Source organism: Cupriavidus sp. LA-1 (assembly GCF_055385985.1).
In genome coordinates this window covers 1,740,787-2,648,646 of sequence record NZ_AP031388.1, presented here as the reverse complement: position 1 = coordinate 2,648,646, position 907,860 = coordinate 1,740,787, and the positions used below count along the sequence as shown (strand labels likewise).

Below are 907,860 nucleotides of genomic sequence, written 5' to 3'. Positions count from 1 at the left end.
AGGACTTGCGGGCGCGCTCAAGACGCTGGTGCTGGGCTTCGCCACGCTGACCGATGTGCACTGGATGATGTCCGGCTCCGTGATCCTGATGACGCTGGTGGGCGGCATGGGCACGCTGTCGGGCCCGCTCGTGGGCGCGCTGGTCGTCGTCGCGCTGGAAAACAAGCTGGGGGACCTCGGCAGCGCGCTGGCGTCGATGACGGGCATCGGCTGGTTCGACGCGCTGGGCGAGTCGGTCAGCATGGTGACCGGGCTGATCTTTGTGGTCTGCGTGCTGACCTTCCGCCGCGGCATCATGGGCGAGATCCTGGCGCGCTGGCAGGCGCGGCCGGCGCTGCCGCACACGCCCCCCGCGGCGTCCCCGGCCACGGTGCCGGCCAGCCCTGGCACCCCGAGCACTAGTCAGGGTTAACCATAATACTTCGCACCCAAAACATCAGTACACTGATCTTATATATTCAGCATACTGACAAATTAGATTCACGGAGATTGCCATGGCATGGATTGAAATCGATGCGGCGAGCACACTGCAGAACGACGAAGTAATGCCGCTGACGCTGGGCGACCGCCAGCTCGCCGTCTATCGCAGCGAGGACGAGTACTTTGTCACCGACAACGTCTGCACGCACCAGTACGCCTTGCTGTCCGACGGCTACCTCGAAGACGGCTGCATCGAGTGCCCCTTGCACCAGGCGCGCTTCGACATCCGCTCCGGCAAGGCGATGTGCGCGCCCGCCACCAGCGACATCCGCACCTACCCGGTCAAGTTCGAAGACAGCCGGGTCTGGGTCGAGCTTTGATGGAGCCGGTCATGTCACAGCACACGTCCATCCTGATCGTCGGCGCGGGCCAGGCCGGCGCCATGGCCGCCGCCGCGCTGCGCAAGCTGGGCCACGGCGGGCGCATCGTCATGGCCGGCGGCGAGCGGCATGCGCCGTATGAACGCCCGCCGCTGTCCAAGTCGGTGCTGGCAGACAGTGCGCAGGACGGCAGCATTGGCGTGCATCCCGCCAGCTTTTATGCGGAACACGAGATCGAACTGCGGCTTGGCACCCCGGTCACCGCGCTGGACCCCGCGCAGCGCGTAGCCCATTGCGCCGACGGGGACGCCATCCGCTACGACGCCTGCCTGCTCGCCACAGGCGGGAATGCGCGCGCGCTCCCCGTGCTGCCGCCGGGCACGCCGCACGTGCACTACCTGCGTACGCTCGACGACGCCGCGCGCCTGCGCAGCGCCATGCAGATTGCGGGCGAGGTGGTGGTGATCGGCGGCGGCTTCCTCGGCCTGGAGACAGCTTCCACCGCGGCCGCACTGGGCCTGCCGGTCACGCTGATCGAAAGCGCGGACCGCCTGCTCGGCCGCGCGCTGCCCCCGGAACTCAGCGACTGGCTGGCGCAGCGCGCCCGCGCGCAGGGCGTAGCGCTGCGGCTGGGGTGCGGCATTGCCGCCTGCGAGGCGCAGGCCGGCGGCGTGCGCCTGCGCCTGGCCGATGGCACGGCGCTACACGCACCGCTGGTGGTGGTCGCGATCGGCCTGGCGCCCGAAGTCGCGCTTGGCGCCGCGGCCGGGCTGGCGCTGCACCCGGTCAACGGCGGCATCCGGGTCGATGAGCAGGGCCGCACCAGCGTACCCGGCATCTACGCGGCGGGCGATTGCTGCAGCCAGTACCAGCCGCTGTTCGGCGCCGAGGTACGGCTGGAATCGTGGCAATGCGCCAACGAGCAGGCGCGCATTGCCGCGGCGGCAATGCTGGGCCTGGCGACGGAGCCCGCGGCCACGCCGTGGTTCTGGACCGACCAGTTCGGCTGCAATGTGCAGATGCTGGGAGCGGCCCAGGACGGCACCCGCTACGCCTGGCGTGGCATCGCCGCCAGCGATGCTCCCGCGCCCAGGTTCATGCTCCTCGGTACCCGGCAGGGCCGCCTGAGCCACGCCATTGCCGTCAACGCCGGCGGCGACCTGCGCCAGTTGCGCGCGCTGTTCGGGCAAGCCATCGAAAGCATGCTGCCCCGCCTGTGCGACGACGCCCTGCCGCTGCGGCAACTCGTGCGCGATGTCCAGGCGCAGGCAGCCAGCCCCATCACACTCTGAAAGGAACCCTACATGTACCAGACACAAGCGGTGATCCAGCACACGCTGGGCAAGAAGAACCCGGGACTGGACGACTGCCGCTGGCCCGAAGACGCCCTGCATTACATCCCGGACTGGGTCTACACCAGCCAGGCCGTCCATGACCTGGAACTGCAGAAGATCTTTCGCGGACGCTCGTGGAACTATGTCGCGCTCGAGGCGGAGATTCCGAACGCCGGGGACTACAAGCGCTCTTATGTCGGCGCGACGCCCGTGGTCGTGTCGCGCGCCGAGGATGGCTCGGTCAACGTCTTCGAAAACCGCTGCGCCCACCGCGGTGCCGAGTTCTGCCGTCACAGCCAGGGCAACGCCAAGGAGTTCGTCTGCCCGTACCACCAGTGGTCCTATGACCTCAAGGGCAACCTGCAAGGCGTTCCGTTCAAGCGCGGCGTCAACCGTGCCGGGGGCATGCCCAAGGACTTCCGCAATGAAGACCACGGCCTCGTGAAGCTCCATGTGGCGACGCGCAACGGTGTGATCTTCGCCTCGTACGCAGCGGACATGGAAAGCCTGGAAGACTACATGACGCCGGATATCCTCAAGGACTTCGACGTGGTTTTCAACGGCAAGCCGCTCAAGGTGCTTGGCTATTACAAGAATGAGCTGCCGTGCAACTGGAAGATGTACCACGAGAACCTGAAGGACCCCTACCACGCCACGCTGCTGCACTCCTTCCTGGTGGTATTCGGGCTGCTGGTGGCGGGCAACGAATCCGCGATGATCGCCGATCACGTGCACGGCCGCCATGGCACCATGGCCTCGGCCAAGAAAGAAGACAAGTACGCGGCGGTGAGCGACGAGAACAAGAAGGAGATGCGCTCCTACCATGAAGGCATGCGCCTGGAAGACGAGCGCTTCCTGGAATACATCAAGGAGTTTGACTCGCCGTGGTCGGTGACGATGCAGACGATCTGGCCGAACCTGATCGTGCAGCGCGAGATGAACACGCTGGGCGTGCGCCAGATCGTGCCGAATGGGCCGGACAGCATGCTGATGCTGTGGACCATGTTTGGCTACGAGGACGATACCGCGGAGATGACCCAGCACCGCCTGCGCCAGGGCAACCTGATGGGCCCCGCGGGCTTCCTGGGACTGGAGGACAACGAGGCGATGAAGTTCGTGCAGGAAGGCGTGCGCCGCTCCAGCAGCGACCTGAACGTGATCAAGCTGGACCCGACGCAGATCGGCACCTCCAGTTCACTGATCTCCGAATCCGCCATCCGCGCGATGTACCAGTACTACCGCGGCGTGATGGGATTCTGAACAGCAGAAAACGGGATGCCAGGAACATGAAACCGATGAACTATTCTCTCTATCGCCCGAGCATGCTCGGCACCGCGCGCGCCATCGAACTGCGCCTGGAGATCGACGCCTTCCATGCGGATTACTGCGCAGTGCTCGACGCCGGGCTGGTCGAGCAATGGCCCGGCTTCTTCACCGAGGATGCGCTCTACCGCATCACCGCGCGTGAGAACGCCGAGCTCAACCTGCCGGTGGGGCTGGTGTACGCCGTCGGCATCAGCATGATGCGCGACCGCGCCGCGGCGATCGCCAATACGCAGATGTTCGCGCCCCGCTACAACCTGCACCTGGTCACCAACACGCGCGTCAGCGATGAAACCGCCGACGGCGATATCTTGGCGCAAGCCAACTTCATGCTGCTGCAAACCCTGGTGGAAGGGCCCACCACGATCCACCTGGCCGGCACCTACCACGACCGTTTCCGCCGCCAGGGCGGCAGGCTGCTGCTGCGCGAGCGGCAGGTGGTGTACGACACCACCATCATCGCCAACGACCTGGTCTATCCGGTCTGAGCCACGCCATCCGGGCACGGCGGGCCTTGCGCCCGCCGCCGTCCTTCACACGCTGCGCAGGATGGTGCGGCTGTACTGGTTGTTAGCCTCCACCAGCGTCGCCAGCAATTCCATGAACACTTCACGTTGCGCCGGCTTCAGCGGCGCCAGCATGCGCTCTTGCGCGCGCGCCATGTCGGCGCGCAGCGCCATGACCACGCTCCTGCCTTCCCGCGTCAGGTGGACATGGCGCGTACGCCGGTCGGCGGGGTTCTCCCTGCGCTCGACCAGGCCGCGGTCTTCCAGGCGGCGCACGACATCCATGGTCGTGGTCCGATCCAGCCCGACTTCCTGCCCCAGCGATGTCTGATCCAGGCCGGGCAGCACCGACAGCACCGTCAGGATGGCGTACTGCACCGGGGTGATGTTGGGCGACTGGCACTCCTCGAAGAACATCGCGACATGGATCTGGTGAAGCCGCCGCACGAGAAACCCCGGGCGTGCCCACAGCAGCTCCTTTGCCGGGTCCGGATCCGGCATGGCCGCCGTCACATCGTCGCCTTCACTGGCCGGGTTACGCCTGGTTCTCGTTGCCATCGCCATCACCATTTTGTATGTATGCTGAAAGTATATACGAGGCATGGTGACGCCTGAATGATCGGCCTGTCCGCCTCAGCACCGTGGATGACCGGTGCCGCAATGCACCGATGCTGGCGATGGCGTACGGGTCACCGCCTTGCCATCCCCGCCGATCCCTCCTCTAATAGTCTTGAGTACCGTCCAGGCAACGACAGCCAGGAGACAACATGCGCTGCACCCGTTGTGGTTTCTCAAACCTTGCGGGGGCCAACTTCTGTGAGGAGTGCGGGACGCGGCTAGCCCGCGTTTGCCCGCAGTGTGGAGCAGAAGCCACTGCAGCCGCGAAATTCTGCCGCGCCTGCGGCTTTGCGCTCAGCGACGCCCCGGCCAGCACCGCCACCACGCCAGCCGCGCAGCCGCCCGCCGCTCCGGCCCCGGTCCAGTACACCCCGCCCCACCTGGTCGGACGCATCCTGGCCGAGCAGGCCGCGATGGAAGCCCGGGGCGAGACCGCTGGCGAGCGCAAGACCATTACCGCCCTGTTTGCCGACATGGCGGGTTCCACCGCGCTGACCCAGGACCTGGATCCGGAGGACGCGCGCCGGCTGATCGACCCGGTGGTGACGCTGATGATGGAGGCCGTCCATCACTACGAGGGCTATGTGGCCAAGTTCCTCGGCGACGGCATCCTGGCGCTGTTCGGCGCGCCGATCGCGCATGAGGACCACGCCTTGCGTGCGCTCTATGCGGCGCTGCGGATGCAGGATGCGATGCACCGGCACAGCGACCGCGTGCGCCTGGAGCAAGGCATTCCGCTGCAGATCCGCATCGGCATCCATACCGGCGAAGTGGTGGTGCGCTCGATCCGCAAGGACGACCTGCACACCGACTACGACCCGGTCGGGCATACCATCCATATCGCCTCGCGCATGGAGGGCATCGCCACGCCGGCGTCGATCCTGGTCAGCGAATCGACCCACAAGCTGACCGAAGGCTATTTTGAGTTCACCGCGCTCGGCACCACGCACGTCAAGGGCGTGCGCGATCCGCTGGCGGTGTATGAGGTGGTTGGCCTGGGCGCCTTGCGCACGCGCCTGCAGGTGGCGGCGCACCGGGGCCTGGCCAGGTTCGTCGGGCGCCAGGACGAGCTGGTGCACCTGAACGCGGCGCTGGAGCAGGCCAAGGCGGGACACGGGCGCATCGTTGCGGTGGTTGGCGAGGCCGGGGTCGGCAAGTCGCGGCTGTTCCATGAATTCAAGGTCAGGTCGCAGCAAGGCTGCCTGGCGCTGGAGACCTTCTCGGTCTCGCACGGCAAGGCCTTTGCCTACCTGCCGCTGATCGAGATGCTGAAGAACTACTTCCAGATCACGGCGCAAGACAGTGACCGCGCCTGCCGCGAGAAGGTGACCGGCAGGCTGCTGACGCTGGACCGTTCGCTGGAAGAGCACCTGCCCTACCTGCTCTACCTGCTTGGCGCGGTCGAGCCCGACTCGCCGCTGCCGACCATGGACCCGTCCATCCGGCGCCAGCGCACCTTCGACGCCATTGCGCGGCTGCTGGTGCGAGAGAGCATCAACCAGCCGCTGGAAGTCATCTTTGAAGACCTGCAATGGCTGGACGGCGAGACCGAGGCCTTTCTCAACATGCTGGTCGACCATGTTCCGGGCGCGCGCGTCCTGCTGCTGGTGAACTACCGCCCGGAGTACAGCCACCGCTGGACTGCCGACGGGCACTACTCGCAGCTGCGCTTGCAGCCGCTGGGGCAGGCCGAGGCCCAGGAGCTGCTGACCGCGCTGCTCGGCGACGACCCCAGCCTGGCGCCGCTGAAACGGCTGGTCCTCGACAAGACCGAAGGCAACCCCTTCTTCATGGAGGAAGTGGTCCAGACCCTTGCCGAGGAAGGCACGCTGCTGGGCCAGCCCGGCCGCTACCGGATCGAGAAGGCGCCGGCGCTGCTGCATATCCCCACCACCGTGCAGGGCGTGCTGGCCGCACGTATCGACCGGCTGCCGCTGGCCCAGAAGGAGCTGTTGCAGACGCTGGCCGTGATTGGCAAGGAGTTTCCGCTGAGCCTGGTCCTGCGCGTCACCGGCCTGCCGCAAGACCAGTTGCACCCGCTGCTGGCCGACCTGCAGGCGGCCGATTTCGTCTACGAGCGCCCGGCCTTCCCGGAAGTCGAGTACGCCTTCAAGCACGGGCTGACCCAGGAGGTGGCCGGCAGTTCACTGCTGACCGAGCGCCGCAGCGCCTTGCATGAAAGCTCCGCCCAGGCCATAGAGGCCATCTTCCATGGCCGGCTCAAGGACTACTGCAGCGATCTGGCGCACCACTACAGCCACAGCGGCAACATCCCCAAGGCAGTCGAGTACCTGCACTGCGCCGGCCAGCAGGCGCTGCAACGCTCCGCGCAGGAGGAAGCCATCCGGCACCTGAGCGCCGCCATCGAGCTGCTCAAGCGGCAGCCCGACAGCACCGAACGCGCACGGCTGGAATTGACGTTACTGCTCACGCTCGGGCCGGCGCTGTTTGCCGCCCGGGGCCAGGCTTCGCCCGAAGTGGAGGCCAATTACCGGCGCGCGATGACTTTGTGCGAGCAAGGCCGGCAGACGCCCTATGTATTTTCGGCACAGTTGGGGCTGTGGGCGTTCTATCAGCTCCGCGCGAATTACCAGGTTTCGCTGCCGCTGGCCAAGCGCCTGCTTGCGCTGGCCATGGAATCGCAGAAGCCCAAGCAGCTGGCCGAAGGCCATCGCGCGATGGGCGCCACGTTGTTCCGCCTGGGGATGCTGGACGCCGCGCGCGAGCATATGGAGGCGGTGCTCGCGGTGCCGCACCCCGAACATTCGACATACGACTTCCTGACGGGCTACGGACGTGACCCGGCCGTCCATGCCACCGGCACGCTGGGCTGGATCATGTGGTACCTGGGCTTTTTCGACCAGGCACTCGCGCGTAGCCAGGAAGCGCTGGCGCTGGCCCGCGCGCGCCCGGATGCGTACAACCTGGCGCTGTGCCTGGTGTTTGCGGCGGAACAGCACCGGTGGCGGCAAGACGTCCGGATGACAAGAGAGTATGCGGAAGCCGCCATCGCCATATCAGGCGAACAGGGCTTCCCAATCTACCTGGCCTGGGGAACAGTCCTGCAGGGCTGGGCGCTGTCTGAACAGGGCAATCACCAGGAAGGCATTGCGCTGATGCGCCAGGGCGTGGCCGACTATGAGGCAACCGGCGGGGAACTGGGCATGCCGAACCTGCTGACCATGCTGGCCGAGAGCTGCGGCAAGGCTGGCCAGCCCGCCGCCGCGCTGGACGTGCTCACCCGGGCACAAGCCATGGTGGAAGAGACCGGAGAGCGGCTCGATGAAGCGGCCGTGTATCGCCTGCGCGGCGACATGCTGCTCCGCTTGTCGGCGCAAGGCGCCGCCCCTGCCGCCGACAGCGATGAAGCCGAAGCCTGCTTCCAGCGGGCAATGACGGTCGCCCACGCCCAGGGCGCAAAGCCGCTCGAACTGCAAGCGGCCATCAGCCTGGCCCGGCTGTGGCAGCAACAAGGCAAGGGCGAAGCGGCGCATGAAGCGCTGGCGCGCGTCCACGGCAGCTTCAGCGAGGGCACCGATACCGCTGACTGGCTGGAGGCGCAGGCACTGCTGGCCGAGTTGGCCGACCACGGTGCTTATGACCCGGGGCCCGCGCGCACATGACCACAACCCCAGGCGCCCCGCTGCAGGACCGTTTTGTCGCGCTCTGGACGATGGCGGGCGGCACGCGCGCGGCGGACGCTTACACCGACCTGGCCCGCTGCTACGGCGAGCCAACGCGGCACTATCACACCCTGGACCACGTGCGCCGCTGCCTGCATGACCTGGACTGGGCCCGCAGCGCGATACCGGATGCCGCTGAGGTGGAACTGGCGCTCTGGTGCCACGATGTCATCTACGTGGCCGGCGCCACCGACAACGAGCAATGCAGCGTAGCGTGGCTGCGGCGCTGGTCAGGCGGCACGATCAGCGCCACTGAGCGCATTGCCAGGCTGATTCTGGAAACCACGCACGCCGACGTCCCGGCAAGCCTGGCCGGCCGCTTCACCGCCGATATTGACCTGGCCGCGCTGGGATGCAGCCGCGCGCGCTTCCAGCAAAACGGCGCCCACCTGCGGGCCGAGCGCACCGACCTGGACGACGCCGCCTATGACGCCGCCGAACGCGCCTTCCTGGGCAGGCTGCTGGCGAGCCCCCGCATCTATTTCACCGACCTGTTCCAGTCGCGCTTCGAGGCGCAGGCGCGCGCCAACCTTGCCTGGCGGCTGGCGCAGCCGGGCACTAGAGGAATTCGCCACTGATATCGATGCTGGAGCGCTGGCCGACGCTGTCGTAGTTCCGCTCCAGCCACGTGGCGGCCGCTTCACGGCCCTTGTCGCGCAGCGAGCACAGGAACTCCCAGTCGGCGTTGTACTTGGTGGAGACCCCCAGCGCGGCCATGGTCTCGTCCGAACGGATCGAGTGGATCCACATCTCCTTCATCTCTTTGCCGTCGACCTTGCCCTGCTGAATCAGCGAGGTGACAAAGGCGATGGCGCGCATCTCCCGCATCAGCGACGAGTTGAAGCTGACCTCGTTGACCCGGTTCAGGATCTCCGCGGCCGTGGTCGGCACCCCGTGGCGCACGATCGGGTTGATATGGACGATCACGACATCGCGCGTCTGGCAGTGGTAGATCAGCGGATAGATCGCCGGGTTGCCGACATAGCCTCCGTCCCAGTAATGCTGGCCGTCGATGCTGACCGCCTGGAACAGCGTCGGCACGCAGGCCGAGGCCAGCACAGCGTCAATGCTCAGCTCTTCCGGCGGGAAGATGCGTATGCGGCTCGTCTCGATATTGGTCGCGCACAGGTACAGCTTGATCGGGCAATGTTCTCGCAGCGCCGCAAAGTCCACCTGGCTGCCCAGTACGTCGCGCAGCGGATTGAGGTTGTTGGGATTGAACTGGTACGGTGACAAGAGCCGCAGCGTGATGTCGGCCATCGCGTACAGCGGGGAATGGTTCAGGCCCAGGGTATGGCTGCCCTTGAACCACGGCAGCCAGCGAAACGGGTTGAAGCGCTGCGCCGAGTTGGCAATCGCCTGCCAGAAGTCATGCAGGGCCTGGCGTGCGCCGTCGCTGCCGCCCCGCATCAGGCCATAGGCCAGCACCGTGCCGTTCATGGCGCCGGCGCTGGTGGCGCTGACACCCTCGATCGCCAGGCGACCGTCTTCCAGCAGCCGGTCGAGCACGCCCCAGGTAAAGGCGCCATGCATGCCCCCGCCCTGCAGGGCCAGCGCCACGGGCTTGGATTGTGCCGGCTCCGGCTGCATAGATTCTTCCATTCAGCGGCGGGAACCCGCCATGCTCAAGTGTAGGGAAGAACCATGCATGCGGCGTAGGGCCGCGCGAGTGTTGTGACACACATTGCAGTTGTCCGGGCCATCAGGATGACTGACCGGGCAGGCCTGCAAGGAAACAACACCGGGGCCGAAGCGCGGAGCCTGGACACAGCCAGGCACTACAATGGCCGCATAAAAGCAGACCGGCTCCTTTCGTGCGCCACATACATCACTTTCCGGCTCGCCCAGCCATCTACCGCCCGGCCTCGCTGATCGTGGCCGCCAGCCTTGTCCTGGTCTTCATGATTGCCGCCCTTGGCGCATTCGCCCTGGTGCAGATGCGCCGGGACGCCTTGGACAATGCCGGCGAGGCAGCGGCCAACCTGGCGCTGACGCTGGAACGCAGCATCTCGCGCAACCTGCAGATCCACGAACTGGCGATCAGCGGCGTGGTGGAAGCCATGCACGATCCCGCACTGCTGGCGCAACCGCCGGCACTGCGCCAGCGCCTGCTGTTCGACCGTTCGATCAACGCCGAAGACATGGGCTCGCTGCTGGTCACCGACGCCAACGGCATGCTGGTGTTCGACTCGCAACAGTGGCCGCCGCGTCCGGTCAATGTCTCTGACCGCGACTACTTCCAGGCCCACCTCGGTGCCGATCACGGCGGCGTGTTCCTGAGCCAGCCGTTCCAGCCGCGCCTGACGCCAGAGAACAAATCCATCGGCATCAGCCGGCGGCTCTCCGCACCGGACGGCAGCTTTGCCGGCGTCGTGGTCGGCACGCTGCGCCTGCAGTACTTCCGCAAGCTGTTCGATGGCGTCAGCCTTGGCGCGGGCGGCACGCTGACGCTGCTGCGCACGGACGGCACCATCATCATGCGCCGCCCCTATGAAGCCGAATCGATCGGGCGCGACATCTCGGCCAGCCCGTCGTTTGCGCCACTGCTGGAGGGCACGCAAGGCACGTTTATCGGCATCGCGGCCGTTGACGGCGTGCAGCGGCTCTACAGCTTCCGGCGCATTCCGGGCTTCCCGCTGCTGGTCGTGGTGGGACGTGCCACCCACGACGTGCTGACACCCTGGTACAAGCGCGCCTGGGTGTTCGGGGCGCTGATCTTCGCCCTGGACGCTGCCATCATCGCGCTCTCGGTATTGCTGTCGCGCCAGTGGCGGCGCCGGGTCGAAATGGAGGAGCACCTGCGCTGGATGGTCAACACCGACGGACTGACCGGGCTGGGCAGCCGGCGCGCGCTGGACGATGCCGCCGACGTGGAATGGCGGCGTGGGCGCCGCCACAGCCAGCCCTTGTCGCTGCTGATGCTCGACGTCGACCACTTCAAGGAATTCAATGACCGCTACGGGCACCAGGCCGGTGACGATGCACTGGCCGCGGTAGGGGCTTGCATCCAGGGGCACATACGGCGTCCCGGCGATTACGCGGGACGCTATGGCGGCGAAGAATTCGCCATCCTGCTGCCCCACACCAGCGCAGCCGGCGCGGCCGCCAGGGCGGAGACCATCCGCGCTGCCGTCCAGGCCTTGCAGATTCCGAATTCGGCGGGAGCCGACGGGCGGCTGACGGTCAGCATCGGCGTGGTAACCGACGCCAACAGCCCTGGCAGCGAAAAGGATTTCGCAGAGCTGCGCGCCTTTCTCCGTGCCGCCGACGAAGCGCTCTATCTGGCCAAGCGCTCCGGGCGCAATTGCGTGGCAACCTTCGCCGCAACCGCGGCGGCGATGGCGCCCTGAGCCCACGCCGGCCCCTGCGCTATCGCGTCAGCGTCCACTTGTAGGCGTAGCGGTCCGGACGGAACAGCATTTCACCGCAAAACAGCGGGGTGTCCTCAATGTCATGTGGCGTGCTGCGCAGGCGTAACAGCGGCGCGCCCGCGGCAACGCCCAGCCGGCGGGCCACTTCCGCAGGGGCGGCAATGGCAGTGGCTTCCATTGCTATCTCCTTGAAGCGGTACCCCAGCCGGCTTTCAAACAGCGACATGGCATCGTTGGTTTCCAGGTCTTCCTGCACCAGGCGGCGCATCAGCGGCTCGGGGCCCATCAGGTTGAAGTGGGCCACCGCGGCATCGTCCCAGTAGCGCACCGTGGCAACGCTCAGCACCTTTTCGCCAGGCTGCAGGCGCAAGGCCGCCGCCACATGGGCCGGCGCGCGCATCAGGCGCACGGAAGCCAGCTTGCCGTAGGCCAGCTGGCCGCGGGCGCGGGCGCTCTCATAGAAGCCAGTCAGCGCCCCGAGGCTCGGGGTATCGGCCGGACGGGTTACAAAACTGCCTTTGCCGTTGACCTTTTCGATCAGGCCTGCGTTGTGCAGGCCGGACAGTGCCTGGCGCACGGTGATCCGGCTGACGGAGAACTCGGCCATCAACTCCGCCTCGGACGGAAGCTTCGCGCCCGGCCCCCATGTATTGCAGACGATCCGCTGGCGAATCTCGTTTTCGATCTCTTTGAACCTGGGCAGCGCCACGTGTTTCCCGCCTTGGCGGCGGCTCCGAACTGGGTGATCGGATTATACCTATCATGACAGGTTGTGTCACAGCCTATTGACCTGTTATAACAGGTAATGGCAGTATCCATCGTCAGCCGATGCGTGCACCGATGCGTGCATCCACCGAAGATCACCGCATGCTGACAACTCAGGAGACACCCATGCAAGCCACTGCGACAGTCACCATCAGCCCGGAAGCCTACCGCGCGCTGGACCATGAAGCCTTTCCCTTTACCGTGCGCCGCTGCACGTCGACGATCGGCGCCGAAGTCGAAGGCATCGATTTCCGTGAGCCGCTGGACGACGACACCTACCTCTCCCTGCGCCGCGCGCTGCTGAAGCACAAGGTCCTGTTCTTCCGCAAGCAAGCCATTACGCCGGCCCAGCACGTGGCCGTGGCGCGCCGCTTCGGCGAGCTGGAAGTGCATCCCATGCTCACCAGCCACCCTGAGTTGCCCGAGCTGGTTGTCTTTGGCCACGACGGCCAGAGCCGCGGCCGCGAGAACCTGTACCACTCCGATGTGTCGTGGCGAGAGATCCCGTCGATGGGTTCGATGCTGCGCTGCCTCGAATGCCCGGAGGTTGGCGGCGATACCATCTGGATCAACATGGCCGCCGCCTACGAGAACCTGCCCGAAGACGTCAAGGCGCGCATTGGCAACCTGAAGGCCGTGCACGATGCCATCCCGCTCTTCGGCGCGGCGCTGGACGAAGGGAAGTACGCCGAGATGCGCGCCAAGTATCCTCCCATGGCGCATCCGGTCGTGCGCACGCACCCGGAGACAGGCGAGAAGATCCTGTTCGTCAATGAAGCCTTCACCACGCACTTCGCCAACTTCGCCAAGGAACAGCCGTATCGCATCGGCTCTGACTTCCGGCCCGCGGAACTGGACCTGCTGCAATACCTGTACCGCCAGGCGGCCGCGCCGGAGTACCAGGTGCGGCTGCGCTGGCAACCGGACACGATTGCGCTGTGGGACAACCGCTCCACGCAGCATTACGCGGTGCAGGACTACTTCCCGGCCGTGCGCCACATGAACCGCGCCACCATCATCGGCGACCGTCCGGTCTGACCGAACCCCAACCCATTCGAGGCAACCGGCATGCATATCGTCGACAAGTTCTATATCAACGGCCAATGGGTGCAACCCGCAGCGGGCGCGACCCAGGCCGACATCATCGATCCGGCCACCGAAGCCGTCGCAGGCAAGCTCGCCATGGGCACCGCGGCGGACGTGGACCAGGCTGTGGCCGCCGCGCGCGCGGCCTTCCCGGCCTGGTCGGAGTCCACGCGGGAAGCGCGTATTGCCCTGCTCGAGCGCATCATCGCCGCCTACCAGGCGCGCATGGGCGACCTGGCACAGGCGGTGCGCCAGGAGATCGGCGCGCCGGTCACGCTGGCCACCAACCTGCAGGCCGCCATCGGCCTGGCGCAGTTGCAGGCGACGCTGCAGGCGCTGCGGGACTTCGAGTTCGAAGCCGCCCGCGGCAAAAGCTACATCCTGCGCGAGGCCATCGGCGTGGCGGTGCTGATCACGCCGTGGAACTGGCCGCTGAACCAGATCGCGGCCAAGGTGGCGCCGGCGCTGGCGGCGGGCTGCACCGTGGTGCTCAAGCCGTCCGAGATCGCGCCGCTGGATGCGCGGATCTTCGCCGAGATCATGGATGCGGCCGACACACCGCCCGGTGTCTTCAACATGATCTATGGCGAGGGCCGCGTGGTGGGCGCCGCGCTGTCGTCGCATCGCGACGTCGACATGGTGTCGATCACCGGCTCGACCCGCGCCGGCGTGGAAGTGGCCATCAGCGCCGCGCCCACGGTCAAGCGCGTGGCGCAGGAACTGGGCGGCAAGTCGCCGCTCATCATCCTGGACGATGCCGACCTGCAGGCCGCGGTGACCAGCGGCGTGGCGCAGTGCATGGTCAATTCCGGCCAGACCTGCATCGCGCCCACGCGCATCCTGGTGCCGCGCTCGCGCTACGAGCAGGCCGTGCAGATCGCCGCGGCCGTGGCCAATGCGGTGAAGGTTGGCGACCCGTCCGATCCTGAAACCAGGATGGGCCCGATCTCCAACCGCAGCCAGTACGACAAGGTGCAGCGCCTGATCGGCGTGGGCATCGCGGAAGGCGCGCGGGTGGCTGCGGGCGGCCCCGGCCGTCCGGATGGACTGGAACGCGGCTTCTATGCGCGTCCGACCATCTTTGCCGACGTGCGCAATGACATGACCATCGCGCGCGAGGAAATCTTCGGGCCGGTGCTGTGCCTGCTGCCGTACGACACCGAGGATGAAGCCGTGGCCATCGCCAACGACACCGAGTTCGGCCTGGCCGCCTACATCGCCTCGTCCAACCCGGAACGCACGCGCAAGCTGGCCGCGCGGCTGCGCGCCGGCAGCGTGCGCATCAACGGGGCGATGATGGACATCACGGCCCCGTTCGGCGGCTACAAGACCTCTGGCAACGGCCGCGAATATGGTCCGGAGGGCATTGCCGAGTTCCTGGAAACCAAGACGGTGACGGGCTGAGCCTGCACGCGCACGGCGCTTCGGCACGAGACCGCCCAGTCGTGCAGCGCAACGCTGCCGCCCGGGCGGTGTCGCTTTCACGACACTCGCAAACGGCCGGCGCAATGCCTGCCGTGCTTGTCTGACATCGGCACGCGGCGGTGTCCGACAGCCACCGCCTGCCGGCAAGCTATCTTCATAGCAGCGCCAGGTCTTCTGCCAAGCGCCCAGCTATGTCGATCATTCCTGAATCCGCTGTCTCGCCGATCCCCCCTGCTCCGGAAGTCCCGCTGCCGGTCGACGCCGGCGCCGAGTCGGAAGCCTCGGCCGGCCCGAATGAGGCGCCGGCAGGCGATGCGGCCACCATATCCCTGCATCGCGCCAGCATGGCGCTGATGGTGATGGCCACGCTCTTTTCCCTGTACGCCATGCATATCGCACGCGACTTCCTGGTCCCTGTGGTAGTTGCGATCGTGCTGGCCTATCTGCTGGACCCGCTGGTCTGCGCGCTGCAGCGGCTGGGCCTGCCGCGCGCGGTGGCCAGTACGGCAGTGCTTCTTGCCCTGTTGGGCGCCCTGCTCAGCTGCGCGTACCTGTTGGAAGGACAGGTAGAGTCCATTATCAACAGCTTGCCCGAGATGGCCAGCAAGCTGTCACGCTCCGTGGGGGCGCTGATGAGCGGCGATGATTCCATGTGGCAGAAGATACACCGCGCTGCCACCGTCCTCAGCGGCACCGGTCAAGCCCCGGCGGCGCGCAGCACGCATGTGGTCGTGGACCAGGCGCCCGGCCAGATCAACAACATGCTGCTGGCCGGCTCGGCCAGCATTTTCACCATGGCCGGCCAGGCGGTGGTGGTGTTGTTCCTGCTGTACTTCCTGATGCTCGCCGGCGATACCTTCAAGCGCAAGTTCATCAAGATGGCGGGCACCACGATCTCGGAAAAGAAGATCAGCGTGCATATGCTGGACGAGGTCAACCTCTCCATCCGCCGCTACATGGGAATGCTGGTGGTGACCAATGCCGGCCTTGGCGCCTGTACCTGGCTGCTCCTGAAGTGGCTTGGCGTCGACAACGCGGGCAGCTGGGCGCTCGCCGCCGCGGCGCTGCACCTGGTGCCGTATTTCGGTGCCATGGCGATCTCGGTCTGCCTGGGGATGGTGACGTTCATGCAGTTCGGAACGCTCGGCATGGCGGCGGCGGCCGCGGGCGGCTCGCTGCTGATGGCCACGCTGATCGGGTCGATGATTACTACCTGGATGACCGGCCGCATGGCAAGGATGAACGCCGTCGCCGTCTTTGTTGCACTGCTTCTGTTTACCTGGCTCTGGGGCGTGTGGGGCATGCTGCTTGCCATTCCGCTGATCACGATCGCCAAGGTGGTTGCCGATCACATTGAGGGGATGAAAGTGATCGCAGAGTTCCTTGGTGACTAGCAACTGCACAGGTCCACCGGCACTAGCATTCCACCGCTATACTGGAAACGAGAATGCTGCACCACAGCATTTCTGCACAGCGGGATCGAGCGGAGGAACAACAATGATGTCTCTATGCGACCTGTGCAAGTCGCAGCTGGACCGGCCCGGCCATGTGCCGCCGCACCCCAGGCTGACGAAGTCGGCAACGCTGCGCACCGCCAGCGGCCAGAATGCCTTTGTGTACCGTTGCGGCCACTGCGGCCAGAGCCTGCTGCTAGCCTCGCAAGACGGGGATGCTCCCGACCGCTGGACCCGGCTGGACGCCGATGGATGGAACTGAGCCGCAAGGCTGGAGACGGCGCAGCGTCGCACTTGACGATGCGCAAGGCCGCTGCTGACAGCATCCCCACAATTGGCCACCATGGCCAAGAAATTTCCCCTCTATCCCACCCATCCCGAGCGCATCTGCTGGGGCTGCGACAAATACTGTCCCGTCGACGCCATGGGCTGCGGCAATGGTTCCAGCCGCACCCAGCACCCGATTGAACTGCTGGGCAACGACTGGCTGGAGTGCGGCGACTGGGGCATCGACGCCCCCTCGGCCACCACGCCAGTGGCGCCGCCCAAGACCTCCACCTAGACGCCAGGATTACAATCGTTGTCTCAGGCTTCCCGACAAGAGCCGGCGGCACTGGCCGGCACCCACCGAGACAACCATGCTGAACCTCCAGGACTCCTCGCTGCTGCGGCAGCAGTGCTATATCGACGGCCACTGGGTAGATGGCCAACGCCGCATCGACGTGACCAACCCCGCCACCGGCGAGCGCGTGGGCCAGGTGCCGCAACTGGGTGCCGACGAAACCCGCCAGGCCATCGAGGCCGCCAACCGTGCGCTGCCTGCGTGGCGCGCCCGCACCGCCAAGGAGCGCTCGGCGCTGCTGCGCAAATGGTTCGAGCTGATCCTGGCCAGCCAGGAAGACCTGGCGCGCATCATGACCGCGGAGCAAGGCAAGCCGATCGCCGAAGCGCGCGGCGAGATCGCCTACGCGGCCTCGTTTATCGAGTGGTTTGCCGAGGAAGGCAAGCGGGTCTATGGCGATACCATTCCGGCCCCGGTCAGCAACCAGCGCATTGTCGTGACCAAGGAGCCGGTGGGCGTCTGCGCGGCCATCACGCCGTGGAACTTCCCGGCGGCCATGATCACGCGCAAGGCGGGCCCGGCGCTGGCGGTCGGCTGCACCATGGTGCTCAAGCCTGCCTCGCAAACCCCGCTGACAGCACTGGCGCTGGTGGCCCTGGCCGAGCGCGCCGGCATTCCGGCGGGCGTGCTGTCGGTGGTGACCGGCTCGGCCAGCGCGATTGGCGGCGAGATGAGCAGCAACCCGCTGGTGCGCAAGCTGACCTTCACCGGCTCGACCGAGGTCGGCCGGGTGCTGATGGCGCAGACCGCATCGACCATCAAGAAGGTCTCGATGGAACTGGGCGGCAACGCGCCCTTCATTGTGTTCGACGATGCCGACCTGGATGCGGCAGTGGAAGGCGCGATCGTGTCGAAGTACCGCAACGCCGGCCAGACCTGCGTCTGCGCCAACCGCATCTACGTGCAGTCGGGCGTGTACGACGCGTTCGCGCAGAAGCTGGTGACGGCGGTGGCGGCTCTCAAGGTTGGCAACGGCATGGATGACGGCGTGCGCATCGGCCCGCTGATCGACGACAAGGCCGTGGCCAAGGTGGAAGAACATATCGCCGATGCGCTCGGCAAGGGTGCCCGCCTGCTGCAGGGCGGCCAGCGCCACGCACTGGGGCATTCCTTCTTCCAGCCGACCGTGCTGGCCGACGTCGGCCCCGGCATGCTGGTCGCGCGCGAAGAGACCTTCGGACCGCTGGCGCCGCTGTTCCGATTCGAGACCGAGGATGACGTGGTCGCCATGGCCAACGACACCGAGTTCGGCCTGGCCAGCTACTTCTACGCGCGCGACCTGGGCCGGGTCTGGCGCGTCTCCGAACGGCTGGAGTACGGCATGGTCGGCGTGAACACGGGCCTGATCTCGAACGAGGTGGCGCCGTTCGGCGGCGTCAAGCAATCGGGCGTGGGCCGCGAAGGCTCGCACTACGGGATCGAGGATTACCTGGTCATCAAATACACCTGCATGGCCGGCATCTGAAGGCGCCTGGCCTCAGTACGTCGCGCGCGCGCATGCGCCGTACTGGGGCCCGGCCCACGGCTCGCCCAGGCGGCAGGTGTCCCGAAAGCGCGCGATCCGGTCATGAACGCGTTGCATCTGCTCAAGCTGGTAGCTGGCCCGCTCGAAGCTGTAGCGGGTGCCAAACTCATACAAGGCGCCGTCGGCGGCGCGGGACAGTCCTTCCAGCGCCTGCGCCAATGCCCGCCCTTCCACGCTGCGATGCCGCCGCAGGCGCCAGGACAGGGCCTCCTGGCCCCGGTCCAGCAGGCTCTGTTCGAGGTAGCCAAGCCGTTCCGCGAGGCCCTGCGCGTCATGCAGCACGGAAAGATAGGCGCACACGACCGCCAGCCGCTGGTGCATTTCGCCACCGCGGGCCAGCAGTTCGCGCGCGCAGGCGCGGAAGGTTTCGGCCTCGAACACCTTGCCCGCGGCCGCGGACTCCTGCATGTAGACGTCAAGCGGCAGCACTGACACCGCCAGCCCGGGCGGCAGCACGCTGGTGAAACGACTGGCGATGGCCTGCTGCAATGCGCTGTCCAGATCGCAGCAAGTCTGCACGTCGGTGTCGACATAAAAATCCAGCGCCGGCTGCCGCCCGTGCCCTACCGACACCACGGCACGCGCGGGCGGGTGCCCGGCCATGGCCAGCACTTCCAGGCCCGCTTCGATGCAGCGCTGCTCCCCGGCCTCGGCACCCAGCGCCAGGACGATATCCTGCATCTGCAGCGTGCCGGCAATTTCCTTGCGGGTTGCCGCGGGCAGGAAGGCGCCCCGGCGCTCGGCGGCCACCGCCATCCGCTTCAGATCGACCTGCGTTGTCGCATTGCCAGTCATATACCCTCCGATTGCAGAAGTCTTGCTCTATTCCCGCCGAGAAGCCATGACGATGGCGGCGTGCATGCTTTGCAGGACGCGCGGCGGCTCGGTCCCGGTCAATGCGGCCAGCAGCATGCCGTCGTCCAGCCGGAAGCGGCACAGCACCAGGTTGGAGCGCGCCAGCGCCACCATCTGCGGCGGTGTCAGGGACGCCAGCACGCGGCCGACTTCACGGTCGATGCCAAGCCGGTACAGCGCCTCGGCCTCGTTCTCGCGCATCAGCCGCTGCACCAGCAGCAGGTAGGACAGGTTCAGCTCCTTGATCTCCCGGAGACTGTCGCTGTCGGGTTCCTGGCTATGGTCCCTGCCGGCCGGCCCGGCTTGCCTTGCATGTTCCATGTCAGCCTTGCGCCGGACCAGCTTCGTCAGTTGCCGTGGACGGTCCGGGCGCGGGCGCCTGGGCCAGGATCATCGGGCGCGCGGCGATGGCCCGCAGCGCGTGCTTGTCGCGCAACGTGATGGTGCGGTGCCGCACCCCGATCAGTCCGATCTCCGCGAGCCGGGAGAACTGCCGGCTCACCGTTTCCAGCGTCAGGCCGACATAGCTGCCGATCTCTTCCCGGCTCATGCGCAGCACAAATTCCGAGGACGAGAAGCCACGCGCCGCAAAGCCGTCTGCCAGCCACAGCAGGAAGGTCACCAGCCGCTCTTCGGCAGTCATCAGCGCCAGCATGGTCTGCAGCGCCCGCGCATGCCGCACCTGGGCGTCCAGGGCCAGGAACAGCTGGTTGCCGAGCGGCGGCAGGCTGGCCGCCACATGGCGCAGCGCGTCCACCGGGAACAGGCACAGCTTGGTGTCTTCCAGCGCCGTGGCGTAGGACGCATAGTGCAGGCCTGCCAGGCTGTCCAGTCCGACCAGGTCGCCGGGAAAGTGGAAGCCGACCACCTGGGTGCGGCCGTCCTCGGTCGTGACATGGGTCTTGAGCGTGCCAGCGCGGATGGCATACAGCGCTGTCACCGGATCGCCCAGCAGGTAGAGGTACTCGCCCTTGCGCAGGCGGACCATGCGCTGCCCCGGCTCGGCGCCGGCTGGCTGGCATTGCTGGCGCCGCCGTCGGCCGTCCGGGCAGACGCTGGCCATCTGGCAATCCGTGCTGCACGGCATGGCGTCGCGCGGCGGGCGGCGTGGATCGGACTGTGTCATTGGCGCTGTGGATAGAAGACCTGCAAACCCTGGTGCGCCCATTCTAGGAGTTTGTCGGATTTTCGGGATCTCCAGTCGTCCGGCGGGACGGGTTGGGCGTTGATAAATTCACAGTTCGCTGAGTGAGCCCATAGATGAGTCGTTTCGTGCCCGTTGATCGTCAGACCGACTATCTGTTGCCACCGTCAGTGGAGGACTGGTTGCCGGAAGGTCATCTGGCGCGGTTCGTAGTGGAAGTCATCGAGCAGATGGACCTGTCGGAGCTGAGTGGGGCGTACGCGGGTCGCGGCATGGCGGCGCATCACCCCGAGGTGCTGCTTGGCTTGCTGGTGTACGGGTATGCGACCGGAGTGTCTTCGAGCCGCAAGATTGAGAGAGCGACCTATGACTCGGTGGCGTTCCGCTACATTGCGGCGAACACGCATCCGGACCATGACACGCTGGCCACCTTTCGCAAGCGGTTTGCGAGCCAGTTAGAGAAGCTGTTCGTGCAGGTGCTGCTGATCGCGAAGGAGATGAAGCTGGTCAAGCTGGGCCGGATTGCGCTGGATGGCACCAAGGTGAAGGCGAATGCGAGCAGGCACCGCGCGCTGTCGCACGGGTATATCGGCCGGATCGAAGCGCAGTTGCATGAAGAAGTGCAGCAGTTGATGGCGATGGCCGAGACCGCCGATCGAGAGAGTCTGCCAGATGGGATGGATGTACCGGCGGAGATCGCACGGCGCGAAGCGCGACTGAAGGCGTTGGCCGAAGCGAAGGCGAAGATCGAGGCACGGGCGCAGGAACGGTTCGAGCAAGAGCAGCAGGAGTATGAAGCCAAGGTGGCGCGTCGCGAGGCGCAGCGCAAAGACGGCAAGAAGCCGCGGGGCAAGGACCCGGAGCCGCCGCAAGGCGGTGCCAAGGAACGCGACCAGATCAACCTGACGGACGAAGAGTCGCGCATCATGCCGGTGTCCAGCGGCGGCTTCGAGCAAGGCTACAACGCGCAGGCAGCGGTGGATGTCGAGACGATGTTGATCGTGGGCACCTCAGTGACCCAGCAAAGCAACGACAAGCGCCAGGTCGCACCGATGATCGACGTGCTGGGGGCGCTGCCCGAGCCATTGGGCCAGCCTGAGATTTTGCTGGCGGATGCGGGCTACTTCAGTGCGGCCAACGTCGTCACCTGCGAGGCGGCGGACATCACCCCGCTGATTGCGATCCAGCGCGACGCCCATCATCTGCCGCTGATGGAACGCTTCGCCGACGATCCGGCGCCGCCTGAGAGCACCGATCCAATCGTCAGGATGACACACCGACACAAAACGAAGGCGGGGCGAGCACTGTACGGGCTGCGCAAGAGCACGGTCGAGCCGGTGTTCGGCATCATCAAGCGAGTGATGGGATTCCGGCAGTTCTCGCTGCGCGGACTGTCCAACGTCGCGGCGGAATGGTCGCTGGTGGCGCTCGCGTGGAACATCAAGCGGATGAACGTATTACGGGGTGCATAGGGCCGATCAGCGGGCTTCTTGTGCGGTCAAAAAGCACCCGATTGCCTTCCTCATCCACTCTCAAATACCTTCATCGCGTATCACGACTGCGATGAGCCCGCCAACCGAAGCGAACCCCGTCACGACCTGATGTTTTGAATCACGCTTCACCTCAACTCCGACGAACTCCTAGGGAGCCGGTATTGCCAGACAATCCGTACATTCTGATTTGCAGCAAGGAACCTTCTGACTCTGTGAGCTTGTCCCGGCACGTCCTGCCGGAATTGCCGGCTGCGCTTTTGCCCTGCCGGCAGGCCGCAGGGGTATCCTTACCGCACCACACGGATCCAAGGCGCTGGCGCACGCCGGCACACCCGCCCCAGACCAACCATGACCAGACGCCCCGACGATCCGCAACGGCAAGCCGGAAGCGCGCACGGCCCCGGCGCTGGCGGCCAGGACGACTGTCATGCGGCGGATACCCCCTATCGGACGCTGGTGGATGCCATCGAGGACTACGCCATCTTCACCCTCGACGTCGGCGGCCATGTCTCCAGCTGGAACAAGGGTGCGGCGCGCATCAAGGGGTACAAGCGCGAAGAGATCCTGGGCAAGCACTTCTCGCAGTTCTACACGCCCGACGCGGTTGCCCGGCATTGGCCGGACGCCGAGTTGAAAGCCGCCGCCGAACTGGGCCGGTTCGAGGACGAAGGCTGGCGCGTGCGCAAGGACGGCACGCGCTTCTGGGCCAACGTCGTCATCACCGCCCTGCGGGACGCCGACGGCCGGCTGATCGGCTTCGGCAAGGTCACGCGCGACCTGACCGACCGGCGCCGCGCGGCCGAGGCGCTGCGGCAGAGCGAGGAAACGCTGCGCCTGCTGGTGGAGGGCGTCAAGGATTACGCGATCTTCATGCTTGATCCCGGCGGCCATATCGTGAGTTGGAATTCCGGCGCCTCGTATATCAAGGGCTACCGCCGCGACGAGATCATCGGCCGGCATTTCTCGGTGTTCTACCCGCGGGAAGACGTTGCCGCGGGTAAGCCGCAGCGGCACCTGGACCTGGCGCGCCGCGCCGGGCGCGTCGAGGACGAAGGCTGGCGGGTGCGCAAGGACGGTTCGCTGTTCTGGGCCAATGTCACGCTGACCGCGGTCTACGACGAATCGCGCACGCTACGCGGCTTCGCCAAGGTGACGCGTGACATGAGCGAACGCCGCCGCCGCGAGGAGCTGGAGCGCTCCAGCCAGCGCCTGAACGAGTTCCTGGCCACGCTTTCCCATGAGTTGCGCAATCCGCTGGCCCCGGTGCGCAGCGCACTGACAGCCATGCGGCTGGCACCGGGGGACGCGGCGCTGGCAAACAAGAGCCTGGGACTGATCGAGCGCCAGGTGGCTCACCTGAGCAGGCTGGTGGACGACCTGCTCGATATCGGGCGCATCACCTCCGGCCGGATCGAACTGCGCACCGGGCCGGTGGAATTCAAGGACATCCTTGCACTCGCCATCGAAGGGGCCCGGCCCGCGCTGGATGCCAAGGCACAGCGCGTGGACGTGCAGACCCCGGCCGGCCCGATCCACATGGATGCCGACAAGACGCGGCTGGTGCAGGTCATGCAGAACCTGATGCTCAATGCGTCGAAGTTCTCGCCGCCGGGAACGGCTGTGGTGATTGCCGCCACGGTGCAGAACCGTACGCTGGAAGTCAGTGTCATCGACCAGGGCCGCGGCATCGCCCCGCACGCCCTCGAGGACATCTTCCGCCTGTTCATGCAGGAAAGCCGGCCTGGCACGGATGTGCAGGGCGGGCTCGGCATCGGCCTGTCGCTGTGCCGCTCGCTGGTGGAACTGCACGGCGGCACGATCGCTGCCGCCAGTGACGGGCCGGGGCTGGGCAGCACGTTTACCCTGCGCCTGCCGCTGCCGGCAGCGCACAAGGCCGACGCGGTCCAGGCCCCCACGCAGCAGGCGCCCGGCTCGGGCGCGGCGGCGCTGCAGGCGCAGCGCATCCTGCTGGTCGATGACAACCGCGACGCCGCCGACAGCCTGGCCATGCTGCTGGAGATGTACGGCCACGAAGTGACCATTGCCTACGACGGTGTCGAAGCCCTGCATGTGGCGCCGCGCTGCCGTCCGCATATCGCGCTGATCGACCTGGGCATGCCCGGCATGGACGGCTTCGAGGTCGTGCGCGCCATGCGCGGCGTGGCGGGCACCGAGCAGACGCGTTTCGTGGCGCTGACCGGCTTCGGCCAGCCCGAGGACCGGCAGCATACCGAGGCTGCCGGCTTCGACGCGCACCTGGTCAAGCCGGTGGCGCTGGAAGCGCTGTTCAGCACGATTGCGCGGCTGCGCCGGCCGGACTGACCGGCGGCCGCCCCAAACACGACCTTCGCCAATCCCAAACACGCGCCCGCCGCCGCTGCGACACACTGAGACCCATTCCATCGCAACGGATCACAGAAAGGAGACAGCGATGCAGGGTTGGATCAGGCGCGCGGCCACGGGGCTGCTGTTTGCGTTGGCGGCCACCGCCGCCGGTACCGCGCTGGCGGACTATCCCGACAAGCCGGTGCGGCTGGTGGTGCCCTTCCCGCCCGGGGGCGCCACCGACCTGCTCGCGCGCGAGATCGGCAACGCGCTGTCGGTGCGGCTGCACCAGCCGGTGGTGATCGACAACCGGCCCGGCGCCGGCGGCAACCTGGCGGCCATCGCCGTGGCGCGGGCCCCGGCCGACGGCTACACGCTGCTGTTCGGCACCTTCGGCTCGCTGGCGGTGAACAAGAGCCTCTATGACAAGCCCGGCTACGATCCGCTGAAAGACTTCGCACCGGTCGCTTCGGTCGCGTACCTGCCCAATGTGCTGGTGGTGCATCCCAGCGTGCCGGCGCACAACGTGCAGGAACTGCTGGCGCTGGCGCGCAAGGAACCGGGCAAACTGACCTACGGCTCGTTCGGCAACGGCTCGTCGTCGCACCTGGCGGGCGAGCTGTTCACGCACCTGGCCGGTGTCAATATCACGCACATTCCGTACAAGGGCAGCGCCGCGTCGATGACGGACCTGATCGGCGGGCGCATCACCATGATGTTCGACAGCGTCTCGACCGCGCTGCCGTATATCCGCGACAGCCGCGTGCGCGCGCTGGCGGTGACCACGCAGAAGCCGTCGGACCAGCTCCCGGGCGTGCCGACGCTGGCCGCCGCCGGCGTGCCCGGCTACGAACTGACCGCGTGGTTCGGCGTGGCCGCGCCGGCTGGCACGCCCAAGGCAGTGATCGACCGCCTCAACGGCGAGATCGTGGCGGCGCTGAAGCAGCCGGAAATGGTTGCCAGGCTCGCCAGCCAGGGCACCGTGCCCTTCCCCGCGACGCCGGCGCAGTTCGGCAGCTATATCCGCGCGCAGTACGAGAAGTGGGACAGCCTGATCAAGTCGGCCAATATCAAGCTGGACAACTGATGGCCTGACTGATGGCCCGGCCGATGGCCTGATTCAGGCCGCGTCCGGCGCGCCGAAGCGCCAACACAGCCGCCGCGCCGCCTGCCGCACCAGCGCGGCGGTGGCGCCGTCGGTGCCGCTGTCGAAGCTGCCACTGGACCCCATCACGGCGATCACCAGCGCCAGGCTGCCGGTGTGGTCGAACACCGGCGCCGCCAGCGTGTCGATACCCGGCACCGGGTGGCTCAGCGCATTGTCGAGCCCGGCCGCGCGCACCTGAGCCAGGCGCCCGGCGTAGGCCGGCGCCAGCTTGCCGCCGGGCGCAAGCACTTCCGCCGCCGCGGTGCCGGCCATGCGCAGCTCGTCTTTTTCCAGCAGGCCCGCCAGCACGTTGGCTGGCAGATGGGCCGCCGCGGTGCGGCCGATGGCGGTATGGACCAGCGACAGCACCGTGCCCACGCGCAGGCTCACGTGCTGTGGCCGCGCCGACTCCTCCAGCCGGACCACCGTGGGCCCCAGCGGCCCCAGCACGGCCATGGCCACGCTCAGGCCCGTGGCGCCGGCCAGCTCGATCACCTCCGGTTCCGCCTCGCGCGTCGGCGACAGCCGCTGCAGCGCAATCAGTCCCAGCTCCAGCGCCAGGGGTCCGCACAGGTAGTTGCCCGCCGCATCGCGCGCCAGCAGGCCGGTCTTCTGCAAGCTGACCAGATGCGGGAACGCCTTGGCCGGCGGCATGCCCGCGGCCAGCGCCAGGTCGCGCAGCGCCAGCGGCCGGCCGGCAGCCACCAGCGCGCCCAGCAACTGTCCGGTGCTGTCCAGCGACTGGATGCCGCGCTGCGGCTTGCCGCCTTCCAGGTCTTGCTGGGCTTCGGTCGCGCTGTTCATGCCGGTCGCTCCTGTGCTTCGCGCAGCGCCGCACCGATGTCGGCCGCCGCGGCCAGCAAGGCCCGCGCCGCTGTACCGCGCCAATCCACGTCGATGGCACCGGTCGAACCCACCAGCGTCAGCACCAGCCGCAGCACTCCCGCTACGTCCAGCACCGGCACGCTGAGGCTGCTGACCGCCGGACTGGGGGTGTCGATGCTGCGTTCGATACCGCGAGCGCGGATCTCGGCCAGCCTGGCGCCGAAGGCGGCCAGGTCGGACTCGGTCGCATCCGGCTGCTGCGCGTGCCACAACGGCTGCCACTGCGCCGGCGGCTGGAAGGCGCAGAACACGCGCCCGGTGGCGGTAGCGGACAACGCCATCACCGTGCCCACGTGCAGATTGACGTGCAGCGGCGCGCTGGCCGGCACATAGCGCACGATGGTTGGCCCCTGCGGCCCGGCAAGGCTGGTCGCCACGCTGAAGCCCAGGGCCTGCGCCAGCGCATCCACCCGCGGCAACGCGGCACGCCAGGCTGGGTCCTGCTCCAGGTGCAGCATGCCCAGCCGCAACGACAGCGGCCCGGGCTCGTAGCGGCCGGACAGATGGTCGCGCTTGATCAGGCCCAGCCGGGTCAGGCTGACCAGGTAGGCATGCGCCTGGGCTGGCGCCAGTTGCGCGGCATCGGCCAGCGCGGCCAGCGCCATCGGCGCGCGCGCAGCGGCCAGCGCCGCCAGCAGGCGCCCGCCCACCTCCACGCTCTGGATGCCGCGCTGTGCCTTGTCGGCATGCGCCGCGGGCTCGCCTGCCTGTGCTGCTGCTTCCCCAGCCTTGCGTCTGGCCATTGCCGTCCAGTGTGATCGGAAACCCCGGATATTAATCGAACGGCTCCCGAAGCCACACGAGCAAGGGTTTACCCGCGAATTTCGGCATATCTGGAACGCGCTCGCCACTCACTTCAATTATTTGTCATAGACTAATCATTTCGCTATTGATTAATTTTCGAACGTTTCCTAAGATTGCACTACCCCGTCGCAACACGGCGCACCGCGTCGTGAGACATCCCGGAATCCATATGAACGGGGCGAGACAGCCCGCGCGGCCAGCGCAACGCACCACCGTGCCCAGCCGGTGCCGTCTCGCCTCCCCACACAGAGGAAAGACGCCATGTCCAAGGCATTTGCATCGCAGGCCGACCTGGAAGCCAAGCAAGTCACCTTTACCCAGCTGTCCGAAAACGCCTGGGCCTACACCGCCGAAGGCGATCCCAACTCGGGCGTGGTCATCGGCGACGACGGCGTGCTGATCGTCGACACCACCGCCACGCCGGCCATGGCGCAGGACCTGATCGCGCGCATCCGCACCATCACCGACAAGCCGATCAAGTACGTGGTGCTGTCGCACTACCACGCGGTGCGCGTGCTGGGCGCATCGGCTTACTTTGCCGAAGGCGCGCAGCAGGTCATCGCCAGCCGCGGCACCTACGAAATGATCGTCGAGCGCGGCGAGGCCGACATGAAGTCCGAGATCGAGCGCTTCCCGCGCCTGTTCGCCGGCGTGGAGACCGTGCCCGGCCTGACCTGGCCGACGCTGGTGTTCGACAAGGAAATCACGCTGTTCCTGGGCAAGCTGGAAGTGCGCATCGCCCACCTGGGTTCGGGTCATACCAAGGGCGATACCGTGGTCTGGCTGCCGCAGCAGAAAGTGCTGTTCTCGGGCGACCTGGTCGAGTACGACGCTGCCTGCTACTGCGGCGACGCCCAGCTGGAGCAATGGCCGGCCACGCTGGACGCCCTGCAGGCGCTCAACCCCGAAAAGCTGGTCCCCGGCCGCGGCCCCGCGCTGACCACGCCCGAGGCAGTGAAGCAAGGCATCGCCTACACCAAGGACTTTGTCTCCACCCTGTTCCAGGCCGGCAAGGAAGCCGTGGCCGAAAAGCTCGACCTGAAGGCCGCGATGGCGCACACACGCCGCGCCATGGACCCCAAGTTCGGCCACGTCTTCATCTACGAGCACTGCCTGCCCTTCGATGTCTCGCGCGCCTACGACGAGGCCGCCGGGGTGCGCCATCCGCGCATCTGGACGGCCCAGCGCGACAAGGAAATGTGGGCCGCGCTGCAGGACTGAAGCAAGCAGAACCGAACCGGCAACAGAGCAACAGAGCAACAGAGCAACAGAGCAACAGAGCAACAAGGTGGATGGAGACACAAGCATGAGCAGCATCGACTACCAGCGGCTGTCGTTCGCATACCAGCCCTGCGCGGAACAGCGCGCCGGGCAATCCGCTGAAGCCGCACCCGCCGCGGTGCATCCGGTGGTCGTGGTCGGGGCCGGCCCGGTCGGGCTGGCCACCGCCATCGACCTGGCGCAGCGCGGCGTGCGCGTGGTGCTGGTGGACGACGACTGCACGCTGTCCACCGGGTCGCGCGCGATCTGTTTTTCCAAGCGCACGCTGGATATCTTCGACCGGCTGGGCTGCGGCGAGCGCATGGTCGACAAGGGCGTGGGCTGGCATGTCGGCAGGGTGTTCCTGCGCGACGAACAGGTCTACAGCTTCGACCTGCTGCCCGAGAGCGGTCACCGCCGCCCGGCCTTTATCAACCTGCAGCAGTACTACGTCGAAGGCTTCCTGCTGGAGCGCGCGCAGGCTCTGCCCAATATCGAGATCCGCTGGCACAACAAGGTGGTCGGGCTGGAGCAACGCGGCACGGGCGATGCCGGCGTGGTACTGACCGTCGAAACCCCCGACGGCTGCTATCCGCTTGCCGCCCGCTATGTGGTGGCCGCCGACGGCTCGCGCAGCCCGATGCGCAAGCTGCTGGGCCTGGACAGCAAGGGCCGCACCTTCCGCGACCGCTTCCTGATTGCCGACGTGAAGATGGAAGCGGACTTCCCGGCCGAGCGCTGGTTCTGGTTCGACCCGCCCTTCCACCCCAACCAGTCGGTGCTGCTGCACCGCCAGCCCGACAATGTCTGGCGCATCGACTTCCAGCTGGGCTGGGATGCCGACCCGGTGCTGGAGAAAACGCCGGAGCGCGTGATTCCGCGGGTGCAGGCACTGCTGGGCAAGGACGTGAAGTTCGAGCTGGAATGGGTCAGCGTCTACACCTTTTCGTGCCTGCGCATGGACAGTTTCCGCCACGGCAATATCCTGTTTGCCGGCGATGCCGCGCACGGCGTGTCGCCATTCGGCGCGCGCGGCGCCAACAGCGGCATCCAGGACGCGGAGAACCTGGCCTGGAAGCTGGCCTGCGTGCTGCATGGCCAGGCCTGCGACAAGCTGCTGGACACCTACGCCAGCGAGCGCGAATACGCCGCCGACGAGAATATCCGCAACTCCACCCGCTCCACCGACTTCATCACGCCCAAGAGCGCGGTGAGCCGCGTGTTCCGCGATGCGGTGCTGACGCTGTCCAAGCGCCATGCGTTTGCGCGCACCCTGGTCAACAGCGGACGATTGTCGGTGCCCGCCGTGCTGCAGGATTCGCCACTGAACACCAGCGACGAGCCGCAAGGCTATGCCGGCAACATGGTGCCCGGCGCCGTCTGCTGCGACGCCCCGGTATCCGGCGCCCACGGCGCGGGATGGCTGCTGTCGCACCTGTGCGGAGACTTCACGGTGCTGGTGTTCGGCAATCCCGATGCGATCGATGCCGGCACGCCGGGCGACCTCGCCGCACTGAAGCACGCGGGTGTGCCATTGCAGCTGGTCTACGTGACCGAGGCCACGCAGCCGGCGCTGCCCCGCACCGACGCCACCGTCCTGCGCGATCACGAGGGACTGGCCGCCGCGCGCTACGGCGCCACGCCCGGCACCTGCTACCTGATCCGTCCGGACCAGCATGTCTGCGCCCGCTGGCACCACCCCGACGCGGCTGCGATCCGCGCCGCGCTGGCGCGCGCCACCGGTGCCGACCTGCGCGCCCCGCAGCCCGGCCGCATGGCCGCCTGAGACCCGCCAGACCAGCACCGCGGAGACTTCCATGCCCAATACGCTCAACACCCAGCCCAACCTGGCGCGGCCCGACGACTTCTACGAAGCGCTGATCGACATGCACCGCGACCTCGACGACGCCCACAGCCAGGCCGCCAACGCGCAGCTGATCCTGCTGCTGGCCAACCATATCGGCGACCACGACGTGCTGCTGGCCGCCATCGCCGCCGCGCGCGAAGGCGTGACCGCCATGCCGGCCACGACGCCAGCCTGACCTGACGCCGGTGCGGCCTGGCCGCACCGGCGCAGCGTTTCTTCTCAAACCATCCCGGGCCAACGCGCGCCAGACGCGGCCCGCTGGCGGCACCCGCCGGCTGCCCGCCGCCGCAGCCACCACCGTACGGAGACAACGTTCATGAGCCATCCGGTCTCAGGGGATCTTTCGTCCCTATCCAGCCTGACGCCCCCCGCCCAGCCCCTTGCCGCACTGGCCGCGCCCGATGAGGACGCGCTCTACCGCAAGGTCTGGCTGCGCATCATCCCATTCCTGTTCGTCTGCTACGTGGTGTCGTTCCTGGACCGCATCAACATCGGCTTCGCCCAGTTGCAGATGAAGCAGGACCTGGGCTTCAGCGACGCCATGTACGGCCTGGGCGCCGCCGTCTTCTACGTCGGCTACGTGCTGTGCGAGGTGCCCAGCAACATGCTGCTGGCGCGTTTCGGCGCGCGCCATACGTTCACGCGCATCATGGTGCTGTGGGGTGTGGCTTCGGTGGCGATGATGGCCGTTGCCACGCCCACGCAGTTCTACGCGCTGCGCTTCCTGCTGGGCGTATTCGAGGCCGGCTTCTTCCCCGGCATCGTGCTCTACCTGACCTACTGGTTCCCGGCGCGGCGGCGTGCCGCGGTGATGGCGATCTTCTTTGCCGGCGTGGCGGTGGCGGGCGTGCTGGGCGGGCTGGTGTCCGGCTGGATCATGCGCGACATGGCCGGCGTGCTCGGCCTGCAGGGCTGGAAGTGGATGTTTGCGATCGAGGGCGCGCCCGCGGTGCTGCTGGGACTGGTGGCCGCGCGCATGCTGGTGGACGGCCCGCAGCACGCCAGCTGGCTGACCGACGGCGAACGCGCCCACCTGGCGCATGACACCGCCGCGCAGGCGCATGCCGGCGGCCATTCGCTGCAGGCGCTGCGCCGGGTGCTGCGCAACCCGCGCGTGTACCTGTTCGCCTTCATTTATTTTTCGCTGACCTGCGGCTCGCTGGCGCTGAGCTTCTGGATGCCGCTGATGATCCGCGACTTCGGCATCACCGATGTGGTGTCGGTCAGCCTGTATTCGGTCGTGCCCAATGCGGTGGGCGCGGTCGGCCTGATCCTGATCGCACGCCATTCCGACCGCACCGGCGAGCGCCACCGCCACTTCCTGCTGTGCACGGCGGGCGGCGCGCTGGCCCTGGCGGCGCTGACGCTGCACCTGCCCAGCCTGGCGGTGATGCTGGCCATCCTGTCGGTGGCCGCGGTGCTGATCTTTGCCGCGCTGCCGGTGTTCTGGTCGCTGCCGCCCAGCTACCTGCCGGGCGCGGGCGCGGCGGCGGGTATCGCCTTCATCAGCAGCATCGGCATCACCAGCGGCATTGTCAGCCCGTGGGTGATCGGGCAGATCAAGACCCAGACCGGCAGCCTGGACAATGCGCTCTACCTGCTGGCGGCGCTGCTGCTGGCCAGCGGGCTGGCCATGTGGCTGGGTGTGCCAAGGCAGCCCGCGCGGCGGGCCTGAACCGGGCCGCAGGCGTCTTCAAAACCGGAATGTCCGCACCCGCGGGGTGCGGCGTTCAGTGGGATCGTCCGCAGGGGATGACCGAGGCGATTTCCTCGCGCATCACCTCGACCACGTCGTCGATCTCCAGCCCTTCGGCCGTGACCAGCACGTCCTGGCCGCGGCCGATCGCGTAGACCACGCCGCGCCAGCGGCCGGGCTCGATGGCCTCGCACAAGCGGATATTGAATTCGGTGTCCTGATCCTGGCTATATACCGTCACCAGGTCGCCCACCTGGGGAGTGCGCATCGCTTCTCCGTCGAACGCCCGGGCCACCACGGTCACCGGCGACTGCGTCAGCCCCCTGGCAAATCTTGCTCGCATGGTCCGCTCCTCTTTTTGCGATCCAAGTCCAGCTTACAAGAGGCCCGACAAATAACCAGGGATTTCCATCGAAAAGTGGAACTTGGTGCGCTTCGCGCCTGTCAGACGCCGCCGGATAGACAGCGCGCGCAGATGCACCACAATGGAAGCATCCGTATTCGAGGAGACCCAACATGGGCAGCAACATACACGTCGTTCCGTACGACGGGGGCTGGGATGTCATCCACGAAGGCGCGCGCTACGCTGAATCGCACCATGCCACACAGGAAGAAGCGGTTGCGGCCGGCGCCACCAAGGCGCAGCGCGAACACGTCGAACTGCTGATCCACGGCCGCGATGGCCAGGTCCGGGCACGCAACAGCTTCGACCACGATCGCTCCGTCCCGAACTGACCTTCCTCGCGCGCTGCGCATTGGCCAACAGCAGCGCTCACGCGAGACCCTTCCCAGACAGTGCCGGGGCAGCCTTGCGCGTTCTTTCCATCGGCACGGCGCGCGCCGGTAGTTTTTACAAGCGGATCCGCATCGCGCGCATGGCGTGCAGCGGCATTGCCCCTTGAGGCGCCTTGGCTCGGCGCATCACGGCGCCGGGCCAGGCGCGCTGGCACGCACTTCGCGTGGCTGTGCCACCGCGCCGGCCGGCCGCCAGGGGCCGGAACGGGATCCTGTTGCTCCGTCGGAGCGAATCACCGGAGGACTTTGTGCGGATCTGCCAGATCGAACTGTCCGGAACGCCCGATGCCGATCAGCACGCACTGCAGCGCGTGGCGGCCTTGGGCTTCGACCACGTACTGATCGGCGGCTGGCCGCACCTGCCTGGGGAAGACGCGTTTGCGGCATGCGCCCGGCATGGGCTGGCCCCGCTGCTCGATATTTCACTGGACCGCTATATGGCCGACGGCGCCGCCGGGGCAGACGACCTGCCGGACGTCGCCTGGATCGACACCGCGTCGCCAGCCTTTGCCCCCCACGAGACCGACAATCATATTCCCGGCACGCGCCTGCGCTGGCATGACCGGCAAATTGCCGATGCGCTGGGGCGGTGGTGGGCGGCGCGGCTGCGCATGGCCTGGGCGGCGGGCGCCGCGGGGTTCTGCTGTCGTGCGCCGGCACGCGTGCCCGGCAGGTGCTGGGCCGCGCTGCTGGAAACCTTGCGCAGCGATGCCGCGCCGGACCAGGCGCCTGGCACGCCGCGCTTTCTTGCCTGGACGCCGGGCCTGACGCCGGCGCAAGTGGACGAGCTGGCGCCGGCCGGCTTCGACGGCGCCTTCTGCTCGCTGCCGTGGTGGGACTACCGCAGTGCCTGGCTGACCGAGGAAATGGCGCGCCTGCGCCGCTTTGGCCGGGTACTGGCAGCGCCGGCGCTGACCCCGTCCAGCCATGACGCGCTCAGCGCGCGGCGCGCGCTGTGGACAGCGGCGGCGATCGGCGACGGCATCCTGGTGCCGGCTGGGTTCGAAACCGGCGGATCGCTCGCGCGCGATCCGCTGGCCCCTGACGGCGCCGCGCACGACGGCGCCCCCTACGACATCACCCATGAACTGCTCGAAGCCAACACCTGGCTGGCCGCGCGCAATCCGGCACCGGCCCTTGCCGTGCGCCTGCTGAGCGGCCCCGATGCGCCGCTGACGGTGCTGGCGCGTTTGCCCGCGCCAGACGGCAACTGCGCCTTGCCCGATGCGAAGATCCGACGCGATGACCCCGCCGTGCCTGGCGGCGGCCCGGCGCTGGCCGTGGTGCTCAACCCCGACCCGGTCGCACCTGGCAGCCTTGGCGCCGACCGCGTGCTGAGCGCCTTGCCGCACGCCAGCGCCCGCCTTGAACCCGCGGCAGGCGGCCCCGGCGGCACGATCGACGGCACCAGCCGGCTTGACGCGCTCGCCAGCATCACGCTGGCGCCCGCGGACATCCGCCTGTATGAAGTGCCCCCGGTGCCGCTGAGCCGGCCCGGCATGCCTCGCCCCGATGCGCCCGCGCCGCATGGCCATGAAACCCTGGCCGTGACCGGCCTGGGCAGCGTGGTGGCGGCGATGGAGGCCCCGCGCGTCGTCATCGAGCGGGTCGAGCCCTCCTGCGACGAAGGCCGCTTCGCGGTGCGGCGCGTGGTCGGCGAGCGCGTGACCGTCAGCGCCGACATCTGGATGGACGGCCACGACAAGCTTGCCGCCGCCGTGCTTTGGCGCGCTCCCGGAGAGACCGGCTGGCACGAAGCGCCGATGCAGCTGCTGCTCAACGACCGCTGGGAGGGCAGCTTCCCGCTGGTGGCGCTGGGGCGGCATGAATTCACGGTTGAGGCCTGGCGCGACACCTTTGCCAGCTGGCTCGACGAGATCGGCAAGAAGCGCGCGGCAGGACTCAATGTGGCGCTTGAAACCGAAGAAGGCGCGCGGCTGGTGGCGGACGCACTGCTCCAGTCTGACCGGAACGGCAGGACAGGCAATGGCAAGCGGAATGGCCAGAAGGACAACCAGAAGGCCCCCGTGGACAGCGAGCTGTCCGCCATCGTCGACGAACTGACTGCCGCGGCCGGCGATGACGCGCGCCGCCTCGAACTGCTGCTGTCCCGGCGCACCGCGGCGGCGATGCACGCGGTGATGCAGACGCCGGCAGGACGCCCGTTCGCATCGCGCCATCCGGTGGCCATGCCCGTCGAGGCCGAGCGCCTGGCGGCGCGCCATGCCAGCTGGTATGAACTGTTCCCGCGCTCGCAAAGCAACGACGCGCAGCGTCACGGCACTTTTGACGATGTCATTGCGCGGCTGCCAGCGATCCGCGCGATGGGCTTCGATGTGCTTTACCTCACGCCGATCCACCCGATCGGCCGCACCCATCGCAAAGGCCGCAACAACAGCTTGCGCAGCGAGCCCGGCGACCCGGGCAGCCCCTACGCCATCGGCGGCGAAGAAGGCGGCCACGATGCCTTGCATCCCGAGCTGGGCACTTTCGAGGATTTCCGTCGCGTGATCGACGCTGCCGCTGCCAACGGCCTGGAGCTGGCGCTGGACTTTGCGATCCAGTGCTCGCCCGACCATCCGTGGCTGAAGGACCACCCGGAGTGGTTCGCGCACCGGCCCGACGGCTCGCTGCGCTATGCCGAGAACCCGCCGAAGAAGTACGAGGACATCGTCAACGTCGACTTCTACGCGGCGCCGCCGGCCAGCGCCGCGTTGTGGCAGGCGCTGCGCGACGTAGTGATGTTCTGGGCCGACCACGGCGTGCGTATCTTCCGCGTCGACAACCCGCATACCAAGCCGCTGCCGTTCTGGGAATGGATGATCGCGGACGTGCGCGCGCGCCACCCTGACACCATCTTCCTGGCCGAGGCCTTCACCCGGCCCAAGATGATGGCGCGGCTCGCCAAGCTGGGCTTCAGCCAGTCGTACACCTACTTCACGTGGCGCAATACCAAGTGGGAGCTGACGGAGTACATGACCGAGCTCACCCGGAGCCCGCTGCGCGACTTCTTCCGCCCGCACTTCTTCGTCAATACGCCGGACATCAACCCCTACTTCCTGCACCACGGCGGTCGTCCCGCCTTCCTGATCCGCGCGGCGCTGGCAACGCTGCTGTCTGGGCTGTGGGGCATGTACAGCGGCTTCGAGCTGTGCGAGAGCGCACCCTTCGTGCTGGATGGCAAGGTGCGGGAGGAATACCTGGATTCCGAGAAATACCAGCTACGCGTGCGCGACTGGCGGCAACCGGGCAATATCGTCGCGGAAATCTCGCGCCTGAACGAGATCCGCGCCGGGCACCCCGCCCTGCAGAACCACCTCGGGCTGCGCTTCTACCACGCCGGCAGCGATGCGGTGCTATGGTTCGCGCGCTTCGTGCCCGGCACCGACTACCTGTTCGGCGACGATGTGCTGCTGGCGGCGATCAGCCTGGATCCGCGCACGGCACACGACACCGATATCGAAATCCCGCTGTGGGAATGGGGCCTGCCCGACCAGGCCGGCCTGGCGGTGCAGGACCTGATGCGCGGCCAGCGCTTCGAGTTGCGCGGCAAGCACCAGCGCATCCGGCTCGACCCGGCGCAACTGCCCTTTGCGGTCTGGCATGTGCGTCCGCTGGAACGTCCCGCCCCTCGCCCACCCTTGGCGCCGGATTCGAGCGACCCGCACGGCGCCTGACAGGCATGCGTGGAGACACGGATGAAACGCCTTACCGAAACCGGCAATGCCGCCCTGCTCAACGCCGATCCGCTCTGGTACAAGGACGCGGTCATCTACCAGCTCCACATCAAGTCCTTCTACGACGCCAATGGCGACGGCGTGGGCGACTTTGCCGGGCTGCAGGCCAAGCTCGACTACCTGGTCAACCTGGGCGTGGACACCGTCTGGCTGCTGCCGTTCTATCCGTCGCCGCGCCGCGACGACGGCTACGACATTGCCGACTACCGCAATGTCCACCCCGACTACGGCACGCTGGCCGAGGCGCGGCGCTTCGTCGCCGCGGCCCATGCCTGCGGGCTGCGCGTCATCACCGAGCTGGTCATCAACCACACCTCGGACCAGCACCCGTGGTTCCAGCGCGCGCGCAAGGCCAAGCCCGGCTCGGCGGCACGCCGCTACTACGTGTGGTCCGACCATGACCAGTCCTATGCCGGCACCCGCATCATCTTCTGCGATACCGAGAAGTCCAACTGGAGCTGGGACCCGGTGGCGGGCGCCTATTTCTGGCACCGCTTCTACTCGCACCAGCCTGACCTGAATTTCGACAACCCGCAGGTCCTCAACGAAGTGCTGTCGGTCATGCGCTTCTGGCTCGACATGGGCATCGACGGGCTGCGCCTGGACGCGGTGCCGTACCTGGTGGAGCGCGAAGGCACCAGCAACGAGAACCTGCCGGAGACCCACGCCGTCATCCGCCATATCCGCGCGCACCTGGACCAGCACTTCCGCGGCCGCATGCTGCTGGCCGAAGCCAATATGTGGCCGGAAGATGCCCAGCAGTACTTCGGCCTGACCGGGCCCGACCCGGAGGGCGACGAGTGCCATATGGCCTTCCACTTCCCGCTGATGCCGCGCATGTACATGGCGATCGCGCGCGAAGACCGCTTCCCGATCACCGACATCATGCGCCAGACGCCTGAGGTGCCGCCCAACTGCCAGTGGGCCATCTTCCTGCGCAACCATGATGAGCTGACGCTGGAGATGGTGACCAGCAGCGAGCGCGACTACCTGTGGGAGGTCTATGCCTCGGACCGGCGCGCGCGCATCAACCTGGGCATCCGCCGCCGGCTGGCGCCGCTGATGGAGCGCGACCGCCGCCGCATCGAGCTGATGAACAGCCTGCTGTTCTCGATGCCGGGCACGCCGGTGATCTACTACGGCGACGAGATCGGCATGGGCGACAACATCCACCTGGGCGACCGCGACGGCGTGCGCACGCCGATGCAGTGGTCGCCCGACCGCAACGGCGGCTTCTCGCACGCCGACCCCGAGCGCCTGGTGCTGCCGCCGCTGCAGGGGCCGCTATACGGCTACGAGGCGGTCAACGTGGAGGCGCAGGCACGCGACCCGCATTCGCTGCTGAACTGGATGCGGCGCATGCTGGCGCTGCGCCGCAAACACCGCGCCTTCGGCCGCGGCACGCTGCGCTTCCTGTTTCCCGGCAACAGGAAGATCCTGGCTTACCTGCGCGAGTTCGAGGACGAGCACATCCTGTGCGTGGCCAACCTGTCGCGCGCGCCGCAGGCGGTCGAACTGGACCTGTCCGCCTTCAACGGCCGCGTGCCGGTGGAGATGATGGGCGCCACGCCGTTCCCGGCCATCGGCACGCTGACCTACCTGCTGACGCTGCCGCCCTATGGCTTCTACTGGTTCGTGCTGAGCGACGAGGCGCAGCCGCCCTCATGGCATGTGGAGGCGCCCGAGCAGATGCCAGACCAGATCACGCTTGTGATGCAGAACACAGGCAGGCCCGAACTGACCGACGCCTCGCGCCGCCTCATGGCCAGCGAAGTGCTGCCGCCCTATATTGGCCGGCGCCGCTGGTTCGGCGCCAAGCATGAGCGCATCGAGCGCGTTGCGCTCGCTTACCTGCTGCCCTTTGCGCGCGGCAGCGGCGGCGAGGATATCTACCTGGGCGAGGTCGAGGTCTCCCTGCCCGGACGCACCGAACGCTACCAGTTGCCGCTGGGCGTCCTGTGGGACCGCGAAAGCGCCGACGGCGTGTCGCAGCTGGCGCAGGGCCTGTCGATGGCGCGCGTGCGCCAGGGCAGCCGCGTGGGGCTGGCCACCGATGGCTTCGTGATCGAGCCCTTTGCGCGCGAGGTGGTGCGCGCGCTGCGCAATGACATGCAGATGCACGTCGGCGACGACATCATCCACTTCCGCGCCGAACCCGGCCTGGCCGCGCTGGACCTGGAGCGCGAGCCGATCGAGTACATGTCGGCCGAGCAGTCGAACAGCTCGCTGTCGTACAACAGCACGGCCGTGCTCAAGCTGGTGCGCCGGCTCTCGGGCGGCATCCACCCCGAGGCCGAGATGACGCGCTACCTGACCGCGCAGGGGTATGTGCACGCGGCCCCGCTGCTGGGCGAAGTGGTCCGTACCGGGCCGGATGGCGTGCCGCATACGATGCTGCTGCTGCAGGGCTATATCCTGAATCAGGGCAATGGCTGGGACTGGACCCTGGACTACCTGGGCCGCACCATCGACGACGCCTTGCCCTCGCAGGAAGGCGAGGACGAGTTTGGCGAGGCCATGAGCGGCTACGCGGCGCTGGCCGGCACGCTCGGCCGCCGGTTGGCCGAGCTGCATGCGGTGCTGGCACGCCCTACCGGCAACGACGCTTTCGCGCCGTTGCCGGCCACCGATGGCGATGCGCGCGCGTGGGCGGGGCAAGCCATGGACGCGCTGCAGCGCGCGCTGAACCGGCTCCAGCCTCCGCCCGCCACCGTGCCCGGCCCGGTGCGCCAGGCCTTCGAGGCCGACGTGCAGACCCTGCTGGCCGCGCGCGAAGACCTGCCCGCATTGGTCGAACGGCTTGCCGCCGCCGCGCCCGGCAGCCTGCAGACGCGCATTCACGGCGACTTCCACCTGGGGCAGGTGCTGATCGCTCAAAACGACACCTACGTGGTCGACTTCGAGGGCGAGCCCGGACTGCCGCTGGACTGGCGCCGGCGCAAGACCTCACCGCTGCGCGATGTGGCAGGGCTGCTGCGCTCGCTCGACTATGCCGCGGCCACGGTAGGCACTGATCGCCAGGAACGCACCCATAGCGAACTGCCGCCGCAACTGGCCGAACGCCGCGCGGTGCTGCTGGAGCAATTCCGCGCCACCGCCAGCGAAGCCTTCCTGACCTGCTACCGCGAGCACATGGAGGCCTCGCCCGCGCCGTGGGTGGCGCCCGACCAGTTGCAGCCCTTGCTTGACCTGTTCCTGCTGGAGCGCGCGGCCTATGAAGTCGAATACGAAGCCGCCAACCGCGTGGCGTGGATCGACCTGCCGGTCAGCGGGCTGGCCCGCCTGCTGAAAAAACTGGCCATGCCGGGAGGCGAGCCATGAGCCCTGCGGACAACACCACCGGCGCCAGGCAAACCGGCACGCAAGCCGGGATGCTGCCGGGCCCTGAACTCGATGCCCTGCTGGGTGCGCGCCACGCCGACCCGTTTGCGGTGCTGGGCCCGCATCCTGACGGCGACGGCACGCTGGTGCGCGCCTGCCTGCCGGGCGCGGCATCGGCGCAGCTGGCCGATGCCAGCGGATCGCCGCTGGTGGAAATGGCGCGGCTGCATGGCGGCGGCGTCTTCGCCGCACGCCTGCCGCGCGCACAGAATGCCGATGCGGCCGGCTACCGGCTGCGCGTGCAATGGTCCGACGGGACCGAGGAATGCAGCGCCGACCCCTACGCCTTCGGCCTGCTGCTGGGCGAGCTGGACCTGCACCTGATCGCCGAGGGCCGCCATTTTGAACTGGGCACCTGCCTCGGCGCGCAATGGCAGCGCGTGGACGGCATCGACGGCGTGCGCTTCGCGGTCTGGGCACCCAACGCGCGGCGCGTGTCGGTGATCGCGGACTTCAACGGCTGGCATCCGGCGCGGCACCCGATGCGGCTGCGCCATCCCAGCGGTATCTGGGAGCTGTTCGTCCCTGCCGCACTGGGCGCGCAGCCGGGCAGCCGCTACAAGTACGACCTGCTCGACCCGCACGGCACCGAACTGCCCGACAAGGCCGACCCGCTGGCGCAGGCCACCGAGGCGCCGCCCGCCACCGCATCGGTCGTCGCCGGCCCGGGGCAAGGCGCGCCGCCGTTCACCTGGCACGACGCCGGCTGGATGGCACGCCGCGAAGCCGCCAACCCTTACAGCGCGCCGATGTCCGTCTACGAAGTCCATGTGCTGTCCTGGCTGCGCGCCGCCAACGACCCGCAACGCGGCTGGGAAATCCTGGCCGACCGGCTGGTGCCTTATGTGCAGGAGCTTGGCTTCACCCATATCGAGCTGCTGCCCGTCACCGAGCACCCGTTCGGCGGCTCCTGGGGCTACCAGCCGCTGTCGCTGTATGCGCCCACCGCGCGCCTGGGCCCGCCGCAGGCCTTCGCCGGCTTTATCGACCGCTGCCACGAGGCCGGCATCGGCGTGATCCTGGACTGGGTACCGGCGCACTTCCCCACCGATCCGCACGGGCTGGCGCGCTTCGACGGCACCGCGCTGTACGAGCACAAGGACCCGCGCGAAGGCTTGCACCAGGACTGGAACACGCTGATCTACAACCTCGGCCGCAACGAGGTGCGTGGCTTCCTGCTGGCCGGCGCGCTGCACTGGCTGGAGCACTTCCACGCCGACGGCCTGCGCGTCGACGCCGTGGCATCCATGCTCTACCGCGACTACAGCCGACAGCCCGGCCAGTGGGTACCGAACCGCTTCGGCGGCCGCGAGAACCTGGAAGCCGTGGACTTCCTGCGCGAGCTCAATGCCGTGGTCCATGAGCGCTGCCCCGGCGCGCTGACCATCGCCGAGGAGTCCACCGCATGGCCCGGCGTGACCGCCAGCGTCGCCAGCGGCGGGCTCGGCTTCGACTTCAAATGGAATATGGGGTGGATGCACGATACGCTGCGTTACCTGGGCCATGTGCCCGTCCACCGCGCCTGGCACCACCAGGACATGACCTTCGGCCTGGTCTATGCCTGGTCCGAGGCCTTCGTGCTGCCGCTGTCGCACGACGAGGTGGTGCACGGCAAGGGCTCGATGATCGGCAAGGTGCCCGGCGACGACTGGCAGCGCTTTGCCGGCCTGCGTGCCTACTACGGCTTCATGTGGACGCACCCGGGCAAGAAGCTCCTGTTCATGGGCGGCGAGCTGGCGCAGTGGCAGGAATGGAACCACGATGCCGAGCTCGACTGGCCGCTGCTGGACCAGCCCATGCACCGCGGCGTGCATACGCTGGTACGCGACCTGAACCGCCTTTACCGGGAACTGCCCGCGCTGCATGCGCTGGACCACAGCCCCGAGGGCTTCCAATGGGTGGTGGGCGACGACAACCACAACAGCGTGTTCGCATGGCTGCGCCGCGCCGGCGCCGACAGCCGCGAGGTGGTGCTGGTGGTGGTCAACATGACCCCGGTGCCGCGCTACAGCTACCGGCTCGGGGTGCCGTATGGCGGCACCTGGCAGGAATGCATGAACACCGATGCGGCCGTGTATGGCGGCGGCAATGCCGGCAACGGCGGCGCGGTGGCGGCGGTGGACGTGCCGTCGCACGGCCAGCCGGCTTCGCTCGCGCTGACGCTGCCGCCGCTGGCCACGCTGGTGCTGCGCTTCGATCAGACCAGTGGTACCCAGGGCGCATCGCCATGACCCGCCAGTTTGCCGACCGGCTGCTGCCCGGCAAGCCATTTCCCCTGGGTGCCCATTGGGACGGCCTGGGGGTCAATTTCGCGGTGTTCTCGGCCCACGCCGCGCGCATCGACCTGTGCCTGTTCTCCGACAACGGCCGCAAGGAGCTGGCGCGCCTGCGGCTGCCGGAATGCACCGACGAGATCTGGCACGGCTATCTGCCGAACGCCGCGCTGGGCACGCTGTACGGCTACCGCGCGCACGGCCCTTACGATCCCGCTCACGGGCACCGCTTCAACCCGCACAAGCTGCTGCTGGACCCGTATGCGCGCCAGCTGAGCGGACCGGTGCGCTGGTCGGATGCGCTGTTCGGCTACCGCCTGCAAAGCGCGCGCGGCGACCTCACGCCGGACCGCCGCGACAGCGCCCCGACCATGCCGAAAGCGGTGGTCGTGGACGAAAGCTTCCACTGGGGCGACGATCGCCCGCCCGCGGTGCCGTGGCCCGCCACCGTCATCTACGAGGCCCACCTGCGCGGCCTGTCGATGCTGCGCGGCGACCTGCTGCCCCATTTGCGCGGCAGCTTCGCCGCGCTGTGCGACCCGCGCTTCATCGACCACCTGCTGCAGCTTGGGGTGACCACCGTCGAGCTGCTGCCGGTGCACGCCATCCTGCAGGACCGCTTCCTGCTGGAGCGCGGCCTGCGCAACTACTGGGGCTACAACACCATGGCGTACTTTGCACCGGAGCCGGCCTATCTCGGCACCGGCCAGCTGCAGGAGTGCAAGGTGGCGATGCGGCGCCTGCACGCCGCCGGCATCGAAGTGATCCTGGATGTGGTCTACAACCACACCTGCGAAGGCAACGAACTGGGGCCGACGGTGTCCTGGCGCGGGCTGGACAACGCCAGCTACTACCGGCTGATGCCGGGCGACGAGCGCCACTACATCAATGACACCGGCTGCGGCAATACCCTCAACCTGTCGCATCCGCGCGTGCTGCAGATGGTGCTGGACTCGCTGCGCTACTGGGTGCAGTGCTACCACGCCGACGGCTTCCGCTTTGACCTGGGCAGCACGCTGGGGCGCGAGGGCAACGGCTTCGACGCGGGCTCGGGCTTCTTCGATGCGCTGATGCAGGACCCGTTGCTGAGCCGCGTCAAGCTGATCTCCGAGCCGTGGGACCTGGGCCCCGGCGGCTACCAGCTGGGCAACCACCCGCCGGGCTTTGCCGAGTGGAACGACAAGTTCCGCGACGTGACGCGCCGCTTCTGGCGCGGCGATGCGGGCCACCGCGGCGAACTGGCGGCGCGGCTGGCGGCCTCGGCCGACCTGTTCGACCGACGGCACCGGCGCCCGTGGGCCAGCATCAACTTCATCACCGCGCACGATGGCTTCACCCTGGCCGACCTGGTCAGCTACAGCAGCAAGCACAACGAGGCCAACGGCGAAGACAACCGCGACGGCACCGACGACAACGCCAGCGCCAACTGGAGCCCGGACGGCAGCATCGAAGGCCCCACCGAAGATCCCGGGATCCTGACGCGGCGCCAGCGCGTGGCGCAGGCGCTGATGGCCACGCTGCTGCTGTCGCAGGGCACGCCCATGCTGACCGCCGGCGACGAATGGGGCCGCGGCCAGCGCGGCAACAACAACGCCTACTGCCAGGACAACGAGATCTCGTGGCTGGACTGGAAGCAGGCCCAGACGCCCGGCGCGCAGCCGCTGCAGCACATGGTACGCCGCCTGCTGGCCCTGCGCCGGCGGCTGCATTCCCTGGCCGGCGACCGCTTTGCGCACGGGCGCGAGGAACCGGCGCATGGCATCGCCGACATTGCGTGGTTCGATACCGGCGGCATGCCGCCCACCCCCGAGGCATGGGCCGACCCGGAGATCCGCACGCTCGCGCTGCGCCGCGCGGCCGCGCCGCCCCAACCGGAGCGCACGCAGCTGGGCTCGCTGGCACAGGGGGAAGAGATCGATGCTGACACTGTGCAGGTAACGCTGCTTCTGCTCAACGCCGGCGATGCCGAGGCATCCTTCCTGCTGCCCGAGCCCGTGCTGGCGTGGGCGCTGCTGTTCGACAGCAGCCGGCCAGACGCCACCGAGGCCGAGCTAGCCGGCCAGGCGGTCGCCGGCAGCCAGGCGGTCGCGGGCCACTCGCTGGTGCTGCTGGCGGCGCAGGCCCGCAGCCGCCATAGCCCGCCCCAGGAAAGCCCGCCCCTGGGCGCGCCGCAGGAGATACAGGCGTGAGCCCGCGCGCCACCCGCCACGCCGCCCCCACGCCGCTGCATGCGCTGGCGCTGCGCGCGGGCCTGCTGCCGCAGTGGACGGATGCCTGGAACCAGCCCCGGACGGTCTCCGACGCCGCGCTGCGGCGCGTGCTGGACGGGCTGGGCCTGCCTGGCGCCACCACCGGCCAGTGCGAAGCGTCGCGCGCGTGGCTTGCCTCCGACGACGCCGCGCACGCGCTGCCGCCGCTGGTAACCGCCGAGCGCGGCAAGCCGGTGGCGGTGCCTTGGCCGCATACGCTGCCGCAGCGCGCCTACCGGCTGACGCTGGAGGACGGCGCCATCGTCACTGGCACCGCGGTGCGCGGCAACGATGACAGCGCGCGCGACAGCGGCGGTGCCATGCTGCTGCCGGCCATCGACGTTTGCGGCTACCACCGCCTGGAGCTGGGCGATGCGCACACCGTGCTGGCGGTCGCGCCGCCGCGCTGCTACGGCGTTGCCGATGCCCTGCGCCACGCCGGCCGCGCGGGCGAGCGGTCCCGGCCCTGGGGCCTGGCGGTGCAGCTCTACAGCCTGCGCCGCGGCGCGCCCTGCGGCATGGGCGACCTGAGTGCGCTGGCGCAGTGCTGCCTCAGCGCCGCCGGGGCCCGCGCCGACGCCGTGGCCATCAACCCGCTGCACGCCGGCTTTGCCGCGCTTCCCGAACGCTATAGCCCCTATGCGCCGTCCAGCCGGTTGTTCCTGAATCCGCTCTATGCCGACCCCGCCGCGCAGTTCGGGCAGGCCGCGCTGGACGCGGCCATCGCCGCGCTGGGCGCGGGCGAGGCCCTGGCCGCGCTGGAAGCGCGCAGCGAGATCGACTGGATCGCGCTGGCGCCGCTGCGCTACGCCATCGTGCGCTGGCTCTGGGAGCGCCGCGGGACCCTGCTGGCGCGCGCGGCGCTCGACGACTGCGCCGCCTTTCGCGCGCGCGGCGGCACCGCGCTGCATGCGCACGCCTGCTACGAGGCGATCCAGGCCCAGCGCCTGGCCGACAGCGCCAACGGCACCAACCACAACGCCGCGCCGGACTGGCGCTGCTGGCCGGTCACGCTGCGCTCGCCCGCCGACGCCGCCGTGGCGGCCTTTGCGCAGGCCCATGCCGACGAGGTTGCCTATCACGCCTTCCTGCAATGGATCGCCGCAGACGGCATGGCACGCGCGCAGCGTGCGGCGTGCGACGCGGGCATGGCGGTCGGCATCGTTTGCGACCTGGCGGTGGGCGCCGACCCCGGCGGCAGCCAGGCCTGGACGCGGCAACAGGAAATCCTGGCAGGCTTCCATGCCGGCGCGCCGCCGGACCTGTACAACCCGCTCGGGCAGGACTGGGGTGTGGCGGTGTTCTCGCCGCGCGGGCTGCGCCGCAACGGCTACGCTGCCTTCCTGGAGATGCTGCGCGCCAACCTGGCCCATGCCGGCGGGCTGCGCATCGACCATGTGCTGGGCCTGGCACGCATGTGGCTGGTGCCGGCCGGTGCGCCGGCGAGCGACGGCGCCTACCTGCGCTACCCGCTGCAGGACATGCTGCGGCTGGTGGCGCTGGAGTCATGGCGGCACCGTGCCATCATCATCGGCGAGAACCTGGGCACGGTGCCGCCGGAGCTGAATGCGGCGCTGTCGGCGCGTGGCGTGCTGGGCATCGACGTGCTGTGGTTCCAGCGCGACGAGCACGCGCCCGCCGATGCGGCGCAGGCAGCCCAGCGGGTGCCCGACCCGGCGGCCGACACGGTCCCGGCCTTCCTGCCACCCACGGCCTGGCCGCCCGATGCCGTCGCCACCACCTCGACGCACGACCTCCCCACGGTCACCGGCTGGTGGGTGGGCCGTGACCTGGCGTGGCGCGACCGGCTGCGCCTGCTGCCGCCCGGCGAGACTGCCGAACAGGCGCAAGCCGGCCGTGCGCGCGAGCGCAGTGCGCTATGGCAGGCGTTGTGCGCGGCGGGGCTGTGCCGCGGCGCCGAGCCAGGCCCCGCCCATGCCCCGCTCGATGCCGTGCTGGCGTGGCTGGGCACGGCGCGCACCGCCATGCGCCTGGTCCCGCTGGAAGACCTGCTGGGGGAAGCCGAGCAGCCCAACCTGCCCGGCACCACCAGCGTCCATCCCAACTGGCAGCGCAGGCTCGATGCCGACGTGCGTGCGCTGTTCGATACCCCGGCGGTACGCGCACGGGCCGATGCCGTGCGTGGCGCCAAAAGTGCCGTGCGCGAGACCAGCGCCGCGATCCGTCCACGCGCGCATCGCACCATCCGCTAAGCTTGACCCACCCCCATGCGCAGGAGCCCGCCATGACGGAAGCCTTCCGCCCCGAGCATGCCGACGACACCCGTACCGCGCTGTCCGGTGCCAGCCTGCGCCGGGCCTTTCTTGACCACGTGTTCCATACCCAAGGCAAGCTGCCTGGCCATGCCAGCCAGAACGACCTCTACCAGGCGGCCGCGCATACCGTGCGCGACCGCCTGGTGCAGCGCTGGATCAGCACCGCCGAGGCCTACCTGGGCCAGCCCTCGCGCACGGTCGCCTACCTGTCGGCCGAGTTCCTGATGGGCCCGCACCTGGGCAACAACCTGATCAACCTGGGCATCTTCAACGAGGTCCGCGAGGCCATGGCCGCGGCCGGGCTCGATCTCGGCCGCATCCTGGACCAGGAGGTCGAGCCGGGGCTGGGCAACGGCGGCCTGGGCCGGCTGGCGGCCTGCTTCATGGATTCGCTGGCGACGCTGGAAATTCCCGCGCTCGGCTATGGCATCCGCTACGAATACGGCATCTTCCAGCAGACCATCATGGACGGCATGCAGGTGGAGAAGACCGATACCTGGCTGCGCAACGGCAATCCATGGGAGATCCAGCGCTCGGAATGGGCGGTGCAGGTACGCCTGGGCGGGCATACCGAGCACTACACCGACGATCGCGGCCACTACCGCGTACGCTGGGTGCCGGCCAAGACCGTGGTGGGCGTGCCGTTCGACTCGCCGATCCTGGGCTACCGCGTCAATACCGTCAACACCCTGCGGCTATGGCGCGCGGACGCCACCGAGGCATTCGACTTCCATACCTTCAACCGCGGCGACTACCTGGGCGCGGTCAGCAAGAAGGTCACCTCGGAGAACCTGACCAAGGTCCTCTACCCCAACGACGAGACCAGCCAGGGCAAGGAGCTGCGGCTGGAGCAGCAGTACTTCTTCGTCGCCTGTTCGCTGCAGGACATGCTGCGGCTGCTGGCCGTCGACGGCATCCCGGTGACGCGCTTCCACGAGAAGTTCGCGGTGCAGCTCAATGACACCCACCCGGCGGTGGGCATTGCCGAGCTGATGCGGCTGCTCGTCGATGACCATGACCTGCCCTGGAACGAGGCCTGGCAGATCACGCAGAATGCCTTTGCCTACACCAACCACACGCTGCTGCCCGAGGCGCTGGAGCAGTGGCCGCTGCCGCTGTTTGGCCAGGTGCTGCCGCGCCACCTCGAGATCATCCTGGAGATCAACGCACGCTTCCTGGACGAGGTGCGGATCCGCTTCTACGGCGACGAATCGCGCCTGGCGCGGCTCTCGCTGATCGGTGAAAACGGCGAACGGCAGGTGCGCATGGCCAACCTGGCGTGCGTGGGCAGCCACGCCATCAACGGCGTGGCCGAACTGCACTCGCGGCTGATGCGCGAGGACGTGCTCAAGGATTTCTACGACATGTGGCCGGAGAAATTCACCAGCATCACCAACGGCGTGACCCCGCGGCGCTGGCTGGCGCTGTCCAACCCGCGCATGACACGGCTGGTGTCGGACGCGATCGGCGAGGGCTGGATCTCGGACCTGGAGCAACTGCGCGCGCTCGAACCCCATGCGGACGACGCCGGCTTCCGCGAGCAATGGCAGGCCGTGCGGCTGGCCAACAAGACCGACCTGGCGCAACTGATCCGCGACACCACCGGCGTGGTGGTCGACCCTTCGTCCATGTTCGACGTGATGGTCAAGCGCATCCACGAATACAAGCGCCAGCATCTGGCCGTGCTGCATGTGATTGCGCTGTATCACCGCCTCAAGTCCGACCCCGGCGCGCAGATCCCGCCGCGCACCTTCCTGTTCGGCGGCAAGGCGGCGCCCGGCTATGCCTACGCCAAGCTGATGATCCGCTTCATCACCTCGGTGGCCGACGTGGTCAACCGCGACCCGCAGGTGCGCGACCGGCTCAAGGTGGTGTTCCTGCCCAACTTCAATGTCACCTACGGGCAGCGCATCTACCCGGCGGCGGACCTGGCCGAGCAGATCTCGCTGGCGGGCAAGGAGGCCTCCGGCACCGGCAACATGAAGTTCGCGATGAATGGCGCACTGAATATCGGCACCATGGACGGCGCCAATATCGAGCTGCGCGAGGCCGTGGGCAGCGACAATTTCTTCCCGTTCGGCCTGACCGCGCCCGAAGTCTATGCGCTGCGTGCCAACGGTTATGACCCCGCGGCCTACTACCACAGCAACCCGCAGCTGCGCGCGGTGATCGACCTGGTCCAGCAGGGATTTTTCTCGCGCGGCGACCCGGCGCTGTTCCGTCCGTTGTTCAACCCCCAGCAGGGGCACGACCCCTACCTGCTGATGGCGGATTTTGCCTCTTACATGGAATGCCAGCAGCTGGTATCGGATGTGTTTGCCGATCCGCAGCGCTGGCAGCGCATGTCAGTGCTGTCGTGCGCACGCTCGGGCAGATTTTCCTCGGACCGGGCGATCCGCGAGTATTGCGAGCGCATCTGGAAGGTCGAACCCGTGCCGGTGCGCCTGCTGCACCACGCCAGCGGCACAAGCTGGGATGTGGAGTCCGGCGCGCACGGCCCGCGCGCCGCCTGAGGCACGCAGCTTTGCCGCTGGCCTGGCGAGGTTGACGGAGTGGGAAATTGCACGGTCGCCGTGCCTGGGTAGTTTCTACAATGGCCCATGTAACTAGGCCGGCCACGCACTTGTCCTCTGGCCGGTTGCCCCACCCGCGCATGCGCAGTCTGCTGGCATGGGGATCGCATGGCGTCAGGGCTGGCCGTCGTCGCCCGGAAGCGGTCCGAATACGCCAGAAGGCAGGAGCCGAATTTGACTGTCAACCCGTTTCTTCCCGTCACCGGCGCCAGGTCCGCATCGCCCAGCCTGGCCCCGCGCGACTGCTTTGCAGCGCCTGCCGCACCTGCCTTCTGCTCCGGCGACGAACGCCTGCAGGACTACCTGTTCGGACCGGCCTGGCTGCCCGACGGGCGCGTGCGTTTCCGGCTGTGGGCGCCGGATGCGGCCGAACACGGGCAAGCCGTGCGGCTGGAAATCGCCGGACTGGGTCCGGCGCATATGGCCTGCGGCCCCAACGGCTGGTTCGAGGCCATTGTTCCCTGCTGCAAAGACGCTCGCTACTGGTTCCGGCTTGACGATGGCACGATCGTGCCGGACCCGGCATCGCGCGGGCAGGCCGACGACGTGCACGGACCCAGCATCGTGCCCGCCCCCGACGCCGCCGGCACGTTCGCATGGACATGCCCCGACTGGCGCGGGCGCCCGTGGCACGAAGCCTGCATCTATGAAATGCACGTGGGCCTGTGTGGCGGCTTTGCGGGCGCTGCGCAGCAGTTGCCGCGGCTGGCCGCGCTGGGCTTCACCGCGGTGGAGCTGATGCCGGTCGCCGAGTTTCCCGGCACGCGCAACTGGGGCTACGACGGCGTGCTTCCCTTTGCGCCGGAGTCCGGCTACGGCACGCCGGACGAACTGCGCGCACTGGTCGACTGCGCACACCAGCTCGGCCTGATGGTGCTGCTCGACGTGGTCTACAACCATTTCGGGCCCGAGGGCAATTACCTGCACCGCTACGCCAGCGCATTTTTCCGTGCCGACCGGCAGACCCCGTGGGGCCCGGCCATCGATTTCCGCCAGCCGCAGGTGCGGCGCTTCTTCACCGAGAATGCGCGCTACTGGCTGGAGCAGTTCCGCTTCGACGGCTTGCGGCTCGATGCCGTGCACGCCATCGACGATGAAGGCTGGCTGGCGGCGCTGCCGGGCGAACTGCGCGCCATGCTGGCCGCGGGCGACAGCGCCAACCGCCATCTCCACCTCGTGCTGGAAAACGACAACAACGATGCCGGCCTGCTGGCCGCGGGCTATGACGCGCAGTGGAACGACGACGCCCACCATGCGTTGCACGTGCTGCTGACCCGTGAAGAAGACGGCTATTACCGCGACTACACCTCCTGCCGGGAGGCCGAGGGTGAGGCGCCTGCGGCCTCGGTGGCGATCGCCCGCGGCCAGCCTGCGCTGCGTCACCTGGCGCGCGTGCTGGGCGAGGGCTTTGCCTACCAGGGCGAGTTGTCCTGCTTTCGCTCTGCCGCGGCGCACGACGTGCGTCGCGGCCAGCCCAGTGCGCACCTGCCGCCCACGGCCTTTGTCTGCTTCCTGCAGAACCATGACCAGGCCGGCAACCGCGCGTTGGGCGAGCGGCTGGCCAGCCTGGCGGATCGCGACGCACTGCGCGCCGCCGTGGCGCTGCAGCTGCTGTGCCCGCAGGTGCCGCTGGTGTTCATGGGCGAGGAGACCGGCACGCAGCGGCCCTTCCTGTACTTCACCAGCCATCCGCCGGAACTGGCCCGCGCCGTGCGCGACGGGCGCCGCCGCGAGTTCGCCGCCACCGCCGCCTTCCGCGACGATGCGCGCGCCGCGGCGATCCCCGACCCCAACGACCCGGCCACCTTCGAAGCCTCGCGCCCCGAACTCGAGGATGACGGAGACTGGACGCCGTACTACCGCGAACTGCTGGCCGTGCGGCGCCGCGAGCTGCTGCACCGGCTGGCCGGCTGCCAGAGCGCCGGCGTCGATATCCTGGGCCCGGCGGCACTGTGCGCGCGCTGGCGCCTGACGGACGGCATGGAACTGAGCCTGTGGCTGAACCTGGGCAGCGACGCCGTGCCGTGCACGCGCCCGTGCCGCGACATGAGCACCGCACTGCATGAAAGCGTCGCCGGCGCGGCCGCCGCATTGTCGGCCGGCATGTTGCCGCCGCGCGCCTGCGTCGCCACCGTGTGCGAGCCCGCGGCGGCGCGCTCAAGATGATGTCCGAGCGCGCGCCGGAAGCCCTGCCGCGCGCCACCGCCCGGCTGCAGCTGCACCCGGGATTCACCTTTGCCGATGCTGCCGGCGTGGTCGGCTACTACGCCGCGCTCGGCGTCAGCCACCTGTACCTGTCGCCGGTCTGCTGCGCGCGGCCAGGCTCCACCCATGGCTATGACGTCACGGACTTCACCCGCGTGCGCGCCGAACTGGGCGGCGAATCCGGCCTGAAGGCGCTGGCTGCGCGCGCCCGCGACGCCGGCCTCGGCCTGGTCCTCGATATCGTGCCCAACCATATGGCGGCCGATGCCACCCACAACGGCTGGTGGCGCGACGTGCTGACGCACGGCCGCGCCAGCCGCTTTGCCGCGTGCTTCGACATCGACTGGACCTCGCGCGACCCGGCGCTGCACGGCAAGGTGCTGCTGCCGATCCTGGGCCAGTCCTACTGGGACACGATGGTCGCCGGCGAACTGCGCTGGGTCCCCGCGAGTGGCGATGCGCCCGCCCACCTGCGCTACTTCGATCACTCGCTGCCGCTCGCGCCGGGCAGCGTGGATGCCGGGGCCGAAACCAGCCGGCCGGTCTGGTACGACACCACGCAGGCCGAAGGCCGCAGCCGGCTCCATGCGCTGCTGGAGCGCCAGCACTACCGGCTGGCCTGGTGGCGCACCGCAGCCGCCGCACTGAACTGGCGGCGCTTCTTCGAAATCAGCGACCTGGTGGGCGTGCGCGAGGAAGACCCCCAGGTGTTCGACGCCGTCCACACACTGGTTCTCCGCCTGCTGGGCGAAGGCTGGATCGACGGCGTGCGCGTGGACCATGTCGACGGCCTGGCCGATCCCGCTGGCTACTGCCGCAGGCTGCGCGCCGAACTGGACCGCCACGCCGCCGCGCGCCCGCCGCTGCTGCGGCTTGAACACCCGTGGCTGGTGGTCGAGAAGATCCTGGGCCCGTACGAGCGTCTGGCGCCGGACTGGCAGGTGCACGGCACCACCGGCTACGACTTCATGGATGACGTCGCCGCCGTGCTGCACGACGGCAACGGCGAGGCGCCGCTGGGCGCGCTGTGGGCCTCCGTCAGTGGCGACACACGATCCTGTGCCGCGCATGTCGAGGCCGCGCGGCGCCAGGTGCTGGCGCGGCACCTGGTGACGGAGTTCGAAGGCCTCGCCGCCGGCCTGCACGACTGCGCGGAGCAGGAACCCGGCACCCGCGACCTGACCCGCGCAGCGCTGCGGCGCGCGCTGGCGGCACTGATGGCGGCCGTGCCGCTCTACCGCAGCTACTTCGATGCGCAACCCGCCGAACGCGATGCCGCCGCGGCCCATGCCGATGCCGCCATGCTGGACCAGGCCATCCAGGCGGCGCGCGCCGGCCTGGCCCCCGATGAGGCCGTCGCGCTGGCCTTTATCGGCGGCTGTTTGCGCACGGCCGCACCCGCCGACAGCGAAACCGGGGCGCTGCGCCGCCGCCTGCAGCAGCTGATGCCGGCGCTGGCGGCCAAGGCTGGCGAAGACACCGTCTTCTACCGCTATGGCCGGCTGTTGTCGCGCAACGAGGTGGGCAGCGATCCGGGCCGCCTGGCGATGCCGCCCGCACAGTTCCACGCACGCATGGCCGCGCGCCGCCTGGCCTGCCCCGATGCCATGCTGGCCACCGCGACCCACGACCACAAGCGCGGTGAAGACGCGCGCATGCGCCTGGCCGTGCTGAGCGAGGTGCCTGGCGCCTGGGCCGACGCCGTGGCCGCATGGGAGTGCGAATGCGCGCCCCTGCTGTCCACCCTGCCGCTGGCGCCGGACCCTGGCGACCGGCTGATGCTGTACCAGACCCTGATCGGCGCGTGGCCGATGGAAGACATCGGCCACCTGGCGGACACCAGCGCCATCGAGGCCTTGCTTGCGCGCGTGTCCGCGTGGCAGCTCAAGGCCATCCGCGAAGCCAAGCGCCACGGCAACTGGACCTGTCCCGATACGGAATACGAAGCTGCCTGCGAAGCCTTCCTGCGTGGTATTGCCGCAGCCTGGCCACAGGGCGTGCTGGCGCAGATCGGCCAGTTTGCGCAACGCATTGCCGTGGCCGGCGCCGTGAACAGCCTGGCGCAGGTGCTGGTGCAGCTGACCGCGCCGGGTATCCCTGACCGCTACCAGGGCTGCGAAAGCTGGGACCTGAGCCTGGTGGACCCGGACAACCGGCGCCAGCCGGACTATGCGCGGCTGCAGGCGCGCCTGGGTTGCAGCGCAGGCTGGGCACACTGGCTGGCGCACTGGCGCGACGGGCGCATCAAGCAGCAGCTGGTGCGCCAGGTGCTGGCCGTGCGCCGCGCGCAACCCGCGCTCTTTGCCGAAGGCCAATACGACATGCTGTCCACGCAGGGGGCGCTGGTACCCCAGGTGCTGGCCTTTGCGCGCACCACGGACGCGTGCCAGGCCATCACGGTGGTGACACGGCTGGCCAGCGCGCGGGTAGATCCGACCGTACCGCGCATTCCGCCCGCAAGCTGGGGCGACACCACGCTGAACGTGGGGGCGCCCCAGCACAGCCGCTGGACCGATGCGCTGACCGGCCATGCGCTCGACGCGCCCATGGGCCGGCTGCGGCTGCGCGAGGTGCTGGGCGGCTTGCCGGTGGCACTGCTGCTGCGCGAGCCCTGATCGCTCAGGACGCCTGCGGCGGCGTCGTCTGCCCCACGACCGGCGTCAGCGGCCCATGCGGATGGAGCGGCACGCCATGCGGTGCCGCACGTGGCATCGCATGCGGCGCGGCATGGCCATGCTGCGGTGGGTGTGCATCGTCCTGCGGCTCGCGCGCTGCCTGGTTTGGAGAAGCACTGCGGTCCTGCGGCAGGTAGGGCCGGATCACGACGGCAACGTAATCGTCTTCCTTCGGCGTCACGACGATATACGCCAGGCCCGAGATCACCAGGCCGACTTCGCCCAGTTCGGTGGCGATACGCGCCACGATAAAGCGCTGCAACAGCAGCGGGTTGACGCTGTCGTCAATCGCAAGCGCGGCCGTGCAGATGGTCAGGAAGCAGCGCTCGACCTCGCGGCACACGACCACCACCTCATCGATGGCATAGCCGGCGCGGCTGGCGCGGACCAGCACGGAAACGCCCGAGCTGGGCGCGGCGCGGTGCCAGCCGGGCTCGACCTTGAAGCTGGGCAGGGCAAGGCCGGAGCCGGTGTCCTGCGCGACGGTATTGAAGCGCTGGGCGAAGTCCGACGGCGTGATCGCAAGCAACTGGCGCTCCACCGGCGCCGAAGATACCGCGACGGAGGAGGCCAGGACCACGGTGGACAGAATGCTGGCTAAGTTCATAGCTACCTCGCAACGGATGATCAGCTCCCCCCGGCTGCGCTGTCAGGCCCGTCGGCACGCGGGGCACACAGGTGCCGCCGCGGCAATGGGGCCGGCGCTGCGGACTGTGCTCGGCCGGCACATGCCGCACGCCAGTTATTGCCAGCATTTCCTTCACTATAGACAGGACCGCAAACAAGCACAGGACGCGACACAGGCGGTACGCCACGCCGGGCCTGCAGTTTCTGCAATGGCTGCAAAAGGCACGGCGTTTGCGCCACAAGGTCCGTGTCCCTGACTGCGTCGCAAGGCGCACAGGCGGCGGCCAGGCGCATCGCAGGGCCGCCCCGGCCGATGCCAAGGCACATGGCTCGGCGGGAACGACGCTTGCAGAAGCCGGCCAGGATCCGCGTATCCACCACCGAGGGCGTGGTCAAGCCGGAAGGTACCGTGCGCGACGAGAAACAGCGTACGATGGCAATGGAACTGGCGCGTTCGGTGCGCGGCGTGAGTGCCGTATCCGATGAACTGCGCGCCGGTACCGACTGAGCGGCAGCGCCATGCAACCTCCATGGAGACACCATGAGCACCCATCGCCAGCCCGACCACGACACCACCCGTCGCCGCAGCGAGCCGCGCGATCCGCACAAGGGTGGCCCGGACACCGAGCATGAGCGCGGCAAGCCCGGGCGCGACCGGCGCCACCATGTCGAGCACGAGCATGACATCCCCGACGAGGACCGCGAGCCGCCTTCGGTCAGGCACCCCGGCAAGCCCGAGGACAGCCAGCAGCCAGTGGAGAACTACTGAATCCGACCGACCAACCGGACAGGAGGCACCATGAGCAAGACCGTACGTACCCGCCGCACCGGTGCGCGCCACGGTGACCGCGTGGGCGGCGCAGCGCCTGCGCCGCGCGAAGGCGCACAGGCCTCGGCCGGCCGCCGTTCGCGCGAGAACACTGCGTCCGGTGCCGCGCGCGCCGACGCCGGCTATATCCCCAGCACGCTCGACCCCGATCTCGAACTGGAAACCGACGATATCGGGGAAGAAATCGAGGAGCGCGAGCATGAGGCCCACACGGCGCAGGACGAGGAGAGCCCTGAGGAAGAGATCGCCGATGAAGTCATGCATGCTGCCGAAGACCTGCCGGCCGAAGTGCCGGCCGACAAGGCCGACCACACCGACCAGCGCGAGGAACACCCGCCCCGTCTACCGCGATAATCCGCGCTGGGCAAGGCCGCTGCCAAGAACCCGAGCAACCCGAAACAAGGCGTGGGTATCGCCCGGGTCACGCGCCTGGGCAGGATTCATGGTTATCTCCGTTCGGGCGCAATGTGCGCGCCGGTAGCCATGGGCAAGCGAAAGGCGTACCCGTACGCCCCTCGCCGCACCAGGTCTTCCTATGCGATGCCGACCTTGCCGGTCTCCGCATTGCCGCGCGCCAGCACCGGCACCAACGCCGCCCCGGTATGGCTGGCCTTGTTGCGTGACAGGGCCTCGGGATCGGCCGCGCCGACAATGGTGCCGCCGCCCGCCCCGCCTTCGGGACCGAGGTCGATGATCCAGTCGGCCTCGGCAATCACGTCGAGGTCATGCTCGATCACCACCACGCTGTGCCCGCCATCCGTGAGCCGGTGCAGCACGCGGATCAGGCGCGCCACGTCGGCCATGTGCAGGCCCACGGTGGGCTCGTCCAGCACGTACAGCGTGTGCGGCGCCTTCTGGCCGCGGCGCGTGATGTCGTCGCGCACCTTGCTCAGCTCGGTGACCAGCTTGATGCGCTGCGCCTCGCCGCCCGACAGCGTTGGCGATGGCTGGCCCAGCGTCAGGTAGCCCAGGCCCACGTCTTTCATCAGCTGCAGCGGATGGGCGATGTTCGACATGGCGGAGAAGAACGCCACCGCCTCGTCGATCTCCATCGTCAGCACGTCGCCGATATTCTTGCCGCGCCAGGTCACCGCCAGGGTCTCGGGGTTGAAGCGCTGGCCGTGACAGACATCGCACGGCACCTTCACGTCCGGCAGGAAGCTCATGCCGATGGTGCGCACGCCCTGCCCTTCGCATGCCGGACAGCGCCCGTCGCCGGTGTTGAACGAGAAGCGCGACGCGCTGTAGCCACGTGCGCGCGCCTCCAGCGTATCGGCGAAGAGCCGGCGGATGGTGTCCCACACGCCGATATAAGTGGCCGGGCACGAGCGCGGCGTCTTGCCGATCGGGGTCTGGTCCACTTCGAGCACGCGGTCGATCGACTCCCAGCCGGTGATGGCATCGCAGCCGTGCCAGTTGTGCTCGATATTGAGCGGCTTCCTGGCGGCTGACTTCGCTGCCTTGGCCGCATCCTTCGCCGCATTGCGCGCGCGGCGCGTGGCCGGCGACGACAGCACCGAACGCCCCACCGCATCGAGCAGGTTGGTCATCAGCACATCGCGCGCCAGCGTGGACTTGCCCGAACCGGACACGCCGGTGATGGCCACCAGCCGCGACAGCGGAATGCGCGCCGTCACCTTGCGCAGGTTATGCAGCGACGCGCCGTGCACGGTCAGCCATTCCGGCGGATCGGCCGGCTTGCCGGCGGCGCCGGGCTTCACCGTGCGCCGGGCCTGCAGCGGATGGATGATCGGGTGCGCCAGGAACTGGCCAGTGGTGGAGTCCGGCGCCGCGGACAGTTCAGCCACGCCGCCCTGCGCCACCAGCGTGCCGCCGCGTTTGCCCGCGCCGGGGCCGATGTCGATGATATGGTCGGCGCGGCGGATCGTGTCTTCGTCGTGCTCGACCACCACCAGCGTATTGCCCTTGTCGCCGAGCTTGCGCAGCGCATCCAGCAGGATCTGGTTGTCGCGCGGATGCAGGCCGATGGTGGGCTCGTCCAGCACGTAGCAGACGCCCTGCAGGTTGCTGCCCAGCTGCGCGGCCAGGCGGATGCGCTGGGCCTCGCCGCCAGACAGGCTCGGCGCGGCGCGGTCCAGGCTCAGGTAGCCCAGCCCCACTTCTTCCAGAAACTGCAGGCGGCTGCCGATCTCGCTGATCACATCGCGCGCGATCTCGGCATCGCGCCCGGCCAGGCGCAGGCCATCGACCCAGCGGCGGGTATCGGACACGGTCCACTGGGCCACGTCGACAATGGCGTTCTCATCGAAGGTCACCGCGCGCGCCACCAGGTTCAGGCGCGTGCCATGGCAGTCCGGGCACGGCGTATCGACCACGCCTTCAGGTTCCTGCTCTTCCGACGGCAGGCTCTGCTCGCGGCCGCGGTTGTCTTCGACCAGCACGGTATCGTCGAACGCCGCGCGCTGTTCGCGCGTCAGCGCCAGCCCGGTGCCCACGCAGGTGGTGCACCAGCCGTGCTTGCTGTTGTACGAGAACATGCGCGGGTCCAGCTCAGGATAGCTGGTGCCGCACACCGGGCAGGCACGCCTGGTCGAGAACACCTTGACCTCGCCCACATGCGCGGTGCCACCGTTGTGCATGGCATCGTGCAGGCCGTCCAGCGGTGCCAGCAGGTGCATCACGCCCTTGCCGGCCTCAAGCGCCTGCGCCAGCAGCGCGCGCAGCTCGGCCTCGTTGTCGGGCGAGACCACCAGGTCGCCCACCGGCAGCTCGATGGTGTGCTCGCGGAAGCGGTCCAGCCGTGGCCACGGATCGACCGGCAGGAATTCGCCGTCGACGCGCAGGTGCGTATTGCCGCGTGCCTTGGCCCACTTGGCCAAGTCCGTATAGACGCCCTTGCGGTTGACCACCAGCGGCGCCAGCATCCCCACGTGCTGGCCGCGATGGTCGCGCAGCAGCTGCGCGGCGATCGACTCCGGGCTCTGCGACGTCACCGGCGCGCCGTCATGCACGCAATGCTGGATGCCCAGCTTGACGTACAGCAGGCGCAGGAAGTGCCAGACCTCGGAAGTGGTCGCCACCGTGCTCTTGCGGCCGCCGCGCGACAGGCGCTGCTCGATCGCCACCGTGGGCGGGATGCCATAGACCGCGTCGACCTCGGGCCGGCCCGCCGGCTGCACGATGGAGCGTGCATAGGCGTTGAGCGATTCCAGGTAGCGGCGCTGGCCTTCGTGGAACAGGATGTCGAAGGCCAGCGTCGACTTGCCCGATCCGGACACGCCGGTGACGACGTTGAACTTGCCGTGCGGGATATCGACGTTGAGCGCCTTCAGGTTATGCTCATGCGCATTGACGATGCGCACCACGTCCTCGCCCTCCACCTCGCGGCGCGCGCGCCGTGCCTGCAACGCGGCCTGCAGCGGCACGCCTTCGATCCCGGCGCGCTCGGCGGCCAGCGTGCCGGCCTGGCCCAGCGCCGCGTCATAGTGGATCAGCGCCTGGCCGGTATGCGATTCGGCGCAGCGCTTCACGTCTTCCGGGGTGCCGGTGCAGACCACGCGCCCGCCGGCATCGCCGCCCTCGGGGCCAAGGTCGATCAGCCAGTCGGCGGCGCGGATCACGTCAAGGTTGTGCTCGATCACGATCAGAGAATGGCCGCCGTCCAGCAGCTTGCCGAAGGCGCGCATCAGCTTGGCGATATCGTCGAAGTGCAAACCCGTGGTCGGCTCGTCGAACATGAACAGGCGGCGCGGCATGGCGCTGGGACGGGTTCTGGACGGCGTTGCCTGCGCGGCTTCGGCAAGGAAGCCGGCCAGCTTCAGGCGCTGCGCCTCGCCGCCCGACAGCGTCGGCACGGGCTGGCCCAGCTTCACGTACTCGAGGCCCACGTCGACAATGGGCTGCAGCACGCGCAGCACCGCGGGGTCCGCGGCAAAGCAGGCGGCGGCTTCGCTGACGGTCAGCTCCAGCACGTCGGCAATGCTCAGCAGGCGCGGCAGCTGGCCCGGGGCCGCTCGCTCGATCTTCACCTCCAGCACTTCCGGGCGGTAGCGGGTGCCGTCGCAGTCCGGGCAGCGCAGGTAGACGTCGCTCAGGAACTGCATCTCGACATGCTCGAAGCCCGAGCCGCCGCAGGTCGGGCAACGCCCGTCGCCCGAGTTGAAGCTGAAGGTGCCAGCGGTATAACTGCGCTGCAGCGCCAGCGGCGCCTTGGCGAAGATCTTGCGGATCTCGTCGAACGCGCCAACGTAGCTGGCCGGGTTGGAACGCGCCGTCTTGCCAATCGGCGACTGGTCGACAAAGACCACATCGTCGACCAGCTCCGCGCCGGTCAGCTTGCGATATGCGCCCGGCGATTCGGTGGCCTTGCCGAAGTGCCGCGCCATGGCCGGATGCAGCACGTCCTGCAGCAGCGTGGACTTGCCCGAACCCGACACACCGGTCACGCATACCAGCCGCTGCAGCGGGATCTCGACCGTGACGTCCTGCAGGTTGTGCTCGGTGGCGCCTTCCAGCACGATGCGCGGCAGTTGGGCATCCACCGGCCGGCGCTGCCAGTGCGAAGCATCGGCCACGCGCCGGCGCCCGCCCAGGTATTCGCCGGTCAGCGTGCCGGCATTGCGGATATCCGCCGGCGCGCCGTCGAAGATGATATTGCCGCCACGCTCGCCCGGGCCAGGGCCCATGTCGATCAGGCGGTCGGCGGCCAGCATCACGGACGGGTCGTGCTCGACCACCACCAGCGTGTTGCCCGCGTCGCGCAGCCGGTGCATGGCCTCGACAATGCGATTCAGGTCGCGCGGGTGCAGGCCAATGCTGGGCTCATCCAGCACAAACAACGTGTTGACCAGCGAGGTGCCCAGCGCCGTGGTCAGGTTGATGCGCTGCACCTCGCCGCCGGACAGCGTGCGGCTCTGGCGGTCCAGCGTCAGGTAGCCCAAACCCACGTCGCACAGGTATTTCAGGCGCGTGCGCACCTCGGCCAGCAGCAGCTTGAGGGCATCGTCCAGCATCGCGCTGGGCAGGGTCAGGTCGTCGAAGAAGCGGCGGATGCGCTCGATCGGCAGCAGCATCAGGTCATGCACGGTCAGGCCGGGCAGCGCCTCCAGTTGCGTGCGATCCCAGTCCACCCCGCGCGGCAGGAAGCGGCGCGGGGGCGCCAGCACGGCATCGGCATTGTCCTTCGAGCCCAGGCGCCACAGCAGCGACTCGGTCTTCAGGCGCGCGCCGCCGCAGGTATCGCACGGCGTGTAGCTGCGGTACTTCGACAGCAGCACGCGGATGTGCATCTTGTAGGCCTTCGACTCCAGGTAGTTGAAGAACCGCATCACGCCGTACCAGTGCTTGTTCCACTGGCCGTTCCAGTCCGGCGAGCCATGGATGACCCAGTGGCGCTCAGCCTCGGTCAGCTCCGCCCACGGCGTGTCGCGCGGAATGCCGGCTTTGGCGGCGTAGCGCATCAGGTCATCCTGGCACTCCTTCCAGGCCGGAGTCTGCATCGGCTTGATCGCGCCGCCGCGCAGCGTCTTGCGCGAGTCCGGGATCACCAGCCCAAGGTCGACGCCGATCACGCGGCCAAAGCCACGGCAGGTCTCGCACGCACCGTAGGCGGAGTTGAATGAGAACAGCGCCGGCTGCGGGTCGGCATAGCGCAGGTCGCTGTCCGGGCTGTGCAGGCCGGTCGAGAAGCGCCATACCGGGCCGTCATCGCCATCGGTCAGCACATTGATATTGACGCGCCCGCCGCCGCGCTTGAGCGAGGCCTCGATGGCCTCGACCACGCGCACCTTCTCGGCGTTGCCGATGCGGAACCGGTCCGCCACCACGTCGAGCACCTTGCGCGCGCCCGTGGGCGACTGCACCACGCGCTGCGCCTGCACGCGGGTATAGCCGCTGACCGACAGCCACTGCTGGACTTCCTCGTCGGTGGCCGATTCCGGCAACTCCACCGGGAAGGTCACTACCAGGCGCGCGTCGTGGTGCGGCTGGCCCGCGGCCGTGCGCGCCACCAGTTCGGCATAGATGGTCTCGGGCGAGTCATGGCGCACCGGCTGCGCGGTCTGCTTGTCGAACAGTTCCGCCGCGCGCGCGTAGAGCAGCTTCAGGTGGTCGTTCAGCTCCGTCATCGTGCCCACGGTCGAACGCGAGCTGCGCACCGGGTTGGTCTGGTCGATGGCAATGGCCGGCGGCACCCCGTCCACGCGCTCCACCTGGGGCCGGTCCATCCGGTCCAGGAACTGGCGCGCGTAGGCGCTGAAGGTCTCGACGTAGCGGCGCTGCCCTTCGGCATAGAGCGTGTCAAACACCAGGCTGGATTTGCCCGAGCCGGACGGCCCGGTCACCACTGTCATCTCGCCGGGACGCAGGTCGAGATCGACATCCTTGAGGTTGTGCTGGCGGGCGCCGCGAATGCGGATTAGCTGCTTGCTCGACACGATTTCTCTTTCGAATCAGGACGTTAAGGGAGGGACGGGTGGGCGGCCCGACCACTGTACATCCATACAGTCTATCAGGTTGGAAAAGAATTGGTATCGATCGCGTCGCCTGGAATCAGACAAGTGACGGTGTGGCGTGAGAGCTGAGCGGCTTTGATGGATGCTCGCCCAGGCAATGCCTGGTTTTCGCTGAATTGCTATTTATCGATTACCGGTATACGATATGATCCAGTCATTCAGATGTTCCGACACCTTTGAGTTGTTCGCGGGCCGCTGTGTGCCGCGCTTCGCCCATGTCTGCGACGTGGCCAGGCGCAAGCTCACCATGCTTGACGATGCGATGACCCTGGAATACTTGCGTTCGCCGCCGGGCAACCGGCTGAAGTTGCTGAGCGGGGACCGCAAGGGCCGCTACAGCATCCGCATCAACAACCAGTGGCGGATTTGCTTCATCTGGACCCATGACGGCCCGGCGGCCGTCGAGATCATCGACTATCACTGAGGACTACAGCCATGGCCCAATTCAAGGACGGCATGCCGCCCATCCACCCGGGCGAAATCCTGCGCGAGGAATACCTGGTGCCGCTGAACATGAGCGCCAACGCGCTGGCGTTGGCCCTGCGCGTGACCGCGGCCCGCATCAATGAGATCGTGCGCGAGGAGCGCGGCATTACGCCGGACACGGCGCTGCGATTGGCGCGCTATTTCGGCGGCGACGCGCGCTCGTGGATGAACCTGCAGTTGCGCTATGACCTGAAGGTCGCAGAGCGCGACCACGGCGAGCGGATCAAGGCGGAAGTAGCGCCGCGCGATCCGGCGGCGGCGCAGGCGGGCCAATCGCCGCCAGCGGAGTAACAAGCCGGAATGGCCCGGGCGGCGTAGCCACGCTGCCCGGGCCATCGCCTTATCGCGTCAGCGAATCCGCCAGCGCCCGGAAGGCGCGGAACGTGATCGGATTGTTGGCCGCATTGCCGGCCACGGGGTGCGAGGCGTACCGCACGATGGTCAGCTCAGCCTTCGGGTCGATGTAGATGCGCTGGCCATGGATGCCGGCAGCCTGGAACATGCCGTGGCTGTCGTGCGAAACCCACCACATGTCGCGATAGCTCCAGCCCGGCAGCACCGGGGCGCTGGCGGACCAGGCAAACTGCTCGCGGTCGCCGCCGCGGCGGATATCCGCCACCACCGACGCCGGAATGATCTGCTTGCCGTTGAAGCGCCCGTTGCCGCGGATGGTCTCGCCAAAACGCGCGAGATCGCGCAGCGTGGTGTTCAGCCCGCCGCCGCCGGACTCGGTGCCGATGCTGTCCACGGTGAAATACGCATCCTGCTCCGCGCCCATCGGCTGCCAGATCCGTTCGGACAGCAGCCTGGCCAGCGACTGGCCCGAGGCGCGGCGCACGATCCAGGCCAGCACCTCGGCATTGACGGTCTTGTAGGCAAACACGGCATCGTGGCCGCCGTCCTTCTGCAGCGTTTTCAGGAAGTCATAGAAGGTCCCCGGTCCGCTGTAGCCGGCCGGGCGGGCCAGCATGCCGCCGGCGCGCGCATAGTCCCATACCTCTGCCTTGGGATCGGCATAGTCCTCGGAGTAGCGCACGCCGATGGTCATGTCCATGACCTGCCGTACGGTGGCGTCGCCGTAGGCGGTGCCGGCCATCTCGGGCAGGTAGCGCGTCACCGGCGCGGCCGGATCCAGCTTGCCTTCGGCCGCCAGCATCGCGGCCAGCGTGCCGACGAACGACTTCGTCACCGACATGGCGATATGGGGCGTATGGCCGTCAAGTGCGCCGAAGTAGCGCTCATAGATGACCTTGCCCTTGTGCATCACCAGGATGCCGTCGGTATAGGTCAGGGCCAGCATCTCGTCGAAGGTCCGGCGCGTGCCGTCGGCATCGGTGAACGGCACCGCGCCGATATCCCGCTCCGCGCGCGGCAGCGCACTGGCGGGACCGGCGCCGCGCCAGACGGACGCGGTCGGGACCAGTTCACGGATGTGCGAGAACAGCCAGCGGTTGCGCGGAAACCTGTCGGCGCCCGGCACATGCGTGATCTGCTTGTCCGGCGGCGGCGGAAACCCCTGCATCCAGCCCAGGCGGTTCGGGTCGGTTTCCAGCGCGGCGGCAACCGTCGGCACCGCGGCGGCCGGCGCTGGCGCAGCGGCGCTCGCTGCACTCTGGCTCCAGGCCGGCAGGCTCGCCGCGCACAGCGCCAGGCATGCCAGGCGGCGCCACGGCCGCGACGATTCCGGATGGGTCTTCAACGACATGCTGTCTCCTTGCTTTGTTTTCATTGAGGGATTGCCGCCCGCGGATCAACCCGCCTGCGCATCCGAGGCCTGCTGGTGCGCGATCAAGGCTGCGGTCAGCTTGTCGATGCACCGGTCCAGCGTCTGCACTTCCGCTTCTGTCAGCACCGAGAGGAACATCTTCTCCAGCACGTCGCCGCGCTGGTACGTCTGCGCCACCAGTGCCTCCCCCGCCGGGGTCAGGTAGAGGTTCACCTGCCGGGCATCGGCCTCGCCCACTTCACGGCGCAGCAGGCCTCGCTTTGCCAGTGTGGTGACCAGCTTGGAAGTCACTGTTTTCTCCAGCAGCACCAGCTCGATCAGCCGCGTCAGCGTCAGCCCGGGTTCCAGTCCGGCAAAGCGCAGCACGCGCAACTCGCGCAAACCGACGCCGAATTCATGCTCGTAGATGCCGGAGGCGGAGCTCTTGGTCATTTCGCACAGCCGGTTCAGGCGGAACGACATGAATTCGAGGATCGAGTTGGTGGCGTTGGCAGCGTTGGACATGGACAGCCTGAGGTCGGACGGCGGTTAGATTCTATGAGCAATAGTTTCCGTCAGCAACTAATTGCGCATGAAAAAGCCCGCCCCGGATTCCGGCAGCGGGCTGGTGCAGCCAGCGCAGCGATCAGTCCAGCAGATGCCCCATGCGCGTGCGCTTGGTGGCCAGGTACTTTTCGTTCTCGGCGTTGGACGGCACGATATGGCGCATTTGCTCGGTGACAGTGATGCCAGCCTTTTCCAGTGCGGCCGCCTTGAGCGGATTGTTGCTCATCAGGCGCACGGACTTGACGCCCCACTGGTGCAGCAGGTCGGCGGCAAAGGCGTAGTTGCGGGCGTCGATGGCCTGGCCCAGGGCCAGGTTGGCATCGACCGTGTCGAGCCCGCCGTCTTGCAGACGGTAGGCGCGGATCTTCTCGGCCAGGCCAATGCCACGGCCTTCATGGCCGCGCAGGTACAGCAGGATGCCGCGGCCTTCGGCAGCGATCTTTTCCATGGCAAGTTCGAGCTGCGGGCCGCAGTCGCACCGGCAGGAACCGAAGACATCGCCGGTCAGGCATTCGGAGTGCATGCGGATCAGGACGTTGTCGCCCGACACATCGCCCACGCTGAGAGCCAGGTGTTCGATGCCTGAATCGGCGCCCTTGAAGGCGTGCGCCGTGAAGTCGCCGAACCGCGTCGGCAGGCGTGCCGAATCGATCAGCTCAATTTCTGTGTCATTCATACCGGAATTCTTGGTCATCAAGCGGGGGCGCAGCCCGCCACCGCCGACATTATGAGCGGAATCGGCCGTTCGCGCTTGGATTGCCCGCAGCGCGGGTCAGACGGTGCGTCAGGCCTGCATCAGGGCTCGACCGACGTTTCGCGCTTGAGCGTGCGCAGCACAAAGGTCGAGCGGCTGTGGCGCAGGCCTGGCAGCTTGTAGAGCTTGTGCCGCAGGAATTCCTCATAGCCCAGGGTCCCCGCCACCGCGACCTTGATCAGGTAGTCATACTCGCCCGTCAGCAAGTGCGCCTCGATCACCTCAGGCAATTCCGCCAGGGCCTTGCCAAAGCGGTAGAGCATGTCGTCATCATGCCGCTCCAGCGTGACCTCGATCAGCACCGTATCGGGCAAGCCCAGCGCCTTCTGGTTCAGCAGCGCGGCGTAGCCTTCGATCACCCCGCTTTCTTCCAGCGCGCGCACGCGGTTCCAGCACGGCGTGGCCGACAGGCCGACCTGCTCGGCCAGCCGCGCATTCGACAGGCGCCCGTCGCGCCGGAGCTCGCGCAGGATGCGGCGGTCGATGTCGTCGAGTTTGGGCGACTGTGCCATCAAACAGCCTCGCTAAAGAATAATCATCCGGCAATTCTGCCATATCTGGATGCTTGCTCTCTACTTACGCCATGACTGGAGAAAATTAAGAAGCTAATTTTGCGCCTCGGCTGGTAAATTAACCTCATCGAACGACTGCCGGAAACGACACATGCCAGCCACCGCCCTCCCCACCCTGCGCCTCTCGCTGCGACTTGAAACCGCCGACCTGTTCGGCGCCATGGAATGGGTCCTGGCCAATGCGCGCCGCACCGGCCTGGCGCCGGCGCAACTCAGCTTCGACACCGCGCAGCAGGCCGTGCTGCATGCCACCCTGACGGCGCACGATGCCGGCCTGCTGTGGCTGTTCCTGCGCCGTCTCGACAACGGTTTCGACGTGGAACTGCTGTTTGCCGACGTGGACGATCCGGACAGCGATACCGTGGCCGACCCGGCTCCGCGCGCCGCCACGCGCCGCACCGGCAGCGAACTGGCGCTGACCGCCTGATACCGGCCTGTGCGGGCTACGCGGCCTGCGGCAGCAGTTCGATCCCGTCGAGCTGCGCCGCGCAGGTATCGCGCACGATCGAGACAAAATCCGCCAGATAGGGCCGGCGCGCCATCGCCGTCGGTACGGTCGCGTAAAGCTCGCTCCAGAGCCCTTTGGCGCCGATGCGCTTGGCCAGTACGTAGTCGTGGTCGACGTAGTTCTTTACGCCCCAGTTGGGCAGCGCCGCCACGCCCCGCCGGCTGGCCACCAGCTGCAGCACCGCCACCGTCAGTTCGGCCGTGCGCCGCTCCAGGTGAATGCCCGCGGGCTCCAGCACCTCGCGGATCAGGTCGATGCGTTGCGCCGGCACCGGATAGGTAATCAGCGTCTCCCCCGCCAGGTCGGCGGCCTCGATGCGGCGCTTGTTGCGCAGCCGGTGCTCATTGGCGATGACCGCCAGGATCTCGAAGCGGAACAGCGGCGCCACCTCCAGCCCGCGCCGCGCCGCCGGCTGCGAGCCGATCACCATGTCGGCGCGGCCGTCGCTGAGCAGTGCGATCGGGTCGGCATGGAAGCCCGCCACCAGGTCCACCTCCACTTCCGGCCAGCGGCGGCGGAATTCGTCCATCACCGGCATCAGCCAGTCGAAGCACGTATGGCATTCCAGCACCACGCGCAGCTCGCCGCGGGTGTCGCCCTTGAGCCGTTCGATATCGCGGTCGGCCGCGCTGACCGCGGCCAGCACCTCGCGCGCCAGCGCCAGCAACCGGTCGCCCGCCGGCGTGAAGCGCAGGCCCTGGCGCGTGCGGTCGAACAGCGGCAGCCCGTAATGCGATTCGATTGCCTTGATCTGGTGTGACAGCGCTGACTGGCTGACATGCACGCGCTCCGCCGCGGTGGCCAGCTTGCCGGATTCGGCGATGGCCACCAGCGAGCGCAAATGGCGGACTTCGATCATGCGGCCCCGCCATCAATACGCACGGCTTTGATATGAAATTGGTTCATGTGTTGTTTAAAACTTGTCGCTTGATTCATTTTACGGGCAAACCGACACTGTGCGCCAGACATCTTCCGGAGCAACCTCCATGGCACGCACCCACATCCTCGGCTTTCCCCGCATCGGCGAACGCCGTGAACTGAAATTTGCGCAAGAAGCCTTCTGGCGCGGCGAGCGCACCGAAGCCGAGCTGCGCGACGTCGCCGCGCAGCTGCGCCGCCGCCACTGGCAACTGCAGGCCGACCGCGGCCTGGACACGGTCGCCACCGGCGACTTTGCCTGCTACGACCAGATGCTGAGCCTGACCGCGCTGCTGGGCGCGCTGCCGAGCCGTTTTGGCTTCGACGCGGCGCAGCTCACGCTGACGCAGTACTTCGAACTGGCGCGCGGCAACCGCGAGCAGCCGGCGATGGAAATGACCAAGTGGTTCGACACCAACTACCACTACCTGGTCCCGGAACTGGATGCCGATACCACCTTCAACGGCGGCCCGGCATGGTTCTTCGAGGAAACCGATGAAGCGCTGGCGCTCGGCCTGCGCGCCCGTCCGGCGCTGATCGGGCCGGTCACCTACCTGTGGCTGTCCAAGAGCCATGTGCCTGGCTTTGACCGCCTGGCACTGCTGCCGCAACTGCTGCAGGCTTATCGCCGCATCCTGGGCCAGCTCAAGGCGCGCGGCATCGAGTGGGTGCAGATCGACGAACCGGCGCTGTGCCTGGACCTGGAGCCGGCCTGGCTCGACGCCTTCGACACCGCCTACGCCACGCTGCGCGATGCGGGTCCGAAGCTGCTGCTGGCCACCTACTTCGACACCGCCGCCGACCATGCGCAGCGCGCCGCTGCCCTGCCGGTGGATGGCTTCCATATCGACCTGGTGCGCGCGCCGGAGCAACTGTCCGCATGGCAGGCCGCGCTGCCCGCGCACGCGGTGCTGTCGCTGGGCGTGATCGATGGCCGCAATATCTGGCGCACCGACCTGCGCCGCGTGCTGGACACGCTGCGCCCCGTTCACGACGCGCTGGGCGAGCGCCTGTGGCTGGCGCCGTCGTGCTCGCTGCTGCATGTACCGGTGTCGCTCGCGCATGAAGTGCGCCTCGACGCCGAACTCAGGTCATGGCTGGCCTTCGCCACGGAAAAGCTCGACGAGCTGTCCGTGCTGGCCCGCGCGCTGAACCAGGGCGATGCGGCCGTCGCCAACGCGCTTGCCGCATCGGATGCCGCGCAGGCCTCGCGCCGCGGCTCGCGCCGCGTGGTCAACCCGCGCGTGCAGCAGCGCCTGGCCGGCGTGAACGCCGGGATGGCCAACCGTGCCAGCCCCTTCGCCGAACGCATCGAACGCCAGCGCCAGGCGCTGCAGCTGCCGCTGTTGCCGACCACCACGATCGGCTCGTTCCCGCAGACCGCCGCCATCCGGCAGACCCGCGCCGCGTTCAAGCGCGGCGAGATCGGCGCGCTCGAGTACCTGGAGCGCATCCGTGCCGAGATCGCCGTGGCGGTGCGCAAACAGGAAGAACTGGGGCTGGACGTGCTGGTGCACGGCGAAGCCGAGCGCAACGACATGGTCGAGTACTTCGGCGAGCAGCTGTGCGGCTATGGCTTTACCGAGAATGGCTGGGTGCAGAGCTACGGCTCGCGCTGCGTCAAGCCGCCGGTGATCTACGGCGACGTGTACCGCCCCGAACCGATGACGGTCGATACCGCGCGCTACGCGCAGTCGCTGACCGAGCGACCGATGAAAGGCATGCTGACCGGCCCGATCACCATGCTGCAATGGTCCTTCGTGCGCGACGACCAGCCGCGCGCCACCACCGCGCGCCAGCTGGCGCTGGCCATCCGCGACGAGGTCTGCGACCTGGAACAGGCCGGCATCCGCGTGATCCAGATCGACGAACCGGCGCTGCGCGAGGGCCTGCCGCTGCGCCGCGCCGACTGGGATGCGTACCTCGACTGGGCTGTCACCGCCTTCCGCTTGTCGGCCAGCGGCGTGCAGGACCAGACCCAGATCCACACGCATATGTGCTATGCGGAGTTCAACGACATCCTGCCCGCCATCGCGGCAATGGACGCGGACGTCATCACCATCGAGACCTCGCGCTCGGCCATGGAGCTGCTGGAGGGCTTCGGCGATTTCGACTATCCGAACGAGATCGGGCCGGGCGTGTACGACATCCACTCGCCGCGCGTGCCGTCGGTGCACGCCATGGAACGGCTGCTGGACCGCGCCTGCGAGGTGGTGCCGCCGCAACGGCTGTGGGTCAACCCGGACTGCGGCCTGAAGACGCGCAGCTGGGAAGAAACCGAAGCGGCGCTGGCCAATATGGTCAGCGCGGCCCGCGCGCTGCGCCAGCGCCTGTCGGCACCGGAGGTGGCGGCCTGGAAGCGCGTCACCCGGCCGGCAGTGGCAGGCACCCCGGCGGTGCCGCACGCCGCCGGCGCCTGCAAGGCGTGCGCCACGCACGCGCACTAAGCCCGCACCAAGCCCGCACCAAGCCAGCGTGGCACGCGCCTTGTGCGGCGCTGTGTCACACGGTGGCGCCGCCATCAGTTGCCGGCTGCCTGCATGCACTGGCAGCACCGGCGCCCCGCCTGGGGAACGGCATGGAACGGGTGCCGATGTGCCTGAAAGACAAAGGCCGCATGCCCTCGCAGGCATGCGGCCTTTCTTGCCGATGGCGTCGTGGTCAGTTCACGCGCATCACCGCCGGCGGCATCCAGGTGCCGTCCAGCAGCGCCTGCTCCGGCCAGTACGCGCGCAGCATCATGTTCAGGCCATCGGGCGGCGCCGGCAGCCAGTTCGCTGCCTTGGCACCGGCCGGGCGCTCGTGCTGGATATAGATATCGAGCGAGCCGTCGCGGTTGTAGCGCAGGCGGTCGCGGCTGCCGAGGGCATAGCGCTGGATCGGGTTCGGGATAAAGGCCTGGCGGTCGTTGTACAGCGTCAGCGACCAGAACGCACGCGCAGGCGGCAGCTGGTTCTTGTCGAAATGCAGCACATAGCTCGCCCCGCCCTGCAGCGGCTTGCCATTGGCATCGGTGCGGGCGGAGGCATAGATGGCATCCTCGGGCAGGTTGGCGCCCAGCCCCACCCACGCCGTCACCGCGCGGCGGCCATAGCTGGTGCCGTAGGTGCCCAGGTCGCGATGCATGACCCAGCCGTTGCCAGCATCGGCGTTGCCCTTGCGCGCGCCCTGCACGATCGCCGCCAGCGCGGCGGTGGCGCCTTCCTGCACGGCACGCGCGGTGGAGGGCTCCATCACCGTGGTCTTGAACGGCACGCCTGGCTTGATGCCCATGCGGCGCATCTTTTCGACCATGGCGCTGTCCGCGGGCGCCGGCGGGTTGGCCGGCAGCAGCGCGGCAAAGCGCGTGAAGAACGCCTGGGCGTCCATGGCGGCCACCAGCTCCACGGGCGAGCTTTCGGTGTCGACGGCTGTGGGCCGCGGCGCGGCCTTGTCCGGCACGCGCCGGCCGCCGCCCCAGGCCGACAGCGGCGTCAGCCGGTACTGGTCCTGCAGCCGGTGCACGGCCGCGAAATCCTGCTTGCCATTGGTCTGGGTGCGGCCAATCAGCCAGACCATCGACGTGGGCGAGCGGATCTCCTGCACGCCCTTGGGCAGCGTGCCGCGCCAGTCGGGCCCGGTGATGGCGAAGTTGCCGCGGCGGGTGCCGGTGGTGCGCTTGCCCGGCGACGCGAACACATTGGTCCACGCATCCATCAGCGGCATCAGGTAGTAGCGCCCGCGGGTGTCGGGCACGGACAGGATGACCGGTTCCCCGGACAGGTCGAGCCATGCCGATGAATACAGCGTATCGGCATTGGGGCTCACCACCTCGGTGAAGCTGGCGTCCGGGAAGGTACGCTTGTGGCCGAAGGTATTGGCCGGCGTGCGCAGTGTCATCCGCTCGCGCGTCACGTCCATCAGCACCATCGGATAGGCGAAAGTGAAGACTTCAGCGGACAAGGCCTTCATGGCCTGGTCTGAGGGAGGCTGCTCGGCGACTGCCGGGTTGGTCCCGTGATCCGGCCCGACCGCGCAGCCGGACAGCATGACGGCGAGCGTGACCGCGCTCGCCAGTTGACGAAAGGTAGGCTTCATGACCCCGATTTCCCAATGTTCTTGCGTCTTCTTCGGGCATTGCGGCTATGACTGCCGGCATGTCGTCCCGAAGGCGCATCTGTTCCGTCCGCATCTTGTGCGCACGCTGCCGACCTGTCAATTCCTCCGAAGTCGGGAAGAGAGGTCGAGCGCACCAAGCACAAGTCCAGACGGCAAGGGGTGCATGATAAGCCACGTTGCCAGGGCCGTGAAAGGCCCTTCGGGCTGGCTTCAGCGGGTCAGGAAATCCATCACCACCTTGCTGAAGGCCTCGGCCTGCTCCAGGTTGGAGATATGCGCGGCTTCCAGTTCGACATAGTGGGCGCCGGGAATGGTCTGCGCCAGGTACACGCCGTCGCGCGGCGGCGTGGGCAGGTCGCCCGAGCCGGCGATCACCAGCGTCGGCGTGGTGATCCTGCCAATGTCCTCGCGCAGGTCGGCATCGCGCACGGCCAGGCAGTTGGCGGCATAGCCCGCAGCCGGGCTGGCGCCGAGCATCGCGCGCAGCGACGCGACCAGTTCCGGGTGCGCGGCGGCGTACGGCGGGGTGATCCACTTGTCGACCACCGCGGCAGCGATCGAGGCCACGCCGTCGCGCTCGACCGCCGCGGCACGGTTGGTCCAGTTCTCGGGCGGGCCGATATAGGCGGCGGTATTGCACAGCACCAGCCTGTGCAGGCGCGGGGCATGGTTCAGTGCCAGCCACATGCCGGTGATGCCGCCCATCGACAGGCCGCAGAAGCTGGCCTGCTCGATGCCCAGATGATCGAGCAGCGCGATCACGTCGCCGCCCAGTTGCGCCATGCTGTACGGGCCGGCCGGCACCGACGACTCGCCATGGCCGCGCGTGTCATAGCGCAGCACGCGGAAATGCTGGCTGAAGGCGGCCACCTGCGGCTCCCACATGCCAAAGTTGGTACCCAGCGAATTGGACAGCACCAGCACCGGCAGGTGCTCGGCGCCATCGAGACGGTAATGCAGGCGGACGTCGGGAAGATCAGCGTATGGCATGGCGGTCAGGTCGGGATCAGGGAATGGGGTCGTGGGGGCGCTGTCCTGCTCAATTCTGCGCGATGGCGGAGCCGTGCTGCGCCAGCGGCGTGACCTTGATCTCCATGTACGGATACAGCGGCAGCGCGGTCAGCAGCGTGTGCAGTTCATCGTTGTCGCTGACGTCGAAGATACTGACATTGGCGTACTGCCCCACCACGCGCCACAGGTGGCGCCATTTGCCTTCGCGCTGCAGGCGCTGCGACATGGCCTTTTCGTCGGCCTTGAGTTGCTCGACAAACTGCGGGTCCAGCGATGCGGGAATCTTGACGGTCATTTCGGCCATGAACAGCATGGGGTCTCCTTGTCTGGGGGTGTGGTGGGATGGAGGCAGCGCGGGCTGCCTCGTCAAAGATGGCGCACGCCGTCGAGATAGGCCTTGCGCCAGCGCACGACGCGAACCTCGGCAAACAGACCCGCCGCGGTGAACGGGTCGGCGTCGATGAATTGCTGTGCAGCGTCGCGGCTGTCGACATCGACGATATAGATGCCGCCGCCGGCATCGGAGCCATCGTCGTTGAGCTTGGCGCCGCAGGCCATCAGCAGCGCCTTGTTGGCCTCCAGGTAATCCAGGTGGCTGGCGCGGGTGGCCTGGCGCACGTGCTGGTGGTCGGGCTTGTCGACGGTTTCGATCAGGTACGGCATGGCATTCCTCCGGTCAGCCTCGGGCTGAGCATCAAAGTCAGGCAATCTGCGCGCCCCACAGCAGCAGCGCGGCAATGTAGATCAGGCCCACCCAGAACATCATGATCACGGTGTAGCCCATCACGTCCTTCAGGTTCAGCTTCGACAGCGCCAGCGCCGGCAGGATCCAGAACGGCTGCACCAGGTCGTTCCAGGCATTGCCCAGCATCACCGACATCGAAGTCTGGCTGACCGAGCTGTTGATGGCCTTGGCCGCGTCGATCATGAACGGACCCTGGATCACCCAGTGGCCGCCGCCGGACGGCGCGAAGAAGTTGATCACGAAGGAGCTGACCAGGCCCCAGAACGGCAGCGTCTGCGGCGTCGCGATACCGACGAACACGCGCGAGATGGTATCCACCAGCCCCGAGCCGGCCATGATCGCCATGATGCCTGCATAGAACGGATACTGCAGGATGATGCCGGAAATGGTCTTGATGCCTTCGTTGAGCTTGGCCACGTAGTTGACCGGCGTCCCCAGCAGCAGGATGCCCCCGAACAGGATCAGGAAGTTGATCAGGTTCAGGTCGAGCGAGCCGCCCTGGGTGAAGTAGATCACCGCGTACGCAATGCCGCACAGGCCGATCGCCAGGCTCAGGATGCGGCTGTTGTTCAGGCGCGCAGCCAGGGTGTTCTCGCCGCCCATGCTGTGGGCGGAGCCAGCCTCGGTCCTGACCGGTTCCTGGTCCTGGCGGATCTCGACCACCTCGGCCGGATTGCGCGGGTGCAGCCAGGCGTTGAGCAGCGGCAGCGTGACGATGACCGCCAGGCTGGTCAGCAGCATCGGCGTGGAGAAGATGGTTGCCGACAGCGGGACCACACCCATCAGCTTTTCCATGGGGTGGCCCGGGGTCGAGATCAGTACCGGGATGCTGGCCGACAAGCCCAGCCCGTACAGGGTAAAGCCGCTGTAGGCCGCGGCAATGATCAGCGGGTAATGCACACCGCGAACCTTCAGCGCCAGCTTCCTGGCGATGATGCCGCCAATCACCAGCCCGAAACCCCAGTTCAGGTAGCTGCCGATGCCACCCACCAGCGTGGCGACGATCACCGCCGTGCGCGGCGTGTGCACCAGGCCGACGATGCGGTCGAGCATGCGGTCAGTAAGCGGCGCGGTGGCCAGCACGTAGCCCATCGCCAGGATCACCGCCATCTGCGTGGTGAAGGCCAGCAGGTTCCAGAACCCCTTGCCCCAGCTGGCAATCACCGCCGGGGCCGCCTGCCCCTGCACCAGCATGGCCAGCGCCATCGTCAGCAGCGTCAGGCCAATGGCAAATACGAAGGGGTCCGGCAAATACCGGCGCATGAGTTCGGTGAAGAACCCGGCGATCTTGGTCATAGCTTCCTTGTCTCCAGTGTCAGCTAAAGTTACGCGATTAGAACTACAGTTCTATATGCGAACTTCGCGAATGCGCGTGGCTATGCTAATGGCCGTTCAACCGGTAGGTCAAGGAAATGGGGAGGCGCGATTACAACTGTTTGACGCAATAATTATGAGATACCTCGCCGTGTATTTTCAACGGATGGCAGCCCGGCTCAATACCGCATCTGGACATCGTCGACCTTGCCGGTACGCGCGTTGTACAGGCAGGCGTAGTGGAAGCCGATCGACGCCGAACTGTCGTCGGGCTCGAACACGCCCTCGCCGTTGACCGACGTCTGGGCATTGGGGCGCTGGTAGTACTGCTCCCGGTCGGCCATCAGCATGACGCTGCCGGACTGCGGATAGCGGCGCTTGAGCGCGTCGGCCACGGCGGGCTCGCAGGCAGCGGAAGCGGCCTTCGACATGGCGCGGGCATCGATAATGATGCGGGTGCTGGCCGGGGGCATCGGGCGCGGTGCCCGCTGCGGCGGCGTCTCGCAGGCAGCCAGCAGGCACGCCAGAGGCAGGCACAGGTAAGAAGCTCGGATCACACGGACCTCCTGCATGGGAACGCCGGCAACGGCGCGCCAGAAAGTGCAGCGGAGCTGTCAGGTTACTGCCTCTGGCCGGAAAAGCCAAAGCCGCCGCGCCCCAGGCATCGGACCCCGCACCCGGCATTCCCCGCCAAAGCGAATCGTTGAACGCGGCTAAACTATGGCGCGCGGCAATGCCCCGTCCTGCGGCCGGGCCCGCCGCCAGTACAACCACGATGCCGAACAATGACAACCACAGAGACAAGCGGCAACCGCCCTGCCAATTCCGCCCCCCTGCTGCGCGCCGCCGCCAGCCTGCTGGTCGTGCGCGACGCGCCCGCCGGCATGGAGGTGCTGCTGGTGCGCCGTGTCGAACGCGCCAACGACCGCAGCAGCGGCGCCTATGTTTTCCCCGGTGGCACGCTCGACGCGCAGGACAAGGCCCTGCACGCGCACGCCCACGGCCTGGACGACGCCATGGCCAGCGAGCGCCTGGGCCTGCCCGCCAGCGGCCTGGACTTCTACCTGGCCGCCGTGCGCGAATGCTTTGAAGAGGCCGGCCTGCTGTTCGCCTGCGACCGTGACGGGCGCCTGCGCTCGCCGCACGAACTCGACGCCGCCCAGCGGGCGCTGCTGCACGAGGCGGTGCAACGCGGCGGCCCCGGCCTGGCGCACGCCTGCGAGCAACTGGGCCTGCGCCTGGCGGCGGACCGGCTCGCCTACCACAGCTACTGGCTGACGCCCCCCGGCCTGCCCAAGCGTTTCGATACCCGCTTCTTCGTCGCCATCGCGCCCGAGGGCCAGCTGGCCGTGCCCGATGGCACCGAGATCGTCGAGCACCGCTGGGTCCGCCCGGCCGAGGCCGCCGACCCTGACAGCGGCCTGCCGCTATTGCACGTCACGCGCCGCACACTGAGCTCGATTGCACAGTTCGAAACCGCCACGGCCTGCTTTGCCTACTTCGCTCAGTTGCGCGGCATTGCCTGCATCATGCCGCGGCTGGCCACCGGCGCCGCTGGCGTGCGCCCGGTGATGCCCAATGAGGCGTGCTACGCCGAGATCGGCCGCATCGACCCCGACGGCAAGGGGCATGGCCGCTACGAACTCGCGCCCGGCGTGCCGGTGCAGGTCTCCGGGCGCGTCTGGCGCGTGACCGCCAACAACGGCAGCTTCATGACCGGCCCGGGCACCAACACCTACCTGGTGGGCGGCGGCGCACGCAATGAATGGGCCGTGATCGATCCGGGCCCGGACGATGGCGAGCACGTGCGCGCCATCCTTGACGCCGCACCCGGGCCGATCCGCTGGATCTTCGCCACGCACACGCACGTGGACCATTCGCCCGCGGCCGCCGCGCTGCAGGCCGCCACCGGCGCCACCGTGCTCGGGCGCGCCGCGCCCGCCGGCCAGTCGCAGGACGCCACCTTCGCGCCGCAACGCGAACTGGAGCACGGCGAGCGCCTTGCCATCACCGCAGACTGCACGCTGCGCGTCTGCCACACGCCCGGCCATGCGTCGAACCATCTCTGCTACCTGCTGGAGGAGGAAAAGACCCTCTTCACCGGCGACCACGTGATGCAGGGATCGACCGTCGTGATCGGTCCGCCCGACGGCGATATGCGCGCCTATCTCGATTCGCTCGCGGCGCTGCAGGATGAAGACCTGGACTGGCTGGCGCCGGGGCACGGCTTCCTGATCGCACGCCCGCAGGACGCCATCCGCGTGCTGCTCCGGCACCGGCTGCAGCGCGAAGCCAAGGTCGCCGGCGCGCTGCGCGAACTGGGCCCGGCATCGATCGCCAGGCTGGTCCTGCGTGTCTATGACGATGTGCCGCCGCGCATGCACCCGGTCGCGCAGCGGTCGCTGCTGGCGCACCTGCTCAAGCTGCGCGACGAAGGCAAGGCGCAGGAAGTGAACGGCATCTGGTCGGAAGCCGCGAACTGACGTTTGCCCTGGCGGCGAGGGCAAGTGAAGTTTTTTGGGCGGGGGGCTTGCGCAATTCAATAATTGCTATACAATCTCGCTTCTCGTGTGCGGCTGTAGCTCAGTTGGATAGAGTACTTGGCTACGAACCAAGGGGTCGTGGGTTCGAATCCTGCCAGCCGCGCCACCTATGCAGAAGGAAAAAGGGCTTCCGGAAACGGAAGCCCTTTTTTCATTCCTGCGGCCTTTACCGGTTACCACCGGTACCGCGCCCCGACCGTCCCGCTCGGGCCGTGTCCCGCCCTCACCTTGAACCACAGCTTCACGCCGGTCGCGGTGTTGCCGTGCGCGCCGATATTGAACGAGAACAGCCCGCGCAGCAGGTCGGCATCGATCTTGGTGCCGTTGATATTGATGACCTGCTTGCGGCTGTCCTGCCACCAGTCCGCTTCCACGAACGGATAGATGCCGGCCAGCCGCGTGGGCTGCGCGCCGTACAGGCGTACGCCGATGCCGGTGGCACTGGCATCGCCGGGCAAGATTTCCGACGTGGGCGAGACGGCGCTCATGCCGGGCTGGTAGGCCATCTGCACCCGCGGCTGGATGGTCAGGCCACCCGCGCGCGGCACCACGGCATCGACAGCCAGCGCCATGGTGCGCACACGATTGTCGGCAAAGCCCCCTGCAGTGGTGACGTCGTCCAGGTGCAGCGACAACCGGTGCGGGCGCTCGGGCATGGCAGCGGTCTCGCGGTCCACGGCGGCGAGGCCCGGGGCGTCGTCATCGGGCCCGGGGACTGTGGCAAGCGGCAATGCGGAAGGGGATGGTGACGGCGGCGGTGAGGCCGCGTACTCGACAACGATGGGCTCGGCAAGCTGGACCGCCCAGCCAGGCGCTTCGGCCCTGGCGGCCACCTGATCTGCCGGCGGCGCCGGCGGTGCCAGGTTGGCCTGCAGCGGCTGGTCCCAGCCTGAGAGGCCCTGGCTATCCGGAACGGCCTCCTCTGCGTGGGCCAGCGCACACATCAGCATGGCCAGGAAACAGCAGTAATGCAGGTGATGCAGGCCGATGCCGGGGTGCACGGCACAGACGTGCCACCCGGGGCTCGCCCCCGTCTCCCTCGCTCTCGATGATGACAGGACCACAGTCATGGCAACTACCTTCGGGCGTTATAGAAGCTTGCCCGATGAGTTTGAGCATAGGTCAATTGCCCTGTCGGCGTTAGCCGGGAAATGTTCGTTTGCGCGCGCCCGCAGGAGACGCGGATCTTGACGCGGATGGCAGCTTGGTGACCGAAAATCTCCGGTGATCCGGACAGGAGGCAGCGCCTGTTCGGCGCCGCCGACGCGGCCATGTCCCACGCCAGGGCAGCGGGGCACAATTGCGCGCGCGAAGCACAAGATCAGGAAGACATGCCGGCCAGTTGAAAGTCCCGTCGAGGCGGCGGACGAAAAAACCCGCATGGCTACGGGCTCCCTTACCCGCTCGAGGCATTGCCCATGCTTGCGGGCAGAAACGAAAAAAGGCTCGCTTGCGCGAGCCTTTCCGAATATTGGTGCCCAGAAGAGGACTCGGTCACCCATGCGCGACCCCGGGCAACGCTTGCAAGCGTTGCCTTTTCTCGTCCTCGCGGGAAGTCCTCAAGGACTTCCCTTTCCGGGCAGAAACGAAAAAAGGCTCGCTTGCGCGAGCCTTTCCGAATATTGGTGCCCAGAAGAGGACTCGAACCTCCACAGTGTTGCCACCGCTAGGACCTGAACCTAGTGCGTCTACCAATTCCGCCATCTGGGCTTCGTTTCGCTGCATTGCTGCTGCGATGCGAAGAAAGAAATTATGCCGAGTGTGACAGGTACTGTCAACACCCTTTCTCAAAAAACTTTGTGCTTTCTATGGCTCACTGCCGCTCACTGCCATATCGCAGGAAGTCCACCTGCGCCGGGCGGCCCGCCAGGGCCAGCGTGGCCGTTGCCGGCGGCATGCTGGCGACGGTCTTGCCGGCACGCAGGACCCGCAGCCGCGTGGCGCGCAGCCGGATCGCCTCCACCGGGTCGCGCGCCTGCAGCAGCACCAGGTCGGCGCGACCGCCGGGAGCCAGGCCGTAGCCATCCAGCCCGAGGATCCGCGCCGGCGCGGCGGTCACCGCGTCAAAGCAGGCGCGCATAGCTTCCTGGCCGGTCATCTGGGCCACGTGCAATCCCATGTGGGCCACCTCCAGCATGTCGCCGGAGCCCAGGCTGTACCAGGGATCCATCACGCAGTCATGGCCGAACGCCACCGGCACGCCGGCGGCCATCAGTTCCGGCACGCGGGTCATGCCGCGGCGCCTGGGGTAGGTATCGTGCCGCCCTTGCAGCGTGATGTTGATCAGAGGATTGGCGATCGCCGCCACGCCGGCCTCGCGCATCAGCGGGATCAGCTTGGACACGTAGTAGTTGTCCATCGAATGCATCGAGGTCAGGTGCGACCCCGCCACCCGGCCCTGCAGGCCGAGCCGCACGGTCTCGCTGGCCAGGGTCTCGATATGGCGCGACAGCGGATCGTCGCTCTCGTCGCAATGCATGTCGACACGCAGGCCGCGATCGGCCGCCAGCTCGCACAGCAGCCGCACCGACTCCGCGCCCTGCGCCATGGTGCGCTCGAAATGCGGGATGCCGCCGACCACGTCGACGCCCATGTCCAGCGCGCGCTTCAGGTTGTCCAGCGCGCCGGGCGCGCGCAACACCCCGTCCTGCGGGAACGCCACCAGTTGCAGGTCAAGGTAGGGCCGCACGCGTTCGCGCACGTGCAGCAGCGCCTCCACGGCCAGCAGGCGCGGATCGCACACGTCCACATGCGAGCGGATCGCCAGCAGCCCGCGCGCCACGGCCCAGTCGCAATAGGCCAGCGCGCGCTCGACGATCGCGTCCTGCGTCAGCATCGGCTTGAGCTCGCCCCACAGCGCAATGCCTTCGAGCAGCGTGCCGGACTGGTTCACGCGCGGCAGCCCGTACGACAGCGTGGAGTCCATATGGAAGTGCGCATCGACGAACGGCGGCGTCACCAGGAGGCCAGCCGCATCGATTTCCTCGCCCGCGCGCGCGGCCAGTGCCGGCTCCACCGCGGCGATGCGGCCGCCGGCGATGCCGATATCGATGCCGGTGCGCCCGTCGGGCAGGTTGCAGCGCCGCAGGATCAGGTCGAGCATGTGTTGTCGATGCCGTAGGGAGAAGTTGTGCGGCTCAGGCGAGCGGCTCAGGCGCCAGGCCGCAGCCGCGCAGCAGCATCACCACCACGTGCTCGGTGGCGTGCGCATAGTCCTGCTGGCCCAGCCGGTTGACGCCGAGCACCGCGCAGACCTGCGATTCAAAATCCGCGTAGGTCTGCGTGGCGGCCCAGATGGTGAAGAACAGGTGCTGCGGGTCGACCGGTGCCATCTGTCCGCGGTCGATCCACTGCTGCACCACCGCGGCCTTGCGCGATACCAGTTCACGCAGGGCATGGCGCAGGATCTCGCCGATCTCGGGCGCGCCATGCAGCAGCTCGTTGGCAAACACCCGCGATGCGTCCGGATGGCTGGCCGAGAGCCGCATCTTGGCGCGGATGTACTGCTCCAGCGCCACCTGCGGCGGCAGCTCTTCGCGGATGATGTCGGCTTCCGAAAGCCATAGCTGCAGCGTGTGCGCCAGCACCGCACGGTACAGCGCCTGCTTGGTGCGGAAGTAGTAATGCAGGTTGGACTTGGGCACGCCCGCGCGCACCGCGATCTCGGCCATGGTGGCACCGGCAAAGCCCGCGCGCGCAAACACGTGCTCGGCCGCGTGCAGGATCATGGCCTGGTTCTCCTGCCGGATGCGCCCGCCCGAGGCATCGCGCGCGGGCAGCGGACGCCGTGCCGCGGCGCCGGCCTGCGTGTCCATCAGCGCGTACCGTAGAGGCGGTCGCCGGCATCGCCCAGGCCGGGCACGATATAGCCGTGCTCGTTGAGCGTGTCGTCGATGGCCGCGGTGACGATGCCCACTTCGGGATGCGCCGCGCGCAGCGCGCGCAGCCCGGGGCGCGAGGCAATCAGGCAGACGTACTTCATGGTGGTGACGCCGGCCTCCTTCAGCCGGTTCAGCGCGGCGATGGCCGAATTGCCGGTGGCCAGCATCGGGTCGACCACGATCACCATGCGCTCCTGGATGTCTTCCGGCATCTTGAAGTAGTACTCGATCGGCTCCAGCGTCTCGGGGTCGCGGTACAGGCCGATATGCCCGACGCGCGCCGCCGGCAGCAGTTCCAGCATGCCATCGATAAAGCCGTTGCCCGCGCGCAGGATCGACACCAGGCACAGCTTCTTGCCCGAGAGCACCCGCGACTGCATCGGCGCGATCGGCGTGCGGATGGCGATGGTCTCCATCGCCAGGTCGCGCGTGGCTTCGTAGGTCAGCAGCTGGCTGATCTCGCGCACCAGCCGGCGGAAGTTGTCGGTGGTGGTTTCCTCGCTGCGCACCAGCGTGACCTTGTGCTGCACCAGCGGGTGGTCGACCACCATCACGCCGGGCAGGCCCGCGGGCTCTGCAGGCGCGGACGCAAGGGGCTCAACTGCGGAAACAGCGGACATGTCGTTCATGGTGACGCTCCTGATCCCACGTTTCACATGCAATGCCTGCCAAAGGCTGCCAACAAATGGCTGCCAACAAACGGCTGCCGATCACTGTCGCCGCGCGGCGGCCGGCGCGCTCAGAACACCGTGCCGTCGCTGACGATGGCAAACGGCGGCGCACCTCCCGGGCGCCGCTTGGCCGCGATGCGGCGCCCCGCCGCCCAGGTGCCGCCTTCCAGCACGCGCGCCAGCGGGAAATCCGTCTCCGCCAGGCCAAGGGCCTGGCGCACGCCGTCGGCCACCTGGTCCAGGCCCGTCACGGTCAGTGCGCGCCATTCGACGATCACGGGCTCATCCACCGCATGCGGCACGGCGGCGAAGCCGGGGTCGCGCGGCACCATCAGCGCGAAGTCGTACAGCAGGCCGCCGTTGCGGTATTCGGGCAGGCCGGTCAGCGCGTCCAGTCCGGTCACGGTCAGGCCGGCATCTTCCAGCGGCTCCAGCAGCGAATAGGTCAGCCACTGGGTCAGCTTGTGGAAAGGCACCAGCCCGTCCGGCGCGGCCGGATGACGCCAGCAGTCGCCCAGCGACACGCCGTCGACGATGATCCGCCCCGGCCACACCGGCCCCAGGCCGACCAGCAAGGTGCGCAGCAGGAAGCTGGCGTCGAGCTGGCCGCTGACCGCATGCGCCTTCAGGTAGTCATAGAGGTTGCCCAGCCGGGCCGGCCGGCCGAACAGCGCCGGCGTCGCCTCCATCACCTCGCCAAGCCGGCGCAGCAGCCCGGCGCGGCCTTCCAGCCCCACCAGCGGGTTGTGCTGCGCGACCTGGAAGGCGTGGGCGATGCTGTCGGCGTCGATGCGCTGCAGCCGTTCGGCATCCGCGCGCAGCGGGTCGCCCGGCGCGGCGGAGAAGCCGCCGCGCGCGAACAGGTCGAAGCTGGCCGCGCCGAGCCCTTCCGAGCGCGTCAGCACCTGGTCGCTGGCCGGATCGCGGTAGCGCCAGTCGGGGCCGGCGCCCGCGTCCAGCAGTACGCTCGGGATCACCAGGTCGATGCCGATACGGGCGCGCTCCTCGCGGTGTTCGTGCCCGCTCAGCGCGGCGCGCTCGCACAGCACCTGCCAGCGGTCCGCGCGCGCGTCGGCGCCGCCGCTTTCAAAATGGCGCCAGCGGCTGTGGTACGGCACCTGCAAGTCCGGATAGCGCTGGCGGATGGTGCTGGCGACGTAATCGGCAATCGCATGCACGCGGTCGGGATGCCAGGTGAAGAGTTCGGACGCGCCGCTGGCCACATGTTCGGTGACCGCCGCGCAACGGGTGCGCACTGCCTCGGCGCAGAGCAACGCGGAAGCGGGATGCCCTTCCGGCACCGGGCTCAGCCAGCCAGCGTTTTGGCTGTCCCTGCCGGCACTGCCGTCCTCGGGAAACATCGTCATTCCTTCAACCCCCTGCCCTTTGCCAGGGCCAGTTCGTTCGCATCCGGCGGCGTGTAGTGCGTGAAGTAGCCGGCGGCCACCTTGGCATCGATTTCGACACGGGCATCGGCGGGGATCAGGGCCTCCGGGATCGCCACCTGCTCGACCACCTCGATGCCCTGCGCCACCAGCGCGCCATGCTTCATGTTGCTCATCGACGCCCAGCGGTCGATGCGGCGGATGCCCAGCCAATGGAACACATCCGGCATCAGCTCCTGGAAACGCATGTCCTGCACGCCCGCCACGCATTCGGTGCGGGCAAAATAAGTCTCGGCGCGGTCGCCGCCCACTTGCCGCTTGCGCGCGTTGTAGACCAGGAACTTGGTCACCTCGCCCAGCGCGCGGCCTTCCTTTCGGTTATAGACCACCAGCCCGACACCGCCCTGCTGCGCCATCTCGATGCACACCTCGATGCCATGCGCCAGATACGGCCGGCAGGTACAAATGTCTGACCCGAACACATCCGATCCGTTGCATTCATCGTGCACGCGGCAGGCCACGCGGGTCTCGGGCTTGCCCAACTGGCTGACATCGCCGAAGAAGTACAGCGTCATGCCGCCGATGGGGGGCAGGAACACCTTCAGGTCCGGCCGCGTCACCAGTTCCGGGAACATGCCGCCGGTCTGCTCGAACAGGCTGCGGCGCAGCACGCTTTCCTTGATTGCGAAACGGGCCGCCAGCCCGGGCAGGTACCACACCGGGTCGACCGCCGCCTTGGTCACGCGCACGTCGCCACTGGCATGGAGGATGTCGCCGTCGGGCTTGAGCCGGCCGGCCGCGATGGCCGACATCAGTTCCGGCATGTTGATATGCGCACGGGTGACGGCGATGGTCGGGCGGATGTCCACACCGGCCGCGATGCGGTCGGCAAAGACGGCGGACACCAGGTGGCCCCAGGGATCGAGCGAGACAATCTTGGCCGGATCGGCCCATTGCGGATGCGGCCCGATGGCTTCGGCGGGCGCCGTATCGGTCAGGTCGGGACGATGGTCGCGCTGCAGCGCGCCCGACGCCACCGCCAGTGCCCGGTAGATGGCATAGGCGCCGGCGTGGGTGCCGATCACATTGCGCTGCGCCGGATTCGCCAGGCTGGCGATGACCGGACCACGCTCTGCCGCCGTGGGCGCGCCCCAGTGGATCGGCTCGGCCGGGTGGTCGCGGCGTGCGTGCGAAGTGAGGACGATATGGTCGGACATGGCACCCTCGGTTCCCGATGGAATCCTGACCAAATGGTCAGGTTTACGATTCCATACTAGGCAACCTTTGTGCCATCGCCCAATGCCCGTTTACGCGAGTGTTGCGCCTGTGTGTGTGGCGCCGAACGCAAGTCCGCGGGGACGCATGCACACCTCGGGTGCCGGCGGCGGGACATCGGCGGTGCACAAGCACCAGCAAGAAGCGGCGCACGGCCAGGTTGGCGCAGCGCCGCTCAGGGAAATCACGCCGCCGCCGCGCCGCCTGCCAGCGTTACACGGTCGGGCGGCTGGCCGAATCGCGGGCAGGCTCCCGCACCGAGTCCCGGCCGGTACCAAACAGCGCGCGCAGCGCCGCAAGCGGCTGAGCGCTTTCCACAAACCGGTAGAACAGCGCACCGGCCACGTTGCTGAGCGCCCACGCTGCCACCATGCCGAGCGCGTTCAGCACCGGTTGGCCCGGCGCGAGGCTCGACACCAGCGCATTTACCACCAGGCATACCGGGAAGTGGACCAGGAACACGGAATAGGAGATGCGCCCGAAGTAGCCCACCACGCGCCCCCGCGGCCAGCATTCCAGCCAGCCGCCGCGGCGCGACAGCGCCAGCAGCAGCGCGGTGGCCAGCGCTACGGCAATGCGCAGGCGGAAGTCCAGCATCAGCGCCGCCAGCGCCACCGCACCGATCAGCAGCAGCGGCAGCAGCGGCCGGCCGGGCCTGGACGCCCAGTAGGCCAGCGTGCCCAGGCCATAGGCGCCAAAGAAGTACACGGCCCAGATATCCCATGCGGCATCGCGGTTGAACCAGAACAGCGACGCCACTGCCACCAGCGCCACCATGCCGATGCTGGCCGCGACGCCCACCGGGGCTTTTCCGCGCGTCACGGCGCGCGCGGCCCACAACGTACCCAGCAGCAACGCGAACAACTGCAGGTCGATGGCCACATACCAGACCCCGGCCGACAAGGCGTCCACGTCCAGGATGTTGTGCAGCAGCGTCACATGCGCCAGGAACTGGGGCAGCGTGGGCGGCGCGGGGATCGAATCATGCGCCATCCAATGGCGCGCCAGCGCTGCGCCGGCAATGCTGAGCAGGATCGCCGCGGCATAGGGAACCACCAGCTTCTGGTAGCGGCGCCACAGCATCAGCAACGGGTGCTGGCGGGTTTCCAGCCGCCCGTTCGGCGCCAGGCTGCGCGCGGCCAGGAAGCCGCTGATCACCAGGAAGACCTGGACGGCAATGCGGGCGTATTCATACAGCCAGTCCACCAGGCCCGGGGCCAGGTGATAGGCGGTATCCGACATCGGGCCATAGAAGGCCAGGTGGTGGAGCACGATCAGCTGCGAGCTGACCGCCTTCAGGGCGTCGATGCACGGCAGGCGCGACGGACGGGGACTCATTGTTATAGGAATGTTGCAAAAGGCAAGGTAGGCGCGATTCTACCCGCTTGGGTGCATTCCAATGTGCCTCAAACTCCACTAACTGTAGATTCGTTACACACTGCCCCGGCTTGTTGCGAGTTCAGCCCAGGGGTCCATGTGCTGGCCAGCAGGTATTTGCTTATAAAAACAATGTCCTTCGTCCCATCCAGACTGGGGTATACCCTTGTGACTTTCCCGCATTGCTGGCCGCTTCCCGGTCCCCCCCGCATGTCTGCCTTTGCCCTGCCTGCCCTGTCCGCCCGACTTCTGCGCGCCCGCCGTTCGCTGGCGTCTGTCGCCTTCGCCGTCTTCTGCGCCACCGCGCTCGCGCCGGCGGCGGCCCACGCCCAGAGCCCGGTCCTCGACAAGATCCGCGAGTCCGGCACCATCGTGCTGGGCTACCGTGAATCGGCATTGCCGTTCTCGTTTGCCGACGACAAGGGCCAGCCCGCCGGCTATGCCGTCGACCTGTGCCTGCGCGCGGCCGAGGCGGCGCGCCAGCAGCTGGGCCTGAAAGACCTGAAGGTGCGCTGGATGCCGCTCACGCCGCAGAACCGCATCCCCGCAGTGGTCAATGGCCTGGTGGACCTGGATTGCGCGCCCAATACCAACTCGCTCGAACGCCAGAAGCAGGTTGCCTTCAGCGTCTCGCACTATGTATCGACGGTGCGCATGCTGGTGCGCGCCGACTCGGGTATCCGCTCATTCGGGGATCTGCGCGGCAAGACCGTGGTCACCAGCGCCGGATCGACCGGCGACCGCCATGTGCGCCGGTTCAAGGGCCAGTACGGTTATCACGACGTCTACGCCAAGGACCACGGCGAATCGTTCCTGCTGCTGGAATCGGGCCGCGCCCAGGCCTTTGTGATGGATGACGTGCTGCTGGCGGGGCTGCGCGCCCGCGCCAAGGATCCCTCGCAGTACGTGATCGTGGGCCCGGCGCTGTCGGTGGAGCAGAACGCGCTGATGCTGTCGAAGGCCGATCCGGAATGGAAGCGGCTGGTCGATCAGACCCTGGCCACGGCCTTTGCCGGCCCCGACGTCATTGCGCTGCAGAAGCGCTGGTTCCAGCAGCCGATCGGCAGCCGCGCCATCAATCTCGCGCTGGCGCCCTCGGGCGAGGTCCGCGCGGCCTGGAAGCACCCGTCGGACGCCGTCACGGAATAAGCGAATCAGGCACCCCCGCGGCTCCAAGCGCAATCGCGCCAGGACCGCAATTCAGGGTTTCCATGAGATCGCGCTACCGGGCAAGCCCCGAGTTGACAATCGTGAATGATGTTGGCGACACTGCCCCAAGCCATCCCTGCGAAGGGCAGGCCGAATACACGACCGCCCGACGGCGGCATTTTTCAGGAGAAATCATGAACAAGTTCGTCGCGACCGCGATCGCACTCTGCCTCGGCGCCGCTTCGCTGGCCGTTCAGGCGCAAACCGGCGGCAAGAAGCAGTTCGATCCCTATACCCAGGGCGCCAAGTCGGGCGAGAAATTCGACCCGTACACCCAGGGGGCCAAGGCCGGCGACAAGTTCGACCCGTACAGCCAGGGCGCGAACAAGAGCACCCGCAGCGAACTGACCGACGCTTCCGCGCCGGCTGCGGAGAAGAAGCCGGCCAAGAAGTCCGGCAAGAAGAAGAGCAAGAAGAAAGCCGCTTCGGCGCCGGCTGCCAGCTGAACGGCACTGGCCTGACGCAAAAAAACCCGCCTCGGCGGGTTTTTTTGCGTCAGGCGGGGGCAGCTTACGGCGCCTGGGTGTCGCTCTGCAACGCGGTGACATCGATGCGCTGCACCTTGTCGCCCTGGCGTACCTCGGTGCGCAGCACGAAGGCCTCGGCCGGGCAGTACCAGTCGGTCACGTGCATCACGGTGGGCTCCACCTGCACCACCTCCGGGCCGACCAGCAGCGGTCCCAGCGAGGTGCGCTTCTCGTAGGTGACCGGCAGGCATTCCTTGCGCCCCATCACGGTATCGATCATCTGGCGCTTGCCGACGTGGCGCGACCCGATATGGATCGACGCATGCTGCGCGCGCATGGTGCTGACCGCATCGTCGGATCCCAGCGGGTAGACCTTCAGCGAGACGCTGGATTCGAAGGTCTCGCCTTCAATCGCGGTGCCTTCGCGCAGGTCCATGCCGGCATAGTTGAAGACGCCCATGCCGCGGAACGCCGCCTCGCCATACATGCGCGCATAGCGGGCGCGGGCGTTGACGATGGCATGCTGGCTTTCGATGCTGGTCTGCGCGTTGGGCGCACTGCGGTCGATCACCACCTCGTGGACCTGGTTGGTGATCACCGGCGGCCCCATCAATGCCGACAATGCCGTCTTGGAATTGATCTCCAGCTGGGCGCGGCACCCGGTCGGGCTGCGCACCACGCCGCGCAGGGTCATGGTGATCGACATCGGCATCACGCCATCGCCCTCCATCTGCACATGCGAGCCGGAACGGAACCAGGGCGCATTGCACAGCGCCGCCGCAGCCGCGGCCTGTGCCTGGCCCGCCGCCGCCTGCGCCACCCCACTGGCGCCCGGCAGCGTGGCCGCGCCCTGCGCACCGGCCGGTTGCGCCCACGCCAGCGCCGCGCCTGCCACCAGACCCGCCAGCCAGATTTGCTGCGCCTTTGTCTTCACATGGATCCCCGTCTAGAATGTCCAGGCGCCCCCGATCAGCGCCCGGCCCGCCAGGCGACGGCCTGGTCACTGAAATTATCGCGTTTTTGTTGCACGTGTGACCGGGCTTTTTTCCCCGCGCTGACAGGGTTCAGCCCGCCCGCCAGCCGGCGGGGTTCCGTGGCCGTCGTGCTACCATTGCCCGCCTCGCGTATTCCGGCGGTTGTGGCGTCCCAGGCGCCGGGCTGCCCCCAGGCGGCCGGGGCGAGTTGCCTGACCCGGTGTTCTCCCTGGCGTCCACGGTTACGCACGGCCCTGCGTTGTGATGTCTTCCCTGTCACCGCGCGCCACGCAGGGCCATTGATTCGTTGCGCTTTTCCAGGAGATCTATGCGTAGTTCATCGACCTCGCGGGTTACCGCGCTGTCCGTCGGAACCACCACCAGTACTATTGTGCTGGTCAGCCTGCTTATCCTGCTGGTCTGGTTTGGTACCCTCGACATGCGCCACCTGCTGCGCTCCGATGAAGGCCGCTACGCCGAGATTGCCCGCGAGATGTTCGCCACCGGCGACTGGGTGACGATCCGCTACCACGAACTCAAGTATTTCGAGAAACCGCCCTTCCACCTGTGGATCACGGCGCTGGCATATACGCTGTTCGGCGTTGGCGACTGGCAGGCGCGGCTGTGCGTGGCCTTGTCCGGCATGCTGGGCGTGGCTGTGTCGATGCTGGCCGCGGCACGCTGGTACGGCCAGCGCGTGGCAATGCTGACCGGCCTGGTGCTGGTCTCCGCGCCGATGTGGAACGTCGCCGGGCACTTCAACTCGCTCGACATGACGCTTTCCGGCGCCATGGCCTGCGTGCTGGCCTTCATGCTGCTGGCACAGCACCCGGATGCCACGCGCGCGCAACGCCGCAACTGGATGCTGGCCTGCTGGGCAGCCATGGGCGTGGCGGTGCTGGTCAAGGGCCTGGTCGGACTGGCGTTGCCGGGACTGGTGCTGGTGGTCTATACCCTGGTGACACGCGACTTTGGTTTGTGGCGCCGACTTCACCTGCTAGGCGGCATCGTCGTCATGCTGCTGGCGACGGTGCCGTGGTTCTGGCTGATGTCCGAGCGCAACCCCGAGTTCCTGCGCTTCTTCTTTATCCACGAGCACTGGCAGCGCTATACCTCGAACGTGCATCATCGCGAGGGGTCGGTCTGGTATTTTGTGCCGTTGCTGCTGGCCGGCTTCCTGCCATGGCTGGGCCTGGTCCCGCAAATGTGGCAGGCGGTGCGCGAGCGCGCCGGCGTGGCGCGCGGCACCTCGCCGCGCCCGTTCCAGCCGGCCCTACTGGCGGCGTTGTGGGCCGTGGCGATCTTCGCCTTCTTCAGCCTGTCTGCCTCCAAGCTGCCCGGCTATATCGTGCCGATCTTCCCGGCGCTGGCGCTGCTGGCCGGCGTGGCGCTGGACACCGCGACCGAACGCGCCTGGCGCTGGCAGGTCACCGCCATGATCGCGCTGGGCGTGATCGGGCTGCTGGCGTGCCCCTTCGTCGGCATGATGGACAAGCCGGGCACGCCCAATGCGGTCTATCGGGAATTTGCCCTGTGGCTCGGTCTTGCCTTCGCGGTGCTGCTGGCCGGCGCGCTGCTGGCCCGCCGCCTGCTGCGCACGCGGGGCGTGTTCCCCAGCGTGGTGGCCTATGCGCTGGCGATGTTTCTCTGCTGCACGACAGCGCTGCGCGCCCATGAGGCCATGGGCCGTCCGAGCTCCGGCGTGGACCTGGTGCCTGCGATCAATGCCGTGTTGACGCCTGACATGCCGCTGTATAGTGTGCGCCTGCTGGACCACACGCTGCCGTTCTACCTGCGCCGGACCACCATCCTGGTCGAGCATCCCGACGAGCTGGAATTCGGCGTGGGCCAGGAGCCGCAGAAGTGGATTCCGACCGTCGATGGCTTTATCGCGCGCTGGCAGGACGGCCAGCGCGCCGTGGCGATCATGGCGCCGGAGACCTACGCGGCGCTGACCGCGCGCGGCGTGCCGATGCACAAGATCGCCGGTGACCGCCGGCGCGTGGCCGTCGCCAATTTCACGCTGCCGGGCCAGGCCCCGCAAGCACAACCCCAAGGACAGTAATCCGTAACCCGCAGCGCCATGACGCTTTCCACCTTTGCTTTCATCCTGACCGGCGTGCTGCTCAATGCGGCCGCGCAACTGTTGCTCAAGGCCGGCGTCAACGCCATCGGCGCGATCACGCTGGACCGCGGCACGCTGCTCCTCACGGCGCTGCGCGTGCTGACACAATGGCCGGTGCTGGCCGGGCTGACGCTGTATGTGGTCAGCGTGGGCGTGTGGATCGTGGGGCTGTCGCGCGTGGACGTGTCGATCGCCTACCCGATGCTGTCGCTCGGCTACGTGGTCAACGCGCTGGCCGCCTGGTGGCTGTTTGGTGAGATGATCGGCCCCTTGCGCGTAGCTGGCATCCTGCTGATACTGGCTGGCGTCTTCCTGATCGCCCGCTCCTGACAGCCCCCCCGCCCCTCGCCAGGACTGACATCCACTGCCTCCTAACCGCCTTGCCATGACCGCACCCGCACCAGAGTTCCTGCCCTTTGTCCGGCCCGATATCGACGCCGCCGCCATTGCCGAAGTCGGCAAGGTGCTGGCCTCGGGCTGGATCACGTCCGGCCCGAAGATGCAGGCCTTCGAAGCCGCGCTGTCGGAGCTGTTCGGCGGCCGCCCGGTGCGCACTTTCGCCAACGGCTCGGCGACCATGGAGATCGCGCTGCGCATCGCGGATATCGGCCCCGGGGACGAAGTCATTACCACGCCGATCACCTGGGTCGCCACCGCCAACGTAGTACTGGCAGTGGGGGCACGGCCGGTGTTCGTCGACATTGATCCGCGCACGCGCAACCTCGACCTCGATGCGGTCGAGGCCGCGATCACGCCGCGCACACGCGCCATCATGCCGGTGTACCTGTCCGGCCTTCCGGTCGACATGGACCGGCTGTACGCCATGGCGGCGAAACACGGCCTGCGCGTGATCGAAGACGCCGCCCAGGCCATCGACTCGCGCTGGCGCGGCCGGCGCATCGGCGCCTTCGGCGACCTGGTCAGCTTCAGCTTCCAGGCCAACAAGAACATCACCACCATCGAAGGCGGCTGCCTGGTGATGAACTCGCCCGAGGAAGCCGTGCGCGCCGAGCGCCTGCGCCTGCAGGGCGTGATCCGCACCGGCATGGATGGCATGGATGTCGAAGAGCCCGGCGGCAAGTTCAACCTGACCGATGTCAATGCCGTGGTCGGCCTGATGCAGCTGGGCAAGCTCGACGCCATCACCGCGCGCCGCGCCGAACTGGCTGAAACCTACTTCCGTTGCGCCGCCGACAGCGGCCTGGAAGCACTGGGCATCGAACTGCCGCAAGCGCTCGATGCGCGTGCCGCCACCACCAACTGGCACATGTTCCAGGTAGTGCTGCCGACCGACCGCCTGCAAGGCGGCCCGGCCCAGGCGCGCCAGCTGGTCATGGAAGCCATGCGCGAGCGCGGCATCGGCACCGGTGTTCATTACCCGCCTGTCCATCTTTTCACTTACTACCGCTCGCTCGGCTGGCGCGAAGGCATGCTGCCGCACGCCGAACGCATCGGGCGCGGCATCGTCACGCTGCCGCTGTTCCCGGCGATGCAAGCCTCCGATGTGGAGCGGGTCTGCACAATCCTCAGCGAAACATGCAAACGTCTCTCCAAATGAGCCCGGTCGAAGTCTCGGTCGTCATTCCGGTCTACAACGAAGAAGACGGGCTGCAAGCCCTGTTCGACCGTCTCTATCCGGCGCTGGATAGCCTGGGCGACTCGTACGAGATCATCTTCATCAACGACGGCAGCGTCGACCGCTCCGCGCAGATGCTGGCGGCGCAGTTCCACAAGCGCCCGGACGTGACCCGGGTGGTGCTGTTCAATGGCAACTTCGGCCAGCACATGGCGATTCTGGCGGGCTTCGAGCATACCCGCGGCAAGATCGTGATCACGCTGGACGCCGACCTGCAGAACCCGCCGGAAGAAATCCCGCGCCTGGTCGAGACCATGCGCGCCGGCCACGACTATGTGGGCACCATCCGCCGCCAGCGCAACGACACCGCGTTCCGCCGCTATGCCTCGCGCGCGATGAACCGCCTGCGCGAGCGCATCACCAAGATCCGCATGACGGACCAGGGCTGCATGCTGCGCGCCTATGACCGCAATGTGATCGACACCATCAATGCCTGCCGCGAGGTCAACACCTTCATCCCCGCGCTGGCGTACACCTTCGCCTCCAACCCGGTCGAGATCGAAGTCGGCCATGAACAGCGCCACGCAGGCGAATCCAAGTATTCCCTGTACCAGCTGATCCGCCTGAACTTCGACCTGGTGACCGGTTTCTCGATCGTGCCGCTGCAGTGGTTCTCGGCCATCGGCACATTGCTGTCGCTGTTCTCGGCCGTGTTGTTCGTGGTGCTGCTGGTGCGGCGCTTCGTGCTCGGCTCGGAAGTCCAGGGGGTGTTCACGCTGTTCGCCATGAACTTCTTCCTGATCGGCATCCTGCTGTTCGGCCTTGGGCTGCTCGGCGAGTATGTCGGCCGCATCTACCAGGAAGTGCGCGACCGCCCGCGCTACCGCATCAAGGCCGTGCTGGAAGCCGACCCGGCACGCGCAGGCGTGCCTGCCGCCAGCACTGCAGGCTCGGAGCAATGATGCGCGCCGTCGTCTTTGGCTACCACAATGTCGGCGACCGCTGCCTGCGCGTGCTGCATGCGCGCGGCGTGGAGGTGGCGCTGGTGATCACGCACCGCGACCGGCCCGACGAGAACATCTGGTTCCGCCGCGTGGCCGACACCGCCACCGAGCTGGGCATTCCCTTCGTCTACGGCGAGGATCCGGCCGATCCCGCGATCGCCCAGGCTGTGCGCGATGCGCGCCCGGACGTCATTTTCTCGTTCTACTACCGTGCCATGATCCCGGCGAGCGTGCTGGCCCTGGCACCGGGCGGCGCCTTCAACATGCATGGCTCGCTGCTGCCGAAATACCGCGGGCGCGTGCCGGTCAACTGGGCGGTGCTGCACGGCGAGACCGAGACCGGCGCGACGCTGCACGCGATGGAAGCCAAGCCTGACGCGGGCTATATCGTTGACCAGACCGCCGTGCCGATCCTGCCCGACGATACCGCCGGCGAAGTGTTCGAGAAAGTCACCGTGGCGGCCGAACAGACGCTGTGGCGCGCCCTGCCCGCGATGATCGCGGGACAGACGCCGCAGCACCCCAACCGGCTTGCCGAAGGCAGCTACTTCTCCGGGCGCAAGCCCGAGGACGGCCGCATCGACTGGAGCCGCCCGGCCGCCGAGGTCTACAACCTGATCCGGGCGGTCGCGCCGCCCTATCCCGGCGCGTTCACCGATCTCGCCGGGCACCGCTTCATCGTGGCGCAGGCGCGCCGGCCCCAGGCGGATGCCGCGCTGGCGCTGCCCGCCGGCACGGCGCCCGGCCTGCATGTGCGCGACGCGCGGATCGTCGGGCTGTGCGGCGACGGCGGCCTGGTCATCATTACCCGATTGCTGGCGCAGGACGGTTCGGCACTCACGCCGGACGCCTTCGCCCAACTTATCCAAACCGAACCATCCAACGAGGAAAACCGATGAAAAAGGTCCTGATTCTTGGCGTCAACGGCTTCATCGGCCACCACCTGACGCGCCGCATCCTGGAAACCACGCCGTGGGAAGTCTATGGCATGGACATGTCGTCGGACCGCCTGGGCGACCTCGTCGACCACCCCCGCATGCACTTCTTCGAAGGTGACATCACCATCAACAAGGAGTGGATCGAGTACAACATCCGCAAGTGCGACGTGGTGCTGCCGCTGGTGGCCATCGCCACCCCGGCCACCTACGTGCGCCAGCCGCTGCGCGTGTTCGAGCTGGACTTCGAGGCCAACCTGCCGATCGTGCGCGCCGCGGTGAAGTACGGCAAGCACCTGGTGTTCCCGTCGACCTCCGAGGTCTACGGCATGTGCAGCGACGAAGAATTCGATCCCGAGGCCTCGCCGCTGGTCTACGGCCCGATCAACAAGCCGCGCTGGATCTACGCCTGCTCCAAGCAGCTGATGGACCGCGTGATCCACGCCTACGGCATGGAGCAAGGCCTGAACTACACCCTGTTCCGCCCGTTCAACTGGATCGGCGCCGGGCTGGACTCGATCTTCGAATCGAAGGAAGGCTCGTCGCGCGTGGTGACGCAGTTCCTCGGCCATATCGTGCGCGGCGAGTCAATCAAGCTGGTCGACGGCGGCGCGCAGCAGCGTGCCTTCGCCGATATCGCCGACGGCATCAGCGCGCTGATGCGCATCATCGAGAACCCCAACGGCGTGGCCAGCGGCAAGATCTACAACATCGGCAACCCGGGCAATATCCACTCGGTGCGCGAGCTGGCCGAGATGATGCTGACGATGGCCGCGGACTATCCGGAATACGCGGAAGAAGCGCGCAAGTCGCAGATCGTCGAGACCTCGTCGGGCGACTTCTACGGCAAGGGCTACCAGGACGTGCAGCACCGCGTGCCGAAGATCGACAACACCATCGAGGAACTGGGCTGGAAGCCCGAGATCAGCATGGAAGCGGCGCTGCGCCGCATCTTCGAGGCGTATCGCGGCCACGTGAGCGATGCCCGCACGCTGGTCGATTCGGCCAACTGAGCGCACCGCAGATGGCACGCATTGCCCTGAAGGTCGACGTCGACACGCTGCGCGGCACGCGCGAAGGCGTGCCCAGGCTGCTGTCGATGCTGGCGGCCGTGCAGGCACAGGCCACCTTCCTGTTCAGCCTGGGGCCCGACCATACCGGCTGGGCGCTGCGGCGCGTGTTCCGGCCTGGCTTCCTGAAGAAGGTGTCGCGCACCTCGGTGGTCTCCAACTACGGCTTGCGCACGCTGATGTATGGCGTGCTGCTGCCGGGGCCGGATATCGGCCGCAAGGGCGCCGCCGAGATGCGCGCGGCGCGCGCGGCCGGCCATGAGTGCGGCATCCACACCTGGGACCATGTCTACTGGCAGGACAATGTGCGCGAGCGCGATGCCGCGTGGACCCGCCGGCAGATGCAGCAGGCCTTCGCCCGCTATCGCGAGATCTTCGGCGAAGCGCCCACCACGCACGGTGCGGCCGGCTGGCAGATGAACGAAGATGCGTTCCGGCAGATCGATGACTGGGGCATGGCCTATGCGTCCGACGGACGCGGCACCGCGCCCTACATCCCCACCATCGATGGCGTCCCCTGCCGTCACGTGCAGATGCCGACGACGCTGCCGACGCTGGACGAACTGATCGGCACCGACGACCTGACCGAGGACAACGTCCACACCGCGCTGCTGAAGCTCACCGAGGGCACGCGCGACCATGTGTTCACGCTGCACACCGAGCTCGAAGGCGGCAAGCTGGCGCCCGTGTTTGAACGGCTGCTGGCTGGCTGGCGTGCGCAAGGGCACGAGCTGGTGTCGATGGCGACGTGGTATCGCGGGCTGGACCGGCAGGGACTGCCGGAGCAGCCGGTGACATGGGGAGAGATCCCCGGGCGTAGTGGGGAGTTGATTGTGCAGCCGCAGGGCTGACGGTAGTTCCGACCGCTGAGCTTCCAAATTGCCGATTGCGTGCTCCCTCTCCCACTTGCGGGAGAGGGAGCAAACCGCGCGCGGAAGTCAGCCTCCGCGCCGCCCCGCCCCCACCCGCAGCCCGTTGAACACCACCAGCAGGCTCGCGCCCATATCGGCGAACACCGCCATCCACATCGTTCCCATCCCCAGCACCGTCAGCACCAGGAACACGGCCTTGATGCCGAGTGCCAGCGCGATATTCTGCTTGAGGATGCTGGAGGTGCGGCGCGACAGCCGCACGAAGGCCGGGATCTTGCGCAGGTCGTCGTCCATCAGCGCCACGTCGGCGGTTTCGATGGCGGTATCGGTTCCGGCGGCGCCCATGGCGAAGCCGACATCGGCACGCGCCAGCGCCGGCGCGTCGTTGATGCCGTCGCCCACCATGCCGATGCGGCCGCCGCGCGCATGGGCGGCGTCGGACAGTGCCGCGATCGCGTCGGCCTTGTCTTGCGGCAGCTGGTTGCCGCGGGCCTCGTCAATGCCGACCTGCGCGGCGATGGCCTGAACCGTGTGCGGGTTATCGCCCGACAGCATCAGCGTCTTGACGCCAAGTTCATGCAGTTCGGCAATGGCCAGCCGGCTGGTTTCGCGCACGGTGTCGGCCACGGCAAACAGCGCCAGCGCCGTGGCCGCTCCCCTGGCGTCCATGCGTGCCAGCAGCACCACCGTCTTGCCCTCGCGCTCGAGCGCTTCGAGGCGCGCCTCCAGTGCCGGCGAGCACGCGCCCATCTCGTGCACCAGGCGGTGGTTGCCCAGGCGGTATTCCACGCCCTGCACCGTCCCGCGCGTGCCGCGCCCCGCCAAGGCCTCGAACGCATCGACCGGCAGCGTGGCGATGCCGTCGGCGACGGCTGCCGTGGCCACCGCGCGCGAGACCGGATGGTCCGAGCGCGCCGCCAGGCTGGCGGCAATGGCGCGCGCCTGCGGTGCATCGTCGGCAAGCAGCGCATGGTCGGTCTGCGCCGGCTTGCCATGCGTGATGGTGCCGGTCTTGTCCAGCGCCACCCAGGCCAGTTGCCGGCCCTGCTCCAGGTACACCCCGCCCTTGACCAGGATGCCGCGCCGCGCGGCCTCGGCGAGGCCGCTGACAATGGTGACCGGCGTGGAGATCACCAGCGCGCACGGGCAGGCGATCACGAGCAGCACCAGCGCCTTGTAGATCCAGTCAACCCAACCGCCGCCGGTCACCAGCGGCGGCACCACCGCGACCACCAGGGCGATCGCAAACACCGTGGGCGTATAGATGCGCGCGAACTGGTCGACAAAGCGCTGCGTGGGCGCGCGGCTGCCTTGCGCGGCTTCCACGGCGTGGATGATGCGCGCCAGCGTCGAATCGCTGGCGGGTGCGGTCACGGTGTATTCAAGTTCGCCGGACTGGTTGATCGACCCGGCGTAGAGCGCGTCGCCTTCGGCCTTGTCGACCGGCACGCTTTCGCCGGTGATGGGCGCCTGGTCCAGCGTGGACTGGCCGCGCACGACCTTGCCGTCGAGCGCCACGCGCTCGCCCGGCCGCAGCCGCACCAGTGTGCCCACGGCAACGCCGGCGGCAGGCACGGCCTCCCAGTTGCCATCGGCACGCCGCACCGTGGCCTGTTCAGGCGCCATCGCCATCAGGCCCCGGATCGCATTGCGCGCCCGGTCCAGCGACGCCGCCTCGATGCGCTCGGCCAGTGCGAACAGCACCATCACCATCGCCGCTTCAGGCCACTCGCGCAGCAGCAGCGCGCCAGTGACGGCGATGCTCATCAGCGCGTTGATATTCAGGTTGCCGTTGCGCAGCGCGATCCAGCCCTTGCGGTAGGTGGTCAGGCCGCCCAGCGCCACCGCCACCAGCGCCAGCACCGCGGGCAGCCACGGCAGCCCGAGTCCCAGCCATTCCGTCGCCTCGGCCCCCGCCGCGACCACGCCGGCCAGCGCGAGCGGCCACCAGGGCTTGCGCGCGGCGGTTTCCGGCACCACTTGCTGCGCGGCTTCGGGGCTCAGCGGTACCGGCTGCATACCCAGGCTTTCGATCGCCCTGGCCACCGGCTCCGGCGACGGCAGCGTGTGGTGCACCGTCAACACCCGCTGGATCAGGTTGAATTCCAGCGCGGCCACGCCCGCCATGCCGCCCAGCTTGTTGCGGATCAGCGTTTCCTCGGTCGGGCAGTCCATCGCGTCGATGCGCCAGACGGTGGTGCTGGCCCCCGCAGGGATGTCGACCGGTGCCGCAGGCGCCAGCGCAATGCTGGACGAGCAACCGCCGCCGCAGCAGGCGTCAGCCGCCGGCTCGTGGGATGCGAGCGATGCGTCCGCATGGTCATGCCCATGGTGATGATCATGGCCGTGGTCATGGCCGTGGCCGTGAGGGTGATGTTCGTGATCGTGGCCGCCATGCCGATGGCCGGCGCCATCGCGCGCCTGGGCGGTGTGATCGGGAGGAAGAGCGTCTTCAGGTGACGTGCGAGCCATATCTTTTTGTTCCCGCTGGTTTGACCTGATGACATTGAAGACCCTGTAGTGGCTACAGAGTCAAGCGGCATGGCAGCAGCAACTTCTGCCATGCGGCGCTGGCGGGTCAATGCTCGCAGTTGACCATCCACGACATGCCGAAGCGGTCCACCAGCATGCCGAAGCCTTCGGCCCAGAAGGTCTTCTGGTACGGCACCACGACCTGGCCGCCTTCGCTCAGGCCGTCGAAGATGCGCTGGCCTTCGTCCTTGCCGACCGCGCCCACCGACAGGCTGAAGCCGCTGAATGCCGGGCGCTCGCCACGGCGGCCGTCCGATGCCATCACCTGGTTCTCGCCGAGCTGGATATTGGCGTGCATGACCTTGTCCTTCCAGTCATCGGGAACCTCCATCCCCTGGCCCTGCGGCGCGTCCTTGTAGCGCATGGCAAACGTGACCTGCGCGCCCAGCACTTTGCCGTAGAAGGCCATGGCTTCATCGAAGCGGCCGCCGAAATCCAGATAGGGTTGCACTTGCATGTCGCTCTCCTTGTGGGTTGTCCATCGGGTTGCATTGCATGGCAAATGGCCGGGCGCCCCGGTACGGGCGCGGCCGGCACGCGCGCCATTATGCGCGCGTGCCAGGCGTGCGCAAGTGGCCGGACGGGCTCAGGCAACGCTGGTCGCGGATGGCACCGCAGGGGCCGCGCCCGCCCCGGCGGGGAACTGCAGCGTGAACACGGTCATGCCGTCGACGCTGCGAACCGTCACACCGCCGCCGTGCAGCCGCATGATGGTGTCGACGATGGCCAGCCCCAGCCCCGTTGACGCCGCCGAATTGCGCCGCGCCGGATCGGCCCGGTAGAAGCGCCCGAAGATGTGCGGCAGCGTCTCCGGGGGAATTGCCGGCCCGGCGTTGCTCACGCGGATGCTGGTGCCAGCGCCGGCCACGGCCGGCGCGCGTCCGACGTCGACCTGCACCAGGCTGCCCGCCGGAGCATGCCGCAGCGCGTTGTCCAGCAGGTTGGTGACCGCGCGCCGCAGCAGCGTCTGGTCGGCCTGCACCGGCGCGGAGCCGATGACCGTCAGCGTGACGTCGCGGTCAGCCGCCACGGCCTCGAAGTACTCGGCCATCTTGTCCAGCTCCTCGCGCGCGTCCAGCGCGCGCACGTCCAGCGCCACCTGTGCATGGTCGGCGCGCGCCAGGAACAGCATGTTTTCGATCATGCGCGCAAGGCGCTCGTACTCCTCCAGGTTGGATTCAAGCAGCGCCTCGTACTCGGACGTCGCACGGCTTTGCGCCAGCGTGACCTGGGTCTGGCCGATCAGGTTGCTGATCGGCGTACGGAAGTCGTGGGCCAGGTCGGCCGAGAATTCCGAGAGCCGCGAAAAGCTGTCCTGCAGCCGCGCCAGCATGTCGTTGAGCGCCCCCGCCAGCTCGCGCAGTTCGGCCGGCGCGCGGCCCACGTCGAGCCGGGTGGCGAGGCGGCTGGTGGTGACTGCGGCAGCATCGGCAGCCATGCGCCGCAGCGGCCGCAGCGCGCGGCGCGCCAGTACCAGGCCCAGCCCCGCGGCCACCGCCGCGCCGCACAGCGTGGCCCACAGCACCTGGTGGCGGTACTCGCGTACCAGCGCCACGCGATAGCCCGCGTCGCGCAGCACCACGATCTCCACCGCCTTGTCCGAGTCGCCCAGCTGGCCGAGCGCGGCAATCCCCCGCGAAGGCACGCCGTTCTTCGGACGCCAGGTCTGCAGCAGGCGTTTCTCTGGCTGGGTGGTGGCGGGCAACACCCGCAGCGGCGGCACGGTCTCGTTGCGCGGATTGAGCGTGACCAGCGGCTCGCCCTGGCGCGTGCGTACCACCAGGATCAGGCCCTCATGGCCCATCGCGATATCGGCAAAGCGGTGCGTATCGGCACGGATCTCGGCCTCGCTGCGTACCTCGCGCAGCAAGTGGCGCACCAGCAGCACCTCGCCGACCAGCTCGCTTTCGTCGCGCCCTTCCAGCTGGGTCGACAGCGCGCTCGACAGGTAGGCAGCCACGGTGACCAGGATCGCCGCCGTGGCCAGCCCGTACGCCAGCGCCAGCCGCGTGGTCAGCGACGACGGCAGCCGCATCATGCGTGGCGCACCCTGTCCTCACCTTCGTCCAGCACATAGCCCATGCCGCGGCGCGTATGGATCAGCTTGCGCGGGAACGGGTCATCGACCTTGGCGCGCAGGCGCCGGATCGACACATCGACCACATTGGTGTTGCTGTCGAAATTGACATCCCACACCTGCGAGGCGATCAGCGAGCGCGACAGCACCTCGCCGCGCCGGCGCGCCAGCAGGTACAGCAGCGCGAACTCCTTGGACGTCAGGTCGATCTTCTGGCCGGCGCGCACCACACGGCGGCGGATCGCGTCGATCTGCAGGTCGGCCACTTCAATGAACTCGCTCTCGCGCAGCGGGCCACGCCGCAGGATGGTGCGGATGCGCAGCACCAGCTCGGCAAAGGCAAAGGGCTTGACCATGTAGTCGTCGGCGCCGAGCTCCAGGCCCTTGAGGCGGTCCGACAGTTCGTCGCGCGCGGTCAGGAACAGCACCGGAGTGTCGCGCTCGCGGCGCAGCTCGCGCAGCACCTGCCAGCCGTCCAGGCCCGGCAGCATCACGTCCAGCACGATCAGGTCATAGGGATGCTCGCGCGCATGGGCCAGGCCGTCCGCGCCGTCGCGCGCCAGGTCCACCACGAAGCCGGATTCGGTCAGGCCCTTGTGCAGGTAGTCGCCTGCCTTAGGTTCGTCCTCGACAATCAGGATGCGCATGATTCAGTCACTTTCCGGCGGCACCAGCACCGCCATGGCGTAACGCTAGCCGAGGATGACGGCAAATGGGCAAAGATTGCAGAAATGTCATCACCATGCCGGATCATGACAGGGGCAAACCCCGGTAAAATGCGCCCTCACTCCCGGGCGCCGCCGTTGGTGCGCGTCCGCATTGCCCCCATTCTGCCTGTTCCCTCCCGATGAAACGCCTGCCGAACTGCCTGCTGCTGTCTCTTGCCTTGCTTGCGTTGCCTGCCTCCGGTACCGCGGCAGCAGTAACCACGGTGTGCAGCGCGGTGCAGGCGGCCGGCCTGTCGCTGCCCGAGCGGCATGTGGCGGCCAAGCTGGAAGCGGAAGCGGCGCTCGATGGCGCCGGCCAGGGGACCTGCCGCGGCAGCGCGGTGCAGGTGATGGCCGAGCCCGGCGGCAGCGGGGAGCCGCTGCACCTGCACGACGCCAATGCGCCGCAGGCCACCGACGCGGTCGCCACGCCGCAGGAAACGCAGCCCACCGTCACCGGGGTGCTGCAGGAACTGCCGGAGGAGGTATTCGCGCACTGGGCGCACGCGGCGCCCATGGCGACGCTGGCGGCGTTCACCGGCATCCTGCCGCTGCTGCCCGTCGTACGGCTGCTGCCCGCGCGCTGCTGAGCGCGCCTTCAGCCCGATCGCGTCAAGCGCTGTTTCAAGGCGCCATGTTCAGGCGCGCATTATTCGACGCGGAAGAAGTCGATCGACTGTCCGGCGTTGACGGCACGTTGCAGCCAGTCGGGATACTCGCCCTGCCCGTCCCAGCTCTGGCCAAGGGCATTGCGATAGAGCGGGCGGGCGCCCGCAGCGGCTTTGGGAGCGACAGCGCGGGCAGCTTCGGCCCCGGCAGACGGCGCGACGTCGGCTTGTGCAGGCTGTGCCGCGGCAATGGAAACCGTGTCGAAGCATCCCGCGGCGACGAGATCGTCGATCGTCAGGGCATAACGGTCCATTTGCTCGCGGATCCACGCCACCGCAGCGAGTTTGGCTGAATCAGACTCGGACATGACTCTCGTGAGAGGCCCGCTGCATTTCCGCGGGCAATGAAAAACCGGCGATGGAACCGCAGGCCGGTCGGACAGCCGTGATTCTACAGCTTTTGTCGGCACTCCCGCTGCTCTCTCATGCCAGCGCGGGCAATTGCCGCGCACTTCCCGCGCGCTTGCCTCCGACCTGCGCAGCGGGATGACGGCAATGTCATGCGCCGGTCATGCTCGCGTGGGGGCGCGCTGCCTAGACTTGCCACACCGCCACCCATCCCGGGCCGGCACTCTTACGGAGAAGCGATCCATGCAAGCACTCAGGCAAGTCTTTGTCGCCACCGCCCTTATTGCCGGCGTTGCCGGCGCCGCGCAAGCCGCACCGCGCAGCGTCGATCCGTTCAGCGACGGCGCGCGCAGCGCCACCAGCGCCCGCAGCCCGTTCACCGACGGCTCCCACGGCGCCACTGGCACCCGCAGCCCCTTCACTGACGGCGCGCACAACCCCAACGCCCCGCGCGACAGCTACACTGACGGCGGCTGACGCTGGCCCGTCCGGCTCCTTGCCTCAGCGCACCTCTGCGTAGATGCGCCGCGCATCGGCCGCATCCGCAATGGGCCGGCCCAGCGTCAGCCCGCCCTGCACCGCTTGCGCCACCAGCGCGTGGTTGCCGGGCGCGCGGCTGCCGTCGCGCAGCAGCAGGTTGTTCTCAAAGCCCACCCGCACATGGCCGCCGAACGCGGCGGCCGCGGTCACACAGGCATTTTCCTCGCGTCCGAAGGCGCAGATGGCCCACGGCAGCGCATCGCCAGCCTCGCCAGCGGCCTGCAGGAACGGCAGCAGGTCGTGCGGCGACGAGACCTGGCCCGCCGAATAGCGTCCCAGCACATACAGCACCGACCACGCGCCCGGCGGCACCATGCCGCGCGCGCGCATCGACTGCCAGCGTTGCACGTCGGCCACGTCATACAGGATCACCTGCGTCATCACGCGCTCGCGCGCCAGCCAGGCGAAGAACGCCGCCAGCTCGCTGTCCGGGATCTCCGGCACCGCGACTTCACGCAGGCCGACCGAGACCGCCTCGGGCCGCAGCTCGCGCACCATGGCCATCTGCTCGGCAGCCTTGTACACGCCGGCGGCCTCGCTGGTCACCTGCACCAGCAGCGCCTCGCCGACGGCCTGCTTCACTGCCGCCAGCGCGTCACGGTAGGTCTGCGCATCGAGCGAATGGCGGCCCTCGGCATCGCGCACATGCATGTGCATCATGGCCGCGCCGGCATCCAGGCAGGCGCGCGCCTCGGCGGCCAGCGCCGCCGCGGTCAGCGGCACCGCGGGATGGTCGCTGGCGCGCTTGTAGGCGCCGTTGGGCGCCACCGTAACAATCAGCGGCGACTCGGCCAGCGGCGCGCGGCTGGGATTGGCTTGGGGTGTGCTCTGGGTCATGGCTGGATCTCGGGCAGTTCGGGCGCAATCAGCGCCAGGCCGGCGCGCAGCAGGTGGTCATAGCGCGCGCGCTCGGCGGCAATGGTTTCGGGGGTCCACTGGTAGAAGCCTTCGCCGCGCTTCATGCCGTGGCGGCCATCGGCGGCACGCTCGGACAGGCAGCGCGCCGGGTGGTCGTCGTTGCAGAAGGTCGGGTACATGGTGGCGCCGGCAGCCGCGTGCACATCGATGCCGGCGTGGTCGCGCTGCAGCACCGGCCCCGCCGCCAGGAAACGGAAGCCAAAGCCGAAGCGCACCGCCGCATCGACATCCTCCGGCGAGGCAATGCCGCGGTCGATCAGGCTGAAGGCCTCGCGCGACAGCGCGTGCTGCAGACGGTTGGCAAGAAAGCCCGGCAGGTCCTTGCGCACCTTGACCGGCACCATCGCGCAGCGCCGCATGAAAGCGATCAGCGCGTCGGCGCAGGCCTCGTCGCTGGCATCGCCCATTACCACCTCCACCAGCGGCACCAGGTGCGCGGGCATGAAGAAGTGCAGCCCCAGCATGCGCGCACGCGTGTCGAGGCCGGCACCGACGGCGCTGATCGGAAAGCTGGAGCTGTTGCTGGCCAGCACCGCATCGGGCCGCGCGCGCCGCACCAGGTCGGCAAAGAGCGCCTGCTTCAGGTCCAGCTGTTCCGGGATGCACTCGATCACCAGGTCCACCGAGGGCCAGTCCACCTGGTCCAGCGTGGCCGCCACGGCAAGCTGCTCCGCGCCTTGCTCGCGGCCGATCGCCGCCAGGTTGCCGCGCACGCGCCCGGGCAGCGCGCCGGCACGGCCGGCATCGGGCTCGACCACGGTGGTGCGGCACAGCGCGCGGGTCAGCACCACGGCGACATCGGCGCCCATGGTGCCGCCGCCCACCACCACGGCATGCGCGGCACCGGGCCGGCTCAGGATGCCCGGATCAGTCGGATTCGGCATAGGTTCTCCCAGGAATCCCGGCAGTGTAGTGAACTTGCTTTGATTGAAGAAGTCGATTCTATGAATAAAATGATCCGTAAATCAGATCAATCGAGTGACCCAGTCGGCGCCAGATGCCGCCGGCCCGCTGCCGCCCATGAAAATCAACTTGTCGATGCGCGACGTCGAAACCACGCTGGTGCTTGGCCGCACGCTGAACTTCCGCCAGGCCGCCAGCCAGCTGCACCTGTCGCAATCCGCCCTGTCCACGCAGATCCTGCGCATCGAGGAATCCCTCGGCGTGCGCCTGTTTGACCGCACCACCCGCACGGTACGCCTGACCGCGGCGGGCCGGGTCTTCATGCAGCAGGCCGTCCTGCTGCAGGCCGCGTTCCGCGGCGCCATCGACGCCGTGACCGGCATTGCCAGCGCCGAGCGCGGCCAGGTCGCCGTGGCGGCGCTGCCCTCGCTGGCGGCGCGCATGCTGCCGCGCGTGCTGATGGCCTACCATCAGGCGCGCCCGGAAGTGGCGTTGAAGGTGTTCGATACCTTGTCCGGCCCGGCGTTCGACCTGGTGCGCGCCGGCGAGGTGGATTTCGCGCTGACCGCCGCCGACCCCCAGCAGGCGGACCTGCAGTATGAGCCGCTGCTGTCGGACCGCTTTGTGCTGCTGATCCCCTCGGCGCACCCGATGGCGCGCAGCGCCGGGCCACTGCGCTGGGCGGATACCGCCGGCGCGGCGCATGTGTCGATGACGCATCCAAGCAGCGTGCGCCAGTATGCGGAGTGGGCCTTCCTGCAGAACCGCATCCGCTTCCAGCCGGTGTTCGAGGCCGAACGTCTGGCCACCATCGCGGCCATGGTCGAATGCGGCTTCGGCGTGGCCGCGCTGCCGGAGATCGCCGCCGGCACCGTACGCCAGCCCGGCATTGTCGAGCGGCTGCTGACGGACCCGGTCACCGAGCGCTCGATCGGGCTGGTGACCTCGCGCAACCGCAGCCTGTCGCCGGCGGCCGCCGAACTGGCCGCCGCGGTGCGCATGCAACTGGCAAGCCCGCCAGTGCGCGCCACCGCCGACACGGAGGCCGGCGCATGAGCATCATCGTCGACATCCTGATCCTGGCCGGCGCGCTGCTGGCCATCGTCGCCGTGGTGCAGGTGGCCGCCGCGCGGCTGGTGTTGCCCGAGTCCACCCTGCTGTCGGCCATCGGCATCGCCATCGGCGCGGGCTACGTGGCGATCGACGCCGCCCACCCGGAATTTGCCCGCCATTTCCTGCATCCGCTGATCGACCCCGCGCTGCCGCCCGAGGCCTACCTGTGGATCTTCCTGCCGCCACTGCTGTTCCACGCGGCACTGACGGCGGACGTGCGCAGCATGCTGCCCGACGCAGCACCGATCCTGCTGCTGGCGGTGGTTGCCGTGGTGGTGGCAACCGGCATGATCGGCGTGGCCACGGCGGCCGCCAGCGGCCTGCCGCTGGCGGTCTGCCTGCTGCTGGGCGCGGTGGTGGCCACCACCGACCCGGCCGCGGTGATCGCGATCTTCCGCGACGTGGGCGCGCCGGCCCGGCTGATCCGGCTGGTCGAAGGCGAGAGCCTGCTCAACGACGCCGCGGCCATCGCCATTGTCGGCGTGCTGGTGGCAATGCTGACCGGGCATGGCGCGCAGGCCACGCTGGCGGCGGGCCTGCGCGAACTGGCCTGGTCGTTCATCGGCGGCGTGCTGTGCGGCGTGCTGGCCGGACGGCTGGTCTCCGACCTGCTGCCCCGCCTGGCCGGCCTGGCCATGGCCGAAAGCGCGCTGACGCTGGCGCTGCCCTACCCGCTCTACCTGCTGGCCGAGCAACTGCTGGGGGTGTCCGGCGTCGTCGCGGTGGTGTGCGCGGGCCTGATGGTCAGCGCACTGGGCCCCACCCGCCTGACCCCGCCAAACTGGCGCCACCTGCGCATGATCTGGGAACAGTTTGCGGGCATCGCCGGGGCCGTGGTGTTCTTGCTGGCCGCGGTGCGCGTGCCGTCGATGCTGGCGGGCGTGACCAGGCATCATGCCTGGCTGCTGCTGACCCTGGTGATCGCAGCGCTGGCAGCGCGACTGGTGACGCTGTTCGGCCTGCTGCCGCTGCTGTCCTGGCTGCGGCTGAGCGCGCCCATCAACGGCGCCTTCAAGCTGGCGATCGCCTGGGGCGGGCTGCGCGGCGCGGTCACGCTGGTACTGGCGCTGGGCATCGCCGAGAACAGCGACCTGCCCTACGAAGCACGACATTTCGTCGCCATCCTGGCCACCGGCTTCGTGCTGGTCAGCCTGCTGCTCAACGGCACCACGCTGCGCGGCCTGATCCACCGGCTCGGCCTGGACCAGCTTTCGCCGCAGGAGCGCGCGCTGCAGCAGCAGGCGATCCGCCTTTCCACCGAGGAAGTCGAAGCCATGCTCGCACGCGTGGCCGACTCGTTCGACCTGCCCCCGGCCGCCGCGCGCGACGCCGCGCAGAAGTACCGGCACGGCATCGAACTGGGCTCGGCGGAGTTTGACTTCAATACTGCCTTGTCGGAGCGCGACCGCCTGACCATCGGCCTGGTCACGCTGGCCACGCGCGAGCGCGAACTGATCCCCGAGTATGGCGACGGCGTGATCTCGGTGGCCAACCTGGACGCGATGATGCGCAACACCACGCAGATGATCGACGCGGCGCGCGAACAGGGCCGCATCGGCTATAACCGGGCCGCGCGGCATATCCTGGACTATCACCCCAGCTTCAAGGTGGCGCTGTTCCTGCATCGCCGGTTGGGGATCGACCGGCCGCTCGCCCGCGCCCTGGCCGACCGCTTCGAATTGCTGATCTGCCGCCAGACCGTGCTGGACCGGCTGCGCCGCTACAACCGCTCGATGCTCACGCCAGTGTTCGGTGCGCGCATGGCGACGGTGCTCGACGGGGTGCTCGAAGACCGCACCCGGGCCGCCGAGGCGGGACTGGCCGAGATGCGTGCCAGGTTCGGCGACTACACCGTGGCGCTGGAAAGGCGGCTGCTGATGCTGTTCGCCTTGCGCAGGGGCCGCCTGTCGCTGGAAACCATGCGCGAGGAGGCCGTGATTTCAAAGGAAGCGTTCAACCAGATCGCCCAGGTGATCCAGCAGGCCTGGCAAGCCAGCCTGGCCCGTCCGCCGCTGCGCGGCGTCACCGGGGGCAATGACTGTCCGGCCACGGCGCCGGACCCGCGGCCTTCACGAAGGGGCTTTGGTGCGGGTACGCGAGACGGCCGCCATGATGCCGATACCGAGCACGATCAGGCAGGCGATGCGAATACAGACGGCGGGCATGAGCCCGGCCGTTGACATGCCCCAGACAATGCCGCCCAACCAGCCATGACATGGGTATTTCTGTTTTCGCGATGTAGCGGGTATTTGTGCCGCCAACGTCATGCTGTCACGCACCATTCTGCGCCCCTCTGTATCTGTCCAACGCCCGCGCCGCCCCCGTATACTCCCGGAACCGGACGCGGCCCGCCGCTCCGCCCATGCAGTCCCGGGTGGACGCCATGCCAACAGGGCCGCGCCTCACCGATCCCGAACATAATCAAGCAACGGAGCAGCAGCATGCGTGTCGCATTCCTCGGACTGGGCGTCATGGGTTTCCATATGGCCGGCCACCTCGCAGCCAAGGGCCACGAGGTCACGGTGTATAACCGTACCGCCGCCAAGGCGCAGGCCTGGGTCGGGCAGTTCGGCGGCAAGTCCGCGCCTACCCCGGCGCAGGCCGTGCGCGATGCACAGGTGGTCTGCTCCTGCGTGGGCAACGACGACGACCTGCGCTCGGTGCTGACCGGGCATGACGGCGCCTTCTTCAGCGCACCCAGCGGCTGCATCTTTGTCGATCACACCACTGCCAGCGCCAATGTCGCGCGCGAGCTCTGCGCCGCCGCCGGCGAACGCGGCCTGCACTTTATCGACGGCCCGGTGTCCGGCGGCGAAGTCGGCGCGGAAAAAGGCATCCTGACCATCATGTGCGGCGGCGATGCCGAGGCCTATGCGCGCGCCGAGCCGGTCATTGCCGCGTACGCGCGCGCCGTGACCCGCATCGGCGAATCCGGTGCCGGCCAACTGGCCAAGATGGTCAACCAGATCAGCATCGCCGGCCTGATCCAGGGCCTGTCCGAGGCCATCGCTTTCGGCGAGCGCGCCGGACTGGACATGCGCCTGGTGCTGGACGTGATCAGCAAGGGCGCGGCCGGCTCCTGGCAGCTCGAGAACCGCGGGCCCACCATGATCGACAACAAGTTCGACTTCGGCTTCGCGGTGGACTGGATGCGCAAGGACCTGGGCCTGTGCCTGGACGAGGCTCGCCGCAACGGCGCCGGCCTGCCGGTCACCGCGCTGGTAGACCAGTTCTACGCCGACCTCCAGCAGATGGGCTGTGGCCGCGCCGACACCTCATCGCTGATCAAGCGCCTGCGCCAGCACGGCAAGGACGCCTGAAGGCGCTGCCTCGTCACCTGCTGTCGTCCGATTCCTACCGTGTAATCGGCGCTTCCCGGAAAGGCCGCGGACGGTCACATGCCTAAGCTTGACGCATGAGGGCCGGTTGCTCGCGGCCGGCCCGGCAACCAGGCAGGAGACCAACATGTGGAAACTCGCAGGTGCGCTTCTGGCAAGCGCAAGCATGGCGCTGGCCGGCTGTACGGCGACAGGCGCAGTGGCTGGCGGTGTGGCCGGGCATGAGCTGACCCACGGCAGCACGGCAGGGACCATCGGCGGCGCCGTGGTGGGCGGTGTGGTTGGCCACGAGCTGGGCAAGTAGGCCGCCCCCGGGCCCTCAATGAGCAAGGCCGCTTCGCGCGGCCTTGTTCCTTTTCTGATTTGTGCCTGGTGTCCTGTTCCGTAGATGACTTGCCAGAATGAAATCGTCCAGTTGGTCGTCAGGCTAGGCGCGAGGAGGCGCCATAGCCATAGCTATGGCAACGACGAGCAACGACGCATGGCGGCCAACTGGGCGATTTCATGGCAAGGCATTTGCGGAACAGGACACTACGCCGTGTGCCTTGTCGAGGTGCCGTCAGGCGGCCGCCGCAAGCGCCGCAACACCAGCATCGGCAGCCGCAACACGAACCCGGCCAGCAGCCGCAGGTGCATCCCCGTCAGCAGCAGGTTGTCGCGCAGATAGCGGAAATGCGATACCCCACCCTCGCGCCGGCTGAAATAGCGCACCGGCGCGTCGACGTTGACAGGCCGCACGCCACGCCAGCACAGGCGCACGGCGACTTCCGGATCAAAGTCGAAACGCCGCATCCAGCGGCTTTCCTGCATGACCGCGCGCAGCGGCGCAATCGGGTAGACGCGGAAGCCGTAGAGCGAATCGCCGATGCCCGCCCACAGCGTCTCCACGTCGACCCAGAAGTTGGACATGCGGCGCCAGTAAACCCGTTCGCGCGGCGCGCTGGCGTCGAACACCGGCCGACCCAGCACCATCGCCTCAGGCTCGCGCTGCGATACCGCCATGAATTGCGGGATCAGGTGGGCCGGATGCTGGCCGTCGGAATCCATCGCCAGCACATGCGTAAAGCCCGCCGCGGCGGCCGCATCGATGCCATGCAGCACCGCAGCGCCCTTGCCCTGGTTGCGCGGCAGCACCAGCACGCGCAGTCCGGGGTCGGTGGCCGCCTGTGCCTGCAGCCACTGCTCGCTGCCGTCGGTGCTGCCGTCGACCACCACCCACACCGGCGTCCAGGCGGCACGGGCGGCGCGCAGCACCTCGTGCAGGCGCACGCCCGGGTTGTAGCTGGGGATCAGCACCAGGTGTGTGGCGGAAGGCGCGGTACGGCCGTTCACCAGCGCCGGCGCGGGCGTGGCTTGCTGCGGCATATCGTGCTCCTGTCCTGGCTGACGAGAGTGAGAGTGCGGGGGAGCGTGGCGGCTAGCGCGTGCGTTGTTCCGCCAGGTAAGCGGCCAGGCTGCCCAGCGAGGCAAAGATGGTCTTGTTGTCGGGATTGTCCGAGCGCAGTTCCACGCCATACTTGCGCGATACCAGCAGGGCGATCTCGAGGATGTCGATGGAGTCCAGGCCAAAGCCGTCGCCATAGAGCGGCGTGGCGGCATTGACGTCCTCCAGCCGCAATTCGGCGATGTCGAGTTCGTCGATGATCAGGCGGGCAAGTTCGGTTTCGAGTTCGGTCATGTTGCTGAATGGCTGGAACGCCTGGCTGGAAAGCCGCTGCGGCACACGTCCGGGAAGGTTGTCCCGGTGCGCGCGTCGGGCACCCGATGCTATCAAACGGGGCAATTCCGAGCCAGTTGAGAGAAGTTTAGTAACAACATCAACACCCCCTTTCGGGAATCATCATCGCGTCCGGAGGGTCTTTTAGGGTATAAAGCGTTCGCTTCGCGTGCCTCGCGACCGCCATTCTAGGCGATGTGCGGAACCAGGCGCCCGGTCCAAGCGACTTACGCAACACACAAGAACTCCCCAAATGCCTTCGAGCCAGCCTTTTGACCGCCCCTCCCTGCCCGCCGCGCCGCCAGTACCCGCCCGGCAGGACGCAGCCGTCCAGCTGGGACGGCGCCATGGCTGGATTGGCGCAATCGCTGGCTTTGTCGTCTACGAATCCGCCTTGCATCGCGCGGCGCACCAGCCGGGTGCGGAGGTGGCCGCGCTGTTTCTGGGCGCGGCCCCGTTCCTGCTGATCGGCTTCCTGGCCTGCCGCCGGGCGGTGGGGCGTACCCCCGCCCTGGTTGGCCTGCTGGCGGCCTGCGCCGCGCTGTGGATCTGGCGCGCGCCGCTGGCCGGGCATTTTGGCTGGACCTATTACCTGCAGCACGCAGGCATCAATGCCGCGCTGGGCGCGATGTTTGCGCTGAGCCTGCGCCGCGGCAAGACCCCGCTGTGCACCCAGATCGCAACGGCGATCCATGGCCCGCTGTGCGCGGCACACACGCGCTACACCGTGCGCGTGACCCAGGCCTGGACGCTGTTCTTTGCCGCGACGGCAGGCGTGTCCACGCTGCTGTTCGTGCTCGCCCCGATCGCGACCTGGTCCAGCTTTGCCAACCTTGCCACGCCGCTGCTGATCGCCCTGATGTTCCTGGGCGAGGCCGTGTGCCGCCGCATCGCCTTTCCTGGCATGCACCATGGCGGCCTGCTGGACGCGGTGCATGGCTACCGCGCCGTCATGGCTGCGCGCGCGGGCCGGCCCGGCTTGCCGCGCTGACGCGGCGCAACCCGGCTCCGTTCCATGACCACGCTCCCCATCGTCGCGCACGCCTCGCCCGAAGACATCATCGCCTGGGCGCACGGGCGGCCCGTCACCGTGCGGCAGTTCCTGGCCGATGCGGCCAGCCTGACCGCCGCGCTGCCGGCCGGTGGCCATGTGTTCAACGCCTGCACCGACCGCTACCGCTTCACCGTCGGCCTGTGCGCGGCGCTGCTGGCGGGCAAGGCCACGCTGCTGCCGCCGTCGCACACGCCCGAGATGGTGCGCCAGCTGCTTGCCTTCGCGCCAGACGCCTTCTGCCTGCACGACCAGCCCGATGCGGCATTCAGTATGCCGGCCGTCCACTATCACGACGGCCTGGCCGGCGCGACATCGAATGGCCCGGCCGACATTCCCCGGATTCCAGCGGCGCAGGTCATGGCCTACGTGTTCACCTCGGGCTCGACCGGCACGCCGGTGCCGCATCGCAAGACCTGGGGCGCGATGGCACGCTGCGCGCGCGCGGCGGCGCAACGGCTTGGCCTGCTCGACGGGCGTGCCTGGACGCTGGTGGGCACGGTGCCGCCGCAGCATATGTTCGGGCTGGAAGCCACGGTCATGCTGGCACTGCAGGGCCGCGCGGCCCTGGTGGCGGCGCCAGCCTTCTATCCGGCCGATGTCAGCGATGCGCTGGCTTCGGTGCCGGCCCCGCGTGCGCTGGTCAGCTCGCCCGTGCACCTGCGCACCCTGGTGCAGTCAGACCGGGCAATGCCCGCTGCGGACCTGGTGCTGTGCGCCACGGCGCCGCTCGGCCGCCAGCTCGCAACCGAGACCGAAGCGCTGTTCCGCGCCCCGCTGTGCGAGATCTACGGCAGCACCGAGACCGGCCAGCTCGCCACGCGCCGCACCGCCCGGACCGATGCCTGGACGCTGGTGCCCGGCGTACGGCTGCAAGCGCGCCCGAATGCCGCCGGCGACGATACCGAAACCTGGGCCGAAGGCGGCCATATCGAACACCCGGTGCCGCTGGGCGACGCCATCGCCCAGCTCGATGACGAACGGTTCATGCTCCATGGCCGCAAGGCCGATATGCTCAATATCGCCGGCAAGCGCACCTCGCTGGGTTACCTGAACCACCAGCTCACGGCCATCGACGGCGTGCGCGACGGCGCCTTCTTCATGCCCGCCGACGCCCACGAAGGCGATACGCATGGCCACGTGGTGCGGCTGGTTGCGGTGGTGGTCGCGCCAGGCATTGCGCCCGCCCAGCTGCAGCAGGCACTGCGCGCGCGGATCGATCCTGCCTTCATGCCGCGGCCGCTGTACTTTGCCGACGGCCTGCCGCGCAATGCCGCCGGCAAGCTGCCGCGCGAAGCGCTGGCAGCGCTGGTCGCAAGGCTTGCCGCCGGGCAACCCGGTGATTGCATGCCAGGGCCGGGCTTTGTCATCGACGCCAGCCATCCTGCCATCGCCGGCCACTTCCCGGGCCATCCCATCGTGCCGGGCGTGGTGCTGCTGGACCATGCCGTGCTTGCACTCGGTGCGGCCCTGGGCCGCCCGCTCGCGGTCACGCAGGCCGGCATGCTCAAGTTCCTGAGCCCGGTGCGCCCGGGCGAGCGCGTGGAGATCGTGCACCAGGCCGATGCTGCAGCCGATGGCGGCGAGACCATCCGCTTCACGCTGCGCAGCGCCGGGCGCGATGTTGCCAGCGGCACGCTGCAGGTACGCGGCACCACGCCGCAGGCGGAGGCATCGCCATGCTGAGCTGGCTGTGGCGGCGGCAGGCGCCGCTGGACACCGAATGGTCCCGCCGCAAGGAGCGCGGCAACATTACCCTGCTGCGCATCATGACCTGGATCTCGCTGGCGCTCGGACGCCCCGCCGGGCGCGTGGTGCTGCGGGGGATCGCGGCCTACTTCATGCTGTTCGCGCCGGCGGCGCGCCATGCGTCGCGGGCGTACATGGACCGCGCGCTCGGACGCAGGGCCACCTGGAGCGACGGGTACCGGCATGTGTTCACGTTTGCTTCGACCATCCACGACCGCATCTACCTGCTCAACGGCCGCTTCGACCTGTTCGATATCCGCCTGCACGGCGAAGGGCAGCTGGAAGCCGCGATGGCGCGCGGGCGCGGGGCCATCCTGCTGGGTGCGCACCTGGGCAGCTTCGAGGTGGTGCGCGCGCTCGGGCGGCGCCATCCGGACATGGAAGTCGCGATCACCATGTACGAGGAGAACGCGCACAAGCTCAACGACGTGCTGCAGTCGATCAACCCGGCAATGCGCCAGGACGTGATCGCGCTGGGCCGCTTCGACACCATGCTGCGGGTGCGCGACTACCTTGACCGGGGCTACATGATCGGCATGCTGGCCGACCGCACGCTGTCGCAGCGCGCCACCGACCCGGTGCAGCAGTGCAGCTTCCTCGGCACGCCGACCGGCTTCCCCACCGGCCCGCTGCGCATGGCGGCGATGCTGCGCCGGCCGGTGTTCTTCATCACCGGCCTGTACCGCGGCGGCAACCGCTACGATGTCCACTTCGTCCCGCTGGCGGACTTCTCGGAGACCGCGCGCGGCCAGCGCGAAGCGGCGGTGCAGACCGCGCTGTCGGATTACGTGCGGCTGCTGGAGCGGTTCTGCCGCAGTGCCCCGTACAACTGGTTCAACTTCTACGACTTCTGGCATGCCGGCCCGCCGCTGTCCGAGCAGCCGCCGCCGGGGAACGAGCCCTAACCCGTGAGCTGCCATTGATGCTTCTTTCCGCGCGCCCCTTCCGCTCTCTGCTGTCGATGCTGCTGGCAAGCGCCACGCTTGCGCTCGCGACGCCGTCCGGCGCCGCAGCGCCCGCCGGCACTGCCGCGTTCGGCGTCGACCAGCTGATGTCCACGCTGGCGCAACGCAAGTCAGGGCGCGTGCTGTTCACCGAAACCAAGTACCTGGCGATCCTCGACAAGCCGGTGCAGTCGTCGGGCGAACTGCGGTTCACGGCGCCCGACCACCTGGAAAAGCGCACGCTGTCGCCCAAGGCCGAAAGCCTGGTGCTCGACGGCGACATGCTGACGGTCGAGCGCGACGGCAAGCGCTACACCATGCCGCTGCAGAACTACCCTGAAATCGCGGCCTTTATCGAAAGCATCCGCGGCACGCTGGCGGGCAACCGCGATACGCTGGAGCGCTACTACAAGCTTGGCCTGGAGGGCCGCGCCAGCCGCTGGACCCTGACGCTGACGCCGGCGGACTCGCGCATGGCCGCGGCCGTCAGCCAGGTGCGCATCGACGGCAGGCAGGACGCGCTGGACCAGGTCGAGATCCGGCAGGCCGACGGCGACCGCTCGGTGATGAAGATCCGACCGGCCGGCAGCCGATGAGCGCAGCACCGCGCCGCCTGGCACTGGCGCTCTGGGTCTTCGCCCTGCTTGCGTGCGCCGCCGTGATCAGCCGCACCACCTTCACCGCCGACCTCTCCGCCTTCCTGCCGCGGCTGCCCAGCGCCGAACAGCAACTGCTGGTGAGCCAGTTGCGCGACGGGCTGGTATCGCGCCTGATCCTGGTGGGAATCGAGGGCGGCAATGCCGACGGCCGCGCCGCGGTTTCGCGCGCGATGGCGGCACAGCTGCGCGGCGACCGGCGTTTCACCGCGATCCAGAACGGCGAACCGGTCAACCAGGGGGCCGACCGGGACTACGTCTTCGCGCATCGCTACCTGCTGAGTCCCGAGGTCACACCAGAGCGCTTCAGTGAACGCGGCCTGGCCCAGGCGGTGAACGAATCGTTCGAACTGCTGGCGTCATCCGCCGGGCTCTTCACCAAGTCATTGCTGCCGCGCGACCCCACCGGTGAAGTGGCGGCGATGATGGCGCAGCTCGATGCCGGGCAGCGCGTGCCGATGCACGCGGGCGCCTGGGCCTCGCGCGATGGCAGGCGCGCGGTGTTGCTGGCGCAGACGGCCAGCGCCGGCGCCGATACCGATGCCCAGGCGCAGGCCATGGACGCCGTGCGCGAAGCGTTTGCCAGGGCTGCGGCAGCCGGCCCTTACATGCTGGTGATGACGGGCCCCGGCGTGTTCTCGGTCAATGCACGCGACACCATCCGGCATGATGTCGAGCGCCTGTCGACCATCGGCCTGGCCATCATCGTCACGCTGCTGCTGGTGATCTACCGCTCGCTGCCGCTGCTGGTGCTTGGGCTGGTGCCCGTGCTCAGCGGAGCGCTGGCGGGCATCGCCGCGGTCAGCCTGGGTTTTGGCGGCTCGGTGCACGGGCTGACGCTGGGCTTCGGCACCACGCTGATCGGCGAGGCGGTCGACTATTCGATCTACCTGTTCGTGCAGTCCGCGCAATACACGCGCAACGGCCGGCGCGACGAACGCGCCTGGCTGGGTGGCTTCTGGCCCACGGTGCGCCTGGGCGTGCTGACTTCGGTGTGCGGCTTTGCCTCGCTGCTGCTGTCGGGCTTTCCAGGGCTGGCGCAGCTGGGCTTGTATTCGATCTCGGGGCTGGCGGCCGCGGCGCTGGTGACGCGCTTCGTGCTGCCGCAACTGGTGCCGGCCACGCTGCACCTGCGCGACGTGGCGCCGCTGGGCCGCAAGCTGCAGTGGCTGGCGGCGCGCGCGCACCGGCTGCGCTGGCTGGTGGCGCTGCTGGTGGTGGCGGCCTGCACCGTGCTGGCCATGCACCGCGGCACGCTGTGGGGGCGCGAGCTGCAGGCGCTGAGCCCGGTGTCGGCCAGCGACCAGGCACTCGACGCTTCGCTGCGCGAAGACCTGGGCGCACCCGACGTGCGCTTCCTGGTGGTACTGTCCGGGCCGGACCAGGAGTCCGTGCTGCAGGGCGCGGAGCGCGTGTCGCACGAACTGGACCCGCTGGTGGCGCAGAACTTCATCGGCGGCTACGAGAGCCCGGCGCGCTACCTGCCCAGCGCGGCGACCCAGCGCGAGCGCCAGGCCAGCCTGCCACCGCCCGACGTGCTGGCGCGGCGCCTGCAGGCCGCCATTGCCACGCAGCCGGTGCGGGCGTCGCTGTTCGCCCCGTTCCTGACGCAGGCCGAGGCGGCGCGCACCGGCGCGCTGCTGCGGCGCGAGGACCTGCGCGGCACCACCATGGCACTGGCCGTCGATGCGCTGCTGGCGCAGCGCGACGGCCGCTGGAGCGCCACCCTGCCGCTGCGCGCGCCCGTCCACACGCCGGGCAGCGCCAGCGCGGCCGACGGTGTCGACAGCGATGCGGTGCGCGCCGCCATCAAGCGGGCCGGCGTGACCGATACGCTGTTCGTTGACCTTAAAGGCGAATCTGACCGCCTCTACACCGGCTACCTGCGCGAAGCCCTGCTGCTGTCTCTGGCCGGCCTGCTGGCGATCATCGCCCTGCTGGCCGTGGCGCTGCGCTCGCCGCGGCGCGTGCTGGCCACGGTGCTGCCGCTGGCTGCCGCGGCAGTGGTGGTACTGGGCGGGCTGGCCGCGCTCGGCCAGCCGCTCACGCTGCTGCACCTGGTGGGCCTGCTGCTGCTGGTGGCGGTGGGCTCCAACTACGCGCTATTCTTCAATGGCCCCACGGCGGGCAGCCAGGGGGCGGGCGCTTCACCGCACACACTGGTGTCCCTGCTGCTGGCCAACCTGACCACGGTTGCCGCCTTTGGCCTGCTGGCGCTGTCGAGCCTGCCGCTGCTGAAGGCGTTCGGCCTGACCGTCGGCCCCGGTGCCGTGCTGGCCCTGTGGTTTTCGGCAATCCTCGCGCCCCTGGCGGCGCCAGGGAAAGCCGGGAGTGCAACATGAATCCGTTACCCGCACCGGGTGTCACCTTGCCCGACGCTGCCAAGCGCCGCCCCTGGCGGCCCAGCCCGCTGCTTTGCGGCGCCGCCGCCGTGCACGTGGGCGCCGCCGGCGCGATGCTCGCCTACCCCGAGAGCATGGGTGTGGCGCTGGCCGGCATCGGCGCCACCCATGCGGCAATGTGTGCCGCCGGCCTGTGGCCGCGCAGCAACTGGCTCGGCCCCAACCTGCTGCGCCTGCCGCCACCGGCCCACGACTGCGTGGCTCTGACCTTCGACGATGGCCCCAACCCGGCCGTGACACCGCGTGTGCTCGACATGCTGGACCAGCACGGCGCGCGCGCGACCTTCTTCTGCGTCGGCCAACGCGCCGCGGCGCATCCTGAACTGGTGCGCGAGATCGTCCGCCGCGGCCACGCCGTGGAAAACCACAGCATGTACCACCGGCTGCACTTCTCGCTCTTCGGGCCCCGGCACATGCAGCGCGATATCGCTGCCGCCCAGCAGCTGCTGGCGGATCTCGCCGGCCAGGCACCGCGCTTCTTCCGCGCCCCGGCCGGGCTGCGCAATCCGTTCCTGGAGCCGGTCCTGTGCCGGCTCGGCCTGCGGCTGGCTGCCTGGACCCGGCGCGGCTTTGATACCCGCAGCGGCGACAACGCCGCGCGCGTGGCGCAGCGCCTTGCCGGCAAGCTTGCCGGGCGCGACATCCTGCTGCTGCATGATGGCAATCCCGGCCTGGATGCGGCCGGCAATCCGCACTGCATCACCGTGCTGCCAGGGCTGCTTGCCGCCATCGAGCGGGCCGGCCTGCGCTGCGTGACGCTGCGCTCGGCCGTGCCCCCGGTCTGAGGCGCCAGCCGCTTGTTACAATTGGCACTGCCTTCTGAAACTCCTTCCATCCGCCCAATCCAAGCCGTGTCTCCGCTCCTGTTCTCGCATTTCACGGCCACCAGCTGCCTTGGCGCCGGTACCGACGCCACCCTGTCGGCGCTGCGCGCGCAGCGAGGCGGCCTGGCGCCCTGCCGCTTCAGTGACGCCGCGCTCGACACCTTCGTCGGTGAAGTGCCAGGCCTCGACGCCGTGGCCCTGCCAGCCGCACTGGCCGAGTTCGACTGCCGCAATAACCGGCTGGCGCAGCTGGCGCTGGACCAGGACGGCTTTGCCGCCCGCGTGCGCGAAGCCGCGGCGCGCTACGGCGCCCACCGCATCGGCGTCTTTCTGGGCACCAGCACCGCGGGCGTGCTGCAGACCGAACTGGGATACCGCCAGCGCGACCCCGCCAGCGGTGCGTTGCCGCCGGGCTTCCATTACGGCGGCACCCACAATCCCTATTCGCTGCCGGCGTTCCTGCGCCAGTCCCTGGGCCTGAGCGGACCGGCGGCGGCGGTGTCGTCGGCCTGTTCGTCCGGTGCCAAGGTATTCAGCTCGGCACGGCGCATGCTGGAGGCGGGGCTGATCGATGCGGCCGTGGTCGGCGGCGTCGACTCGCTGTGCCACACCACGCTGTACGGCTTCAATGCGCTGGAACTGCTGTCCCGGCAGCCCTGCCGCCCCTACGACGTGGCGCGCAACGGCATCTCGATCGGCGAGGGGGCGGCCTTCGGCCTGCTCGAACGCGTGAACGGCACGCCGCAGGACGATGCCATCCTGCTGGCCGGCATCGGCGAATCGAGCGACGCGCACCATATGTCGACGCCACATCCGCAGGGGCTGGGCGCGCGCATGGCGATGGCACAGGCACTGGCCAGCGCGGGCATCGCCCCGGCTCGGGTCGGCTACGTCAACCTGCATGGCACCGCCACGCGCAGCAACGACGCCGCCGAAGCCCTGGCCATGGCCGCGGTACTGCCGGACACACCGTGCAGTTCCACCAAGGGCGCCACCGGGCACGCGCTGGGCGCAGCCGGTGCGCTCGAGGCCGTGATCTGCGCACTGGCGCTGCGCCACGGCTTTGTGCCTGCCGGCATCAACACCACGCAGGTGGACCCGGCGCTGGACGTGAACTACCAGCTCGCCAACCGCGACGCAGCGCTGCGCTTTGCGATGAGCAATGCGTTCGGCTTCGGCGGATCCAACTGCAGCCTGCTGTTCGCCCGTGCGGACGCGGTTTCTCACTGAGCCAGCGCCATGCCACAGCACGTATTCATCGAAAGCATCGGCCTGCTCGGCCCCGGCCTGACTGGCTGGCAGCAGGCCAGCGAAGTCCTCGCCGGGCGCACGCCATACGCGCATGCGCCCACTGAACTGCCGCTGCCCGCCGGCCTGCCCCCGGCCGAACGCCGCCGCACCGGCCCGACCGTGCGGCTGGCGCTGGACGTGGGCCAGCAGGCGGTGGCAGGCAGCGACTGCAATGCCGCGCAACTGCCCACGATCTTTACATCGTCCAGCAGCGACGGCCACAACTTCCACGCGATCTGCGAAGCGCTGGCGCAAGCCGATCCGCTGATGTCGCCCACGCGCTTCCACAACTCCGTGCACAACGCGCCCGCCGGCTACTGGTCGATCGCCGCGGGCGCGATGCGCACCTCCAACGTGCTGTGCGCGATGGACGGCAGCCTTGGCGCGGGCCTGCTGGAATGCGCGCTGCAAGCCGCCGCCGATGCAGAGCCCTGCCTGCTGATCGCCTACGACACCGGCTATCCTGAGCCGCTGCACAGCCATCGCCCGATCCCCAACCCTTTCGGCGTGGCCTTGCTGGTCACGCCCGGGCAAACGGCGCGCTCGCTCGCACGCATCGGCGTGGCGCTCACGCAGGCGCCGGCTACCGCGATGGCGGATGCCACGCTGGAAGCGCTGCGCACTTCAGCCCCGGCCGCGCGCGTGCTGCCGCTGCTCGCGGCCATCGCCCGCGGCCAGACTGGTACGGTGGTACTGGATTATCTGGACACGCTGCAGATCGAAGCCGAGGTGGAAAGCCTCGGCAGCCAGGCCGATGCCTGAACTCGTCAAGGACCGCGACTGGATCGCGGCGCGCATTCCGCATCACGGCAGCATGTGCCTGCTCGACGGTGTGCTGGCCTGGGATGCGGCATCGGTCCGCTGTACGTCCACGACCCATACGTGTGCGGACAATCCGCTGCGCGCGCAGGACCGGCTCGCGGCAGTGTGCGGGATCGAATATGCGGCACAGGCGATGGCCGTGCACGGCGCCCTGCTGGCCGAAGCCGCGCAGGGAGACGGTGCGCAGCGCCCGCGCCTGGGCTACCTGGCCAGCGTGCGCAAGCTGGTGCTGCATGTGGAGCGGCTCGATGATATCGAGGCGCCGCTGGAAGTGGCGGCGGAGCGCGTCAGCGGCGAGGCTGCCACCGTGCTGTACGCATTCACCGTGAGTGCCGCGGGCCGGCCGCTGCTGTCAGGGCGCGCGGCGGTCATCCTCGACGCCGCCGCGGCCGGCTGAAGCGCTTCAGCGCGCGGGCAGGATCTTGCCCGACACCGCACCGAAGCCGACGCGGTAGCCCTCACCCTGGCAGTAGCCGGTCATGATCACGTCGTCGCCATCCTCCAGGAAGCCGCGGCGGCTGCCATCGGCCAGCGTCACCGGCTCGGCGCCGTTGCGGGTCAGCTCGAGCATGCTGCCGTAGGAGTCCGGCGTGGTGCCGCTGATCGTGCCCGAGCCCATCAGGTCGCCCACGCGCACATTGCAGCCCGACACGGTGTGGTGGGCCAGCTGCTGCGCCATGGTCCAGTACATCGCCTTGAAGTTGGTGCGGCAGATGGTGCTGGGTGCGGCTGCGCCCTGCGGCTGCAGCGCGACTTCCAGCGCGATGTCGTAGGCGTTCTTGCCTTGCTGCTGCAGGTACGCCAGCGGCTGGGGCGATTGCTCGGGATTGTCGCGGCGGAACGGCTCGAGCGCTTCCATCGTCACCACCCATGGCGAGATCGAGGTGCCGAAGCCCTTGCTGTTGAACGGCCCCAGCGGCACATATTCCCATTGCTGGATATCGCGCGCGCTCCAGTCGTTGAGCAGCACCATGCCGAACATGTGCTCCGGCGCGGCGGTAATGCTGACCGGCTCGCCCAGCGCGGTTTCCTTGCCGACGATAAAGCCCATTTCCAGCTCGAAATCCAGCTTGCGGCAGGGGCTGAACACCGGGCGCGCCTCGTTCGGCAGCTTGATCTGGCCGTTGGGGCGATGCAGCGGCGTGCCGCTCACCACCACCGAGCTGGCGCGGCCGTTGTAGCCGATGGGGATTTCCAGCCAGTTCGGCAGCAGCGCGTTGTCCGGGTCGCGGAACATGCGGCCGACGTTGGTGGCGTGTTCCTTCGACGAATAGAAGTCGGTGTAGCCGGGGATCTCCACCGGCAGGTGCAGCGTCGCGGCCGACATCGGCACCAGGGCCTTGTCGCGCAGTGCCGCGTTGTCGCGCAGCGCGGCGTCATCGCCGGACAGCAGCGCCGTCAGGCGCTTGCGGGTTTCGCTCCAGACCGGCTTGCCCAGCGCGATAAAGCGGTTCAGGCTGGCTGCGGCAAAGGTGCCCCTGGCTGCGGCAGGCAGCAGGCCGGCTTCATCCAGTGCGGCGAGATCCAGCACCTGGTCGCCGATGGCAACGCCGGCGCGCGGCGCCTGGCCCTTGGTGGAAAACACGCCATACGGCAGGTTCTGCAGCGGGAAATGGGTCTGGCCGTCGTTGGCGGTGGCGATCCAGCTGGTTTGGGGGGCGGTCATTGGGATACTCCGGAAATTTTGGTGGCACTTGTCGCGTGCGGTGACGCGTCATGCTTGACGAGCGCCTGCCCTCTCCCCCGGCCCCTCTCTCCCGCAAGCGGGAGAGGGGAGAAAACCGGGCGGGCGGCCAGGCGCCCGGGTTCAGCGCGCGTTCGGGTTGAAGTGTTTCTTCAGGCCCTGCCAGCACGTGTAGTAGTCCTGCTGCAGCGAGGCCGATTGCGCGGCATACGGCGTCGGGCGGATCACGCCCGGCGTCTCGAACATGAAGGCCATCGTGTCTTCGATGTGATGCGGCTTCGAGGTGTCGGCGGCGCTGGCCTTCTCGAAGGTTTCCGCATCCGGGCCATGGCCGCTCATGCAGTTGTGCAGGCTGGCGCCGCCCGGCGCGAAGCCATCGGCCTTGGCGTCGTAGACGCCGGTGATCAGGCCCATGAACTCGCTGGCGATATTGCGGTGGAACCAGGGCGGGCGGAACGAGTCCTGCATCGCCAGCCAGCGCGGCCCGAAGATGACGAAGTCGATGGTGTCCACGCCGGGGGTATCCGACGGCGACTGCAGCACCAGGAAGATCGACGGATCCGGATGGTCGAAGCTGATCGAGCCGATGGTGTTGAAGCGGCGCAGGTCGTACTTGTACGGCGCGTAGTTGCCGTGCCAGGCCACCACGTCCAGCGGCGAATGGCCGATCCCGGCACGCCACAGGTTGCCCTGGAACTTGGCCACCAGCTCGAAATCACCCTCGCGGTCTTCATAGCCGGCCACCGGCGACAGGAAGTCGCGCGGGTTGGCCAGGCCGTTGGAGCCGATCACGCCCAGGTCGGGCAGCTTGAACAGCGCGCCGTAGTTCTCGCAGATATAGCCACGCGCCTCGCCGTCGGGCAACTCCACGCGGAAGCGCACGCCACGCGGGATCACCACGATCTCCTGCGGCTCCACTTCCAGCCGGCCCAGCTCGGTCACCATCAGCAGGCGGCCCTGCTGCGGCACGATCAGCATCTCGCCATCGGCGTTGTAGAAGAAGCGGTCCTGCATCGACTGGTTGGCCAGGTACAGGTGGATGCCGCAGCCGGTCATGGCCTCGGGGCCGCCATTGCCGGCCATGGTGACGATGCCGTCGACAAAGTCGGTCGGCACCGACGGCATGGCCTGCGGGCTCCAGCGCATCTGGTTGGGCGACGGCGGCACCTGGTCGAACCGGCTCAGGAAACGCGACTGCTCGATCTGCGTGAACGGCTTGTGCATGGCCGCCGGGCGGATGCGGTACAGCCATGAGCGGCGGTTGTGCGCGCGCGGCGCGGTGAACGCCGTACCCGACAACTGCTCGGCATACAGGCCATAAGGCGCTCGCTGCGGCGAGTTCCTGCCCACGGGCAGCGCCCCGGGCAGTGCCTCAGTGGCGAATTCATTGGCGAAGCCCGACATATAGCCGTGCTCGGCGAGCTGGGTGTGCGTGAGGTTCATGGTGTCGTCAGCGTTTCCGGAAGGTCCATCTGGCGCTGCGCGGGCCGCACGGCGCTTGAATTACGTATTGCGAAATGAATTTACCATATCGTAATAGTCGGCGCGAGACGTGTCAAACTGCAGCCGATGCGCATGAGGCATGCGTCGCTTGCATTGCCAGTTGTAGGCCGAAAAGCAGAGAAACGGGAGAAAGCCGGGCAGGCGGTTGCCGCGCGTGTCCGGAAACAGCCCGCGACAGCGTCAACTCAGGTCAACAGCGAAATGGGGACAGGTGTGAAAGCGCCGGATCAGGCAGCCAGGCCTGCGGCGTCATTGGCGCCCGAAGCCGGAACCGGCTCTCCGGGCGACAGCAACCGGCGCGGGGCGGAACGCCCGCGCCGGCTGTCTTGGGTGGCCTGGAGGCCTGCTGCCGGACCGGCCCGTGTGGGGACGCGGCCAGCCTGGCAGCGGCCGGATCAGACCGGCTTGTGGCCCTCGCCGGTCCCGGAGCCGAAGCTGCCCCCGGACGCCGCCGCTGCGGCAGGTGCCGCCGCGCTGCCGGCGGGCTGGCCGGCCATGGAGGCGGCCGTCACACCGCCGTTGCGGCTGGCAATGAATGCGTTGACGTCGGCGGCAAGATGCTGCGGGGCCAGCACGACTTCCAGGCCCAGCGCTTCGCAGGCGGCCAGGAAGGTCGACATGCGGGGGTCGGCCTGACCCGACTCTGCCCGCAGGTAGGCTTCCCGGGAAATCCCCGCTTTACGGGCGACGTCCTCCTGCTTGAGCTTGCGCGCGCGACGCAACGCCCGCAGTTGCCGGAACGGTTCGCTAGCGCCTCTTGGCACGGCTGTACTGTTCATGTCGGTCTCCAGTCACCAGTGAAAAAAAGTGCGCGGACGTGCATTCGAGTATAGAGCACGCAAAGCGTTCCGTATGTAGCCGCGGAAACACTTTGTGCAGATTTCTTGCAAGTCCGTCATCCTGCCCTGGCACCGGCCTTGAGGCGGCCGCCCAAGAGCCGGATCGTGCACAACATCGTCGTGCCGCCTTGACAGTAACGAACCTTCTCAATTTGCGTTGACGTCACATGCCAGGCTAAATGACGTTATGGCTTCCCGTGCACAACAACGCAAGTCCGGGCAACTACCATGCATCCGGTTTCGTTGACAAACCGACCGGTCGTGCTATTCTCAACACCATGCTGAAAGGACACCTCACCCGCAAAGCCATCATCGAGCAGGCACTGGATGCCGCCGCCAAGGTCGGCTTCGAACAGTTGTCGCTGGCCACGCTGGCCGCCGACGCCAATATGTCGAAGAGCGGCCTGTATGCGCACTTCAAGTCCAAGGAGATGCTGCAGCAGGCGGTGCTGGACCTGGCCGTGGAGCGCTTCGGCGAGATCGTGATACGGCCGGCGATGCGCCAGCCGCGCGGGATGCCGCGGCTGCAGGCGCTGTTCGAGGGATACCTGGAATGGCTGGGCGGCACGGTGACGCAGGGACGCTGCCTGTTTACGGCGCTGGGCCAGGAATACCGCGACCGGCCGGGCTCGATCCGCGACCTGGTGGTGCAGTCGCTGAAGGACTGGCACAGCACCATCGCGCGCGTGGTCGGCGATGCCATCGAAGAAGGCCACTTCGGGCCGGATGTCGACCCGCGGCAGTTCGCCTTCGAGCTCGCCGGCATCGGCCTGGCCTTCCAGCAGTCTTTCAAGCTGCTGGGCCGCCAGGATGCGGAAATCATGGCGCGGCGCGCGTTCGGGGCATTGGTAGCGCGTGCCGCCGAGGGCGCGCCCCACCCCTGAGGCACACAGGACATTGGCGCCGGCACATCCTGCCGGCGGGCAGCAAACCGCTCCGGCGGGCTTTTTTTGCATCGAAAAAAGCACGACTGGTCGGTCTTAAAAACAGCGCGAGACGCCGCCGGCCACGCCGGTCCCGATGACGCCGCGCAATCCAGAATCCATTGGAGGTGCAGGTCGTGACGCAAGCAGTCTCTTCTCCTTCCCCGGTTTCCTCATCGCCCGCCGCTGCCGGCAAGTCCGCGCGCGCCGCCGCAGCCGCCAACGGAGGTCCGCTGCAGCGCGCGCTGGCTGGCTGGCAACGGCTGCGCTGGCAGGCCAGCAGCACCCTGACGCCCGGCGCCGCGGCGCGGGCGCTGGAACGCGCCTGGTTCAGCCCGCCGCGTGCCGCAGCCACGTCGGCGGCACGGCGCGCATTGGACAGCGCGCGGGCCGACTGGGCGCTGGTCACCGGCCACGGCCCCAGCCGGCGCGTGCGCGTCTACCGCTGGGGCAACTCTGGACCCGTGGTGCTGCTCGCCCACGGTTGGGGCGGCCATGCCGGGCAGTGGCATGCGGTGATCGATGGCCTGCTGGCTGCCGGCATGCGGGTCGTCGCCTTCGACGCGCTTTCGCACGGCGCGTCCGACGCCGGCGCGCGCGGCGCGGCGCAGACCTCGGTGCTGGAAATGTCGCGCTCGCTGCTCGCGGCGGCCTGGCATGCGGGGCCGGTCCATGCCGTGGTGGCGCACTCGCTAGGCGGCGCGGCCACCGCGCTGGCGCTGCGTGAAGGCCTTCCGGCAAGCGCCGCGGTCCTGGTCGGCTCGCCGGCCGACATGGGTGCGGCGTCCGCATCGCTGGCCTGGCAACTGGGTGCCGGCCCCGCGGTCCTGGCACGCATGCAACGCCAGAGCGAGCGCTGGCTCGGCATGCCGTGGTCGGCCTTCAACGTACCCGATGTCGGCCGCACCCGCCCGGTCCCGCCGACGCTGGTGATCCATGACCGCGACGACAAGGAAGTGCGCTGGGAAGACGGCGCCGCCATCGCCGGCGCCTGGCCCGGCGCGCGACTGGAAACCACCACCGGCCTTGGCCACCGCCGCATCCTGCATGATCCCGCCGTCATCGGCCAGATCATCGATTTCATCCGGCCGCAGGCTGCTGCGCGCGCGCTTGCCGCGCCCGCCGGCCTGGCCGTGGACTGAGCCTGGAGACCATCATGTTCCTGGTGAGCAATGACATGACCGCCACCCTGGCTGCCCGCAGTTCGCTGCGGCTGGTGGCCGGCGCTGGCGAACGCGTTGCCGTGCGCTGTACCGAAGGCCAGCTGTGGCTGATCCGCGATGGCGACCCGAAGGACACGGCGCTGACGGCAAGCGAGTGCTTTACGCTGTCCGATGCAGGCCATATCGAGCTGTATGCAGTCACGGCCGCGTCCCTGCATGTGACACGATGCAAGCGTGCCACCACGCCGGAACGGGACGCGTGGCGGCACCGGATGTGGCGCTGGCTGGCACCGGATAGCCACAGCCATACAGGCGTCGGTCGATAGCGCGCAGGCAAACTTTCCGCCAGTACAGCACCGGTGTTCCCGGTGCTCGACGGACACCCCGCCTCCTGGGGGCCTTATCGCGTTCGCGCGTTTGCTGATGGGGATGTTTCATGGCGGTTAATTGCGTTCTTCGGATCGAGCCAAATCCATGGGGCAGACCCGAAGGACGGCTGCCGCGGCCTGCTCAGGCCGGGTCGCCGCGCAGCAGCTCGCGCAGCCGGAATTTCTGGATCTTCCCCGCAGGCGTCGCCGGGAGCGCGTCCCGGACGACCAGCTTCTCGGGGATGTACTGCAGCGCCATCTTCTGCTGCCTGAGCCAGTCCACCATGCCGGCCATGTCGAAAGACTGCCCTGCCCTGGGCACGACGAAGGCGCAGGCGCGCTCGCCCAGGCGCTCGTCCGGATAGGCGACGATGGCCACCTGCGCCACGGCGGGATGGCGGTACAGCAGGGTCTCGACTTCCAGCACCGGGATGTTCTCGCCGCCTCGGATGATCACGTCCTTGCTGCGCCCGGCGATGCGCAGGTAGCCATGCGCATCCAGCCGCGCCAGGTCGCCGGTGTCGAACCAGCCGTCGGCATCGGTACTGTTCAGGTGCGGCCGCCTCAGGTAGCCACCGAAGTTGGAACATGCCCGCACCAGCAGGCGGCCGGTCTCCCCGGTGGGCACGTCCACATCGGCGCCGTCCACCACCCTCACCGCCACGCCCGGCAGCGGGCAGCCGTCGGTGGTCGAAGCACGCGCTTCGGGATCATCCGGCAGTGTGGTGGTGACCGCGCCGTTCTCCGACATGCCCCACGCGGACACGATCGTGGCGCCCAGCGCCAGGCGCGCGCTCTCAACCAGCGCACCCGGGATTGGCGCGCCTGCGCACAGGAAGGTGCGAAGGCTCGGCACGGGCACGCCGGACTCCGCCACCACGCGGGCAAGATCGGTCAGGAACGGCGTCGATCCCATGGTGAAGGTCACGCCTTGCTCGCGGATCAGCGCGGCCGCTCGCGCCGGGTCCCAGATGTCCTGCAGCACCGCATGCGCGCCCAGCATCACCGGCATCAGCAGCCCATACATGAAGCCGGTCTGGTGCGCCATCGGCGAGGCCATCAGCACCACGTCGTCGCCGCTCAGGCGCAGCCGCCCGGCATAGGCAACGATATTGGCGTACAGCGTGTTGGCCGTATGCATCACGCCCTTGGGCTCGCCGGTGGTGCCGGAGGTGTAGATCAACTGCGTGACGTCGTCAGGGCCCGGGCGGCGGCGCAGCAGGATGTTCGCGGCATCGGGCGCATCTTCCCAGCGCGGGCCGCTGAGCAACGCGTCGAAGCTGTCCGCGCCATCGCCGCCCGTGACGACGACGTGGCGCAGCGCCGGCAAGACCTCGCGCAAACCCCGCACCATCTGCGCATGCCCGAAGCCCCGGAATGCCTGCGGCACCACCGCCACCTTGCATTGCGCATGCGCCAGCATGAACGACAGCTCGCGCTCGCGGAAGATCGGCATCAGCGGGTTGAGCACCGCACCCAGCCGCGCGCATGCCAGGTACAACACCGTCAGGTGCCAGCCATTGGGCAGCTGGCAGGACACGACATCCTGCGCGCCGATGCCCAGGCGGCTCAGCCCCACCGCCACCCGGTCGGCCATCCGGGCCAGCTCGGACCACGTGAAGCGGGTCACGGTGCCGCGGTCCAGGCTTACCGCCGTCAGCGCCGGCGCGTCTGGCCGGGCGCTCACGCAGGCGGCAAGGTAGTCGTTGACGGTGCGGTCGTGCCAGTGGCCCGCCGCCACGCTGGCGGCACGGCGGGGCGCTATCAGTACGGCATCGAAATCCATGGCTGGTCTCCTCGTTGTGCGATGTCGCGTGCGACCGCTGCTTCAGGCCGGCACGGCTTCGCGCCCGGCGCGCCCGCGGGCAATGATGGTCTTCATGATCTGCGCGGTGCCGTCACCGATCTGGAAGCCAAGCACATCGCGCAGGCGCTGCTCCATCACGCCGCGGTCATAGCCGCCGTGGCCGAAGGACAGCAGGCACTGGTGCACCACGTCGTAAGCAAGCTTGGGCGCCCACCACTTGCACATCGCCGCCTCGGCGGTATGCGGCAGGCCATGGTCCTTCAGCCACAGCGTCTGCAGGCACAGCAGGCGGGCCGCGGTCACCTGGGTCTGGAAGTCGGCCAGCGGGTGCGATACCCCCTGGAAGGCCGACAGCGGCTTGCCGAAGGCCTGGCGCTCGGCCACGTAGGCCCAGGTCTCGTCCAGCGCGGCCTGCGCCACCGCCAGCACCTGCAGGCCGATCAGCGCGCGCGAGAAATCGAAGCCCTGCATCACCTGCACGAAGCCCTCGCCTTCCTGGCCCAGCAGGTGGCTGGCCGGCACGCGCACGTTCTCGAAGAAGATCGAGCCGCGGCCGATGGCGCGCTGGCCGTGGCAGTCGAAGCGGTTGCGGGTGATGCCCGGCAGGTCCATCGGCACCAGCATGGCCGAGACGCCGCGCGCGCCGGCATCGACCGGGCCGGTGCGGGCAAAGACCACTGCGGCATCGGCCTGGTCGGCGGCGGAAATCGAAGTCTTCTCACCATTGAGCACATAGGCGTCGCCGTCGCGCTCCATGCGCAGGCGCAGGTTGGCCGCGTCGGAGCCGCCACGCGGCTCGGTCAGCGCGATCGCCAGCAGCGCCTCGCCGCGCGTGAGCCGCTGCAGCCAGGGTGCGCCGATCTCAGGACGCGCGTGCTGCGCCAGGATCTGGCCGTTGAGCGAGGCCAGCAGATTGATATACGACAGGCTCAGGTCGGCGCGCGCCACCGCTTCATGGATCACGCCGGCCGCGAGCGAGCCCATGCCCTGCCCGCCGCAGGCCTCGGGCAGTTCGGGCCCGATAAAGCCCATCTCGCCCATCTCGCGCATCAGCGCGCGGTCCAGCACGCGGGTCTGGTCCCGCTCCAGGTAGCCGGGCGCCACGCGCGCGTCGGCAAAGCGGCGCGCGTGTTCCGCCAGCGCCATCAGGTCTTCGTCAAGATAGGGATTCATGGCTGTCTTCGCGTGGTCCAGGCTTATTTGGCGTACTTGCGGAAGTCGGGCTTGCGCTTTTCCTGGAAGGCCTTCACGCCTTCGCGCGATTCCTCGGTGTCGTAATACAGCTTGAGCGCGTACATGCCCATGCCGGCAATGCCGCTCTGGTGCGCGGTGTCCATATTGAATGAGCGCTTGGCGATGGCGACGGCCGTCGGGCTCTTGTCCAGGATCTCGTCACACCATTTCTGCACTTCCGCGTCGAGCTGCTCATGCGGCACCACCGCGTTCACCAGCCCCATCGCCAGCGCCTCGGCGGCCGGGTAGCGGCGGCACAGGTACCAGATCTCGCGCGCCTTCTTCTCACCGACCACGCGCGCCAGGAAAGCGGTGCCATAGCCCGGGTCGACCGAGCCGACCTTGGGCCCTACCTGGCCGAACACGGCCTTCTCCGAGGCGATGGTGAAATCGCAGATCGTGCACAGCACGTTGCCGCCGCCGATGGCATAGCCTTGCACCCGCGCGATCACCGGCTTGGGCACATCGCGGATGGCGTTGTGCAGCTCTTCCATCGGCAGGCCGATGGTGCCGCGCCCGTCGTACTGCCCTTCATGCGCGGACTGGTCGCCGCCGGTGCAGAAGGCCTTGTCGCCGGCGCCCGCCAGCACGATGGCGCCGATCTCACGGTCATAGCCGGCGCGGTTGATGGCGTGGATCAGCTCGTCGCAGGTGCGCCCGCGGAAGGCGTTCATCTTTTCCGGGCGGTTGATGGTGATCCAGGCGGCGCCGTTGCGCACTTCGTACAGGATGTCTTCATATTGCATGGTGGTCTCCGTGATGTGGTGTGGTGTTGTCTTGCGGGCTCAGCCGTTCATGGTCAGGCCGCCCGATACGCTCAGTACCTGGCCGGTGATAAAGCCGGCGTCGTCGCTGGCGAAGAACAGCACCGCGCCAGGCAGGTCGTCCGGCTGCCCGATGCGGCCGAGCGGGATCGAGCGGGTAAAGGCCTCGACCAGCTTCTCGGGGTTGCCCGCACCCTGCTTGTAGTCCTCGAACAGCGCGGTCTCGGTTGGCCCCGGGCACACCACGTTGACGGTGATGCCGTGGCGCGCGTGTTCGCGGGCGATGGTCTTGGAGAACGACACCAGCCCGCCCTTGCACGCTGCGTAGACCGCCTCGCCGGACGAGCCCACGCGCGCCGCGTCGGAAGCGATATTGACGATGCGCCCGCGCCGGCGCCCGACCATGCCGGGCAACACCGCGTGGTGCATATGCAGCGCGCCGGTCAGGTTGATGGCGATCAGCCGCTCCCATTGCGCCGGCTCGGTCTTCACGAACGGCTTGAACACGTCCCAGCCGGCGTTGTTGACCAGCACGTCCACCGGACCCAGTCCCTGCTCCACCGCCGCCACCGCCGCATCCACGCTGGCGCGATCGGTGATATCGCACCGGACCGCCAGCGCGCGCCCGCCGGCCTCGCCGATCTGGCCGGCGACGCGCTCCGCCGCTGCCGGGTTCAGGTCAAGCACGCCCACTGCCGCCCCCGCACGGGCAAAGCGCAAACAAGTTGCGCCGCCGATACCACCGCCACCACCGGTCACAATGACCGTCTTGCCTTCAAGTCCTTGCACAGCGTTCTCCTTTCAGGGTTCCGGTGCTATCGTGCCGGCCATGACGCCGTCACATCGCACACTCAATTAGGTAAACATGTTTACCTATAATAGGTGGCAGCCGCAGCCTGCGCAAGACATCGATCCTATGGAAAAGACTATGGTTAACCCCGAAGCAGGAGCAGAACTCCCGACAACCGCGCGCATGGAACTGGCCAACCGGCTTTTCTTCCGGCTGTACCAATGCGCAAATATGTTGCATAAAACGGGATCACGAGCCGTCGAGGCAGAAGGCCTGACGACGCAGCAGTGGGCCGTGCTCGGCGCGCTGTCGCGTCCGGAAGCCGCCGATGGCATGAGCGTGGGCGACCTGGCCCGCTATCTGATGGTGACCCGGCAGAACCTGTCAGGACTGGTCAGCCGGATGGAACGCGACGGGCACGTGACGCTGGCGCCGGACGGCCGCGACCGCCGCTCACGCCTGATACGGATGAGCGACCCGGGCCGCGAGGTCTGGCTGCACCAGGCGCAGCCGAAGATTCGTGCGTATTACGAGCAGGCGTTGACGGGGTTTTCCACCAATGACCTGACGCATACGCTGCATTACCTGCTCAAGTTGCTGGACAACATGCGAGCGCTCGACACGCCCGACAGCGTGGATGGCGCCGGCCCACAGGACTGAGCCGCGCGCAGTATCGCAGCTGAAACACACTCGTCAGGTGTAGCCGCCGACCGCGCGCCCGCGGTCCGCATACCGGCCTGCCGCGCCAACTGGCGCGCAATATGCGTCGGCGCGAACTTGCTCAGGCATCGGGACGCATAACGGCGAGGCGCCATGCCATTCGCGCCTCGCCACGCTCCGAAGCCCTGAACCACTGCCCCGGCCCATTGCGCCGTGCGCACAGCCGGGACGTCGACCGATCCAACCATAACAGGAGGTCCCGCCATGACCCGCTACATCGTGCTGGCCAGCTTCACCGACCAAGGTATCCGCGCCGTCAAGGACACCACCAAGCGCGCCGCCGCCGTGCGCGAGATGGGGGCGCGCCTGGGCGTGCAGATGAAGGACATCTACTGGACGCTGGGCGAATACGACATCGTGATCACCGTCGAGGCGCCCGACGACGCCACCATGACCAGCTTCGGGCTGACCATTGGCGCCGAGGGCAACGTGCGCACGCAAACCCTGCGCGCCTTCAATACCGACGAGATGCAGGACATCCTCGGCAAGATGGGCTGAGGCTTGCCAGGTGCTTTCGATTCCGGATGCCCGACTGGGTCCCCCTCTCCCGCAAAAGGGAGAGGGGAGAAACCCGGCAACGCGCTGTCTTGCGTCAGCTCCCCTCAGCACCGGCTTGCCGCAGATCCTGTACCGCCAGGATCTGCCCGCCGCCGTAGCTCGACTGCTCCGGCGCCGCGCCGCCCAGCACCATCTTCACCGCGCAGTACTTGAACTCCGGGATCTTGCCGAAGGGATCCAGCGCCGCGTTGGTCAGCTTGTTGATCGCGGCCTCGTAGTAGCAGAACGGCACGAACACCGCACCGCGTGGCGTGCCGGCATCGGCACGTGCATAGAGCGTGACTTCGCCGCGGCGCGATGCCAGCGTGACCACGTCGCCCGGCTTGCCGCCCAGCGCGTCCAGGTCCAGCGGATGCACCAGCGCCACCGGATCGGGCTCGATCGCGTCCAGCACGCCGGCGCGCCGCGTCATGCTGCCGGTGTGCCAGTGTTCAAGCTGGCGGCCGGTGATCAGCACCATCGGGTAGTCGGTATCGGGCCGTTCGGCCGCCGGGATGATATCGGCCGGCACGAAGCGCCCGCGGCCGGTGGCGGTCGGGAAGCTGTCGACAAAGATCACTGGCTCGCCCGGGTCGCCCTCCTTCGTGCACGGATAGGTCACGGCGTGCTCGCGCTCCAGCCGCTCCCAGGTCACGCCGCCAATGCTGGGCATGGCCTGGCGCATCTCGTCGAAGACGTCGGCCACGCCGGCGTAGTGCCAGTCCAGCCCGAGCTGCGCCGCCATCTGCTGGATGATCCACAGGTCCTGGCGCGCCTGTCCCGGCGGATCCAGCGCCTGGCGGCCGAGCTGCACGGTGCGGTCGGTGTTGGTGAAGGTGCCGGTCTTCTCCGGGAAGGCCGAGGCCGGCAGCACCACGTCGGCCAGGTAGGCGGTCTCGGTCAGGAAGATGTCCTGCACCACCAGGTGGTCGAGCGCGGCCAGCGCCTCGCGCGCATGCTCGGCGTCGGGGTCGGACATGGCCGGGTTCTCGCCCATGATGTACATGCCGCGCACCTCGCCGCGCTCGATCGCCTGCATCACCTCGACCACGGTCAGGCCGGGCTGGCGGTCCAGCGGCATGCCCCACAGCGCCTCGAAGCTGGCGATCGCCAGCGGATCGTCCACGCGGCGGTAGTCCGGATACATCATCGGGATCAGGCCGGCGTCGGATGCACCCTGCACGTTGTTCTGGCCGCGCAGCGGATGCAGGCCGGTGCCGGGGCGGCCGATCTGGCCGGTCATCAGCGCCAGCGCGATCAGGCAGCGCGCGTTGTCGGTGCCATGCACGTGCTGCGACACGCCCATGCCCCACAGGATCATCGACGCCCTGGACGTGGCATACAGCCGCGCGACTTCACGGATCACCTCGGCCTCGATGCCGCACACCGGCGCCATCAGCTCCGGGCTGTACGCCGCCACATTGCGCTGCAGCTCGTCAAAGCCGATGGTGCGGCTGTCGATGAAGTCCTGGTCGACCAGTCCCTCGGTGACGATGACATGCATCATCGCGTTGAGCAGCGCCACATCGGCATCGGGCTTGAACTGCAGGAAACGGTGGGCAAAGCGCGCCAGGTCCGAGCGGCGCGGATCGGCCACGATCAGCCTGGTGCCGTTCTTCACCGCGTTCTTGATCCAGCTTGCCGCCACCGGGTGGTTCACAGTCGGGTTGGCGCCGATCACGATTACGACCTCGGCCTTGTCGACATCCATCACCGGGTTCGATACCGCGCCCGAGCCGATCCCTTCCAGCAGCGCCGCCACCGACGAGGCATGGCACAGCCGCGTGCAGTGGTCGACGTTGTTGCTGCCAAAGCCGGTGCGCACCAGCTTCTGGAACAGGTAGGCCTCTTCATTGCTGCCCTTGGCCGAGCCAAACCCCGCCAGCGCGCGCTTGCCGTGGGTGTCGCGGATCTGCGCGAGCCTGCCGCCGGCCAGCGCCAGTGCCTCTTCCCAGGTGGCCTCGCGGAACACGTCCATGACATGGTCCGGGTCCATGACGAAATCGCCCTGCTTGGGTACGCCTTCGCGGCGCACCAGCGGCACCGTCAGGCGCTGCGGGTGCTGCACGTAGTCAAAGCCGTAGCGGCCTTTCACGCACAGCCGCTCGTGGTTGGCCGGGCCATCGCGCCCTTCCACGAACAGGATGCGGTTGTCCTTGATGTTGTAGGTCAGCTGGCAGCCCACGCCGCAGTAGGGGCAGACCGAGTCCACCTGCTTGTCCGGCACCGCCAGGGCGGCGTCGCGCGCCGGCATCAGCGCGCCGGTGGGGCACGCCTGCACGCATTCGCCGCAGGCCACGCAGGTCGACGCGCCCATGGGGTCGTCCATGTCGAACACGATGCGGGCCTCGTTGCCGCGCAGCGCCAGGCCGATCACGTCGTTGACCTGCTCGTCGCGGCAGGCGCGCAGGCAGCGCGTGCACTGGATGCAGGCATCCAGGTTGACGGCGATGGCCGGGTGCGACAAATCCGCCGCCACGCGTTCGCGCGGGGCAAAGCGCGGCTTGCCGAGCTCCAGCTTCGCGGCCCACTGGTCCAGCTCGTTGTGTCGGGTGTACTCGGCCTCCGGCATGTCCGACTGCAACAGCTCCAGCACCGTGCGCCGGGCGCGGCGGGCGCGCTCGGACTCGGTCTGGACCTGCATGCCTGCAGCAGGATAGCGGCAGCAGGACGGGGCCAGCACGCGCTCGCCCTGGATCTCGACCATGCAGGCGCGGCAGTTGCCGGCCGGCTCCAGGCCGTCCTTGTAGCACAGGTGCGGCACGTCAAAGCCTTCGCGCTGGGCCACCTTGAGCAGGCTCTCGCCAGGCCGCGCGCTCACTTCACGGCCATTGAGCGTGAAGGTGACGGCTGGCTCGGAGGATTCGACAAGCGCGCGTTCGGCGCGGGTCAGTGCATTCATGACTGTCTCTCAGGCTCGGGCCGGCATCAGGCCAGTTCTTGCGGGAAGTACTTGATCACGCAGTCGACGGGATTGGGCGCGGCCTGCCCCAATCCGCAGATCGATGCATCGCGCATCACCGCGGACAGGTCATCCAGCGCCGCCAGGTCCCACTTTGGCTGCCGGATCAGGTCCAGCGCCTTGGCTGTGCCGCTGCGGCACGGCGTGCATTGCCCGCACGACTCATGCTTGAAGAAGTGCATCAGGTTGCGCGCTGCCTGGGTGGCACTGTCCTGGTCCGACAGGATCACCACCGCGGCCGAGCCGATAAAGCAACCGTAGGGCTGCAGCGTGTCGAAATCCAGCGGGATATTGCCCATCGACGCCGGCAGGATGCCGCCCGACGCGCCGCCCGGCAGGTAGCCGTAGAACGCGTGGCCATCGAGCATGCCGCCGCAGTATTCGTCGATCAGCTCGCGCACGGTGATGCCAGCCGGCGCCAGGTGCACGCCGGGACGTTTCACGCGGCCGGACACCGAGAACGAACGCAACCCTTTGCGCCCGTTGCGCCCCTGCGAGGCAAACCACTCGGCGCCCTTCTCGATGATGTCGCGCACCCAGTACAGGGTCTCGAAGTTGTGCTCCAGCGTCGGCCGGCCGAACAGGCCCACCTGGGCCACATAGGGCGGACGCAGCCGCGGCATGCCGCGCTTGCCTTCGATCGACTCGATCATGGCCGACTCTTCGCCGCAGATATAAGCGCCGGCGCCGCGGCGCAGTTCGATCTTCGGCAGGCCGGGGATGGGCGGGTCCTGCTGCAGCCGTCGTAGTTCTTCAGTCAGCAGCGCGCGGCAACCGGCATATTCGTCGCGCAGGTAGATATAGATTGCAGACACGTTGACCACGCTCGCCGCGATCAGCATGCCCTCCAGGAAGCGGTGCGGATCGCGCTCCAGGTAGACGCGGTCCTTGAAGGTGCCGGGCTCGCCTTCGTCGATGTTGATCGCCATCAGCCGGGGCGCGGGTTCGTTCCGCACGATGCGCCATTTGCGTCCGGCCGGGAAGCCCGCGCCACCCAGGCCGCGCAGACCGGAGTCCTCCATCGTGCACAGCACGGCGGCCGGGTCCAGCTCACCGCTGGCGAGGGACTTCAGCAAGGCATAGCCGCCGCCCTGCTGGTAAGCGTCGTAATCGATATAGGGCTCGGGCGCATGGCGCACGGCCTTGGCCCGCACGGCGGCGTCGATGGCCTCGGCGGTCGCTACGTCGACCGGGTTCTGCCCGACCAGCGCCGCGGGCGCCTTCTCGCAGCGGCCGATGCAGGGCGCGGCCACCACGCGCACGTCCGTGCCGAGCAGCGCCGGCAGCTTGTCGATCAGCGACTGCGCGCCCGCCAGCTCGCAGGCAATGCCTTCGCACACGCGCACGGTCAGCGTGGGCGGCGGCGCGATCCGGCCGTCGGCATCTTCGCGGACCACGTCGAAGTGGTGGTAGAAGGTGGCCACCTCATAGACCTCGGTCATCGACAGCCGCAGTTCGCTGGCCAGCGCCACCAGGTGCGGCATCGCCAGCTGGCCGTGGCGGTCGTTGATGCAGTGCAGGTGTTCGATCAGCAGGTCGCGCCGGCGCGGCATGTCGCCCAGCGCCACGCGCACTTCGGCCAGCGCGGCGGCGTCGACCTGGCGGCCCTTGGGCTGGCGGCGCTTGCGCTGCCGGCCTAGCCCCGTCGCTTCGAGAGGAATGACTACCTGGTTCATGGCATGCCTGGATTCTGTTTGCGGGAATCTGAAGTGCGATCAGGAAGGCGCCCGGCGGGCCGCCTTCCTGTCGCTCTTTTACTTTTCGTATTGTGCTACCGGGCGTGGCGCCTGTGCAGGCCTCGCGGCCGCCACGTCCGGGTCCTGCCGGCGCCAGGGCGCCGTATTGCTTTCTTCATCAGGTCAGGTCTTCCGGCACGGTGCGGTAGCCCATCGGTGCCGAGGCATTGGCATGCACATGCTTGCGGGCATGGGCTTCGCGCATCGGCTTGAGCACGAACAGCGCCAGGAACGCGGACAGCGCAGCCATGCCGGAGGCCAGCATGAACACCGCGTGCCAGTCGCCGGTGGCAGCCGTGATCACGCTGGAGAACGGTACCAGCAACGCGGCGGTGCCCTTGGCGGTGTACAGCAGGCCCGCGTTGGTGGCGGCGAACTTCGGCCCGAAGGTGTCGCCGCAGGTGGCCGGGAACAGGCTGTAGATCTCGCCCCAGGCAAAGAACACCACGCCCGTCAGCACCACGAAGGCAACCGGATTGTGGCCGTACCTGGACAGCAGCAGGATGCCCACGGCTTCCACCGCGAAGGCGAAGAACATGGTGCGCTCACGGCCGATGTGGTCAGAAATCCAGCCGAAGAACGGCCGCGTCAGGCCATTGAGCACGCGGTCGATGGTCAGCGCGAAGGTCAGCGCCGGCAGCGTCAGGCCCAGAATCGACACCGGCGAGTCATGCAGGCCGAAGTCCTTGGCGATCGGGCCGAGCTGCGCGGTGGCCATCAGGCCGCCTGCGGCCATCATCACGAACATCGCGTACATGATCCAGAAGATCGGCGACTTCAGCACCTGGCGCGGCGTGGCGTTGTAGGTAGCGGCTGCTTTCAGGGTCGACTTGACCTCGCTCAGGATCTTGGCCGACGGCGGATACAGGGCCAGCCCCAGCAGGAACACGATCAGGCCCTGGCCCAGGCCAAACCACAGGAACGTGGCTTCATAGCCCGAGGTCTTGATCATGTTGGCGATGGGCACCACGGTCATCGCCGAACCCGCGCCGAAGCCCGCCGCGGTGATCCCCGCGGCAAGCCCGCGGCGATTCGGGAACCACTTCAGCGCATTGCCCACGCAGGTGCCGTACACCGCGCCCGCGCCGACACCGCCAATGGCGGCCGCGAAGTAAAGCATCGGCAGCGATGACGCCACCGAATTCAGTGCCCAGGCAATGGCGCACAGCAGGCCGCCGCCCACCACCACCGGACGCGGGCCGTACTTGTCGACGAGGTAGCCTTCAATCGGCACCAGCCAGGTTTCCGTTACGACGAAGATGGTGAATGCCACCTGGATCGCGGTGCGGCCCCAGTGGTACTTGTCGTCGATCGGGTTGACGAACAGCGTCCAGCCGTACTGCATGTTGGCGATCATCGCCATGCAAATCACGCCGAATGCCAATTGCACCCACGGCGACGCAAAGCGCGACGTGGACTCCCTTTGCTGCAATTCCATGATGTCTCCTTTTAGCGGCATGCCGCCAAGGTGGAAGATGGGCGCCTGTAGACGCCTCTGCGTGACTCTTAGTCGAAGAACAGCTGAGCCGTTCTAGTGCTATACGGTATGTGATATATCATGCAAGTCAAGCGTATTTGTCGCGGCCCCGCAGCATTGCGCTGCGGTCCGTCACGCCCGGCCAAACCCTGCCGCAGATGGACTGTTGCGCACACCGCATCAATGGCTGGCCCGATAGCATCCGGAGTCCTTGGAAATCAAGCAGTTGCCTTACGCCGGCACATCAATCGGCCGGCTACGGGCGTCCGCAAGAATGCCGGGGATCGCGCCTGGGAAGAAACCGGGAAAACTATCAGTTCGGGAAAGTCCCTAGATGCATACATTAATGTCTGGTGACGAATGTATGGACTTGAGAACGACGACACAGGGGCGTCGCTGGCACTGCGGGAGAGTTTGGGATGGGTGGCGCAGGCAAGATTGCGCGTGGTGACCGCTGGCAGCGATCGGCAGGAAGATGGTGGCGGCCGCAGGTTCGCGCAGAACCCTGCCCTGCGCTCGCGGCAAATGCCGCAACTCAGGAGCCAACCGTGTGGCAGCGAGATGCCGCCTGATACTGCTACAAGGGATGCCGGCCGCTACAACCCTTGCCAAAGGCGCTGTTCAGCGCGCAAGGCGCGTGCCTTACGCGTAGGCCAGCTCACCGGCGGCGGGCACGATGCGCGACGGGCTGGCACGGCCCACGCCATCGCTTTCCTGCTTCGAGCCCAGGCCGGCGAAGCGACCATGCTCCTGCGCGGTCACCAGCACGTCCATCGGCAGGCGCGTGGCCAGCAGCGTGGTCACGCCGACACCGACAGCAATCAGGCCCAGGCCAAGCGCGAGGAGAAGAGCGACTTCCATTTGAAAACTCCAATAGTGTTGTGATCAGGAGTTTTCATTATATGCTGCGCCGCAGTATGTGTAAATATCCTGTATGTGATATATCAGTGTCAGCTTTGCACCAATACAACAACGGACATTCGATGAGACGGTGGATTCACACCAGGGTGGTTTCGCGGTGGCTGACAGGCGGCTCCTGGTACTCCTGGCCGCGCAAGGCATCCCAGATGGCTGCAGCATTGGGCTTCAGGGACCGGCCCTTGCGCCGCACCAGCATGACCGTCGAGGTGACCTGCGGGCGCAGCGGCCGCATCACCGCCGCCGGATGCATGCCGCCAGCCTGCGCCCGCGACGGCAGCACGCCGATGCCCAGGCCCAGCGCCGCCATGCCGAACACTGCCGCGAAATGGCCGAGCAGCTGCAGCGAGCCCGCACGCACGTGGTAACTGCTGAGCGCCCTTTCCACCGCGGGCTGCATGCCGCTCTGCTGGTCCAGCGTCAGCACGCTGGCATCGCTCAGGTCGCCCCACCCTACCGTGTCGTGCTGGGCCAGGGGATGTTTCGCGGGCAGCACGGCGTGATAGGCGTCGACGCACAGCGGCTCGCAATAAAGGTCGTCACCGGCGCGCGGATCGGTCGCGATGCCGAAATCCACCTCGCCGCTGCGCACGCTCTGCAGCACCGACTCCTGCGAGCGGTCCTTCAGGTGGATGGCAATCGCTGGCCATGCCTGCCGGCAACCGGCCAGCCACGTCGGCAGCGACATCGAACTGAGCACCGGGTCCGAGGCAATCTGCACCAGGCCCTGGCAAGGGCGGCTGGCGCTCTGGCTGTCGCGCAGGGTCTGCTCCACTTCGTCGATCAGGTGGCAGATGCGCTGCGACAGGTGCTGGCCCGCGTCGGTCAGCTCCACCTGGCGCGTGGTCCGGTCGAACAGCCGCTGGTCGATTTCTTCTTCCAGTTCGCGCACGCTGCGGCTGACGGCGGACTGCGTCAGGCCCAGTTCAACCGCTGCGCGCGTAAAGCTCTTGTGCCGCGCCACCGCGGCAAATGCTTTCAGTTGGGGAAGCGAGATATTCATAACCTGCCTCCCTGCCCGGCGCCGGCGTGGCTGAGGCAAAGCCTGTCGTCAGGCATGGCGGGGGGGCGTGGTGCACGCACCGTTGCATTCAGTCCGGTCACGGTAGTCTCCTTTTATTTTTTTCGTGGCTGTAGGCAGCCATCGTCGTTATCGGCCATCCTTGTGGCCATTGGCGGCTCCTGCGCAAATCGGAGTGCGGGATTCGAGGCGAGGCATGCAGATCTGACAATTGATGCTACTTGAATCTAAGATCAGCACTGCATAAAGTTTTTTATCGTTTATATAGTCAATCGTTTATATATCGCACGGGACGAGGATGAAGAACGCCACGCTGCGGCAACTGAAGGTCTTCGAGACCGTTGCCCGCCACATGAGCTTTTCACGCGCAGCCGAGGAACTGCACCTGACGCAGCCCGCGGTATCGACCCAGGTGCGGCAGCTGGAGCACCACGTGGGGCTGCCGCTGTTCGAGCAGCTCGGCAAGAAGATCTACCTGACCCCGGCGGGGCATGAAATGCTCCATTACAGCCGCAGCATCATCCAGCAGTTCCGCGAGGCCGAAGACGCCATGTCACAGCTCAAGGGCATCTCCGGCGGCCGGCTCAATGTCGCGGTGATCAGCGCCGGCGACTACTTCTTTCCGCGCCTGCTGGCCGAATTCATGGACCGCCATGAAGGCGTGACGCTGAACCTGGCCGTGCACAACCGCGAGGAACTGCTGCACCAGCTGGCCGGCAACCTCACCGACCTGGCAGTGATGGTGCGCCCGCCCGAGGGCATGGACACCATCAACGAGGCTTTTGCCCCCCACCCCTATGTCATCGTCGCCGCGCCCAGCCATCCGCTGGTGGGCCAGCGCAATATCCCGCTTGCCGAGCTGGCGGATGAAGCATTTGTCTCGCGCGAGAAAGGCTCGGATACCTGGAACTCGATGCAGGAAGGCTTTGCCGGCCGGCTGTCGAACATGCGCATCGCCATGGAGATCAAAAGCACCGAGACCATCAAGCAGGCGGTGATCGCCAATATGGGCATCGCCTTCCTGTCCGCGCATACCGTCGGCCTGGAGTTGCAGGCCGGCAAGCTGGTGGTGCTGGATATCGAAGGCTTCCCGGTCATGCTTAACTGGTATGTGGTGCACCGCAAGAACAAGCGGCTGCCGCCGGTGGCGCTGGCGTTCAAGCAGTTCCTGATGGAAGAAGGGGCCGGGCTAATCGAGCGGATCACGGGCGTGGAAGGACTGATCCGCCTTAATGCATAAACGAATGCATAAACGATTGCTTATGGTTTTGCTATGAAACTTTAATTATCGTAAATCATTCGATCTCCCTATGCTTGTCTCAACCCAACCGCCAGCGCGCATTCGAGGAGACCAGCATGAACCAAGTCCAGCAGGAAAGCCGCCACGCCGCCATCACCGTCGGCGCTGACAACCAACCCATCCCGCGCGAAACCCAGCTCGCCGCCTACAACGCTGCCTTTATCGAACTGGGCCTGCGCTTCCGCTGGGACGCCGAGATGTATGAATGGCTGTGCGGCATCGAATGCGAGAAGGCGCGCGTGGCCCGCTATATCGAGGAACATCACGCACACCTGCTGGCCGCCTATGACGCCGCCTTCCTGAGCGGACTGATCTTCGAGAAGAAGAACGAATACCTGCGCGCGGTCGGCCATCTCAACTGAGCGGGTCCGATCGGTTCACGGCGAGGCGCGCGAGCGGCCTCGCCTTTTTTTGTTTGCTCTGCAAGTCCCTCAGGCCAGGTCCGCCTCTTCTGCCTTGACTGCCGGGCGGACCAGCCGCTTGATGCGCTTGCGCGGCCTGAATAACACCGGAATCCCTGTCGGCAGCTGCTTTTGAGCCATTGCTCATTCCGCACCTGGGGGATAGTAATGTGCCTGCTGGCATAACTCATTGCCAAGCCGAAGCGATGATCGGCCACGGCAAAGCAGCGAGCGCTCTCTGGCTATCTATTCGGAATACTCGGGGAGAAAAACGAGACGTGCGCGGCGGCCCCGGCTGGAACCGCTGCGCAAATGGGGAACAGCGGGAACCGCCGCAGGCGCCTCAGGCCTGTTCCTTGACCTGGTTTTCCAGTTCCACCAACCGCTTCTTCAGCGCCCGCTCCTCCTGGAAGCGCACGGTCTCGTCACGGATTACCGCGACGATGCCGGTCACCGCGCCGCCGCCGTCCTTGAGCAGCGCCACGGTGAAGGCGATCGACATGGACTTGCCATCCTTGTCTACCGCGGGCACCTTGAGCAGGTCGTGGCCGTAGCGGGTAATGCCGGTCGCCATGGTCTTGTCGTAGCCCTCCCAGTGCCGCCCGCGCAGGCGCTCCGGGATGATCAGGTCGAGCGACTGGCCCATGGCCTCGGCCTGTGTAAAGCCGAACATGCGCTCGGCGGCGGGATTCCACAGTGTGATGGCGCCCTTGGCGTCGGAGATGATGATGGCGTCGCCGATGGCGGACACCAGTTGCGCGTAGTCGATCTGGTCTGTCATGGGGATTCCCTTTCGTTATCACCAGCGCCGGTCAGTGCCGGCCTGTCGTTGCCATCAAGGTAGCCTGCCACATAGCGCCGCTGCAAGCAAAAACGCCGGGGCCCGCTGTGCGCGAGGCCCCGGCGTACGCACCGGCACACGTGCCGGCGGGCAGCGTCAGATCACCTGGGACTCGCGCAGGCGCTTGATGTCGTCCGCACCGTAGCCCAGGCCGGCCAGCACCTCGTCGCTATGCTCGCCCAGCAGCGGCGACCCGGTGATCTCCGGCTTCAGGTCGGAGAACTTGATCGGGCTGCCCACCGTCAGGTAGGTGCCACGCTCCTTGTGCGGGACCTCGGTGATGCTGCCGCTGGCGCGCAGCGACGGGTCGTCGGCGATTTCCTTCATCGACAGCACCGGCGAGCACGGGATGTCGAACTTGCGCAGGATATCCACGGCCTCGTACTTGGTCTTGTCGGCCAGCCATTCCTCGATGGTGTTGAAGATATCGAAGATATGCGGCTGGCGCGCCTTGGCCGTGGCGTAATTGGGATCGGAGATCCATTCCGGCTTGCCCAGCGCCTTGCAGATCGGCTCCCACGCATGGCCCTGGATGGTGAAGTAGATATAAGCGTTGGGATCGGTCTCCCAGCCCTTGCACTTCAGCACCCAGCCCGGCTGGCCGCCGCCGCCCGCGTTGCCGCCGCGCGGCACCACGTCGCTGAAGCTGCCGTGCGGATACTGCGGGTACTCTTCCAGGTAGCCCAGGCGGTCCAGGCGCTGCTGGTCGCGCAGCTTGACGCGGCACAGGTTCAGCACCGCGTCCTGCATCGACACGGCCACCTTCTGGCCCTTGCCGGTCTTGTCGCGGCCGATCAGGGCGGTCAGGATGCCGATGGCCAGGTGCATGCCGGTGTTGGAATCGCCCAGCGCGGCGGCGGACACCGTCGGCGGGCCGTCCCAGAAGCCGGTGGTCGAGGCCGCGCCGCCGGCGCACTGTGCCACGTTCTCATAGACCTTCAGGTCTTCATAGTGGTGGCCGTCGCTGAAGCCCTTGACCGAAGCCACGATCATCTTGGGGTTCAGCTCGTTGATGCGCTCCCACGAGAAGCCCATGCGGTCCAGCGCGCCCGGGCCGAAGTTCTCGACCAGCACGTCCGATTCGCGGATCAGCTGCTCCAGGATCTTCTTGCCTTCCGGCTTCTTGGTATCCAGCGTCAGGCTGCGCTTGTTGCTGTTGAGCATGGTGAAGTACAGCGCATCGACATCCGGGATGTCGCGCAACTGGGTGCGCGTCACGTCGCCGGAACCCGGGCGCTCGACCTTGATCACGTCCGCGCCGAACCACGCGAGAAGCTGCGTGCAGGCGGGACCGGCCTGGACGTGCGTGAAGTCGATGATCTTGATGCCGTTGAGTGGGAGGTTCACTTTCGCTCTCCTATTGGATTAGAGGGGTGAAATTCGGGTGAATTACTTCTTGGCCGAGCTTTGCGGATTCAGATTGGTCAGACGACCGCTTTCGGTGCCCGCAGCCGGGTCGATGACGGCGTTGACCAGCGTGGGCTTGCCCGAGCGCAGGGCTTCGTTCACCGCGGCTTCGAGTTCCGCCGGCGTGGTGACGTTGTGGCCGACGCCACCGAACGCTTCCATCATCTTGTCGTAGCGCGCGCCCGGGACAAACGTCGTGACCGCCGGATCCTTGCCGCCGGTCGGATTCACATCGATGCCCTTGTAGATGCCGTTGTTGTTGAAAATGACGATGCAGACCGGCAGGTTGTAGCGGCAGATGGTCTCGACTTCCATGCCCGAGAAACCGAACGCACTGTCACCGCACAGCGCCAGCACCGGCTTGCTGGTCTCGACCGCCGCGGCGACCGCGTAGCCCATGCCCACGCCCATCACGCCCCAGGTGCCCACGTCGAGGCGCTTGCGCGGCTCGTACATATCGATCACGGCACGGGCGTAGTCCAGCGTGTTGGCGCCTTCGTTGACGAACGAGATGCTCGGATTGGCCTTGATGACATCCTTCAGCACGCGCAGCGCGCTGTGGAAGTTCATTGGCGAGACGTCCTTGTTCAGCAGCTCGCCCATCTTCGCCAGGTTCTTGTCCTTGCGTTCGTACACCGCGTTCAGCCATTCGGCGGGCGGCTTGGCGAAATTGTTGCCAACCTTGCCGAGGATCGCCGACACGCACGAGCCGATGTCACCCACCACCGGCGCGGCGATGGCGACGTTGCTGTCCATCTCGGTCGGCGAGATGTCGATCTGGATGAACTGCTTCGGGCCGCCCCAGGTCTTGCCCTTGCCGTGCGCGAGCAGCCAGTTCAGGCGGGCGCCGACCAGCATCACCACGTCAGCTTCGGCCAGTACATAGGAGCGGGCGGCCGAGGCCGATTGCGGGTGCGTGTCGGGCAGCAGGCCCTTGGCCATCGACATCGGCAGGTACGGAATGCCGGTCTTTTCGACCAGCGCGCGGATGTCTGCGTCGGCACGTGCATAGGCGGCACCCTTGCCCAGCAGGATCAGCGGGCGCTTGGCGTTCTTCAGCAGTTCCACGGCGCGGTCGACCGAGTCCGGTGCCGGCAGCTGGCGCGGGGCCGGATCCACCACCTTGATCAGCGACTTCTTGCCCTTCTCGGCTTCCAGCGACTGGCCCAGCAGCTTGGCCGGCAGGTCCAGATACACGCCGCCCGGGCGCCCCGACACGGCGGCACGAATGGCACGTGCGATACCGACACCGATGTCCTCAGCGTGCAGCACGCGGAAGGCAGCCTTGGCGTGCGGACGGGCGATGGCCAGCTGGTCCATCTCTTCGTAGTCACCCTGCTGCAGATCGACGATCTCGCGCTCGCTCGAGCCGCTGATCAGGATCATCGGGAAGCAGTTGGTGGTGGCATGTGCCAGCGCCGTCAGCCCGTTCAGGAAGCCGGGGGCGGACACGGTCAGGCAAACGCCCGGCTTTTGCGAGATAAAGCCGGCAATCGCTGCGGCGTTGCCTGCGTTCTGCTCGTGGCGGAAGCTGATGACGCGCATGCCGTTGGCCTGCGCCAGTCGAGCCAGATCGGTGACCGGAATGCCGGGCAGGCCGTAGATGTTTTCAATGCCGTTCAGCTTGAGCGCGTCGATGACCAGATGAAAACCATCGGTTTGTGCCTGATGTTCTTCCGCGGCGTGACGCTGCAGCTCGTTTCCGACTTCTGCCATGGTTGCTTCCTTCTATACAAATTGACTGGGGTTGGAATTCTTCTGTTTCAGGGGGCTTCCGCGGTGGTGCTCTCGGCCCGCTTCGCTACGACTTCGGAGAGGCTTGGACCCCTCGGGGACTCCTGTTCGTAGTGCGCGGGGGTATCCCCTTACTTCAACCTCTGCCGGCCCGTTCGACCGGTCTTAATGACATACGGTATGTGATATATCATAACGACACAAGAGGAATTTCCACTAAAAGCTCAACTTTCGTCGGTGCGGCGCAGCAATCCTGCAGGCAACTACGCCCAAATCAGCGTAATTCCGGAAAGTGCGCCATTCATGCGTAATCGGCACAGATTTTCAGCCATGCGGAGGCCTGGAAATCTCGCCTGCGAAACGCACTTAGATATATTACATACCAGATTTCCAGCGGCAATATAGCCCTCTGGAACGCTTTGCCAGGTGCTGACATCTTTCCGAATGCCAGCGCTCCCCCGACTAGAACAGGAATGTGGGCTGGCCTCAGCCAGAAGCCCGGCCGACTTCACCAGGCTTCCCCCAACCCGTCACACCCGGATTAGTCGCCCTGGCGCGCAGATGCGCTGGCCAGGAAGGCCGCATCGGACACGCGCACTGCCTCGCAATGCCCGGTGATAAAGCGCCTGCGCATGGGCGCCAGGAACACCTTGGCCGAGATCCCTGCCGCAATCGTCACCACGGCCGCCACCGAGAACACCGCTCCCCAGCCACCATATGCCGACAGGATCGACGCCAGCGGCACCACCATCGCCGCCGTGCCCTTCGCCGTGTACAGGGTACCCGCATTGGCCGCCGCGAACTTGCTGCCGAAGGTATCGGCGCACAAGGCCGGGAAGATCGAGAAGATCTCGCCCCAGAACAGGAAGGTCAGCGCGGCGAAGAACATGAACCAGTACGGGTTGTGGCCCATCTGCATCAGCCCGAGCAGCGCCAGTCCCTCGCCGATGAAGATCACGAACATGGTGTTCTCGCGCCCGAACCTGTCCGACAGGAAGCCGCACAAGGGCCGCGTAAAGCCGTTGCACAAGTTGTCGATCGACAAGGTCATGGTCAGCAGCGGCAGCGTCATGCCCAGCATCGTCACCGGCATCGAGGCGAAGCCGAAGTCCTTGGCGATGGGCCCAAGTTGCGCCGTCGCCATGATCCCGCCCGCCGCGACCGCGACGAAGCTGACGTAGATCAGCCAGAACACCGGCGTCTTCACCATCTGCCCCGGCGAGAACTCGACCGGGTTGGTCAGTACCGCCTTGGCTGCCACCGCACCCTTGGGCGCCTTGGGCTTCACCAGCAGCAGCGCCAGCACGAAGATGCACACGCCTTGCAGGATGCCAAAGGTCAGGAAGGCCTTTTCATAGCCCGAGCTCTGGATCATATTGGCGATGGGGATCACCGTGATCGCCGCGCCGGCGCCGAAGCCGGCCGCCGTCAGGCCAGCCGCGAGACCGCGCTTGTCCGGGAACCACTTCAGCGCATTGCCGACGCAGGTCCCGTAGACGCCGCCCGCGCCGATGCCGGCAATCACAGCGGCCGCATAGAGCTCCGGCAACGTAGTCGCATAGGCATTCATCACCCATGCCAGTCCGGCACAGATCGCCCCGCCCGCCACTACGGGGCGCGGGCCGAACTTGTCCACCAGCCAGCCTTCCAGCGGCACCAGCCAGGTTTCCGTCACGATAAAAATGGAAAATGCCACCTGGATGGCGGACGTGCCCCAATGATGCTTGGCGTCCATCGGTGACACGAAGAGGGTCCAGCCGTACTGCAAATTCGCCACCAGCCCCATGCACACCACGCCGATTGCAAGCTGGATCCAACGGTTCTGCAGTCCACGCCCGTTCACTTTGCCGTGACCGGCAGGGGCCGATGCTTCATATTGCGCCATTTGTCTTGTCTCCTGGTACTGTTTGCCTGTGCCTCGACGGGCACATCAGGGCCGTGTGGGTTGCCCTTCTCACAACTAGTCAGGCCTGGCATTGCGGCACATGAAGTCGTGAATTTATGCTACATCAAGCTTAATTTGAGTGTCCTTAAAGTTTTTTATCGTATCTATTCACGATCATTTATATAAAGCGGAACTGGCGTGAATCGCCGCGCGGGACATCCGCCGCGACTCGCCTGTAGCCGGGCATCCGACCAGATGCCCTGGATCCGGGCAGGCAATGAAGCCTGCCTTCGCCCCGCAACGGCCGGGGCGACGGTGGACTGAACAAAGCGGAAATGGATCCGGGAGGCTCGTCTCAGGCCGGCGCTTCCTCCAGCTGCCTCAGCAAGGCATCGACACTGCCCTTGGCGTCGCCGAACCACATCCGCGTGTTGTCCTTGTAGAACAGCGGGTTGTCCACGCCGGCATAACCCGCCGCCATGCTGCGCTTGGACACCACCACGGTGCGCGCCTTCCAGACCTCCAGCACCGGCATGCCGGCAATGGGGCTGCCGGGGTCTTCCAGCGCGCCGGGGTTGACGATGTCGTTGGCGCCCACCACCAGCACCACGTCGGCCTTCTCGAAATCCTCGTTGATCTCTTCCATTTCCAGCACGATGTCGTACGGCACGCGCGCCTCGGCCAGCAGCACGTTCATGTGCCCGGGCAGGCGGCCCGCCACCGGGTGAATGCCGAAGCGCACATTGACCCCCTGCGCCCGCAGCCGCCGCGCGATCTCGCTGATGGTGCCCTGTGCCTGCGCCACCGCCATGCCGTAGCCCGGCACGATGATCACGTCGCTGGCGTCCTTGAGCAGGTTGCCGACTTCCTCGCTGGACACCGGCAGCACCTCGCCCTGCTCTGTCGCCGCACCCTGCGCCTGCACCGCGCCGAAGCCGCCCAGGATCACCGACAGGAACTTGCGGTTCATCGCCTTGCACATGATGTAGCTGAGGATGGCGCCGCTCGATCCCACCAGCGCGCCGGTGATGATCAGCAGGTCGTTGCCCAGCATGAAGCCGGTGGCCGCGGCGGCCCAGCCTGAATAGCTGTTGAGCATCGACACCACCACCGGCATGTCGGCGCCGCCGATGGCCAGCACCAGGTGCGCACCGACCAGCAGCGCAATCACCGTCATCGCCGCCAGCGGCACCAGCCCCTGCTGCGCGTCGGGCGCGCTCAGGAAGGCATAGCCCAGCCACACGCACACCAGCAGCGCGATGGCATTCAAGGCATGCCGGCCCGGCAGCAGCATCGGCTTGCCGCCCATGGTGCCCTGCAGCTTCAGGAAGGCGATGATCGAGCCCGTGAACGTGACCGCGCCGATCAGGATGCCGAGGTAGGTCTCCACTTCATGGATGGCCTTCTCCGCGCCGGTCAGCACGTGCGCATCGAGGTAATTGGCATAACCCACCAGCACCGCGGCCAGGCCGACGAAGCTGTGCAGCACCGCCACCAGCTGCGGCATCTGCGTCATTTCCACGCGCTTGGCCAGCATGGCACCCGCGAGACCACCCACCAGCATCGCGCCGATGATGATGGCGATGCCGTCGGGGCTGCCCGCCAGCACGGTGGTCAGTACCGCGATCACCATGCCGGCAATGCCCAGCAGGTTGCCGCGGCGCGCGGTGTCGGGGTGGCTCAGGCCGCTCAGGCTGAGGATGAAGAGCGCGCTGGCGCCCAGGTAAGCGATATTGCTGATTCCGGATGGCATCCCTGTCTCCCCCCTCTAGTCCCGCTGGAACATCTTGAGCATGCGCTGCGTCACCAGGAAGCCGCCGGCGATATTGACCGTGGCGACCAGCACCGCGCAGCCGGCAATCACCGCCGTCACCAGCGATGGCTTGCCCAGTTGCACCAGCGCTCCCACCACGATGATCCCGCTGATGGCATTGGTCACGCTCATCAGCGGCGTATGCAGCGCGGCGGTGACGTTCCACACCACCTGGTAGCCAACAAAGATCGCCAGCACGAACACCGTAAAATGCGCCATGAAGGCCGGCGGCGCGACCGCGCCCAGGCCCAGCAGCGCCATCGCAGCAATGGCCAGCGCGATCAGCGTGGCCCCGGTGCGGCTGCGCGGCGGCTCGGCTTCGGCCGGCACCGGCGGCGTGGCCGCCGGCGCCTGCTGCTGCGGGATCGCCACCGTCAGCGGCGGCGGTGGCCAGGTCACCGCGCCCTGGTGCAGCACCGTGGCGCCGCGGATCATCTCGTCGTCCATGTCGACCACGAGCTGGCCGTCCTTGCCCGGCGTCAGCTCTGTCAGCAGGTGGCGGATATTGGTGCCATAGAGCTGGCTGGCCTGCGCGGCCATGCGGCTGGGCAGGTCGGTGTAGCCGATGATAGTGACGCCGTGCTGCCGCACCGCCTCGCCCGGCACGGTCAGCACGCAGTTGCCGCCCTGCTCCGCGGCCAGGTCGACCACCACGCTGCCGGCGCGCATCAGGCCCACGGTGTCGGCCTCGAGCAGCTTGGGCGCGGGCTTGCCCGGGATCAGCGCGGTGGTGATGATGATGTCGACCTCGCGCGCCTGTTCGGCAAAGAGGCGCATCTCGGCTTCGATAAAGGCCGGGCTCATCTCCTTGGCGTAGCCGCCGCTGCCGCTGCCGTCCTCTTCGATCTCGACGGTCAGAAATTCTGCGCCCAGGCTTTCGATCTGCTGGCGCACCACCGGACGCGTATCGAAGGCGCGCACCACGGCGCCCAGGCTGCGCGCCGCGCCGATCGCCGCCAGCCCCGCCACACCCGCGCCGATCACCAGCACGCGCGCCGGCGGGATCTTGCCCGCGGCCGTGATCTGCCCGGCAAAGGGCCGCCCGAACGCGTGCGCGGCCTCGATCACCGCGCGGTAGCCCGCCATATTGGCCATCGAGCTGAGCGCATCGAGCTTCTGCGCGCGCGAGATGCGCGGCACGCAGTCCATCGCCAGCACCGTGGCGCCGCGCTGCGTCAGCCGCTCCAGCATCGCCATCTGCTGCGCCGGCCAGACAAAGCCGATCAGCGTGGCGTGCTTCTTCAGCAGCGCCGCCTCTTCCACGCCCATGCCGGGATGGGCCTGCGGCGGGCGCACCTTGATCACCACGTCGACCGAGGCCCACAGGCTGGCCGCATCGACAATGGCCGCACCGGCGGCGCGGTAGTCGTCGTCGGAGAACGACGCTTCCTGGCCGGCGCCGGTTTCCACCGCCACCTGGTAGCCCAGCTTGAGCAGTTCCCTGACCGAGTCGGGCGTGGCGGCAACGCGCCGCTCGCCCGGGTGGACTTCGCGTGGCACACCGATCGTCATTGGCATGGCATTCACCATTTGATAGAGAGAATCAGGCGCCGGCTCAGCCGCGCACGTGGTTGACCAGCGAGCCGATGCCCGCGATTGCCACCTCGACCACCGCACCGTCCTTCATCGACCCCACGCCGATCGAGGTGCCGCACGCAATCACGTCGCCGGGCATCAGCGTCAGGTCCTGCGAGATGCGGCTGACCTGTTCCTCGGGCGAGAAGATCATGTCCGACAGCGGGTAGTTCTGCCGCTCGACACCATCGAGCCGCGTGATGACGCTGGCGGCCTTCCAGTTGAAGCCGGTGACGATGGCCGGGCCGATGCAGCCGAAGGTGTCGAAGCCCTTGGCACGCGTCCACTGCGGAAAATTGGGGTCCGCCGTGATCAGCTCGGCCGCGGTCACATCGTTGACAACGGTGTAGCCGAAGATATGCGCGCCAGCTTCAGCCACCGATACATTGCGCGTCTTCCTGCCGATCACGATGCCCAGTTCGCCTTCATAGACGATCTTGCCGTCGTAGCTCCTGGGGCGCTGCACCGCATCGCCCGGACCCGCCAGCGACGAGGCCGGCTTGATCAGGAACAGCGGGTGCGTGGGAACGGCCTTTTCCAGCTTGCGCGCGAGCGCATGGAAGTTATTCCACAGCGCCACCACCTTGCCCGGCTCGCACGGCGCGAGCAGTGTCAGCGACGCGCGGTCATGCACGGCGCCCGTGGGGATGGGCTCGTCAAAGATATCGCCGTCATACTCGACGACACGGTTGCCGTCGGCTCCGTCAATGCGGCCATGGCCGATGCTGCCGTCGGCGCGGCAAAAGCGTATCCAGGTTTGCACAGCATGCTCCTTGCACAGGCAAAGGGGGCCCCTGCCTGCGCCGATGTCGGTTGCAGGGTCTTGGAAGGAATGGGAAAACGCGCGGCGCGCGCCCCGGATCGTCATTCCCGCACGGGCGGGAATGACGTCAGGCTTGCGTCATACCGCGCCGGCCAGCTTCATCGCGGCGATCTGCGCGGGCGAGCGCCCCAGCCACTCGAGGATCTCTTCGGTATGCTCGCCCAGCAGCGGCGAGCGCTCGATCTCCACCGGCGATGCGGACAGCGTGATGGGGCAGCCCAGCTGCACGTAGCTGCCGCGCTGCGGGTGCTCCAGTTCCACCAGGTAGCCGCGCTGGTACAGCGACTCGTCCTCGATCAGGTCCTTCATCGACAGGATCGGGCCGCACGGCACATCGACCTCGTTGAGCGCGGCCATCACGTCGAACTTGCTGCGGCCGCCGGTCCATTTCTCGATCACGGCAAAGCAGTCGGCCAGGTGCTTGAGGCGCGCCTCGGGCGATGCGTAGTCCGGGTTGGTGATCAGGTCCTCGCGCCCGCACAGGCGCATCAGCGGCTCCCAGCCCTGCGGCTGGATGATGACGTAGACATAGTCGTTGGGGCCGCCCGGCGCGCAGCGCAGCGCCGCGCCCGGCTGGCCGCCGCCCGAGGCATTGCCCGCGCGCGGCACGTGGTCGCCAAAGTCTTCGTTCGGGTACTCGCGCAGCGGGCCGTTGGACAGGCGCTGCTGGTCGCGCAGCTTGACCCGGCACAGGTTCAGCACCGCGTCCTGCATCGCCACTTCCACGCGCTGGCCGCGGCCGGTGTGCTCGCGCTGCAGCAGCGCGGCCAGGATGCCGACCACGCAGTGCACGCCCGTGCCCGAATCGCCGATCTGTGCGCCGGTGACGGTAGGCACGCCTTCGGCATCGCCCGTGGTGGAAGCCGATCCGCCCATGCACTGCGCCACGTTCTCATAGGCCTTGCAATCCGCGTACGGTCCCGGGCCGAAGCCCTTGATCGAGGCATAGACCAGCCGCGGGTTCAGGTCCTGCAGGTGGTCCCAGTCAAAGCCGGCGCGCGCCAGCACGCCAGGACCGAAGTTCTCGATCAGCACGTCGCTGCGCTGGACCAGGTCCTCGAGCAGCGCCTTGCCTTCGGGCGTCTTCATGTTCAGCGTCAGGCTGCGCTTGTTGCTGTTGAGCATGGTGAAGTACAGGCTGTCGGCGTTGGGTACGTCGCGCAGCTGGCTGCGGGTGATGTCCCCGCGCCCCGGCATTTCCACCTTGATCACGTCCGCGCCCAGCCACGCCATCAGCTGCGTGGCCGAGGGGCCCGCCTGGACGTGGGTCATGTCCAGGATGCGCACACCTTGCAGTGCCTTGGTTTCCATTTCCGATGTCTCCTCGGGTGATAGCTGTTTTCTTGCTTGATGACATACGGTATGTGATATATCAGAACTGAGCAAGAGGAGTTTTACCAATGCAGGAGAAATTTCGATGGTGCAATGCAACAATCGGCAGATTTTGCCGGTGAATCCGGACTGGAAGCGGGAAATTCAGTGAAAACCCGAATCAGTCAGGAGCCGGTTTTTTATATTGATATATCACATACCATGTGACGAAATGCTTATCCGCTGTCCGGAAACGCGCCAAAGAAAAACGGCGGACCTGGGTCCGCCGTTTTTCCGCCCTGCCCCGACCGCCTTCAGTCGAGGAAGTCGCAGTGCCGCTCCACATAGTCAGCCAGGTCCAGCGAATGCTGCCGCACCAGCCGCTCGGCCAACTCGGTATCCCGCTTCTCGAGCGCCTCGATGATGCGCAGATGGTCCACGATCGAACGCGCCGCCCGGTCGCTCTGCGAGATCGTCATCTTCCGGATCGCCCGTACATGGATAAAGATATTGCGGATCGTGTCCATGATGATGTGCGACCTGGACAACTGCACGATCGCCTGGTGGAACGCGATATTGGCGTCGGAATACTCTTCGATATGCTCGGCCGGAGTGGAGTCGCGGAAGCTGTCGAACATGCGGCGCAGCTGCGCGATCTCGGCATCGGTGGCGCTCTGGGTGGCCAGCCGCGCCGCCATGCTTTCCAGCGCGGCCCACATCTGGATCATCTCCACGATCTCGCGCTTGGTCTTGCGCATGATGTAGATGCCGCGCCGGGGCACGGTGCGCAGGAAGCCTTCCTGCTCCAGCAGCGTCATGGCCTCGCGGATGGGCGTGCGGCTTACGCCCATGGCCTCGCTCAGCACCCGTTCATCCAGCCGGATCTCGTCGCGCGACTGGTAGATGTCGGCGTCGGCGATGGCCTGGCGCAACATGGCGTAGGCCTGGTCGCGCAGGCTGGCGCCGGCGTTGATCGGTTGCACGGACAAGGCCAGCCCGTTGGGCTGGACGATGGATTGGCTTTGCGCAGACATGAATGAGCTCGTGTGAGACCAGCGGCAAGGCGGCCGGAATGGCGGCCCTCCGCATTCCCGCACAGCTTAGCAAAAACGCCTGACCCATTCTGAAAACGCATCAAACAATGCGCAGTCCTCATGCATCGGCACACTAGCGGTGCGCGGTCTGTCGTATATGGTATATCACTATCGCCCTGCCTTCTCGCTTTGCAAGCCAGGCATACGCAATGTTTGCGCGCCTGGCGTGCATCAGGGGACACCTGAGCCGTCGGTGTCCCCTGCTGCCGGCCCCCTCAGGCGGCCAGCTTTGCCATCGCGTCGCGCTGCTTGATCAGCCCCAGCACGGCGTCGCACATCGGCGTGGGTTGGGCAATCAGCCGGCCCATTTCCTGCACCACGGTCAGCAGCGGGTCGATTTCCATGGCCCGCCCGGCCTCCAGGTCCTGCAGCATCGAGGTCTTGTGCGCGCCCACGGCGCCGGCGCCGTCGATACGCCGCTCCACGTCGACACGGAACTTCACCCCGAAGCGCTCCGCGATACCCTGCGCCTCCACCATCATCTGCCGCGACAGCGCGCGCGTGGCGGGGTCGGCGGTGATGACGTCCAGCGTGGCATGGGTGAGCGCGCTGATCGGGTTGAAGCACAGGTTGCCCCACAGCTTGAGCCAGATCTCGTCGCGGATGTTGTCGCGCACCGGGGCGTCCAGGTCGGCGGCCATCATCATCTCGCTCAGACGGGTCACGCGCGTGGAGCGGCTGCCGTCCGGCTCGCCCAGCGGAAACTTCTTGCCGTAGACATGCTTGATCACGCCGGGCGCGATGATTTCAGCCGCGGGATAGACCACGCAGCCAATCGCCCGCTCCGGCCCCAGGCCCTTCCACTGGCGCCCGCCGGGATCGACGCTTTCCAGCGTGCTGCCGGCCAGTTCGCCGCCATGCTTGTAGAAATACCAGTACGGAATGCCGTTGACGCCGGTCACGATGGCGGTTTCGGGCCCCAGCAGCGGCTGCATCTGCTCGACCACGCCCGGCACGGAATGCGCCTTGAGCGTGATGAACACATAATCCTGGTGCCCCAGTTCGCGCGGATCGCTGGTGCAGCGCACCTTGGCCACGCGTTCTTCGCCGTCGATCAGCAGCTTGACGCCATGCTCCTGCATCGCCGCAAGGTGGGGCCCGCGCGCGACGAAGCTGACCTCTGCCCCGGCGCGCGCCAGTTGCGCCCCGACATAGCCGCCGATGGCGCCGGCGCCGTAGATACACACTTTCATTGCTGTCTCCTTGATGGCTCGATTGGATGTGTTGATATATCACATACTATATTCCATGGGAGCGCATAGCAACCTTATCAAACACGCTTTATCTTTCCGGATCACACTGCGCCTGCAAGCGGCGCTGCGGCGGCCGCTTGCAAAGGGAACTGCATGCGGCCCGCCTGTAACAGAGGGTGTCCGAACTTTCCCCGGGCAGCGGCGTCTCTTACAGTTCTGCACAACGCCGGATAAACAAAAGGACGCTTTCGCCACATGATGAACCGCCGAACCCTGCTGGTTTCCGCCACCGCCTCGGCCGCGCTTGCCGCGCTGGGCATTACCCCGTCGGTACTGGCAGCCAGCCGGATCAAGCTCGGCGAGCCTCAGCCGTTCGGTTTCGACGCCCTGATCGACCGCGCCCGCACGCTCGCCGGCAAGCCTTATGCGCCGCCGCCGTCGCCGCCCGCGGAGGTGCTGTCGCGCATCGACTACGACGCCCACGGCAAGATCCGCTTCCGCACCGACGACGCGCTCTTTGCCAACGGCCCGGGCCAGTTCCCGGTGACCTTCTTCCACCTCGGCACCTACTTCCGCACGCCCGTGCGCATGCACGTGATCGAGCGCGCCAAGGACGGCCCCGGCAAGGCCCGCGAGATCGTCTATGACGACGCCTATTTCGACATGCCGGCCGACAGCCCCGCGCACAAGCTGCCGCCGGGCAGCGGCTTTGCCGGCTTCCGCTTCCAGGAAAGCCGCCTGGGCGACCAGAAGACGCGCGACTGGCGCAAGAACGACTGGGTCGCCTTCCTGGGCGCATCGTATTTCCGCGCCATCGGCGACCTGTACCAGTACGGCCTGTCCGCGCGCGGCATCGCCATCGACGTGGCCGAAGCGGGCAAGCAGGAAGAATTTCCGGCCTTCACCCACTTCTGGTTCGAGACGCCCGAAGGCAACACCGATACCGTCACGGTCTATGCACTGCTGGACGGCCCCAGCATCGCCGGCGCCTACCGCTTCGTGATGCAGCGTGGCAAGGCTGTGATCATGGACGTGGAATGCGCGCTGTTCCTGCGCAAGGACGTGGCCCGGCTGGGGCTGGCGCCGCTGACCTCGATGTACTGGTTTTCGGAAAGCATCAAGGGCACCGCCGTCGACTGGCGGCCCGAGGTGCACGACTCCGACGGCCTGGCGTTGTGGAACGGCGCCGGCGAGCATATCTGGCGCCCGCTGAACAACCCGCCGCAGACCACGGCGTCGGCCTTCTCCGACGAGAACCCGAAGGGTTTCGGTCTGCTGCAGCGCGACCGCCTGTTCGACCACTACCAGGACGGCGTCAACTATGAACGCCGCCCGAGCCTGTGGGTCGAGCCGCGCGACGGCTGGGGCGCCGGTTCGGTGCAGCTGGTGGAGCTGCGCACCGACGACGAGATCCACGACAACATCGTCGCCATGTGGGTGCCCAAGGCCCCGGCCAAGGCCGGCAGCACTTACCGCCTGCGCTACCGGCTGCACTGGCAGGCCGACGAGCCCTACCCGTCGCCGCTGGCGCGCTGCGTGGCCACGCGCCTGGGCAACGGCGGCCAGCCCGGCCAGCCACGGCCCAAGGGGGTGCGCAAGTTCGTGGTCGAGTTCAAGGGCGCGCCGCTGGAGAAACTGCCCTTCGGCGTCAAACCCGAAGCCGTGCTGACCGCCTCGCGCGGCACCTTCTCCTATGTCTTCACCGAGGCCGTGCCCAACGGCGTGCCCGGCCACTGGCGCGCCCAGTTCGACCTGACCGCCGACGGCAGCCAGCCGGTCGACATCCGCCTGTTCCTGCGCCTGAACGGCAAGCCGCTGTCGGAAACCTGGCTGTACCAGTACCACCCGTTCCAGTCGCCGGCAGGCTGAGGCGCCGGGCCCGGCGCGGCCGCGCCGTTTACACCATATTGCGGCGCCGTGATGTCAGGCGCGCACGAGCGGGTATGATGGCTGGCTACGACAGTCCAACTGCATCAGCCAGCCTCACATGATTTCTCAAGAGTTCGCCGGCGCCGCCGAGGGCGGCCAGGCCGCATCGCTCCCGCGCTCGGAGCGCGCCTACCAGCAGCTGCGCGCCGCCATCCAGGCCGGCCAGCTTTCCCCCGGCACGCGGCTGCGCGAGGTGGAACTGGCTGAAACCCTGGGCCTGTCGCGCACGCCGGTGCGTGAAGCGCTGTCCAGGCTGGAGTCCGAAGGGCTGGTCGTCAACGAGCCCAACCGCGGCATGATGGTCACCCAGCTCGACGCCAGCATGGTCAGCGAGCTGTACGTGATGCGCGAGGTGCTGGAAGGCACCGCCGCCGCGCTGGCCGCGCGCCACGCCACCGACGTCGAGATCTCGCTGCTGCGCGATATCGTCGAGCGCGACCTGGCCATCGCCGACGACCCCGACCGGCTCGCGCTGAACAACCGGCTCTTCCACGAAACCCTGCACCGCTGTGCCCACAACCGCTACCTGCTGAAGAACCTGCGCTCGCTGCATGAGTCGATGGCGCTGCTCGGACGCACCACGCTGGCGGTGCCGGGGCGCGCGCGCAGCTCCTACGAAGAGCACATCTCGCTGGTCGAGGCGCTGGAAAAACGCGACCCGGCGCTGGCCGAGCAGATCGCGCGCCGGCATATCCAGCAGGCCTACAAGGTGCGGCTGTCGCTCTGGATCCAGGAGCAGTCGGGCAGCTGAGTTGCCCGGCCGCAGCCCGCGGTATCAGGCCGCCTGGGTCCGTGCCGTGCGCAGCGTGCCCAGGCTCAGCACCGTCAGCGCCACCAGGATCAGCGCCACCGCGCCCAGCGTCTGCGGCGCGATCCGCTCGCCGCCCAGCCAGGCGCCCATCGCCAGCGCTACCGGCGGGTTCACGTAGACATAGCTGGCCGACAGCGTCTGGCTGACCGTCGACACCAGGTACATATAGGCGGAGAACGCCACCAGCGACCCCGCCACCACCAGGTAGACCCAGGCCCAGCCGGCCTGCGCGCTGACCGACGCCGGCCACGGCTCCTGCCGCAGCATCGACAGCACCATCAGCACCGCCCCGCCGATCAGCATCTCCGCGGCAAACGCCGCCGCGCCCTGCGGCAGTTCCAGCCGGCGCGCCAGTTGCGAGCCGAACGACCAGCTCGCCACCGCCAGCATCAGCGCCACCACGCCACCGGTACTGACGCGAAATTCCGCGCCCGCGGTCAGCACCAGGATGCCGAGGCTGCCGATCGCGATCGCCACAGACTCAAACCACTTTGGCCGGTTGCCGAAGCAGGCACTCCAGATCAGCGCAAAGATCGGCATCGACCCGATCATGACCGTGGTGGCGCCGGACGAAATCGTCTGTTCGGCAATCGCGGTCAGCCCCATGCCGCCCACCAGCAGGAACAGCGCCGGCACCGCGCAATTGCGCAACAGCCGCCACGGCGGCATCGGCGTGCCGCGCCACGCCAGCCACGCGGCCAGCAGCAGGCCCGCGCACAGGAAGCGCGTGCCCATCATGAACAGCGGCGGAAAGCTCTCCAGCGTAAAGCGGATCGCCAGGTAGGTCGTGCCCCAGACCACGTAGGTGATCAGCAAGCAGAGCAGGACAAGCGGGGGCATGGTCGGGGCAGGCTTTCTGGAAAGGCATCCACGATAGCCCGCCCTACCGCCGCGACCAAACGAAAAGCGCTGGCAAGCCTTGTGAAAGTTGCTCATAAGGCACGCAGCTAGTTGCGCGCAAAACAAAACCGGCCGCGTTCGCCCGGACGGGCGCACGTATGGCCGGTTCTATAAGGCAGCCCTGACGGGCCGCAACTACTATGCCGCAGGCAGCACTTCAGCCGTTGGCGTAAACCACTTTGGCCTTGCGGGCCTGGCCCTGCAGGCGCTCGATCACGTTCTGCACGAAGGCAATGGCGCGCTTCACGTCGTGGGCGAAGCCCAGGCTTTGCGTACCGAGTTCGCGGTCGATCATTTCGCGTTCGAGTTGGTCAGTCAGCTTGATATCGGAGTGGGTGTTCATGGCGTCCTTCCTTTCGGGATTACCCTTATGGGGTTTTCCCCGATTGTAGCAAAGGAATTGTCGCAATGCACCATTAGGTGAAAGTACGTATGCGGGAAAGCAACGGCTTCTTGTGGAAAGTTAGCCAATTCGTGGCTGAAATGCCACGTTATGCTTGCAAGTAAGAAATGTCGCATTAACCTTATCGATCACTTTTCCGAACAATGCAGCCCATAAATGTGCGCTCTCTAGATCCGTGGCGACCACCTTGTGGATTAGACGGTGTCCTGGTCTTAAGGGAGAGACTTCGCCGCGGGACAGCGGGCTCGTGGGATCGGCAGGGATTGGAGCCGGCCTTCCCGATCCATATCAAGCAACGGTCATTGAAATGGAACTAGCTGCGGCTAGGCCACGACCACGCACATGCGAACGCCGCTCTTAGTCGGCCGCTGATCAAATGAATAACTGAAGGTGCCCTTGCCATTGAGGATCAGTTTGCCGGCGCGTTCGGGCGCACGCTGGTGCGCCTCCGCTCGAGTTTCCCATCCAACAGGTCGTCACGTCTCCAGGCGGGTTCAATGCGGTCCGGCAGCGCAAAGGACTGCAACGGGGTACTCGAGATCAGAGGAAAGAGCCGGGGCGAAGAACGGGACGACGAGCAGAACGCGGCGGGGTGCTTCGAGGCGCCGTGCCCACCATCTCCACCGCCTGGCAACTGCGCTATCCAGATGTGATTCAAGCCAGCGCGGCGCTAAGAATGATTCTGGCGTGCTCGCGGCAGCGGCGGGCGCAGCGCCTTTCTCTCTCGTGCTGGTCCCATTTAGCCCTCTCATTGCAATCGATTGCAGAAATGAACGTTTGGACAGAAATATGGGCCACAGGGGCCCATGCTGTTTGCGCACTGCATCGGCAGCGCTGCTGTCCATCCAGGTTCAATTTACTGCAATCGATTGCAGAAGGCAAGGACAATCCGGGCTGCAATGGTGATCCGGACAAGTGCACGCGCAGCCCGACGCGTCTTCCAGGGTGTACGGAGAGGCTGACCCGCCACACCCCGGCCGCACCACATCACCTGACCATGCAGGGCGCCTTGTTGTTGAACTTCCAGCCCGGGATCAGGAACTGCATGGCAGCGGCATCGTCGCGTGCGCCCAGCCCCTTGCGCAGGTACAGCTCGTGCGCGCGCGCCAGTGCATCCATGTCGAGCTCCACGCCCAGCCCCGGCGTCCTGGGCACCTGCACCAGCCCGCCTTCGATCCGCAGCGGGTTGCGGGTCAGGTGTTCGCCGTCCTGCCAGATCCAGTGCGTGTCGATGGCGGTGACGCGCCCTGGCGCGGCGGCTGCCACGTGGGTGAACATCGCCAGCGAGATATCGAAGTGGTTGTTCGAATGCGAACCCCAGGTCAGGCCCCACTCCGCGCACATCTGCGCCACGCGCACCGAGCCCTGCATGGTCCAGAAGTGCGGGTCGGCCAGCGGGATGTCGACCGACTGCAGCCGTACCGCGTGCCCCATCTGGCGCCAGTCGGTGGCGATCATGTTGGTGGCGGTAGGCAGGCCGGTGGCGGTGCGAAACTCGGCCATGATCTCGCGCCCGGAATAGCCGTCCTCGGCGCCGCACGGGTCTTCGGCATAGGCCAGCACGCCGCGCTTGTCGCGGCACAGGCGCACGGCCTCGGCCAGCGACCAGGCGCCGTTGGGGTCCAGCGTGATGCGCGCCCTGGGGAAGCGCTCGGCCAGCGCCAGGATCGCTTCCATCTCTTCATCGCCGGGCAGCACGCCGCCCTTGAGCTTGAAGTCGTTGAAGCCGTAGCGGTCATAGGCGGCTTCGGCCAGGCGCACCACCCCCTCGGGCGTCATCGCTACTTCATTGCGCAGGCGGAACCATTCGTTGTCGGCGTCCGGCTCGGTGCGGTAGTCCAGCGTGGTGCGGCGGCGGTCGCCGATATAGAACAGGTAGCCCAGCATCTCCACGGCGTCGCGCTGCTGGCCTTCGCCGAGCAGCGCGGCCACCGGGACCCCCAGGTGCTTGCCGAGCAGGTCGAGCAACGCGGCCTCGAGCGCAGTCACCGCGTGGATCGTGATCCGCAGGTCGAAGGTCTGCAGGCCGCGGCCGCCCGCATCGCGCGTGGCAAACGCCTTGCGCACCTGGTTCAGCACGGCCTGGTAGTTGCCGACCGGCTGCCCCACCACCAGCGGCCTGGCATCGTCGAGCGTCTGGCGGATACCTTCGCCTCCGGGCACCTCGCCGACACCGGTATTTCCCGCGCTGTCCTTCAGGATCACGATATTGCGCGTGAAGTAGGGTCCATGTGCCCCGGACAGATTCATCAGCATGCTGTCATGGCCGGCCACCGGAATCACGGTGAGTTCGGTAACGACAGGCGTGGCATTCACCTGGGAGGCGGAAGTTTGGGAATCTTGCATGGGGCTGTCTCGGAACGTGTCGTACTTGCAGGGAAAGACCGGCCCGGGCGATAGGCTGACCGGAGTGACGGCCGGACAGACGCTGCACAATGTCATCTGTCGTCATATAAGAGATCACGAAGTATAGTCATTGGCCGCAGAGCCGGTCAAGCGTCACAAGCACCACCTCACGCCTTAGTCCGCGCCGATGCTGGCAGCTGCCTTGAGCAGGCGTTCGCGGCGATTGGCCCCGGCTGGCGAGCGGCTTGCGCATGTTATACGATGTCCTACAATAAAATCCGCATCGCATAGCTGCCAACAGCGGATTCAGCGATTCGCCACATCAGGTTGGCTCTGCCACCCCCCGCCCATCGCCTGGTATAGCAGTACGCTGGCAATGAGCCGGTCAGACCGTGCCTGAATCAGGTTGAGCTCGGCGTTCAGGAGTTGGCGCTGCGCATCCAGTTGATCCAGGTACGGTGCATAGCCGGCCTTGTACCGGTTGGTCGCGTGGCGCAGCGCCTCCACCAGCGCGTCGCGCTGCTCGGACAGGCGTTGCACCTGGGTGCCGAGCTGGTCCACCGCGGCAAGGTTGTCGTTGACTTCCCGGAATGCGGTCAGCGCGACGCGGCGATAGGCGAAGGCGGCCTGGTCGCGCTGGGCCGCCGCCGCATCGGCGGCGCCCGCGATGCGGCCGGCCTCAAAGACCGGCGCCAGCACGCTGCCGCCGAGCGACCAGATGTTCACCGGGTTCGCCAGGCCCGTGGCGTAGAGCAAGGCGCCGCTGGCGGTCAGCTGCACCCGTGGCAGAAAGGCCTTGCGGGCGGCGCTCAGACTGGCATCCGTGGCGGCAAGGTCGAACTCCGCCTGGGCCAGGTCGGGACGCCGGCGCAGCATGTCAGCGGGCATCACGGCGGGTACGGGCGGTTGCTGTAACGCATCCAATGGCGCGCCGCGCCTGAGCGCGGCGGCAGGCACCTCGCCCACCAGCACGCTCAACGCATTCTCCTGCCGGATCACCGCGAGCTCTGCCTGTGGCACGGCCTGCGCCGTGGATTCGTATTCGGCACGGGCCTGCTCGAATTCAAGCTGCGAGGTATAGCCGGTATCGGCGCGGCTGCGCGCCAGCCGAAGCGCGGCCTCACGCGACACCAGCGTCTGGCGCACCACGTCAAGCTGCGCGTCGAGCGCCCTTAGCGTGATGTACGCACGCGCCGTGGCAGCGGCTACCGACAGCAGCGCGGCATCCCGCGCGGCCTGCGCCGACAGCGCACTCGCGCGTGCGGCACCGGCGAGATCGGAGATGCGGCCAAACAGGTCCACTTCGTACGCGACCGTCAGCGCAGGCTGCGCCGAGTTGAGCATGCGGGGCTGGCCGAACGCATTGAGCGAGCGCGCCCGGCTTGCCGGTGCCGAGAAATCCAGCGATGGCCACAGCTGCGCGCGGGCCACGCGCTCCCGCGCAAGCGCTTCCTGCACCCGGGCAGCGGCAATCTCGACGTCCGGGTTGTTGGCCAGCGCCTGGGTCACCAGCATGCTCAGTTGCGGGTCGCCATAGCGTGCCCACCAGTCGCTCTCGATCGGCGCGGTCGGCCCCGGATCGACACGCCAGGCCGGCGGCGGGATCACGGCAGCGGCGGCCGGCGCGGGCGGACGCGGTCCCACGCAGCCAGCGAGGAAAACCGGGGCAAATGATGCCGCGACGACGGCGGCCGCGGCCGCACGGCTGTTCATGGCCGCGCCTCGGGCGCCGCCGTGGCCGGGGCAACCTGGCTGGCTGGCGCGGGTGGTGCCGCAACGCGGCCATTGCGCGCCGCGCGCGTATCCACCTCCGCTTCCACCGACATGCCGGGGCGCAGCCGCTCGGCCAGCGGCTGGCCTGGATCGATGGAAATCCTGACCGCGATCCGCTGCGCCACCTTGACGAAGTTGCCGGTGGCATTGTCCGCCTGGATCACCGCGAACTCGGAGCCCGCCGCCGGCGCGAGCTGTTCCACGCGCCCGGTAAAGCGGGCATGGTCGAGCGCATCGACACGGAAGACCGCCGGCTGGCCCGGCACCATATGGGCGGTCTGGGCTTCCTTGTAGTTGGCGATCACCCATAGCTGCAGCGGGACCAGGAACATCAGTTGCGTACCGGAAGTGACGTACTGCCCCAGCCGGGCCCCGACCTGGCTCAGGCGGCCGTCCTGCGGCGCCACCACCACGGTGTTGTCCAGGTCGATCTCGGCCAGCCGCAGGGCCGCGCGTGCCGACTCGACCGCCGCCTGCAGCCCTGCGCGCCCGACCCGGACCGATTCCACGTCCTGCCGTGCGATCTCGCCCGCCGCCTTGGCCTGCTCGACTGCCGCCTGCGCCTGGCGCAGCGAGGCGCGGGTCTGGTCACGTTCGCGCAGCGACACCGAGTCCTGCCCGACCAGTTCGTCGACCCGGCCCATATCCGCCTGCGCGCGCTCCAGCTGCGCCCGTGCGTTGTTCAGGTTGGCCTGCTGCGACAGGATTGCGGCTTCGCGGGCGCGCTCCGCCTGGCGCGAATTGTCAAGGGTGGCAACCTGCGAGTCCACATTGGCGCGGGCCTGCTCCACGCGCTGGCGGTAGATCCTGTCGTCGATGCGCAGCAGCACCTCGCCCTTCCTGACAAACTGGAAGTCATGCACCGGCACGCCGGTCACGTAGCCGCTGACCTGCGGACTGATGATCGTGGTCTGGCCGCGCACATAGGCGTTATCGGTCCCCTGGACCACGGCCGAAAACGGCGGTAGGCCCCAGGAATAGAGGATGACCAGGATCCCGGCCAGCGCGACCAGCACCACCGCGATGGTAGTGCGTCGTCCGCCCCTGGGCGGCGCCCAGCCGGTCGGGGAGACGGGTGCCGCCGACCGCGGCGCGCCCGCGTCACGGTCCGCTTCCGCCTGCTCCCTGAGCTCGACCGGATCCTCCAGCCGCTGCCGGCCCGGCGCGGGCTGCCCCGGCTGCGCTGCCGCGCCGGCATTGTCCTGTTCGCGATTGTCGCCGCTCATTCGCGCTGCTCCGTGGGTGTCCCGGCTGGCGGAACCTGCTTGTCGCCTTGTCCCGGCGCTCGGATCTTGCGCAAGTATAGGGTCACCAGCCAGGCCAGCGTCATGGTCGACAGCACGCCGATCAGCAGGAACACGTCGTTGTACGCCAGGATATTGGCTTCACGGGTCACCTGTTGCGCCAGCAGGGCCACGCCTTCGGCCTGGCGCAGGGTGCCGTCGCCCAGCACGCGCTGGTAGGCCGCGCCGAGCGCCTGGATGCGCGCCGCATCGAACGGATCGGACAGGCTGATCGACTGCACCAGCTCATGCGAATGGAATTTCTCGCGGTAGATCTGGAAGGTGCCCAGCAGCGCGGTGCCGACCAGGCCGCCGAGCGACTGGGTAATGCTGAACAGCGCGGAGAAGCTGACAAGATGGCTCATGCCGCGCGCGAGCGCGCTGGTCATCCCGATCAGCAGCGTCGGCCCCATGAAGTACACCGTTGCAAATGCGATCAGCGACTGGGTGAAATACAGATTGGCCGGCCGCGTGAGATTGGTGGCGCTCGCGTCCAGGAATGCCGCGGCAGCGATCACCACCAGCGATATGCGGATGGGCCGGACGAGGTTCTGGGGATTGACCGTGGCGACACTCAAGCCGATCCCCGCCGCAGTGGCCATCGAGACTACCGTGTACAGGTAGATCAACTGGTCGTTGTTCATGCCGACTGCCGTCAGCAGGCCCACCGCGCCATAAGGCTGTTCCGACAGCAGGACCCGGACCGACATCGCCACGATGCCGAAGCGCAGGATCGCCCAGCTGCCCAGCCAGCGCGTGTTGAGCAGCGGGTTGGCGCGGTTGTGCTCAACCCAGAGCGCGGCTGTGATCAGCAGCAGCGCTGCGCATAGCCCATAGCCGATCCATGGCGCCTCGAGCCACCAGGCAAAGCGGCCCTGGCTCAGGACCGCGCAGAGCAGCGCCATGCCAGGCGCGAACAGCCCGATGGTGAGGAAATCCAGTTTCTCGAAGGCCTGGATCCGTTCGCTGGGGGGCAGCCGCAGCAGGCTGACCGCCGCCAGCGACAGCAGCGCCATGCCAAGCTCGAACAGGTACAGCGTGCGCCAGTTGCCGGCCTCGAGCATGCCGGTAGAGAAGGTCCGGGCGAGCGGCGTGGCGAGCTGCGGTACGCTGATGCCCAGCACCACGGCCCGCACCCGGTGCGCCGCAGGCAGCGACTGGATGAAGTAATAGAGGCCGAGCGTGCTCAGCCCGCTGGCAGCCAGGCCATTGGCCGCGCGCACCATCAGCGCCGTGCCGAAGGTGTGGGTAAGCAGATGCGCACCGGTGATCGCCACATAGGACAGCAGCACGACCCGCGTAAAGCGCTCAAGCCCGTACTGCTGGCGGAACTTGATCAGCAGCAGGCTCGCGCACACGTTGGTCATCACGTAGACGGTCGACAGCCACGTCACTTCGTCGCTGTACAGACCGAACACGCCCTGCAGGTTGGTGGTGTTGGCGACCACCAGTGCATTGCCGAAGCCGCTGGTCAGGCAGATCTGGAAGCCAATGAAGAAATAGGCAATGCGCCGTGCTGCCGGATGCTCGGGCGTGGCCGGGGATCCAGGAATGGTGGGGCGCTCGTGCGGCTTGAATTGATATTCGTTCGAGTCGGTAGCCATGGGCGCGCTCGCGTTCCGGACAGCACTGATTTGTTCGCCCATGCCCCGCGGCGCCCGGCGTCTTCCGCCCCGACGAACCGCGTGACATGCTGGCGACGACAAGGGCTCATGCTAGCGCATGATCGGGTTGCCGGCCATCGGAACGATCTCCGCTGCCCGGGTTTCCGATGAGGTCAGAAATCTCTCCTGAGTTGCAAAAGGCCATCCGCTCACCTACTCTTTCAGACGCAAGCTCGTACTGTTGCCGATGCATCACCGCCGGTCGAATGCCAATATGCGGGAGTCCACGGTGCCATTGCTTCCATTGACGATGGGCCACGTCCGCCGGCTGGCATGCAGTATCGGGATTGCCCTTGCCTGCTTTCATGTGGTGGGGGCGGGAGCGGCTGGCGCCGCGGACGCCGAACTCGTCAAACGCGGCGAATACCTTGCGCGAGCCGGGGATTGCGTGGCGTGTCACACGGGCCCCGGCGGCAAACCGTTTGCCGGGGGCTTGTCGCTGCCCACGCCGATCGGCGCCATTGTCTCCACGAATATCACCCCCTCCAGAACGCATGGCATCGGCGGGTACTCGCTGGCGCAATTTACCGACGCCTTGCGCAAAGGGGTACGCGCCGACGGCCAGCATCTCTATCCGGCGATGCCCTATACCTCGTACGCATTGGTTAGCGACGAGGATGCCGCCGCGCTCTACGCCTACCTGCTGCATGACGTGCCTGCGGTCGACACCGCGCCGCCTGCAACTGACCTACCCTTCCCCTTCAATATCCGCTTCTCGATGGCCGCCTGGAACGTCCTGTTTCTCGATGACAAGCGGTTTCAGCCAGACACCACCAAGAGCGCGGAGTGGAACCGGGGCGCCTACCTGAGCAGGGGCCTGGGGCACTGCAGCAGTTGCCACTCCCCGCGCAACCTCATGATGGCCGAGGACAAGGCGAAAGACCTCGCCGGCGGCGCCGTAGGCGCGTGGGACGCGCCCAATATCACTTCGGATCCGGTCAGTGGTATCGGCGCCTGGAGCGAACAGGAAATCACGGGCTATCTGCGCAGCGGGGATAGCAAGGGTAAAGCTCAGGCCGCAGGCCCGATGGCGGAGGCCATTGATAACAGCTTAAGACATCTGAACGATGCTGACTTGCATGCCATTGCGGTCTACCTCAAGACCGTTCCGCCAGTGCACAACCCTGACGACAAGCGCGCCGCGTTCGAATGGGGCGAAAAGGGGAGCGAGTTGAACAGCATCCGGGGCGTGCCACTTCCGGCCGACCTGAACCGGATGACCGGGCCACAACTCTACGACGCCCATTGCGCCACTTGCCACCAGGCGCATGGTGAGGGCAGTTTCGACGGGGGCTTGCCGCCGCTCTTCCACAACGCCGCCCTCGGCCGGGCCAGGGCCGACAACCTGGTCATGGCGATTCTTGAAGGGGTTCACCGGCAACTGGATCCGCCGGAACTACGCATGCCCGGCTTTGCCAGGACGCTGTCCGACCAGCAGATTGCCACTCTCGCCTCCTATCTGACGCAGCGGTATGGCAATCCGAACGCCACCGTGACCGCCGATCAGGTCAAGACGCTCAGAGGTGGTGGCGCAGCGTCGAATCTGGTTACGCTCGCCCGCATTGGCATTGGCGTCGGCCTGATTGTGGTCATCGGACTGCTGCTCGCGCTGCTGCGCAAGACCCGAGGCTGGCGCCGCTGAAGCGACGCCCGCACCAAGACGCATACGGGAGAACCAGGCACGATCAGACCGCGAGCGTTGGCGGGCTGCCGCCACCACACCCGGCCTGCAATCGGCCCAACCGGATGAAAGAACGATGAGCCCCTGCCTCCGCTTGCTCAATGCGACAGCCATCCCGCTGCTCTGCCTGGCGGCCTCGCCTGCGTTTTCACAGACTGTCACCCTGTACGGGATCGCCGACGACGCCCTGGTTTATGCGAACAACCAGCAAGGGCATTCCAACTTTTACACGCGCAGCGGGAACAACGCCGCTTCGCGCTTCGGTCTGCGTGGCGTCGAACCGCTGGGTGGAACGCTTTCGGCAATCTTCGACTTGCAGGAAGGCTTCGACATCGATAGCGGGAAACAATCCAGCTCCGGACTGATGTTCAACCGCCAGGCCTTTGTCGGTCTGCAGGACACGCGTTTCGGCACGCTGACGATGGGCCGGCAATACACAACCTACTACCAGTTCCTCGGCCCGCTCGGTCCGGTCAATATGCTCACCGGGGCCACTGGCGCCCATCCGGGCGACCTGGATGGATTCGACACCACGATCCGTTTAAACAATTCGGTCCAGTACGTCACGCCGTCGTTCTCGGGGCTGAGTGTCGGCGCGCAATATGGCTTTGGGGAAATTCCCGGGCGCACCCAGGCCGGCAGTTCTGTCAGTGCCGCAGCCAAGTACGAAAATGGCCCGCTCGGCATTGGCGTCGGCTATATCCGTCTGTACAACACCGGCAACGTCCGGGCGTTGGATCCGAATGCCAGCGGCAGTTACGGAACCTCGTCCGTGACCGCCGGCTTCGCGTCCGCCCGATCGGTCCAGCATATCGCGGCTGCCGGCCTGTATCGCATCGGCCGGGCGCAGATAGGGCTGAATTACTCGAACGTACGATTTGATGCGGGCGGAAATTCCTTGTTCGACGACACCGCCGTCTTCAACACCTATGGTGTGATCGCCCGCTACGATATCGCGCCGCAGTTCGATGTCGCCGGCGGCTACAGCTATACGCGCGCCGGCAAATCGAACGCCATCAGCGACAGCGCCCGATACCACCAGGTTGCGCTCAAGGAACAGTACCACCTGTCCAAGCGCACCGTTATCTACGCGCTGCAGGCTTACCAGCACGCCACCGGAATGACCCTGGGCGCGGCCGGCGGCTCACAGATCGTCAACGCCACGGCCACTGTCGGGGACTCGCAGAACGGGTCGCCGTCTGCGACGGGCAATCAGTTCGTCGGAATGTTTGGGATTCAACATAACTTTTAACTTCCCGATCCCGGGGGGCGACTATGAAAGCGGATCAAGACGTGACGACCAGTACGGCTGAGCAGCCCGATCCCGCGAGACGCGCGCTGCTGGCCGGCCTGCTGTCTGCCTATACGGCTTCGTTGATCCCGTGGGCAGTCGCGCAGCCCGTGAGCGATAGCGACCAGGGGGCCTTTGTTGCGCTTTCCGCCATCATCGCCGGGCGCCAGTCGCTGGACGCCGCCATGGCCAGCCGGCTGTATGCCGCGCTAACCGAGGAGGATGCAGGATTCCCTGCCGCCAGCCGCAAACTCCTGACCCTCATCAATGAGCGCAAGATCGACCCGATGCAGTTGCAACAGGTGCTCGACGCCGAGCAGCCGGCGTTGGCCGCCCTGCCTCGCAAGATCGCCACCGCATGGTTTCTTGGCATCGTGGGCAGCGGGGAAAAGGCGCGCGCGCTGGCCTATGAGGACGCGTTGAACGCAGTGATTGTCGGGGATGTCCTGAAACCGCCGACCTACTGCTACGGCGTCTATGGAAGCTGGGCAAAGAAACCTGTTTAAGGAGTCGCAAATGGCCGACCAGTCTTCCGCCGACTTCGTCGTCATCGGATCCGGCATCATTGGTTCACTGACGGCGCGCAAACTTGTCCAGGCGGGGGCCTCTGTCCTGATCCTGGAGGCCGGCCCGCGCGTCACCCGCGACGAGATCGTCGCGCGCTTCCGCAATTCCACGCGCCGCAGTGACTGGATGTCACCGTATCCACCATCGGCGTGGGCACCCCATCCCATTTATCAGCCCAAGGACAACGGCTACCTGGTGCAAGCAGGCCCCTACCCTTATCCGGCCGAGTACATGCGGATCTATGGCGGCAGCACGTGGCATTGGGCGGCACAGGCCTGGCGCCATCTCCCGAATGATTTCAGGATCCACAGCCTGTACGGCGTTGGCGTCGACTGGCCGATGACCTACGACGACATCGAGCCGTTTTACCAGGAGGCCGAAGAGATCATGGGCGTGTCCGGTGCAGCCAATACGGGATCGCCGCGTGCCAAGCCATTCCCCATGGACCCGGTAGTCGACTCATGGGCGATGCGCCGGATCCGCGAGAGGCTGGCCGGGACCTTTGACGTGGTCGCCAATACGACCGCGCGCAACAGCCGCACCTACGATGGCCGCCCGCCCTGCTGTGGCAACAACAGCTGCCAGCCCATCTGTCCCATTGACGCCCAGTACAACGGTGGGGTCGCGGCCGCATCGGCCGAGGCCGCCGGCGTCAGGATCATGGTCAACGCGAATGTGTACAGGCTCGAGCACGATGACAAGGGGCGCATCGCGGCGGCACTCTATTACGACCCGGACAAGCGGTCCCATCGTGTCACAGGCAAGACCTTCATTGTGGCGGCCAACGGCATCGAGAGCCCGCGGCTGCTGCTCCTGTCGGCCAGTGACAAATTCCCCAAGGGCCTGGCCAACAGCAACGATATGGTTGGCCGGCACCTGATGGACCATCCGAGCACCTCACTGACCTTTGACGCGGATGAAGATCTCTGGCTCGGCCGCGGCCCGCAGAGCCCGAGTTCAATCAACACCATGCGCGACGGCCCGTTCCGTTCGCAGCATTCGCCCTACCGGCTCGACTTCACCAACATATCAAGAGTCGACGGCACCACCAGATCGTTGATCAGCGAGGGCGTGTACGGCGTCGAGTTTGAGAAGCGGCTGCGCCACAGCGCAGCACGTGAGATGAATTTAAAGAATGTGCTTGAGGTACTTCCGCACCCTGAAAACCGCATTACATTAAGCGACCAGAAGGATGCAATGGGCATCCCCAAGCCGCAAGCGCATTACGCCATTGACGACTACACGCGCAAAGGCGCCGAGCGCTCGACCGGCGATTTCAAGCGGGTTGCGCAGCTCATGGGCGGCACCAACCTGCGCTTCAGCAAGGAGGGGGATTTCGCCAATAACCAGCACATCTGCGGCACCCTCAGCATGGGGGCCGACCCCGCTGTCTCTGTTTGCGATCAATGGGGACGGACCCGCGAGCACGAGAATCTGTTTCTGGCGGGCACCGGGGTACTTCCCACTTCCGGCACGTGCAACTCCACCGAGAACGCCCTCGCCGTCGCGCTACGCATGGTCAGGCACATACTATCTGAGCAAGGCGCGCCGAAGCCGGCTGCCTGAGGTACTTGTACAGGGCGCCCTCCCTGGGCCGGCGACGCCGGCCGTAGCGCGGGAGATTATCGGTCTGCGGCCGCTGCCAGGCGTTCCACCGCCGCCTCACGCCTGGCCATCCCCAAGACGAACATCGACACCCCGGCAATCAGCGCTGGCACGCCAATCAACGCAAACAACGCCGGCATGCCCAGGCCCATCGACAGCATCGTCGCGCCGCCGACGGATCCCACCACCGAGCCCATGCGGCCAACGCCATTGGCCCAGCTTACGCCCGTGGCACGGCAGTCCGTCGGATAGAAGCTGGCGGACAGCGCGTTCGCGCCCACCTGCGACCCCGACATGCAAAAACCAGCAAGGAACACCGCCATGCCCGCAGCCACTGGCTCGGAGGCAAAGCTGCCCACCGCCGCGATACCAAGCGCGGCCAGCGAATAGCTGCACGCCAGCACAGTGTGCGGCTTGATCCGGTCCATCAGCCAGCCCAGCACAATCGCCCCCACCGTGCCGCCGACCTGGAACATTGTCGTCACCAGCGCAGCCGTGCGCAGGGAATGGCCGGTGCTGCGCAGCAGTGTCGGCAGCCAGCTGGACAGCAGGTAGATCACCAGCAGGCTCATGAAGAACGTCAGCCAGAACAGCAGCGTGCCGCGCAGCAGTTCGGGCCGGAACAGGTGGCGCACCGGTGAGCTGGTGACGCGCTGCTCGCCCACCGCGAAGGTGGCGTTGCGCAGGTCTTCATGCGGAGCGATCTTCCGCAACGTGGCGACGACGCGCTCGCGCGACTTGCCGGTCAGTACCAGGTAGCGCACCGATTCCGGCAGGCGCCGCACCAGCGCCACCGTCAGCAGCAGCGGCAGCACGCCGCCCGCGACCAGCACCGAGCGCCAGCCGAAGGCCTCGATCAGTCCGGCCGAAGCGAGACCGCCGAAGGCCGAGCCCAGCGTGAAGCCGCAGAACATGGTGGTGACCAGGAAGGAGCGGCGCTTGTCCGGACAGAACTCGGAGGTCAGCGTAATGGCGTTGGGCATGGCCCCGCCCAGGCCAAGACCGGTCAGGAAGCGCAGCAGCACCAGTGTCCACAGGTCCTGCGACCAGGCTGACGCCAGGCTGGCGACGCCGAAAAACAGCACCGACAGCCCCAGCACGCCCTTGCGGCCGAAGCGGTCGGCCAGCGGGCCAAACAGGAAGGCGCCGGCCATCAGGCCGCCAAGCCCGGCGCCGAACAGCGGCGCCAGCTGTGCCGGCGTCAGTTGCCATTCGGCGCGGATGGCGGGCGCGATAAAGCCGATCGCGGCGGTATCGAAGCCGTCGACGGCAACGATCAGGAAGCACAGCACGACAATGGTCACCTGGAACGCCGACAGCGGCTGGCGGTCGATGAACGCGGTGACGTTCAGGGGTTGGCTGGCAGGCATGGTGTCTCCTCCTTGATGCCAGGGTTAGGCGCGATCGAGGGCCGGCAGCTTCGTCGGCCGCCAGCTCGCTATCAGGTTTTTGCGGGGAAAAACTCGCGCTCAGCGGCTTACAGCCACGGCGTGGGGCTCAGGCACTTGTCGGCACGCCAGCCATGCAGCCATTGCAGTGCGTCGTAGAACTGCGCCTGAGTGCGTCCGGTCCACAGGCTGTTGCGCACCAGCCGGTCGACGCCCTTGGCGTGATAGACCCGGCCCATGTCGCGCGCGGCGTAGAGCACGCGCGCGGTGCGCGGGATGCGGGCTTGCTCGTACAGCCTGAAAGCCGCGGCATAGTCACCATCCGCCGCCTTCACCGCGGCACCGAGCGTGACCGCGTCTTCCAGCGCCTGGCAGGCGCCCTGCGCCACGTACTGCGTCATCGGATGCGCGGCATCGCCCAGGATGGTGGCGCGGCCGAAGCTCCAGCGCTCGACCGGGTCGCGGTCGGCGGTGGCCCAGCGCTTCCAGGAGGTGGGACGGTCCAGCATCTGGTGCGGCAGCGGATGGATGCCTTCAAAGTACGACAGCACCTCTTCCTTGCTGCCCTCGCGCACGCCCCAGGTTTCCGCTTCGCGGCTGTGGAAGGTCACCACCAGGTTGTACTGCTGGCCGCCGCGCAGCGGGTAGTGCACCAGGTGGCAGTGCGGGCCGGCCCAGACCACCGGGGCGTTGACCTGCAAGTCTGGTGGCATGTTGTCGACATCGACCACGGCGCGATACACCACATGGCCGGTCACGCGAGGCTCGTCACCGATCAGCGCCTGGCGGATCGCGGACTTGACGCCGTCGCAGCCGATCACGGCGTCGCCGCGGTGCTGCTCGCCATGCTGGTCGATCACGGTCACGCCGTGCTCGTCCTGCAGCAGCTGCTCCACGCGCGTGCTGGTGCGGAAGGTGATCAGCGGATGGTCCTGCACCGCTTCCAGGATCGACAGGTGGATATCGGCGCGATGGATCACCGCATAGGGGTTGCCGAAGCGCTCGCGATACGCTTGCCCGACATCGACCTCCGCGATCACCTGCGTGTCGATCGCATCGCGCAGGCTGAGGTAGTCGGTGAAGACCGCGCGGCTGCGCGCGGCCTCGCCAACGCCCAACGCGTCCAGCGCGGCGAAGGCGTTGGCGGCCAGCTGGATGCCGGCGCCGATCTCGCCGATCTGCTCGGCCTGCTCCAGCAGTTCGATGCGGATGCCCTGGCGTGCCAGCGCCAGCGCCGCCGCCAGGCCGCCGATGCCGCCACCGATGATCAGGACCTTGCCGGTCGCGTTGTTGGAATGGTTCATGCTTGTCTCCTGGCCTGCGCGCTGGCGTCAGGCGGTGTAATCGGGCTGGCGCGCGGGCGCGGCTTCGGCAAAGGCCGGGTGCTCGCTGGCGTGGGCATAAGCCGCCATGGCACGCGGGTACGGGCTGAGGTCGCAGCCCATGCGCAGGGCGTTGGCCACTTGCGGCACCAACGCCACGTCGGCCAGCGTCGGCGCATCGCCAAAACACCACCTGCCATGCCCATGCAGCGCCAGCAGGCGTTCCACGCCGGCCATGCCTTCTTCGATCCAGTGGCGGTACCACGCGTCCTTCTGCGCGGGCGTGACTTGCAGCACGTCCTGCAGGTAGCGCAGCACGCGCAGGTTGTTGACCGGGTGGATGTCGCAGCCAATCAGCGTGGCCAGCTCCAGCACCCGCGCACGCTGCACCGGGTCTTGCGGGATCAGGCGCGGCTCGGGGTGGCGCGTGTCCAGGTAGTCGAGGATCGCGAACGACTGGCCCAGCGTGAAACTGCCGTCCACCAGCGCTGGCACCGAGGCGGACGGGTTGATGCCCTGCACATATTCCGCCTCACGGTGCTGGCCGGTGCGGATATTGACGGGCAGGTAGTCGTACGGCAGGCCCTTCAGGGCCAGCGCGATGCGCACCCGGTACGACGTGGAGCTGTTGAAGAAGCTATAGAGCTGCATGATCGGTATTGCCTGTGTGCTGCGCTGCGCGCGCTCAGACCACGCGCACGGTCAGTTCGCCCAGTCCGTCGACGCCGGTGACCATGGTGTCGCCGGCCTTGACCGCGCCCACCCCTTCGGGCGTGCCGGTGAAGATCACGTCGCCCGGCTCCAGGCGGAAGAACTGCGACAGGTAGGCCACGGTCTCGGCCACCGACCAGATCAGGTGCGACACATCGCTGCGCTGCTTCGTTTCACCGTTGACCGTCAGCCAGAGGCCGGCCTGCTGCGGGTGCCCGATGTCGCTGGCGCGGTGGATTGGCGCCACCGGGGCCGAGGCGTCGAAGGCCTTGCCGATTTCCCAGGGGCGGCCCATCTCGCGCATCTTCATCTGCAGGTCGCGGCGCGTCATGTCGAGTCCGACGGCATAGCCCCACACGTGGTCGAGCGCCTGTTCGACCGGGATATCCGAACCGGCCTTGCCGATCACGGCCACCAGCTCGGCCTCGTAGTGGTAGTTCTGCGTCTGCGCCGGGTACGGCAGTTCCAGCGTGGTGCCGGCCTGCACGGGGACGATCGCATCCGCCGGCTTGCAGAAGAAGAACGGCGGCTCGCGGTCAGGGTCGAAGCCCATCTCGCGGGCGTGGGCGGCGTAGTTGCGGCCCACGCAGTAGACGCGGCGCACGGCGAACTGTTCATCGCTGCCTGCAACGGGAATGGCAACGGTAGCTGGGGGCGTAAAGACGTAGGACATGGTGATGGCTTCCAGGAAACTGTCAGGTAAGCAAGGCCCGGCGGTGCGGTGAGCACCGCGCGCGGCGGGTCGGATCAGGATCGGGGGGCGCTCAGGTGCGCGATTCACGCAGCAGGTTCAGGGCCGACAACACCGGCCGGTCGGAATAGCTGAACAGCACGGCGTCTTCCAGCGCACCGAGCTGCACCGGCGCCCACGACGGTGCCACGAACACATCGCGCGGCTCGAACTGGAACTGCGCATCGCCGATGCGTACCGTGCCGCGCCCTTCCACCACGCTGTACACAGTGGCGTCGGTGCTGCGGTAGGTCTTGCCCTGGAAGCCCGCCGGCAGGTACTGCATGAAGGTGGCGATGGTCGGCATCGGCCAGCCGCCGGTGGCCGGGTTGACGTAGCGCAGCTTGACACCGTCCCAGGGGTCAAGCTCGCCGTTGCGATATAGCTGGTCCAGCGCCTCGCGCGAGCGTGCGTATGGATAGCTGAAGATCGGCGAGGTGGGATCGGTCACGCGGTGCCGCACCGGCACCATGTTGTGGCCGAAGCGCGCAAAGCTGTCGCCCTCGGCACGGGTCACCGGCTGCTGGGATTCGGGGTAGTTCTCGGCAAACCCGGCGTCGAACTGCTGCACCAGCGGAATGTCCAGTCCGTCCAGCCACACCACCGGCTCGCCGCCGTCTTCGACGCTGGGGTTGCCGTGGTCATGCCAGGTCCACGACGGCGTGATGATGAAATCGCCGGGGTGCATGGTGGTGCGCTCGCCATTGACCGCGGTCCAGGCGCCCTTGCCTTCCACGATAAAGCGCAGCGCCGACTGGGTATGGCGGTGGCTGGGGGCAATCTCGCCCGGCAGGATCAGCTGCAGGCCCGCATAGAGCGTGGAGGTGATGCTGGACTTGCCGGGAATGCCCGGGTTTTCCAGCACCAGCACGCGGCGCACCGCTTCCTCGGCGCTGATGACGCTGCCGGCCTGCATCACCAGCGGACGGAGCTGCTCGTACTTCCAGATGGCGGGAACGATCTGCGGCCGCGGTTGCGGCGGCACCAGCGCGTGCAGCGACTCCCACAACGGGGTCATGTGGCTGCGGCCGATCTGTTCGTAATAAGCCGCGCGGGCCGCGTCCGTTGCCTGTTGAGGTGCGTGTTCCGACATGCTGTCTCCGTAACTTTTTGACGGTGTCGCGGTGTTTGCACCGCTGATGTTGTCGTTATACGCCCCCGCCCTATAAGATAGGAAATGAAGATTTCATCTTATCGATACGATTTTTTATATAGGTAGACTTCAATGGACTGGACCCAGAGACTGCGGCTGCGCAACCTGCAGATGCTGCTGAGCCTGGCCGAGACCGGGAACATGAGCCAGTCGGCCGCACTGCTGAATACGACCCAGCCCGGGCTCTCCAAGTGGCTGAAAGACCTCGAGGACGACATCGGACTGCCGCTGTTCGAGCGCCAGGCGCGCGGCCTGCGCCCGACGCCCTATGGCGAGTCGCTGATCGAGCACGCACGCCGGATCGAGGCCCAGCTGGATACCGCGCGCGACGACCTGCAGGCCATGCGCGACGGCGGCAGCGGGCTCGTGGTGGTGGGAACCTCGGGCGCGTCGGCGGCGGATACCGTGCCCCTGGCTGCGTTGAACCTGCTGCAGCAGATGCCCCGCGCCAGCGTGCGGCTGGTGGAAACCACCATGGACCGGCTGATGAGCCAGCTGGCACACAGCGAACTGGATATCGTGGTGGGCCGCTCGGCCCCTGAGCTGCAGGACGCGCAGATGCGTACGGAATCGCTCTACATGGAGCCGATCCATTTCGTCGCCCGGCCCCGCCATCCGCTGCTGCAGGGCGCCGGCATCGGCTGGGATGACCTGTATCGCTACCGCTGGGTGGTCTGGCCGCGCGGCACGCCGATCCGCAATGCGCTGGAGGGCGCGCTGGCCAGCGCCGAACGTGCGCTGCCCGCGGACTGCGTGGAAAGCAATTCCACGGTGCTGAACCTGACCTTGTTCAATAACAGCGACATGATCGGCCTGGCCTCGCACCGCACCGCGCGCCGGCTGGAAGAGCTGGGCGCGCTGCGCATCGTGCCGCTGCGGCTGGCGGGGTTCGGTTCGGTGTCGATGTACTGGCGTGAGGATGGCGAGTCGCGCGCGGCGGTGGCGGCGATGCTGGATTGCCTGCGGCGCGCTGCCGTGGGCGCGGACTATGCAGGCCGCACCGAGACCGGCGCCATGCGCTAGTGCACCATGCAGGCCCGGGCAGGGTGTTGCCCATGGCGCATGGTCCGGCTGGCGGGAGGTGGCCGGCGCGCGCCTGGCGCATGCGCCAGGCACGCAATCCGACGTGACTCAGAACGACCGCGGCAGGCCCAGCACGTGTTCCGCGACGAAGGAGTAGATCAGGTTGGTGGAGATCGGCGCCACCTGGTACAGGCGCGTCTCGCGGAACTTGCGCTCGACGTCGTATTCGCAGGCGAAACCGAAGCCGCCGTGGAACTGCAGGCAGGCATTGCCGGCCTCCCAGCTGGCCTTGGCGGCCAGGTACTTGGCCATATTGGCCTGGGCGCCCATGGGCTCATGCTTGTCGAACAGCTCGCAGGCCTTCCAGCGCATCAGGTTGGCCGCTTCCAGCTCGATAAAGGACTCGGCGATCGGGAACTGCACGCCCTGGTTCTGGCCGATGGGGCGGCCGAAGACCTCGCGTTCCTTGACGTACTTGGTGACGCGGTCCATGAACCAGTAGCCGTCGCCGATGCATTCGGCCGCGATCAGGGTGCGCTCGGCGTTCAGGCCGTCGAGGATGTACTTGAAGCCCTTGCCTTCCTCGCCGATCAGGTTTTCCTCGGGGATTTCCAGGTCCTCGAAGAACAGCTCATTGGTCTCGTGGTTGACCATGTTGGGGATGGGACGCACGGTCAGGCCCTTCTTCTGCGCCTCATGCAGGTCCACCATGAAGATGGACATCCCCTCGCTCTTCTTCTTCACCTCGGCCAGCGGCGTGGTGCGCGCCAGCAGGATCATGAAGTCGCTGTGCTGGACACGGCTGATCCAGACCTTCTGGCCGTTGACGACGTAGCGGCCGTCCTTCTTGACCGCCGAGGTCTTGATCCTGGTGGTGTCGGTGCCCGTGGTGGGCTCGGTGACGCCCATGGACTGCAGGCGCCATTGCCCGGAGGCAATCTTCGGCAGGTATTTTTCCTTCTGGGCCGCGGACCCGTGCCGCAGCAGCGTGCCCATGTTGTACATCTGGCCGTGGCAGGCGCCGGAGTTGCCGCCGCAGCGGTTGATCTCTTCCATGATGACCGAGGCCTCGGTCAGGCCCAGGCCGGAGCCGCCGTATTCCTGCGGGATCAGCGCCGCGAGCCAGCCGGCATCGGTCAGCGCATTGACGAAGGCCTCGGGATAGGCGCGCTGCTCATCCACCTTGCGGAAGTACTCGTCGGGAAACTCCGCGCAAAGCGAACGGATGGCATCGCGGATTTCGTGGAAGTTGTTCGATTGGGTCTGTTCGATCATGGCGCTTGTCTTTCGTTCAGCCTCAGGCGGACGGCCGCCTCCTTGTGATAGCCGCAATGGTCGCGGGGTTCGGCCAGTTGGACAATCAGCCATTCCGAAAGCGCGCCTTCCACTGGCGTTAAGTCCCGGCGGATTGTGGCCGGCAGCACCTTTCGCAATCGCCAAAGTCCGCCCTTGGCATTGTCAAATAGCGCGAAGCCCGCTTTGGCGACATGCTCTGGGCTATCCGGCGCATGCCGCCTGACAGCCGACCGACCATTGCCCCGTGGACATGCACAACCTGGCCTCCCGACTGCAAACCCTGATCCGCCCCGGTGACCACCTCTGGTGGGGCCAGGCCACCGCCGAGCCGCTGACGCTGACGCGCGCGCTGGTGGAACACCGCCACGCCATCGCCCGGGGCGGACGGCTCAGGGTCTTTGTCGGCATCGGCCAGTCCGACACATTGCAGCCGGCCCAGGCCGACGTCATCGACTTCTTCGGCTACGCCGCCAGCGGCCCGCACCGGCAACTGGCCAGAGCCGGCGTGCTGGACATCGTGCCCAGCCACTATTCGCACCTGCCGGGGATGATCCGCCAGGGCACGCTGCGCGCGGACGTGGTGCTGGTGCAGGTATCGCCCGCCGACGAACAGGGGCGCCACAGCCTGGGCCTGGTGCACGAGTACATCCCCGCCGCGCTGGACCGCGCCCGCGTCATCATCGCCGAAGTGAACCCGGAGGTGCCGTGGACCCACGGCAGCCGCTACCTCACCGCGGACGAGATCGACCTGCAGGTCGAGGCGCTGCACCCGCCAGTCAGCCTGGAGCGCAGTGCGCCGGGCCCGGCCGAACTGGCCATTGCCCGCCACATTGCCGGCTGGGTGGAGGATGGCGCGACCCTGCAGATGGGGATCGGCAACCTGCCCGAGGCCGTGGTGGCGGCGCTGCACGATCGCCGTGACCTGGGGCTGCACAGCGGCGCGGTCGGCGACGGCATTGCGGCGCTGGCCGAGGCCGGTGTGCTGACCAACGCACGCAAGAGCATCGACGCGGGGGTCGGCATTGCCGGCATCCTGATGGGCAGCGAGCGGCTGCGGCGCTGGGCCCACTGCAATCCGCAGCTGCAGTTGCGCGAGACCGCCTATACCCATCACCCCGAAGTGCTCGCCAGTGTCGACAAGCTGACCGCCATCAATTCCGCCATCGAAGTCGACCTGACCGGCCAGGTGAATGCCGAAGTCGCCGCCGGCGTCTATGTCGGCGCCGTCGGCGGCGCGGTGGACTTCCTGCGCGGCGCCGCGCGCAGCCGCGGCGGCCTGCCCATCGTGGCGCTGCCGGCAACCGCCAGGGGCGCGAGCCGCATCGTGGCGCAGTTGTCCGGCCCGGTCAGCACGCCACGCGCGGACGCGGGCCTGATCGTCACCGAACACGGCGTGGCCGACCTGCGCGGCCAGACGCTGTCGCAGCGTGTGCGCCGCATGCTGGACATTGCCGCCCCCGAACACCGCGAGGGCCTGGAGCGCCAGGCCCACGCCCTGCTGCGCCAGTGCGGCGCGGCCTTCGTCGCCCTGCCCGGGCACGCGTCGACCGACTGACCTATTTGCTCATCCCAACACAGCGTTCCAAGGAGACTTCCATGCGCAGAGCTGCAATCGTCACCCCCCTTCGCACACCCGTCGGCACCTTCGGCGGCAGCCTGCGCCCGGTGCCCGTGGAGGAGCTGGCCGCCACCGCCGTGCGCGCCGTGGTGGAGCGCAGCGGCATCGACCCCGCGCGCATCGACGACGTGGTCTTTGCCCAGTCCTACGCCAACAGCGAAGTGCCCTGCGTGGGCCGCTGGGCCGCGCTGCAGGCAGGCCTGCCGGTCGAGGTGCCCGGCATGCAGCTGGATCGCCGCTGCGGCGGCGGCCTGCAGGCCATCGTCACGGCATCGATGATGGTGCAGAGCGGCGCGGCCGACGTGGTGATCGCGGGCGGCGTCGAGAGCATGAGCAATATCGAGTACTACACCACCGACATGCGCTGGGGCGCGCGCTCGGGCAACGTGCGCTTCTTCGACCGCCTCGACCGCGGCCGTGAACGTTCGCAGCCGGTCGAGCGCTTCGGCAAGATCTCCGGCATGATCGAAACCGCCGAGAACCTCGCGCGCGACTACGGCATCAGCCGCGAAGCGGCCGACGCGTTCTCCGTGCGCAGCCACCAGCGCGCCGCCGCGGCCTGGGAGGCCGGGCGCTTCGATGCCGAAATCGTCCCCGTGCAGGTGCCCCAGCGCAAGGGCGATCCGGTGCGCTTCGCGCGCGACGAGGGCTTCCGCGCCGATACCACGCGTGAAAGCCTGGGCAAGCTGCGCACCCTGATGCCCAACGGCACCGTCACCGCCGGCAACGCCAGCCAGCAGAACGATGCGTCGGCCGCCTGCCTGATCGTGGCCGAGGACAAGCTGGCCGAACTGGGCCTCACCCCGATGGCTTCGCTGGTGGGCTGGGCGGCCGCCGGCTGCGAGCCCTCGCACATGGGCATCGGCCCGGTACCGGCGGTGAAGAAGCTGCTGGCGCGCCTGAACCTGACGCTGGACCAGATGGACCTGGTCGAGCTGAACGAGGCCTTCGCCTGCCAGGTGCTGGCCGTGCTCAAGGGCTGGGAATGGCAGGACCAGGACGCAATCGAGCACAAGCTCAACGTCAACGGCTCAGGCATCTCGCTGGGGCATCCGATCGGCGCCACCGGCGTGCGCATCCTGGCCACGCTGCTGCACGAACTGCAGCGCCGCGGCGGCCGCTACGGCCTGGAAACCATGTGCATCGGCGGCGGCCAGGGCATCGCCGCGGTCTTTGAACGCTACTGAGCCAGCTTCAGGGGCGTCATGCCGGACCGGGTTCCTGCCTGACGCCCCCGACCCCGAGGAAATCCCGCAAGGATCCGCGAAGCCCGCGGTGCCTGAAGATGCAATTGCCTGCCCTGACATGACCGACTCCCACGCTACGCCGGCTGCCGGCCTGCCGTCCCCTTCCCCCCGCACCGGCGCCCTGAGCCACCTGCGCGTGCTTGATCTCTCGCGCGTGCTGGCCGGGCCATGGTCGACCCAGAACCTGGCGGACATGGGCGCCGACGTGATCAAGATCGAAAAGCCCGGCGAAGGCGACGATACGCGCCACTGGGGGCCCCCGTTCCTGCCGGACGAGGCCGGTGCGCCGACCCGGCAAGCTTGCTATTTCACCGCCGCCAACCGCAACAAGCGCTCGGTCACCGTGGACATGGCCACGCCGGAGGGGCAGGAGCTGATCCGCGAACTGGCCCGGCAGAGCGACGTGGTGGTGGAGAACTTCAAGACCGGCGGCCTCAGGCGCTACGGGCTGGACTATGAGAGCCTGAGCGCGCTCAACCCGCGGCTGATCTATTGCTCGGTCACCGGCTTCGGCCACACCGGTCCCTATGCGGCGCGTCCCGGCTACGACCTGCTGATCCAGGCCATGAGCGGCCTGATGAGCATCACCGGCCACGCCGACAGCGAGCCCGGCGGTGGCCCGATGAAGGTTGGCGTCGCGGTGATCGACCTGTTCACCGGCATGTACGCCACCACCGCCATCCTGAGCGCGCTGGAAGCGCGCCACTTCACCGGGCGCGGCCAGCATATCGATATCGCCCTGCTGGATGTGGCGATGGCGGTGCTGGCCAACCAGGGCGCGGGCTTCCTGAACGCCGGCGATGTTCCCAGGCGCCAGGGGAACGTCCACCCGAGCGTGGTGCCCTACCAGGACTTCCCCACGGCCGACGGCAATATGCTGCTGGCGATCGGCAACGACGGGCAGTTCGCGCGCTTCTGCGATGCCGCGGGTGTGGACTGGGCGAGCGACGAGCACTATGCGACCAACACCGGCCGCGTGAACAACCGCAAGACGCTGATCTCGATGATGACGGAGCTCACCCGCACCCGCTCCACGGCGGATTGGGTCGCGCTGCTCGAAGCCAGTTCCGTGCCTTGCGGCCCCATCAACAACATCGCCCAGGCTTACGCCGACCCGCAGGTGCAGCACCGCGGCCTGCGCATCGAACAGCAGCGCTATCCGGGAGCACAGGCGCCCGCCGGCGAGTCTGTCAACCAGGTCGTCACCGCCGCCAGCCCGCTGCGCCTGTCGGAGACACCCCCGACGCTGCGCCATGCCCCGCCGGCCCTGGGCCAGCATACCGACGAAGTGCTGCGCGACTACCTGAAACTCACCCCGCAGCAACTGGAAGCACTGCGCGCCAGGCACGTGGTGTAGGGCGCCAGGCGGCCCCAGACAGCTTTCGGCTGGCAAGAAATCTGTCTTTGCCAGTTGCCGTTTGCACCGTACACCGGGCACACATACACTGGCGCCGTTGGGCTGGTGCCCCGCCTTGCCGAACGGTTTTTCCAGCACAAGGAGTCCCGCGAGATGCCAACGGACCGAGACACCACACCACGGATCAGCGACATCCCACGCCACTGGGCCACCCGCACGCCCGGCCACGCGGCCATCTTCGAGGAAGGCCGGACCACCACCTACGCGCAGTTGTGGGCGGGCATCGAGGATGCGCAGCGCTACCTGCAATCGCAAGGGGTCGGCACCGGCGACCGGGTGCTGATCACAGCAGAGAACTGCCTGGCGGTAATCACGCTGGTCTTCGCCTTGTCGGAACTGGGCGCGTGGCCGGTGGTTGTCAATGCGCGCCTGTCGGAGCGGGAAATCGAGGTGATCCGGGCCCACTGCCAGCCGCGCCTGATGCTGTTCACCCACGCTGTGTCGCCCGATGCCCTGCGGCACGGCGTGCGCTACCGGGCCAGGGAAATTGCCCCGGCCGGCCTCGGCCCGCTGATGGCAGGCGCCGTCGACGAAGCCAGCGCGCGCGAGCCAGAAGCGCTGGCGCATGATGTCGCCGCGCTGATCTACACCTCAGGCACCACCGGGCAGCCCAAGGGCGTGATGGTCACCCACCGGGGCCTGCTGCACTTTGCGCGCGTCACGGTGGAATCCCGCCGCATGCAGGCAGACGACTGCGCCTATGCGGTGATGCCCATGTCGCATATCTTCGGGCTGGGCACGCTGCTGGTCTCGACCCTGCAGGCCGGCGCCAGCCTGTACCTGAGCGCCCGCTTCAATGCCGCCGACGTCACCGCGGCAATCCGGCACGGCGCGATCACGCTGCTGCAGGGCGTGCCGACAATGTTCAGCCGCATCCTCGCCCATGTGCGGGCAAGCGGCATGCCGCTGGTGCCGTCGCCGCGGCTGCGCTATCTCTACACCGGCGGCGGCCCGCTTGACCCGACCCTCAAGCACGACGTCGAGGCCATGTTCGGCCAGCCGCTGCACCATGGCTACGGCATGACCGAGTACGCGGGATCGCTGTTCGTGACCCGCATGGACCGGCCGCGCACCGATTGCTCGGCGGGCGAGATTGTCGAAGGCGCGGAACTGCAGGTGGTCGGGCCGCAAGGCAAGCCCGTGCCGCAGGGGGAACCGGGCGAGCTATGGATCAGAGGCCCGGGTGTCATGCGCGGCTACTACCATGCGCCGGCGCTGAGCGCCGAGGCCCTGCGCCCCGGCGGCTGGCTCAATACCGGCGATATCGGCCGGCTGGGCGCCGACGGCGCGCTGTTTATCGTCGGCCGCACCAAGGACCTGATCATCCGCTCGGGCTTCAACGTCTATCCGATCGAAGTCGAGTCGGTCATCAACACACATCCGTCCGTGCGCGTGTCGGCGGTCATCGGGCAGGCCACCGCGGACGGCAACGAAGAAGTGATCGCCTTTGTCGAAATCAAGGATGGCGAGAAGTTCGATGCGCCGGCGCTGCACGACTACCTGGTCGATCGCCTGTCACCGTACAAGCGTCCCGAGCGGATCCTGCGCGTGGCCTCGATCCCGACGACGGCCAGCGGCAAGCTGCTCAAGCACCAGTTGCGGCAGATGCTGGCGGACCAGCGCTAGTGTCCTGAATCGCAAGTTCGTTGCATAAGTCCGCCGATAAGCCGCACGATCCGTCGTCGCGAATGCTCGCAAGGCTTCAGCCTTGCTGCGCTTCGCTCCTAGGCTCGCGCACCTTCTCGACAGACTTATTTCCGCAACGAACTTCCGACTCAGGACACTAGGGAACTGATGAAGATGGCGAATCCAGTCACACCATCCATCTGGCAAGCCTCCCCGTTCGCGATCAGGATCGTCGGATCTTGCGGGTGTGTCTTGCCCCCTTAACCTTGGATGCCACCGGTGGCGGCAGGTCCAGCGGCGCTGCAAGGCGTTCGGCCTGCCCCGGCAGGCGCTCGGAACTGGCGCCCGGCTGCGCACGGTCAAGCTGCGCGACCTGGTGCTTCAGGCTCTCGAGCTGCTCCCACAGCGCGCGCGCCAGCCGGTTCTGTTCCAGCGCGATGGCGCGTACGGCGTCGGGATCGGCAGGAAGATCGGAGGGGGCCAGGACGGCAGGGACGCCACCATGGTGTCCGGCGGACGCGTTACCCCTTCTGCTCCGCCACTTCGAAACGCTACATCCGAAGCGGCCCCCAAACCAGCGGGAAAATGCGCTCAGTGATGAAAACCCAAGCAGCGTCGCGACTTCGGACAGCGGCCGATCGTCGCGATCGATATGCCGCTTCACCAAGTCCTCCCGCACACCGTCGACAATCGCCTGGTAGCTTTCGCCGTGCTGCGCGAGGCGGCTATAGACGGTCCTGCGGCCGACGCCCAGATGCTGCGCCACGCGATCCACTGAACAGGTGCCCGACGGAAGTAGCGTGATGACGAGCTTCCTGACCTTGTCGGGCATGGTCGCGCTGGACTGAGCCAGCATCGCATCCAGGTACCGGCGCACCTGCTGCGCCATGACCGGATCGTAGGCCGGGATCGCAATTTCAAGATCGGCCGCCTGGCACACAAGACCATCAAAATCCTGCCTGAACAGAACCGGCGCCCCAAATACCCGCGCGTACACGGCAAGGCTGGCGGGAGCGGCATGCGTGAAGCAGATGGCGCGAGGCCTCCACGCGGCGCCAAGGAGCGTGCCCAGCGTCCTGTGCAAGACGCCCAGCACCAGTTGCATCGCCTGCCGCCTGGCGCCGGCGTGGCCGCCAAGCAGGTCCTCGCGGAGGATGACAACGTCCTCCGCTTCCTCGATGCGCATATGGAGCGCTTCGTTCTGCAGCCGCAGATAGTGCGACACCGATTCGAGCGCCCTGCGTAGCGTGGGCTGCTCCTGCATCACAAAACCGAGCGGCCCAAGGTTGGAGAGCTGGCGGGTCTCCGCCATGCGCAGGCCAAGATCCTCGATGCCCGCGGCCTCGGCCGATGCTTCCAGCAGGCGCCCCACCGCCTCGGCCGGAATCATGGTGTCCGGGGCCAGTAACGCAGACCGGTCAATGCCGGCATCACGCAAGTGGCGATAGGGATCAATCCCGACGGAACGCGCCACCCTGACGTAGTCGGTCAGGGCGGCACTGCGAACTAAGTAAGCCATAAGGTTTTCCCGTACTACCCAATATGTAAATTCAAACTCCCGGAATGTCAAATCGGCAATCGGCCCGTGTTCGATACTTGCCTCCAGACACACGAGGCGCGCATACGCCGCGCGCCATCCGAGACCGTCAAGGAGACGAGTAATGAGCGATAAGACAAGCGGTTCCGCTACCCCGGTCTGCGATCACCTGCGCGCGACCGGTCACTGGAATCCGGCCTGGGATCCCGTTGCGGAACTGGATCCCGCCTGGACCGAGAAATTCATGGCAATGGGCGCGCACACGATGATGTCGGGCGTGCTGGAGCCGAAGGTGCTCGAATTCATCGCCATCGCGGTCGACGCCTCCTGCACCCACATGTACGCACCGGGCACGCGCCGTCACATCCGCAAGGCGCTGGAACTGGGTGCCACCCGGGCAGAGATTGCTGCCGTGCTGCAGGCGGTGAGCGTGCTTGGCATCCATACCAGCAGCCTGGGGGCACCGATTCTTCTGGAGGAGCTGGCGGCCACCGAGCAGGCCAGGACGACCAGCATCCAGGCTGCCGCCTGAGTACCCTTCCGCCCCCCAATCCCTTCACCCACGAACCTCATCGAGGACGACAAGTCATGCACTTCCTAGACGACTCCCTGCTGCCCGAAAACCAGGAAAAGCTCGTGATCCAGGTCGCGCCGTACGGGCCGCAGTGGATCCCCGGCGATTCGGACGATATCCCGGTCACGATGGACCAGCAGATCCAGAAGGCGGTCGACTGCTACAACGCCGGCGCGACCGTGCTGCACGTGCATGTGCGCGAGGCCGACGGCAAGGGCAGCAAGCGCTTGTCCATGTTCAATGAGATGCTGGCCCGCCTGCGCGAAGCCGTGCCCAGGATGGTGCTGCAGGTCGGCGGCTCGATTTCCTTCGCGCCGGAAGACGAGGGTCAGGCGGCCAGGTGGATGAATGATGACACGCGCCACATGCTGGCTGAACTGGATCCCCGTCCGGACCAGGTGACGGTCGCGATCAACACCAGCCAGATGAATGTGATGGAGTTGATGACCGAGGCCGACATCGCCGGCACCTCGCTCAACAGCCCGGCGCTCCGGGCCGCCTACCGCGACATGATCGTCCCGTCCAATCCGTCCTGGCATGAGGAGCACATCCGGCGGCTGGTTGCCAACGGCATCCAGCCGCATTTCATGCTGGGCCATCTTGCTTCCCTGGAGACGGTCCAGCGCCTGATCCGCCGGGGCCTTTACACGGGCCCGTTGATCCTCAACTACGTGGCCATCGGCGGCGGTGCCGCCGGCTTGCATCCGGCCGACATGCTCGAGTTCGTCAGGCGCACGCCGGATGGTGCCGTGCTCACCCTGGAAACCCTGAGTCGCAACGTGGTGCCAATGAACACCATGGCCATCGCGTTGGGCCTGCACGTGCGCGTCGGCATCGAGGACACGCTGTTCGGCCCGGACGGGGAGCGCGCGACCTCGGTGCAGCAGATCGAGAAGATGGTGCGCATTGCGCGCGAGCTCAATCGCGACATCGCGACCGGCGACGACGCCCGCCGCATTTACCAGATCGGCACCCAGTGGAAATCCGCGGATGAAACGCTGAAAGCCTTGGGCATGGTGCCCAACCGGGCGCCGGCGCAGCGCGGCATCCCCATGCGCAGGGTAGCTTAAGGTGCGATCCGGACGGAACGCGGCAGCGCGCCGCATTCCGTCCACCCTGCGACAAATGGTCCTGCGGCCTGGAGACCTCTGATGTTCTGGAAAAAAAGCCCCTCTGCCGTTCTGGCAACGTTGTTGACGATCCATCTGCTTGCGCATATCGACCGCAACATGCTGCTGGGATTCTCGCCGCAAGTCATCAAGGATCTGGCGATCAACAATGCCCAATATGGATTCCTGGTCGGCGCGGTCTGGGTGCTGAGCTTCGGCGTCATGGCAATGTTCATGGGCACGCTCGCGGATCGCTTCAGCCGGACGCGGATCATCGCGGCCGGCGTGCTGATCTGGAGCGCCTGCACCTGGGCGTCTGGACACGCTCAGACCTTCGAGCAAATGGCGATCGCGCGCTTCTTTGTCGCCAGCGGCGAGGCGGCCCTCGTGCCAGCCGCAGTTGGCTTGCTGGCCGAGCTGTTCGCCGAGAAGCGTCGCGGCACGGCGATGGGCTTGTTCTTCATGGGCATCCCCCTGGGCATCGGCTGCAGCTTCCTGCTGGCCGGCACCATTGGTGCCGCGCACGGCTGGCGCGCGACCTTCTATGCCCTGGGCGTGATCGGCATCGCCGTCGCCCTGCCGCTGGCGGTATTGAAGGAAGATCGCAGGCAGCACGCGCCGCAGGAACTGGGCGCACCCGCCCTGCCACAAGTGCTCGCAGTACTCCGACTGATCAGGGAGCATCGCGCGCTTCGCTTCACCATTGTTGGTTTCGTGCTGACGCACATGGCTTTCGCCAGCCTCTCCTTCACGCAACTGTGGATGGTGAATGAGCGCGGCATGGATGCCGCCGGCATCGCCACCCGCATCGGCGCGCTGCAACTGCTGTTCGGCACGCTTGGCTCGGTGGCGGGTGGCGCCCTCAGCGACCGCATGGCGCGCAAACTGCCCGGCGGACATGCCACGTTCATGGCGCTGCTGGTCGTCATCTGCGCGCCCTTGGTCATCGCCTATCGTTTCGCCCCTGCCGGCTCCGCGCTCTTCTACATCGGCATGTGCGTGGGATTCTTCCTGCCGCTGGCAATTTACGGGCCGGCCAATGCGGCTATCACCAGCATGACGCCACAGAGGATGCGCTCGACGGTCTCTGGCTTCACGATGCTGTGCATCAATGTCTTCGCGATCGCCATTGGCACTGTGGCCGTCGGCGCTGCGACCGACCATCTGATCGCAAACGGCACCACCGTGCCCCTGACGCGCGTACTGCTGACCACCGACGTGCTGGCTATCGCTTCGGCACTGTTCTTCGCCCTGGCCGCGCGCGCATCGTGCAGGCAGCCGGCCATCGACATGCCATCCCTGCAAACGACAAGGTAAGGCTACGGGCGCCTCAGTCCTGGCGCCCGAGGCCATCCTCGACCAGCAGGTCCACCAGCTTGCGCGCAAACAGCGGCAAGGCGCCGAGGTCGGCCACGCAGACCTGCAGCTTGCGCTCGGCCCACTCATCGTTGAGCTGGACGATGCGCAGCGCCATCGTCTTCGCATGGCGGCGGGCGGTGGTCTCCGGCAACACGCCGACGCCGACATTTGCCTCGATCATCCGGCAGGCGGTCTCGAAGTTGCTGACCTGCACGCGCCAGCGCAGCGCGCACTGCAGGTCGGCAGCGGCCCGCATGAGGAAATTGTGGATCGCGCTTGCCTCCGGCAGGCCGATGAAGTCGTAGTCCAGCGTGTCGATGAAATCCACGCTGTTGCGCTCGGCCAGCGGATGGCTCAGCGCGGTGGCCAGCACCAGGCGGTCGCGCCGGTAGGGCATGACCTCAAGCCCTTCGGTGCGCACGTTGCCGGCGACGATGCCGATGTCCACCATGCCCTCCTGCACCGCGCGCACGATATCCGGGCTCAGCCGCTCCTGCATGTCGATGGTCACGTCCGGATGGCTGACAAGATAGGTGCGCAGCACCGCCGGCAGGAATTCGCTCATGGCGGTGGTGTTGGCGAAGACCCGCACATGGCCTTTCACGCCCGCCGCATATTCCTGCAGGTCGCCGCTCAGTTGCTCCAGCTGGCGCAGCACGCGGCGCGCATGGGCCAGCAGGGTTTCCCCCGCCCCGGTCACCTTCACGCCCTGGCTGCTGCGGTTCAGCAGCTTGACGCCGACGTGCTCCTCCAGGTTCTTGATGCGGGTGCTGGCCGCGGCCAGGGACAGGTGTGAGCGTTGCGCACCGCCGGTCAGGCTCTGGGCCTCCGCAATATGCGTGAACAGTTTCAGGTCGACCAGATCAAAGCGCATGACATCATTCCCGGGCGTAAGCCCGGATTATCTCGCAAAGCGCAGTGCGCGGTACACGGTAGCGGGCGCAGCTAGCGGGGGCCGGCGCCACCGCGTCAGGCGACCGAGCGCTGCCGCTGCGCGGCGCGCATCACCGCCAGCCGCCTGGCCGCCTCCATCGACAGCCCGAAGCGGTCATGGAAAGCGCTGTCCAGGTCACCGTTGGCGGGCCAGCCGACGCGTTCGTATCCGCGCCGCCTGAGCACCAGCCTGCCGTGCGCGACAGAGACCGACAGCGGGAAGGCCAGCAGCAGCTGCAGCAGGCTGACGTGCGAGTGGGACTGCAGATGGACATGCATGGTGGCTCGGGATGCGGACAGGATCAAACCGCATGATCGCCGCTATTCGGATTGCCCGCCTCTGCCATTCCCGAACACACCGTTCAGCGCCGCTGCATGAGAGATAGATGATCAAGAAAGGATTGCGCTGGCATTCGCCGACCGGAATTGCCGCCGATTCAATGCCAGCAGGCGGCCCCGCGTGAACCCGGCGAACCCCAATCACGCGGTGAAAGGCAGGCTGCGCAGCCGCTTGCCGGTGAGCGCCGCGATGGCGTTGGCCAGTGCGGGCGCAATCGGCGGCACCGCGGTCTCGCCAATGCCGGTCGGCGGATCGGCGGACGGCACGATATGCACCGCGATCTGCGCCGGCATGTCCGCGTGCGTGGCCAGCCGGTAGTCGTTCCAGTTGGCCTGCTGCACCACGCCATCCTTCAGCGTGATCCGGGCGCCGGGCAGCGTGGTGCCCAATCCCATCATCAGCCCGCCCTGGACCTGTGCCTCGATCGTGCGCGGGTTGATCGGCATATTGCAGTGGACCGCCGCCGTCACCCGGTGCACGACCGGCTGGTTGCCGCGCATCGAGACCTCGATGATGTAGGCCACCACGGTGTCGAACGATTCATGCACCGCCACGCCCCAGGCACGCCCGGCCGCCAGGCGCCGCTTGCCGTAGCCCGACTGCTCGACCGCCAGGTCCAGCGCCGCGAGATGACGCTTGTGCCCGCGCAGCAGCGTGCGGCGGTACGCCACCGGATCGAGCCCGCCGGTGCGCGCCAGTTCATCGACCAGGGTCTCCATCACGTAGGCGTTGTGCGAGTGCCCTACCGAGCGCCACCACAGCACCGGCACGTTGACCCTGGGGTGATGGATCTCGAGCGCGATCGGAAATGGATAGGCGCTTTCGCCCACGCCCTCGACCATGGTCGAGTCGACCCCGTTCTTCACGGTGAAGGCCTCGAACGGGGTGCCGCTGGTGATGGACTGGCCCACAATCACGTGCTTCCACGCCAGCACCTTGCCCTTGCCGTCGTGGCCGATTTCCACGCGGTGCAGGTGCATCGGGCGGTAGTAGCCGCCGCGCACATCGTCCTCGCGCGTCCAGATCATCTTGATCGGCTCGCGCCGGCCGGCCGCGTAGCGCGCCTTGGCCACCTGGGCGGCCTCGAACAGGTAGTCGGAGGTCGGCACGGCACGCCGGCCGAAGCCGCCACCGGCCATCATGGTGTTGAACGTCACCTGCCCGGGCTTCAGGCCGAGCACGGCGGCCACCGCCGCCTGGTCGACGGTCTGGAACTGCGAGCCGGCCCACACCGTGCATTGGTCGCCGCGGAAGTCGATGGTGCAGTTGAGCGGCTCCATCGGCGTGTGGGCGAGGTACGGGAAGACATATTCGGCGCTGATCCTGTGTGGCGCGCCCGCAAGCGCCGACGTGTCCGCCGCCCTGGCCTGCACGCCGGGCTGCGTCGCCAGTTCGCGGTAGCGCGCCAGCAGCGCATCGCTGTCCGCCTTCTCGACACCGCTGGCATCCCACTCCACCTGCAGCACCTCCCGCGCCGTGCGCGCCGGCCAGAAGCCATTGGCCACGATGGCCAGCCCGGTCGCGCCGCGCACCAGCGGCACCTGGTAGACCTCTTCCACGCCGGCGATGGCCTTGGCGCGCGCGGCGTCGAAGCGCGCGACCCTGGCGCCGAACACCGGCGGATGCACCATGACCACGGCGCGCAAGCCCGGCAGCGTCGTGTCGATGCCGAACTGCTGCCGGCCAGTGGACTTGTCGCGCGCATCGAGCCGGCCGGTCGGCTTGCCGATCAGCCTGAATTGCTGCGGCGACTTCAGTGGCACGCTCGCCGGCACCGGCTCGGCCAGGGCCGCGGCGGCCAGTTCGCCGTAGGTGGCACGGCGGCCGTCGGGCGCGGTCACCACGCTGGCCTCGGCCTTCAACTGCTCGGCCGGCACCCCGAAGCGCCTGGCAGCCGCCCCCAGCAGCATCGCGCGCATGCGCGCGCCGACCTCGCGATACTGCGTCCATAAGTTCTTCATACTGGTCGAACCGCCGACCAGCTGGATATGGAAGACCGGGTCCTTGTAGGCCTCGCCGGCCGGGGCCAGCTGGCAGCGGACCTTGCTCCAGTCCGCGTCGAGCTCCTCGGCCACCAGCATCGGCAGTGCCGTCTGCACGCCCTGCCCGAATTCCAGCTTGCCGATCGTGACCGTCACCGTGCCGTCGGCATCGATACTGACGAAGGCCGACGGCTGCACCGGGGCCGTGGGCTGGGTTCCGGCCGCTTCCGTCTGCGCGCCAAGGGGAACGGCACAGAGCGCAAAGCCGGAGCCAAGGCTCAGTTTCAGGAACGTCCGCCGGTCGATGCCGCCGCTTGCCTGCTGCGCGAGTCTCATGGCATCTCCTCAGCCGATCGCCCTGGCCGCGTCCTTGACCGCGGCATGGATACGCGCGTAGGTGCCGCAGCGGCACAGGTTGGCGCTCATGGCCCGCTCGATGTCGGCATCGGTCGGGCGCCGGTTCACCTTGAGCAGCGCCACGGCCGCCATGACCTGGCCGCTCTGGCAATAGCCGCACTGCGTGACATCATTGCGCACCCAGGCTTCTTCCACCGCCCGCCCGACCCGGTCTTCACCGATGCCCTCGATCGTGGTGAGCTGCCGGCCGGCGATGGAGGATACCGGCGTCACGCAGGCGCGGCGCTGCTGGCCGTCGACATGGACCGTGCACGCGCCGCAAACCGCGATGCCGCAGCCGAACTTGGTGCCGGTCAGGCCCAGCGTGTCGCGCAGCACCCACAGCACCGGCGTGTCGCCGGGCACATCGACCTGCTGGATCTTGCCGTTCAGTTGAAAAGAGATCATGGCTGGCTCCCGTTGCCCGTGCCCTTGGCCTGTGTCAGCGCGCCCGATCCGGCGAGGGCGCGCAGGTTTTGCAGCAGTACCTGGTCGGCCGCGGCGCGCGTCGGTCCGGCGGAGGTGCGCAGCGGCTCGCGCGTATCGCACGGTGCGCCATTGCTTATCCACTGGCGTACCTGCGCATCGAACGCAGGCTTGTCGAGCGGCGGCAGTTCTCGCCCCGGTCCCGGCTGCCAGCCCCAGGCCACCAGGTGATCGGTCGCCATGTGTTCTTCGAGCATCGCCAGCGAACGGCCGCCATTGGTCCCCGGATCGCGCAGGACCTTGCACAGTGCGGCGCCGGACAGGCCCAGCCATGACATCTTCATCTTCGCCGGCGGCATGCGCCAGCCCGGCTGGCCGTTGGTGTCCAGCCCGGGCGGCGCATGCGCCAGCGGACTGTTCTGGGTGGCATGGCAGGTGGCGCATTGCAGCGGCGGCACGCCCATGCCGTCCGCGCCACGCTGCACCGCGGGAAAGTGCACCAGCTTGCCATCGCCCTGCAGCGGGCCGTCCGGCACATGGCAATTCAGGCAGCGGGCATGCAACAGCACGCGCTCGATCTGCGCAAAGGCCTGCAGGCCGGCGCCGCGGTCCGGCGTGGCGGAAACCTGCGTTGGCCGGAAGGGAGCGCCGGGCCCGGCGGCAAGAGCCAGCGCCGGAAGCGCCAGGACCGACCCAGCCAGGAATGCGCGCATCGCACCGACGCGAGGATTGCGGGCGTCATGTGTCATGGGGCCTCCTTCACCGTCGCCGGTGTGCCTGATCGTTGTAGTGCCTGATGCAATCCTTGGCAAGGCGAAACGGCGTCGCCGCGGCCTCAGACCAGCGGGAAGGCCTTCACCAGATGCCGGAGCAAGCTGTCAGCCACCGGCGACAGATGCCGGCCAGCGCGGGTGATGATGTGGATGCGGCTGTTGTTCAGGATCGGATTGGCCAGCGGCAACGACACCAGTTCCCGGAACTGCGGCTCCTTCAGCGGCATCGAGCGTGCCGTCAGGATGTAGCCCAGCCCCATCGCGGCATATTCCCACAGCGACGCCAACATCGTGCTGATGGTCCGCAACGGCATCGCCGTGGACAGCCTGGACAAGTTCATCGAGTACGCCCGGCAAAACAAGGGCAAGCCGCTGACCTACGCCACGGTCGGCATCGACTCCATCTATCACCTGATGGGCGATGCGCTGGGCGCGCGGCTCGGCGTGCCGTTCCTGCATGTGCCATACAAGGGCGGCGCACCGGCGCTGCAGGGCCTGGCCGGTGGCGAGGTGGACTTTGCCATCCTGCCCTACCAGTCCAGCTACGCGGCCATGCAGCAGCAGGGCCGGCTGAGGATTCTGACCAGCTTCTCCAGGGCCCTGCCCCCGGCACTCAGGCAGATTCCGCTGATCTCGCAAAGCCGGCTGGTGCCGGACTTCGAATACGCCATCAGCGGTGGCTACTTCGTCAGGCAGGGCACGCCGGCCGATCGCGTGGCGGTGCTGCGCAAGGCGATTGGCGAAGCCCTGGCCAAGCCCGAGATCCGGGCCAGGCTGGAGGCCGAGGGGCGCACGGTCGCACAGCCGATCGACAGGCAGGAACAGGCAAACCAGGTGTTCGACCAGTACCTGGCGCGCGTCACCAGACTCATCCAAAGCGTGGGCCGCAAAGCCAACGCGTCCTGACCTCCCACAGTGCGCCCCGGCGCTGCCGCGCAGCCGCGGCACCGGGGCGCACTGCAGGCCCGGTCAGTCACCCGCCCAGCTCCTGGAAGGCGTGCCCATTGGCCTCCAGACCTTTCAGGAGACCGGGTGGCACCTCGCTCTCGGCGACCGTGCCGTCGAGCTGCCACGCCTTGGCGTCGGCCAGGTCGGGAAGACCTGCGCCCTTGCGCACATAGAGCCCCAGCGTCGGTTTCTGCAGATTGATGTAGAAGTCGAACTCCTGCATTTGCGTACCTCCCGCGATCAGCGTGATTGCGCCTGGCCTGGTCAGGCGCTGTCGTCTCCGGCAGCGACTGCGCTGTCCGCCTTCTTGGACGCAGCACTCTTGGCGGCCGCTTTACCTGCCTTCGGCTTCTTCACGGCTTCCACCTTCTTGAAGACCACCTCGCCGCTGTCCTTGTCGTAGCCCAGCTCTGCACTGTCGCCCGACTTCAGCTTGTCGCCCAGCATCTCCTTGGCCAGCCTGGTCTCCACCGCTTGGCGGATCTGGCGCCGCAGTTCGCGCGCGCCGAACTCGGGCTGGTAGCCCACCTCGACCAGGTGATCGACCAGCGCATCGTCGAACTTGATGGCGATGTCCTGCGCGGCGGCGGTACGCACCACCCGGTCGAGCTGGATCTGCACGATTGCGCGGATGTTCTCGCGCGAGAGCGCATGGAACACGATGATGTCGTCGATGCGATTGAGGAGCTCAGGCCTGAAGTGTCCTTTCAGCACCTTCATCAGCGCCTCGCGCAGGTCCTTGTCGGTCATGCGCTTGCCCTCGGGCTGCTCGAGGTTCGCCATGATGATGGACGCGCCCAGGTTGCTGGTGGCGATAATGACGGTGTTGCTGAAATCGACCACGCGGCCCTTGCCGTCGGTCAGGCGGCCGTCGTCGAACACCTGCAGCAGCACGTTGTACACATCCGGGTGGGCCTTCTCGATTTCATCGAGCAGGATCACGCTGTAGGGCTTGCGCCGCACGCGCTCGGTCAGCTGGCCACCCTCCTCATAGCCGACATAGCCCGGCGGCGCGCCGATCAGCCGTGCCACCGCATGGCGCTCCATATACTCCGACATGTCGATACGGATGATGGCCTGCTCGTCGCCGAACACGGTTTCCGCCAGCGCCTTGGCCAGCTCGGTCTTGCCCACGCCGGTCGGCCCGAGGAACAGGAAGGTCGCAATCGGACGGTGGGCCTGGCCCAGCCCCGCGCGCGACAGGCGCACCGCGTCGCTGACCGCAACCACCGCGTCTTCCTGCCCCACCACGCGCTCGCGCAGGCGCTCTTCCATCTGCAGCAGCTTCTGCCGCTCTTCCTGGGTCAGGTCGGCCACCGGGATGCCGGTCAGGCGCGACACCACCTCGGCGATGGCCGCGACCGTCACCTCGAGCGTCTCGGAACCGGTCTTGCGCTGCCAGGCTTCGGTCAGCTCGTCGAGCCGCTTCTGCTTGTCGCCGATGCGGTCCTCGAAGGCCTTGGCCTCGTCAAAGCGCTTGCGCGACGAAGCATAGTCCTGCTCGCGCTTGAGCTGAGCGATCTCTGCCTCCAGCTCCTGGATCTCAGCGGGACGCGAGGTGGAACCGATGCGCACGCGCGCCGCGGCCTGGTCGATCAGGTCGATGGCCTTGTCCGGCAGGAAGCGCGAGGTGATATAGCGGTCTGACATTTCCGCCGCGGCGACAAAGGCGTCGTCCGCAAACGTGACCTGGTGGTGCGCTTCGAGCTTGTCGCGCAGGCCGCGCAGGATGACGATGGTCTGCTCGACGGTCGGCTCCGGCACCAGCACCGGCTGGAAGCGCCGCTCCAGCGCCGCATCTTTCTCGATGTACTTCTGGTATTCGTTCAGGGTGGTCGCGCCGATCAGGCTCAGCTCGCCGCGCGCCAGCGCGGGCTTGAGCACGTTGGCGATATCGAGCCCGCCCTCGCCGCCGCCCTGCCCCGCGCCGACGATGGTGTGCAGTTCGTCGATAAACAGGATCAGCTCGTCGTTCTTGGCCGTGACCTCGTCGATCAGCTGCTTGGCGCGCTCCTCGAACTCGCCGCGGTACTTGGCGCCGGCCACCATCGAGTTGATATTGACCTCCACCAGGCGCTTGCCGCGCAGCACCTCCGGCACGTCGCCGTTGACAATGCGCTGCGCCAGCCCTTCCACGATGGCGGTCTTGCCCACGCCCGGTTCGCCGATCAGCACCGGGTTGTTCTTCTTGCGCCGCGCCAGCACTTCGATCGTGCTCTCGATCTCCTGCGCGCGGCCCAGCACCGGGTCGAGCTTGCCCTGGCGCGCGATCGCGGTCAGGTCGCGCCCGAACTTGTCCAGCGTCGGCGTGCCGGTGGGTGTATCGACGCGGCCATCCTCGGCGCCCTTGCCGACCACCTTTACCACCTTCTGGCGCAGCGCCTCGGGGGTGATGCCATATTTCTTGAGCAGCGTTCCGGCGATACTGTCGGGCACAGAGGCCAGGCCAATCAGCAGGTGCTCGGGTCCCACGTAGGAATGCCCCAGGTCGCGCGAGGCCTGGAAGGCATACTGGAAGGCCTTCTTCAGCCGCGGCGAGATCGTCATCTTGTCGATGGCCGCGTCGGGCTTGGCGGTCCCGGTCTGCGCGTGCTCGTCGATATATCCCTGGATGTCCTGCGGCGAAAGCTTGAGCTCCTTGAGCAGCGCCGTGCAGACGTCGGTATCGGCGAGCACATAGAGCAGGTGCTCGGTGTCGAGTTCATTGCGCCGCAACTCGTGGGCCTTCTCGGCGGCGCGCTGCAGCAGCTCCATGGTCTGCTCGCTGAATGCATCGGTGGGGTCGACCGATTCGCGCGGCACTTCGGCCGAGAACCCGGGGTGCTCGTCGTCATCCATGTCGCCGCCCATCCCCCGGAAGAAGCGCGACAGGCCGCCGCCACCGAGCAGCGAATCGAACGGGTTGAGCATGTCCTGGTGGCGCAACAACTGACGATAGTCGTAGTCGCAGATCGACATCGTCTTGCGCTCGCCGTCCTGGACCACGGTCACCCGCGCCACGGCGGGACGTGCGTTGCAAATTTCACATAGGGCCGGCATGATGGACTTTCCTCCAAAGGTAGGTCGCATTGCTTCAACGGAGGGCCGTTGCGAGGCAGGGCCGCGCGCAACGGCGCTGGGAACCGGGCACGGGCCGTGCTTACGTGATGTCGGGATGGCTTGCCATCACGTCACCTCCGAACGCACCACGCGCACGGGCACTGACTTGTAGGACGGCGTGCCGCTGTCCTTGTCGATGTAGTCGAGCGGCACCAGCTTGTTCGCTTCCGGATAGTAGGCGGCGACAGAACCCGGCGCAATTTCATATTCGATCGCAGTGATCTTCTCGAAACGCAGCTGCCGGCCAGCCGCGATGGTCTCGATGTCGACCACGTCGCCATGCTCCAGGCCACGCGCTGCCAGGTCGGCCGCATTCATGAACAGCACGTCGCGCCGCCCAAATACGCCGCGGTAGCGGTCGTCCATGGCATAGATGGTGGTGTTGTACTGGTCATGGCTGCGGATCGTCACCAGGCGCAGGACATCGTCGGCATGGACCTGTTTGTCTTCGTGCAAGCCCTTGAATACAAAGAATTCGGCCTTGCCGGACGGCGTCTCCCATTTGCGCTCGGTCGGCGGCAAGGGCATGCGGAATCCGCCAGGCACCCGCACGCGTGTGTTGAAGTCCTCGAAGCCGGGCACGGTCCGTTCGATCAGGTCGCGGATCCTGTCGTAGTCGGCAATCAGCTCCAGCCATGGCACCTTGCTGTCGGGCAGCGTCGCCGTCGCCATGCCCGCCACGATGGCCGGCTCTGCGCGCAGGAACGCCGACGCCGGCGCCAGCTTGCCGGCCGAGGCATGCACCATCGACATCGAATCCTCCACCGTCACCGATTGCGGCCCGGTCTCCTGCACATCGAGTTCGGTGCGGCCCAGGCAGGGGAGCACAAAGGTCTCTTTGGCCACCAGCAGGTGCGTGCGGTTGAGCTTGGTCCCGATGTGCACGCTCAGGTCAAGCTTGCCCATGGCGGGGAAACACTGGTCGGGATCGGGCAAGGCGACCGCGAAGTTCCCGCCCAGGCAGATCAGCGCCCTGGACTTGCCATCGATCATCGCCTGCATCGCGCTGACGGCATCGTGCCCGTGTCCGGCGGGCGGGCTGAAACCGAAGGTGTCCTCGATCCGCTGCAGGAAGCCGGCTGACGGCTTTTCAGTGATGCCGACGGTCCGGTTCCCCTGCACATTGGAGTGGCCACGCAAGGGGCAGATACCGGCGCCGGGCTTGCCGAAGTTGCCACGCAGCATCAGCAGGTCGCACAGCAGGCGGACGTTGGCCGTGCCTTCGTTGTGCTGGGTGACGCCCATGCCGTAGGTGACGATGGTGGCGTTCGACTTCGCATAGGCCGCCGCGACCAGCTCCAGATCAGTGCGGCTGAGGCCGCTGGTCTTTTCGATATCCGCCCATTCGGTCGCCTTCAGGTCTTCGGCCAGCGCCTCGAACCCTTCGGTATGGAACGCTATGAAGTCATGGTCCAGCACATTGCCCTGGCTGGCCTCCAGGTCCAGCAGCGCCTTCATCACCCCCTTGATGGCGGCGGCGTCGCCCCCGGCGCGGACCAGGAAGTAGGACGACGCGATCCGGGTCGAACCATAGGTGGCCATCTCCACCATGTTCTGCGGATCCGCGAAGCGCTCGAGCGCGCGTTCGCGCAGCGGGTTGAACACCAGGATCGGCACCTTGCGGCGCGACGCCTCATGCAGTGTCCCCATCATGCGCGGGTGGTTGGTGCCCGGGTTGTGGCCGATCGAGATGATCAGCTCGCAGGCATCGAAATCGTCCAGCGACACCGTGCCCTTGCCGATGCCGATCGAGCGCGGCAAGCCGACGCTGGTGGGCTCGTGGCACATATTGGAGCAATCAGGGAAGTTGTTCGTGCCATATTCCCGCGCGAACAGCTGGTACAGGTATGCAGCCTCGTTGGAAGCCCTGCCCGAGGTATAGAACTCGACCTCGTCCGGCGACAGTCCGCGCAGGATCTCGCCGATGCGGGCGAACGCCGCCTCCCACTCCACCGCGCGGAACGTGTCCGTGGCGCGGTCGTAGACCAGCGGATGCGTCAGCCGGCCAAAGTCCTCCAGCTCATAGTCGGTCCGGTTCAACAGCGATGACACGGTGTTGGCGGCAAAGAATTCGGGCGGCACGCGCTTGGTGGTGGCCTCCCAGGTGACAGCCTTGGCGCCGTTCTCGCAGAACTGGAAGGTCGACCTGTGCTCCTTGTCGGGCCACGCGCACCCCGGGCAATCGAAGCCATCGGGCTGGTTGGTCCGCATCAGCGTAATCGGTGCCCTCACGGTATCCATCTGCGTCCGGATCGCCGTGGCGGTTGCCTTCAGCGCGCCCCAGCCGCCGGCGGGACCGTCGTACTTCCTGATTCCAGGCACTTCGCGTCGATTGGCCATGTTTGCTCCTTGTGCCGCGCCCGGCCTGCCGGGGCCGGGGTTGGGGTTAGTCACGCCTGCAGTTCCTGCCACCGGTTTGCTCACCTCTGCCGCTTGCGGGAGAGGCCCGTTGCCGCATCGATGAGCAAGAGCCATACCCATGACAGATTCCTTTTGCTGTCAGGCACTGCAGGACCCGGCCTGGGCTGTGGGGTCACGGCAATGGACAAAATGTCCACGCGCAAGCCCTGCCGGCGGGTCAATTTGTCCATCCTGGACCGTCGGCAGATCTGCTGAATCCGCTCAACTTCGTCAGAAGGCCGTCACTTAAGCGATGGCTTATAGGCGGGCAAAGAATCGCTGAATTTACCTTCAGGGGGCAGGCGGCTATCTTTGGGCGAAGGGTGCTGGTCTTGCCGGTGGTTGTCCGGACCGCCGTGACGCTTCTCAACGCCTGGAGGCGATCAATACGCCAGCCCGGGGGACGCGTCAGTTCAAGGTGGCTCTCACCTCAACCGCGGCACTCCATGTGTAGACGCTTCGGCATACGCGTCAGCAAGCCTTATCAGACATAAAAAAAAACGGAGACCCCCACCCTGCTCGCCAGGATGGATGGAAGAAGACATGACGATGAGACCACGATGACTAAACCCACCAGTATCGGACGGCGACAGTTCCTCAAGATTCTTGGCGCAGGGTCTGTTGCCGTCTCGGCTTCGGCCCTGGGCATGGGTACAGCCTGGGCACAGGCTCCGGCCGGTGTGCGCCCCTACAAGCTGCTGCGTGCGAAGGAGACGCGCAACAACTGCACCTATTGCTCGGTCGGGTGCGGCCTCCTGATGTATTCGCTGGGTGACGGCGCCAGGAACGCGAAACCCCGCATCTTCCACATCGAGGGGGATCCCGATCACCCGGTCAGCCGTGGTTCGCTCTGTCCCAAGGGCGCGGGGTTGCTGGACATCGTCCATTCAAAGAACCGGCTGCTATATCCGGAATACCGCGCGCCGGGGTCGAAGGAGTGGGTGCGCATCAGCTGGGACGATGCCACCAGGCGCATCGCCCGTCTGCTGAAGGACGACCGCGACAAGAACTTCATCGCGCGCAACGAGAAGGGCCAGCTGGTGAACCGCTGGCTGAGCTCGGGCATGCTCGCCTCGTCCGCGGCCTCCAACGAAACGGGGGTTCTCGACTTCAAGTTCGCCCGCTCGCTGGGCATGCTGGCACTGGACTGCCAGGCGCGCCTGTGCCACGGGCCAACGGTTTCGGCGCTGGGGCCGTCCTTCGGCCGCGGCGCGATGACGAACCACTGGGTGGACATCAAGAACGCCAATGTCGTCATCGTCATGGGCGGCAACCCGGCCGAGGCCCATCCGGTCGGCTTCAAATGGGTGATCGAGGCCAAGATCAGGAACAAGGCCAAGGTCATCGTCATTGATCCGCGCTTCAACCGCACCGCCTCGGTCGCCGATATCTTCTCGCCGATCCGGGCAGGATCGGATACGGCCTTCCTGATGGGCATGGTCAACTGGCTGCTGCAGCACGACAAGATCCAGCATGACTATGTGCGCGCCTACACCAACGCGTCGCTGATCGTGCGCGAGGATTTCGGATTCGACGAAGGCCTGTTCTCGGGCTTCAATCCCGAGAAGCTCGTCTATGACAAATCCTCCTGGAATTATGAACTCGACGGGGCGGGAAACGCGAAACGCGATCCCTCGATGCGCCATCCGCGCTGCGTGCTGAGCCTGCTGAAGCAGCACGTCTCGCGCTACACGCCCGAGAAGGTCGAGGAGATCACCGGCGTCAGGCAGGCCGACTTCCTGCAGATCGCCGAGATCGTCGGCTCGTGCTCGGCGAAGGACAAGACACTGACCTGGCTTTACGCGCTCGGCTGGACGCACCACACCGGCGGCGCGCAGATCATCCGCGGCGCGGCGATGATCCAGCTGCTGCTGGGCAATGTCGGCATGTCCGGCGGCGGCGTGAATGCGCTGCGCGGACATTCCAATATCCAGGGCTATACCGACCTTGGCCTGCTGTCGTTGCGGCTGCCGGGCTACATGGACCTGCCCACTGACAAGCAGCAGACGCTCAGGCAATACCTGGACGATGCCACGCCCAAAGCCGTGCTGCCTGACCAGGTGAACTACTGGAAGAACCTCCCCAGGTTCTTCGTCTCGCTGCAGAAGACCCTGTTCGGCAAGCACGCCACGGCGGAAAACAACTGGGCCTTTGACCTGCTGCCGAAGTGGGACCGCAGCTACGACATGCTGGCGTATTTCGACCTGATGTACGAAGGCAAGGTCAACGGCTATGTCGTCCAGGGGTTCAACCCGCTGGCGGCGATGCCCGACAAGAACAAGTCCTCGGCCGCGCTGTCGAAGCTGAAGTTCCTCGTGGTCATCGACCCGCTGGTGACCGAGACCTCGAACTTCTGGCGCAACGAAGGCAAGTTCAACGACGTCAGGACCGAAGAGATCATGACCGAGGTCTTCCGGCTGCCGGCGAGCTGCTTTGCCGAGGAAGACGGCACGGTCGTGAATTCCGGCCGCTGGCTGCAATGGCACTACGCGGGCCAGCAGCCGCCGGGCGAGGCGCGGCATGATCCGGCCATCCTTGGCGGCATCATGATGGAGTTGCGGCGGCTTTACGAAAAGGAAGGCGGTGCCTGTCCCGAACAGGTATTGCACATGACCTGGGACGAGGAGACCTATCACGATCCCTGCCGCCCCCATCCCGAGGAAATGGCCAAGGAAGCCAACGGCTACGCGTTGGCGGACGTGTTCGACGAGACCGGGAAAAAGATCCTGCGCAAGGGCCAGCTTCTGGACTCGTTCGCGCAGCTGCGCGACGACGGCACGACCTCAAGCTACTGCTGGATCTTCACCGGCTCCTGGACCGAGGCGGGCAACCAGATGGCCAGGCGCGACAACACCGACACGGGCCTTGGCAACACGCCGGGCTGGGCCTGGTCATGGCCAGCGAATCGCCGCATCCTCTACAACCGCGCCTCGATGGACGAGATGGGGAACCCCTGGGACCCCAGACGCCGGATCCTGCACTGGAACGGCGAGAAATGGGTGGGCGCGGACGTGCCCGACTTTCCCCTCACCGCGGCGCCCGGCACACCCGCCGGACCCTTCATCATGCTGCCCGAAGGCGTGGGGCGCCTGTTCTCGGTCGGCGGCATGAACGACGGCCCCTTCCCCGAGCATTACGAGCCGGTCGAGAGCCCGATCGCGAAAAACCCGCTGCACGACAGGGTCACCCACAACCCGACCGCCCGCATCTTGCAGAACGATGCGCAGCGCATGGGCAAGCGCACCGAGTTCCCCTACGTCGCCACGACCTATTCGATCACGGAACTGTTCCGCCACTGGACCAAGCACTCGCATCTGAACGCCATGCTCCAGCCCGAGCAATTTGTCGAGATCGGCAAGAAGCTGGCCGCGGACAAAGGCATTGCCCATGGCGACACGGTGAAGATCACAACCAGACGCGGCTACATCACCGCCAAGGCCGTGGTGACCAAGCGCCTGCGCACGCTCCAGATGGCCGGGCAAACGGTCGAGCAGATCGGCATCCCCTGCCATTGGGGCTTCGAGGGGGCAACGCGCAAGGGCTATCTCGCCAACACGCTTGCCCCGGGCGTCGGCGACGCCAATTCGCAAACGCCGGAATTCAAGGCATTCCTCGTGAACATTGAAAAAGTAGCCGGAGCACAGGCATGAACTCGCAGAACATCATCCGCCGCTCGGCCTCGTCGGAGCTGACACCGGCCCCAGGCATCCGCGACCATCAGATGGAAGTGGCCAAGCTGATCGACGTGTCGACCTGCATCGGCTGCAAGGCGTGCCAGGTCGCCTGCAACGAATGGAACGACCTGCGCGGCGACGTGCAGGAGAATGTCGGCGTCTACGACAATCCGCGCGACCTGTCGCCCAACACCTGGACCCTGATGCGCTTTACCGAGCATGAGGACCAGGCGGGCAAGCTGGAATGGCTGATCCGCAAGGACGGCTGCATGCATTGCGAGGATCCCGGCTGCCTGAAAGCCTGCCCGGCGCCGGGCGCCATCGTGCAGTATGCGAACGGCATCGTCGACTTCCAGTCCGACCTGTGCATCGGCTGCGGCTATTGCGTCGCGGGCTGCCCCTTCGACGTGCCGCGCATTTCCAGGAAGGACAACAAGGCCTACAAGTGCACGCTATGCTCGGACCGGGTCTCGGTCGGGCAGGAGCCTGCCTGCGTCAAGACCTGCCCGACCGGCGCCATCGCCTTCGGCTCGAAGGCGGAGATGCAGTCCCTGGCCGCCGAGCGCGTGGCCGAGCTGAACGAGCGCGGCTATGCCAAGGCCGGCCTGTATGACCCGGCGGGGGTCGGCGGCACCCACGTGATGTATGTGCTGCAACATGCCGACGACCCGAAGCGTTACGCGGGCCTGCCAAAGGATCCGCAGATCAGCTCGGTCGTCTCGGGCTGGAAGGATGGTCTGAAACCCGTCGCCGCCGTCGTCGGCGCGGCGGCGGTCGTGGGCATGGCGGCGCATTTCATGGCGGTCGGCCCCAACACCACCGAGACAAACGATCACGACGCCCCGAATGACGGCGCGGCATAGGCGGAGACCGGAAATGGCGACCAACAACGGCATGATCCTGCGCACGAAATTCGCCGAGCGGCTGTGCCACTGGGCGATCGTGTTCTGCTTCTTTCTCGCGGCGGCATCGGGCATCTCCTGGTTCTTCCCGACGGTGAGCTGGATGAGCGGCGTCCTTGGCACGCCGCAGATGGCGCGGCTGCTCCACCCGTTCCTCGGCATCGCGGTTTTCGCCGGGCTTTGCTATATGTTCGTGCGCTTCGTGGGCGACAACATGCCCGCGCGCACCGATGCCGTCTGGTTCCGCCGCGCCAGGGAGGTACTGCTGAACCAGCATGGCGGCGCGCCGCTGCGGATCGGCAAGTACAACGCCGGCCAGAAGGTGCTGTTCTGGCTCATCATGGCTTCGATACTGGCCCTGCTGCTGTCCGGGTTGATCATGTGGCGCGCCTATTTCGCCGAGTACTTCCCGATTCCCGTGCTCCGCCTGGCGATCCTGGCCCATGCCGTCGCGGGGATCGGCTTGATCCTGCTGATCGTGGGTCATATCTACCTGGCGATCTGGGTCCGAGGCTCGATCACCGGCATGGTGACGGGCTACGTCTCGCACACCTGGGCCAGGCAGCACCATGACCGCTGGTATGGCGAGTTGAAGGCAAAAGAGTCGAAAGCGGCGAAAGCGAAGGAGCACGGGGCATGAGCCATCATCCGACCACACCGGGAGCACTGCGATCGGGCGAAGCATCCCGGCATTTCACGCCGCTGATCCAGCCAGACCTTGCCGGGCTTTACCGCCGCCGCGCCGCGCGCCTGCGCGTGCTGGCCGAAGGGCACGATCTTGCCGATTACCTGCGTCTGGCCGCCCGCGTCGCCGAGGTGCAGGCGTCGCTCCTGCCCGAAGCCGGTGGGTCCGGTCCTACCGACGCCAGGGCCATCCCGCAGGCGGGGCATTGGGGTTCCCTGCTTGATGGGTTGATCGAGCGGCTTGCGCGCGATGTTCCCGCCACGGTCGCCCCGCATCTTGCGGCACTGCGCGACCTCCCTGCGGATGCGCGCCTTGGCGCCGCCCGGGCGCTGGCCGAGGGTCGCTTTGACGCGGTTCCGGCGGCAATCGCGCCCTTCCTGTGGGCATCGCTATCGCTGCAATGTGCCAGCGCCGCGCGGGCGGCTGCCGCGCCCGCCAGCGGCCCGGCCGAGCACGCGTCCTGCCCGGTCTGCGGCACTGCCCCGGTAGCAAGCCTGATCCTGACCGGCGATCGCCAGGGCATGCGCTATCTGCATTGCGCGCTCTGCGAGAGCGCGTGGCACATGGTACGGGCGAAATGCACCAACTGTGGCGCCGCCTCGGATCTTGACTACCTCAGCTTCGACACCGCCGAAGCCACGGTGCGCGCCGAAAGCTGCGGCGTATGCCGCGGCTATCTCAAAGTCATCTCACTGGAACGCGACCCGCAAGCCGAGGCCGTGGCCGACGACCTCGCCACCCTGGCCCTGGACGATGCCGTGACGGCGGAGGGCTATCAACGCACCGGGTTCAATCCCTTCGCTCTGCCGGGATGAGGCCGCATTCGGGAATTGCGGCGCCAATGCGCGCTCAATGCCCTGTGAGCCGCAAGCCCAGCAGCAACATGGCCGAGAGTGCCAGCAGCAGCGTCAGTGACTGCCAGAAGCGCACCGGATTGCGTTCAAGAAGCGGGATCGGACGGCGGCTTTGGTATTGACGTGCGGGAGTGTGCAGGTCTTGAATGAACTCGGACAGCGCTTCGTGCCGCTTGCGCCCGCAGGGATGCAAGGCTCTGCGCAGCACACCGTCGAGCCACGGGGGCAATTCGGGCCGCCGCTCACGCACCGGGATATAGCGCAGGCTCCGAAGATCACGGGGAGTGCGCAGACGTGTTACCTGCAGACCATAGGGCAATTGCCCGGTTAGCATCTGGTACGTGATCACTGCCAGCGAGAACAGGTCGGACGCGGGACTGCCGCCCAGCCCAAGGAAATACTCCGGGGCGGCATACTGCAGCTCGCCGACCGGCGCCTGCGCGTACGGGGTGCGCGTGCCTTCGGCCAGGCCCGCCACATGCACCGCCGCAAAGTCGATGATCCTGACCGTGCCCGCGCGGTCTATCATCACGTTCTCCGGCCGCAAGTCCTGGTGCAGCATTTCCCGGTGATGGAAGGCCTGCAGCCCTTTGGCGACTTGTCCCACGATCCGGCGCACGGTGTCCAGATCCGGGGCCGGGTAGTCTGTCATCCATTGCGCCAGCGTATGGCCGTCAATGTATTCCATCGCAACATGCAGATACTGCCGCGGACGGTCGGCCGCATGAGGCTTGAGCACATGCGCGTTATCGATCCTGCGTGCCACCCACTCCTCCAGGAGAAAGCGGTCAAGGTAGTCCGGATCCTCGCGCAAATCGATGGATGGCGTTTTCAGCGCGACATGGCGGCCGCTGCGCTGGTCCACGGCCAGGTGCACATGGCTGCGTGAACTCGCATACAGCTCGCGCACGATGAGATAGCCATCGAAGTGCATGCGCGGCTGCAACGGAGGCGGCAGGGCCAGGCACCGGCGTTCGGCATGAAGGTCCTGCGTGTCGAGGTCCGGCAACTCGTCCACCCGCACCAGCTGGACCGTGACGTTATCCTCGCTGCCCCGCGCCAGCGCGACAGACGCAAGCATTGCCGAGGCGGCGTCAAGGTCATCGGCATGCGCTGCAAGGGCCTGGTTCACGGCGACGCTGTCGAGGTATTCATAGGCGCCGTCAGTGGCAAGGATGTAAACCTCTCCGGCTTCGGCTCGCCAGCTGCGGTAGTCGATCTCGACAGTGGGCCCCACACCGAGCGCCCGGCCCAGGTAAGACTCGACCGAAGACACGCGGATGCGATGGTCTTCCGAGAGTTGTTCCCAGGCCTGCGGATGCAGCCGGTAGATGCGCGAGTCGCCTATATGAAGCAGGTGTACCTCCCGCCCCTTGAAGATCAAGGCGCTGAAGGTACAGATGTAGCCGCGGTCCTTGTCGAAGCGCGCATCGCTGCGCTGGGTCTGCGCGTGCAGCCAGGAATTGAGTGCCGCCAGCACGCGTTGTGCCGACCGTCGCACGGTCCATGTTTCGGCCGTGCAATAGTAGTCGTCCAGGAAACCGTGCACGGCGGCGGCACTGGCCACCTGGCTGACGGCACTGCTGCCGATGCCGTCGGCCAGCGCAACGGCAATGCCCTTGGTGCTGAGCCGCGGCTCGGCAGGCAGCGCCGCGCCATGAAAATCCTGGTTGACGCGCTTGCGCCCGGCTTGCGAACACTGGCCGACTGAGACGCGCAAGATGCTCATTTCAAGCCAGGACGCGTTTCGGTGCGGTCTTGTAGTGGGTGGAGTACAGCGCCGCGCCGACGAACGTCAGGCCACCGACGATGTTGCCGAGCACGGTAGGAAGTTCATTCCAGAGCAGGTAGTCCATCAGCGTGAACTTGCCGCCGAGCATCAGGCCGGAGGGGAAAAGGAACATGTTCACGACGGAGTGTTCGAATCCCATGTAGAAGAACACCAGGATGGGCATCCACATGGCAATGACCTTGCCCGAAACCGAGGTCGACATCATGGCTGCCACGACGCCGGTGGACACCATCCAGTTGCACATGACGGCGCGGATGAAGAGGGTCAGCATGCCCGCCGCGCCGTGGGCGGCGTAGCCAATGGTGCGGCTCTCACCAATGCTGCCTATCTTCTGGCCGATCACGTTCGGGGCCTCGGTGAAGCCAAAGGTAAAGATGATGGCCATGAATACTGCCACGGTGAGTGCGCCGGCGAAATTGCCGCAGAAGACGAGCCCCCAGTTGCGCATCACGCCGCCCCAAGTGGCCCCTGGACGCCTGTCGAGTACGGCGAGCGGAGCCAGCGTGAAGACACCGGTCAACAGGTCAAATCCCAGCAGGTAGAGCATGCAGAACCCCACCGGGAACAGCAATGATCCGATCAGGGGATTGCCGGTATTGACGTTGACGCTGACCGCGAACGCGGCAGACAACGCCAGGATTGCGCCAGCCATGTAGGCCCGGATGAGGGTGTCCCGGGTGGACATCAAGAGCTTGGATTCCCCAGCATCGACCATCTTGCCGACAAACTCGGCAGGAGCTAAATAGGCCATCGCGCATTCCTTTGAACGGTGAGAAAAAAAAGCGTCCGCATCCCGGTAGCAGCCCATGCTGCTGCCCCGGATGCGGACGCCGTTGTCCACGTGTTCCGGTCCGCCGCTTCACCTACGGCCGGGACCGGTACCAAGCCGCCGTTGGCCTGATGGCAAGCACCTACGCAACTCCCATGCCTGGGCGGGCCACGACGCCATGCCTGTCTTCCGCGCCACTTGCGCCGGAGGACCTGCACGGCTCTGGTGCGAATGCGGGCGCGGGTGCCCGAGGCAATCCCAATCCTGGTGCGGGCTCAGCCGCGCCGGCGCCGCAAGGTCGGGCCATGCACTTCGCCAGCTAGCGGTAGCGCTGGGCCATCCGCTCCAGCGGCACCGGCTTGATCCGCGCGGCCTGCCCGGCGCAGCCGAAGGCCTCGAAGCGCAGCTTGACCACGCTCCTCGCCCCCTGCTTGGCCGCCAGCAGCGCCTTGCGCGGATCGAACTCGCTGCGGTCCTCGGCCAAGGACTTGCGGATGGCCCCGGTCATGGCCAGGCGGATATCGGTATCGATATTCACCTTGCGCACCCCCATCCTGATGCCGCGCAGGATCTCCTCGACCGGCACGCCGTAGGTCTCCTTGATGTCGCCGCCGTACTGGCGGATGATCTCCAGCCATTCCTGCGGCACCGAGCTGGACCCGTGCATCACCAGGTGGGTGTCGGGAATCTGCTCGTGGATCTCGCGGATGCGGTCCATCGCCAGGATGTCGCCGGTGGGCTTGCGCGAGAACTTGTAGGCGCCGTGGCTGGTGCCGATGGCAATGGCCAGCGCATCGACGCCGGTACGGGCCACGAAATCGCGCGCCTGGGCCGGGTCGGTCAGCATCATGTCGTGCGACAGCGTGCCCGCCGCGCCCACGCCATCCTCTTCGCCGGCCTGGCCGGTTTCGAGCGAGCCCAGGCAGCCCAGTTCGCCCTCCACCGACACGCCGACCGCGTGCGCCAGTTCGCACACGCGCCGGGTGACGTCGACGTTGTAGTCGTAGTCGGCCGGGGTCTTCATGTCTTCGCGCAGCGAACCGTCCATCATCACGCTGGTGAAGCCGGAGCGGATCGAGGCCTGGCAGATCGCCGGGCTGGAACCGTGATCCTGGTGCAGCACGATGGGGATGTCCGGATGGGTCTCGGCCGCGGCCAGCACCATATGCCGCAGGTAGGCCTCGCCGGCGTACTTGCGGGCCCCCGCCGAGGCCTGCAGGATGACCGGGCTGTCGGTTTCCTCGGCCGCTTCCATGATGGCGTGGATCTGTTCCAGGTTGTTGACGTTGAAAGCCGGCACGCCGTAGCCGAACTCTCCCGCGTGGTCCAAAAGCTGGCGCAAGGAAATGAGTGCCATGGTGAAGCTCCTTTACTTGATGCAGAAACGGTGAGGTCGGGTTCAGGTGGCCGCGCGCTGCGCCAGCACAGCCAGCGCGGGCAGCGTCTTGCCCTCCAGGAATTCCAGGAACGCGCCGCCGCCGGTGGAGATGTAGCCCACGCGGTCGGCAATGCCGTACTTGGCGATCGCGGCCAGCGTGTCGCCGCCGCCGGCGATCGAGAATGCCTTCGAGTCGGCGATGGCCTGGGCCAGCACCCTGGTGCCGTTGCCGAACTGGTCGAATTCGAACACGCCCACCGGGCCGTTCCAGACAATGGTGCCGGCGGCCTTGAGCTGCCCGGCCAGCATGGCGGCGGTCCTGGGCCCGATGTCCAGGATCATGTCGTCGTCGGCCACTTCCCTGACGTCCTTGACCGTGGCCGCGGCGTTGGCGCTGAATTCCCTGGCGCACACCACGTCGACCGGGATCGGCACCGAGGCGCCGCGGGCGGCCATGATGTCGATGATGGCCCTGGCATCGCCGACCAGGTCGGCTTCGGCCAGCGACTTGCCGATCTTCAGGCCGGCGGCCAGCATGAAGGTATTGGCGATGCCGCCGCCGACGATCAGGTGGTCGACCTTGTCGGCCAGCGACTTCAGGATGGTCAGCTTGGTCGAGACCTTGGAGCCGGCCACGATCGCCACCAGCGGGCGCGCGGGCTGGCCCAGCGCCTTGCCCAGCGCATCGATCTCGGCGGCCAGCAGCGGGCCGGCGCAAGCGATCGGGGCGTATCTGGCGATGCCATGGGTGGTGGCTTCGGCGCGGTGCGCGGTGCCAAAGGCATCGTTGACGTAGATATCGCACAGCGCGGCCATCTTCTGCGCCAGTTCGTCGCTGTTCTTCTTCTCGCCCGTGTTCATGCGGCAGTTTTCCAGCAGCACCACCTGCCCCGGCGGCACCTGGAAGCCGCCGTCGGTCCAGCCGGACAACAGCGGCACCTGGCGGCCCAGCAGTTCCGACAGGCGGCGGCCCACCGGGGCCAGGCTGTGGCGCGGGTCGGGCGCCCCCTCCTGCGGCCGGCCCAGGTGCGAGGTGACCATCACCGCAGCGCCCGCCTGCAGGCAGGCCGCGATGGCAGGCACGGAAGCGCGGATGCGGGTGTCGTCGGTGATATCGCCCGCGGCATCCTGCGGGACGTTGAGGTCGGCGCGGATAAAGACACGCTTGCCGGCCAGCCCGCCAGCGGCGAGCAGTGCGGCCAGCGTGTGCGGCGCCGAGGGATTCGTGTGCGGGTCCGAGGCATGGGATAGGCTCATCATGGCAACCTGCTAGCGTGCGTGGGCCAGCGCCACCGCGGTATCCAGCATGCGGTTGGAGAAGCCCCATTCGTTGTCATACCAGGCCGACACCTTGACCAGCGTGCCGTTGACCCTGGTCAGGGTGGCGTCGAAGGTGGACGAGGCCGGGTTGTGGTTGAAGTCCACCGAGACCAGCGGCGCGGTGTTGTAGTCGAGGATGCCCTTGAGCTCGCCTTCGGCGGCGGCCTTCAGGATGCCGTTCACCTCCTCCACGGTGGTCGGCCGCGCCGCCACGAAGGACAGGTCGACCAGCGACACATTGATGGTCGGCACGCGCACGGCAAAGCCGTCCAGCCGGCCGTCCAGCTCAGGCATCACCAGACCGACCGCGGCGGCGGCGCCGGTCCTGGTCGGGATCATCGACATGGTGGCCGAGCGCGCCCGGCGCAGGTCCTCGTGGTAGACGTCGGTCAGCACCTGGTCGTTGGTATAGGAATGCACCGTGGTCATCAGGCCGTTCACCAGGCCCAGCTTCTCGTGCAGCGGCTTGACCAGCGGCGCCAGGCAGTTGGTGGTGCACGAGGCGTTGGAGATCACCGTGTCGGCCGCCTTCAGCACGCCGTGGTTGACGCCATAGACGATGGTGGCGTCCACGTCCTTGCCGCCGGGGGCGGAGATGATCACCTTCTTCGCACCGCCCTTCAGGTGGGCCGAGGCCTTTTCCTTGCTGGTGAAGAGCCCCGTGCACTCCATCACCACGTCCACGCCCAGTTCCCCCCAAGGCAGCTCGGCCGGGTTGCGCCGGGCCAGCACGCGGATCCGGTCCCCGTTGACGCGCAAGGCATCGCCGTCGACCGAGACCTCGCCCGGGAAGCGCCCGTGGACGGTGTCGTACTGGGTCAGGTGGGCATTGGTGGCGGCGTTGCCGAGGTCGTTGATGGCAACGATCTCGAGGTCGTGGCGCTTGCCGCCTTCATAGTGGGCGCGCAGCACATTGCGGCCGATGCGTCCGTAGCCGTTGATGGCAACCTTGATGGTCATGATGTCTCCGTTTGCTTGTCTTGGTATCTTTGCCGGCCTGCCGGATATCAGGCGGCCGGTGCCAGCCGCGCCGGCGTCAGCAGCGCCGGCAATGCCTCCATCGAATCGACCAGCGCATCGGCGCCCAGCGCCGCGGGCCCGCCGGGGCCGGCGTAGCCGTAGCGCACCAGGCAGACCGGCATCGCGGCCGCGCGCGCCGCCGCCACGTCCACCGGCGAATCCCCCACCAGCACGCCATGCGCCGGATCGACGTCGAGCAGGCGGCAGGCATGGCGCAGCGGCTCGGGGTCCGGTTTCATCTGTGTGATCGAATCGCCGGCCACCAGCACTTCCAGGTACTGCGACAATCCGGTCAGCGCCAGCAGCGGCACCGCCAGCGCGCGCGGCTTGTTGGTCACGCAGGCAAGCCGGTAGCCCTCCCGCCTGAGCGCGGCCAGGCCAGCCTCAACGCCCGGGAACACTGACCCGAGGCGGCCGTTGGTCTCTGCATAGTGGCGGTGGAACATCGCCTCGGCGTCTGCCACGCCGACCCACGGCGCGAGCCCGGCGGTCTCGAGCACCCGCCGCACCAGGTTGGGCACGCCGCGGCCGATGAAGCCGGCCACTGTGCCGAATGGCAGCGGCGGGTTGCCGAGGTCGGCCAGCATGCGGTTGGCGGCCTCGACGATGTCGGGCGCGCTGTCGACCAGCGTGCCGTCCAGGTCGATCAGCACCGCGGCGCACGGCAGGGATACGGTAGCCATCACTTGCCCTCCACCAGTGCGCGCGCGGCGGCCGCGACGTGCGCCGGGGTCAGGCCGAAGTGCTGGTACAGCGCCTCGGCCGGTGCGGATTCGCCGAAGGTGTCCAGGCCCAGCGCCATGCCCTCTTCGCCCACCACGCCGCGCCAGTACCAGGTGGCGCCGGCCTCGATGCTGACGCGCGGCACGCCCGGCGGCAGTACGGTGTCCCGGTATGCCGCGTCCTGCGCGTAGAACAGTTCCACGCAGGGCATGGACACCACGCGCGCGGCGATGCCTGCATCGGCCAGCTCCTGCGCGGCGCGCACGGCGATCTCCACTTCAGAGCCCGTCGCCACCAGCAGCACGCGCGGCGCCGCCGCATCGCGCAGCACATAGCCGCCGCGTGCGATACCGGCGCGCTGGGCCGCGTCGCGCTCGAACGGCGTGAGCGCCTGCCGCGACAGCACCAGGCAGGTGGGGCCGTGCTCGCGCAGCAGCGCGGCCTGCCACGCACAGGCGGTTTCGGCCCCGTCGCACGGGCGCCAGACCCGGTTGTTGGGGATCAGCCGCAGGCTGGCGGCGTGCTCGATCGGCTGGTGCGTCGGGCCATCCTCGCCCAGGCCGATGGAATCATGCGTCAGCACGTGCACCACGCGCAGGCGCATCAGCGCCGCCATGCGGATGGCATTGCGCGAGTAGTCGGAGAAGGTCATGAAGGTGCCGCCGTAGGGAATCAGCCCCCCGTGCAAGGCAATGCCGTTCATCGCCGCGGCCATGCCGAACTCGCGCACGCCGTAGCTGACGTAGTTGCCGTGCCCTTCATGGTTGACCCAGACCGAAGCCTTCACGTTGGTCAGGTTCGAGCCGGTGAGGTCGGCCGAGCCGCCCAGCAATTCGGGCAAGGCGGGCGTGAGCGCCTCCAGGCAGAGCTGCGAAGCCTTGCGTGTGGCGATCTTGCCTTGCAGCGGCGAAGGCGCATCCAGCAACGCCATCAGTTCCGCGTCGAAGCCTTCCGGCAAGCGGCCATTGACACGGCGCAGGAACTCCTTAGCCAGCTCGGGATGCGCCGCGCGATAGCCGGCGAAGCGCGCTTCCCAATCGGCCTCGCGCGCGGCTCCTTGCGCCCGCGCGTCCCAGGCGTCGGCCACGTCCACCGGCACCGTAAAGGGCTCAGCCTCCCAGCCCAGCGCCGCGCGCATGGCCGCGATTTCCGCCGCGCCGAGCGGGGCGCCGTGCACGTCGTGCCCACCGGCCTTGGCCGGCGCGCCCTGGCCGATCACGGTGCGGCAGCAGATCAGCGTGGGCCGGTCGCGCTCGGCTTTCGCCGCATGCAGCGCGGCGTCCAGGGCCTGCGCATCGTGCCCGTCGACGCCGGCGATCACATGCCAGCCGTAGGCGGCAAAGCGCTGCGGGGTGTCGTCGGCAAACCAGCCGGCGACGTCGCCGTCGATGGAGATGCCGTTGTCGTCGTACAGGCAGATCAGCTTGCCCAGCCCGAGCGTGCCGGCAAGCGAGCCGGCCTCGTGGCTGAGGCCCTCCATCAGGCAGCCGTCGCCAAGAAACACATAGGTGTGGTGGTCGACAATGTCGAAGCCGGGGCGGTTGAAGGTGGCGGCGAGCAGCTTCTCCGCCAGCGCCATGCCGACGGCATTGGCCAGGCCCTGGCCCAGCGGCCCGGTGGTGGTTTCCACGCCCGGCGTCACGTCGACTTCCGGATGCCCCGGCGTGACCGCGTGCAGCTGGCGGAACTGGCGCAGCTGCGACATCGGCAGGTCATAGCCGGTGAGATGCAGCAGCGCGTACTGCAGCATGGAGGCATGGCCGTTGGACAGCACGAAGCGGTCACGGTCGGGCCAGGCCGGGTTGGCCGGGTTGTGGCGCAGGTGGCGCCGCCACACGACCTCGGCCATCTCGGCCATGCCCATGGGTGCTCCGGGGTGGCCGGAGCGGGCCAGTTCCACTGCGTCGGCGGCCAGGAAGCGCAGCGCGTTGGCACAACGCGCTGCGCGGTCGATGCGTTCTGGTGCGTTCATCTCGGCTCCTTACAGCGCGGCGCGCTTGCGCCGCTCCATCATGCGCAGCACGAAGGGCGTGAAAATCAGCTGCATGGCCAGTTCCATCTTGCCGCCGGGCACCACGATGGTGTTGGCGCGCGACATGAAGGAGTCGTGGATCATGCTCAGCAGGTACTGGAAGTCGATCCCCTTCGGGTTGGCAAAGCGGATCACCACCATGCTTTCATCGGGCGCGGGGATTTCGCGCGAGATAAAGGGGTTGGACGTATCCACGCACGGCACCCGCTGGAAGTTCACATGCGTGCGCGAGAACTGCGGGCAGATGTAGTTCACGTAGTCCGGCATGCGGCGCAGGATGGTGTCGGTCACGGCCTCGGTCGAGTAGCCGCGCTGCTTCTTGTCGCGCCACAGCTTCTGGATCCATTCCAGGTTGATGACGGGCACCACCCCGATCAGCAGGTTGGGATACTGGGCGACATTGACCGCGTCGGTGACCACGCCGCCGTGCAAACCCTCGTAGAACAGCAGGTCGGTATCGGCGGGCAACGGCTCCCACTGGGTGAAGGTGCCGGGCTCCTGCCCGAACGGCGCCGCCTCTTCCGGGCTGTGCAGGTAGTGCCGGTGCATGCCCTCGCCGGATTCCGCATAAGAGCGGAACAGGTTCTCCAGCTCGCCGAACAGGTTGTTCTCCTCGCCGAAGTGGCTGAAGTTCATATTGCCGGTGCGCTCGGCCTCGGCCATCTTGACCTTCATCTCGGCGCGGTCGTAGCGGTGGAAGCTGTCGCCTTCGATCACCACCGACTTCACGCCTTCGCGGCGGAAGATATTCTCGAAGGTACGGGTCACCGACGTGGTACCGGCGCCCGAGGAGCCGGTGATGGCGATAATGGGATAACGTTCTGACATGGCCAGGCACCTCAGGCGGACGCGCGGAACAGGCTGCGCTCGTTGAACAGGGGACTCGGAAGATCGGGATCGGTCTGGCTGGTGTGGTAGCCCTCGATCCGTTCCACCTCATGGCGCGAGCCGAAGACCACGCCGATGCGCTGGTGCAGCGCGCCCGGCGCCACCGACATCAGCGCCTGCCGGCCCGTGCTGGCGCGCCCGCCGGCCTGCTCCATCAGGAAGGCGATCGGGTTGGCCTCGTACAGCAGGCGCAGGCGTCCCGGCCTGGCGGGATCCCTGGTGTCGCGCGGGTACATGAAGACACCGCCGCGCATCAGGATGCGGTGCGCCTCGGCCACCATCGACGCGATCCAGCGCATGTTGAAATCCTTGCCGCGCGGCCCGCTCTTGCCGGCCATGCACTCGCCGATGTAGCGCTGGATGGGTGCTTCCCAGAAGCGGCTGTTCGACGCGTTGATGGCAAATTCCTGGGTATCGGCCGGCACCCGCAGGTTGGGGTGCGTCAGGAAGAATTCCCCCAGGTTGGGATCGAGCGTGAAGCCGTTGACGCCGTTGCCGACGGTCAGCACCAGCATGGTGGTGGGGCCGTAGAGCGCGTAGCCGGCCGCCACCTGGGCGGTTCCGGGCTGCAGGAAGTCCTGCTCGGTGACGGCACTGGCGCCTTCGGGGGCGCGCAGCACCGAGAAGATGCTGCCCACCGAGACGTTGACGTCGATGTTGGATGAGCCGTCGAGCGGATCGAACACCAGCAGGTACTTGCCGCGCGGGTAGTGTTCCGGGATCTGGTAAGGCGCCTCCATCTCCTCCGACGCCATGCCGGCCAGGTACCCGCCCCACTCGTTGACCCGCAGGAAGGTGGTGTTGCTCAGCACATCCAGCTTCTGCTGGATTTCGCCTTGCACGTTGATGGCCGCGCTGTTGCCATCCTCGCTACCGGCACGGCCGTGCAGGCCGCCCAGCGCACCGAAGGCCACCGCGCGCGCGATTTCCTTGCAGGCCATGGCAACGTTGAGAATCAGGCCGTTGAAGCCGCCGCTGGCTTCCGGATAGCGGCGGCGTTCCTCGATCAGGAACTGCGTCAGGGTCATCCTCTGGACTTCAGGCATGACAGGTCTCCTCTGGATTGGCTATGTGTTCTTGTGTAGTGCCGTGCGGACGGCCTGCGTGATGGTGGCGGCCTCGCGCAGGCGGCGCAGGATGCTCGAGTAGCCGCCATCGGCATCCGGCGCGCCGAACACGGCGCTGCCGGCGACGAAGGTGTCGGCGCCCGCGCGGGCAATTTCGGCAATGTTGTCGGCCTTGACGCCGCCGTCGATCTCCAGCCAGACCGGCCGCCCGCCGGCATCCACCTGCCGGTCGATGCGCGCGCGCGCCTGACGCACCTTGTCCAGCACGCCCGGAATGAAGGCCTGGCCGCCGAAGCCCGGGTTCACGCTCATCAGCAGCACCAGGTCGAGCTGGTCCAGCGTATGGTCCAGCCAGCCCAGCGGTGTAGCGGGGTTGAGCACCAGGCCGGCCTTGCAGCCGTGGTCGCGGATCAGCCCGATGGTGCGGTCCACATGCCGGCTCGCTTCCGGATGGAAACTGATAAGGCTGGCGCCGGCCCTGGCGAACAGCGGGATCAGCGCATCGACCGGCTCCACCATCAGGTGCACGTCGATAGGGATGGAGACCAGCGGCCGGATCGCCTCGCACACCAGCGGGCCGATGGTCAGGTTGGGCACATAGTGGTTGTCCATTACATCGAAGTGCACCAGGTCCGCGCCGCCGGCCTCGATCGCGCGCACCTCCTCGCCCAGGCGCGCGAAATCCGCCGACAGGATGGATGGCGCCAGGCGGATGCCGCGCTGGCTGCCATGGCCGGTGTTGGGTTCGGTCGCATGCATGTCAGGTCGCCTCGGTCAGGATGCCGTGGTGCCAGGCGCGCAACGCGGCAAGGTCGGCCCAGCGGTGCGCCGCGCCGGGCACGTGCCGGGGCATGGGTTCGGCGGGATCGCCAAGATGCGGCAGCACCAGCAGCGCGCCCTCGAAGGAGTCCTGCCCGCTGAAGGCGGTAGGCGTGACCACGGTGGGAATGCCGGCCGCCCTGGCGGCGCGCAAGCCGTTCGCCGAGTCCTCGATGGCCAGGCAAGCGCCGGCCTCCAGGCCAAGCTGCGCCAGCACGGCGAGGTACACATCGGGTGCCGGCTTCTTGATCGCGGTGGTGCCGGCGTCGCCGATGGCGGCAAAGCGCCGGCGCCAGTCCGCGCCAAGCGGCGCCTGCAGCAGCGCGTCGAGGTTGGCCGGCGTGGTGGTGGTGGCAATCGCCAGCGGAATGCCGGCCTCGCCGGCCTCGGCGATCAGGCGGGCAATGCCCGGGCGCAGCGGCAGGCCGCCCGCCCCCACGCGCTCGGCGTAGTGGCGGGTCTTGATGGCGTGCACGGCGTCGATGGTTTCCTTCACCTTGCAGCCGCGGGCCTCTTCCGGGTCGACCATGCACCAGTAATGCATCAGGCGCTCCTTGCCGCCGGCCACCTTGAGCAGGCGCGTGTAGAGCGGCGCGTCCCAGTACCAGTCCAGGCCGACCTCGGCGAAGGCGGCATTGAAGGCTTGCAGGTGGGCGCTTTCGGTATCGGCGAGGGTGCCGTCGACATCGAAGATCAGGGCTTGCATGGCTTACTCCTTGGCCTCGGCCGGCGCGGCTTTCGAAAACACCCGGCTGGCGAGCAGGTCGCCCGCCGTGATGGTGGTCAGGGCACGGTCGTCGACCACCGTGCCGGCATCGTCCAGCAGGCGCGAGGCATGGCGCAGCCGCGCGCGGTCCAGCGCATTGCGCACGCTGCGGGCATTGGCGAAATGCGGCTGCTGCATGCGCCGGGCCAGGTAGTCGGCAAACACGGCCCGGCTCTGGTCGTCGAAGCGGTATTGCATCTCGGCCAGCATCAGGTCGGCGATCTGGCGCAGCTCGTCGAGCTGGTAGTCAGGGAAATCGATGTGGTGCGCAACGCGCGAGGACATGCCCGGGTTGGACTCGAAGAAGCGGTCCATGCGGTCCTTGTAGCCGGCCAGGATCACCACCAGGTCATCGCGGTTGTTCTCCATCACCTGCAGCAGGATCTCGATGGCCTCCTGGCCGTAGTCGCGCTCGTTCTCCGGGCGGTAGAGGTAGTAGGCCTCGTCGATGAAGAGCACCCCGCCCATGGCCTTCTTCAGGATCTCCTTGGTCTTGGGCGCGGTATGGCCGATGTACTGGCCGACCAGGTCGTCGCGGGTCACCGCCACCAGGTGGCCGCGGCGCACGTAGCCAAGCTGGTGCAGGATCTGCGCCATGCGCATGGCCACGGTGGTCTTGCCGGTGCCGGGATTGCCGGTGAAGCACATGTGCAGGCTGGGCGCGCCGGCGCTGAAGCCGCGCGCGGCGCGCAGCTTGTCCACCAGCAGCAAGGCGGCGATATCGCGGATACGCGCCTTCACCGGCTTCAGTCCGATCAGCTCGCGGTCAAGCTGGGCCAGCAGATCAGTGATGCCCGAGCTGGCCAGCGATTCGGCCAGCGATCTGGCCGGGGATGCGGGCAGCGATGCGGCCTGCGCCGCCGGCGGCTGCAGCGGTGCGGTCGTTTCGGGTGCGGACATGGCAGGCTCCGTGAGATTGATTCGGCGCGAAAGATTCGAGGCGCAGCTCGCCCCGGCGCGCAGCCTTGCGGCAGCGCGGCCGTGGGATTGCATAGTCAGGAAACCGCCGGCGCAGCGGCGTGGCAGCGCCGCGCGGCGGTTCAGCCGGTGCCGCTCAGTAGCGGCTACCCTCCGGGCGCGCCTGCACGGCGTAGCTCTCGATCGAGTAGCGCATGGTGCGACCCGGTTCTTCCTGGCGCACCAGGCGGAAGCCGGGCTCGTCGTCGGGCCGGTTCACGATGAACGACATCACCACCGACTCCACCGTATGGGTGGAATCGAACGCCGTGACGCGGATGTAGTGGTTGGGGAAGGTGCTGCGCGCGCTGTTGATTTCCAGCAGGATGCCGGCGGCATCGCGCAGGTCGAACATCGGCAGGCCGAACATCTCCCAGTAGGTATTGCGCGGATGCGGGTCGTCGGTGTACTCGATGCCGACCGCCCAGCCCTTGTCCAGGCAGTACTCGAGCTGGCTGGTGATCTGTGCATCGGTGAGGTCGGGCAGGAAGGAGAAAGTGCCTTGAGTAATACGCATGATGTCCTCTCGTTCTTTGGGTTCGCTGTAGTGGCGTGCTTTTCAGGCTCAGGCCACCGACGCGGTGGGCACGAAGTCCGAGGTATCGGTCGGCGTGTAGTTGAAGCTGATGTCGCCCCAGGTATCGAGCGCAGCCCGCAGCGGTCCGCACCAGCGCGCGGCCTCGCGCAGGATTTCCGGCCCTTCGTTGAGGATGTCGCGGCCTTCGTTGCGCGCCAGCACCATCGCTTCCAGCGCCACGCGGTTGGCCGTGGCGCCCGCCTGGATCCCTTGCGGGTGGCCGATGGTGCCGCCGCCGAACTGCAGCACCACGTCGTCGCCAAAGAGGTGGATCAACTGGTGCATCTGGCCGGCGTGGATGCCGCCCGAGGCCACCGGCATCACCTTGCGCAGCGAGGCCCAGTCCTGGTCGAAGAACAGCCCGCGGGTCAGGTCGGTATGGGTGTAGGCGTCGCGGCAGACGTTGTAGTAGCCCTGCACGGTCAGCGGATCGCCCTCCAGCTTGCCCACCGCGGTGCCGGTGTGCATGTGGTCAACGCCCGCCAGCCGCAGCCATTTGGCAATCACGCGGAACGACACGCCGTGGTTCTTCTGCCGGGTGTAGGTGCCATGGCCCGCGCGGTGCAGGTGCAGGATCATGTCGTTCTGGCGGCACCAGTTGCTCATCGACTGGATGCAGGTCCAGCCGACGATCAGGTCGACCATGATGATGACCGAGCCCAGCGACTTGGCAAACTCGGCGCGCCGGTACATCTCTTCCATGGTGCCGGCGGTCACGTTCAGGTAGCTGCCCTTGACCTCGCCGGTGGCGGCCGAGGCCTTGTTGACCGCGTCCATCACGAACAGGAAGCGGTCGCGCCAGTGCATGAAGGGCTGCGAGTTGATGTTCTCGTCGTCCTTCATGAAGTCCAGCCCGCCCTTCAGGCCCTCGTACACCACGCGGCCATAGTTGCGGCCCGACAGGCCCAGCTTGGGCTTGGTGGTGGCGCCCAGCAGCGGGCGGCCGAACTTGTCCAGGCGCTCGCGCTCGACGATGATGCCGGTGGACGGGCCGGCGAAGGTCTTCACATAGGCCACCGGGAAGCGCATGTCTTCCAGGCGCGCGGCCTTGATCGGCTTGAAGCTGAAGACATTGCCGATGATCGACGCGGTCAGGTTGGCGATCGAGCCTTCCTCGAACAGCGACAGGTCATAGGCCACGTAGCAGAAGAACTGCTCGGGGTTGTTGGGCACCGGATCGACCCGGTAAGCCTTGGCGCGGTACATGTCGCAGGCGGTCAGGCGGTCGGTCCACACCACCGTCCAGGTGGCGGTGGACGATTCGCCGGCCACCGCGGCGGCGGCCTCGACCGGATCCACGCCGTCCTGCGGCGTGATGCGGAACAGCGCCAGCAGGTCGGTGTCCCTGGGCTCGTAGTCCGCGTCCCAGTACCCCATCTCCTTGTACTTCATGACGCCGGCGTCATAGCGCTTGCGCGGCTTGGCTTGGACCGGATCAGGTGCGTTCATGCTTGTCTCCTTGCGTGGTTGAGCGTCGTGGCTGCGTTGATGCAAAGATATAAGCCCACCAACATAAGGTAAATTCAGATATTCTTAGTCACCGTATAAGCAATCCCTTAAGTGCGGTCCAGGCTGCACATCACGGAAAGCATCCAAAAGCCGCCCCCACTGCCCATGTCGTTCCTGCGCGCCCTGACCCTTCGCCAGCTGCAGATCTTCGTCACGGTGGCCAGGCACGCCAGCTTCGTGCGCGCGGCCGAGGAACTGCACCTGACCCAGCCAGCGGTCTCGATGCAGGTCAAGCAGCTCGAATCCGTGGTCGGGCTGGCGCTGTTCGAGCGGATCAAGGGGCAGCTCACGCTGACCGAGCCCGGCGACCGCCTGCTGCACCACGCGTCGCGCATCCTCGGCGAGGTCAAGGACGCCGAGGAAGGCCTGCAGGCGGTCAAGGACGTCGAGCAGGGTTCGATCACGATCGGGCTGATCAGCACGGCCAAGTACTTCGCGCCCAAGCTGCTCGCCGGCTTTACCGCGCTGCACCCGGGCATTGACCTGCGCATCGCCGAAGGCAACCGCGAGACGCTGCTGCAACTGCTGCAGGACAACGCCATCGACCTCGCGCTGATGGGCCGCCCGCCGCGCGAGCTGGATGCCGTGTCGGAACCCATCGCCGCGCATCCGCACGTGCTGGTGGCCTCGCCGCGGCACCCCCTGCACGATGCAAAGGGGTTCGACCTGCAGGAACTGCGTCACGAGACCTTCCTGCTGCGCGAGCCGGGCTCCGGCACCCGCACCGTGGCGGAGTACATGTTCCGCGACCACCTGTTCACGCCGGCCAAGGTGATCACGCTGGGCAGCAACGAGACCATCAAGCAGGCGGTGATGGCTGGCATGGGCATCAGCCTGCTGTCATTGCACACGCTGTCGCTGGAGCTGCGCATCGGCGAGATCGCGCTGCTGGACGTGACCGGCACGCCGATCGAGCGCATCTGGCATATCGCGCATATGTCCAGCAAGCGGCTGTCGCCGGCCGGCGAAAGCTGCCGCGCCTATCTGCTGGAGCACACGGCGGAGTTCCTGGGGAAGGAATATGGCGGGCTGATGCCTGGGCGGCGCGTGGCCTGATTGCGCACGCGATGCAGAACCTGTGCATCGCGCCGCAATCGAGAGTGCCGACGCAGGCGAAATGGGCGGGCTGACAGTGGCCGGCTACTGGCCGCGGCCTGCCTGCAGCCTTCGGGATGCAAGTGGGCCGCTGCCGAGCCGCGGCAGTCCGCGGTAGTGGTATCCGGCCGGCCGGAGAGACAAGGCCTTCAGTGGGCCGCGGCTACGCGCGCGCAGTATGCGGGTTCAGCGGCTTTGGCCAGGCGCGCGCAGTACGCGGGTTCCTCCGCCCTGGCCATGCGTGCGCAATATGCGGGTTCGGCCGCCTTTGCCTCGCGTGCGCAGTACGCGGGTTCCTTCGCCTTGGCCTCACGCGCGCAATACGCGGGTTCGGCCGACTTGGCCTCGCGTGCGCAGTAAGCAGGTTCATCGGCTGCCGCCCGGGCACAATATGCGGCAGAGGTCAGCGGGGTGCCGAACTCGCGCGTGCTCAGCGCATCGCTCGCCGCTGCCATCTCCAGCAGGCGGGCCTCATCGTCCGGGCCGTCGATGCCGACGTAGGGGTCGTGGTGAAGGACATAGCCGAAGATGCGCTCGCAATCCCCGGCGTAGCGCCTGGTATCCAGGATATGGGCATGCCAGAAGGCATCCACCTGCTCGCTGGGCACCGCTGGCGTATCGGGATACCTGGCCGCCAGCTTGAGGAACTGCCGGTAGCCGCTTTCAGCCTGTTCCAGCGATTCCGGTGTCCAGTGCGCATGCTTCTGGTGCAGCAGCTTGGCCCTCATCCTGGAAAAATCGAGGGCGTCGATGGCCTGCCACATGGTTTCAACGGTACGGTCCTGCATGATTTCGCTCCCATGATTGGACTGCTTGATGTTGGACTGCATAAATGCGCGCCGGACCGACAGCGGTCAGGCGCGCATCGGTTGCGGCCCGCGTTCGAAAGCGGGGCCGTTCTCGATGTGGCTGGCCAGAAAGGCCGTGATCTGCGCCGGCGGCAGCGGGTGGCTGAAGTAGTAGCCCTGCACTTCGTCGCAGCCTTCGCGGCGCAGGAACTCGAGCTGCGCCTCGTTCTCAACGCCTTCGGCGACCACTTCCAGCCCAAGCCGGTGGCCGAGCCCGATCACCGCACTGGTGATCTGCGTGTCGCTGCGGCTTTCCGGGATGTAACGGACGAAACTCTTGTCGATCTTGACCGTATCGATCGGGAAGCGGCTCAGGTAGGCGAGCGAGGAGTAGCCGGTGCCGAAGTCGTCGATCGCCAGCCGCACGCCCGTGCGCTTCAGGTGCGAGAGCCAGCGGGAAGCCTGTTCGGCATCGCGCATGACCATGCTCTCGGTCAGTTCCAGCTCCAGCAGGTTGCCCGGCAGGCCCGCTTGCCGCAGTGCGTCGATGATGGTCAGCCTGAGCGACTTGTCGGCGAACTGACGCGCCGAAAGATTGACCGAAACACGCACCGGCGGCAGTCCCTGGGCGCGCCATGCGGCATTCTGGCGGCACGCTTCGCGCAAGGCCCAGGCACCGATCTCGACAATGGCGCCGCTCTGCTCCGCGAAAGGAATGAAATCCCCGGGCATGACCATGCCGAGTTCCGGGTGGCGCCAGCGGATGAGTGCCTCGACCGCCGTGCACGCGCCCGACGCAAGCGCAATGCGCGGCTGGTAGTAGAGGATGAATTCGTTCTGCTCGAGCGCGCGGTGCAGGTGCGATTCCATGTCGATGCGCCGCTGCAGGGTCGTGCTCATGCCCTGGTAGTAGAACTGGTAACCGTTCTTGCCGAGCTGCTTGGCCCCGTACATGGCCAGGTCGGCATGCTTGAGCAGGGTCTGCCAGTCGTTGCCATCCTCGGGGAAGGAACTGATGCCGATGCTTGCCGTCATGCGCAGTTCCGCTTTGTTGACGACGAAGCCTTGCGCGAGCGCAGCCTGGATCCTGGCGATGGTCTGGTCCAGGATGGCCGCGTCGCCCCTGGGGTCCACCAGCACGACGAATTCATCGCCGCCGAAGCGGGTGATCAGTTCCACGCCGTCCAGGCTCTCGCGCAAGCGGTCGGCCATCTCGCGCAGCACGGTGTCGCCAGCGTTGTGGCCGATGGTGTCGTTCACGACCTTGAATTCGTCCAGGTCCACGAAAATGACGTGCAGGGGGTGATTGCCGGCGCGGGCGCGGGTCAGCGCCTTCTCGAACTCGGCCTTGAACATGAGGCGGTTCGGCAGGCCGGTAAGGGCATCGTGATTGGCGATAAAGCGCAGGTTTTCCTCGGCCTGGCGCCTCAGCAGGAAATGCCCGGTCTGATTGGCAATGCCGCCCGCCATCGCAAGCGCGTGCGTATCGGCGCTGCGCTTGCCGCGCGAATAGAGTTCGACCACGCCGAGCGTCACGTGCCCCCGGCTCAGCGGGAAGGCGAACAGCGTCCGGATGCCGCCCGCGTCGAGCCACGTGGCTTGCGCGTGCCGGGCCATCGCGTTGCGGTTTGCATACCATTGCGGCGCCTGCAGGACCGCGGCGCCGGCCGGCCATGCGGGGCGTTCGGCGAGCCAGGGCTCCAGCGCCTTGACGCGCGCCAGGTAGACCTGCGGCAGCTTCAGTCCCTCGCTGTCGCCGCTCGGCCAGAAGGCACCGGCCTCCCAGTCCATGCCTTCGAGCAGCGTGTGGACAATATCCTCCAGCACCTCGACTTCGCTGGTGGCAGTGGCAAGATGCAGGGCAATCTGGTGTTCCTGCGCCCTGGCCTGCTCGGCGGACTTGCGCTGGCTGATGTCCTGCGCGGTTCCCCGCAGCACGGCGCTGTCCGGCGCCCCGTGCGCGTGGCCGATCAGGTGCAGCCAGCCCCGGCGTCCGCGGCGCGACCGGTAGGGGCACTCGAACTCGAATGGCTGGCGATCCTGCAGGGCTGCCCGCATCCTTTCCTGCAGCACGGCGCGATGGCCGGTGTCGATCGCCTGGAACAACACTTCCGGCGTCGCCTGGTCGGCGCGCCAGCCTAGCAGGTGCGCCATTTCCCGGGAAAAGTGCGCGACGTCCTTGCCCAGGTCGATGCGCCAGTCACCCAGGTGGGCAATCTGCTGCGCCTCGGCGAGCGCGGCCTGGCTGTCGCGCAGGCTGTGCGTCATCTGGTCGGCCACGGCGACGGCGCGCGCCCGCGAACTCGACAACGCATAGGCCAGCCAGCCCAGCAGCACGCTGATGATCAGGCCGGAAATCGCCACCAGCACGGGCAGGTAGCGCTGGGGACCACTGAAGGCACTGGCATCGGCGGCAAATGCGATCACCCAGCGCCGTCCGCCGAAATCCCGCACCTCGCTCTTGGCCAGGTCATGCTGGCCCGCGCCCGGGACCGCCTGGCCGTCCGCCAGCGGCGTCGCCGCTTGCGCGGCACCGGCGCGGACGGCGCTGCCCCCTGTGCCCCGGTTGCGCTCCCGGGCCGCCAGGCCGGTCACGCTGTCATAGAGCAGGTTGGTGGCGGAGAGGGGAGCCGCCGGCTCCGCGAAGTCTCCGGCGTCATAGACGCGGAACCGGATCCGGCGCAGATTCTCGTTGCTGACCAGGTCTTTCAGCAGGTCGTCCACCCGGATCCCCGCGCCAACCGATCCGACATAGGCGCGCCGGCGCGCTTCCACCGAGTCCAGTTCCGGCCCCTTGCGGTACACCGGCAGGCGCAGCGCGATGCCCACATGCGGGTTCCTGGCCTCGCTGAAGATCAGGCGGCCGCTGCTGACCGACTGCCCGGTATCGCGCGCGCGTTCGAGCGCGGCCAGGCGGCGTGGCTCGGCGCCCATGTCGATGCCGATTGACGCCAGGTTGATGTCGAGCGGCTCGACATAGGTCAGCACAAAGTGGCCGGGCCGCCGGCCGGGGGGGTGGACGTTGAACGTCACGCCGGCCTCGCGCAGGATCGGATCGCTGCGCTGCCGGGCGACGAAGGCGTCGATCTCGGACGCCGGCACGTATGGCGCGTAGTTCAGTGTCTGGAAGCCGGGATAGCGCTGCGGCAAATTCAGCCCGCTGACGAAATCGCGAAACTCGCCCCGCGAGACATGGTCGCTGGCGCCGAACAGCGCCTGCATGGTCACCAGTACATCGGTATAGAGCCGGATGCGGGTATCGATCTGCTGGATGACGTCGCCCGTATCGTTCTCAAAACGCAGGCGGGCATCCCGCTCCAGCAAATCGGTGCAGAACGCATAGACGAAGGCCGTCGTCAGCACGCCAAGCAGCAGGGTGCCCGCCGTGATGGTGCGCGACCCTAGGCGTCCCAGCGGGCGCAGCACGCGAGCAAGCGTCTGGCGCAAGATGATTTCCCCGGATATGGGCGGCAGCAGCTGAACGGCGTCGCCAACAGCTGTGCCAGAAAATGCACTTATCAGACGGCGCAAGCTTCAAGGGCTGGCCGTTTTATATGTATTTACAATTTATAGCAAGTGGGGGGTAGCGGACGCTGATTATCGCGACGCAGACACCCCACTTAAGTGGGGTACCCGTCAGACTGGCGATGATTAGCCGAGAGAACAGCGCCGGGATGCGGTGGCGGCGCCCGGTGGTTTGAAAGAAGAGCCCAGCGTCAGCGGCTCAGGCCACGCGCATCCACCTCCCACAGGCCGACGACATGCCCGTCGCGAAAGCACACGAACTGTGCATGCAGGTTCGCGGTGGGATCGCAGTGCCCGGGCACCAGCAAAAGCTGGTTCCCCAGCAATGCCTGGCTGTCGCCGTTCAGCACTTCCAGGACACCGTGCTCATCGTTCGCCGCGACATAGCGCAGCCAGCCGCTGCGGTCCCTGGACCACAGGCGCGGCAGGCCGGAGTCCACCGCGACCGACTTCAGGCCGACGTCGCAGACCACCACGCCGGGCCGCGCCGTGCTCATGACCGTTGCCGACAGGAACAGGCTGTGCTTCGGCTGGAATTGTCCCAGCCATTCGCTGGCGCCATAGTGGCCGTCCAGGAACAGATAAGTGCCCGGCTGGACTTCGGTGTAGACCCCGCTCTGGCAGTCGAACTCCGCCGTGCCGGTGCCGCCGCCCGTGATCACCGGGCAGCAAATGCCCCGTGCATCGAGATGCCGCACATAGCCATCCACCGCTTGCGCGGCACGCTGCGCGGCCTGCCGGCGCTGTACCCAGGCCGGCAGGTGCTGCGCGCCGCCGTGATACGCCTGCAGTCCACCGAAGCGCAGCGCCGGCGCCTCGCCGATGGCATCGGCCAGCCGGCCCAGCGCATCCGTGCTGTTGACGCCGCAACGCCCGTGCCCCACGTCGACCTCCGGCAGCACGGTCATGCGCACCCCGCCGGCTTCGGCCGCGGACGCTATCGCCGCCACCTGCCGCACGTCATCGACGCAGAGGCTCAGCTTCACGTGGCGGGCCAGCTCCACCGCCATCGCCAGCTTGTCCGCGCCGACAAACTCATTGCTGATGTGGATGTCCGCGATGCCGGCGGCAGCAAACGGATAGGCCTCGCTAAGCTTCTGGCAGCAGATCCCGACCGCGCCGGCGGCGATCTGCCGCTGCGCAACCGCGACGGACTTGTGCGCCTTGGCATGCGGGCGCAGGGCAATGCCGCCGGCATCGGCCAGGCCCTGCATCTGCGCGAGGTTGTGGTCGAAGGCATCGAGGTCGACCAGCAAGGCCGGCGAGCCCACGTCTTCCACGCGGTCGCCGATCCTGGCCGGAGCCGGCGGCCGCAGCCGCGTCCGGTCCTGCAGGGGCTCAGACATGGCGGCCTCCCTCGAGGGCCATCGCCAGCACCCGGGCCACGTGCAGCGCCTCGGCGTCGGCGCCGTCCAGGATCTGGTGTCGGCAACTGGTGCCGTCCGCGACCACGATGGCGCCGGACGCGCGTTTGCGCACCGCCGGCAGCAGCGACAACTCCGCCATCGCCTTCGACGCTTCGAAGTGCTCCGCCTCGTAGCCAAAGCTGCCGGCCATGCCGCAGCAGGATGACTCCACGGGCACTACCTTCAGCCCCGGAATCCACCCGAGCACGGTCTGCACCGGCGTGAACGCATCGAACGCCTTCTGGTGGCAGTGGCCGTGCACGACGGCCTCGGATGCCTGCAGCGGCTGCAGCGGCAGGTTCAGCCGGCCCGCGCCCTGCTCCCGCACCAGGAACTCCTCGAACAGGAACGACAGGCTGGCAAGCCGCCTGGCCTCCTCGCCATAGCCGTAACTCAAGAACTCATCCCGCAACGACAGCAGGCACGACGGCTCCAGGCCGACCACCGGCACGCCGCGCTCGACGAAGGGGCGGAACGCGTCCAGCATGCGCCGCGCCTCTTGCTTCGCCTGGTCGACCAGGCCTGCCGCCAGGAAAGTACGGCCACAGCACAGCGGGCGTTCGCCTTCACGGACGTTGAAGTGCACCGTATAGCCGGCGGCTTCCAGCACGGCCTGCGCGGCGCGCGCGTTGTCGGGTTCCATGTAGTTGCTGAAGGTGTCGACGAAGAGCAGGACTTCCCGGCTGCCGGCTTTGCCCACTGCGTTGCGGCGCCCCGCCAGGAAGGGCTTGCCGAAGCGCGGCAGCGACCGCTGCGGGGCAAACCCCAGCGCCCGCTTGATCCAGCCCGAGACCCCTGGCACGCTGTCGGCCAGCGCCAGCAGGCCTGGCACGCGCGCGGCAAGCGGCGCATAGCGCGGCATGAACGCCACCATGCGCTCGCGCAGGCTGATGCCGTGCCGCGTGGCCCAGGCATGGCGGGCCTCGATCTTGAACTTCGCCATGTCGACACCGGTCGGGCAGTCGCGCTTGCAGCCCTTGCACGAGACGCACAGGTCCAGCGCTTCCTTCACCTCCGGGCTGGCCAGCCCGTCCGGGCCGAGCTGGCCGGACACCGCCAGCCGCAGCGTGTTGGCACGGCCGCGCGTCACGTGCTGCTCGTCCTTGGTCACGCGATAGCTAGGGCACATGGTGCCGGCGTCGAACTTGCGGCAGTGGCCGTTGTTGTTGCACATCTCCACGGCCGATGCCAGGCCGTGCGTGGCCGTGTCGGTGCCGGTGCCGGGCGCGGTCTCGGCGCCGGTCATCGGGTCCCGCCGCACGTTCCACGCCGACCAGTCCAGCGCGGGCGTCAGCGGCAGCGCCGCGTAGCCGGGGGCAAAGCGGAAGTGCTCGCGCGCGTCCATCTTCGGCGGGCGCACGATCTTGTCCGGGTTGAAGCGGTTGTCGGGGTCGAACAGCGCCTTGATCTCGCTGAACGCCGCGTTGATGCGCGGGCCGTACTGCCAGGCCACCCATTCCCCGCGGCACAGGCCGTCGCCGTGTTCGCCGGAGTAGGCACCCTTGTACTCGCGCACCAGCTCGGCGGCCTCCTCGGCGATCTCGCGCATACGCAACGCGCCGTCGCGGCGCATATCCAGGATCGGGCGCACGTGCAGCGTGCCGACGCTGGCGTGGGCGTACCAGGTGCCCTCGGTTTCATGCTTGTGGAAGACCTCGGTCAGCCGGCGGGTGTACTCGGCCAGGTGCTCCAGCGGCACCGCGCAGTCCTCGATGAACGATACCGGCTTGCCGTCGCCCTTCATGCTCATCATGATGTTCAGGCCGGCCTTGCGCACATCCCACAGGGCCTTCTGTGCCTTCTCTTCGGCCATCTTGACCACCGAACCCGGCAGGCCAAGATCCCCCATCAGCTCGGCAAGCCGGTCGAGCTGCGCCAGCAGCGCCTGCCGGTCCTCGCCGGCAAACTCCACCAGCAGGATGGCCTGCGGATCGCCGGCCAGCGCGCGCTCGACCACGGGGCGGAATGCCGGGTTCTCCCTCGACAGATCGATCATGGTGCGGTCGACCAGCTCCACCGCCACCGGACGCAGCTTGACGATGTGCTGCGTCATGTCCATCGCCTGGTAGAACGTGGGGAAGTTCACCACGCCCAGCACCTTGTACGCCGGCAGCGGCGACAGCTTCAGCGTGAGCTGGCGGCTGCAGGCCAGCGTGCCTTCCGAACCGACCAGGATATGCGACAGGTTGGCATGGCCGTCGTCCGTATAGGCAAGCGGGTTCTGGCAGTCGAACAGGTCGATGTTGTAGCCGGCCACGCGGCGCAGCACCTTGGGCATGCGTTCCGCAATCTCGTCGCGCTCGCGCCGGGCGATGCGCTCCAGTCCGCGCAGGATGCCTTGCGCGCGCCCTGCCGCGACCGGCTGCGCCAGCGAGCCGAAGTGGCATTCGCTGCCGTCGGCCAGCACCGCGTCGATGGCCAGCACGTTATGCACCATGTTGCCGTAGGCAATCGAGCGCGAACCGCACGAGTTGTTGCCGGCCATGCCGCCGATGGTGCATTGCGCCCCGGTGGAGACGTCGACCGGGAACCACAGCCCGTGCGGCCTGAGCCAGGCATTGAGGTGGTCGAGCACGATGCCCGGTTCCACGGTCACCGTGCGCGCCACGGCGTCGAAGTCGATGATGTTGTTGAGCCACTTGCTGTTGTCGATGACCAGGGCTTCGCCCACGGTCTGGCCGCACTGGCTGGTGCCCGCGCCGCGCGCCAGCACCGGCACGCGCTGGTCGCGGGCGATGTCGAGGGCGCGCCGCAGGTCGGCCTGGTCGCGCGGGACCACCACGCCGATCGGCATGATCTGGTAGATCGACGCGTCGGTGGCATAGCGGCCACGGCCGGCCCGGTCGAACAGCACGTCGCCCCGCAGCTCCTTGCGCAGGAGCGCGGACAGCGGCGAGGTAGCGCGATGGCGGGCGGGCACCAGGTGGATCGGCTTGACCAGCAAGGAGGACGATGAAGTGTTCATGGCATTCGGTAGACAATGGTTCTGCATGCCCGCGGCGCTGCCGTGGCTTGACTTGGAACCCGTTTCAGGCATGCGAGCGCGAAGCAACCGGCGCACCGGCCGCATCGGTCTCGAAACGGCTTTCCGGCTGCATCCGGAAGGCGAGCATCACGCCCAGCGCCATCAGCACCATGCTGCCGATAAAAGGCAGTTCCCAGCTGCCGAAGCGGTCGATCAGATAGCCCGACAGGACCGGCGAGATGATGGCCGCCAGCGCCGACCCGGAATTCATCATGCCGCTCGCCGTGCCGGCATGCTCCGGGGCAATGTCCATGGGGATCGCCCACATCGGACCGATGGTCATCTCGGCAAAGAAGAAGCCAAAGGCGAGGCACGCCATCGACACGTACAGGTCGTGCGTGAACAGCATCGGCAGCAGCGACAGCATGGTGAGCAGCATGCAGACCGCGACCATCCAGCTGCGCGCACGCTTCAGGCAACCCGTCTTGTGGTAGATCTTGTCCGTCACCATGCCACCGAGGGTGTCGCCGACAACGCCGGCAAAGAACACCGCGGACGCGAACACGGCGGACTTCTTCAGGTCCAGCGAGTAGCTGTGCAGGAAGTACTGCGGAATCCAGCTCAGGAACAGCCACAGCGTCCAGCCGTAGCAGAAGTACACCACGGTAACCGGCGCCATGCGCCTGAACAGGCGGCGCCACGGCACGTTTGCGGTCTTCGGCTTCGGCGTCGGCAGTGCATCCAGCTCATCCCTGGTGATGCGCGGATGGTCCTTGGGATGCTCGGTAAAGCTCCACGCCCACAGCGCCACCCAGACCAGGCTGATCACGCCGCAGATGTAGAACGACTCGCGCCACCCGTACACGGCCATGATCGCCACCACCGCGGCCGGGGCCACGGCATTGCCGACCCGTGCGCAGGCGTGGGTGATGCCTTGTGCAAAGCCGCGTTTTTCCCTGGCGACCCATCGCGACATCGCCGCGGTGGCCGCGGGAAAGGTGGCGCCTTCGCCAAGGCCGAGCAACAGGCGTGCCGCCAGCAGCGAGACCAGGCCACCGGCCATGCCGGTCAGGAACGTGGCAATGGCCCAGAGCACGCCGCAGACCAGCAGCGTGCGCCTGGCGCCGAAGCGGTCGCTGACCCACCCGCCGATGATCTGGAACACCAGGTAGGGGTACGCGAACGCGGAAAAGACAAGGCCGATCTCGGTCTTGCTGAGGTTGAACTCCTGGCCAAAACCCGCCGCGGCCGTGCTCACATTGACACGGTCTAGATAGGTGATGAAATACATGATGCATAGCATCACCAGCACAATGCTGGTCGCACGAAAGCGCTTCATGACTTGTCTCCGGACTGCTGGTTCCGGCGCCGACTGGCGTTGGCGCCGATGACTTCAGATCGCCGCCGGCTCTGGGTCCGGCTTGGGCGAACACTGGTGGAGGCCAGCAAGATGCGAAGGCGGCTGCCGCCCTGCCGATCCCCTGCGCGGTGATGGCATGCTCTTGTGACGCTCCGACGTGACTGGAAAGCCGGCTGCGCGTCCTCCGCGCGCCGGCCTTTACTGGCTGCCGCTCAGGCGGCGGCCTTGAGAACGGGCATGTCCGCGTGCGATGCCAGGTAGTCCATGGCCGCAACAATCCCGCTGCCGGCCACCGGCACGCCCGCCAGCTTCAGTCCCATCTCGCAACCGGCGAGGGTCGCCATCAGGGTCAGGTCGTTGCAATCGCCGAGATGGCCGATGCGGAACATGCGTCCGCGCATCTTGCCCAGCGCCTGCCCCAGCGACATGTCGAAGCGCGCATAGATGATCTTGCGCACCGCATCGGCATCGAAGCCGTCGGGCATCATCACGCCGGTCAGCACCGGGCTGTACACGGCGGGATCGGCGCACTGGATCTCCAGCCCCCAGGCGCGCACGGCACGGCGCGTCGCTTCCGCCAGGCGCTGATGCCGGGCGAAGACATTGTCCAGGCCCTCGCCGAGGATCATGTCGAGCGCCTCGGACAGGCCGTACAGCAGGTTGGTATTCGGCGTGTAGGGCCAGTAGCCGTTCTGGTTGGCCTCGATGATCTCCGCCCAGCCCCAGAACGCGCGCGGCAGTCTTGCCGTCTGGCTGGCAGCGATCGCCTTGGGCGAGAGCGCATTGAAGCTGATTCCCGGCGGCAGCATCAGGCCCTTCTGCGAGCCCGACACGGTCACGTCCACGCCCCACTCGTCATGGCGATAGTCGGCCGAGGCCAGCCCCGAGATCGTATCCACCAGCAGCAGCGCCGGGTGGCCGGCGGCATCGATGGCCCGGCGCACCGAAGCGATATCCGACGTGACCCCCGTCGAGGTCTCGTTGTGCACCACGCACACGGCCTTGATCGCGTGGCCGGTGTCCTGGCGCAATCGCGCTTCGATCATGTCCGCCTGCACCCCGCGGCGCCACCCTTCAATGCCAGGCAGGCCCAGGAACTCCGGCTTCAGGCCGAGCGCTTCGGCCATCTTCTTCCACAGCGTGGCGAAGTGACCCGTCTCGAACATCAGCACGTGGTCGCCCGGGCTGAGCGTGTTGGTCAGCGCCGCTTCCCACGCGCCCGTGCCGGAAGCGGGATAGATGATCACCGGGTGCCGGGTCTTGAAGATCTGCTTGATGTCCGCCAGCACCTTGCGGCCCAGCGCGCCGAACTCGGGACCGCGGTGGTCGATGGTCGGATAGCTCATCGCGCGCAGGATGCGGTCGGGGACCGGGCTCGGTCCGGGAATCTGCAGGAAGTGGCGGCCAGCGGGGTGAAAGTCGAGGTGAATCATGGGAGCGATGCCTCCTTGTTGAATAATGAATTTTGAATGCAATCGACTATAGCAGACGAAAAACCTGGATCCAAGCCGGAATTTGGCCTGAAATCTCGGTGTATACCCGACGTTTTGAGCGAAGAATGAAGATGCAGTAGAATCCTCCGCAACGCGTATAGAGGACATTGAATGCAAAATTCACTTATGGAAGAGGCAGTTGCACGCCCCGCCACGGGCCCGTCGCTGCCGCGCCTGGCGCGTCCGCGCCTGCATGACACGGTGGTCGGGCACCTGCGGCAATGCATCGTCGAAGGCGTCCTCGCTCCTGGCACCAAGCTCAATGAGCGTGAGCTTTGCGAGACCCTGGGCATCTCCCGGACACCCCTGCGCGAGGCGTTCAAGGTGCTGGCGGCAGAGGGCCTGATCGATCTCTCGCCCAACCGCGGCGCAAGCATCTCCCAGATGAGCGAGTCCGAGATCCGGGAGAACTTTGAGCTGATGAGCGGCCTGGAAGCGTTCTCGGGCGAACTGGCCTGCGAGCGCATCACCCCCGCCGAGCTGGCGCAGATCAAGGCGCTGCACTATGCGATGCTGGTCTGCCGCACGCACAACGATCTGCCTGGCTACTACAGCCGCAACCAGGAGATACACGACCGCATCAACGAAGCCGCACGCAATTCGGCGTTGCGCCAGGCCTATCAGTCGATCAACCGGCGCCTGCAGGCAATGCGTTTTCGTTCCAACCAGCAAAGCGGCAAGTGGGACGAGGCCGTCGATGATCACGAAGACATGATCAAGGCCCTGGAAGCCCGGGACGGCAAGAAGCTGGCGGCCGTATTGAAGCGGCACTTGCTGGAAAAGCGCGATGCAGTGTTGACGCTGGCGTCGGGGGATGGGATTTCTGGGTAGAGAGTGAGAGGCTTCGAGCCCTGCCTGTCCGAGCGTAACTTGCAAAGGCTTACAAATAGCACCGCAGATAGCCAGACCGCATTTGGCTTGCTGGAATCAGAAGATCACATTCCACCAGAAAATCGCCCAATATTTGCATCGAACGCCTTGCCTCTGCCCTCTTCATTGCGAAGAAACCATGCAAAACGTTGCAATAGGGTTAGATCGCATGTGTTACCAAATGTAAATCGTGTAACTTGATTGCAGGGTGTTCTGCCGGCATTGCGATGCAATGCCGGTGGCTTTGGGTGGTAGGGGGCGTCATGCAGTATTCCAGCCGATCCGCGTGCGACCAGGCTCGCGCGCATCTGTCAGGCCGCAACGGCAAGTCCGGCGCTTCCCGCAGTCAGTCGATTCGACATCGAAGACACCTGAGCCGCGCGCAGCACTTCTCAGTGCACCAGCGCCACCGTCGCGCAGGCGGATCCGTGGCAGAAGCCTGTCGCCCGCCCACCCAGCCTGCGCGATGCCGGCCATGCGGCTGTCGGGCACGCCATCCGCGCTGAAGCCCGCGTCGCGCAGCACGTTCCTGCGCGAAGACAACACTCCACAACCCGATTCAAGAGGCGGGAATCGCCATGGCACTCTATGCTCTGCGGGAACTCACGCTGCAATCCCTTGGACCGCTCGAGGCAATCATCGAGGCAGGTTCCCGTGCAGTCAGTTTCTGGGGCGAGTCCCTCGCCTGGCTTCCGGGCATCCGCGAGGCCGACGCCGTGCTTGAACTGTTCACGCGGCTGACCAAGGCCTACGGCAAACCTCGCTTTGGGATCAACGAGGTCATCGCAGGCGGGCAACGGGTCGCCGTCACCGAGACCGCGCTTGTCGAAGAGCCCTTCTGCCGGCTGCTGCATTTCAGGAAGGATATGCCCGACCCTGGTCCCCGGGTGTTGCTCGTGGCGCCGCTCTCGGGCCACTACGCCACCCTCCTGCGCCCAACGGTCGAGGCATTGCTGCCCGGGCACGATGTCTACATCACCGACTGGTCCGATGCGCGCCTGGTCCCGCTTGACGCCGGGCACTTCGACCTTGGCAGCTATGCCGATTACCTGAAGAAATTCTTGCGATACCTCGGCACCGGCACGCATATCGTGGCGGTTTGCCAGCCGGGGGTCCCGGTGCTTTGCGCGGTCGCCCAGATGGCCGAAGACGACGAGCAGCTGCAGCCCCGCTCCATGACCCTCATCGCCGCGCCAATCGACACCCGCGTCAGCCCGACGGCAGTCAACCGGTTTGCCCGACAGCATTCGCTGGCATGGTTCGAGGCGAACGTCATCGAGCAGGTACCTGTCGGCTACCCGGGAAAAGGCCGCCAGGTTTATCCGGGCTTCCTCCAGCTTGCCGGCTTCGTATCGATGAACGTCGCACGCCACGCCGGCGCGCACCTCGACTTCTACCGCCACCTGGTCGATGGCAGGCAGGGCGAGGCTGCCAGGCATCGCCAGTTCTATGACGAGTACAACGCCGTGCTCGACGTGCCGGCCGAGTACTACCTGGAAACCATCCAGAAGGTTTTCCTGGAGCATCACCTGTGCCGCGGCAGCATGGAAGTCGGCCAGCGCCGTATCTGTCCCGAGGCTATTACGAACGTTTCATTGCTGACCATCGAAGGCGGCGACGACGACATCACCGGCCGCGGTCAGACCCAGGCAGCTCACGCACTCTGCGCGGGCCTTGCCGCCGACCGGAGAGAACACCTGGTCGTTGACGGCGTGGGTCACTACGGCACCTTCGCCGGCCAGGGATTCCGGCAATCCATCCTGCCTGCCATCACGCAGTTCATTCAACGGTGCGCTGACTGAGCGCTGTGGCGCGTCGGCACGGCCCTGCTCGAACTGCCGCCCTTCACCCACCAGGTGCTGAATGGCAGCGGCGCGTTATTCAACGCGGACGCCACGTGCCTTGACCAGGGCGTGCCAGCGCGCCGACTCGGCCTGCAGGAAGCTCCTGAACGCTTGCGGCGTGTTGCCGACCGGATCGAGTCCGGCTTGCTGCAGCCTGGCGCGCACCCCCGGATCGGCCACCGCCTTCTGTACGGCGCCGGCAATTGCCTGCACGCGATCCGGTGCGGTCCCCCTGGGCAGGAACACGCCGTTCCACTCAAGCACTTCATAGTCGGGCATGCCGCTCTCGGCCAGGGTCGGCGTATTGGGCAAGGCCTTCATGCGCGTCCTGGACGTCACCGCCAGCGCGCGCAGCTTGCCCCCGGTCACGTATTGCAGCGTCGATGCCGTATTGCCGAAATAGGCCGCGACCTGCCCGCCCATCACGTCGGTCAGTGCCGGCGCGCCGCCTTTGTACGGAACATGGAGCAATTCGATCCTGGCCTGCTCATTGAACATCTCCGCAGCCAGATGCGAGCCGGTGCCAGCGCCGGCGGAGGCATAGGTCAGCTTGCCCGGCGACTTCCTGGCCGAGCCGATGAAGTCGGCAACGGTCTTGTAAGGCGCGTTCGCCGCGACCACAAGAATCTGCGGCGCCGTGGCCACCAGCGAGATCGGAATGAAATCCGTGCTCGGGTCGAACGGCAGCTTGCGCAGCGCGCCGTTGACCGCGAACGCCGAGGCATCGTACAGCACCGTATAGCCATCCGGGGCAGCCTTGGCCACTGCGTCGGCGCCGATGACGCCGCCGGCGCCCGGCTTGTTGTCGATGACCACGGTCTGGCCAAGGATCTCTCCCATTTTCTGGGCCACGACCCGCGCCGTGTTATCGGCACCGCCGCCCGCCGAATAGGGCACCACCATGCGGATCGGCTTGTCGGGGAACGCGAAGGCGCCGAGCGGCACCGCCGCCGCCAGAATCGCCAGGCTTTTGCCAAGACGCTGCAGAATGATTTTCATGTTGTCTCCGATTTTCTATTTGGTTCGGGCCGGCTATGCGGTCTCGAATCCGTACAGCAAGGCAGGGTTGTCCACCAGGATGCGGCGCCGGAGCGCCTCGGTGCCGGTCCAGCGGGCCAGCAGGTCGTACAGCAAGGCATCGTCCGGCTTGAAGCGGGTCTCCGTGCTATGGGGCCAGTCACTGCCCCATACCAGCCGTTCCGGCGCGGTGCGCACCCATGCCATCGCCACCGGGTCGATGTCCGCATAGCGCCCGGCGGCGCCGACGATGGAATCCAGATATGCGCCGGACAGCTTCAGCCACGCGTTGCCGCGCGCCAGCAGGCCGGAGATGACTGAGAACGCAGCGTGCCCCGTTCCGCCGGGCAGCGGCAGGCGGCCCAGGTGGTCGAACACCAGCGGCGTGCGCAGGCGTGCCAGCAAATCGCCGTAGGCGACGATCTGGTCCGCGGTCCAATGCAATTGCAGATGCCACCCCAACCCGGCAACACGATCGGCGAGCGCTTCCACCATCTCGAAGCTCACCGCCGCATGAGCCTCGGTGTAGAGCGAGAACCGGATGCCCCGGATCCCACCCGCATGCAGGCCATGCAGGGTCTCGTCTGTCACATCCGGCCGCACCACCGCAACGCCGCGCGCATGGGCGATACCCAGCTTCCGGATCGCATCGAGCGTGGCGCTGTTGTCCGTGCCGTAGCAGCGAGGCTGCACGATGACCGCGCGGCTCGTGCCCAGCAGCCCTTGCACGCCACGGTAGTCATCCACGGTGGCGTTTGCCACCACCGGCGCAATCGCCGCGAAGCGCGCATCGTAGATATGCAGGTGAGCATCGCAGGCGTTGGCGAGCGCTGCGCTGCGTGGCGCGCCGCTTGCCGAACTGTTCGGCACCAGCGGGACCGGGCCGCCGTAGCGGAGGTCAGCCATGTCCTGCCAGCCTGTCCGCCGCGGCGCGGACCCGGTCCCCGTGCTGGTCGAGCGCGGGGGCGGCGAACGGTTCCGGACCGGGCGTGCGTCCGAACTTCACGGCGCGCGTGAAGCCGCGATAACGGCCAACCACGGGGTGTTCGAACGTTGCCAGCATCCCTTCCGCGGCGACCTGGGGGAAATCGAACATGTCCTCCACCGAGCGGGCTGCCGCGCACGGCACCTCCTCGCCGAAGATGGCCTCCCATTCCAGCGCCGAACGCTCCTGCAGCGCCGCGTGCAGGCGGGGCACGATTTCCCCATGATGTTCGGCGCGCTTGCGCACGCTGTCGTAGCGATCGGTCGACAGCAGATCGGCCAGGCCGGTCTTCTCGCACAGCGCCCGCCAGAAATGCGGGGTATTGGCCGAGATATATATGTAGCCATCCCGGGTCGGATGAATGCCGGTGATCCCGCCGGAGCGCATGTCGCGCCCGACCTCCCTGGGCTCCGATTCGGCCCAGACCATCCGGGCCGACTGCATGGTCAGCGCCGCGCGCAGCAGCGACACGCCCACATACTGCCCCGCCCCGCTCTTCTCACGCTCGTAGAGCGCCGAAGACACCGCACCCGCGACCAGCGCCGAGGCATAGTAGTCGACCACGGAGCCGTACAGAATCTCCGGCGGCCCGCCGTGCTTGCCCTGCAGCGTGCACATGCCGGTCATGGTCTGCAGCACCTGGTCGTAACCGGCCTTGTCCTTGAGCGGGCCCGTCTCGCCGTAGCCGGTGACGGCGCAGTAGATCAGCCGCGGGTTGACCTGGCTGAGCTGCTCGTAGCCAATGCCGAGCCGGCCCGGCACGCTCGGGCGGAAGTTATGCACCAGCACATCCGCGTTGCGCACCAGCGCCAGCAGCCGCTCCAGATCGGCCGGGTGCTTCAGGTCGAGCACGACGCCCAGCTTGCTTCGGTTGACGCCCAGGAAGGCCCGGCTTTCGCTCTCCAGCGTCGACGGATACTTGCGCAGGTTGTCGCCCACGGGCGGCTCGACCTTGATCACGTCAGCGCCCTGGTCGGCAAGCAGCGAGCAGCCGTACGGCCCCGCGATATAGGCGCTCAGGTCAAGCACGCGCACGCCGCTCAGTGGACCTGGCTGTCCCGCCCGGCCTGAGCCGAAGACAGCGTCCCCGGCAGTGGTGTTGATTTGCATACAGCCTCCGAATCAGCCAGGCGATCAGTCCGCGACAATGTTCTGCTGTTTGGCCAGCGCCTTCCACCGCACCACGTCGGCCGCGATCGTCTCGGCGAACTGTTGGGGGGTGACGGGCTTCGCCTCGGCCCCTTCCCTGAGGATGGCCGCCTTGACGTCAGGCCTGGCGAGCACCTGGTTCACCGCCGCATTCAGCCGCGCGACGATGGCCGGCGGCGTGCCTGCCGGCGCCAGCAGGCCCCACCAGAGTTCAAACTCGTAGCCGGGGACCGCGCTCGCCATTGGCACCAGCTCCGGCGCGACCGGGCTTGGTTTCAGACTGGTGATGCCCACGGCCCGCACCTTGCCGGCGCGGACCATCGGCAGCAGCGAGGGGCCGCTCGAGATCAGCACCTGGGTCTGGTTGCCGATCAGGTCGGTGATGGCGGGGCCCATGCCACGGTAGGGTACGTGGGTGATGGCCAGCTTGCCGGCCTTGGCCTTGAGCAGTTCGGTGCCGAACTGGTTGACGCTGCCGGGGCCGGAAGACGCGTAATTGAACTTGCCCGGATTGGCGCGGATCGCGCTGATCAGTTCCTGCGGCGTGCTGGCGGGAAAGTCGTTGCTGACCGCCACGATGAACGGCCCCCTGGCAAGCATCGCCACTGGCGCAAAGCTCCTGACCGCGTCGTACGGCAGCTTGCTCTGCACCGCGGCATTGGTCGTCATGCTCGACGACACCGCGACCAGGGTATAGCCGTCCGGCGCTGCCTTGGCCACCATGCCGGTTCCCGTATTGCCGCTCGCGCCGGGGCGGTTGTCGATGATCACCGTCTGCTTCAGCTCCTCGCCGATCTCCTTGGCCACGATACGGGCAAAGATATCGTTCGAGCCGCCAGGCGGATACGGCACGATGATCGTGACAGGCCTCGACGGATAGGGGCTCTCGGCGGCTGCGTCGGCTGCTGCCACCAAAGCGCCGAATGCGGCGATCAGCCCGAAGCATGCTGCGGCCCGACGCGGCTGTATGGTCGTCATGGTCTGTCTCCTGTCTGGTTTTTATGTGGGTCTGTGCTGCGGGGTCAGGCGGCGATCAGTCCAAGCTGCCTGGCAATCTCGACGGTGGCCTGTGCTCGCCGGACGAAAGGAGCGTCGATCATCTTCCCATCCACGACGTAGGCGCCGACGCCGTCGGCCTGCGCCTGGGCGGCGGCCGCGACGACCCGCAGCGCGTGCGCGATCTCGTCGTCGGACGGCCGGTAGACATCGTTGGCCAGCGCGATCTGGCTTGGGTGGATGCAGCTCTTGCCCAGGAAGCCCATCTGCCTGGACATCTCCGCCTCGGCACGGAAGCCCTCGGCATCGCGAATGTTGGCGAACACGGTGTCATAGGCGTAGACGTTGGCTTCGGCGGCCGCCATGCGTACGGCGAACATGGCCGCTGCGATGGCCGCCGGGTTGCGCCGATGAATGCCGGCGGGCTCGAACAGATCGCCCAGGCCCAGCTGCAGGCCCGCCACGCGCGGATGCGCGCCGGCCAGTTCGGCGGCACAGCGCAGCGCCGCTGGCGATTCAATGTTCAGCAGCAGGCGGACCTTCGCATCCGCTGCGGTGAAGCCGTTGGCCCGCTCCGCCTGTTCTACCGCCGCCGCCGCGCGGCGGACGTCGCCGACACTCTCCGGCTTGGGCAGGTTGACCAGATGCACGCCGGGCACCACCACCGCGGCCAGGTCAGCCTCGAAATGCCCGGTGCCGAGGCCGTTGACGCGAACGATCAGGGTCTTTGCCGTCGAGCGGGCCTCAGCGGAACGCAGCCATCGGGACAGCAGGTCACGGGCCTCGGCTTTCTTGTCCTCAGCCACCGCATCCTCCAGGTCAAAGGACAGTGCATCCGCGCCGCTCGCGAGCGCCTTGGCAAAAAACTCCGGGCGGGAACCGGGGACGAACAACTTGCTTCTCATGGCCAACACCGTGTCTTGTAGGAGGCAATGCAGTGTGGCGTAGTCAGGAGAGGAGATAAACTATACTTTCCTACCTTCGCACAATAGAAATTCTATGGAGACGAGCTACCTCAAGGCTTTCAGCCTGGTTGTGGAAACAGGCACGCTGGCGGAAGCCGCGAGGCGGCTCAACGTGACGCCTGCGGCAGTTTCCCAGCAGATCCAGGTACTGGAGCGGGAACTCGGCACGGCGTTGCTGGCACGCGCCGGCCGTACGGTGGCGCCCACCGAGTCCGGGCGCCGCCTTGCTGCGCGCTGTGTCTCGCTGCTCAGGGAAGTCGACGCGCTGAGAGGGTGGGTGAATCAGGCGGACGAGATCCGCGAGCTGCGCATCGGCACCATCAACACGGCGCTCCACAGCCTCCTGCCGGACGCCCTTGCGCGTTTCGCGGCCAGGCATCCGGGCGTGTCCGTCCGCATCCGGTCCGCCATGTCGAGCGAGCTCTACGACGCAGTCAAGCAGGCGGAGCTTGACGCCGCCGTCTGCCTGCACCCGCCCTACTCCATCCCCAAAGCCTTTGCCTGGGAACTGCTGCGCAAGGAACCGCTGGTCGTCCTTGCCGCGCAGCGGGACCGGGAAGCGGATCCGCTCGAGCTGCTGCGCACCAGGCCACTGATCCGCTACGACCGCAGCCTCGGCGGCGGCAAGCAGGCCGACGACTACCTGCGCAAGGCCGGCATCACGCCGACACAGGAGCGCTTCGAGCTGAGCTCGCTCCTCGCAATCGCTATGATGGTGGATCGTGGCCTGGGGGTGTCGCTGGTCCCGGACATCGCATCGCCGCTGACTGCCAGCCTGCGTATTGCAAAGCTCCATCTGCCTTCAGAACCCGAGCCACGCCGGTTCGGCCTGCTGTGGCGAAGGACGTCGCACAGCGCCAGCCTGATCAGAGACTTCCTTGAGCAGGCCCGACTCGCGGCCCGATCGTAGCGGCGCGTTGGACCGGACCGCCCGGGGGGCGAAAATCCGGAACTCGGACTAGGTGTTCCTGGAATAGCCAGGGTTACGCTGGCAGGTATCGCAGCGCTTATTAGGTACTCCCGGCGTGCTCCCGGCGCAAGGCGTGCCGCTGGTCGACTAGAATTACTTACAGTCGCCCCTATGCGGAGGTGGCTATCGCCCTGGGAACATTCCATTGCGCAGCGGTGGGTGATATTGCCGCGCAGTGGACACCTGAGGGAATAAATGAGGCGCCTGCAACGCTTATATTGAGCGCCTTTTCGCGTTGAAGCATTGCGCAGCCGGGGTGTTCCTCAGAAGATGGAGGTGCCCAATGGAAGCCTTGCGTCACGTCCCTGCCGTCGAATCCCGCACGCGGAATATCGACGCGGCAGTCCCTCCCCGAACCCGGTTCACGCCCCGCCATCTGTGCGGCGTAATGTGTGGCGTCGGCCTCCTGGTACTGTCGCTGGGATCCTCCCTTGCTGGTGGAGAAACGATCCTTCCACCGACATCCACGGTCGCGTCGACCGTTCCGACCAACCATGACCTCAATCCCTACGGCATTGCCTTCGTGCCTGCCGGCGTTGCGTCGGGGGGTGCGCTGAAGCCGGGGGACGTGGTGGTGTCCAATTTCAATGCGCACTCCAACAAGCAAGGCACGGGAACGACCATCGTGAAGCTGGTGACCGACGCCAAGCCAGTCACCTTTTTCCAGGGGCAGAATCTGGGGCTCACTACCGCACTGGCTGTACTGAATAGCGGATTCGTGCTGGTCGGCAATCTTCCGACGACGAATGGCACAACCATCAGTTCCACCAGCTCGCTATTGGTGATCACTCCCCAAGGAGAGCTTTTCAGCGTGCTGAAAGATCCAAACCTCCTGGACGGTCCGTGGGACATGACGGTCATCAACGATCAGGGGTCGCAGGTCACGGCGTTCGTATCGAACGTCTTGAACGGAACCGTGGCAAGGATCGATATCAACATTGGCCCGAGCGGCGCAACGCTTCTGAATACCTCTCATATCATTGCGTCCGGCTACATGCACCGGCCCGATGCCGCGGCACTCGTTGTCGGTCCGACAGGACTAGCCTATGACGCGGCCCACGATGTGCTCTATGTCGCATCGACCAACGACAATGCCGTGTTCGCAATCTCGCACGCTGCGGCGCTTACGCAAGACAACGGACCGGGAACGGTGATCTATCAGGACAATGACCACCTTCGCGGGCCGTTGGCACTGGCGCTTGCGCCGAATGGAGATCTGGTGACGGCGAACGGAGACGCGATCAACGCCAATCAGCAACATGGGAGCGAAATCATCGAGTTCACGCCCCAAGGGCAATTCGTCGCGGTGATGCAAGTCGATCCGGCACCCGGCTCCGCGTTCGGCCTCGCATTCGGACGGGGCAGCGGCGGCCAGTCACAGTTCGCGGCGGTGAACGACAACACGAATACGGTAACCGTCTGGACGCTGCGCTAGATCGGTGGTGATTGACCTTGGGGACGCCGCCATGGCAGGCAGTGTCCCGGTGAACAGACCCTAGTGCATCGCACCTTCGCTGGCTGCACCGGACTGGGCGGAATGTGGGTCAGGTGCTGGCGCGTCAGTGCCAGCCTGGCCTTTATCCCCGGACAACGTGCCGTCCTGCAAGGCTTTGCTCCCACGCCTGCCCCCACCGCGACGGCTCATGCCGGCAGGGCGGGACTTCACTTCGCCCGCTTTCAATTCCTGATTGATGGAATCGACGGTGCGCGGCGGCGGCGTCATGCGGGCAAAGTTGTTCTGGATGTTGCGAAGCGCCTCGCTGGCATCGTCGCTGCCGGACACTTCCTGGCTGAAGGCTGCCGCAGGCAGCGCCAGCGCCGTCACCATCGAGAGCAGTACGGCGGCACGTGCCGGCTGCCTCTGGAAAAAACGGGAGTTCGGGGAGAGCGGGTTCATCAGATATCGCCGTGGCCGTGAACCATCATTATGGCTTCGGCCCTCGCAGGTGCGTGGCGCCGGGCCGGTGCCTTTGATTTCAGACTATTACCTGTGTTGCAGCAGATTACGGCGCCGGTCAACGCCGCTGTGCGCAGCAAAGTCACCAGCCGCACCCCCTAGGGGAAAACCCGGAGTGGCACAAATAGTACAACCCTTGGCATGAAATGCAAAAGGTGGAAACGCCAGGATTTCCTACAGTTGCCACCGATAGAACAAGGGACGCCCGATCCGCTCCCGCACCAAGGAGACAACAGTGCACATCGAGCAACTCACCTGCGCCATCGGCGCTGAACTTTCCGGCGTCAGCCTGGCCGACGCGGCCCGTGACGCCGGCCTGTTTGCAGAAATCAAGGCCGCGCTGCTCAAACACAAGGTCTTGTTCCTGCGCGGCCAGGACATCGCCCGCTCCGAGCACGTGGCCTTCGCCCGCCGCTTTGGCGACCTGGAGGACCACCCCGTGGTCGGCAGCGACCCGGACAACCCCGGCCTGGTGCGCATCTACAAGTCGCCCGATACCCCCGTCGACCGCTATGAAAACTCATGGCACACCGACGGCACCTGGCGCGAGGCCCCTGCGATGGGCGCGGTGCTGCGCTGCGTCGAATGCCCGCCCGTGGGCGGCGACACCGCGTGGGCCAACATGGCGCTGGCCTACGAGAAGCTGCCGCAACACATCAAGGACCTGATCGCTCCATTGCGCGCGCGCCACAGCATTGAGTGCACCTTTGGCGCGGCGATGCCGATCGAAAAGCGCCACGCGCTGCGCGCCCAGTACCCGGACGCCGAACACCCCGTAGTGCGCACCCACCCCGAGACGGGCGAGAAGGTGCTGTTCGTGTGCGGCTTTACCACGCATTTCACCAATTTCCACACCCCCGGCAACGTGCGCGTGGGGCAGGACTTCGCGCCCGGCTCGGCGCAGTTGCTCCAGTACCTCATCAGCCAGGCCGCCATTCCGGAATACCAGGTGCGCTGGCGCTGGAAGCCCAACGACGTCGCCATCTGGGACAACCGTTCCACGCAGCATTACGCGGTGATGGACTACCCCCCCTGCCATCGCAAGATGGAACGCGCGGGAATCGTCGGCACCCCCACCTACTGAGATCTGACCACACCAGGAGAAAGCACCATGAACTTCCTCGACGGCCACCTGTTCCCCGAGAACATGCAACCGCTGATCATTACCGCCGCGCCCTACGCGCCTTCCTACGTGCCGTCGGACTTCCCCGGCGAAATCCCGGTGACGATGGAAGAACAGATCCAGATGGCGGTGGACTGCTACAACGCCGGCGCGACGGTGCTGCACCTGCACGTGCGTGAACTGGACGGCAAGGGCAGCAAGCGCCTGTCCAAGTTCAACGAACTGATCTCCGGCGTGCGCGCCCGCGTTCCGGACATGATCATCCAGGTAGGCGGCTCGATCAGCTTTGCGCCCGAATCGGAAGGCGCCGCCGCCAAGTGGCTGTCCGACGACACGCGGCACATGCTGGCCGAACTCGACCCCAAGCCCGACCAGGTGACGGTGACGATCAACACCTCGCAGATGAACTTTCTGGAGCAGTTCGACTACCGCGACTGGCAGGGCAGTTCGCTGGAAGACCCGGTGGTCTATGGCGCCTACAAGGAAATGACCGTGCCTGCGCAGCCCGGCTGGGCCGAGGAACATATCCGCCGCCTGACTGCCGCGGGCATTCAGAGCGAGTTCCAGTGCTACAACCAGAACAGCCTTGAATCCGTGGAGCGCCTGATTCGCCGCGGCGTCTACAAGGGCCCGCTGGTGCTGAACTGGGTGGCGATCGGCGGCGGCATGGATTCGCCCAACGTCTACACGCTGGCCAACTTCGTGCGCGGCGTGCCGGATGGCGCGGTGCTGACGGTCGAAAGCTCCGTGCTCAACACGCTGCCCGTGAACATGATGGGCATTGCCATGGGCTTGCACGTGCGCACCGGTACGGAAGACAACCTGTGGAACCAGACCCGCACGGCCAAGATCGGCACCGCCAAGCAGATCGAGCAGTTGGTGCGCGTCTCCAGCGAACTGGGCCGCCCGATCGCCACGGCCAGGCAGGCACGCGAGATCTGCCGCATTGGCGTGTTCTACGACACGGTGGAAGAAACGCTGGCCGCCAACGGCTTTGCACCCAACGCCCCTGGCCGCCAGCAGGGCTTCCTGCGCAAGACCGCGTAAGACATTGCCGCGGAGGAGACCGGCCAGGCAACGCCGCTTGTCCCTCATCGCCACCGCTGCCCGGTTGTGCACAGCCGGGCAGCGGTGGCGAGATCGTGAAAGCCTTTGATATCAAGCAGAACCAATATGCAACCCACTGTCCTCATCGTCCCCGGCCTGCGCGACCACGTTGATGCCCACTGGCAAACCCTGCTGGCCGCGCAACTGCCCAAGGTACGCACCGTGCCGCCCATGGGGCGCACCGGCGCGGGCCTGGACCGCGCCGCGCGCGTGGAAGCCATCGAACGCGAAGCCCAGTCCATCGACGGCCCGATCGTGATCGTGGCACACAGCGGCGGCTGCCCCATGCTCGCGCACTGGGCAGCGCAGACCAGGCGGCCCGTGAAGGGAGCGCTGCTCGCCACCCCGCCGGAGCTTGACCAACCCATGCCCGAGGGCTACCCGCCTCTGGCCGCCCTCAGGGACGGCGGCTGGTTCCCGGTGCCCATGCAGGCCCTGCCCTTCCCCAGCATCGTCGCGGCCAGCCGCAACGACCCGCTGGCGCGCTTTGCTCAGGTGGAGGAGATGGCGCGCATCTGGGGCAGCCGCCTGGTGGACCTGGGCGAGGTGGGCCACCTCAACCCCGCGTCCGGCTTTGGCCCGTGGCCGCGTGCACTCGATTTCATCGCCGAGCTTTCGGCTTAGTCAGGAGAATTCTCATGGTCAAGGCAGTACGTTTCTACGAAACCGGCGGCCCCGAAGTGCTGAAGGTTGAAAACGTCGAAGTCGGCGCCCCCGGTCCCGGCGAGGCACGCGTGCGCCACAGCTTCATCGCGCTGAACTTCATCGACACCTACTTCCGCACCGGGCGCTACCCGCTCGACCTGCCCAACGGCCTGGGCTCCGACGCCGTGGGTGTGGTCGAGGCAGTGGGGCCCGGCGTGGACTACCTCAAGCCCGGCGACCGCGTGGGCTACCTTATCGGCCCGCAGGGCGCGTATTCCGAAGTGCGCGTGATGCCCGCCGCCGTGCTGATTCCGCTGCCCGATGGCATCAGCGATCGTAGCGCCGCCACGCTGATGATGAAGGGCATGACGGCGCAGTACCTGTTCCGCCAGGTCTACCCGCTGAACGGCGGTGAAACCATCCTGTACCACGCCGCCGCGGGCGGCGTGGGCCTGATTGCCTGCCAGTGGGCGCGCGCCCTCGGCGTGACCATGATCGGCACCGTGAGCACCGACGAAAAAGCCGCGCTCGCCAAAGCCAATGGCTGCACGCACACCATCGTGACCTCTCGCGAAAACACCGTGGAGCGCGTAAAGGAACTGACCGACGGCAAAGGCGTGAAGGTGGTCTTCGACTCGGTGGGCAAGGACACGCTGATGACCTCGCTCGACTGCCTGCAACCGCGCGGCAGCCTGATCAGCAACGGCACCTCGTCGGGCCCGGTGGTCGTCGATTCGCAACTGCTCGCGGCAAAGGGTTCCATCTGGATGACGCGGCCCGCGATGATGCACTACATCAACCCGCGTCCGCACATGCTGGACATGGCCAGAGAGCTGTTCGAGCACGTGCTCGCCGGCCGCATCGTCAGCGAACCGCAGCAGGAATTCGCGCTGGAAGACGCGGCCAACGCGCACCGTGCCCTGGAAGGCCGCAAGACGGTCGGCTCCACCATCCTCGTGCCCTGACCGGCCTGACTCGCCCAGCCCCTCTTCCGCACGCGGGAGAGGGCGCCATGCAAAAAAAACAATTCATGGTATTGCCCCCACGGAGACTGCGATGGACTTGAGTACGGCGACCCACCTGCGGGCCAACCCCGACGACTACCTCTTTGGCAAACGCCAGGCGTGGTTCGCGTTTGTGATGACGGTAGCGCTGATGCTGGCGGACTACATCGACCGTCAAGTCATCGTCTCGCTCTTTCCCCACCTGAAACTGGAGTGGGGCCTGTCGGACAAGCAGCTTGGCGCGCTGGTGTCCGCCGTGTCCGTCACCGTGGCCGCGGGCGCCGTGCCGATCGCGCTGTGGGCCGACCGGGGCAGCCGCGTCAAGAGCATCGTCGTGATGGCCACCGCGTGGAGCCTGGCCTGCATCTCCTGCATGTTCACGCGCAACTACAGCCAGCTGCTTATCGCGCGCGCCGTGGTGGGCGTGGGCGAGGCCGGCTACGGCTCGGTGGGCGCTGCGCTGCTGACCAGCCACTTTCCGGCGCGCATGCGTTCCGCGCTCATGGGGGCCTTCTTCGCGGCAGGCTCTTTCGGCTCCGTGCTGGGGGTCATGCTGGGCGGCGTCATTGCCGCGCACTGGGGTTGGCGCGCCGCATTTGGCGTGGTGGGCATACCAGGGCTGGCACTCGCGCTGCTCTACATGTTCGTGCGCGACTACCGCACCGTGGCACTAAGCCCACGGCTCGACCAGGCCACGCAAAGCCTGGGCAGCAGCGCCCGCGCCATCGTGGCGGCGCTCACGCGCTCGCCCTCCATGCTGTGGGTGTGCCTGGGCTCGTCGGCCCAGGTGATCGTGCTGTCCACCGTCTGGGCCTGGCTGCCCAGCTACCTGAACCGCACGCGCGGACTGCCGCCGGAAAAAGCCGCTGTCAGCGCCGCACTGGTGGTGCTGTGCGGCGCCGTGGGCGCAGTGCTGTGGGGCGCAGTGGTGGACCGCTCGGGCCGCCACCGCCCGCGCAACAAGCTGACCACCGTGGCGGTGCTGTGCCTGCTCTCCATGGCGATGCTCATGCCTTCGCTGGGCGGCACCGGCCTGGCCCTGGCACCCGGCCGGCAACTGGCCTGGATCGCGGCGGGCGGCTTGCTCATGACCTGCACCGCCGGCCCCGCGGTTGCCCTGGTTCTCGACGTGGTGCACCCCGGCATCCGCGCCACGGCCGGCGCGGTGCTGGCCATCTTCCTGAACCTGTTCGGGCTGGCGGCAGGGCCATTCATCGCCGGGGTGCTGTCCGACCTGTGGACGCTGCCCGTGGCGATGGCCATCATGCCCGCATTCTCGGTGCTGGCGGCGCTGGGCTATCTGGTCGCGGCGCGCACCTATGAGCGCGATGTGCAGGGCATCCGGGAACAGGTGGCTGCAGAAACCGTGGCATAACGGCGCGAACGAAAACACGGACGGGCTGAATATGGACCGTAGCGTTTGCCGCCGACTGCAGTCATTTTTGAGAGCAGTACATATCATGACGGGCATGAGATAGCTTGGGTGCGGCACCGCACAGACGCGAAACACCAGGCGCTGGAAAGAGAAAGCAAAGGCGGACCTCTCGTAACTGCAAGCAAAATAGGTCGCAAGTAGCCTCGCCGCCTATGTTTGTCGACGCATCCGGCCCAAGGTCTCATCGATCGCCTGGGCCTCGGCGCCGGAGGCAGAAGGCGCAGGATGGCCTTGGCCCACTTATCACGCTGCATCACAACAATCGAAATTGGATATCGGCGACCGGCTGGGGGCCCCCAATCCACTGCTGAGATAATTTGCTCCTCCGATGGATAGTCAGCCGATCCGTGGATATAGTGGGCTTGTATGCTGGATCCGGGATCAGACCATGCGAAAGCCGCGTACGCCACCAATTGAAAAACTGCCGTCATCCGCGCCTGAAGTGATCAATGGCGAACGGTATTTCAGGCAGATCGCGAATGCCTTACCGCACATCGTGTGGACAGCCCGGCCGGATGGTTGGGTGGACTACGTCAATCAGCAAGGAGTGACCTATACGGGTCTGGTGCTCAATGAGTTATCCGGTTGGGGTTGGGAGCAGATATACCACCCTGATGATCTGGAAATCGCCGTTGATCGCTGGAGGGACGCCATAAAGACCGGCAGCGAGTTTGAAATCGAGTTCCGCATGAAACGAGGTGCCGATGGCGCCTACCGATGGTTTCTTTGCCGTGCATTGCCGTTCAAGGACGCCAACGGAGATATCCTTAAGTGGTTTGGCACCTCAACTGACATTGAGGACCAAAAGCAGGCACAAACTTCTGCTGAAAGCGCCAACCGTGCAAAATCCGATTTTGTCTCGAGCATGAGTCATGAGTTGCGCAGCCCCTTGAATGCGATCCTGGGCTTCGCGCAGCTGATGGCATCAGACTCCCCGCCACCGCCCCCCTCGCAGCAGGCCAGCATCGATCAAATTCTGAAAGCTGGATGGCATTTGCTGGAACTCATCAACGAGGTACTTGATCTCGCGAAAATCGAGGCCGGGCAGGCGTCGCTGTCGCCAGAGCCGGTATCCGTGGCGGAAACCCTACGCGAATGCCATTGCATGATCGAGCAGCAAGCACTGAGACGCGGTGTTCGCATGCGCTTTCCATTGCTCAATTTCCCGTGTTTTGTCCGCGCTGATCGCACGCGGCTGAAGCAGATCCTCCTCAATCTGCTTTCTAACGCGATCAAATACAACCGTGAACAAGGATCGGTTGAAGTGCAATGCAATGTGACCACGGGAAACCGCGTTCGCCTTAGCGTGCACGACACCGGCGCGGGCATGGACCCGGAGCGCCTGGCACAACTGTTTCAGCCGTTCAACCGCCTTGGGCAAGAAGCTGGTCCGGAGGAAGGAACGGGTATCGGGCTGGTTGTGGTCAAGCGCCTGGTTGAACTGATGGGCGGAACGATCGGCGCCGAAAGTGCGGTTGGCGTGGGCAGCATCTTCTGGGTGGAACTGGGTGCCGCGAGCCCGCCGGAATTGAAAGACGAGAGCGCCGTGCTCACGGCGGCCGCCAACGCGCAGCCAGACAAGCGTACTGAGATATATACCCTGTTGTATGTGGAAGACAACCCAGCCAACCTGAAACTGGTCGAGCAACTCGTCGGGCGTCGAGCGGATATGCGCCTCCTGACTGCGGTGACCGGGGCGCTCGGCGTCGAACTCGCCCGCACTTCGTTGCCGGAAGTCGTCGTGATGGATATCCATCTGCCCGACATCAACGGCATCGAAGCGCTGAGGTTCCTCCGTGAAGACCCGCGGACGACGCACATTCCGGTCATCGCCCTCAGTGCAAATGCGATGCCACGCGACATCGAGAAAGGGATCAAAGCCGGATTCTTTCGCTACCTTACCAAGCCAATCAAGCTCAACGAATTCATGGAAGCGCTGGACGCAGCGCTGGCGGCAACGAAAATTGGCTCCGTTCATAGCCAATGAGACAGAACGCAGCGGCGATTCGACGTTCGATATTTGGCCGCGGGACCGGAGTGCCTTCCCTTTCCTGACCGTAGTGCCGTACAAGTGGAAAGAGCCAGTCAGGGATCCGCGTCCCTCTTCCCTGGTCTCTCCCGACGCCGTGGGCGTCATCATCTCTCGCGCTATTCTCCCATCCAGGCTTGGTTAGGCGCATGTCACTTTTTGGGTAATCCAACCTGTTATTCTCGATTATTTGGGCATTATTGAGCACAAAACAGGGTTAACTCCACTGCAAAATATAGGTTGAAAAACCTAATATTCCCCTGACTGTCAGCCCGTAGCAACCTGCTGCCAGCACGACCTCCGATCCCAGGAGCCCCCACTGAACACGACGTCCCTGGAAGCGGGATGCCCATCGGATGGCAGCATGGAAAAGCTCATCTTTACCTCTGCGGACCTGCAAGGAACGGCCGGCGGAGCCCACGCCAGACGGCGCGGCAACCGAGCCACCCGTGTTCCGGAACTGATCGAGGCTTCTATCCGAGTATTTGCGCGCGAGGGCTATGGCGGCTACAGCATCAACCGCGTCGCTGCTGACGTTGGCGTGCGTCTCAGCACCCTGCAGCACTATTTCGTCAACCGTGATGCATTGCTGATCGCCACCATCCGCGAGGTGTACGGCCGCTACATCGACCGGTACTCGCGCCTCGGCACCAATCGGCTTCAGTCCCCGGAAGCACGCCTGATCGCCATCATCGATGAGTTCTTTGACGATATCCTGGTCGTCGATTCCGACGTTACGCCCTTCGTGCTCGAATGCTGGGCGCTCGCCGAGCATGACGCGGGCGTGGCGGAGCTGGTGGGCGAAGGCAACAAGCAGTTCCAACAGATCTGGCTAGACCTGATCGCCGCAATCAATCCGTCGCTCCCGCACCAGGAATGCGCCATCCGTGCCACCCTGATAGAAGCGCACGCGCAGGGGCTGATGGCGCTGTGCCGCCGTGGCGGCCCCGGCCTGCCGGAACGGGAGACGTTGCGACAGTCCACCAAGGCGCTCTGGCGGGCCATGAGCCACGCCTCCCATTGACTCCCACCTCACCGCCCGACACGGAGTGCAGCGCATGGATACTCGCTATCTCGTCGACGACACCATTCAGGCCAGAGAGCTGGACATCAATGCGGCCCGCAACTTTTCCGCAGCCCTCTGCGGCCCACACTCCGTGCGAATTGGCTCGCCGGGCCGTTTCCGCTTCAGCTATGGCGGACACCTGCTTCGGAGCATGTCGACCACGATAGGCTGCGTGCAGTACGGCTCCGACATCTCGGTGGATGTCGGAGCCGGAGAGCTGTGCACCACCTACAACATCAGCCTGCCAGTGGAGGGGGAACAGGCCCTGTCCGGCCCGCACGGCATGCTCCTGTCCAATGCGGATTGTGGCATCGCGGTCTCCCCCGAACAGGCCTTGCAGCTGGATATGTCCGGCCACTGCAGGAAAATTCTCGTCACTGTATCGCGCGCGTCGCTCGAGCGGGTGCTTGGCAATATGCTCGGCGCGCCGGTTCGGGAGCTGCTGGTTTTCGAGACCCGCATGAGCGGCTCCGAAGGCTGCTCCGGTTCCTGGTGGCGCATGGTCAGAAGCTATCTGAGCGAGGTCGATTGTGCCGGCGAGCTCTACCGGTGTGCAGCGTTTAGCCGCGACTTCGAAACAACCTTGCTGAAAGGCCTGCTCATCGCGCAACCCAGCAACTACACCGAGCGAATCCGGAAGTCGCTTGGCGCGAAGATCCCCGAATATGTCATGCGGGCCAAGATGTTTATCGAGACCAATTTCCGCGAAACCATCCATCTCGAGGACATCGAGACCGTCGCCGGTGTGTCTCGCCTGAAGCTGTTCGACTGCTTCCGGAAGTACACCGGCTACACGCCGGTCGCCTATCTCAAGCACTTCCGCCTGGAGCAGGCGCGCGCAGAGCTGACGTCCAACCTCACCCGCGACAGCGTCTCCGCCATCGCCCTCGGCGTGGGCTTCACGCATTTCGGCCGCTTCTCCGCCGACTACAAGCGCGCATACGCCGAATCGCCGTCCGAAACGATTCAACGGCGCGCACAGCAGGCGCGCTAGCGACACCTCCAGGCATTTCCCATGACCGCGCCGGCCGATGGCCGGCGCGCTGCATTCCGCCCCCTTGCTGCCTTCGTCCGCTGCCCGATGCATCTTTCCGGACAGCCTTCACAGACTAAGCGGATAGTTGCATCAGCTCGCCGGTAGTTAAATCCCCTTACACAAACGCTGACGGCAGGCACAAGCAGTCGGCGGCGAAATCCACAAGGGGATGGACATGCCTACTACGATCGTCATCGGCAATCCGAAGCCGAGATCCCGCACAGCTCAGGCTGCGCGCATGCTGGCCGAGGCCCTGACCGGCACTGCGCCGGACATCACCATCGACGTCGTCGAACTGGGCGCGCCGTTACTCGGCTGGGGCGACGCCCCTGTCGCAAGCGCAGTCGACGCAGTTGCGCGCTCGCGCCTGGTCATTGTCGCGAGCCCGACCTTCAAGGCCACCTATACCGGCCTTCTCAAGCTGTTCCTGGACCAGTTCGCCGGCGGCACCGGCATGCAAGGCGTCGTGGCGGTGCCGCTGATGCTGGGCGCCAGCCCGGCTCACGCCATGGCGCCGGACCTGCTGCTCAAGCCCGTCCTGGTCGAGCTTGGCGCAACCTGCCCCACGCCCGGGCTCTACCTGATGGAGAAGAGCTTCGAGGATGGCGTTGCCATCCAGGCCTTTGCCGACCGCTGGTCGGGCACCGTTCGCGCCCTGACGCGCCGTGGAGATGAGTCATGACTGCATCCGACTTCAACTGGCTGGCGGCAGACCCGCCTTTCTCCGTGCTTGCCGAACAGGAAGGCGATCGGGGTGCGTTCCTGCGCAAGGCTTATGGCTGCTTCCCCACCGGCGTGGTAGGCGTCTGCGCGCTGATCGACGGGACGCCTGTCGGCCTGGCCGCGAGCAGCTTCGTGCCGGTCTCGATCGACCCACCGCTGGTCTCCTTCTGCATCCAGAGAACATCGCAGACATGGTCGAGACTGGCTGCGGCGCCACGCCTCGGCATCAGCTTTCTCGGCCACGGCCACGACCTTGCCGTGCGCAAGCTGGCCTCGCGCGCCGAAGACAAGTTCGAGGGGATGGCCCTGGGCGTGACGGCAGACGGCGCCGTGCTGATCGACGGGGCGACGGTATGGATGGAATGCGCTGTCGACGGCACGCTCGCCGGCGGCGACCACGACATCGTCCTTTTGAGAATCATCGCGCTGACGATGCGCCCACACGTCGAGCCGCTGGTCTTTCACGGCAGCGCATTCCGGAAGCTGCTGTCGCTGCCTGCATAACCCGAGCCCAATTGGCTTACCCCGTGCCCCGACGGCACGTTCATGATCCAGAGAGGAACACCATGTCTACGACGAAGAAAGCAGCTGAGGTTGGCGTTTTCATCCCGGTCGGCAACAACGGCTGGGTGGCTTCGGTCAATGCGCCGCCCACGCCGGGAAGCTACGAACACAACCTCGAAGTCACCCGGCTGGCAGAGAGCATGGGCTTCGACTTCGCGCTCAGCATGGCCAAGTGGCGCGGATACGGCGGCCCCTCGCGGCACTGGGACTTCACGCTGGAGTCGCTGACCACCATGGCCGCCCTCGCGCAGGCAACCAGCACCATCAATATCTGGGGAACGGTCCACATGATGATCTTCCCGCCGGCCATCATCGCCAAGATGGTCGCGACCATCGACCAGATCTCCAGGGGCCGTGTCGGGCTGAACCTGGTGTCCGGCTCCAATCCGCACGACCTGGGCCAGCTCGGACTGTGGAAGCCGCTGGACCACGCGGCCCGCTACGAGCTGGCGGACGAATGGATCAAGATCGTCAAGCGCCTGTGGACCGAGGAACGCATCGACCACAAGGGCAGGTTCTACGAGCTGATCGACTGCATGTCGAACCCGAAGCCGTCGAAGCCGCCCACGCTCATCTGCGCCGGGGCCTCCGACCGCGGCTTCCAGTTCACCATCGACAACTGCAACGCCAGCTTCTTCACCGCCAGCGACGACGAGACCTCGATCGCGCGCGGCAAGCGCGCCAAGGAACTGGCTGCCAAAGCGGGCAAGCCCGACTTCAAGTCCTATGGGCTGTTCACCCTCATCCCGGGCGAGACCGATGCCGAGGCGCAGGCGCGGCTCGATCACTTCGACGCAGGTGTTGACCGCGAGGCACTGGCGACGCAGGCGGCCGAGTATTCCTCCGACGTCAGCGCCAAGCAGAACTTTGCGGCGCAGTACTTCATCGACCAGGGCGCACGCGTCAGCTCGGTGCTCGGAGGCGCCATGACCGGTTCGGCGGAAACGCTCGCGCGGCGCGTGGCGACGACCATCATCGAAGCGGAGCTCGACGGCATCACGCTGATCGTGCCGGATTTTATCGAGGATCTGCGGTTTATCGGCGAACGAGTCCTGCCGCTGATGGAAGAGTTCGGCGTGTCGACCAAAGTCGGCGCCACCATGCACGTCACCCATGCCTGAGGCTTGCTGTCACGAATGCGGCGATCGGGTGCCCCCCGGGCGCCGCGCCTCGCCAGCCCTCGTCTGCCTCGCACAAGTACCGGAAAGGAGTCGCCCTGATGAGCACCCATCTCAGCCCAGTTGCCCCCGTGTGGGACTGGGAGCATGACATGCCCCCCGCCCCCGCGATCCGCGCAGGCAATACCCTGTACCTCTCCGGCCAGATCGCGCTCACGCCCGATGGCTCGCTGGAGGGTGAAGGCGACTTCGTCGCGCAGTCCCGCCAGTGCTTCGAGAACATCCGCGCCATACTCGCGCGCGCTGGCGCTTCCATGTGTGACGTCGTCAAGATGACAACGTACTTCACCTGCGAACTGAACGAGGCCGTAGCAGCCGAGTACTGGGTCGTGCGCCAGGCCTACTTCGGGGACCACAAGCCTGCGAGCACCGGGGTGCAGGTGAAGGCGCTGCTGATGCCCGCATGCCTGGTCGAGATCGAGGTCGTCGCGGTATTGCCGGAGCAACGGCCATGAAGCGCGCCTCGTTCTGCCAGCGGGGCGATGTCCGCATCGCCTACGCGCGCACCGGCAGCGGACCCGTGGTGGTGTTCCTGCATGGCGTGGGCGGCAATCGTCGCAACTGGGAAGGGCAACTGGCTCACCTTTGCGCGCATTTCACCTGCGTCGCCTGGGATGCACGCGGCTACGGCGACAGCGACGATCCTGACCAGCCTCTCGCATTCGCCGATTTTGCCGAAGACCTGCGTGCCCTGCTCGCCTCGCTGGGTGCCTCGCGCGCCCATCTGGTCGGCCTGTCGATGGGCGGCTTCATCGCCCAGGACTTTTATGCCCGCTACCCCGCCAGCGTTGCCACGCTGACCTTGGCCTCCACCAGCGCGGGCGCCGGCTTGCTGACGCAGCTGGCACGCGACGACTTCCTCGCCAGGCGCCTGCGCCCGCTGGAAGAAGGCGCTTCGATGCGCGAGGTCGCGCAGGGGCTGGTCAGCGTACTGGCGGGCAGCCGGGCTGACGATACTGTGCGCGCAACACTGCGCCGGTCGCTGGAAGCCCTTCGCGCCGAGCCCTACAAGCAGACGCTGCGTGCACTGGTCACCACGGACTTCCGCGACGGGCTCGCACGCATTGCCGTGCCGACGCTGGTGATCGTCGGCGACGAGGATCAGGTACTGCCGGAGCCGGAAAGCCGCTTGTTGTCGGCACGCATTCCGCGCAGCCGGCTCGTCGTGCTGCCGGGCGTCGGCCACTTGTGCAACCTGGAGGCGCCCGCCGCCTTCGACGCGGCGTTGCTGGACTTCCTCCTCGCGAACAGCGACCAGGGCGCGTCGCACCTGCCTGCGGAGGTGAAGTGATGCTACCCAGATTCCCAGACGCGACGACTGGCGACGCGTTCGCCGATGGGCCGCTCGCGATCGAGTTCCGGGACGTCGGCCACCGATTCAAGGCGTCGGACGGATCGGTCATTCATGCGCTGAAGAGCATCAGCTTCAGCATTCGCCGCAACGAGTTCGTGGTCGTCGTCGGGCCCAGCGGCTGCGGCAAGTCCACGCTGCTGCGCCTGATCTCCGGCCTGATCCTGCCGCAAGCAGGAACCGTGCGCGTGTTCGGCGACCCCGTGTCCGGGCCGCGCAGCGATGTCGGCTTCGTCTTCCAGAAACCCACCCTGCTCCCGTGGCTCAATGTCCTGTCAAACCTGACGTTCCCGATTACGCATCAGGGCCGCCGTCTGCGCCCTGCGGATACGGCGCGGGCCGAGGAGCTTCTGGAACTGGTCGGCCTCAAGGACTTCCGCCACAAGTTTCCCGACGAGCTGTCCGGCGGCATGCAACAGCGAGTTGGCATTGCACGATCCCTGCTCGCCGACCCGGAAATCCTGCTGCTTGACGAGCCCTTCTCCGCGCTCGACGCCCTTACCCGGGACGAACTGAGCTTCGAACTCATGCGCCTCTGGAGCGCCCGCCAGAGCACGGCCGTGTTCATTACGCACTCGATCACCGAGGCTGTGCTGATGGCCGACCGCATTTTCGTGCTGGCGCCCCGGCCGGGACGGATCCGCGAGGTCGTGGCGGTGGAACTGTCCCGGCCTCGCACCCTGGCGACCATGCGGGAAGCGCTTTTCCACGAGCTATCCGACAACCTTCGCGAAGAAATGCTGAGCAGCCATGAGCACAATTGAAGCAAGCGATTCCAACCTGGTTGCGGCGCAGGCCACCCCACGTCCCGCCCCTGCCGCCCTTCTGCCGCTGGCAACCTTCGCGGTCATCCTCTGCCTCTGGGAGGCCGCCGGCCGCTGGCTGGGCCTGCCGGAGTATCTGCTGCCTTCGCCGTCGGCCATCTTTCGCGCCGGCATTGCGGTGGACCCGGCGCTATGGTGGGACCACATCCAGGCCACGCTTCGGGTCATCGCGCTCGGCTTCGCCCTGGCATTCGCGGTGAGCCTGCCGCTGGCTGCCGCGCTGCACCGGTACCGTCCCTTCCGGCGCAGCGTGTATCCGCTGCTGATCGTCGTGCAGTCGACGCCGGTGGTCGCCATCGCGCCGATCCTCATCGTCACGCTGGGCGCGACGGACCTCACGCGTATCGTCATCACCGCACTGATCACATTCTTCCCACTCGTGGTCGGCATTGCCACCGGACTCGCGCAGACGCCGCCCGAATTGCTCGAACTGAGCCGGTCGCTCAAGGCATCGCTGCGCAGCGAGTATCTGCAAATCCGGCTGCCGTTCGCCTTGCCTCATGTCTTCGCGGCGGTACGGGTGGCCATCACGCTGGCAGTGATCGGCGCGGTGATCGCCGAGTTCGTCGCATCGGAGCACGGCATCGGCTACTTCATCCGGTTCTCCACCTCGTACTTCAAGATCGCGCAGGCGTTTGCCGCCCTCGGCGTACTGGTGGTAATGAGCCTGGGTCTGTTCCACCTGGTCACGCTGGTGCAACGGATCTTCTATCCCCGCAGCCTGCCCGCGGGCGGCGGCGAATAAGGAAAAGGAGGTTGAGACATGAGTGAAGTCATGGAACTCATGGTGAACCGGATCGCCGACGAAGCCGAGGGCATCCGTTCGTTCGAGTTCACCGACATTGCGGGCGGGCTCCTGCCGCCCTTCACGGCAGGCGCGCATATCGACGTACATGTCGCCGGTGGTTCCGTGCGCCAGTACTCCCTGCTCAATGACGATCGGGAGCGCCACCGCTATGTCATCGCCGTCCTGCGGGAAGAGGCCGGACGCGGCGTCTCGCGACACATGCATGACCGTGTGAAGCCGGGCATGCGCCTCAAGGTAGGAAGCCCCCGCAACGCATTCCCGCTCGACGACGGCAAAGCCCCCGCGGTGCTCCTCGCGGGCGGTATCGGCATTACGCCCTTGCTTGCGATGGCGCGGCACATGCAAGCGTGCAGCCGCTCGTTCACGCTGCACTTCGCCACCCGCTCCATGGCTCGCACACCGTTCCGCAACGAACTGGTGCAGCATGCCTTTGGATCCTCCCGCATCTTCTTCCACTATGACGACGGCCCGCCTGCCCAACGCATCGATCTGGCGGCAATTTCCGCGTCACTCGCTCCGGGAACCCATGTGTACCTGTGTGGACCGCGTGGCTTCATGGCCGCCGCGTCCGCGGCGCTGCAAAGCCGCAACGACGTCACGCTGCATACCGAGTATTTCGCCGCCGCCCAGGTGGCAGGACCTGGCGACGCCTTTCGCCTGGTGCTGGCCCGCTCCGGTATCCAGACCGTGGTACCAGCCGGTGTGAGCATTGTCGAGGTGCTCCGGCAGCACGGTCTCCAGCCTCCTGTGAGCTGCGAACAGGGCATCTGCGGCACCTGCCTGACCCGGGTGATGACCGGCGAGATCGACCATCGGGACCACTACCTGTCAGCGACCGAGCGAGCCTGCGGCGACCGCATGTTGGTATGCGTGTCGCGCGGCAATCCGGATTCCACCCTGACGCTTGACCTTTGAGGAGACCAACAAAATGTTCCTGTCCGTCAAGAATGACAATCCCACCAGCCTCCGCCCGGCCGACAGTGGCTTCACCGAGGCCGACTGGGAAATCCTCGCTGCCTTCTGGCACCCCGTGGCGCTGTCGTCGGAAGTCGCAGACAAGCCCCTCGGCGTCACCCTGCTCGATGTCCCCGTCGTGCTGTACCGCACCGGCGATGGCATCCACGCGGCTCGCGATTCGTGCCCTCACCGCAACGCCAGGCTGAGCCTCGGCACGGTCAAGGCCGGCAGGCTCATCTGCGGCTTTCATGGCTTCGAGTACGACGGGGACGGCGCCTGTACGCGTATTCCTGCCCTGTCGCCGGAGTTGCCGATACCGAAAAAACTGTGCCTCACGCGCTTCCAGTGCCAGGAGCGCTACGGCTTCATCTGGGTGTGCCTGAGCGACGCTCCGCGTGCCGGACTGCCCGAGTGGCCGCAGGTGGAGGACGGCTCCGGCACGGTGGCCATCGTTCCGCCCAATGTATGGAATGCGTCTGCCGCGCGCCATATCGAGAACTTCAGCGATCTGTGCCATGTGCCGTGGGTGCACACCACCACCTTCGGCGGGCCGGAGGTGGTGATACCGCCCTATGAAGTGCACAAGTCCGGCCACAGCCTGGCCTTCGAGGTCGAGATGATGGAGCGCGTGCGCTATGTCGAGGAAGCGCATCCGTCCGGCACCGCCGACGTGCAGTACAACCGGGCGTTCTATCGGTACGAGACGACGCTGCCCTTCTCCTGCGCGCTGCGCGTGCATCACCCCGATTCGAACTCGACCTACCGTGTGTTCGATGTGGGCTCCCCCATCACGGCGCAGACCACGCGCATCTTCCAGATCGTGGTCGACGAGAGCAGGCAGGTCGCACCGGAGGCCCTGATCGAGTTCACGGAGCGGATCAACGTGGAAGACCTGTCGCAGGTAGTGGCGCAGTGCCCGCAGGACCTGCCCCTGGACCTGCGCGACGAGATCCATATCCCGGCTGACCGCATGTCGGTCGAATATCGCCGTGCCATGGCCAGTCTCGGCCTGGGCTCCGCACTGCCCCGCTGACCGCATCTGCCGTTTTTGCCGCTTTGGGACCGGGGCCGCGAGGGGCACTTGTTGTCCCATAAAACCTGACAGGGGAGCTTCCATGAAGGTGCATCGGTTTAAGGCAATGGTGGTGGCATTAGGGTTGTGCGCAGCCACCACAGGTCCCGCGCTGGCAGCGGACAAGGTGGTCTACCAGCTCGGCTGGATTCCCAGCGGCGCCAATGGCATCGAGTACTTCGGCAAGGCCGACGGGTACTTCGGCAAGGCGCAGCTCGATGTCGAGATCCGCAGCGGCAATGGCTCCAGCGACGCCCTGACACGCGTGGCCGCGGGCTCAGCCGACATGACGGCGGTCGGGATCGACGCGGTCTTTGCGGCGGTCGCCCGGCAGAAGCTGCCGGTCAGGATCATCTACAGCATCTACAACAAGAAGCCGGATGCGATCCACGTGGCCACCGGCTCGTCAATCCACAACCTGAAGGACCTGCCCGGCAAGACCATCGCCACGTCCGTCTACTCCAGCGTCAACGTGGTCTGGCCACTTCTGCTCCAGAAGAATGGCGTCGACCCCACCAGCGTGAAGCTGATGAAGGTAGACAGTGGCACGCTGGCGCCGCTGATCGCCAGCGGACAGGTCGATGGCGCGCTGGACTGGGTAACCAGCGCGCCCGGTTCCGCGTCAGTGCTGAAGGGTGCCGGGAAGACGCTGCGCGAGATCAAGTGGTCCGATTACGGGTATGACGGCTATGGGTACGTCATCGTCGCCAACGAGAAGTTCCTCAAGGAGAAGCCGGACGTCGCACGGCGCTTCCTCGACGCATATCGCAAGGCAAGCGCGGTCGCCGTCACCAATCCTTCCGCTGTGGGCGCCGCGATGGCGAAGACGGTGTCCGGCCTCGATGCAAAGGTCGCCGGTGAGGAATTCAGCGCGTCCATCCCGCTGATCGACAACGAAATCACCAGGAAGGACGGCTGGGGAGGGTTCAGCCCCGACCGCGTGAAGATGACCTGGGAGTGGGTGGCGAAGTCGCAGGGCCTGCAGGCCAACGCGCTCGACCCCATGTCGATTATCGACATCAAGTACCTGCCCCCTTCCAGGTAAGCGCCGCCCCGGAGGCATTGCTTCCCGGGGCATACGGACCACACAGAACACTTCCACGCAATGCTCAAATCTGACTCAGTGGCACCCGGCCAGCTCCGGTGCCTGGCGGCGCTCGTCCTGGCTTCCTTCGTGACCTGCGCACACGCCGAAACATACTCGCAGACCAACGTGCAGTTGGCCTTTGCGCCGACCGATCCCAACGACTTCGTCATGGGCACGGGCACGGGCTATGGCAGCCGCGAGACTCTGCGCTTTGAACACTTCGGCACATACGCGCTCGGCGACAACTACGTGCTGTTCGACGCCTACCGGGGCAATGACCTCGGACAAGGCACCTCGAACCGGCAGAATTACTTCCTCTGGAACTCCCACCTGAGCCTGTCGAAGGCCACCGGTACGAACCTGTCGCTCGGGCCGGTCCAGGACGTGCTCGCCATGGTGCGCGTCGAGGATGGCAGCTATTCCCACTACCGCGCCGTCTCGGCCGGCCTTTCCGTGTACTGGGACCTCCCGTTCACGAAGGGCTCGATGCTGGAGACCTCACTACTGGCCAGGAAGAAGTGGTGCACGGTCGGGCCCCAGGATGTGCAGGGTACTCGCGCCCTGATCCGCCTCTTCTTCCTCGTCCCCTTCCGGGTGGCAGGGCTGAACGCGACCTTCAGCGGCCCCGTCTACTTCAGCCCCATCATCGGCGGCGGTTGGGACATCTATCTCGAACCGGAGGTCTTCGTGAACTTCGGCCCGAAGGATGCCTTTGCCGTCGGCTTGCGCCTGGAGCACCACTCGGTGACGGGTAACAACATGCTCAACACCGCCGGTGGCAAATCGAGGACGACGCCCAATATCGTCGTCCGGTGGACCTGGTAGCGGTACACGGCCGCATTTTCAAAGACGGCCCGTGTGCCTTGCCGGCCGCGGGCCACACTGGAGGCAATGATGAGCAGCAATCGTGGTGTCGCATACCTGCGCCAAGGTGTTGTCGAAGTGCAATCGATTCCTTTTCCTGAACTGGTCGACCCCCGCGGTCGCCGCATCAACCATGGCGTGATCCTCAAGGTGGTGTCGACCAATATCTGCGGCTCCGACCAGCACATGGTGCGAGGCCGGACAACGGCGCCCGAAGGCCTGATCCTCGGCCATGAGATCACCGGCGAGGTACTGGAAGTCGGCAAGGACGTGGAAACGCTCGTCCCCGGGGACATTGTGTCCGTGCCGTTCAACGTGGCATGCGGGCGCTGCCGGACCTGCAAGGAACAGCACACCGGCGTCTGCCTCACGGTCAATCCGGCGCGCGCGGGCGGGGCCTACGGCTATGTCGACATGGGTGGCTGGGTCGGTGGCCAGGCCGAGTACGTGATGGTGCCCTACGCCGACTTCAACCTGCTGAAGTTTCCAGACCGGGAGCAGGCTATCGAGAAGATCCGTGACCTGACCTGCCTGTCCGACATCCTCCCGACCGGCTATCACGGCGCGGTCACGGCAGGCGTCGGCCCGGGCAGCACGGTGTACGTGGCGGGCGCCGGACCGGTCGGACTCGCGGCGGCTGCCTCAGCGCGCCTGCTCGGCGCAGCCGTGGTGATCGTAGGCGATGTCAATCCGGCCCGTCTTGAACATGCGCGCAGCGTCGGGTTTCATACCGTCGACCTGTCCCTCGACGCCACGCTGACCGAGCAGGTCGAACAGATCCTCGGCGTACCGGAGGTCGACTGCGCCGTAGACGCCGTCGGGTTCGAGGCGCGCGGCCACGGTGTGGAAGGCGCACAGCATGAGGCGCCGGCAACGGTGCTGAATTCCCTGATGGAAGTCACCCGTGCCTCCGGCAAGATCGGCATCCCGGGCCTTTACGTCACCGATGATCCCGGCGCCGTCGACGCGGCAGCCAGGCGTGGTTCGCTCAGCATCCGGCTCGGCCTGGGATGGGCCAAGTCGCATAGCTTCTTTACTGGACAGACGCCGGTCATGAAGTACAACCGGTCACTGATGCAGGCCATTCTCTGGGATCGCATCCGGATTGCCGAGATCGTGGGCGTCGAAGTGATCTCACTGGATGACGCGCCCAAGGGATATGCCGCCTTCGATTCCGGGGCCCCACGGAAATTCGTGATCGATCCGCATGACCGGATCAGGAAGGCGGCATAGGCTCCTTCTGCAGAGGCGCGGGGCGAAGCTGGTCGCCCTGCGCCGCGTATCCCGCTTGCGCGCGCACGTTTTATGTATGAGCAGGCACTAGTGATGCCCCATTTTCTCCCGCTTCACGCGCAGGTAATGCTGGTTCTCCTGGTTCGGCCGCGCATGAAGCGGAACACGCTCCAGCACGATGATGCCGCACGCTGTCAATGCCTCCACTTTGTCGGGATTGTTGGTGAGGAGCCTGATCCTTCGTGCGCCGAGGTCGAGCAGGATGGCGGCAGCCTGGTCATAGGTGCGCTCATCGGCCGCATGACCGAGCTGCAGGTTGGCGTCGACAGTATCCAGCCCGCCGTCCTGAAGCTGGTAGGCACGGATCTTCTCTGCCAGGCCAATACCTCTGCCCTCGTGTCCGCGCACATACACGAGCACGCCACAGCCCGTGGCGGCGATGTCGTGCAGCGCGCGCTTTAACTGCTCGCCGCAATCGCACCGCAGTGACGCCAGGGCATCGCCCGTCAGGCATTCGGAGTGAACCCGCACCAGGCATCTCCCTGCCTCTTCACTGGGATCGCCAGCGACCAGGGCGATGTGCTCCTGTCCACCATGCCTGCCACGATAGGCAATGGCGCGAAACTCGCCCGACGCGAGGGGCAGACGTGCCTCTGCGCAGCGGACCACCGCGCCCACGCCGGGGCCGTGAGGGTAGATACCGTTCAGCGTCATGATGTTCCCTTTCGTCAGGCAACCTTGAGTTGCGCGCCAGCTCTGGCTCGCGGCGCCTCGATAAAGTCCAGCACCTCGATGCCAAAGCCCGCCATGCTCGGGATCCGGCGAGGGCTCGCCAGCAGGGTCATTCTCCCGACGTTAAGGTCTCGCAGGATCTGCGCGCCAATGCCATGCAGGCGCGGGTCCATCGACGATTCGGCAGTGGCAGTTCGCTCTCCCGTCGCCAGGAGTTGCGCGCCCAGCGCTGCTGCATCCCCGCCGGCATTCAACAGCACGGCCACGCCCCTTCCGGTGCTACGCAGCTTGGCGAGCGCCGTCGGCAGGCTCCAGGAATGCGGATTTCCACCAACGGCCAGCAGGTCCAGGATCGACGTCGGCTCGTGAACCCGGACCAGGACGTTATCGGCTTCTCGCCACTGGCCGCAGCTCAGTGCCAGATGCGTACCGCCAAAGCTGTCGCGATAGACCTTGCAGTCGAATTCCCCACAGGCGGTGCGAATGCGCCGCTCGCGCGCGCGCACGACCAGTTTTTCCGTCCGGCTGCGATGCGCGATCAGGTCCGCGATCGTGCCGATGCGGATACGGTGTCTCGCGGCGAACGCCTCCAGGTCCGGCAGGCGCGCCATCGTGCCATCGTCGTTCATGATCTCGCAGATCACGCTGGCCGGCGCCAGGCCCGCGATGGCGGCAAGATCGCATCCCGCCTCGGTATGGCCTGCCCGAACCAGCACGCCGCCGTCGCGGGCCTGCAAGGGAAAGACGTGGCCCGGCCTGACGAGGTCCTCCGATGCCGCGTCAGGCGCAATAGCCGCGCGAATGGTCCGTGCACGATCATGCGCGGATATGCCTGTGGTCACACCTTGAGCGGCTTCAATGGAGACTGTAAACGCCGTCCCAAGTGGCGCACCGTTGCTCGACGACATTGGCGGCAGGCGCAATCGCTCGCAGCGCTCTCCGGTTATCGTCAGGCAGATGAGCCCGCGCCCATGCGTTGCCATGAAGTTGATGGCCTCCGGCGTCACGTGATCGGCCGCGAGTATGAGGTCCCCCTCATTCTCACGATGCTCGTCGTCGACCAGGATCACCATCCTGCCGGCGGCCATGTCGCTGGCTAGTTCCGGAATCGTCGATAGTGTTGCATGCATGCTGTCCCCTTGTGGAATCGTTGGACGGCGCAATGTCGGATCATGGCGCCCCACTGAAGGGACAGGTCTTGCCTTCGACAGAGATTTCAGGGAACCTGGCTACACCCCATTGCGCTTACCCCGGATTGAAGCAAGCTGGGGACTCATGAGCTAGCCGATTAATGTGAAGAAGATGTCCGAAAAGATGGCTATGCAAAGCATGGACTTCTTCAGGATCAGGCAGCAACAGCACGACTTCACTTGCTCAACATCGCCCGGCTCGCGTCGGCGCATGGGCATAGCGGCATTCGACAGGCGGCTGGTACGGCCTCATCGATTGAGGATCTGGCTCAGGAACAGTTTCGTCCGGTCGTGCCGCGGGCGCGTGAAGAACGCCTCGGGTTCGTTTTCCTCGATGATCTCGCCGCCGTCCATGAATATCACGCGATTGGCGACCGTCTTGGCAAAGCCCATCTCGTGGGTCACGCAGAGCATGGTCATCCCGCTCCTGGCCAGTTCCACCATGACATCGAGCACCTCCTTGATCATCTCCGGGTCGAGCGCCGAGGTGGGCTCGTCGAACAACATGATCTTGGGGCGCATGCAAAGGCTGCGGGCGATCGCCACGCGCTGTTGCTGGCCGCCGGAGAGCTGCCCCGGGTACTTTTTCGCCTGCTCGGGGATGCGCACACGCTCGAGGTATTCCATCGCGGCCTGCTCGGCCGCCTTTCGCGGCGTCTTGCGAACCCACATCGGCGCCAGTACGCAGTTCTCCAGGACCGTGAGATGTGGAAAGAGATTGAACTGCTGGAACACCATACCCACTTCGCAGCGGACCTTCTCGATGTTTTTCACGTCGCTGGTGAGTTCGACGCCGTCAACGACGATCCTGCCGCGCTGATGCTCTTCCAGGCGGTTGATGCAGCGGATCAGCGTGGACTTCCCGGAGCCCGAGGGCCCGCAGATGACGATGCGCTCGCCTTTCGCGACGCTCAGGTTGATGTCCTTGAGCACGTGGAAGCTATCGAACCACTTATGCACGCCACGCAGCTCGACCATGGCCTGGCCGGCGCTCGCGGCGTTGCCTACCGGGTCGACGGCCTGTACGGCATTCATGTGCGTCTCCTCACTGGATCTCAGTGTCGTTGACCGGTTTGCAGCCTCTTCTCAAGCCACTGGCTGTAGCGCGACATGCTGAAACAGAAGACCCAGTAAACGCATCCTGCAAAAACATAGCCTTCGGTCGAAAACCCCAGCCAGTTGGTGTCGGCATTGGCGGCCTGGGTACTGCCAAGCAGGTCGAACAGGCCAATGATGAGTACCAGGCTGGTGTCCTTGAAGAGCCCGATGAACGTGTTCACGATGCCTGGGATCACCAGCCTGAGCGCCTGGGGCAGGATGACCAGTACGGTCGACTTCCAGTAGCCCAGGCCCAGCGCCGCGGCGGCCTCGAACTGGCCCTTCGGAATGCCCTGCAGGCCGCCGCGCACCACCTCCGCCATGTAGGCGGACGCAAACAGCGCCACGCCGATCAGGGCGCGCAGGAGCTTGTCGAAGCTCAGCCCTTCGGGCAGGAAGAAGGGCAGCATCACCGAGGACATGAACAGGACGGTGATGAGCGGAACGCCGCGCACGAGTTCGATGAACGCCACGCACAGGGCCTTGAGAATGGGCATGTTGGTGGCGCGCCGGCCGAGCGCGAGGACGATTCCCAGCGGCAGGGCCGCCACCATGCCGACGATGGCAATCACCAGCGTAAGCGACAGCCCGCCCCATTTGCTCGTTTCGACGTGGCTCAGGCCGAAGTGGCCGCCGACAAGAAGATGGAACGCGATGACGGGATAAACCAGGAGGATAACGGCGCCCAGCCACGACTTCAGCGCAAAGCGCCTGAAGAACAGTGGCGCGATGAGCGCCCCCAGTAGCACGATCGCGAGGTTCACCCGCCACTGCTGGGCCGCCGGATAGAAGCCGTACATGAACTGGTTGAGATGCACGCGGATGAATGGCCAGCACGCGCCGACCCTGGAGCAGGCCTCGCTGCTGGCACCCCGCCAGTCGGCCTTGATCAATGCCCACCCGACCACCGGCGGCACCACGAGGTAAAGGAGATACAGCGAGACGAGCGTGAGCGCGCAGTTCAGGGGCGAGTCGAACAGGTTCTTGCGCAGCCAGCCCAGCCCCGCCGTCCGCGCGGATGGCGGTGGCAGGTCGGCGTGGCCCTGCTGGAAAGTCGTCATGGCAGCCTAGCGCTCAACCAGCGCCATGCGCGCGTTGAACCAGTTCATGAACATCGAGATCACGAGACTGATGACGAGATAGACCGCCATGGTCATCGACATCACCTCCACGGCCTGGCCCGTCTGGTTCAGGGTGGTTCCGGCAAAGAGCGACACCAGGTCGGGATATCCGATTGCCGTGGCCAGGGAGGAGTTCTTGGTGAGATTCAGGTACTGGCTCGTCAACGGCGGGATCGTCACCCGCATCGCCTGGGGAATGATCACGAGCCGCAATGTCCAGCTCGGGCGCAGTCCGAGCGCGTACGCTGCTTCCGTCTGCCCGGGGGACACCGAGAGGATGCCGGCGCGCACTGTCTCGGCGATGAAGGCAGCGGTATAGATGGAGAGCGACAGCAGCAGCGCGCCGAGCTCCGGGATCACGTCCACGCCGCCAACGAAATTGAAGCCCGCAAGCTCGGGCTTTACCCATTGCAGCGGCCGGCCCGTGAGAATGAACGCGACGAGCGGCACACTCACCAGCAAGCCGGTGGAAGCAAGATACGCGGGAAAGCGCTTGCCCGTGCGGTCCCGGCGCTGCCGCGACCAGCGCACGAGGACGATGGACGCGGCCATCGCCGCAGCGAACGCGAGGACCGTCCAGCCAAATCCGGCCTGCGCGACCGGGCGCGGCAGGTAGAGGCCCCGCAGCGTCAGGAAGAACGAGTCGCCGATGTGCAACGCCTCGCCCGGCGGCGGCAGGTTCAGGAAGACCGCGAAGTACCAGAAGAGGATCTGGACGAGCAGCGGAAGGTTGCGGACAGTCTCGATATAGGCCAACGCCAGCTTTGCCACCAGCCAGTTCCGGGAAAGCCGCGCCACGCCGATGATAAAGCCGAGGATGGTGGCGCAGACGATGCCCAGCCCGGAGACGAGCAGCGTATTGAGCAGGCCAACGACGAAGGTCCGTCCATAGGTCGAAGTCTCCTCGCTGTAGGGAATCAGCGACTGGTTGATGGCGAAGCCCGCCCGGTTCGAGAGGAAGCCGTATCCCGTCGAAATGCCGCGTACCTCGAGGTTGTGCATCAGGTTGCGGACCAGGTAGGCGGCGAGCGCAACGATACCGGCGATCACCAGCACCTGGAACAGGATTGCCCGGACGCGGGGATCGTTCCAGGGCAGCGGCCGTGCGGGCGGCGCTTCACGAGGTGCCTTGGTCTGGGCCATGGTCCGGGTCGCAGCAGATTCCTGGCCTGAAACCGGCAGGCGCCACGCCCGCTCACGGATCTCCGGGGGCGCCTAGCGGATCGGCGGCGCGTACTGCAGGCCACCCTTTGTCCACAGGGCATTCTGGCCACGGCTGATCTTGAGCGGGCTGCCGGAACCGACGTTGCGCTCAAAAATCTCGCCATAGTTGCCCACCTGCTTGACGATCTTGTAGGCCCAGTCGTCAGGCAATCCGAGGCCGTGCTTGATGACCTCCACGCCCAGCAGGCGCTTGATGTCCGGGTTCTTGCTCTGCTTCATCTGGTCGACGTTCTCCGAACTCACACCCAGTTCTTCCGCGTCCAGCATCGCGAACAGGGACCAGCGAACGACGTTGAACCACTCCTGGTCACCCTGGCGCACTGCCGGGCCGAGTGGCTCCTTGGAGATCACTTCCGGAAGCACGAGAGCGCTGTCGGGATCGGCAAGCTTGAGGCGTAGCGCATAAAGCTGCGACTGATCGCTGGTGAGTACATCGCAGCGGCCGGCCGCGAAGCCCTTCTCCGTTTCATCCGAGGTGTCGTAGACCACGGCCTTGAACTTCATCTTGTGAAGCGCGAAATAGTCCGCCAGGTTCAGTTCCGTGGTCGTTCCCGATCCCACGCAAACCGTCGCGCCGTCTAGCTTGAGCGCGGATTTCACGCCGAGCTTCTTTTTCACAAGGAAGCCCTGCCCGTCAATGTAGGTGATGCCGGTGAAGACGATGCCCAGCCCGCCCTCGCGGGTCACAGTCCACGTGGTGTTGCGCGAGAGGACGTCCACCTCCCCGGACTGCAGCGCGGTGAATCGCTCCTTGGCGGTGAGCGGCGTGAACTTGACCTTGGCGGCGTCGCCGAATACCGCTGCCGCGATCGCCCGGCAAACGTCGACATCGAGGCCCTTCCAGACGCCCTTCTCGTCGGCGACGGAGAACCCCGGCAGCCCGACATTGACGCCGCACTGCACAAAGCCCTTCTTCTTCACGGCGTCGAAGGTCGCGCCGGCGTGCGCCGTGCCAGCCAGGATGGCGCAGGCCACCATCGAAACTGCTGCGATTACGGTACGCGTTCTCATTACGTCCTCCTCGGTTCAGTTCCTTTGAGCAAGCAACGACGCGCCCACGCGCGTGGCGTGGCCGGCAGGCGCTTGCGCGCGAGGCTTGTCGCCCTTGTCTATCGTGACGTTGCCTGCTACGGCAACAACGGCTCGTGTTTGCCAGCGCAGTCTCAGGCCGCGCGGACAAGCGCACCATAGTACTCACCGCCTATAAGGCTAGATTAGGCAAGCCCCGTTCGCAAGTCGCGGCGGTTATCGCTATCCCTTGCCGGAATGACGGTGCTGGCGCTTTGGCGCCGGCATTGCGCTGCCTCGGGCGGGGAGAAATCCGCAGCCGGCTTTGTCAACCGACTTTCGGCCATACCTGGTGGCCGCGCGGCGGGCTATGCGGCAGGCCTGGCGTCGGTCATCGCGGTAATGAAGGCATCACTGAAGAACGACCGGTCCGGCAAGGCATGCTCGCGCGTGAAGGTGGCGCGGGCGGCGTCGACCATCAGCGGATTGCCGCAGGCATAGACCTCCATCCCGCTCATGTCCGGGAAGTCATGCGCGACCGCTTCATGCACGAAGCCGCTGCGCCCCTGCCAGTCGGCGTCCGGCTCGGACAACACCGGGACAAAACGCAGGCGCGCCGCGAGCGCCTCCCACTTCTGCGCCTCGTCGATTGCATACAAGTCCTCGCGTCTGCGGCCGCCCCAGTACAACACCGCGCCGCGTGCCTGCAGCGCCTGACCGTGGGTCTTCATCAGGGAAGCAATCGGCGCGTAGCCGGTGCCGGACGCGAGCAGGATGACGGGCTTGTCGGCTTCAGACAGCACGAAGGCGCCGAACGGCCCCTCCACCCGCAGCATGTCGCGGGGCTTGAGCGCCTGGTAGACATGGGTCGAGAACCGCCCTTCGGGCAGCGCCCTGACATGCCATTCCATCGTCCCGCTGCCGTCCGGCGCGTTGGCCATGGAATAGCTGCGGCGGGAGCCGTCGCGCAGCAGCACGTCGCAGTACTGCCCGGCCTTGAAATCGAAGCCAGCGCTGGGCGGCACCTGCAGCCGCACCACCGTCACGTCATGGCTGACGCGGTCGGCCGACAACACACGGGCGCCAGCCTGCACGACGCGGCGTCCGGGCACCGCCGACACCTCGGGCGCCTCGATGACCACATCCCCTTCCGGCCTTGCCATGCAGGTAAGACAGTGCCCTTCCGGGACGCCTTCCGGCTCGAAACCCTCCGGGTAAGACACGGATCCGCTCCTGACCGGCGCGCAGCAGGCATGGCATTCGCCGCGCCGGCAACTGTGCTTCGGGAAAAAGCCCGCGCCCAGGGCCGTTTCCAGCACGGACTGGCCCGGCGCGCAGTCGAGCGTGACCCCGGCCGGTGCGAAGGTGATACGGTGTTCCGCGTGGGAGCTGGCTTGTACCGCCACACCCGGGCGCTCGAGGGTCTGTTCCTGCGACATGGGATTATCCGGCTGTGTTCTGTTGCGACTTCAGGTCGAGGGCCACGTCGACTATCATGTCCTCCTGGCCACCGACCATGCGGCGGCGCCCAAGCTCGACCAGGATGTCGACGGTCTTCAGCCCATAGCGCTCAGCGGCTACCTCCGAATGGCGCAGGAAGCTCGAATAGACCCCGGCGTAGCCCAGCGCCAGGGTCTCGCGGTCCACGCGCACCGGCCGGTCCTGCAGCGGGCGCACCAGGTCGTCGGCGGCGTCCATCAGCCTGTACAGGTCAGTGCCGTGGTTCCAGCCCATGCGTTCCGCCGCGGCAATAAAGACTTCGAGCGGCGCGTTGCCGGCCCCCGCGCCCATGCCAGCCAGGCTGGCATCGATGCGGTTGCAGCCCTCTTCCACGGCGACCATGGAGTTGGCCACGCCGAGGCTCAGGTTGTGGTGGGCGTGCATGCCGGTGTGCGTAGCCGGATCGAGCACGTCCCTGAACGCACGGAAGCGGTCGCGCACGCCGTCCATGGTGAGGGCCCCGCCGGAGTCAACCACGTAGATGCAGGTTGCGCCATAGCTTTCCATCAGCTTTGCCTGCTGCGCCAGCACCTGCGGCGTGGTCATGTGGCTCATCATCAGGAAGCCGACCGTGTCCATGCCGAGCTCGCGCGCGTACTCGATATGCTGGCGCGAGATGTCGGCTTCGGTGCAATGCGTGGCCACGCGCACGATGCGGGCGCCGGCGTCATAGGCGGAGCGCAGGTCGTGGATGGTGCCGATGCCCGGCAGCAGCAGCGTGGCCACCCTGGCATGCGTGACGGTTTCCGCCACGGCTGCGATCCATTCCAGGTCGGTATGCGCGCCGAATCCATAGTTGAACGATGATCCCTGCAGTCCATCGCCATGCGCCACTTCGATCGAATCGACGCGGGCATCGTCCAGCGCCCTGGCGATCGCTCGGACTTGCGGAACACTGTACTGGTGACGGATGGCGTGCGAGCCGTCGCGCAGGGTCACGTCGGAGATATAGAGCTTGGTAGTCATCTTGGTGTCCTGTCAGGAATTCAAGCCGCGGCGCCGGCGGCAGCGATCTGGCGCTCCGCCAGCTTTTCGGCGGTGGCGAGCGCGGCCGAGGTCATGATGTCGAGGTTCCCCGCATAGGCCGGCAGGTAGTGCGCGGCACCCTCCACCTCCAGGAACACCGTCGTCTTGAGACCCGGCAGCTTGCCTACGCCGGGGATGTTCAGCGGGCGGTCCGCACCATAGGTTTCGAACTGCACGCGCTGCTTCAGGCGATAGCCCGGCACATAGCGGTTGACCGCCGCCACCATCGCCTCCACAGCGCGCTCCACCTTGTCGGTATCGGTCGGCTCCGAGAGCGTATAGACGGTGTCGCGCATCAGCAGTGGCGGTTCGGCGGGATTGAGCACGATGATGGCCTTGCCCTTGCTGGCGCCACCCACCACTTCGAGCGCGCGCGAGGTGGTTTCCGTGAACTCATCGATATTGGCGCGCGTACCCGGGCCGGCCGATTTGCTGGAGATCGAGGCTACGATCTCGGCGTAGTGCACCTTGGTTACCGCAGCGATCGCAGCCACCATGGGAATGGTGGCCTGACCGCCGCACGTCACCATATTGACGTTATTCGCGTCCAGATGCGCTTCAAGGTTGACGACCGGCACGCAGTAAGGGCCGATCGCGGCCGGCGTCAGGTCGACCATGCGGATTCCGGGCCTGGCTTCGCGCAGCAGCTTGTCGTTCTGCACGTGCGCGCCTGCCGAAGTGGCGTCGAACACGATGTCGATATCAGCAAACTCCGGCATATCCTTCAGGCCTGCCGCGCCAGTGGCACACGTCGCCACGCCCATGCGCGACGCCCGCGCGAGGCCATCCGAAGCGGGGTCGATACCGACCATGACTCCCATCTCGATATGGCGCCCATGGCGGAGGATCTTGATCATCAGGTCAGTGCCGATGTTGCCGGAGCCAATAATGGCCGCCTTCAGTTTTCGCGTCATGACTGCTTCCTTGTTTGTTCCTGTCTGTTCCAGACCGGATTCAGAGGGGGTAGATGACCGACGTGCAGTCGGAGTAAAGCCGCTCGACGTCATCGGCGCGCAGCGTCAGCACGGCGCGCTGGTTGATATAGCCCTTGTCGGTGATCTCGCCTTGCTCAATCGATGGCGGCGTGGAAAGCAGCACCGCACGGGCCGGCCGTTGCGAACTGCCGGCGCCCTTGCACAGCGCGGCCAGGATCTCGCCGAGCACCTGCCGCACGGCCGGATGCTCTCCGAGCGACTTGCCGCACAGGCTGCCTGCGCCGTCGCCGGCCAGCGCACGCAGCGCCGCCGTAGGGAAGATCAGCAAGCCCACCTCCGCCCTGTCATGGCCTGCAACGACTGCGTCCTGGGCATAGGGCGTCATGGCTGACACCGCCGCGATGCGTAGCGTACCGACCGATACCCACGTGCCAGTGGTGAGCTTGAAGTCCTCGGATACGCGTCCGTCGAAGATGACGCCGGCGTTCGGGTCCGCCATATCGGCGAGCTTGCCGGCGTCTCCCATGCAATAGAAGCCCTCTTCGTCGAAGGCCTCGCGTGTCTTCGCATCGTCGCCGATATAGCCGGGGAAGATCGAGGGGCCTCGCACGCGCAGCTCGTACTTGTCCTGGCAGGGGGTGAACTTCAGTTCCACGCCGGGCACCGGCACTCCGATATTGCGGGTCTCCGCGGTCCGGAAGTGTGCGCTGGTGACGACCGGCGAGGTTTCCGTCGAGCCCCACTCGGTGGTAAGGAACAGCGGCACGTCGCGAACCCGCGCTGCCGCCGCGCGCAGCCGGTCCGCGCATTGCTGAGGCAGTGCCGCGGCGGCGAAGAAGAGCATGTCGAGGCGTTCGAACAGCGCCCGGGCCAGCGATTCGTCGGCCTCCAGGTAGGGCAACAGCACGTCGTAGCCGCGCGGGACATTGAAGAACAGCGTAGGCCTGACTTCGCGAATCCCTTTCAGCGTGGACTCGATCGCCCCTGGTGCCGGACGACCGTTGTCGATATATAGCGTGCCGCCATTGCGCAGCACCAGATTGAAGTTGTGATTGGCGCCGAAGGTATGGCTCCATGGCAGCCAGTCGAGCACGACGGGGTGCGCCTTGTCGACGAAGCGCCAGCACTGCGCGATCATCTGCTGATTGGCGCACAGCATGCGATGGGTATTCGGCACCAGCTTGGGCACGCCGGTCGACCCGGAAGTCAGCAGGATGCGGGCGACCGTGTCGCCGCCGACCTCGGCGAACGCGGCATCGACCTCAACGCCAGGCGTGGTGTCCAGCAGTGTGTCAAAGGGCAATGCACCGTTCGCCGCACCCTCCGTGAACACCACCGGACACGCCGGCTTCCACGCGGAGATCGCCGCACCATAATGCGTGGCATTCTCCGCATAGAGCAGGCCTGGCTGCAGCCGATCGAGAATGGCATGCAGCTTCCCATGGTCCTTGGCAACCAGGGTATAGGCAGATGACACCACCGCGATACGCCGGCCGACATGCATGGCGCCGAGCGAAAGCAAGGCCAGGTTAACGCTGTTTTCCGACAGCGCCACGATCGGGGCGTCCTCGGCAACCCGAAAGTCCAGGATGCCCTGCCCAATGCGACGGACGGCGGCCAGTGCCTCGCTGTAGCTTACGCGGCGCCAGCCTTCGCCACGCCGCTCTGCCAGGAACGTGCGGCTGCCATCCTCCTGCGCCCAGTATTGCAGCCAGTCGCCGATGCAGCGCGCATAGGGCTGCAGCATCTGGGTGGAGCGCAGCACGAAGCTGCCATCCTCGCGCCGGTCGACAGCGATATCGGGCGCTGACAGCAGAACCGGGCGGGCCTCGCTGGTGGCGCCGGACGGGCAGTCGGCGAGCAGGCGGGGAGCGATTGCGTTCATTTCGCGATCCTCCGGCGGCCGTCCTGAACCTTGACCGGCACCCGGCTTGCGCTGTCATCGACCGGATGTCCGGTCTTGCCGACGCTAGAGACGCCGTGTGTGGCACCGGTCTGCGCCTGGGCCCTGTCCGGAAAAAGGGTGAGCGCTGCCGAGGTGGCCAGCGCGATGGCTGCCGCCCTGCAGATTGCTTGTTCCATGTTGTCTCCTGAGTCCCGCTGTCCGAGGCGGGAACGACGATCGATTTACTCAGTGCGGCAGATCACCCGACCGAGCCCGCCCACTTCAAGCAGCAAGTCCTCCCCTGCCCGGATCGGGAACATGGGCCCCATCGCACCCGAAAGCACGACATCGCCAGCGCGCAAGGGCGCTCCTGCCTTCAGCATGGTCCGGGCCAGCCACCAGGCTGCGTTCAGCGGATGGCCCAGGCAGGCAGCGCCGCTCCCCTCCGAGCTCACCACACCATCGCGCAGGAAGCGCATGTCGCATTCCGGCAGCGTGACGTCAGTCAGGCGCTTCGGATCCGCGCCCAGCACGTAGAGGCCGCAAGAGGCGTTATCCGCGACGGTATCGACCAGTGTGATGCGCCAGTCCCGGATCGCGCTGTCGACGATCTCAATCGCCGGCAAGGCGTACTCGATCGCGCTCAGGAACCGGCCCCAGGTCAGGTCGCCCTCGAGATCCTTTCCCATCACGAAGGCCACCTCCCCTTCGGCCTTCGGCTGGATCAGCGCGGACACGGGTACCGCCGCGCCGCTGACGTACTCCATGTCAGCGAAGAGGACACCAAAGTCCGGCTGGTCGACGCCGAGCTGTTTCTGCACGGCAACCGACGTCAGGCCGATCTTCTTGCCGCTGACCACGCGGCCTGCCGACAAGGCCCGTTGCGTATTGACGTCGGCAACGGCATAGGCATCGTCAAGGCTGGCGATACCATACGATTCTGAAATGCGCGGGATCGGGGCGCGGCTATGCCGCGCCTGGTGCAGCGCGTCGGCTGCCTGCTGGATATGAGGGGCTGTCATCCTGTGTCTACCTTATGGTTTGATTCCGGGGACGCCGCGCTTGCTTGCGTCTGTCCGTCCCTTCATTGCAAAGCAGGACCCGTCATGCCGGGATGCCTGCGTAGCGGCCGATCAGCACTGCCGTGGCAGCCTGCTCGTCGTGCAGGCAGGCGATATAGTCCGTCTCCAGCTCCGCCACCACCTGTGCGACAGTGGCCACCGTGCGCACCGCGCCGACGCCATGCCCGGCCGACCAGACGTCCTTCCAGGCCTTTGGCGCCGCCACGATATCGCCGGAGAAATCGATCCTGCCTTCCGCCTTGAGCTGTTCGGGCGTGAAGCCGGCGGCCTCGAGCGTCGGCTTGAGCCAGTTGGCCGGCACGCCGGAGACGGCGCTGGACAGCGCAAGATCCTCCATGCGGCTTGCCACCAGCAGGTCGCGGTATGGCTGGGGCACCATGCTTTCCGGCGTTGCGATCAGCCGGGTGCCGACCACCACGAAATCGGCGCCAAGCAACTGTGCCGCGCGGATCTGTGCACCGCTGGAGATGGCACCGGCCAGGCCGATAGGGCCGTCCCAGAACTCGCGCACCTCCGCCAGGAACGAGAACGGGTGGTATTGGCCGGTATGACCGCCGGCGCCGCTGCTCACCAGCACCAGGCCATCCACGCCAGCCTCGATGGCCTTGCGCGCCAGCGCCGGCGAAATGACATCGGCCATCACCAGCCCGCCATAGGCGTGCACCCGATCCAGCACCCGGCGTGGGCTGCCCAGGGCAGTGGTAACGATGCCGGGCCGATAGCGCTCGACCAGCGCCATCTCGGCCTCGAAGCGGTCGTAGCTGCTGTGCACGATCATATTCAGTGCCCACGGCACCGTCGGGCTAGCCTTGGCATGCTCGGAGATCTGTGCAAGCGCCTGGTCGAGCGCCTCGATATTGCGGGCGTTGGGCGCGGCATAGGTGCCGACGATGCCCGCGCTGAGGCTGGCGCAGACCAGTTCAGGGCCGGAAACCAGGAACATCGGTGCGGCCATCACCGGCAGGCGCGCAGCGGAGAAGGTCGCGCGCAAGACTGCGTGCGCCGAGGCGGAGTTTGGAATGGGGGCGTTCATGTCTTCGTTGTTTCGTTCAGTCGCGCGGTCGTCGCGCGGGCCGCCCACGCACTTCCCAGCCGCCATCGCTTTGCAGGATGGCTGCCGTGGTGGCTGGCGAATTGGTACGGGAAGCGAGCAGCACGTAGTGCCCGGTGTGGTCTTCCGGCTGCGCAATGAAGCCGAGCGGCACCGCTTCAGCCACGGCATCGCCGAAGCCTGGAATCTCTGACAGCTTCGCTCCCTGCTTGCCCAGCGACTCCGGTCCCTTCAGCGGCGTCACCGTGCCGCCCGGCGCAACGCCATTGACGCGCACATCCGGCGCCAGCTCATACGCGAGCTGCTTGATCAGCCCGACGCACGCATGCTTTGACGCCACGTATGCCGGCCCGCCGCCACCGGCATAGAACGCCGCATTGGAAAGCGTGAAGATCATGCTGCCGCGGCTTTCGCGCAGTGCCGGCGCCGCTGCATAGGCCGCCAGCAGGTAGCCCAGCACATTGATATCGAAGACTTCCCGGTAGGTATCGGCGACCTGCTGCCCGTCGGCAAACTTGCGCAGCGGCGCAAAGTAGTCCCACACCCCCGCATTGCCGACCAGCGTATCGAGCTTGCCGAATGCCTTGAGCGTGTTGGCCACGGCTTGCGCGTTGGCCTCCGGCGAGCGCACATCACCAACCGTGATCGCCACTCGGTCGCCCAACGCTTCCCGCAACCTGTCGGCGCCATTGCCATTGCGCACCAGCACGCCGATCCCCTTGGCCCCTTCGGCCAGGAAGCGCCGCACTACTGCCAGTCCGATCCCCGAGTTGGCCCCGGTAACCAGCGCCACATCGTCATTTAGCCAGCCCATGGTCACAGGAAGGTGTTGAGGTTCTTGGACATGAACAGCGACTGCGTAATCACGATCTTGCGACGCGCGATCCGGAAGTCGCCATCCACTACGCGCAGCACATCTTCACGACGGCCCAGCAGAAGATCGTTGTCGGCTTCGCCCCGGCTGCGGTAGTTGACGAAGACCGAATGGACAAGGAACTCGTCCGGAGCGACGCCGTGCAGCGCTTCGATGTTGCTGATCACGTGCACGTGGCGCGTCGGCGGATCCTCGGCCCAGGCCGACGGCTGCCTGAAGCGCGCCACCCGCCGTTCCAGGTCAAGGTGGTTATCGTCAAAGAAGGCGCCGCGGCCCGGCGCATAAGCGCCCAGCTTGTCGGCGCGGCGGCGGTTCTCGATCGCCGGCATCCAGTAGTGGATATCGGGGGTCACCAGGGCGAGCCATTCCTCCCAGGCTTCGCTATCCAGCAAGCGCGCCTCGCGGAACAGGAACTGCCCGATGCGGTGCGCGGTCTCGAGATCCACCAGTTGCTCGCCCGTCGCCTCGGGCAGGGCTTTCGGCAGCGCGCTCATGCGGCCTCCCTGGCATTGCTCTGGTAGGTATAGGCGCTGTCTTCCAGGCTAGCTTGGTCGCGCACCGGTACTTCGGACCAATGGCGCGAGCGCATCAGGTCGAGCCAGCGCTGGTAGAACGCGCGGTGGTTGGCCTCGTTCACCTGGTTGCGGTAGACGTTGCCCGGCAGTTCGCTATCCTCTACCCGTGAGCCACGGCCCAGGCCCATGTACAGATCCTGCTGGCGCGTGACGAATCCCGCGTTGGTGCGCGTCGAGAACTCGAAGTTCTCGCCGTCATCCATCTCGAACACGCCCGACGGCGAGAAGGTAATCATCGTGCCCTTCAGCCAGCGGTCCTTGATCTCCTGCGGCGCGCTCTTGTTGACGATGGTCCAGGTATGAAGTTCGATCTTGCCCGGGCCGCGCGGATGCCAGACCCGGAACGTGTTCTGCCCCGGCAGGAACGACAGGTTCGGGAACACGCTGACCGAGGAGATCGAGCCGATCATCTTCGAGCGGAACTCGCCCAGGCGTTCCGCAACCTTCGGCTGCATGCTGTACAGGTATTTGCGGATCTCCTTGTCGCCCAGCGTCGCGGCGTTCCCCACCACGTCCAGGTTGAACTCCCAGCCATGGCCGTTGAAGTTGACGTGATAGGAATCGGGATCCTTGTAGACCTCGGCAACCGGCCCGCCCAACATGGCGCGTGCGCCCGAGTCGTGCGTCCACAGCGCGTGGTAGATGTCGCCGATGAAGTTTTCGACGGGGACCTTCCAGTTGCAGTTGATCACCGACTTCACGCAACCGCCGACAAACTCCGTGCCCTGCCCGTCCATGTCGAGCACCACGTCGAGGTAGTAGCGGAAGTCGCCCAGGTAGGATTCCAGCGACGGTGCATCGGGGTCCATGTTGCCGAACACCAGGCCCTTGTAGGTCGCCACCTGCGCCACCGGGTGCAGGCCGTGCTCGGCGCGGTTCATGCCGCTGTCCTCGAACAGCTCCTGCCCGGCCATGCCGCGCAGCGCGCCATCGATGCCGAAGGCCCAGCCGTGATAGTTGCAGACGAAGGTCCGGGCATTGCCGGCATCGGTGAAGTTCAGCTTGTTGCCGCGATGCGGGCAGGTGTTGAGGAACGCCTTGACTGATCCGTCCTTCTGGCGCACGACGATGACGTTGTCTTCCGCCATGTAGGTGGTGACGTAGTCGCCGGACTTGGGGATCTGGGATTCATGGGCCAGGAACAGCCAGCTGCGCGCGAAGATCTTCTCCAGCTCCTGCTCGTAGATGCGGTGGTCCCAGTAAACGCGGCGCGACAGGCGGCCGGCGTCGAGGTCGATCAGTCGGTCAAGCCCGCGCAGCGGTTCACTGACCGGATCCTTTCGCAGGCGTTCGCAGTTGCCCGTGCAGTCATGTGTCATGTCAAATTCCTCAGATGGCCGACGTTGCGGCTTCGGACTCCTGCTCGAGGTCGGCGTAGATCTCGTCGCCTTCCTCGATCACCTGGTAGGTGCGCAGGTCCACCGTGCAGGGAAATGCCATGGCCTGGCCGGTGGGGATATGGAACTGCCCGTCATGCAGCGGGCAGGCGATCATGTCGCCATCGACGATCTCGCCTTCGGACAGCGAGGCAGTCGCATGCGTGCATACATCGCTGGTGGCATAGAAGGTGCCGTCGACGTTGTAGACCGCCAGCGGGCAGCCGTTGGTTTCGACCTTGCACACCTGGCCGGGCTCGAGCGCATCGCGCTTCAGGAGGAATACCTTCTTGCTCATGTCTGCTTTCCGTCTGCGTGCATTACTGCCGATGCAGCTGCACGAATCCAAGGCCGGTCACCCATTCCGGCACGGCCTCGTAGGCGATCACCTCACCGCGCGCACCCTCGAGGGCGCCCATGGCGCAGGCCCAGTTGCGGATCTCCATGCCGCCATTGCCGCCGTTGGCGAGGATGGTTTCGTCGCTGAGTGCGGCCAATGAGGCCAGGTCGCCACGCTGGGCGTAATCCAGGATCTGGTGGTCGAAATCCGCGTTGACGCGGCCCATTTCCGCCGTGCCAACCCAATGGCTGATGCCCCCGCTGCCAATCACGGCTACCCGCTCACTGGCGTCAAACGACTCCACCGCCTCGCGGATCTGGCGTCCGACTTCGATGGCTCGCGCAATCCGGATGTACGGGTCCACGCCGGCGGCCAGGTAGACCGGAACGGTGCCGACACTGCGGCCGGCTTCGCGCATCGGCTGGATCATCAGTTGGTTCGGGATGGCGATGGCGTGGTCGACCGTCAAGGCACGCGCCACCGCCCAGTCGTAGCCGCGCGCATGGCCGTCGGACGCGATATGGGCAGCCAGGCCTTCGCTGTTGGGGATGTGTCCGCGCTTCAGCCCCGGCATCACGTCCAGCGGGCCGTCAACGTCGCCAGTCCCGATCAGGTAGCTCGGCAGGCAGGTCGTGCCAAACAGCATGTAGTGGTCGGCGCCCACCACGATGACGCTGGTCGGCTCCAGTTCAGCCAGGCGCCGGGCGCAGGTGGCAAATGCCCCCCACATACGATCCTGTACGGCCGGTGCCGGGGCCTGCGGGGCCACGAACATGACCGGGTCGTGCGGCACCAGGAAGCCGCCTACGATTTGTCCCATCTTTGCTCACCTATTGCTTCAGGGCAGCGCTATGCAGCGCCTCGGACGCACCCACCGGGCGCAGCTTCTTCATATAGGCGCGCATGTCGCGCTCGGGCGAGAGTTCCTGCCAGAACCCCATGGTCAGCATGGGGTTCACGCCGGCCTGCTGGAGCCCAAGTACGTCAAAACCTATCAACATCGCGCGCTCAGCTTCCGTCAGCGCAAAACGCTGCAGGAAGGCCTCCGGGTCATCGCGGAAGCGCTGCTTGGCAGACCGGTCGACGCTCAACTGGTGCAGCACCCGCTCGAGTACGTTGCGGCTCATGGCGTCAGGCGATGAAGTCGGAAACCAGCTTCAGGAAATCGGCCCTTCGCTCGGTTTGCACCCAATGGCCGCAGCGGCCAAACAGGTGCAGGTCGGCGTTCGGAATCGCGCGCGCCAGCAACTGGCCGCAGGCCGACGGCACGACGCGGTCCTCGCGGCCATGCAGAACCAGCGTGGGCGCCTCGATCCTGGCCACCACATGCTCCGGAAAGCCCTTGACGAGGGTCGGCCCCTCCGCGTTCGGCTGCGGAATCAGCTTGCGCAGTGCCTCCTGGGCGCCGGGGCGCGCGCTGGCTTCATAGCGGGACTGCACCATCTCCGACGTGATGATCGACTGGTCGTACGGAAACAGGCGCATGGTCTTCTCCATGTTCTCCGGCGACGGTTCGTACTCCCAGGCCGAGCGCAGGCCGGGGGTCTGTTCGAACTCGCCGGCCGGCGTGCCCAGCAGCACCAGCTTTTCGACTCGCTTGGGATCAAACACGGCCAGGCCCAGCGACAGCGCGCCGCCGAACGAGTTGCCAACGAACGACGCACGCTCGATCTCCAGCGCATCCATGATCCCGACCAGATGGCTGACCCAGAGCTTGATGTCGTACCTGGTACCGTCCTTGAACTCGGTGAAACCGAAGCCGGCGATGTCCGGAACAATCACGCGGAACGACTGCGACAGCTCGTTCATCACGCCTTTCCAGTTCGTCCAGCCCGAGACGCCTGGCCCCGACCCGTGCAGCAAGAACAAAGGCTTGCCCGCGCCCTGATCAAAGTAATTGGTCTGGTGGCCAGCGGCGACCAGGGTAGAACCCACACCTTCAAACTTGCCCATCAAGATCCTCCATACACATACGTATGTGTATGGTAGGAAGTGGATTCGGATCGGTCAAGGCAATAAATGGTCGAATTTTCCTAGGGTTTACGCGAGAAATGCAGAAAAGTGCACCATACACCTATGTATTTGTGACCAGTAGTAGAATCGTGCACGTTGCTGATGGAGACCGTATGACGAAAGCCACGCCAGGTGCGGCAGTCCCTGCGCGCAACCAACTGACCCCCGAGGACTGGATCAACGCCGCCCGTAACCTGCTGGTAAGCCGCAGTGTGGACGCGGTGCGCGTGGAAGTGCTATCCAAGGAACTTGGCGTCACGCGCGGCAGCTTCTACTGGCATTTCAAGGATCGCGACGACCTGCTGCGCCGCATGCTTGAATCGTGGCGGGACGAGGCCACGGAACAGATCATTCACCGCTTCGAACGGCGCAACCTGGCACCGCGCGACCTGATCCACGATCTGCTATCGCTGCCGTTTCGCGGCGTTGCGGCACAGGAGGCCGCCTCGACGGAGCTCGCCATCCGCGCTTGGGCGCGCCGTGACGAGCGTGTGCGCCAGGTACTGGACGAGGTCGATGCCAAGCGGCTCTCTTATGTCTCGCAATGCTTTAGCGCGCTGGGATTCGGCATAGCCGAGGCCAGGGCAAGGGCGTTCGCCCTGTACAGCTATGAATTGTCGGAGTCGTTGCTTTCTCATCAAGGCAATGACGAACAGAAAGCGGAACGTCGGGCCGTCATGGAAAAGCTCCTGTTGACACCGAACTAGGGTCCTGTTCCGCAAATGCCTTGCCGGTCTTGACAGGTTATTCCCCGGGGCAGCACAGGCGAACCTCACCCTGAATTACCTCCACCTCCAGAGGTGAAAGCTTCGCATCGCGACACGGACCATCGATGCAGACCCCGTCGGTAAAGCGGAACAGAGCGGAATGATGGGCGCACATCAGTACCTCGCCCTCATAGGTGCAGATCGTGCCAGGCTCGAAGTCCAGCGGAATGGAGAAGTGAGGGCATCGATTGATATAAGCCCAGGCCTGCCCGCCCCGCCGGAGCACGATGATTCCCGGCTCGCGGTCGATCACGCTGGCGCCGCCGTCGGGCACGGCGTCCAGGCGGCAAAGGACCTTGGCATCCATGACCTTGTCCATGACCTCAGACCCGGCGCTCGGGGTTGCCCAGGCTCCAGTCCCAGGGGCGGATTTCCACACGCTCGAAGATGCCGGCGTGCATATACGGATCGCCACTGACGAAGCGGTGGACATCGTCGATATGCTCGGCCTCGATGACCAGCAGTGTGCCGTTCATGGTGGCGGCCTGCGTGTCCAGCGTCGGCCCGCCCAGCCGCACAAGCACGGTGTGCTCGGCGGCGGCATTGCGCAGGTAGGCGCGATGGGCGGGGCGCACGCGCTCGCGCACGGCCAGCATGTCTGGCTTGTCGGTGGCGAAGATGGCGTAGAAGCGGGACATGCCGGTTATCCTTGTGCAGTCGGGTCGAGGACGAAGTCGTAGCGCGCCTCGCGGAACGGGCCGTCAATACCAAAGCGCCGCGCCAGCGGATGGTCAGCGGGGCGCTCCTCGTAGGCCACCTGCAGCGATGCCTTGACGCCGAACACCGCGTCCGAGTCCAGGTACGGGTCACCCTTGTTGAACAGGTGCGTGACCAGCTTGCGATGGCCGGGCGCATCGATCATGAAGTGCAGGTGCGCCGGCCGCCATGGATGCCGTCTGGTGGCGGCGAGCATGCGGCCGACCGGGCCATCGCTCGGGATTGGGTAGCACACCGGCACGATGGTGCGGATGGCGTAGTAGCCTTCCTCGTCGGTGCGGTAGCGGCCGCGCAGGTTGCCGGTGGGCTGGGCGGTGTCCTGGCCGGAGTACATGCCGTTTTCGGCGGTCTGCCAGATGTCGAGCACGGCGTTGCGCAGCGGCGTGCCATCGGACGAAAAGACGCGTCCGTGGACCAGTGCCGGGGTGCCGGGGGTGAGGGCCATGTTCTCGCCGGATGCGCGGTCGGGCATGCCGGCGATGTAGAACGGGCCGAAGACCGTGGTGTCGGTGGCGCCGGTGGACTGGCGATGGTTGATGGCGTCGACCAGCATCGACACGCCCAGCGTGTCGGACAGCAGGATGAATTCCTGCCGTACGACGCCGTCGCACATCTTGCCGGTATCGGTCAGGAACTGGATGGCGGCGAACCACTCTTCCTCGGTCGGCTCGAACTCGCGGACGTACGCGTGCAGGTGGCGCACCAGCCCCTGCATCAGCGCGCGCAGGCGCGGGTCGGGGGTATCGGCGAAGCGGGCCACGACCTGTTCGGTGATGGCGGCTTCGGCGGCGGCGTGGGGTGTTGTCTCCATGATCTTGTCCTTTTGTGCTGTGCCTGCTGTGCCTGCTGTGCCTGCTGTGCCGACCATCAGGCCGGGCCTTCTCCCCGCCATGCCCGGCCGAGCAGCGCCCGGATTGCGTCACGCTCGATCGGCCGAGGGTTGTAGTACGGATTGGTGCAGGCCAGCGTGGCGGCCTCGTCCAGCCCGTCCTCCGGCATGCCGACTGCCGACAGCGCGGTGGCGATGCCCAGCGTCCGGTTCAGCCGGAACAGCAGCGGCCCGGCATCCTCCGCCCGCTCACCGCCAAGCGCTCGCGCGACCCGCTCCAGCGCCCGCGGCACGGCGGCGTGGTTGTAGTGGGCGGTATGCGGCAGCATGGCGGCGTGCGTCTGCGCGTGCGGCAGATTGAAGGTGCCGCCCAGCGTGTGGCAGAGCTTGTGATGGATCGCCATGCCGACCGTGCCCAGGCAGACACCGGCCAGCCACGCGCCGTACAGGGCGCGGCCACGGGCGTCGATGTCGCCCGGGTGTTGCACCACGGTCGGCAGCGAGCCCGCCAGCGCCCGGATCGACGCCTCGGCCATCAGGCTGACGATGGGATTGGCGTCCTCGGCATACAGGGCCTCCACGGCGTGCGCCATCGCGTTCATGCCGGAAGCGGCCGAGATGTCGGCCGGCAGGGTGAGCGTCAGTTGCGGGTCATAGACCACCGTGCGCGGCAGCACGCGCGGGTCGCGGCCGGTCTTCTTCAGGCGGCCTTCGGTGAGGCCGTAGATCGGCGTGACTTCCGACCCGGCGTAGGTGGTCGGTACGGCGATGATCGGCTGGCCGGAGGCCAGCGCGATGGCCTTGCCCAGGCCGATGGTCGAGCCGCCGCCGACTGCCACGTAGCAGTCGGCCCCCAGCCGTGCGGCCTCGTCACGGGCGGCCTGCGCGACCTCGACCGGCACGTGCATCACCGCCTGGCTGTAGACACCCGCCGAGCACTCGCCCAGCAGCGCCGCCACGCGCTCGCCCAGCGGGCGCTGCTCCGGCGTGGTGAGAACCAGCGCGCGCCGCGCGCCCAGCCGCTTCACCTCGTCGGGCAGCGCCGCCAGCCGGCCGGCCCCGAAGACCACGCGTGACGGCGTGGCCTGGTAGACAAAGGCATCCATCGCCCTACCCTCCTTCAGCGCTTGAAGTGCGGCGGTATCGTCGCGTCGACATTGACCCACACCGACCGCGCTTCAGTGTAGTCGTGCATGGCCTCGAAGCCCATTTCGCGACCGTAGCCGGACTGGCCAATCCCGCCGAACGGGCTGCCGGGGTTCACCCGCTTGTAGCAGTTGATCCAGCACATGCCGGCTTGAATGCTGTTGGCCATCTTGTGGGCGCGGCTCAGGTCGCGCGTCCACAGGCCGCTGCCAAGGCCATACTCGGTCGCGTTGGCGATGGCCAGCGCCTCCTCGTCGCTGCCGAAGCGCAGCACCGTGACGAAGGGACCAAACACTTCCTCCTGCGCCACGCGGTCGTGCGGCTTTGCCTCGACGATGGTGGGCTCGACGTAGTAGCCACGCTCCAGCCCCGGCAGCGCCGGCGCCCGGCCGCCGGTCAGCACCCGCCCGCCCTGCGCTTGCGCCAGGCCGGCATAGGACAGCACCTTGTCACGATGCTGCGCCGACGTCAACGGCCCCATTTCGGTCTCCGGATCGAGCGGATTGCCCAGCCGGATCGATGCCGCCAGCTTGCCGAAGCGGTCGAGGAATTCGTCGGCAATGCGTTCATGCAGCACCAGCCGCGAGCCCGCAATGCACGCCTGCCCCTGGTTGTGGAAGATCGCCCAGGCAGCGCCGTTGATGGCCGCGTCCAGATTGGCGTCTTCGAAGACGATGTTGGCGCCCTTGCCGCCCAGTTCGAGCTGCACGCGTTTCAGGTTGCCCTTCGACGCGTCCACGATGCGCCGGCCGGTCGCAGTCGAGCCGGTGAAGGCGATCTTGCCGACCCCCGGATGCTCGGCCAGCCGCTGGCCCGCCGTATGGCCGTAACCCGGCACCATGTTGACAACGCCCGCCGGAAAGCCCACCTCTGCCATCAGCTCGGCAATCCGCAGCGACGACAGCGGCGTCAGCTCGGACGGCTTGATCACCACGGTATTGCCCGCCGCCAGCGCCGGGCCCATCTTCCAGCTCGTGAACATCAGCGGGAAGTTCCACGGCACGATCTGGCCGACCACGCCGATGGGGGAGCGCTGCACGTAGTTGAGGAAGCCGGTCTCCACCGGGATGACGGAGCCCTGCAGCTTGTCGGCCATGCCGCCGAAGTAGCGGAAGCAGGCGGCGGTGCGCGGCACGTCCAGGGCGCGGGAGTCGCGGATCGGGTGCCCGGTGTCGAGCGATTCGAGCTGCGCCAGTTCCTCGGTGTGCGCTTCGATGGCATCGGCCAGCTTCAGCAGCAGGCGCCCGCGTTCGGCGGCGGCCATGCGGGACCAGGCGGGGAACGCCCTGGCGGCGGCCTCGACGGCGAGATCCACATCGGCCGCCTCGGCCGCGGCGATCGAGGTAATGAGGCTGGCGTCGTGCGGATTCAGCACGTCGATGGTGCCGCCGGCCAGCGCGTCGACGAAGCGGCCATTGATGAAGAGCTTGTTTTGCATGTTGCGATATTCCGTGAGTGCTTGAAGGGCGAGGCGAGGCCAGGCGCGGACCGGACGGTCAGAATTCCACCGGATATGACTTCAGTTCCCCGCTCTCGTACCGCTTCGGCAGGTTCGGCGTGGCGTTCTCCCACACCAGCAGCATCGAGCGCTTGGTCGAGTATCCCTGGTGGCGGATGTCGGCAGGCATCGCGCAGATGTCGCCGGCTCGCATGGTGATGCGGGCGCGGGGCGAGCCGGTGTTCTTGTCGCCGATGTCCCAGACGATCTCGTCGGACAGTTGCAGGAACCACTCCACGCGATCGTTGCCATGGAAGACCGGCAGGATGAATTCCTCCGTGGTCGGGCAGAACAGGCTCTGGCCGCAGACCGACGTGACCGACGGGTTCCACGTCACGTCGGAGCGCGACAGGTACTTGAACAGGTTGAACGCATGAAGCTGGCCTTCAAAGCCAGGCTCGACCTGGACCTCAGGCTCGTCCTGCGCCACATCGAGGAAAGCGCGGTTGACGGGCAGGTCGTCGCGCAGCGGGGAGTCGTCCGGCAGCCCGGGCATGCGGCGCGTGGCGATGCGCGTGCGCTCGATGGCCGCGGCGTTGTCGCCGTGCTTGTGGCCAAAGGCGGTGCCGGTTTCCTCGGGAGCGGCGAACGGATCGAAGCCTTCGTTGGTCCAGTCGTGCAGGATGGCCTTGAAGGTGGCCATGATGACCGGGGTGTCGAACGTCTCGGTGTAGTCGACGCCTGCTTCCTTCATCACGCCGTTGAAGGCGCCGGCGTACACGTCTACCTTGCCATAGTGGTTGCGGGTGCCGAACACGTGGTCGAAATTGACCCAGCCGTAGAAGAAACCCCAGGCCACGTCGCGCATCATGGCGCGCAGGAAGGCGTCGGCGGCGATGGTGTGCGTACGGAACTGGCCGTTGACGGGCCACTGGATGGTGGCGAAGTAGGCGTCGCGCGAGAAGCGGAAGTCGCCGAGGGTGAAGTCGCGGTAGCCGGTGACGGCGTCGGGGGCGCCGGACTGGACTTTATCGGCGGCGAAGGTGGCGGCTTGGGGCTTGTCGGCGACGTCGAGCATGGCCATGGTGTGTCTCCTGATGTCTTTGCTGAGGATGTAGGACTAGGGTCTGTTCATTGCAGGCAGATCTGCGCCCACTTCTGTACGGACAGCACGCCGAGCTTCGACTGCACGAGCAGCGTGCACGGCCTGGTCGCGCTGAAGCGGTACGCGCAGCCCGCCGGCAGCAGGCCCTGGTGGCCCTTGCCCAGCACCACGTGGCCCATCTTGCGGCCCACGGGCTCGGCCAGCGCCGCGCCGTCCGCGGCGGCGGGAGCTGCATCCAGCCTGACGAATTCCACGCGCACCTCGCCATCCATCGAGATCACGAATTCATCGTGCGCGCAGGCGAACCATGCCGACTGCCCTTGCGCACGCGCGGCTTCCACCACGTACTCCAGGTTCTTGCCGACCACCACGCGCTCGTACGGTACCGAGTTGGCGGCCACTTCAAAGACGTTGGAAAACACGTAGTGGCGGGCATCTCCCTGGGTCACTTCGATGCCACCCTTGTGGTAGTTGTCGAGAGAACCGAATACGGTTCGGGGCGTGGATGTCGTCATGGATGTCTCCTGAGTTGGGCGCTGAATTGGGCGGACAGGCCGCCGGTGAATGTCGAACGTGCGTTTGCGGTTGAGGTTGTCTGTGGCGATGGCCGGGGTCAGTCCAGATACACGCCCACCCGGTGAATCACGGCCCGCCACTTGGCGGTGTCGGCTTCAATCTGCCGGGCCAGGGCGGCGGGCTGATCCGGCGCGGGGTCGAGATCGTTGGCGAGCAGCTTCGAGCGGACCTCCGGCAGCTTCACGATGCGGCCGATCTCCTCGTTCATGCGGCGCACGATGGCGTCTGGCGTGCCCTGCGGCGCGAGCAGCAGTTCGCTGAAACTCGCGCTGTAGCCAGCCACGCCGGCCTCGGCCATGGTCGGCACTTGCGGCGCCAGCGCCGAGCGCGTGGAGCCCGACACCGCCAGTCCGGCGAGCTTGCCGGCCTTGACCATGGGCGCGACCACCGGCGATGCCAGGTATCCGCACGGCACCTGCCCGGCCAGCACGTCCTGCATCGCGGGCGACGGCCCCTTGTAAGGCACATGCGTCATCCTGATACCTGCTTGCGCGACGTACATCTCCATCGCCAGATGGCCCGGCACACCGGGGCCGCCGGACGCATAGGTCAACCCGTCCGGCGTGGACCGGGCCTTCTTCGCCAGATCGGCAACGGACTGGATGCCCGACGACGGCGCACAGACCAGCATCTGATTGAAGCGCGCCAGCGTAATCACAGGCGTGAGGTCGCCGGGCTTGAAGTTGAGCTTGCGATAGATTGTCGGATTCACCGTGAGGATGGTGTCCGGGCCTTGCAGGAACGTGTAGCCATCGGCCGGCGACTTGGCGACCACGTCGGCGCCGATATTGCCGCCTGCGCCCGGCCGGTTCTCCACCACCACCGGCTGCCTGAGCGACTGGCCGAGCTTGTCGGCAATCAGTCGCGAGGCAATGTCTCCAGGCGACCCGGCAGGGAATGCCACGACGATGCGGATTGGCCGGCTGGGCCATGCGGCCTGCGCGCAGGCCGGCGGCACGACAGCAAACTGGCAGACGAGCGGGCCGGCAAGGGCCAGCGCCAGGCGTGAGAGCTTCATGTTGTCTCCTGATGGGTTTCGTGATGCCGGACGGCTCTGTGGCGGCCGCTACCGGGTACTGCTACCAGCGGCCGATATGGATGCCGACCTCCTCCTCCTTGCGCGTCCATCCGGCCATGGCGCTGTGGCTGATAGTCGGGTGGATGCGGCGATTGCGCAGCCAGTCGAACAGGCGTGCCTGGAAGCGTTCGCGCACCGCCGCATAGGCGGGATCGGCGCCGAGGTCGACGAACTCGTCCGGGTCGTTGCGCAAGTCGAACAACTGCGGACGCAGTCCTTCGAAGTGCACAAACTTCCAGTCGTGGTCGCGCACCATCGTCATGTGACAACCATGCGCCGGACGGCCGACAGGTTCCCGCACGAAATCGCGGAAGGCATAGTCGTTCTCGGAGAACACCGCGTCGCGCCACTCGCCTGGCGCCTCGCCGCGCAGCAGCGGCGTGAGCGACCGGCCTTCCACGACATGGTCGGGAATGGTCAGGCCGTAGGCATCGAGAATGGTCGGCACCAGGTCGATGGCCTCCACCAGCCGCGATTCCACATGCCCGCGCGCGGCGTTTGCGCGGGGGTCGCAGATGATCAGCGGCACCTTGGCCACGCTGTCGTGGAACAGCTCCTTTTCGCCCAGGTAGTGGTCGCCGAGGTAGTCGCCATGGTCGCTCGAGAAGATGATCATGGTGTCGTCGAAGCGGCCGGTGCGTTCGAGATATTCGAACAGCACGCCGAGCTGGTCGTCGAGCTGCTTGATCAGGCCCATGTACGTGGGGACGACCGTATCGCGTACCTCTGCCCGCGAAAAGTTTCGGCTCACCTCGCAGTTGCGAAAACCCTGCAGCACGGGATGGGCGTGGTCCAGTTCGGCCTGGTGCTGCCTGACCGGCAGCATGTCCTCCGGACCGTACATGGCGTGATACGGCGCGGGAGCGACGTAGGGCCAGTGCGGCTTGATGTAGGAGAGGTGCAGCATCCAGGGCTGGTCGCCGCTCTGCTCGATGAAATCGATGGCGCGGCGCGTCATGTACGGGGTCTCCGAGTCCTCCTCGCGCACGCGGGCGGGCAGCCGGGCGTGGCGCAGGTTCCAGCCAGACAGGATTTCCCCGTTCTCGCCTGCGGCGGAGTTGGCATGGTCGTGCCACGGGTTCGCGCCGTCGTAGCCGCGCTCGCGCAGGTAGGCGGTGTACTGGTGGCTCTCGTCGGCAAAGCCCGGCGGCCAGATACCGTCGTCGCGATCGAACGGCTCGAAGCCGCCTTCCGAGACGAGCATGCCCTCGGGACTGCCCGGATCGATGCCGAGGCGCCTGATGCCTGCCCGATCGGCCTCCACGTGTGTCTTGCCCGCTACCGCCACGCGCACGCCGTGCGGCCGCAGGAAATCGCCGAGCGTCATCTCGCCGACCGGCATCGGCACGAAGTTCCAGACGGCGCCATGACTCGTCACGTACCGTCCGGTGTAGTACGACATCCGCGACGGACCGCACACAGGTCCCTGGACGAAGGCGTTGGTGAAGCGCACGCCACGGCTCGCAAGGCGGTCGATATTGGGCGTATGCAGGCGGGGATGGCCGTAGCAGGAAAGGTAGTCCCAGCGCAATTGATCACACATGATCCACAGGACATTGCGTACGTGCTGCGCTCCCATCTCGGCGTCTCCTCGCTTGGCTTTCGTGGTGAAGCGGTCGTGCACGATTGCCGTTACCGCCGCCATGGCCAGAACAATATTTCCTGCGAGTGGGCTTCTCAAGCAGCTTCTGCTAGAGTTTCACTCAGTGAAATCAGCGGGAGACCAGTCCCGTTTGGGAGACAGGGGATGTGGGATCCGAAGGTCAAGACGATCACGGCGCTGGATCGCGGGCTGGCCGTGCTCGATGTGGTCCGCACCACCGGTGGCACCAGCCTGCAGGCGCTGCACGACCAAACCGGGCTACCGAAGGCGACACTGTTGCGCATCCTGGTAACGCTGGAGCGCCGCACACTGATCTGGCGGCGCATCGCCGACGGGCACTACTGCCCCGGCAGCCCGCCGCAGGCCGGCCGCAGGCAATCTGACGTGACCGACCGGCTGGCCCAGTGCGCAGCCCCGGAGCTGGACCGCCTTCAGGCCGAGATCCTGTGGCCGTCGGACCTCGCGATCCGGCGCGGCAACGTCATGGTGCTCTGCGAAACGAACCGGGCCGAGTCGTACTTCATGATCCGGCGCGACAGCATCGGCTTCCAGGTCAACATGCTCCGCTCCGCGGTGGGACAGGCGTACCTGGCCTTCTGCCCGGAGAAGGAGCGCGAAGCGATCCTGACCGCCCTGCGCCGCAGCCGTCGGGACGGGGACGCTATCGCGCGGGATCCGGCATACCTGGCGCGGTCGATCGAGCACACGCAGCAGCGCGGCTACGGCATTCGCGAGCAGGGCTTCGGCGGCGACTACGACAAGACCCGCACCGAGGCCGATGATCGCCTGGAGGCGCTCGCCGTGCCGATCATGGCTGAGAAGGGGCGCGTCCACGGCTGCGTCAACATTGTCTGGATCCGAGGCGTGCGCACACTGGAGCAGATGGTGGCGCAATGCCTGGAGCCGCTGCGGCACACGGCCGACGCCATCGCGCAGAAGATGTCGGCGCGCCAGTAAGGCGCGCCCCTGGCTCACGGCCCGGAACACCCGCACGTTTCACCGCGTGAAACTTGCGCGGAAACCTGCGACATCCGCTGCGCCAGCCGCTATGTTTCATCTTGTCACAGCTGCCTTGCGCGGCCACTGCGACGGGCCGGTTCCCCCATTCCCTTTTGCCGGCCAGGACACAAGAACCGAGAAACAGGAGACACCATGCCCAGATGGATCGCATGGATAGCGACGGCGCTGCTGCCGGCGCTCTCATTCGCGCAGCCTGCCACGGCGCGCGCCACCACCACCCTGGTCGTCAGTGCCTTTCTGCCACCCCAGCACATCTTCAATGTAGCGGTCATGAAGCCGTGGGCGCAGGACGTGGAGCGGGTGACCGAGGGTCGGGTCAGGATCGTCTACCCGCCGACCAGCGTCGGATCCCCGCAGCAGCAGTGGGACGTGGTCCGCAAGCGCATTGTCGACGGCGCCTACATCTTCAACGGCCTGATCCAGAACCGCGTCACCCTGCCCCAGCTTGCGCACCTGCCGCTCGGCTCGACCACGGCGGCCGGCATGTCGGTGGCCCTGTGGCGCACGCACGAGAAGTATTTCAGTCAGGCCGGCGAGTATCGTGACGTACACCTGCTGGCACTGGTGGTGTTCCCGGCGGGCGAACTCTACAGCCTCAAGCAGCCCATCACCTCGCGCCAGGCCATGCAGGGGGTCAAGCTGTGGGCGCTGCCCGGCGTGGCCGCCAACCTGATGGACCACGCCGGTGCAGGTGTCGTGGCCACGCCGGCGGCGAAGATGAGCGAGCTGGTGGCTGGTGGCACGGTCGATGGCTTCGCGGGAATTCCCGACATGGATGCTGTCCGCTTCAACGTGGCGCGCTATGCGCGCTCGGAAACGGTAATCCCCGGCGGCATCACCGCCCCGAGCTTCTCCTTCTTCGTCAACAAGGCGGCCTGGAATTCGATCTCCGAGGCTGACCGCAAGGCGATCAGCGCCCTGTCAGGAGAAGCGTTTGCCCGGCGCATGCGTGTCATCGACCACGCGAACGCGCAGGCACGTGCCGACGCCGTTGCCGGCGGGCTGTTGCTTGTCACGCCACCCCCCGCATTCCTGGCCGAACTGGCCGACCTTGCCAGGCCGATGGAAGCGCAGTGGCTTGCCGCCGCGGCCCGCCGCGACGTCGATGCCCAGGGTGCCCTTCGTTTCTATCGAGAGCAGGCCTTGAAGGAGGCGCAATGAAACCTCAAGACTCCGCCGCGACTGCGACTGTCGCGGAAATGGGCTCGGCCGCCTCGGCTCAGCCATGCGGTTGGGCGGCGCGCTGGCTGCAGCGCGCGCTGGGCAGCATCGTGGCCCTGGCGCTGTGCTTCATCATGATGCTGACGTTCGGCGACGTCTTCATGCGCTACTGGCTGGCATCACCAATCCGCGGCGCCGCCGAGATGGTGCGATTTGCGATGGCCATCCTGATCTTCTCGGCCTTCCCCCTGGTCACGCTGAGCCGCCAGCACATTACCGTGAACATCCTGCAGGACAAGCTTGGCGAGCTGGCCGCGTGGCTGCAGCAGGCGTTCGTCCTGCTGGTGAGCATCGCGGCGGTGGCGATCATGTCGTTGCAGCTGGCCGCTGACGGCGCGGACCTCGCCGAGAACCAGATCACCACCACCGTGCTCGAATGGCCGCTCTCGCCGCTGAGTTATTTCATGAGCGCGCTGTCGGCGGTCACGCTCCTGGTCCTGCTCCTGCTTGCCCTGCAACATCTCCGATCGTTTCCGCGTCACCGGGAGGCATCATGACGCTCGCACTGCTAGGCTTTCTCACCGTCCTGCTGTTCGCCTTCGCGGGCGTGCCGCTCGGCTTCGCCATGCTGAGCGTGGGCGTAGGGTTCTTCGCCCTGATACGCGGCTTCGAACCAGCGCTGGCGATGGCTGGCATGACCATCGCCGACCTTGCGGCCAACGAGAACCTGTCGGTCCTGCCGATGTTCATCCTGATGGGGACGTTCATCTACAAGGCCGATCTCGCCGAAGAACTGTACGACGCGGCCAATGCCTGGATCGGTCACCTCCGGGGTGGGCTGGCGCATGCGACAGTGCTCGCTTGCGCGGGCTTTGCCTCCATGTCGGGCAGCTCGATCGCCACGGCCGCCACGATGACCAAGGTAGCAATGCCGCCGATGCGACGGCACCGCTATGCGGACAGCCTGGCAGCAGGATGCGTCAGTTCCGGCGGCACACTCGGCGCCCTCATTCCGCCAAGCTTCCCGCTGCTGATCTACGGCGTGCTGACGGACCAGGACATTGGCAAGCTGTTCATCGCAGGGATCGGACCGGGCCTGCTGCTTGGCACGCTGTTCCTGTTGTCGATCTGGTGGACAGTCCGGCGCGACCCCAGCAAGGGACCGCCGGGCGAACGGGCGTCCTGGCCAACGCGCTTTCGCAAGGCAGGCAAGATCTGGGGCGTCCTGGTGCTGTTCCTGCTGGTGGTCGGCGGCCTGTACAGCGGCATCTTCACGGCCACCGAGGCCTCCAGTATCGGCGCGACGGGCGCACTGGTGTTCGCCGGCATCCGCCGCAAGCTGACGTTCGCCACGCTGCTCGATTCCATGGTGGAAGCCGGCAAGACGACGGCCATGATCTTCTCGATCGCGTTTGGCGGCATGGTGTTCGCGAACTTCGTCACGCTTTCCGGCCTGACCGGAACGCTGGTCGACTGGATCCAGTCGATGCACCTGCCGCTGCTCGGCGTCATCGTGGTGATCACGGGGATCTACATCGTCCTCGGCTCACTGATGGAGGCGCTGGCCATGATGCTGCTGACCATCCCCGTGTTCGCCGCAATCGTGCAGCCGCTCGGCGCCAACATGATCTGGTTCGGGATCTACGTGGCGATGATGATGGAGATCGGCATGATCCATCCGCCGGTCGGCATGAATATCTTCATGGTCAGGACCATGCTGCCGGAGTTGTCGATCAGCACCATTTTCCGCGGGACCATCCCTTTCCTGGCCGCCAATGTGATCGCGCTGGTGCTCGTCATCCTCGTGCCGGGCATCGCTCTCGGGCTGGTCGGGTTGATGCGCTGATCGGAGCCTCCATTGTGTGGCCAGTCTGCGCAGGGGAAGCATACCGGCAAGGGCCGGTTGCAGCCCGACGAACATGACGAACTGGACGCGAACCAGAAGGAAATCACGGGACACGTCGACGTGGACCACATCGCCGCGGCAGGCGCAACGGCGCTTACCCTCTATGTGGTCAGGATCATGTGCCACCGCCTCTTCTAGGGGTGGAAGACTTCACCACGGTTCAGCATGTTCACGAACTCCTCGATCTTGCGCGCCCGGGTTTCTGGCTTTTTGGCATTCTGTACGCGAAACAGGATGGCATAGCGGTTGCGGCTACTCAGTGTTGCAAAGAACTTGCTGGCTCTCGGATTGGCGTCCAAGGCTGCCTGCAAGTCGTCCGGCACTATCGAGTGCCTTGCCGAGGTGTAAGCTGCCTCCCAGCGGCCGTCGTTCCTGGCTCTCTCGATCTGCGTCATGCCGGGTGGGCGCATTCTGCCTGCGGCGATCAGCGCTTCCGCCCTGTCTCTGTTAAGTTTTGACCAGATGCTTTTTGCAATGCGTGGAGTGAAGCGTTGCAACCAGTAATGCTCGCTCTCGGCCTGCTTTTGACCATCAATCCAGCCGTAGCACAGGGCCCCTTCCAACGCCTGTTCGTACGTTACGGTTGGCTGCCCGGCGCCCTTCTTCGCCAGGCGCAGCCATGCTCCGGTCGAAGTGCTGCCGTTTTGCGCCAACCAGCTTTCCCATTCGATCTGGCTGATAAACGTTAGAGCGGATTCAGTCATGTCACGATGCCGAACGCGAGTTCCGGGCGAAGGGGTTTCGCCAGCAGTCTAGCAGCGTTTATGCGGATTTCAGCATCCGGTTCGGCCGAAGACCAGCCGCACAGTAGCCACTCGCCGGCCAGCCGTCTTGGGTCGGGATATGACGGTTGGCCGGAGGCGGGCCTCGGTCCGGTCTGATTGACTGGCAGGCCGGTCGCAAGACACTGCGCTAACGCTCCTTGCCCGCAGGCGCGGGCGCGCCGATGCCCAGCCACATGAGATCCTTGCCGACCATCACGCGGCCGGAGAATCCCTCCTGCGCGCGGCGCCACCGGCTTTCGGTGCTATCGGCCGGCGCCAGGTGTGACAAGACGAGGGTCTTGACCCCGCTCGCCTGCGCCACCGCACCCACCGCCTCAACCGCGGTGTGGGCTTCGAGCAGGTGGCGCGCCTTGGCTTCCTGCGCCGCATTGCGTGGCCTGGGCAGGAACTCGTCGATCCAGTGCGTATCGATCACTTCATGCACCAGGACATCTGCCCCCTTGGCCAGGCGTATGAGGTTTTGGCTCGGACTGGTATCACCGGAGAACACCACGGAACCGTCCGCCGTATCAAAGCGGAACGCGAACGAGGGATACACGGGCGCGTGGCTGACCAGTATCGCCGTGACCTTCACCTTGTCGTCCTGGTAGACGGGGAAAGGCTGCATGTCCGGTGCGGAGTCGCCGTTGGCGTCCACGACCACGCCACTGGGTACCTCGATATCTTCCACGGCGACGAGAGTATGAGGATCCGGCTTCTGGCTGTCGCGGATGTTGTCGTTGATATCGTTGGCGAAAGCCTTGTAGATGGACTCGGTCATGGCTACTGTTCCGGGCGTGGGATTCTCCGGGTGGATCACCGGAACATTGGTGCGGCTGGCCCCTGCCACTGGCACCAGCGAGCCACGCGGGCCGGGTCCGAACACCCGCACCGGCGTCTTGCGCGCTGCCAGTCCATCCGTGGTCCCGAACAGGAACAAGGCCGGGTAGTCCACGACATGATCCGCGTGCAGGTGCGTGATGAATGCCGCGCGCAGCGAGGCAAGCCCAGGCTTGCCGGGCATCTTCCCCAGTCCGGCCTGCAGGTATCGCCGCAGCCAGCCCTGGCCAAAGTCAACCAGATACACGTCCCCGTCCACGACAAGCGCCGAGGAAATGCCCGCCAGGCTTGTGCCTCCGTAGGAGGTGCGGCCCCCGGCGGTTCCGAGCAGGACCAGGTTGGTACGGAAACCGGCAGCGGGCGAGGACGCCGCCACGTCCAGCGTGCCCGCGGCACTCGCCATGGCAGGGACCAATGCCAGCAGCAACCAGTGTCCAAGCAGCACAAGCCAGCGTGGGCGGAACCAGGGAAACGTCATGTTCATGTTCTTGCCCATCGCCTTACTTACGCAACTGGGTAGCGGCTTCGATCCGGGTGAGGTCCGTGCGGAATTCCGCTTCCGGGGCCTGGTGCGCGAACTGGACGCGCCCCGTCCGGTAGATGCCGACCGCGGCGACCAACGCCGGGATTGCCAGGAGGAGATAAAGCGCCGCGTTGCTCCAGCCCGCCGACAACAGCCATGCGCCACCGAGCGAGCCGGCGATGGCCCCGACGCGTCCGATGCCGAGGGCCCATGCCACGCCCGTGGCACGGCTCGAAGTCGGATAGAAGGCCGAGGCCAGCACATTGGCGCAGACCTGCGATCCGCTGACGCAAAAACCGGTGACGAAGATGGCCGCTGCCATCGCCATCGGCGCGCTCACTGAAGCCAGGCATGCCACGGCAATCGCCCCCAGCGTATAGGCGGTGGCCACCACGGCGTAGGGGTTGAACCTGTCCAGCAGCACGCCCAGCACGACGGCACCCGCCACACCACCGCCCTGCAGCAACCCTGCAAGCATTGATGCCTCCTTCAACGTGAGGCCGCTGCGCTGGACCAGAATCGGGAGCCAGTTGATCATCAGGTACAGCAACAGCAGGCTGCAGAAGAACGCCAGCCAGAGCCACAGCGTCCCCTGCCGGTAGCGCGACGCAAAGAGCTGGCTGACCGGGGAGCTGGGACCGTCCGGCTCGTCGGTGACGTACCTCGCGCCGGCGCAGGCCCTGGCAGCATCGATGCGCGACAGGATGGCCGCGATCCGCGCCTGCATGCCTTCGCGCGTGGCGAGGTAGCGTACCGATTCCGGCAAGGCCAGCGCCAATACCGGGAGCAGCGCCAACGGTACCGCACCGCCCAGTGCCAGCACACCGCGCCAGCCGGCATGCTCGATCAGGTACGCGGTCACCACGCCCCCTAGCGCGGAACCGAGGGAGAATCCGCAGAACATCACCGTCAGCAGCATGCCGCGGCGGCGCGACGGGCTGAACTCGGCAGTCAGCGTGATGGCATTGGGCATGGCGCCGCCCAAGCCCAGCCCGGTCAGGAACCGCAGCGCGATCAGCCAGCCGATGCCAGGTGCCGCGGCCGAAGCCGCGCAAGCGGCGCCGAACCATGCTACCGACAGGATCAGCACACGGCGCCGGCCAATGCGGTCGGCCAGGGGACCGCAGAAGAAGGCGCCGGTCATCAGCCCGAGCAGCCCGGCGGAGAACAGCGGCCCCAGCGCCACCATCGACAGGGACCATTCGCTGCGGATATGCGGGGCGAGGAAACCGATGATGGCAATATCGAAGCCGTCCAGCGCGACGATGGCAAAGCACAGTGCGATGACGCGCAACTGCAAACGGGATAAGCGTGCCGCGTCAATGAACTCGCGTACGTTGACGGCATCGCGCGCAGGCGCGCCGGCCGCCGCGCGATGGGGGGCGATTGGGGCTGTCATGTTGTCTCCTGGGATGGTCAGCGCACAACCACTATGCTGCGGCTTGTGCGGTACAGCGGTGCTTTGCGAGGACTTCGCCTTGGGGTACGGCTATGCCGCGGTGACGGCGGCGACGGGATGGTGACAGCCACCCGCCTCCACGCGGACGATAAATTCGGGGTCGCGCTGGCGCAGGTCTTCATGTGTGACCCTGCCGGTGCGCAGCATGTAGTCATAGGCAAACGCTACCGGGTCGAGGTGCATCTTGCTGTCGACTGACTCATACCAGTCAAGGCTGCGGCGGGCCGCGTCCTGGAACCTGGCCGACGCGTCGCGCCGGCTGTTCTCGAACGCCTGGAAGGCCACCTGCACGTCATCGCGATGCGCGCAAACAGCGTCGCAGAGCGCAATCGCGTCCTGCATCGCCATGCGGGTGCCGGAGCCCAATGAGAAATGCACGCTGCGCAGCGCGTCACCCAGCAAGACCACCTTGCCATGCGACCAGCGCTCGTTGCGCACCACGCTTGCCTGGAACCAGTTCGAACGATTCCCCCGCAGGGAGTTGCCACCCAGGTCTTCCGCGAACACCTGTTCGCAGAACGCGCGACTCTCCTCTTCGGTAGCGGTGTCGAGGCCTGCGCGCTGCCAGGTGTCAGGATCCACTTCCACCAGGAAGGTCGACAGCGTATCGCTGTACTGGTACGCGTGCGCGATGAACACCCCGTACGCCGTCTCCCGGAAGATCAGCGAGACCGGGTGGAACAGTTGATGGGTACCATACCAGGCGAACTTGTTGCGGCGCACGTCGAAGCTCGGCCGGAAATGCTCCGCCAGCCGCGTCCGCACCTCGCTGTTGACGCCGTCCGCAGCCACGATGATGTCGGCGTCCGGCAACTCGGCGGGGTCGCACACGCGGCTGCCGTAGCGAATCTCGACGCCGGCCTCGGCGCAGGCCTCCTGCAGCACGCGCAGGAGGTCGATGCGCGAGGTGCGCGAGAAGTGGTTGTTATGCAGCGGCACCCGCACCCCTTTGTGGGTGACCTCCATATAGTCGCAACGCTGGTGATGCGCGGTGAATTTCCGGAAGAACGCCGGATCCGCGTCCTCCAGGAACGACAGGGCGATGTCGGAAAACACCACGCCCCAGCCGTAGGTGGCGCCCGCCTCGTTGCGCTCGTGCACGACGACATGATCTTCAGGATGGCGCTGCTTGAGCAACAGCGAGAAGTACAGGCCGGCCGGCCCGCCTCCGATAACGACGACGTTCATGGTAAGCCTCTTACTTGCTGGCCGGCGCAAGCAGCGCGCCGGCGTTGGGGACGACCGGTGCCAGGTCGAGGTGCTCCAGCATCTGGCGGACCGTGCAGGCGGCCGTCGACGTGACCGGCAGGCCGATGGCGTCCTGCGCCGCCTGGATCGCGGGCAGCGATGGCATCTGCACGCAGGCCGACAGCACCACGACGTCGGCATTGGCCGTGTTCAGGCGCTTGACGTCCTGCAGCAACTGCATGGGATCGCGACGCCCGACTTCCAGGTTGTCAGGGATCTCGAATGACAGCGCGTCCAGCACTTCGATGCCTTCGTGCTCGATGTACCTGACCACCGCCTCGGTCAGCGGCTTCATGTACGGCGCCATCAAGGCAATCCGGCGCGCGCCCGTCGACTTCAGGCCCGCGACCAGTGCCCCGGCCGATGTCATGACGGGCGCGTCACAGTGGTTCTCGCGTGCCACGCGCAGCAGGTCCTGCTCCACCTGACGGTGGTAGCCGGGGCCCATCGCCATGATGGCCACCAGGCAGGCCGTGCTCATCACGTCGACGCGCGCGTCGGCCAGCTCTGCGGCACAGCGCAGTCCCTCGCGGTTCATCGCTTCCAGTTCTTCGCGCACGACGCGATGCATGCGCATGCGGCTTGCATGGAAGGTGAAGCGCTCCGGCAGGACCTGCTCCCGCGTGCGCAGCATCGCCGGGATCTCGGTCTCCATCGTGGTGTTGGAACTGGGCACGATCTGCCCGATACGGTAGGTGCGGCTGTTCATGCTGGTTTTCGCTGGTGAAATGGGTTGCGGAGAGTTCATGCGGACATCCTCCCTGGTTCATGGGTTCCGGCTGTGCTCGCCTCCTCTTCGAGCCGGCGTGCCACCATGGCCCGCAGCGCAGCCTTGTCGACTTTGCCGACCCGGGTCACCGGAAACTCCTCGACCACTTCGATGCGCTCGGGACACTTGAACTTCGCGAGTCCCTGGCCGACCAGGAATGCCGCAAGATCCGCGACATCCGGCGCCACAAGCCCGGCGCGCAGGACCAGGTAGATGCAGCCCTTCTCGCCGTACAGCGGGTCAGGCATCGCCACCAGCTTGGCGTCCGCCACGGCCGGATGGCGACTGACATAGGCTTCCACTTCCTCCGACCCGATCTTCTCGCCGCCGCGATTCACGTTGTCGCGCAGGCGGCCTTCAAAGGCAAAGCAGCGGCAGCCATCGATCACATGCTCGGTCATGAGATCGCCGGAGCGCACGAAGCCATCCGGGGTCAGCGTTTGCGCCGTGGCCTGCGGCGCCTTGTAGTAGCCGCGCAGGCTCGACGGGCCGCGGAAACAGAGTTCGCCCGGGGTCCCCTGCGGCGCCGGCTCGTCCGTACCCGGCACCAGCAGGCGGATCTCGTCATCCGGGCAGCCGGAGAAGCCTTGCGTGCCATGACGGATCCGCGCGGGAAAGCGTGCGCCGGCCCCCAGGAGCAGTCCTTCGGTCGTGCCGAACAGGTTGAAGCAAGGCACCCCGAGGTGCGCTTCCAGGGCGTCGGCACGCGTCATCGTGCCGAACAGTTCCAGCGACGAAAGATCGTGCCGCGCAATATCCTGGTAAGCGATCATCTGCGGTGCGACCGGTCCGATGGACATGCCATGCGTGACGCGATGCAACGCGATCAGCTGCAGCATGCGCGCGATATCCACGCGCGGCATCAGTACCGATGTCATGCCACCGGCCACGGCAGGCACCAGTACGTAGAGCTGGCCAGCGTTATGCAGCAATGGCAGCGACCAGATCAGGCGGCTGTTCGCGGTCTGGCCGAGCTGGCGCATGCAGGCGAGCGCATGGCCGATGTACTCGGCATGGAAGCGCGGGATGATCTTCGGCACGCCGGTGGTGCCTCCGGATAGCTGGAAGCTCAGCACATCCTGGCTGCCGATCGATACCCGGCCCAGCACGTCCACCGCCTGCTCATGGGATATGCCGTCGATCAACCCGTCCAGGTCGTGCTCGTCGTGCGAGCCTTGTCCCGCCATCGGCCTGCCGCGCGCCACGATCAGGTGCCGCAGCGACGGATGACGCTGCGCCATGCCCCGCGCAAACCCGGCAAGGTCGAAGGCACTGAAATCGCCCTGCACAAAGTAGGCGCGCGGCTCGGACTGCGCGGACAACTGGCCGATCTCGACTTCGCGGTATTGCGGCACGGCACACACCGGCACCACGCCTGCCTTGTAGCAGCCCATCAATGCGATAACCGTATCGATCGTGGTCCCCATCTGGAAGATCGCGCGATCCCCGGGCCTCAAGCCGAGCTGATGCAGCGCGGCGCCCAGGCGCTCGCTGTGGTGGTCCAGTTCGGCGAAGGTGATCGAGCGCTCGTCGCTGATAAAGGCCAGGCGATCCGGGTCGCGCCGCGCGGTCTTGCGCAGCGCCCCGCCGAGTGTGTCGTCCACCCACGCGCCGGTATCGAAATACCTTGCTGCGTCCGCCGGCGGACAATATGTCACGCCTTCGATCGGAAACTGAATGCCGGTCATGATTGTCTCCCGCTTTGTCGCCTGCTTGTCAGGCCGTCTCATGACCGCGCGGCACGATGCGCACGGTATCGCGGCCGAACGATTCGATCCTGCCGTCCAGGCCGCCGGTGAACAGGCCATACCAGACCGCGGGCTTCAGCCCCAGTGCACGACGCCCGAACTCGATCGGCTCGCTGGCGGCGATCACGGTATAGTCGCCGAGATCGCTGACCTGGCAAGCCGGCAAGCGGCGTGCGGCTTCTGCCAGCGAGGCGAACTCAGGCACATTCAGCACGAAGATGCGCAGGGAAGGCTGGCTCATGCGTGACACTCCTGCCCCAGGTCCAGGCGGCGGCTCAGGAGCTCTGCCTTGCGCAGCCAGATATCGTCAATCGAGGTCACGCGCGCCTGCCTGGCGCGGGCCTCGTCCTCCAGTTCGATTGCGGCGGCCAGCGTCGCATCGGCGTCACGCGCGTCCAGCGCTGCAAGCGGGCGAAGCTTGCGCGTGATCTCGATGAAGTAGCCATTCGGGTCGCGGAAGTAGATCGACTCGATCACCTCATGCGCGGTCTCGGTGGACACCACCACGCCACGCCCTTCCAGGCGCGCCTTCCATGCCAGCAGCTCTTCCTGCGTATCGACCAGCCACGCCGTGTGGGTGGCATCGAAGACGTGGTCGTCCGGGAACGGGGGACGGGTGTCAAGGCCGGCAAGTCCGTCCGGCTCCTCGCTGCCAAGGTAATAGAAGAAGGCGATGGTGCTGCCCTTGCCACTGTCGAAGAAGAAGTGCAGGAAATCGGGATGCGTCGCCGGGCCCCAGCCGCGCGCCGAGATCGTGTGAATCAGTGGCAGGCCCAGGATGTCGCGGTAGAACGCGACGGTTTCCTTCAGCCGCCAGGTCGGCCTGGCCGTATGGTCGACGCCGTGCAGGCACAGTGGCGCGCCGGTGTCAGGTGAAGCGGTACTTGCAAGCATCGTTGCGTCTCCGGATCGGATTGGTGGGTCGCGTTATTGAGGAAAGGTCTCGCGCAGCCATGTCTGCAGCAGGCGGCCTGCCGCGTAGCGGCCAGGCTCCTCGCCCTTGGCCAGCGCGCGGCCGTGGTGGTCGCCGCGAACGCGGTGGTGCTGCTTGTCAGTGCTGGCAATGCTGTGGAAGATGTCGGCGATGACGCCCGGGAAGCAGGCCTGGTCGGCCGTATATTCGATCAGCAGGGTGGGCTGGTGAATGGCCGGGGCAGTCCGCGACAGCGCCGCATTCGACGACAGCCCCGACCACGTCGACAACCAGCTCTCGGGCGAGCAGACGCGCGCGAAGCCGACTGAACCGTAGTTGGAAGCGAACGGATCCGCGCCCCAGAGCGACCCGTACTTGCGGTCGGACGGATCAAGCGACAGGTCGAAGCAGCGCAGGTCGGCATCGGTGCGCCACACGGTGAACAGCTGCGTGTGGGCGGCGCGGCGGCGGATGGCATCGCTGACGGTGGCGGGGTTGCGCTTCACTTCGGCGCGAGCGTCCATGCGCTCGGCAATCATGGTCCTGGCCAGGTTGTCGAGGCGCTGCACCCGTATGGCCTGCGCAGCGCGATACCGCACGACAAAGTCGGCGTGATAGGTGGAGGACTCAGGGGCCGGCGCAAAACCATTGGCAGCCGCGAACGCATCGAGCACCGGATCGACGGAAAGCGGGTCGCATTCGTCGATCACAGCCGGGTCGATGCAGCCCTGCAGCAGCACGCCCTGCCCCGGGTGCGGGGCGACAAGGACGACGCCATCCACCGCCGGCAGCGTCGCGGACGCGAGCCTGGTGGCGCGGCCGCCGGGCGTCCGGGCGATGCGCGCCTCGTGGGCTGCGCTGGATTGCTGGACATACAAGGCGTACAACCCGCTGCCTCCGGAATTGCCCAGCAGCACGATGCGGCGGAAGCCCGCTTCACGCAGGTAGCGCACGCCTGCCGCCACGTCGTAAAGCGCGAACTCGTGCTCCAGGCGCTGGTCGTTGCCGACTGAACGCGGCGACTGCGACCACGCCGCGTAGCCCGCCTCCACGATGTCGGGAATCAGGTAGTGGCAAGCCATGAACTCACGCGGATGCATGATGCAGACCACCGTATCCGGCTGCCCTGCGGCGTAGAGCGAGCCACCCGTGGCTGCGCCATCCTCCGTGCGCAGCACGACGTTGCGCGTTACCGTGCCGGGCGGCACGTCGCGCGGGTTCCAGTCGGTATTGAGAAAGCCGGCAATCGGGCCGCTTGCCGCGGGCGATGCATTGGGGGGCGTCTTGAAGCTTGTCATCGTCTCACTCCGTTTTTTACAGAATAGTCCATTTTTCGACGTATGCGTAAATTTTTTCACGGACGCGTCAAACCACAATAAAGTGATCTTGATGGCACTAATCGGGAGAAATCAGGGTGGGCTGACAGCCAGCGGGATGGCGCGTTCGCGCCTTTTTGTTTATCGTGACGGCTTGTCGACGCCTGCGTCGAAAAACTGAATCGCAGTCCATGGCAAAGACACAGACCAAGAGCGACGCATTGCGGGATTCGATCCTGGAAGTTGCGACCCGCCTCTTCATCGAGCGTGGCTTCGATGGCACCGGCCTCAACGACATTGCCGATGCCGTGGGACTGAGCCGCCCCGCGCTGTACTACTACTTCAAGAGCAAGGAAGCCATCCTCGAGGAACTGACCGCGGCGGTCACGCGCACCGCTGCGCAACTGGCGACCGAGGCCATCCCTGAAGCGATGCGCACGCCTGCCGGCATTCTGCGCCACCTGGTGCTGCGCCACGCCACGCTGATCCTGTCGCATCCGTTGCAGTTCCGCGTGGTGGAGCGCAATGAAAACAACCTGCCGCTAAAGCAGCGCAAGATGGCGGAACAGTCGCGCCGCGCGGTGCTTGAGCAGTTCCGGCAAGCGATCGAGTTCGGCATCGATCACGGAACATTCCGCGTGATGGATGCCAAAGTCGCGGCGTTTTCGATCATCGGCATGTGCAACTGGACAGCGTGGTGGTTCAATTCCGCCGGACAGGTTTCCATGAGTGATGTCGCAAGCCAGATCGCGGACATGGCCCTGCGTTCAGTGGAGTTACCCGCCAGCCGCGCATTGGAAAAGCCCGGCCCGGCAGCCATCCTGCAATTGCTCCGGGACGACCTGACGCTGCTGGAGCGCAGCCTGGAGATGCCGGCCGCGGCTGCGGCCGAGCCTGGTCCAATACCCGGCGGCGGCTAACTGCCGACGGTCGGCAGCTGCCGCACCGGCTTGCCGGTGAGCTGGGCGATGGCGTGTGCCACGGCCGGCGCGATCGGCGGCACGGCAACTTCTCCGACGCCGCTGGGCTCGGCCGTGCTGGCCACCAGGTGGGTTTCGATCACCGGTGCCTCCGCCATCTTCAGCACCGGATAGTCGGGGAAGTTGGCCTGCACGACCTGCCCGTCCTTGATCTGCACCTGGCCGTACAGCGCCGCGGTCAGCCCGAAGATGATGCCGCTTTCCACCTGCTGCGCAACGATGTCCGGGTTGACCACCGTGCCGCAGTCCACGGCGCAGACAACGCGATGCACACGCGGCTTGCCGTCCTTGAGCGACACCTCCGCCACCTGTGCCACCACCGAGCCGAACGCATTGTGCAGCGCGAGCCCGCGCGCACGCGGGGCGCCGTCCGCGGCCGGTGCCAGCGGCTGGTTCCAGCCTGCCGCCTGCGCGACGGTGTCGAGCACCTTCAGCTCACGCGGGTGCGCCCTGAGCAAGTCGCGCCGCATCGCCAGCGGGTCCAGCCTGGCAGCGGCCGCCACCTCGTTCAGGAAACCTTCCAGGAAAAAGCCCGTGTAGGAATGGCCGACGCTGCGCCAGAACCCGATCGGCACCGGCAAATCGACCACCAGGTGCGCAATGTGCTCATGCTCGATCTCGTACGGCAGGTCGAACAGGCCCTCGGCTGCATAGCGGTCGATACCGGCCGACGGCGCGCCGAACAGGCGCTCCAGCTCGCCGGCCAGGATCGACTGCCCGGCACTGCGCGAGGCGATGGCCGTGACCTTGCCATGCTCGACGCGGGCCTTCAGCCGTGCGATGGCCTGCGGGCGATAGAAGTCGTGGCGGATGTCGTCCTCGCGCGCCCAGATCACCTGTACCGGGCGGCCCTCGGTCCTGGTGGCGATCGACACGGCCTGGCCGATGAAGTCCGACTCCAGCCGCCGTCCAAAGCCGCCGCCAATGAGCGGGATGTCGATATGCACCTGGTCCCGGCTCACACCTGCCGCGCGTGCGGCGACCAGTTGCGCCAGCGTCGCCACCTGGGTGGGGGCCCACAGCTGCACGCGGTCCGCGGTCACCTGTGCCGTGCAGTTGATCGGCTCCATGGCGGCATGCGCCAGGTACGGCGCGCTGTATTCCGCCTCGACGATGGTGGCTCCGTTCGCCTGGTCAAAGGCCTTCAGGCCGTCGCCCATCGAACGGTAGGTGAAACCGCCCTTGTCGCTGTCGAGCGCGCCGACGAGCTGTTGCCGGATGCCGGCCGAATCAAGCGTGGCATGCGGCCCGTTGTCCCAGACCGGCGCAAGCGTCGCCAGGGCCTGGCGTGCCTGCCAGTAGTGGTCGGCCACCACGGCCACGCCCGGTGCGCCGCCCGCCGAGCCGTCGAACGGCACGACATGGCGCACACCGGGCATGGCAAGCGCCGCCTTCGACTGGAAAGTCTTGAGCTTGCCGCCAAACACCGGGCACATGACGACCGCCGCGTACAACATGCCGGGCGGGCGCGCATCGATGGCAAAGCGTGCGCTGCCATCCGTCTTGCTGGCGATGTCGTTGCGCGGCGCGGGCTTGCCAATCAGCTGGAACTGCGAAGCCGGCTTGAGCGTGACGTTCGATGGCGGCGCCATGTCGCGCGCCTTCCGCGCGACCGCGGAAAACGGCATCTGCTTGCCGCCCGGGCCAATGAGCTGGCCTTCGCGCACCGTCACCAGCGCAGGCTGCACACCCCATTCACGCGCCGCCGCTTCCACCAGCGTGGCGCGCGCGGTTGCGGCGGCCTCGCGCACGGGCTGCCAGCCGTCGGCCACGCTGCTGCTCGCGCCGGTGATGATAAGGCCGATCTCGCGCGCGCTCTTGGCCATGATCCAATGCAATGCGCGCGCCCAGGCCTTGTCGGCATCGTCCGGATGCAGCGGCAGCGAGCTGTCGCCCATGGTGACGACATTGCCGTAGATACGCTCGATGGGCGACGACTCGATGCTCACCCGCGCCAGCGGCATATCGAGCTCCTCGGCGGCCAGCATCGACAGCGCGGTGTGGATGCCCTGCCCCATCTCCACGCGCGGCATGGCAAGGATGACGTTGCCTTCCGGCGTGATCTTGATCCAGCCGTTCAGGGCAATCTGGCCGGACGCCTCGGGAAATACCGCGGGATCGCCAAGCCGGCTGCGCGGGGGCATCACGCCCCAGCCCACCACCAGCGCGCCGCCAAGGCCGAGCGCCCCCAGCAGGAACCGGCGCCGTCCGCGGCGCGGGGTGGTTGCGTTGGCGTTCATGCGCGGCCCTCCCGCAGCGCCTTCGCGGCACGCTTGATGGCGGTGCGCACGCGCGGATAGGTGCCACAGCGGCACAGGTTGGTGATGGCCGCGTCGATGTCGGCATCGCTGGGGTCGGGCTGCCGGGCCAGCAGGTCTGCCGCCGCCATCAGCATGCCCGACTGGCAGTAGCCGCATTGCGGCACCTGCTCGTCGATCCAGGCCTGCTGCAGCGCGTGGCGCTTGCCCGGCGCGCTGGCCAGCCCTTCGATGGTGGTGATGCGCTTGCCGGCCACCGCCGCTACGGGCAGAACACAGGACCGCACCGCCGCGCCGTCCAGATGCACGGTGCACGCGCCGCAAGCCGCGACGCCGCAGCCGAACTTTGTCCCGGTCAGGTTCAGGTGGTCCCGCAGCACCCACAGCAAGGGGGTGGCCGGGTCGCAATCGACGCTGACCGGCTGGCGGTTGATGTCCAGATTCATGTATTGCTCCTCGCCTTCTGATAGCCCGCAGCCAGCACTTTAAGATTAAACGCAGCTTTAACGTCAAGCATTAACTCGCGGCGGACCGACGGCCCTTGCCCCGCGCTGGCACGGCCCCCTCTTCGCGGAGGCGGTCCAGCACCCACTTCGTCCCGTCAGAGCATTTCATATCCGCAGGCCGGCTCTCGATATTCCTGATGGCGGCGAGCAGATGGGCCTTGTTTTGTTTGAGGCGCTTTTGCATGTCCTCGATTTCGGCAACCTTCCGCTTGAGTGCATCCAGCAACTCTTCATGCTGCCAGTCCCCCGAACCGAGCGGCAACAGATGGCGGATCTGATCGAGTGAGAATCCCGCACTCTGCGCACAGGTGATGATTTCCAGAATCCATACCGCCTCCGGTGGGTAGTCGCGATAGCCATTCGCCTTGCGCTCGACCGCCAGGATCAATCCGGCTGCCTCGTAAAAGCGGATGCGGGAGGCCGTCAGACCGCTGAGCTCCGCCAGTTCTCCAATTCTCATACATCACCTCACCAAAGCTCTTGACATTAAAGCTTACTTTAACCTTAAAGTCGAGTCACGATCAAACGAGGTGCCCCCATGAACGTGTTCGACAAGTTGATTCTCCGTAACGGTTCAAGCGTTCCGAACCGCATCGCCAAAGCTGCCATGGAAGAGAACATGGCGGACGCCGACCACGCGCCCTCCGAGGAACTCATGCGCCTTTACAAGGCCTGGGCAGAGGGGGGTGCCGGCCTGCTGATCACCGGCAATGTGATGGTGGACAGCCGCGCCATGACGGGGCCCGGCGGCGTCGTGCTGGAAGACGCCAGGCACCTGGACCGGTTCAGGCGCTGGGCCCAGGTCGGGCGATCCAGGGGGGCGCAGTTCTGGCTGCAGATCAACCATCCCGGCCGCCAGATGCCCGCCAACCTGGGGCAGCCCACCTGGGCGCCCTCTGCCGTGCCGTTGAACCTGGGCAATATGTCCAGGCACTTCAACACGCCGCAGGCGATGACGCAGGCGGTCATCGAAGACGTGATCCAGCGCTTTGCCCGTACGGCGCAACTGGGAGAACAGGCAGGTTTCACGGGCGTCGAGATTCACGCGGCGCACGGCTATCTGCTAAGCCAGTTTCTTTCGCCGTTGAGCAACCAGAGAACGGATGCGTGGGGTGGCCCGCTGGAGCACCGCGCTCGCCTGCTCATTGAGATCGTCAAGGCGGTACGCGCCGTGGTTTCGCCCGGATTCGCGGTTGCCGTCAAGCTTAACTCCGCCGACTTCCAGCGTGGCGGCTTCAGCGCGGATGACGCCCGCCAGGTGGTGAAGATGCTCAACGAGCTGGCCGTTGACCTGGTCGAGCTGTCGGGAGGGAGCTACGAGGCCCCGGCCATGCAGGGTGAAGCCCGCGACGGCCGCACGCTCGCGCGCGAGGCCTACTTTGTCGAGTTCGCCCGCGACATCCGCGCGATGGCGAAGATGCCGGTGATGGTCACCGGCGGCATCCGCCGCCGGCCGGTGGCCGAACAAGTGGTCACGAGCGGCGTGGACATGGTTGGCATCGGTACCGCCCTGGCCGTCGACCCCAATCTGCCGCGCGACTGGCGTGCCGGCAAAGACAGTGCGCCTGCGTTGCTGCCGATCAGCTGGAAGAACAAGCCGCTGGCCTCGTTGGCCAACATGGCCGCAGTCAAGTTTCAACTGCGCAAGCTCAGCCGAGGCAAGGCCACTGATCCCAGGGTGTCACCGCTGCGCGCGCTGATCCTGCAGCAGGTGTCCAACGCACGCCGCGTCCGTCAGTACCGGCGCTGGATGGCGCAGCGCGTCCAGGGCTGACAAGCCAGACTACTCCCAAGCCCCAAAGTATCGTCAATATGAAAACCCGCAATCTTGTGGCTACTGCAGGTGTCATCCTGAGTGCCCTCCTGAATCCTTCATGGGCCGATGGCCCATCGGAAACCATGCAAGCCGAAAGCACAACCATCAACATCGCTGGCCATGAGGTCCCCGTGGTCAGGGGCGGGCTGTATGACCGCTATCGCTCGAATCCTCCTCTTTCCGTCATTGAGTCTGAAGCGCCAGACGTTGACCTGAGCTGGTTCAAGGGACTCCGGAAGGAGCAGGTAGAAATTGGCTTTGAATCCTATTCGCCAAACTTCTACTACAAGAACAGCAGGGTCACGGCCATCTTCACCGCCGACCTGGACAAGCTGCGGGAACTGATGCCCGCCGAAGTCCTGGAGAAGGTGCAACCACTTCAGGTCTGGCCGGGCAGAGGCCTCGTCGCACTCACCGCTTACGCCTATCACTATTGCGACAACGACAGCTATAACGAGATTGGTCTTTCCGTCATCACAAACCGGCCAGGCAGTTCCAATTTGGGGCCGCTTACCCTGATGAGTCAGGCGATGTCGAGCGATTTCTGGGGCTACGTACTGAAGCTGCCGGTCAATACCGAACTCGCCAGGGTACGGGGCGTGGTTGGCTACAACCTGCCCAAATGGCTGACTGCCATTGACTACCGCGAGACCGACCAGGCGGTTGTCGTCGAGATTTTTGACAGCGAAACGGGCAAGGTCGATGTCACCCTTGAAACCAGGAAACTGAGCGACCTATCGAACAAGGCCTCGATGGTGACCAACAGCTTTACCAATGTCGACCTGAAAGGACGATTGACTACTGGCTATGCGATTTCTCGCCAGCTTAGCCATGCCTCCAGCACCAGCGCGGAGTCGGTGAATCTCACGCTCACCGACGGGAGTCTGTCGACCTACATCAAGGCGCTGAAGCTGGGGAAGATGATGAAATACGAGTACGTGCCGGAATTCCAGAGCGCGCTGTATTCCCCCAAGCCGCTGTAATCGCTCGCAAGCGCACTGGTCGCAGGGTGCCGGCCACCCTGCTCCGGCGAAGCCGTGATAGCAGGGCCCGGCGCGGACACAGCAGCAACGGTCAGTCTGGCATTGCGGCAAAGTCTTGTAGTTGCCGGGCGGTCACAGTAGCCCCGCCACATACCACCACGGCGATGCTGGAGGCCGCCTTCAGCACCGGGTGATCGCTATCCAAAGCCGCCAGCGCGGCGCCGCATGCCGGCTCAACCAGGACGCGGTGTTCGTCAAGAAACCTTATTGCTGCCTGCACCGCCTGTTTGTCTGACACCACCACGCTGTGGATCTCGCGGCGCTTCTCCCATTGGAGCGCCTCATCACACGGCCGCTTCGCGCCAAGCGACGTCGCCACGCTGGTGATGTTCGAGAGTTCAACTGGCCGGTCTTGTGCGACCGAGCGGGCGTAGCAGTCCGCACCGTCGGTTTCCACGGCGATGACAGGGACGTCGGACCAGCCATTGCGTTGAAGCCCTTCCAGCACGCCGCACAGCAGGCCACCGCCGCCCACGGCAAGGACGATTGCGCCTGGCTTCGGCCCGGAAGCCGCCATCTCGTCCACCAACGTGGCGTGCCCCTGCCAGATCAGCGGATCGTCGAATGGGTGCACAAAGGCATCGCGCGGCCCGATCAGGGACAGGGCAAACTCGTGCGCCTCCGCCCATGTGCTTCCATGCACGATCAGCGCCGAGCCTTCAAGGCGGATCAGGTCGCGCGCCTGGGGTGGCGTACTCTCAGGCACCACGACCACGACGGGAACGCCAAGTCTGCGCCCGCAATAGGCTGCCGCAATCCCGGCATTTCCGCCTGACGATGAAATGAATCGCTGTACGCCCGCGGCGTGCCGCGCTTCACACAAGGCTCCAATGCCCCGGAGCTTGAAGGAACCGGACGGCTGTGCGGCTTCCATCTTTAACCAGACCGGCTTGCCAAGCCGCCGCGAACAGGCCTGGGAATGTACATAAGGGGTGTTGATATGGAGCGTCATGTTTGGTAGCGAACTGTGGCAGCGAAGCGCACCTTCAACGAAGGAGGCCGTACCATCGTAGACCCGGTAAGCTATGCAAACAAATGCTATTCAGGTAACTTAGCTATGCCTGGTGAGCATGGAAGTGAACGCGCGGAAAAGATATGCGGAACATTGAATTGCGGCATCTTCGCTACTTCATCGCGGTAGCGCAGGCCGGCAGCGTGGTGGCGGGCGCCCGTGCCGTCGGAATCGTCCAGCCCGCCCTGTCGCGGCAAATCATCGAGCTTGAGGCGGCCATCGGCACGCCACTGCTGGCGCGCAAGGCAAGGGGCGTGCAACTCACTGTGGCGGGCGAGAGCTTCCTGCGGGATGCCACACAACTTCTGGCAAGCCTGCAAGCCAGCCGCGATCGCGCCTTGCGTTGCGCCGCCGGGCAGCTCGGTGAGCTGCGCCTTGGGGTGTTGCCGAACTATCTGAGTTCAGCCGTCGTGACGAACGTGCTCAGGGCTTTCCGTGTGGCGTGTCCGGAAGTCAAGGTCCTGGTGGACCCGATGTTGTCGACAGAGCAGATTGCCGCGATCCGGCACAGGCAGGTTGACGGCGGCGTCATGGCCTGGCGCCGGCAAGAGGCTCCGCACCTTTCCGGCATCGTATTGCTCAGTGACCGCTTCGTCCTGGCCGTGCCTTCATCGCAGACCGTCCGACGCAAGCCGCCGAAATGCCTGGCGGACGTTGCGGATCTGCCCTTCGTCTGGTTCGATCCGGCGCGCTCTTCGTCCCAGCATCGCTTCCTGATGACACAGTGTGAGCGCGCCGGTTTTACGCCTCGGGTGACCCAGGTTGGCAGCGACATCCCGACGGTGCTCGGACTCGTCTCAGCCGGGATGGGTTGCGCGTTTGTCCCCGAAAGCCTGTCAACCGTCTGTCCGCCGACCGTGCGGCTGGTGCCATTGGCCGAGGTCGCTGACCGCTTCGACGTGGACTTCGCGTTCGATGAGGATGCAGCGACGCCTGCGGTCAGGCAATTTGTGCAGGCGCTATGGCAGGTGATCGATGGTGGGGATCGGGCAAGCCAATAGCAATCGGGTCCGTGCCGGCTTGCACCGGTTGTTCATAGGTTTGATGGTTCCGATTCGATGTCGGAACCCGCCGCGTTTGGCAGGGCGCGGCAGGCGTCGAATCAGATGCCGAGACCACCGAGGGATTTGCCTCCGTCGACAAACAGCGTCTGTCCAGTCACGAAGCGAAGGCCCGGAGAGGCGAAAAACGCGATCGCGTCCGCAATGTCTTCCGGTGAAGCAGGCGCCTTGCCCGGCTCCAGCGCCACGGCAGCGGCGTACTGCTCAGGCGGCATGGTGCGGGTCATCGGCGTATCCGTGAATCCCGGCGCAATCGAATTGACGGCAATCTTCTTGTTGCGCAGTCCGGCAGAAGACCATGGCGATCCGACCTTCATCGCCGACAAGGACACGATCGCTATGGGCCGAGGCTGCCAAAAAAAAGTCCTCACGCTGGGCGAGGTCATCAAGGACATCCTCCTGAGCACGGCACGTAGCGGGCTATTAGTCCACGCACGCGCCTGGCAGCGTCTCAACTTGAGACCTCGATGCCTCGCCCGGTCGACTCTGGCCCACCGAATTGCGCGATCTCACGAACCAGTTGCATGACGGTGCGGCACGCCAGAGTGAGCTCACCATGGCGCGACATGGCCAGCGCAATATGCCGGTTGATCGATGGATTGATGATTTTCGATGCCTGCAAGCGACAGTCCCGACCGGCGTTCGAGATGGCATAGGGGCCAAGCAGCGCGTACATGCCGCCGTCGGCAACGATATGGGTCTGCAGGCTTAGTGAATCTGCCTCCACGGCTACGTTCAGCGCGACGCCATGCTCCAGTGCCATCTGATCCAGCCGGTCACGCCAGCTATTGGGCCGGCAGAACATCACCAGGGGAAGATTGTTCAACGCTGAAAACTGTATGGTGGGGTTGGCCGTGATGCTGTCGCCCTCGGCACCCACCAGATAGGTGGCAGTTTCGACGAGGTAGACATCGCCGTGTTTGGGCACAGGACTGTGTCGGAACAGGATGGCCAGATCGACGTGCCCGGCTTCCAGCCAGTTCTCGAGTTGCGCGCCTTGCCCTTCTCGTACGCTGAGGTGCACAAGGGGGTAGCGCTCCTTCAGGCGGTAATAAAGCGTGCTGACCAGTGGATGTGCGGTAGAAGGCAGGATCCCGATGCGCACCGTGCCGATGGGCTTGCCCGAGGTCGAGTGGATGTCATTGGCGAGTTGGTCGGTGCTTGCCACCCAGGCACGAACCTTGGGCGCGACGCGCTCGCCGAACTCGGTCAGTACCACGCCCCGACCTGTTCGCTGGAACAGGCGACCACCGCATTCCTGTTCCAGTTCGTTGAGCTGGCGGCTGATATGGGGCTGACTCGTGCCATAGGACTGAGCCACCTTGCTCAGGCTACCCAAATCGGCGGCCGCCAGGAACAGCTTCCAGGCGGAGTAGTCCATGGCTTGCTCCGGCTTTTCCGTTATGTGTAATCAGTATATCTGAAATAGCCAGCATCACACTTCCGATATGTCTGGGCGGCTCCTAGACTGCCTCACATGCCCGCCAACTGCTTCGGAGACACCGGCAGCGGCGGGCTCTCCGGGAAGCATCCGGCGCCCCGTTGAACCCTATATCCATACAGGAAGTGACATGAAAGACATCGATCTGCGCGGTCTTGTTCCGGCCCCCGTTACCCCCTTTACGCGCGATGGCGCGATTGACCATGCCGCTATCCAGCGCCTTGGTTCGTGGCTTGGCAAGTTTGATGGTGTCAAGGGCCTGGTTGTCCTCGGCCACGCGGGCGAAGGCACGTTCCTGTCGCAAGAAGAGCAAATGGCAGTGATCGAGAGCTTCGTGAAGTCCGTCGATGACAAGCTGCCGATCATTGCCGGCATCACGCTGGAAGGCACCCAGGTGGCTGCCGCGGAAGCCAAGCGCGCCATCAAGGCCGGCGCCTCGGCCGGCCTGGTCTATCCATCGCACGGCTGGCTACGCTTCGGCTACCAGAAGGGAGCACCGCAGGACCGCTATCGCGCCATCTATGAGGAAAGTGGCCTGCCGCTGATCCTGTTCCAGTACCCGGACGCCACCAAGGCGACCTACAACCTGGAAACCCAGCTAGAGATCGCCGCGCAGCCTGGCGTATTCGCGATGAAGAACGGCGTACGCAATATGCGCCGCTGGGACACCGAAATCCCCGTGATCCGTAGCGAGAACCCCGACCTGCAGATCCTGACCTGCCACGACGAGTACCTGCTGCACACCATGTTCGACGTGGACGGAGCGCTGGTGGGCTACGGCAATATCGCGCCGGAGTTGCTGATCGAACTGATCAAGGCCGGCAAGGCGAAGGACTATCCGCGCGCCCGCGCCCTGCACGACCAGCTCCTGCCGGTAACCAGGAACGTGTACCACCGCGGCTCGCACATGGAAGGCACCGTGGCGCTCAAGCACGCCCTGGTGGCACGCGGCATCCTGGAACACGCCACCGTGCGCTCGCCGCTGCTGCCGCTGGAGCCCGGCGCCGAGATCGACATCGCCAACGCCATGCGCGCAGCCGGCCTCGTCGGCTAAGCCGTTACGGGCGCGGCCTTGGGGCTGCGCCCGCAAGCCTGGTCAGGCCAGTGCTTTGGCCTCCCCCCTTGCGCCTGCCTCCGACCTCAGGGCCGCCCCTGTGCGGGGGCCTTCGACTGGCCTTGGGGCAAGAAAGCCAAGACAACGTTAAAAGCGGAATACGCAAGAACAAGATGGCCGGTGCTCGCACACCATGAGCCAGTCAACCAGGAGACAGCATGGACACCACTACGGTTGTACCCATGTACAACGGCGACAGGAGCGATACGGCGAACAGCGCGCCTTCTCATCCTCAATGGCGCGCAGCTCAACTTCTGTTTCGGGTCGAGAATGTTCCTTTCAGCAGGTGGCATACCAAGGCCCGCATTGTCATGGGCAGCGCCACCCTGTTCGATGCATTCGACGCGCTCTCCCTGGCGTTTGTCATGCCCGTCCTGGTCGGGCTGTGGCATCTGTCGCCTACGGAGATCGGGGTCCTCATTGCCGCCGGGTACCTTGGGCAGGTCATCGGCGCACTGTGTTTCGGCTGGCTGGCCGAGCGCCTGGGCCGGGTGCCCAGTGCCACCATCACCGTCGGCCTGATGTCGGTCATGAGTGTGGCATGTGCCTTTGCCGGGAACTTCCAGTTGCTGTTCCTTTGCCGTTTCATCCAGGGCATTGGCGTTGGCGGCGAGGTGCCGGTTGCGGCGACCTATATCAACGAACTGTCGCAGGCACACGGCCGCGGTCGCTTTTTCATACTCTATGAACTGATCTTCCCGATCGGCCTGATGCTGGCAGCCCAGGTCGGTGCCTTTCTGGTGCCGCGCTTTGGCTGGGAGTACATGTTCCTGATCGGCGGGATACCCGGCCTGATCGTCGCACTGCTGATCATGCGCCTGCCGGAATCGCCAAGATGGCTGATCGGCAAGGGCCGGTTCGACGCGGCAGAGCGTGTCATTGCAGGAATCGAGGCCAGCACCCCCAGGCGGAATCTCGATCCACGGCACGATGCCGCAGAAATGGACAGGCGCATCTCGGAACTGTGCAAAGGTCTGCAGTCGCAGAAAAAGGGAAACTGGAAGGAGCTCTTCTCGCCGTTCTATCGCGGCCGCACGGTAGTGGTATGGCTGCTTTGGGCGAGTTCCTATTTCGTTGCCAATGGCATCAACAACTGGTTGCCGAGCCTGTACAAGACCGTCTATCACCTGCCGCTACAGGAGTCGCTGCACATGGCCTCGCTGTCCAACGTGCTCAGCACTTGCGCCGTGCTTGCCTGTGCGCTGTCGGTGGATCGCGTAGGTCGTCGGCGCTGGGCCATCGGCTGCTTCCTGGTCAGCGGCTTGCTGCTGGTCATCCTCGGCGCGTTCGGCACTGCCAGCCCCTGGTCGGTCATGCTGCTGGCTTCTTCGGCTTATGCCGTGATGGGGTCGGCGACGGTGCTTCTGTACCTGTACACGCCGGAGATCTATCCCACACGCATCCGCGCGATCGGGACCGGACTGGCCACTTCGTGGCTACGGGCTGCATCGGCCACCGCGCCGGCGGTTGTCGGTGTCGTGCTCACCGGACAGGGTATCGCTACCGCCTTCCTGATGTTCGCAGGCATCTGCGTGGTCGGCCTTGTCATGGCCAGCCAGATGATCGAGACGACCAACCGTCCGCTTGAAGAGATTTCGCCCTGACTGGCCCAAATGCCGCAGCCGCGGCGCGGAATCTCTTGCCTGGCCTTTCACACCTCTGCAACAACAGCCATAACAAGGAGACACCCATGAGGAGTCATGGTAAATGGTGCGCGGGCCTTCTGTGTGCCACGCCGCTGTTCGCGTCGGCACAGTCGGTGACGCTTTACGGCCTCGTCGACACCGGCGTCGAGTACGTGAACAATATTGGCGCGAACAAGGACAGTGTCGTGCGGATGCCAAACCTGACCGCGACCGTCCCATCGCGCTGGGGGATGCGCGGAACCGAAGATCTCGGGGGCGGACTGAAATCAGTCTTCGTACTGGAGTCTGGCTTTGCCCCGGACTCCGGATCATCGAACCAGGGCGGACGATTGTTCGGCCGCCAGGCCTTTGTCGGGCTGGGCAATCGCTGGGGGCAGCTCTCCTTCGGCCGCCAGTGGACGATGACGTTCTGGTCGACGCTGGATTCCGACGTGCTGGGACCCAACGTTTACGGCGCCAACTCCCTGGACAGTTATCGGCCGAACGCCCGCGCCGACAATGCCATCGCCTACAAAGGTACCTTTGGTGGCCTGACGGTCGGTGCCACATACAGCCTTGGGCGCGACACGGTCAACGCCGGCCAGAACCCGGCTGGAACGAATTGCCCCGGCGAGAATCCGGCCGACAGCAAGGCCTGCCGCGAATGGTCGGTGATGCTGCGGTATGAGACAAACTGGTGGGGCCTGGCTACGGCCTATGACTCCTTGCGCGGTGGCACGGGTGCGGCAGGCGGCCTCGTGAACAGCGGCCTCTCGGACGACCGCCTGCACTTTGGCGGCTACATGATCCTGTCCAGGGCCAAGATCGGCATCGGCGGCACGTTCCGGAACAATGAGGGCAGCACCACGTCCCATAGCCAGCTGTACTACGCGGGCCTGTCCTACGACATCACGCCGGCCGTCAATCTCGCGGGACAGATCTACTATCTGGGCTTCAACCATAGCGACAACAAGGCATGGCTCGCCGCCCTGCGCGGTACCTACACCTTCTCGAAGCGTACCTCGGCGTATGCCACGGCCGGCTTCATTGACAACCGCGGCCAACTGGCCTTGTCGGTCAGCAGCGGCAGCGCCGTCGGAACCAGTGCGCCGGCAGCGGGCGGCAACCAGTTCGGCGCGATGCTTGGCGTCAAGCATGTCTTCTGAGCGGGCGGCGTCGCCGTGCATCACCCTCAAACCGCCGAGGCGGAGACGGGAATGAAATGCATCTTGACGGTCACTCCGGCTGGATACCAGCGTCCTTGATCACCTTCGACCACTTGCTCACTTCCTCATCGAAGAATTTCCTGTGCCCGGCTGGCGAGAGTCTGTCGTCCGCAATGACAGTAATTCCGAGCGCCTCTTCCCGCCTGACCAGTGCCGGATCCTTCAGCGCCGCCCTCAACGCCTTGTTGACCGTCTCGAGTATCGCCGGCGGAGTCCCACGCGGAGCGTAGAGGCCATGCCAGACGGTGAAATTGAATCCGGAGAGTCCGCCTTCGGTGAGCGTGGGAATGGTCGCCAGGGCGGGGGCCGCCGAGCGTTGCATACCTGTTACCCCGTAGACCTTGACCTTCCTGGCTTCGATCTGCGGCGTGCTGTTGGTCGCTTGCTCGCACATGAGATCCACCTGCCCACCCATGATGTCGGACATGGCGGGGGCTGTGCCCTTGTAGGGCACGAACGCCATGTTGCTTTTCAGCATGCTCTGGAGCAGCAACCCGCAGAGGTGCGATGCCGATCCCACGCCCGCGTTGGCGAGGTTCAGCCTTGCGCCGTTCGTGGCGATGAACTTGCGCAGTTCCGGCAAGCCATTGGGCGGCAGGTCCGGCTTGCCGATCAGCGTCGATGGCGCCTCGTTGATCAGGCCCAGGAACTCGAGATCTGATCCCTTGTAGCCGAGTTTCTTGTACAGGGCTGGCGCAGTGGCCAACCCGATATGATGGATCAACAGCGTGTAGCCATCGGGATTGGCACGTGCGACGCGTGCCGTGCCAATGGTCCCGCCGGCGCCCGCCGCGTTTTCCACCACCACCGTAGTGCCCAACGTCCTGCGCAGTGACTCGGCAACATCGCGGGCGATCTTGTCGCTTGGCCCGCCGGCGACAAACGGGACCACCAGGGTGACCGGCTTTTCCGGGTATCCGGCATAGGCGTGGGCTGATGCCACCAGGCTAACGCCGACGACGCATAGGGTTGCGGCACGGGCTACCGCTTGCTTCATACACATGGTTGTCTCCGTTTGTCTATTTTCAGGGCTGCGTGGCTCAGGCAGACAGTTGCTGCATCACGCTGTAGAGATCGGACTTGCCTTCAAAGCCGATGCCGGGCAGATCCGGCATCGTGAGGTAGCCCTTTTCCACCTTGACGTTGTCCGGGAAGCCACCAAACGGCTGGAACAGGTCGGGGTAGCTCTCGTTGCCGCCCAGGCCCAGGCCGGCCGCAATGTTCAGGGACATCTGGTGACCGCCATGCGGAATGCAGCGGCTTGCCGACCATCCGTGTTGCCTGAGCATGTCCAGCGTGCGCAGGTATTCCACCAGGCCATAGCTCAGTGCGCAGTCGAACTGCAGATAGTCGCGATCGGGACGCATGCCGCCATAGCGGATCAGATTGCGGGCATCCTGCATCGAGAACAGGTCTTCGCCGGTCGCCATCGGCTTGTCGTAGTAGTTGCGCAGCGTGGCCTGGAGCTCGAAGTCCAGCGGATCGCCCGGTTCCTCGTACCAGAACAGGTCGTACTGGGACAGCGCTTTGGCGTACCGGATGGCGGTGTCGAGGTCGAAGCGGCCGTTCGCGTCGACCGCGAGCTTCTGGCCGTCCTGAAGCACGCTCAGGATCGAATCGATGCGGCGCAGGTCCTCATCCAGCGACGCGCCGCCGATCTTCTTCTTGACTACCGTGTAGCCGCGGTCGATATAGCTGCGCATCTCGTCCTTGAGCTTCTCGTGGTCCTGGCCGGGATAGTAGTAGCCGCCGGCGGCGTAGACGAACACCTTGCGCTCAGGCTGCCCGCTGCCATAGCGGTCGGCCAGCAGCTGGAACAGCGGCTTGCCTTCGATCTTGGCCACGGCATCCCAGATGGCCATGTCAATCGTGCCGATGGCAACGGAGCGCTCGCCGTGACCGCCGGGCTTCTCGTTCCTGAACATGGTGTCCCAGATCTTGTGGGGATCCAGGTTGTCTGCGGTGGCATCGACCAGCGACTCCGGGTCGGCCTCCAGGAGGCGCGGGATAAAGCGCTCGCGCATCAGCGTGCCCTGTCCGTAACGGCCGTTCGAGTTGAAGCCATAGCCGACCACGGGCTTGCCATCCCGGATCACATCGGTGATCACGGCGACCAGGCTCAAGGTCATCTTGCTGAAGTCGATGTAGGCGTTGCGGATGGGCGAGCTGATCGGGAAGGTCTTTTCGCGGATTTCTACGATTCTCACAGAGTGTCTCCTGATTCACATAACACGAGTACGCGGGGTGCGTGGGAATCGGTAGATTAGGCGCGGAACGATGTACTAGAATTGAATCAAATTCATTTCATTATTCACCGTCAGTGAAGACTGAGATTGCATCCGAACTTGAGTTCTTCGTCCTGATTGCCCGGCATGGCAGTCTCGCTGCCGCGGCTCGCGAGCTGGACCTGACGCCACCGGCGGCGACCAAGCGCCTGGCCCTCATGGAAAGCCGGCTTGGCGTACGCCTGGTCAACCGCACCACCCGGAGCATCAGCCTGACGAACGAAGGCGAGACCTACCTGGCCTATGCCCAAAAGATCCTGGCGGACTTGCGGGAAATGGAAAGTGTCGTCGCCAGCAGCGGAGCCGAACCACGTGGACTGCTGCGCGTCAATGCGACACTTGGCTTCGGACGAACCACCATTGCGCCTCTTGTTTCAGCGTTTGCAAAGCGCTACACGCAAGTCGAGGTGCAGCTTGAGGTCACGGATCGACCTGTGGACCTCGTGGACGGTGGCGTCGACCTGGCGATCAGGTTCGGGACACTGCCGGACAAGCGCCTGAGTGCAAGGCGGATCATGTCGAACCGTCGCTTCCTCTGCGCTTCGCCGGTCTACCTGGACAAGTTCGGATCACCCGGATCACTGTCGGACCTCTCCGGACATCGTTGCATTCTTCATCGGCAGAACGACGATGCCCATGCCATCTGGCGCTTCGAACATGATGGCCATCACGAGAGTGTGAAGGTCCGAGGCGCGCTGTCCAGCAACGACGGGGATATTGTTCTCGGTTGGGCCCTTGACGGGCACGGGATCCTCATTCGTTCGGAGTGGGATCTGGCGAAGTACCTGGAGAGTGGCCGCCTGCGCGTGGTCTTGCCGCAGTACAAGCTGCCGTCGGCTGACCTCTTTGTCTACTACTCACAACGCCGCAACCAGACTGCCCGCGCACGCGCCTTCATTGACTTCCTTGTGGAAAAATTTGAAAAGTCGCCTGCACAGCGGGCGTAGCAGACTGTTGAGGGTGCTGATGGCGGCTCCGAACCCTTGAGCCGAAATCCTCGATTGACCGCAAAAGGGTATAGGGCTGCCGGCGGCACGGCTCACACTTGCGCGGATTGATCCCGCGCTGACGCACGTGACCCGTCCAGGCAATCTCAGTACGGAATCGGGACCGGCGTCTGGACGCCAGCCGTTTCATTCACCATGTAGTCGCAATTCATGCCATTGTGGGTCGCGCCGTTCCACCAGTCGTTGATATCGAAGGCGCTCGCGTCGGTCAGCTTCTGCACGCAGACGACCTGCATGGTCAACGGCTTGCCGGCGGCACAGGTTCCCGGCAATGTCGTCGGCCTCAGGAAATGGACGGCGCTGCTCGACGTGGTCGAAATGTTCGTCACCCGATAGGCCTTGTAATGGCCGGAAACGAGCTCTATTTCCAGTGCGGTTTCGACGTCGATGCCGATGCCCCTGGCGCTCTGCGGCGCTGTCAGGATTCCACCTGCGCACCCTGTATTGCTGGATCCGGGAGCGATGGTTCTCGACACGAAGGTGACCAGCCGGCCCATGCGGTCCCGTGAATCGAAGTGAGGGTCGACAAACGTATCGGCCAGCACGGGTAGCCTCGCGGCAAGCGCAGGATCGTTAGGAAAGCTCAGGAAGCTTGCCCCCGAAAACGGGGTCGGGTCGAAGGTCATCAGCTTGTTGTACGGATCGGTCAGCGCCTGCGCCGACGTCACGGTCCCATTCTGGGCCGAGAAGATGAACTGGCCCAGGACGTTCGCCCCGGCACTGGTTCCGCCAACGGGAATATTGCGGCTGATCAGCCCGGCGATCGTCTTTTCCAGTGTCGTGCCTTTCCAGAGATTGATGTACGTACTCTGGTCGCCGCCGGCAATCCACAGCGCGTTTGCGGTCCTGACCACCTCATTCACAAATGGGTCGTTGGCACCGTCCCGGCTGGTAATAATGAGGGTTTCCGCTGAAGTCAGCCCGAGGTAAGCTCCGCCGACAAATCCGTCCACCGCGGGAGTACTGGTGGAATTGTGCTTGTCGCTGTAGTAGAGATAGGGATCGTATGCATTGGTGCCACTGGTGCGGATCACCACGAACCGCCCCCCTGTTCCGGTGGGAATACAGGAGTTGCTGCCGCTGGGGTCAGGTTTGCAGATGCCCGCTTTCTGAATCATCCACCGGTACGCGTCGTCAACATCTGGTCCGCCTCCCATGAGAACCAGAGGCTGCGACGCCGGCGGCTGTGGTGTCGGAAGTGGCGTCAGGATATTGCCCGCTGCGTCGTAGTACTGTGTTCCGGTCCAGAAATAGCTATAAGCGGGAACGGTCTTGGCGGCGCCAAACGACAGCGCAGGCAGCACCCCGAACGCGAGGCACAGCCCGATGGCGCCGGCCGCGCGACGCACAATGCTGCCGCAGCGTGAAGCAAATCTGGCAAGGGACTTCATCGGACATACCCCTTGTTGTTGGTTGATACGCAGGCAGGTCCGCGAGTCTCCATCACGGCAGGATCCCCGCAAGGGGTGCTGGATGGCAGCTATCCATGCCGAACAGAAATCCGGAATGCACAACTGTGCCGCGGCGAGGCCGGAGCAAAGTGTCTTACAGTCTAGTTCAACCAATCTTCCGGGCCAACCCCGGACCATGTGCGGCAGGCAACCAGCGAAAGCCAGCCCGGCGCGCGCCACCCTGGGAAAGTGCGCAAGCCGGTAGGAATGATGCGGTGAGTGCGGTAAATAGAAGGAGCGCTGCCAGGACAAGACAGCGCAGATGAGGGCCCATGGCACCGTTTCAGCCATGAAACAGATAGGCTCGCACTCACCTTCCTTCATGGGGGGCGGGAAGCCACTGGCCCTTGTCGTATCGGCACTTGACGGCGCGTGGTACGAGTTATGCTCCGATCACCAATGGGCAACCTGGCGATCCATTCGTGATCTCGCCCAAGTCATGCCATGCTTTGATCCTGCAAATTGGGATGAGCCTGGTGACCAGGATAAGCGCATGAACAATAAGGCACGATGGCTTGTATTGCCGATGGTCCTGGCAGCGCTGACTATTTGGGCAGGTCGGAGCGCCGCACAGGAAGACGCGAGCGGCACAAATGCGCAGACACACGTGACCACGCGCCTTATCACGCTCGGCACGCGCGGCGGGCCTATCCCGTCCAAAAGCCGGGCGCAGACCTCGAATTTGCTGATCGTCAACGGGTCCTACTATCTGATCGACGCCGGAGACGGCGTACTCCGGCGCCTGGCGCAAGCGGGAGCCGATTTCAAGAAGATCGGAAGAGTGTTCATCACGCATGAGCATGATGATCACACCGCCGGCCTGGGCGCGCTGATGTCCGCCGAATGGGATTTTCAGCGCCGCGAACCGATCGACGTCTATGGTCCCCCAGGCACGGCGGGGCTGGTAAGCGGTGCTGTGCAGTACTTCACCGGCAATGCCCAGATCCGGTGGACAGAGGGCAGGCGCACGCCGCTTGGCGATTTATTTCGCGGTCACGATGTCGAGCCTGGCCTGATCTATCAGGATGCCAACGTCAAGGTGACAGCCGCTGAAAATACCCACTTCCATATCCCGGAGGGAAGCCCGTTCCATGGAAAGTACAAGTCTTATGCGTATCGGTTCCAGGCAGCCGACCGAGTCATCGTCTTTACCGGCGATACGGGACCCAGCGAAGCCGTCACAAAACTGGCGGAGGGTGCCGACATCCTTGTTTCCGAGGTAGGCCTCGCAGACGACGTGAAGCAAACGCTGATCAGGAATGGCACCTGGCAATCCATGACGGAAGACCAACAAGCCCAGTTCATCCGGCATCTCAATGAGGAGCATCTTGCGCCCGCCGAGGTCGGCAAGATGGCGGCGCGGGCTCACGTCAGGACAATCGTGCTAACCCACCTGCTGCCCTCCGTTACCGAAGACGACGATTATCAGCGCTTCGTGCCAATTGTTGAGAGATATTTTTCGGGCCGGGTATTGGTCGCGAAAGATCTGATGGAATTCTGATCCGTCCGCTGGCTGACCGGGCATCACGTAACAACCGGCACGCGAGCAATTGCCTCCGTCATGCCCCAGCGCCGTCCGCCTCCGGCTGCGCCGGCGTCCCATCCTCGCGCAGCCACACGGTGAATTCAGCCCCCTGCCCCACCGTGCTCTCCACCGTAATCCGCCCACCGTACCGCTCCACCAGCGCATAACTGATGGACAAACCCAGGCCGGTCCCCATCTGCTTCCTGGTCGTGAAAAACGGATTGAACAGGTTGGGCAGGTCCTCTTCCCGGATGCCATGGCCGGTGTCGCGCACATGCAGCGTCACGCCCTGCGCCGCCCAATCGCGCGTGCCGAGCGTAAGGGTGCCGCCCTCGGGCATGGCGAGGATGGCATTGGTCAGCAGGTTGACCATCACCTGCTGCAGTTCGCTGCGGCTGATGCGCACTTGCCGCGTGGCCTGGCAGTCCAGCTCGACCCGGATCGCCGTGCCCTTCAGCATATGGCGGACCAGGTCGACGCAGCCCGCCGCGACTTCGCTTGTGTCCAGGCGCTCGATATGGCCGGCATAGGCCTCTGGCCGGACAAACTGCAGCAGCCGGTTGGTCAGTTGCTGGATGCGCCGCACCTGCTCGTCGATCAGCCGCAGTTCGTGGCGCACCGGTTCCGCGGCCGGGCCCAGGATCTCGCGCGCGACGTCGAGGTTGCCCTGGATCACGGCGATCGGGTTGTTGACTTCATGCGCCACGCCCGCCGTAAGCTGGCCCGCGACAGCAAGCTTTTCCGACGTGATCAGCTGCTGCCGGGCTTCGCGCAGCACGGCGTTCGACGCTTCCAGTTCGCGGGTGCGCTCGGCCACCTTGCGGTCGAGCGAGTCTGCCAGGTCGCTGAGTTCGGCATTGCGCTGCTGCAGGTCCGACAGCAGCTGGTCGAACTGGGCGGCAAGCTGGCCCAGCTCGTCCTCGCTGCCGACGGGGCCTACGCGCGCATCGGCATCGCCGGCCCTGAGCGCGCGCATGGTGCCGACCATGCGCGTCATCGGCGCAAACACGCGCCTGGCCCATAGCAGCGAGAACAGCGCGCCCGCCACGGCCAGCAGCACGAACAGGCCAACCAGCACGCCCAGCGCCAGGTCCCTGGCCTGGCTGATCGGCCTGGCCAGGTAGCCCACGTACAGCATGCCGATGCGCTGGCCGCGGCTGTCGGCGATCGGCTCGTAGGCGCTCATGTACTTGTCGTTGACGACGAAGGCCAGGTCCAGCCATTTTTCGCCGCGCAGCAGCACCTGGTCGCGCACCTCGCGCGAAACCCGCGTGCCCAGCGCGCGCTCGCCATGGAACAGGCGCACGTTGGTGGCAATGCGTGTGTCGTCCAGGAACAGCGTTGCTGTGCCCTGGCTGCCGCCAGGCAGCGATTCCGGCTGGTAGACCAGCGCGTTGATCGTGTCGATAAAGCCGAGGTTGTGGTTCAGCAGCGTGCCGCCGTGCAGGATGGCCACCAGCTTGCCGGCTTCATCGACTACCGGCGCCGCCGCGTGCACGACCATGCCGCGGGTTTCCTCGGTGCGCCCGGTGGGCGCCGCATTGGCGGTGGGGCGCAGCACTACCTGGGCGCGCCGGGCAAGTTCGCCGGAGACGGCTGCCAGTTGCGCGGCGGACCACACATCGGTGGCGGCATCGGCACGCCCGGCGGCGGCGCTGGCGACCACGCGCCACGCGGCAGGCTCCGCTCCTGCGGACGCTGCCGCCGGCGCGGCAGCAAGCAGCCGCCCTTGCGGATCCAGCAACTGCAGGAAATCGAGTCCGTGCGTGCGCCGCGCGTCGGCCAGGATGGCTGGCATGGCGCTGGTGCGCCGAAGCCCCTCGGCCAGCGCATGCGACCTGGCCTCCTGCAGGATCCGGTCCTGCACGCCGCCGACCATATGCCCAAAGTACTCGTGGGCGACCAGCAGGTCGCTGTTGACCTTGTAGGCCAGCAGCGCCTGGAACACGCGATCGCCCCAAAACGCCATCAACAGCAGCAGCGCCACCAGCGCCACCAGCAGCGGCGCGATCACGATGGAAACGAGCTTGGCACGCAGCGACGCGCGATAGCGACGCAGCAGCGTGGCCGGCCCGGCCGCGTGAGCGGGATTCAAGGACGCAGGCCCCACTGCAGGCACTTGCGGTCCAGCGTGCGGCGCGAGATCCCCAGCCGGCGCGCCGCTTCCACGCGGTTGCCGCCTTCCGCGGCGAGCACCTGCAGGATATGCCGCCGCTCCACCGATTCCAGCAGCGTGGCATCGTCGGCCGGCGCGGCCGCTTCGTCATCGACCGCTTGGCCGTGAACCGCTTCTGGCTGACCCGGCTGCGCCAGCAGCTCGACCGGGTATTCGCCCAGGATCAATGCCCGCTCCACCAGGTTGCGCAGCTCGCGCGCATTGCCCGGCCAGTCATAGGCCCTGAGCAGGCGCACCAGCGACGGCGACAGCGGCACCGCCGGCAAGCCCAGCTGGGCGGACAGCTGCTCCGAGAAATGCTCGGCCAGCGGCACGATGTCTTCCGGCCGCGCGCGCAGCGGCGGGATCGCGACCGACACCACGTCGAGCCGGTAGTACAGGTCCTGGCGGAAGCGCCCGGCCGCCACCTCATTGGCCAGGTTGCGGTTGCAGGCCGCGACGATGCGCACGTCCACGGCGATCTCGCGCTCGGTGCCAAGCGGGCGGATGCGGCGGTCTTCGAGCACGCGCAGCAGCTTGGCCTGCATCGCCAGCGGCAGTTCCGAGATCTCGTCCAGGAACAGCGTGCCACCGTCGGCATAGAGAAACAGGCCATGGCGCGCCCCGGCCGCGCCGGTGAAAGCACCCTTGGCGTGGCCGAACAATTCGCTTTCGATGATCTCGGGCGCCATCGCGCCGCAGTTCAGCGGCACGAACTGGCCCTGCCGCCCGCTCAGGCGGTGCAGCTCGCGCGCCACCACTTCCTTGCCGGTGCCGGATTCGCCCGTCACCAGCACCGTCGACGGCATCGGCGCCACCCGCGCCACCAGCGCCATCACCTTCTTCATGGCGCCGGACTCGCCGATGAAGTGCTTGTGGAAGGTGTACTTGTCCAGCTCGCGGCGCAGCAGGTAGTTCTCGCGCGTGAGGCGGGTGCGGTCGAAGCAGCGCCGGATGGCGTTGAGCATCTGGTCGACGCGGAACGGCTTGACGATAAAGTCCGCCGCACCGGAGCGCAGCGCGGCGATGGCCGTCTCCATATCGGCGAAGGCGGTCATCAGGATGACATCGGCGGGGTTACCCGCCGCGCGCAGGGCCTTCAGCCATTCGACCCCGCTGGCACCGGGCAGCGCCACGTCCAGCAGGATCAGGTCGAAATGGCGTTGCTCGAGCAGCGCCGCGCCGGCTTCGGCGCTGTCGGCGGTCACCACGCTGTCGACCTTGCCTTCCAGCGCCCGGGACAGGAACGAGCGCATGCCGGCCTCGTCGTCCACCACCAGGATGGCGCGGCGCTGCCAGTTGTCGGCTTCGGCCGGGTTGCTTTGTCGTTCGCTCATCACTTTGGCTATTGCGGTGGCAGAAGCAGAGTCTAGCGATAGTCGGCTCAGCGGCTGTATTGGGAGTTAAACCGAGCCGTCCGCCGCAGCGCTGCCGCGCATGGACATTTTGGCCCGGGCAAGGGGGCGCCGCCCGGACATTTTGTCCAAGGCTGCGCGCCGGTGCCCGGCCCGCGCAGCGCAATCCGTTGACGGCAAAGGGAGGGCGCCCTGGGCACAGCTCTTGCTGAACGAGGTGCTCCAGCCCATCGCTCCACGCGCAAAAGAGGCTGCCACTTCCAGGTAGGAGACAACTTCATGGCATATCCCGCGCAAGCGCAGACGCCCTCGCAATCGTCGCAACAGCGGTCCCAGCAGGCGTCCTCGTCCCGGCCGACGTCGCGCCCTTCGCCCTTCTCCAAGGAGGCCATCATCGCCGGCCCGGGCTTCAACCGCTGGATGGTGCCGCCCGCCGCGCTGGCGGTGCACCTGTGCATCGGCCAGGCCTATGCCTTCTCGGTCTTCAACGAGCCGCTGACCCGCATCCTCGGCGTCACGCAGCCGGCACCGGGCGACTGGCAACTGACCACGCTGGGCTGGGTGTTCTCGCTGGCGATCTTCTTCCTTGGCATCTCGGCCGCCTTTGCCGGCAAGTGGCTGGAGAAGGTCGGGCCGCGCCGCACCATGTTCACGGCGGCGTGCTGCTTCGGCGGCGGCTTCCTGGTGTCGGCGCTGGGGATCTGGCTGCACCAGATCTGGCTGCTGTACCTGGGCTACGGCGTGCTGGGCGGGATCGGGCTGGGGCTGGGCTACGTGTCGCCGGTCTCCACGCTGATCCGCTGGTTCCCGGACCGCCGCGGCATGGCTACCGGGCTGGCGATCATGGGCTTCGGCGGCGGCGCGATGATCGGCGCGCCGCTGTCGGTCGCGCTGATGAACACGTTCAAGAGCGCGACCAGCGCGGGCGTGGCGCAGACCTTCCTGGTCATGGGCGTGGTCTACTTCATCTCGATGTCGATCGGCGCACTGGCCATTCGCATCCCCGCGCCCGGCTGGGCGCCGCCCGGGTATGTGCCCACCGCCAAGGCGGGCAAGATGGTCACGCACGCCCACGTGCATATCGACCAGGCACTGAAGACGCCGCAGTTCTACCTGCTCTGGCTGATCCTGTTCCTGAACATCACCGCCGGCATCGGCGTGCTGGGCCAGGCCGCGGTGATGATCCAGGAAACGTTCAAGGGCGCCATCACGGCCGCGGCCGCCGCCGGCTTCGTGGGCCTGCTCAGCATCGGCAACATGACGGGGCGCTTCCTGTGGAGCTCCGCCAGCGACTACTTCGGCCGCAAGCTGACCTACGCCATCTTCTTTGCCTTCGGCGCCGCGCTGTACATGGCCGTTCCGGCCGTCGGCGCGTCCGGCAACGTGGCCATGTTCGTGGTCTGCTACTTCCTGATCCTGACCATGTATGGCGGCGGCTTCAGCACCATTCCCGCCTATCTGGCCGACATGTTCGGCACGGCCTACGTCGGCGGCATCCATGGCCGCCTGCTGACCGCGTGGGCCGCCGCAGGCATTGCCGGGCCGGCACTGGTCAACTACATCCGCGAGCACAAGCTGGCCATGGGCGTGCCCAGGTCGGAGGTCTATGTCGACACCCTGCACATCATGGCCGGCCTGCTGGTAGTGGGCTTCGTCTGCAACCTGCTGATCCGGCCGGTGCATGAGCGCCACCACCTGCGCGAAGTGGCCAGGGCAGCCTGAGCGCCATCCCCGCCCCGAATACCAGGACACAGGAGACACCACCATGCAAGACGACCGGACTTTCGGCAAGACCCTGTTGCTGCTCGCGTTCTGGGCCTATGTGCTGATCCCGCTGGGTGCAGGCATCTGGTCGACCCTCGGCAAGGCCATGAAGCTGTTCACCTGAGCGCCCGCGCCGGGCGTCCGCTGCATCACGACCCGTCACTGCAGCGGCCGCCCGCGCCGGCCCTGCAGCGGGTGCCGGATCGTCGATGCGACGGGGTCCATCCATGACTGTGATCCTGCGCAAACGCGCGATCTGTATCTGCCTTGCAGCGACGCAAAAGCGCGTCTTCGGGCTCTGTGAACTGAGCTTGAGCGGTTCCCCAAGAACTGTATCCCTCTCGGACAACCTGTAGTCCCTACGCTTGTTCATAGCGTCGCCCGACACGCCGTCGTGCCGGCGGCAACCCCTCGGAGAGCACATCGATGCACGGACTCACTGCCCTGGAACTCGCCCGGATCCAGTTCGGATTCACGGTTTCCTTTCACATCCTATTTCCCGCCATCACGATCGGGCTGGCCTGTTTCCTGGCATTCCTGGAAGCACGCTGGCTCTACACCCAGGACACGGTGTACCGGACCCTGTACCAGTTCTGGATCAAGATCTTCGCCCTGAACTTCGGCATGGGGGTCGTTTCCGGCCTGGTCATGGCCTATGAGTTCGGTACCAACTGGTCCGGCTTCTCGCAGTTTGCCGGGGGCGTCACCGGGCCGTTGCTGACCTACGAGGTGCTGACCGCCTTCTTCCTGGAAGCGGGCTTCCTTGGCGTGATGCTGTTCGGCTGGAACCGCGTCGGGCCGGGGCTGCATTTCTTCGCCACGGTGATGGTGGCGCTCGGCACCATGATCTCCTCCACCTGGATCCTGGCGTCCAACAGCTGGATGCATACGCCCGCCGGCTACGTCGTCGTGGCCGGCAAGGTGGTGCCGACCGACTGGCTCGAGGTGATCTTCAACCCGTCGTTCCCCTACCGCCTGACGCACATGGTCATCGCCGCGCTGCTGTCGACCGCATTGTTCGTGGCGGCGGCATCAGCCTGGCAACTGCTGCATGAGCGCGCCGTACCCGCCGCCCGCAAGATGCTGTCGATGGCGCTGTGGATGGTGCTGATCGCGGCGCCCATCCAGGCGGTGGTGGGTGACGCCCACGGCCTGAACACGCTGGAGCACCAGCCCGCCAAGATCGCGGCGATGGAAGGGCACTGGAATACCGCCGGCAAGGATGACAAGGGCGGCTTCCCTCTGATCGTCTTTGGCATCCCCGACATGGAGCGCGAGGAAACCCGCTACGCCATCGAGATCCCGCGCCTGGGCAGCCTGATCCTGACGCACAGCCTTGACGGCCAGATCCGTGGCCTGAAGGACTTCCCCAGGGAAGACCGCCCCAATGCCACGGTGCTGTTCTTCACCTTCCGCGCCATGGTTGGCCTGGGCGTGGCGATGATCCTGTTCGGCCTGCTGGGTTGGGTACTGCGCCGCAACGGCGCGCTGTACCGGTCCAGGGCTTTCCTGCGCCTTGCCGTGCTGATGGGCCCCGCCGGCCTGATCGCGCTGCTGGCCGGCTGGATGACCACCGAGATCGGCCGCCAGCCGTGGGTGGTCTATGGACTGCTGCGCACCCATGACGCCGTTTCCGCCCATGCGGCCGGACCAGTGGCGCTGTCGCTGGCGCTGTTCGTGGTGATCTACTTCGTCTGCTTCGGCGTGGGCATCCGCTACATGCTCAAGCTGGCCAGCGCCGGCCCCGCCCCCGATGCGCATCCGCTCGACGAGCCGTCCTACGGCCCCGGCAGCGTCGTTCCCGCCGCCATCGCCGCGGCTTCCGCACCCCACGCGATGGCCCGCCACGGCCGCCGCGAATCCTGAACAGGTGATCGACATGGGTATCAACCTTCCCGTTATCTGGGCCGCCCTGATCTTCTTCGGCGTGATGATGTACGTCATCATGGATGGATTCGATCTTGGCATCGGCATCCTCTTTCCCTTCGTCGGCGACCGCCATGACCGCGACGTCATGATGAACACGGTGGCGCCGGTCTGGGACGGCAACGAAACCTGGCTGGTGCTGGGCGGCGCGGCGCTGCTGTGCGCCTTCCCGCTGGCCTACTCGGTGCTGCTCACCGCGTTCTACCTGCCGCTGATGTTCATGCTGATGGGGCTGATCTTCCGCGGCGTGGCCTTCGAGTTCCGCTTCAAGGCCAGCGACCGCAGCCGCCCCTGGTGGGACGCCGCGTTCACGTGGGGCTCGGTGGTCGCGGCCTTCTTCCAGGGCGTGACGCTGGGCGCCTATATCGACGGCATCGCCATGGAAGGCACCACCTTCACCGGCGGCGCGCTCGACTGGCTGGCGCCGTTCCCGGTCTTCTGCGGCGTGGGCGTGGTGATCACCTACGCCTTCCTCGGGGTCACCTGGCTCATCATGAAGACCGAAGGCCGGCTGCAATGGACCATGCTGCGCGTGACCAACGTGCTGACCGGCGTGATGCTGGCGATGGTCGCCGCGGTCAGCGTGTGGACGCCGCTGACCCATCCGGAGATCGCGCAGCGCTGGTTCGCGCTGCCCAACCTGTTCTTCTTCCTGCCGGTGCCGCTGCTGGTGCTGTGCTCGGCCTTCGGCATCTACCGGTCCCTGCGCAAGCACCCGAACGTGTCGCCGTTCCTGTATGCGCTGCTGATGATCTTCATGGGCTATACCGGGCTGGCCATCAGCATCTGGCCCAACATCATCCCGCCGTCGATCTCGATCTTCGATGCGTCGTCGCCCCCGCAAAGCCAGGGCTTCGCGCTGGTCGGCACGCTGTTCATCGTGCCGATCATCCTGGCCTACACGGCCTGGTCCTATTACGTGTTCCGCGGCAAGGTCAAGCGCGGGGAGGGGTACCACTGATGGCCAGGATCCTGCATTCGCGGCTGGCGGCGCGGCTGGGCTGGCTGCTGGCCCTGTGGCTGGCGGGGGTCGGCACGGTCTTCGTCTGCTCCAGCCTGATGAAGCTGCTGATGCGCGCAGCCGGACTTGCCAGCTGAAGCCATGCCCGCGTCCAGCCCACTCTCCCGCCCTGCGCTGCCTGCCCGCACCGCCAGCGTGTTCGACACGCTCGCGTCAGCCTGGGCGGGACGCGCCGACCTTGCCCCGTGGCTGCATTCGCTGAAGGTATTCGGCGCGGCCATGCTGGCGCTCTACGTGGCGCTGGCCCTCGGGCTGCCGCGGCCCTACTGGGCCATGGCCACCGTCTACCTGGTGTCCAGCCCGCTGGCCGGCGCCACCCATGCCAAGGGCACCTACCGGGTTGTCGGCACGCTGCTGGGCGCCGTGTGCGCGGTGGCGCTGGTGCCCTGGCTGGTCGACGAGCCCGTGCTGCTGATGGCGGCGATCGCGTGCTGGACCGGCACCCTGCTCTACCTGTCCTTGCTGGAACCGGCGCCGCGCAACTACATCTGCCTGCTGGCCGCCTATACGCTGCCGATCGTGGCGCTGCCAACGGTCACCAACCCGGCGACGGTCTTCGACGTGGCGCTCACCCGCATCGAGGAAATCGTCATCGGCATCGTCTGCGCCAGCGTGGTCAGCGCGCTGGTCTTCCCCTCGCGCACCACGCCGGCGCTGGCCGCGCGCGCGTCGGCTTGGCTGGGGCACGCCTCGCGCTGGATCACCGACGTGCTGGCCGCCGGAGCCAACGCGGGCCAGCGCCACGACAGTTTCAGCCTGCTGGCCGCCGATATCCTGGCAATGGAAACCCAGCTGGCCCAACTGACCTATGAATCCGACGGCGCGCCGACCCTGCGGCGAGCGCGGGCCCTGCACCAGCGCATGACGGCCCTGCTGCCGCTGGTACTCGCGCTTGCCGATGCCGCCGGCGCCTTGCGCCGGCATCCCGCGGGCATGCCCGACACCGTCGCGCAGCGCATGCGCGCCACGCTGGCATGGATCGGCGGCGACGCAGGCGCGTCCCGGCCCCCGCCTTCCTGGTACCCGGCAGGCACCACGCCGGCCGCACCCGCGGACTGGCATGCAAGGCTGGTCGCGGCCACCTGCACCTACCTGGATGCGCTGGCCGATCTCTGGCAAGACTGCCGCCTGCTGCAGGCCAGCCTGCGCCAGGGCGGAAGCGAGCCCACCGCGCTGCGCTACCGCGTGGAGCCCGCCGGGCAGGCCCGGCACCATGATCACGCGCAGCTGTTGTTCCGCGGCGCCACCGCCGGCTCGGCCACCTTTGTCGCGGGCCTGCTGTGGATGGTGTCGGGCTGGGTCGACGGCGCCGGCCCGGTTGGCCTGGCCGCGCTTGCCAGCTGCTTTATCGCCACCACCGCTGAGCCGCGGCTGATGGCCGGCCGGGTGATCGCGTGGAGCATCGGCTGTGCGCTGCTGTCCTGGTACTACCAGTTCGTGGTGCTGCAGCTGGCCCATGACTTTGGCTCGCTTGCGGCCCTGCTGTTCGGCCCCTACCTGGTCATCGGCGCCATGACGACGCAGCCGCGCAATGCCCTGTTCGGCGTGTTGCTGGCCGTCACGGCGGCGTCGTTCCCGGGGCCGCAGCACCTGACCGGCGCCAGTTTCGCCGGCATCTTCAACAGCAGCCTGGCAAGCCTGGCGGCGCTGGTCTTCGCCGCCTTGTGGGCGGTCCTGATGCAGCCCTTCGGCCAGCAGCTGGTGGCATACCGGCTGGCCAGGGCCAACTGGAACGAGATCGCGCTGGCGGCGCACCCGCGCGCGCCGGTCAACAGCGCCCGGCTGCGCGGCCGCATGCTGGACCGGCTGCTGCGCCAGTGGCCGCCGTTGACCCGCCGCAACAATGCCAGCGGCAGGCAGGCAGGCAGCGCCGTTGCCGACTTCCTGGCCGAATCCGCCGCGCTCACGCTGCGGCGCGCCCCGGCCGGCGTGCCCGCGCCGCGCCGCCGTGCCGTCGAGCGCGTGCTGGCTGGCGTGGCGCGCCACTACCGCCGGTGCGCGCGCGCCGGCCATGCCATGACGCCCGCGCCGGCGCTGGCCGCACAGATCGACGCGGCCTTCGCGGCGCTGGCCACGACGGCTTATGGCAGCCCGCGCACCGCGCTGGCGGCACTGGCCACCTTGCGGCAGGCCCTGTATCCGCATACGGAAGGAGAGCCCCATGCACGCCACTGAGTTCGACCTGTATGGCGTATTCGTGCCGGCCACCGTGGTGTGGATGCTGGCCGCTTTCGCGGTGACCGCGGGTGTGCGCGCCGTGCTCGCCCGGATCGGCTTCTACCGCATCGTGTGGCACCGGTCCTTGTTCAATTTCTCGCTCTATATCCTCGTACTGGGCGCGATCGTCGCGCTCGTCTGGCAGGCTCCATCATGATTCGCAAGCTTTCGCTGTTCGGCCCCGTTGCGGTGACCTTCGCGGCCGTGGCCGCCGCGGCGCTGACCGCCTGGCATTTGTGGCAGTACTACACCGCGGCGCCCTGGACCCGCGACGGCCATGTGCGCGCGGAAGTGATCCAGGTCGCGCCGGATGTCTCCGGCCTGGTCACGGCCGTGTTCGTCGGCGACAACGCCCGGGTACAACGGGGCCAGGTCCTGTTCGTGGTGGATCAGGACCGCTTCAGCCTGGCCCTGAAACAAGCGCAGGCCGAGGCCGCGTCGGCGCGCGCCGCGCTGGCACTGGGCCGGCGCCAGGCGGCGAACGTGGCCGGCCTGGCCGCCGCGCAGGCGCGCATCGACGAAGCCGATGCCGCGGTCGACGTGGCCAGGCTGAACCTGGCCCGCTGCCGCGTGACCAGCCCGGTCGACGGCCATGCCAGCGACCGCCTGCCGCGCGCCGGCGACTTTGCCACCCGCGGCAAGCCGGCCCTGTCGGTGGTGGCCAGCGGCTCGCAATACGTGGAGGGCTATTTCGAGGAAACCAAGCTGCCCGCGATCCGCGTCGGCAGCGCCGCCGAAGTGCACATCATGGGCCAGCGCACCCCCTTGCGCGGACATGTGCAGAGCATTGCGCCCGGCATCGAGGACCAGGACCGCGCCATCGGGCCAAACATGCTCCCCAGCGTCAACCCGACCTTCAACTGGGTGCGCCTGGCGCAGCGCATACCGGTGCGCATCGCGCTGGACCAGGTGCCGGCGGAGGTACCCCTGATCGCCGGCCAGACCGCCACGGTCCGCATCCGGGCGCCGCGCGAATGAGGCCGGGCGGACGCGGGCCGAACTGTTCTGCTTGCGCGCCTGCCGATGTGTATCCCTGCGGGACGGCCATCGGTCCCTACCATGGGTGGCATGGCATGCGCCATGCCCTACCCCATTGCCCCAGGGAGATTCGCCATGCAAGCAGCGCTTGTGCAAGCAGTGCCCGCCGCCCGCGGTTCTGAGGCGCCCGAGCCGGACCAGGCATCGGCCGCCTGCCGGGACCAGCTGGGACGTCCGCTGCGCGACCTGCGCCTGTCGGTGATCGACCAGTGCAACTTCCGCTGCACCTACTGCATGCCCAAGGAGCGCTTCGGGCGCGACTATCCGTTCCTGTCCCCCGAGCAACGCCTGTCCGATGCCGAACTGCTGCGCATCGTGCGCGCCTTTGTCAGCCTGGGCGTGGAGAAGGTGCGCCTGACCGGCGGCGAGCCGCTGCTGCGCAAGGGCATCGAGTCGCTGGTCGAGCGCATTGCGGCCATGCGCACCCTGGACGGACGGCACGTGGAAGTGGCCATGACCACCAACGGCAGCCTGCTCGCCCGCAAGGCGCGCCCGCTGCGCGACGCGGGCCTGGGCCGGGTCACGGTCAGCCTCGACAGCCTCGACGACGGCATCTTCCGCGCCATGAACGATGTGGATTTCCCGGTCGGCCGCGTGCTGGAGGGCATCGACGCGGCGTGCGCCGCGGGCCTGGCACCGGTCAAGGTCAACTGCGTGGTCGAGCGCGGCACCAACGAGGCGCAGGTGCTGCCGCTGATGGAGCATTTCCGCGGCAGCGGCGTGGTGCTGCGCTTTATCGAATATATGGATGTCGAAGGCCCGAGCGGCTGGTCGCAGTCGCGCGTCGTCCCCTCCGACGAGATCCGCGGCATGGTCGAACGCGCCCATGCGCTGCTGCCGCTCGCCAGGCGCGACGGCGAAACCGCCAGCAACTACCTGCTGGCGGACGGCAGCCTGAAGCTGGGCTTTATCTCCAGCGTGTCGCACCCGTTCTGCGGCGATTGCACCCGCGCGCGCGTTTCCGTCGATGGCCGGCTCCACCTGTGCCTGTTCGCCACCAGCTCGGTCGACCTGCGCCAGTACCTGGACGCCGCCCGCCCGGATGAAGCCGTGGCGGATGCGGTCCGGCAAGCGTGGCAGTCCCGCGGCAACCGCTACTCAGAACTGCGCGCGGAGCGGTTGGCCAGCGGCAAGCGGCAGTACCCGACGGTGCGCATGTCGCTGGTCGGGGGCTGAGCCGCGGGCGCGGCTCCCGGTCACTCAGTCAGGATCCGGGAAAGCCTGCGCGGCAAGCTCCGCGCCGGCTGGCGTCAGGCTCGCGTGTCCGCGGCCGTCCTCGTCGATCGCCACGTCGGCCAGTCCGGCGGCCTGCAGCTGCGTCAGCACGCGCCGCAGCACGCTCATCGGCAGCTGCGACCGCTTCGCCAGCCTGGCGAGCGACCAGGCGCTGCTGCCACCCCCGCGCCCGGCCTGCCACAGGACCTGGAGCGCCGCGACGATAGCGGGATCGATATCGGCGTTTTCCATCTAGCGCTCCTCCTCGCCCGGCTCGCGGCTGCGCGCCAGCAGGTGCTGCGCGATCTTGCCCAGCGTCTGCACGGCGGACTCGATGCCGGGTGACCATTCGCCACTGTAGTTAAGCCGGATGCAATGGCGGTAAGTGGCCCCGGGCGCGAACATATGGCCCGGCGCCACGGTGATGCGGTGCTCCAACGCGGCGTGGTACATCTCCATCGCGTCGATGCCTTCCGGCAGCTGCACCCACAGCACATAGCCCCCCGCCGGCCGCGACGTGGTGGTGCCGTCCGGGAAGAACCTGCGCACCGCGGCGGCCATGATGCTGGCCTGCTGCGCATAGGCCTTGCGCACCCGCCGCAGGTGGAAGTCGTAGCCGTCGTTCTTCAGGAACTCGGCAATCGCCAGTTGCGGGATGGCGGGCGTGGTCAGCGTGTTGAGGAACTTGAGCCGCTCCACCGCCCCGCGGTAGCGGCCTGGCAGTGCCCAGCCGATGCGGTAGGCATTGGTCAGCGTCTTGGAGAAGGACGAGCAATGCAGCACGATGCCGGCCTTGTCATAAGCCTTCAATGAACTGGGATGGGCCTCGCCGTAATAGAGCTCGCCGTAGACGTCGTTCTCGATGACGGGGATGTCCTTCCCGGTCAGCATCGCCACCAGTGCGCGCTTCTTTTCATCGGGCATCTGGAAGCCAAGCGGGTTCTGGAAGTTGGGCATCACCATGCAGGCGGCCACGCCCTTTTCGTCGATCAGCCGCGCCAGCGCGTCGATATCGATACCCTCCGCCGGATCGGTCGCGACCTCGATGGCGCGCATGCCCAGCCGTTCGATGGCATGGAGCATGGCGTAGTAGGTTGGTGACTCCACCGCGATGGTGTCGCCCGGCCTGGCCACCGCCTGCAGGCAGAGGTTGATGGCCTCGGTCGCGCCGATGGTGACGATCACCTCGTTCGGATCGATGGCGTAGCCGTTCTCCAGGTAGCGGCGCGAAATCTGCCGGATCAGCTCGGGGCTGCCGGGCGGCAGGTCGTCGAGCATGGTCCACTTGGCATAGCGGCGCGCGATATTGTTGGCGTACTGGTTGATGCGCTGCCAAGGAAACAGCGCAGGGTCCGGATAGGGCGAGCCGAGCGGCACGGCGTCGTCGGACCGGATCGAACGCAGCGTGGAAAGCACCAGCGCGCTGACATCCACCGCCGAGGGCTTGGCGCTGGGCCTGGACGGGCGCAGCTCGAACACGGGCTCGCCCGGCCGCGCGCGCACGAAGTAGCCGGACTGTGGCCGGCTTTCGATGATGCCGCGGCTCTCCAGCATGACGTAGGCCCGGATCACCGTGGTAATGCTCATGCGGTGGTGCTGGCTGGTCTGCCGCACCGAGGGAATCCGCTCGCCGGGCAGCAGCACCCCCTGCTGCACCAATGCCTCGATATCCGCAGCCAGCTTTTCATAGAGTTTCACGCTGCGCTCCCCTTCCCTTGTCCCTTGCGCCCGGCCGGTGCCTGTTTCGGCCCCGTCGCCGGGCCGCCGTCAGCTGAGCCAACGATGAAGATCATAGTACGGCAGGGGCACATTCTGGAGATGTCCGGCACATTGCGGTTCCACCCGCACAAAGCCGCTGGCCTGGCCGAGCGCCGACACCGAGGCCGCGCCCTGTTGTGCATTGACCTGCACGAAACTTTCGCGGCCGCCGAGGGTGCCGATCTCGCCTACGCGCCAGAAGGCATCGCCACGGTGCGGGCGTGTGCCCGCCAGCGCAGCCCTGACCCGGCCTACCGGCGGGAACAGCTCCGCGCGCCCCTGCAGGCGGCGCAGCAGCGGCGTCACCAGCAGCGCGAAGGTGGCATAGGCCGCCGCCGGATTGCCGGGCAGGCACACCACCGGCTTGCCGCGCAGGCGCCCCACCGTGACCGGCTTGCCGGGCTTCATGTTGACGCCACGGCAAAGCAGCTCGCCGCCCGCCGAAGCCAGCGCCGCCGCGACCAGGTCGCGCTGGCCGACCGAGGCCCCGCCGGTGACCAGCACCAGGTCGGCATCGGCCGCCAGCTCCCGCAGCATGTCGTGCAAGGCGCGCTCGTCGTCCTGCACGTGGCGGTGGCAACTGACCACGGCGCCCATCGACTGCACCAGCGACTCGAGCATCGGGCCATTGACGTCATGCACCTGGTACACGTCGCGCGGCTCGTCGTGCGCCGCCACCTCGTCGCCCGAGGTCAGGATGGCGACCTCCACCAGCCGGCGGACCGTGGCCTCCGTCAGCCCCTGCGACGCCAGGGCGGCAATATGCCCCGCGTGCAGCAGGGTTCCGGCCGGCAGCAACAGGTCGCCCCGGCGGGCATCCTCGCCCTTGCGCCGGATATGCTGGCCCGCCACGGGCGCCCGCGCGCAGACGACGCCCCGATAGCTCTCTTCGGCATCCTCCAGCGCGACCACGGCATCGGCGCCGGGCGGGATCACGCCGCCGGTGTAGATGCGGATGGCATGGCCGGGCAACAGCGGCTGCGGCTGCGTGCCGGCGTAGACGACCTGCTGCAGCGGCAGGCAGGCGTCAGCGCGACCGTCTTCGCAGCGCACCGCATAGCCGTCCATGGCGCTGCGGTCCGCCGCGGGCGTATCCATGACCGCATCCACGTCACTGGCCAGCACGCGGCCGGTCAGCAGGCCCAGCCACACGGTTTCGGTCTGCGGCACGGGCTCCGCGCACATCGCGAAGACAGCCTGCGCCTCGTCAAAGTTCAGCATGTTGCGCCTCCGAGGGTGGCTTCCAATGCAGCGCCGGTGTAGTCGACATAGCCATCCTGGCGGCAGAAGCTGAGCAGGCGCAGACCGGCCTGCTCGGCAATGCGGATCGCCAGCGAGGTCGGCGCCGAGATCGTCGCCAGCATCTGGATATTCATGCGCGCCACCTTGCGCACCAGTTCATAGCTGGCGCGGCTCGACAGCAGCACGAAACCATCGTCCATCGCCACGCGCTGCATCGCCAGGTGGCCGATCAGCTTGTCCAGGCCGTTGTGGCGGCCCACATCCTCGAACACATGCAGGATCTCGCCGCCCGCATCGCACCATGCCGCGGCGTGGACGCCCCCGGTAGCCTGCATCAGGCGCTGGTGCGACGGCAGCGCCGCCACGGCGCGCTCGATCATCTCGCGCGACGGCGTCAGCCGGGCGGCCGGCTCGGGCATGCGCGCGGGCTGCAGGTCGAGCAGTTCGATGCTCTCGATGCCGCAGACGCCGCAGCCGGTGCGCCCGGCCAGCGCACGCCGGCGGGCCCGCATGGTGGCAAAGGCGTGCTCGCTGATCTCCATCTGCACCTCGGCGCTGTGCGGGCGCACGCGCACTTCCAGGTCGTGGATCTCCGCGTTGCGGGCGACGATGCCCTCGGTCAGCGAAAAGCCGACCGCGAACGCCTCCAGATCCAGCGGCGTGGCCATCATCACGGCGTGCGAGATGCCGTTGTACACCAGCGCCACCGGAAGTTCTTCCGCCACATTGTCCGTGGCCGGCTGCGCCACGCAGTGTTTGTGCCGCACGATGCTGCGTGCTTCATAGCCTGAGTGCTCAGCCAGTTCGGTGCATTCCATGGGGGTCTCTCGCAAAAGAACAGATGCAGCAGCACAGGATCAGCACGCCGCCTCGGGCTGGCGACGGGACGGGGTCAGCAATACCGGCACCGATTTCGACGTGGGCGTGCCGCAACCGTCGCCAGTGCTTTCCAGCGGCACCAGCGGATTGGTCTCGGGGTAGTAGGCCCCCAGGCAGCCTTGCGGGATGTCGTACTCGACCAGCACGAAGTCCTCGACCTGGCGCCGCACACCGTCGTCCCAGACACTGGTGATGTCCACGTGCTGCCCCGCCTTCAGGCCGAGCCGCGCCAGGTCGGCCGGGTTGATGAAGACCACCCGGCGCAGGCCGAACACGCCGCGGTAGCGGTCGTCCAGACCATAGATCGTGGTGTTGTACTGGTCGTGCGAGCGCGTCGTCATCATCACCATCAACTGGTCGCCATACTGCTGGCGGGCACGGCTGATGGGGGTGTCCTTGTCGATGCGGTTGACCAGGAACTGCGCCTTGCCCGACTGCGTATGCCAGACCCGGTTGCATGCCGCGGGCGTCAGGTGGAAGCCGCCCGGCACCGCCACGCGCGCGTTATAGCTCTCGAAGCCGTCGATCACCTGCTCGATGGCATCGCGGATGCGGGCATAGTCCTGCGCATACCAGAGCCAGTCGATCGTCTCCGATCCAAGCGTGGCGGCTGCCATGCGCGCGACGATGGCAATCTCCGACAACAGGTGCGGCGACGCCGGCGCGTTCATGCCAAAGGAGATATGGACCATGCAGACCGAGTCCTCGACCGTCACGCCCTGCGCCACGCCGTCCTGCTGGTCGATCTCGGTGCGGCCCAGCGTGGGCAGGATCAGCGACGCCTTGCCGTGCACCAGGTGGCTGCGGTTGAGCTTGGTGGCAATGTTCACGGTCAGGTCGCACTGGCGCAGCGCTTCGAAGGTGCGCGGTGTATCCGGCGTGGCGGTCGAGAAATTGCCGCCCAGGCCGACAAAGACCTTGACCTTGCCTGCGAGCATCGCCGAGATGGTGTGGACCACGTCATACCCGTGCTCGCGCGGCGGCTCGAAGCCGAAGGCGGCCTGCAGGCGGTCCAGGAAGGCTTGCTCAGGCTTCTCTTCGATACCCACCGTGCGGTCGCCCTGCACGTTGGAATGCCCGCGCACCGGCAGCAGCCCGGCACCCGGGCGGCCGATGTTCCCGCGCATCATCATCAGGTTGGACAGGATCTGCACCGTCGGCACGGAATGCTTGTGCTGCGTCAGCCCCATGCCCCAGCAGGCGATCACGCGCTTGCCCCTGGCGTAGACCCGGGTCAACGCATCGATATCCTCCTGCGACACGCCCGACTCGGCAATGATGTCGGCCCAGCTTTCCGCGCGCAGGTCTTCGACAAAATCGCCGAAGCCGATGGAGTGCTCGCGCACGAAATCCACGTCGATCAGGCGCTCGCGGCCGTGCCGGATGGCCTCGTCGTCCAGTTCGACCAGGCGCTTGGCCATGCCCTTCATCAGCGCAAAATCGCCGCCCAGTCTGGGCTGCACGAACATCGAAGCGATCTTTGTGCTGGAGCCGGTCAGCATCTCCACCGGGTGCTGCGGGCTGGTGAAACGCTCCACCCCGCGTTCGCGCAGCGGGTTGATCGACACAATGGTCGCGCCGCGCCGCGCGCACTCGCGCAGCTCGCCCAGCATGCGCGGATGGTTGGTGGCCGCGTTGTGGCCGAACAGCAGGATGGTGTCGGCATGCTCGAAGTCATCCAGCACCACCGTGGCCTTGCCCACGCCGATGGTCTGCGGCAGGCCCCGGCTGGTGGCCTCGTGGCACATGTTCGAGCAATCGGGGAAGTTGTTGGTGCCATAGGCGCGCACGAACAGCTGGTAGAGGAACGCAGCCTCGTTGCTGGCGCGTCCCGACGTATAGAACGCGGCCTGGTTCGGGTCAGGCAGCGCGCGCAGGTGGCGCCCGATCAGCGCAAAGGCCTCGTCCCAGGCAATCGCACGGTATTTGTCGGTCTGCGGGTCGTAGACCATCGGGTGCGTGAGCCGCCCGTGCTGCTCCAGCTCAAAGTCCGTCTGCGCCATCAGCGACGTCACCGTGTGCTGCGCAAAGAACTCCGGGGTCACGCGCATGCTGGTGGACTCGGCCGCCACGGCCTTGACGCCGTTCTCGCAGAACTCAAAGGTGGAGGCGTGCTGCCGGTCCGGCCAGGCACAGCCGGGGCAGTCGAAGCCATCGGCCTGGTTCTGCTTGAACAGCATCTTGTACTTGCCACCGGCAACCTTCTCCTTGATCAGGTTGATGGCAACGTACTTCAGCGCACCCCAGCCGGCGGCGGGGTGGGTGTAGGGGGCGATGTGGCCTTTTTCAGGGGTCGGGGAGCTCATTGGCGTGGTGTCCTGTAACGACGGGGGCGCTGTCCGGCCTGCCCTGTACTGCCGGGGCCAGGGTCCGGATCGTTGCGGTGACATCAGATTAGATTTCCCGGGGATCAGCCGGTATGTACAAACGGCGGCTTGCCCGGGGAGCACAGTCCCGGGTTCTCGCGCGGAACGTAGCGGGCCGCGGACTTGCTGAAACACCAGACTTGCCGCCACCGCTATGTAATCGCATTGCGATTAACGCTATGTTGATTTCACCTATTCTTATTCTCATGACAATCGATTAGTATTTCCTCAATCCAGCACGAGGACACCAACGATGTCACTTGTTTTGAAGCTGCAAGACCTGTTGGGACAGGATGCGGTGCTGACGGCGCCGGCCGACGTTGCCGCATACATCGAGGACTGGCGCGGCCGCTACCGCGGACCCGCGCTTTGCGTGGTGCTGCCGGCCTCCACCGCGCAAGTGGCGGCGGTGGTGCAGGCCGCGGCCGAGGCCAACGTGCCCGTGCTGCCGCAGGGCGGCAATACCAGCCTGTGCGGCGGCGCCGTGCCAGCGCCGGACGGCACGCCGCCCATCGTCATCAGCCTGGCGCGCATGCGGCGCATCCGCGCCATCGATGCGGCCAACAATTCGATGGAAGTCGAAGCGGGCTGCGTGCTGGCCGCCATCCAGCAGGCCGCGGCGGAACAGGGGCGCCTCTACCCCGTCAGCCTGGGCGCCGAAGGTTCCTGCCAGATCGGCGGCAACATTGCCACCAATGCCGGCGGCACCGGCGTGCTGCGCTACGGCAATACGCGCGACAACGTACTGGGCCTTGAAGTGGTTCTGCCGGACGGCCAGGTCTGGAACGGCCTCTACCGCCTGCGCAAGAACAACACCGGCCTCGACCTCAAGCACCTGTTCATTGGCTCCGAAGGCACGCTGGGCGTGATCACGGCCGCCACGCTCAAGCTGCATCCGCTGCCCACCGCGCACGCGATGGCGTGGCTGGCGGTGCGCACGCCGCAGGCCGCGCTGGACATGCTGGGGCGCTTCCAGCAGCGCTGCGGCGCGACGCTGTCCGCCTTTGAAATGCTCAACGATGTGCAGTTGCAGATCGTGCTCGACCACGTGCCCGAGCGCCGCGCGCCCTTGCCCGCCAGCCATCCCTGGCACGTGCTGGTGGAGCTTGCCGACACCGGCCGGCGCGAGCTGCTCGACGAGGTGCTGCAGGAAGTGCTGGAGCAAGGCGTGGCCGAAGGCCTGGTCGACGATGCCGTGGTGGCGGCCAGCGGCGCGCAGCGCGAGGCCATGTGGCTGGTGCGGCATAGCGTCTCCGAAGGCAACAAAAAGGCGGGCCTGGGCCTGAACACCGATTGCGCGGTGCCGGTCTCGGCCGTGCCGCGGTTCATTGAGCGCGCCACCGCCGCGGCGCATGCGGTCCTGCCGGATTTGCCGATCATCGTGGTTGCCCACCTGGGCGATGGCAACGTCCACTTCATCCCGCTGGTGCCGTTCGCGCAGTGGGAAGCGCTGCCGGAGCGCGATGCGGTCGCCGCCCGCATCAAGCACGCCATCGACCAGGTGGCTTACGAACTGGGCGGCACCTTCAGCGCGGAGCACGGCATTGGCCAGGTGCTGACCGAGGAAATGGCGCAGTTCAAGCCGGCGGTCGAGATCGCCATGATGCGCGGCATCAAGCGGATGCTGGACCCGGCGGACCTGTTCAACCCTGGTCGGCTGCTGCCGGCCGTCCCGTCTTCACAACCTTGACGGAAACCAAGGAGCTTGCATGAACGACCACAGCCTCATCAACTCTTCGCGTCGGCGCGCCCTCAAGGTCGCGGCTGCCGGCCTCGGGACCCTGGCCGCACCCGCCGTGCTGCAATTTGCGCGCGCGCAGTCCAAGCGCATCGTGGTGCGCGACGACGGCGGCATCTACACCAAGGCCTACAGCGCGGTGTACTACAAGCCGTTCACCGAGAAGACCGGCATCGAGGTCGTGGGCGTGCAGGCCAATGCCGAGCCGGTGGCGCAGATCCGCAGCATGGTCGAAACCAGGAACTACACCTGGGACATGGCCAAGATCAGCCAGCCGGCCATCCTGCTGCTGACACAGGGCGGCAAGGTCTACCTGGAGAAGCACGGCCTGGAGGGCGACGCCACCGTCAAGACCATTCCGGCGCATTTCATGTCGCCCTACGGCGTGGGCACCAACGTCTACAGCACGGTCCTGGCTTATCGTACCGACGCCTTCAAGGGCCGCAAGGCGCCGTCCTCGTGGGCCGACTTCTGGAACGTCAAGGACTTCCCCGGCCGCCGCGCCCTGCGCAAGCACCCGTTCGACACGCTGGAAGAGTCGCTGATGGCCGCCGGCACGCAGACCTCGTCGCTCTATCCGCTCAATGTCGACCGGGCCATCGCCAACCTGGAAAAGATCAAGGCGAACGTGGACGTGTGGTGGAATTCCGGCGCCCAGGTTGAGCAGATGCTCAAGTCCGGCGAAGTCGACATGGTGGCAACGTGGGTGTCGCGCGCGCAGAGCGCGGCCGCATCGGGCGCCCCGGTCGGCATCGTCTGGAACCAGAACCTGTGGGGCGTGGACAACTGGTCCATCCTGGCCGGCACGCCGAATGCGCAAGCCTGCCGCGAATTCATCAAATTCGCGTCCGATCCCAAGCGCATGGCCTCGCTGGTGGAGCACTTCCCCGCAGGCGTCACCCAGCCGGATGCCTTCAGCCACATCAAACCCGACATCGCGAAGAACTGCCCGACGCACCCCGACAACATCAGGTCGGGCGTGCAGATCAACGCCAAGTACTGGCTCGATAACCAGGCCGCGGTGATGGAGAAGTTCAACGGCTGGATCCTCAAGTGATCTGAACCTCTTCACTGGACACCAGAAGCAACGACACGATGCCGAACTTCAAACTCAAGATTTCCGGGCTGACCAAGCGTTATGGCGACTTCGTCGCGCTGGCACCGACCGAACTTGAAGTGGCCGAGGGGGAATTCCTCACCCTTCTGGGCCCTTCGGGCTCGGGCAAGACCACGCTGCTCAGCCTGATCGCCGGGCTGACCGTGCCGGACGGCGGCCAGCTCCTGATCAATGGCAAGGACGTGACCTATGGCGCCCCCTACGAGCGCGATATCGGCATGGTGTTCCAGAACTACGCGCTGTTCCCGCACATGACGATTGCTGAGAACATCGCCTTTCCGCTGAAGATGCGCCGCGTCGACGCGGCCACGGCAAAGCGCCAGGCACTGGAAGCGCTGGAGATGGTCCGCCTGCCCCACGTCGCGGCGCGCTTCCCGAAGGAACTCTCCGGCGGCCAGCAGCAGCGCATCGCGCTGGCCCGCTGCCTGGTCTACAAGCCGTCGATCATCCTGATGGATGAACCGCTGGGCGCCCTGGACAAGAAGCTGCGCGACCACATGCAGCTGGAAATCAAGCGCATCCACCGCGAGCTGGGCACGACCATCGTCTATGTCACCCACGACCAGGAAGAGGCGATGACCATGTCGGACCGCATCTGCCTGATGAACGGCGGCAAGATCGAGCAGCTTGGCACACCGTCGGACCTGTACTTCCGCCCGCGCACGCTGTTCGTCGCCGACTTCCTCGGTGAATCGAACCTGTTCGAGGGCACGGTCACAGAAGTGCGCGGCGACCACGTCGAGGTGGCGCTGGCGCAGGGCGGCGCCCTCGCCCACGCGGTCACCAATGCACCGGTGGCTGCCGGGGGCAAGGTGCGGGTCATGGTGCGGCCGCAGAACATCGCCATGGCCAATGGCGCCACCGCTGCCAATGCGGTCAGCGGCAAAGTGCTGGACAGCATGATCACGGGCAGCCTGACCAAGCTGTACGTGGAAGCCGAAGCCGCCGGCAAGACCCCGGTCGTGCTGTCTTACCCCACCTCGATGGGCGCTTCTCGGCATGCGGTCGGGCAGCAAGTCACGCTTACCTGGCAGCGCAGCGACGCTGTCGCCGTCCCGGATTCCGTATGATCGCCGCCGCCCTGCAACGCCGCCCCGGCCTGCGGCCAGCCTTGCTGGCCGCGCCGCTGGTGTTCCTGTTCGTGGTGCTGCTGGTCTATCCGGTTGGCCAGCTCCTGCTGCTGAGCATCTACAGCGACGGCGCCTTCACGCTGGCCAAGTACCGGCAGCTGTTTGCGTCGTCGGTGTATGTCGACGTGATGCTGATCACGCTGAAGATCTCGCTCTGGACCACGCTGCTTTCCGTGGTTGCCGGCTATCCGGTGGCCTACCTGATTTCCTCGCTGTCAAAGGACAAGAAGGCAAAGTGGCTGTTCTGGGTGCTGCTGTCGTTCTGGACCAGCTTCCTGGTGCGCGCCTTTGCCTGGATCGTGATGCTGGGCCGCAATGGCGTGATCAACCAGCTGCTGACCGCCGCGGGCATCCAGGATGCGCCGTCCAACCTGCTGTACAGCCTGGGCGCCGTCCTGGTAGCCATGGTGCACGCGCTGATGCCGCTGGCGGTGCTGACCATGCTGTCGGTAATGGAAAACATCGACCGCAACCTGCCGCGCGCGGCCCTTACGCTCGGGGCACGGCCCGGCACGGCGTTCTGGCGCGTGTACTTCCCGCTCTCGATGCCGGGCGTGGCGGCCGGCGCCATCATGGTGTTCGTCACCGCCGTCGGCTTCTTTATCGTGCCCGCGCTGCTGGGCGGACGCAAAGAGATCATGGTGGCCCAGCTGATCATCGACCAGGTGCAGCAGACCATGAACTGGGGCTTCGCCGGCTCGATCTCGGTGTTGCTGCTGCTGGTGGTGCTGGCAGTCTTCGCCCTGTACGACAAGGTGCTCGGGCTGTCGTCGATGGCCGGCGGTTCGGAGCGCCGCACCCGCTCCGCGGCCGCGCACGATGGCATGCTGTACCGTCTCGGCGACAGCTTGCTTGGCGCGCTCGGCACCGTCAGCGACAAGCTGCTGGCACTGGTGCCGCGCGGCCGGCGCGAGCCGCAGCCAGGCGATTCGCTGCCGCTGCGCACCATCGTACTGATAATGCTGCTGTTCCTGAGCGTGCCGGCGCTGCTGATGATCCCGTTGTCGTTCGCCGGCAAGTCGGGGCTGAACTGGCCGCCGCGCGGCTTCACGCTGCAGCATTACCAGGACATGCTCGCGTCGCCGCTGTGGATGCAGGCCGGGCTGCGCTCGCTGCTGGTCGGCCTTGGCGCCGCCGTGCTGGCGCTGCTGGTCGGCACGCCGGTGGCCTTCCTGCTGGTCCGTACGCAGATGCGGGCCAAGTCGCTGCTGCTGGCGTTCGTGCTGTCGCCGATCATCATCCCGCGCATGATCATCGCGGTGGGGATGTTCTACTTCTTCGCCAGGGTCGGGCTGGTCGGCACCTCGCTGGGCCTGATGATCGGCCACACGGTCATTGCCGTGCCCTACGTCGTCATGACCATGATGGCGGTGCTGCGCAACTATGACACGCGGCTTGACCTGGCGGCGCAAAGCCTGGGCGCCAGGCCCTGGCAGACGCTGCGCTACGTCACGCTGCCGATCCTCGCGGCGGGCTTGTTCTCGTCCTTCCTGTTCGCCTTCGCCACCTCGTTCGACGAGCTGACGATCGCCCTGTTTGCCTCTGGCGGACTGAGCGCCACCCTGCCCAAGCAGTTCTGGGACGAGGTGACGCTGCAGCTTTCACCGGTGATTGCCGCGGTGTCCACCTGCCTGTTCGTCTTCGTTACCCTCCTGATCACCTGCGCGGAGCGTTTGCGCCGCAAAAGCGCCGAGCGCTGAGACTTCTACCCATGAACCACAAGCTTACCGCCGCCGACCTGCGCGGCATCTTCCCCGCCATCCCGACGCCGGTAACGGCCGACGACAAGATCGACCAGGACGCCACGCGCAAGCTGATGGCCTACCTGCTCGGCAACGGCATTTCCGGCGTGGTGCCGCTGGGCGGCACCGGCGAATATGGTGCCCTGTCACGCGAGGAGCGGGTCCGCATGGCGGCCCTTTGCGTGGAAGCCGCGGCGGGCCAGGTCCCGGTCATTCCCGGCGTGCTCGACCCGGGCTTCCACGATGCGCTGGACGCGGGCAAGGCCTTTGCCAACGTGGGCGCCTCGGCCCTGATGGTGCTGACGCCCTATTACACGTCGCCGACCCAGCAAGGCATCCGCGACTATTTCCTGCGTTATGCCGATGCTTCGCCGGTGCCGGTCATGATCTACGAGATCCCCTACCGCACGCGGATCGCGATCGCGCCCGAGGTGCTGCACGAACTGTCGCGCCACGAGAACATCATCGGCATGAAGGCCTGCAACACCGACATGTACCACTTCCTCAAGGTGGTGGCGGGTGTCGACGACAGCTTCAGCGTGTTCAGCGGCGAGGACAGCCTGTTCCCGCTGCATATGGCGGCGGGTGCCAGGGGCGGCGTGGTGGTGACCGCCTCCGTGCTGCCGCGCACCTGGCGCGCCATCTATGACCTCGGCCTGGCCGGCAAGACCGCGCAAGCGGTGGCCCTGCACCGTGAGTTGATTCCGTTGCTGGATCTGGCCTTCTCCGAAACCAACCCGGGGCCGCTGAAGTCCGTGCTCGACCTGGTGGGAGTGAGCGCCCCGACGGTGCTGGCGCCGCTGGTGGCGCCGGCGCCCGAACTGCAGGCGCGGCTGCGCGCCGAACTCACGCAGCGGCTGCAGGCCGAGGCCGCCCTGGCCTGAGGCGCTGACATCCATGCTGCCGGCCATCAAGGACTATCGGGAGCTGGCGCGGCGCCGGCTGTCGCGCTTCGCCTTCGACTATCTGGAGGGAGGCGCCGAGGACGGGCGCACGCTGGCGCGCAACCTGGCCGCCTACCAGGCACTGCTGTTCCGCCCGCGCGTGCTGCGCGACGTCACGGACCTCGATCCCGGCATGGAGGTCTTCGGCCGCAAGTACAGCCTGCCGTTGCTGGTGGGTCCCACGGGACTGAACGGACTGTACTGGCCGAAAGCCGAAGAAGCCCTGGCGCGGGCCGCGCACGCGGCCGGCCTGCCCTTCGTGATGTCGACGGCATCGACCTCGCTGATCGAAGACGTGCGTGCCGCCAGCGACGGCGACCTGTGGCTGCAGCTCTACGTGCAGCGCGACCGTTCCATCGCCGAGAGCATGATGGCGCGCGCACGCGCCGCCGGCTTCAGCACGCTGATGCTGACCGTCGACACCATGGTGCATGGCAAGCGCGACCACGACATCCGCAATGGCTTCCGCATGCCTGTGCCGTGGACACCCCGGCTGCTGGCCGACCTGGCGCTCCACCCGCGCTGGTGCCTGCGCATGCTGCGCCAGGGCGGCTCGCCGCAGTTGGTCAACCTGGCCCGCAGCAGCGGGCTGGCTGCCGACCTGAAGACCCAGGCGGCGGGACTGAGCCGGCAGATGGACATGTCGCTGTGCTGGGACGACATCGCCTGGGTGCGCCGGCACTGGGACGGGCCGGTCATCATCAAGGGTATCCTTACGCCCGCCGACGCGGAAATGGCGTCCCGACAGGGGCTGGACGGCATCGTGGCCAGCAACCACGGCGGCCGCCAGCTGGAAGGCGCACCCAGCGCGGTCGAGATGCTGCCGGCCATCGTGGCGGCGGCGGGCAGGATGCAGGTATTCGTCGATGGCGGCGTGCGGCGCGGCGCCGACATCGCCAGGGCGCTGGCCATGGGGGCCCGCGGCGTGCTGGTGGGACGGGCGCCGCTGTATGGGCTGGCGGCGCGCGGCCCGCGGGGCGTGGCGGAAGTCCTGGCAATCCTGCGTGGAGAATTCGAGACCACGCTGCGGCTGCTGGGCATACCGCAAGCGGCACAGCTGGACACGGCCGCGCTCTCGGACGACCATGCCGCGCGGCTGGCAGCACTTTGAATCGTGAAGACAATGGCAAGGACGAGCAGGAGGTTGTGTGGACTCAACTAATGAAGGCAACGGATTGCGCGCAAGGCGCGAGCGTTCGTCCCTGTTCGTCGGTTCGGTGGAGAAGGCCTTCCAGGTGCTGGAAGCCTTCCACGGCCCGGACCGCCGCCTGATGTCGATGGCGGAAATCGCGCGCGCGGCCGATCTCGACCGCAGCGCGACCCAGCGGCTGGTGCACACGCTGGAACAGCTCGGCTATATCCGGCGCCTGCCCGATTCAGCCATGTACGGGCTTGCGTCCAAGGTACTGGGACTGTCGTACAACTACCTGCGCTCCAACGACCTGGTCGAGCGCGCTTCGCCCTACCTGCTCGATATCAGCCGCACGCTGGGGGAAACCGCCAACCTGCAGGAACTGGACGGGCACGAGATCGTGTTCCTGGCCCGCTTCCCCGGCCAGCACCTGATCAACGTCGACTTCGGGGTCGGATACCGGCTTCCGGCCGTGTACACCGCCTCCGGCATTGCGATCCTGTCGAAGCTGACCGAAGCAGAGCGCTGGGACGTGGTGCGGGCGACCGCACTGACCCCGATCACGCCGTTCACCGAGACGCAGCCGGACAACCTGATGGCGGCGATCCGCGAGGCTGGCGAACGCGGCTATGCCGTGGTGATGAACCAGACCGTGGTCGGCGACATCTCCGTGGCGGCAGCGATCACCGACCACCGCGGCCTGCCGGTCGGGGCCATCAATATCTCGGTCCCCGCCACGCGCTGGACCCTGGAAACCGCGCAGGCCAAGCTGGCCCCCCATGTGCAGGTGGCGGCCATGTCGATCTCGCAGGCGAAGCGGATGAGCTACCAGACGGCATGAGCGATGCCGGACGCCACACCGGCTTCGTGTCAGACGACCTCATGTCACCACGTGGCGCTCAGGCAGGCGCGGCGCCGTCGTGATGGTCAGCCGTGATGCGAGGCATCCAGCGTATCGCGCTTGATCTTCTTCGCCAGCGACCACTTGTGGACTTCGGTCGGGCCGTCGTAGATGCGGAAGGCCCGCACCTCGCGGAAGATCTGTTCGACGATGGTGTCGCGCGACACGCCCATGCCGCCCATGATCTGCACGCAGCGGTCGGCCACGCGGAACAGTGCGTCGGACACGGCCACCTTGGCCATCGAACTCTCCGCCGTGCCCAGCGAGCCGCCGTCGAGCACGCCAGCGCACCAGTCGATCATCAGCGCGGCCTGCTGCAGGTCGATCAGGTTCTCGGCCAGCATGAAGCCCACGCCCTCGTGGTCGATCAGCAGCTTGCCGAAGGCCTTGCGCGTGGTGGCGTAGGCGCGCGCGATCTCATCGGCACGCGCGACACCGCCGAACCAGCGCATGCAGTGCGACAACCGCGCCGGCGACAGGCGGACCTGCGCATAACGGAAGCCCTCGTTCACCTCGCCCAGCACCTGGTCCTGCGGCACGCGCAGGTCGTCGATCAGCACCTGCGCATGGCCGCCCGGCATGGAGCTGTCGATGGTATCGAGCAGGCGCTCGATGCGGATCGCCTGATGCGGCAGGCCGACCAGGAACATGGTGGCCTGCGCGCGCTCGCCGTCGCCGGTGCGCGCCATCAGGATGCCCACCTGCGCGCCTTCCGCGCCGGTGATGAACTTCTTGCGTCCGCGGATCACCCAGTCGTTGCCGTCCCTGACCGCCGTGGTCTGCAGCATCGAGGGATCGGAACCGGCGCCGCCCTCTTCGGCAGGCTCGGTCATGAAGAACGCCGAGCGGGCCTCGCCGCTGACCAGCGGCTCCAGGAAGCGCTGCTTCTGCGCCGCCGTGGCCACCTTGCCCAGCAGGAACATATTGCCTTCGTCCGGCGCCATGGTGTTGACGGCAACCGGCCCTAGCGGCGACAAGCCCGAGCGCTTGAGCACGGCTGCGGTCTCCAACTGGGTCAGGTGGGAGCCATCGAGCAGGATATGGGGCGTCATGACGCCGGCGGCACGCGCCTTGTCGCGCAGTTCGGCGACCAGTTCAGCGGTCGGACCGTGGGCTTCGCAGCGCGGATCGCGCTCATACGGCACCACGATCTCGCGGACAAAGCGCTCGACGCGATCGGCGATGACGCGGCTTCTTTCTGTGGGGCAGGCGGTGAACATGGGATGGGCTTCCTTGCGATGGACTGGCGCGGACAAGTAGGACTATATTGTAGGACGATTCTATCCTATTAGAATGACGTCCTGCCATCCACCAGAGTTGTCACGTGACGCTTGCACCACCCCTGATCCCTCCCACGCCCATGCCCGGCGCTGCCCGCCATGGCCGCAGTGCATCCGACATCGTGTTCTTCGGCATCATCGGCGGCCTGGAACTCGGCAGCTTCGTGCCCGGGCAACGACTGGTGGAAACCGACCTTGTCACGGAATTCGGCGTGGGCCGCAACTCCGTGCGGGAAGCCTTGCAGCGGCTGGCGGCCGAGGGCATCGTCGAGTTGCCGCGCCACCGCGGCGCGATGATCCGCCGGCTCGGCCCGCAGGACACCATGGACGTGCTCGACGTGGCTGAGCGCATGACCGGCCTGCTGGCGCGTGCGGCGACCCGCGGCGGCGGCGACCGCACCTATGTGCAGACGCTGCGCGCCACGATTCAGGAACTGGCCGCTGCCGAGAAGGCGCGCGACAGCGAGGCGTTCTCTACCGCCCGGCGCCGTTTCTACCGGACGCTGCTGGACATGGGCGGAAACCAGGAACTCCGGCGCCTGTTCCCCACCATCCACATGCCAGTGGTTCACGCCCAGCACCGCCTCGCCTCGCTGCAGCAGATGCGGCTGGCGGACTACCGGCGCATTGCCACGGCCGTCCTGGCCGGCGATCCGGACCAGGCCGAGGCCGCGGGCATCGCACACGTGCAGAATGTGCGTCAGGCGATCCTGGCGGCACAGCAGGGATAGGCGCGGCCGCTGGCCCCGTCAGCAACCCGCCCGCACGGTCAATTAGGCAGTTATTCGGCGACCGCAATAATCCGGTTTAGCTGCTCGCAAACGGCGGCATAAACTTCCAAGAGCGCTTGCTTCCAGGGGTGAGCCTCTGCGCTTCGGGCTCGCCAGTCAAACGACTTGGGTTGATGGGCCAGAATGTAGCTTTCCTTTCCCTTCGGCCCCTGAAACTTGATCGCAAACGGATTGGTCTTGCTGCAGGCTGCCGTTGTCATCAGCAAGCTCATCAAGATACTCGCCCTTTCATTGAACGGTATGGAGACGTGCATCCCCGAATGCGCCAAAGTGCTGGTGGCCACTTGCAGCTTCCTGTCGCGGCAGGTGGCAGGCAACCACGCGTGACGGCGCCGTGACCATGAGCCGTCCCCGATACGCCTCGCTCGATGCCCTGCTGAAGGAAGTGCGCGCTTGCCGCGTCTGCGCCCCACACTTGCCCCTCGGTCCGCGCCCGATCGTGCGCGTCGGGGCCGCCGCGCGCATCCTGATCGTCGGCCAGGCACCGGGGACACGCGTGCACGAAACCGGCATTCCCTGGAACGACCCAAGCGGCGACCGCCTGCGGCAATGGCTTGGGGTCGACGCCGCCACCTTCCTCGACGAATCACAGTTCGCCATCATCCCGATGGGATTCTGCTACCCAGGCCGAGGCAAGAGTGGCGACAACCCGCCGCGCCCCGAATGCGCGCCACTGTGGCTCGACCGGCTGCTGGCGGAACTGCCGTCGATTGCGTTGACCTTGCTGGTCGGCCAGTACGCGCAGCGACATTTCCTCGGGGCGCGCCGCAAGCCGACGCTGACCGAGACCGTCAGGGCATGGAAAGACTACGCGCCGGACTTCATACCGTTGCCGCACCCTTCACCGCGCAACCAGCCGTGGTTCAGGCAGCATCCGTGGTTTGAGGGCGAGGTGCTGCCGATGCTGCGTGAGCGGGTTGGGCTGATTCTGCGGCACGACGGGCAAGCATTTCCGTAAGCTGCGCATTCCGGCTCACTGCGCGCACAGCACCGCCGCCATCTCCCTCGCCGCGCCCTGCAGCGTCGGCACCGCCTGCAACAGCGCCTCCAGCGATGCCCGCGCCGTCGGCGCATGGCAGGCAATCGCCGCCACTACCCGTCCCGGCCCCACGCCATCCGGCTCGCGCACCGGCACCGCCACCGCGCACATGCCGCGCACGAATTCCTCGTGATCCACGCCGATGCCGCGCGCGCCCAGCCGGTCCAGCTCGGCATTGAGCGCCGGCAGATCGGACAGCGTGCGCGGCGTGTGCTGCGCCAGGTCCAGGCGCCTCAGCATCTGCTGGCGTTCCAGCCGGCTCATCGTTGACAGGAACAGCTTGCCGCTGGCGGTGCAATGCAGCGGCACATGGATGCCGGGCGAGAGCTGCAGGCGCAGTGGTTCATGCGTCTCCACGCGTTCAACGTAGAGCACGCGGTCGCCGTCGAGCGCGGTGAGGTTGCAGGTCTCGCCCAGGCTCGCCACCAGACGGGCGAGGATGGCGCGGCACTCGCGCAGCAGCGGCGGGCTGCGCAGTGTCTGCAGCGCCAGCGCCGCCGCGCCGGGGCCTGGCACATAGCCGCGTTCGGCCGGCATCCGGATCACAAAGCCGGATCGTTCCATGGCAGCCAGCAAGCGCATCAGGGTCGCCTTGGGCACATGCAGGCGCTGCGAGAGCTGGGACAGCGTTTGCGGGTGCTGCGCCCTGGCCAGGCTCGACAGCACCGTCAGCGCGCGCAGGCTGCGTGCATCTTCCTCCACCGCCCCGTCTTCTGCTGCAGTGCGATTCTGAAACGGGAATGGCACGTTCTGTTTCACAACCGGCGTCTCCTCGCGATTGGGCTTTCCATTCCGGCCTAGAAAAATAGAATCCGGAACAGAACGTTTCAAATTATAGACAAAAGCCGGGTGGCTATGTGCCTGCCGGCCAGAACAGGAGACAGCGACGATGTCGCAAACCGTTGACTACATCGTGGTGGGCGCCGGCTCGGCCGGGTGCGTGCTGGCCAACCGGCTCAGCGAAGACGGCCGGTATTCGGTCTGCCTGCTGGAGGCCGGCCCGCCCGACCGCTACCCGTGGATCCATATCCCGATCGGCTATGGCAAGACCATGTTCCACAAGCACGTGAACTGGGGCTTCTATACCGATCCCGATCCCAATATGCTGAACCGCCGCATCTACTGGCCGCGCGGCCGCACGCTGGGCGGCAGCAGCGCCATCAACGGCCTGATCTATGTGCGCGGCCAGCGCGAAGACTATGACCACTGGGAGACGCTGGGCAACCCGGGCTGGGGCTGGGACCAGTGCCTGCCCTACTTCCGCAAGCTCGAGAACAACGACCTCGGCGCCGGACCGACACGCGGCACCGAAGGCCCGCTCAATGCGACCTCGATCGACCGGCAGCATCCGCTGGTCGATGCCTTCATCGGCGCCGGCCAGGCGCTGGGCCTGCCGCGCAAGACGGACTTCAACGGCGGCGACCAGGAGGGCGTGGGCTACTACCAGCTCACCACCCGCAACGGCTGGCGCTGCTCCACCGCGGTGGCCTACCTGCGCCCGGCGCGCGGGCGCGCGAACCTGCGCGTGGAGACCGACGCGCACACCACCGGCCTCCTGTTCGAAGGCAAGCGTGCAGTCGGCGTGCGCTACAGCCAGCATGGGCAGCCTTATATCCTGCGGGCGCGGCGCGAGGTGATCCTGTGTGCCGGCGCGCTGCAGTCGCCGCAGTTGCTGCAGTTGTCGGGCATCGGTCCGGCGGCGCTGCTGCAGGACCTGGGCGTCCCGGTGGTACATGCCCTGCCGGGCGTGGGCGAGAACCTGCAGGACCATCTGCAGATCCGGCTGATCTACGAGGTGGCAAAGCCGATCACCACCAACGACCAGTTGCACTCGCTGACGGGCAAGGCGCGCATGGGCCTGGAATGGCTGCTGATGCGCAGGGGGCCGCTGGCGATCGGCATCAATCAGGGCGCGATGTTCTGCCGGGCCTTGCCGCAGGAAAGCGCCACGCCGGACACGCAGTTCCATTTCTCGACACTGTCGGCGGACATGGCCGGCGGCATGGTGCATCCGTTCTCAGGCTGCACCTATTCGGTATGCCAGCTGCGGCCCGAGTCGCGCGGCACGGTGCGGATCCGCTCGACCGATCCGTATGCGCCGCCGTCGATGCAGCCCAACTACTTGTCGGCCGAGCTGGACCGGCGCAGCACTGTCGCGGCAGTGCGCTATGCCCGCCGCGTAGCGCAGACCGAACCGATGCGCGGCCTGATGAAGCGCGAGTTCCGGCCCGGCGATGCGGTGCGCAGCGACGACGAGATCCTGCACTTCTGCCGCGAGTACGGCGCCACCATCTTCCATCCGTCGGGCACCGCGAAAATGGGCCCCGCCGCCGATCCGCTGGCGGTGGTCGACGCGCGCCTGCGCGTGCACGGCATCGGCGGCCTGCGCGTGGTGGACTGCTCGGTGATGCCCACGCTGGTTTCGGGCAACACCAACGTGCCGGTGGTGATGATGGCCGAGCGCGCGGCTGACTTTATCCGCGAAGACGCACGGCGTGAAATCCACCCCGTCGAGGTCGCGCCACCGATAGCGACAGCCGCCTGAGCGGCCTGCGGCCATCGTTGCCGCAACAACCCGGGCCTGGCATCGATAACAACAAGGCCAGACCCTGCCGTGCATCCGGCGTCCATAACCATTCTTTCAAAGGACGCCGCCCATCACCAGAGGAGACAAGCATGACAAGCCCTAATGAACAGGCGATCCGCAAGGTCGCACTGGCGTCCGTGATCGGCGCCACCATCGAGTGGTATGACTTCTTCCTGTACGGCGTGGCCGCCGGCCTGGTCTTCAACAAGCTGTATTTCCCCGGCACTGACCCGCTGGTGGCCACCATGCTCGCCTACACCACCTTTGCGGTGGGCTTTGTCACGCGGCCGCTGGGCGGCGTGATCTTCGGGCACTTCGGCGACAAGGTCGGCCGCAAGAGCATGCTGGTGATCACGCTGATGATCATGGGCGTGTCCACTTTCCTGATCGGGCTGGTGCCGACCTATGACAGCATCGGCATCCTGGCGCCGGTCCTGTTGCTGGTGCTGCGCGTGCTGCAGGGCATCGGCCTGGGCGGCGAATGGGGCGGCGCGGTGCTGATGGCGTATGAATACGCGCCGCCGGGAAGGAAGGGGTTCTATGCTTCGCTGCCGCAGATCGGGCTGGCGATCGGGCTGTGCCTGGCCTCCGGCGTGGTGGCGCTGCTGTCGCTGACCCTGACCGATGCGCAGTTCCTCGCCTGGGGCTGGCGGGTTGCCTTCTTGATCTCGGCGGGGATGGTGTTCGTGGGCATGTATATCCGGCTCAACGTCAAGGAAACGCCGGAATTCGCCGTGGTCAAGCAGCGCAATGCCGAGACGCGGATCCCCTTTGTCGACATGATGCGGCGCTACCCGGGCAATATCCTCAAGGGCATGGGCGCGCGCTATATCGACGGGGTCTTCTTCAATATCTTCGGCGTGTTCTCGATCACCTACCTGACCCAGACCATTCATATCAGCCGCACCGAGGCGCTGGTGGGGGTGATGGCCGCAGCCATGGCGATGTGCTTTTTCATCCCATTCTTCGGTCACCTGTCCGACCGCATCGGGCGCACGCGCGTGTATTTCTGGGGCTCGCTGATCACGGCCCTGTCCGCCTTCCCGGCGTTCTGGCTGATGCTGAACAGCGGCGGCAACACCATGCTTCTGTGGCTGTCCATCGTGGTGCCGTTCGGCATCCTCTATGCCGCGGTCTATGGCCCGGAAGCGGCGCTGTTCTGCGAGCTGTTCGATGCCAGGGTGCGCTACACGGGGATCTCGTTCGTCTACCAATTTTCGGGAATCTTCGCGTCGGGGATCACGCCCATCATCGCCACGGCGCTGCTGAAGTCCGGCGGCGGCAAACCCTGGCAGATCTGCGCCTACGTGGCGTTTGCGGGACTGGTGTCGGCGTTGTCGGTGGCGCTGATCGGGCGGCGCCCGGGCGCCGGGGCGCTGCGCGACAGCGGCGTGCCGCTGCGCGGCCCGGCGAGCTGAGTTCAAAAGGGGGCAGGCGGCGGCGCGACAAGCCGGCAATGTCTTAGAATGGCGCAACGCTAATGACAGGAACATTGCATGCAAAGTCCGGACGGCACCGGCGCGGCCGCCGCCCCGCTCCTGCCCAAGGTGGTGCGCCAGCGGCTGCACGACACCGTGGTCGACCACCTGCGCAACTTCATCGTCGAGGGGGTGCTGGCCCCGGGCACGAAGCTGAACGAGCGCGAGCTGTGCGAAACGCTGGGAATTTCGCGCACGCCGCTGCGCGAGGCGCTGAAGGTACTGGCCGCCGAGGGGCTGATCGAGATCTCGCCCAACCGTGGCGCAAGCGTGTCGCGGATGAGCGAGGCCGAGGCCTGGGAGACATTCGAGCTGATGAGCGGCCTGGAGGCGTTCGCCGGCGAACTGGCGTGCGAGCGCATCACGCCGCAGGAACTGGCGGAGATCAAGGCGCTGCACTACGCCATGCTGGCCTGCCGCGCGAGCGGCGACCTGCCCGGCTACTACAGCCGCAACCAGGAAATCCACGACCGCATCGCCGCGGCGGCGCGCAACCAGACGCTGCAGCAGACCTACCTGACGCTGAACCGGCGGCTCAAGGCGATGCGTTTCCGCTCCAATTTCCAGACCGACAAATGGGACCGCGCCGTGCACGATCATGAAGAGATGATCCGCGCGCTGGAAGCCCGCGACGGCAAGCGGCTGGCGTCTATCCTGCGCCAGCACTTGCTGGAAAAGCGCGCCGCCGTGATGCAGATCCACCCGGATCCGGCCGACGCGCCTGCCGTTCCCAACGCCTGAGGAACGCCGGAGGAGCGCCTGACGCCGGCCGTCAGCGGCGCGGGCGTCGTCCGCTGCGGGTTCCCGGTGCCGTGCGCGCGGTCGGTGCGATCGCGGGGAAGATCAAAGCTTTTACAGCGCCGCGCCAGGCTCGGGGCGATCCAGGTATCCACCCACGATGCGCACCAGCAGCGGCAGCTTGCCGGTAAAGAAGTGATCCGCGCCAGGCACCACGACTACCGGCAGCACCTGCGGCCGCGCCCAGTCGAACAATGCGCCCAGTTCCGCGCGCTCGTCGCGCTCGCCGTGGACCACCAGGCAATCGGCGGGCACGGCCGGCGTGTCGTAGCTGCGATGGGCCTTCACCGTGCCGTATGGCGTGCCGGCCAGCACCAGGTGCCGGATCGGCACTGACTGCGCGGCCAGGGTGGCGGCCACATTGGCTATCACGAAGGCGCCAAAGGAGAACCCGGCCAGCGCCAGCGGCAGCCCGGGATGCGTCGCGCGCAGATGGGCGACGACCGCCAGCATGTCCCGCGCCTCGCCGCTGCCCTGGTCGTGCTCACCTGCGGAATCCCCGACTCCGCGGAAATTGGGCCGCACCGTCAGGTAGCCGCGCGCCACCAGCGCCTTGGCCAGCTGGTGCGGCACCTTGTGCGTGGCCGAGCCGCCCAGCAGCGGATGCGGATGCGCCACCACGGCGATGCCGCGCGCCGCGCCGGCGGGCCGGTCTACCAGCATTTCAATGGGCCCGGCCTCGCCGCCGATTTGGGTTTTTTCCGTGCCTGACGGAACAGCCATGCCTACTCCTGATGATCCTGATGATGACGATGGGCCGCACCGGGCCCGGGAACATGCGCTGATGGCAATCGGAAAAGGCGGCTCATGCAATGCTCTCGTGCGTCCAGTCTTCCAGGGCCAGCCCGCCCGGCACACGGCCAAAGGCTCGATTGCGTGTGACCAGCACGGCAGTGGCCCCGGCTGCCGTGCCGGCCAGGGCCCTGGCCTGCGCGGCGATCATCATGTCCAGGGGAGCCAGCGGCGTGCCCGCCGCCTCGCAAGCCGCGCGCAACTCAGCATAGACAACGGCAACCTCGGGCGTCCACGACAGCACGGCCACACGCGACAGGAACTCGCGCACACGCGTGGCCAGTCCTGTGGGATGGCCGCGCTTGGCCACGCCGTACAGCAGTTCGGCCCGGGTGACCACGGACACGGCGACACTATGCATGGGCACGGCCACCAGGCGCGCGCGTACCTGCGGCAGGTCACCCTTGATGATGTGGCTCGCGATGTTGGTGTCGAGCAGATAGGTTGTCGTCATGCCGGCGCGTCCGCGAACGGGTCACGCGATTGCTCGCCCTGGTTGCGATCGGCTTCGTCCAGGAAATCTGCCGGCACCTCGGTGGTCGCATCAAGTGCGAAAAAGCCGTCCCACGAACCGGGCCGCGGCGACAGGATGACATCGCCGGTCGCGGGATCGCGCCGGATATAGACCTCGCGCGCGTCAAAGCGGAATTCGAGTGGCAGGCGCACCGCCTGGCTGCGCCCGGTGGTAAAGATCTTGGCCGTTTGCGTCATGGCACCCCCTCACTGGATAGCTATCGCAATATATACCGTCGGACGGTAGCTATCAAGCTATATACCAAAAGGCAACGCTCTCTGGTATCAATTTGTCACTGTGTGGCACATGAACCTCTTCGTATCGCCGGATGGCGGTAGTGCTTTCCTATAATTTTGCGAATCGCGGCAGGGCTGTTGCCCTGGTCCGCCGTCATCGGTCAGCACGTCCCGTGCGCGCCCGCCGCGCCTCGTGCCCCGACCAGACTTCGCCGAAGGGAGCGCCAGCGAGCGGCCATCCCTTCCCCTGTTCATTGCCGGTGTTCCGGCCGTTCCGCATCCCCATCGCGGTCGCACCCGATGCGTGCCAGCGCGATCGCCTTGCCGGAGCCGCCGCAAGCCGTCACCACCGACGAGATTCCGCCATGAGCAACGTTTCACGGCTCGCGCTGAGCCTTGCGCTCGCTGCGCTATGCCAGCTGATGCCAGCCACATTGCCGGCCGCCGTCGCGGCCCCGGCCTCCGAGGCCGCCTCCGCCACGGAGGCCCAGCAGACGCCGGCCCAGGCGCCTGCGATCACACATGCCGAAGCCGCCGCGGAACTCAAGCGCCTGCAGACCGCGCAGGACCGCATCAAGCAGCAAGCCTCGGACCCCGACGGCAGCACCAAGCTGGATGAACTCGACCACACCCTGCACAAGCTCGATACCGACGTCGGCAACCTGTCCTCGGCGCTGACGCCGCAACGTGCGCAGCTGCAGGCGCAGCTCGATGTGCTGGGGCCGCCGCCGGCGGATGGCACCACCAGGGAAGCCCCGGCGGTAGTGCGGCAACGCGCCGAGCTGAATGCGCGGCGCACGCAGCTCGATGCGCAGATCAAGCAGGCCGCCGAGAGCAAGGAGAACATCGCCAACCTGAGCGACCAGCTCGGGCGGCTGCTGCGCAGCCAGATGAAGGACCAGCTGGCGCTGCGCTCGGATAGCATCCTGAACCCGCAGTTCTGGAAGCCGATGGTCAGCCCGACCCCGGAGGACCAGGCGCGCATGGACACCTTCCTCGACCAGGTCGTGCCGATGGTGCAGCTGGCCTGGCAGCCGTCGCAGCGCGCCGCCACCATCGCCTTGCTGCTGCTCGCGCTCGGGGTCTGGCTGCTGGGCAAGCGCCTGGCCGAGCGGGCGCTGGCCTGGTTCTGCCTGAACCGGCTGCCCGAGACCCGCCTGCGGCGCAGCGCGCTGGCGCTGGCCACCACGGTCGCCACGGTCGCCACCACGGGGCTCGCGGTGCAGATCGTCTACAACGCCTTCACGCGCAACTATGCACTGCCGCCCGACCTGATGACGCTGTACGGCCAGCTGCTCAAGCTGACCCTGACCAGCGCCCTGATCGCGGGCCTTGGGCGCGCGCTGCTGTGCACCCGCCATCCCTCCTGGCGCCTGCCGGCGCTGGCCGACCCGGTGGCGCTGGCGATGAAGCCGTTCCCCGCGGTGCTGGCCGGCCTGTTGCTGCTGGCCGGCACGCTGGAACAGCTCAACCGCATTGCCGATACCAGCGTGCAGGTCACGCTGCTGGGGCGCGGGCTGGTCTCGCTGGTGGTGGTGCTGACCATCGGCGCCGCGCTGCTGCACGCCAACCGCGTGCGCAACGTGCTGGCCGCCGCGGGCGAACGGCCGGAGGCGCGCGCCACGCTGGCCGGCATGATCCACGCCGGCGTGAGCCTGATCGTGATCGTGTCGCTGGCGGCGCTGCTGGCGGGCTATATCAGCTTTGCGCGCTTCCTGACCTACGAGCTGGTCTGGTTCGACATCGTGCTGTGCAGCCTGTACCTGCTGACCCAGGTCACGCGCGACGTCTTCGAAAGCGTGCTCTCGACCCAGCACGCCAGCGGGCAAGTGATCAAGCAGCTGTTCGGCGTCGACGATTCGCGCCTGGAGCAGGCCGCCACCATCCTGTCGGGCATCGGCGCCAGCCTGCTGTTGCTGCTGGCAGTGCTGGCACTGCTGACCGGCGGCTTCGGCACCACCCCGGCGGACCTGGTCAACAGCCTGGGGACCGTGCTGGGCGGCGAAAGGCTGCGCAGCCTGAACATCATGCCCGAGCGCATCCTGAATGCGCTGGTCGCGCTGGGCGTGGGCATCTGGCTGCTGCGCAGGGTGCGGCGCTGGCTGGACGGGGAACTGCTGCCCAAGTTGTGCGTGGAGCCGGGCCTGCGCGCCTCGCTGATCACGCTGTTCAGCAATGTCGGCTACGTGCTGCTGGTGCTGCTGACGCTGTCGCTGCTGGGCGTGCGCTGGGACAACCTGGCGTGGATCGTCAGCGCGCTGTCGGTGGGCATCGGCTTCGGCCTGCAGGAGATCGTGAAGAACTTCGTGTCCGGGCTGATCCTGCTGACCGAGCGTCCGGTCAAGGTGGGCGACATGGTCAGCATCGCCGGCGTGGAGGGCGATATCCGCCGCATCAACGTGCGCGCCACCGAGATCCAGCTGGGCGACCGTTCCACCGTGATCGTGCCCAACTCGCAGCTGATTTCGCAAAACCTGCGCAACGTGACCATGAGCAACAGCACCCAGGGGGTGGCGTCGCTGCAGCTTACCTTCCCGCTGAACACCGACCCCGAACAGCTGCGCGACCTGCTGCTGGACGTCTACCGCGAGAACGAGAGCATCCTCGACGTGCCCGCGCCCTCGGTCATGTTCAGCCAGCTCGCACCCAACGGCATCACGCTGTCGGTGACCGGCTATGTCGGCAGCCCGCGCATCGCCGCCGCCACGCGCAGCGACCTGCTGTTCGAGATCCTCAAGCGGCTGCGCGGCGCGGGCATCTCGCTGTCGGTGCCGCAATCGCTGCGGCTGGAGAACTTGCCGCCATTCGGCCAGGAGCCGGAGCGCGCGCTGGCGGCCGGCTAAAGCCTGGCGGCGGCGCGTTATTCCGCCGCCAGCCCCGCCCCGGCGTCTTCCACCACCCACGTACAGGGCCACCGCTTCTACTGCCGCAACCACTTGCCCGAGCGCGCTGAAAGCCGAACTGGCCGACAGCCTGCGCGGACTCGGCACACTGGCCACCCGGCCTGGCGACGCCGCCGGCTTAAAGCAGCCGTTACAACCCTAACAAGTCGGTGGCCGCCGCGAAACACCTGAAGGGGCAGTTTGCGTCCATAGTGGATGTACACAAGCGGCATCTGAAGGAGTCCGATATGCGCCCCACCACCCGAATCGTCTCAGCGGTTGCCCTGTGCGCGGCGCTGGCGGCTGCCGGCCCGGCGTCGGCGCATGACCGCGACTACCACCGCGGCGGCCCGAATGCCGGAGCGATACTGGCTGTCGGCGCCCTGGTCGGACTGGCCGTCGGCGCGGCCCTGGCCTCGGCGCCGGTCGTGGCGGCACCGGTCGCATACGCCCCGGCGCCCGTCCAGTATGCCCCGGCACCTGTCGCGTACGCGCCGGCACCCGTCTCATACGCCCCGCCCGCGGCGCCTCCGGGCTATTGCTATCGCGACTACGACCGCGCCTACGTGCCTTGCGGCCCGCAGCCCGCGGGCTACTACCCGCAGCAGCCCTATTACGGCAATTGAAGCGGGCGCGCTGCAGAACGCGCTCCGCCAATGACAAAGGCCCCATGCATGCATGGGGCCTTTGTTTTGAAGCGCCCGGAACATCAGCCGGGCCCTTGCCGGCAGCGGCTCAAGGTTTCCTGATTCCCGCCGACATGGATGATGCAGGAAGGTCTGCGCAGGCGGTTTTCGTCGCGGCCTTCCTGCCATGTCCTCTTCTCAACCTTGACCAGGAACACCCTCAATGGAAATTTCTAGTATCGGCGCGGCAGGCAACCCGGGGACCGACCCGGTGTCCCTGCTGATGTTGCGCAAGTCGCTGGACATGCAGGCGCAGGGCGTTGCTTCCCTGCTGCAGGCGATGCCGCAGGCCAGCGCCGCCAGCAATCCGCCCCATCTCGGCCAGAACATCGACATCAAGGTCTGATACCCCGGGGTTGCTCCTCCCGCCGGCGGCGGCGAGGAGCCTCGGCCTGGCATGCCGCGCGGACACCCGCGGATTTCCGCCCCAAGTGCTTGCACATCTCGCCTGGGCGCTCCCGATTCATCTGCCGTAGCCGTCTCCGGACACCCTCCCCAGGGCCCATTGTCTCGCCCTTCTCGGTATTTCCCCTGAGTCAGAACCGCCACAGCAGGAAAGCTGGATGAAGGCTTCACAGGCCTACGATTCGCTGGTCTGTCCGGCCCCGTGCGATTCCGTCCAGGACCAGCCGGCAACAGAGAGCCAACCAGAACGAGTTCATGCCCCTGAGGAGAGTCAATTGAAGACCAAATTCACCGCGCTCGCGCTTGCTGCCGGCGCCATCTGCACTGGCCAGGCCCACGCCCAGTCGGTCACGCTGTATGGCCTGATCGACACCACGCTGAGCACCATCAGCAACGCCGACGCCCAGGGCCACCGCCTGACCGGCTTCCACCAGCCCGCATGGTTCAGCGGCAACCGCTGGGGCCTGACCGGCTCCGAAGACCTGGGTGGCGGCACCAAGGCCATCTTCAAGCTCGAAAGTGAATTCACAAGCTTTGACGGCGCCATGGACACCCCGGGCGTGCTGTTCAACCGTGATGCCTGGGTCGGCGTGCAGAACGAGACCTTCGGCAAGCTGACCTTCGGCCGCCAGGATGCGCTGGCGCGCGACCCGATCGCCTCCGGCATCTACGCCGACCCGTATGGCTCAGCCGCGATCAGCACCGAAGAAGGCGGCTATACCAACAACAACAACTTCAAGCAGCTGGTCTTCTACGCGGGCAGCGCAACCGGCACGCGCATGAACAACGGCGTGGTGTGGAAGAAGATCTTCAGCAACGGCCTGACCGCCGGCGCCGGCTACCAGTTCGGCGAAGTGCCGGGCAATCCGTCGCGGGGCACCACGGAAAGCGTGACGCTCGGCTACAACGGCACCAATTTCCACGTGTCCGGCTTCTACACCCAGGCCAAGCTCGGCGACCTCTGGCACCGCTCCTATTCGGTCGGCGGCAACTACATCTGGGGCATCGTGCGCGCCAATGCCGGCTACTTCCACTACACCGCCGACCAGGGTGCACTGGGCATGCGCCGCGACGACGCCTACACGGTCTCGTTCAAGGTGGCACCGGCTGGCGCGTTTGACTATGAACTGGGCTACCAGATGATGAAGGCAGGCAATGCCGCCCTCAATGCCGACGGCTTCACCCTGAACGCCTTTTCCAACACGGCGGCATCCACCACCACCGACAGCGGCCGCAAGAACACCATCTACGGATCGATCTTCTACCACTTCTCCAAGCGCACCGAAGTCTATCTGGCAGCGGACTACATGTTCCTGCAGAAGGGCTACCATGCGTCCCAGGCCAACGGCTTCTCGCACCAGAGCGAGTTTGCAGTGGGCATGCGCACGCGCTTCTGATCTGGTGGGATGGCGGCGCTGCGCGCCGCCTCATGCTCCGGTCTTTCCTTGTTCCCGGCCACAAGCCGGGTTTTTTGTTCTTCGCTGGATTTGGGGTCGCTTGTTGCCGTGCGGCTGGTCTGGGCTCTTGGCAGGGGTGGTTGGCTGGTCTCTTGCTCGTTGGCTTGCTTTGGGTATGTCGGTCGGGGTCGATGTTGTCGTAGGTTGGACCGCCTGGTTCCGCCCTGCTGGGCGGGTCACTTTTGTCCGAGCGACAAAAGTAACCAAAAACGCGTCGCCTCTGGCGGCTGGCCACCAATTCCTCGGTGCGGGTGGTTCGGGCGGCGGTGATTTCCGTTCGGTGGGGTTGGTGGTTCGACCCTGCTACGCACCCTGTCTGTGCCTGCTTCCACGGGCTATTGGACGAACCCGACTTTAGGCTATTGGCAACCTGCTAAATACCGCGTCGGTCGGACGCCTTCGGCTGCGCTACGCGCGCGTCCTAACGTGGCAGAACCAGTGGCCACGTCCTGATTTTTTCCTTTGGCACGGCATCATCCGCGACAACGCCGTGCGAGCGCAGCGACGCACTCCGTGCCCGAGCACCCGACCTGCGATACTGAGTGCGCGCAGCGCAGCCGTAGGCGTCCTACCGATAACCTCGTTAGAAGGCTGCCAACGGCCTAAAGTCGGGTTCGTCCAATAGTCCCTGGACGCAAGGCACATCCCGGGAGCGTAGCAGGGTCGAACCACCAACCCCATCGACCGGAAATCACCGCCGCTCGAACCACCCACACCGCGGAATTGGTGGCCAGCCGCCTGAGGCGACGCGTTTTTTGGTTACTTTTTGTCGCTCGGACAAAAAGTGACCCGCCCAGCAGGGCGGAACCAGGCCGTAAAACCTACGACAACATCAAACCCGACCGACATACCCAAGCCAACAAGCAGAAAGACCATTTCATTCACCGCCGGAACCAAAGAAAAACCCCACGCTGCAACCAGACAGACGTGGGACAAAGGAGACGAAGGAGATGAAGGAGAATTCATGACCGGCGATAGCCCCGCTACCACCAGGCCCAAGCAGGCATCACCCCAGGCTACTCGGCTTCCACTTGAGCAGCCGGTTTTCCAACCGGGTCAGAAGGTAGTCCGCCGCCAGCGCCACCACCGCCAGCACGATCATCGCCGCGAACACGCCGCTGGCGTTGAATGCACCCTGTGCCGTGGCAATCAGCAGCCCGATGCCCTGCTTGGAGCCAAGGAATTCGCCCACCACCGCACCCACCAGTGCAAAGCCGAAGCTGACATGCAGGCTGGCCAGGATCCAGCTCAGCGCGGAAGGCACGACCACCGCGAACGTCAGCTGGCGCTTTGACGCCCCCAGGATCTGCGCATTGGCGATCAGGTAGCGGTCGGCCTCGCGCACGCCCTGGAAGGCATTGCCGAAGACAACGAAGAACACCATCACCACCGCCAACGCTACCTTCGACGCCATCCCCAGGCCAAGCGCGATCACAAAGATCGAGCCCAGCACCACGCGTGGGATCGAATTGGCAATCTGGATGTAGATGCTGAACACGTCGGCCAGCAACTTGTTGCGCCCCAGCAAGATGCCGCACAGCACGCCGGCAATCGAGCCGATCAGGAAGCCCAGCCCGGTCTCTTCAAGCGTGACCGCCACCTGGGCCAGCAACGGGCCCTGTGACGTGCCATTGACGAACCAGTCGTAGATCTGCTCGACGATCAGCGTCGGCATGGAGAAGAAGAAGGGATCGATCCAGTGCAGCCTCCCGGCCAGTTCCCAACCGCCCAGCACAACCACCAGCAACAGCAAGCGCAGGCTGACAATCAGCCAGTAGCGGCGCTGTGCCTTGATCCTGGCCTGCAGTTCAAAGGCCTCGTCCTGCGCGGCAAAAGCGATGTTTGCTTCCATGGTCATTCTCGTTGGGTCATTTCACGGCATGCGTGGTAGTCCACAGCATCACTGAAACTGGCCGGTGCCTGCCATTTCAATGATCCCGTGGCCTAGTCGATGTGGACTTCTTCGCGCAGGTCGGCCCAGATTTCGCGCGACAACTCCACGAAGCGCTTGTCATAGCGGATCTCGGAGGTCACGCGCGGGCGCGGCAGGTCGATTTCGTAGACCTGCTTGAGCGTGGCCGGGCGCGCGGTGAGGACGAGGACGCGGTCGGCCATCGCAATCGCCTCCTCGAGATCGTGCGTGACAAACACCACCGAGCCCGCCGTCTGGGACCACAGTTGCAGCAACTCGTCCTGCATCAGCGTGCGGGTCTGCATGTCGAGCGCGCTGAACGGCTCGTCCATCAGCAGGATTTGCGGGTTGTTGATAAACGTCTGTGCCAGCGCCACGCGCTTGCGCATGCCGCCTGAAAGCTGGTGCGGGTAGTGGTCGCCAAACTTGCCCAGCCCCACCTTGCGGATCCACTGCTCGGCCAGGCCGTAGGCTGCGTCGCGCGAGCTGCCGCGGAACAGCGGCCCCGCCGCGACGTTATGCATCACGGTGCGCCAGGGAAATACCGCGTCGGCCTGGAACACAAAGCCGATGCGCGGATCGATGCCGTTGACGCGCTGCCCCATCAGCCGCACCTCGCCCGCGCTTGGGGTCAGCAGGCCGGTGATCAGGCTGAGCGTGGTCGACTTGCCACAACCGGTCGGCCCGACGATGGCAACGAATTCTCCATTGCCGACCGTCATCGAGAAATCGCGCAAGGCGACCGTGGCCCTGCCATCCGGCGAGATGAAACGGCAGGAGACATGGTCGAACTCAATCGCCGGCGTGTCCTGCAATACTGGGTGAGTCATAAAGATTCCTCGGGGCCGGCCCAGGCAGGGGCATGCCGGCCCGTTGTCATGGCGACGGCCTACTTTGCCTGGTCGACAAACGCATTGGTGTAGGTCCGGGCAAGCTCGATGTGCTTGCCCTTGACCGTGGGATCGAAGGAAGCGAGCACCTTCAGCACGGTTTCCGGGCCGCCCGCAGGCATCTTGCCGTCGGACGTGAACATGGGTAGCGACGCGCCCAGCGCCTTGACATAAAGCTCGCGGTTGTTCCCGTAGTAGTCCTTGGGCACCTTTTGCGCGATCTCATCGGGGGTATGGGTCTTCATGAAGCGCAGCGTCTTGACAAAGGCCCGCGCCAGCTTTTGGACCTGCTCCTTGTGGCTGTCCACCCAGGCGCGCTGCATATACAGGCTGGATGCCGGATACAGCCCGCCCAGCGCCTGCGTGGTGCCTTCCACCGTGCGCATGTCGACCAGCACCTGCGCTTCGCCGGTCTTGAGCAACTGGGAGATGGTCGGCTCGGTGGTCATGCCGGCGTCGATGCGGCCCTGGCGCATGGCGGCGATAAAGGTGTTGTCCGCCCCGACCGGCAGGACCGTGAACTGGCTGGACGACACCCCGGCCCGGAACGCCAGGTACTGGGTCAGGAAGTTGGTCGACGAACCCAGTCCGGTCACGCCCAGCGTCTTGCCCTTGACATCGGCCATGCTCTTGATCTGGGCGGCCGCCTTGGTGGCCACCATCTGGGCCTCGCCGGGCACCTGGCCAAACACCACGACGGCCTCAACCTCCTTGCCCTTGCTCTGCAGGTCGATGGTGTGATCGTAGAACCCGACCACGCCCTGCACCGCGCCTGCGAGCAATTCGTTCTCCCCGTCGACCCCTGCCGGCTGCGACTGGATTTCGACATCCAGCCCTTCTTCCCTGAAGTAGCCCAGCTGCTCGGTCAACTTGGCCGGCAGATAGATGATCTTGGATGCACCGCCCACCATGATCGTGATCTTGCCGCCGCCATCGGCTGCAAGTGCAGCGCCAGGCACTGCAAGCACTGCCAGCATGGCGCCGGCCAGCGATACCTTCCGGAATGGATTCATGCCTGTCTCCGTCCTTTCTGTTCTTGATGTGGGTTCGCCGTACCGCGAAGCACAGCGATTGATTCTAGGCACCGGAATCCTTCACGCAGCTTTCCCCGGACCTAGGTGAAATCCCGGTGCACCCAAACGGCCCAACCAGCGTTAAAAAGACGGGCCGGGCCCCACCATGCCGCAAGCCGGCTGGCTCCCGCCCGAACTCCTGCCAAATCCCTGCCCCAGACACCAGAGCTGTTCATGAAGGTACTGCTGATCGAAGACAACGCCTCGCTCATTCACTGGCTCGCCAGGCTGCTGAAAGAGGAACGCTTCATGGTGGATACCGCGCTGGATGGCGAGTACGCGGACCAGTTGCTGATGACGCAGCACTACGATGTGGTGCTGCTCGACCTGCAGATCCCCCGGCTGAGCGGCAAGAACCTGCTGCGCCGGCTGCGCACGCGCCGCAACAATCTGCCGGTGCTGGTGGTGACCGCCAGCGGCTCGGTCGACGAGAAGGTGGAGTGCCTCGGGCTCGGCGCCGATGACTACCTGGTCAAGCCCTTCGAGGTCCGCGAACTGGTGGCCCGGATCAAGGCCCTGGCCCGCCGCAACACCGGCGAGAAGCAGTCCGAGCTGACTTGCGGCGACCTCACCTACAACAGCGATACCCGCCAGTTCTATGTGCAGGGGCAATTGCTGCCCTTGCGCCTCAAGGAACACGCCACGCTTGAGATCCTGATGATGCGGCAGGGCAAGACTGTCTCGAAGACGGCGCTGATGGAGGGCATCTACGCGCTCGAGGAAGACGCCAGCGAAGACGCCGTCGAAATCTACATCCATCGCCTGCGCAAGAAGCTCGAGGGCTGCCAGGCCGCCATCATGACGCTGCGCGGCCTGGGGTATCTGCTGCAGCAAAAGCAATGATCCATAGCCTGCGCGCGCGCCTGCTGCTCTGGCTGCTGGTCCCGCTGACCGGCTTCGTCCTGATCAGCGGCTACGCCTCATATGTCAGCGCCGTCGACACCGCCAATCGCGTGCAGGACCGCGCCCTGCAGGCATCGGCCGATGTGATCGCCGGCCAGATCGGCTGGGCCGATGGCCGGCTCATGGTGCAGGTACCGCCGGCGGCGCTTTCGCTGTTCGACTCGCCCTATGGCGACCATGTTTTCTACCGCGTGGCAGATGACACCGGGCGGATCCTGGCGGGCAACCCGCGCTTTGAGCAAGCCCCGCTGGCCGGCGCCGCCAGCCCCGTGTTCTACGGCTCCAGCTTCGAGGACATGCCGGTGCGCGTGATACAGATCTCGCGCCTGATGTTCAACAGCGGACAGGCAACCAAGATCATCGTGACCGTGGGCCAGACGCTGAAGGGCAACCAGGAACTGGTGCGCAGCTTGCGGCTGCCGGCACTGACGCGTGAAATCGTCTTACTGCTGCTGGCGGTGCTGCTGGTGCTAGGCGGCCTGACGGTGGAACTGCGCCCCCTGGTCCGCACCCGCGACGAGGTGGCGGGACGCGACCCGATGGACCTGCAGCCGATCAGGCCGGGCGACCTGCCGATGGAACTGCGGCCCATCGTCGAGGCGATCAACCAATGCATCCAGCGGCTCAACGAATACGTGCAGCAGCAAAGGCGCTTTATCGCCGACGCGGCCCACCAGTTGCGCACGCCGCTGGCCGTGCTGGCCACCCAGTTGCAGTACGCCGTCCAGTCGCAGGACGACAGCAAGCTGCGCGAGATTGTGGGCTCGATGGAAAGCAGCACGCGGGCCATGACCGACCTCGCCAACAAGTTGCTGCTGCTCTCGCAAGCCGAAGCACAGGGCGCCAGCGGCACGGCGGCTGGCCAGCCGGCTGTTGAGCTGGCGCCGGTCATCACCGCCGTGCTGGAAGATCTGGTGGTGCTGGCGCAGCGCAAGCAGATCGACCTTGGCGCGGAACTGGCCGGGCACAACGTCAGCGTGCGGATCAACGAATGGATGCTGGTCGCGGTGATTTCCAACCTGGTCGACAATGCCATCCGCTATACCCCGGACGGCGGCCAGGTGACGGTGTCGCTGTCAACCACGGACCGCCACGCCATCCTCGCGGTCAGCGACAACGGGCCCGGCATTCCCCCCGAGACCCGCCCCAAGGTGTTCGACCGCTTCTACCGCTGCGCGCACCCGCACCAGCCAGGCACCGGGCTGGGCCTGGCCATCGTCAAGGAGATCGTGCTGGCGGCCCAGGGCAGCGTGAGGCTGTCGCCGGGCATTGGCGGCAAGGGGGTCACGCTGACTGTCGCCTTGCCACTGGCAAACTGAGACCCGTGCGGTCCTTGCGTCAGCGGCTCAGTGCAAAACAGGCGATGGCCGGTGCGGTGTAAGGTGTCGGATACGGCGCGCGGGGCCCCGACAGCAGACGCAGGCGCTGCGTCGCCAGCACTTCCGCTTCCACGCGTTCGCTGGTGCTGAGTGCCGTCTCGGGTACCTGGGGCGCCTGCGGCGGCTGATTCACCGCGCATTGCACGGTCTTGCCGTCGCGCAGCTGAACATTGACGGTGTATGCGTAGTCCTGCGCGGCTGCCGCGACCGATATCCATGCGACAGCCGAGACGCATGACAGCGCGCATGGAAACGGGCGCTTCATGACTTCTGACTCCCTCGGCGGTGTCGGACCCCGACATAGACCATCTTAGGCGCTTTGTCTGCCGGCGCGGAGTGCAGCAAAAAGGGCGCCTCGCGCATCGCGCCAAGCGCCCTTCCCGCAAACGCCGCCAGGCAACAACCGCCCGGCGGCACCAGACCATCAGACCGGCACGTCCCTGGTCGGATCCGGCTTGCGGTCATCGAACCAGCGATACAGCGTCGGCACCATCACCAGCGTCAGCAGCGTCGAGGTAATCAGCCCGCCGATCACCACCACCGCCAGCGGACGCTGCACCTCGGACCCCGGCCCCGTCGAGAACAGGAACGGCACCAGGCCCAGCATCGCGATGGTCGCGGTCATCATCACCGGGCGGAAACGCTGCGTCGCGCCCTGCACCACCGCCTCATCGAGCGACAAGCCCGAGTCGCGCAGCGTGCGGATGTACGACACCAGCACCACCCCGTTCAGCACCGCCATGCCCCACAACGCAATAAAGCCCACCGAGGCCGGCACCGACAGGTATTCCCCGGTGACGAACAGCCCGATGATGCCGCCGATGGAAGCAAACGGCAGCACGGTGATGATCAGCGTGGCGAAGCGCAGCGAGTTGAACAGCAGGAACAGCAGGAAGAAGATCGCGGCGATGGTGACCGGCACGATGATCTTCAGGTGGCCCATGGCGCGTTCCATGTTCTGGAACTGGCCGCCCCACTCCAGGTAATAGCCTTCGGGCAGCTTCACCCTGGCGCCGGTGGCCTGCTGCAGCTCGGCCACGAAGCCGCCTAGATCGCGGTCTTTCACGTTGATCATCACCACCACGCGGCGCTTGGCCATTTCGCGGCTGATCTGGGCCGGGCCATCGTTGACCTCGATCTTCGCCACGCTCTGCAGCGGCACCTGGGTGCCGTTGGGCGTGGACACCAGCAACTGGCGGATGGCCTGCACGTTGTCGCGGAATGCCTCGGGCAGGCGCACCGCCGCGGCAAAGCGGCGCTCGCCTTCGAAGATGTCCGTGGCGCGCTTGCCGCCGATGGCAATCTCGATCACGTCATGAATGTCCGACACGTTCAGCCCGTAGCGCGCAATCGCCTGGCGGTCGATCTCGATCGACAGGTACTGCTGCCCCGACACGCGCTCGATGCGGATGTCCTGCGAGCCCTGGATGCCGCCGGCCACGCGGGCGATCTCGCCCGCCAGTTCGCGCAGCTTGTCCAGATCGTCGCCGAACACCTTCACCGCCACGTCCGAACGCACGCCGCTGACCATCTCGTCGACACGGTCCGAGATCGGCTGCGCCATCACGATCTGCACGCCGGGAATGGCCTTGAGCTTGTCGCGGATGGCGTTGGCGATATCGTCCTGGGTCCAGCCGTCGGGCCACTCGTCGCGGTCCTTCAGGCTGGCGATCGGGGTCGACTCATTCTGGCCCTGCGGGTCGGCCGGGCTTTCGCCGCGGCCCACGCCGGACACCACCGACTTCACGCCCGGCACGCTCAGCACCAGCTTGTTGGCTTCCTTTTCCAGCTTGATCGACTCTTCCAGCGAGATGTTGGGCACGCGGTCGATCGCGGGCACGATCGAGCCTTCCTTCATCTCGGGGATGAACGAGGTGCCCAGCAGCGGCACGATCGCCAGCGTGGCGACGAACGCCGCCACCGCGCCGATCACCGTCTTGCGGCTGTTGCCCAGCGCCCAGTGCAGCAGGCGCAGGTAGTGGCGCTTCATGAAGGCGATCACGCGCGTGTCGTGCTCGGCGCCGCCCTTGAGCAGGTACGACGACAGCACCGGCGACAGCGTCAGCGACAGGAACAGCGAGATCGCCAGCGCGATCGAGATGGTGAACGCCAGCGGCGCGAACATCTTGCCTTCCATGCCCGACAGCGTCATCAGCGGCAGGAACACCAGGATGATGATGCCCACGCCCACGATCACCGGCGTGGCCACCTCCTGCACGGCCTTCACCAGGATCTCGGTCTTGCTCAGGCCCGGCTCCTTGTGGCCGAGCCGCTCGAACGCGTTCTCGACCACCACCACCGAGCCGTCGACCATCAGGCCGATGGCAATGGCCAGCCCCCCCAGCGACATCAGGTTGGCCGACAGCCCCACCTCGTTCATCACCATGAAGGTCAGCAAAGGCGTCAATACCAGCGTGGCCAGCACGATCACCGACGAACGCACGTCGCCCAGGAACAGGAACAGCACGATCACCACCAGGACCACGCCTTCCAGCAGCACCTTGGTCACGGTCCACAGCGCGGAGTCGACCAGTTCGCTGCGGTCGTAATACGGCACGATCTGCAGCTTGCCCGGCAGCATGCCGCGCTCGTTGATCTCGGCCACGCGCGCCTTCACCCGGCTGACCACTTCCTTGGCATTGCCGCCGCGCATCATCATGACGATGCCGCCGACCGCCTCGGTCTGGCCGTTCTTGACCAGCGCGCCCTGGCGCACTTCATGCCCGATGGTGACGTTGGCCACGTCGCGCAGGTACACCGGCGTGCCGTTGATCTCCTTGAGCACGATGCTGCCCAGGTCATCCACGCCCCGGGCCAGGCCCACGCCGCGGATCAGGTACTGCTCGGCATAGTGCGGCAGCACACCGCCGCCGGAGTTGGCGTTGTTGCGCGCGAGTGCCTGATAGACCTGCTGGATCGAGATCTGGTAGTGGCGCATGCGCTCCGGGTTGACCAGCGCCTGGTACTGGCGCACATAGCCGCCCTGCGAGTTGATCTCGGCCACGCCCGGGATCGAGCGCAGCAGCGGGCGCACCACCCAGTCCTGGGCGATGCGGCGCTCGGCCAGCTCTTCCTGCGCCAGTTCGCGGCTGCCGTCGTCGGCGCGGTCCAGCGTGTACTGGTAGACCTCGCCCAGGCCGGTGGAAACCGGGCCCAGCACCGGCGACACGCCTTCGGGCATGCGCCCGCCCACTTCGATCAGGCGCTCCATCACCAGCTGGCGGGCAAAATACACGTCAGTGGCGTCGGTAAAGACCAGCGTGATCAGCGACAGGCCCGCCTTGTTCAGCGAGCGCATCTCTTCCAGGCCGGGCAGCCCGGTCATGGCCATTTCCACCGGCACGGTGACAAAGCGCTCCACTTCCTCGGGCGAACGGCCCGCGGCTTCGGTGGCGATCTGCACCTGCACGTTGGTGACATCGGGGAAAGCATCCACCGACAGCCTGGTGGCAGCGCGCAGGCCGAAGAAGAACAGCACCACGGCAATCACGCATACCACCAGCCGCTGCTTGATGGCGGCTTCGACTAGGGATTTCATCATGGCCAATTACCCTTGCTCGAGGCGCTTGCGCTCGTTGTCGAGATGGAAGGCGCCATCGACCACGATGCGGTCGCCAGCCTTGACGCCGTTCTGCACCACGCGCATGCCATCGCTCTCGGCGCCCAGCTTGACCTTGGTCAGGCGGTACTTGTTGCCGGGCATCTCGACATAGACCAGCTCGTCATTGCCGTCACGCACCACCGCGGCGGCCGGGATCACCAGCTGGTCTACCGGCTTGCCGGCGATCAGCATGCTCGCCAGCATGGCGGGCTTGAGCCGGCCTTCGCGGTTGTCCAGCTCGGTACGGACCAGCACCGTGCGCGACTGCGGGTTGACCGTGCGGCCGACGTAGATCAGCTTGCCGGTGATGCTCTTGTTGCCCGCACCATTGCCCAGCGACGGCACCTCGATGTCCACGCTCTGCCCTTCGGCCACCTGGGCGGCCTGCTGTTCGGGCACCTCGGCCACCACCCATACGCGCGACAGGTCGGCCACGGTATAGAGCGCATCGGCCGGCTGCACCACCTGGCCCTGCGCCACGTTGCGCTCGACCACGGTGCCGCTGATGCTGGAAAACACCGGCGAATGCGAGTTGATGCTGCCGTGCTTCGCCAGTTCGGCGATCGATGCCTGCGACATGCCCAGCACGCGCAGCTGGTCGCGGTAGGCGCGCATCTCGGCCGAGGCAATCGCCAGTTCGCTCTCGCGGCGCTGCAGCTCGCCGCGGCCGATCACGTCGGCGGCAAACAGCTGGCGCGCGCGCTCGGCATTGCGGGCCTGCAGCTCGGTCTGGGCCTCGCTCTTGAGGAAGGCCATCTGCGCCGCGCCCAGCTCGCTGCTGTGCAGGCGCGCCAGCACCTGGCCGGCCTTCACTTCCTGGCCCAGCGTGGCATAGAGGTCGGTCACGCGGCCGGTCACGCTGGCGCCGATGCGGGCCACGCGCTGTTCGTCGAAGTCGACGCGGCCGGCCACGCGCAGCATCTCGCTGAACGGGGAGGCAGCCACCTGCGCCACCTTCAGCGCCTGCTGCAGGTTGCCCTCGGGCTGGATCACGCCCGGCGGCAGCCTGGGCGCTTCGGCGACGGGTTCAGGCTGGTCGGAACAGGCGGCCAGGCTGAACGTCAGGACGGCAGCGGCCGTCAGCGAAAGCAGGAAATTGGGTCGCATGGTTATTTGGGTTCGATGTTGGAAGCCGGCTGCAGGCCCGGCGCGGCGGTGGCGCCCGGGGCGGTCGACATAAGCTTTTCGATCTGGATGGCGGCCAGCTGCAGGTCGTACTGGGCGGCGATCAGCTCATTGCGCGCGCCGCGCAGCACGCGCTGGGCATCGAGGTAGTCCAGGATGCCGCGCTCGCCGAAGCGGTAGGCGGACTCGGCCACGCCCAGCGCCGACTCGGCCTCGCGCACGATGCCGGACTCAAGCGCGATCACCTGGGCCTGGTTGATCTCGTACTGACGGTAGGCGGATTCCAGTTCCTGCGTCAGCTCGAACTCGCGCGCTTCCAGGGCGCTGCGCGCCTGCGTGGCTTGCGCCGTGGCCTCGCCCACCGGGCCGCTGCGGCGGTCCCACAGCGGAATGGTCAGGATCAGGCCGATCTGCGAGACGTTGTTGTCAGGCTGGCGGTCGGTGCTGGCGCGCACCGCCACTTCCGGCCAGCGCAGCGACTTCTGGTAATCGACGCCCAACTGCGCGCGCTCCAGTTCCATGCGGCGCTGGACCAGCTCGGCATTGCCGGCGGTCATGGTGTCGCGCAGCAGCGGCAGCGGCGCCACGTCGGGCGAATGGCCCAGCGCGCCGGCCAGCGAGAACTGGCCCGGCATCGCGCCGCCCACCTGCTGGCGCAGCGCGGCCTTGGCCTGGTTGACGCGCAGCTCGGCGGTCTGCTGGCTCTTCTGCGAGGCCAGCAGTTCGGTCTCGGCCTTGATCAGTTCATAGCGCGGCGCCTCGCCCACCTCCACGCGCAGCCGCGCGCGCGAATGGATCTGGCGCATCATCGCCAGGTCTTCCTCGGCGGCGTGCAGCTCGCTCTCGCGGCGCAATACGTCGTAATAGCCGGTCTTTACGCGCGCGGCCAGGTCGGCCCGGAAGCCCAGCCGCACCGCCTGCGACGACTCCAGCCCGCGGCTGGCCATGGCCTCACGCAGGCTGCGCTGGTGCGGGTAATCCAGCTTCTGCACGACCGCGTAGCTGGGCGCATTGCCGCTGCTCACGCCCGGCTGCTTGCCGGACAGGCGGCCATACATCACCTCCACCTGCGGATTGGGATAGGCACGCGCGCTGCGGATGGCGGCGCTGGCCGCATCGACATTGGCCTCGGCGGCAGCCACGCCCTTGTTGGCGGACTGGGCCAGCTCGAGCAACTGGGGCAGCGAGTAGGCGGGCCCGGCCGGGGCGCCAGCCGATGGGGCGGACGCAGGCCTGGACACCGCCGCGGCCGCCAGGATGGCGGTGCCCGGCATGGGTGCGGCAGCAGGTTTGGACAGTGGCGCGCGGGCGGTGGGCGCGGCACCGGCCACGTCCGTTGCCTGCGCGGACGCCCCGCCTTGTGCACCGGCCTGGGCCGGAGCCACGGCAAGCGCCATCAGCAAAAGCGACGCGATCAGGGTCAGCTTGGTTGTTGTCATGAGTCGGGAAAGCAAGCAATACGGCTGCCTCTCGCCATGCTGCCGCCCGCCCCGGGGCGAAGCCGTCACGGAGACGGATTCACGGCAGGACGCACAACGGCAGCGGCTTGCCCGCTGCGGTCAGGCAGCAGGCAGGCTGGCGATATCAGGCAAGGGGACGCGGCCCGCGGCTCGATGGCTGCATGCGGCAGCGCGAGCGTTGCGGGCGCAGGAAACGATCAGGCGCGGGAAATGGGCGGCCGGAAGAAGGCCGAAGGCGGGGGGTCGGCGCGGCCAGGCGGATGCTTGGCCAGGACCCCGGCAGGCAGCAACAGCTTCACCGGCGGCAGCGCGATGAGCGCGCTGGATTCTTCGATCTCGTCGAGCAGGTCGAGCGGATCGAGCAGGTCGGCCGACCAGATATTGCAGTATCCGGGCGGCGGGTCGTCGCAGGCATCGTCGTCGTGCAAGCCGTCGTCGCCGGGCACGACGATCCGGCCGAGGTCGTCGACGGGCTGGGCCGCCGCCATCTCCACCAGATCCACGCCCACCTGCGGCTGCCCCGGCAACGCCGTGCGCACGCCCGCCGCTGCTCCGAAGGAGAGCAGCGACAAGCACATGGCAGTCAGCAGCAGGAACAACAGTCGCATGGGTTCGGGGGCTTTGACGGCATCGCCGGCGGGTCCGCGGTCGGGACAGCCGGTGGGATGCTGCAGGACAGCATTGTAACTGAACGATTACGATTGACCGGGAATCGCCAGGTTCGTTCCCTTGCTGCAGAGAGACCGGAAGCCTTTCGGGGCTTTCAGACTCATCCGCTATCTGCCAGTTACCTTCCCCGCTAAGCTCAAGTTGCGATACCGAAGCCGGCACACCTCCGTGGTGCAATTTCGTAATACAAAAACGAGTGACAAATGAGCGCTATACTTCCGTACTACCCAAGTACGGAGCCATTCATGCAGGGAACGACTTTGTCCTTCCGCGCTGGCGAAGAACTGGCCGAGCAGACGCGTGCCCTGGCAAAGGCAGCGGGCCAGAAAACCTCCGACTACATCCGCGATGCCGTGCGCGAGAAAAACGAGCGGGAGATGGCCTCCCGTATCGCCATGCTTTCCCGCAGGCTCTCGGCAAAGCACCTGGCCGCCAGCGAAGACATGGACGCATCGGCCGGGGACGGCCTTGACTGAGCTGAAGCGCGGGCAGATCTGGGAGGTTGATCTCAATCCCCAGACCCATCGGGAAGAGCCGGCCAAACGCAACCGGCCGGCTCTGGTCATCCAGACGGATTTGCTCAACGACGCCGGGCACCCAACTACGATCATCGTGCCAGGAACGTCACAAGTAGAGCGGGAGGATTGTTTTCCCCTGCGGGTCGCGCTGGGCAAGCTTCCGGGCCTGGCTTACGAGACGGACCTGTTGATCGACCAGGCCCGCGCAATTTCCAATCGCCGGTTCATGGGCCGCCAGCCGGTGGCCACGTTAGCCTCCAATCACCTGAGAAGAGTGGAAGAGGCCTTGCGCCTTCTGCTCCGGCTTTGACATCCCTCCAGCACTTGCCTCGCCCCCCTCACCCCACTGCATATCATGCAGCGTCAGTGCATATCATGCAGCGATACTGCATAATATGCAGCGACACTGCACATCATGCAGCAATGGACAGGAGGCTGCCATGCACAACGTACTTCTGGGGGAACTCTTCGGCGGCGAAAAGCGCCTGGCGCTGCTTCGCGCGCTTTACCTAACTCCCGGCAGGCAATATGCCCCAAGCGAACTGGCTCGCATGGCTGGATCCAATACGGGCAATGTGACGCACTGGCTCAAGCGCTGGACGGACGTCGGGCTGGCTGTCAGGACGCAGGACGGCCGCAACGTGCTGTACCGGGCCTCTGATTCGCCCGTGCTGGCAGGCCTGACAGACATCGTGCGGCGCAGCGATGCGATGCTTGAGGACGTGAAGCATGCGCTGCCTGAAGAGACAGAGATCGCTGTCGTATTTGGCTCGGTTGCCCGCGGCGAGGAAAAGGCGGCCTCGGACCTGGACGTGCTGGTACTGGGCGAGGACCTCAGCGCCATCCGTATCAATGCGGCGCTGAAATCGGTGGAACGCGAGCACGGCCGGGAAATCCATGCGTCGGTGTTTTCCAGATCAGAGTTCGAACAAATGCTGGCCGACGGGAACAGCTTCGCGCTCGGTGTTGTAAGCCAGCCGGTGATCGCCTTGAAAGGAGACTTTGTCTATGGCAGCGCGCAAGCCGGCGCAACTGGCGCTCGATGAGCCGCAGGTCGTCCGCCTGGAGCGGATGCAGAACAAGCAAATGGTGCAGGAGTTGCTGCGCGCAGCTGTGCAGAAATTCCAGGACACAACGGTCCAGGGCATTTCCGACCCGACGAAGTTCGAAGCCGCTTACGACGCGATCCTGTTTGCGGCGCTGGCCGTCTTTGCCGCGCAAGGTTACCGGATTACGGCAGCGCACGGCCACCACCGTGTCGCGCTGGAGGGCCTGGTCGGATCCGTGGGTGGCGGCCAGCTCCTGCTGGACGAACTCGACGGCCTGTTGTCGATCCGCAATGAGAAGTACACCGGATTCGCCACCGTCAGGGCACCCGACATGCGCCTGGCACTAGATCACGCCAGGCGCATACTCGACAACACATCGCAATGGCTGCGGGAGCACTACCCGGGGATGCTCAAGCCATAGCGCGCCACCGCGCCCTACACCACCCTGAACCCATGCGTCCCATCGCGCTCCAGCTGCGCGATCAACCCGAACTCCCAGTCCAGGTAACCCTGCATCGCCTCGCGCGGATTGTCGGTGCCTTCATACGGCCGGCGGTAGCGGTCGGTGCGCTCGCAAGCGAGGCGCGTTTCGCCGCTTTCCAGCGGCAGCCCGGCGGCAAGCCATGACTGCGTGCCGCCTTCCAGCACCAACACTTCCACATCGGTCAGGCGCCGCAGGTCGGCGGCGGCAAAGCGCGCCAGCAGGCTCGAGCCGCAGGTGAGCACGTAGCGCCTGGGCTGCGCAATGCGAGGCAGCGCGTCGGCCAGCTGGGCGCGAATGACAAAGTATGCGCCGGGGATATGGCGCTTGACGTAGTTGGCGCTGGCGGTGAAATCCAGTACGGCGGTGCTGCCATCGCCTGCATCGAGCCACGCGGCCAGTTCAGTTGCGGTGACGGTGGATACGGGCGCTGACGCCGGCACCGGCGCGGCGACGGCGCCGGTTTCGCTGCGCGCCGCGGCCGCCAACGGTTCCACCACCCACACGTCCCAGCCCATCTGCGCCAGCCATGAGCCGGTCATGCTGGCGCGCACGTCATCGTCGTCCGCCAGCACGATGCGCGCACCGCGCACTGGTGCGGAGTGGTCAGTTTCCTGCACCAGCTGGCCGCCCGGCGCATTGACGAAGCCCGGCAGGTGGCCATCGGCGAATTCCTCGGGCGTGCGCACATCGAAGCGGTACACGGTGCGGCCGGGTTGCTCCAGCGTGTCGAGCTGCGCCAGCGCAATGCGGCGCACGCCGGCCCGGTCGGCGATCTCGCGCGCGCCGCGGCGGGCGCTGTCGCGGTTGGCATCGCTGACCGAGGCGGGGGCGCGGCGGCTGGCGCCGTGGTCCAGTTGCTGCCCGGCCAGGGTCCAGCCGATGGTGCCGTTGCGCAGTGCCGCCACCGGGTTCGGGATGCCCGCGTTGACCAGCGACTGCGTGCCGATGATGCTGCGCGTGCGCCCGGCGCAGTTGACGATCACGCGCGTGTGCGGATCCGGCGCCAGCTCGCGCACGCGCAGCACCAGCTCGGCACCCGGCACGCTGGTGGCGGTGGGAATGCTCATGGTCTGGTACTCGTCGAAGCGGCGTGCATCGACGATCACCACGTCGGCCTTGCTGTCGATCAGCACCTGCACTTCCTCGGCCGCCAGCGACGGCGTGTGGCGCCTGGCTTCCACCAACTCGCCGAACGACTTGCTCGGCACGTTGACGTCGCGGAACACCTCGCCGCCGCCGTCGATCCAGGCGCGCAGCCCGCCTGCCAGCAGATGCACGCGCGTATAGCCCAGTGCGCGCAGCACGGCCGCGGCGCGCGGCGCCAGATCCGCGCCGGCGTAATCGCCGTAGACGACGATCAGGGTGTCGCGGCGCGGAATGCGCGCCCAAGCTTCGATCTCAAGCCTCGACAGCGGGAAATTGGCGGCCCACAGCGGGTGTTCCTGGGCGAAGGGGTCTTCCTCCCGCACATCGATCAGCGCGATCTCGTCGCGGTTGAGCAGGGCCTTGCGCACCTCCTCGGGCGAATACGTCGGAAAGGCCGGTGCGGCTTGCGTAGCAGTAATCGTGGTCATGACTGGGCAACTTCGCGGGAACGGTCCCACAGGTTGGGCAGGGTCTGGTTGGAATAGCCGGAGATAAAGGGCTTGCGCGTGCCGTCCTCGGCATAGACCGAGCGGCGCACCGCGCCGATATTGGCGCCGTACACGTGGATGCTGACCGAGACGCGGTCGTCATGCGCGTTGTTGACACGGTGGATATCGCCGACCGTGGGCGAAACGGCCTCGACCTGCCCCGGCAGCAGGCGCACGGCGTCGCCCTGCGGCACGGGCCGGCCGGCGGCGTCGAGCACGAACGGCTGCGCGTCTTCCGCGCCGCGCAGCATGCCGATCAGGCCCCATACGGTGTGGTCGTGGATGGGCGTGCGCTGGCCCGGTCCCCAGACAAAGCTGACGACCGAGAAGCGTTCGGCGGAATCGCAATGCAGCAGGTGCTGCTGGTAGTACTCGGGGTGCGGCCGGGCCCAGGCATCGGGCAGCCAGTCGTCGCGTGCGACCAGCTTTGCCAGCAGCGCCCCGCCTTCGCGCAGGATGCGGGGCTCGTCCGGGTGCTGGTCCAGCAGCGCGGCCACGCCGGTGATGAAGTCGCGCAGCGGCGCGAGCGGGTTGGGGGTGGGGGTGCCGTTCATGGGATTGACTCCGGAGTGTCTCGTTCTGGTTTGCCGGCGCGCCGGGCGCAGGCGGCGCGGCCCTCTGCGGGGCGCTGCTGCTGCAAACATAGCACGGCCCGGCCGGCCCGCGTTGACAGGCAAAGCTGCGCACGCCCCGCGCCCTGGCCGTCGCCCTCCCGGATTATTCGCTGCCAGCGAATTCTGACTTTCCATCGATTGCGCTGATTGCCCCCGCCCCTGCCGGTAACCTGCGCACGAAGACAAAGCCAACGTGGACCGGTGACATGATGCAGACAGGGATGGCCGTGGCAGGCGCAGCTTGCCGGCCTGCGGCGTGAGCCCCATGGGAGGGGCACGGGAACTGCAAGGCATCTTGCTGATGGTGGCGGCGGTAGCCTGCTTTGCCGCGCTCGACACGCTGACAAAAATCGCCGGCGCGGCCGTGCCGGTCGTGATGGCGCTATGGCTGCGCTACCTGGTCCAGGCGGCGCTGACCGGCACGGTGTTGCTGCCGGCGCGCGGCCGCGCCCTGCTGCGCACGCGCCGGCCGCTGTTGCAGTGCGCGCGTGCGCTGACGATGCTGCTGTCCAGCGGATGCGCGTTCTTCAGCCTGCAGGTCCTGCCGGTAGGCGAGTTCACCGCCGTGGTGAGCCTGACGCCTCTGGTGATGGCGCTGGCCGCGGCGGCCATGCTCGGCGAGCGCGTGTCGGCCGTGCGCTGGCTCTGCCTGTTGACGGGGTTCGCCGGGGCGCTGGTGGTGATCCGGCCGGGTGCCGGGCTGCAGCCCGCGATGCTGTTGCCGCTGGTGGCCGTGCTGTGCAATGCCGCCTACCAGTTGCTGACCAGCGTGCTGACCCGCGCCGACGGCGCCGGCACCACGCACTTCTATACCGGCTGTGTTGCCACGGTGCTGCTGTCCGCGGCGCTGCCGTTCGCATGGACCACGCACCTCACGGTATGGCACTGGTGCCTGCTCGCCGGCATGGCGCTTGCCGGCACCGCCGGCCACCTGTTCCTGGTGCTTGCCTATGCGCGCGCGCCGGTCGGCCTGCTCACGCCTTATCTCTACCTGCAGATCGCTTTCGCGATGCTGGGCGGCTGGCTGGCGTTCGCTTACCTGCCCGATGCCTGGTCCGTGCTTGGCGTTGCCCTGATTGCCGCCAGCGGCGTGGGTGGCACGGTGGCCGCGGCGCGCGAGCGTGTGCTGCCGGCCGTGGCCACGTAGGCCCTCAGCCGTGCCGCAGTTGCGCCTGCGCAGCCATGCGCACCGCGGCATTGGCCACGCCATAGCCCAGGTACCCGGCGCGCTGCACCAGTTCGAAGAAGAACCGTTCGTGGAAGGGCGCGGTATAGGCGTGCAGGAATTCACCGTGCGCGTCCCGGTCATAGAGCAGGCCGAGGCGTTGCAGGCGACCCAGCAGCGCATCGTCGAGCGCCAGCCGCGCGGCGACGTCGTCGTAGTAGTTGTCCGGCACATGCAGCATCGCGGCGCTGCCGCGGTCGATCGCTTCCAGCGTTTGCGCAAGCCCGTCCGAACGGAAGGCAATGTGATGCACGCCCGAGCCCGCGTAGGCGGCAACAAAGCGCCCGGTGGCGGTGCGATCGCTCTCGGACACATTGAGCGGGATACGCACATGCTGGCCGGGACTGACCATGGCGCGGCTCTTCACCAGGCCATATGGGTCGGCGATCTCATGCACCGCCTCCGGCTCCATGCCGAACACCGAGCGATAGAACAACACAAAGCTGTCGAGCCGGTTCGCCGGCAGCGCTTGCGCGAGATGGTCGATGGCGCAGAGCCCGGCGCCGTGGTGGACGGCATCCGCCGGCGCATCGAGCGTGAAGTCGCTTTCGTAGATGCTGCGATCGGCATCGCGGTCGTCGATCAGGTGGAACAACATGCCGTCGGGTGAGCGCAGCGCCGGAATCACCCGCTCGTCGGGACCGAGCGGCTGGCGCCATTCCTTGCACAGCAGCGCGCGGGCGCGCGCCATGGCGCGGCGGGCGTCGTCCACCTTCAGGCCGATGGCGCACACCGACGGCCCGTGCAGCTGGAAGTGCTCGGCGGCGGCGCTGTCCTGCTCCGCATTCAGGATCAGGTTGATGCCGCCCTGGCGGTAGAGGTCGACCGCCTTGGAGCGGTGGCGGCCGGCATGGGCAAAGCCCAGCGATTCCAGACGTTGCGCCAGCTCGCGGCCAGCCACGTAATCGACCGCGAACTCCACGAAATCCACGCCGCCGAGCACCGGCGGCGCGGGCAGCGGCACGCCGCCGGCCTCGGACTCAAGCCAGATCAGCGAGCGCAGCCCATCTTGCGCCGTCAGCCGTGCCGGCGCCGCGCGGAAGTCGTCGTTGAACACCTCGAGCGACAACGGGCCGGCGTAGCCCGCCTGCAGCACGGCGCGGGCAAAATCAGCCACGGGCAAGTCGCCCTGGCCGGGGAAGTTGCGGTAGTGCCGGCTCCACGACAGCACATCCAGCGACAGGCGCGGCGCATCGGCAAGTTGCACGAAGAAGATTTTCTCCGCCGGGACCGCGTCGAGGCCCTGCAGCGAATCGCCCAGCGACAGGGTATGGAAGCTGTCCAGTACCAGCCCCAGCGCGGGATGGTCGGCGCGCTGCACGATATCCCATGCCTGCTGCCAGCGGCGCACATGGCGGCCCCACGCGAGCGCCTCATAACCCACGCGCAGGCCGCGCCGCGCGGCGGCCTCGGCCATCTGGCGCAGGTCGGCGGCGGCACGGGCGGGGTCGTCGATGGCCACGTCCTGCACATTGCTGCAGACCAGCACCATCTCCGCGCCAAGCTGCTCCATCACATCGAACTTGCGTTCGGCGCGCGCCATATTGCGTGCAAACACGTCGCCGGGCATGGCCTCGAAGTCGCGCAGGGGCTGGTAGAGCAGGATCTGCAGGCCAAGGTCGGCCGCCATGCGGCGCACCTCGGCGGGCGAGCCGTCGAAATGCAGCAGGTCGTTCTCGAAGATCTCCACCCCGTCAAAGCCTGCGGCCGCGGCGGCTTCCAGCTTTTCCGGCAGCGTGCCGGACAGCGAGACAGTGGCGATCGATTTCGGGAGGGGACGGCGGACTGCGGTCATGGCGATAGCAAGGTAGCGGTATTGCCCAAAGGTTATGAGCCAGCCAGTCCGCCAACAACCACAATTCGCGCGTGGGCGTGCGACAATCGCTCCATTGCGATCATCATCCGCGCGAAATTCGGGTTAACCATGGAAAAGGAACCGCTGAACCGGCGCGACTGGATCGCCGGGCTGGAGAAAGGCCTGGCCATCCTGGAGGCCTTCGACAACGACCATCCGCGCCTCACGCCCACCCAGGCGGCGCAGTTGACGGGGCTCACGCGCACCGCCGCGCGCCGCTACCTGCTGACGCTGGAGCACCTGGGCTACACCACCAGCGACGGCACGCTATTCAGCCTGACGCCGCGCGTGCTCAAGGTGGGCTGGTCGTATTTCGATTCGGCACGGCTGCCGCGCACGGTGCAGCCCTTCCTGCAGCAGATTACCGCGCAGCTGGGTGAGGCGGCCTACCTGAGCGTGCTCGATGGCTGGGAACTGGTCTTCATCGCGCGCACCGGCACCAGCCGCGTGATGAGCACCGGCTTCGTGCTGGGCGCGCGGGTGCCGGCGCCGCTGGGATCGGCCGGCGTGATGATGCTGGCCTCGCGCCCCGAGCAGCAGGTGCGCGAATGGCTGGAAACCGTCGTGCTGGCACCCTACACCCCTTACACCATCCTGCAGCACGAGCGCCTGCTCGAAGAGATCCGCAAGGCCGGTGCGCAGGGCTACGCCATGCTGGAGCAGCAACTGCAGACTGGCGTGCGCGGCATCGCGGTGCCGCTGCGCGACCGCCACGGCAAGGTCATCGCCGCGCTCTCCGTCAATATGCCGATCGGCGACGAGACCCCGCAGCAGGCGCTGGACCGGGTGCTGCAGGTGTTGCAGGACACCGCATTGCTGATCATGCGGGTGCTTTAGCAGGCTGTTGAATTTGGCCCCCCCGAGTAAACGGGGATTTGGCGCCAGACGTTATGGATATCGTGTTCATAAACTCGGGCGGCGGATGCGATGCGTGGAATGGATGAGATGCAAGAGACGTTGTTCACGACGGTCAAGTTGGAAGACCTCGTCCCTGCCGATCATCCATTGCGGGCAATCCGGCTGCTGGTCAACGACGCACTGAAGGACCTCAACGGACTGTTTAGCACCATCTATGCTGACAGCGGACGTGCCTCGATTGCGCCGGAGAAGTTGCTGCGTGCACTGCTGTTGCAAGTGTTCTACTCGGTGCGCAGCGAACGCATGTTGATGGAGCAAATGCGCTACAACATGCTGTTTCGTTGGTTCGTTGGCCTGGCGATGGAAGACGACGTGTGGAACCACTCGGTCTTTTCGAAGAACCGTGATCGGTTGCTTGAACACAAGGTAATCGAGAGCTTTTTCACGAAGGTGATGAGCGTGGCCGAGCGGCATAACCTTCTGTCCAAGGACCATTTCTCGGTCGACGGCACGCTGATTCAGGCATGGGCCAGCCACAAGAGCTTTCGCCCCAAGGACGACACGGATAACACCCCGCCCGCAGGCGGCGGGCGCAATGCCGAGGCCGACTGGAAGGGTAAGCGGCGCAGCAATGCAACCCACGAATCGAGCACCGACCCGGATGCGCGGCTGTACAAGAAGAGTGCCCAGAGCCCGGCCATCCTCAGCTATCAGGGGCACATTCTGATGGAGAACCGCTCTGGCCTGGTGGTCGGCGCGGTTGTGAGCCACGCCGATGGCTTTGCCGAACGTGCCAGCGCATTGCGCTTGCTCGACTGCATACCTGGCAATCATGCCAAGACGGTCGGTGCGGACAAGGCCTACGCACGCACGACTTTGTTCAAGACTGCCGAGCTCGCAGGGTGACGCCCCACGTGGCGCGCAATGACGCGCGAGCTGGCGGCAGCGCAATCGATGGCCGTACCTCGCGGCACGAGGGATACCGTGTGAGCCAGGTCATCCGCAAACGCATCGAAGAGCACTTTGGCTGGGGAAAGACGGTCGGACGGCTTCGACAAACTGTATATCGTGGCCTGGAACCGTGGACCATCACTTCAAGCTGACGATGATCGCCAGCAATCTGACCAGAATTGCACGAATACTGGGTGCGGTGCCGCGAGGAGCAGTGCAATGAGCCGCCAAAGCGGGGCTGCCGCACGGCGCCACCATGCTGGCGCGCCCCGTAATTGGGGCACCCATTTGCACGGCATGGTAGGAATTCAGCGGCCATTTGCATGTCGAGTCGTGTTTAGCTGCGCTGCGCCCTTCGTGACGGAGTGCTTTTCAACAGCCTGTTAGGGCCTGTCCAGGCTCGTTGCCAGCGCGCGCGGCCCTTGCGACAACTGCGTCTTCAGGAATTCAAGACACACGCGCATCCGGACCGAGGCCGAGGCCCGCGCGCTGGTCACGGCCCAGATATCGGCCGGCTGCTGCCAGCCCGGCAGCACGCGCACCAGCTCACCCGCGCGCACGCTGGCGGCCACGTCCCAGACCGAGGCCATGATGATGCCGAAGCCTTCCAGCGCCCACTGATGGGTGACGTCGCTATGGTTCGATGCCATCGGCCCGGTCACTTTTACTGTCTCCCACCCGTGCGGTCCCTGCAGCCGCCATACGCCAAAGGCCTGGTCGCGTTCGCGCAGCAGCAGGCAGTCGTGCCGGGGTAGTTCGCCCGGATGCTCCGGCATGCCGCGCCGCGCCAGGTAGGCGGGCGCAGCGCAAAGTACGCGGCAGCCCGTGGCGATCTTGCTGGCGATGAGGTGGGGTTCTTCGACCTCGCCCACGCGGATGTCCAGGTCGAAGCTCTCGCCGATCAGGTCGACACGCCGGTCGAGCAATTCCAGCCAGACCTCCAGGCCCGGATGCCGCTGGCGCAGCAGCGACAGCACCGGCGCCACATGCCGGCGCCCGAGCCGCACGCTGGTGGCAATGCGCAGCAGCCCACGCGGCTCGCCACCGGTGGCACCCACGGCTTCAAGCATGCCGTCCACGTCTTCCAGGATCTTCTGCGCCCACGCGAAGGCGCTCTCGCCCTCGGCCGTCACGCTGACGCGCCGCGTGGTGCGGTGGAACAGCCTGGCGCCGAGCATGGCCTCGAGCATGGCGATGCGCTTGCTGACATGGGCCGGCGAGATGCCCGTCTCGTTGGCGGCAGCGATAAAGCTGGAGCGCCGCGCTACCGTGCAGAACAGCCGCAGGTCCCGCAGGAACGGGTCATTGTTCGCCGTGAGCGCATTCTGAGTTTCCATGGCCGTCGATGATCGAAGAAGGAGCTAACGATAGGCTATCCGCGATGGCCGCGCCAGTGGCGCGGCCGCTCACATGCGACCCAACAGGAGACAAGATGAAGACAGTACTGGTGCTCAACGGGCCCAACCTCAACCTGCTCGGCACCCGCGAGCCCGCGGTCTATGGCTGCGAAACGCTGGCGGATGTCGAACGCGTCTGCCAGCAAGCCGCACTCCGGCTCGGGCTGGAGGCGCAATGCCGGCAGACCAGTCATGAAGGCCAGCTGATCGACTGGATCCACGAGGCCGGGCGGCTGTGCGCGCAAGGGGAAATGATCGGCGTGGTGCTGAATGCCGGCGCGCTGACGCATACGTCGATCGCGCTGCACGATGCGATCAAGGGCGCGTCGGTGCCGCTGGTCGAGTACCACATCTCCAACGTGCACGCGCGCGAGGCGTTCCGGCATCACTCATGGATCTCGCCGGCGGCGCGGGCGGTGATGGCGGGGCTGGGGGTGAAGGGGTATGCGTTGGCGGTCGAGGCGCTGGTGCTGGTGACAGCGGCCGCCGCTGAATAAAGCGGATTAAGCGGATGCCGCCGCGCATCGGGCGATGCGCGGCGGCATTCCCAATCAGAACTTGTGCCGCACCCCCGCCATCACACCCAGGCGCGTGGCATTGCCATAAGTATTCCCGCTGTTGGCAAACGCCGGCGCACCGTTCAGCGCGATCCACTGCCCCTGCAGGTGGGTGTAATCCACCTCCACATACACATCGGTGCGCTTGCTGAAGTTGTAGTCGAGCATGCCCGCCGTGGTCAGCCGCTTGCCGCCCTGTCCTGCGTGGCGCAGCCAGTCGTACTGCAGCGTGCCGATAAACGCGAGCGCGTCGGTGATGTTGAACCGCGTCCCGACATAGCCGACGTTGTTGCGGTAGTCCGCCACATCGAGACGGTTGTTGGTGTAGCCGAGGTAATACTGCGCCCGCGCCGCCTTCCACGTACCGCCCAGGCCCCACACCGTCTGCTTGCTGGCCTGAGCCGCCGGCACGGCGCCGAAGAATGCCGTGGTGACGTTCTGCGTCTGCTGGTACACCGCGCCGATCTCCAGCGGCCCCGAGCTGTAGGCCAGCGAACCGGCCGCGGCCGAGCCGCTCTTGATACTGCCCGGGACCTCGCCGAAGGTGTAGGCCGCGGCCGCCTGCAGGCCGCCAAAGCTCTTGATGTACTTGACGGTGTTGTCGTAGCGCAGCCCGGTGTAGTTGCCGCCCTGGTAGCCGACGATGGAGTTGTTGGCGAAGGCCATGGCCTCGTAGGACGAGAGCAGTTCGTGCGCCAGCGTGTACTGGCGGCCGATCGCCAGCTTGCCATAGTCGCCGTCGAGCCCGATCACCGCGGTGCGCCCGAACAGCCGCCCGCCCTGCTGGCTGCTGCCGGTGTCGGGCGAGAAGCCCGATTCCAGGATGAACCAGGCCTTGTTGCCGCCGCCGATATCCTCGGTGCCGCGCAGGCCCCAGCGGCTGCCGGTGAGCACGCCATCGGTCATCTGGGTGCGGCCGTGGCCGGCCGCGTCTTCATGGGTGCTGTAGCGGATGGTCGTATCCAGCAGCCCGTAGAGCGTGACGCCACCGGAAGTCTGGGCGACAGCGGGCAGGCTGCCCGCGCCGAGCGCGAGCAGCGCAATCATTCGTTTTTGCATCGGGGTCTTGTCTCGGTGTTTAGTTGTGGTGACGCGATAAGAAGGATCAGGCGACGTCCGGCACCTTGCGCGGAGCCAGGAAGAAGAGCCAGGTGAGCGCGATGAAGTAGGCGCAGGGGATCATCGTGAACAGCACCGAATAGTTGTTGTGCGTCGCAGTGAGCACGTAGCCGACCAGCTGCGTCATGAACATGCCGCCGATGGCGCCGATCATCCCGCCGAAGCCGAACACCGAGCTGACCACATGCTTGGGCGTGTAATCCATCACCATGCTCCAGATATTCGCGGTCCACGCCTGGTGCGCGCCGATGGCGACCGAGATCGCGGCCACGGCCATCCACAGGCTGCTGGCGCCGGCGGCCATCACTACCGAGGTAATGCACGCCGCGAAGATCAGCATCGACAGCAGGCGCGCACGCACCGCCGGCATGCCGCGGCTGATCAGCCACGACGAAAGCGCACCGCCGCCCACGCTGCCGACATCGGCCGCCAGGTAGATGACGATCAGCGGCAGGCCCATCTGCGTGACGCTGATGCCGAGCTGGTACTGCTGGTTGAGGAACGGCGGCAGCCAGTACAGGTAGAACCAGAACACCGGTGCGGTGATGGCGTACGCCATGGCGAAGGCCCAGGTACCGCGCATGCGCAGGATCTGCGCGTAGCGGATGCGGTGCGGTGCCGGTTCGACATCGCGCGTGACATGGGCCAGTTCGGCGGCGCTGACGGTCGGGTGCTGTTCCGGGTTGTGGTAGCGCGCAAGCCAGAAAACAAGCCAGATCGCGCCCAGCGAGGCTATCGCGATAAACGCGGCCTGCCAGCCCCATGCCTGCAGGATCAGCGGCAGCATGATCGGCGTCAGCATCGCGCCGACATTGGTGCCGGCATTGAAAATGCCAGTGGCAATGGCGCGCTCGCTTGCCGGGAACCAGATGCGCGTGGTCTTGACGCAGGCGGGATAGTTGGCCGCCTCCGACAAACCCAGGAAGAAGCGGCAGATCATGAATCCGACCGCGGAGGCCGCGAACGCATGCGCGCCGCAGGCAAGGCTCCACAGCAGCACCGCGAGCGCGAAGGCGCGCTTGACGCCGACCATGTCGATAAACCGACCCTGCAGCGCAAAGCCGATCGCATAACCCACCTGGAACCAGAAATTGATATTGGCGTAGTCCTGCGCGGTCCAGGACATGGCCTTGGCCAGCACCGGCTGCAGCACGCCAAGGGCGGCGCGGTCGATGTAGTTCAGCGTGGTGGCGAAGAACACCAGCGCCAGCATGCCCCAGCGCACCTTGCCGAAGGCAAAGGCCGCGCGGATCCTGTCGCCGAGCGAGTTGCCGTACGCCGCGGGCGTGGCACCGGCCGGCAGCTCCTTTTGCGTCGTTGTCATCTTGTCTGTCTCCACCATTGGATAGGAAATGCTTGCCGGCGTGCCTTTATGTGACGGCATCCGCGCGGCGGTTGATCGGGGCGAAAACCCTGCCCTCAGTACCGGATCTGCGCGACCGCGCGCAGCGCTTCGGGCGTGGTCGTGCCATAGCCAAAGAACTCGAGGTAGGCCGGGATCATTTCGAACAGCATGTCGGTACCGACCTGCACCTTGCAGCCGCGCGCCAGCGCCGCCTTGAGGAAGGGGGTGTATTCGTGCTTCATCACCACCTCGCCCACCATCGCGCCGGGGTCGATGCGCGCGACGTCGAACGGCAGCGGATCGCCGGGATTCATCCCGAGCGGGGTGGCATTGACCACCACGTCGCAACCGTGCGGATCGGCTGAGCCGGTCCTCACGTGCAAGGCCGGGTAATGCTCGGCCAGGCGCCGGGCCAGCGCACGCGCGGCGCCCTCGCGGGCATCGAACAGCGCCAGTTCCGCCACGCCGGCTTCAGCCAGCGACGCGGCGATCGCGCTGCCCACACCGCCGCTGCCCGAGACCACGGCGCGCGCGCCTTCGAGCCGGCAGCCCTTGCGCACGATGCCGCGCACAAAGCCTTCGCCATCGAACTGGCCGCCGACCAGCATGCCGTCGTCGCGCCGCAGCACGGCATTGCAGGCGCCTGCGATGCGCGCTGCCGGCGTGAGCTCGTCCACCAGTTCCATGGTGGCGACCTTGTGCGGCATGGTCACGAGCGCACCGCGGATATTGGTCAGGCGGAACAGGGCGCGGAACACGTCGGCATACTCGTCGGGCCTGACGCCCATGGGGACGACCACCGCATCGATGTCCTGCTGCGCAAACCAGGGGTTGTAGATCATCGGCGCCTTGAACGACTCAGTGGGATAGCCAAGGTGCGGGATGAGCGTGGTCTTGCCGTTGATCATGATGTTCCAGAAGTTCGGGGGCGTTGGCCTGGCGTGCAACCGGCGGGTCTGCCGAAGGGCCGGAGCGCGTTGGGTTGACCGGAGATTAGTGGTCGGCACCGGTCGCGCCAAGCGTCTCATGCGCCATATTGCGCGATCAGTGAACGCACATGCGCGATCAAGGCGCGCAGTTCGGGTTTCTACGAGGTGCCACGGCTCGCAGTCCGGACGCGGCCCGGCGGGGGTGCGTTGCTATGATCCGATCGTCGCCGCAATGGCTCGGCACCGCCCCCACGCCACCCAACAGGAGCAACGACAATGAACGCCGCAGACGTCTCTTCCCCGCGCGCGGACGATTTTCCGACCTGGGACAACCCGCTGGGCATCCAGGGCTACGAGTTCATCGAATTTGCCTCGCCCGACCCGGCCGCGCTGGGCCGGACCCTGGAACGCTTTGGCTTTGCCGCCATTGCCCGCCACCGCCACAAAGCCGTGAAGCTGTACCGGCAGGGCGAGATGAATTTCATCGTCGACGCCGAGCCGGATTCGTTCGCGACGCGCTATGCCAGCGAGTACGGCCTGTCGATCTGCGCCATCGGCATCCGCGTGGACGATGCCGCGGCCGCCTTTGCCCGAGCGCTGGAAGCCGGCGCCTGGCCGTTCGAGGGGGGCACGGTGGGGCCGATGGAGCTCAATATCCCCGCCATCCAGGGCATCGGCCAGTCGATCCTCTATTTCATCGACCGCTGGCGCGGCAAGGAAGGCCGGCCGGGCGACGTGGGCGATATCTCCATCTACGACGTCGATTTCCGCCCGCTGGCGCAAGCCGCCGATGCGCCCGGCGCGGGTCTGCTGCGCGTCGACCACCTGACCCAGGCGGTCGACCCCGGCCATCTCGACGAATGGCTGGAGTTCTACCGCAAGGTGCTGGGCTTCCGCGAAATCCAGGTCGCCAGCGAGGCGCACGCGCTGGTGTCGCCGTGCGGGCGCATTCGCATTCCGCTGTATGAGAAGGGAACGCCGCGCCATGACCAGATGCGGCATTACCTGTCGGACCAGCACGGAGAAGGTATCCAGCACATTGCGCTGGCCAGCGCCGACATACTTGCCAGCGCCACGGCGCTGGCGGCCAACGGCGTGCAGTTCGTGCAGCCGCCGGCGGCCTACTACGATTTGGTCGACACGCGCCTGCCCGGCCATGGGCTGGACCTGGCCGCGTTGCAGCGCTACGGCATCCTCGTCGACGGCGCCGTGCGCAACGACGGCACGCGGGATCGCTTCCAGCAGGCGTTCGTCAGGCGCGAGGCGGGCGAGTTCTTTTTCGAGATCGTCCAGCGCGACGGCCACCACGGCTTCGGCGAGGGCAACCTGCCGGTGCTGGAGGCGCTGTCGCAGCGCTGACCTCCCTCTTTTTTCCCTCCGCCGCGTAACCCGCGGCCCCCATCCCTCCCTTCCTTCTCGGCGCCGGCATGTCATCGGCGCTGCATTGTCTCGCTGGTTTCCCGCCCTTGCGCCGCGCAGCCTTCACTTGCGCCGGCCAATAGTGCTCTACACCGCACCAAAAATCCAATTTGTCTCGTTTTTTTGTCGATTACATTCCGTAAATCAAAACTTTCTATTGACCAACGGGAGTCTTCCGCCTACATTTCCCCCAACAAGCAATTTTCCGGAACGCCCTGTTCCACTTTATAAGACCCTCATCAGGAGACAAACGCCATGCGCGACCTCGATACCACCTCGCATCCCGCCGTTTCCGGTGGCTCGGCCGCCGCGAAGGAAAGCCAGGTTCCGGCCGGCCCGCAGACCATGACCCCGTCGGAAGCCTTCGTTGAAACGCTGGCCGCCAACGGCGTGACCGACATGTTCGGCATCATGGGCTCGGCCTTCATGGATGCGATGGACATCTTCGCGCCGGCGGGCATCCGCCTGATCCCGGTGGTGCACGAACAAGGCGCCGGCCACATGGCCGACGGCTACGCCCGCGTGTCGGGCCGCCATGGCGTGGTGATCGGCCAGAACGGCCCCGGCATTTCCAACTGCGTGACCTCGATCGCCGCTGCCTACTGGGCCCACAGCCCGGTGGTGATCGTCACGCCCGAGGCCGGCACCATGGGCATCGGCCTGGGCGGCTTCCAGGAAGCCAACCAGCTGCCGATGTTCCAGGAGTTCACCAAGTACCAGGGCCACGTCACCAACCCGGCGCGCATGGCCGAATACACCGCGCGCTGCTTCGACCGCGCCATGTCGGAAATGGGCCCGACCCAGCTGAACATCCCGCGCGACCACTTCTACGGCAAGATCACCGCCGAGATCCCGCAGCCGCGCCGCCTCGACCGCGGCCCCGGCGGCGACGACAGCCTGAACGAAGCCGCCGAGCTGCTGGCCAACGCCAAGTTCCCGGTGATCATTTCGGGCGGCGGCGTGGTGATGGCCGATGCGATCGAGGAATGCAAGGCACTGGCCGAGCGCCTGGGCGCGCCGGTGGTCAACAGCTACCTGCACAACGATTCGTTCCCCGCCAGCCACCCGCTGTGGTGCGGCCCGCTGGGCTACCAGGGTTCGAAGGCCGCGATGAAGCTGATCTCGCGCGCCGACGTGGTGATCGCGCTGGGCTCGCGCCTGGGGCCGTTCGGCACGCTGCCGCAGCACGGCATGGACTACTGGCCGAAGAACGCCAAGATCATCCAGATCGACGCCGACCACAAGATGCTGGGCCTGGTGAAGAAGATCTCGGTGGGCATCTGCGGCGACGCCAAGGCCGCCGCCGTCGCGCTGACCCAGCGCCTGGCCGGCCGCACGCTGGCCTGCGACGCCAGCCGCGACGCCCGCGCCACCGACATCGCCAATGAAAAGGCCGCATGGGAGAAGGAGCTGGACGACTGGACCCATGAGCGCGACCCGTACAGCCTGGACATGATCGAAGAACAGAAGCAGGAACGCACGCCCACCGGCGGCCAGTACCTGCATCCGCGCCAGGTGCTGCGCGAGCTGGAAAAGGCCATGCCGGCGGATGTGATGGTGTCCACCGACATCGGCAACATCAACTCGGTCGCCAACAGCTACCTGCGCTTCGACAAGCCGCGCAGCTTCTTCGCGGCGATGAGCTGGGGCAACTGCGGCTACGCCTTCCCGACCATCATCGGCGCCAAGGTGGCGGCACCGCACCGCCCGGCCGTGTCGTACGCCGGTGACGGCGCCTGGGGCATGAGCCTGATGGAAACCATGACCTGCGTGCGCCACAACATCCCGGTGACCGCGGTGGTGTTCCACAACCGCCAGTGGGGCGCCGAGAAGAAGAACCAGGTGGACTTCTACAACCGCCGCTTCGTCGCGGGCGAGCTCGACAACCAGAGCTTCGCCGAGATCGCCAAGGCCATGGGCGCCGAAGGCATCGTGGTGGACCGCCTGGAAGACGTGGGCCCGGCACTCAAGCGCGCCATCGACCTGCAGATGAACCACGGCAAGACCACCATCATCGAGATCATGTGCACCCGTGAACTGGGCGACCCGTTCCGCCGCGATGCGCTGGCCAAGCCGGTGCGTTACCTGGACAAGTACAAGGACTACGTCTGATCGGCGCATTGCATCCCGCTAGTGCATCTCGCTAGCTGGTGGTGTGCTCCCTCTCCCGCTTGCGGGAGAGGGGAGAACCCCAAGGGCATAGCGCAAGTCGCTGGCCCTTTTTGTCGTTTTACACAGACCTTCCCGCCATGAAAGCCATCCTCCGCATCATCGACCGCGCCCGCGCCGCGCCCCGCCGCATCGTGCTGTGCGAGGCCGAAGACCCGCGCATCCTGCAGGCCGCGCAACGTGCCACGCAGGAAGGCATCGCGCGCATCGTGCTGGTCGGCAACACGCGCCAGATCAACGCCGCCGCAGCCATCCACGGCATCGCGCTGGACGGCATGACGCTGGCCGACCCGGCCACCTCCGCGCTCACGCCTTCGTTCGCGCAGCAGCTCTTTGCGCTGCGCCAGAAGAAAGGCATGACGCTGGATGAAGCGAAGCGCGCGGTGCTCGATCCGCTGTGCTTCGCCAACCTGATGGTGCGGCTGGGCCATGCCGACGGCTCGGTGGCGGGCGCGGCCCACACCACTGCCGACGTGGTGCGCAACGCGATCCAGCTGATCGGGCTGGCGCCCGGTTTCCGGCTGGTGTCGAGCTTCTTCCTGATGATGCTGTGCGAGCCCTTCCACACGCTCAAGGGCGGGCTGATCTTCTCCGACTGCGGGCTGGTGGTGGATCCGGATGCCGAAGCGCTCTCCGACATCGCCATGGCCGCGGCCGACAGCGCCCGCAAGTTGCTGATGGAAGAGCCGCGCGTGGCCATGCTGTCGTTCTCGACCAGCGGCAGCGCGCACCACGCGGCGGTGGACAAGGTCGTGGCTGCCACCGAGCGCGTGCGCGCGCAGCGCCCGGACCTGGCCATCGACGGCGACGTGCAGCTCGACGCCGCCATCGTCGCCGAGATCGCCGCGCGCAAGGTCGCGCATTCGCAGGTGAACGGGCACGCCAACGTGCTGGTGTTTCCCAGTCTGGAGGCCGGCAATATCGGCTACAAGCTGGCCGAGCGGGTCGGTGGCGCCAAGGCCATCGGGCCGATGCTGCAGGGGCTGAGCAAGCCCGCCAATGACCTGTCGCGCGGCTGCAGCGCCGACGATGTGTTCCATGTCATCGCCGTCACCGTGGTCCAGGCGCAAGCCACCGCGGAACAGGCCTGCAAGAGCGAGCAGGCGGCATGAAAGCAGAATTGTTGTTGCCGCTGCTGGGCCTGCAGGCCCTGCTCGGCGCCGGCACCTATTTCCAGACGGTGACCGGCTTTGGCCTTGGCATGATCGTGATGGGCGCCACCAGCGGACTCGGCTTGGCGCCGGTGGCCACCGTGGCCGCGGTGGTCAGCCTGGTCACGCTGGCCAACAGCGCCTGCGCGCTGCCCGGCAAGATGCAGCATATCGACTGGCGCGCGGTCGGCGCGGCGGCCATCGGCATCCTGCCATCGGTGGTGGTGGGTGTGCTGGTGCTGGAATACCTGAGCAGCAGCGCGGCCACCCTGCTGCAGTTGCTGCTTGGCGCCGTGATCCTGTACGGCGGCCTCAGCGCCGCGCTCAAGCCCGCGCCGCTGGCGCAGCGCTCGGGCGACCGCAGCTTCTTCATGAGCGGGGTGTTCGGCGGCTTGCTGAGCGGCATGTTCGGCGTCTCCGGCCCGCCGCTGATCTTCCAGTTCTACCGGCAGCCGATGAAGCCGGTGGAAATCCGCTGTGCGCTGATCCTGGTCTTTACCGTGACCTCGAGCGTGCGCACGCTGTTCTCGGCCTGGCAGGGGCAGCTCGACACCGCCGTGTGCGTGCAGGCCGCCATTGCCGTGCCGGTGGTGGTGATCGCCACGCTGCTGGGCCGGCGCTTCCCGCCGCCGTTCTCGCCGACCACGACGCGCCGGGTGGCGTTCGGGGTGCTGATCGGGATCGGGGCCAGCCTGATGCTGCCGGCGATTTCGGCGTGGGTACACTGAGGGCGCGCGGCGCGCCCTTATGACCGGGCCCGGCCTCACGCGGCAGTGCCTGCCGGCTGTACCAGCGGCGCGGTCTCTTCCTTTTCCTCGCCGCCGCCCGCCTGCCCCAGGTCCATGCCGGTGGTCTCGGGCAGCAGCACCGCGGCGACCACCACCATCGCGTAGCCGACTCCCGCCACGATGGCGATCGCGCTCGGCAGCGAAGTGTGTCCCGTGCTCAGCCACCCCACTGACAGCGGGAACAGCGAGCCGATTACCCGGCCGGCGTTATACGACACGCCATATCCCGTCGCGCGGATATCGTTCGGATAAGACTCCGAGATGGTCGCGCCGATGCCCGCGAACACCCCCTGCATCAGGATGCCCAGCGGGAATCCCAGGAACAGCATCGATGTATTCGACACCGGGATCACCATATAGACCAGCGCCGCCAGGAATGCTCCGGCCGCGAAGGCGATGTAGGTCAGGCGCCGGCCCCAGCGGTCGGTGGCGTAGGCGCCCGCCACATAGCCGATCAGTGAGCCGATGATGGTGACCGCCAGGTAAGAGCTGGTGCCGAACACCGACAGGCCGCGCTCGGTCTTGAGGAAGGTCGGCAGCCACGTGGCGATGGCGTAGTACGCGCCCAACATGCCGCCGGAGAGCAGGCTGCACAGCAAGGTCTTGGACAGCAGCGGCCCGCGGAACAACCGGCCGAGGCCTGCCAGCGCCGTCCCCTGCGTGCCGGCCGCGCGGCTCTTCAGGAAAATCTCCGGCTCCTCCAGGTTACGGCGCAGGTAGATCACCACCAGCGCCGGCAGGATGCCGAGGAAGAAGCAGACGCGCCATGCCGTCTCCGCCGGCAACACGCTGAAGGCGAGCGCGTACACGATCGCCGCCGCGCCCCAGCCGAAGGAATAGCTGCTGGCGGTAAAGCCCGAGTATTTGCCGCGATGGGCCGGGTTGCGGATCATCTCCGTCACCAGCACCATGCACAGCGACGACTCCCCGCCAAACCCCAGGCCCTGGATCATGCGGAACAGCATCAGCTGCTCCGGCGACTGCGCCAGCCCGCACAGGAAGCAGGCCGCCGCGAACACCACGATGGTCCAGCGCAGCACCCGCACGCGCCCGTAGCGGTCGGCCAGGATGCCGGCCCCGATCGCACCCACCAGCGACGACACCAGGGTCCAGGTGACGATGGCGCCCGCCGTCGACTTGCTCATGCCCCACTGCCCGAGCAGCGTGGAAATGAGAAACGAATAGATCATGAAGTCGAAGACATCGACCGCATGCCCAAGGAACGCGCCATAAAACCCCTTGCGCTCCATGCGCGACAAATCACGGAACCAGTCGAACATGATCCCTCCCTGTGGTGTGTGTGTTGTGGTGGCTTAGTTGTTGTGGTCCGCCGGCAAGACAGACGGCCGCGGCGGAGGCCGGAAGGCATAGCCCGCGTCTTCCAGCAGGCTGACAAAGCGCAGCGCGGTGAGATCCCGGTAGCGGCCGGCGACGATCTGCACGCCGACCGGCAGGCCGCTCGTGCCCGGCCCGATCGGCGCGACCGCCGAAGGCAGCCCGCACAGCCCGGAATGGCCGGCCCAGAACAATTGCGTGGTCATCGGCTGCGCGCGGCCGTTGACGGTGAGGCTGCGCTGCCAGGGCTCGCCCTCTTCGTCCAACGCGAAGGCGGTGGTGGCCGCGGCGGGACACAGCAGCACGTCATAGTCGGAGAAGAAGCGGCGCCAGGCCATGGCAAAGCGTTCGCGGGCAACCTGCAGGCGCAGCCAGTCGCGATGACTCAGGGTCGCGCCGGTGTACTGAAGGGTGGCATAGGAATGGCCATCCGCGGCGGCGGTGGCGCTGCGGGCCAGCGCATCGGCATAGGCGGCGTCGTCCATATGCACCGCGGTGGTCGCGCGCAGCAGCGTCACGTAGACGTGCCACAGTTCGGCGGCATCGAAGTCCGGCCGCACATGCCAGCCCACGCGCGCGCCCTGCCGGGCCAGCCAGTGGCCCAGTTGTTCGATCTGCGCGGCGACCTCGCCGTCGGCTTCGGCCTGCGCATGGGTGGGCAACACGGCCACGCGGAATTCCTCCAGCCGCTGGTGCGGGCAGTCTGGCAGGTCGAGGCGGTATGGCAGCGCGTCGTCGCCGTGCGGGCCGGCGATGGCGCGCAGCACCGGTTCCAGGTCGCGCGCGCTGCGTGCCAGGGGACCGGCAACATTGATGTCCTGTTCGCCGAAGCGGGCCGGACCCACGCCGTGGCCCGCCAGCGGCACCAGGCCATGGCTGGGCTTGAGCGAGAAGATGCCGCAATAGTGGGCCGGATTGCGCAGCGAGGAGCCGATATCGGATCCCACATCGAAATACGACAGGCCCGCACACACCGCCGCCGCGCTGCCGCCGGACGAGCCGCCCGGCGTGCGCGACGGATCGTGCGGATTGCGGGTGGTGCCGTAGATGGCGTTGTAGCTCTGCCAGTCGCGCAGGCCGAGCGGGACATTGGTCTTGCCGAGCAGGACGGCGCCGGCATCGCGCAGGCGCTGCACCACCACGGCGTCGCGCTGGGCCGCGCGGCCTTGCATGGCCGGATTGCCGCAAGTGGTCGGCCAGCCAGCGACGTCGAACGATTCCTTGACCGAGAACGGCACGCCATCGAGCATGCCGCGCGCTTGCCCGGCCCGGCGGCGCCGGTCGCTTTCCTGCGCGGCGGCGCGGGCGGCATCGAAATCCGACAGCACCAGCGCATTGATGATGCCGTGCCAGTCGCGCCAGGCGGCCTCGCAGCCATCCACCAGTTCCACCGCTGAGACTGCGCCGGCGGCGAGCCGCTGTGCCGCCTCCCATAACGGCGGATAAGCGCCGGGAGTCCGGTCGGACAGGTTCACATCGACTCCTTGTCGTTATCCGTGCCGGCGGCGGCGCGGTGGGGGCGTACAGGACAGGCTTCGGGAGGTATTGCGATTGTGTTGGTATACTATATTCCGTATTGCGTGGAGCGCAAGGGAAAGTACCGCGAGCGGGCACGTAGCAGCACGCGGCGGAGAAATGGGTAGAGCGCGGGGGCGGGTCGGCAGGCAGAACGCCCGCCAGGAGGCAGCGGCGGCGCGATGACGCCGCCGGGTCAGTCAGGCTGGATCAGCAATGGCCGCGGCGTGGGGTGCGGCCGCCCAGCGCCAGGAAGAAGCGGCCGATATCGCGCAGGCGCAGCGGCAGCAGCGGCGTGGCATGGCGGACGGCATCGCGCGCGGCATAGTGGTGCAGCAGTTGCTGGCCGATGGGTTGCGAGAGATAGCGTTGCTCAGGCGACTGCATGGTACGTCCCTATGGATCTGGAATGCCTACAGTATACCTAAATTGGTGCAATGCGTCATGACGGCGCATGCAATGCCCAATTGCCGGGCATGCAACGAAAGACTGACGACCGGGAGAAAAAGACCGGGGCCGATGCCCTCAGGCCGCCTCCGCCCTGCCCTGCCCGTCCACCGGCAAGTCCGCTGCCTTGGCGGCACTGTAGACATGGCGGGCGGCCAGCAAGGCGGCAAGATCGGCATCCCCGGCAATGACCGCCTGCAGGATCTGGGCGTGCTCATCCCAGTTCTGGCGTGCGCGCACTACGTTGGCAGGCCCGAACAGGACTGCGGTGCGCTCGCGCAGCGAACGCATCATTTCCTGCAGCACGCTGTTGGCGGCAATGGTGCCCAGCACTTCATGGAAGCGGCTATTGAGGGCAAGCAGTTCATCCGCGCGGCCCTGCGCGGCGGCATCCATGCCCTGGCGCAGCACGGCTTCCAGCTCCGCAACCAGCGCCGGGTCGCGGCGCTGCGCGGCGAGCTTGGCATTGAGTCCTTCCAGCGTCGCGCGCACCTCGACCATCTCGCGCGCGATCACCGGCGACAGGCTCGCCACCGACGCGCCGCGGCGCGGCTCGATCAGCACCAGCCCTTCGCTGGCCAGCGCGCGCAGCGCCTCGCGCACCGGGATGCGCGACACGCCCAGCTCGGCCGACAGCTTGTTCTCCACCAGACGCTCGCCCGGGGCGTACTTGCCGTTCAGGATGCCTTCGCGCAGCTTGTCGGTAACAAGGGCGAATAGCGGCGAGTGGCTGGCACCGAGGCTCAGTGGCTCGGCGGGCGCGGCAGGAGACGGAGTGATGGACATGGGTCGGCAGAAGCGTAAGCGGGAAGGCTGGCGTCATTGTATACCAGCCACCCACTGTATACCGTCATGTCTTAACAATGGTGCTGGAAGGTGAAGCTGTCCGCGTAGATGTGCTCCGCACTGGCCCCGCACGCCAGGAAAGCGGCACGGGCGTCACGGATCATGTTGGGCGAGCCGCACAAATAGATGGCGTGCTCGCCGAGGTCGCCAAGGTCGGCCAGCGCCGCGTCGTGCACGTGGCCGCGCCTGCCCTGCCAGCCATCCCCGGCACGGGACAGCACCGGCACATACTGAAAGTCGTACAGCCGTTCGCCCCAGGCGGGGATATCGGCGTGCAGGTACAGGTCTTCCGGCTGCCGCATGCCCCAGTAGAGCGACACCGGCGGGCAGTCGGGATCATCCATCAGCGACTCCAGGATCGCCTTGATCGGCGCCAGCCCGGTGCCGGTGGCCACCATCAGCAGCGGCCGGTAATCGCGGGCGCGGTAGAAGAAGCTGCCGAGCGGCAGTTCGACGTCAACGGCGTCGCCCGCTTTCATCCGCGGCAGGATGCCGTCGGTGAAGGCGCCGCCCGGAATACGCCGCACGTGCAGGTCGACCCGTCCGTCGCGCGGCACCGAGGCCATCGAGAAGCTGCGCGCGCGCCCGTCCTCGCTCATCAACTTGAGGTACTGGCCTGGGCGATAGTCGAGCGCGCCCGCGTCCGGCACCTCCAGTTCGATGTGCAGGACGTCGGCTGAAAACGGGCGCACGGCCCGCACCAGCGCCCGATAGCGTGCTGGCTCGGCGCATGCCTCGTCCGCGCGCGCGGTGCTGATGACCAGGTCCCCCAGCGGCTGCGCCTGGCAGGCCAGCGCAAAGCCGGCGGCGGCCTCGTCCGGGGCCAGGCCGAACGGTTCCTCGTCATACCGCACCTGCCCGTCGAGCAGGCGGATGCGGCAGGTGCCGCATCCGCCCAGCTGGCAATCGTGCGGCAAGGCGATGCTGGCGCGCCCGGCGGCCTGCAGCAGGGTTTCGCCGCGTTCAACGAAAAAGACCTGCTGGGTCTCGGCGATCTGGATGCGGTACGACATGGAACCTCCGCGAGAGTCGTGCTGACTCGGACTTACTTCTTGATATCGGCCTGCACCAGCACCTTCAGGTCCTGCGGCGCCAGCAGTTCGGCCAGCGCCTGCAGCGCGGCCAGCCCGGCCTGCGTGTCCTGCTCGCCGTTGCCGCCCGACAGGCCGATGCCGCCGATGACCTCGTCGTTGACCACGATCGGGAAGCCGCCCACGAACGCGGCGAACTTGCCCTCGAAGCTCCACTGGATGCCGAAGGCCTCATTGCCCGGCAGCGCCGGCCCGTTGGGCGGGGTGGTGAACAGGTGCGTGGAGCGCTTGTGGCCGGCGGCCGTGAACGCCTTGTTCCACGCGATCTGCGGCCCGGTGATGCGGGCGCCGTCCATGCGCTCCAGCGCGAGCGGATAGCCGCCCTCGTCGACCACGCAGATCGATTCCAGCACGCCGATTTCCCCGGAGCGGCGGATCGCGGCGGCAACCATATGGCGCGCTTCGCGCAGTTCCAGCTTGATGGCTTTTTTCATGTTTCAGTGACTCCTTGCAACGGCCGGGCTCAGGCGCCGCGGTAGACCGTCTTGACCTGCGTGTAGAACTCCAGCCCGGTGCGCCCCGACTCGCGGAAGGTCGAGGTGCTCGAGCGCTTGATCCCGCCGAACGGCGCGTTGACCAGGTTGCCGGTGGTGGTGCGGTTGACCTTGACCGTGCCCGCCTCGATGTCCGTGGCGAAGTGGTGGATGTAGCGCGGGTTGCTGGTGACGATGGCCGCGGCCAGGCCGTATTCGGTATCGTTGGCCTTGGCGATGGCGTCGGCGTAGTCGGTAAAGCCCAGGATGGCGATCACCGGCCCGAAGATCTCCTCGCGCGCGATCCGCATCTGCCCGGTCACGTCGGTGAACACCGTCGGCGCCACGTAGAAGCCCTTGTCGAAGTCGCCGCCGGTCAGGCGCGCGCCGCCGCACAGCAGCGTCGCCTCGGACTTGCCGATATCGATATAGCGCAGCACCGTTTCCAGTTGCTTGTGCGAGGCCAGCGGCCCAAGGTCCATCCCGGCGGTCATGCCGCTGCCGACCCTGAGCGTCGCCACCTTCGCCAGCAGCCGTTCGGTGTATGCCGCCTTGACCGCCTCCGCCACCAGCACGCGGCTGGTGCCGGTGCAAGCCTGCCCTGACAGCGAGAAGCCGCCCTTGATGGTCAGGTCGACGGCGCGATCGAGGTCGGCGTCTTCCATCACGATCAGCGGGTTCTTGCCGCCCAGCTCCATCTGCGTGCGCGTGGTCAGCGGCACGGCGCGGTGGATCTGCTCGCCGGCGCGCGACGAGCCGGTGAATGAAATCGCCCGCACGGCCGGCGCCTCGGTGATGGCCGCGCCGATTTCCGCCGCGCTGCCGGTGATGAAGTTCAGCACGCCCTTGGGCAGGCCGGCCTTGACCAGCGCCTCGGCCAGCCGGTAGCCCGACAGCGGCGCCTCGGACGAGGGCTTGAACACCACCGTATTGCCGGTCACCAGCGCCGGGGCGATCTTGCGGGCCGGGATCGATACCGGGAAATTCCACGGCGCGATCACCGTCACCACGCCCAGCGGCTCGCGCTGGCTGTAGACGAGCTGGTCGGGGTCGTCGTTCGGGTACACCTCGCCGGTAAAGGTCTGCCCTTCCACCGCATAGAAGCGCAGCGTCTGGGCCGAGCGCAGCACTTCGTCGCGGGCCAGCGCCAGCGCCTTGCCTTCCTCGCGGGTCAGCTCGGCGGCAATGCTGTCGGCGTTGGCCTCGAGATGGTCGGCGGCGCGGTTGAGGATGGCGGCGCGCTTGCCCACCGGGGTCTTCTTCCAGCCGGCGAACGCAGCCGCCGCGGCGGCGACGGCCGCCTGCGCGTCGACCGCGGCAGACGCCTGGAAGCGGCCCACGATATCGGCCGTATCGGCCGGGTTGATGTTGTCGAAGGTGTGGCCCGACTGGCAGGCCGTCCATTCGCCGTCGATATGGTTGAGGAATGCGGTCATCGTCGATCCGGTAGCGGAGGCGGCTCAGGCGGCCATGTCGAGTTCGGGCAGCGGCAGTTCTTGCTCGACGTAGTCGTGATAGAGCGCCGTCGTGTACAGCAGCCGCATCTGCGCGCCGATCTCGCAGATCTTCAGGCAGCGCTGCTGCAGTTCCGGCGTATTGGCGTGCTCCAGCACGATCTGGTAGCCGCGCTCGCCGTGGATCTCGTCCGAGACGATATGCAGGTCGAAGAACTCGACTTCCTCGTCGGTGAACTGGTACTTGTCGCGCAGCGTCGGGGTCTGCTTGCGGTAGATCGACGGCACCTGCGACTCCAGCCCGACCACCAGGCCGGCCACGGCCACGATCGGGTCTTCACGCATGGCCACGGCGTAGCACCAGCTCTGCAGGCCGCGGGTGGTGGGCGACATATTGTCCGGGTCGATCACGCGCTCGCGGGTGGTGCCGCAGGCTTCGGCAAAGCGGATCAGCAGATCGGTATGGCGGTCGCCGCCGATCTCTTCCTCATACATGTTGGCCAGCAGGAAATCCTTGGCTTCGGTATAGCGGTCCGGCGTGCGGGCGTAGATGTAGCCCAGGTAGTCCGCGAAGGGGCCGACGTAGTGATAGTGGTTCTCGGCCCAGCGTGCCAGATGCGCGCGGGTCAGCTTGCCGCTGGCCCAGGCCACGCTGAACGGCGCCTTGTTGGCGCTCTTGCCTTTGATGGCTTCTTCGAGGGCGGCGCGGAATGCTTCACGGTTCATCAGTTCGGCCATGGCGGAGGCTCCTGGTTGGCGATGTGGGGCAATTGAGTGGGTTGGATGCCGGGGGCGCTTCGCGAATCGATCGCCCCTTGCATGACGGTATACTATATACAGTCAACGAATGACGACAAGGGCTTCGTTGACTAATCACGCTGGTGTTTACCCGGAACGGGCCGGGGCGATGGGGCTCAGGCCGCGCGGCGGTCCGCCGCGCCAGTGATGCGGGACCACGCGAAGCCCGCCAGCGCCACGTCTTCCAGCCCTACGCCGACCGACTTGTAGATCACGATGTCGTCGTCCCGCTGGCGCGGCGACACCTTGCCCAGGACCACCTCGCCCAGTTCAACGATCTTCTCGCGGGGAAGGGCCTGCGGATCGGCCAGCACGATATCGCCGGCCTCGCGCACGGATTGCGGGCGCCACTCGACCACCACGGCGGCGGCGCGGCGCAGCGCGGTGTCGTCCAGTTCCCGTGTATGCGGCAGGCTGGAGCCGATGGCGGCAACGAAGGCGCCAGGCCGGATCGATGCGCCCGCGAACAGCGGCGCGGTCGCGCGCGACGCGGTGACCACGATATCGGCCTCGGACACGGCTGCATCGGGCTCTGCCACCGTGACCGGGATGCCGCACAGCACCGACAGCCGCGCCGGCATGCCGGCATCGGCGTGCGGATCGGACACCAGGATGCGCGCCAGCCCGAGCGTCTCAGTGAGCTGGCGCGCGTGCTGCACGCCCTGCGTGCCGGCGCCGAACAGCGCCAGCGTGCGCGCCCCGGGCCGGGCCAGCCGCTGCGCCGCGAGCGTGGTGCAGGCGGCCGTGCGCAGGCGCGTGATGGCGCCGGCGTCGAACGAGGCCAGCGGCCGGCCGTCTTCGGTCGAGAAGATCAGGATGACAAAGGAGAACTGGCCGTTGATGGTGGTGTAGACCTTCGCGCCCGCCACGCCCTGCTGCGGCAGCACCGCACCCAGCGTGGACAGCTTGACGCCGCCCGCCTCGGTACGGATGCGCTCCTGCATCGCGGCGTCGCCGCGCCCGAAGCTGGAAAACGCGGCTTCCATGACTTGCCGGGCATCCTCCGGGCTGACGTGGGCATCGATCATCGCGTCTGTGATGTGCTGCATGGGAACTCCGCTGATTGGGTTGGCAGGGAAAGACAGGAATACGAAGAGGGCAACCGGGCGCAGGAAGCGTCAGGCAAACGCCGCTCGCCCGAGCACCCCAAGCGCCCCGGCTGCGCACAGTCCCAGCAGCAGGCGGCGCACCGTGCCGGGCGAGACGTGCCCACGCAGGCGGTTCGACAGCGCAAAGCCGGCCAGCAGGAACGGCGCGAGCGCCGCCGCCAGCACCAGCTGCGGCAAGCCGAAGCGCCCCGCCAGCGCGAGCATGGCCAGCGACAGCACCGCGCCGCCGGACAGGATGGTGCCCATGGTCGCGCGCATCGGCGCCGGCGCCATGTGCTGCATGACCAGCGCAAACGGCGGCGCGCCGGCCGAGGTGATCGTGCCCATGAAGCCCGACAGCGTGCCGGCGATCGCCACGTTGGGCGACGTCGGCAGCAGGCGCCAGCCCAGCAGGCTCAGCGCTACCGCAGCCAGGATCGATACCGAGAACAGCACCGCCAGCGGCCCCGGCGCCAGCCATGCCATCGTCAGCACCGCCACCGCCCCGCCCAGCGCGCGCCCGACCAGGGCGAAGCCCGCGATACGCCACGCGATCGCCTCGCGCTCGCGCAGCGCGCCCATCAGGGACAGACAACAGCCCATCGCCAGCAGCGGCCCCGGCACGAGGTCCGGGAAGAAGATCGCCCCCAGCGGCGCCGACAGCATCGCAAAACCGATCCCACCGACGCCTTGCAGGCAGGCGCCCGCGAGGACGAGCGCCCCCATCCACAGATAGGCGGAGAGGGACAGGCCGGCGGGGAGCAGGGAGAACAAGGTGGCGGGCAAGGCAGAGGTCATGGCGGCGTGATCGGGACAGCGGGCAGGAAAGGCGCATGACGCGCGAGGAAGGTAGCGGCCCCGGACGGGCACGCCTCCTGCTCATCTTGCTCGCACTACGCACGTGAACCACAGAATAACGGTATACAGTCTACATATATAAGTGAAGCCGGGCAAACCATTCATCGGCGCCGCACCATGACGAGGCGACTCGGTCGCCCCCGAAGCCCAATAAATGTGCGGAATTCGACGACTTGCACCGTTCTGTTCTAAGCGTAAGTCCGGATGAAAAACCTGTTGTCACGCAATATCTCTGGAATATAGTATACCGAAACGGATTCCGAAGCCGACAGGAACCCGGGCCCACAACCCTCCGCCCCCAGGGAGTCTTCATGTCACAACAAGTCGTGATCGGTGCCGCGCACTGGATCTATCTGTCAGGGGTAGCAGTCATCGTGCTGACGATGATCCTGCGCGCCAATGTTGTCGTACCGTCGATCGTCGGCACCGCCCTGGTCGTCTTTGCGCTGACCGGCAGCCCGGTTTCGGCGCTTGGCGGGGTGTTTTCCGCGAGCCTGGTCGCCGCCAAGGAACTGTTCAATATCTTCCTGGTGATCGCGTTCATGACGGCGCTGCTGAATGCGCTCAAGACGCTGCGCTCCGACATCCGCATGGTCGAGCCCTTCCGCATGGTGATGAAGAACGGGCATTCCGCGTTCTTTATCCTGGCGGGCATCACCTACGTCATTTCGCTGTTCTTCTGGCCGACGCCGGCGGTGCCGCTGGTCTCCGCGATCCTGCTGCCGGCCGCCATCGCGGCGGGGCTGCCGCCGCTGGCGGGCGCGATGGCCATCGCCATCGCCGGCCAGGGCATGGCGCTGTCGTCGGACTATGTGATCGGCGTGGCGCCAGGCATCAGTGCCAAGGCGGCCGGCGCGGCGGTAAGCGCCGCGGTGGTGGCAGACCGTGCGCTGGCCTTGTCGATCATCACCGGCGGCATTGCGCTGTGCCTGGCGTACCTGTCGATGCGCAAGCACATCGTTCCCGCCTGCGGCACCCTGCTCGACCGCTGGCAGGCACGCGCCGGCGGCGGCGCCGAGCCGGTCGACGGCAGCGGCACCTTCGACAAGGCCGAGATCGCCAGGGGCACCGCCCACGCCGAGCCGCTGGCCACCGACAGCAATATCGAGGCAAGCCTGGCGATGGTGGCCCGGCGCCGGGTGAAGTGGTCCAAATGCTTCGCGATCGTGACGCCCGTCGCCTTCCTCGCCGTCGTCGCCGTCATGGTGCTGCCCAAGCTCGGCACCGGGGTGCAGGACCTCAAGGGTGGCGATGCGGCCGCACTGGTCGGTGGCGTCGCGGCGGTGCTGATGATGCTGGCGACGCTGGCCGCGGAAGGCCCGCGCCGCATGCTCGACGTCTGCCCTGAGCACATCACCGACGGCTTTGTCTTCGCCTTCAAGGCGATGGGCTCGGTGCTGCCGATCGCGGGCTTCTTCTTCGTCGGCGCCGGCGAAACCGCCGCGCAGATCCTGGGCCTGCCGCCGGGCAAGGCACCGAGCCTGCTGTTCGAGCTGATCCAGGCCTACCAGCACATGATTCCGGACAACCACGTGCTGGTCGCCTTCGGGGTGCTGCTGGTCGGCATGATCACCGGCATCGACGGCTCAGGTTTCGCAGGCCTGCCGCTGACCGGAACGCTGGCCGGGGCGCTCGGCCCGGTGGTCGGCTTCGACCCCGCCACGCTGGCCGCGGTGGGCCAGATGGGCGCGGTCTGGACCGGCGGCGGCACGCTGGTGGCGTGGTCGTCGCTGATCGCGGTGGCCGGCTTCGCCCGCGTGCCGGTGCTGGAAGCGGTGCGCGCGCTGCTGATCCCGGTGCTGATCGGGCTGGCCTGCTCCACCGTGGCCGCCATGGTGTTGTGGTCGTAGCCGGCCACAACGCTAGTGTCCCATCGATTCCTTTTCCGAGCTTTCATGACGCCGGGCGGCCAGCCCGGCAGGAACCGCGCCATGCCGACAGTCATTTTCCACAAGCAGGGCCAGACCTTCGTCGACGAGGTCAAACCCCAGACCAACCTGGTCGTCCGCGCCGGGATCCGCCAGTTCCCCTACCCCAACCTGCGCTACGAGTGCGGCATGGGCAAGTGCTCCAGGTGCGCCTGCCGCGTGATCGCCGGCGCCGAACACCTGCCGCCGCCGAACTGGAAGGAGAAGAAGCAACTCGGCGAGCGGCTCGAGCAAGGCTACCGGCTGGCCTGCCAGCTCTGGATCGAACATGACATCGAACTGGCCCAGGACGACCTGCCCGCCCAGGCACCTGCCACCGTGGCCACGGCCAGCGCGGATGCCTGACATGTTCGTCCTTCTCACCAGCCGCCCCGGCCAGTTCCGCACCGAGCCCACGGCGGGCGTGACCGCAGTGGAAGCGTACGACTACGTCTTCTACGGCAAGCGCACCGCACGCTTCGTCATCGCCGAACTGGCCGCCGACACCAAGGTGCGGGTGCTGGAAGAAGCCCCGCCCGGCATCGTCAACCTGGTGTCGACCAAGTTCCTCGACAAGTACGCCACGCTGGAAGCCGCCCGCGCCGCGCTGCGCGAGCTGGCCAGCTTCGGCAGCATGGACATCGCCCTGGTGCCGACTCCGGTCGCCGTTGGCGGCTGCTCCTGACTACTAACGCCTGCCCCTCAGGCAATCCTCGCCATGATCCAGATCACCTTCGTCACCAACCACGGCAAGACCGTCAGCGCGCCGGTCAACAGCAACCTGCTGCGCGTGTCGCTGCGCGAGCAGGGCGGCATCCCTTTCAAGTGCGGCGGCGGCCTGTGCGGCACCTGCAAATGCCGCATCGAACAGGGCCACGAGCATACGGACGCGGTCAAGCCGAAGGAAAAGAAGCTGCTGACGGAGGAGGAACTGGCGACGGGGTTCCGGCTGGCCTGCCAGACTTTTATCGAAGGGGACATCGCGGTGTCGTGGCAGCCCAGGGAGACGGTGCGGGGGTGATTCCGAGGACGAGCAGCCGCTGGAGATGATTGCAGCGGCCGCGACGCGCATTGAACCTACGGCTCCAATCCGAGCAACGGCAGGAACTCCGCGCGAAACGCCTGCATCCGTGGATGTACCCGTCGTGGATCCCTGCCGTCTCCAGCGACTGCCAGGCGATCGCCAAAGGCCATGTGGTCAAGCAGCAGATGGAAGACACGCTCGTCCCCAAGTATCGTGACGAGCTGCTTCGTCACCGCTTCGGCCCCGAGAGCCAACGCAGCCGCATCACGTGCCAGCAAGGCCGCTGCGGCGATATCGATATCGAAGTCGTATCTCTCCAGCAGGTCGGCTTCCTGTCCGAACAGTCGGTCCTGGTTGCCCGCCGATTCATAACTGCAGAGCAGGGTCAGCAGATCGGTAGCGTCGCGCCGGTCGTCGCCATGGCGGTCATGCCACGCAAGGAGCTTGAGCATTGCCAGCCCCGGCAGCGATGCAAACGGAATGACCAGGCCGTCGTCGACGACAATGCGGATCGCCGCGTCAAAGGCTTGCCGGAACCCAGCAACATTCATCACCGTGTCCAGGGCCGGCGGCCACGCTATGCTGGCAGCCGGATTCTCGATGTCGCCGAAGGGAATCACGTCCAGGACCATCACGCGGTCCCCATCGCGGTGATAGGTCAGCTTGTGCGGGTTCTTGCTGACCGGCCTGAACCGGCCCGTAGCGACCAATTGCCGGCCCAGGGCTTCATGTTCCGTCCAGTCGGCGATGCAGATGCCGATGTCGATATCGTGCGTGCGCCGGGCCGGCCGATTGCCAAAGACATTCTCCAGGATGACCTGCCTGGCCGTCGCGCCGCCAACGAAGTAGCGGATGCCAAGTTGTCTGGCGACTGCGTCCAGGTCGCCAAGCAAGGATTTGCTGTCAGCCTCGATCGGCCGTATCGCCGGGAGTACATGGACGATGGGCAAGGAGTGTCTCTCTTATCTGCCGCGCAGCCTCGACGTTGCGCGATTCTCCGGTATCCAGCAGGTCCGCATACACCAGGATGGGATGCGCAACATCCGGTGTGAAAGTCGTGTCAGTCCTGGATGAAGCGGGCCAGAAGCGCTGCACGACCTCGACTTCGCCATCGGGGTCCGCTTTCAGCCTTGCTTCGAGGAGTAGTTCGCGAGGAGTTACCGAGCCCGCGTACAGCGTGATGCGCTCAGCCCGCAGATTATGAGCGAGCTTCTCTGCGGCCGCCTCTCCGCCCAGGACGGCATCGTGCCGGGCCAGGTCGATCGCATGCCACCAGTCGAGCCGTGTCGCGGCAAAGCGCCGCGATGGCAGCTTAGGCCTGAGCCGCAGCGGATACAGCGTCGCCCATTCGTCCAGCACCCGATCCCAGTCACTGAAGCAGCGCTTGCCATGGGGGCCGACTGCCAGCAGGCCACGATTCAGCAAGTCGTCCAGCGCAAGGTTGACCGTGCTCAGCGCAACACCCGCCGCGCTGGCGATCGTCCGGTAAGGCGCGGCCAGCAGTTCCGGACGGGTCATCAAGGCATACAGGACTTCAAGTTGCTTCGGGCTGCCTGTGCGCGCACGCTGCTTCGGCATGCCCTGCTCAGGCAGTCGCCGCCCCACGACATACAGGAGCGCATCCGGCAAGGCCAGCGACACGTTTCCCGCAGTATCGAGAAAGGCAATATCGTTGCTGCGCAGGCGGTCCGCCATTTCAGGCGACACGTGAGATGTCACCAGCAGCAGCTTTCGCCCCGCGCGATGCTGCAGCTCGGCGACGTGGGCGATGGCTGAAAAGCGATCCACGGAGCGCTTGACCGCAACGGGCAGCGTGAAGATCCGGCCCTGCCCCAGGTCAAAGCGCATTGCCCCGCCCAAGCGGGGGCCAGGCGCGGCAGGCTCCGTGGACTGGGGGACGGCGTGCATGGCCGTGGCCTCGTGGAACGCCCGGGCCGCCGCGTCGAGCAACCCGTCGTCAGCAACCGATGTCCTATGGTCCACTTTATGTCCGATATTTTGAAGGCGTACGCGTAACGCGTACATATTCAATTAATCATACATCACCGGACCAATCCGTACGAATTCCATCGGATGTACGCGGAACGCGTACAAGTCAGAAGATGGGACAGGTCGCACTACCGCCGCCGCGCCCCCACCAGCCCCGCCACCTCATCCAGCATCGCCATATCCACCGGCTGCGACAAATCCAGCGCCAGCGTGTGCCGGTAGTAAGGGCTCAGGTCCAGCCCGACCCCCAGCCCCAGCACCTCCACATCCCGCAGCGCCTCATGCCGTGCCACCACGGCCTTCAGGTGGTTGTCCAGGTAGCAGGCGTCGTTGGCCTGCCCGGTCGCGGTATCCATGGGGCTGCCGTCGGACACCACCACCAGGATGCGGCGTGCCTTGCCGCTGGCGTGCAGGCGCGCGCAGGCCCAGTCCACGGCCTCGCCGTCGACGCCTTCGCGGAACAGGTCGGCCTTGAGCAAGGCGGCGATGTCGGTACGCGCGCGCCGCCAGCTGCGCTGCGCGTCCTTGAACACCATATGGCAGGTTTCGTTGAGCCGGCCGGGGTGTTGCGGACGGCCGCGCGCGAGCCAGTCGGCACGCGCGCGGCCGCCGTTCCAGGCGTTGGTGGTGAAACCCAGCACCTCGGTGGCCACGCCGGCCTGGTCGAGCGCGCGCGTGAGCATGTCGATGAGCAGCGCGAGCGGCTCGGCCTGCGCCTTCATCGAGCCGGAGCAGTCGATCAGGAAGCCGACCACGCAGTCGGCATGGGCCTTGTGCGCTTCCAGCCGGAAGAGCCGGCGCTCGGCGGGGGAGCTGACCAGTTGCGCCAGACGGCGGCCGTCGATGCGGCCGCTTTCCTCGCCGAAGGACCAGCCGTCCACGCGCGGCTGCGACAGCGCGGCGCGCAGCCGGCGCGCCAGCCGGGCGATGTTCACGCCCGCGCGTGCGATGCGTGCGTCGAGCCGCGTGCGGTACTCGTCCAGCAAGGCGCGGCGCACGAGCGTGGCGGCTTGCACTTCGCGGTCGTAGCGGGTGGTGAAGATGCGGTAGCCGCCGGTGGCGTCGGCCAGCACGCGGCTGTGGCCGCTGTCGGCCAGGGCAAACTCCTCCGCCGGCGGTTCGTCGAAGTCCAGCCATAGCGCAAACCCGGCGCGCGCGGCCGAGGCCGCGTTGTCGTCGTCTTCGCCGGCAAGCGGGGCTTCCGTACGGATCATCCGCGCCACCGCGCGGGCCAGCGCCAGCGTGTGCGTGGCGTAGGCGGCCTGGTCGTGGCGCTGGGCGCGCAGGCCGGCCAGCGAGGGGCCCAGCACCGGCACGATGGCGGCGCGAGTGGCCTCGATCAGGTCTTCAGTCTCTTCCAGCACGGGCTCGCCGGTCAGGCGCGACCACGCCACCTGTGCCACGGTGTACAGCAGGATGCCGAGATGCCCCTCGGTCAGTCCGGAACGATGGAAGTCCCGCGACCACGCCATGAAGCGGTGGCGCAGGTTGGCCGCCACGCCGGCCATGCCGCGCGGCAGGCGGGTCTCGCAACGCAGTTGCTCCAGCAGTTCGAAGAGCAGGCGCTCGACCGGATCGGCCGGGCATAGCTGCCGGTGCAGCGCGGCGTCCGAATGCGCCTGGCGCAGCGCTGCACCATCGGCCGCACCGCGCAGGCAGGTGGCCGTGTCGGTCTCCAGATCCGTGCGCAGGTGCGGCGCGTGCTGCGGCACCGGGCGCATCGCGCGCCAGAGCTGGCCGTCGCGGAAATGCAGCGCCGCATCGCCGGTGATCGCGCGCACCGCGGCGCCGGACAGTTCATCCTGCCGCTGGCGCTTGCGCAACTGCTGCGCGACCGTGGGCGCACTCATCGCGCGGGCTCCGACTCGGCGCTGACGCCGGCGGCCTCGCCCGGCAGGTGGCCAAAGCAGCGCTGGAAGTACTCCGCCACCACGGGCCGCTCGGCTTCGTCGCACTTGTTCAGGAAGGTCAGGCGGAACGCGAGCGCTGGATCGCGGAAAATCTGGCAGTTCTCGGCCCAGCTGATCACCGTGCGCGGCGACATCAGCGCCGACACATCGCCGGCGGCGAACCCGCGGCGCGTGAGCCCGGCCAGCGCCACCATCGCGTCGACCAGCGCGCGCCCGGCGTCGTTATCCAGCTCCGGCACGCGCGCCAGCACGATGCCGGCTTCCTCGTCATGCGGCAGGTAGTCCAGCGTGGCCACCACGTTCCAGCGGTCGATCTGCGCGTGGTTGAGCAACTGCGTGCCGTGGTAAAGGCCGTTGACGTTGCCCAGGCCCACGGTATTGGAAGTGGCAAACAGGCGGAAAGACGGATGCGGGCGGATCACGCGGTTCTGGTCGAGCAGGGTGAACTTGCCGTCGCGCTCCAGGATGCGCTGGATCACGAACATCACATCGGGGCGGCCCGCGTCGTATTCATCGAAGATCAGCGCCACCGGGCGCTGCAGCGCCCACGGCACGATGCCTTCCTGGAACTCGGTGACCTGGCGCCCGTCGCGCACCACGATGGCGTCCTTGCCGACCAGGTCCAGCCGGCTGATATGCCCGTCCAGGTTGACGCGCACGCAGGGCCAGTTCAGCCGCGCGGCCACCTGTTCGATATGGGTCGACTTGCCGCTGCCGTGCAGGCCCTGCACCATCACGCGCCGGTCGCGCATGAAGCCGGACAGGATCGCCAGCGTCACCTCGGGCTGGAAGCGATAGGCCGGATCGATCTCCGGCACGTGGTCGTCGCGCTGGCTGAAGGCCGGCACCATCAGGCCGGAATCGATGCCGAACACGCTGCGCACCGGGATCATCCGGTCCGGCTTGCCAAACTGCTCTTGCGTCACCTCATGCTCCTTGTTACTTGTCGCCATGCCATCGGCACCGCGGCAGGCGGAGCAATCCGCGTGACGCCGTGCGCGCTATTCGTCCTCTTCCGCGCCGCCCTGCCAGCTGCCGGCGCTGTCGGCCTCGATTGCGGCCAGCGCACCCGCCGCGCGCTGCAGCGCGGGCAGCAATTGCAGCACCTTGTCACGCGCCACGCGCATCACCGGAGCCTGCAGCGCCAGCCCCAGGTTGGACTTGCCGCCGTCCGCGGCCGGCACCAGCACGCCGATGCAGACCAGCCCCGGCAGGAACTCTTCATCGTCCATCGCGTAGCCGTCGCGCTTCACGCGCTCCAGTTCGGCTTCCAGCTGCGCCTGGTCGGTCAGCGTGTTCTGCGTGTAGCGTTCCAGCTCCACGTTGGCCAGCAGCCGCTGGCGCTGCGCCGGCGCCAGCTGCGCCAGGAACAGCTTGCCCGTGGCCGAGCAGTGCGCCGGCACGCGCGAGCCCGGATGCAGGTAAAAGCGCAGCGGCGCCGCCGTCTCCACGCGATCCAGGTACAGCACCTCGCCGCCGGAGAACGCGGTCAGGTTGCAGCTCTCGCCCACCTCTTCCACCAGCCGGCGCAGCACCATGTGGCGCGCGCCGTGCGAGGTGCTGTTGAGCAACAGGTTCTCCGCCAGCCGGCGCAGCCGCAGGCCGGTGCCGTATTGCCGCCCGTCGCCGTTGCGCTGGATCAGGCCCGCCGCCTCGAGCTGCTGCAGCATGCGGTGCAGCGTGGGCTTGGGCAGGCCGGTTTCTTCCACCAGCGCCTGCAGGTTGAAGGACTGGTCCTTCTCGGCAATGACTTCGAGCAGGCCGAACAGACGCAGTGCCGGCGTGTCTCCATCCGGCTTGGCGTCACTTTTGGCGAGGCGCATATCGTTCATGCCTGGCTCCATCATAGGTAAGTTTCATTTTCAGAGTCAAATCATATCAATTATCGAAACTTCCAGTTGACCTTCTCCTTCGAACGACCTACATTCCGGTTAAACAATGATTTTTCGGAACTTCTGGTTCCATTTTCTTAAGCGAACGCCGGAGACAAGTCGATGTACGGATAGGCCCTCCCTCTCCCGGGATTGCAAATACTGAACGACCACGGCCCAGGCTGGCATTTACTGCACAGCCACCTATACCGAAGAGAAGCCGTGGCGCCTGCCTTAAACGCTGGACTGGCTGCAATGCAGTACCGACAGCAAGCGCAGCACAGGAGACACAACATGATCCAACAACCCCAGTCCGGCAACGGACTATCGCACGGCCTCAAGCAACGCCACATGACCATGATCGCGCTGGGCGGCGTGATCGGCGCGGGCCTGTTTGTCGGCAGCGGCGTCGTCATCAAGTCCGCCGGCCCCGCCGCGGTGATTTCCTTCCTGATCACCGGCCTGCTGGTGGTGCTGGTGATGCGCATGCTGGGCGAAATGGCCTGCGCCATGCCCGGCAGCGGCGGCTTCTATGAGTATGCACGCGAAGCCTGGCGCGACCGCCCGGCGGTGGGCAACCTGGCCGGCTTCCTGACCGGCTGGATGTACTGGTATTTCTGGGTCATCGTGGTGGCGCTGGAAGCCGTCGCCGGTGCCGACCTGGTGCGCTACTGGCTGCCGGACGTGCCCAACTGGATCATCAGCCTGGTGCTGCTGGTGATGCTGACGCTGACCAACCTGGTGTCGGTCAAGTCATTCGGCGAGTTCGAATTCTGGTTCGCCTCGATCAAGGTGGCGGCGATTATGGTGTTCCTGTTTATCGCCGGCGTCTATGTACTGGGCCTGACCCCGGGCGCGCATGGCATGCAGGTGGCCAACCTCACCGCCAACGGCGGCTTCATGCCGCACGGCATCGTACCGGTGCTGACCGGTGCGGTAGCGGCCACGGGCTTCTACTTCGGGGCCGAGATCGTCACCATCGCCGCCGCCGAGACCGCCGAGCCGCAGAAGGCGGTGGCCAAGGCCACCAGTTCGGTCATCACGCGCGTGCTGGTGTTCTATGTCGGTTCGATCCTGCTGGTGGTCTGCCTGGTGCCGTGGAACTCCAACAGCATCGGCACGCCGTACGTCAGCGCGCTGAACGTGATGGGCGTGCCGGCGGCCGCGCAGATCATGAACGCGATCGTGCTGACCGCGGTGCTGTCGGCGCTCAACTCTGGCCTCTATGCCTCGTCGCGCATGCTGTTTGCACTGACGCGCCGTGGCGACGCCCCGCAGTCGCTGGCCCGCGTCAGCCGCAACGGCGTGCCGGTGCGCGCCATCCTGGTGGCGACGCTGTTCGGCTACGGTGCGGTGGTGATGTCCTATGTCTCGCCCGATAAGGTGTTCGCGTTCCTGGTGAACTCGTACGGCACGGTGGCGATCTTCGTCTATATCCTGATCGCGATCTCGCAGCTGCGCCTGCGTTCCCGCCTGGAGCGCGAAGCACCGGGCCAGTTGCGCGTGCGCATGTGGTGCTACCCGTACCTGACCTACCTGGCGATCTTCGGCATGGTCGGCATCGTGGTGGCGATGGCCTTCATTCCCGACCAGCGCACGCCGCTCGCGCTTGGCGTGGTCAGCCTGGCGATCCTGCTGGTGGCCTACGCCGCGCGCCAGTTGTTTCGGCGTGGCGCGGATCGGGTAGTGCCGCTGGCGGAAATGCCGCGCCCCGACCTGCATGAGTATTGATGACTGACGCTGTCCGACCCTGACTGAGGTGGCGCGCCGGTGCGGTATGCTGGCGCGCTTCGCCATTCTGGCCCCTACCCCATGAGCCTGAAGTCTCCCACTACCCTCTGGTCCCAGCTGTTCCAGCAGCATGCCCATTCGGGCCTGAGCCTGCAGGGCAAGATCCGCCAGATGCTGGTCTCGGCCATCCTCGACGAGCAGTTGCCGCAAGGCGAGCCGCTGCCCAGCAGCCGCGAACTGTCGGCGCAATTGCGCGTGGCGCGCAACACGGTGGTGCTGGCTTACCAGCAACTGGTCGACGAAGGCTACCTGGTGGCGCGCGAGCGCAGCGGCTACTTCGTCAACCCGGAGATCCTGGGCACGCGCGTCAGCGGCGTCGCGTCCCTGCGCGGCGAACCCGTGCCGACCCGCTCGGGCGAGCCCGACTGGGAGCGGCGCTTCGTGTTCCGCCCCACCCAGCAGCGCAATATCGTCAAGCGCGCCAACTGGCGCGACTACCCCTACCCCTTTATCTACGGCCAGTACGACCCGGTGCTGTTCCCCACCGCCGACTGGCGCGAGTGCTGCCTGAAGGCGCTGAGCGTGCTCGACATCCACGACTGGGCCCAGGACATGATCCTGCGCGACGACGAGTCGCTGGTGCAGCAGATCCGCACCCGCGTGCTGCCGCGCCGCGGCGTGTGGGCCAGCGCCGACGAGATCGTGGTGACCGTTGGCGCGCAGCAGGCGCTGTACCTGCTGGCCGACCTGCTGGTCGGCGCCGACACGCCGGTCGGCATCGAGGACCCCGGCTATCCGGACGCCCGCAATATCTTCGGCTCGCACACCTCCCACCTGGTGCCGCTGCCGGTCGACGGCGACGGCCTGACGCTGTCCGACGCGCAGCGCGCCTGCGACTACGTCTACGTGACCCCGGGCCACCAGTGCCCGACCACCGTCACCATGCCGCTGGTGCGACGCCAGGCCCTGCTGCGCCAGGCCGAGGAAGCGGACTTCGTGCTGATCGAGGACGACTACGAGAGCGAGAGCCGCTTCGAAGGCGACCCCACGCCCACGCTCAAGAGCCTGGACCGCAACAATCGCGTGATCTACGTCGGCAGCCTGTCCAAGAGCCTGGCGCCGGGTCTGCGCATCGGCTATATCGTCGGGCCGGCGGCGCTGATCGCCGAGCTGCGCGGCGTGCGGCGGCTGATGCTGCGGCACCCGTCGGCATATATCCAGCGCGCGTTCTCGCTGTTCCTGTCGCTCGGCCACTATGACGCGCACCTGCGCCGGCTGGCGGCCGCGCACCGCGAGCGCGCCGAAGCGGTGCTGGCGGCGCTGGCCACGCATATGCCCGACTTCCGCGCCGTGCCGATCGCCGGCGGCGCCTCATGCTGGATCGAGGGGCCGTCCTGGCTCGATGCCGACGCGCTCGCGCGGCTGGCCGAGCTGCAGGGCGTGCTGATCGAGCCTGGCAGCGTCTTCTTCATGGCCGAGCCCGCACCGCGCAACCACTTCCGGCTGGGCTACTCGTCGATCTCGCTCGACCGCATCGAGCCCGGCATCCGCGTGCTGGCGGGCGTGGCGCGTGAGCTGCAGGCCACCGCCGGCAGCGCCACGCCCGCCGCCGCCGTCACTTCCCGGGTCCGCCCCGCGGCCTGAACGCACCAGCGGCGCTGTCTCGCGCCGCTGGCCCAAGCGATTGTCCCGAACTGGCGCTACAGCGCCGCGGCTGGCTTCCCTATCCTCGAGTCATGGCCAGTTCCCCACGGACCGGCAGACAACACTCAGGAGACCAACCCATGTCCAAGGACAACACCGCCGCCGGCATCGAACTGCTGCAGGCCTTCAACGACGCCTGGAACCGCCACGACATCGAAGCCCTGATGCGCTTCATGGCCGATGACTGCGCCTTCCACGGCGTGGCAGGTCCCGACCTGCTGGGCCGCAGCTTTATCGGCCGCGACGCGGTGCGCGAAGGCTTCCAGCTGGCCTGGCAAACCTTCCCCGATGCGCAGTGGGTCGATGGCGACCACTTTGTCGTGGGCGACCGCGGCGTCAGCGAATCCACCTTCCGCGGCACCCGTGCCGACGGCGCCCGCATCGAGGCGCGCATGGTCGACGTCTTCACCTTCCGCGACGGCAAGATCGCGGTGAAGAATGCGTACCGCAAGGACCGCCCCCCCGTCGTAGCGCCCGCAGCCTGACCGAGGAGACGCGCCATGCAAGCCGTAGCCCCCCGCAGCAGCCTTCTTGCCGGCGAGCAGTCCACCGCGCCCACCCGGCCGTACGACCCCGCCTACGATCCCCTGCACACGCCCACCCCCGGCCATGGCCGCGAGTACGCGCCGACCTACTGGATCGGCACCGCGGGCGAGCCGCCCGCCGACGACGGCCCGATCACGCATGACATCGACGTGGACGTGGCCATCATCGGCTCGGGCTTTACCGGCCTGACCTGCGCCATCTTCCTGGCGCAGGAGTACGGCATCAAGGCCACCGTGCTGGAAGCCAACCGCGTCAGCTGGGGCTGCAGCACGCGCAACGGCGGCCAGGCGCAATGCGCGTCCGGGCGGCTCAAGCGCTCGCAGTGGATCCAGCGCTACGGCCTGGATACCGCGCTGCGCCTGCATCAGGAAGTCTGCGACGGCATGGAAACCTTCAAGGGGCTGATCAAGGACATCCAGTGCGACCCGCAGCCCGGCGGCCATTTGTATATCGCGCACCGTGCCAAGGTCATGCCCGGGCTGGAAAAGGAAGCCAAACTCCTGCGCGAAGTCTTCAAGTACGACGCGCGCATCCTGGACGCCGACACCGTGCGGCGCGAATATGTCGACGACAAGGAAGCCGCGGGCGCCATGCACGAGCCCGAAGGCATCGGCATCCATGCCGGCAAGCTCGCCTTCGGCTACCTGCGCCGCGCGCGCGAACTCGGCGCCAAAGTGCATCCGTCCAGCCCCGTGACCGGCTGGGAAACGCGCAACGGTGTGCACTATCTGCGCACCCCCGGCGGCATCGTGCGCGCCCGCGCCGTGGCCGTGGCCACCGGCGGCTACACCTCGCAGTCGCTGCACCGCGAGCTCAAGAACCGGCTCTTCCCGATCCTGTCGAACTCCATCGTCACGCGCCCCCTCACGCCAGCCGAACTGGCCGCGTGCAACTTCCGCACCACGCAGGTCATCACCGACACGCGCATCCTGCGCCACTACTACCGCCTGATGCCCGACGGCCGCCTGCAGATCGGCAGCCGCAGCGCCATCACCGGCAACGATGCGCCGCAGGAACAGTACAAGCAGAAGCTGATCGCCGACATGCACCGCAAGTTTCCCGCGCTGCAGGGCATCCAGGTCGACTATTCCTGGTGGGGCTGGGTCGATGTCAGCCACGACATGATGCCGCGCATCACGCAGCCCGATCCGGCGCAGTCGATCTATTACGCCATGGGCTACGGCGGCAACGGCGTGATGTACTCAGCCCAGGCCGGCAAGCGCCTGGCGGCACTGGTCGCAGGTAAGTCGTCAGCGCTGCCGGAGTTGCCGATCTTCCGCTCGCCGCTGCCGTTCCCGAACGTGCGCGAGATGGTGGAATCGCAGATGTTCGCGCCGTTCCGGAGGCTGGGGCAGCGGGTGTTGTATCACTGGTATCACTGGAAGGACGACGTGTTCTAAAGGCGCCGACCGCCCAGCCACATTGCTGAGTGCCTCAACGACCGGTAGGGAGCTTTCGCGCACTAACCGCATGCTCCCTTCCTCTCCCTCCAGTGAATTCGGCAAGAAAAGATACCCTAGCCCGTCGCGCACTCCGGAAAAATCTGGACACTCCAATACAGCTGTCATCGCATGCGCGGTGATCCTGCTGCCCCGGCGCCCCGCTTGGGTGGCTGACTAAATTCGCCGGCTGAAGCGCCGATTACATTGCCGGCGCTGGCTCCGCGTCACGCGGCGGACCGCCACTTGGCCCGCCCACTGCCCCCAGTCTTCGATTAGCGTATCGAAACGCCGTGCGAAAACTCACGTCGCCCGGCTGCCCTGTCCCGCCAAACTTGCCTTTCCCTCTTCCGGCGACTGGTCCAAGGTGAATCCACGCGCATATCGGTGTGGGCCCGCCACTATCTCCCCATCAACGGGATGATTCCGACACTCAAATCGGAATTTTCTCATGGCTGTGCTGATTTTCGCTTCCTATCTTTCAATTACCGCACATTCTCGTGCGGCAATTCGTTATCAAACAGGAGGCATCATGAAGAAAATCACGCTGGAATCCGGAAAAATGGCGAACTGGACGCAAATCGGCGAGCCCATTAAGAAGTAATTAGCGAAGGCGTCCCAATCCTGGGGCGCCTTAATGGAGGGTATTGACATGACTTTACATATCAACCCCAATGTCTTTCTAATTTTTACACCAGAAGGAGTCGTGCTATGGGACTTCGAAAGGCATTGCCAATATTCTCTTGCCCCGGACTATATCTCACGTTTATTGGAGATAGCCTACAAGAGTAGCATCGCTGCTGCAGACAAGAAGATTGACAGCGAATTTCGGAAACACAATATCGTCGCAGACCGGCCGTTCCCACAGCATGACTGGGGCTGGGATATTCTTGCTCGCATATTTCATTTTGGTACTAAGGACATTCCACAGGACCTGATGCCCACGACCGATCGCCAGTGGGCCATGAACCATGCTGCGCTTTGCATCGAAACAGTAAAGCGTGAGATCCCACCCTATAAGCACCACCCCGCATCCAGCATCATTTACCTGCCTGATCCGGACCTGTCGATCTTGGACGAAAAATCGCTCTGGCAAAGCTTGATTGAGCGTCGGACCTGCCGGAAATTTCGACAGGAAAGCGTCGATCAGCTGACACTTAGCACCATATTGTATTCATCATTCGGTTTCTTGAAAGAGCGGGAAGCGGGAATTAATGAGTACGTTCCGAAGTACTTACGCCAACGAAGAAGTAGTCCATCAGGGGGCGGCTTGAATTCGACCGAGATCTACATCTGCCTTCTGCGGATTGATGGCTTGTGCCCTGGAATGTATCACTATAGTCCTGTCACGCATAGTCTCAGGTTCATCCAGGAAATCCGCCACCCGGACGACCTGGCCGCCGTGCTCATGGGGCAGTATTTTTCAGCCGAACTGGCATTCGGCGTTTTCATCGCGAGCAGATTTGACCGAATGTGGTGGAAATACGGCCACTCAAGAGCTTATCGTGTATCGCTGTTGGACATCGGCCATCTATCTCAAACATTTCAGCTGACAAGCACCGCTTGCGGCCTAAAGACATGGCTATCCGCTGCATTCAGGGACAGCGACGTTGAAAATCTTCTGAATATCAAGTCACTTAGCGAACAGCCACTTCTCTTCGTTGGCGCCGGCTATAGCGACGGCGAAGACATCGATCCCGCGAGCCGCCAGGTACTTTCCGAATATTTCACGACCAGCACAGATGAAACCTGAAAAACGCAATCTGACAACCTCCAAACTTGCCACCAATGGCGCCGAGGAAACCGGATATTTTACTGAGTGGAATGAGAAATCCACGGTTCGCGCCAGACCATACAAATACAACTGCCACTCCGTCAATATGAATGATTTGGAGTCACGTAACTGGTTCTTTCCCTCAGCCCTGCCTTTCCTATCCCATCCTTTGCTGGCGGATCTCAAGCCGGCCCAAGTACAGGAGCTACTGGCAAGAAATCTGGTCAATTTTCTCGAGTACACCACTCTGCTCGAACACAGAATAGTAAATAAATCGGTCGAATTTATCTCACAAAATCGCCTGCCAGTCTCGGTCCCTCACGGCATGCGGATGGATGCACTACGGATTTATACCGACGAAGGATATCACGCTGTGATGTCGGCAGATGTGGCGCATCAAGTCTCCGAGATTTACGGCCTAAATCAAGGAACAAGGCGGTTTGGCCGCATAGCGCGTCTGGAAGCCCTTGCCTCAAACTTTCAGCATGAGGCTCTCGGATGGTTCCTTATAGGTTTCGTTTCGGAAACGGTCATAATCAAGGAATTTGCCAGAATGGGTCGCTCAGCCCTCGTACTTCCGGTCCACAACGTGCTTATGGATCATTTGGCAGACGAGTGGAAGCACAGTCAGTATTTTGTGTCTATGTTTTCGTACTTGTGGCCGCGGCTCTCGAACCTGGAACGTGATTTTTGTGCGACTCAACTACCAACAATAATTCGAGAATGCTTTCGACTGGACGAGACTCTTCTGGAACGCGATCTGGACGAACTAGGCGTTGATAGCAGTGTAGCACGGGCAATTTCTGCAGAAAGAAATACCGAGGCGGAAGATCGCACGCGGGCAAGGAATGGCGCAGCAACTACCATGCACGCTCTGCGAGATTGTTCATTCTTCAGTGAGCCGAGATATGTCGCCAATTTTTCGAAACATGGGTTGATTGATCCGGATGCCTAACCCGACAGGAGACCGATGACTCCCACCACAACCAATCAAAGTGATCGATTGCTGCTCCTGCTCAGCCTACTCATCCTTCTTAGCGCGATTCCACTGGACGTCATGCTACCGTCGTTTCCAGCGCTGGCTGATCACTTCCACACCGGGACTGGAGATATAGCACTGTCGATCAGCATCTTCTCCATAGGCTTCTCGATTGCACAATTGTTCGTCGGCCCACTATCCGATCGCTTCGGGCGCAAGCGGCTCCTAATGATTGGAATTCTTCTCGCGCTAGTGGGGGCGGCGGGTTGCATCTTTTCCCACGACTATGGCGCTTTCATTGCCTATCGAATCATTCAATCCGTTGGCTGTGCTTCCTTCGTTCTAGCCCAAGCGATTGTTCAGGATGCATACAAGGGTCCAGAAGGCGTGAGAATCAGAATATTTACGACGACGCTGTCTGGAATTTTCATTGCGTGCTCGCCACTATTGGGCTCGATTCTCCAGTCAACGCTTGGCTGGCAGGGCAGCTTCATACTCTTTGTAATTATCTCGATGATCATCCTTTTTCAGGTTTACCGTCAATTCCATGAGACATCAAGAACTCACCGTGGCAGCATGCAATTCTATTGCAACGCTTACCTTACAATCCTCAGAACCCGATCATTTCTGATCTATTCAGTCATTGGCGCCTTTGCCTTTTCATGCCACTTGGCCTTCATCATAGTTTCTCCGGCAATATTCATTGCCGGACTTAATATGAGCAACTATGAATATTCCATTGTATTAATGGCCTATGGCACAGCCTATTTAGTTGGCGGATCGCTAGCATCATACGCAACAAAGAAGATAGAAACACCGGGTCAGATCAAGCTTGGTCTCCTGCTAATGACAACATCCGGATTCCTCATGATGGCAATGTCGCATTATCAAGCCAATGCTTCTCTGACAGTTCTCCTGCCAATGCTCATTTGTACGGCAGGAACTGTTTTTGTTCGTCCGGCGACGGCCACCGAGGCGATGAATCTATTTGACGAGATCGCAGGTACGGCCGCAGCCGCGGGCAGCACCATCAGATTTTGCACCGCAGGTGCCATCAGCGCCTTGATCAGTGTGGCCGGCAACAACCCAATTCCTAATTTGTGCTGGGCGATAGTTGCATCAAGCTTCATCAGCATATTCCTTTTCGTATACCTCCGTACAACGTGTGCAACCAGAAGTCCGAAGACAAATTCATCATAGAATCATGACCAGACTGCTACAGCTCACCGAAGTCGAATTCGAGGATTTCTCCTATCGCTCAATCCGCGATTACGCTGAGGACATGACGAAATGCTCCGATTTGACGATGTCCTCAGCCTTATCCAATGCCACCACGCTCTTCCGCAAGCTATTGCCATATGGCGTGAATACACCTAACCATCATTTATTTTCAATTCATGCAGGGAGTAATGCCCATGCCGTAGGCAACGTCTGGATTCAGACCAACAAGCACGATGAATTTGCGTTCCTATTCGACATCTACATTTATCCCGCATATCGGGGATGCGGTCATGCTCATTGTGCCCTACTGGCAGTTGAAGACTACGTCCGGAATCTTGGCCTCTCGACGATCCGACTTCATGTATTTGGCCATAACCAAGCTGCGCGAAATCTATATGGCAAGCTAGGTTTTTCGGTCAGTCATGTCACGATGACCAAACATCTGTAACGCCGTCGCCAGGGTCTCCCTTGCTCCTCGTCGGATTCCGCCGACACCTGAACCAGCCCGCGCCCGCGAACCGACGCAGGTCTTCCTCTGCGTGAGCATCGCAGCCGCCCAACGGCCACGTTGCATCAGGAGGCACGCTTAGGCCCAGCCCCGCAGTCACCGCCCGAAGCCGCTCGCGCCGGGCGATCTGATAGTCGCCCGGCCGGAGTGCCTCTATTGCCCGCCCGGCGACTTCTACGTCGATCCGTGGCCACCAGTCGAGCGCGCCGTCATCACAAATGCCGGTTCCGACCACCCCGCTTCGGCCTCGCGTGCTACCAGTGCGCAGAGCCTGGCCGCAGGCGGATGGACGCGCCTAGGTCGTGGGCGGCGGCCGGGTGTGGCAGTGGGTCCTTCGACTCAGAACAGCGTATAGCCCCCGTCGATCACAAAGGTATCGCCCGTGTGGTACGCCGACGCCGGGCTCATCAGGTAGACCGCGATTCCGCCAAAGTCGCTGCCCTCGCCCCAGCGGCGCATCGGCACGCGCTTGTGCACCATCTCCTGGAAGGCGTCGTTGGTCTGCGCCACGCTGGTCATTTCGGTCTTGATCCAACCGGGCAGGATCGAATGGGCGCGGATGCCCTTGCGCGCATACTCGACAGCCAGCCCCCGCATCATCGAGATCACGCCGCCCTTGGTCGCGGCATAGTGCTCGGAGCGCGGCGCGCCCTCGATCGCGGCGACCGAAGCCGTGCTGCACAGCACCCCGCCCTCGCCCTGCACCAGCATCTGCCGGACTGCCGCGCGCAGCGTAAAGAAGGCGCCGTCCAGGTTGACGCGCATGGTCCTGCGCCAGGCCTCGGTTGCCATCTGGTCGAACGGCCCCTTGTTGCCGCTGCCGACGCCGGCATTGGCAAAGCAGCCGTCGACGCGCCCCAGCGCCGCCACCGTGCGCTGCATTGCAGCATCGACCGCCTGCTCGTCGCCGACATCGCAAAGCTCGGTATGCACCTTGCGGCCATGCCGGGCCAGCCGGTCGGCCGCGGCGGCGTTCTTGTCGGCATTGGTGCCCCAGATCGCGATGTCGGCGCCGGCCGCGGCCAGCCCTTCTGCAATGCCCAGCCCGATGCCGCCGTTGCCGCCGGTCACCAGCGCCACTTTGCCTGTCAGGTCGAACGGGTGCTTCGTCATAGTGTCGTCTCCTCGCGTAGTGAGACATTCTTCACACGCGCGGCGGCTTCAGGCGTCGTCGGATCGGATGAAAATGAGGGGGCGGCGGATTGCATCTGCTGCGCTGCAGCGTGCGGGGACAGACCCGCGCATGTGGTAGTGGCGGCCAATTTCGCCAATAATTCCCGGACAGCCATTGCCGGACGAGGGCCACCATGCACGATAGTCCCGATGCCATCCGCACCGTCGCCCTGCTTGGGCACGCGGGGTGCGGCAAGACCTCGCTGGTCGAGGCACTGCTGTACAAGGGCGGTGCGCTGCACACGCCCGGCAGCATCGAACGCGGTACCACGGTGTGCGACACCGATCCGCTGGAGCGCAAGTACAAACGCTCGCTGACCGCCGCCGTTGCCCACCTGCATTACCGCGACACCCGCATCTACCTGCTCGACACCCCCGGCTACCCTGACTTCTCCGGCCTCGCCATCAGCGCACTGGCCGCGGTGGAGACCGCCGCGATCGTCATCAATGCGCAGACCGGCATCGAGATGACCACGCGCCGGGCCATGGCGTGGGCCCAGGCGCGCCAGTTGTGCAGGATGATCATCATAAACGGCATCGACGGCGACAAGGTCGACCTGCCAACGCTGCTGGCGGATATCCAGGAGGCCTTCGGCAAGGAGTGCCTGCCGATCAACCTGCCGGCCGACCACGGCGGCAAGGTGGTCGACTGCTTCTTCAATCCGGCCGGCGAGTCGGATTTTTTATCGGTGCCAGCCGCCCACGATGCGCTGATCGACCAGGTGATCGAGATCGATCCCGAGCTGATGGAGCTGTACCTGGAGCAAGGCCAGGCGATCACGCCGGAGCAGCTGCATGCCCCCTTCGAGCGCGCGCTGCGCGAAGGCCACCTGGTGCCGATCTGCTTTACCTCGGCCGCCACCGGCGTCGGCATCACGGAACTGCTCGACGTATTCGTGCAACTGCTGCCCAACCCGACCGAAGGCAATCCGCCGCTGTTCTATCGCGATACCGGCGAAGGCGGCGGTGACGGCAACGAACACCGCAAGGCCGTGCGCGCCGAGCCGGTGCCGCACAAGCACGTGCTGGCCCATGTCTTCAAGGTGGTGATCGATCCCTATGTTGGCAAGCTGGCCGTGTTCCGCATCCACCAGGGCACGGTCACGCGCGACAGCCAGCTCTATATCGGCGACGGCCGCCAGCCGTTCAAGGTGGCGCACCTGCTGCGGCTGCAGGGCAGGGAGACCCAGGAAATCCCGCGCGCCGGCCCGGGCGATATCTGCGCGGTGGCCAAGGTCGACGAACTCGGCTTCGATGCCGTGCTGCACGATGCCACCGAGGACGGCAATATCCACCTCACGCCGCTGGAATTCCCAACCCCCATCTACGGGCTGGCGATAGAACCGGCGCGGCGCGGCAACGAGCAGCGCCTGGCCGAGGTGCTGCACAAGCTCAGCGCGGAAGACCCGTGCCTGCGCATCGAGCATCCGGCGGGCACCAATGAAACCGTGGTGTTCGGGCTGGGCGAGTTCCACCTGCGCTGCGCGCTGGAGCGGCTGACCGAGCAGTACAAGCTGGAAGTGTCGACGCACCCGCCCAAGATTGCCTATCGCGAGACCATCGGCGGCAAGGCCGAGGGCCATCACCGGCACAAGAAGCAGACCGGCGGCGCGGGGCAGTTCGGCGAGGTGATGCTGCGCATCGAGCCGCTGGCGCGCGGCGAGGGCTTCGAGTTTGTCGATGCGGTCAAGGGCGGCGCGATTCCCGGGCAGTTCATTCCCGCCGTCGAGAAAGGCATCCGCCAGGTGCTGGACAGCGGCCCGCTGGCGGGCTTCCCGATGCAGGACGTGCGCGTGACCGTCTATGACGGCAAGAGCCACCCGGTCGACTCCAAGGAAGTCGCGTTCGCGACCGCCGGGCGCAAGGCCTTTATCGACGCGGTGCTCAAGGCCCGCCCCAGCGTGCTGGAGCCGATCGTCGATATCGAGGTGACGGCGCCGGGCACCGCCATGGGCGACATCATCGGCGACCTGTCCACCAAGCGCGGCCAGGTCCATGGCACGCGCACCGCGGCCGGCAACGCGGTGATCGTGGCCGGCCAGGTGCCGCTGTCGGAGCTGAACGACTACCAGTCACGATTGAACAGCATCACTGGCGGCCACGGCAGCTACACCATCCAGTTCAGCCACTACGACTACGTGCCGCCGGCGCAGCAGGACAAGATGGCGTCCCGCCACAAGGCACAGCAGGACACCGACTAAGCCGCCGTTGCGGCATTGCAGTTAGCGGCGGTTTGCTCCCCTCCCCCGCAGGCGGGAGAGGGGAGCGTTTGCCCGGGGTGTTGGTGGAGCGCTGCGCCTCAGATCGCCCCGGCCGGCTGCTCGTGCGTGACCTTCGGCCGCATATCGACGACCCGCCGCGCCTTGCCCACGGTGGTGCGCTCGATGCCTTCCGCATCCACCACCTGCACCCGCGTGGTCACGCCCACATAGGTCTTGATCTGCGCCTTCAGCTCGCGCTCCAGCGTCGCACGGTCATCGGCGCACAGCGACGCGGAACGCTCGGGCCGCGCTTCGACCCGCACCTCCAGCTTGTCGAGGTGGCCATCGCGGGTCACCACCAGCTGGTATTGCGGCGCCAGCGCCGGCGACTTCAGGATCAGTTCCTCGATCTGCGACGGGAACACGTTAACGCCGCGGATGATCAGCATGTCGTCCGAACGGCCGGTGATCTTGCCGATGCGGCGCATCGACCGCGACGTGGGCGGCAGCAGGCGCGTGAGGTCGCGCGTGCGGTAGCGGATCACCGGCAACGCTTCCTTGCTCAGCGAGGTGAACACCAGCTCGCCCTCCTCGCCGTCCGGCAGCACCTCGCCGGTCACGGGGTCGATGATCTCGGCGTAGAAGTGGTCTTCCCAGATCACCGGGCCGTCCTTGCTCTCGATGCATTCGCAGGCCACGCCCGGGCCCATGACTTCAGACAGGCCGTAGATATCCACCGCGTCGATGCCGGCGCGGGCCTCGATCTCGGCGCGCATCGCGTCCGTCCACGGCTCGGCGCCGAAGATACCGACCTTGAGCGAGCTTTCCGACGGGTCCATGCCCTGGCGCTCCATCTCCTCGATCAGGTTCAGCATGTACGACGGCGTCACCATGATGATGTTGGGCTGGAACTCGCGGATCAGCTGTACCTGTTTCTCGGTCTGGCCGCCGGACATGGGGATCACCGTGCAGCCCGCCTTCTCGGCGCCGTAGTGCGCGCCCAGGCCGCCCGTGAACAGGCCGTAGCCATAGCTGACATGGACCAGGTCGCCGGCACGCCCGCCCGCTGCGCGGATGGAGCGTGCCACCACGCCGGCCCAGGTATCGATGTCCTTCGCTGTATAGCCAACCACGGTGGGCTTGCCGGTGGTGCCGCTCGACGCGTGCACGCGCGCCACCTTCTCGCGCGGCACCGCGAACATGCCGAACGGGTAGTTGTCGCGCAGGTCCTGCTTGGTCAGGAACGGAAACTTCGACAGGTCCGACAGCGACCGCAGGTCGTCCGGATGCACGCCCGCAGCGGCAAAGGCCTTGCGGTAGTGCGGCACGTTGTCATAGGCATGGCGCACGCTCCATTTCAGCCGTTCCAGCTGCAGCGCCTGCAGTTCGTCGCGGCTGGCGCGTTCGATCGGCTCCAGCTCGTTGGGGTTGGGGATGCGTTGAACCATTGTCTACTCCATCTCGTTATGATGGCGCCGCGAGCAAGGGGGGCCGGCGCCGGGTACTGCGACTGCAAGCCTTGGGTCAGATATGCGAACGGCTCTGGACGACGCGGAAGCGGTTGGCGACGAAGGCGGCATCCGACAGCGAGGCATTGGCCGCCGGGTTGGCACCGGTGGCGTGGAAGTCGCTGAACGCCGCCGACTGGTTGACGAACACGCCGCCGGTCAGGTTCAGCGACAGGGCCACGCCGGCGTCTTCGGCGGCATCGCGGATGGCTTCGGTCACGCCGGCATCGGTCGTATAGGCGGAGAGCGTCAGCGCGCCGTGTTCCTTTGCGCCGCGGTGCGCCAGCGCGATGCTGTGCGCGGTGCTGTCGGTGGCAACGATGAACGAGATCGGGCCGAACAGCTCCTGCATGATCTTGCCCTCGTCGCTGGCATCCACCTTCAGCACCAGCGGCGTGCGGATGCGCGCGCCGGGGAATTCCGGGTGTTCCAGCACGCGGCTGTCGGCGACGATCTCGCCCAGCACCCGCGAGGACTCGATGCGTTCCACCACACCGTCGTTCTGGATCGCACCCAGCAGTTCGACTGCCTTGGCGGGATCGCCGGTCAGCTTGCCAACCGCTTCGCCAATGGCCCCGGCGACCTCGTCAAAGCTGAGCCGCCCTTCCGGCGTATCGATACCGTCCTTCGGCACGTAGATGTTCTGCGGCGCCGTGCACATCTGGCCCGAGTACAGCGCCAGCGAGAACGCGATATTGCGCACCATGCCCTTGAAGTCGCCGGTCGAGTCGATCACGATCTGGTTGACGCCGGCCTTCTCGGTGTAGACCTGCGCCTGGTGCGCGTTGCGCTCCAGCCAGTCGCCGTTGGCAGTGCTGCCGGTAAAGTCGATCAGGCGCACTTCCGGGCGCAGCGCCAGCTTCGACGCCATGCGCTCGGTCGGGTCGTTGGCCACCAGCGTGACCAGGTTGGGGTCGAAGCCGGCTTCCTGCAACACCTCGCGCGCCACCTCGACGGTGATCGCCAGCGGCAGGATCGCGCCCGGGTGCGGCTTGACCACCACCGCGTTGCCGGTCGCCAGGCTGGCGAACAGGCCGGGATAGCCGTTCCAGGTCGGGAAGGTGCAGCAGCCGATTACCAGGCCCACGCCGCGCGGCACCACGGTGTAACGCTTTTCCATGCGCAGCGGCTCGTTCTTGCCCTGCGGCTTTTCCCAGATGGCCCGCTTCGGGATGCGGCGCATCTCGTCCCAGGCGTAGGCCACCGCTTCCAGGCCACGGTCCTGCGCGTGCGGGCCGCCGGCCTGGAAGGCCATCATGAAGGCCTGGCCGGTGGTATGCATCACCGCGTAGGCAATCTCGAAGCTGCGCCGGTTCAGTCGCTGCAGGATCTCCAGCGAAACCCCTACCCACGCTTCAGGCCCGGCCTTGCGCCAGGCAGGCATACCTTCGGCCACTCCGGCAAAGAGCTGGTCGAGATCGGGCTTCGGATAGCTGATGCCCAGCTCCGGGCCGTAGGGCGAGACTTCCTTGCCGGCCTGCCCGACGGTGCCCGGCTGCGACAGCGCGAACGGCTGGTTCAGGCGGGCCTCGAAGGCGGCCTTGCCGTCGGCGTTGGCGGTTTCGCCGTAGGCCTTGGGGCTCGGCATCTCGGTGAACGGGCTCCAGTAGCCGCGCTCGGCGATGGCTTGGGTGGCTTGTTCCAGCAGCGCCTGGTGGCGTTCGAAAAACGGATGGGACACGGCTTGCTCCGGGGGCAGAATGTTTTGTGTATGGTTCGGGATGGCGACAGGAACCGCTTCAGGTTTCCTGGTCGAAGTCGATCACCAGCTTGTCGCTGACGGCATAGCTCTGGCAGCTCAGGATGAAGCCCCGCGCGACCTCGTAGTCTTCCAGCGCGAAGTTGACGTCCATGTCGACCTCGCCTTCGATGCGCTTGCAGCGGCAGGTCGAGCAGACCCCGCCCTTGCACGAATAAGGCAGCTCGATGCCCTGCGCCAGCGCGGCGTCGAGCACGGTTTCCTTGTTCTTCTCCAGCGTGAAGGAACGCGTGCGGCCGTCCTGGATCACCGTGACCTCGCACTGCTGCTGGCCGACCTGCTTGTGCGCATGCGCGGCCGGGCGCGCCGAAGGGATGCTGGTGGCGAACAGCTCGCGCTTGATGCGGGCCTTGTCGACGCCGTTGTCGGCCAGCGCCTGCGACACCTCTTCCATCATCGAATGCGGGCCGCAGATAAAGGCGACATCGATGTCCTGTGGCTTGACCCAGTGCCTGAGCAGCGCATTGACCTTCTCGCCGTCGATACGGCCGTTGAAGAGGTCGATGTCCAGCTGCTCGCGGCTGAGCACGAACACCAGGTTGAAGCGCTGCAGGTAGGTGTCCTTCAGGTCTTCCAGCTCTTCCTTGAACAGCACGGAAGACGAGGCGCGGTTGCCGTAGAACAGCGTGAAGCGGCTTTCGGGCTCGGCCTGCAAGGTGGTCTTGATGATCGACAGCATCGGCGTGATGCCGCTGCCGGCGGCGAACGCCACGTAGTGCCTGGCGTGCGTGGCGGACAACGGCACATGGAAGTGGCCCGACGGCGGCATCACTTCGAGCTTCATGCCGGGCTGCAGCTGCTCGTTGGCCCAGTTGGAGAACAGGCCGCCGTCGACGCGCTTGATCGCCACGCGCAGCTGTTCGTCCTGCACCGCCGCGCAGATCGAGTACGAGCGGCGCACGTCCTCGCCGCCAATGCCGGTGCGCAGCGTCAGGTGCTGGCCCTGCACGTAGCGGTAGGTATCGGCCAGCGCGTCGGGCACGGCAAAGGTCACGGCCACGGCGTCGCGGGTTTCGCGGGTGACCGAGGCCACCGTCAGTTCATGGAATTTGCTCATCTCACTACCTCGGTCCGGCTCAGTGCGCCTTGAAGTAATCGAACGGTTCCTTGCAGTCGCCGCAGCGATACAGGGCCTTGCAGGCGGTCGAGCCGAACTGGCTGACCAGCCGGGTCTGGCGCGAGCCGCAATGCGGGCAGGCCACCACCAGCGCCGCCGGTCCCCTACCTGCCCTGCGGCTGATGCCGCTGATGTCGATCACCCGCTGCGCCGGCGGCGCGATGCCGTAGCCGGTCAGGCTGGCCTTGCCGCGCGGGGTCATCCAGTCGGTGGTCCAGGCCGGCGCCAGTTGCGTCTGCACCTGCACGGCATCGACGCCGTGTTCCGCGAGCGCGCTTTCGATGCCCTCGCGGATTACCGTCATCGCCGGGCAACCGGAGTAGGTCGGCGTGATGGTGACGACGCAGGTCTCACCGACCCACGCCACGTCGCGCACGATCCCGAGGTCCACCACCGAAATCACCGGGATCTCCGGATCGGGCACCGTATCGAGCCAGCTCCAGACCTGTTCGACGGCGGGGCGTGCCAGTGCTTGCGCGGTCATGGAGATCACCACTGCGCGCCGGGATAGGCGCGTTGCAGGAACTGCATCTCGGCCAGCAGGTAGCCGAGGTGTTCGGTATGACGGCCGTGGCCGCCGCCGCTCTGCGCCCACTGGTCGGCAGGCACGCGCAGCGTGGCGTCTTCCAGCACCTCGCCGACGTGGCGCTGCCAGGGCTCGGCCAGGGTAACCGGATCGGGAATCACGCCGTCGCGCACCAGCGCGGCCTCGGCCGCATCGGCCTCGAACAGCTCGCCGGTGAACATCCACAGGTCGTCGAAGGCGTCCTGCATGCGGCGGTGGCTCTCTTCGGTGCCGTCGCCCAGGCGCACCACCAGGTCGGCGCTGCGGCGCACGTGGTAGGTCACTTCCTTGAGCGACTTGGCGGCGATTTCCGCGATGCGCGCATCGGTGGAGCGCTGCAGTCCCTCCAGCACAAAGTAGTGCCAGGTGTCGAACAGGAACTGGCGCGCCAGCGTATCGGCATAGCTGCCGTTGGGCTGTTCCACCAGCAGCAGGTTGCGGAACTGGTGCGCGTCGCGCAGGTAGGCGAGCTGGTCGGCGTTGCGCCCGGCGCCCTCCACCTCGGCGGCGTAGCCCAGCCACAGGCGGGTCTGGCCGACCAGGTCGAGCGCGACGTTGGTCAGCGCGATGTCTTCTTCGAGCGCCGGGCCGCGGCCACACCATTCCGACAGGCGCTGGCCAAGCACCAGCGTGGTGTCGCCCAGGCGCAGCAGGTACTCGTGAAGATGAGCGAGCTTGTGGTTGTCCATGATCCGGGCCGTATCAGATGTGCTTGACGGCTTCCGGCATCGGGAAGAACGTCGGATGGCGGTAGACCTTGCTGTTGGCGGGCTCGAACAGCGGGCCCTTGTCGCCGGGGCTGCTGGCGACCACGTCGGCGGCCTTCACCACCCAGACGCTGACGCCCTCGTTGCGGCGCGTGTAGACGTCGCGGGCGTTGTTGATCGCCATTTCGCCGTCGGGCGCGTGCAGGCTGCCCACGTGCTTGTGGGCCAGGCCGTGCTGGCTGCGGATAAAGATCTCCCAAAGCGGCCACTCTTTCATGGCAACCTCCTGTGTGATGCGGGTTCGATGGGTAGCGGCGCCGTGCGCCGCGGGGTCAGGCGGCGGCTTGCTGCGCCGGCTTGTCGGCGTGCGCCACCAGTGCGTCGCGGAACCATGCGCCGTCGTCCCAGGCCTTGACGCGGGTGCGCAGGCGGTCGCGGTTGCACGGGCCGTTGCCCTGGATGACGTGGTAGAACTCGGACCAGTCGATCTCGCCGAAGTCATAGTGGCCGCGTTCCTCGTTCCACTTCAGTTCGGGATCGGGAATGGTCAGGCCCAGGTATTCGGCCTGCGGCACGGTCTGGTCGACCATCTTCTGGCGCAGCTCGTCGTTGGAGAACAGCTTGATGCGCCATTGCATCGACTGCGCGCTGTTGGGCGAATCGCCGTCGGACGGGCCGAACATCATCAGCGCCGGCCACCACCAGCGGTTGAGCGCGTCCTGCGCCATCTGCTTCTGCTCGGCCGTGCCGTTGCACAGCGACAGCAGGATGTCGTAGCCCTGGCGCTGGTGGAAGGACTCTTCCTTGCAGACGCGCACCATGGCGCGCGCATACGGGCCGAACGAGCAGCGGCACAGCGGCACCTGGTTGATGATGGCCGAGCCGTCCACCAGCCAGCCGATCATGCCGATATCGGCCCAGCTCAGCGTGGGGTAGTTGAAGATGCTGGAATACTTGGCCTTGCCGCTGTGCAGGTCGCCCAGCATCTGATCGCGCGACACGCCCAGCGTTTCCGCCGCGCTGTAGAGGTACAGGCCATGGCCGGCCTCGTCCTGGATCTTGGCCAGCAGCACCGCCTTGCGCTCCAGCGTGGGGGCGCGCGTGACCCAGTTGCCCTCGGGCAGCTGGCCCACGATCTCGGAATGGGCGTGCTGCGAGATCTGGCGCACCAGCGTCTTGCGATACGCCTCGGGCATCCAGTCCTTGGCTTCGATCTTGATGCCGGCATCCACGCGGGCCTGGAACTCGCGCTCCTGCGGGTCCATCTCTTCCATTGCGCGGAGCCTTGTCGCTCCTGTCTCCACCAGCTGTGCGTACATCGTTGGCTCCACCTGTTTTGCCTGTGATCGACGTCTTGATCGGCGTCAATCTCGTAAGTTGAAATGGATGGTAGTGATACAATTTGATTCAAGCAATCGACGTTTGTGTATCACTTCTGGAGACCCGCCGATGCCGACGCCCGACCCCGATCCGGTTTCCCCCCGCGTGACGCGGCTGGCACGCGGGCTCAAGCTGGGCGCCAACTCGATGCTGGTGACGCTGTTCGGCGACGTGGTCGCGCCGCGGCCCCAGGCGGTCTGGCTGGGCAGCCTGATCCGCCTGGCGGCGCCGTTCGGCATCAATGACCGGCTGGTGCGCACCGCCACCTTCCGCCTCACCGCCGACGACTGGCTGGCCGCCACGCGCATCGGCCGGCGCAGTTACTACGGGCTGTCTGAGGCCGGCCTGCAACGCGTGCTGCACGCGGGCAAGCGCATCTATGCGGGCGATGCGCCCGAATGGGACGGGCGCTGGACGCTGGTGCTGGTGCGCGGTGACGTACGCGCCACTGTCCGCCAGCGGCTGAAGCGGGAGTTGCTGTGGGAAGGGTTCGGCGCGATCGCGCCCGGGGTGATGGCGCATCCCAACGCCGACCTGGCCTCGCTGCGCGAGATCATCCAGGCGGCACGGGCGCAGGAATACGTGGCGGTGATGGAGGCCAGCAGCCTTGAGGCATTTTCGCTGCGGCCGCTGCAGGCGCTGATGCACCAGACCTTCAAGCTGGGCGACGTGGCCGACGCCTGGCAGGCACTGCTGCGGCGCTTTTCACCGATCGCCGAGGAAGCGGCGCAGCTGGCGCCGGCCGATGCCTTCTTCGTGCGGACGCTGCTGGTGCATGAGTACCGGCGCGTGCTGCTGCGCGACCCGAACCTGCCCGAGGTGCTGCTGCCGGCGGACTGGCCGGGGCGCACGGCGCGGGGGATGTGCAGTGCGATGTACGGGGCGTTGCTGGATGCGAGCGAGGCCTACCTGCACGGGGTGGTCGAGGTGGCGGATGGTGCGATGCTGGATGCGAAGCGCGCGCTGCGCAAGCGGTTCACGCACGCTTGACGCTTCGCCGCGCGCCGGTCTGCTCCCTCTCAGCGAGTGGGAGAGGGAGCCTGCCTGTGGGAATTGATGCCGGCTTAGAACCAACGGTGCCTCAGCCCAGCACCTGCGGCACCGGCCTGGGCTTGCGCACGATCTTGATCGGCTGCGCCCTGGGCTCGGGCACCGGCTGGCCCAGCACGCCGGCCAGGCCGCGCCCTTCGGGGTCGGCCAGCGCCGCGGTCCGCGCCGCGCGCACGCGCTCCGCCAGCACCGCTGCCGGCTGGTCCTGGCTGAGCTGGCCGGCGTGGTCGCGCAGGATCTTCTCCAGGTTGCCGCGCCCGCGCGCATTGGTTTCGCCGTAGCCCTTGACGAGATTGCCGCACAAGGCCAGCTCCTCCGCCAGCGCCAGCGAGCACCCCATCGCGGCCATCACCGCATCCAGCCAGCGTCCGATCAGCTGCTGCTCCTCGTGGAAGCGGGACGACATCCGGCGCCAGCGCCGCAGGCCGCGCAGCAGCACCAGCGCCGCGAAGCCGCTGACGCTGGTGGTCTTGATATGCAACCCCACGTTGAGCGCGTGGCCCTTGTGCGCCCAGCGGCGGCGGGCGCGCCGTGCCAGCGCGGGCGGCAGCAGCGAGCATAGTTCGTCCAGGCCCGGCTTAAGGTATTCGGTCAGCACCACCGGCTCGCCCTCGCGGGCGCCGACTTCCTGCCGCACGCGCACCAGGCGGGTGCGGCGCGTCTTCAGGTCCGCCACGCGGATGACATCTTCATAGCTCATCCACAGCGCCAGGTAGCGCGCGGTTTCGCGCGCCACGCGGAAGCCGGCAGGGCCGCCGCCTGCGTCGCGCTCCAGCGCGATGAGGGGCTCGATGCGGTCGAGGTACAGTTCGCCATAGCGCCGGTCCTGGTAGTCCACCGTCAGGGCAAGGCCATCGTCCGCCACCGCGCGCAAGCCCTCCGGATAGGTGGCGATGCGCGGATGCGCCGCGGGCTTGCCGGCAGATTGTTCGGATGCCTCGCGCTGCGCCGCGGGCGCGCTGGCCAGCGCGTGGCCCGCCTCGAATCCGCGCAGGCTGGCCTCCACCGCCTTGCCGGAATGCCGGATGGCCTCCTCGCACGCCTGCCGCGACATCGGCAGCGCTCCGGCGCCAACCATCGCGCCGAACATCACCGTGTTGATCACGGTGCCATGCTGCAGCGCCAGCGCGCGCAGGTCGCCCAGCACCATGCCGCGAGCAAGCCGCTGCGCGGCAGACTCGACGTGGCTGGCGTCGTAGCGTCCATCGGCCATCGCGGACTTTTCCACCACCGCGTACTCGCGGTGGGTGGATGCGATCAGCATGGTCCGGTCGCTGCTGACAAAGCCTTGCTGCAGCGCGCGGCCCGCCTCGACCAGTTCCGAGGCCGCGACGATGTCGACGTGCCCGGGACTCGGCGTGAGCGACATGACGGGCTCGCGGCCGGCAAGTTCGGCACGGGAAACCGGATAGATCTCGATGTAGTAGGTGGTCGCGCCCGTGCGCTGCGCCACGCCAGGGACCGAAGTGCTTTGCACCGGAAAGCCGTGCCGGGTGGCCGCGTCGACCAGCCAGTCAGCCAGCACGCCGCCGCCCTCGCCCCCAAGCGCGGCCACCAGCACCGCGACGCTGCGCGCCTGCTTCTGTTCCTGCGCCTGCCCCTTGCCCGTATTCAGTTCCATGCCTGCACCCTTGCTTCGCCGGCCATCCGGCTGATCAGAAATGAACGTGTCCGGTCGACGATGCGGTCCCACAGGTTGGGGTTTTGCACCACGTCGGCCCGGTAAAACGACGGGCACAGAATGGCGGCATGCGACACCTCCCCGCACAGCCCGCAGCCGACACAGCCATGGTTGACGCTGACCACCGGATCGTTGCGCAGCGGGCTCGGGTTGTCTTTCAGTGTCAGCGAAGGGCAGCCGGAGAGGCGGATGCAGGAGTGGTCGCCGGTGCAGACGTCCTCGTCCACGCCATAGCGCGTGCGCACCACGCGCTCACCGCGCTTGAGCTTCGCCACGTTCTGCGGCTTGATGCGGCGCTGGCGCTCCAGCTGGCATTCGCCATCGGCGATCACGACCTTCAGGCCGGGCTCGTCGGTGGTGACGGCATCGGACAGCGTCTTCACCATATCAGAGACCTGGTAGCTGGGCACGGTGCGGATCCAGCCCACGCCCACGCCGCGCAGTGCCTGTTCGATATCCAGCGCCTGGGGCAGCGCGCCAGCGCCGGACACCGATGAGGGAATGGCCTGGGTCCCGGTGGCGGAGGTGTAGCCGTTCTTCATGATCACCAGCACCGAGTCATGCTTGTTGTGCACGGCATTGACCACTCCGGTAGTGAAGCCGTTGTGCCAGAAGCCGCCGTCACCCATCACGCTGACCACGCGGTTGCCGATCAGCGGCGCAATGCCGGCCGAGCTGGCCAGGCCCAGCCCGTAGCCCAGCACCGTGCTGCCGATATTGAACGGCGGCAGCGTGCCAAAGGTGTGGCAGCCGATGTCGGCGCTGACGTGCACCTGCCCCACCTGCTTCTGCATCAGCTTCATCGCCGCAAACACCGGCCGCTCGGGGCAGCCTACGCAGAAACCGGGCGGACGTGCCGGCACCGGCACCGGCAGCGCGCTTGCCCCTTCCGCCTTGCGTGCGCCCAGCTCCGCACTGGCGCTCGCCACGGCCGCCAGCGCCACGCCCTGCGGCCGCGCCTGCGCGATAAAGCGGGCCAGCCCCGCCACCAGCACGTCGCCGGTGTATTCGCCGGCCATCGGCAGCACGTCCTTGCCATGCAGGCGCGTGTCCACGCCGGCCTTGCGCAGCAGCGCGTGAATGGCTTCCTCGAGGTAGGCCGGCTGCCCTTCCTCCACCAGCAGCACCGCGTCCTTGCCGGCGCAGAAATCGGCAATCTGGTCCGGCACCAGCGGATAGACCACGTTGAGGACGTGGATTGGCAGGTCGGCGTTGCCGAAGGCATCGGCCAGCCCGAGCTGCTGCAGCGCGCGGATCAGCGCATTGTAGAGACCGCCCTGGACGATGATGCCGGCGTTGCGCGCGACGGCGCCCTCGAAGGTTTCGTTCAGCCCGTGCTCGCGGATGAAATCGACCGCAGCCGGCCACCGTGCCTCGATCTTCTGCTTCTCGTGCGCGTAGGTGGACGGCGGCAGGCAGATCTTGTCGTAGTTGAAGGCCGGCGACTCCAGCAACCGTCGGCGCGAGTACCGTGGCACGCGGTTGTCCTTGCACACGAAGGCGCCATGCACATGGCAGGCGCGGATGCGCAGTTGCAGCATCACGGGCGTGTTGCTCGCCTCGGACAGCTCGAAGCCCTTCTCGACCATGTCGACGATCGAAGTCAGGTTCGGGCGCGGATCGAGCAGCCAGATCTGCGATTTGGTGGCAAACGCGTGGGTACGCTCCTGGATGATGCTGGAGCCCTCGCCATAGTCTTCGCCCAGGATCACCAGCGCCCCGCCGGTGACGCCGGCCGAGGCCAGGTTCGACAGCGCGTCCGACGCCACGTTGGTGCCCACCGTCGACTTCCAGGTCACGGCGCCGCGCAGCGGGTAGTGGATCGACGCTCCCAGCATTGCCGCCGCGCCCGCTTCCGACGCGCTGTTCTCAAAATAGATGCCCAGGCTGTCCAGCAGTTCGCGCGCGTCGCCCAGTACGTCGATCAGGTGCGACACCGGCGCACCCTGGTAGCCGCCAATGTAGCTCACGCCCGACTGCAACAGCGCCTTGGTCACCGCCAGGATGCCCTCGCCGTGGAATACCTCTCCCGCGCCCAGCGACAAGCGCTGCACTTCGCTCTTGAATGAGCGCTCCATGTTCCGCTCCTCCTGACATCCGGCCTCGGGCGCTGTGGCCCAGACCGGGTTGTTTTCGATAATCCCCCGCCGAACATCGACCCTGTCGATGCGGGGGGGTGTACTGCGGCTGACGCCTGCCATGCGCGTTCAGCTCACCAGATACGACGCGACCGCGGCTTCATCCCATTCGATTCCGACCCCTGATGCATCGAGCATCACCGCCGCGCCGTGCTCGAACCGCAGCGGCTGCCGCAGGACGGGCCCCGCCAGGTCCAGCCGCTCAAGCCAGTGCGCTGTCGGCGTGACCGCCAGCAGATGGCAGCTGAATTCCTGGAAGATGTGGCTGGACATCGGCACGCCGTGTGCCGCGGCCAGTGCGCCTGCCTGCAGCCAGCCCGTCACGCCGCCGATCTTCATCACGTCGGGCATGGCCAGATCCATGGCCTGCGCCTGGATGGCCCAGAGCATCTCGTCGGGGCCGAACCAGTTCTCGCCGAGCTGGATCGGCACGCGGCTGGCGGCGCGGATGCGCGCGTGGCCGGCATAGTCTTCCTGCCGCGTCGGCTCCTCGATCCAGGCAAGCCCTTCATCAGCCAGACGGCGGCAGCGCTCGATCGCATCTGGCACGGACAGCGACTGGTTGTAGTCCACCATCAGCGCAGTGCCGTCGCCAATCACGCGGCGGATCGCGCGCACCACGGCCAGATCCTCGGCCACGCTGGCGTAACCGATCTTTATCTTCACTGCGCGAAAGCCCTGGTCCACCGCTGCTTCGGCACGCCGGCAGCCCAGCATCTCGCCGTCCATGCTGTGGCTGTCATAGGCCGGCACCGGCCGGCGCGTGCCGCCCAGCAGCGTCACCAGCGGCACGCCGTGCGCCCGGGCCAGGGCATCCCAGGCGGCCATGTCGATGCCGGCCGCTGCCATCCTGACCAGCCCGGTGTTGCCCAACAGGCGGAAACGCGCGTCCAGGGAGCGTGTGATGTCAGCCGGCGCCAGCGGCTGGCCCGCCAGCAGCGGCGCCATGCCGGCGACCATCTCACGCACTGCGGCCAGCGCCATCGGCGTGTAGGTGAAGACGTAGGCGCGGCCGACAATGCCGCAGCGGGTGTGCAGGTCGATCAGCACCAGCGGCGCGGTATCGACGATACCGATCGCGGTCTTGACCGGGTATTCCAGCGGCACGCGCACCGCGCGCGCCCGCAGCGAAGCCAGTTCAGGTGTGGTCACGGTCTTGCTCCTCCCGCGGTGTCACATGCCCAGGTAGGCCTGGCGCACGCGGTCGTCGTGCAACAGCCCCTGGCCGGGGCCGGACGCGACGATGTGGCCGGCTTCCATCACGTAGCCGTGGTCGGCGATCGACAGCGCCGCCTGCGCGTTCTGCTCGACCAGCAGGATCGCCAGGCCGGCTTCGCGCAGGCGCGCCACGCAGGCAAAGATCTCCTGCACCAGCAACGGCGCCAGGCCCATCGACGGCTCGTCCAGCAGCAGCACCCTGGGGCGCGACATCAGCGCGCGCGCCATCGCCAGCATCTGCTGCTGCCCGCCGGAGAGCGTGCCGGCCAGGGCCACGCGCTTGTCACGCAACGCCGGGAACATCGCGTACATGCGCGCCAGGTCATCGGCCCGACCCGCGTCGCGGCGCGTGTAGGCGCCCAGGCGGATGTTGTCCTCCACCGACAGGCCGGCGAAGACCTGGCGCCCCTCCGGCACCTGCGCCAGCCCCAGGCGCACGCGCAGGTCCGCGCGCAGCGTGGTGACATCGCGCCCGAACAGCCGCACCGTGCCGGCGCTGGCGGACATCACGCCAGACAGCGTCCTGAGCAGCGTGGTCTTGCCGGCGCCGTTGGCGCCCACCAGCGTCACCAGCTGGCCCGGGGCCACGTGCAGGTCGACGCCGAACAGCGCCTGGATGCGCCCATAGCCGGCGGCCAGTCCGCGCACCTCGAGCAGCGGGTGCGGCAGGCCGGCCACGGCGACGCCGCTGCCAGCACGCGCCGGTGCCGTCATCACTTTGGAAATTGCTGGCATGTGGATTCCCATGTTGCTCACAAAGCGGAAACTGAGTGTGTTGTCTCCCCTCTCCCGCTTGCGGGAGAGGGGCCGGGGGAGAGGGCGGGCACTTGGCAAGCATCATGACGCATCACTTCGTGGAGAGTCCTGCCCTCTCCCCCGCCCCCCTCCCATAAATGCAAGCGGGGAGCAAACCGGCGGCGCGGCGGCTTTGTCAGTCTGGCTTCCCTGGTGATTGCACTCACGCGGCGACCCCGAGGTAGGCCTTGATGACGTCGGGGTGCCGGCAGATGCTGTCCGGATCGCCCTCGGCCAGGGTCTTGCCGTAGTCCAGCACCAGGATGCGTTCGGAGATCGACATCACCATCTGCATGTCGTGCTCGACCAGCAGCACGGTCACGCCAGTGCCCGCCACCCGCGCGATCAGCGCGCTGATCTCCGCGGTCTCGGTGTGGTTGAGGCCGGCGGCGGGCTCGTCCAGCAGCAGCAGCCGCGGCGCCGAGGCCAGCGCGCGCGCAATCTCCAGCCGCTTGAGCGCCCCGAACGGCATCGCCGGCGCCTGCGCGTCGGCATAGGCGCCTACCCCGGCGAACGCCATCAGCTCGCGCGCCCGCGCCGCACATTCGGCTTCAGCCGCGGCCAGCTTGCGGCCCAGCGGCGTGCCCAGGAACATGCCTGCCAGCAGGCCATGGTTGGTGCGCAGGTGTGCGCCCAGCATGACGTTCTCCAGCGCGCTCATGTTCATCGCCACCTGCAGGTTCTGGAAGGTACGGCTCATGCCGCGGCGCGCCAGCGCCTCGGGCGGCTTGCCCACGATCTCTTCACCGGCCAGGCGGATGCTGCCGCCATCCGGCCGGTACACCCCGGTGAGCAGGTTGAACAGCGTGGTCTTGCCGGCGCCGTTGGGCCCGATCACGGCATGCACGGTGCCGGCCTCGACGGTGAATGACACCCCGCCGATCGCCTGGATGCCACCGAAGGACTTGGTCAGGTCTGTGACTTCGAGCATGTCAGCGCCCCCGCTTTGCCAGCCAGCCAGCCAGCGAAGGCACCAGCCCCCGCGGCATAAAGATCATGGTCAGCATCAGCACCAGCCCGAACAGGATCAGCTCATATTCCTGCAGCCCGCCCAGCGCCTGCGGCAGCACCACCATCACGCAGGCGCCGACCACCACGCCGATGGTGGAAGCCATGCCCCCCAGCACCACCATGGTGGCCAGCTGCACCGACTGCATGAAGCTGGCCATCTGCGGCGTGATAAAGCCCGTGTAATGGCCCAGCAGCGCCCCCGCCACGCTGGCGACCACCGCCGACAGCACGAACACGCGCACCTTGAATGCCCCCGCATCCACGCCCATCACGCGCGCCGCCACTTCTGAGGTATGCAGCGCCCGCAGCGCCCGCCCCGCGGGCGAGCGGAACAGGTTGCGCGACAGCGCCACGGCCAGCACCAGCAGGCCCGCGGCCATGCCATACCAGCGCAGCGGCGTGTCGATGGCGAACCCGGCCAGCGCGAACGGCCCCACCGGCATGCCGTCCGGACCACCGGTCCAGTTGCCCTCGTTGACCAGGATCAGGTTCACGATGATGCCCAGGCCCAGCGTCGCCATGGTCAGCGAATGGCCGCGCAGGCGCAGCACCGGCCGCCCGATCAGGTAGGCCAGTACGCCGGTGCCGCAGGCAGCGGCCACCAGCGACAGCAGCGGCGGCCACGCCAGCCGCGCGCACAGGATCGCACTGCCGTAGGCGCCCATGGCCACGAAGGCGGCGTGCCCGATGCTGACCTGCCCGGCAAAGCCCATCAGCAGGTTCAGCCCGATTGCGATCACGCCGGCAAACAGGATGCGGATCGCCAGGTCGAGCAGGAAGTCATTGGGCAGCAGCGCCGGCAGGAGCGCCAGGCCGGCCAGGCCCGCTGCCGCGGCCAGCGTGCCGCGCGAGAGCGACGAGAACGATGAGGCAGATGTGAAGTTCATCAGACGCGCTCCGCCACCCGTGCACCGAACAGGCCGCGCGGCATCGCCAGCAGGATCGCGACGATCAGCACGAACGGCACCGCATCCTTGTAGGCCGACGAGACATAGCCGGACACCAGCGCCTCCAGCACGCCCACCAGCAGCCCGCCCACCACCGCGCCCACGCCGCTGCCGAGGCCGCCGAGCGAGGCCGCGACAAAGCCTTTCATGCCGAGCATCAGCCCCAGGTCGTACACCGTGGTGGTGACCGGTGCCGCGACGATGCCCGCGACCGCGCCAAGCAGGCCAGCCAGCGCAAACGCCAGCCACAGGATCCGGCCGGCCGGAATGCCCACCATCTGCGCCGCGGCACGATTCATCGACACCGCCTGCATGGCCTTGCCCACCAGCGTGAAGCGGAAGAAGCCCGCCACCAGCAGCATCAGCACCGCCGCCACGCCGACGACCCACAGGCTTTGCGGCAATAGCCGCGCGCCGGCCACCTGCAGCGGCGTATCGCCGGAAAACGCGGCCAGGGTGTACTGGTTCTTGCCCAGCGCCAGCTGCGTCACGCCCTGGATGAAGAGCGAGGCGCCGATGGTGATGATGATCAGCGTCAGCGGATCGGCCTTGCCTGCCGGCGCGATCGCCAGCCGCTCCAGCAGCCCGGCAACCACCACTGTTCCCAGGATCGCCAGCGCCGCCGCGGCCAGCGGCGGCAGCTGAAGCTGCAGCAGCGCCACGGTCAGCATACCGCCCAGCATCAGGAAGTCACCCTGGGCAAAGTTGATCACGCCGCTGGCGTTGTAGACGATGCTGAAGCCAAGCGCCGCCAGCGCATAGATGGCGCCGACCGTCAGGCCGGCATACAGGAACTGCATCAGGTCATTCATGGCTGTCTCCTCCGCTTGCGCGCGCCGCTTGTCCCTGGCACCACACGTGCCCCGGCTGCAGCGCTGCCACGTCCGCCGCACCGAGCAGCGTCATGGTCCGTATCAACTCTTCGGCCAGGATATCGAGCACGCGCTTTGCTCCGCGCTCACCATCGGCCGCCAGGCCGTACATGGTGGCGCGGCCCAGCATGACCGCGCGCGCCCCCAGCGCCAGCGCCTTGGCGATATCCGTGCCGCGCCGGAAGCCGCCATCGACCAGCACCGGGTAGGCGGGCCCCACCGCGCGCACGATCGCGGGCAGTACCTCGATCGTTGCCGGCGCGGCATCGAGCTGGCGCCCGCCGTGGTTCGACACGATGATCCCGTCCACGCCCTCGCTGCGCGCGCGCCGGGCATCGTCCGCGTGCAGGATGCCCTTTACCAGCAGCGGGCCGTCCCAGTGCTCGCGCAACCAGGCCAGCTTGTCCCAGGCCAGCGCGCGGTCCATGGCGCGGGCCAGCAGCGCGGCCTGCAGCTGCGGATCGGCGTGCCCGTCGTCGCGCTCGGACAGGTTGACGAAGCGCGGCGCGCCGCCACGCGCATAGCGGGCCAGCCAGCGCGGGTGCGCGCACAGATCCAGCAGCGTGCGCGGCCCCGGCCGGAACGGCAGCCGGAAGCCATTGCGCACGTCCCGCTCGCGGTTGCCGCTGACCGGCACATCCACCGTCAGCACCAGCGCGCCAAAGCCGGCGGCGCGGGCGCGCCGCATCATCTGCTCGGCAATGCCGCGCTCGGACATCACGTAGAGCTGCAGCCAGGGGCGCGGTGCGTCCGCTGCCGCCACCGCCGCGGCCACGGTCTCGATGCGACCGTTGGATGCCGTGGACTGCGTGAAGGCCACGCCCGCCGCGGCGGCGGCGCGTGCCAGCGCCACGTCGCCATCGGGCCGGCACAGGCCGTTCAGGCCGGTCGGCGCAATCCCGAACGGCAGCCGCCAGCGCTGGCCGAACAGCTCGGTCGAGGTGTCGATGGCCGACACGTCCGCCAGGCAGCGCGGCACCAGGCGCATGCCGTCGAGCGCGCTGCCATTGCGCCGCAGCGCGGATTCATCGTCCGCGGCCCCGTCGATATAGTCGAAGGCGAAGGCCGGCAGCGCGCGCCGGGCGCGTTCGCGATAGTCCGCTACGTTCAGCAGCATCGGCATATCCGGCTCCGCCTACTTCGCGGCCGCGAAGCGGCCCTGGCGGATCTCGACCATCTGGAACGCATCGATGGACAGGCCCATGTGGTCTGACGGCGTCATGGTGTAGACGCCGCTGACGCCGACAAAGCCGCGCGTCTGTTCCAGTGCCTGGCGCACCTTGTCCTTGTCGGTGCCGCCGGCGCGCCGGATGGCATCGGCGGCCAGCATCAGCCCGTCATAGGCGTAGCCACCAAAGGTGGACACATCCTGCCGGTAGCGCTGCTCATAGGCCGCCTTGTAATCGACGCTGACGTGCTTCTGCGGGTTGGCTGTGTCGAGCTGGTCGGCCACCAGCAGCGCCGGCGACGGCATGCGGATGCCCTCGGCAGCCTCGCCTGCGATGCGGATGAACTCGGCGGAAGCCTGGCCGTGCGACATGTACAGCGGCACGGCCAGCCCGAGCTGGCGGTGGTTGCGCGCGATGATCGCCGGGGCCTGCCCGGTGCCAAAGACAAAGATGGCCTGCGGTGCCGCCGAGCGTGCCCTGGTGAGCTGGGGCGTCATGTCGCTGTCCTTCTCGCCGTAGCTCTGCTCTTCGACCACGGTCATGCCCAGGCGCCCGGCGGCCTTGATGGTCTCGTTGCGGCCGGATTTGCCGAAGCCGCCGGTATCGGACAGCAGCGCAAAGCGGGTGATGCCGCGCCGCTTCATGTCGCCCAGCACCTTCTCCGCCGCCATGGTGTCGGAGTGCGGCATCTTGAACACATAAGGCTTGACCGGCTCAACGATCACCGAGGCTGCCGCGAACGAGATCATCGGCACCTTCGCGCCCTGCGCCTGCGGCACCATCGCCATCGTCGATCCCGTGGTAGACGATCCCAGCACCACGTCGACCTTGTCCTGCAGCACCAGCCGCTTGGCCATGGCGTTGGCGGTGTTGGCATCGCTATTGTCGTCGTACAGCACCAGCTCCACCTTGCGGCCCAGGATGCCGCCGCCGGCATTGAGCTTTTCCACGTACATGGCCAGCGTCTTCTGCGCCGGGTCGCCGAGGAATGATGCGGGGCCCGTTGCCGAAACCACGGCACCGATCCGCACCGGCTCCGCGGCCATGGCCGCGGCACTGCCAACGAGCACCGCGGCAGCGGCCAGCACGCGACGGAGCATGGATGAGGGGCGACGGCAATTCGCAGTCATGGGGTTGTCTCCTTCGTTCTAGTCTTGGTGTGTTGCGTGCTGCCGCTCGCGCGGCAGCCAGCACCAGTCGAGTATGGCCAGTCGCCCGCCAGCAATCAAATCGATTGTATGATTCCGAAAAATAGACACGATCTATACCGGAGACACCCATGACCGCGGCAGCGCCCTCCGCCAGCCGGCTCGACCTAAACCTGGTGCGCGTGCTGGTTGCCATCTACGAGACCCGCAGCGTCACCGGCGCCGCCGAGCGCCTGTTTGTCACCCAGCCGACCATCAGCTACAGCCTGTCCAGGCTGCGCGAGGTCTTCCAGGATCCGCTGTTCGTGCGCGGCCCCGGCGGCATGGCGCCGACCGTCGCCGGGGAGGCCGCCTACCGCAAGTTCGCCGCGGCGCTGGCCAGCATCAACAGCGCGGTGGAGGTCAGCCAGCACTTCACGCCCAGGTCCTCCACCCGGCGCTTTCGCGTTGCCATGAGCGATATCGGCGAACTCATCTTCCTGCCGCCGCTGGTCGAGGCCATCAGCGCGCAGGCGCCGGCGGTGGAGATCGAGGTCGTGCAGGTCGCCGCGGACGACGTCGCCGACTGGCTTGCCGCCGGCAAGGTGGACCTGGCGATCGGCAATCTCAATGTGGCGGGCGATGCCATCCGCCGCGAACGGCTCTTCACCGAGCATTACGTCTGCGTGTTCCGGCGCGACCATCCTGAAATCGGCGAGCGCCTGACACTTGCGCAATTCGTCAAGGCGCACCACGTGCTGGTGTCGTCGCCGGTCTCGGGGCACGTGCAGATCGAAGAGGCGCTGCGCCAGCGCAACGTCAGCCGCAAGGTCGCCGTGCAGACGCTGCACTTCACCATCCTCACCGAGCTGCTCACGCGCAGCCGGCTGCTGGCATCGGTACCCTCGCGCGTGGCGCGGCTGTTCGAGCAGACCGCGCCGGTACGCTCACTGCCGCTGCCGATCGAGATCGCGCCGTTTGAGGTGCGCATGTTCTGGCACGAACACCAGGAAGACCAGCCGCCGCACCGCTGGCTGCGCGACATCGTGCTGGCGACGCTGCGCGGCCTCTGAGCCCCGCACCCCGCTACTCCGCCCGCAGGCCGACCTCGCGCGCGGTCTGCCCCCAGCGGCGCAGCTCCTGGCGCACGAACTGCTGGAACGCCTCCGGCGGATTGCCGCCCGGCGTGGCGCCGTTCTGCTTCCAGACCGACACCAGCTTGGGCGCGGCCAATGCGGTCGCGGTCAGCCTGGCCATCCTGGCAACGATCTCCGGCGGCGTTCCCGCGGGCGCGAACAGGCCATACCAGGTGGTGAATTCCATCCCCGGGAAGCCCTGCTCTGCCAGCGTCGGCACATCGGGCAGCACCGGCGAACGCGTCGCCGAGGTGACCGCGAGCGCGCGGAATTTCTTTGCCTGCAACTGCGGCAGCGCCGACGGCATGGTCTCGAACATCAGGTCGATCTGCCCGCTCAGCAGGTCGGCCAGCGCCGGCGCGCTGCCCTTGTAGTGCACGGCCTGCATGTCAACGTGCGCGGCACGGCGGAAGGTTTCGGTGCTCAGGTGATGCAGCGTGCCGACGCCACCGGTGCCATAGTTCAGTCCGGCGCCGGCCTTGCGGCCGCGTTCCGTCAGTTCCCTGACCGAGTGGACCGGCGAGTTGGCGTTGACGATGACCACATTGGGCGTGGTGGCCACCAAAGTGACCGGCACCAGGTCTTTCTCGGTGTCGTACGGCATCTTCGCCACGATCGAAGGCAGGATCATGTGGTGCGTGGCGCCGAGCAGGAAAGTGGTGCCATCCGGCGCCGCCTTGGCGACAAAGTCGGCGCCGATCATGCCGCCCGCGCCGCCACGGTTGTCGATGATGAACTGCTGGCCGGACAGCTGCGAGAGCATCTGCGCCAGCGGGCGCGCGAGCGTGTCGAGCGAGCCGCCGGCCGAGGCCGGCACCACCAGCCGCACCGGCTTGCCGGGCCATTTGTCGGACGCTTTATCGGCTTGGGCGTGGCCGGGCGCCGGCAGCGCCAGCATGGCAAAGGCGGCTGCGGCCAGCAGCCGGCGCCGCATCGGCCGCGGTGATATCGAGTGGGGCATGGTTGTCTCCTGCGGGTCCGGTCACTTGGCCGGACATCTGTTTTATGGGAACGGCAGTCGGGCGGGCAGCGGCTTACCCCTTGCCGCTGCCGCGCGAGGTAGGCAGTTTCGCGATCTCCCGTATGGTGTCCATGTCCGGCTCGAAGCCAAGGCCAGGCGCGTCCGGCAGCGTCAGCTGGCCATTCCTGGGCTCCGGCACGTTGCGGTACATCCGGCGCATCATCGACACCGCGACCAGGTGCCACTCCACCCGCCCGCCATTGGCCAGGCCGGCATGCAGGTGCATGTTGTGCAGCGGAAAGGCGCCGCCATTGGCAATCGCGGTCTGGAACGCCGAGGCCATGCCCGCGATGCGCGCCGCCTGGGTAAAGCCGCCGCTGATGACCACGTTGGGCTGGGCCACGTCGATGGCGCCGGCGACCAGCAAGTCGCGGAAGCGGAACGCCAGGCCCTCGTTCTGGCCCGCGGCCAGCGCCATGCCGGTGCGGCGGCGCAGGTCGGCCAGGTGCGCCACGTCGTTCTGCGAAATCGGCTCCTCGAAGAAGGCGATCCCATACGGCTTGACCAGGTTTGCCAGCTTTTCCGCGTGGTAGGCGTCCAGGCTGCAATTGGCATCAATGTACAGGCGCGGGCCCGCGCCCACTTTGTCGCGCACCGCATGCACGCGGCGCGCATCCTCTGTAATGATGGCGTCCAGCGGGCGCGGCTCGTCGCGGCGCTGCATGGCGTGGTGGCCCACCACCATCTTCAGGTCGGCATAGCCCTGCGCGACACAGGCTGCCGCCACTTCGGCCAGCGCGTCGCGCTCCAGGAAGCCGAAGCCAAACGTGGTGTAGAGCGGCACAGTCTGGCGTGCGCCGCCTAGCAGCTTCCACACCGGCTGCCCCAGCGCCTTGCCTTTGATGTCCCACAGCGCGATATCCAGCGCTGAGATTGCATGCATGCCGTAGCCAGTCTGGCCGCGCGGGCACAGCAGCCAGTACAGGCGGTCCCACAGCGCCTCATGCGCCAGCGGATCGGCACCGATCAGCGCGGGCCCGGCCACCTCGCGGATGATGGAGGCGATGACCTCCTCCTCGGTGATGGCGGTCAGGCCGTGGCCGATGATGCCGGTGGAGGTCTCCACCTCGACAAAGCAGGCAGACAGGCTCGACTGCCGGCGCACGCCGGCGATGTCGAAGTCGACCGGGACGTTCAGGGGAATGGCATTGACGCGGGTAATCTGCACGACGGGCTCCGAAGCGAAAGCGTTGCCCGTATTGTTCTGGCTGGCCCGCTTTCGCGCCAGCGCCGGATTGCGGCGCCTGGTTTGCAGATTTTCGAAAGCACGCCGGCATCAGCTGGCGGCGTCCGGCGCCAGCGCCTGGTAGATGGCCTCGACAATCGGCGCGACCCCGTCTTCCGGCTCGCGGCAGACACGAAAGCGCCGCACCGCCCAGGGCTCGTCGAGCGCGACCAGCCGCAAGGCATCGCCGACAGCAAACATTGCCGCGACGCCATCCGGCACCAGGCCGATGCCGATGCCGCCGAGCACCATCGCCAGCAGGCTGTCGAAGCTGCCGGTACGCACGCGGATGCGCAGTGCGGCGCCGTGCCGGGCAGCGTGGTGCTCCAGGGTAGCGGCGATCGAACTGCCCTCGGCCAGCCCGATGAAATCCCAGGCAAGCAGGTCGACCAGGCGCACGCTGCCATGCTGAGCCAGCACATGGCCCGCCGGCACCACCAGCAGCAGCCGGTCGCTGCGGTAAGGCCGGCTCGGCACCGAGACAGCGCCGATGCCTTCCTCGTAAACCCCGATATTGACCAACTGGTCGTGCACGGCGCCGATCACCTGGCCGCTGGTCATCTCTTGCAGGTCGATGCGGATGCCGGGATGGCTGCGCGCCAGCGCCTGCAGGTCGGCCGGCAGGAACTGCATCACCGCGGACTTGCACGCGGCAATGCGCACCACGCCGCGGTCCCCGCGCAGGTGGGCGTCGGCGTCGTTGCGCATGCGGTCGACCACCTGCATCAGCAGGTTGGCGTGCGCAAGGATGGCGCGCCCGGCCTCGGTCAGCGCCACCCCGTGCGGGCGCCGCTCGAACAGAGGCAGGCCGAACTGCGCCTCGAGCGCGGCAATGCGGCGCGAGGCCGCCGCCGTGGCCATAAAATGCAGCTCGGCGGCGCGGCTGATGCTGCCGTGCCGGGCAACTGCCTGGAACAGGCGGACGGTGGTCAGGTCGAACCTGACCAGGGTGGAAAGGGGCGGCTCCGTCATGGTGACGGCAGCATACCTTGTCGCCGCCCGATTTTCATCAGTACGTTTCCAGATGCAGGCGTCCTTCACGCCTGAGGCCGTCAGCCAGCGCCTCCCACTGCAACCCCGCCTGCTGCGCCACGTCGCGCAGCGCCAGCACCACGCCCTCTTCCATGCTCTTGAGCCCGCAAACATAGAAGTGCGTGTCGGAGCTTGCCAGCAGTGCGGCCAGATCCACCGCGCGCTCGCGCATCAGGTCCTGCACATAGCGCCTGGGCTGCCCCGCCGTGCGCGAGAACGCCAGGTTGATATCAATGAAGTCCTTGGGCAGGCTCTGCAGCGGGCCGAAGTAAGGCAGCTCTTCGCGCGTGCGCGCGCCGAAGAACAGCATCAGCTTGCCGCCGTCGAACTTGCCGGCCTTGCGCAGGCGCCGGCGCCATTCGGTCATGGCGCGCATCGGTGCGCTGCCGGTGCCGGTACAGATCATCACGATGTTCGAGCGCGGGTGGTTCGGCATCAGGAAGCTGGCGCCGAACGGCCCGATCACTTCCACCTTGTCGCCCACCTGCAGGTCGCACATGTAATTCGACGCCACGCCGCGCACCGGGTTGCCGTCGTGATCCTGCAGCACGCGCTTGATGGTCAGCGACAGGTTGTTGTAGCCCGGCCGCTCGCCGTTGCGCGGGCTGGCAATCGAATACTGGCGCGCATGGTGCGGGCGGCCGCCGGCGTCGGTGCCCGGCGGGACGATGCCGATGGACTGGCCTTCCAGCACCGGGAACGGGGTCGAGCCAAAGTCCAGCACGATATGGTGGGTGTCGTACTCGCGGCCGACCTCGGTGACGCGCACGTTGCCGGTCACCGTGGCGGTGATGGTCTTCTGCGCGGATTTTGCGCCATACAGGTTGGTGTACGCGTGCGCGGCGGACCACGGCGGCACGGTGGCGCCGTAGCGGGTGCTGTTGAACACTTCCTCGCCGGTGCCGGCCAGCGGCGATGCCGTGGCGGCTTCTGGCGCGGCGGTCTGCACGTCGGCGCCGGGCGCCAGGTCGGCCAGTTGCTCTGGGGACAGTTCTTCCGGCAGCGTATCCCAGCCCAGCTGCGCCTCGATGCTGTAGGCGCGCAGGCGGGGCATGGCGCGCCAGTTGTCGATCGAGCCGGTCGGGCACGGCGAAATGCAGGCCATGCACAGGTTGCACTTGTCGGCATCGACCACGTAGTTGCGCGAGTCATGCGTGATCGCACCCACCGGGCAGGTGGCTTCGCAGGTGTTGCAGCGGATGCAGATCTCGGGATCGATCAGGTGCTGCTTGATGACTTGAATTTCTGCCATGTCCATGGCGGTCTCCACAGGATCAGGGGCGCTCGGGGTGAGGGTCGTTGCTGCGGCGGCGCTTTGTCGTCGCGCCGGCCCTCTCCCCCGGCCCCTCTCCCGCAAGCGGGAGAGGGGAGCAAACAGGGAGCGGTTGACAGGTCCGTGGCTCAGTTGAAGCGCACGTACTCGAAATCCACCGGCTGGCGGTTGATGCCCATCACCGGCGGCGCGATCCAGTTGGCGAACTTGCCCGGCTCGACCACGCGGCCCATCAGGCTGGCGACAAAGGCGCGGTCGCCTTCGCTGGGCAGCCACTGGTCGCGGAAATCGCGCCATTCGGCGTCGGAGATCACGCGGCCGTCCGGCGATACCTTGACGCCGGCCAGCGCGCCGATATTGCGGTGGAAAGCCTTGTGCGGCACCTTCAGGCGGAACGGGATGCCGGCCTTGTCGATGACCTTGTTCCAGCGCTCGATGCCGGCCATGCTGTCCTTGATGTAGTCGTCGCGCAGCACTTCATTGAGCGCGTTGAGCATCGGCACTTCCTTCTCGGTCAGCTGGCCGTTCTGCGCCTGCAGGATGCGGTAGGTCTGGCCCTTGAGCACGTGATCGTCCATGCGCTTGCCTTCTTCGTAGCGGCCCTTCAGGCCGGTGCTGTAGAAGGTGGCGGCATTGCTGGACTCGTCGGCGCCGAACAGGTCGATGGTGACGCTGTAGTGGAAGTTCAGGTAGCGCTGCAGGGTCGGCAGGTCGATCACGCCGGCGGCGCGCAGCTTCGCCGGGTCGTCGGTCTTGAGCTCGTTCATCACCTGGCAGGTGCGCTGGATCACGCGCGACACGCCGGACTCGCCCACGAACATGTGGTGCGCTTCCTCGGTCAGCATGAACTTGGTGGTGCGCGCCAGCGGATCGAAGGCGGACTCGGCCAGCGCGCACAGCTGGAACTTGCCGTCGCGGTCGGTGAAGTAGGTGAACATGAAGAACGACAGCCAGTCAGGCGTCTGCTCGTTGAACGCCTGCAGGATGCGCGGGTTGTCCTGCTGGCCGCTGCGGCGCTCCAGCAGGGCCTCGCCCTCCTCGCGGCCGTCGCGGCCGAAGTACTTGTGCAGCAGGTAGACCATCGCCCACAGGTGGCGGCCCTCTTCCACATTCACCTGGAACAGGTTGCGCAGGTCGTACATGCTGGGCGCGGTCAGGCCCAGGTGGCGCTGCTGCTCGACCGACGCCGGCTCGGTATCGCCCTGCGTCACGATGATGCGGCGCAGGTTGGCGCGGTATTCGCCGGGCACGTCCTGCCACGCGTCCTCGCCCTTGTGGTCGCCGAAATGGATCTTGCGGTTGGCCTCGGCCGGGTTCAGGAAGATGCCCCAGCGGTAGTCGGGCATCTTGACGTGGCCAAAGTGGGCCCAGCCCTGCGGATCGACGCTGATGGCGGTGCGCAGGTAGATGTCATGCTGGTGCGAGCCTTCCGGCCCCATGTCGTTCCACCAGCTCAGGTAGTTGGGCTGCCATTGCTCGAGCGCGCGCTGCAGGGTGCGGTCTTCGCTCAGGTTGACGTTGTTGGGGATCTTGTCGCTGTAGTTGATGCCGGACATGGTGGTCTCCTTTCGGGGGGACGATTCGGTTGTCGTTGGGTACGCGGTGCGTGCTGGATCAGACGCGGTTCCAGTCGAAGGCGGCCTTGTCGCCCTTGCCGTAGACCTTGAGCGCACCCTTGTCGCCGACCGCGTTGGGGCGCTGGAAGATCCAGTTCTGCCACGCGGTCAGGCGGCCGAAGATGCGGGTGAACATGTTTTCCTGGCCGTTGAACCGCAGGTTGGCTTCCATGCCGGTGAGCGCATCGGGCGACATTGCCACGCGCTCTTCCAGCGCGATGCGCACTTCGTCGGTCCAGTCGATATCGTCGGGATTGGTGGTGACCAGGCCCAGCGCATGGGCGGCATCGGCGTCGAGCGGCTGGCCGGCTTTGGCGCGCACGGCGTCCAGCGCGGGCTGCTCGTCATAGAAGCGGCGGCCCAGGCGGCTCTGGCCGGTGGCCATCGGGTACAGGCCAAAGTTGACTTCCGCCACCGTGATCTTCGGCGCGCGGTCTTCGTCGTCCGGCAGCGCCAGGTGGTAGCTGCGATCGCAGGCCAGCGCCAGTTCCAGGAAGGTGCCGGCGAAGCACGATTCCGGCTCGATCAGCGCGAACAGGCTGCGCGACGACACGTCCAGCCGGCTCAACGTGCGGCGCAGCAGGCCGATGGTCTCGCGCACCAGCCAGTGGTCCTTGTGTGCCAGCAGCGTGGCGTCGGTCGCCAGTACTGCGGCGGCATCGCCGCTGGTCTTGATCAGCCAGGTGCCGATGTCCAGTTCATTGGTGCGCATCGACAGGATGGCGTCTTCCAGTTCGCGCGCCAGCTGCAGCGGGTACCAGGCGGCGCCGGCGGCGACGATCTCGTCGATGCCCTGTGGCTGGGCGCCGGTGGGGGCCTTGACCGTGAAGGTGGCAGTGCGCCCGGCACGGTCGATCTCTACCGTCACATGGGTGTAGCGCAGCGCATCGGCTTCGATGGCGCGCTCGATCGGGGCCAGCGCCACGCCTTTGCCGTCGGCCGGGCGGTCGCTCTGCGCGGCCAGCGCGAGCGCGCGCTCCTGCACCTTCTGCGCGAACACGGCCGGCTTGGCGATGTCGTCGACCAGGCGCCAGTCCTTGGCACGCTGGCCGCGCACGCCTTCGGTGGTGGTGCAGAAGATATCGGCCAGGTCATGGCGCACATGGCGCTTGTCGGTCACGCGGGTCAGGCCGCCGGTGCCGGGCAGCACGCCCAGCAGCGGCACTTCCGGCAGGCTTACGGCCGACGAGCGGTCGTCCACCAGCAGGATCTCGTCGCAGGCCAGCGCCAGTTCATAGCCGCCGCCGGCGCAGGCACCGTTGACCGCGGCCAGGAACTTCAGGCCGCTGTGGGCCGAGGAGTCCTCGATGCCGTTGCGGGTCTCGTTGGTGAACTTGCAGAAGTTGACCTTCCACGCATGGCTGCTGACCCCCAGCATGAAGATATTGGCGCCGGAGCAGAACACCTTGTCCTTGCCGCTGGTGACGACCACCGTGCGCACTTCCGGGTGCTCGAAGCGGACGCGGTTGAGCGCGTCGTTCAGTTCGATGTCGACACCGAGGTCGTAGCTGTTGAGCTTGAGCTTGTAGCCGGGGCGCAGGCCGGCGTTCTCGTCGATATCCACCGCCAGCGTGGCGACGGGGCCGTCGAACGTCAGCTTCAGGTGCTTGTATTGGTCGGGGGCGGTCTGGTAGTCGACGCGGGGGGCGATGGTCACGGCGGTGTCTCCTCTGCTAAACTGCACTATCGTGCATGGACAGGAATCTGCTGAGACGAAATATAGTTCATCAATCAGATTTTCTGCAAGCACTATTGTGCAGATTTCTCAAGGAGTGCTGGCCGCGGCCCCCGATGCCCGCCGATTGCGCCCCAGCCGTCACAAGGGCATGCGCAAGGCCTGGCGCACCAGTTCGCGCAGCGCGGTAAAAGTAGGCTCCAGCGGCTGCGCGCTGGTGTCCAGCGCGAACTCCGCCTTGGAATAAAAGGCCGCGCGGCCCGCCAGGATATGGCGCAGGTCCTCCATGGCCTCCCTGCTGGCCGCCATCGGGCGGACATCGCCCTGCGCGCGCACCCGCTCCATATGGTCTTCCGGCGCCGCCTGCAGCCAGACCGTGGTGCAGTGGGCCAGCAGCAGGTTGAAGGTGGCGGGATCCGAGACCAGCCCGCCCGGCGTGGCGATCACGGCCTCGGGGTAGATCTGGATGGCCTCTTCCAGCGCGCGCCGCTCATAACGGCGGTAGGCATTCATGCCATACAGGCCCTGGATCTCCGAGATGCTGCAGCCGGCAAACTTCTCGATCTCGCGGCTCAGTTCGACAAAGGGGAAGTCGAGATCTTCGGCCAGCATCCCGCCCAGCGTGGTCTTGCCCGCGCCGCGCAGCCCGATCAGCGCCACGCGCGGGCTGCGCGCGGCCTGGCCCGCGTTTTCGCCACCGGTGCCCAGCATCTCGCCCACGGCAATGCGCACGCGCCGCAGCGTGGCTTCATCACGGTGTTCCAGCAGCTCGCGCAACAGGATCCATTCCGGCGACGACGTGGTGACGTCGCCCAGCAGCCCGGCAAGCGAGCACTGCAGGGCATCGGCGACGTGCTGCAGCACCAGGATGGACGCGTTGCCGCTGCCGTACTCCAGGTTGGCCAGGTGCCGCTCGGAGACGCCGGCCGCTTGCGCGGTGGCCTTGCGGGTCAGGCCGCGGCAGGCGCGCAGCTCACGCACACGCTCACCAAGAGACACCAGGAACGGGTTTTTCTCCGTGCCGTTGGCGGCGCCGGAGCTTGAATCATGTTGCAGGTCCGTATCCCGGGTTAACCCAGATTCATGCAATATAGTGCTTGACATGATTTCGGCGCGGCTCTATTTTTCATACATGCACAATAATGCATGATGCCAGTGAAGGCAACTGGCGAATCAGACGGAGCCCCCTCTATATGTCCCCCACTGAATTCCGCAGCCAGATCGCGCAGCTCACCGCGCAACTGGCAGGCCGCCCGCTCGATGCCGCACTCGACGCCTGGCTCAATGCCGAGCATGGCGCCGGCAGCCCCACTTACCAGCAACTGAAGGACGCCTGCCAGGCCGGCGTGGCCGAAGGCTGGCTGTGCGACCGCGAAGGCGGCGGCATCCGCTACGGCCGCATCTTCAAGCCCGCCGACGACCTGCACGGCTTCTCGGTCGACGTGGTCGACATGCAGGACATTGCCGGCCCGCACCATACCCATCCCAATGGCGAGATCGACCTGATCATGCCGCTCGAGGGCGAGGCCCGCTTCGACGGCCGCCCCGCCGGCTGGCTGGTATGCCCGCCGGGCAGCGCCCACCGCCCCACCGTCAGCAACGGCCGCGCGCTGGTGCTCTACCTGCTGCCGGAAGGCCGCATCGACTTCACGCGCTGAGATCCCCCATGACTGAATTGCTATCCAACTACCTCGGCGGCAAGTGGCAGGCCGGCAGCGGCGCCGGCACGCCCTTGTTCGATCCGGTGCTGGGCGACGAGCTGGTGCGCGTCGATGCCACCGGCCTGGACCTCGCCACCGGCTTCGCCTTCGCGCGTGAGCAAGGCGGCGCCGCCCTGCGTGCGCTGACCTACCGGCAGCGCGCAGGGCTGCTGGGCGAGATCGTCAAGGTGCTGCAGGCCAACCGCGATGCCTATTACGACATCGCCACGGCCAACAGCGGTACCGTAAAGAACGACTCGGCGGTCGATATCGACGGCGGCATCTTCACGCTCGGCACTTACGCCAGGCTGGGCGAAACGCTCGGCGACCGGCGTTACCTGGTGGACGGCGAGGCCGCGAAGCTGGGCAAGGACCCGCTATTCCAGTCGCAGCACGTGCTGGTGCCCACGCGCGGCGTGGCGCTGTTCATCAATGCCTTCAACTTCCCGAGCTGGGGCCTGTGGGAAAAGGCGGCGCCGGCACTGCTGGCGGGCGTGCCGGTGATCGTCAAACCCGCTACGGCCACCGCCTGGCTGACCCAGCGCATGGTGCGCGATGTGGTCGAGGCCGGGGTGCTGCCGGCGGGCGCGTTGTCGGTGGTGTGCGGCAGCTCGGCCGGGCTGCTGGACCAGTTGCAGCCTTTCGACGTGGTGTCGTTCACCGGTTCGGCCGATACCGCCGCGCTGATCCGCTCGCATCCCGCCATCGCGCAGCGCTCTGTACGCGTGAATATTGAAGCGGACAGCATCAACTCCGCCGTACTGCTGCCGCAGGACGGCCCCGATACCGCAGGCTTCGACCTGCTGGTGAAGGAAGTCGTGCGCGAGATGACGGTCAAGTCCGGCCAGAAGTGCACCGCGATCCGGCGCGTGTTCGTGCCTGAAGCGCTGTATGCCCAGGCCGCCGAGGCCATCGGCGCACGGCTGTCGAAAGTGACCGTGGGCAACCCGCGCAATGACACCGTGCGCATGGGTGCGCTGGTCAGCCGGGCGCAGTTCAACGCCGTGCAGGACGGGCTGGCAAACCTGCGCAAGCACGCACAAGTGCTGCATGACGGCACGCGGCAGCCGCTGGTGGATGCCGACCCGGCCGTGGCGTGCTGCATCGGCCCGACACTGCTTGGCGTGACCGATTCGGACGTTGCCGCAGCGGTGCACGACACCGAGGTGTTCGGCCCGGTAGCCACGCTGCTGCCCTACCGCGATGCGGCGCACGCGCTGGCGCTGGTACGCCGGGGCCAGGGCTCGCTGGTGGCATCGCTCTATGGCAGCGACGCCGCCGCGCTGGGCGCGGCCGCCGTCGAGCTGGCCGACAGCCACGGCCGCGTGCATGTGATCTCGCCCGACGTGGCGCAGCTGCACACCGGCCACGGCAACGTCATGCCGCAATCGCTGCACGGCGGCCCCGGCCGCGCCGGCGGCGGCGAGGAACTGGGCGGCCTGCGCGCCCTGCACTTCTACCACCGGCGCAGCGCCATCCAGGCCAGCACCGCGGTCCTCGACGCGCTCGCCTGACCGTTCAAGCCAACCCGCTTCACCGCGCCGCCACGCCCGCATGGCGGCGCGCGGTACATCGTATTCCAGCAACGGGGAGACACCCATGACCGCCACGCCCGCAGAGACACCCGTCCTGCCACCCGGCCCGTCCTTCAACTTTGCCGAGTACCTGCTCCGCTGCAATGCCGGGCGCGCCGGCAAGGTGGCCTATATCGATGACGACGGCCAGCTCACCTATGGCGAACTGGCGCGGCAGGTACAGCGCCTGGCCGCGGCGTTGCTCGGCGCCGGCATCCGCCGCGAAGAGCGCGTGCTGCTGCTGATGCACGACTGCACCGACTGGCCGGTCTGCTTCCTGGGCGCGCTGTACGCCGGCATCGTGCCGGTGGCCGTGAACACGTTGCTGACCGCGGACGACTATGTCTACATGCTGCAGCACAGCCGCGCGCAGGCGGTGCTGGTGTCGGCCGCGCTGCTGCCCGTGCTGCAGGACGCGCTGGCACGTCCCGGGCATGAAGTCCGGCAGGTGCTGGTGTCCCGGGCGCATGAGCCGCTGCCCGATGGCATGGCGGCACTGGATGCGGTGCTTGCCGCGCAAACGCCGCTGCCAGTGCCCGCCGCCACCGGTTGCGACGATCCCGGCTTCTGGCTTTACTCGTCCGGCTCGACGGGCCAGCCCAAGGGCGTGGTGCACAGCCACGGCAACCCGTACTGGACCGCGGCGCTCTATGCCGGCCCGGTGCTCGGCCTGCAGGAGCAGGACGTCTGCTTCTCGGCGGCCAAGCTGTATTTCGCCTACGGGCTGGGCAACGGGCTCAGCTTCCCGCTCAGCGTCGGCGCCACGGTGGTGCTGATGGCCGAGCGGCCAACACCCGAGGCCACCTTCTGCCGCTGGCTCCAGCACAAGCCAACTGTGTTCTTCGGCGCGCCGACCGGATACGCCGGCATGCTCGCCTCGCCCGCGCTGCCGGCACGCGCCGACGTCGCGCTGCGGCTGTGCTCGTCCGCCGGCGAGGCGCTGCCCGCCGATATCGGCCAGCGTTTCACCGCGCATTTCGGCTGCGAGATCATCGACGGCATCGGCTCCACCGAGATGCTGCATATCTTCCTGTCCAACCGCCCCGGCCAGGTGCGCTACGGCACCACCGGCTGGCCGGTGCCGGGCTACGCCATCGAGCTGCGCGACGAAGACGGCCGCCCGGTGCCCGACGGCGAGATCGGCGACCTCTATATCCAGGGCCCCAGCGCCGCAATGATGTACTGGGCCAACCGCGAGAAATCGCGCGAGACCTTCCGCGGCGGCTGGACCAAGAGCGGCGACAAGTACGTGCGCAACCCGGATGGCACCTACAGCTACGCCGGACGCAGCGACGACATGCTCAAGGTCAGCGGCATCTACGTGTCGCCGTTCGAGGTCGAGGCCACGCTGGTGCAGCACCCCGCGGTGCTGGAAGCCGCGGTGATCGGCGTACCCGACCATGAGGGACTGGTCAAGACCAAGGCCTTCGTGGTGCTGAAGGCCGGGGCGCAGCTCCGCGACGGTGAGCTGAAGGCCTTCGTCAAGGAGCGGCTGGCCGCCTACAAGTACCCGCGCGTGATCGAGTTCGTCGAGGCGCTGCCCAAGACCGCCACCGGCAAGATCCAGCGCTTCATGCTGCGCGAACGAGAACTGCAGGCCGCCGCAGAGCGCGCCGCCGCGGTGGCGTGAGCGGCAACGCCGCCCACCCCGAGACATCACCATACCGGAGACAAACCATGCGTCAGATCGATGTCCACAAGCTGGCCGACGAGGCCCGCTTCAACCGCTTCCATGCACTGATCCTGTCCTGGTGCGCGCTGATCATCATCTTCGACGGCTATGACCTCGCCGTCGCCGGCATCGCGCTGCCGTCGATCATGAAAGAGATGGGCGTGACCGCCACCAGCGCCGGCTTCATGGTCAGCTCGGCGTTGTTCGGCATGATGTTCGGCGCGATCTTCCTCGGCACCGTGGCCGACCGCATCGGTCGCAGGCGCGCCATTGCCATCTGCATCCTGCTGTTCAGCGTCTTCACCGCGGCGGCCGGCTTTACCAGCGACCCGGTGACGTTCAGCATCACGCGCTTCCTGGCGGGCCTGGGCATTGGCGGCGTGATGCCCAACGTGGTGGCGCAGATGACCGAGTACTCGCCGCGCAAGCTGCGCGGCACGCTGGTGACGCTGATGTTCAGCGGCTACTCGGTGGGCGGCATGCTGGCCGCGCTGCTGGGCAAGGGGCTGATTGAGAGCTACGGCTGGCAGTCGGTGTTCCTTGCGGCCGGCCTGCCGGCGCTGCTGATCCCGCTGGTGCTGCGCTCGCTGCCGGAGTCGATGCCCTACCTGATCCGCACCGGCCAGACCGCGGCGCTGCAGGCGGTGGTATCGCGGCTGGTGCCGTCGCATCGCCCGCAAGCCGGTGACACGTTCACCCTGCCCGCCGATGACAACGCCGGCAGCGCGCCGATCCGGCGCCTGTTCCAGGACGGCCGCGGCTTCAGCACGGCGATGTTCTGGGTGGCGTTCTTCATGTGCCTGTTCATGGTGTACGCGCTCAGCTCCTGGCTGGCCAAGCTGATGGCCGGCGCGGGCTACAGCCTGGGCTCGGCGCTGACCTTCGTGCTGGTGCTTAACTTCGGCGCGATGCTCGGTGCCATCGGCGGAGGCTGGCTGGCCGATCGCCTGCCGATCAAGCACGTGCTGGTCGGCATGTACGCGCTGGCAGCGGTGTCGATCACGCTGCTGGGCTATCCGATGCCCAGCGCCGCGCTGTTCGTCGTGGTGGGCCTGGCGGGTGCTTCCACCATCGGCACGCAGATCGTCACCTATGCGTACGCGGGCCAGTTCTATCCGATGGCGGTGCGCGGCACCGGTATCGGCTGGGCTTCCGGCGTGGGGCGCAGCGGCGCCATCCTGGCACCGATCGTGATTGGCGTGCTGGTTGGGATGTCGCTGCCGCTGCAGCAGAACTTCATGGCAATGGCGATTCCGGCAGTGATCGCGGTGGGGGCGGTGTCGATGATCAACCATCGGCGCTCGGCGTCGGCGCAGGGGGAAGTCGCGGCGGCGCCGGTGAGGGCGGCGGTGAAGGAAGCCTGAGGGCTACTGCTTACCGCTTGTTTGCTCCCTCTCCCGCTTGGGGAGAGGGTTGGGGCCCACTGATCGACTTCCTGTCATTGCGCTTCGGACAGATCAGCGAACACTGACACAGGCAAGGCGGCCGCGCCAGGGGCACTGCCCGTCACGCGGGCAGGGTTGGCCCGGAAGTGGTATCATGCCAGTTCTTATGCACGGATCGCCAACGCCCGACCTCCGTGCGCCAGCCGCAAGACAATCTCACAAAAGCATTCAGCGGCGGCATGTCGGGCGTACACCCGATGCGTCCTTGGGCCAGCTTGTGCAGAACGGCCCACCACCCTATCCGACCGGCGGCACGTCCGCTCCGCAACGATCGCCCCTGTACCCGGCGCATCGGCTTGCGCAGGCATGGTCCACTTCACGCCAGATGCAACGCCTGCGCAGCCGCGCGGGCCCGACGCTGGCCTACAGCAACGGCGAACGGCCGCCACCGCGCGACGCCTGCATCGGAACGATGCTCCGCGCCCCTGCGGCCGCGCCCATGAACAGGCACTACATTGAATCGAATCAACAATACTCCTTACACCGTTTCCGTCTATCCCATCCAGCAGGAACCCGGCCTCTGGTTCGCGACCTACATGATTGCGGAATACCGCAATGGCGCCGAACGCATCGTGGCCAACGTGGCCATGCGCCACGACACGCACCGCTCTGAAGCCCGCGCCAGGCAGTCCGCCCGCCGTGCCGGCGAACGCGCCGCGGCGCGACTGCGCCAGCAGTAAGCCAGACCTCGCAAGCCTCATCCCATCGGCCAGTTGGTGTCCAGTTGGCCGTCACAACAGCTCGCGCACTAGCAGCGCGGCTACAGCAAGGAGCCTCCTTGGCAAAAGAAGAACTGGTCGAATTTGGCGGCAAGGTGTCGGAAGTTCTGCCCGACAACCGTTTCCGCGTGATCCTGGAAAACGGCTTCGAAGTCTGGGCGTATTCGTCCGGGCGGCTGAAGAAGAACCGCATCCGCGTGCTGGCGGGCGACCGCGTCACGCTGGAGATGTCGCCCTACGACCTTACCAAGGGACGCATCAACTACCGGCACAAGTCGTAGGCCAGCGTCATCTCGCCATGGCATGCGCCGCGCCGGCGCGTGCCGTCCCGCCAACGATTCATCCCTCAATCAAGGAGAACCGATCATGTCCGTCATCGAAGAATGGGAAGCCCTGCACCTGACGCCCGAAGGCTGGCAGCCGGGCAGCTACCGGCATGCACCGTGGCAGGCCGTGGAAGTCGCGCCGCCCGCAACGGGCGTGCTGACGGTCAGGCGCCATGTGACGGCCACCTATTGCGGGCCGTCGCGCGCGGTGGAAGACCGTACCCCCGAGATCGCCGACATGGCGCTGATCGAAGCGCTGCTGGAGCGCCACGGCAACCCTGTCTTCCAGATCTGATCCTGGCGCGATGCGCGCTGGCGCAGCCGTTGCGGCCAGCGCACCGGCGCGTCAGCCAAGCACGCGCACATGCTGCCGGGCCGTCCTGAGCCCGGCGCCTACCGTGCGCAGCTCGCCGTCCCATGGCGCGGCGGCCAGGTCCAGCACATAGTCACCTTCGCGCGCCTTGTCGTGCAACTGGTCGCGCACCACCTGGCCGATGGCCAGGCGGCACAGCGCCTCGCCGCTGGTGGCAAGCTGCCCCCGCAAGGCACCCGGGTCGGTCAGCACCCCGAACGAACGCCGCCCCACGCCCACGAAGCTGGTGAACAGCACACCCGTGGGACGCTCCGCATCGATAAAGCAGACTGCCACGTGATAGGTGGTGCCTTTGCCCTCGCCGGGCAAGGTGCACAGAAAACCGGATGATCCCGTACGCATGTCCATGAGCGGACTCCTTGCAGTCTGACGGATGACGCGGCGCGTGTACTAAAGCGACGTTACGGATTCGCCGGCAACCAGGCCGTTGATGATGTCTTCGCCGAACTGCAGCGCACCGCGGCGGGCCGAGCCGATGTTCTCCCAACGGGACTGGCCCACGGGAAACACGCGCGCATGGTCCTCGCCCGGGCGATAGCCTTCGCGGCAGATCACGATCGAGGCCAGGAAACTGTTGTCGGGCCTGGTGCGCGGCCAAGACTGTTCGGGCCGGTGGCGATAAACCAGGGGATACAGGTCAAAACCCTTGTAGCTGGCAAAGGGCGTGCTGCCGGGAATATTGTTGCCAGGACTTCGGCTGGGAGTGCTGTCGCTCACGACGGCTCCATGCGGCATCGTGCCGCGTTGATGGGATGAATGGCTGCGTTGGTGCCTGGGTACGCTCAGGACGCCATCGGCGAACCTGCCGATACCACCGATACCCCCGGCACAGCGCCGTTGATGATGGCCTCGGCATAGCGCAGCGCACCACGGCGCGCGCCACCGACGTTGTCCCAGGGCGTGGCGTCCAGGCGGAACGTGCGTGCCTGCGCGCCATCGGGCGACTCGCCCTCGAGGCAGATCACCACCGCGGCATCGAACGAGCGGTCGGGCCGCGGCTCAGGCCAGACGCGCGTGACGGCATGCTTGTACACCAGGGGATAGAGGTCATATCCCTTGTAAGTCGCAGCTGGATAGATATCCATGGCAGCCTCCGCCCGAATGGTGGTCCTGCCCTCACTCTACGCCTGTTGACTGGCCCGCTGTGGCTTTATTTGACCATTTGCCCGTTATTTGCCGGTTATTTGCCGGCTATCAGCGGACAAAATAAAAAAGCTCCGCCTGAGCGGAGCTTTTTTGATTGGACTGGCGCCGAGGCGCTCAGCTCAACTCAGGTCTGTGCGTTCAGATCGGCTCGATCTTGGTCGCGGCCGGGCCCTTTTGGCCGACGCCAGCGACGTAACGCACCTTCTGGCCTTCTTGCAGCGACTTGAAGCCGCTGCCCTGGATTTCGGAGAAGTGCGCGAACAGGTCGTTGCCGCCTGCATCAGGCGTAATGAAGCCAAAACCCTTCGAATCGTTGAACCACTTGACGGTACCGGTTTCCATGTTGGATTCCTTAATAAGTTTTTCTCACCGGCAAAAGCGCCGGCAAGGCATGACGATCAAGGAAGACACAAGGAGAAAAAGTGGCGCCGTGTGGGCAAGCACCTGGACTTCTAGGTTGCTGCTTGAAAGATCCTGCATCCACCCTTATACAGGTCCCCCCCTGCCATGTCAATGAACTTCACCGGATCGGCCCGGAATCACGAGGAAAGTGCGGGTTGAGGGTCCCGCCGCCCTGAAGGGGCCGGCATGCTACAGTGGCCCATCGAACGGAACACACACGGATGACACTCTGCACTGCCTGCCAGGCCATCGAACGCCATGTGCGCGGCGCCCCCGGGCACGCGGCATTGCGCATCACCGATACCCAACGCATCAAGCCGCCGCGCTCGGCGGCTGTCACCATCAGCAGCTTTGTCTGCCAGGACTGCGGCGCCCTGTGGACCTACCGGGACCAGAAGAGCGGTCCGGAGCAAGGCTGGGACATCCACATCGAAGCCCAACAGCCGTAGCGCACCTGCCGCGCAAAGAAAAACCCCGGACCGGGGTCCGGGGTTTTGCTTGCTGCCGGCCCGCGGAACGGGCCAGTGCGATCAGGCTGCCACCGATGCCAGCGCGTTGTTCAGCGTCTGGCTCGGGCGCATTGCGGCGCTGAGCTTGGCGGCGTCCGGCTGGTAGTAGCCGCCGATGTCCACCGGCTGGCCCTGCACCGCGGCCAGTTCGGCAACGATCTTCTGCTCGTTGTCGGTCAGCGTCCTGGCCAGCGGCGCAAACTTCGCGGCCAGTTCCGCGTCGTCCGACTGGGCCGCCAGTTCCTGCGCCCAGTACATTGCCAGGTAGAACTGGCTGCCGCGGTTGTCCAGCTGGCCGGTCTTGGGCGACGGGCTCTTGTTGTTGTCCAGCAGCTTGCCGGTGGCAGCGTCCAGCGTCTTGGCCAGGATCTTGGCGCGCGCGTTGCTGGTCTTGATGCCGACGTCTTCCAGCGACACCGCCAGCGCCAGGAACTCGCCCAGCGAATCCCAGCGCAGGTGGTTTTCTTCCACCAGCTGCTTGACGTGCTTCGGTGCCGAACCGCCGGCGCCGGTCTCATACATGCCGCCACCGGCCATCAGCGGCACGATCGACAGCATCTTGGCGCTGGTGCCCAGCTCCATGATCGGGAACAGGTCGGTCAGGTAGTCGCGCAGGATATTGCCGGTCACCGAGATGGTGTCCAGGCCGCGGATCACGCGCTCCAGCGTGTAGCGCATGGCGCGCACCTGCGACATGATCTGGATGTCCAGGCCCTTGGTGTCGTAGTCCTTCAGGTAGGTCTCGACCTTCTTGATCAGCTCGGCTTCGTGCGGACGGTACGGGTCCAGCCAGAACACCGCCGGCATGCCCGAGTTGCGCGCGCGCGTGACGGCCAGCTTGACCCAGTCGCGGATCGGCGCGTCCTTGACCTGGCACATGCGCCAGATATCGCCCTGCTCGACATCCTGCGTCAGCAGCACTTCACCGGTGGCCAGGTCTACGATGTTGGCCACGCCGTCTTCGGCGATCTCGAAAGTCTTGTCGTGCGAGCCGTACTCTTCAGCCTTCTGCGCCATCAGGCCGACGTTGGGCACGGTGCCCATGGTGGTCGGGTCGAAGTTGCCGTTGGTCTTGCAGAAGTTGATGATCTCCTGGTAGATGCGGGCAAAGGTGCTTTCCGGGATCACGGCCTTGGTGTCCTTCGGACGGCCGTCGGCGCCCCACATCTTGCCGCCGATGCGGATCATGGCCGGCATCGACGCATCGACGATCACGTCGTTGGGCGCGTGCAGGTTGGAGATGCCCTTGGCCGAATCCACCATGGCCAGTTCCGGGCGATGCTCGTGGCAGGCGTGCAGGTCGCGGATGATCTCTTCGCGCTTGGAGCTGGGCAGCGCCTCGATCTTTTCGTACAGGTTGACCAGGCCGTTGTTGACGTTCACGCCCAGTTCATCGAACAGCGCGCCGTGCTTGGCAAAGGCTTCCTTGTAGAAGATCTTGACGGCGTGGCCGAACACGATCGGGTGCGACACCTTCATCATGGTGGCCTTGACGTGCAGCGACAGCATCACGCCGGTCTTGCGCGCGTCTTCGAACTGCTCTTCATAGAAGTCGCACAGCGCCTTCTTGCTCATGAACATGCTGTCGATGATCTCGCCGTCCAGCAGCGCGACCTTGGGCTTGAGCACGATGGTCTTGCCGCCCTTGGTGACCAGTTCCATCTTGACGTCGCGGGCCTTGTCCAGGGTCATGGACTTTTCGCCGTGGTAGAAGTCGCCATGCTTCATGTGGGCCACGTGCGTGCGCGAGGCCATGCTCCACTCGCCCATGCTGTGCGGGTGCTTGCGCGCAAAGTTCTTGACCGCTGCCGGTGCACGGCGGTCGGAATTGCCCTCGCGCAGGACCGGGTTCACGGCGCTGCCCAGGCACTTGGAATAGCGCTTCTGGATGGCTTTCTCTTCGTCGGTCTTCGGGTCTTCCGGATAGTCCGGCACCTTGTAGCCCTTGCCCTGCAGCTCGCGGATGGCGCTGACCAGTTGGTGCACCGAGGCGGAGATGTTGGGCAGCTTGATGATGTTGGTGTCCGGCAGCTGGGTCAGCTTGCCCAGCTCGGCCAGGTTGTCCGGCACGCGCTGCGCTTCGGTCAGGAATTCGGGGAACTCGCCCAGGATACGGCCCGCCACGGAGATGTCGGTGGTGGTCACGTTGATGCCGGCCGGCTTGGTGAAGGTCTGGATGATCGGGAGGAACGCACTGGTCGCCAGCAGCGGAGCTTCGTCGGTCAGCGTGTAGATGATGGTGGGTTGCTGGTTACTCATTGCTTCTCTCAGATCCTCTAACGGGTGGTGGGACATCCGCCGGCTGGGTCACAGCCGGCGGCAATCTAGGCGAAAAATAGAATTTTGCCTCAGTTTGCTTTCAGGAGACTGAAAACCCACCGGTTTTTGCGCGGCTATCGGCAGAAATCCGGGCGCTGGCCCCCGCGTAGCGCCTCCCGCGCAGCACGATCGTTCGCAGACTGCACCGACACGGTGCCCGCATGGCGGTTACGCTGCAGCGCAGCATACCCGGGGCGTGCGCCCTGCGGATCACAGTTCTGTCAAACTTGGCGCCGACAATGCAGGGTCTTATCCTCTTCAACGCCAGGGAAAACCACAATGTCTCGTCATTTGCTGCTGGCCCCGTTAGCCGCCGCACTGGGCTGCCTGGGCACGGCGCAGGCGTGGGCGCAGGCCCCCGCTGCCTACCCCGCCACGCTGGCCGGCCACGCCGTGCTGCCGGCCCAGACCATGCTCGCCGTGCCGAAGGACGCGCCCGCCGACCTGCACGTCAGCGGCAAGTTCACCACTGCGCAGCGCGTGGAAACGCCGGGCACGGTCGAAGGCAAGTCCAACGGCCGGCCCACCGGCGTATTCCTGCCATTCCGCGGCCAACCGGCGCAGGGGCATTCCGGCATCAAGCACATGGCCGACGGCAGCTTCTGGGTGCTGACCGACAATGGCGCCGGCGCCAAGGCCAACTCGCCGGACTTCATGCTGTACCTGAACCACTACAAGGTGGACTTCGCCAGCGGCCGCTTCCAGCGCCTGAAGACCATCTTCCTGCACGACCCGGACAAGAAGGTGCCGTTCCGAATCGTCCATGAAGGCACGAAGCAGCGCTACCTGACGGGCTCGGATTTGGATACGGAAAGCTTCCAGTTCGCCGGTGGCGCGATCTGGATCGGCGACGAGTTCGGTCCGTTCCTGGTCAAGGCGGACATGAACGGCAAGGTGCTGGCCGTGTTCGACACCCTGGTCGATGGCAAGGTGGTGCGCTCGCCCGACCATCCCGCTGTCACGGCGCCGGGCGCGCCGGACGGCAGTGTCAGGTTCCAGGTACGGCGCTCCAAGGGCTTCGAGGGCATGGCGTCCTCGCCCGATGGCAGCAAGCTGTACGCGCTGCTGGAAGGCGCGCTGTGGGACGAGGCCGCCAGGGGCTATGAAAACGAAGGCGGCAAGCCCTACCTGCGCGTGCTGGAGTTCGACGTCAGGCAGCAGGCCTGGACCGGCCGCCACTGGAAATACGTGCTGGAAGGCGCCAGCCATGCCATCGGCGATTTCAACATGATCGACGCCACCACCGGCCTGATCATCGAGCGCGACAACGGCGAAGGCACGCCCGACAAGGCCTGTCCGGCCGGCCAGAAGCGCACGGACTGCTTTGACGACGTCGCGAAGTTCAAGCGCGTGTACAAGGTCGAACTGAACGATGCCAACGCCGGCGGGCCGCTGCGCAAGATCGGCTATATCGACCTGCTGCGCATTGCCGATCCGGGCAAGCTTGCGCGCAAGCCGTTGACCGATGGCGTGCTGGCGTTCCCGTTCTTCACCATCGAGAACGTCGACGTGGTCGACGCCACGCATATCGTGGTGGGCAACGACAACAACCTGCCCTTCAGCAGCAGCCGCGAGCCGAACCAGGCAGACGACAATGAGCTGGTGCTGCTGGAGGTGGGGGAGTTTTTGAAGGCGCGCTGAGGTTAGCGCTGTGATGGGCACGGCGTTGGGGGTACTCCCCTCTCCCATAAATGGAAGAGGGGAGAAAACAATGCGGCATCCGTAAGCCGCAGCGCCTTCAACGTCAGGCCGCCAGCCTGAACGTCGACACCGCCTGCTTCAGCCGCTGCGCCTGCTCCTCCAGCGATCCGGCCGCGGCGGCAGCCTCTTCCACCAGCGCGGCATTCTGCTGCGTCACGCTGTCCATCTGCGTCACCGCCTGGTTGACCTGCTCGATCCCCGCGCTCTGCTCGGCCGAGGCGGCACTGATCTCGCCCATGATGTCGGTCACGCGCTTGACCGCGGCAACGATCTCCACCATGGTCTGGCCGGCCTGCGTCACCTGCATGGTGCCCTTCTCGACGCGGTCGACCGAATCGCCGATCAACGCCTTGATCTCCTTGGCGGCGGAGGCGCTGCGCTGCGCCAGCGTGCGTACCTCGCCCGCCACCACGGCGAAGCCGCGACCCTGCTCGCCGGCGCGCGCGGCTTCCACCGCGGCGTTGAGCGCCAGGATATTGGTCTGGAAGGCAATGCCTTCAATCACGGCGATGATGTCGACCACCTTCCTCGACGCGCCGTTGATCTCTTCCATGGTCTCGGCGACCTTGCCCGCCGCGTCGCCGCCTTTCTCGGCGATGTCCGAGGCATTGACCGCGAGCGTGCTGGCCTGGCGCGCGTTGTCGGCGTTCTGGCGCACGATGCTGGTCAGCTCTTCCATGCTGGCCGCGGTCTGCTGCAGCGACGAGGCCTGTTCCTCGGTGCGCTGCGACAGGTCGGTGTTGCCCGCCGCGATCTGGCTGGTGCCGGACACGATCGACTCGGTGCCCGCGCGCACCTGGCGCACGATGCGCAGGATATTGGCGTTCATGTCGGCCAGCGCCTGCAGCAGCTGGCCGGTCTCATCGCGGCTGTCGACCTCGATGCGGCTGGTCAGGTCGCCCGAGGCCACGGTGCGGGCCACCGCCACGGCGCGATGCAGCGGCCGCGTGATGCCCGCCGTCAGCCATACCGAAAACGCGATGCCGATCGCCAGCACCACCACGCCCAGCCCGATCAGGCTGTTGCGTGCATTGACGTAGATGCCGTGGATCTCGCGCGCGGTGGCGTCGATGCTGGCGCGCTGGATATCGAGCAGCTTCTGGATCTCGGCCAGGTAGGCCTCGCCGGCGGGCACGAACTCTTGCTCCAGCACCTGGTTGGCCTCTTCGGTCTGGCCCTCCTGCTTGAGTTTGGTGATCTTGTCGCGGCCATTGTTGTACGGATCGCGCACGCTCAGGATCTTCTGGAACGCGGCCTTCTCTTCTGCCGAGCTGAGCAGCGGCTGGAGCTTGTCGCGCAGCGCGGCGATGCCTTCGATCGATGCCTTGGTCTCGGCCGCGAAGAACGCGCCGAGGGACGGGTCGGCACTGCGCGCCACCGCCGTGGTGCGGCGCACGCTGGTGTGCATGAGGCGGTACCAGTCGCTGACCAGCCGCTCCTTGGTCAGCGGCTGCTGCATCATCGCGTGCGTGTGCTCGGCCACCTGTTGCAGCCGCACCATGCCGAATACGGTCATGAGCGCGGACAGCAGCAATACCACCCCAAAGCCGATCCCGAGGCGGACCCCGATGCCTAGATTCTTCATGTCTTCTACCTGATTAGCACTGGTTATGGCGAAGTGCCGCTGCGCGCCACTGGCCGGCGCGGCGCTCTTCGCTCTCATGGTCCGCGGGCAGGCCGGGTCGGGCCGGCGCGCTTGCGGGCTATGGATGCCAACGGCGTGGGGGGTGGAAACTTTAGGGTCTTCCTCGATTGACGGCCAGAAGTGTGCGGATACCGGCTATAGTGAACAGGAACCCGGCCGAAGGGTGCTGGATCCCCTGCCGCCGGCCAACCTGTCAGTCCTTCCAGAAGGAGTCCCAGCATGGCCACGCCTCCCAATCCCTTTGCAGACTTCACCAAGATGATGGAACAGTTCCGCCTGCCGGGCGTGGACATGAGCGCGGTGATCGAAGCGCGCCGCAAGGACATCGAGGCCCTGACCGAGGCCAACAAGCTGGCCTATGAAGGGATCCAGGCCGTGGTGCAGAAGCAGCAGGAGATCTTCGCCCAGACCATGCAGCAGTTGCAGGCGGCCGCTCAGCAGTACGCCACGGCGGGCAACCCGGCCGAGGCCCTGGCCAAGCACGGTGAATTCGTGCAGCAGCAACTGCACCAGGCACTGGAGAACATGCGCGCGCTGGCCGAAACCGCGCAGAAGGCGCAGGCCGAAGCGCTGGCGGTGATCAGCAAACGCGCCGAGCAGAATGTGAAGGAGGCCAGCGAGCTGCTCCAGCCGAAATCCAACGGCTAGCGCAGTCCGCCGCTAGCGCTGCCCGGGCGGGATCGGGGCGATCGCCTCGGCAAAGCTGGCGTGCGCAGCAAGGTCGACCGGCCGGTGCTTCACTTTGGTGCTGGCCGGGTTATTGCCCAGATAGTTGCCATGCTTCCAGTCGCGCGCCGGGCGCACCGGCCGCGGCGTGAAGCCGCCCCCGCAGTTCGGGCAGACATTGCCAAGCATGTCCACGCAGCCGGCGCAGAAGGTGCATTCGTACGAGCAGATGCGGGCTTCGGCGGATTCGGGTGGCAAGGGCTTGTTGCAATGTTCGCAGCCCGGTCTGAGTTCCAGCATGTCGCTTGCCTCCTGTATGGATGAACGATTCGGGATCACCGCCATCGTAGCCGCATTTCCCGGCCAGGCAAGCCATCGCTGAGCACATTCCCCACCCCGCCATGCTGCACCACGCCCTGACCCGCCTGATGCCCGGCGCCGCCGAGCTGCTGCACTACCGCCGCAGGGATTTCATGGTGGACCTGCAGGCCGGCGTATCGGTGGCCGCGGTCAGCCTGCCCATCAGCGTGGCCTATGCCCAGCTGGGCGGCTTCAGCCCGGTGGTCGGCCTGTACAGCGTGGTCCTGCCGATGCTGGCCTATGCGCTGTTCGGCTCGTCACGCCAGCTGATTGTCGGGCCCGACGCCGCCACCTGCGCGATGATCGCCGCCACGCTGTCGCCGCTGGCGCTGCCCGACAGCGAGGCCTACCGCGCGCTGTCGGTGACCCTGACGCTGCTGACCGGCGTCTTCTGCGTGCTGGCCGGCAAGTTCCGGCTGGGCTTCCTGGCCGATTTCCTGTCCCTGCCGATCCTTGCCGGCCTGCTCAACGGCGTGGCCATCAATATCGCCTTCAGCCAGATCGGCAAGATCACCGGACTGACGCTGGCGGGCCGCGACGTGATCGGCCAGGCGGAGTCGTTCCTCGTGCAGCTGGGCGCGATCCACTGGCCCACGGCGGCGCTGGGCGCGCTGACGCTGGCAGTCTACTTTGGCGCGCGCGCGTGGCAGCCGCGCGCGCCGGGCGCGATGTTCGCGCTGGCCTTCGCCACCTTTGTCAGCTGGATGCTGGGCCTGCAGGGCCTCGGCGTCCTGGTGGTGGGCCCGGTGCCGGCCGGGCTGCCGCGGCTGATCGCGCCGTCGATGCCGCACGAGCTGTTCGGCACGCTGGTACCGGCCGCGGCCGCGCTGGCACTGGTGTCGCTCAGCAGCGGCATGCTGACCAGCCGCAGCTTTGCCGCGCGCAATGGCTACGCCATCGACGCCAACCAGGAGTTCATCGGCATCGGCGCGGCCAGCATCGCCAGCGCGCTGAGCCAGGGCTTTGCCGTGAGCGGATCGAGCTCGCGCACCGCCATCAACGAGGCCGCCGGCGGGCGCACGCGCATGGTGTCGGTAGTGGGTGCGGTGACGGTGCTGCTGGTGCTGCTGTTCCTGACCGACCTGCTGGCGGCGCTGCCCACGGCCGCGCTGGGCGCGATCCTGATTGCCTCGGCGTTCAGCCTGTTCGACTTTGGCGGCCTGATGGCGCTGCGCCGCTACAGCCGCGCCGAACACGGCATTGCGCTGGTGACGGTGGCGGGCGTGGTGCTGCTGGGGGTGATGTCGGGCATCCTGCTGGCCGTGGCCATTGCGCTGCTGCGCTTCCTGGCGCAGATGGCCCGCCCCGGCGAGCAGCAACTGGGCTTGTGGCAAGGCCACGATGGTTTCTACGAACTGGCCCACTACCCCGAGGCCCAGCCCTTGCCGGGCCTGCTGATCTACCGCTTCGAATCGCCGCTGACGTTCTTCAACGCGGACTTCCTGCGCCAGCGCATCCTGGCGCTGACCGCGCTGCGAGAGGCGCGCTGGGTCGTCATCGATGCCATCTCCATCGCGCACGTCGACCTGACCGGCGCCACCATGATGCGCGACCTGCAGGCGCAGCTGTCGGCGCGGGGTACCCAACTGGCAATCGCCGGACGCACCGCGCAGCTGACCTCCTGGCTGGAGCGCCGCGGCGTGCCGCCGGCAAGCACCGGCATCCTGTTCTACCCGTCCAAGCAGGCCGCACTGCACGCCTACCTGGCACGGGAGCGCAACGGGCCGGCCCCCGACGGCGAGGCACCTGGCCCTAGCGCCGCAGACTCAGCACCATGACCCCGGCCGCCACCAGCCCAATGCCCAGCCACTCGCGCGGGGCGGGCCGCTCGCCCAGGAACAGCACCGCGAACACCGCCACCAGCACCAGGCTGAACTTGTCCACCGGTGCCACCTTCGAAGCATCGCCAATCTGCAACGCGCGGAAGTAGCACACCCAGGAAGCACCGGTCGCCAGCGCGGACAGGGTCAGGAAGATCCAGTTCCGCGGCGTGAACATGGCCGGGTTTCCCCACTTGCCCGTCACCGCCACGAACACCGCCAGCACTCCGGTGATGATGACCACGCGCACCAGCGTCGCCATATCCGGATCGATGCCGGCCAGGCCGACCTTGGCAAAGATCGCCGTGAAGGCGGCAAAGACAGCGGACATCAGCGCCCAGGCAAACCAGGCGGGCATGGCGGCAAAGGGGGTCATAGGCAAGCTCCGGCGGCAATCATTGAATTGCGAATCATAGCCGCGGGCCTGGCAAACGCGAAGATCCTCCGCGCGCTGAAGACATCTCGCCGTATGGAATCGGCAAAGGCTGCATGGATTTGCCGAAATGACCGCCTCTGCAAACCGGCTGGCATGGCTAACCTGCAGCTCATCGACGGCAATGAGAACGATTTTCATCTGAACGATGCGCCCGCGTGAGCTTGCCCGGAAGGCGCCCAGGGATCTCTGCAGTAGCCGCCGTCGACATCCAGGAGACGAACCAATGCAACACTTACGTAAAACTACTGTCGCGCTTGCGCTGGCTGGCGTGAGCTTCGGCGCGTGGGCCAAGGCAGTAACGTTTGAAGAAATCGAACGCGCGGATACGGTCTCAGGACGATACATCAATCATCTTTCAGCCACCGAAATGGATGCAACCGAAGGATCGGTTGCCAGTGACCGGACCACCATTTCACTAAGCGGCAACGCCAATGTCAGCGGTCGCGGCGGTGTACAGATAACGCTCGGCACGGTAGTGAAGCTGGACGCTATGCCAGAAAGGGAGCGTTTGCAGTGAGTAGTGACCCCCAATTTGAAGGAGAGCAACCGATGCAAGTCGTACCTGGAACACCCGCCGTTGTTGCGCTAGCGAGCCTGTGCAGTGGCGCCTGGCGGATCCGGAACGCCTGGCACGTAATACCCCGACCCTCGTGACTTACTCTCATGGCCGCACGCGCGAAACGGGATTCGCCATGGACTTCGAGATCACCGATCATCAAAGGCTCAAGGCCATCTATCTCTGCTTTGCCTATCTCTACCTCATCCCAAGACTCCTGCTGTTTCCGTTTGTCTATTGCAAGTACTACCTCAGGACCGCGCTCCTTGCGCTACCTTTGTTTGGGGCGAACTACTTTGTTCTCGCGAGCGCATTTCCAGGCGGATGGATATCAACCCTGTATGGCGCATTCATTGCGCCACTCATGTCCATATGGTTAAGCCTGCTCAACTTCAGATTTCAACAAGACAACCCGAACTACTATTACAGGGATGAGCTTGACTGATATGGTCAGACTATTGCCATGACGCCAGGCTTCCAGGTAAATCCGGTCATGCCATGGCGGGCGGCAAAGTCGGACAGGCGGCCACGCTCTTCATTCCTAAAGGCCATCACGGCCAGCTGCCAGGTGGTCATGCCTTGCGGGTAGTGCGGCACGCCGCCGGAATCGGACAGCGCGCTAACGTGACAGTCCCCCAATACAGCCGGAGCCCCAGTCAGCGCGCCGCCGACGCGCGATACCCGTCAGTCAGCGTGCTCAGGAACGCGACCACGTCGCGGATTTCGCCAGCCGTCAGCGCGGCCCGGCCGCCCGGACGGCCGCCGAAGGGCGGCTCCATATTGACGTTGCCGCGATAGCGCTCGGGCAGGTCGTCGAACTTGTCCACGCCGCCGTCCGGCTTGCGCGGATACCACTTGCCCGGGCGGGTGTCGCGTTCGGCGTAGAAGTGCATCACTTCGTCCAGCGAGTGGAGCACGCCGTTGTGGAAGAAGGCCTTGCGCGTCGCCACATTGCGCAGTGAGGGCGTACGGAACAGGCCGCAGTATGCTTCGTGCCTGCGCAGGTCGGTGCGGTCGGGGCCGCACAACCCCAGGTCGAAGAATGCAGGGTCGCCGTTGCCGGCCAGTTTGCGGTTGCGCGGCACGCCAAGCGCGATGAATCCGAAGTCACTGAACGCCGGAAACACGCCGTCGGCGCTGATTGCGCTGGGATGGCACGCGGCACAGTTTCCCTTGGCGGGATCGTTGAACAACTTCAGCCCGCGCGCCTCCTGCGGGCTGAGTTTCGCCTGTCCGCGCAGCACGGCATCGTACTTGCTGGTATAGGGGTAGAACTCAGCCGGCGTTTCCTGGAACACCTCCAGCACCATCAGCACGGCCTGGAAGGCCGTGTCGTCGCGGTCGAGAATGTCCGGCCCGAACACTTCGCGGAACGTCTGCGCGTGACGTCCCGCGCGCACGCGCGCCACCACGGCCGCCGGATCCTGGTTGGCCATCTCGTGCGCCGACAGCAGCGGAATGCGCGCCTGCTCATGGGTGGAGGACGCCCTGCCGTCCCAGTTGTGCCCCCCCGCGGGACCCTGGTCTTCGCTGTCGTTGCCGTCGTTCTCGTGGAAATGCTCGGTAAACGGCGGCACGTTCTGCACGTAGCGCAATGAAGGCGCGGCGCGCACGCCGGTGCGCCGCATGTCGGCGCCGCCCAGTTGCACGGACAGGTCGTTGGCTGGCCCGTAGGCATGCTCGGGGCTATGGCAGCTGGCGCAGGAAAGCTGCCCCGATGCGGACAACGACTGATCGAAGAACAGTGCCTTGCCCAGTGCGTTCATGGCCGGTACCGATGGCCTGCGCGTGGCGAGCATGGTGTAGAAGGCACCTGCAGAGGCCGGCACAGGCTGGCTCGCGGCTGCGGCCACCGTGGAAGCCTCAGCCGTGCCCTGCACGGCGTGCGCCTGCTCCCTGCCGCACGCCCCTAGCACCCCAACCGACAATATCAGCAACATCCCCGCGGCCGCGCGGCCGCACGCCTGCAACGAGGGCATCGGGGCTTTCAACAGCGACGGAATTGGCAGCATGACGGGAGGGAGGCGGAGCGAGCGGCAGCAGCAGAGCAGGCAAATGCGCGAGACCGGGGGCAGAAACACGACCCGGGCATCAGATGAGCGGCGAGCCTAGCAAGGATTCATGACAGTTCCGTGACGCACCCGGATTGCCGTCGCGCGATCCGGACCCTCATCTTTGGCCTTCATGCGAGCCACGCCGGTCATCAAGCTGAAACAGAGCGGCGCGAGACTCCCGCGGCATCTCAGAACAATGTCCCCAACCAACAAATAGGGATCGATATGAGCCAAGTATTCCGACCGTTGTCCCTGGCGGTGTTGACTGCCTTGGGCGTGACTGCCTGCGGAGGCAGCGACTCCGCGCCGTCCGCCAGCACTTCCGGTGTGGTCACCGGCAGCTATTTCGAACACGCCCGCGTCTGCCTGGATGCCAACAACAATGGCAAGTGCGACAGCGGCGAAGCCAGTGCCTTCACCAACGCGCAGGGCGCATTCACGCTGCCCGGCCTGGGCGCAGTGGTGGCAGAGATCGGCACGGACGCCTTCCGTAATGAAGACGGCGGCGTACGCAACGCCGTGACGCGCCCGCTGGTGTTCCGGGCCCCGGCAAGCGCCAACGGCATTGTCAGCGCCATTTCCACCGAACTGGTCGCGCTCATGGAAGGCAACGGCAGCAGCCTGGATGACGCCAGGTCCCAGGTGGCCGCCCGCCTCGGCGTGCCCGCCGAGAAGCTGCTGACCGACCACAACAAGGAAGGCGACAGCAAGGTCAAGGCCTCGCTGCAGGCCGAAATCGAGCAGGCCATCGACCTCATCGCTGACACGGTGGCCGACGGCGGCGATATCAACCAGGGCATGCGCGAACGCGTGGCCAAGCGCCTGGCGCTGCAAAAGATCAAGACCGTGGTCGTGATCTACGCCGAAAACCGCGGCTTTGACAACCTCTACGGCCTGTTCCCCGGCGCCAACGGCGTCCCGGGCGTGAACCCGGCCTCGACCGGCAAGGCCGAGCCGCAGAAGGACTTCGACGGCTCCACGCTTCCCGTGCTGCCACCTACCTGGGGCGGCCTGACCGCGGCCGGCCAGACCGTTACGCTGCCGCAGTCCAGCACCACGAACTGGGCCAACAAGCCGTTCCGCATCGACGACCCGGCCGGTGTCAACGGCACTGGCGTGGTGGTGTCGCAGTCGGTCATCACGCGTGACCTGGTGCATCGCTTCTATAACAACCAGATGCAGATCAATCGCGGCAAGAACGACAAGTACGCCGCCTACTCCGATGCCGGCGGCCTGTCGATGGGCTACTACGATGGCAGCGGCATGGCCATGTGGAAGATCGCCCAGCAGTACGTGCTGGCCGACAACTTCTACATGGGCGCGTTCGGCGGCTCGTTCCTGAACCACCAGTACCTGGTTTGCGCCTGCGCGCCGCAGTATCCCAACGCCGACACCTCGGTGGCCAAGGGCAAGATCTCCGCCATCGATGTGGACGCGGGCGGCAACTTCGTGCGCCTTACCCCGGGCACCAGCAACCCGTCATCGGTGCTCAACGGTGCGCCGACGTACCTGAATGACGGCGCGCTCACGCCCAAGGACGCCGCCGGCATGTTCTACGCGGTCAACACCATGCAGCCGGCTTACCAGCCGAGCGGCAACAAGCCCGCTACCACCGACACCACCAAGCTGTTCGCCGACCCGGCCAACAGCAGCACAATGCCGGTGCTGAGCCAGACCACCATCGCCGACCTGCTCGACGCGCGCGGCATCAGCTGGGCCTGGTACGCCGGCGCCTGGTCCAAGGTGGCGCAGGACCCGACCGGCATCTACAACAACACCACACCCAACTTCCAGCCGCACCACCAGCCGTTCAACTACTACGCGGCGTTCGATCCGGTCGCGCACGCGGATTACCGCAACGCGCACCTGAAGGACTATGACAGCCAGTTCCTGCAGGATGCCGCAGCCGGCAAGCTGCCCGCCGTGACGTTCTACAAGCCGCAGGGCAACCTGAACCAGCACGCCGGCTATGCCAGCGTGGCCGAAGGCGACGCCCATATTGCCAACGTCATTGCCCAGTTGCAGCAGAGCCCGCAATGGAAGGACATGCTGATCGTCGTCACCTACGACGAGAACGGCGGCTTCTACGACCATGCGGCAGTGCCCGCGGGCGATCGCTGGGGCCCGGGCACGCGGATCCCGGCGATCGTGGTATCGCCGTACGCAAAGAAGGGCTACGTCGACCACACCCAGTACGACACCGCCTCGGTGCTGCGTTTCATCACGCACCGCTTCGCGCTGCCGACCCTGCCGGGGCTGAAACTGCGCGACGCCTCGCTGGTGCTCAACAACGCCAAGCCGATGGGCGACCTGAGCAATGCGCTGACGTTCCCGGCGCAGCAGTAAGCGGGGGACACGCCGACAGGCCGCAATGCCTGAGGCGCAGAGCACAAGGGGCAGTCCCGCAAGGGCTGCCCCTTTTTTGCCGGCTGGCTGTCGTGACCCTGGGGGTCAGATCACGCCTTGCGCCAGCATGGCGTCGGCCACCTTGACGAAGCCGGCGATATTCGCGCCTTCCACATAGTTGATATAGCCGCCCGCCTTCTGCCCGTGGTGAATGCAGTTCTGGTGGATGTCCTTCATGATCGCGTGCAGCTTCTCGTCGACCTCGGCGTGGTGCCACGACAGGCGCATCGCGTTCTGGGACATTTCCAGGCCCGAGGTGGCCACGCCGCCGGCGTTGCTGGCCTTGCCCGGTGCGTACAGGATCTTCGCGTCGACAAAGCGGTCCACCGCTTCCAGCGTCGACGGCATGTTGGCGCCTTCGGCCACGCAGATCACGCCGTTGCCAAGCAGGGTCTCGGCGTCGTTGCCGTCCAGTTCGTTCTGCGTGGCGCAGGGCAGCGCCACGTCGGCGGGCACGTGCCACGGGGTGCGGCCGGCCTCGAAGGCCATGCCATGGCGCGCGGCAAAGTCGGACAGGCGGCCACGCTCTTCATTCTTGAAGGCCATCACTTCAGCCAGCTGCCCGGTGGTCATGCCCTGCGGGTAGTGCAGCACGCCGCCGGAATCGGACAGGGTCAGCACCCTGGCGCCCAGCTCGATGGCCTTCTCGGCCGCGTACTGGGCCACGTTGCCCGAGCCGGAGATCAGCACGCGCAGGCCGTCGAAGCCGCGCCCGCGCCGGTGCAGCATCTCCTGCGCGAAGTAGACCGTGCCGTAGCCGGTGGCTTCCGGGCGCATCAGGCTGCCGCCATAGGCCAGGCCCTTGCCGGTGAAGACGCAGGCGGACTGGTTCGACAGCTTCTTCATCATGCCGGCCATGAAGCCGACCTCACGCGCACCCACGCCGATATCGCCGGCCGGGATGTCGGTATCCGGGCCCAGGTGGCGGTACAGCTCGGTCACCAGCGCCTGGCAGAAGCGCATCACTTCGCCGTCGGACTTTCCCTTGGGATCGAAGTCCGAGCCGCCCTTGCCGCCGCCCATGGGCAGCGTGGTCAGCGCGTTCTTGAAGGTCTGCTCGAAGCCCAGGAATTTCAGCACCGACAGGTTCACGGTCGGGTGGAAGCGCATGCCGCCCTTGAACGGGCCGATGGCCGAACTGTGCTGCACGCGGAAGGCGCGGTTGACCTGCACCCGGTTCTGGTCGTCGGTCCAGGCCACGCGGAACTGGATCACGCGCTCGGGCTCCACCAGCCGCTCAAGCAGGGCCTGGTCGGCGTAGCGCGGATTGCGCTCGACGAACGGCCAGAGCGTCATCATCACTTCCTTCACGGCCTGGAGGAATTCAGGTTGATTGGGGTCGCGGCGGGCAACCCCCGCCAGGAATGCGTCAAGGGAAGGAGAATTCACGGATGTCTCTTGCTGTGCTGGAGTGGCTGGATCCGGCAGCCTTGCCGGCTTGATGCCGGTCTGCGGTGCCGTCTGGCGTTGCGCCGATGGAAGGTGAGTGGCCTCCGATTGTCTGCACATTCACGGCGGGCCGTGAATGTCCGACAACGCAGCACTTTAGCACCAGCGTGGGGCACGCGACAGTCAAAACACCTGTGACAGCGGTGTGAAAGGCGCATCTTCTTGCATGAGGCAGGGAATTCCGTGCGATCAGCGGACAGCGCCGTGTCCTTGGGGGCGGGCTCCCGGCTTCAGGCGATGAGCAGCCTGGTGCCCCGCTCCTTGAGTGCCGCGCCCAGCTCCGGCTCCGGCGCCATGTCGGTGATCAGCCAGGCAGCCAGCTCGGAATGCTTGATGGTGACCCCGGTATTGCGCCCGAACTTGGTGTGGTCGGCGACCACGCAGGCCATGTCGGCAGCCAGCAGCATGCGGCTGCGCAACTCCGCCGCGGCGCGCGAAAAATCGCACATCTCGCCGCGCGGCGTGACGCCGCCGATGCCGATAAAGGCAAAGTCGGTGTGGTAGCGCGACAGCTGCTCGATGGTGTCCCAGCCGTGCGTGGCGTCTTCGTTGTCCTGCAGCTCGCCACCCAGCACGATCACCCGGTTGCCGTTGCGCCGGCCCAGCAGCTGGGCGATGGCAAGGTCGTTGGTGTAGACCAGCAGGTTGTGATGCCCGTGCAGCGCCTGCGCGACCGCGTGGGTGGTGGTGCCGTAGTCCAGGATCAGCGAGGCGCCGTCGCGCACCAGCTCCGCCGCGCGCACGCCGATGGCGCGCTTGCCCTCGGCATTGACCGCCGCCCGGGTCTGGGTATCGGGCTCGGTGCGGTCCGAGGCCAGCGCGCCGCCGTGGGTCAGCACCAGCAGGCCGCGCGCGGCCAGCGCGTTGAGGTCGCGCCGGATGGTCTCGCGCGAGACGTCGAGCTCGGTCACCAGTTCGCTGATGGCGAGCGCGCCGGTGGCGGAGAGCTGGTCGAGGATGTATTTCTGCCGTTGTTCGGCGAGCACGGTGACTCCGGAATGGGGCGGGAATGTGCCCGTTGGGCGACGATTCTAGCGCAATGCAGGCAGAAGCCGGCACAGGGGCCGGCTTGCCTGGCACGCAATCCCCCGATCACCCCCAAGGCAACGTAATCGTCTTCAGGTTGGTAAAGCTCTTGGCCGCCTCCTGCACGCCCTCCTTGTACCCCAGCCCCGAATCCTTGATCCCCCCGAACGGCGTCAGCTCGATACGGTAGCCCGGCACTTCCCACAGGTTGACCGTGCCCACATGCAGCGAATTGGCGATCTTCGTGAAATCCTCGATGCGGTTGGTGCAGACGCCAGAGGACAGCCCGAACGCGGTGCCGTTGGAGATGCGGATGGCATCGTCCACGTCGCGGAAGGTGATGATCGGCGAAACCGGCCCGAAGGTTTCCTCGCGCACCACAGTCATCGACGGATCCACGCGGTCCAGCACCGTCGGCGAATAGCTGGCGCCGTTGCGCTGGTTACCTACCAGCAGCCGCGCGCCCTGCGCCACCGCCTCGTTGACGCGCGCCTCGAACAGCTGCGCGGCCTGCTCATCGATCACGGTGCCCATGTCGACGCCGCGGTCCATCGGGTCGCCGTACTTCCACGCGCGGGTCTTCTCCACCACCAGTTCGGTAAAGCGCGCGGCCACGGCTTCATGCACCAGCATGCGCTTGACCGCCGTGCAGCGCTGGCCCGAGTTCTTGTACGAGCCCTGCACCGCCAGGTCCGAGGCGCGGTCGAGGTCGGCGTCGTCCAGCACGATCAGCGGGTCGTTGCCGCCCAGCTCCAGCACCACGCGCTTGTAGCCGGCCTTGCTGGCGATGTACTTGCCGATCGCCACGCCGCCGGTAAAGGTCACCAGGTCCACCGCCGGGTGCGTGATCAGCTCGTCGGCGATCTCGCGCGGATCACCGGTGACCACCTGCAGCATCTGCGGCGGCAGGCCGGCTTCATACAGCAGGTCGGCCAGGTAGAACGCGGACAGCGGCACCTTCTCCGACGGCTTGAGCACCATGCGGTTGTTGGTGGCGATCGACGGCGCCACCTTGTGCGCCACCTGGTTCATCGGGTGGTTGAACGGCGTGATGGCGCAGATCACGCCCAGCAGCGGCTCGCGCTGGGTCATCACGCGGCGCTTCTTGCCGTGCGGGGTCAGGTCGCACGAGAACAGCTGGCCATCGTCGCGCAGCGCCTCGGTGGCGGCAAAGCCCAGCACGTCGGCAACGCGGCCGATCTCATACAGCGAATCCTTCTTGGACAGGCCGGATTCCAGCGTGATCAGGTCAGACGCCTCCTCGGTGCGCTCGCGCAGCAGCGCGGCGGCGCGGTTCAGGATGGCGGCGCGCTCGTAGCGCGTCAGCGTGGCGCGGTAGGCCTGGCCCACTTCGAAGGCGCGGCGCACGTCGTCCAGCGTGGCCTTGGGCACGGTGCCGACCAGCGTGCCGTCATAGGGGTTGCGCACTTCGATCACGCGCTCGCGCACGATCTTCTGGCCGTCGATGCGCAAGGCCTCGGCGCGGAAATGGGGGCTGACGGCGCCAGCGGGGAATTGGGGGGCGTTCATGAATTTCCTCCGGTCAATACAGCGCGATGCACTCAGTGCAGGTGGTTCAGCGCGACATCGAAGATGTCGAAATTGCGCAGCAGGGGCTTGCCGGGAATGCCGGCAGTGGCACGGTTGAACACCAGCGGCACGGTCTGCTCCGACACGCCGCCGTGCGAGCGCAGCGGCGCGTCCAGCCCGGACAGGTCGTGGCGGCTGCGGCTGGTGCCCAGCACCACGTGCTTGTCGCTGGTCACCACCAGGTCGCCGACGCGGTCAGCCGGCAGCTCGAAGCGCGCGCAGGCCTCGGCGTTGGTCAGCACGCTCTCCACGCCCTGCAGGTCGGACAGGCGGGCCCGGATCGCGGCCTGGTCGGCATCGTCAGGCAGATAGATGGTGGCGTAGGACCCGAGCGCGCCATGGTGGACCACGTAGGGGTCGGTGATCGGCAGGATCACGCGCGCGCCGCCGTCGTCCACGCCGCGGCCCAGCCAGGCGTCCAGGTGGTCCTGCAGGTAGATCACGTTAGGCGCCTTGGTGGCATCGTCGTGCTTGGCGTTCATACCGTGGTCGGCGGTCAGCGCGACCACGCAGCCCAGCTCGTCCAGCCGCGCCAGGTACTTGTCCATCATGGCGTAGAAGGCGTTGGCGCCGTCCGAGCCGGGTGCGAACTTGTGCTGGATATAGTCGGTGGTGGACAGGTACATCAGGTCCGGGCGGCGTGTTTCCATCAGGCGCACGCCGGCGGCGAAGACGAACTCAGACAGCTCGGCGCTGTACACGTCAGGCACCGGCATGCCGACCAGCTCCAGCACGCCGTCGATGCCGTTCTCCGCCAGCGTGGCCTGGTCGGCCTTCTCCGACGAGAAGCAGATGCCCTGCATGCCGTGGCCCAGCAGCCGGCGCAGCTTGTCCTTGGCGGTCACCACGGCGACGCTGGCCCCGGCGTCGGCAAACGCGGCCAGGATGGTGCCGGCGCGCAGGTACTTGGGGTCGTTCATCATCACTTCCTCGCCGCGCCCGCCGTTGGCGCTGCGGTCAAAGAAGTAGTTGCCGCAGATGCCGTGCACCGCCGGCGGCGCGCCGCAGACGATGGACAGGTTGTTGGGATTGGTGAAGGTCGGCACCACGCAGGCGCCGCGGAAGGCGGAGCCGGCTTCCAGCAGCCGCTTCAGGTAGGGGGCGCGGCCGCTGGCGGCGGCGGCTTCCAGGTAGTCGAACTCGCAGCCGTCGACGCAGACCACCACGACGGGCTGCTGCATCCAGCGATAGGTGCGCTGGTTGACGGTAATGGTGCGGGCGTTGGTGTCGGGCATGGTTGGGTTCCTGTGCGTAGGCACGATCGGGGTCGGTAGCTTCGGTGGCTTCGGTCGGATTCAGGCGGCAGCACCGTTGCCGGCGCTGGCGGGGTCCACGGCGGCATGCATGCGGGCGCGGCCGCGCTCGACGTGCTCGCGCATCAGGCGCGCGGCCAGTTCGCCGTCGCGCGCGGCAATCGCCGAGACGATGGCGCGATGCTCGCGGGTGGATTCGGGCATGGCAGCCTGGTTGCCGGACAGCGCCTCGCGGCGAAACAGCGTCAGCTCCTTGACCAGGCGCCGGTAGGTATCCAGCAGCTTGCGGTTGCCGGCCAGTTCGACCATGTGGTCGTGGAATGCCAGGTTCAGCCGCGTGTATTCGTCGACGTCGCGCGCCTGGCTGGCTGCGTCCAGCGCCTCGACCAGGGCGCGCAGTTCGCGCAGGCCTTCGGGCGTGATGCGCGCCGCCAGTTGCCGGCCGATGAATTCATCCAGCACGGCGCGCAGTTCATAGATCTCATCGGCTTCCTGCACCGAGATGGCCCGCACGAACACGCCGCGGTTCTTCTCGGTGCGCAGCAGGCCGGCCTGCTCCAGCGCCCGGAAGGCCTCCCGCACCGGTCCGCGCGAGACATTGAGCTGGCCCGCCACCTCGATCTCATTGAGCTTGGCGCCGGGAGGCAGGTCGCCCGACATGATCCTGAGCTCCAGTTCGCGCTGCACCAGGGTGGTCAGGGACTGGCTCTGCAGGATGGTGATTTCGCTCGCCAGCGGCACTTGGCGTGACATGGAGACTCCCGTTTGTGACGGATTAAGCAATATCGAAAATCCTTATTGCCATTAAAGCAAGTGGTTTGTATATTGTCAACAATCAAGACATCGGTGCGGCGCGGAGGGTGACTTACGGAGCGTATGAAACCGGGCATATGTCTTGCAAGTGTTGTAGCACAAGGGTTTTACGGTGATTCAATGTTGTGCAGCACGCCTCATCGTATTGCAACATATTCACCAAATCGACACATATCTACACCTACAATGCCAGAAGGAGTCCCCATGCAACCGTCCTTCACTACCACCCTGCGCACGGCCGCGGCCCTGCTTGCGCTAGCCGCCTCCAGTACGGCGCTGGCCCAGAAAACCACGCTCACCGTCTATACGGCGTGGGAGATCGAGACCCTCAAGCCTTACGCCGAGGGCTTCGCCAAGGTGGCGCCCGATATCGAACTGAAGTACGTGCGCGACTCCACCGGCGTCATCACCGCCAAGGCGCTGGCCGAAAAAGGCAACCCGCAGGCCGACGTGGTCGCCGGGCTGGCGGCGTCGAGCCTGGAAGTGCTCAAGCAGGAAGGCATGCTGACGCCTTACACCCCCAAGGGCTTCGAGAAACTGACGCGTGACTACAGCGACAAGGCCACGCCGCCGTCCTGGGTGGGACTGGACGTCTGGGGCGCCACCATCTGCTTCAACACCGTCGAAGCGAAGAAGCGCAACCTGCCGCGCCCCGAGACCTGGAAGGACCTGGCCAAACCCATCTACAAGGGCACCATCGTGATGCCCAACCCGGCCTCGTCCGGCACCGGCTTCCTGGACGTGACCGCCTGGCTGCAGCTCTACGGCGAGCAGGACGGCTGGAAGTACATGGACGGGCTGCACGAGAACATCGCCCAGTACACGCATTCGGGTTCCAAGCCATGCAAGCAGGCGGGCTCGGGTGAGTTCCCGATCGGCATCTCGTTCGAGCTGCGCGCGCACAAGACGCTGGCCTCGGGCGCGCCGATTGAAATGATCTTCCCCAAGGAGGGCCTGGGCTACGACATCGAGGCCGCCGGCATCGTCAAGGGCACCAGGAAGATGGAGGCCGCGCAGCGCTACATGGACTGGCTCGCCAGCAAGGAAGCCAACCAGCTGTATGCCAGGGACTGGGCCATCGTTGCCTATCCGGGCATAGCCAGGAAGGTCGAGACCATCCCCGCCAACTACGAGCAGATGCTGGTCAAGAACGACTTCAGCTACATCGCCAGGAACCGCGAGCGCGTGCTGACCGAATGGCAGAAGCGCTATGCCAGCAAGTCGGAGAAGCAGCCCTGAGCGCCTGAGCGCCGTCCTGTACCGGCGCCCTCGCCCCGCCCTGGGGCAAAGGGCCGCCGGATCCCCCAACAGAACACACCAGGCCCCCAACACCATGCAGACCTCCACATCCACGGCCGAGACCTATCTCAGCCTGAAGGGCATCCACAAGCGCTTCGGCGGCAACGGCGGCAAAAGCGGTGGCGCCTTCGTGGCACTCCACCATATCGACCTGGACGTGCGCCAGGGCGAGCTGCTGTGCTTCCTGGGCCCGTCGGGCTGTGGCAAGACCACGCTGCTGCGCATCATCGCCGGCCTGGAATCGCAGAGCGCCGGCACCATCCACCAGGGCGGCCGCGACATCTCCACGCTGCCGCCGATGGAGCGCGACTACGGCATCGTGTTCCAGTCCTATGCGCTGTTCCCCAACCTGACGGTGGCGGACAACGTGGCCTACGGCCTGGTCAACCGCCGCATGCCGCGCGACCAGCGCCGCGCCCGCGTGGACGAGTTGCTGGCGCTGGTGGGGCTGCCCGACCGCGGCAACCAGTACCCGGCGCAGCTCTCGGGCGGCCAGCAGCAGCGCGTGGCGATTGCGCGCGCGCTGGCCACCTCGCCCGGCCTGCTGTTGCTGGACGAACCGCTGTCCGCGCTCGATGCCCGCGTGCGGGTGCGCCTGCGCAGCGAGATCCGCGCGCTGCAGCAGCGGCTGAACATCACCACCATCCTGGTCACGCACGACCAGGAAGAGGCCCTGTCGATGGCCGACCGCATCGTGGTGATGAACCAGGGCGCGATCGAGCAGGTGGGCACGCCGGCGCAGATTTACCAGCGCCCGGCCACGCCGTTCGCGGCGGATTTCGTCGGCAAGACCAATATGCTGGGCGCGCGCGTCTGCGGCGACGGCGAACTACAGCTGGGCGGCGTGCGCATGCGCTGCGCCGCGCCCCCGGGCTGTTGCGCCGACGAAGACGTGCAGGTGTTCTTCCGCCCGGAAGACGTGTGCGTGCGCGGGATCGAACAGCATGGCCCCAACGTGCTGGAGGCCACCGTGGACAAGATCGAGTTCCTCGGCGCGTTCTCGCGGCTGACACTGCGCCTGCCTGACGCGGCCGCCGGTGCGCCGGGGGGTGCCCAGGGGGGTGCCCTTTATGCCGACCTCTCCCTCAATGACCTGCACGAGCTGCGCCCGCACACCGGCGACCTGCTGCGCCTGGCCATTCCCGCTGACCGTATCCGCATCTTCCGCCACGCATGCGCATGAGCCTCACTGCGGCGCCGGCCAATACGTCTGCCACCATGCCGGCCACCGACACCCTCCCCGCCACCGCCGCCACCAGCGCGCCGGCAGGGCCTGCCAACCCTGGCGCCCAGCCCCGGCCGCCGGCCCTGGTCGCTACCTCGGTGCGCGCGCACTGGACCGACCGCCTCGCCCACGTGCTGCTGGCGCTGGCCGCGCTGGCGCTTGCCTGTTTCGTGCTGGCGCCGATCGTGATGATCCTGGCCAAGAGCGTGCAGAACCGCGACGGCAGCCTGGCCGGCATCGCGCACTTCCGTGCCTACTTTGAATCGCCCGCGCTGCTGCAGTCGGTGTGGAACAGCCTGTGGGTCTCCGCCCTGGCCACCTGCATCACGGTGCCGCTGGCGTTCAGCTTTGCCTATGCGCTGACGCGCAGCCGCATCGCCTGCAAGGGCTTGTTGCGCAACCTGGCGCTGATCCCGCTGCTGGCGCCGTCGCTGCTGGCCGCGATCTCCTTCATCTTCTGGTTCGGCAACCAGGGGCTGTTCAAGCCCTGGATGGGCAGCACGCAGATCTACGGGCCGCTGGGCATCGTGGCCTCGCTGGTGTTCGCCACCTTCCCGCATGCGCTGATGATCCTGATCACGGCGCTGTCGCTGACCGACGCTCGGCTGTATGAGGCGGCCGATGCGCTGGGCACCTCGACCGTGCGCAAGTTCCTCACCATCACCGTGCCGGGCGCGCGCTACGGCCTGGTCAGCGCGGCCATGGTGGTGTTCACCTATGCGATCTCGGACTTTGGCATCCCCAAGGTGATTGGCGGCAACTTCGGCATGCTGGCCACCGACATCTACAAGCTGGTGATCGGCATGCAGGACTTCTCGCAGGGCGCGGTGGTGTCGCTGATGCTGCTGGTGCCGGTGGCGGTCACCTACTACATCGACGCGCGCGTGCAGCGCCGCCAGATGGCGCTGATGTCGGCGCGCTCGGTGCCCTACGTGCCGCGCCGCAGCCGCCGTTTCGACCTGGCCATGGCGGTGTTCTGCTGGCTGATGGCGGCGCTGATGCTGGCGGTGATGGGCATGGCGATCTACGCATCCTTCGTCAAGCTGTGGCCGTACAACTTCTCGCTGTCGCTGAACCACTACCGGGTGGGGCTGGTCGAGGGCGGCGTGGTCGATTCCTACCTGAACAGCCTGCGCATGGCCGGCCTGGCCGCGCTGATCGGCCCGGTGTTCATTTTCGCCACCGCCTACCTGCTGGAGAAGACCCGCGGCCTGGACTGGCTGCGCAGCTTCGTGCGGCTGATGGCGGTGCTGCCGATGGGCGTGCCGGGGCTGGTGCTGGGCCTGGGCTACATCTTCTTCTTCGTGCCGCAGGCCAACCCGATGCACGGGCTGTACCAGACGCTGGGCATCCTGGTGCTGGTGACCATCGTCCACTATTACGCGTCCTGCCACCTGACCGCCGTGACCGCGCTCAAGCAACTCGACAGCGAGTTCGAGGCCGTGTCCGCGTCGCTGAAGGTGCCGTTCTACAAGACCTTCCTCAAGGTCACGGTGCCGGCCTGCCTGCCCGCCATCCTGGAGATCTCGCGCTACCTGTTCATCAACGCGATGACGACGGTCTCGGCGGTGGTGTTCCTGTACGGCGCCGACACCAAGCTGGCCTCGGTCGAGATCGTCAACCTGGATGAATCCGGCGACATCGGCCCCGCGGCGGCCATGGCGACCCTGGTGGTGCTGACTTCGGCCTTCGCCTGCCTGCTCTATTACCTGCTGCAACGCGTGCTCGACCGCAAGACCCAGGCCTGGCGCCAGGGCAACGACTGACCTTCCCTTGTATCCACTCCTTCCCAATCAGGAGCTCTCCATGATTCGCGGCAACGACCCGATCCTTCTGACCCCCGGCCCCCTGACCACCTCGCTCGCCACCAAGCAGGCCATGCTGCGCGACTGGGGGTCGTGGGACGCCGCCTTCAACGCCATCACGCGCAGCCTGTGCGACGACCTGGTGGGCATCGTCCACGGCGAAGGCACCCATGTGTGCGTGCCGATGCAAGGCAGCGGCACCTTCTCGGTGGAAGCCGCCATTGCCAACGTGGTGCCGCGCGACGGCAAGGTGCTGGTGCCGCAGAACGGTGCCTACTGCCAGCGCATCCTCAAGATCTGCAAGGTGCTGGGCCGTGCCAGCGTGGAACTGCCGATTCCCGAAGACCAGCCCGCCACCGCCGCGCTGATCGAAGAAGCCATCCGGCGCGATCCGTCGATCACGCACGTGGCCCAGGTGCATTGCGAAACCGGCGCGGGCGTGCTCAACCCGCTGCAGGACATCGCCATGCTGTGCCAGCGGCTGGGCAAGGGGCTGATCGTCGATGCGATGAGCTCGTTCGGCGCGATCGAGATCGATGCGCGCACGATGCCGTTCGATGCGCTGGTGGCCGCCACCGGCAAGTGCATCGAGGGCGTGCCGGGCATGGGTTTCGTGCTGGTGAAGAAGGATGTGCTGGAAGCCAGCCAGGGCAACAGCCACTCGCTGGCGCTGGACCTGTACGACCAGTACGTCTATATGCAGAAGACCACGCAGTGGCGCTTCACGCCACCCACGCACGTGGTGGCGGCCTTCCGCACCGCGCTCGACCAGTTCCTGGAGGAAGGCGGCCAGCCGGTGCGCGGCGCGCGCTACCGCAAGAACTGCGACACACTGGTGCAGGGCATGGCCGCGCTCGGCTTCCGCACCTTCCTGCCCGCGGCGGTGCAGGCGCCGATCATCGTCACCTTCCACGCGCCGGCCGACGCGCGCTATGACTTCAAGAGCTTCTATGCCAGGGTGCGCGAGCGCGGCTACATCCTGTATCCGGGCAAGCTGACGCAGATGGAAACCTTCCGCGTCGGGTGCATTGGCGCGATCGATGACAACGAGATGCGCAACGTGGTGACAGCGATCGGCGAGGTGCTGCGCGAGATGGGGATCACGATGCAGGCGCCACTGGCGCAAGCGGCGTAAGCAACCGTCACCCAACGCCCGCGGCAGGCTCCCCTCTCCCGCAAGCGGGAGAGGGGAGCAAACCCTCGGTTCGCAAACCTGGTCCTTCATGTCCCTCCCCCCCGATTTTCACGGCCTGGCCTTTGCCGCCGTGATGTTGTCCGCGCTGATGCACGCGTCGTGGAATGCCATCGTCAAGATCGGCGGCGACCGCCTCTCATCGATGGCGCTGATCGACACCTTCTGCCTGCTGGCGGCGTTGCCCTTCCTGTTCCTGGTGCCCTTGCCCGCGCCGCAGGTGTGGCCCTTCCTGCTGGCCACCGTGGCGCTGGAGGTCGGCTACAAGCTGTCGCTGGTGGCCGCCTACAACCGCGGCGACTTCAGCCAGGCCTATCCACTGATGCGCGGCTCGGCGCCGATGATGGTGGCCATCCTGCTGTTGCTGACCGGCAGCGAGCGGCTGGGGCCCGGCGGCTATGCCGGCATCGCGCTGATCTGCTGCGGGCTGGTCAGCCTGGTGCGCTGGCGCCGGCAATCGCCCGACCTGCTCGGCTTTGCGCTGCTGGCCGGCGCCTGCCTGGCGGGCGGCACCGTCATCGACGGCACCGCGGTCAAGCGCTATGGCGAGGTCTTCACCTATATCGTCTGGCTGCAGGCGATGTCGCATGTGTTCATGCCCGGCTACGCCTTCAGCCGCCGCGGCTCCGCGCTGCTGGCACTGTTGCGCACGGAATGGAAGCGCGCGTGGATCGGCGGCATCAACCGGGTGGGATCCTATGCGCTGATGCTGTGGGCCATGACCATGGCGCCCGTGACCAAGCTGGCGGCACTGCGCGAGTCCAGCGTGATCTTTGCCGCGCTGCTCGGGCACTTCCTGCTGCGCGAGCCGTTTGACCGGCGCCGGCTGATTGCCACGGCGCTGGTGCTGGCGGGCATTGTGACGCTGCAGATGGCACGCTAAGCGTCATTCACCCGTGGTGATGTTCACTTCGGCTGCTACCCGCGTGAAGCAGGCGATGGCATTCTGCGCCATCGGCGACGGCGTCCTGTTGCGCAGGCTCGCCACCCCCATTTCGGAGTACAGCGAGGGCAGTCCGCGGATTTGCAGCGGCAGCAGCGCGCCTGACTCAACATCGTCCTGCATCGATGCCTGCGTCGCGGCAAGCACCGTGTCGGTGGACAACGCCACGCGCCGGAGCACGGCAATGTCATCGCATTCCAGCGCAAGGGTGGCGTCCTGGCCCGCAGGCAAACCAAGCATCCTTGCCAGCGCAGCGCGCACCGGGCGTGGCAGCTTCGTCGCCGCGACGCCGTATGCCCAGGCGTCCTTCAATGCGTATTGACGTCCGGTAAGCGGGTGCCCGGCGCGGACGTAGAGGTCGCCGCGCTGCCTTCCCAGGGGACGGATATCCAGCGCCGCGTCGTCGGGCAGGTCACGCACATCCGCAACGAAGAACTCGATGTCCTCCGCGCGCAGGCGTTCCAGCAACTGCTGCCAGTTGCTCTCCTCCACGCGCAAGGCAACTTGCGGATGCAGTCGCCGCAGTTCGGTCAGCACCTGCGGCAACAGGGTCGCGGCCGGGAAGGGCCCGATGCCGAATGCCGTGTCGCCCAACTGGCTGTCGCGATAGAGATCGACATCGCGCTGCAGGCAGCGTGCATCGAACAGCAGCCGCCGCGCCCGCGCGATCACGAATTCGCCGGCCGGGGTTGGCCGCACATCTCCGACGTCGCGATCGAACAGGCGGATGCCAAGGTCGCCTTCGATGGCCTGGATGCTGCGGCTGAACGCTGGCTGGCTAAGGTGAACGCGCTCCGCCGCCCGCGCGAAATGCAACGTATCGGCAAGCGCCAGGACGTGGCTGAGGCGGCGGAGGTCCATCATCTCAATGCTCATGACGCATTAGAACATTGCAGAGTATGCATTGGACGCATCGACACGGCAAGCCTACAGTCATCCGGACACTGGCGTCGTACAGACCATAAAGCAAGATCGGAGACACCCAAATGAGTCCGCACCTGCAGAACATATTGATCGTGACAATCATGCTTGGCTTTGCCGGGCTGGAGATCGTCACACGGCGCTACAAAAACAGCGTTCACGCCACACAGGACGACACCCGGCTGGAACTGGCCATGTTCCTGAGCTTGCTGGCGGTCGTGCAGCCGCTGCTGGTGCTCGCCACGAACGCGCTCTGCACCTGGCTGATGCCGGAGCAGCGCGGCGCCTGGGCGGACCTGCCGTGGTGGGCGATGGCCGCGATCCTGCTGGTTTGCGATGACATGACCCAGTACTGGTGGCATCGCATATCGCATAGCCCGTTGCTGTGGCCATTGCACCGTGCGCACCACACCGCGCAATACATGAGCATCCGCATCACGTACCGCAACAACTTCTTCTATTACCTGATGATGCCGGGTCTCTGGTGCGCGGGTGTGATGCTGTACCTCGGCTTTGCCAAGGTCTACGGCATCTACTTCCTCATCAAGATCGCCGTGATTCTCGGAGCGCATAGCGCATGGCGCTGGGACGAGCCCTTGTACAGGATCCGTGCGCTGCGCCCGCTGATGTGGCTGCTGGAACGGACCATCTCGACGCCTGCCACGCACTGGGCCCATCACGCACTGACGAACGAGGACGGCATCGGGCACTACAAGGGCAACTTCGGCAATCTCCTGTTTTTCTGGGACATCCTGTTCGGCACCGCTTACATTACGCGCAAGTACCCGGCCAGGGTCGGCCTGCAGGACGACCTGATCTTTGGCCAGGAGCGCTGGTTCATCCAGATGTTCTACCCGCTGTTCCAGTCGCGCCGCGAACATTCCGCGCTGCGCTTCGGCGGGCGCGCCTATGCCGAAGAGGAATCGAGCTCCGATGCGCTGCCGCAGGCCACCGAACCGCGGAGGTCGGCGTAAATGACCGCGCACTGACAGAGCTCTTGCTCTGTTGCAATTTGTGTTGTTATTTGGCATTTTGTGGAATAAGATCCAGCCACACGCTGATCACTCATTCCCAAGGTGCCTACATGCCCCAACCCCTGCCCTCCCACTCCCGCGTCGTCATCATCGGCGGCGGCATCATCGGCTGCAGCGTGGCTTATCACCTGACCAGGCTGGGCTGGAACGACGTGGTGCTGCTTGAGCAAGGGCAGCTTTCATGCGGCACGACGTGGCACGCGGCCGGGCTGGTCGGGCAGCTGCGCTCGCAGGAAAGCATGACCAGGCTGATCCGCTACTCCACGCAGCTGTACAGCGAACTGGAGGCGGAAACGGGCCTTGGCACCGGCTGGAAGCAATGCGGCTCGCTCTCGGTCGCGCGCACCGCCGAGCGCATGACGCAGCTGCGCCGCACCGCGGCGGTGGCGCGGGCCTATGGCGTGGATTGCGAGGTGATCTCGCCCGCCCAGGCTGGCGAGCTGTGGCCGGTGATGCATACCGACGACCTGCTCGGCGCGGTCTGGCTGCCCGGCGACGGCAAGGCCAACCCGACCGACCTGACCCAGGCGCTGGCGCGCGGCGCGCGCAGCCGCGGCGCCGTCATCGCGCAGGATACGAAGATCACCGCGATCCATACCCGCGATGGCCGCGCCACCGGCGTCAGCTGGCGCAACAAGGCCGGCGACGAAGGCCGCATCGAGGCAGAGATCGTGGTCAACTGTGCCGGCCAGTGGGCCCGCAAGGTCGGCCAGATGTGCGGCGTGACCGTGCCGCTGCACTCGGCCGAGCATTACTACATCGTCACCGAGCGCATTGCCGGCGTGCACCCGGATTTGCCGGTGATGCGCGACCCGGACGGCTTCATCTACTTCAAGGAAGAAGTCGGCGGGCTGGTGATGGGCGGCTTCGAGCCCAATGCCAAGCCGTGGGGCATGCAGGGCATTCCGGAGCCGTTCGAGTTCCAGTTGCTGCCCGATGACTGGGACCAGTTCGAGATCCTGATGGAAAACGCGCTGATCCGCGTTCCGGCACTGGAGTCGGCGCAGATCAGGCAGTTCTACAACGGGCCGGAGTCGTTCACGCCGGACAACAACTTCATCCTGGGCGAGGCGCCCGAGCTGCGCAACTTCTACGTGGGCGCGGGCTTCAACTCGATGGGCATCGCCTCCGCCGGCGGTGCGGGCATGGCGCTGGCCGAATGGATTGTCGCGGGCGAGCCGACCATGGACCTGTGGCCGGTTGATATCCGACGCTTTGCCGGCTTCAACGGCAACGAAAGCTGGCTGCACGACCGCGTCAAGGAAACGCTGGGCCTGCACTACGCGATGCCCTGGCCGAACCGGGAACTGGATACGGCGCGGCCGTTCCGCCGCTCGCCGCTCTATGCCCACCTGCGCGCCGCCGGCGCCAACTTCGGCAGCAAGATGGGCTGGGAACGGCCAAACTTCTTCGCACCGGCCGGCGAGTCGCCCGAGATCCGCTACGCCTTCGGGCAGCAGAACTGGCTGCCGTGGAGCGGCGCGGAACACCGCGCCTGCCGCGAAGCGGTGGCGCTGTTCGATATGAGTTCGTTCTCCAAGTACCTCGTCAAGGGGGCCGATGCCGAGGCCGTGCTGCAATACGTGATGAGCAACGACGTGGCCGTGCCGCCGGGGCAGACCGTGTACACCGCCATGCTCAACGACCGCGGCACCTATGAATCCGACCTGACCGTGACGCGGCTGGCGCACGACCAGTACCTGCTGGTGACCGGCTCGGCGCAGACCACGCGCGACTTCAACTACATCGAGCGCCTGATTCCCGCCGACAAGCGCTGCGCGATTGTCGATGTCACGGGCCAGTACGCCGTGCTGGCTGTGATGGGCCCGCGCTCGCGCGAGCTGTTGCAGAGCGTATCGCGCGCCGACTTCTCCAACGAGGCGTTCCCGTTCGGCACCTCGAAAGAGATCGATCTCGGCTATGCCACGGTGCGCGCGACGCGCCTGACCTATGTGGGCGAACTGGGCTGGGAACTGTATGTCCCGGTGGAATTCGCCGTGGGCGTGCATGACACCCTGCACGAGGCCGGACAACGCTTCGGGCTGGTCAACGCCGGCTACTACGCCATCGAATCGCTGCGCATCGAGAAGGGATACCGCGCCTGGAGCCGCGAACTGACCACCGATATCCATCCGTTCGAGGCCGGGCTGTCGTTTGCCTGCAAGCTGAACACGGACATCCCGTTCCGCGGGCGCGAAGCGCTGCTGAAGCTGCGCGCGGCCGGCGGCGCCGCGCAGGTGCGCCGGCGCGTTGCCGTGGTCACGCTGGACGGCGCGAGCAAGGCCATGCTCTGGGGCGGCGAAGCGATCCTGCGCACCGCCCAGGACGGCAGCGTGCGCCCGGCCGGCTTCGTCACGTCCGCCGCGTTCGGCCATACCCTCGGCTGTCCGGTCGGCATGGGGCTGCTGGCACGCGCCGATGGTCCGGCCGACGCGGCATGGATCGAGGGCGGCAAGTATCACGTGGACCTGGCCGGCGAACTGCTGCCCGCGCGCATCCACCTGCGCGCGCCATACGATCCGGCCAGCGAGCGGACCAAGGCCTGACCTTCATCGATGCAACCGGATACCGGAGTGCCCATGCCAGTGGCCCAGACCGAAACCGCCAGCTACATCCTGACGCTGTCCTGCCCCGACCGTCCCGGCATTGTCCATGCCGTTTCTGCCCTGCTGGTGGAAGCCGGCGCCAATATCGTCGATTCCGCACAGTTCGGCGATCGCGACAGCGCGCGGTTTTTCATGCGCGTGCACTTCCAGCGGCCGCTGCCCGCAGGCCAGGACCCCGACGAGGCGCTCGCTGCCCTGCGCAGCACGCTGGCGGGCGTGGCGGCCGCGCATGAGATGGACTGGTCGCTGCACGACGCCGCGCGCAAGCCGCGCGTGATGCTGATGGTGTCAAAGATCGGCCACTGCCTGAACGACCTGCTGTTCCGCCACCGCACCGGCCAGCTGCCCATCGAGATTCCGGCCATCGTCTCCAACCACAAGGACTTCTACCAGCTTGCGGCGAGCTACGACATTCCCTTCCATCACCTGCCCCTGCTCAATGCCACGCCGCAAGGCAAGGCCGCGCAGGAAGCGAGACTGTGGGACCTGGTCTGCGACTACAGTATCGACCTGGTCGTCCTGGCCCGTTACATGCAGGTCTTGTCCGACGACCTGTGCCGCCGCCTGGAAGGCCGCGCCATCAATATCCATCACTCCTTCCTGCCCAGCTTCAAGGGCGCGCGCCCCTACGCCCAAGCCTATGAGCGCGGCGTCAAGCTGATCGGCGCCACCGCGCATTACGTGACCGGCGACCTCGACGAAGGCCCTATCATCGAACAGGAAATCGCGCGCGTGGACCATGCCATGGACCCCGCGCAGCTGACCGCCATCGGACGCGACGTGGAATGCGTGGCGCTGGCGCGGGCGGTGAAATGGCATGCGGAACATCGGGTCCTGCGCAACGGCGGCAGGACGCTGGTGTTCCGGTGAACGGGCAGCCGGTTCCGCCACTTCAGCCGGCTGCCGCCTCCACGGCCTGAAAGAGGACTATTCGCCCCGCCTGATAACCACTATTCACCTCACCGGCTTGAGGTTAACCCTTAGGGACGGCGAGAATCGCGGGTCAGCGCAGCCAGACCGCGCCAGGACCATGACAAGCAATGCCCGCCCCTCGCTCACCCGCGCCGGCAAGGCGTCGGCCCGCGCCTGCCCTCGCGGCCGCAAGCGCCACGCCCTGTGCCGGCACCGGCGCTCCTTGACGTGCCCGGCCCTGTCGCCGATCCTGATCCCATCAGACGTTCCTGCACCTGCGCCAGCCAGGAAGGGGCGCGGGCCGGCTGCCATCAGCGCAATCCTCAAGGAATCCCCAAGGAATCCCCATGCCCAGCTTCAACCCTTCACGGCGCACTTTCCTGAAAGCCAGCGTCGTGGCCGGGGTGTCGGTCTATATCGCACCCATCGGCGGCAAAGCCTTCGCGGCATTGTTCGAAGACAAGCTCCTGACCCCGGTCCAGTGGGACCCCAAGGCAGGCATCCCGAAATTCCGCATCGACGGCATCGCCAAGGTCACCGGCGCCAAGGTGTTCGCGCGCGATATCCGCGCGCGCGACATGCCGCACTGGCCGCAGCAGCAGTCACACGCCTTCATCCTGCGCGCCACGCAGGCCGATCGCGCCTATGAGGGCTTCGACCTCGCCGTGCTGGGCGACGAACTGAAGCCGGACCGCGTGGTCACCGCGGAAGACCTTGCCCGCGACGGCGTGGCCTTCCCCGCCTTCTACGGCGAAGACATGCTGCTGCCCAGGGGCAAGACCCCGGCCTACCTGGGCCACGCGGTGGCAATCCTGATCTATCACGACTTCGCGCGCTTCCGCTTTGCCAAGGACAAGCTCAAGTTCCGCGACGACGTGGTCCGCTTTGGCGCCAGGACGGGTCCGCTCGAGCGCGATCCGTGGGGCACCTTCCGCTTCGTGCGCGTGGGCGGCGCCACGCCGCAGGACGACGACGTGTTCTCCAGCCTGAAGAACGCGCCGGTGTTTCCCAGCATGATGCGCAAGCACCAGCCGGTGTGGCCGGACGGCAAGGACCACGGCCAGCTCGGCGAGCAGGGCATGTACCACGCCGACGCGATCCGCGCGCAGCTGGCCAGGCCGCCCGAGGACTGGCTGGTGCTGGAGCGCGAGTACAACACGCAGTCGATCGATACCGCGGCGCTGGAGCCCGACAACGCCAACTGCTGGTACGACGCCGCCGCGCAGGCACTGCACATGGTGGTGCCAACACAATCCCCGATCGAAGTCGCCGAAAGCGCGGGCGAAATGCTGGCGAAGGCCAAGGGTGCGTTCCCGGTGAAGCAGGTGTTCCTGCACCCGTGCTACACCGTGGGCTACGGCTCCAAGGACCACTACAACGTCCCGTTCTACGGCCTGGTCACGGCGCTCTATGCCGAGGGCAAGCCGGTGCGCCTGGCCAACGACCGCTACGAGCAGTTCCAGACCTCGATCAAGCGCCACGCCTTCAAGATGCGCTACCGCATCGCCGTGGACCGCAAGACCGGGCTGTTCCAGGCCTTCCAGGGCGACCTGGAGGCCAACGGCGGCGGCCGCGCCAACTTCTCGCCCTCGGTGGCGATGGTGGGCGCCACCGCGGCGCAATCGATCTATTACTTCCCGAAGAACGACCTGAGCGCGGTCGCGATCGCCTCGCGCGCCATCGACGCGGGCTCGGCGCGCGGCTACGGCACGCTGCAGAGCATGGCCGCGACCGAGATGATGGTCGACGAGTTCGCCGAACGGCTCAAGCTCGACCCGATCGAGTTCCGGCTGAAGAACGCGCTGCGCTCCGGCATGAAGAACACGCAGGGCGCCATCCCCGCCGGCGCGATCCGTGTCGACGAAGTCCTGGAAGCCGCCAGGGCGCATCCGCTGTGGACCGGCCGTGCGAAGAAGAAGGCCGAGTTCGAAGCCGCCAACCCGGGCCGCCGCTACGGCGTGGGCTTTGCCTGCGTGCAGAAGGACTTCGGCACCGGCGCCGAAGCCTCGTTCGCCAGGGTCGAGATGAAGGCCGACGGCAGCATCGCGCTGCATCACTCCGGCGCCGAGATCGGCACCGGCATGTCGACCTCGCAGGCCGCCGCGGTGGCGCGCTGGCTGGGCAAGCCCGCGGCCGAGGTGCGTACCTCGGTCACCGAGTGGGCCGACCTGCCGATGGTGACTTCCGGCGATCCGTACCTGATGAGCCAGGCCGAGCAGGACCGCCTGTCCGCCAACCCGCGCTGGACGCCGTCGTACGCATCGCCCTCCAGCGCCACCAACTCGGCCTACTACTTCACCCACAGCACGCGCGAAGCCGCGCGCGTGATCTTCATGCACGGCCTGTGGCCGGCGGCGATGGCGATCTGGAGCCAGGGCATCGGCGGCGGCCAGGCGGCCTCGCTGGTGGTGCGCGTGGAAGACGCGCGCTGGGCCGAGGGCAAGCTCGGCGCCGGCGGCCTGCAGGCGCTGCCGCTGGAGCAGCTGGCAGCCAAGGCGCATGAAATGGGCCTGGTCACCGGGGCCACCGTGCACGTATTCAACCGCTGGCAGTGGAGCGAGGCCGATTTCGACATCAACGGCCACGCGGCGCGGCTGCCCATCGACGGCCTGTCGGTGCGCTACGGCGATGGTGCCGACAGCGCGCGCAAGGCACGCATGCGCACCAGCGGCGGCTACGACGTGCTCGACCGCAAGAAGGTCTACATCGCGCCCACGCAGCGCAACAACGCCGCGGTCACGTACTACAGCGCGATCGGCACACTGGTGGAACTGTCGGTGCACGAGGCCAGCGGCAAGGTCGAGGTGCTGTCGCACCATTCCATCATGGAGTGCGGCACGCAGCTGTCGCCGCAACTGGTGTCCGGCCAGCTGCAGGGCGGCGTCGCCATGGGCATCGGCCACGCGCTGCATGAATACCTGCCGCTCTACGAGGACGGCCCCGGCAACGGCACCTGGAACTTCAACCGCTACCACCTGCCGCGCGCCAGCGACGTGGCCGTGTGGTCCCAGAGCGGCACAGTGCTGCCACCCGTCTCTGAAACCGACCCGCCCAAGGGCATCGCCGAGGTGGTGATGATCCCGGTGGTGGGCGCCATCGTCAACGGCATCGCGCATGCCATCGGCCACCGCTTCACCGACCTGCCGGTCACGGCCGAAAAGATCCAGGAGATCCTCGCATGAGCATCGCCACCCAACCCCTTACGCTCAACATCAACGGCAAGGACGTCGGCCCGCTCGACGTGCCCGAAGGCCTGATGATGATCGACTTCCTGCATGAGTACCTGGACCTGACCGGCTCGCGCCTGGGCTGCGGCCAGGGCATCTGCCATGCCTGCGTGGTGATCCACGACAAGGCCGACGGCACCAGCGAGGAAGTGCGCAGCTGCATCACCGGCGCGCACTGGTTCCAGGGCCGCAAGGTGCGCACCGTGGAAGGCCACGGCAAGCGCAACGACAAGGGCGAGGTGGTCGAGCTCACGCCGGTGCAGCAGAAGTTCCTGGAGCATTTCAGCTTCCAGTGCGGCTACTGTACGCCGGGCTTCGTCAACGGCGCGACCATCCTGGTGGAACAGCTCAAGCGCAAGCCGGTGGCCAGGGACCAGGTCGACGAGACCATCACCGCCGCGCTGGATGGCCATATCTGCCGCTGCACGGGCTATGTGCGCTACTACGAGGCGGTCAAGGACGTGATCACCGGCACCCCTGGGTTGGTCAGGGACAGCGGGAGCGCCAAGTGATGCAGCGACCCGCCTTCCTGAGCTTCGCCCGCGTGGCGTTTGCCGCGCTGGCCGCCGCCACGCTGGTGGCCGGCTGCGGCGGCGACACCGAAGCCGTCGCGCCCGCCGCCGACCAGGCCCCCAAGACCCAGCTCCCGCCCGCCGAGCAGATCGCGCGCGGCCGCTACCTGGTGCGCGCGGGCGACTGCGCCGCCTGCCATACCGCGCCGCAGGGCGCGCCGTTTGCCGGCGGCGTGGAACTGGCCTCGCCGTTCGGCAAGTTCTACGGGACCAATATCACGCCCGACAAGAAGCACGGCATCGGCAACTGGAGCGCCGACGACTTCTACACGGCGCTGCATGACGGCAAGACGCCCGACAAGCATCTCTATCCGGCGATGCCGTACACCTCGTACCGCGGCCTGTCGCGCGCGGATACCGACGCCATGTACGCCTACCTGATGCAGGTGAAGCCGGCGGCGGTGCCGAACCGCCCGCACGACCTGCAGTTCCCGTACAACCTGCGCCTTGCGCTGGTGGGCTGGAACCTGCTGTTCCTGGAGAACAAGCTGCCCGATGCCTCCTCCGGCAATTCCGAGTCGTGGCAGCGCGGCCGCTACCTGTCCAACGCGCTCGGCCATTGCGCCGAATGCCATACGCCGCGCGCCGCGTTCGGCCGGCTGGACCTGTCCCGGCCCCTGGCCGGCGCCGCGCTGTCACGCGTGGGCGCGCCCGACATCACCCCCGCCGGCCTGGCCACGCGCGGCTGGACCACGGCCGGCCTGCAGCAGTTCTTTGCCACCGGCATCGCACCGCAGGGCTCGGCCTTCGGCGAGATGTACCCGGTGGTGCATCTGAGCAGCCAGTACCTGAACCAGGGCGACCTGGCGGCGATGAGCACCTACCTGCTCGGTGACAAGGCACCCGCGCCGCAGCCGGTCAAGGCCATCAACGCCGATGCCGCGCAACTGGCACCGGGCCGCCGCCACTACGTGGCGGTCTGCGCCGGCTGCCACGGGCGCGAGGGCGAAGGCAAGCCGCACGTGGCGGTGCCGATGGCCGGCAACTCCACCGTGCGCAACGCCGATGCGCACAACCTGATCGTGTCGATGCTCGACGGCATCGAGGCGCAGCGCTTCCCCGGGACGGAAGCCATGCAGGACATGCCGGGCTTTGCCGCGCGCATGAACGATGAAGAACTGGCGCAGCTGGCCAACTACCTGCGCGCCACCTGGGGCGGCCAGCCGGCCGACGTGACGCCCGCCGCCGTCAAGGCGCTGCGCGCGGCAGGCCCCGGGCACTGAGGCCCTGTCCCGGGTGTTCCATTCTGGAACACCCGCTGTCACGCACTGGCACAGCCGTGCCGGCGCGTGACACATCCCACCCGTTCCCAGCGCACGCACCCCCGGTTTTCCCCGCGTTTTCCCCGTTTTTTGCTCCGGCCCCGCCCCGGCACAGCTCTTGCGATCTGCCTGCCGTGCGCGCGGCTTCCACGCCGTGACGACACCACACAGATCACTGAACGGAGCGAGACATGAACATGGCGGAAATCGCCCAGCTGGGCGTCAGCAACCCCTACAAGCAGCAGTACGAAAACTATATCGGCGGCGCCTGGGTGCCGCCGGCCGGCGGCGAGTACTTCGAATCGATCACGCCGATCACCGGCCAGCCGTTCACGCGCGTGCCGCGCTCGGGCCAGCAGGATGTCGATGCCGCGCTGGACGCCGCGCACGCCGCCAAGGCCGCATGGGCGCACACCTCCACCACCGAGCGCGCCAATATCCTGAACCGCATCGCCGACCGCATCGAAGCCAACCTGAAGCTGCTGGCCGTGGCCGAGAGCATCGACAACGGCAAGCCGGTGCGCGAGACCACCGCCGCCGACCTGCCGCTGGCGGTCGACCACTTCCGCTACTTTGCCGGCTGCATCCGTTCGCAGGAAGGCGGCATCTCCGAGATCGACGCCGACACCATCGCCTACCACTTCCATGAGCCGCTGGGCGTGGTCGGCCAGATCATCCCGTGGAACTTCCCGCTGCTGATGGCTACGTGGAAGCTGGCCCCGGCACTGGCCGCCGGCAACTGCGTGGTGCTCAAGCCCGCGGAACAGACGCCCGCGTCGATCCTGGTGCTGATGGAAGTCATCGGCGACCTGCTGCCGCCGGGCGTGGTCAACGTGATCAATGGCTTCGGCCTGGAAGCCGGCAAGCCGCTGGCATCGAGCCCGCGCATCAGCAAGGTGGCCTTCACCGGCGAGACCACCACCGGCCGCCTGATCATGCAGTACGCGTCGCAGAACCTGATCCCGGTGACGCTGGAGCTGGGCGGCAAGTCGCCCAACATCTTCTTCGAAGACGTGCTGGCCGCCGACGACGCCTTCTTCGACAAGGCGCTGGAAGGCTTTGCCATGTTCGCGCTGAACCAGGGCGAGGTCTGCACCTGCCCGTCGCGCGCGCTGATCCAGGAATCGATCTACGACCGCTTCATGGAGCGCGCACTCAAGCGCGTGGCCGCGATCCGCCAGGGCCATCCGCTCGACACCGGCACCATGATCGGCGCGCAGGCATCCGCCGAACAGCTGGAGAAGATCCTGTCCTACATCGACCTGGGACGCAAGGAAGGCGCGCAGTGCCTCACCGGCGGCGAGCGCAACGTGCTGGACGGCGACCTGGCGGGCGGCTACTACGTCAAGCCAACGGTATTCGCCGGCCACAACAAGATGCGCATCTTCCAGGAAGAGATCTTCGGGCCGGTAGTATCGGTGACCACCTTCAGGGATGAAGAAGAGGCCCTGGCCATCGCCAACGACACGCTCTACGGGCTCGGTGCCGGCGTCTGGACCCGTGACGGCGCGCGCGCCTTCCGCATGGGCCGCGGCATCCAGGCGGGGCGTGTGTGGACCAACTGCTACCACGCCTACCCCGCGCATGCCGCATTCGGGGGCTACAAGCAGTCGGGCATCGGCCGCGAGAACCATCGCATGATGCTCGACCACTACCAGCAGACCAAGAACCTCCTGGTGAGCTATAGCCCCAACGCACTCGGGTTCTTCTGACCATGGCGGGCTTGACGTCCGCTCCTGCCACGGCGCCGGTCGCGCGCGTCGTGGCAACCCCGGCGGCGCTCGCGCTGATCGCGGAGCTGGCCGCGCAGCATGGGCCGCTGATGTTCCACCAGTCCGGCGGCTGCTGCGACGGCAGCGCGCCGATGTGCTATCCCGCCGGCGAACTGCTGGTGGGAGCGGCCGATGTCTGCCTGGGCGAGATCGGCGGCGCGGCGTTCTACATGACGCGCGCGCAGTTCGAGTACTGGCAGCACACGCGGCTGGTGATCGATGTGGTGCCGGGCGCGGGCGGGATGTTTTCGCTGGAGGGACGGACGGGGAAGCGGTTCCTGACCCGGTCGGAGTTGTTCAGCGATGAGGAGGCTGCGTGGCTGGCGGCGCAGCCGGGGTTGTGAGGGGCGCGATGATAGCTTGCTGATGTCGGTGCTTGCTTGCCGAAGGCGTGCTCCCCTCTCCCGCAAACGGGAGAGGGGAGCAAACAAGCGGGACGGGATGACGTCTCAGCGTTCCAACTCTTGCTCGTCGCCCTCCAACCCTTCCTTCAACCGCCGATAGATCGTATTGCGCGACACCCCCAGCTCACGCGCCACGTGGCTGACGTTGCCGCCGTGCCGGGCGAGCGCCTGGCGGATGAGGCCAGCTTCCCAGTCGCGCATGCGGCTGGCCTGTGACGACGCTGGCGCTGCTGCTTCGGGCGCAGCACCACTGCGCTCTGCCATATTGCCGCACTCCTGCTCAAACCCTTCCGGCAGGTGTTCCACGCCGATCTCGATCTCCCCCTCCGCCAGGATCGCTGCCGTGTGCAGCACGTTGGCAAGCTGACGGATATTGCCCGGCCACGGATGCCGGCGCAGCAGCGCCAGCACTTGGGCATCGACGTGCAGCGGCGACTGCACGCCGGCTTCATCGCATTGCCGCCGCAGGATGCGGTCGACCAGCACGGGCAGGTCGCTGCGCTCGCATAGCGGGGGCAGTGTCACCGCCAGCGCATTGATGCGGTAATACAGGTCCTCGCGGAAGGTGCCTTCGGCAATCATCGCGCGCAGGTCGCGGTGGGTGGCGCAGACCACGCGCACATCGACCGGCACCGCGCGCGCACTGCCCAGCGGGGTCACGGTGCGCTCCTGCAGCACCCGCATCAGGCGCACCTGCTGTGCCAGCGGCATGTCGCCGATCTCATCCAGGAACAGCGTGCCGCCGTGCGCCTGCACGACCTTGCCTGCGCAGCCGCGGCGGCGCGCGCCAGTGAAGGCGCCTTCTTCATAGCCGAACAGCTCGGCCTCGATCAGGGATTCGGGGATCGCCGCGCAGTTGACCGCGACGAAGGGCCCGTTGCCGCGCGGCGAGGCTGCATGGACGGCGCGTGCCAGCCACTCCTTGCCGGTACCGGTGCGGCCCTGGACCAGGATGGTGACATCGCGCCCGCTGACCTTGCGCACGCGGCGCAGCACCGCGGCCACGGTGGCGTCGCCGGTATCGAGTGCGGCCAGCGCCGGCGGCAGCGGGTCTTCCGCGCTCGGCTGGCGCACGGCCATCGGCGCGGCCAGGAAATCGATACGGGCAAACACCTGCACCCGGCTGGGCAGCGTCAGCACCTGGAGCGAGCCGGCCGCGGTGGCGCGCGCCTGCATCGCCACGCGCACCGGCTGGCTGAACAGTTCGGCAAAGCCGGCCGCCGCCAGCGCATGCGGCGCCAGCCCAAGCTGGAACAGCCCGCTGCGGTTGGCGGCGAGGAAGGCGCCGTCGGGGGAGAACGCCGCCATGCCTTCGAACAGCGTGCCGACAAACTCGGGCCGCGCATGGAAGCGCACCAGCACCGCGTCCGGGAAGTGGTTGGCGAACAGGTGGTTTTCAATCATCTGCGCCGACATCCGCACCAGTGCCATGGTGTGCCGGTGGAAGCCGCGATGATCGCCGCTGACATCCAGCGCGCCGAGGATCGCGCCGGTGGGCCCGGTGATCGGCGCGCACGAGCAGGTCAGCTGATGGTTGGATTCAAGGAAATGCTCGCTGGCGTGGACCAGCGTGGGACGGGCCTCGGCCAGCGCGGTGCCGATGGCATTGGTGCCCTTGCTCGGCTCTGACCACGACACCCCTGGCGCCAGTGCCACGCGCCGCGCCCGCGCCACGAAATCGCCGTCGCCCAGGCTGTGCAGGATCACGCCGCTGCGGTCGGTCAGCAGTACCATGCTGTCGGTATTGGCGATCTGCGCATGCAGGGTCTCCATCACCGGCAGCGCATGGCGGTACAGGTCGCGGCTGGCGTCGACCAGCTCCCCCAGCGCGCGCGGGCTCACGGCGTCGAAGCCGGGTGCATGGCGCGCATCCAGGCCGAAGCCGGCCGAGCGCGCATGGGCACGCGCGATCAGGTCGGCACGGTCCGTCTCAGTCGGATCGGCCGGAGCGGCAGCCTGGCGGGTGAAATCGGAAAGCGCAGCGGGTTCGGCGGCACGATGCATGACGGCGGGTCTCCTGTATGGGCCGGCGGTGCGCATGGCGGCCGCTGCCCTGCCGTCCCGGGGGCGGCTGCCGGATGCAGTGCGCATCAGGTGCGGCGGCAGGCGGGCGGCTGTTGTCCGCCAACCTTATCACAGGCTTGCGGCCCTGTAGCGCCCCCTGCGCCGTGCCCGGCCGCCTCAGCGTTTCTCGTCGAGCAGGTCGTTCAGGATCTCGTCGAAGGTGGCCTGGGCGTCCTCCAGCGCCTGCAGCGCCGCATCGAAGGTCTGCAGCGCCAGCTTCGACGGCTTGCCGCTGCCCTGCGGCGGATAATGGGTCTGCAAGGCGGTAAAGGCCACCTGTACCTGCCGCGTGGCCGCAACCACGCGCTCCATTGCCTGCGCCTCTTCGGCGCGGTACTGCTCGTGCTTCTGCTCGCTCATGCCAGTCGGCTCCGTATGGCGCGTCGTCTCGGTGGGGTGCGCGCGCCTGAATGAGGCATATCGTACAAGAACTGCGCCGGCTGGCTTGCACTGCGGCCGCGCCCCCGGCAAAAATGAGGTAGGCTGCGCGGCTGGGCGGCAAGGCCGGCGCGCACGCGCCACCCCTGGCCGCGGCCCCGGGAATTGCCATGCCACTGAACACCCGCCGCGCGCTGGCAGCCGCGCTGATGACCGCCAGCGGCTTTGCCTGCTACTGGACCTACCTGACCCTCAACCAGGATCGCCTGCTGTTCGACGCGCGCCGGCGCCCGCCGCGCGACCTGCCCGACGGCATCATCGGCTATTCGCACCGGATCCCCGGCGGCGTGGTGCGCGGCTATATCTATCCCGCCTCCGGCGACACCGTGCGCGACCTGCTGTTCTACCTGCCGGGCCGCGGCGAAGATGTGCTCGAAACGCTGCAGTTCGCGCGCTGGCTGCCTGCCGGCATGGCCTTTGCCACTTACGATTACCGCGGCCTCGGCCACTCCGACGGCCGCCCGTCCGAAGGCGCCGCCGTGGCGGATGCCAGCCAGTTCCTGCTGCATGTGCGGCGTGTCTTTCCCGGCACCCGCGTCCATGTGGTGGGACGCAGCCTGGGCACCGGCGTGGCGATCCAGCTGGCTGACCTGCAGGATTTCGAGAGCCTGCAGCTGATCACGCCCTACGATTCGCTGCTCGAGCTGGTGCGCAAGCGCTTTCCGCTGGTGCCGCTGCGCCAGTTGATGCGCCATCACTTCGATTCGATCTCGCATTGCAAGAAGGTGGTGCAAAGCACCAAGGTGCTGCTGGCCGAAACCGACGAAGTGGTGCCCCATGAATGCTCCGAACGCCTCATGGCGGCTTGGCCCGGCCCGGTGGCGCTGCAGACCGTGCCAGGCACCGATCACTTCACCATCATCGAACGCGAGCAAACCTGGCTGTCGCTGTGCGAATTCGCCCGCCAGCCCAGCCAGGCCAGGCTGCGCATGGCTGCGGCCCGGTCCGAGCCGGCAACGGCCCAGCCAGACCCGTCGACGATCGTACCGACTGCCCCGCCGGCCGCGCCCGGCACCCGGCCCGTCGACCATGACGACCTCGGCAATCCGCTGCCGCTGGCGGCCAACCGCTGATCCGCGCGGACACAGCGGGTAAAATGCGCGCATGAAAAAATTTGCAGTCAAGGCAGGCGGCGCCCTGCTGGCGCTGGCTGCGGCCGGTGCCTTGCTTGCAGGCTTTGCCGCCGTGGTCAGCCTGCGGCAGCTTCCCCCGGTCGATGCCCTGCGGGACTACCGGCCCGACGTGCCGCTGCGGATCTACACCAGCGACAACGTCCAGATCGGCGAGTTCGGCAGCGAGCACCGCGAGTTCATCCCCTTCGAGCAGATTCCGCGGCGCATGGTCCAGGCGCTGCTCGCGGCCGAGGATGACCAGTTCTACCAGCACGAGGGCGTCGACATCCCGGGCGTGTTCCGCGCCGCGCTGGCCAACCTGGGCCAGGGCTACGCGCAGGGCGCCTCCACCATCACCATGCAGGTGGCGCGCAACTTCTACCTGTCGCGCGAGAAGACGCTGGCGCGCAAGTGGTATGAAATGCTGCTGGCCTGGCGCATCGACCAGTCCCTGTCGAAGGACCGCATCCTCGAGCTGTACATGAACCAGGTCTACCTGGGCGAGCATGCCTATGGTTTCGGCAGCGCCGCGCATGCGTACTTCGGCAAGCCGCTGGCGTCGCTGTCGCTGGCCGAGACCGCGATGCTGGCGGGCCTGCCCAAGGCGCCGTCGAGCATGAACCCGGTGGTCAACTTCCCGCGCGCCAAGCGCCGCCAGGAATATGTGCTGGGCCGCATGCTGGCGCTGGGCATGATCAGCCAGGACGACTACCGCGAAGCCCGCGCCGCGCACCTGGCGCTCACCGACGACAATCCCGGCAGCTTTGCCGGGCATGCCGAGTATGTGGCCGAACTGGCGCGCCAGCTGGCGCGCGAGCGCTTTGGCGACGAGGCCTATACGCGCGGCCTGAAGGTCTACACCACGGTGTCGTCGGTGCGCCAGACCCTGGCCTACGATTCCGTGCACGGCGGGCTGGAGGGCTACGCGCGCCGCCACCGCAAGTTCGTCAAGGACTTGTCGCAGGGGCCGCAGGCCGCGCTGGTGTCGCTGGACAGCGCCACCGGGGCGATCGAGGCGATGGTGGGCGGCACCGGCTTTGCCGCCGGCCGCTTCAACCATGCCACCCAGGCGCAGCGCCAGCCGGGCTCGACCTTCAAGCCCTTTGTCTATGCCGCGGCGCTGGAACGCGGCGTATCGCCCGGCACGCTGATCAACGACGCGCCGCTGGCCAATGGTTCGCGCTGGCAGCCGTCCAACGACGACGGGCGCTTTGTCGGCCCCATCACCGTGCGCCAGGCGCTGGCCGAATCGCGCAACCTGCCCGCGATCCGCACGCTGCAGGCGATCGGCATCCCCTACACGGTGGAATTCGCCAGCCGCTTCGGCTTCGCCCCCAGGCGGCTGCCGCGCTACCTGCCGCTGGCGCTGGGCACCGGCACCACCTCGCCGCTGCGGCTGGCCGCGGCCTATGGCGTGTTTGCCAACGGCGGCCATCGCGTTGAACCCTATTTGATCGCACGCATCACCGACAGCGAGGGCAAGGTGCTCTTCTCCGCCGACACTGGGGCCGGGGACCGCGCCACGCCGGCGCCCGTGATCAGCGCACGCAATGCCTTTGTCATGGACAGCCTGCTGCGCAGCGTGGTCGACGACGGCACCGGCGCCGGCGTGCGCCGCTACCTGCGCCGCGACGACGTGGCCGGCAAGACCGGCACCACCAACGATTCGGTCGACGGCTGGTTCGCCGGCTACGCCGGCGGCGTGGTCACGGTGGCGTGGATGGGCTACGACGACAACCGCAGCCTGGGCGAACATGAATTCGGCGCCACCACCGCATTGCCGGTGTGGGCCGCCTACATGGAAGGACGCCTCGCGGGCGTGCCGGTGCCCGACACCGCGGCGCCCGCCGGGGTGGTGCGCGTGGGCGACGACTGGATGTACGCGGAGTATGCCGACGGCAGCCACGGCATCGCGTCGATCGGCTTCCCGCCACCGGCACCAGCCGTGCCGCCGGACGTGGATCCGATCGCCAGCAACCTTGGCGCGGCCGCGGCGCCGGCTGCCCCCGCGCCGACGCCCGTCACCAGCGCGGCAACCGGCCTGCCGGCGCCCGGCGCCGCCACGCCGGCAGTCCCCGCCGGCGCCAGCCTGTAGACTTCCGGGTTTCCACTGCCCCGATCCCGATGTCCAGCCACAGCCCGCTGCTGATCTGGTCGGTCGCCGCGCTGACCACCGCCGGCGTCCTGTTCCGCCCGTTCCGCCTGCCTGAAGCGTTCTGGGCCGCCGGCGGTGCGCTGCTGCTGTGCGCCACCGGCCTGCTGGCGCTGCCCGATGCGCTCGCGGCAGTGATGCGCGGCTTCGACGTGTACCTGTTCCTGGCCGGCATGATGCTGATCTCCGAACTGGCCCGCAAGACCGGGCTGTTCGACCATGTTGCCGCGCTGGCCGTGCGCCAGGCGCGCGGCTCGGCGCTGCGGCTGTTGCTGCTGGTGTACGGCTTCGGCACGCTGGTGACGGCGTTCATGTCCAACGACGCCACCGCCGTGGTGCTGACGCCCGCGGTGCTGGCCGCCACCCGCGCCGCGCGGGTCCGGCATCCGCTGCCCTACCTGTACGCGTGCGCCTTTATCGCCAATGCGGCCAGCTTCGTGCTGCCGATCTCCAACCCGGCCAACCTCGTGATCTTCGGCGAACGCATGCCGCCGCTGGCGGGCTGGCTGGCGAGCTTCGCGCTGCCGTCGCTGGTGGCGGTGCTGGCCACGCTGGCGGCGCTGTGGTGGACCCAGCGCGCGGCGCTGGCCGAGCCCATCGAGCACGACGTGCCGGTGCCGCCGCTGTCGCCGCAGGCGTGGCTCACGGCGCTGGGCATCGTGCTGACCGGACTGGTCCTGCTGGTGGCCTCGCTGCGCGGCGACGCGCTGGGCTGGCCGACCTGCGCGGCGGGCGTGGCCACCCTGCTGCTGGTTTGCGCCACCCGGCGCGAGCTGCTGGTGCCGGCCTTGCGCGAAGTCTCATGGGGGGTACTGCCAATGGTTGCAGGGCTGTTCGTGCTGGTGGCGGCGCTGGAGCAGACCGCGGTGATCCGCCACCTGGCCGATGCCGTCGAAGCGGCGTCGCGCGACGGCGGCGCGCTGGCCCTGCTGGGCGTGGGCGCGGTGGTGGCACTGGCGGGCAATATCGCCAACAACCTGCCGGCCGGCCTGATCGCGGCCTCGGCGCTGGCGGCCGGGCATGCGTCGCATGCCGTGACCGGCGCGGTGCTGATCGGCATCGACCTGGGCCCCAACCTGTCGGTCACAGGCTCGCTGGCCACGTTGCTGTGGCTCACGGCACTGCGGCGCGAAGGCCATATGGTCAGCGCCGGCCAGTTCCTGCGCGTGGGGGCCGTGGTCATGCCGGCAGCGATGCTGCCGGCGCTGGCGCTGCTGCTGCTTTAAACGGCTGCCTCAGCCGGTGGCGGCGTCATTGGCCGCGGGTCTGTTGGCGGCCGGCACCAGCGGCCGGCGCAGGCCGGTCGCGCCATGGCGCACCGCGCTGGCGTGGTGTTCGACCACCCCCGTTTCCACCGGCGTGGCCGGCAGCGGCACTGTCACCACATGGAGCAGCATCAGGCTGCTGCACGGAAAGGCAATCGGCATGATTAGGTGGATCCCGACAAAAGTCAGGCCGCGCATCCCAGCGGCCGGGTACCAGGCGGCCTTCATAGGACCGCCCGGGCACATAACGTTGTGCAGACATTATGTTCGCTTGTCGGCGTTGTGCGGCGCGGGCTTGAGCGATGTCATGAACTATTCACGGAGCGGCGCGCGGGTGTGGCGTAATCGACCCACGGCGTTGCACTTTCCCATATCCCGCGCGGGTTGTGAGGCCACGGCATCTGCCATATAGTGAATCCGGCACACCCGCTGCGCAGACATCCACGCCATCCCACCACGCATGACCATGACCAGCAAGGACGCGGCGCACCGCGCGAAGGACAGCAACGACGGCGACGCTGCCGGCCACTCCCACGCCCACGGCGTCTCGGCCCGCATCCGCGCACGGCTGGAGTCCGCGCGGGAGCGCTTCCATGCCAACGACAATATCTCGCGCTACATCGAGCCCGGCGAGATGGAGCAACTGCAGGCCGAAGTGCAGGCGCGCCTGGAAGACGTGCTGCGCGCACTGGTGATCGACGTCGACAACGACCACAACACCCAGGAAACCGCGCGCCGCGTCGCCAAGATGTACCTGAAGGAAATCTTCGCCGGCCGCTACGCCAAGGCGCCTCCGGTGACCGAGTTTCCCAACGTCGGCCAGCTCAATGAGCTGATGATCGTGGGCCCGCTGCGCGTGCGCAGTGCCTGCTCGCATCACCTGTGCCCGATCATCGGCAAGCTGTGGGTGGGGGTGATGCCGAACCAGCATTCCAACCTGATCGGTCTGTCCAAGTATGCGCGCCTGGCCGAATGGATCATGTGCCGCCCGCAGATCCAGGAAGAGGCCGTGGCGCAGGTGGCCGACCTGCTGCAGGAGAAGATGAATCCCGACGGCCTCGCCATCGTGATGGAAGCCGAGCACTTCTGCATGCACTGGCGCGGCGTGCGCGACACCGACGCCAAGATGACCAACAGCGTCATGCGCGGCTCGTTCCTGAAGGACGACAGTCTGCGCCGCGAATTCCTCACGCTGCTGAACCACAACCGCGGCTAGGCCGCTTGCCCGAGCCTCGCCCAGCCGCAATCACCGAGCGCCACACCCATGCTAGTCCGCCTGCTCTATGCCAGCCGTGCCCGCCAGGCCATCGACGCCGCCCTGCTCGACGCCATCCTGGCCGCCAGCCTGGAACGCAATCCGCGCCACGGCATCACCGGCGTGCTGTGCCACGGCAACGGCATCTTCCTGCAGGCGCTGGAAGGCGACCGGGAGGACGTGTCGCAGCTGTTCCAGTCGATTGCACGCGACCCGCGCCACCACGACGTGACGCTGCTGCATTTCGAGGAAACCTGCACGCGCGACTTTGCCGGCTGGGCGATGGGCCAGGTCAATGCGGCACGCATCAATACCGCCACGCTGCTCAAGTTTTCCGCGCGCGCCGAGCTCGATCCGTTCCGGACCTGCGGCGCGGCCTCGCTGGCACTGCTCAAGGAGCTGATCGCCGGCGCGTCGGTGGTGTCGCGCACCGGCGAACGCGGACGGCACTGAGCCGCGCCGCGCTGCTCTTACCGGATCACTACGCCGTCACCTGGCCAAACAGGCCGCACTCCAGGTCGCTCTCGAACTCCTCCATCCAGACCGACCCGGGGCCGGCGTCGTAGACGCTGGTCTTGTCCGTGCCGACCCGGCGCACGCTGACGCGCCGGGTGCCCGCGCCGTTGCTCTCATCGGTGATCTCGAACATCTCGGCCGCCAGCCCCACATGCCTGCACGCCTGCAGGGCCTGTTGCTGCTCGTCGGCGGGAAATTCGGTGAACGGTCTCGTTGCCATGGCATCCTCCGTCAAGGTTGAGATCGCCGCTTGCGCGCAGCGCGGACGCGCGTGGCACGGAATGCGCCACGCATGAAGCAGGCCGTGCCCCGGCGCTGGGCCGGCGGCACGTCCACACCCTCCTGGGACGTTGTTATCTGAAACTCAGCTCTTGCGCTGGGTCACTGCCACGAACGGAGCCGGTGCGTGCTGGACGGACTGGCTGCCGCAGTTCGGGCAGTTTGGATGGGCAGAGGCATGTTCCGCGAGATGCTCGGTTTTCTCGAACATATGGCCGCACTTCTCGCAGCGGTATTGATAGACAGGCATGGCATTCCCCCACGCGGTGCACACGCCGCGGGGCGCGTGTCAGCTTTTATTCTAGGACAGCGGCCCGCGCCTCGAAGCGTGAAAGTTTGGCCCAGCCGGGACCATTGCATGGCGATGTCGCCGCGGGCTCACATTCCCTTGTGCTCCTCGCGCCTTGCGCCGCGCATTGACATCGCTCAAACGCCTTGTCGCCGAACAGGCGCCGTCGTGGTGCGCAAACCCGGGTCAAGCCCCGAGGCGTAGCGCCGTTCTTCATGGCACGTCATCCATATTCCCGATCGGCCGTGTCCACGCGCGCCCGCGCAAGTTCCCTGAACTAGCGGAATTACGATTCAACGGGGCGCGCAATCTGGCCAGAATGCGGGATTTGTGATGACGCAATCGCCCGGCGCAACCGACAGGTCCGGTTGCCCCCTCATCCGGAGATAGCCATGTACGACGGAATCCTGCGTGTGGCCCTGGCGGACGACCACCCGCTGGTCGTGGCCGCGTTGCGCGACTGCCTTCAGCGCAACGCCAGCGTCCAGATCAGTTGCGAATGCCGCAACGGCACCGAGTTGCTGGGCGCGCTGGATCAGCACCCCGCCGATATCGCCATCACCGATTTCTGCATGGGCCACGGCGATGCCTCGCCGGACGGCTTCAACCTGCTGAGCCGCCTGGCGCGGCGCCATCCGCTGACGCGCGTGGTGGTCATCAGCGCCCAGTCCAACCCCGCCATCATCCGTCGCGCCATGAAGCTTGGCGTGCGCGCCTTCGTCAGCAAGGAAGACCCGCTCGAGGAAGTGGTGCGCGCCTGCGCCCATGTCGCGTTCAGCAAGACCTGCTTCTGCTCGCCCGCGGTACACGCCGTGCTCCGGCAGGCGGCCATCGCGGGCGCGCCCGCAAAGGAGTTGACACAACGCGAACTGGAGGTCGTCCGGCTCTATGCGCAGGGCGCGCAGTTGACCGACATCGCCGGCAAGCTGGGCCGTTCGGTCAGCACCATCTCCAGCCAGAAAACCGTGGCCATGCGCAAGCTGGGCGTGCAGACCAATACCGGCCTGATCCGCTACGCCTATGAGAACGGCCTGATCTGACGCGGCCGGATCCATGCAACAAGCCCTCGACCGCACCCGGGACACGCTGGCCAGCGCCTTCGACACGCTCGCCGACCATGCCCGCCGCCAGCAGCACCTGTACTCGGTGACCATCGCGGCACTGATCGCCATCGTGTTGTTCTCCGGCACGCTGCTGGCCGGACTGGCGGCAAACCAGCACCTGGACTATCGGCGCAGCCACGTTGCGCACTACGCCGGCGCGGTGTCGCAACGGCTGCACAATGAATCGTCGTTCCTGCGCCGTACCGTGCTGAGCATCCGCTACTACCTGAACGCGCCCGCGGCGGGCCTGTCCCGCGATGCCGGCCTCGATGCCTTCCGGCGCACCGGCGCGGCCAGCCTTCATATCGATGCCGTACACAAGGACTACCATCTGCTGGCTACCGATGCCACGCGCCAGGCCTGGGGCGCGGCGCTGCCGGCGCAGTACGTGCGCCTGCGCCAGATCGCCCTGGCCGCGGTGGCCACGCAGCAGGCGTTCGACCTGGACCACGGGGCCTACGCGGTCTCGCTGGGCGAAGACAGCGCTATCGTCATCCGCCAGCCGGAAACCAACGCGCGCGCGCCGTTATCGCTCGATCCTGCATGGATACCGCGGCTGCGCACGCGGCTGACCCAGGCGCTGCTGGACCGCACCGGCCACGCCGTGCCGGCGCGCGACGAACAAGTCTGGGTAGGGCCGCTGCGCGATCCGGTGGACGACTCCATCATCATGGTGCTGGCCGGGGCAGCCTACGCCGGCGATACCGGCGGTACCGGCGGTACCGGCGGTACCGGCGGTACCGGCGGTACCGGCGATAGCGGGCCCACCATGCTGGTAGCCTCCAGCGTGCCCGTGCAGGCGTTCCTGGCCGGCCTGCAGCGGCCGCAGGACAGCGCGCTGCTGGCGTTGCTCAATGACGCGGACGCGGTCATCGACGCGTGGCCGCACGACACCGCCATGCCCGCGGCCAGCGTCAGCGACGCCGCCGCGCGGGTTCGCGACCTGCCGCGCAACGCGCTGCGGCTCACGCGCTCGGGCATCTTCCTGGTGCAGCGGTTGCAGGCGGGCTTCGGCCTGCTGGTCTACCACCTGCCGTACCGCCTGCTGGGCGCCGCGCTGGCGGCGGAGCTGGCCGTGATCGCCGGCGCCATGCTGCTGCTGGCCGGCGCCATCGCGCTGGCCGCGCGCTACTGGAGCCGTCACCTGCTGCGGCGCACGCATGCCGAAGCCTCGCGCGCGCTGGAAAGCGAGCTGATGAACCACGTGCTGGTCAGCGCCACGCCGGTGGGCCTGTGCATCGTGCGCCAGCACGACTACGTAGTGCTGACCTCCAACTCCCTGGCAGAGTCGCTGCTGCCGCCGCCGCACGGACGCCTGCCCGCTGCGGTAGCGGATGCATTGGACCGGCAGCCACGCGGTGCCGGCAGCGCGCACGCATCCGTCTCCAGCGTTACGGTCGCGGTGCAAGACCCGTCCGGTCACGGCGATGCCGCACAACGCTTCCTGCAGGTCACCTACGCGCCCGCGCGCCACCGCGATGAAGCAGTGCTGTTCTGCGCCGTGCAGGACTGCACCGCGCAACAGGCGCTGCAGGAGCAACTGCGCTCCGCCCAGCAGGCGACCGAAGCCATACTGCGCGTACGCTCGACCTTCTTCGCCGCGATGAGCCACGAGATCCGCACGCCGCTGAACGCGCTGCTGGGCAATCTTGAACTGCTGGCGCGCAGCAGCGGCCTGGAGACGCACGCGCCGCGGCTGCGCGCGCTGGATACCGCCGCCGAGGCGCTGCATCGCATCGTCAACGACGTGCTGGACTTCTCCAAGATCGATGCCGGCCAGCTCGCGCTGGTCAATGCGCCGTTCCGTCCCGTCGATGCGCTCGAAAGCCTGGCCTTGACCTATGCGCCGATGGCGGCGGGCCGTCCCGTCCGCTTCTGCCTGCAGCTGTCGCCGTCGCTGGATGTGCAAGTCATGGGCGACCGCACGCGGCTGGTGCAGGTGTTCAACAACCTGCTGAACAACGCCTTCAAGTTCACCGCCAGCGGCCGCATCACGATGAGCGGCGAACTGCGGCAGGATGATCACGGCACCTGGCGGCTGGTCTGCCGCGTCAGCGATTCCGGCATCGGCATGGCGCCGGCGCTGGCGGCGCGCGTGTTCCAGCCGTTCGTGCAGGGCGATGCCGTGACTGCCAGCCGCTACGGCGGCACCGGCCTCGGCTTGTCGATCTGCGCACGGCTGTGCGAACTGATGGGCGGCAGCATCCGCGTCGACAGCGTGCCGGACGTGGGCAGCGCGTTCACGGTATCGGTGCCGTTGCCGCTGGCCGCCGAGGCAAGGCAGGCAAACGCGCCGGCCGCCGTGGCGCGGCACGGCCGTGTGATGGTGCTGTGCCGCGATGCACGCGCCGGCGAATCGCTCGAAGCCTGGCTCGGCACGGCGGGCTGGCGCGCCGATGTCATGGAATCCCTGGCCGCGGCGCAGGAAGGCGCGCAGCGCAATGCGCCCGAGGTCGTCGTCGCCACCGATGAGTATCCGCTGACCGCGCTGGCCGCCGTGCGCCACGCCGCACCGGTCCCGCTGGTATGGGTATCGACGGAAGGCCCGCATCGGCCCAGCCAGTGCGCCCCCGGCATCCTCGAGGTCTCGGCCTTCAGCCACCGGGCGCTGCTCGATGGCGTGGACGCGGCCGCCGGCGCAGCGCCGCTGGCTGTCCCAACGCCGGGTGTTGCTCCCACACTCAGCGCATTGCCCACACCATTGGCGGCCCCACTGACGATCCTTGTCGCCGAAGACAATCCGCTGAACCAGTCCCTGATCGCCGAGCAACTACAGGCTCTCGGCTGCCAGCCCATCGTCACAGCCAATGGCAAGCAGGCGCTGGCGGTGCTGGAGACCACACCCGTCGACGCGGTGCTGACCGATCTCCATATGCCGGGGATGGACGGCCAGGCCTTGCTGCACGCGGTCCACGCGCGGCATCCGGGCCTGCCGGTACTGGCCTTCAGCGCGATGGCGTGCAGCGAGCCCGCGCAGGACTGGCGCCTGCGCGGGTTCTCCGGCTATGTTGCCAAGCCGGCATCGTTGCAGGACCTGGAAACGTGCCTGCGCGACCTGCCCGGCCGCGGCCTCGCGGCAGCGCCATCCGCGCACGATGGCGTGCCGGCAGCCGCTGCCGAAACCAGCGACCGCCGCCGCTATGAAGACATGCTGCGCCAGCAGTTGCAGCAGGACCTGCCGGCGCTGGCCAGCATCCTCGCGCGGCAGGACCTGCCGGCGCTGCGGCATTGGGTGCACGCCGTGGCCGGCGCCTTCATGATCGTGCGCCGCCAGTCCATCGTCAGAGAATGCCGCGCACTGGAGACGCTGTGTGACGCCGCGCAGACCTGGCCCCCTGCCGCCACGGCCGCCGTCGAAGCCCTGTACCGGCGGCTGCAGCGCTATGCACAAGGCGCCGCGGCCGCGCACTAGCGCTGCCGCGCCCCGCCTTACCACAATTGGCGGATTTGCGAGCAGCGCCACGCGCGACGATAATGGCAATGCCGCGCCTTGGCCTTCCTGGCCAGGCATCCCCGATCCTGGCGCGGCATTGTCTTCAATGTCTCCCCCATGCAGCCAGAACAAGGCCTTCCCCAGCCACAGCGGACCTGGGCGATCCTCACCGTTTTCTTCGGCCTGATCATGGCCGTGCTCGATGGCTCGATCGCCAATATCGCCCTGCCGTCGATCTCGCGCGAGCTGCAAGCCGAACCCGCCAACACCATCTGGGTCGTCAACGCGTACCAGCTGACGGTGACCGTATGCCTGCTGCCGCTGTCCTCGCTGGGAGATATCCTTGGCTACAAGCGGGTCTACCGGGCGGGGCTCGCGACCTTCCTCGTGGGCTCGCTGCTGTGCGCACTGGCGGTCAACCTGCCGATGCTGGTCGCCGCGCGCGTGCTGCAGGGCATCGGCGGCGCCGGCATCATGAGCGTCAACACGGCGCTGGTGCGCTTTATCTACCCGCCCACGCGCCTGGGCCGCGGCATCGGCCTGAACGCACTGGTGGTCGGCGTGACCATCGCCGTGGGGCCGTCGCTGGGCGCGCTGATCCTGGCGGTGGCCAGCTGGCAATGGCTGTTTGCGGTGAACGTGCCGGTGGCCATCGCCGCGCTGGCGCTGAGCCGCACCTCGCTGCCGGCCACGCCACCGCAGCCGCGTGATTTCGACTACCCCAGCGCGCTGCTGTCGGCGCTGGTGTTCGGCATGTTCATCCTGAGCGTGGACGGCCTGGGCCACGCCGGCTGGCGCCTCGCCGGCAGCGCGGGCCTGGCCGTGGCCGTGGTGCTGGGCTGGCTGCTGGTGCGGCGCCAGCACGGGCGTGCCGCGCCGCTGGTGCCGGTGGACCTGTTCGCCAGCCGCGCCTTCACGCTGGCGGTGGGCACCTCGTTCTGCTCGTTCATGACGCAGATGCTGGCCTTCATCTCCCTGCCGTTCTATCTGGAATACCAGCTCGGCCGCTCCCTGCAGCAAACCGGCCTGCTGATCACGCCGTGGCCGCTGATGGTGGCGACGATGGCGACCGTCTCGGGCCGGCTGTCAGACCGCTACCCGGCCAGCATCCTGGCGGGCATCGGCCTGGCCATGCTGGGCGGCGGGCTGGTCGGCCTGGCCACCCTCGGGCCCGATGCCAGCAGCCTCGACATCGCCTGGCGCATGGCCATGTGCGGCACCGGCTTCGGCTTCTTCCAGTCGCCCAACAATCGCGCCATGATCGGCGCCACGCCACCCGAGCGCAGCGGCGGCGCCAGCGGCGCGCAGGCCACCACGCGGCTGCTGGGCCAGACCACCGGCACCGCGGTGGTGGCGCTGCTGTTCAGCCTGGCGCCGACCGGGGCGGCGCGCATGGCACTGTATGTGGCGGCGGTGGTGGCGGCGCTGGGGGCAGCGATCAGTCTGAGCCGGTTGCGCGATGAAACCGGCGCAGAGCCGGTGCGGCGGGCAGTGGAGCCGGATGCCTGATCGGCGGGCAAGCTACGGGCGGCAGCAGCAAGACCGCTGACCTATCGCATCCCGATGGCGTGCGCCCCCGCCGCCTTCACCACCCGCACCCGCTTCGCGATTTTTCAGACCGCGATGCCGCCGAACTCCTGCATCACCTTGTCATGCAGGCGGCGCATGCCGCGCAGCCAGCGGTCGTAGTCCTGGCCCTTGCGCCGATAGTACTCAAGCACTTCCGGGTGCGGCAGGATCAGGAAGCGCTCGTCGGCCACCCCTTCCAGCGTCACCGCCGCGACATGCTCGGCGGTGACCGAGCCTTCCTGCAGGAAGCCCTTGCGCTCGCCCTTCTCGCCAAGCAGCATATTGGTCTGCACGCCCTGCGGACAGATGCAGCTGACCTTGATGCCGCGCTCGCCGTAGGTGATCGACAGCCACTCGGCAAAGCCGATGGCGGCGTGCTTGGTCACCGCATACGGTGCCGAGCCGATCTGCGACAGCAGGCCCGCGGCCGACACCGTGTTGATGAAGTAGCCGTCGCCACGCTCCAGCATCTGCGGCAGCACCGCCCTGGCAGCGTGGATATGCGCCATCACGTTGATTTCCCAGATGCGCTGCCACTCGTCGGCGCTCGCATCCAGCCCCTTGCGCAGGAGGATGCCGGCGTTGGAGCAGAAGATGTCGACCTGGCCGAAGCGGCGCGTGGCCTCGTTGGCCAGGCCCTGCACGGCGGCGGCGTCGGCCACGTCGACGGGCTGGGCGAACACCTGGCAGGCCGGCACCGCGGCCTGGACCTCGGCGGCGACGGTGGTGGCTCCGGCCGCGTTCAGGTCAGCCACGGCCACGCCGCGCGCGCCGGCCTGCGCAAAGGCCAGCGCCAGTGCGCGCCCGATACCGGTGGCCGCGCCGGTCACCACGACGGTCTTGTTGCGTACTTCCATGGATTGTCTCCTCGTTGAATTCGGATGTATGGGTCAGATGCTGGATGCCTTGGCCCGGGCGCACCGACCCGGCTCGGGCTGCGCGGGGGCAAAGCGGGCGGTTGCACGCACGCTGGCCGGCTGCCACAGCCGCGCCTGCAGGCTCTGGGCGAGGTCGCGCACGCGCGGGCCCAGGTTGCCTTCCAGAATTTCCGGCGACAGCCGCGTCGAGGACCCGCCGATATTCAGCGCCAGCACCTCGCTGCTGCCCGCCAGCCGCAGCGGCGCGGCAGCGCCGCTGACGGTGCGGTCCCATTCGGCATGCGCCACGCAGAAGCCGCGCCGCGCGTGGTCGCGCAGCGCGCGGTCGATGCCGGCACGCACCGCTGGCCAGCGCGCGCCGTAGTGGCGCGCCAGCTCGGCCAGCGCGGCTTCGCGGTGGTCGGCATCCAGACCGGCCAGCCAGGCGCGGCCGATCGCCGAGGTAGCCATCGGCAGGCGCGCGCCCGGCGCCAGCCGGATCACCAGCGCACCGCGCGGCTGGCAGCTTTCCAGGTAGACCATGGCATGGCGGTCCGGCATCGCCAGCGCCACCGTGCAGTCGGTGGCAAACGCCAGCGACTGCATCAGCGGCTGCGCGATCTCGCGGATGCCGGCAGCGCCCAAATAGCGGTGGCCGAGCACCATGGCGCCCTGCCCCAGCCGGTATTTCTCGGTGGCTTCGATGTAGGTCAGGTAGCCAAGCGTGGCCAGCGTGTAGGTCAGCCGCGATACGGTCGGGCGCGGGATGCCGGTGCGGCGCGACAGCTCGGCATTGCCCAGGTAATCGTCCTGCGGCCCGAAGGCGCGCAGCAGCTCCATGCCGCGTGCCAGCGCCGTGACGAAGCTGCGGTCATCGGCGCCGGCATGACCCGCCTGTGCATCGGCCGCCACCAGGGTATGGGCGGCGTCAGGCGGCGGGGCCGGAATGGTCGTGGTGCGTTTCATGGGCGAGCGGTCGGCAAGAGAGCCCTAGATTGCAGCAACGGCGCTCCCGAGGGGACCGCTATGTAGGGAAATCATGTGCGCGAGAGACGGCGTTCATGGATACGAATCAGCAGGTTGACGCGATTTTTGCTGTCAACAACAAGAGCAAAAGCCCGCAGACACGTCCCAATAGAATCAATAACTTACCGAACGTCTTGGTAACTGCTCAATAACCCGGGGCAACCCCTCAGGCGCTGCGTCGCCCCCCGACCGGGAGCATCGAGCCAGGATGCAGGCGACGCCTTCTTGCGGGCGGCAATAAATTTCGGTTGTAAACCTTAGGCGGCGATGTTAACTTTTGTTGCATCGCCACTCCTACGTTGCCGGGCCATGAGCACCCCTCAAAAATTCATCCCGCCGGATATCGACCGAAGCGAGTTGACGCCGCGGGAGCTTGAATTGCTGGCGGTGCTCGAGCGGTTGACCGACATGGTCAATCACCAGCAGGAGCAGCTTCAAGGACTGGAAAAGGAAATCGCCCGGCTGCGTAAAGCCGGCAAGCGCGCATAGCCTCACGCAACCGTGAGGAAGAAACTCGCTGCGCCGTATATTCCCGAAGCCGAGCGCACACCCGCGGTCGTGAAGCTGCTCGCCTGGGGTGAAGGCCTCATGGAAATCATCCTTCGCCAACATGAGCAGGAGTTGCATCTGAAGGATGAAGTCGCTGTGCTCAAGGGCGAGAAGAAGCGCCCGAAGTTCAAGCCGAGCCGCATGCATGAGGAGGCCGGCAAAGTCCAACAGCAGGCCAAGCCAGGTAGACGACGCGGTTCGCCCGGCAGGAGCAAGACCGCCCAACTGAGGATCGATTGCGAAGAGATCATCGAGCCGGCCGGGCTGATCCCGCCGGGCTCCCGATTCAAGGGCTACCGGGATTATGTGGTGCAGGACTTGGTGATCGGCTCACGCAACACACGCTATCGGCTTGCACGTTGGCAAACACCAGACGGTCGGACCTTGACCGGGCAACTTCCCTGGGCCGTCGCAGGCAGCCACTTTGGCGCGACGCTGGTCAGCTATCTGCTCTACCAGCACCACCATTGCCACGTTACCCAGCCGCTGTTGTGTGAGCAATTGCGCGAATGGGGCATCGAGATCTCGTCGGGGCAGTTGAACGCGCTGCTGCAAGAGGGCAAGAAGCGGTTTCACGAGGAAAAAGACGGGCTGTTATCGACCGGGCTGGCGCTCTCAGCATATGTGACGGTCGATGACACGGGCACGCGTCATCAAGGCAACAATGGCTACGTCACCCATATTGGTAACGAGCACTTCGCTTGGTTCAAAAGCACGTGTTCGAAGAGCCGCATCAATTTCCTCGAACTGCTCGGCGCCGGACACGGCTACCAGATCAACGAAGACGCCCTCGCCTACATGAAGAAGCAAGGGCTCTCGCAGGTGTTCCTAAATGCGCTGCGTGAGCACGACCGCAGACGATTTGCCGATCAGGGTGCATGGCAACTCCACCTCAACGGCCTGGGCATGGACGTTGCCCGCTACCGCAACATCGCCACCGAGGGCGCGTTGCTGGGCAGTCTGAAGCGGCGTGGCGTGGCGCAGGATCTCGCCATCATCAGCGACGATGCAGGACAGTTCAACGTCCTGATTCACGGCTTATGTTGGGTACATGCGGAGCGCCTGGTTCACAAGCTGCTCCCGTTGAACGATCTACACCGCGAGGATATTGCACGCGTACGCAGCGACATCTGGTCCCTGTACGCGGACCTCAAGGATTACAAGCGACGTCCCACCCTCAAGCGCAAGCGCGAACTGCAAGCGCGCTTTGATGCCGTCTTTACCCAGAAGACCCGCTACACCACACTCAACCGTTTACTCAGGCGCATTCACCTGAACAAGTCCGAGTTGCTCCTGGTACTTGAGCGTCCTGAGGTCCCACTGCACACAAATGGCAGCGAGCGCGATATTCGCGATCACGTGAAAAAGCAGAAGATCAGTGGCGGCACGCGCAGCGAGCTCGGTCGGCAATGTCGCGATACGTTCTCCAGCCTGAAGAAGACCTGTCGCAAACTGGGCGTCTCGTTCTGGGATTACCTGACCGACCGCATCTCGTGCAGCGATCACATCCCACCACTGCCGCACCTGCTTGAACAACGCCTCCTGCGCTCTGCTTGAACAGGGTGCCGCCGTTCGCCCCGGGTTATTGAGCAGTTACACGTCTTGCACAGCAGGCGCTGCCCCGCGCGGATCAGGCCTGATCCGCGCGGGGCGAGACCGGCAATGGAGCCATGGCATGCAGCGATAGGCGCCATTCCGAGGCAAATATTGATACGCGATCTTCTTAGTTTGCAGCGCCTGCTACGCGGCTTACGATCCTGGCTTCCCTGCTTTCCGAACGCCGGAATCGCGGGTAGCCGTCACGCGCTGACCAGCCCGCGCTGCAGGGCCGTTTTGAGCATTGAGAAGACATGCCGTGCAACAGGATTTACCGCATTGGGACGCGCCCAAAGGTAGTAGATGACATCCGGCAGCCGCGGCAAGCCATCGTTCTCGCCCAGGATGCGCATGTCCGCCGTCAGCAGGTCGATGCTGCGCGCCGTAATGCCCAATCCACCGCGCAGCGCCGCCTTGATGCCGATCAGGCTCGGTGCCAGGTAGGCGATACGCCAGGGCACACCAGCATGCGTCAACGCCTCGAGCGACAGCTTGCGGAACAGGCTCGGCTCATCGGCCAGGATCAGCGGTACGGGCGTGCCGCGGTCGTAGACAAAATCCGCCGAACACACCCAGATCGTAGGCGTGGTACGCAACACAATGCCTTCGAGCGCATTGTCTTCACGGGTAGAAACGGTCAGGTCGATTTCGCCGCGCCGCAGCGATTCCATCAGGAACGGGCTTCTGCCGACATGTATCTCCAGCCGCAGTGCCGGCGACGACCGCGCAATATGAGAGAGCAGCACCGGAAGGATGGTATCCGCCACATCGTGCGGCGCACCAATGCGCAGCGAGCCGGTCAGGTCTCCCTCGCGCAGCATTCGCAGCGCCTCGTCGTTGATGGTCAGCAGCTGCCGCGCGTATTCCAGCAGCTTCTTGCCGTGCCGCGTCATCTGCTTGCCGCGGCCCTGGCGCTCGAACAGCGTCAGCCCAAGCTGTTCTTCCAGCCTCTGCATCTGCTGGGTGACGGCCGATTGCGTGCGTTGTACGGCTTCGGCGGCGGCACCAAAGGTCTCATGGTCGGCAATGGCCACCAGTGTGCGAAGCAGGTCCAGATCGAGGTTACGCATTCATTAGCCCTGCTAATGGGTTTTCGTCGCACATTAAGTGGTTTTCAGGGCTGGCGTTCATTACAGTGAAACACGAAACACCCTTCTACCCCTCAAAAACAGAGATTACAAGGATCGATCGCATCATGTCCATCACACAACAGCGCCAGGCAGCCGTCGGAGAGACCATCGAATCCATTAAGAATATCGTAGATAAAGGCGCCGTCACGCGCGCCAGCCTGGCCGATGTCCTGTCCCATGTGGAAGAACTGGCCGCGCGCACCGAACTGTGGGGCGAGGCCGACTTCCCGCCGCCCGAGCCCGGTGAACGCCAGGCGCGTTACCTGATCGCCGAGGATCCTGACCAGACCTATGCGCTGTACCTGAACGTAATGCGTCCGGGCAAGCGTATTCCGCCGCACAACCACACCACCTGGGCCTGCGTGGCCGGTGTCAGCGGCATCGAGTTCAACGATGTCTACAGCCGCACCGACGATGGCAGCCAGCCCGGCGTGGGCACGCTCGAATATTCGCATACCGTGGAAGTCGGCCCGCGCAGCGGCATCGCGCTGCTGCCTGACGATATCCATGCCGTGGAAATTCGCGGGGAAGACGTCATTCGCCATCTGCATATGTACGGTCGTTCGCTGGAAACGCTGACCGAACGGCTGACGTTCGACCTCGAGACCGGACGCTGCCAGATCATGAACGTGGGCGTACAGACCCGCCGCTGATAGCAAGCCTGAAGGGGGCCTGAGCCAGAGCGCCAGGCCGCCCACTCCTGAGATCCGACCCGCCGAATTCCCTCTCCGCGCAGAGGACGGCTCCCTTTTGCCCAAAATTTCATGAGCCAAGCTTCCTATACCGTTGTCGACGCCGTCACCCTGAAGGGCTGGCTGCACGATGCCGACGAGATCGCGCTGTTCGATGTGCGCGAACACGGCCAGTATGGCGAGGGCCATCCGTTCTATGCCGTGCCGCTGCCCTACAGCCGGCTCGAACTCGACGTCGGCCGCCTGGCACCGCGTACCGATGCGCGCATCGTGCTGGCCGATGACGGCGACGGCGTGGCGCAGGCCGCTGCCGCCGCGGTGGCGCGCCTTGGCTATACCAACCTGTTCATCCTCGATGGCGGCATGCCGGCCTGGCAGGCCGCCGGCTACGGACTGTTTGCCGGCGTCAACGTGCCCTCGAAGACCTTCGGCGAACTGGCCGAGCACCACTACCGCACCCCGCGCGTCACCGCGCAGGAGCTGGCAGCCATGCAGGCCGGTGCCAATGCACCGGTGGTGCTCGATGGCCGCCCGACCGGCGAATTCCGCAAGATGAATATCCCGGGCGCGATCTGCTGCCCCAACGGCGAACTCGCCTATCGCCTGCGCGACCTGGTGCCCGACAGCACCACGCCGATCGTGATCAACTGCGCGGGCCGTACGCGCAGCATCATCGGCGCGCAATCGCTGATCAATTTTGGCGTGAGCAACCCGGTCTATGCGCTCGAAAACGGTACCCAAGGCTGGTACCTGAACGATTTCACGCTCGAACACGGCGGTAGCGCACGCTATCCGGACAACGCGTCGCCACGTGAACTCGATGCCGCGCGCAACGCCGCGCGGGCGCTCGCGGCCCGCTTCGAGGTGCCGCACATCGCCGCCGCGCAGGCCATTGCATGGCTGGCCGACAGGTCGCGCACCACATTCCTGTGCGATGTGCGCACCCCCGAGGAATACGCCACGCAGACGCTGCCCGGCGCGCAACACACCCCTGGCGGCCAGCTGATGCAGGCCACCGATCAATATGTCGGCGTGCGCCGCGCAAGGCTGGTTCTGTTCGATGCCGAAGGGGTGCGTGCCACCGTGGTGGCCAGCTGGCTGCGCCAGATGGGTCACGACGCGGTGGTACTCGATGGCGGTCTGCAGGCCGGACTTGCGGCCGGGGTCAAGGCTGCGCACGGACTCGCACATCAGGTGACCACGCCGGCCACCGTCAATGTCGCGCAGCTGGTCGCCGGCATGGCCAGCCAATCGATGCTTGCGCTGGACCTGCGCGGCAGCATGACGTACCGCGCCGGCCGTATCGCCGGCAGCCACTGGTCCACGCGCGCGCGACTGGCACAAGACCTGCACGGCGTGCCGCACGATACCACGCTGGTGCTGATCGGCGATGCCGACGGCGACGACCCCGCAGACCTGGCCGCCGCTGACCTGAGCACGCTGGGCTATCGCGATGTACGCCGGCTGCAAGGCGGCTTGCGCGCATGGCGCGACGCCGGCCATGCCGTGGGCCAGGGCGCCGACACGCTGCCTGATGCGCGTTGCATCGACTACCTGTTCTTCGTCCATGACCGCCACGACGGCAACAAGGCCGCAGCCCGCCAGTACCTCGCCTGGGAAACAGGCCTGATCGCACAGCTCGATGCACAGGAACTGGCCACCTTCCGCTTCCCTGCGGTCGACTGATTCCCACCCGAACCTGCAAGTCCGCCACGACAAACCTGCCAATAGAGAACGAGGTCGCCCCATGTCACGCCCGATGTCATCACGCTTTCCGCGGTTCCTGGTTGCAGCACTCACCGTCACCATGTTCGGCGCCGCCACGGCGCAGCCGCTGGCGCCGGTCAACGGCTATCCGTCGCAGCCGCTACGTATCGTGTCGCCGTTTCCCGCCGGCGGCGGCAACGATGCAGTGACGCGCGTGGTGGCCACGCGGCTGTCCCAGGTGCTGGGCCAGAGCGCGGTGACCGACAACCGCGGCGGCGCCGGTGGCAACATCGGCACGCGCTATGTGGCGGAGTCAAAGCCCGATGGTTATACGGTGCTGACCTCGCAGGTATCGGTCATGGCCGTGAACCCGACGCTCTATCGCGCGCCGGGCTTCGACCCGGTCAAGCAGTTCATTCCGGTCACGCAGATCAACGCGGCGCCGCTGGCCATCGTCGTCTCGGCCAACGCCCCCTGGAAGACATTCGAGGAACTGGCCGCACAGGCCAAGGCGCAGCCGCAGAAGATCACCTTTGCCACGCCCGGCAACGGCACGCTGTCGCACCTGGTGGGCGTGGTGCTTGACAAGAACAGCAATGTCTCGCTGCAGCATGTGCCATACAAGGGGGCTGGCCCGGCCATCAACGACCTGCTCGGCGGACAGGTCGATGTGCTGATCACGTCCACCTCGTCGGTGGCCGGTTTCATCCAGACTGGCCGCATGCGGGCATTGGCCGTCACCAGCCCGCGCCGTCTCGGGGTATTCACCAAGGTGCCGACTCTTGAAGAACTGGGCTATCGCAATGCACGCTTTGAGGACTGGTATGGCATTTTCGTGCCGGCCGGCACCTCGCCCGAGCGGGTGGCGCTGCTGAACCGCGCCATCGTGCAGGTGCTTCAGATGCCCGAGGTAGTGAAGACCATCAACGACGGCGGCAGCGACGTCGTCGCCAACAGCTCTGAAGCGTTTGCCGCGCAGCTCAAGCAGGACATCTCGCGCTGGTCGCAAGTTGTCAAGTTGTCCGGCGCGCATGTCGACTGACGCAAGGCACGGACCTTGCGACGTCTCTCACAACCATGAGCCACCCCACAGGCCAACCATGACGAAAGCGCTCCCAACACGCCTTGCCCATGCCGGACGCACATCCGGTGTGCCCGGCGGCCAGCCGGTCAATCCAGCCGTGGTGCGTGCGAGCACCGTGTTGTTCGAATCCGTCGCCCAGCAGCGCGAGATGCGCACGCGCCGCGATACAGAGCGCCTGTTCACCTACGGTGCACGCGGCAACCCCACCAACTTCGCGCTCGAAGACATGGTGACGATGCTCGAAGGCGGCTATCGCACGCGCCTGTTCCCGTCGGGGCTGGCTGCAGCGGCAATGACGATACTGGCCTATGTACGCCCCGGCCAGCATGTGCTGCTGCCAGACTGCGTCTATGAGCCGGTGCGCAACCTGGCCAACGGCTTCCTGCGCCAGCACAGCATCGCTACCGACTTCTATGTGGCGGACGGCTCCGACCTCGATGCGAAGCTGCGCCCGGAAACGCGGCTGGTCTATGTGGAAGCCCCCGGCTCGCTGGTCTATGAAATGTGCGACCTGCCCGCGCTGGCCGAACGCGCACATGCGAACGGCGCACTGGTCGCCGCCGACAACACCTGGGGATCGGGCCTGCTGTATCGCCCGCTGGAACTCGGCGCCGATATTTCCCTGATGGCCGCCACCAAGTACCTGGGTGGCCATTCCGACGTGATGATGGGCACGGTCAGCACCACCGAGGCCGCCTGGCAGCCACTGGCGACGATATCCGACGCCTTCGGCATGACCGTGAGCCCCGACGATGCCTATCTGGTGCAACGCGGGATCCGCTCGCTGGGCGCGCGTCTGGCGCAGCACCAGGAAAGCGCGCTGGCGGTGGCGCAATGGCTGCTCGACCGTCCCGAAGTCGCGCAAGTCTTCTGCCCTGCCCTGCCGCACGACCCCAACCACACCCTGTGGCAACGCGACTGCCATGGCACCAACGGCCTGCTCTCTTTCACCTTGCGTTCGCAAGCGCAGGTGGCGCCCGAACGCTTTGTCGACAGCCTGCAACTGTTCGGCATCGGCGCCTCATGGGGCGGCTTCGAAAGCCTGGCGGTACTCGCCGACATGCGCCGCGCGCGCAGCATCAGCGACTGGTCATCGCACGGCACCGTGATTCGGCTGCATATCGGCCTGGAGGCCGTGTCCGACCTGCTGTCCGACCTCGATCAGGCATTCGCCGCCATCGCTCACCTTGAATCGACTGAACAGGAGTCCTCCCATGCCCATGATCGGTGACTGGTTGCGCCAGCAATCCGGCCCCGCCCGCACCAGCGGCCAGTTGCCTGTCGGCTCGATGGCCTCGGGCATGAGCGTCACGCTGCCCTATGTGGCGGTGCGTGGCGCACAACCGGGACGCACACTGTGGCTGCACGGGCAGGTCCATGGCGACGAGATCAATGGCATGGTGGCCGCGCTGCGTTTTGCGCGCAGCCTCGACCCCGCCACGATGCGCGGCAATGTGGTGGTGACGCCCACCGGCAATCCGCACGCACTCGATGCGCGGCGCAAGCGCAATCCGTACGACGAACTCGATCTCGACCAGACCTATCCGGGCAACGCGGACGGCCTCGTATCGGAACGGCTCGCGCACGCGCTGATCAGCGAAGTGCGCGGCCCTACACAGTCTACAAGGTGCATCCGGACAGCAGCGTGACCGAGGCCGACGTAATGGCCGCCATGGCACCGTTTCATCCGCACGTGGCCTGCCGGCAGGATGTCGGCGGCAAGGGCGAGCTGCCCGGCAATATCGCTGGTGCGCTCGACTACCAGTGCCTGGCAGCCGGCGTCTGCGCGTTCATGCTTGAGCTCGGCAGCGGCAGCCGTTTCGAGGCCGACAACATCGCCGTGGCCGAAACCGGCTTCCATGCGCTGGCCGTGCAGATGGGCATTCTCGATGGGCCGCCGGCCAAGCTCGCGGCTACCAGCATGCGGCGCGTCAGGCGGCGCGGCTGGATCACCGCCGATGAGGGCGGCCTGTTCATTCCGGCCACGCGCGCCGGGGATCTGGTGCATGAGGGAGCGTCGATCGGGGACACGCTCAAGCTCGATGCCTCGCTGACCGCCGTCAGGCCGTTCACGCGCGACGGCATTCTGATCGGCCTGCGCAGCGATCCTGTTGTCCACACCGGCGAACGGCTGGCCTTCGTGGCCTGGGAATGGGACACCGTACAACTGGCGTAGGACTGCCGCATGACACGGCCAGCGCACCATGCCCTGGCCAATCACCCGTTTGACCGTACCACCCGGAGTTCATCATGCCTGCCCCTCGCGCCCTTTGCCTGCTCCTGCCCTGCCTCGCCCTGCTTACCCCGCTTGCCGCCCACGCCGCCTGGCCCGATCCGTCCAAGCCGATCCGCATCGTCGTGGGTTTTCCACCGGGCGGCGGCGCCGATACGCTGGCACGCGCCGTGGCGCCGGCACTTTCCGGACAGCTGAAGGCCAATGTCATCATCGACAACCGTCCCGGCGCAGGCGGCCTGATTGCCACCGATCTCGTCGCCAAGTCCGCGCCTGATGGCTACACGCTCTACGTAGCCACGCCGGGATCCTTCACGATCTGGCCGAACCTGCGCAAGCTCAACTATGACCCGCAGAAGGACTTTGCGCCGATCAGTGTGCTGGTGACGATGCCTAACGTGCTGGTCACCGGTGCCGACACACCATACAAGGACGTGCAAGGCATGCTGGCTGCGGTCCGCAGCGCCAATGGCAAGTTCTCGTACGCATCGGGTGGCAATGGCACCATCGGCCAGATCGCGGCCGAGCAGCTCAAGATGCTGACTGGCCTGCAAATGCAGCATGTTCCGTACAAGGGCACCACGCCGGCACTGACCGATGTGATGGGCGGCGTCGTGCCGGTCACGTTCTCCGATCCTTCGGCCAAGCCGCTGATCGCCTCGGGCAAGCTGCGCGCATTGGCTGTGACCACCGCGACGCGCTCGCCGCAGTTCCCGGGCGTGCCCACGGTGGCCGAAGCGGGTGTGCCGGGCTACGAGGTAACCAACTGGTACGGCCTGGTCGCACCAGCCGGCACGCCAGCCGAGGTTATCGCGCAACTGAACAAGGCGCTTGCCAAGGTCATGGCCGACCCGGATATCCGCCAGCGGCTGGCGGCGTCCGGCATGGATGCCACTACCGATACCCCGCAGCAGTTCGCCAAGCTGCTGAGCGCGGAGCGCGCCAAGTGGGCCGAGCTGACCCGCAAGGCCGGCATCCAGGACGATTGATATCGTGACCATCCGCCGCTATCCGCAACTGGCGCACTGGGGCGCCTTCACGGCCGTCGTGGAAGACGGCCGGCTGGTCCGCTGCGAACCGTTTGCGGCAGATCCCAATCCGTCGCCGTTGCTCGAGTCGATTGTGCCAATGGTGTACTCGCCGATGCGCATCCGGACACCGATGGTGCGGCGCGGTTGGCTGGAACGGCGCGAGCACTCGGATGGTCATGCTCGTGGCCGCGACGAGTTTGTCGGAGTGCCGTGGGACGTTGCACTCGATCTCGTCGCCGGCGAAATCCAGCGCGTGCGCGATGCGCATGGGCCATCGGGCGTGTTCGGTGGATCTTATGGCTGGTCGTCGGCGGGCCGGCTGCACCACGCACGTTCGCTGATCCGCCGCTTTCATTTCTCGGGGGGCGGCTGCGTCGACCAGGTTGGCAACTATAGCTGGGGCACCGCACAGTTCCTGCTGCCACATGTAATCGGCACCTATCGCCCGCTGACGGGCCGCGTCACCGCATGGCCGAGCCTGATCGCGCATACCGAGATCTTCCTGGCGTTTGGCGGTCTTGCACTCAAGAACGGCCAGGTCTCGTCCGGCGGCGCGGCCGAGCACACGCAGGAAGGCTGGCTGCGCAAGCTGGCCGCCAGCGGCGCCACGGTCATCAATATCAGCCCGACGCGCGACGACTGCCCGGACTTCCTCGGCGCCGAATGGATTCCGATCCGCCCGAGCACCGACGTGGCGCTGATGCTGGCGCTGGCCTATGAGTTGCGCCGCGCCGAAGCCCACGACGTGGCGTTCCTGGACACACATTGCAGCGGCTGGCCGAGCCTGGAAGCGTATTTGCTGGGCCGCGGCGACGGCACGCCGAAGACGCCGGCATGGGCGGCGGCCATCACTGGCATTCCCGCCGAGCGCATCGAGCACCTGGCCCGCCAGCTCGCGGGAAGACGTAGCTACATCACGTGCAGCTTTGCCGTGCAACGCCAGCACCGCGGCGAGCAGCCGTACTGGATGGCAATTGCATTGGCCGCGATGCTGGGCCAGATCGGCATGCCCGGCGGCGGATTCGGTTTCGGCCATGGTTCGATGAACGGCGTGGGCAATCCGCGAGTGGCGACGCCGGGGCCCGAGATGCCGGTAGGACACAACCCGGCCAGCCTCGACATCCCCGCCGCGCGGATCTCGGACATGCTGCTGAATCCGGGCACGGCCTATCGCTTTCTCGGCGAAACGCGCCACTACCCCGACGTCAAGCTGATTCACTGGGCGGGCGGCAACCCGTTCCATCATCACCAGCAACTGACGCGCCTGCGCGAGGCCTGGGCACGACCGCAGACGGTGATTGTGCAGGACATCTGGTGGACGGCCACGGCACGCCATGCCGATATCGTGCTGCCAGTGACCACCGCATTGGAGCGCAACGATATTGGCGGTTCTTCGCGCGACCGCTACGTGCTGGCGATGCACCAGGCCATCGCCCCGCTGCATCGGGCCCGCAGCGACCTGGATATCTTCACCGAGCTGTCGGACCGGCTCGGCCATCGCGAAGCGTTCACCGAGAACCGCGATGAATCCAGCTGGATCGCTGCGATCTATGCACGCTGCCGTGAAGCGCAGGCACACGCAGGCATCGAGCTGCCATCGTTCGATCAGTTCTGGCGCACCGGCCACGTCGCCCTGCCGCAGCCGAAGGAGGACTTCGTACTGTTCGACGAATTCCGTCGCGACCCCGCGGCGCATCCCTTGCGCACACCGAGCGGCCGCATCGAACTGTCGAGCCCCACGCTCGGCACGCTATCGGAGGACTGTGGCACGCATCCGCATTGGCACCCCCCCGTCGAATGGCTCGGCGCGGTGGAGGCGGAACGCCATCCCCTGCATTTGATATCGGTTCAGCCGAGCGATCGGCTACATAGCCAGCTCGATCCCGCCCCGCTGGCGCAGGCAGGCAAAATCGCTGGCGCGGAACGGATTACCCTGCATCCCGCGGATGCGTCCGCACGCGGCCTGCATGCAGGCATGCGCGTGCGCGTGCACAACGCGCGCGGCGCCATCGCGGCAGGATTGTCCGTCAGCGATGGCGTCGCGCGCGGTGTTGCCGTTATGGCCACCGGCGCATGGTACGACCCCGATGCCGACGGGGTCGACCGCGCCGGTGCGGCGAACACATTGACTTTAGATATCGGCACATCGGACCTGACGCAAGGCCCGAACGCGATGAGTTGTCTGGTAGAGGTGTCAAGCGAAGTCGGCTGCTAAGCTTCTCGCCAAGCTTGCATAACAATGTCCGTTCCTCGCTGAAAATCGGTCAGCAAACTGCGAGCCGGGACTCCCGCGGGCCATGTGCTACCAAGCACCGCCTCGCTAAGGTATGCTTTTGCCTTCGAATCGATCTTATCCAGAGGGGCAAATGCGTCGCGTCGTATTCAATCAGAAGGGTGGGGTCGGCAAGTCGACTATCGTTTGCAATCTGGCGGCGATCAGCGCCAGCGAAGGCCTGCGCACCCTGGTCGTTGACCTGGATGCGCAAGGCAACTCGACCCAGTATCTGATGGGCGCGCAGGCCGCAGAGGCAGGTCCGACCGCGGCGAACTTCTTCGAGACGTCCCTGACCTACAATTTCAGGCCGGTGGACGTTACGTCCTTTGTCCGCCCGACGCCGTTTGAGAACCTGGATGTGATGCCGGCGCACCCTGATCTGGACGCCCTGCATGGCAAGCTGGAATCCCGCTACAAGATCTACAAGCTGCGCGACGCCCTGCTTGAACTGGATGCCGTTTATGACGCCATCTATATCGATACGCCACCAGCCCTGAATTTCTATACCCGGTCCGCGCTGATCGCCGTCGAGCGCTGCCTGATCCCATTCGATTGCGATGACTTTTCGCGCCGGGCCCTGTACACGCTGCTCGACAATGTGAAGGAAATCCAGCAGGACCACAACGACGGGCTGCAGGTCGAGGGCATTGTCATCAACCAGTTCCAGCCGCGCGCCAGCTTGCCGACGAAACTGGTCGAGGAACTGGTAAGCGAGGGCCTGCCGGTACTTGAATCGCGGCTCTCTTCGTCGGTGAAGATCCGGGAATCGCACCAGCACGCTACCCCGATGATCCACCTGGATCCGCGCCACAAGCTGGCGCAGGAATATCTGGCGTTGCACCGCGAGCTGGCTGGCTAGTGTGCTCCGCGCCCGACCTGTGCCAGCGCCAGTGCCAGCCTTGCCCCCACCTCGGCGTTGTGTTTGACGAGCGCGATGTTTGTCGCCAGGCTGCGTCCGCTCGTCAGCGCCTCGATTCGCGCCAGCAGGAAGGGGGTCACGGCCTTGCCGGTGATGCCTTGCGCCGTGGCCTCGGCCAGCGCCTGCTGAGTGAGCGCGTCGATTTCATCTGATGCCATCGCTGCCGCTGCCGGCACCGGGGTGCTTAACACCACGCCGCCCGCAAGGCCCAGGTCCCACTTGGTGCGGATGAAGCGTGCCTGCTCCGCCGCGTCGTCCAGCCTGAAATCCGCGCGAAAGCCGCTGTCGCGGGTGTAGAACGCAGCGACATTGTCTTGCTCGCAACTGAGCACCGGCACGCCATGTGTCTCCAGGTATTCCAGTGTGAGCCCGATGTCCAGGATGGACTTCGCGCCGGCACAGACCACGGCCACCGAAGTCTTTGCCAGTTCCTGCAGGTCGGCCGAGATGTCAAAGGTCTCCTGCGCACCGCGGTGCACGCCGCCGATGCCGCCGGTGACGAAGACCTCAATGCCGGCCAGCGCGGCGCATATCATGGTGCCGGCCACTGTCGTGGCACCGAGCCCGCCGCTGGCCAGCACGGCCGGCAGGTCGCGGCGGCTGACCTTCCGTGCCTGGCCCGAGCGGCCAAGCAGTTCCAGCTCGTCATCCGAAAGGCCGATGCGGATTCGCCCGCCGATCAGCGCGATCGTCGCCGGCTCGGCTCCCAGGTTGCGGATCACGTCCTCCACGTCGCGCGCAGTGCGAACGTTCTCCGGGTAGGGCATGCCGTGAGCGATGATGGTCGATTCCAGCGCCACGAGCGGGCGGCCGGCGGCTTGTGCGGCGGCCACAGGCGCGCTGAAGTTCAACCAGGAGCGGGCAAGGTCGGGAGTCATGATCGGCTGTTCGCTGAGGCTATGACGAGGGGTGGAGAACTTTGGTCACCTGCGCTCGCCACGATTCACGCCGTCCGCGTCGGTCATGCCTGTCGGGCCGGCCTCGGCTGGATCGAGCTGTCCGCTGCGCAGGTAGGCCGTGATCGGGGCCCAGAAGCGGGCTGCCTGCTCGCTTTCAATGGCGGCGTTGTGCACCAGGCCGTTGTAGGCGACCAGCCGATGCGGCCCCGCGGCGGCACCGGCGAGCCGCTCTGAATTGGCGAAGGGGATGAGTTCATCGGAACGGCTGTGCGCCAGCAGCAGCGGCAGCGTGAGCTTGCGCACCTGCGCTTCGTTGTCCCAGGGTTCGGGCAGCAGCGGTGCAAGCCAGGATGGCACGATGCCTGTGGCAATCGCGGCGGCGCGCGCCGTGGCGAATCCGGCGCCGATCACGACGCCGGACGGTGCCGGAGACAGCGAGCCGACGATATCGAGCAGCACCCCCGAACCGAGCGAGTAACCGAGGACGTAGCGCCGCGCCGCCAGCGGTGTCTCCGCGACAAAGCGGCGGTAGGCGGCCAGGCCATCCTGGCGCAGGTTGCTCACGCTGGGCCAGCCGCTGCTGCCGCCATAGCCGCTGTAGTCGAATACGAAGGAAGATACGCCCTCGTGGTAGAGCAGTGCCTGCACAAAGGCCCAGTCCGAGAGGTTTTCTTCGTCGCCGTGGCAAATCATCAAAGCCGGCGCAGCCGGGTCAGCCACCTGTACGTATGAAGCACGCAGCTTGCGTTGCGCACTGGCGAATACGATTTGCCGTGACGGTATGCCGAAGCTCTCAGGCGTGAAAGCGCCGGCGGGCTTGGGCACGAACGCTTCGCGCTCGATCGCGGCGAACAATGCCAGCCGGCCGAGCCCGGCCAGCAAGGCCACGCAGGCCGCCCCTGCCAGCCAGCGGGTGAAGCAATGACTGCTCTTGCGATCCATGCCTGCCATGGCGGCTCAACGTGCTCCGGCGAGCGATATCCGCGCGTCAGCGGGTCAGCAAATGGCGGCTGGCCTCGCCGCCCGCCCGCGCTATAGTGAACCGAGATGGGTGCGATTGCAATCAGATGAACGATTATCGGCATCACTCGCCTGGTTTCCGGTTCCGTAGATAACTTGCGATACGGACGAATGGCCATCAGCCTTTCTATCATGGCGCTCGGCGATCTCTGCTTGCCGATATCCGGACGACGGTCCGGCACCCGGATTTATGCGACAACGCGCCCCGCTGCGCTGAAAATCAGAATTAAACGTCGCTTAAATCCCTGTACGAGGTCGATGGCTTGCGCAGGACGTGAGTGCGTGAAATATGCCGAGAAAAAATTCCGGGATTGTCTAGTATGGATCTGCGTGGCATCTCGCGGCGCTCGCCGTTGCCACCATGCGTAGTCTGCGCTGCGGCTACGGCACGATTATTGAGATAGTCCAAAGAACTGCGCATTTTCACCCGAGCCAAAGGGTAAACAACCGATTCGTGCCCGGCTGGAGGGAGGGAAATTCTTGAACGAGGCCGCCCAATCCCGGTTTCAGATCCTTGCCCTCTCGGGCGGTGGCTTCCGTGGACTGTACACGGCAAAGCTGCTTGCCGATTTCGAGGACGAAATCAGTGCGCCGATCGCGACCCGGTTCGACCTGATTGCCGGGACCTCGATCGGGGGAATCATTGCCCTGGCACTTGCGCTGGAGGTGCCGGCGAGCCGCATTGTCGCCCTGCTGACGGAATATGGGGAGGAGATCTTCAAGCGGCGCTGGTCGCTCGCCGGAATCTGGCGGGCTCCCTTTTCCTCGCGGCGCCTGGCGGAACTGCTTGCCGGTAGGGAGATGTTCGGCGATGGTGTGCTGGGGGCTTGCAGGCACCGGGTGGTCATTCCGGCGATCAATTACTCGACGGGCCGGCCGCAAATCTTCAAGACCCCGCACCATATCAATTTCAAGCGGGATCATAAATTCCGCATCGTGGATATCGCGATGGCCACCAGTGCCGCGCCGGCTTATTTTTCACGCTACACATTCAATAATAATCAATTTGTCGATGGTGGCCTGTACGCCAATGCGCCGGGCTTGCTGGCCGTGCACGAAGCGCAGTATTCCCTGCTTCGGTCAGCGGCTGAAATCCATGTCATGGCGATTGGCACCATGTCGTCGAAATTTACCGTGGACCCCCGCCGCAATCGCGAGGGAGGCACCTACGACTGGGGAGGCGTCAATCCCGCCAATATGCCCAAGCGATTATTTGGCCTGTCAATATCGGTCCAGGAAGCGCTGAGCGATTTCATGCTCGCCCACCTGCTGCCAGGGCGATATGTGCTGGTTGACGATGATCTGACCGATCAGCGCTCGCGCGCCGTGGGGCTGGACAAAGCCGACCACGCGGCAAGAGAGGTTCTTCTCGGCGCGGCCTCGGAACGATCGAAGATATGCATTGGCAGCCGGGATTTCCAACCCTATTTGCGGCATCTCGCTCCACCGGCGACGTTCTTTTACGGGGAAAACGCGAATACCCGCTCATGTCGCGTCGCCAGTATCAGCGCGCGAGTCAATGCAGGCGCGCCTTCGCGATAGCTGGCAGGTCCATGTTGCCTCCTCCTGCCCGCTTCAGCTGGCTTCAGTCGGCATGGATGCCGGCTCGCTGCGCGATCGCGCGCATGCGCGGCAGCTCCTGGTCGATCATCGCGCTGACCTGCTCGGGCGTGGCATAGGCCGGCTCCAGCCCGTTGGCGATCAGTTTCTTCTGGATCTCCGGGTCCCTGGTGACATCGGCAAGCGCCTTGCCCAGCCGCGCGCGCACGTCCGCGGGCAGGCCGCGCGGCGCCGCAACCGCCACCCAGGCATCGGCGTCGAAGCCGGGATAGCCCGACTCGGCCACGGTCGGCACCTCGGGCAGCAGCGTCGCGCGCCGGGCGCCGGTTACAGCGATCGGCTTGATCCGGCCGCTGCGAATGTGCGGCAGCGAGGCGGCGATGGTATCCACCGAAAACGGGATCTGGCCGCCGATCAGGTCGGCCACTGCCGGCGCGCTGCCCTTGTAGGGAATATGCTGCAGCCTGATGCCGGTGGCCTCGAGCAGCATCTCGCCCGCGAAGTGGCCGGTGGTGCCGCTGCCGAACGAACCGTATGCATACTTGCCGGGCTCGGCCTTCGCCATCGACACGAGCTGCCTGAGGCTGGTCGCAGGCACATCGCGATTGGCGAGCACGATCAGCGGCACGCGCGCTACCAGGCCGAGCGGCTCGAAGCTCTTCACCGGGTCGTAGGGCAGGCTCGCGTTGATCGCCGGATTGACGGTGAAGGTCGAGCCCGAGCTGATGAACAGCGTGTAGCCGTCCGGCGCGGCCTTGGCGACATAGCTGGCGCCGACGATGGTGCCGGCGCCCGCGCGGTTTTCGATCACCACCGGCTGGCCGAGCCGCTCGCCGAGCGTCTTGCCGACCATGCGCCCGATGATGTCGACTGCGCCCCCGGCAGGGAACGGCACCACCAGCGTTACCGGTCTGGCCGGATAGCCGCCCTGGGCCCGGGCCTGGGTGCCGGCAGCCGCCAGCCCCAACAGCGCGACCCCCGATAGCACGAGCGCCTCCAGCGCCGCGCCCGCCAAGCGTTGAACTCTGTTCATTTGCTTCCCCTCCGATCGCTTGATGTGTGCGAGCGCCGCCAGCGTGCAGCCCAGCACGTTGCCACCTGCCTGCCCAGACCCGCGGCGCCCGTGGCAGGTGCCGGCGCCGCACAGGCGTGGGCCGCTCAGCCGTTGCGGAACAGGAAGCTGTAGGCGTTCAGCGCGGGCACGCCGCCGAGGTGCGCATATAGCACCTTCGAACCCTCGGGAAATTCGCCGCGGCGCACGCGGTCGATCATCCCCTGCATCGACTTGCCTTCGTAGACCGGATCGGTCATGACGCCCTCGTACTTCGCGCACAGGCGGATCGCCTCGAGCGTTCCTTCGGACGGCAATCCGTACTCGGGGCCGCCGTAGCGCGTGTCGAGCACGACGTCGGCATCGGTGATGCCGCGACCGAGGTCGACCAGCTCCGCGGTATGGCGCGCGATGCGCAGGATCTGCGCGCGCGTCTGCTCGGGCTTGGCCGAGGCGTCGATGCCGATCACGCGGTCGGCGCGGCCGTCGGCGGCAAACCCCACCACCATGCCGGCCTGCGTGCTGCCGGTCACCGAGCACACAACGATGTAGTCAAACTTGAAGCCAAGCTCCGCCTCCTGCGCGCGCACCTCCTCGGCAAAACCGACGAAGCCCAGGCCGCCAAGCGGGTGTTCGGAGCAGCCGGCGGGAATCGGATAGGGCTTGCCGCCGGCCTGGCGCACGCTCTCCATGGCCTCTTCCCAGCTCCTGCGAATGCCGATGTCGAAGCCGTCGCTGACCAGGCGCACGTCGGCGCCCATGATGCGCGACATCTGGATATTGCCGACGCGGTCATAGACGGCGTCGGAGTAGTTGACCCAGTTCTCCTGCACCAGCACGCACTTCAGGCCCAGGTGGGCGGCCACGGCCGCGACCTGGCGGGTCTGGTTGGACTGGATGCCGCCGATCGATACCAGCGTGTCGGCGCCCTGCTCCAGCACATCGGGAATCAGGTATTCCAGCTTGCGGGTCTTGTTGCCGCCGAAGGCCAGGCCGCTGTTGCAGTCCTCGCGCTTGGCGTAGAGCTCGACCTTGCCGCCCAGATGCGAGCTCAGGCGCTTCAGGGGCTGGATCGGGGTGGGGCCAAAGGTCAACGGGTAACGCGGGAAGCGCTTGAGATTCATGGTGACGACTCCTCTGTGGTGGGCGGGTATCCACGCATCGAGGCTGGCGAAGAACACTGGCATGTCCGGCTCCTTTTCCCTGATGCTGAGATGGCTTCATGCTAGGGAAAAACGCGCGAAACGTGCTTGCAAAGATCACCGGATTTGCGCACTATAAAAAAATAGAGGCTCCATTTTTGATGTCAGAATTTCTCTGATCAGGCCATGGACGAAACAACATTTCGCACCAAATCCGAGCAGCCGGGGCCCGGAATCGACGCATTGGATCGCACCGACAAGGCGATCCTGCGCGCGTTGCAGCAGGACGCCTCGATCTCCAACGTGGCGCTGGCGGCCAAGGTCAACCTGAGTCCGCCGGCATGCCTGCGGCGCGTCGAGCGGCTCAAGGAAATGGGGTTGATTCGCGGGATCGTGGCACTGCTGAACCCGGCCGCGCTGGAGGCCGGCATGCTGGTGCTGATCGGGGTGGTGCTGGACCGCTCCACCCCCGAGTCCTTCGCCCAGTTCGAGCAGGCCGCGCAGAAGGTCTCGGGCTGCATGGAGTGCCACGTGGTGACGGGCGAGTTCGACTACTTCATGATGGTGCGCACAAAGGACAGCGAGAGCTTCAACCGGCTGCACGCGGAACAGCTGCTGTACCTGCCGGGCGTGCGGCAGATCCGCTCCTTCATGGTGCTCAAGCAGGTGCTGTCGACCACGCAAATTCCGCTCTGAGCCGCCAGCGCCCATCCTGCGATGGCATGCGCGGCGCGCCCGCTTGTTCCCGGCGCTTGCCGCGCGTTTTATATGTGAACGGGCCCTACACTGCCGAAATACCTCCCGACTGCGCTGCCTCGCCGGGGATCGGCGGCGCTGTAACGATCGAGCGAAGCGCAGGCTCGGCCGGCGTGATCGCGTCGAGATTCGGAATGGGCCGGCGCAAGGCCGGCGACGCGGCAAAGGCCGTTTCCAACGCCTGCGCCACGCCCAGCGTCTGCGCGTCGCCCCGGAATCGGCCGGTGATCTGCAGGCCGAATGGCATGCCGTGCTCGTCAACGCCGCACGGCAACGAAATGGCAGGGTGCGTGGTCAGGGTGACGACATAGGTCAGTGCCAGCCAGCGATAGTAGTTTTCCTGCTTCTCGCCATTGATGGTATCTGCGTAGAGGCAGGTCCACGGGAACGGAGAGACCGGCGTGGTCGGCGACAGGATCACGTCATAGTCCTGGCAGGCCCGCTGAAAGCGCTGCAGGATGCGCGTCTCCTCGGCCTGCGCCCAGGAGCTGTCGGCAAGCGTCATCCGTGCACCCATTTCGTAGTTGGCTCGGGTGTTGGGACCGAGGCTGGCGGGGTCGCGCTGGTAAGCCTCGTGCAGGCTGGCGACGAAGCTCTCGGCGCGCAGCACGTCGAAGCAGCGGTGCACATCGCCCAGCGCGAAGCTGACCTCGTCGCAGCACTTGAACAGGTGCCGCATTGCGGCGATCCTTGCGCGGAACACGCGGCGGATGCCGTCATCCACGCTGCAGCTGCCAAAATCCTCCGTCCAGCCGACGCGCAAGCTGGACAGCTCGATGTGCGCCGGCGACAGGAAGGCGGTCGGGTCGAGTTCGTAGCTCAGCGGATCGGTGACCGACGCGCCGGCTGATGCGGCAAGCTGCAGGCAGGTGTCGGCGACCGTGCGGCCCATCGGGCCGACCACCGAAATCGGGGTCCAGCCCAGCAGCTTGCGCGAGTTCGGGACCACGCCCGGCGAGGGCCGGAAGCCGACCACACCGCATTTGGCGGCCGGGATGCGCAGCGAGCCGCCAGTGTCCGAGCCCGTGCAGACCGGCAGAAAATCAGCGGCCAGTGCCGCAGCCGACCCGCCGGAGGAACCGCCCGCATTCAGGTTGGGATTGAACGGGTTGCCGGTGGCACCCCACACCGCATTGCGCGAATTCGCGCCGGCGCCCATTTCGGGGATATTGGTCTTGCCGACGACGATGGCGCCGGCCGCCCGCAGGCGCGCCACCAGGGCATTGTCCTCGCCGGGCACATTGCCGCGGTACAGCGGCGAGCCATAGGTGGTGAGCAGCCCGGCGGTCGCCTCCAGGTCCTTGACCCCCAGCGGCAGCCCGTGCAGAAGGCCCAGCGGCTCGCCGCGCATGACCGCCTGCTCGGCCGCCCTCGCCTCCTTGCGCGCGCGCTCGTAACAGGTCGCGGTGATCGCGTTGATGGCCGGGTTGTAGGTCTCGATGCGGGCGATGCAGGCTTCAAGCAGTTCAACCGGCGAGATTTCCCTGGCGCCGATCAGGCGGCGAAGCTCGACGGCGGATGCCGAGGTCAGATTGTCCTGCGCATTCATGAGGCGGTTGTCTCCTTGGGCGGCGCGGTGCTGCTGCCGGCGGCCCCGGGGTTGAACGGTGGGATATGGCTCAGTCAAGCTTGATATTGGCGCGCTGGGCGATGGCCCGCATCTGCGGCGCCTCCTTCTCGATCATGGCGCTGACCTGCTTGCCCGGCGCGTAGGACGGCTCGATGCCGTTGTCCGTCAGCGTCTTGCGCGTATCCGGGTCGGCGATGGTCTCGGCCAGCGCCTTTTCCAGCCTGGCATGGACCTCCGGCGGCAAGCCGCGCGGCGCGAACAGCGCGATCCAGGTGCTGGCGTCCATGCCGGGGTAGCCGCTCTCGGCGACGGTCGGCACACCGGGCAGCAGCGCCGAGCGCTTTGCCGTGGTCACCGCGATGGCCTTGATCTTGCCCGCCTTGACCTGCGGGAGGGCCGCGGCCACGGTGTCGATGCTGAACGGAATCTGGCCGCCGATCAGGTCCGTCATGGCCGGCGAGCTGCCCTTGTACGGCACGTGAAGCAGGTGGATGCCGGTCAGGTTCATCAGCGCCTCGCCGGCAAAATGCGCGGTCGTCCCCGCGCCAAAGGAGCCGTAGGAATACTTGCCGGGCTGGGCCCTGGCGGCGGCAACGAACTCCTTCAGGTTGTTGACGGGCACCTCCCGGTTGGCCAGCAGGATCAGGCCGGTCGACCCGATCAGGCCGATCGGCTCGAAGTTCTTCTGCGCGTCGTAGGGCAGCCGCGGGTAGAGCGCGGGGTTGACCGTGAAGGTGGTGCCAGACGTCGCCATCAGCGTGTAGCCGTCCGGCGCTGACTTCGCAACATAACTGGCGCCGACAATGGTGCCGGCGCCGGCGCGGTTGTCGACCACCACAGTCTGGCCGAGCCGCTCGCCCAGCTTCTTGGCCACCAGGCGGCCGACCACATCGGTGGCGCCGCCAGGTGGGAACGGCAGCACCAGCTGGACAGGTTTTGACGGATAGGTGTCCTGGGCGGATGCAAGGGCGGGCGCCAGGCCGGCCGCGGCGGCAAGCCCGCAGGCAGTCAGCGTGGAAAGGACGTGGCAGGCAGGGGATCGCATATCGATGCTCCGGCAGGACAGGAAGCGACGCATGGCAGTAGCACGCTTCATGACGCAATCGTACGATCAAGTCGAATTCAATTCGTAGCAATGTTTCGAACAATTGATTGCCAAATCGGCAATCTGTAGAATCGGGCAAAGCCCTTCCCCCTCCCCTCCTTGATGCCGAGCCGGCCAATGCCCTATCGCATGCTCCAGGAAACCGCCGTCCGCTACTTCCTCGAGGTGGTGCGCACCGGTTCGGTCAAAGACGCGGCGCTGAAGCTGAACGTGGCGCCGTCCGCGGTCAGCCGGCAAATCGCCAAGCTCGAGAGCGAACTCGACACCCTGCTGTTCGACCGGCGCGCCCGCGGCCTGGCACCCAACGCGGCGGGGGAGCTGCTGGCGGCGTTCGCCAAGCGCTCGCAGCAGGAGATCGAGCGCGTCACCGGCGAAATCCAGGCGCTGCGTGGCCTGCGCGCGGGACGGGTGCGGCTGGCCAGTGTCGAGGGCATCGCCCACGAGTTCCTGCCGACACTCGCAGCCAGGTTCAGGGAACAGCACACCGGCATACGCTTCGATCTCGATGTCTGCCCACAGGGCGATGTCGCCCGGCGCATCCGTGATGGCGAGGCCGACGTCGGTGTCACGCTGAGCGGGCTGCCCGAGCCGGAGATCGAGGTGGAGCTTCGCCACCCTGCTCCCGTGCTCGCCATCATGGCGCCCGGCCATCCGCTGGCCGGGCAACGGCAGGTTTCGCTGGCGCAGGTCATCGCCTATCCGCTTGCACTGCCGCCAAAGGACAGCTCGCTGCGGCAGTTGCTCGACACCAGTTGCAGCCGTCAGGACCTGCGCTACGAGACCGTGTTCTCCAGCAACAATCTCGACTCGCTGGTCGGCTTCGCGGCGGCGGGCGGCGGGGCCATCAGCTTCTACGGCGAGCTGTCGGTGCAAGGACGGCTGAAGGCAGGCACCATCGCAGCCGTGCCGCTGCGGGACCGTGAGATGAACGAGCGCTACATCGAGATCCAGACGCTGGCCAAGCGCAACCTGCCGCCCGCGGCGCGGGCCTTCGTCGAGCAGCTGGTACAGGCCATTGCCGGCGGAGGCAATGACTGATTGCCGATAATGCAATCAGTCATTCCATTTATTGCTGTTCAGTCATATTCCCTTGCGACGGGGCTGCGTAGGGAATCGGCGCCTGGAGTTCGGACGACAGCGCAGGCGGCATGACAAAGGACATCGTGGTACTCGGCGCCGGCATGGTTGGCGTATGCACGGCGCACGGCCCTGCGCCAGTGGCTCAACCTGCCTCAACACGATTGCGCCCATCAGCCTTGGCGCGATACAGCGCCGAATCGGCCCGCGCCAGCAATTCGTCAAGGGTCGCTTCCCCGGCCTCGATGCTGGCCAAACCCAGGCTTGCCGTGCAGGCGGGCTGCCCCGCGCAGGCCGACTGCTGCTCCACGGCGTGCCGCACCTGTTCGGCCACGGCAAGCGCGGCTTCCATGCCGGTACGCGGCAGCAGCACGACAAACTCTTCGCCACCAAAACGGCCGAGATAGTCCGTGTGGCGCAGCGCCCGGCCCACGGTCTGGGCGAAATGCGCCAGCACGCGGTCACCCACCAGGTGTCCGTGCTGGTCATTGATGCGCTTGAAATGGTCGATATCCATCAGCAGCAACGACAGTGGCTGGCCGCTGTCGCGCCGGCTCTTCAGTTCACTGCTGCCGGCGTGCAGCACGGCCCGGCGGCTTAGTACCCCCGTCAGGTCGTCGCGCTGTGCCAGGTACTCGAACTGCGCACGCAACCGCTCACTCACGGTCAGGAGCAGGCCGATGCAGACAAAGAGCGATGCGAAACAATAGGCTGCAATGTATGCGGTCTGAATAGCCGAAGGGGAAAAGCGCGGAGTATCGACGCCATCCTGGAAGAGTGTTGTTGCTGCCCGCATCAGCAGGACCAGCCCCTGGAAGGCGAGGACAACTGCCATGAAGCGCGGCGCAAATCCCCGGCCGTGTTGCCAGGTCAGCCGCGCATGGATCAGGCATATCGCCGCCAGCACCGTGGTCAGCAGCAACACGCGGATCCGGTAGTCGGGATGGACCAGCAGGAACCACGTGATGCCAGCCAGGCAGCCCATGCCCAGGACGAGCCACCATTTCCAGGTGCAGGGCACTCCGTAGAAGCGCTGGCTGCCGAAGTAGAACAATGCGCAGCCGGCAAGCAGCAGCGCGTTACCGCCAAGCGCGACGAGCACGGCCGGCCACTGCCCGTCCATGGCATAGAAGGCGGTGGAAGCCGCGCAAAGCATCGGTGCCAGCGCCCAGGGCAGCAACCCTTTGATGGAGGCAGGATAGGCGCGGCGAAAGGCCAGCAGGATGATGCCCAGGGCGATATTGATCATCCCCGTCAGCGCCGACATGGAGCGCAAGTCCAGATTTAGCATTGGTCAGCCGTGGAGATACAGGATTTACCGTGGCAAGTTGAGATCGGGGCAATCCCACCGCAGGGGCAGTGCATTGGCGAAACGACGGACGCAAGACCTTCCTGCGCCCGCGTGAGGCAGGGCGAAGCATACGCGATCTGGCTGGGGTCCAGCACGCCGGGCAGCGCTCAGCGGGCCTGCACTGGGTTGCCCCGCCCCCTGTTTCGGAATATATTCTTCCCCACAATGACCCCATCGGGGAGACTCCCCTATGAGCGTATACGTCGCACGTGATCGAGCCAGCGCGCTTGAGCACATCAGTTCGCGCGCAAATAGTACTGTCGATCTGGACTATGAATCCGCGTGGGAAGACGCGCTCGAGCTCGGACGACTCGGGCAATCGCGCGGCATTGTCGTACAGTTCCGGACCATCGAACATGTCTGCGTGGAGTCTGCGGATGCGCTGGCCCGAGGGCTCCGGGGAGAAAAACTCACATTCCGACAGCGATATCTCTACTGCCAGTTCGACATGACGGCATTATCCGAAGACTGCCTGTCTGAACTCGAGGCACTCGCCATCGAGCACGGCGATTACATCCTGCCTGGTCATTTGCTGGAAGAGGCCACGCTCATCTGGGGCTAGAGGCCACCGGCTGGCGCATGCAGGAGACTTTGCGCTCGCATGCCATCGCATAGGAACGCCTCTGCAGAGCAAAAATGTTGTCTTCCCGACATGCCAGCCAGACTGCTTCCGGGAGATAGCAAATCTACTTAGGCAGAATCCCTACGGGCGAAAGCATCCTGGCAAAAGTAGGATAAAGGGACGAACTTTGCATGAAGGACTATGTCATGCGTCCCCGCTATGCGACTGAGAAGGATTGGCCTGAGGTTGAGGCACTCCTGCGCGCTTCCTCACTTTGCGTCGAGGGGGTACGCGAACATATCACCCATTACATCATGGTCCGCGACAATGCCGGGCTGCTCGGATGTGCCGGCCTGGAACGCTATGGGACCACAGGACTTCTTCGGGGACTGGCTGTTGCGCAGCGCGCACGGTCCGCAGGTCTCGGCGAGCTTCTGCTTTCCGCAATCGTGGCAGATGTCCGGCAGCAAGGAGTCGCGTCAATCGTGTTGCAGACCAAGACCGCATCCGGCTATTTCGCGCGCCTTGGCTTCGCGCCAATCAACCTTTCCGACCTGCCGCCTGCTGTCATGCACTCGCAGGAACTCAACCGTCCCCCAGCCGATGTCGGGACGCTGATGCAAATTGCCCTGTAGTGGCTCGCCTGCCAGTTCATCAGCCAGAGCCGGCAGCCAGCCGCAATCGGGCTGCATTCAAACCGGATGCCGACTCCGGCATCCGGTCCGGTCAGAACCGATGCCTCATCCCCGTGGTAATCACCACCTGGTTGCGTCCGGCGGAGGTCGGGTAGCCGAAAATCGCCGCCGCGGGCGCATCGCCCATGGCATGCTGGTAGCGCCCAATCACGAAGATGTCAGTGCGCTTGGACAGGAACTGGTCCACGAACAGCGTGAACTGCTGCCACTTCGGCGCCTGGCCGGACGAGTACTTGCCGCTGGCATATAGCCACGCCGCGCCCAGATAGGTATTGCGCACCACCTGGTAGTTGAAGTTGAGGTGGTAGTTGTCGATGCGCAGGTCGCTGCCATCTGCATAGTTCAGGCGCGTGTCGGTCGCCAGCGCGCCGATCTGCGCGTTACCGGCGGTGTACATGCCACCGGCGGCGCTTACGCGCTGGCGGCGCACGCCCGCGCTGGGGGTTTCGATGCTGCGCTTGAACATGGTGCCGTAGTCGCCGACCACGGCGCCGCCGGCGTTGTCGGCGCTACCCGGGTTATCCAGGGTGGTATGCGCCAGTGCCAGCTTGAGGCCGTTGCGCTCGTAGTCCACGCCGAAGCTGTAGGCGCGGTTGTTGGCAATATCGCCGGCCTTGTCGCTGGCACCATACATGGCCATTGCCTTCACGCCGCCGAAGTCGGGCGTCACGTAGGTGATTGCGTTCTGCACCCGGAAGGAGTTGAAGGCATTGTCGATATCGCCCACGCTGACAGCGTTGCCGGCGGTCTCGATCCGGCCCAGGAACTGGGGCACGGCGTCGTACTGCCGGCCCAGCGTGACGGTGCCGGCGCTGGTGCTGGACAGGCCCACGTAGGCCTGGCGGCCGAACAGGCGGCCGTTCTGGCCGAGGGCACCGGTCTTCAGGCTGAAGCCTGACTCGAGCACGAAGATGGCCTGCAGGCCCTGGCCCAGGTCCTCGCTGCCGCGCAGGCCCCAGCGCGGGCTCTGCAGGTTGCCGCTGTCGGCCATGACAAGCGGATGGCCGCCGGCATTGCTGACATAGGCCACGCCGGCCGACAGCAAGCCGTACAACTGAACGCTCCCCTGCGCCTGCGCACAGGCCCCCATCGCCATCAGTCCGGTGCCGATGGCATATCGCTTGAACTTCAACTTACTCCTCCCTTGTTTTCTTTTATGTCCCGGCGGCGCGCCGGCCGGCAATGGCCGGGCGCCCGCCACTAACGCTATTCACGGATGCCGGCACTCTCCACGATCCTGGCGTAGCGACCCTGTTCCCGCTGGATGAAGGTGGCAAACCCGGCAGCATCGCCGTGGCCCGGCGTGACGCCCTGCTCCTTCATGGTCCTGACCACATCAGCCGAGGCCAGGATGGCGTTCAGTTCCCGGTTCAGCCGCTCCACGATGGGCGCGGGCGTGCGCGCCGGCGCAAACAAGCCGGTCCAGCTGTTGATCTCGAAGCCCTTGAAGGCGGGCGTTTCCGCTGCCGCCGGCACCTTGGGCAAGGCTTCCAGGCGCCGCGCCGAGGTCACCGCGATGCCCTTGATCTTCCCGGCCGCCACGTTCGGGATGGCCGAGGCGCTGATCAGCATGGCCAGGTCGACCTGCTGCCCCATCAGGTCGGTCACCTGCTGCGCGGCGCCGCGGTATGGCACGTGGTTGATCTCGACCTTGGCCTGGGCCTTGATCATTTCCATGGCCACCTGCAGCACGGTGCCGATGCCGGAAGTGGCGTAGGTCAGCTTGCCCGGCTGGGCGCGCGCCAGCTTCAGCACCTCGTCCAGGGTGTTGGCCTGCAGGCCCGAGCGGGCCACCAGCACCATCGCGGCGGTGTTGACCAGGCCGATCGGCTCCAGGTCCTTGAGCGCGTCGTACTTGACCGCCGCCGGATTGACCAGCCGTGCGATCGCGATCGAGCTGTCCGCGCCCATCACCAGGGTGTAGCCGTCCGGCGCGGCCTGCACCGCGCGGCGCACGCCGATCACGCCGCCGGCACCGGTGGTGTTGTCCACCACCACGGACTGGTGCAGCCGCTCCCCCAGTTTCTGCGCGAGCAAGCGCGCGATCACGTCGGTGCTGCCGCCGGCGCTGTACGGCACCACCAGGGTGATGGGCCTGGCGGCGGGCCAGGCCGCTTCGGCGGCCATGGCCGCGGCGGGTGCGGCAAGTGCGATCGGCAGCAGCGCGCGGGTCAGCAGGCGGCGGAACCGCGATTGGGCAAAACAGGCAGGCATGGCGGGGCTCCAGGAGAATCGGGCGGGTCGGGCCGAGCGGTCAAAAAAATTGGGAACGGAAGCGGGCAAGGCCGCAGCCTCAGGCGGCCGGGGCCGCGAACAGCCTGGCGCGCAGCGCATCGAACTCGGCGCACTGTTGCGCCCGCCACGCGCGGCGCGTGCTGTCGTCGATCCACGCTGCATCCAGTCCGTTAAGCATGAACTGTCGCAGGTCGTCCAGGCCGAAGCCGAAATCGCGCACCATCATTGCCCAGGCCTGGCTGGCGGTGACATGGTGCAGCACCGGGTCATCGGTGTTGGGATGCACACGCAGGCCCATGCCCGGCATATGGCGGATCGGGTGATCGAGCGCCCAGCGCTCGCGCGGCAGCGTGCGCAGGTAGTAGGAATTGGTCGGCACCACCGTGAAGACGATGCCGCGGTCCACGCATCGCTGCGCGAACTCGGGGTTGTCGATGGCGGTGTAGCCATGGTCGATGCGATCCACTTGCAGCAGGTCCAGCGCAGTGGCCACATTGGTCCAGGGCGTGCCGAACTCGCCGGCGTGGGCCGTGGTCTTCAGCCCGGCGGCGCGCGCCTTGCGATAGGCCTCGGCGAACAGCTCGGGCGGCCGGTCGGTCTCGCGGTAGTCGATGCCGATGCCGACCACCTCGTCGCGGCGGTCGGCGATGACCCAGTCGACCATCTCGACCGCCTCGGCGGGATCGGCTTCGCGGTCGATCGACGGCACCAGCCGGCCCACGATACCGAACGCGGCCTCGGCATCGAGGATCGCGCGGACGATGGCTTCCATGGCCGCCCGGTACGGAATGCCGGACTGCCGGGCGGTGCCGGTGGGGTTCCAGAAGAACTCGCTGTAGCGGATGCCTTCGGCCGCCGCGTCCTGCAGGTACTCGAAGGCCAGCCGGTAGAGATCGTCCGGCTGCCGGATAAGCTGGCTGTCCAGCGCGCGCAGCACCCGCAGCACGCCGACCGGCTTCTCGCCCCGGGTGTAGAAGGCCTCGATCTCGTCTTCCGAGAACGGCATGCCCTGCCGGCGCACCAGCTCGGTGAAGGTGGCGCGGCGCACGCAGCCGAACAGATGGCAGTGCAGCTCCACCTTGGGCAGCGCTTTCAGGAAGGTATCCAGTGCGTTCTCGGTCATATCTGGCTCAGCCCCCATTTGCGGGGTCCGGGATTGGCGAATGCCCGCATTCTAAGGAAGGACCGAAAACAAATAAAATTGGTTAATTTTAGATTTTTATAAATTGATCTTATGACCGATCCGACCCGGCAGGCAGAGTTCCTGGCCCGCCAGCTGACCGTGCGGCAGCTGCGGGTCTTCCATGTGGTGGCGCGCCTGAAGAGCTTCAGTCGCGCGGCCGAGGAGCTGTCGCTGACCCAGCCGGCGCTCTCGGCCAGCATCCGCGACCTGGAGCAGGTGCTGGCCACCCGACTTTTCGACCGGACCACGCACCGGGTCACGCTGACCGAGGCCGGGGCGGCCGTGCTGCCCGTGGTCACCTGGCTGCTGAACAGCTACAGCCACGGCATGGACGACCTGCACCGCATCCTGTCGCAACAGTCACAGCCGCTGCGGCTTGGCGCCGTGCCGTCCGCCATGCACCTGCTGGCGCCGGCGCTGGCGCACTGGCGCACGGAGCGCGCCGACGTGCGGGTGGAGGTTTCAGATATGCTGGGGGAGGCGCTTTTCCAGGCCATCTGCGACGGCGAGATCGATATCGGCCTGGGCTGGGTCACGCGACCGGCGCCGGAGATTACCGCCATGGATGTCGGCACTGACCAGCTGGTTGCCCTGCTGCCGCGGGACCATCCGCTTGCCGGCAAGCCTGCGCTGCGCTGGCAGCAGTTGAAGGACGAGCGGCTGGCCGTGTTCAGCCACGGCACCACGCATGAGTCAGCGCTGGCGTTGCTGCAGCAGCAAGGTTTCCATGCCCATGCGGTGGACCGGCTGCAGTACAGCGAATCGCTCTACAGCCTGGTGCGCGCGGGGCTCGCGGTCGGTCTGCTGTCCCGGCTATACGCGCAGGGCATCAATGATGCGGCGCTGCGCGCGGTGCCCCTGGGCAGCCCCAGCTTCAAGCGCCGCGTGGCGCTGATGATGCGCAAGGAACCCGCGCCCCGGATGCCGGCGACCGCCGAGTGCTTCCGCTTCCTGTCCGGCGCGATCCGCTGCTGAGCGGCACCGCGCCAGTCGTTGAGCGCGGTCTTTTCCGTCGACGGGTTACCGCACTGTGCGGCGTTCAACCAGGGTCGGTGATTTGTTGCAAGAATAAGTCTGTCGAGAAGGCGTGGAAGCCTGGGAACGAAGCGCAGCAAGGCTGGAGCCTTGCGAGAATTCGTGACCACGGATGACACGACTTATCGGCAGACTTATGCCGCGAATTTTCGATTCAGGACAGTAGACGCTGCAATATTTCCCACCATCCATGTCCGGCATGGCGGGTTGAGTCGCCGTCGTCCAGGGACGACGACGCTCGCGCAATCGGTCACTCCTGCGGAATGAGGAAACGCTCGGGTCGCTTGCCCAGCCATGCCGGCGCCCGGCCACGGCCCGACCAGGTCTTGCCGGTCTTGGGATCCATGTACTTCGGCGGCAGCGGCGCCTTTTCCGTCTGAGCCGAAGCGGTACCAGCGGGGCGGCCCCGGCCGCGCCGCGGTGCAAGGTCTTCCGGCGACAGGCCGTACTGAATCATCAATTCGCGAATCTTTTCGATGACGCTAGCGACTTCGGTAGCGCGGGCGTTTTCGATCTGGGCCTCCAATGCTTGTTTCTGCGCCAACAGTTCTTGATACGTTGCCATTTCTCGATCTCCAGTCTTACGGTCACGCTTGACTTATACGCATTCCAACATCCGCCCGCAAGTTTTTTGCCTTCCAGCCATTAAAGCGGGTCAATGGAGGCTGTGAACGACTCAAATCGGAGGATAGTTGGTCATAGCGAATCGCCTGGACTCGAGCCCACGAATGCCGGCGCCATAATGTATTTATTTAATCCGTGGCAGGGCTTGTTCTGGCCAAGATCCTTTCCCTATACAAAAAAAGGGACATGCGACTGCATCACGGGTGCGAAGGCCGCGTCGCCCGGACACCTCGTGCCGTAGCTGGTCATGAATGCCGCGCCCTCGCATTTATCCATGACTTCCCCGCATGGAGATTCCTGAATTCCGCATGACCACGTCACCTTCCGCGCCACTACCATCGCTACACCCCGCATGCAACCGGGGTGCGCAGCCGCCATAGAGCGACGCGCCATTCAACGGAGAGCGAAGTGGAGATATGGAAGCAAACGGTTCAAGCTGCAGAACACAGTGGCCGTGAAGGCCCTGCCCGCCAAAAGCACCCGCGCATCGCACTGAAGTGCGCGGGCACCGCGGCCTTGATAGCCCTGCATGGTGCCGCCCTGGCCGACAGCTTGACGATCAGCGGTCTGGTTACCGCTGGCCCGACCTACACATCGAATGCCGCTGGCGGCAGCCGCTTTGGTCTCGATTCCGGACCTCACCGCCCCAACTACCTGGCGTTCAATGGCACCGAATCCCTGGGCGGCGGCACCTCGGCATATTTCCGTCTGGCCGGCCGCTTTTACTCGGACATTGGCGCCAGCGTGGGTGGCATCCTGTTCAACACCTACTCCGTCGTGGGCCTGCGCGGCAACCTCGGCGACGTGCAGCTCGGATACACCCGCGACTTCATGTTCGACTACTTCACGGTCGGCGGCTACAGCGGCTCGTACTATGGGGGCCTTTGGGGCGCGCCACAGGGTCCGTTCACCAATTTCGGCGGCGTCTACGGTGCGGCGCGCGGTGGCTCGTTCGACTATGACCGCTCGAACGGTGAATCCCTGGCCAATGCGGTCAAATACACGCACCAGTTCGGGCCGCTGAAGGTTGGTGCGATGTACGGCTTTGGCGAGCGCCCCGGCTCCGTGCGCAACGGCGGCACTTACAGCCTCGGCGCCCTGTATGAATCCGGCCGCTTCGGTGCGACCGTGGCCTTCACGGATTTCAAGGATGCATCCACTGCCGACAGCAATGCACACATCCGCGCCTTGGGCACCGGTGCAAAGTGGGTCACCGATAGCTGGCAGGTCTCCACCTTGTATTCGCGCACCGAGAATGCCAACAGCGAAGGCGTGATTGACACCTATGGCATCGGCGGAACGAAGTCATTCAACCAGCACTATGGATTGACCCTGCACTACCAATACATGAAAGGCAACACACCGCTGCTGAATCGCCATGCTCACCAGGTTCTCCTCGAGGCAGAAACATGGCTCTCGAAGCGTTCCCGGATCTATCTCCAGACCACGTATCAGTTGGCCGGCGGCTCGAATGCCAGGGCGTGGATCAACGGCGCCGCGGCAGCGTCGGGCGGGTCTCGGCAGCTCCTTGGCGGCGTGTTCATCGAGCACGCGTTCTGACGGGAAACCCACGAGCATGCCGGAGGGCGCCACGCTGCCCGACATCAGTACTGCCCAGAATGCCGGCCCGGTCCTCCATGCCGTGGCGTACCAGACACGCGCCTCGACGGCAGTTTCCTCAGGTGCAGCAGGCACCTCCGGGCTGGGGTCCTGGTCCTGCCACATGACACTACACTTACAAGTGGGGCAGGAGGACGGGTGCGCCCCCCCCCTTTTTGGGCCAAGGCGTCCCATCCGCCCGGGGCTCACTGCTCTCCGCCATGGAGACTCGCCATGTGCACCAACTACGATCCGGTGCCGCGCCATCTTCTGCAAGACGTCTTTGGCGTCGCCGCACCTCCCACTGAATGGAAGCCTGAAGCTTTACCCGGCGATGCTGCGCCGATCGTTCGCGCCGATGCCAAAGGCCGGCGCGAGTGCATCATGGCCGTCTTCGGCCTGACGCCGCGATCACGCAGCAGTCATGGCGTGAGATCGTTTGAAACCATGAATGCGCCATCCGAGAAGGTTGGCGACAGATGCAGTTGCAGCGGACCCTGGTACCGAGGCCAATTGTGTCTCGTCCCTGCCACGGCCATCTACGAACTGAACTACGATGCCGGGACACATCCGTCTCGCTACAAAATATGGCTACGGGATGAGTTGGCGTTCGGAATAGCGGCGCTGTGGAGAGCTTTGCCTGACGGCAGCCACTCATTCACCATGCTGACAACGAAGGCAGACCACCATCCCGTGATGAGTCGCTTGCATGCCCCCGGCAAGGCGAAACGAGGCGTAGTCATCGTGCCGAAAGCCCGGTGGGACGGGTGGCTGACGTGCAGGGACCCAGACGTCGCCCGCAGCTTTATGACGCTCTATCCGGCCGACCAGATGGCTACTGAGCCAGCGCCGATCTTGCCGCCGCCCAAAGACCGTTCTGCCGTGGTTGAGGTGCCCCTGCCGTTATAGGATTGGCCTCTGACCTGCAGATTGTGCCAGGCGCCACCCAAGCCCCCCCGCCAGGAGGCTATAGCGCACCGCGAAAGCACGCCAGGTTAAAGCAAGGTATTGCCACCTTTCCCACACCCTGGGCAAGGCGCCGCCCAGGCAGTCCCGGCTTTCGCGATGGACGAAATATAAGAACCAATTTTATGGTGGGCCTCCCGTGAGTCGAACACGGCACCAACGGATTATGAGTCCGCTGCTCTAACCAGGCATGAGCTAGAGGCCCAATGGGAAGAAGGGAAAGCCGTCGGCACAAAACTCGTCGGCCTCAGCTTTCCTCAGCAGTGCCATATCTTGCATCAATCGGCTGGCTGGCAATAACGCGTTACCAGCCGAAGCTGCGGTCACGCCGACGCTTCAGGCGACGCTACAGCCGGAACCACCTTCTTCGCCGAAGCCCGCTTCTTCGCCACGGGTTTCACTGCTGCCGTCTTCGGGGCGGCTTTCGCGGCGACCTTGCCCTTGGTACCCGTTGCGGCCTTTTTCGCTACAGCTTTCGTTGCGGCGGTCTTATTGGCCGTCGCCTTCTTGGCGCCTGCGGCCTTGGCCTTCTTGGCAGCGAGCTTGTCCTTTGCGGCTTGCTTTTCAAAGCTGGCCGCGGCCTTTGCGGCTTCCACGGCCTGGGCAATTTCGCGCTTTGCCGCTTCAATTGCCTTCTTCGTGTCGGCGCGCAGCTTCAGCAAGCGCTTCTTCGCTGCCTGTGCCTCACGGGCAAGCACGCTGGCCTTTTTCGTCGGCGCGGCCACTTTCTTTGCGGCAGGTTTGCCCTTGGCAGTTGCACTTACCCGTGTCGTTTTAGTTGTTGCGACCATGTTGGCTATTCATAGTTGTGAGTGAAGCGCGGAGTATAACCGCACGAGTGGCCTTACGTAATAGAGTCAGCCTTTTCTTCGTATTGCATTCACCCGCGATCAGTCGAATCGGCCATGCGACAAGCGAACGGACCGCAATGGCTCGATAACCCGAAGCAGCAATATCACAGCGTCCGCGATCTGCAATACTGAAGCCGGTGCTGATCGCGAAAATCCTGGCACACTCGCCGCCTGACAGGAAGCCCTCATGACAGCCATCGGCATCGCCCTCACCTACGCCTTCATGTGCCCCTGGTGCCGGATCGGACATCAATTGCTGTCTTCCATCGAAGTAAGCGGACGATCGGGTAAGTCCGTGGATGCCTGGGCAGCCATCGGAAGGCGAATTTCGTACAACATCGTGTGCAACGAAACTTGGAGAAACGAGCGTGCACACGGCCGTAACATTTGACTCCGACGGGCTTCGCCTGGCCGGAGCCCTGCATTTGCCCCCCAATCTCGCCGCGGGCGAACGGCGTCCCGCCATCGCGGTGCTGCATGGGTTCGGCAGCAACAAGGACGACGGTATGGTGCAGCTGGCGACGCACCTGTTTTCGTCGCTGGGCTATGTCGTCCTGCGCTTCGACATGCGGGGCTGCGGCAACAGCGAAGGCGAGCGCGGCAAGGTACTGTGCGAGGACCAGGTGAGCGACACCCGCAACGCCGTCAGCTACCTGCAGAGCCTGCCCGCAGTGGATCCCGCGAAGATTGCCGTGATGGGCCACAGCTTCGGTGCGGCGGTGGCAGTCTATGCGGCTGGCGTCGACCCTCGCATCGTGGCCTGCATCTCATCGGCCGGATGGGGCGATGGCGAAGTCAAGCTGCGTCAGCAGCATGCGGGTTCGGCCGAATGGCAGCGCTTCGAGGCCATGGTGGAGGAAGGCCGTGCCCGCCTGGCCAGCGGCCAGTCCATGCAGGTCTCGCGCTTTGACATCGTGCCCATTCCCCTCGAGATGCGCAGCAATCTGCCTGCGGGAAGCTTCATGGAGTTCCCGTTCGAGGTGGTCGAAAGCATGCTGCGATTCCGGCCGAACGCAGTGGTCGGCAACATTGCCCCGCGCCCGCTCCTGCTGCTGCATCCGGCGGACGATTCGGTCACCCCTACGGAACAGTCGATCGGACTGTTCCGCAACGCCAGGATGCCGGCCGAGCTGCACCTGTTCTCGGAGATCGATCATTTCATCTTCTCCGATGACAACCGGGCCGTCCTGAACCTGGTCACGGACTGGCTGCACAAGTTCCTGCCGGCCCGGCAGGCGCCTTTGGGGGCCGCATGACTGCGCGCCCCTCGACCCTGATCAGCGCAGCCCGGCTGCAGGCCTTTGCGCAGGCGCTCCTTGCCTCCGCCGGGCTGCACGAACCTGGCGCCTCACTGGTGGCGGAAAGCCTGGTGTGGGCTGACCTGCGCGGTTCGCCCGGCCATGGCGTTTCGCGCATTCCCCAGTACGCTGCGTGGCTGGAGTCGGGCGACATGAATGGTCGGGCACAACCGCGCCCGGGGCTCAGCCTGCCAGCCCTGACCGTGGTCGAGGGCGATCGCTGCGCCGGCGCGCTGGGCATGCGCATCGCCGCCGAGCAAGCTATCGCCGGAGCGCGCCTGGCCGGCGCGAGCCTGGTGCTCTTGCGGGAGACAACCCATACCGGCGCGCTCGGCTTTCATACGGCCCATGTGGCCAATGCGGGAATGTTTGCCATGGCGATGGCCGCTTCGGCACCGCTGATGGCCTACCATGGCGCCTCGGTCGCGGGTGTCTCAACGGCTCCGCTGTCCATGGCCTGCCCGGGGCCCGCCGAGCCGATCGTATTCGACATGGCTTCGGGTGCTGTCGCCTTTGGCAAGCTGATGCAGGCTCGGGCCGCCGGCCGGCCGCTCGAGCCGGGCTGGGCCATCGATGCCATGGGCAATGCCACCACGGACGCGCGCCAGGCGACCACGCCGCTGCCGCTGGGCGGCCCGAAAGGCTCGGGCCTCGCGCTGATGGCCGAGATCGCCTGCAGCCTGCTGACCAGCCATCCGATCCTGGCACCCGCCTTGCTGGCCCCCGCCGCCGACCATCGCCACACGCAGAACGCATGGATGCTCGTGATCGATATCGCCCAGGTGCTGGATCCTGCCCTGTTCCAAGCGCAATTGACCGAGCTCGCGGCGGCCATCCACAACCTGCCGGCCTCTGCCTATGGTCCTCCACGGCTGCCTGGAGAACGCGGCTACGCCGAAGCCCGCGAGCGCGGCACGAACGGGATTGCCCTGGCGCCGGTGACGGCTGACGCGCTGGAGGCGCTTGCCAGCCAGGCAGGCATTCGCGCCCCCTGGGCATAGCGCGGGCTGAAGGTCACGATGAATGCTCCCACCGCTGAAGCCTTCGGCTGATAGCGGGGGGGGCCGGTGCTCCGCTCACAATTTGTTACGCATCCACGCATTCAGTGACACCGCTCGGACATGGACGGTCGATAGCGTCTCCCAACTGCCCTGTGGCAGTGACCCGAGGAGATATCGTGCGTGTACCTAAAAGGCTTATCCTTGCCGTGACGCTGTCGCTGGCGTGCGGACTGGCAGCGTCCGCACATGCGGAAGACGACACCCGTCGACCGCATGCGAAGCATGTCCTGCTGGTTTCTGTCGACGGCCTGCACCAGGCCGACCTGGACTGGTTCGTCAACACCAATCCGAATTCCGCCCTGGCGCTACTGGCCCGTCATGGCGTTGCCTACACGAATGCGCAAACGCCCTTCCCGTCGGATTCGTTCCCCGGGATGGTCGGCCAGGTCACGGGCGGCAACCCCAGGACCACGGGCATCTACTACGACGACGCCTACAGCCGCAGCCTGCTGCCGCCGGGCACCACCACGGCCAACTGCCACAGCACCAGGCCAGGCGCTGAAGTGTTTTACGCCGAAGTCATCGCCAGGGATCAGAACCGGCTGGACAGCGGGCAAAACATCCCGGGCCTGTACGCCGACTTCTCCAGGATTTCCCAGCTGACCGGGCACCCGCAGGACCTGATCAATCCGGCCTTCCTGCCGGTATCTCCAGTGACCTGCCAGCCGGTCTACCCGCATCAGTACCTCAAGGTGAACACGATCTTCGAGGTCGCGAAAAAGCATGGGCTGCACACCGCCTGGGCGGACAAGCACGCCGCCTATGAGATTCTCAACGGGCCGTCCGGTCAGGGCATCGACGACCTGTTTACCCCCGAGATCAACAGCTCGGTGACCGACCCATCGCTGCCCGCCGGCCCGGGCAGCGACTGGACCAAGGACAATACCAACACCCAACGCTACGATAGCTTCAAGGTAGCGGCCGTCCTTAACTGGATCAAGGGCCTCGACCATGCCGGCAACGGCACGCCGGGGACTCCGGCCATCTTCGGCATGAACTTCCAGTCCGTATCGACCGCCCAGAAGCTCAACAAATCGGCCTATTACCCGGATCCGGCCAACACCGGCACCAAGGTGTCCGACGGCCTGGGCGGCTACACGGCGAACGGAACCACGCCCGGCGTGGTGCTGCAAAGCGCGCTGAACTTCGTCAACAATCAGTTGGCCGTGATGGTCAGCGCGCTTGACCGGACCAACACCGTCGTCATCCTGTCGGCGAAACATGGTCAGTCGCCGCAGAACCGCGCCGATCTCACCATCATCAACGATGGCGACATGATCGATGCGCTGAACTGCGCCTGGGAGAAGTTCGCCGCCACATGCAAGGACCCGTCCAAATCGCATCTGGTAGCCCACGCGATCGACGATGACGGCATCCTGATGTGGTTCAACGACCGCTCTCCCGCCGCCCTGCGCTTTGCCAGGGACTTCCTGCTTGGCTATTCCGGCAACGGCCTGGGCTCGGACGCAACCGGCACCGCGATCACCAAGGCTTTCAGCCAGGCTGGCGCGAGCAAGATCTACACCGGTGAAGAGGTCGCCGACCTCTTTGGCGTCGGAAGCCACGACGACCGCGTGCCGGACCTCGTCGGCATCGCGCAGCAGGGTACGGTCTATGCCGGCGCAAAGTTGTCGAAGATCGCCGAGCATGGCGGCGACGCGAGGCAGGACCGTCACGTGCCGATCGTCGTGTGGGGCGCTGGCATTGACCAGAATATCGTCGACGACCCGGTCCAGACCAACCAGATTGCGCCTACCATCCTGGCGTTGCTTGGGCTCAAGCCGCACGAGCTGCAGGCGGTGCAGGCCGAGCACACCAAGGTGCTGCCGCATCTGCATTGAGCCGGACCGGGACAGCGGGAATCGCTGCATGTCCCGGTAATAAAAAGCAGCCCCATGGCGGTTCCGTCCATGGGGCTGTTCTGCATTCCGGGGCTCCGGCGCGCACAAGCCTGCCGGAGCCAGGCGCCGCACTCAGACGGCCATAGCCAGGGCAGGCTTCGCGCCGACTTCCGCACGCAGGAAATTCTCGAGCGCGGCAATGGTCACTGGCGGCGTCTCCAGCATCGGGTAGTGCCCCGCGCCAGCCAGGACCTGCAACGTTGCGCGGCGGTACCACTTCAGGGTCGTGTCTCGGGCGACGGCCTCGGAATTGCCCGCGTCGTGCTCGCCAACCAGCACGTGGATGGGAATCTCCAACCCCTCAACCTGGGTGTGTACATCGGTATGGCTGGCATCCAGCGCGTAGCTGAGAAACGCTTCTCCGTCGATGGCCGCCCAGCTGCTGTTTACCACCGCGCGAACGAAGGCGTCCGTATAGCGCCTGGCGGTGCCTGCCGCCACCAGGTCCGCGCGGCGCACCGGGGACACCGCGGCTTCGCGCAGCAGGCCCAGGCGTGCCGGGTCGCTGCTGCCGCCGCGCGCGCTCATGCCAGCGATCGACACGATGGCATCCACTCGCCTGGGCAGCGCCAGTGCCAGCATCTGTGCGGCCAGCGCGCCCAGCGAATGTCCGGCCACAGCAAAGCTGGTCCATCCAAGGAAGTCCGCCAGGCGCGTAGCGTCGATGACGACTTCGCGCAGGGTCCTGAGCCCCGGCTCGAGCCGCATCTGGCCGTAGCCCCGATATTCCACCACGACGTACTGGAACGCAGCCAGATCCGCCCAGCGCAGCATTTCGTCAAAGGCATCGCGCGTGCCCAGCAGGCCGGGCAGCAGCATGACCTTGCGCGGACCGGTACCGATCAGCTTGAACGACTTCATTGACAAACCTCCCCGAGGGTGTCGGCACAGTGCGTCATGCGGAAATCAGACATGGATCGGGTCCTCCTTTTGCATGTGCCGGCGCAGATCGTCATGCGAGACATTGAACTGGGGCGAGATCTTCAGTTCGGATCCCAGCCGCTCCTCTTCCTCGTCCATCTTGAAGCCCAGCGATTTCGTCGCCTCGAACATCACCCCGCCCGGGGTGCGCACGTAGACCGATTCGAAGTAGCCGCGATTCTTGCGGTCGGAGAAATCGGTAAAGCCCATGCCCTCGGTATCGAATTTCACGCGGGCCTGGGCATCGTAGTCGGGTACGTCGAAGGCGCCGTGGTGGACGATGCCCTCCGCCAGCGTCCAGGTGCCCTGGCGCAGGTCGGGCGCGTGCAGCACGTCGATGCGCCGCCCGGCACCGCCCTCGCCCGCCTCATAGCGCGTGAACGCGCCGTCCTCCATGGTCTTGCGAAAGTACCATGCACGCTCCATGAAGACGTTCATATCCTCCAGTTCCCGCACCGTGGCCGTCCAGTTATGGAAGCCACGCACTGCGTATTGCTCGGGCACATAGTCCGAGCGCCACGGCTTGCGCGTATCCGTGGGATCTTCCACGACCTCGAAGTCGATGCCGGCGTGCACCACACGCAGGTACTTCTCGCCAAAGCGCTCGGATTCCTGGGCAACGGCCACGCCGTTTCGGCGGAAATGCTCACGCCAGAAATCCACCGATCCGGCAGGGACGGAATAGGCAATCGCCGTGAACTGCCCCGAGCCCTTGCGTCCGACCAGCTCGGTCCGGCGCATCGGGAACGTGGTCATCACAGTGCCCGGCGTGCCGTCGGCATCGCTGAAGTACAGGTGGTAGATGGGAATGCGGCCATCGTAGAACAGCGTCTGCTTGATAAAGCGCTGTCCCATGACCTTGACGAAAAAATCCACATCGCCCTGCGCCGTGGCAGTGCACAGCGTGATGTGATGCAGTCCGCGAATGAGATTTCCTTCCATGTTGTCTCCTGTTCTGGCCCCAGGCGTCGCCCGGCCACCCACCGGCCGGGATGCGGTTGGGCTTGGCTGGAGTATGGAAGTTGCACGACGGCGCCACCATAGCGGGACAGGAATACATGGAATGCCAATCCCGCATGGGCTCTAGCGCAGGACGGCGTCTCAGGGCCCGTCGTCGGTACTGGCGGGGTCCGCCAGCAGACTGTGAATCAGGTCGCGGAACCATTTGCTGCCAGGGTCCTTGTGAAAGCGCTCGTGCCAGAATTCGCGCACCACAAACCCCGGAATCCTGACAGGCAGCTCCAGCACCGAGGCGCCCACCAGCCGTGCGACTTCGGTACCCGCCCGCCGCGACATCGTGAACAGCGCGTCGGAGCTGGGGAGCGTGGTCAGTACGGTCAGGAAGTTCGGCAGCGTCACGGCAAAGCGGTCGGACGCGATGTTGTCCAGCAGAAAACGCTCAAGCGCCTCATAGCCGACAGGCAGCGGGGCCACGAGCGCGTGCGATGCATTCAGGTAGGTCTCTTCGGTCAGCGGCTCGCGGGCCTGCGGATGCCCGGCCCGCATCAGGCAGACGTAGTCGGTCGCGTACAGGCGGCGCTGGTAAAAGGGCGAGCGGCTGATGGCGAAGCTGCCGATCGCGACATCGGCTTCACCCGCCTCGAGCATGTCTTCCACCCCATGGCGCGGAGCGGAAACGGCACGAACGCGCACGGCCGGCGCGGCCTCCTGCAAGTGCCGCAACAACCGGGGCAGCAGGAAAGCCGCGCCGAAATCCGTGGCCACGAAGCTGAAGCTGCGCCGCGAGCTGGCCGGATCGAAATGCTCGGGGCTCTCCACGGCTTCCTGCAGCAACTGGAGCACGCTGGCGATGCGCGGGGCCAGCTCACGGGCGCGTGGCGTGGGCGACATGCCCGCCGAGGTCCGCACGAACAGCGGATCGCCAAAAAACTGCCGCAGCTTGCTGAGTGACTGGCTCATCAGCGGCTGGCTGAAGCCAAGGCTGTCGCCAGCCTGCGTCAGGCTGCGCTTGCGCAGCACGGCATCGAAGACCACTAGCAGCCGCAGGTCGAGCGAGCCGGTCAGCGCCGGATTCTTAGGCATCTTTGAAGTCCCCTCTGTTGCCTTGGCCATGACACGCGCATTCGAGTTCCGAATGGAGCCGATGCGAATCCGCATATCGACACGCCCGCGGCGCGCCGTTACCTTGCACGCAGGATTCTAGCGAGCCTTCCGGCCGCGCGGCAAACCCCATGTCCGGCGGTGCCAGCATCGATAAAGGAACCAGCATGTCATACGACCATCGCATTGCCATCGTGGGCGCCGGCCCCGTCGGCCTGACCACCGCCCTGACCCTGGCCCGCCGCGGCGTGCCCTGCGTGGTCTACGAAAGCGCCACGGAAATCCCCCGCGAACAGCGTGGCGCAGCGTTTCACCCGCCGACCCTGGAGATCTTCCGCGCGCTTGGCGTGGAGGCCAAGCTGACCCGGATGGGCATCCGCATACCAGTTTGGCAGATGCGCGACCGGCGCGACGGCGTGTTCGCCGAATTCGATCTGGGAGCACTGGCGGACGTCACCGATTTCCCCTTCCGCTTTCACCTGCCGCAGCACTACCTGTCGAGCCTGCTGCTCGATGAACTGCGCACCCTACCTGGCGTAGAGCTGCGCTTGGGCCAGGCAGTGGAGCGCGTGAGTCATGGCGACGGGCGCGCAACGCTCATGCTGCGTCATGGCGACACGGTGCAGGACGTGGCATTCCCATGGGTAGTCGGCGCCGATGGCGCGCGCAGCGTCGTGCGCAAGACGGGCGAATTTGCCTTCGAGGGCTTCACCTGGCGCGAGAAGTTCCTGGTCACCAATATAGCCATGCCGATGGAGACGCTAGGCTACACCGGCACTGTCTACGTATCCGATCCCGATCGCTGGGCGGTGGTCCTCAAGCTCTACGACGACGCGCGGCCCGATCTCTGGCGCGTGGCCATGCCAGCCGATCCCGATGAGGATGACGCCCTGCTGCTGGCGCCGGAGAACGTGCAGGCCCGCCTGCGGGAAACGCTCGGCGTGGAAATGGAATTTCCCATCGCCTATTCCGGCACGTATCGCGTGCACCAGCGTGTGGCGGATACTTTCATCAAGGGCCGCATCCTGCTGGCCGGCGACGCGGCGCACATCAACAACCCGATCGGCGGATTTGGCCTGAACGGCGGCGTACATGATGCGTACAGCCTGGGCAACAAGCTCGCTGAAGTATGGCAAGGACGCGCCGGCGCGGATCTGCTGGAGCACTACTCGCGGCAACGCCGTACCGTCGCCGTGGAGGTGGTGCAGAAGCACAGCATCCGCAACAAGAAGACCATGGAAGAACGCGATCCCGCGGTGCGCCGGCAGAACCAGCGGGCGCTGCGCGAGATCTCGTCCGATCCCGCGCGGGCGCGCGAGTTCCTGCTCGACAGCTCGATGATCAGCTCGATTCGCCGCGCGGAGTCAATTGCCTGACACGCTCTCCCGGGGCTGGCAGGCCATGGGGTCCCGGGCCATGACACCTGGAGACATGCATGCTGCAAGACCGCTTCCACTATTCACCCCTGCCCGGCCGTGTCGTGTTCGGCGCCGGATCATTGGCGGCGCTGCCCGATGAGGTGGCGCGGCTCGGCGCCGCGCGCGCGCTGGTACTGTGCACACCCGAGCAGCGCCCCCTCGCCGACCACGTGGCTCGACTACTGGGGGACCGCTGCGCCGGCGTCTTTGCCGGCGCCGTCATGCACGTGCCGATTGAAGTCGCGCGCGAAGCCCGTTCACTGGCTGCAAGCCTCGGCGCGGACTGTGCCGTGGCGGTGGGAGGCGGCTCGACCATCGGGCTGGGCAAGGCCATCGCGCTCGAATCGTCGCTGCCGATTGTTGCCGTGCCGACGACCTATGCGGGTTCCGAGATGACGCCTATCTACGGCCTGACCGAAGCCGGCGAGAAACGCACTGGCCGTGACGTGCGTGTGCTGCCGCGCAGCGTGGTCTACGACCCCGCGCTGACGGTCAGCCTGCCGGCGCGCATGAGCGCCACCAGCGGCCTCAATGCCATCGCGCACTGCGTGGAAGCCATGTACGCCGCCGATGCCAACCCCATCGCCACGCTGATGGCCGAGGAAGGCATCCGCGCGCTCGCCGATGGCCTGCCCGCCGTGATGGAGCGCCCGGACGACTTGTCCGCCCGCGCGGCTTGTCTCTATGGCGCATGGCTGGCAGGATCGGTCCTTGGCAGCTGCACAGTGGCGCTGCACCACAAGCTGTGCCATACGCTGGGCGGCATGCTGAATCTGCCGCACGCGGAAACGCATGCTGTCATCCTGCCCTACGCCGCGCAGTACAACGCCTGCGCGATGCCGCACGTGATGGCACGAATCGCCGCTGTGCTGGATAGCAGGACGGCGCCGCAGGGCCTGCACCGGCTGGCCCGCCAGCTTGGCGTACCGCAATCGCTGGCGCAACTTGGCGTGCGGCACGCGGACCTGGCCCGCGTCGCCGACCAGGCCATGCGCGCCCCCTACCCCAATCCCGCACCACTCACGCATGCCGGCACCCTGGATTTGCTTGAGCAAGCCTACGCGGGCGACGAGCCGCGCGACACGATGCAGTAGTCCGACCACCCAGGCCAGAAAAAGCCGCCGGCCCCGCCGGCGGCGGACAGCGCGGCAGGGCTATCAGAAGATATGCTTGATGCCCAGCATGGCACCGGACTGGTTGGTGCCGGGCGCGGGATTGGCCCCCGCCTGGCCGTTGCTGACCGACAGCGCGGCGTGGCCCCCGTTGTCGATAAACCCCAGCGTGGCATACACGGAAGTGCGGTGGCTGAAGGCATAGGTGACGCGCGCGGCGAACAGCCAGGACTTGTTGCTGCTGTTGTGGAAGCGCAGGTTGAAGGCTTCCGCGTCAACGCTGACGGCCGGCGTCACCGCATATGACACGCCGCCATAGAACAGGTCGCTTCGGGGCGTGGGGCTGCCCCGGTTGTCGCGTCGGATCCAGCCAAGGCCGACTCTGGAGTCGGCAATCCGCACGAAGCCGTTCAATGACAGCCGGTCATCGCGCAGGCCGCTGTCCGTCAGGCCGGCAAAGGCTCCCGGACCGCCGCGCAGTGAATCGTAGGCGGCGTTGACGACCCAGCGCCTGGCGTCGTATTGCAGCAATACCGACCACTCGCGGCAAGCCCGTGCATCAGCCGGGTTCTCGCCGGCACAGTTGGTACCGGCGGGACTGGGTCCGGCATTCACTCCATCGCGCCCGAAGCTGTACGTGGCGCCTACCGTCAACCCGCCAAAGGTTCCCTTGTAGGCTATCGCGTTGTCCGCACGGGAGTTCGCCATGTAGCTGTCCAGCGATGCCGAGCCAAAGACATTGGGGCCAAGCATGTCGGCTTCCAGGTTGGCCCAGAACGTCATGGTGTACTGGCGGCCCAGGGTCAGCTGGCCCCAGCTGCCGGAAAGCCCCACCAGCGCCTGTCGGCCGAACAGCCGGCCGCCCTGGTTCGACACGCCGCTGTCCGGACTGAAGCCAGACTCCAGCACGAAGATGGCCTTCAGGCCCTGCCCCAGGTCCTCGCTGCCGCGCATGCCCCAGCGCGACGGCACCGTCCCGGTCAGACCGGGCATGCGCGTGACGCTGTCCGACGCAGTGCCCACGTGGTTGATGAATTCAACACCCGTGTCCACCACGCCGTAGATTGTCACGGACTGTGCGACAGCAAAGGTTGGCGCGGCCGCCAGAATGGCCGCCGCGAGCTGGCTTGTTCTCATTGTCTCCTGCCTGGTTGGCTGCCAGGCGACGGCGCGTGCGGCGCCATCGCTGCGCGCCCGGCGGCGACGGCCTATTCGACCGACGCCCCCGTGGCGCGCGCAATCTCGGCCCAGCGGGCAGCGTCGCTGGCGAGGAACTTGCGGAATTCCTCGGCGCTGGTCGCGGCCAGCTCGATGTTCAGCGCGCTGAAGCGTGCCTTGACCTCAGGCGTGCGCAGCGCCCTGGTCACGGCATCATTGAGCCGGCTGACGATCTGTGGCGGCGTGCCGGCAGGCGCCAGCACCCCCAGCCACGAGGTGCTCGCATAGCCGGGCAGGCCCGACTGGGCGATGGGTGGAATCTGGGGCCGCAGCAGTGAGGCTTTGGCGCTGGTAAGGCCGAGCGCCTTGAGCTTGCCCGCCTGGATAAAGGGATCGGCCGCCGCGAGATCCGCGAACATAACCTGTGCATGGCCGGCCACCACGTCATTCAGGCCCTGCATGGTTCCCTTGTAGGGAACGTGCTTCATCCGGATCTGCGCCATCCGGTTGAACTGCTCGGCGCCCAGATGGTTGGACGTGCCTGCCCCCGACGATGCGTAATTAACCTGCTCGGGATGCTGCTTCACGTAGGTGATCAGTTCCGCCGCGGTCTTGACCGGCAGCGACGGCGTGACGACGAGCACCTGCGGCACCAAGGCCGCCAGGGACACGGGAGCAAAGTCCCGCAGCGGATCGTACCTGACGCGCGCCTTCGGGTAGACCGCAGGCGCGATCGTGAGCGAGGACGCTGCCATCAGCAGCGTGTACCCATCGGCATCCGCGCGTGCCACATATTCCGATGCCAGCATCGTGCCCGCGCCGGGGCGGTTCTCGACCACGACGGTCTGCCCGAGCATGTCCTTGAGCTTCTCGGCCAGCACGCGGCTCATCACGTCGGTAATACCGCCACTGGTAAAGGGCACGACAAGGCGAATGGGACGCGACGGATAGGTGTCGGCAAACCCGGCAACGGGTGCCAGAACGGCAAGCAGCGCGCAGGCGCACGCCAGCTTCAGAACAGGGCGTTTCATGATGCATTGTCTCCTTCGTCTTGGCTTTCGGCATCGCCAAACGTGCCCAGCCGTTATGTGAAGGCATTAGACATCGCCGGGCCCAACCGCAACAGACGCGTCGGCTAATGGCATGAATTAGCGCCTTGCATGCGAGTCGCTGGCTGGCCGGCCGGCTCCGCAGGGCCCCCCGTTAGCACTTACCCGGAGGTCCTCGGCCGGCTATTTCGCTGTGCGGAATACTGGGCCGCTTTCCTTGACGATGCCGCAAAGCGTGTGCAACAGTCGGTGAAAACGAACGATCGTGCGGGAACATGCTTCCGACACATCGTCACCGGGTGTCAGCGCCACTGTCCATGTCGACCATGGCACTGCCCGGCCAGCCGGGCGGCCGTTGCGCCGCATCGCACAGGAGACAGTCATGCAGCATCTGCAACACGCGTTTGCGCACCGGCACCGTGATCCGTACGGTGTCCGGCCTGGTGATCCTTCCCGTGCCCCGTCGGCAACGGCAGCTCGCGCCCGCGCGCCGGACCTGCCGCTCGCCTGAAGTCCCCTCCCCTTTGTTGGCACGGCAGCGCCATGCGTTGCCGGCGCCGGTCCACGCACGGCCCTGCGCCGGCGCGTGCCTGGTTTCACGAACCGCAAGAGGTACCCCTGTGGCATTGTTCCTTCAACAGTTCCTGAACGGCCTGACGCTGGGCGGCGTCTACAGCCTGGTGGCGCTTGGCCTGACGCTGGTCTACGGCATCCTGCACGTGCCCAACTTCGCGCACGGCGCGTTCTACATGGCCGGCGCCTACGTGTCGTACTACCTGATGACATCGTTCGGCGTGAACTACTGGCTGGCGATGCTGGGTGCGGCGCTGGCCGTCGCCTTGCTGTCGATGCTGGCCGACCGGCTGGTGTTCCACCCGCTGCGCAACTCGCCCGAGCTGCACGACATGATCGCCGCGATCGGCATCCTGCTGTTCCTGGAAGCCGGCGCGCAGGCGCTGTGGGGCGCGGACTTCCACCGCATGCCCACGCCCTACGGCCAGATCGTCGACGTGTTCGGTCTGACCGCGCCACTGCAGCGCCTGCTCATCATCGGCGCGGCCTTTGCGCTGATGGTGCTGCTGCACCTGTTCCTGACCCGCACCATGACCGGCGCCACCATCATGGCGATGGCGCAGAACCGCGAAGGCGCCGCGCTGGTCGGCATCGACGCCACGCGCGTAACGCTGCTGGTGTTCGCCATCTCCGGCGCGCTGGCCGCGATCGCCGCCACGCTCTACGCCCCGATCAACCTGGTCTATCCCAGCATGGGCAACCTGGTGATCACCAAGGCCTTCGTCATCATCATCCTGGGGGGCATGGGCAGCATCCCCGGCGCCATCGTCGGCGGACTGATCATCGGCATGGCCGAGAGCTTCGGCGGCTTCTACGTTTCCACCGACTACAAGGACATCATCGCCTTCGTGCTGCTGGTGGTGATCCTGTCGATCCGGCCGCAGGGCCTGTTTGCCGGCAAGGCAGCCTGAGGAGTCCCCAGACATGAAAACACTGCAAGGAAAAACCGGCTGGACGCTGCTGCTGGCACTGGCCATCGCCTTCCCGCTGATCACGCCCAACAGCTACTACCTGACCGTGATGACGCTGGCCTTCATCTACGCCATCGCCACACTCGGGCTGAACCTGATCACCGGCTACACCGGGCAGCTCAACCTGGCCCACGGCGGCTTCATGGCCATCGGCGCCTATGCGCTGGGCATCCTGACGGTGGACCACCAGGTGCCGTTCTGGCTGGCGTTCGTGCTGGCCGGCGTGATCTGCATGGCGCTGGGCTATGTGATCGGGGTGGTGTCGCTGCGCCTGAAGGGTCATTACTTCTCGATCTTCACCATGTGCGTGGGTTACATCATCTACCTGCTGATCGAAAAGTGGGAAAGCCTGACGCACGGCACGGTGGGCCTGATCGGCATCCCGGTGCCGGCCGCGATCGGGCCGCTCGGCTTTGACAGCGTGCAGGCGCAGTACTACCTGGTGCTGTTCTTCCTGGCGGTCGGCACCTTCCTGATGCACCGCATCGTCACCTCGCTGCTGGGCCGCAGCTTCCTGGCCGTGCGCAACAGCGACGCCCTGGCCGAGGCGCTGGGCATCAACCTGATGCGCACCAAGGTGCTGTCGTTCGTGCTGTCAGTGGGCTACGCCGGCTTTGCCGGTGCGCTGTACGCCGGGCAGGTGCGCTTCCTGGGGCCGGACATCGCGCGCACCGACCTGACCTTCGACATGGTGATGTCGATGCTGGTGGGCGGCATCGGCACCCTCTTCGGGCCGCTGCTGGGCGCGGTGCTGGTGCCGTGGATCACGCAGTCGCTGCAGTTCATGCAGGACTACCGCATGCTGGTATTCGGCCCGGTGCTGATCCTGCTGATCATCTTCGTGCCGGACGGCATCGTCGGTTCCTTCCTGAAGAAGCAGGCGCGCAAGGCCGCGGCCGAGCGGCGCGGCAAGCTGGCCGCGCAGTCCGCGGCACGCGTCGCTGCGCAACCCACCGCCGCCCCTGTCCCGACCACCCGAGCCGGAGCCGACCATGCTTGAGATCCGCAACCTGACCAGGAAATTCGGCGGCCTGACCGCGGTGAACGATGTCTCGGTGACCTTCGAGCAAGGCCATATCAACGCCATCATCGGCCCCAACGGCGCCGGCAAGACCACCTTCTTCAACCTGATCGCGGGCACGCATGCGCCCAGTTCCGGCCAGATCCTGTTCAAGGGCCAGGATGTGGCCGGCCTGCGCGCCGACCAGATCGCGCGCCTGGGCGTGGCCCGCACCTTCCAGGCCACGGCGCTGTTCGACCGCGCCACGGTGCTGGACAACCTGATCGTCGGCCACCGGCTGCGCACCCGCTCGGGCCTGGGCGACGTGCTGTTCAACACCCGCCGCCTGCGCGAGGAAGAGCGCCTGTGCCGCGACCAGGCCGAAGCGGCGCTGGACTTTGTCGGCCTGTCGCACCTGGCGCACGAGGTCGCCGCCGATATCACGCAGGAAGCGCGCAAGCGGGTGGCCTTTGCGCTGGCGCTGGCAACGGATCCGGAACTGCTGCTGCTCGATGAACCCGCCGGCGGCGTGAACCCGGAAGAGACCGTCGGCCTGGCCGAGCTGATCCGCAAGATGGTGCGCCATGGCAAGACCGTCTGCCTGATCGAACACAAGATGGACATGATCATGCGCCTGGCCGACAAGATCATGGTGCTGAACTACGGCGAGAAGATCGCCGAAGGCACGCCCGCGCAGATCCAGCAGGATCCGCATGTCATCGAGGCCTACCTGGGAGCCGACCATGTTGCAGCTTAAACGCGTCTCGCTGTCTTACGGCAGCTTCCGCGCGCTGGACAACGTCACCCTGCACGCCGGCGCCGGCGAGCTGGTGGTGCTGCTGGGCGCCAATGGCGCCGGCAAGAGCTCGATCTTTCTGGCGATGAGCGCGATCCACCGCATCAGCGGCGGCAGCATGCGTTTTGACGGGCGCGAGCTGTCGGGCATGAAACCGTCGCAGATCGTGCAGGCCGGGCTGGTGCACTGCCCCGAGGGCCGCAAGCTGTTCCCGGCGATGAGCGTGGAGAAGAACCTGGTGCTGGGCGCCTATGTGCACCGGCGCGACGGTGCGGGCATCCGCAAGACGCTGGCAGAGGTCTATGAACTGTTCCCGATCCTGCGGCAGAAGCAGGACGACCCCGCCGGCTCGCTGTCCGGCGGGCAGCAGCAGATGGTGGCGCTGGGCCGCGCGCTGATGAGCCGCCCGCGCGCGCTGCTGCTGGACGAGCCGTCGCTGGGGCTGGCGCCGCTGGTGGTCAAGCAGATGTTCGAGATCATCCAGCGCATCAACCGCGCCGGCACCACGGTGCTGCTGGCCGAGCAGAACGCGTATGCCGCCCTGGGCATCGCGCATCGCGCCTATGTGATCGAGAGCGGCCGCATCGTGATGGAAGGGGATCGGGATACGTTGCTGAAGGATGAGGGAATTCGGAAGGCGTATATCGGGGGATAGGCTCAGCGGGGCCGGCCTCGCGATCGCAGGACACGACCAGACATAACAAGCGCAGTACTTTCAGGAGACATAGCAATGCAAAGCAAGATCATGCGCCGTATCTTCCCGCTGGCCGCCACCGCCATGGCCGCCATGCTGGCTTCGGGTGCCGCGCTGGCGCAGGAGGTGGTCAAGATCGGCTATACCGGCCCGCTGTCCGGCGGCGCCGCGCTGTATGGCAAGAACGTGCTGTCCGGCGTGCAGATGGCCGTGGACGAGATCAATGCCGCGGGCCTGGAAGTCAAGGGCAAGAAGGTCAAGCTGGAAGTGGTGGCACTGGACGACAAGTACTCGCCCGCCGAGGCCGCCATCAACGGGCGCCGGCTGGTGCAGCAATACAAGACCCCGGCGGTGTTCGTGCCGCATTCGGGCGGCATCTTCGCGCTGCAGGCCTTCAACGAGCAGGAGAAGTTCCTGGTGATGGCCTACTCCAGCGTGCCGCGCATCACCGATGCCGGCAACAAGCTGACCATCCGCATCCCGCCGGAATACACCGGCTATATCGAGCCCTTCATCAAGGCGCAGATGAAGCGCTATGGCAAGAACGTGGCACTGGCCCCGGCGGACCATGACTACGCCAAGGCGTGGGTGCAGGCGTTCAAGCCGGCGTGGGAAGCGGCGGGCGGCAAGGTGGTGGCCAACAACCCCATGTCGTACACCAAGGCCACCGACTTCTACAGCGGCGTGTCCCGCGCGATCAGCGAGAAGCCGGACGTGATGTTTGTCGGCGGCCCGTCCGAGCCAACCGCACTGGTGGTCAAGCAGGCGCGCGAACTGGGCTTCAAGGGCGGCTTTATCGTGATGGACCAGGCCAAGATGGACGAGATGGCCAAGGTCACCAACGGCCTCGGCATGCTGGAAGGTTCGATCGGCGTGCTGCCGCTGGTCAACGACAGCCGCCCGGCCACGCAGAACTTCAACGCCAAGTACAAGAAGCTGCATGACGGGCGCGATGCCACCACCGAAATGTCACTGAACTACACCATGGTGTATGCGCTGGCCGGTGCGATGAAGCTCGCCGGCACCACCAGCGACGCCGCCGCCATCCGGGCAAAGATGCCGGATGCAGTCAAGGGCCTGGCCAAGGACGCCAACCCGAACGAGATCGAAGGCATCGATGCCAAGGGCGGGTCGGTGGCCGACACCGTGGTCGGCTGGGTGCAGAACGGCAAGATCTCGCAGGTCCGCTTGTCGGAGCTGGCAAAGTAAGCCTGGTTCAGGCACCGCGGCCCGCGGCGCCACGCCAGCACAAACCCCGGCAGGCCGCGAGGCCTGCCGGGGTTTTGCATGATTGCGGTACCGCCGCGGCTACTGCCGGCGATCGCCGTCCCGTGCCTGGCGCGCCTCCAGCTGGCCACGGTCATGCTGCACGCGTTGCTGTTGCTGCTGTTGTTGCTGGCGCTGCTGGTCCTGCTGGTGACGCTGCTGCTCCTGCATCTGCCGTTGCTGGTCCTGCTGGTGGCGCTGCTGCTCCTGCATCGCGCGTTGCTGTTCCTGCGCGGCGCGCTGCTGCTGTTCCGCCTGCTGGCGCTGCATGGACTGCTGCCGTTGCTGCTCCTGCATCTGCCGCTGCTGTTCCTGCATCTGCCGCTGCTGTGCCATCTGCTGGCGCTGGGCCGCTTCGGCCTGGCGCTGCTGGGTCTCCTGCATCTGCCGCTGCTGCTCCATGCGCTGGCGCTGCATCTCCTGGCCCTGCCGCTGCTGCTCGGCCATCTGGCGCTGGCGTTCCACCTGCTGGCGCTGCTGGTCGGCGGACTGCCGCTGCTGGGCCTCGGCCTGGCGCTGCTGAGCCTCCTGCATCTGCCGTTGTTGCTCAAAACGCTGGCGCTGCATCTCCTGGCCCTGCCGCTGCTGGTCGGCCATCTGGCGCTGGTGATCCACCTGCTGGCGTTGCTGGTCAGCGGACTGCCGCTGCTGGGCTTCTGCCTGCCGCTGCTGAGCCTCCTGCGTCTGCCGCTGCTGCTCAAAACGCTGGCGCTGCATCTCCTGCGACTGCAGGCCCGGATCAGGACGCTGCGGCTCGCGCAGTGCGCGCTGCTGTTCCATCTGCTGGCGCTGCAGTGCCTGCTGCTGGTCGCGCTGCATGGCCTGTGACTGCCGTTGGGCGTCCGCCGGTCCGCCTGGCTGGCCGGGTTGGCCGGGCTGGCCAACAAAGCCGCGCGCCTCGTCCGGCCGGGTGCTCTGGCCGCGGCCATTGCCGCGCCACGGCTCGCCCGGGGCATTCGAGTAGTTGCGATCCGCGCGCCCGTTGCCATCGGCATTCGCGCGGCCGGCGCGGGGCTGCTGCGGCGCCTGGTCATGCGCCGCGATGGCTGCCTGGCTCATGCGCACATCGGGTACCGGCCGCGCGTCGCGTCCGGGCTGCCGTTCGTTGCTGCCACGCCACGCAGGGCCCGCGCCCGGCACGACCCCACCCTCCCGCGCAAAGCGGCGGGCCAGGTCGTCCGTGGCCGGCCGGCCCGGCTGGCGGGCGGCAATGGCCTGGCGCTCGAAGCCCTGGCGGGCCTGCTGTGGCAGCGGCCGCATCGGGGCTGCCCCGACCAGGCTCGCCCTGACCGGCGCCACCGGGGGTGCACCCCGGGCTTCGCCGGCCGGCAGGTTGCGCCATTCGTCGCGATGCATGCCGCGCGCGGGCCGGCCTTCGACAAAACTGCGTGCCGGCATACCCGTGATGGCGCCTGGCACATTACGGTTGGCGTACGGAGGCGGCCGGCGGTCACCCATCACGAAGTTGTTGACGGTAACCCGGTTGATGTTGGCGACATAGGTCGGGCTGGCGCGGTAGACCGGACGGTACGCGTCGCGCGGCCCCAGCGGATACCAGGCCACGCCCGGGCCGCTGCCCACGCGCACATTCCAGCCAGGCCCACCGGCGCCGACAAAGGCCACCACCGCGGGGGCGTAGCAAGGGCGCACGTACGGCCCGGGCACCCAGCCCCAGCGCGATCCCACATAGGCCCAGCGGCCGTAGTGCGAAGGCGCAAAGCCCCATGGCTCGTCATCGATCCAGGTCCAGCCCCACGGCGCGATCCAGGCCCAGTGCCCGGCGCTGTACGGCGCCCAGCCGGCGCTGACCACGCGCGGGAACCAGACCGCGCCGTAGCCGGGGTCTTCCTGCCAGTCGCCGTAGCCATCCAGCGCGGCATAGCCTGGCATCTCGCGCGGCACATAGCGGGCCGACGGCGAGGTGTCTTCGCGCGCATCGCGCGCCGCGGTCCAGCGGTCGAAGGCGTCTTCCGGCGCGCCGCCGCCACCGGCATCGGCCAGGTCGGTACCGGCAAAGCGCATGCGGTCGCCGCGCCGCAGTTCAATCGAGCGGCTGTCGCCGTAGACCACCGCACTGCCATGGCGCATGGTCACGGTGGTGGTGCTGCCGTCGGGCGCGACGTCCAGCCGGTAATCGCCCGGCTCGCGCGGCACAAAGGCCAGGTTGGGGGTGTCGACCTCCACGGTCTGGCCCTGCGGCAGCGCGCGCACCCGCAGCTGCATCGTGCCCTGGGTCAGCTTGACCTGCGTGGCGCTGTCATCCAGGTTCAGGATGCTGGCGGCGGTGGCCCCCCCCAGCCGCATCGCCACCGTGCCGGCATGCAGCTCGGCGCGCCCGCCCTGGTCCAGCCAGAGCCGGTCGCCGGTGGTCACCGGCCGGTTCAGGCCCGTCGCGGCCCACGCATCCGAACCCGCTGGCGCAAAGCTGAGGTTGCCGTCGACGGCGGTCAGCGTGGCGATGCGCGAGGAAGGATCGGCTTGCTGGTACTGGCCGTCAGCCGCCGGCGCATCAAGATATGCCTGGCCGGGGGGAGCGGCCGGTACCTGGGCTAGTGCAGCAGCCGCCACAGCCAGGCCCGCCGCAGCGGCCAGTGCCGTCAGCACCAGCCGGCTGCGGGGCAGGCCACGAGCGGGGCCGGCGGATTGGGAAGGATCGAACATGGAAGTCAGGATCGGGACTCGACGCATAGATATAACGCTTCGGGAAAGCCCGCCGATGTCAGCGGCTACCCTAATGTCACCATACATGGCCCCGGGTGCCGCGGCACGCCTGGCGCCGCAGACTTTGTAAGCACGTATTTCGCCATGTGGCATTGCCATGCAGGCCGGATGGGGATCCCAGGCAGGCTGCGGGCGGGCGGCGGATCAGCGGGCGCGGCGCGCCGGCTGGGTCGCCGTCAAAGGTGGAAACAACTTCGGTAACCGGGCGTCGCCGCAGGAGGGGAACGGACGGTACAGAGGGGGCTCAGCGGCCGGACTGCTGGCGCAGCATTTCGGTCAGGCGCTCGGCCGGCATCGGGCGGCCATACAGGTAGCCCTGCGCCTCATGGCAGCCATTGGCGAGCAGGAAGTCGCGCTGCTCGGTGGTTTCCACGCCTTCGGCCACCACGCCGATGTGCAGGCTGGCACCCACGCTGATCACCGAGCGCACAATGGCCGCGTCGACCGGGTCCTCGGTCACGTTGCGGATAAAGGACTGGTCGATCTTGAGCCGGTCCACCGGGAACGACTTCAGGAAGCTGAGCGACGCATAGCCCGTGCCGAAGTCATCGCAGGTCAGCGTCACGCCGTCGCGGCGCAACGCCTGCAACTGGTCCGAAACCTCGTCGCCCTGCTGCAGCGCGATGGTCTCGGTGATCTCGATCTCCAGGCAGTCGGGCGCCAGCTCCAGGGCGCGCAGCACGTGACGCACCTCGGTCAGCAGGCGGCTTTCGGCGAGCTGGGCCGCGAACAGGTTGATGGCCACGCGCGGCGGCTGCGCAAACGCCAGCGACCACGCGCGCGCCTGCGCGCAGGCCGTCTGCAGCAGCCACATGCCGACATCGCTGGCGATGCTGCTGCCGGCCAGCGCGTCGATAAAGGCGGAGGGTGCCAGCAGGCCGCGGGTCGGATGGCGCCAGCGCATCAGCGCCTCGGCGCCGTGGACACGGCCGTCGCGCAGGTCGACCTGGGGCTGGTACAGCAGCTCGAACTGGCGCTGGGCATAGGCTTCGTGCAGGGCCTGCACCAGCGACAGCCGCGCGGTCACGTCCGAGCGCATCTGCGGCTTGAAGAAGCGGATGGTGCGGCCGCCGTCGTGCTTGGCACGGGCCAGCGCCAGGCTGGCGGCGGCCAGCACGTCGGAGCCCTGCTCGCCGGCGGCGGGCGTCACGCAGGCGCCGATGCTGGCCAGCACATGATGGCGGCGCCCGCCGTGCTCATGCGGGGAGGACAGCATCGACAGGATGGCCGCGCTGACATGGCGCACCAGCGTGGGGTCGGCAATGGAAGGCAGCAGCACGCCGAATTCGTCGCTGCCGATGCGGCCGATGGCGGCGTCGCGCGGCGAAGCGTCGCGCAGGCGGCGGGCCACGCGCTGCAGGATGATGTCGCCCTCGGCATGGCCATGCATGTCGTTGAAGGCGCGGAAATCGTCAATGCCGATCAACAGCAAAGCAAAACGGGGCACCGCCTCGCTTTGCAGGCGTGCCTCCAGCCGCTTCAGAAATCCCTGGCGATTGTCAACGCCGGTCAGCGGATCGAGATCCGAGCCTGGCGAGGCGCCAGCCGCCTTCGCCCCCGACTTGGCCACCATCCCTGCCCCATCTGTAATTGTCGACATTGTTACCCGCTAGCAATTTAGCAAGTGTGACGAAAACTTGGAAAAAATCAAGCAGTTCCGGTATTCGCCAAAACCCCTAGGCGCCGGCGCAACGCCGGTCATCCTGGTGTCACATTGCGCGTTGAATCGGCTACCGGCTTACAGTACCCTACCGCGCATCGGGCCGCCCGCTGCCGCCCGGGCGCCCCTGATTGCCCCCGAGCAGCGCCCCAGAGGCGGCTTTGCGGGGCAACGGCCGCTCCTGGACAAGAACCAAGAACATCATCGGGACCTCACCGTGAATGAATGGACCATCCGCACGCGCATCCTGGCAAGCTTCTCGCTGATCCTGCTTGTCATGGCACTGATGGGCGTGGTCGCCTATACCCGGCTGACCGCAATTGAACGCGGAACCGCGCTGATGCTGCAGGATGCGCTGCCCGGGCTGAATTTCAGCACCGGCATCCGCGGCGTCTGGGGCGAGCGCTACGTGCTGTCGTGGCAGACCGTCAATGCCGCCAACGAGGCCGAGCGCCGCAGCTTCCAGCAACAAAGCCAGGAGGCCGCCAGCCGCCTCGACAAGCTCGAGGAGCAGTACGCAACCTCGATCACGCGCGACGAAGACCGTATCGCCTTCAAGGGCTATCGCGACGTGCGCGCGCACTATGAACAGGCGGCCCGGATCCTGAACCGGGAGGGCGATTGGAACAGCGCCGCCGCCGCGGCCGCGCTGCGCGGCGAAGCCCACGACCGCTGGGTCGAGGCGCGCAAGGCCGCCCAGCACCTGGTGGACGACAACAGCGCCGTCAATTTGCGCGCGGCGCGCAGCATCGACGAAGCCGTCAGCGCGGCCAAGGTCGGTATCGAGGCGGCGCTGGTCGTGGCCGTGGTGGTCGCGGTGGTCTGCGGCTACCTGCTGCTGCGCGCGATCACCGTGCCGATGCAGTCGATCGTCAGCCTGCTGGCCGGCATCCGCGGCGGCGACCTGCGCCTGCGCATGGCACTGCGCCGCAAGGACGAATTCCATGAAGTGGAGGAAGGCTTCAACCAGATGACCGGCGAGCTGACCTCGCTGGTGGGCCAGGCGCAGCGCACCGCGATCCAGGTCACCACCTCGGTCAACGAGATCGCCGCCACGGCGCGCCAGCAGCAGGCCACGGCCACCGAGACTGCGGCCACCACCACGCAGATCGGCGCGACTTCGCGCGAGATCTCGGCGACGGCGCGCGACCTGGTGCGCACCATCCATGAAGTCTCCAGCGCCGCCGAGCAGGCTGCCGGGCTGGCCGGCACCGGGCAGGTGGGCCTGTCGCGCATGGAAGGCACCATGCAGCATGTGATGGATGCCGCCGGCTCGGTCAATGCCAAGCTGGCCACGCTCAACGAGAAGGCCGGCAATATCAACCAGGTGGTGACCACCATTGCCAAGGTCGCCGACCAGACCAACCTGCTGTCGCTGAACGCCGCGATCGAGGCCGAGAAAGCCGGCGAGTACGGCCGCGGCTTCGCGGTGGTGGCGACCGAGATCCGGCGCCTGGCCGACCAGACCGCGGTGGCCACCTACGACATCGAGCAGATGGTGCGCGAGATCCAGTCGGCGGTGTCGGCCGGCGTGATGGGCATGGACAAGTTCTCGGAGGAAGTGCGCCGCGGCATGTCCGATGTCACGCAGGTGGGCGACCAGCTGTCGCAGATCATCGCCCAGGTGCAGTCGCTGGCGCCGCGCGTGCTGATGGTCAATGAAGGCATGCAGGCCCAGGCCGGCGGCGCCGAACAGATCAACCAGGCGCTGATGCAGCTGTCCGAGGCCGCCCAGCAGACGGTGGAGTCGCTGCGCCAGTCGGGCCAGGCGATCGACGAACTGACGCTGGTCGCCAACGACCTGCGCAGCGGCGTCTCGCGCTTCAAGGTCTAGGCCCCGCCACCGGGCCCCGCGCATCGCCGCCATGAAGCTTTTCCTGCTGTTCCGCCTCGGCGCTGACCACTACGCGCTCGATGCCACCGAGGTGGCCGAGGTGCTGCCGCTCACGCGCCTGAAGCAGATCCCCGGCGCGCCGGCGTGGGTCGCGGGCCTGATGGAGCGGCGCGGCCAGCCGGTGCCAGTGATCGACCTGCCCGCGCTGGCCACCGGCGTGCCGGCGGCACTGCGCACCAGCACGCGCACGGTGCTGGTCCATTACCGCCGCCATGGCGGCGAGCCCGGCCGGCTGCTCGGCCTGCGCCTGGAATCCGCCACGCAGACACTGCGCTGCCCGCCGGAGTCGTTCGTCGACGGCGGCATCGCCGGCGCCAGCCCGCGCTACCTGGGGCCGGTGCGCAACGACGCGCGCGGCCTGGTGCAATGGGTCCGGGTCGAGGCCCTGCTGCCGGACGACGTCCATGCCATGCTGTTCGCCGACACCGCCGCGGAGGCCGCGCCATGAGCACTGCCGAGCACATCGAGGCCCTGCTGAAAGCGCGCATCGGCCTGGATGCCGGCGCCATCGGCACCGGCGCGGTGGCGCGCGCCGTGCGCGAACGCCAGCAGGCACGGCAGGCGCCCGACACCCAGGTGTACTGGGACCTGCTGCAAGGCACCGCCGACGAATTCCAGGCGCTGATCGAGGCCGTGGTGGTGCCCGAGACCTGGTTCTTCCGCCATCGCGAAGCCCTGCTCGCGCTGGGCCGCTTTGCCGCCGAGCGTGCCTTTGCCGACAGCCGGCGCACGCTGCGCCTGCTGAGCCTGCCCTGCTCCACCGGCGAAGAGCCCTATTCGATCGCCATGGCGCTGCTCGATGCCGGCGTGCCGCCCGGGCGCTTCTATATTGATGCGGTGGACATCAGCGCCCGCGCGCTGGCGCACGCGCGCCAGGGTGCATACGGCGCCAATGCCTTCCGCAGCGCGCCGCTCGATTTCCGCGACCGCTATTTCAGCGCCACACCCGCCGGCTACGTGCTGGATGCGCGCGTGCGCACGCAGGTGCGGCTGCTGCAGGGCAACCTGGTCGAGCCCGGCCTGCTGGCGGGCGAGGCGCCCTATGACTTTGTGTTCTGCCGCAACCTGCTGATCTACTTCGACGCGCCCGGGCAACGGCAAGCCGTACAGACGCTGGCGCGCCTGACCATGGACGATGGCCTGCTCTTCGTCGGACCCGCTGAGGCCAGCGTGCTGAGCGCGCAAGGGCTGGAGCCGGTCGGCATGCCGCTGACCTTTGCCTTTCGCAAGCCGGCGCCCACGGCACCGCGAGCAAGCGCCCCGGCCCGGCCCCCCGTGCACACCACGCAGCCGCCCCGCATGGCGGCTCCGCCGCGGCTGCCCATGCCACCGGCCTCGATGCGCCCCGCCGTCGTGCGCGCGCCCATGGCCGCGGCACGCCCGGCCGCGGCCGATGCGCGCCGCGAGGCGCTGGCCGGCATCGCGGCCATGGCCGACCGCGGCGAACTGGAGGCGGCCAGCGCCGCGTGCCTGGCGCTGCTCGACCGGGCCGCACCGGATACCGCCGCCGATGCCGACGCCTACTGCATGCTCGGCGTGCTGCACGACGCCGCCGGCCGCGCCGCGCAGGCCCACGCCGCCTACCGCAAGGCGCTGTACCTGGATCCGGCGCACCAGGAAAGCCTGTATCACCTGGCCGCGCTGCTCGATACCGAAGGCGACCATGACGGCGCCACGCGCCTGCGCCAGCGCGCGCAGCGCCACACCCGCAAGCACCATGGCTGAGATCCAGGCCCCCCTTCCAGCCACCCCCGCGGCCACCCTGGCGCGCACGGACGGCATCGATGACTGCTGGCGGCGCATCGGCGTGCGCGGCGACGGCAGCTGCCCGGCGCTGGCCGAGCATGCCCACTGCCGCAACTGCCCGACCTACGCGCAGGCCGCCGCCATGCTGCTGGACACCCGGCAGCTGGAACAGGCGCTGCAGGAACTGCCGGAGGCCGCCAGCCTCAGCGGCGTCGTCGACGACGAGGACACCGCCGCGCAACGTGGCGCCGCGCTGGCCTGCCTCGTGTTCCGCATCGGCGATGAATGGCTGGCGCTGCCGACTGCCGCGCTGGGCGAGGTCACCGCGCCCTGCCCGGTCCATTCGCTGCCGCACCGGCGCGATGCCGCCGTGCTGGGACTGGCCGCGGTGCGCGGCAACCTGCTGGCCTGCCTGTCGCTGGCACGGCTGTTCGAAGTCGACGCGGCCCACGGCGATGGCCATGCCAGCGGCAGCCGCTTCCTGATTCTCGGCCAGGGCCGTGCCGCGATCGCGCTGCCGGTGGCCGAGGTGGCCGGCATCGCCCGCGTGCCCAGGGCCGCGCTGCTGGCGCTGCCCGCCACCATGGCGCGAGCCTCGGCACGCTATACGCAGGCGCTGTTTCTCGACCAGGGCCGCAGCGTCGGGCTGCTCGATGCGGCGCAGGTGCGCCAGGCCCTGGCACGGAGCCTGGCATGAATTCCGAGCAATTGCGCGATGCCTCGCTGCTCGAGCTGTTCGCGCTCGAAGCCGATTCCCAGGTCGAAATCCTCAATGCCGGGCTGCTGGCGCTGGAGCGCAACCCGGGCGCGCCCGAGCAGCTGGAGGCGTGCATGCGCGCGGCCCACTCGCTCAAGGGCGCGGCCCGCATCGTCGGGCTCGATGGCGGCGTGCGGGTGGCGCATGCCATGGAAGACTGCCTGGTCGCCGCCCAGGGCGGCATGCCGCTGGGCGCCGCGCATATCGATGCGCTGCTGCAAGGCACTGACCTGCTGCTGCGCATCGGCCATCCGCCCGGCGGCGACCCGGGCTGGGCCGACCACGCCGGCCGCGCCCAGATCGATGCCGTGATACAGCGGCTGGGCTCCCTCGATGGCGGCGCAGCGCCCGCAGCGGCACCCATGGCGCCTGCCCCAACGCCCGAGCCAGCACCAGCCCTGGCCCTGGACGCCGAGCCCGAAGCGCCGGCACCGCTGGCCGGGGACCTCCACGAGCGCATGCTGCGCGTCAATGCCGATGCGCTCGACCAGCTGCTGGCGCTGTCGGGCGAGGCCATGGTCGAATCGCACTGGCTGCGCCCCTTCGGCAAAGCGCTGCAGAAGACGCGGCGGCAGCAGGCACGCGCGCTGCGCGCCACCGACGCGCTGCAGCAGGCCCTGCACGATGCGCTGGATGGCAACGGCGCCGGCGCGGCACAGGCCGCGCTGGCCGAGCTGCGCCAGTTGCTGGACGATGGCCAGCAGCAGCTGGCCGCACGGCTGGAGGAGTTCGACCAGTACGATCATCGTGCCACGCGGCTGGCACGCCGGCTCTATGACAGCGCGCTGGCCTCGCGCATGCGCCCGCTGGCTGACGGGCTGACCGGCTACGCGCGCATGGTGCGCGACCTCGGCCGCTCCCTGGGCAAATCGGTGCACCTGGAACTGGCCGGCGCCGGCACGCAGGTCGACCGCGACATCCTGGAAGCCCTGGACGCGCCGCTGGCGCACCTGCTGCGCAATGCGGTCGACCACGGCATCGAACCGCCCGAGGTGCGCCTGGCGCGGGGCAAGCCGGCGGAGGGCCGCGTCACGCTGCAGGCGCGCCACAACGCGGGCCGGCTGCTGATCGAGATCTTTGACGACGGCGCCGGCGTCGACCTGGAAGCGCTGCGGCGCGCCATCGTGCGGCGCCGGCTGGCCTCGGAAGACACCGCGGCGCGGATGTCGCAGGCAGAGTTGCTCGACTTCCTGCTGCTGCCGGGCTTCAGCATGCGCGACACTGTCTCCGAGGTCTCCGGCCGCGGCGTCGGCCTCGATGCCGTGCAGGAGATGGTGCGCCGCGTGCGCGGCACCCTGCGCCTGACGCAGCAGCCGGGGCAGGGCCTGCACTTCTGGCTGGAGCTGCCGCTGACCTTGTCGGTGGTGCGCACGCTGATGGTGGAGGTCGCGGGCGAGGCCTATGCCTTCCCGCTGGGCCGCGTGCTGCGTGCCACCTCGGTGGCGCGCAGCGAGATCGAGCAGACCGAGGGCCACCAGCATTTCCGCCACGAAGGCCGCGCCATCGGGCTGGTCAGCGCGGCGCAGGTGCTGCAGCGCCCTGAGACCGACGCCGCCAGCGAGCGCGAGCAGGTGCCGGTGGTGGTCATCGGCGAGGCCGAGCGCATCTATGGCCTTGCCGTCGACCGCATGCTGGGCGAGCGCCTGCTGGTCGTGCAGCCGCTGCCCGCGGCGCTGGGCAAGGTCCGCGACATCGCCGCCGGCAGCCTCACCGACGACGGCACACCGGTGCTGATCTTCGATGTCGAGGACGTGATCCGCTCGGTGGAAAAGCTGGTGTCCGAAGGCCGCATCGAAGGCGTGCGCCAGGCGGCCACGGCCAGCGTGCAGGTGCGCGCGCGGCGCGTGCTGGTGGTGGACGACTCGCTCACCGTGCGCGAGCTGCAGCGCAAGCTGCTGGCCGGGCGCGGCTATGATGTGGCGGTGGCGGTCGACGGCATGGACGGCTGGAACGTGCTGCGTGCCGAGCCGTTCGACCTGGTCATCACCGATATCGACATGCCGCGCATGGACGGGATCGAACTGGTGCGCAGGATCCGGCAGGACGCCGCGCTGCGGCAGCTGCCGGTGATGGTGGTGTCGTACAAGGACCGCGAGCAGGACCGCCAGCGCGGCCTGGAGGCCGGCGCGGACTATTATCTGGCCAAGGGCAGTTTCCATGACGCCGCGTTGCTCGACGCGGTCCAGGACCTGATCGGCGAGGCACGTCCATGAAAATCGGCATCGTCAACGACTCGGCGCTTGCGGTAGCCGCACTGCGCCGCGCGCTTGCACTGGATCCGTCGTTCCAGATCGCATGGGTTGCCGGCGACGGCGAACAGGCGGTGCAGATGGCCGCGCGCCAGACCCCGGACCTGATCCTGATGGACCTGCTGATGCCGGTCATGGACGGGGTCGAGGCCACGCGCCGGATCATGGCCGCCACGCCCTGCGCGATCGTGGTGGTGACCATGGACCTGGGCCGCAATGCCTCGCAGGTCTTCGATGCCATGGGCCATGGCGCCATCGACGCGGTCGACACCCCCACGCTGGCCGAACCCGACGCGCAGCTTGCCGCCGGGCCGCTGCTGCGCAAGCTGCGCAATATCGGCCGCCTGCTGGCCGGCCGGGTGGCCCCCCAGCACACGCTCACGGCGCCCCCGCGCGCCGTCACCGCGCCGCGGCTGGTGGCGATCGGCGCCTCCGCCGGCGGCCCGGCCGCGCTGGCCACCCTGCTGGGGGCGCTGCCGGCGGACTTCGGCGCCGCGGTGGTGGCCGTGCAGCATGTGGACGAGGCCTTTGCCACCGGCATGGCCGACTGGCTCGACGGGCAGTGTGCGCTGCCGGTGCGCATTGCCCGCGCCGGCGAGGCGCCCAAGGCCGGCACCGTCCTGCTGGCAGGCACCAACGACCACCTGCGCCTGGCCAGTCCCACGCGCATGGCCTACACCGAGCAGCCCTGCGACTACCTGTACCGCCCCTCCATCGACGTGTTCTTCGAAAGCGTGGTGGAGCACTGGCGCGGCGACGTGATCGGCGTGCTGCTCACCGGCATGGGCCGCGACGGCGCGCTGGGCCTGAAGGCAATGCGTGACCGCGGCTACCTGACCATCGCCCAGGACCGCGCCACCAGCGCCGTGTACGGCATGCCCAAGGCCGCCGCCGCCATGGGCGCGGCCGCGGAGATCCTGCCGCTGCCGCGCATCGCCCCACGGCTGGTGCAGGCATGCGGTCACGCGGCACCGTCCTGAGCCAGCCCGACAGAATGCAATGGGTCCCGGCCGGCACCGGGACCGTCACACCCAGGAACTGAACATGCAACCCGAATCACCCAAGCAACCCGCAGCGCATGCTCTTGCGGCGGCCCCCGACAGGCAAGGCTACCTTGCCATGGTGCTGCTGGTGGACGACCAGGCCATGGTCGGAGAAGCCGTGCGCCGCGCGCTCTCCACGGAGTCCGATATCGACTTCCACTACTGCTCACAGCCCGACGAGGCGGTGGCGGTGGCGCAGCGCACCAAGCCCACCGTGATCCTGCAGGACCTGGTGATGCCGGGCGTGGACGGCCTGACGCTGGTGCAACGCTATCGCGAGAACCCTGCCACGCGCGACATCCCGATCATCGTGCTGTCGACCAAGGAAGAGGCCGCGACCAAGGGCGCGGCGTTTGCCGCCGGTGCCAATGACTACCTGGTCAAGCTGCCCGACAGCATCGAGCTGATTGCGCGCATCCGCTACCACTCGCGCTCGTACCTGAACCTGCTGCAGCGCGACGAAGCCTACCGCGCGCTGCGGCAAAGCCAGCAGCAACTGCTCGAAACCAACCTGGAGCTGCAGCGCCTGACCAATTCGGATGGCCTGACCGGCTTGTCCAACCGGCGCTTTTTCGATGAATACCTGGGCGCGGAATGGCGCCGTGCGCTGCGCGAGCGCTCCCAGCTGGCGCTGCTGATGATCGATGTCGACGCGTTCAAGGCCTACAACGACACCTACGGCCATGTCGCCGGTGACGAGGTGCTGCGGCGCGTGGCCTTGGTGATTCGCGAAAATTGCACGCGCGCCACCGACCTGCCCGCGCGCTTCGGCGGCGAGGAGTTCGCCATGGTGCTGCCCTTGACCTCGCCAGGCGGCGTGCGCCTGCTGGCCGAGAAAGTGCGGCGTGCCGTGCAGGCGCTGGCCATCGCGCACAGCGGTTCGCTCACCGCCGACTGCGTCACGGTCAGCATCGGCGGCGCCGTGCTGGTGCCACAGCCCGACGAGCCCTCGAGCCGGCTGGTCGAAGCGGCCGATATCGGCCTCTACCAGGCCAAGCGCAATGGCCGCAACCAGGTGATGATGTCGCCAGCCTGAGTCGGCGTTCCGGCGCCTGTCTCGCCCATGGGTTCATACCCGCCGGGGCGATTGACTGCCGCTACTTTTTTTCCGCCGGCTCCAGGTCCGCCTTCAGCACGGCCAGCTGCGCCATATAGGCCTCCAGCTCCGCCCGCCCTTGCTCGGTGATGCAGTACACGCGGCCGCTGCCCTCGACCAGCTCGGCCGTGATGGCCCGCGCCATCAGCAGGCTGCGCAAGATCGGCCGCAGCGAGCGGATATTCTTCTCGATGCCGCGCTCGCGCAAGCGGTCGACGAGGCTCAGGACCGTGGACGGGCTCGACTGGACGAGCTTGAGGACATAGATGCGTGAGAAAAACCGGTCAAAGGTAGGCGGTTTCATGGGCGCTGTCGGCGCACCCGATGGTGCGGGAATCGTGATCATCATGCGCAGCCCATGACTGCTGCCGCAGTCGGGCACTCTCTGTCGTAAAAAGAAAAAAGGGGTGCACGAAGGCACCCCGAATGCTTGCGTTGTGTGCGCCGTTGCTGCCGGCGCAATTCCGGGGCGTCCGGACGCTATTCTTCCTGGAACGCTTCTTCTCGCTTGGCCTTGATCGAAGGCAGAGCCACCACCGCCACCAGTGCCGCGGCGGCAATCAGCAGGCCCATCGACAGCGGGCGCGTCACGAACACGGTGAAGTCACCACGCGACAGCAGCAGCGAGCGGCGGAAATTTTCTTCCATCATCGGCCCCAGCACGAAGCCCAGCAGCAGCGGCGCGGGTTCGCACTTGAGCTTCAGGAACAGGTAGCCGATGATGCCGAAGCCAGCCGCCATGAACACGTCGAAGGTCTGGTTGTTGACCGAGTACACGCCAATGCCGCAGAACACAAGAATGGCCGGATACAGGAAGCGGTACGGCACGGTCAGCAGCTTCACCCACACGCCGATCATCGGCAGGTTCAGGATGATGAGCATCAGGTTGCCGATCCACATCGAGGCGATCAGGCCCCAGAACAGCGCCGGGTTGCTGGTCATCACCTGCGGGCCGGGCTGGATGTTGTGGATGGTCATCGCACCCACCATCAGCGCCATCACCGCGTTGGGCGGAATGCCCAGCGTCAGCAGCGGGATGAAGGAGGTCTGCGCCGCGGCGTTGTTGGCCGATTCCGGACCCGCCACGCCTTCGATCGCACCCTTGCCGAACTCATGCGAGTACTTCGAGGTCTTCTTTTCCAGCGAGTAGGCTGCAAACGAAGCCAGCGCCGCACCACCGCCCGGCAGGATACCCAGGGCCGAGCCCAGGAACGTGCCGCGCAGCACGGCCGGAGCCATGCGCTTGAAGTCTTCCTTGGTCGGCCACAGGTTCGTCACGTTATCGGTGAACGTCTCACGGGCTTCCTTCTGCTCGAGGTTCGCGATGATTTCCGCGAAGCCGAACATGCCCATGGCCAGCGCCACGAAGTCGATGCCGTCGGTCAGTTCCGGCACGTCGAACGAGAAGCGCGCGGCGCCCGAGTTCACGTCGGTACCGATCAGCCCCATCAGCAGGCCCAGCACGATCATGGCCACGGCCTTCGGCAGCGAGCCCGAGGCCAGCACCACAGCACCGATCAGGCCCAGGCACATCAGCGAGAAGTACTCGGCGGGGCCGAACTTGAACGCCAGTTCCGACAGCGGCGTGGCAAAGGCAGCCAGGATCAGCGTAGCGACGCAGCCGGCGAAGAACGAGCCGAGACCGGCGGTGGCCAGTGCCACGCCCGCTCGCCCTCGCCTTGCCATCTGGTAGCCATCGATGGTTGTCACCACCGACGACGATTCACCGGGCAGGTTGACCAGGATGGCGGTGGTCGAGCCGCCGTACTGGGCGCCGTAGTAGATACCGGCCAGCATGATCAGCGCGGCCACCGGCGGCAGCGTGTAGGTCACCGGCAGCAGCATGGCGATGGTGGCCAGCGGCCCCAGGCCCGGCAGCACGCCGATGAGGGTACCCAGCACGCAGCCCAGGAAGGCGTAGGCAAGGTTTTGCAGCGACAGCGCCGTGGAGAATCCCAGCGCGAGGTGATCAAGTAATTCCATGCTCGCTGCTCCTTAACCGGTGATGAATGCAGGCCATACCGGCATCTGCAGGTTGATGCCGTACACGAACGCACCCAGGCTGATCAGCACGAGCACCACGCTGTTGAGCAGCGCGCCCTTCCAGCTGAACTCATGGCTGGCCATCGACGACACCAGCACCAGCACGAACACCGACAGCACCATGCCAAGCGGCTTGAGCAACAGGCCGAACAGCACCACGGAACCCAGGATCCAGAGCAGGGTCTTCAGGTCCCAGCGCGCGAGATGGTCTTCCTCGCCCTTGGACGACAACGAACCGATCAGCACCAGCACACCAAGCAGTGCCAGCACCAGTCCAAGCAGGAATGGGAAATATCCGGGTCCCATCTTCGCGGCCGTTCCCATGGAATAGCCACGTGCGACCCAGGAAAAGCCGAATCCGACCAGAACGAACATCAGGCCGGAGGCAAAGTCCTTTTGGCTGCGTATGCGCAAAATGATTCTCCTCAAAGTTCACGAAATGCCGTGCCGGGGGGCGCACTGGCTCGGGCGCCGCAAGACATGCGCAAGGCATGCTCCCCGACGGTTGACCGGAACCTTAAAGACGCGAACTTTCAGGTGCCTTTCATTTGTATTGGTTTAGGGGTATTCACCGATGCCCCTGAGAAAATGGCAAATCCGGCCGATGTGCGCGGGCAAATACATCAGAACACGATGTATTTCAACGTGAAGAATCCGGAAGGAGAGCTGGAAGGAATATCAGACGAACAAGACGACGCGCACGCTTGCATCAGGGCAAGGCGCGGCCGGATAGACGCGCGCGCCTGGCCTGGCTGTCAGGGCACGCGTGCGCTGGGAGGGAGTGCCAGCGACCACACGATGACACATCGATCTTTCGAATGGCTTTCAATGGAGCCAACCCGATGACGGGCCGCTGAAGTCACCGCGCGGCTTCGGGCTCGGGCGTTGCCGCGGCCGTCTCCTCGACGACCTCGCCCGCATCTTCGCAGGGCGTGCCCATGCTGGTATCGGGCGCCAGCCCCACGGCCGCCGCCGGGTGCGGCGCCGTGGGCAGGATATGACTGCGGCGCCAGTTGCCGAAGCGGTAGTAGCCGATCGCCAGTGCCAGCGACACCACCGAACCCAGCGGGAAGCTCCACCAGATCGCCTCGGCGCCGATGCGCGGGCCCAGCGCCCACGCGAACGGCAGCCGGATCACCCACATCGACAGGAACAGGATCACCAGCGGCGCCATCACCGCGCCGGTGGCGCGCACCGTGCCGAAGATGACAATGGTGAAGCCGAACAGGATGAACGACCACAGCACCACCACATTGATATGCTGGGCGATGCCGATGGCCACGCCGTCGGTGCCGAGGAAGAGCCCGAGCGAATGGCGGTTGAACACATAGATCAGCGCGACCAGCGCGCCGGTCATGGCCACGTTGAACAGGAGCCCCACGCGCGTGACGCGCGACACACGCTGCCACAGCCCCGCGCCGACGTTCTGCGCCACCATCGACGACACGCTCGCGCCGACCGCCAGCGCCGGCATCTGCACATAGGTCCACAACTGCGAGGCCACGCCGTACGCGGCGGTCGTCTGCGAGCCATAGGTGTTGACCATCGCCATCATCACGATGGCGGACGACGAGATCACCACCATCTGCAGTCCCATCGGCAGGCCCTTGGCCACCAGCGCGCGCAGGATCGCGGGGTCCGGCCTCAGCAGCGCCAGCTGGCCGCGATGCAGCAGCAGGAAATGCCGGCGCCGGTACAGCAGCGCCAGCATCGCCGCCAGGCTCGCCAGCTGCGCGATCAGCGTGGCCAGCGCCGAGCCCGCGATGCCAAGCGGCGGGATCGGGCCCACGCCGAAGATCAGCACCGGGTTGAGCACCACGTCCAGGACCACGGACAACAACATGAACCAGAACGGCGTGCGCGAATCGCCGGCGCCGCGCAGCGTCATCATCACGAAGTTGTAGAAGTACATGAACGGCAGCGCCAGGAAGATGATGCGCAGGTAGGCCACCGCCAGCGGCGCGGCGTCTTCCGGGGTGTGCATCGCGGCCAGGATGTCCGGCGTGTAGAAGTAGCCCAGCGCCGAGGCCAGCACCGACATCCCGACAAAGAAGGTGGTGCTGGTGCCGACCACGCGGCGCGCCTCGTTCAGGTCACGCGCGCCGACCGCCTGGCCGATCATGATGGTATTGGCCATGCTGATGCCGAATACCACGCCCAGCAGGAAGAACAGGATGATGTTGGCGTTGGAGGTCGCCGTCAGCGCGGCTTCGCCCAGGAACCGGCCGACCCAGACCGAGTTGATCGAGGCGTTCAGCGACTGCAGGATGTTGCTGCCCAGCACCGGCAACGAGAACAGCAGCAGGGTCCGGCCGATCGGGCCGGTGGTCAGTCTGGCGTCTGGCTTCATAGGGTGTCGCGCATGGGAAATCTGCCCAGTCTATTCCTGCCCCGAGGTGCATACAAGCACGCATGGCACCCCCCGGCCGGGACGGTAACGCGCGCTTTGTCCGATCCTGGCCCGTTTTTTTACCTGAATGAGTTATTCCCCGGCGATTGCGGCGGATCGCATACTCGGCGCGGGACCACCGCGTCCCAGGCCGGCTGCCGGACGGGGTTACCTGGGTTCTCCGGCATGCGCGTGCTCCCTTCAATCGCAGTCATGACGAGGAGGTGGGGTCATGTTTGTCGGTTTCCAGCCTGTTTCCGGCGCCCTGGTGCCGTTTGCTTATGACTGGCCGATGGTGGGCCTGTCGTTCCTGATCTCGGTCTGCGGCGCCTATGTGGGCCTGCGCTGGTCGCGCCGGGTGCGCCTGCCCGACGGGCGCCTGGACGTGGACCGGCTGCTCTGCGCCAGCGTGGCACTGGGCGGCGGCGCGGTCTGGTCGATGCATTTCATTGGCATGGTGGCCTACGAGACCCCGACCCACCGCGAGTTCGGCCTGTTCCTGACACTGGCCTCGCTGCTGGTCGTGATGGTGCTGGCCGGGGCCGGGCTGGCCGTCGCCTCGCGCCCGCGCGGCAGCCGCACCGACAACGTGGTCAAGGGCGGCGTGCTGACCGGGCTGGGCGTGGTGGCGATGCACTACACCGGCATGGCGGCAATCCGCTCCAACACCCGCTTCGACTGGGACCTGGCCATCATCGGGCTGTCCGTGGTGATCGCGGTGGTGGTGTCGGTGGTGGCCTTGTGGCTTGCCACTACGGTGAAGACCCGCGGCAAGCAGCTGGCGGCGGCAGTGGTCATGGGCGTTGCCGTCTGCGGCATGCACTACACCGGCATGCTGGCGGGCACGATGATCTGCACCAGCCCGACCTACGCGCCCAGCCTGTTCGCCATCGAGGGCGACAGCATCGGCTACGCGGTGTTCGGCCTGACACTGATCACGCTGATGGTGATCCTGGTGGTGGAAGCCACCCGCAGCGGCGCTGAAGGCGCAGCCGTGGCCCGGGCGCGCGATACCGCCTGACCCGCCTGGACGGGTCGCGGGGACATTCCCGCACATTCCTGCCGGCAATGCGCCCGGCGCGCTGCATGAACGCGGCGGCCGGGTTAAGCTTGCGGTTTCACCGCCCACCAGGAGAACACGCATGTACCAGGATCTCGCCCTCTATATCGACGGGGAATTCATCAAGGGAGGCGACCGGCGCGAGCAGGATGTGATCAACCCGGCCACGCAGGAAGTGCTGGGCAAGCTGCCGCACGCCAGCCGGGCCGACCTGGACCGCGCGCTGGCCGCCGCGCAGCGTGCCTTTGAAACCTGGAAGAAGACCTCGCCGCTGGAGCGCGCCACGATCCTGCGCCGCGTGGGTGAGCTCACGCGCGAGCGGGCCAAGTCAATCGGCCGCAATATCACGCTGGACCAGGGCAAGCCGCTGGCCGAGGCCATTGGCGAGGTCATGGTCTGCGCCGAGCACGCCGACTGGCACGCCGAGGAATGCCGCCGCATCTACGGCCGCGTGATCCCGCCGCGCCAGCCCCATGTGCGCCAGATCGTGGTGCGCGAGCCGATCGGTGTGTGCGCCGCCTTCACGCCTTGGAACTTCCCGTTCAACCAGGCCATCCGCAAGATCGTGTCGGCGCTGGGCGCCGGCTGCACGCTGATCCTGAAGGGTCCCGAGGACTCGCCCAGCGCGGTGGTGGCGCTGGCGCAGCTGTTCCACGATGCCGGCCTGCCCCCGGGCGTGCTCAACATCGTCTGGGGCGTGCCCGGCGAGATCTCGACCTACCTGATCGAATCGCCGATCGTGCGCAAGATCTCGTTCACCGGCTCGGTGCCGGTGGGCAAGCAGCTGGCGGCGCTGGCCGGCGCGCATATGAAGCGCATGACCATGGAACTGGGCGGCCATTCGCCGGTGCTGGTGTTCGACGATGCCGATATCGACCCCGCCGCCGAGATGCTGGCGCGCTTCAAGCTGCGCAACGCCGGCCAGGTGTGCGTGTCGCCGACGCGCTTCTACGTCCAGGAGAAGGCCTATGACCGCTTCCTGGCGCGCTTTACCGAGGTGATCGGCTCGATCAAGGTGGGCGACGGCCTGGAGGCCGGCACGCAGATGGGCCCGCTGGCGCACGAGCGCCGCGTGCTGTCGATGGAGCAGTTCCTGGACGATGCCAGCCAGCGCGGCGGCAAGGTCGTGACCGGCGGCGCGCGCATGGGCGACAAGGGCTACTTCTTCGCCCCCACCGTGGTCACCGACCTGCCCGATGACTCGCGCCTGATGACCGACGAGCCGTTCGGCCCGGTCGCGCCGGTGACGCGCTTCAAGGACACCGCCGAGGCGCTGCGCCGCGCCAACAGCCTGCCCTACGGCCTGGCGTCGTATGTGTTCACCAACTCGCTGAAGACCGCGACCGAAGTGTCCAACGGGCTCGAAGCCGGCATGGTCAACATCAACCACTTCGGCATGGCGCTGGCCGAGACCCCGTTCGGCGGCATCAAGGACTCGGGCATCGGCAGCGAAGGCGGCCAGGAAACCTTCGACGGCTACCTGGTGACCAAGTTCATCACCCAGGCCTGAGCATGCTGACGCTGGCGCCGTTCACGCAAGCGTGAACGGCGCTTGCGTCTTTCAGCCCCCGCTCACTCTCCCCTCGCCTTGCGGTAATCCTCCGCATAGGCCTTCCACTGCGCCAGCGACACCACCCAGCCATGCCGCGCCAGCCGCAGCACGCCGCTGCGCCAGCGGGTGCCGGCGGCATACGCCTGCAACTGCTCGATCCGGTCCGCGGCATGGTGCCCGCAGCCGCGCAGGTGCGCCCACGCCGCGGCATGCGCCATGGTGACCAGCACATCGCGCAACTGCGCAAACCCGTTGCAGCGTGCCAGGTCGACCCGGTCAGCGGTTGGCTGCAGGCTCTTTACCAGGTAGGAAGCCTTGCCCATGTCGACCGCGGACAGCAGCGCGGGCGAAGCCGCCTGCATGATCTGCTGCGCGGCCGCGACACGCTTTGCATCGCTGCCCCAGCGCGGCTGCGGGCGGTTGGGCAGGTCCTGCCACGCGCTCGGCGCCGCGCGCTTGATGTCGATCAGGCGCTGCATGCCGCCCAGCTCATCGCGGGCCAGCACCACATAGCGCTCCAGGCCGAGGCTGCCGATGCCGGCCACGCGCCGCGCCGCGTCGTCGGCGGTGAAGCGGTGGCCGTGGTGGCTCTGCCTGGAATAAGCGGCAAGGATTGCGTGCGCGTGCTCGCGGCCGGCCTTGTCCGCAGGCAATGCATGGCGGCCGTCGCAGAGCAGGCGCCGCCTGCCCTTGCGCAGGGTGGTGCGCTCCGACAGCAGTTCACCCCGCCTGCGGCGCTTGACCCGGCGCAGCAGCGTGGCCACCATGCCCATCGCCGTGGAGCGCTCGAGCCAGCGCGCCTTGCCCGTCTGCAGCACGGCGGCGTAGGTGGAGAGCATCTCCTCGCACGCGCGCATGGCATTGCCCTCGGACAGGCCCAGCTGGCCCGAGGCGACCAGCACGCTTGACAGCACCCGGATCAGGTCCACGGTAAGCGGTGCGACCAGCGCGTCGTCAAAGTCGTTCAGGTCGAAATAGACCAGCCCGTTGTCGCCCTTGAAGCTGCCAAAGTTCTCCAGGTGCAGATCGCCGCAGACGTAGGTGGCCGGCGCATCGTGCAATGGCGCCTCATCGCGCAGCGATGCGGCATAGAGATGGTTGGTGCCGCGAAAGAAGGCAAACGGGTCTGCCGCGATGGTCGCAAGCTTGCGGGTCAGCCGCTCGGGATCGCGGCCATGGTTGTAGGTGAGGATTGCCTGCGTGGCGGCGTGCATAGGCTGTGCTTCCGTTCAGGGTTGAAATCCGGCAGCGGCGCGGCCGGCCGGCACGCGCTCCGGGTTCCGGCCCGGTTCAGCGGAAGAACAGGCCGCGCGTGAGGAAAGTGTGGTTGGCTTCTTCGGCCATCAGCCCGACCAGTACCAGCAGGCATAGTGGCGGGATCAGGATAGCGCAGATCAGCGCCATGCGCTCCCATGCCATGTGCATGAACACCGCCACGATCAGCCCGGCCTTCAGCGCCATGAACAGCAGGATCAGCGTCCAGCGCAGGTAGCCGGTGAAATGGAAGTAGTCGACCAGGTAGGACATGGTCGACAGCACGAACAGCAGCAGCCAGATCTTCAGGTACAGCCCGATGGGATGCTGCTGGCCGGAGTGCGCGGCATGCCCGGCATCCTGGCCGGTGCCATGCGGCGTGCCCTGCGCGGGCGCTGCGGGAGTTGCGGGAGTTGCCGGATTCGATGCCATGGCCGCCCTCACCAGAGATAGAACAACGCAAAGATAAATACCCAGACCAGGTCGACGAAGTGCCAGTACAGCCCCGCGATCTCGACGATCTGGTAATTGCCGGTGGCCTCGTAGCGCCCGCGCAGCACGCGCGTGGCCACGATCAGCAGGTACACCACGCCGCACGACACATGCAGCCCGTGAAACCCGGTGATCATGAAGAAGGTCGAGCCGAACTGCGCCGCGCCCATGGGGTTGCCCCACGGCCGCACGCCCTCGTCCATGATCAGCTTGGTCCATTCGAAGGCCTGCATGCTGACGAACATCACGCCGAACAGCGCGGTCACCAGCATCAGCAGCGCGCACTCGCGGCGCGCGCGGCGGTAGGCAAAGTTGACCGCCATCGCCATGGTGCCGCTGCTGGTGATCAGCACGAAGGTCATGATGGCGATCAGCAGCAGCGGGATGTCGGCGCCGCCCACGTGCAGCGCGAACACCTCGCTGGGGTTGGGCCATGGCACCGTGGTCGACATGCGCACGGTCATGTAGCCGGTCAGGAAGCAGCTGAAAATGAAGGTATCGGACAGCAGGAAGATCCACATCATCGCCTTGCCCCACGACACCTTGAAGGCCTGCTGGTCCGACGACCAGTCGGCCAGCAGGCCGCGCAGGCCACCCACCGGGGGCGCAGGCGCCACGCCGGGTGTGGCCGATGGTGAAGACAGTTGCGTTGACATGCCGGTCCTCCTTGCCGCCGCCGCTAGGCCGTGCCGCAGATGTAGCGCACCAGTTCGGGCGTGAGCCACCCCAGTGCGGCCAGCAGCACCAGCCACACCGCCAGCAGGAAATGCCAGTAGCGCGCGCACAGCCGCATACGCAGCACCGCGGCCTCGCCGCTGCCGCGCGACGACATGGCAACGCCCCAGCCGGCCAGGCCGCCCAGCACGTGCAGGCCGTGCATCGCCGTCAGCAGGTAGAAGAAGCTGCCGGCCGGATTGCCGGCAGGCATCACCTGCATCGCGCCCAGCGCCTGCCAGGCCCACAGCTGCGAGGCCACGAAGCCGGCCGCGCCCAGGCCGCCCAGGCGCAGCGCCTGCCGGGCCACTGCCATCTCGCCCTGGCCCGCGGCGTGCGACGCCACCGCCATGGCCACGCTGCCGGCCGCCAGCAGCGCGGTCGACAACCACACCTGCCACGGCAAGCCGATGCGGTGCCAGTCCGGGCTGTCCATGCGCAGCGCATAGGCCGTCAGGAACAGCGCAAACAGCGAGCTGACCACGCCCATGAACACCCACAGGCCGATGCTCGCCGGGGCACGCCCGCGCGGACGGTGGTTGGCGGCGTTCTCGCCGGACGGGTTGCCGCCGAAATCGTCGCGGCTGACCTTGTACAGGGCTTCGGCGTTCATGCGACGGCTCCGCGGCTGGCATGCGGCTCGGGCTCGGCCCCGCCCGCCTCGGGCGGCGCGTTCTGGGCGATAAAGTCCTCGGGCGCGCCCGGCACGCTGTAAGCATAGGCCCAGCGGTACACCACCGGCAGGTGCGGTCCCCAGTTGCCGTGCACCGGCGGCGTCTGCGGCGTCTGCCATTCCAGCGAGGCGGCGCGCCACGGGTTGGCGTCGGCCTTGCGGCCACGCCACAGGCTCCACACCAGGTTGAAGACAAAGAGCAGCTGCGCCGTGGCCACGATGAACGCGGCCACCGAGATATACATGTTCATCACATGCGCCGATTCGGGGATAAAGGCGTAGTTCTGGTAGGCGTAGTAGCGGCGCGGCATGCCCAGCACGCCCAGGTAGTGCATCGGGAAGAAGATGGCGTAGGTGCCGACGAAGGTGACCCAGAAATGGATGCGGCCCATGGTATCTTCCAGCATCCTGCCGGTGACCTTCGGGTACCAGTGGTAGATGCCGCCGAATACCACCAGGATCGGCGACACGCCCATCACCATGTGGAAGTGCGCCACCACGAAGTAGGTATTCGACAGCGGGATATCCACGCTGACATTGCCCAGGAACAGCCCGGTCAGCCCGCCGATGACAAAGGTGCTGATAAAGGCGATCGCAAACAGCATCGGCACGGTGAAATGAATATCGCCGCGCCACAGCGTGATGACCCAGTTGTAGACCTTGATCGCGGTGGGGATGGCGATGATTAGCGTGGTGGTGGCAAAGAAGAAGCCGAAGTACGGGTTCATGCCGCTGACGAACATATGGTGCGCCCACACCACCACTGACAGCACCCCGATCGCCAGGATCGCCCACACCATGGTGCGATAGCCAAAGATGCTCTTGCGCGAATGCACGCTGACCAGGTCCGAGACGATGCCGAACGCCGGCAGCGCGACGATATAGACCTCGGGATGGCCGAAGAACCAGAACAGGTGCTGGAACAGCAGCGGACTGCCGCCCTTGTACTGCAGCTGCTGGCCCATCGACACGATCGCCGGCATGAAGAAGCTGGTGCCCAGCGTGCGGTCCAGCAGCATCATCACTGCCGACACGAACAGCGCCGGGAACGCCAGCAGCGCCAGGATGGTGGCCATGAAGATGCCCCACACCGACAGCGGCATGCGCAGCAGCGTCATGCCCTCGGTGCGCGCCTGCAGCACTGTGGTGACGTAGTTCAGGCCGCCCATGGTGGCAGCGACGATAAAGATCGCCAGCGACACCAGCATCAGGATGATGCCCCACTCATAGCCTGGGGTGCCGGGCAGGATGGCCTGCGGCGGATACAGCGTCCATCCCGCCCCGGTCGGCCCGCCGGGCACGAAGAAGCTGGTCAGCAGCACGATCACCGACAGCAGGTAGACCCAGAAGCTGAGCATGTTGAGGAAGGGGAACACCATGTCGCGCGCCCCCACCATCAGCGGGATCAGGTAGTTGCCAAAGCCGCCCAGGAACAGCGCGGTCAGCAGGTAGATCACCATGATCATGCCGTGCATGGTGACGAACTGGTAATAGCGGTTGGCGTCGATGAACTCGAAGCGCCCCGGAAAGCCAAGCTGCATGCGCATCAGGTTGGACAGCGCCACCCCCACCAGGCCCACCACGATCGCGACGATGGTGTACTGCACGGCGATCACCTTGTGGTCCTGGCTCCAGACATAGCGGGTCCAGAAACTCTGCGGCGCGTGATGGGCGGCATCGTCGGCGTAAGCCATGCGGGTCTCCTCACTTCCTGGCGGGCGCGGGCGCCGCCGAGGGCGGCACGGCCACGGCCGTCGAAGTCGTATAGGTGCCGGACTCGGCCCCGGGCGCGGCTGCCGTGGTGGCGGCACTGGTCGCGGCAGCGGGGCCCGCGGGGATTTCCGCCGGCGCTGCCGGCGCAACCGTGCCTGCCGCAGCGGCTTCGCTGCCGGCTGACTTGATATAGGCGATCAGCGCCGACACCTCGTCCTCGCTCACCGGCAGCTTCGGCATCACCGGACCGAAGCCCTTGACCAGCCGCGCCTGCGGATCGGTGATCTCCTCGTGCAGGAAGGCATCATCGACCTTGGCACTGCTGCCGTCGGCAAAGGTCTCGGTCTTGCCGTACAGGCCCTTCCAGGTCGGCCCGACGCCCGGATTGCCGTCGATGCTGTGGCAGCCGACGCACCCCTTGCTTTGCGCCAGCGCGCGGCCCTTCTCGATGGTGCCGGCGTCGCCGGCGGCGCCAGGCGTGGCAGCGGCCATTGCCGCCGGCGGGGCTGCTGCCTTCGCCAGCGTCACGGCAAAGGTCTGCTGCTTCGCCAGCCATGCCTCATAGGCGGCCGGCGCTTCCACCACCACCGTGCCGCGCATGTTGTAGTGTCCCACGCCGCACAGCTGCGCGCACAGGATTTCAAAGCGTCCCGCCTGCGTCGGCGTGAACCAGAACGACGTTACCATGCCCGGCACCATGTTCATGCGCGCCCGGAACGGCGGCACGTAGAAGTCATGCAGCACGTCCTTGGAGCGCAGCAGCACCTTGACTGGCTTGTTCAGCGGCAGGTGCACCTCGGGCCCTACGATGACGATATTGTCCATGCCGCGCGGATCGTCGGGGTCCAGCCCGAGCGGATTTGCGCCGGTGACGAAGCGCGCATCGGAAGCCCCCAACTGGCCGCTCTTGCCGGGAAAACGGAAGGCCCACGACCACTGCTGCCCCACCACTTCCATCACCATGGCATCGCGCGGCGGGCGCACGTAGTCGGCGTAGACGAACAGGCCCGGCGCCAGCAGCGCCACCACGCCCAGCGTGGTGCCGCCGATCAGCCACAGTTCGAGCTTGCTGTTCTCCGGGTGGTAGGACGCGCGATGGCCGGTGCCGCCATTGGGATGTGGCGCCTCATGCCGGTAGCGCCAGGCGATGTAGCCGACAAACAGGTTGATGCCGATGAAGAAAATGCCGGTGATGACGAGGGTAATGGTCAGCGTATCGTCCATCTGCTTCCAGTTGGACGCCAGCGGGGTCGCCCACCACGGGCTCATGAAATGGAAGAGCACCGAAGCGACGACCATGACTACGAGTGCGATGGCCAACGCCATATCCACCCTCCTCCTCGCGCGTGGCGAGGGATGCGCAAGTCACGCAGGTAGAGATAAGACTAGTGCATGCCGTCAGGTCACTGCAAGGCGACATGCCAATGCAATGGTGCCGCACTGCACAAGCGCGCAGCGCGAGAAAAAGCGGCGGCGGGAACCCTTGGTTCCGGCCGCCGCAGCCCGTGCGCGCGTGCCCGGGCAGGGTCGGCGCGCAACGTAACCGTCATGTCGGTGCAGTCAGTGCGATACGTCCTTGCTTTCCAGCTTCCAGTAGCAGGCCGCCGCCGCCATCCCGAAGATCAGGTGCCCGATGAAGGTATGCCAGCCGCGCACCTCGACAAACCAGGGGAAGGCCCGCGTCATCGCATGGAAGTTGAAGAAGTACACCACCAGCCCGAACATCGCACCCGCCAGCATGGCCATGCCGAGGCTCGAGTCCAGCGTGAAGGGTGCAATGATGGCCGCCAGGATCATCCCCAGCACGGCGCCCAGCACGAAGTGGATCACCAGTGCCGCGGCCACGGTGCCAACGCTGAACAGCGAGGTCTGCAATACCTCCGGTCCCATCACGATCGCGGCGATCATGCGCGTGGCAACCCAGGGGTTGACGCCCGACACCATCGACGACCAGAACAGTTCCAGCACCAGCAGCAGCGCGCCCGCCGCCAGCCCCGACACCGCTGCCGCGGTCCAGTCCGGCAGTCGTCGCACGTAGTGGTGCGATTGCATGTGAAGTTCCATAGCCACCTCCGTCTCTCTCTCGGTCGGCGGGGCATCGGACTTGAGTGGGAACAGGCCCCGCGTCTTTGCTCAGCATAGGACACGGGTTTCCCGCTTCGGGGTCAAAAGGGTGAAAAAGGCGTGGCATGAGTACGCGGCGCAACGCCCGGCGGGCCATATGTGCTGGCATCGGTACCTGCGGCGTCATCTGCCCGGCACGGGTTGGGGACAATCCCGATGCGCGCGGCCGTGCAGCCGGCACACACTGCCTATACTGGATTCACAGAAGAGAGACAGGAGACCGCCATGCACCTCACCGCGCATGATCTTGTATTCCTGATTCCGATGGCGCTGGTAGGCGTGATCGCCATGGGCTCGATCCCGGTGACCGCCAAATTCATGCGCATCAGTTGCCGGACCATGGGTGCCCTGATCGGCGCGCTGGTTGCGGTATTGGTGCTTGAAGCGTTACCGCTGCTGATCTGACTCCGCAAGGGTCGGACAGGCGGGATTGGGGAGGAGGGCCGCTATGTCGATCGGCCTGCTCGCCGCCGTGATGGCGGCGCTGCTGTTCATTACCGTGCTGCGGGCGATCTGGCGCTGCAGCCATCCGTATCGGATGCGCTATCGGCGCTGCGCCGCACAACGCCAGCGCGCGGGGCTTTGCCGTTCCGCGCAGCGGCGGCACTACAGCTAGCCGCCAGGGTCCGCTGGCGCCGCAAAAGCGCCTTGCGCGTTACAGCTCGATCATCGCGAATTCGGCCTTGCCGACGTCGCATTCCGGGCAGCGCCAGTCATCGGGGATGTCTTCCCAGCGCGTGCCGGGGGCGATGCCGTCTTCCGGCCAGCCTTGTTCTTCGTCGTAGACCCAGCCGCAGATCACGCATACCCAGGTCTTGAAGGCGACGTCGGCTTCGATTTGGTCCTGCTGCAAAACTCACTCCTGAATCGGCTATGGAACGGATTGTCCGGGCCGAATCATACCGGTTTTCCGGTCAGGGCCCGTGGCGGCGCTGGTTGCGGCGCCGCCACCCGGGCTACCCGCGGATGGAGAAATCCACCCGGTTGGGCGCGCCCTTGTCCTTGATGCCCTCGGCACTGAGCTTGGGCGCGGTCAGGAACAGCCGGCTTTCCGGCACCTTGCCCTCGCGCTCGAGCGACTGCTTGACCGCCAGCGCGCGCGCTTCGGCCAGGCGTTTCAGGTCGGCATCGGTGACGGTGGCGTTGGCCATCAGCAGCTTTTCCATTTCCTCCGGCGGCAGGGACTTGGCGAAGCCGACGATGTTGCGCGGCTTCTTCATCGAGGTGCGCTTGTAGACCTGCTCCAGGTACTTGGGATACTCCGCCTTCGAGACCTTGACCTCGGCGCCCTGCTCGCCGGCTTCGTCCTCGCCAGCCTCGCCGCCCGCCTGTGCGCTGGTGCGCTGGTCGCGCCGCTTCTGCTCGGCCACGCGCGCATCCAGCCACGCGCGGCGCGCGCCGGCCTCATCGGTGGCCGGGTCGATGCGGCCGCTGATTTCCAGCCGCAGCGAGGGCCGGTCGTTGAGCGCCTGGCCCAGCTTGGCGATCTTGTCCTTCGCCGCCGGCGTCAGCGTCGCGGTGCCGGGCGCGAACTCGACATAGCCCAGTTCGTCGCCACCGCCGCCAAAGGCCGACGCAATCAGCGAGAACGGCGATGTGATGGCCTTGGCCAGCAGGTTGACGATCACGCGCACAATCACCCCGCCGATACTGAACTCCGGATCCGACAGCGATCCCGACACCGGCAGGTTCACGTCGATCACCCCGTTGCGGTCCTTGAGCAGGGACACCGCCAGCAGCACCGGCAGCTTGGTCGCATCCGGGCTGTCGACACGATCGCCGAAGGTGAGCTGGTCCAGGAACAGGTGGTTGCGCGCATCGAGCTTGCCGTTCTCGATCTTGTAGGCCACGTCCACGGTCAGCTTGCCCTTGGTGATCGGGTAGCCGGCGTACTTGGCGGCGTAGGGCGTGAGCCGCGTCAGTTCCACGCCCGAGGCCTTGGCGGCAATGTCCAGGAACAGCTGCTCGCCCAGCGGATTGAGCTTGCCGCTGATATTGACCGGCGCGTCGTCGTCGATGCGGCCATCCAGGACCAGGTCGGCCGGCGTGGGATCGCCCGACGACACCTTGGACACCGAGCCCTTCATGCCGGTCAGGTTGGCGCTGTAGTTGGGCTTGACGAAGAAATCAGAGAAATTGATGTTGCCCTTGTCGACCGAAATGCCGCCAATGCGCATCTGCGGCTTGGGCCCGCCCGGCTTCTGCGCGACCTGGGCCGTGCGCGTGTCGCCGGTCTGCACCGGCGGCGTCGCCGGCGCCGAGGCCGGGTTGGCCTGGGTCAGGCTGGTGGACGGCGCGGCCTCGCCCTTGGCGGCGCCGCCGGCCATCACGTCCTGCAGGTTCAGGCGGCCGTTGGCGTTCAGGATCACGCGGGCATAGAAGTCCGACAGCGCGACATTGCCCAGGCTCACGCGCATCGGCCCCTTGCTCTCGTCCATCGCAAAGTCGATGCCCGATACCGCCAGCGAGCGCCAGCGCAGGAAGTCATCGCCGGTGATGCGGTCCACCGTGCGCACATTGCCGGCCAGCACGTTGCCGTTGAAATTCGCGGCGACAGCCCTGCCGGCTGGCGCATCGACATTGAGCTTGCCCTTGACCGTCAGCGTGCCGGTGCGCAGGGCCGCGTTGAAGCGGTCAGCCATGTACGGCTGCAGCGGGCTGACCTCAACCTGGCGCAGATCCAGTTGCAGCCGGCTGGCGGGGACCGCCGGCAACACCGTGCCGTCGACGCCGATCACGCCATTGCGACCGGATTCGGCATGCAGCTTGACTGGCACCGCCGCCGGCGTCAGCGGCCAGGCGACGGCGCCGGTGGTCAGGCCGATATTGCGGAACTGGTGGATCACCGGGCGGCCGCGGTTGGCCTCGGCCGGCTGGTAGTCCGCCAGCCGGGCGCTGCCGCCTTCCACCACGACCTTGCCGATATTGGCCTTCCAGCCGCCGCCCGCCGCCGCGCCATTGGCGCTGGCCGCCGCCTTCGCCGGTGCCGGCTCAGCACGCCGCGGCGTGCCGCGCGCCTGCTGCGCGGATTCGGTTGTCCACAGCCGCGCCATCTCGATCAGCTCGCCGCGATAGTCGCGCGTGGCCGCGATCTGCGGCTGCGCCAGCGTGACCTGGCTGGTGGCAAAAGTCTGCTTGGCGAGGTCGAACTGGATATCGTCCAGCACCAGCTTCCGGGCCTGCAGCAGCGGCAGGTTGGCGCCGTCGCGGTCGGCGGCGCTCTCACGCGCCCGGCGGCCGGCACGCGGCGCGCCACGGCCGTTGTCCGCGGGCTGCGCATCGGCCTCGTTGCCGCCCGCGGCGGCGGACGCCGGCATCACCACGGGCTCGCGCGTGGCAACATAGAGCGGCGCCAGTTCCAGGCGCGATTTCTCCAGCACGAACTGGAACGGCGGCGTGCCCCATGCCATGCGGTAATGCAGCTCGGCGTTGAGCGCGGTCGTGCCGAACTGGCTGCGCAGCTCGCGCGGCCACCAGGCGGCAAACCCCTGCGGCCGCAGCCCGGTGGTTTCCAGCGTGCCGGCCATCGAGCCCTCGCGCAGCAGCAGGTCGCCGGTGTGGTGCAGGGTCTGGCCATCGGCCACGGTCAGCGTGGCCTCGATGTGTGCCGGCTTGTCGCCGTCGGTGCCGGCAAAGCCCTTGACCTCGGCATCGAGCGGACCGAGCGCGAGCTTGCCCGGGCCCGACGGCGCCAGCGCATCGTCAAATCCCAGCCGGGCCTGCTTGACGACGATGCGGTCGACCGCATAGCGCCACGGCTCGTCCTTGGGCGCCGTCTTCGCGGGTGCGGCTTGCACGCCCGACGCTGCCGCCGGGGCCGAGGCCGGCGCCACGGCGGGAGCCGGCGCTGGCGCCACGCCATCGGTGGACTGGCTCGCCGCCTGCGGCAGGAACGCCGTGGCCAGGTTCAGCGAGCCGTCCGCACGGCGCGCGGCCTCCACCGCCAGTCCTTCGATTTCCACGCTGCGCAGTTGCGCGCGGTGCGCCAGCGGCTCGAGCCTGCCGATATCCACCGCCAGGCGGCCGCTCTTGACCAGCGGCTGCCCGGCGCGGGTGCGCACGTCGGCATCGCGCAGCGCGGCGGTGCCCATCACCACCATCTCCTGCGTGTCCTTCTGCTGGCGGAACGCCACCGTCAGGCGCGTATCGAGCTTGCCCGACTTGACCTCGGCATCGCGCAGCGGCGGCGCGAACGCCATCAGGCGCGCCACCTCGAGTCCGTCCAGGTTGATGTTCAGCCGCGTCTGGCGTGAATCGGCAAAGGGCAGCACCTCGCCGTCCAGCGCCAGCGGCGTGCCATTGACCTGCGCGCTCAGCGTGGGCCGCGTCACGATTTCGACGTCATGCGGCAGGTTGGACAGGAACGGCAGGGTCAGCGTCAGGTTGTCGACGCGCAGGCTGGTATTGAGCAGCTTGTCGTCATAGCTGAAGCTGCTGCCGGTGACCGCGATGTTGTTGACCGAGAAGCGCGCCGGCTTGGCATCGGCGGGCTTGGGCGGCAGGGCCGCGAACTTGTCCTGGACATCGGCAAAGCTCATGCGGCCGTCGCCGCCACGCACCACGTGCACGGCGAGCCGGTCGACATGCAGGTTGTCCACCACCGGCGCCAGGTGCCAGACCGAGGCCACCGAGGTATTGGCCTCAACCTCACCCAGCGTCAGCGCCGGGGTCTTGCCGTCGCGCTCGTAGATGGTCAGGTCAGTGAGCGTGGCCGCCAGCGCAAACGGCCGCACATGGGCCTTGCCCAGCGTGACCTTGCGCCCGAGCGCCTCGGTCGCATTCTTTTCGACCAGGTGTTTGAGCAGCGGCGGGCCGCCCAAATACCCCGCCAGCCCAAACACCGCGAGCGCCACGACCACGCCGCCCGCGACGCGCGTCGCCAGCCGGCCGCGTGGCGTGGCAGCCACTGCCAGGATGGATTGCTTGAAAGCCATGATGTTCCAGAAGATCCGACCCCGTACTCCGGCGCTGCACGCTGCTTTGTGCCCCGGATTTCACATTTTTCGTCATTATGGCAACGGTTTCGGACAAAGCAAAGAAATCAGATTTGACCGCTCAACGGGCGGTGAGCCGATCTGGCATCTTTACGTCCTTTGCGAAGCGTCTCGTCGCAAGCCTGCGGCTTACCCGCCACATCGCGCCTGCCTCCCCTGCGCTGTGCCCTCCGGCCACACCCGACACGTATTCCGTGCTGCGCGCTTCGCATGCGATCTCTTCCATGCTAGTCCCTTCATGTCTACCGCCAGCAGTACCGCCGCGGGTGCCGGCACGCCTCGAGCCGGCAGCGCAATGTCGACAGCGTCGGAATAGGCCCCGGCCCGGTCCCTGGCGACGATCTCGATCGATTGGTGCACACGCATCCACGCGGCCACCGCAATGGCTTCCCTGCCGGCGAACACTTCGATTGGCTCACGTCGCTCCAGGTCGACGATGATCGTTCCGTACTGGTGACCGCACGCGATCGCCCAGTCATCGATGCCGACGACCCGCGGTCGTGGTTTGCGCTTGCGCTCAGGTACTCTGCGCAATTCCCGCAGCACGGCGTCGGCACTGGTGCGCCAGCCCAATAAGTCAGCAAGCCGGGCCGCCGCCTCACCACCGAGGGCGTGGCCCAGCGCGTGCAACGCCCGAGCCTGCGATCGCGTACGACGCTGATACCGACCGGCCAAGGCGTGAATATTCTCGGCAAACGTACGACGGGGGCAGTTGGCGTTCATACACTTGAAGCGACGCACCTCAATAGTGAGAACGACCCGCTGCTCGAGCATTGGATGGTCTTCCAGCTTGCGCACATAGCGGCCGTGGATTCGGTTACTCCGACAACGGCAAGCAGGACAAGTTGCCGCATGAACCGTACTGCATGCTTCGACAGTGATGGTTTCCCCTCGCGCATCGCTGGAGACGAAGCGGCATGGATGAAAATGCCTTCGAGGCCCGCGGCCAAGCGATACGTGGGATGTTGCACCTGGTTCCACATATGGGAACATTATCTACGCATTATGGAACGACCCTATGATCTCCCTGCCCCCAGCGTTGGGATCTCAAGAACGGAGTCGCCCCATGATCCGCCTGTGCCGAACCCTTGCCCTTGCAGCAATGATGGTGCCGTTCCTGTGGTGGTCGCCGCCATTGTCGGCGCAGGCGCAGTGGCCTAACCGGCCGATCCGGATGGTCGTACCGTTTCCGCCTGGCGGTTCCTCTGACATCCTGGGGCGCCTGATCGCGGAGCGGATGGCCAGGGTGCTGAATGCCAATATCGTGGTCGAGGACAAGCCTGGCGGGACCACGCAGGTCGGCACCGAGTTCGTCGCCAATGCGGCGCCAGACGGCTACACCATGCTGCTCGGCGCAGCCTCCGCCTTTACCGTATTGCCCAATCTGCGCAATCTGCCATTCACGCTGGACAGCTTCCAGCCGATCGGCGGCGTTGCCGACTATATCGCCGTCATGGCGGTCAAGAAGGAACTGCCGGTCAACACGCTGACGGAATTCATTGCGTACGCCAGGCGACATCCGGACAAACTGACGTTCGGCTCCGCCGGCGAGGCCTCCGCGGGCCACGTCTACGCCGGCACGTTGGCGCACGAAGCTGGACTGAAGCTGATGCACGTGCCATATCGCGGTTCGGCGCTGGCGGTCAATGCAGCGGTGGCCGGCGATGTCGATTTTGTGATCGACGGCGCGGCGGTTGCCATGATCAAGGCGGGCAGGCTCAAGCCGCTCGCGACCTTCTACCGCAGCCGCCATCCGGAACTGCCGTCTGTTCCGACGTTAAAGGAAGTGGGGGTGGAGATCACCACCGCAAGCGGCTCGGGCTGGGGCATCCTGGTCCCCAAAGATACGCCGAAAGAGATCACGGATCGCCTCGCGCAAGCGCTGCGGCAGGTTTTGGGCGAGAAGGACATCCAGGCCGTCATGCTGAAAGCCAACTCGGTTGCCTCCTGGCAGTCGCCCGAAGAGTTCCGCCGCGGGCTGCTGGCCGACCAGAAATTCTACAGACAGCTTTTGCCGGCAATCGGCATCAAGGGCGAATGATCCCTCAACAAGCTACCTCACAGATCCCGGCACATTCCAAATGCGCACCTATACCGCGGCCCACTGGGGCATTTATGAAGTCGAAAGCAATGGGATCGAGGCGACAAGGCTGACGCCGATCCCGGCCGACCCACAGCCCTCCGGCATCGGCTCTGGCATGCTCGAAGCCTGCCGCGACACGCAGGTGCGCGTCAAGCGCCCGGCTGTGCGCAAGAGCTGGCTCGATGACGGTCCGGGAAGCCGGCCGGAGCGCCGCGGGCAGGAGCCGTTTGTCGAGATCGGCTGGGATGAGGCGCTGACGCTGGTGTCGGGCGAACTGAAGCGCGTCATCGGCACCTGGGGCAACGAAGCGATTTTTGGCGGATCTTATGGCTGGTCCAGCGCCGGGCGCTTTCATCATGCCCAGAGCCAGATCCACCGCTTCCTCAACGCCATCGGCGGCTATGTGCGCCATGCCGACTCCTACAGCCTGGGTGCCGCGCGCGTGCTGATGCCGCATATTGTTGCCCCGATGGATGAACTGATGACGGTCCACACATCGTGGGATGTGCTTGCCCGGCATACCGGCATGTTCGTCACCTTTGGCGGCGTGCCGGCCAAGAATGCGCAGGTCAGCGCCGGCGGCCCCGGCCAGCACGACGTGCCTGGAGCGTTGCGGCGGATGGCAGCGGCGCGTACCCGCTTCGTCAACATCAGCCCGGTGCGCGACGACCTGGACACCGGCGCCGACTTCGAGTGGCTTGCCATCCGGCCTAACACCGATACCGCGCTGATGCTCGGCCTGGCCCATACGCTGCTCGCCGAAGGGTTGCATGACCTCGCTTTCCTCGACCGCTATTGCGTAGGCTTCGACCGCTTCGCGGCCTACCTGCGCGGCGGGCAGGACGGACAGGCCAAGGACGCCCATTGGGCAGCCGGCATCACCGGCTTGCCAGCCGCGCGCATCGCGGCGCTTGCACGCGAGATGGCGGCGGCGCAGACCATGCTCAATATCGCCTGGTCGCTGCAGCGCTCCGACCATGGCGAGCAGCCATTCTGGATGCTGGTGACGCTCGCGGCGATGCTGGGCCAGATCGGCCTCCCGGGCGGCGGCTTCGGCGTCGGCTACGGCGCGGTCAATATGATCGGCAACGCCAATCCCCGCTTCTCCGGCCCGACCCTGCCTCAGGGAGAAAACGGCGTGAAGGCGTTTATCCCCGTGGCGCGCATCGCCGACATGCTGGAGAAGCCAGGCGAACCGTTCACGTACAACGGCCGCACGCTGACCTATCCGGACATCCGGATGGTGTACTGGGCCGGGGGCAACCCCTTCCATCACCATCAGGACCTGAACCGGTTGCTGCGCGCATGGCGCAAGCCGGAAACGATCGTCGTGCACGAGCCGTTCTGGACCGCGACCGCGAAGCTGGCCGACATTGTGCTGCCCGCGACCACGACGCTGGAACGCGATGACATCGGGTATTCGACGCGCGAGCGCTTCATGGTGGCGATGCGCCAGGCGATGCAGCCCGTCGGCGAAGCGCGCGATGACTACGACATCTTCACGGACCTGGCGCGCAGTCTCGGCGCGGAGGCGCGCTACACGGACGGCCTGGATACGCAAGGCTGGCTGCGCAGGCTCTATAGCGAAAGCATCGGCCGCGCCGCGCAGGCTGACGTGCCGCTCCCCGCGTTCGATGCGTTCTGGGAGGCGGGCCTGGTCGACATGGCCCTGCCCGGCCAGTCGGTCGTCATGCTGGACAGTTTCCGCCGCGATCCGCGGGCCAACCCGCTGCGCACCCCGTCAGGCAAGATCGAGATCTTCAGCCAGACCATCGCGGACTTCGGGCTGCCGGACTGCCCTGGGCACCCGCAATGGTTTGCCCCGGTGGAATGGCTTGGCGCTGACCTCGCCGCGCGCTGGCCGCTGCACATGCTGTCGGACCAGCCCGCCAGCCGCCTCCACAGCCAGCTGGACCATAGTCCCTACAGCCGCGCCACCAAGGTCGCCGGCCGCGAGCCGGTGATGATCAACCCAACGGATGCCGCCAATCGCGGCATTTGTGCCGGCGACGTGGTGCGCGTCTCGAATGAACGCGGCACTTGCCTGGCCGGCGCTGTCATCAGCGCAGCCATCCGCCAGGGTGTGATCAAGTTGTCAACGGGCGCCTGGTTCGACCCAGTCCTGTCGGCATCGGACGGCAGCAACGGCATCGAGAAGCATGGCAACCCGAATGCGCTGACGCTGGACCGGCCCGCATCGGGCCTGTCTCAGGGTTGCATTGCACAGACGTGCCTGGTCGATGTCGCGCGCTTCGAAGGCGAACCGCCGGAGGTGACGGCGTTCAAGCCGCCGGCACTGCAGCCGCGGCACGTCGCCTGAAGCTGCGAGGCGCCCGCCAGGGGCGCCCTTTTCAACGTCTGACCGCGACCATGCTCCGGGTGGCCAGCGACAGCGCATTGTGCCTGTCGCAACCACCCAGCCCGATCGCGATCTCATTGGCCGCTTCGCGCACCAGCTCCGCAAACGCCTTGATCTTCTGGGGCTTGAAACGTGCCGCCGGCCCCGATAGCCCGACCGCGGCGATCACGTGGCCGTTGCCGTCGCTGATCGGTGCGGCGACCCCGCAGACTGATGCGCGCCACTCGCCGCAGTTGACCGCATACCCCCGCCTGCGTACTTTTTCCATCTCCTGCAGGAAGCACTTTGGGTCGACGATGCTGTCTGGCGTTGCCGCGACCAGCGAGTCAGCCATGCGCTGCAGTGTGACGTCGGGCTGGAACGCGAGCATGGCTTTCCCTGTGGCCACACAGTGCGCCAACGCCCGTCCGCCGATCTGCGTATAGGCCCGTACAGGGTTGGGGCTGTCGACCTTGTGCACGTACACGACCTCGCCCCGGTCCAGCACGGACAGGTGGACACTCTCGTCGGTGGCCTCCATCAGGCGCTCCATCCAGGCCTCTGCGTGGCGCCGCAGGTCCAGGCGGGACAACACGGCGGAACCGAGTTCCCATAGCTTGATCGAGGCGCTGTAGCCCATGCCCTCTTCATCGCGGATCACATAATGCAGTTCGACCAGCGCCTGCAGCAGGCGATGCACATTGCTCTTGGCCACCCCCAGGTGCCTGGCGATCTCGGTGAGGCCGAGTGGGCGATCGCTATGGGCCAGCAGCTCGATGACATGCAGCCCCTTGATCAAGGTGTTGTTCATGCGCGGTCCCTCCTGGTTGAAGCGGATGGCGACATCGTACTCCCGGCGCGCATGTGTTCTCAAATGCGGAACAGTTGTACCCAGTATTGGGACATCCCTACACTGGACTCCATCCCGGTATAACCGGCGCTGGAATGTGGAGGGCCTCGGAATCCTTCGGGCCCGCAACTCCGTCCCAAGGCATGGCAATGGATGATCTCAACGAGAAGGACCTGCCCCTGAAAGGGGTCAGGGTAGTGGAATTCTGTACGGTAGCGGCCGGCCCGTTTTGCGGCATGCTTCTCGCGGACATGGGCGCCGACGTGGTCAAGGTGGAGTCTCCCGAGGGCGATACCTTGCGCCAGTGGCCGCCGCTCTCCAACGGCTTCTCCGAGAACTTCGCCTCGCTGAACCGCAACAAGCAGTCTGTCGCGCTCAACCTGAAGGATCCCGCCGATGCGGCGCTGGCGCGCCAATTGATCCTTGACGCCGACGTCGTGGTCGAGAACAACCGTCCTGGCGTCATGGACCGCCTTGGGCTTGGCTTCGCCAGCATGCGGGAGCACAAGCCAACGCTGTTGTACTGCTCGATCTCTGCGTATGGCCAGAGCGGGCCGCGCGCCGGCGAAGGCGGCTTCGACCTGACCATCCAGGCCGCGGCCGGCGTGATGAGCGTGACCGGCGAGCCCGACGGAGAGCCCGTCAAGTGCGGCGTGCCGCTAGCCGATTTCGCCTCCGGCCTCTATGCCGCCTTCGCCATCGCCAGTGCGCTGACGCGCGTGCGGGCCGGTGGCGCAGGCACGCATATCGACGTGCCAATGTATGGCTGCACGCTGGGCATCGCAGCGCTGCAGACCAGCGAGTACTTCGGCAACGGCAAGAGCCCGGTCAAGCTGGGCTCGGCCCATCCGCGCAATGCGCCTTACCAGGCCTACCGCGCCGCCGACGGCCACTTCGCCATCGCGGCAGGCAACCACAAGCTCTGGTTGGCGGTGCTGGAAGTGGTGGAGATGCCTGAACTTGCGCAGGATCCGCGCTTTGCCACCACCAGCGACCGGGCCGCCAATCAGAAGGAACTCAAGGCACTGCTGGAAGCGCGCTTCACAGGCGCTGGCGTCGCGCACTGGATTGCCGCTTTCAATGCGGCCGGCGTGCCGCATGCGCGCATCAACGACTACGCGGCCGCGCTGGCCGACCCTCAGGTCGAGCACATGGCATGGGTGCGTCCGCTGACCCTGCCCGGCGGCATCCGGACGCGTACTTTTGCCTCGCCGCTGCGGTTCGATGGCATGGGCTTGCCGATCCGCCGCGATCCGCCCGCCCTTGGCGAGCACAGCGAGGACGTGCGTGCGCGCTACCAGGACTCCGACGTCATCCCGATCTCCCCGACGGAGGCATCGTGACGCACAACATCGAACGGCTGCGGGAATTCGTCGCCACCGTCAGCCGGCTGACGCAACAGGCCGGCACCCGCGGCCAAGACGAAGCCCAGTTGCTGGGCGCCGCCACCGCACCGCTGCAGGCGCTGGTCGCGCATGACGACTGGCTGCCGGCGGAGATGGCGCAGCCACATCCCGATTACTACCAGCAGCATCTGCTCTACTGCGATCCGCTCGACCGGTTCTCGCTCGTCAGTTTCGTCTGGGGCCCGGGCCATCAAACGCCCGTGCATGACCACACCGTATGGGGCCTGATCGGCGTGCTGCGCGGCGCCGAAATCGATCAGCGCTATCGCGACGAAGGCGGCCGGATGGTACCCGACGGGGAGCCGGAGCGCCTGTCGGCAGGCCAGGTGGCAGCGGTCTCTCCCACGCTTGGCGATGTGCATCGCGTGCGCAACGCCTATGACGACCGCGTCTCGATCAGCATCCATCTGTATGGCGGCAATATCGGCCGCATCCGGCGTCATGTCTTCGACGTCGCCACCGGTGCCGTAAAGCCCTTTGTCTCGGGCTATGCCAATGCGTTCGTGCCCAATCTCTGGGCCGCGCCGACAGCATGACGCAGGATCAGGCGCCCCCCCTCCCGGGGAATCTGGACGGGCTGCTGGTTGAAAAGCAGGACGACATGACCACGCTGACGCTGGACCGGCCCGAGCGCGGCAACGCGCTTTCCGCTGGCCTGGTGGCGGCACTGGCCGGCGCCGTGCAGGCCTGCCACGATGACGGCACCCGCCTGCTAGTGCTCGCCGGGAACGGCCCGCATTTCTGCACCGGCTTCGACCTCGGCGACCTCGACAGCGAGAGCGACGATTCGCTGCTGTCGCGCTTCATCCGTGTCGAACTCCTGCTGCAGGCCGTGCATGCCGCGCCTTTCAGCACCGTGGCGCTGGTGCGGGGCCGCGCCATGGGCGCCGGCGCGGACCTGGTTGCTGCGTGCGAACAACGCTGGATAGCGCCTGGCAGCAGCATTGCCTTTCCGGGTGCGGCGTTCGGGCTGGTGCTGGGCAGTGCCCGGCTGGCTGCGCTGGTAGGCCCGGCGCGGGCGCGCGAGTGGATTGCTGGCGGCGCCGTGGTCAGTGCCGAACCCGCCGTTGCCGCCGGATTCGCGACGCTCGTGGCGCAGGAGGACCGCGCTGCGGCGCTGGCGGCACTGGCTGCACGCGCGCGCCGGCTTGACCGTTCCACCCACGCCGCCATCCAGGCGGCCACGCTGGACGGGCATGGCACGCTCGCGCTGGCCCAGGCATCGCAATTGGCCGAGCTGGTGCGTTCGGCGGCCAGGCCAGGACTAAAGGCGCGCATCGCGACCTACCGCGCGTCAATGAAGCGCTGATCCGGCGGCAAACCAGGCAGGCGCCGCAAGACACGACACAACTAGACGACGCGAATATCGCGAAGGAGACAAGAGATGAACCTATCCACCACCTCCGCCGACAACTTGGCCGCGCTGCTGAATCCGCGCTCGGTCGCGGTGATCGGCGCGTCCGAAGACCAAGGCAAGTTCGGCGGACGCCTGTACCGCATGCTGCTCAAGCACAACTTCGACGGCGCCGTCTATCCGATCAACCCGGCACGCGAAACGCTGTTCGGCCTAAAGACCTATCCCAGCATCGACGCCACCCCGGCCGCGCCGGACATGGTCATCATGGCCGTGCCGCAGGCAAAGGTAAAGGAACAGATCGCGGCATGCGCCGCGCGCGGCGCACGCGCCGGCATTATCATCACGGCCAAGTTCTCCGACGCCGGCGCCGAGGGCGCCGCGCTCGAACGTGAGATCGTTGAGATCGCCAATGCCCGCGGCATGCGGCTGATCGGCCCGAACTGCCTGGGCCTGATCAGCCCGGCCAACAAGCTGGTGCTGTGCTCCTCGCCCGCGCTGGAAGTCGAGAGCCTGATCGAGAGCCCGATCGGCCTTGTCAGCCAGAGCGGCGCGCTGATGGCGACGCTGTTCGACCGCGCCTACGAGATCGGCATCGGCTTTACGCACTGCGTGTCCGTCGGCAATCAGGCCGACCTGGAGCTGTGCGACTTTGTCGAGTTCCTGATCGCCGACCCGCGCACGCGAGTGATCTGCACCTATATCGAAGGCATCAAGTCGCCGGAGCGCTTCGTGCAGCTGGCGCGCCGCGCCCGCGCCGCAGGCAAGCCCTGGCTGGCGGTCAAGGCGGGCAAGACCGCCGACGGCAGCCGGGCCGCGTTTTCGCATACCGCCAGCATGGCCGGCGACTTCGCCAGCCTGCAGGCCGTCTGCCGGCAGGAAAACGTGCTGCTGCTGGATGACCCGGCCGCCATGCTGGTGCTCGCGGCGGCGATGGCGCGATATCCGGGCAGGACGGTCGACCAGGCGCTGATCGTCACCACCTCCGGCGGTGGCGGCGCGCTCAGCGCCGACAGGCTGGCGGAAGCCGGCATTCCGCTGACGCGATTCTCCAAGCCCACTCGCGACGCACTGTCGGTCTATTACTCCCCCGGCCAGGCGGACAACCCGGTCGACTTGGGCGGTCGCCGGTATGAGGAAGCCGCAGAGGCGGTGGACGTAGGGTTCAAGACCACCGAAATCGCCATGGCCGACCCGCACGCCGACCTGGCCCTTGCGGTGATGACCACCGCGCCGGACCTGGTCACCATCACCAGCCAGCTCGCCGCCGGCGGCCAGGACAGCGGCAAGCCGCTGCTGTTCGTGATGCAGCCGGGCGCGGCCGCCACGGACGCGCGCAAGGCGCTGCTCGGATGCGGCGTGCCGTTCACCAACAGCTTGGGCGAAGCGGTGGCGGCGGTCGAGGGCTGGCGCCGCTGGTCTGCGTGGCAGGCGGCACCGGCGCCGCAGCCGGCAGGATTCGACCCCGCCAGCCTGCCTGACGTCAGCGGCGCGCTGGGCGAGTCCGAATCCAAGGCGCTGCTGCAGGCAATCGGCGTGCCGGTGAACCGCGGCCAGGTGTTTTCCGACATCGAGGCCGCGGTGGCGGGCAGCCATGCGATCGGCTTCCCGATGGTGGCCAAGGTGGTGTCGCCTGACATCGTGCACAAGTCCGACGTGGGCGGCGTGCTGCTGAATGTGGCCGATGCCGACGCACTGCGCGAAGGCCTTCAGGCGATGCGCCAGCGCATCGGCGCGAGCCTACCGCAGCCCCGCGTTACGGGCTTCTACCTGCAGACGCAGGAAGCGGGCGAGCTTGAGCTGATCGTCGGCGTAAGACGTGATCCGCAGTTCGGGCCGCAGGTGCTGGTGGGCAGCGGCGGCGTGCTGGTCGAGTTGCTGCGCGATATCGCGGTGCTGCCGGCACCGCTGGCGCGAGAGACGGCACTGGCCGCGCTGCGGGGCCTCAAGGTGGCACCGCTGCTGCAGGCCTACCGCGGCCGCCCCCCGCTCGATATCGAGGCCGTGGCCGACGTCATGGTACGCATGGGCTGGCTGGCCGACGCCCTGCGCAGGCGGGATTTCGAGATCGAGATCAATCCGCTCAAGGTCCGCGTGCAAGGGCAAGGCTGCGTGGCCGTGGACGCGCGCGTGCGCGTGGATTGAACCGGCAATTCCCTGTTAATCGCATCAAGAACGGAGACACAAGAAATGAGCATCGTCACGATCGAGCAGCACGGCAAGGTCACGCTGTTCACGCTGAACCGCCCGGAAAAGCGCAACGTCATCTGCAAAGAGACAGCGGAACTGCTGCAGCAGGGCTTCCAGGAATTCGACGCATCCGACCAGCGCATCGCGGTGATCACCGGCGCCGGCAATGATGCGTTCTCGGCCGGCGCGGATGTCACCAACCTGCCGGAGCTATGGCGCTGCATTCCCGGTTCAGGTTTCATCACGGACAAGCCCATCATTGCGGCGACCGCCGGTTGGGTGGTCGGTGGCGCCATGGTGCTGCACATGATGTGCGACCTGGCCGTCGCCGCGGACAACACCAAGTTTTCCTATCCGGAGGCGCGGCTGGGCTTTACCGGCGGGATGATCGCCGGCCTGGCCTCTCGGATTCCACACAAGCTCGCCATGGAGATCATGTTGCTGGGCCGAACCGTCGATGCGCAGCGCGCACGCGATGCCGGCCTGGTCAACGATGTGGTGCCGGTCGGGCAGCAGGTGGAGGCCGCCATGGCAATGGCGAACGAGTTGTCGCGCTCGGCGCCGCTGGTGCTCAGGACGCTCAAGCGCTTCGTGGCGCAATCGGTGATGCCGAAGGGACCATCGGAGCTGATGGCGGACGCCCTGCGCGAACTCAACGTGGTGCGAGACAGCGACGACACCCAGGAAGGGATGCGCGCCTTCCGCGAAAAGAGAGCCGCCAGCTACAGCGGCCGTTGAACCGACCCGGCATGCGCGGGGGCGTGTGAGGAGACAGCAAATGACAAGCAGATGCAAGACAGTATTGGCCGCGCTCGGCCTAGCGGGCACCATGATCGCCTCCACACCGGCCGGGGCAGCCGGGGCAGCCGCCGCGCTGCCCAAGGGACCGGTGCGCGTGGTGGTGCCCTATCCCGCGGGCGGCAACGCCGACAACCTGGCGCGGCTTTTTGCCGAGCGCATGACACGCGATACCGGCACCACCTTTGTCGTCGAGAACCGGGGCGGAGCCGGCGGCAGCATCGGCGCGCAAGCCGTGGCGGCGGCAGCCGGCGACGGCACCACGCTGCTGCTGGCACCGACCGGCGTGCACGTGATCACGCCGCACCTGCGCCAGGTGCCCTACGATCCGTTCAAGGACTTCGTGCCGATCGCCAAGCTGACCTCCACCATTGGCATCGTGGCCGCGCGGCGCGACCTGCCGGCGAAGGACATGCGCGATTTCATCGCCTATGCGAAAGCCAGCGGCGGCAAGTCCAGCTTCGGCTCCGCCGGTTTGGGCACCCTCACCCACCTGCAAGGTGAAGTGGTCAGCATCAAGACCGGCGCCAAGATGCTGCACGTGCCTTACAAGGGCTCGGCCGAGGCCCTGAACGACCTGCTGGCGGGCCGCATCGACGTCCTGTACGACCCGGTGGCCTTGCAGCAGATCAAGGCGGGAAAGCTCAAGGCGCTGGCATCGACCGGCGCCGAGCGCCATCCGGATTTGCCCGATGTGCCGACCCTGCGCGAGTTGAACCTGGATTACTCGCTGCCAAGCTGGTATGGACTGTACGCGCCCAAGGGCACGCCACCCGCACTGGTCAGCCAGTACGCAGCCGCAGCGGAACGCGTACTGAAGGCACCAGACGTCAAGGCGCAGCTGATGAAATACAGCCAGTACCCGACTTTTGAAGGCCCCGACGAATTCAGCAGGCAGCTGGCCGTCGATGACGCCTTCTATCGCCATCTGATCAAAGACGGCAACATCCGTCTGGAGTAGTACTGGCAATGCGCACGTCTCGGTATCGCCGCAGCCTGGCCCGAACGCGTTCAGGCCGACCTGCTGCGATTCGACATGACGTCGGATTCCCGCCCTTCCCTTAATCTAGGCTTTAAGGTCCTGGAACGCACCACGAGGCGCCAACGCTTGACCGATGCCGGCCGAGGCTACCTGGTGTTTGCCCGGCGCGTATTGGCGGACCTGGATGCCGCGGAGCGCTACGCGCTCGACGTATTGGCCGGCCAGGCAATCGTGCGCATCGCCACATCTCCCAGTGTGATTAGCATCTTGCTTACACAGTCACTGCAAGCCGTCCACAATGAGTTTCCGCAGTTGCGCCTACAACCGCTCGACGTGGCGGCAGGCGGGATCCTTGAGGCGTTTGCGGCGGGCGAGGCCGACATTGCGATCGGCGTCAGCTTGCCAGTCGATGACGAGTTCGAGGCGAAACCGCTATTCGAGTCGCGCTGGTTTGCTTATCTGCCAGCCGGACATTCCCTATGCAAACGACGCCAGCTGAAATGGAGCGAGTTGACTAGCGAGCGGCTGTATATGACAAAGGCGTCCAACTATCTGAAGTTGCGCGCCTCCCTTGGTCCATCCATTGACCTGACCGACGTCCAGGAATCTACCGCTGCAGCAGGCATTGCCATGGCGGCGGCTGGTTCCGGCATTGCCGTGTTCCCCGCATACATGCAACCACTAGCAAAGGTTGTCGGGATCAAGGGCATCCCGATCGTCGAGCCGGAGGTTCCGCATGAACTGTATATTGGCACGCGACGACAACCTTCCTCGTCGGCACCGATTCACCTGGTTCGCGATGCCATTTCGCGATCCATGCAAGAGAATTGCCGGCATCTTCGATAGGCAGCGAGCCTCAACACCGAAGGCGCCATTGCTCCACGCCTGGGGGGCGTGCCTGGATGGCTCACCGGACTTGAGCAAGCTAAAACGTATTCAGAGGGATCTTGAGGTATCGGATGCCATTCGCCTCCGGAGACGGAAGCTGACCCGCACGCATGTTGACCTGCACTGACGGAAGAAACAGCGCAGGCATGCTCAGCGTAGCATCCCGCGCCTCGCGCATGGACACGAAGTCCTCTTCATTGATCCCGTCCCGGACATGGACGTTACTCTCGCGCTGCTCCGCGACCGTGGTGACAAACCGCAACGCTCGCCCATCCGGTTGGTAGTCATGGCACGTGTAAAGACGCGTTTCAACCGGCAAACTCAGAACCTTCCGAATTGAACGATAGAGCTGGCGGGCATTGCCTCCCGGGAAATCGCAGCGAGCGGTCCCGTAGTCAGGCATGAATAGCGTATCACCGACAAAAGCAACCGTCTCATCGGCACCTGAAATCACATATGTCATGCAGGCCGGGGTATGGCCGGGCGTATGCATGGCGACGGCATGGAGCGCTCCGATCCGGAAAGTTTCTCCGTCTTCCAGGAGAGTGTCGAACCGGCTGCCGCCCTGCATGCACTCAGCCCCGGTATCGAATATGTCGCCGAGCACATGCAGCACTTCCTGAACGCGCGCCCCGATCGCCGTCCTGCCGCCAACGCGCGACTTCAGATAGGGACCCGCGGAGAGGTGGTCCGCATGCACATGCGTCTCCAGCAGCCACTGCACGTCGCAGCCGAGTTGGGTTGCACGCATGGCGAGGCGATCAGCATGCACAGTCGAGGTACGCCCCGATTTCGCATCGTAGTCAAGCAGCGGATCAATCAGTGCGCACTGCATTGAGGTCGTGTCAAGCACGAGGTAGCTGATCGTGCTGGTGGCAGGATCGAAATGACCCTCAATATGCATCTGCGAGCGTCCCTGCAAATAAGTTCTGTTGACTGAAGTTGAAGGGATGGGCGGGAACGTGGTGTCAGAATGCCGGACCGGCAATCGTCGCCGCCCCGTGGGCAGACCGCGTTCCTGCACACAACCTTCGACTAAGGCCCCGCAACCGAAGTCCCGACGAACTCCACCGCGAGGCCAACCCGATTAGAAGCGGTGGCGCAAGCCGACGACGGCGCTAACCTGCGTACGTCCCGAAGCGATGGTTTGCCCCATCACGGCAACGTTGTTCTGGCCAGTGGCGCGTTGGTAGCCCAATGCGGCATAGATATCGGTGCGCTTGGAAAGCGTGTAGAGGTTACCCAGACCGAAGTGCCACCAGGCCGGTCCGTAACTTGAGCCTGGGACATCAAAGTCTGCCTTGGTATAGGACACCATCACGCCGGTCATATTGTTCGCAATGAACTGATAGGTCCCATTCAGCTCCCCCCCGCGGCAGAATAGATGTCGCCCCGATAGAATTTGAACCCTGGGGGCGATGAGAGAGAGAAGTGGCTCGTTACGGGAAGGATTTCAAGGACCGGGCGGTAGCGCGGTTGTTACCGCCGGAGAGTGCGGCGGTGGAAGTGGTTGCAAGGGAATTGGGTGTGGCAGTGGCCACGCTGGAGCGCTGGCGTGCGGACGCTATGTCCATGCCTGCTCGCGAGCGGGCATGGACAGCGGCGGCCAGGTTTGAGGCGGTGCTGGCGACGGCTGCGATGGAAGAGGCCAGCAAGAACGCCTGGTGCCGTGAGAACGGTGTGTATCCGCAGGAGTTGGAGCAGTGGCGTGCTGCCGCCACGCAGGCGCTGGCGGAGCCCGAGGATGCGCGCGCCACCCCTCGCGAGACGAAGGCCGATCGGCGCCGCATCAAGGAACTCGAACGCGAGCTGCGCCGCAAGGAGAAGGCGCTGGCTGAAGCCGCCGCCCTGCTGATACTCTCAAAAAAGCTAGAGGGCATCTTCCCGAAGGACAAGGACGAGGACGCATGATCGGCCTGGAAGATCGCCACACGATGGTCCGCCATATCGAAACCGCGCATGCAGGCGGCGCTCGCCTGCGCCTGGCGTGCGAGGTGGCTGGCATAACCGTGCGCACTCTGCAACGCTGGAAGGCCCACGATGGCTTGGTGGTCGGCGACCGCCGCCTCGGGGCCGAACGGCCCACGCCCGCGCATGCGCTGAGCATCGAGGAGCGCGAACGCATTCTGGCCGTCGCCAATGAGCCGCGCTTCGCCGACATGCCGCCGGCGCGCATCGTGCCCATGCTGGCCGATGAGGGTGTCTACTTGGCCAGCGAATCGAGCTTTGGTCGGGTGCTGCGGGCCCATGGGCAGACCCGGCATCGAGGACGCGCCAAGGCGCCGCGCCAGAGCCGTCCGCCCACCACGCACGTGGCCACGGGGCCGCGCCAACTGTGGTGTTGGGACATGACCTACCTACCGGCCGAGGTCGCCGGGCGCTGGTTTTATCTGTACCTCATCCTGGACGTGTACAGCCGCAAGATCGTGGGCTTCGAGGTCCACGATCGCGACGACGCCGATCACGCGGCGCATCTGGTCAAGCGCACGGCGCTGGCCGAGGGCATTCATGCCATGGCGGCCAAGCCGGTGTTGCACGGAGACAATGGTGCCACGCTCAAGGCCACCACGGTGCTGGCGATGTTGCACTGGCTGGGCGTCAAGCCTTCGTACTCGCGTCCGCGGGTGAGCGACGATAATGCCTTCGTGGAAAGCCTCTTCCGCACGGCCAAGTACCGGCCGGAGTTCCCGTCCAAGGGCTTTGCCGATCTGACTGCGGCGCGTACTTGGGCGGCGCACTTCCGGCGCGCGTCAAGGTAGATGTCGCCTCATTCATGCAGCCAAACGCTGGTTTTCCGCGCCTGGCTTGATACGGGTGGGCACGGCAATCTCGCGCTCGGGGTTGAGCGTGACCGTCCCGATTGGCGACCAATCTCGCGTGTGGCGTGACCAGCGACGCGGGTTGCTCTCTCGGGCCTTGGCGTACAGCTCATGGCGCGCGGCGAGAATCTTTTCATCTTGTCCGGCGTGGCGCTGTGCCGGACTCACATAGCGGATGCCGCTGTGTCGATGCTCGTGGTTGTACCAGTGGACGAAGTGCGCCGCCCAAGTACGCGCCGCAGTCAGATCGGCAAAGCCCTTGGACGGGAACTCCGGCCGGTACTTGGCCGTGCGGAAGAGGCTTTCCACGAAGGCATTATCGTCGCTCACCCGCGGACGCGAGTACGAAGGCTTGACGCCCAGCCAGTGCAACATCGCCAGCACCGTGGTGGCCTTGAGCGTGGCACCATTGTCTCCGTGCAACACCGGCTTGGCCGCCATGGCATGAATGCCCTCGGCCAGCGCCGTGCGCTTGACCAGATGCGCCGCGTGATCGGCGTCGTCGCGATCGTGGACCTCGAAGCCCACGATCTTGCGGCTGTACACGTCCAGGATGAGGTACAGATAAAACCAGCGCCCGGCGACCTCGGCCGGTAGGTAGGTCATGTCCCAACACCACAGTTGGCGCGGCCCCGTGGCCACGTGCGTGGTGGGCGGACGGCTCTGGCGCGGCGCCTTGGCGCGTCCTCGATGCCGGGTCTGCCCATGGGCCCGCAGCACCCGACCAAAGCTCGATTCGCTGGCCAAGTAGACACCCTCATCGGCCAGCATGGGCACGATGCGCGCCGGCGGCATGTCGGCGAAGCGCGGCTCATTGGCGACGGCCAGAATGCGTTCGCGCTCCTCGATGCTCAGCGCATGCGCGGGCGTGGGCCGTTCGGCCCCGAGGCGGCGGTCGCCGACCACCAAGCCATCGTGGGCCTTCCAGCGTTGCAGAGTGCGCACGGTTATGCCAGCCACCTCGCACGCCAGGCGCAGGCGAGCGCCGCCTGCATGCGCGGTTTCGATATGGCGGACCATCGTGTGGCGATCTTCCAGGCCGATCATGCGTCCTCGTCCTTGTCCTTCGGGAAGATGCCCTCTAGCTTTTTTGAGAGTATCAGCAGGGCGGCGGCTTCAGCCAGCGCCTTCTCCTTGCGGCGCAGCTCGCGTTCGAGTTCCTTGATGCGGCGCCGATCGGCCTTCGTCTCGCGAGGGGTGGCGCGCGCATCCTCGGGCTCCGCCAGCGCCTGCGTGGCGGCAGCACGCCACTGCTCCAACTCCTGCGGATACACACCGTTCTCACGGCACCAGGCGTTCTTGCTGGCCTCTTCCATCGCAGCCGTCGCCAGCACCGCCTCAAACCTGGCCGCCGCTGTCCATGCCCGCTCGCGAGCAGGCATGGACATAGCGTCCGCACGCCAGCGCTCCAGCGTGGCCACTGCCACACCCAATTCCCTTGCAACCACTTCCACCGCCGCACTCTCCGGCGGTAACAACCGCGCTACCGCCCGGTCCTTGAAATCCTTCCCGTAACGAGCCACTTCTCTCTCTCTCATCGCCCCCAGGGTTCAAATTCTATCGGGGCGACATCTATTCTGCCGCGGGGGGCTTCGTCCACTGGTACAACCACGAGCATCGACACAGCGGCATCCGCTATGTGAGTCCGGCACAGCGCCACGCCGGACAAGATGAAAAGATTCTCGCCGCGCGCCATGAGCTGTACGCCAAGGCCCGAGAGAGCAACCCGCGTCGCTGGTCACGCCACACGCGAGATTGGTCGCCAATCGGGACGGTCACGCTCAACCCCGAGCGCGAGATTGCCGTGCCCACCCGTATCAAGCCAGGCGCGGAAAACCAGCGTTTGGCTGCATGAATGAGGCGACATCTACCTTGACGCGCGCCGGCTCGACCACGGTCTGCCTGAGTAAACCCGCCGAAGTGTTTAGAGCACTATTTGCAGCCCCGCTGATCGAAAGCCGGTCCAACGTTGTTCGCGTGGCCACCAGACCAAGGCGCCAGGTATCATGGTCATACACGACGCTCATCGCACCGGTGCGTTGGCGCCCGATTCCGACGCTGGCAGACGAGGGCGTGGAACGCCCTGCGCTATTGGCATCAAACTGGCGCAGCCACAGGGGCAGGACCGTTTGGTAGTCGCCCGACACGGCTCCGCCGGGATTGCTCGCAGTGGCTGGGCGATCGAGACCGGCATAGCCAAGGTTGATGCGCAGCCCGCTTCGTTCGAAGCCGGCGCCCAGCGACCATGCCCTGTTGTTGCCAGGATCACCTGCGACTTCCCCGAGCGCGTACTGGCCACGAACGGCAAGACCACCGAAGACGGCGCTTTCATAGTTCAGTGCATTGTTGAAGCGCATGGTGCCCGCCACGAAGTCCAGGTCGAGTGGGTGCACCATGATCGACGTGCCGTACCGCAACGCGGCTGTTTCGCCACCAACGGGGAAGGCGAAAACAGGATACTGGCGGCCTACCGTGAGCGTGCCCCACCGAGCATCGCTCAGTCCCACAAAGGCCTGGCGCCCGAACAAGCGGCTACCCTGCTGCGACACGCCGGTGTCCGCCGCAAAGCCGCTTTCCAGCGCAAACACAGTCCCCAGGCCGCCACCCAAGTCCTCCTTGCCACGCATGCCGAACCGGGAGCCGGACAAATTCCCCGAATTTACGCGGACCTGACTGCCAGCGCCGGCGTCACTGTTATACGTTGTACCAACGTCAACCACCCCGTACAGCTGGACTGACGACTGCGCATTCGTACAGGGTGTCAGCGCCAACAGCATGCATAGCTGCGAAAGCCTCGCTCGCATCGTTTTCCCCCCAGATTTATTATGTTTGTCGGCACGATAAAATATTGCAGATGCAATGCCGATCCGAATGAAAATGGATTGAATCAAGTTCATTGCGAACGAACAAAAATTATGCTCGTCGAATCATGGAAATTAATTCCACCCATAAAATGTGGATGAATACATGGGCTGCCAGCTGTCAGGCGTTATGCGTTGACTGCCATTCCTGCCTGATCGCGGATCCGGATATAGCGACGCTGCTCTGCGGCGATACTGTTTGAGAATGCCTTGCTGTCAAGCAACGCGGGGGTCAGACCGGCATTGGCCAATGTCTTCCGGACCTCAGGATCTCCCATTGCTTCCTTCGCCGCCACCTCGAGCTTTTGCGTGACTGGCAGCGCAATTCCTGCCGGGCCGAACAGGCCGAACCATCCCACGATGTCGATCTCTGGTCCGCCGGATTCCACGATTGTTGGAATATTGCGATGCAACGGGAACCGCTCGCGATTGACTGTGGCCAGGACCCTGATTCTGGGGCCCTGGATCTGACTGAGGACAATCGGATCGATCAGGGCCTGAATTCTCCCCGCCATCAACTCCATCATGGCTGCCGCGCTACCCTTGGATGGCACGTGTACCAGGTCGATCCTGGCGACCTGCTTCAGGTACTCCATGAGGAACTGACCAAACGACCCGACACCCGCGGAACTGTAGTTGAGCTTCCCCGGCCGACGACGAGCCAACTCGATCAACTCTCCAACGGACTTGACGTTCAGATCCGAACTCACACTGATGAACTGCGCCGCCTCAACCAGGCGAATGATCGGTGTGAAAGCCGTGTGCGGATCAAAAGGGCTCGGGTCCTTCAGCACCGACTGCACGATCAATGACCCATTGTTGGCGAGCATCAACACATTGCCGTCGGGCTTTGCGCGCATCACGCTGTTGGCGCCAATCACGCCCGCAGCACCCGGGGGGTTCTCCACAATAAAACTTTGCCCTAGCAGTCGCGTCAGGCGGTCGGCAAGCAGACGCGCCACAATATCGTTGGAGCCTCCGGGGTTATAAGGGGATACCACGGTCACTGCCCGTGATGGCCGTGCCGGTCCGGCGTAGGCACCCGTGGCGGCCAGAACCCCAATCGCCCCTGTGGCCTTGATGAGCTCGCGACGGCCTCTGCATCTGACTTCGCGCGCACACTCCCCATGGCCGATCGCCGCCCGCCGATCAGATCGATCATGGGCGATACTGATCTTCTTCATGCTTGTCTCCTGTCTTAGCCGGGCCGATCTGTCTGGATGCCGAGCCTCACGCTGGCAGGCACTCTAAGACGGCCATCTAACAAGGACAAGCAAGTTTTTTCCCCGAACTATTAAGAATTCCAATAGGAATATCAGCCCAGGAAGCGCGGCCATCCGCAGCAGGATTGGGACGATTCATCTACGTCGCTGGGTCATTGGGGGAAGAAGCAGGAGGTCGCAGTCGTCCCTGCCGTGGAACGAAGGAAAACCGGGTCTTCCGCAATTTCTATGACGACGGCAACCTCGCGTGGAGGACCTTGCCGTCGTCTCCCCCGCCCCACTACCAACATTCTTCTGGCTGTTGACAAACGTGGGCGAGCCCGCCAGCCTCGTCCTGGCCGGACGAGCTCACCCGCCTGCGATGGCGACCGGACTAGGACGGATATAGCGCATCAGCTTCCGGTCCAGGTCCTTCACGGAAGTAAAGGTACCGCGGCTAATTGCGCGACGCTGGATACGGGAGAACCAATTCTCCACCTGGTTCAGCCACGACGAGTAGGTGGGCGTGAAGTGCATGTGCACGTGCCGATGAGCCCGCAGGAATTCCTGGACGCGCGACGTCTTTTGGCTGCTCACGTTGTCACAGATCACGTGGATCCCCTGATCATCGGGCTGATGGCCCACGATATCGGTCAGAAACGCCACAAACTGTTCGCTGGTATGGCGCGCCACGGTCTTGCCCAGCACTTCTCCGGTGGTCGTGTTCAACGCGGCAAACAGGCTCAATGTGTTGCAGCCAATGGCGGCCACAATTTCCGCCAATGCCGAAATTTTGGCGCTTTTACCTACCCTTGCGCTGCCCGCTTTCCAATCTCATGGAGCAGCGCAGTGAGGTTGCGGCAGATGCGTAGCGTGCATGGCGCGAGCGCATTCAGTCTATGGCCAGGGACTTGGCAGGCGGCCGTGTGCGGATCTAGCCAATCCTGCTTCCAGCGAGGCGAGAAAACGTCGACGGGATTCAGAACAAGGCAGTCGAAGCAGTATGGGAGACGATCTCGGGCTGACACCCACGCTGTTGGCGTTTGAAGCGCCTCCAACCTTGGGATACCAACATGAGTAAGCCGCGCGAGGCGGCCCAGTGCCAGCTCGTCCATCGGAGGGAACAGAAGCCAGCCAGTATTGGTCAACGCCGGAAACGCACCAAGGTTTCCAATCTGCCACAATTGGCCAACACTGGGCAACTGGTTAGCGTTGATGCCGGCCTTGAGTGCCATACCAGACACCGATGCTCCCGATTGAAGGCACAACGCAATTAGACGCCGCTTGGCCGCTGGCTCGTGGTCGCGCTTCCCAATAGAGCGAACTCGCACAGCCCGCAGCGGAAAGAGGTCAATCTCATCTTGGATCATCATGTTTGCGTCCGCAAAGTCTTTGCGGACGCAAGCCTGTCAACGTTCAGCCTTCAATACCAGACGTCGCCTATTGAGCGCTTACGATTTAGCGGCCACCATTGGCCGAACTAATGATCGGCAACATTTGCACAGCGAGGAGGGATGCGCGGCATCAAGCCACGCAGGAGCGGCACCGGATCGGCTGGGCACGGAGAAATAGCAGGACAGCAGATTGTCGAGTAGCGCAAGGGAATCGCACCCTCACGCCCTCACAGATCCGGACATGAACCTCTCGGCTCATCCGGCTCCTATCGTCCAACCGTGCTCTCCATGGCCCAGTGCGCAAATATGCCTGGCTGTCGAGACTTGACGTCTTTCAGCCATGCCGCTGCACGCACCTTCCGACCGTGGAGGTGTTTGTATTTCCGTTGGGCCCAGCGGACTAGCGCGGCATCGACCGCAAGCAGTACCTGCGCCAGCGCAGTCCGATAAAATCGACCGTAGTACTGAATCCAACCCCGCAAAGTCGGACGCGTTCGGTCCGCCAACTCAGTTAGACTCAGGTCATAGCGGTGCAACACACTACGGCGACGCATCTCCTGCCGCATCGCTTTCGCAGCCTTGTTGCTGACTGCAGGTACGAAGCCAACCGACAGCTTGCCCACCCGATTTCTGACACTTCGCGGCCTGAACGTATAGCCCAGGAAGTCGAACTGGCATAGCGGATAGCTCGCATGCCTGTTGGCCTGCTTGCAATACACGATTTTGGTCTTCTCTGGATGCAAATCCAGCTTGCATTCGGCCAGCCGCGTCTCTAGCCCCTGCTTGAGCAGCCGCGCCTGCGCTTCGCTCTTGCAATGACAGATGGCATCATCGGCATAACGCTCGAATGGTACGTCTGGGTGATGCTTCTGCATCCACCGGTCGAACGCATAGTGGAGGAACAGGTTAGCCAGCACCGGACTGACGACACCGCCTTGCGGCGTGCCCTTGTCCGGGTACTCCACGGCCCCGTCGGGCATTTGTACAGGTGCTTTGAGCCAGCGCTCGATGTACAGCAGCACCCACGCGCAGTCTGTATGGCAGCGCACCGCGCGCATCATGAGTTCCCAATCGATACTACCGAAGAAATTCTTGATATCGAGGTCGAGCACCCACTCGTACTCCCAGCATCGCTGCCGGGTGACGCTCAGCGCTTGATGCGCCGATCGTCCGGGGCGATACCCGTATGAGTCGCTGTGAAATACCGGTTCCACGAGCGGCTCCAGATATCGTTTGACCACCGTCTGGGCGATGCGATCGGAGATCGTTGGTATTCCTAACGGCCTCGTTCCCGCACCTCCCGCTTTGGGTATGTCAACCCGCAGCACCGGCGGCGGCATGTAGCTGCCGGAGGACATCCGATTCCAGATCCGATACAGATTGTTCTTCAAATCCGCCTCGAATTCCTTCATCGACTGTCCATCCACGCCCGCCGCCCCACGGTTGGCCTTCACCTGCTTATATGCTTCCCACACCTCACGTTTGGAAATACAAAACGGTTTTGCTTTATCCATGCGGGTCCTCCCCTTGCGGGTTGCCCGCAGCACAAAGCCAGACGATGACGCCCCTTCGGTCCAGCCCCATTACAGGACCTTCAACCCTACTACGGACGTCTCCGCCCCTGTGCCCCGCATCGGTACTCTCATCCTTGCGGAGGCCTTCCGCTTGGATTTCTCCCTTCGCATCGGGACGACAGGTTCCCAAGTTCCTTACTGAAGCCTGAGTCAAAGTCACGCCGCCTATATGCCGGATGCCGAGTGGGCCGTCAGCAGGCATCGCCCAAACTTGTCCCGGAACATGAAATCCCCCCGGTTTTGACATCGATTATCACGATTACGACACGTCATCAGCGGTTCACTCGCGTTCGTCTCTTTGACTCCCACCTGCCGGGATTCCCCCCGACTTTTCCAACAACGCTCACCACGAAGGCTCTTTACCCACGCAGCTTGTGGCGGTTTGAAGCCCGCTCCTGCAAGCCGACTTCGAGGGGCCGTCCCTCATCTTCAGTAAAGCATCGCGAACATCCGTTCAGCCGATGCTCACGTTCTTGGCACACATTTCATTATCGTGAAATCACCATTGCCGGCATTAATGTAAGCTCGGTTTTACGGCTGCGCGTTCTGCCAGCAGTGGTGACCAGACACATTTGTTGAAGATCGTCATTCGTGCGAGCCGCGCTCATCATTCATGCGAGCGTGGTTTTTCAGCGCGAAACAACGTCCCAGTGGGGCGTTTCGCCCGCCGCTTTTTTTTGGCCAGTTCGACGTAGTCTCACGAATGCAGAGCGTCCATAGCCTGGCGTTGCCTTTCAGCAACTGTTGAAAAGCGTACTTGCGGACGAAATGGGCATAGAAATCAGAGGGTTTTGCATTTGTGATTGCTCGCGCATATGGTGAGCAGCGCTCGCACCATCCCTGAACCTCAACACCCGCTATCCCGCGTGACGCCAGCCCAAACCCAAGGACTTCTGCAGCGAAACAAAGTCCTCCACCAGGCCGGCATCGCCAGAGATCCTGTCCTGCTGGGCCAGAACGCGGGTGCGTTCGGCATCCAGCCATTCGAGCATGGTGGCCGTGCCCGCGCGGTAACGCTGGCGCGTCAAATCGGCGGCATGCTCGGCTGAGGCTTCTCTTCGGCGCAGGACGATAACGTTCTCACGCTGGTGCCCATAGCGCGAGAGCGCAACGTCGGCGTCACGCAATGCCTTGAGCACTATGCTTTCGTACCTGGCCTGGGCCTCGTCGCGCCCTGCTTCGGCGCCCTCGATGCCCGCCGCGACGCGGCCGAAATCAAGGATGTTCCACTGCAGACGAGGCAGCGTGAGCCAGGTGCCGTTTTGCTTGCGCGCCAGATGGCCTGGATCCGTGGCACTAAAGCCGAGCGAACCCAGCAGCGACAGCTTGGGAAACCAGTCGGCCTTGTGTACGCCGATCTGGGCGTTTTGCGAGGCCAGCCGGCGTTCGGCCGCGCGGATGTCCGGGCGAGACTTGAGCAGCACCGCAGGGTCGCCGACCGCAATCGTTTCCGGGATTCCCGGCATCGCTCTGGTGGTCTGCAACTCGGCATCCAGCGCGCCAGGGCCGCGTCCGGTCAGCACAGCCAAATCATCCAGTAATTCGGTAATTTTGGCCTCGACCGGCGCCAACTGCGATCGCGTGCCATCAAGCTGTGTACGCAGTCGTTCGACCTCCAGCTCGGAAGCCACGCCCCTACCACGGCGCTGCTCGGTCAGGTCGAGCATGTCGGCTTCAATCTTTTCCGCATCGTGCAAGTGCTCCAGGCGAGATTGCTGCTCGCGCAGGCTGACGTAGGTCTGCGCGATTTCGGCGGCGAGCTGAACATGCGCATCGGCCAGGTCTTCCTGGACAGCGTCGGCTTCCGCTGATGCCGCTTCGATGGCACGACGAGTGCCGCCAAACAGGTCGATCTCCCAACTGGCGTCGAAACTGGCGATGTACAACGATAACGGCCCGCGACCGCCGCCTGCAGCGCCGCCGGAAAGGGCGGACAAATCGGGCGAACGCGTGCGCAGCATGGCAGCATCGGCGCTGACCTTGGGCAATGCGCTGGCTTGCGCGCCACGCAGCCCTGCACGGGCTTGCCGGACGCGTGCCTGCGCAATACGGATGTCCGGACTGTCGGCGAGCGCCGTTTCGATCAGAGCGTTGAGCTGGCTATCGCCGAGCGCATGCCACCAGTCGGCGTCCTGCGGCGCATGCGCATCCATGCCGGCAGGGGCATGCGGGTAGGCAGTTTGGCTGATAACGCCAGCCACGTCCGGCGCACCGTGGTAGTCAGGGCCGACGGTGCAGCCGGCCACACCGAGCGCGACCACTGCCACGAGCAGCACCGGGGTCAACTCCCGGCACGCCGCCGGGGAGGATCGAAAGCAGAACATCATGGATCAGTGACCGGAAGAGACGGGAGCGCCCGGCGCAGGCGTCTTGAGCAGCAGCGCCAGGGGAATGCACAACAGCAGCGCCACGCCGAGCGCGTAGAACGCTTCGGAGAACGTCATGACGGCGGCCTCCCGCGCGATGGTGGCAGCCAGTTGGCCCATGGCCTGCATCTTGGCGTGGACCAGGTCCCCGTGCTGGGCGAAGAAGCCCGCCGCGCTGGAGGCCAGGTGGTCCTGCCCGATCGGGCTGTTGGCTGTCACCGACTCGCGGATCACCGCATCGTGGTAGGCATTGCGGCGGTCGATGAGGGTGCCAAGCAGCGCCAGGCCAATGGAGCCGCCGAGATTGCGCGCCATGTTGTAGAGTCCGGCAGCGTCGCCGGCCTCGTGCGTGGCCACGGCCGCCATCGAGGCCTGGTTGAGTGGCATCATCGCCAGGATCTGGCCGAAGCCGCGCAAGATCTGCGAGCCCACGAAATCGTGGCCCACGCTGTTGGCAGTTAATGCAATGTCCAGCACGCAGCTGCCAAAAAAGCACAGCAGCCCCGCCACCACCAGCAGCCGGATGTCGAACTTGCCAAGGATGCGCGGCAGGACAGGCATCATCAGGAAGGCCGGCAGGCCAGACAGCAGCATGATGCCGCCGGCTTGCTCGGCGTTATAGCCCGCAATCGTGGCCAGGAACTGCGGCAGCAGGTAGGAAATGCCATAGATACCGGCCCCCACCGTGGTGACGATCAGGATCACGCTGGCGTAGCTTTTATTGAGCAGCAGACGCAGCCGCACGATGGGCCTCCTGGCGGTGAACTGGCCCGCCAGCATCATCAGGAGGCCGCAGGCGGAGAGCATCGACAGCCAGACGATCATGGACGATTCAAACCAGCGCTCGCGCTGCCCCTCCTCCAGCACCACAGTCAGTGAACTCAGGCCGATGGCGAGGCCGACGATGCCCAGCCAGTCGGCATTGACGAACTCGTGGAAGTCGGCGCGGTCCGGCTTGAGCCCGAAGTACAGCAGCGACACCAGCACGGCGCTGACCGGCAGATTGACGAAGAAGCACCAGCGCCAGTCCACATTCTCGGCCAGCCACCCGCCGATTACGGGACCTAGCAACGGCCCCAGCAGCACGATCAGCCCGAAAGCCGACATGCCGATGGGCAACTGGTGCCTGGGCAGCCGGGTGCGCACGATGGTCTGCGCGGTGGGGATCATGGCGCCGCCGGCCAGGCCCTGCCCGATGCGCCCGATGATCATGGTGGCCAGCGTATGGGAGAGTCCGCACATCATCGAGAATGCCGTGAACAGCAGCGCGTTCCACATCAGGAATCGACGCAGTCCGAACACGCGGGTCAGCCAGGCGGTGAGCGGGATGATGACAATTTCGGACATCAGGTAGCCCGTGGAGATCCATGTGCCCTCGGTGCCCGCCGCGCCGATCTGCCCCTGGATCTGGGGCAGCGCGGAATTAGTGATGGAGATGTCGAGGGTGGCCAGCAAGGCGCCAAGCGAGCCGGCCGCCACCGCAATCCAGTCCGCCGCGGAGGCATCGGGCTGCGCCGCCAGCGCAGCGCGCTTCGTGCCGCCAACAGCCTGCGCGGCGGCCTCAGCCACGTGCCGCTCCGGCCGAAGCGTTGGCGCTCCGCGTGTCGGGCTTGCGCGTATCCACGTCGACCGTCACGGACAGGCCCGGCACCAGCGCCGGACGTGCATTGTCCGGGATGATATCCACATGGATGCGCACCGGCACCCGTTGCACGATCTTGGTAAAGTTGCCGGTGGCATTCTGCGGCGGCAGCAAGGCGAACTGGGCGCCAGTCCCCGGCGCCATGCTTTCCACCTTGCCGTACAGGTCACCATCAGGCAGGGCATCCACGTGGATGGTGACCGGCTGGCCCGGCCGCATATGGCCGACCTGGGTTTCCTTGAAGTTCGCGGTCAGATACAGGTCCTGCACCGGCACTACCGTGAGCAGGCGTGTGCCCGGCTGGGCGAACTGGCCCACGCGCACCGCGCGGTCGGCCACGCGACCTGCCAGCGTGCTGCGCACCACAGTGTCCTGCAGGTCGATCTGGGCGCGCCGGGCGGCCGCCAGCGCCACCAACAGTTGCGCGCGCGCCTGCTCGAGCTTGGCCTGCAGCGTGCCGGTCTGCACCTGCGCCGCGCGCAGCGCCGCCTCGTTGGCGGCCAGCGCCGTGGCGGCACGGGTCTGGGCGTTGCGCAACTCGGCGGTGCGTTCCTCGGTCTCGGCGCCGGTCTTGACCAGCGGGGCATAGCGTTCCACTTGCGAGGCGGCGTAGCGGACGTTGGCCTGTGCGCCGGTCACCTCGGCCTGGGCCTGGGCAATATTGGCTTTTTGTTGCACCAGTTCGGCCTCGGAACGGGCCACGTCGGCCTGGCGCGCGGTGACCGTGGCTTGCGCCTCGTCGGCCGCCGCCTGGTACTGGCGCGCATCGAGCCTGGCCAGCGGCTGGCCAACCTCCACCACCTGGTTGTCGCGCACGAGCACCTCGGCCACGTAGCCGCCCACTTTGGGCGCCACGATCACACTGTCAGCCTGCAGATACGCATCGTCGGTCGACTCAATAAAGCGATCGAACAGCCACCAACGCACACCCCAGGCGGCAGCAGCGATGATCAGCACTGCCAGTGCGCCCAGCAGGATGGTGCGGCGGCTGACACGCTTGACCTTTGGGGAAATTGCGGCAGCGTCACCGTGAAGCGGCGTATTGCCGAGCGAGTCGGCTGCGGGGGCGTTGGTGGACATAAAGGCTCTCAGGTTCCGAGTCGGAATTATTCCAGTTGGAATAATTGTGTCAACTGGTATATTTATATCCCGTGCGTGTCTTGCGCCACAATGCGAATCGCGCCAGGCACGCAACATCCAGCCATCAGGAGGCCCCAATTCATGGCAAGACACCGCCCAGCAGCCGAAGGCGGCTACCAGTGCGGAGAAGAAACGCGTGCGCGCATCGTCGATGCGGCACTGCGCCTGTTCGGCGAACGTGGCTACGACGGTGCCTCGACCCGCGATATCGCCAGGGAGGCCGGCGTCAACGCCCCTGCCTTGCAGTACTACTTCGATGGCAAGGAAGGGGTCTACCTGGCCTGCATTGAATTATTCGTGGCCCGAGTCTGGGAGCACCTGGATGACGCGGTAACGAATGCAGAGCACGTGAGCGCTGACCCGAAGGCCAGCGACCCGATGCTCGCGGACGCTTACCTGGCCATCCAGGCGCGCTTTGCTTCCTTTGTCTATGATTGGCCGGAAGCAAGCCACTGGCGCATGTTCATGGCGCGTGAGCGCGCCGGTCTTGGCCCAGAGGCAGCCTTCGACGTGATCGACAAAGGCTTGAACCGCAGGCTGTTTGCGGCCACTTCCGCCATCATCGGGCGCCTGCTTGGCAAGCCAGCAGACGACGAGGAAACCAGGATCCGGACCATCGCCATCGACGGGCAGGTGCTGGTATTCCGCATGATGCGGCGGCAGGTAATCAGCGCCCTCGGCTGGAAAGGCATTGGCATCGAGGAAACCGCACGCGTATCTGCGATCGTCCTGGAACAGACCCGCGAATTGCTGGCAGTTCTCGTCAGGGCACGCAAAGCACGACGGAGCTTTAGTTCCTAGCGAAGAACCCGTTCGCGCGTTCGCCGTCAACTTGCTGGATGTGAGGCAAAACTGTGCCAAGCGCACGACCTCTCGCTGATGTGCGACTCGTGGAAGTCATCCCGGGAGGCGACATACTTTACGGCTTTCAGAGTCGGCAGCGCGTCAGGAGCGGGCAATTGGAACTCGACGAGTAGAGTCTGGGTGTCCGACCCATAGTCAATGTCAAAGAAGTGGTTGAAGAAGTCAGGGTAAAGGGACTCGAACGGGACTTCATTGGTGTAACCGACTACTGCCTGCGGGTCCTTTGCGAGATAGGCGTTGTACCGGGTGTCGACCGCCAGATTTTCTTCTACCTGCTGGGCCTGGTAGGCTCCCGCCGCGATTCCCATGCAGCCAGTGCCTCCTGGTGGGTGGCGTCCGCCTTCGCGATGGCCGCGTCGTATGTCCTCTTCGCAGCGGCGACCTGATGCCCGTATTCCTCGTTGTCTCGTTGCCATTGACTAGGGCCCCCCTGTTTGGAGTCTGACCAAAGACCGCAGCCGACCGAAGCGGGCTTCCGCGCAAGCCTCCACAGCCTGCTCGCCACTGCTAGTCCGCATTACTCGCGTACGCGATCGACGACAGCACCACGCCGGTCGACGCAATGCCGCCAAGCACGACAGCTCGAAACTATTTCGCCGGGGCGCGGCCGCGATTCGCAGGCATTGCCTCGACGTACGGTGCATCCGTCAGCGTACGCAGGAAGGCCACGATATCGTCGATCTCGGCTTCCGACATCGCCGGCGGCATGCCGGGCCGGCGGTTCATCGGTGTCGAGTTGACATTGATGTTGGCGCGGTAGCGCGCGGGCACGTCGTCGAATTCGCCTTCAGGGCCATACCAGCGGCGCGGATCGGTGGAACGCGTGTTGTAGAACGCCACGGCGTCGCGCAGCGTGGTGAACACGCCGTTGTGCATGAAGCTGCGCCGCACAGCCACGTTGCGCAGCCCCGGTGTACGCAGGTAGCCGCACCACTGGTCCGGGTCCGGCCAGCGCAGCTTGCGCGCGGTCTGGCAGAGTCCGGTGTCGAAGTACTTGGGATCACGGTTGGCTGACAGCGCGCGGTTGCGCGGCACGGCGATTGCATCGTAGCCAAAGTCGGTAAAGAGCGAGCGCTCGGGCCGGCTGGCGGTATCCGACAAGGTGTGGCAGTTCATGCAGTTGCCCTTGTCGGGGTTCTTGAAGAGTGCCAGGCCGCGCATTTCCTGTGGCGACAGCGGCGTGCGCTTGCGCAGGTAATTGTCGAAGCGTGAGCTGAAGGGCGCCATCTCGTCGCTTTGCAGGTAGGCCTCGAGCGCCTCGCCCAGCGCGCGCATCATCTGCTCCGGATCCTTGCGCACCGACGGGCCGAATCGTGCCGCCAGCGAGGCGGCCAGCCCGGTGCCGTTCACCTTGCGCAGCAACTTCGCTGGCGAGCCGTTGTTCATCTCGTTCGGATCCAGCAGCGGCCCGCGCGACTGTTCGGCCAGAGTGTCGGCGCGGCCGTCTGCGAACAGGCCGCCGAAGGGTGCCGGCGCCGGGGCATCGTCGTCCTGGTAGAAATGCCGGCGCGGCACGTAGCGCACGTACAGCAGCGAAGGCGCATTGCGCAGACTGAAGCGTCCGGGCCGGCTGCCCCGAGGCACGCCCGGGCCTCCGTCCGGTAATGCCGGCGCGAACGCGCGGCCGGGATCGTGGCAGCCTGCGCACGACATGCCGCGCGGTTCAGACAGGCGCGTGTCGAAGAACACCTGGCGGCCCAGCGCGGCGAGTGCGGGGTCGGGGCGGAACGCGGCCGTGGTGGCGTCGTGCTTGCTCGCGACTTGCGGGGTGCCGGCACCGATGGTCGCCACTACGGCAGAGGGCGGTGCACCGGGCAGCAGTACGGTGATGGCTGGCTGGGATGCCTGGGACCGTGCGACGGCGGCGATGCCGGCCAGCGCCAGCGTCACCACCATCGTGCCCGCAAATCTCACGGCGCGATGAAGCCCGTCTTGTCGCACGTGAGCGTGGAGGCGGTCTGCTGGCAGGTGGCCATCAGCTTGCCCGCCGTGGTGTAGGCCTTGAAGGTCCAACCCGTGTCCGGCGCGGCGCGGCGCTCCATCAGCAGGAAGCCAAAGCTGTTGTGGTGCGTGATCTTGTCCACCGTGACGCCAGGCGCCGGCGTGGCCCCGGCGGGCAGCGGATCGGGCAGTGCCACGTCGAGGTTGTCGCCGGCGTTGCCGGAAACGATCGTGGCCGGATGATTGGAGGCGAAATTGATGGCCTGGAAGTCGTGTACGTGGCCGTGCATGGCCAGCTGGACGCCGGGCGGATAATACGCCTGCGCGTTCAGGCTGCTCATCACCGACTGAAGCGCCGCATTGCCCGGCGCCGGGTTGCTTCCGGCGATGGGGGCGAAGCCCAGGATGGGATGGTGGTTGGTGAAGATCGAAGTGCTGAAGCCTGGCGTGGCGGCCAGCGTGGCGACCGTCTGGAACTGCTTCTGGTAGGCCACGAATTGCGGATCGGTGGTGGCCAGCGCGCTCCTGCCGGCCTTGGCGGAGTCGAACACGATCACCTGCGTGCCGCCGCCAAGCGCCACCGCGTAGGGCTCGCTGTAGTTGGCGTTGCCGTCGTTGGCGGGATTGTCGCACGTGCGCGAGCTGTCGAATGGGCGTGGATCGAGGAAGCGGAACCAGCCCTGCCCGGCACGCGCGCATTCCTCGTGGTTGCCGCGTACCACGACCCAGGGCGCCTTGGCCAGCAGCGGCGCGGCCGGCTTGAACAGGTCGGCCTGCCACGTGTCCCAGCCGTAGCCCCAGGGGCTGCCCTGGCAGCCGGCGATGTCCGGCGGGCAGGCGTTCTCGCGGTAATGGTAATCGCCGATGTGCAGGACCAGGTCGGGATTGAAGCCGGCGGCTGCGGCAGCGACGGCGCCAAAGGGCCAGGCGTTGGCGTCGCTGCAGGGCTGCCAGGCGTTGTCGGCCTTCTTCATGCGGCAGCCGGTATCGGCCAGCACGACCACGCGCTGGGGCAGGGCCTTGGGCAGGGGCAGCTGCTGGCCGCCGACGCTGGCGCTGGCGCTGGCGGCCGTGGCCGGCAGCGTGGCTTCGCATACCGATACCGGGAACTCCGACGGCTTGGAGTCGGCCGGGGCGCTGGCGGTGGTGCGCAGCGGCACGGTGGCCGGGCCGGTGCGCAAGGTCATGCGGGCGGAGGTGCCGTCCACGTTCAGCAGCGGGCACGCGGCATTGGCGTCGGCAGCGGCGCCAGCCGCGGGCGCGGGCGCCGTGAAACTGGTGATCACGCGGGCGATGGCCTGGTTGCCGCCGCCGATCTCGACCCAGGCCGCCTGGATGTTGGCGGCCGCGCTGGCCGCGTCCGGGGGGTCGTCACTGCCGCAGCCGTGCAGGATGCCGGCTGCCGCGATGGCGGCAGCGGCAGCCAGCCAGCCGTACTTCGGGATGGAAATCTTCGGCGTGCGCATTGTTATTCTCCCTGCTTGTGATGCGCACAGTACGCTGCCGACATGTAGGAAATATGACGCGCGGGATTTGCTGCCGCACCCACGCGTGGCAAAGGGTGGCACCACCAACCTGGTCGACGTCTATCGTTACGCGGAGCAGGTCGATACGCACGGCCTGGTCTTCATGGACACGCCCGGCTACGATCCGGTTTCGGCCACGGGCCAGGTGGCCGGCGGCGCCAACCTGATCTGCTTTACCACCGGACGCGGATCGGCATACGGTTGCGCGCCGGCGCCTTCATTGAAGCTCGGCACCAATACGGCCTTATGGCATCGGCAGCGGGAGGATATCGATCTCGACTGCGGCGCGGTTGTCGATGGGATCCGGACGATCGAAGAGCTCGGGGCAGAGATTTTCCAGCTCATGCTGGCGGTGGCTTCTGGTCAACGCTCCAAGAGCGAGCTGCACGGCTACGGCCAGAATGAGTTCGTCCCCTGGCAGTTGGGGGCGGTCACTTAGCAGACACCGGGCGTTCGCAACTGCAGGGTATCCGCCCGACGATGCGGGCACGCTGACCGGCCGCACGCCGCGAACACCCGTCCGTGCAGCCGATGCACCGGCTCATTCAACACGAAGTGTAGCCTTCATGGTCGGATGCAATGTGCAGGTGTACGGATAGACTCCGGTTTTCCTGGCTACATATTTCCACGACTTGCCTGGTGCGATGTTCTTCGAGTCGAATCCGCCAGATGGTGCCGTCACCGTGTGGGGAAAGGGATCCTTGTTGACCCAGACGATGTCACCGGACCGTACGGTAAGGGTCTGCGGTTCAAAACTGGTCCCCTCGATCACCACGGTGTGCATGACGGGCCGTGCGCTCGCCGGCGGGACTGGGCCGGTCAGCACCAGCCCCGCCGCGATCCACAGTGCCGCTACCCGGAATCGCATGTCAGGGTCAGCAATGTGGGCGGTCACTTCTTCATGCCAAGCGAACCTTGTATCTCCTTGGCATGCTCCAGGTGCGCCACGAAGGCCGGCCGCACTTTTACCAGCAGAGCTTTCAGTTCTTCGTTCTTGGCATTGGGGATCAGGGTCTTGTCCATGGCATCGATCACGGTGCGCTTGGACAAATTGTAATCGTAGGCCACCCGGCCTCGATGGCGAACTCGGTTTACCACTTGCAAGGGATTACCAGCAATCAGGAGACTACCGGCCACGCCACACATGACAATTACTGCGTGGCGAATTTTGGTGTGGTGACCGCAGCCGGAGCCGGCGGCTATGGCCTCGCCCAATGGGGCGGCTAGCAACTGCCTCCTGGCACTGGCGCCACTACCCAGCCGACAATGCCAATGTCCACGGCTTGTTCATTCCTGGCGACGAGATCCCGAATCCAGCGCCCGATCTGGCCGGAGCCAGGAGAGGTAAGGAGCACTCTGTCGTTCGTTGGCGCAAATCATCAGTCGGGTGACACAAAGTTGAAAAATGGCCGCGCTAGCCTGTGGCGGCAGCGCTATTTGCTGGGCCATCTGCATACGTGGATGGTGGTCTAAAGCCGAACACAGATTCGCAACGATCGGAAGGTTGGGGTCACACATACTTTGACAGAGACAAACAGGATGACGAGACGAATTGCATTGGTGACTGGTGGCATGGGCGGTTTGGGGGAGGCCATCAGCCTCAAGCTGCACGATACGGGTTATGACGTGGTCGTGACCCACACGCCGGGAAACCCGAATGTCCAGGACTGGCTCACCGCCATGGAAGCCGCTGGCCGCAATTTCCGCGCGTACGCGGTCGACGTAGCGGACTACGATGCCTGCCAGGCAACGATGGCGCAGATTCTTGCCGAGGTCGGGCGGGTCGACGTTCTGGTCAATAACGCCGGCATTACCCGCGACATGGCCTTCAAGAAGATGGACAAGGTGAACTGGGACGCCGTGATTCGCACCAACCTGGATTCCGTGTTCAACGTGACCAAGCCTCTGTGCGACGGCATGGTCGAGCGGGGCTGGGGACGCATCATCAATATCTCGTCCATCAACGGCTCCAAGGGTGCGTTCGGCCAAACCAACTATGCGGCCGCAAAGGCGGGTATGCACGGCTTCACCAAGTCGCTGGCGCTGGAGGTCGCTCGCAAGGGTGTGACGGTTAACACCATTTCTCCGGGCTACCTGGCGACCAAGATGGTCACGGCCGTGCCGCAGGAGATCATGGATACGAAGATCCTGCCTCAGATTCCGGTGGGGCGGCTCGGCAAGCCGGAGGAAGTGGCTGCCCTGGTTGCTTATCTCTGCTCCGAGGGTGCGGGGTACGTGACCGGCGCAAATATCGCGATCAACGGCGGGCAACACATGCTGTAAGCGCGGGGGTCGCACATGGATTGATTAGCGACACAAAGCCCCATTTGCGACCCGTTTCGCGAGCACACGTGAGATCTGTCTCTCACGCGGCTTACCCCGTAGTCCCCGCCCTTTGGGCGCTTTGTTTGCAAGCATTCAACATCGGAGAACAACGTGATCTTTACCCAAGACCAAATCTTCGCGGCACAACAGTCCAACCTCGATTCCCTTTTCAGCCTGACATCCAAGGCCATTGAAGGCTTTGAGAAACTCGCTGAGCTGAATATGCAGGTCGTACAAACGGCTCTAACTGAGAATCTGGACGGCGCCAGACGTGCGCTCTCCGCCAAGGAGCCGCGGGAAGTGCTTGAGGTCCACGCGTCGCTGGTGCAGCCGGCAGCCGAGAAGGCTGTGGCTTATGCCCGCCAAGTCTACGAGATCCTCACGGAAACGCAGAAAGAGTTTGCCAAAGTGACAAGGAACATTCTCACCGAGCGTTCACAAAAGCTGAGCGAGACTGTCGACAACCTTGCCAAGAATGCGCCGGCCGGTACGGAATCGGTCGTCGCGATCGTGAAGTCGGCAATTGCCGCTGCCGACAACGCATACGAGTCGGTGGAGAAGGCAGCCGCGCAGGCCGTGGAAATTGCTGAATCCAACATGCAGGCTGCCGCGACTGCAGCAACGAATGCTGCGCAGCAGGCCGGCGCGACCGTTCGTGCAGCCTCGAAGAAGTCTTCGGCTTCCGCCTGATCCTGCTGCAGTGATCCTCTGAAGCCCGGCCTGCCTCGGCCGGGCTTACTTCTTCTTGCCAGGTCACCGGCTTGCCTGATGCGTCAGCGCACCAGCTTTACGGATCCATCATCGGGCTTGTGGAACCCTCATCGCCGTGGTGAACCCAAGCTATCCAAAGCGTTAGCCAAGCCGATCAACGCCCTCCCCTGAATTGACTGAGGTCGGCCATTTTCGGTCGGTCGAGCGATGGCAGATCAATGACCGAATCGGCAGATAAGCCGTCAGTCGCGGAGCTAGCCAGGCAGCAGTTCCGGCCATTTCCCGTCTCGAAACGAACGTAACCGCTCAATCCAGCGCACCTTGAGGAATCGGGTGTTATTCGCCTCGCTGCAACGAGGCAATCAACGGGCACGACACGCTTCCCCTGCGCGAATGACACGCGCGTACGAGTTGGCTGAGCACCGCTTCCATGCGTTTGAGATCGGCAAGCTTCTTCTGAATGTCGTGGAGCTTGTGCTCCGCGAGGCTGCTCGCCTCATCGCAGTGCGTCCCATCCTCCAGTTTCAGCAGGTCCGTGATCTCGTCGAGGCTGAAGCCCAGCCGCTGCGCAGATTTGACGAACCGTACCCGCGTGACGTCCGCCGCACCGTAGCGCCGAATGCCGCCGTGTGGCTTCTCCGGCTCGAGTAGTAGGCCCTTGCGCTGATAGAACCGGATCGTCTCCACATTGACGCCGGCCGCCTTTCCGAAGGCGCCGATGGTCAAGTTTTCGCTACCGCTTTTCATACCGCTTGACTCCGTACAAAGGTACGGAAGTAACGTTACGCTATTCCCGAGGCGCTGGCGAGCGACGTCATCCCCAATCGGCTTGCCGTGATCGGCGCGTCGGTGGTAGCCGTGGAGCTGGCCCAGGCCTTTGCGCGGCTGGGCAGTCATGTCACCGTCCTGGCCCGCCACACGCTGCTCTACCAGGAGGACCCGGCGATCGGTGAAGCCGTGTCGGCCGCCTTCCGCGCCGAGGGCATCGAGGTCTTGACGCAGACCCGGGCGAGCCAGGTGTCACACGCCGATGGCGAGTTTGTCCTCACCACGAATCACGGCGAGGTGCGCGCCGACCAACTGCTGGTAGCAACGGGCCGCTCGCCCAACACTGACGGTCTGAACCTGGCAAGTGCCGGAGTGCAGCTCGACAAGCGCGGCCGCATCGTCATTGACGCCGGCATGTGCACGAGTGCACCGGACATCTATGCGGCGGGCGACTGTACCAACCAGCCGCAGTTCGTCTATGTCGCGGCGGCGGCCGGCACGCGGGCGGCGATCAACATGACCGGCGGCGACGCACGTCTCAATCTCGATACGATGCCGGCGGTTGTCTTCACCGACCCACAGGTTGCAACGGTCGGCTACAGCGAGGCGCAGGCGCACCAGGCGGGCATCGAGACCGACAGTCGCACCTTGACGCTCGATAACGTGCCGCGCGCGCTGGTGAACTTCGACACGCGTGGCTTCATCAAGCTGGTGACCGAAGCTGAGAGCGGCCGGCTCATCGGCGTGCAGGCGGTGGCCCCAGAGGCGGGTGAACTCATCCAGACAGCCGCGATCGCGATCCGCGCAAGGATGAGCGTGCAGGAGCTCGCCGACCAGCTGTTCCCGTACCTGACGATGGTCGAGGGGCTCAAGCTCGCCGCGCAGACCTTCTCGAAGGATGTAAAGCAGCTCTCGTGCTGCGCCGGATAAGCAGCAGGAACAGCGATGAACCTTGCGCACTACACGGCCGAAGTTGTCGAGCGCCTGACTATGACTAACCCGGTCGGAAGGCTTTGCGGATCTCTTTGTCGTACTGCTGCATGAACTCAGCAAGGGGCGCCGGTTTCTCCTGCCACGCTGTCCTTGGCCCTGGGCTAACGCGTCGAGCAGGTGAGCGTGGTACTCGTTGCGAAGGCGGCTTCGTACAGCCCGCTACCGATGCCGACTCCAATGATCAGCCACGCGACGAACATCCCGACTACACCTTGCGCCATCCCAAGGGCTGCTAGCCCGATTACGAAGATCAGGCTCGTGCAGGCCAGCACTGGCCTGCCGCCGCGAGGGAAGGTGATCGTTGTATCCCGCCCTTGAAGGGCCATGTCAGGCGCATTCATTTGCGTGCTCCTTTCGAAAAACGGGTGTCGAAATCCTCCTTTTTGCGCCAGGGGCTTATTTCTGCGGCCCTTCAATAGTATCTAAAGGCTTTGCGAGCCTGAGGAGTGCTGTAAATGAAGCAAAGACTGCGTATTCCGCCGAATCTGGACACTCGCTCCGGCGCAAACTGGACACCTGCTCCGGCGCAAACTGGACGCGCGTTCCAGGCCAAACTGGACACTACGGACGTAGCGACGCGGGGTCGAAGTTCGGTTTTTACTCCTGCTCAGTCTGGGCTGTCAAACGGGCGCGCATTTTTCGCATGGAATCGCCTTTCAAGGTGAGTTGATGCGCGTTATGGACGAGCCGGTCGAGGATCGCGTCGGCCAATGTGGCATCGCCGATGGCGGCGTGCCAGTGATCGATCGGCAATTGGCTGGTGACGATGGTCGAACGGGCGCCGTGGCGGTCGTCGAGCACCTCCAATAGATCGCGGCGGTGCACATCGTCGAGGACAGCCAGACCCCAGTCGTCGATTACCAAGGCGTCAATTCTCGCCAACTGCTTGAGCAGTTTGGTGTAACGGCCGTCGGCGCGGCCGAGGCTCAGTTCGTCGAGCAGGCGCGGCAAGCGCACGTAGTAGGCGCTATAGCCCAGACGGCACGCCTGGTGGGCCAGCGCGCAAGCGAGCCAAGTCTTGCCCACGCCCGTCGGGCCGGTCAGCAGCACGTTCTGCTTCTCAGACAGCCACTGCCCGGCCAGCAGGCGCTGGAACAATGGCTTGTCCAGTCCTCGTGCGTGGCGGTAGTCGGTGTCTTCGGCAACCGTATTCGGCTTGAGCTTGGCGCGCAGCAGGCGCAAAGCCAACTGGCGCCCATCACGCTCGGTTACCTCGCGGTCAACCAGCAGGCCGAGGCGCTCTTCGAAGCCGAGGTGATCAAGGTCCAGGTTTCCCTGATCGTGCAAGGCGCGCGCCATGCCGAACAGGCGCAGCTTGTTCAGCTTGTCGTAGGTGGGATGGTGCAGCATCATTTTCCTTTTGTTGGCGCTTCAGTGCAGGATGGAGTTCGATTGGTAGTAGTGGGCGCCACGGAGGTTCTCGTGCTCCGGCAGGTCGAGCGTGCGCTGCGCGCCCGGCGGAGTCTGCAAGTCCAGGCCATTCTTGAGGATAGATTGCAGGCTCTTCCAACTCACGGCGTTGAGTTTGAGCGCATGCGCGCAGGCCGCTTCGAGGCGCGCGTTGCCGAACTCCTGTCCCAGCCGAAGCACACCCAGGCAACTGCGGAAGGCCTGCTGGGGATGGCGACGCTGGTGCAGCAAGCGTTCGACCAGCGTGGTGCAGCGGGGGCCGATAGCAGTAGCCCGGCTGGTCAGCTTCTCCGCGCTCCAGCCCGCGACCTCGCGGTGGGTCCGCGGCATGTGCATGTCAACCGTCGTGTGCCGACCCTTGAAGGCGCAGTGGGCATGACTGGCCAGCCGCTGGCCGTGTCGGAAGATCTCGACCGTCGCTCCGGTGACGCGCACATCGACCTGCTCGCGTGCGTGCTGGTAAGGAACCGAGTAGTAGTGGCCGTCTACCTCGACGTGGTAGTCAACGCCGACTCTGGCCAGCTTCCACTCGGCGTACTCATAGGGCTGTGCCGGCAAGGGGCGCAAGGCTGGTTGATCCATTTCGGCGAAGGCGCTGGCGCGGCTGCCGGGCAGCTTCTTGAACGGGCGTTGGTTCAAGGCGGTCAGCAGGGCACGCATCTCGCGGTTCAGTTCGCCAAGGCTGAAGAAGCGCTGATGGCGCAGGCGCGCCAGCACCCAGCGCGACACCACCAACACCGCGTTCTCCACTTTCGATTTGTCCTTGGGGCGGCGTACGCGGGCAGGTAGCACAGCCACGCCATAGTGGCTGGCAAGGTCCTGATAGGTCGGGTTAAGGTCCGGCTCGTAGCGCGATGCCTTGGTCACGCCGCTGCGCAGATTGTCCGGCACCCACAGCTCGGTGCAACCGCCGAAGAAGTTCAGGGCACGCACGTGGCTGGCGATCCAGTCGGGCAGTTGTTGGGACCAGGTCGCCTCGATGTAGGTGTAGTTCGATGCGCCCAGCACCGCAACGAAGATCTGTGCTTGCTTGATCTCGCCAGTAGCACCATCCGTCACGACCACCGTCTGGCCCGCGTAGTCGATAAACAGCTTTTCTCCCGGCGTGTGGGTCTGGCGCATCGACAGCGACAGCCGCTGACGCCAGCGCCGGTAGTGATCGCAGAAGGCGCTGTACTGGAAGCCATCCTCCTGCCCGGCTTTGTACTCCTGCCACAGCAATTCCAGTGTCACACCCTTGCCGCGCAGTTCGTTGTGGACGCGCAGCCAGTCCGGCGCTGGTCGCTGCACCGAAGACGGCTCGCTAGGCGGGAACAGCAGCCGTTCTAGGGACGGTTCGTCCAACTCCGGCGGCAGCGGATAGCTCAGGCCCGCCAACTTGGCACGTGCCAAGTAATCGGACACCGTGGTCGGCGAGACGCCGATGATGCGGGCGATTTCTCGCTTCGATCGGCTGTGGCCGAAATACAGCCGCAACACTTCTTGGATTTTACGCATGGATAACCTCTTGTTAGCCAACTGACACCCCGGAAAAATCTGCCAGAGTGCCACGGTTATCCCGCGGTGCTACGCCCTTCCTGGCCGCCTTAAACTGTCCAGTTTGAGGCGGAATCAGTGTCCAGTTTGCGCTGGAATCGCCGTCCAGATTGCCGTGGAATCAGTGTCCAGTTTGCCGTGGAATGGGTGTCCAGTTTGGCGCGGAATACGCAGCAAAGACGGCGGATCTACTACACCGAGACTCAAAAGGCACTGATGTGGGAGCGGTGGCGCAAAGGTGTCACGCTTCACCAGATTGCCCGAATGCGGGCCTGCGCCCGGCAAACTATCAAACAGGTCGAAGTCGGGCAGCGTTCGTGCGACTGCCGCGATTTCCTTATCGAACACGTCGATCGCAGTGAGCGCTGTGCGTGGCTTGGCCACCAACATCAACGCGAGTAACCGGTGAGGTGCAACGACGCCGGGATTGTCGGCAAGCGACACGGCTCAGCGGAGCGACGCCAGACTCCCCTCGATCAGTTGGGCCCGACGACAGTTGTGCACATGGAAAGAGTCTTCAAAGGTCTTCCTCCTAGCACGCTTGACTGCAGGCAGAGTTGGGCAGCGGGTCAGGAAATCGCAGAACTGTATCGTGTCGATATCGTCGAACCACTCCAAGGCCAAGGGCCGCATCTCGCTAGCGAATGGGTCGGGACGCAAATAGATGTGTCGGGTTGCCTGGCCGGCGCTGTCCTTGCTTCGTGTCCTGCACGATCGCCATCACCATGGGCACGCCCGGCACCGCATCGCTTACGTAAGCGTACCGATCATGGCTTCTGAAATTATTGAAATGTCTGGCAGGGTTGCCAGCTCAGCTCTGCGCTGCCACGCCTGGCATCGCGACGACAGGAAGATCTCGGGAGATTAGGTCGAGGTATTCGGGGTGCCCTACTTCGCACGGGCCAAGGATCAGGCCATCGGCGCGGCGGAACAGCTCCACCATCAGATCTTCCTGTGCCTTGCTGTTATGCGTGTTCCCGACCACCAGCGCATAGCCTTCGAGCCGTGACCGATACGCCACTCATGTAATGCCATATCAAATATACAACACATAATAATCAGGTACTTATGGCAGTTGTAATTACAGATTACGTATCCTATACTCCGGCCGGTTGCGCGACACCTTAGAAAAAACGCCTCAATCGAAGGACTCAAGGACAAGGAGACACCCGTCATGCAATCGACAAGCCCCACCGCAGCCTCGCTTGCGATTCCCCGCAGCAGCGTGCGATGGAAAATCTTCCTGATGATGCTGCTCCTCGTGGCGATCAACTACATCGACCGCGCCTCGCTGTCGGTGGCCATGCCGCTGATCGCCAAGGAGTTCGATCTCAGCCCCGCCATGCAGGGGCTGATCCTGAGTTCATTCTTCTGGACGTACGCATTCATGCAGGTGCCGGGCGGCATGCTGGCCGACAAGTACAAGCCCCGCATCGTGATTGCCGCGGCCACGGTGTTCTGGGGTGCGTTCCAGGCACTGGCGGCGGTCTGCACCAGCGCCACCACGCTGATGCTGACCCGGCTTGGGCTCGGCGCCGCCGAAGCACCGATCTACCCGGCAGGCGGCAAGCTCAATGCCATCTGGATGACAAGGAACGAGCGCGGCCGCGGCGCCACGCTGCTGGACGGCGGCGCACCGCTGGGCGCGGCGCTCGGTTCGCTCATCATCGCCGGACTGATCAGTGAACTCGGCTCGTGGCGCATGTCGTTCGTGGTGGCGGGCGTGGGCACGGTACTGGCCGGCTTCGTGGCATGGTGGTACATCCGCAACTCGCCGCGCGAACACCAAGGCGTCAATGAACAGGAAGCCCGTCATATCGAAGACGCGCTTGCCCTGGAGCACAGCGAGGAGCCGACCAACCTGAGCGGCCGCTCGCTGGACTTCTTCAAGTACCGCTCGGTCTGGTGCATGGCCATTAGCTGGATGTGCTTCAACGCCGTGTTCTACGGCCTGCTGACCTGGATGCCCACCTACCTGAGCAAGGCTCGCGGCTTCGATCTCAAGCAGATGGGCGGCGCCAGCTTCATCATCTTCTTCGCCGGTTTCGTCGGCGAACTGATCGGCGGCTGGATCGCCGACAAGTGGAAGGAGGCCGGGGGACGTCCCAACGTCGTGATGCGCACGCTGTTCGGCATCGCCGCCGTTGTGGCCACGGTGTCGATCTTCTCGGTGGCCTATGTCACCGACCCCGTGGTGGTTGTGGTGCTGCTGTCCTCCACTCTCTTCTTCCTGCGCTGGTGCGGCCTGTTCTGGTCCGTGCCATCGATGCTGGGCACCCGTAACAAGGTGGGCTTCCTCGGTGGCGTGATGAATCTGGGCGGCAACATCGCCGGCATCAGCGTGCCGATCATCGTCGGCCTGATCGTCCAGGCCACCGGCTCCTACTTCCTGGCATTGATGTTCTTTGCCGCTTGCGGTGTAGGCCTGCTGCTCGCGTCCACCAGTATCGACTACGAGAAGAAGATCCCGGTCTGACGGCAAAGCCGCGGATACCGGAACCCTGTCATTCCCACATGAATACCGAGGCAGTCGCTAACCCGACTGCCGGACTTGTTGTGTCTGGAATTCCGCAGATACCGGTCGGCCATATCCATTGCGTAGAGGAGGCTGCGCAATGGCCAGCAAACGCCGCACCGGGCCAATAGCCTCCATTCGCTCATTTTTAGAAACTTTCAAACAAGGAAAACATGAGGCTCAAACTATTCGTCATTTCCGCCGGATTGCTTGCGTCGGCGGGGACGTATGCCCAATCAAATGTGACGCTTTACGGAGTCGTTGACGTCGGTGTCGAGTACCTGAGTAGCGTCCCGAATGCCGCCAAAGCCAGTTCCAGTCTGTTGGCTCTGCAATCGGGTAGCCAGTCGGGCTCCCGTTGGGGCATTCGCGGCGTAGAAGATCTGGGCGGCGGGCTGAAGGGCATCTTCACGCTGGAGAGTGGCTTCACCGTTGACGACGGGAAGATGGCCCAGGGCAATCGACTGTTCGGTCGCGCCGCGTTCGTGGGCTTGCAGAACCAGTGGGGTCAATTGACCCTGGGCCGCCACGCAACGCCATTCTGGGATTTTGCCGGCGCATTCGACCCCATGGGTAACGCAGGTCGCTACGCGATCGGCGCGCAGGACCCGTTCATGCTTAGCCAGCGCGCGGACAATTCGGCCAGGTATACGGGCACGTTCGGTGGCCTGACTGTCACCGGCCTGTACAGCTTCAACTACAACAACACTGAAGTACCCGGCAATTTCACCAACGGCCGCGAGTACGCGCTGATGGCCGTCTACGCCGCCGGCCCATTCTCGGTCGGCGCCGTGTACGACCAGACCAACCAGTCGTCCGCCACTGCGCTGACAAGCAACCAATTGATCCGTCGCGCGGCGTTGGCCGGCACCTATGTATTTGGCCCGGCCAAACTCTACGCCGGCTACCGTTATGCGCGCTCTTACAATGGTGCTTCTCTGCCAGGTACGGCAGGTGCCGCGAATACCTATTCCAACCTCGCCTGGGCTGGTCTGGGCTATCAACTGACACCATCCGTCTCGCTGACTGGCGCGGCGTACTACCAGAATCTTCGTTACGCTCAGGTCGGCAACCCGTGGCAATTCGCTGCTACCGCCGACTATACCTTGTCGAAGCGTACCGATCTGTACGCAACGATGTCATACGCGCTGAATAGCAATTCGCGCTCGGCGCTTGGCGTGAACGGATTCAACGATGTGCTTGGCGCATCGTCGAATGAGCAAGTGGTACCGGGCAAGAATCAGTTCGGCGCCGTACTTGGCATTCGCCACAAATTCTGAGCGGTCGCAACGTTACGCAATCAGCCCGGTCTTGCCGGGCGTCTTTTTTTGGGTTCATCGCCGATTTCCGAGGAAGATCGAGCATCATTCGCCTCGCCACCGCAATCATCGTGCCGGAAGACGTCTTGCTTGCCGGAGGCTAAGCCGGCGAACAAGTAAGCAAACGCCCATCCAAAGCGTCACACCTAGATACCCTGTCGGTGCCCCCTACAACCCGCTGAACCAGTTATACCCCTGGTCCTCCCAATACCCACCGGGATTCTCATTGGTGACGAACAGCGCGGCCACGTGCTTGGGGCTCTTGAAGCCGAGCTTGGTCGGCACCCTTACCTTCAGCGGATATCCGTACTGGGGCGGCAGCGGATCGGTGCCGTAGTCCAGCGCCAGGATGGTCTGCGGATGCAGCGCCGTGGCCATATCCAGGCTGGAGTAATAGCGGTCCGCGCATTTGAAGCCGACGTAACGCGCGGTCAGGTCCGCACCCACGTGCTGCAGGAACGCCTTCAGTGGCACGCCTGACCATTCCCCAATGGCGCTCCAGCCCTCGATGCAGACATGGCGCGTGATCTGCGCCGCCTGCGGCAGTTTGCGCAGCATCTCCAGCGACCACGGCTGCTTGTCGCGGACGCGGCCGGAGACCTCCAGCCGGTAGTCGCTGCCGTCGATGTCCGGCACGTTGTACTCGGGATAGAACGCGTTGAACGGGAACGGGTTGGTGATCTGCGCGCGCGTGTAGGTGGGCGCCAGCCGCGTGCCGCTGAACAGCCAGCCCTGCACGCGGTCGTTCCAGCGCGACATCGTCCACAGGAGCTTGTCCACGCTATCGCCATCCTGCAACGTGCAGCCGGACAACATCGCCACCGCACCGAGCGACAGCGACGAGCCAAGGAACAGACGGCGTTGCAGTCGGACCAGCTGCGGGCGGAAATCGGCCTCGTTGATGCCTTCCTGTAAAGCGCGACGAGGCAGGGCTTGCGGCGGGCGATCCAACCCGTTCAGGGCTTCGGCTTCCATCCCCTTCTTGTCCTTCGGATCGTTACTCATGACTGATGCCCTTTCCGGTGATGGTCACCACCGGTCACCATTGACACCAGTGTCCGCGGGAACATCAACACCAGGACCAGGTGCACGACGACAAAGGCCACGATGGCCGTCATCGCCACGAAATGGACCACGCGCGCGCTGTCAAAGCCGCCCATCAGCGCCGTGAGCCATTGCAGCTGCACCGGCTTCCAGATGGCCAGCCCGGACAGCACCAGCAACACGCCGACCAGCAGCACGCCCACGTAGAGCAGCCGCTGCACCGCGTTGTACTCGCCGCTGTCATGCGACAGCCGGAAGCGCAGCGCCAGCGCCGCGTCGCGCAGGATGGCACGCGGACACAGCGGCAAGAGCCGGCGCCGCAAGTGGCCACTGGCCAGCGCGCAGACCAGGTAGACCAGCCCGTTGGCCACCAGCAGCCACATCATCGCCAGGTGCCACGCGATGGCACCGCCCAGCCACCCGCCTAGCGTCAGCCGCGCGGGAAACGAGAACGGGAAGATCGGCGACGCGTTGTAGATGGCCCAGCCGCTGGCTACCATGCAGACCATCGCGATCGCGTTGAGCCAGTGCGTGATGCGGACAAAGCGCGGATGAATGATGACTCGCATGGCGGCCGCCACCATTACATCGGCGGCACGACCCCGTTCTTTCCCGCGGAAATCGCACGAGCGGCCAGCGAGCCATCGGGCTGCTTGCTGGCAAACAGCACCACGTTCGTGCCGGCCTTCAGCAGCGAGCGGTCACCCGGTTCCAGCTTGACGATGGGCACGTCGTTCGGCACGACAATCTTCTTCTCGCCGTCCTTGTACTTGACCGTGATCGTGCGGCCATTGCTGACCAGCACGTTGCCGACCGTGCCGTTGGTCATCGAGCTGTTGTTGCCCAGGTCCCACGGACGGTGGCCATCGCCGGTGCCAGCCATGCTCGGCGGAAACACATGGACTTCCAGCGCCTTGAGGCTGCCGTCGGCCTGCGGCACGGCGGCCGTGCCGATATAGCTGCCGGACGCGATGTCCTTCGGATCGGCGTTTTCCACCGCGCGCACCATCGTGTCCTTGTTCAGCAGCACGTCGACATCCTGGCCGGCGCGGGTGTGGACCTTCATCTGGTCCCCGTTCACGGTCGTGATCTTGCCGCGCAGCGCGGTAGGCGGGGCGGATTGCGCCTGCGCCGGCAGCGTGACGGCGAACGATGCAACGATGGCGGACGTTACGGCGCCCACGACGAACGAGCGTTGAAGCAATGACATGAATGGACTCCTGAATAGAGACGATGGCACGCCGGGATACTGCCCCATGCGGAGCGACAGAATAGCCGGAATCCGGATTGTCCGCAGGGCTGCGCGGGTATCGGCCGACGTGCCGGCAATCCCTCCGTATCCTTTCTTTCAGTCGTCTTTCACGCGCCTTTCAACGACCTTTCATTGCTTCCTTCTGTTGCTTCGTTTCGCTGCCTTCCTTATTGCTTCTTGAGTTCGGCGACGGTAGCACCTTGACCTAGAAGGTTGACGCGAGCGACGGCTGCACGATATGCGCCATGACGGAGAAGCCCTCGACCTGGCAGAACTCACGCATGCGTTTGAGCTGGGCACAAAGGCCATCGCCTTCATGACGCCGCCCTGTAGGTACGCACCGCACAAGGCGAGCAGCAGCAGCCAGCGAAAGACCCTTGCTGCCGCGGGGCTACGTGCGGTCGGTGGGTAGGGCTTGGTGTCATGCATCGTGACGGCTCCGCGCTAGACGAAGCAACCGCATCCGACCGCACCCCGGAAGGCGCGCGGGTCCGACGTCGGCACAGCGGCCGCGGCGGCTAAATGGTTGTGGCCGTGGACCTGGCAGGCAACGCGGCAACCGCACATGGCCGCATAGTGGTAGCGCTGGTCATCGTCCTTGGAGGCCTTGCTAAGTTTGCGCCGGGACTGGTACCCGCCGTAGTAGTTGACCGGAGACCAGTTCGGCGAGGCCGGCGGTAGCGGCGGGTTCATCGTCGCGTAGGGGCCGCTCGCGTAGACGATCTTGCCCCCGACGATGGTGAGTGTTAAACATGAGGTACGGCGACGGAAAGACGGCGGGGACACGCCTGTCGTCGCACTCGCAAACCTGCACTGCCGTGGTCAACTGCGATTCTTTCCCCAGTCAGCGAACGGCAGCTTCTCGCGCCGAACCGGCCGCTCCGCTCGAAGCGGTCGGATGTCTCGGAAAGGTCGGCAAGCGCCAACCGGCACATCATCGCAAATGCGGGATTTCGGTAAGTTCATCGGATTTCGCGTAAACTGCGCGCTGATCTCCGTTCGCTTATTCGTCCGCTCTGTCGGCGACGGCCCGAAGCTCACGTCTTGCAAGGAGGCGTCACGCATGGATGCAATGCCATTGTTGGATAGCAGTGCCATCGATCTGTCCGCCAGCGCGCCCGTGCGCGATCTGCGCCGTGTGCCCATCCACCCCGATCACTGGTATCCACTGGCCTGGTCACGCGAGCTCAAGCGGGGCAAAGCCCTCGGCGTGCGCTTTGCCGGCGATCCGATCGTGCTGGTGCGTACCGGGTCCGGCACCATATTCGCGCTGGAAGATCGTTGCGCACACCGGCAGGTTCCGCTGCACGCGGGCGTGGTGGAAGGCGAGTCCATCCGCTGCGGCTATCACGGCTGGACTTATGACTGCACCGGCCGTTGCGTCGATGTGCCATACCTCGGGCGTGAGCGCCTGCCCAACGGCGTGCGCGCCTATCCCTGCCGCGAGGCGCACGGCCTGATCTTCGTCTTTCCCGGCGATGCGGCACTTGCCAGGGAGCGGCCGCTGCCTGCTCTGTCTTCGGTTGCGGACAAGGCGTACAAGACGCGCCGCTTCGGCCGCGAGGTCAAGTGCCACTACTCCTTCATGCACGAGAACCTGATGGACATGAACCACCAGTTCCTGCACCGGCGGCAGATGGGGCAGATGCGCGCGCGCTCGCTTGGCCGTCGTCGCGGCAAGGACTGGGTGGAGGTGGATTACACGTTCGCTCGCACGGAGGGCAAGCAGCCAGTCGGCGAGGCGCTGGTGTTTGGCGCCAGCAAGAAGAACGGCGACCAGGACGACAAGGATGTGATGACGGTGCGTACCGGCTATCCGTACCAGACCCTGCAGATCCGATCCGGCGACGGCACGTTAGTGATGGACCTGTGGATCGTCTACGTGCCACTGGATGCGGCGCAGCGCACCAACCGGACCTTTGGCGTTCTGTCCATTCGGAAGCCCGGGATTCCGTTTGCGCTGGACCTGGCATGGCCGCTGCTGGTCTGGTTCACGGAACGCATCTTCAAGGAGGATCGCTCGATCGTCGAGCGCGAGCAAGAGGCCCACGACAGGCAAGGCGCCGACTGGAACCACGAGGTGTTTCCGGTCATTAACGAATTGCGCGACCTGCTGCGCAACTGCGGCGGCCGCACCACGATCCCGATCCGTGAGGTGAGCAACGAGGCCTGCCGCTGAGGCCAACGCGGACCGGGGCGCGGCAACCGTCCACATCGAAGGCGGGCCGGCCAACCGCCGGCGCGGACGGCGCGGTATCTAGCCAGTCTGAAGCCACAGCCGCGCAATGTTGAACGGCCGAGGCCAGGAAGAGTCGCCTGCGCGTTTCCGTCACTTGGCAGTTGTCGGCCAGCTACGGACGTTCGCCCGCGGCTTCACGCCGACATTCGAAAGGCGGCTCCGCCTCGATAACCGGCCTTCGCGCATGGGTCATGGCGGGCGTATTGTCCGCCGTTGGAATCCCTGCATGCGGGCCAGTTATTCCGCCGGCGGTCGCAGGGACATCTCGATGCTGATATGTGCATCCAGGGGCAGGCGACTCTCCTCGACGGTTCTCGCGAACTCGCGCCGAGTCGCGGCGCTTGTGCCACGATGGGATTTGAAGCAAGCCGCGGCTGATTGTGTTTTGATCGGGCATTGTCCCCACTTCATCCGGCATATCGAACTTGGGTTGGGCCTCCGACCAAGGTAGTTAGCTCGGTGGTATGTGCCTGCCGCAAAGGACGAGGATTGTGTGACGGTGCTGCCGCATGGACGGGTGCCGCCCATCCGGTGGCGTGGAGTGCTTTCCGTGAGGCCATGATGGGACTGCGCCTAATCGCAGGCGTGAGGGGCCGCAATCTCGGCAGAGATGCCAGTGAAACTCCAGACCGACCGGACTATGTGTATCATTCGGGTTTAACCGCCCGTCCGTGCGTGGCAGCATTATTGAATGGACAAGATCATTGTCTACGCCTTGCCGGTGTTTTTCGTGCTGATGGCGTGCGAATTCGCCTACGGCCTTGCAACGCGCAAGAACACCTACCGGCTCAGCGACTCGCTGAGCAGCCTGAGCCAGGGCTTGCTGAGCCAACTGGTGGCCGGCATCACTCAGTTGTTCCAGATCGGCCTTTACACGCTGACCTTCCGGAGCGTGGCACTGTTCGCCCGCTCACCGATTTGGCATGCCTGGTACGGCTGGTTGATCGCCATCGTGCTGTTTGACTTTTGCGACTATTGGCTGCACCGCATGGGGCACGAAAGCGCGGTGATGTGGGCCGCCCACGCGGTGCACCACCAGAGCCAGCACTTCAACCTGTCCACAGCGCTGCGCCAGGAGAGTACCGTCGCCTTGCTCGGCTGGCCGTTCTACCTGCCGATGGCGGTGCTGGGCGTGGCACCGGAGCAGTTCGCGCTGGCCGGCCTCATCGTGCTGCTCTACCAGTTCTGGATCCACACCGAGCACATCGGCAAGCTCGGCTGGTTCGACCGGGTATTTTCTTCACCGTCCAACCACCGCGTGCACCACGCGGTGAACGACCAGTATCTCGACAAGAACTATGGCGGCATGCTGGTGATCTGGGACCGACTGTTCGGCACCTTCGCCGAGGAACGCGAGCCCTGTATCTACGGGACCCGCACCCAGTTGCGCAACTGGAACCCGCTGTGGGCGGTGGCGGTAGGCTACAGCGACATTACCAAACTGGCGCGCCGCACCAGGCGCTGGTCGGACAAGCTGCGCCTGTGGTTCAAGCCGCCGGGCTGGCTGCCCGACGACCTGAAAGCCGCGGCCAGCACCATGCCCTACGATCTGCAGGCTGCCGCCCAGCGCTACGACCCACAGTTGTCGCGCGGCCGCCGCTGGTTCGCCGCAGCGCAGTTCCTGCAACTGATGGCGGCCACCGGCAGCTACCTGTGGTTTGCCGACGACTTGTCCTTCGGCCAGACCGTGCTAGTGGTTGCGCCGATGATGGCGGGGCTGTGGTCACTTGGCATGCTGCTGGAAGGCCGCCTGAAGATCCCCCAGATATGTTGGGTGAACTTGGCGAGTACCGGCGTCGCGCTGGCGATCTGGCTGAGCCTGTACCCGCGCTGACCTCGGCCGTTTCCGTCTTCGGCGCGGCGATTTCGTCCCGGTAGCGAACCCGCATGCGTCTACCGCGATGCATGATGATACAGGTGGCTCAGATAGCAGTGGACGGCAAGCCGTCCGGCTGTAACCCAATGCCGTCTAGGAATGTAGCCGTTAGAGAGACGAACCCGCATGAGCGAATGACCGTTGAATTTTTGAGAACGGCCGTTGCCGTCGCGTCGCCCCGGATGACGGCAAGGGGTCGGCAACGGCCTGTTGGGGGAGGTGTACCTTCAGTCCTGCATGTCCAAACGGGGTACCTTGTGGTGTGTGCGTTCATGGGCCCTGCCGTTACCGGCTTTGGGCTTCTACGAGCCAAATTACGAATCCGGTAGTACCGTACGCTAGCGCATCGGACTTGCCGGCGGCAACCGTTCGCCATTGCCGGCATCCAACAGAACGAGCACATGGCGTGTTCAGGAAGGCGGCATAATCGCCGTGCCTTTTCGGACTAGAATCCTCTGGGGAGGTGCCAGTCATGTCAGCTATCAGGCGCATAAATCCGGGTCATCCCGCCTACCAGGCCGCGCTGCATAGGACGACCCGCTACCCTGCGGAGCACGTCACGTTGACGGCTAGCTCCAGGAAGAGGCTGCGCCCCTGTGTGCCGCATCGCAAGGTCGGGCGCGGCAAGGTCGGCATCGGCGGCAAGCGCAGCGGCAAGTAGGGCGTGAATCGCTGATCACCACGGCACGACAACACGCCGTTTTATCACGGCGGCAGCATACCAGACGACCGACGGTTCTTGTGCCTGTATGCCGCCCGACCGCACTACTGTGCTTCGATTAGGCTACCCCTGGTGCTTGGCCCTGAGCTCGCGAAGGGTGTTGCCTTCGTGTACGAGAACATTCAGGCGTTCCGAAGCGTAATGCCATCCCGATTTTCTCCACATTCGCCTCGAACACAGGGCGGCGAAAGTGGCCCGATCGAACGGCAGAACCACGACGTGGCCATCGGGCAGATCGCCGCACCAGCGCCGCCGCGCTCGCGCTAACAGGCGTGCGAATGAACAGCCGACTAGGCGGCCATTGCCTGCCGCTCCTCCTCATCGAGCACGGGTCCATCCAGGGTGACGCGCGAATGGTCCGTGCGGAATTTCTGAATGATCGGCTTCAGTTCTTCCTTGACGTGCGCTTCGCTGTATCCATTGAACAGATGCCCGACCAGGCCGCGGCGCAGATCCGAAGTGTCCATGATGTAGTCAGCGATCGGGAACGTGAGGTTCATGTTGTACTTCATCATGATGCCCATGTTGTGATGCGCCGTGTGATGACGCCGGATCGTATTGATGAAGGGCATGTTTCGCACGAACCAGTTGTCGTGCACATGGCAGCAATAGTGGAAGGTCTCATAGATCAGGTACTGCGCCACCATCGTGATAAAAACAAAATAGCCGGCGTTGGCGTTGAAGATCAGAAATGCCAGGTAGCCCAGTCCGCCCCCGCCTACGCCAAGCGTTGCCAGCACGCGCCACGGGAAGAACACAATGCGGAATTCGCGCGTGGTGTCGATGGTGGGCTCCTGGTCGGTGAAGTACTGATGGTGCTGGCGCGTGTGCCGCTCATAGATGGCACGTAACGCAAAGACGTTGATTCGGCGGTGCATGACATAGCTGTGCATGAACCATTCGACGAAATTGCCGGCCAGGAATACCGGCAGGATCAGCGCCCACTCCCAGGTCACGTTGTGCAGCCGCTGGATTGCCCACCAGAGCGCACCGATACCGACGCCATAGATCACGGCGATATGCAGCAACCCGTTGTAGAGCGGGCTGATATCGGCCTTGTACTGCTCCCTGAACTTGCGTTGACGTTCCGTCATCATGATTGCATCTCCGGAAAACCATGCCTCGCTAACATATTAGTTGGATATAAAAGCGCGACGTCCCAAAAAATACCCCTGGTGGCCAGGGGCGCCAATGCAGGCGCGGCTGGTAGGCCGCGCGGCGAACCGTTATTGCGATACTTCTTCCAGCGCCTTGCCGCGGGTTTCGACGCCCAGCAGCATTACCACCGCGGCGGCCACCGCAAAGGACAAGGCGCCTAGCGTGAACACACCGCCCTGTCCCGCCACCGGCAGCAGCACGCCGACCAGGTAGGGGCCGGCCAGCGAGCCGACGCGGCCGATCGAGGAAGCAAACCCGGAGCCCGTCGCGCGCGAGCGCGTGGGGTACAGCTCTGGCGTATAGGCATAGAGCACGGACCACATGCCGAACAGGAAGAACTGCATGCATAAGCCGGCGGCAATCAGCTGCTCCACAGGCACCTTGTGTACTGCCGCCTGACCATAGGCATACGCGGCCACGGCGCTGCCAATCAGCATGAGCGCGCAGGTCGGCTTGCGGCCCCACTTTTCCAACAGCCATGCCGAGAAAATGAACCCGGGAATACCGGCCAGGGAGATATAGACCGTGTACAGCACGGACTTGGTCACGGCGTAACCGGCCTGCTGCAGCAGCGCGCCAAGCCACGTGGTCAGCCCGTAGTAGCCCAGCAGCGCAAAGAACCACACCGACCACAGCATGATGGTGCGGCGTGCATAGGGGCCGCTCCATAGCTCCATGAAGCGCGCCTTGCGACTAGGCGCCAGCGTGCCACAAAACGTGGTGGCAACCGCCGGCAGCGCACGGCCCCAGGCGCGCTCCACGCGCTGTTCGATGCCGGCCATGACCGTATCGGCCTCTGACTTGCGGCCGACGTCCTCCAGCCAGCGCGGCGACTCCGGCACCATGCGGCGCACCACGAACACGAACACGGCCGGCACCGCCAGCGCGATAAAGATGCCGCGCCAGCCAATGACCGGCAACAGCAGATAGGTCAGCGCGCCGGCCACGATAAAGCCGATCGGCCAGAAGCCCTCCAGGATCGCGACATACCTGCCACGGCTCTTCGCTGGCACGATCTCGGACACCATCGACAGGCCGATGGGAAACTCCATGCCCATGCCAAACCCGAGCAGCACGCGATAGATCATCAGCGACGTCACGCTGTCCGCCAGCCCGCACATAAGGCTGCCTACGCCCCAGAAGATCATGCTGACCTGGAACACCGGCTTGCGGCCGAAGCGGTCCGCCAGCAGGCCGGCGATCGCGGCGCCCAGGAACATGCCCAGGAAGCTGGAACTGGCCAGCAGGCCAGCCTGCGCGGCGCTCAGGCCGAACTCCGCCTTGATCGACCCCAGCACGAATGTCATCAGCCCCAGATCCATCGAATCGAAAAACCACGCCGTGGCGATGATGCCGAACAGCGAGCGCTGGTAGCCGGTCATCGGCAATCGTTCCAGCCGCGCCGCAATACCCGCCTCCAGCTTGAGGGCGCCTGCAGACATATCCATGGTTGTCTCCTGTGTTGATAAGACGCGCTCTGTGGTGGCGCGCTTAGTAATATATTAGATGTACATATCTGATGTTCAAGTAATGGTTTACCGCCAGCCCGATCGGGCCGTTGGTGAAAAAGCGCCCGGTAAGCGCGCTAGGTCACCCGGCGCTGCTGCGCCACGGCATGCCCCTCAGCGGACAACGAGCCCGCCCAGGCATTGCGGACAACGGTGGCGTACCGTGTGGGCACGTCCGGCACGGGGAAGGCCTTGGCAAGCCGGGTGACACCCAGGGCATCGCGCACCAGCGTAACGAGGTCGTCCTGACCGATGCCGCAAGCCTGGAGCGTGGTCGGGAGGCCGACCGCTCCCACCAGGTCGCGCACCGCGCCAGGCAAGCGTGCCACCGCGGCACCGGGATCGCCTTCCGCAATACCCAGCAGGCGGGCAATGGCCAGCAACTCCTCGCGCCGCACGTCGCCCAACGCATCGAGCACATACGGCAGCATCACGGCGTTGGTGGTGCCATGCGACAGATGCGAGAGGCCCGCGACCGCGTAGGCAATCCCATGCACCGCGTTAAGTCCCGCGCTGCCGTAGGACAGCGCCGCATAGACGCTGGCGTAGCTCATGCCGATGCGCGCTTCGCTGTCGCCCCCGTCCTGATAGCTGCGTAACAGGTATTGGCCGCACAAGCGGATCGATTCGTGTGCGAACAGCATCGTCAGCGCGTTGCGGCCGCTGTAGCCTGGGTCCGGTTCGCCGCCGCGGTCAAAGCGGGAGGAATCGAGCGTCAGGTAGGACTCGATCGCATGGGTCAGCGCATCGATGCCGGCATCCGCAGTGACGCGCGGCGGACAGGTGTAGGTGAATTCGGGATCGACCAAGGCCACGGCGGGGCGCAGCCGGTTGTCCATGACAGCCACCTTGGTCGCGTTGTCCGGATCGACCAGGATCGCGCCGGGCGTCGCCTCCGTGCCCGTGCCGGCCGTGGTCGGCATGGCAACGAGTGGCAGGATGGGGATGCCGGCATCGATACTGCCCAGGAACGTGCAGATGGGCCTGCCGCCGGGCAGGGTCAGGCAGAGCGCCTTGGCCAGGTCAATATTGCTGCCGCCGCCAAGCGCGATGACATGGTCGACTGGCAGGCCGCCAAGCCGTTCGCGGACTGTTGCCGTAGCCACGTCACACAGCGCGGTGGTGGGATCGGGTATGCCGCCGTCAAAGACCAGCAACTCCACGTCGTGCGCACGGGCACCTGCGACAAGTTCTTCGACCCACGGCGTGGCACCGGTGAAGAACGTGTCCGTCACCACGAGGCCGCGACGATAGCCCAGCCGGCGCAGCAGCGCGGGCAACTGGGCACGGCAACCGGGGCCGATGACCAGCCGCGCCGGCGCGCAGAAATATACGAGGTCGTCCACTCTCATGCTGTCTCCTGTGAGGTGATTTCGGCGGATCGGGGATGTTGGGCGGATGCCCGGCTATGCCACCCGCGCAGGCCAGCGTTCGCGCAGGTGGCGGGCGATCTCCGACGTGCATTGCGTCAGCACGCCATGGCCGGCGCCGTGGAGCACGACCAGCTCGGCATCGGGGATGCCGTTGGCCAGCATCGCGCCGTGGATAAGCGGGCAATCGTCATCTTCACTGCCGTGGATGATGAGCGTCCGGCAACGCACCTTGCCAAGCTCTGCGCGCTGGTCTGTGTGACGGATCGCCTCCCAAGTCCAGGCCACAGTGCGATGGTCCGCTGCCTCGCGCAGCCCCAATCGCCGTTCGCGCATGGCAATGGCTTTCAGCAACGCCTTGGGAGCCGCAGGCTCAAACCATTGCACCGCGTTGAGCTGCGGCGTTCCGGAAACCAGCAACAACTCAGCCGGCACCGGCTGGCCCGGCATCTTGCGGTCATCGGCAAGATAGGCCAGCGCAACGGAAACGCCCATGCTCCATCCGGCCAGCACGAATGGGCCGCTCACGTGTGTGGAAAGCGTGCGGCGCAGCACTTGGGCGTAGGCGTCGAGCGAGCACGCGTACGCGCCGGCGGGCGGCATTGCCTTCCCGCGTCCTGGCAGGTTGGGCAGGATAAAGGTGCACCGGTCGGCCAGTTGCTCCGCCAGTGGCATCCACGCGCCGCGCGTGCCCTGGATGCCATGCACGGCGACCACCGCCACCGGACCCTGCCCCACGACCAATACATCATCGTCCGCCATCACGCCCCCAGCACACATCTAATATATTAGTAGGATAGTAGCAGGAAACACCGTGCACGCAAGCATGGAATGCGCTGTGTACAAAAGATGCGTACGGCTCATATACAATGGGTATTCCGTGTTCCCTGACACTTGGCCATGACCGCAAAAACCGCTACCCGCGCACGCGCCGCCGCTGTACCAGAGACCGAAGAGGCCGCCGGCCAGCGCGGCAAGCTGACCGACCTGGCCTATGAGCAGATCGAGGAAGCCATCGTGACGCTGCAACTGGCGCCGGGCAGCTCGGTATCGGAACTGCAACTGAGCGAAATGACCGGCATCGGGCGCACACCCATTCGCGAAGCGATCCAGCGACTGGCGCGGGAGCACCTGATCATGGTGCTCCCGCAGCGCGGCCTGCTGATCGCGCCGATCGACGTCGGCAAGCAGTTGCGCCTGCTTGAGACACGCCGCGAGGTGGAGCGTCTGATCTGCCGCAGCGCCGCACGGCGCGCCACGCCCGAGCAACGCGATCATTTCAAGCGGCTGGCAAAGGAGTTCGAACAGTCGTCTCGCAACGGTGACGACGTCGCGTTCATACGTGCCGACCGCGAATTCAACGAGCTTTGCCTGGTGGCGGCGCGCAATGAATTCGCCGACGGCGCCATGCGGTTGATGCACGGCCTGTCGCGCCGGTTCTGGTACGTGCACTACAAGGAAGCAGCGGACCTGCCCACCATGTCGAAGCTGCACGCCGCCGTGGCATCGGCGATTGCGCGCGGCGAGGTTGACGGCGCCGGCGATGCGCTCGACGCGCTGCTGGACAACATCGAAGAGTTCACGCGGGCCACGGTCCTGGGTAACTATCGCTAGTCGGCAAGACGACTCCTCGCCTATTCGGCCTCGGCTTCGAGCGAGCGGAAGTCGGCAACCGAGTGCGCCACAAAGTGCCGCTCAGGGCTGCCGGCAAGCCGCGCCAGCGGGCGCCCCGGCGCGAGTTCCAGCACCGCCCATGTCGCGCAGGCTGATGCCAAAAGCGCCGGCTGGGCACAGTCGCTGTGGCGATCAGCAGCTATATGTTCTACACGACCATCGTCACCCGCCCCGACCTGCTGCTGCCGCTCTATGCGCTTGCCGGCTTCCTGGTTGGCACCATTGGCGCGGTGCCGTTCGTGCTGGTCAATGCGTTCCCCGTGCAGGTGCGCTTCTCGGGCCTGCCGTTCTCGTACAACGTGTCGTATGCGATCTTCGGCGGGCTGACGCCGATGGTCGTCACGCTGATGCTGAAAGAAGATCCGCTGGCGCCGGCCCACTATGTGGTGGCGCTGTGCGTGCTTGGCATGGTGACGGCGCTGTTCGTGAAGGACCGCTCGCGGAGCTGACGACGCGGCAGCGGCAGCAAAGAAAATGGGAGGGCTGATGCCCTCCCGTTTCTTTTGCGGGTTCCGGCCTGGCGCGTCAGCGCCGGTGCTGGCGGAAGAACTGCCACATCATCCTGCTGGCATCGGGGCCGATATCGCTGTGGTAGCCGTAGCTGGCGTCGCCGCCGCTCCAGGCGTGGTCCAGGCCCTCCACTTCCACCAGCGTCACCAGGTCCCGGCGCCAGCGGCCGAAGCGGTATTCATGGGATCGGCCCGGCGCGTCGACGTCCGGGTCGGACAGGGTGGGCGCGCCGGCGAGCCGGTCTTCCAGGCCGTTGTAGGCCAGGAACTGCCGCGCCAGCAGGCGGCCGTTGACCGGATGCACCGCGTCGTCGGCCAGGCCGTGGATCACCAGCGCCGGCATCTCGGGTCCGCCCGGCGTCACGCCAGCGGCATCGAGCAGCCAGGACGGCTCGGAAGCCGACCCTTGCAGCATCGCGCGCAAGCCGGCGCGCGGATTGTTGGCCGCGCCGATAACGACCCCCGAATGCAGGGCCACGGCCGCGACCTTGCCCGGGTAGCGCAGCGCCACCACGGCGGCCATGGCCGCACCGGCGGACATGCCGGCCAGGTAGATCTCGCGTTCGCGCACGTCGTGGCGCGCCGCCAGCGCGTCGATCAGCGCGGCCACCGCCTGCGCCTCGCGCCCGCCTTCGGCAGCGCCCAGGTCGAACCACTGCCAGCAGCGCTGTACCTGCCGGCGCAGCGGCTGTTGCGGGTAGGCGACGATAAATCCCTCGCGTTCGGCCAGCGCGTTCATGCGCGTGCCTGCAGAGAGGTCATCCGGCGTCTGGCGGCAGCCATGCAGCATCACCACCACCGGCAACGGGCCGCGATGGGCCTTGGACGGGATGTAGAGGTGATATGAGAGTTGCGGCACCAGTTCGCCCGGCTGCGGCGCCAGCCGCAAGCGGTGTGCCTGCCAGGTGCCGGGCAGGCCGCCCGGCGCAGTGGCCGGCCGAGGTGCCCGGGCTCGTCCTGGCGAGCCATCCGGGCGCGCCGGCGTGAGCGGATTCAGCGAATCCATGCGGTCCAGCCAGGATTTCACCTGGGCTTCCGTGCGGGCCTGCACGCGGCTCAGTCGCCGGATCCGCGCATGCCAGTCAGCGGCAAGACTTTTGGTCATGAGGACTCCTGTGTGACGGAATCTCCCCCTGTGACTTTCTTGTTGCGTTGCAGCATACCATACTCGGGAGGCGCCCTCCCGCTCTGCCCGGTAACAGGGCGTAAGCGCCTTCGTGGTCTTTTCGCCGGCACGTAATTACTAAACGAGCCATACGAAAGTATGCAGATCCAGTGAGATAGCTTGCGTTGCCTGCGTTTTATACTTGGCCATCGCCTTTTGGGAAAAAACCACAACCATGCCGGACAGCAGCGCACCAGCCTGCTCGCCCTGCCTCTTTCGCCAGGTCTGCAACGGCGCCGGCCTGGACCGCCAGCCGGAAGGTCAGCGATCAGCCACCTGCTTCCAGCCGTCCGGCGAGAAGCTGCGTACGGCCCTGGCGCGCGCTGCCGTGCCGGGCCCGAGGTCGCGCTCATAGAACACGCGGTCGCTGCCGAGCATGAAGGTGTGCACACCGGTATCGCCATAGCGGGCGGGCCACGCAATCAGGCCGTATTTGGCGTCACTGCCCTTGCCCGGCGGCAGGATCCGGTAGTGGTAGCCGTAGAAGGCATCCGCGGCAGGCGTATCGGGGCCCATGGCCAGCGCATCCGGGCCGGCCGGACTGGCGTCCTGCTCGCTGGCGGCGGGCCAGTACAGCCCGTTGGTCTTGCCCGTCGAACTGATCAGCCGGTCGGCGTAGCGCCCCTGCCCGACCTGGTCCGCGTAGCGCTGCTGGGCATCGGCCAGCAGCAGCAGCGTTTCCATTGTCACCAGTTCATTGCGCCCGAGACGGCGGTGGCGCACTTCCTGCTGGCCGGCCTGCAGGTCGAACTGCCATCCGTCCTTTTGCCTGGCCAGCGGCACCGGGAAGGTCCATCCCCTCTCCCCAACCGCGATCAGCGCGCGGCGCTCGCCATCGGGCTGCACGGCATGGTGGTGCGCCCAGGCGCCGAGAAATGCATAGATATCGTCCTGGTCGATGGTGCCCTGCGGTACCAGCGACTGGTATTGCTTGCCCAGCACCCGCTGCAGCGCGTCGCCGTCGCTGCGTGCAATGGCATCGCCCAGCGCCTCGGCGGCCGCGTCGGGACTCGGAAACACCTGCTGGGCCATTGCCGGCAGCCCCAGCGACAGGACCGCGGCGGCCAACAGTGCGCGCACCGCGGTGGCGGAAAAAGCGGCAGAGAAGGGATTACCCGTCATGCGCATCATGATTTACCTCCGACCATGGCCGAAATGTTCACCGCCGCCAAGCCGGCCACCACCACCACCACCACCACCCAGCCCGCCACCCTGGCTGAACCCGGCCGGGTGCGCTTGCGGCGCTTCCCGCTGCGACAACCCTGCGCGCCGGGTCTGCTGGCGCACGCGCTCGCCGTTGCCGGCATCGCGCAGCGCGCTGTCGCGGTTGGCGTTGTGGGCACGGTCGCGTGCCGCGGCCTGGTCCGCGCGCTGGCGGTCAGCGCCGGCCGGCCGCGGGGTCTGCACACCACCGCCGGCAGCACCCGGCCGCGAGCGCTCCGCCGCCCCGCCCGCATGGCCCGGTATGGCTTGCCCGGTGCGGCCTTCGAACGACTGGGCCGCGCGCTCGCGCGCCTGGTCCCGCTGGGAAGGCTGACGCTGCACTCCGCCGGCGCCACCCACGCGCAGCCCCGGCTGTGCACCCGCCTGGCGGCTGGCCAGACCGGCCTGGCGCTGCTGGTCGTAGCGCCCGCGCACCGCCGCATTGTTGTAGGGCACGTTGCCGCGGTGGGCAGGATTGTGCTGCCAGTTCACGTTGGCGCGGTTGACGTCCAGGCGCTGGTTGACATTGATGTTGTTGTAGCGGTTCACATTGATGTTGACGTCGTGGTCGTGCCAGTTGAACCCGCCCCACATCGCATCGACCGCCGCCACGCCCAGGCCGAAGCCGATGCCCGTTACCACCGCGGTGGCAAACGCCGAGCCCGGCGGCGGCGGGTAATAGGCCGGCGGATAGGCCGGGTACGCCCAGGTACCGTAGACCACGGTCGGGTTGTAGGTCGGCACGTACACCACCTGCGGGTTGGCCGGCTCGATCTGCACGACGGTGGTGCCGCCGACGCTCTGCGTGACAACCTTCTGCTGCCCGGTCGTCTTCAGCGTGCCCGCGTTGTGCGCCTGCACGCGCAAGCGCTGCACCGAATCCATGACGTCGTTTGGCTGGGCCAGGAAGGCGTCGCCGATCGACTGCACCCACTGCGGCTGGCGTCCCATCATGTCGAGCACTGAAGGAAATGCCGCCAGCGACTGCACGCTGGGATCCCAGGACTGGCCGGCCACCGCCTTGGTCGCGGCATCGCCAGACAGGCCGGGATTGGCCCTGGACCACTGCGCCGCCGCGGCGACGTCAGCCGGATAGGTGGCCGCCATCAGCACCTGCGACAGCAGCGCATCCGGATACAGCGCGACCGGCGCGGTAAGTTGGTCAAGCTGCGCATTGCTCAGCCTGGATTGCGCCAGCGCTGGCCCCAGGGGCGCCATCAGCATCAGTGTCAGGCACCATGCGACGAGATGTTTGAAACGATGCATGTTGACGCTCCACAAGTACGCAAGGGTCGGCACTGCTGCCCCGGGGCGCGATCCTCAGCGGCGCTCCTGCGCGCACTGCTGGCGATACGCTTCCTCCAGGCGCTTGCGATCCGCCTGGCGCTCCAGCGTCGGGTAGGAGCGCCCGTCAGCGGTGGTGACCGACGATTTGCCGGTGGACCACTGCGCATCGCCGGGCAGTGCGTTGATCTGGTCCAGCAACGACTGGCAGTGCTGCCGCTGCGACGCGGACAGCGTGCCGTCAGGTCCTTCCACGACACCCGTGGCCTCGTCCAGCATCCGCGGCGGCGGCGGGGCCACCATCGGTGTGCCGGCCGCTGCCGAGGCCGCGGCCGCATTGCCGGCTGCCCACAACGGGGCCGCCACCATGGCGGCGCACCCCAGCATGCCCGCCTTGATCAGAAATTTCGTCAATCCAATACTCCAGAGCCGTCCGCGCGCATCCAACCGGCGCCGCGGCGTGTTGCAGGAACCGTCCGCCGCTAGCGATCCTTGCCACTGCCATTGCGGCGGCCGGTACGGTTGCGCATCAACTCAAGCTTGAGCAGCGCGTCCGCAAGCATACTCTTCAGCCTGGCATTCTCTTCCTGCAACTCGCGCAGCTTGCGCCCGTCACGCGCATCGCCGTGGCTGGGCTGGCCATAGCGGACGCGCCATCCGTAGAACGATGCATCGCTGAAGCCATAGCGCGCGCACAGCTCGCGCACCGGCACGCCGCTGGCCGCTTCGGCCAGGTAGCCGCGGATCTGTTCTTCCGAATACCGTCTGTTCACGAATCTCTCCGCTTGCCAACGGCAGGCCACAAAGCGGCAGGCCACAAGCGGCGCACAGCCGCGCCGCACCCGCGCCGACTCTGGGCGTACGTTAGCCCAGGGCCGCCGCAAAAGGCAATTCAGTGTCTTCGGTGCGCGAGTTAAGAAAATTATCTCGGCGTGCATTGCGGCGGCACCGGGCACGACTTGCCAAATTTTGCTATGCCAATTTGGACTCTGCCTGGACTGATTGCCGTCGCATTTCACCCAGGTGGGGGATGCCGGGCGCTCACCAACACATGCCGGGGACGTCAGGACTTACCTGGATACCGCGATTTCAAGCCGTGTACGGGAATCAATACAGATCTGAAAAAAAAATAAATTGGAAATCTGTCATCAATTCAAGCTTCTATGACTTTTCTTTAGCTTGTATTAGGATGCCTCGGCATTACTAAATTTCGCACGCCTTCGCAAGGCGGCCCTCGCGGCTCCGGCAGAAGCGTGTCCCGGCAGCCCGCACCAGCCAAGTCCCAGTTCAGAACCGGGGCACTCCAATGCGTCATCGCGCCCCCTGCGTGCCTCTTCTGACGCGCTGCTGTACGTATCGGACAAACAATAAAAAAGAAACAGAGTCATGAATCGGGAGAAGTCGGAATGCGTCACGTCAGCACGAAGTTGTTGCATGTCTTTGTCCTCATCATGGAGTACCGCGACCTGAGTGCCGTCGCAGCCTGCACCAAGGGACGCGTGCCCACGGTGGCCTACAGCCTCGCGCGCTTGCGCGAGATCACCGGCGACCAGCTCTTCGTCAAGCGCAATGGCATGCTCGAACCCACGCCGCACGCGCTGCGCCTCGAGCAGACGGCGCGCCAGATCCTGGCCAAGTGGCACCAGCTGGTGCGCCCCGGCGAGCCGGGCCCGAGCAAGCGGCGCGACGGCGGCAGGCGCGTCTCCATCGGCTTTTCCTCGTCGATCGGCGATCCGGTCATCACCGGGATCCTGACTGCGCTGTGCGAGCAGTTTCCGCAGGACAGCTTTGTCACGCGGCCCGTCATCGCCGACGCGGCGCTTGCCAGCCATCTCGGCACCGGCGACCTCGACTGCGCCTTTGTCGTCGACAGCGGACATGATCCCGAGCACGTGCGCCAGCAAAACATCATGGCCACGCCGCGCCGGCTGGTGAGCGCCGCGCGCGCGGGCAGCCATGATGAAGGCGAGAGCGACTGGATCCTGCTGCAGGAAGACAACGAAGCCGGCAGCCCGCTGCGAGCCTTCCTGAGCCGTCTGGCCAGCACGCCCGGCCATCGCGAGACCGTGGTGCCGTCATGGCATACGCAGATCACGCTGCTGCACTCTGCCGGCGGCATTTGCCCGGTGCTGGATTTCAACGTGCCGCTGGCCACGCGCGAGCGCAAGACCCGCCTGCTGGCACCATCGAGCAGCTTCCCGGAATGGGCCGCCTTGCATTTCTGGTCCCCGGAGCGCAGCCGCGACCAGGGCGTACTGCGCGAAATCATGGAGGTCGGCAGCGCCGTGCTGCGCGATCCGCTCAAGGCCATCGACGGCCGCCGCAACGAGCGATCCGCGGCACCGGCTCAGCCCGCTGCTGCCTGACGCAGACGGACCTGGATGGCGCGAGAGCGCCGGCAGCCGGATGGCGCCAGCGCTCTCTTCACAGGTCTCTCGCACAGGCCTGTCGACGCAGGCCCGCGTCGCTTATCACAATTTTGAGACATATTTTCGAGCGGCAAGACCGCGCTACACTCGCGCGCGCTGGCCTCCGCCACGGTGGCGCTTTGCGAATCTTCCTAGTTTCGTCCGACAGCGCAGCCGATATCCTGCGATGGCATTGCCGCAATCCGGCCGTCTCCCGTTTGGCCCGGACCGGCGGCCATGCATGCAGTTGTCTGGCGTCGTATTGTCTGGCGTCGTTTTTGCGCCGCACGTCTTGCTGACGTGCGGCGTTTTCTTGACGTTCTCCTGATGCCGGCGCTGCCACGAACACGAATCGAGGAGCAACCAGATGGCATTGAGGATCCTGCTTGCCGATGACCACCCCCTGGTCTCGGCGGCCGTCGCGGACCGCTTGCACACACAGACCGGCTGGGAAGTCTGTGGCAGCGTCACCAGCGCCACAGCCTTGCTCAACGGCATCGACAGCCTGCGCCCCGATGTCGTGATCACCGACTACCACATGCCGGCGCACGGTGAAGGCAACAGCGACGGGCTGCGCCTGCTCTCCAGCCTGCGGCGCCGCCATCCGTCGCTCGCCGTGATCGTGCTGACGATGATCACCAATCCGCTGGTGCTGCGCTCCATCCTCGACACCCAAGTGCACGGCCTGGTACTGAAGGATGCGCCGCTGTCCGAACTGGTCACCATGGTCTGCCGCATCCAGCGCGGCTTCCACTACATCGGCAAATCGGCGATGGAGGTGCTGTCGCAGGCCGACCCGGGCAGCCCGATCGCGCCAGGTCAGGCCAGCGCCGAGCGCCTGTCGCGGCGCGAAATGGAAGTCTTGCGGCTTTACCTGACCGGACGGTCCGTCAGCGAGATCGCGATCCAGCTATGCCGCAGCGTCAAGACCATCAGCCGGCAAAAGAACTGCGCAATGCAGAAGCTCGGCGTCACCAACGACCGCGAGCTGTTCGAGTTTGCCGCGCTCAACGGCATGCTGCTGGGCGGCTGATTGCAATCACCGCCTCAGGCAACGTCGGCCTCCTGCGCCGCGCGGGCCTGCGCGTGCGCGATACCGGCCTCCAGCCGTGCCAGGCCGCGTGACAGCTCCCGCATGGTCGACGGCGACACCTCGGACAGCACGTCCTCGAGAAACGACGAGCGCAGCGGCATGGCGCGCGCCACCACCTCCTGGCCGGTCCGCGACAGCGTGACGTGGGTCACGCGATTGTCGCGCTCGGAAGTGCTGCGCTCCACCCAGCCCAGCTCCTGCATGGTCTTGAGCTGGCGCGTCAGCGCGCCGGGATCCATGCCGACATGGTCGGCCAGCGCCTTCTGGGCGATGGCGCCCTCCTGGTGATGCAGGGCGTGCAGGATGCGCCAGCGTGGCAAGGGCAGTCCCATGCGCTGTTCGAACGCCGCCGCATAGGCGCGGTAGGTCCGGCCGAACTGCTGCAATACGGCCACGCTTTGTCGCTCCAGTTCCATCCGTTCTCCTCAGTATGGGTTGCAGGCCGGCAGGTCAGTCCGCGGCCATCGCGGGCGCCGGCGCCCGCGTCAGCTTGATCGACGGCACCTGGCGGGCGCACCAGAAGCCCAGCGCGGCAGCTGCCGCGGCCACCACCAGGCCGAGATGGATGGAGCTGACCAGCGACACGCGTGCCTGCTCCAGCAACAGTGCGCCATTGTGCCCGGCCTGATCAAGCTGGCCCAGCAGCGCGACTTGCGCAGCCTTGTCGATCAGCACCTGCGGGTCCGCCATGCGCGCCGCCCATTGGCCGGCATTGGCCGCGGACAGCGCATGTTCCACGCCGCCGGTGTAGCTGCGTGTCACCAGCGTGCCCACGACCGCCGTGCCGACCATGCCGCCGACCATGCGCAGCGACTGCAGCATCGCCGTGGCGATGCCCAGGTGCTCGCGCCCCGCGGTCTGCTGCGCGAACACCGTCAGGTTCGGCATGATGAAGCCGAGGCCAAGGCCGCCCACCAGCATGATCGCCATCAACACGCCGTGCGGCATGCTCCGGGTCGCCTGCGACAGCCCCAGGCAGGACAGCGCCAACATGCCGAAGCCGGCGTAAAGCATGGAGTTCGGGTGGCGGATACGGGTAATGACGCGGCCATTGAGAATGCTGCCCACGGTGATGCAGACCACCAGCGGCGTGATCAGCACGCCCGCGTCCTTCGGCGAATAGCCGAAGCCGCCCTGGAACAGCAGCGGCGCGTACAGCAACAGCGCGAACATGGTGAAGCCCGCGAACACCGAGAGCCGGAACAACGGTGCCAGCCCCGGGTTGCGGAACATCTCCACCGGCAGGATCGGGTTGGCACAGCGCCGCTCCCAGTGCCACAGTGCCACCAGCGCCGCCAACGCCAACGCCAGCAACCCGGCGGTATAGGCATCGAAGCCGCGCTCCGGCAACAGTTCCACGCTCATCTGCAAGCCGCCCAGCCCCGCGCCGATCAGCAAGGCGCCGAGCCAGTCCACGCGGATCGGTCCGCTGTGGGCCTGCTGGCGCAGATGCGGCAGGTAGCGCCAGGCGAACCACAGGCCCAGCACGCCGACCGGCAGGTTGACATAGAACACCGCGCGCCAGCCGTACCACTCTGTCAGCAGGCCTCCCAGCGACGGCCCCACCGCGTTGGCGATGCCGAACGACGCGCTCAGCATCACCTGCCAGCGCAGCCGCACGTGTGAATCCGGAAAGAGGTCGGCAATGCAGGCGAAGGCCGTACCGACCAGCATGCCGCCGCCAACGCCTTGCAGCGCGCGCGCCAGCACCAGGATCGGCATGCTCGGCGCCATGCCGCACAGCGCCGAAGCCACCGAGAACACCACGATCGACGCCAGCACGAACGGCTTGCGCCCGTAGTAGTCCCCCAGCCGCCCGAATACCGGCACCGTAATCACCGACGCCAGCAGATAGGCCGTGGCGACCCACGCGTAGTATTCGAAACCCTGCAACTCCGCCACCACGGTCGGCAACGCCGTGCCGACCACGGTCTGGTCCAGCGCCACCAGCATCACCACGAAGGCAATGCCCAGCATGGCCTTCAGGGATTCGCGAAAGGGCAGGACCTGGCCGGCGGGCGGAGCGCTATGTGGCTCGGATGTCATTTTATTGCTCGGTCAATCGTTGTGTAGTCAAGAATTATAGGACAAGATGGGGGGGCCTTGCCTGCGGCAAGGCTGATCAGAAGAAACCAAGTCTGTCGGGTGAAAACAAAGTCTGTCGGAACCGGGGTCTTGCCCTCCATATACCGTACAGGGCAGAGGGCGGGGCAAGTCGCAACTGCTGCAAACATTGAGCCGCGTGGCGTTACCGAGAATCGCCTGAATGCAGCCGTAGCCAGGATACGAGCCGGTAGTTGGAGTTCGGCCGGGATTGACAACGCCACCCCGGCACTTCCAGCGTCCGAGAATGGCCGCGTGCGGCCGAGGAACTGCTGGCCGATTAGACGGGCGACACTGTGGAGATGTCGGGGATCAAAGGGGTGCTACGCCCAGCTACCCCCAGCCACCTTAATCGCGCCCCATTCAGGATTGGGGATCTGATTATCCGATACGCCGACAAGGATGACTTGCAAACCAAGATCTGGGGACATGATGCCGGCTACGGAATAACCGACGCGACGCGGGAACAAGCATGTGTGACGAAAAGCCACCGCGTGTCCCCGCGCTCGCCAGTGTCGCCGCGCCCCTGCCAGATTGCTTCCGTAGCCGCAGCTTATGTAAGCACAGTCATGCGCAGCGAACCCGCTTCACGATGCCCGCGTTTCCCCGGCGAGAAGCCCGTCTGTCCTGGGTTTTGCCCGAAGGTGCCATGCAATCGACAACAGCACGACCCAACCCGCGCCGACATACAACGCCACGCGCGTGTCCTCGACATAACCAAGCACGCCGATCACGAACAACATGAAGGCGATGGCGAGTGCCGGCCCGACCGGCCACAGCGGCACCTTGAACTTGAGGGCACGGACTTCCTCGGCCGACAGGCGACGCCGCATGGCGACCTGCGACAGCAGGATCATGAGCCAGACCCACACGGTCGCGAAGGTCGCGATCGATGCGATGATCACGAACACCTGCTCGGGAATCAGGTAGTTCAGCACCACGCCGCCGAGCAATGCGGCAGCCATCGCCAGCACCGTCACCCAGGGCACGCCGTGACGCGAGGTGGTGGCGAAGAGGCGCGGCGCCTGGCCCTGCTCCGCCATGCCGTACATCATGCGGCCGGCGCCGAAGATATTGCTGTTGATCGCCGAGATGGCCGCGGAGATGACGATCAAGTTGAGCACTGCCGCCGCCGACTTGATACCGAGCCCGGAGAAGATCTGGACGAACGGGCTGCCCTGGCCGCCGATGCCGGTCCACGGGAAGATTGCCATCAGCACGGCCATCGTCAGCACGTAGAACAGCAGAATGCGTGCCGGCACGGCGTTGATCGCCCGCGGAATCACCGTTTCGGGATTCTTGGCTTCACCGCCGGTGATGCCGATGATCTCGATGCCGCCATACGCAAACATCACCACGGCCAGTGACGCGACCAGCCCTCCGACACCGTGCGGCAGGAATCCGCCATGTGCCCACAGGTTGGTCAGCCCGGGAGAGTGTTCGCCGTTCATCTTGACGCCGAGGAACAGGATCAGGGTGCCGCCGACGATCATCGCGCCGATGGCGAGAATCTTCACCAGCGCGAGCCAGAACTCCAACTCCCCGAATACCTTCACGTTGCACAGGTTCAAGCCGCAAATCAGCATGACAATGCCGAGCACCCATATCCACTGCGGAACCTCGGGAAACCAGAAGCCCATGTAGATACCGAATGCGGTCACGTCCGCCAGGCAGACGATGATCATTTCGAGAATGTAGGTCCAGCCGGTGAGAAAGCCCGCGAGCGGCCCGAGGTACTCGCTTGCGTACCGTCCGAAAGAGCCGGATACCGGCTCGCGAACCGCCATTTCGCCGAGCGCGCGCATGACCATGTAGACCGCCGCGCCGCCCAGGATATAGGCCAGGATGACGGCCGGGCCAGCCAGCTGGATGGCAGATGCCGAGCCGTAGAACAGGCCCGTGCCAATGGCCGAGCCGAGCGCGAGGAAGCGGATATGCCGCGCGCCCAGATTGCGTTGCAGGTTTTTCAAGCTGTCTCCAGAAGGATGTCGAGATGGGGACCGATGGCCGATGGCGCGCGGATCTTCGCCCGCTTTGCGCCAGCGCGAGCGCTCGTTACGCGCTCGGCAGGATGCCCGCAGGCAGCAGCGCCGTGAGGTGACGGTCCGCGATCAGTGCGCTGGCGCTTTCGATGTCCGGTGCAAAGAAGCGATCCTTGTCGTAGAACGGCACCGACTGACGCAGCAGCCCGCGCGCGTGCTCGAGCGCTTCGGTGGTCTTCCCGCCCTCGCGGAAGTCGAGGCCCTGGCAGGCCGCCAGCCATTCGATCGCGACGATGCCCTTCACGTTGCTGGCCATCTCCCAGAGACGCTTGCCAGCGTTGGGCGCCATGGACACGTGGTCTTCCTGGTTCGCGGAGGTCGGCAGGCTGTCGACGCTGGCCGGATGCGCGAGCGCCTTGTTGTCCGACGCCAGCGCGGCGGCCGTGACCTGCGCGATCATGAAGCCGGAGTTGACACCGCCGTTGGCGACGAGGAACGGCGGCAACTGCGACATGTGCTGGTCCATCATCAGCGAGACACGCCGCTCGCTCAGCGAACCGATCTCGGCCAGTGCCAGCGCGAGGTTGTCCGCGGCCATTGCCACCGGTTCCGCGTGGAAATTGCCGCCCGAGATGATGTCGCCTTCCTCCGCAAACACCAGCGGGTTGTCGGAAACCGAGTTCGCCTCGACGGCAAGGACGTCCGCCGCATTGCGGATCTGCGTCAGGCAGGCACCCATGACCTGCGGCTGGCAGCGCAGCGAATAGGGGTCCTGCACCTTTTCGCAGTTCGCATGCGACTGACCGATCTGGCTGTCCGGCCCCAGCAGGTGACGATAGACCGCCGCAGCGTCGATCTGACCACGCTGGCCGCGCGCCGCGTGAACGCGCGGATCGAACGGCGCACGCGAGCCGAGCGTCGCCTCGACGGTCAGCGCCCCGCAGACACTCGCTGCCGCATACAGGTCTTCCGCCTGGAACAGGCCCTGGAGAGCGTAGGCGGTGGACACCTGCGTGCCATTGAGCAGCGCCAGGCCTTCCTTGGCCGCGAGCGTGAGCGGCTGCAGACCGGCCACGGCCAGCGCTTCATGTGCGGATAGCCATTCGCCGCGATGGCGTGCCTGGCCTTCGCCCAGCAGCAGCAACGACATGTGGGCCAGCGGCGCCAGGTCGCCCGAGGCACCGACCGATCCCTTCAGCGGAATCTGCGGGTACACCTCGGCGTTCACGAGTGCGATCAACGCGTTGATGACCTTGCGACGGATGCCGGACAGGCCCCGCGCCAGGCTGTTGATCTTGAGCACCATGATCAGGCGCACCAGGGCGTCATCGATCGGCGCGCCAACGCCGGCCGCATGCGAGAGCACCAGCGAGCGCTGCAGGCTCTCCAGGTCCTCGCGCGCAATGCGCGTCTGTGCCAGCAGGCCGAAGCCGGTGTTGATGCCGTAGGCCGTGCGGCCCTCGGCGATGATGCTCTCGACGCACGCCACGCTGCGGTCGATGGCCGCGAAGGCGCGCTCGTCGAGCGTGATCCTGACGGGATGCTGATGGACGGCGCGCAATTGCGCGAGCGTGAGCTCACCGGGTTGCAGGTGCAGGGCGATGGCTGACTGGTTACCTTGATACGACATGTTCAGATTCGAATTTACTTGGAGGTGCCGAGCATCGGCAGGTTCAGACCGTTTTCGCGAGCGCAATCGATGGCAATCTCATAGCCCGCATCGGCGTGGCGCATCACGCCGGTCGCCGGGTCATTGTTCAGGACGCGGGCGATGCGGGCAGCCGCTGCGTCGGTGCCATCGCAAACGATCACCACGCCCGAATGCTGCGAGAAGCCCATGCCCACGCCGCCGCCATGGTGCAGCGACACCCAGGTGGCGCCGCTGGCGGTGTTCAGCAGCGCATTGAGCAGCGGCCAGTCCGACACTGCATCCGAGCCGTCCTGCATGGCCTCGGTCTCGCGGTTGGGGCTCGACACCGAGCCCGAATCCAGGTGGTCGCGGCCGATCACGACCGGTGCCGACAGCTCGCCGCTGCGCACCATCTCGTTGAAGGCCAGGCCCAGCCTGGCGCGCAGGCCCAGGCCCACCCAGCAGATCCGCGCCGGCAGGCCCTGGAAGCTGATGCGCTCGCGCGCCATGTCGAGCCAGCGGTGCAGGTGCTCGTCATCCGGGATCAGTTCCTTGACCTTGGCGTCGGTCTTGTAGATGTCCTGCGGGTCGCCGGACAGCGCGGCCCAGCGGAACGGACCGATGCCGCGGCAGAACAGCGGGCGGATGTAGGCCGGCACGAAGCCCGGGAAGTCGAAGGCGTTCGCCACGCCCTCCTCCTTGGCCATCTGGCGGATGTTGTTGCCGTAGTCGAAAGTGGGCACGCCCATCTTCTGGAAAGCCAGCATTGCCTCCACGTGCCTGGCCATCGACTGCTTGGCGGCCTTCACCACCTCGGCCGGCTGCGTCTGCGCGCGTTCGCGGTATTGCTCCCAGGTCCAGCCGAGCGGAAGGTAGCCATTGAGCGGATCATGGGCACTGGTCTGGTCGGTCACCATGTCCGGGCGCACGCCCCGGCGCACGAGTTCCGGCAGGATTTCGGCGGCGTTGCCGCACAGCGCGATGGAGACGGCCTTGCCCTGCTTCGTGTAGGTCTCGATGCGGGCCAGGGCGTCATCCAGGTCCCTGGCCTGTTCGTCGACATAGCGGGTGCGCAGGCGGAAGTCGATACGGCTTTGCTGGCATTCGATGTTCAGCGAGCAGGCGCCGGCCAGGGTTGCGGCCAGCGGCTGGGCACCGCCCATGCCGCCCAGGCCCGCGGTCAGCACCCAGCGACCGGCCAGCTTGCCGTCATAGTGCTGGCGGCCAGCCTCGACAAAGGTCTCATAGGTACCCTGGACGATCCCCTGGCTGCCGATATAGATCCAGGAGCCGGCCGTCATCTGGCCGTACATCGCCAGGCCCTTTGCATCCAGCTCGTTGAAGTGCTCCCAGCTGGCCCAGTGCGGGACCAGGTTCGAGTTCGCGATCAGAACGCGCGGCGCGTCCGCGTGCGTCTTGAACACACCCACCGGCTTGCCCGATTGCACCAGCAAGGTCTCGTCGTCGCCGAGCGTCTCCAGCGTCTCGACAATCTTGTCGTAGCACTCCCAATTGCGCGCGGCGCGGCCGATACCGCCATAGACCACCAGTTCCTTGGGGTTCTCCGCCACGTCGGGGTCGAGATTGTTCATCAGCATGCGCAGTGGCGCTTCGGTCAGCCAGCTCTTTGCCTGTAGCTGGTTGCCGCGCCGCGCACGAATCTCTACGTCACGGTATCGATTGGGGGTGCTCACGGTTGTTCCTATCCACGGTTTGTTCACGACAACGATGACGCCGCGGCGCCATCCGATGGGGTTGTACAGTATTGTATATACAAGTAGATTTATACTGGGGTTTACCCGATTTCCGGACGGTTAGGCGTGACGCGGAGGGAGTGGAAGTGGGCCTTGCCGCACAGCCAGTGCGCGGCAAGGCAGTGGGGATGGAAGCGTCAGGCGTCCGGGCCGAACCGCCCTTCGAGGCGGTGACGCGAACCCGGGTGAAGCAGGCGGGCAAACGTCACGACGCGCTTGCCCGACCACGTGCGGCGCCGAATCAGCAGGCACGGTTCGGTGCGCGGGACCTGCAGGAGTTTCGCCTCATCGGCGGTGGCAACGACGGCCTCGACCACATGCTCGCCCGCGGTCAGCGGTGCGAGGCTTTGCAGGTAGGCATTCGGCGTGTCGGTGCTGAAATCCTGCTTCAGGTATTCGGGGGCCAGTCCGGGATTGACGTAACGGTCCTCGATCTGCACCGGTACGTTGTCCTGAAAGTGGACGATGATGGAATGGAAGATCTTCTCGCCTTCGCGCAAATCCATCGCCACCGCGCGCTCAGGGCCGGCGGACTCTTCTCGCAGCAATATCACCTCGGAACGATGGCGATGCCCGCGCTCCGCGATTTCGTCCGCAATATTGTTGACCTCGAGCAGCGATGACTGCATCTTCGGTTCCGCTACGAACGTACCGACGCCCTGCATGCGCACGAGCCGGCCTTCGGCCGTGAGTTCACGCAGCGCGCGATTGATCGTCATCCGGCTGGCCCCGAACTGTTCGACCAGTTCGTTTTCGGATGGCACCCGATGATGCGCGGGCCACGCGCCCGTATCGATCTGCCGGGTAATGATCTGCTTCAGGCGCAAATAGAGCGGCATCGGCGCGTCCTCGGCACTGCTGTCCATGGTCAGCTCAGGCGTTTGGCGCGGCATTCTGAGGGTTCTCCAACTCCGTGCAATGAAAATCGCGATGCATTTACCGGATCGCGTACCTATACATGATTAGACAATCCGCTGCATTATCGCAAATGTTGCGGCACAGGCACTCGCCCACAGTGAACATCGTCCTTGCTGCTGGCGCGAGAACTTCCCCCGCGAAGCGAATCGCCGACATAGACGGGAACGCTCGGGAACATCGAAATATCGCAGCCCGTGCCATGCCTGCGCATGGCGCCATTGCAACGCCTGGTCAGGATTGGCTTCGGGAGGGCTTTCGCGGAAATAGGAAGCTGCGGGGGACCTATCGAACCGACAGTACGCGCTATGTCGGCATACCAGGCTCGATAGCACGGTGCGCTACCGTGGCATTGAGGTAGACAACACACTTGAGATTGCAGAGCAAACCCAGGCGCAATGACGACAGGGCCGGCAAGCCGTCGCTTGCCGGCCCTGCTACCGCCGTTCGCGCTAGTTCAGCGATCCGGGATCATTCGCCGTGCGCTTTTGTTTCGCCTTGGCAGCGAAGTAGGCGCCGATCTGTCTCTGGGTCACGTAGCCCTTCTTCCTGGCATCGATCTTGTCGAAGTTCTTGGCGACTTCGGGCATGCCAGCCTCCGCCTCCTGACGGGTCAGCTTGCCGTCGCCATCTGTATCAGCCTGCTTGAACTTCGCGGCAAACGCGGCTTTGGCCTCCTGGGCGTTCTTCGGTGGGGAGGTCTGTTGCGCCAGTGCCGGAACGGACACGGCAATCGCCGCCAGGAATAGCCAGGTCATTCTGTATTGCATGTTGGTCTCCCATCTTATGGATGCACTACGGGGAAGAGGCGGTAAGGCTCACGGCAAATCACGTACGACTGAGCATCGACAAAAAGGCGTGATGGCGGCTCATGGTGCGCAGCATCCCATGGTCAGCCCCCCATGACTGTATTGCAGCCCTCCGCACAATCCGTAGTGAAAATTTCCGGCGGCGATGTGAAATCTTTCGTATGACGGCCGGCTGTCGCACCGGCTGCTTCGGCGGCCCGCCCCCCGTCTCAGAGCGCCGACTTCCGCACAGCCCCCGTCTCAAAGAACGCCTGCAGGTTCTCGAACACCAGTTCCGCCATCGCCTGCCGCGTCTCATGCGTTGCGCTGGCGATATGCGGCAGCAGCACGACGTTGTCCAGCCCGAACAGGGCTTCGGGCACGTTCGGCTCGTCTTCAAAGACATCCAACCCGGCCCCGGCGATGCGCCGCTGCACCAGGGCCTGGACGAGCGCGGCTTCGTCGACCACCGTGCCGCGTGCGATATTGATCAGGAACCCTTCCGGCCCCAACGCGTCGAGGATCGCCGCTGACACCATGTGGCGGGTCGACGGCCCGCCCGCCGTCGCGATCACGAGGTAGTCGGCCCAGCGCGCCAGCGCTTCCAGCGAGGGCTCATACGCATAGGGCGCGTCGTCGGCGCGGTTGCGGCTGTGGTAGCGGACTTCCATGTCGAAGCCCGCCGAGCGGTGCGCAATCACGCGTCCGATGCGGCCCATGCCGATGATGCCGAGCCGCTTGCCGCTGACCCGCGTGGCCAGCGGGAACGGTCCCCGGGGCCAATCCCCGCGCCGCACGAAGCGGTCGGCCGCGCTGATCCGGCGCGACACATCCAGCAGCAGCGCAAAGGCGGTATCGGCGACGCAGTCGTTGAGCACGTCCGGGGTGTAGCCCACGGCGATGCCGCGGCGGCGGGCGGTATCGAGGTCGAGCTTGTCCAGGCCCACGCCGAAGCTGGAGATCACGCGCAGCGCCGGCAAGGCATCCAGCAGCGCGGCGTCGGCGCCAATGGCGGCGCGGGTGGTCAGGGCGACAAACTCGCTGCCATGGCGGGCCAGGAAGCCGGCGGGGTCGGTCTCGGTCCAGAACGGGTGGACGTCATAGTGCTCGGCAAGACGCGCTTCGGTGGCTTCAGGCAGGCGGCCGTGCTGCAGCAGGCGAGGTTTCATGCGGATGCATCCTTGCAGAAGAGCGCGGGCGGTGTCAGTCAGCCCGCAGTTTGTTATCGGTGATGACCTTGGCGTAGCGCTTGCGATCGGTGGCGATCAGTTCGCTGAACTGCTGCGGGGTGCTGCCAACCGGGATCGCGCCCTGCTCCACCAGTTGCTGGCGTACCTCGGGCATGGCCACCACCTGTCTGACGCCCGCGGCGATCTTGTCGACGATCTCCTGCGGCGTGCCGGCCGGCGCAAGCAGGCCGACCCACGAGCCGGAGTCGGCACCGCTGATGCCGGCCTGCGCCAGCGTGGGCACAGCGGGCAAAGCCGGCGAGCGCACCTTGCCGGTCACCGCCAGCGCGCGCAGCTTGCCCGCCTTGACGTGGCTGGCCGTCTCCAGCACCGAGGCAAACAGCATGTCGACATTGCCGGCCATCAGGTCGGTCATGGCCGCGCCGCCGCCCTTGTAGGGCACGTGCAGCATGTCGGTGCCGGTCGCGGCCTTGAAGATCTCGCCGGACAGGTGCGGCGAGCCGCCAGTGCCCGAACTGGCAAAGGTCAGCTTGCCGGGCTGCGCCTTGGCCAGTGCCACCAGTTCCTTCGGGTTCTTCGCGGCAAGCCCGGGCGTGACCACCAGCACGAACGGCAGCTCGGCCATCTCGGTCACCGGCACCAGGCGGTTCGGGTCATAGCTCAGCTTGGCGTAGAGCGTCGGATTGATCGACTGCGTGCCGACATTGCCCGCCACCAGCGTGTAGCCATCGGGCCTGGCGCGCGCCGCCAGTTCCAGGCCGACGTTGCCGGCCGCGCCCGGGCGGTTGTCCACCAGCACGGACTGCCCCCACAGCTGCGACAGGCGCTGCGCGACCAGGCGCGTGGCAATGTCGGTGCCGCCGCCAGGCGTAAACGGCAGGATGATCGTGACCGGCCGCGTGGGCCAGCCGGCGCCGGGCTGTGCCTGGGCGGCGGGCGCCAGCAGCGGTGCGGCGGCAAGGCAGAGGGCCAGCAGGGCGCGGCGGCGGCCGCTGGCGGGTTGGCGATTGGACATTGACGGTCTCCGTGTCGCGTCATTCCGGCTGGATGCCGGCGTTCTTGGCCACCTTGGCCCATTTGACCATCTCGGCCTGGATAAAGCCGCTGAACTGCGCGGGGGTGCCGCCGGCGGGTTCAATACCTGCCGCCAGCAGGCGTTCGCGCACATCCGGCGCGGCCAGCGCCTGGTTGATGCCGGCGTTGAGCTTGTCGATCACCGCCTTGGGCGTGCCGGCCGGCGCCAGCACGCCACCCCATGTGCTGGTGTCGTAGCCCGACAGGCCGGCTTCGGCCATGGTGGGCACCTGCGGCGCGATGGCGGCGTGCCTGGTGGTGGTGACCGCCAGCGCCCTGACCTTGCCGGCCTTTACCTGCGGGTTGATCGCGGCCACGGTGTCGAACATCAGCGAAACGCGCCCGCTGGTCAGGTCAGGATGCGCCAGCGTACTGCCCTTGTAGGGCACATGGACCATGTCGATGCCGGCCATGCTCTTGAACAGCTCGCCGGAGAAATGCGGCGCCCCGCCCGACCCGCTCGACGCGAACGAAAGCTGGCCCGGATGGGCCTTGCCATAGGCGATCAGCTCCTTGACCGACTTCACCGGCAGCGACGGCGCGACCACCAGCATCAGCGGCACGACATGGGTGAGCACGACGGGCTCGAAGCTCTTCACCGTATCGAACGGCAGCTTGCGCACCATGCTCGGGTTGATGGCATGGCTGCTGGCAACCAGCGCCAGCGTATAGCCGTCCGGCGCGGCCTTGGCCACCAGGTCGGTGCCGACGATGCCGGTGGCGCCGCTGCGGTTGTCCACCACCACCGGCTGGCCCCAGGCCGTGGTCAGCTTCTGGCCGACCAGGCGCGCCACCAGGTCGATGGCACCGCCGGGCGAGGCCGGCACGACGATGGTGATTGGCTTGCCGGGGTAGGTCGGTGCGGCCTGCGCGCGAGCTCCGCCTGGGGTAAGGGCGATACAAAGCGCGGCCGCGGCAAGGCCGGCGGCCAGCCGGGAGCTTGCCGGCGAGAGGGATTGAAGCGTGCCGTTCATGGTGTCTCCTGCCTGATGGTCTGTCCTGGCCTGCCCCGCTTACTCGACGCGCGCGCCGGACTTCTTCACCAGCGCGGCCCAGCGCGGGATCTCCTTGTCCATCAGCGCCGACAGTTCCGCAGGCGTGCTGCCGACCACCTCCATGCCGAGCTGCTGCGTCAGCCGCTGCTGCACGGCGGGCTGCTTCAGCGCGCGCACGACTTCGGCATTGAGCCGCTGCACCACCTCCTTCGGCGTGCCGCGCGGCGCGTACAGCGCCTGCCACGACACCATCTCGAAGCCGCTGACGCCGGCCTCCGCCATGGTCGGCACCTGCGGCAGCAGCGCCGAGCGCCTGGGCGAGGTCACCGCCAGCGCACGCAGCTTGCCGGCCTTGATCATGGCCTCGCCGGCGGTGAGCTGGTCGAACAGGAACGGCACCAGTCCGGCCGCCACGTCCTGCACCGCCTGCGGGCTGCCCTTGTAGGGCACGTGGGTCATCGGCACGTGGATCAGGTCGGCGAACAGCTCGCCGGCCAGGTGGGTGGACGTGCCCGCGCCGGATGAGGCGAAGCTCAGACCGTTGCGCTGCTTCGCATAGGCGATCAGCTCCTGCACGTTGTTGACCGGCAGCGCCGCATTCACCATCAGCACGTTGGGCACGTAGCCGACCAGCGTCACCGGCTCGAAATCCTTGACCGGGTCGTATGACAGGTTCTTGTACAGGCTGGCGTTGATGGCGTGGGTGCTGATGGTGCCGCCGAAGAGCGTGTAGCCGTCAGCCTTGGCACGCGCCACGTAGCCGGCGCCCACGGCACCGGCCGCGCCGGGGCGGTTTTCCACCACCACCGGCTGGCCGAGGGCGCGCGATACTTCCTGGCCGATGGTGCGGGCCACGATGTCGGTCGAGCCGCCGGCGGCGAACGGGACCACCCAGGTGATCGGGCGCGACGGCCACTTGTCCTGGGCATGGGCCGGCGCGCACGCGGCGCCGATGGCCAGCGCCAGGCCCGCGGCAAGGATGCGGGCCCCGCGGCGCGCGGGGGAAATGCGTGGATGCATGTTGTCTCCTGCCATGGCCGGTCGTGCCGGCCTGTGTTCGTTATCGTTGGCTTGGTGTGGAACAGGACACTAGCGCCCGTTTGCCTTGCGCCAGGCCGCGAAATCCTCGCGGGCCTGCTCGTTCGTGGGGGGATACAGGCCGATGATGGAGCGGCCCTTGTTCACTTCCCCGGTGACGAAATCCTCGAACGCGGTCATCTCCACCGCCTCGGCGGCGATCTCTTCGGCCAGGTGGGCCGGGATGACGATCACGCCCTCGCCGTCGCCGACCACCACGTCGCCGGGAAAGACCGCTACGTCGCCACAGCCGATCGGCACGTTGAATTCCAGCGCCTGGTGCAGCGTCAGGTTGGTCGGCGCCGACGGACGCTGGTGGTAGGCAGGCATCGCCAGCCGCGCAATCTCGGGCGAGTCGCGCAAGCCGCCGTCGGTCACGATGCCCGCGCCGCCGCGCTGCATCAGCCGCGTGACCAGGATCGATCCCGCCGAGGCCGCGCGCGCGTCCTTGCGGCTGTCGATCACCAGCACCGCGCCCGGCGGACATTGCTCGATGGCCTGGCGCTGCGGATGCGCGGGATCCTGGAATACCGTGATGGGGTTGAGGTCCTCGCGCGCCGGGATATAGCGCAGCGTGAAGGCCTCGCCCACCATGTTGCCGTGCTCGGGGTTGAGCGGGTGCACGTCCTGGATGAACTGGTTGCGCAGGCCGCGCTTGAACAACGCGGTGCACAGCGTGGCGGTGCTGACGGTCTTGAGCTGGTCCCGCACGGCGGGGCTGAGTCGGGTCATGATGGTCCTTGGGGCGCAGGCGCGTCAGTAGATGTTCGGCTCGCCCACGGGCGCGCCGAAGTCGGTTTGCAGGAAATCGAAATCGCAGCCGTCGTTGGCTTGCCGGATATGCTGCGAGAACATCCAGCCATAGCCGCGCTCGAAGCGCGCCGGCGGCGGTGTCCATTGCGCGCGGCGGCGCGCCAGTTCTTCGTCGGACACTTCGAGGTGGATGCTGCGCTGCTCGATGTCGACCGAGATCAGGTCGCCGGTGCGCACTAGCGCGAACGGCCCGCCGACATATGATTCCGGCGACACGTGCAGGATGCAGGCGCCGTAGCTGGTGCCGCTCATGCGTGCATCGGACATGCGCAGCATGTCGCGCACGCCCTGCTTCACCAGCTTCTTCGGGATCGGCAGCATGCCCCACTCGGGCATGCCGGGGCCGCCTTGCGGCCCGGCGTTGCGCAGGATCAGGATGTGGTCGGCGGTGACGTCGAGGTCGTCGCGCTCCACCGCTTCCTTCATCGTCGGATAGTCGTCGAAGACCAGCGCGGGACCGGTATGCCTGAAGAACCGTTTCTCGCAGGCGCTGGGCTTGATCACGCAGCCGTCGGGGGCAATATTGCCCTTGAGCACGGCGAGCGCGCCTTCCTGGTAGAGCGCGTTCTCCGGGGTGCGGATGACATCGTCGTTGTAGACCTCGGCCCGGGCGATGGTCTCGCCCAGCGTGCGGCCGGTAACAGTCAGCGCATCCAGGTTCAGGCGGTCGCTGATGCGCTGCATCAGCGCCGGCAGGCCGCCCGCGTAGAAGAAGTCTTCCATCAGGTATTTGTCGCCGCTGGGCCGGATATTGGCGATCACCGGCACGCGCCGGCTGGCGGCGTCGAAGTCTTCCAGCCCGATGTCATGGCCGGCGCGGCGCCCCATCGCGATCACATGGATGATCGCGTTGGTCGAACAGCCCATCGCCATGGCCACCGCGATCGCGTTTTCATACGAAGCGCGCGACTGGATGCGCTGCGGCGCCAGGTCCTCCCACACCATGTCGACGATGCGGCGGCCCGCTTCCGAACACATGCGGATATGGTTGGCATCCGCGGCCGGGATCGACGAGGCGCCGGGCAGCGTCATGCCGACCGCTTCGGCGATGGCGGTCATGGTGCTGGCCGTTCCCATCGTCATGCAGGTGCCGTGGCTGCGCGCGATGCCGCCTTCGATGCCGACCCACTCCGTCTCGCTGATATTGCCGGCCCGGCGTTCGTCCCAGAACTTCCACGCGTCCGAGCCCGAGCCCAGCACCTTGCCCTTGTAGTTGCCGCGCAGCATCGGCCCGGCCGGCACGAAGATCGCCGGCACGCCGGCGCTGGTCGCGCCCATCAGCAGGCCCGGCGTGGTCTTGTCGCAGCCGCCCATCAGCACCGCGCCGTCGATCGGATGCGAGCGGATCAGCTCTTCGGTCTCCATTGCCAGGAAGTTGCGATAGAGCATGGTGGTCGGCTTGACCGAACTTTCCGACAGCGAGATCGCCGGCAATTCGATCGGGAAGCCCCCTGCCTGCAGGATGCCGCGCTTGACGTCGTCGACGCGCTGCCTGAAGTGGGCGTGGCAGGGATTGATATCCGACCACGTGTTGATGATGGCGATGAGCGGCTTGCCCATCCACTCGCCGGGCGCGTAGCCCATCTGCATGATGCGCGACCGGTGTCCGGACGAGCGCAGGTCATCGGGGGCGAACCAGCGCGCGCTGCGCAGCGTGTCCGGCGTCTTCTTGCGTGCCGTCATGTTGTCTCTTCCACCGTGTCGTCATGCCCGCCCGCGATGGCGTGCCTTTGTTCAGGAACATTAAAGCACTAGTATATTAGTACGTCAATGTGGGTGAATTCCCTTAGAATCCTCGAATCCGTCCGGCCTGGGATCCGTCCTTGTGCCGGCCAAGTTACTTGATCAGCTCTCCTTCATGCGCGCAGCACTTTCCTCGCCACCGGCCCAGTTCCAGTTCGACCGTACGCGCCACGCCGCGCCGCAGGTATTCGAACACCTGCGCGACCAGATCATCTCGATGGCCTTGCCGCCCGGCACCGTGCTGTCCCGCCCGGAACTCGCTGAGCAATACGGCATCAGCCAGACCCCGGTGCGCGACGCGCTGATCCGCCTGGGCGAAGAGGGCCTGGTCGACATCTTCCCGCAGCACGCCACCGTGGTCAGCCCGATCGATGTCGCCGTGGCCACCCAGGCGCATTTCCTGCGCCGCTCGGTCGAACTGGAGATCGTGCGCACCCTCGCCCTGCAGGCCGACCCGGTACTGGTTGAGCGCCTGCGTGCCACGGTGGCGCGGCAGCGCATGATGCTGGAGCTGGAAAACCTGGACGAATTCACCGTCACCGACCAGGCCTTCCACCGCGCACTCTATGAGGCCGCCGGGGTGCCGGACCTGTGGGCGCTGGTGCGCCGGCAGAGCGGGCACCTGGACCGGCTGCGCCGCCTGCACCTGCCGATTCCCGGCAAGGCGCTGGCCGTGCTGCGCGACCATGACGCGATCGTCGACGCGATCGCGTCGGCGGACCCGGCGCGTGCGCAGGACGAGGTACGCGCGCATTTGTCGGGAACCCTGGCAAACATCGACGAGATCCGCGCCCGCTTCGCCGGGTATTTCCGATAAGGCTCCGGGCGCTCAGGCGGCCTTCCCGGCCCAGTCACCGCCTAACGCCAGCAACAGCGCAATGCGCTGGTTGAGATGATCCCCTTGCACGCTGACGAGATCCATCTCCGCAGCCAGGAGTGCCTGCCGCTCCTGCAGCAGGCTACGCTGGTCCGAGGCCCCAATCCTGACACGTGCCTCCTGACGCTGTACCAATACCCGGCTTTCGTTCACCCGCTCCTGCAACTGCCTGCCGCGCTCCGCAAGGCTGGACTCGGCCTGCAACCCCGCTTCGACTTCCGCCAGTGCCTGCAGGGCACTGTTGCCATAGGCAATCAGCGCGGCCTTCTGCTCGGCGGTGTAGTAGTCGGCCCTGGCCTTGAGCGCTCCCCCCGTGAAGATCGGCGCGAAGAATGAGCCATTCAGTCCCTTGACCGGGCTGCCGGCCCGGTTGAGCAGGAATACGTCGCTGCGGATGCCGGTGATTGCCGCGCTGATCGAAATGCGTGGCAGGCGCGCGGCTTCGGCCGACTGCCTCAGGTCGAAGGCCGCGGCAACGCGGTGCGCCGCCGCCGTCAGGTCCGGGCGGCGCTCGACCAGGTTCGCCGGCACGCCTGCCGGGGGGGCTGGAGGCACGGCCGGCATTTCCAGCGCCGCCGCGATCTCTCCGGCAGGGTAGCGGCCCAGCAGCAGCTCCAGGGCCTGCGCAGCCTGGCCTCTGGCCAGTTCGGACTTACTGAGCGCATCCAGATACGTTCGGAGCGACTTCGTCGCTGCCACCAGCTCGGTGTCTGGCGCAGCGCCGATGGCAACCCGCCGGTCAGCGATCTGCACGAGTTGTTCCTGGATGGCCACCGCCTGCCGCTGCCGCGCTTCCAGCTCCGCATACTGAACCAGCGTGAACCATGCCCTGGCCGTGGTTGCCGCGACCACTCGCCTGGCCCAGGCACAATCGTCCACGGCTGCGGCGTATTGAGATTCCGCCGCCCGCGATTGCGCGCGGATGCGCCCCCAGAGATCAATCTCCCAGCTGGCGCCAATGGAGAGGATCTGGGTTTCAGAGTTGCCGGCCCGGCCCTTTGCACCAACGCTCGGGAACAGGCCGCTGCCTTGCATGGTGACTAGCGCCTGCGCCTGCTGGACACGAACCGCGGCGAGCCTGAGATCGCCATTGTGGGCCACCGCTTCCCGCACCAGCCGTTGCAGCTCGGGATCATCGAAGGTGGCAAGCCAGCCGTCCGCGGGATCGCCCGCTACGGCCTCGTTCGCCCAGGTACACTGTCCTTCCAGCGCCGGGACGGCCTGGCGCTGAAGCTCGGCGCCACCGGGCGGCGCCTGCAAGGCGCACCCGGAGAGCAGGGCAAGCTGGAGCGCCAGCACGGCCGGAAAGGTCTTCATGAGATGTGACGACACAGACTTCCCTTCAATGAAGCTTGAACACCAGATAGTTGAGCTTGGAACTGACGCGCAGGAAGACCATGCGGATGATGTGGAACATCTGCATGTGCGTGGTATAGATGGCGCCCGCGCCGACAGCCCCGACCGGGAACATCAGGCCCTTTGATTCATCGCGCAGGTCCAGCTTGACCGCGAACCGGTTCGGCACGGCTTCGGCGGCACCGGTGTTGGGGATCATTCCGCCCTGCGCAAACTGGCCTTGCGACTGCGCCCAGATGATCGAATCCACTTTCGCCTTGATGATTTCCCCCGGATTCGTCGGCAGATACAACTCGGCGAGGTCTCCTTCCCTGACCTGGTAAAGCTCGTTCTGCTTGTAGAAGGCGATCACCTCCTGCTCGTCTTCCACGAAACTGAACGCCGGCGAGAAGGGGAACGGAACCAGCATGGTGCCCACGCGCACCTGCAGATTCACAACCCTGCCGTCAGCCGGCGCCCGATAGACGGTCTGGGCGAGTTCCCACCTGGCGTTCTCGAGCATGACTTCGGTCTCCGCGCGCTTGGCGCGCGCGGTGGCAATGGCGGCAAACTCGCCCTGGCTCCTGGCTGACAGCTTCTGCCTGGCCTCGTCCTCGGCGGCTTGCGCGCTGATGAGTTCACCTTCCAGCTCGCGCTGCCGGGCCAGGGCATCTTCCCGGTCGAACTTCGAGCCGGCGCCAGCCGCGAGCAGCGCCTCATGTTCCTTGAGCCGCTGGCGCGCCAGCGACAGCCTGGCCTGGACGGTGCCGACTCGTCCGGCCGCGCCGCGCACCGATTCGCTGAGCTGGCGAGCCGCGGCCTGGGCCTCTGCAAGCGCGGCGTCGTCGGCCATCAACCTGCCCTCCAGCTGGCTGACCGAGGCCTGATAGGGGGTCGGGTCGATGCGCAACAGCACATCTCCCTTCTTGTAGCGCCGGTTGCCCTCGGCCGGAAGCTCGACGATGCGCCCCCGCAGCTGCGGCACTACCTGGAGCACCTTGCCAACGACCCGGACATCATGGGACGAAGGCGCCACCACGTTGAGCGTCAGGATCAGCAGTGTCATCGCGACCACCGGAATCGTGACCACGATGACCATGGACGTGGTGTTCCACGGCAGCCATCTGCACTTGAAGAAGACCAGCCAGACGGCCAGCGCGTAGAGACCTAGCAGCAGCGCATCCATTCAGATGGGCTCCTTTGCGCCGATCGCCGTCGCCTGCGCCCGCAGGGCCGCGACGTTGCGGGGCCCGGTCGAGACGGCATGATCCGCACTTGAGCCAGGTTCCGCCCTGGCAGGCCGTATCGCGTCGTCGTCCGCCGGCGCCTTGTCGGTGCCATAGGCAGCCCGGTAGAACACCGGCTTGGTGTGCGCCCAGAGCCAGGCCATCGGCCACAACAGTCCCCCGAAGAAGAGCGACAGCAGGCACAGCGCATGAATGGCTTCCTTCTGCGGATGCTGCTTGCGCTGAGCCACCTTTTCCGGCCAGATATGCAGCATCCAGAACAGGTAGATGCCTGCGATCGGCACAAATATCAGCACCACCCATGAAATGGCATTGGCAGCGCTTTCCAGGGCCTTTCCGCTCAGCGCGGATGCAAGCGCCGGCTCGCACATTGCCAGCAGGCCGACGCCGGTCAGCAGATATCGATGCAGTTTCATTCGAAGGCTCCGTCGGCTCCGTCGTTGCGGCACGGGCATGCGGCATCGGCACCTGCGCTTGCCGGCGCATCGTCTGCGTACAGCAAGTTGTACTTGCTCTCGCCGGGGTCGCTGGCTCCGCGGCAGACCGCGGAATCCGCGTCCGAAGCGATTCCGGAACAAGCATCTTCCTGCCCGGCGGAACCGCCCAGCCCCTGGCCGGGCGAAGCCAGTCCGTACGACTGCCCCGCGCAGGCGATCAACAGGGCCAGGGCCAGGTTCGCCACCCCGCGGCCGCCCGCGCCCGTCCACGTGCAATGTCGTCTCGAACCGATCGGGGCAGGCGCGTCCGCGCGCCTTGTCGGGACAGGGAGGCTGTTCTTGATCATTCCTGCAGTTTCCTTCGATGTGAATCAGATGCCGTCGACGCATACCGGCATGGCGGTCACGTCTGCGTTGAGCGCATACCTTATGCCGGAGGACCGGTCCCCGCTATCAAAGAAATTAGAAAGTGTCAGCCAGCGTCCAGTTGCTGATACACCCGGCCGAGGCCCTGGGCGATGTACGCGGATTGAAGGTCGACCTCGTCGTCCCAGCATTCGACTTCCGCTGCGTAATGGCGCAGGTCCTCGCAAAGCTCGGACAGTCCTGAGCGCCCGAAGACCGCGAGCGTGCCCACAATGCGATGCAGCAGTCGTTCCAGGCGGGGCATGTCCCGCACTGCCCGGATTGCGTGGTATTCGTCCAGGTCCGCCCTGGCCTGCGCCAGGAACGCGCCGGCATACCCGGCGGGAATCTGCGGCAGCTCGGGGAGATCCTCGTCGGCCGGCAACGCCGGCGCCGCCTTCGCATCGCCCGCGTGCGGAGCGCCTGCGGAATCGGCAACACCTGCGAGGACCGAAGCAAGAGCCGCCACGGACACCGGCTTGGTGAAATAGCCCGTGAATCCGCTGGCCTGCCCTTCAGCCACATCCTCGGGCCTCGCGCTTGCGCTCACGGCATAGACGGGAATCCCCACCCCGCGCCGCTTCAGCTCACGGAGCAGGTCGAATCCATTCATGACGGGCATATCTATGTCCGTCAGAACCACGTCTACACTCTGCGCCGAAAGCGCTGCCATGGCGTCGCTACCGTTACCCGCTTCGATCACCTTCGCACCCAGCACGCGGAGCTGGTCCCGCAGGAGATTCCTGTTCAGCAGGTTGTCTTCCGCGACCAGCACGGAGAGCCCCGCAAGTGCGGCGGTGATTTCCTCATGCATGGCGGCCCCGGTTCGGCTTCTGTCCGCGTGCTCCGGCGGTGGAGCTTTTGTGATGACCGCCTGCGCGGCATCGAAAATGCCGGACAGGCTATAGGCAGATACCTCCCGTCCACCATCCGGCCGCATGACCGCGACGAGCGGCCCCAACTGCTTCAGCCACAGGATCGAGGCCGGCTTTCGCCACCAGGCAATGACTTCGTCCGGATCGAATGCTTCGGTCACCAGCAGGCAGTCCCACCTGTCAGCGTCAACCGGGTCATCCATGTCCGAGCGGGCTGACGGCTCACAGGTCCCCCAGTCGAAATGGTTGAGCATCCCCTCAAGGCACTCCGGCTCACGGGACAGGACCAGCGTCCGGTTCCGCGGCAGACGGGGGTGCACCGCCGGCCGGTCCGGATCCGAAACACGAAGGGGCAGGCGGACCGTAACGCGGGTTCCGACACCCAATATGCTGTCCAGCGCGATACGGCCGCGCATCCGCTCCACCAGCCGCAGGCAGATCGACAGGCCAAGCCCGGTGCCCCGGGCCTGCGCAAGACGATTGTTGTCGACCTGGGAGAATGGCTGGAAGAGCCTGCCCTTGTACTCCTCCGGTATACCGATGCCGGTGTCGGCAATGACGATCTCAAGACTCTCGTCCACCCATTGCGCACGCAGGACAATCTTTCCGGACTGGGTGAACTTGAATGCGTTGCCAAGCAGGTTGTTGATGACCTGGGTCAGACGCACCGGGTCAAGATCGAGCCGTGCCGGGATGTCCTTGCCATACACAGCAAGGAAGCTCAGCCTGCGCTGCGCCGCCAGCGATGCGTGCGAGATCGCAATGCGGCTGAGCAGCTCCGTGACCACGACGGGCTCTTCCGCAATACGCAATGCCCCCAGGTCGATTTTGGAAAAATCGAGCACATCGTTGACGATCCGCAGCAGCCCATCGGCGGACACCTGCATGGCGCTCAGCCTCGCCCGCTGCTCCGGCTCCAGGGCCCCCATGGCGACAAGCTCCATGTTTCCCAGCAGGGAAGAAAGCGGCGTGCGTATTTCGTGACTCATCGACGCAAAGAAGGCCACCCTGGCCCTGGCCGCCGCCTCACTCGCAAGTCTTGCCTCCTGCTGCAATTGCTGCGCGCGCGCTGCCTCGGCATAGGTGACGGTCAGGAAGCGATAGTTCCAGTATCGGTACGTCGCTACCAGCAATGCAATCAGCGCGGCCGTGATCAGGCCGATGGCAATCCACTCTTCTCGCATTGCCTGGAACTGCTGTCCGATCGGGAGCGCAAAGATCAGGTGGCCAAATTCCGCGACGAGTGGCGGCCGGCGCAGTGCCCAGCCATAGCCCTGGACCCAGTGGAACATCCCGTCCTGACGCTCGTCGAGCCGGGCGTCGAGCCGCTCCGCATTGGCCCTGGCGCCTGCCGCAACCAGGGGAATGCCAAGGCTGTCGAAGACAATTGGCTCCGGGATGGACAGGTTTGCCGCAGCCGGCCGCGCCAGGCTTCGCAGCCGCAGTCGCGTCAGGACGATGGCGTAGAGCGCGTCGCCCTTCGCGACCAGCGATGCGCCCACCATCCCCGGATCCCCATCGGCCGCCCTCGCCGGGAGTGCCAGCCAGACGACGCGCTTTTCCCTCGCTGCCTGCAGGAAATCCATGTCCTGGTCCCGGAAGCGCTGAAGGATCGTCCTGGTAATCGCTGACGACGGCATCGGCGCAGGCGTTGGCGATGCGCCTGACGTTTCATAGCGATACGTCGCGCCGTCCGCGATCGAGATCATTTCAATCGACGGCTTCTGGCTTGCGGCAGTCAGCATCCGCACGGATTGGTCGCAGCTCTGCTGCAGGACATCATTTGGCGGAGCCGCCGGGGAAACCTGCGCGCAGAGGCGGTGGGCCTGCCTCCCCGCGGACAAAGGGAGTGTGCTGTTGGCATGCAGCTCCAGGATCAGGTTCGTCGCGGCCAGGGTGCTCCGGCGCTCCAGGACGGCATCGACGACACCCTGCTCATACAAGCGCGCGACCTGTTCCTGGGCACGCAGCGAGCCATTCAGCCGGACGAACACGGTTGCCGAGGCGATCGCCATGGCAACCAGCCCCAGCAACACCACCACCATCGAGAACACCCGGCGTTCCCGGTGCAGGTTCCGCTCGACTGCGTGGGCAGCCTGTGCTGACAACTGCTCCGGCGGCTCGATAGTTCCTTGCATCAGGCCAGGCCGTTGTCGCGCGCATAGGTGACAAGGTCCGCATTGCTGGTGATGTTCAGCTTGCGCATGGCTGAGCGCTTTTGCGTTGCCACGGTGGCGAGGGATCGATGGAGATACCCGGCGATTGCCGTGACGGTGCTGCCGGCCGCAAACATCCGCACCACTTCGATTTCCCTCGGCGACAGCGGGCTCGCGCTGCCGCCGGCCACTGCCCCCGCGCCGGACATCCTGGCCGCCATGCCCGGTGACAGGCGCTGGCCAAAACCGGCCATCGCGTCGATGCAGATTTGCCTCAGGATGCCAGGCGCCTCGTGCTTCCCCACGATGGCGTTGACGCCCATCTCCTTGATGCGCGTGAGCAGGCCGCCGTTGGTCAGCATCGTGAAGACGACGACCGGCGTATTGGGGCAGGACTGCCTGAGTCGATGGATCAGCCGGAGTCCGTCGTCATTGCCCTGGGAGCGCTCCATCGTGAAATCCGTGACGATCAGATCGGGCTGCCGCGTCTCCAGCGCGGCGCAGAGTTCCTTCCCGGATGAGCACATTGCAGAGACCTGGACATTCGGGATCTCGCTCAAGGTGGCCTTGACTGCGAGTTGAATCACCGGGTGATCATCCGCGATCACAATGGAAGAGGTACGTGGCGGCATGGGCATTGGCTTTGCGCTCCCTGGATCGACTCCGGGAGGGCATTCACGGGCAGCTGCCAGGGCGCGACCAGACGGCGGCCCAGGCTGCATAGGGCTCCGGATTCTACTAAGCGGCTCTCACGTCAGCTTGACAATACGTGCCAGATACTTGTCCGCTCGTCCCACAGGCGGCAAGAGTGCTTCAGCAACAACTCCAACCAAAAAAAGATCGCCTGCTGGGGAAGCAGGCGGCAGGGAAAATCTCGCAGCGAAACGCACCGGGAGAATGTGGGGCGACCAGGGCGTGATGCCCCACGGACGCAGTATCGGGCCCGGCGCGTGGCCACGCCATCAGGCATGCCTTAAATCGGGCGCTTGATTGCCGCCCTGCAGTTCCAGCCCGTCCGCCAGTTGCTCCAGTTCGGCATGGAAGGCCTGCCAGTCAGCGCCAATGGCGGCCAGCCCCGAGCGCCGCACCGCCTGCTCCAGCCAGCGGCAAGCCTGGCTCTGCAGCGCATGGCCCATGACCGAAAGCGCCCCCGCCAACCCGTGCAGCCGTTGGGCGAACGCCTCGGCATCGCCCGCCAGCAGGGCCTCGGCCAGTGCGCGCTGGTCGCGGCGCAGCGCTTCGGCGTGCAGCAGCGCGTCGCTGCCCGCATGCGGGCCTGGCGTTGCCCGCGTTGCCAGGTGGGTGCCGGACAAGTCTTCCAGCAGCTGGCGCAGCGTCGGCAGACCGACCGGCTTGGTCAGGCAGCGGTCGATGCCGGCCTGCTGGCAGCGCTCGGCCACATCGGGCCCCACGCTCGCGGTGATGGCGACGATAGGCATGGCATGGCCGGCGTCGCGCAGCCGCCGCGCCAGTGTGAAGCCGTCCATGCCGGGCATCTGCAGGTCGGTCAGGATCAGGTCATAGCGCCGTCCCGACGCCAGCAACAGGGCCTCGGGGCCGTCGCTGGCCAGGTCGACCGATTGACCCAGGTTTTCCAGCTGCTCGCGCATCACCACCTGGTTGATGGGGTGGTCTTCCACCAGCAGCAAGGCCAGCTGCGTGGCGGGCGCGTCGTCGCGCGCAGGCGCTGCTGCCTGCGCCTGCGCCACCTCCGCGCCCGCGGCGGCGGCGATGGCCGCGAGCAGGCCGCGCCACGCGTAAGGGGATGCCACCACCGGCGTCTGGGTCAGGTCCGGCACCGCCGGCGCCATCGCCGACACCACCACATCTGCATCCGGGCAGCGGCGCATGGCCTCCTCGTCGCAGACCAGGACGTCGACCGGCGTCGCCGGCGGTGCTTCGGGATCGTACCTGACGGCACGCGCGCCATAGAACTGCAGCAGTTGCTCCACACCGTGGTAAAGCTCGCGCAAGGTGACATTGAGACCGACCGTCAGTCCGCGCAGCGCGGCCTGCGGCCACGTGTCCGCCGGCGCTTCGATACCGGCGCTGATGCCGGCGCGGGCCAGCGGCAGGCTGACGATAAAGCAACTGCCCAGGCCCGGCTCGCTGACAACGCGGATCTCGCCGCGCATCAACTCGACCAGCCGGCGGCAGATCGACAGCCCCAGGCCGGAGCCGCCATAGTGGCGCGTGTCGGGCTGCTCGGCCTGCACGAAGGGCTCGAACAGGCGGCTCTGGTCCTGCGCGTCGATGCCGATGCCGGTGTCGATCACGCGGATCTCGACACCATCCGCACCGTTGCCATCGATTGACGGCTTGCGCATGGCCGTGACGATTACCTTGCCCTGTTCGGTGAACTTGACCGCGTTGCTGACCAGGTTGTTCAGGATCTGCTCCAGCTTGACCACGTCGGCCGTCACCGGCTCGGCCAGTGACGGGTCATTGACGCAGAGCAGGCGCAACTGCTTGCGCGCGGCCTCCGCCGCAAAGCGCCGGGTCACTTCCTCGACGATCTCATCGAGGCGGCACGGCCGCGGCTGCAGCGACATCTGCCCGGCCTCGATCTTGCTGAAGTCGAGCACGTCGTTGATGATGTCGATCAGCGACTGCGAGGCATGCTGCATCACCGCCAGCTGGTCGCGCTGGCGCGAATCGAGCCGGGTCATGCCAAGCAGCTCGATGCTGCCCAGCATGCCGTTGAGCGGCGTGCGGATTTCATGGCTCATGGTGGCCAGGAACGAAGACTTGGCATGGTTGGCGGCGTCCGCGGCGCGGATCGCCTCGCGCAGGCGCGCTTCGCTGCGCCGCGCCTCGGTGACGTCGTTGAGGGCGCACAGCACTGCGGCACGGCCTTCATAGGTAATCTCTACCAGCCGCACCTCCAGGGACCGCATCTCGCCGTAGCGGCCAGCCATGTGCACATCGAAACGGGGCAGTACCTGCGGCGGCCCTTCAGCGTCGGCGTCGCCGCTGGTCAGCCGCGCGTCGCAGGCATCCTGCAGCTGCGCCAGGCCCGCGGACGTGGCCTGGTCGATGAGCGACTGCGCGGCGGCATTGGCCAGCAGCACCTGCCGCGTGCTGCGCTCGACGATCATCAGGCCGACGCCGGCAACTTCGATCACGAACCGCCCGAGAGCATCGCTTTCCTGCAGGCGCAGGGACTGGCGCTGCGCCGGGCGCATGATGCGGCGGTCGATCAGCCAGATCCACGCGAGGATCAGCACCGACAGCGAACCGGTCAGGCCCAGCATCCACAAGGTGTTGTGCCGGAACTGGTGCCACACGTGGCGGAACCCGACCACGCCCACCGTGCGCCAGCCCCAGGCGTCAAGCTGGTACTCCAGCACCACGGCATGGTCCAGCCCTTGCCGCACCAGCGCCGAGCGCACCATACCCGGGCGCGCACCGTGCGCCGCAAGCGCTGCCACGACCGGCTGGTCGAGGGTGCCGCCCGGCATGCCGTCCGCGGTCAGCACCGTGCCGGCATCGGTCACCAGCATGAAATCGCCATCGACGGTCTGCCCGTCCGGCAGCATCGGCGACAGCGGAAACTCCATGGCAAGCAGCGCGGCCGGCTCGCCCGCGCATGGCACCAGGGTGACGAAGGTGACCGTGCGCATGCCGCTGACCCAGTCCTGCGCCGGCGGCAGCACCATTGCCTGGCCCGGATGGGCGCGCAGGCGTGCGAGCAGGGCATCGGTGCGCAGGCGCGTGAGGGTGTCGCGCAGCAATGTCTGGCGCGCATCGTCACGCTGCAGCAACGCGCGCGCCGGTTCCAGCCGGCGCGGGATGACGTAGAACTGGTCGGCTTGCAGGTCGATCAGGTAGGCATTCTGCACGTCGCGATACTGCAGGTTGTTGACGCGGAAGGTGAACGTCATCATGTCGGCCAGGCTTTTCAGCCTGGTGCCCGGCGTCCCGGCGTGGCCCGCCGCGAGCAGCAGCGGGATGTACTGGCGTTCGCCGCGGCGCAGCAGGCGTTCGGTCCATTGCTCATCGCTGAGCGCGGCCAGCTCGTCGGCCAGGCCGATGTCGGCAAGCCGCGCCAGCGATCCCTGCGCACGCACGGTCAGGGCTTCGGCCCAATGCAGCTTTGCCTGCAATTGTTCGGACTGCGACTGCAGCACCATCTCCTGCCGGTCGATCGCCTCGCGCAGGCGGTAATGCAGCAGCACTCCCCAGGACAGTACGGTCAGGCCCAGCACGCAGGCCGAGAACAGGCAGACCAGATATCGAATCTGGCGAATGCTCAACGGCAACGCGGAGCTGCTGCCGGTCGACACCAGCCTTTTCATCGCATTCCTCGTCTTGACATCGCGACTGCCCGGAGCATCCGGCCAGTTCCAAAATCGTCGTGAGCGTAGCCGCCGGCAGCGCCGGCCATCTCACAACATGCCGCGCTGGATGGCGAAGGCGGCAAGCTCCACGTCGTTCTCGGCGCCGATCTTGCGCATGACGCTCTGCTTTTGCGTGCTGATCGTCTTGACGTTGCGGCCGGTACGTATGGCGATCTCGGTCACGGACATGCCGCAAAGGTAGAGGCGCAACACCTCGCTTTCGCGGGTGGTCAGCAACTCGGCCCAGTCCGTGCCATCCGCCAGGCTGCTGCATGGCCTGCCCCAGATCAGTTCACAGGCGAGTTCCGAGACCGAGGCCAGGTCCAGGTGGGCCATGCAGACCGCCTTCACCACCTCGTCGACGTTGTCCCTGGCGGTCACGACATTGCGGCAGCCATCTTTGAGCAGCCGCAGCACGCCGCCACGATCCGCGACGTTGGCGATGGCGACCACGCGCTGCCGGCCCAGCGCGGCAAGCCGCGCGCCGAGACGTGCGTAACCGGAAGGATCGGCGGCGCCGGCGTCCTCAAGGGGGAAACGCAATGCCACGACGTCGCACGACCCCTTCAGCAGAGCCTGCACCAGGCCTGTTTCGTCACCCACCAGGCCAACCAGATCGATGCTGGCGCTGGCCGCGAGCCGCCGGCCCAGCAGGCGCCGCATGACAGGTTGCGAGTCCGCGACGATCACCCGGATTTTTTCCATGGCCGCCTTACGCTCCAGCGTTGTCATCCTGCAGTCAGGATGGGCTATCCGCCTGGCTTGCGAAATCAGCCAAGCCTGAAAATGCCACGGTAATTTCTGACCAGTTGGATGACGCACGGCCGCCGCGTCGCAGCCGGTGCGCTGCGTCAGCGGCGGCGGGATGAAATCAGCCGGAGTTCAGGGGGAACGTGCAGAGGCAGGCCGCTGCGTTGGCCCGCAAGGGAAAGGAGGAAGCGCGGAGGTGTATCAGGTACCGCCAAGCAGGCCGTTGGTCCTGGCGTATTCGTATAGCTCGTAGTCGTTGGCCAGGCCCAGCTTCTTCATGGCGATGCTCTTCTGCGCGCTGATGGTCTTGCTGCTGCGGTTGGCCTGGCGCGCGATCTCGATGACCGGCACCCCGGCAGCGCATTGCCGTATCACTTCAAGTTCGCGCCGTGTCAGCACCGGGCGGCGCGAGGGTTCATCCAGCCCGCCCGAGGCCAGGATCGCGCGCACCGACTCCGGCTGGTAGCTCAGCCCGCTGAACGCGGCACGCACCGCGGGCACCAGTTCGTGGACCGGATCGGTCTTGTTCAGGATCACGGAAATGCCCACCTTCTGGATATTGCGGATCAGCGCCGGATTGTCCAGCATGGTCATGACCACGATCCGGGTGGTGGGGTAATGGCGGCGCAGCATCTGCAGCATGGGCAGGCCATCGCCGAATTGCCCGCCGGGCATGGAGTAGTCGGTCACGATCACGTCGCACTCCGTGCTTTCCAGCAGTTCCACCAACTGCGTGGAATTGGCAGCACTGCCCACGATCTGCATGCCCACTTCACTCGCCAGCACCCGGCTCATGCCGTCGAGGACGACGGGGTGGTCGTCGGCGATTACTACCTTGATCATTCATGCCCCCTTGCCTTTTTGTCGGTCCCGCGAGTGGCCTGTGCGCCGCAGAACTGAGCCGGCATTCCGTGCCGGTCATCTTTGCTGACTTGTAGTTTAGGAGTCTTCCGAAAAACCAGAATTAAGGGAACCCTTAAATAGTATCCGGCCAATCGCCTCGGGCCGCATCCTTTTTGCCTTTCTGACCGCTTTCGTGGGCGCTTTCTTGACTGCCTTGCTGGCCGCCCCTCTGGCTGTCAGAACCTTCAAAGTATTCTGCAAGATACAACGCAAGGTTGTCGACATGGCCCTGCACGACTTCCAGTGCCTGGGCCGCGCCAAGTTCCAGTTCCCGGCACAGTTCGACAATCTCTTCGCCGTCCTCGGCGTGCGCCATGGCCCCGCGCATGCGATGGGCATGATGGCGGACCGCCTTCAGTTCCCCGCAGCCAGCCGCGGCGGCCAGGTGCTGGAAATCCTCGCGCATGGTGCGTTCCAGCAACATCATGCTGGCGAGATTATCCTCCGCACGGGCGTGGCCGGCCGCGCCCCCGGCCCCCTGGGCCAGGCCGGGTGCAAGCGCCGGCAGCACGGCGCGCAGGCATTCGGCCAGGTCGCCCAACAGGATCGGCTTGGACAGGTAGCGGTTCATGCCGGCATCCAGGCAACGCTGCGCCTCGCCCTCGGCGATGCTCGCGGTCAATCCGACAATGGGAAGCAACGCATTTTCCGCGCGCAGCCGGCGGCTCAGCTCATAGCCGTCCATCCCGGGCATGTGGACATCGGTCAACACCACGTCGAACCTGCGCTGGTGGAACGCCGCCAGCCCTTCTTCGGCGCTGGCGGCCAGCTCCGGTCGGCAGCCAAGGCGTTCGAGCTGCTGCTGCATCAGCAGCCGGTTGTAAGGGTGGTCGTCGACCACCAGGATCTCCAGACCCAGCTGTGGCGTGGGGTTCACCAGGGCAGCCGCCGGTGGCGAACTGACCGGCGCCATGCCGGCCGCCTTGCAGAAGGCCCGCAGGATGCCTGCCTGGTGATAGGCGCTGACCAGCCAGCCGCCAGCGACAGGCTGCGCTTCTTCCGGGCCGTCGCCGCGGGCGAAGACCACGCCGGCGTAGCCGCCGGGCAGGGTCTGGGCCTTGCGGGTGGCAACCAGCAGCACCATGCCGGGTTCCGGTGCGGGCCCGCGACAGGCAATGGCCCGGCACCCGAGCGCGGCAAGATTGACCAGCGCGTTGTGCAGCACGGCCTCATCGTCCGCCAACACGGCCACCGGCGGCAGCAGCGGCTCGAGCGGCATGCGCGGCGGACCTTCCGGCAGCCTGAGCACGACACGGAAGACGCTGCCGTGGCCCGGCTCGCTGGCCACTGCAATCGTGCCGCCCATCAGCGTGGCCAGATGGCGGCAGATCGACAGGCCCAGCCCGGTCCCGCCAAAACGCCGGGCCGTTGACGCGTCGGCTTGCGCGAACGGCCGGAACAGCCGCGCCTGGACCTCCGGCGCAATGCCCGGGCCGCTGTCCTCCACTTCAATCTGGATGGCCGTCTTGCCGTCCCCGACTGCCGCGCCGTGCTGAGGCGCCCACTGCAGGCGCACGATGACATGCCCCGCCCCAGTGAACTTGAGCGCATTGCCGAGCAGGTTGCCGATGATCTGGCGCACCCGCACCGGATCGCCCACCAGCCAGGGCAAGCCCGGCTGCGGAAAGCTCGACAGCGCCAGGCCCTTGCGCAGCGCGATCGGCGCCTGGGCACGCATCACGGATTCCAGCAGCGCCACCGGATCGAAAGGCACGGCGTCCAGTTCCATCTGGCCGGCCTCGGCGCGCGAATAGTCGAGCAGATCGTCCAGTATCTGCAGCAGGACCTGCGATGAAGCCTGGATGGTCGACAGCATTTCGCGCTGGCTCTGCGCCAGCTCCGTCAGCGACAGCAGCTCCAGCGTGCCCAGCATGCCGTACAACGGCGTGCGGATTTCGTGGCTCATGGCGGCGAGGAACTGCGATTTGGCGGCGCTGGCCTCTTCCGCCAGCTGGCGCGCCCGTGCCAGGGCGCGATGCGCCTCTCGTTCATCGGTGACATCGTGGATGGCGCACAGCAGCACGTCCTCGCCCTCGAAGCGGGTATGACGGCCGACCACCAGCACGTCGCGTGTCTCCCCGGCGCCGGTCGGCACCTGCAACTCCAGCCGCGCGGGCCCGGTGCCCGGCCGCGCCAGCATCTCATCCAGCCACGGCCGGCCCGCGACGCAGGTGTCGAGCGGCAGCCACTGCGCGGCCCGCGCATTTTCGGCCCGCACATGCGCGTCCGCGGTGCGCACCACCCGCAGGCCGACCGGGGCGGCCTGCATCACGGCACGGTTGAAGCGCTCGCTGTCCTCGATCCGCTCGGCATTGCGCTGCATCGGCACCAATACCCGTCGCCGCAGGATGTCAGCGCCGGTCAGCACCACGGCGAAGCCAAGCCCGTAGAACACAAGCGCCGCCGCCAGCGCCAGGCCATGGTCCGCCAGCGCCTGCGACAGCGGGTAAACGTAGACCGCGCGCCAGTCGCCATCCCGGGCCATGCTGCCGATCATCAGGCTGCCCTGCTCGAACCAGTAGGCTACGCCTTGCTGATCGCGGCCCAGCTCGCGCGCCACCCGCTCCCCCAGCCCTTGCGTGCGCAGCCAGCCTGCGTCGTCGCCCTGGAAAAGCAACCGGCCCCCGCCATCGAAGAACACCGCACGCCTGCCCTCCGGCACGCTGGCATCGCCCGTCAGCGCGCGGACCTGAATGGCAGTCGCGGCATACGCCAGCAGGTTTCCACCGGCGTCGCGGACTGGCAGGAAGCAGCTCAGCAACTGGCCCTGCTCGATGGTGCCCGGATAGCCCGGATAGGGCCCGGCCCAAAGCGGTGCCGCGGCCGCCTTGTGCCGGGCCTCGCGCGACCGGTTCGACAGCGCCTTCGCCCAGTTGCTGACAGCATCGGCGACCAGCGGCCCGTTCAACGCCAGCGCATCCGGCAGCGGCGGTGTCACGAACGCCTCGCTCCCGTCGCCAGCCACGAAGGCCGAACGCACGCCCTGCGGCGCGGTGCCCCAGTACGCGCGCTCGAAGATGGCGAATCGAACGATGTGCGAAGCCGTGGCGAGCCGCCCCGCCGCTGGCGACGGCGCGCCCATCATCACCGTGGCGGGATTGATCAGGCCGGGCACCTCGACGGTGCGGGCACTTCCGGCAGGCACTGCGCGCAACATGGCTTCGAGCTGGCCAGCCGGCCGGTCGCTGCGCACCAGCCGGTACTCGGGCCCGGTGATCTCGGCCATGCGCCGGACAAAGTACTCATGGGTGGCCTTGACCTCCAGCACCGCGCCGAAATGCAGGCGGCTGGCCGACGCCTGTTCCCAGAGGATGCGCTGGAACTGGCTGTGGAGGAACAGGGCAAGGAAGCTGCTGATCACCACGATCAGCGAGGCAACGACAACCGTGAGCAGGCGGCCTTGAATCCGCTTGTGCGCCCGCGACAGCCAGTTGACCATTGACGGCCTCCGTCCGGGCAATGCGTGGCGCCACAACGCACGCGGCGTGGGGATCAGCAAGCGCCCGAGGTGAGTGAAATTCCGACTTCGGAATTATGCCTCACGCTGGCATGCGGTTATCGTTCATGCCCGTGTTGGGTGCTTCGGCATGGCACTAACGTGCTTACAGGCAGATCATCGTGAAGGTCATTGTCTGGCAGTCAGCTTGACTGAATCAGTCGATCAACGGCAGCTGGCATCCACCACATGGTACGACGCGCCGGCGACACGACCAACCTTGGGCAAGGCATAGTCCAGTTTGCAACCTTGCGCGGCGCCGCTGCCCCATGTCACGGTCAACTGGCCGGCGTCCGCCTGGAGACCGCGCGCAATGACACGGCCGCCTTGCGCAACGGTGCCGATGCTCTGGCCCTGCGCATCGCTCACTTGCGCGCCGAACGGCAGCGGCTTGCCATCCGGGCCCCTGGCGCGCAGGATTGCCGCCCGGCCGGGGTTGTCGGTCTCGAACTTCATCTTGACGATTGCGCCCGCGGTCGGTGCCACGTTCTGCTGTGTGGCCTTCAGTTCCACGCTCATGGGCAGCCCCTTCGGGTCCAGCTCGATCTGGTTGATGGCGAACGGCGTCAGGGTCGGCACGATGGCATGGCCCCAGGGGTCTACGCGCAAGCCGCTGCCGTTGGCCAGGCGCGCGCCCGCTGCATCCTTGGCCTCGATGATGGCCATGGTGTCGCCCGCCATCGGCGTGAATGCCACGCCGCCCGCGTAAGCGACGATGCCGCCACTGATGCCGATGCCGGCCTGTGAGTAGTTGCGGCCGGTGCTGGCGCTGGCGGTCACCGTGGCCACCGGCGACACATAGCCGACGTTGCCCCCCACAGTGGCGGTATCCCTGGTGTCGCCGCCGGTGTAGCCCGCATTCACGCCGTAGGTGAAGGCGTTGTCCTCGCCCAGCGTGCCGGTCACCGATTCCTGCAGCGAGGTGCCGCCGGTGGAATCGTGGGTCAGGCTGGTCATCGAGTAAGGTGCGTGCTGGCCCTTGCCCAGCGGGATGCCCACGTTGAGCATGACCCGGGTGTCCCACTTGCCCGAGCCCACATTGAACTGGCGCGACGCCGAGACCCCGTAGTTGATCCGCTTGTAGCTGTTGTTGTAGCCGGCCTGGAACTGGGTGTCGCTGCCGCCCCGGTTCCAGTAGTTCTGCGTGGAGCCGGACAGGTAGAACGAACCATAGCCCTGCGGCAGCATCTGATTGATGGTCATCTGCAGGCGCCCGCGCTGGATGCCGCTCATGAACATGCCCGCGCCCAGGCCGCGCTGGTCCAGGTCGCGCAGCGCCATGGCATCGGCCATGCTCAGGTAGCCGCTGCTGGAATAGCGGTAGGCGGCCAGCGTCAGGTTGGTATTGGTCGGCGCCACCAGCTTGCTGTATGAGAGCCGTACGGACTGGCCACTCCGGCTGGACGCGTTCTGCAGCGTGGTCCAGGCCTGCGTCACGTCGGCGCCGAAGGCGCCGAGGTCCGTGTTCAGCGCCCCGCCACCCATCACCGCGGTGTAGTCCTGCGCCACAATGAAGCCACCGTAGCCGGTCACCATATTGCTGATCCCGTGCTGTACCGTCCCCTGCATCAGCAGCGGCTTGCTCTGGATCGACGTGTTGCGGTACTGGCCCACGGTCACGCTGAAGCGCGTGACGCCCGGGCGCAGCGCATTGACGGCCGCGGCATAGGGCATGCGCGAGGTATGCACGCTGCCGTCGGCTTCGGTCACGACAATGTCAAGGTCGCCGCCGTAGCCCGTCGGATAGAGGTCATTGATCTCGAACGCGCCGGGGGCAACCGTGGTTTCGTAGATGATGTTGCCGCCCTGTCGGATCTGCACGCGGGCGTTGCTGTTGGCAATGCCATGAACGGTCGGCGCATAGCCGCGCTGCGATTCCGGGTACATCCGGTCGTCGCTGGCAACCTGCACGCCGCGGAAGCCGAAGCTGTCGAACATGGTGCCGTCGGTGAAGGCATCGCCGATGACCAACTGGCTCCTGATCGGCGCGATCGAGCGCTGCAGGCTGGTCTGCACGCTCTGGTAGCGCGTGCCGGCGAAGTCGTCGTGCGTCAGGTTGCCGAGATGGCGAAAGCGCCAGCCATCGAAGTTGAACCCGGCGTTCAGACCGACATAGCTCTGCGTGGCCGACATCCCGCTCGCATCGGAGTGGTAGACATTGGCGTTGTACTGCAGGCGTGCCGCGGTCACGCCTTCGTCCCAGTACCTGGGATCGACATAGCCGCGCGCCGAGCGCGACATGGCGATCTGCGGCACCGAGACGTCCAGGCGCTGCTCGCCGTTGTCGAAGGCGGCCGTGGCATCGGGGATCAGGTCAGGCAGCGATACGCATCCCGCATCCAGCCGTGCCGACGCTTCCGGCGAGAGCTTGGCCAGGTCTGCACCCAGGCGCCCGATCGCGTCGCGGTCAAAGCACGGCTGCACATTGCGGCTGTCTTCGCCGACCTGGCGCAGCGTCACTTCGGTGCGGCCCAGCCAGGCCTCGTTCACGTACAGGTCCGCGCGATAGCTGCCCGGCAAGGCCACGTTGCCCTTGTTGAAGCGGCTCACATCGATGCGGCTGCCGCCGGGCTGCTGCAGGAAGGTGTCGTTGAATTCAACTTCCGCCACCAGTGTCGACCTGCCGGTACCGCCGGGCGCTGCCCACGCCCCAACGCTTGCGTACAGGGACAGCACCACCGCACTGGCCGGACGCAGCCGGGACGGGAAGGAAGAGGTCTTCTGGATTTTCATTGGTGTTATGCGGGAAATCCGGCAATACGCGGGCAAGACTTGCCCATGCCGCTTGCGCGGCATCGTCAATCGGAGAAATCAGGCTGGAGATCGCCGGGCGCTGCCCGGCAGCGGGGTCAGCGCGAAGCGGCCTGGCTGGCGCTGCTGCCCAGTGCGGCTTCGCCGTTCACGGCGCCGCCGTAGTCATTGATGGCGTGGTAGCGCACTTTGGCGTCGGGGCCTTGTGCAACATCACCGGTCAGCGGGAACGTCTTGGTTTCGCCCGGGCCGACCATGCCACCCTCTTCGAACCTTGCGGTCTTGCCGCCGCCAACCAGTTCCAGGCTGGCAAACGACACGTGATACTTGCCGGGGTTGCTCGCTTCGAGCACGGGCTTGCCGCCGGCCTGGGCGAGGCGCCACGTGATGCTGCCCGGGGCATCTTCGACATTGCCCTTCAGGCCCAGGGGACGGAAGAACAGCTTGATGCGCGAGCGAAAGGCCAGCTGCAGCTTGTTGGCATCGGCCTCGTCAGCCGCCGGCTTGGGCGGGACCTCCAGCACATTGAGCCAGAACACGGACTCGCGGTCCTGCGCCAGCGGCTCGCCGGTGTAGATGATGCGCAGCGTCTGGCCCTTGCCCGGATCGATGCGCGACACCGGCGGGGTCACGGTAAACGGGACTTCGATCGACGCCGGCGCCGCCTTCGGGTCGCCCTTGTCGATCCACGCCTGCGTCAACGCCGGCGCCTTGCCTTCGTTGGTCAGCTTGATCGTGGCCTCGGTGTCCTTTGCGTGATAGATGACCCGCGTGCCCGCTATGACCACGGAAGCGTGCGCGTGCCACGCACTCATGAGCCCCAGCGCAATGACGCCGGCGGAAATCAGGGACTTGATGGTCTTTTTCATGTTGATAGCGGGGGACTTGATCGGGTGAACCGGCACACCTGGCGTTCGGGAAGGTGCGGAGCGCACCGGTAACACGCTCCGCACCCCGGGACCGGCGGCTTACTCGTAAGCGATGGTGTACATCACGCGCGAGTTGGCGGCACCGGCAGTCGCTGCGCCGGTTGCCACGTACTGGGCGAAATACGGCAAGGTGGCCGAGCCGCTGTTGATGGCAACGACATGGGAGTTCTGTGCCGCATCGGCAAAGCCGGCCTTGATGGCGGAGGCATCGCTGCCGTTCAGCAGGCCGATCTGCACGTTGCCGGCGCCGCCGGCATCCACGATCAGGTTGCCGGTGGTGGCGTCCGTGGTCGTGCCGGCTTCGAAGAAGGTATGCACGTTGCCGCTGTCCGGCGTGCAACCGGTCAGCGAGATATTGAACGGCGTGCGGCCGGCGGTCTTGCCTGCGGCGGACAGCGTGGTCGTCGAGACAACCGGCAGCGCAACGGTGAAGTCCTTGGAGCCCGAGCCATTGCCGTTGATCGTGCAGGTCTGGGCCGTGATCTTGCCGGTGAACTGGATGGTGCCGTCAGCGGTGGGGTCCGCCGCATGTGCGAACTGCGCGCCCATGGCGGTACCGGTAATGATCAGAGCGGCGAAGAGCTTGTTATAAGTCATGATGGTGAGTCAGATAGGTAAATGGTTGAACGGCGATGGAATCCGTCGGATCTCGCCCCGCCCCGTGGCGCCATTCAACTGCCAGATGGGTTTTGCAGTTGCCGGTCGCGCCGGGGACAACTGGAATATAGGGATGGCGCCTAGTGCCACCAATCAGGCAAGCCTTAGATCTGGCTCAGAATTTTTCCCTTTTGCGGCGGAAAGGCGACATCAGGATACGTATGCGTCACGGGACGTGTGCCAGGCTTGCCGGCTCATGGATGGCTGGGCCCCGCGCCCCGTGGCTCAGACCCGCTGCTCGTCAGCCGCCCCGCATGTGGCCGGCACCTCGCCATAGAGCGCCATCAGCGCACTGGCGATCCCGTTGGTCCAGCCAAACCCGTCCTGCAACGGGTATTCGCCCCCTCCCCCGCCTTTGGCCCGCCCCGCGCTCTGCCTGATGCGGTATTTCTCTACCAGCTTGCATTCATGGACATAGAGGCTGGCCACGGTCGCCAGCCAGCGCTGCGCGATCTCGCGCGCCAGGTCGTCGTGGCCATAGCGCGCCAGGCCGCGCACGGCCAGCCATTGCAGCGGCGCCCAGCCGTTGGGATGGTCCCATTGCTGGCCCGAGCTGCATTCCGTGGTGGCCAGGCCGCCGGCATCCAGCAGCCGGTCCGTCACCGCCCGGGCCACGGCTTGCGCCTGCGGTGCCTGGGCCAGGCCGAGATAGAGCGGCATCACGGTTGCCGCGGTCAGGCACTGGCGCGGCGCGCCGCGGCACCAGTCATAGTCGACAAAGGCGCCCGCGCTGCCGTCCCACATGGTTTGCTGGATGGCCGCCTCGCGCCGCTGCGCCGCGGTACGGTAAGCCTGTGCCGCGGCGTCGCCCGCCTGTTCGCACAGCGCGGCCAGGCGCATTTCCAGGTGCCAGAGCAGCGCGTTCAGGTCGACCGGCAACATCGCCGTGGTCCGGATGGTGGCCAGGTCGGCGGGATGGGAGGCTGGCGTGCATGGCGCATCGAGCCAGCGCGAGCTGAAGTCCCAGCCCGACTCCGCCGCGGCGCGCAGGTCGCGGAACACCAGGTGGTGGGGCCGGCCGCTGCGCATCGCGGTCTCTATGTCTTCCAGGAAGGCTTCCTCGCGCGGCCACGCGCGGTCGTCCCAGTAGCGGTTCAGCACGGCGCCGTCCAGCAGGCAGACCACCCTCCGGTGCGCGTGGCCGGGCCGCACGCAGTCGGCACCATCCATCCAGAAATCGTATTCCCGGCGCAGTTGCGGCAGGAAGTCGATGGCGCTGGCCAGTTGCTCGCGCTCGAGCAGGTCCACCATCAGCGCAAACACCGGCGGCTGCGAGCGGCTCAGGTAGTAGTTGCGCGTGCCGTTCGGCACCAGGCCGTAGTTGTCGATCAGGTAGGCGAAGTTGCGCGCCATTTCCACGATCAGGTCGCCGCGCCCGCTGCCGGCCAGGCCCTCCATGGTGAAGTAGGAATCCCAGTAGTACAGCTCGCCGAAGCGGCCGCCCGGCACCACGTAGCGGTGCGGCAGCGGCAACAGCGACGACTGCGGCGGATGGGCCACGGGCTCGCGCGTCAGCACCGGCCACAGGCTGTCGATATGCTCGCGCAAGGTGCTGGCGGGTTCGGACACGTAGTGGCTGTCCGGCACCGTGGCGCGGGTGAAATACGCCTGCACGAAATCGGCCAGCGAGAAGCCGGGCGTGTCGCGCAATGCACGGTAGCGCGCCACGATCAGGTCCGGGTCGCCATTGGGAATGCAGTCCGGGAAGGTCTTGCTGTCGGCAAACAGGCCGCTGTGCTGGACATCGACGAACAACTCGCCGTAGCGAGCCGCGGGCGACAGCATGTCGGCGCAGGCGCAGCCGGGCAGCGCGTGCGGCGGCGGGCAGTCGCGGTGCGTGACCAGCACGGGCCGCGCCGCCGCATGCACCTTGCCGGGCGCCGCGGCGGGCCCCGGCCCGGCGCCGGCGCCGTCAGGCGTGGCCGGGCCGGTGCGCGGCACCATGCAGCCGCCGGCAATCGGGGCTGGCGACAGGGGGATGGCGGGTTCGGGCTTGCCAGTCGGCTGCATGGCCCCCTCCTTTACCGGGTACTGCCGGCTCCTATGGATAGAAATAGGAGCCCGCAGGTGCGGGGTAAGTTCGCAGCCGCGCCGCAAAGCGGCGCATATGTCATGCGGGCTGCAAGGCGCGGCAGCTCACACCTCCTTCTCCCCGTGCCCGCCCGCGAGCGCCGGCGGGGCCTCCCGGGCCCCCAGCTGCATGAAGATCCAGGCCGACGCGCAGGTGATCAGCCCCATGCAGACGAAGGTAGCATGGAAGGCCGGCAGCACCGCCGCGGTATCGCCGCCGAAGCGGGTCTGGAAGGTCGCCAGCAAGGCGCCCGCCGACGTCACGGCCAGGCTCATCGACAGCATCTGCACCATCGACAGCATGCTGTTGCCGCTGCTGGCACCGGCGCCGCTCAGGTCCTTCAGCGTGACCGTGTTCATGGCCGTGAACTGGATCGAATTGACCATGCCGAACACGGCCAGCAACGGAATCAGCAGCCACAGCGGCAGCTGCGGCGTGATCAGCGCGAAGGCGGCCATCACCAGGCCCACCATGAAGGTGTTGCCGACCAGCACGCGGCGATAGCCATGGCGCTGGATCAGGCGCGTGGCCAGCCGCTTGGATGCCATGCCGGCGGCAGTCACCGGCAGCATCATCAGGCCCGCATTGAACGGCGAATAGCCCAGGCTGATCTGCAGCGTCAACGGGATCAGGAAGGGCATCGAGCCATTGCCGATGCGCGCGAACAGGTTGCCCAGCAGCCCGACGCTGAAGCTGTGGATGCGGAACAGCCGCAGCGCGAACAGCGGCTGCCTGCGGCGGTTGGCGTGCAGCCCGTAGGCGGTCAGCGCGGCCATGCTGGCAATCAGCAGCATCAGCACGGTGGCGTGCTGGAAGCCCAGCCCGGCCAGCCCGTCGAGCGAGAACGACAGCGCCAGCATGGCGATGGCCAGCAGCAGGTAGCCGGCGGTGTCGAAGGGACCGAGGCCGGTCAGCCGCGCATTGGGCATGTAGCGCACCGTGGCCAGTGCGCCCAGCACGCCGACCGGCACGTTGATCAGGAAGATCCAGTGCCAGGACAGGGCCTGCGTCAGCCAGCCGCCCAATGTGGGTCCGATCAGCGGGCCGATCATGCCGGGGATGGCGACGAAGCTCAGCGCCTGCAGGTACTGGTCGCGCGGGAAGGTGCGCAGCACCGCCAGCCGCCCCACCGGCAGCAGCATGGCCCCGCCCACGCCCTGCACCACGCGTGCGCCGATCAGGAAGTTCAGCGTCGGCGCGTAGGCGCACAGCAGCGAGCCCACCACGAACAGCCCGATCGCGGTCTGGAAGATGGTGCGGGTGCCGAAGCGGTCGGCCAGCCAGCCCGAGGCCGGGATCACCACCGCCATGGTCAGCGAGTAGGCGATCACCACCGACTGCATCCGCAGCGGACTCTCGCCCAGGCTGCGCGCCATCGACGGCAGCGCGGTGTTGACGATGGTCGAGTCCAGCGTCTGCATGAAGAAGCCGACCGCCACCACCCACAGCATGATGCGGCGGGTGTGGTCGTCGGGCTGGGGCGTGGTCATAGGGCGGGCTCCGGTCCGGCCAGCCCCCCGGTACCCCGGTGTGCGCCGGCCAAAGCCGACACCTTAATGGCCTATGGCGGAACAGGCAAATCGCGACCAGAAAGCCGCAGGGCCTGCCGGCCGGTGCCCGGTTCGGCACCTGCCTCGACAATTTCCGGAGGCAGCCTATCTTAGGGGTGTCAGTCCAGGCGTCATCAGGCAGGGCAGGGCCAGCCAGCACCCGCCCGCCGATGCGTGTGGAAAAGGCGAGACACGCATGAAAGAAGGCTCATCTCCGAGGCGCAACTACGAGGATGCCCTGCTCGGCATCGTACGGGAGATGTCATCGGCCACGCACCCGGCAGCGGAGGCCGAAGCCGACGCCACGGTCTCGCTGGACAGCGCACTTGAAGGCGAACTGGGTTTCGACAGCCTGACGCGTGCCGAGCTGCTGACCCGGATCGAGCAAAGCTTCGGCGTGAGCCTGCCGGAGCAGGTGCTGGGCCAGGCCGATACCCCGCGCGCCCTGCTGCGTGCCTTGCTCGCCGCCCAGGACCTGCCGCCAGGCGCCAGCGCCACGCACCTGCGGCAAGCCCGCCCTACGCCGGCGGAGCAGGCGCCCGAAGGCGCCACCGACTTGCCGGACGTGCTGCGCTGGCACCTGCGCAGCCATCCGGAACGCACCCACATCGTCTTGCTGGACGGCGACGGCGCAGACACGCCGATCAGCTTTGCGCAACTGCACCACCGCGCCGCGGCGATCGCCGCCGGCCTGGCCGCCCGCGGCGTGCAGGCCGGCACGACTGTCGCCATCATGCTGCCCACCAGCCCCGAGTACTTTTACAGCTTCTGCGGCATCCTGCTGGCCGGCGGGATTCCGGTGCCGCTGTACCCGCCGGCGCGGCTGGCGCAGATCGGCGACCACCTGCAGCGCCACGCCGGCATCCTGGCCAACGCGCAGGCACCGATCCTGATCACGGTGGCCCAGGCGCGGCCGCTGGCTGCCCTGCTCAAGGCCTGCACCGGAACGCTGCAAAGCGTGCTCACGCCGCAGGAGCTGGAGGACAGCGCCGGCACCCCGGTCCAGGCGACGCTGCGCACGCACGACATCGCCCTGCTGCAATATACGTCGGGCAGCACCGGCTCGCCCAAGGGGGTGGTGCTCACCCATGCCAACCTGCTGGCCAACCTGCGCGCCATGGGCAAGGTCCTGGCCGTCGGCGCGCAGGATGTCTTTGTCAGCTGGCTGCCGCTTTATCACGACATGGGCCTGATCGGGGCCTGGCTGGGCAGCCTGTATTACGCGTACCCGCTGGTGGTGATGTCGCCGCTGGCCTTCCTGGCGCGGCCCGAGCGCTGGCTCTGGGCGATCCACAAGTACCGCGGCACGCTCTCGGGCGGGCCCAACTTTGCCTACGAGCTGTGCCTGCGCAAGCTGGGCGGCACCGACCTGGCCGGACTGGACCTGTCCAGCTGGCGCTTCGCCTTCAATGGCGCGGAGCCGGTAAGCCTGCAGACCATGCGCGCCTTCCTCGAGCGCTTTGCCCGCTACGGCCTGCGCCCGCAGGCCGCCGCGCCGGTGTACGGACTGGCGGAGGCGTCGCTGGGCCTGACCTTTCCGCCGCTGGGCCGCGCGCTGGCTGCCGACTGCATCGACCGCGCCGAATTCATGCGCGCTGCCGTGGCCGTGCCATCCCGACCCCCTGGCGAACGCGAATCCCCTGGCAAGCGCGAGACCCTGGAATTCCCGTCCTGCGGCCGGCCGCTGCCCGGCCACGAAGTCCGCATCGTCGACGCCACCGGGCGCGAACTGGCCGAGCGGCATGAGGGATTGCTGCAGTTCCGCGGCCCTTCGGCCACCAGCGGCTATTTCCGCAATCCCGTGCAGACCCGGCAGCTGTTCGACCGCGGCTGGCTGAACACCGGGGACTACGCCTATATTGCCGCCGACGAGGTCTATATCACCGGGCGCGCCAAGGAAACCATCGTGCGCGGCGGCCGCAATATCTATCCCTACGAACTGGAGCAGGCGGTCGGCGCCATCCCCGGCATACGCAAGGGCTGCGTGGCCGTGTTCGGCAGCGCCGATCCGGAGAGCGGCACCGAACGCATCGTGGTGATGGCGGAAACCTCCGAGAGGGATGTGCAGGCGCGCCGCGCGCTGCACCGGCATGCGCTGCAGACCGCGCTGGACGTGCTGGGCATGCCGCCGGACCATATCGCCCTGGTGCCGCCGCACAGCATCCTGAAGACGTCGAGCGGCAAGATCCGGCGCGCCGCCTGCCGCGAGCGCTTCGAGCACGGACGCCGCGGCCGCGGCGTGCAAGCGCCCTGGCTGCAGATCGCGCGCTTTGGCTGGCGCGCGCTGGGACCGGAGCTGCGACGTGGCCGGCAGACCGCCGCGGGCCTGTCCTACGCCCTCTACGCCTGGACCCTGTTCGCAACGCTGGCGCCTGTGACCTGGCTGGCAGCGGTCGCGCTGCGCCGGCCGGCCCTGGGCTGGACCTTCAGCCACCACGCCGCCCGGCTGTTGCTCAGGCTGGGCGCGGTCCCCTGGTTCGTGCAAGGGCTTGAACACCTGCCGCGCGACCGGCCCTGCATCCTGGTCTCGAACCACGCCAGCTACCTGGACGGCATCGTGCTGGTGGCGGCGCTGCCCACGCCGGTGTGCATGGTCGCCAAGCGCGAACTGCAGGGCCAGCGCATTCCAGGCACCTACCTGGCCAGCATCGGCGCCGACTTTATCGATCGCTTCGATGCAGTGCGCGAGCACGAGGACGTGGAGCGCGTGGTGGCGGCGGTGCGTGCCGGGCATTCGGCGCTGTTCTTCCCGGAAGGCACTTTCGGGCGTGCGCCGGGGCTGCAGGCCTTCCGCTCGGGCGCTTTCCTGGCGGCCGCGCGGGCCGGCGCGCCGGTGGTACCCATCGCCATCCGCGGCACCCGCTCTGTGCTGCGCGACGGCCAGTGGCTGCCGCGCCGGGGACCGATCGGCGTGGTCATCGGGCGCCCGCTCTGGCCGGACGGCGCAGACTGGGCGGCCGCCATGCGCCTGCGCAATACCGCCCGCGCCGAGATCCTGCATTACTGCGGCGAACCGGATGCGCGGCGCACGACACACCGCGAGGCAAGGCGGGGCTAGACCGAGTGTATTGCCCTGCCGCAACCCTTGCGGCGCGGCCCAGAGGGCGGCACGCAGCCCCACGAAGAAGCGCCGCCCCGGCGCCGGCCGTGACGTTCAGTACAAGACTTCCAGCGCGTCGAACAACTCGCTGTCCCTCGCCGCCGCCGAGCGCGCACGGCGCCGGATCTCCTGCAGCAGGCAATCGGTAAAGCACTGCGCCGCGGGACTGTGCACCGCGTTGTGGCGCGTGATGATGCCGAGCCGGCTGGTCTCGAACTGTTCGGCCAGCGCAAAGGCATGGACCCAGCCGCGCATCGGCTCGGTCAGCAAGAGCGGCCGCGGGCAATAGCTGATCATGCCGGCATTGCGGATCAGCTCCAGCAGCAGCGCGGTGGAGTGCGCGCAGTGCAGCCGCGCCGGTTCGATCCGCGCGTCATGCTGCCAGAACAGGTTGCGCATAAAGGACTCGTAGCTCGCCGCGGTGTAGTTGACGACCCAGTCCTGCTGCAGCAGCCCGTGCAGCGAGCGCGCCCCCGCGCTCGGGTGCCCGCGCCGCGCGATCACGCACGAGGTGTAGGCCAGCAGCGGCTCGCACTCGAACTCCTGCGTGGACATCGCGGCCGTGAACGGCCCCACCGCGAAGTCCAGCGTGCCTTCGCGCAGGCGGGGCAAGGCCACCGCGGTCAGGCCTTCGAAGATCTCCACCTGCACGCCCGGCATGCGTTCGCGAAAGCGCAGCAGCACGCGCGGCAGGAAGGTCAGCATCACCCACGGCGTGACGCTGATGCTCAGCCGCCCCACCCCTTCGCCGCGCAACGTGGCCAGCTCTTCACTGGCGCGGGCGAGCTGCCCGACCACCAGCCGGGCATGGCCCAGCATGCGCTGCCCCGCCTCGGTCAGCGCCACGCCGCTGGCGGTACGCGACAGCAAGGGCAGCCGCGCCTCGCTCTCCAGCTCGCGCAGCGCCTTGGTCACGGCCGCCTGCGACAGCCCGACCAGCCGGGCCGCGGCGCGGATGCTGCCGGCGTCGGCCACGGCGACCAGGGCCTGGATCTGGTGGAGCTTCATCGTCATGGCGGCTTGGAATAGTGACAACCAATGGTTGTCAGGATAACAGCATTGCGGCTATCGGCACGTGCGGCGGCTGCATAAGATCCTTGCACACAATTCCCCGACAAGACCCTCCGGAGACTCCATGCATCCCGATCCCGTCCTGCCCGGCATCCGCGCCATCGAAGCGGAGATGGTGGACCTGCGCCACCGCATCCACGCTCACCCCGAACTCGGCTTCGAGGAATTCGCCACCAGCGACCTGGTGGCGGAATGCCTGCAGGCCTGGGGCTATGCCGTGCATCGCGGCCTGGGCGGCACCGGCGTGGTGGGCACGCTGCGTCACGGCAACGGCCGTGCCATCGGCCTGCGCGCCGACATGGATGCCCTGCCGATCCACGAAGCCACGGGCCTGCCGTATGCCAGCAAGATCGACGGCAAGATGCATGCGTGCGGCCATGACGGCCACACCGCCACGCTGCTGGCCGCGGCCCGCTACCTGGCCGAGCACAAGCCGTTCCAGGGCACGCTGCATGTCATCTTCCAGCCGGCCGAGGAAGGCATGGGCGGCGCGCGCGAGATGATCCGGGAGGGCCTGTTCCGCCTGTTCCCGTGCGATGCGGTGTTCGCGCTGCACAACATGCCCGGCCACCCGACCGGCAAGTTCGGCTTCCTGGGCGGGCCGTTCATGGCGTCGTCCGATACCGTCACGATCCGCGTCACCGGACGCGGCGGCCATGGCGCGGTGCCGCACCGCGCGGTCGATCCGGTGGTGGCCTGCGCGTCGATGGTGATGGCGCTGCAGTCAGTGGTGGCGCGCAACGTGAACCCGCTCGACATGGCCATCGTCACCGTCGGAGCGATCGAGGCCGGCAAGGCGCCCAACGTGATCCCCGAGAGCGCCGAACTGCGCCTGTCGGTGCGCGCGCTGAAGGCCGAGGTGCGCGACCTGCTGCAGGCACGCATCACCGCACTGGCGCATGCCCAGGCCGAAAGCTATGGCGCCAGCGCCGAGGTGCACTACGACCGCCGCTATCCCGTGCTGGTCAACGACCCCGCCACCACCGGAATGGCACGCGAGGTCGCCCGCGAATGGCTGGGCGAGGACGGCCTGATCGACAACATGGTGCCGCTGACCGGCAGCGAGGACTTCTCTTTCATGCTGGAAGAATGCCCGGGCTGCTACCTGATCGTCGGCAATGGCGATGGCGAAGGGGGCTGCATGGTCCATAACCCGGGCTATGACTTCAACGACGCCTGCCTGCCGCTTGCGGCCACCTACTGGGTCAAGCTGGTCGAGCGCTACCTGCGCTGAGCCCCTCCACGCCACCAACAATGACCGGCCCCGAGGCCGGCGCCACCCCACCCACGGAGACACCGAATGTCCACTTCCCTGCCCGCGCAGCCGCTCGACGGCGAGTTTGCCGCGCGCCCGGCCAGCCCTGCCGCGCCGCGCCGGCGCGTGATTGCCGCCATTACCATCGGCAACGGCCTCGAGTTCTACGATTTCACCGTCTACAGCTTCTTCGCGGTGCTGATCGGCAAGCTGTTCTTCCCGGTCAGCGGCAGCTTCGGCCAGCTGATGCTGTCGCTGGCCACGTTTGGCGTGGGCTTTGTCGCGCGCCCGCTTGGCGGATTGCTGATCGGGCTCTACGCCGACCGCGTAGGACGCAAGCCGGCCATGGCGCTGACGCTCTGGCTGATGGGGCTGGGCTCGCTGCTGTTCGTGGTTTCGCCTACCTATGCGCAGGCCGGGCTGGCCGCGCCGCTGCTGATCGTGCTGGCGCGGCTGCTGCAGGGCTTTGCGCTGGGTGGCGAGGTCGGCGCCTCCACGGCGCTGCTGATGGAGTACGCCGACGATCATTCACGCGGCTACTACGGCAGCTGGCAGCTGTTCAGCCAGGGCGTCAGCGTGCTGCTGGGCGCGGTGGTCGGGCTGTCGCTGACCAACGGGCTGTCGCCCGACGCCCTGCAAGGCTGGGGCTGGCGCGTGCCGTTCGCCATCGGCATCCTGGTCATCCCGCTCGGCCTCTATATCCGCCGCCACCTGGAGGAAACCGCAGAAACCCCCGGCGCCGATGCGCCAGGCCACGAACGCGCCGGCCTGTCGGAGATCTTCCGCGGACACGGCCGCGAGGTGGTGGCCGGCGTGCTGGTGACGATCGGCGGCACCTCCGCCACCTATATCGTGCTGCACTACATGACCAGCTACGCGGTGACGGTGCTGAAGATCCCGCTCGGACTCAGCATGGCCGCCGGCTGCGTCGCGGCGCTGGTGCAGGTAGCGCTGTCCGCGTATGCCGGCAGGCTGTCCGACCGCATCGGCCGCAAGCCCGCCATCCTGTGGTCGCGCGTGGCGATGCTGGTGCTGGTCTACCCGGCCTTCCTGCTGCTCAACGCACGGCCGTCGCTCGGCACGCTGCTGGCGGTGGTCGCGATGCTGGCCCTGCCGCTGGTGCTGAACGTGGTGCCGTCCGTGGTGCTGATCACCGAACTCTTCCCGCGCCGCATCCGCGCCAGCGGGCTGTCGGTGGTCTATTGCATCGGCGTGCTGGTGTTCGGCGGCTTCGCGCAGCTGATCGCCACCTGGCTGATCGAGCTGACCGGCAATGCCAGCGCGCCGGCGCTGTATGTGATCGGCTGTGGCCTGATTTCGCTGATCGGGCTGGCGATGGTGCCGGAGACCGCGGGCAAGCGGCTGGACTGAAGGCGGGCGCTAGGCGCCGGCCAGGATCCGGCGCGCGCGTTCCAGCACCGGGCGATCCACCATCTTGCCGTCCACTGCCACGGCGGCGCCATCCGCAGCGGCGGCCGCGGCCATGACGCGCCCGGCCCAGTGCCGCTCATCGGCCGACGGCGCCAGGCCGTCGTGCACGCCGCGGACCTGGCCCGGATGGATCAACAGCTTGGCGCCAAAGCCAAAGGCCCGCGCGCGGCGCGTTTCCGCGGCCAGTGCGGCGTCATCGCCAATTGCGGTGCAGACCCCGTCCACGGGTGCGGGCAAACCCGCCGCGCGGGAATGAAGCACCAGCCGGCTGCGAAAGTAATGCAGCGCTTCGCCATCGTCCTGCACGCCGAGATCGAACATCAGGTCGATGCTGCCGAACAGCAGCCGGACCACGCTGCCGGCACGGGCCAGCTCGCGCAGGCCGGAAAAGCCGGCGGCATTCTCGACCAGCGGGAAACAGCGCACACCGGGCAATGCCGCAACCAGCGCATCGACGCCGCCCGGGTCGGCCTTCGGCAGCACGATGTCGGAGATACCCTGTGCGCGGCACCAGGCGAGATCGTCTTCATAGTACGCGGTATCGGCCCCGTTGATGCGCACCAGCATGGCGACGCCAGCCGCCGCTGCCTGCCCCCATAGCACCGCCCACGGGGCGGCAAGCCCGTCGCGGGCCTGCCCCTTGTCAGCGGGCGCGACCGCATCCTCGAAATCGACAATGACGGCATCGGCACCGGAGGTGATTGCCTTGGCGATGCGCTCCGGTCGCGAGGCCGGGACAAACAGGTAAGTGCGCGGATCGGCGAGCGGCATGGCGGTCTCGCTTCAGACTGCGCCGGCCGAACGCAACGCGGCAATCTGTTCCGCGGTCTGGCCCAGCTCGGCCAGGATGGCATCGGTGCTGGCGCCGAGCGACGGAATCGGATCCATGCGCGCCTCGGTCATGCCCGGCGGCAGCAATGCCGGCACCGGTCCCACCGGCGTGTCGACCTGGCGCCAGCGCTGGCGCGCCGCCAGTTGCGGGTGGTCCCATACGTCGGCGATGGTGTTGACGCGCGCATTGGCAATCCTGGCGGCCTCGAGCCGGTCGACCACCTCATTGGCGGTCAGGCCCGAGAAGCTGTCGACGATGCGCGCGCGCAGCGCCGCACGGTTCTGGTTGCGCAGGCTGTTGCTGGCAAAGTCGGGATGCATGGCCAGATCGGGTTCGCCCAGCACCGCCTGGCAGAACACGACCCACTCGCGCTCGTTCTGCAGCCCCAGCATCACGGTCTTGCCGTCGCCGGTGGGAAACGGGCCATACGGATAGATGGTGGCGTGCGCCGCGCCCGCGCGCGGCGGCGGCTCGGCGCCGTCGAAGGCGTAGTAGAGCGGAAAGCCCATCCACTCCACCATCGACTCCAGCATCGAGATGTCGATGCGCTTGCCGCGCCCGGTCTTGCCGCGTTCCAGCAGCGCGGCAAGGATATTGGTATAGGCATACATGCCGGCAGCGATGTCGGCCACCGAGGCGCCGGCCTTGACGCCTTCCTCCGGCGTGCCGGTCACTGAGACAAAGCCCGACTCGCTCTGGACCAGCAGGTCGTAGGCCTTCTTGTCGCGGTACGGGCCATCGCTGCCATAGCCGGAGATGTCGCACACGATCAGGCGCGGGTACGTCTCGCTCAGGCTGTCGAAGTCCAGGCCCAGGCGCGCGGCCGCGCCGGGCGCGAGGTTCTGCACCAGCACGTCCGCGCGCTCGAGCAGGCCGGCCAGCACGGGCGCGGCCGCTGCGTGCTTGACATCCAGCGTCAGGCTCTCCTTGGAGCGGTTGGTCCAGACAAAGTGCGAAGACAAGCCGCGCACGCGCGTGTCATAGGCGCGGGCAAAGTCGCCGCTGCCGGGCCGCTCGATCTTGATGATGCGCGCGCCCAGGTCCGCCAGCTGGCGGGTGCAGAACGGCGCCGCGATCGCCTGCTCCAGGGAAACGACGGTGATGCCTTCGAGGGGATGGGGCATGGTGGTATCCGGCTTTGCGCAATGTCCTGACGCCAATCTACCGGACCGGGCCGCACCTGGGAAATACCGATTGCCGAGGGGATCATAAGTAAAATGAATACTTTGGAATTCCCCCGGAGCCTGTCATGGACCTGCGCGCCATGCGCTATTTCATCGCCATCGTCGACCAGGGCAGCCTGACTCGCGCCGCCGAAGTGGTCTGCGTGGCGCAGCCCGCACTCAGCCAGCAACTGGCGGCGCTGGAGAAGGAACTGGGCGTGCCGCTGGTCCACCGCGGCGCCAAGGGCGTCAAGCCGACGGAAGCCGGCCGCACGCTCTATCGCCACGCCCGCAATATCCTGCGGCAGGTCGAGATCGCCGGCGCCGAGGTCCGGGTAGCGGGCACGGATGTCACCGGCATGGTTGCCATCGGCCTGCCCACCACCGCGGCAGCGGCATTCGGCATGCCGCTGATCCGCGCCGTGCGCGTCCGCTATCCGCAGATCCGGCTTCAGCTCTTCGAGAGCATGAGCGGCTATATCTCGGAGCTGCTGGACCACAACCGGCTGGATTTCGCCATCCTGTTCCGCGATGCGCCGTCGCGCGCGGTGGAACTGGAGCGGCTGGCGAGCGAATCGCTGTACGTGGTCGGGACGCTTCCCGTGGGGCGCGGGCGCGGCAAGGCGCAACCAAAGGCTCGGCCGCAGGTCACCCCGGAAGGCGCTACGGTCGCAATCAAGGCCCTGGCTGATCTGCCGCTGGTACTGCCAAGCGGCTCGCAGGGACTGCGCGAAGTGGTCGAACTTGCCTTCGCGCAGGCGGGTGCGCCGCTGAATGTGGTGGCCGACCTGGATTCGCTGCCCTTCCTGCTGGCCACCGCGCGTGAGGGCCTCGCCTGCACCATCCTGCCCGCGTCGTCGCTGTCCGAGGCGGACAGCGAGGTGCCGCGGCACCTGATCGTGCCGGAGCTGCGCCGCACGCTGTCGCTGTGCTGGCCACGCGCGCTGCCGCGCACCAGCGCGGCCGAGGCCGTGGCGGAGGTGCTGCGCGAGCTGGTGGCCGGGCGCATTGCGGCGGGCGGGTCGCTGAAGCCACCGCCGCCGGCCGATCAATAAAACTTATGCCCGTAGTCGGCGATTGAATTTCACGCGGGCGCGGCCGTCGGCTAGAGTTGCCACCAGCCCGGGCCGGGATGCGCGGCCCCGCAACTCCAGGAGACACCATGCAACGCACCCGCCGCGCCCTGGCAGCCGCCGCTGCCCTGGCCGCCTGCCTGCCGCTGTTCAGCGCCAGGGCCCTCGCCGCCGACCCCTACCCGTCCAAGCCCATCCAGATGATCGTGCCGCAGGCGCCGGGCGGCACCAACGATATCGTCGCGCGCCTGGTCGCGGTGGCCCTGTCGCAACGTCTCGGCCAGCAGGTGGTGGTGGAAAACCGCCCGGGCGCCGGCGGCAATATCGGCACCCAGGCCGCGGCCCGCGCCACGCCGGACGGCTACACGCTGCTGATGACCATCAGCAGCACGCAGGCGATCAACCCGTCGCTGTACCGGAGCATCCCGTTCGACCCGATCAAGGACTTTGAGCCGATCGCCCCGGTGGCGAGCGTGCCGAACATGCTGGTGGCCAATCCCGCCTTCCCCGCCAGGTCGCTGCCCGACCTGATCGCGATGGCCAGGGCCAAGCCGGACCACTACCGCTTTGCCTCCGCCGGCAATGGCACGCTGAACCACCTGCTGGGCGAGATGCTGAACAGCATGGCGGGCATCAGGCTCGAGCATGTGCCATACAAGGGCGTGGCGCCGGCGCTGAACGATGTGCTGGGCAACCAGGTGCCGCTGGCCTTCGCCAGCCTGCCGTCGGTGCTGGCCCACATCAAGGCGGGCAAGGTGCGCGCGCTCGGCGTCAGCTCGGCCAGGCGCTCGCCGTTCGCACCGGACATTCCCGCGATCAGCGAAACCGTGCCCGGCTATAGCGGCGACCTCTGGGTCGGCCTGTTCGCGGTCAGGGGCACGCCGAAGGACGTAACCCAGAAGCTCAGCCAGACCATGCAGGAGATCCTGGCGGACAAGACGCTGCGCGACAAGCTGGCCGCACAGGGCGCCGAAGTCATGACCGGCACGCCGCAGCAGTTCAGCAAGATGCTGGTGTCCGACATGGACAAGTGGGCGCGCATCGTGAAGGCTTCGGGCGCGCAGGTGGACTGAGCGCGTTTCGGGCAACCAGGCGGACATGCCACCAGGCATGCCGCCACTCCCCCTATCGGCCGACCTGCGCCGCCAGCTCGGCCGTCCGCTCCGCCACAAAATCCCGCAGCGCCCGCAGCAGCGGCGTCACCTGCCGCCGCCCCGGCACCACCATGTACAGCGGCGACGCCTCGGTGCCCCAGTCCGTGCACAGCGCCTGCAAGCGCCCTTCGGCCAGGTCCCCGGCCACATCGAAATAGGCCTTGTACGCGATCCCCCTGCCGAGCAGCGCCCAGCGGTGCACGGCATCGCCGTCGTTGGACACATTGAAGGCCCGCACGCGCACGGTGGCGGCTTCGGTGCCATGGCGCCAGAAGCGCCAGCGGTCGTGCACTTCGTCGCCGAGCATGTAGCACAGGCAGTTGTGTTCCGACAGCGCCAACGGCGTGTCGGGAGCCCCGTGCCGCGCCAGGTATTGCGGCGACGCGCACAGCACGCGGCAATTCTCGGGCGCCACCGGCAGCGCCACCAGGTTGGAGTCCGGCGGCTCGCCGTAGCGGAACGCCGCGTCCACCGGGTCGCTGTAGATATTGGCGATGCGGTCGGTCAGGTGCAGGCGGATCTCCACCTGCGGGTGCAGTGCCTGGAAGGCATCGAGCCAAGGCAGCAGCAGGTTGCGGCCGAAATCCGACGTTGCCGATAGCTTCAGCGCGCCGCGGAAGGCCTGCACGCCGGTGGCCAGGTGCTGACCGACCTGCTGCAGCGCGTCCAGCGCCGGCCGGCCTTGTGCCAGCAGCAATTCGCCCGCCTGCGTCAGGCGCATGGTGCGGGTGGAACGCACGAACAGCTGCACGCCCAGCTCGGCCTCCAGCCGCTTGAGCGCAGCGCTGGCGGCAGCCGGGGTCAGGTCCAGCGCGCGCGCGGCGGCCGAGAGGCTGCCGCTGTCGGCGGTGCGCACGAAGATGTCCAGGTCTTGCAGGGCCTTCATTGGGTGATCCCCGGGGCAGGCTGTGATTTTCAAATACTAATTGATAGTCACGGCAAACAGCGTGAGGTTCTTCAAAGGAAAGGGCTAATAGGAGGGTGGCGGACCGGATGTCGCACGCAAGCTTCCGCGCCGACGGACTGCCGGCGGCGGCGGCAAGCCCCGCGCCCAGGAATCTGCTAAAGACCACGCTTACCCGGCCGTTAAGTATGAGTTGGCCAGCCAAGACATTGGCAAGACAGGCGGCCGGCACGCCGGCGCCTGCACTTCTGGGGTGGTGGAGTCTGATCAGAACGGGGAGAGAGACATGCAGAACCTGGGAATTCGCATACGCCTGGGCGCGGCGTTCGGCGCCATGTGGTCGCTGATGGCGATCGGGATCGCGGTGGCCTTGCCGCGGATGCAGGATGCGGACGACGCGCGCCGCCTGCTGATCGCGCTGGGCGTGGGCGGGCTATGCTTGGCGCTGGGCGCGGTCTGGGCACTGGCGCGCAGCATCGAGGCGCCGCTGGCCGAAGCCGTCTACATTGCCGAGACCGTCGCAGCGGGCGACCTCAGCCAGGAGTTCAACACCGAGCGCGGCGGCGAATTTGGCCGGCTGCTGGGCGGCCTGGGCGAGATGGAAGACATGCTGACCGACCTGGTGACGCGCATCCGCGCCTCCACCGATTCGATCACCACCGCTTCGCACCAGATCGCCGCGGGCAATACCGACCTGTCGCAGCGCACGGAAGAGCAGGCGGCGGCGCTGGAAGAGACGGCTTCGAGCATGGGCGAGCTGACCTCGATGGTCCGGCAGAACACCGAGCGCGCCCGCACCGCCAACGGGCTGGCGGCCACCGCATCGGGCATCGCCGCGCGCGGCGGCGAAGTGGTGGGCAACGTCGTGCAGACCATGTCGGCGATCAGCGCCAGCTCACGCAAGGTCACGGACATCATTGAAGTAATCGAAGGCATTGCCTTCCAGACCAATATCCTGGCACTGAACGCCGCGGTGGAAGCGGCGCGCGCGGGCGAGCAGGGCCGTGGCTTTGCCGTGGTGGCGGGCGAGGTGCGCACGCTGGCACAACGCAGTGCGTCGGCGGCGCGGGAGATCAAGCAGCTGATCGACGATTCGGTGCAGCAGGTGGACAGCGGCTCGGCGCTGGTGGGCCGGGCCGGGGAAACCATGCAGGAGATCGTTCAGGCCGTGGCCAGCGTGACGGGGCTGCTGGGCGAGATCACCGCGGCGTCCGAACAGCAAAGCGCCGGCATCGCACAGGTCAATGAGGCGGTGGCACAGATGGATACGGTGACGCAGCAAAATGCCGCGCTGGTGGAGCAGGCGGCCAGTGCGTCGCAGGCGCTGGCGGGTCAGGCTACCGAACTGCAGCGTGTGGTGGGGGAGTTCAAGCTGGATGCGGAGCCGGCAGCGCTGGCGTCAGGGCACGGCTCGCTCAGGCAGGTTGCTGCGTTCGCCTGATGTGGGCGTCACGGACTGCGGACTGATTGGGTGCTCCCTCTCCCGCTTGCGGGAGAGAGGAGCAAGCCAGCGGCATGCTGACGTCGTCAGCAACTTAGACCGTGACGCCAGCCGGCAGCACCGTCTGCACCGCCGCGGCAAAGCGCTCGACAATCCGGTCGATATCCTGCGGCGTGCAGATGAACGGCGGTGCGAACAGCACGTGGTCGCCATGCACGCCATCGACCGTGCCCCCCATAGGATAGACCAGCAGGCCATTCTGCATCGCGGCGGATTTCAGCCGCGCATGCGTCTTCAGCGCGGGATCGAGCGTGGCCTTGCTGTCGCGGTCGGCTACGAACTCCACGCCGACGAACAAGCCGCGTCCGCGGATATCACCCAGGTTGGGATGATCGTCCAGCGCCTCGCGCAGCCGTGCGCGCAGTTGCTCGCCGCGCGCCAGCACATTGGCCAGCAAGTTGTCTTCGGCGATGGTGCGCTGTACCGCCAGCGCCGCGGCGCAAGCGGTGGCATGGCCAATATAGGTGTGGCCGTGCTGGAAGAAGCCGCTGCCGCCGACGATGGCGTCGTAGATCCGGCGGGTCGACAGCATCGCGCCGATCGGCTGGTAGCCGGCGCCCAGGCCCTTGGCGATGGTGACGATGTCGGGCACCACGCCGTCCTCTTCGCACGCGAACAGGTAGCCGGTGCGGCCCATGCCTGACATCACTTCGTCCAGGATCAGCAGCACGCCGTACTTGTCGCACACCGCGCGGATGCGCTTCAGGTAGTCGCCCACCGGCGGCACCGCGCCGGCGGTGGCGCCCACCACGGTTTCGGCGACGAAGGCGGCCACGGTGTCCGGGCCCAGTTCCAGGATCTTCGCTTCCAGCTCGTCGGCCAGGCGCTGTGCGTATTGCGCATCGGTCTCGCCGGCTTGCTGGTCGCGGTAGGCATAGCACGGCGACACGTGGTGCGCCGGCACCAGCAGCGGCAGGAACGGCTCGCGCCGCCACGCGTTGCCGCCGATGGCCAGCGCGCCCAGCGTATTGCCGTGGTAGCTCTGGCGGCGCGCGATGAAGTGGCGGCGGCCGGGCTGCCCCACTTCGACGAAATACTGCCGCGCCAGCTTCAGCGCCGACTCCACCGCCTCCGAACCGCCCGAGACAAAGTAGACATGGTCCAGGTCGCCCGGCGCCGCCTGCACGAGCGTATCAGCCAGGGTCTCGGACACCTCGGTGGTGAAGAACGAGGTATGCGCGTAGGCGATGGTGTCGAGCTGCGCCTTGATCGCCTCGATCACGCGCGGATGGCCGTGCCCCAGGCACGACACGGCGGCACCGCCGGAGGCGTCCAGATAGCGGCGGCCTTCGCTGTCGATCAGTTCGATGCCCTGTCCGGCGACGGCAACGGGCAGCTTCTGGCGCGGATTGCGATGGAATACGTGGGTCATGATGGTGTGGTGGTGGTGCCAGGCCACGCGTCAGCGGCGCGCGGCGGAAGTGGTTTCAGTGGGACGGCGCTGCAGCACGCGGCCGGAAAAAGCTGGCAGCGCGCTGCCTTCGCTATCCGCCCGCGCGGACTGTTCCCAGACCCGGGCGCCGTTGACCCAGACGCCGTGGATGCCGGTGCTCAGTTGCAGCGGATCTTCAAAGGTGGCGCGGTCCTGCACGCGGTCGGCATCGAACAGCACCAGGTCGGCAAACGCGCCCGGCACGATCTGGCCGCGGTCGGCCAGCCCGTACTGCTGCGCGGCCAGGCCGGACATCTTGTGGATCGCGGTTTCCAGCGTCATCAGCTGGTCTTCGCGCACCATGCGCGCCAGGATGCGCGGGAAGGTCCCCCACTGGCGTGGATGCGGGCGCGGATCGAACGGCAGGCCGTCGGAGCCGAAGATGGTCAGCGGAAACTGCGCAATGCGCTCGACGTCGCGCTCATCCATGATGAAGTAGATCGCCGCCGCGGGCCGCAGCCTGGCCAGCAGCGCGTCTTCGTCCAGGCCAAGCTCCTGCATCAGCTCGTGGAAGTCGCGGCCGCCCGCGGCCGGGTAGCCGGTCGACCACGTGATCATGGTGCGCGTGGACTGGCGCACGCGGTCCAGCCGCAGCATGGTCGAGGTCGCGGGATAGGGGTGGCAGTCCAGGCATAGCGGCTGCAGGCGCGCGGCGTCGGCCAGCAGGCCCAGCGTTTCAACCGAGCGGCCATGATTGCGCTTGCCCGCCACCTTGTGGTGGGAGAACACCACCGGGCAGTCGAGCGCTCGGCCGATGCGCAGCGCTTCTTCGATCGACGGCACGATGTCGTCGGTCTCGTCGCGCAGGTGCGTGGAATAGAGGCCGCCGTGGGTGCGGACCGGCTCGCACACGGCGATGATCTCGGCTTCGGTGGCGGCTGCCGCGGGCGGATAGAACGTGCCGGTCGACACGCCGAAGGCGCCCGCCTCCATCGCCAGCCCGACCTCGTCGCGCATGGCGGCAATTTCCGCTTCATTGGCAGGCCGGTCCAGTTGCGGCATCGCGCGCACGCGCAGCGTGGAGTGCCCGAGCAGCGGCACCACGTTGACATTGGCCGGCGTCGCGCGCAACGCGTCGAGCCACTGCGCGAAGGTATCGAAGCGGAACAGCGCGGGCGGCCCCAGCAGGTCCAGCGGCTGCGGCGGCGCGCTGCTGACCAGCGGCGCCACGCTGATGCCGCAGTTGCCGGTCACCACCGTGGTGATGCCCTGCGACACCTTGGGCGTCATGTCCCGATGCACCAGCAGGTAGCCGTCGTCGTGCGTGTGGGCGTCGATAAAGCCCGGCGCCAGTACGCGGCCGGTTGCATCGACCGTGTGGTCCGCGGCCATGTCGGCGCAGTCGCCCACAGCAATGATGCGGTCGCCCGCGACGGCGACATCGGCCACGCGGCGAGGGGCGCCTGTGCCGTCAACGACCGTGGCGTTGCGGAAGATCAGGTCGGCGCGCCGGGGCGCGGCTGCTTGCGATGCCATCGTCAATCCTTGTCTCGTCAGCGGGCTCTACTGCCGATCTCTTTATCCCGTTCAGAACCTGGGTTGGCCCCGTCTACCCTCTTGCAGTATAGGGGCATGGTCCGATTCAATGCAACATTTGTTGCGCTAATCATGGAAATGAAACGCGACGACGCAACGACGGCACGACAGTCCTTGCCGCAATGGCCCCGGAACTCATGAAACAGTCGTTACAGCCGTCGTAGCGCCGCGCTGCGGCACAGCCCCAGCGCCTCGAGGAAGCGCGCCGCCGCCAGCGCCTGGCTCTCCAGCCAGGGCGCCGCCACGATCTGGATGCCCGCGGGCAGGCCCTCGCCCGCACAAGGCGCGGCCACCACTGGCAGGCCCGCCAGCGACAACGGCCGCGTCAGGTGCCCGGCATCGGCACGCGGCCGGTAGATGCGGCCGGTGCCGTTGACCGTATCGGCGCCGATCGGCGTTGCCGCATAGGGCGTCGAAGGGGTCAGAAGCAGGTCGACGTCATCGAACAGCGCCAGCAGCCGCTGCCGCCACGCCGACTGGTACTGGCGCGCGGTGTCATACCAGCCGCGCGGCATCGCCAGCCCGGCCAGGATGCGCTGGCGTACGAAGGCGCTGTAGCCGGCGTGGCGCTCGGAGAATCCCATGGCCTGGTGGTTGCGCCCGACTTCATAGGCGGAGATCACCGAGGCCGCGTCGCGCGCCATGTCGGTGTCGGGCAGGTCGATGGCGCGCACCGCGCCAAAGGCCGAAGCCACACGCAGCACGGCCGCCTGCACTTCGGGCTCGGCAAAATCAGAGAAGCCGCGGCCGAGCACGCCAACGCGCAGCGACGCCACACCACGGCCTTGCGGGTCCACAGGAATGTCCACGCCGAGCATGGCCGCATAGGCCAGCGCGAGGTCACCGGCGCTACCCGCCATCGGGCCAACGGTATCCAGGCTCTGCGCGTACGGCACGCATCCCGCCAAAGACAAGCGCCCCGTGGTCGGGCGCAGCCCCCAGATGCCACAGAACGCGGCCGGGGCGCGGATCGAGCCGTTGGTGTCCGAACCCAGCCCGAACGGCACCACCCCGGCAGCCACCAGTGCCGCCGTGCCAGCGGACGAGCCGCCGGTGATGCGTGATGGATCGAGCGGATTGCGCACCGGACCGCCGATCACGTTCTCGCCGGTGGCACCGCACGCGTATTCGTCCATCGCCGCCAGCGCGACCGGCACCGCACCTGCTGCAACCAGCGCTTCGACCGTGTCGGCGTGGCGCGTTGCCGGCGGCTCCTGCGCGCGTGGCGCGGCCCCTGCCAGCGTGGCGTGGCCGCGCACGTCCAGCAGGTTCTTCACCACGAATGGCACGCCGGCCAGCGGCGGCAACGGCCGGCCCTGCGCGCGCAGCCGGTCCAGCGCTGCGGCCTGCGCCAGCGCGCTGTCCGCCAGCAGGGCCGAGCAGGCATTGAGCGGCGCGGCGGCTTCGGCGCGCTGCAGGGCGTCTTGCACCAGATCGATCGCCAGCCGCTCGCCGCTGCGCACTTGCGCGGCCATGGCAGCGGCCGTCAGCCGTTCAGCAGCCATGCTGCCCCTCCCCTTGCGCCAACGCCTGGCGCAATCCCGCCACCATGGCCGCCATGCCGGCCAGCAGCGCGGCGGCCTGCTCGCAATCCTGCCGCGCCACCGGCACCTGCAGGGCCGCGGCGGCTTGCGCAAGGAGGCTGGTGGGATCGTCGTCGGTTGCTTGCGCCATCCCTCAGCTCCGCGATTGCATCAGCTGGCGCGGGATCGCCAGGATCAGCACCGCCGCGGCCAGCATCAGCCCGGCCAGCGCCAGCACGCCCAGCGAGATGCTGCCGGTGCTCTGCTTGATGCCACCCATCAGCACCGGGCCGATCAGGCCGGCCAGGCTGGCCGCGCTGTTGATCATGGCGATACCGCCGGCCGCGGCGGTGCCGGCCAGCACGCGGCCCGGCAGGCCCCAGAACATCGACAGCGTGGCCATCAGGCCGGAAATGCCGATGGTCAGGAATACCATCGCCATCACCGTGTTGTGCGGGAACAGCGTGCTGGCCCACATGCCGATGGCGGCCACCAGCAGCGGCAGCGCGGAGTGCAGGCGGCGCTCGCCGGTACGTTCGGCGTGCGCGGCGTTGAGGTTCATCACCACGCACGCGACCGCATACGGGATCGCCGTCAGCATGGCGATCTCCAGCGGCGACGACATCCCGGTTGACTGGATGATGGTGGGCAGCCAGAACACCAGCCCGTAGTTGCCGATATTGAACAGCAGGCAGATCGCCATCAGCATCCACAGGACCGGCGACTTGAGCGCGGCGACGAAGCGGGTGCTCTTCTTCGCGTTTTCGGTGCTCAGCGTTCGGGTGATGGCGCCCGCCTCGGCCGGCGTGAGCCACGGCGCGGCCTCCGGCGACTCGGGCAGCATGCGCAACAGCAGCAGGCCCAGCACGATGGCCGGCAGCGCCTCGATCAGGAACATCCACTGCCAGCCGTCGAGCCCGTGCAGGTCATGCGTGACCGACATCAGCGCGCCGGAGATCGGGCCGCCCAGCACCATGCCCAGCGGCATCGCCAGGAACAGGATCGACATGATGCGCGACTGCCGGTCGGCCGGGTACCACTTGTTCAGGTACATCACCGCAGCCGGGAAGAAACCGGCTTCAGTCACGCCCAGCAGGAAGCGCGCCGCATAGAACTCCACGGGGGTGCTCACGAACATGGTGGCGGCCGAGACCAGCCCCCACAGGATCATGATGGCCGCCATGCTGCGGCGCATGCCGAGCCGGTAGATCAGCAGGCTGCTGGGGACCTGGCACAGCATGTAGCCCCAGAAGAAGATGCCCGCGCCCAGGCCGTAGACCACGTCGCTCAGACCCAGCGCCTGCTGCATCTGCAGCTTGGCGAAACCCACGTTGACGCGATCCAGGTAGCTGAAGAAGTAGCACAGCACGATGAACGGCACGATGCGGCGCGTGACCTTGGCGAACGCGGTGTCGGCGGCGTCCGGCAGCGCGGCGGCCTGGCCCGGGGACTGGGGGAAGGCTGGCTTGGCCAGGGGCATGTTGGATCTCCTCCGTGTACAGGCGCACGGGGTCCGGCGCCAGGGAGATACCATCATAGCGGAACATGAAACAAACGTTCCACCATGGTTTACGCTGAAACAAACGGATTTATCCACAGGTGACGGAAACGACCCGCCATAATAAAAAAGGGCGGCAATTCTTGCCGCCCTCGAACCCTGTCAGGCTGGTGTGCGTGGCTTGTCCGCCGCACGCTTGCGCGGGGCCTTGCCGCCGCCGGCTGGCGATGGCAAGGCCGCCTCGGTGACATCCTGCGAAGCACCGACCATGGTCAGGGCGTTGCCGTGCTCGTCCAGCGTGACCTCGCCTTCCTCATGGATATTGCGACGGCTGCCGTCGGGCAGCACGATGCGGTAGTCGACACTGTACGGCGCCTTGTCGACGATGGCCGCGCGGATGGCGGCCTGCACGCGGGCGCGGTCTTCCTCGATGATCGACGCCAGGTAGCGTTCCATGGTCACCTTGAACGCCTGCGGGGCCCAGCCGAAGATGCGGTAGGCTTCGTCGGTCCAGGCGCAGTCGTCGGTCTGGATATTCCAGTACCAGCCGCCCAGGTGGGCAATCTCCTGCGCCTTGGCCAGCAGCGCCTCGTTCTGGCGCAGCGCGGCCTCGGCGCGGCGCCGCTCGGTAATGTCCAGGCTGACGCCGATCATCTTGACCGGGCGCTGGTCGAAGTCGCGCACCAGCGTGGCCCGCGACGAGATCCAGCGCGTGGTGTCCTCGTGCACGACACGAAACTCCCACTCGTGCATCTCCTGCGCGCCCAGCGTGCGCGCCAGCACCTCGCGCAGGCGCGCCACGTCGGCCGGATGCACGCAGGCCCAGAAGTCGTCCATGTTGCGGATATGGCGGCCGAACAGCGTGGCGTCGTTGGACGAGTAGGTCAGGCCATCGGTCAGCACGTTCCATTCCCAGGTGACGATGCCCGAGACCTCCTGCGCGAACTTCATGCGCGCCTCGCTCTCCATGATCTCCGCCAGGTGCTTCTGGCGCAGCTCCTTGATATGCGGGTCAGAGGCGCTGCTGGTCTCCAGGTCGGCGATGGCCTGCTCGCCGTAGCGCAGCCACAGCCAGTTGACGCCCAGGAAGCGCGCCAGCGCCAGCAGCCGCTCGTATTCGATCTCGCCGCCGCGCGTCCATTTGTGCACTGCCGACGGCGACACCGAGAGCGCCTCTGCCACCTGCTTGAGCATGATCCTTTTGCCTTCCAGCACCCCCTTCAGGCGCGTGGCAAAAGTGTCTTCCGTCATGGGCATCCCTCCACTTTTTTTCAACCGACGGTGAATTGAGTAACTCGAACCTTACACCATCATCACAAATCACGCGAATTGATAGCTACAGGCCATCGATCAGATCATTTTCTTCGATTTTTTGAATTGCAGCACTCCCACGCTCCTCACTAGACTTCTCCACACATCACCTATAGTAATTTAATTAACTGTTAGTGAATCGATAAAGCACCGAGACCAACGAGGAGACAACCCCATGCAAGAGACCACCGCCCCCGTCTGCGGCACCACCCCGCCGCTGGCCTACACGCTGCCGGCCCACTACTACACCTCGCAGGAAGTCTTCGAGCAGGAGAAGAAGACCATCTTCGCGCGCAGCTGGGTGTGCGTGATGCACAAGAGCCAGGTGGCCGAAAACAACCAGTACGCTACGGCGCAGGTGGCCGGCGAGAACGTGTTCGTGGTGCGCGGCCGCGACGGCGTGCTGCGCGCGTTCTACAACGTCTGCCCGCACCGCGCCCATGAGCTGTTTGCCGATGGCGCGGGCAAGGCCAAAAACGTCATCACCTGCCCGTACCACGCCTGGTCGTTCGGCCTGGACGGCAAGCTGATCCACGTGCGCAACGCCGAGAACGTGCCGGGCTTCTGCAAGGACAACGCGGGCCTGACGCCGGTGCGCGTGGAAGAGTTCTGCGGCCTGGTCTTTGTCAACCTGGACATGGACGCGAAGCCGCTGGCCGAGCAGGCCGCCAGCCTGAACGACGAGATCCGCGCGCGCTGTCCGGACGTTGACAAGCTGGTGCCGGCGCACAAGCTCACCTATGAGATGAAGGCCAACTGGAAGGTGGTGGTCGACAACTACCTGGAATGCCTGCACTGCCAGACCGCGCACCCGGCGCTGGTGGAGTCGATCAGGATGGAAACCTACAAGCACGAAGTGCGCGGCCTCTACACCAGCCAGGTCGGCCAGACCCGCTCGGGCAGCGACGCCTTCACCTATGACAGCGACGCCCCCAATACCGACTTCGCCGCGTACTGGCTGTGGCCCAACGTGACGCTGAACGTGCTGCCGGGCGACGGCAACTACGGCGTCTTCTACATGTTCCCGGTCGACGCCGACACCACCATCCAGCACTTCGAGTTCTACTTCCGCGACCGCACGCCCACGGCCGAGCAGGAGCAGCTGATCGAGTACTACAAGAACGTGCTCAAGCCCGAAGACCTGAGCATCGTCGAATCGGTGCAGCGCGGCCTCAAGTCGCGCGGCTACCGCAACGGGCAGGGCCCGCTGCTGGTCACCGACGACAAGACCTCCGCCATCGGCGAGCACGGCGTGCAGCACTTCCAGCAGATGGTGCTGGACGCCCTGGCCGCCTGACACGAACGCATCAACCGGAACCGCAGCATGATCCAGACCCAGCTCTATATCGACGGCCAATGGCAGTCGCCCATCGACCACGGCACGCGCGCCATCCACAACCCGGCCGACGAGACCGTGATCGCCCAGGCCGCCGAAGCCACCCGCGCCGACGCGCGCCTGGCCATTGCCGCTGCCCGCAAGGCCTTCGACGGTCCGTGGCGCCAGACCACGATCCGCGACCGCGCGCAACTGCTGAACAAGCTCGCCGGACTGATCGACCGCGACGCCGAGCACCTTGCCCGGCTGGAATCGCTCAACACCGGCAAGACGCTGACCGAGAGCCGCACCGACATGGGCGACATTGCCGCCACCTTCCGCTACTTTGCCGGGCTGGTGGCGTCCGAATCCGGCGCGGTCAACGAAGCCCCGCACCATGTGATCAGCCGCACCCTGCGCGAGCCGGTCGGCGTATGCGGCCTGATCACGCCGTGGAACTACCCGCTGCTGCAGGCCGCGTGGAAGATCGCGCCGGCGCTGGGCGCCGGCAACACCGTGGTGATCAAGCCCAGCAACCTGACCCCTCTGACCACGCACCATTTCACGCAACTGGTAGCGGAACTGGACCTGCCTGCGGGCGTGTTCAACCTGGTGACCGGCGGCGCCGAAGTGGGCGCCGAACTGGCCGAAAGCCTGGACGTGGACCTGGTGTCCTTCACCGGCGGTGCCTTCGCCGGCGAAAGCATCATGAAGGCCGCCACCGGCAACTTCAAGCGCATCGGCCTGGAGCTGGGCGGCAAGAACCCGAACATCGTCTTTGCCGATGCCGACCTGGACGCCGCGGTGGACTACGCACTGAATGCCGCGTTCTTCCACGCCGGGCAGGTGTGCTCCGCCGGCTCGCGCCTGATGGTCGAAGACAGCATCTATGATGCATTCATCAGCCGGCTGGCCGAGCGCCTGCCGCGCATCGTGATCGGCAACGGCTTCCATGCCGAGACCCAGATGGGCCCGGTGCAGTCGGCGCAACAGCACGAGAAGATTCTGGGCATGGTGCAGGCCGGCATCGCCGAGGGCGCGCGCCTGGTGCACGGCGGCAAGCGGCCGGCGGGCGACGTATTCAAGAAGGGCTACTGGCTGGAACCGACGCTGCTGGCCGACGTCACGGCCGACATGAAGATTGCGAAGGAGGAGATTTTCGGACCGGTGATCACGGCCGAGCGCTTCCGCGGCGAAGCCGAGGCGCTGCGCGCCGCCAACGACACCCCGTACGGCCTGGCCGCCGCGGTCTGGACCCGCGACCTGGACAAGGCCAACCGGATGTCGCGCGCGCTGCGCTTCGGCACGGTGTGGGTGAACGACTACCACCCCTACTTCCCGGAAGCGCCGTGGGGCGGCTACAAGGCAAGCGGCATCGGCCGCGAGCTGGCCCGCATCGGCCTGGACGAGTACACCGAGCTCAAGCACAGCTATATCAACCTCGCGCCGAAGGCGATGGGGTGGTTCGGCGCCTGAGCCCACACCCGGCGCTCCCACTGGCTTACTTCGCAATCACGTGCGCGGCGCCCGCCCCCGGGCAACCGCGCACGGCGTCAAGCAAACAAGGAGATTGCACCATGCAGGCAATCCATGAATACGACTACATCATCGTCGGCGCAGGCTCGGCCGGCTGCGTGCTGGCCGCGCGGCTGACCGAGGATGCCGGCGTCTCAGTGCTGCTGCTGGAAGCCGGCGGCCCCGACTGGCGCCTGGACTGGCGCACCCAGATGCCTGCCGCGCTGGCCTACCCGCTGCAGGGCACCACCTATAACTGGGCCTATGTGACCGAGCCCGAGCCGCACATGAATAACCGGCGCATGACGCAGGGCCGCGGCAAGGGGCTGGGCGGCTCGTCACTGATCAACGGCATGGTCTATATCCGCGGCAACGCCATGGACTACGACGGCTGGGCGCAGGAGAAGTCGCTGGAGAACTGGAGCTACGCCGACTGCCTGCCCTACTTCCGCAAGGCCGAGACCTACGACAAGGGCGCCAACGACTACCATGGCGGCAACGGCCCGCTGCATGTGACTACGCCCAGGGCCGATATCAGCCCGCTGTTCCGCGCCTTTATCAAGGCCGGCGAGCAGGCGGGCTACGGCCAGACCGACGACCTGAACGGCTACAGGCAGGAAGGCTTCGGCCCCATGGACCGCACCACCACCGCGCGCGGGCGCCGCTGCAGCACGTCGCTGGCGTACCTCGACCAGGCCAGGGACCGTCCGAACCTGACCGTGCATACGCGCGCGCTGGCCGACCGCATCCTGTTCTCGGGGCAGCGCGCCACCGGCGTCTCATACATCCAGGGCGACCACGTGCGCGAAGCACGCGCGCGCCGCGAAGTGATCGTCAGCAATGGTGCGATCGCCTCGCCGCAACTGCTGCTGCGCTCGGGCGTGGGCAATGCCGACGAACTGCGCGCCTTCGGCATCGATGCAGTGGCTGACCTGAAGGGCGTGGGCGAAAACCTGCAGGACCACCTGGAGATGTACCTGCAGTACGAATGCACCAAGCCCGTGTCGCTTTACCCCGCGCTGAAGTGGTGGAACAAGCCCGCGATCGGCATCGAATGGTACTTGCGCGGCACCGGCACCGCCGCCTCCAACCACTTCGAAGCCGGCGGCTTTATCCGCAGCAGCGATGACTTTGCCTGGCCCAACCTGCAGTACCACTTCATCCCGCTGGCGATGAACTACGACGGCAGCAACCCGGTGCAGTCTCATGGCTTCCAGTGCCATGTGGGCTCGATGCGCTCGCCCAGCACCGGCTTTGTCAAGCTGGCCAGCCGCGACCCGCGCGTGCAGCCGCGGCTGCTGTTCAACTACATGGCGCATGACGTCGACTGGCGCGAGTTCCGAGCCGCGGTGCGCCTGACGCGCGAGATCATCGGCCAGCAGGCCATGGACCAGTTCCGCGGCCGCGAGATCAAGCCCGGCATGATGGTGCAGAGCGACGCCGAGATCGATGCCTTCGTGCGCGAGCATGCCGAGACCGCGCTGCACCCGTCCTGCACCTGCAAGATGGGCCACGCCTCCGACCCAATGGCGGTGGTCGACAACCAGGGCCGCGTGCACGGGCTGTCGGGGCTGCGCGTGGTCGATGCCTCGATCATGCCGAAGATCATCACCGGCAACCTGAACGCGCCCACCATCATGATGGCCGAGAAGCTGGCCGACGTGATCCGCGGCCGCGCGCCGCTGCAGCGCTCGACGGCGCCGTACTACAAGGCCGCCGCCGGCAGCATGGCGCACGCGGACGCGGTGCGGCAGCCGCCAGCCACCGCGCGAATGCCGATGCCGATGCCTGCCTGACCAGGCGGCGCGGCGCGCGGGCTTCCCGCCAGAACCCCTGACCGACGCATGTGCTGCCGGGACTTCGGTCCCCGGCGGGCAGCGTGCGTCCGGTCGGCGCGCCGCGCCCTCACAACACAAAGCCGGCTACCCAGAACAAACCCAGACCGGCTGCAAGGAGGAGACTTCCATGCTGCGCAAATGCTTTGTTTCAAGACGGGCCCTGCAAGGCGCCCTGCCCCTGCTGCTGTGCCAGGCGCTGCCCGCGCTGGCGCAGGCCGATGCCGACACCACCCTGGCGGTAGCGCCAGTGCCGCAGGTCACCGCGACCGTGCCGCCGGCCGAAGCCGCGGCAGCCACCTCGCCGCTGAGCGCCAATCTGACCCTGACATCGCAATATGTCTCGCGTGGCTTCCGCCAGACCTGGGGCAAGCCTGCCGTGCAGGGCGGCATCGACTACGCCCACCCGAGCGGCTTCTCCGCCGGCACGTGGATGTCGAGCATCAGCGACAAGTTCATCGAGGGCGGCACAGTCGAATGGGACCTGTATGCCGGCTACACCGGCACCGCCGGCGATTTCACCTACGCCGGGCAGATCTACTACTACCTGTACCCGGGCGCAAAACTGCAGTCCGCGCAGACCAAATACAACTACGGCGAGGCGGTCGCGTCACTGACGTACAAGTGGTTCAACGTCAAGTACTGGCTGACCTATACGCCCGACTACTTCGGCTACAACAGCGCCTCGCTGATGACCGGCAACGACCTGCACAGCCGTGGCTCGGGCTACCTGGACATCAACGGCACCTTCGACCTGGGCCACGGCGTCTCGCTGCTGCTGCACTACGGCCAGGAGCGCGTGCGCAACTTTGCCGCCTACAGCTTCCGCGACGTGCGCGTGGCGCTGTCCAGGGCCTTCGAGGGCGGCTGGACCGTGACCGGCGCCTATACCCGTGGCTGGGGGCGCACCGACGTCTACGACCACTACACCACCGGGGCGCTGGATTCATCCGGCAACCCGTCCGTTTCCAACCCGCTGAAAAGCACGTTCCTGGTCTCGCTGACCAAGACGTTCTGACGGCAATCCTCAACCGCTGTTCCACCGCTTTACTGAGCGCATACCACCATGGCCTCCCTGGGTCTTACCGACGCGACCGGACTTGTCGGCGTTGCCGCCTACGTTGCCGCGCACTTTGCCGTGCAGGTCCTGCACAAATCCCCGACCGGCAGGCTGGCCGTCGTCCTCAACGTGATCGGGCCGGGCTGCATCCTGATCTCGCTGACCGGCGCCTTCAACCTGGCGTCGTTCCTGACCCAGTGCTTCTGGCTGGGGCTGACGCTGCTGGGCTGGTGGCGCAACCGGCGGGCGGGGCGTGCGGTGGTGGAAACACTTGGCGGGCCGCGCCCGGTACAGCCCGTGCAGCAGTAAGCAAGGGCCGGCCGGGACGCTCTGCAACGCGATACAAATCTTCCGTTGCCTTGGCTCCCCGCCGTTCCTATACTCACCCGAAACACCATTGGTAACGTAATTAACTATTGGTGAATCGATAAAGACCGGCAAGCCATGCACCCTTGCAAATGGGCGCGTGGCAACCCCGGGATGACAACAGGAGACAACGATGAGAAACGCCCCCAGAATCCCCGCCAGACATTCCCGACCGTCGTAACCCCCGGCAGGCAGTACCGCAACGTACCCACCCAGACCGCAGACGGCAGACCGCGACGGAGCCCAGCTCCAGACAAACGGCAACCCGGGAAGCAAGGAGACATCGTGTATTCACAGAAAGACGTGCTGTCGATCGGCGCGCAGGCGCCGATCGCCCCCGCCCAGCAACCACAGCAGCAAACCCAATCGCATGAACTGCAGCGCACCCTGACCTGGAAGGATGCCTTCTGGGTCACCAGCGGCGTGCCCGCTGGCGTGCTCTTCACCATCGGCGGCGTGTCCGCCACCATCGGCAACCCAGCCTGGGTCATCTGGATCCTCGCCATCCTGGTCGGCTTCGCCCAGTGCTTCGTCTACGCCGAGATTTCGGGCCTGTATCCGCACAAGTCCGGCGGCGCCTCGGTGTACGGTGCGCTCGGCTGGGTGCGCTACAGCAAGTTCGTCGCGCCAGTCTCGGTGTGGTGCAACTGGATTGCCTGGTCGCCGATGCTGGCACTGGGCACCAGCCTGGCCGCCGGCTACATGCTGAGCGCGCTGTTCCCGCCCGATTCGGTCATCAACACCTGGCAACTGACGCTGCTGGACCTGGGCGTGGTCAGCAAGGGCCTGACGCTGCGGGTGAATTCCACCTTCATCCTGGCCACCGCCTTCCTGTTGATCACCTTCAAGCTGCAGCACAGCGGCGCTTCCGCCGCGGCCACCACGCAGCGCATCCTGGGCATTGCCTCGCTGACGCCGCTGGTGGTGATTGCGCTGGTGCCGATGTTCACCGGCGACATGCCGTCCACCAGCTTCCTGCCGCTGCTGCCGTTTACCCATGACGCGGCTGGCACCCCGGTGCTGGGCGGCTGGAACGCCGCCGGCATCAGCACGGCCATGGGCGCGATGTTCCTGGCCTGCTGGTCGACCTTCGGCTTCGAGACCGCGGTCTGCTACACCCGCGAGTTCAAGGACCCGCAGAAGGACACCTTCAAGGCGATCTTCTGGTCCGGCGTGCTGTGCCTGTTCATGTTCATCGCGGTGCCGATCGCCTTTCAGGGCTCGCTGAGCCTGTCGGGGATGCTGGAGCCGGCCATCGTCGACGGCTCCGGCGTGGGCGCGGCCATGGCCAGGTTCGTCGGTGGCGGCGCGGTGGTGTTCAACTTGATCGTGGCCATGCTGGTGCTGGCGATCCTGCTGATCGTGATGACCTCGATGATGGGTTCGTCGCGCACGCTGTACCAGGCCTCGGTCGACGGCTGGCTGCCGCGCTACCTCTCGCACGTGAACGAGCACGGCGCACCGACGCGCGCCATGTGGACGGACCTGGTGTTCAACCTGTTCCTGCTGCTGATGTCGAATTACATGGCAGTGCTGTCGATCTCGAACGTCTGCTACATGATCTTCGTGTTCCTGAACCTGCAGTCGGGCTGGATCCACCGTATGGACCGCCCGGACTGGGCCCGCCCGTACAAGTGCAAGAACTGGCTGCTGGCGCTGGGCGCGTTCTTCGGCTTCTTCGACCTGGCCTTTGTCGGCGCGGGCGCCAACTTCCAGGGCGAGAATACGCTGCGCAACGGCCTGATCGCCGCGGTGCTGATCGTGCCGGTCTTCATCTACCGCCACTACATCCAGGACAAGGGCCGCTTCCCCGAGTCGATGCGCCGCGACATGGAGCTGCCCAATGCGCGCGCCGGCCTGCTGCCCTACGTGGCGCTGGTCGTCGGCGGCCTGGTGGTGTGGATCGCGGCACGGCTGACGGTCATCACCTGATGGTCCCGGGCAGGCCGGCGCCATGCCGGCCTGCCTTCCCTTCCCATATTCCCTGCATTCCCTGAATTCCGAGGTACCGCCATGACTGACACGCTCCGCGTGCGCGTCGGCCGCGTCGAGCCGCTGGCCGCCGGCATCAAGCGCTTCACCCTGCAACCCTGCGACGGCGGCGCGCTGCCCGCCTTCGACAGCGGCAGCCACGTGGTCGTCCATATGGACGGCGGCAGGCTGCGCAATGCCTATTCGCTGACCAGCACGCTGGGCGAGCCCGGCCACTACCAGATCGCGGTGCGGCTGGAGGAGGCCTCGCGCGGCGGCTCGCGCTATATGCACGAGCAGGTCAGCGAAGGCGATGAACTGCACATCGGCGCGCCGGGCAACCTGTTCAGCCTGGACCACGGCGCGGGGCGCCACCTGCTGATCGCGGGCGGCATCGGCATCACGCCGTTCATGACGCATATCCAGGCGCTGGCCGCGCGTGGCGATGCGTTCGAACTGCACTACTGCTTCCGCAACGCGCAGTCTGCCGCCTTCCTCGATGTGCTGCCCGCCACGCTGCAACCGGGCCAGCTTCACCGGTACGAGAGCGATAGCGGCACCATGCTCGACATCGCCGCGCTGATCGCCGCGCAGCCTGCCGATACGCACGTCTATGTCTGCGGCCCGGCGCCGCTCAATGACGCCGTGGTCAACGCCGCGCGTGCCGCCGGCTGGGACGCCGGGCGCATCCACTTCGAGCAGTTCCGCAACGAAGTCGACGCCACCGGCGGCGCCTTCGAGGCCGTGCTGCAGAAAAGCGGGCTGACGCTGCAGGTCGGCGCCGACGAGCCGCTGCTGCGCGCCATCGAGAAGGCAGGCATCAAGGTGGACTGCATGTGCCGCGAAGGCATCTGCGGCTCCTGCGAGACCGCCATCGTCGAGGGGCAGGCCGATCACCGCGACCAGTACCTGTCGGATGCCGAAAAGGCCGCGCAGAAGACGATGATGTTGTGCGTGTCGCGCTGCAAGGGCCACCGGCTGGTGCTGGATCTCTGACCACACTGTGGTCATTCGCAACCTTTTGGTTGCGTTTCGCCGCCCGGTCTCCTAACCTGCAACCACAACGTTGCCTATTCAAGCCTGAACAAGGAGACCGGACATGGCTTCATCCACCGACCGCATCGAGCGCAGCATCCTGCTGGCCGCTCCCATCGAGCGCGTCTGGCACGCGCTGGCCGACGCCGACACCTTCGGCAGCTGGTTTGGCGTGAAATTCGACGGCGTGACCTTCTCGCCCGGCAAGCGCGCCGTGGGCAGCATCACCTATCCCGGCTACGAATACCTGAAGTTCGACGTGGAGGTCGAGCGCATGGAGCCACCCCGGCTGCTGTCCTGGCGCTGGCATCCGGCGCCGATGGAGCGCGGCCGCGACTATTCGGCCGAAACGCCCACGCTGGTGGTGTTCGCGCTGAAGGAAGCCGAAGGCGGCACGCTGCTGACCGTGGTCGAATCCGGCTTCGACCGGATCCCGCCCGAACGCCGCATGGAGGCCTTCCGCATGAACAGCGGCGGCTGGGACGGCCAGATGGAAAACATCGGCAAGCATGTCAGCGGCGCAGCCTGAGGCCTCTCCCGCGCTGGCGCTGCATGACGCCGCGACCGTCTTCGCCGCGCTTGGCGACGAAACCCGGCTGCGGCTGGTGGCGGCGCTGTGCGCGGGCGGCGCGATGTCGATCGCGCAGCTGACCGCGGGCAGCGCCATGACGCGGCAGGCGGTCACCAAGCACCTTGAGGTGTTGTCCCAGGCTGGGCTCGTGCGCGACAGCAAGAGCGGGCGCGAGCGCCTGTGGCAGTTCGAGCCGGGCCAGGTCGAAGCCGCGCGCCGGTCGCTGGAAGCGATCGGCCGGCAATGGGAATTCGCGCTGGCGAAGCTGAAGCTGGCGGTGGAGACCAGTCACTAGCCGACAACGCTGTTTGCGCTGCCGGTTCGCTCCCTTCACGGGCCATGGACACCCAGTCGCTCACCGCTATACTGAGGGCCCCGCCCTTCACAGCGAGAGGAAGCGCGCAGTGGCTGACCACGACCTGTCCAGGCTCAAAATCGACCGGAGCGCCGCCGCGGCCGGCGCCCGCATCCGCCCGCGGCGCAGTTGGCTGCGTTATGCAGTCATTGCGCTGGTCCTGCTGGTCCTGGTCGGCATCGGCGTTCGCCTGGCCGGCCCGCGGGCAGTGCAGACCGCCACCGTCACCTCCGCCTACCCCACCCAGAATTTCACGCTGCTCAACGCCACCGGCTATGTCGTGCCGCAGCGCAAGGCGGCGGTCGCATCCAAGGCGCAGGGCCGGCTGGAATGGCTGGGCGTGCTGGAGGGCTCGCGCGTAAAGAAGGACGAGATCATCGCGCGGCTGGAGAGCAAGGACGTCGCCGCCTCGTTCGCCCAGGCCCAGGCCCAGGTCCAGGTGGCGCAGGCCAACCTGGCGCTGCAGCAGGCCGAGCTGAAGGACGCCGAGGTGAACCTGCGCCGCTCCAGGATGCTGATCGTGCCGAACGCCATCTCGCGCACCGAGTACGACGCCGCCGTGGCGCGCTTTGACAAGGCACAGGCGTCGGTCAACAGCTCGCGCGCCTCGATCGCCTCGGCGCAGGCCAATGCCCGCGCGGCCGAGGTCGCGGTCGAGCAGACCGTGGTGCGCGCGCCGTTCGATGGCGTGGTGCTGGTCAAGCATGCCAACGTGGGCGACAACATCACCCCCTTCTCCGCCGCCGCCGACACCAAGGGGGCAATCGTGACCATCGCCGACATGGAGACGCTGGAAGTGGAAGCCGACGTCGCCGAATCCAATATCGCCAAAATCCGCGCCGGCCAGCCGTGCGAGCTGCTGCTGGATGCGCTGCCGGGGCTGCGCATGGCCGGTCAGGTGTCGCGCATCGTGCCGACGGTGGACCGCTCCAAGGCCACCGTGCTGGTCAAGGTGCGCTTTGTCGACCGCGATGCGCGCGTGCTGCCGGACATGAGCGCCAAGATCGCCTTCCTGTCGCACGCGGCGTCGGCCAAGGACCGCGAGCCGGTGGTGGCGGTGCAGCCCGCCGCGGTGGTCACGCGCGATGGCGGCCGGCAACTGGCCTATGTGGTGAGGGACGGCAGGGCGCATGAGGTGCAGGTCACGACCGGCGACAAGCTGGGCGAGCTGGTGGCCGTGCAGGGCGTCAAGCCCGGCGACGTGCTGGTGCTGTCGCCGGGCGACAAGCTCAGCGACGGCGACCGCATCACCGTGGCCAGGCCATGAAAGGGCCAGCCGAAGGCGCCGGCTTGAGCGCAACGCCCCTGGTGCGCATCAGCCACGTCGCCAAATCCTATCGGCGCGGCGTGCAGACCGTGCCGGTGCTGACCGATATCTCGCTGGAAATCGGCGAGGGCGATTTCGTTGCGCTGATGGGGCCGTCGGGATCGGGCAAGAGCACGCTGCTGAACCTGATCGCGGGCATCGACCGGCCCGACCGTGGCACCCTGAGCGTGGCAGGACTGGATATCACGCGACTGCCCGAAGCGGAACTGGCCGACTGGCGCGCCGCCAACGTCGGCTTTATCTTCCAGTTCTACAACCTGATGCCGGTGCTGACCGCGTTCGAGAACGTGGAGCTGCCGCTGATGCTGACCAGCCTGCCGCGGGCGGAACGGCGCGCGCGCGTGGAACTGGTGCTGGACATGGTCAACCTGGCCGACCGCATGAGCCACTATCCGTCGGAGCTGTCGGGCGGCCAGCAGCAGCGCGTGGCGATCGCGCGCGCGCTGATCACCGACCCGGCGCTGATCGTCGCGGACGAGCCCACGGGCGACCTCGACCGCACCTCCGCCGCCGAGATCCTGGCCATGATGCAGCGGCTCAATGCCGATGCCGGCAAGACCATCATCATGGTCACCCACGATGCGCACGCGGCGGCCGCGGCCGGATCGCTGGTGCACCTGGAGAAGGGAGAGCTGATCCGTGGCGAGGTTGCCTGAACCCTCATGTACGCGCTCAAGCTGATCACCCGCAACGCGCTGCGGCACAAGCTGCGCACCGCGCTGACGGTGTTCGGGCTGGTAATCGCGGTGCTGGCGTTCGGGCTGCTGCAGACGGTGATCGACGCCTGGTACGCGGGCGCCTCGGCCGCGTCCAGCGCGCGGCTGGTCACGCGCAATGCGATCTCGCTGGTGTTTCCGCTGCCGCTGAGCTACGAAAGCCGCATCAAGGGCGTCGACGGCGTGACCTCGGTGGCGCGCTCGAACTGGTTCGGCGGCGTCTATCGCGATCCCAAGAATTTCTTCGCACAGTTTGCGGTATCGGACAACTATCTCGACCTCTACCCGGAATTCATCGTGCCCGACCAGCAGCGCGCCGACTACCAGCGCGACCGCAAGGGCGCGCTGGTCGGGCGCCAGCTGGCCGACCAGTTCGGCTTCAAGATCGGCGACGTGGTCCCGATCAAGGGCACCATCTACCCCGGCACCTGGGAGTTCGTGGTGCGCGGCATCATGGAGGGGCGCGACGAGAGCACCATCACGCGCCAGATGGTGTTCCACTGGGAATACCTGAACGAGACCGTGCGCAAGCGCACCCCGCGCCAGGCCGACCAGGTCGGCGTCTATGTGCTGGGCGTGGGCAACCCCGACAACACCGCCGCGATCTCGCGCAATGTCGATGCGGTGTTCCGCAATTCGCTGGCGGAAACGCTGACCGAGACCGAGCAGGCCTTCCAGCTGGGCTTTGTCGCCATGTCCAACCAGATCATCGCCGCGATCCGCGTGGTGTCCTACGTGGTGATCGTCATCATCATGGCGGTGATGGCCAATTCCATGGCGATGAGCGCGCGCGAGCGCACCGTGGAGTACGCCACGCTCAAGGCGCTGGGCTTCGGCCCCGGCTTCCTGGCGCTGCTGGTGTTCGGCGAATCGCTGGCGATCTGCGTGGCCGGCGGCGCGCTCGGCATGCTGGCCACGCCGCCGATGGCCACCGCCTTCAAGCAGGCGGTGGGCGGCGTGTTCCCGGTCTTCACCGTGTCGCCGCAGACCATGCAGCTGCAGGCGGCCTGCGCGCTGGCGGTGGGCGTCTTTGCCGGCATCGTGCCGGCGGTGCAGGCCGCGCGCGTGCGCATCGTCGAGGGCCTGCGGGCCATTGGCTAGCGCACGAAAGGCTGACGTGGCGATCCCGCTGACCTATATCGCGCGCAACCTGTGGGCCCGGCGCCTGACCACAGCGCTGACCGCGGCCGGGCTGGCGCTGGTGGTCTTTGTCTTCGCCACCATGCTGATGCTCGATGCCGGGCTGAAGAAGACGCTGGTCACCACCGGCGAGCAGAACAACGTGGTGGTGATCCGCAAGGGCGCCGAGACCGAGATCCAGAGCGCGGTCGCGCGCGACCAGGCCAGCATCATGGAGATGCACCCGGCCGTGGCCATGAGCGGCGCGGGCCGGCCGCTGGCCTCGCGCGAGGCGGTGGTGCTGATCTCGCTCACCAAGGCCAGCACCGGGCAGCCGTCCAACGTGGTGATCCGCGGCATCTCGCCGCCGGGCCTGGACCTGCGGCCGCAGGTGCGGCTGGTGGCCGGGCACATGTTCCGCCCGGGCTCGTCCGAGATCATTGTCGGCAGCAGCATCGCCGGCGGCTTTGCCGGCGTGCAGATCGGCCAGCACCTGCGCTTTGCCCAGCGCGACTGGACCGTGGTGGGACATTTCGATGCCGGGGGCAGCGGATTCGACTCCGAGATCTGGGGCGACGTGGACCAGCTGATGCAGTCGTTCCGGCGCAATGCGTATTCGTCGATGGTGGTCAGGCTGGCGGATACCGCGCTGTTCGAGCGCTTTCGCTCCGATATCGACGTCGACCCGCGCCTGGCGGACGAGGCCAAGCGCGAGCAGACCTTCTACAGCGACCAGTCCAAGGCCCTGTCCAGCTTTATCAATATCCTGGGCTTCACGCTGTCCACCATTTTCTCGATCGCGGCGATGATCGGCGCCATGATCACCATGTACGCCTCGGTGGCCAACCGCGTGGCCGAGATCGGCACGCTGCGCGCGCTCGGTTTCAAGCGCGTCAACGTACTCACCGCCTTCCTGATCGAAGCCGCGCTGCTGGGGCTGGTGGGCGGCGTCGCGGGGCTGGCATGCGCGGCGCTGATGCAGTTCGCATCGTTCTCGACCACCAACTTCCAGACCTTCGCGGACCTCTCGTTCCGCTTCATCCTGACGCCGGGCATTGCGCTGCAGACGCTGGCGTTCGCGATGGTGATGGGGCTGGTGGGCGGCTTCCTGCCGGCGGTGCGGGCGGCGCGGATGAATATCGTGGACGCGTTGCGGGCACGCTGAGCGAGTCGCTCCCTGCCGGTCTGGACGCGCGGGGCCAACCCGGTAGCAGCCTGGCACCGGCCAAGCCTGCCGAGGCGCCTGCGGCGTCCGCGGCGCGGACGAAGTAGCGGATACGCTGGCCGGCTTCAGCGCCGGCCCGAAACCCCGTAGAAAGTCCCGGCGCGTGGATTAGACACCACATAAGCGTGGCGCTGCGCCCAGAACTGTGCGGTACGGAAGGCATCTGCCTCGCGCTCGCTCCATGCCGTCGCAAGCAACGGCAGGGCCTCGGCATCGGTGGTGAGATAGACGCGCGCCTGATAGCGGGCGGATTGCAGCGTGCCGGTACGGATGGTGCGGATCGTGACGTGGAGGGTCATAGGCAGCTTCTCGACTAGGCGACTACCAAATCATAACCACTTCCGTGTGTTGGATTGGTGAAACCGTTGCGAATGTGCTAAGGCGCGACAGTGCGGTCAGGTTTTGGCTCCGGCGCTGAAGTAGTCTCGCCAGCCTTGTGTCTGACCCACATTTTTGCGCCGCTTGAATCACTTATCGTGCCTGCGGCGGGTATCTGTCGATGGATCGACGGCCCTGGTTTCGCCCCTGAAGGGGCGACCTACTTTTGTCGCTCGGACAAAGGTGACCCACCCAGCAGGGCGGAACCAGGCGGTAAAACCTACGACAACATTAAACCCGACCGACATAACCAAGCAACCCAACGAGCAGGAATCCCGCCAAAACACCCCACAACCACGGCAACGCCCAAAGAAAAAAGAGGCCGATCAAACCAACCGGCCCAACGAACCCCGCAATACCAGCCGCAGGTGTCGATATGAGAGTTAAGCACCCGCCCAGGCAGGCTTCGCGGCCTGCCGGACGGGCATCAGGCGGCTACGCTCAGAAGCGGTGACGCAGGCCGATCGTGGCACCGGTCTGGTTCTCGCCGGCCACCACGGTACCAACCCCATTCAGGCCCAGCGCCGAACCGGACTTGTTCTTCGCGTAACCAACATTCAGGTACACGTCGGTACGCTTGGACAGCGAATAGTCCGCCGACAGCACGAACATCCACGGATCCGCACTGCTGTCGCGCATGTCGGTGTAGTACGCCGCGCCGGTCAACTGGAGCGCAGGCGTGAAGCGGTACTGTGCGCCGGCCCAGTACACGTTGCTGCGGGTCGATGTCGCGGTGGCGGCAGACACGCCGTCGTCGCTCAGCCAGCGGTAGCCGGCGAACACCTTGGCTTCGCCGAAGGCATAGGCAGCACCCACCGCGGCGCGCTTGGCAGCACGGTCCTGCAGCGCCACGGTGGCACCCTGGTACTGGTCATAGGCGGCGCCGACAGAGAAGCCGCCCGCGGCGTACGACAGGCCGCCGCCGAAGTTGCGTGCGACCTTGGGGGCGCCCGGGACTTCGCCGTTGTTGTCGCGGCCGAAGCTGTAGAAGCCGGTGGCGGTCAGGCCGCCAAACTTGCCGGTGTACTTGATGGCGTTGTCGGCGCGGCCATTGAAGGCCGAGTCAACGCTGTTCAGCGAGTAGCGCGGGCCCACGGCCATCGGGTCGAAGGCACCGAACAGGTCGTACAGCGCGTTCTGCTGGCGGCCGAGCGTGACCGCACCCCAGCCGCCCTGCAGGCCGACATAGGCCTGGCGGCCGAACAGGCGGTTGCCCTGGCCCGAGGTGCCGGTGTCAATATCGATGCCGCTCTCCAGCACGAAGATACCCTTCAGGCCGCCGCCCAGGTCTTCGGTACCGCGCAAGCCCCAGCGCGAGCCGGACAGGTTGCCCGAGTTCAGGCGCGTGACGGTGCCTTGGGCGCCGTTGCTGCCCGGCACGTGGCTGATCACTTCGACGCCGGCATCGACGATGCCGTAGAGCGTCACGTTCGAGGTGGACTGGGCCGACGCGACCCCGGATACGGCCGACGCGGCCGCTGCTGCCGTCATGGCAAGGAGAGCTTTCTTCACTGTGATTTCTCTGTGTTCTGTTTGAGGCACGACACCGCGCCGGACCCAAGGCACGGTCGGCAAGGGGGGGCCAACCCGATCGAGCCGGGCAACCCGGCAACGGCGCATCGTCCGCACAAGTTGCGGCCTCGGCATTGTGGCGGCGCAATATGAAGCCTTTGTGACCCCTGCTTCGCAGCAGGAAGTGGCGGATAGCCCCCGACTGGGGGTTTTCCCTGTAACCGAGGAGAACGTTTTGGTAGGATGCATGCTTTTCCGACGACGGTAATGCCAGTGCCCCGTGCCGCCATGCGCCTCTGCCTCGACCGCTTCGCCTCATGAAGCTGGCTGAGATCAAGACCCGGCTTGCCTCGCTGCAGGCTTTGCTGCCTGCCCCGCTCCAGCAGCGCTTGTCAGGACTGGCCGCGCGCGCCGCAAGCGCCGGGCTGACCCGGCCCGGGACGCTGCGCCCCACGCGGCGCGGCGTGCTGGTCGGGCTGGCCGCCATCCCTGCGGCCTTCCTGCTCTATGTGCTGATCCTGATCCCGTTCACACCGGGCATCAGCGATATCCGCAAGGCCAAGTCGGAGCAGCCGGCCCAGGTGCTGTCCGCCGACGGCAAGGAGCTGGCGCTGTTCAAGTGGGCCAACCGCGACTGGGTGCCGCTGTCGCAGATCTCGCCCAACGTGGTAGCCGCGCTGATCGCCACCGAGGACCACCGCTTCTACCAGCACCACGGGCTGGACTGGCGCCGGCTGGCCTCGGCCGCGGTGCATACCTTTTCCGGCGACCGCCAGGGCGGGTCCACCATCACCCAGCAGCTTGCGCGCAACCTCTATCCCGATGAGATCGGCCGCGCGCCCACGCTGACGCGCAAGCTCAAGGAAGCCATCACCGCGCTGAAGATCGAGGCGCTCTATACCAAGGACGAGATCCTCGAGACCTATCTCAACACGGTGCCGTTCCTGTACAACGCGTTCGGCATCGAGATGGCGGCGCGCACCTACTTCGACCGCCCGGCCCGTTCGCTGGACGTGCTGCAGAGCGCCACGCTGATCGGCATGCTCAAGGGCAACAGCTACTACAACCCGGTGCTCAACCCTGAGCGCGCGCTGGACCGGCGCAATACCGTGCTGGGCCAGATGGTCAAGCACGGCAAGCTGGATGCGGCGCGCTACGAGCAGCTGAAAAAGCGCCCGCTGCGCATCGACTTCGAACGCCAGACCGAGCCGCCCGGCCCCGCGCCGCACTTCGCGCAGCAACTGCGCAAGTGGCTGATCGGCTGGGCCGACCGCAACGGCTACGACATCTACGCCGACGGCCTGGTGGTGCACACCACCATCGACGCGCGCCTGCAGGCCATGGCCACGCAGGCCGTGGTGCAGCAGGGCAACCGGCTGCAGGCCATCGCCAACGCAGCCTGGGCGCCGCGCGCGGGCTGGGCCGCCAACAAGCCGCTGGTGCAGGCCTTCGTGCGCGAGACACCGGAGTACCGTGCCGCCATCGCCGCCGGCACCGCGCCGGAAGAGGCGCTGACCCAGCTGATGGCCGACAGCGCCTTCATGCGCGCGCTGCGCCAGCAGAAGACGCGCATCCAGGCCGGCTTCCTGGCCATCGACCCGCGCAACGGCGAGATCCGCGCCTGGGTAGGCAGCCGCGACTACACCCAGGACGCGTTCGACCACGTGCAGCAGGCGCGCCGCCAGCCGGGCTCGACCTTCAAGCCCTTTGTCTACGGCGCGGCCTTTGAAGACGGTAAAACGCCCGACGACACGCTGGTGGACCAGCCGGTCGAGATCAAGCTGGCCGGCGGCGAAATCTGGCGCCCCAGCGACGAAGGCCGCCCCACCGGCCGCGCCATGACGCTGCGCGACGGCCTGGTCTATTCGCGCAATACCATCACCGCGCAGCTGATGCAGGAAGTGGGGGCGGCGCGCGTGGCGCGGCTGGCGCGCGACATGGGCGTGCGCGACAGCCAGCTTGACCTGGTGCCGTCGCTGGCGCTGGGCACCAGCCCGGTCACGCTCAAGGAGATGGTGGCCGCCTACGGCACCATCGCCAACGCCGGCGACTACATTGCGCCGACCATGGTGACGCGCATCGAGGACCGCCAGGGCAATGTGCTGCAGGTATTCCGCCCGGCCCGCGCCGAGCACGCGCTGCCCGCCGCGACCTCGCAAACCCTGCTCGACGTGATGCGCGACGTGATCGACCGCGGTACCGGCGCCAGCATCCGCTCGCGCTTCGGCATCCGCGCTGATGTGGCCGGCAAGACCGGCACCACCCAGGACAATGCCGACGGCTGGTTCATCCTGATGCATCCGGAACTGGTAGCGGGCGCCTGGGTCGGCTTCAATGACAGCCGCGTCACGCTGCGCAGCGACTACTGGGGCCAGGGCGCGCACAGCGCGCTGCCGATGGTGGGCGACTTCTACCAGCGCGCGCTGCACGCCCGCATCGTCGACGGCCGCGCGCGCTTTGCCGAGCACGAGGAGACCGGCCTGTTCGCGTCGCTGGGCACGCAGCTGCGTGGCTGGTTCAGCCAGATGTTCACGCGCGACAAGGCCAGCGAAACCCCGGCGCCGCGCCCGGCACCGCGCCGGCCGGCGCTGCCTGCGCCGGAGGCTGAGGTAGCGCCGCCGGCCGGCTCGGCATCCGGCGCTTCGGCGGATCGCGCCCAGGATGAGTCCAGCCTGGCGCTGGACCGGGGGGAGACGGTGATTGCGGTGCCGCAGGACATGAGCGCGGGCAGTGCCCCGGGGGCGCCAGCGCCTCAGGCCGAACCGGCGCCTGCCCCGCCGGCTTCCGCGAATCCGCCCATTCCGCCTTCGCCGGCCCAGCCCCCGGCACCCATCGCTCCCCTTGCGCCAACCATCGCCACCCCGGCCAACAGCAGCAACTGAGCGTCGCCTGCGGCCTGCGGAACGGGGTTCTAGACCAAACCGATATCCCGCCCTCTCACCCCCGGAAACACCTGGGCCAGCCGCGCATCATCCAGTCCATAGAGCCTGCGGAACACCCCGCCCAGCACCGCGCGATATTCATTGCGCACCGGCCAGTCCCGGTTCTGGTTGAGCGTGGCCTGTTCCACCGCCACCTGCTCGCCGGCGATGCGGCCGCCGCGCACGGTGCCGCCCGCGACCCAGTAGACCGTGCCGTGGCCGTGGTCGGTGCCGCGCGTGCCGTTCTCGCGGAAGGTGCGGCCGAATTCGGACAGCACCACCACGGTGGTCTTGTCCCATACAGGCCCCATTTCGGCGGCGAAGGCGGACAGGCCGCGGCCAAGGTTGTTGAGCAGGCCGGCCAGTTGCCCCTGCGCGCCGCCCTGGTTGACGTGGGTGTCCCAGCCGCCCACGTCGATAAAGCCCAGGTTGAAGCGCTCGCGCATCAGCCCGGCCATGCGCCTGGCCTCGACTTCGAAACCGCGTGCGCTGAGCGAGCGGCGGTTGGCGGCCTGCATTTCCTGCTGGCGCGACGCCATCGTGCCTTGACCATCGCCAGCCATGTCACCCTGCTGCATCTGCGCCTGGCGCGCCACCGTCTCGCGCAGTTCGAAGCCCTCATCGATCAGCGACTCGAAACGCGTGCCGCTGTACATCTGCGCCAGCAGCTTCGACTGGCGCGCATCGAACGGCGTGCGGCCGGTGCCCTTGAGCGAGACGTTGGGCACGTCGCGCGGGCCGGACAGCACCACCGGCAGGCCGTCGGTGAATGCCACCGGCGCTGCCTGCCCGCCCATGGCCTGCGCCAGCCGGTTCAGGAAGCCGCTGCCGCGCAGCGAAGCCACGGCCTTGCGGTCCTCGCCCTCGCCCGGCAAGCCGGCCTCGATCGCGTCCTGGGTCTCGAAGTGGCTGCGCGACAGGTCGTGCGTGCCGGCAAATGGCACGAAGGCCAGCTGGCCGCGCTGCCAGAGCGGCAGCATGCTCGCGGCCAATGCCGGATGCAGCGCCCAGTCGCCGATGCCGCGCGCGGCGCTGTCGGCGGCAAAGGCCGGCGCCAGCGCCACGGCCGCGCTCGGGTCTGCGTCAGCACCCGGCGCGGGCGGGCGGCGGATGGCGATACCGGGCCGCGCGGCGTAGTAGAAATCGCTGCCGGCCGGCACCAGCACGCTGGCGGCGTCATAGCCGCCGCGCAGGAACACCAGCAGGAAGCGCGCGTCGGCCTGCGCCGGCAGCGCATAGACGCGCGAGGCGATGGCGGGCAAGGCCAGCCCCAGCGTGGCACCGCCCATCGTCTTCAGCCATTGTCGGCGTTGCATGGTCTGCTCCCCCTGCGTAGTCAGCGCTGCATCCACTCGGGCGAGCCGAGCAGCACGGTATTCCATTCGGCCTGCGATTCGGCCTGGGCCAGCGCGGCGCGCGTGGCCGGGCCGAGGGTGGCTTCGATGGTGTCGTAGTACAGCTTGTTGCCGATCATCGGGAAGCGCGCGCCGCGCGGCTTCGTGACATCGCCGGCGAACAGGCCCGCCGGTCCCGAGCCGATCGCGCGCGCAATCTCGAAGCGCCGCACCATCTGGCCCGAGCTGGCCCATGCGCCTTCTGCCGACGGATAGCCATCCGGCGTCACGTGGCCATACAGCGGCTCGCCAAGCTGGTTCAGCCAGTTCATCACCGGGCGCAGGTTGGTGACGGGGCGGCCTTCATAGGCAAGCCGCATCGACGACACCACATAGACCATCGGATCCTTGAACTTGCGCGTGGGCGCGGCCAGTTGCCGGTCCAGTTCCGGTGCCAGGAACAAGGTGCGCAGCACCGCCGCGATATCGCCATCGGTGCGCGTGAAGGTGTGCGTCATGCGCTCGACCAGCGCCGGCGGCGGGGTGTCGGCAATGAAGTACGTCGCCAGCTTGGCGCTGATAAAACGCGCCGTGGCCGGCTCGCGCGCGAGGATCGAGACCGCGCGCGCCACCTCGTCGAAGCCGGCCGGCTCGATGCGCTGGCCCAGCAGCGTCTTCACGCCGAAGTCATGGCGTGCGGGATTGAATTCGAACAGGCCATCGCTGCGGTACAGTCCCGCGCGCGCCGGCGGCAGCCGCGGCGGCGGCGACGGCGTGCCGCGCAGGTTGACGCCCACGCCGGTCAGCACGCGCGCCAGCTCCTGCACATCCTGCTGGGTGTAGCGCGAGCCGCTGGGCCCGCCCGACACGCCCAGGGTATGCAGCTCCATCAGCTCGCGCGCGTAGTTCTCGTTGATGCGGTTGGCGCTGCTCTGGGCGTTGTCGAGGTAGACCAGCATGGCCGGCGCGGTCACGGTGGCCATCAGCAGGTCGCGGAAGCGGCCCAGCGCGTGCGGGCGGATGGCGCGTTCCTCATAGTCGGGCAGCAGCAGCCGGACCTGGCCCTTGCCCGAATAGACGTTGAAATGGTTCATCCAGAACCACGTCATCTGCTCGCGCAGCTGCGCCGGCGAATACAGCGCGCGCAGCAGGTGGCGCCGCGAGGCATCGGCCACGATCTCGCGGCCCTGCGCGTTCAGCGCCTGGCGGGCCTGCTGCTTGCTGTCGTCATCGGGGAGGGCGTCGATGCGCTGCCGGGCGTCGCGCGCGGCCTGGATCTGGGCACCGGCGTCGGCCTGCAGGCCAGGCAAGGCCGCGATGGCGGCCGCCAGTTCGGGCGGATCGGCCGGCGGCAAGTTCAGTTGCTGTTCGAGAAAGGTCTTGCGGCCCAGCCGGCGCAGGTCGCCAAGTGTGGCCTGGTCGGCGCCGTAAGTGACGGTATTGAGCCAGCGCAGGTCGGCGGCGGTGCCGGTGCTGCCGGTGGCCTCGGCCGGCACCTGTGCGCAGGCGGCCACGCACGCGGCCAGTGCCAGCGCCGCGGCGGCGCGCCAGGCGGCGAACCCGCCACGGCCGGATTGTCTCGGATGCTGTGCCGGATGCATGCCTTTCTCCTCGCCCCTTTTCGAGCAGAACACGACCGGACCTTGACCAGTCCACCACCATCTTACGTGGCAAGCGGCCATCGGTTGACGTGGCCGGGCACCGGGAGTGTTACCAATACTTTCAGCGCACGATTGCCGGATTTGCCAAGACAGCGGCGCCACGCCTGGCTAGCCTTGCGCCTTGCCATCCTGATCCCGCCCCCGGGCGGAAATCCCTGCATTCATGTCGCGCCCCCTGCCCGCCGCAGCCTGGCTGCCCACCGTTGCCTTTGTCCTGATCTGGTCCACCGGCTTTATCATCGGCAAGGCCATCGTGCCGCTGGCCGACACCAGCCTGTTCCTGCTGGGCCGCTTTGCCGTGGCGGGACTGATGTTCGTGGCATGGTGGCTGGCCGCGCGCGCGGCCTGGCCGCCATTGCGCGAGGCGCCGCGCCACCTGCTGGCTGGCGCGCTGATGCAGGGCATCTACCTGTGCGCCGGCTACGGGGCCGTGGCCAGGGGCCTGCCGCCGGCGATCATGGCCTTGCTGGGTGCGCTGCAGCCGCTGCTGACCGCGCTGCTTGCCATGCCCCTGCTGAAAGAGCTACCTTCCAGGCGAACGTGGCAGGGCCTGGCGCTGGGTGCGCTCGGCGTCGCGCTGGTCGTCGCCCCGGCGATGCAGGCCGGCATGCACAGCGCCACGCCGTCGCTATCGCCCTGGATCGTGCTGCTGGGCGTGCTGGCCATTGTCTCCATCACCATGGGAACCCTCTTGCAGAAAACCGCCATCGCCGCCTGTGACCTGCGCGCCAGCTCGGCATGGCAGAACCTGGGCGCCATGCTGGTGGCCGCCGCAATGGTGGCGATCCAGGCTGCCGGCGCGCCGCTGCACTGGCACGGCGGCGTGGCGCTGTGGGCCGGCCTGGCGTGGGCGGCGATCGGCCTGTCGGGCGCCGGCACCTGGCTGCTGGTCAGCCTGGTGCGGCGCAGGCAGGCCGCCAATGCCGCGGCGCTGATGTTCCTGGCGCCGCCGCTGGCCGCGCTGCAGGCCTGGCTGCTGTTCGGCGAACGGCTGGATACAGTGCAGGCGCTGGGCATGGCGGTGGCCGGGGCGGGTGTCTGGCTGTGCCAGAGCCATGGCAGGTTGCGGCATGCCGAAGCCCGCTGAGCCCCACACCGCGCCGCTGGTCGAGCAGCGGCGCTACCGCCCGCAGCCGGACGGCCACCAGCATGGCTACCACCAGCTGCTGTTTGGCCTGGCCGGCGCCACCGAACTGGAGATCGACGGCCACGCCTACCGCGTGGACGAGCGCACCGGCCTGATCGTGCCGGCCGGCAGCCATCATGAATTCCTGGGCTGCGACGGCAACCTGCAGCTGGTGGCGGACTTCCCGGCGCGGTCGGTGGCGCTGCCCGCGCGGCTGCTGGCACGCCCCCGCACCTTCTCGCTGGACGGCGCCTTCGGCAGCCGGGTACGCGCGCTGGCCGCGTGGCGCGCCGCCGAGGCACGCGGGCCGCAGGCCGACTGGCAACTGGCGGCCACGCTGGCCGCGGCGCTGGCGGATTGCCTCGGCATGCCCGGCGACCCGGAGGTGTTCCCGCCGATGGCCGTGGATGCCTACCTGCGCGCCAACCTGGCGTCGCCGCTGCGCGTGGCGGAAGTCGCCGGGCATTTCGGCTGGAGCGTGCGGCGCTTCCAGACCCTGTTTGCCGAGGCCTTCGGCGATACCCCGCACCGCTACCAGACCCGGCTGCGGCTGGACCGCGCGCTGCAGCTGCTGACACAGTCGGCGCTGCCGCTGGCCGAGATCGCGCTGGCGTCCGGCTACCCGGACCAGACCACCTTCACGCGCAGCTTCACGCGGCGCTTCGGCCAGCCGCCCGGAGCCTGGCGGGTGGCCGCACGCGGATAGCGACAAGGCTGCGCGCCGTCCATCGCGCCACACCATTGCGCGCGGGGCGGCCTCCGCTCACAACACCAGCAATTTCTCCTGAATTTCGCGACGAATTCAGCAACAAATATCCCCTTATTGTGATTAACCTGCCCGCTATTTTCTGTCTGCGGTCCACCGCGGACAAGAAAATAGCTGCTCCCGCCGGCCCCACGAAGGCCGGCGCGGCCATTCTGAAGACACGGAGACAACGACACATGAGTGCAAGCGCAGAACATCTGCAACGCGGCCTGGGCGAACGGCATATCCGGCTGATGGCGCTGGGTTCGGCCATTGGCGTGGGCCTGTTCCTGGGCGCCGGCAACGCCATCAAGATGGCCGGCCCCGCCATCATGCTGGGCTACCTGATCGGCGGCGCAATGATCTTCCTGATCATGCGCGCGCTGGGGGAAATGGCCGTGCACAACCCCGTGGCCGGCTCCTTCTGCCGCTACGCGCAGGACCACATGGGCCCGCTGGCCGGCTACCTGACCGGCTGGAACTACTGGTTCCTGTGGCTGGTGACGTGCGTGGCCGAGATCACCGCCGTGGCCATCTACATGGGCATGTGGTTCCCCGACGTGCCGCACTGGATCTGGGCACTGGCCGCGCTGGCGGCGATGGGTTCGGTCAACCTGATGGCGGTCAAGGCCTATGGCGAGTTCGAGTTCTGGTTCGCCATGATCAAGATCGTCACCATCGTGCTGATGCTGTTCGGCGGCGGCGCAATGATCGTGTTCGGCTTTGGCAACGGCGGTGTCGCCACCGGCATCTCCAACCTGTGGCAGCACGGCGGCTTCATGCCCAACGGCGCCACGGGCGTGCTGATGTCGCTGCAGATGGTGATGTTCGCCTACCTGGGCGTGGAGATGATCGGACTGACCGCCGGCGAGGCGCGCAACCCCAAGAAGTCGATTCCGGACGCGATCAACTCGGTGTTCTGGCGCATCCTGATCTTCTACGTGGGCGCGCTGTTCGTGATCCTGTCGCTGTACCCGTGGAACGAGATCGGCGCGCAGGGCAGCCCGTTCGTGCTGACCTTCGAGCGCCTGGGCATCAAGACCGCCGCGGGCATCATCAACTTCGTGGTGCTGACCGCGGCGCTGTCGTCGTGCAACGGCGGCATCTTCAGCACCGGGCGCATGCTGTATAACCTGGCGCTGCAGGGCCAGGCGCCCGCAGCCTTCGCCAGGGTAGACCGCAACGGCGTGCCGCGCCGCGCGCTGCTGGTGTCGATCGGCGCCCTGCTGTGCGGCGTGCTGCTCAACTACCTGGTGCCGGAGAAGGTCTTTGTCTGGGTGACGGCGATCTCCACCTTCGGCGCGGTCTGGACCTGGGCCATCATCCTGGTCACGCAGATCCAGTTCCGCCGCAACCTGGCGCCAGCCCAGCGCAAGGCGCTGGCCTTCCGCATGCCGTTCTGGCCCTATGGCTCGTATATCGCGCTGGCCTTCCTGGGGCTGGTGGTGGCACTGATGGCCTACTTCCCGGATACCCGCGTGGCGCTGTACGTGGGCCCGGGCTGGCTGGTGCTGCTGACGGTGTGCTACTACGCGCTGGACGTGCGCTCGCGCGGACCGGTCAGCTATCGCGCCTGATCCGCGCCGTTGGCGGGGTGCGCCGGCCGGCGCGCCTCGCTACAATGGCCCCGGGCAAACCATCGCCAGGGGGCCGCATGTCCGAGACCACTGAGGCTGCATACCGCGCGGCCGCCTCGCCGCCGCAAAACAGCGCCGCCGATGCCGAGGCGCGCGCACGCGCCGTCGCCGCTACGGTGGCCCGCACTTCCGTCGAGCAGGCCGACCACGCCATGCGCCACTGGACCGACCCCACCCCCGGGGCGGTGCGCATCGGCTCGCCGCAGCACCTGCAGATGTTCTGCAATATGCTGCTGCAGACCCACAACCCCTACAAACCCGCCGTGATCGCATGGCCCACGCTGTCGCCCGAGGCCCTGCGCCGCGTGACCTCGCTGCCGATCTGGGATATCGCCGTGCAGACCGAGGGGCGCGCCTCGGTCCGCGTCAAGACCTTTGCCGATACCGTCGGCGATCCGCTGCTGCGCCGCGCGCTGGATATGGACGGCGGCGAAGAAGCACGCCACAAGGTGGTGCTGTCGAAACTGGTCGAGGCCTACGGCATCGCGCTCGCGCCGGAGCCGGACTACCCGCCGCCGGACGATCCCGTATGGGGTTGGCTGGTCACCGGCTACAGCGAGTGCATCGACAGCTTCTTCGCCTTCGGCCTGTTTGCCGCGGCGAAGCGCTCGGGCTTCTTCCCCGCCGAACTGGTCGAGACCTTCGAGCCGGTGATCCAGGAGGAAGGGCGGCATATCCTGTTCTTCGTCAACTGGGCTGCCTGGTACCGGCGCAACCTGCCGTGGTGGCGCCGCGTGCCGTTCGCGCTGAAGGTGGCGCAGGTGTGGGCCTTCCTGATCTGGGAGCGCATCGGCATCGCCCGCGGCATTGACGCCGAGGGCGTGGCGCAGGACGCCAACTTCACCATGAACGGTTCCGCGGCGCTGGGCGAAGCCCTGACCCCGGGCGCCATGATCGACCTGTGCCTGGCCGAGAACGACCGGCGCATGGCCGGCTACGACGCGCGCCTGCTGCGTCCTGAAACCGTACCGCGGCTGGCCCGGCTGGCGCGGCGCATCGTCAAATAAGGCAATCCATGCACATTGCGTTTCTGTTATCGCTGCTGTCGCTCGTGATCTGGCTGGTGCTGATCTTTGCCCGCGCGGGCTTCTGGCGCGTGCGCAAGCCGCCGGCTGCGGCGGCCCCGGCGCACTGGCCCGACGTGGTTGCCATCATCCCCGCGCGCAATGAAGCCGAGGTCATCGGCCGCGCTGTGACGGGCATGCTGGGCCAGCGCTACCCCGGCCGGCTGGCCCTGGTGGTGGTGGACGACCATAGCCAGGACGGCACCGCCGATATCGCCCGCGCCGCCGCGGCGGCCACGGCGCGCCCGCAGGGGCTGACCGTCATCGGCGCGCGCGAGCTGCCCGCCGGCTGGAGCGGCAAGGTCTGGGCGCAGTCAGAGGGACTGGCCGCCGCGGACCACATCGCCCCGCAAGCCCGCTATGTCTGGCTGACCGATGCCGATATCTGGCACGGACCGGGCGTGCTGGCAGCGCTGGTGGCACGCGCCGAGGACGAACGGCGCGACCTGGTCTCGCTGATGGTCCGGCTGCGCTGCGAATCGGCGTGGGAACGGCTGATCGTACCGGCTTTTGTCTTCTTCTTCGCCAAGCTCTACCCCTTCTCCCGCGTACGCGATGCCCGCAGCAGGGTGGCCGCCGCGGCCGGGGGCTGCATGCTGGCCAGCCGCGCGGCGCTGGCGCGCATCGGCGGCTTTGCCGCGATCCGCGGCGAACTGATCGACGACTGCAGCCTGGCCGCGCGCATCAAGCCCGGCGGCGCCATCCGGCTGGACCTGGCCGACGACAGCGTGTCATTGCGCCCCTATGACGACTGGCGCAGCCTGTGGGACATGATCGCGCGCAGCGCCTACACGCAACTGCGCTATTCGCCGCTGCTGCTGGCCGGCGCGGTGGCGGGCATGGTGCTGACCTACCTGGTGCCGCCGGTGCTCGCGATCGGCTGGCGGCTGTGGCCGGCGTGGCTGGCCTGGGGCGCGATGACCCTGGCCTACCTGCCGATGCTGCGCGAATACCGGCAGCCGGCGTGGCTGGCGCCGCTGCTGCCGGTCACGGCGCTGTTCTACCTGGGGGCGACCATCGACTCGGCACGGCGCTACTGGCTGCGGCGCGGCGGACAGTGGAAGGGCCGGGCGCAGGCGCCGGTGCGGTCCTGAGCGCGCCCGGCGCCATCAGCCCTGACCCAGGTACCCCTGTACCCGGAACCACTCCAGCGCATCCCGCAGGCCCTCCTGGTACGGCCGCGGCTGATAGCCCAGCGCCTTGCGCGCCTTGTCGGAGGTAAAGAACATCCGGTACCGGGACATATTGAGCCCATCGACCGTGATGAAGGGCTCCTTCCCGGTAAAGCGCGCCGCCGCCTCCGCCCCATAGGCCAGCGGATACAGCGGCCAGCGCGGCAGCTGCACGGTCGGCGGGCGCCGGCCGCACAGTTGCGCGATGTCGCGCAGCATCTGCTGCAGCATCACGTCCTGGCCGCCCAGGATGTAGCGCTCGCCGGTCTGGCCGCGCTCCAGCGCCAGGAAATGCCCTTCGGCCACATCGTCCACGTGGGCCAGGTTCAGGCCGGTATCGACAAAGGCCGGGATCTTGCCCGTGGCCGCCTCGACGATGATGCGCCCGGTCGGCGTGGGCCGCACGTCGCGCGGGCCGATCGGGGTGGACGGGTTGACGATGACCGCCGGCAGGCCGCGCTCGGCCACCAGCTTTTCGACCACGCGCTCGGCCAGCACCTTGCTGCGCTTGTAGGCGCCGATGGCCTCGTGCGGTCGCAGCGCCGCGGTCTCGTCCACCGGCGCGCGCGCGCCGGCTACGCGCAGCGTGGCCACGCTGCTGGTATAGACCACCCGCTCGACGCCGGCCCGCTGCGCGGCCTCCATCACGGCCAGGGTGCCGTCAACGTTGGTGCGCACGATGTCCTCGGGATCCGGCGCCCACAGCCGGTAGTCGGCAGCCACATGGAACAGGTAGCGCACGCCCTGCAGCGCGGCGGCGACGGCGGCGGCGTCGCGCATGTCGCCCTCCGCCACCGTCACCGGCAGCCCTGCCAGGTTGGTCCGCGGGCTTTGAGGGCGCACCAGCACGCGCACCCGGAAACCACGTGCCAGCGCCTGGCGCGCCACCGCCGAACCCAGAAATCCCGAGGCGCCTGTCACCAGCACGTCATCGTTTTTCGTCATAAACCCGTTTTCCCATGAGACGAAGTCGCCGCAGCCAGCCTCGCGCTGACTACAGCGCCTCCAGACAAAGCCTGCGTGTCAGGTATATAGTAACCACCGTGCGACGAAAATGTGATCTGCGGTGGATCTGCGGCAGGTCTTTGCCGGATACCAGGCACATTTTTCGTCTCAACATCACAAACACTGAAACCCGTTACAAAGGGTCGGGGGGCCTACTCCATGCAGGTGATTCTTGCTCAGCCGCGGGGCTTCTGTGCCGGCGTGGTGCGTGCGATCGAGATTGTCGACCGCGCCCTCGTCAAGCACGGCGCACCGGTGTTCGTGCGGCATGAGATTGTGCATAACAAGCACGTCGTAGAGGGACTGAAGGAAAAAGGCGCGCGTTTCGTCGAAGAACTGGACGAAGTGCCGACCGGCGCCGTGACCATCTTCAGCGCGCACGGGGTCTCGCGCGACGTCGTGGCCGATGCCAGCCAGCGCCAGCTGCATGCCATTGACGCCACCTGCCCGCTGGTGATCAAGGTCCATACCCAGGGCCGCCAGTACGCCGCCAGCGGCCGTACCGTGATCCTGATCGGCCATGCCGGCCACCCCGAGGTGGAAGGCACCATGGGCCAGATCCCGGGCAAGGTGATCCTGGTGCAGAACGAGGCCGAGGTCGGCAAGCTCGACCTGCCCGCCGACACCCCTGTGGCCTATGTCACCCAGACCACGCTGAGCGTGGACGACACCCGCAATATCATCGCGGCGCTCGGCCGCCGCTTCAGCAACCTGGTCGGCCCCGATACCCGCGACATCTGCTACGCCACGCAGAACCGCCAGAGCGCGGTGCGCGACCTGTGCAAGCTGGCCGACGTGATCCTGGTGATCGGCGCGACCAACAGCTCCAACTCCAACCGCCTGCGTGAGATCGGCACCGAAAGCGGCGTGCCCAGCTATCTGATCGCCGAGGGCAGCGAACTGGACCCAGCCTGGGTGCGCAATGCCAACGTGGTCGGCATCACCGCCGGCGCGTCCGCGCCCGAGGAAATGGTCGAGGACGTGATCGCGGCGCTGCGCCGGCTGGGCCCGGTCGAGGTCACCACCATGGCCGGGCGCGAGGAGCATGCCGAATTCCGGCTCCCGGCCGAGCTGGTCGACGTGAAGCCGCGCGCCCCGCAAGCGGCCCCGCGCAAGCCCGGCAAGGAAGCCGCCGCCACACCAGCCACCGCCAACGAGAATATCGCCGGCTGAACCAAACCAGAGGAAGTTGCCTTGGCCATTCCATTCCTGCAGGTCGCCCGCGTGGGCGCCTACATCGTCGGCAAGCATCTGTCGCGACAGAAACGCTATCCGCTTGCCTTGATGCTGGAACCGCTGTTCCGCTGCAACCTGGAGTGTTCCGGGTGCGGCAAGATCGACTATCCGGACCCTATCCTGAACCAGCGCCTGTCGGTGCAGGAATGCCTGGAAGCCGTGGACGAATGCGGCGCCCCGGTGGTGTCGATCGCCGGCGGCGAGCCGCTGCTGCACAAGGACATGCCGGCCATCGTTGAAGGCATCATCGCGCGGCGCAAGTTCGTCTACCTGTGCACCAATGCGCTGCTGATGGAGAAGAAGCTCGACCAGTACAAGCCCAGCCCGTATTTCGTCTGGTCGGTGCACCTGGACGGCGACCGCGAGATGCATGACCGCTCGGTGTGCCAGGAAGGCGTCTACGACCGCTGCGTCGAGGCCATCCGCCTGGCCAAGGAGCGCGGCTTCCGCGTCAACATCAACTGCACGCTGTTCAACGATGCCGAGCCCGAGCGCGTGGCGCGCTTCTTCGACTCGGTCAAGGCGATGGGCGTGGACGGCATCACGGTATCGCCCGGCTATGCCTATGAACGCGCCCCGGACCAGCAGCACTTCCTGAACCGCGGCAAGACCCGCCAGCTGTTCCGCGACATCCTGAGCCGCGGCCGCGCCGGCAAGAACTGGGCGTTCAGCCAGTCGACGCTGTTCCTGGACTTCCTGGCCGGCAACCAGACCTACCACTGCACGCCGTGGGGCAACCCGGCGCGCACCGTGTTCGGCTGGCAGCGTCCGTGCTACCTGGTTGGCGAAGGCTATGCCAAGACCTTCCGCGAACTGATGGAAGAGACCGACTGGGACGCCTACGGCACCGGCAACTACGAAAAATGCGCCGATTGCATGGTGCACAGCGGCTACGAGGCCACCGCGGTGGCGGACACCTTCGCCCACCCGCTCAAGGCGCTGGGCGTGAGCCTGCGCGGCGTGCGCACCAGCGGAGCGATGGCCCCCGATATCGCGCTCGACAAGCAACGGCCGGCCGAGTATGTATTCTCACGCCACGTCGAGATCAAGCTTGAAGAGATCGGCAGGGCCAAGCCGGCCAAAGCCGCCAAGCCCAAGGCACCGGCCGCGGTCACGCACTGAAAGAAGCACCGATGGGCGCGGAACCGGCGACACTTGCCGCAACCCTGCTGGGCAGTACGCTGACCTGTGTGTCGGCGGGATACGCGCTGGCCGCTGCATGGCGCTCGCGCCGGCACGCGCTGCGGCCGGCACCCGCCGGTGCGGCAGTGCGTCCGGTCAGCGTGCTCAAGCCGCTGTGCGGCGCCGAACCGCGCCTGTATGAAAACCTGGCCACGCTGTGCCGGCAGCAGCATCCGGCCTTCCAGCTCGTGTTCGGCGTGCGCGCGGCGGACGATCCGGCGATTGCGGTGGTGGCGCAGCTGCGCCGCGATTTTCCGGACTGCGACATCGCACTCGTGATCGACCCGCAAGTGCATGGCAGCAACCTGAAGGTCAGCAACCTCATCAACCTGAGCGCACAGGCGAAACACGATGACCTCGTGGTGGCCGACAGCGACATTGCCGTGCCGCCGGACTACCTGGCGCGCGTTACCGCGCCGCTGGCGGACTCCGGTGTGGGCGTGGTCACCTGCCTGTATCGCGGCAATCCGACCGGCGGCCTGTGGTCGCGGCTGGGCGCGCAGTTCATCGACGACTGGTTTGCGCCGTCGGTGCGCATCGCGCACGCCGGCGGCTCGCGCCGCTTTGCCTTTGGCGCGACCATCGCGCTGCGGCGTGAGACACTGGCGGCGATCGGCGGCTTCGAGGCCTTGTCCGACCGGCTGGCCGACGATTTCTGGCTGGGCGAGCTGACGCGGCAACGCGGGTTGCAGACGGTGCTGTCGGATGTCGTGGTGACGACGGACGTCACCGAGAACCGCTTCTCCGACCTGTGGAGCCACGAGCTGCGCTGGCTGCGCACGATCCGTTCGCTGAATCCGGCGGGCTTTGCTTTCACCTTTATCACCTTCACCTGGCCGATGCTTGCGCTCGGCGCGTGGCTGGCGCCGCTGCCGGCGATGCTGGCTGTCGCGCTGGCCGGCGTGCTCGCACGCAGCATGCTCGCGGGCAGCGCCGGCGCTGCCCTGCGCGCGCCGCTGCGCGATGTGCTGCTGCTGGCCGGCTGGGCCGCTGCACTCGCCGGCAGGCGCGTGCGGTGGCGCGAGCAGGTGCTGTCGGTGCGGGATACGCCTGCGCGTCGCCCGCACGCCAACCACAATCCATCTACCACCGGCATCCTTCCCCAGAGGCCGCTATGAAAAAAACCCTTTTCCTCCAGGCCCCTTCCTTCGACGGTTTTGACGGCGGCGCAGGCTCGCGCTACCAGGCCAAACGCGAAATCAAGTCGTTCTGGTACCCGACATGGCTGGCCCAGCCCGCCGCGCTGGTGCCCGGCAGCCGCGTGCTCGACGCTCCGGCTGACGAACTGACCCCGCAGCAGACGCTGGACATCGCCGTCGACTACGACCTGGTCATCATCCACACCAGCACGCCCTCGTTCCCGACCGACGCCAAGTTCGCCGAGGAACTCAAGAAGCGCAAGCCCGACGTGATGATCGGCATGGTCGGCGCCAAGCCCGCCGTTGACCCGGGCGGCACGCTCGGCGCGAGCGAGGCCGTGGATTTTGTCTGCCGCGAAGAGTTCGACTACACCTGCCAGGACGTGGCGGCAGGCAAGCCGCTCAAGGACATCCCCGGCCTCTCCTACCGCCTGCCGGACGGCTCGCTCGAACACAACGGGCCGCGCCCGATGATCGAAAACATGGACGAGCTGCCCTTCGTGGCGCCCGTCTACAAGCGCGACCTGAAGATCGACAACTACTTCATCGGCTACCTGAAGCACCCGTATGTGTCGATCTACACCGGCCGCGGCTGCCGCTCCAAGTGCACCTTCTGCCTGTGGCCGCAGACTGTGGGCGGCCACCGCTACCGCACGCGCACCGCGGAAAGCGTGATCGCCGAGGTGAAATGGATCAAGGAGAACATGCCTGAAGTGAAGGAGATCATGTTCGACGACGATACCTTCACCGACTTCAAGCCGCGCGTGGAAGAAATCGCGCGCGGGCTGGGCAAGCTGGGCGTGACATGGTCGTGCAACGCCAAGGCCAACGTGCCGTACAGCACGCTCAAGATCATGAAAGAGAACGGCCTGCGCCTGCTGCTGGTGGGCTATGAGTCCGGCGACGACCAGATCCTGCTGAACATCAAGAAGGGCCTGCGCACGGACATCGCGCGCCGCTTCACCGAAGACTGCCGCAAGCTGGGCATCCAGATCCACGGCACCTTTATCCTGGGCCTGCCCGGCGAGACGCGCGAGACCATCGAGAAGACCATCGAGTACGCCAAGGAAATCAACCCGCACACGATCCAGGTGTCGCTGGCCGCGCCCTACCCCGGCACCACGCTGTACCGGCAGGCGGTGGAGAACGGCTGGCTCGAGGAAAACAAGGTCATCAACCTGGTCAACGACAAGGGCGTGCAGCTGGCGGCGATCAGCTACCCGCACCTGTCCAAGGAAGACATCTACCACGGCGTGGAGACCTTCTATAAGCGCTTCTACTTCCGCCCCGGCAAGATCTGGGAAATCGTGCGCGAGATGCTGGGCAGCTGGGACATGATGAAGCGGCGCCTGCGCGAAGGCGTGGAGTTCTTCCGCTTCCTGCGCTCGCACGAGGCCTGATCCTGGCCCAAGCGCTTTCCTGTGCCTCGCAACGCGCGCTGATTGTCACCGCCGACGACTTCGGGCTGCACACCGCCGTCAACGAAGCCGTGGAGCTGGCCCACCGCGACGGCGTGCTCAACGCCGCCAGCCTGATGGTGGGCGCGCCCGCCGTGGCGGATGCGGTCGAGCGCGCGCGCCGGCTGCCTTCGCTGCGCGTGGGGCTGCACGTGGTGCTGGCCGATGGCCCCGCCACGCTGCCGCGCGCGCAGATCCCCGGCCTGGTCGACCAGCACGGGCGCTTCGGCTCGGCCATGGCGCTGGACGGCTGCCGCTTCTTCTTCCTGCCCGGGGTGCGCCGCCAGCTGGCGGCGGAAATCCGCGCGCAGTTCGAAGCCTTCGCCGCCACCGGCCTGCCGCTGGACCACGTCAACACCCACAAGCATTTCCACCTGCACCCGACGGTGCTGTCGCTGATCCTGTCGATCGGGCGCGAATACGGCCTGCGCGCGATGCGCCTGCCGCGCGAAGCGGGCGCGCCATGGCTGCTGCGCCCCTGGCTGGCGCTGCTGCGGCGCCGGCTGGACCGTGCCGGCATCGCGCACAATGACTACGTGGTCGGCATCGCGCGCAGCGGGCAGATGGACGAGGCGGCGCTGCTGCAGGCGCTGGCGCGGCTGCCCGCGGGCGTGGGCGAGATCTACCTGCACCCGGGCGTGGTCTCGGGCGAGGCCATCACCAAGTCGATGCGCGGCTACCGCCACGCCGACGAACTCGCCGCGCTGCTGTCGCCGCGCGTGCGCGCCGCGCTCGAGCGCGCGGCCAACCGGCGCGGGGGCTTTGCCGACGTGCTCGGTGCCTGACCGTTCAAAATGAAACGCTTTGCTTACCTGACCGGCCTGCTCGGGCTGCTGGCGCTCACCGCGCTGGTGATCCACCAGGGCGCCGGCGATATTGCCGCCGTCATGGCCCAGGGCGGCTGGCCGCTGCTGTTGCTGGTGCCCCTGCATGCGCTGCCGCTGCTGCTCGACGCCCAGGGCTGGCGCGTCCTGCTGACCTCCGCCGACCCCGACGAGAAAGCGGGGCTGGGCTTCCTGTGGTGGGTCGCCACCGTGCGCGAGGCGGTGGGCCGCCTGCTGCCCACCGTGGGCGTGGGCGGCGAGCTGGTCGGCATCCGCCTGACGCGGCTGCGCATCCACGACACCACCGCGGTCGCCGCCAGCGTGGTGGTTGAAGTGATGGTGACCATGTTCTCGCAATATCTGTTCGCGGCGACGGGCGTGCTGATGCTGGTGGCCGCGCTGCAGCACAGCGGCAGCGCCTGGATCATCCTGGGCGGCCTGCTGCTGTCCTTGCCGGTGCCGGTCCTGTTCGCACTGTCGCTGCGCCACACCGCCTTGTTCGAAAAGCTGGAAGGCGCGGCGCGCAAGCTGTTTGGCGAAGACCACCGCATCGTCGCGATGATCGACGGCGCGCGGCTCGACGCGCATATCCGCGCGCTCAACCGGCGCCGGCGCGAACTGGCCAAGGCACTGTGCTGGCAACTGGCCGGACTGGTCAGCGGCACCCTGGAGATCTGGCTGGCGCTGTGGCTGCTGGGCCATCCGGTGCCGGTCTGGCAGGCGCTGGCGATCGAATCGCTGACCCAGGCCGCGCGCAACGTGGCGTTTTTCGTGCCGGCCGGGCTGGGTGTGCAGGAAGCCGTGGTGATGCTGCTGGGGCAGGTGCTGGGGATGGACGCGCAGGTCTCCCTGGCTCTGGCGCTGGTCAAGCGCGCGCGGGAAATCCTGTTCGGCGTGCCCGCGCTGCTGTCATGGCAATGGGTGGAACTGCGCCGCTGGCGGCGCCGGGACACCGGACACGCCGCACCCTGAGTAACCCCGGGGCCACCCCAGGCGCTGGCTCAGGTGTCAGACGCCTGGCGCGCGTTGTGGGCGGTCAGGTACTTGACCAGCCCGTCGACGCCGCCGCGCGCGACGATGTCCGCGAACTGCTTGCGGTACACCTCGATCAGCCACGCGCCCATCATGTTGATGTCATAGATCTTCCAGCCGCCGGCGGCGCGCTGCAGCCGGTAGTCGATCTGCATTTCGTCGGCATTGTTGATCACGCGCGTCTGCACCACCACGTCGGTGGCGCCGCTGGCCGTCTTGACCGGCTGGTAGCGGAACTTGACGTTCTGCTCGCGCAGTTGCGCCAGGGACACGGCGTAGCTGCGCACCAGCAGCATCTGGAACTGCTCATGGAGCTGCTGCTGCTGTTCCGGCGTGGCCGTGCGCCAGGCGCTGCCCACCGCCAGCCGCGTGGTGCGCTGGAAATCCGTATAAGGCAGGAACTGCTTCTGCACGACCCCGGTGATCTTGCCAAGGTCGCCGGCACGTGTGTCGGGATTGGACTGGATGGTGCCGATCACGCCCTCCACCGCGGCCTGCACCAGCCGCTCGGGGCTGGCGCGCAGGTCGCCGGGCTGGACTGCCTGGGCGTGCACGACGGAAACCATGGCTACCGCAGCAAGCGGCGCCAGGGGAAGCAAACGGTGAATCGTCATGGATACGAGAGCCGGAAAGCATAATGTGGCGGTGCCGCCGCTGCTACGGCCGGCACCAACCCGACAGTTTACAGCGGATCGGCCTGAATCGCGCCTGCCGGGGTACGCATGCAGGATGCCGCACGCCGCCAGCCGATATACTCGCGGTTTGTGCTCCCTCCATACCAGTCCATGCTGACTTCGCTGCTGACACGCATTGTCCGGCTTGCCACCGCCTGGCCGTGGCGTGTCATCGTCCTGGCGGCATTGCTGACCGCTGCCAGCGGCGTCTACGTCGCCCGCAACTTTGCGATCAACACCGACATCGGCCGCCTGCTGCAATCAGACGCCCCCTGGGCGGTGCGTGACGAGGCCATCGGCAAGGCCTTTCCCCAGCGCAACCAGTTGATCCTGGCGGTGGTGCAGGCGCCGGCAGCAGAACTGGCCGACGCCGCCGCCGACGCCCTGGCCGGCGCCTTGCGCCAGCAGCCGGCGCGCTTCACGGCGGTGAGCCAGCCCGGCGGCGGGCCGTTCTTCGCGCGCAACGGCTTGCTGTTCGCCAGCACCGATGAAGTCAGTCAGCTGACGCAGCAGCTCACGCAGGCGCGGCCGCTGGTCAATGCGCTCGCGCACGACCCGACGCTGCGCGGCCTGTCCGATCTTCTCACCACCACGCTGAACCTGCCGCTGCAGATGGGCCAGGTCAAGCTGGGCGACATGGCAAAACTGCTGGGCAGCAGTGCGCAGGCGCTCGACCAGGTGCTGGCCGGCAAGCCCGCCGCGCTGTCCTGGGCGGGGCTGCTCGACGACAGCCTCAAACCCGGGCCCGATGGCCAGGTCTACAGCTATATCGCGCTCAGCCCGGTGCTGGACTACAGCGACCTGCAGGCCGGGGCCGCCGCCTCGCGCGCGATCCGGCAGGCCGCGGCCGACCTGCAGCTGGCGCAGCGCTACCAGGCCACGGTGCGCCTGACCGGCCCGCAGGCGCTGGCCGACGATGAATTCGCCTCGGTCAGCGACGGTGCCGCGCTCAACGGCGTGCTGACCGTGCTGGTGGTGGTCCTGATCCTGTGGCTGGCCTTGCGTTCGGCGCGGCTGATCGTGGCGGTGCTGGCCAGCCTGTTTGCCGGGCTGCTGATCACCGCCGCGCTGGGGCTGGCCATGGTTGGCGCGCTGAACATGATCTCGGTGGCGTTCGCGGTGCTGTTCGTCGGGCTGGGGGTGGATTTCGGCATCCAGTTCGGCGTGCGTTACCGCGCCGAGCGCCATGACCGCGACCATATCGTCGAAGCGCTGGGGCTGTCCGCGCGCGGGGTGGGTGCGCCGCTGGCGCTGGCCGCCGCGGCCACGGCGGCGGCGTTCTTCTGCTTCCTGCCCACCGACTACCGCGGCGTGGCCGAACTGGGGCTGATCGCCGGCGTGGGCATGATGGTGGCGTTCGCCACCACCTTCACGCTGCTGCCTGCGCTGATCCGCGTGCTGAAACCCGGCGGCGAATCCGTGGCGCCAGGCTTCCCCTGGCTGGCGCCCGCGGACCGCTTCTTCGACCGCTACCGCAAGCCGGTGCTGCTGGTCACCCTGCTCGCGATCGTGGCGGGCGCGCCGCTGCTGGCGCACCTGCGCTTCGACTTTGACCCGCTCCACCTGAAGGATCCCAGGTCCGAATCGATGGCCACGCTGCTGGCGCTCAGGGACGCGCCGCAGGCCGGCACCGACGATGTCAGCGTGCTGGCGCCATCGCTGCAGGCCGCGCACGATCTCGCCGGCAAGCTGGCGGCGCTGCCCCAGGTGGCGCGTGCCGTCACGCTGCAGACCTTCATTCCCGACGACCAGGCGCCCAAGCTGGAGGCCATCGGCCAGGCCTCGGCCGCGCTGATGCCGGCGCTCATGCAAACCACCGCCGCGCCCGCCGCCGACACCGCGCGCGTCAATGCGCTGCGTAATGCCGCGCGGCAGCTCGCCATCGCCGCCGACGAACATCCCGGTGCGGGCGCGGCCGAAGCCGCGCACCTGTCCGCCACGCTGAAGAAGCTCGCCGCCGCCGACGCCGCCACGCGCGACCGCGCCGAGCGCGCCATCGCCCTGCCGCTGCAGCTGGCGCTGGCGCGGCTGAAGCTGGCACTGGGCCCGCAGCCCGTCAGCCAGCAGACGCTGCCGCCCGAGCTGGTGCGCGACTGGATCACCCCGGACGGGCGCGCGCTGGTCAGCATCAGCCCGAAGCTGCCACCGCCCGCCAGCGCGCAGCGCGAGGCCGCGCTGGACCGCTTCATCACCGCGGTGCAGCGCGTGGCGCCGGCCGCCACCGGCGGACCGATCGCCATCCGCGGCTCGGCCGATACCATCATGACCGCCTTTGCCCAGGCCGGCATCTGGGCGGTGGTGTCGATCACCATCCTGCTGTGGATCACGCTGCGCCGCTTTGGCGACGTGCTGCGCACGCTGATACCGCTGCTGGTTTCGGCCATCGTCACGCTGGAGTTGTGCGTGGTGTTCGGCATTGCGCTGAACTTTGCCAACGTGATCGCGCTGCCGCTGCTGCTGGGTATCGGCGTCGCGTTCAAGATCTACTACGTGATTGCCTGGCGGCACGGCAAGACCCAGCTGCTGCAGTCCAGCCTGACGCATGCGGTGCTGTACAGTGCGGCCACCACCGCCACCGCCTTTGGCAGCCTGTGGCTGTCGCAGCATCCCGGCACCGCCAGCATGGGCAAGCTGCTGGCGCTGTCGCTGGCCTGCACGCTGGTTGGCGCCGTATTCTTCCAGCCGATCCTGATGGGCCGCCCGCGCGAAGGCAGCCACCAGAGACAGGGCAAGCCGGCCCGGCCATAATCACAAACCTCTCGCGACCGAACCCGTCCCGCCTCGATGCCCGTCCGCCATCCCCTTGCGACCCTCGCCACGACTCTCTTCGCCGCAGCCCTGCTCACGGGCTGCGCCACCGGCCCCCTGGCCAATCCCGACGACCCGCTGGAGCCGATGAACCGCACGGTTTTCACCGTCAACGACAAGCTCGACCAGTACGTCGCCGTGCCGGTGGCCAGGGGCTACAAGGCGGTCACGCCGGAGCCGGTACGCACCGCGGTCACCAACTTCTATTCGAACATCGCGGACGTGGGCAACTTTGCCAACAACCTGCTGCAAGGCAAGGGCGTTGACGCGGCGGAGAGCTTCATGCGGGTGGCGATCAATTCCGTGCTGGGACTCGGCGGGCTGATCGACATTGCCACGCCGGCCGGGCTGCAGAAGCATTCGCAGGACTTCGGGCTGACGCTGGGCACGTGGGGCGTGCCGTCGGGACCCTACCTGGTGCTGCCGGTGTTCGGCCCCAGCTCGTTCCGGGACGGCGTGGGCCTGTATGTGAATTTCTGGTTCGATCCCACCACCTATACCCGGCCGGCCGTGCGCAATTCGCTGTACGGGATGAACGTGGTGGACACGCGCACCAACCTGCTGGGCGCCACCGACCTGCTCAAGCTGGCGGCGCTGGACAAGTACGCCTTTGTGCGCGACGGCTACCTGCAGCGGCGCCGCTACCTGCTCGGCCAGAACACGGCGCTGCCGGACTACGGCGACGACGAGGACTCCGGGGCCAAACCAGCGCCCCCCGCAGCACCTGCCGCGCCGGCAGACGCGCCGGCGCCCGGGCAGCCGCAGGCGCCGCGCTGATGCGGCCTTAGCTACCGATCCCCAGCAGCACCACCTCGAAGGTCAGGGTGGCATTCGGCGGGATCGTGCCCGGCACGCCGCGCGCACCGTAGGCCGTGGCCGGCGGGCAGGTCAGCCTGGCCTTGCCGCCCACCTGCATCGCCTGCACCCCTTCGGTCCAGCACGGGATCACCCGGTTGAGCGGGAACGAAATCGGCTGGCCACGCTTGTAGGAACTGTCGAATTCGGTGCCGTCGGCCAGCGTGCCGCGGTAGTGGACCTGCACTGTGTCGGTGGCCTTGGGCGAGGCGCCGTTACCCTTGATCAGGTGCTGGATGGTCATGCCCGATGCCAGCGTCTGCGGCGCCGCCGCGGGCGCAGCCGGGGCCGAAGCAGCCGGGGCGGCCGGCGCAGCACAGGCCGCGCCGGCGAGGGTCAGGGTGCCGAGGAAAAGCGCGAGTGATTTCATGGGAAACCTGGTCGTGAGGTCGTGATTGGGGATGCGGCAGTTTAACCGACGCACGGCAACAATATGGCGGCAGCGCCATATAGCGCACAGCGCACCCCGGCCATGCGCCTTGCGGCGGGCATGGTGCGCCGCACCCCTCCCCACCCGTTACACCGGACGATTTGCCGTCTACGATGGTTCGTGACAGCCCCGCCGCCGCGGGCGCACGGAGATTGCCATGGCACTGACGGATTCAAGGGACCTCCCGGTCTCGACCCGGAACGCCCGCTCGGTCGAGCAGTATGAAACGGCCCTGCGCCTGCTGAACGGCTACTACGGCGACCCGCTCGCCACCATCGACGCGGCGCTGGCCACCGACCCCGAATTCGCCATGGGGCACGCGCTGCGCGCCGCGCTGATGGTGACTTCCGGCGACGGCGCGGCCGAGCCCATGCTGCGCCAGAGTGTCGAAGCCGGCGAAGCCCTGCACGGCCGCGCCAATGACCGCGAGCGCCGCCACATTGCCGCGGCACGCGCCTGGCTGGACGGCGAGTTCGAGCGCTCGGTCCGGCTCTACGGCGATATCGTGACCGATTATCCACGCGACCTGCTGGCGATCCAGACCGCGCATCTCGAAGACTTCCTGCTGGGACAATCCTCGATGCTGCGCGACCGCGTGGCGCAGGCGCTGCCGCACTGGGATGCCGGCATGCCGGGCTATGGCTACCTGCTTGGCATGCATGCCTTCGGCCTGGAGGAAACCCAGCTCTACGACCGCGCCGAGCAAAGCGGCCGGCGCGCGCTGGAACTCAATCCGCGCGACCCGTGGGCCGTGCACGCGGTGGCGCATGTGATGGAGATGCAGGGCCGGCTGGCCGACGGCATCGCCTGGCTGGACGGGCGCCGCGACGACTGGGCCGGGGACAATATGCTGGCCGTGCACAACTGGTGGCACCTGGCCTTGTTCCAGCTGGAAGATGGCCGGACCGATGATGTGCTGGCGCTGTACGACCGCCATATCAACCGCCCTGCGCCGGCAATCGCGCTGGACCTGGTGGACGCCTCCGCGCTGCTGTGGCGGCTGCACCTGCGCGGCGTGGACCTGAACGGGCGCTGGCAGCCGGTGGCAGACGACTGGCTGGGGCGCGGCGCGGCCGGCTACTATGCCTTCAACGATGTCCATGCCGTGATGGCCAGCCTGGGCGCGCACCGGCCCGCCGCGGCCGACCAGGTCCGTGCCGCGCTGGAGCGCGCCGCCCTGGGCAACGGCACCAACGCCATGATGTCGCGCGAGGTGGGGCTGCCGCTGGCCGATGCGCTGATCGCGTTCGACCAGGGCGACTACGCCACCGCCATCGACCTGCTGCTGCCGGTGCGCCTGATTGCCCACCGCTTCGGCGGAAGCCATGCGCAGCGCGACGTCATCGGCCTGACCCTGATCGAGGCCGCCCTGCGCGACGGCCGCGGCAACCTGGCTATCGCGCTCACGGCTGAGCGCGCCGCACTCAAGCCCATGAGCGCGAGCCTGCACCGGCTGGTACAGCGCGCCGATACATGCCGTACATGAGCCCTCACAGCAACGATACGGATCGCCGCCGGTGATCCGTGCCGGGCGCCTGATCGCCTGCGCTTGCATGCCCCGGGTTCATGCTGGCGCCGGCGACAACATGCCCAGCACAGCCACCAGCGCCAGTACCAGCGTCGCGGCGCCCGCCTCCAGCATCAGGCTGCGCCGCAGCGCCTGTATCGCCATGGCGGGCTCCCCTGCCCGGACGGCCGCTGCCAGCCGCGGACTCAGGCGGAAGCGGTTCGCGGCCGCCAGGCCGAGCATCGCCACGAACAGCATGAGCTTTGCCACCAGCAGCCCGCCGTAGGACAGCGGCGCGCGTTCGGGCAAGGCGGGGCCGACGATGAGCCAGTAGTTGAGCGCGCCGGACAGCACAAGCGTGGCGACGATGACGGTGCCAACGCGTGCAAAGCCGTTTGACGTGCGGCTCAGCAGCGCAACGTCCTCGTCGTTCGTAGCCCCCCTGGACGCCGACAGGAGCAGGAACGCCGCCAGCGCCCCAACCCAGGCGCCGGCGGCGAGCAGATGCGCCACGTCCGATGCCAGGTGCAGGTAGCCGATGGCGCCCTCATGCATCGCGCCATGCCCGCCCCATGCCAGCGTGCCCAGCGCAATGCCGCCGGGCATGGCGAGCGCCGCGAAACGCGCGCGGGGGCTGCGCCACGTCATGCCCGCCAGCACGCAGAGCAGCAAGGCCACCAGGCGCACCGACCAGGCCACGCCGAACTCCGTCCCCGTGACGATCATCGCGAAGACATGGCCCTGCAATGCAGCGTATTCGGACGCTCCCGTCATGACCTTCGCCATCACGGCGAGGGCGCCCAGCGAGAGCACGATGCCCGCTATCGCACAGCCCAGTGCAAGCGCCCGGCAGCGCATCGCAAAGCGTGAGGCCCGTTCCTCGCGCTGCAGTGCATAGGTGCAGAACAGCGGCAACCCGAACAGCAAGGCCAGATCGACATAGAGCGACAGGCGCAGGCCGGCAGCCAACCAGTCAGCCTGCGGCAATCACTTCACCGTGAAGGCGAGATTGCCGGTGACGGGATGGGTATCGGACGAGACCGCGCGCCAGTCCACCCGATAGCTGCCTGCCGGCAGCGGCTGCGCCGGCGTGATTACCATGGCCTTGGGGTCGTCGCTGCCGGCAACCTTCACGGCCATTTTCATCGGCGCATGGCTGGCCATGCCCGGCATGCCGGTCATGACCAGGTTGGCGCCGGAAAACTGGGTGACCAGACTTTCGGAAAAGAGCAGTTCGATCTTCTGCGGCGGCGCCACCTCGGCCTTGTCCGCCGGCGTGGACGATACCAGCTTCGGGTGCGCGAAGGCGATGCTGCTGGCCAGCGCGGCCGTGGCCGCAATCATGGCGTGGATCAGGGGGCGATTGGCATGCATGGTGGTCTCTACCTGTTGAGATTGAAGTTGTCTTGTCAGAACCAGACGCGGACGCCGGCGACGAAGCGCGTTTCGCCCGCCTTGCCGCCCGAGGTCCGGATCATGTCCGCGGTATTGCCGAAGGCCTGGTAGCGCTCCACGCCGATATACGGCGCAAACTGCCGGCCGAATTCATAGCGCAGCCGCAGCCCCACGGTGCCGCTGGACAGGCCGCTGCCGATGCCCGCCTCCGGATCGTTCTTGCCATAGAGGTTGGCTTCGATGCGGGGCTGCAGGATCAGGCGCTGCGTCAGCAGCAGTTCGTATTCGGCGGACAGCCGCAGCGCGGTGCGGCCGCTGGTGCCGACATAGGCGGTGGCATCGACCTCGAACCAGTACGGCGCCAGCCCCTGCATGCCGAAGGCCAGCCAGTTGCGCGCCGGGCGCCCGCTGCCGGTGTCGTTGCGCAGGCCCAGCTGGGTGTCCCAGTAGCTGGCCACGGCGTGGCCCCACAGCAGTTCGGTGCGGGCCTCGTGCAGCTTGCCCTTCGACGCCTCGCCCTCGGCCTTGATCACCAGCTTGTCGTAGCTGTTGCCGAACCACGCCTGCGCCTCGTAGGCGGCGGCATTGCCGCCGTTGGCATGGGCCCACTCCAGGCGGTCGACCAGCACCGAGGCGAACAGGTGCTGGTCGGCCATCACCAGCTGGCGCTTGTCGCCGAGGGCGTACTTGCCGACGCCCAGCTGGTAGCCGCCGGAGTAGGCGTGCGGATCGCGGGCGTCGGGCGGCGCGCTGCCGCCCTGCATCTGCATGTCGCCATGGTTCATGGCGGGGGCAGTCTCCTGCAGCGCGCCGCCGCCATCCATGGTCTGGATCCCGTCCGGCTCCATGCCTTGCATCTGGCTGTGATCCATATCCTGCATGACGGCGGGCGCCGCGTGGGCAGCCTGCTGATCATGGCCTGGCGCGTGGCCGGCATGCGGGTCTTGCGCAGCGGCTGCGCCCATGGCGGTCAGTGCCAGCGCCGCCGCCAGCATCGTCTTCCTGTGCCCGTGCATAACGATTGCGAATTCACATTGTGCCATCACGCCACCACCACTTCACGGAACATGCCCGCATCCATATGCAGCATCAGGTGGCAATGCCAGGCCCAGCGTCCCAGTGCATCGGCCGTGACCAGGAAGCTGATGCGCTGCGCCGGCTGCACGGGGATGGTGTGGCGCCGTGCCTGGAAGCTGCCGTCCGGTGCTTCCAGCTCGCTCCACATGCCGTGCAGGTGCATGGGATGCGTCATCATGGTGTCGTTGTGCAGGATCACGCGCAGGCGCTCGTTGTGCCTGAAGTAGACCGGCGTCGACTTGCCGAACTCGACGCCGTCGAACGACCAGGTATAGCGCTCCATATTCCCGGTCAGATGCAGCTCGACCTCGCGCCCGGGGCCGCGCGCATCCATGGCCCCGCCGATGGTGTGCTGGTCGGCCAGCGTCAGCACGCGCCTGCCGTTGTTGCGCAGGCCGATGCCGGGGTCGTCCAGGTTGGTGCGGGCCATGTCGACGCGCATGTCGGTGCTGGCACCGTATTCGGTGCGGGCATGGCGCGCGGTCTTGCTGGGGACCTTGAGCGGATCGGCGGCGGCCATGGCGTGCTGGCTGTGGTCCATGCCGGCGTGTTCCATGCCCTGCATCGGCATGGCGCCATGCTGCATGCCGCCGTGGCCGCCATGGCCCGTCATCCCGCCCATCATGTCGGTCATGGTCAGCCACTCGGCCTGGTCCAGCGCCGGCACCGGTGCCGCCAGCCCTTCCCTGACCGCCAGCGTGCCGCGTGCATAGCCGGTACGGTCCATCGACTGCGCGAACAGCGTGTAGGCGTCGTCGCGCGGCGCGACGATGGCGTCGCAGGTCTCGCCGGGGCCGAAGCGGAATTCGTCGACCGTGACCGGTTCGACATCCTGGCCGTCGACCTGCACCACCCGCAGCCTGAGCCCGGGAATGCGCACGTCGTAGAAGGTATTGCCCGAGCCGTTGATAAAGCGCAGGCGCACGGTCTCGCCGCGGCGAAACACACCGGTCCAGTTGCCCGCCGGCGTGACCCCGTTGGCCAGGTGGGTCAGCGTGGCGCTGGACAGGTCCGCCAGATCGGTCGGGCTCATCCGCATCTGGTTCCACATGCGGCGCTTGTCCAGCGCCTGCCTGAGCCCGTCGCGCGAGGCGTCGCGGAAGAAGTCGACCACCGTGGGCTGGTTGTAGTTGTAATAGTCGCCCTGGATCTTGAGCTTGGCCAGCACCCGCATCGGGTCTTCATCGGTCCAGTCCGACAGCAGCACCGTATGGTCGCGGTCGGCACGCACGGTTTCCTGGCCCGAGGCCGGATCGATGACGATGCCGCCGTACACGCCGGTCATCTCCTGGAAACCCGAATGCGAGTGGTACCAGTAGCTGCCGGCCTGCGCGACCTTGAAGCGGTAGGTGAAGGTCTCGCCAGGCGGAATGCCGGCAAAGCTGATGCCGGGCACGCCGTCCATCCCGTACGGCAGGATGATGCCGTGCCAGTGGATCGAGGTGGCTTCGCGCAGGCGGTTGGTCACGCGGATGGTGACGGTATCGCCCTCGCGCCAGCGCAGCGTCGGGCCGGGCAGGATGCCGTTGATGGTGGTGGCGATGGCGGGCTTGCCGGTGTAGTTGACCAGCGCTTCGCCGATCACCAGGTCGAACTCGGTGCCGCGCAGCACCGGCGCCGAGCCCGTGCCCGCCGGCGCGGGCTGCCCGGCGCGCTCGCCGGCGCCATGGCCCGCATGCTGCGCCCAGGCGCTGCCGCCGATCCCGGACAGGCCGCCCACCACGCCGCCGGCGGCCAGCCCCTGCACGAAGCGGCGTCGTCGAAAATCGGGCAGCACAAGGCCGGGGCTTGGGTGGCGTCGCATGGCATCAGATCCTGGTTGAAAGCACGCCAAGCGTAGCGAGGGCCACCCTACGCACGCCTGACCGGAACATGACAATCCGGTAATCTTCCCGTCATGTTGGCGGCGGCGGCGCCGGCGTAAAGTGACTGATCGATCAAGGAAAGTGCCGATGAAACTGCTTGTGGTGGAAGACGAGTCCAAGACCGGCGAATACCTGCGCCAGGGGCTGACCGAGGCGGGCTTCGTCGTCGACCTGGTGGCCAACGGGCTGGACGGCCAGCACCTGGCGATGACCGAGCCCTACGACCTGGTCATCCTGGACGTGATGCTGCCGGACATGGACGGCTGGCGCATCGTGCAGGCGCTGCGCGCCGCGCAGAACGCCGTGCCGGTGCTGTTCCTGACCGCGCGCGACAGCGTGGCGGACCGCGTCAAGGGGCTGGAGCTGGGCGCGGACGACTACCTGGTCAAGCCCTTCGCCTTCTCCGAGCTGCTCGCGCGCGTGCGCACGCTGCTGCGCCGGGGCACCGCGCAGATGGCGCTGGACCGCATCCAGGTGGCCGACCTGGTGCTGGACCTGACCCGCCGCCGGGCCACGCGCGCCGGGCGCCGCATCACGCTGACCAGCAAGGAATTCGCCCTGCTGGAACTGCTGGCGCGCCGCCGCGGCGAAGTGCTGCCGCGCTCGCTGATCGCTTCGCAGGTGTGGGACATGAATTTCGACAGCGACAGCAATGTCATCGACGTCGCCATCCGGCGCCTGCGCGCGAAGATCGACGATGCGTTCGAGCCCAGGCTGATCCAGACCGTACGCGGCATGGGCTACGTGCTGGAAGCGCCGGAGGAGAATCGCGCATGACGGGCCGCAAGTCGCTGACGGCACGGCTCACCATCCTGTTCTCGCTGTCGTCCGCCGCGGTGCTGCTGGGCCTGGGCGTGCTGATCTGGCTGGCGATCGACAATCATTTCGCCGACGAAGACTACGCCGTGCTGGGCGACAACGTGCGGCTGATCCGGAAGATCACGGCCGAGGGCCCGGCGGCGTCGCTGCCGCAGCGCCTGGGCCCGGCGCTGGAACACCATCCCGGCTTCGTCGCCGAAGTGCGCGCCGCCGACGGCAAGCGCCTGTATGCCACGCGGGATTTCGACTTCGGCATGGCGCTGGCAGCCGCCGCGCAACTGCCGGCGCGGCAGGACGTCTTCACCTGGGAACAAGGCGGCCAGGCCTATCGCGGCCTGCGCGCGCTGGCCCCGGTGGCGGACGGACAGCCCGGGCCGCTGCAGGTCGTGGTTGGCATGGACACGGCCTTGCATGCCCACTTCATGCACGCGTTCCGCCAGTCGCTCGCCTTCTACAGCGCGCTGGCGGCACTGGCGAGCGGCCTGCTGGGCTGGTGGGCCGCGCGCCGCGGCCTCTCGCCACTGCGCACCATGGCCTCGCGCGCGCGCGCTGTCACCGCGCACAAGCTCGACGAGCGCATGCCGGTCGATGCCGTGCCGGTGGAAATGGCCGACCTCGCCGCCACGCTCAACGCCATGCTGGAACGCCTGCAGCGCGACTTCGCGCGCCTGTCGGAGTTCTCGTCAGACCTCGCGCACGAACTGCGCACGCCGATCACCAACCTGATGACGCAGACCCAGGTGGTGCTGTCGCAGCCGCGCGACGCGGCCAAGTACCGCGAGGTGCTGGCCTCCAACGTGGAAGAGCTGCAGCGGCTGTCGCGCATGGTGTCGGACATGCTCTACCTGGCCAAGATGGAGCACGGCATCTCGCTGCCCAACGCGGAGCCGATCGAGGTCGCGGATGAAGTCGCCGCGCTGTTCGATTTCTATGATGCGCTGGCCGAGGACAAGGGTGTGCGGCTGACCCTGCGCGGCCGTGGCCGCATCACCGGCGACCGGCTGATGCTGCGGCGCGCGTTGAGCAACCTGCTCTCGAATGCGCTGCGGCATACGCCCGCGGGCAAGGGCATCGTGGTGGAAATATCGCCCGCCGCAGAAGCGGTGACAGTGGTGGTCGAGAACGAAGGCGACACCATCCGGCCAGAGTTGCTGCCATCGCTGTTCGACCGGTTCTTCCGCGCCGACAAGTCGCGGGCGCGGCCCGAGTCCGATGGCGCGGGGCTGGGGCTGGCGATTACGCAGGCGATTGTGGCCGCGCATGGTGGGGGGATCGGGGTGGAGTCGGCGGGGGGGAGGACGAGCTTTGTCTTGACGCTCAAGGCGTAGGGAGTGAGGGAGATTCGGCCGCGACGGCGGAATCGGCACCAGGTCGACCCGCTCCAGCCACGCCCGCGATTGCCAGAGGCAAAGGGGCGTGATGACGGCCCATCCGAGTCCCGCAGCCACCAGGCCCAGCAGCGGATCCGTCGCATGGCGCGCCAAGGCACTCACTACAGGCCGCCCACGCCCGGGAACGTGACCACACAGCGGGCCACATTGCCAGACTGCATGGCGATAAAGCCTTCGTTGATCTCGTCCAGCGAGATTCGCCGTGAGATCAGCTCGTCGAGCAGCAGCTTGCCCTGCGTGTACAGCTCGACCAGACGCGGGATGTCAACGCTCAGCCGGTTCGACCCCATCAGCGAGCCCTGGAGACGCTTCTCGCGCAAGAAGTCGATGGCTGGCAGTTCGATCTTCGCGTCGGGGCGGAACAGGCCGATCACCGTGGCGGTACCCGCCGGAGCCAGCATCGCATAGCACTGCTCCACGGTCTGCTTGAGGCCAATGCACTCGAAGGCAAAGTCCACGCCGCCACCCGTCAGCGACAACACTTGCGCCACGGCATCGCCTTCGCCGGCATTCACCACGTCAGTCGCGCCGAATTTTCGGGCCAACTCCAGCTTGGCCGGCAACATGTCGACCGCGATGATCCGAGCGGCCCCGGCAATGGCCGCGCCGTTGATAGCAGAGAGGCCAACACCACCGCAACCCACCACCACCACGCTGCTGCCCGGCTGCACTTTCGCGCTGTGAAAAACAGCGCCCGTGCCGGTGATGACGGCACAACCCAGCAGGGCCGCGCGGTCTAGCGGCATGTCCTGGCGGATTCTCACCAGCGCATTTTCGTGCACCAGGATCTGCTCGGCAAAGCCCGAGAGGTTGAAGACCTGGCTAAGCGGATTGCCGGCCAGGCGAAGGCGATCAGCCTTGCCCGCCGGTTGCTTGACTTCGGGATTCTGGCACAAGACCTGATGGCCTGACGCACAAACCGGGCAGTGCCCGCAATAGACCGACAGGCAACCGACCACGTGGTCGCCCGCCTTCAGCCCCGAAACCTCAGACCCGACTGCCTCAACGATCCCCGACACCTCGTGCCCGAGTACGGCAGGCAACGGCAGCGGGTATATGCCGTGGATCATGTGGAGATCGCTATGACACAATCCTACGGCAGCCGTGCGCACCAGCACTTCACGCGGCCCCGGCTCCACGATGGCAACATCACGAATGGAGAGCGGTGCGCCCACCTTTTCCATCACTGCAGCTTTCATCTTCTGTCTCCGGATTTTGCTTCCTACATTAAAGCTCATACGTCGAAGGTGATGGCGACCGGCCGGTCGTGGCGCAGGTGCGCCTGGCAAGCCAGGATCCAGCCGCCCGCGAGGTCGTCGGCATTGAACACGTCATTGCGTGCGTGGACGACCTCGCCGTCCACGCATTTCGCCGCGCATGAACCGCAGTATCCCTCCTGGCAGGCGTATGGCACTTCCAATCCGACCGCAAGAACGGCCTGCAGCAGTGTCTGGCCACCGGTCACACGCACCACGTGCTGGGTTCCTCCGGTCGTGACGCGCGCATGGCAATCCTTGTCCGACCAGAGCGCCGCTGTCTCCCCTTGCGCGGCGGGCGCCGCGTCGAAGCGCTCCAGGTGTACGCGGGAACCCGGGACCCCGGCAGCAGCCGCGGCCTGCTGCACAGTCGCCATGAACGGCGCCGGCCCGCACAGGTAAAGCTGGAAGGTGCTCCCGCGGCCCAGCAGCTTCGCGAGCCTGCCGGCCTCCGGGTAGCCATTCTGGTCGTCGTAGTGCATCACCACCTCCAGCCGGTCCGAATGCGCCTCGACCAGCCGGGCGATGGCATCCCCGAAGATGACGCTGTCCGCGTCCCGGTTGGCATAGAAGAGCGTGATCGAACGTCGCGTGCCCGCCAGCATGGAGCGGATCATCGAAAGGATCGGCGTGATACCACTGCCGGCCGCGCAAAACACCAGAGGCGATTCGCCTTCGTCGCACACGAAGCGGCCGGTGGGCGCGCTTACCTCCAGCACCGTCCCGGCTCTGACATGTGCATGGAACCAGTGCGAGACCCGGCCCTGCGGAACACGCTTGACCGTGACCACCGGCAGCCCCCCCGACTCCGGCGAGCTGGACAACGAGTAGCTGCGGGTCAGGATTTCCCCATCCACGTTTACCCTGAAAGTCAGGTGCTGCCCCCCTCGATAACGGAACGATGCATGCAGCGCCTCTGGCACGGAAAGCACATAGGAGCGCGCTTCTCCAGTCTCCTCGACCACATCTGCAACGGTAAGGCGATGGAACTGCATGGGGTCTCCTCAATCACCGGCCCGCATCCCGGGCACTTGCATTCACCAGAAACAGAATTATTCTTCTATTTATAGCCGGAGACAAAAGCGAACACAAGGCAGGTCTCCCCGAACTCCGGCAATGCGGCCCGCCGGGACAGATCGGTCAGAAACAAGAACACGTCAAAGGAGACGTCATGTCATCGCTACATCGTTACACCCTGCCCGTCATGCAGACCGGCTGGTCTGTCAGTAGCCAGGTAGCCACTGAGTTCAACTGGGAGTACGACGACGAGTCATCGAAGCTTCTGCAGCTCTACGAGACCAGCAAGAAGCAGCAATGGAATGCGACGGACCGCATCGACTGGTCGCAAGAACTCGATCCGGAGAATCCCCAGGAACTGGACGACCGCATGATCCCGATCTACGGCACCACGCTGTGGGACAAGCTGGGCGAGAAGGACCGCATCGAGTTGCGCATTCATCAGCAAGCGCATTCGCTGTCGCAGTTCCTGCACGGCGAGCAAGGCGCGCTCATGGTCGCAGCGCGCATCGTGCAAATGGTTCCGGAAATCGACGCCAAGTTCTATGCGGCCACCCAGACCATGGATGAGGCGCGCCACGTGGAAGCTTATTCTCGCCTGCTGCACGAGAAGGTCGGTGTCATGTATCCGATCACGCCCGGTCTGAAATCCCTGCTGGAATCCATCCTGAGCGATTCGCGGTGGGACTTCTGCTATCTCGGCATGCAGGTTCTGGTCGAGGGGCTTGCGCTGGCAGCCTTCCAGCGTATTCGCGATTACTCGAAGAACCCCCTTGCGGCATCGATCAATGCTTACGTGATGCAGGATGAGGCGCGCCACGTCGCCTTCGGCCGCACCGCATTGCGCGGCTACTATCCGCAACTCACGCAGGCAGAGCAACGCGAGCGAGAAGATTTCGTCATAGAAGCTTGCTACCAGATGCGTGACCGATTTGACCAGAAGGAGGTATGGGGCCGCCTGGGACTCCCCGAGGATGAGTGCGCCAAAGCGGTAATGGAGTCGGAGAACATGCGCATGTTCCGCCAGCGGCTGTTCAGCCGCATCGTACCCACGGTGAAGGATATCGGACTGTGGAGCCAGCGCGTACAGGACGCCTTTGCTGCCATGGGCGCGATCGAGTTCGCCAATGTTGACGTCGAGGCTCAGTTCGCCAACGACCAGAAGGTTGCGGAGGAGTTCGATGCGCGCCGCCATGTGATGACCACCATCGATGGGGCGCGTGGCACCGGCATCAGCCAATAGCACGATGCGATCCGCACCCGGGCATACGGATCGCCCGGGTCACGTCGAACATTAAATAGAACGACTATTCTGTTTAAATTCACGTTCCCGTGCGCCCGCGAGATCCTCGGGGCGAGCGGCTACCGCGTAAGGCGACGCCCGCCGCGAGCGGGACGGGCCTCCGGGAGCCCGAGGTAGCGCGTCGCCATGCGGTTCAGATGTTGCTCGATGGCCTCATCGTCAAGATGCAGTGGTCCGGGGTCGTGGAGCAGCATATTGGAAAGCGTTCCGACGACGAACTGGATGGCAGTACGGACTTCGAAGATGGCAACCGGCCGGGAACGGTCGCGGAGCTGGCTGGCCAGCCAAGGCTCTATCAGCCCGATGATGCGGCGATTGGCCTTGCGCATGAGATTCAGTTCGAGACCACGCGCGGTGTAGTGCCGCAGGAAGGCGCCGAACAAGCCCCGGTTCTCGCGATACTGGCTGACATACAAGTGCACAATCCGCTCGACGATCGCCTCGGCCGGCCCGGTTTGCCAGACCGTATGCTCTGCGATCGAACGTAGCGCGACCTGTTCTACTTCACCGAGCACGACGTCGAGAACATAGGCGAGCATCGCCTCCTTGTCCTTGAAACGCGCGTAGAAGGCGCCGATGGATGTCTTCGCCGCCGCCACCACCTCGCCAAGGGAGATTTCGTCCAGATTTCCACGCTGCTCGGCCAGCGCACGGCAGGCGGCCACCATATTCGCCAGGCTCTGCTCGCTACGTGACTGGAGGGGGCGACGGACCAGACCCTCGGCTTCCTTGCTCGCCTTCGGCATCTTCGCCTCGCGCTGCGAGGCTGACCTGGCTCGCGTCACGGCAGTTTGTCGCGAAGTGGACTTGGGCGATGTGGGCATGGCGATTCTGCTGTGCCGATGGGCCGTTTATATTTGAGGAAATGGCTGACGTCTTGCCTTTCACTTCAGCAAGGGAAAATAGTCCGGGAGCTGTTGTGCGGCAGAAGGCAATATCTTACCTCCCAAATATAGGCCAATGCGTGCCAGCAGCCGCCTGTGGCAGCGCGATGGAAACGAGCCCGGATAGTCCAGCTCCTGCAGCACGAGCTGCGGCGGGTCACGATGGAGTGCGGCATTCTAAAGAATGCGCTCGGCTACTCCCATTCCACTTCAAAAAAACCGCCCACGCCGGTAACGGCCGTTGGGGGAGCCTGGCGTGGGCGCGAAGACCACCGGATGCGGCTCCAGCGGCAATCCGATGCTACGCACATCCGCCTTTGGCGACTGCCAACAATTGTGTCAGCAGCCATAGCATGACTTGCGCCGATTGCTGTACCACTCAGGTCATGGGCAATTCCATGCGGAACATCGCACCCGCCCCGGCCGCACTCCGCACGCTGGCCTTGCCGCCGTGCCGCTCGGCCACCGCCCGCACCAGCACCAGCCCGAGCCCGGTGCCTTCGGGTGCGCCCTGCTGCCCCTCATGCAGGCGCGCGAACGGTTCGAACAGGCGCGCCTGATCCGCCTCGGCAATCCCCGGCCCGTGATCCTGCACGGCGACGACAAAGCTGTCCGGCTCGCGCGTGAGCGAGACCGTCACCATCGCCCCTTGCGGGCTGAACTTGATCGCATTGCTGACCAGGTTGGCGATGGCCCGCACCAGCAGCGCAGGTTCGCCCTGCAACACCGCGGGATCGTCCGGCAGGTCGATCTGCAGTGTCACGTCGCGCGCCTTGGCCAGCGCCCAGAGCTGGTCGGTGGCGTCGAGCACCAGCCCGCCTAGCTCTACCTCCATGAACGCCAGCGACTTCGACTCCGCGCGCGCGACGCTGATGAAGTCGTCGGCCAGCGTCATGGTGCGGCGTGCATGGGCGGCGATGCGGTTCAGCACGCCGCTGTCGGTGGCGGCATCGCCGGATGCCCTGTCGCGCCGTGCGCGGTGCTCGTGCAGTTCGATCAGTGCCAGGATCGACGCCTGCGGCGAGCGCATGTCGTGCGACAGGAAGCGCAGCATCTGCTCGCGCTGGCGCTCGGCAATGCGGATGGCGGTAATGTCGATCACGCTGACGATCAGGCCGGCCACGGCGCCGGCCTCGGCATGCAGCGGCGCGCCGTGCAGCAGGTAGCGGCGGTCGCCGCGCCCGGCCACTTCGATGCCGCCTTCCGGTACCGGGGCCGGGGCGATGCGGGCGCCGGCGTGGCGGTCGTGCAGGGCCTGCCAATAGGCCAGCGCCGGCGCCGGCGCTGGAAACAGCGCTTCGATCAGGGCGCGGATGCCGGGGCGCGGCGGGCCGGGCTCGTCCAGTGCGCGCGGCGGCTCGCTGTCGAGCACGGCGGGCGCCAGCGCCACGCAGCGGCGGTTGGCCAGCAGCACGGCGCCGTCGAGGTCGCAGATCGCGGTGGCATCGGGCAGGCTCTCCACCCCGTCGGAGAGGAAACGACGCATGCCGCGCAACTGCGCGCTCATGGCGTAGACCGCGCGCATGCGGCTGTCGAGCGTGGCGCCGGTATGCCGCGGCGCGGGCATCACGCCGGGCTCGCGCTCCAGCCTCGCCAGCTCGTCGGTCAGGAAGCGCAAGGCCGCTTCCTGGCGCAGCCAGCTCCACAGCGGGTAGAACAGCACGCAGCCGAACACCGCGGCGGCGGGGGCAAACCACAGCCGCGCCAGGGCCAGCAGCGCCAGCGACCCGAGCAGCAGGCCGGCCAGCAGCAGCCCGGTGACGAGCAGCGCGCCGCGTGGCGGCAGCCGCAGCGCGGCCAGGGCGGCCAGCAGCACCGCCAGCAGCGTGCCGCCGACCTGCCACGCAAGCGGCACCACGATGATGGCGTCGCCGTCGGTCACCGCCTGCACGGTATTGGCCAGGATCTCCACGCCGCTCATGCCGCGGCCATCGCGCGAGGCCGGGGTCGGCAGCACGTCGCCCATGCCGGTGGCCAGGGGGCCGATCAGCACCGCCTTGCCGGTAAAGATGGCCGGATCGGCGCGGCCTTCCAGCACGTCGCGCACCGACACGCGGGCAAAGGTGCCGGGCGGGCCGGCATACGGAATGCGCAGGCGGCCGCTGCGCTCCCAGCCGTTGGCTTCGGTCACCAGGGCCGGCTCCTGGCGCACGCTGGCGGGCAAGCCGCCGCGCCCGAAGCCCGCCATCACCGCGGCCAGGTGCGGCACGCCCGCGGCAGCCACCGGATGCGGTCCCTCGCGCAGGTAGACCTGGCGAGCCACGCCATCGGTATCGACCACCATATTGATATGGCCCACCGCCGCGCCCAGCCCGGCCAGCGGGTAGCGCACCAGCATGCCGTCGGGACCGGACTCGGCCACCACCGGCAGCACCACGTTGCCGGCCAACGCCATGCTGCGCGCCAGCACGGCGTCATCTTGCGGATAGCGGGTATCGCGCTCGGACAGGATCACGTCCACGCCGATCACGCGCGGCCGGCCGGCGGCGATGCGCTCGACCAGCTGCGCCAGCACCGCGCGGCGCCAAGGCCAGCGGCCGATGGCGCTGATGCTGGCATCGTCGATGCCGACGATGACGATGTCGTCGCGGGCCGGGTGGTGCTGGGCGCTGATGGCGATGTCGTAGGCGGCCAGGTCGGCGCGCTCGGCCCAGCCCTCGCGCGCGGCCAGCATCACCAGGGCCAGCACGGCGGCCGCCAGCAGGCACCATTCGACCAGCGTGCGCCGCCCGAATGCGGACCCGCCTACCCGCGCGCCGGCGCGCCCGGACGGGGCCGCTGCCGGGCCTGGCGTGTCAGTTGAGCCGGATGCGGCCACCGCCGTCCGGCCGGTCGCCCGAACCGATTGCGCCGCCCTGCGAGTCGCGCAGGACGGCAATGACCTCAATACGCTGCGGCGCGGAGAACGCCGCCGGGTCAGGCGTCACGCCCGGCGCCACACGCGCCACGCGGATGAAATACACGCCCGGCGCGGGGCGCGGCAGGTCGATGGCGTTGGTGGTGGCCTGCTCGTCGGCCAGCAGCGTGGCGAAGCCGGCGTCGGCCGACATCTGGACCCGGTATCCCGTGCCCGCGCCGCCGCCCTCGGGCCAGCCGATATGCAGCGCGCCGCCGTCGTCCTGGATGGTGGGGACGGGCGGCTTGAGCTCGACGCTGAACGGCACCGCATCCGACCACGGTCCCGGCCGGCCCGCCGCATCGACACTGCGCACGCGCCACCACCAGCGGCCCGGGGCCAGCGCTTGCGTGGCGCCGGGCTCGGTAGCCGGATGAACGGCGGCCTCGCGCGTAAAGTCCGCATCGGCGGCGATTGCCAGCTCGTAGCGCGCCGCGCTCGGCACGGTGGCCCATTCGAAGGCCACGGCGTCGGCGTAGCGCACCGCATCGGCGGCAGGCTGCTGCGTGAATGGCGCCGGCGGGTTCAGCCGCACCGACACCGGCGCCTGGGCGCCGTATCCGGTCAGCTGCTGCTTGTCGATCGCGCTGACGCTCAGGTACAGGGTGCCCTCGGGCAACCCGTCTACGCGCGTGGCCGTGACATTGGCGCCACTGACGGTGCCGGTCCAGGCCAGTTCGCTCAGCACCGCGTCGCGCGCCACCAGCACGCGGTAACCGGTGGCACCCGGCACCGGCTGCCAGGCGGCCTTGAACGCCGGGCCCAGCACGGTATCGGCCGGGGGCAGCAGCACCGGCGCCGGCAGCAGCGCCACCGGCTGCGACAGCTTGCCGCCGGACGACACGCCGATGCCATAGCCGGCGCCGACCGACGCCGCCGCGGTCATGGCACGGTCCGCCGCCGGCGTGGCGCGGGCACCCCGCGCCGCGCTGACGCCGACGCGCCCTTCCAGCACCTCGCTGCGGCTGCCGGCGTTGTCGGCCGAGACCCGGTAGCGGGTGCCGCGCACGCCGGTCACCATCATCGGCGTATGCAGCTCGAACCGGCCGACGCCGCCACCCTCGGGCGCCACGCGCGTATCGGCGGCACCCTTGTCGATGCGGATCACGGTATCGGTCAGGCCGCTGCGCGCGAAGGTGCGCAGCCGGCTCACCGCCACCGTGGTGGCGGGCGGCAGCGTGACGCGGCTGCGGTCCGGCAGCTCCAGCGTGACCGAGCCGCCCGTGGGGGTCTCGATGCGCGCCGCTTCATCCAGCGTCATGCCGGCCTGCACCGGCCGGCCGTTGGCGCGGACCTCGCCGGCCACATAGACCACGCGGGCAGACGCCGCCTGTTCGGGAATCTGGCTGAGCGGGATGCGCAGGCGCGAGCCGGGCACCAGCCGGTACGGATCGGCCACGCCGTTCAGCCGCTGCAGCGTGCGCCACCCCTGCTCCGACGCCATGTAGCGCGAGGCCAGTCCGATCAGCGTATCGCCCGGCTCCACCACGTAGATAAAATCGGCGCCCTCGGCGCCCGCGGGTCCGGCGTGCGCCGGCACCGCCACGCCGGCCAGCAGGGCCAGCGCGACACATCCAATCCGCTTACGCATCCGCCCCGGCCTCGTCCGCCTGCGCTTCGGCAGCGGAAATTTCTTCAAATCGATAGCCGTGCGAATACACGGAAGTCAGCCGCACGCCGTTCTCGGGACGCAGCGCCAGCTTCAGGCGCAGCCGCGAGATATGCGTGTCGAGCGTGCGCGAGCCCGCTCCCATGGCGCGGCCCCAGACGGCCTGCTCCACCACCTCGCGCGCCAGCAGGCGCCCGGTATTGCGGAACAGGAACAGCGCCAGCTCGTATTCGCGCGGCGACAGCAGTGCGGCCTCGCCGCCGACGGCGATGGTGCGCGCGTGGGTATCGACGGTGTAGTTGCCGCGCCGGATCAGCTCCACTTCCTGCGCGGCCTCCGGGTAGGCGCGGCGCAGCAGCGAGCGCACGCGGGCGATCAGCTCGCCGGCGCGGATGGGCTTGAGCATGTAGTCGTCGGCGCCCACCGTCAGGCCGTCGACGATGTCGGATTCGGCGGTGCGGCTGGTGACGAACAGGATCGGCGGCATGTTGCCGGACTTCTGCCGCACCCAGCTGACCAGCTCATAGCCGCTGGTGCCGGGCAACTGCCAGTCGACCAGCAGCAGGTCGTAGGCGCGCTCGCGCAGCGCGCGCAGGAAGTCCGTGCCGTTGGCGAAGGACTCGCACTCGAAACCGGCTTCGCCCAATATCTGCCGGATCAGTTCGGCCTGATCCGGATCATCCTCCACCGAGGCAATTCTCATCCACCCCCCTGCCTACTGCGACTGCCACTGCGACTCACGTCGGGCAATATTGACGTCTGCTTGATACCCACCCTGGCGGGCACGGCCCTGGACAATCGCGCGGCAAGCGGGGCCGAAGCAAGCCGGATGCTGCAATGTTACCGAACCGCGACACCAGCCGTCGATGCATGGCTCAGAAGCGGACGATCCACTCGCCGAGCACGTAGCGGTAGTGATAGTTCGGCCCGTTAAACGATGCGCTGCGATTGTAACCCGCACGCAGACGCAACGATTGGGCGCCACGGACCGGGCTCTGCAGGCCCAACTCAAACAGCTTGGTCGGCTGCAGCGGCGCGTCAACGATCTTTTCCCGGCCCAGGCCCGCCACCAGCGATCCCACCCAGCCCTTGTAGCGCTGGCGCCAGCCAATCGCAAGCATGGATTCCGAGTAATGCTCCGGGTTGAAGTACGCGCGGCCGACATCCTCGTGCGTGCTGCGGTAAGCGCGAAAGCGTGCCTGCAACGTCAGGCCCAGGTCCAGCGACGGCTGGTAGATGAGCCTGAGCCGGCCGTGATCGCGACGATTGCCATCGGAAAAGTACTGCTGGCCGGCCACGCCCACCAGCGTTACATGCGGCCCGATGCCCTGGTCCACGGCCACCCCGCCAAAGGTGTAGGAAACACCGCGGTCCAGCGCCGTGCGGGTTTCGACCCAATCGCGATTGATGAAGACTTCCAGCGAGGTCCGCTTCGCCAGCGACAACCGGTAGCCGCCGTCAGCCGTCAGCAGCGTGTGCCCGCCCTGGGCAAAGACGCCGACGTCCATCGTCCATCCATTCAGGGTGGCCGGGTCCAGCTGCCGCCCCAGCACGCTCAGCTTCTGCCCATGGCGCGACCAGCCATCCTGACTGTAGCGATAGTCGCTCGCGCGCAGGCCATACAAGTGGTCGGCATGCTGCATGCTGGGAAGGTACTCGACCGACAAGCGCCGCGCGCGGAAGCCCTCGCTGTCGCTGGTGGCCAGGAACTCGGGACCGATCCCCTGGTCCAGCACCTTCTCGTCCGTTGCCGCCGCTTCCTCCGCTACCGCTGCCTTTGCACCCAGGAACCCAAGCACCGCATATAGAAACACAAAGCTGAATCGTCTCACTTGGTACCCCAGGTCTTGCGTGTCTTGAAGAGTTCATCGACATAGCCGAGCACGCTCGCGGGCTGCAGCAGCAGGCTATAGAAAATGACGTAGATGCAGAGGCCAAGCCGATTCCGCCTGACCTTGAGGCCCAACCGATCGAACATCCGCCTTTCGATCGAGAACATCAGGAAACTCATCAGGATGGCAAGCGGCAACAGGGCCAGGGTCATCGGCCCCGCGATCCAGTAGCAGCCGAACAGCGCCAGCACGACCCCGGGCAGGAACCCCAACGTGAACGCCAGGTCCAGCCACGGGTACAGCAAGTTCCAGTAGACGAAAAAGGTCGACATGCGCGGCACCACGAGGATGCCAGGATGCTGCCGGAAGGCTTCCATCATGCCGCGTGCCCAGCGTTGCCGCTGGCGCACGAACTGGCCGACATTGTCCGGAACGTTGGTGAAGATGCAGGCATCCTCGCAGTGCCCTACCCGATAGCCGGCTTTCAGCAGGGCCCAGGTCAGTACGATGTCCTCGCCGACGCAATCGTCCCAGCCGCCCACCTCGAGTAGGGCCCGGCGGTCGTAGATGGAGAATGCGCCCTGGGCCACCAGCGTGCCCTGGTAGAGCGACTGCATGCGCTTGATGGCGGCAATCCCCTGGAAATAGTCCCACTCCTGGCAGCGCGTCAGCCAGTTCTGGCGTGAATTGCGCACCAGGATCTTGCCGGCCACGGCGCGCGTACTGGGCGGGTCCTGGCGATAGCGCTCGACGATGCTGCTCAGCGCGTTCTGCTGCAGGTAGGAATCGGCGTCGACGGTGATGACGAGTTCGTCCCCGGCGAGCTTCAACCCCTCGTTCAGCGCCCTGGCCTTGCCGCCATTCACGGGCAGGTCGAGCAACCGCAGCCACGGATAGCTGGCCTCCGCCCCGCGCACCAGCGCGGCGGTCCCATCGCGCGAGCCGTCGTTGATCACGATCACCTGCAACGGTGCCGCGTAGTTCTGGCGCTCGATACTGGCCAGGGTGTCGAGAATGCACGCCTCTTCGTTGTATGCGGCAATCAGGATTGTCAGCGGCGGATAGACCTCGAGCGGCTGGCGCGGCGGCCGCCGGTCCATGGCCAGGCTGGCCATCAGGAAGGCATTCATGAAACCCGGGACGATGGCGATCCCGCCGACGAGCAGCACGGCCGGCACCACCCCGACGTTGTGCGCGAGGTCGGTCAGCCACTGCTGGGCAATCCACACGGAAAAAGCGGTCCATCCGACCGCCACGGACAGGGCAATGCCAAACTTCACGCGCACCGGCACATAGATGCGGGACGCAACTCTGCCCTCGGCCGTTGTCATTTTTTTCACTTCGTTGTTCTTATGTGTTTGCATCACCCGTTGCAACCCGATACCGGCCAAGAGCGACCAGACATTGCGACCACCGATCCCTGCAACAAGGGCGTGGAGCCGGTCAGCCAACACGCTGCCGCACGACTGTCCCGAGCACAAAAGCGGGATGACCAATCCCGCCCATGGCCTTGCGGCGTTTGCCGTGAGCCGTGAGGTGCCGCCAATTGCCGCCCGGTGTGACTGAACCTGCAGGGTCTTCGCCCTTCAGCGGTGCGTGACGACAGCACTTCCGGCACTTCCGCAGCCGGGCGAACGAGGCTTGCCCTACCCCGGAGACCAGGCGTCCGGCGTCTTCCTTCCCCAGGAAGACGGAGCCGCGACTCATACTCTGTTCATTGCGCGCCTTCGGCGCGAGCCATTGTATCAGTTCAGGGACATGGCGGGATGCACTGCCGGTCGAGACACTACCTCAGCCCGCCGAAGCAGATCGTCAACAATCGTATCTACCGCAATACAATCAGGCGGCGGCAACGGAGAATATACGCTTGGCGGAAGATCATTCTGAAACTCCGTTCCGGCGGATGCCGGATCAGGTATTCGCTCCCCCGGCGCCGCCCTTCACCTACCCCTCGCACGGGGTAAAGCCTTCCCCCGATTGTGGTAATTCAAGTTGAAACAAAACGAAACAGTGCCCCAAAATGAGGCCATTTTGCACTACCCACCGGCACGCGCCGCTCACTCATGGTGCACAGGCTGATATTCAGTCGAAACGGAACCCGGTGAGAACTCAGGGATTTCACTGAATCGAATGCGAAGTAGAAAACGCTAATATCTCCTGTCGGAACCTCTCATCATGATTAGGCGGTTAGCCTGATTGACACACCGGGAAAATTCGGCAGAATGATTCCCACTTGTGCAGCGCCCATTCGGTGTGTCATCTGGTGTTGTCGTTCCGTGACGTTTTCGGTTGTCACGACAGCGACATATCGAAGTCATATGGAATGCGCTGGCGGGGAACATAAAAAAGATCCGCTGGGTGCATTGCACACGGTGTATAACGAGCGTTTTCGCTCATTTTGAAATTCAAGGTTGAGATAGATATGGAAACCGGTACCGTTAAGTGGTTCAACGACGCCAAGGGCTTCGGCTTCATCACGCCGGACGAAGGCGGCAATGACCTGTTCGCTCACTTCTCCGCGATCGAAGGCAATGGCTTCAAGTCGCTGAAGGAAGGCCAGAAGGTCCGCTACGTCAAGGCCATGGGCCAGAAGGGCGAGCAAGCCACCAAGATTCAGGCCCTCTGATACCGGTGAGGCCAGGCTGGTCCGACGGACCGGCCGGCAGAAAGAGCCCCGCAGCGTCGTTGCGGGGCTTTTTCATTGGGGCTCCGGTACTGCGGCCGCGGACACCGCGGTCTCGTTGCTGGTGAAATTGCTATAATCGGCCGACCCACAACCACCCTCCCGCCAGGGCGCGCACAGAGTCGGCGCGGTCAACGCGGGATGGCCAGCAGCGTGTCGAGGAGTTACGTGGCCGGTACTCAGATCGCAACGCCAGAATCCCCCACTGCCGTGGCCGGCAGCCAGGCGGGCCCCGCGGCTTCGGCCGGCAGTTCCTTCCATGCCGCGCTGCGCATCCTGCCCGCGGCACAGCGCCAGGCCATGTTCGAGATCTATGCGTTCTGCCGCGCCGTCGACGACATCGCCGACGGCAACGCGCCGCATGCCGAACGCCTGGCCGCGCTTGACGCCTGGCGCCGCGACATCGGCGCCTGCTACGCCGGCAACCCGCCTGCGGCCTTGCAGCCGCTGAGCGCGCAGATCCGGGCCTTCAACCTGCAGCAGCCGGACTTCCTTGCCGTGATCGACGGCATGACCATGGACGTGGTGCAGGACATCCGCGCCCCCGACGCCGCCACCCTCGACCTGTATTGTGATCGCGTCGCCAGCGCGGTGGGCCGTCTGGCGGTGCGCGTGTTCGGGCTGGAGGAATCGTGCGGGATTGCGCTCGCGCACCACCTGGGCCGCGCGCTGCAGCTGACCAATATCCTGCGCGATGTCGATGAAGACGCGGCCATCGGCCGGCTGTACCTGCCGGCCGAGGCGCTGGCCGCGGCCGGCATCGGCCCGGGCACGCCCCAGGCCGTGACCGCCAACCCGGCGCTCGGGCAGGCGTGCGCGGCCGTGGCGCAGGAAGCCCAGGCCCACTATGACCAGGCCAACGCCATCATGGCGCGCTGCCCGACGCGCCAGGTGCGCTCGCCGCGCATCATGGCGGAGGTCTACCACCGCATCCTGGCGCGCCTGCGCGCACAGGGCTGGCGCGCACCGCGCCAGCGCGTGCGCCTGCCGCGCGCGCAATTGCTCTGGATCGTGCTGCGCCACGCCATTGGCTGAGCGCGGCAACCCGATGCATGCCGGGCATGGCCACGCCATGCGCCGGCTCAAGGAGTCTGCATGTCGATGAACGAGACCGTCTTTGCCAACGCCACGCCGCGGATCGACCCGGCGCCGGCACAGCCGGCCATTGCCCAGGATCTGCCCGCGCCGCACACCCCCAGGCCGGCGCTGGACCACGGCATCGATCGTGCGATCGATGCCCTGCTGCACCAGCAGCGCCCCGATGGCCACTGGGTCTACGAGCTGGAAGCCGATGCCACCATCCCCGCCGAATACGTGCTGATGGTGCACTACCTCGGCGAGGACCCGGACCTGGACCTCGAAGCGCGCATCGCCCGCTACCTGCGCCGCATCCAGAACCCCGACGGGGGCTGGCCGCTGTTCCATGAAGGCAGCTCGGACATCAGCGCCAGCGTGAAAGCCTATTTCGCGCTGAAGATGGCGGGCGACGATCCGCAAGCCGCGCATATGCAGCGCGCGCGCCAGGCCATCCATGCCATGGGCGGCGCCGAGGCCAGCAATGTGTTTACGCGCACGCTGCTGGCGCTGTACGGCGTGCTGCCGTGGTCGGCGGTGCCGATGATGCCGGTGGAGATCATGCTGCTGCCGCAGTGGTTCCCGTTCCACCTGTCCAAGGTCTCGTACTGGGCGCGCACGGTGATCGTGCCGCTGCTGGTGCTGAACAGCCTGCGGCCGCAGGCGCGCAACCCGCGCGGGGTCGGCATCAACGAGCTGTTTGTCGGCAGCTGCCATACGGTGGAACTGCCGCCGCGCGCCGCGCACCAGCACGCCGGCTGGTACACCGTGTTCCGCGGCCTGGACGCGCTGCTGCGCGTGGCCGAGCCGCTCTTCCCGCGCATGCTGCGCCGGCGCGCGATTGCCGCGGCGCAGGCCTTCGTGCGCGAACGGCTCAACGGCGAGGACGGGCTGGGCGCGATCTTCCCGGCAATGGCCAACAGCGTGATGATGTTCGACGTGCTGGGCGTGCCGCCCGACGATCCCGCGCGCGCCGTGGCGCGACGCTCGATCGAGCGGCTGCTGGTCGAGCACGGCGACGAAGCCTATTGCCAGCCCTGCCTGTCGCCGGTGTGGGATACCTCGCTGGCCGCGCACGCCTTGCTTGAAACCGGCGAAGCGCGCGCGGCGCAGGCGGCAGGACGCGGCCTGGACTGGCTCAAGCCGCTGCAGGTGCTGGACGTGCGCGGCGACTGGGTCGTGCGCCGCCCGCTGGTGCGCCCCGGCGGCTGGGCCTTCCAGTACGCCAATGCCTACTATCCCGACGTGGACGACACCGCCGTGGTGGCCGCCGCGATGGACCGCTTCATGCGCGCGCACGACGCGCCCGGGCGCTACGACGAAGCCGTGGCACGCGCCTCCGAGTGGATCGTCGGCATGCAGAGCGGCAACGGCGGCTGGGGCGCGTTCGAGCCTGAAAACACGCACCTGTACCTGAACAACATCCCCTTTGCCGACCATGGCGCGCTGCTGGACCCGCCCACCGCGGACGTGTCGGCGCGCTGCCTGTCGATGCTGTGCCAGACCGGCGCCACGCCCGACAAGAGCGAGCCCGCCGCGCGCGCGCTGCGCTACCTGCTGGCCGAGCAGATGCCGGACGGCAGCTGGTTCGGCCGCTGGGGTACCAACTATATCTACGGCACCTGGAGCGCGCTGTGCGCGCTGAACGCCGCGGGCCTGGCCCCGGAGGCCCCCGAGATGCGCCGCGCCGTGGACTGGCTCGTGCAGATCCAGAACGCCGACGGCGGCTGGGGCGAGGACGGCAGCAGCTACCGTCTCGACTACCGTGCCTACGAGCCGGCGCCGAGCGTGGCTTCGCAGACCGCATGGGCGCTGCTGGCGCTGATGGCGGGCGGCGCCGCGCAGCATCCGGCGGTGGCGCGAGGCATCGACTACCTGCTGCGCACGCAGCCGGCCGGCGGCCTGTGGCATGAGCCGCGCTTTACCGCCGTGGGCTTCCCGCGCGTGTTCTACCTGCGCTACCACGGCTACGCGCGCTTCTTTCCGCTGTGGGCACTGGCACGCTACCGCAACCTGCAGCGCGGCGGCGCCGGCCAGGTGTCGTGGGGGCTATGACGGCACCGTTCGTGCTGGTCGTCACCGGCATGGATTTCGAAGCGCGCATCGCGGCCGGGCCGCATTGCCGCGTGGTGCACGGGCTGCGTGGCCTGGCGCTGGAGCAAGGCGTGTCCGAGATGGCCAGCCGGCACTGCATGGGCATCCTCAGCTTTGGCGTGGCGGGCGGGCTGGACCCGACGCTGGCGCCGGGCGACCTGGTGCTGGCGGATGCGGTCTGCGCGCCTGGCGAGCGCTACGACACCGACACGACATGGACCCGGGCCATGCATGCGGCGCTGCCGCAAGCCAGGGTCGGCACCGCGGCCGGGGCTGACCAGCCGGTGCTTTCAGTCGCCGCCAAGCAGGTGCTGCACCGGGCCACGGGGGCGCTGTGCGTCGACATGGAATCGCATCTCGCCGCGCGCATGGCGGCGGCTTGCCGGCTGCCGTTCGGGGCTTGCCGCGTGGTGATCGACCCGGCCAGTCGCGCGGTGCCGGCTGCCGCGGCGGCGGGGATGGGTGAACACGGCAAGACCGATGTGGGTGCGGTGCTGGGCGGGCTGCTGCGCGCGCCGTGGCAATTGCCGGCGCTGCTGCGCCTGGCGGGCGATGCCGCGGCCGCGCGCGGGGCGCTGCGGGCGGCACGGCTGGCGCTGGGGGATGCGTACGGCTTGCGCGACATGCGCATATAAGCCGGCCGAGCGCATACGCTACCGCGCTTCAGCCCCCGAACTTTCTCACGGCATCCAGTGCCAGCCCGCTGCCGATGCTGCCAAACCGGTCCCCTTCCACGCAGCGCGCTTCAGGCAGCAGCGCCGCCAGCCGCTGCCGCAGCAGCGGCACGCTGCTGGAGCCACCGGTGAAGAAGATGGTATCGACCGCGGCGCCATCCACGCCGGCATCGGCCAGCAGCTTGTGCACGGTCTGCTCGGTCTTCACCACCAGCTTGTCGATCGATTCATCGAACTCGTCGCGCGTAATGGTCAGCGTCAGGCCCTGCTCCAGCCGGTGCAGGTCCACGTCGGTGCTGCCCGCGTCGGACAAGTCGATCTTGGCGGCTTCCACCTGGATCGCCAGCCAGTGGCCGGCGCGTTCGCGGATCAGCCGCACCAGCCGGTCGAGCTTCACGGTGTCGGCAGCGTCGCGGTAATTGTCCATCACCAGCGACCACGCCTTGCGCGTATAGACCAGGTTGATGGTGTGCCAGCTGGCCAGGTCGAAATACTGGCTCGATGGCATCGCCTTGCCGTTGCGCAGCTCGCTGCCCAGTCCCAGCAACGGCATGGCGCGCGCCAGGCTGAGCGCGCGGTCGAAGTCGGTGCCGCCGATATGCACGCCGCCATTGGCCAGGATGTCGTCGCGCCGGTCGCTGCGCGCGGCGCGCTCGGGCGAGAGCCGCACCAGCGAGAAGTCGGAGGTGCCGCCGCCGATATCGGCCACCAGCACCAGTTCCTCGCGCGTGATCCCGGCCTCGTAGTCAAAGGCCGCGGCGATCGGCTCGTACTGGAACGCGATCTCGCCGAACCCCGCGTCGCGCGCGATCTCGGCCAGCGTGTCTTCGGCGAGCTGGTCGGCGGCCGGGTTCTCGTCGATGAAGAACACCGGGCGGCCCAGCACGGCGCGCGAGAACTCGGTGCCGGCGGCCTGTTCGGCGCGTGTCTTCAGTTCGCGGATGAAATGCGCCAGCAGCTTGCGGAACGGCATGGCCTGGCCCATCACCTCGGTGCTGTCGTCCATCATCGAGGTGCCCAGCAGGCTCTTGAGCGAACGCATCAGCCGGCCCTCATAGCCCGCCAGGTAGTCGCCCAGCGCCGCGCGGCCATAGCTGACCAGCGGATCCTCCGCGTGGAAGAAGATCACCGAGGGCAGCGTCACCTTGCCGTCCTCCAGCGGCAGCAGCGCCGCCGTCCGCTCCGGGCGGCTCCAGCCGACCGTTGAGTTGGACGTGCCGAAGTCCAGGCCGCATGCGTTTGACATCATCGATTCCGTTCCCTGCGAGACAAAGTGGCCCACGCGGCACAAGGGCAGCGCGGGCGGGGGCGTCATTGTAGGGCAGTCGGCCGAACCATGGCAGCCGGCGCGGCAGACGATGTTGTCCGGAGGCTATTTTCAAACATTTGTTGAAAGCAGAACTAACCAGATGCCTGTTTTTCAATGGCGCGCCAATTGGGACGATGGTGCACCCGGCGTGATGCTGCCTGCATCACCCGCTATCCACCTGGAGCCATGCCATGAATCTCTCCGACATTGTCGACACCCGCTACACCACAAAGGCCTTCGAGGCAGGCCGCACCCTGCCCCAGGCCACCGTGGACCAGTTGCTCGCCGTGCTGCACAAGAGCCCTTCCTCGGTCAATTCCCAGCCCTGGCACTTCGTGGTCGCCGGCACGCCCGAGGCCCGGGCCCGGATGACGCGCGCCACCGCCGAGCGCCACCCCTACAACACGGCGAAGATCCAGGATGCCTCGCATGTGATCGCGCTGTGCGTGCGCACGGAGATGGATGCCGCCCACCTGGCCGGCGTCCTCGCCGCCGAGCAGCGCGACGGGCGTTTTGCCGATGACGCCGCCCGTGCCGGCCAGGACAAGAGCCGCCGCGGCTTTGTCGACCTGCACCGCTACGACCTGCGCGACCTGCAGCACTGGATGACCCACCAGGTCTACCTGGCACTGGGCGGCCTGCTGGTGGCCGCTGCCGCGCTGGGCGTGGACGCCACGCCGATGGAAGGCATCGATACCCGCGCGCTCGACCTCGAACTGGGCCTGCGCGAGCGCGGGCTGACCAGCGTGGCGCTGGTCAGCCTGGGCTACCGCAGCGCGCAGGACTTCAACGCCGCGCTGCCGAAGTCACGACTCGCGCGCGAAGAGGTATTCACGTTCCTGTAATGCCGGGGTCAGCCGGCCAGGTCGGGTTCCGGCTCCAGCAGCGGCGCAGTCGCCGCGCTCGCTGCCGGCGCCGCCATCGACGACGCCAGCACATAGCGGTCGCGGCCATGCGCCTTGGCGTGGTAGAGCGCGCGGTCGGCGTCGGCGAACAGGGCGCGCCACAGCGCTTCCTTGCTGCCCGTGCCGAAGCGCAACTGCGCCACGCCGATGCTGACACTGGCGTGACCGTGCCCGGCCGGCAGTTCGATGGCCCGCACCTTGCGCAGGACCCGGTTGGCCAGCGCCGAAGCCTGGTGCTCGTCGGTATGCGGGCACAGCACGCAGAACTCTTCACCGCCGTAGCGCCCGGCCACGTCCGAGGCGCGGCGCGAGTTGTCCAGTGCATGCGCCACTTCGCGCAGCACGGCGTCGCCGGCGTGGTGGCCGAAGGTGTCGTTGACCTGCTTGAAGTAGTCGATGTCGATCACCAGGCATGACAGCGGCTGTCCGTCGCGCTGCCAGCGTGCCACCAGCGACAGCGCCGACATCTCCAGCGCGCCGCGGTTGAGCAGACCGGTCAGGGCGTCCATGCGCGCGCCGCTCTCGTTATGCGCGACGATCTGCTCCATCGCCAGCACGGTGAAGCCGAACAGCGCCAGCAGCGTGGCAATCAGCGGCGCCAGCACCCAGGCCGATCCCGCCGGGCCGGCAAAGAACAGCGTCAGCGGCCCTGCGGCGGCCGCTGCGGTTGTGCCCGCCGCCGGCAGGTTCAGGGCATGGCTGAACCCGGCCAGGTGCGTGGCCAGCTGCACCAGGCTGGCCACCAGCACCAGCGGCGCGCCGATGCTGCGGCGCCCGCGCCCGGCGCGCGCCAGCGTGGCGAAGGTGGCCAGCGAAACCAGCGCCAGCACGCCATAAACGATCCGCAGCATCAGCTGCGGTCCGTCGGGCATGCCGCTGGTGGCCCCCATCAGGCCCAGCACGATCAGCCCCACGCTGGCCAGCGCCGCCGGATACGCGGGGACGCCGTAGTAGACGCGCACGCCGCGGTAGATCAGCAGCCAGCCGGCCACGAAGGCAAGGGCGCCGAACATGCCAAGCTGGCCCGTCCCGCTGGCCACGCTGATGCCCAGCGCCAGGCCCGCGGCCGACACCAGCAAGTGACCGAAGGCCCACAGTCGCCCCGCCTCGCTCGCGCGCAGCGCGAACACCAGCCCCGCCGCGATAATCAGCGTGCTGGAGAAAAACACCATCATCACCACCGCAATGGTTTGCTGATCCAGGTGCAAGGGGATTTCCTAAAGTATGCCGTCTGCCGTGCCGTCAATATCGATCGGCGGGCATTAGGCCACAGGGGCGGCGCAAGCATCTTTCGCGCTTGATTTCACAACATGTGACGTGCGCTGTTTTCAATGCCAGCCGCATGATAGCCCGCGCTTGCGCCGCCGTGACACCCCCGACAAGCCGGGTCGGGTGGACTTCACCTGAAAGGGCTTCCGGACTTCCGTCCAGCGCGCACGCCGATCGCACGTTGGCGTTTTTCTGCAACACCATGGCCGCTGCCTGCCGCCACCCCGACACCCGCTCCAGCGCCTTCGCCGCCGCCTGGGCTACCGCATGCGCCACATTGCCCGCGCCTATTCGCCACTCACCGGTTTGCAAGCGGAATTAGAGGGAAAGTTACCGGTTTTTGGTTAAGCAGCCGCTGCACCGGATGGATAGAATCATGCGTTGCTCAACCCTGCGCTATCCCCGTATTTCTGCCGCAATGTCTCATCGCCCTGCTATTCCCGACCTTGGTATGACCGTTCCCGCACTCTCGCTTGGTGCCATCCTGGATGACCTGCGCAGCGCCCCGCGCCCGCTGACTTCCGCGGAGTACGCATACCTGGCCCACTTGCGGCAACGCATTGTCACCGGCGACGCGGACCTGTGGACCACGCTCGAGACCGCGGGCGTGCCGTGCCGTGAACGCCGCCTGTCGCCGGAAGTCGTGCAGGCGCTGACCGCGATCGGCCAGTTGCCGATGCACTGAGCAGGCAGCGCTGCTGCATCGCGGGAAAATTCTCCGCACCATTTCGGAATCCGGCCCCAACCAGCCACGCCAGGCCCCGCTACGATCGAATCCCTTCGATCCGCCGGGGACCAGCGCCAGCGCGCCCCGGCCACGGCACGGGCATGGCTTACCGATTCAGCAACCGGCGCGTCACCTTCCTCTCCTTGCGTGTCTTTGTTGCGCTGATGCAGCATCGCGACACCGGCGGCGCCGCACAGGCGCTGAACATCCAGCCGCAAAGGCTCTATTACCAGATCCGCCGGCTCGAGGCCGCGCTCGGCACGCCCCTGTTCCACACCTGCAGCCCTGACTGGCAGCCAACGCTGGCCGGCGTCAAGGCATTGCCCAAGGTTCTCGGCATGCTGGACATCTGGGAGCAGATCGAGGCCAGCACCCTTGCCAGGCGGCTCGCGGCATTGCCACAGGTGCGCGTGCCCGCCGGCATGCGCACCGGCGCGGCATTCTGGGTGCGCCAGTCAACGATGTAGGCTCAGGCGAGCCGTTCGCAGTGATAGGCCTCGGTGCGATAGGGGAAGGCAACCTCGGCACGGCCCGACAGCGCCGGATGCTGTTCGATGACGGCCTGCAGGCGCTGGCGCACGCGGTCCTGCTCCGCGGCCGGCAGCGACGCAATGAAGCTGACCGACATGACCCGGTCCACAATCACCTGCTGCGGCGCCCCCACATGCGTATAGGGCAGGCTCTGCAGCCCCAGCGGCCCGAACCCCTCGGCGGGAAAGACCCGCTTCCAGTCGCCCTTGTAGAAACGCGGCGCGTCGCCTTCGTGCGGCGTCATGATGGCCGTCAGCTGCGCCACCCAGTCCACGCTTTCATCGCGCACGTTCCACACCAGCCCGAGGCGGCCGCCGGGACGCAGCACGCGGCGGATTTCCGCCATCGCCCCCGCATTGGCAAACCAGTGGAAGGCCTGCGCGCAAACCACGGCGTCGACGCTGGCATCGGGCAGTGGGATGGCCTCGGCACCGCCTTCGAGCGCCTGCACCGACGGCAGCGCCGCGGCCAGCTGCGCGCGCATCTGCGCGACCGGCTCAACCGCAATCACCGTCGCCGCTGTCTCCACCAGCCGGCGCGTGAACTTGCCGGTGCCCGCGCCCAGGTCCAGCGCGGTACGGCCAGCGTGCAGGCCCAGCGTGCCGCGCAGCCAGCCATCGATTGCAGCGGGATATTCGGGACGTCCGCGCGCGTAGGCATCGGCCTGGCTGGCAAATCCCTGTGCGGCGGCTTCGTGGATGGCGGTCATGGGCGGGCTCCGCGTATTTTCCGGTTGGTTACCGGTGCCGTAGCCTACGCTCCATCCCGGCGTCGGGCAAGGCAGCGCTTAATGCTGCATGCCCCAGCGGCGCACCGAGAGCCGCTCCAGCATGGTGTCGCCGCTGGCGCGAAACACTGGCGTGGGCGGATGCGGTCGTCATGACAGGCTCTGCCATACGGGGGAAGCCGGGGCCGGCGACAACATCGTCTCGTCGAGCCGGCTCCCAAGGTGGACTGGGTCAACGTTGCCGGCCTGCCTGACCATGCCGACCACGCGCTGGTGCAGAAGTACCTGGGTGCAGCTGCCGCGCTCGCTCGACGATGTCGACTACGCCTTCGCTGGAGAAGAGCCACGACTACTACATGAGCCTGGTGGCGGTGAAGACGGCGGACCTGGACAAACCCTTCGTCAAGGACATCCGCGAGGCCTGCGAGTCGGCCGAGTTCAAGGCCGTGACGCAGCAGCGCTTTGCTGGCTTCGTCCAGCCGCCGTACCAGCGCTGAGCCACCGCGCTCCCGCCAGCAACGAAGCGCCCACGGGCGCTTTTTTCTTCCAGGACGCTGCCGCGCGCATTGTGCGCAGCAAGACAATTTTGTGCCGCGCCCGCCGCGCAAATGCCCTACACTCAAGCTCAAGTCCCCCGCGCCCAAAAAGCACGGCAGGGATCACAACGCGATCATTGCTGCGGATAGCCGCGAAGATCCTCGCGACCGTCCCTGCGGATCCTGTCGAGACAACCGCATCGAGAGACCTGCCATGTCCACGGTTGCGCGCTTTGAGATCGGCTATACCCGTTACCTTGCCCCCCCGGGCGACACATCCTCCCCCACCTCTCCCCCTCCGCCATTCGCCAGCGACCCTGACGCACTGGTGCCGCTGTACCAGGCGATGGTGCTGACACGCCAGTTCGACCTGAAAGCCATTGCCATGCAGCGCACCGGCAAGATCGGCACCTTCGCCTCGGCGCTGGGCCAGGAGGCCATCGGCGTAGGCGTGGCCCATGCCATGCGGCCCGAGGACGTGCTGGTGCCCTCCTACCGCGATCACGCGGCGCAGTTTGTACGGGGCGTCACGATGACCGAGAGCCTGCTGTACTGGGGCGGCGACGAGCGCGGCAGCGGCTTTGCGGCGGCGCCGCATGATTTTGCCAACTGCGTCCCGATCGGTACCCAGGTATGCCACGCGGCCGGCGCCGCCTATGCGTTCCAGCTGCGCGGCGAGCCGCGCGTGGCGGTCTGCCTGCTGGGCGACGGCGGCACCTCCAAGGGTGATTTCTACGAGGGCATGAACATGGCCGGCGCATGGCACGCGCCGCTGGTGATCGTGATCAACAACAACCAGTGGGCGATCTCGATGCCGCGCAGCGGCCAGACCGCGGCGCAGACGCTGGCGCAGAAGGCCATTGCCGCGGGCATCCCGGGCGAGCAGATCGACGGCAACGACGTGGTCGCGGTGCGGCACCGCGTGGGCGAAGCCATCGAGCGCGCCCGCGCCGGCGGCGGCCCTGCCCTGATCGAGGCCATCACCTACCGGCTGGGCGACCACACCACCGCCGACGATGCCTCGCGCTACCGCGACGAGGCCAGCGTCAAGGCGCACTGGCAGGAAGAGCCGCTGCTGCGGCTGCGCACCCATCTGCTGGCGCTGGATGCATGGGATGCGGGGCGCGAAGAAGCACTGGTCAAGGCCTGCTCGCAGCAGGTGGCGCAGGCCGTTGAAGCTTACCTGGCCCTGCCGCCGCCCGACCCGGCCGCGATGTTCGATTGCCTGTTCGCGGCCATGCCGCCCGAACTGCAGGCGCAGCTGGAGATTGCCCGGCGTTTCCCGGCACCGCACGGATAGCCGGCGATTCCCGCACGACCATCCATCGACATAGTGTCCTGTTCCACAGCGAGGGAACCATGGCGGAAATCAATCTGGTCGAAGCAGTCAACCTGGCGCTGGCCCATGCACTGGAGCACGATCCCGATGTGCTGCTGCTGGGCGAGGACATCGGCGTCAACGGCGGCGTGTTCCGCGCCACCGCGGGCCTGCAGTCGCGCTTTGGCGCCGCGCGCGTCATGGATACGCCGCTGGCCGAGGGCGGCATCGTCGGCGCGGCAATCGGCATGGCGGCGATGGGGCTCAGGCCCGTGGCCGAGATCCAGTTCACCGGCTTTATCTACCCGGCGGTCGATCACATCATCAACCACGCCGGACGCATGCGGCACCGCACGCGCGGGCGCCTGACCTGTCCGCTGGTGGTGCGCTCGCCGTGCGGCGCCGGCATCCATGCGCCCGAACACCATTCCGAAAGCCCCGAAGCGATGTTCGCGCACATGCCCGGCATCCGCGTGGTGGTGCCGTCGTCGCCGGCGCGCGCCTATGGACTGCTGCTGGCGGCCATCGCCGATCCAGACCCGGTCATCTTCCTCGAGCCCACGCGGCTGTACCGCCTGTTCCGACAGGAAGTGGCCAACGACGGCGCGGCGCTGCCGCTGGACACTTGCTTCACGCTGCGCGAAGGCAGCGATATCACGCTGGTAAGCTGGGGCGCGATGGTGCAGGAGACGCTTGCCGCCGCCGACGCGCTGGCCGGCGAGGGTGTCACGGCCACCGTCATTGACGTGGCCACGCTCAAGCCGCTCGATATGCAGACCATCCTGGAAGCGGTGGGGCGCACCGGCCGCTGCGTGATCGTGCACGAGGCCCCGCGCACCGCCGGCTTTGGTGCGGAGATCGCAGCACAGCTGGCCGACGCGGGCCTCTATTCGCTGGCCGCACCGGTGCAGCGCGTGACCGGCTTCGATACCGTGGTGCCGCTGGCGCGGCTGGAATACACCTACCTGCCAGGCGTCGCCCGCATTGTCGACGCGGCACGCAGGGCGATGGCGGCATAACGCATGGATTGGCAAGGAGGGCCGTTGATGAGAGTCTTCAAGCTGCCCGACCTGGGCGAAGGCCTGCAGGAGGCCGAGATCGTGACCTGGCACGTCGAGACCGGCGACACCGTGGCCGCGGACCAGCCGCTGCTGTCGGTGGAGACGGCCAAGGCGATCGTGGAAATCCCGTCGCCCTATGCCGGCACCATCGGCAAGCTGTTTGCGCAGCCCGGCGACATCGTCCACCTGGGCGCGCCGCTGGTCGGCTTCGAAGGCGCAGGCGAGGATGCCGACGCGGGCACCGTGGTGGGCTCGGTCCAGGTCGGCACGCATGTGGTCAATGAAGCCGCGCCACCCGGCACCGCGGCGCCCGTCGCCAGCATCGCCGCACACGTCAAGGCCACGCCCGCGGTGCGTGCACTGGCACGCCGGCTGGGCGTGGACCTGGCCATGGCCACGGCTTCCGGGCCCGAAGGCGTGGTGACCGCCGCCGATGTCGAACGCGTGGCCGCCACGCTGGCCGAACTGGGCGCACCCGAAGTGCTGCGCGGCGTGCGCCGCGCGATGGCGCAGAACATGGCGCGCGCGCAGGCCGAAGTGGCCGCCGCCACCGTGATGGACGACGCCGACATCCACGCCTGGCTGCCCGGCGCCGACGTCACCATCCGGCTGGTGCGCGCCCTGGTCGCCGGCTGCCGCGCCGAACCCGGCCTCAATGCCTGGTACGAAGGCCAGACCGGCCGCCGCCACGTGCTGAAGAAGATCGACGTCGGCATTGCCGCCGACCTGCCCGAAGGCCTGTTCGTGCCGGTGCTGCGCAACGTCGGCAACCGCGACGCGGCCGACCTGCGCCACGGCCTGGACCGCATGCGCGCCGATATCCGCGCGCGCACCATCGCGCCGGAGGAGATGCGCGGCAACACCATCACGCTGTCCAACTTCGGCATGATGGCCGGGCGCTATGCCGCGCCCATCGTCGTGCCGCCAACCGTGGCGATCCTGGGGGCCGGGCGCATGCGCGACGAAGTGGTGGCCGCCGGCGGCGTGCCGGCGGTGCACCGGGTGATGCCGCTGAGCCTGACGTTTGACCATCGCGTGGTAACGGGTGGGGAGGCGGCGCGGTTTCTGGCGGCGGTGATTGCGGATCTGGAGATGGCGGTGTAGGGAGGGCGGTATAAGGCATCGACTGCCCGACAGCATCTGCGAACACTGCCGCCCCTCGCATTCGCTCCCCTCGCCCGCCTGCGGGAGAGGGGAGAAAACCGCTGGCCTCGGCGCTGTTTTGCCCTGTATATAATGCCCATCCAATCGCCGCCGCCATCACCGGCCGGGACAGCCGGACACCCCTCATGGAATCCAAAACCGCCCGCCTTACCATCCTGATCGATCCGGTCAAGAAAAAGGCCTTTGAAACCCTGTGCGCCTCGCAGGACCTGACACCGTCGCAGGTGGTGCGCCAGCTGATCCGCGAATACCTGGCCCAGCACGGCGTGGAATACGCGACCAAGGCCAAGCCGGCGGGCAGCACGCGGCAGAAGAAGTAGCTCAGCGTGGGGCGTTGCCCTCGCCTCTGTCCTCCCCCGCCAGCTCGCCGCAGCGCCGTAGCGCCTGCGCCAGCGAATCCACGTAGTTGCCCTCCCCCAGCGCCGCCAGCACGCCCGCGCGCGCCAGTTTTTCCCTGACCCTCTCGTTGGCTTCGGCCAGCACCACCGCCACGCCGCGCTTCTGCAGCGTGACGATCACCGCCTCCAGCGTCTGCAGGCCGGTCATGTCCATGAAGGGCACGCGGCCCAGGCGGATCAGCAGCACGCGCGGCTCGGTGTGGGTCTGCACCAGCGCGCGCTCGCAGGCTTCGACGGCGCCGAAGAAGAAAGGGCCGTCGATCGCATAAACCAGCACCTCCGGTGGCATGTGCGCCGGCAGGCCGGCGCCGGCATCGCCCAGTTCGCGCGCCAGGTCCACGGCATCCTGGCGCTCCACCTCCACCGACGCCGACATGCGCCGCAGGAACTGCAGCATGGCCAGGATCACGCCGATATTGACCGCCACCACAAGGTCGGTCAGCACTGTCAGCGTAAAGGTGATCAGCAGGATCGCCACGTCGGCGCGCGGGGCGCGGCGGACCATGCGGGCGAACTGGCGCATCTCGCTCATGTTGTACGCCACCACGAACAGGATCGCTGCCAGCGTGGCCAGCGGCACGCTGGCAGCGAGCGGTGCCAGAAACAGCAGCACCAGCACCAGCGTCAGCGCATGCACCACGCCGGCCAGCGGGCTGTTGCCGCCGTTGCGGATATTGGTGGCGGTGCGTGCGATGGCTCCGGTGGCGGCAAACCCGCCGAACAGTGGCGCCAGGACGTTGGCGATGCCCTGGCCGACCAGTTCCTGGTTGGAATCGTGCCGGGTGCCGGCCATGCCGTCAGCCACTACCGCGGACAGTAGCGACTCGATCGCGCCCAGCATGGCGATGGTGAAGGCCGGCCCGGCCAGCTCCAGCACGCGGGCCAGCGTCATGTCAGGCAGCCCCGGCACGGGCAGCCCGCGCGGCAGGCCGCCAAAGGCGGTGCCGATGGTGGCCACGCCGTCGAAGCGGAACAGCGCCTGCACCGCGGTAGCTGCCAGCAGTGCCACCAGCGGCCCGGGGATACGCCGCAGCCAGCGCACGCGCGGCGCGCCCACGACCAGGGCCAGGCTGCCAAGCGCCAGCGCGGTGGTCGCCGGGTGCCATTGCGGCAGCGCCTGCAGCAAGTGCCAGAATTTTTCGTGGAAATGCTCGCCTGCCACCGGCGGCAGCCCGAAGAAGTCGCGCCACTGGCCGACGAAGATGATCACGCCGATCCCGGCCGTGAAGCCGACAATCACCGGCGCGGGGATAAACCGGATCACGCTGCCCAGCCGTGTCAGGCCCATCGCCAGCAGGATCAGCCCCGCCATCAGGGTGGCGATCTGCAGGCCATCGATGCCATGGCGTGCGGTCACCGCGGACAGCACCACGATAAAGGCGCCGGTGGGCCCCGCGATCTGCAGCCGGCTGCCGCCGCACAGCGACACCGCCAGCCCGGCGACAATGGCCGTGTACAGGCCCTGCTCCGGCTTGGCGCCGGACGCAATCGCGAAGGCCATCGCCAGCGGCAGCGCCACCACCCCGACGATCACGCCCGACACGATATTCGGCAGCCAGTTGCCGCGTCGGAACAATCCGGCCAGCCAAGCTTCGCGCAGCGCGATCATGCGTTAATCCCTCGGGTTGGTGCAGGAGCAAGGTGCATTGAATGATAACAGGATGTTAATACCGGCTGCCCCGGCCGGCGCTCGGCTTGCGCCGGGATATCCGCCATTGCGGCCCTGTCGCTTATGCCACTCAATTCCTATACTGGATGGGCTCGCCCGGCAGTCCGCGGACGGGCCAGGCGGAACGCGGTATCTCTCTGCAATCGGAGGCTCATCATGTTCAGGCACCTCCTTGTACCTACCGACGGCTCCGCGCGTGCCGACGCCATGGCGGCCCGCGCCATGGCGTTCGCCAGCCGTATCGGCGCCCGCGTGACCGGGCTGCATGTGATTCCCGAGTATCACGTACTGACATACCGGCTGACCAGCCTGCAAGACACCAGGGACACCTTCACCGCGGAAGCCGCGCGCCACGCGGACACCTTCCTGGCCTCACTCCGCCACGCCGCGGCCCAGGCCGGCGTGCCCTGCGAGACCATCAGCGCCACCGACGACCATCCCTGGCAGGCCATCATCCAGTGCGCGCAGCAGCGCGAATGCGACCTGATCGTGATGTCGTCGCATGGCAGGCGCGGGCTGCAGGCGCTGCTGATCGGCAGCGAAACACACAAGGTCCTGACCCACAGCACGATCCCGGTGCTGGTCTTCCGCTAGGGGCAATGAGCAACAGCGCGCGGCGCCGGGCAGCACCAGGACGACGCGCATTTCCACACCACGCCAACTGCAAGGAGCGCAACCATGGCGATTCGACTGGGCGAGCAAGCCCCTGATTTCACCGCCGACACCACGGAAGGCAAGATCAACTTCCATGAGTGGATCGGCGACAGCTGGGCCATCCTGTTCTCGCATCCGAAGGACTTCACGCCGGTGTGCACCACGGAACTGGGCTATATGGCGGGGCTCAAGCCCGAGTTCGACAAGCGCAATACCAAGATCATCGGCCTGAGCATCGACCCGGTCGGTGACCATCAGCGCTGGGCCAAGGACATCGAGGAAACGCAAGGCCATGCGATCAACTATCCGATGATCGGCGACGCCGACCTGACGGTGGCCAAGCTCTACGACATGATCCACCCCGAGGCCAGCGGCAGCGGCCCGCGTACGGCGGTGGACAACGCCACTATCCGCTCGGTGTTCCTCATCGGCCCGGACAAGAAGGTCAAGGCGATGCTGGTGTATCCGATGAGCGCGGGGCGCAATTTCGACGAGGTGCTGCGGCTGCTGGATTCGCTGCAGCTCAATGCCAAGCACACCGTGGCCACGCCGGTGAACTGGAAGCCGGGCGAGGACGTCATCATCCCGACCTCGGTCTCGGACGAGGATGCCAGGAAGAAGTACCCGCAGGGCTTCAAGACCCTGAAGCCTTACCTGCGCACGGTGGAGCAGCCCAAGTAAGGAAAAGCGAGGGGAGCAGGGAGAGCGAGGAGCGGCAGCACCAGGGAGCGAGGCCGGCGTGGCAGCCACGCCAGGCAGCGTCGGACTTCCCGGCCGGTATCGAGCTATGCCGGCCGGGAAGGGTCCGGCTGGTCCGACTTGTCCACAGGAACTATCCACAGGTTCAGTGGATATCCCCCCTCTTGACAACCGCAAAGAGCGCGCCGGCGCTGGAACACACTGGAGTGCCCGTTTTATAGGCAACCCGCCCGTATACGGGAATTGTTGCGGGCGTTTGAATTTTGTGCGTGTTGCGATTCTTCCGCAGCGAGGCACTCAGCGCGTCAGCACCTCGCGGATAGTGTCGGCCAGTTCCTTGGCCACGAACTTGGCCACATAGGCGTCCGCGCCCACCTTGCGCACATGCTCCTCGCTGGCCTCGCCCGACAGTGATGAGTGAATCACCACGGGCAGCGACTTCAACCGGCTGTCCGCCTTGATCTTGCGGGTCAGCGTAAAGCCGTCCATCTCGGGCATTTCCAGGTCGGTCAGCACCAGCGCCACGTCGTCGTGCACCGACCTGCCATGGCTGGCCGCCTCGGCGGCGATGCGGTCGAGCAGCTCCCACGCCTCCTTGCCGGACTTGGTCATCACCACCGGCGCCCCCAGCGCCTTCAGCCCCTGCTCGATCAGGCCGCGCGCCAGGGCCGAATCATCGGCAGCAATGACCCTGGCGCCCGGACGCAGGCTCAACTGCGGGCCGACCGAGCCCGGGTCCACGTCCGGCTGGCGCGTCGGCAGTACATCGCGCAGGATCTGCTCCACGTCCAGCACCTGCACCAGCCGCGACGGGTCGGTGCCCCCTTCGGTGTCCCCATCCAGCTTGGCGATGCTGGTGACATGACCGGTCCGTACGCTGGCCTCGGCCGAATGCACCTGGTTCCATTCCAGGCGCACGATTTCCTCCACCCCTTCCACCGCGAAGCCCTGCGTCGAACGGGCATATTCCGTCACCAGCAGGATACCCAGCCCGGTGCGCGGCTTGCACCCGACCAGCCTGGGCAGGTCGATCACCGGAATCACCTGCCCGCGGATATCCGCCATGCCCAGGATCGACGGGTCGGCACCGACCACAGTGACCACCGGCGGCATCACCAGGATCTCGCGCACCTTGAAGACATTGATGCCGAACAGCTCCGACTGACCCGAGTGCTCGGCCTCGCCGAGCCGGAACAGCAGCAGCTCGAACTGGTTGTTGTTGGTGAGGTTGGTCCGTTCGTCGATGTCCCTCATGGAACTGCTCATACTGCGCTCCCGTGCCGTGCGTGTGGTGTTTGCCGCCGTCGTTGTCATCGGCCTGCGGCCGCGGCGGATAGCGGACGGCAGGGTTCCTGACTGGATATCGGCGCACGCCAACGGGAGTTGAGCCGCGCACGCAGCGCATGTGCGGACGTCATCGCTGGGGAGCAAACCAGCAGCGTGCGAGCGGCATCTACCCGCCCGCCAGCGCCTGCAGGATATGCACCTCGTCGGTCTCCTGCAACGGCGCATCCAGCCGCATCAGTTGCGTGCGGTTGACGAAGACGCGGATATACGGCCGCAGCTTGCCCTGCTCGTCGACGATGCGAAAGCGCATGCCCGGGAACTGGCGGTCGAGGTCATCGAGCAGTTCGGCAATGCTGGCGCCGCGAGCTTCGACGTATTCGCGCTGTCCGGTGTAAGAGAAGAGCGGCGTCGCGATGCGGACCTGCATGGATGTCTCCGGATCCGATGGCATTCAAGCAGGGCGCGCCACGGTCACCGCGTACACCTGCGGCAGGTTGCGGGCGATGCATTGCCAGGCCTCGCCCTCATCGGCGCTGGCCCAGAGCTCGCCGCCAGTGGTGCCGAAGTACACGCCCACCGGCGCGTGCCCATCGGTGGCCATGGCCTGGCGCTTGACGGTGAACCAGCCCTGTTCGGCCGGCAGGCCGCGGTCCTGGCGCTGCCAGGTTTCGCCGGCATCGCGCGTGACATAGGCTGCCGGGTGGCCGCCCGGGCTGACGCGCGGCCAGACGTCGCTGCCGTCCATCGGGAATACCCACACCGTGCGCGGATCGCGGCGGTGGGCGACGATCGGGAAGCCAATATCGCCAACGTCGGCCGGCATGGCTTCGCCAATGCGCTTCCACACGCCTTCGCGGCGATCCATGCGGTAGATGCCGCAATGGTTCTGCTGATACAGGATGTCCGGGTCGGCAGGATGCTGCAGCATGCAGTGCGGGTCCTGGCCGTATTCCGGATTGGGATCGGGCAGGAAGGTGGCAAGGCTGCCGCGGTTCAGGGGCTTCCAGTCAGCACCGCCGTCGGTGCTCTCGAACACACCGCCGCTGGACATGCCGATATACAGGTGGCGCGCGTCGCGCGGATCGACCAGCACGGAATGCATCTTGGGGCCGTCGGGCGTGCCGTCCTGCTCGCCACCGGTCCAGGTGCGCCACATCGGGTGGTCGTTGAAGCCAGGCACTGAGTCCCAGGTCGCGCCGTGGTCGGCGCTGCGGAACAGGCCCTGCGGCGAGGTGCCGGCGTACCAGGTGCCAGGCTCGCTGGCATGGCCCGGCGTGAGCCAGAACACGTGGTCGACGACCCGGCCGGCCTCGCCCTCCGGCGCCTTGTCGAAGGCGGGCGGGCGCGCTGCTTCGGTCCAGTTGCGGCCGCCGTCGGTGGAGCGGAACACGGTCGGGCCAAGGTGGCCGGTGCGCGCCGCCATCAGCATGCGCGACGGTTCGCGCGGGTCCTGCACGATATGGTGGATGGTATGGCCGAGAAACGTCGGGCCCTCGATCTGCCAGCTGCGGCGCGCGGCGTCGCTGGTCAGGAACCAGGCGCCCTTGGTGGTGGCCACCAGCAGCCTGACGGGGCCGGTATCGGTTTCGGGCTTGGGGGAAGTCGTCATCATGGCTCCTGCAAGAAGGCCGGTGAACGATGCTTCCGAGTCTAGTACATGTAGACAGTGTTCACAATCAAGGGATGACGGAAACTATTGGCGGCGCGGCAGCGACGGCCACGATGACTTCGAAGTAGAACGGAGTTGAAAGCGGAAGCCGGCAACTTGCCTGGACATTGTGAGAAAAGTATGGCATAAGCGATGTTTCACCGAATCTTCGCGCCCCGGCCTCCATGCTTCGCACTGTCCGCCTCGCCACCCTGAACCGCCCGGCCCTGCCGGCGGCAGGCGTGCGCGTGCGCGCCGCGCAGCGCCGGGGCGTTGCCATCGACCTGGCCGACCGCTTCCACGCGTATGGCCAGGTCCGCCGCGCCGTGCTTTTCCTGGCCGTGCGGGCAGCTCGGGGCGCCACCCTCCAGTCCTGAGCTTTCCCGCACGGCCCATGTCGCGGATGCCATCCGGCACCCGCCCGATCATGAAGCCAGGAGAAAGCCAGACATGTCACCCCTCTACCGCCATACCTTCTGCGCCATGGTGGCGCTTGCCGCCCTCTACCTGATTCTCAATCCCTGAGCCGGGTGGAGTCTTGCCATGGTGAATGTCCATGCCCTGCGCCTGCCGGCGCCGGCGCTGCCGCGCGCGCTCGAACTGCGCATCGACGTGGAACTGGCGCCCGGCGATATCGAGCGCGAACTGGACGCCCTGCACGGCCGCATCGGCCAGCCGGGCGACCGCCTGCATGCCATGCCGGCGCTGCCCGCGGGCGTGCCAGGCCTGCGCCTGCGCTACCGCGAGGCGGACGGCGAGTATTACGTCTATGTGGAAGATGTGATGCAGCGCCGGCTGGCCGCTTATACCGTCTTCAACCGATTGATCGAGGTTGGCCGCCGGGCCGACCCCTGGGTGCGGGCGCCACATACAAAGGTTGCGCCCGCTTACCAGCGCCGCGGCCTGGCCCGTGCGCTGTACCGCTGGGCGCTGGACGGCGGGCTGTGCCTGCTGAGCGGGGCGCGGCAGTCGGCCGGCGCCAATGCCTTATGGCAGGCGCTGGCCGCCGACTATCCAATGGGCTTTGTCGACTTGCGCAGCAAGACGCTGACCTGGCTGGGCCAGGCCGTCGACGCGCCCGTGCGCGAGGGCCTGCATACGCGGATGCTGTTGCTCGGGCGCGGCTGGACGCTGGACGCGTTCATGGCCCGCACTGGCATGTACTGACGCAGCGCGCCGGGTTACAGCCAGCGGATCGGCGCGGCTTCGCGGGCGTTGGCCGCGTACAGGGTCCAGCCCTGCGCGAAGTAGGCACGCACACGCGCAACCAGCGACTGGCTGCCGCCGACGCGGGCATGGTAGGCGACATCGCGGGCCGGCTGGGCAGCGGCGGGCCTGGATGCCTTGGCTTGGGCGGGCTGGCGATAGAGGGTGTCGGCGAGTACTTGCATGGCGAATGTCCTTTCCGGTTGGATGGAGGTTGCGCGCCTCACGAAGCACATCTGGCCGTGGTTCGGCCCGGATCGGGAGGCAGTTCAGGGTTATCCCTAGTATAGAGAAGTTGCGCCCGGATCATTCGGGTCTGTACCTATAGGCCGTATATGAGGTGCGTGATAATGGCCGGCTGCCGGAAGCGCCACCTGGAGCAAATCCGCCGATCAAAGCAGCTCAATCGTCACATTTGGTATTCCGCAAGGCACATGCCGCGCATTGCCTGCCGGTGATGATGCATGGCGCGCGCTCACCTAGCCTTCAGCCTTGCCCGGATCAAGCCCGCAGAGGCACCGACAAGCGGCACACCGATAACAGCGGGGCTGGCCAGGATTTCCGCCTCCAGCCCAGACCAGAAACACGTGAGACCAGCCTGACGACAGTCCGTACGACGGACGTTGCAGCGCCCGCAAGGAGACAGCTCATCATGATCGAACAACCCTATCCGTCGTCCGCGGCGGAAGCCGATGCCGCGCGCCCCCAGGTCCCCGAAGTCAGGGGCCGGCTCGACGCGTTCTTCGAGATCACCGCGCGCGGCAGCACCCAGCGCCAGGAAGTCGTGGCCGGGGTCACCACCTTCATGGCAATGGTCTATGCCGTCTTTGTCGTACCGGGCATGCTGGGCAAGGCCGGCTTCGACACCAGCGCGGTCTTTGTCGCGGTGTGCCTGACCACCGCCTTCGGTTCCCTGCTGATGGGCCTGTGGGCCAAGCTGCCGATCGCCATCGGCTGCGCCATCTCGCTGACCGCGTTCATGGCCTTCGGCCTGGTGCTGGGGCAGGGCCTGTCGCCGGCGGTCGCGCTCGGCGCCGTGTTCCTGATGGGCGTGATCTTCACCGCGATCTCGGTCACCGGCGTGCGCTCCTGGATCCTGCGCAACCTGCCGGCCGGCGTGGCGCACGGCACCGGTATCGGCATCGGCCTGTTCCTGCTGCTGATCGCCTCGAATGAAGTCGGCCTGGTGGTCAAGAACGCCGGCGCCGGCCTGCCGGTGTCGCTGGGCAAGATCACCTCGTTCCCGGTGGTGATGTCGGTGCTGGGCCTGGCCGCCATCTTCGGCATGGAGCGCCGCAAGGTGCCGGGCGGCATCCTGCTGGTGATCATCGCCATCTCCGCACTCGGGCTGGCCTTTGATCCGGCGGTGAAGTTCACCGGCGTGTTCGCGCTGCCGTCGCTGAGCGCCCCCGGCCATCAATCGCTGATCGGCGCCATGGACGTGCGCGGCGCGCTGTCGGCCACGGTGCTGCCGAGCGTGCTGGCACTGGTGATGACCGCGGTGTTCGACGCCACCGGCACCATCCGCGCCGTCGCCGGCCAGGCCGGGCAGCTCAATGCCGCCGGCCATATCCGCAACGGCGGGCGCGCACTGACCGCGGACTCGGTCAGCTCGATCTTCTCGGCGATGTTCGGCGGCGCCCCGGCCGCGGCCTATATCGAGTCGACCGTCGGCGTAGCCGCCGGCGCCAAGACCGGCCTGACCGCCGTGGTGGTGGGCCTGCTGTTCGTGGCGGTGATGTTCTTCTCGCCGCTGGCCGGGCTGGTGCCTTCCTACGCGACCGCGCCGGCGCTGATGTACGTGGGCCTACTGATGCTGTCGAGCGTGAGCCGCCTGCATATGGACGACCTGGTCGACGCGCTGGCCGGCCTGGTCTGCGCCGTCTTCATCGTGCTGACCTGCAATATCGTGACCGGCATCATGCTGGGCTTCTGCACCCTGGTGGTCGGCCGCGTGGTGGCCGGCGAATGGCGCAAGCTCAATGTCGGCACCGTGGCCATCGCGGCGGTGCTGGCTGCCTTCTACGCCGGGGGTTGGGCGATCTGACCTTTTCGGAAATTGCTGACGCGTCCCGGCCGCAAAGCCCGGGACGCTGACAACCAGATGTCTCCTCCACCGTGATCCAGGTGGATTTCAAGCCCGGGCTTCCTGCTTTCCCGGGCTGTTTTTTTTGGGCTTGCGCAAGGCTTGCGTCAGGCTTGCACCAGGCTCGCGCAACTGTCCCGCGGATCGTGAATGGCGTCTCGCGAAATCGCCTTCATTGCCCGGCCTGCATCGCGGCCATATCCATGTACACCAGTTCCCAGACATGGCCATCCAGGTCCTGGAAACCATGCCCGTACATGAATCCCAGATCCATTGGCGGCTTGTAGATATTGCCGCCCGCCGCGACCGCGGCATTCACCATTTCATCCACGCGCGCACGGGTTTCCATCGACAGGCAAACCAGCACCTCGGTGGCTTTGCGCGCATCGCAGATTTCATTGGGCGAGAAGCTGCGGAACTTGGCCTCGGTCAGCAACATCACGAAAATGTTCTCGCCAACGATCATGCAGGTGGCGGTGTCGTCGGTAAATTGCGGATTGAAGGAAAAGCCCAGTTGGGTAAAGAACGCAATCGACTTCTGCAGGTCACGGACAGGCAAATTGACAAAGATCTGCTGCTTCATAGGGGGCTCCGGTAGTCATTGCAGGGCACTGCGCGGCGCGCAGACAAACAGTCTAGACGCTATGGCAGCCGCTTGCGCGTATTTCCATTGTCCTTAAATGATGGCAAAAACGGACATTGGTGCTGCCAATACGGAGCGCATGGTGCGCTGTGGAACTGTCAATTGACACCACCAGACAATCAGTCCGTGCAATCTCCGTTATTTTTTGTAAAATTTTTTAGGTAACCCAAAACCGCGACTTCTAGTACCATGCAGCGGCCTATTTGCAGAAAGGGGATATAAATGGCGACATACAAGCAACTCCTGGCTGAGAAGGAAGCGCTGGAAGCCAAGCTGAATGAAGTACGGGCGACGGAAGTTGCCGGCGTGATCGATAAAATCCGCGAACTGATGACCGAATATGGCCTGACCGCGGAAGACATCCAGCCCCGGCGCAAGCGCGGTCGCCCTGCCGGCAGCGGCGTAAAGAAGGCTGCCGCCGCGCTGCCGCCGAAGTACATGGACCCCAAGACCGGCAAGACCTGGTCTGGCCGCGGCCGCGCGCCGGCCTGGCTGGGCAAGCGTCCGGAGCGTTTCCTGATCGAGCAGTAAGCCGGCCCTGCCAACCGGTTGTCAGCGGGCGGCGACAGCAAGCAAACGTCCGCCTGAAACGCCCGCTTCAATCGATCCCGTCCGCTGCCCGGGGGCACGGACGGGCATCACGATGCCTGGCAGACATAATCCTTGCGCAGTGCCCTGAAGCCCTGCTGCGTCGGCTCCGCCGTCAGGTGTGCGCCGCCGTCGGCGAGCGGCTGCATGCGCAACACCTGCGCTGAGCACTGGCTCGCGGTCTCGTCGCGCTGGTAGCGGATCTCATACTGGCCGCCGGCAACCGGCACGAACGACACGCCCGCGGCACAGCGCAGCTCTGGCAGCGGCGGCGCCGCGGTCGAGGTCACCGCCACGTAGATCCGCCGGCCGGCCTCGACCAGGCGCTCGCGCGTACGCGCGGGCGGCTCGGGCGAGCGCCCGGCCATGTCCAGGCTGCGCTCCCTTCCCATGGCAGACAGCTGCTTGCCCATCCCGGCCAGCACCAGCGGCCGCGCCGGCACCGGGCACCTGGCCGGATCGACAACGGTGAACGAGGTGTTCTCGTCCGTGCTGGTCAGCAGCCGGACACTGGCGGCCGGGGCACCCGCAGGTACCCGGTATTGCGCCACGCAGCCCGACAGCGCCGCGGCGGCGGCAAGCATCGGCAACACGGCAGGGCGAGGCAGGACTGCGGACGACCGGTCATGGCGCATGGCGGCAGGCAGGTAGAGTCGCGATAGCGGTGCGGTTGGGGCCAACGGCAAAGTGTTGGCGGCAAGATGGCGGCAATTCCTGCACGGATGCCATCTGATGACGGCGCGGCCACCCCGGCCACCGCAAGCGCCGACGGGGGCGAACAGGACTCGCCATGCTGCCAAACCTGCCCAGCATACCCGCATCCGAAGCCCCGCGGCAGCCGCACAAACCCATGTTGAAAACTCCGACGTGATATCCACAGAATCTGTGGATATCCTCCCCCTGCCCTCCCCGAAAGCCCTGTCTGTGCGCCACCGCACCGGACCGCCCAAATTTTAGGCAACGGCTTGCATCGGCCCCGCAGGCCAGCCACGGCACGGCCCTGCCGGCGGGCCGACCAGCGCCAGCCCGCCGTTGCGCTGCCTGGCGCACACATCTGGCTGCCGCGCGCCCTTGAAGGGGCCATCGTCACCGCGTAATCTCATTGGTACCGGGGGCTGCACTGGCGCACTGCGCCAATTTGCGAGCCGGAAAACGACGATGCCACAACAAGAGCCTGTCCAGGCCGGGCCGTTGCCTCGTGACCTGCTGCACGCGCTGCGTGAAGGCGGTTACGATGTGTCGGCGCTCGCGCCTGCCCCGGAATCCGAGACCAACTCCGATCCCTGCGACCTCCAACCAGCCGCGCACGCGGCCGACCCGCAACAGGCCATCCACCTGCTGCTGGCCGTCTATCACGCCACCGGCGACCCGGCCATCGGCCTCTGGCTGGGCAGCCGAATACAGCCGGATCTGCTCGGCCTGGCGGGCCTGCCCGCCATGGCCGGCCCATCGCTGGGCACAGCGCTGCGGCGCATCGCGCGCTACCAGAAGCTGCTGGCCGGCGACCGCGTCGAGCTGCGCCGCCAGGGCGAGGAAGCCTGGGTCTGCATCCGCCCGAGCGACCCCGAAGCGCCCGACACCCGCCCCCGCATCGACATGGAGCTGTGCTCGCTGCTGGCCTTCGGGCGCCGCTTCACGCGCAAGCCGCTGCATCCGCTGCGGGTGTCGCTGCGCATCCGCCAGCCCGCCTGGCACCTGCGCTACACCGAGGCCTTCGACTGCCCGGTGCGCTTCGGCGAGCAGGAAGACGCTATCGTGTTCGGCCGCCGCGACCTGGCGCTGCGGCTGGTGGCGCGCGACCGCACCAGTCCCGCGGCGCCCCCAGCCCACCGCGACATGCGGCCAGCGGCCGCCTCGCTCGACGATGTGCGGACCGCCTTGCAGCAGCTGGCCGGCGACCGCGCACTGAGCCTGGCAGCGGTAGCGCAGCACCTGGACATCAGCGAGCGCACGCTGCAACGCCGGCTGATGGCGGCGGGCACCAGCTTCCGTGCGCTGTGCGAAGATGCGCGGCGCGAGCTGGCTGGCCACTACCTGACCGAAGGCGCGATGCCGCTCGGAGAGATCGCGTTCCGGCTCGGCTTTGACGATGCCAACTCGTTCTTCCGTGCCTTCCGCCGCTGGACCGGCATGACGCCGGGCGACTACCGGCGCCATGCCGCCCCGGCGGCGCAACCGCCGGCTTAGCCCAGGCCGGGCAATAGTGCGACGAGCTGTTGCACTATTGCCCACCCGGGCTCAGCCCGGCTTGCCGTCCACCCGCGGACGCACCAACCGCGGCGCATACGTCAGCGCATAGAGGCCGAACCCGGCCACCCAGCACGCCCCGGCTCCCCACACCCAGTGCAGATAGCCGGCCGGCCAGAGCATCGGGCCGAACACCCGCAGCACCGCCGCCGCGGCCACCAGCCAGTACGCCGCGGTCTCCGCTCGCCCGGCCACCAGCATGCGGCCGGTGTGGCCCAGCGCGGTGCGCGTGATCATGGCGATGATCGCCACGCCGAGCACGCCCACCGTGAACGCATGCGTCGCCAGCCCGGCCATCACCAGCCCCAATGCACCCAGCGCCTGCAGCAGCAGCGCCACGGGCAGCCACGCATAGGCCAGGTGCAGCACCCACAGGATCGGCCGGTTGCCCACCGCATGGCTGCGCCAGCCTGCCACGCGCACAGCCAGCACCGCGGCGGCCAGCAATGACAGTGCCGCCGCCAGCCAGCCCGGCATGGGTGCCAGCCCGGAGGCCAGCCCCAGCACCGCGGCCGGCACCACCGTGCGGTCTACCTGCCGGTATTGGCGCAGGCGGAACCCGGGAATCGCGTTGGTGGTGAACATCGGGATGACGCGGCCGCCGATCACCACCACGAACAGCGTGACCAGCGCCACGCCCGCGCGGCAGGCCAGCATCGCACCGGCGTCGTGGCCGCGCGCCTGCTGCCACAGGCTGGCGAGATCGGCCGCGGCCAGCAGCCACAGCGCCAGGGCCAGCGGGTAGTTGCGGCGATTACCGGCGCGGGCCAGCGTGCGCGTGAAGGCCAGCGCCGCCAGCGGCATGAAGGCGCCTTCGATCACGAAGGCCGCCGTGCCCGGCGCCACCCACATGCCCACGCGCCCGGCCAGCCACAGCAGGAACAACGCTGCCAACGCGGCGCCGGTCGGCGTCGGCTGGCCGGTCCAGGCCCGCCCGGCGGTGAACAGGAAGCCCACCACGATGGCCGCGGCAAAGCCGAACACCATCTCGTGCGCATGCCAGAACAGCGCCGGCATCACCGGCGCCGGGCCGACCGCGTTCACACCCGCCAGCATCGCCGACCACGCCGCGACCGCCAGCGCGGCGAACACCGCCCCGCCCAGGTAGAACGGCCGGAAACCCAGCGCAAACAAGGCAAAACCGCGCGGCGGAATCGCTGGGGTCTTGCCCGGGGGTGGCGAGCGCCGCGTGGGAAGAATGGGGATGGTGTCCATGGCTGGAAGCGGGAATCGGTGGGTGCGGCGTGCGCCGGCGTCTTGATCCGGCGCACGGTTTGCCGCAAGTGCGCGAACGGATGCGATGCACGCTGACTGCACGATAGCACCGCGGCAGCGCCGGCGACCTCCGCCGGTGGAACTAGCTCCAAAGGCAGGCCGCGCACCGGCGCGCGCTGTGCGGCCGGCGAATAGGCAGCGCAAGTGGCCACCCCTACTCTGGCATCACCCCCGCCAACGTTGACACAGGAGCTTGGCCATGGCCACCCACCCACGCGCGCCGGAGCCCATCGCGCCCGGCGCCGCAATGACGCTGGCGTCCAGCACGTTCGCCTTCACCATCTGCTTTGCCGTCTGGATGCTGTTCGCGGTCCTGGGCATCCCGCTCAAGCAGGAACTCGGCCTCAACGATACGGAATTCGGCCTGCTGGCGGCCACGCCCGTGCTCAGCGGCGCGCTGATCCGCGTGCCGCTGGGCATCTGGACCGACCGCTACGGCGGGCGCATCGTCTTCTTCGTGCTGATGCTGGCCACCGTGATCCCGATCTGGCTGATCTCGTATGCGCACACGCTGTGGCAGTTGCTGGTGCTGGGCTTGTTCGTCGGCCTGGCCGGCGGCTCGTTCTCGGTTGGCACGCCGTATGTGGCGCGCTGGTTCCCGCGCTCGCGCCAGGGCCTGGCGATGGGCATTTTCGGCGCCGGCAACTCCGGCGCGGCGCTGACCAAGTTCGTCGCGCCGGCGCTGATCCTGGCCGCCGGCACCTGGACCGTGGTGCCGCGCGTCTACTCGGCAGCGATGCTCGTCACCGCCCTCCTGTTCTGGGTGTTCTCGCGCAGCAACCCGGCGCACCTGGTCAAGTCCAGCGTCGGCTGGCGCGAGCAGCTTGCGGTGATGCGCGATCCGCGCGTGTGGCGCTACTCGCAGTACTACTCGGTGGTGTTCGGCGGCTATGTCGGCCTGTCGCTGTGGATGACCAAGTACTACATCGGCGAATACGGCTTCGATATCAAGACCGCGGCCTTCCTGGCCGCCTGCTTCTCGTTGCCCGGCGGCGTGCTGCGCGCCATCGGCGGCTGGATCTCCGACCGCTACGGCGCGCACCGCACCACCTGGTGGGTGATGTGGGTGAGCTGGGTCGGCTTCTTCCTGCTGAGCTATCCGCAGACGGATTTCATCATCCAGACCACCAGCGGCCCGCAGGCCTTCCGCATCGCGCTGACGCCCGCGGTGTTCACGCTCCTGCTGTTCGTGGTGGGCATCGCCTTCGCCATCGGCAAGGCCTCGGTGTTCAAGTTCATCGCCAACGATTTCACGCACAACATCGGCGCGGTCTCGGGCGTGGTGGGCCTGGCCGGCGGGCTGGGCGGCTTCGTGCTGCCGATCCTGTTCGGCGTGCTGGCCGACCTGACCGGCGTGCGCAGCAGCTGCTTCATGCTGATGTACGGCACCGTGTGCGTGAGCCTGGTGTGGATGCACTACAGCCAGCGCGCCGAACGCCAGCGCAAGGAACAAGCCGTCGGCCTCACGCAAGCCGCCTGACAAGACCCCTGACGTCCTCCATCAAGCAAGCAACCAAGGCACACCATCATGTCCTCTTCCGTACTCACTCGCTGGGAGCCCGAGAACAAGGCCTTCTGGCAGACCCAGGGCGAACGCATCGCCTACCGCAACCTGTGGATCTCGATCCCGGCGCTGATGCTGGCCTTCGTGGTCTGGATGCTGTGGAGCGTGGTCGCGGTCAACCTGGACCGCGCCGGCTTCCAGTTCACCAAGAACCAGTTGTTCTGGCTGACGGCGCTGCCGGCGCTGTCCGGCGCCACGCTGCGCATCTTCTACTCTTTCCTGGTGCCGGTGTTCGGCGGGCGCCGCTTCACCGCGATCTCCACGGCGCTGCTGCTGATCCCGGCGCTGGGCATGGGCATGGCGCTGCGCGACCCCTCCACCGGCTACCCCACGCTGCTGGTGCTGGCGCTGCTGTGCGGGCTGGGCGGGGCCAACTTCAGTTCATCGATGGCCAATATCAGCTTCTTCTTCCCCAAGGCGAAGAAGGGGCTGGCGACGGGCCTGAATGCGGGCATCGGCAACCTGGGCGTGTCGGTGGTGCAGTTCGTCACGCCGCTGGTGGTGTCGGTGGCCATCTTCGGCGCGCTCGGCGGCGAGCCGCAGCAATACCAGGCCAACGGCGCCACGCAGGACCTGTGGCTGCAGAACGCGGGCTTTGTCTGGGTGCCGTTCATCATCGTCTCGGCGCTGGCCGCATGGTTCGGCATGCATGACATCGCTGACGCCAAGGCATCGTTCGCCGACCAGGCGGTGATCTTCAAGCGCAAGCACAACTGGCTGATGTGCTGGCTGTACGTGGGCACCTTCGGCTCGTTCATCGGCTTCTCGGCCGGGCTGGCGTTGCTGACCAAGTCGCAGTTCCCCGGCGTGAACCCCACCGCCTATGCCTTCCTGGGGCCGCTGGTGGGCGCGCTGACGCGCCCCGTGGGCGGCTGGATCTCCGACAAGCTCGGCGGCGCGCGCGTCACGCTGTGGACCTTCGCCGGCATGATCGCGGCGGTGTTCGCGGTGCTGGCAGCGCTGCCGCATGACGGCGCCGGCGCCAATTTCATGTACTTCCTGGCAGCGTTTGTCGCGCTGTTCGCCCTGACCGGCATCGGCAACGGCTCCACCTTCCGCATGATCCCGGTGATCTTCCTGACCGAGCGCCAGCGCGCCGCCGCGGGCAAGGGTGACGCCGCACAAAAGCAGGCTCTGCAGGAAGCCGGCAAGGAATCCGCCGCTGTGCTTGGCTTTTCCGGCGCGATCGGCGCCTACGGCGGCTTCTTCATCCCCAAGAGCTTCGGCACCTCGCTGGAGCTGACCGGCACCGCCGACGCCGCGCTGTACTGCTTTATCGTCTTCTACGTCAGCTGCGTACTGGTGACATGGTGGTACTACGCGCGCCGCAACGCACCCATGCCCTGCTGACCCCGCCACCCTGCCGGCCGGGCTAGTTCTTCCGAACTAGTCCCGCGCCCGGCGCCTAGCCCGATCGCCACGCGGCGGCAGTTCCACCAGCGAATTGGCCGCCGCCCGCCTCCCCCATAAGCTGAGGGTGTCCCTGCAAAGCTCCCGGAACCCACTGGAGCCCCCGCAGCAAAGCACCCGCGGAGAACAAAGCAATGAGTCATTTCCTGGATCGACTGAAGTTCATGTCGCGCGTCAAGTCCACCTATGCGGACGGCCATGGCGCGGTGGTGAACGAAGACCGCAAGTGGGAAGACGGCTACCGCAGCCGCTGGCAGCACGACAAGGTCGTGCGCTCCACCCATGGCGTGAACTGCACCGGCTCCTGCTCCTGGAAGGTCTACGTGAAGAACGGCCTGATCACGTGGGAGACCCAGCAGACCGACTATCCGCGCACGCGCCCGGACCTGCCCAACCATGAACCGCGCGGCTGCCCGCGCGGCGCCTCGTACAGCTGGTACGTCTACTCGGCCCAGCGCGTCAAGTACCCCATGATCCGCGGCCGCCTGATGGAGATGTGGCGCGCAGCCCGCAAGACCATGGACCCCGTCGCCGCCTGGGAATCGATCAGCCAGGACCCGGTCAAGGCCGCGCGCTACAAGAGCGTGCGCGGCCAGGGCGGCTTTGTCCGCGCCGACTGGAACACCGCCACGGAGATGATTGCCGCGGCCAATGCCTTCACGGTGAAGAAGTTCGGCCCGGACCGCGTGATCGGCTTCTCGCCGATCCCGGCCATGTCGATGGTGTCGTACGCGGCCGGTGCGCGCTACCTGAGCCTGCTGGGCGGCGCCTGCCTGTCGTTCTACGACTGGTACTGCGACCTGCCGCCGGCCAGCCCGCAAGTGTGGGGCGAGCAGACCGACGTGCCCGAATCCGCCGACTGGTACAACGCCACCTACCTGATGGTGTGGGGCTCCAACGTGCCGCAGACGCGCACGCCAGACGCGCACTTCTACACCGAAGTCCGCTACAAGGGCACCAAGACCGTGGCGGTCTCGTCCGACTTCGGCGAGATGGTCAAGTTCGGCGATATCTGGCTGGCGCCCAAGCAAGGCACCGATGCCGCGCTGGCGATGGCCATGGGCCACGTGGTGCTCAGGGAATTCCACGCCAGCGGCAAGTCCGCATACTTCCGCGACTACGTGAAGCAGTACACGGACATGCCGATGCTGGTGCTGCTGCGGGAGAACCAGGGCACGTTGGTGCCCGACCACTTCCTGCGCGCGTCGCACCTGGCCGACAACCTCGGCGAAGCCAACCATCCCGAGTGGAAAACCCTGCTGATCGACGACGCCAGCGGCGGGATCGTCGCGCCCAACGGCTCGATCGGCTTTCGCTGGGGTGAAGCCGCACACAACGGCGGCGAGAAGGTGGGCCGCTGGAACCTGGAAATGAAGGACGGCGGCAGCGGGCGCACGGTCGACCCGCGCCTGTCGCTGGTCAGCCAGCATGACGAAGTGGTGGAAGTGGGCTTCCCCTACTTCGGCGGCGAACATGACGAGTTGCTGCGCCGCCGCGTTCCCGCGCGCCGCATCACGCTGGCCGACGGCAGCACCGCGCTGGTCGCCACCGTGTATGACCTGCAGATGGCCAACTATGGTGTCGACCAGGGCCTGGGCGGCCCCAACGTGGCCGCGTCGTTTGAAGACGACGTGCCCTACACCCCCGCCTGGCAGGAGAAGCACACCTCCGTGCCGGCGCGACTGGTGACCCAGGTGGCGCGCGAGTTCGCCGACAACGCCGACCGCACGCAAGGCAAGAGCATGGTCATCGTCGGCGCCGCGCTGAACCACTGGTACCACAACGACATGATCTACCGCGGCATCATCAACCTGCTGATGATGTGCGGCTGCATCGGCAAGAGCGGCGGCGGCTGGGCCCACTATGTCGGCCAGGAGAAGCTGCGCCCGCAGTTCGGCTGGGCCCCGCTGGCATTCGGCCTGGACTGGTCGCGCCCGCCGCGCCAGATGAACGGCACTTCGTTCTTCTACAACCACACCAGCCAGTGGCGCCACGAGAAGCTGGGCGTCGACGAGATCCTCTCGCCGACCGCAGACCGCAAGCGCTATGACGGCCTGTCGCTGCTGGACCTGAACGCGCGCGCCGAACGCATGGGCTGGCTGCCGTCGGCCCCGCAGCTTGGTGCCAATCCGCTCGATGTGGTCGATGCCGCCGAGCGCAACGGGCAGGACCCGGTGGCCTACACCGTCGACCGACTCAAGTCCGGCAAGCTGCAGTTCGCCTGCGACGACCCCGACAACCCGGCCAACTTCCCGCGCAATATGTTCGTGTGGCGCTCCAATATCCTGGGCAGCTCGGGCAAGGGGCATGAGTACTTCCTGAAGTACCTGCTGGGCACGCAGAATGCCGTGTTCGGCGACGAGAACGATGCGATCACACCGGGCGAGGTCAACGTGCGCCCGGCCGCCGAAGGCAAGCTGGACCTGCTGACCGTGCTGGACTTCCGCATGAGCACCACCTGCCTGTACGGCGACATCGTGCTGCCCACGGCGACCTGGTACGAGAAGGACGACCTCAACACGTCCGACATGCACCCGTTCATCCACCCGCTGTCCGAAGCCGTGCAGCCGCTGTGGGAAAGCAAGACCGACTGGGAGATCTACAAGGCCATCGCGAAGAAGTTCAGCGAGATTGCCGGCCCCTACCTCGGCACGCGCAAGGACCTGGTGTGCACGCCTCTGCTGCACGACACCCCGGGCGAGCTGGGCCAGCCGTTCGAGCCCAAGGACTGGAAGGCCGGTGAATGCGACCTGATCCCCGGCAAGACCGCGCCGTCGATGACGGTGGTGGAGCGCAACTACGCAGACATCTACAAGAAGTTCACCTCGATCGGGCCGCTGCTGGACAAGCTCGGGAATGGTGGCAAAGGCATTAGCTGGAACACCCAGCATGAAGTGAAGGAAATCGGCCAGCTCAGCCATACCGTGCAGGAACCCGGCGTGAGCCAGGGCCGGCCGAAGCTGGAAACCGCGATCGATGCCGCCGAGATGATCCTGACCTTCGCGCCCGAGACCAACGGCCACGTCGCCGTCAAGGCCTGGGAAGCGCTGTCGAAGATCACCGGCCGCGACCACGCCCACCTGGCCGAAGGCCGCGAGCACGACAAGATCCGCTTCCGCGACGTGCAGGCGCAGCCGCGCAAGATCATCTCCGCGCCGACCTGGTCGGGGCTGGAATCGGAAGAGGTCAGCTACAACGCCGGCTACACCAATGTGCATGAACTGATCCCCTGGCGCACGCTGACCGGGCGCCAGCAGTTCTGGCAGGACCACCGCTGGATGCTGGACTTCGGCGAAGGCGCGTGCGTGTACAAGCCCGCCATCGACACCAAGACCGTGGCGCCGATGCTGGGCAAGAAGCCCAACGGTAACCCGGAGCTGGTGCTCAACTGGATCACGCCGCACCAGAAGTGGGGCATCCACTCCACCTATTCGGACAACCTGCGCATGCTGACGCTGTCGCGCGGCGGCCCGCACGTGTGGATCTCTGAAACGGAAGCCAGGGCCAACGGCATCCGCGACAACGACTGGGTCGAGGTGTTCAACGTCAACGGCACGCTGACCGCCCGCGTGGTGGTGTCGCAGCGCGTGCCCAAGGGCATGTGCCTGATGTACCACGCCCAGGAAAAGATCGTGAACGTGCCCGGCGCCGAGACCAGCGGCATGCGCGGCGGCATCCATAACTCGGTCACCCGCGCCGTGACCAAGCCCACCCACATGATCGGCGGCTATGCGCAGCTGGCCTGGGGCTTCAACTACTACGGCACCGTGGGCAGCAACCGCGACGAGTTCGTGATCCTGCGCAAGATGAAGAAGGTCGACTGGCTGGAAGGGCCGATGAAAGAAGAAGGAGCAACGCAATGAAGATCCGTGCCCAGGTGGCCATGGTGCTGAACCTCGACAAGTGCATCGGCTGCCATACCTGCTCCGTGACCTGCAAGAACGTCTGGACCAGCCGCGACGGCGTCGAGTATGCCTGGTTCAACAACGTCGAGACCAAGCCCGGCATCGGCTACCCCAAGGAATGGGAGAACCAGGACAAGTGGCAGGGCGGCTGGAAGCGCAATGCCGACGGCAGCCTGGAACCGCGCCAGGGCGGCAAGCTGAAGATCCTGGCGAACCTGTTCGCCAACCCCAACCTGCCGGCCATCGACGAGTACTACGAGCCCTTCACCTACGACTACGAGCACCTGCAGAAAGCGCCGCTGGTCCAGACCCCGCCCACCGCGCGCCCCGTGTCCGTGCTGACCGGCCGCAAGATGGAGAAGATCGAATGGGGCCCGAACTGGGAAGACGACCTCGGCGGCGAGTTCAGCTCGCGCGGGCGCGACAAGCTCTTCGACGACGTGCAGAAGGAGATGTACTCGACCTTCGAGAACACCTTCATGATGTACCTGCCGCGGCTGTGCGAGCACTGCCTGAACCCGGCCTGCGTGGCCTCGTGCCCGTCGGGCTCGATCTACAAGCGCGAGGACGACGGCATCGTGCTGGTCGACCAGGACAAGTGCCGCGGCTGGCGCATGTGCATCTCGGGCTGCCCGTACAAGAAGATCTATTTCAACTGGCAGAGCGGCAAGGCCGAGAAATGCCTGTTCTGCTATCCGCGCATCGAGGCCGGCCAGCCCACGGTCTGCGCCGAGACCTGCGTCGGCCGCATCCGCTACCTGGGTGTGATGCTGTACGACGCGGACCGCATCGGGCAGGCCGCCGCGGTGGCCGATGAACGTGACCTGTACCAGTCGCAGCTCGATGTTTTCCTGGACCCGCACGATCCCGCGGTGCAGGCCGAGGCGCTGCGCCAGGGCATTCCGCAAGGCTGGCTCGACGCCGCGCGCAAGTCGCCGGTCTACAAGATGGCGTGCGAGTGGAAGGTCGCCTTCCCGCTGCACCCGGAGTACCGCACCCTGCCGATGGTCTGGTACATCCCGCCGCTGTCGCCGATCCAGTCGGCGGCCGAGGCTGGCCACATGGGCCTGAATGGCGTGATCCCCGACGTGAAGAGCCTGCGCATCCCGGTCAGGTACCTGGCCAACCTGCTGACCGCGGGCGACGTGGTGCCGGTGCTGTCGGCGCTGGACCGCATGCTGGCGATGCGCGCGTACAAGCGCTCGCAGGTGGTGGACGGCGTGCAGGACCTGGGCGTGCTGCAGCAGGTGGGGCTGACGCCGGAACAGGTCGAGGACATGTACCGGACCATGGCCATCGCCAACTACGAGGACCGTTTCGTGATTCCGTCCTCGCACAAGGAAATGGTCGAGGACAGCTTCAACGACAAGGCCAGCTGCGGCTTCACTTTCGGCAACGGCTGCTCGGGCGGCACCTCGGAGGGCGCGCTGTTCGGCAAGAAGCCCCAGGGCAGCGTGCACTTTGTCGACATGCCCAGGTCGCGCAAGAAAGCCGTGCTGAGCTGAGCCCGCATCCACGAACCGTCCGGAGAAGACCATGCCCCTCTATCCCATCCTCAGCGCCCTGCTTGGCTATCCCGAGCAGGATCTGCTGGACGCCCTGCCCGAGATCGGCGCCGCGCTGGCCGAATGGCCGCAGGCGCGCGAGCTGCTCGCGCCCGTCACCGGCCTGCTGCGCGGCGAAGCGCTGATCGCGCTGCAGGAGAACTACGTTGCCACCTTCGACCGCAACCCGGCGCACTCGCTGCACCTGTTCGAGCATGTGCACGGTGAAAGCCGCGACCGCGGCCAGGCCATGGTCGACCTGATCGACGAGTACCGGCGCGAAGGCTTTGAGCCGGTGCCGTCCGAGCTGCCCGACTACGTGCCGCTGTTCCTGGAGTTCCTCGGCGCGCTGGTGGCCGACGGCAAGGAAGCACGCGCCGAGCAGTTGCTGGGCGAGGCAATCCACGTGCTGGCCGCCATCGGCGAGCGCCTGGCGCGCAATCAAAGCCCGTACGCCGGCGTGTTCGCGGTGCTGCGCACGCTGACCGATGTGCAGCCGCAACCGCAGCAGGAGCCGCCGGTACGCGACATGGACGAGGCACTGGAGACCTTCGGGCCCGGGGCCGACGGCGTGGAACCGCTGCTCGCGCCGCAGACGGGGCCGCAGGCGGTGACGTTCTATCCGCGCGATCCGCGTGCCAAGGCGCCAGTGCCGGCTGCCTGCTGACCAGCCATGGCAATGCAAACCGAACACCAGACAATGGGTTAACACACCATGGCAACGATCCACCAATTCCTCTTCGGCATCTACCCGTATATCGCCGCCGCCATCTTCCTGTTCGGCAGCCTGGCGCGCTTCGAGCGCGAGCAGTACACCTGGAAGAGCGACAGCTCGCAGGTGCTGTACCGCGGCAACCTGCGCACCGGCAACATCCTGTTCCACGTCGGCATCCTGGGCCTGTTCTTCGGGCACCTGGCCGGCCTGCTGACGCCGGTGGCGGTATGGGATGCGCTGGGCATCTCGCACAGCTTCAAGCAGGCCGTGGCGATGGCCGCCGGCGGCGTGATGGGCACCATGTGCCTGGCCGGGCTGCTGATCCTGCTGCACCGCCGCCTGACCAACGCGCGCGTGTCGGCGGTCACCCGCACCGGCGACAAGGTGTTGCTGCTGTGGCTGCTGGTGACGCTGCTGCTGGGGCTATCCACCATACTCGAATCGGCCAGCCACATGGACGGCCACATGATGGTGCAGCTGATGACCTGGGCGCAGCACATCGTCACGCTGCGCGGCGATGCCGCCAGCTATGTCGCGGCCGCACCGCTGCTGTTCAAGGCACACCTGTTCATGGGCATCACGCTGTTCGCGATCTTCCCGTTCACGCGGCTGGTGCATGTGTGGAGCGGCTTCGCTTCGGTCGGCTACCTCGGCCGCGCCTGGCAACTGGTGCGCAGCCGCTGAGCGCCGCAACCCGACAAGGAGAACAGCATGCCTGTCATCGTCAACGGCGTGGAGCTGCGCGACGCCGATATCGAACGCGAACTGGACCACCATCACGACGCGGCCAACCCGGCGCGGCTGGCCACCATCTCGGCCATCCTGCGCCAGTTGGTGCGCGCCGAAGCCGAGCGCATCGGCCTGGCGGCCGATGGCCTGGACGACGACGCGCTGGCGCAGGCGCTGCTGGCGCATGAAGCCGGCACGCCCGATCCTGATGAACCCAGTTGCCGCCGCCACTACGACAGCCGGCCGGAGGGCTTCCGCGAGGGCGAATGGGTCGAGGCCGACCATATTCTGTTCCAGGTCACGCCGCGCGTGCAGCTGGACGCGCTGCGCGAGATCGCCGCGCAGACGCTCGCACTGGTGCGGGGCGATCCGTCGACCTTCCCCGAGCACGCCCGGGCCCTGTCGAATTGCCCGAGCGGCGCCAACGGCGGGCGGCTGGGCCGCGTGTTCCGCGGTGAGACCGCGCCGGAATTCGAGCGCGCGCTGTTCGCCGCGCAACAGGACGGCGTGCTGCCGCATTTGCTTGAAACCCGTTTTGGCCTGCATATCGTGCGCATCCTGGAGCGCTGCCCCGGCACGCGCCTGCCCTTCGACGCAGTGCGCGGCGACATTGCCCGCGCCCTGGCCAGCGCCGCGCGCGACCGCGCCTGGAAGCAATACGCCAGCCTGCTGATCGGACGCGCACGCATCGAAGGCATCGAGCTGGAAGGCGCAGACAGCCCGCTTGTGCAGTAGCGCCCGGAGGCCGCCAGGCCAGTTCGCAGCATGCAGACCGCTTCCTGCTGCTGGTGTACCCGCGTCAATCTCAGCGACTGGCGCTCTTAGTCGCTGACGCGACGATGCACCGGCCAGATAACCTTGGCGGCAGCGCCGTCAATGCGGTAGGCGTGACAGGTGTCCAGTATCCATGGCCGGGACAGCGGCGCGTCGCCGGCCAGCTTGGCATGCCACGGTGACTGCTCGCGCTGCACCGACATGACAGTCTGCATTGCGGTAGTCGCCAGGGGCCCCAGCAGTTCCGTCAGATGGGTGCAGCCATTGGCCCCGCCCAGGCGTGTCCTGGCCTGCTGGCGGAAGCCGCCGCCGATGCGCAGGCCCCGCAACTGGCGATAGGCGGCATTGATCTCCGTGCAGAACGGCGTCGGCCCGGTCTCGGTGCGGGCCTCGAAGTCCTGGATCACCAGGTCCGCGTCGATCGTCATGCACAGGCGCATATGGTGGATAGAACCGCCGGCTGCCACGCGGGCAAAGGGCATTTCCGTGGCATCGGCGGAAATGTCGCGCATTTCGGCCTCGATCTCGTACAGGCCATCGTCGCGCAGATAGCCACGGCATTCGATCTGGCGGGTGTGACGCAGCTTGCGTCCGGGTTGGGGCGTGGGGGCTGTTTCCATACGCGTTTCCATCGGGCTTCTGGTATTGACGGCCATGATGGACGCTAGCGGCGCGGGAATCGCCCCCCAATATCGGGGGGCGCGGCTCCATACCGCGGCAAACTGGCTACCAGCACCTGTCCGCGCTGCCCGCCACGGAGGCACGGTGGCTGGCAAAGTGGTCCAGCAGGAAGTCCACCAGCGCCCGCACCTTGTCCGGACGATGGTTGCGCGCCGGAAACACCAGGTGGATATCCGCCGGCGTGAACTGCCATTGGGGCAGCACCCGGCGCAGCGCGCCGCTGCGCAGATGCTCGGCGACATCCCACTCGGAGCGCACGATCAGGCCCTGGCCATCGAGCGCCCAGGCCAGCGCCGATTCCCCATCATTGGTGCTCATGGTGCCGCGCACCTTGATGGTCTCCTGCTGCGCGCCATGGCGCAGGTGCCAGGTGCCAAAGGTCTCGTCGGCTTCGCGGATGAAGATGCAGTTGTGGCGCGCCAGCTCGCGCGGGCTTGACGGCTCGCCCGCCGCGTCCAGGTAGGACGGCGCGGCGCAGAGCAGGCGGCGATTGTTGGCCAGCAGGCGCGCCGTCAGCCGCACGTCCGGCATCTCGCCGAAATGGATCATGGCGTCCAGGCCCTGCTCGACCAGGTTCAGAGGGCGGTCGGTCAGGTACAGCTGGACCTCGATGTTCGGGAAGCGGCGCGAAAACCCGGACAGCGCCGGCGCGATATGCCGGCGCCCGAACCCCAGCGTGGCGCCGATCTTCAGCAAGCCGTGCGGCGTGCTGCCCGTGCCCGCGATCGCGCGCTCCAGCGCCTCCATCTCCGCGAGGATCCGCGCCCCTTCCACCAGATAGCTTTCCCCTTCAGGCGTCAGGCTGATGCGGCGCGTGGTCCGATGCAGCAAGCGGACCCGCAACCGTGCCTCCAGGGCCGCCAGCCGCTTGCTGACCGCGGGCGGCGTCACGCCAAGCTCCTGCGCGGCGCCCGCCAGGCTGCCGTGCTTGTTGATGCACGCAAAGAAGGCGACGTCCGAGAGCTTATCCATTCATGAATTTCAGGAAACAAAGAAGTAACTGAGTTTGAATTATGTTCTTCTGAGTGAATGATACGATGGTTTGCATAACGATTCAAAAACCAGGAGACACCCATGAAAGCCGTCCAGCTCACCGCCCTGCTGCTATGTGCCGCGTCGATCGGCACCGCCGCGGCGCAGTCCTATCCCCAGCGCCCGGTGCGCCTGATCGTGCCGTACGCCCCGGGCGGCAGCGCCGATATCGCCGCGCGCCTGGTCTCGGATGCCTGGTCGAAGAGCCTGGGCGGCACCATCGTGGTCGAGAACCGTGCCGGCGCCGGCGGCAATATCGGCGTCGATGCGGTGGCCAAGGCCGCCGCCGATGGCTACACCATCGGCCTGCAAACGGTGTCCCTGGCGATCAACCCGGGCCTGTTCCCGCGCATGCCGTACGACACGCTGAAGGACCTGGCCCCGATCGGCATGGTCGCCAGTTCGCAGCATGTGCTGGTGGTCAACAACAACGTACCCGCAAGGAACCTGCAGGAACTGATCGCGGCCGCCAGGGCCACGCCGGGCAAGCTGACCTACGGGTCCGCGGGCAACGGCAGCACCTTCCATATGTCGGCCGAACTGTTCAAGTCGGTGGCCAACGTCTCCATCGTCCACGTGCCGTATCGCGGCGGCGGCCCGGCCCTGGTCGACACCATTGCAGGCCAGGTCGACATGAGCTTCCCGGTGGTCTCGGCCGCGCAGCAGCATGTCCAGGGCGGCAAGCTCAGGGCGCTCGCCGTCACCGGCACCAGGCGCTCGCCGCAGTTTCCGAACGTGCCGACCGCGGCCGAGGCGGGCTTGCCCGGCTACGCCTTCGAGACCTGGTTCATGGTGTTTGCCCCGGCGGGCACGCCCAGGCCCGTGATCGACAAGCTGAATGCGGCCCTCAACACCGCGCTGGCCGCGCAGGCAACCCGTGAGCGCATGCTCAAGGAAGGCTTCGAGCCCACCCCGACCACGCCCGAGGCAGCGCGCCAGCGCCTGGAAAAAGAGATGCCCGTGTGGGCCAACCTGATCAGGCAGCGCGGCATCACCGCGGAATAACGACAGACAAGGCAGTTCCCATGACCCCCAAGACGCTATACCAGAAGCTGGTCGACTCCCATACCGTGGCCAGGATCGACGACGACAACGTGCTGTTGTACTGCGACCTGCACCTGATGAACGAGTACACCAGCCCGCAGGCCTTCGCCGGGCTGCATGAACAGGACCGCGGCGTGCTGGTGCCCGGCCAGAACGTCTCGGTGGTCAGCCATATCATCCCGACGCACCCCACCACGATCCGAGTGATCGCGGACCCGGCCTCGGCGCTGCAGGCCACCAACCTGCGCCGCAACTGCGAGCGGCACGCGATCCCGCTGTTCGACACCAACGACACGCTGCAGGGCATCGAGCACGTGATCGCGCCCGAGCACGGCATGATCCGGCCGGGCATGGTGGTGATCTGCGGTGACAGCCATACCACCACCTACGGCGCGCTCGGCGCACTCGGCTTCGGCATCGGCACGTCCGAGGTCGAGCATGTGCTGGCGACCCAGACGCTGGTCTACCGCATGGCCAGGACCATGCGCATCCGCGTGGACGGCAAGCTGCCCGCCGGCACCACCGCCAAGGACCTGATCCTCAGGATCATCGGCGCGATCGGTGCGCAAGGCGCGCGCGGCTATGTCGTGGAGTACTGCGGTTCGGCGATCCGCGACCTGAGCATCGAAGCCCGCTTCACGCTGTGCAACATGACCGTGGAAGCCGCGGCGCGCGGCGCGCTGATCGCGCCGGATGCGGTGGCCACCGATTATGTGCTGCGCCGCACGGTGGATATCGAAGGCCCGCAGCGCGACGCCGCGCTCAGCTACTGGGCCACGCTGCAAAGCGATGCCGACGCCGTGTTCGACATGGACTTCGTGTTCGATGCGAGCGAGATCGAGCCCTATGTCACCTGGGGCACCAGCCCGGACCAGGTGCTGCCGGTCTCCGGACAGATCCCGTTCCCGGAAGACCAGATCGACGAGGCCGAGCAACGCTCGGTCGAGCGCGCGCTGGCGTACACGCACCTGCGGCCGGGCGCCGCGCTGGCCGGCACACCAATCCAGCACGTCTTCATCGGCTCGTGTACCAACGGCCGCATCGAGGACCTGCGCGCGGTTGCCAGCGTGGTGCGTGGCCGCAAGGTGGCTGCAGGGGTCAGAGCCATGGTGGTACCCGGGTCGGGCGCGGTCAAGGCCCAGGCCGAGCGCGAGGGTCTGGCCGAAATCCTCACGGCCGCCGGCTTCGAATGGCGCCAGCCGGGCTGCTCGATGTGCCTGGCCATGAACGACGACGTGCTCGCCGACGGCGTGCGCTGCGCGTCCACCACCAACCGCAATTTCGAGGGCCGGCAGGGTCGCGGCGCCATCACCCACCTGATGAGCCCGGCCATGGCGGCCGCGGCAGCCGTCACCGGCGTCATCACCGACGTCCGCAAGCTGGAGATCACCCATGCCTGAACACACCTGCATCGCCGGCAAAGGCGCCGCCATCCGCTTCGAGAACCTCGATACCGACCAGATCATCCCCAAGCAGTTCCTGCGCGGGATCGACAAGGCCGGGCTGGCCGAGGGCATCCTCTACGACCACCGCTTCGATGCCAGCGGCGCGCCGCGCCCTGACTTCGTGCTGAACCGGGCGGAGTACGCCGGCACCACCATCCTGGTGGGCGGCGCCAACTTTGGCTGCGGCTCCAGCCGCGAGCACGCCGTCTGGGGCCTGCAGCAATTCGGCATCCGCGCCGTGATTGCGCCGAGCTTCGGCGAGATCTTCTATTCGAACGCGATGAACAACCGGCTGCTGCTGGTGATGCTGCCGCGCGAGGTGATCGAGCAGCTGATGAATGAGTTGGATGCGGACAGCGCCAACACCATCCGCATCGACGTCGAGGCCATGCGCGTGCGCACCCCCTCCGGGGACCACCCCTTTGAACTATCGGCGCGGCACCGCCGCATGTTTATCGAGGGACTGGACATGATCGGCCTGTCGCTGCGGCAGCGCGGCGAGATCGAGCAGTTCATGCAGCAGTACTGGACCGCATTCCCGTGGGCGAAGAACGTGGCCAGGCGCACGCGCGACCGGCTCGGCGCAACCTGAAGCAGCCATCGCACGCGTTGCCGCCACGGCAATGCGCTTACGATGCCCCCCCGAGGGCCAGCTCATTTGCTGCTTGGCGCCGGCACCCGGGAACCTGCGCTTCAGATCGCCGCAGCTGCCGTCAGCCACCCCTCTTCCGTGCTGGCCGCGATCACCTGGGCGGCGATGGTGTTGCCCAGGCGCGTGGCATCGGCGTAGACGGAGTCATGCTTGACCTCGGACACGCCGTGCAGCCCCGCCCCGGCGCCGGCAGCCATCGCCAGGTGACCTGCCGCGGCGCCGACGCCGGCGGTTTCCGCCACGCCCGGCATATGGCCGCTGTCGGCATCCGCCACGAAGCGCTGCAGCGGCACCGGTACGCCGTTAGCCGGCTGGTATGTGATCCGCACCGCCGCGCTGACTTCGCTCTTGCCCGCACCCAGCCCGATCAGCAGGCGGCGGCGGGCCGTGCCTTCATCGATCTTGCTGAAGTCTCCGTCGACGATCAGCGCATTGGCTCCGGCCGGCACCGGTGCGTCCGAGCGCACGGCATGCAGGCCCTTGGCCTGCAGCTCGCGCACGATGACATCGGCAACCTGCTCGCGGGCTTCGGCCGCCGTCCGGGCTGTCGCGCTGGCCGGGGAACCGCCCGCCACCATCATCTTCACCTTGCGCGCCAGGCCGCCGTCCTGCTTCACCTGCCCGGCGCTGGCGTCGAAGGCGCGCACGTAGATGACATCGGCGTGCACCGGCTGCAGCAGGCCACTCTGGTCGATGCCGCTCACGCCGGCGCTGGCGCAGCCTGCGCTCAGCATGGCGGTGGTGGCAAGGGCGGCGACGCCCAGGCGCCTGGTCTGGCGGGCGATGGTCTGGATGGTGTTGCGCATGTCGGATCCTTCATTGACACAAGAGTGCCGTCGGTCGTCGGGGAAAACTGTCACCGACAATCGTTCGACCAGCAAGATCGCAAACCATCGGGGAGCCTGTCATTGCGTGCCGCGCTTGGTTGTTGCCATGCGCGGCAGCGCAGTGACCGAAGTATCGGCAATGCCCGGCGGCAATGCCATGCGGGAATTATTTCACGCGATGTCACGGCGCGATGCCGTGCTCTGCGCGATGCAGTGGCAGTGCCACCACCGCTTCCAGTCCGCCGCCATCGCGTGCGCGGAACTGCAGCGAGCCGCCATGCAGCCGGGCAATGCGCTCGACGATGGCCAGCCCCAGGCCGGTGCCTCCGGCATGGCCGCGCGCGTTGGCGCCGCGGCTGAACGGGGCCTTGAGCTGTTCTAGTTCCTGCGCGGCAATGCCCGTGCCGCGGTCGCCCACGGCCACATACGCACACGCGGCGTCGCGCCAGGTGCGCACGCTGAAACCGGACTTGCCATAGACGACAGCGTTCTGCATCAGGTTCATCAGCAGCCGCATCAGGCTGACCGGGCGGTACGGGACCGGCGGCAGGTCGCCGAGTGCAAGTTCGAACTCGTGGCCGAGGCCGGCGAAGTCGGACGCCAGCTGTCCGACCAGCGCATTGAGGTCGCCGGGCTGCGGCAACTCCTTCTCGCCGCTGCCGGCGTAGTCCATGAACTGCTGCAGGATGGTCTCGATATGGTCCAGGTAGCCTTCGGCCGACGCAACGAAGGCGTCGTCAGCGCCGCGCGGGATCGCCATTGCCATCGCCAGGCGCAGCTTGGTCAGCGGCGTGCGGATATCGTGCGAGACCCCGGCCAGCATCAGCGCCCGGGTCTGCTCGGCCTGCTGCAGCGCCTGCGTCATCTGGTTGAAGGCACTGCCGACCTGGGCAATCTCGGTGGGCCCGTCGATGGGTAGCGGCGGTGGCGTTGCACCAGCGCAGATCTGGCGCGCCGCCTGCGCCAGGTCCTGCAACGGGCGGTTCAGGTGCAGCTGGATCAGGTAGCCAGTCAGTGCCGCCAGCAGTGCCAGCGCCAGGGACAGTGCCAGCGCGGTGCCGATGCCGCCCGCGCGCGCGTCCTCGCTCATCGGCAAGGCGATCCAGTGCGGCGAGCCGGCCACGTGCAGGCGAATCCACAGCCGCTCGCCGTTGCCGGTCTCCCATCGCACCGGCGTATCGGGCAGCCGGCGTTGCAAGGCCTCCAGGAAGACGTCGCGCTGCCATGTGCGCATCAGGTGCAGCGCATCGGGTGCCGGCGCGGGCGCTGCGCGGGCCGGGTCTTGCCGTTGCGCACCGAGGCGCCGGGCCGCGGCGGCACCAGCCTCTTCCGGCATGGCGGCAAGCACGCCGTCGAGCGTCTTCACATAGTCAGAGAAAACCATGGCGGCACGCTCGATGCGCGGGCGCTGCACGAAATGCAGCAGCACGCTCAGCGAGCATGCCTGGGTGACGGCCACCAGCGCCACCAGCAGTGCGATATTGCGTGCAAGCAGCGAGCGGGGCAGCAAGCGGGACCAAATCGGCATCACGATTCGACGCCGGCCACCAGCATGTAGCCGATGCCCCACACGGTCTTGATAAAGCGTGGCTTGGACGGATCCGCTTCCACGATCTGGCGCAGGCGCAGGATCTGCACGTCGATGCTGCGGTCCAGTGCATCATGGTCACGCCCGCGCGCGCGCGCCAGCAGGTTCTCGCGGCTGACGGCGCGGTTCGGCGACGACCCCAGCGCGTGCAGCAGAAGCATCTGCGCCGAGTGGACTTCGACGGGCTCGCCCGCGCGCATCAGGGCCTGCTTGCCGACATCGAAGGTGAAGTCGCCAAAGCGCAGCGTCTGCATGATGACGGTCGGTTCGCCCGCGGCCATCTTCTGGCGGCGCAGCAGCGCACGGATGCGCGCCACCAGTTCGTCCGGCACGAAAGGCTTGGCCAGGTAGTCGTCGGCACCAGTCTCCAGCCCCGCGACGCGGTCGACCGGATCACCCCTGGCGGTCAGCATCAGGATGGGCAGGGTGTGTCCCTCGGCGCGCAGGCGCCGGCAGATCGCGAGGCCGTCTTCGGGCTCCATCATCAGGTCCAGCACCAGCAGATCATACGGTTCGCGCTGCAGATACTTGTCCAGTTGCTTGCCGTCGGCCACCGCGCGCACGCGGAAGCCGTGCCCGCTCAGGAATCGCTGCAGCATGTTGCGCAGCTCGGCCTCATCGTCGAGCACCAGAATCCTGTTCACCTGTTCCATGGCGGGTCTCCGGCGATGCCGGCCTGGGGCGCCGGCCGGCCCAGCCCTCAGCGCGACATCATCTTCTGCGTCATGAACGCCTCGATCTGCGGCAACGTCACGTAACCCGCACGCTGCGTATCGATCTGGTCGAAGTGGCTGGCAACCATCGGCATGCCCGCCGCGGCCTGCTCGCGGGTCAGCTTGCCGTCGCGCGTGGCATTGGCGCTGGCAAAGCGCGTCTGCAATTGCTGCAACGCACGTTCCACGCGCGGGCCGCCGCCTGACGGCATCCCGGCACTTTGCGCCGAGGCACCTGCTGAAACAATACACAAGATAAGCACTGCAATCATCTTCTTCATGATGGACTCCGTGGGATGGCCGGCCTTGCCGGCGCGGGGGAAAAAACCTGACGGCCCTCAGGCCACGTGGGCGGGGACCCAGACGGCACCGGCCCAGTGTCCGGGCACCAGCACGGCCGCCCTGGCCGGGCGCGCGATGTAGACGGCGCGGGGGGCGACATAAACCGTGCGCGGCAGCGGCGCGGCCCGCACCACCACGGCCGGCAGCGGCGCGGCGGCGACCACGACCTTTGGCGGCGGGGGCGGCGGTACCAGCACGACCTTCGCGGGCGGGGCAACCACCACCTTGGCGGGCGGCGGGATGTAGACGGTGGCCGGCGGCGGGGGCGGCACGTAGATCGCGGCAGGCGGCGGGGGCGGCGGCGTCACCACCACCGGCGGCGTGCTGACGGCCACGGCTGCGCCGACTGCCGTCACGCTGCCGACGGTGGCCACCGTAGTGCCATGGACCACGGTGGCACCGCCGCCAGTGGTGACGACCCCAGGGGCGACCTGGGTTGCGCTGCCCGCATTGGTGACGGTGCCGCCCTGCGTGCCGGTCACCGTGCCGGAGCGGTAGCAGGTCGCACCCGCACAACTCGTCGATGCCGCATGGCCGACGGTATTGCCATTTGCGCCAGTGACGGTGCCTGATGACGAATACTGGCCGGCGCCTTCACGCGTCACGCTGCCCGCCGTGGTGGCGCTCTGGCCGTTGGGGCCGGTCAGGTCGCCGGTGTGCGAGCAGGTGCCGCCGACGCAACTGGTGCTGCCATCGTGCTGTACCGAACGGCCATTCGGCCCGGTGGCGGTGCCGGCATTCGAGAACTGCCCGGGCGCGTTGCGCGTCACGGTGCCGGTGTTGGTGGCCAGCCCGCCATGCGGGCCCACCACGCCGCCGGCATGCGAGCAGCTGCCGCCACCGCAGGCGCCGACATGCGCGCCGTTGTAGACGCCACGCGGCGTATAGGCCGTACCGTGGCCGCCCCAGGCGGCAAAGGCCGGGGTGCTGGCCAGGATCGCCAGCGTGCCCGCGGCGAGGCCGAGTAGGCGCGGCAGGCGGGAGGTTTGTGCAAGGCGGTATGTCATCGCAGGTCCTTCAGGTTCGGTTCGATTCGGGCCACGCACTGCCGCGCGGCGACGGGACGAACTATAGGCAAGGCGCCTGCGTTTATCGCGCTCGGAAAAATGTCGCCGTGTTACATGGCACCACGCCGACAGCCATGACATCCGGCGACATATTTCCCGCATGGCGATCGCCGCGGCCGGCTAGTACATTGGTGTCACCGACGCAGCGACGGACCGTTCCGCCAGCCAGGCGTCTCAACTCACCGCATTGGATGGATCATGCACAACCTCGGAAGATTCACGCTCTACGTCACGGCCTTCGTCGTGGCGGTCTCGCTGGTCGAGGCCTTCGTGCTGGCGCGCAAGGCCCGCCAGCAAGGCCAGGCCTACCCCTGGCATGAAATCGGGATGTCGCTGGCGGACCTCGTGGGGCGCAAGCTGTTCGCGCTGCTGCCGCTGTCGCTCGCCACGCCGGTATTCGCGTTTGCCTGGCAGCACCGCATCTTCACGGTGGAGATCAACAGCGCGCTGGCCGTGCTGCTGCTCTTCGTGGGGCAGGAGTTCTGCTACTACTGGTACCACCGCGCGTCGCACCGCATCCGCTTCTTCTGGGCCACGCATGCGGTGCACCACTCGCCCAATGAACTGACGCTGGGGACTGCGTATCGCCTGGGCTGGACCGGCAAGATCACCGGCACGGCGATCTTCTTTGCGCCGCTGGTCTGGCTCGGGGTTCGTCCTGGAGTGGTGCTGGCCACGCTGAGCCTGAACCTGCTGTACCAGTTCTGGCTGCACACCACCTGGATTCCAAAGCTGGGCTGGTTCGAGTATGTGTTCAACACGCCGTCGGCGCACCGCGTGCACCATGCATCGAATGTCGACTACCTGGATGCCAACTATGGCGGCGTGCTGATCCTCTTCGATCGCCTGTTCGGCACCTATGTGGAAGAACGCGCCGACGAGCCGTGCCGCTATGGGCTGGTCAAGCCGACTACCACGCATAACCCGCTGGTGAACCAGTTCGAACACTGGGTCGGTTTGCTGCGCGACATGGCCAACGCCGGCAGCGTTGCCAAGGCGATCGGTTACCTGATCATGCCGCCGGGCTGGGCGCCGGACGGTGGCGGCGAGACGACGGAGAGCCTGCGGCGGCAGGCGCAGGGGGAGAGGATGGGGGCGTAAGGATTGACGAAAAGCGCGGCGATGCCGCGCATTTTTCATTCAATAAGGCAAGCCTACATAGTTTTCCGCCAACACCCGCGATGCCGCCTCCGACCCCACCAGGTAATCCAGCTCCGCCTGCTGCATCCGCAACGAAAACGCATCCGCATCCGGGAACCGATGCAGCAGCGAAGTCATCCACCACGAGAATCGTTCGGCCTTCCACACGCGCCGCAGGCAACGCTCGGAATAGCCGTCGAGGCCGCTGGCATCGGCATGGCGGTAGTGCGCTTCAAACCCTTCGGACAGCGCCAGCACATCGCTGGCCGCCAGGTTCAGCCCCTTGGCGCCGGTGGGCGGCACGATATGCGCGGCATCGCCCGCCAGGAACAGCCGGCCAAAACGCATCGGCTCGGACACGAAGCTGCGCAGCGGGGCAATGCTCTTCTCGATGCTGGGTCCGGTCACCAGCGCGCTCGCCGTCTGCGGATCGAGCCGGCTGCGCAGTTCCTGCCAGAAGCGCTCATCGGACCAGTCTTCCACGCGCTCGCTCGACGCCACCTGCAGGTAGTAACGGCTGCGGTGGCGCGAACGCATGCTGCACAGCGCGAAGCCGCGCTCATGGCTGGCGTAGACCAGTTCATCGGCAACGGGCGGCGTCTCGGACAACAGCCCCAGCCAGCCGAACGGATAGACCCGCTCGAACACCTGCCGCGACGCCGCCGGCACGCTCTGCCGGCAGATGCCGTGAAAGCCGTCGCAGCCGGCGATGTAGTCGCAGGCGATTTCGTGCAGGGCGCCGTCCTTGCGATAGCGCACCGTCGGCGCACTGCCGTCGAAGCCGTGCACGCTGACGTCCTGCGCTTCATAGACGGTGGGGGTGCCGTCGACGCGGCGCGCATCCATCAGGTCGCGCGTCACCTCGGTCTGGCCGTACACCGTGACACTGCGGCCGATCAGCCGATGCAGGTCGATATGGTGACGCTGCCCACCATACGACAGCGCGATGCCGTGGTGGACCAGCCCATCCGCATGCAGCCGCCCGGCCACGCCCGCGCGTTCCAGCGCGTCGACGGTGACGCTCTCCAGGATGCCCGCGCGGATGCGGCCAAGCACATATTCGGGACTGCGTTGTTCGATGATGATGTTGTCGATGCCGGCGCGTGTCAGCAACTGGCCGAGCAGCAGGCCGGCCGGGCCGGCGCCGATGATGGCAACCTGGGTGCGCATGTCTTGTCTCCTTGTGGGTATCCGTCTTCTGCTGCTAAAGATAGTCGCCGGAGGCCCGCCAAGGAATGGACAGATCGAACCAATGACAGGACAATCGGAACATCGCTGGTAAACACCGAGGCCACCGTGATACCTGTCCCGACTTACTCGCTGTATGGCACCAACCCCTCGGAACCGCTGTCAAACCAGCTGCATTTTGAGTCCATTGCAGCGCGCAGCCGCCTGCACGGGTGGGAGATCAAGCCACACCGGCATGAGCGCTTCCTGCAAATTCTGTACATCCACGCGGGCGCCGGCGAAGCCCTGCTGGAGGAGCGGCGCGAACCGCTGCGCAGTGGTTCGCTGGTGACGATGCCGCCACGCCACATCCACGGCTTCGTCTTCAGGCCGGACACCGACGGCATGGTCGTGACCATGACCGACAGCCACCTGCGCACGCTGCTGGCCGGGGTGCCGGATGCACTGCCGCTGTTCGCCCATCCGCGCCACGACCGCGTGCGCCGGGGCCACGCGCTGGCCGATACGCTGGCGCTCATGCGCGGCGAGATCGAAACCGTGTCCGCCTGGCGGGGGGCGTCGCTGTCGGCATTGCTGACGCTGCTGCTGATCGGCATTGCGCGGCTGGCCAATGCCACCGCGCCGGCCGCGGCGCGCAGCAGCAGCCGGCCTGCGCGGCACTTCCAGCATTTCCAGCAGATGCTCGAGGCAGGGTATCGGGAGCAGAAGGACATCAGGCACTATGCCGGCGCCATCGGCATCACGCCCACGCAGCTCAACCGCGTGTGCCGCCAAGCGTGCGGGCAGTCGGCCCTGCAGCTGATCCATGCGCGCGTGCTGGCTGAGGCGCAGCGCGACTTGCTGTTCAGCGACCTGGAGGTCAAGCACATCGCGCTGTCGCTCGGGTTCGCCGACGCCGCCTACTTCTCGCGCTTCTTCGCGCGGCTGGTAGGACAGGCGCCGACTGAATTCCGGCAGTCGGGGCGCGCGCGGCTGCCGGCATTTGCCATGCCGCCGCCCGCGGATGCGGCCGGGTAAGCGGTCAGCCTGCCTGGTCCATCCCGGCGAACACCTCTTCGGCCAGATGAAATGCCGAGTTCGCCGCCGGCACGCCGCAATAGATCGCGGTCTGCAGCAACACCTCCTTGATCTCGTCGCGCGTCACGCCGTTATTGGCGGCGGCGCGCAGATGCAGCTTCAGCTCCTCCGGGCGGTTCAGCGCCACCATCATGGCGATGGTCAGCAGGCTGCGCGTGTGCCGCGGCAGGCCTTCGCGCGTCCAGATCTCACCCCAGGCATAGCGCGTGATGAGGTTCTGGAATTCCTCATTGAGCGGCGTCAGCCGCGCGAGCGAACGGTCGACGTGCGCGCTGCCGAGCACCTCGCGCCGCACGGCAAGGCCGGCGTCGTAGCGCGCATGATCGTCGCTCACGGGCAGCCGGCCGCGCACAAAATCCAGCAGCGCCGCCGTGAAGCGGCCGGGCTGCTCGAAGCTGGAGATATGCGCGGCTGGCAGTTCGACATAGCGCGCGCCGGGAATCGCGTCGGCAAGCGCGCGGCCTTCCTGCGCAGAGGTCGACGGGTCCTGGCTGCCGGCGATGACCAGCACGGGCACCGTTATCGAAGCGACCGACTCGCGGAAATCGGCGTCGCGCACGGCCGCGCAGCTGGCGGCATAGCCGTGCGGATCAAGCCCGCCAAGCACGTGGCGCAAGCCGTCAAGCGCGCGGTCCGCGGTGGCGGCAAACCCCGGCGTGAACCAGCGTTCGACCGAGGGCGCGACCATCACCGCCATGCCTTCGTGCCGTACCGTGTCGATGCGGGCATTCCAGCCGTCGGCATTGCCGATCTTCGCGGCGGTATTGGCCAGCACGATATGCGAGAAGCGCTGCGGTGCATAAAGGCCCAGCCACATCCCCGTGAGACCGCCCATCGACAGGCCACAGAACACCGCCTGTCCGATCCCCAGCGCATCCAGGATGGCGATGACGTCCTGCCCGAGCTGCGCCACGGTAAAGGCGTCGCCCGGCGCGGTAGAGCGGCCGTGGCCGCGCGTGTCGTAGCGCACCACGCGATAGCGTCCGGCCAGCACGGCAGCCTGCGGCTCCCACATGGTGTGGTCGGTGCCGAGCGAGTTCGAGAAGACGATGGCCGGCGCGGCCTCAGGGCCGTCGACGGTGTAGAAGAGCCGGGCGCCGGCGTGGTCGAGGTAGGGCAATGCAGTCTCCTTGGGAGCGCGGACGGCGGCATGGCCGGCGCGTCGCGGTAATTGCGGGTTCCGGGTTCAGCGCAGTCTCAGCACGGCTGGCGTGCCGCCAGCGCGGATTGCCAGGCCTGCACGGCGGCGTCAGCAAAGGCCGCTGACTGGCCCGCGTAATTGGCGGGGTCGGCAAGGCGATCCAGCACAGCATCGTCGAGCAGGCCGGCATGCGCCGGGTCTTGCTGCAGCGTGCGGGCCAGTGCGTCGCGCAGGCTGGTGCCTTCGGCCACGGCACGCTGCGAGGCGCGCTCCACCAGGTGGTGCGCCGGCAGCCGGCCAATCCTGCCGCCGAGTTCAAGCATCGCCGCCTCGCCGAGGATCAGGCCATGTGTGAGGCCGAGGTTGGCGCGCATGCGCGCCGCATCCACCTGCAGCCCCGCCACGACCTCGCCCATCTGGCGCAACGCGCCGGCGGCCAGCGTCACGATCTGCGGCAGCGTGTCCCATTCGGCCTGCCAGCCGCCGAGCGCGCGTTCATGTTCCTGCACCATGCCCGCCAGCATTGTCGCCACCAGCGGCGGCACGCGCACCGCGGCCGTCAGCACCGCCGCGCAGCCGACCGGATTGCGCTTGTGCGGCATGGTGCTGGAGCCGCCGCGGCCGGGACCCGAGGGCTCGGCCACTTCCGCCACCTCGGTCTGCATCATCAGCGAGATATCGCGCGCCATCTTGCCGAGCGTGCCGGTCAGCATGCCCAGCATGGCGGCAACCTCGGCCATGCGGTCGCGATGCGCGTGCCACGGCAGCACGGGCGCGGCCAGATCCAGCTCGCGGGCCAGCGCGGCGGTCACGGCGGGCGCGGCATCGCCAAGGCTGGCAAGCGTGCCGGCGGCGCCGCCGAACTGCAGCGCGCGGGCCTGGGCGCGGGTGGCATCGAGGCGGCCGAGATCGCGGCGCAGCGCATCGAGCCAGCCCGCGGCCTTCAGGCCAAAGCTGGCCGGCAAGGCATGCTGGAGCCAGGTGCGCGCGACCATCGGCGTGGTCCGGTGTGCCGTGGCCAGCGCGGCGCAGGCCTGGCCCAGGCGCACCAGGTCGGCATCCAGCGCGCGCAGCGCGTCGCCGGTCTGAAGCACCAGTGCGGTGTCGATGATGTCCTGGCTGGTGGCGCCCCAGTGGACAAAGCGCGCCGCCTCGGCGTCGCGCGCGGCCACGGCGGCGGTCAGTTGCCTGACGAAGGGAATGGCAAGGTTGCCGGCGGCGACCGCGGCCTGCGCAAGGGCCTCGCGGTCAATGATGGCGGTGTCGCGGCAGACGTCGGAGATGACGGCGGCGGCCGCGGCAGGGATCACGCCGCTGTCGGCTTCGGCACGCGCCAGCGCGGCCTCCACGGCAAGCATGCGCTGCACCGTGCCGGCGTCGGAGAAGATCTCCAGCACAGCCGGACTGCCGGACATGGGATCGGTGAGACGCGTTGCGGTTGGCATTGGGGGCGATGGGTAGCGTGGGTGGCCGTGACGTCGACGGCCACCCGATTATGCGTCTGTTGCCGGCAGCCGGGCAGATTGCCCCGCTGCCGGCGGGGTCGGCGTCCTCAGATGTCGAAGAACACCGTCTCGCCCTGCCCCTGCAGCACCACGTTCCAGCGCAGCGTGTCATTGCCGGCGTCGCTGGCAATCAGCGTGCCACGGCGCTCGGCGGGGACCAGCCCCAGCACGGCGTCGGCGGCGTTGGCCGCCGCTTCGTCGGGGAAGTACATGCGCGTGGCGACATGCTTGACCAGGCCGCGCATGAACACCGACACCATGATGTGCGGCGCCTGCGCCTGGCCGTCCGGGCCCGGCACGGCGCCCGGCTTGACGGTGACGAAGCGGAAGGTGCCGTCGGCCTCGGTCGGCACACGGCCAAAGCCGGTGAAGCCGGGCGCGAGCGGCAGTTCGCGGGTGTCTTCGGCATGGCGGTAGCGTCCGGCAGGGTTGGCCTGCCAGATCTCGACCATGCCGTCGGGCACGGGCTGGCCGTCGCCATCGGTCACGCGGCCTTCGATCACGATGCGCTGGCCGGCCAGTTGCGGGGCGCCGGCGGTCAGGTCGGCGCAGTTCAGTGCATTGAGGCCGATATGCAGGTAAGGGCCGACGGTCTGGGATGCGGTGGCGTAGAGCATGGTCTTATTCCATCGGCGTGGCATCGCGGCCACGCAGCACGATATCGAAACGGTAGCCGAGTGCGTATTCAGGCTGGGTGCTTTCCCAGTCGAAGGCAGCGATCAGGCGGTTGCGCGCCTTCTCGTCCGGCACGCAGTTGAAGATCGGGTCGAACGGCAGCAAGGGATCGCCCGGGAAATACATCTGCGTCACCAGCCGCGTGGCGTAGGCATTGCCGAACAGCGAGAAGTGGATATGCTGCGGCCGCCAGGCGTTGTGGTGATTGCGCCAGGGATAGGCACCGGGCTTGATGGTCTTGAACCGGTAGTACCCGTTGGCGTCCGTCACAGTGCGGCCTTCGCCCGAGAAATGCGGGTCGAGCGGGGCGTCGTGCTGGTCGCGCTTGTGCAGGTAGCGCCCGGCGGCATTGGCCTGCCAGACTTCCACCAGCGTGTTCGGCACCGGCCGGCCGTTCTCGTCGAGCACGCGGCCGGTCACGAGAATGCGTTCGCCGATCGGCTCGCCGCCATTGCCCACAGTCAGGTCGTTATCGCCTTCGCGCACGAACTCCGCGCCGAAGGTCGGGCCGGTGACTTCGGACAGCGATTGCGGCAGCGCGATCAGCGGCTGGCCGGGCGAGCGCTTCTGGGTGGAAGCATAGGGATCAAACCGGTATTCGGGCTGGGTGTCCCAGTAGGGACGGCGGTACTGGGCAGGACGGGTCATCGCGCAGTCTCCTTGTCGTTTTGGAATGGATCCACTTTAGGTGTCAGATAAATTCATGTAAATTGAGATTTCCGCTATTTATCATGAATTTTCAGCATGCATGCATCGCCCCCACCCGCGCTGGAAATCTTCCGCAACCGCGTGCGGCTGCGGCATCTCTATTGCTTTGTCGCCGTGTCGCAGACGCAGCACCTGGGCCGCGCCGCCGACCGCCTGGGCCTGACCCAGCCAGCCGTGTCCAAGACCCTGACCGAACTGGAGGAACTGGCCGGCACGCGCCTGCTGGTGCGGCGGCGGGCGGGCACCGAACTGACCACGGCAGGTACGCGCTTCCTGCGCCACGCGCTGCGCATCCTGGCCGATATCGACGCGGCCGCCGACAGCATGACCGGCGCGCAAGCCTTGCCGCAGGAGCGTATCCGGCTGGGCACGCTGCCCAGCATCGTGCCGGCGGTGCTGACCGATGCCCTGCTGCGTTTCCGCGCCGCGCATCCTGGCATCGGCGTCGCCGTCCAGACCGGCATGAACCGCAACCTCATCGACCAGCTCAAGGCGGACGTGCTGGACCTCGTCATCGGGCGCATGGACGACCCGGTGGCGATGGAAGGCCTCTGGTTCGAGTCCCTGGGGCCGGACTCGCTGGCCTTCGCGGTCCGCGCCGGCCATCCCCTGGCGGCCCTGTCGCGGCCGACGCTGGTTGACGCGCTGGCGTGGCCGCTGGTGATTCCGGCCGCGGGCTCGATTCCCCGCCACAACACCGAAAGCCTGCTGGCCCGGCACGGCCTGCCGCTGCCGGATGGCTGCGTGGAGACCTCGGATGCCTATCTGGGCCGGCTGCTGGCCCGGCAAAGCGACAGTGTGTGGGCAGCGCCGCTGTCGGCGGCCAGGCGCGCGGTGTCCGAGGGCGACCTGGTGCTGCTGGCGATCGAGACCCAGGGCACCGAGGAGCCGGTCGGCCTGCTGCGGCACAGCGACCGTACGCTGACCCCGATGGCGGAGGCGTTGGCGCACTGCATCCGCACGGTCGCGCAGCCCGCAGCCTAGGGTCTGTTCCCATATAAAACGTGCGCGCGCAAGGGGGATACGCGGCGCAGGGCTAGGCGCCAGTCGCGCCGCTTGGTCATTCCAAGCAAGCGGCTGGCAACGACGCCATGCGCCGCGTATCCCCCTTGCCCTGCGGGTTGGCCCGAGCCGGGGCCATCTACTTTGTCGGGCGCCTTGCAAAGGGAATGACCCTTTGCGGCGACGCCCTTCGCGTAGCTGACCCCGGCTCGGGCCAACGCGCGTACGTTTTATATGGGAACAGACCCTAGTGTCCTGCCACGCTCGCCCTGACGCTGGCCGAAGGGCCCGGCGCGCTGCTGAAATGCTTCACCAGCAGTGCGCCCGCGGCCAGGAAGGCCGGCACGGCCAGCAGGGTAAAGATGGTGTCGAAGCCAAGATGCTGGCGCAGCAGTTCGGCGCCAAGCAAGGCCCCCGTGATCCCGCCGAAGCGTCCGAAGCCAAGCATCCAGGCAACGCCGGTAGCCCGGCCCTGCGTCGGGTAGAAGGCTGCGGCCAGTGACGGCATCGAGGACTGCGCGCCGTTCATGGCGGTGCCGGCGAGGAAGATCAGCACACCCAGCAGCACCTGGCTGCCGGTGCCATGGCCCACGGCGTAGATCAGCACCCCGGTAGCGGCATAGGTGATGGCGATGACCTTGTTCGGATTGAAGCGGTCCATGAACCAGCCGGCGGTGATGGTGCCGATGCCGCCGCCCAGCGGGAAGAGCGCGGTCAGGAACGAGGCGTGCTGGATCGAGAATCCCGCATCCTTCATCAGCGTGGGCATCCAGCTGGTCAGCAGGTAGAAGATGACCAGGCCCATGAAGTAGGTGCACCACAGCATCGCCGAGCCCAGGCGATAGCCGGGCGCCAGTACCGTGCCAATGGCGGACCGGGCCGCGGGCGCCGCTTCGCCGATGACGAAGGCGTCGGCCTGGCCCAGGTCGGCGCCGGTCACGCGCTGCAGTACCTTGCGGATCTGGCTCGCCGGATAGCTGCGCAGCACCATGTAGCGTACCGATTCCGGCAGCAGGACAATGAGCAGCACCGCCAGCACCAGCGGCAGGATGCCGCCGAGCAGCAGCACGCTATGCCAGCCGAAGTGCGGAATCATCGCGGCGGCGACAAACCCGCCCGCCGCGGATCCCAGCGGGAACCCGCAGAACATGGTGTTCACCAGCACGGCACGGCGGCGTTGCGGCGCGAACTCTGAGGTCAGCGTCACGGCATTCGGCATGGCGGCCCCCAGGCCCAGCCCGGTCAGGAAGCGCAGCGCGGTCAGCCAGCCAAGCGTGGGGGCAAAGGCCGTGGCCAGGCTGCAGGCCCCGAAGAAGAAGACCGACAGCACCAGCACCTTCTTGCGGCCGACGCGGTCAGCCAGCGGCCCGGCAAAGATCGCGCCGAAGGCCAGCCCGAACAAAGCCGCGCTCATGACCGGCCCGAGCGCCGCTTTCTCTATGCCCCAGTCCTGTACCAGCGCCGGCGCGATATAGCCCATTGCCGCGGTATCGAACCCGTCAATGGCAACGATCAGGAAGCACAGGATGAGAATGAGCCATTGATAGCCGGTGAACCGCTGTCCGTCGATGAGGGCCTGGACATCTGTGATGCCACCCTTGGTCTGTGTGGATTGGGGCACTGTTGTCTCCGTTTGCCTGGAAATCGCGCAACCCGCCTGGCAGGCGCGCCGCGCAATTTTGTTCTAATAGCGAACCTCGGTTCTTTTATTGAACGCATCTTAGGCAAAGGGGATTGCGGCACAGAATTAGCGTTAACCCGGCGGAAAACGGGCAAGTGCCGGCGACCTGCAGAGGTGATACTCACCCAAGGACGAGCGCGTTGACAGAGAAATCCAGTAATTCTTCGGTTCTGTCGGTGTTTTATATCGAAAAATATAACGATATTGAAATTTAAGGTAAGTCTGCCCTCACGAGAACCGAAATCGATAAGGAAATTTCATGTAAGGAGCGGCAATCGTCAATTTACATTCCCGAAAATGCCACCTAGAGTACAGGCCACATCTGCTTGAATGATGAAAGGTGCTCCATGCACCGCATCGGCCTTCGGCCAGCCACCGGCGGCCGCTCACGCCGCCTCCGCCTCCGTCCGGAACACCGCCACCGCCCGCTGCATGTGCAGCGCCTGCTCCTGCAGCGACTGCGCCGCCGCGGCGGCTTCTTCCACCAGCGCGGCGTTCTGCTGCGTGACCTGGTCCATCTGCGTCACCGCCTGGTTGACCTGCGCGATGCCGCTGCTCTGCTCGCGCGACGCATGGCTGATCTCGTCCATCATCGCCGTCACCCTGCCGATGGCGGCAACGGTGTTCTCCATGGTCGCGGCAACGTCCAGCGCCAGCGTGTTGCCCGATGCCACGCGCCCTGCGGATTGCGAGATCAGCGTGCGGATCTCCTTGGCCGAGCTGCCGGCGCGCTGGGCCAGCCCGCGCACTTCGGTCGCCACCACGGCAAAGCCGCGCCCGGCCTCGCCCGCGCGCGCGGCTTCCACCGCCGCGTTCAGCGCCAGGATATTGGTCTGGAAGGCAATGCCGTCAATGACAGCGATGATGTCGACGATGCGCCGCGAATCGGCCTCGATCGCCTGCATGGTCTGCTGCATGCGCCCGACCGCCTCGCCGCCGGCGCGCGCCACGTCAGACGCCTCGCGCGCCAGTTCGCTGGCCTGGCCGGCGTTGCTGGCATTCTGCTGCACGGTGGCCGTCAACTGCTCCATGCTGGCCGCGGTCTGCTCCAGCGAAGAGGCCTGCTCCTCGGTGCGCTGCGACAGGTCGATATTGCCCTGTGCGATATCGCCCGCCGCCGCCAGCACGTTGTGCGCGCCGGCCTTGGTGTCGCCGATCAGCGCGCGCCAGCTGTCCACCAGCGACAGCAGGTGCCGCTTGATCTCGCTCAGTTCGTCGCGCCCGCGCACCGCGATGCGCAGGGTCAGGTCGCCCGCGTTGATGCGCCCGACCATCTCCGCCACCTGCCGCACGTCGCCGCGCATGCCGCGGCTGAAGCCGATGAACAGGTAGAAGGCGGCGGCCACGGTCACCAGCGCAATGCCCGCCAGCAACACGAACTGCCTTTCCTGAGCCGCCGCACGCTGTGCCAGCATCGCATCCACGATCCCGGCAAATGCCTGGTTGGCCGCCGCCACGCCTTCGATGCCCGCGGTGGCTTCGTCGAAGTAAGACTTGGCGTCGATATCGATGCCGGTCGCACCCAGCATCCGGATCCTGAGCGTGCGATAGAAGTTGTCCATCGCGGCAAGCCGCGCCAGCGCGGCGTCGATACGCGGCCGGTAGGCGGGTGCCGCGTTGCCGACGCGCGCGATATCGCGCCGCACCGTGTCCAGCCCCTCGTGGATCTGTTCTGCCAGCGCGCCCAGGCCCGCCTGCTGCGCCGCATCGGCATAGCCACCCTGCGCGATGATGCCGGCCCCGCGCCCGCGCGCCAGCGCGCTCAGCTCGGCCAGGCGCGGCATCGGGCCCACCAGCAGGTTGATCAGGTAATACGAGCCCGCTTCACTGTCCAGCACCAGTTGCGAGCGGTCGGCCACGTCGCCGACAAACACCCGCGTCTGCCGCACCAGCGCGCTGTGGCGTTCGAACAGCGGCGCGGCCGTGGTGTCCAGGCCCAGCCCGCGCATATGCTGCCAGTCCTGCTCCAGCTTGCGCACCCCGGCCCCGAGTTCGAAGCCGGGATTCCCGGCGACGCTGCGCATCAGCCCGGCCAGGCTGGCCGCGGCCTTCTGGTCGGCCCGGTCGAAGGTGGCGCGGAACGCCGCATTGCCGGACAACACCGCATTGGCGGCGCCGCGCCGGACCTGGGTCTCGCGCATGAAGTCGAGCGCATGCCTGACCACGGCAAGCCCCCGCACTTCATCGCCGGTGGTGCGGATCGATCGCGCCGCATCGCTCAGGACCACATACATCGCGCCGCATAGCGGCACCAGGAACAATACGGCGATCAGCGTGAGCTTGCGGTTGATATTCAGGCGCGCCATCAGGCGCTCGGCGGGAAGGAAGAAGGCAGGCATGGCATCGTTGGACAGAGCTTGGTTTCCCCTGCTATCGGCCTGGTTTTGCGGGCCTGAAGCGCGGATTTCCAAGTTATTGACGATGCGCAAATGCGGTGCACGGAAAGCGCAGAAGTGGGGCAAAAAGCGGCGAAAGGGCGGGCCTTCAGCACGATTTTCGGGCAGCAGGAAGACGCTTGCCTGGATGCCCGCCACCGGCGCGGGCAGTCACAACCGCGCACCGATCAGCGCAGCCAGCCGGGCATGATGGCTTCAGGTCTTCCTCGAAGGTCCTGCTTACTCGGCCGGCGCAATCCCGTCGCCGTCGGCACCCAGCTCATCCCCGTCCCCCGGTGCCAGCGGAATTTCCACCGTCAGCGCCGTACTGCCCGGTGCCGAGCGGATCAGCAGCCGCCCGCCGATCACCGACGCGCGCACCTGCATATTGCGCAGCCCGCGCCCGCCACGCGTGGCCTCGATGTCGAAGCCGCGGCCGTCGTCGGCCAGCGTGATCCGGATCACCTGCGCGGCCATGTCCGCACGGGCGGTCACGGCAAGGGAGCGCGCCCCCGCGTGCTGCATCACGTTGGTAATGCCTTCGAGCAGCAGGTATTGCAGTTCCTGCACCTTGCGCGCGGTGAAATGCGGCAGCGTGGGCAGGCGTTCGACCTCCCAGTGGATGTCGAGGCCGGCATCGGCGATGCGCGGCCCCAGGCGGTAGCGCAGGTTGCCCAGCACCGCCGCCAGGTCGCCGCCGGTGTCCTGCATGGCGTCGATGGAAAGCTTCAGCGAATCCAGCGCATGCCGCACCTGCGTGGCGATCTCTGGGCTGCTGGCCTTGCCGGACTCCAGCATCGACAAGGTGGTGACAAGCTGGCTGCCCAGGCCGTCGTGCATGTCGCGCAGGATGCGCCCGCGCTCGCGCAGCGCGGTCTCCTCGGCGGCGATCTTCTGCGTGCGCGCAAAGGCCGCGCGCAGCTGCGCCTCGCGCTGCGCGACGCGCTCGGTCAGCACCTGGTTGGCGTTCTGCAGGCTGTGCACGGCGCTGGTATAGCGCTCAGCCAGCATCCACGCCATCACCACGCTGAACGGCACCGACACATAGCGCGTCATGGAATGGATCCAGTAGTAGTCGCCGGTCAGCCAGACCTTGATCCAGTCCGCCAGGAACAGCACCGCCGACACGCCCACGGTGGCGGCCAGCAGCGACGCCTCGCGGCTGGGCCGGCGCAATGCGCCCCAGACCATCGCGCCGGCCACGGTCACGATGATGCCCACCTTGATCAGCCAGCTCAGCGGGAACAGCAGCGGGTGGCTCGACATGGCGGCCATCGGCGCGATCACCGGCAGCGCCAGCCACAGATAGGCGTTCAGCGTGCGATGCAGCCAGCGCCACGGCACGCGGATCACCAGCAGGCAGAAGCGGGCGATGGCGCCCAGGAACACCTCGCGCGCGGCGGCGACGATATAGCCGCGCAGTTCCGCGGGAATTGGCAGGTCATCGACAAAGTAGTCGAGCAGCCGCACGCTCCAGGCGAGTTCGGCCAGCCCGTACAGGCCGAACAGCGGATCGCGCTGCCGCCACCAGATCAGCAGCGCGAGGCCCCCCAGCACGACGCTGAGCACCGCTGCGATCAGCGGGCCGGCCACGCGCAGGCGGAAAGCCTGGTTGTATTGCGCGCGCACTTCGGCGGCCGGGCCCACCGTCACCGGCAGCAGGCCCGTGCGCGCATAGGCGTGTCCCGCGATGGTGATGCGCAGCACGTTGCCTTGCGTGCTCACCAGCTCCGGCGGCATGGCCACGTAGTAGGGCCGCTTGGCCAGCGCCGACGACGGTGCGTCCAGGCGCCCGCCGGCGGCGATCAGCACGCCATTAAGCCGCACCTCGTAGCTGCCGCCGGCCCATGGCACGAACAGCCCCCCAGGGTCCGCCGCGGGCCAGTTGCGGTCAAAGCGCAGTTCGTAGGCCACTATGCCGGACTTGCCCGGCATCACCCGGTCCCAGTAGTCAGGCAGCGTCAGCGGTTGCGCCGGCAGCACCGTGCCGTCGGTCAGCGTGGCCGAGCGTGTGGCCTCGGTCAGCTCCGTGGTGCCGGCCGCTGCCATGCCGGAGAGCAGCAGGCAGGCCCAGGCCAGCAGCGCGGCAAGCACGGTGCGGAGGCGGTGCGACCCGGGCGGCATGGCGTGCGCTCACAAGGACTTGAGCAGGCCCAGCTTGGCCGCCTCGAACACGGCCTCGCCGCGCGAGCGTACCGCCAGCTTGCCGTAGATGTTCTTGATGTGCGATTGCACGGTATGCACGCTCAGCCCCAGGTAGCGGGCCGTCTCGGCGTAGGTGTAGCCGCGCGAGATCAGGTCCAGGATCTCGTTCTCGCGCACCGACAGCGCCACCGCGCCGGTGGCCGCGGCATCGCGCGTGAGCGCCTCGGACGGCGCGCCGCGCAGCCGGTTCACCACCTGCCGCGCAATCAGCGGGCTCATTGGCGAGCCGCCCGCGCGCAGTTCGCCGATGGAGGCGGCGATGCGGTCCGTGGTTTCGTCCTTGAGCAGGTAGCCGATAGCGCCCGCCTCGATGCTGGCGAGCACGTGCTGGTCGTCGCCGAACACCGTGACCACCATGCAGTCGCAGCCGGGATAGCGCTCGCGCGCGTCGCGGATCACGTCGATGCCGCTGCCGTCCGGCAGGCCGAGGTCGCACAGCAGCACGTCGGGCCGGTGCTGCGCGAGCCAGGCCAGCGCCTCCGCCGCGGTGGCAGCGCTGCCGGATACGGCAGCGCCCGGCGCATGCATCTGAACGGCCTGCACCAGCCGGCTCAGCGCCGCGGGGTCGTCTTCGACGATCAGGACTCTTGTTGTGCTTGTCATGCCTGTGTTCCCGAGCCATGCCGCTGTGCGGCCAGTCTTGCTGCCCGTCCTGCTGCATGCTGTGGCGGGCACGACGGCGGATTCTGACATATCCACCCGCGCATGGGACGGCCAGGCCGGCCCCTTCAGGGTAAACGCCGCCGCGCTGATCTGCCGCCCTTACCGATCGCACGGACAGGCCCCGTTAACCATCCCATATTCTGGGGAGGCGCCGCACCGGCGCCTGCACCTATGATTGCGCCAAAAGAGCCCTGCCTGCGCCCCCGCTCCGCTGCGGCCGGCGGCGCGGGCGACAAGACAGGCGACGGGAATACGGGGAGCACCACCGTGACTAAGAAAACAGCCGGCATACCGGCGGCACGGGAAATCGGGAATGCAGGGGGGAAGCCCGCGGGCGCCATCCCGGCAACGGCCACGCTGCGGCTGGCTGCCGGGATGGCCGCGTGCGGGCTGGCGGCGCTGCCGTTCGGGCAGCGGGACAGCCCCCGTTCGGGGGATATCTCCCCTCTTTTCCCGTAGTTAGAGCGATTTTGCCAGTTCTGTCAGTTTTTGCAGGCCGTACGATACAATGCCCCGGCGCCAGCCGAGGGAGCTGGCGGACCTGGAGAAAAAAGCAGAATGAAGACGGGAAAACTGGTGGTAGGGCTAGCGCTGGCTGGGTTGCTCGCCGGGTGTGAATCGATGGACGGCGCAATGTCCTCCATCAGCGGCGTGCTCGATGGCACCGGCGACGTGCTGAGCGGCGACTTCCGCATGCTGGCGGATCCGAAGCCGGCCTCGCTCGGCGACATCTGGTCGGACTGGAAGAAGAACGAAATCACCGCGAAGAAGAAGTGGGATGCCCAGGCGATCCTGGTATCGGGAACGGTCTCCCGCATCACCAAGGTGGATGGCCTGCGCAAGTCGGACGACACCATCGCCGTCTATTTCAAGGATTCGGTCAATCCCCAGTGCACCGGCAAGGCGCTGATGCGCGACGCGCTGATGGTCAACCAGAAGAAGATCAGCAACCTGCAGACCGGGGACAAGATCAACGTCACCGGCGTGCTGGCCACGAGCGATTCGGAAACGTATAACAGCAGCAACACCCAGTGCTATTTCGCGTTCGCGAAGTCGAAGATCGAACCAGCCCCGACTACCACGGCCGCTGGCAGCGCAGCCGCTCCTGCCAAGGCCACGACCACCAAGTCGACCAGGTCCACCAAGACCAGCAGCACGAAGTAGGCTGGCTCACCTGTGGCAAACGGGCGGCTGTCATGGATACATGGCCGCCACGCCCACCTCCGCCGCCAGCCTTTCGCGGATAAATCCCAGGAACGCCCGCACGCCCTCAGGCAGCGTGCGGCCCGCCAGGGTCTGCAGCTCGATCGCGCGGCGTCTCATGCCCCGTTCTCGGATCGACGCGGCATGCAGCTCGCCGCGGCGCAGGCGGTCGCCCACCGTGACGGTACCGGAGATCGACAGCCCGCCGCCGTGCAGCACGAAGCTGGTCAGCGTCTCGAAATGGTTGGTCACCAGCACCGGCTCGAACACGATGCCGCGCTCGCCGCAGGCAAGGTCGAACAGCTGGCGCACGGTGTTGTCGCCCTCGGGCAGCGCCATCGGGTAAGGCTGCATCTGCGCCAGCGTGACGCTGCGAAAGCGCGCCAGCGGATGGTCCGGGCGCATGATGGCGATCACCGGCGCCGGTTGCCGGTGTTCGATGCGGATGCCCTGCTCCGCGGCGCGGCTGTAGGTGATGCCGATGTCCGCATCGCCATGCAGCACGATGCCGGTGACTTCCGCCGGTGGCGCCACGCGCACGTGGAATTGCAGGCCCGGATAGCGCTGGCGGAACTCGGCAATGATGCGCGGCAGGAACTCGATCGCAAACCCGGCCGAGCTGGCCACGCGCACCCGGCCGCGGCGCAGGCCCTGCAGCGCGGCAATCTCGGACACCACGCGGTCGGCCTCCAGGGCGCCGCGCAGCGCATGGGCCGCCAGCAGCTCGCCCGCAGCGCTGGCCACCATGCCGCGCGGGCGGCGGTCGAACAGCGGCACGCCGAGCAAGGCTTCGAGCGCGCCGACCTGGCGGCTCACCGCCGACACGGTGACATTGAGCCGCTGCGCCGCCTCGGTCAGCGAGCCGCTGCGCACGACCTCCAGGAAATAGCGCAGCGAGGTGTCCTGCAGGCGATGCGACAGCATGGTCGGCTCCGGGGGCTGGTTTGCGTTTTACGCAAGGATATTTGAAAAAATCATCGATTGTGGGAAAGCCCGCGCCGCCCGTATGCTTTTCCCGGACACCACAGGAGACACCCGAGCCATGGCGCCTGCCCAGCCCCCCGATCCGGTCACCAATCCCATCGCCGAACTCGATGCCGTCGCCCTGTCGCGCGCCATCCATGCGCGCGAGGTCTCTTGCGTGGAAGTGCTCGATGCCTTCCTTGGCCAGATCGACCGCCACAACCCGCGCGTCAACGCCATCGTCGCCCCGGTTGACCGCGACACCGTGCGCGCGCAGGCAGCCGGGCTCGACGCGGAACTGGCGCGCGGCGCCAGCCGCGGCCCGCTGCACGGCTTTCCGCAGGCGCCCAAGGACATCAGCCCGGCCGCGGGCATGGTCACCACCAGGGGCTCGCCGATCTTCGCCGGGCAGGTCAGCGACGTGGACGCCGTGATCTTCGAGCGCATGCGCGCCGGGGGCGCGCTCTTCGTCGGGCGCACCAACTCGCCGGAATTCGGCCTGGGCGGCCACACCTACAATCCGGTCTACGGCACCACCCGCAACGCCTTCGACCCGGCGCGCTCCGCCGGCGGCAGCAGCGGCGGCGCCGCGGTGGCCGTGGCGCTACACATGCTGCCGGTGGCGGATGGCTCGGACATGATGGGGTCGCTGCGCACGCCCGCGGCGTTCAATCATGTCTATGGCCTGCGCACCTCGGTCGGCTGCGTGCCGCACGGCCCGGGCGACGAGGTCTTCTTCCAGCAGTTCAGCGTGGCCGGGCCGATGGCGCGCAACGTGCCCGACCTGGCCCTGCTGCTGTCGGTGCAGGCCGGCTTTGACGCGCGCCTGCCGCTGACGCGCCGCACCGAGGCGCCCGGCACCTTCACGCTGCCGCCCGAACGCGACTGGACTGGCGTGCGCATCGGCTGGCTCGGCGACCTGGGCGGCCACCTGCCGACCGAAGCCGGCGTGCTCGATACCTGCGTGCAGGCACTCACGCACCTGCGCCAGCTCGGCTGCATCGTCGACGCGGCGCTGCCCGCGTTCGACCTGGAACGCCTGTGGCGTGCCTGGATCGACCTGCGCAGCTTCTCCGTGGCCGGCGCCAACGCGGCGCTGTACCACGACCCGGCCAGGCGCGCGCTGCTCAAGCCGGAAGCGGTATGGGAAATCGAACGCGGCCTGGCCCTGCCAGGCACGCGCGTCTATGAGGCCATGAGCGAACGCAGCGCGTGGTACCAGGCGCTGCGCGCGCTGTTCGAGCGCTTCGATTACCTGGTGCTGCCCGCCGCGCAGGTATTCCCCTTCGATGCCGGCTGGGACTGGCCGCACGCCATCGACGGCCGCGACATGGACACCTACCACCGCTGGATGCAGGCGGTGGTGCCGGCCACCATGGCCGGGCTGCCGGCGCTGGCCGCGCCGGCCGGCTTCGGCCGGCAGGGCCTGCCAGCCGGCATCCAGATCATCGGCCCGGCGCAGGCCGATGCCGCGGTGCTGCAGCTCGGCCATGCCTACGACCAGGCCGGCGGCTTCTCGCGCGTGCAAAGCCCCTGGCTCGACTGAGCCTTCGGCTGGTCCCGGCTCCGCTTCATATTGCTTCGTATTGCTTCCGATTGCCTTCTATTCCTACAACTGCCGGCAGGAGTACCAACGATGACCGCAATGCCCCCGAAGCTGTTTCTCGCCTGCGCCGCCGCACTGACCGCGGTGCTGTCCACAGCGCCCGCCGCCGTGCAGGCGCAGTCCTGGCCGGACCGCCCGATCCGGCTGGTGGTGCCCTTCGCCGCGGGCGGCGCCACTGACGTGCTCGGCCGCCTGCTGGCCGTCGGCCTGGGCGAAAAGCTCGGCCAGTCGGTGGTGGTGGAAAACAAGCCGGGCGCCAGCACCGTGATCGGCGCCGCCCAGGTGGCCAAGGCCGCGCCCGACGGCTACACGCTGCTGCTGGCGGCCAGCACCACGCTGACGCTGAACCCGGCGATCCGGCAGCACCTGGGCTACGACCCCATCAAGAGCTTCACCCCGCTGGGCCTGATCGCCGACATGAGCCTGGTGCTGGTGGCCAACCCGGACACGCAGATCACCTCGCTCAAGGACCTGGTGACGCAGGCCAAGGCCCACCCTGACAAGTTCTCCTACGGCTCGTTCGGCGCCGGTTCCTCGGTGCATTTCGGGGCGGAGATGCTCAAGTCCGCCACTGGCATCCGCATGGTCCACGTGCCCTTCAACGGCAGCGCCCCCAGCCTGACCGCGCTGGCCGGCGGCCAGGTGCCGGTCGCGGTCGATACCGTGGTGGCCACCTTGCCGCTGATCAAGGGCGGCAAGATCCGGCCGGTGGCCGTGCTGTCGCCGCAGCGCCTGCCGGCGTTGCCGCAAGTGCCGACCGTCGCCGAGAGCGGCTATCCCGGCTTCCAGATGGGCACCTGGTTTGCGCTGCTGGCGCCGGCCGGACTGCCCGCGCCGGTGCAGCAGAAACTGGAGAAGGCGCTGGCCGAAGTCGCCAACGCGCCCGCCACCAGGGCACGCATGGTCGAACTGGCGCTGACGCCGGCCTACGGCGATGGCGCGGCAGTAAAAGCGCGGGTGGAGAAGGAATTGCCCGAGATGCGCGCGGTGGCGGCGCGGGCGGATATTCGCGCCGAGTGAGTGCACGGCGGCCGCCGGAAAGCGTGCATCGCGATCCGGCGCGCCGTTGGCTGCGTGAACGCATCGCCACATCCGTCTGGGCGGCGGCACCCACGCACTTTTGCATACAAAACTGGAATACAATCAGCGATTTCAACGCTGCGGCATGGGGTGGTACCCCCTGTGCCGCCGCCAAGTTCCGGAGGAAAGCATGACGTATTCAGCAACGGGCCTGACGTCCCGCCATGTGGCAGCGCTTGCGCCGATCGAGGATTACCTGCAGGGCCATATCACCGGCAAGGCCGAATTCATGTACAAGGCGTTTACCGCCGACGCGCGCATCGTCTCGTTCCGCGACGGCAAGCTGCACTCGCTGACGGTTGAGGAATTTGCCTCGGCGCGCTGCCCCGGCCACCCCGCCGCGGACGAGGCGCAGCGCAAGCGCTGGATCACGCAGTTCGACGTGGTCGGCAATGCCGGCGTGGCCAAGGTGGTGCTGGAATATCCGGGCGTGACCTTCACCGACTACATGACGCTGCTGGAAATCGACGGTGTCTGGAAGATCGTCAACAAGACCTTCAGCGCCGCGCCGCGCTAAGGGCAGGACCGCCGCCGCGGCAATGCGCCGCAACCCGGGCCTGCTTTGCGGCAGCAGGCAACCCTGCCCGCGACATCGGCCCGAAGAAAGTGCAAGCAGGGCGTGCGTTCAGGCCGGCAGCACCGCGGTGGCCTCAATCTCGAACAGCATGTTGTCCAGCGCCAGCCGCGGCACCGGGATCAGCGTGCAGGCCGGCGTCGGCCTGTCGCCCCACATCTCGCGCAGCGCCGCACCGAAGGTGCGCAGGCGGTCGTGCGAATGGTCGACCACCAGCACCGTAAGCTTGGCCACATCGCCCACGTCAGCACCCGCCGCATCCAGTGCGATGCGCAGGTTCTGCATGGCGCGCGCCACCTGGCGCGGAAAATCCAGCGGCAGGCAGCCGGCCGCATCCTCGCCGCCCTGCCCCGCGATATAGACGATGCGGGCCGGGCCTTCCACCACCGCCACATGCGAATAGCCGTTGGGCCGCGGGTCATACAGGCCCTCGGGATTGATGAGGCTGAGCGACGGATTGGGGCGGGCGACCGGCATGGTGGGCACTGACGGCAGCGCCGGCATCGAGGGTGAACGCAAGGATGAGGGCGAGAACGGGAACATGGTCATCAGCTCTGTATTGAGGCGTGGCGAACAGTGGAGTGGCGAGTATCGAACCTCAACTTAACTTGAGGTCAAGCGCCGCCATGGTGGTAGCATGGGCATTCTTTCGTTCCACAGATGTCTGCCATTCCCGATGGCCTCCGCGAAACAGCCCACTCCCCCGCGCCGGCGCCGCCCCGCGCCTTCAGAAGAACTGCTCTCCGTCGGCGAAGTCGCCGCGCGCACGGGCATTGCCGTATCCGCGCTGCATTTCTATGAGTCGCGCGGCCTGATCGCCAGCACCCGCAGCGGCGGCAACCAGCGCCGCTATGCGCGCGCCGTACTGCGGCGCCTGGCCGTGATCCGCGTGGCGCAGCGCATGGGGCTGCCGCTGGCGGTGATCGCAGACGCCATGCAGAAGCTGCCGGACGGGCGCGCGCCCACCGTGGCCGACTGGCGCCGGCTCTCCGCCAGCTGGCGTGATGACCTCGACGAGCGGATCCGCATGCTTACGCAATTGCGGGATCAGCTTGATGGATGCATCGGCTGCGGGTGTTTGTCGCTGAAGGCTTGTCCGTTGCGGAATCCGCAGGATGCGCTGGCGGGGGAAGGGCCGGGGCCGCATTTTCCTGAAGAGGATTGAATGAGGGGGGCTGCTGTTCGTTGGATTGCTTGGGTATGTAGGGCGGGTTCGATGTTGTCGTAGGTTGGACCGCCCAAGCCCCCCAGAGCCTAACCCCCAATTTCCCGCTTACTGAAATGTCTGCAGGTAACCCAGCAGATCAGTGATCTGCTGATCATCACTAAGCCCCCAGAACCGCATCTTGGTCCCAGGCACCACCTTCCCGGGCGAATGAACAAAGGCCCGCAGCGTATCCTGCGACCACACCACCTTCGATGCCCGCATCGCCTCCGAATACTGGAAATCAGGGGTACCACCAGCGGCACGGCCAATGATGCCGTTGAGCTGCGGCCCGAACCCCGCCCGCGCGTTGCGGCCGACGTGGTGACACGAAGCGCAACGTGTGGCAAACACCGCCTTGCCGGCCTGGATATCGGCGGCGGCAGTGGCTGCGTCGGGAACAGCGGTGAGGACGGTGAGGGTCAGCAAGCCAAGGGCGGTACGGCGCATGGAGCAGCTAGGGAAGAAAAGAGCTTTCGGCAACGGGCTTGCATGATACAGGCGCAGCCAGAACGCCCCTGCCCCTGCGGCAGGGTTACACCACGTCACACTTGCAACACTTCGCGCGCCCCATATTACAAGCCCGCCCCCTACAGTGAGGCCATGTCCAACGCCCCTTGGGAGGCAACCATGAAACGAATCATCGCAATGGCGGTAGCAGGTGGTGCAATGCTGGTGGCCAGCGCCGGGGCTTACGCCGGTGTGAATATCGATATCGGCATCGGCGTGCCGGGCGTGGTGGTGGCCCAGCCTGCGCCGGTCTACCGGCCGGCCCCGGTCTATGCGCCCGCGCCCGTCTATGCGCCTGCGCCGGTTGCCTATGCGCCGCCCCCGGTGGCACCGGCACCGCGCCCCGTGGTGGTGGCACCGGTGCCGGTGCGCTACGACTATGACCGTGGCTACTATCGGGACTACCACCGGGGCTACTACCGCGACGGCTATCGAGACTACCGCCGCGACTGGCGCGAGCGCGAATGGGGACACCGTCGCGGCGACGATGACGACCACGGCCGCGGGCAAGGGCGCCGCTGGGACTGACCGGTGGGACTGACCTTGCGGCCGGGCGCCCGCCTGCAAGGATTCTCCAGTCAGGCTACCCTGTCGGCAATTTCCAGATCCGGGCGGGGGCCCCGCGCCCCCGCCCATGCCAGGAGTAGCCATGCCCCAACCGATCAAGATCGACTTCGTCTCCGATATCGCCTGCCCCTGGTGCGCCATCGGCCTGTCTTCGCTGCAACTCGCGCTGCAGCGCCTGGGCGATACGGTGGATGCCGAAATCGTCGTGCATCCATTTGAACTCAACCCGGGCATGCGCCCCGAGGGCGAGACCATCGTCGACTATCTGGGCAAGAAGTACGGACGCACCCCGGCCCAGATCGCTGAAACCCAGGCCATGATCCGCGAGCGCGGCGCCGCCGTGGGCTTTCCCTTTGGCCAGCGCACCCATGTCTACAACACCTTCGATGCCCACCGGCTGCTGCATTGGGCAGGGCTGCAAGGCAAGCAGCTGCCGCTGAAGCTGGCACTGCTGCGCGCTTACCATGCCGACGGCAAGGACCCGAGCAATCATGACGTGCTGGCCGAAGCCGCCCAGGACGCTGGCCTGGATGCCGCAGCGGCGCGCAAGGTGCTGGAAGGCGATGATTATGCCGATGCGGTGCGCGCGGAAATCCAGGAATACCAGCGCATGGGCATCCAGTCGGTGCCCTCAATCATCTTCAACAACCGCTACCTGGTCACCGGCGGGCAGCCGGTGGAGGCCTTCGAGCAGGCCATCCGGGAGATCGTTGCCGAGGCGCAGCAGGCGCAGGGCTAGTCGCTACTGCCCCGCGCTTGCCCCAATCACTTCGAGGCTGGCGAGCTTCGAGACATGGCGACATACCGACCGACGCAGCCAGGCCCGCCGCCGGCGTCGCACGCCAGGCTTGGGTTAGACTCGCGCCCATGAACAAGCGCACTGCTACGAACGCCAGGGCCGCCAGGGCGGCCGCTGCTCCCTCGGTACGTTTCCGCCTGCGCGTCACGGTGGCGGACGTGATCGCCTTCGGCCCGGGCAAGATCGCGCTGCTGGAGGCGGTGCGCGACTGCGGCTCGATTTCCGCGGGCGCGCGCAGCCTGGGCATGTCTTACCGCCGCGCCTGGGTCCTGCTGCAGGAAATCAACACGGCGATGCGCAACCCGGCCGTGATGTCCGAGCATGGCGGCGAGCACGGCGGAGGCAGCGTGCTGACCCCCGAGGGCGAAGCGGCGATCGGCCTGTACCGCGCCATCGAGAAAAAAGCCGCCGCGGCCTGCTCGCGCGACATCGCCGCGCTGCTCGACCTGCTCGCCTAGCCGCTCTGCCACGGCCGCACCGAGATCCGCTGCACGGCAATCGCCTGGCGCGGGCCCAGGCGCCGGTCCCGCAGCGACATCAGCTGCAAGCCGCCAGCCGCGGCGGGCAGCTGGACCCCATCCTGCTCCACCACCAGCATCGCGCCCTCCCCGATCGGGCTGTTGTACAGCTCGTGCCAGCTGAACAGGCAGGCATAGCCGTCGCCCGCCTGCACGGCGATCACCATCTGCTTGGCTTGCGAGCGCGGCAGCGCGGGCATCCCGGCCAGGTCGAGCAAATCGGTCAACAGCACGCCGCGCAAGCGGCTGACGCGCCGGATATGCCGCCCCGAATAGCATTCGACGACCAGCGGTCCGCCGGCGGTGCCAGGCATGGCCAGCAGCTCGCTGCGCCCGACATGGCGGCAGTGCGGCAAGGCGCCGGCCAGCTCGACGCTGTCGGAGAAATGGGCCACGCGCGGCGCGTGGTCGGACGGGTTCGGCATGGGCCTGTCTCCGGTTGGCAAGCGGGTGCTCATGGCGCGCTCAGCAGCGCGCGCGCCGTCTCGGCCACGATCTCGCGCAGCCAGCGCGCCGCGTGATCCCGATGGGTGCGGGCATGCCACAGCTGGTAGTAGCGCAGCACGCGCGCCGGGGCCGGCAGCGGCTCGATGCGCAAGGGCAGCAAGGCGGCGTAATGGCGGGCAAAGGCGCGCGTGGTGGTGAACACAAGGTCCGAGCGCACCAGCACATAAGGCGCCATGCAGAAGTACGGAATCCGCGCGGCGATGCGGCGCGACAGCCCGGCATCGGCCAGTTCGATGTCGACGGTGCCGTGGCCCGCCAGCTCGCAGGTGGTCGCGGCCAGGTGCGCGGCCTCAGCGTAGGCCAGGGCCGTCAGGCCGCCGGCCGGCACCGGGTGGTCGCGGCGCAGCAGGCAGACCAGTTCGTCCTCGCACAGCGATTGCAGGTGCAGGTGGCCGGGCGGCGTCTGCCAGTTGCCGATCACCAGGTCCAGTTCGCCCTCGGCCAGGCCGCGTGCATAGCCCGCGCCAGCCTGCAGGTGCCGCACCTCCAGCGTGGCCTGCGGCGCCAGCGCGCGCAGCCGGCCGATCACGGCCGGCACGAACGAGACGTCCAGGTAGTCCGGCGAGCCGATGCGGAAGGCACGTGCGCTGCGCGCGGGCTCGAACGGGGCCACCGGCTCCAGGATCTGGCCGATGCCCTGCAGCGCCAGCCGTGCCGGCTCCGCCAGGGCAACGCCGCGCGCGGTCGGCACCATGCGGTTGCCGGTACGCACCAGCAGCGGGTCGCCAGTAAGGGCCCGCAGGCGCCGCAGCGCCACGCTGATCGCGGGCTGCGACTGGCCCAGCAGTGCCGCCGTGCGCGACACGCTGTGCTCGGTGAGCAGCGTGTGCAGGACACGGACCAGATGCGAATCGACCAGCTCTCGGGACATGGCGGCATGGGGGCAGCAGTGCAAGCGTTATATACATTCTGACATAACGCTTGTGCCCCGGCCCATATGCGCGCGCATATGACCGCTATACGCAAGCGGCCCGCCCGGAACCCGGGCAGGCCGCTGCTGCCTTTCCCTGCTGATCTTTCAGCGTGCTGCCGCCTTCATCCCTGCCGTCGCGCCATCCGCCGCGAGGGGCGTACGGTTGGCCAGCCCAAGCACCACCTGCCAGGCGAACGACACCGCGCCGGCGATAAACACCACGTCGCCGAAGGTGCGCACCCAGCGCAGGGTCTGCAGTACGGGTTGCTGCATGAACGCCTCGCTGCGCGCATACCAGGTGCCATGCTCGACGCTGGCCAGGAACTGGATGATGCCGATCGGCAGCAGGCTGGTGCCGATCATCAGCACCAGGCCGAGGTTCAGGCCCCAGAAGGCGGTCTTCATCAGCCTGGGGCTGAGCCGGTAGGCCGGGCGCACGTAGCGCAGCACCAGCAGCGTGAAACCCAGCGCGAGGAAGCCATACACCCCGAACAGCGCGGCATGGGCATGGACCGGCGTGGTGTTCTGCCCCTGGATGTAGTACAGCACGATCGGCGGGTTGATCATGAAGCCGAACACCCCGGCGCCCAGCATGTTCCAGAACGCCACTGCGACAAAGCACATCAGCGGCCACTTCAGGTCGGCCATCCACGGCGCGCGCCGCTTCAGGCTCCAGTTCTCCCAGGCTTCATGGCCGAGCACAATCAGCGGCACCACTTCCAGCGCGCTGAACGCGGCGCCCACCGCCATCACCGGCGTGGTGGTGCCGGCAAAGTACAGGTGGTGGAAGGTGCCGGGAATGCCGCCCAGCATGAACAGCGATGCCGAGGCCAGGCTGGCGGCCGTTGCCATCGGGCGCGACACCAGGCCCAGCGTGGAAAAGATGAAGGCCAGCGCCGTGGTGGCAAAGACCTCGAAGAAGCCTTCCACCCACAGGTGCACCACCCACCAGCGCCAGTACTCCATCACCGTCAGGCTGGTGCGTTCGCCGTAGGCCAGGCCCGCGCCGTAGAACAGGCCGATCGCCACCACCGACGAGGTCAGAAGCGCCAGCAGGTTGCGGTCGGTGCCGCGCGCGCGCAGCGCCGGCAGGATGCCGCGCATCATCAGCACCAGCCAGATCAGGATGCCGGTGAACTTGCCGATCTGCCACAGGCGGCCCAGGTCGACGTACTCATAGCCCTGGTGGCCCAGCCAGAAGTTCAGGTGCGGCGGCAGCTTCTGCGCGATCGCCAGGTAGTTGCCGGTGAACGACCCCACCACCACGACCACCAGCGCCCAGAACAGGACGTCGACGCCCAGTCGCTGGTACTTCGGGTCCTTGCCGCCGTTGATCAGCGGCGCCAGGAACAGGCCCGCGGCCAGGAAGCCGGTTGCGATCCAGAACAGCGCGCTCTGGATATGCCAGGTGCGCACCAGCGCGTACGGGAACCACTGCGAGACGTCGATGCCGTAGAACTTCTGGCCCTCGACGGTGTAGTGCGCGGTAAAGCCGCCCAGGAACACCTGGAACACGAACAGCGCCACCACCAGGAACAGGTACTTGCCGAGCGCGCGCTGCGACGGCGTCAGCGCCACGGCCAGCAGCGGGTCGCGTGCCGGCGCCTGCGGCGGCGCGTCTTCCTTGCCGCGCAGGAAGGCCCACGCCCACACCAGGAAGCCGACGCCAGCCAGCAGTACCACCACGCTGATCACCGACCACACCACGTTCTCGCTGGTGGGCTGGTTGCCGATCAGCGGCTCATGCGGCCAGTTGTTGGTGTAGGTGGCCTCGTGCCCCGGGCGCGCGGTCGATGCCGCCCACGCGGCCCAGAAGAAGAAGTGCGTGAGCTGTTCGCGCCGTTCTGCGCTGGGGAGCGTGTTCTCCTTCATCGCGTAGTGCTCGCGCGTGGTGTGCAGCGCCGGCGCGTCGGAGAAGAGCTTGTCGTAGTAGGCGGCGGTGTCGGCAATAGCCTGCGCACGGCGCTTCGACACGGTAAGCACCTTGGTGGCCGGATCGGTGGCGTTGCCGCGGTATTCGGTGCGCAGCTGCTCGCGCAGCGCGGCCTGTGCCGGCGCGTCGAGCTGCGCATAGGGCCGGCCGTAGGCGTCCTGCGCGCCCAGTTCCAGCCACGCGGTCAGCTCGCGGTGCAGCCAGTCGGCGGTCCAGTCCGGCGCCTGGTACGCGCCGTGGCCCCAGATGGAGCCAAGCTGCATGCCGCCCACGGACTGCCAGGCGGTCTGGCCGTCGAGAATCCCTTCACCGGTGAAGAGCGCGCGGCCATCGGTCGTGACGACCTTGGCGGGCATGGGCGGGGCCTGCCGGTACACCTCGACGCCGTAGTAGCCGAGCAGGGAGAACGTGATCGCCAGCACGGCGATCAGCAAAAACCAGAGTCTGCGGTAGGAACCCATGATGCGATGTCGTTGGTTGGGGTGGCGGGCGGGTTCAGGCGTGCGTCGAGCAACCGCAGCCGGTGGCTTGCGCGGCGGCGGCCGGTGCCGAGGCGATCTCGAACAGCACGTTGTTTTCCAGGTGGATGTGTTCCATCAGGTCTTCACGCAGCGTGCGCAGGCCCAGGTAGAGCGCGCGCCAGGTATTGCAGGCCGCGCGCGGCAGCGTGATGTCGTTGGTCAGCGCCGCCAGCCGCTGCAGTGCCACCCCGTGGTCGTCATGCTCGGCCCGCATCACCGCGATCGGCCGGCCCGCGGCGGCATGCAGGCCGCGCGACAACATCGGGAACAGCACCTGCTCTTCCTTCTGCATATGCGTTTCCAGCTCACCCAGCATGTCGCTCAGGTGGTCGGCCAGACCAAGCGGACAATCGGGCCGGTCACCGTGGACCTGCTCGACGCGTCGCGCGAGGCGGATCAGCTCGGGCAACTGCTCGCGGTGGCGCGCATGGAAGCGCGTGAGGATATGGTCGATCAGCGTGGCTGGCGCCGCCGTGTTCCAGTCTTGCGCGGGCGTCCCGCCTTCGTCCTGCAACGCACGCAGCTGTGCGTCGATGGTGCCGATGGCAGCCGCATCGAGACCCCGTTGCTGCGCGGCGTCTCGCAGGGTCTGCTTGCCCCCGCAGCAGAAGTCCAGCCCATGGTCGTGGAAGATCCGGGTGGCCCCGGGAATGAGGCGTGCCAGTTGGCCGAGCGAGTGGTCCTGCAAAGTCATGATGGTTTCTCCGGTGTGGAAGTTATGCCCGCATGACTAACGCGAGGAGCGTGCCCGAAAAAAATCCATCCGGATCAATGACTTGAAATATCGGTGGTGATAAATACCCTATACTTCTCGCGGTACTTAATACCCTTATGGTTCTTTTCACCATGCTACCAAGCGCGATGTATCCCGAGTTGCTCGCCGACCTTGTCACCGACCTCCCGCACGCTGTGCGCCTGCAGCGGCTGGTCAGCATGCTGCGCGCGCATTTCCGCTGCGGCGCGGTGGCGCTGCTGCGGCTGGAAGAAGACCACCTGCGCCCGGTTGCGGTCGATGGCCTGGTGCGCGATGCGCTGGGCCGGCGCTTTGCGGTCGGCCTGCACCCGCGCCTGGCCGCCATCCTGGCGCGCCGCGGGGTGACCTGCTTCCATCACGACAGCATGCTGCCCGACCCGTACGACGGCCTGATCGACGAGCACGTGGGCGAGCCGCTGCCGGTGCATGACTGCATGGGCACCAGCCTGGCCGTGGACGCGCAGCCGTGGGGCGCGCTGACGCTGGATGCGCTGGCGATCGGCACCTTCGATGCCGGGGCCCAGGCCGAGCTGCAGCGGCTGACCGTGATCGTCGAAGCGGCCATCCGCACCACCCGGCTGGAAGGCGAGATCCGCGCGCTGCAGCTGGCGCGCGGCGCGCCCGATGCCGATGAAGGCACGGCCCAGCATGGCGACATCGGCGGCGAGATCATCGGCCAGAGCGAGGCCATCGCCAACCTGCTGCATGAACTGGAAGTGGTGGCGGATACCGACCTGCCGGTGCTGCTGCTGGGCGAAACAGGGGTGGGCAAGGAACTGTTCGCCCACCGCCTGCACCGCCAGTCGCGCCGGCGCGCGCAGCCGCTGGTGCATGTCAACTGCGCGGCGCTGCCGGAATCGCTGGCCGAGAGCGAGCTGTTCGGCCACGCGCGCGGCGCTTTCTCGGGCGCGACCGGCGAGCGCCCGGGGCGCTTCGAAGCCGCCGACGGCGGCACGCTGTTCCTGGATGAAGTGGGCGAGTTGCCGCTGGCGATCCAGGCCAAGCTGCTGCGCACGCTGCAGAACGGCGAGATCCAGCGGCTGGGCTCGGACCGCCCGCGCCGCGTCAACGTGCGCGTGATCGCCGCCACCAACCGCAACCTGCGCGAACACGTGCGCGACGGCTCGTTCCGTGCCGACCTTTACCACCGCCTGTCGGTCTACCCGATCCCGATCCCGCCGCTGCGCGAGCGCGGCAACGACGTGCTGCTGCTGGCCGGGCGCTTCCTGGAGCTGAACCGCGCGCGCCTGGGGCTGCGCAGCCTGCGGCTGTCAGGCGGTGCGCAGGATGCGCTGCGCAGCTACCGCTGGCCTGGCAACGTGCGCGAGCTGGAACACGTGATCAGCCGCGCCGCGCTGCGCGCCGTCAGCCGCGGCGCGGGCCGCAATGACATCGTGACCCTGGAGCCCGAGTTGCTCGACCTCGACGGGCTGGAAGTGCCCTCGGCACGCCATGCCGGCGCCAGCATGGCCAGTGCGATTGCCGCCCCGGCGCTGGCCGCTGGCATCACCCTGCGCGACGCCGTGGAGCAAACCCAGCGGGCCTGCATCGGGCTGGCGCTGCGGGACCAGGGGGGCAACTGGGCCCAGGCGGCACGGCAGCTGGGCATCGATGCCAGCAACCTGCACAAGCTGGCCAAGCGGCTGGGATGCAAATGAATGACACACTTGTGTGCCAGGATGCCGAGATGGCGATGCGCGCCGTTACCGCATAAGCTAGTCCGGGTGCCGCCCCCCTCTGGCGGCATCGCCGTGTGCAGCAATTGCCGCCCCGATGACCCGCACGCCCACCAGGGAGATCCCCGTGATGATGACCTCAATGCAAGCCTTCTGGCCGCTCGGCTTCTGGCCGTTTCCCACCCTCTTCTCCGGCGTGCACCAGGTCGAGGCCATGGAGGCCGACCTGGCGGACAACTGGCGCCGCATGGCCGAACTCAACCTCGAGTTCGCCCGCACCATGTTCGAAGACATCCAGTTCGATGCCATGGGCAAGATGGTGGCGCAGGAGCCAGAGGCCATGTACGCGCGCGAGATCGCCCTCGAACTCCCGCTGCTCGGCAGCCCGCTGCACTATGCGTCGGCCATGCTGGAGTTGTACGCGCGCGCCCAGCAGAAGTGGATAGACGCCTGGGGCCACCTGCTGACACGGGGCGCGATGCCTGACTGGCAGGACATGCAGAAGGGCGTCACCGATATCCCTTTCTGGCAGGTCCGCGAGACGCCGCGGCCGGCCTGATCCGGCGCCGCTTCCCCCCTTTTGCACACCGTCACGCCTGGCTGTCGGCCGTAGGGCTGCGCCGGGCACCCCCATTGCCGGCCCGGCGCGTCCGCCGGGCGACCTGTTGCATCGGCGCACCCTCAGCCAAGCCTGCCGCGCGGCCCGGTATCATGCTGGCTGACGAGACAGCGGATCGCCGCAACAGGCGCGTGCGCCTTGCCGTGCGCCGGAACCAGCGCCCAGGTCTCGGGACGCGCTCCGCCTTCAATGCCCTCATATTCCCTGGTTCTCCTGCTAACCATCGCTGTGGTCGCCTGTATCGGCATGGCCATCGCCACCTGGCCGCGGCGCGACGATCCGACCGTTCAGGCGTTCCTGGTGCTGGCGCTCGGCGCGGCAGTCTGGAGCGGGGGCCGCCTGCTCGAGATCAGCTCAGCCGACCTGGCGGGCCGCATCCTCTGGGCCAAGGTCCAGTATGTGGGGATCGTGGCCGTGCCGATCGGCTGGCTGGTCGCGATGGTGCACCTGAGCCGCCCGCGCTATGTCGTGCCATGGTCCTGGCTGTTGCTGCCAGTGCTGGCGGCCGTGATCACCGTGGTGCTGGTGTTCACCAACGAGCACCACCACCTGATCTGGCAACGCATCACGCTGATGCCGCCCGGCGTCGCTCCAGGCGCGGTCTTCGAACATGGTGCGGGCTATGCCATCGCTGCCGCCTGGACCTACCTGCTGCTGGCGCTGAGCCTGTATTTCCTGGTCACCGCCGAGGTGCCCAATGACACGCTGTCGCGCCGGGGGCGCGCCATCCTGGCCGCGGGCCTGACGTTGCCAATGGCGGCGCACATTGCCTACATCCTGCGCTGGACCGGCCCGTTCGGCGGCGATCTGACGCCGGCGACCTTTTCGCTGATGGTCGCACTGCTTTGGTTCTGCGCGCTGCGTACGCACCTGGACGACATCGTCCACTACGCGCGGCTGCGCGTGTTCGATGCGCTGGGCGAAGGCTGCGTCATCGTCGACAGGAAGGAAATGATCGTGGCATTCAACCCGGCCGCCGCGCAGCAGTACCCGGCGTTGCGCCGCGGGCTGCGCGTGCCGGCAGCCTGGGAACCGGCGCTGCGTCCTGCCCACGCCGCCAAGGCGAATACGGCAGGCGCGCCCTTCCTGCCACCAGGCTCACCGTTCGAACTGACCGCGGAGCCAGTGTGCCGCCTGGATGGCAGGCAAATCGGCAGCCTGCTGTTCCTGCGCGATATCAGCCGCTTCCAGTCGCGCGAACTGGCCCTGACCGCACGGCTCGGCCAGACCGAAGAGCAGTTGTGGCAGGTGCAGGCCGACCTGGATATCGACGCCCTGACCGGCATCCGCAACCGGCGCTACTTCCAGCGCGAATCGATCGCGGCCGTGGCCCGGGCATGCGAGCGCAGCCAGGCGCTGGGCCTGCTGATCCTGGATGTGGACCAGTTCAAGCAATACAACGACCTGCATGGCCACGTGGCCGGCGACGACTGCCTGCGCCAGATTGCCGGCGCGCTGTGCGGCACGCTGACCGGCGAGCAATTCTGCGCGCGGCTGGGCGGCGAGGAATTCGCGGCGGTGCTGCCCGGCGCCACGCGCAACGAGACCCGCGACGTGGCGCGCCGCATGGTGGCCGCCGTGCGCGACCTGGCCATTGCCCACAACGGCACGCCGGTGCAGCCGGTCGTGACCATCAGCGTGGGCGCGGTCTGGGCCGTGCCCGAGGCGCCGCGGCTGGAGCCGCTGCTGCACCGCGCCGACAGCGCAATGTACGGCGCCAAGCGCGCGGGGCGCAACCGTTTCATGCTGGACGGCGATGCCTGAACGGCATCGCTACGCCGCCGTACCCGCCCGCCCTGCCGTGACTCCGTGCAAGGCCACCAGCCGCGCCGCGGCCTGGCTGACCCACGCGGGCCGCGGCGCGGCATCGAGCCAGTATTTGACCTCCAGCCCCAGTGCGGTATCGCCGCTGATCACCAGCCGGCGCTGGAAGAACAGCGTGTCGGTATCAGCCTCGCCGCCGAGCAGGCGCAGGTAGTCGACCGCGCAGGCGCGCAGCGTGAGTTCAGGTTCAGAGTCCGGCGCCCCGGCATGGAAGCGTCCGCCAGCACAGCGAAACGGCACGGCCAGCCCGAGATCCTGCACCGTCAGCAGGAAGTCATGCCCGTCCAGTGCCGCCGGGGGTTCCAGCCACCCCGCGCGGCGCGCCAGCTCCAGCGCCGCCACCAGCGGCAGCGCCCGGGCGCGGGCGGGCATGCGCCGGTGCACGCCGGCCATCAGCTTGTGCAGCCCGCTCATGCCCGGGCCTCCCAGGCGATGCCCGCGCTGCCGTGCCAGTAGCCGTTGCAGGGCTGGGCGCCGGCGGGCGTGATGCCGCTGGCGGCGGGGGCCTGATCCCCCGCGCGAATTGCCGCGAGCTGATGCACCACCGCCAGCGTGCCCGTCGAATGCGGGCTCACGCGCAGCATTCCCACCCCCGTGCGCGCCATTGCCGGCGCCTCCGCGCACAGGTCCAGGCAGGTGGCGCTCTGCGTCTGCACGCCGTTGAGCGTGAAGAAGGCCTGCCCTTCGCCGGTGGCGGCGACCAGGCCATCCGGATAGTCGATGCAGCGGAACTCGCAACTGTCCTTGCGCAGCCGATGGTGGCGCGCGGTAAAGCAGCGCGCCGAGAACGCCAGCGGCAGGCGTCCCCAGACAAAGGCTTCCAGGCGCATGCCGGTGGGCCGCGCCGCCGCCAGTGCTGCCAGCGTGCTGCCATCCATTTCCACCGGCGCCACGCAGCCGACCGCGCCGAGCCCGGCCAGCCACGCCAGCGTATCGGCGTGATAGACATTGAGATGCGGGCCGCCAATAAAGGGCCGCCCTGTCATGCCGCGCACCGCACCCAGGTCGTTGGCCTCGACCAGGTAGTCGTTCTGGGCACAGGCGCGCCGCATCCAGGCGATATCCGTGTCGGACTCCACCAGCACCGGCGTCGACAGCACCACCTCCTTGCCGGCATCGCGCAGCATCTGTGCGATCTCCAGCCACTGCGCGTGGCGGACTTCGTGGCGGCGCGTGCAGACGGTCTCGCCAAGGTAGACGCGGTCTACCGGCGTGTCGGCCACCGATGCATAGAACTGCATCACGGTCGCGCGCGGCCAGTAGTACAGCAGCGGACCCAGGGCGATGCCGAAATCGGGCAGCGCCGTGGTTTGCGGCATTGCAGCCGCGGCAATCTCTGGCATGGGAAGCTCCATCGTGGCCGGCACGGCCGGTTCAAGGCAGGTGGATGCCATGGGGGTCACCGCCACGGCCGGTCATAGGCGCCTTGCGTGACCTGGTCGCCTTCGGCGTGACGCCCGAGCGTGCTCTGCCATTCCTGGCGCGGCACGAAGCGCGCCGGATCGGCGCAGGCCGCGTCGATGGCCGCGCGCAGCACGCCCACCACATCACCCACATAGCGCGGGCTGCGCTGGCGGCCCTCGATCTTGATGGCGGCGATGCCCATGTCGATCAGCGCCGGCAGCAGCGGCAGAGCATTGAGGCTGGTCGGCTCTTCCAGCACGTACCCGCGTTCGCCCTCCACCTCGAAGCGCCCCTTGCACAGCGTCGGATAGCCGGCCGGCTCGCCTGGTGCATAGCTGTCGATCAGGATGCCCGACAGGCGCGCCTGCATGGTGCCGTCCTGCTCGGTCCAGCGCACCGCGTGCGCAGGCGAGCAGACGCCCCTGTTGTTGGGCGAGTCGCCGGTGGCGTAGGACGACAGCAGGCAGCGCCCCTCGGCCATCACGCACAGGCTGCCGAAGCCGAACACCTCCAGCTCCACGCTGGTCTGGCGCGCCAGCTTGCCGATCTGCGCCAGCGACAGCACGCGCGGCAGCACCACGCGGCGGATATTGAAGCGCTCTCGCATCAGCTCGATGGCGTCGGCATGCGTGGCCGAGCCCTGCACCGACAGGTGCAGGCGCAAGCCCGGATGGCGCTCGCACGCGTAGCCCATCAGGCCGGCGTCGGCCATGATGACCGCGTCGGCGCCAAGGTCCGCCGCGGCATCGACCGCGCGCTGCCACTGTGCCACCGCGCCCATCTGCGCAAAGGTGTTGATGGCAAACAGCACCTCGACGCCGCGCGCATGGGCTTCGGCCACGCCGGTACGGATGTCGGCCTCGGTAAAGTTCAGGCCGCCGAAGTTGCGCGCGTTGGTGGCATCGCGCAGGCCCAGGTAGACCGCGTCGGCGCCGTGCTGCAGTGCCGTGCGCAGGGCCGCCAGCGAACCGGCGGGCGCGACAAGCTGGGGCCGCCGTGGCAGGCTCGCCGCGGCGGATGGGGCTGGAGAGGCTAGCGTCATCGGCAGTGGCGCCGGCGGCGGCGCAGGGATGAGGACAGCGGCCGATGCTAGCCAAGCGCACGCGGCAGGGGCTTGACCGCGCGCAAATCCGCGCCAAAGACACACCGCCCGCGCCGGCCTATGCCGGTTGGCGTAGGCCGATGGCGGGCCACCCCTGCGCGCTTGACCTGCGGCAAACGCGGGCCCGGGCCGCTGTGCCACGCTTGCCCGGTCATTGTTGCGCCAGGCCGCACGCCGGCCCGGCGCCCATCCCCTTCCGGAGACCCACTTATGAATCATCCCTGGCTCAAGCTGGCCGGCCGCCGCCTGCTGCCCATCGTGCAGGGCGGCATGGGCATCGGCATCTCGGCCCACCGGCTGGCCGGCGCCGTCGCGCGCGAGAACGGCGTCGGCACCATCGCCAGCATCGACCTGCGCCACCACCACCCCGACCTGATGGAACGCACGCGCGGCAGCCGCGACAAGCCCGCCATCGAAGCCGCCAACCTCGAGGCGCTCGATCGCGAGATCCGTGCCGCGCGCACGGTATCCGAGGGCCGCGGGCTGATCGCCGTCAACGTGATGAAGGCCGTGGGCTCGCACGCGGCGCTGGTGCGGCAATCGTGCGAAAGCGGCGCCGATGCCATCGTCATGGGCGCGGGGCTGCCGCTGGACCTGCCCGAGCTGACCGCCGGCCACCCCAAGGTGGCGCTGATCCCGATCCTGTCCGAGGCGCGCGGCGTCGGCCTGGTGCTGCGCCGCTGGATGAAGAAGGGCCGGCTGCCCGATGCCATCGTGGTCGAACACCCGGCGCACGCCGGCGGCCACCTGGGCGCGGCCGCCATCCAGGACCTGTCCGAGCCGCGCTTCGCGTTCTCGCGCGTGCTGGCCGAGTGCCGCGAGCTGTTTGCGCAACTGGGGCTGGCCTGGGACAGCATCCCGCTGATCCTGGCCGGCGGCATCGACAGCCACGCCAAGGTGCGCCACTGGCTGGGCCAAGGCGCCGCCGCGGTGCAGCTGGGCACGGCCTTCGCCGTGACCGAGGAATGCGATGCCCACCCGGCCTTCAAGCAAGTACTGGCCACGGCGCGGCCGGAAACCCTGCGCGAGTTCACCAGCGTGGCGGGGCTGCCCGCGCGCGCGGTGCTGACACCGTGGCTGTCGCGCTACCTGTCGAGTGAAGCGCGCCTGCAGCGCCGCGCGCGCGTGCGCGAATGCCTGGAAGGGTTCGATTGCCTGCAGGCTTGCGGGCTGCGCGACGGCATCGCCCGCATCGGCCAGTTCTGCATCGACCTGAAGCTGGCGCAAGCCGTGCGCGGCGATGTGGAGCGCGGCCTGTTCTTCCGCGGCCGGGGCGCGCTGCCCTTCGGCGAGGCGATCCGGCCGGTGGCGGAACTGATGCACTACCTGTTGACGGGGGAAAAGCCTGCGGGGCTGACCCAGGCCCCGGCAGCAGCCTAGCGCATGCCTGTGATGCGCGCCGTAGCCGGCGCCGCGCGGACAGGGCACCCCTCGCCCGCTTGCGGGAGAGGGGTGCAAATCAGCGGCATGCAGACGGGGTCAGCAATCCGAGCGCGGCGGTGGATATATCACGACGTGACAAATCGGTTGCTGCAAACGCATCCCCCAACATGCGCATGCGTCGCCAACCGCACACAAGCCGCGCCGAAGCCGGGTTTACTTGATCTGGCGCAGTAAGCCCCGTCTATCGCGCTGGGAAAATCCCTTTCAACACCAGCCCGCGGCCATGCCCGCGCCGGCTCCCCCGACAGGTAGCCCCCGATACCGCCATGTCCGAAACCGATCCTCCTGCCGCCGGCGCCACGGCGGCATCCGCGTTGCCTGCCCTGCGCCATCGCCTTTCCACGCGCATCATCGCGCTCTCGCTGGCCGTGCTGCTGGTGGTGCTGGGCATGATCTCCGGCACCCTGTGGCTGTCCTGGAAGCTGGAAGGCGCCGGTGCCGCGATCAACGACGCCGGCAGCCTGCGCATGCGCGCCAACCGCGTGGCGATCGAGCTGACACTGGCGCAGGCGCGCCAGGACAATGACCTTGCCGCGCAGGTGCAGGCGCTGGACGCCACGCTGGCCCTGCTGAAGAAGGGCGACCCGGCGCGGCCGCTGTTGCTGCCGGACGAGCCCGCCATCCACGCGCAAATGGCCCGCGTCACCGAGGACTGGCAACAACGGCTGCGGCCGCTGGCGGTGACTGGTACCGGTGATGGCGGCATGCCGGCCAGCGTCGCTGACAAATACATTGCCGCACTGCCCGGCTTTGTCGCCGAGGCCGACCGCCTGGTCGGCATGATCGAACACGACAGCGCGCGCAAGACCGACCTGCTGCGCCTGTCGCAGATCGCGCTGGCACTGATGGCCTGCGTGGGCACGGTGGCCGTGATCTACCTGCTCTACCTGTGGATCATACTGCCGGTGCTGCGGCTGCAGGATGGCCTGCGGCGCATGGCCGCGCGCGAGTTCTCATTGCGCCTGCCGGTGGAAAGCCGCGATGAGTTCGGCACGCTCTGCCAAGGCTTCAACCGCATGGCCGGCGAGCTGCAGGGCCTGTACCAGGACCTCGAGGCCCGCGTGGCGCAGAAGACCGCTGAGCTGGAGCGCCAGAACCGCGACCTGGAAACCCTGTACGAAATGGCCGCTTTCCTGAACCAGGCCGCCGATGCCGAAGCCATGGCGCACGGCTTCCTGGCGCGCGTGATGCGCCAGTTCGATGCGGATGGCGGCAGCGTGCGAGTACTGGACAGCCGGCACGGCAGGATGCACCTGCTGGCGGCAGCGGGGTTGCCTGCCGCGCTGGCCGAAGCCGACTCCTGCGCCTCGGCCAGCGCCTGCCATTGCGGCGACGCCACGCGCGAGGCCGTGATCGCCATCGTCGACCTGCGCGCGGCGCAGCGCGCCGGCGCCGGCGCGCACGAGGAAGCGCCATGCGGCCGCGAGGGTTTCCGGTCGCTGGCGGCATTCCGCATCGAAAGCCAGCGCGGCGCCACTGGCATGTTCGCGCTGCAATTCCGCACGCCGCGCAGGCTGCCGCCGTCGGACCGGCAATTGCTGCAGACGCTGGCGCAGCACCTGGGCACCGCGCTGGAACACCTGCGGCTGTCCGCCACGGCGCGCCAGCTGGCCGTGGTGGAAGAGCGCAACCTGGTGGCGCAGGGCCTGCACGACAGCATTGCGCAGGGCCTGAACTACCTGAACCTGCAGGTGCAGCTGCTGGACGACGCGGTGGCGCGCGACGACCTGGACGAGACCCGCGAGCTGGTGCCGATGCTGCGCCATGGCGTGGAAGAGAGCTACCAGGACGTGCGCGAGCTGCTGAACAACTTCCGCTCGCGGCTCGGCACCGGCGAGTTGCGCCCGGCAGTGGAAGAGACCGTTGGACGCTTTCGCCGGCAATGCCGCACCGAGGCCACGCTGGCCATCGATGAACATGGCGGTGCGTGGCCGTTGTCGCCGGAGCAGCAGCTGCAGGTGTTGTTCATCCTGCAGGAAGCGCTCTCCAACGTGCGCAAGCACGCCATGGCGGCGCATGTGGCGGTGGCGCTCAGCCATGGCCGCGACTTCCGGCTGGTGGTGCACGACGACGGCGAGGGCTTCGACCCGGACGAGCTCGCCACGCGCGCCGACGCCCATATCGGCCTGAACATCATGCGCGAGCGCGCCGCGCGCCTGGGCGCGCAACTGCATGTGCAGGCCCGCCCCGGCAGCGGCGTGCGCATCGAACTGGTGCTGCCGGCCGGCAAGCACGCGACCACGATCCCGGAACGCTCCACCGGCCCCGCCAGCACCACCAGCACCACCAGCACAACCGAGACCCAGCCATGACCATCCGCATCCTGCTGATCGACGACCACACCCTGTTCCGCTCGGGCATCCGCGCGCTGCTGCAGCGGCAGGCCGACTTCGAGATCGTCGACGAGGCCGCCGACGGCGTGGAAGGCATCAAGCGCGCCAAGCAGCACCGCCCCGACGTGATCCTGCTGGACCTGAACATGCCCGGGCTGTCCGGGCTGGAAGCCTTGCAGCTGCTGGTGGAAGACCTGCCGCAGACGGCCGTGATCGTGCTGACGGTGTCCGAGGAAGCCGAGGAGCTGGCCGCCGCGCTGCGCGGCGGCGCACGTGGCTACCTGATCAAGAATATCGAAACCGAGGCGCTGATCGCCGGCATCCGCCGCGCCGCCGCGGGCGAGCCGGTGATCTCCGACAGCATGACGGCCAAGCTGGTGGCGCAGTTCCGGGCACCCGCGCCGGCCGCCGCGCCACGCCAGGATGAGGCGCCGCGGCTGACCGCGCGCGAGCGCGAGATCGTGCAGGGCCTGGCGCGCGGCGAAAGCAACAAGGAGATCGCACGCGACCTGGGCGTGGCCGAAAGCACGGTGAAGATCCATGTGCAGAACATCCTGAAGAAGCTCAACCTGGCCAGCCGGGTACAGGTGGCGGTCTATGCCGTCGAGCACGGGTTGAATGCGGCAGGCTGAGCACGGCCCTTTTACGCTGCACGGCGAAAGTGTGCCGCCAGCACAGGTAGCGCAGGCACCACGGCGGCTGTGCGGCCCGCCACGGCAGCCCTGATGCGCGATACGTCGTCCGAGTCCTACACCGATATCAGCCCGTGCCCGGGGGGATGCCCGCGCCCCTTGCGCTACGCTGAATTCCAGGCGCACGGCTCCCCGGAGCCGCCCCGGTCCGGAAGCCTTGCGGCTTCCCCGATCCACGAACAAGGAGCACGCCATGGGACTCGGCACCATCCTTCTGATCATTCTTGTCTTGCTGCTGGTCGGGGCCTTGCCCGCCTGGCCGTACAGTACCGGCTGGGGCTACTGGCCAAGCGGCGGCATGGGCCTGATCGTCCTGATCGTGGTGCTGCTGGTGGTGCTGGGCCGGATATAGCGTCCGGCCCGCAGCAGGCGATGCCCGCGCGGCTCGCGAGCCGCGCGGGCACAGGGGCCTGCACGCGCCGCTACCCTTGTAGCGGCGGCGCCTGGGGCCTATAACGAAGCGCGGGCGTGCACCGCTGCATCGCCCGGCCCTTCCCACTCTTCGCAAGGAGACTCAGATGCCAGCAAAATCCAAGGCGCAACAACAGGCCGCCGGAGCGGCGCTCTCCGCAAAGCGCGGCGAGAAGAAGGCCGGTTCGCTGAAAGGACCTTCACGCTCGATGAACAAGTCGATGAGCGAGAAGGCACTCGACAAGATGGCTTCGACCCCGACCAAGGGCATGCCGAAGCACAAGTCGGACAGCTGATCCGTAAACGCCGGCCTCCTGCGGGAGACCGGCTGGCCCCGTGGTGAGCGAGCGTCATCCGCTCTTTCCGTTTTTGATGGCGTCGGGCGCCGCTGCCGGCATCTGGCAGCGCAGCGTGCCCGCAGCCTAGGACGCTGTGGTGGCCGTAGCCGGACCGCTGCCAGCAGTCCGACCCCTGTGTCCGCGCGAGACGCGCGCCTGCCGCTTGGCGGCGTGGTTCTCGCGCGCCTCGTCCAGGGAGTGGCTCGACTTGATGCCGTCTTCCTTGTCGGCAAGCTCGGCCAGGTGGCGATAGAACATCACCAGCTGGCGCAGTTCTTCCTCATCCATGTCTTCGATCGACACCAGCATGTTGCTGGCTTCACGGTGCGAGGCGAGCAGTTCATTCAGCTTCAGGTGGACCGCCACCGCGTCCTTGTTCTGGCTCTGCTGGATCAGGAACACCATCAGGAAGGTGACGATGGTGGTGCCCGTATTGATGACCAGCTGCCAGGTTTCCGAGTAGCCAAACATCGGACCGGTGATGGCCCATGCGACGACCACGGCTAGCGCCAGCACGAATGCGGTGGGCGACCCCGCGCGCCGGGTCGCCGCGCCGGCAAAGCGGTCAAACAGGTGCAGCACGCTGGCATGTTTGCCGGACCCGGACCGATGGCCGAGGCCAGGTGGCATTGGGCTGGATTTGCTCATCGTTGCGCTCCTACGGAATGCATCGCCGGATCGGGCCGGCGCGCGGCCTTGGGCAGGTGAATCACCAGGCCTGAACGGCGGGCTGAAAAAGCGAAACGCCGGACCTGCCTCCGGCGCCTCGCTCCCCCGGCTTCATGCCAACCGCTCAGCCCCACGGGTCATACCGGTCCGCCTCCCAATATGGCGAAATCCCGTAGTACTGGTGGATGCTGGTCGCCCACTGCGAATCCGCCATGGCGGGCCAGTGGTCCTTGTCAAACCCCGGTGCTGCCTTGAGCCTGTCCCGCTCTACGCCGAGCACGAAGCACTTGCGCCGCGTATCCAGCGTCAGCGCGGACCACGGCAACGCAAAGCGCTTTTCGCCGATGCCGAGGAAGCCGCCCATCGCCAGCACGGCGTAGGCGACGCGCCCGCCCAGCACGTCGATCATGATGTGGTCGATGGTGCCGATATCGTCGCCGGCAGGGTCAACCACCTTGTTGCCTTCGAGCGTATCGGCCGCCATCACGAACGGGCCAGGACCCGGGGAATCGCGGTCAATGCCGCCCACGATGGATGCGCCGCGCGACTTTTCGCCGGTGGCTTCAGGTTGAACTGGGTTCATCGATGCCTCCTCTTGGCATTTCCGTTGCGGAAAGGGTGCAGAAGCTTTTGAAGCGGCCCGCGATGATGGGCGCTTCAGCGTTTGGACGGCTTGGCCGAGGCGCCCTTGCGCTGGCCGGCCGGCTTGGCCCCCACGGGCTGCGCTTCGCTGCCTCGCCTGAGCTTCCAGTCGACATCATCGCGCGCGGTCTGCGTCCTCTTTTCGGCATGCATGGCTGCGCTCGGCGAGATCGGGTCGCTGGCCGGGAATGTCATCTCCAGCGAATCGTCCACGGCGGCCTGGTAGGTCCTGGCTTCCTTGCTGCGCTGCTTGTCGCCGGCGGCTGGCTTGCTGCCAGCGCTGGCCTTGCCCGCGGACGGACCGCTCACGCGGCCAGCCTGCGACTTGTCGGCTTTCGGGGATGTCATCGCCTTGGCAGCCTTCGACGCCTTGGCTGACTTGCGGCTGGCTTTGGGCATGGTCGTTCCCTCCTTGGTTGGTTCATTCATCCTTGCAAGGGGCGGGCCAGACCGACGCGTGCCATGCGCAAGGCCACCGGGCGCTGTGAACGCCGCCGCCAACGCGGTGCGTGGCGTGCGCGGCTGCCTTGTCGGGCAGGCGGTACGCGTAGCGTTGGGGCCTGGCCGGTAAAAACTACATCAGTGTGCGCGGCTGCATTGGGGCGCCAGGGCAGGCGGCGCGTCAGGCGCGGCGCATGTGGCGCGGGAACCTGACGGCAATGCAGACGCTGATCTTGTCGCTGTCGCAACCGTCGGTCTCCGCGCTCTGCGCCGCCCCGTGCATTTCCACCATGCGGCGCGTCAGCAGCAGGGCGCTGCTTTGCCGGGACTGGGACGCGCCGCCCTGCGCCGGCCGGCGGCCGAAGAAATCCGTCAGCGCGGCCAGCCGGCTGGCACCGCGCTGACGGTCCAGCGGCGGGCTTTCGGTAATGCGCAGCTTGACGCAATCCGCCTCGCTGGACAGGTGTACGCCGACCGCGCCGCCAGCCGGGGCGCGCCAGATGCAGTGCACCAGCAGGTGCCGCAGCAGCGGGGCCAGCCGCGCGGCGTCGCCGTCGATCCAATAGTCGCTTGCCGACAAGCCCGGCGCTTCCGGCACATCCTGCGATTGCGGCGCTTCGCAGGATTGCGGCGATTCAGCAGCCGCGCCGTCCGTGGTCAGTGGGGACAGCAGCACGCCGCGCGCGTCGGCCGCGGCGCGGCGGTCGGCAATAGCCCGGGCGACCAGCGCCAGCAGGTCAATGTGCTGCCAGTTCGGCATGCTCTCGTCGGCCAGCAGCCGCACCGCTTCCTCCATTTCCTCGATCAGCGCCAGTTGCTGCCGCATGCCGGAGCGGATGCCATCCAGCGCGCGCTGTGCCGGCGCCGGTGTGGTATCGAGGGCGCGGTCCAGTACATAGGCCCAGCTCTGGATGGCGTTCAGCGACGAGCGCAGATCGTGCGCGGACTGCTCGATCAGCGCGCCGACCTCCTGCACGCCGCGCACGGCCTCGGCAGGCGGGTCAGGAGCGTCCGGCTGGCCGGACTGCGGGGATTGCTGCGTCATGTGCATGTCGGCAGGGTCGGCCGCCGGGCTTGACAGGCCGGATCGGCCGGGGTTGTTGCATTGCAAGGAAGCAAGAAACGTGCTGTGCGGGCCGCAGCCGCCGCCCGGCTTGCGCCAGAAACCCGCAATCCCCGCGGCCACAAGCCATCGCGCACGCGGTCAGCCGGTCGCCGAGGAACCCGTGTCGTTGCGCGAGGCGCGCAGCCACTCCGGCAATTCGCCACGGGCGGCATAATCTTCCAGCCGGTTGTACAAAGTCTTCAGGCTGATCCCCAGGATCTCCGCGGCATGCTTTTTCACGCCGGCGCACTGTTCGAGCGTGGCGAAGATCAGCTGGCGGTCGGCGTCGGCCAGCGACATGCCCACCGGCACCGACACCACCGCCGTGCCCGGCGCCTGCGTGGCCGCGACCTGCAGCGGCACCTGCACTTCGGCGATGAGGTCATCGTCGGCCATGATGAAGGCGCGCTGCACGAAGTTGCGCAACTCCCGCACATTGCCGGGCCATGCATGCAGGCGCAGGCTGTCCAGCACATTGGGCGCAAAGCGGCGTTGCGTGCCCTGCTCGGCATTGAGCTGCTCCAGCATCATGTTGGCGATCTGGATCACATCGTCGCCGCGCGCGCGCAGCGGCGGCAGTTCCACCGGGAACACATTGAGGCGGTGGAACAGGTCGGCGCGCAGCTTGCCGTCGGCCACGGCCTCCTCGGGGTTGCGGTTGGTGGCCGCCAGCACGCGCACATCGGCATGGCACTCGCGGTTGGTCCCGACGCGCATGAAGGTGCCGGTCTCCAGCACCCGCAGCAGCTTGACCTGCAACTCCGCCGGCATCTCGGTGATCTCGTCCAGGAACAGGGTGCCGCCGTCGGCGCGCTCGAAATAGCCCTTGTGCTGGCGGTCCGCGCCGGTGAAGCTGCCGCGCTCGTGCCCGAACATCTCGCTCTCGATCAGCGTGGGCGAGATCGCGCCGCAGTTGACCGCCAGGAACGGCTGGCGCCGGCGCGAGGACAGCTCGTGCACGGTCTGCGCGGCAAGCTCCTTGCCGGTGCCGCTTTCGCCGATCAGCAGCACGGTGGCTTCAGTGGGCGCCACGCGCGCGAGCTGGTCGTAGACCACCTGCATCACCTCGGAACTGCCCATGAGCCGGCCAAAGCGGCCATAGCGGCGTAGTTCGCCGCGCAGCGAATGGATCTCCGCACGCAGCTCGCCCGTGGTGGCCAGGCGCCTGAGCACGGTCTGCAGGCGCGCCACATTGATGGGCTTGACCAGGTAATCGGTCGCGCCGGCGCGCAGCGCTTCCACCGCGCTTTCCACGCTGGCGTAGCCGGTGGTCAGGATGACGTCGACACCCGAGGCACCGACTTCCTCGAACAGTTCCATGCCATTGCCGTCCGGCAGGCGCAGGTCGGCCACGATCGCCTCCGGCATGCGCCAGCCGATCTGCAGCCGCGCTTCGCGCAGGCTGCCGGCGGTGGCCGAGGTGAAGCCCTCCATGGCCACGATCTCAGCCAGCGCGGCGCAGGCGTTTTCGTCGTCATCGACAATCAGGATGTGGGGCATACGATCCGTCAGTGAGACCTAATCGAAACTTGGCCAAAGGCGGTGGGGCACCTGCTTCCGGATGGGACGTCCGTCGGCACGCTCCATGCGTGGCGGGCACGACGGGCACAGGGGGCGGCACGGCTTTGACTGCGGACTCTGGTCCACATGGATGGTCCACACTGCGTATTGCAAGTCTAAGCCCGGGCAGGCACGACCGTTGCCGGTGTCCGTCTGACACAGGGGTCGGAACTTTCCGCACGGGTCCGCATGGCTATGGCAACCCCTCCCGGCAAGGGCTAGCATAGGAACTTCTGCCGACAACCGCACCCCAAAACCGAGTCTCCGTCGCGAGTATCCACCGGCCCCCACCGTGCCAGTGACAGCCAGCACACCGCGGCGCAGCCATGCCGCACCCGCTTCAAGCCAGCCTGCCGGCACGGCTGCGCCGGCAGGCGCAGCCGTGCCCCGCCGGGCCATGCCGTCCCAGGTGTCGCTGCTGCGGGAAAGCACATCGCCCGCGATGCAGCGCGTGCTGGCCCAGATCGAGCGCGTGGCCCCCACCGATGTCACCATGCTGGCGGTAGGGGAAAGCGGCTCGGGCAAGGAAGTGGTGGCGCGCGCCGTGCATGAGCGCAGCGCTCGCCACAACGGCCCCTTTATCGCCGTCAACTGCGGCGCCATCCAGCCCACCCTGATCGAGTCCGAATTGTTCGGCCATGAGAAAGGCGGCTTCACCGGCGCGATCGAGCAGAAGGCCGGCTACTTCGAGCAGGCGCAGGGCGGCACGCTGTTTCTCGACGAAGTCACTGAAATGCCGCTCGAGATGCAGATCAAGCTGTTGCGCGTGCTGGAGGGCCGCACCTTCCACCGTGTCGGCGGCGATACGCCGATCACCACCGACGTGCGCATCCTGGCTGCCACCAACCGCGACCCGGTCGAGGCCGTACGCGGAGGCCAGCTGCGTGAAGACCTGCTGTACCGGCTGGCCGTGTTTCCGCTGCATATCCCGCCGCTGCGCGAACGGCCCGAGGATATCGTGCCGCTGGCACGCCACTTCCTGGCCGAATACAACGCCATGGAGCGCACCGACAAGTCATTCTCCGCAGGGTCGCTTGACCGGCTGGTCCGCTACGACTGGCCCGGCAATGTGCGCGAGCTGAAGAACGCGGTCTACCGTGCCTTTATCCTGGCCGACAAGGTCGTGGAGGTCGGCAACCCCAACCTGGCGACGCAGCCGCCGCGGCCCACCACCGTCGACGGCGTGGTCAACGTGCGCGTCGGCACTACGCTGGCCGATACCCAGCGCGAGATCATCATGGCCACGCTGGCGCGCTTTGACGGCGACAAGCGCCAGGCCGCGCGTGCGCTCGGCATCAGCCTGAAGACGCTGTATAACCGCCTGGACACCTACCGTTCCTTGTGAGGGGGCGGGCACCGGCTCGGCCACCGCGCAGGCAGTTGCCGGGCAAACAGGCAAGGGTCTGTTCACATATAAAGCGTGCGCGCGCAAGGGGGATACGCGGCGCAGGGCTAGGCGCCAGTCGCGCCGCTTGGTCATTCCAAGCAAGCGGCTGGCAACGACGCCATGCGCCGCGTATCCCCCTTGCCCTGCGGGTTGGCCCGAGCCGGGGCCATCTACTTTGTCGGGCGCCTTGCAAAGGGAATGACCCTTTGCGGCGACGCCCTTCGCGTAGCTGACCCCGGCTCGGGCCAACGCGCGTACGTTTTATATGGGAACAGACCCTAGCGCCGCCGCCACTGGACCATCGCCGCGACCGCCGCCGAAGCGCCAACCACCAGCGCCGTGGCCAACATGGGATACCGCGCCGTGGTGGTATAGGGGCACGAATGCAGCGCGGCACGGGTGCCGGTGCGTTCCTGCAGGCCGCTGCCGCTGCCGTACAGCGCGTTGTCCTCGATCGGGCCGGCCGGATGGCGCGTCTGCTGCGCGCGGCCCATGAAGCGGCGCATAAAGCGGTCGAAGGTGTGCGGCGCATGGTACGCCGCGGCCGAGAACGCCTTGGCGGCCGCGCCCACGAACAGCTCGCGGCGCGGATTCTCGGCGGCGAACAGGATGGCATCGGCCGCCAGCGCCGGGTCATACAGCGGCGGCGGCAGGCGCGGCTCGACCTCGAGGAAGTTCTTGGCGTGCATCGCCAGCGGCGTCTCCAGCCCCGCCGGCTTGATCAGCGTCACGCTGACCGGCGCCTGTTCCTGCTCCAGTTCCAGCCGCAGCGAATCGGTAAAGCCCTTGATCGCATGTTGCGAGGCCGCATAGGCGCTCTGCAGCGGCATGGGGCCATCGGCCGCCTCGCTGCCCATGTTGATGATGGCGCCGCCGTGCTCGCGCAAGTGCGCTGCCGCCGCCAGCGAGCCATGCACGGTGCCCCAGTAATTGGTGTCGAACAGGCGCCGCTGGTCTTCCAGCGGCACATCGCAATGGCGCCCGAAGATTGTGACGCCCGCGTTGTTGATCCAGGTGTCGAACCGGCCGAAGCGCTCGATGGCGGCCTGCGCCACCTTGCCAACGTCTTCATGCTTGCCGACATCGGCCACGATGGTGATGACTTCGCTACCCTGCTCGCGCAGCTCTTCGGCCAACTGGTGCAACGATCCCTCGCTGCGCGCCACCAGCACCAGACGCGCCCCCTGCTGCGCCGCCTTGCGCGCGGTGATCAGGCCCACGCCGCTGCTGGCGCCGGTCAGGACAATGACCTGCGCGCTGATTCTCTTCAGGGTCGGTTTCATCTGCCGCCTCCTTGGGGAGCCTGGCATGGCGCCGGGCGTGCCGGTTGGGAGCCGCAAGGAACGTTCCCGTCGCGCCCCGGCTGTGACGGCGGAAGGCGGGCATGACGACCACGGCAGATTTACAACAGCCGGTAAGAACCACATGCCCGCGCCGCTGCAGGACGGGCGCCGATTTCAACATCCGCAGGCAAGCGCCGCGGTGCCGACCGCTCCTCTTTCAGCCTAGACGTTCCATAGCAACCGTCAACGTCTGAGCCGTCTTCCAGAAGTCGCGCCAGGGATCGGTGCGCTGAAAACTCAGATACTCACGCACATTGCGCACGGTCCAATAGTCCGGGCCCCTCAGTTCCGGGAGTTGACGCCATGACACTGGCATCGATACCCCCATGCCGGGGCGGGCTCGGGCCGAAAATGCGGCGACAGTCGTCTGCCCGAAGCCATTGCGAAGGTAGTCCACGAACACCTTGCCTTTGCGGTTACTGGCTCCCGATTTGGCGACAAAGCGTTCGGGAAGAATCTTCGCCAGATGACGCACCACGGCCCGTGAAAAGCCCTTGACCGCGGTGTAATCCAACTCCGGCGCTAGTGGGACTACAATGTGCAGGCCCTTTCCCCCGCTGGTCTTGAGCCATGATTTCAACGCCAGCTCCCTCAAAAAGCCTTGCACCACTTTCGCCGCCTCCTGGACATGCTGCCACGGCACACCTTCGCCCGGGTCAAGGTCGAAGACAATGCGGTCTGGGTAGCGAAGCGCTGCAACCGTCGAGTTCCAGGTGTGAAACTCAACTGAATTAAGTTGAGCGGCTGCGACTAGTGCGTCGGCTGAATCGACTGTCACCAAGGCACCATGTCCTGGCCACAACGATTTCGGATGCTCGGTAAGCCCTGGCAGCCGGCTCGATTCGAGGTGTCTTTGGAAGAAGACTTCCTTGTCAATGCCATCCGGTGCTCGCAAGAGTGCTACTGGACGCGCAACAAGATGGGGGAGCATCCAGTCCGCCACGCTTTCATAGTATCGAACCAGATCCAGCTTCCTGATACCGCTTGCGGGATCGATCACGCGTTTGGGGTTAGTTACTTTCACTGAACTGCGAGACACGCTGACGCTGGGATCGAATTGAACCGCTTCCTGATGGATGTCCTTCGGCGACTTGTCGCTGCGCAAACCTTTGAATGAGGCATGACGGACACGGCCATCGCGTGTCCACTCGGAAAACTCCACCTCCGCTACCATTCTTGGCTTAACCCAATGTATGGCACTTGACCTGCCACGTGGCAAATGTTCGAGACCGGTCTCAGCCGGATCGAAAGGTGGATCACTGGCCTGCAGTGTTTCAAGTTTTCGCCGCAGTTCAGCGGCAGTTTTCCTGGTCCAACCGGTACCAACACTACCGGCAAATCGAAGTTCATCCTGCTTGTAAACACCCAGCAGAAGCCGACCGACTTCTCCGGGTGTAGCTGCGCGCTCGCCAAAACCACAGATGACGAACTCCTGCCGCAATTTACACTTCACCTTTAACCAGTCAGAACTTCGCGTCGAGGTGTAGGGCGAATCAGCCCGCTTCAACAGCAAGCCTTCCAAGCCAATCTCACATGCGGCCCGAAAGACCTCCGCCGGTGGCGCGTCGAAGCTCTCGCTGAACCGCACCCGCTCACTCTTCCCATCAATCAATGTCGCCAGATGGGTACGGCGCACGCTCAACGGGCAGCGCCGAAGGTCGCGTCCCTCCCAGTACGGAATATCAAAGACAAAATAAACAATTTCGTTCTTACCCCGGTTTTTTAACACATTCTGCAACGCGTTGAAGTCAGGCAAGCCATCGCGCAGTACAATGATCTCGCCATCAATCCAGCCCTCGGAGATATCCAGCTTCTCAAGCGCTAATGCGAGACTCTTCAGCTTCCTCGTCCAGTCCTCGCCTCCACGAGTAAAAAGGGCCACCTTTGATTCAAGAATTCTGGCCAGAATCCTGTATCCATCGAATTTTGCCTCGATGATCCAGGTTCCTCCATCCGGCAATGACGTTGTCGGCGTTGCGAGTTGCGGGGACAGGTGAGTCGGTGCGTTTGACTTTCGCGCTCCGACCAGATGCGCTCCTGGAGCCCTGGCGGTATTCGCGCCCGCTGTCGGCGCATCGAGAGGGTCAAGCGGATGCGCAATGACGCTGTCAGGGTACGCGGTGATGACGTCAAAATCAGCCAGTGACCGCGCCCACTGGTCTCGCTTCTTAAACAGTATCCAATGATCGCCTGTGTCTTGGGGCTTCGAGATTCGGACCAGTTCCCAACGCCCCGCGAGCTTCCGACCGTGCAGCAGAAATTCCAGCTTCCCGGCCTCGATGCCAGCTTGGGGTTCGCCAACTGGCTCCCATGTCCCGCGATCCCAGACAATAACCGTACCCGCGCCATACTGCCTTGGCGGAATCGTACCCTCGAAGCTTGCGTAGTCGAGCGGATGATTCTCCACGTGGATCGCCATCCGCTTCTCCGCTGGATCGAGACTTGGCCCTTTTGGGACAGCCCAACTCAACAGCACACCGTCAAGCTCGAGCCGGAAGTCGTAATGCAGACGTCTGGCCCAGTGCTTTTGAACTACGAATCGGAGCGCGCGCGCTTTGCTGCGCCTCCTCCGACCGCTTCCAGAAGGTTCGGTGGTAATGCGGAAATCACGCTTCCCGCGGTACCGGTCAAGTACTTCATGTGCCATCCAGATAGCTTACACACGCGCCAACCGTATGCAAAGTGGGCGATCACAGGACCGATAAACCATCAGCAGCCTGAAATCGAGGCACGTCTACCACACCCAATTCCCTTGAAACCACTCCCGCCGGCGCAACACCACTGAAATGGAACTCTAGTGAGTACGCAGTTCAGAAAGAAACTTGCGCGCTCGCTCGCTGGCAGGTTTCGAGAAAAACTCGTCCGGTACTCCGACCTCGACCAGACTCCCCTGATCCATGAACCACACCCGGTCCGCAACCTCCCGGGCAAAGTTCATTTCGTGTGTGACACACATCATCGTCATGCCATCGCACGCCAGTGACTTCATCACCTGCAACACTTCGCCAACCATCTCAGGATCCAAGGCACTGGTCGGTTCGTCAAACAGCATGACCGGGGGATCCATCGCCAATGCTCGCGCAATTGCCACACGCTGCTGCTGGCCTCCCGAAAGTTGTCCAGGAAATGCGTCGACCTTCGATGCCAAACCGACACGATCGAGCAATTCGAGAGCACGGGCTCTTGCCTCTGCGCGCCGATGTTTACGTACATTGACCGGCCCGAGCATGATGTTCTGGGCAACGGAAAGATGCGGGAACAGGTTGAAGCTCTGGAATACGAAACCAACCTGGCTGCGAAACTTGTTGATATCGACCGATGACGCATGCACGTCCTTGCCGTCGAAATGAATTGCTCCACTTTGGATCTCTTCCAGGCGGTTCACAGTTCGAATCAGTGTGGATTTCCCTGAGCCTGATGGCCCACACACGACAACGACTTCACCTTTGTGGACATCCGCGCTGATGCTGCTTAGCGCGCGATACTCCCCGTACCACTTGCTGACGTCCTTGAAGGTGAGGAGAGGTTCTTTACTGAAATTCATATTCACGCGGCTGTCTCCGTAGTGGTGGTAGAGGGTGATACAACAGCCACCACGGACTGGCGGCTTCCTTCGCGTCGAGCTGTGATGCGGCGCTCAAGGAAGCGCGCCAGTTGCGTCAGTGAGAAACAGAGACAGAAGTAGATGGCGGCAAGGATGAAGTACACCTGGAATGGCTGCGTCATCAGCGAACTGTTGATCTGCGTCGCCGCAAAGGTGACTTCGTTCACGCTGATCACATACCCCAGCGAGGTTTCCTTGACCGTTGAAACGAACTGGCTGACCAAGGCTGGAATCATGTTGTAGAGAGCCTGGGGGAGGATTACCTTGCTCATCGCCTGGATGTAGCTCAGCCCCACGGCACGCGCTGCTTCGGCTTGCCCCTTGGGCAAGCCCTCAATGCCGGATCGCACGATCTCGGACAGGTAGGCCGCTTGGTAGATCACAAGTGTCACCACCATGGTCGTGAAGCCAGTGACCGTGCGACCAATGAGCAAAGGGACGAAGAAATACACCCAGAAAATGAACATCAGCAGCGGTACGCCGCGCGCGACATAGACCAGCCCACTCGCAGGCCAGCGCAGCCAGCGAAAGGGGCTGATGCGTGCGATTGCGATCATTACGCCAATCGGAAAGGCGAGCGTCAAACCAAGCAAGGAAAGAAGCAGTGTGACCGCCAATCCCCCGAGCGGCCCATTGGGGTACTGACCTACGAGAAGCAGAGTGCCATAGTCGCGCAAGATAAGAAGAATGCTATCCACAGCCTATCTCCCTCGAATTCGATAGCGACTTTCAAGATACATTCCTGCTTTCATGATCACCAAGGAAAATCCAAGGTAGATCACAGTTGATAGCAGGTAAATTTCCACGGTCCTGAATGACTGGCTCTCAATTTCACGGGTTGCATAAGTCAACTCAGCAACGCCAATTGCCATGGCCAGGCTGGTGTTCTTGAACAGCAGTACCGTATAACTCACCAAGGTAGGCAGTGCAATCCGCAGCGCCTGAGGGACCACTACGAGACGCGCTGCCTGAAGATAGGAAAGGCCGATGGCGCGCGCGGCCTCCAACTGGGACCTTGGAATGGATCGGATCCCCCCGCGTAGCCCTTCGGAGACATAGGCTGCCATGCACAGCCCCCCAGCAATGAAAGCCAACACGAATGCGCTGTTATATGCATTGATCCACTGCTGCCACGGCAGCGGCAAGAGCGCGGGGATGCCGAAGTACCAAAGGAAGACCTGGACCAGCATGGGCACGTTCTGGTGATACTCAACATAAATCGCTACGGCAATCTTTGCTATTCGGATGTTGCTCATGCGTGCCACGGCAAGCATGGTCCCCAAAGCCATCGCGAGCAACCACGCCGCCAGCGTGAGTTCAAACATGGTGATGACGCCGTCAAGGATCCATTTCGGATAGTCACCTCGCAGCAACACTGAAAAGTCGAGCTTGTGATCCACGGTCAGTTTCCTGTTGCAGTATGTGGATCAGCCTTTGATCGGCTCAATCTTGAAGCGGCGCTTCATCTTGTAGATGGTCTGGTTACCCAGCCACTTGTCGAAGATCTGCTGCGCCTCTCCCGATTTCTCCATCGCCTGCAGCACGGCGTTCACGTGCTTGATCAAGCCCGGCTCGCTTTTGCGCATGCCGATTCCCCACGGTTCAGACGCCAGTGATGGCTCGAGCTTCACGATGGGGACGGTGCTTTCAGATTGCAGGCGATACTTCTCGAGGTAGAGCTCCCCAATGGCAAAGGCATCTGCTTTCCCTTGCAGCATCGCGAGAAATGCGCTCGGTGGATCCTGGAAGGTGATGGTCGTCGCCCCGGGAACTGCCTTGCGCACGAGCATCTCGGAGCTGGAGCCTTTGAGAGCGCTGACGCGCTTTCCTGACACATCCTGGAGGGATTTGTAGCCGCTGTCCTTGCGTACCGCCATCTTCTGCTCGCTCACAAAATACTGGTCGCTGAAGGCAATCTGCTCGGCGCGTTCGGCGGTCCACCCAAGGCTGGCAATGACCACGTCAACACGGCCTTGTTGAAGCTCGGGGATGCGTGCTGCCACGGAAATGAGCTTCACCTCAAGCTGCGCACCGAGGGACTTTGCCAACGCCCTGCAGAAGTCCACGTCGTAGCCCTCAACCTCGCGGGTTTTCGTATCGGAGAAGCTGAAGGGCTCGGCGGTACCGAGCGTCCCACAGACGAACACCCCCTTCGATTTGATGTCAGCGAGTTGGTCCGCGCGTGCGGGGTTGCCCAGCAGCATCAGGGCGGCACTGGCAACGAGAGTCAGAACAGAAGTCTTCATGGTGTCTTCTCCAGACGGGTTCGCGATGGGTGATGCTCAGGAGAGGTCGTTCACAGCATCCCGAAGGAAGTTGCAACCTTGCTCAATCAATTCGAAGGAAGTGGCAAAGGAGAGGCGAAGATGTTCGGGCATCCCATAGGAAGTTCCATCGATCACTGCCAGACTCGCGTGCTCCAGAAAGTAGCGCATGACGTCAACATCGGAGGAAAAAACCCCTCCCCCGGGCGTCACCCGCCCCATAAGTCCAGCCACACTGGGGAAGACGTAGAACGAGCCGTCTGGCGACACGCAGTCGATACCAGGAACTTCTCTCAGGAGCTCCACAATGAGATCCCTGCGCTGGCCGAAGATTGCCACCGCGTCTGCAACGCATTGCTGCGGCCCATTGAGTGCCTCCACGGCCGCCGCCTGGGCCATGGCATTCGGACACGATGTGCTCTGCGACAGCAACATCGCAATTGCTTGCGCCAGCGGCGTTGGACCTGCGCCGTAGCCGATACGCCAGCCCGTCATGGCATAGGCTTTGGAAACGCCATTGATGATCAACGTCCGCTCTGCCAGTTCCGGAACCATCTGGAGCAGGGAAGCATGCTTTACGTCGCCATAGACGAAATGCTCATAGATCTCGTCGGTCATCAGCCAGACATGAGAATGCCGTTGCAGTACGGCACCCAATGCGACCTGTTCGCTGGCTGTGTACACCGCACCGGTCGGGTTGTTGGGTGTGTTCAACACCAGCCACTTCGTGCGAGGAGATAGCGCTGATTCCAGAGCCTGCGGCGTCAGCTTGAATCCGTGGCTTGCATCACTGGATACGACAACGGCCTTGCCCCCATGGAGCGCTACCATGTCTGGATACGAAACCCAGTACGGTGCAGGCACCACGACTTCGTCTCCCTCATTCAAGGTAGCTGCGAAGGCGTTGTAGATGATGTGTTTTGCACCATTCCCGACAACGATGTTCTCGGGCTTGAATTCCAGCGTGTTCTCGCGCCGAAATTTGTTGACGATCGCCTGTCGCAGAGCGAGCGTTCCGCTGGGCGACGTGTAGCGCGTCTGTCCCGCTATCAAGGCGGCAACGCCGCTGTCCATGATGTGCTTCGGTGTCAGGAAGTCGGGCTCGCCGATGGTGAAGTCGACGATGCTCCGACCTGCAGCGCGCAACGCATCGACACGCGTCTTGGCCGCCATGCTTGGCGAAGGCTTGACACCGTCAAGGCGGTGGGCCAGCAAGGTTTTCATGAAGTTCTCCGGATACGAAGCGGGCGCGAGTTGAGTGATGCGTTGGATCAAAGACCGTGAGGACCAGGTGCCTTGGCGAGCCACGATTGCTTCACCATTCCGTTGGCGATTTCGGCCCTGATGGATAGCAAAGCCAGCAGCAGTCATCGCCAGGGGCTCAATTTGAATCATGCTGATCGAACAAGCACGCCGGATTCATTGCCAGCACGCGATGCATGACTTCCGAGTCGTTGTCGAACCAGCGTGCGAAGGCGTTGAGGAGCTGGCCAGCATCCACCGGCTTCCTTATGCCTACATGTGGCCAGTCCGTTCCCCAAATCATCTGCCCCGGCGCATCACCATAGAAGACGTGGGCGCGTTCAATGACACGACTATCCATAAGGTCGTCCGACAAGCGATAGCCGATCAACTTGACCCATGCGCCTCGCTCAACGAGCAATTTTCGGATAACCAGGGTTGTCGGATGATTTACGCCGAACTCTGGGGGCAAGCCACCCATATGATCGATGACGATTCTGCACGGCAACGCTTCCAGTACAGGCAGCAATTCTGGCCATTGTGTTGGACCAGGAAGTACTTCCGCATGCCAACCGAACTCGGCAATGCGAGGCGCAAGCGCAACCATCGCTTGCGTTCCTACGGTGCCACCGAGACCATTGGTGATAAAACGCATCCCGCGCACGCCGATGCCATGCAAGCGTTCGATCTCCGCGTCATCAATCGTCTGACCCGCAACTACCACACCGCGCAGGATGCCGGGTTCATCAGTAAGTGCCTCGATCACGCCAGTGTTATCCGTCCCAAAGACGCTCGCCTGGATAACAGCACCTCGCTGAAAGCCTAGCGCTGCCCTCATCTTTCTATGCTTCTCGGGTGGTGCCGGTGCAGGGAGATAGCTAGCGTCGGAAACGAGCGCCCAGTTCCCGCGCGGCGTCACGTGTGAATGGCAATCCCATGCTCCGTCCGGCACGACGAAAGTGGGAGTCGTATAGGACTCGAGCGGCGGCAGGCTTTCCTGTTCCACAGCGGACATATTCAAATCTCGTATCGTAAGATTGGCCCGCTCATGCGCGCAGGTAAATGTCGAAGAGTTCATCGCCAGACATAAATCGCTTTACGTTGGCAACAATAGCGCTGACTCGACGA

786 protein-coding genes, 3 tRNA genes and 11 pseudogenes (2 of these 800 cut by a window edge) are annotated in these 907,860 nt (G+C 66.8%); 375 read left to right on the top strand and 425 right to left on the bottom strand.

The features are described from left to right. The 5 genes from ACZ5MJ_RS31070 to ACZ5MJ_RS31050 all read left to right on the top strand — a co-directional run. Nucleotides 1-412 carry the end of a branched-chain amino acid ABC transporter permease gene (locus ACZ5MJ_RS31070; RefSeq protein ID WP_464224859.1) on the top strand. The gene continues 647 nt to the left of window position 1, outside the view, so 412 of the gene's 1,059 nt are visible here — the last part of the coding sequence; the start codon falls outside the window, past its left edge; its stop codon occupies nt 410-412. An 82-nt stretch (nt 413-494) separates the two neighbouring features. After that, a complete protein-coding gene (locus tag ACZ5MJ_RS31065; RefSeq protein WP_464224858.1) occupies nt 495-800 on the top strand; it encodes a non-heme iron oxygenase ferredoxin subunit in 306 nt (101 codons plus the stop codon). An 11-nt stretch (nt 801-811) separates the two neighbouring features. Beyond that, nucleotides 812-2,092: an NAD(P)/FAD-dependent oxidoreductase gene (locus ACZ5MJ_RS31060; protein ID WP_464224857.1), complete on the top strand. Its 1,281-nt coding sequence runs from the start codon at nt 812-814 to the stop codon at nt 2,090-2,092. Between the two features lie 12 nt (nt 2,093-2,104). Continuing rightward, nucleotides 2,105-3,394 carry a Rieske 2Fe-2S domain-containing protein gene (locus ACZ5MJ_RS31055; RefSeq protein ID WP_464224856.1) on the top strand — a complete coding sequence of 430 codons (1,290 nt, stop codon included), beginning with the start codon at nt 2,105-2,107 and terminating at the stop codon, nt 3,392-3,394. A gap of 35 nt (nt 3,395-3,429) precedes the next feature. Beyond that, nucleotides 3,430-3,945, top strand: a complete 516-nt coding sequence (locus tag ACZ5MJ_RS31050; protein WP_464224855.1) for an aromatic-ring-hydroxylating dioxygenase subunit beta — start codon at nt 3,430-3,432, stop codon at nt 3,943-3,945. Between the two features lie 45 nt (nt 3,946-3,990). On the opposite strand, the gene ACZ5MJ_RS31045 is transcribed toward ACZ5MJ_RS31050, so the two are convergent. Next, nucleotides 3,991-4,521 carry a MarR family winged helix-turn-helix transcriptional regulator gene (locus ACZ5MJ_RS31045; protein WP_464224854.1) on the bottom strand — a complete coding sequence of 177 codons (531 nt, stop codon included), beginning with the start codon at nt 4,519-4,521 and terminating at the stop codon, nt 3,991-3,993. A gap of 209 nt (nt 4,522-4,730) precedes the next feature. Here ACZ5MJ_RS31045 and ACZ5MJ_RS31040 point away from each other — a divergent pair, with 209 nt between their 5' ends. Both ACZ5MJ_RS31040 and ACZ5MJ_RS31035 read left to right on the top strand, forming a co-directional pair. Continuing rightward, entirely contained in the window at nt 4,731-8,204 is a 3,474-nt protein-coding gene (locus tag ACZ5MJ_RS31040; protein ID WP_464224853.1) for an adenylate/guanylate cyclase domain-containing protein, read from the top strand. Beyond that, complete coding sequence (locus ACZ5MJ_RS31035) at nt 8,201-8,842, top strand: HD domain-containing protein (protein WP_464224852.1); 642 nt, start codon at nt 8,201-8,203, stop codon at nt 8,840-8,842. The genes ACZ5MJ_RS31040 and ACZ5MJ_RS31035 overlap by 4 nt, the downstream gene beginning before the upstream one ends. Here the strand turns inward: ACZ5MJ_RS31035 and ACZ5MJ_RS31030 are convergent. After that, on the bottom strand, nt 8,823-9,854 hold the full coding sequence (locus ACZ5MJ_RS31030) for a patatin-like phospholipase family protein (RefSeq protein WP_464226657.1): 1,032 nt from the start codon (nt 9,852-9,854) through the stop codon (nt 8,823-8,825). The two genes, ACZ5MJ_RS31035 and ACZ5MJ_RS31030, sit on opposite strands and share 20 nt — an antisense overlap. Before the next feature lie 224 nt (nt 9,855-10,078). On the opposite strand from ACZ5MJ_RS31030, the gene ACZ5MJ_RS31025 reads away from it, so the two are divergent. After that, nucleotides 10,079-11,614 (top strand): sensor domain-containing diguanylate cyclase, encoded by a 1,536-nt coding sequence (locus tag ACZ5MJ_RS31025; RefSeq protein WP_464224850.1) that lies wholly within the window; start codon nt 10,079-10,081, stop codon nt 11,612-11,614. A 19-nt stretch (nt 11,615-11,633) separates the two neighbouring features. Here the strand turns inward: ACZ5MJ_RS31025 and ACZ5MJ_RS31020 are convergent, their stop codons facing one another. Continuing rightward, nucleotides 11,634-12,344, bottom strand: coding sequence for a GntR family transcriptional regulator (locus ACZ5MJ_RS31020; protein WP_464224849.1), 711 nt, complete (start codon nt 12,342-12,344; stop codon nt 11,634-11,636). 182 nt (nt 12,345-12,526) lie between these two features. On the opposite strand from ACZ5MJ_RS31020, the gene ACZ5MJ_RS31015 reads away from it, so the two are divergent. From ACZ5MJ_RS31015 to gabD, 6 genes are all read left to right on the top strand, one after another. Continuing rightward, a complete protein-coding gene (locus ACZ5MJ_RS31015) occupies nt 12,527-13,438 on the top strand; it encodes a TauD/TfdA dioxygenase family protein (protein ID WP_464224848.1) in 912 nt (303 codons plus the stop codon). A gap of 30 nt (nt 13,439-13,468) precedes the next feature. After that, entirely contained in the window at nt 13,469-14,890 is a 1,422-nt protein-coding gene (locus ACZ5MJ_RS31010) for an aldehyde dehydrogenase family protein (RefSeq protein WP_464224847.1), read from the top strand. Between the two features lie 212 nt (nt 14,891-15,102). Then, nucleotides 15,103-16,305, top strand: coding sequence for an AI-2E family transporter (locus ACZ5MJ_RS31005; protein WP_464224846.1), 1,203 nt, complete (start codon nt 15,103-15,105; stop codon nt 16,303-16,305). Between the two features lie 106 nt (nt 16,306-16,411). Beyond that, complete coding sequence (locus ACZ5MJ_RS31000; protein WP_464226656.1) at nt 16,412-16,627, top strand: hypothetical protein; 216 nt, start codon at nt 16,412-16,414, stop codon at nt 16,625-16,627. Nucleotides 16,628-16,708: 81 nt separating this feature from the next. Then, nucleotides 16,709-16,927: a DUF3079 domain-containing protein gene (locus ACZ5MJ_RS30995; RefSeq protein ID WP_464224844.1), complete on the top strand. Its 219-nt coding sequence runs from the start codon at nt 16,709-16,711 to the stop codon at nt 16,925-16,927. Between the two features lie 76 nt (nt 16,928-17,003). Further along, the gene (gene gabD / locus ACZ5MJ_RS30990; protein ID WP_464224843.1) at nt 17,004-18,452 is read left to right on the top strand and encodes an NADP-dependent succinate-semialdehyde dehydrogenase; all 1,449 of its coding nucleotides are present in this window, start codon (nt 17,004-17,006) and stop codon (nt 18,450-18,452) included. 12 nt (nt 18,453-18,464) lie between these two features. On the opposite strand, the gene ACZ5MJ_RS30985 is transcribed toward gabD, so the two are convergent. From ACZ5MJ_RS30985 to ACZ5MJ_RS30975, 3 genes are read right to left on the bottom strand one after another with little or no spacing between them, the layout of a single operon-like run. Further along, nucleotides 18,465-19,307 carry a hypothetical protein gene (locus ACZ5MJ_RS30985; protein ID WP_464224842.1) on the bottom strand — a complete coding sequence of 281 codons (843 nt, stop codon included), beginning with the start codon at nt 19,305-19,307 and terminating at the stop codon, nt 18,465-18,467. Between the two features lie 27 nt (nt 19,308-19,334). After that, nucleotides 19,335-19,688 (bottom strand): flagellar transcriptional regulator FlhD, encoded by a 354-nt coding sequence (gene flhD / locus ACZ5MJ_RS30980; protein ID WP_464224841.1) that lies wholly within the window; start codon nt 19,686-19,688, stop codon nt 19,335-19,337. Nucleotide 19,689: 1 nt separating this feature from the next. Further along, nucleotides 19,690-20,493, bottom strand: coding sequence for a helix-turn-helix domain-containing protein (locus ACZ5MJ_RS30975; RefSeq protein WP_464224840.1), 804 nt, complete (start codon nt 20,491-20,493; stop codon nt 19,690-19,692). A gap of 134 nt (nt 20,494-20,627) precedes the next feature. On the opposite strand from ACZ5MJ_RS30975, the gene ACZ5MJ_RS30970 reads away from it, so the two are divergent. The 3 genes from ACZ5MJ_RS30970 to ACZ5MJ_RS30960 all read left to right on the top strand — a co-directional run bounded on the left by ACZ5MJ_RS30970 (nt 20,628) and on the right by ACZ5MJ_RS30960 (nt 25,416). Further along, a complete protein-coding gene (locus ACZ5MJ_RS30970; RefSeq protein ID WP_464219218.1) occupies nt 20,628-21,983 on the top strand; it encodes an IS1182 family transposase in 1,356 nt (451 codons plus the stop codon). 369 nt (nt 21,984-22,352) lie between these two features. Beyond that, the gene (locus ACZ5MJ_RS30965; RefSeq protein WP_464224839.1) at nt 22,353-24,326 is read left to right on the top strand and encodes a PAS domain-containing hybrid sensor histidine kinase/response regulator; all 1,974 of its coding nucleotides are present in this window, start codon (nt 22,353-22,355) and stop codon (nt 24,324-24,326) included. 109 nt (nt 24,327-24,435) lie between these two features. Then, entirely contained in the window at nt 24,436-25,416 is a 981-nt protein-coding gene (locus ACZ5MJ_RS30960) for a Bug family tripartite tricarboxylate transporter substrate binding protein (RefSeq protein WP_464224838.1), read from the top strand. A 33-nt stretch (nt 25,417-25,449) separates the two neighbouring features. Here ACZ5MJ_RS30960 and ACZ5MJ_RS30955 read toward each other — a convergent pair whose 3' ends face one another. Together ACZ5MJ_RS30955 and ACZ5MJ_RS30950 are read right to left on the bottom strand one after the other, a co-directional pair. Next, nucleotides 25,450-26,280 (bottom strand): IclR family transcriptional regulator, encoded by an 831-nt coding sequence (locus ACZ5MJ_RS30955; protein ID WP_464224837.1) that lies wholly within the window; start codon nt 26,278-26,280, stop codon nt 25,450-25,452. Beyond that, complete coding sequence (locus ACZ5MJ_RS30950; protein ID WP_464224836.1) at nt 26,277-27,104, bottom strand: IclR family transcriptional regulator; 828 nt, start codon at nt 27,102-27,104, stop codon at nt 26,277-26,279. The genes ACZ5MJ_RS30955 and ACZ5MJ_RS30950 overlap by 4 nt, the downstream gene beginning before the upstream one ends. A 322-nt stretch (nt 27,105-27,426) precedes the next feature. On the opposite strand from ACZ5MJ_RS30950, the gene ACZ5MJ_RS30945 reads away from it, so the two are divergent. From ACZ5MJ_RS30945 to ACZ5MJ_RS30930, 4 genes are all read left to right on the top strand, one after another. Continuing rightward, a complete protein-coding gene (locus tag ACZ5MJ_RS30945; protein ID WP_464224835.1) occupies nt 27,427-28,386 on the top strand; it encodes an MBL fold metallo-hydrolase in 960 nt (319 codons plus the stop codon). 85 nt (nt 28,387-28,471) lie between these two features. Continuing rightward, nucleotides 28,472-30,211 carry an FAD-dependent oxidoreductase gene (locus tag ACZ5MJ_RS30940; protein ID WP_464224834.1) on the top strand — a complete coding sequence of 580 codons (1,740 nt, stop codon included), beginning with the start codon at nt 28,472-28,474 and terminating at the stop codon, nt 30,209-30,211. A gap of 31 nt (nt 30,212-30,242) precedes the next feature. Continuing rightward, the gene (locus tag ACZ5MJ_RS30935; RefSeq protein ID WP_464224833.1) at nt 30,243-30,467 is read left to right on the top strand and encodes a DUF2783 domain-containing protein; all 225 of its coding nucleotides are present in this window, start codon (nt 30,243-30,245) and stop codon (nt 30,465-30,467) included. A gap of 141 nt (nt 30,468-30,608) precedes the next feature. Continuing rightward, complete coding sequence (locus ACZ5MJ_RS30930) at nt 30,609-31,967, top strand: MFS transporter (RefSeq protein ID WP_464224831.1); 1,359 nt, start codon at nt 30,609-30,611, stop codon at nt 31,965-31,967. Between the two features lie 55 nt (nt 31,968-32,022). Here the strand turns inward: ACZ5MJ_RS30930 and ACZ5MJ_RS30925 are convergent, their stop codons facing one another. Continuing rightward, nucleotides 32,023-32,331, bottom strand: a complete 309-nt coding sequence (locus tag ACZ5MJ_RS30925; protein WP_464224830.1) for a hypothetical protein — start codon at nt 32,329-32,331, stop codon at nt 32,023-32,025. A gap of 173 nt (nt 32,332-32,504) precedes the next feature. On the opposite strand from ACZ5MJ_RS30925, the gene ACZ5MJ_RS30920 reads away from it, so the two are divergent. The 9 genes from ACZ5MJ_RS30920 (at nt 32,505) to treY (ending at nt 54,092) form a co-directional block, all read left to right on the top strand. Continuing rightward, nucleotides 32,505-32,723: a DUF2188 domain-containing protein gene (locus ACZ5MJ_RS30920; RefSeq protein ID WP_464224829.1), complete on the top strand. Its 219-nt coding sequence runs from the start codon at nt 32,505-32,507 to the stop codon at nt 32,721-32,723. 308 nt (nt 32,724-33,031) lie between these two features. Next, nucleotides 33,032-36,460 (top strand): maltotransferase domain-containing protein, encoded by a 3,429-nt coding sequence (locus ACZ5MJ_RS30915; RefSeq protein ID WP_464224828.1) that lies wholly within the window; start codon nt 33,032-33,034, stop codon nt 36,458-36,460. Nucleotides 36,461-36,481: 21 nt separating this feature from the next. Then, entirely contained in the window at nt 36,482-39,841 is a 3,360-nt protein-coding gene (gene treS / locus ACZ5MJ_RS30910; protein ID WP_464224827.1) for a maltose alpha-D-glucosyltransferase, read from the top strand. Nucleotides 39,842-39,891: 50 nt separating this feature from the next. Next, nucleotides 39,892-42,132: a 1,4-alpha-glucan branching protein GlgB gene (gene glgB / locus ACZ5MJ_RS30905; RefSeq protein WP_464226655.1), complete on the top strand. Its 2,241-nt coding sequence runs from the start codon at nt 39,892-39,894 to the stop codon at nt 42,130-42,132. Further along, nucleotides 42,129-44,363, top strand: coding sequence for a glycogen debranching protein GlgX (gene glgX / locus ACZ5MJ_RS30900; protein ID WP_464224826.1), 2,235 nt, complete (start codon nt 42,129-42,131; stop codon nt 44,361-44,363). The genes glgB and glgX overlap by 4 nt, the downstream gene beginning before the upstream one ends. Next, nucleotides 44,360-46,636 (top strand): 4-alpha-glucanotransferase, encoded by a 2,277-nt coding sequence (malQ, locus tag ACZ5MJ_RS30895; protein ID WP_464224825.1) that lies wholly within the window; start codon nt 44,360-44,362, stop codon nt 46,634-46,636. The genes glgX and malQ overlap by 4 nt, the downstream gene beginning before the upstream one ends. Before the next feature lie 32 nt (nt 46,637-46,668). Beyond that, nucleotides 46,669-49,212 carry a glycogen/starch/alpha-glucan phosphorylase gene (locus tag ACZ5MJ_RS30890; RefSeq protein WP_464224824.1) on the top strand — a complete coding sequence of 848 codons (2,544 nt, stop codon included), beginning with the start codon at nt 46,669-46,671 and terminating at the stop codon, nt 49,210-49,212. 234 nt (nt 49,213-49,446) lie between these two features. Beyond that, on the top strand, nt 49,447-51,438 hold the full coding sequence (treZ, locus tag ACZ5MJ_RS30885) for a malto-oligosyltrehalose trehalohydrolase (RefSeq protein WP_464224822.1): 1,992 nt from the start codon (nt 49,447-49,449) through the stop codon (nt 51,436-51,438). Continuing rightward, nucleotides 51,435-54,092, top strand: a complete 2,658-nt coding sequence (treY, locus tag ACZ5MJ_RS30880) for a malto-oligosyltrehalose synthase (protein WP_464224821.1) — start codon at nt 51,435-51,437, stop codon at nt 54,090-54,092. Before treZ ends, treY begins: the two co-directional genes overlap by 4 nt. 4 nt (nt 54,093-54,096) lie before the next feature. Here the strand turns inward: treY and ACZ5MJ_RS30875 are convergent, their stop codons facing one another. Beyond that, on the bottom strand, nt 54,097-54,759 hold the full coding sequence (locus tag ACZ5MJ_RS30875) for a malto-oligosyltrehalose synthase (protein WP_464224820.1): 663 nt from the start codon (nt 54,757-54,759) through the stop codon (nt 54,097-54,099). 366 nt (nt 54,760-55,125) lie between these two features. Between ACZ5MJ_RS30875 and ACZ5MJ_RS30870 the strand changes: the two genes are divergently transcribed. Genes ACZ5MJ_RS30870 through ACZ5MJ_RS30860 form a run of 3 tightly spaced genes read left to right on the top strand, consistent with a single transcriptional unit; the run spans nt 55,126 to nt 55,962 of the window. After that, on the top strand, nt 55,126-55,287 hold the full coding sequence (locus ACZ5MJ_RS30870; protein ID WP_464224819.1) for a BON domain-containing protein: 162 nt from the start codon (nt 55,126-55,128) through the stop codon (nt 55,285-55,287). Between the two features lie 33 nt (nt 55,288-55,320). After that, nucleotides 55,321-55,548: a hypothetical protein gene (locus ACZ5MJ_RS30865; RefSeq protein WP_464224817.1), complete on the top strand. Its 228-nt coding sequence runs from the start codon at nt 55,321-55,323 to the stop codon at nt 55,546-55,548. A gap of 30 nt (nt 55,549-55,578) precedes the next feature. Next, nucleotides 55,579-55,962, top strand: a complete 384-nt coding sequence (locus tag ACZ5MJ_RS30860) for a hypothetical protein (protein WP_464224816.1) — start codon at nt 55,579-55,581, stop codon at nt 55,960-55,962. Between the two features lie 179 nt (nt 55,963-56,141). On the opposite strand, the gene uvrA is transcribed toward ACZ5MJ_RS30860, so the two are convergent. Beyond that, complete coding sequence (gene uvrA, locus ACZ5MJ_RS30855; protein ID WP_464224815.1) at nt 56,142-62,003, bottom strand: excinuclease ABC subunit UvrA; 5,862 nt, start codon at nt 62,001-62,003, stop codon at nt 56,142-56,144. 223 nt (nt 62,004-62,226) lie between these two features. On the opposite strand from uvrA, the gene ACZ5MJ_RS30850 reads away from it, so the two are divergent. Together ACZ5MJ_RS30850 and ACZ5MJ_RS30845 are read left to right on the top strand one after the other, a co-directional pair. After that, entirely contained in the window at nt 62,227-62,505 is a 279-nt protein-coding gene (locus tag ACZ5MJ_RS30850; protein ID WP_464224813.1) for a type II toxin-antitoxin system RelE/ParE family toxin, read from the top strand. Between the two features lie 11 nt (nt 62,506-62,516). Then, a complete protein-coding gene (locus ACZ5MJ_RS30845) occupies nt 62,517-62,858 on the top strand; it encodes a HigA family addiction module antitoxin (protein WP_464224812.1) in 342 nt (113 codons plus the stop codon). A gap of 49 nt (nt 62,859-62,907) precedes the next feature. Here the strand turns inward: ACZ5MJ_RS30845 and ACZ5MJ_RS30840 are convergent, their stop codons facing one another. The 4 genes from ACZ5MJ_RS30840 to ACZ5MJ_RS30825 form a co-directional block, all read right to left on the bottom strand. Next, nucleotides 62,908-64,272 carry a serine hydrolase domain-containing protein gene (locus tag ACZ5MJ_RS30840; RefSeq protein ID WP_464224811.1) on the bottom strand — a complete coding sequence of 455 codons (1,365 nt, stop codon included), beginning with the start codon at nt 64,270-64,272 and terminating at the stop codon, nt 62,908-62,910. 45 nt (nt 64,273-64,317) lie between these two features. Continuing rightward, nucleotides 64,318-64,797 (bottom strand): MarR family winged helix-turn-helix transcriptional regulator, encoded by a 480-nt coding sequence (locus ACZ5MJ_RS30835; protein ID WP_464224810.1) that lies wholly within the window; start codon nt 64,795-64,797, stop codon nt 64,318-64,320. A 121-nt stretch (nt 64,798-64,918) separates the two neighbouring features. Continuing rightward, nucleotides 64,919-65,515 (bottom strand): GTP cyclohydrolase II, encoded by a 597-nt coding sequence (ribA, locus tag ACZ5MJ_RS30830; protein WP_464224809.1) that lies wholly within the window; start codon nt 65,513-65,515, stop codon nt 64,919-64,921. A 119-nt stretch (nt 65,516-65,634) separates the two neighbouring features. Then, nucleotides 65,635-66,105 (bottom strand): Lrp/AsnC family transcriptional regulator, encoded by a 471-nt coding sequence (locus ACZ5MJ_RS30825; RefSeq protein ID WP_464224808.1) that lies wholly within the window; start codon nt 66,103-66,105, stop codon nt 65,635-65,637. Nucleotides 66,106-66,256: 151 nt separating this feature from the next. Between ACZ5MJ_RS30825 and ACZ5MJ_RS30820 the strand changes: the two genes are divergently transcribed. After that, nucleotides 66,257-66,592 carry an AsnC family transcriptional regulator gene (locus ACZ5MJ_RS30820; protein ID WP_464224807.1) on the top strand — a complete coding sequence of 112 codons (336 nt, stop codon included), beginning with the start codon at nt 66,257-66,259 and terminating at the stop codon, nt 66,590-66,592. A gap of 16 nt (nt 66,593-66,608) precedes the next feature. Here ACZ5MJ_RS30820 and ACZ5MJ_RS30815 read toward each other — a convergent pair whose 3' ends face one another. After that, nucleotides 66,609-67,532: a LysR family transcriptional regulator gene (locus ACZ5MJ_RS30815; protein WP_464224806.1), complete on the bottom strand. Its 924-nt coding sequence runs from the start codon at nt 67,530-67,532 to the stop codon at nt 66,609-66,611. A 127-nt stretch (nt 67,533-67,659) separates the two neighbouring features. Here ACZ5MJ_RS30815 and metE point away from each other — a divergent pair, with 127 nt between their 5' ends. After that, nucleotides 67,660-70,038 carry a 5-methyltetrahydropteroyltriglutamate--homocysteine S-methyltransferase gene (metE, locus tag ACZ5MJ_RS30810; RefSeq protein ID WP_464224805.1) on the top strand — a complete coding sequence of 793 codons (2,379 nt, stop codon included), beginning with the start codon at nt 67,660-67,662 and terminating at the stop codon, nt 70,036-70,038. Nucleotides 70,039-70,252: 214 nt separating this feature from the next. Here the strand turns inward: metE and ACZ5MJ_RS30805 are convergent, their stop codons facing one another. The 6 genes from ACZ5MJ_RS30805 to ACZ5MJ_RS30780 form a co-directional block, all read right to left on the bottom strand. Then, on the bottom strand, nt 70,253-71,668 hold the full coding sequence (locus ACZ5MJ_RS30805; protein ID WP_464224804.1) for a DUF1254 domain-containing protein: 1,416 nt from the start codon (nt 71,666-71,668) through the stop codon (nt 70,253-70,255). A gap of 231 nt (nt 71,669-71,899) precedes the next feature. Next, entirely contained in the window at nt 71,900-72,679 is a 780-nt protein-coding gene (gene pcaD, locus ACZ5MJ_RS30800) for a 3-oxoadipate enol-lactonase (protein ID WP_464224803.1), read from the bottom strand. Nucleotides 72,680-72,728: 49 nt separating this feature from the next. Further along, complete coding sequence (gene catC, locus ACZ5MJ_RS30795; protein WP_078200360.1) at nt 72,729-73,013, bottom strand: muconolactone Delta-isomerase; 285 nt, start codon at nt 73,011-73,013, stop codon at nt 72,729-72,731. 53 nt (nt 73,014-73,066) lie between these two features. Further along, entirely contained in the window at nt 73,067-73,363 is a 297-nt protein-coding gene (locus tag ACZ5MJ_RS30790) for a YciI family protein (RefSeq protein WP_464224802.1), read from the bottom strand. Nucleotides 73,364-73,400: 37 nt separating this feature from the next. After that, a complete protein-coding gene (locus ACZ5MJ_RS30785) occupies nt 73,401-74,741 on the bottom strand; it encodes a short-chain fatty acid transporter (protein ID WP_464224801.1) in 1,341 nt (446 codons plus the stop codon). A 197-nt stretch (nt 74,742-74,938) separates the two neighbouring features. Next, complete coding sequence (locus ACZ5MJ_RS30780) at nt 74,939-75,316, bottom strand: short-chain fatty acid transporter (protein ID WP_464224800.1); 378 nt, start codon at nt 75,314-75,316, stop codon at nt 74,939-74,941. Nucleotides 75,317-75,544: 228 nt separating this feature from the next. Here ACZ5MJ_RS30780 and ACZ5MJ_RS30775 point away from each other — a divergent pair, with 228 nt between their 5' ends. After that, a complete protein-coding gene (locus ACZ5MJ_RS30775) occupies nt 75,545-77,242 on the top strand; it encodes an MBL fold metallo-hydrolase (protein WP_464224798.1) in 1,698 nt (565 codons plus the stop codon). 89 nt (nt 77,243-77,331) lie between these two features. Next, a tRNA-Arg gene (locus ACZ5MJ_RS30770) sits at nt 77,332-77,408 on the top strand. 67 nt (nt 77,409-77,475) lie between these two features. Here the strand turns inward: ACZ5MJ_RS30770 and ACZ5MJ_RS30765 are convergent. The 8 genes from ACZ5MJ_RS30765 to ACZ5MJ_RS30730 form a co-directional block, all read right to left on the bottom strand. After that, on the bottom strand, nt 77,476-78,372 hold the full coding sequence (locus ACZ5MJ_RS30765) for a hydrolase (protein WP_464224797.1): 897 nt from the start codon (nt 78,370-78,372) through the stop codon (nt 77,476-77,478). A gap of 553 nt (nt 78,373-78,925) precedes the next feature. Next, a tRNA-Leu gene (locus tag ACZ5MJ_RS30760) sits at nt 78,926-79,012 on the bottom strand. Nucleotides 79,013-79,115: 103 nt separating this feature from the next. Beyond that, complete coding sequence (locus ACZ5MJ_RS30755; protein WP_464224796.1) at nt 79,116-80,405, bottom strand: amidohydrolase family protein; 1,290 nt, start codon at nt 80,403-80,405, stop codon at nt 79,116-79,118. Nucleotides 80,406-80,439: 34 nt separating this feature from the next. Continuing rightward, nucleotides 80,440-81,117, bottom strand: coding sequence for a TetR family transcriptional regulator C-terminal domain-containing protein (locus ACZ5MJ_RS30750; RefSeq protein WP_464224795.1), 678 nt, complete (start codon nt 81,115-81,117; stop codon nt 80,440-80,442). Next, complete coding sequence (gene upp, locus ACZ5MJ_RS30745; protein ID WP_464224794.1) at nt 81,117-81,812, bottom strand: uracil phosphoribosyltransferase; 696 nt, start codon at nt 81,810-81,812, stop codon at nt 81,117-81,119. The genes ACZ5MJ_RS30750 and upp overlap by 1 nt, the downstream gene beginning before the upstream one ends. A gap of 110 nt (nt 81,813-81,922) precedes the next feature. Next, nucleotides 81,923-83,221 carry a URC4/urg3 family protein gene (locus tag ACZ5MJ_RS30740; RefSeq protein WP_464224793.1) on the bottom strand — a complete coding sequence of 433 codons (1,299 nt, stop codon included), beginning with the start codon at nt 83,219-83,221 and terminating at the stop codon, nt 81,923-81,925. After that, nucleotides 83,218-84,456, bottom strand: a complete 1,239-nt coding sequence (locus ACZ5MJ_RS30735) for a GTP cyclohydrolase II (RefSeq protein ID WP_464224792.1) — start codon at nt 84,454-84,456, stop codon at nt 83,218-83,220. The genes ACZ5MJ_RS30740 and ACZ5MJ_RS30735 overlap by 4 nt, the downstream gene beginning before the upstream one ends. Nucleotides 84,457-84,727: 271 nt before the next feature. Further along, entirely contained in the window at nt 84,728-85,852 is a 1,125-nt protein-coding gene (locus tag ACZ5MJ_RS30730; RefSeq protein WP_464224791.1) for an acyltransferase family protein, read from the bottom strand. A 249-nt stretch (nt 85,853-86,101) separates the two neighbouring features. Between ACZ5MJ_RS30730 and ACZ5MJ_RS30725 the strand changes: the two genes are divergently transcribed. Both ACZ5MJ_RS30725 and ACZ5MJ_RS30720 read left to right on the top strand, forming a co-directional pair. Beyond that, nucleotides 86,102-87,040 (top strand): amino acid ABC transporter substrate-binding protein, encoded by a 939-nt coding sequence (locus ACZ5MJ_RS30725; RefSeq protein ID WP_464224789.1) that lies wholly within the window; start codon nt 86,102-86,104, stop codon nt 87,038-87,040. Nucleotides 87,041-87,234: 194 nt separating this feature from the next. After that, nucleotides 87,235-87,546 (top strand): amino acid ABC transporter permease, encoded by a 312-nt coding sequence (locus tag ACZ5MJ_RS30720; protein WP_464224788.1) that lies wholly within the window; start codon nt 87,235-87,237, stop codon nt 87,544-87,546. Between the two features lie 64 nt (nt 87,547-87,610). On the opposite strand, the gene ACZ5MJ_RS30715 is transcribed toward ACZ5MJ_RS30720, so the two are convergent. Continuing rightward, on the bottom strand, nt 87,611-88,501 hold the full coding sequence (locus ACZ5MJ_RS30715) for a hypothetical protein (RefSeq protein ID WP_464224787.1): 891 nt from the start codon (nt 88,499-88,501) through the stop codon (nt 87,611-87,613). Between the two features lie 368 nt (nt 88,502-88,869). Here ACZ5MJ_RS30715 and ACZ5MJ_RS30710 point away from each other — a divergent pair, with 368 nt between their 5' ends. The 7 genes from ACZ5MJ_RS30710 to ACZ5MJ_RS30680 are packed head-to-tail and all read left to right on the top strand — an operon-like array spanning nt 88,870 to nt 96,102. Then, entirely contained in the window at nt 88,870-90,606 is a 1,737-nt protein-coding gene (locus ACZ5MJ_RS30710; protein WP_464224786.1) for a glycosyltransferase family 39 protein, read from the top strand. Nucleotides 90,607-90,624: 18 nt separating this feature from the next. Further along, nucleotides 90,625-90,996, top strand: coding sequence for an EamA family transporter (locus tag ACZ5MJ_RS30705; RefSeq protein WP_432260753.1), 372 nt, complete (start codon nt 90,625-90,627; stop codon nt 90,994-90,996). Between the two features lie 55 nt (nt 90,997-91,051). Next, entirely contained in the window at nt 91,052-92,224 is a 1,173-nt protein-coding gene (locus ACZ5MJ_RS30700) for a DegT/DnrJ/EryC1/StrS family aminotransferase (protein ID WP_464224785.1), read from the top strand. Further along, complete coding sequence (locus tag ACZ5MJ_RS30695; RefSeq protein ID WP_464224784.1) at nt 92,203-93,204, top strand: glycosyltransferase; 1,002 nt, start codon at nt 92,203-92,205, stop codon at nt 93,202-93,204. Before ACZ5MJ_RS30700 ends, ACZ5MJ_RS30695 begins: the two co-directional genes overlap by 22 nt. Then, the gene (locus tag ACZ5MJ_RS30690; RefSeq protein ID WP_464226654.1) at nt 93,204-94,145 is read left to right on the top strand and encodes a formyltransferase; all 942 of its coding nucleotides are present in this window, start codon (nt 93,204-93,206) and stop codon (nt 94,143-94,145) included. Before ACZ5MJ_RS30695 ends, ACZ5MJ_RS30690 begins: the two co-directional genes overlap by 1 nt. Beyond that, on the top strand, nt 94,142-95,194 hold the full coding sequence (locus tag ACZ5MJ_RS30685; RefSeq protein ID WP_464224783.1) for a bifunctional UDP-4-keto-pentose/UDP-xylose synthase: 1,053 nt from the start codon (nt 94,142-94,144) through the stop codon (nt 95,192-95,194). The genes ACZ5MJ_RS30690 and ACZ5MJ_RS30685 overlap by 4 nt, the downstream gene beginning before the upstream one ends. 11 nt (nt 95,195-95,205) lie before the next feature. Continuing rightward, nucleotides 95,206-96,102: a polysaccharide deacetylase family protein gene (locus ACZ5MJ_RS30680; protein ID WP_464224782.1), complete on the top strand. Its 897-nt coding sequence runs from the start codon at nt 95,206-95,208 to the stop codon at nt 96,100-96,102. An 87-nt stretch (nt 96,103-96,189) separates the two neighbouring features. Here the strand turns inward: ACZ5MJ_RS30680 and ACZ5MJ_RS30675 are convergent, their stop codons facing one another. Continuing rightward, nucleotides 96,190-98,298, bottom strand: coding sequence for a heavy metal translocating P-type ATPase (locus ACZ5MJ_RS30675; RefSeq protein WP_464224781.1), 2,109 nt, complete (start codon nt 98,296-98,298; stop codon nt 96,190-96,192). 141 nt (nt 98,299-98,439) lie between these two features. Between ACZ5MJ_RS30675 and ACZ5MJ_RS30670 the strand changes: the two genes are divergently transcribed. After that, nucleotides 98,440-98,583 carry a hypothetical protein gene (locus ACZ5MJ_RS30670; RefSeq protein WP_464224780.1) on the top strand — a complete coding sequence of 48 codons (144 nt, stop codon included), beginning with the start codon at nt 98,440-98,442 and terminating at the stop codon, nt 98,581-98,583. Nucleotides 98,584-98,701: 118 nt separating this feature from the next. On the opposite strand, the gene ACZ5MJ_RS30665 is transcribed toward ACZ5MJ_RS30670, so the two are convergent. The 3 genes from ACZ5MJ_RS30665 to ACZ5MJ_RS30655 form a co-directional block, all read right to left on the bottom strand. Then, entirely contained in the window at nt 98,702-99,112 is a 411-nt protein-coding gene (locus ACZ5MJ_RS30665) for a VOC family protein (protein WP_464224778.1), read from the bottom strand. 129 nt (nt 99,113-99,241) lie between these two features. Next, nucleotides 99,242-100,693, bottom strand: coding sequence for a heavy metal sensor histidine kinase (locus ACZ5MJ_RS30660; protein ID WP_464224777.1), 1,452 nt, complete (start codon nt 100,691-100,693; stop codon nt 99,242-99,244). Next, the gene (locus ACZ5MJ_RS30655; RefSeq protein ID WP_464224775.1) at nt 100,690-101,379 is read right to left on the bottom strand and encodes a heavy metal response regulator transcription factor; all 690 of its coding nucleotides are present in this window, start codon (nt 101,377-101,379) and stop codon (nt 100,690-100,692) included. Before ACZ5MJ_RS30655 ends, ACZ5MJ_RS30660 begins: the two co-directional genes overlap by 4 nt. A 200-nt stretch (nt 101,380-101,579) precedes the next feature. Here ACZ5MJ_RS30655 and ACZ5MJ_RS30650 point away from each other — a divergent pair, with 200 nt between their 5' ends. Continuing rightward, on the top strand, nt 101,580-102,029 hold the full coding sequence (locus ACZ5MJ_RS30650; protein ID WP_464224774.1) for a hypothetical protein: 450 nt from the start codon (nt 101,580-101,582) through the stop codon (nt 102,027-102,029). A gap of 59 nt (nt 102,030-102,088) precedes the next feature. On the opposite strand, the gene ACZ5MJ_RS30645 is transcribed toward ACZ5MJ_RS30650, so the two are convergent. Beyond that, the gene (locus ACZ5MJ_RS30645; RefSeq protein ID WP_464224773.1) at nt 102,089-102,415 is read right to left on the bottom strand and encodes an H-NS family nucleoid-associated regulatory protein; all 327 of its coding nucleotides are present in this window, start codon (nt 102,413-102,415) and stop codon (nt 102,089-102,091) included. Nucleotides 102,416-102,698: 283 nt separating this feature from the next. On the opposite strand from ACZ5MJ_RS30645, the gene ACZ5MJ_RS30640 reads away from it, so the two are divergent. After that, complete coding sequence (locus ACZ5MJ_RS30640) at nt 102,699-102,932, top strand: hydroxyquinol 1,2-dioxygenase (RefSeq protein WP_464224772.1); 234 nt, start codon at nt 102,699-102,701, stop codon at nt 102,930-102,932. Between the two features lie 24 nt (nt 102,933-102,956). Here ACZ5MJ_RS30640 and ACZ5MJ_RS30635 read toward each other — a convergent pair whose 3' ends face one another. Both ACZ5MJ_RS30635 and ACZ5MJ_RS30630 read right to left on the bottom strand, forming a co-directional pair. Beyond that, complete coding sequence (locus ACZ5MJ_RS30635) at nt 102,957-103,832, bottom strand: beta-keto acid cleavage family enzyme (protein ID WP_464224771.1); 876 nt, start codon at nt 103,830-103,832, stop codon at nt 102,957-102,959. Then, the gene (locus tag ACZ5MJ_RS30630) at nt 103,829-104,797 is read right to left on the bottom strand and encodes a 3-hydroxyacyl-CoA dehydrogenase family protein (protein ID WP_464224770.1); all 969 of its coding nucleotides are present in this window, start codon (nt 104,795-104,797) and stop codon (nt 103,829-103,831) included. Before ACZ5MJ_RS30630 ends, ACZ5MJ_RS30635 begins: the two co-directional genes overlap by 4 nt. A 136-nt stretch (nt 104,798-104,933) precedes the next feature. Here ACZ5MJ_RS30630 and ACZ5MJ_RS30625 point away from each other — a divergent pair, with 136 nt between their 5' ends. The 4 genes from ACZ5MJ_RS30625 to ACZ5MJ_RS30610 all read left to right on the top strand — a co-directional run bounded on the left by ACZ5MJ_RS30625 (nt 104,934) and on the right by ACZ5MJ_RS30610 (nt 109,571). Beyond that, complete coding sequence (locus tag ACZ5MJ_RS30625; RefSeq protein ID WP_464224769.1) at nt 104,934-105,872, top strand: LysR substrate-binding domain-containing protein; 939 nt, start codon at nt 104,934-104,936, stop codon at nt 105,870-105,872. Further along, nucleotides 105,869-108,109: a cation:proton antiporter gene (locus ACZ5MJ_RS30620; protein WP_464224768.1), complete on the top strand. Its 2,241-nt coding sequence runs from the start codon at nt 105,869-105,871 to the stop codon at nt 108,107-108,109. The genes ACZ5MJ_RS30625 and ACZ5MJ_RS30620 overlap by 4 nt, the downstream gene beginning before the upstream one ends. A 261-nt stretch (nt 108,110-108,370) precedes the next feature. Beyond that, nucleotides 108,371-109,249, top strand: a complete 879-nt coding sequence (locus ACZ5MJ_RS30615) for an NAD(P)-dependent oxidoreductase (protein WP_464224767.1) — start codon at nt 108,371-108,373, stop codon at nt 109,247-109,249. 145 nt (nt 109,250-109,394) lie between these two features. Continuing rightward, nucleotides 109,395-109,571: a glycine zipper 2TM domain-containing protein gene (locus ACZ5MJ_RS30610; RefSeq protein WP_115214560.1), complete on the top strand. Its 177-nt coding sequence runs from the start codon at nt 109,395-109,397 to the stop codon at nt 109,569-109,571. 227 nt (nt 109,572-109,798) lie between these two features. Here ACZ5MJ_RS30610 and ACZ5MJ_RS30605 read toward each other — a convergent pair whose 3' ends face one another. Both ACZ5MJ_RS30605 and ACZ5MJ_RS30600 read right to left on the bottom strand, forming a co-directional pair. Then, a complete protein-coding gene (locus ACZ5MJ_RS30605; protein ID WP_464224766.1) occupies nt 109,799-110,632 on the bottom strand; it encodes a glycosyltransferase family 2 protein in 834 nt (277 codons plus the stop codon). A gap of 52 nt (nt 110,633-110,684) precedes the next feature. Next, nucleotides 110,685-110,945, bottom strand: a complete 261-nt coding sequence (locus ACZ5MJ_RS30600) for a phosphopantetheine-binding protein (RefSeq protein WP_078200395.1) — start codon at nt 110,943-110,945, stop codon at nt 110,685-110,687. A 292-nt stretch (nt 110,946-111,237) separates the two neighbouring features. On the opposite strand from ACZ5MJ_RS30600, the gene ACZ5MJ_RS30595 reads away from it, so the two are divergent. The 9 genes from ACZ5MJ_RS30595 (at nt 111,238) to ACZ5MJ_RS30555 (ending at nt 121,119) form a co-directional block, all read left to right on the top strand. Further along, nucleotides 111,238-111,975: a COG4648 family protein gene (locus ACZ5MJ_RS30595; RefSeq protein WP_464224765.1), complete on the top strand. Its 738-nt coding sequence runs from the start codon at nt 111,238-111,240 to the stop codon at nt 111,973-111,975. A gap of 24 nt (nt 111,976-111,999) precedes the next feature. Continuing rightward, a complete protein-coding gene (locus ACZ5MJ_RS30590; RefSeq protein WP_464224764.1) occupies nt 112,000-113,721 on the top strand; it encodes an AMP-binding protein in 1,722 nt (573 codons plus the stop codon). Next, the gene (locus tag ACZ5MJ_RS30585; RefSeq protein ID WP_464224763.1) at nt 113,715-114,689 is read left to right on the top strand and encodes an LpxL/LpxP family acyltransferase; all 975 of its coding nucleotides are present in this window, start codon (nt 113,715-113,717) and stop codon (nt 114,687-114,689) included. Before ACZ5MJ_RS30590 ends, ACZ5MJ_RS30585 begins: the two co-directional genes overlap by 7 nt. A gap of 17 nt (nt 114,690-114,706) precedes the next feature. Beyond that, nucleotides 114,707-115,324: a LolA-related protein gene (locus ACZ5MJ_RS30580; protein WP_464226653.1), complete on the top strand. Its 618-nt coding sequence runs from the start codon at nt 114,707-114,709 to the stop codon at nt 115,322-115,324. Beyond that, nucleotides 115,321-117,726: an MMPL family transporter gene (locus ACZ5MJ_RS30575; protein ID WP_464224761.1), complete on the top strand. Its 2,406-nt coding sequence runs from the start codon at nt 115,321-115,323 to the stop codon at nt 117,724-117,726. Before ACZ5MJ_RS30580 ends, ACZ5MJ_RS30575 begins: the two co-directional genes overlap by 4 nt. After that, a complete protein-coding gene (locus ACZ5MJ_RS30570) occupies nt 117,723-118,571 on the top strand; it encodes a polysaccharide deacetylase family protein (RefSeq protein WP_464224760.1) in 849 nt (282 codons plus the stop codon). The genes ACZ5MJ_RS30575 and ACZ5MJ_RS30570 overlap by 4 nt, the downstream gene beginning before the upstream one ends. Before the next feature lie 66 nt (nt 118,572-118,637). Then, nucleotides 118,638-119,840 carry a beta-ketoacyl-[acyl-carrier-protein] synthase family protein gene (locus ACZ5MJ_RS30565; protein ID WP_464224758.1) on the top strand — a complete coding sequence of 401 codons (1,203 nt, stop codon included), beginning with the start codon at nt 118,638-118,640 and terminating at the stop codon, nt 119,838-119,840. Between the two features lie 9 nt (nt 119,841-119,849). Then, nucleotides 119,850-120,662: a beta-ketoacyl synthase chain length factor gene (locus ACZ5MJ_RS30560; RefSeq protein ID WP_464224757.1), complete on the top strand. Its 813-nt coding sequence runs from the start codon at nt 119,850-119,852 to the stop codon at nt 120,660-120,662. Then, a complete protein-coding gene (locus ACZ5MJ_RS30555) occupies nt 120,655-121,119 on the top strand; it encodes a hotdog family protein (protein ID WP_464224756.1) in 465 nt (154 codons plus the stop codon). Before ACZ5MJ_RS30560 ends, ACZ5MJ_RS30555 begins: the two co-directional genes overlap by 8 nt. 6 nt (nt 121,120-121,125) lie before the next feature. Here the strand turns inward: ACZ5MJ_RS30555 and fahA are convergent, their stop codons facing one another. The 3 genes from fahA to ACZ5MJ_RS30540 form a co-directional block, all read right to left on the bottom strand. Further along, on the bottom strand, nt 121,126-122,388 hold the full coding sequence (gene fahA / locus ACZ5MJ_RS30550; protein WP_464224755.1) for a fumarylacetoacetase: 1,263 nt from the start codon (nt 122,386-122,388) through the stop codon (nt 121,126-121,128). A gap of 141 nt (nt 122,389-122,529) precedes the next feature. Continuing rightward, nucleotides 122,530-123,849, bottom strand: a complete 1,320-nt coding sequence (hmgA, locus tag ACZ5MJ_RS30545) for a homogentisate 1,2-dioxygenase (RefSeq protein ID WP_464224754.1) — start codon at nt 123,847-123,849, stop codon at nt 122,530-122,532. A 455-nt stretch (nt 123,850-124,304) separates the two neighbouring features. Beyond that, nucleotides 124,305-124,688, bottom strand: coding sequence for a helix-turn-helix domain-containing protein (locus ACZ5MJ_RS30540; RefSeq protein ID WP_464224753.1), 384 nt, complete (start codon nt 124,686-124,688; stop codon nt 124,305-124,307). Between the two features lie 338 nt (nt 124,689-125,026). Here ACZ5MJ_RS30540 and ACZ5MJ_RS30535 point away from each other — a divergent pair, with 338 nt between their 5' ends. From ACZ5MJ_RS30535 to ACZ5MJ_RS30525, 3 genes are all read left to right on the top strand, one after another. Continuing rightward, nucleotides 125,027-125,632, top strand: coding sequence for a TetR/AcrR family transcriptional regulator (locus ACZ5MJ_RS30535; protein WP_464224752.1), 606 nt, complete (start codon nt 125,027-125,029; stop codon nt 125,630-125,632). Between the two features lie 176 nt (nt 125,633-125,808). Beyond that, entirely contained in the window at nt 125,809-126,813 is a 1,005-nt protein-coding gene (locus ACZ5MJ_RS30530) for an alpha/beta fold hydrolase (protein WP_464224751.1), read from the top strand. Between the two features lie 14 nt (nt 126,814-126,827). Further along, the gene (locus ACZ5MJ_RS30525; RefSeq protein ID WP_464224750.1) at nt 126,828-127,160 is read left to right on the top strand and encodes a DUF2917 domain-containing protein; all 333 of its coding nucleotides are present in this window, start codon (nt 126,828-126,830) and stop codon (nt 127,158-127,160) included. 184 nt (nt 127,161-127,344) lie between these two features. Here ACZ5MJ_RS30525 and aliA read toward each other — a convergent pair whose 3' ends face one another. The 4 genes from aliA to badH are packed head-to-tail and all read right to left on the bottom strand — an operon-like array spanning nt 127,345 to nt 131,795. After that, nucleotides 127,345-128,988, bottom strand: coding sequence for a cyclohexanecarboxylate-CoA ligase (aliA, locus tag ACZ5MJ_RS30520; protein WP_464224748.1), 1,644 nt, complete (start codon nt 128,986-128,988; stop codon nt 127,345-127,347). 42 nt (nt 128,989-129,030) lie between these two features. Further along, nucleotides 129,031-130,182: a cyclohexanecarboxyl-CoA dehydrogenase gene (gene aliB, locus ACZ5MJ_RS30515; protein ID WP_464224747.1), complete on the bottom strand. Its 1,152-nt coding sequence runs from the start codon at nt 130,180-130,182 to the stop codon at nt 129,031-129,033. A gap of 23 nt (nt 130,183-130,205) precedes the next feature. Further along, nucleotides 130,206-130,988, bottom strand: a complete 783-nt coding sequence (badI, locus tag ACZ5MJ_RS30510; RefSeq protein ID WP_464224746.1) for a 2-ketocyclohexanecarboxyl-CoA hydrolase — start codon at nt 130,986-130,988, stop codon at nt 130,206-130,208. A 39-nt stretch (nt 130,989-131,027) separates the two neighbouring features. Beyond that, nucleotides 131,028-131,795, bottom strand: coding sequence for a 2-hydroxycyclohexanecarboxyl-CoA dehydrogenase (badH, locus tag ACZ5MJ_RS30505; protein WP_464224745.1), 768 nt, complete (start codon nt 131,793-131,795; stop codon nt 131,028-131,030). Nucleotides 131,796-131,934: 139 nt separating this feature from the next. Here badH and ACZ5MJ_RS30500 point away from each other — a divergent pair, with 139 nt between their 5' ends. Further along, the gene (locus ACZ5MJ_RS30500; RefSeq protein WP_464226652.1) at nt 131,935-132,456 is read left to right on the top strand and encodes a MarR family winged helix-turn-helix transcriptional regulator; all 522 of its coding nucleotides are present in this window, start codon (nt 131,935-131,937) and stop codon (nt 132,454-132,456) included. Between the two features lie 264 nt (nt 132,457-132,720). Beyond that, entirely contained in the window at nt 132,721-133,014 is a 294-nt protein-coding gene (locus ACZ5MJ_RS30495; protein ID WP_464224744.1) for a GYD domain-containing protein, read from the top strand. 94 nt (nt 133,015-133,108) lie between these two features. On the opposite strand, the gene fdhF is transcribed toward ACZ5MJ_RS30495, so the two are convergent. The 5 genes from fdhF to ACZ5MJ_RS30470 form a co-directional block, all read right to left on the bottom strand. Further along, nucleotides 133,109-135,955, bottom strand: a complete 2,847-nt coding sequence (fdhF, locus tag ACZ5MJ_RS30490; protein WP_464224743.1) for a formate dehydrogenase subunit alpha — start codon at nt 135,953-135,955, stop codon at nt 133,109-133,111. Nucleotides 135,956-135,981: 26 nt separating this feature from the next. Then, nucleotides 135,982-137,691: an NADH-ubiquinone oxidoreductase-F iron-sulfur binding region domain-containing protein gene (locus ACZ5MJ_RS30485; RefSeq protein WP_464224742.1), complete on the bottom strand. Its 1,710-nt coding sequence runs from the start codon at nt 137,689-137,691 to the stop codon at nt 135,982-135,984. 178 nt (nt 137,692-137,869) lie between these two features. Continuing rightward, entirely contained in the window at nt 137,870-139,189 is a 1,320-nt protein-coding gene (oxlT, locus tag ACZ5MJ_RS30480) for an oxalate/formate MFS antiporter (RefSeq protein ID WP_464224741.1), read from the bottom strand. A 681-nt stretch (nt 139,190-139,870) separates the two neighbouring features. Then, nucleotides 139,871-140,089, bottom strand: coding sequence for a hypothetical protein (locus ACZ5MJ_RS30475; RefSeq protein ID WP_464224740.1), 219 nt, complete (start codon nt 140,087-140,089; stop codon nt 139,871-139,873). Between the two features lie 136 nt (nt 140,090-140,225). Next, nucleotides 140,226-141,149 (bottom strand): LysR family transcriptional regulator, encoded by a 924-nt coding sequence (locus ACZ5MJ_RS30470; RefSeq protein ID WP_464224738.1) that lies wholly within the window; start codon nt 141,147-141,149, stop codon nt 140,226-140,228. 316 nt (nt 141,150-141,465) lie between these two features. Here ACZ5MJ_RS30470 and ACZ5MJ_RS30465 point away from each other — a divergent pair, with 316 nt between their 5' ends. Next, nucleotides 141,466-142,407 carry a LysR family transcriptional regulator gene (locus ACZ5MJ_RS30465; protein WP_464224737.1) on the top strand — a complete coding sequence of 314 codons (942 nt, stop codon included), beginning with the start codon at nt 141,466-141,468 and terminating at the stop codon, nt 142,405-142,407. A 116-nt stretch (nt 142,408-142,523) separates the two neighbouring features. After that, on the top strand, nt 142,524-142,829 hold the full coding sequence (locus ACZ5MJ_RS30460) for an HAD family hydrolase (RefSeq protein ID WP_078200422.1): 306 nt from the start codon (nt 142,524-142,526) through the stop codon (nt 142,827-142,829). 382 nt (nt 142,830-143,211) lie between these two features. On the opposite strand, the gene ACZ5MJ_RS30455 is transcribed toward ACZ5MJ_RS30460, so the two are convergent. The 10 genes from ACZ5MJ_RS30455 to ACZ5MJ_RS30410 all read right to left on the bottom strand — a co-directional run bounded on the left by ACZ5MJ_RS30455 (nt 143,212) and on the right by ACZ5MJ_RS30410 (nt 156,544). After that, on the bottom strand, nt 143,212-143,649 hold the full coding sequence (locus ACZ5MJ_RS30455; RefSeq protein ID WP_464224736.1) for a PAS domain S-box protein: 438 nt from the start codon (nt 143,647-143,649) through the stop codon (nt 143,212-143,214). 156 nt (nt 143,650-143,805) lie between these two features. Next, nucleotides 143,806-145,056: a formyl-CoA transferase gene (gene frc, locus ACZ5MJ_RS30450; RefSeq protein WP_316157033.1), complete on the bottom strand. Its 1,251-nt coding sequence runs from the start codon at nt 145,054-145,056 to the stop codon at nt 143,806-143,808. Between the two features lie 42 nt (nt 145,057-145,098). Then, nucleotides 145,099-146,832: an oxalyl-CoA decarboxylase gene (gene oxc, locus ACZ5MJ_RS30445; protein ID WP_464224735.1), complete on the bottom strand. Its 1,734-nt coding sequence runs from the start codon at nt 146,830-146,832 to the stop codon at nt 145,099-145,101. A gap of 559 nt (nt 146,833-147,391) precedes the next feature. Then, nucleotides 147,392-148,735 (bottom strand): oxalate/formate MFS antiporter, encoded by a 1,344-nt coding sequence (gene oxlT / locus ACZ5MJ_RS30440; RefSeq protein WP_464224734.1) that lies wholly within the window; start codon nt 148,733-148,735, stop codon nt 147,392-147,394. Between the two features lie 355 nt (nt 148,736-149,090). Further along, complete coding sequence (gene pntB, locus ACZ5MJ_RS30435; protein WP_464224733.1) at nt 149,091-150,488, bottom strand: Re/Si-specific NAD(P)(+) transhydrogenase subunit beta; 1,398 nt, start codon at nt 150,486-150,488, stop codon at nt 149,091-149,093. Nucleotides 150,489-150,503: 15 nt separating this feature from the next. Beyond that, nucleotides 150,504-152,066 carry a Re/Si-specific NAD(P)(+) transhydrogenase subunit alpha gene (locus tag ACZ5MJ_RS30430; RefSeq protein WP_464224732.1) on the bottom strand — a complete coding sequence of 521 codons (1,563 nt, stop codon included), beginning with the start codon at nt 152,064-152,066 and terminating at the stop codon, nt 150,504-150,506. A 37-nt stretch (nt 152,067-152,103) separates the two neighbouring features. Further along, the gene (locus ACZ5MJ_RS30425; RefSeq protein ID WP_464224731.1) at nt 152,104-152,886 is read right to left on the bottom strand and encodes a fumarylacetoacetate hydrolase family protein; all 783 of its coding nucleotides are present in this window, start codon (nt 152,884-152,886) and stop codon (nt 152,104-152,106) included. Between the two features lie 138 nt (nt 152,887-153,024). After that, entirely contained in the window at nt 153,025-154,257 is a 1,233-nt protein-coding gene (gene frc / locus ACZ5MJ_RS30420) for a formyl-CoA transferase (protein ID WP_464224730.1), read from the bottom strand. A 314-nt stretch (nt 154,258-154,571) separates the two neighbouring features. After that, nucleotides 154,572-155,291, bottom strand: coding sequence for a GntR family transcriptional regulator (locus tag ACZ5MJ_RS30415; protein WP_464224729.1), 720 nt, complete (start codon nt 155,289-155,291; stop codon nt 154,572-154,574). A gap of 275 nt (nt 155,292-155,566) precedes the next feature. Then, nucleotides 155,567-156,544, bottom strand: a complete 978-nt coding sequence (locus ACZ5MJ_RS30410; RefSeq protein ID WP_464224728.1) for a 2-dehydropantoate 2-reductase — start codon at nt 156,542-156,544, stop codon at nt 155,567-155,569. Nucleotides 156,545-156,799: 255 nt separating this feature from the next. On the opposite strand from ACZ5MJ_RS30410, the gene ACZ5MJ_RS30405 reads away from it, so the two are divergent. Together ACZ5MJ_RS30405 and ACZ5MJ_RS30400 are read left to right on the top strand one after the other, a co-directional pair. Next, entirely contained in the window at nt 156,800-158,413 is a 1,614-nt protein-coding gene (locus tag ACZ5MJ_RS30405; protein WP_464224727.1) for an OpgD/OpgG family glucan biosynthesis protein, read from the top strand. Nucleotides 158,414-158,531: 118 nt separating this feature from the next. Continuing rightward, nucleotides 158,532-159,224: a GntR family transcriptional regulator gene (locus ACZ5MJ_RS30400; RefSeq protein WP_432260821.1), complete on the top strand. Its 693-nt coding sequence runs from the start codon at nt 158,532-158,534 to the stop codon at nt 159,222-159,224. Between the two features lie 24 nt (nt 159,225-159,248). Here ACZ5MJ_RS30400 and yedA read toward each other — a convergent pair whose 3' ends face one another. The 6 genes from yedA to ACZ5MJ_RS30370 form a co-directional block, all read right to left on the bottom strand. Then, nucleotides 159,249-160,124: a drug/metabolite exporter YedA gene (gene yedA, locus ACZ5MJ_RS30395; protein ID WP_464224726.1), complete on the bottom strand. Its 876-nt coding sequence runs from the start codon at nt 160,122-160,124 to the stop codon at nt 159,249-159,251. A gap of 217 nt (nt 160,125-160,341) precedes the next feature. Beyond that, the gene (locus ACZ5MJ_RS30390; protein ID WP_464224725.1) at nt 160,342-160,527 is read right to left on the bottom strand and encodes a hypothetical protein; all 186 of its coding nucleotides are present in this window, start codon (nt 160,525-160,527) and stop codon (nt 160,342-160,344) included. Nucleotides 160,528-161,574: 1,047 nt separating this feature from the next. Beyond that, the gene (gudD, locus tag ACZ5MJ_RS30385) at nt 161,575-162,933 is read right to left on the bottom strand and encodes a glucarate dehydratase (protein WP_464224724.1); all 1,359 of its coding nucleotides are present in this window, start codon (nt 162,931-162,933) and stop codon (nt 161,575-161,577) included. A 306-nt stretch (nt 162,934-163,239) separates the two neighbouring features. After that, a complete protein-coding gene (locus ACZ5MJ_RS30380; RefSeq protein WP_464224723.1) occupies nt 163,240-164,646 on the bottom strand; it encodes an efflux transporter outer membrane subunit in 1,407 nt (468 codons plus the stop codon). Next, nucleotides 164,643-165,932, bottom strand: coding sequence for an HlyD family secretion protein (locus ACZ5MJ_RS30375; RefSeq protein WP_464224722.1), 1,290 nt, complete (start codon nt 165,930-165,932; stop codon nt 164,643-164,645). Before ACZ5MJ_RS30375 ends, ACZ5MJ_RS30380 begins: the two co-directional genes overlap by 4 nt. Next, nucleotides 165,929-167,593: an MFS transporter gene (locus ACZ5MJ_RS30370; protein ID WP_464224721.1), complete on the bottom strand. Its 1,665-nt coding sequence runs from the start codon at nt 167,591-167,593 to the stop codon at nt 165,929-165,931. Before ACZ5MJ_RS30370 ends, ACZ5MJ_RS30375 begins: the two co-directional genes overlap by 4 nt. Nucleotides 167,594-167,882: 289 nt before the next feature. On the opposite strand from ACZ5MJ_RS30370, the gene ACZ5MJ_RS30365 reads away from it, so the two are divergent. The 4 genes from ACZ5MJ_RS30365 to ACZ5MJ_RS30350 all read left to right on the top strand — a co-directional run bounded on the left by ACZ5MJ_RS30365 (nt 167,883) and on the right by ACZ5MJ_RS30350 (nt 172,758). Further along, nucleotides 167,883-169,295, top strand: coding sequence for a c-type cytochrome (locus tag ACZ5MJ_RS30365; RefSeq protein ID WP_464224720.1), 1,413 nt, complete (start codon nt 167,883-167,885; stop codon nt 169,293-169,295). Nucleotides 169,296-169,410: 115 nt separating this feature from the next. Further along, a complete protein-coding gene (locus tag ACZ5MJ_RS30360) occupies nt 169,411-170,586 on the top strand; it encodes a porin (protein ID WP_464224719.1) in 1,176 nt (391 codons plus the stop codon). A gap of 23 nt (nt 170,587-170,609) precedes the next feature. Further along, nucleotides 170,610-171,131, top strand: a complete 522-nt coding sequence (locus ACZ5MJ_RS30355; RefSeq protein WP_464224718.1) for a sugar dehydrogenase complex small subunit — start codon at nt 170,610-170,612, stop codon at nt 171,129-171,131. Nucleotides 171,132-171,141: 10 nt separating this feature from the next. After that, complete coding sequence (locus tag ACZ5MJ_RS30350; RefSeq protein WP_464224717.1) at nt 171,142-172,758, top strand: GMC family oxidoreductase; 1,617 nt, start codon at nt 171,142-171,144, stop codon at nt 172,756-172,758. 56 nt (nt 172,759-172,814) lie between these two features. Here the strand turns inward: ACZ5MJ_RS30350 and ACZ5MJ_RS30345 are convergent, their stop codons facing one another. From ACZ5MJ_RS30345 to gtdA, 5 genes are all read right to left on the bottom strand, one after another. Beyond that, on the bottom strand, nt 172,815-174,167 hold the full coding sequence (locus ACZ5MJ_RS30345) for an MFS transporter (protein ID WP_464224716.1): 1,353 nt from the start codon (nt 174,165-174,167) through the stop codon (nt 172,815-172,817). A 107-nt stretch (nt 174,168-174,274) separates the two neighbouring features. Next, complete coding sequence (locus ACZ5MJ_RS30340) at nt 174,275-175,489, bottom strand: 3-hydroxybenzoate 6-monooxygenase (RefSeq protein WP_464224715.1); 1,215 nt, start codon at nt 175,487-175,489, stop codon at nt 174,275-174,277. Between the two features lie 27 nt (nt 175,490-175,516). Further along, entirely contained in the window at nt 175,517-176,158 is a 642-nt protein-coding gene (gene maiA, locus ACZ5MJ_RS30335) for a maleylacetoacetate isomerase (protein WP_464224714.1), read from the bottom strand. A gap of 34 nt (nt 176,159-176,192) precedes the next feature. Beyond that, nucleotides 176,193-176,891, bottom strand: coding sequence for a fumarylacetoacetate hydrolase family protein (locus ACZ5MJ_RS30330; protein WP_464224713.1), 699 nt, complete (start codon nt 176,889-176,891; stop codon nt 176,193-176,195). 91 nt (nt 176,892-176,982) lie between these two features. Continuing rightward, nucleotides 176,983-177,966 carry a gentisate 1,2-dioxygenase gene (gtdA, locus tag ACZ5MJ_RS30325; RefSeq protein WP_464226651.1) on the bottom strand — a complete coding sequence of 328 codons (984 nt, stop codon included), beginning with the start codon at nt 177,964-177,966 and terminating at the stop codon, nt 176,983-176,985. Nucleotides 177,967-178,173: 207 nt separating this feature from the next. On the opposite strand from gtdA, the gene ACZ5MJ_RS30320 reads away from it, so the two are divergent. Beyond that, nucleotides 178,174-179,124 carry a LysR family transcriptional regulator gene (locus tag ACZ5MJ_RS30320; protein ID WP_464224711.1) on the top strand — a complete coding sequence of 317 codons (951 nt, stop codon included), beginning with the start codon at nt 178,174-178,176 and terminating at the stop codon, nt 179,122-179,124. Nucleotides 179,125-179,232: 108 nt separating this feature from the next. On the opposite strand, the gene ACZ5MJ_RS30315 is transcribed toward ACZ5MJ_RS30320, so the two are convergent. Beyond that, nucleotides 179,233-180,399, bottom strand: a complete 1,167-nt coding sequence (locus ACZ5MJ_RS30315) for an acyl-CoA dehydrogenase family protein (RefSeq protein ID WP_464224710.1) — start codon at nt 180,397-180,399, stop codon at nt 179,233-179,235. A gap of 271 nt (nt 180,400-180,670) precedes the next feature. Here ACZ5MJ_RS30315 and ACZ5MJ_RS30310 point away from each other — a divergent pair, with 271 nt between their 5' ends. The 4 genes from ACZ5MJ_RS30310 to ACZ5MJ_RS30295 all read left to right on the top strand — a co-directional run bounded on the left by ACZ5MJ_RS30310 (nt 180,671) and on the right by ACZ5MJ_RS30295 (nt 186,328). Next, complete coding sequence (locus ACZ5MJ_RS30310) at nt 180,671-181,975, top strand: acetyl-CoA hydrolase/transferase family protein (RefSeq protein ID WP_464226650.1); 1,305 nt, start codon at nt 180,671-180,673, stop codon at nt 181,973-181,975. Nucleotides 181,976-182,016: 41 nt separating this feature from the next. Beyond that, nucleotides 182,017-183,225 (top strand): acetyl-CoA C-acetyltransferase, encoded by a 1,209-nt coding sequence (locus tag ACZ5MJ_RS30305; RefSeq protein WP_464224709.1) that lies wholly within the window; start codon nt 182,017-182,019, stop codon nt 183,223-183,225. Nucleotides 183,226-183,343: 118 nt separating this feature from the next. Beyond that, the gene (locus ACZ5MJ_RS30300) at nt 183,344-184,642 is read left to right on the top strand and encodes a CaiB/BaiF CoA transferase family protein (RefSeq protein ID WP_464224708.1); all 1,299 of its coding nucleotides are present in this window, start codon (nt 183,344-183,346) and stop codon (nt 184,640-184,642) included. A gap of 153 nt (nt 184,643-184,795) precedes the next feature. After that, nucleotides 184,796-186,328, top strand: a complete 1,533-nt coding sequence (locus ACZ5MJ_RS30295) for a class I adenylate-forming enzyme family protein (RefSeq protein WP_464224707.1) — start codon at nt 184,796-184,798, stop codon at nt 186,326-186,328. 223 nt (nt 186,329-186,551) lie between these two features. On the opposite strand, the gene ACZ5MJ_RS30290 is transcribed toward ACZ5MJ_RS30295, so the two are convergent. Next, nucleotides 186,552-187,940 (bottom strand): AraC family transcriptional regulator, encoded by a 1,389-nt coding sequence (locus tag ACZ5MJ_RS30290; RefSeq protein WP_464224706.1) that lies wholly within the window; start codon nt 187,938-187,940, stop codon nt 186,552-186,554. A gap of 49 nt (nt 187,941-187,989) precedes the next feature. Between ACZ5MJ_RS30290 and ACZ5MJ_RS30285 the strand changes: the two genes are divergently transcribed. From ACZ5MJ_RS30285 to ACZ5MJ_RS30275, 3 genes are all read left to right on the top strand, one after another. Continuing rightward, nucleotides 187,990-188,397: a carboxymuconolactone decarboxylase family protein gene (locus ACZ5MJ_RS30285; protein WP_464224705.1), complete on the top strand. Its 408-nt coding sequence runs from the start codon at nt 187,990-187,992 to the stop codon at nt 188,395-188,397. Between the two features lie 56 nt (nt 188,398-188,453). Further along, the gene (locus tag ACZ5MJ_RS30280; protein WP_464224704.1) at nt 188,454-189,509 is read left to right on the top strand and encodes a beta-keto acid cleavage family enzyme; all 1,056 of its coding nucleotides are present in this window, start codon (nt 188,454-188,456) and stop codon (nt 189,507-189,509) included. An 81-nt stretch (nt 189,510-189,590) separates the two neighbouring features. After that, nucleotides 189,591-190,865, top strand: coding sequence for an MFS transporter (locus ACZ5MJ_RS30275; RefSeq protein ID WP_464224703.1), 1,275 nt, complete (start codon nt 189,591-189,593; stop codon nt 190,863-190,865). Between the two features lie 13 nt (nt 190,866-190,878). On the opposite strand, the gene ACZ5MJ_RS30270 is transcribed toward ACZ5MJ_RS30275, so the two are convergent. The 6 genes from ACZ5MJ_RS30270 to ACZ5MJ_RS30245 form a co-directional block, all read right to left on the bottom strand. After that, on the bottom strand, nt 190,879-191,781 hold the full coding sequence (locus tag ACZ5MJ_RS30270; protein WP_464224702.1) for a LysR family transcriptional regulator: 903 nt from the start codon (nt 191,779-191,781) through the stop codon (nt 190,879-190,881). Nucleotides 191,782-191,876: 95 nt separating this feature from the next. After that, on the bottom strand, nt 191,877-192,119 hold the full coding sequence (locus ACZ5MJ_RS30265) for a hypothetical protein (RefSeq protein ID WP_464224701.1): 243 nt from the start codon (nt 192,117-192,119) through the stop codon (nt 191,877-191,879). A 201-nt stretch (nt 192,120-192,320) separates the two neighbouring features. Beyond that, entirely contained in the window at nt 192,321-194,498 is a 2,178-nt protein-coding gene (locus ACZ5MJ_RS30260; protein ID WP_464224700.1) for a xanthine dehydrogenase family protein molybdopterin-binding subunit, read from the bottom strand. Between the two features lie 9 nt (nt 194,499-194,507). Beyond that, nucleotides 194,508-194,966, bottom strand: coding sequence for a (2Fe-2S)-binding protein (locus ACZ5MJ_RS30255; protein ID WP_464224699.1), 459 nt, complete (start codon nt 194,964-194,966; stop codon nt 194,508-194,510). Further along, nucleotides 194,963-195,733, bottom strand: coding sequence for a hypothetical protein (locus tag ACZ5MJ_RS30250; protein ID WP_464224697.1), 771 nt, complete (start codon nt 195,731-195,733; stop codon nt 194,963-194,965). The genes ACZ5MJ_RS30255 and ACZ5MJ_RS30250 overlap by 4 nt, the downstream gene beginning before the upstream one ends. Nucleotides 195,734-195,819: 86 nt before the next feature. Continuing rightward, on the bottom strand, nt 195,820-196,017 hold the full coding sequence (locus tag ACZ5MJ_RS30245; protein WP_464226649.1) for a hypothetical protein: 198 nt from the start codon (nt 196,015-196,017) through the stop codon (nt 195,820-195,822). 16 nt (nt 196,018-196,033) lie between these two features. Here ACZ5MJ_RS30245 and ACZ5MJ_RS30240 point away from each other — a divergent pair. Continuing rightward, a pseudogene (locus ACZ5MJ_RS30240) lies at nt 196,034-196,663 on the top strand (tripartite tricarboxylate transporter substrate-binding protein); the annotation flags it as partial. A gap of 67 nt (nt 196,664-196,730) precedes the next feature. Here ACZ5MJ_RS30240 and ACZ5MJ_RS30235 read toward each other — a convergent pair. The 3 genes from ACZ5MJ_RS30235 to ACZ5MJ_RS30225 all read right to left on the bottom strand — a co-directional run bounded on the left by ACZ5MJ_RS30235 (nt 196,731) and on the right by ACZ5MJ_RS30225 (nt 202,144). Continuing rightward, complete coding sequence (locus ACZ5MJ_RS30235) at nt 196,731-196,928, bottom strand: hypothetical protein (protein ID WP_464224696.1); 198 nt, start codon at nt 196,926-196,928, stop codon at nt 196,731-196,733. 41 nt (nt 196,929-196,969) lie between these two features. After that, complete coding sequence (locus tag ACZ5MJ_RS30230) at nt 196,970-199,744, bottom strand: ATP-dependent Clp protease ATP-binding subunit (protein WP_464224695.1); 2,775 nt, start codon at nt 199,742-199,744, stop codon at nt 196,970-196,972. Between the two features lie 126 nt (nt 199,745-199,870). Then, nucleotides 199,871-202,144: an FdhF/YdeP family oxidoreductase gene (locus tag ACZ5MJ_RS30225; protein WP_464224694.1), complete on the bottom strand. Its 2,274-nt coding sequence runs from the start codon at nt 202,142-202,144 to the stop codon at nt 199,871-199,873. Between the two features lie 620 nt (nt 202,145-202,764). Between ACZ5MJ_RS30225 and fdnG the strand changes: the two genes are divergently transcribed. Genes fdnG through fdhE form a run of 4 tightly spaced genes read left to right on the top strand, consistent with a single transcriptional unit; the run spans nt 202,765 to nt 208,280 of the window. Then, a complete protein-coding gene (gene fdnG, locus ACZ5MJ_RS30220; RefSeq protein WP_464224692.1) occupies nt 202,765-205,854 on the top strand; it encodes a formate dehydrogenase-N subunit alpha in 3,090 nt (1,029 codons plus the stop codon). Beyond that, nucleotides 205,851-206,741 carry a formate dehydrogenase subunit beta gene (gene fdxH, locus ACZ5MJ_RS30215; RefSeq protein WP_464224691.1) on the top strand — a complete coding sequence of 297 codons (891 nt, stop codon included), beginning with the start codon at nt 205,851-205,853 and terminating at the stop codon, nt 206,739-206,741. Before fdnG ends, fdxH begins: the two co-directional genes overlap by 4 nt. A gap of 13 nt (nt 206,742-206,754) precedes the next feature. Next, on the top strand, nt 206,755-207,420 hold the full coding sequence (locus ACZ5MJ_RS30210; protein ID WP_464224690.1) for a formate dehydrogenase subunit gamma: 666 nt from the start codon (nt 206,755-206,757) through the stop codon (nt 207,418-207,420). Continuing rightward, the gene (fdhE, locus tag ACZ5MJ_RS30205) at nt 207,417-208,280 is read left to right on the top strand and encodes a formate dehydrogenase accessory protein FdhE (protein ID WP_464224689.1); all 864 of its coding nucleotides are present in this window, start codon (nt 207,417-207,419) and stop codon (nt 208,278-208,280) included. The genes ACZ5MJ_RS30210 and fdhE overlap by 4 nt, the downstream gene beginning before the upstream one ends. 34 nt (nt 208,281-208,314) lie before the next feature. Here fdhE and ACZ5MJ_RS30200 read toward each other — a convergent pair whose 3' ends face one another. The 14 genes from ACZ5MJ_RS30200 to ACZ5MJ_RS30135 all read right to left on the bottom strand — a co-directional run bounded on the left by ACZ5MJ_RS30200 (nt 208,315) and on the right by ACZ5MJ_RS30135 (nt 223,876). Beyond that, nucleotides 208,315-210,048, bottom strand: a complete 1,734-nt coding sequence (locus ACZ5MJ_RS30200; RefSeq protein WP_464224688.1) for a protein kinase domain-containing protein — start codon at nt 210,046-210,048, stop codon at nt 208,315-208,317. A 1-nt stretch (nt 210,049) separates the two neighbouring features. Beyond that, a complete protein-coding gene (locus ACZ5MJ_RS30195) occupies nt 210,050-210,862 on the bottom strand; it encodes a formate/nitrite transporter family protein (RefSeq protein WP_464226648.1) in 813 nt (270 codons plus the stop codon). A gap of 337 nt (nt 210,863-211,199) precedes the next feature. After that, the gene (fba, locus tag ACZ5MJ_RS30190) at nt 211,200-212,237 is read right to left on the bottom strand and encodes a class II fructose-bisphosphate aldolase (protein ID WP_464224687.1); all 1,038 of its coding nucleotides are present in this window, start codon (nt 212,235-212,237) and stop codon (nt 211,200-211,202) included. Nucleotides 212,238-212,279: 42 nt separating this feature from the next. After that, entirely contained in the window at nt 212,280-213,518 is a 1,239-nt protein-coding gene (locus tag ACZ5MJ_RS30185; RefSeq protein WP_464224686.1) for a phosphoglycerate kinase, read from the bottom strand. A 9-nt stretch (nt 213,519-213,527) separates the two neighbouring features. Next, nucleotides 213,528-214,538, bottom strand: coding sequence for a type I glyceraldehyde-3-phosphate dehydrogenase (gap, locus tag ACZ5MJ_RS30180; RefSeq protein WP_464224685.1), 1,011 nt, complete (start codon nt 214,536-214,538; stop codon nt 213,528-213,530). A gap of 47 nt (nt 214,539-214,585) precedes the next feature. Next, on the bottom strand, nt 214,586-215,281 hold the full coding sequence (gene gph, locus ACZ5MJ_RS30175; RefSeq protein ID WP_464224684.1) for a phosphoglycolate phosphatase: 696 nt from the start codon (nt 215,279-215,281) through the stop codon (nt 214,586-214,588). Next, nucleotides 215,281-217,293: a transketolase gene (gene tkt, locus ACZ5MJ_RS30170; protein ID WP_464224683.1), complete on the bottom strand. Its 2,013-nt coding sequence runs from the start codon at nt 217,291-217,293 to the stop codon at nt 215,281-215,283. The genes gph and tkt overlap by 1 nt, the downstream gene beginning before the upstream one ends. Nucleotides 217,294-217,302: 9 nt before the next feature. Beyond that, nucleotides 217,303-218,181 carry a phosphoribulokinase gene (locus tag ACZ5MJ_RS30165; RefSeq protein ID WP_464224682.1) on the bottom strand — a complete coding sequence of 293 codons (879 nt, stop codon included), beginning with the start codon at nt 218,179-218,181 and terminating at the stop codon, nt 217,303-217,305. 11 nt (nt 218,182-218,192) lie between these two features. Further along, complete coding sequence (locus tag ACZ5MJ_RS30160) at nt 218,193-219,287, bottom strand: class 1 fructose-bisphosphatase (RefSeq protein ID WP_464224681.1); 1,095 nt, start codon at nt 219,285-219,287, stop codon at nt 218,193-218,195. Between the two features lie 21 nt (nt 219,288-219,308). Next, on the bottom strand, nt 219,309-220,067 hold the full coding sequence (gene rpe, locus ACZ5MJ_RS30155) for a ribulose-phosphate 3-epimerase (RefSeq protein WP_464224680.1): 759 nt from the start codon (nt 220,065-220,067) through the stop codon (nt 219,309-219,311). Nucleotide 220,068: 1 nt separating this feature from the next. Then, nucleotides 220,069-220,833, bottom strand: a complete 765-nt coding sequence (locus tag ACZ5MJ_RS30150; RefSeq protein ID WP_464224679.1) for an HAD family hydrolase — start codon at nt 220,831-220,833, stop codon at nt 220,069-220,071. A gap of 3 nt (nt 220,834-220,836) precedes the next feature. Next, nucleotides 220,837-221,793: a CbbX protein gene (gene cbbX, locus ACZ5MJ_RS30145; protein ID WP_464224677.1), complete on the bottom strand. Its 957-nt coding sequence runs from the start codon at nt 221,791-221,793 to the stop codon at nt 220,837-220,839. A gap of 154 nt (nt 221,794-221,947) precedes the next feature. Then, nucleotides 221,948-222,367 carry a ribulose bisphosphate carboxylase small subunit gene (locus ACZ5MJ_RS30140; protein WP_464224676.1) on the bottom strand — a complete coding sequence of 140 codons (420 nt, stop codon included), beginning with the start codon at nt 222,365-222,367 and terminating at the stop codon, nt 221,948-221,950. Between the two features lie 48 nt (nt 222,368-222,415). Continuing rightward, nucleotides 222,416-223,876, bottom strand: a complete 1,461-nt coding sequence (locus ACZ5MJ_RS30135) for a form I ribulose bisphosphate carboxylase large subunit (protein WP_464224674.1) — start codon at nt 223,874-223,876, stop codon at nt 222,416-222,418. Between the two features lie 165 nt (nt 223,877-224,041). Between ACZ5MJ_RS30135 and ACZ5MJ_RS30130 the strand changes: the two genes are divergently transcribed. Next, on the top strand, nt 224,042-224,992 hold the full coding sequence (locus tag ACZ5MJ_RS30130) for a LysR substrate-binding domain-containing protein (protein ID WP_464224673.1): 951 nt from the start codon (nt 224,042-224,044) through the stop codon (nt 224,990-224,992). 188 nt (nt 224,993-225,180) lie between these two features. On the opposite strand, the gene ACZ5MJ_RS30125 is transcribed toward ACZ5MJ_RS30130, so the two are convergent. The 6 genes from ACZ5MJ_RS30125 to ACZ5MJ_RS30100 form a co-directional block, all read right to left on the bottom strand. Then, the gene (locus ACZ5MJ_RS30125; RefSeq protein WP_464224671.1) at nt 225,181-225,819 is read right to left on the bottom strand and encodes a glycine-rich domain-containing protein; all 639 of its coding nucleotides are present in this window, start codon (nt 225,817-225,819) and stop codon (nt 225,181-225,183) included. A 66-nt stretch (nt 225,820-225,885) separates the two neighbouring features. Next, nucleotides 225,886-229,266 (bottom strand): bifunctional diguanylate cyclase/phosphodiesterase, encoded by a 3,381-nt coding sequence (locus tag ACZ5MJ_RS30120; protein WP_464224670.1) that lies wholly within the window; start codon nt 229,264-229,266, stop codon nt 225,886-225,888. Between the two features lie 269 nt (nt 229,267-229,535). After that, a complete protein-coding gene (locus ACZ5MJ_RS30115) occupies nt 229,536-230,690 on the bottom strand; it encodes a DSD1 family PLP-dependent enzyme (RefSeq protein ID WP_464224669.1) in 1,155 nt (384 codons plus the stop codon). After that, complete coding sequence (locus tag ACZ5MJ_RS30110; protein ID WP_464224667.1) at nt 230,683-233,715, bottom strand: FAD-binding and (Fe-S)-binding domain-containing protein; 3,033 nt, start codon at nt 233,713-233,715, stop codon at nt 230,683-230,685. The genes ACZ5MJ_RS30115 and ACZ5MJ_RS30110 overlap by 8 nt, the downstream gene beginning before the upstream one ends. Nucleotides 233,716-233,779: 64 nt before the next feature. Next, a complete protein-coding gene (locus ACZ5MJ_RS30105) occupies nt 233,780-235,054 on the bottom strand; it encodes an MFS transporter (RefSeq protein WP_464224666.1) in 1,275 nt (424 codons plus the stop codon). 233 nt (nt 235,055-235,287) lie between these two features. Further along, on the bottom strand, nt 235,288-236,508 hold the full coding sequence (locus ACZ5MJ_RS30100; protein WP_464224665.1) for a pyridoxal-phosphate-dependent aminotransferase family protein: 1,221 nt from the start codon (nt 236,506-236,508) through the stop codon (nt 235,288-235,290). Nucleotides 236,509-236,679: 171 nt separating this feature from the next. On the opposite strand from ACZ5MJ_RS30100, the gene ACZ5MJ_RS30095 reads away from it, so the two are divergent. Both ACZ5MJ_RS30095 and ACZ5MJ_RS30090 read left to right on the top strand, forming a co-directional pair. Next, on the top strand, nt 236,680-237,399 hold the full coding sequence (locus ACZ5MJ_RS30095) for a GntR family transcriptional regulator (RefSeq protein ID WP_464224664.1): 720 nt from the start codon (nt 236,680-236,682) through the stop codon (nt 237,397-237,399). A 617-nt stretch (nt 237,400-238,016) separates the two neighbouring features. After that, nucleotides 238,017-239,240, top strand: coding sequence for a polyhydroxyalkanoate depolymerase (locus ACZ5MJ_RS30090; protein ID WP_464224663.1), 1,224 nt, complete (start codon nt 238,017-238,019; stop codon nt 239,238-239,240). Nucleotides 239,241-239,315: 75 nt separating this feature from the next. Here ACZ5MJ_RS30090 and ACZ5MJ_RS30085 read toward each other — a convergent pair whose 3' ends face one another. Genes ACZ5MJ_RS30085 through ACZ5MJ_RS30065 form a run of 5 tightly spaced genes read right to left on the bottom strand, consistent with a single transcriptional unit; the run spans nt 239,316 to nt 244,334 of the window. After that, on the bottom strand, nt 239,316-240,281 hold the full coding sequence (locus ACZ5MJ_RS30085; RefSeq protein ID WP_464224662.1) for a tripartite tricarboxylate transporter substrate binding protein: 966 nt from the start codon (nt 240,279-240,281) through the stop codon (nt 239,316-239,318). A gap of 33 nt (nt 240,282-240,314) precedes the next feature. Then, the gene (locus ACZ5MJ_RS30080) at nt 240,315-241,205 is read right to left on the bottom strand and encodes an amidohydrolase family protein (protein WP_464224660.1); all 891 of its coding nucleotides are present in this window, start codon (nt 241,203-241,205) and stop codon (nt 240,315-240,317) included. Continuing rightward, a complete protein-coding gene (locus ACZ5MJ_RS30075; RefSeq protein ID WP_464224659.1) occupies nt 241,198-242,394 on the bottom strand; it encodes a CaiB/BaiF CoA transferase family protein in 1,197 nt (398 codons plus the stop codon). Before ACZ5MJ_RS30075 ends, ACZ5MJ_RS30080 begins: the two co-directional genes overlap by 8 nt. Nucleotides 242,395-242,418: 24 nt before the next feature. Beyond that, nucleotides 242,419-243,411, bottom strand: coding sequence for a tripartite tricarboxylate transporter substrate binding protein (locus ACZ5MJ_RS30070; protein ID WP_464224658.1), 993 nt, complete (start codon nt 243,409-243,411; stop codon nt 242,419-242,421). Nucleotides 243,412-243,455: 44 nt separating this feature from the next. After that, complete coding sequence (locus ACZ5MJ_RS30065; RefSeq protein WP_464224657.1) at nt 243,456-244,334, bottom strand: HpcH/HpaI aldolase/citrate lyase family protein; 879 nt, start codon at nt 244,332-244,334, stop codon at nt 243,456-243,458. A 94-nt stretch (nt 244,335-244,428) separates the two neighbouring features. Here ACZ5MJ_RS30065 and ACZ5MJ_RS30060 point away from each other — a divergent pair, with 94 nt between their 5' ends. Together ACZ5MJ_RS30060 and ACZ5MJ_RS30055 are read left to right on the top strand one after the other, a co-directional pair. Beyond that, nucleotides 244,429-245,304: a LysR substrate-binding domain-containing protein gene (locus ACZ5MJ_RS30060; RefSeq protein ID WP_464224655.1), complete on the top strand. Its 876-nt coding sequence runs from the start codon at nt 244,429-244,431 to the stop codon at nt 245,302-245,304. Nucleotides 245,305-245,647: 343 nt separating this feature from the next. Next, a complete protein-coding gene (locus ACZ5MJ_RS30055; protein ID WP_464224654.1) occupies nt 245,648-246,799 on the top strand; it encodes a hypothetical protein in 1,152 nt (383 codons plus the stop codon). 60 nt (nt 246,800-246,859) lie between these two features. Here the strand turns inward: ACZ5MJ_RS30055 and ACZ5MJ_RS30050 are convergent, their stop codons facing one another. Next, nucleotides 246,860-247,261: a hypothetical protein gene (locus ACZ5MJ_RS30050; RefSeq protein ID WP_464224653.1), complete on the bottom strand. Its 402-nt coding sequence runs from the start codon at nt 247,259-247,261 to the stop codon at nt 246,860-246,862. Between the two features lie 295 nt (nt 247,262-247,556). On the opposite strand from ACZ5MJ_RS30050, the gene ACZ5MJ_RS30045 reads away from it, so the two are divergent. From ACZ5MJ_RS30045 to fdhA, 20 genes are all read left to right on the top strand, one after another. After that, nucleotides 247,557-248,405: a TauD/TfdA dioxygenase family protein gene (locus ACZ5MJ_RS30045; protein ID WP_464224651.1), complete on the top strand. Its 849-nt coding sequence runs from the start codon at nt 247,557-247,559 to the stop codon at nt 248,403-248,405. A gap of 27 nt (nt 248,406-248,432) precedes the next feature. Continuing rightward, nucleotides 248,433-249,491, top strand: coding sequence for a beta-keto acid cleavage family enzyme (locus tag ACZ5MJ_RS30040; protein WP_464224650.1), 1,059 nt, complete (start codon nt 248,433-248,435; stop codon nt 249,489-249,491). A 126-nt stretch (nt 249,492-249,617) separates the two neighbouring features. Beyond that, nucleotides 249,618-250,175, top strand: a complete 558-nt coding sequence (locus ACZ5MJ_RS30035) for an RBBP9/YdeN family alpha/beta hydrolase (protein ID WP_464224649.1) — start codon at nt 249,618-249,620, stop codon at nt 250,173-250,175. A gap of 14 nt (nt 250,176-250,189) precedes the next feature. Next, a complete protein-coding gene (locus tag ACZ5MJ_RS30030) occupies nt 250,190-251,161 on the top strand; it encodes a quinone oxidoreductase family protein (protein ID WP_464224648.1) in 972 nt (323 codons plus the stop codon). A 91-nt stretch (nt 251,162-251,252) separates the two neighbouring features. Continuing rightward, complete coding sequence (locus ACZ5MJ_RS30025; RefSeq protein ID WP_464224647.1) at nt 251,253-252,575, top strand: MFS transporter; 1,323 nt, start codon at nt 251,253-251,255, stop codon at nt 252,573-252,575. Nucleotides 252,576-253,023: 448 nt separating this feature from the next. Continuing rightward, the gene (locus tag ACZ5MJ_RS30020; protein WP_464224646.1) at nt 253,024-254,622 is read left to right on the top strand and encodes a hybrid sensor histidine kinase/response regulator; all 1,599 of its coding nucleotides are present in this window, start codon (nt 253,024-253,026) and stop codon (nt 254,620-254,622) included. 406 nt (nt 254,623-255,028) lie between these two features. Continuing rightward, nucleotides 255,029-255,688, top strand: a complete 660-nt coding sequence (locus tag ACZ5MJ_RS30015; RefSeq protein ID WP_464224645.1) for a TetR/AcrR family transcriptional regulator — start codon at nt 255,029-255,031, stop codon at nt 255,686-255,688. A 34-nt stretch (nt 255,689-255,722) separates the two neighbouring features. Beyond that, nucleotides 255,723-256,724, top strand: coding sequence for an AraC family transcriptional regulator (locus ACZ5MJ_RS30010; RefSeq protein ID WP_464224644.1), 1,002 nt, complete (start codon nt 255,723-255,725; stop codon nt 256,722-256,724). 217 nt (nt 256,725-256,941) lie between these two features. Next, nucleotides 256,942-257,448, top strand: coding sequence for an NADPH-dependent FMN reductase (locus ACZ5MJ_RS30005; RefSeq protein WP_464224643.1), 507 nt, complete (start codon nt 256,942-256,944; stop codon nt 257,446-257,448). Beyond that, on the top strand, nt 257,445-257,993 hold the full coding sequence (locus tag ACZ5MJ_RS30000) for a flavin reductase family protein (protein ID WP_464224642.1): 549 nt from the start codon (nt 257,445-257,447) through the stop codon (nt 257,991-257,993). The genes ACZ5MJ_RS30005 and ACZ5MJ_RS30000 overlap by 4 nt, the downstream gene beginning before the upstream one ends. Before the next feature lie 62 nt (nt 257,994-258,055). Further along, complete coding sequence (locus tag ACZ5MJ_RS29995; RefSeq protein WP_464224641.1) at nt 258,056-259,174, top strand: LLM class flavin-dependent oxidoreductase; 1,119 nt, start codon at nt 258,056-258,058, stop codon at nt 259,172-259,174. Between the two features lie 98 nt (nt 259,175-259,272). Beyond that, entirely contained in the window at nt 259,273-259,686 is a 414-nt protein-coding gene (locus ACZ5MJ_RS29990) for a RidA family protein (RefSeq protein ID WP_464224640.1), read from the top strand. Next, the gene (locus ACZ5MJ_RS29985) at nt 259,683-260,522 is read left to right on the top strand and encodes an alpha/beta fold hydrolase (RefSeq protein ID WP_464224639.1); all 840 of its coding nucleotides are present in this window, start codon (nt 259,683-259,685) and stop codon (nt 260,520-260,522) included. Before ACZ5MJ_RS29990 ends, ACZ5MJ_RS29985 begins: the two co-directional genes overlap by 4 nt. Next, a complete protein-coding gene (locus ACZ5MJ_RS29980) occupies nt 260,522-261,346 on the top strand; it encodes an ABC transporter ATP-binding protein (protein WP_078201712.1) in 825 nt (274 codons plus the stop codon). Before ACZ5MJ_RS29985 ends, ACZ5MJ_RS29980 begins: the two co-directional genes overlap by 1 nt. After that, nucleotides 261,333-262,151, top strand: coding sequence for an ABC transporter permease (locus ACZ5MJ_RS29975; RefSeq protein WP_464224638.1), 819 nt, complete (start codon nt 261,333-261,335; stop codon nt 262,149-262,151). Before ACZ5MJ_RS29980 ends, ACZ5MJ_RS29975 begins: the two co-directional genes overlap by 14 nt. A gap of 18 nt (nt 262,152-262,169) precedes the next feature. Then, entirely contained in the window at nt 262,170-263,129 is a 960-nt protein-coding gene (locus ACZ5MJ_RS29970; protein ID WP_464224637.1) for a PDR/VanB family oxidoreductase, read from the top strand. Nucleotides 263,130-263,142: 13 nt separating this feature from the next. Then, nucleotides 263,143-264,204 (top strand): Rieske 2Fe-2S domain-containing protein, encoded by a 1,062-nt coding sequence (locus tag ACZ5MJ_RS29965; protein ID WP_464224636.1) that lies wholly within the window; start codon nt 263,143-263,145, stop codon nt 264,202-264,204. A gap of 82 nt (nt 264,205-264,286) precedes the next feature. Next, nucleotides 264,287-265,288, top strand: coding sequence for an ABC transporter substrate-binding protein (locus ACZ5MJ_RS29960; RefSeq protein WP_464224635.1), 1,002 nt, complete (start codon nt 264,287-264,289; stop codon nt 265,286-265,288). Nucleotides 265,289-265,348: 60 nt separating this feature from the next. Further along, entirely contained in the window at nt 265,349-266,155 is an 807-nt protein-coding gene (locus ACZ5MJ_RS29955; RefSeq protein ID WP_464224634.1) for a hypothetical protein, read from the top strand. A 69-nt stretch (nt 266,156-266,224) separates the two neighbouring features. Continuing rightward, nucleotides 266,225-267,427 (top strand): formaldehyde dehydrogenase, glutathione-independent, encoded by a 1,203-nt coding sequence (fdhA, locus tag ACZ5MJ_RS29950; protein WP_464224633.1) that lies wholly within the window; start codon nt 266,225-266,227, stop codon nt 267,425-267,427. An 87-nt stretch (nt 267,428-267,514) separates the two neighbouring features. Here fdhA and ribA (ACZ5MJ_RS29945) read toward each other — a convergent pair whose 3' ends face one another. From ribA (ACZ5MJ_RS29945) to ACZ5MJ_RS29850, 20 genes are all read right to left on the bottom strand, one after another. Further along, on the bottom strand, nt 267,515-268,141 hold the full coding sequence (ribA, locus tag ACZ5MJ_RS29945; RefSeq protein ID WP_464224632.1) for a GTP cyclohydrolase II: 627 nt from the start codon (nt 268,139-268,141) through the stop codon (nt 267,515-267,517). Nucleotides 268,142-268,155: 14 nt separating this feature from the next. Beyond that, nucleotides 268,156-269,289, bottom strand: a complete 1,134-nt coding sequence (gene ribBA / locus ACZ5MJ_RS29940) for a bifunctional 3,4-dihydroxy-2-butanone-4-phosphate synthase/GTP cyclohydrolase II (protein ID WP_464224631.1) — start codon at nt 269,287-269,289, stop codon at nt 268,156-268,158. Nucleotides 269,290-269,598: 309 nt separating this feature from the next. Continuing rightward, nucleotides 269,599-270,327: an amino acid ABC transporter ATP-binding protein gene (locus ACZ5MJ_RS29935; RefSeq protein ID WP_464226647.1), complete on the bottom strand. Its 729-nt coding sequence runs from the start codon at nt 270,325-270,327 to the stop codon at nt 269,599-269,601. 77 nt (nt 270,328-270,404) lie between these two features. Next, nucleotides 270,405-271,508, bottom strand: a complete 1,104-nt coding sequence (locus tag ACZ5MJ_RS29930; protein ID WP_464224630.1) for an amino acid ABC transporter permease — start codon at nt 271,506-271,508, stop codon at nt 270,405-270,407. Nucleotides 271,509-271,514: 6 nt separating this feature from the next. Further along, on the bottom strand, nt 271,515-272,711 hold the full coding sequence (locus ACZ5MJ_RS29925; RefSeq protein ID WP_464224629.1) for an amino acid ABC transporter permease: 1,197 nt from the start codon (nt 272,709-272,711) through the stop codon (nt 271,515-271,517). Nucleotides 272,712-272,783: 72 nt separating this feature from the next. Next, nucleotides 272,784-273,770, bottom strand: coding sequence for an amino acid ABC transporter substrate-binding protein (locus tag ACZ5MJ_RS29920; RefSeq protein ID WP_464224628.1), 987 nt, complete (start codon nt 273,768-273,770; stop codon nt 272,784-272,786). Nucleotides 273,771-274,168: 398 nt separating this feature from the next. Then, nucleotides 274,169-275,239, bottom strand: coding sequence for an FAD-binding oxidoreductase (locus ACZ5MJ_RS29915; protein ID WP_464224627.1), 1,071 nt, complete (start codon nt 275,237-275,239; stop codon nt 274,169-274,171). A gap of 4 nt (nt 275,240-275,243) precedes the next feature. Next, nucleotides 275,244-276,266, bottom strand: a complete 1,023-nt coding sequence (gene dmpG, locus ACZ5MJ_RS29910) for a 4-hydroxy-2-oxovalerate aldolase (protein ID WP_464224626.1) — start codon at nt 276,264-276,266, stop codon at nt 275,244-275,246. A 20-nt stretch (nt 276,267-276,286) separates the two neighbouring features. Then, on the bottom strand, nt 276,287-277,240 hold the full coding sequence (locus ACZ5MJ_RS29905; protein WP_464224625.1) for an acetaldehyde dehydrogenase (acetylating): 954 nt from the start codon (nt 277,238-277,240) through the stop codon (nt 276,287-276,289). 40 nt (nt 277,241-277,280) lie between these two features. Beyond that, nucleotides 277,281-279,146, bottom strand: coding sequence for a feruloyl-CoA synthase (locus ACZ5MJ_RS29900; RefSeq protein ID WP_464224624.1), 1,866 nt, complete (start codon nt 279,144-279,146; stop codon nt 277,281-277,283). Beyond that, a complete protein-coding gene (locus ACZ5MJ_RS29895) occupies nt 279,143-279,343 on the bottom strand; it encodes a hypothetical protein (protein ID WP_464224623.1) in 201 nt (66 codons plus the stop codon). The genes ACZ5MJ_RS29900 and ACZ5MJ_RS29895 overlap by 4 nt, the downstream gene beginning before the upstream one ends. Nucleotides 279,344-279,388: 45 nt before the next feature. Continuing rightward, nucleotides 279,389-280,168 carry a 2-keto-4-pentenoate hydratase gene (locus ACZ5MJ_RS29890; RefSeq protein WP_464224622.1) on the bottom strand — a complete coding sequence of 260 codons (780 nt, stop codon included), beginning with the start codon at nt 280,166-280,168 and terminating at the stop codon, nt 279,389-279,391. A gap of 82 nt (nt 280,169-280,250) precedes the next feature. Then, entirely contained in the window at nt 280,251-281,261 is a 1,011-nt protein-coding gene (locus tag ACZ5MJ_RS29885; protein ID WP_464224621.1) for an NAD(P)H-dependent flavin oxidoreductase, read from the bottom strand. Between the two features lie 16 nt (nt 281,262-281,277). Then, entirely contained in the window at nt 281,278-282,093 is an 816-nt protein-coding gene (gene hcaB / locus ACZ5MJ_RS29880; protein ID WP_464224620.1) for a 3-(cis-5,6-dihydroxycyclohexa-1,3-dien-1-yl)propanoate dehydrogenase, read from the bottom strand. A 2-nt stretch (nt 282,094-282,095) separates the two neighbouring features. Next, complete coding sequence (locus ACZ5MJ_RS29875; RefSeq protein WP_464224619.1) at nt 282,096-282,647, bottom strand: 3-phenylpropionate/cinnamic acid dioxygenase subunit beta; 552 nt, start codon at nt 282,645-282,647, stop codon at nt 282,096-282,098. Beyond that, a complete protein-coding gene (locus ACZ5MJ_RS29870; RefSeq protein ID WP_464224618.1) occupies nt 282,644-284,047 on the bottom strand; it encodes an aromatic ring-hydroxylating dioxygenase subunit alpha in 1,404 nt (467 codons plus the stop codon). The genes ACZ5MJ_RS29875 and ACZ5MJ_RS29870 overlap by 4 nt, the downstream gene beginning before the upstream one ends. A gap of 10 nt (nt 284,048-284,057) precedes the next feature. Next, entirely contained in the window at nt 284,058-284,402 is a 345-nt protein-coding gene (locus ACZ5MJ_RS29865; protein ID WP_464224617.1) for a non-heme iron oxygenase ferredoxin subunit, read from the bottom strand. A 22-nt stretch (nt 284,403-284,424) separates the two neighbouring features. Beyond that, on the bottom strand, nt 284,425-285,264 hold the full coding sequence (locus tag ACZ5MJ_RS29860) for a DODA-type extradiol aromatic ring-opening family dioxygenase (RefSeq protein ID WP_464224616.1): 840 nt from the start codon (nt 285,262-285,264) through the stop codon (nt 284,425-284,427). A 10-nt stretch (nt 285,265-285,274) separates the two neighbouring features. Beyond that, nucleotides 285,275-285,571, bottom strand: coding sequence for a hypothetical protein (locus ACZ5MJ_RS29855; RefSeq protein WP_464224615.1), 297 nt, complete (start codon nt 285,569-285,571; stop codon nt 285,275-285,277). A 4-nt stretch (nt 285,572-285,575) separates the two neighbouring features. Continuing rightward, a complete protein-coding gene (locus tag ACZ5MJ_RS29850) occupies nt 285,576-286,397 on the bottom strand; it encodes an alpha/beta fold hydrolase (RefSeq protein WP_464224614.1) in 822 nt (273 codons plus the stop codon). 173 nt (nt 286,398-286,570) lie between these two features. Here ACZ5MJ_RS29850 and ACZ5MJ_RS29845 point away from each other — a divergent pair, with 173 nt between their 5' ends. Beyond that, nucleotides 286,571-287,164 (top strand): TetR/AcrR family transcriptional regulator, encoded by a 594-nt coding sequence (locus ACZ5MJ_RS29845; RefSeq protein ID WP_464224613.1) that lies wholly within the window; start codon nt 286,571-286,573, stop codon nt 287,162-287,164. Between the two features lie 37 nt (nt 287,165-287,201). On the opposite strand, the gene ACZ5MJ_RS29840 is transcribed toward ACZ5MJ_RS29845, so the two are convergent. The 9 genes from ACZ5MJ_RS29840 to ACZ5MJ_RS29800 form a co-directional block, all read right to left on the bottom strand. Continuing rightward, complete coding sequence (locus tag ACZ5MJ_RS29840) at nt 287,202-287,531, bottom strand: Rieske (2Fe-2S) protein (RefSeq protein WP_464224612.1); 330 nt, start codon at nt 287,529-287,531, stop codon at nt 287,202-287,204. 16 nt (nt 287,532-287,547) lie between these two features. Then, a complete protein-coding gene (locus ACZ5MJ_RS29835; RefSeq protein ID WP_464224611.1) occupies nt 287,548-287,862 on the bottom strand; it encodes a YciI family protein in 315 nt (104 codons plus the stop codon). A 5-nt stretch (nt 287,863-287,867) separates the two neighbouring features. Further along, nucleotides 287,868-288,752, bottom strand: a complete 885-nt coding sequence (locus ACZ5MJ_RS29830; protein ID WP_464224610.1) for an intradiol ring-cleavage dioxygenase — start codon at nt 288,750-288,752, stop codon at nt 287,868-287,870. A gap of 56 nt (nt 288,753-288,808) precedes the next feature. Continuing rightward, a complete protein-coding gene (locus tag ACZ5MJ_RS29825; protein WP_464224609.1) occupies nt 288,809-289,876 on the bottom strand; it encodes a maleylacetate reductase in 1,068 nt (355 codons plus the stop codon). Between the two features lie 14 nt (nt 289,877-289,890). Then, the gene (locus ACZ5MJ_RS29820) at nt 289,891-291,354 is read right to left on the bottom strand and encodes an aldehyde dehydrogenase family protein (protein ID WP_464224608.1); all 1,464 of its coding nucleotides are present in this window, start codon (nt 291,352-291,354) and stop codon (nt 289,891-289,893) included. Nucleotides 291,355-291,412: 58 nt separating this feature from the next. Beyond that, nucleotides 291,413-292,438, bottom strand: coding sequence for a hydroxyquinol 1,2-dioxygenase (locus tag ACZ5MJ_RS29815; protein WP_464224607.1), 1,026 nt, complete (start codon nt 292,436-292,438; stop codon nt 291,413-291,415). A 47-nt stretch (nt 292,439-292,485) separates the two neighbouring features. Next, nucleotides 292,486-292,974 (bottom strand): cupin domain-containing protein, encoded by a 489-nt coding sequence (locus ACZ5MJ_RS29810; protein ID WP_464224606.1) that lies wholly within the window; start codon nt 292,972-292,974, stop codon nt 292,486-292,488. Between the two features lie 98 nt (nt 292,975-293,072). Further along, nucleotides 293,073-294,053, bottom strand: a complete 981-nt coding sequence (locus ACZ5MJ_RS29805) for a Bug family tripartite tricarboxylate transporter substrate binding protein (protein WP_464224605.1) — start codon at nt 294,051-294,053, stop codon at nt 293,073-293,075. Nucleotides 294,054-294,114: 61 nt separating this feature from the next. Then, entirely contained in the window at nt 294,115-295,692 is a 1,578-nt protein-coding gene (locus tag ACZ5MJ_RS29800; protein WP_464226646.1) for an alkaline phosphatase family protein, read from the bottom strand. A gap of 168 nt (nt 295,693-295,860) precedes the next feature. On the opposite strand from ACZ5MJ_RS29800, the gene ACZ5MJ_RS29795 reads away from it, so the two are divergent. The 5 genes from ACZ5MJ_RS29795 (at nt 295,861) to ACZ5MJ_RS29775 (ending at nt 299,941) form a co-directional block, all read left to right on the top strand. Further along, nucleotides 295,861-296,673: an IclR family transcriptional regulator domain-containing protein gene (locus tag ACZ5MJ_RS29795; RefSeq protein WP_464224604.1), complete on the top strand. Its 813-nt coding sequence runs from the start codon at nt 295,861-295,863 to the stop codon at nt 296,671-296,673. Nucleotides 296,674-296,868: 195 nt separating this feature from the next. Then, nucleotides 296,869-297,897 (top strand): TRAP transporter substrate-binding protein DctP, encoded by a 1,029-nt coding sequence (gene dctP, locus ACZ5MJ_RS29790; protein WP_464224601.1) that lies wholly within the window; start codon nt 296,869-296,871, stop codon nt 297,895-297,897. After that, nucleotides 297,894-298,454, top strand: a complete 561-nt coding sequence (locus ACZ5MJ_RS29785) for a TRAP transporter small permease (protein ID WP_464224600.1) — start codon at nt 297,894-297,896, stop codon at nt 298,452-298,454. Before dctP ends, ACZ5MJ_RS29785 begins: the two co-directional genes overlap by 4 nt. After that, nucleotides 298,451-299,743: a TRAP transporter large permease gene (locus tag ACZ5MJ_RS29780; protein WP_464224597.1), complete on the top strand. Its 1,293-nt coding sequence runs from the start codon at nt 298,451-298,453 to the stop codon at nt 299,741-299,743. The genes ACZ5MJ_RS29785 and ACZ5MJ_RS29780 overlap by 4 nt, the downstream gene beginning before the upstream one ends. Before the next feature lie 12 nt (nt 299,744-299,755). Beyond that, nucleotides 299,756-299,941, top strand: coding sequence for a hypothetical protein (locus tag ACZ5MJ_RS29775; protein ID WP_464224596.1), 186 nt, complete (start codon nt 299,756-299,758; stop codon nt 299,939-299,941). Here ACZ5MJ_RS29775 and ACZ5MJ_RS29770 read toward each other — a convergent pair. From ACZ5MJ_RS29770 to ACZ5MJ_RS29730, 9 genes are all read right to left on the bottom strand, one after another. Continuing rightward, on the bottom strand, nt 299,938-300,507 hold the full coding sequence (locus ACZ5MJ_RS29770; RefSeq protein ID WP_464224595.1) for a YdeI/OmpD-associated family protein: 570 nt from the start codon (nt 300,505-300,507) through the stop codon (nt 299,938-299,940). The genes ACZ5MJ_RS29775 and ACZ5MJ_RS29770 overlap by 4 nt on opposite strands. A gap of 208 nt (nt 300,508-300,715) precedes the next feature. Continuing rightward, nucleotides 300,716-301,903 carry an MBL fold metallo-hydrolase gene (locus ACZ5MJ_RS29765; RefSeq protein WP_464224594.1) on the bottom strand — a complete coding sequence of 396 codons (1,188 nt, stop codon included), beginning with the start codon at nt 301,901-301,903 and terminating at the stop codon, nt 300,716-300,718. 4 nt (nt 301,904-301,907) lie between these two features. Further along, a complete protein-coding gene (locus ACZ5MJ_RS29760) occupies nt 301,908-303,329 on the bottom strand; it encodes an MFS transporter (protein ID WP_464224593.1) in 1,422 nt (473 codons plus the stop codon). Nucleotides 303,330-303,419: 90 nt separating this feature from the next. Further along, nucleotides 303,420-304,577 (bottom strand): FAD-dependent monooxygenase, encoded by a 1,158-nt coding sequence (locus ACZ5MJ_RS29755; protein ID WP_464224592.1) that lies wholly within the window; start codon nt 304,575-304,577, stop codon nt 303,420-303,422. A 10-nt stretch (nt 304,578-304,587) separates the two neighbouring features. Further along, complete coding sequence (locus tag ACZ5MJ_RS29750; protein ID WP_464224591.1) at nt 304,588-305,346, bottom strand: maleate cis-trans isomerase family protein; 759 nt, start codon at nt 305,344-305,346, stop codon at nt 304,588-304,590. Between the two features lie 35 nt (nt 305,347-305,381). After that, the gene (locus tag ACZ5MJ_RS29745) at nt 305,382-307,094 is read right to left on the bottom strand and encodes an AMP-binding protein (protein WP_464224590.1); all 1,713 of its coding nucleotides are present in this window, start codon (nt 307,092-307,094) and stop codon (nt 305,382-305,384) included. A 28-nt stretch (nt 307,095-307,122) separates the two neighbouring features. Then, entirely contained in the window at nt 307,123-307,395 is a 273-nt protein-coding gene (locus ACZ5MJ_RS29740; protein WP_464224589.1) for a hypothetical protein, read from the bottom strand. Further along, nucleotides 307,392-308,048, bottom strand: a complete 657-nt coding sequence (locus ACZ5MJ_RS29735) for a VOC family protein (RefSeq protein ID WP_464224588.1) — start codon at nt 308,046-308,048, stop codon at nt 307,392-307,394. Before ACZ5MJ_RS29735 ends, ACZ5MJ_RS29740 begins: the two co-directional genes overlap by 4 nt. A gap of 33 nt (nt 308,049-308,081) precedes the next feature. After that, nucleotides 308,082-309,365: an alpha/beta fold hydrolase gene (locus ACZ5MJ_RS29730; protein WP_464224587.1), complete on the bottom strand. Its 1,284-nt coding sequence runs from the start codon at nt 309,363-309,365 to the stop codon at nt 308,082-308,084. Between the two features lie 209 nt (nt 309,366-309,574). On the opposite strand from ACZ5MJ_RS29730, the gene ACZ5MJ_RS29725 reads away from it, so the two are divergent. Continuing rightward, the gene (locus ACZ5MJ_RS29725) at nt 309,575-310,303 is read left to right on the top strand and encodes a TetR/AcrR family transcriptional regulator (protein ID WP_464224586.1); all 729 of its coding nucleotides are present in this window, start codon (nt 309,575-309,577) and stop codon (nt 310,301-310,303) included. Here the strand turns inward: ACZ5MJ_RS29725 and ACZ5MJ_RS29720 are convergent. The 3 genes from ACZ5MJ_RS29720 to ACZ5MJ_RS29710 all read right to left on the bottom strand — a co-directional run bounded on the left by ACZ5MJ_RS29720 (nt 310,300) and on the right by ACZ5MJ_RS29710 (nt 313,587). After that, nucleotides 310,300-312,603 (bottom strand): xanthine dehydrogenase family protein molybdopterin-binding subunit, encoded by a 2,304-nt coding sequence (locus ACZ5MJ_RS29720; protein WP_464224585.1) that lies wholly within the window; start codon nt 312,601-312,603, stop codon nt 310,300-310,302. The two genes, ACZ5MJ_RS29725 and ACZ5MJ_RS29720, sit on opposite strands and share 4 nt — an antisense overlap. Further along, nucleotides 312,600-313,067, bottom strand: coding sequence for a (2Fe-2S)-binding protein (locus ACZ5MJ_RS29715; RefSeq protein WP_464224584.1), 468 nt, complete (start codon nt 313,065-313,067; stop codon nt 312,600-312,602). Before ACZ5MJ_RS29715 ends, ACZ5MJ_RS29720 begins: the two co-directional genes overlap by 4 nt. A 70-nt stretch (nt 313,068-313,137) precedes the next feature. After that, on the bottom strand, nt 313,138-313,587 hold the full coding sequence (locus ACZ5MJ_RS29710; RefSeq protein ID WP_464224583.1) for a MerR family transcriptional regulator: 450 nt from the start codon (nt 313,585-313,587) through the stop codon (nt 313,138-313,140). Nucleotides 313,588-313,665: 78 nt separating this feature from the next. On the opposite strand from ACZ5MJ_RS29710, the gene ACZ5MJ_RS29705 reads away from it, so the two are divergent. Further along, nucleotides 313,666-314,901: an NADH:flavin oxidoreductase/NADH oxidase family protein gene (locus tag ACZ5MJ_RS29705; RefSeq protein WP_464224582.1), complete on the top strand. Its 1,236-nt coding sequence runs from the start codon at nt 313,666-313,668 to the stop codon at nt 314,899-314,901. A 38-nt stretch (nt 314,902-314,939) separates the two neighbouring features. Further along, nucleotides 314,940-315,926: an acetoacetate decarboxylase (ADC) gene (locus ACZ5MJ_RS29700; protein WP_464224580.1), complete on the top strand. Its 987-nt coding sequence runs from the start codon at nt 314,940-314,942 to the stop codon at nt 315,924-315,926. A 91-nt stretch (nt 315,927-316,017) separates the two neighbouring features. Here ACZ5MJ_RS29700 and ACZ5MJ_RS29695 read toward each other — a convergent pair whose 3' ends face one another. After that, complete coding sequence (locus ACZ5MJ_RS29695) at nt 316,018-316,938, bottom strand: pyridoxal-phosphate dependent enzyme (protein WP_464224579.1); 921 nt, start codon at nt 316,936-316,938, stop codon at nt 316,018-316,020. Between the two features lie 143 nt (nt 316,939-317,081). On the opposite strand from ACZ5MJ_RS29695, the gene ACZ5MJ_RS29690 reads away from it, so the two are divergent. Next, on the top strand, nt 317,082-317,999 hold the full coding sequence (locus ACZ5MJ_RS29690) for a LysR family transcriptional regulator (RefSeq protein ID WP_464224578.1): 918 nt from the start codon (nt 317,082-317,084) through the stop codon (nt 317,997-317,999). A 101-nt stretch (nt 318,000-318,100) separates the two neighbouring features. On the opposite strand, the gene ACZ5MJ_RS29685 is transcribed toward ACZ5MJ_RS29690, so the two are convergent. Further along, entirely contained in the window at nt 318,101-318,445 is a 345-nt protein-coding gene (locus tag ACZ5MJ_RS29685; protein WP_464226644.1) for an SDR family oxidoreductase, read from the bottom strand. A gap of 65 nt (nt 318,446-318,510) precedes the next feature. Then, the gene (locus tag ACZ5MJ_RS29680; protein ID WP_464224577.1) at nt 318,511-319,440 is read right to left on the bottom strand and encodes a LysR family transcriptional regulator; all 930 of its coding nucleotides are present in this window, start codon (nt 319,438-319,440) and stop codon (nt 318,511-318,513) included. Nucleotides 319,441-319,630: 190 nt separating this feature from the next. On the opposite strand from ACZ5MJ_RS29680, the gene ACZ5MJ_RS29675 reads away from it, so the two are divergent. The 3 genes from ACZ5MJ_RS29675 (at nt 319,631) to ACZ5MJ_RS29665 (ending at nt 323,405) form a co-directional block, all read left to right on the top strand. Further along, complete coding sequence (locus ACZ5MJ_RS29675; RefSeq protein WP_464224576.1) at nt 319,631-320,554, top strand: dihydrodipicolinate synthase family protein; 924 nt, start codon at nt 319,631-319,633, stop codon at nt 320,552-320,554. A 242-nt stretch (nt 320,555-320,796) separates the two neighbouring features. Beyond that, nucleotides 320,797-322,218: an MFS transporter gene (locus ACZ5MJ_RS29670; protein WP_464226643.1), complete on the top strand. Its 1,422-nt coding sequence runs from the start codon at nt 320,797-320,799 to the stop codon at nt 322,216-322,218. Nucleotides 322,219-322,304: 86 nt separating this feature from the next. Next, nucleotides 322,305-323,405: a porin gene (locus ACZ5MJ_RS29665; RefSeq protein ID WP_464224575.1), complete on the top strand. Its 1,101-nt coding sequence runs from the start codon at nt 322,305-322,307 to the stop codon at nt 323,403-323,405. A 70-nt stretch (nt 323,406-323,475) separates the two neighbouring features. Here ACZ5MJ_RS29665 and ACZ5MJ_RS29660 read toward each other — a convergent pair whose 3' ends face one another. Together ACZ5MJ_RS29660 and ACZ5MJ_RS29655 are read right to left on the bottom strand one after the other, a co-directional pair. Continuing rightward, nucleotides 323,476-324,468 carry a tripartite tricarboxylate transporter substrate-binding protein gene (locus tag ACZ5MJ_RS29660; protein WP_464224574.1) on the bottom strand — a complete coding sequence of 331 codons (993 nt, stop codon included), beginning with the start codon at nt 324,466-324,468 and terminating at the stop codon, nt 323,476-323,478. Between the two features lie 37 nt (nt 324,469-324,505). Then, on the bottom strand, nt 324,506-325,672 hold the full coding sequence (locus ACZ5MJ_RS29655; protein ID WP_464224573.1) for a mandelate racemase/muconate lactonizing enzyme family protein: 1,167 nt from the start codon (nt 325,670-325,672) through the stop codon (nt 324,506-324,508). Nucleotides 325,673-325,785: 113 nt separating this feature from the next. On the opposite strand from ACZ5MJ_RS29655, the gene ACZ5MJ_RS29650 reads away from it, so the two are divergent. Then, nucleotides 325,786-326,697 (top strand): LysR family transcriptional regulator, encoded by a 912-nt coding sequence (locus ACZ5MJ_RS29650; protein WP_464224572.1) that lies wholly within the window; start codon nt 325,786-325,788, stop codon nt 326,695-326,697. Between the two features lie 146 nt (nt 326,698-326,843). Here ACZ5MJ_RS29650 and ACZ5MJ_RS29645 read toward each other — a convergent pair whose 3' ends face one another. Then, nucleotides 326,844-328,148 carry a cyanophycinase gene (locus tag ACZ5MJ_RS29645; protein WP_464224571.1) on the bottom strand — a complete coding sequence of 435 codons (1,305 nt, stop codon included), beginning with the start codon at nt 328,146-328,148 and terminating at the stop codon, nt 326,844-326,846. A gap of 553 nt (nt 328,149-328,701) precedes the next feature. Here ACZ5MJ_RS29645 and ACZ5MJ_RS29640 point away from each other — a divergent pair. Further along, a complete protein-coding gene (locus ACZ5MJ_RS29640) occupies nt 328,702-329,709 on the top strand; it encodes an MBL fold metallo-hydrolase (protein WP_464224570.1) in 1,008 nt (335 codons plus the stop codon). 58 nt (nt 329,710-329,767) lie between these two features. Here ACZ5MJ_RS29640 and ACZ5MJ_RS29635 read toward each other — a convergent pair whose 3' ends face one another. Both ACZ5MJ_RS29635 and ACZ5MJ_RS29630 read right to left on the bottom strand, forming a co-directional pair. Then, nucleotides 329,768-331,828, bottom strand: coding sequence for a sensor histidine kinase (locus ACZ5MJ_RS29635; RefSeq protein ID WP_464224569.1), 2,061 nt, complete (start codon nt 331,826-331,828; stop codon nt 329,768-329,770). Further along, the gene (locus ACZ5MJ_RS29630) at nt 331,825-333,225 is read right to left on the bottom strand and encodes a sigma-54-dependent transcriptional regulator (RefSeq protein WP_464224568.1); all 1,401 of its coding nucleotides are present in this window, start codon (nt 333,223-333,225) and stop codon (nt 331,825-331,827) included. The genes ACZ5MJ_RS29635 and ACZ5MJ_RS29630 overlap by 4 nt, the downstream gene beginning before the upstream one ends. Nucleotides 333,226-333,522: 297 nt before the next feature. Here ACZ5MJ_RS29630 and ACZ5MJ_RS29625 point away from each other — a divergent pair, with 297 nt between their 5' ends. The 9 genes from ACZ5MJ_RS29625 (at nt 333,523) to moaA (ending at nt 342,385) form a co-directional block, all read left to right on the top strand. Continuing rightward, a complete protein-coding gene (locus tag ACZ5MJ_RS29625) occupies nt 333,523-334,965 on the top strand; it encodes an L-lactate MFS transporter (RefSeq protein WP_464224567.1) in 1,443 nt (480 codons plus the stop codon). Nucleotides 334,966-335,008: 43 nt separating this feature from the next. Continuing rightward, nucleotides 335,009-335,131, top strand: coding sequence for an MFS transporter small subunit (locus ACZ5MJ_RS29620; protein WP_272939552.1), 123 nt, complete (start codon nt 335,009-335,011; stop codon nt 335,129-335,131). A 302-nt stretch (nt 335,132-335,433) separates the two neighbouring features. After that, complete coding sequence (locus ACZ5MJ_RS29615) at nt 335,434-336,873, top strand: cytochrome ubiquinol oxidase subunit I (protein ID WP_464224565.1); 1,440 nt, start codon at nt 335,434-335,436, stop codon at nt 336,871-336,873. Nucleotides 336,874-336,886: 13 nt separating this feature from the next. Continuing rightward, entirely contained in the window at nt 336,887-337,894 is a 1,008-nt protein-coding gene (gene cydB / locus ACZ5MJ_RS29610) for a cytochrome d ubiquinol oxidase subunit II (RefSeq protein ID WP_464224564.1), read from the top strand. Then, a complete protein-coding gene (locus ACZ5MJ_RS29605; protein ID WP_464224563.1) occupies nt 337,894-338,031 on the top strand; it encodes a DUF2474 family protein in 138 nt (45 codons plus the stop codon). Before cydB ends, ACZ5MJ_RS29605 begins: the two co-directional genes overlap by 1 nt. A gap of 4 nt (nt 338,032-338,035) precedes the next feature. Then, nucleotides 338,036-340,129 carry an FUSC family protein gene (locus tag ACZ5MJ_RS29600; protein ID WP_464224562.1) on the top strand — a complete coding sequence of 698 codons (2,094 nt, stop codon included), beginning with the start codon at nt 338,036-338,038 and terminating at the stop codon, nt 340,127-340,129. Then, nucleotides 340,116-340,328, top strand: coding sequence for a DUF1656 domain-containing protein (locus tag ACZ5MJ_RS29595; protein ID WP_018313632.1), 213 nt, complete (start codon nt 340,116-340,118; stop codon nt 340,326-340,328). The genes ACZ5MJ_RS29600 and ACZ5MJ_RS29595 overlap by 14 nt, the downstream gene beginning before the upstream one ends. Beyond that, nucleotides 340,325-341,149: an HlyD family secretion protein gene (locus tag ACZ5MJ_RS29590; protein WP_464224561.1), complete on the top strand. Its 825-nt coding sequence runs from the start codon at nt 340,325-340,327 to the stop codon at nt 341,147-341,149. The genes ACZ5MJ_RS29595 and ACZ5MJ_RS29590 overlap by 4 nt, the downstream gene beginning before the upstream one ends. Nucleotides 341,150-341,284: 135 nt before the next feature. Further along, nucleotides 341,285-342,385, top strand: a complete 1,101-nt coding sequence (moaA, locus tag ACZ5MJ_RS29585) for a GTP 3',8-cyclase MoaA (protein WP_464224560.1) — start codon at nt 341,285-341,287, stop codon at nt 342,383-342,385. Nucleotides 342,386-342,409: 24 nt separating this feature from the next. Here moaA and ACZ5MJ_RS29580 read toward each other — a convergent pair whose 3' ends face one another. The 5 genes from ACZ5MJ_RS29580 to ACZ5MJ_RS29560 form a co-directional block, all read right to left on the bottom strand. Continuing rightward, nucleotides 342,410-342,676: a transcriptional regulator gene (locus ACZ5MJ_RS29580; protein WP_464224559.1), complete on the bottom strand. Its 267-nt coding sequence runs from the start codon at nt 342,674-342,676 to the stop codon at nt 342,410-342,412. Further along, nucleotides 342,677-344,122, bottom strand: coding sequence for an aminotransferase-like domain-containing protein (locus ACZ5MJ_RS29575; RefSeq protein WP_464224558.1), 1,446 nt, complete (start codon nt 344,120-344,122; stop codon nt 342,677-342,679). Between the two features lie 69 nt (nt 344,123-344,191). Beyond that, nucleotides 344,192-345,403 (bottom strand): molybdopterin molybdotransferase MoeA, encoded by a 1,212-nt coding sequence (locus ACZ5MJ_RS29570; protein WP_464224557.1) that lies wholly within the window; start codon nt 345,401-345,403, stop codon nt 344,192-344,194. Beyond that, the gene (fdhD, locus tag ACZ5MJ_RS29565) at nt 345,397-346,242 is read right to left on the bottom strand and encodes a formate dehydrogenase accessory sulfurtransferase FdhD (protein WP_464224556.1); all 846 of its coding nucleotides are present in this window, start codon (nt 346,240-346,242) and stop codon (nt 345,397-345,399) included. Before fdhD ends, ACZ5MJ_RS29570 begins: the two co-directional genes overlap by 7 nt. Before the next feature lie 39 nt (nt 346,243-346,281). Next, nucleotides 346,282-348,609: an FdhF/YdeP family oxidoreductase gene (locus tag ACZ5MJ_RS29560; protein WP_464224555.1), complete on the bottom strand. Its 2,328-nt coding sequence runs from the start codon at nt 348,607-348,609 to the stop codon at nt 346,282-346,284. A gap of 313 nt (nt 348,610-348,922) precedes the next feature. On the opposite strand from ACZ5MJ_RS29560, the gene ACZ5MJ_RS29555 reads away from it, so the two are divergent. The 7 genes from ACZ5MJ_RS29555 to ACZ5MJ_RS29525 are packed head-to-tail and all read left to right on the top strand — an operon-like array spanning nt 348,923 to nt 357,313. Further along, entirely contained in the window at nt 348,923-350,359 is a 1,437-nt protein-coding gene (locus tag ACZ5MJ_RS29555; RefSeq protein WP_464224554.1) for an FAD-binding oxidoreductase, read from the top strand. 19 nt (nt 350,360-350,378) lie between these two features. After that, nucleotides 350,379-351,464: an ABC transporter substrate-binding protein gene (locus ACZ5MJ_RS29550; protein ID WP_464224553.1), complete on the top strand. Its 1,086-nt coding sequence runs from the start codon at nt 350,379-350,381 to the stop codon at nt 351,462-351,464. Nucleotides 351,465-351,502: 38 nt separating this feature from the next. Continuing rightward, a complete protein-coding gene (locus tag ACZ5MJ_RS29545) occupies nt 351,503-352,594 on the top strand; it encodes an ABC transporter ATP-binding protein (RefSeq protein ID WP_464224552.1) in 1,092 nt (363 codons plus the stop codon). Further along, a complete protein-coding gene (locus ACZ5MJ_RS29540) occupies nt 352,591-354,354 on the top strand; it encodes an ABC transporter permease subunit (RefSeq protein WP_464224550.1) in 1,764 nt (587 codons plus the stop codon). The genes ACZ5MJ_RS29545 and ACZ5MJ_RS29540 overlap by 4 nt, the downstream gene beginning before the upstream one ends. 11 nt (nt 354,355-354,365) lie before the next feature. Continuing rightward, nucleotides 354,366-355,280 carry a 4-hydroxy-tetrahydrodipicolinate synthase gene (gene dapA, locus ACZ5MJ_RS29535; protein WP_464224549.1) on the top strand — a complete coding sequence of 305 codons (915 nt, stop codon included), beginning with the start codon at nt 354,366-354,368 and terminating at the stop codon, nt 355,278-355,280. A 13-nt stretch (nt 355,281-355,293) separates the two neighbouring features. Further along, nucleotides 355,294-356,451 carry an alpha-hydroxy acid oxidase gene (locus ACZ5MJ_RS29530; RefSeq protein WP_464224548.1) on the top strand — a complete coding sequence of 386 codons (1,158 nt, stop codon included), beginning with the start codon at nt 355,294-355,296 and terminating at the stop codon, nt 356,449-356,451. A gap of 37 nt (nt 356,452-356,488) precedes the next feature. Beyond that, on the top strand, nt 356,489-357,313 hold the full coding sequence (locus tag ACZ5MJ_RS29525) for an IclR family transcriptional regulator (protein WP_464224547.1): 825 nt from the start codon (nt 356,489-356,491) through the stop codon (nt 357,311-357,313). Between the two features lie 86 nt (nt 357,314-357,399). Here the strand turns inward: ACZ5MJ_RS29525 and ACZ5MJ_RS29520 are convergent, their stop codons facing one another. Next, nucleotides 357,400-358,593: an acyl-CoA dehydrogenase family protein gene (locus ACZ5MJ_RS29520; protein WP_464224546.1), complete on the bottom strand. Its 1,194-nt coding sequence runs from the start codon at nt 358,591-358,593 to the stop codon at nt 357,400-357,402. A 140-nt stretch (nt 358,594-358,733) separates the two neighbouring features. On the opposite strand from ACZ5MJ_RS29520, the gene ACZ5MJ_RS29515 reads away from it, so the two are divergent. After that, nucleotides 358,734-359,384 carry a GntR family transcriptional regulator gene (locus tag ACZ5MJ_RS29515; protein ID WP_464226642.1) on the top strand — a complete coding sequence of 217 codons (651 nt, stop codon included), beginning with the start codon at nt 358,734-358,736 and terminating at the stop codon, nt 359,382-359,384. 50 nt (nt 359,385-359,434) lie between these two features. On the opposite strand, the gene ACZ5MJ_RS29510 is transcribed toward ACZ5MJ_RS29515, so the two are convergent. Then, on the bottom strand, nt 359,435-359,728 hold the full coding sequence (locus tag ACZ5MJ_RS29510; protein WP_464224544.1) for a type II toxin-antitoxin system PemK/MazF family toxin: 294 nt from the start codon (nt 359,726-359,728) through the stop codon (nt 359,435-359,437). Between the two features lie 56 nt (nt 359,729-359,784). Here ACZ5MJ_RS29510 and ACZ5MJ_RS29505 point away from each other — a divergent pair, with 56 nt between their 5' ends. After that, nucleotides 359,785-360,402, top strand: coding sequence for a uracil-DNA glycosylase family protein (locus ACZ5MJ_RS29505; RefSeq protein WP_464224543.1), 618 nt, complete (start codon nt 359,785-359,787; stop codon nt 360,400-360,402). Nucleotides 360,403-360,417: 15 nt separating this feature from the next. Here ACZ5MJ_RS29505 and ACZ5MJ_RS29500 read toward each other — a convergent pair whose 3' ends face one another. Beyond that, nucleotides 360,418-361,242, bottom strand: a complete 825-nt coding sequence (locus ACZ5MJ_RS29500) for an IclR family transcriptional regulator (protein ID WP_464224542.1) — start codon at nt 361,240-361,242, stop codon at nt 360,418-360,420. A 130-nt stretch (nt 361,243-361,372) separates the two neighbouring features. Between ACZ5MJ_RS29500 and ACZ5MJ_RS29495 the strand changes: the two genes are divergently transcribed. The 3 genes from ACZ5MJ_RS29495 to ACZ5MJ_RS29485 all read left to right on the top strand — a co-directional run bounded on the left by ACZ5MJ_RS29495 (nt 361,373) and on the right by ACZ5MJ_RS29485 (nt 365,289). Further along, nucleotides 361,373-363,028: a GMC family oxidoreductase gene (locus ACZ5MJ_RS29495; RefSeq protein WP_464224541.1), complete on the top strand. Its 1,656-nt coding sequence runs from the start codon at nt 361,373-361,375 to the stop codon at nt 363,026-363,028. Between the two features lie 131 nt (nt 363,029-363,159). Further along, on the top strand, nt 363,160-364,488 hold the full coding sequence (locus tag ACZ5MJ_RS29490) for an MFS transporter (protein ID WP_464224540.1): 1,329 nt from the start codon (nt 363,160-363,162) through the stop codon (nt 364,486-364,488). Between the two features lie 78 nt (nt 364,489-364,566). Then, a complete protein-coding gene (locus ACZ5MJ_RS29485; RefSeq protein ID WP_464224539.1) occupies nt 364,567-365,289 on the top strand; it encodes a GntR family transcriptional regulator in 723 nt (240 codons plus the stop codon). A gap of 111 nt (nt 365,290-365,400) precedes the next feature. Here ACZ5MJ_RS29485 and ACZ5MJ_RS29480 read toward each other — a convergent pair whose 3' ends face one another. From ACZ5MJ_RS29480 to ACZ5MJ_RS29470, 3 genes are all read right to left on the bottom strand, one after another. Next, complete coding sequence (locus ACZ5MJ_RS29480; protein WP_464224537.1) at nt 365,401-366,069, bottom strand: alpha/beta hydrolase; 669 nt, start codon at nt 366,067-366,069, stop codon at nt 365,401-365,403. Nucleotides 366,070-366,151: 82 nt separating this feature from the next. Then, a complete protein-coding gene (locus ACZ5MJ_RS29475) occupies nt 366,152-366,592 on the bottom strand; it encodes a PIN domain-containing protein (protein ID WP_464224536.1) in 441 nt (146 codons plus the stop codon). Continuing rightward, nucleotides 366,589-366,849: an antitoxin gene (locus ACZ5MJ_RS29470; RefSeq protein WP_464224535.1), complete on the bottom strand. Its 261-nt coding sequence runs from the start codon at nt 366,847-366,849 to the stop codon at nt 366,589-366,591. Before ACZ5MJ_RS29470 ends, ACZ5MJ_RS29475 begins: the two co-directional genes overlap by 4 nt. 404 nt (nt 366,850-367,253) lie before the next feature. Here ACZ5MJ_RS29470 and ACZ5MJ_RS29465 point away from each other — a divergent pair, with 404 nt between their 5' ends. The 4 genes from ACZ5MJ_RS29465 (at nt 367,254) to ACZ5MJ_RS29450 (ending at nt 372,258) form a co-directional block, all read left to right on the top strand. After that, complete coding sequence (locus tag ACZ5MJ_RS29465) at nt 367,254-369,731, top strand: DUF3772 domain-containing protein (protein ID WP_464224534.1); 2,478 nt, start codon at nt 367,254-367,256, stop codon at nt 369,729-369,731. Between the two features lie 287 nt (nt 369,732-370,018). Beyond that, complete coding sequence (locus ACZ5MJ_RS29460) at nt 370,019-370,396, top strand: mechanosensitive ion channel protein MscS (protein WP_464224533.1); 378 nt, start codon at nt 370,019-370,021, stop codon at nt 370,394-370,396. 223 nt (nt 370,397-370,619) lie between these two features. Continuing rightward, on the top strand, nt 370,620-370,802 hold the full coding sequence (locus tag ACZ5MJ_RS29455; RefSeq protein WP_464224532.1) for a YjfB family protein: 183 nt from the start codon (nt 370,620-370,622) through the stop codon (nt 370,800-370,802). A 334-nt stretch (nt 370,803-371,136) separates the two neighbouring features. Beyond that, a complete protein-coding gene (locus ACZ5MJ_RS29450; protein WP_464224531.1) occupies nt 371,137-372,258 on the top strand; it encodes a porin in 1,122 nt (373 codons plus the stop codon). Between the two features lie 1,066 nt (nt 372,259-373,324). Here the strand turns inward: ACZ5MJ_RS29450 and ACZ5MJ_RS29445 are convergent. The 3 genes from ACZ5MJ_RS29445 to ACZ5MJ_RS29435 form a co-directional block, all read right to left on the bottom strand. After that, nucleotides 373,325-374,170, bottom strand: a complete 846-nt coding sequence (locus ACZ5MJ_RS29445; RefSeq protein ID WP_464224530.1) for an ABC transporter permease — start codon at nt 374,168-374,170, stop codon at nt 373,325-373,327. 92 nt (nt 374,171-374,262) lie between these two features. Beyond that, nucleotides 374,263-375,060, bottom strand: coding sequence for an ABC transporter ATP-binding protein (locus tag ACZ5MJ_RS29440; RefSeq protein WP_464224529.1), 798 nt, complete (start codon nt 375,058-375,060; stop codon nt 374,263-374,265). A 59-nt stretch (nt 375,061-375,119) separates the two neighbouring features. Further along, the gene (locus ACZ5MJ_RS29435) at nt 375,120-376,097 is read right to left on the bottom strand and encodes an ABC transporter substrate-binding protein (RefSeq protein WP_464226641.1); all 978 of its coding nucleotides are present in this window, start codon (nt 376,095-376,097) and stop codon (nt 375,120-375,122) included. Between the two features lie 270 nt (nt 376,098-376,367). Between ACZ5MJ_RS29435 and ACZ5MJ_RS29430 the strand changes: the two genes are divergently transcribed. Further along, nucleotides 376,368-377,036 carry a response regulator gene (locus ACZ5MJ_RS29430; protein ID WP_464224528.1) on the top strand — a complete coding sequence of 223 codons (669 nt, stop codon included), beginning with the start codon at nt 376,368-376,370 and terminating at the stop codon, nt 377,034-377,036. Then, the gene (locus tag ACZ5MJ_RS29425) at nt 377,033-378,415 is read left to right on the top strand and encodes a sensor histidine kinase (protein WP_464224527.1); all 1,383 of its coding nucleotides are present in this window, start codon (nt 377,033-377,035) and stop codon (nt 378,413-378,415) included. Before ACZ5MJ_RS29430 ends, ACZ5MJ_RS29425 begins: the two co-directional genes overlap by 4 nt. A 19-nt stretch (nt 378,416-378,434) precedes the next feature. Here ACZ5MJ_RS29425 and ACZ5MJ_RS29420 read toward each other — a convergent pair whose 3' ends face one another. The 5 genes from ACZ5MJ_RS29420 to ACZ5MJ_RS29400 form a co-directional block, all read right to left on the bottom strand. Next, complete coding sequence (locus ACZ5MJ_RS29420) at nt 378,435-378,740, bottom strand: hypothetical protein (RefSeq protein WP_464224526.1); 306 nt, start codon at nt 378,738-378,740, stop codon at nt 378,435-378,437. 159 nt (nt 378,741-378,899) lie between these two features. After that, complete coding sequence (locus tag ACZ5MJ_RS29415) at nt 378,900-382,016, bottom strand: efflux RND transporter permease subunit (RefSeq protein WP_464224525.1); 3,117 nt, start codon at nt 382,014-382,016, stop codon at nt 378,900-378,902. 6 nt (nt 382,017-382,022) lie between these two features. Further along, complete coding sequence (locus ACZ5MJ_RS29410) at nt 382,023-383,183, bottom strand: efflux RND transporter periplasmic adaptor subunit (RefSeq protein ID WP_464224524.1); 1,161 nt, start codon at nt 383,181-383,183, stop codon at nt 382,023-382,025. A gap of 2 nt (nt 383,184-383,185) precedes the next feature. Next, on the bottom strand, nt 383,186-384,640 hold the full coding sequence (locus ACZ5MJ_RS29405) for a TolC family protein (RefSeq protein ID WP_464224523.1): 1,455 nt from the start codon (nt 384,638-384,640) through the stop codon (nt 383,186-383,188). A 218-nt stretch (nt 384,641-384,858) separates the two neighbouring features. After that, on the bottom strand, nt 384,859-385,269 hold the full coding sequence (locus ACZ5MJ_RS29400) for a cobalt-zinc-cadmium resistance protein (protein ID WP_464224522.1): 411 nt from the start codon (nt 385,267-385,269) through the stop codon (nt 384,859-384,861). Between the two features lie 264 nt (nt 385,270-385,533). On the opposite strand from ACZ5MJ_RS29400, the gene ACZ5MJ_RS29395 reads away from it, so the two are divergent. The 4 genes from ACZ5MJ_RS29395 (at nt 385,534) to ACZ5MJ_RS29380 (ending at nt 387,318) form a co-directional block, all read left to right on the top strand. After that, nucleotides 385,534-385,806: an antitoxin of toxin-antitoxin stability system gene (locus ACZ5MJ_RS29395; protein ID WP_464224521.1), complete on the top strand. Its 273-nt coding sequence runs from the start codon at nt 385,534-385,536 to the stop codon at nt 385,804-385,806. Beyond that, on the top strand, nt 385,799-386,158 hold the full coding sequence (locus tag ACZ5MJ_RS29390) for a type II toxin-antitoxin system PemK/MazF family toxin (protein WP_464224520.1): 360 nt from the start codon (nt 385,799-385,801) through the stop codon (nt 386,156-386,158). Before ACZ5MJ_RS29395 ends, ACZ5MJ_RS29390 begins: the two co-directional genes overlap by 8 nt. An 85-nt stretch (nt 386,159-386,243) precedes the next feature. Further along, the gene (locus tag ACZ5MJ_RS29385) at nt 386,244-386,894 is read left to right on the top strand and encodes a nucleotidyltransferase domain-containing protein (protein ID WP_464224519.1); all 651 of its coding nucleotides are present in this window, start codon (nt 386,244-386,246) and stop codon (nt 386,892-386,894) included. Continuing rightward, nucleotides 386,857-387,318 carry a hypothetical protein gene (locus tag ACZ5MJ_RS29380; protein ID WP_464224518.1) on the top strand — a complete coding sequence of 154 codons (462 nt, stop codon included), beginning with the start codon at nt 386,857-386,859 and terminating at the stop codon, nt 387,316-387,318. The genes ACZ5MJ_RS29385 and ACZ5MJ_RS29380 overlap by 38 nt, the downstream gene beginning before the upstream one ends. 14 nt (nt 387,319-387,332) lie before the next feature. Here ACZ5MJ_RS29380 and ACZ5MJ_RS29375 read toward each other — a convergent pair whose 3' ends face one another. Both ACZ5MJ_RS29375 and ACZ5MJ_RS29370 read right to left on the bottom strand, forming a co-directional pair. Beyond that, nucleotides 387,333-388,955 carry a rhodanese-related sulfurtransferase gene (locus ACZ5MJ_RS29375; protein WP_464224517.1) on the bottom strand — a complete coding sequence of 541 codons (1,623 nt, stop codon included), beginning with the start codon at nt 388,953-388,955 and terminating at the stop codon, nt 387,333-387,335. Beyond that, nucleotides 388,952-389,569, bottom strand: coding sequence for a cysteine dioxygenase family protein (locus tag ACZ5MJ_RS29370; RefSeq protein ID WP_464224515.1), 618 nt, complete (start codon nt 389,567-389,569; stop codon nt 388,952-388,954). The genes ACZ5MJ_RS29375 and ACZ5MJ_RS29370 overlap by 4 nt, the downstream gene beginning before the upstream one ends. 325 nt (nt 389,570-389,894) lie before the next feature. Between ACZ5MJ_RS29370 and ACZ5MJ_RS29365 the strand changes: the two genes are divergently transcribed. Further along, complete coding sequence (locus tag ACZ5MJ_RS29365; protein WP_464224514.1) at nt 389,895-390,776, top strand: DMT family transporter; 882 nt, start codon at nt 389,895-389,897, stop codon at nt 390,774-390,776. 4 nt (nt 390,777-390,780) lie between these two features. Here ACZ5MJ_RS29365 and ACZ5MJ_RS29360 read toward each other — a convergent pair whose 3' ends face one another. Next, nucleotides 390,781-392,649: a bifunctional sugar phosphate isomerase/epimerase/4-hydroxyphenylpyruvate dioxygenase family protein gene (locus ACZ5MJ_RS29360; RefSeq protein ID WP_464224513.1), complete on the bottom strand. Its 1,869-nt coding sequence runs from the start codon at nt 392,647-392,649 to the stop codon at nt 390,781-390,783. A gap of 129 nt (nt 392,650-392,778) precedes the next feature. On the opposite strand from ACZ5MJ_RS29360, the gene ACZ5MJ_RS29355 reads away from it, so the two are divergent. Next, nucleotides 392,779-393,546 (top strand): IclR family transcriptional regulator domain-containing protein, encoded by a 768-nt coding sequence (locus ACZ5MJ_RS29355; protein ID WP_464224512.1) that lies wholly within the window; start codon nt 392,779-392,781, stop codon nt 393,544-393,546. A gap of 90 nt (nt 393,547-393,636) precedes the next feature. Next, nucleotides 393,637-394,741 (top strand): annotated as a pseudogene (locus ACZ5MJ_RS29350) (IS5 family transposase). A gap of 160 nt (nt 394,742-394,901) precedes the next feature. Here ACZ5MJ_RS29350 and ACZ5MJ_RS29345 read toward each other — a convergent pair. Further along, nucleotides 394,902-395,855 (bottom strand): LysR family transcriptional regulator, encoded by a 954-nt coding sequence (locus tag ACZ5MJ_RS29345; protein WP_464224509.1) that lies wholly within the window; start codon nt 395,853-395,855, stop codon nt 394,902-394,904. A gap of 95 nt (nt 395,856-395,950) precedes the next feature. On the opposite strand from ACZ5MJ_RS29345, the gene aroQ reads away from it, so the two are divergent. Then, nucleotides 395,951-396,412: a type II 3-dehydroquinate dehydratase gene (gene aroQ / locus ACZ5MJ_RS29340; protein WP_464224507.1), complete on the top strand. Its 462-nt coding sequence runs from the start codon at nt 395,951-395,953 to the stop codon at nt 396,410-396,412. A gap of 54 nt (nt 396,413-396,466) precedes the next feature. On the opposite strand, the gene ACZ5MJ_RS29335 is transcribed toward aroQ, so the two are convergent. The 3 genes from ACZ5MJ_RS29335 to ACZ5MJ_RS29325 form a co-directional block, all read right to left on the bottom strand. After that, entirely contained in the window at nt 396,467-397,531 is a 1,065-nt protein-coding gene (locus tag ACZ5MJ_RS29335; RefSeq protein ID WP_464224505.1) for a porin, read from the bottom strand. Between the two features lie 46 nt (nt 397,532-397,577). Continuing rightward, on the bottom strand, nt 397,578-398,915 hold the full coding sequence (locus tag ACZ5MJ_RS29330) for an MFS transporter (protein ID WP_464224503.1): 1,338 nt from the start codon (nt 398,913-398,915) through the stop codon (nt 397,578-397,580). Between the two features lie 95 nt (nt 398,916-399,010). After that, a complete protein-coding gene (locus ACZ5MJ_RS29325) occupies nt 399,011-399,844 on the bottom strand; it encodes a shikimate dehydrogenase family protein (protein ID WP_464224501.1) in 834 nt (277 codons plus the stop codon). Between the two features lie 297 nt (nt 399,845-400,141). On the opposite strand from ACZ5MJ_RS29325, the gene ACZ5MJ_RS29320 reads away from it, so the two are divergent. The 4 genes from ACZ5MJ_RS29320 to ACZ5MJ_RS29305 all read left to right on the top strand — a co-directional run bounded on the left by ACZ5MJ_RS29320 (nt 400,142) and on the right by ACZ5MJ_RS29305 (nt 405,332). After that, nucleotides 400,142-401,224, top strand: coding sequence for a 4-hydroxyphenylpyruvate dioxygenase family protein (locus ACZ5MJ_RS29320; protein ID WP_464224499.1), 1,083 nt, complete (start codon nt 400,142-400,144; stop codon nt 401,222-401,224). Nucleotides 401,225-401,629: 405 nt separating this feature from the next. Continuing rightward, nucleotides 401,630-403,396 carry a sulfoacetaldehyde acetyltransferase gene (gene xsc / locus ACZ5MJ_RS29315; protein WP_464226640.1) on the top strand — a complete coding sequence of 589 codons (1,767 nt, stop codon included), beginning with the start codon at nt 401,630-401,632 and terminating at the stop codon, nt 403,394-403,396. Between the two features lie 137 nt (nt 403,397-403,533). Then, complete coding sequence (pta, locus tag ACZ5MJ_RS29310; RefSeq protein WP_464224497.1) at nt 403,534-404,565, top strand: phosphate acetyltransferase; 1,032 nt, start codon at nt 403,534-403,536, stop codon at nt 404,563-404,565. Beyond that, nucleotides 404,562-405,332, top strand: coding sequence for a TSUP family transporter (locus tag ACZ5MJ_RS29305; RefSeq protein WP_464224495.1), 771 nt, complete (start codon nt 404,562-404,564; stop codon nt 405,330-405,332). The genes pta and ACZ5MJ_RS29305 overlap by 4 nt, the downstream gene beginning before the upstream one ends. Nucleotides 405,333-405,367: 35 nt before the next feature. Here ACZ5MJ_RS29305 and ACZ5MJ_RS29300 read toward each other — a convergent pair whose 3' ends face one another. The 10 genes from ACZ5MJ_RS29300 to ACZ5MJ_RS29255 form a co-directional block, all read right to left on the bottom strand. After that, nucleotides 405,368-406,672 (bottom strand): MFS transporter, encoded by a 1,305-nt coding sequence (locus ACZ5MJ_RS29300; RefSeq protein ID WP_464224493.1) that lies wholly within the window; start codon nt 406,670-406,672, stop codon nt 405,368-405,370. Between the two features lie 33 nt (nt 406,673-406,705). Next, complete coding sequence (locus ACZ5MJ_RS29295; protein WP_464224491.1) at nt 406,706-408,202, bottom strand: amidase; 1,497 nt, start codon at nt 408,200-408,202, stop codon at nt 406,706-406,708. 250 nt (nt 408,203-408,452) lie between these two features. Next, a complete protein-coding gene (locus ACZ5MJ_RS29290) occupies nt 408,453-408,629 on the bottom strand; it encodes a hypothetical protein (RefSeq protein ID WP_464224489.1) in 177 nt (58 codons plus the stop codon). Between the two features lie 138 nt (nt 408,630-408,767). Continuing rightward, the gene (locus ACZ5MJ_RS29285) at nt 408,768-409,475 is read right to left on the bottom strand and encodes a GntR family transcriptional regulator (protein WP_464224487.1); all 708 of its coding nucleotides are present in this window, start codon (nt 409,473-409,475) and stop codon (nt 408,768-408,770) included. 71 nt (nt 409,476-409,546) lie between these two features. Continuing rightward, complete coding sequence (locus ACZ5MJ_RS29280; protein WP_464224484.1) at nt 409,547-410,548, bottom strand: 2Fe-2S iron-sulfur cluster-binding protein; 1,002 nt, start codon at nt 410,546-410,548, stop codon at nt 409,547-409,549. A 32-nt stretch (nt 410,549-410,580) separates the two neighbouring features. Next, nucleotides 410,581-411,060 (bottom strand): GlcG/HbpS family heme-binding protein, encoded by a 480-nt coding sequence (locus tag ACZ5MJ_RS29275; RefSeq protein WP_464224482.1) that lies wholly within the window; start codon nt 411,058-411,060, stop codon nt 410,581-410,583. 29 nt (nt 411,061-411,089) lie between these two features. Beyond that, nucleotides 411,090-412,535, bottom strand: a complete 1,446-nt coding sequence (locus tag ACZ5MJ_RS29270) for an aldehyde dehydrogenase family protein (protein ID WP_464224480.1) — start codon at nt 412,533-412,535, stop codon at nt 411,090-411,092. 24 nt (nt 412,536-412,559) lie between these two features. Beyond that, entirely contained in the window at nt 412,560-413,291 is a 732-nt protein-coding gene (locus ACZ5MJ_RS29265; RefSeq protein ID WP_464224477.1) for a TenA family transcriptional regulator, read from the bottom strand. Between the two features lie 176 nt (nt 413,292-413,467). Then, nucleotides 413,468-414,400: an ornithine cyclodeaminase family protein gene (locus ACZ5MJ_RS29260; protein ID WP_464224475.1), complete on the bottom strand. Its 933-nt coding sequence runs from the start codon at nt 414,398-414,400 to the stop codon at nt 413,468-413,470. Between the two features lie 69 nt (nt 414,401-414,469). After that, nucleotides 414,470-415,165, bottom strand: a complete 696-nt coding sequence (locus ACZ5MJ_RS29255) for a sulfite exporter TauE/SafE family protein (protein WP_464226638.1) — start codon at nt 415,163-415,165, stop codon at nt 414,470-414,472. 443 nt (nt 415,166-415,608) lie between these two features. Between ACZ5MJ_RS29255 and ACZ5MJ_RS29250 the strand changes: the two genes are divergently transcribed. From ACZ5MJ_RS29250 to ACZ5MJ_RS29235, 4 genes are all read left to right on the top strand, one after another. Then, nucleotides 415,609-417,147 carry a hypothetical protein gene (locus ACZ5MJ_RS29250; protein WP_464224473.1) on the top strand — a complete coding sequence of 513 codons (1,539 nt, stop codon included), beginning with the start codon at nt 415,609-415,611 and terminating at the stop codon, nt 417,145-417,147. An 81-nt stretch (nt 417,148-417,228) separates the two neighbouring features. Then, a complete protein-coding gene (locus ACZ5MJ_RS29245; RefSeq protein WP_464224471.1) occupies nt 417,229-417,570 on the top strand; it encodes a 2Fe-2S iron-sulfur cluster-binding protein in 342 nt (113 codons plus the stop codon). A gap of 1 nt (nt 417,571) precedes the next feature. After that, nucleotides 417,572-417,889, top strand: coding sequence for a ferredoxin (locus ACZ5MJ_RS29240; RefSeq protein ID WP_464224470.1), 318 nt, complete (start codon nt 417,572-417,574; stop codon nt 417,887-417,889). Nucleotides 417,890-417,922: 33 nt separating this feature from the next. Beyond that, nucleotides 417,923-418,225, top strand: a complete 303-nt coding sequence (locus tag ACZ5MJ_RS29235; protein ID WP_464224468.1) for a 2Fe-2S iron-sulfur cluster-binding protein — start codon at nt 417,923-417,925, stop codon at nt 418,223-418,225. Between the two features lie 56 nt (nt 418,226-418,281). Here ACZ5MJ_RS29235 and ACZ5MJ_RS29230 read toward each other — a convergent pair whose 3' ends face one another. The 5 genes from ACZ5MJ_RS29230 to ACZ5MJ_RS29210 all read right to left on the bottom strand — a co-directional run bounded on the left by ACZ5MJ_RS29230 (nt 418,282) and on the right by ACZ5MJ_RS29210 (nt 423,959). Then, nucleotides 418,282-419,178, bottom strand: a complete 897-nt coding sequence (locus ACZ5MJ_RS29230; protein ID WP_464224466.1) for a nucleotidyl transferase AbiEii/AbiGii toxin family protein — start codon at nt 419,176-419,178, stop codon at nt 418,282-418,284. Continuing rightward, nucleotides 419,132-420,076 carry a type IV toxin-antitoxin system AbiEi family antitoxin gene (locus tag ACZ5MJ_RS29225; RefSeq protein ID WP_464224465.1) on the bottom strand — a complete coding sequence of 315 codons (945 nt, stop codon included), beginning with the start codon at nt 420,074-420,076 and terminating at the stop codon, nt 419,132-419,134. Before ACZ5MJ_RS29225 ends, ACZ5MJ_RS29230 begins: the two co-directional genes overlap by 47 nt. 269 nt (nt 420,077-420,345) lie before the next feature. After that, nucleotides 420,346-422,067, bottom strand: coding sequence for a cobaltochelatase CobT-related protein (locus ACZ5MJ_RS29220; RefSeq protein WP_464224463.1), 1,722 nt, complete (start codon nt 422,065-422,067; stop codon nt 420,346-420,348). Further along, complete coding sequence (locus ACZ5MJ_RS29215; RefSeq protein ID WP_464224461.1) at nt 422,064-423,080, bottom strand: AAA family ATPase; 1,017 nt, start codon at nt 423,078-423,080, stop codon at nt 422,064-422,066. Before ACZ5MJ_RS29215 ends, ACZ5MJ_RS29220 begins: the two co-directional genes overlap by 4 nt. 48 nt (nt 423,081-423,128) lie before the next feature. Beyond that, nucleotides 423,129-423,959: an IclR family transcriptional regulator gene (locus tag ACZ5MJ_RS29210; protein ID WP_464224459.1), complete on the bottom strand. Its 831-nt coding sequence runs from the start codon at nt 423,957-423,959 to the stop codon at nt 423,129-423,131. A 333-nt stretch (nt 423,960-424,292) separates the two neighbouring features. On the opposite strand from ACZ5MJ_RS29210, the gene ACZ5MJ_RS29205 reads away from it, so the two are divergent. The 10 genes and pseudogenes from ACZ5MJ_RS29205 to ACZ5MJ_RS29160 form a co-directional block, all read left to right on the top strand. Next, entirely contained in the window at nt 424,293-425,729 is a 1,437-nt protein-coding gene (locus ACZ5MJ_RS29205; protein ID WP_464224457.1) for an amino acid permease, read from the top strand. 81 nt (nt 425,730-425,810) lie between these two features. After that, nucleotides 425,811-427,373 carry a MocR-like pyridoxine biosynthesis transcription factor PdxR gene (pdxR, locus tag ACZ5MJ_RS29200; protein ID WP_464224454.1) on the top strand — a complete coding sequence of 521 codons (1,563 nt, stop codon included), beginning with the start codon at nt 425,811-425,813 and terminating at the stop codon, nt 427,371-427,373. Nucleotides 427,374-427,513: 140 nt separating this feature from the next. After that, on the top strand, nt 427,514-427,918 hold the full coding sequence (locus tag ACZ5MJ_RS29195; protein ID WP_464224453.1) for a nuclear transport factor 2 family protein: 405 nt from the start codon (nt 427,514-427,516) through the stop codon (nt 427,916-427,918). A gap of 15 nt (nt 427,919-427,933) precedes the next feature. Next, complete coding sequence (locus ACZ5MJ_RS29190) at nt 427,934-429,379, top strand: NAD(P)/FAD-dependent oxidoreductase (RefSeq protein WP_464224451.1); 1,446 nt, start codon at nt 427,934-427,936, stop codon at nt 429,377-429,379. A gap of 490 nt (nt 429,380-429,869) precedes the next feature. Beyond that, the gene (locus ACZ5MJ_RS29185; protein WP_464224449.1) at nt 429,870-430,022 is read left to right on the top strand and encodes a hypothetical protein; all 153 of its coding nucleotides are present in this window, start codon (nt 429,870-429,872) and stop codon (nt 430,020-430,022) included. A 48-nt stretch (nt 430,023-430,070) separates the two neighbouring features. Next, nucleotides 430,071-431,171 carry a SagB family peptide dehydrogenase gene (locus ACZ5MJ_RS29180; protein WP_464224447.1) on the top strand — a complete coding sequence of 367 codons (1,101 nt, stop codon included), beginning with the start codon at nt 430,071-430,073 and terminating at the stop codon, nt 431,169-431,171. After that, nucleotides 431,161-432,147 (top strand): diiron oxygenase, encoded by a 987-nt coding sequence (locus tag ACZ5MJ_RS29175; protein WP_464224445.1) that lies wholly within the window; start codon nt 431,161-431,163, stop codon nt 432,145-432,147. Before ACZ5MJ_RS29180 ends, ACZ5MJ_RS29175 begins: the two co-directional genes overlap by 11 nt. 15 nt (nt 432,148-432,162) lie before the next feature. Further along, nucleotides 432,163-433,371 (top strand): Bcr/CflA family efflux MFS transporter, encoded by a 1,209-nt coding sequence (locus ACZ5MJ_RS29170; RefSeq protein ID WP_464224443.1) that lies wholly within the window; start codon nt 432,163-432,165, stop codon nt 433,369-433,371. 4 nt (nt 433,372-433,375) lie between these two features. Beyond that, nucleotides 433,376-433,840, top strand: a complete 465-nt coding sequence (locus ACZ5MJ_RS29165; protein ID WP_464224441.1) for a GNAT family N-acetyltransferase — start codon at nt 433,376-433,378, stop codon at nt 433,838-433,840. A gap of 120 nt (nt 433,841-433,960) precedes the next feature. Next, a pseudogene (locus ACZ5MJ_RS29160) lies at nt 433,961-434,135 on the top strand (DNA ligase-associated DEXH box helicase); the annotation flags it as partial. A 104-nt stretch (nt 434,136-434,239) separates the two neighbouring features. On the opposite strand, the gene ACZ5MJ_RS29155 reads toward ACZ5MJ_RS29160, so the two are convergent. Continuing rightward, nucleotides 434,240-435,013 carry an SDR family NAD(P)-dependent oxidoreductase gene (locus ACZ5MJ_RS29155; protein WP_464224438.1) on the bottom strand — a complete coding sequence of 258 codons (774 nt, stop codon included), beginning with the start codon at nt 435,011-435,013 and terminating at the stop codon, nt 434,240-434,242. 194 nt (nt 435,014-435,207) lie between these two features. Between ACZ5MJ_RS29155 and fusA the strand changes: the two genes are divergently transcribed. Continuing rightward, a complete protein-coding gene (gene fusA / locus ACZ5MJ_RS29150; protein WP_464224437.1) occupies nt 435,208-437,274 on the top strand; it encodes an elongation factor G in 2,067 nt (688 codons plus the stop codon). Nucleotides 437,275-437,372: 98 nt separating this feature from the next. On the opposite strand, the gene paaK is transcribed toward fusA, so the two are convergent. The 7 genes from paaK to paaA all read right to left on the bottom strand — a co-directional run bounded on the left by paaK (nt 437,373) and on the right by paaA (nt 444,249). Next, a complete protein-coding gene (gene paaK, locus ACZ5MJ_RS29145) occupies nt 437,373-438,722 on the bottom strand; it encodes a phenylacetate--CoA ligase PaaK (RefSeq protein WP_464224435.1) in 1,350 nt (449 codons plus the stop codon). Between the two features lie 76 nt (nt 438,723-438,798). After that, nucleotides 438,799-440,463, bottom strand: a complete 1,665-nt coding sequence (gene paaN, locus ACZ5MJ_RS29140) for a phenylacetic acid degradation protein PaaN (protein ID WP_464224433.1) — start codon at nt 440,461-440,463, stop codon at nt 438,799-438,801. Between the two features lie 58 nt (nt 440,464-440,521). Then, the gene (gene paaE, locus ACZ5MJ_RS29135) at nt 440,522-441,598 is read right to left on the bottom strand and encodes a 1,2-phenylacetyl-CoA epoxidase subunit PaaE (protein WP_464224431.1); all 1,077 of its coding nucleotides are present in this window, start codon (nt 441,596-441,598) and stop codon (nt 440,522-440,524) included. A gap of 19 nt (nt 441,599-441,617) precedes the next feature. After that, a complete protein-coding gene (gene paaD, locus ACZ5MJ_RS29130) occupies nt 441,618-442,142 on the bottom strand; it encodes a 1,2-phenylacetyl-CoA epoxidase subunit PaaD (protein WP_464224430.1) in 525 nt (174 codons plus the stop codon). A 5-nt stretch (nt 442,143-442,147) separates the two neighbouring features. Beyond that, entirely contained in the window at nt 442,148-442,912 is a 765-nt protein-coding gene (paaC, locus tag ACZ5MJ_RS29125) for a 1,2-phenylacetyl-CoA epoxidase subunit PaaC (RefSeq protein WP_464224429.1), read from the bottom strand. A 13-nt stretch (nt 442,913-442,925) separates the two neighbouring features. After that, the gene (gene paaB / locus ACZ5MJ_RS29120; protein WP_078200774.1) at nt 442,926-443,207 is read right to left on the bottom strand and encodes a 1,2-phenylacetyl-CoA epoxidase subunit PaaB; all 282 of its coding nucleotides are present in this window, start codon (nt 443,205-443,207) and stop codon (nt 442,926-442,928) included. A gap of 55 nt (nt 443,208-443,262) precedes the next feature. Next, nucleotides 443,263-444,249: a 1,2-phenylacetyl-CoA epoxidase subunit PaaA gene (gene paaA, locus ACZ5MJ_RS29115; RefSeq protein WP_464224425.1), complete on the bottom strand. Its 987-nt coding sequence runs from the start codon at nt 444,247-444,249 to the stop codon at nt 443,263-443,265. A gap of 130 nt (nt 444,250-444,379) precedes the next feature. Here paaA and paaX point away from each other — a divergent pair, with 130 nt between their 5' ends. Beyond that, nucleotides 444,380-445,300 carry a phenylacetic acid degradation operon negative regulatory protein PaaX gene (paaX, locus tag ACZ5MJ_RS29110; protein ID WP_464224423.1) on the top strand — a complete coding sequence of 307 codons (921 nt, stop codon included), beginning with the start codon at nt 444,380-444,382 and terminating at the stop codon, nt 445,298-445,300. A 91-nt stretch (nt 445,301-445,391) separates the two neighbouring features. On the opposite strand, the gene ACZ5MJ_RS29105 is transcribed toward paaX, so the two are convergent. The 9 genes from ACZ5MJ_RS29105 to ACZ5MJ_RS29065 all read right to left on the bottom strand — a co-directional run bounded on the left by ACZ5MJ_RS29105 (nt 445,392) and on the right by ACZ5MJ_RS29065 (nt 456,321). Next, entirely contained in the window at nt 445,392-446,981 is a 1,590-nt protein-coding gene (locus ACZ5MJ_RS29105; RefSeq protein WP_464224421.1) for an indolepyruvate oxidoreductase subunit beta family protein, read from the bottom strand. Beyond that, nucleotides 446,972-449,119 carry a thiamine pyrophosphate-dependent enzyme gene (locus ACZ5MJ_RS29100; RefSeq protein ID WP_464224419.1) on the bottom strand — a complete coding sequence of 716 codons (2,148 nt, stop codon included), beginning with the start codon at nt 449,117-449,119 and terminating at the stop codon, nt 446,972-446,974. Before ACZ5MJ_RS29100 ends, ACZ5MJ_RS29105 begins: the two co-directional genes overlap by 10 nt. Nucleotides 449,120-449,248: 129 nt before the next feature. Then, nucleotides 449,249-450,331 (bottom strand): enolase C-terminal domain-like protein, encoded by a 1,083-nt coding sequence (locus ACZ5MJ_RS29095; RefSeq protein ID WP_464224417.1) that lies wholly within the window; start codon nt 450,329-450,331, stop codon nt 449,249-449,251. Between the two features lie 21 nt (nt 450,332-450,352). Further along, nucleotides 450,353-451,111 carry an ABC transporter ATP-binding protein gene (locus ACZ5MJ_RS29090; RefSeq protein WP_464226637.1) on the bottom strand — a complete coding sequence of 253 codons (759 nt, stop codon included), beginning with the start codon at nt 451,109-451,111 and terminating at the stop codon, nt 450,353-450,355. A gap of 244 nt (nt 451,112-451,355) precedes the next feature. Further along, complete coding sequence (locus tag ACZ5MJ_RS29085; protein ID WP_464224415.1) at nt 451,356-452,123, bottom strand: ABC transporter ATP-binding protein; 768 nt, start codon at nt 452,121-452,123, stop codon at nt 451,356-451,358. 1 nt (nt 452,124) lies between these two features. Beyond that, a complete protein-coding gene (locus ACZ5MJ_RS29080; protein ID WP_464224413.1) occupies nt 452,125-453,090 on the bottom strand; it encodes a branched-chain amino acid ABC transporter permease in 966 nt (321 codons plus the stop codon). Then, nucleotides 453,090-453,962 carry a branched-chain amino acid ABC transporter permease gene (locus tag ACZ5MJ_RS29075; RefSeq protein WP_464224411.1) on the bottom strand — a complete coding sequence of 291 codons (873 nt, stop codon included), beginning with the start codon at nt 453,960-453,962 and terminating at the stop codon, nt 453,090-453,092. The genes ACZ5MJ_RS29080 and ACZ5MJ_RS29075 overlap by 1 nt, the downstream gene beginning before the upstream one ends. After that, nucleotides 453,955-455,139 carry an alpha-hydroxy acid oxidase gene (locus tag ACZ5MJ_RS29070; RefSeq protein WP_464224410.1) on the bottom strand — a complete coding sequence of 395 codons (1,185 nt, stop codon included), beginning with the start codon at nt 455,137-455,139 and terminating at the stop codon, nt 453,955-453,957. The genes ACZ5MJ_RS29075 and ACZ5MJ_RS29070 overlap by 8 nt, the downstream gene beginning before the upstream one ends. Before the next feature lie 18 nt (nt 455,140-455,157). After that, nucleotides 455,158-456,321, bottom strand: a complete 1,164-nt coding sequence (locus ACZ5MJ_RS29065) for an ABC transporter substrate-binding protein (protein ID WP_464224409.1) — start codon at nt 456,319-456,321, stop codon at nt 455,158-455,160. A 149-nt stretch (nt 456,322-456,470) separates the two neighbouring features. Here ACZ5MJ_RS29065 and ACZ5MJ_RS29060 point away from each other — a divergent pair, with 149 nt between their 5' ends. Then, nucleotides 456,471-457,391: a LysR family transcriptional regulator gene (locus ACZ5MJ_RS29060; RefSeq protein ID WP_464224408.1), complete on the top strand. Its 921-nt coding sequence runs from the start codon at nt 456,471-456,473 to the stop codon at nt 457,389-457,391. Nucleotides 457,392-457,404: 13 nt separating this feature from the next. On the opposite strand, the gene ACZ5MJ_RS29055 is transcribed toward ACZ5MJ_RS29060, so the two are convergent. The 7 genes from ACZ5MJ_RS29055 to ACZ5MJ_RS29025 form a co-directional block, all read right to left on the bottom strand. After that, nucleotides 457,405-458,415 carry a Bug family tripartite tricarboxylate transporter substrate binding protein gene (locus ACZ5MJ_RS29055; protein WP_464224407.1) on the bottom strand — a complete coding sequence of 337 codons (1,011 nt, stop codon included), beginning with the start codon at nt 458,413-458,415 and terminating at the stop codon, nt 457,405-457,407. A 73-nt stretch (nt 458,416-458,488) separates the two neighbouring features. After that, nucleotides 458,489-459,643 (bottom strand): mandelate racemase/muconate lactonizing enzyme family protein, encoded by a 1,155-nt coding sequence (locus ACZ5MJ_RS29050; RefSeq protein WP_464224406.1) that lies wholly within the window; start codon nt 459,641-459,643, stop codon nt 458,489-458,491. A gap of 108 nt (nt 459,644-459,751) precedes the next feature. Continuing rightward, entirely contained in the window at nt 459,752-460,672 is a 921-nt protein-coding gene (locus tag ACZ5MJ_RS29045) for a LysR family transcriptional regulator (protein WP_464224405.1), read from the bottom strand. A 37-nt stretch (nt 460,673-460,709) separates the two neighbouring features. Continuing rightward, on the bottom strand, nt 460,710-461,990 hold the full coding sequence (boxA, locus tag ACZ5MJ_RS29040) for a benzoyl-CoA 2,3-epoxidase subunit BoxA (protein WP_464224403.1): 1,281 nt from the start codon (nt 461,988-461,990) through the stop codon (nt 460,710-460,712). 143 nt (nt 461,991-462,133) lie between these two features. Then, nucleotides 462,134-463,561 (bottom strand): benzoyl-CoA 2,3-epoxidase subunit BoxB, encoded by a 1,428-nt coding sequence (gene boxB, locus ACZ5MJ_RS29035; protein ID WP_464224402.1) that lies wholly within the window; start codon nt 463,559-463,561, stop codon nt 462,134-462,136. Between the two features lie 58 nt (nt 463,562-463,619). Continuing rightward, on the bottom strand, nt 463,620-465,278 hold the full coding sequence (gene boxC, locus ACZ5MJ_RS29030; RefSeq protein ID WP_464224401.1) for a 2,3-epoxybenzoyl-CoA dihydrolase: 1,659 nt from the start codon (nt 465,276-465,278) through the stop codon (nt 463,620-463,622). 159 nt (nt 465,279-465,437) lie between these two features. After that, a complete protein-coding gene (locus tag ACZ5MJ_RS29025) occupies nt 465,438-466,400 on the bottom strand; it encodes a helix-turn-helix transcriptional regulator (protein WP_464224400.1) in 963 nt (320 codons plus the stop codon). A gap of 89 nt (nt 466,401-466,489) precedes the next feature. Between ACZ5MJ_RS29025 and ACZ5MJ_RS29020 the strand changes: the two genes are divergently transcribed. The 7 genes from ACZ5MJ_RS29020 (at nt 466,490) to ACZ5MJ_RS28990 (ending at nt 473,027) form a co-directional block, all read left to right on the top strand. Beyond that, nucleotides 466,490-466,954 carry a DUF4863 family protein gene (locus tag ACZ5MJ_RS29020; RefSeq protein WP_464224399.1) on the top strand — a complete coding sequence of 155 codons (465 nt, stop codon included), beginning with the start codon at nt 466,490-466,492 and terminating at the stop codon, nt 466,952-466,954. An 8-nt stretch (nt 466,955-466,962) separates the two neighbouring features. Continuing rightward, nucleotides 466,963-468,510 (top strand): 3,4-dehydroadipyl-CoA semialdehyde dehydrogenase, encoded by a 1,548-nt coding sequence (locus tag ACZ5MJ_RS29015; protein ID WP_464224397.1) that lies wholly within the window; start codon nt 466,963-466,965, stop codon nt 468,508-468,510. A gap of 85 nt (nt 468,511-468,595) precedes the next feature. Beyond that, nucleotides 468,596-470,200, top strand: a complete 1,605-nt coding sequence (locus tag ACZ5MJ_RS29010; RefSeq protein ID WP_464224396.1) for a benzoate-CoA ligase family protein — start codon at nt 468,596-468,598, stop codon at nt 470,198-470,200. Between the two features lie 47 nt (nt 470,201-470,247). Next, the gene (locus ACZ5MJ_RS29005) at nt 470,248-471,606 is read left to right on the top strand and encodes an MFS transporter (RefSeq protein WP_464224395.1); all 1,359 of its coding nucleotides are present in this window, start codon (nt 470,248-470,250) and stop codon (nt 471,604-471,606) included. 536 nt (nt 471,607-472,142) lie between these two features. Then, nucleotides 472,143-472,367: an isochorismatase gene (locus ACZ5MJ_RS29000; protein ID WP_464224394.1), complete on the top strand. Its 225-nt coding sequence runs from the start codon at nt 472,143-472,145 to the stop codon at nt 472,365-472,367. Nucleotides 472,368-472,465: 98 nt separating this feature from the next. Next, entirely contained in the window at nt 472,466-472,687 is a 222-nt protein-coding gene (infA, locus tag ACZ5MJ_RS28995) for a translation initiation factor IF-1 (protein WP_008646230.1), read from the top strand. An 85-nt stretch (nt 472,688-472,772) separates the two neighbouring features. Next, nucleotides 472,773-473,027 (top strand): translation initiation factor 1, encoded by a 255-nt coding sequence (locus ACZ5MJ_RS28990; protein WP_464224392.1) that lies wholly within the window; start codon nt 472,773-472,775, stop codon nt 473,025-473,027. A gap of 51 nt (nt 473,028-473,078) precedes the next feature. Here ACZ5MJ_RS28990 and ACZ5MJ_RS28985 read toward each other — a convergent pair whose 3' ends face one another. The 4 genes from ACZ5MJ_RS28985 to ACZ5MJ_RS28970 form a co-directional block, all read right to left on the bottom strand. After that, on the bottom strand, nt 473,079-473,453 hold the full coding sequence (locus tag ACZ5MJ_RS28985; RefSeq protein ID WP_464224391.1) for a hypothetical protein: 375 nt from the start codon (nt 473,451-473,453) through the stop codon (nt 473,079-473,081). A 42-nt stretch (nt 473,454-473,495) separates the two neighbouring features. After that, nucleotides 473,496-473,822, bottom strand: a complete 327-nt coding sequence (locus ACZ5MJ_RS28980) for a hypothetical protein (protein ID WP_464224390.1) — start codon at nt 473,820-473,822, stop codon at nt 473,496-473,498. A 65-nt stretch (nt 473,823-473,887) separates the two neighbouring features. Next, entirely contained in the window at nt 473,888-474,190 is a 303-nt protein-coding gene (locus tag ACZ5MJ_RS28975) for a hypothetical protein (protein ID WP_464224389.1), read from the bottom strand. A gap of 199 nt (nt 474,191-474,389) precedes the next feature. Then, the gene (locus ACZ5MJ_RS28970; protein WP_020202065.1) at nt 474,390-474,593 is read right to left on the bottom strand and encodes a cold-shock protein; all 204 of its coding nucleotides are present in this window, start codon (nt 474,591-474,593) and stop codon (nt 474,390-474,392) included. Nucleotides 474,594-474,874: 281 nt separating this feature from the next. Here ACZ5MJ_RS28970 and ACZ5MJ_RS28965 point away from each other — a divergent pair, with 281 nt between their 5' ends. After that, nucleotides 474,875-475,102, top strand: a complete 228-nt coding sequence (locus ACZ5MJ_RS28965; RefSeq protein WP_464224387.1) for a hypothetical protein — start codon at nt 474,875-474,877, stop codon at nt 475,100-475,102. Nucleotides 475,103-475,183: 81 nt separating this feature from the next. Here ACZ5MJ_RS28965 and ACZ5MJ_RS28960 read toward each other — a convergent pair whose 3' ends face one another. Next, a complete protein-coding gene (locus ACZ5MJ_RS28960) occupies nt 475,184-477,421 on the bottom strand; it encodes an NADP-dependent isocitrate dehydrogenase (protein WP_464224386.1) in 2,238 nt (745 codons plus the stop codon). 339 nt (nt 477,422-477,760) lie between these two features. Between ACZ5MJ_RS28960 and ACZ5MJ_RS28955 the strand changes: the two genes are divergently transcribed. Next, nucleotides 477,761-479,122: an esterase-like activity of phytase family protein gene (locus tag ACZ5MJ_RS28955; protein WP_464224385.1), complete on the top strand. Its 1,362-nt coding sequence runs from the start codon at nt 477,761-477,763 to the stop codon at nt 479,120-479,122. A 103-nt stretch (nt 479,123-479,225) separates the two neighbouring features. Here the strand turns inward: ACZ5MJ_RS28955 and ACZ5MJ_RS28950 are convergent, their stop codons facing one another. After that, entirely contained in the window at nt 479,226-480,767 is a 1,542-nt protein-coding gene (locus tag ACZ5MJ_RS28950; RefSeq protein ID WP_464224384.1) for a methyl-accepting chemotaxis protein, read from the bottom strand. A 279-nt stretch (nt 480,768-481,046) separates the two neighbouring features. Here ACZ5MJ_RS28950 and ACZ5MJ_RS28945 point away from each other — a divergent pair, with 279 nt between their 5' ends. Beyond that, the gene (locus ACZ5MJ_RS28945) at nt 481,047-481,475 is read left to right on the top strand and encodes a phasin family protein (protein ID WP_464224382.1); all 429 of its coding nucleotides are present in this window, start codon (nt 481,047-481,049) and stop codon (nt 481,473-481,475) included. Between the two features lie 12 nt (nt 481,476-481,487). Here the strand turns inward: ACZ5MJ_RS28945 and ACZ5MJ_RS28940 are convergent, their stop codons facing one another. Then, the gene (locus ACZ5MJ_RS28940; protein WP_464224381.1) at nt 481,488-481,793 is read right to left on the bottom strand and encodes a DUF1272 domain-containing protein; all 306 of its coding nucleotides are present in this window, start codon (nt 481,791-481,793) and stop codon (nt 481,488-481,490) included. Between the two features lie 101 nt (nt 481,794-481,894). On the opposite strand from ACZ5MJ_RS28940, the gene ACZ5MJ_RS28935 reads away from it, so the two are divergent. Beyond that, on the top strand, nt 481,895-483,631 hold the full coding sequence (locus tag ACZ5MJ_RS28935; RefSeq protein WP_464224380.1) for a SulP family inorganic anion transporter: 1,737 nt from the start codon (nt 481,895-481,897) through the stop codon (nt 483,629-483,631). Here the strand turns inward: ACZ5MJ_RS28935 and ACZ5MJ_RS28930 are convergent. Then, nucleotides 483,606-484,049 carry an EamA family transporter gene (locus ACZ5MJ_RS28930; RefSeq protein WP_464224378.1) on the bottom strand — a complete coding sequence of 148 codons (444 nt, stop codon included), beginning with the start codon at nt 484,047-484,049 and terminating at the stop codon, nt 483,606-483,608. The genes ACZ5MJ_RS28935 and ACZ5MJ_RS28930 overlap by 26 nt on opposite strands. A 283-nt stretch (nt 484,050-484,332) precedes the next feature. On the opposite strand from ACZ5MJ_RS28930, the gene ACZ5MJ_RS28925 reads away from it, so the two are divergent. Together ACZ5MJ_RS28925 and ACZ5MJ_RS28920 are read left to right on the top strand one after the other, a co-directional pair. Then, a complete protein-coding gene (locus ACZ5MJ_RS28925; RefSeq protein WP_464224377.1) occupies nt 484,333-484,626 on the top strand; it encodes a hypothetical protein in 294 nt (97 codons plus the stop codon). Between the two features lie 175 nt (nt 484,627-484,801). After that, nucleotides 484,802-485,110 (top strand): hypothetical protein, encoded by a 309-nt coding sequence (locus ACZ5MJ_RS28920; protein ID WP_464224376.1) that lies wholly within the window; start codon nt 484,802-484,804, stop codon nt 485,108-485,110. A gap of 5 nt (nt 485,111-485,115) precedes the next feature. Here the strand turns inward: ACZ5MJ_RS28920 and ACZ5MJ_RS28915 are convergent, their stop codons facing one another. Both ACZ5MJ_RS28915 and ACZ5MJ_RS28910 read right to left on the bottom strand, forming a co-directional pair. After that, nucleotides 485,116-485,241 (bottom strand): hypothetical protein, encoded by a 126-nt coding sequence (locus ACZ5MJ_RS28915; protein ID WP_464224375.1) that lies wholly within the window; start codon nt 485,239-485,241, stop codon nt 485,116-485,118. 80 nt (nt 485,242-485,321) lie between these two features. Continuing rightward, complete coding sequence (locus tag ACZ5MJ_RS28910; protein ID WP_464224374.1) at nt 485,322-486,644, bottom strand: cytochrome-c peroxidase; 1,323 nt, start codon at nt 486,642-486,644, stop codon at nt 485,322-485,324. Nucleotides 486,645-486,944: 300 nt separating this feature from the next. Here ACZ5MJ_RS28910 and acpA point away from each other — a divergent pair, with 300 nt between their 5' ends. Continuing rightward, nucleotides 486,945-489,065, top strand: a complete 2,121-nt coding sequence (acpA, locus tag ACZ5MJ_RS28905) for an acid phosphatase (RefSeq protein ID WP_464224373.1) — start codon at nt 486,945-486,947, stop codon at nt 489,063-489,065. A 105-nt stretch (nt 489,066-489,170) separates the two neighbouring features. Here acpA and gdhA read toward each other — a convergent pair whose 3' ends face one another. From gdhA to ACZ5MJ_RS28880, 5 genes are all read right to left on the bottom strand, one after another. Continuing rightward, nucleotides 489,171-490,514, bottom strand: coding sequence for an NADP-specific glutamate dehydrogenase (gene gdhA, locus ACZ5MJ_RS28900; protein WP_464224372.1), 1,344 nt, complete (start codon nt 490,512-490,514; stop codon nt 489,171-489,173). 290 nt (nt 490,515-490,804) lie between these two features. Next, a complete protein-coding gene (locus tag ACZ5MJ_RS28895) occupies nt 490,805-491,560 on the bottom strand; it encodes a DeoR/GlpR family DNA-binding transcription regulator (RefSeq protein ID WP_464224371.1) in 756 nt (251 codons plus the stop codon). Between the two features lie 106 nt (nt 491,561-491,666). Next, nucleotides 491,667-493,130 (bottom strand): phosphonoacetaldehyde dehydrogenase, encoded by a 1,464-nt coding sequence (gene phnY, locus ACZ5MJ_RS28890; protein ID WP_464224370.1) that lies wholly within the window; start codon nt 493,128-493,130, stop codon nt 491,667-491,669. Nucleotides 493,131-493,162: 32 nt separating this feature from the next. Then, complete coding sequence (gene phnA, locus ACZ5MJ_RS28885; protein ID WP_464224369.1) at nt 493,163-494,425, bottom strand: phosphonoacetate hydrolase; 1,263 nt, start codon at nt 494,423-494,425, stop codon at nt 493,163-493,165. A gap of 60 nt (nt 494,426-494,485) precedes the next feature. Beyond that, a complete protein-coding gene (locus ACZ5MJ_RS28880; protein WP_464224368.1) occupies nt 494,486-495,196 on the bottom strand; it encodes a phosphonate utilization associated transcriptional regulator in 711 nt (236 codons plus the stop codon). 264 nt (nt 495,197-495,460) lie between these two features. Here ACZ5MJ_RS28880 and ACZ5MJ_RS28875 point away from each other — a divergent pair, with 264 nt between their 5' ends. The 5 genes from ACZ5MJ_RS28875 (at nt 495,461) to ACZ5MJ_RS28855 (ending at nt 501,660) form a co-directional block, all read left to right on the top strand. After that, nucleotides 495,461-496,495 (top strand): putative 2-aminoethylphosphonate ABC transporter substrate-binding protein, encoded by a 1,035-nt coding sequence (locus ACZ5MJ_RS28875; protein ID WP_464224367.1) that lies wholly within the window; start codon nt 495,461-495,463, stop codon nt 496,493-496,495. A 94-nt stretch (nt 496,496-496,589) separates the two neighbouring features. Then, nucleotides 496,590-497,738 carry a putative 2-aminoethylphosphonate ABC transporter ATP-binding protein gene (locus tag ACZ5MJ_RS28870; RefSeq protein WP_464224366.1) on the top strand — a complete coding sequence of 383 codons (1,149 nt, stop codon included), beginning with the start codon at nt 496,590-496,592 and terminating at the stop codon, nt 497,736-497,738. Continuing rightward, a complete protein-coding gene (locus ACZ5MJ_RS28865; RefSeq protein WP_464224365.1) occupies nt 497,729-499,546 on the top strand; it encodes a putative 2-aminoethylphosphonate ABC transporter permease subunit in 1,818 nt (605 codons plus the stop codon). The genes ACZ5MJ_RS28870 and ACZ5MJ_RS28865 overlap by 10 nt, the downstream gene beginning before the upstream one ends. 40 nt (nt 499,547-499,586) lie before the next feature. Then, nucleotides 499,587-500,720 (top strand): 2-aminoethylphosphonate--pyruvate transaminase, encoded by a 1,134-nt coding sequence (locus ACZ5MJ_RS28860; protein ID WP_464224364.1) that lies wholly within the window; start codon nt 499,587-499,589, stop codon nt 500,718-500,720. A gap of 88 nt (nt 500,721-500,808) precedes the next feature. Beyond that, nucleotides 500,809-501,660, top strand: a complete 852-nt coding sequence (locus ACZ5MJ_RS28855; protein WP_464224363.1) for an EamA family transporter — start codon at nt 500,809-500,811, stop codon at nt 501,658-501,660. Nucleotides 501,661-501,663: 3 nt separating this feature from the next. Here the strand turns inward: ACZ5MJ_RS28855 and ACZ5MJ_RS28850 are convergent, their stop codons facing one another. Beyond that, nucleotides 501,664-502,584 (bottom strand): LysR family transcriptional regulator, encoded by a 921-nt coding sequence (locus ACZ5MJ_RS28850; protein ID WP_464224362.1) that lies wholly within the window; start codon nt 502,582-502,584, stop codon nt 501,664-501,666. Between the two features lie 122 nt (nt 502,585-502,706). Here ACZ5MJ_RS28850 and ACZ5MJ_RS28845 point away from each other — a divergent pair, with 122 nt between their 5' ends. The 8 genes from ACZ5MJ_RS28845 to ACZ5MJ_RS28810 all read left to right on the top strand — a co-directional run bounded on the left by ACZ5MJ_RS28845 (nt 502,707) and on the right by ACZ5MJ_RS28810 (nt 514,370). Next, entirely contained in the window at nt 502,707-503,615 is a 909-nt protein-coding gene (locus ACZ5MJ_RS28845) for a sterol desaturase family protein (RefSeq protein WP_464224361.1), read from the top strand. A gap of 110 nt (nt 503,616-503,725) precedes the next feature. Continuing rightward, on the top strand, nt 503,726-506,221 hold the full coding sequence (locus tag ACZ5MJ_RS28840) for a GcvT family protein (protein ID WP_464224360.1): 2,496 nt from the start codon (nt 503,726-503,728) through the stop codon (nt 506,219-506,221). Between the two features lie 33 nt (nt 506,222-506,254). Further along, nucleotides 506,255-507,151 (top strand): formyltetrahydrofolate deformylase, encoded by an 897-nt coding sequence (gene purU / locus ACZ5MJ_RS28835; RefSeq protein ID WP_464224359.1) that lies wholly within the window; start codon nt 506,255-506,257, stop codon nt 507,149-507,151. 389 nt (nt 507,152-507,540) lie between these two features. Further along, entirely contained in the window at nt 507,541-510,375 is a 2,835-nt protein-coding gene (locus ACZ5MJ_RS28830) for a xanthine dehydrogenase family protein molybdopterin-binding subunit (RefSeq protein ID WP_464224358.1), read from the top strand. Next, complete coding sequence (locus ACZ5MJ_RS28825; RefSeq protein ID WP_464224357.1) at nt 510,372-510,932, top strand: (2Fe-2S)-binding protein; 561 nt, start codon at nt 510,372-510,374, stop codon at nt 510,930-510,932. The genes ACZ5MJ_RS28830 and ACZ5MJ_RS28825 overlap by 4 nt, the downstream gene beginning before the upstream one ends. Further along, entirely contained in the window at nt 510,932-512,215 is a 1,284-nt protein-coding gene (locus ACZ5MJ_RS28820) for a c-type cytochrome (protein WP_464226636.1), read from the top strand. The genes ACZ5MJ_RS28825 and ACZ5MJ_RS28820 overlap by 1 nt, the downstream gene beginning before the upstream one ends. Before the next feature lie 230 nt (nt 512,216-512,445). Next, entirely contained in the window at nt 512,446-513,966 is a 1,521-nt protein-coding gene (adh, locus tag ACZ5MJ_RS28815; protein WP_464224356.1) for an aldehyde dehydrogenase, read from the top strand. Between the two features lie 2 nt (nt 513,967-513,968). Further along, nucleotides 513,969-514,370 carry a DUF779 domain-containing protein gene (locus tag ACZ5MJ_RS28810; RefSeq protein WP_464224355.1) on the top strand — a complete coding sequence of 134 codons (402 nt, stop codon included), beginning with the start codon at nt 513,969-513,971 and terminating at the stop codon, nt 514,368-514,370. 105 nt (nt 514,371-514,475) lie between these two features. On the opposite strand, the gene ACZ5MJ_RS28805 is transcribed toward ACZ5MJ_RS28810, so the two are convergent. Together ACZ5MJ_RS28805 and ACZ5MJ_RS28800 are read right to left on the bottom strand one after the other, a co-directional pair. After that, nucleotides 514,476-516,434, bottom strand: coding sequence for a sigma-54-dependent Fis family transcriptional regulator (locus ACZ5MJ_RS28805; protein WP_464224354.1), 1,959 nt, complete (start codon nt 516,432-516,434; stop codon nt 514,476-514,478). A gap of 177 nt (nt 516,435-516,611) precedes the next feature. After that, nucleotides 516,612-516,854: a hypothetical protein gene (locus ACZ5MJ_RS28800; protein ID WP_018308883.1), complete on the bottom strand. Its 243-nt coding sequence runs from the start codon at nt 516,852-516,854 to the stop codon at nt 516,612-516,614. A gap of 188 nt (nt 516,855-517,042) precedes the next feature. Here ACZ5MJ_RS28800 and ACZ5MJ_RS28795 point away from each other — a divergent pair, with 188 nt between their 5' ends. Genes ACZ5MJ_RS28795 through ACZ5MJ_RS28785 form a run of 3 tightly spaced genes read left to right on the top strand, consistent with a single transcriptional unit; the run spans nt 517,043 to nt 521,422 of the window. Then, nucleotides 517,043-518,005: an alpha/beta hydrolase gene (locus ACZ5MJ_RS28795; RefSeq protein ID WP_464224353.1), complete on the top strand. Its 963-nt coding sequence runs from the start codon at nt 517,043-517,045 to the stop codon at nt 518,003-518,005. A gap of 31 nt (nt 518,006-518,036) precedes the next feature. Then, nucleotides 518,037-520,139, top strand: coding sequence for a penicillin-binding protein 1A (locus ACZ5MJ_RS28790; RefSeq protein ID WP_464224351.1), 2,103 nt, complete (start codon nt 518,037-518,039; stop codon nt 520,137-520,139). 29 nt (nt 520,140-520,168) lie between these two features. Further along, entirely contained in the window at nt 520,169-521,422 is a 1,254-nt protein-coding gene (locus ACZ5MJ_RS28785; RefSeq protein WP_464224350.1) for an arsenic transporter, read from the top strand. 9 nt (nt 521,423-521,431) lie between these two features. Here ACZ5MJ_RS28785 and ACZ5MJ_RS28780 read toward each other — a convergent pair whose 3' ends face one another. Further along, nucleotides 521,432-521,623 carry an arsenite efflux pump ArsB gene (locus ACZ5MJ_RS28780; RefSeq protein ID WP_464224349.1) on the bottom strand — a complete coding sequence of 64 codons (192 nt, stop codon included), beginning with the start codon at nt 521,621-521,623 and terminating at the stop codon, nt 521,432-521,434. 304 nt (nt 521,624-521,927) lie between these two features. Here ACZ5MJ_RS28780 and folE point away from each other — a divergent pair, with 304 nt between their 5' ends. Beyond that, nucleotides 521,928-522,677 carry a GTP cyclohydrolase I gene (gene folE / locus ACZ5MJ_RS28775; protein ID WP_464224348.1) on the top strand — a complete coding sequence of 250 codons (750 nt, stop codon included), beginning with the start codon at nt 521,928-521,930 and terminating at the stop codon, nt 522,675-522,677. Between the two features lie 48 nt (nt 522,678-522,725). Further along, entirely contained in the window at nt 522,726-523,169 is a 444-nt protein-coding gene (locus ACZ5MJ_RS28770; protein ID WP_464224347.1) for a BLUF domain-containing protein, read from the top strand. Nucleotides 523,170-523,197: 28 nt separating this feature from the next. Here the strand turns inward: ACZ5MJ_RS28770 and ACZ5MJ_RS28765 are convergent, their stop codons facing one another. Beyond that, the gene (locus tag ACZ5MJ_RS28765; RefSeq protein WP_464224346.1) at nt 523,198-523,452 is read right to left on the bottom strand and encodes a hypothetical protein; all 255 of its coding nucleotides are present in this window, start codon (nt 523,450-523,452) and stop codon (nt 523,198-523,200) included. 144 nt (nt 523,453-523,596) lie between these two features. Further along, the gene (locus ACZ5MJ_RS28760) at nt 523,597-523,761 is read right to left on the bottom strand and encodes an FmdB family zinc ribbon protein (RefSeq protein ID WP_010812787.1); all 165 of its coding nucleotides are present in this window, start codon (nt 523,759-523,761) and stop codon (nt 523,597-523,599) included. A gap of 431 nt (nt 523,762-524,192) precedes the next feature. Here ACZ5MJ_RS28760 and ACZ5MJ_RS28755 point away from each other — a divergent pair, with 431 nt between their 5' ends. The 3 genes from ACZ5MJ_RS28755 to ACZ5MJ_RS28745 all read left to right on the top strand — a co-directional run bounded on the left by ACZ5MJ_RS28755 (nt 524,193) and on the right by ACZ5MJ_RS28745 (nt 529,845). After that, on the top strand, nt 524,193-524,840 hold the full coding sequence (locus ACZ5MJ_RS28755) for a response regulator (protein ID WP_464224344.1): 648 nt from the start codon (nt 524,193-524,195) through the stop codon (nt 524,838-524,840). Nucleotides 524,841-524,853: 13 nt separating this feature from the next. Beyond that, complete coding sequence (locus tag ACZ5MJ_RS28750; protein WP_464224343.1) at nt 524,854-528,315, top strand: hybrid sensor histidine kinase/response regulator; 3,462 nt, start codon at nt 524,854-524,856, stop codon at nt 528,313-528,315. A gap of 138 nt (nt 528,316-528,453) precedes the next feature. Beyond that, nucleotides 528,454-529,845: an MFS transporter gene (locus ACZ5MJ_RS28745; protein ID WP_464224342.1), complete on the top strand. Its 1,392-nt coding sequence runs from the start codon at nt 528,454-528,456 to the stop codon at nt 529,843-529,845. A 104-nt stretch (nt 529,846-529,949) separates the two neighbouring features. Here ACZ5MJ_RS28745 and ACZ5MJ_RS28740 read toward each other — a convergent pair whose 3' ends face one another. Together ACZ5MJ_RS28740 and ACZ5MJ_RS28735 are read right to left on the bottom strand one after the other, a co-directional pair. After that, entirely contained in the window at nt 529,950-530,762 is an 813-nt protein-coding gene (locus ACZ5MJ_RS28740) for an SDR family oxidoreductase (RefSeq protein ID WP_464224341.1), read from the bottom strand. A 33-nt stretch (nt 530,763-530,795) separates the two neighbouring features. Further along, nucleotides 530,796-531,728: an IclR family transcriptional regulator gene (locus ACZ5MJ_RS28735; RefSeq protein ID WP_464224340.1), complete on the bottom strand. Its 933-nt coding sequence runs from the start codon at nt 531,726-531,728 to the stop codon at nt 530,796-530,798. A 369-nt stretch (nt 531,729-532,097) separates the two neighbouring features. Between ACZ5MJ_RS28735 and ACZ5MJ_RS28730 the strand changes: the two genes are divergently transcribed. Continuing rightward, nucleotides 532,098-532,277 carry a hypothetical protein gene (locus ACZ5MJ_RS28730; RefSeq protein ID WP_464219360.1) on the top strand — a complete coding sequence of 60 codons (180 nt, stop codon included), beginning with the start codon at nt 532,098-532,100 and terminating at the stop codon, nt 532,275-532,277. Nucleotides 532,278-532,289: 12 nt separating this feature from the next. After that, entirely contained in the window at nt 532,290-533,894 is a 1,605-nt protein-coding gene (locus ACZ5MJ_RS28725) for an IS66 family transposase (protein ID WP_464219358.1), read from the top strand. A 242-nt stretch (nt 533,895-534,136) separates the two neighbouring features. Here ACZ5MJ_RS28725 and ACZ5MJ_RS28720 read toward each other — a convergent pair whose 3' ends face one another. Further along, nucleotides 534,137-535,003 carry a LysR substrate-binding domain-containing protein gene (locus ACZ5MJ_RS28720; protein WP_464224339.1) on the bottom strand — a complete coding sequence of 289 codons (867 nt, stop codon included), beginning with the start codon at nt 535,001-535,003 and terminating at the stop codon, nt 534,137-534,139. Between the two features lie 125 nt (nt 535,004-535,128). On the opposite strand from ACZ5MJ_RS28720, the gene ACZ5MJ_RS28715 reads away from it, so the two are divergent. From ACZ5MJ_RS28715 to ACZ5MJ_RS28675, 9 genes are all read left to right on the top strand, one after another. Beyond that, nucleotides 535,129-535,716: a cysteine dioxygenase family protein gene (locus ACZ5MJ_RS28715; RefSeq protein ID WP_464224338.1), complete on the top strand. Its 588-nt coding sequence runs from the start codon at nt 535,129-535,131 to the stop codon at nt 535,714-535,716. A 111-nt stretch (nt 535,717-535,827) separates the two neighbouring features. After that, complete coding sequence (locus ACZ5MJ_RS28710; RefSeq protein WP_464224337.1) at nt 535,828-537,441, top strand: rhodanese-like domain-containing protein; 1,614 nt, start codon at nt 535,828-535,830, stop codon at nt 537,439-537,441. A 61-nt stretch (nt 537,442-537,502) separates the two neighbouring features. Next, nucleotides 537,503-538,504 (top strand): Bug family tripartite tricarboxylate transporter substrate binding protein, encoded by a 1,002-nt coding sequence (locus ACZ5MJ_RS28705; protein ID WP_464224336.1) that lies wholly within the window; start codon nt 537,503-537,505, stop codon nt 538,502-538,504. A gap of 58 nt (nt 538,505-538,562) precedes the next feature. Then, nucleotides 538,563-539,777 carry a cystathionine beta-lyase gene (gene metC, locus ACZ5MJ_RS28700; protein WP_464224335.1) on the top strand — a complete coding sequence of 405 codons (1,215 nt, stop codon included), beginning with the start codon at nt 538,563-538,565 and terminating at the stop codon, nt 539,775-539,777. Next, nucleotides 539,761-540,195: a M14 family metallopeptidase gene (locus tag ACZ5MJ_RS28695; protein ID WP_464224334.1), complete on the top strand. Its 435-nt coding sequence runs from the start codon at nt 539,761-539,763 to the stop codon at nt 540,193-540,195. Before metC ends, ACZ5MJ_RS28695 begins: the two co-directional genes overlap by 17 nt. Continuing rightward, complete coding sequence (locus ACZ5MJ_RS28690; RefSeq protein ID WP_464224333.1) at nt 540,192-540,722, top strand: succinylglutamate desuccinylase/aspartoacylase family protein; 531 nt, start codon at nt 540,192-540,194, stop codon at nt 540,720-540,722. Before ACZ5MJ_RS28695 ends, ACZ5MJ_RS28690 begins: the two co-directional genes overlap by 4 nt. Nucleotides 540,723-540,796: 74 nt before the next feature. Then, nucleotides 540,797-541,768: a Bug family tripartite tricarboxylate transporter substrate binding protein gene (locus ACZ5MJ_RS28685; RefSeq protein WP_464224332.1), complete on the top strand. Its 972-nt coding sequence runs from the start codon at nt 540,797-540,799 to the stop codon at nt 541,766-541,768. 4 nt (nt 541,769-541,772) lie between these two features. Beyond that, nucleotides 541,773-544,025 carry a molybdopterin-dependent oxidoreductase gene (locus tag ACZ5MJ_RS28680; RefSeq protein WP_464224331.1) on the top strand — a complete coding sequence of 751 codons (2,253 nt, stop codon included), beginning with the start codon at nt 541,773-541,775 and terminating at the stop codon, nt 544,023-544,025. A 151-nt stretch (nt 544,026-544,176) separates the two neighbouring features. After that, nucleotides 544,177-544,944 (top strand): ParA family protein, encoded by a 768-nt coding sequence (locus ACZ5MJ_RS28675; RefSeq protein ID WP_464224330.1) that lies wholly within the window; start codon nt 544,177-544,179, stop codon nt 544,942-544,944. On the opposite strand, the gene ACZ5MJ_RS28670 is transcribed toward ACZ5MJ_RS28675, so the two are convergent. Continuing rightward, the gene (locus ACZ5MJ_RS28670) at nt 544,941-545,882 is read right to left on the bottom strand and encodes a pseudouridine-5'-phosphate glycosidase (protein WP_464224329.1); all 942 of its coding nucleotides are present in this window, start codon (nt 545,880-545,882) and stop codon (nt 544,941-544,943) included. The two genes, ACZ5MJ_RS28675 and ACZ5MJ_RS28670, sit on opposite strands and share 4 nt — an antisense overlap. A gap of 45 nt (nt 545,883-545,927) precedes the next feature. Beyond that, nucleotides 545,928-546,854, bottom strand: a complete 927-nt coding sequence (locus ACZ5MJ_RS28665) for an alpha/beta hydrolase (RefSeq protein WP_464224328.1) — start codon at nt 546,852-546,854, stop codon at nt 545,928-545,930. A 549-nt stretch (nt 546,855-547,403) separates the two neighbouring features. Between ACZ5MJ_RS28665 and ACZ5MJ_RS28660 the strand changes: the two genes are divergently transcribed. Continuing rightward, nucleotides 547,404-548,465: a CBASS cGAMP-activated phospholipase gene (locus ACZ5MJ_RS28660; RefSeq protein ID WP_464224327.1), complete on the top strand. Its 1,062-nt coding sequence runs from the start codon at nt 547,404-547,406 to the stop codon at nt 548,463-548,465. A gap of 43 nt (nt 548,466-548,508) precedes the next feature. Here the strand turns inward: ACZ5MJ_RS28660 and ACZ5MJ_RS28655 are convergent, their stop codons facing one another. Together ACZ5MJ_RS28655 and ACZ5MJ_RS28650 are read right to left on the bottom strand one after the other, a co-directional pair. Further along, nucleotides 548,509-549,516 carry a Bug family tripartite tricarboxylate transporter substrate binding protein gene (locus ACZ5MJ_RS28655; protein WP_464224326.1) on the bottom strand — a complete coding sequence of 336 codons (1,008 nt, stop codon included), beginning with the start codon at nt 549,514-549,516 and terminating at the stop codon, nt 548,509-548,511. Between the two features lie 125 nt (nt 549,517-549,641). Then, entirely contained in the window at nt 549,642-550,658 is a 1,017-nt protein-coding gene (locus tag ACZ5MJ_RS28650) for a 1-aminocyclopropane-1-carboxylate deaminase (protein WP_464226635.1), read from the bottom strand. Nucleotides 550,659-550,862: 204 nt separating this feature from the next. On the opposite strand from ACZ5MJ_RS28650, the gene ACZ5MJ_RS28645 reads away from it, so the two are divergent. Next, a complete protein-coding gene (locus ACZ5MJ_RS28645; protein WP_464224325.1) occupies nt 550,863-551,372 on the top strand; it encodes an Lrp/AsnC family transcriptional regulator in 510 nt (169 codons plus the stop codon). A gap of 85 nt (nt 551,373-551,457) precedes the next feature. On the opposite strand, the gene ACZ5MJ_RS28640 is transcribed toward ACZ5MJ_RS28645, so the two are convergent. Further along, entirely contained in the window at nt 551,458-552,981 is a 1,524-nt protein-coding gene (locus ACZ5MJ_RS28640; protein ID WP_464224324.1) for an amidase, read from the bottom strand. A gap of 70 nt (nt 552,982-553,051) precedes the next feature. Beyond that, the gene (locus ACZ5MJ_RS28635) at nt 553,052-554,047 is read right to left on the bottom strand and encodes a Bug family tripartite tricarboxylate transporter substrate binding protein (RefSeq protein WP_464224323.1); all 996 of its coding nucleotides are present in this window, start codon (nt 554,045-554,047) and stop codon (nt 553,052-553,054) included. Between the two features lie 177 nt (nt 554,048-554,224). Here ACZ5MJ_RS28635 and ACZ5MJ_RS28630 point away from each other — a divergent pair, with 177 nt between their 5' ends. Next, a complete protein-coding gene (locus ACZ5MJ_RS28630) occupies nt 554,225-555,145 on the top strand; it encodes a LysR family transcriptional regulator (protein WP_464224322.1) in 921 nt (306 codons plus the stop codon). A 184-nt stretch (nt 555,146-555,329) separates the two neighbouring features. Here ACZ5MJ_RS28630 and ACZ5MJ_RS28625 read toward each other — a convergent pair whose 3' ends face one another. After that, nucleotides 555,330-556,451, bottom strand: coding sequence for a GGDEF domain-containing protein (locus ACZ5MJ_RS28625; RefSeq protein ID WP_464224321.1), 1,122 nt, complete (start codon nt 556,449-556,451; stop codon nt 555,330-555,332). A gap of 274 nt (nt 556,452-556,725) precedes the next feature. Between ACZ5MJ_RS28625 and ACZ5MJ_RS28620 the strand changes: the two genes are divergently transcribed. Together ACZ5MJ_RS28620 and ACZ5MJ_RS28615 are read left to right on the top strand one after the other, a co-directional pair. Continuing rightward, entirely contained in the window at nt 556,726-557,097 is a 372-nt protein-coding gene (locus ACZ5MJ_RS28620) for a PHA-granule associated protein 4 (protein WP_464224320.1), read from the top strand. 191 nt (nt 557,098-557,288) lie between these two features. Beyond that, nucleotides 557,289-557,732 carry a GNAT family N-acetyltransferase gene (locus tag ACZ5MJ_RS28615; RefSeq protein ID WP_464224319.1) on the top strand — a complete coding sequence of 148 codons (444 nt, stop codon included), beginning with the start codon at nt 557,289-557,291 and terminating at the stop codon, nt 557,730-557,732. A gap of 91 nt (nt 557,733-557,823) precedes the next feature. Here ACZ5MJ_RS28615 and ACZ5MJ_RS28610 read toward each other — a convergent pair whose 3' ends face one another. The 3 genes from ACZ5MJ_RS28610 to add all read right to left on the bottom strand — a co-directional run bounded on the left by ACZ5MJ_RS28610 (nt 557,824) and on the right by add (nt 561,150). Further along, a complete protein-coding gene (locus tag ACZ5MJ_RS28610) occupies nt 557,824-558,924 on the bottom strand; it encodes a porin (RefSeq protein ID WP_464224318.1) in 1,101 nt (366 codons plus the stop codon). Between the two features lie 74 nt (nt 558,925-558,998). After that, the gene (locus ACZ5MJ_RS28605; RefSeq protein WP_464224317.1) at nt 558,999-560,006 is read right to left on the bottom strand and encodes a Bug family tripartite tricarboxylate transporter substrate binding protein; all 1,008 of its coding nucleotides are present in this window, start codon (nt 560,004-560,006) and stop codon (nt 558,999-559,001) included. A 79-nt stretch (nt 560,007-560,085) separates the two neighbouring features. After that, a complete protein-coding gene (gene add, locus ACZ5MJ_RS28600; protein ID WP_464224316.1) occupies nt 560,086-561,150 on the bottom strand; it encodes an adenosine deaminase in 1,065 nt (354 codons plus the stop codon). Nucleotides 561,151-561,261: 111 nt separating this feature from the next. Here add and ACZ5MJ_RS28595 point away from each other — a divergent pair, with 111 nt between their 5' ends. Further along, complete coding sequence (locus tag ACZ5MJ_RS28595; RefSeq protein ID WP_464224315.1) at nt 561,262-562,185, top strand: LysR family transcriptional regulator; 924 nt, start codon at nt 561,262-561,264, stop codon at nt 562,183-562,185. A gap of 310 nt (nt 562,186-562,495) precedes the next feature. On the opposite strand, the gene ACZ5MJ_RS28590 is transcribed toward ACZ5MJ_RS28595, so the two are convergent. Beyond that, nucleotides 562,496-562,810 carry an H-NS histone family protein gene (locus ACZ5MJ_RS28590; RefSeq protein ID WP_464224314.1) on the bottom strand — a complete coding sequence of 105 codons (315 nt, stop codon included), beginning with the start codon at nt 562,808-562,810 and terminating at the stop codon, nt 562,496-562,498. A 467-nt stretch (nt 562,811-563,277) separates the two neighbouring features. On the opposite strand from ACZ5MJ_RS28590, the gene ACZ5MJ_RS28585 reads away from it, so the two are divergent. Together ACZ5MJ_RS28585 and ACZ5MJ_RS28580 are read left to right on the top strand one after the other, a co-directional pair. Next, entirely contained in the window at nt 563,278-564,429 is a 1,152-nt protein-coding gene (locus tag ACZ5MJ_RS28585; RefSeq protein ID WP_464224312.1) for a porin, read from the top strand. A gap of 273 nt (nt 564,430-564,702) precedes the next feature. Next, the gene (locus ACZ5MJ_RS28580; protein WP_464224311.1) at nt 564,703-565,377 is read left to right on the top strand and encodes an SOS response-associated peptidase family protein; all 675 of its coding nucleotides are present in this window, start codon (nt 564,703-564,705) and stop codon (nt 565,375-565,377) included. Between the two features lie 183 nt (nt 565,378-565,560). On the opposite strand, the gene ACZ5MJ_RS28575 is transcribed toward ACZ5MJ_RS28580, so the two are convergent. Together ACZ5MJ_RS28575 and ACZ5MJ_RS28570 are read right to left on the bottom strand one after the other, a co-directional pair. Continuing rightward, nucleotides 565,561-565,639 (bottom strand) — tRNA-Ile (locus tag ACZ5MJ_RS28575). A 118-nt stretch (nt 565,640-565,757) separates the two neighbouring features. Further along, complete coding sequence (locus ACZ5MJ_RS28570) at nt 565,758-566,225, bottom strand: fumarate hydratase (protein WP_464224310.1); 468 nt, start codon at nt 566,223-566,225, stop codon at nt 565,758-565,760. Between the two features lie 247 nt (nt 566,226-566,472). Here ACZ5MJ_RS28570 and ACZ5MJ_RS28565 point away from each other — a divergent pair, with 247 nt between their 5' ends. The 4 genes from ACZ5MJ_RS28565 to ACZ5MJ_RS28550 all read left to right on the top strand — a co-directional run bounded on the left by ACZ5MJ_RS28565 (nt 566,473) and on the right by ACZ5MJ_RS28550 (nt 570,485). Next, a complete protein-coding gene (locus ACZ5MJ_RS28565) occupies nt 566,473-566,676 on the top strand; it encodes a hypothetical protein (RefSeq protein ID WP_464224308.1) in 204 nt (67 codons plus the stop codon). Nucleotides 566,677-566,710: 34 nt separating this feature from the next. Continuing rightward, nucleotides 566,711-567,541 (top strand): alpha/beta hydrolase, encoded by an 831-nt coding sequence (locus ACZ5MJ_RS28560; protein ID WP_464224307.1) that lies wholly within the window; start codon nt 566,711-566,713, stop codon nt 567,539-567,541. After that, nucleotides 567,538-568,584 (top strand): Ldh family oxidoreductase, encoded by a 1,047-nt coding sequence (locus ACZ5MJ_RS28555; RefSeq protein WP_464224306.1) that lies wholly within the window; start codon nt 567,538-567,540, stop codon nt 568,582-568,584. Before ACZ5MJ_RS28560 ends, ACZ5MJ_RS28555 begins: the two co-directional genes overlap by 4 nt. A 176-nt stretch (nt 568,585-568,760) precedes the next feature. Beyond that, entirely contained in the window at nt 568,761-570,485 is a 1,725-nt protein-coding gene (locus ACZ5MJ_RS28550) for an alkaline phosphatase family protein (RefSeq protein ID WP_464224305.1), read from the top strand. Between the two features lie 132 nt (nt 570,486-570,617). On the opposite strand, the gene ACZ5MJ_RS28545 is transcribed toward ACZ5MJ_RS28550, so the two are convergent. From ACZ5MJ_RS28545 to ACZ5MJ_RS28535, 3 genes are all read right to left on the bottom strand, one after another. Further along, nucleotides 570,618-571,406, bottom strand: a complete 789-nt coding sequence (locus ACZ5MJ_RS28545; RefSeq protein WP_464224304.1) for an alpha/beta fold hydrolase — start codon at nt 571,404-571,406, stop codon at nt 570,618-570,620. Between the two features lie 45 nt (nt 571,407-571,451). Then, a complete protein-coding gene (locus ACZ5MJ_RS28540; RefSeq protein WP_464224303.1) occupies nt 571,452-572,408 on the bottom strand; it encodes a VOC family protein in 957 nt (318 codons plus the stop codon). 159 nt (nt 572,409-572,567) lie between these two features. Further along, nucleotides 572,568-573,509: a LysR family transcriptional regulator gene (locus ACZ5MJ_RS28535; RefSeq protein WP_464224302.1), complete on the bottom strand. Its 942-nt coding sequence runs from the start codon at nt 573,507-573,509 to the stop codon at nt 572,568-572,570. Nucleotides 573,510-573,694: 185 nt separating this feature from the next. Between ACZ5MJ_RS28535 and ACZ5MJ_RS28530 the strand changes: the two genes are divergently transcribed. Both ACZ5MJ_RS28530 and ACZ5MJ_RS28525 read left to right on the top strand, forming a co-directional pair. Further along, nucleotides 573,695-574,903, top strand: coding sequence for an FAD-dependent oxidoreductase (locus ACZ5MJ_RS28530; RefSeq protein WP_464224301.1), 1,209 nt, complete (start codon nt 573,695-573,697; stop codon nt 574,901-574,903). A gap of 59 nt (nt 574,904-574,962) precedes the next feature. Continuing rightward, entirely contained in the window at nt 574,963-576,039 is a 1,077-nt protein-coding gene (locus ACZ5MJ_RS28525; RefSeq protein WP_464224300.1) for a maleylacetate reductase, read from the top strand. Between the two features lie 63 nt (nt 576,040-576,102). Here ACZ5MJ_RS28525 and ACZ5MJ_RS28520 read toward each other — a convergent pair whose 3' ends face one another. Both ACZ5MJ_RS28520 and ACZ5MJ_RS28515 read right to left on the bottom strand, forming a co-directional pair. Continuing rightward, nucleotides 576,103-577,194 (bottom strand): porin, encoded by a 1,092-nt coding sequence (locus tag ACZ5MJ_RS28520; protein WP_464224299.1) that lies wholly within the window; start codon nt 577,192-577,194, stop codon nt 576,103-576,105. 71 nt (nt 577,195-577,265) lie between these two features. Then, nucleotides 577,266-578,246: a tripartite tricarboxylate transporter substrate binding protein gene (locus ACZ5MJ_RS28515; RefSeq protein WP_464224298.1), complete on the bottom strand. Its 981-nt coding sequence runs from the start codon at nt 578,244-578,246 to the stop codon at nt 577,266-577,268. 638 nt (nt 578,247-578,884) lie between these two features. Between ACZ5MJ_RS28515 and ACZ5MJ_RS28510 the strand changes: the two genes are divergently transcribed. From ACZ5MJ_RS28510 to ACZ5MJ_RS28490, 5 genes are all read left to right on the top strand, one after another. Continuing rightward, nucleotides 578,885-579,748: a branched-chain amino acid ABC transporter permease gene (locus ACZ5MJ_RS28510; RefSeq protein WP_464224297.1), complete on the top strand. Its 864-nt coding sequence runs from the start codon at nt 578,885-578,887 to the stop codon at nt 579,746-579,748. A gap of 13 nt (nt 579,749-579,761) precedes the next feature. Beyond that, a complete protein-coding gene (locus ACZ5MJ_RS28505; RefSeq protein ID WP_464224296.1) occupies nt 579,762-580,808 on the top strand; it encodes a branched-chain amino acid ABC transporter permease in 1,047 nt (348 codons plus the stop codon). After that, entirely contained in the window at nt 580,801-581,565 is a 765-nt protein-coding gene (locus tag ACZ5MJ_RS28500) for an ABC transporter ATP-binding protein (protein WP_464224295.1), read from the top strand. Before ACZ5MJ_RS28505 ends, ACZ5MJ_RS28500 begins: the two co-directional genes overlap by 8 nt. Then, nucleotides 581,552-582,259, top strand: a complete 708-nt coding sequence (locus ACZ5MJ_RS28495) for an ABC transporter ATP-binding protein (RefSeq protein WP_464224293.1) — start codon at nt 581,552-581,554, stop codon at nt 582,257-582,259. The genes ACZ5MJ_RS28500 and ACZ5MJ_RS28495 overlap by 14 nt, the downstream gene beginning before the upstream one ends. Nucleotides 582,260-582,334: 75 nt before the next feature. After that, on the top strand, nt 582,335-583,507 hold the full coding sequence (locus ACZ5MJ_RS28490; protein ID WP_464224292.1) for an ABC transporter substrate-binding protein: 1,173 nt from the start codon (nt 582,335-582,337) through the stop codon (nt 583,505-583,507). A 99-nt stretch (nt 583,508-583,606) separates the two neighbouring features. Here the strand turns inward: ACZ5MJ_RS28490 and ACZ5MJ_RS28485 are convergent, their stop codons facing one another. Together ACZ5MJ_RS28485 and ACZ5MJ_RS28480 are read right to left on the bottom strand one after the other, a co-directional pair. Further along, entirely contained in the window at nt 583,607-586,225 is a 2,619-nt protein-coding gene (locus ACZ5MJ_RS28485; RefSeq protein WP_464224291.1) for a DUF6600 domain-containing protein, read from the bottom strand. A gap of 304 nt (nt 586,226-586,529) precedes the next feature. Next, a complete protein-coding gene (locus ACZ5MJ_RS28480; protein ID WP_464226634.1) occupies nt 586,530-587,858 on the bottom strand; it encodes a putative bifunctional diguanylate cyclase/phosphodiesterase in 1,329 nt (442 codons plus the stop codon). Nucleotides 587,859-588,126: 268 nt separating this feature from the next. Between ACZ5MJ_RS28480 and ACZ5MJ_RS28475 the strand changes: the two genes are divergently transcribed. From ACZ5MJ_RS28475 to ACZ5MJ_RS28445, 7 genes are all read left to right on the top strand, one after another. Beyond that, the gene (locus ACZ5MJ_RS28475; protein WP_464226632.1) at nt 588,127-589,779 is read left to right on the top strand and encodes a methyl-accepting chemotaxis protein; all 1,653 of its coding nucleotides are present in this window, start codon (nt 588,127-588,129) and stop codon (nt 589,777-589,779) included. Nucleotides 589,780-589,810: 31 nt separating this feature from the next. Beyond that, the gene (locus tag ACZ5MJ_RS28470) at nt 589,811-590,287 is read left to right on the top strand and encodes a chemotaxis protein CheW (protein ID WP_464224290.1); all 477 of its coding nucleotides are present in this window, start codon (nt 589,811-589,813) and stop codon (nt 590,285-590,287) included. After that, complete coding sequence (locus tag ACZ5MJ_RS28465; protein ID WP_464224288.1) at nt 590,284-591,564, top strand: CheR family methyltransferase; 1,281 nt, start codon at nt 590,284-590,286, stop codon at nt 591,562-591,564. Before ACZ5MJ_RS28470 ends, ACZ5MJ_RS28465 begins: the two co-directional genes overlap by 4 nt. Then, nucleotides 591,557-592,282: a chemotaxis protein CheW gene (locus ACZ5MJ_RS28460; protein WP_464224287.1), complete on the top strand. Its 726-nt coding sequence runs from the start codon at nt 591,557-591,559 to the stop codon at nt 592,280-592,282. The genes ACZ5MJ_RS28465 and ACZ5MJ_RS28460 overlap by 8 nt, the downstream gene beginning before the upstream one ends. After that, nucleotides 592,279-594,555 (top strand): hybrid sensor histidine kinase/response regulator, encoded by a 2,277-nt coding sequence (locus ACZ5MJ_RS28455; RefSeq protein ID WP_464224285.1) that lies wholly within the window; start codon nt 592,279-592,281, stop codon nt 594,553-594,555. The genes ACZ5MJ_RS28460 and ACZ5MJ_RS28455 overlap by 4 nt, the downstream gene beginning before the upstream one ends. Then, a complete protein-coding gene (gene cheB, locus ACZ5MJ_RS28450; RefSeq protein WP_464224284.1) occupies nt 594,552-595,571 on the top strand; it encodes a chemotaxis-specific protein-glutamate methyltransferase CheB in 1,020 nt (339 codons plus the stop codon). The genes ACZ5MJ_RS28455 and cheB overlap by 4 nt, the downstream gene beginning before the upstream one ends. 64 nt (nt 595,572-595,635) lie before the next feature. Continuing rightward, a complete protein-coding gene (locus tag ACZ5MJ_RS28445) occupies nt 595,636-596,670 on the top strand; it encodes a diguanylate cyclase (protein ID WP_464224282.1) in 1,035 nt (344 codons plus the stop codon). A gap of 61 nt (nt 596,671-596,731) precedes the next feature. Here the strand turns inward: ACZ5MJ_RS28445 and ACZ5MJ_RS28440 are convergent, their stop codons facing one another. The 4 genes from ACZ5MJ_RS28440 to ACZ5MJ_RS28425 form a co-directional block, all read right to left on the bottom strand. Continuing rightward, complete coding sequence (locus ACZ5MJ_RS28440; protein ID WP_464226631.1) at nt 596,732-597,034, bottom strand: transcriptional regulator; 303 nt, start codon at nt 597,032-597,034, stop codon at nt 596,732-596,734. A gap of 176 nt (nt 597,035-597,210) precedes the next feature. After that, nucleotides 597,211-598,713, bottom strand: coding sequence for a tripartite tricarboxylate transporter permease (locus ACZ5MJ_RS28435; RefSeq protein WP_464224281.1), 1,503 nt, complete (start codon nt 598,711-598,713; stop codon nt 597,211-597,213). Between the two features lie 12 nt (nt 598,714-598,725). Further along, complete coding sequence (locus tag ACZ5MJ_RS28430) at nt 598,726-599,187, bottom strand: tripartite tricarboxylate transporter TctB family protein (RefSeq protein ID WP_115212885.1); 462 nt, start codon at nt 599,185-599,187, stop codon at nt 598,726-598,728. 445 nt (nt 599,188-599,632) lie between these two features. Further along, on the bottom strand, nt 599,633-601,123 hold the full coding sequence (locus tag ACZ5MJ_RS28425) for an MATE family efflux transporter (RefSeq protein WP_464224280.1): 1,491 nt from the start codon (nt 601,121-601,123) through the stop codon (nt 599,633-599,635). 271 nt (nt 601,124-601,394) lie between these two features. Here ACZ5MJ_RS28425 and ACZ5MJ_RS28420 point away from each other — a divergent pair, with 271 nt between their 5' ends. Together ACZ5MJ_RS28420 and ACZ5MJ_RS28415 are read left to right on the top strand one after the other, a co-directional pair. After that, complete coding sequence (locus tag ACZ5MJ_RS28420) at nt 601,395-602,183, top strand: MHYT domain-containing protein (protein WP_464224278.1); 789 nt, start codon at nt 601,395-601,397, stop codon at nt 602,181-602,183. A 121-nt stretch (nt 602,184-602,304) separates the two neighbouring features. Next, nucleotides 602,305-603,732, top strand: coding sequence for an NAD-dependent succinate-semialdehyde dehydrogenase (locus ACZ5MJ_RS28415; protein ID WP_464224277.1), 1,428 nt, complete (start codon nt 602,305-602,307; stop codon nt 603,730-603,732). Between the two features lie 62 nt (nt 603,733-603,794). On the opposite strand, the gene ACZ5MJ_RS28410 is transcribed toward ACZ5MJ_RS28415, so the two are convergent. The 7 genes from ACZ5MJ_RS28410 to ACZ5MJ_RS28380 form a co-directional block, all read right to left on the bottom strand. Continuing rightward, a complete protein-coding gene (locus ACZ5MJ_RS28410) occupies nt 603,795-604,988 on the bottom strand; it encodes a DUF2252 family protein (RefSeq protein WP_464224276.1) in 1,194 nt (397 codons plus the stop codon). A gap of 76 nt (nt 604,989-605,064) precedes the next feature. Further along, nucleotides 605,065-605,460 (bottom strand): cytochrome C oxidase subunit IV family protein, encoded by a 396-nt coding sequence (locus ACZ5MJ_RS28405; RefSeq protein WP_464224275.1) that lies wholly within the window; start codon nt 605,458-605,460, stop codon nt 605,065-605,067. 8 nt (nt 605,461-605,468) lie between these two features. Next, nucleotides 605,469-606,176 carry a heme-copper oxidase subunit III family protein gene (locus ACZ5MJ_RS28400; protein WP_432261147.1) on the bottom strand — a complete coding sequence of 236 codons (708 nt, stop codon included), beginning with the start codon at nt 606,174-606,176 and terminating at the stop codon, nt 605,469-605,471. Between the two features lie 23 nt (nt 606,177-606,199). Further along, nucleotides 606,200-606,847: a cytochrome c oxidase subunit 3 gene (locus tag ACZ5MJ_RS28395; RefSeq protein ID WP_464224274.1), complete on the bottom strand. Its 648-nt coding sequence runs from the start codon at nt 606,845-606,847 to the stop codon at nt 606,200-606,202. After that, on the bottom strand, nt 606,844-608,601 hold the full coding sequence (gene ctaD, locus ACZ5MJ_RS28390; RefSeq protein WP_464224273.1) for a cytochrome c oxidase subunit I: 1,758 nt from the start codon (nt 608,599-608,601) through the stop codon (nt 606,844-606,846). Before ctaD ends, ACZ5MJ_RS28395 begins: the two co-directional genes overlap by 4 nt. Nucleotides 608,602-608,611: 10 nt before the next feature. After that, nucleotides 608,612-609,946: a cytochrome c oxidase subunit II gene (locus ACZ5MJ_RS28385; RefSeq protein ID WP_464224271.1), complete on the bottom strand. Its 1,335-nt coding sequence runs from the start codon at nt 609,944-609,946 to the stop codon at nt 608,612-608,614. Nucleotides 609,947-610,180: 234 nt separating this feature from the next. Continuing rightward, complete coding sequence (locus tag ACZ5MJ_RS28380) at nt 610,181-610,684, bottom strand: hypothetical protein (protein WP_464224269.1); 504 nt, start codon at nt 610,682-610,684, stop codon at nt 610,181-610,183. Nucleotides 610,685-610,969: 285 nt separating this feature from the next. Between ACZ5MJ_RS28380 and ACZ5MJ_RS28375 the strand changes: the two genes are divergently transcribed. Together ACZ5MJ_RS28375 and ACZ5MJ_RS28370 are read left to right on the top strand one after the other, a co-directional pair. Further along, entirely contained in the window at nt 610,970-611,149 is a 180-nt protein-coding gene (locus ACZ5MJ_RS28375; RefSeq protein WP_464224267.1) for a hypothetical protein, read from the top strand. A gap of 43 nt (nt 611,150-611,192) precedes the next feature. Next, nucleotides 611,193-611,360 (top strand): hypothetical protein, encoded by a 168-nt coding sequence (locus ACZ5MJ_RS28370; protein ID WP_464224266.1) that lies wholly within the window; start codon nt 611,193-611,195, stop codon nt 611,358-611,360. A 39-nt stretch (nt 611,361-611,399) separates the two neighbouring features. On the opposite strand, the gene ACZ5MJ_RS28365 is transcribed toward ACZ5MJ_RS28370, so the two are convergent. The 3 genes from ACZ5MJ_RS28365 to ACZ5MJ_RS28355 all read right to left on the bottom strand — a co-directional run bounded on the left by ACZ5MJ_RS28365 (nt 611,400) and on the right by ACZ5MJ_RS28355 (nt 616,536). Continuing rightward, on the bottom strand, nt 611,400-611,597 hold the full coding sequence (locus ACZ5MJ_RS28365) for a rubredoxin (RefSeq protein WP_464224265.1): 198 nt from the start codon (nt 611,595-611,597) through the stop codon (nt 611,400-611,402). A 103-nt stretch (nt 611,598-611,700) separates the two neighbouring features. Then, on the bottom strand, nt 611,701-615,678 hold the full coding sequence (locus tag ACZ5MJ_RS28360; RefSeq protein ID WP_464224264.1) for a DUF748 domain-containing protein: 3,978 nt from the start codon (nt 615,676-615,678) through the stop codon (nt 611,701-611,703). Between the two features lie 189 nt (nt 615,679-615,867). After that, the gene (locus ACZ5MJ_RS28355; protein ID WP_464224263.1) at nt 615,868-616,536 is read right to left on the bottom strand and encodes a transposase; all 669 of its coding nucleotides are present in this window, start codon (nt 616,534-616,536) and stop codon (nt 615,868-615,870) included. 268 nt (nt 616,537-616,804) lie between these two features. Here ACZ5MJ_RS28355 and ACZ5MJ_RS28350 point away from each other — a divergent pair, with 268 nt between their 5' ends. Both ACZ5MJ_RS28350 and ACZ5MJ_RS28345 read left to right on the top strand, forming a co-directional pair. Then, complete coding sequence (locus ACZ5MJ_RS28350) at nt 616,805-617,779, top strand: Bug family tripartite tricarboxylate transporter substrate binding protein (protein WP_464224262.1); 975 nt, start codon at nt 616,805-616,807, stop codon at nt 617,777-617,779. Nucleotides 617,780-617,819: 40 nt separating this feature from the next. Then, complete coding sequence (locus ACZ5MJ_RS28345) at nt 617,820-620,141, top strand: molybdopterin guanine dinucleotide-containing S/N-oxide reductase (protein ID WP_464224260.1); 2,322 nt, start codon at nt 617,820-617,822, stop codon at nt 620,139-620,141. 31 nt (nt 620,142-620,172) lie between these two features. Here ACZ5MJ_RS28345 and ACZ5MJ_RS28340 read toward each other — a convergent pair whose 3' ends face one another. Further along, nucleotides 620,173-620,970, bottom strand: coding sequence for an IclR family transcriptional regulator (locus tag ACZ5MJ_RS28340; RefSeq protein WP_464224259.1), 798 nt, complete (start codon nt 620,968-620,970; stop codon nt 620,173-620,175). A gap of 188 nt (nt 620,971-621,158) precedes the next feature. On the opposite strand from ACZ5MJ_RS28340, the gene ACZ5MJ_RS28335 reads away from it, so the two are divergent. The 7 genes from ACZ5MJ_RS28335 to ACZ5MJ_RS28305 all read left to right on the top strand — a co-directional run bounded on the left by ACZ5MJ_RS28335 (nt 621,159) and on the right by ACZ5MJ_RS28305 (nt 628,585). Further along, nucleotides 621,159-622,352, top strand: coding sequence for a CaiB/BaiF CoA transferase family protein (locus ACZ5MJ_RS28335; protein WP_464224258.1), 1,194 nt, complete (start codon nt 621,159-621,161; stop codon nt 622,350-622,352). Beyond that, nucleotides 622,349-622,951 carry a cysteine dioxygenase family protein gene (locus tag ACZ5MJ_RS28330; protein WP_464224256.1) on the top strand — a complete coding sequence of 201 codons (603 nt, stop codon included), beginning with the start codon at nt 622,349-622,351 and terminating at the stop codon, nt 622,949-622,951. Before ACZ5MJ_RS28335 ends, ACZ5MJ_RS28330 begins: the two co-directional genes overlap by 4 nt. After that, on the top strand, nt 622,948-623,724 hold the full coding sequence (locus tag ACZ5MJ_RS28325) for an enoyl-CoA hydratase/isomerase family protein (protein WP_464224255.1): 777 nt from the start codon (nt 622,948-622,950) through the stop codon (nt 623,722-623,724). Before ACZ5MJ_RS28330 ends, ACZ5MJ_RS28325 begins: the two co-directional genes overlap by 4 nt. A gap of 75 nt (nt 623,725-623,799) precedes the next feature. Beyond that, entirely contained in the window at nt 623,800-625,914 is a 2,115-nt protein-coding gene (locus ACZ5MJ_RS28320; RefSeq protein WP_464224254.1) for an acetate--CoA ligase family protein, read from the top strand. 45 nt (nt 625,915-625,959) lie between these two features. Further along, nucleotides 625,960-626,697, top strand: a complete 738-nt coding sequence (locus ACZ5MJ_RS28315) for an enoyl-CoA hydratase/isomerase family protein (RefSeq protein ID WP_464224253.1) — start codon at nt 625,960-625,962, stop codon at nt 626,695-626,697. Nucleotides 626,698-626,737: 40 nt separating this feature from the next. After that, nucleotides 626,738-627,718 (top strand): Bug family tripartite tricarboxylate transporter substrate binding protein, encoded by a 981-nt coding sequence (locus ACZ5MJ_RS28310; protein WP_464224252.1) that lies wholly within the window; start codon nt 626,738-626,740, stop codon nt 627,716-627,718. A gap of 147 nt (nt 627,719-627,865) precedes the next feature. Further along, entirely contained in the window at nt 627,866-628,585 is a 720-nt protein-coding gene (locus ACZ5MJ_RS28305) for a LysR substrate-binding domain-containing protein (RefSeq protein WP_464224251.1), read from the top strand. Nucleotides 628,586-628,664: 79 nt separating this feature from the next. On the opposite strand, the gene ACZ5MJ_RS28300 is transcribed toward ACZ5MJ_RS28305, so the two are convergent. Then, on the bottom strand, nt 628,665-629,531 hold the full coding sequence (locus ACZ5MJ_RS28300; protein WP_464224250.1) for an MBL fold metallo-hydrolase: 867 nt from the start codon (nt 629,529-629,531) through the stop codon (nt 628,665-628,667). 183 nt (nt 629,532-629,714) lie between these two features. Continuing rightward, entirely contained in the window at nt 629,715-629,957 is a 243-nt protein-coding gene (locus ACZ5MJ_RS28295; RefSeq protein ID WP_464224249.1) for a hypothetical protein, read from the bottom strand. A 101-nt stretch (nt 629,958-630,058) separates the two neighbouring features. Here ACZ5MJ_RS28295 and ACZ5MJ_RS28290 point away from each other — a divergent pair. Beyond that, nucleotides 630,059-631,374 (top strand): annotated as a pseudogene (locus ACZ5MJ_RS28290) (IS3 family transposase); the annotation flags it as partial. Between the two features lie 24 nt (nt 631,375-631,398). Here the strand turns inward: ACZ5MJ_RS28290 and ACZ5MJ_RS28285 are convergent. Beyond that, nucleotides 631,399-632,969, bottom strand: a protein-coding gene (locus ACZ5MJ_RS28285) for an IS3 family transposase (RefSeq protein ID WP_464223491.1) whose coding sequence is annotated in 2 segments (ribosomal slippage) — nt 631,399-632,540 and nt 632,540-632,969 — 1,572 coding nt in all. Because the reading frame shifts where the segments join, the coding sequence is not laid out codon by codon here. A 68-nt stretch (nt 632,970-633,037) separates the two neighbouring features. Here ACZ5MJ_RS28285 and ACZ5MJ_RS28280 point away from each other — a divergent pair. Beyond that, nucleotides 633,038-633,301: pseudogene (locus ACZ5MJ_RS28280) on the top strand (hypothetical protein); the annotation flags it as partial. Here ACZ5MJ_RS28280 and ACZ5MJ_RS28275 read toward each other — a convergent pair. The 7 genes and pseudogenes from ACZ5MJ_RS28275 to ACZ5MJ_RS28245 all read right to left on the bottom strand — a co-directional run bounded on the left by ACZ5MJ_RS28275 (nt 633,264) and on the right by ACZ5MJ_RS28245 (nt 643,565). Then, nucleotides 633,264-634,343, bottom strand: a complete 1,080-nt coding sequence (locus ACZ5MJ_RS28275) for a porin (RefSeq protein WP_464224248.1) — start codon at nt 634,341-634,343, stop codon at nt 633,264-633,266. The pseudogene ACZ5MJ_RS28280 and the gene ACZ5MJ_RS28275 sit on opposite strands and share 38 nt — an antisense overlap. 92 nt (nt 634,344-634,435) lie before the next feature. Then, nucleotides 634,436-635,491, bottom strand: coding sequence for a Bug family tripartite tricarboxylate transporter substrate binding protein (locus tag ACZ5MJ_RS28270; protein WP_464224247.1), 1,056 nt, complete (start codon nt 635,489-635,491; stop codon nt 634,436-634,438). 387 nt (nt 635,492-635,878) lie between these two features. Further along, nucleotides 635,879-636,259: pseudogene (locus ACZ5MJ_RS28265) on the bottom strand (IS630 family transposase); the annotation flags it as partial. A gap of 910 nt (nt 636,260-637,169) precedes the next feature. After that, nucleotides 637,170-638,417, bottom strand: a complete 1,248-nt coding sequence (ltrA, locus tag ACZ5MJ_RS28260) for a group II intron reverse transcriptase/maturase (RefSeq protein WP_464224246.1) — start codon at nt 638,415-638,417, stop codon at nt 637,170-637,172. A 917-nt stretch (nt 638,418-639,334) separates the two neighbouring features. Beyond that, on the bottom strand, nt 639,335-640,801 hold the full coding sequence (locus ACZ5MJ_RS28255; RefSeq protein ID WP_464226630.1) for an efflux transporter outer membrane subunit: 1,467 nt from the start codon (nt 640,799-640,801) through the stop codon (nt 639,335-639,337). Between the two features lie 6 nt (nt 640,802-640,807). Next, complete coding sequence (locus ACZ5MJ_RS28250; RefSeq protein ID WP_464224245.1) at nt 640,808-642,412, bottom strand: MDR family MFS transporter; 1,605 nt, start codon at nt 642,410-642,412, stop codon at nt 640,808-640,810. Further along, nucleotides 642,405-643,565 (bottom strand): HlyD family secretion protein, encoded by a 1,161-nt coding sequence (locus ACZ5MJ_RS28245; protein ID WP_464224244.1) that lies wholly within the window; start codon nt 643,563-643,565, stop codon nt 642,405-642,407. The genes ACZ5MJ_RS28250 and ACZ5MJ_RS28245 overlap by 8 nt, the downstream gene beginning before the upstream one ends. Before the next feature lie 90 nt (nt 643,566-643,655). On the opposite strand from ACZ5MJ_RS28245, the gene ACZ5MJ_RS28240 reads away from it, so the two are divergent. Next, nucleotides 643,656-644,426, top strand: a complete 771-nt coding sequence (locus ACZ5MJ_RS28240) for a DUF1956 domain-containing protein (RefSeq protein ID WP_464224242.1) — start codon at nt 643,656-643,658, stop codon at nt 644,424-644,426. Between the two features lie 26 nt (nt 644,427-644,452). Here the strand turns inward: ACZ5MJ_RS28240 and ACZ5MJ_RS28235 are convergent, their stop codons facing one another. The 3 genes from ACZ5MJ_RS28235 to ACZ5MJ_RS28225 all read right to left on the bottom strand — a co-directional run bounded on the left by ACZ5MJ_RS28235 (nt 644,453) and on the right by ACZ5MJ_RS28225 (nt 647,896). Continuing rightward, the gene (locus ACZ5MJ_RS28235; protein ID WP_464224241.1) at nt 644,453-644,797 is read right to left on the bottom strand and encodes a hypothetical protein; all 345 of its coding nucleotides are present in this window, start codon (nt 644,795-644,797) and stop codon (nt 644,453-644,455) included. A 280-nt stretch (nt 644,798-645,077) separates the two neighbouring features. Further along, the gene (locus ACZ5MJ_RS28230; protein ID WP_464226629.1) at nt 645,078-646,385 is read right to left on the bottom strand and encodes a cytochrome-c peroxidase; all 1,308 of its coding nucleotides are present in this window, start codon (nt 646,383-646,385) and stop codon (nt 645,078-645,080) included. A gap of 14 nt (nt 646,386-646,399) precedes the next feature. Next, on the bottom strand, nt 646,400-647,896 hold the full coding sequence (locus ACZ5MJ_RS28225) for a metallophosphoesterase family protein (RefSeq protein WP_464224240.1): 1,497 nt from the start codon (nt 647,894-647,896) through the stop codon (nt 646,400-646,402). Between the two features lie 85 nt (nt 647,897-647,981). Between ACZ5MJ_RS28225 and ACZ5MJ_RS28220 the strand changes: the two are divergent. Further along, nucleotides 647,982-648,395 (top strand): annotated as a pseudogene (locus ACZ5MJ_RS28220) (altronate dehydratase); the annotation flags it as partial. Nucleotides 648,396-648,497: 102 nt separating this feature from the next. Here the strand turns inward: ACZ5MJ_RS28220 and ACZ5MJ_RS28215 are convergent. Next, nucleotides 648,498-648,851: a cupredoxin domain-containing protein gene (locus ACZ5MJ_RS28215; protein WP_464224239.1), complete on the bottom strand. Its 354-nt coding sequence runs from the start codon at nt 648,849-648,851 to the stop codon at nt 648,498-648,500. Next, nucleotides 648,848-648,991, bottom strand: a pseudogene (locus tag ACZ5MJ_RS28210) (DUF4142 domain-containing protein); the annotation flags it as partial. The gene ACZ5MJ_RS28215 and the pseudogene ACZ5MJ_RS28210, both read right to left, overlap by 4 nt. A gap of 504 nt (nt 648,992-649,495) precedes the next feature. Between ACZ5MJ_RS28210 and phbB the strand changes: the two are divergent. Further along, on the top strand, nt 649,496-650,239 hold the full coding sequence (phbB, locus tag ACZ5MJ_RS28205) for an acetoacetyl-CoA reductase (protein ID WP_464224238.1): 744 nt from the start codon (nt 649,496-649,498) through the stop codon (nt 650,237-650,239). A gap of 153 nt (nt 650,240-650,392) precedes the next feature. Further along, nucleotides 650,393-650,971: a phasin family protein gene (locus ACZ5MJ_RS28200; protein ID WP_464224236.1), complete on the top strand. Its 579-nt coding sequence runs from the start codon at nt 650,393-650,395 to the stop codon at nt 650,969-650,971. 357 nt (nt 650,972-651,328) lie between these two features. Here ACZ5MJ_RS28200 and merR read toward each other — a convergent pair whose 3' ends face one another. Next, nucleotides 651,329-651,739 carry an Hg(II)-responsive transcriptional regulator gene (gene merR, locus ACZ5MJ_RS28195; protein ID WP_464224235.1) on the bottom strand — a complete coding sequence of 137 codons (411 nt, stop codon included), beginning with the start codon at nt 651,737-651,739 and terminating at the stop codon, nt 651,329-651,331. 48 nt (nt 651,740-651,787) lie between these two features. Here merR and ACZ5MJ_RS28190 point away from each other — a divergent pair. Continuing rightward, a pseudogene (locus tag ACZ5MJ_RS28190) lies at nt 651,788-652,690 on the top strand (FAD-dependent oxidoreductase); the annotation flags it as partial. A gap of 164 nt (nt 652,691-652,854) precedes the next feature. Here the strand turns inward: ACZ5MJ_RS28190 and ACZ5MJ_RS28185 are convergent. From ACZ5MJ_RS28185 to ACZ5MJ_RS28165, 5 genes are all read right to left on the bottom strand, one after another. Beyond that, nucleotides 652,855-653,094 (bottom strand): hypothetical protein, encoded by a 240-nt coding sequence (locus tag ACZ5MJ_RS28185; RefSeq protein ID WP_464224234.1) that lies wholly within the window; start codon nt 653,092-653,094, stop codon nt 652,855-652,857. 256 nt (nt 653,095-653,350) lie between these two features. Further along, nucleotides 653,351-654,103, bottom strand: a complete 753-nt coding sequence (gene istB / locus ACZ5MJ_RS28180; protein WP_464226628.1) for an IS21-like element helper ATPase IstB — start codon at nt 654,101-654,103, stop codon at nt 653,351-653,353. Between the two features lie 21 nt (nt 654,104-654,124). Next, complete coding sequence (gene istA, locus ACZ5MJ_RS28175; RefSeq protein WP_464226627.1) at nt 654,125-655,660, bottom strand: IS21 family transposase; 1,536 nt, start codon at nt 655,658-655,660, stop codon at nt 654,125-654,127. A gap of 114 nt (nt 655,661-655,774) precedes the next feature. Continuing rightward, nucleotides 655,775-656,143, bottom strand: a complete 369-nt coding sequence (locus tag ACZ5MJ_RS28170) for a hypothetical protein (RefSeq protein ID WP_464226684.1) — start codon at nt 656,141-656,143, stop codon at nt 655,775-655,777. A 367-nt stretch (nt 656,144-656,510) separates the two neighbouring features. After that, nucleotides 656,511-656,720, bottom strand: a complete 210-nt coding sequence (locus tag ACZ5MJ_RS28165) for a hypothetical protein (RefSeq protein WP_464224232.1) — start codon at nt 656,718-656,720, stop codon at nt 656,511-656,513. Nucleotides 656,721-656,873: 153 nt separating this feature from the next. Between ACZ5MJ_RS28165 and ACZ5MJ_RS28160 the strand changes: the two genes are divergently transcribed. Together ACZ5MJ_RS28160 and ACZ5MJ_RS28155 are read left to right on the top strand one after the other, a co-directional pair. Then, a complete protein-coding gene (locus ACZ5MJ_RS28160; protein WP_464224231.1) occupies nt 656,874-658,175 on the top strand; it encodes an MFS transporter in 1,302 nt (433 codons plus the stop codon). Between the two features lie 212 nt (nt 658,176-658,387). Further along, complete coding sequence (locus ACZ5MJ_RS28155; RefSeq protein ID WP_464224230.1) at nt 658,388-659,494, top strand: porin; 1,107 nt, start codon at nt 658,388-658,390, stop codon at nt 659,492-659,494. Nucleotides 659,495-659,701: 207 nt separating this feature from the next. Here ACZ5MJ_RS28155 and ACZ5MJ_RS28150 read toward each other — a convergent pair whose 3' ends face one another. From ACZ5MJ_RS28150 to ACZ5MJ_RS28140, 3 genes are read right to left on the bottom strand one after another with little or no spacing between them, the layout of a single operon-like run. After that, a complete protein-coding gene (locus ACZ5MJ_RS28150) occupies nt 659,702-660,538 on the bottom strand; it encodes a molybdopterin-dependent oxidoreductase (protein ID WP_464224228.1) in 837 nt (278 codons plus the stop codon). Then, entirely contained in the window at nt 660,535-661,146 is a 612-nt protein-coding gene (locus ACZ5MJ_RS28145; RefSeq protein WP_464224227.1) for a cytochrome b/b6 domain-containing protein, read from the bottom strand. The genes ACZ5MJ_RS28150 and ACZ5MJ_RS28145 overlap by 4 nt, the downstream gene beginning before the upstream one ends. A gap of 14 nt (nt 661,147-661,160) precedes the next feature. Next, nucleotides 661,161-661,787 (bottom strand): DUF5666 domain-containing protein, encoded by a 627-nt coding sequence (locus ACZ5MJ_RS28140; RefSeq protein WP_464224225.1) that lies wholly within the window; start codon nt 661,785-661,787, stop codon nt 661,161-661,163. Between the two features lie 1,105 nt (nt 661,788-662,892). Here ACZ5MJ_RS28140 and ACZ5MJ_RS28135 point away from each other — a divergent pair. From ACZ5MJ_RS28135 to ACZ5MJ_RS28125, 3 genes are all read left to right on the top strand, one after another. Next, nucleotides 662,893-664,008 carry a Rieske 2Fe-2S domain-containing protein gene (locus ACZ5MJ_RS28135; protein ID WP_464226626.1) on the top strand — a complete coding sequence of 372 codons (1,116 nt, stop codon included), beginning with the start codon at nt 662,893-662,895 and terminating at the stop codon, nt 664,006-664,008. Between the two features lie 751 nt (nt 664,009-664,759). Then, nucleotides 664,760-665,902, top strand: a complete 1,143-nt coding sequence (locus ACZ5MJ_RS28130) for a sterol desaturase family protein (protein WP_464224224.1) — start codon at nt 664,760-664,762, stop codon at nt 665,900-665,902. 514 nt (nt 665,903-666,416) lie between these two features. Next, the gene (locus tag ACZ5MJ_RS28125; RefSeq protein ID WP_464224223.1) at nt 666,417-666,605 is read left to right on the top strand and encodes a hypothetical protein; all 189 of its coding nucleotides are present in this window, start codon (nt 666,417-666,419) and stop codon (nt 666,603-666,605) included. Nucleotides 666,606-666,955: 350 nt separating this feature from the next. Here the strand turns inward: ACZ5MJ_RS28125 and ACZ5MJ_RS28120 are convergent, their stop codons facing one another. The 4 genes from ACZ5MJ_RS28120 to ACZ5MJ_RS28105 form a co-directional block, all read right to left on the bottom strand. Continuing rightward, nucleotides 666,956-667,762 (bottom strand): fatty acid hydroxylase family protein, encoded by an 807-nt coding sequence (locus tag ACZ5MJ_RS28120; RefSeq protein ID WP_464224221.1) that lies wholly within the window; start codon nt 667,760-667,762, stop codon nt 666,956-666,958. A gap of 129 nt (nt 667,763-667,891) precedes the next feature. Next, nucleotides 667,892-669,271: an MFS transporter gene (locus ACZ5MJ_RS28115; protein ID WP_464224220.1), complete on the bottom strand. Its 1,380-nt coding sequence runs from the start codon at nt 669,269-669,271 to the stop codon at nt 667,892-667,894. A 137-nt stretch (nt 669,272-669,408) separates the two neighbouring features. Continuing rightward, on the bottom strand, nt 669,409-670,683 hold the full coding sequence (locus ACZ5MJ_RS28110; protein WP_464224219.1) for an iron-containing alcohol dehydrogenase: 1,275 nt from the start codon (nt 670,681-670,683) through the stop codon (nt 669,409-669,411). A 54-nt stretch (nt 670,684-670,737) separates the two neighbouring features. Further along, nucleotides 670,738-671,463: an alpha/beta fold hydrolase gene (locus ACZ5MJ_RS28105; RefSeq protein WP_464224218.1), complete on the bottom strand. Its 726-nt coding sequence runs from the start codon at nt 671,461-671,463 to the stop codon at nt 670,738-670,740. Between the two features lie 138 nt (nt 671,464-671,601). On the opposite strand from ACZ5MJ_RS28105, the gene ACZ5MJ_RS28100 reads away from it, so the two are divergent. Then, nucleotides 671,602-672,315: a GntR family transcriptional regulator gene (locus ACZ5MJ_RS28100; RefSeq protein ID WP_464224217.1), complete on the top strand. Its 714-nt coding sequence runs from the start codon at nt 671,602-671,604 to the stop codon at nt 672,313-672,315. A 20-nt stretch (nt 672,316-672,335) separates the two neighbouring features. Here the strand turns inward: ACZ5MJ_RS28100 and ACZ5MJ_RS28095 are convergent, their stop codons facing one another. Then, nucleotides 672,336-672,476, bottom strand: coding sequence for a hypothetical protein (locus tag ACZ5MJ_RS28095; protein WP_464224216.1), 141 nt, complete (start codon nt 672,474-672,476; stop codon nt 672,336-672,338). A gap of 27 nt (nt 672,477-672,503) precedes the next feature. Here ACZ5MJ_RS28095 and ACZ5MJ_RS28090 point away from each other — a divergent pair. Beyond that, nucleotides 672,504-672,824: pseudogene (locus ACZ5MJ_RS28090) on the top strand (MFS transporter); the annotation flags it as partial. A 76-nt stretch (nt 672,825-672,900) separates the two neighbouring features. On the opposite strand, the gene ACZ5MJ_RS28085 reads toward ACZ5MJ_RS28090, so the two are convergent. The 5 genes from ACZ5MJ_RS28085 to ACZ5MJ_RS28065 all read right to left on the bottom strand — a co-directional run bounded on the left by ACZ5MJ_RS28085 (nt 672,901) and on the right by ACZ5MJ_RS28065 (nt 677,309). Then, nucleotides 672,901-673,989, bottom strand: coding sequence for an extracellular catalytic domain type 1 short-chain-length polyhydroxyalkanoate depolymerase (locus ACZ5MJ_RS28085; protein ID WP_464224215.1), 1,089 nt, complete (start codon nt 673,987-673,989; stop codon nt 672,901-672,903). A 321-nt stretch (nt 673,990-674,310) separates the two neighbouring features. Continuing rightward, a complete protein-coding gene (locus tag ACZ5MJ_RS28080) occupies nt 674,311-675,180 on the bottom strand; it encodes a DUF2950 domain-containing protein (protein WP_464224214.1) in 870 nt (289 codons plus the stop codon). 3 nt (nt 675,181-675,183) lie between these two features. After that, a complete protein-coding gene (locus ACZ5MJ_RS28075; protein ID WP_464224213.1) occupies nt 675,184-676,518 on the bottom strand; it encodes a DUF3300 domain-containing protein in 1,335 nt (444 codons plus the stop codon). A 54-nt stretch (nt 676,519-676,572) separates the two neighbouring features. After that, nucleotides 676,573-676,950 (bottom strand): hypothetical protein, encoded by a 378-nt coding sequence (locus tag ACZ5MJ_RS28070; RefSeq protein WP_464224212.1) that lies wholly within the window; start codon nt 676,948-676,950, stop codon nt 676,573-676,575. 68 nt (nt 676,951-677,018) lie between these two features. Then, nucleotides 677,019-677,309, bottom strand: coding sequence for a transposase (locus ACZ5MJ_RS28065; protein WP_464224211.1), 291 nt, complete (start codon nt 677,307-677,309; stop codon nt 677,019-677,021). Between the two features lie 633 nt (nt 677,310-677,942). Here ACZ5MJ_RS28065 and ACZ5MJ_RS28060 point away from each other — a divergent pair. Together ACZ5MJ_RS28060 and ACZ5MJ_RS28055 are read left to right on the top strand one after the other, a co-directional pair. Continuing rightward, nucleotides 677,943-678,902: a LysR substrate-binding domain-containing protein gene (locus ACZ5MJ_RS28060; protein WP_464224210.1), complete on the top strand. Its 960-nt coding sequence runs from the start codon at nt 677,943-677,945 to the stop codon at nt 678,900-678,902. A 409-nt stretch (nt 678,903-679,311) separates the two neighbouring features. Beyond that, nucleotides 679,312-679,977, top strand: a complete 666-nt coding sequence (locus tag ACZ5MJ_RS28055; protein ID WP_464224209.1) for a response regulator — start codon at nt 679,312-679,314, stop codon at nt 679,975-679,977. Between the two features lie 14 nt (nt 679,978-679,991). On the opposite strand, the gene ACZ5MJ_RS28050 is transcribed toward ACZ5MJ_RS28055, so the two are convergent. From ACZ5MJ_RS28050 to araD, 13 genes are all read right to left on the bottom strand, one after another. Then, nucleotides 679,992-680,453 carry a MarR family winged helix-turn-helix transcriptional regulator gene (locus tag ACZ5MJ_RS28050; protein ID WP_464224208.1) on the bottom strand — a complete coding sequence of 154 codons (462 nt, stop codon included), beginning with the start codon at nt 680,451-680,453 and terminating at the stop codon, nt 679,992-679,994. A 34-nt stretch (nt 680,454-680,487) separates the two neighbouring features. Continuing rightward, the gene (locus tag ACZ5MJ_RS28045) at nt 680,488-682,083 is read right to left on the bottom strand and encodes an MFS transporter (RefSeq protein WP_464224207.1); all 1,596 of its coding nucleotides are present in this window, start codon (nt 682,081-682,083) and stop codon (nt 680,488-680,490) included. Between the two features lie 644 nt (nt 682,084-682,727). Next, nucleotides 682,728-684,110, bottom strand: coding sequence for an amino acid permease (locus tag ACZ5MJ_RS28040; RefSeq protein WP_464224206.1), 1,383 nt, complete (start codon nt 684,108-684,110; stop codon nt 682,728-682,730). 85 nt (nt 684,111-684,195) lie between these two features. Further along, complete coding sequence (hutH, locus tag ACZ5MJ_RS28035) at nt 684,196-685,752, bottom strand: histidine ammonia-lyase (RefSeq protein WP_464224205.1); 1,557 nt, start codon at nt 685,750-685,752, stop codon at nt 684,196-684,198. 14 nt (nt 685,753-685,766) lie between these two features. Further along, nucleotides 685,767-687,446 (bottom strand): urocanate hydratase, encoded by a 1,680-nt coding sequence (gene hutU, locus ACZ5MJ_RS28030; protein ID WP_464224204.1) that lies wholly within the window; start codon nt 687,444-687,446, stop codon nt 685,767-685,769. Nucleotides 687,447-687,643: 197 nt separating this feature from the next. After that, nucleotides 687,644-688,399: a histidine utilization repressor gene (gene hutC, locus ACZ5MJ_RS28025; protein WP_464224202.1), complete on the bottom strand. Its 756-nt coding sequence runs from the start codon at nt 688,397-688,399 to the stop codon at nt 687,644-687,646. Nucleotides 688,400-688,873: 474 nt separating this feature from the next. Beyond that, a complete protein-coding gene (locus tag ACZ5MJ_RS28020) occupies nt 688,874-689,191 on the bottom strand; it encodes a calcium-binding protein (protein WP_464224201.1) in 318 nt (105 codons plus the stop codon). A 248-nt stretch (nt 689,192-689,439) separates the two neighbouring features. After that, nucleotides 689,440-690,378 (bottom strand): 2-hydroxyacid dehydrogenase, encoded by a 939-nt coding sequence (locus tag ACZ5MJ_RS28015; RefSeq protein ID WP_464224200.1) that lies wholly within the window; start codon nt 690,376-690,378, stop codon nt 689,440-689,442. Nucleotides 690,379-690,412: 34 nt separating this feature from the next. Continuing rightward, on the bottom strand, nt 690,413-691,414 hold the full coding sequence (locus tag ACZ5MJ_RS28010) for a tripartite tricarboxylate transporter substrate binding protein (protein ID WP_464224199.1): 1,002 nt from the start codon (nt 691,412-691,414) through the stop codon (nt 690,413-690,415). 19 nt (nt 691,415-691,433) lie between these two features. Then, nucleotides 691,434-692,447, bottom strand: coding sequence for a tripartite tricarboxylate transporter substrate binding protein (locus ACZ5MJ_RS28005; RefSeq protein WP_464224198.1), 1,014 nt, complete (start codon nt 692,445-692,447; stop codon nt 691,434-691,436). A 39-nt stretch (nt 692,448-692,486) separates the two neighbouring features. Then, the gene (locus ACZ5MJ_RS28000) at nt 692,487-693,488 is read right to left on the bottom strand and encodes a Bug family tripartite tricarboxylate transporter substrate binding protein (protein WP_464224196.1); all 1,002 of its coding nucleotides are present in this window, start codon (nt 693,486-693,488) and stop codon (nt 692,487-692,489) included. A gap of 69 nt (nt 693,489-693,557) precedes the next feature. Beyond that, entirely contained in the window at nt 693,558-694,277 is a 720-nt protein-coding gene (locus ACZ5MJ_RS27995; protein WP_464224195.1) for a ribonuclease activity regulator RraA, read from the bottom strand. 24 nt (nt 694,278-694,301) lie between these two features. Then, nucleotides 694,302-696,041, bottom strand: coding sequence for an L-arabinonate dehydratase (gene araD / locus ACZ5MJ_RS27990; RefSeq protein WP_464224194.1), 1,740 nt, complete (start codon nt 696,039-696,041; stop codon nt 694,302-694,304). Between the two features lie 175 nt (nt 696,042-696,216). Between araD and ACZ5MJ_RS27985 the strand changes: the two genes are divergently transcribed. Next, the gene (locus ACZ5MJ_RS27985; RefSeq protein ID WP_464224193.1) at nt 696,217-696,918 is read left to right on the top strand and encodes a GntR family transcriptional regulator; all 702 of its coding nucleotides are present in this window, start codon (nt 696,217-696,219) and stop codon (nt 696,916-696,918) included. 12 nt (nt 696,919-696,930) lie between these two features. On the opposite strand, the gene ACZ5MJ_RS27980 is transcribed toward ACZ5MJ_RS27985, so the two are convergent. The 15 genes from ACZ5MJ_RS27980 to mdtD all read right to left on the bottom strand — a co-directional run bounded on the left by ACZ5MJ_RS27980 (nt 696,931) and on the right by mdtD (nt 720,820). Beyond that, nucleotides 696,931-698,295, bottom strand: coding sequence for an efflux transporter outer membrane subunit (locus ACZ5MJ_RS27980; RefSeq protein ID WP_464224192.1), 1,365 nt, complete (start codon nt 698,293-698,295; stop codon nt 696,931-696,933). Nucleotides 698,296-698,320: 25 nt separating this feature from the next. Then, complete coding sequence (locus ACZ5MJ_RS27975) at nt 698,321-699,499, bottom strand: HlyD family secretion protein (RefSeq protein WP_464224190.1); 1,179 nt, start codon at nt 699,497-699,499, stop codon at nt 698,321-698,323. Then, nucleotides 699,500-699,976 (bottom strand): DUF3302 domain-containing protein, encoded by a 477-nt coding sequence (locus ACZ5MJ_RS27970; RefSeq protein ID WP_464224189.1) that lies wholly within the window; start codon nt 699,974-699,976, stop codon nt 699,500-699,502. It abuts the gene before it with no gap. Next, nucleotides 699,973-700,344, bottom strand: coding sequence for a hypothetical protein (locus tag ACZ5MJ_RS27965; RefSeq protein ID WP_464224187.1), 372 nt, complete (start codon nt 700,342-700,344; stop codon nt 699,973-699,975). The genes ACZ5MJ_RS27970 and ACZ5MJ_RS27965 overlap by 4 nt, the downstream gene beginning before the upstream one ends. 125 nt (nt 700,345-700,469) lie before the next feature. Next, the gene (locus tag ACZ5MJ_RS27960) at nt 700,470-703,415 is read right to left on the bottom strand and encodes a hybrid sensor histidine kinase/response regulator (protein ID WP_464224186.1); all 2,946 of its coding nucleotides are present in this window, start codon (nt 703,413-703,415) and stop codon (nt 700,470-700,472) included. Further along, a complete protein-coding gene (locus ACZ5MJ_RS27955; RefSeq protein WP_464224185.1) occupies nt 703,415-704,065 on the bottom strand; it encodes a response regulator in 651 nt (216 codons plus the stop codon). Before ACZ5MJ_RS27955 ends, ACZ5MJ_RS27960 begins: the two co-directional genes overlap by 1 nt. 330 nt (nt 704,066-704,395) lie before the next feature. Next, nucleotides 704,396-707,731: a hybrid sensor histidine kinase/response regulator gene (locus ACZ5MJ_RS27950; RefSeq protein WP_464224184.1), complete on the bottom strand. Its 3,336-nt coding sequence runs from the start codon at nt 707,729-707,731 to the stop codon at nt 704,396-704,398. A 90-nt stretch (nt 707,732-707,821) separates the two neighbouring features. After that, complete coding sequence (locus ACZ5MJ_RS27945) at nt 707,822-708,595, bottom strand: helix-turn-helix transcriptional regulator (RefSeq protein WP_464224183.1); 774 nt, start codon at nt 708,593-708,595, stop codon at nt 707,822-707,824. A gap of 129 nt (nt 708,596-708,724) precedes the next feature. Further along, the gene (locus tag ACZ5MJ_RS27940) at nt 708,725-709,366 is read right to left on the bottom strand and encodes a response regulator (protein ID WP_464224181.1); all 642 of its coding nucleotides are present in this window, start codon (nt 709,364-709,366) and stop codon (nt 708,725-708,727) included. 133 nt (nt 709,367-709,499) lie between these two features. Then, nucleotides 709,500-712,865 carry an ATP-binding protein gene (locus tag ACZ5MJ_RS27935; RefSeq protein ID WP_464224180.1) on the bottom strand — a complete coding sequence of 1,122 codons (3,366 nt, stop codon included), beginning with the start codon at nt 712,863-712,865 and terminating at the stop codon, nt 709,500-709,502. Nucleotides 712,866-713,087: 222 nt separating this feature from the next. Continuing rightward, the gene (locus tag ACZ5MJ_RS27930; RefSeq protein WP_464224178.1) at nt 713,088-715,655 is read right to left on the bottom strand and encodes a fimbria/pilus outer membrane usher protein; all 2,568 of its coding nucleotides are present in this window, start codon (nt 715,653-715,655) and stop codon (nt 713,088-713,090) included. A gap of 116 nt (nt 715,656-715,771) precedes the next feature. Next, nucleotides 715,772-716,542, bottom strand: coding sequence for a fimbria/pilus periplasmic chaperone (locus ACZ5MJ_RS27925; protein ID WP_464224177.1), 771 nt, complete (start codon nt 716,540-716,542; stop codon nt 715,772-715,774). Nucleotides 716,543-716,641: 99 nt separating this feature from the next. Next, nucleotides 716,642-717,199, bottom strand: a complete 558-nt coding sequence (locus tag ACZ5MJ_RS27920) for a fimbrial protein (protein WP_464224175.1) — start codon at nt 717,197-717,199, stop codon at nt 716,642-716,644. A gap of 285 nt (nt 717,200-717,484) precedes the next feature. Further along, complete coding sequence (gene treF, locus ACZ5MJ_RS27915; RefSeq protein WP_464224174.1) at nt 717,485-719,269, bottom strand: alpha,alpha-trehalase TreF; 1,785 nt, start codon at nt 719,267-719,269, stop codon at nt 717,485-717,487. A gap of 126 nt (nt 719,270-719,395) precedes the next feature. Then, entirely contained in the window at nt 719,396-720,820 is a 1,425-nt protein-coding gene (mdtD, locus tag ACZ5MJ_RS27910; protein WP_464224173.1) for a multidrug transporter subunit MdtD, read from the bottom strand. Between the two features lie 256 nt (nt 720,821-721,076). Here mdtD and ACZ5MJ_RS27905 point away from each other — a divergent pair, with 256 nt between their 5' ends. Next, nucleotides 721,077-723,938, top strand: a complete 2,862-nt coding sequence (locus ACZ5MJ_RS27905; RefSeq protein ID WP_464224171.1) for an AMP-binding protein — start codon at nt 721,077-721,079, stop codon at nt 723,936-723,938. Between the two features lie 96 nt (nt 723,939-724,034). Here the strand turns inward: ACZ5MJ_RS27905 and ACZ5MJ_RS27900 are convergent, their stop codons facing one another. After that, nucleotides 724,035-724,994: a LysR family transcriptional regulator gene (locus ACZ5MJ_RS27900; protein WP_464224170.1), complete on the bottom strand. Its 960-nt coding sequence runs from the start codon at nt 724,992-724,994 to the stop codon at nt 724,035-724,037. A 121-nt stretch (nt 724,995-725,115) separates the two neighbouring features. Here ACZ5MJ_RS27900 and ACZ5MJ_RS27895 point away from each other — a divergent pair, with 121 nt between their 5' ends. Together ACZ5MJ_RS27895 and ACZ5MJ_RS27890 are read left to right on the top strand one after the other, a co-directional pair. After that, nucleotides 725,116-726,285 carry a M20 aminoacylase family protein gene (locus ACZ5MJ_RS27895; protein ID WP_464224169.1) on the top strand — a complete coding sequence of 390 codons (1,170 nt, stop codon included), beginning with the start codon at nt 725,116-725,118 and terminating at the stop codon, nt 726,283-726,285. A 66-nt stretch (nt 726,286-726,351) separates the two neighbouring features. Beyond that, complete coding sequence (locus ACZ5MJ_RS27890) at nt 726,352-727,677, top strand: MFS transporter (protein ID WP_464224168.1); 1,326 nt, start codon at nt 726,352-726,354, stop codon at nt 727,675-727,677. Nucleotides 727,678-727,686: 9 nt separating this feature from the next. Here the strand turns inward: ACZ5MJ_RS27890 and ACZ5MJ_RS27885 are convergent, their stop codons facing one another. After that, complete coding sequence (locus tag ACZ5MJ_RS27885; protein ID WP_464224167.1) at nt 727,687-728,508, bottom strand: HpcH/HpaI aldolase/citrate lyase family protein; 822 nt, start codon at nt 728,506-728,508, stop codon at nt 727,687-727,689. A 12-nt stretch (nt 728,509-728,520) separates the two neighbouring features. Further along, nucleotides 728,521-729,693: a CaiB/BaiF CoA transferase family protein gene (locus tag ACZ5MJ_RS27880; RefSeq protein ID WP_464224166.1), complete on the bottom strand. Its 1,173-nt coding sequence runs from the start codon at nt 729,691-729,693 to the stop codon at nt 728,521-728,523. A gap of 125 nt (nt 729,694-729,818) precedes the next feature. Between ACZ5MJ_RS27880 and ACZ5MJ_RS27875 the strand changes: the two genes are divergently transcribed. Further along, complete coding sequence (locus ACZ5MJ_RS27875) at nt 729,819-730,787, top strand: LysR substrate-binding domain-containing protein (protein WP_464224163.1); 969 nt, start codon at nt 729,819-729,821, stop codon at nt 730,785-730,787. A 107-nt stretch (nt 730,788-730,894) separates the two neighbouring features. Continuing rightward, entirely contained in the window at nt 730,895-731,878 is a 984-nt protein-coding gene (locus tag ACZ5MJ_RS27870; protein ID WP_464224162.1) for a Bug family tripartite tricarboxylate transporter substrate binding protein, read from the top strand. 52 nt (nt 731,879-731,930) lie between these two features. Here the strand turns inward: ACZ5MJ_RS27870 and ACZ5MJ_RS27865 are convergent, their stop codons facing one another. Next, entirely contained in the window at nt 731,931-732,845 is a 915-nt protein-coding gene (locus ACZ5MJ_RS27865; protein WP_464224161.1) for a LysR family transcriptional regulator, read from the bottom strand. Nucleotides 732,846-733,149: 304 nt separating this feature from the next. On the opposite strand from ACZ5MJ_RS27865, the gene ACZ5MJ_RS27860 reads away from it, so the two are divergent. Beyond that, nucleotides 733,150-734,304: a methyl-accepting chemotaxis protein gene (locus ACZ5MJ_RS27860; protein WP_464224159.1), complete on the top strand. Its 1,155-nt coding sequence runs from the start codon at nt 733,150-733,152 to the stop codon at nt 734,302-734,304. 94 nt (nt 734,305-734,398) lie between these two features. Here the strand turns inward: ACZ5MJ_RS27860 and ACZ5MJ_RS27855 are convergent, their stop codons facing one another. The 6 genes from ACZ5MJ_RS27855 to ACZ5MJ_RS27830 form a co-directional block, all read right to left on the bottom strand. Beyond that, nucleotides 734,399-735,736, bottom strand: a complete 1,338-nt coding sequence (locus ACZ5MJ_RS27855; protein ID WP_464224158.1) for an aspartate aminotransferase family protein — start codon at nt 735,734-735,736, stop codon at nt 734,399-734,401. Nucleotides 735,737-735,766: 30 nt separating this feature from the next. Next, nucleotides 735,767-737,272, bottom strand: coding sequence for an N-acyl-D-amino-acid deacylase family protein (locus ACZ5MJ_RS27850; RefSeq protein WP_464224157.1), 1,506 nt, complete (start codon nt 737,270-737,272; stop codon nt 735,767-735,769). Nucleotides 737,273-737,481: 209 nt separating this feature from the next. Then, nucleotides 737,482-738,837, bottom strand: coding sequence for an AtzE family amidohydrolase (locus tag ACZ5MJ_RS27845; RefSeq protein WP_464224156.1), 1,356 nt, complete (start codon nt 738,835-738,837; stop codon nt 737,482-737,484). Next, entirely contained in the window at nt 738,827-739,006 is a 180-nt protein-coding gene (locus ACZ5MJ_RS27840) for a hypothetical protein (protein WP_464224155.1), read from the bottom strand. Before ACZ5MJ_RS27840 ends, ACZ5MJ_RS27845 begins: the two co-directional genes overlap by 11 nt. Before the next feature lie 3 nt (nt 739,007-739,009). Beyond that, nucleotides 739,010-740,335 (bottom strand): MFS transporter, encoded by a 1,326-nt coding sequence (locus tag ACZ5MJ_RS27835; RefSeq protein ID WP_464224154.1) that lies wholly within the window; start codon nt 740,333-740,335, stop codon nt 739,010-739,012. A gap of 180 nt (nt 740,336-740,515) precedes the next feature. Further along, complete coding sequence (locus ACZ5MJ_RS27830) at nt 740,516-741,604, bottom strand: helix-turn-helix domain-containing protein (RefSeq protein WP_464224153.1); 1,089 nt, start codon at nt 741,602-741,604, stop codon at nt 740,516-740,518. A gap of 235 nt (nt 741,605-741,839) precedes the next feature. Between ACZ5MJ_RS27830 and ACZ5MJ_RS27825 the strand changes: the two genes are divergently transcribed. The 13 genes from ACZ5MJ_RS27825 (at nt 741,840) to ACZ5MJ_RS27765 (ending at nt 756,014) form a co-directional block, all read left to right on the top strand. Further along, nucleotides 741,840-742,961 (top strand): aromatic ring-hydroxylating oxygenase subunit alpha, encoded by a 1,122-nt coding sequence (locus tag ACZ5MJ_RS27825; RefSeq protein ID WP_464224152.1) that lies wholly within the window; start codon nt 741,840-741,842, stop codon nt 742,959-742,961. A 27-nt stretch (nt 742,962-742,988) separates the two neighbouring features. Then, nucleotides 742,989-744,455 carry an aldehyde dehydrogenase family protein gene (locus ACZ5MJ_RS27820; protein ID WP_464224151.1) on the top strand — a complete coding sequence of 489 codons (1,467 nt, stop codon included), beginning with the start codon at nt 742,989-742,991 and terminating at the stop codon, nt 744,453-744,455. 101 nt (nt 744,456-744,556) lie between these two features. Beyond that, on the top strand, nt 744,557-746,290 hold the full coding sequence (betA, locus tag ACZ5MJ_RS27815) for a choline dehydrogenase (protein ID WP_464224150.1): 1,734 nt from the start codon (nt 744,557-744,559) through the stop codon (nt 746,288-746,290). A 169-nt stretch (nt 746,291-746,459) separates the two neighbouring features. Further along, nucleotides 746,460-747,347 (top strand): TorF family putative porin, encoded by an 888-nt coding sequence (locus ACZ5MJ_RS27810; RefSeq protein WP_464224148.1) that lies wholly within the window; start codon nt 746,460-746,462, stop codon nt 747,345-747,347. A 48-nt stretch (nt 747,348-747,395) separates the two neighbouring features. Continuing rightward, nucleotides 747,396-747,698, top strand: coding sequence for a CBU_0592 family membrane protein (locus tag ACZ5MJ_RS27805; RefSeq protein WP_464224147.1), 303 nt, complete (start codon nt 747,396-747,398; stop codon nt 747,696-747,698). A 369-nt stretch (nt 747,699-748,067) separates the two neighbouring features. Further along, a complete protein-coding gene (locus ACZ5MJ_RS27800; protein WP_464226625.1) occupies nt 748,068-749,687 on the top strand; it encodes an APC family permease in 1,620 nt (539 codons plus the stop codon). A gap of 81 nt (nt 749,688-749,768) precedes the next feature. After that, complete coding sequence (locus tag ACZ5MJ_RS27795) at nt 749,769-750,722, top strand: PDR/VanB family oxidoreductase (RefSeq protein ID WP_464224145.1); 954 nt, start codon at nt 749,769-749,771, stop codon at nt 750,720-750,722. 103 nt (nt 750,723-750,825) lie between these two features. Further along, nucleotides 750,826-751,290: an SRPBCC family protein gene (locus ACZ5MJ_RS27790; RefSeq protein ID WP_464224144.1), complete on the top strand. Its 465-nt coding sequence runs from the start codon at nt 750,826-750,828 to the stop codon at nt 751,288-751,290. After that, complete coding sequence (locus tag ACZ5MJ_RS27785) at nt 751,271-751,627, top strand: ArsR/SmtB family transcription factor (RefSeq protein WP_464224143.1); 357 nt, start codon at nt 751,271-751,273, stop codon at nt 751,625-751,627. The genes ACZ5MJ_RS27790 and ACZ5MJ_RS27785 overlap by 20 nt, the downstream gene beginning before the upstream one ends. A gap of 109 nt (nt 751,628-751,736) precedes the next feature. Next, nucleotides 751,737-752,954 (top strand): efflux RND transporter periplasmic adaptor subunit, encoded by a 1,218-nt coding sequence (locus tag ACZ5MJ_RS27780; RefSeq protein WP_464224142.1) that lies wholly within the window; start codon nt 751,737-751,739, stop codon nt 752,952-752,954. Nucleotides 752,955-752,977: 23 nt separating this feature from the next. Further along, entirely contained in the window at nt 752,978-753,670 is a 693-nt protein-coding gene (locus tag ACZ5MJ_RS27775) for an ABC transporter ATP-binding protein (RefSeq protein WP_464224141.1), read from the top strand. A 6-nt stretch (nt 753,671-753,676) separates the two neighbouring features. Then, nucleotides 753,677-754,831 (top strand): ABC transporter permease, encoded by a 1,155-nt coding sequence (locus ACZ5MJ_RS27770; protein WP_464224140.1) that lies wholly within the window; start codon nt 753,677-753,679, stop codon nt 754,829-754,831. Nucleotides 754,832-754,847: 16 nt separating this feature from the next. Continuing rightward, entirely contained in the window at nt 754,848-756,014 is a 1,167-nt protein-coding gene (locus ACZ5MJ_RS27765) for an ABC transporter permease (protein ID WP_464224139.1), read from the top strand. 125 nt (nt 756,015-756,139) lie between these two features. On the opposite strand, the gene ACZ5MJ_RS27760 is transcribed toward ACZ5MJ_RS27765, so the two are convergent. Both ACZ5MJ_RS27760 and ACZ5MJ_RS27755 read right to left on the bottom strand, forming a co-directional pair. Further along, entirely contained in the window at nt 756,140-756,373 is a 234-nt protein-coding gene (locus ACZ5MJ_RS27760) for a CDP-diacylglycerol pyrophosphatase (RefSeq protein WP_464224138.1), read from the bottom strand. A gap of 520 nt (nt 756,374-756,893) precedes the next feature. Further along, nucleotides 756,894-757,964 (bottom strand): porin, encoded by a 1,071-nt coding sequence (locus ACZ5MJ_RS27755; RefSeq protein WP_464224137.1) that lies wholly within the window; start codon nt 757,962-757,964, stop codon nt 756,894-756,896. A 317-nt stretch (nt 757,965-758,281) separates the two neighbouring features. On the opposite strand from ACZ5MJ_RS27755, the gene ACZ5MJ_RS27750 reads away from it, so the two are divergent. Beyond that, nucleotides 758,282-760,846, top strand: a complete 2,565-nt coding sequence (locus tag ACZ5MJ_RS27750) for a penicillin-binding protein 1A (protein ID WP_464224136.1) — start codon at nt 758,282-758,284, stop codon at nt 760,844-760,846. A gap of 29 nt (nt 760,847-760,875) precedes the next feature. On the opposite strand, the gene ACZ5MJ_RS27745 is transcribed toward ACZ5MJ_RS27750, so the two are convergent. Continuing rightward, the gene (locus ACZ5MJ_RS27745; RefSeq protein ID WP_464224135.1) at nt 760,876-762,201 is read right to left on the bottom strand and encodes a DUF1501 domain-containing protein; all 1,326 of its coding nucleotides are present in this window, start codon (nt 762,199-762,201) and stop codon (nt 760,876-760,878) included. A gap of 20 nt (nt 762,202-762,221) precedes the next feature. Further along, the gene (locus ACZ5MJ_RS27740) at nt 762,222-763,820 is read right to left on the bottom strand and encodes a DUF1800 domain-containing protein (protein WP_464224134.1); all 1,599 of its coding nucleotides are present in this window, start codon (nt 763,818-763,820) and stop codon (nt 762,222-762,224) included. Nucleotides 763,821-764,043: 223 nt separating this feature from the next. Here ACZ5MJ_RS27740 and ACZ5MJ_RS27735 point away from each other — a divergent pair, with 223 nt between their 5' ends. The 5 genes from ACZ5MJ_RS27735 to ACZ5MJ_RS27715 all read left to right on the top strand — a co-directional run bounded on the left by ACZ5MJ_RS27735 (nt 764,044) and on the right by ACZ5MJ_RS27715 (nt 769,546). Then, a complete protein-coding gene (locus ACZ5MJ_RS27735; protein WP_464224133.1) occupies nt 764,044-764,967 on the top strand; it encodes a DMT family transporter in 924 nt (307 codons plus the stop codon). Next, nucleotides 764,951-765,712: a helix-turn-helix transcriptional regulator gene (locus ACZ5MJ_RS27730; RefSeq protein WP_464224132.1), complete on the top strand. Its 762-nt coding sequence runs from the start codon at nt 764,951-764,953 to the stop codon at nt 765,710-765,712. Before ACZ5MJ_RS27735 ends, ACZ5MJ_RS27730 begins: the two co-directional genes overlap by 17 nt. A 236-nt stretch (nt 765,713-765,948) precedes the next feature. Beyond that, nucleotides 765,949-767,328 carry an amino acid permease gene (locus ACZ5MJ_RS27725; protein ID WP_464224131.1) on the top strand — a complete coding sequence of 460 codons (1,380 nt, stop codon included), beginning with the start codon at nt 765,949-765,951 and terminating at the stop codon, nt 767,326-767,328. A gap of 77 nt (nt 767,329-767,405) precedes the next feature. Next, on the top strand, nt 767,406-768,395 hold the full coding sequence (locus tag ACZ5MJ_RS27720; protein ID WP_464224130.1) for a ferritin-like domain-containing protein: 990 nt from the start codon (nt 767,406-767,408) through the stop codon (nt 768,393-768,395). 8 nt (nt 768,396-768,403) lie between these two features. Then, nucleotides 768,404-769,546 carry a glycosyltransferase gene (locus ACZ5MJ_RS27715; protein WP_464224129.1) on the top strand — a complete coding sequence of 381 codons (1,143 nt, stop codon included), beginning with the start codon at nt 768,404-768,406 and terminating at the stop codon, nt 769,544-769,546. Between the two features lie 15 nt (nt 769,547-769,561). Here the strand turns inward: ACZ5MJ_RS27715 and hpnA are convergent, their stop codons facing one another. Beyond that, complete coding sequence (hpnA, locus tag ACZ5MJ_RS27710; protein WP_464224128.1) at nt 769,562-770,569, bottom strand: hopanoid-associated sugar epimerase; 1,008 nt, start codon at nt 770,567-770,569, stop codon at nt 769,562-769,564. A gap of 219 nt (nt 770,570-770,788) precedes the next feature. Here hpnA and ispH point away from each other — a divergent pair, with 219 nt between their 5' ends. From ispH to ACZ5MJ_RS27680, 6 genes are read left to right on the top strand one after another with little or no spacing between them, the layout of a single operon-like run. Next, entirely contained in the window at nt 770,789-771,802 is a 1,014-nt protein-coding gene (gene ispH, locus ACZ5MJ_RS27705; RefSeq protein ID WP_464224127.1) for a 4-hydroxy-3-methylbut-2-enyl diphosphate reductase, read from the top strand. Nucleotides 771,803-771,823: 21 nt separating this feature from the next. Next, a complete protein-coding gene (gene hpnH, locus ACZ5MJ_RS27700; protein WP_464224126.1) occupies nt 771,824-772,987 on the top strand; it encodes an adenosyl-hopene transferase HpnH in 1,164 nt (387 codons plus the stop codon). Between the two features lie 11 nt (nt 772,988-772,998). Then, nucleotides 772,999-774,165, top strand: coding sequence for a bacteriohopanetetrol glucosamine biosynthesis glycosyltransferase HpnI (hpnI, locus tag ACZ5MJ_RS27695; RefSeq protein WP_464224125.1), 1,167 nt, complete (start codon nt 772,999-773,001; stop codon nt 774,163-774,165). Next, nucleotides 774,162-775,586 carry a hopanoid biosynthesis associated radical SAM protein HpnJ gene (gene hpnJ / locus ACZ5MJ_RS27690; protein ID WP_464224124.1) on the top strand — a complete coding sequence of 475 codons (1,425 nt, stop codon included), beginning with the start codon at nt 774,162-774,164 and terminating at the stop codon, nt 775,584-775,586. The genes hpnI and hpnJ overlap by 4 nt, the downstream gene beginning before the upstream one ends. Nucleotides 775,587-775,624: 38 nt before the next feature. Continuing rightward, nucleotides 775,625-776,428 carry a hopanoid biosynthesis-associated protein HpnK gene (gene hpnK / locus ACZ5MJ_RS27685; protein WP_464226623.1) on the top strand — a complete coding sequence of 268 codons (804 nt, stop codon included), beginning with the start codon at nt 775,625-775,627 and terminating at the stop codon, nt 776,426-776,428. Between the two features lie 9 nt (nt 776,429-776,437). Then, on the top strand, nt 776,438-777,439 hold the full coding sequence (locus ACZ5MJ_RS27680) for a lysylphosphatidylglycerol synthase domain-containing protein (protein ID WP_464224123.1): 1,002 nt from the start codon (nt 776,438-776,440) through the stop codon (nt 777,437-777,439). 29 nt (nt 777,440-777,468) lie between these two features. On the opposite strand, the gene ACZ5MJ_RS27675 is transcribed toward ACZ5MJ_RS27680, so the two are convergent. After that, the gene (locus ACZ5MJ_RS27675) at nt 777,469-778,113 is read right to left on the bottom strand and encodes an MlaC/ttg2D family ABC transporter substrate-binding protein (RefSeq protein WP_464224122.1); all 645 of its coding nucleotides are present in this window, start codon (nt 778,111-778,113) and stop codon (nt 777,469-777,471) included. Nucleotides 778,114-778,284: 171 nt separating this feature from the next. Here ACZ5MJ_RS27675 and hpnN point away from each other — a divergent pair, with 171 nt between their 5' ends. Both hpnN and ACZ5MJ_RS27665 read left to right on the top strand, forming a co-directional pair. Continuing rightward, nucleotides 778,285-780,921, top strand: a complete 2,637-nt coding sequence (hpnN, locus tag ACZ5MJ_RS27670; protein ID WP_464224121.1) for a hopanoid transporter HpnN — start codon at nt 778,285-778,287, stop codon at nt 780,919-780,921. 36 nt (nt 780,922-780,957) lie between these two features. Continuing rightward, entirely contained in the window at nt 780,958-781,758 is an 801-nt protein-coding gene (locus ACZ5MJ_RS27665; protein ID WP_464224120.1) for an MlaA family lipoprotein, read from the top strand. A gap of 7 nt (nt 781,759-781,765) precedes the next feature. Here ACZ5MJ_RS27665 and ACZ5MJ_RS27660 read toward each other — a convergent pair whose 3' ends face one another. Next, nucleotides 781,766-782,206 carry an FKBP-type peptidyl-prolyl cis-trans isomerase gene (locus ACZ5MJ_RS27660; RefSeq protein WP_464224119.1) on the bottom strand — a complete coding sequence of 147 codons (441 nt, stop codon included), beginning with the start codon at nt 782,204-782,206 and terminating at the stop codon, nt 781,766-781,768. 217 nt (nt 782,207-782,423) lie between these two features. Here ACZ5MJ_RS27660 and ACZ5MJ_RS27655 point away from each other — a divergent pair, with 217 nt between their 5' ends. Next, nucleotides 782,424-783,752 (top strand): tetratricopeptide repeat protein, encoded by a 1,329-nt coding sequence (locus tag ACZ5MJ_RS27655; protein ID WP_464224118.1) that lies wholly within the window; start codon nt 782,424-782,426, stop codon nt 783,750-783,752. Between the two features lie 78 nt (nt 783,753-783,830). On the opposite strand, the gene copD is transcribed toward ACZ5MJ_RS27655, so the two are convergent. From copD to ACZ5MJ_RS27635, 4 genes are read right to left on the bottom strand one after another with little or no spacing between them, the layout of a single operon-like run. Beyond that, nucleotides 783,831-784,760 (bottom strand): copper homeostasis membrane protein CopD, encoded by a 930-nt coding sequence (gene copD / locus ACZ5MJ_RS27650; protein WP_464224117.1) that lies wholly within the window; start codon nt 784,758-784,760, stop codon nt 783,831-783,833. Then, nucleotides 784,761-785,147: a copper homeostasis periplasmic binding protein CopC gene (gene copC / locus ACZ5MJ_RS27645; RefSeq protein WP_464224116.1), complete on the bottom strand. Its 387-nt coding sequence runs from the start codon at nt 785,145-785,147 to the stop codon at nt 784,761-784,763. 35 nt (nt 785,148-785,182) lie between these two features. Then, a complete protein-coding gene (locus ACZ5MJ_RS27640) occupies nt 785,183-786,184 on the bottom strand; it encodes a copper resistance protein B (protein ID WP_464224114.1) in 1,002 nt (333 codons plus the stop codon). A gap of 26 nt (nt 786,185-786,210) precedes the next feature. After that, nucleotides 786,211-788,049: a copper resistance system multicopper oxidase gene (locus ACZ5MJ_RS27635; RefSeq protein WP_464224113.1), complete on the bottom strand. Its 1,839-nt coding sequence runs from the start codon at nt 788,047-788,049 to the stop codon at nt 786,211-786,213. A 148-nt stretch (nt 788,050-788,197) separates the two neighbouring features. Here ACZ5MJ_RS27635 and ACZ5MJ_RS27630 point away from each other — a divergent pair, with 148 nt between their 5' ends. Both ACZ5MJ_RS27630 and ACZ5MJ_RS27625 read left to right on the top strand, forming a co-directional pair. Next, nucleotides 788,198-788,887 carry a heavy metal response regulator transcription factor gene (locus ACZ5MJ_RS27630; protein WP_464224112.1) on the top strand — a complete coding sequence of 230 codons (690 nt, stop codon included), beginning with the start codon at nt 788,198-788,200 and terminating at the stop codon, nt 788,885-788,887. Beyond that, nucleotides 788,884-790,257: a heavy metal sensor histidine kinase gene (locus ACZ5MJ_RS27625; protein ID WP_464224111.1), complete on the top strand. Its 1,374-nt coding sequence runs from the start codon at nt 788,884-788,886 to the stop codon at nt 790,255-790,257. Before ACZ5MJ_RS27630 ends, ACZ5MJ_RS27625 begins: the two co-directional genes overlap by 4 nt. Before the next feature lie 164 nt (nt 790,258-790,421). Here ACZ5MJ_RS27625 and ACZ5MJ_RS27620 read toward each other — a convergent pair whose 3' ends face one another. Continuing rightward, nucleotides 790,422-791,519, bottom strand: a complete 1,098-nt coding sequence (locus ACZ5MJ_RS27620) for a Zn-dependent alcohol dehydrogenase (RefSeq protein WP_464224110.1) — start codon at nt 791,517-791,519, stop codon at nt 790,422-790,424. Nucleotides 791,520-791,554: 35 nt separating this feature from the next. Then, entirely contained in the window at nt 791,555-792,571 is a 1,017-nt protein-coding gene (locus tag ACZ5MJ_RS27615; protein WP_464224109.1) for a 2Fe-2S iron-sulfur cluster-binding protein, read from the bottom strand. Nucleotides 792,572-792,747: 176 nt separating this feature from the next. Here ACZ5MJ_RS27615 and ACZ5MJ_RS27610 point away from each other — a divergent pair, with 176 nt between their 5' ends. Continuing rightward, nucleotides 792,748-793,836, top strand: a complete 1,089-nt coding sequence (locus ACZ5MJ_RS27610; protein ID WP_464224108.1) for a ferritin-like domain-containing protein — start codon at nt 792,748-792,750, stop codon at nt 793,834-793,836. A gap of 119 nt (nt 793,837-793,955) precedes the next feature. On the opposite strand, the gene ACZ5MJ_RS27605 is transcribed toward ACZ5MJ_RS27610, so the two are convergent. From ACZ5MJ_RS27605 to ACZ5MJ_RS27580, 6 genes are all read right to left on the bottom strand, one after another. Further along, a complete protein-coding gene (locus ACZ5MJ_RS27605) occupies nt 793,956-794,720 on the bottom strand; it encodes a TetR/AcrR family transcriptional regulator (protein WP_464224107.1) in 765 nt (254 codons plus the stop codon). Nucleotides 794,721-795,159: 439 nt separating this feature from the next. Continuing rightward, the gene (locus ACZ5MJ_RS27600) at nt 795,160-797,598 is read right to left on the bottom strand and encodes a CHASE2 domain-containing protein (RefSeq protein ID WP_464224106.1); all 2,439 of its coding nucleotides are present in this window, start codon (nt 797,596-797,598) and stop codon (nt 795,160-795,162) included. Continuing rightward, nucleotides 797,576-799,267: a FecR family protein gene (locus ACZ5MJ_RS27595; protein WP_464224105.1), complete on the bottom strand. Its 1,692-nt coding sequence runs from the start codon at nt 799,265-799,267 to the stop codon at nt 797,576-797,578. Before ACZ5MJ_RS27595 ends, ACZ5MJ_RS27600 begins: the two co-directional genes overlap by 23 nt. Then, entirely contained in the window at nt 799,260-799,988 is a 729-nt protein-coding gene (locus ACZ5MJ_RS27590) for a response regulator transcription factor (protein ID WP_464224104.1), read from the bottom strand. Before ACZ5MJ_RS27590 ends, ACZ5MJ_RS27595 begins: the two co-directional genes overlap by 8 nt. A gap of 172 nt (nt 799,989-800,160) precedes the next feature. Then, nucleotides 800,161-801,117: a hypothetical protein gene (locus ACZ5MJ_RS27585; RefSeq protein ID WP_464224103.1), complete on the bottom strand. Its 957-nt coding sequence runs from the start codon at nt 801,115-801,117 to the stop codon at nt 800,161-800,163. Beyond that, nucleotides 801,114-802,613: a glycosyltransferase family 2 protein gene (locus ACZ5MJ_RS27580; protein WP_464224102.1), complete on the bottom strand. Its 1,500-nt coding sequence runs from the start codon at nt 802,611-802,613 to the stop codon at nt 801,114-801,116. Before ACZ5MJ_RS27580 ends, ACZ5MJ_RS27585 begins: the two co-directional genes overlap by 4 nt. Nucleotides 802,614-803,539: 926 nt before the next feature. Between ACZ5MJ_RS27580 and ACZ5MJ_RS27575 the strand changes: the two genes are divergently transcribed. From ACZ5MJ_RS27575 to ACZ5MJ_RS27560, 4 genes are all read left to right on the top strand, one after another. Further along, a complete protein-coding gene (locus ACZ5MJ_RS27575; protein ID WP_010810931.1) occupies nt 803,540-803,743 on the top strand; it encodes a cold-shock protein in 204 nt (67 codons plus the stop codon). A gap of 225 nt (nt 803,744-803,968) precedes the next feature. Then, a complete protein-coding gene (gene hpnD, locus ACZ5MJ_RS27570) occupies nt 803,969-804,835 on the top strand; it encodes a presqualene diphosphate synthase HpnD (protein ID WP_464224100.1) in 867 nt (288 codons plus the stop codon). 60 nt (nt 804,836-804,895) lie between these two features. Beyond that, the gene (gene shc / locus ACZ5MJ_RS27565) at nt 804,896-806,929 is read left to right on the top strand and encodes a squalene--hopene cyclase (RefSeq protein ID WP_464224099.1); all 2,034 of its coding nucleotides are present in this window, start codon (nt 804,896-804,898) and stop codon (nt 806,927-806,929) included. Then, nucleotides 806,926-807,603: a phosphorylase gene (locus tag ACZ5MJ_RS27560; RefSeq protein WP_432261245.1), complete on the top strand. Its 678-nt coding sequence runs from the start codon at nt 806,926-806,928 to the stop codon at nt 807,601-807,603. Before shc ends, ACZ5MJ_RS27560 begins: the two co-directional genes overlap by 4 nt. 28 nt (nt 807,604-807,631) lie before the next feature. Here ACZ5MJ_RS27560 and ACZ5MJ_RS27555 read toward each other — a convergent pair whose 3' ends face one another. Continuing rightward, on the bottom strand, nt 807,632-808,891 hold the full coding sequence (locus ACZ5MJ_RS27555; RefSeq protein ID WP_464226622.1) for an Hsp70 family protein: 1,260 nt from the start codon (nt 808,889-808,891) through the stop codon (nt 807,632-807,634). Between the two features lie 251 nt (nt 808,892-809,142). Here ACZ5MJ_RS27555 and nfsB point away from each other — a divergent pair, with 251 nt between their 5' ends. Continuing rightward, nucleotides 809,143-809,796 (top strand): oxygen-insensitive NAD(P)H nitroreductase, encoded by a 654-nt coding sequence (gene nfsB, locus ACZ5MJ_RS27550; protein WP_464224098.1) that lies wholly within the window; start codon nt 809,143-809,145, stop codon nt 809,794-809,796. 8 nt (nt 809,797-809,804) lie between these two features. Here nfsB and ACZ5MJ_RS27545 read toward each other — a convergent pair whose 3' ends face one another. Further along, complete coding sequence (locus tag ACZ5MJ_RS27545) at nt 809,805-811,064, bottom strand: GGDEF domain-containing protein (RefSeq protein ID WP_464224097.1); 1,260 nt, start codon at nt 811,062-811,064, stop codon at nt 809,805-809,807. A gap of 512 nt (nt 811,065-811,576) precedes the next feature. On the opposite strand from ACZ5MJ_RS27545, the gene ACZ5MJ_RS27540 reads away from it, so the two are divergent. Further along, nucleotides 811,577-811,810: an IclR family transcriptional regulator gene (locus ACZ5MJ_RS27540; RefSeq protein WP_234825046.1), complete on the top strand. Its 234-nt coding sequence runs from the start codon at nt 811,577-811,579 to the stop codon at nt 811,808-811,810. A gap of 143 nt (nt 811,811-811,953) precedes the next feature. Beyond that, nucleotides 811,954-812,319, top strand: coding sequence for a helix-turn-helix domain-containing protein (locus ACZ5MJ_RS27535; RefSeq protein ID WP_464224096.1), 366 nt, complete (start codon nt 811,954-811,956; stop codon nt 812,317-812,319). A gap of 2 nt (nt 812,320-812,321) precedes the next feature. On the opposite strand, the gene ACZ5MJ_RS27530 is transcribed toward ACZ5MJ_RS27535, so the two are convergent. Further along, nucleotides 812,322-813,092 carry a class I SAM-dependent methyltransferase gene (locus ACZ5MJ_RS27530; RefSeq protein WP_464224095.1) on the bottom strand — a complete coding sequence of 257 codons (771 nt, stop codon included), beginning with the start codon at nt 813,090-813,092 and terminating at the stop codon, nt 812,322-812,324. A gap of 310 nt (nt 813,093-813,402) precedes the next feature. On the opposite strand from ACZ5MJ_RS27530, the pseudogene ACZ5MJ_RS27525 reads away from it, so the two are divergent. From ACZ5MJ_RS27525 to ACZ5MJ_RS27505, 5 genes and pseudogenes are all read left to right on the top strand, one after another. Next, nucleotides 813,403-813,607 (top strand): annotated as a pseudogene (locus tag ACZ5MJ_RS27525) (MetQ/NlpA family ABC transporter substrate-binding protein); the annotation flags it as partial. 253 nt (nt 813,608-813,860) lie between these two features. Then, the gene (gene pdhA, locus ACZ5MJ_RS27520) at nt 813,861-814,946 is read left to right on the top strand and encodes a pyruvate dehydrogenase (acetyl-transferring) E1 component subunit alpha (RefSeq protein ID WP_464224094.1); all 1,086 of its coding nucleotides are present in this window, start codon (nt 813,861-813,863) and stop codon (nt 814,944-814,946) included. A 59-nt stretch (nt 814,947-815,005) separates the two neighbouring features. Continuing rightward, on the top strand, nt 815,006-815,983 hold the full coding sequence (locus ACZ5MJ_RS27515) for an alpha-ketoacid dehydrogenase subunit beta (protein WP_464224093.1): 978 nt from the start codon (nt 815,006-815,008) through the stop codon (nt 815,981-815,983). Nucleotides 815,984-816,010: 27 nt separating this feature from the next. Then, a complete protein-coding gene (locus ACZ5MJ_RS27510) occupies nt 816,011-817,129 on the top strand; it encodes a dihydrolipoamide acetyltransferase family protein (protein ID WP_464224092.1) in 1,119 nt (372 codons plus the stop codon). Between the two features lie 185 nt (nt 817,130-817,314). Beyond that, nucleotides 817,315-817,509 (top strand): hypothetical protein, encoded by a 195-nt coding sequence (locus tag ACZ5MJ_RS27505; RefSeq protein ID WP_018308668.1) that lies wholly within the window; start codon nt 817,315-817,317, stop codon nt 817,507-817,509. A 1-nt stretch (nt 817,510) separates the two neighbouring features. Here the strand turns inward: ACZ5MJ_RS27505 and ACZ5MJ_RS27500 are convergent, their stop codons facing one another. After that, nucleotides 817,511-819,196 carry a SulP family inorganic anion transporter gene (locus ACZ5MJ_RS27500; protein WP_464224091.1) on the bottom strand — a complete coding sequence of 562 codons (1,686 nt, stop codon included), beginning with the start codon at nt 819,194-819,196 and terminating at the stop codon, nt 817,511-817,513. 216 nt (nt 819,197-819,412) lie between these two features. On the opposite strand from ACZ5MJ_RS27500, the gene ACZ5MJ_RS27495 reads away from it, so the two are divergent. Continuing rightward, nucleotides 819,413-819,850, top strand: coding sequence for a universal stress protein (locus tag ACZ5MJ_RS27495; protein WP_464224090.1), 438 nt, complete (start codon nt 819,413-819,415; stop codon nt 819,848-819,850). Between the two features lie 84 nt (nt 819,851-819,934). Continuing rightward, nucleotides 819,935-820,591 (top strand): peroxiredoxin, encoded by a 657-nt coding sequence (locus tag ACZ5MJ_RS27490; RefSeq protein ID WP_464224089.1) that lies wholly within the window; start codon nt 819,935-819,937, stop codon nt 820,589-820,591. 315 nt (nt 820,592-820,906) lie between these two features. On the opposite strand, the gene ACZ5MJ_RS27485 is transcribed toward ACZ5MJ_RS27490, so the two are convergent. The 3 genes from ACZ5MJ_RS27485 to ACZ5MJ_RS27475 form a co-directional block, all read right to left on the bottom strand. Then, nucleotides 820,907-821,875, bottom strand: a complete 969-nt coding sequence (locus tag ACZ5MJ_RS27485; RefSeq protein WP_464224088.1) for a chemotaxis protein — start codon at nt 821,873-821,875, stop codon at nt 820,907-820,909. Nucleotides 821,876-822,062: 187 nt separating this feature from the next. Continuing rightward, nucleotides 822,063-822,323 (bottom strand): MoaD/ThiS family protein, encoded by a 261-nt coding sequence (locus tag ACZ5MJ_RS27480; RefSeq protein ID WP_078201057.1) that lies wholly within the window; start codon nt 822,321-822,323, stop codon nt 822,063-822,065. Nucleotides 822,324-822,347: 24 nt separating this feature from the next. Then, nucleotides 822,348-823,508, bottom strand: coding sequence for a glycosyl hydrolase (locus tag ACZ5MJ_RS27475; RefSeq protein ID WP_464224087.1), 1,161 nt, complete (start codon nt 823,506-823,508; stop codon nt 822,348-822,350). A 221-nt stretch (nt 823,509-823,729) separates the two neighbouring features. On the opposite strand from ACZ5MJ_RS27475, the gene ACZ5MJ_RS27470 reads away from it, so the two are divergent. Beyond that, entirely contained in the window at nt 823,730-823,921 is a 192-nt protein-coding gene (locus ACZ5MJ_RS27470) for a glycosyl hydrolase (RefSeq protein ID WP_464224086.1), read from the top strand. 166 nt (nt 823,922-824,087) lie between these two features. Next, nucleotides 824,088-824,711, top strand: coding sequence for an N-acetyltransferase (locus ACZ5MJ_RS27465; protein WP_464224084.1), 624 nt, complete (start codon nt 824,088-824,090; stop codon nt 824,709-824,711). Nucleotides 824,712-824,725: 14 nt separating this feature from the next. On the opposite strand, the gene ACZ5MJ_RS27460 is transcribed toward ACZ5MJ_RS27465, so the two are convergent. Continuing rightward, nucleotides 824,726-824,935 (bottom strand): hypothetical protein, encoded by a 210-nt coding sequence (locus ACZ5MJ_RS27460; RefSeq protein ID WP_464224083.1) that lies wholly within the window; start codon nt 824,933-824,935, stop codon nt 824,726-824,728. A gap of 467 nt (nt 824,936-825,402) precedes the next feature. Here ACZ5MJ_RS27460 and ACZ5MJ_RS27455 point away from each other — a divergent pair, with 467 nt between their 5' ends. Continuing rightward, on the top strand, nt 825,403-826,797 hold the full coding sequence (locus ACZ5MJ_RS27455; RefSeq protein WP_464224082.1) for an NCS2 family permease: 1,395 nt from the start codon (nt 825,403-825,405) through the stop codon (nt 826,795-826,797). A gap of 211 nt (nt 826,798-827,008) precedes the next feature. Here the strand turns inward: ACZ5MJ_RS27455 and ACZ5MJ_RS27450 are convergent, their stop codons facing one another. Then, on the bottom strand, nt 827,009-827,419 hold the full coding sequence (locus ACZ5MJ_RS27450) for a VOC family protein (RefSeq protein WP_464224081.1): 411 nt from the start codon (nt 827,417-827,419) through the stop codon (nt 827,009-827,011). Nucleotides 827,420-827,701: 282 nt separating this feature from the next. On the opposite strand from ACZ5MJ_RS27450, the gene ACZ5MJ_RS27445 reads away from it, so the two are divergent. Continuing rightward, nucleotides 827,702-828,010 (top strand): H-NS histone family protein, encoded by a 309-nt coding sequence (locus ACZ5MJ_RS27445; RefSeq protein WP_464224080.1) that lies wholly within the window; start codon nt 827,702-827,704, stop codon nt 828,008-828,010. Between the two features lie 107 nt (nt 828,011-828,117). On the opposite strand, the gene ACZ5MJ_RS27440 is transcribed toward ACZ5MJ_RS27445, so the two are convergent. Continuing rightward, entirely contained in the window at nt 828,118-828,651 is a 534-nt protein-coding gene (locus ACZ5MJ_RS27440) for a hypothetical protein (RefSeq protein ID WP_464224079.1), read from the bottom strand. A 574-nt stretch (nt 828,652-829,225) separates the two neighbouring features. Between ACZ5MJ_RS27440 and ACZ5MJ_RS27435 the strand changes: the two genes are divergently transcribed. Continuing rightward, complete coding sequence (locus tag ACZ5MJ_RS27435; RefSeq protein WP_464224078.1) at nt 829,226-830,254, top strand: AraC family transcriptional regulator; 1,029 nt, start codon at nt 829,226-829,228, stop codon at nt 830,252-830,254. 51 nt (nt 830,255-830,305) lie between these two features. On the opposite strand, the gene ACZ5MJ_RS27430 is transcribed toward ACZ5MJ_RS27435, so the two are convergent. Next, entirely contained in the window at nt 830,306-831,529 is a 1,224-nt protein-coding gene (locus tag ACZ5MJ_RS27430) for an NnrS family protein (protein ID WP_464224077.1), read from the bottom strand. A 259-nt stretch (nt 831,530-831,788) separates the two neighbouring features. Here ACZ5MJ_RS27430 and ACZ5MJ_RS27425 point away from each other — a divergent pair, with 259 nt between their 5' ends. The 7 genes from ACZ5MJ_RS27425 (at nt 831,789) to ACZ5MJ_RS27395 (ending at nt 842,191) form a co-directional block, all read left to right on the top strand. Beyond that, complete coding sequence (locus tag ACZ5MJ_RS27425) at nt 831,789-833,069, top strand: MFS transporter (RefSeq protein WP_464224076.1); 1,281 nt, start codon at nt 831,789-831,791, stop codon at nt 833,067-833,069. A gap of 48 nt (nt 833,070-833,117) precedes the next feature. Continuing rightward, nucleotides 833,118-834,503, top strand: coding sequence for a NarK family nitrate/nitrite MFS transporter (locus ACZ5MJ_RS27420; RefSeq protein ID WP_464224074.1), 1,386 nt, complete (start codon nt 833,118-833,120; stop codon nt 834,501-834,503). A 194-nt stretch (nt 834,504-834,697) separates the two neighbouring features. Then, entirely contained in the window at nt 834,698-838,426 is a 3,729-nt protein-coding gene (locus ACZ5MJ_RS27415; RefSeq protein WP_464224073.1) for a nitrate reductase subunit alpha, read from the top strand. Further along, nucleotides 838,423-839,973 carry a nitrate reductase subunit beta gene (gene narH, locus ACZ5MJ_RS27410; RefSeq protein ID WP_464224072.1) on the top strand — a complete coding sequence of 517 codons (1,551 nt, stop codon included), beginning with the start codon at nt 838,423-838,425 and terminating at the stop codon, nt 839,971-839,973. The genes ACZ5MJ_RS27415 and narH overlap by 4 nt, the downstream gene beginning before the upstream one ends. Before the next feature lie 31 nt (nt 839,974-840,004). After that, on the top strand, nt 840,005-840,679 hold the full coding sequence (gene narJ, locus ACZ5MJ_RS27405; protein WP_464224071.1) for a nitrate reductase molybdenum cofactor assembly chaperone: 675 nt from the start codon (nt 840,005-840,007) through the stop codon (nt 840,677-840,679). A gap of 48 nt (nt 840,680-840,727) precedes the next feature. Beyond that, a complete protein-coding gene (narI, locus tag ACZ5MJ_RS27400; RefSeq protein WP_464224070.1) occupies nt 840,728-841,411 on the top strand; it encodes a respiratory nitrate reductase subunit gamma in 684 nt (227 codons plus the stop codon). A 27-nt stretch (nt 841,412-841,438) separates the two neighbouring features. Then, nucleotides 841,439-842,191, top strand: coding sequence for a peptidylprolyl isomerase (locus ACZ5MJ_RS27395; protein WP_464224069.1), 753 nt, complete (start codon nt 841,439-841,441; stop codon nt 842,189-842,191). Between the two features lie 86 nt (nt 842,192-842,277). Here ACZ5MJ_RS27395 and ACZ5MJ_RS27390 read toward each other — a convergent pair whose 3' ends face one another. Together ACZ5MJ_RS27390 and ACZ5MJ_RS27385 are read right to left on the bottom strand one after the other, a co-directional pair. Then, a complete protein-coding gene (locus tag ACZ5MJ_RS27390; protein WP_464224068.1) occupies nt 842,278-842,850 on the bottom strand; it encodes a DUF2889 domain-containing protein in 573 nt (190 codons plus the stop codon). Between the two features lie 106 nt (nt 842,851-842,956). Beyond that, complete coding sequence (locus tag ACZ5MJ_RS27385) at nt 842,957-843,883, bottom strand: LysR family transcriptional regulator (RefSeq protein ID WP_464224067.1); 927 nt, start codon at nt 843,881-843,883, stop codon at nt 842,957-842,959. A gap of 102 nt (nt 843,884-843,985) precedes the next feature. On the opposite strand from ACZ5MJ_RS27385, the gene ACZ5MJ_RS27380 reads away from it, so the two are divergent. From ACZ5MJ_RS27380 to leuD, 3 genes are read left to right on the top strand one after another with little or no spacing between them, the layout of a single operon-like run. Then, nucleotides 843,986-844,948 (top strand): tripartite tricarboxylate transporter substrate binding protein, encoded by a 963-nt coding sequence (locus ACZ5MJ_RS27380; protein WP_464224065.1) that lies wholly within the window; start codon nt 843,986-843,988, stop codon nt 844,946-844,948. 20 nt (nt 844,949-844,968) lie between these two features. Beyond that, nucleotides 844,969-846,387 carry a 3-isopropylmalate dehydratase large subunit gene (gene leuC / locus ACZ5MJ_RS27375; protein WP_464224064.1) on the top strand — a complete coding sequence of 473 codons (1,419 nt, stop codon included), beginning with the start codon at nt 844,969-844,971 and terminating at the stop codon, nt 846,385-846,387. After that, nucleotides 846,380-847,024, top strand: a complete 645-nt coding sequence (gene leuD / locus ACZ5MJ_RS27370) for a 3-isopropylmalate dehydratase small subunit (protein WP_464224063.1) — start codon at nt 846,380-846,382, stop codon at nt 847,022-847,024. The genes leuC and leuD overlap by 8 nt, the downstream gene beginning before the upstream one ends. A 101-nt stretch (nt 847,025-847,125) precedes the next feature. Here leuD and ACZ5MJ_RS27365 read toward each other — a convergent pair whose 3' ends face one another. The 5 genes from ACZ5MJ_RS27365 to ACZ5MJ_RS27345 all read right to left on the bottom strand — a co-directional run bounded on the left by ACZ5MJ_RS27365 (nt 847,126) and on the right by ACZ5MJ_RS27345 (nt 851,561). Then, a complete protein-coding gene (locus tag ACZ5MJ_RS27365; RefSeq protein ID WP_464224062.1) occupies nt 847,126-847,890 on the bottom strand; it encodes a DUF4410 domain-containing protein in 765 nt (254 codons plus the stop codon). Nucleotides 847,891-848,092: 202 nt separating this feature from the next. Continuing rightward, nucleotides 848,093-849,439, bottom strand: a complete 1,347-nt coding sequence (locus tag ACZ5MJ_RS27360) for an ATP-binding protein (protein ID WP_464224061.1) — start codon at nt 849,437-849,439, stop codon at nt 848,093-848,095. After that, a complete protein-coding gene (locus tag ACZ5MJ_RS27355) occupies nt 849,439-850,152 on the bottom strand; it encodes a response regulator (RefSeq protein WP_464224060.1) in 714 nt (237 codons plus the stop codon). The genes ACZ5MJ_RS27360 and ACZ5MJ_RS27355 overlap by 1 nt, the downstream gene beginning before the upstream one ends. A gap of 47 nt (nt 850,153-850,199) precedes the next feature. Continuing rightward, nucleotides 850,200-850,493, bottom strand: coding sequence for an EF-hand domain-containing protein (locus ACZ5MJ_RS27350; protein WP_464224059.1), 294 nt, complete (start codon nt 850,491-850,493; stop codon nt 850,200-850,202). Nucleotides 850,494-850,550: 57 nt separating this feature from the next. Continuing rightward, nucleotides 850,551-851,561 carry a hypothetical protein gene (locus ACZ5MJ_RS27345; protein WP_464224058.1) on the bottom strand — a complete coding sequence of 337 codons (1,011 nt, stop codon included), beginning with the start codon at nt 851,559-851,561 and terminating at the stop codon, nt 850,551-850,553. Nucleotides 851,562-851,819: 258 nt separating this feature from the next. On the opposite strand from ACZ5MJ_RS27345, the gene ACZ5MJ_RS27340 reads away from it, so the two are divergent. Continuing rightward, nucleotides 851,820-852,722 carry a sterol desaturase family protein gene (locus ACZ5MJ_RS27340; RefSeq protein ID WP_464224057.1) on the top strand — a complete coding sequence of 301 codons (903 nt, stop codon included), beginning with the start codon at nt 851,820-851,822 and terminating at the stop codon, nt 852,720-852,722. A gap of 39 nt (nt 852,723-852,761) precedes the next feature. On the opposite strand, the gene pobA is transcribed toward ACZ5MJ_RS27340, so the two are convergent. Next, a complete protein-coding gene (pobA, locus tag ACZ5MJ_RS27335; RefSeq protein ID WP_464224056.1) occupies nt 852,762-853,931 on the bottom strand; it encodes a 4-hydroxybenzoate 3-monooxygenase in 1,170 nt (389 codons plus the stop codon). A 126-nt stretch (nt 853,932-854,057) separates the two neighbouring features. On the opposite strand from pobA, the gene ACZ5MJ_RS27330 reads away from it, so the two are divergent. Further along, nucleotides 854,058-854,966 carry a helix-turn-helix domain-containing protein gene (locus ACZ5MJ_RS27330; RefSeq protein ID WP_464224055.1) on the top strand — a complete coding sequence of 303 codons (909 nt, stop codon included), beginning with the start codon at nt 854,058-854,060 and terminating at the stop codon, nt 854,964-854,966. Nucleotides 854,967-854,970: 4 nt separating this feature from the next. Here the strand turns inward: ACZ5MJ_RS27330 and pcaDC are convergent, their stop codons facing one another. From pcaDC to pcaH, 4 genes are all read right to left on the bottom strand, one after another. Continuing rightward, entirely contained in the window at nt 854,971-856,146 is a 1,176-nt protein-coding gene (gene pcaDC, locus ACZ5MJ_RS27325) for a bifunctional 3-oxoadipate enol-lactonase/4-carboxymuconolactone decarboxylase PcaDC (protein WP_464224054.1), read from the bottom strand. A gap of 77 nt (nt 856,147-856,223) precedes the next feature. Then, entirely contained in the window at nt 856,224-857,582 is a 1,359-nt protein-coding gene (locus ACZ5MJ_RS27320; protein ID WP_464224053.1) for a 3-carboxy-cis,cis-muconate cycloisomerase, read from the bottom strand. A 137-nt stretch (nt 857,583-857,719) separates the two neighbouring features. Further along, a complete protein-coding gene (pcaG, locus tag ACZ5MJ_RS27315) occupies nt 857,720-858,289 on the bottom strand; it encodes a protocatechuate 3,4-dioxygenase subunit alpha (protein WP_464224052.1) in 570 nt (189 codons plus the stop codon). Between the two features lie 4 nt (nt 858,290-858,293). Further along, on the bottom strand, nt 858,294-858,995 hold the full coding sequence (gene pcaH / locus ACZ5MJ_RS27310) for a protocatechuate 3,4-dioxygenase subunit beta (RefSeq protein WP_464224051.1): 702 nt from the start codon (nt 858,993-858,995) through the stop codon (nt 858,294-858,296). 96 nt (nt 858,996-859,091) lie between these two features. Here pcaH and ACZ5MJ_RS27305 point away from each other — a divergent pair, with 96 nt between their 5' ends. Continuing rightward, complete coding sequence (locus ACZ5MJ_RS27305) at nt 859,092-860,039, top strand: LysR substrate-binding domain-containing protein (protein WP_464224050.1); 948 nt, start codon at nt 859,092-859,094, stop codon at nt 860,037-860,039. 265 nt (nt 860,040-860,304) lie between these two features. Here the strand turns inward: ACZ5MJ_RS27305 and ACZ5MJ_RS27300 are convergent, their stop codons facing one another. The 4 genes from ACZ5MJ_RS27300 to ACZ5MJ_RS27285 all read right to left on the bottom strand — a co-directional run bounded on the left by ACZ5MJ_RS27300 (nt 860,305) and on the right by ACZ5MJ_RS27285 (nt 866,921). Beyond that, nucleotides 860,305-861,678, bottom strand: coding sequence for an MFS transporter (locus ACZ5MJ_RS27300; protein WP_464224049.1), 1,374 nt, complete (start codon nt 861,676-861,678; stop codon nt 860,305-860,307). A 446-nt stretch (nt 861,679-862,124) separates the two neighbouring features. Beyond that, on the bottom strand, nt 862,125-864,077 hold the full coding sequence (locus ACZ5MJ_RS27295; protein ID WP_464224048.1) for a methyl-accepting chemotaxis protein: 1,953 nt from the start codon (nt 864,075-864,077) through the stop codon (nt 862,125-862,127). A gap of 276 nt (nt 864,078-864,353) precedes the next feature. Then, on the bottom strand, nt 864,354-866,237 hold the full coding sequence (locus tag ACZ5MJ_RS27290; protein WP_464224047.1) for a sensor histidine kinase: 1,884 nt from the start codon (nt 866,235-866,237) through the stop codon (nt 864,354-864,356). 9 nt (nt 866,238-866,246) lie between these two features. Then, a complete protein-coding gene (locus ACZ5MJ_RS27285) occupies nt 866,247-866,921 on the bottom strand; it encodes a response regulator (RefSeq protein WP_464224046.1) in 675 nt (224 codons plus the stop codon). Between the two features lie 327 nt (nt 866,922-867,248). Between ACZ5MJ_RS27285 and ACZ5MJ_RS27280 the strand changes: the two genes are divergently transcribed. Together ACZ5MJ_RS27280 and ACZ5MJ_RS27275 are read left to right on the top strand one after the other, a co-directional pair. Continuing rightward, a complete protein-coding gene (locus ACZ5MJ_RS27280; protein WP_464224045.1) occupies nt 867,249-867,440 on the top strand; it encodes a hypothetical protein in 192 nt (63 codons plus the stop codon). A gap of 99 nt (nt 867,441-867,539) precedes the next feature. After that, nucleotides 867,540-868,145, top strand: coding sequence for an OB-fold protein (locus ACZ5MJ_RS27275; protein ID WP_464224044.1), 606 nt, complete (start codon nt 867,540-867,542; stop codon nt 868,143-868,145). 30 nt (nt 868,146-868,175) lie between these two features. On the opposite strand, the gene ACZ5MJ_RS27270 is transcribed toward ACZ5MJ_RS27275, so the two are convergent. After that, nucleotides 868,176-869,108: a LysR family transcriptional regulator gene (locus ACZ5MJ_RS27270; RefSeq protein ID WP_464224043.1), complete on the bottom strand. Its 933-nt coding sequence runs from the start codon at nt 869,106-869,108 to the stop codon at nt 868,176-868,178. Between the two features lie 118 nt (nt 869,109-869,226). Between ACZ5MJ_RS27270 and ACZ5MJ_RS27265 the strand changes: the two genes are divergently transcribed. The 3 genes from ACZ5MJ_RS27265 (at nt 869,227) to ACZ5MJ_RS27255 (ending at nt 872,350) form a co-directional block, all read left to right on the top strand. Continuing rightward, entirely contained in the window at nt 869,227-870,693 is a 1,467-nt protein-coding gene (locus tag ACZ5MJ_RS27265) for an amidase (protein WP_464224041.1), read from the top strand. Nucleotides 870,694-870,783: 90 nt separating this feature from the next. Next, a complete protein-coding gene (locus ACZ5MJ_RS27260; RefSeq protein ID WP_464224040.1) occupies nt 870,784-871,773 on the top strand; it encodes a Bug family tripartite tricarboxylate transporter substrate binding protein in 990 nt (329 codons plus the stop codon). Nucleotides 871,774-871,963: 190 nt separating this feature from the next. After that, nucleotides 871,964-872,350 carry a nuclear transport factor 2 family protein gene (locus ACZ5MJ_RS27255; RefSeq protein ID WP_464224039.1) on the top strand — a complete coding sequence of 129 codons (387 nt, stop codon included), beginning with the start codon at nt 871,964-871,966 and terminating at the stop codon, nt 872,348-872,350. A 108-nt stretch (nt 872,351-872,458) separates the two neighbouring features. Here ACZ5MJ_RS27255 and ACZ5MJ_RS27250 read toward each other — a convergent pair whose 3' ends face one another. Then, nucleotides 872,459-872,956 (bottom strand): RidA family protein, encoded by a 498-nt coding sequence (locus ACZ5MJ_RS27250; RefSeq protein ID WP_464224038.1) that lies wholly within the window; start codon nt 872,954-872,956, stop codon nt 872,459-872,461. Nucleotides 872,957-873,083: 127 nt separating this feature from the next. Here ACZ5MJ_RS27250 and soxR point away from each other — a divergent pair, with 127 nt between their 5' ends. Next, complete coding sequence (soxR, locus tag ACZ5MJ_RS27245) at nt 873,084-873,572, top strand: redox-sensitive transcriptional activator SoxR (protein ID WP_464224037.1); 489 nt, start codon at nt 873,084-873,086, stop codon at nt 873,570-873,572. 108 nt (nt 873,573-873,680) lie between these two features. Here the strand turns inward: soxR and ACZ5MJ_RS27240 are convergent, their stop codons facing one another. Further along, nucleotides 873,681-874,061: a c-type cytochrome gene (locus ACZ5MJ_RS27240; protein WP_464224036.1), complete on the bottom strand. Its 381-nt coding sequence runs from the start codon at nt 874,059-874,061 to the stop codon at nt 873,681-873,683. A 180-nt stretch (nt 874,062-874,241) separates the two neighbouring features. Here ACZ5MJ_RS27240 and ACZ5MJ_RS27235 point away from each other — a divergent pair, with 180 nt between their 5' ends. The 3 genes from ACZ5MJ_RS27235 (at nt 874,242) to ACZ5MJ_RS27225 (ending at nt 875,945) form a co-directional block, all read left to right on the top strand. Next, on the top strand, nt 874,242-874,649 hold the full coding sequence (locus tag ACZ5MJ_RS27235; RefSeq protein WP_464224035.1) for a hypothetical protein: 408 nt from the start codon (nt 874,242-874,244) through the stop codon (nt 874,647-874,649). Between the two features lie 121 nt (nt 874,650-874,770). Further along, nucleotides 874,771-875,427: a DsbA family oxidoreductase gene (locus tag ACZ5MJ_RS27230; protein WP_464224034.1), complete on the top strand. Its 657-nt coding sequence runs from the start codon at nt 874,771-874,773 to the stop codon at nt 875,425-875,427. Between the two features lie 197 nt (nt 875,428-875,624). Then, nucleotides 875,625-875,945, top strand: a complete 321-nt coding sequence (locus tag ACZ5MJ_RS27225) for a winged helix-turn-helix domain-containing protein (RefSeq protein WP_464226621.1) — start codon at nt 875,625-875,627, stop codon at nt 875,943-875,945. On the opposite strand, the gene ACZ5MJ_RS27220 is transcribed toward ACZ5MJ_RS27225, so the two are convergent. From ACZ5MJ_RS27220 to ytfE, 4 genes are all read right to left on the bottom strand, one after another. Continuing rightward, nucleotides 875,942-876,430 carry a hypothetical protein gene (locus ACZ5MJ_RS27220; protein ID WP_464224033.1) on the bottom strand — a complete coding sequence of 163 codons (489 nt, stop codon included), beginning with the start codon at nt 876,428-876,430 and terminating at the stop codon, nt 875,942-875,944. The two genes, ACZ5MJ_RS27225 and ACZ5MJ_RS27220, sit on opposite strands and share 4 nt — an antisense overlap. 29 nt (nt 876,431-876,459) lie before the next feature. After that, a complete protein-coding gene (locus ACZ5MJ_RS27215; protein ID WP_464224032.1) occupies nt 876,460-877,383 on the bottom strand; it encodes a LysR family transcriptional regulator in 924 nt (307 codons plus the stop codon). 147 nt (nt 877,384-877,530) lie between these two features. Then, nucleotides 877,531-879,819, bottom strand: coding sequence for a nitric-oxide reductase large subunit (locus ACZ5MJ_RS27210; protein WP_464224031.1), 2,289 nt, complete (start codon nt 879,817-879,819; stop codon nt 877,531-877,533). 34 nt (nt 879,820-879,853) lie between these two features. Next, a complete protein-coding gene (gene ytfE / locus ACZ5MJ_RS27205) occupies nt 879,854-880,573 on the bottom strand; it encodes an iron-sulfur cluster repair protein YtfE (protein WP_464224030.1) in 720 nt (239 codons plus the stop codon). Nucleotides 880,574-880,725: 152 nt separating this feature from the next. Here ytfE and norR point away from each other — a divergent pair, with 152 nt between their 5' ends. From norR to ACZ5MJ_RS27190, 3 genes are all read left to right on the top strand, one after another. Then, complete coding sequence (gene norR, locus ACZ5MJ_RS27200) at nt 880,726-882,291, top strand: nitric oxide reductase transcriptional regulator NorR (RefSeq protein WP_464224029.1); 1,566 nt, start codon at nt 880,726-880,728, stop codon at nt 882,289-882,291. A 148-nt stretch (nt 882,292-882,439) separates the two neighbouring features. After that, nucleotides 882,440-882,868 (top strand): polyhydroxyalkanoate granule-associated phasin, encoded by a 429-nt coding sequence (locus ACZ5MJ_RS27195; protein ID WP_464226620.1) that lies wholly within the window; start codon nt 882,440-882,442, stop codon nt 882,866-882,868. A gap of 249 nt (nt 882,869-883,117) precedes the next feature. Next, a complete protein-coding gene (locus tag ACZ5MJ_RS27190) occupies nt 883,118-884,692 on the top strand; it encodes a histidine kinase N-terminal 7TM domain-containing protein (protein ID WP_464224028.1) in 1,575 nt (524 codons plus the stop codon). A 9-nt stretch (nt 884,693-884,701) separates the two neighbouring features. On the opposite strand, the gene ubiT is transcribed toward ACZ5MJ_RS27190, so the two are convergent. Genes ubiT through ubiU form a run of 3 tightly spaced genes read right to left on the bottom strand, consistent with a single transcriptional unit; the run spans nt 884,702 to nt 887,198 of the window. Continuing rightward, the gene (gene ubiT, locus ACZ5MJ_RS27185) at nt 884,702-885,166 is read right to left on the bottom strand and encodes a ubiquinone anaerobic biosynthesis accessory factor UbiT (protein WP_464224027.1); all 465 of its coding nucleotides are present in this window, start codon (nt 885,164-885,166) and stop codon (nt 884,702-884,704) included. Beyond that, on the bottom strand, nt 885,163-886,095 hold the full coding sequence (locus ACZ5MJ_RS27180) for a U32 family peptidase (protein WP_464224026.1): 933 nt from the start codon (nt 886,093-886,095) through the stop codon (nt 885,163-885,165). Before ACZ5MJ_RS27180 ends, ubiT begins: the two co-directional genes overlap by 4 nt. Nucleotides 886,096-886,151: 56 nt before the next feature. Further along, entirely contained in the window at nt 886,152-887,198 is a 1,047-nt protein-coding gene (gene ubiU, locus ACZ5MJ_RS27175) for a ubiquinone anaerobic biosynthesis protein UbiU (RefSeq protein ID WP_464224025.1), read from the bottom strand. Nucleotides 887,199-887,468: 270 nt separating this feature from the next. Between ubiU and ACZ5MJ_RS27170 the strand changes: the two genes are divergently transcribed. From ACZ5MJ_RS27170 to ACZ5MJ_RS27150, 5 genes are all read left to right on the top strand, one after another. Further along, nucleotides 887,469-888,638: an NAD(P)H-dependent flavin oxidoreductase gene (locus tag ACZ5MJ_RS27170; protein WP_464224024.1), complete on the top strand. Its 1,170-nt coding sequence runs from the start codon at nt 887,469-887,471 to the stop codon at nt 888,636-888,638. A gap of 329 nt (nt 888,639-888,967) precedes the next feature. Continuing rightward, entirely contained in the window at nt 888,968-891,013 is a 2,046-nt protein-coding gene (locus ACZ5MJ_RS27165) for a type IV pili methyl-accepting chemotaxis transducer N-terminal domain-containing protein (RefSeq protein WP_464224023.1), read from the top strand. Next, nucleotides 891,010-891,666 carry a response regulator gene (locus tag ACZ5MJ_RS27160; RefSeq protein WP_464224021.1) on the top strand — a complete coding sequence of 219 codons (657 nt, stop codon included), beginning with the start codon at nt 891,010-891,012 and terminating at the stop codon, nt 891,664-891,666. Before ACZ5MJ_RS27165 ends, ACZ5MJ_RS27160 begins: the two co-directional genes overlap by 4 nt. A 253-nt stretch (nt 891,667-891,919) precedes the next feature. After that, nucleotides 891,920-892,078 (top strand): DUF3309 family protein, encoded by a 159-nt coding sequence (locus ACZ5MJ_RS27155; RefSeq protein ID WP_464224020.1) that lies wholly within the window; start codon nt 891,920-891,922, stop codon nt 892,076-892,078. Nucleotides 892,079-892,244: 166 nt separating this feature from the next. Beyond that, nucleotides 892,245-892,433 (top strand): DUF3008 family protein, encoded by a 189-nt coding sequence (locus tag ACZ5MJ_RS27150; RefSeq protein WP_464224019.1) that lies wholly within the window; start codon nt 892,245-892,247, stop codon nt 892,431-892,433. Nucleotides 892,434-892,559: 126 nt separating this feature from the next. Here ACZ5MJ_RS27150 and ACZ5MJ_RS27145 read toward each other — a convergent pair whose 3' ends face one another. The 5 genes from ACZ5MJ_RS27145 to ACZ5MJ_RS27125 form a co-directional block, all read right to left on the bottom strand. Further along, nucleotides 892,560-893,123, bottom strand: a complete 564-nt coding sequence (locus ACZ5MJ_RS27145; protein WP_464224018.1) for a low affinity iron permease family protein — start codon at nt 893,121-893,123, stop codon at nt 892,560-892,562. 145 nt (nt 893,124-893,268) lie between these two features. After that, nucleotides 893,269-893,727, bottom strand: coding sequence for a PRC-barrel domain-containing protein (locus ACZ5MJ_RS27140; protein ID WP_464224017.1), 459 nt, complete (start codon nt 893,725-893,727; stop codon nt 893,269-893,271). Nucleotides 893,728-893,801: 74 nt separating this feature from the next. Beyond that, entirely contained in the window at nt 893,802-894,185 is a 384-nt protein-coding gene (locus ACZ5MJ_RS27135) for a hypothetical protein (protein ID WP_464224016.1), read from the bottom strand. Nucleotides 894,186-894,408: 223 nt separating this feature from the next. Beyond that, the gene (locus tag ACZ5MJ_RS27130) at nt 894,409-895,272 is read right to left on the bottom strand and encodes a sensor histidine kinase (RefSeq protein ID WP_464224015.1); all 864 of its coding nucleotides are present in this window, start codon (nt 895,270-895,272) and stop codon (nt 894,409-894,411) included. A 159-nt stretch (nt 895,273-895,431) separates the two neighbouring features. Continuing rightward, nucleotides 895,432-896,832 (bottom strand): sigma-54-dependent transcriptional regulator, encoded by a 1,401-nt coding sequence (locus tag ACZ5MJ_RS27125; protein ID WP_464224014.1) that lies wholly within the window; start codon nt 896,830-896,832, stop codon nt 895,432-895,434. A 352-nt stretch (nt 896,833-897,184) separates the two neighbouring features. Between ACZ5MJ_RS27125 and ACZ5MJ_RS27120 the strand changes: the two genes are divergently transcribed. Then, nucleotides 897,185-898,237 carry a sigma-54 interaction domain-containing protein gene (locus tag ACZ5MJ_RS27120; RefSeq protein WP_464224013.1) on the top strand — a complete coding sequence of 351 codons (1,053 nt, stop codon included), beginning with the start codon at nt 897,185-897,187 and terminating at the stop codon, nt 898,235-898,237. A 320-nt stretch (nt 898,238-898,557) separates the two neighbouring features. Here the strand turns inward: ACZ5MJ_RS27120 and ACZ5MJ_RS27115 are convergent, their stop codons facing one another. From ACZ5MJ_RS27115 to ACZ5MJ_RS27075, 9 genes are all read right to left on the bottom strand, one after another. After that, nucleotides 898,558-899,562: an SDR family oxidoreductase gene (locus ACZ5MJ_RS27115; RefSeq protein WP_464224012.1), complete on the bottom strand. Its 1,005-nt coding sequence runs from the start codon at nt 899,560-899,562 to the stop codon at nt 898,558-898,560. 217 nt (nt 899,563-899,779) lie between these two features. Beyond that, nucleotides 899,780-902,269: a DNA ligase D gene (gene ligD, locus ACZ5MJ_RS27110; RefSeq protein ID WP_464224011.1), complete on the bottom strand. Its 2,490-nt coding sequence runs from the start codon at nt 902,267-902,269 to the stop codon at nt 899,780-899,782. Between the two features lie 147 nt (nt 902,270-902,416). After that, complete coding sequence (locus tag ACZ5MJ_RS27105) at nt 902,417-903,166, bottom strand: amino acid ABC transporter ATP-binding protein (protein ID WP_464226619.1); 750 nt, start codon at nt 903,164-903,166, stop codon at nt 902,417-902,419. Nucleotides 903,167-903,168: 2 nt separating this feature from the next. Then, nucleotides 903,169-903,915 (bottom strand): amino acid ABC transporter permease, encoded by a 747-nt coding sequence (locus tag ACZ5MJ_RS27100; RefSeq protein ID WP_464226618.1) that lies wholly within the window; start codon nt 903,913-903,915, stop codon nt 903,169-903,171. 12 nt (nt 903,916-903,927) lie between these two features. Next, a complete protein-coding gene (locus tag ACZ5MJ_RS27095; RefSeq protein WP_464224010.1) occupies nt 903,928-904,626 on the bottom strand; it encodes an amino acid ABC transporter permease in 699 nt (232 codons plus the stop codon). Nucleotides 904,627-904,653: 27 nt separating this feature from the next. Next, entirely contained in the window at nt 904,654-905,472 is an 819-nt protein-coding gene (locus tag ACZ5MJ_RS27090; RefSeq protein WP_464224009.1) for an ABC transporter substrate-binding protein, read from the bottom strand. 36 nt (nt 905,473-905,508) lie between these two features. Beyond that, nucleotides 905,509-906,714 (bottom strand): aminotransferase class I/II-fold pyridoxal phosphate-dependent enzyme, encoded by a 1,206-nt coding sequence (locus ACZ5MJ_RS27085; protein WP_464224008.1) that lies wholly within the window; start codon nt 906,712-906,714, stop codon nt 905,509-905,511. Between the two features lie 157 nt (nt 906,715-906,871). Then, nucleotides 906,872-907,747, bottom strand: a complete 876-nt coding sequence (locus ACZ5MJ_RS27080; RefSeq protein WP_464224007.1) for an amidohydrolase family protein — start codon at nt 907,745-907,747, stop codon at nt 906,872-906,874. A gap of 31 nt (nt 907,748-907,778) precedes the next feature. After that, nucleotides 907,779-907,860 carry the 3' portion of a 2-hydroxyacid dehydrogenase gene (locus tag ACZ5MJ_RS27075; protein ID WP_464224006.1) on the bottom strand. The gene runs 926 nt beyond the window's last position, so 82 of the gene's 1,008 nt are visible here — the last part of the coding sequence; its start codon lies beyond the right edge, outside the window — the gene reads right to left on this strand; the stop codon is at nt 907,779-907,781.

Excerpts from the sequence above, each read along its gene's own strand:
- ACZ5MJ_RS29550 (WP_464224553.1), top strand. The coding sequence starts at position 350,379 with ATGAACGACCACAGCCTCATCAACTCTTCGCGTCGGCGCGCCCTCAAG.
- ytfE (WP_464224030.1), bottom strand. The coding sequence starts at position 880,573 with ATGACTTTGCAGGACCACTCGCTCGGCCAACTGGCACGCCTCATTCCC.
- ACZ5MJ_RS30735 (WP_464224792.1), bottom strand. The coding sequence starts at position 84,456 with ATGTCCGACCATATCGTCCTCACTTCGCACGCACGCCGCGACCACCCG.
- ACZ5MJ_RS30035 (WP_464224649.1), top strand. The coding sequence starts at position 249,618 with ATGCAACCCACTGTCCTCATCGTCCCCGGCCTGCGCGACCACGTTGAT.
- ACZ5MJ_RS29665 (WP_464224575.1), top strand. The coding sequence starts at position 322,305 with ATGAGGAGTCATGGTAAATGGTGCGCGGGCCTTCTGTGTGCCACGCCG.
- ACZ5MJ_RS28935 (WP_464224380.1), top strand. The coding sequence starts at position 481,895 with ATGCTGCACCACGCCCTGACCCGCCTGATGCCCGGCGCCGCCGAGCTG.
- ACZ5MJ_RS29935 (WP_464226647.1), bottom strand. The coding sequence starts at position 270,327 with ATGGTCGAGCTGCGTGGCGTGCATAAGTGGTTCGATAGCTTCCACGTG.
- ACZ5MJ_RS27995 (WP_464224195.1), bottom strand. The coding sequence starts at position 694,277 with ATGACCCGACTCAGCCCCGCCGTGCGGGACCAGCTCAAGACCGTCAGC.
- ACZ5MJ_RS30585 (WP_464224763.1), top strand. The coding sequence starts at position 113,715 with ATGCTGAGCTGGCTGTGGCGGCGGCAGGCGCCGCTGGACACCGAATGG.
- ACZ5MJ_RS27190 (WP_464224028.1), top strand. The coding sequence starts at position 883,118 with ATGCCCTCATATTCCCTGGTTCTCCTGCTAACCATCGCTGTGGTCGCC.
- ACZ5MJ_RS30740 (WP_464224793.1), bottom strand. The coding sequence starts at position 83,221 with ATGACGATGTTTCCCGAGGACGGCAGTGCCGGCAGGGACAGCCAAAAC.
- ACZ5MJ_RS30075 (WP_464224659.1), bottom strand. The coding sequence starts at position 242,394 with ATGCAAATCAACACCACTGCCGGGGACGCTGTCTTCGGCTCAGGCCGG.
- ACZ5MJ_RS30635 (WP_464224771.1), bottom strand. The coding sequence starts at position 103,832 with ATGACCCAGAGCACACCCCAAGCCAATCCCAGCCGCGCGCCGCTGGCC.
- ACZ5MJ_RS29345 (WP_464224509.1), bottom strand. The coding sequence starts at position 395,855 with ATGGAAACTCAGAATGCGCTCACGGCGAACAATGACCCGTTCCTGCGG.
- ACZ5MJ_RS29595 (WP_018313632.1), top strand. The coding sequence starts at position 340,116 with ATGCACGCCACTGAGTTCGACCTGTATGGCGTATTCGTGCCGGCCACC.
- ACZ5MJ_RS28975 (WP_464224389.1), bottom strand. The coding sequence starts at position 474,190 with ATGGATATCTATCCAGCTGCGACTTACAAGGGATATGACCTCTATCCC.
- fdhD (WP_464224556.1), bottom strand. The coding sequence starts at position 346,242 with ATGGAATGCACCGAACTGGCTGAGCACTCAGGCTATGAAGCACGCAGC.
- ACZ5MJ_RS29430 (WP_464224528.1), top strand. The coding sequence starts at position 376,368 with ATGAAGGTACTGCTGATCGAAGACAACGCCTCGCTCATTCACTGGCTC.
- ACZ5MJ_RS27435 (WP_464224078.1), top strand. The coding sequence starts at position 829,226 with ATGCCACAACAAGAGCCTGTCCAGGCCGGGCCGTTGCCTCGTGACCTG.
- ACZ5MJ_RS30630 (WP_464224770.1), bottom strand. The coding sequence starts at position 104,797 with ATGCCGAATCCGACTGATCCGGGCATCCTGAGCCGGCCCGGTGCCGCG.
- ACZ5MJ_RS29630 (WP_464224568.1), bottom strand. The coding sequence starts at position 333,225 with ATGAGCGAACGACAAAGCAACCCGGCCGAAGCCGACAACTGGCAGCGC.
- ACZ5MJ_RS29615 (WP_464224565.1), top strand. The coding sequence starts at position 335,434 with ATGCACGGACTCACTGCCCTGGAACTCGCCCGGATCCAGTTCGGATTC.
- ACZ5MJ_RS28270 (WP_464224247.1), bottom strand. The coding sequence starts at position 635,491 with ATGAAGAAGATCAGTATCGCCCATGATCGATCTGATCGGCGGGCGGCG.
- ACZ5MJ_RS28695 (WP_464224334.1), top strand. The coding sequence starts at position 539,761 with ATGCCCATGATCGGTGACTGGTTGCGCCAGCAATCCGGCCCCGCCCGC.
- ACZ5MJ_RS29505 (WP_464224543.1), top strand. The coding sequence starts at position 359,785 with ATGAGCCGTCCCCGATACGCCTCGCTCGATGCCCTGCTGAAGGAAGTG.
- ACZ5MJ_RS27455 (WP_464224082.1), top strand. The coding sequence starts at position 825,403 with ATGATCGAACAACCCTATCCGTCGTCCGCGGCGGAAGCCGATGCCGCG.
- ACZ5MJ_RS31050 (WP_464224855.1), top strand. The coding sequence starts at position 3,430 with ATGAACTATTCTCTCTATCGCCCGAGCATGCTCGGCACCGCGCGCGCC.
- paaA (WP_464224425.1), bottom strand. The coding sequence starts at position 444,249 with ATGTACGCACAGCTGGTGGAGACAGGAGCGACAAGGCTCCGCGCAATG.
- ACZ5MJ_RS27795 (WP_464224145.1), top strand. The coding sequence starts at position 749,769 with ATGACTGACACGCTCCGCGTGCGCGTCGGCCGCGTCGAGCCGCTGGCC.
- ACZ5MJ_RS29555 (WP_464224554.1), top strand. The coding sequence starts at position 348,923 with ATGTCACTTGTTTTGAAGCTGCAAGACCTGTTGGGACAGGATGCGGTG.
- ACZ5MJ_RS28740 (WP_464224341.1), bottom strand. The coding sequence starts at position 530,762 with ATGGAAGTACGCAACAAGACCGTCGTGGTGACCGGCGCGGCCACCGGT.
- ACZ5MJ_RS30860 (WP_464224816.1), top strand. The coding sequence starts at position 55,579 with ATGAGCAAGACCGTACGTACCCGCCGCACCGGTGCGCGCCACGGTGAC.
- ACZ5MJ_RS27760 (WP_464224138.1), bottom strand. The coding sequence starts at position 756,373 with ATGACCCTCCACGTCACGATCCGCACCATCCGTACCGGCACGCTGCAA.
- ACZ5MJ_RS28825 (WP_464224357.1), top strand. The coding sequence starts at position 510,372 with ATGAGCATCGCCACCCAACCCCTTACGCTCAACATCAACGGCAAGGAC.
- ACZ5MJ_RS27385 (WP_464224067.1), bottom strand. The coding sequence starts at position 843,883 with ATGGATAAGCTCTCGGACGTCGCCTTCTTTGCGTGCATCAACAAGCAC.
- ACZ5MJ_RS29300 (WP_464224493.1), bottom strand. The coding sequence starts at position 406,672 with ATGTTCGACTGGTTCCGTGATTTGTCGCGCATGGAGCGCAAGGGGTTT.
- ACZ5MJ_RS29545 (WP_464224552.1), top strand. The coding sequence starts at position 351,503 with ATGCCGAACTTCAAACTCAAGATTTCCGGGCTGACCAAGCGTTATGGC.
- ACZ5MJ_RS29690 (WP_464224578.1), top strand. The coding sequence starts at position 317,082 with ATGCGGAACATTGAATTGCGGCATCTTCGCTACTTCATCGCGGTAGCG.
- ACZ5MJ_RS28555 (WP_464224306.1), top strand. The coding sequence starts at position 567,538 with ATGACTGCGCGCCCCTCGACCCTGATCAGCGCAGCCCGGCTGCAGGCC.
- ACZ5MJ_RS30665 (WP_464224778.1), bottom strand. The coding sequence starts at position 99,112 with ATGCAAGTGCAACCCTATCTGGATTTCGGCGGCCGCTTCGATGAAGCC.
- ACZ5MJ_RS29265 (WP_464224477.1), bottom strand. The coding sequence starts at position 413,291 with ATGGCCGAACTGATGAACCGTGAAGCATTCCGCGCCGCCCTCGAAGAA.
- ACZ5MJ_RS29015 (WP_464224397.1), top strand. The coding sequence starts at position 466,963 with ATGACTGAATTGCTATCCAACTACCTCGGCGGCAAGTGGCAGGCCGGC.
- ACZ5MJ_RS29600 (WP_464224562.1), top strand. The coding sequence starts at position 338,036 with ATGCCCGCGTCCAGCCCACTCTCCCGCCCTGCGCTGCCTGCCCGCACC.
- ACZ5MJ_RS30890 (WP_464224824.1), top strand. The coding sequence starts at position 46,669 with ATGACGGAAGCCTTCCGCCCCGAGCATGCCGACGACACCCGTACCGCG.
- ACZ5MJ_RS29405 (WP_464224523.1), bottom strand. The coding sequence starts at position 384,640 with ATGACAACAACCAAGCTGACCCTGATCGCGTCGCTTTTGCTGATGGCG.
- ACZ5MJ_RS30110 (WP_464224667.1), bottom strand. The coding sequence starts at position 233,715 with ATGAACACTTCATCGTCCTCCTTGCTGGTCAAGCCGATCCACCTGGTG.
- ACZ5MJ_RS30680 (WP_464224782.1), top strand. The coding sequence starts at position 95,206 with ATGGCACGCATTGCCCTGAAGGTCGACGTCGACACGCTGCGCGGCACG.
- ACZ5MJ_RS29860 (WP_464224616.1), bottom strand. The coding sequence starts at position 285,264 with ATGGGACAAATCGTAGGCGGCTTCCTGGTGCCGCACGACCCGGTCATG.
- ACZ5MJ_RS30590 (WP_464224764.1), top strand. The coding sequence starts at position 112,000 with ATGACCACGCTCCCCATCGTCGCGCACGCCTCGCCCGAAGACATCATC.
- ACZ5MJ_RS28490 (WP_464224292.1), top strand. The coding sequence starts at position 582,335 with ATGCAAAGCAAGATCATGCGCCGTATCTTCCCGCTGGCCGCCACCGCC.
- ACZ5MJ_RS27680 (WP_464224123.1), top strand. The coding sequence starts at position 776,438 with ATGAAACGCTTTGCTTACCTGACCGGCCTGCTCGGGCTGCTGGCGCTC.
- ACZ5MJ_RS29760 (WP_464224593.1), bottom strand. The coding sequence starts at position 303,329 with ATGACAGCCCCAATCGCCCCCCATCGCGCGGCGGCCGGCGCGCCTGCG.
- ACZ5MJ_RS28295 (WP_464224249.1), bottom strand. The coding sequence starts at position 629,957 with ATGACCGGCGTGATGGTGTCCTATACCAAGGCAGACTTTGATGTCCCA.
- leuC (WP_464224064.1), top strand. The coding sequence starts at position 844,969 with ATGACCCCCAAGACGCTATACCAGAAGCTGGTCGACTCCCATACCGTG.
- ACZ5MJ_RS28230 (WP_464226629.1), bottom strand. The coding sequence starts at position 646,385 with ATGGTGGTGACGCTGGCGCTGGCCGGCATCGCCGCCGTCGCACGGTCC.
- ACZ5MJ_RS27770 (WP_464224140.1), top strand. The coding sequence starts at position 753,677 with ATGTACGCGCTCAAGCTGATCACCCGCAACGCGCTGCGGCACAAGCTG.
- ACZ5MJ_RS27595 (WP_464224105.1), bottom strand. The coding sequence starts at position 799,267 with ATGCGTAAGCGGATTGGATGTGTCGCGCTGGCCCTGCTGGCCGGCGTG.
- ACZ5MJ_RS27425 (WP_464224076.1), top strand. The coding sequence starts at position 831,789 with ATGGCCACCCACCCACGCGCGCCGGAGCCCATCGCGCCCGGCGCCGCA.
- ACZ5MJ_RS28795 (WP_464224353.1), top strand. The coding sequence starts at position 517,043 with ATGCCACTGAACACCCGCCGCGCGCTGGCAGCCGCGCTGATGACCGCC.
- ACZ5MJ_RS29185 (WP_464224449.1), top strand. The coding sequence starts at position 429,870 with ATGGCTGTGCTGATTTTCGCTTCCTATCTTTCAATTACCGCACATTCT.
- ACZ5MJ_RS27290 (WP_464224047.1), bottom strand. The coding sequence starts at position 866,237 with ATGCCGCCCGGGTCGCACCGCCTCCGCACCGTGCTTGCCGCGCTGCTG.
- fba (WP_464224687.1), bottom strand. The coding sequence starts at position 212,237 with ATGGCACTCATTTCCTTGCGCCAGCTTTTGGACCACGCGGGAGAGTTC.
- ACZ5MJ_RS27135 (WP_464224016.1), bottom strand. The coding sequence starts at position 894,185 with ATGCCCAAAGCCAGCCGCAAGTCAGCCAAGGCGTCGAAGGCTGCCAAG.
- ACZ5MJ_RS31035 (WP_464224852.1), top strand. The coding sequence starts at position 8,201 with ATGACCACAACCCCAGGCGCCCCGCTGCAGGACCGTTTTGTCGCGCTC.
- ACZ5MJ_RS28360 (WP_464224264.1), bottom strand. The coding sequence starts at position 615,678 with ATGGCTTTCAAGCAATCCATCCTGGCAGTGGCTGCCACGCCACGCGGC.
- ACZ5MJ_RS29400 (WP_464224522.1), bottom strand. The coding sequence starts at position 385,269 with ATGCGACTGTTGTTCCTGCTGCTGACTGCCATGTGCTTGTCGCTGCTC.
- ACZ5MJ_RS28755 (WP_464224344.1), top strand. The coding sequence starts at position 524,193 with ATGTACGACGGAATCCTGCGTGTGGCCCTGGCGGACGACCACCCGCTG.
- ACZ5MJ_RS30620 (WP_464224768.1), top strand. The coding sequence starts at position 105,869 with ATGAGCATCATCGTCGACATCCTGATCCTGGCCGGCGCGCTGCTGGCC.
- ACZ5MJ_RS30280 (WP_464224704.1), top strand. The coding sequence starts at position 188,454 with ATGCACTTCCTAGACGACTCCCTGCTGCCCGAAAACCAGGAAAAGCTC.
- ACZ5MJ_RS27535 (WP_464224096.1), top strand. The coding sequence starts at position 811,954 with ATGGCTTACCGATTCAGCAACCGGCGCGTCACCTTCCTCTCCTTGCGT.
- ACZ5MJ_RS28235 (WP_464224241.1), bottom strand. The coding sequence starts at position 644,797 with ATGGGAATCGCGGCGGGAGCCTACCAGGCCCAGCAGGTAGAAGAAAAT.
- ACZ5MJ_RS30975 (WP_464224840.1), bottom strand. The coding sequence starts at position 20,493 with ATGACACAGTCCGATCCACGCCGCCCGCCGCGCGACGCCATGCCGTGC.
- ACZ5MJ_RS30040 (WP_464224650.1), top strand. The coding sequence starts at position 248,433 with ATGAACTTCCTCGACGGCCACCTGTTCCCCGAGAACATGCAACCGCTG.
- ACZ5MJ_RS30185 (WP_464224686.1), bottom strand. The coding sequence starts at position 213,518 with ATGATGAGCCTATCCCATGCCTCGGACCCGCACACGAATCCCTCGGCG.
- ACZ5MJ_RS29105 (WP_464224421.1), bottom strand. The coding sequence starts at position 446,981 with ATGGAACTGAATACGGGCAAGGGGCAGGCGCAGGAACAGAAGCAGGCG.
- ACZ5MJ_RS29845 (WP_464224613.1), top strand. The coding sequence starts at position 286,571 with ATGACGAAAGCCACGCCAGGTGCGGCAGTCCCTGCGCGCAACCAACTG.
- ACZ5MJ_RS27345 (WP_464224058.1), bottom strand. The coding sequence starts at position 851,561 with ATGACATACCGCCTTGCACAAACCTCCCGCCTGCCGCGCCTACTCGGC.
- ACZ5MJ_RS30315 (WP_464224710.1), bottom strand. The coding sequence starts at position 180,399 with ATGATCGAACAGACCCAATCGAACAACTTCCACGAAATCCGCGATGCC.
- ACZ5MJ_RS27305 (WP_464224050.1), top strand. The coding sequence starts at position 859,092 with ATGCATGCATCGCCCCCACCCGCGCTGGAAATCTTCCGCAACCGCGTG.
- ACZ5MJ_RS29850 (WP_464224614.1), bottom strand. The coding sequence starts at position 286,397 with ATGGGCAAGTTTGAAGGTGTGGGTTCTACCCTGGTCGCCGCTGGCCAC.
- ACZ5MJ_RS30400 (WP_432260821.1), top strand. The coding sequence starts at position 158,532 with ATGATTTCTCAAGAGTTCGCCGGCGCCGCCGAGGGCGGCCAGGCCGCA.
- ACZ5MJ_RS28520 (WP_464224299.1), bottom strand. The coding sequence starts at position 577,194 with ATGAGAACAAGCCAGCTCGCGGCGGCCATTCTGGCGGCCGCGCCAACC.
- ACZ5MJ_RS29885 (WP_464224621.1), bottom strand. The coding sequence starts at position 281,261 with ATGAACGCCCCCATTCCAAACTCCGCCTCGGCGCACGCAGTCTTGCGC.
- ACZ5MJ_RS28715 (WP_464224338.1), top strand. The coding sequence starts at position 535,129 with ATGTCCATCACACAACAGCGCCAGGCAGCCGTCGGAGAGACCATCGAA.
- ACZ5MJ_RS28845 (WP_464224361.1), top strand. The coding sequence starts at position 502,707 with ATGAGTCCGCACCTGCAGAACATATTGATCGTGACAATCATGCTTGGC.
- ACZ5MJ_RS27615 (WP_464224109.1), bottom strand. The coding sequence starts at position 792,571 with ATGCAGTTCCATCGCCTTACCGTTGCAGATGTGGTCGAGGAGACTGGA.
- ACZ5MJ_RS30115 (WP_464224669.1), bottom strand. The coding sequence starts at position 230,690 with ATGTCTGAGCCCCTGCAGGACCGGACGCGGCTGCGGCCGCCGGCTCCG.
- norR (WP_464224029.1), top strand. The coding sequence starts at position 880,726 with ATGCTACCAAGCGCGATGTATCCCGAGTTGCTCGCCGACCTTGTCACC.
- ACZ5MJ_RS30970 (WP_464219218.1), top strand. The coding sequence starts at position 20,628 with ATGAGTCGTTTCGTGCCCGTTGATCGTCAGACCGACTATCTGTTGCCA.
- ACZ5MJ_RS28435 (WP_464224281.1), bottom strand. The coding sequence starts at position 598,713 with ATGGAATTACTTGATCACCTCGCGCTGGGATTCTCCACGGCGCTGTCG.
- ACZ5MJ_RS29960 (WP_464224635.1), top strand. The coding sequence starts at position 264,287 with ATGAAGGTGCATCGGTTTAAGGCAATGGTGGTGGCATTAGGGTTGTGC.
- ACZ5MJ_RS28310 (WP_464224252.1), top strand. The coding sequence starts at position 626,738 with ATGACAAGCAGATGCAAGACAGTATTGGCCGCGCTCGGCCTAGCGGGC.
- ACZ5MJ_RS30710 (WP_464224786.1), top strand. The coding sequence starts at position 88,870 with ATGCGTAGTTCATCGACCTCGCGGGTTACCGCGCTGTCCGTCGGAACC.
- ACZ5MJ_RS30260 (WP_464224700.1), bottom strand. The coding sequence starts at position 194,498 with ATGAGACTCGCGCAGCAGGCAAGCGGCGGCATCGACCGGCGGACGTTC.
- ACZ5MJ_RS29540 (WP_464224550.1), top strand. The coding sequence starts at position 352,591 with ATGATCGCCGCCGCCCTGCAACGCCGCCCCGGCCTGCGGCCAGCCTTG.
- ACZ5MJ_RS29045 (WP_464224405.1), bottom strand. The coding sequence starts at position 460,672 with ATGACGGAGCCGCCCCTTTCCACCCTGGTCAGGTTCGACCTGACCACC.
- nfsB (WP_464224098.1), top strand. The coding sequence starts at position 809,143 with ATGAATCTCTCCGACATTGTCGACACCCGCTACACCACAAAGGCCTTC.
- acpA (WP_464224373.1), top strand. The coding sequence starts at position 486,945 with ATGAGCCAAGTATTCCGACCGTTGTCCCTGGCGGTGTTGACTGCCTTG.
- ACZ5MJ_RS28605 (WP_464224317.1), bottom strand. The coding sequence starts at position 560,006 with ATGCCTGCCTGTTTTGCCCAATCGCGGTTCCGCCGCCTGCTGACCCGC.
- ACZ5MJ_RS29415 (WP_464224525.1), bottom strand. The coding sequence starts at position 382,016 with ATGATGAAATCCCTAGTCGAAGCCGCCATCAAGCAGCGGCTGGTGGTA.
- aroQ (WP_464224507.1), top strand. The coding sequence starts at position 395,951 with ATGAAGACAGTACTGGTGCTCAACGGGCCCAACCTCAACCTGCTCGGC.
- ACZ5MJ_RS29905 (WP_464224625.1), bottom strand. The coding sequence starts at position 277,240 with ATGACGCGAAAACTGAAGGCGGCCATTATTGGCTCCGGCAACATCGGC.
- ACZ5MJ_RS30345 (WP_464224716.1), bottom strand. The coding sequence starts at position 174,167 with ATGCCTGCCAGCCAACCCCTGAACGTCACCGCGTTCATCGACCGCCAG.
- ACZ5MJ_RS28865 (WP_464224365.1), top strand. The coding sequence starts at position 497,729 with ATGCGCATGAGCCTCACTGCGGCGCCGGCCAATACGTCTGCCACCATG.
- ACZ5MJ_RS27625 (WP_464224111.1), top strand. The coding sequence starts at position 788,884 with ATGACGGGCCGCAAGTCGCTGACGGCACGGCTCACCATCCTGTTCTCG.
- ACZ5MJ_RS30270 (WP_464224702.1), bottom strand. The coding sequence starts at position 191,781 with ATGCGCTTTGATCTGGTCGACCTGAAACTGTTCACGCATATTGCGGAG.
- ACZ5MJ_RS27480 (WP_078201057.1), bottom strand. The coding sequence starts at position 822,323 with ATGCAGGTCCGCATCGCGACGCCGCTCTTCTCTTACACCGGACAGCGC.
- ACZ5MJ_RS29660 (WP_464224574.1), bottom strand. The coding sequence starts at position 324,468 with ATGTGTATGAAGCAAGCGGTAGCCCGTGCCGCAACCCTATGCGTCGTC.
- narH (WP_464224072.1), top strand. The coding sequence starts at position 838,423 with ATGAAGATCCGTGCCCAGGTGGCCATGGTGCTGAACCTCGACAAGTGC.
- ACZ5MJ_RS28150 (WP_464224228.1), bottom strand. The coding sequence starts at position 660,538 with ATGAGTAACGATCCGAAGGACAAGAAGGGGATGGAAGCCGAAGCCCTG.
- ACZ5MJ_RS29570 (WP_464224557.1), bottom strand. The coding sequence starts at position 345,403 with ATGCTGAACTTTGACGAGGCGCAGGCTGTCTTCGCGATGTGCGCGGAG.
- ACZ5MJ_RS30410 (WP_464224728.1), bottom strand. The coding sequence starts at position 156,544 with ATGAAAGTGTGTATCTACGGCGCCGGCGCCATCGGCGGCTATGTCGGG.
- ACZ5MJ_RS27890 (WP_464224168.1), top strand. The coding sequence starts at position 726,352 with ATGTCCACTTCCCTGCCCGCGCAGCCGCTCGACGGCGAGTTTGCCGCG.
- ACZ5MJ_RS30235 (WP_464224696.1), bottom strand. The coding sequence starts at position 196,928 with ATGCAGGAGTTCGACTTCTACATCAATCTGCAGAAACCGACGCTGGGG.
- ACZ5MJ_RS28765 (WP_464224346.1), bottom strand. The coding sequence starts at position 523,452 with ATGGCAACGAGACCGTTCACCGAATTTCCCGCCGACGAGCAGCAACAG.
- ACZ5MJ_RS29240 (WP_464224470.1), top strand. The coding sequence starts at position 417,572 with ATGTTCGTCCTTCTCACCAGCCGCCCCGGCCAGTTCCGCACCGAGCCC.
- ACZ5MJ_RS28375 (WP_464224267.1), top strand. The coding sequence starts at position 610,970 with ATGCACCTCACCGCGCATGATCTTGTATTCCTGATTCCGATGGCGCTG.
- ACZ5MJ_RS27510 (WP_464224092.1), top strand. The coding sequence starts at position 816,011 with ATGAGAGTCTTCAAGCTGCCCGACCTGGGCGAAGGCCTGCAGGAGGCC.
- ACZ5MJ_RS30065 (WP_464224657.1), bottom strand. The coding sequence starts at position 244,334 with ATGAGAAGCAAGTTGTTCGTCCCCGGTTCCCGCCCGGAGTTTTTTGCC.
- ACZ5MJ_RS29580 (WP_464224559.1), bottom strand. The coding sequence starts at position 342,676 with ATGGAAAACGCCGATATCGATCCCGCTATCGTCGCGGCGCTCCAGGTC.
- ACZ5MJ_RS28185 (WP_464224234.1), bottom strand. The coding sequence starts at position 653,094 with ATGAATGCGCCTGACATGGCCCTTCAAGGGCGGGATACAACGATCACC.
- glgB (WP_464226655.1), top strand. The coding sequence starts at position 39,892 with ATGCTGCCGGGCCCTGAACTCGATGCCCTGCTGGGTGCGCGCCACGCC.
- ACZ5MJ_RS30380 (WP_464224723.1), bottom strand. The coding sequence starts at position 164,646 with ATGAACAGCCGTGCGGCCGCGGCCGCCGTCGTCGCGGCATCATTTGCC.
- ACZ5MJ_RS29640 (WP_464224570.1), top strand. The coding sequence starts at position 328,702 with ATGAACAATAAGGCACGATGGCTTGTATTGCCGATGGTCCTGGCAGCG.
- ACZ5MJ_RS29805 (WP_464224605.1), bottom strand. The coding sequence starts at position 294,053 with ATGAAGCTCTCACGCCTGGCGCTGGCCCTTGCCGGCCCGCTCGTCTGC.
- ACZ5MJ_RS27675 (WP_464224122.1), bottom strand. The coding sequence starts at position 778,113 with ATGACGATTCACCGTTTGCTTCCCCTGGCGCCGCTTGCTGCGGTAGCC.
- ACZ5MJ_RS27130 (WP_464224015.1), bottom strand. The coding sequence starts at position 895,272 with ATGACGCAGCAATCCCCGCAGTCCGGCCAGCCGGACGCTCCTGACCCG.
- ACZ5MJ_RS30790 (WP_464224802.1), bottom strand. The coding sequence starts at position 73,363 with ATGCCGTACCTGATCGAAACCGTCGACAAGCCCGACCACCAGCACGTG.
- ACZ5MJ_RS27125 (WP_464224014.1), bottom strand. The coding sequence starts at position 896,832 with ATGCCCCACATCCTGATTGTCGATGACGACGAAAACGCCTGCGCCGCG.
- ACZ5MJ_RS30725 (WP_464224789.1), top strand. The coding sequence starts at position 86,102 with ATGTCTGCCTTTGCCCTGCCTGCCCTGTCCGCCCGACTTCTGCGCGCC.
- ACZ5MJ_RS29380 (WP_464224518.1), top strand. The coding sequence starts at position 386,857 with ATGGCAGCGCGCAAGCCGGCGCAACTGGCGCTCGATGAGCCGCAGGTC.
- treS (WP_464224827.1), top strand. The coding sequence starts at position 36,482 with ATGAAACGCCTTACCGAAACCGGCAATGCCGCCCTGCTCAACGCCGAT.
- ACZ5MJ_RS28850 (WP_464224362.1), bottom strand. The coding sequence starts at position 502,584 with ATGATGGACCTCCGCCGCCTCAGCCACGTCCTGGCGCTTGCCGATACG.
- ACZ5MJ_RS29560 (WP_464224555.1), bottom strand. The coding sequence starts at position 348,609 with ATGAGCTCCCCGACCCCTGAAAAAGGCCACATCGCCCCCTACACCCAC.
- flhD (WP_464224841.1), bottom strand. The coding sequence starts at position 19,688 with ATGGAACATGCAAGGCAAGCCGGGCCGGCCGGCAGGGACCATAGCCAG.
- ACZ5MJ_RS27350 (WP_464224059.1), bottom strand. The coding sequence starts at position 850,493 with ATGAAGAAGATGATTGCAGTGCTTATCTTGTGTATTGTTTCAGCAGGT.
- ACZ5MJ_RS28410 (WP_464224276.1), bottom strand. The coding sequence starts at position 604,988 with ATGCACGCCGCCACGCAGGCAATCCTCACCTACAACCATGGCCGCGAT.
- ACZ5MJ_RS30295 (WP_464224707.1), top strand. The coding sequence starts at position 184,796 with ATGCCAACGGACCGAGACACCACACCACGGATCAGCGACATCCCACGC.
- ACZ5MJ_RS30605 (WP_464224766.1), bottom strand. The coding sequence starts at position 110,632 with ATGCCGCAGCAAGCCACGCCCGCGCCGGCGCTGGTGAACGGCCGTACC.
- ACZ5MJ_RS27105 (WP_464226619.1), bottom strand. The coding sequence starts at position 903,166 with ATGAATTTCAGTAAAGAACCTCTCCTCACCTTCAAGGACGTCAGCAAG.
- ACZ5MJ_RS27240 (WP_464224036.1), bottom strand. The coding sequence starts at position 874,061 with ATGCGCCGTACCGCCCTTGGCTTGCTGACCCTCACCGTCCTCACCGCT.
- ltrA (WP_464224246.1), bottom strand. The coding sequence starts at position 638,417 with ATGGATAAAGCAAAACCGTTTTGTATTTCCAAACGTGAGGTGTGGGAA.
- adh (WP_464224356.1), top strand. The coding sequence starts at position 512,446 with ATGAACATGGCGGAAATCGCCCAGCTGGGCGTCAGCAACCCCTACAAG.
- ACZ5MJ_RS31065 (WP_464224858.1), top strand. The coding sequence starts at position 495 with ATGGCATGGATTGAAATCGATGCGGCGAGCACACTGCAGAACGACGAA.
- ACZ5MJ_RS30300 (WP_464224708.1), top strand. The coding sequence starts at position 183,344 with ATGACCGACTCCCACGCTACGCCGGCTGCCGGCCTGCCGTCCCCTTCC.
- ACZ5MJ_RS29055 (WP_464224407.1), bottom strand. The coding sequence starts at position 458,415 with ATGCCCCACTCGATATCACCGCGGCCGATGCGGCGCCGGCTGCTGGCC.
- ACZ5MJ_RS29480 (WP_464224537.1), bottom strand. The coding sequence starts at position 366,069 with ATGGCTGTTCCGTCAGGCACGGAAAAAACCCAAATCGGCGGCGAGGCC.
- ACZ5MJ_RS30245 (WP_464226649.1), bottom strand. The coding sequence starts at position 196,017 with ATGGGGCTGGGCTACATCCTGACGGCACGCTCGATGCCGCTGAAGGAG.
- ACZ5MJ_RS30105 (WP_464224666.1), bottom strand. The coding sequence starts at position 235,054 with ATGAAGCGCTTTCGTGCGACCAGCATTGTGCTGGTGATGCTATGCATC.
- ubiU (WP_464224025.1), bottom strand. The coding sequence starts at position 887,198 with ATGACGCTAGCCTCTCCAGCCCCATCCGCCGCGGCGAGCCTGCCACGG.
- ACZ5MJ_RS27855 (WP_464224158.1), bottom strand. The coding sequence starts at position 735,736 with ATGACCCACGTATTCCATCGCAATCCGCGCCAGAAGCTGCCCGTTGCC.
- ACZ5MJ_RS28685 (WP_464224332.1), top strand. The coding sequence starts at position 540,797 with ATGCCTGCCCCTCGCGCCCTTTGCCTGCTCCTGCCCTGCCTCGCCCTG.
- ACZ5MJ_RS27965 (WP_464224187.1), bottom strand. The coding sequence starts at position 700,344 with ATGATCAAGAACAGCCTCCCTGTCCCGACAAGGCGCGCGGACGCGCCT.
- ACZ5MJ_RS28370 (WP_464224266.1), top strand. The coding sequence starts at position 611,193 with ATGTCGATCGGCCTGCTCGCCGCCGTGATGGCGGCGCTGCTGTTCATT.
- ACZ5MJ_RS27620 (WP_464224110.1), bottom strand. The coding sequence starts at position 791,519 with ATGAAAGCTGCAGTGATGGAAAAGGTGGGCGCACCGCTCTCCATTCGT.
- ACZ5MJ_RS29330 (WP_464224503.1), bottom strand. The coding sequence starts at position 398,915 with ATGACAACGACGCAAAAGGAGCTGCCGGCCGGTGCCACGCCCGCGGCG.
- ACZ5MJ_RS29780 (WP_464224597.1), top strand. The coding sequence starts at position 298,451 with ATGACGCTCGCACTGCTAGGCTTTCTCACCGTCCTGCTGTTCGCCTTC.
- cbbX (WP_464224677.1), bottom strand. The coding sequence starts at position 221,793 with ATGTCCGCACCCGAAACGACCGCACCGCTGCAGCCGCCGGCGGCGCAG.
- ACZ5MJ_RS28485 (WP_464224291.1), bottom strand. The coding sequence starts at position 586,225 with ATGTTCGATCCTTCCCAATCCGCCGGCCCCGCTCGTGGCCTGCCCCGC.
- ACZ5MJ_RS27140 (WP_464224017.1), bottom strand. The coding sequence starts at position 893,727 with ATGAACCCAGTTCAACCTGAAGCCACCGGCGAAAAGTCGCGCGGCGCA.
- ACZ5MJ_RS30525 (WP_464224750.1), top strand. The coding sequence starts at position 126,828 with ATGTTCCTGGTGAGCAATGACATGACCGCCACCCTGGCTGCCCGCAGT.
- paaC (WP_464224429.1), bottom strand. The coding sequence starts at position 442,912 with ATGGACAACCACAAGCTCGCTCATCTTCACGAGTACCTGCTGCGCCTG.
- ACZ5MJ_RS28525 (WP_464224300.1), top strand. The coding sequence starts at position 574,963 with ATGCTGCAAGACCGCTTCCACTATTCACCCCTGCCCGGCCGTGTCGTG.
- fdxH (WP_464224691.1), top strand. The coding sequence starts at position 205,851 with ATGAACTCGCAGAACATCATCCGCCGCTCGGCCTCGTCGGAGCTGACA.
- ACZ5MJ_RS27230 (WP_464224034.1), top strand. The coding sequence starts at position 874,771 with ATGCCCCAACCGATCAAGATCGACTTCGTCTCCGATATCGCCTGCCCC.
- ACZ5MJ_RS30230 (WP_464224695.1), bottom strand. The coding sequence starts at position 199,744 with ATGCCGGCCCTATGTGAAATTTGCAACGCACGTCCCGCCGTGGCGCGG.
- ACZ5MJ_RS28110 (WP_464224219.1), bottom strand. The coding sequence starts at position 670,683 with ATGAGAGTGGACGACCTCGTATATTTCTGCGCGCCGGCGCGGCTGGTC.
- ACZ5MJ_RS30575 (WP_464224761.1), top strand. The coding sequence starts at position 115,321 with ATGAGCGCAGCACCGCGCCGCCTGGCACTGGCGCTCTGGGTCTTCGCC.
- ACZ5MJ_RS30840 (WP_464224811.1), bottom strand. The coding sequence starts at position 64,272 with ATGTCGTTGAAGACCCATCCGGAATCGTCGCGGCCGTGGCGCCGCCTG.
- ACZ5MJ_RS27270 (WP_464224043.1), bottom strand. The coding sequence starts at position 869,108 with ATGCTGTCGCATCGCCTGCAGGACACCTCGCTGCGCTATTTCCTGGAG.
- ACZ5MJ_RS29840 (WP_464224612.1), bottom strand. The coding sequence starts at position 287,531 with ATGGATGCCAAGGTCCTTTGCCGCCTGGACGCCGTGCCCGACGGCGGC.
- ACZ5MJ_RS31055 (WP_464224856.1), top strand. The coding sequence starts at position 2,105 with ATGTACCAGACACAAGCGGTGATCCAGCACACGCTGGGCAAGAAGAAC.
- ACZ5MJ_RS27850 (WP_464224157.1), bottom strand. The coding sequence starts at position 737,272 with ATGGCATCGCAAGCAGCCGCGCCCCGGCGCGCCGACCTGATCTTCCGC.
- narJ (WP_464224071.1), top strand. The coding sequence starts at position 840,005 with ATGCCCCTCTATCCCATCCTCAGCGCCCTGCTTGGCTATCCCGAGCAG.
- ACZ5MJ_RS29765 (WP_464224594.1), bottom strand. The coding sequence starts at position 301,903 with ATGGGCAAGAACATGAACATGACGTTTCCCTGGTTCCGCCCACGCTGG.
- hutH (WP_464224205.1), bottom strand. The coding sequence starts at position 685,752 with ATGTCGTATCAAGGTAACCAGTCAGCCATCGCCCTGCACCTGCAACCC.
- ACZ5MJ_RS28745 (WP_464224342.1), top strand. The coding sequence starts at position 528,454 with ATGCAGCCAGAACAAGGCCTTCCCCAGCCACAGCGGACCTGGGCGATC.
- ACZ5MJ_RS29735 (WP_464224588.1), bottom strand. The coding sequence starts at position 308,048 with ATGCTTGCAAGTACCGCTTCACCTGACACCGGCGCGCCACTGTGCCTG.
- ACZ5MJ_RS28855 (WP_464224363.1), top strand. The coding sequence starts at position 500,809 with ATGTCCCTCCCCCCCGATTTTCACGGCCTGGCCTTTGCCGCCGTGATG.
- ACZ5MJ_RS30265 (WP_464224701.1), bottom strand. The coding sequence starts at position 192,119 with ATGCATGTCCATCTGCAGTCCCACTCGCACGTCAGCCTGCTGCAGCTG.
- ACZ5MJ_RS30285 (WP_464224705.1), top strand. The coding sequence starts at position 187,990 with ATGAGCGATAAGACAAGCGGTTCCGCTACCCCGGTCTGCGATCACCTG.
- ACZ5MJ_RS29155 (WP_464224438.1), bottom strand. The coding sequence starts at position 435,013 with ATGACGAAGCACCCGTTCGACCTGACAGGCAAAGTGGCGCTGGTGACC.
- ACZ5MJ_RS30685 (WP_464224783.1), top strand. The coding sequence starts at position 94,142 with ATGAAAAAGGTCCTGATTCTTGGCGTCAACGGCTTCATCGGCCACCAC.
- ACZ5MJ_RS28730 (WP_464219360.1), top strand. The coding sequence starts at position 532,098 with ATGAGCACCCCTCAAAAATTCATCCCGCCGGATATCGACCGAAGCGAG.
- ACZ5MJ_RS29305 (WP_464224495.1), top strand. The coding sequence starts at position 404,562 with ATGAAAGCAGAATTGTTGTTGCCGCTGCTGGGCCTGCAGGCCCTGCTC.
- ACZ5MJ_RS30495 (WP_464224744.1), top strand. The coding sequence starts at position 132,721 with ATGACCCGCTACATCGTGCTGGCCAGCTTCACCGACCAAGGTATCCGC.
- ACZ5MJ_RS28085 (WP_464224215.1), bottom strand. The coding sequence starts at position 673,989 with ATGACCAAAAGTCTTGCCGCTGACTGGCATGCGCGGATCCGGCGACTG.
- ACZ5MJ_RS28245 (WP_464224244.1), bottom strand. The coding sequence starts at position 643,565 with ATGTCCACCAACGCCCCCGCAGCCGACTCGCTCGGCAATACGCCGCTT.
- ACZ5MJ_RS29700 (WP_464224580.1), top strand. The coding sequence starts at position 314,940 with ATGAAAACCCGCAATCTTGTGGCTACTGCAGGTGTCATCCTGAGTGCC.
- pcaD (WP_464224803.1), bottom strand. The coding sequence starts at position 72,679 with ATGCCATACGCTGATCTTCCCGACGTCCGCCTGCATTACCGTCTCGAT.
- ACZ5MJ_RS28400 (WP_432261147.1), bottom strand. The coding sequence starts at position 606,176 with ATGTCAACGCAACTGTCTTCACCATCGGCCACACCCGGCGTGGCGCCT.
- ACZ5MJ_RS27895 (WP_464224169.1), top strand. The coding sequence starts at position 725,116 with ATGCATCCCGATCCCGTCCTGCCCGGCATCCGCGCCATCGAAGCGGAG.
- ACZ5MJ_RS29810 (WP_464224606.1), bottom strand. The coding sequence starts at position 292,974 with ATGACGACATCCACGCCCCGAACCGTATTCGGTTCTCTCGACAACTAC.
- ACZ5MJ_RS28075 (WP_464224213.1), bottom strand. The coding sequence starts at position 676,518 with ATGCATCGTTTCAAACATCTCGTCGCATGGTGCCTGACACTGATGCTG.
- ACZ5MJ_RS30965 (WP_464224839.1), top strand. The coding sequence starts at position 22,353 with ATGACCAGACGCCCCGACGATCCGCAACGGCAAGCCGGAAGCGCGCAC.
- ACZ5MJ_RS29495 (WP_464224541.1), top strand. The coding sequence starts at position 361,373 with ATGTCGCAAACCGTTGACTACATCGTGGTGGGCGCCGGCTCGGCCGGG.
- ACZ5MJ_RS29165 (WP_464224441.1), top strand. The coding sequence starts at position 433,376 with ATGACCAGACTGCTACAGCTCACCGAAGTCGAATTCGAGGATTTCTCC.
- ACZ5MJ_RS27235 (WP_464224035.1), top strand. The coding sequence starts at position 874,242 with ATGAAACGAATCATCGCAATGGCGGTAGCAGGTGGTGCAATGCTGGTG.
- ACZ5MJ_RS29335 (WP_464224505.1), bottom strand. The coding sequence starts at position 397,531 with ATGCAAAAACGAATGATTGCGCTGCTCGCGCTCGGCGCGGGCAGCCTG.
- ACZ5MJ_RS28840 (WP_464224360.1), top strand. The coding sequence starts at position 503,726 with ATGCCCCAACCCCTGCCCTCCCACTCCCGCGTCGTCATCATCGGCGGC.
- ACZ5MJ_RS28515 (WP_464224298.1), bottom strand. The coding sequence starts at position 578,246 with ATGAAACGCCCTGTTCTGAAGCTGGCGTGCGCCTGCGCGCTGCTTGCC.
- ACZ5MJ_RS27950 (WP_464224184.1), bottom strand. The coding sequence starts at position 707,731 with ATGAAAAGGCTGGTGTCGACCGGCAGCAGCTCCGCGTTGCCGTTGAGC.
- narI (WP_464224070.1), top strand. The coding sequence starts at position 840,728 with ATGGCAACGATCCACCAATTCCTCTTCGGCATCTACCCGTATATCGCC.
- ACZ5MJ_RS28920 (WP_464224376.1), top strand. The coding sequence starts at position 484,802 with ATGGACTTCGAGATCACCGATCATCAAAGGCTCAAGGCCATCTATCTC.
- soxR (WP_464224037.1), top strand. The coding sequence starts at position 873,084 with ATGGCCTCCGCGAAACAGCCCACTCCCCCGCGCCGGCGCCGCCCCGCG.
- ACZ5MJ_RS28115 (WP_464224220.1), bottom strand. The coding sequence starts at position 669,271 with ATGGATATGTCTGCAGGCGCCCTCAAGCTGGAGGCGGGTATTGCGGCG.
- ACZ5MJ_RS27745 (WP_464224135.1), bottom strand. The coding sequence starts at position 762,201 with ATGCAACGCCGACAATGGCTGAAGACGATGGGCGGTGCCACGCTGGGG.
- ACZ5MJ_RS28760 (WP_010812787.1), bottom strand. The coding sequence starts at position 523,761 with ATGCCTGTCTATCAATACCGCTGCGAGAAGTGCGGCCATATGTTCGAG.
- ACZ5MJ_RS31040 (WP_464224853.1), top strand. The coding sequence starts at position 4,731 with ATGCGCTGCACCCGTTGTGGTTTCTCAAACCTTGCGGGGGCCAACTTC.
- ACZ5MJ_RS29680 (WP_464224577.1), bottom strand. The coding sequence starts at position 319,440 with ATGGACTACTCCGCCTGGAAGCTGTTCCTGGCGGCCGCCGATTTGGGT.
- ACZ5MJ_RS30195 (WP_464226648.1), bottom strand. The coding sequence starts at position 210,862 with ATGGCCTATTTAGCTCCTGCCGAGTTTGTCGGCAAGATGGTCGATGCT.
- gudD (WP_464224724.1), bottom strand. The coding sequence starts at position 162,933 with ATGCAAGATTCCCAAACTTCCGCCTCCCAGGTGAATGCCACGCCTGTC.
- ACZ5MJ_RS28020 (WP_464224201.1), bottom strand. The coding sequence starts at position 689,191 with ATGCAATACAGAATGACCTGGCTATTCCTGGCGGCGATTGCCGTGTCC.
- ACZ5MJ_RS27575 (WP_010810931.1), top strand. The coding sequence starts at position 803,540 with ATGGAAACCGGTACCGTTAAGTGGTTCAACGACGCCAAGGGCTTCGGC.
- ACZ5MJ_RS29435 (WP_464226641.1), bottom strand. The coding sequence starts at position 376,097 with ATGCTGGCAGTGCTTGCAGTGCCTGGCGCTGCACTTGCAGCCGATGGC.
- fahA (WP_464224755.1), bottom strand. The coding sequence starts at position 122,388 with ATGACCGCCCCCCAAACCAGCTGGATCGCCACCGCCAACGACGGCCAG.
- ACZ5MJ_RS29005 (WP_464224395.1), top strand. The coding sequence starts at position 470,248 with ATGCGTCAGATCGATGTCCACAAGCTGGCCGACGAGGCCCGCTTCAAC.
- istB (WP_464226628.1), bottom strand. The coding sequence starts at position 654,103 with ATGCTGCACCATCCCACCTACGACAAGCTGAACAAGCTGCGCCTGTTC.
- ACZ5MJ_RS30785 (WP_464224801.1), bottom strand. The coding sequence starts at position 74,741 with ATGACCAAGATCGCCGGGTTCTTCACCGAACTCATGCGCCGGTATTTG.
- fusA (WP_464224437.1), top strand. The coding sequence starts at position 435,208 with ATGCACGATAGTCCCGATGCCATCCGCACCGTCGCCCTGCTTGGGCAC.
- ACZ5MJ_RS28590 (WP_464224314.1), bottom strand. The coding sequence starts at position 562,810 with ATGGCAACGTATCAAGAACTGTTGGCGCAGAAACAAGCATTGGAGGCC.
- ACZ5MJ_RS30765 (WP_464224797.1), bottom strand. The coding sequence starts at position 78,372 with ATGACTGTGGTCCTGTCATCATCGAGAGCGAGGGAGACGGGGGCGAGC.
- ACZ5MJ_RS29695 (WP_464224579.1), bottom strand. The coding sequence starts at position 316,938 with ATGACGCTCCATATCAACACCCCTTATGTACATTCCCAGGCCTGTTCG.
- ACZ5MJ_RS27590 (WP_464224104.1), bottom strand. The coding sequence starts at position 799,988 with ATGAGAATTGCCTCGGTGGAGGATGATCCGGATCAGGCCGAACTGATC.
- ACZ5MJ_RS28915 (WP_464224375.1), bottom strand. The coding sequence starts at position 485,241 with ATGACCACCTGGCAGCTGGCCGTGATGGCCTTTAGGAATGAAGAGCGT.
- ACZ5MJ_RS30460 (WP_078200422.1), top strand. The coding sequence starts at position 142,524 with ATGAACCAAGTCCAGCAGGAAAGCCGCCACGCCGCCATCACCGTCGGC.
- ACZ5MJ_RS30210 (WP_464224690.1), top strand. The coding sequence starts at position 206,755 with ATGGCGACCAACAACGGCATGATCCTGCGCACGAAATTCGCCGAGCGG.
- ACZ5MJ_RS28710 (WP_464224337.1), top strand. The coding sequence starts at position 535,828 with ATGAGCCAAGCTTCCTATACCGTTGTCGACGCCGTCACCCTGAAGGGC.
- ACZ5MJ_RS28325 (WP_464224255.1), top strand. The coding sequence starts at position 622,948 with ATGACGCAGGATCAGGCGCCCCCCCTCCCGGGGAATCTGGACGGGCTG.
- ACZ5MJ_RS30640 (WP_464224772.1), top strand. The coding sequence starts at position 102,699 with ATGCAAGCACTCAGGCAAGTCTTTGTCGCCACCGCCCTTATTGCCGGC.
- ACZ5MJ_RS27215 (WP_464224032.1), bottom strand. The coding sequence starts at position 877,383 with ATGTCCCGAGAGCTGGTCGATTCGCATCTGGTCCGTGTCCTGCACACG.
- pcaH (WP_464224051.1), bottom strand. The coding sequence starts at position 858,995 with ATGACCCGTCCTGCCCAGTACCGCCGTCCCTACTGGGACACCCAGCCC.
- ACZ5MJ_RS29375 (WP_464224517.1), bottom strand. The coding sequence starts at position 388,955 with ATGACCACGATTACTGCTACGCAAGCCGCACCGGCCTTTCCGACGTAT.
- ACZ5MJ_RS30705 (WP_432260753.1), top strand. The coding sequence starts at position 90,625 with ATGACGCTTTCCACCTTTGCTTTCATCCTGACCGGCGTGCTGCTCAAT.
- ACZ5MJ_RS27920 (WP_464224175.1), bottom strand. The coding sequence starts at position 717,199 with ATGACTTATAACAAGCTCTTCGCCGCTCTGATCATTACCGGTACCGCC.
- dctP (WP_464224601.1), top strand. The coding sequence starts at position 296,869 with ATGCCCAGATGGATCGCATGGATAGCGACGGCGCTGCTGCCGGCGCTC.
- paaD (WP_464224430.1), bottom strand. The coding sequence starts at position 442,142 with ATGACCGCGCAAGCACTGGCACGCCCCGCCGTCGAACAGGTCTGGAGC.
- ACZ5MJ_RS30600 (WP_078200395.1), bottom strand. The coding sequence starts at position 110,945 with ATGACCGAACTCGAAACCGAACTTGCCCGCCTGATCATCGACGAACTC.
- ACZ5MJ_RS28495 (WP_464224293.1), top strand. The coding sequence starts at position 581,552 with ATGTTGCAGCTTAAACGCGTCTCGCTGTCTTACGGCAGCTTCCGCGCG.
- ACZ5MJ_RS27610 (WP_464224108.1), top strand. The coding sequence starts at position 792,748 with ATGTCATCGCTACATCGTTACACCCTGCCCGTCATGCAGACCGGCTGG.
- ACZ5MJ_RS30920 (WP_464224829.1), top strand. The coding sequence starts at position 32,505 with ATGGGCAGCAACATACACGTCGTTCCGTACGACGGGGGCTGGGATGTC.
- ACZ5MJ_RS28805 (WP_464224354.1), bottom strand. The coding sequence starts at position 516,434 with ATGCATCGTGCCGCCGAACCCGCTGCGCTTTCCGATTTCACCCGCCAG.
- ACZ5MJ_RS29925 (WP_464224629.1), bottom strand. The coding sequence starts at position 272,711 with ATGGCCCAGACCAAGGCACCTCGTGAAGCGCCGCCCGCACGGCCGCTG.
- ACZ5MJ_RS27250 (WP_464224038.1), bottom strand. The coding sequence starts at position 872,956 with ATGACCATGTTCCCGTTCTCGCCCTCATCCTTGCGTTCACCCTCGATG.
- ACZ5MJ_RS28770 (WP_464224347.1), top strand. The coding sequence starts at position 522,726 with ATGCTAGTCCGCCTGCTCTATGCCAGCCGTGCCCGCCAGGCCATCGAC.
- ACZ5MJ_RS28645 (WP_464224325.1), top strand. The coding sequence starts at position 550,863 with ATGGACGAAACAACATTTCGCACCAAATCCGAGCAGCCGGGGCCCGGA.
- ACZ5MJ_RS27540 (WP_234825046.1), top strand. The coding sequence starts at position 811,577 with ATGACCGTTCCCGCACTCTCGCTTGGTGCCATCCTGGATGACCTGCGC.
- ispH (WP_464224127.1), top strand. The coding sequence starts at position 770,789 with ATGCAGGTGATTCTTGCTCAGCCGCGGGGCTTCTGTGCCGGCGTGGTG.
- ACZ5MJ_RS29475 (WP_464224536.1), bottom strand. The coding sequence starts at position 366,592 with ATGACGACAACCTATCTGCTCGACACCAACATCGCGAGCCACATCATC.
- ACZ5MJ_RS28970 (WP_020202065.1), bottom strand. The coding sequence starts at position 474,593 with ATGGAAACCGGTACCGTCAAGTGGTTCAACGATTCGAAGGGTTTTGGC.
- ACZ5MJ_RS30700 (WP_464224785.1), top strand. The coding sequence starts at position 91,052 with ATGACCGCACCCGCACCAGAGTTCCTGCCCTTTGTCCGGCCCGATATC.
- hpnJ (WP_464224124.1), top strand. The coding sequence starts at position 774,162 with ATGAAAAAAACCCTTTTCCTCCAGGCCCCTTCCTTCGACGGTTTTGAC.
- ACZ5MJ_RS28790 (WP_464224351.1), top strand. The coding sequence starts at position 518,037 with ATGAAAAAATTTGCAGTCAAGGCAGGCGGCGCCCTGCTGGCGCTGGCT.
- ACZ5MJ_RS28240 (WP_464224242.1), top strand. The coding sequence starts at position 643,656 with ATGCGAATCGCGCCAGGCACGCAACATCCAGCCATCAGGAGGCCCCAA.
- ACZ5MJ_RS27725 (WP_464224131.1), top strand. The coding sequence starts at position 765,949 with ATGAGTGCAAGCGCAGAACATCTGCAACGCGGCCTGGGCGAACGGCAT.
- ACZ5MJ_RS29445 (WP_464224530.1), bottom strand. The coding sequence starts at position 374,170 with ATGGAAGCAAACATCGCTTTTGCCGCGCAGGACGAGGCCTTTGAACTG.
- ACZ5MJ_RS28300 (WP_464224250.1), bottom strand. The coding sequence starts at position 629,531 with ATGCATATTGAGGGTCATTTCGATCCTGCCACCAGCACGATCAGCTAC.
- ACZ5MJ_RS28545 (WP_464224304.1), bottom strand. The coding sequence starts at position 571,406 with ATGAAGTCGTTCAAGCTGATCGGTACCGGTCCGCGCAAGGTCATGCTG.
- ACZ5MJ_RS29235 (WP_464224468.1), top strand. The coding sequence starts at position 417,923 with ATGATCCAGATCACCTTCGTCACCAACCACGGCAAGACCGTCAGCGCG.
- ACZ5MJ_RS30775 (WP_464224798.1), top strand. The coding sequence starts at position 75,545 with ATGACAACCACAGAGACAAGCGGCAACCGCCCTGCCAATTCCGCCCCC.
- ACZ5MJ_RS27735 (WP_464224133.1), top strand. The coding sequence starts at position 764,044 with ATGTCGCGCCCCCTGCCCGCCGCAGCCTGGCTGCCCACCGTTGCCTTT.
- paaE (WP_464224431.1), bottom strand. The coding sequence starts at position 441,598 with ATGAGCAAATTCCATGAACTGACGGTGGCCTCGGTCACCCGCGAAACC.
- ACZ5MJ_RS28000 (WP_464224196.1), bottom strand. The coding sequence starts at position 693,488 with ATGCATCCACGCATTTCCCCCGCGCGCCGCGGGGCCCGCATCCTTGCC.
- ACZ5MJ_RS27320 (WP_464224053.1), bottom strand. The coding sequence starts at position 857,582 with ATGTCCGGCAGTCCGGCTGTGCTGGAGATCTTCTCCGACGCCGGCACG.
- ACZ5MJ_RS28950 (WP_464224384.1), bottom strand. The coding sequence starts at position 480,767 with ATGAAGAATCTAGGCATCGGGGTCCGCCTCGGGATCGGCTTTGGGGTG.
- ACZ5MJ_RS29320 (WP_464224499.1), top strand. The coding sequence starts at position 400,142 with ATGAACGCCGCAGACGTCTCTTCCCCGCGCGCGGACGATTTTCCGACC.
- ACZ5MJ_RS28785 (WP_464224350.1), top strand. The coding sequence starts at position 520,169 with ATGTCCAGCCACAGCCCGCTGCTGATCTGGTCGGTCGCCGCGCTGACC.
- ACZ5MJ_RS28080 (WP_464224214.1), bottom strand. The coding sequence starts at position 675,180 with ATGATGCGCATGACGGGTAATCCCTTCTCTGCCGCTTTTTCCGCCACC.
- ACZ5MJ_RS30500 (WP_464226652.1), top strand. The coding sequence starts at position 131,935 with ATGGTTAACCCCGAAGCAGGAGCAGAACTCCCGACAACCGCGCGCATG.
- ACZ5MJ_RS29355 (WP_464224512.1), top strand. The coding sequence starts at position 392,779 with ATGGAAAAGGAACCGCTGAACCGGCGCGACTGGATCGCCGGGCTGGAG.
- ACZ5MJ_RS29980 (WP_078201712.1), top strand. The coding sequence starts at position 260,522 with ATGCTACCCAGATTCCCAGACGCGACGACTGGCGACGCGTTCGCCGAT.
- ACZ5MJ_RS29470 (WP_464224535.1), bottom strand. The coding sequence starts at position 366,849 with ATGACGCAAACGGCCAAGATCTTTACCACCGGGCGCAGCCAGGCGGTG.
- ACZ5MJ_RS30660 (WP_464224777.1), bottom strand. The coding sequence starts at position 100,693 with ATGATGCGGCTGCCGTCGTCGCTGACCACGCGGCTGGCGCTGGCGTAC.
- pta (WP_464224497.1), top strand. The coding sequence starts at position 403,534 with ATGAAAGCCATCCTCCGCATCATCGACCGCGCCCGCGCCGCGCCCCGC.
- ribA (WP_464224809.1), bottom strand. The coding sequence starts at position 65,515 with ATGAATGACACAGAAATTGAGCTGATCGATTCGGCACGCCTGCCGACG.
- ACZ5MJ_RS30340 (WP_464224715.1), bottom strand. The coding sequence starts at position 175,489 with ATGAACCATTCCAACAACGCGACCGGCAAGGTCCTGATCATCGGTGGC.
- ribBA (WP_464224631.1), bottom strand. The coding sequence starts at position 269,289 with ATGCATGCAACACTATCGACGATTCCGGAACTAGCCAGCGACATGGCC.
- ACZ5MJ_RS27825 (WP_464224152.1), top strand. The coding sequence starts at position 741,840 with ATGCAAGAGACCACCGCCCCCGTCTGCGGCACCACCCCGCCGCTGGCC.
- ACZ5MJ_RS29385 (WP_464224519.1), top strand. The coding sequence starts at position 386,244 with ATGCAGCGACACTGCACATCATGCAGCAATGGACAGGAGGCTGCCATG.
- ACZ5MJ_RS28630 (WP_464224322.1), top strand. The coding sequence starts at position 554,225 with ATGCCCTATCGCATGCTCCAGGAAACCGCCGTCCGCTACTTCCTCGAG.
- ACZ5MJ_RS28720 (WP_464224339.1), bottom strand. The coding sequence starts at position 535,003 with ATGCGTAACCTCGATCTGGACCTGCTTCGCACACTGGTGGCCATTGCC.
- ACZ5MJ_RS28340 (WP_464224259.1), bottom strand. The coding sequence starts at position 620,970 with ATGAACAACACCTTGATCAAGGGGCTGCATGTCATCGAGCTGCTGGCC.
- ACZ5MJ_RS27740 (WP_464224134.1), bottom strand. The coding sequence starts at position 763,820 with ATGCATCCGGCACAGCATCCGAGACAATCCGGCCGTGGCGGGTTCGCC.
- ACZ5MJ_RS28830 (WP_464224358.1), top strand. The coding sequence starts at position 507,541 with ATGCCCAGCTTCAACCCTTCACGGCGCACTTTCCTGAAAGCCAGCGTC.
- ACZ5MJ_RS30650 (WP_464224774.1), top strand. The coding sequence starts at position 101,580 with ATGAAACGCCTGCCGAACTGCCTGCTGCTGTCTCTTGCCTTGCTTGCG.
- ACZ5MJ_RS29645 (WP_464224571.1), bottom strand. The coding sequence starts at position 328,148 with ATGAAGTCCCTTGCCAGATTTGCTTCACGCTGCGGCAGCATTGTGCGT.
- ACZ5MJ_RS29520 (WP_464224546.1), bottom strand. The coding sequence starts at position 358,593 with ATGTTCACCGCCTGCCCCACAGAAAGAAGCCGCGTCATCGCCGATCGC.
- ACZ5MJ_RS30690 (WP_464226654.1), top strand. The coding sequence starts at position 93,204 with ATGCGCGCCGTCGTCTTTGGCTACCACAATGTCGGCGACCGCTGCCTG.
- ACZ5MJ_RS28335 (WP_464224258.1), top strand. The coding sequence starts at position 621,159 with ATGGATGATCTCAACGAGAAGGACCTGCCCCTGAAAGGGGTCAGGGTA.
- ACZ5MJ_RS30125 (WP_464224671.1), bottom strand. The coding sequence starts at position 225,819 with ATGCAGGACCGTACCGTTGAAACCATGTGGCAGGCCATCGACGCCCTC.
- ACZ5MJ_RS28105 (WP_464224218.1), bottom strand. The coding sequence starts at position 671,463 with ATGGCGGACGATGATGTATTGGTCGTGGGGCAGGGTCCGGTGGCGGTG.
- ACZ5MJ_RS27340 (WP_464224057.1), top strand. The coding sequence starts at position 851,820 with ATGCACAACCTCGGAAGATTCACGCTCTACGTCACGGCCTTCGTCGTG.
- ACZ5MJ_RS30000 (WP_464224642.1), top strand. The coding sequence starts at position 257,445 with ATGACTGCATCCGACTTCAACTGGCTGGCGGCAGACCCGCCTTTCTCC.
- upp (WP_464224794.1), bottom strand. The coding sequence starts at position 81,812 with ATGAACGACATGTCCGCTGTTTCCGCAGTTGAGCCCCTTGCGTCCGCG.
- ACZ5MJ_RS29530 (WP_464224548.1), top strand. The coding sequence starts at position 355,294 with ATGCTGCCGGCCATCAAGGACTATCGGGAGCTGGCGCGGCGCCGGCTG.
- ACZ5MJ_RS30025 (WP_464224647.1), top strand. The coding sequence starts at position 251,253 with ATGGACTTGAGTACGGCGACCCACCTGCGGGCCAACCCCGACGACTAC.
- ACZ5MJ_RS29915 (WP_464224627.1), bottom strand. The coding sequence starts at position 275,239 with ATGTCGCAGGAACAGACCCTCGAGCGCCCGGGTGTGGCGGTACAAGCC.
- treY (WP_464224821.1), top strand. The coding sequence starts at position 51,435 with ATGATGTCCGAGCGCGCGCCGGAAGCCCTGCCGCGCGCCACCGCCCGG.
- ACZ5MJ_RS28670 (WP_464224329.1), bottom strand. The coding sequence starts at position 545,882 with ATGACTCCCGACCTTGCCCGCTCCTGGTTGAACTTCAGCGCGCCTGTG.
- hpnA (WP_464224128.1), bottom strand. The coding sequence starts at position 770,569 with ATGACGAAAAACGATGACGTGCTGGTGACAGGCGCCTCGGGATTTCTG.
- ACZ5MJ_RS29465 (WP_464224534.1), top strand. The coding sequence starts at position 367,254 with ATGAGCAACGTTTCACGGCTCGCGCTGAGCCTTGCGCTCGCTGCGCTA.
- ACZ5MJ_RS28930 (WP_464224378.1), bottom strand. The coding sequence starts at position 484,049 with ATGACCCCCTTTGCCGCCATGCCCGCCTGGTTTGCCTGGGCGCTGATG.
- ACZ5MJ_RS29955 (WP_464224634.1), top strand. The coding sequence starts at position 265,349 with ATGCTCAAATCTGACTCAGTGGCACCCGGCCAGCTCCGGTGCCTGGCG.
- ACZ5MJ_RS27970 (WP_464224189.1), bottom strand. The coding sequence starts at position 699,976 with ATGAAACTGCATCGATATCTGCTGACCGGCGTCGGCCTGCTGGCAATG.
- ACZ5MJ_RS27515 (WP_464224093.1), top strand. The coding sequence starts at position 815,006 with ATGGCGGAAATCAATCTGGTCGAAGCAGTCAACCTGGCGCTGGCCCAT.
- paaB (WP_078200774.1), bottom strand. The coding sequence starts at position 443,207 with ATGAAAGAGTGGCCGCTTTGGGAGATCTTTATCCGCAGCCAGCACGGC.
- ACZ5MJ_RS28530 (WP_464224301.1), top strand. The coding sequence starts at position 573,695 with ATGTCATACGACCATCGCATTGCCATCGTGGGCGCCGGCCCCGTCGGC.
- ACZ5MJ_RS28480 (WP_464226634.1), bottom strand. The coding sequence starts at position 587,858 with ATGGTGGCCAAGTCGGGGGCGAAGGCGGCTGGCGCCTCGCCAGGCTCG.
- ACZ5MJ_RS29370 (WP_464224515.1), bottom strand. The coding sequence starts at position 389,569 with ATGAACGGCACCCCCACCCCCAACCCGCTCGCGCCGCTGCGCGACTTC.
- ACZ5MJ_RS30465 (WP_464224737.1), top strand. The coding sequence starts at position 141,466 with ATGAAGAACGCCACGCTGCGGCAACTGAAGGTCTTCGAGACCGTTGCC.
- ACZ5MJ_RS29180 (WP_464224447.1), top strand. The coding sequence starts at position 430,071 with ATGACTTTACATATCAACCCCAATGTCTTTCTAATTTTTACACCAGAA.
- pdhA (WP_464224094.1), top strand. The coding sequence starts at position 813,861 with ATGTCCACGGTTGCGCGCTTTGAGATCGGCTATACCCGTTACCTTGCC.
- ACZ5MJ_RS29755 (WP_464224592.1), bottom strand. The coding sequence starts at position 304,577 with ATGAACGTCGTCGTTATCGGAGGCGGGCCGGCCGGCCTGTACTTCTCG.
- ACZ5MJ_RS29065 (WP_464224409.1), bottom strand. The coding sequence starts at position 456,321 with ATGACTGCGAATTGCCGTCGCCCCTCATCCATGCTCCGTCGCGTGCTG.
- ACZ5MJ_RS30060 (WP_464224655.1), top strand. The coding sequence starts at position 244,429 with ATGGAGACGAGCTACCTCAAGGCTTTCAGCCTGGTTGTGGAAACAGGC.
- gabD (WP_464224843.1), top strand. The coding sequence starts at position 17,004 with ATGCTGAACCTCCAGGACTCCTCGCTGCTGCGGCAGCAGTGCTATATC.
- ACZ5MJ_RS29190 (WP_464224451.1), top strand. The coding sequence starts at position 427,934 with ATGCAAGCCGTAGCCCCCCGCAGCAGCCTTCTTGCCGGCGAGCAGTCC.
- hmgA (WP_464224754.1), bottom strand. The coding sequence starts at position 123,849 with ATGAACCTCACGCACACCCAGCTCGCCGAGCACGGCTATATGTCGGGC.
- ACZ5MJ_RS29870 (WP_464224618.1), bottom strand. The coding sequence starts at position 284,047 with ATGACACATGACTGCACGGGCAACTGCGAACGCCTGCGAAAGGATCCG.
- ACZ5MJ_RS28395 (WP_464224274.1), bottom strand. The coding sequence starts at position 606,847 with ATGAACGCCGAAGCCCTGTACAAGGTCAGCCGCGACGATTTCGGCGGC.
- ACZ5MJ_RS30470 (WP_464224738.1), bottom strand. The coding sequence starts at position 141,149 with ATGAATATCTCGCTTCCCCAACTGAAAGCATTTGCCGCGGTGGCGCGG.
- ACZ5MJ_RS30750 (WP_464224795.1), bottom strand. The coding sequence starts at position 81,117 with ATGGACACGCAGGCCGGCGCCGCGGCACGGCGTCCGCTGCCCGCGCGC.
- phnY (WP_464224370.1), bottom strand. The coding sequence starts at position 493,130 with ATGAACGCCCCCCAATTCCCCGCTGGCGCCGTCAGCCCCCATTTCCGC.
- ACZ5MJ_RS27420 (WP_464224074.1), top strand. The coding sequence starts at position 833,118 with ATGTCCTCTTCCGTACTCACTCGCTGGGAGCCCGAGAACAAGGCCTTC.
- ACZ5MJ_RS27445 (WP_464224080.1), top strand. The coding sequence starts at position 827,702 with ATGGCGACATACAAGCAACTCCTGGCTGAGAAGGAAGCGCTGGAAGCC.
- ACZ5MJ_RS29090 (WP_464226637.1), bottom strand. The coding sequence starts at position 451,111 with ATGACGGCACCGGCGCGTGCTGGCAGCGGCGTCGCCGTGGCCGGCCTG.
- ACZ5MJ_RS29455 (WP_464224532.1), top strand. The coding sequence starts at position 370,620 with ATGGAAATTTCTAGTATCGGCGCGGCAGGCAACCCGGGGACCGACCCG.
- ACZ5MJ_RS27285 (WP_464224046.1), bottom strand. The coding sequence starts at position 866,921 with ATGACAAGCACAACAAGAGTCCTGATCGTCGAAGACGACCCCGCGGCG.
- ACZ5MJ_RS30140 (WP_464224676.1), bottom strand. The coding sequence starts at position 222,367 with ATGCGTATTACTCAAGGCACTTTCTCCTTCCTGCCCGACCTCACCGAT.
- ACZ5MJ_RS30050 (WP_464224653.1), bottom strand. The coding sequence starts at position 247,261 with ATGAACCCGCTCTCCCCGAACTCCCGTTTTTTCCAGAGGCAGCCGGCA.
- ACZ5MJ_RS28580 (WP_464224311.1), top strand. The coding sequence starts at position 564,703 with ATGTGCACCAACTACGATCCGGTGCCGCGCCATCTTCTGCAAGACGTC.
- ACZ5MJ_RS27500 (WP_464224091.1), bottom strand. The coding sequence starts at position 819,196 with ATGATCGCGCTGCGCGAAGCTTGGCTGGCCGGATTGTTCCGACGCGGC.
- ACZ5MJ_RS29255 (WP_464226638.1), bottom strand. The coding sequence starts at position 415,165 with ATGGGGGCGCTCGTCCTCGCGGGCGCCTGCCTGCAAGGCGTCGGTGGG.
- xsc (WP_464226640.1), top strand. The coding sequence starts at position 401,630 with ATGACCCCGTCGGAAGCCTTCGTTGAAACGCTGGCCGCCAACGGCGTG.
- ACZ5MJ_RS28570 (WP_464224310.1), bottom strand. The coding sequence starts at position 566,225 with ATGGTCGCAACAACTAAAACGACACGGGTAAGTGCAACTGCCAAGGGC.
- merR (WP_464224235.1), bottom strand. The coding sequence starts at position 651,739 with ATGAAAAGCGGTAGCGAAAACTTGACCATCGGCGCCTTCGGAAAGGCG.
- ACZ5MJ_RS29770 (WP_464224595.1), bottom strand. The coding sequence starts at position 300,507 with ATGACTGAATCCGCTCTAACGTTTATCAGCCAGATCGAATGGGAAAGC.
- ACZ5MJ_RS30960 (WP_464224838.1), top strand. The coding sequence starts at position 24,436 with ATGCAGGGTTGGATCAGGCGCGCGGCCACGGGGCTGCTGTTTGCGTTG.
- ACZ5MJ_RS28045 (WP_464224207.1), bottom strand. The coding sequence starts at position 682,083 with ATGACATCCGAGCCACATAGCGCTCCGCCCGCCGGCCAGGTCCTGCCC.
- ACZ5MJ_RS30940 (WP_464224834.1), top strand. The coding sequence starts at position 28,472 with ATGAGCAGCATCGACTACCAGCGGCTGTCGTTCGCATACCAGCCCTGC.
- ACZ5MJ_RS29875 (WP_464224619.1), bottom strand. The coding sequence starts at position 282,647 with ATGAGCGCGCTGCCGAAAGCCCTGCCCGAGGCGACGGGCGAGCAACTG.
- moaA (WP_464224560.1), top strand. The coding sequence starts at position 341,285 with ATGCAAGCAGCGCTTGTGCAAGCAGTGCCCGCCGCCCGCGGTTCTGAG.
- badI (WP_464224746.1), bottom strand. The coding sequence starts at position 130,988 with ATGCAATATGAAGACATCCTGTACGAAGTGCGCAACGGCGCCGCCTGG.
- ACZ5MJ_RS29975 (WP_464224638.1), top strand. The coding sequence starts at position 261,333 with ATGAGCACAATTGAAGCAAGCGATTCCAACCTGGTTGCGGCGCAGGCC.
- ACZ5MJ_RS27390 (WP_464224068.1), bottom strand. The coding sequence starts at position 842,850 with ATGGAAACAGCCCCCACGCCCCAACCCGGACGCAAGCTGCGTCACACC.
- araD (WP_464224194.1), bottom strand. The coding sequence starts at position 696,041 with ATGACGGCACGCAAGAAGACGCCGGACACGCTGCGCAGCGCGCGCTGG.
- ACZ5MJ_RS28380 (WP_464224269.1), bottom strand. The coding sequence starts at position 610,684 with ATGGAACTTCACATGCAATCGCACCACTACGTGCGACGACTGCCGGAC.
- ACZ5MJ_RS27470 (WP_464224086.1), top strand. The coding sequence starts at position 823,730 with ATGCTTCGCACTGTCCGCCTCGCCACCCTGAACCGCCCGGCCCTGCCG.
- ACZ5MJ_RS29815 (WP_464224607.1), bottom strand. The coding sequence starts at position 292,438 with ATGGCCATGCTCGACGTCGCCGACAAGCCCCAAGCCGCCACCTTCGCC.
- ACZ5MJ_RS29085 (WP_464224415.1), bottom strand. The coding sequence starts at position 452,123 with ATGCTCGAAGTCACAGACCTGACCAAGTCCTTCGGTGGCATCCAGGCG.
- ACZ5MJ_RS28940 (WP_464224381.1), bottom strand. The coding sequence starts at position 481,793 with ATGCTGGAACTCAGACCGGGCTGCGAACATTGCAACAAGCCCTTGCCA.
- ACZ5MJ_RS29060 (WP_464224408.1), top strand. The coding sequence starts at position 456,471 with ATGACCGCGGCAGCGCCCTCCGCCAGCCGGCTCGACCTAAACCTGGTG.
- ACZ5MJ_RS29720 (WP_464224585.1), bottom strand. The coding sequence starts at position 312,603 with ATGAACGCCAACGCAACCACCCCGCGCCGCGGACGGCGCCGGTTCCTG.
- ACZ5MJ_RS28625 (WP_464224321.1), bottom strand. The coding sequence starts at position 556,451 with ATGTCGGCGCTGACGGGGATGATCAATATCGCCCTGGGCATCATCCTG.
- ACZ5MJ_RS30995 (WP_464224844.1), top strand. The coding sequence starts at position 16,709 with ATGGCCAAGAAATTTCCCCTCTATCCCACCCATCCCGAGCGCATCTGC.
- ACZ5MJ_RS28470 (WP_464224290.1), top strand. The coding sequence starts at position 589,811 with ATGAAGCTTTTCCTGCTGTTCCGCCTCGGCGCTGACCACTACGCGCTC.
- ACZ5MJ_RS28810 (WP_464224355.1), top strand. The coding sequence starts at position 513,969 with ATGGCGGGCTTGACGTCCGCTCCTGCCACGGCGCCGGTCGCGCGCGTC.
- ACZ5MJ_RS28345 (WP_464224260.1), top strand. The coding sequence starts at position 617,820 with ATGCGCACCTATACCGCGGCCCACTGGGGCATTTATGAAGTCGAAAGC.
- ACZ5MJ_RS29990 (WP_464224640.1), top strand. The coding sequence starts at position 259,273 with ATGAGCACCCATCTCAGCCCAGTTGCCCCCGTGTGGGACTGGGAGCAT.
- ACZ5MJ_RS28160 (WP_464224231.1), top strand. The coding sequence starts at position 656,874 with ATGCAATCGACAAGCCCCACCGCAGCCTCGCTTGCGATTCCCCGCAGC.
- frc (WP_464224730.1), bottom strand. The coding sequence starts at position 154,257 with ATGGAAACCAAGGCACTGCAAGGTGTGCGCATCCTGGACATGACCCAC.
- ACZ5MJ_RS27810 (WP_464224148.1), top strand. The coding sequence starts at position 746,460 with ATGCTGCGCAAATGCTTTGTTTCAAGACGGGCCCTGCAAGGCGCCCTG.
- ACZ5MJ_RS30720 (WP_464224788.1), top strand. The coding sequence starts at position 87,235 with ATGAACAAGTTCGTCGCGACCGCGATCGCACTCTGCCTCGGCGCCGCT.
- ACZ5MJ_RS29855 (WP_464224615.1), bottom strand. The coding sequence starts at position 285,571 with ATGAGCCGCAACGTACTCGAGCGGGTGCTGCACCAGTTGAGCGTCGAC.
- ACZ5MJ_RS28620 (WP_464224320.1), top strand. The coding sequence starts at position 556,726 with ATGAGCGTATACGTCGCACGTGATCGAGCCAGCGCGCTTGAGCACATC.
- ACZ5MJ_RS27505 (WP_018308668.1), top strand. The coding sequence starts at position 817,315 with ATGGAATCCAAAACCGCCCGCCTTACCATCCTGATCGATCCGGTCAAG.
- ACZ5MJ_RS28675 (WP_464224330.1), top strand. The coding sequence starts at position 544,177 with ATGCGTCGCGTCGTATTCAATCAGAAGGGTGGGGTCGGCAAGTCGACT.
- ACZ5MJ_RS30160 (WP_464224681.1), bottom strand. The coding sequence starts at position 219,287 with ATGCCTGAAGTCCAGAGGATGACCCTGACGCAGTTCCTGATCGAGGAA.
- oxlT (WP_464224734.1), bottom strand. The coding sequence starts at position 148,735 with ATGGCGCAATATGAAGCATCGGCCCCTGCCGGTCACGGCAAAGTGAAC.
- ACZ5MJ_RS29920 (WP_464224628.1), bottom strand. The coding sequence starts at position 273,770 with ATGGTGGCCTGCGCCATCCTGGCTGGCACGGCGCACGCCGGCGCGACC.
- oxlT (WP_464224741.1), bottom strand. The coding sequence starts at position 139,189 with ATGGAATTGCAGCAAAGGGAGTCCACGTCGCGCTTTGCGTCGCCGTGG.
- ACZ5MJ_RS27415 (WP_464224073.1), top strand. The coding sequence starts at position 834,698 with ATGAGTCATTTCCTGGATCGACTGAAGTTCATGTCGCGCGTCAAGTCC.
- ACZ5MJ_RS30950 (WP_464224836.1), bottom strand. The coding sequence starts at position 27,104 with ATGGCCAGACGCAAGGCTGGGGAAGCAGCAGCACAGGCAGGCGAGCCC.
- fdnG (WP_464224692.1), top strand. The coding sequence starts at position 202,765 with ATGACTAAACCCACCAGTATCGGACGGCGACAGTTCCTCAAGATTCTT.
- ACZ5MJ_RS30350 (WP_464224717.1), top strand. The coding sequence starts at position 171,142 with ATGGCCGACCAGTCTTCCGCCGACTTCGTCGTCATCGGATCCGGCATC.
- cydB (WP_464224564.1), top strand. The coding sequence starts at position 336,887 with ATGGGTATCAACCTTCCCGTTATCTGGGCCGCCCTGATCTTCTTCGGC.
- ACZ5MJ_RS27485 (WP_464224088.1), bottom strand. The coding sequence starts at position 821,875 with ATGAGCAGTTCCATGAGGGACATCGACGAACGGACCAACCTCACCAAC.
- ACZ5MJ_RS27295 (WP_464224048.1), bottom strand. The coding sequence starts at position 864,077 with ATGCCTGCCTTCTTCCTTCCCGCCGAGCGCCTGATGGCGCGCCTGAAT.
- ACZ5MJ_RS28615 (WP_464224319.1), top strand. The coding sequence starts at position 557,289 with ATGAAGGACTATGTCATGCGTCCCCGCTATGCGACTGAGAAGGATTGG.
- ACZ5MJ_RS30540 (WP_464224753.1), bottom strand. The coding sequence starts at position 124,688 with ATGAACAGTACAGCCGTGCCAAGAGGCGCTAGCGAACCGTTCCGGCAA.
- ACZ5MJ_RS28965 (WP_464224387.1), top strand. The coding sequence starts at position 474,875 with ATGACACTCTGCACTGCCTGCCAGGCCATCGAACGCCATGTGCGCGGC.
- ACZ5MJ_RS31005 (WP_464224846.1), top strand. The coding sequence starts at position 15,103 with ATGTCGATCATTCCTGAATCCGCTGTCTCGCCGATCCCCCCTGCTCCG.
- ACZ5MJ_RS30610 (WP_115214560.1), top strand. The coding sequence starts at position 109,395 with ATGTGGAAACTCGCAGGTGCGCTTCTGGCAAGCGCAAGCATGGCGCTG.
- ACZ5MJ_RS31045 (WP_464224854.1), bottom strand. The coding sequence starts at position 4,521 with ATGGCAACGAGAACCAGGCGTAACCCGGCCAGTGAAGGCGACGATGTG.
- ACZ5MJ_RS30455 (WP_464224736.1), bottom strand. The coding sequence starts at position 143,649 with ATGACAGACCAGATCGACTACGCGCAACTGGTGTCCGCCATCGGCGAC.
- ACZ5MJ_RS29215 (WP_464224461.1), bottom strand. The coding sequence starts at position 423,080 with ATGGCGACAAGTAACAAGGAGCATGAGGTGACGCAAGAGCAGTTTGGC.
- ACZ5MJ_RS28050 (WP_464224208.1), bottom strand. The coding sequence starts at position 680,453 with ATGGAACTGGAGCGACAAAGCGTGGCCGTATTGCAGCAGTTCGGCCGG.
- mdtD (WP_464224173.1), bottom strand. The coding sequence starts at position 720,820 with ATGACCACGCCCCAGCCCGACGACCACACCCGCCGCATCATGCTGTGG.
- dapA (WP_464224549.1), top strand. The coding sequence starts at position 354,366 with ATGAACCACAAGCTTACCGCCGCCGACCTGCGCGGCATCTTCCCCGCC.
- ACZ5MJ_RS30085 (WP_464224662.1), bottom strand. The coding sequence starts at position 240,281 with ATGAAAATCATTCTGCAGCGTCTTGGCAAAAGCCTGGCGATTCTGGCG.
- ACZ5MJ_RS27360 (WP_464224061.1), bottom strand. The coding sequence starts at position 849,439 with ATGCCGATTTGGTCCCGCTTGCTGCCCCGCTCGCTGCTTGCACGCAAT.
- ACZ5MJ_RS27430 (WP_464224077.1), bottom strand. The coding sequence starts at position 831,529 with ATGGACACCATCCCCATTCTTCCCACGCGGCGCTCGCCACCCCCGGGC.
- ACZ5MJ_RS30360 (WP_464224719.1), top strand. The coding sequence starts at position 169,411 with ATGAGCCCCTGCCTCCGCTTGCTCAATGCGACAGCCATCCCGCTGCTC.
- ACZ5MJ_RS27260 (WP_464224040.1), top strand. The coding sequence starts at position 870,784 with ATGACCGCAATGCCCCCGAAGCTGTTTCTCGCCTGCGCCGCCGCACTG.
- ACZ5MJ_RS28800 (WP_018308883.1), bottom strand. The coding sequence starts at position 516,854 with ATGAGCGAGCAGAAGCACGAGCAGTACCGCGCCGAAGAGGCGCAGGCA.
- ACZ5MJ_RS30475 (WP_464224740.1), bottom strand. The coding sequence starts at position 140,089 with ATGGAAGTCGCTCTTCTCCTCGCGCTTGGCCTGGGCCTGATTGCTGTC.
- ACZ5MJ_RS27805 (WP_464224147.1), top strand. The coding sequence starts at position 747,396 with ATGGCCTCCCTGGGTCTTACCGACGCGACCGGACTTGTCGGCGTTGCC.
- ACZ5MJ_RS30655 (WP_464224775.1), bottom strand. The coding sequence starts at position 101,379 with ATGCGCATCCTGATTGTCGAGGACGAACCTAAGGCAGGCGACTACCTG.
- rpe (WP_464224680.1), bottom strand. The coding sequence starts at position 220,067 with ATGCATGCGACCGAACCCAACACCGGCCATGGCAGCCAGCGCGGCATC.
- ACZ5MJ_RS30150 (WP_464224679.1), bottom strand. The coding sequence starts at position 220,833 with ATGCAAGCCCTGATCTTCGATGTCGACGGCACCCTCGCCGATACCGAA.
- add (WP_464224316.1), bottom strand. The coding sequence starts at position 561,150 with ATGACCGAGAACGCACTGGATACCTTCCTGAAAGCGCTGCCCAAGGTG.
- ACZ5MJ_RS27820 (WP_464224151.1), top strand. The coding sequence starts at position 742,989 with ATGATCCAGACCCAGCTCTATATCGACGGCCAATGGCAGTCGCCCATC.
- ACZ5MJ_RS30090 (WP_464224663.1), top strand. The coding sequence starts at position 238,017 with ATGGCACTCTATGCTCTGCGGGAACTCACGCTGCAATCCCTTGGACCG.
- shc (WP_464224099.1), top strand. The coding sequence starts at position 804,896 with ATGTCGATGAACGAGACCGTCTTTGCCAACGCCACGCCGCGGATCGAC.
- ACZ5MJ_RS28820 (WP_464226636.1), top strand. The coding sequence starts at position 510,932 with ATGCAGCGACCCGCCTTCCTGAGCTTCGCCCGCGTGGCGTTTGCCGCG.
- ACZ5MJ_RS27220 (WP_464224033.1), bottom strand. The coding sequence starts at position 876,430 with ATGCCGAACCCGTCCGACCACGCGCCGCGCGTGGCCCATTTCTCCGAC.
- boxA (WP_464224403.1), bottom strand. The coding sequence starts at position 461,990 with ATGGACATGGCAGAAATTCAAGTCATCAAGCAGCACCTGATCGATCCC.
- ACZ5MJ_RS30845 (WP_464224812.1), top strand. The coding sequence starts at position 62,517 with ATGGCCCAATTCAAGGACGGCATGCCGCCCATCCACCCGGGCGAAATC.
- ACZ5MJ_RS27115 (WP_464224012.1), bottom strand. The coding sequence starts at position 899,562 with ATGAAACCGACCCTGAAGAGAATCAGCGCGCAGGTCATTGTCCTGACC.
- oxc (WP_464224735.1), bottom strand. The coding sequence starts at position 146,832 with ATGGCAGAAGTCGGAAACGAGCTGCAGCGTCACGCCGCGGAAGAACAT.
- ACZ5MJ_RS29365 (WP_464224514.1), top strand. The coding sequence starts at position 389,895 with ATGGGAGGGGCACGGGAACTGCAAGGCATCTTGCTGATGGTGGCGGCG.
- ACZ5MJ_RS27465 (WP_464224084.1), top strand. The coding sequence starts at position 824,088 with ATGGTGAATGTCCATGCCCTGCGCCTGCCGGCGCCGGCGCTGCCGCGC.
- ACZ5MJ_RS29625 (WP_464224567.1), top strand. The coding sequence starts at position 333,523 with ATGGCATATCCCGCGCAAGCGCAGACGCCCTCGCAATCGTCGCAACAG.
- ACZ5MJ_RS30055 (WP_464224654.1), top strand. The coding sequence starts at position 245,648 with ATGGAAGCCTTGCGTCACGTCCCTGCCGTCGAATCCCGCACGCGGAAT.
- ACZ5MJ_RS29970 (WP_464224637.1), top strand. The coding sequence starts at position 262,170 with ATGAGTGAAGTCATGGAACTCATGGTGAACCGGATCGCCGACGAAGCC.
- ACZ5MJ_RS28500 (WP_464224295.1), top strand. The coding sequence starts at position 580,801 with ATGCTTGAGATCCGCAACCTGACCAGGAAATTCGGCGGCCTGACCGCG.
- ligD (WP_464224011.1), bottom strand. The coding sequence starts at position 902,269 with ATGGCACATGAAGTACTTGACCGGTACCGCGGGAAGCGTGATTTCCGC.
- ACZ5MJ_RS29175 (WP_464224445.1), top strand. The coding sequence starts at position 431,161 with ATGAAACCTGAAAAACGCAATCTGACAACCTCCAAACTTGCCACCAAT.
- ACZ5MJ_RS29325 (WP_464224501.1), bottom strand. The coding sequence starts at position 399,844 with ATGATCAACGGCAAGACCACGCTCATCCCGCACCTTGGCTATCCCACT.
- metC (WP_464224335.1), top strand. The coding sequence starts at position 538,563 with ATGACGAAAGCGCTCCCAACACGCCTTGCCCATGCCGGACGCACATCC.
- ACZ5MJ_RS27985 (WP_464224193.1), top strand. The coding sequence starts at position 696,217 with ATGCGCGCAGCACTTTCCTCGCCACCGGCCCAGTTCCAGTTCGACCGT.
- leuD (WP_464224063.1), top strand. The coding sequence starts at position 846,380 with ATGCCTGAACACACCTGCATCGCCGGCAAAGGCGCCGCCATCCGCTTC.
- ACZ5MJ_RS28860 (WP_464224364.1), top strand. The coding sequence starts at position 499,587 with ATGATTCGCGGCAACGACCCGATCCTTCTGACCCCCGGCCCCCTGACC.
- ACZ5MJ_RS28155 (WP_464224230.1), top strand. The coding sequence starts at position 658,388 with ATGAGGCTCAAACTATTCGTCATTTCCGCCGGATTGCTTGCGTCGGCG.
- ACZ5MJ_RS29170 (WP_464224443.1), top strand. The coding sequence starts at position 432,163 with ATGACTCCCACCACAACCAATCAAAGTGATCGATTGCTGCTCCTGCTC.
- hpnI (WP_464224125.1), top strand. The coding sequence starts at position 772,999 with ATGGGCGCGGAACCGGCGACACTTGCCGCAACCCTGCTGGGCAGTACG.
- metE (WP_464224805.1), top strand. The coding sequence starts at position 67,660 with ATGGCACGCACCCACATCCTCGGCTTTCCCCGCATCGGCGAACGCCGT.
- ACZ5MJ_RS29010 (WP_464224396.1), top strand. The coding sequence starts at position 468,596 with ATGACCGCCACGCCCGCAGAGACACCCGTCCTGCCACCCGGCCCGTCC.
- ACZ5MJ_RS30405 (WP_464224727.1), top strand. The coding sequence starts at position 156,800 with ATGATGAACCGCCGAACCCTGCTGGTTTCCGCCACCGCCTCGGCCGCG.
- glgX (WP_464224826.1), top strand. The coding sequence starts at position 42,129 with ATGACCCGCCAGTTTGCCGACCGGCTGCTGCCCGGCAAGCCATTTCCC.
- ACZ5MJ_RS29590 (WP_464224561.1), top strand. The coding sequence starts at position 340,325 with ATGATTCGCAAGCTTTCGCTGTTCGGCCCCGTTGCGGTGACCTTCGCG.
- ACZ5MJ_RS29205 (WP_464224457.1), top strand. The coding sequence starts at position 424,293 with ATGATCCAACAACCCCAGTCCGGCAACGGACTATCGCACGGCCTCAAG.
- ACZ5MJ_RS29485 (WP_464224539.1), top strand. The coding sequence starts at position 364,567 with ATGCAAAGTCCGGACGGCACCGGCGCGGCCGCCGCCCCGCTCCTGCCC.
- ACZ5MJ_RS30695 (WP_464224784.1), top strand. The coding sequence starts at position 92,203 with ATGCAAACGTCTCTCCAAATGAGCCCGGTCGAAGTCTCGGTCGTCATT.
- tkt (WP_464224683.1), bottom strand. The coding sequence starts at position 217,293 with ATGAACGCACCAGAACGCATCGACCGCGCAGCGCGTTGTGCCAACGCG.
- ACZ5MJ_RS27905 (WP_464224171.1), top strand. The coding sequence starts at position 721,077 with ATGAAAGAAGGCTCATCTCCGAGGCGCAACTACGAGGATGCCCTGCTC.
- ACZ5MJ_RS27885 (WP_464224167.1), bottom strand. The coding sequence starts at position 728,508 with ATGCCGCTCGCCGATCCGCGCACTTACCTGTTTGTCCCGGCCTCGCGA.
- ACZ5MJ_RS30020 (WP_464224646.1), top strand. The coding sequence starts at position 253,024 with ATGCGAAAGCCGCGTACGCCACCAATTGAAAAACTGCCGTCATCCGCG.
- ACZ5MJ_RS27555 (WP_464226622.1), bottom strand. The coding sequence starts at position 808,891 with ATGATGTCAAACGCATGCGGCCTGGACTTCGGCACGTCCAACTCAACG.
- ACZ5MJ_RS27930 (WP_464224178.1), bottom strand. The coding sequence starts at position 715,655 with ATGAAAATCCAGAAGACCTCTTCCTTCCCGTCCCGGCTGCGTCCGGCC.
- ACZ5MJ_RS28780 (WP_464224349.1), bottom strand. The coding sequence starts at position 521,623 with ATGCCGATTGCCTTTCCGTGCAGCAGCCTGATGCTGCTCCATGTGGTG.
- ACZ5MJ_RS29740 (WP_464224589.1), bottom strand. The coding sequence starts at position 307,395 with ATGAGCCAGCCTTCCCTGCGCATCTTCGTGCTGAATGTGCCTGAGTTC.
- ACZ5MJ_RS27640 (WP_464224114.1), bottom strand. The coding sequence starts at position 786,184 with ATGCACGGGCACAGGAAGACGATGCTGGCGGCGGCGCTGGCACTGACC.
- ACZ5MJ_RS27605 (WP_464224107.1), bottom strand. The coding sequence starts at position 794,720 with ATGCCCACATCGCCCAAGTCCACTTCGCGACAAACTGCCGTGACGCGA.
- ACZ5MJ_RS29685 (WP_464226644.1), bottom strand. The coding sequence starts at position 318,445 with ATGACCTCGCCCAGCGTGAGGACTTTTTTTTGGCAGCCTCGGCCCATA.
- ACZ5MJ_RS27840 (WP_464224155.1), bottom strand. The coding sequence starts at position 739,006 with ATGGCGCAAGCAACCGACGACGATCCCACCAGCCTCCTTGCGCAAGCC.
- ACZ5MJ_RS29210 (WP_464224459.1), bottom strand. The coding sequence starts at position 423,959 with ATGAACGATATGCGCCTCGCCAAAAGTGACGCCAAGCCGGATGGAGAC.
- fdhA (WP_464224633.1), top strand. The coding sequence starts at position 266,225 with ATGAGCAGCAATCGTGGTGTCGCATACCTGCGCCAAGGTGTTGTCGAA.
- ACZ5MJ_RS30865 (WP_464224817.1), top strand. The coding sequence starts at position 55,321 with ATGAGCACCCATCGCCAGCCCGACCACGACACCACCCGTCGCCGCAGC.
- ACZ5MJ_RS27180 (WP_464224026.1), bottom strand. The coding sequence starts at position 886,095 with ATGCCAGAGATTGCCGCGGCTGCAATGCCGCAAACCACGGCGCTGCCC.
- gtdA (WP_464226651.1), bottom strand. The coding sequence starts at position 177,966 with ATGACCCCGTTGTGGGAGTCGCTGCACGCGCTGGTGCCGCCGCAACCG.
- betA (WP_464224150.1), top strand. The coding sequence starts at position 744,557 with ATGCAGGCAATCCATGAATACGACTACATCATCGTCGGCGCAGGCTCG.
- ACZ5MJ_RS28405 (WP_464224275.1), bottom strand. The coding sequence starts at position 605,460 with ATGGCATCGAATCCGGCAACTCCCGCAACTCCCGCAGCGCCCGCGCAG.
- ACZ5MJ_RS29280 (WP_464224484.1), bottom strand. The coding sequence starts at position 410,548 with ATGTCGTACCGCATCCAGATCGCCGAGACCCAGCAGGTCTTTTTCGTT.
- ACZ5MJ_RS30825 (WP_464224808.1), bottom strand. The coding sequence starts at position 66,105 with ATGGCACAGTCGCCCAAACTCGACGACATCGACCGCCGCATCCTGCGC.
- ACZ5MJ_RS29245 (WP_464224471.1), top strand. The coding sequence starts at position 417,229 with ATGCCGACAGTCATTTTCCACAAGCAGGGCCAGACCTTCGTCGACGAG.
- ACZ5MJ_RS27210 (WP_464224031.1), bottom strand. The coding sequence starts at position 879,819 with ATGGGTTCCTACCGCAGACTCTGGTTTTTGCTGATCGCCGTGCTGGCG.
- phnA (WP_464224369.1), bottom strand. The coding sequence starts at position 494,425 with ATGCCCGACACCAACGCCCGCACCATTACCGTCAACCAGCGCACCTAT.
- ACZ5MJ_RS30275 (WP_464224703.1), top strand. The coding sequence starts at position 189,591 with ATGTTCTGGAAAAAAAGCCCCTCTGCCGTTCTGGCAACGTTGTTGACG.
- ACZ5MJ_RS30805 (WP_464224804.1), bottom strand. The coding sequence starts at position 71,668 with ATGAAGCCTACCTTTCGTCAACTGGCGAGCGCGGTCACGCTCGCCGTC.
- ACZ5MJ_RS30625 (WP_464224769.1), top strand. The coding sequence starts at position 104,934 with ATGAAAATCAACTTGTCGATGCGCGACGTCGAAACCACGCTGGTGCTT.
- ACZ5MJ_RS29425 (WP_464224527.1), top strand. The coding sequence starts at position 377,033 with ATGATCCATAGCCTGCGCGCGCGCCTGCTGCTCTGGCTGCTGGTCCCG.
- ACZ5MJ_RS31010 (WP_464224847.1), top strand. The coding sequence starts at position 13,469 with ATGCATATCGTCGACAAGTTCTATATCAACGGCCAATGGGTGCAACCC.
- ACZ5MJ_RS29670 (WP_464226643.1), top strand. The coding sequence starts at position 320,797 with ATGTACAACGGCGACAGGAGCGATACGGCGAACAGCGCGCCTTCTCAT.
- ACZ5MJ_RS29820 (WP_464224608.1), bottom strand. The coding sequence starts at position 291,354 with ATGCAAAACAAGCTCTTCATCAATGGCCGCTTCGTCGACGCGCTGGCC.
- ACZ5MJ_RS27160 (WP_464224021.1), top strand. The coding sequence starts at position 891,010 with ATGACCATCCGCATCCTGCTGATCGACGACCACACCCTGTTCCGCTCG.
- ACZ5MJ_RS28420 (WP_464224278.1), top strand. The coding sequence starts at position 601,395 with ATGTTTGTCGGTTTCCAGCCTGTTTCCGGCGCCCTGGTGCCGTTTGCT.
- ACZ5MJ_RS28100 (WP_464224217.1), top strand. The coding sequence starts at position 671,602 with ATGACCGCAAAAACCGCTACCCGCGCACGCGCCGCCGCTGTACCAGAG.
- ACZ5MJ_RS29285 (WP_464224487.1), bottom strand. The coding sequence starts at position 409,475 with ATGTCCATCACTCCGTCTCCTGCCGCGCCCGCCGAGCCACTGAGCCTC.
- ACZ5MJ_RS27845 (WP_464224156.1), bottom strand. The coding sequence starts at position 738,837 with ATGGCTGCTGAACGGCTGACGGCCGCTGCCATGGCCGCGCAAGTGCGC.
- ACZ5MJ_RS29930 (WP_464224630.1), bottom strand. The coding sequence starts at position 271,508 with ATGACGACTTTCCAGCAGGGCCACGCCGACCTGCCACCGCCATCCGCG.
- ACZ5MJ_RS30955 (WP_464224837.1), bottom strand. The coding sequence starts at position 26,280 with ATGAACAGCGCGACCGAAGCCCAGCAAGACCTGGAAGGCGGCAAGCCG.
- pcaG (WP_464224052.1), bottom strand. The coding sequence starts at position 858,289 with ATGCTCTACGCCACCGCATCCCAGACCGTCGGCCCTTACCTGCATATC.
- hpnN (WP_464224121.1), top strand. The coding sequence starts at position 778,285 with ATGCTGACTTCGCTGCTGACACGCATTGTCCGGCTTGCCACCGCCTGG.
- hutC (WP_464224202.1), bottom strand. The coding sequence starts at position 688,399 with ATGCCGCGCCAAACGCCTGAGCTGACCATGGACAGCAGTGCCGAGGAC.
- ACZ5MJ_RS30255 (WP_464224699.1), bottom strand. The coding sequence starts at position 194,966 with ATGATCTCTTTTCAACTGAACGGCAAGATCCAGCAGGTCGATGTGCCC.
- ACZ5MJ_RS29785 (WP_464224600.1), top strand. The coding sequence starts at position 297,894 with ATGAAACCTCAAGACTCCGCCGCGACTGCGACTGTCGCGGAAATGGGC.
- ACZ5MJ_RS30835 (WP_464224810.1), bottom strand. The coding sequence starts at position 64,797 with ATGTCCAACGCTGCCAACGCCACCAACTCGATCCTCGAATTCATGTCG.
- ACZ5MJ_RS30730 (WP_464224791.1), bottom strand. The coding sequence starts at position 85,852 with ATGAGTCCCCGTCCGTCGCGCCTGCCGTGCATCGACGCCCTGAAGGCG.
- ACZ5MJ_RS28595 (WP_464224315.1), top strand. The coding sequence starts at position 561,262 with ATGACCGATCCGACCCGGCAGGCAGAGTTCCTGGCCCGCCAGCTGACC.
- ACZ5MJ_RS27790 (WP_464224144.1), top strand. The coding sequence starts at position 750,826 with ATGGCTTCATCCACCGACCGCATCGAGCGCAGCATCCTGCTGGCCGCT.
- ACZ5MJ_RS27145 (WP_464224018.1), bottom strand. The coding sequence starts at position 893,123 with ATGAGCAAATCCAGCCCAATGCCACCTGGCCTCGGCCATCGGTCCGGG.
- ACZ5MJ_RS30535 (WP_464224752.1), top strand. The coding sequence starts at position 125,027 with ATGCTGAAAGGACACCTCACCCGCAAAGCCATCATCGAGCAGGCACTG.
- ACZ5MJ_RS29225 (WP_464224465.1), bottom strand. The coding sequence starts at position 420,076 with ATGCGCTTTGACCTGGGGCAGGGCCGGATCTTCACGCTGCCCGTTGCG.
- ACZ5MJ_RS29725 (WP_464224586.1), top strand. The coding sequence starts at position 309,575 with ATGGCAAAGACACAGACCAAGAGCGACGCATTGCGGGATTCGATCCTG.
- ACZ5MJ_RS28705 (WP_464224336.1), top strand. The coding sequence starts at position 537,503 with ATGTCACGCCCGATGTCATCACGCTTTCCGCGGTTCCTGGTTGCAGCA.
- ACZ5MJ_RS28225 (WP_464224240.1), bottom strand. The coding sequence starts at position 647,896 with ATGCGCACGCCGAAGATTTCCATCCCGAAGTACGGCTGGCTGGCTGCC.
- ACZ5MJ_RS28640 (WP_464224324.1), bottom strand. The coding sequence starts at position 552,981 with ATGAATGCGCAGGACAATCTGACCTCGGCATCCGCCGTCGAGCTTCGC.
- ACZ5MJ_RS29710 (WP_464224583.1), bottom strand. The coding sequence starts at position 313,587 with ATGAGAATTGGAGAACTGGCGGAGCTCAGCGGTCTGACGGCCTCCCGC.
- ACZ5MJ_RS27835 (WP_464224154.1), bottom strand. The coding sequence starts at position 740,335 with ATGCCCCTGGCCAAGCCAGCCTTCCCCCAGTCCCCGGGCCAGGCCGCC.
- treF (WP_464224174.1), bottom strand. The coding sequence starts at position 719,269 with ATGCAGCCGACTGGCAAGCCCGAACCCGCCATCCCCCTGTCGCCAGCC.
- ACZ5MJ_RS28315 (WP_464224253.1), top strand. The coding sequence starts at position 625,960 with ATGAGCATCGTCACGATCGAGCAGCACGGCAAGGTCACGCTGTTCACG.
- ACZ5MJ_RS27195 (WP_464226620.1), top strand. The coding sequence starts at position 882,440 with ATGATGACCTCAATGCAAGCCTTCTGGCCGCTCGGCTTCTGGCCGTTT.
- phbB (WP_464224238.1), top strand. The coding sequence starts at position 649,496 with ATGACGAGACGAATTGCATTGGTGACTGGTGGCATGGGCGGTTTGGGG.
- ACZ5MJ_RS30010 (WP_464224644.1), top strand. The coding sequence starts at position 255,723 with ATGGATACTCGCTATCTCGTCGACGACACCATTCAGGCCAGAGAGCTG.
- copC (WP_464224116.1), bottom strand. The coding sequence starts at position 785,147 with ATGCATGCCAATCGCCCCCTGATCCACGCCATGATTGCGGCCACGGCC.
- ACZ5MJ_RS27630 (WP_464224112.1), top strand. The coding sequence starts at position 788,198 with ATGAAACTGCTTGTGGTGGAAGACGAGTCCAAGACCGGCGAATACCTG.
- ACZ5MJ_RS27560 (WP_432261245.1), top strand. The coding sequence starts at position 806,926 with ATGACGGCACCGTTCGTGCTGGTCGTCACCGGCATGGATTTCGAAGCG.
- ACZ5MJ_RS27960 (WP_464224186.1), bottom strand. The coding sequence starts at position 703,415 with ATGCAAGGAACTATCGAGCCGCCGGAGCAGTTGTCAGCACAGGCTGCC.
- folE (WP_464224348.1), top strand. The coding sequence starts at position 521,928 with ATGACCAGCAAGGACGCGGCGCACCGCGCGAAGGACAGCAACGACGGC.
- ACZ5MJ_RS29965 (WP_464224636.1), top strand. The coding sequence starts at position 263,143 with ATGTTCCTGTCCGTCAAGAATGACAATCCCACCAGCCTCCGCCCGGCC.
- ACZ5MJ_RS29705 (WP_464224582.1), top strand. The coding sequence starts at position 313,666 with ATGAACGTGTTCGACAAGTTGATTCTCCGTAACGGTTCAAGCGTTCCG.
- ACZ5MJ_RS27935 (WP_464224180.1), bottom strand. The coding sequence starts at position 712,865 with ATGGTCAACTGGCTGTCGCGGGCGCACAAGCGGATTCAAGGCCGCCTG.
- ACZ5MJ_RS30875 (WP_464224820.1), bottom strand. The coding sequence starts at position 54,759 with ATGAACTTAGCCAGCATTCTGTCCACCGTGGTCCTGGCCTCCTCCGTC.
- ACZ5MJ_RS27080 (WP_464224007.1), bottom strand. The coding sequence starts at position 907,747 with ATGTCCGCTGTGGAACAGGAAAGCCTGCCGCCGCTCGAGTCCTATACG.
- ACZ5MJ_RS30945 (WP_464224835.1), top strand. The coding sequence starts at position 27,427 with ATGTCCAAGGCATTTGCATCGCAGGCCGACCTGGAAGCCAAGCAAGTC.
- fdhE (WP_464224689.1), top strand. The coding sequence starts at position 207,417 with ATGAGCCATCATCCGACCACACCGGGAGCACTGCGATCGGGCGAAGCA.
- ACZ5MJ_RS30985 (WP_464224842.1), bottom strand. The coding sequence starts at position 19,307 with ATGACTGGCAATGCGACAACGCAGGTCGATCTGAAGCGGATGGCGGTG.
- ACZ5MJ_RS27955 (WP_464224185.1), bottom strand. The coding sequence starts at position 704,065 with ATGCCGCCACGTACCTCTTCCATTGTGATCGCGGATGATCACCCGGTG.
- ACZ5MJ_RS27255 (WP_464224039.1), top strand. The coding sequence starts at position 871,964 with ATGACGTATTCAGCAACGGGCCTGACGTCCCGCCATGTGGCAGCGCTT.
- ACZ5MJ_RS27380 (WP_464224065.1), top strand. The coding sequence starts at position 843,986 with ATGAAAGCCGTCCAGCTCACCGCCCTGCTGCTATGTGCCGCGTCGATC.
- ACZ5MJ_RS29100 (WP_464224419.1), bottom strand. The coding sequence starts at position 449,119 with ATGGAGCGCTCATTCAAGAGCGAAGTGCAGCGCTTGTCGCTGGGCGCG.
- ACZ5MJ_RS30935 (WP_464224833.1), top strand. The coding sequence starts at position 30,243 with ATGCCCAATACGCTCAACACCCAGCCCAACCTGGCGCGGCCCGACGAC.
- ACZ5MJ_RS28120 (WP_464224221.1), bottom strand. The coding sequence starts at position 667,762 with ATGATGACGGAACGTCAACGCAAGTTCAGGGAGCAGTACAAGGCCGAT.
- ACZ5MJ_RS30555 (WP_464224756.1), top strand. The coding sequence starts at position 120,655 with ATGCCTGAACTCGTCAAGGACCGCGACTGGATCGCGGCGCGCATTCCG.
- ACZ5MJ_RS28565 (WP_464224308.1), top strand. The coding sequence starts at position 566,473 with ATGACAGCCATCGGCATCGCCCTCACCTACGCCTTCATGTGCCCCTGG.
- pobA (WP_464224056.1), bottom strand. The coding sequence starts at position 853,931 with ATGCGCACCCAGGTTGCCATCATCGGCGCCGGCCCGGCCGGCCTGCTG.
- ACZ5MJ_RS30415 (WP_464224729.1), bottom strand. The coding sequence starts at position 155,291 with ATGTCTGCGCAAAGCCAATCCATCGTCCAGCCCAACGGGCTGGCCTTG.
- ACZ5MJ_RS27880 (WP_464224166.1), bottom strand. The coding sequence starts at position 729,693 with ATGCCCCATCCCCTCGAAGGCATCACCGTCGTTTCCCTGGAGCAGGCG.
- ACZ5MJ_RS27460 (WP_464224083.1), bottom strand. The coding sequence starts at position 824,935 with ATGCAAGTACTCGCCGACACCCTCTATCGCCAGCCCGCCCAAGCCAAG.
- ACZ5MJ_RS28125 (WP_464224223.1), top strand. The coding sequence starts at position 666,417 with ATGTCAGCTATCAGGCGCATAAATCCGGGTCATCCCGCCTACCAGGCC.
- ctaD (WP_464224273.1), bottom strand. The coding sequence starts at position 608,601 with ATGGCTTACGCCGACGATGCCGCCCATCACGCGCCGCAGAGTTTCTGG.
- ACZ5MJ_RS29865 (WP_464224617.1), bottom strand. The coding sequence starts at position 284,402 with ATGAGCAAGAAGGTATTCCTCCTGAAGCGCGATGCGCTCGAGCCCGGC.
- ACZ5MJ_RS27365 (WP_464224062.1), bottom strand. The coding sequence starts at position 847,890 with ATGCGCAACACCATCCAGACCATCGCCCGCCAGACCAGGCGCCTGGGC.
- cheB (WP_464224284.1), top strand. The coding sequence starts at position 594,552 with ATGAAAATCGGCATCGTCAACGACTCGGCGCTTGCGGTAGCCGCACTG.
- ACZ5MJ_RS28255 (WP_464226630.1), bottom strand. The coding sequence starts at position 640,801 with ATGTTCTGCTTTCGATCCTCCCCGGCGGCGTGCCGGGAGTTGACCCCG.
- ACZ5MJ_RS28440 (WP_464226631.1), bottom strand. The coding sequence starts at position 597,034 with ATGAAACCGCCTACCTTTGACCGGTTTTTCTCACGCATCTATGTCCTC.
- ACZ5MJ_RS30485 (WP_464224742.1), bottom strand. The coding sequence starts at position 137,691 with ATGAACCAGGTAGTCATTCCTCTCGAAGCGACGGGGCTAGGCCGGCAG.
- ACZ5MJ_RS28505 (WP_464224296.1), top strand. The coding sequence starts at position 579,762 with ATGAAAACACTGCAAGGAAAAACCGGCTGGACGCTGCTGCTGGCACTG.
- ACZ5MJ_RS30850 (WP_464224813.1), top strand. The coding sequence starts at position 62,227 with ATGATCCAGTCATTCAGATGTTCCGACACCTTTGAGTTGTTCGCGGGC.
- ACZ5MJ_RS27875 (WP_464224163.1), top strand. The coding sequence starts at position 729,819 with ATGGACCTGCGCGCCATGCGCTATTTCATCGCCATCGTCGACCAGGGC.
- gph (WP_464224684.1), bottom strand. The coding sequence starts at position 215,281 with ATGGCTACCGTATCCCTGCCGTGCGCCGCGGTGCTGATCGACCTGGAC.
- ACZ5MJ_RS29985 (WP_464224639.1), top strand. The coding sequence starts at position 259,683 with ATGAAGCGCGCCTCGTTCTGCCAGCGGGGCGATGTCCGCATCGCCTAC.
- ACZ5MJ_RS29675 (WP_464224576.1), top strand. The coding sequence starts at position 319,631 with ATGAAAGACATCGATCTGCGCGGTCTTGTTCCGGCCCCCGTTACCCCC.
- ACZ5MJ_RS28880 (WP_464224368.1), bottom strand. The coding sequence starts at position 495,196 with ATGTCACGCCAAGTGCCGCTGGCGAGCGAAATCACCATCCTGCAGAGC.
- ACZ5MJ_RS31015 (WP_464224848.1), top strand. The coding sequence starts at position 12,527 with ATGCAAGCCACTGCGACAGTCACCATCAGCCCGGAAGCCTACCGCGCG.
- ACZ5MJ_RS30615 (WP_464224767.1), top strand. The coding sequence starts at position 108,371 with ATGCGTGTCGCATTCCTCGGACTGGGCGTCATGGGTTTCCATATGGCC.
- ACZ5MJ_RS28135 (WP_464226626.1), top strand. The coding sequence starts at position 662,893 with ATGGATGCAATGCCATTGTTGGATAGCAGTGCCATCGATCTGTCCGCC.
- ACZ5MJ_RS30580 (WP_464226653.1), top strand. The coding sequence starts at position 114,707 with ATGCTTCTTTCCGCGCGCCCCTTCCGCTCTCTGCTGTCGATGCTGCTG.
- ACZ5MJ_RS29250 (WP_464224473.1), top strand. The coding sequence starts at position 415,609 with ATGTCACAACAAGTCGTGATCGGTGCCGCGCACTGGATCTATCTGTCA.
- ACZ5MJ_RS28140 (WP_464224225.1), bottom strand. The coding sequence starts at position 661,787 with ATGTCATTGCTTCAACGCTCGTTCGTCGTGGGCGCCGTAACGTCCGCC.
- ACZ5MJ_RS27495 (WP_464224090.1), top strand. The coding sequence starts at position 819,413 with ATGTTCAGGCACCTCCTTGTACCTACCGACGGCTCCGCGCGTGCCGAC.
- ACZ5MJ_RS30595 (WP_464224765.1), top strand. The coding sequence starts at position 111,238 with ATGCCTTCGAGCCAGCCTTTTGACCGCCCCTCCCTGCCCGCCGCGCCG.
- ACZ5MJ_RS28735 (WP_464224340.1), bottom strand. The coding sequence starts at position 531,728 with ATGAAACGCACCACGACCATTCCGGCCCCGCCGCCTGACGCCGCCCAT.
- ACZ5MJ_RS27170 (WP_464224024.1), top strand. The coding sequence starts at position 887,469 with ATGAATCATCCCTGGCTCAAGCTGGCCGGCCGCCGCCTGCTGCCCATC.
- ACZ5MJ_RS28425 (WP_464224280.1), bottom strand. The coding sequence starts at position 601,123 with ATGAAGCCAGACGCCAGACTGACCACCGGCCCGATCGGCCGGACCCTG.
- gap (WP_464224685.1), bottom strand. The coding sequence starts at position 214,538 with ATGACCATCAAGGTTGCCATCAACGGCTACGGACGCATCGGCCGCAAT.
- ACZ5MJ_RS30930 (WP_464224831.1), top strand. The coding sequence starts at position 30,609 with ATGAGCCATCCGGTCTCAGGGGATCTTTCGTCCCTATCCAGCCTGACG.
- ACZ5MJ_RS27150 (WP_464224019.1), top strand. The coding sequence starts at position 892,245 with ATGCCAGCAAAATCCAAGGCGCAACAACAGGCCGCCGGAGCGGCGCTC.
- ACZ5MJ_RS28350 (WP_464224262.1), top strand. The coding sequence starts at position 616,805 with ATGATCCGCCTGTGCCGAACCCTTGCCCTTGCAGCAATGATGGTGCCG.
- ubiT (WP_464224027.1), bottom strand. The coding sequence starts at position 885,166 with ATGAGCGGGCTGCACAAGCTGATGGCCGGCGTGCACCGGCGCATGCCC.
- ACZ5MJ_RS28445 (WP_464224282.1), top strand. The coding sequence starts at position 595,636 with ATGCAACCCGAATCACCCAAGCAACCCGCAGCGCATGCTCTTGCGGCG.
- ACZ5MJ_RS27975 (WP_464224190.1), bottom strand. The coding sequence starts at position 699,499 with ATGGATGCGCTGCTGCTAGGTCTCTACGCGCTGGCCGTCTGGCTGGTC.
- ACZ5MJ_RS30130 (WP_464224673.1), top strand. The coding sequence starts at position 224,042 with ATGTCGTTCCTGCGCGCCCTGACCCTTCGCCAGCTGCAGATCTTCGTC.
- ACZ5MJ_RS29395 (WP_464224521.1), top strand. The coding sequence starts at position 385,534 with ATGAGCGCTATACTTCCGTACTACCCAAGTACGGAGCCATTCATGCAG.
- boxB (WP_464224402.1), bottom strand. The coding sequence starts at position 463,561 with ATGTCCGGCATCAACTACAGCGACAAGATCCCCAACAACGTCAACCTG.
- ACZ5MJ_RS28415 (WP_464224277.1), top strand. The coding sequence starts at position 602,305 with ATGTACCAGGATCTCGCCCTCTATATCGACGGGGAATTCATCAAGGGA.
- ACZ5MJ_RS29515 (WP_464226642.1), top strand. The coding sequence starts at position 358,734 with ATGCCCGGCGCTGCCCGCCATGGCCGCAGTGCATCCGACATCGTGTTC.
- hcaB (WP_464224620.1), bottom strand. The coding sequence starts at position 282,093 with ATGGGCTGGCTAAATGACGATGTGGCGCTGGTTACCGGGGCCAACTCG.
- ACZ5MJ_RS27395 (WP_464224069.1), top strand. The coding sequence starts at position 841,439 with ATGCCTGTCATCGTCAACGGCGTGGAGCTGCGCGACGCCGATATCGAA.
- ACZ5MJ_RS28655 (WP_464224326.1), bottom strand. The coding sequence starts at position 549,516 with ATGAACAGAGTTCAACGCTTGGCGGGCGCGGCGCTGGAGGCGCTCGTG.
- paaK (WP_464224435.1), bottom strand. The coding sequence starts at position 438,722 with ATGGTTCAACGCATCCCCAACCCCAACGAGCTGGAGCCGATCGAACGC.
- ACZ5MJ_RS27660 (WP_464224119.1), bottom strand. The coding sequence starts at position 782,206 with ATGAAATCACTCGCGCTTTTCCTCGGCACCCTGACCCTCGCCGGCGCG.
- ACZ5MJ_RS30100 (WP_464224665.1), bottom strand. The coding sequence starts at position 236,508 with ATGATTCACCTCGACTTTCACCCCGCTGGCCGCCACTTCCTGCAGATT.
- ACZ5MJ_RS30320 (WP_464224711.1), top strand. The coding sequence starts at position 178,174 with ATGGACTGGACCCAGAGACTGCGGCTGCGCAACCTGCAGATGCTGCTG.
- ACZ5MJ_RS28990 (WP_464224392.1), top strand. The coding sequence starts at position 472,773 with ATGTCCGTCATCGAAGAATGGGAAGCCCTGCACCTGACGCCCGAAGGC.
- ACZ5MJ_RS30430 (WP_464224732.1), bottom strand. The coding sequence starts at position 152,066 with ATGCCAATGACGATCGGTGTGCCACGCGAAGTCCACCCGGGCGAGCGG.
- ACZ5MJ_RS29025 (WP_464224400.1), bottom strand. The coding sequence starts at position 466,400 with ATGTCAAGCACTATATTGCATGAATCTGGGTTAACCCGGGATACGGAC.
- ACZ5MJ_RS27980 (WP_464224192.1), bottom strand. The coding sequence starts at position 698,295 with ATGAAGACCTTTCCGGCCGTGCTGGCGCTCCAGCTTGCCCTGCTCTCC.
- ACZ5MJ_RS28925 (WP_464224377.1), top strand. The coding sequence starts at position 484,333 with ATGCAACACTTACGTAAAACTACTGTCGCGCTTGCGCTGGCTGGCGTG.
- dmpG (WP_464224626.1), bottom strand. The coding sequence starts at position 276,266 with ATGACTACCAAGCTCTATATCTCCGACGTGACCCTGCGCGACGGCTCG.
- ACZ5MJ_RS27090 (WP_464224009.1), bottom strand. The coding sequence starts at position 905,472 with ATGAAGACTTCTGTTCTGACTCTCGTTGCCAGTGCCGCCCTGATGCTG.
- ACZ5MJ_RS29260 (WP_464224475.1), bottom strand. The coding sequence starts at position 414,400 with ATGCAGCACATCACAGACGCGATGATCGATGCCCACGTCAGCCCGGAG.
- ACZ5MJ_RS29080 (WP_464224413.1), bottom strand. The coding sequence starts at position 453,090 with ATGAACTTCACATCTGCCTCATCGTTCTCGTCGCTCTCGCGCGGCACG.
- ACZ5MJ_RS28875 (WP_464224367.1), top strand. The coding sequence starts at position 495,461 with ATGCAACCGTCCTTCACTACCACCCTGCGCACGGCCGCGGCCCTGCTT.
- ACZ5MJ_RS30355 (WP_464224718.1), top strand. The coding sequence starts at position 170,610 with ATGAAAGCGGATCAAGACGTGACGACCAGTACGGCTGAGCAGCCCGAT.
- ACZ5MJ_RS27440 (WP_464224079.1), bottom strand. The coding sequence starts at position 828,651 with ATGCTTGCCGCCGCCGCGGCGCTGTCGGGCTGCGTGGCGCAATACCGG.
- ACZ5MJ_RS27265 (WP_464224041.1), top strand. The coding sequence starts at position 869,227 with ATGGCGCCTGCCCAGCCCCCCGATCCGGTCACCAATCCCATCGCCGAA.
- ACZ5MJ_RS27730 (WP_464224132.1), top strand. The coding sequence starts at position 764,951 with ATGCCGAAGCCCGCTGAGCCCCACACCGCGCCGCTGGTCGAGCAGCGG.
- ACZ5MJ_RS28460 (WP_464224287.1), top strand. The coding sequence starts at position 591,557 with ATGGCTGAGATCCAGGCCCCCCTTCCAGCCACCCCCGCGGCCACCCTG.
- ACZ5MJ_RS28465 (WP_464224288.1), top strand. The coding sequence starts at position 590,284 with ATGAGCACTGCCGAGCACATCGAGGCCCTGCTGAAAGCGCGCATCGGC.
- ACZ5MJ_RS30815 (WP_464224806.1), bottom strand. The coding sequence starts at position 67,532 with ATGATCGAAGTCCGCCATTTGCGCTCGCTGGTGGCCATCGCCGAATCC.
- ACZ5MJ_RS27860 (WP_464224159.1), top strand. The coding sequence starts at position 733,150 with ATGCAGAACCTGGGAATTCGCATACGCCTGGGCGCGGCGTTCGGCGCC.
- ACZ5MJ_RS29825 (WP_464224609.1), bottom strand. The coding sequence starts at position 289,876 with ATGGATGCCTTTGTCTACCAGGCCACGCCGTCACGCGTGGTCTTCGGG.
- ACZ5MJ_RS27865 (WP_464224161.1), bottom strand. The coding sequence starts at position 732,845 with ATGAAGGCCCTGCAAGACCTGGACATCTTCGTGCGCACCGCCGACAGC.
- istA (WP_464226627.1), bottom strand. The coding sequence starts at position 655,660 with ATGCGTAAAATCCAAGAAGTGTTGCGGCTGTATTTCGGCCACAGCCGA.
- ACZ5MJ_RS30225 (WP_464224694.1), bottom strand. The coding sequence starts at position 202,144 with ATGGCCAATCGACGCGAAGTGCCTGGAATCAGGAAGTACGACGGTCCC.
- ACZ5MJ_RS30330 (WP_464224713.1), bottom strand. The coding sequence starts at position 176,891 with ATGTCCTACGTCTTTACGCCCCCAGCTACCGTTGCCATTCCCGTTGCA.
- ACZ5MJ_RS27450 (WP_464224081.1), bottom strand. The coding sequence starts at position 827,419 with ATGAAGCAGCAGATCTTTGTCAATTTGCCTGTCCGTGACCTGCAGAAG.
- ACZ5MJ_RS29605 (WP_464224563.1), top strand. The coding sequence starts at position 337,894 with ATGGCCAGGATCCTGCATTCGCGGCTGGCGGCGCGGCTGGGCTGGCTG.
- ACZ5MJ_RS27275 (WP_464224044.1), top strand. The coding sequence starts at position 867,540 with ATGAAGACGGGAAAACTGGTGGTAGGGCTAGCGCTGGCTGGGTTGCTC.
- ACZ5MJ_RS30095 (WP_464224664.1), top strand. The coding sequence starts at position 236,680 with ATGCAAAATTCACTTATGGAAGAGGCAGTTGCACGCCCCGCCACGGGC.
- aliA (WP_464224748.1), bottom strand. The coding sequence starts at position 128,988 with ATGGATTTCGATGCCGTACTGATAGCGCCCCGCCGTGCCGCCAGCGTG.
- ACZ5MJ_RS30925 (WP_464224830.1), bottom strand. The coding sequence starts at position 32,331 with ATGCGAGCAAGATTTGCCAGGGGGCTGACGCAGTCGCCGGTGACCGTG.
- ACZ5MJ_RS27785 (WP_464224143.1), top strand. The coding sequence starts at position 751,271 with ATGTCAGCGGCGCAGCCTGAGGCCTCTCCCGCGCTGGCGCTGCATGAC.
- ACZ5MJ_RS28955 (WP_464224385.1), top strand. The coding sequence starts at position 477,761 with ATGTCTCGTCATTTGCTGCTGGCCCCGTTAGCCGCCGCACTGGGCTGC.
- ACZ5MJ_RS29290 (WP_464224489.1), bottom strand. The coding sequence starts at position 408,629 with ATGCAGTCGCCTGAGCAACGCTATCTCTCGCAACCCATCGGCCAGCAA.
- ACZ5MJ_RS27900 (WP_464224170.1), bottom strand. The coding sequence starts at position 724,994 with ATGACGATGAAGCTCCACCAGATCCAGGCCCTGGTCGCCGTGGCCGAC.
- ACZ5MJ_RS27085 (WP_464224008.1), bottom strand. The coding sequence starts at position 906,714 with ATGAAAACCTTGCTGGCCCACCGCCTTGACGGTGTCAAGCCTTCGCCA.
- ACZ5MJ_RS28455 (WP_464224285.1), top strand. The coding sequence starts at position 592,279 with ATGAATTCCGAGCAATTGCGCGATGCCTCGCTGCTCGAGCTGTTCGCG.
- ribA (WP_464224632.1), bottom strand. The coding sequence starts at position 268,141 with ATGACGCTGAACGGTATCTACCCTCACGGCCCCGGCGTGGGCGCGGTG.
- yedA (WP_464224726.1), bottom strand. The coding sequence starts at position 160,124 with ATGCCCCCGCTTGTCCTGCTCTGCTTGCTGATCACCTACGTGGTCTGG.
- ACZ5MJ_RS27925 (WP_464224177.1), bottom strand. The coding sequence starts at position 716,542 with ATGAAAAAGACCATCAAGTCCCTGATTTCCGCCGGCGTCATTGCGCTG.
- ACZ5MJ_RS27870 (WP_464224162.1), top strand. The coding sequence starts at position 730,895 with ATGCAACGCACCCGCCGCGCCCTGGCAGCCGCCGCTGCCCTGGCCGCC.
- maiA (WP_464224714.1), bottom strand. The coding sequence starts at position 176,158 with ATGCAGCTCTATAGCTTCTTCAACAGCTCCACGTCGTACCGGGTGCGC.
- ACZ5MJ_RS28650 (WP_464226635.1), bottom strand. The coding sequence starts at position 550,658 with ATGAATCTCAAGCGCTTCCCGCGTTACCCGTTGACCTTTGGCCCCACC.
- ACZ5MJ_RS29995 (WP_464224641.1), top strand. The coding sequence starts at position 258,056 with ATGTCTACGACGAAGAAAGCAGCTGAGGTTGGCGTTTTCATCCCGGTC.
- ACZ5MJ_RS30560 (WP_464224757.1), top strand. The coding sequence starts at position 119,850 with ATGCCACAGCACGTATTCATCGAAAGCATCGGCCTGCTCGGCCCCGGC.
- ACZ5MJ_RS27475 (WP_464224087.1), bottom strand. The coding sequence starts at position 823,508 with ATGATGACGACTTCCCCCAAGCCCGAAACCGATACCGGCCCCGTCAGG.
- ACZ5MJ_RS31060 (WP_464224857.1), top strand. The coding sequence starts at position 812 with ATGTCACAGCACACGTCCATCCTGATCGTCGGCGCGGGCCAGGCCGGC.
- ACZ5MJ_RS30070 (WP_464224658.1), bottom strand. The coding sequence starts at position 243,411 with ATGACGACCATACAGCCGCGTCGGGCCGCAGCATGCTTCGGGCTGATC.
- ACZ5MJ_RS28010 (WP_464224199.1), bottom strand. The coding sequence starts at position 691,414 with ATGTCCAATCGCCAACCCGCCAGCGGCCGCCGCCGCGCCCTGCTGGCC.
- ACZ5MJ_RS29830 (WP_464224610.1), bottom strand. The coding sequence starts at position 288,752 with ATGGAGACAACACCCCACGCCGCCGCCGAAGCCGCCATCACCGAACAG.
- ACZ5MJ_RS28130 (WP_464224224.1), top strand. The coding sequence starts at position 664,760 with ATGGACAAGATCATTGTCTACGCCTTGCCGGTGTTTTTCGTGCTGATG.
- ACZ5MJ_RS27720 (WP_464224130.1), top strand. The coding sequence starts at position 767,406 with ATGTCCGAGACCACTGAGGCTGCATACCGCGCGGCCGCCTCGCCGCCG.
- ACZ5MJ_RS28870 (WP_464224366.1), top strand. The coding sequence starts at position 496,590 with ATGCAGACCTCCACATCCACGGCCGAGACCTATCTCAGCCTGAAGGGC.
- ACZ5MJ_RS27665 (WP_464224120.1), top strand. The coding sequence starts at position 780,958 with ATGCCCGTCCGCCATCCCCTTGCGACCCTCGCCACGACTCTCTTCGCC.
- ACZ5MJ_RS28535 (WP_464224302.1), bottom strand. The coding sequence starts at position 573,509 with ATGCCTAAGAATCCGGCGCTGACCGGCTCGCTCGACCTGCGGCTGCTA.
- ACZ5MJ_RS27750 (WP_464224136.1), top strand. The coding sequence starts at position 758,282 with ATGAAGCTGGCTGAGATCAAGACCCGGCTTGCCTCGCTGCAGGCTTTG.
- ACZ5MJ_RS30305 (WP_464224709.1), top strand. The coding sequence starts at position 182,017 with ATGCGCAGAGCTGCAATCGTCACCCCCCTTCGCACACCCGTCGGCACC.
- ACZ5MJ_RS29895 (WP_464224623.1), bottom strand. The coding sequence starts at position 279,343 with ATGGAACAAGCAATCTGCAGGGCGGCAGCCATCGCGCTGGCCACCTCG.
- ACZ5MJ_RS27355 (WP_464224060.1), bottom strand. The coding sequence starts at position 850,152 with ATGGAACAGGTGAACAGGATTCTGGTGCTCGACGATGAGGCCGAGCTG.
- ACZ5MJ_RS27830 (WP_464224153.1), bottom strand. The coding sequence starts at position 741,604 with ATGACGGAAGACACTTTTGCCACGCGCCTGAAGGGGGTGCTGGAAGGC.
- ACZ5MJ_RS30390 (WP_464224725.1), bottom strand. The coding sequence starts at position 160,527 with ATGAACACCCACTCCGATATCAAGCTGACTGACCAACTCGAACGCGAA.
- ACZ5MJ_RS30015 (WP_464224645.1), top strand. The coding sequence starts at position 255,029 with ATGGAAAAGCTCATCTTTACCTCTGCGGACCTGCAAGGAACGGCCGGC.
- ACZ5MJ_RS30820 (WP_464224807.1), top strand. The coding sequence starts at position 66,257 with ATGCCAGCCACCGCCCTCCCCACCCTGCGCCTCTCGCTGCGACTTGAA.
- ACZ5MJ_RS29020 (WP_464224399.1), top strand. The coding sequence starts at position 466,490 with ATGTCCCCCACTGAATTCCGCAGCCAGATCGCGCAGCTCACCGCGCAA.
- ACZ5MJ_RS28385 (WP_464224271.1), bottom strand. The coding sequence starts at position 609,946 with ATGGCGTTGGCCATCGCACTCGTAGTCATGGTCGTCGCTTCGGTGCTC.
- ACZ5MJ_RS30645 (WP_464224773.1), bottom strand. The coding sequence starts at position 102,415 with ATGTCCGAGTCTGATTCAGCCAAACTCGCTGCGGTGGCGTGGATCCGC.
- ACZ5MJ_RS28665 (WP_464224328.1), bottom strand. The coding sequence starts at position 546,854 with ATGGCAGGCATGGATCGCAAGAGCAGTCATTGCTTCACCCGCTGGCTG.
- ACZ5MJ_RS29900 (WP_464224624.1), bottom strand. The coding sequence starts at position 279,146 with ATGAACGCAATCGCTCCCCGCCTGCTCGCCGACTGCCCGTCCGGCGCC.
- ACZ5MJ_RS27165 (WP_464224023.1), top strand. The coding sequence starts at position 888,968 with ATGTCCGAAACCGATCCTCCTGCCGCCGGCGCCACGGCGGCATCCGCG.
- ACZ5MJ_RS30570 (WP_464224760.1), top strand. The coding sequence starts at position 117,723 with ATGAATCCGTTACCCGCACCGGGTGTCACCTTGCCCGACGCTGCCAAG.
- ACZ5MJ_RS30755 (WP_464224796.1), bottom strand. The coding sequence starts at position 80,405 with ATGCTCGACCTGATCCTGCGGCGCTGCAACCTGCCCGACGGGCGCACC.
- ACZ5MJ_RS30670 (WP_464224780.1), top strand. The coding sequence starts at position 98,440 with ATGGTCATGCCCATGGTGATGATCATGGCCGTGGTCATGGCCGTGGCC.
- ACZ5MJ_RS30310 (WP_464226650.1), top strand. The coding sequence starts at position 180,671 with ATGCACAACCTGGCCTCCCGACTGCAAACCCTGATCCGCCCCGGTGAC.
- ACZ5MJ_RS27155 (WP_464224020.1), top strand. The coding sequence starts at position 891,920 with ATGGGACTCGGCACCATCCTTCTGATCATTCTTGTCTTGCTGCTGGTC.
- ACZ5MJ_RS27490 (WP_464224089.1), top strand. The coding sequence starts at position 819,935 with ATGGCGATTCGACTGGGCGAGCAAGCCCCTGATTTCACCGCCGACACC.
- ACZ5MJ_RS27940 (WP_464224181.1), bottom strand. The coding sequence starts at position 709,366 with ATGATCAAGGTAGTAATCGCCGACGACCACCCCGTCGTCCTCGACGGC.
- ACZ5MJ_RS28055 (WP_464224209.1), top strand. The coding sequence starts at position 679,312 with ATGGCATTGAGGATCCTGCTTGCCGATGACCACCCCCTGGTCTCGGCG.
- paaX (WP_464224423.1), top strand. The coding sequence starts at position 444,380 with ATGCCGACGCCCGACCCCGATCCGGTTTCCCCCCGCGTGACGCGGCTG.
- ACZ5MJ_RS28005 (WP_464224198.1), bottom strand. The coding sequence starts at position 692,447 with ATGAACGGCACGCTTCAATCCCTCTCGCCGGCAAGCTCCCGGCTGGCC.
- ACZ5MJ_RS29440 (WP_464224529.1), bottom strand. The coding sequence starts at position 375,060 with ATGACTCACCCAGTATTGCAGGACACGCCGGCGATTGAGTTCGACCAT.
- ACZ5MJ_RS28015 (WP_464224200.1), bottom strand. The coding sequence starts at position 690,378 with ATGAAACCTCGCCTGCTGCAGCACGGCCGCCTGCCTGAAGCCACCGAA.
- ACZ5MJ_RS29620 (WP_272939552.1), top strand. The coding sequence starts at position 335,009 with ATGCAAGACGACCGGACTTTCGGCAAGACCCTGTTGCTGCTCGCGTTC.
- ACZ5MJ_RS31030 (WP_464226657.1), bottom strand. The coding sequence starts at position 9,854 with ATGCAGCCGGAGCCGGCACAATCCAAGCCCGTGGCGCTGGCCCTGCAG.
- ACZ5MJ_RS27655 (WP_464224118.1), top strand. The coding sequence starts at position 782,424 with ATGGCACTGACGGATTCAAGGGACCTCCCGGTCTCGACCCGGAACGCC.
- ACZ5MJ_RS30200 (WP_464224688.1), bottom strand. The coding sequence starts at position 210,048 with ATGAGCATCTTGCGCGTCTCAGTCGGCCAGTGTTCGCAAGCCGGGCGC.
- ACZ5MJ_RS29270 (WP_464224480.1), bottom strand. The coding sequence starts at position 412,535 with ATGACCGCATTCCTCAACCATATCGACGGCGAATGGACGGCCTGCCAG.
- ACZ5MJ_RS28320 (WP_464224254.1), top strand. The coding sequence starts at position 623,800 with ATGAACCTATCCACCACCTCCGCCGACAACTTGGCCGCGCTGCTGAAT.
- ACZ5MJ_RS29795 (WP_464224604.1), top strand. The coding sequence starts at position 295,861 with ATGTGGGATCCGAAGGTCAAGACGATCACGGCGCTGGATCGCGGGCTG.
- ACZ5MJ_RS31000 (WP_464226656.1), top strand. The coding sequence starts at position 16,412 with ATGTCTCTATGCGACCTGTGCAAGTCGCAGCTGGACCGGCCCGGCCAT.
- ACZ5MJ_RS28960 (WP_464224386.1), bottom strand. The coding sequence starts at position 477,421 with ATGAGTAACCAGCAACCCACCATCATCTACACGCTGACCGACGAAGCT.
- ACZ5MJ_RS29745 (WP_464224590.1), bottom strand. The coding sequence starts at position 307,094 with ATGACCGGCATTCAGTTTCCGATCGAAGGCGTGACATATTGTCCGCCG.
- ACZ5MJ_RS30165 (WP_464224682.1), bottom strand. The coding sequence starts at position 218,181 with ATGTCAGAACGTTATCCCATTATCGCCATCACCGGCTCCTCGGGCGCC.
- ACZ5MJ_RS30135 (WP_464224674.1), bottom strand. The coding sequence starts at position 223,876 with ATGAACGCACCTGATCCGGTCCAAGCCAAGCCGCGCAAGCGCTATGAC.
- ACZ5MJ_RS30375 (WP_464224722.1), bottom strand. The coding sequence starts at position 165,932 with ATGAGCGGCGACAATCGCGAACAGGACAATGCCGGCGCGGCAGCGCAG.
- ACZ5MJ_RS28275 (WP_464224248.1), bottom strand. The coding sequence starts at position 634,343 with ATGAACTTGATTCAATCCATTTTCATTCGGATCGGCATTGCATCTGCA.
- ACZ5MJ_RS29890 (WP_464224622.1), bottom strand. The coding sequence starts at position 280,168 with ATGACAGCCCCTCATATCCAGCAGGCAGCCGACGCGCTGCACCAGGCG.
- ACZ5MJ_RS30250 (WP_464224697.1), bottom strand. The coding sequence starts at position 195,733 with ATGACACATGACGCCCGCAATCCTCGCGTCGGTGCGATGCGCGCATTC.
- fdhF (WP_464224743.1), bottom strand. The coding sequence starts at position 135,955 with ATGAATGCACTGACCCGCGCCGAACGCGCGCTTGTCGAATCCTCCGAG.
- aliB (WP_464224747.1), bottom strand. The coding sequence starts at position 130,182 with ATGAATCCCTATCTTGACGAAGACCTGATGGCGCTGGCGGAACACGCG.
- ACZ5MJ_RS30080 (WP_464224660.1), bottom strand. The coding sequence starts at position 241,205 with ATGGCTGACCTCCGCTACGGCGGCCCGGTCCCGCTGGTGCCGAACAGT.
- ACZ5MJ_RS29220 (WP_464224463.1), bottom strand. The coding sequence starts at position 422,067 with ATGAGTGCGCCCACGGTCGCGCAGCAGTTGCGCAAGCGCCAGCGGCAG.
- pdxR (WP_464224454.1), top strand. The coding sequence starts at position 425,811 with ATGAGCCTGAAGTCTCCCACTACCCTCTGGTCCCAGCTGTTCCAGCAG.
- ACZ5MJ_RS29275 (WP_464224482.1), bottom strand. The coding sequence starts at position 411,060 with ATGAAAAAAGCCATCAAGCTGGAACTGCGCGAAGCGCGCCATATGGTT.
- ACZ5MJ_RS28945 (WP_464224382.1), top strand. The coding sequence starts at position 481,047 with ATGGCCACGCCTCCCAATCCCTTTGCAGACTTCACCAAGATGATGGAA.
- ACZ5MJ_RS28145 (WP_464224227.1), bottom strand. The coding sequence starts at position 661,146 with ATGCGAGTCATCATTCATCCGCGCTTTGTCCGCATCACGCACTGGCTC.
- ACZ5MJ_RS29070 (WP_464224410.1), bottom strand. The coding sequence starts at position 455,139 with ATGCTGCTGAACGTAGCGGACTATCGCGAACGCGCCCGGCGCGCGCTG.
- ACZ5MJ_RS27635 (WP_464224113.1), bottom strand. The coding sequence starts at position 788,049 with ATGCGACGCCACCCAAGCCCCGGCCTTGTGCTGCCCGATTTTCGACGA.
- ACZ5MJ_RS28985 (WP_464224391.1), bottom strand. The coding sequence starts at position 473,453 with ATGGACATGCGTACGGGATCATCCGGTTTTCTGTGCACCTTGCCCGGC.
- ACZ5MJ_RS28750 (WP_464224343.1), top strand. The coding sequence starts at position 524,854 with ATGCAACAAGCCCTCGACCGCACCCGGGACACGCTGGCCAGCGCCTTC.
- ACZ5MJ_RS29490 (WP_464224540.1), top strand. The coding sequence starts at position 363,160 with ATGACAAGCCCTAATGAACAGGCGATCCGCAAGGTCGCACTGGCGTCC.
- purU (WP_464224359.1), top strand. The coding sequence starts at position 506,255 with ATGCCAGTGGCCCAGACCGAAACCGCCAGCTACATCCTGACGCTGTCC.
- ACZ5MJ_RS30030 (WP_464224648.1), top strand. The coding sequence starts at position 250,190 with ATGGTCAAGGCAGTACGTTTCTACGAAACCGGCGGCCCCGAAGTGCTG.
- ACZ5MJ_RS27530 (WP_464224095.1), bottom strand. The coding sequence starts at position 813,092 with ATGACCGCCATCCACGAAGCCGCCGCACAGGGATTTGCCAGCCAGGCC.
- ACZ5MJ_RS29800 (WP_464226646.1), bottom strand. The coding sequence starts at position 295,692 with ATGGGAGCGCAGCACGTACGCAATGTCCTGTGGATCATGTGTGATCAA.
- ACZ5MJ_RS28060 (WP_464224210.1), top strand. The coding sequence starts at position 677,943 with ATGCGTCACGTCAGCACGAAGTTGTTGCATGTCTTTGTCCTCATCATG.
- ACZ5MJ_RS29715 (WP_464224584.1), bottom strand. The coding sequence starts at position 313,067 with ATGAATCTGGACATCAACCGCCAGCCGGTCAGCGTCGATTGCGACCCG.
- ACZ5MJ_RS27715 (WP_464224129.1), top strand. The coding sequence starts at position 768,404 with ATGCACATTGCGTTTCTGTTATCGCTGCTGTCGCTCGTGATCTGGCTG.
- ACZ5MJ_RS29410 (WP_464224524.1), bottom strand. The coding sequence starts at position 383,183 with ATGCGACCCAATTTCCTGCTTTCGCTGACGGCCGCTGCCGTCCTGACG.
- catC (WP_078200360.1), bottom strand. The coding sequence starts at position 73,013 with ATGCTGTTCATGGCCGAAATGACCGTCAAGATTCCCGCATCGCTGGAC.
- ACZ5MJ_RS28540 (WP_464224303.1), bottom strand. The coding sequence starts at position 572,408 with ATGGAAGGAAATCTCATTCGCGGACTGCATCACATCACGCTGTGCACT.
- ACZ5MJ_RS28910 (WP_464224374.1), bottom strand. The coding sequence starts at position 486,644 with ATGCCCTCGTTGCAGGCGTGCGGCCGCGCGGCCGCGGGGATGTTGCTG.
- ACZ5MJ_RS30675 (WP_464224781.1), bottom strand. The coding sequence starts at position 98,298 with ATGGACTGCCCGACCGAGGAAACGCTGATCCGCAACAAGCTGGGCGGC.
- ACZ5MJ_RS29075 (WP_464224411.1), bottom strand. The coding sequence starts at position 453,962 with ATGAATGACCTGATGCAGTTCCTGTATGCCGGCCTGACGGTCGGCGCC.
- ACZ5MJ_RS30005 (WP_464224643.1), top strand. The coding sequence starts at position 256,942 with ATGCCTACTACGATCGTCATCGGCAATCCGAAGCCGAGATCCCGCACA.
- ACZ5MJ_RS29460 (WP_464224533.1), top strand. The coding sequence starts at position 370,019 with ATGCGCCCCACCACCCGAATCGTCTCAGCGGTTGCCCTGTGCGCGGCG.
- ACZ5MJ_RS29360 (WP_464224513.1), bottom strand. The coding sequence starts at position 392,649 with ATGACCGCAGTCCGCCGTCCCCTCCCGAAATCGATCGCCACTGTCTCG.
- ACZ5MJ_RS28635 (WP_464224323.1), bottom strand. The coding sequence starts at position 554,047 with ATGCGATCCCCTGCCTGCCACGTCCTTTCCACGCTGACTGCCTGCGGG.
- ACZ5MJ_RS29835 (WP_464224611.1), bottom strand. The coding sequence starts at position 287,862 with ATGTCCCGCTTCTACGCCATCTTCGCCACCGACAAGCCAGACATGCTG.
- ACZ5MJ_RS29750 (WP_464224591.1), bottom strand. The coding sequence starts at position 305,346 with ATGAACAGCCGCACCTACCGTATCGGGCAGATCGTGCCCAGTTCCAAC.
- ACZ5MJ_RS29420 (WP_464224526.1), bottom strand. The coding sequence starts at position 378,740 with ATGAAGCGCCCGTTTCCATGCGCGCTGTCATGCGTCTCGGCTGTCGCA.
- ACZ5MJ_RS29195 (WP_464224453.1), top strand. The coding sequence starts at position 427,514 with ATGTCCAAGGACAACACCGCCGCCGGCATCGAACTGCTGCAGGCCTTC.
- pntB (WP_464224733.1), bottom strand. The coding sequence starts at position 150,488 with ATGCCATCCGGAATCAGCAATATCGCTTACCTGGGCGCCAGCGCGCTC.
- ACZ5MJ_RS29730 (WP_464224587.1), bottom strand. The coding sequence starts at position 309,365 with ATGACAAGCTTCAAGACGCCCCCCAATGCATCGCCCGCGGCAAGCGGC.
- ACZ5MJ_RS30370 (WP_464224721.1), bottom strand. The coding sequence starts at position 167,593 with ATGGCTACCGACTCGAACGAATATCAATTCAAGCCGCACGAGCGCCCC.